The organism is Limimaricola sp. (assembly GCF_016125575.1).
GTDB lineage: Bacteria > Pseudomonadota > Alphaproteobacteria > Rhodobacterales > Rhodobacteraceae > WGLM01.
In genome coordinates this window covers 111,807-961,474 of record NZ_WGLM01000004.1, presented here as the reverse complement: position 1 = coordinate 961,474, position 849,668 = coordinate 111,807, and the positions used below count along the sequence as shown (strand labels likewise).

821 protein-coding genes, 8 tRNA genes, 1 other RNA gene, 1 pseudogene and 1 riboswitch (1 of these 832 only partly in view) are annotated in these 849,668 nt (G+C 65.3%); of the genes and pseudogenes, 447 read left to right on the top strand and 384 right to left on the bottom strand.

Going from position 1 to position 849,668, the window contains the following annotated elements; translation table 11 throughout:
• From GC146_RS11620 to GC146_RS11585, 8 genes are all read right to left on the bottom strand, one after another.
• The coding region (locus GC146_RS11620) for a GTP-binding protein (RefSeq protein WP_291838545.1) at positions 1–140 on the bottom strand (140 nt) is incomplete at its 3' end.
• A gap of 81 nt (positions 141–221) precedes the next feature.
• Positions 222–2,345, bottom strand: a complete 2,124-nt coding sequence (fusA, locus tag GC146_RS11615) for an elongation factor G (protein WP_291838444.1) — start codon at positions 2,343–2,345, stop codon at positions 222–224.
• Positions 2,346–2,369: 24 nt separating this feature from the next.
• The gene (gene rpsG, locus GC146_RS11610; protein ID WP_291838441.1) at positions 2,370–2,840 is read right to left on the bottom strand and encodes a 30S ribosomal protein S7; all 471 of its coding nucleotides are present in this window, start codon (positions 2,838–2,840) and stop codon (positions 2,370–2,372) included.
• A gap of 12 nt (positions 2,841–2,852) precedes the next feature.
• Entirely contained in the window at positions 2,853–3,224 is a 372-nt protein-coding gene (gene rpsL / locus GC146_RS11605; RefSeq protein WP_291838439.1) for a 30S ribosomal protein S12, read from the bottom strand.
• A gap of 285 nt (positions 3,225–3,509) precedes the next feature.
• Complete coding sequence (locus GC146_RS11600) at positions 3,510–4,406, bottom strand: DMT family transporter (RefSeq protein ID WP_291838436.1); 897 nt, start codon at positions 4,404–4,406, stop codon at positions 3,510–3,512.
• A 68-nt stretch (positions 4,407–4,474) separates the two neighbouring features.
• A tRNA-Arg gene (locus GC146_RS11595) sits at positions 4,475–4,551 on the bottom strand.
• Positions 4,552–4,604: 53 nt separating this feature from the next.
• On the bottom strand, positions 4,605–4,916 hold the full coding sequence (locus tag GC146_RS11590) for an ETC complex I subunit (protein ID WP_291838433.1): 312 nt from the start codon (positions 4,914–4,916) through the stop codon (positions 4,605–4,607).
• A gap of 84 nt (positions 4,917–5,000) precedes the next feature.
• The gene (locus GC146_RS11585; protein ID WP_291838430.1) at positions 5,001–5,585 is read right to left on the bottom strand and encodes an undecaprenyl-diphosphatase; all 585 of its coding nucleotides are present in this window, start codon (positions 5,583–5,585) and stop codon (positions 5,001–5,003) included.
• A gap of 147 nt (positions 5,586–5,732) precedes the next feature.
• Between GC146_RS11585 and uvrB the strand changes: the two genes are divergently transcribed.
• On the top strand, positions 5,733–7,940 hold the full coding sequence (gene uvrB, locus GC146_RS11580) for an excinuclease ABC subunit UvrB (RefSeq protein ID WP_291838427.1): 2,208 nt from the start codon (positions 5,733–5,735) through the stop codon (positions 7,938–7,940).
• Between the two features lie 286 nt (positions 7,941–8,226).
• Positions 8,227–8,691 carry a hypothetical protein gene (locus GC146_RS11575; protein ID WP_291838424.1) on the top strand — a complete coding sequence of 155 codons (465 nt, stop codon included), beginning with the start codon at positions 8,227–8,229 and terminating at the stop codon, positions 8,689–8,691.
• Between the two features lie 84 nt (positions 8,692–8,775).
• On the opposite strand, the gene GC146_RS11570 is transcribed toward GC146_RS11575, so the two are convergent.
• From GC146_RS11570 to GC146_RS11560, 3 genes are all read right to left on the bottom strand, one after another.
• Positions 8,776–9,270: a hypothetical protein gene (locus tag GC146_RS11570; protein ID WP_291838422.1), complete on the bottom strand. Its 495-nt coding sequence runs from the start codon at positions 9,268–9,270 to the stop codon at positions 8,776–8,778.
• 97 nt (positions 9,271–9,367) lie between these two features.
• On the bottom strand, positions 9,368–9,760 hold the full coding sequence (locus GC146_RS11565; RefSeq protein ID WP_291838420.1) for a rhodanese-like domain-containing protein: 393 nt from the start codon (positions 9,758–9,760) through the stop codon (positions 9,368–9,370).
• A gap of 168 nt (positions 9,761–9,928) precedes the next feature.
• Positions 9,929–10,183 (bottom strand): GlsB/YeaQ/YmgE family stress response membrane protein, encoded by a 255-nt coding sequence (locus GC146_RS11560; RefSeq protein ID WP_291838418.1) that lies wholly within the window; start codon positions 10,181–10,183, stop codon positions 9,929–9,931.
• A 145-nt stretch (positions 10,184–10,328) separates the two neighbouring features.
• Between GC146_RS11560 and GC146_RS11555 the strand changes: the two genes are divergently transcribed.
• Complete coding sequence (locus GC146_RS11555) at positions 10,329–11,447, top strand: beta-ketoacyl-ACP synthase III (RefSeq protein WP_291838417.1); 1,119 nt, start codon at positions 10,329–10,331, stop codon at positions 11,445–11,447.
• Positions 11,448–11,582: 135 nt separating this feature from the next.
• On the top strand, positions 11,583–12,170 hold the full coding sequence (locus tag GC146_RS11550) for a thymidine kinase (protein WP_291838415.1): 588 nt from the start codon (positions 11,583–11,585) through the stop codon (positions 12,168–12,170).
• Positions 12,171–12,215: 45 nt separating this feature from the next.
• On the opposite strand, the gene GC146_RS11545 is transcribed toward GC146_RS11550, so the two are convergent.
• The 4 genes from GC146_RS11545 to GC146_RS11530 are packed head-to-tail and all read right to left on the bottom strand — an operon-like array spanning position 12,216 to position 14,876.
• Entirely contained in the window at positions 12,216–13,175 is a 960-nt protein-coding gene (locus GC146_RS11545; protein ID WP_291838413.1) for a D-glycerate dehydrogenase, read from the bottom strand.
• Positions 13,172–13,510, bottom strand: coding sequence for a tRNA-binding protein (locus GC146_RS11540; RefSeq protein WP_291838411.1), 339 nt, complete (start codon positions 13,508–13,510; stop codon positions 13,172–13,174). Before GC146_RS11540 ends, GC146_RS11545 begins: the two co-directional genes overlap by 4 nt.
• Positions 13,503–14,318, bottom strand: coding sequence for a pyrroline-5-carboxylate reductase (gene proC / locus GC146_RS11535; RefSeq protein WP_291838409.1), 816 nt, complete (start codon positions 14,316–14,318; stop codon positions 13,503–13,505). The genes GC146_RS11540 and proC overlap by 8 nt, the downstream gene beginning before the upstream one ends.
• 54 nt (positions 14,319–14,372) lie before the next feature.
• A complete protein-coding gene (locus GC146_RS11530; protein WP_291838406.1) occupies positions 14,373–14,876 on the bottom strand; it encodes a YbjN domain-containing protein in 504 nt (167 codons plus the stop codon).
• A gap of 242 nt (positions 14,877–15,118) precedes the next feature.
• On the opposite strand from GC146_RS11530, the gene GC146_RS11525 reads away from it, so the two are divergent.
• Together GC146_RS11525 and GC146_RS11520 are read left to right on the top strand one after the other, a co-directional pair.
• Positions 15,119–16,150, top strand: a complete 1,032-nt coding sequence (locus tag GC146_RS11525) for a M20/M25/M40 family metallo-hydrolase (RefSeq protein WP_291838403.1) — start codon at positions 15,119–15,121, stop codon at positions 16,148–16,150.
• A gap of 2 nt (positions 16,151–16,152) precedes the next feature.
• Positions 16,153–16,359 (top strand): DUF4287 domain-containing protein, encoded by a 207-nt coding sequence (locus GC146_RS11520; RefSeq protein WP_291838401.1) that lies wholly within the window; start codon positions 16,153–16,155, stop codon positions 16,357–16,359.
• A gap of 8 nt (positions 16,360–16,367) precedes the next feature.
• On the opposite strand, the gene GC146_RS11515 is transcribed toward GC146_RS11520, so the two are convergent.
• Positions 16,368–16,613, bottom strand: a complete 246-nt coding sequence (locus GC146_RS11515) for an accessory factor UbiK family protein (protein WP_291838398.1) — start codon at positions 16,611–16,613, stop codon at positions 16,368–16,370.
• 105 nt (positions 16,614–16,718) lie between these two features.
• Between GC146_RS11515 and lgt the strand changes: the two genes are divergently transcribed.
• The 5 genes from lgt to GC146_RS11490 all read left to right on the top strand — a co-directional run bounded on the left by lgt (position 16,719) and on the right by GC146_RS11490 (position 20,677).
• Complete coding sequence (gene lgt / locus GC146_RS11510) at positions 16,719–17,603, top strand: prolipoprotein diacylglyceryl transferase (RefSeq protein WP_291838396.1); 885 nt, start codon at positions 16,719–16,721, stop codon at positions 17,601–17,603.
• Positions 17,600–18,664 carry an SAM-dependent methyltransferase gene (locus GC146_RS11505; protein WP_291838393.1) on the top strand — a complete coding sequence of 355 codons (1,065 nt, stop codon included), beginning with the start codon at positions 17,600–17,602 and terminating at the stop codon, positions 18,662–18,664. Before lgt ends, GC146_RS11505 begins: the two co-directional genes overlap by 4 nt.
• Complete coding sequence (gene pgeF / locus GC146_RS11500; protein WP_291838390.1) at positions 18,661–19,416, top strand: peptidoglycan editing factor PgeF; 756 nt, start codon at positions 18,661–18,663, stop codon at positions 19,414–19,416. Before GC146_RS11505 ends, pgeF begins: the two co-directional genes overlap by 4 nt.
• A gap of 61 nt (positions 19,417–19,477) precedes the next feature.
• Entirely contained in the window at positions 19,478–19,879 is a 402-nt protein-coding gene (locus GC146_RS11495; RefSeq protein ID WP_291838387.1) for a hypothetical protein, read from the top strand.
• 120 nt (positions 19,880–19,999) lie between these two features.
• The gene (locus GC146_RS11490; protein WP_291838384.1) at positions 20,000–20,677 is read left to right on the top strand and encodes a Hint domain-containing protein; all 678 of its coding nucleotides are present in this window, start codon (positions 20,000–20,002) and stop codon (positions 20,675–20,677) included.
• Between the two features lie 7 nt (positions 20,678–20,684).
• Here GC146_RS11490 and GC146_RS11485 read toward each other — a convergent pair whose 3' ends face one another.
• A complete protein-coding gene (locus GC146_RS11485; protein WP_291838380.1) occupies positions 20,685–21,185 on the bottom strand; it encodes an Lrp/AsnC family transcriptional regulator in 501 nt (166 codons plus the stop codon).
• Between the two features lie 182 nt (positions 21,186–21,367).
• Between GC146_RS11485 and trxB the strand changes: the two genes are divergently transcribed.
• Together trxB and GC146_RS11475 are read left to right on the top strand one after the other, a co-directional pair.
• Entirely contained in the window at positions 21,368–22,336 is a 969-nt protein-coding gene (trxB, locus tag GC146_RS11480) for a thioredoxin-disulfide reductase (RefSeq protein WP_291838377.1), read from the top strand.
• Positions 22,337–22,526: 190 nt separating this feature from the next.
• A complete protein-coding gene (locus tag GC146_RS11475) occupies positions 22,527–24,596 on the top strand; it encodes a bifunctional sulfate adenylyltransferase/adenylylsulfate kinase (protein ID WP_291838375.1) in 2,070 nt (689 codons plus the stop codon).
• A gap of 87 nt (positions 24,597–24,683) precedes the next feature.
• On the opposite strand, the gene GC146_RS11470 is transcribed toward GC146_RS11475, so the two are convergent.
• From GC146_RS11470 to GC146_RS11455, 4 genes are all read right to left on the bottom strand, one after another.
• Positions 24,684–25,172: a cytochrome b/b6 domain-containing protein gene (locus GC146_RS11470; RefSeq protein WP_291838374.1), complete on the bottom strand. Its 489-nt coding sequence runs from the start codon at positions 25,170–25,172 to the stop codon at positions 24,684–24,686.
• Between the two features lie 178 nt (positions 25,173–25,350).
• Positions 25,351–25,833 carry a cytochrome b/b6 domain-containing protein gene (locus tag GC146_RS11465; protein ID WP_291838372.1) on the bottom strand — a complete coding sequence of 161 codons (483 nt, stop codon included), beginning with the start codon at positions 25,831–25,833 and terminating at the stop codon, positions 25,351–25,353.
• An 80-nt stretch (positions 25,834–25,913) separates the two neighbouring features.
• A complete protein-coding gene (locus GC146_RS11460; RefSeq protein ID WP_291838369.1) occupies positions 25,914–26,138 on the bottom strand; it encodes a DUF1150 family protein in 225 nt (74 codons plus the stop codon).
• Positions 26,135–26,557 carry an Hsp20 family protein gene (locus GC146_RS11455; protein ID WP_291838367.1) on the bottom strand — a complete coding sequence of 141 codons (423 nt, stop codon included), beginning with the start codon at positions 26,555–26,557 and terminating at the stop codon, positions 26,135–26,137. Before GC146_RS11455 ends, GC146_RS11460 begins: the two co-directional genes overlap by 4 nt.
• Positions 26,558–26,738: 181 nt before the next feature.
• Here GC146_RS11455 and GC146_RS11450 point away from each other — a divergent pair, with 181 nt between their 5' ends.
• From GC146_RS11450 to GC146_RS11440, 3 genes are all read left to right on the top strand, one after another.
• Positions 26,739–26,939: a DUF465 domain-containing protein gene (locus GC146_RS11450; RefSeq protein ID WP_291838364.1), complete on the top strand. Its 201-nt coding sequence runs from the start codon at positions 26,739–26,741 to the stop codon at positions 26,937–26,939.
• 74 nt (positions 26,940–27,013) lie between these two features.
• The gene (purE, locus tag GC146_RS11445; protein WP_291838362.1) at positions 27,014–27,496 is read left to right on the top strand and encodes a 5-(carboxyamino)imidazole ribonucleotide mutase; all 483 of its coding nucleotides are present in this window, start codon (positions 27,014–27,016) and stop codon (positions 27,494–27,496) included.
• A complete protein-coding gene (locus tag GC146_RS11440; protein ID WP_291838359.1) occupies positions 27,489–28,553 on the top strand; it encodes a 5-(carboxyamino)imidazole ribonucleotide synthase in 1,065 nt (354 codons plus the stop codon). The genes purE and GC146_RS11440 overlap by 8 nt, the downstream gene beginning before the upstream one ends.
• A gap of 83 nt (positions 28,554–28,636) precedes the next feature.
• Here the strand turns inward: GC146_RS11440 and GC146_RS11435 are convergent, their stop codons facing one another.
• Complete coding sequence (locus GC146_RS11435; RefSeq protein WP_291838356.1) at positions 28,637–29,374, bottom strand: alpha/beta hydrolase; 738 nt, start codon at positions 29,372–29,374, stop codon at positions 28,637–28,639.
• A gap of 88 nt (positions 29,375–29,462) precedes the next feature.
• On the opposite strand from GC146_RS11435, the gene GC146_RS11430 reads away from it, so the two are divergent.
• Positions 29,463–29,924: an NUDIX hydrolase gene (locus GC146_RS11430; protein ID WP_291838354.1), complete on the top strand. Its 462-nt coding sequence runs from the start codon at positions 29,463–29,465 to the stop codon at positions 29,922–29,924.
• Here the strand turns inward: GC146_RS11430 and GC146_RS11425 are convergent.
• From GC146_RS11425 to GC146_RS11415, 3 genes are all read right to left on the bottom strand, one after another.
• Positions 29,894–30,760, bottom strand: coding sequence for a DMT family transporter (locus GC146_RS11425; protein ID WP_291838351.1), 867 nt, complete (start codon positions 30,758–30,760; stop codon positions 29,894–29,896). The genes GC146_RS11430 and GC146_RS11425 overlap by 31 nt on opposite strands.
• A 139-nt stretch (positions 30,761–30,899) precedes the next feature.
• Entirely contained in the window at positions 30,900–32,546 is a 1,647-nt protein-coding gene (groL, locus tag GC146_RS11420) for a chaperonin GroEL (protein ID WP_291838349.1), read from the bottom strand.
• A gap of 54 nt (positions 32,547–32,600) precedes the next feature.
• Positions 32,601–32,915, bottom strand: a complete 315-nt coding sequence (locus GC146_RS11415) for a co-chaperone GroES (RefSeq protein WP_291838346.1) — start codon at positions 32,913–32,915, stop codon at positions 32,601–32,603.
• Between the two features lie 348 nt (positions 32,916–33,263).
• Between GC146_RS11415 and GC146_RS11410 the strand changes: the two genes are divergently transcribed.
• Positions 33,264–33,593 (top strand): hypothetical protein, encoded by a 330-nt coding sequence (locus GC146_RS11410; RefSeq protein WP_291838343.1) that lies wholly within the window; start codon positions 33,264–33,266, stop codon positions 33,591–33,593.
• A 120-nt stretch (positions 33,594–33,713) separates the two neighbouring features.
• Complete coding sequence (locus tag GC146_RS11405) at positions 33,714–34,631, top strand: manganese-dependent inorganic pyrophosphatase (protein ID WP_291838340.1); 918 nt, start codon at positions 33,714–33,716, stop codon at positions 34,629–34,631.
• 117 nt (positions 34,632–34,748) lie between these two features.
• On the opposite strand, the gene pstB is transcribed toward GC146_RS11405, so the two are convergent.
• The 6 genes from pstB to GC146_RS11375 form a co-directional block, all read right to left on the bottom strand.
• Entirely contained in the window at positions 34,749–35,588 is an 840-nt protein-coding gene (pstB, locus tag GC146_RS11400) for a phosphate ABC transporter ATP-binding protein PstB (protein WP_291838337.1), read from the bottom strand.
• 15 nt (positions 35,589–35,603) lie between these two features.
• Positions 35,604–36,449: a phosphate ABC transporter permease PstA gene (gene pstA / locus GC146_RS11395; RefSeq protein WP_291838334.1), complete on the bottom strand. Its 846-nt coding sequence runs from the start codon at positions 36,447–36,449 to the stop codon at positions 35,604–35,606.
• A gap of 10 nt (positions 36,450–36,459) precedes the next feature.
• Entirely contained in the window at positions 36,460–37,434 is a 975-nt protein-coding gene (gene pstC / locus GC146_RS11390; protein WP_291838330.1) for a phosphate ABC transporter permease subunit PstC, read from the bottom strand.
• A gap of 91 nt (positions 37,435–37,525) precedes the next feature.
• The gene (gene pstS, locus GC146_RS11385; RefSeq protein ID WP_291838543.1) at positions 37,526–38,566 is read right to left on the bottom strand and encodes a phosphate ABC transporter substrate-binding protein PstS; all 1,041 of its coding nucleotides are present in this window, start codon (positions 38,564–38,566) and stop codon (positions 37,526–37,528) included.
• Between the two features lie 395 nt (positions 38,567–38,961).
• A complete protein-coding gene (locus GC146_RS11380; RefSeq protein WP_291838326.1) occupies positions 38,962–39,168 on the bottom strand; it encodes a hypothetical protein in 207 nt (68 codons plus the stop codon).
• On the bottom strand, positions 39,165–39,911 hold the full coding sequence (locus tag GC146_RS11375) for a TMEM165/GDT1 family protein (protein WP_291838323.1): 747 nt from the start codon (positions 39,909–39,911) through the stop codon (positions 39,165–39,167). The genes GC146_RS11380 and GC146_RS11375 overlap by 4 nt, the downstream gene beginning before the upstream one ends.
• A gap of 136 nt (positions 39,912–40,047) precedes the next feature.
• Between GC146_RS11375 and GC146_RS11370 the strand changes: the two genes are divergently transcribed.
• From GC146_RS11370 to GC146_RS11350, 5 genes are all read left to right on the top strand, one after another.
• Positions 40,048–40,920 carry a TIGR01459 family HAD-type hydrolase gene (locus GC146_RS11370; protein WP_291838320.1) on the top strand — a complete coding sequence of 291 codons (873 nt, stop codon included), beginning with the start codon at positions 40,048–40,050 and terminating at the stop codon, positions 40,918–40,920.
• A gap of 83 nt (positions 40,921–41,003) precedes the next feature.
• Positions 41,004–41,447 (top strand): MaoC family dehydratase, encoded by a 444-nt coding sequence (locus GC146_RS11365; RefSeq protein WP_291838317.1) that lies wholly within the window; start codon positions 41,004–41,006, stop codon positions 41,445–41,447.
• Positions 41,448–41,507: 60 nt separating this feature from the next.
• Positions 41,508–42,449, top strand: coding sequence for a bifunctional riboflavin kinase/FAD synthetase (locus tag GC146_RS11360; RefSeq protein WP_291838315.1), 942 nt, complete (start codon positions 41,508–41,510; stop codon positions 42,447–42,449).
• Entirely contained in the window at positions 42,439–42,912 is a 474-nt protein-coding gene (locus GC146_RS11355) for a YcgN family cysteine cluster protein (protein ID WP_291838313.1), read from the top strand. The genes GC146_RS11360 and GC146_RS11355 overlap by 11 nt, the downstream gene beginning before the upstream one ends.
• A 39-nt stretch (positions 42,913–42,951) precedes the next feature.
• Positions 42,952–44,001, top strand: a complete 1,050-nt coding sequence (locus GC146_RS11350) for a beta-eliminating lyase-related protein (protein ID WP_291838310.1) — start codon at positions 42,952–42,954, stop codon at positions 43,999–44,001.
• On the opposite strand, the gene GC146_RS11345 is transcribed toward GC146_RS11350, so the two are convergent.
• Both GC146_RS11345 and GC146_RS11340 read right to left on the bottom strand, forming a co-directional pair.
• Positions 43,998–44,741 (bottom strand): alpha/beta hydrolase, encoded by a 744-nt coding sequence (locus GC146_RS11345; protein WP_291838308.1) that lies wholly within the window; start codon positions 44,739–44,741, stop codon positions 43,998–44,000. The two genes, GC146_RS11350 and GC146_RS11345, sit on opposite strands and share 4 nt — an antisense overlap.
• Before the next feature lie 3 nt (positions 44,742–44,744).
• The gene (locus tag GC146_RS11340; protein WP_291838306.1) at positions 44,745–45,338 is read right to left on the bottom strand and encodes a 2-hydroxychromene-2-carboxylate isomerase; all 594 of its coding nucleotides are present in this window, start codon (positions 45,336–45,338) and stop codon (positions 44,745–44,747) included.
• Between the two features lie 105 nt (positions 45,339–45,443).
• Here GC146_RS11340 and GC146_RS11335 point away from each other — a divergent pair, with 105 nt between their 5' ends.
• Complete coding sequence (locus GC146_RS11335; protein WP_291838302.1) at positions 45,444–46,469, top strand: ribose-phosphate pyrophosphokinase; 1,026 nt, start codon at positions 45,444–45,446, stop codon at positions 46,467–46,469.
• Here the strand turns inward: GC146_RS11335 and GC146_RS11330 are convergent.
• From GC146_RS11330 to GC146_RS11300, 7 genes are all read right to left on the bottom strand, one after another.
• Positions 46,466–46,816 carry an H-type lectin domain-containing protein gene (locus tag GC146_RS11330; RefSeq protein WP_291838299.1) on the bottom strand — a complete coding sequence of 117 codons (351 nt, stop codon included), beginning with the start codon at positions 46,814–46,816 and terminating at the stop codon, positions 46,466–46,468. The genes GC146_RS11335 and GC146_RS11330 overlap by 4 nt on opposite strands.
• 122 nt (positions 46,817–46,938) lie before the next feature.
• A complete protein-coding gene (locus tag GC146_RS11325; RefSeq protein ID WP_291838296.1) occupies positions 46,939–47,364 on the bottom strand; it encodes a F0F1 ATP synthase subunit epsilon in 426 nt (141 codons plus the stop codon).
• Positions 47,365–47,373: 9 nt separating this feature from the next.
• Complete coding sequence (gene atpD, locus GC146_RS11320) at positions 47,374–48,804, bottom strand: F0F1 ATP synthase subunit beta (protein ID WP_291838294.1); 1,431 nt, start codon at positions 48,802–48,804, stop codon at positions 47,374–47,376.
• Between the two features lie 18 nt (positions 48,805–48,822).
• Positions 48,823–49,692 carry a F0F1 ATP synthase subunit gamma gene (locus tag GC146_RS11315; protein WP_291838292.1) on the bottom strand — a complete coding sequence of 290 codons (870 nt, stop codon included), beginning with the start codon at positions 49,690–49,692 and terminating at the stop codon, positions 48,823–48,825.
• Between the two features lie 30 nt (positions 49,693–49,722).
• Positions 49,723–51,261, bottom strand: a complete 1,539-nt coding sequence (gene atpA, locus GC146_RS11310; protein WP_291838290.1) for a F0F1 ATP synthase subunit alpha — start codon at positions 51,259–51,261, stop codon at positions 49,723–49,725.
• Positions 51,261–51,821: a F0F1 ATP synthase subunit delta gene (locus GC146_RS11305; RefSeq protein ID WP_291838287.1), complete on the bottom strand. Its 561-nt coding sequence runs from the start codon at positions 51,819–51,821 to the stop codon at positions 51,261–51,263. Before GC146_RS11305 ends, atpA begins: the two co-directional genes overlap by 1 nt.
• A gap of 193 nt (positions 51,822–52,014) precedes the next feature.
• On the bottom strand, positions 52,015–52,785 hold the full coding sequence (locus GC146_RS11300; RefSeq protein WP_291838284.1) for a methyltransferase domain-containing protein: 771 nt from the start codon (positions 52,783–52,785) through the stop codon (positions 52,015–52,017).
• Positions 52,786–52,847: 62 nt separating this feature from the next.
• On the opposite strand from GC146_RS11300, the gene gloB reads away from it, so the two are divergent.
• Both gloB and clpA read left to right on the top strand, forming a co-directional pair.
• Positions 52,848–53,615 (top strand): hydroxyacylglutathione hydrolase, encoded by a 768-nt coding sequence (gene gloB, locus GC146_RS11295; RefSeq protein WP_291838281.1) that lies wholly within the window; start codon positions 52,848–52,850, stop codon positions 53,613–53,615.
• A gap of 192 nt (positions 53,616–53,807) precedes the next feature.
• On the top strand, positions 53,808–56,126 hold the full coding sequence (gene clpA, locus GC146_RS11290; RefSeq protein WP_291838278.1) for an ATP-dependent Clp protease ATP-binding subunit ClpA: 2,319 nt from the start codon (positions 53,808–53,810) through the stop codon (positions 56,124–56,126).
• 68 nt (positions 56,127–56,194) lie between these two features.
• On the opposite strand, the gene GC146_RS11285 is transcribed toward clpA, so the two are convergent.
• The 3 genes from GC146_RS11285 to GC146_RS11275 all read right to left on the bottom strand — a co-directional run bounded on the left by GC146_RS11285 (position 56,195) and on the right by GC146_RS11275 (position 60,065).
• The gene (locus tag GC146_RS11285; RefSeq protein WP_291838276.1) at positions 56,195–58,225 is read right to left on the bottom strand and encodes a peptidoglycan -binding protein; all 2,031 of its coding nucleotides are present in this window, start codon (positions 58,223–58,225) and stop codon (positions 56,195–56,197) included.
• A 3-nt stretch (positions 58,226–58,228) separates the two neighbouring features.
• Positions 58,229–59,350: a biopolymer transporter ExbB gene (locus tag GC146_RS11280; protein WP_291838540.1), complete on the bottom strand. Its 1,122-nt coding sequence runs from the start codon at positions 59,348–59,350 to the stop codon at positions 58,229–58,231.
• Between the two features lie 133 nt (positions 59,351–59,483).
• Positions 59,484–60,065 (bottom strand): gamma-glutamylcyclotransferase, encoded by a 582-nt coding sequence (locus tag GC146_RS11275; protein ID WP_291838274.1) that lies wholly within the window; start codon positions 60,063–60,065, stop codon positions 59,484–59,486.
• A gap of 46 nt (positions 60,066–60,111) precedes the next feature.
• On the opposite strand from GC146_RS11275, the gene GC146_RS11270 reads away from it, so the two are divergent.
• Positions 60,112–61,086 (top strand): DUF2125 domain-containing protein, encoded by a 975-nt coding sequence (locus GC146_RS11270; RefSeq protein ID WP_291838271.1) that lies wholly within the window; start codon positions 60,112–60,114, stop codon positions 61,084–61,086.
• Here the strand turns inward: GC146_RS11270 and GC146_RS11265 are convergent.
• The 3 genes from GC146_RS11265 to GC146_RS11255 form a co-directional block, all read right to left on the bottom strand.
• The gene (locus tag GC146_RS11265) at positions 61,083–62,003 is read right to left on the bottom strand and encodes a prephenate/arogenate dehydrogenase family protein (protein WP_291838268.1); all 921 of its coding nucleotides are present in this window, start codon (positions 62,001–62,003) and stop codon (positions 61,083–61,085) included. The two genes, GC146_RS11270 and GC146_RS11265, sit on opposite strands and share 4 nt — an antisense overlap.
• On the bottom strand, positions 62,000–63,103 hold the full coding sequence (gene hisC / locus GC146_RS11260) for a histidinol-phosphate transaminase (protein ID WP_291838265.1): 1,104 nt from the start codon (positions 63,101–63,103) through the stop codon (positions 62,000–62,002). Before hisC ends, GC146_RS11265 begins: the two co-directional genes overlap by 4 nt.
• 81 nt (positions 63,104–63,184) lie before the next feature.
• Entirely contained in the window at positions 63,185–64,609 is a 1,425-nt protein-coding gene (locus tag GC146_RS11255; RefSeq protein WP_291838261.1) for a saccharopine dehydrogenase NADP-binding domain-containing protein, read from the bottom strand.
• A 147-nt stretch (positions 64,610–64,756) separates the two neighbouring features.
• Here GC146_RS11255 and GC146_RS11250 point away from each other — a divergent pair, with 147 nt between their 5' ends.
• Positions 64,757–66,757, top strand: a complete 2,001-nt coding sequence (locus GC146_RS11250; RefSeq protein ID WP_291838258.1) for a hypothetical protein — start codon at positions 64,757–64,759, stop codon at positions 66,755–66,757.
• 57 nt (positions 66,758–66,814) lie between these two features.
• Here GC146_RS11250 and rpsD read toward each other — a convergent pair whose 3' ends face one another.
• From rpsD to GC146_RS11230, 4 genes are all read right to left on the bottom strand, one after another.
• The gene (gene rpsD, locus GC146_RS11245; RefSeq protein WP_291838255.1) at positions 66,815–67,435 is read right to left on the bottom strand and encodes a 30S ribosomal protein S4; all 621 of its coding nucleotides are present in this window, start codon (positions 67,433–67,435) and stop codon (positions 66,815–66,817) included.
• A gap of 160 nt (positions 67,436–67,595) precedes the next feature.
• On the bottom strand, positions 67,596–69,266 hold the full coding sequence (locus GC146_RS11240; RefSeq protein ID WP_291838253.1) for a hypothetical protein: 1,671 nt from the start codon (positions 69,264–69,266) through the stop codon (positions 67,596–67,598).
• Positions 69,267–69,383: 117 nt separating this feature from the next.
• Positions 69,384–70,451 carry a Hint domain-containing protein gene (locus tag GC146_RS11235; RefSeq protein ID WP_291838537.1) on the bottom strand — a complete coding sequence of 356 codons (1,068 nt, stop codon included), beginning with the start codon at positions 70,449–70,451 and terminating at the stop codon, positions 69,384–69,386.
• A gap of 116 nt (positions 70,452–70,567) precedes the next feature.
• The gene (locus GC146_RS11230; RefSeq protein ID WP_291838250.1) at positions 70,568–71,491 is read right to left on the bottom strand and encodes a lipid A-modifier LpxR family protein; all 924 of its coding nucleotides are present in this window, start codon (positions 71,489–71,491) and stop codon (positions 70,568–70,570) included.
• Positions 71,492–71,704: 213 nt separating this feature from the next.
• On the opposite strand from GC146_RS11230, the gene GC146_RS11225 reads away from it, so the two are divergent.
• Together GC146_RS11225 and GC146_RS11220 are read left to right on the top strand one after the other, a co-directional pair.
• Entirely contained in the window at positions 71,705–73,117 is a 1,413-nt protein-coding gene (locus tag GC146_RS11225; RefSeq protein WP_291838247.1) for an MFS transporter, read from the top strand.
• Positions 73,118–73,191: 74 nt separating this feature from the next.
• Positions 73,192–73,635, top strand: a complete 444-nt coding sequence (locus GC146_RS11220; protein ID WP_291838244.1) for a MarR family transcriptional regulator — start codon at positions 73,192–73,194, stop codon at positions 73,633–73,635.
• On the opposite strand, the gene GC146_RS11215 is transcribed toward GC146_RS11220, so the two are convergent.
• Positions 73,617–75,902 carry an adenosylcobalamin-dependent ribonucleoside-diphosphate reductase gene (locus GC146_RS11215; protein ID WP_291838241.1) on the bottom strand — a complete coding sequence of 762 codons (2,286 nt, stop codon included), beginning with the start codon at positions 75,900–75,902 and terminating at the stop codon, positions 73,617–73,619. The genes GC146_RS11220 and GC146_RS11215 overlap by 19 nt on opposite strands.
• Before the next feature lie 136 nt (positions 75,903–76,038).
• Between GC146_RS11215 and GC146_RS11210 the strand changes: the two genes are divergently transcribed.
• Entirely contained in the window at positions 76,039–76,470 is a 432-nt protein-coding gene (locus GC146_RS11210; protein WP_291838238.1) for a DUF1489 domain-containing protein, read from the top strand.
• A 59-nt stretch (positions 76,471–76,529) separates the two neighbouring features.
• Positions 76,530–78,089 carry an AMP-binding protein gene (locus GC146_RS11205; protein ID WP_291838235.1) on the top strand — a complete coding sequence of 520 codons (1,560 nt, stop codon included), beginning with the start codon at positions 76,530–76,532 and terminating at the stop codon, positions 78,087–78,089.
• A gap of 40 nt (positions 78,090–78,129) precedes the next feature.
• On the opposite strand, the gene GC146_RS11200 is transcribed toward GC146_RS11205, so the two are convergent.
• The 6 genes from GC146_RS11200 to dnaE all read right to left on the bottom strand — a co-directional run bounded on the left by GC146_RS11200 (position 78,130) and on the right by dnaE (position 85,743).
• Positions 78,130–78,303: a hypothetical protein gene (locus GC146_RS11200; RefSeq protein WP_291838232.1), complete on the bottom strand. Its 174-nt coding sequence runs from the start codon at positions 78,301–78,303 to the stop codon at positions 78,130–78,132.
• Positions 78,304–78,458: 155 nt separating this feature from the next.
• The gene (hisG, locus tag GC146_RS11195) at positions 78,459–79,163 is read right to left on the bottom strand and encodes an ATP phosphoribosyltransferase (RefSeq protein WP_291838230.1); all 705 of its coding nucleotides are present in this window, start codon (positions 79,161–79,163) and stop codon (positions 78,459–78,461) included.
• Positions 79,160–80,248 carry an ATP phosphoribosyltransferase regulatory subunit gene (locus GC146_RS11190; protein ID WP_291838227.1) on the bottom strand — a complete coding sequence of 363 codons (1,089 nt, stop codon included), beginning with the start codon at positions 80,246–80,248 and terminating at the stop codon, positions 79,160–79,162. Before GC146_RS11190 ends, hisG begins: the two co-directional genes overlap by 4 nt.
• Positions 80,245–81,900, bottom strand: a complete 1,656-nt coding sequence (gene hisS / locus GC146_RS11185; RefSeq protein WP_291838224.1) for a histidine--tRNA ligase — start codon at positions 81,898–81,900, stop codon at positions 80,245–80,247. The genes GC146_RS11190 and hisS overlap by 4 nt, the downstream gene beginning before the upstream one ends.
• 140 nt (positions 81,901–82,040) lie before the next feature.
• Complete coding sequence (locus GC146_RS11180) at positions 82,041–82,250, bottom strand: SlyX family protein (protein WP_291838222.1); 210 nt, start codon at positions 82,248–82,250, stop codon at positions 82,041–82,043.
• Entirely contained in the window at positions 82,243–85,743 is a 3,501-nt protein-coding gene (dnaE, locus tag GC146_RS11175) for a DNA polymerase III subunit alpha (protein WP_291838219.1), read from the bottom strand. Before dnaE ends, GC146_RS11180 begins: the two co-directional genes overlap by 8 nt.
• Before the next feature lie 242 nt (positions 85,744–85,985).
• Here dnaE and GC146_RS11170 point away from each other — a divergent pair, with 242 nt between their 5' ends.
• From GC146_RS11170 to GC146_RS11140, 7 genes are all read left to right on the top strand, one after another.
• Positions 85,986–87,350, top strand: a complete 1,365-nt coding sequence (locus GC146_RS11170; RefSeq protein WP_291838216.1) for a xanthine dehydrogenase small subunit — start codon at positions 85,986–85,988, stop codon at positions 87,348–87,350.
• Positions 87,347–89,770 carry a xanthine dehydrogenase molybdopterin binding subunit gene (gene xdhB, locus GC146_RS11165; protein ID WP_291838213.1) on the top strand — a complete coding sequence of 808 codons (2,424 nt, stop codon included), beginning with the start codon at positions 87,347–87,349 and terminating at the stop codon, positions 89,768–89,770. Before GC146_RS11170 ends, xdhB begins: the two co-directional genes overlap by 4 nt.
• A complete protein-coding gene (gene xdhC, locus GC146_RS11160) occupies positions 89,767–90,714 on the top strand; it encodes a xanthine dehydrogenase accessory protein XdhC (RefSeq protein WP_291838210.1) in 948 nt (315 codons plus the stop codon). Before xdhB ends, xdhC begins: the two co-directional genes overlap by 4 nt.
• A 94-nt stretch (positions 90,715–90,808) precedes the next feature.
• Positions 90,809–92,095 carry an FAD-dependent oxidoreductase gene (locus GC146_RS11155; protein ID WP_291838208.1) on the top strand — a complete coding sequence of 429 codons (1,287 nt, stop codon included), beginning with the start codon at positions 90,809–90,811 and terminating at the stop codon, positions 92,093–92,095.
• 60 nt (positions 92,096–92,155) lie between these two features.
• Complete coding sequence (locus GC146_RS11150) at positions 92,156–93,088, top strand: aldo/keto reductase (RefSeq protein ID WP_291838204.1); 933 nt, start codon at positions 92,156–92,158, stop codon at positions 93,086–93,088.
• Positions 93,085–94,164 carry an FAD-dependent oxidoreductase gene (locus tag GC146_RS11145; protein WP_291838201.1) on the top strand — a complete coding sequence of 360 codons (1,080 nt, stop codon included), beginning with the start codon at positions 93,085–93,087 and terminating at the stop codon, positions 94,162–94,164. Before GC146_RS11150 ends, GC146_RS11145 begins: the two co-directional genes overlap by 4 nt.
• 39 nt (positions 94,165–94,203) lie before the next feature.
• The gene (locus GC146_RS11140; RefSeq protein WP_291838198.1) at positions 94,204–94,539 is read left to right on the top strand and encodes a tryptophan synthase subunit beta; all 336 of its coding nucleotides are present in this window, start codon (positions 94,204–94,206) and stop codon (positions 94,537–94,539) included.
• A 3-nt stretch (positions 94,540–94,542) separates the two neighbouring features.
• On the opposite strand, the gene GC146_RS11135 is transcribed toward GC146_RS11140, so the two are convergent.
• Positions 94,543–97,035, bottom strand: a complete 2,493-nt coding sequence (locus GC146_RS11135; protein ID WP_291838194.1) for an FAD-dependent oxidoreductase — start codon at positions 97,033–97,035, stop codon at positions 94,543–94,545.
• A gap of 250 nt (positions 97,036–97,285) precedes the next feature.
• On the opposite strand from GC146_RS11135, the gene panC reads away from it, so the two are divergent.
• The 5 genes from panC (at position 97,286) to GC146_RS11110 (ending at position 102,549) form a co-directional block, all read left to right on the top strand.
• Positions 97,286–98,143, top strand: a complete 858-nt coding sequence (gene panC, locus GC146_RS11130; RefSeq protein ID WP_291838192.1) for a pantoate--beta-alanine ligase — start codon at positions 97,286–97,288, stop codon at positions 98,141–98,143.
• Positions 98,140–98,952 carry a 3-methyl-2-oxobutanoate hydroxymethyltransferase gene (gene panB / locus GC146_RS11125; RefSeq protein ID WP_291838189.1) on the top strand — a complete coding sequence of 271 codons (813 nt, stop codon included), beginning with the start codon at positions 98,140–98,142 and terminating at the stop codon, positions 98,950–98,952. The genes panC and panB overlap by 4 nt, the downstream gene beginning before the upstream one ends.
• A 67-nt stretch (positions 98,953–99,019) precedes the next feature.
• Positions 99,020–100,003: a quinone oxidoreductase gene (locus tag GC146_RS11120; RefSeq protein WP_291838186.1), complete on the top strand. Its 984-nt coding sequence runs from the start codon at positions 99,020–99,022 to the stop codon at positions 100,001–100,003.
• Positions 100,004–100,013: 10 nt separating this feature from the next.
• Complete coding sequence (locus tag GC146_RS11115; RefSeq protein WP_291838182.1) at positions 100,014–100,544, top strand: isochorismatase family protein; 531 nt, start codon at positions 100,014–100,016, stop codon at positions 100,542–100,544.
• A gap of 79 nt (positions 100,545–100,623) precedes the next feature.
• Complete coding sequence (locus GC146_RS11110; protein ID WP_291838180.1) at positions 100,624–102,549, top strand: potassium transporter Kup; 1,926 nt, start codon at positions 100,624–100,626, stop codon at positions 102,547–102,549.
• Positions 102,550–102,734: 185 nt separating this feature from the next.
• Here the strand turns inward: GC146_RS11110 and GC146_RS11105 are convergent, their stop codons facing one another.
• A complete protein-coding gene (locus GC146_RS11105; protein WP_291838177.1) occupies positions 102,735–103,721 on the bottom strand; it encodes a D-glycerate dehydrogenase in 987 nt (328 codons plus the stop codon).
• A gap of 118 nt (positions 103,722–103,839) precedes the next feature.
• Here GC146_RS11105 and GC146_RS11100 point away from each other — a divergent pair, with 118 nt between their 5' ends.
• Together GC146_RS11100 and GC146_RS11095 are read left to right on the top strand one after the other, a co-directional pair.
• Positions 103,840–104,484, top strand: a complete 645-nt coding sequence (locus GC146_RS11100) for an SH3 domain-containing protein (protein WP_291838533.1) — start codon at positions 103,840–103,842, stop codon at positions 104,482–104,484.
• 37 nt (positions 104,485–104,521) lie between these two features.
• Entirely contained in the window at positions 104,522–105,430 is a 909-nt protein-coding gene (locus tag GC146_RS11095; RefSeq protein ID WP_291838175.1) for a cation diffusion facilitator family transporter, read from the top strand.
• On the opposite strand, the gene GC146_RS11090 is transcribed toward GC146_RS11095, so the two are convergent.
• The 3 genes from GC146_RS11090 to GC146_RS11080 form a co-directional block, all read right to left on the bottom strand.
• On the bottom strand, positions 105,427–107,454 hold the full coding sequence (locus GC146_RS11090) for a M3 family metallopeptidase (protein ID WP_291838172.1): 2,028 nt from the start codon (positions 107,452–107,454) through the stop codon (positions 105,427–105,429). The genes GC146_RS11095 and GC146_RS11090 overlap by 4 nt on opposite strands.
• Before the next feature lie 65 nt (positions 107,455–107,519).
• A complete protein-coding gene (locus GC146_RS11085; protein ID WP_291838169.1) occupies positions 107,520–108,314 on the bottom strand; it encodes an amino acid ABC transporter permease in 795 nt (264 codons plus the stop codon).
• 43 nt (positions 108,315–108,357) lie between these two features.
• Positions 108,358–109,146, bottom strand: coding sequence for a transporter substrate-binding domain-containing protein (locus GC146_RS11080; protein WP_291838166.1), 789 nt, complete (start codon positions 109,144–109,146; stop codon positions 108,358–108,360).
• 261 nt (positions 109,147–109,407) lie between these two features.
• Here GC146_RS11080 and GC146_RS11075 point away from each other — a divergent pair, with 261 nt between their 5' ends.
• Positions 109,408–110,202 carry a class III extradiol ring-cleavage dioxygenase gene (locus GC146_RS11075; protein WP_291838163.1) on the top strand — a complete coding sequence of 265 codons (795 nt, stop codon included), beginning with the start codon at positions 109,408–109,410 and terminating at the stop codon, positions 110,200–110,202.
• Here GC146_RS11075 and moeB read toward each other — a convergent pair.
• From moeB to GC146_RS11050, 5 genes are all read right to left on the bottom strand, one after another.
• Positions 110,199–111,236, bottom strand: coding sequence for a molybdopterin-synthase adenylyltransferase MoeB (gene moeB / locus GC146_RS11070; RefSeq protein WP_291838161.1), 1,038 nt, complete (start codon positions 111,234–111,236; stop codon positions 110,199–110,201). The genes GC146_RS11075 and moeB overlap by 4 nt on opposite strands.
• On the bottom strand, positions 111,233–111,700 hold the full coding sequence (gene dut / locus GC146_RS11065; RefSeq protein WP_291838159.1) for a dUTP diphosphatase: 468 nt from the start codon (positions 111,698–111,700) through the stop codon (positions 111,233–111,235). The genes moeB and dut overlap by 4 nt, the downstream gene beginning before the upstream one ends.
• 64 nt (positions 111,701–111,764) lie before the next feature.
• Positions 111,765–112,958, bottom strand: a complete 1,194-nt coding sequence (coaBC, locus tag GC146_RS11060) for a bifunctional phosphopantothenoylcysteine decarboxylase/phosphopantothenate--cysteine ligase CoaBC (RefSeq protein WP_291838157.1) — start codon at positions 112,956–112,958, stop codon at positions 111,765–111,767.
• Between the two features lie 78 nt (positions 112,959–113,036).
• A complete protein-coding gene (locus GC146_RS11055) occupies positions 113,037–113,840 on the bottom strand; it encodes a ChaN family lipoprotein (protein WP_291838155.1) in 804 nt (267 codons plus the stop codon).
• On the bottom strand, positions 113,837–114,715 hold the full coding sequence (locus tag GC146_RS11050) for an RNA polymerase factor sigma-32 (RefSeq protein ID WP_291838153.1): 879 nt from the start codon (positions 114,713–114,715) through the stop codon (positions 113,837–113,839). Before GC146_RS11050 ends, GC146_RS11055 begins: the two co-directional genes overlap by 4 nt.
• 110 nt (positions 114,716–114,825) lie before the next feature.
• On the opposite strand from GC146_RS11050, the gene cobU reads away from it, so the two are divergent.
• The 4 genes from cobU to GC146_RS11030 are packed head-to-tail and all read left to right on the top strand — an operon-like array spanning position 114,826 to position 118,237.
• Positions 114,826–115,350 carry a bifunctional adenosylcobinamide kinase/adenosylcobinamide-phosphate guanylyltransferase gene (gene cobU, locus GC146_RS11045; RefSeq protein WP_291838150.1) on the top strand — a complete coding sequence of 175 codons (525 nt, stop codon included), beginning with the start codon at positions 114,826–114,828 and terminating at the stop codon, positions 115,348–115,350.
• Complete coding sequence (locus tag GC146_RS11040) at positions 115,347–115,913, top strand: histidine phosphatase family protein (protein WP_291838148.1); 567 nt, start codon at positions 115,347–115,349, stop codon at positions 115,911–115,913. The genes cobU and GC146_RS11040 overlap by 4 nt, the downstream gene beginning before the upstream one ends.
• Before the next feature lie 55 nt (positions 115,914–115,968).
• Positions 115,969–116,667: a glutathione S-transferase gene (locus GC146_RS11035; RefSeq protein ID WP_291838146.1), complete on the top strand. Its 699-nt coding sequence runs from the start codon at positions 115,969–115,971 to the stop codon at positions 116,665–116,667.
• 55 nt (positions 116,668–116,722) lie between these two features.
• Positions 116,723–118,237, top strand: coding sequence for a YifB family Mg chelatase-like AAA ATPase (locus GC146_RS11030; protein ID WP_291838143.1), 1,515 nt, complete (start codon positions 116,723–116,725; stop codon positions 118,235–118,237).
• On the opposite strand, the gene GC146_RS11025 is transcribed toward GC146_RS11030, so the two are convergent.
• The 4 genes from GC146_RS11025 to rsmI form a co-directional block, all read right to left on the bottom strand.
• Positions 118,207–119,076 (bottom strand): alpha/beta hydrolase, encoded by an 870-nt coding sequence (locus GC146_RS11025; RefSeq protein ID WP_291838140.1) that lies wholly within the window; start codon positions 119,074–119,076, stop codon positions 118,207–118,209. The genes GC146_RS11030 and GC146_RS11025 overlap by 31 nt on opposite strands.
• A 37-nt stretch (positions 119,077–119,113) precedes the next feature.
• Complete coding sequence (gene gshB, locus GC146_RS11020) at positions 119,114–120,058, bottom strand: glutathione synthase (RefSeq protein ID WP_291838137.1); 945 nt, start codon at positions 120,056–120,058, stop codon at positions 119,114–119,116.
• 67 nt (positions 120,059–120,125) lie between these two features.
• On the bottom strand, positions 120,126–120,482 hold the full coding sequence (locus GC146_RS11015) for a YraN family protein (RefSeq protein WP_291838135.1): 357 nt from the start codon (positions 120,480–120,482) through the stop codon (positions 120,126–120,128).
• Positions 120,479–121,339: a 16S rRNA (cytidine(1402)-2'-O)-methyltransferase gene (gene rsmI / locus GC146_RS11010; protein WP_291838132.1), complete on the bottom strand. Its 861-nt coding sequence runs from the start codon at positions 121,337–121,339 to the stop codon at positions 120,479–120,481. Before rsmI ends, GC146_RS11015 begins: the two co-directional genes overlap by 4 nt.
• A gap of 112 nt (positions 121,340–121,451) precedes the next feature.
• On the opposite strand from rsmI, the gene GC146_RS11005 reads away from it, so the two are divergent.
• The 4 genes from GC146_RS11005 (at position 121,452) to murJ (ending at position 127,720) form a co-directional block, all read left to right on the top strand.
• A complete protein-coding gene (locus GC146_RS11005; RefSeq protein ID WP_291838129.1) occupies positions 121,452–122,714 on the top strand; it encodes a penicillin-binding protein activator in 1,263 nt (420 codons plus the stop codon).
• On the top strand, positions 122,695–125,493 hold the full coding sequence (locus tag GC146_RS11000) for a [protein-PII] uridylyltransferase (protein WP_291838530.1): 2,799 nt from the start codon (positions 122,695–122,697) through the stop codon (positions 125,491–125,493). The genes GC146_RS11005 and GC146_RS11000 overlap by 20 nt, the downstream gene beginning before the upstream one ends.
• A 104-nt stretch (positions 125,494–125,597) precedes the next feature.
• Positions 125,598–126,062, top strand: a complete 465-nt coding sequence (locus GC146_RS10995) for a PACE efflux transporter (RefSeq protein ID WP_291838126.1) — start codon at positions 125,598–125,600, stop codon at positions 126,060–126,062.
• Between the two features lie 71 nt (positions 126,063–126,133).
• A complete protein-coding gene (murJ, locus tag GC146_RS10990) occupies positions 126,134–127,720 on the top strand; it encodes a murein biosynthesis integral membrane protein MurJ (RefSeq protein ID WP_291838123.1) in 1,587 nt (528 codons plus the stop codon).
• On the opposite strand, the gene GC146_RS10985 is transcribed toward murJ, so the two are convergent.
• On the bottom strand, positions 127,717–128,445 hold the full coding sequence (locus GC146_RS10985; RefSeq protein WP_291838120.1) for a rhomboid family intramembrane serine protease: 729 nt from the start codon (positions 128,443–128,445) through the stop codon (positions 127,717–127,719). The genes murJ and GC146_RS10985 overlap by 4 nt on opposite strands.
• Before the next feature lie 105 nt (positions 128,446–128,550).
• Between GC146_RS10985 and trpS the strand changes: the two genes are divergently transcribed.
• Complete coding sequence (gene trpS, locus GC146_RS10980; RefSeq protein WP_291838117.1) at positions 128,551–129,570, top strand: tryptophan--tRNA ligase; 1,020 nt, start codon at positions 128,551–128,553, stop codon at positions 129,568–129,570.
• Between the two features lie 47 nt (positions 129,571–129,617).
• Positions 129,618–129,959: a hypothetical protein gene (locus GC146_RS10975; RefSeq protein WP_291838114.1), complete on the top strand. Its 342-nt coding sequence runs from the start codon at positions 129,618–129,620 to the stop codon at positions 129,957–129,959.
• Between the two features lie 37 nt (positions 129,960–129,996).
• Here GC146_RS10975 and efp read toward each other — a convergent pair whose 3' ends face one another.
• A complete protein-coding gene (gene efp, locus GC146_RS10970) occupies positions 129,997–130,563 on the bottom strand; it encodes an elongation factor P (RefSeq protein ID WP_291838112.1) in 567 nt (188 codons plus the stop codon).
• A gap of 105 nt (positions 130,564–130,668) precedes the next feature.
• Between efp and epmA the strand changes: the two genes are divergently transcribed.
• The 3 genes from epmA to GC146_RS10955 all read left to right on the top strand — a co-directional run bounded on the left by epmA (position 130,669) and on the right by GC146_RS10955 (position 133,903).
• On the top strand, positions 130,669–131,709 hold the full coding sequence (epmA, locus tag GC146_RS10965) for an EF-P lysine aminoacylase EpmA (RefSeq protein WP_291838111.1): 1,041 nt from the start codon (positions 130,669–130,671) through the stop codon (positions 131,707–131,709).
• Between the two features lie 260 nt (positions 131,710–131,969).
• On the top strand, positions 131,970–132,833 hold the full coding sequence (locus tag GC146_RS10960; RefSeq protein ID WP_291838108.1) for a branched-chain amino acid aminotransferase: 864 nt from the start codon (positions 131,970–131,972) through the stop codon (positions 132,831–132,833).
• Positions 132,834–132,847: 14 nt separating this feature from the next.
• Complete coding sequence (locus GC146_RS10955) at positions 132,848–133,903, top strand: hypothetical protein (RefSeq protein ID WP_291838105.1); 1,056 nt, start codon at positions 132,848–132,850, stop codon at positions 133,901–133,903.
• On the opposite strand, the gene GC146_RS10950 is transcribed toward GC146_RS10955, so the two are convergent.
• Positions 133,900–134,367, bottom strand: a complete 468-nt coding sequence (locus GC146_RS10950; RefSeq protein WP_291838103.1) for an OsmC family protein — start codon at positions 134,365–134,367, stop codon at positions 133,900–133,902. The two genes, GC146_RS10955 and GC146_RS10950, sit on opposite strands and share 4 nt — an antisense overlap.
• Positions 134,368–134,466: 99 nt before the next feature.
• Here GC146_RS10950 and GC146_RS10945 point away from each other — a divergent pair, with 99 nt between their 5' ends.
• The 12 genes from GC146_RS10945 to GC146_RS10890 all read left to right on the top strand — a co-directional run bounded on the left by GC146_RS10945 (position 134,467) and on the right by GC146_RS10890 (position 144,807).
• On the top strand, positions 134,467–134,922 hold the full coding sequence (locus GC146_RS10945; protein WP_291838100.1) for a universal stress protein: 456 nt from the start codon (positions 134,467–134,469) through the stop codon (positions 134,920–134,922).
• A 321-nt stretch (positions 134,923–135,243) separates the two neighbouring features.
• Entirely contained in the window at positions 135,244–135,618 is a 375-nt protein-coding gene (locus GC146_RS10940) for a hypothetical protein (RefSeq protein WP_291838098.1), read from the top strand.
• Between the two features lie 124 nt (positions 135,619–135,742).
• Positions 135,743–136,306 carry a NifU family protein gene (locus tag GC146_RS10935; RefSeq protein WP_291838095.1) on the top strand — a complete coding sequence of 188 codons (564 nt, stop codon included), beginning with the start codon at positions 135,743–135,745 and terminating at the stop codon, positions 136,304–136,306.
• A 10-nt stretch (positions 136,307–136,316) separates the two neighbouring features.
• The gene (gene tsaB, locus GC146_RS10930; RefSeq protein WP_291838092.1) at positions 136,317–136,913 is read left to right on the top strand and encodes a tRNA (adenosine(37)-N6)-threonylcarbamoyltransferase complex dimerization subunit type 1 TsaB; all 597 of its coding nucleotides are present in this window, start codon (positions 136,317–136,319) and stop codon (positions 136,911–136,913) included.
• Positions 136,910–137,341 (top strand): ribosomal protein S18-alanine N-acetyltransferase, encoded by a 432-nt coding sequence (rimI, locus tag GC146_RS10925; protein ID WP_291838089.1) that lies wholly within the window; start codon positions 136,910–136,912, stop codon positions 137,339–137,341. The genes tsaB and rimI overlap by 4 nt, the downstream gene beginning before the upstream one ends.
• Before the next feature lie 159 nt (positions 137,342–137,500).
• On the top strand, positions 137,501–138,496 hold the full coding sequence (locus tag GC146_RS10920; RefSeq protein ID WP_291838086.1) for a BMP family ABC transporter substrate-binding protein: 996 nt from the start codon (positions 137,501–137,503) through the stop codon (positions 138,494–138,496).
• 87 nt (positions 138,497–138,583) lie between these two features.
• Complete coding sequence (locus tag GC146_RS10915) at positions 138,584–140,122, top strand: ABC transporter ATP-binding protein (protein WP_291838084.1); 1,539 nt, start codon at positions 138,584–138,586, stop codon at positions 140,120–140,122.
• Position 140,123: 1 nt separating this feature from the next.
• Positions 140,124–141,245: an ABC transporter permease gene (locus tag GC146_RS10910; RefSeq protein WP_291838082.1), complete on the top strand. Its 1,122-nt coding sequence runs from the start codon at positions 140,124–140,126 to the stop codon at positions 141,243–141,245.
• A gap of 4 nt (positions 141,246–141,249) precedes the next feature.
• A complete protein-coding gene (locus GC146_RS10905) occupies positions 141,250–142,218 on the top strand; it encodes an ABC transporter permease (RefSeq protein WP_291838080.1) in 969 nt (322 codons plus the stop codon).
• A complete protein-coding gene (locus GC146_RS10900; RefSeq protein WP_291838078.1) occupies positions 142,202–143,005 on the top strand; it encodes a purine-nucleoside phosphorylase in 804 nt (267 codons plus the stop codon). The genes GC146_RS10905 and GC146_RS10900 overlap by 17 nt, the downstream gene beginning before the upstream one ends.
• A 132-nt stretch (positions 143,006–143,137) precedes the next feature.
• Complete coding sequence (locus GC146_RS10895; protein ID WP_291838528.1) at positions 143,138–144,052, top strand: sulfite exporter TauE/SafE family protein; 915 nt, start codon at positions 143,138–143,140, stop codon at positions 144,050–144,052.
• Entirely contained in the window at positions 144,049–144,807 is a 759-nt protein-coding gene (locus GC146_RS10890) for a TIGR02186 family protein (RefSeq protein WP_291838076.1), read from the top strand. The genes GC146_RS10895 and GC146_RS10890 overlap by 4 nt, the downstream gene beginning before the upstream one ends.
• Here GC146_RS10890 and GC146_RS10885 read toward each other — a convergent pair.
• The 6 genes from GC146_RS10885 to GC146_RS10860 form a co-directional block, all read right to left on the bottom strand.
• Entirely contained in the window at positions 144,804–146,348 is a 1,545-nt protein-coding gene (locus GC146_RS10885; RefSeq protein ID WP_291838073.1) for an AAA family ATPase, read from the bottom strand. The genes GC146_RS10890 and GC146_RS10885 overlap by 4 nt on opposite strands.
• Before the next feature lie 63 nt (positions 146,349–146,411).
• Positions 146,412–146,627 (bottom strand): hypothetical protein, encoded by a 216-nt coding sequence (locus GC146_RS10880; protein WP_291838071.1) that lies wholly within the window; start codon positions 146,625–146,627, stop codon positions 146,412–146,414.
• 96 nt (positions 146,628–146,723) lie between these two features.
• Positions 146,724–148,013 (bottom strand): crotonyl-CoA carboxylase/reductase, encoded by a 1,290-nt coding sequence (gene ccrA, locus GC146_RS10875; RefSeq protein ID WP_291838068.1) that lies wholly within the window; start codon positions 148,011–148,013, stop codon positions 146,724–146,726.
• A 147-nt stretch (positions 148,014–148,160) separates the two neighbouring features.
• Positions 148,161–148,508: a hypothetical protein gene (locus GC146_RS10870; protein ID WP_291838067.1), complete on the bottom strand. Its 348-nt coding sequence runs from the start codon at positions 148,506–148,508 to the stop codon at positions 148,161–148,163.
• Positions 148,509–148,599: 91 nt separating this feature from the next.
• Positions 148,600–149,952 (bottom strand): 1-acyl-sn-glycerol-3-phosphate acyltransferase, encoded by a 1,353-nt coding sequence (locus GC146_RS10865; RefSeq protein ID WP_291838065.1) that lies wholly within the window; start codon positions 149,950–149,952, stop codon positions 148,600–148,602.
• 50 nt (positions 149,953–150,002) lie between these two features.
• Positions 150,003–150,425, bottom strand: a complete 423-nt coding sequence (locus GC146_RS10860; protein ID WP_291838063.1) for a hypothetical protein — start codon at positions 150,423–150,425, stop codon at positions 150,003–150,005.
• A gap of 153 nt (positions 150,426–150,578) precedes the next feature.
• On the opposite strand from GC146_RS10860, the gene GC146_RS10855 reads away from it, so the two are divergent.
• Complete coding sequence (locus GC146_RS10855; protein ID WP_291838061.1) at positions 150,579–152,546, top strand: protein meaA; 1,968 nt, start codon at positions 150,579–150,581, stop codon at positions 152,544–152,546.
• Positions 152,547–152,685: 139 nt separating this feature from the next.
• Positions 152,686–153,018 carry an H-NS histone family protein gene (locus tag GC146_RS10850; RefSeq protein ID WP_291838059.1) on the top strand — a complete coding sequence of 111 codons (333 nt, stop codon included), beginning with the start codon at positions 152,686–152,688 and terminating at the stop codon, positions 153,016–153,018.
• 4 nt (positions 153,019–153,022) lie between these two features.
• On the opposite strand, the gene GC146_RS10845 is transcribed toward GC146_RS10850, so the two are convergent.
• Positions 153,023–153,547 (bottom strand): DUF4329 domain-containing protein, encoded by a 525-nt coding sequence (locus GC146_RS10845; protein WP_291838057.1) that lies wholly within the window; start codon positions 153,545–153,547, stop codon positions 153,023–153,025.
• A 61-nt stretch (positions 153,548–153,608) separates the two neighbouring features.
• Here GC146_RS10845 and deoD point away from each other — a divergent pair, with 61 nt between their 5' ends.
• The 3 genes from deoD to GC146_RS10830 are packed head-to-tail and all read left to right on the top strand — an operon-like array spanning position 153,609 to position 156,272.
• The gene (deoD, locus tag GC146_RS10840; RefSeq protein ID WP_291838056.1) at positions 153,609–154,313 is read left to right on the top strand and encodes a purine-nucleoside phosphorylase; all 705 of its coding nucleotides are present in this window, start codon (positions 153,609–153,611) and stop codon (positions 154,311–154,313) included.
• Between the two features lie 12 nt (positions 154,314–154,325).
• The gene (locus GC146_RS10835; RefSeq protein WP_291838054.1) at positions 154,326–155,309 is read left to right on the top strand and encodes an aldo/keto reductase; all 984 of its coding nucleotides are present in this window, start codon (positions 154,326–154,328) and stop codon (positions 155,307–155,309) included.
• 60 nt (positions 155,310–155,369) lie between these two features.
• On the top strand, positions 155,370–156,272 hold the full coding sequence (locus GC146_RS10830) for a YiiX/YebB-like N1pC/P60 family cysteine hydrolase (protein WP_291838051.1): 903 nt from the start codon (positions 155,370–155,372) through the stop codon (positions 156,270–156,272).
• Between the two features lie 6 nt (positions 156,273–156,278).
• Here the strand turns inward: GC146_RS10830 and GC146_RS10825 are convergent, their stop codons facing one another.
• The 13 genes from GC146_RS10825 to GC146_RS10765 form a co-directional block, all read right to left on the bottom strand.
• Entirely contained in the window at positions 156,279–157,463 is a 1,185-nt protein-coding gene (locus tag GC146_RS10825; protein ID WP_291838050.1) for a hypothetical protein, read from the bottom strand.
• Between the two features lie 10 nt (positions 157,464–157,473).
• Positions 157,474–158,253: a succinate dehydrogenase iron-sulfur subunit gene (locus tag GC146_RS10820; protein ID WP_291838048.1), complete on the bottom strand. Its 780-nt coding sequence runs from the start codon at positions 158,251–158,253 to the stop codon at positions 157,474–157,476.
• A 50-nt stretch (positions 158,254–158,303) separates the two neighbouring features.
• Positions 158,304–158,645: a hypothetical protein gene (locus GC146_RS10815; protein WP_291838046.1), complete on the bottom strand. Its 342-nt coding sequence runs from the start codon at positions 158,643–158,645 to the stop codon at positions 158,304–158,306.
• 11 nt (positions 158,646–158,656) lie between these two features.
• A complete protein-coding gene (locus GC146_RS10810; protein ID WP_291838044.1) occupies positions 158,657–158,956 on the bottom strand; it encodes a hypothetical protein in 300 nt (99 codons plus the stop codon).
• A complete protein-coding gene (sdhA, locus tag GC146_RS10805; RefSeq protein ID WP_291838042.1) occupies positions 158,956–160,761 on the bottom strand; it encodes a succinate dehydrogenase flavoprotein subunit in 1,806 nt (601 codons plus the stop codon). The genes GC146_RS10810 and sdhA overlap by 1 nt, the downstream gene beginning before the upstream one ends.
• 14 nt (positions 160,762–160,775) lie before the next feature.
• Entirely contained in the window at positions 160,776–161,147 is a 372-nt protein-coding gene (gene sdhD, locus GC146_RS10800; RefSeq protein ID WP_291838040.1) for a succinate dehydrogenase, hydrophobic membrane anchor protein, read from the bottom strand.
• Positions 161,148–161,158: 11 nt separating this feature from the next.
• Positions 161,159–161,542, bottom strand: coding sequence for a succinate dehydrogenase, cytochrome b556 subunit (gene sdhC / locus GC146_RS10795; RefSeq protein WP_291838525.1), 384 nt, complete (start codon positions 161,540–161,542; stop codon positions 161,159–161,161).
• A 188-nt stretch (positions 161,543–161,730) separates the two neighbouring features.
• Positions 161,731–162,177 carry a hypothetical protein gene (locus GC146_RS10790; RefSeq protein ID WP_291838038.1) on the bottom strand — a complete coding sequence of 149 codons (447 nt, stop codon included), beginning with the start codon at positions 162,175–162,177 and terminating at the stop codon, positions 161,731–161,733.
• Complete coding sequence (locus tag GC146_RS10785) at positions 162,174–163,202, bottom strand: MaoC family dehydratase (protein ID WP_291838037.1); 1,029 nt, start codon at positions 163,200–163,202, stop codon at positions 162,174–162,176. Before GC146_RS10785 ends, GC146_RS10790 begins: the two co-directional genes overlap by 4 nt.
• Before the next feature lie 4 nt (positions 163,203–163,206).
• On the bottom strand, positions 163,207–163,410 hold the full coding sequence (locus GC146_RS10780) for a DUF1737 domain-containing protein (protein WP_291838035.1): 204 nt from the start codon (positions 163,408–163,410) through the stop codon (positions 163,207–163,209).
• A gap of 1 nt (position 163,411) precedes the next feature.
• Positions 163,412–163,963 carry an NnrU family protein gene (locus tag GC146_RS10775; RefSeq protein WP_291838033.1) on the bottom strand — a complete coding sequence of 184 codons (552 nt, stop codon included), beginning with the start codon at positions 163,961–163,963 and terminating at the stop codon, positions 163,412–163,414.
• The gene (locus GC146_RS10770) at positions 163,960–164,811 is read right to left on the bottom strand and encodes a CoA ester lyase (RefSeq protein WP_291838031.1); all 852 of its coding nucleotides are present in this window, start codon (positions 164,809–164,811) and stop codon (positions 163,960–163,962) included. The genes GC146_RS10775 and GC146_RS10770 overlap by 4 nt, the downstream gene beginning before the upstream one ends.
• 100 nt (positions 164,812–164,911) lie before the next feature.
• Positions 164,912–165,643: a sulfite exporter TauE/SafE family protein gene (locus GC146_RS10765; RefSeq protein ID WP_291838029.1), complete on the bottom strand. Its 732-nt coding sequence runs from the start codon at positions 165,641–165,643 to the stop codon at positions 164,912–164,914.
• Positions 165,644–165,859: 216 nt separating this feature from the next.
• Between GC146_RS10765 and mdh the strand changes: the two genes are divergently transcribed.
• The gene (mdh, locus tag GC146_RS10760; RefSeq protein ID WP_291838027.1) at positions 165,860–166,822 is read left to right on the top strand and encodes a malate dehydrogenase; all 963 of its coding nucleotides are present in this window, start codon (positions 165,860–165,862) and stop codon (positions 166,820–166,822) included.
• A 49-nt stretch (positions 166,823–166,871) separates the two neighbouring features.
• Here the strand turns inward: mdh and GC146_RS10755 are convergent, their stop codons facing one another.
• Positions 166,872–167,465 carry a TetR/AcrR family transcriptional regulator gene (locus tag GC146_RS10755; protein WP_291838025.1) on the bottom strand — a complete coding sequence of 198 codons (594 nt, stop codon included), beginning with the start codon at positions 167,463–167,465 and terminating at the stop codon, positions 166,872–166,874.
• A 75-nt stretch (positions 167,466–167,540) separates the two neighbouring features.
• On the opposite strand from GC146_RS10755, the gene GC146_RS10750 reads away from it, so the two are divergent.
• The 12 genes from GC146_RS10750 (at position 167,541) to lpdA (ending at position 179,436) form a co-directional block, all read left to right on the top strand.
• Positions 167,541–167,840 carry a DUF1330 domain-containing protein gene (locus GC146_RS10750; protein ID WP_291838023.1) on the top strand — a complete coding sequence of 100 codons (300 nt, stop codon included), beginning with the start codon at positions 167,541–167,543 and terminating at the stop codon, positions 167,838–167,840.
• Positions 167,841–167,904: 64 nt separating this feature from the next.
• Positions 167,905–168,234, top strand: a complete 330-nt coding sequence (locus tag GC146_RS10745; protein WP_291838020.1) for a TfoX/Sxy family protein — start codon at positions 167,905–167,907, stop codon at positions 168,232–168,234.
• Positions 168,235–168,394: 160 nt separating this feature from the next.
• Positions 168,395–169,630 (top strand): peptidase T, encoded by a 1,236-nt coding sequence (pepT, locus tag GC146_RS10740; protein ID WP_291838017.1) that lies wholly within the window; start codon positions 168,395–168,397, stop codon positions 169,628–169,630.
• Positions 169,631–169,805: 175 nt separating this feature from the next.
• A complete protein-coding gene (gene sucC / locus GC146_RS10735; RefSeq protein WP_291838014.1) occupies positions 169,806–170,999 on the top strand; it encodes an ADP-forming succinate--CoA ligase subunit beta in 1,194 nt (397 codons plus the stop codon).
• Positions 170,996–171,505 (top strand): hypothetical protein, encoded by a 510-nt coding sequence (locus tag GC146_RS10730; protein ID WP_291838011.1) that lies wholly within the window; start codon positions 170,996–170,998, stop codon positions 171,503–171,505. Before sucC ends, GC146_RS10730 begins: the two co-directional genes overlap by 4 nt.
• A gap of 43 nt (positions 171,506–171,548) precedes the next feature.
• The gene (gene sucD / locus GC146_RS10725) at positions 171,549–172,433 is read left to right on the top strand and encodes a succinate--CoA ligase subunit alpha (RefSeq protein WP_291838008.1); all 885 of its coding nucleotides are present in this window, start codon (positions 171,549–171,551) and stop codon (positions 172,431–172,433) included.
• A gap of 19 nt (positions 172,434–172,452) precedes the next feature.
• Entirely contained in the window at positions 172,453–173,067 is a 615-nt protein-coding gene (locus tag GC146_RS10720) for a hypothetical protein (protein WP_291838005.1), read from the top strand.
• A 68-nt stretch (positions 173,068–173,135) separates the two neighbouring features.
• Complete coding sequence (locus tag GC146_RS10715) at positions 173,136–176,099, top strand: 2-oxoglutarate dehydrogenase E1 component (RefSeq protein WP_291838002.1); 2,964 nt, start codon at positions 173,136–173,138, stop codon at positions 176,097–176,099.
• Positions 176,096–177,304 (top strand): 2-oxoglutarate dehydrogenase complex dihydrolipoyllysine-residue succinyltransferase, encoded by a 1,209-nt coding sequence (gene odhB / locus GC146_RS10710; protein WP_291837999.1) that lies wholly within the window; start codon positions 176,096–176,098, stop codon positions 177,302–177,304. Before GC146_RS10715 ends, odhB begins: the two co-directional genes overlap by 4 nt.
• A 7-nt stretch (positions 177,305–177,311) precedes the next feature.
• A complete protein-coding gene (locus GC146_RS10705) occupies positions 177,312–177,557 on the top strand; it encodes a hypothetical protein (protein ID WP_291837996.1) in 246 nt (81 codons plus the stop codon).
• An 11-nt stretch (positions 177,558–177,568) separates the two neighbouring features.
• Positions 177,569–177,961: an MAPEG family protein gene (locus GC146_RS10700; RefSeq protein WP_291837993.1), complete on the top strand. Its 393-nt coding sequence runs from the start codon at positions 177,569–177,571 to the stop codon at positions 177,959–177,961.
• An 86-nt stretch (positions 177,962–178,047) separates the two neighbouring features.
• Complete coding sequence (lpdA, locus tag GC146_RS10695) at positions 178,048–179,436, top strand: dihydrolipoyl dehydrogenase (protein ID WP_291837990.1); 1,389 nt, start codon at positions 178,048–178,050, stop codon at positions 179,434–179,436.
• A 170-nt stretch (positions 179,437–179,606) separates the two neighbouring features.
• Here lpdA and GC146_RS10690 read toward each other — a convergent pair whose 3' ends face one another.
• On the bottom strand, positions 179,607–180,260 hold the full coding sequence (locus GC146_RS10690) for a GntR family transcriptional regulator (protein WP_291837987.1): 654 nt from the start codon (positions 180,258–180,260) through the stop codon (positions 179,607–179,609).
• A 31-nt stretch (positions 180,261–180,291) separates the two neighbouring features.
• On the bottom strand, positions 180,292–180,978 hold the full coding sequence (locus tag GC146_RS10685) for a SprT family zinc-dependent metalloprotease (protein ID WP_291837984.1): 687 nt from the start codon (positions 180,976–180,978) through the stop codon (positions 180,292–180,294).
• Between the two features lie 110 nt (positions 180,979–181,088).
• Between GC146_RS10685 and GC146_RS10680 the strand changes: the two genes are divergently transcribed.
• Complete coding sequence (locus GC146_RS10680; protein WP_291837981.1) at positions 181,089–181,412, top strand: TIGR02300 family protein; 324 nt, start codon at positions 181,089–181,091, stop codon at positions 181,410–181,412.
• 93 nt (positions 181,413–181,505) lie between these two features.
• Positions 181,506–181,581: transfer RNA gene (locus GC146_RS10675), tRNA-Ala, on the top strand.
• A gap of 107 nt (positions 181,582–181,688) precedes the next feature.
• On the opposite strand, the gene GC146_RS10670 is transcribed toward GC146_RS10675, so the two are convergent.
• Positions 181,689–182,819, bottom strand: coding sequence for a BamA/TamA family outer membrane protein (locus GC146_RS10670; RefSeq protein ID WP_291837978.1), 1,131 nt, complete (start codon positions 182,817–182,819; stop codon positions 181,689–181,691).
• 211 nt (positions 182,820–183,030) lie between these two features.
• Here GC146_RS10670 and GC146_RS10665 point away from each other — a divergent pair, with 211 nt between their 5' ends.
• Positions 183,031–183,801, top strand: a complete 771-nt coding sequence (locus GC146_RS10665) for a hypothetical protein (RefSeq protein ID WP_291837975.1) — start codon at positions 183,031–183,033, stop codon at positions 183,799–183,801.
• A 6-nt stretch (positions 183,802–183,807) separates the two neighbouring features.
• Here GC146_RS10665 and GC146_RS10660 read toward each other — a convergent pair whose 3' ends face one another.
• The 8 genes from GC146_RS10660 to GC146_RS10625 form a co-directional block, all read right to left on the bottom strand.
• Positions 183,808–184,542 (bottom strand): efflux RND transporter periplasmic adaptor subunit, encoded by a 735-nt coding sequence (locus tag GC146_RS10660; protein WP_291837974.1) that lies wholly within the window; start codon positions 184,540–184,542, stop codon positions 183,808–183,810.
• A 10-nt stretch (positions 184,543–184,552) separates the two neighbouring features.
• A complete protein-coding gene (locus GC146_RS10655; RefSeq protein WP_291837971.1) occupies positions 184,553–186,412 on the bottom strand; it encodes a DEAD/DEAH box helicase in 1,860 nt (619 codons plus the stop codon).
• Between the two features lie 71 nt (positions 186,413–186,483).
• Positions 186,484–188,607, bottom strand: a complete 2,124-nt coding sequence (locus tag GC146_RS10650) for an HlyD family efflux transporter periplasmic adaptor subunit (RefSeq protein ID WP_291837968.1) — start codon at positions 188,605–188,607, stop codon at positions 186,484–186,486.
• 15 nt (positions 188,608–188,622) lie between these two features.
• Positions 188,623–190,401, bottom strand: coding sequence for an efflux RND transporter periplasmic adaptor subunit (locus GC146_RS10645; RefSeq protein WP_291837965.1), 1,779 nt, complete (start codon positions 190,399–190,401; stop codon positions 188,623–188,625).
• A 21-nt stretch (positions 190,402–190,422) separates the two neighbouring features.
• Entirely contained in the window at positions 190,423–217,176 is a 26,754-nt protein-coding gene (locus tag GC146_RS10640; protein ID WP_291837962.1) for an LEPR-XLL domain-containing protein, read from the bottom strand.
• Positions 217,177–217,258: 82 nt separating this feature from the next.
• Entirely contained in the window at positions 217,259–218,071 is an 813-nt protein-coding gene (locus GC146_RS10635; RefSeq protein ID WP_291837959.1) for a SapC family protein, read from the bottom strand.
• A 22-nt stretch (positions 218,072–218,093) separates the two neighbouring features.
• A complete protein-coding gene (locus GC146_RS10630) occupies positions 218,094–219,446 on the bottom strand; it encodes a TolC family protein (protein WP_291837957.1) in 1,353 nt (450 codons plus the stop codon).
• Between the two features lie 277 nt (positions 219,447–219,723).
• Entirely contained in the window at positions 219,724–220,755 is a 1,032-nt protein-coding gene (locus GC146_RS10625) for a substrate-binding domain-containing protein (protein ID WP_291837955.1), read from the bottom strand.
• A gap of 176 nt (positions 220,756–220,931) precedes the next feature.
• Between GC146_RS10625 and GC146_RS10620 the strand changes: the two genes are divergently transcribed.
• The 5 genes from GC146_RS10620 to GC146_RS10600 are packed head-to-tail and all read left to right on the top strand — an operon-like array spanning position 220,932 to position 228,327.
• Positions 220,932–222,548, top strand: a complete 1,617-nt coding sequence (locus GC146_RS10620; RefSeq protein WP_291837952.1) for an alpha-amylase family glycosyl hydrolase — start codon at positions 220,932–220,934, stop codon at positions 222,546–222,548.
• A gap of 45 nt (positions 222,549–222,593) precedes the next feature.
• Positions 222,594–224,645 carry a hydantoinase/oxoprolinase family protein gene (locus GC146_RS10615; protein ID WP_291837949.1) on the top strand — a complete coding sequence of 684 codons (2,052 nt, stop codon included), beginning with the start codon at positions 222,594–222,596 and terminating at the stop codon, positions 224,643–224,645.
• Complete coding sequence (locus GC146_RS10610) at positions 224,642–226,297, top strand: hydantoinase B/oxoprolinase family protein (protein ID WP_291837946.1); 1,656 nt, start codon at positions 224,642–224,644, stop codon at positions 226,295–226,297. The genes GC146_RS10615 and GC146_RS10610 overlap by 4 nt, the downstream gene beginning before the upstream one ends.
• Entirely contained in the window at positions 226,294–227,475 is a 1,182-nt protein-coding gene (locus GC146_RS10605) for an FAD-binding oxidoreductase (RefSeq protein WP_291837943.1), read from the top strand. The genes GC146_RS10610 and GC146_RS10605 overlap by 4 nt, the downstream gene beginning before the upstream one ends.
• A 12-nt stretch (positions 227,476–227,487) precedes the next feature.
• The gene (locus GC146_RS10600; protein WP_291837940.1) at positions 227,488–228,327 is read left to right on the top strand and encodes an NAD(P)-dependent oxidoreductase; all 840 of its coding nucleotides are present in this window, start codon (positions 227,488–227,490) and stop codon (positions 228,325–228,327) included.
• A 3-nt stretch (positions 228,328–228,330) separates the two neighbouring features.
• Here GC146_RS10600 and GC146_RS10595 read toward each other — a convergent pair whose 3' ends face one another.
• The gene (locus GC146_RS10595; RefSeq protein WP_291837937.1) at positions 228,331–229,236 is read right to left on the bottom strand and encodes a hypothetical protein; all 906 of its coding nucleotides are present in this window, start codon (positions 229,234–229,236) and stop codon (positions 228,331–228,333) included.
• Between the two features lie 156 nt (positions 229,237–229,392).
• On the opposite strand from GC146_RS10595, the gene GC146_RS10590 reads away from it, so the two are divergent.
• Positions 229,393–230,235 carry a helix-turn-helix transcriptional regulator gene (locus tag GC146_RS10590; protein WP_291837933.1) on the top strand — a complete coding sequence of 281 codons (843 nt, stop codon included), beginning with the start codon at positions 229,393–229,395 and terminating at the stop codon, positions 230,233–230,235.
• Here GC146_RS10590 and GC146_RS10585 read toward each other — a convergent pair.
• On the bottom strand, positions 230,232–230,801 hold the full coding sequence (locus GC146_RS10585; protein ID WP_291837931.1) for a cytochrome b/b6 domain-containing protein: 570 nt from the start codon (positions 230,799–230,801) through the stop codon (positions 230,232–230,234). The two genes, GC146_RS10590 and GC146_RS10585, sit on opposite strands and share 4 nt — an antisense overlap.
• A 3-nt stretch (positions 230,802–230,804) precedes the next feature.
• Positions 230,805–231,086 (bottom strand): PepSY domain-containing protein, encoded by a 282-nt coding sequence (locus GC146_RS10580; protein ID WP_291837929.1) that lies wholly within the window; start codon positions 231,084–231,086, stop codon positions 230,805–230,807.
• Positions 231,087–231,409: 323 nt separating this feature from the next.
• Between GC146_RS10580 and deoC the strand changes: the two genes are divergently transcribed.
• Together deoC and GC146_RS10570 are read left to right on the top strand one after the other, a co-directional pair.
• Positions 231,410–232,333 (top strand): deoxyribose-phosphate aldolase, encoded by a 924-nt coding sequence (gene deoC / locus GC146_RS10575; protein WP_363241489.1) that lies wholly within the window; start codon positions 231,410–231,412, stop codon positions 232,331–232,333.
• Between the two features lie 4 nt (positions 232,334–232,337).
• Positions 232,338–234,677, top strand: coding sequence for an aldehyde dehydrogenase family protein (locus GC146_RS10570; RefSeq protein ID WP_291837924.1), 2,340 nt, complete (start codon positions 232,338–232,340; stop codon positions 234,675–234,677).
• Between the two features lie 75 nt (positions 234,678–234,752).
• Here the strand turns inward: GC146_RS10570 and GC146_RS10565 are convergent, their stop codons facing one another.
• Genes GC146_RS10565 through GC146_RS10555 form a run of 3 tightly spaced genes read right to left on the bottom strand, consistent with a single transcriptional unit; the run spans position 234,753 to position 236,069 of the window.
• Positions 234,753–235,421, bottom strand: coding sequence for a DUF1523 family protein (locus tag GC146_RS10565; protein WP_291837921.1), 669 nt, complete (start codon positions 235,419–235,421; stop codon positions 234,753–234,755).
• Positions 235,422–235,430: 9 nt separating this feature from the next.
• Positions 235,431–235,706 carry a hypothetical protein gene (locus GC146_RS10560; RefSeq protein WP_291837918.1) on the bottom strand — a complete coding sequence of 92 codons (276 nt, stop codon included), beginning with the start codon at positions 235,704–235,706 and terminating at the stop codon, positions 235,431–235,433.
• Positions 235,707–235,715: 9 nt separating this feature from the next.
• The gene (locus tag GC146_RS10555) at positions 235,716–236,069 is read right to left on the bottom strand and encodes a hypothetical protein (protein ID WP_291837914.1); all 354 of its coding nucleotides are present in this window, start codon (positions 236,067–236,069) and stop codon (positions 235,716–235,718) included.
• Between the two features lie 124 nt (positions 236,070–236,193).
• Here GC146_RS10555 and GC146_RS10550 point away from each other — a divergent pair, with 124 nt between their 5' ends.
• A complete protein-coding gene (locus GC146_RS10550; RefSeq protein ID WP_291837911.1) occupies positions 236,194–236,538 on the top strand; it encodes a cupin domain-containing protein in 345 nt (114 codons plus the stop codon).
• Here the strand turns inward: GC146_RS10550 and GC146_RS10545 are convergent.
• The gene (locus tag GC146_RS10545) at positions 236,535–237,374 is read right to left on the bottom strand and encodes a L,D-transpeptidase (protein WP_291837908.1); all 840 of its coding nucleotides are present in this window, start codon (positions 237,372–237,374) and stop codon (positions 236,535–236,537) included. The genes GC146_RS10550 and GC146_RS10545 overlap by 4 nt on opposite strands.
• Positions 237,375–237,568: 194 nt before the next feature.
• Entirely contained in the window at positions 237,569–238,342 is a 774-nt protein-coding gene (locus GC146_RS10540; RefSeq protein ID WP_291837906.1) for an alpha/beta hydrolase, read from the bottom strand.
• Positions 238,343–238,439: 97 nt separating this feature from the next.
• Here GC146_RS10540 and GC146_RS10535 point away from each other — a divergent pair, with 97 nt between their 5' ends.
• Both GC146_RS10535 and GC146_RS10530 read left to right on the top strand, forming a co-directional pair.
• Positions 238,440–239,918: an NAD-dependent succinate-semialdehyde dehydrogenase gene (locus GC146_RS10535; RefSeq protein ID WP_291837903.1), complete on the top strand. Its 1,479-nt coding sequence runs from the start codon at positions 238,440–238,442 to the stop codon at positions 239,916–239,918.
• A gap of 26 nt (positions 239,919–239,944) precedes the next feature.
• Entirely contained in the window at positions 239,945–241,159 is a 1,215-nt protein-coding gene (locus GC146_RS10530; RefSeq protein ID WP_291837900.1) for an MFS transporter, read from the top strand.
• Between the two features lie 22 nt (positions 241,160–241,181).
• On the opposite strand, the gene GC146_RS10525 is transcribed toward GC146_RS10530, so the two are convergent.
• From GC146_RS10525 to GC146_RS10510, 4 genes are all read right to left on the bottom strand, one after another.
• Positions 241,182–241,661 carry a VOC family protein gene (locus tag GC146_RS10525; RefSeq protein WP_291837897.1) on the bottom strand — a complete coding sequence of 160 codons (480 nt, stop codon included), beginning with the start codon at positions 241,659–241,661 and terminating at the stop codon, positions 241,182–241,184.
• An 88-nt stretch (positions 241,662–241,749) separates the two neighbouring features.
• Positions 241,750–242,370 (bottom strand): methyltransferase domain-containing protein, encoded by a 621-nt coding sequence (locus tag GC146_RS10520; RefSeq protein ID WP_291837895.1) that lies wholly within the window; start codon positions 242,368–242,370, stop codon positions 241,750–241,752.
• On the bottom strand, positions 242,367–243,137 hold the full coding sequence (locus tag GC146_RS10515; RefSeq protein ID WP_291837892.1) for a TIM barrel protein: 771 nt from the start codon (positions 243,135–243,137) through the stop codon (positions 242,367–242,369). The genes GC146_RS10520 and GC146_RS10515 overlap by 4 nt, the downstream gene beginning before the upstream one ends.
• Before the next feature lie 2 nt (positions 243,138–243,139).
• The gene (locus tag GC146_RS10510) at positions 243,140–243,829 is read right to left on the bottom strand and encodes an SDR family NAD(P)-dependent oxidoreductase (RefSeq protein ID WP_291837889.1); all 690 of its coding nucleotides are present in this window, start codon (positions 243,827–243,829) and stop codon (positions 243,140–243,142) included.
• A 184-nt stretch (positions 243,830–244,013) separates the two neighbouring features.
• Between GC146_RS10510 and GC146_RS10505 the strand changes: the two genes are divergently transcribed.
• Positions 244,014–244,757 (top strand): EamA family transporter, encoded by a 744-nt coding sequence (locus tag GC146_RS10505; protein WP_291837886.1) that lies wholly within the window; start codon positions 244,014–244,016, stop codon positions 244,755–244,757.
• A 24-nt stretch (positions 244,758–244,781) separates the two neighbouring features.
• Positions 244,782–244,922 (top strand): hypothetical protein, encoded by a 141-nt coding sequence (locus tag GC146_RS10500; RefSeq protein WP_291837882.1) that lies wholly within the window; start codon positions 244,782–244,784, stop codon positions 244,920–244,922.
• On the opposite strand, the gene GC146_RS10495 is transcribed toward GC146_RS10500, so the two are convergent.
• Positions 244,919–245,497 carry a DUF1285 domain-containing protein gene (locus GC146_RS10495; RefSeq protein WP_291837879.1) on the bottom strand — a complete coding sequence of 193 codons (579 nt, stop codon included), beginning with the start codon at positions 245,495–245,497 and terminating at the stop codon, positions 244,919–244,921. The genes GC146_RS10500 and GC146_RS10495 overlap by 4 nt on opposite strands.
• A 124-nt stretch (positions 245,498–245,621) precedes the next feature.
• Here GC146_RS10495 and GC146_RS10490 point away from each other — a divergent pair, with 124 nt between their 5' ends.
• The 10 genes from GC146_RS10490 to GC146_RS10445 all read left to right on the top strand — a co-directional run bounded on the left by GC146_RS10490 (position 245,622) and on the right by GC146_RS10445 (position 258,786).
• Positions 245,622–246,371 carry a gamma-glutamylcyclotransferase gene (locus GC146_RS10490; protein WP_291837876.1) on the top strand — a complete coding sequence of 250 codons (750 nt, stop codon included), beginning with the start codon at positions 245,622–245,624 and terminating at the stop codon, positions 246,369–246,371.
• A 132-nt stretch (positions 246,372–246,503) separates the two neighbouring features.
• Entirely contained in the window at positions 246,504–247,505 is a 1,002-nt protein-coding gene (locus tag GC146_RS10485) for a MoxR family ATPase (RefSeq protein ID WP_291837873.1), read from the top strand.
• Positions 247,502–248,374, top strand: coding sequence for a DUF58 domain-containing protein (locus GC146_RS10480; RefSeq protein WP_291837871.1), 873 nt, complete (start codon positions 247,502–247,504; stop codon positions 248,372–248,374). Before GC146_RS10485 ends, GC146_RS10480 begins: the two co-directional genes overlap by 4 nt.
• A 91-nt stretch (positions 248,375–248,465) precedes the next feature.
• Entirely contained in the window at positions 248,466–251,252 is a 2,787-nt protein-coding gene (locus GC146_RS10475; protein ID WP_291837868.1) for a DUF4159 domain-containing protein, read from the top strand.
• Positions 251,249–253,321, top strand: coding sequence for a hypothetical protein (locus tag GC146_RS10470; protein WP_291837865.1), 2,073 nt, complete (start codon positions 251,249–251,251; stop codon positions 253,319–253,321). Before GC146_RS10475 ends, GC146_RS10470 begins: the two co-directional genes overlap by 4 nt.
• A gap of 65 nt (positions 253,322–253,386) precedes the next feature.
• Positions 253,387–254,826: an FAD-linked oxidase C-terminal domain-containing protein gene (locus GC146_RS10465; protein ID WP_291837862.1), complete on the top strand. Its 1,440-nt coding sequence runs from the start codon at positions 253,387–253,389 to the stop codon at positions 254,824–254,826.
• 81 nt (positions 254,827–254,907) lie between these two features.
• Positions 254,908–256,023, top strand: coding sequence for an FAD-binding protein (locus GC146_RS10460; protein ID WP_291837859.1), 1,116 nt, complete (start codon positions 254,908–254,910; stop codon positions 256,021–256,023).
• Positions 256,023–257,315, top strand: coding sequence for a glycolate oxidase subunit GlcF (glcF, locus tag GC146_RS10455; RefSeq protein ID WP_291837856.1), 1,293 nt, complete (start codon positions 256,023–256,025; stop codon positions 257,313–257,315). The genes GC146_RS10460 and glcF overlap by 1 nt, the downstream gene beginning before the upstream one ends.
• 59 nt (positions 257,316–257,374) lie before the next feature.
• Positions 257,375–258,199 (top strand): trypsin-like peptidase domain-containing protein, encoded by an 825-nt coding sequence (locus tag GC146_RS10450; RefSeq protein ID WP_291837853.1) that lies wholly within the window; start codon positions 257,375–257,377, stop codon positions 258,197–258,199.
• A gap of 119 nt (positions 258,200–258,318) precedes the next feature.
• Positions 258,319–258,786, top strand: coding sequence for an Hsp20 family protein (locus GC146_RS10445; protein WP_291837850.1), 468 nt, complete (start codon positions 258,319–258,321; stop codon positions 258,784–258,786).
• An 84-nt stretch (positions 258,787–258,870) separates the two neighbouring features.
• On the opposite strand, the gene polA is transcribed toward GC146_RS10445, so the two are convergent.
• Positions 258,871–261,663, bottom strand: a complete 2,793-nt coding sequence (gene polA / locus GC146_RS10440) for a DNA polymerase I (RefSeq protein WP_291837847.1) — start codon at positions 261,661–261,663, stop codon at positions 258,871–258,873.
• Positions 261,664–261,712: 49 nt separating this feature from the next.
• Complete coding sequence (locus tag GC146_RS10435; protein ID WP_291837845.1) at positions 261,713–261,895, bottom strand: zinc-finger domain-containing protein; 183 nt, start codon at positions 261,893–261,895, stop codon at positions 261,713–261,715.
• Between the two features lie 122 nt (positions 261,896–262,017).
• Here GC146_RS10435 and GC146_RS10430 point away from each other — a divergent pair, with 122 nt between their 5' ends.
• Together GC146_RS10430 and GC146_RS10425 are read left to right on the top strand one after the other, a co-directional pair.
• On the top strand, positions 262,018–262,971 hold the full coding sequence (locus GC146_RS10430; protein WP_291837844.1) for an ABC transporter ATP-binding protein: 954 nt from the start codon (positions 262,018–262,020) through the stop codon (positions 262,969–262,971).
• Between the two features lie 51 nt (positions 262,972–263,022).
• Entirely contained in the window at positions 263,023–263,421 is a 399-nt protein-coding gene (locus tag GC146_RS10425) for a GFA family protein (protein WP_291837839.1), read from the top strand.
• Positions 263,422–263,424: 3 nt separating this feature from the next.
• On the opposite strand, the gene GC146_RS10420 is transcribed toward GC146_RS10425, so the two are convergent.
• Together GC146_RS10420 and GC146_RS10415 are read right to left on the bottom strand one after the other, a co-directional pair.
• Positions 263,425–263,793 carry an HIT domain-containing protein gene (locus tag GC146_RS10420; protein ID WP_291837837.1) on the bottom strand — a complete coding sequence of 123 codons (369 nt, stop codon included), beginning with the start codon at positions 263,791–263,793 and terminating at the stop codon, positions 263,425–263,427.
• A gap of 8 nt (positions 263,794–263,801) precedes the next feature.
• Positions 263,802–265,379: a DUF5928 domain-containing protein gene (locus GC146_RS10415; RefSeq protein ID WP_291837835.1), complete on the bottom strand. Its 1,578-nt coding sequence runs from the start codon at positions 265,377–265,379 to the stop codon at positions 263,802–263,804.
• 176 nt (positions 265,380–265,555) lie between these two features.
• Here GC146_RS10415 and GC146_RS10410 point away from each other — a divergent pair, with 176 nt between their 5' ends.
• From GC146_RS10410 to GC146_RS10385, 6 genes are all read left to right on the top strand, one after another.
• Complete coding sequence (locus tag GC146_RS10410) at positions 265,556–266,374, top strand: sulfotransferase family protein (RefSeq protein ID WP_291837833.1); 819 nt, start codon at positions 265,556–265,558, stop codon at positions 266,372–266,374.
• A gap of 7 nt (positions 266,375–266,381) precedes the next feature.
• A complete protein-coding gene (locus tag GC146_RS10405; protein ID WP_291837830.1) occupies positions 266,382–267,059 on the top strand; it encodes a phosphatase PAP2 family protein in 678 nt (225 codons plus the stop codon).
• A gap of 53 nt (positions 267,060–267,112) precedes the next feature.
• Entirely contained in the window at positions 267,113–267,958 is an 846-nt protein-coding gene (locus tag GC146_RS10400) for a CHAD domain-containing protein (RefSeq protein ID WP_291837828.1), read from the top strand.
• A 72-nt stretch (positions 267,959–268,030) separates the two neighbouring features.
• Positions 268,031–268,753 carry a hypothetical protein gene (locus tag GC146_RS10395; RefSeq protein ID WP_291837825.1) on the top strand — a complete coding sequence of 241 codons (723 nt, stop codon included), beginning with the start codon at positions 268,031–268,033 and terminating at the stop codon, positions 268,751–268,753.
• Between the two features lie 151 nt (positions 268,754–268,904).
• Positions 268,905–269,291, top strand: a complete 387-nt coding sequence (locus GC146_RS10390) for a hypothetical protein (protein ID WP_291837822.1) — start codon at positions 268,905–268,907, stop codon at positions 269,289–269,291.
• Positions 269,292–269,344: 53 nt separating this feature from the next.
• Positions 269,345–269,977: a TetR/AcrR family transcriptional regulator gene (locus tag GC146_RS10385; protein WP_291837819.1), complete on the top strand. Its 633-nt coding sequence runs from the start codon at positions 269,345–269,347 to the stop codon at positions 269,975–269,977.
• A gap of 55 nt (positions 269,978–270,032) precedes the next feature.
• Here GC146_RS10385 and GC146_RS10380 read toward each other — a convergent pair whose 3' ends face one another.
• Both GC146_RS10380 and nth read right to left on the bottom strand, forming a co-directional pair.
• Positions 270,033–271,016: an adenosine kinase gene (locus tag GC146_RS10380; protein ID WP_291837816.1), complete on the bottom strand. Its 984-nt coding sequence runs from the start codon at positions 271,014–271,016 to the stop codon at positions 270,033–270,035.
• Entirely contained in the window at positions 271,013–271,657 is a 645-nt protein-coding gene (gene nth, locus GC146_RS10375; RefSeq protein WP_291837813.1) for an endonuclease III, read from the bottom strand. The genes GC146_RS10380 and nth overlap by 4 nt, the downstream gene beginning before the upstream one ends.
• Positions 271,658–271,751: 94 nt before the next feature.
• Between nth and GC146_RS10370 the strand changes: the two genes are divergently transcribed.
• From GC146_RS10370 to GC146_RS10355, 4 genes are all read left to right on the top strand, one after another.
• Positions 271,752–272,585 carry a bifunctional helix-turn-helix domain-containing protein/methylated-DNA--[protein]-cysteine S-methyltransferase gene (locus GC146_RS10370; RefSeq protein WP_291837810.1) on the top strand — a complete coding sequence of 278 codons (834 nt, stop codon included), beginning with the start codon at positions 271,752–271,754 and terminating at the stop codon, positions 272,583–272,585.
• Positions 272,586–272,709: 124 nt separating this feature from the next.
• Complete coding sequence (locus GC146_RS10365) at positions 272,710–273,402, top strand: OmpA family protein (RefSeq protein WP_291838522.1); 693 nt, start codon at positions 272,710–272,712, stop codon at positions 273,400–273,402.
• A gap of 105 nt (positions 273,403–273,507) precedes the next feature.
• Entirely contained in the window at positions 273,508–274,275 is a 768-nt protein-coding gene (locus GC146_RS10360; protein WP_291837807.1) for a FadR/GntR family transcriptional regulator, read from the top strand.
• Positions 274,272–274,595 carry a DUF1992 domain-containing protein gene (locus GC146_RS10355; RefSeq protein ID WP_291837804.1) on the top strand — a complete coding sequence of 108 codons (324 nt, stop codon included), beginning with the start codon at positions 274,272–274,274 and terminating at the stop codon, positions 274,593–274,595. Before GC146_RS10360 ends, GC146_RS10355 begins: the two co-directional genes overlap by 4 nt.
• Positions 274,596–274,601: 6 nt before the next feature.
• On the opposite strand, the gene GC146_RS10350 is transcribed toward GC146_RS10355, so the two are convergent.
• From GC146_RS10350 to GC146_RS10320, 7 genes are all read right to left on the bottom strand, one after another.
• On the bottom strand, positions 274,602–275,084 hold the full coding sequence (locus tag GC146_RS10350) for a hypothetical protein (protein WP_291837802.1): 483 nt from the start codon (positions 275,082–275,084) through the stop codon (positions 274,602–274,604).
• A gap of 159 nt (positions 275,085–275,243) precedes the next feature.
• A complete protein-coding gene (locus tag GC146_RS10345) occupies positions 275,244–275,801 on the bottom strand; it encodes a F0F1 ATP synthase subunit B (RefSeq protein ID WP_291837800.1) in 558 nt (185 codons plus the stop codon).
• 5 nt (positions 275,802–275,806) lie between these two features.
• Complete coding sequence (locus tag GC146_RS10340) at positions 275,807–276,328, bottom strand: F0F1 ATP synthase subunit B' (protein WP_291837797.1); 522 nt, start codon at positions 276,326–276,328, stop codon at positions 275,807–275,809.
• Between the two features lie 72 nt (positions 276,329–276,400).
• The gene (locus tag GC146_RS10335; RefSeq protein WP_291837793.1) at positions 276,401–276,640 is read right to left on the bottom strand and encodes a F0F1 ATP synthase subunit C; all 240 of its coding nucleotides are present in this window, start codon (positions 276,638–276,640) and stop codon (positions 276,401–276,403) included.
• Between the two features lie 50 nt (positions 276,641–276,690).
• Complete coding sequence (locus GC146_RS10330; RefSeq protein WP_291837790.1) at positions 276,691–277,446, bottom strand: F0F1 ATP synthase subunit A; 756 nt, start codon at positions 277,444–277,446, stop codon at positions 276,691–276,693.
• Entirely contained in the window at positions 277,436–277,783 is a 348-nt protein-coding gene (locus GC146_RS10325; protein ID WP_291837787.1) for an AtpZ/AtpI family protein, read from the bottom strand. The genes GC146_RS10330 and GC146_RS10325 overlap by 11 nt, the downstream gene beginning before the upstream one ends.
• Entirely contained in the window at positions 277,741–278,004 is a 264-nt protein-coding gene (locus GC146_RS10320; protein ID WP_291837784.1) for a hypothetical protein, read from the bottom strand. The genes GC146_RS10325 and GC146_RS10320 overlap by 43 nt, the downstream gene beginning before the upstream one ends.
• Between GC146_RS10320 and GC146_RS10315 the strand changes: the two genes are divergently transcribed.
• Positions 278,003–278,347, top strand: a complete 345-nt coding sequence (locus GC146_RS10315; protein ID WP_291837781.1) for a metalloregulator ArsR/SmtB family transcription factor — start codon at positions 278,003–278,005, stop codon at positions 278,345–278,347. The two genes, GC146_RS10320 and GC146_RS10315, sit on opposite strands and share 2 nt — an antisense overlap.
• On the opposite strand, the gene GC146_RS10310 is transcribed toward GC146_RS10315, so the two are convergent.
• Positions 278,324–279,199 (bottom strand): DMT family transporter, encoded by an 876-nt coding sequence (locus GC146_RS10310; protein WP_291837779.1) that lies wholly within the window; start codon positions 279,197–279,199, stop codon positions 278,324–278,326. The two genes, GC146_RS10315 and GC146_RS10310, sit on opposite strands and share 24 nt — an antisense overlap.
• Positions 279,199–280,077 carry a LysR family transcriptional regulator gene (locus GC146_RS10305; protein WP_291837777.1) on the bottom strand — a complete coding sequence of 293 codons (879 nt, stop codon included), beginning with the start codon at positions 280,075–280,077 and terminating at the stop codon, positions 279,199–279,201. The genes GC146_RS10310 and GC146_RS10305 overlap by 1 nt, the downstream gene beginning before the upstream one ends.
• A gap of 213 nt (positions 280,078–280,290) precedes the next feature.
• On the opposite strand from GC146_RS10305, the gene GC146_RS10300 reads away from it, so the two are divergent.
• The 15 genes from GC146_RS10300 to GC146_RS10230 all read left to right on the top strand — a co-directional run bounded on the left by GC146_RS10300 (position 280,291) and on the right by GC146_RS10230 (position 290,288).
• Entirely contained in the window at positions 280,291–280,809 is a 519-nt protein-coding gene (locus GC146_RS10300) for a hypothetical protein (RefSeq protein WP_291837774.1), read from the top strand.
• A 193-nt stretch (positions 280,810–281,002) separates the two neighbouring features.
• Entirely contained in the window at positions 281,003–282,499 is a 1,497-nt protein-coding gene (gene ffh, locus GC146_RS10295; protein WP_291837771.1) for a signal recognition particle protein, read from the top strand.
• Positions 282,500–282,501: 2 nt separating this feature from the next.
• On the top strand, positions 282,502–283,146 hold the full coding sequence (locus GC146_RS10290; protein WP_291837769.1) for a GNAT family N-acetyltransferase: 645 nt from the start codon (positions 282,502–282,504) through the stop codon (positions 283,144–283,146).
• Entirely contained in the window at positions 283,143–283,667 is a 525-nt protein-coding gene (locus GC146_RS10285) for a GNAT family N-acetyltransferase (protein ID WP_291837767.1), read from the top strand. Before GC146_RS10290 ends, GC146_RS10285 begins: the two co-directional genes overlap by 4 nt.
• A complete protein-coding gene (locus GC146_RS10280) occupies positions 283,664–284,242 on the top strand; it encodes a GNAT family N-acetyltransferase (protein ID WP_291837764.1) in 579 nt (192 codons plus the stop codon). The genes GC146_RS10285 and GC146_RS10280 overlap by 4 nt, the downstream gene beginning before the upstream one ends.
• The gene (locus GC146_RS10275) at positions 284,242–284,541 is read left to right on the top strand and encodes a chorismate mutase (RefSeq protein WP_291837762.1); all 300 of its coding nucleotides are present in this window, start codon (positions 284,242–284,244) and stop codon (positions 284,539–284,541) included. Before GC146_RS10280 ends, GC146_RS10275 begins: the two co-directional genes overlap by 1 nt.
• 44 nt (positions 284,542–284,585) lie before the next feature.
• Positions 284,586–284,951: a 30S ribosomal protein S16 gene (gene rpsP / locus GC146_RS10270; protein WP_291837758.1), complete on the top strand. Its 366-nt coding sequence runs from the start codon at positions 284,586–284,588 to the stop codon at positions 284,949–284,951.
• 52 nt (positions 284,952–285,003) lie between these two features.
• Positions 285,004–285,516: a ribosome maturation factor RimM gene (gene rimM / locus GC146_RS10265; RefSeq protein ID WP_291837755.1), complete on the top strand. Its 513-nt coding sequence runs from the start codon at positions 285,004–285,006 to the stop codon at positions 285,514–285,516.
• Positions 285,509–286,357: a hypothetical protein gene (locus GC146_RS10260; protein WP_291837752.1), complete on the top strand. Its 849-nt coding sequence runs from the start codon at positions 285,509–285,511 to the stop codon at positions 286,355–286,357. The genes rimM and GC146_RS10260 overlap by 8 nt, the downstream gene beginning before the upstream one ends.
• A complete protein-coding gene (gene trmD / locus GC146_RS10255) occupies positions 286,354–287,178 on the top strand; it encodes a tRNA (guanosine(37)-N1)-methyltransferase TrmD (protein ID WP_291837747.1) in 825 nt (274 codons plus the stop codon). Before GC146_RS10260 ends, trmD begins: the two co-directional genes overlap by 4 nt.
• 262 nt (positions 287,179–287,440) lie before the next feature.
• Complete coding sequence (gene rplS / locus GC146_RS10250) at positions 287,441–287,824, top strand: 50S ribosomal protein L19 (protein WP_291837745.1); 384 nt, start codon at positions 287,441–287,443, stop codon at positions 287,822–287,824.
• An 11-nt stretch (positions 287,825–287,835) separates the two neighbouring features.
• A complete protein-coding gene (gene rpmE, locus GC146_RS10245) occupies positions 287,836–288,057 on the top strand; it encodes a 50S ribosomal protein L31 (RefSeq protein WP_291837742.1) in 222 nt (73 codons plus the stop codon).
• Between the two features lie 153 nt (positions 288,058–288,210).
• A complete protein-coding gene (rpiB, locus tag GC146_RS10240; RefSeq protein WP_291837739.1) occupies positions 288,211–288,660 on the top strand; it encodes a ribose 5-phosphate isomerase B in 450 nt (149 codons plus the stop codon).
• 72 nt (positions 288,661–288,732) lie between these two features.
• Positions 288,733–289,068 (top strand): cupin domain-containing protein, encoded by a 336-nt coding sequence (locus GC146_RS10235; RefSeq protein ID WP_291837736.1) that lies wholly within the window; start codon positions 288,733–288,735, stop codon positions 289,066–289,068.
• A gap of 5 nt (positions 289,069–289,073) precedes the next feature.
• Positions 289,074–290,288 (top strand): MFS transporter, encoded by a 1,215-nt coding sequence (locus tag GC146_RS10230; RefSeq protein ID WP_291837733.1) that lies wholly within the window; start codon positions 289,074–289,076, stop codon positions 290,286–290,288.
• 18 nt (positions 290,289–290,306) lie between these two features.
• Here the strand turns inward: GC146_RS10230 and GC146_RS10225 are convergent, their stop codons facing one another.
• On the bottom strand, positions 290,307–291,602 hold the full coding sequence (locus GC146_RS10225) for a DEAD/DEAH box helicase (protein ID WP_291837730.1): 1,296 nt from the start codon (positions 291,600–291,602) through the stop codon (positions 290,307–290,309).
• 410 nt (positions 291,603–292,012) lie between these two features.
• Between GC146_RS10225 and GC146_RS10220 the strand changes: the two genes are divergently transcribed.
• A complete protein-coding gene (locus GC146_RS10220) occupies positions 292,013–292,822 on the top strand; it encodes a division plane positioning ATPase MipZ (RefSeq protein WP_291837727.1) in 810 nt (269 codons plus the stop codon).
• A gap of 59 nt (positions 292,823–292,881) precedes the next feature.
• On the opposite strand, the gene GC146_RS10215 is transcribed toward GC146_RS10220, so the two are convergent.
• Complete coding sequence (locus tag GC146_RS10215; RefSeq protein WP_291837724.1) at positions 292,882–293,610, bottom strand: GntR family transcriptional regulator; 729 nt, start codon at positions 293,608–293,610, stop codon at positions 292,882–292,884.
• Positions 293,611–293,775: 165 nt separating this feature from the next.
• On the opposite strand from GC146_RS10215, the gene GC146_RS10210 reads away from it, so the two are divergent.
• A complete protein-coding gene (locus tag GC146_RS10210; protein ID WP_291837721.1) occupies positions 293,776–296,385 on the top strand; it encodes a Hint domain-containing protein in 2,610 nt (869 codons plus the stop codon).
• 4 nt (positions 296,386–296,389) lie between these two features.
• On the opposite strand, the gene GC146_RS10205 is transcribed toward GC146_RS10210, so the two are convergent.
• The 6 genes from GC146_RS10205 to GC146_RS10180 form a co-directional block, all read right to left on the bottom strand.
• Positions 296,390–296,605, bottom strand: coding sequence for a formate dehydrogenase subunit delta (locus GC146_RS10205; RefSeq protein ID WP_291837718.1), 216 nt, complete (start codon positions 296,603–296,605; stop codon positions 296,390–296,392).
• 10 nt (positions 296,606–296,615) lie between these two features.
• The gene (gene fdhD, locus GC146_RS10200) at positions 296,616–297,350 is read right to left on the bottom strand and encodes a formate dehydrogenase accessory sulfurtransferase FdhD (RefSeq protein ID WP_291838520.1); all 735 of its coding nucleotides are present in this window, start codon (positions 297,348–297,350) and stop codon (positions 296,616–296,618) included.
• A 59-nt stretch (positions 297,351–297,409) separates the two neighbouring features.
• A complete protein-coding gene (gene fdhF / locus GC146_RS10195; RefSeq protein WP_291837715.1) occupies positions 297,410–300,295 on the bottom strand; it encodes a formate dehydrogenase subunit alpha in 2,886 nt (961 codons plus the stop codon).
• Positions 300,292–301,812 carry an NADH-quinone oxidoreductase subunit NuoF gene (locus GC146_RS10190; protein WP_291837713.1) on the bottom strand — a complete coding sequence of 507 codons (1,521 nt, stop codon included), beginning with the start codon at positions 301,810–301,812 and terminating at the stop codon, positions 300,292–300,294. Before GC146_RS10190 ends, fdhF begins: the two co-directional genes overlap by 4 nt.
• On the bottom strand, positions 301,809–302,285 hold the full coding sequence (locus GC146_RS10185; RefSeq protein ID WP_291838518.1) for a formate dehydrogenase subunit gamma: 477 nt from the start codon (positions 302,283–302,285) through the stop codon (positions 301,809–301,811). The genes GC146_RS10190 and GC146_RS10185 overlap by 4 nt, the downstream gene beginning before the upstream one ends.
• A 115-nt stretch (positions 302,286–302,400) precedes the next feature.
• Complete coding sequence (locus tag GC146_RS10180) at positions 302,401–303,285, bottom strand: LysR family transcriptional regulator (RefSeq protein WP_291837711.1); 885 nt, start codon at positions 303,283–303,285, stop codon at positions 302,401–302,403.
• 172 nt (positions 303,286–303,457) lie between these two features.
• Here GC146_RS10180 and GC146_RS10175 point away from each other — a divergent pair, with 172 nt between their 5' ends.
• Genes GC146_RS10175 through GC146_RS10165 form a run of 3 tightly spaced genes read left to right on the top strand, consistent with a single transcriptional unit; the run spans position 303,458 to position 305,417 of the window.
• Positions 303,458–303,769 (top strand): MocE family 2Fe-2S type ferredoxin, encoded by a 312-nt coding sequence (locus tag GC146_RS10175; protein ID WP_291837708.1) that lies wholly within the window; start codon positions 303,458–303,460, stop codon positions 303,767–303,769.
• 2 nt (positions 303,770–303,771) lie between these two features.
• Positions 303,772–304,569 (top strand): 3-methyl-2-oxobutanoate hydroxymethyltransferase, encoded by a 798-nt coding sequence (locus GC146_RS10170; protein WP_291837705.1) that lies wholly within the window; start codon positions 303,772–303,774, stop codon positions 304,567–304,569.
• Positions 304,566–305,417, top strand: coding sequence for an MBL fold metallo-hydrolase (locus GC146_RS10165; RefSeq protein WP_291837702.1), 852 nt, complete (start codon positions 304,566–304,568; stop codon positions 305,415–305,417). Before GC146_RS10170 ends, GC146_RS10165 begins: the two co-directional genes overlap by 4 nt.
• Before the next feature lie 58 nt (positions 305,418–305,475).
• Here GC146_RS10165 and hisD read toward each other — a convergent pair whose 3' ends face one another.
• The 3 genes from hisD to GC146_RS10150 form a co-directional block, all read right to left on the bottom strand.
• Complete coding sequence (gene hisD / locus GC146_RS10160) at positions 305,476–306,774, bottom strand: histidinol dehydrogenase (protein ID WP_291837699.1); 1,299 nt, start codon at positions 306,772–306,774, stop codon at positions 305,476–305,478.
• Positions 306,767–307,426 (bottom strand): amino acid racemase, encoded by a 660-nt coding sequence (locus GC146_RS10155; protein ID WP_291837696.1) that lies wholly within the window; start codon positions 307,424–307,426, stop codon positions 306,767–306,769. The genes hisD and GC146_RS10155 overlap by 8 nt, the downstream gene beginning before the upstream one ends.
• Positions 307,427–307,561: 135 nt before the next feature.
• On the bottom strand, positions 307,562–308,488 hold the full coding sequence (locus tag GC146_RS10150; RefSeq protein ID WP_291837694.1) for a 2-dehydropantoate 2-reductase: 927 nt from the start codon (positions 308,486–308,488) through the stop codon (positions 307,562–307,564).
• Between the two features lie 249 nt (positions 308,489–308,737).
• Here GC146_RS10150 and GC146_RS10145 point away from each other — a divergent pair, with 249 nt between their 5' ends.
• From GC146_RS10145 to argC, 6 genes are all read left to right on the top strand, one after another.
• Positions 308,738–310,114 (top strand): aminotransferase class III-fold pyridoxal phosphate-dependent enzyme, encoded by a 1,377-nt coding sequence (locus GC146_RS10145; RefSeq protein WP_291837691.1) that lies wholly within the window; start codon positions 308,738–308,740, stop codon positions 310,112–310,114.
• 56 nt (positions 310,115–310,170) lie between these two features.
• Positions 310,171–310,872 carry a GNAT family protein gene (locus tag GC146_RS10140; protein ID WP_291837688.1) on the top strand — a complete coding sequence of 234 codons (702 nt, stop codon included), beginning with the start codon at positions 310,171–310,173 and terminating at the stop codon, positions 310,870–310,872.
• A gap of 166 nt (positions 310,873–311,038) precedes the next feature.
• Complete coding sequence (locus GC146_RS10135) at positions 311,039–311,959, top strand: DnaJ C-terminal domain-containing protein (RefSeq protein ID WP_291837686.1); 921 nt, start codon at positions 311,039–311,041, stop codon at positions 311,957–311,959.
• A complete protein-coding gene (locus tag GC146_RS10130) occupies positions 311,956–312,303 on the top strand; it encodes a hypothetical protein (RefSeq protein ID WP_291837685.1) in 348 nt (115 codons plus the stop codon). Before GC146_RS10135 ends, GC146_RS10130 begins: the two co-directional genes overlap by 4 nt.
• An 86-nt stretch (positions 312,304–312,389) precedes the next feature.
• Positions 312,390–313,871, top strand: coding sequence for a PLP-dependent aminotransferase family protein (locus GC146_RS10125; RefSeq protein WP_291837682.1), 1,482 nt, complete (start codon positions 312,390–312,392; stop codon positions 313,869–313,871).
• Positions 313,872–313,902: 31 nt separating this feature from the next.
• Positions 313,903–314,817, top strand: coding sequence for an N-acetyl-gamma-glutamyl-phosphate reductase (gene argC, locus GC146_RS10120; RefSeq protein ID WP_291837679.1), 915 nt, complete (start codon positions 313,903–313,905; stop codon positions 314,815–314,817).
• A 76-nt stretch (positions 314,818–314,893) separates the two neighbouring features.
• On the opposite strand, the gene GC146_RS10115 is transcribed toward argC, so the two are convergent.
• Positions 314,894–316,201: a D-amino acid dehydrogenase gene (locus GC146_RS10115; RefSeq protein WP_363241390.1), complete on the bottom strand. Its 1,308-nt coding sequence runs from the start codon at positions 316,199–316,201 to the stop codon at positions 314,894–314,896.
• Positions 316,202–316,380: 179 nt separating this feature from the next.
• Here GC146_RS10115 and xsc point away from each other — a divergent pair, with 179 nt between their 5' ends.
• The 7 genes from xsc (at position 316,381) to GC146_RS10080 (ending at position 325,538) form a co-directional block, all read left to right on the top strand.
• Positions 316,381–318,153 carry a sulfoacetaldehyde acetyltransferase gene (gene xsc, locus GC146_RS10110; protein WP_291837676.1) on the top strand — a complete coding sequence of 591 codons (1,773 nt, stop codon included), beginning with the start codon at positions 316,381–316,383 and terminating at the stop codon, positions 318,151–318,153.
• A gap of 27 nt (positions 318,154–318,180) precedes the next feature.
• On the top strand, positions 318,181–318,921 hold the full coding sequence (locus GC146_RS10105) for a sulfite exporter TauE/SafE family protein (protein WP_291837673.1): 741 nt from the start codon (positions 318,181–318,183) through the stop codon (positions 318,919–318,921).
• A complete protein-coding gene (locus GC146_RS10100; protein ID WP_291837670.1) occupies positions 318,921–319,859 on the top strand; it encodes a phosphate acyltransferase in 939 nt (312 codons plus the stop codon). Before GC146_RS10105 ends, GC146_RS10100 begins: the two co-directional genes overlap by 1 nt.
• 85 nt (positions 319,860–319,944) lie before the next feature.
• Complete coding sequence (locus GC146_RS10095) at positions 319,945–320,991, top strand: acetate kinase (protein WP_291837668.1); 1,047 nt, start codon at positions 319,945–319,947, stop codon at positions 320,989–320,991.
• Between the two features lie 84 nt (positions 320,992–321,075).
• Positions 321,076–323,907: a molybdopterin oxidoreductase family protein gene (locus tag GC146_RS10090; protein WP_291837665.1), complete on the top strand. Its 2,832-nt coding sequence runs from the start codon at positions 321,076–321,078 to the stop codon at positions 323,905–323,907.
• Positions 323,904–324,665 carry a 4Fe-4S dicluster domain-containing protein gene (locus GC146_RS10085; RefSeq protein WP_291837662.1) on the top strand — a complete coding sequence of 254 codons (762 nt, stop codon included), beginning with the start codon at positions 323,904–323,906 and terminating at the stop codon, positions 324,663–324,665. Before GC146_RS10090 ends, GC146_RS10085 begins: the two co-directional genes overlap by 4 nt.
• Complete coding sequence (locus GC146_RS10080) at positions 324,666–325,538, top strand: DmsC/YnfH family molybdoenzyme membrane anchor subunit (protein ID WP_291837660.1); 873 nt, start codon at positions 324,666–324,668, stop codon at positions 325,536–325,538.
• 15 nt (positions 325,539–325,553) lie between these two features.
• Here GC146_RS10080 and ugpC read toward each other — a convergent pair whose 3' ends face one another.
• Both ugpC and GC146_RS10070 read right to left on the bottom strand, forming a co-directional pair.
• On the bottom strand, positions 325,554–326,609 hold the full coding sequence (gene ugpC, locus GC146_RS10075) for a sn-glycerol-3-phosphate ABC transporter ATP-binding protein UgpC (protein WP_291837658.1): 1,056 nt from the start codon (positions 326,607–326,609) through the stop codon (positions 325,554–325,556).
• A gap of 3 nt (positions 326,610–326,612) precedes the next feature.
• Positions 326,613–327,440 carry an IclR family transcriptional regulator gene (locus tag GC146_RS10070; RefSeq protein ID WP_291837656.1) on the bottom strand — a complete coding sequence of 276 codons (828 nt, stop codon included), beginning with the start codon at positions 327,438–327,440 and terminating at the stop codon, positions 326,613–326,615.
• Positions 327,441–327,570: 130 nt separating this feature from the next.
• On the opposite strand from GC146_RS10070, the gene GC146_RS10065 reads away from it, so the two are divergent.
• The 10 genes from GC146_RS10065 (at position 327,571) to GC146_RS10020 (ending at position 338,846) form a co-directional block, all read left to right on the top strand.
• On the top strand, positions 327,571–328,809 hold the full coding sequence (locus GC146_RS10065; RefSeq protein ID WP_291837653.1) for an extracellular solute-binding protein: 1,239 nt from the start codon (positions 327,571–327,573) through the stop codon (positions 328,807–328,809).
• Positions 328,810–328,926: 117 nt separating this feature from the next.
• On the top strand, positions 328,927–329,850 hold the full coding sequence (locus GC146_RS10060; protein WP_291837650.1) for a sugar ABC transporter permease: 924 nt from the start codon (positions 328,927–328,929) through the stop codon (positions 329,848–329,850).
• The gene (locus tag GC146_RS10055; protein WP_291837647.1) at positions 329,850–330,695 is read left to right on the top strand and encodes a carbohydrate ABC transporter permease; all 846 of its coding nucleotides are present in this window, start codon (positions 329,850–329,852) and stop codon (positions 330,693–330,695) included. The genes GC146_RS10060 and GC146_RS10055 overlap by 1 nt, the downstream gene beginning before the upstream one ends.
• The gene (locus tag GC146_RS10050; protein ID WP_291837645.1) at positions 330,692–332,767 is read left to right on the top strand and encodes an alpha-galactosidase; all 2,076 of its coding nucleotides are present in this window, start codon (positions 330,692–330,694) and stop codon (positions 332,765–332,767) included. The genes GC146_RS10055 and GC146_RS10050 overlap by 4 nt, the downstream gene beginning before the upstream one ends.
• Before the next feature lie 61 nt (positions 332,768–332,828).
• Positions 332,829–333,590 carry an SDR family oxidoreductase gene (locus GC146_RS10045; protein ID WP_291837642.1) on the top strand — a complete coding sequence of 254 codons (762 nt, stop codon included), beginning with the start codon at positions 332,829–332,831 and terminating at the stop codon, positions 333,588–333,590.
• A complete protein-coding gene (locus GC146_RS10040; RefSeq protein WP_291837639.1) occupies positions 333,590–334,492 on the top strand; it encodes a 2-dehydro-3-deoxygalactonokinase in 903 nt (300 codons plus the stop codon). Before GC146_RS10045 ends, GC146_RS10040 begins: the two co-directional genes overlap by 1 nt.
• Positions 334,493–334,495: 3 nt before the next feature.
• Positions 334,496–335,101, top strand: a complete 606-nt coding sequence (locus tag GC146_RS10035) for a 2-dehydro-3-deoxy-6-phosphogalactonate aldolase (protein ID WP_291837637.1) — start codon at positions 334,496–334,498, stop codon at positions 335,099–335,101.
• Positions 335,098–335,928 (top strand): SMP-30/gluconolactonase/LRE family protein, encoded by an 831-nt coding sequence (locus GC146_RS10030; protein WP_291837634.1) that lies wholly within the window; start codon positions 335,098–335,100, stop codon positions 335,926–335,928. The genes GC146_RS10035 and GC146_RS10030 overlap by 4 nt, the downstream gene beginning before the upstream one ends.
• A 51-nt stretch (positions 335,929–335,979) precedes the next feature.
• Complete coding sequence (locus GC146_RS10025; protein ID WP_291837631.1) at positions 335,980–337,884, top strand: beta-galactosidase; 1,905 nt, start codon at positions 335,980–335,982, stop codon at positions 337,882–337,884.
• The gene (locus tag GC146_RS10020) at positions 337,881–338,846 is read left to right on the top strand and encodes an aldose epimerase family protein (protein WP_291837628.1); all 966 of its coding nucleotides are present in this window, start codon (positions 337,881–337,883) and stop codon (positions 338,844–338,846) included. Before GC146_RS10025 ends, GC146_RS10020 begins: the two co-directional genes overlap by 4 nt.
• Positions 338,847–338,924: 78 nt before the next feature.
• Here GC146_RS10020 and GC146_RS10015 read toward each other — a convergent pair whose 3' ends face one another.
• Positions 338,925–340,157: a urate hydroxylase PuuD gene (locus GC146_RS10015; RefSeq protein ID WP_291837625.1), complete on the bottom strand. Its 1,233-nt coding sequence runs from the start codon at positions 340,155–340,157 to the stop codon at positions 338,925–338,927.
• A gap of 96 nt (positions 340,158–340,253) precedes the next feature.
• On the opposite strand from GC146_RS10015, the gene GC146_RS10010 reads away from it, so the two are divergent.
• Positions 340,254–341,186 (top strand): LysR family transcriptional regulator, encoded by a 933-nt coding sequence (locus GC146_RS10010; protein ID WP_291837622.1) that lies wholly within the window; start codon positions 340,254–340,256, stop codon positions 341,184–341,186.
• Here GC146_RS10010 and uraH read toward each other — a convergent pair.
• Entirely contained in the window at positions 341,171–341,530 is a 360-nt protein-coding gene (gene uraH / locus GC146_RS10005; RefSeq protein ID WP_291837619.1) for a hydroxyisourate hydrolase, read from the bottom strand. The two genes, GC146_RS10010 and uraH, sit on opposite strands and share 16 nt — an antisense overlap.
• 144 nt (positions 341,531–341,674) lie before the next feature.
• On the opposite strand from uraH, the gene puuE reads away from it, so the two are divergent.
• From puuE to GC146_RS09990, 3 genes are all read left to right on the top strand, one after another.
• Positions 341,675–343,087 carry an allantoinase PuuE gene (gene puuE / locus GC146_RS10000; RefSeq protein ID WP_291837615.1) on the top strand — a complete coding sequence of 471 codons (1,413 nt, stop codon included), beginning with the start codon at positions 341,675–341,677 and terminating at the stop codon, positions 343,085–343,087.
• Positions 343,084–343,902, top strand: coding sequence for a bifunctional allantoicase/(S)-ureidoglycine aminohydrolase (locus tag GC146_RS09995; protein WP_291837612.1), 819 nt, complete (start codon positions 343,084–343,086; stop codon positions 343,900–343,902). Before puuE ends, GC146_RS09995 begins: the two co-directional genes overlap by 4 nt.
• Positions 343,903–343,992: 90 nt before the next feature.
• Positions 343,993–344,478: an ureidoglycolate lyase gene (locus GC146_RS09990; protein WP_291837610.1), complete on the top strand. Its 486-nt coding sequence runs from the start codon at positions 343,993–343,995 to the stop codon at positions 344,476–344,478.
• 12 nt (positions 344,479–344,490) lie between these two features.
• On the opposite strand, the gene rpe is transcribed toward GC146_RS09990, so the two are convergent.
• Both rpe and GC146_RS09980 read right to left on the bottom strand, forming a co-directional pair.
• Positions 344,491–345,189, bottom strand: a complete 699-nt coding sequence (gene rpe / locus GC146_RS09985; protein WP_291837607.1) for a ribulose-phosphate 3-epimerase — start codon at positions 345,187–345,189, stop codon at positions 344,491–344,493.
• Between the two features lie 97 nt (positions 345,190–345,286).
• On the bottom strand, positions 345,287–345,718 hold the full coding sequence (locus tag GC146_RS09980; protein WP_291837604.1) for an Rrf2 family transcriptional regulator: 432 nt from the start codon (positions 345,716–345,718) through the stop codon (positions 345,287–345,289).
• Positions 345,719–345,878: 160 nt separating this feature from the next.
• Between GC146_RS09980 and cydD the strand changes: the two genes are divergently transcribed.
• The 5 genes from cydD (at position 345,879) to cydX (ending at position 352,244) form a co-directional block, all read left to right on the top strand.
• Positions 345,879–347,543 carry a thiol reductant ABC exporter subunit CydD gene (gene cydD, locus GC146_RS09975; protein WP_291837601.1) on the top strand — a complete coding sequence of 555 codons (1,665 nt, stop codon included), beginning with the start codon at positions 345,879–345,881 and terminating at the stop codon, positions 347,541–347,543.
• A complete protein-coding gene (gene cydC / locus GC146_RS09970) occupies positions 347,543–349,192 on the top strand; it encodes a thiol reductant ABC exporter subunit CydC (protein ID WP_291837598.1) in 1,650 nt (549 codons plus the stop codon). The genes cydD and cydC overlap by 1 nt, the downstream gene beginning before the upstream one ends.
• 122 nt (positions 349,193–349,314) lie before the next feature.
• Positions 349,315–350,931 (top strand): cytochrome ubiquinol oxidase subunit I, encoded by a 1,617-nt coding sequence (locus GC146_RS09965; protein ID WP_291837595.1) that lies wholly within the window; start codon positions 349,315–349,317, stop codon positions 350,929–350,931.
• 5 nt (positions 350,932–350,936) lie between these two features.
• Entirely contained in the window at positions 350,937–352,100 is a 1,164-nt protein-coding gene (gene cydB, locus GC146_RS09960; RefSeq protein WP_291837592.1) for a cytochrome d ubiquinol oxidase subunit II, read from the top strand.
• 15 nt (positions 352,101–352,115) lie between these two features.
• Positions 352,116–352,244, top strand: coding sequence for a cytochrome bd-I oxidase subunit CydX (gene cydX, locus GC146_RS09955; protein WP_291837589.1), 129 nt, complete (start codon positions 352,116–352,118; stop codon positions 352,242–352,244).
• Positions 352,245–352,284: 40 nt separating this feature from the next.
• Here cydX and GC146_RS09950 read toward each other — a convergent pair whose 3' ends face one another.
• The 5 genes from GC146_RS09950 to GC146_RS09930 all read right to left on the bottom strand — a co-directional run bounded on the left by GC146_RS09950 (position 352,285) and on the right by GC146_RS09930 (position 357,591).
• The gene (locus GC146_RS09950) at positions 352,285–353,157 is read right to left on the bottom strand and encodes a dipeptide ABC transporter ATP-binding protein (RefSeq protein WP_291837586.1); all 873 of its coding nucleotides are present in this window, start codon (positions 353,155–353,157) and stop codon (positions 352,285–352,287) included.
• On the bottom strand, positions 353,157–354,005 hold the full coding sequence (locus tag GC146_RS09945; RefSeq protein WP_291837583.1) for an ABC transporter ATP-binding protein: 849 nt from the start codon (positions 354,003–354,005) through the stop codon (positions 353,157–353,159). Before GC146_RS09945 ends, GC146_RS09950 begins: the two co-directional genes overlap by 1 nt.
• Before the next feature lies 1 nt (position 354,006).
• On the bottom strand, positions 354,007–354,912 hold the full coding sequence (locus GC146_RS09940) for an ABC transporter permease subunit (protein ID WP_291837580.1): 906 nt from the start codon (positions 354,910–354,912) through the stop codon (positions 354,007–354,009).
• 10 nt (positions 354,913–354,922) lie between these two features.
• A complete protein-coding gene (locus GC146_RS09935) occupies positions 354,923–355,930 on the bottom strand; it encodes an ABC transporter permease subunit (protein ID WP_291837577.1) in 1,008 nt (335 codons plus the stop codon).
• A 65-nt stretch (positions 355,931–355,995) separates the two neighbouring features.
• A complete protein-coding gene (locus tag GC146_RS09930) occupies positions 355,996–357,591 on the bottom strand; it encodes an ABC transporter substrate-binding protein (RefSeq protein ID WP_291837574.1) in 1,596 nt (531 codons plus the stop codon).
• Between the two features lie 206 nt (positions 357,592–357,797).
• Between GC146_RS09930 and GC146_RS09925 the strand changes: the two genes are divergently transcribed.
• Both GC146_RS09925 and GC146_RS09920 read left to right on the top strand, forming a co-directional pair.
• Positions 357,798–358,892, top strand: coding sequence for a Xaa-Pro peptidase family protein (locus tag GC146_RS09925; RefSeq protein ID WP_291837571.1), 1,095 nt, complete (start codon positions 357,798–357,800; stop codon positions 358,890–358,892).
• A 52-nt stretch (positions 358,893–358,944) separates the two neighbouring features.
• Positions 358,945–359,034, top strand: a tRNA-Ser gene (locus tag GC146_RS09920).
• Between the two features lie 439 nt (positions 359,035–359,473).
• Here the strand turns inward: GC146_RS09920 and GC146_RS09915 are convergent.
• Entirely contained in the window at positions 359,474–360,133 is a 660-nt protein-coding gene (locus tag GC146_RS09915) for a DUF4386 family protein (RefSeq protein ID WP_291837569.1), read from the bottom strand.
• Between the two features lie 151 nt (positions 360,134–360,284).
• On the opposite strand from GC146_RS09915, the gene GC146_RS09910 reads away from it, so the two are divergent.
• Together GC146_RS09910 and GC146_RS09905 are read left to right on the top strand one after the other, a co-directional pair.
• A complete protein-coding gene (locus tag GC146_RS09910; RefSeq protein ID WP_291837565.1) occupies positions 360,285–361,310 on the top strand; it encodes an AraC family transcriptional regulator in 1,026 nt (341 codons plus the stop codon).
• A 366-nt stretch (positions 361,311–361,676) separates the two neighbouring features.
• Positions 361,677–361,847: pseudogene (locus GC146_RS09905) on the top strand (DDE-type integrase/transposase/recombinase); the annotation flags it as partial.
• 13 nt (positions 361,848–361,860) lie between these two features.
• On the opposite strand, the gene GC146_RS09900 reads toward GC146_RS09905, so the two are convergent.
• Both GC146_RS09900 and GC146_RS09895 read right to left on the bottom strand, forming a co-directional pair.
• Positions 361,861–363,099 (bottom strand): M20 family metallo-hydrolase, encoded by a 1,239-nt coding sequence (locus GC146_RS09900; RefSeq protein WP_291837562.1) that lies wholly within the window; start codon positions 363,097–363,099, stop codon positions 361,861–361,863.
• On the bottom strand, positions 363,092–363,754 hold the full coding sequence (locus GC146_RS09895; RefSeq protein ID WP_291837559.1) for a DUF1028 domain-containing protein: 663 nt from the start codon (positions 363,752–363,754) through the stop codon (positions 363,092–363,094). The genes GC146_RS09900 and GC146_RS09895 overlap by 8 nt, the downstream gene beginning before the upstream one ends.
• A 109-nt stretch (positions 363,755–363,863) precedes the next feature.
• On the opposite strand from GC146_RS09895, the gene GC146_RS09890 reads away from it, so the two are divergent.
• The 5 genes from GC146_RS09890 to GC146_RS09870 are packed head-to-tail and all read left to right on the top strand — an operon-like array spanning position 363,864 to position 370,022.
• Positions 363,864–365,444 carry an ABC transporter substrate-binding protein gene (locus GC146_RS09890; RefSeq protein WP_291837556.1) on the top strand — a complete coding sequence of 527 codons (1,581 nt, stop codon included), beginning with the start codon at positions 363,864–363,866 and terminating at the stop codon, positions 365,442–365,444.
• Positions 365,445–365,499: 55 nt separating this feature from the next.
• Entirely contained in the window at positions 365,500–366,447 is a 948-nt protein-coding gene (locus tag GC146_RS09885; RefSeq protein ID WP_291837553.1) for an ABC transporter permease, read from the top strand.
• The gene (locus tag GC146_RS09880) at positions 366,444–368,312 is read left to right on the top strand and encodes a dipeptide/oligopeptide/nickel ABC transporter permease/ATP-binding protein (protein ID WP_291837549.1); all 1,869 of its coding nucleotides are present in this window, start codon (positions 366,444–366,446) and stop codon (positions 368,310–368,312) included. Before GC146_RS09885 ends, GC146_RS09880 begins: the two co-directional genes overlap by 4 nt.
• On the top strand, positions 368,309–369,262 hold the full coding sequence (locus GC146_RS09875; protein WP_291837546.1) for an oligopeptide/dipeptide ABC transporter ATP-binding protein: 954 nt from the start codon (positions 368,309–368,311) through the stop codon (positions 369,260–369,262). Before GC146_RS09880 ends, GC146_RS09875 begins: the two co-directional genes overlap by 4 nt.
• Entirely contained in the window at positions 369,219–370,022 is an 804-nt protein-coding gene (locus GC146_RS09870) for an FCD domain-containing protein (protein WP_291837543.1), read from the top strand. Before GC146_RS09875 ends, GC146_RS09870 begins: the two co-directional genes overlap by 44 nt.
• Positions 370,023–370,123: 101 nt before the next feature.
• On the opposite strand, the gene GC146_RS09865 is transcribed toward GC146_RS09870, so the two are convergent.
• Together GC146_RS09865 and GC146_RS09860 are read right to left on the bottom strand one after the other, a co-directional pair.
• Positions 370,124–371,155 carry a glutathione S-transferase C-terminal domain-containing protein gene (locus tag GC146_RS09865; protein WP_291837539.1) on the bottom strand — a complete coding sequence of 344 codons (1,032 nt, stop codon included), beginning with the start codon at positions 371,153–371,155 and terminating at the stop codon, positions 370,124–370,126.
• Between the two features lie 10 nt (positions 371,156–371,165).
• Positions 371,166–371,744: a hemerythrin domain-containing protein gene (locus GC146_RS09860; RefSeq protein ID WP_291837536.1), complete on the bottom strand. Its 579-nt coding sequence runs from the start codon at positions 371,742–371,744 to the stop codon at positions 371,166–371,168.
• Between the two features lie 282 nt (positions 371,745–372,026).
• Between GC146_RS09860 and GC146_RS09855 the strand changes: the two genes are divergently transcribed.
• The 3 genes from GC146_RS09855 to GC146_RS09845 are packed head-to-tail and all read left to right on the top strand — an operon-like array spanning position 372,027 to position 374,728.
• A complete protein-coding gene (locus GC146_RS09855; RefSeq protein WP_291837533.1) occupies positions 372,027–372,464 on the top strand; it encodes an FMN-binding protein in 438 nt (145 codons plus the stop codon).
• A gap of 30 nt (positions 372,465–372,494) precedes the next feature.
• The gene (locus GC146_RS09850; protein WP_291837530.1) at positions 372,495–373,217 is read left to right on the top strand and encodes an FAD:protein FMN transferase; all 723 of its coding nucleotides are present in this window, start codon (positions 372,495–372,497) and stop codon (positions 373,215–373,217) included.
• Complete coding sequence (locus tag GC146_RS09845) at positions 373,214–374,728, top strand: FAD-binding oxidoreductase (RefSeq protein WP_291837528.1); 1,515 nt, start codon at positions 373,214–373,216, stop codon at positions 374,726–374,728. Before GC146_RS09850 ends, GC146_RS09845 begins: the two co-directional genes overlap by 4 nt.
• 148 nt (positions 374,729–374,876) lie before the next feature.
• Here GC146_RS09845 and GC146_RS09840 read toward each other — a convergent pair whose 3' ends face one another.
• The 4 genes from GC146_RS09840 to GC146_RS09825 all read right to left on the bottom strand — a co-directional run bounded on the left by GC146_RS09840 (position 374,877) and on the right by GC146_RS09825 (position 378,141).
• Positions 374,877–375,209: a YciI family protein gene (locus GC146_RS09840; RefSeq protein WP_291837525.1), complete on the bottom strand. Its 333-nt coding sequence runs from the start codon at positions 375,207–375,209 to the stop codon at positions 374,877–374,879.
• 41 nt (positions 375,210–375,250) lie between these two features.
• Positions 375,251–375,844 carry a cysteine hydrolase family protein gene (locus tag GC146_RS09835; protein ID WP_291837523.1) on the bottom strand — a complete coding sequence of 198 codons (594 nt, stop codon included), beginning with the start codon at positions 375,842–375,844 and terminating at the stop codon, positions 375,251–375,253.
• Between the two features lie 107 nt (positions 375,845–375,951).
• Positions 375,952–377,106 carry an alpha/beta fold hydrolase gene (locus tag GC146_RS09830; RefSeq protein WP_291837520.1) on the bottom strand — a complete coding sequence of 385 codons (1,155 nt, stop codon included), beginning with the start codon at positions 377,104–377,106 and terminating at the stop codon, positions 375,952–375,954.
• A 159-nt stretch (positions 377,107–377,265) separates the two neighbouring features.
• Positions 377,266–378,141 (bottom strand): LysR family transcriptional regulator, encoded by an 876-nt coding sequence (locus GC146_RS09825; protein ID WP_291837517.1) that lies wholly within the window; start codon positions 378,139–378,141, stop codon positions 377,266–377,268.
• Positions 378,142–378,239: 98 nt separating this feature from the next.
• Between GC146_RS09825 and GC146_RS09820 the strand changes: the two genes are divergently transcribed.
• From GC146_RS09820 to GC146_RS09795, 6 genes are all read left to right on the top strand, one after another.
• Positions 378,240–379,316, top strand: coding sequence for a DMT family transporter (locus GC146_RS09820; RefSeq protein WP_291837516.1), 1,077 nt, complete (start codon positions 378,240–378,242; stop codon positions 379,314–379,316).
• Between the two features lie 47 nt (positions 379,317–379,363).
• The gene (locus tag GC146_RS09815; RefSeq protein WP_291837514.1) at positions 379,364–379,786 is read left to right on the top strand and encodes a DUF2306 domain-containing protein; all 423 of its coding nucleotides are present in this window, start codon (positions 379,364–379,366) and stop codon (positions 379,784–379,786) included.
• Between the two features lie 123 nt (positions 379,787–379,909).
• Positions 379,910–380,467 (top strand): DUF4865 family protein, encoded by a 558-nt coding sequence (locus GC146_RS09810; protein ID WP_291837512.1) that lies wholly within the window; start codon positions 379,910–379,912, stop codon positions 380,465–380,467.
• A gap of 75 nt (positions 380,468–380,542) precedes the next feature.
• Positions 380,543–380,866 (top strand): YrdB family protein, encoded by a 324-nt coding sequence (locus GC146_RS09805; RefSeq protein ID WP_291837510.1) that lies wholly within the window; start codon positions 380,543–380,545, stop codon positions 380,864–380,866.
• Positions 380,867–381,047: 181 nt separating this feature from the next.
• The gene (locus tag GC146_RS09800) at positions 381,048–381,197 is read left to right on the top strand and encodes a hypothetical protein (protein ID WP_291837508.1); all 150 of its coding nucleotides are present in this window, start codon (positions 381,048–381,050) and stop codon (positions 381,195–381,197) included.
• Positions 381,198–381,595: 398 nt separating this feature from the next.
• On the top strand, positions 381,596–382,411 hold the full coding sequence (locus tag GC146_RS09795) for a formate/nitrite transporter family protein (protein WP_291837505.1): 816 nt from the start codon (positions 381,596–381,598) through the stop codon (positions 382,409–382,411).
• A gap of 221 nt (positions 382,412–382,632) precedes the next feature.
• Here the strand turns inward: GC146_RS09795 and GC146_RS09790 are convergent, their stop codons facing one another.
• The 4 genes from GC146_RS09790 to GC146_RS09775 form a co-directional block, all read right to left on the bottom strand.
• Positions 382,633–382,920 carry a hypothetical protein gene (locus tag GC146_RS09790; protein WP_291837502.1) on the bottom strand — a complete coding sequence of 96 codons (288 nt, stop codon included), beginning with the start codon at positions 382,918–382,920 and terminating at the stop codon, positions 382,633–382,635.
• A gap of 134 nt (positions 382,921–383,054) precedes the next feature.
• On the bottom strand, positions 383,055–383,795 hold the full coding sequence (locus GC146_RS09785; RefSeq protein WP_291837499.1) for a hypothetical protein: 741 nt from the start codon (positions 383,793–383,795) through the stop codon (positions 383,055–383,057).
• Complete coding sequence (locus GC146_RS09780; RefSeq protein WP_291837496.1) at positions 383,792–385,870, bottom strand: PQQ-binding-like beta-propeller repeat protein; 2,079 nt, start codon at positions 385,868–385,870, stop codon at positions 383,792–383,794. Before GC146_RS09780 ends, GC146_RS09785 begins: the two co-directional genes overlap by 4 nt.
• A 322-nt stretch (positions 385,871–386,192) precedes the next feature.
• Positions 386,193–387,443 (bottom strand): sodium:proton antiporter, encoded by a 1,251-nt coding sequence (locus tag GC146_RS09775; protein WP_291838513.1) that lies wholly within the window; start codon positions 387,441–387,443, stop codon positions 386,193–386,195.
• A gap of 463 nt (positions 387,444–387,906) precedes the next feature.
• Here GC146_RS09775 and GC146_RS09770 point away from each other — a divergent pair, with 463 nt between their 5' ends.
• Positions 387,907–390,630 carry a hypothetical protein gene (locus tag GC146_RS09770; RefSeq protein WP_291837494.1) on the top strand — a complete coding sequence of 908 codons (2,724 nt, stop codon included), beginning with the start codon at positions 387,907–387,909 and terminating at the stop codon, positions 390,628–390,630.
• Positions 390,631–390,808: 178 nt separating this feature from the next.
• Entirely contained in the window at positions 390,809–392,629 is a 1,821-nt protein-coding gene (locus GC146_RS09765; protein ID WP_291837492.1) for an alkaline phosphatase PhoX, read from the top strand.
• Positions 392,630–392,731: 102 nt separating this feature from the next.
• Here the strand turns inward: GC146_RS09765 and GC146_RS09760 are convergent.
• Positions 392,732–392,808: transfer RNA gene (locus tag GC146_RS09760), tRNA-Met, on the bottom strand.
• A gap of 142 nt (positions 392,809–392,950) precedes the next feature.
• On the opposite strand from GC146_RS09760, the gene GC146_RS09755 reads away from it, so the two are divergent.
• Together GC146_RS09755 and GC146_RS09750 are read left to right on the top strand one after the other, a co-directional pair.
• Positions 392,951–394,360, top strand: a complete 1,410-nt coding sequence (locus GC146_RS09755; RefSeq protein ID WP_291837490.1) for an FAD-binding oxidoreductase — start codon at positions 392,951–392,953, stop codon at positions 394,358–394,360.
• Positions 394,360–395,568, top strand: coding sequence for an MFS transporter (locus GC146_RS09750; protein ID WP_291837488.1), 1,209 nt, complete (start codon positions 394,360–394,362; stop codon positions 395,566–395,568). The genes GC146_RS09755 and GC146_RS09750 overlap by 1 nt, the downstream gene beginning before the upstream one ends.
• Here the strand turns inward: GC146_RS09750 and hemC are convergent.
• Positions 395,565–396,500, bottom strand: coding sequence for a hydroxymethylbilane synthase (gene hemC, locus GC146_RS09745; RefSeq protein WP_291837485.1), 936 nt, complete (start codon positions 396,498–396,500; stop codon positions 395,565–395,567). The two genes, GC146_RS09750 and hemC, sit on opposite strands and share 4 nt — an antisense overlap.
• 92 nt (positions 396,501–396,592) lie before the next feature.
• On the opposite strand from hemC, the gene hemE reads away from it, so the two are divergent.
• Together hemE and GC146_RS09735 are read left to right on the top strand one after the other, a co-directional pair.
• A complete protein-coding gene (hemE, locus tag GC146_RS09740; protein WP_291837482.1) occupies positions 396,593–397,627 on the top strand; it encodes a uroporphyrinogen decarboxylase in 1,035 nt (344 codons plus the stop codon).
• 15 nt (positions 397,628–397,642) lie between these two features.
• Entirely contained in the window at positions 397,643–398,005 is a 363-nt protein-coding gene (locus GC146_RS09735; protein WP_291837478.1) for a hypothetical protein, read from the top strand.
• A 15-nt stretch (positions 398,006–398,020) separates the two neighbouring features.
• On the opposite strand, the gene GC146_RS09730 is transcribed toward GC146_RS09735, so the two are convergent.
• Both GC146_RS09730 and hemF read right to left on the bottom strand, forming a co-directional pair.
• Positions 398,021–399,010: a TIGR00341 family protein gene (locus GC146_RS09730; protein ID WP_291837475.1), complete on the bottom strand. Its 990-nt coding sequence runs from the start codon at positions 399,008–399,010 to the stop codon at positions 398,021–398,023.
• 10 nt (positions 399,011–399,020) lie between these two features.
• Entirely contained in the window at positions 399,021–399,950 is a 930-nt protein-coding gene (gene hemF, locus GC146_RS09725; RefSeq protein ID WP_291838511.1) for an oxygen-dependent coproporphyrinogen oxidase, read from the bottom strand.
• A gap of 67 nt (positions 399,951–400,017) precedes the next feature.
• On the opposite strand from hemF, the gene GC146_RS09720 reads away from it, so the two are divergent.
• Complete coding sequence (locus tag GC146_RS09720; protein WP_291837472.1) at positions 400,018–400,410, top strand: hypothetical protein; 393 nt, start codon at positions 400,018–400,020, stop codon at positions 400,408–400,410.
• On the opposite strand, the gene GC146_RS09715 is transcribed toward GC146_RS09720, so the two are convergent.
• The 3 genes from GC146_RS09715 to clpS are packed head-to-tail and all read right to left on the bottom strand — an operon-like array spanning position 400,411 to position 402,608.
• Positions 400,411–401,214: an SDR family oxidoreductase gene (locus GC146_RS09715; RefSeq protein WP_291837470.1), complete on the bottom strand. Its 804-nt coding sequence runs from the start codon at positions 401,212–401,214 to the stop codon at positions 400,411–400,413.
• Between the two features lie 14 nt (positions 401,215–401,228).
• Positions 401,229–402,248, bottom strand: a complete 1,020-nt coding sequence (locus tag GC146_RS09710; RefSeq protein WP_291837468.1) for a methyltransferase — start codon at positions 402,246–402,248, stop codon at positions 401,229–401,231.
• An 18-nt stretch (positions 402,249–402,266) separates the two neighbouring features.
• Positions 402,267–402,608: an ATP-dependent Clp protease adapter ClpS gene (gene clpS, locus GC146_RS09705; RefSeq protein WP_291837466.1), complete on the bottom strand. Its 342-nt coding sequence runs from the start codon at positions 402,606–402,608 to the stop codon at positions 402,267–402,269.
• A gap of 95 nt (positions 402,609–402,703) precedes the next feature.
• Between clpS and GC146_RS09700 the strand changes: the two genes are divergently transcribed.
• Together GC146_RS09700 and GC146_RS09695 are read left to right on the top strand one after the other, a co-directional pair.
• Positions 402,704–403,396: an HAD family hydrolase gene (locus GC146_RS09700; RefSeq protein WP_291837464.1), complete on the top strand. Its 693-nt coding sequence runs from the start codon at positions 402,704–402,706 to the stop codon at positions 403,394–403,396.
• A gap of 290 nt (positions 403,397–403,686) precedes the next feature.
• The gene (locus GC146_RS09695; protein WP_291838508.1) at positions 403,687–405,387 is read left to right on the top strand and encodes a serine hydrolase; all 1,701 of its coding nucleotides are present in this window, start codon (positions 403,687–403,689) and stop codon (positions 405,385–405,387) included.
• An 82-nt stretch (positions 405,388–405,469) separates the two neighbouring features.
• Here GC146_RS09695 and GC146_RS09690 read toward each other — a convergent pair whose 3' ends face one another.
• From GC146_RS09690 to GC146_RS09670, 5 genes are all read right to left on the bottom strand, one after another.
• A complete protein-coding gene (locus tag GC146_RS09690) occupies positions 405,470–407,065 on the bottom strand; it encodes an ABC transporter ATP-binding protein (protein ID WP_291837462.1) in 1,596 nt (531 codons plus the stop codon).
• Positions 407,062–408,168, bottom strand: a complete 1,107-nt coding sequence (locus GC146_RS09685; protein ID WP_291837461.1) for an ABC transporter permease — start codon at positions 408,166–408,168, stop codon at positions 407,062–407,064. The genes GC146_RS09690 and GC146_RS09685 overlap by 4 nt, the downstream gene beginning before the upstream one ends.
• The gene (locus GC146_RS09680) at positions 408,165–409,256 is read right to left on the bottom strand and encodes a microcin C ABC transporter permease YejB (RefSeq protein WP_291837459.1); all 1,092 of its coding nucleotides are present in this window, start codon (positions 409,254–409,256) and stop codon (positions 408,165–408,167) included. Before GC146_RS09680 ends, GC146_RS09685 begins: the two co-directional genes overlap by 4 nt.
• Before the next feature lie 27 nt (positions 409,257–409,283).
• Positions 409,284–411,188 (bottom strand): extracellular solute-binding protein, encoded by a 1,905-nt coding sequence (locus GC146_RS09675; protein ID WP_291837457.1) that lies wholly within the window; start codon positions 411,186–411,188, stop codon positions 409,284–409,286.
• A 141-nt stretch (positions 411,189–411,329) separates the two neighbouring features.
• Positions 411,330–411,860, bottom strand: a complete 531-nt coding sequence (locus GC146_RS09670) for a cytochrome c family protein (RefSeq protein WP_291837455.1) — start codon at positions 411,858–411,860, stop codon at positions 411,330–411,332.
• 113 nt (positions 411,861–411,973) lie between these two features.
• On the opposite strand from GC146_RS09670, the gene GC146_RS09665 reads away from it, so the two are divergent.
• Positions 411,974–412,822: a prephenate dehydratase gene (locus GC146_RS09665; protein ID WP_291837454.1), complete on the top strand. Its 849-nt coding sequence runs from the start codon at positions 411,974–411,976 to the stop codon at positions 412,820–412,822.
• Here GC146_RS09665 and GC146_RS09660 read toward each other — a convergent pair.
• Positions 412,819–413,286, bottom strand: coding sequence for an SRPBCC family protein (locus GC146_RS09660; RefSeq protein ID WP_291837452.1), 468 nt, complete (start codon positions 413,284–413,286; stop codon positions 412,819–412,821). The two genes, GC146_RS09665 and GC146_RS09660, sit on opposite strands and share 4 nt — an antisense overlap.
• Before the next feature lie 42 nt (positions 413,287–413,328).
• Positions 413,329–414,285: an NAD(+) diphosphatase gene (nudC, locus tag GC146_RS09655; protein ID WP_291837450.1), complete on the bottom strand. Its 957-nt coding sequence runs from the start codon at positions 414,283–414,285 to the stop codon at positions 413,329–413,331.
• Between the two features lie 101 nt (positions 414,286–414,386).
• Between nudC and GC146_RS09650 the strand changes: the two genes are divergently transcribed.
• Positions 414,387–416,258 (top strand): bifunctional 2',3'-cyclic-nucleotide 2'-phosphodiesterase/3'-nucleotidase, encoded by a 1,872-nt coding sequence (locus tag GC146_RS09650; RefSeq protein ID WP_291837448.1) that lies wholly within the window; start codon positions 414,387–414,389, stop codon positions 416,256–416,258.
• Here the strand turns inward: GC146_RS09650 and GC146_RS09645 are convergent.
• On the bottom strand, positions 416,255–417,628 hold the full coding sequence (locus GC146_RS09645; protein ID WP_291837446.1) for a M24 family metallopeptidase: 1,374 nt from the start codon (positions 417,626–417,628) through the stop codon (positions 416,255–416,257). The genes GC146_RS09650 and GC146_RS09645 overlap by 4 nt on opposite strands.
• 83 nt (positions 417,629–417,711) lie before the next feature.
• Between GC146_RS09645 and ffs the strand changes: the two genes are divergently transcribed.
• Positions 417,712–417,810: signal recognition particle sRNA small type (gene ffs, locus GC146_RS09640), an RNA gene on the top strand.
• Positions 417,811–417,827: 17 nt separating this feature from the next.
• Here the strand turns inward: ffs and GC146_RS09635 are convergent.
• From GC146_RS09635 to GC146_RS09620, 4 genes are all read right to left on the bottom strand, one after another.
• Complete coding sequence (locus GC146_RS09635; RefSeq protein ID WP_291837444.1) at positions 417,828–418,214, bottom strand: response regulator; 387 nt, start codon at positions 418,212–418,214, stop codon at positions 417,828–417,830.
• On the bottom strand, positions 418,207–421,407 hold the full coding sequence (locus GC146_RS09630; RefSeq protein ID WP_291837442.1) for a PAS domain S-box protein: 3,201 nt from the start codon (positions 421,405–421,407) through the stop codon (positions 418,207–418,209). Before GC146_RS09630 ends, GC146_RS09635 begins: the two co-directional genes overlap by 8 nt.
• A 316-nt stretch (positions 421,408–421,723) precedes the next feature.
• Complete coding sequence (locus GC146_RS09625; RefSeq protein WP_291837440.1) at positions 421,724–422,083, bottom strand: Hpt domain-containing protein; 360 nt, start codon at positions 422,081–422,083, stop codon at positions 421,724–421,726.
• Positions 422,084–422,085: 2 nt separating this feature from the next.
• Entirely contained in the window at positions 422,086–423,036 is a 951-nt protein-coding gene (locus GC146_RS09620; protein WP_291837438.1) for a response regulator, read from the bottom strand.
• 661 nt (positions 423,037–423,697) lie between these two features.
• Here GC146_RS09620 and GC146_RS09615 point away from each other — a divergent pair.
• From GC146_RS09615 to GC146_RS09600, 4 genes are all read left to right on the top strand, one after another.
• The gene (locus GC146_RS09615; protein ID WP_291837436.1) at positions 423,698–425,440 is read left to right on the top strand and encodes a DNA polymerase III subunit gamma/tau; all 1,743 of its coding nucleotides are present in this window, start codon (positions 423,698–423,700) and stop codon (positions 425,438–425,440) included.
• A gap of 59 nt (positions 425,441–425,499) precedes the next feature.
• Positions 425,500–425,844 carry a YbaB/EbfC family nucleoid-associated protein gene (locus tag GC146_RS09610; RefSeq protein ID WP_291837434.1) on the top strand — a complete coding sequence of 115 codons (345 nt, stop codon included), beginning with the start codon at positions 425,500–425,502 and terminating at the stop codon, positions 425,842–425,844.
• Positions 425,845–425,921: 77 nt separating this feature from the next.
• Entirely contained in the window at positions 425,922–426,515 is a 594-nt protein-coding gene (gene recR, locus GC146_RS09605; RefSeq protein WP_291837432.1) for a recombination mediator RecR, read from the top strand.
• A gap of 103 nt (positions 426,516–426,618) precedes the next feature.
• On the top strand, positions 426,619–428,067 hold the full coding sequence (locus tag GC146_RS09600; RefSeq protein ID WP_291837430.1) for a serine protease: 1,449 nt from the start codon (positions 426,619–426,621) through the stop codon (positions 428,065–428,067).
• 46 nt (positions 428,068–428,113) lie between these two features.
• Here GC146_RS09600 and GC146_RS09595 read toward each other — a convergent pair whose 3' ends face one another.
• A complete protein-coding gene (locus tag GC146_RS09595) occupies positions 428,114–428,908 on the bottom strand; it encodes a cell cycle transcriptional regulator TrcR (protein WP_291837428.1) in 795 nt (264 codons plus the stop codon).
• Positions 428,909–429,033: 125 nt separating this feature from the next.
• Here GC146_RS09595 and GC146_RS09590 point away from each other — a divergent pair, with 125 nt between their 5' ends.
• The gene (locus GC146_RS09590; RefSeq protein ID WP_291837426.1) at positions 429,034–429,666 is read left to right on the top strand and encodes a ribonuclease T2; all 633 of its coding nucleotides are present in this window, start codon (positions 429,034–429,036) and stop codon (positions 429,664–429,666) included.
• Positions 429,667–429,675: 9 nt separating this feature from the next.
• Here GC146_RS09590 and GC146_RS09585 read toward each other — a convergent pair whose 3' ends face one another.
• From GC146_RS09585 to GC146_RS09570, 4 genes are all read right to left on the bottom strand, one after another.
• Entirely contained in the window at positions 429,676–430,116 is a 441-nt protein-coding gene (locus GC146_RS09585; protein ID WP_291837424.1) for a VOC family protein, read from the bottom strand.
• Positions 430,117–430,196: 80 nt separating this feature from the next.
• Positions 430,197–430,655, bottom strand: coding sequence for an STAS/SEC14 domain-containing protein (locus tag GC146_RS09580; RefSeq protein WP_291837422.1), 459 nt, complete (start codon positions 430,653–430,655; stop codon positions 430,197–430,199).
• Between the two features lie 68 nt (positions 430,656–430,723).
• Positions 430,724–431,707, bottom strand: coding sequence for an NAD(P)H-quinone oxidoreductase (locus tag GC146_RS09575; protein WP_291837420.1), 984 nt, complete (start codon positions 431,705–431,707; stop codon positions 430,724–430,726).
• A 160-nt stretch (positions 431,708–431,867) separates the two neighbouring features.
• On the bottom strand, positions 431,868–432,572 hold the full coding sequence (locus GC146_RS09570; RefSeq protein WP_291837418.1) for a COQ9 family protein: 705 nt from the start codon (positions 432,570–432,572) through the stop codon (positions 431,868–431,870).
• Between the two features lie 107 nt (positions 432,573–432,679).
• On the opposite strand from GC146_RS09570, the gene rpsU reads away from it, so the two are divergent.
• The 3 genes from rpsU (at position 432,680) to GC146_RS09555 (ending at position 435,775) form a co-directional block, all read left to right on the top strand.
• On the top strand, positions 432,680–432,886 hold the full coding sequence (rpsU, locus tag GC146_RS09565; protein ID WP_291837416.1) for a 30S ribosomal protein S21: 207 nt from the start codon (positions 432,680–432,682) through the stop codon (positions 432,884–432,886).
• A gap of 234 nt (positions 432,887–433,120) precedes the next feature.
• A complete protein-coding gene (locus GC146_RS09560) occupies positions 433,121–434,434 on the top strand; it encodes a chloride channel protein (RefSeq protein WP_291837413.1) in 1,314 nt (437 codons plus the stop codon).
• A gap of 78 nt (positions 434,435–434,512) precedes the next feature.
• On the top strand, positions 434,513–435,775 hold the full coding sequence (locus GC146_RS09555; RefSeq protein ID WP_291837411.1) for a SulP family inorganic anion transporter: 1,263 nt from the start codon (positions 434,513–434,515) through the stop codon (positions 435,773–435,775).
• Here GC146_RS09555 and GC146_RS09550 read toward each other — a convergent pair.
• Positions 435,772–436,230 carry an Lrp/AsnC family transcriptional regulator gene (locus GC146_RS09550; protein ID WP_291837409.1) on the bottom strand — a complete coding sequence of 153 codons (459 nt, stop codon included), beginning with the start codon at positions 436,228–436,230 and terminating at the stop codon, positions 435,772–435,774. The genes GC146_RS09555 and GC146_RS09550 overlap by 4 nt on opposite strands.
• A gap of 134 nt (positions 436,231–436,364) precedes the next feature.
• Between GC146_RS09550 and ald the strand changes: the two genes are divergently transcribed.
• On the top strand, positions 436,365–437,477 hold the full coding sequence (ald, locus tag GC146_RS09545) for an alanine dehydrogenase (protein WP_291837406.1): 1,113 nt from the start codon (positions 436,365–436,367) through the stop codon (positions 437,475–437,477).
• A 133-nt stretch (positions 437,478–437,610) separates the two neighbouring features.
• Here the strand turns inward: ald and mscL are convergent, their stop codons facing one another.
• The 4 genes from mscL to GC146_RS09525 all read right to left on the bottom strand — a co-directional run bounded on the left by mscL (position 437,611) and on the right by GC146_RS09525 (position 442,537).
• Positions 437,611–438,039 carry a large conductance mechanosensitive channel protein MscL gene (gene mscL / locus GC146_RS09540; RefSeq protein ID WP_291837404.1) on the bottom strand — a complete coding sequence of 143 codons (429 nt, stop codon included), beginning with the start codon at positions 438,037–438,039 and terminating at the stop codon, positions 437,611–437,613.
• A 102-nt stretch (positions 438,040–438,141) separates the two neighbouring features.
• Positions 438,142–439,746, bottom strand: coding sequence for an FAD-dependent oxidoreductase (locus GC146_RS09535; RefSeq protein ID WP_291837402.1), 1,605 nt, complete (start codon positions 439,744–439,746; stop codon positions 438,142–438,144).
• Between the two features lie 102 nt (positions 439,747–439,848).
• A complete protein-coding gene (gene pheT, locus GC146_RS09530; protein WP_291837400.1) occupies positions 439,849–442,245 on the bottom strand; it encodes a phenylalanine--tRNA ligase subunit beta in 2,397 nt (798 codons plus the stop codon).
• Positions 442,246–442,255: 10 nt separating this feature from the next.
• On the bottom strand, positions 442,256–442,537 hold the full coding sequence (locus tag GC146_RS09525; RefSeq protein WP_291837398.1) for a YrhK family protein: 282 nt from the start codon (positions 442,535–442,537) through the stop codon (positions 442,256–442,258).
• A 141-nt stretch (positions 442,538–442,678) separates the two neighbouring features.
• On the opposite strand from GC146_RS09525, the gene GC146_RS09520 reads away from it, so the two are divergent.
• Complete coding sequence (locus GC146_RS09520; protein ID WP_291837396.1) at positions 442,679–443,059, top strand: hypothetical protein; 381 nt, start codon at positions 442,679–442,681, stop codon at positions 443,057–443,059.
• Here GC146_RS09520 and GC146_RS09515 read toward each other — a convergent pair.
• The 4 genes from GC146_RS09515 to denD form a co-directional block, all read right to left on the bottom strand.
• On the bottom strand, positions 443,056–443,823 hold the full coding sequence (locus GC146_RS09515) for a type 1 glutamine amidotransferase (protein WP_291837394.1): 768 nt from the start codon (positions 443,821–443,823) through the stop codon (positions 443,056–443,058). The two genes, GC146_RS09520 and GC146_RS09515, sit on opposite strands and share 4 nt — an antisense overlap.
• Before the next feature lie 81 nt (positions 443,824–443,904).
• Positions 443,905–444,336: an ASCH domain-containing protein gene (locus GC146_RS09510; RefSeq protein WP_291837393.1), complete on the bottom strand. Its 432-nt coding sequence runs from the start codon at positions 444,334–444,336 to the stop codon at positions 443,905–443,907.
• A 115-nt stretch (positions 444,337–444,451) separates the two neighbouring features.
• On the bottom strand, positions 444,452–445,525 hold the full coding sequence (gene pheS, locus GC146_RS09505) for a phenylalanine--tRNA ligase subunit alpha (RefSeq protein WP_291838505.1): 1,074 nt from the start codon (positions 445,523–445,525) through the stop codon (positions 444,452–444,454).
• A gap of 67 nt (positions 445,526–445,592) precedes the next feature.
• Positions 445,593–446,564 carry a D-erythronate dehydrogenase gene (denD, locus tag GC146_RS09500; RefSeq protein ID WP_291837391.1) on the bottom strand — a complete coding sequence of 324 codons (972 nt, stop codon included), beginning with the start codon at positions 446,562–446,564 and terminating at the stop codon, positions 445,593–445,595.
• 117 nt (positions 446,565–446,681) lie between these two features.
• Between denD and GC146_RS09495 the strand changes: the two genes are divergently transcribed.
• Entirely contained in the window at positions 446,682–447,206 is a 525-nt protein-coding gene (locus GC146_RS09495; RefSeq protein WP_291837389.1) for a flavodoxin domain-containing protein, read from the top strand.
• Between the two features lie 33 nt (positions 447,207–447,239).
• Here GC146_RS09495 and GC146_RS09490 read toward each other — a convergent pair whose 3' ends face one another.
• The 5 genes from GC146_RS09490 to pyk all read right to left on the bottom strand — a co-directional run bounded on the left by GC146_RS09490 (position 447,240) and on the right by pyk (position 450,362).
• The gene (locus tag GC146_RS09490) at positions 447,240–447,854 is read right to left on the bottom strand and encodes a sulfotransferase family protein (RefSeq protein ID WP_291837387.1); all 615 of its coding nucleotides are present in this window, start codon (positions 447,852–447,854) and stop codon (positions 447,240–447,242) included.
• Between the two features lie 107 nt (positions 447,855–447,961).
• Positions 447,962–448,327, bottom strand: a complete 366-nt coding sequence (rplT, locus tag GC146_RS09485; RefSeq protein ID WP_291837385.1) for a 50S ribosomal protein L20 — start codon at positions 448,325–448,327, stop codon at positions 447,962–447,964.
• A gap of 12 nt (positions 448,328–448,339) precedes the next feature.
• The gene (gene rpmI, locus GC146_RS09480; RefSeq protein WP_291837383.1) at positions 448,340–448,540 is read right to left on the bottom strand and encodes a 50S ribosomal protein L35; all 201 of its coding nucleotides are present in this window, start codon (positions 448,538–448,540) and stop codon (positions 448,340–448,342) included.
• Between the two features lie 115 nt (positions 448,541–448,655).
• Positions 448,656–448,880 (bottom strand): hypothetical protein, encoded by a 225-nt coding sequence (locus GC146_RS09475; protein ID WP_291837381.1) that lies wholly within the window; start codon positions 448,878–448,880, stop codon positions 448,656–448,658.
• 36 nt (positions 448,881–448,916) lie between these two features.
• On the bottom strand, positions 448,917–450,362 hold the full coding sequence (gene pyk / locus GC146_RS09470; RefSeq protein WP_291837379.1) for a pyruvate kinase: 1,446 nt from the start codon (positions 450,360–450,362) through the stop codon (positions 448,917–448,919).
• Positions 450,363–450,508: 146 nt separating this feature from the next.
• On the opposite strand from pyk, the gene GC146_RS09465 reads away from it, so the two are divergent.
• The 4 genes from GC146_RS09465 to GC146_RS09450 are packed head-to-tail and all read left to right on the top strand — an operon-like array spanning position 450,509 to position 452,765.
• Positions 450,509–451,252 (top strand): N-formylglutamate amidohydrolase, encoded by a 744-nt coding sequence (locus GC146_RS09465; protein WP_291837377.1) that lies wholly within the window; start codon positions 450,509–450,511, stop codon positions 451,250–451,252.
• The gene (locus GC146_RS09460; protein ID WP_291837376.1) at positions 451,249–451,908 is read left to right on the top strand and encodes an HAD family phosphatase; all 660 of its coding nucleotides are present in this window, start codon (positions 451,249–451,251) and stop codon (positions 451,906–451,908) included. The genes GC146_RS09465 and GC146_RS09460 overlap by 4 nt, the downstream gene beginning before the upstream one ends.
• Positions 451,909–451,920: 12 nt before the next feature.
• Positions 451,921–452,235, top strand: coding sequence for a DUF1244 domain-containing protein (locus GC146_RS09455; protein WP_291837374.1), 315 nt, complete (start codon positions 451,921–451,923; stop codon positions 452,233–452,235).
• Positions 452,232–452,765, top strand: coding sequence for a putative glycolipid-binding domain-containing protein (locus GC146_RS09450; RefSeq protein WP_291837372.1), 534 nt, complete (start codon positions 452,232–452,234; stop codon positions 452,763–452,765). Before GC146_RS09455 ends, GC146_RS09450 begins: the two co-directional genes overlap by 4 nt.
• 13 nt (positions 452,766–452,778) lie before the next feature.
• On the opposite strand, the gene GC146_RS09445 is transcribed toward GC146_RS09450, so the two are convergent.
• Positions 452,779–453,639 carry a D-amino-acid transaminase gene (locus GC146_RS09445; RefSeq protein WP_291837370.1) on the bottom strand — a complete coding sequence of 287 codons (861 nt, stop codon included), beginning with the start codon at positions 453,637–453,639 and terminating at the stop codon, positions 452,779–452,781.
• A gap of 135 nt (positions 453,640–453,774) precedes the next feature.
• On the opposite strand from GC146_RS09445, the gene GC146_RS09440 reads away from it, so the two are divergent.
• Together GC146_RS09440 and GC146_RS09435 are read left to right on the top strand one after the other, a co-directional pair.
• Positions 453,775–454,737: an acetyl-CoA carboxylase carboxyltransferase subunit alpha gene (locus GC146_RS09440; RefSeq protein ID WP_291837368.1), complete on the top strand. Its 963-nt coding sequence runs from the start codon at positions 453,775–453,777 to the stop codon at positions 454,735–454,737.
• Positions 454,734–455,234, top strand: coding sequence for a hypothetical protein (locus tag GC146_RS09435; protein WP_291837366.1), 501 nt, complete (start codon positions 454,734–454,736; stop codon positions 455,232–455,234). Before GC146_RS09440 ends, GC146_RS09435 begins: the two co-directional genes overlap by 4 nt.
• A 1-nt stretch (position 455,235) precedes the next feature.
• Here the strand turns inward: GC146_RS09435 and GC146_RS09430 are convergent, their stop codons facing one another.
• Genes GC146_RS09430 through GC146_RS09415 form a run of 4 tightly spaced genes read right to left on the bottom strand, consistent with a single transcriptional unit; the run spans position 455,236 to position 458,183 of the window.
• Positions 455,236–455,838: a pyridoxamine 5'-phosphate oxidase family protein gene (locus tag GC146_RS09430; protein ID WP_291837364.1), complete on the bottom strand. Its 603-nt coding sequence runs from the start codon at positions 455,836–455,838 to the stop codon at positions 455,236–455,238.
• A gap of 28 nt (positions 455,839–455,866) precedes the next feature.
• Positions 455,867–456,610 carry a lysophospholipid acyltransferase family protein gene (locus tag GC146_RS09425; RefSeq protein WP_291837362.1) on the bottom strand — a complete coding sequence of 248 codons (744 nt, stop codon included), beginning with the start codon at positions 456,608–456,610 and terminating at the stop codon, positions 455,867–455,869.
• A complete protein-coding gene (locus GC146_RS09420) occupies positions 456,607–457,479 on the bottom strand; it encodes an FtsX-like permease family protein (protein ID WP_291838503.1) in 873 nt (290 codons plus the stop codon). Before GC146_RS09420 ends, GC146_RS09425 begins: the two co-directional genes overlap by 4 nt.
• 29 nt (positions 457,480–457,508) lie before the next feature.
• Positions 457,509–458,183 (bottom strand): ATP-binding cassette domain-containing protein, encoded by a 675-nt coding sequence (locus GC146_RS09415; RefSeq protein WP_291837361.1) that lies wholly within the window; start codon positions 458,181–458,183, stop codon positions 457,509–457,511.
• A 193-nt stretch (positions 458,184–458,376) separates the two neighbouring features.
• Here GC146_RS09415 and GC146_RS09410 point away from each other — a divergent pair, with 193 nt between their 5' ends.
• Positions 458,377–459,384, top strand: coding sequence for a zinc-ribbon domain-containing protein (locus GC146_RS09410; protein ID WP_291837359.1), 1,008 nt, complete (start codon positions 458,377–458,379; stop codon positions 459,382–459,384).
• On the opposite strand, the gene GC146_RS09405 is transcribed toward GC146_RS09410, so the two are convergent.
• The 4 genes from GC146_RS09405 to argH all read right to left on the bottom strand — a co-directional run bounded on the left by GC146_RS09405 (position 459,381) and on the right by argH (position 465,185).
• Positions 459,381–461,981 carry a TIGR02302 family protein gene (locus GC146_RS09405; RefSeq protein WP_291838502.1) on the bottom strand — a complete coding sequence of 867 codons (2,601 nt, stop codon included), beginning with the start codon at positions 461,979–461,981 and terminating at the stop codon, positions 459,381–459,383. The two genes, GC146_RS09410 and GC146_RS09405, sit on opposite strands and share 4 nt — an antisense overlap.
• A 57-nt stretch (positions 461,982–462,038) precedes the next feature.
• Entirely contained in the window at positions 462,039–463,304 is a 1,266-nt protein-coding gene (gene lysA, locus GC146_RS09400) for a diaminopimelate decarboxylase (protein ID WP_291837357.1), read from the bottom strand.
• A gap of 59 nt (positions 463,305–463,363) precedes the next feature.
• Positions 463,364–463,681 (bottom strand): DUF2834 domain-containing protein, encoded by a 318-nt coding sequence (locus GC146_RS09395; RefSeq protein ID WP_291837355.1) that lies wholly within the window; start codon positions 463,679–463,681, stop codon positions 463,364–463,366.
• 115 nt (positions 463,682–463,796) lie between these two features.
• Positions 463,797–465,185 carry an argininosuccinate lyase gene (gene argH, locus GC146_RS09390; protein WP_291837353.1) on the bottom strand — a complete coding sequence of 463 codons (1,389 nt, stop codon included), beginning with the start codon at positions 465,183–465,185 and terminating at the stop codon, positions 463,797–463,799.
• Here argH and GC146_RS09385 point away from each other — a divergent pair, their 5' ends adjacent.
• A complete protein-coding gene (locus GC146_RS09385) occupies positions 465,186–465,803 on the top strand; it encodes a TlpA disulfide reductase family protein (RefSeq protein WP_291837351.1) in 618 nt (205 codons plus the stop codon).
• Between the two features lie 269 nt (positions 465,804–466,072).
• Positions 466,073–466,333: a hypothetical protein gene (locus tag GC146_RS09380; RefSeq protein ID WP_291837349.1), complete on the top strand. Its 261-nt coding sequence runs from the start codon at positions 466,073–466,075 to the stop codon at positions 466,331–466,333.
• 92 nt (positions 466,334–466,425) lie between these two features.
• Here the strand turns inward: GC146_RS09380 and GC146_RS09375 are convergent, their stop codons facing one another.
• Positions 466,426–466,995, bottom strand: coding sequence for a YqgE/AlgH family protein (locus GC146_RS09375; RefSeq protein WP_291837347.1), 570 nt, complete (start codon positions 466,993–466,995; stop codon positions 466,426–466,428).
• 98 nt (positions 466,996–467,093) lie between these two features.
• Here GC146_RS09375 and GC146_RS09370 point away from each other — a divergent pair, with 98 nt between their 5' ends.
• Complete coding sequence (locus tag GC146_RS09370; protein ID WP_291837345.1) at positions 467,094–467,906, top strand: protein-disulfide reductase DsbD domain-containing protein; 813 nt, start codon at positions 467,094–467,096, stop codon at positions 467,904–467,906.
• A gap of 6 nt (positions 467,907–467,912) precedes the next feature.
• On the opposite strand, the gene moaB is transcribed toward GC146_RS09370, so the two are convergent.
• The 3 genes from moaB to GC146_RS09355 are packed head-to-tail and all read right to left on the bottom strand — an operon-like array spanning position 467,913 to position 469,857.
• Positions 467,913–468,449, bottom strand: coding sequence for a molybdenum cofactor biosynthesis protein B (gene moaB / locus GC146_RS09365; protein WP_291837344.1), 537 nt, complete (start codon positions 468,447–468,449; stop codon positions 467,913–467,915).
• Positions 468,446–469,072, bottom strand: a complete 627-nt coding sequence (locus tag GC146_RS09360; protein ID WP_291837342.1) for a LysE family translocator — start codon at positions 469,070–469,072, stop codon at positions 468,446–468,448. The genes moaB and GC146_RS09360 overlap by 4 nt, the downstream gene beginning before the upstream one ends.
• Positions 469,069–469,857: a uracil-DNA glycosylase gene (locus GC146_RS09355; protein WP_291837340.1), complete on the bottom strand. Its 789-nt coding sequence runs from the start codon at positions 469,855–469,857 to the stop codon at positions 469,069–469,071. The genes GC146_RS09360 and GC146_RS09355 overlap by 4 nt, the downstream gene beginning before the upstream one ends.
• A 122-nt stretch (positions 469,858–469,979) precedes the next feature.
• On the opposite strand from GC146_RS09355, the gene GC146_RS09350 reads away from it, so the two are divergent.
• The 4 genes from GC146_RS09350 to plsY are packed head-to-tail and all read left to right on the top strand — an operon-like array spanning position 469,980 to position 473,378.
• Entirely contained in the window at positions 469,980–470,936 is a 957-nt protein-coding gene (locus tag GC146_RS09350) for an aspartate carbamoyltransferase catalytic subunit (RefSeq protein WP_291837337.1), read from the top strand.
• Positions 470,933–471,460, top strand: coding sequence for a hypothetical protein (locus GC146_RS09345; protein WP_291837336.1), 528 nt, complete (start codon positions 470,933–470,935; stop codon positions 471,458–471,460). Before GC146_RS09350 ends, GC146_RS09345 begins: the two co-directional genes overlap by 4 nt.
• Positions 471,461–471,471: 11 nt before the next feature.
• The gene (pyrC, locus tag GC146_RS09340) at positions 471,472–472,767 is read left to right on the top strand and encodes a dihydroorotase (RefSeq protein ID WP_291837334.1); all 1,296 of its coding nucleotides are present in this window, start codon (positions 471,472–471,474) and stop codon (positions 472,765–472,767) included.
• Complete coding sequence (plsY, locus tag GC146_RS09335; protein ID WP_291837332.1) at positions 472,767–473,378, top strand: glycerol-3-phosphate 1-O-acyltransferase PlsY; 612 nt, start codon at positions 472,767–472,769, stop codon at positions 473,376–473,378. Before pyrC ends, plsY begins: the two co-directional genes overlap by 1 nt.
• Positions 473,379–473,393: 15 nt before the next feature.
• Here plsY and GC146_RS09330 read toward each other — a convergent pair whose 3' ends face one another.
• Entirely contained in the window at positions 473,394–473,696 is a 303-nt protein-coding gene (locus GC146_RS09330) for a hypothetical protein (RefSeq protein ID WP_291837330.1), read from the bottom strand.
• A 148-nt stretch (positions 473,697–473,844) separates the two neighbouring features.
• On the opposite strand from GC146_RS09330, the gene GC146_RS09325 reads away from it, so the two are divergent.
• Positions 473,845–474,255 (top strand): DUF805 domain-containing protein, encoded by a 411-nt coding sequence (locus tag GC146_RS09325; RefSeq protein WP_291837328.1) that lies wholly within the window; start codon positions 473,845–473,847, stop codon positions 474,253–474,255.
• Positions 474,256–474,262: 7 nt separating this feature from the next.
• Here GC146_RS09325 and GC146_RS09320 read toward each other — a convergent pair whose 3' ends face one another.
• The 3 genes from GC146_RS09320 to GC146_RS09310 form a co-directional block, all read right to left on the bottom strand.
• A complete protein-coding gene (locus GC146_RS09320; RefSeq protein ID WP_291837326.1) occupies positions 474,263–475,636 on the bottom strand; it encodes a glutamate--cysteine ligase in 1,374 nt (457 codons plus the stop codon).
• Between the two features lie 61 nt (positions 475,637–475,697).
• Entirely contained in the window at positions 475,698–476,225 is a 528-nt protein-coding gene (locus tag GC146_RS09315) for a hypothetical protein (RefSeq protein ID WP_291837324.1), read from the bottom strand.
• A gap of 26 nt (positions 476,226–476,251) precedes the next feature.
• On the bottom strand, positions 476,252–477,004 hold the full coding sequence (locus GC146_RS09310) for a 16S rRNA (uracil(1498)-N(3))-methyltransferase (protein ID WP_291837322.1): 753 nt from the start codon (positions 477,002–477,004) through the stop codon (positions 476,252–476,254).
• A gap of 12 nt (positions 477,005–477,016) precedes the next feature.
• On the opposite strand from GC146_RS09310, the gene ubiA reads away from it, so the two are divergent.
• The 3 genes from ubiA to GC146_RS09295 all read left to right on the top strand — a co-directional run bounded on the left by ubiA (position 477,017) and on the right by GC146_RS09295 (position 480,453).
• Complete coding sequence (gene ubiA / locus GC146_RS09305; protein ID WP_291837320.1) at positions 477,017–477,976, top strand: 4-hydroxybenzoate octaprenyltransferase; 960 nt, start codon at positions 477,017–477,019, stop codon at positions 477,974–477,976.
• Between the two features lie 62 nt (positions 477,977–478,038).
• Positions 478,039–480,075, top strand: a complete 2,037-nt coding sequence (locus GC146_RS09300) for an OmpA family protein (protein ID WP_291837318.1) — start codon at positions 478,039–478,041, stop codon at positions 480,073–480,075.
• A gap of 48 nt (positions 480,076–480,123) precedes the next feature.
• Complete coding sequence (locus tag GC146_RS09295; RefSeq protein WP_291837317.1) at positions 480,124–480,453, top strand: hypothetical protein; 330 nt, start codon at positions 480,124–480,126, stop codon at positions 480,451–480,453.
• Between the two features lie 111 nt (positions 480,454–480,564).
• Here the strand turns inward: GC146_RS09295 and GC146_RS09290 are convergent, their stop codons facing one another.
• Positions 480,565–481,515 carry an L-threonylcarbamoyladenylate synthase gene (locus GC146_RS09290; protein ID WP_291838500.1) on the bottom strand — a complete coding sequence of 317 codons (951 nt, stop codon included), beginning with the start codon at positions 481,513–481,515 and terminating at the stop codon, positions 480,565–480,567.
• Between the two features lie 143 nt (positions 481,516–481,658).
• Between GC146_RS09290 and GC146_RS09285 the strand changes: the two genes are divergently transcribed.
• Together GC146_RS09285 and GC146_RS09280 are read left to right on the top strand one after the other, a co-directional pair.
• Positions 481,659–483,356 carry an acyl-CoA dehydrogenase gene (locus GC146_RS09285; RefSeq protein ID WP_291837315.1) on the top strand — a complete coding sequence of 566 codons (1,698 nt, stop codon included), beginning with the start codon at positions 481,659–481,661 and terminating at the stop codon, positions 483,354–483,356.
• Complete coding sequence (locus GC146_RS09280) at positions 483,356–484,393, top strand: MBL fold metallo-hydrolase (RefSeq protein WP_291837313.1); 1,038 nt, start codon at positions 483,356–483,358, stop codon at positions 484,391–484,393. Before GC146_RS09285 ends, GC146_RS09280 begins: the two co-directional genes overlap by 1 nt.
• Before the next feature lie 50 nt (positions 484,394–484,443).
• On the opposite strand, the gene GC146_RS09275 is transcribed toward GC146_RS09280, so the two are convergent.
• Positions 484,444–484,692 (bottom strand): DUF6356 family protein, encoded by a 249-nt coding sequence (locus tag GC146_RS09275; protein WP_291837311.1) that lies wholly within the window; start codon positions 484,690–484,692, stop codon positions 484,444–484,446.
• A 108-nt stretch (positions 484,693–484,800) separates the two neighbouring features.
• On the opposite strand from GC146_RS09275, the gene GC146_RS09270 reads away from it, so the two are divergent.
• From GC146_RS09270 to GC146_RS09255, 4 genes are all read left to right on the top strand, one after another.
• Positions 484,801–485,262, top strand: coding sequence for an Lrp/AsnC family transcriptional regulator (locus tag GC146_RS09270; protein WP_291837309.1), 462 nt, complete (start codon positions 484,801–484,803; stop codon positions 485,260–485,262).
• 83 nt (positions 485,263–485,345) lie between these two features.
• Positions 485,346–485,480: an aa3-type cytochrome c oxidase subunit IV gene (locus GC146_RS09265; protein WP_291837307.1), complete on the top strand. Its 135-nt coding sequence runs from the start codon at positions 485,346–485,348 to the stop codon at positions 485,478–485,480.
• Positions 485,481–485,502: 22 nt separating this feature from the next.
• Complete coding sequence (locus GC146_RS09260; RefSeq protein WP_291837305.1) at positions 485,503–486,165, top strand: hypothetical protein; 663 nt, start codon at positions 485,503–485,505, stop codon at positions 486,163–486,165.
• 58 nt (positions 486,166–486,223) lie between these two features.
• The gene (locus GC146_RS09255; protein ID WP_291837303.1) at positions 486,224–486,868 is read left to right on the top strand and encodes a hypothetical protein; all 645 of its coding nucleotides are present in this window, start codon (positions 486,224–486,226) and stop codon (positions 486,866–486,868) included.
• Here the strand turns inward: GC146_RS09255 and GC146_RS09250 are convergent.
• Both GC146_RS09250 and GC146_RS09245 read right to left on the bottom strand, forming a co-directional pair.
• Entirely contained in the window at positions 486,835–487,164 is a 330-nt protein-coding gene (locus tag GC146_RS09250) for an AzlD domain-containing protein (protein WP_291837301.1), read from the bottom strand. The two genes, GC146_RS09255 and GC146_RS09250, sit on opposite strands and share 34 nt — an antisense overlap.
• A gap of 2 nt (positions 487,165–487,166) precedes the next feature.
• Positions 487,167–487,877, bottom strand: a complete 711-nt coding sequence (locus GC146_RS09245; protein ID WP_291837299.1) for an AzlC family ABC transporter permease — start codon at positions 487,875–487,877, stop codon at positions 487,167–487,169.
• A 123-nt stretch (positions 487,878–488,000) separates the two neighbouring features.
• Here GC146_RS09245 and mobA point away from each other — a divergent pair, with 123 nt between their 5' ends.
• Positions 488,001–488,612: a molybdenum cofactor guanylyltransferase MobA gene (gene mobA, locus GC146_RS09240; RefSeq protein WP_291838498.1), complete on the top strand. Its 612-nt coding sequence runs from the start codon at positions 488,001–488,003 to the stop codon at positions 488,610–488,612.
• Entirely contained in the window at positions 488,609–489,193 is a 585-nt protein-coding gene (locus tag GC146_RS09235; RefSeq protein ID WP_291837297.1) for a GNAT family N-acetyltransferase, read from the top strand. The genes mobA and GC146_RS09235 overlap by 4 nt, the downstream gene beginning before the upstream one ends.
• A gap of 2 nt (positions 489,194–489,195) precedes the next feature.
• Here the strand turns inward: GC146_RS09235 and GC146_RS09230 are convergent, their stop codons facing one another.
• Together GC146_RS09230 and greA are read right to left on the bottom strand one after the other, a co-directional pair.
• Positions 489,196–490,203, bottom strand: coding sequence for a hypothetical protein (locus GC146_RS09230; protein ID WP_291838495.1), 1,008 nt, complete (start codon positions 490,201–490,203; stop codon positions 489,196–489,198).
• Positions 490,204–490,289: 86 nt separating this feature from the next.
• Entirely contained in the window at positions 490,290–490,760 is a 471-nt protein-coding gene (greA, locus tag GC146_RS09225) for a transcription elongation factor GreA (RefSeq protein WP_291837295.1), read from the bottom strand.
• A gap of 318 nt (positions 490,761–491,078) precedes the next feature.
• On the opposite strand from greA, the gene GC146_RS09220 reads away from it, so the two are divergent.
• The 3 genes from GC146_RS09220 to GC146_RS09210 all read left to right on the top strand — a co-directional run bounded on the left by GC146_RS09220 (position 491,079) and on the right by GC146_RS09210 (position 495,422).
• Entirely contained in the window at positions 491,079–492,731 is a 1,653-nt protein-coding gene (locus GC146_RS09220) for an electron transfer flavoprotein-ubiquinone oxidoreductase (protein ID WP_291837293.1), read from the top strand.
• A gap of 128 nt (positions 492,732–492,859) precedes the next feature.
• On the top strand, positions 492,860–494,563 hold the full coding sequence (locus tag GC146_RS09215) for a tetratricopeptide repeat protein (RefSeq protein ID WP_291837291.1): 1,704 nt from the start codon (positions 492,860–492,862) through the stop codon (positions 494,561–494,563).
• On the top strand, positions 494,553–495,422 hold the full coding sequence (locus GC146_RS09210) for a 4-(cytidine 5'-diphospho)-2-C-methyl-D-erythritol kinase (protein WP_291837289.1): 870 nt from the start codon (positions 494,553–494,555) through the stop codon (positions 495,420–495,422). The genes GC146_RS09215 and GC146_RS09210 overlap by 11 nt, the downstream gene beginning before the upstream one ends.
• A 3-nt stretch (positions 495,423–495,425) precedes the next feature.
• On the opposite strand, the gene GC146_RS09205 is transcribed toward GC146_RS09210, so the two are convergent.
• Positions 495,426–496,427 carry a polyprenyl synthetase family protein gene (locus GC146_RS09205; RefSeq protein ID WP_291837287.1) on the bottom strand — a complete coding sequence of 334 codons (1,002 nt, stop codon included), beginning with the start codon at positions 496,425–496,427 and terminating at the stop codon, positions 495,426–495,428.
• Positions 496,428–496,486: 59 nt separating this feature from the next.
• On the opposite strand from GC146_RS09205, the gene GC146_RS09200 reads away from it, so the two are divergent.
• From GC146_RS09200 to GC146_RS09190, 3 genes are all read left to right on the top strand, one after another.
• Positions 496,487–496,702: a DUF2007 domain-containing protein gene (locus GC146_RS09200; protein WP_291837285.1), complete on the top strand. Its 216-nt coding sequence runs from the start codon at positions 496,487–496,489 to the stop codon at positions 496,700–496,702.
• The gene (locus GC146_RS09195; RefSeq protein ID WP_291837283.1) at positions 496,680–497,456 is read left to right on the top strand and encodes a methyltransferase; all 777 of its coding nucleotides are present in this window, start codon (positions 496,680–496,682) and stop codon (positions 497,454–497,456) included. Before GC146_RS09200 ends, GC146_RS09195 begins: the two co-directional genes overlap by 23 nt.
• A gap of 121 nt (positions 497,457–497,577) precedes the next feature.
• A complete protein-coding gene (locus GC146_RS09190) occupies positions 497,578–497,745 on the top strand; it encodes a DUF465 domain-containing protein (protein ID WP_291837281.1) in 168 nt (55 codons plus the stop codon).
• Here the strand turns inward: GC146_RS09190 and GC146_RS09185 are convergent.
• From GC146_RS09185 to GC146_RS09170, 4 genes are all read right to left on the bottom strand, one after another.
• Positions 497,742–498,617 carry an EamA family transporter gene (locus GC146_RS09185; protein WP_291837279.1) on the bottom strand — a complete coding sequence of 292 codons (876 nt, stop codon included), beginning with the start codon at positions 498,615–498,617 and terminating at the stop codon, positions 497,742–497,744. The two genes, GC146_RS09190 and GC146_RS09185, sit on opposite strands and share 4 nt — an antisense overlap.
• A gap of 67 nt (positions 498,618–498,684) precedes the next feature.
• A complete protein-coding gene (gene phbB, locus GC146_RS09180; RefSeq protein ID WP_291837277.1) occupies positions 498,685–499,410 on the bottom strand; it encodes an acetoacetyl-CoA reductase in 726 nt (241 codons plus the stop codon).
• 68 nt (positions 499,411–499,478) lie between these two features.
• A complete protein-coding gene (locus GC146_RS09175; protein ID WP_291837275.1) occupies positions 499,479–500,654 on the bottom strand; it encodes an acetyl-CoA C-acetyltransferase in 1,176 nt (391 codons plus the stop codon).
• A gap of 159 nt (positions 500,655–500,813) precedes the next feature.
• Positions 500,814–501,617, bottom strand: a complete 804-nt coding sequence (locus GC146_RS09170) for an EAL domain-containing protein (RefSeq protein WP_291837272.1) — start codon at positions 501,615–501,617, stop codon at positions 500,814–500,816.
• Positions 501,618–501,699: 82 nt separating this feature from the next.
• On the opposite strand from GC146_RS09170, the gene GC146_RS09165 reads away from it, so the two are divergent.
• Positions 501,700–502,290, top strand: coding sequence for a DNA-3-methyladenine glycosylase I (locus GC146_RS09165; RefSeq protein ID WP_291837270.1), 591 nt, complete (start codon positions 501,700–501,702; stop codon positions 502,288–502,290).
• On the opposite strand, the gene GC146_RS09160 is transcribed toward GC146_RS09165, so the two are convergent.
• From GC146_RS09160 to pgsA, 3 genes are read right to left on the bottom strand one after another with little or no spacing between them, the layout of a single operon-like run.
• Positions 502,276–502,695: a molybdenum cofactor biosynthesis protein MoaE gene (locus GC146_RS09160; RefSeq protein WP_291838492.1), complete on the bottom strand. Its 420-nt coding sequence runs from the start codon at positions 502,693–502,695 to the stop codon at positions 502,276–502,278. The two genes, GC146_RS09165 and GC146_RS09160, sit on opposite strands and share 15 nt — an antisense overlap.
• A gap of 25 nt (positions 502,696–502,720) precedes the next feature.
• Entirely contained in the window at positions 502,721–502,969 is a 249-nt protein-coding gene (gene moaD / locus GC146_RS09155; RefSeq protein ID WP_291837268.1) for a molybdopterin converting factor subunit 1, read from the bottom strand.
• The gene (pgsA, locus tag GC146_RS09150; RefSeq protein WP_291837266.1) at positions 502,966–503,586 is read right to left on the bottom strand and encodes a CDP-diacylglycerol--glycerol-3-phosphate 3-phosphatidyltransferase; all 621 of its coding nucleotides are present in this window, start codon (positions 503,584–503,586) and stop codon (positions 502,966–502,968) included. Before pgsA ends, moaD begins: the two co-directional genes overlap by 4 nt.
• Before the next feature lie 176 nt (positions 503,587–503,762).
• Between pgsA and sbmA the strand changes: the two genes are divergently transcribed.
• Positions 503,763–505,019 carry a peptide antibiotic transporter SbmA gene (gene sbmA / locus GC146_RS09145; protein ID WP_291837264.1) on the top strand — a complete coding sequence of 419 codons (1,257 nt, stop codon included), beginning with the start codon at positions 503,763–503,765 and terminating at the stop codon, positions 505,017–505,019.
• A 32-nt stretch (positions 505,020–505,051) separates the two neighbouring features.
• Here sbmA and GC146_RS09140 read toward each other — a convergent pair whose 3' ends face one another.
• From GC146_RS09140 to GC146_RS09110, 7 genes are all read right to left on the bottom strand, one after another.
• Positions 505,052–505,615 (bottom strand): hypothetical protein, encoded by a 564-nt coding sequence (locus tag GC146_RS09140; RefSeq protein WP_291837262.1) that lies wholly within the window; start codon positions 505,613–505,615, stop codon positions 505,052–505,054.
• Positions 505,616–505,754: 139 nt separating this feature from the next.
• Entirely contained in the window at positions 505,755–507,635 is a 1,881-nt protein-coding gene (gene uvrC / locus GC146_RS09135; RefSeq protein ID WP_291837260.1) for an excinuclease ABC subunit UvrC, read from the bottom strand.
• Between the two features lie 286 nt (positions 507,636–507,921).
• Complete coding sequence (locus GC146_RS09130; protein ID WP_291837258.1) at positions 507,922–508,701, bottom strand: SDR family oxidoreductase; 780 nt, start codon at positions 508,699–508,701, stop codon at positions 507,922–507,924.
• 10 nt (positions 508,702–508,711) lie between these two features.
• Positions 508,712–509,665: a calcium/sodium antiporter gene (locus GC146_RS09125; RefSeq protein ID WP_291837256.1), complete on the bottom strand. Its 954-nt coding sequence runs from the start codon at positions 509,663–509,665 to the stop codon at positions 508,712–508,714.
• Between the two features lie 136 nt (positions 509,666–509,801).
• On the bottom strand, positions 509,802–510,599 hold the full coding sequence (locus GC146_RS09120; protein WP_291837254.1) for a S49 family peptidase: 798 nt from the start codon (positions 510,597–510,599) through the stop codon (positions 509,802–509,804).
• Between the two features lie 41 nt (positions 510,600–510,640).
• Positions 510,641–511,402, bottom strand: a complete 762-nt coding sequence (locus GC146_RS09115) for an ABC transporter permease (protein ID WP_291837252.1) — start codon at positions 511,400–511,402, stop codon at positions 510,641–510,643.
• Positions 511,399–512,325 carry an ABC transporter ATP-binding protein gene (locus tag GC146_RS09110; RefSeq protein WP_291837250.1) on the bottom strand — a complete coding sequence of 309 codons (927 nt, stop codon included), beginning with the start codon at positions 512,323–512,325 and terminating at the stop codon, positions 511,399–511,401. Before GC146_RS09110 ends, GC146_RS09115 begins: the two co-directional genes overlap by 4 nt.
• A gap of 108 nt (positions 512,326–512,433) precedes the next feature.
• Between GC146_RS09110 and GC146_RS09105 the strand changes: the two genes are divergently transcribed.
• Together GC146_RS09105 and GC146_RS09100 are read left to right on the top strand one after the other, a co-directional pair.
• Positions 512,434–513,876, top strand: coding sequence for an amidase (locus tag GC146_RS09105; RefSeq protein ID WP_291837248.1), 1,443 nt, complete (start codon positions 512,434–512,436; stop codon positions 513,874–513,876).
• A gap of 115 nt (positions 513,877–513,991) precedes the next feature.
• The gene (locus GC146_RS09100) at positions 513,992–515,602 is read left to right on the top strand and encodes an FMN-binding glutamate synthase family protein (RefSeq protein ID WP_291837246.1); all 1,611 of its coding nucleotides are present in this window, start codon (positions 513,992–513,994) and stop codon (positions 515,600–515,602) included.
• Positions 515,603–515,622: 20 nt separating this feature from the next.
• Here GC146_RS09100 and fliP read toward each other — a convergent pair whose 3' ends face one another.
• Genes fliP through fliF form a run of 4 tightly spaced genes read right to left on the bottom strand, consistent with a single transcriptional unit; the run spans position 515,623 to position 518,799 of the window.
• Positions 515,623–516,348 carry a flagellar type III secretion system pore protein FliP gene (fliP, locus tag GC146_RS09095; RefSeq protein WP_291837245.1) on the bottom strand — a complete coding sequence of 242 codons (726 nt, stop codon included), beginning with the start codon at positions 516,346–516,348 and terminating at the stop codon, positions 515,623–515,625.
• A gap of 3 nt (positions 516,349–516,351) precedes the next feature.
• Positions 516,352–516,645, bottom strand: a complete 294-nt coding sequence (locus GC146_RS09090; protein WP_291837244.1) for a FliM/FliN family flagellar motor switch protein — start codon at positions 516,643–516,645, stop codon at positions 516,352–516,354.
• Positions 516,605–517,216 carry a hypothetical protein gene (locus GC146_RS09085; protein WP_291837243.1) on the bottom strand — a complete coding sequence of 204 codons (612 nt, stop codon included), beginning with the start codon at positions 517,214–517,216 and terminating at the stop codon, positions 516,605–516,607. The genes GC146_RS09090 and GC146_RS09085 overlap by 41 nt, the downstream gene beginning before the upstream one ends.
• Positions 517,216–518,799, bottom strand: a complete 1,584-nt coding sequence (fliF, locus tag GC146_RS09080; RefSeq protein WP_291837242.1) for a flagellar basal-body MS-ring/collar protein FliF — start codon at positions 518,797–518,799, stop codon at positions 517,216–517,218. Before fliF ends, GC146_RS09085 begins: the two co-directional genes overlap by 1 nt.
• Before the next feature lie 121 nt (positions 518,800–518,920).
• Here fliF and GC146_RS09075 point away from each other — a divergent pair, with 121 nt between their 5' ends.
• The 10 genes from GC146_RS09075 (at position 518,921) to GC146_RS09030 (ending at position 528,536) form a co-directional block, all read left to right on the top strand.
• Positions 518,921–519,415 (top strand): flagellar basal body-associated FliL family protein, encoded by a 495-nt coding sequence (locus tag GC146_RS09075; protein WP_291837241.1) that lies wholly within the window; start codon positions 518,921–518,923, stop codon positions 519,413–519,415.
• An 18-nt stretch (positions 519,416–519,433) separates the two neighbouring features.
• A complete protein-coding gene (locus tag GC146_RS09070; RefSeq protein ID WP_291837240.1) occupies positions 519,434–519,784 on the top strand; it encodes a hypothetical protein in 351 nt (116 codons plus the stop codon).
• Positions 519,781–520,347: a hypothetical protein gene (locus GC146_RS09065; protein ID WP_291837239.1), complete on the top strand. Its 567-nt coding sequence runs from the start codon at positions 519,781–519,783 to the stop codon at positions 520,345–520,347. Before GC146_RS09070 ends, GC146_RS09065 begins: the two co-directional genes overlap by 4 nt.
• Positions 520,348–520,413: 66 nt before the next feature.
• A complete protein-coding gene (gene motA / locus GC146_RS09060) occupies positions 520,414–521,283 on the top strand; it encodes a flagellar motor stator protein MotA (RefSeq protein WP_291837238.1) in 870 nt (289 codons plus the stop codon).
• Positions 521,280–523,418, top strand: a complete 2,139-nt coding sequence (locus tag GC146_RS09055; RefSeq protein WP_291837237.1) for a hypothetical protein — start codon at positions 521,280–521,282, stop codon at positions 523,416–523,418. The genes motA and GC146_RS09055 overlap by 4 nt, the downstream gene beginning before the upstream one ends.
• A gap of 174 nt (positions 523,419–523,592) precedes the next feature.
• Positions 523,593–524,228, top strand: coding sequence for a transglycosylase SLT domain-containing protein (locus tag GC146_RS09050; RefSeq protein ID WP_291837236.1), 636 nt, complete (start codon positions 523,593–523,595; stop codon positions 524,226–524,228).
• A 3-nt stretch (positions 524,229–524,231) separates the two neighbouring features.
• Entirely contained in the window at positions 524,232–526,319 is a 2,088-nt protein-coding gene (flhA, locus tag GC146_RS09045) for a flagellar biosynthesis protein FlhA (RefSeq protein WP_291837235.1), read from the top strand.
• On the top strand, positions 526,316–527,095 hold the full coding sequence (locus GC146_RS09040) for a flagellar biosynthetic protein FliR (protein WP_291837234.1): 780 nt from the start codon (positions 526,316–526,318) through the stop codon (positions 527,093–527,095). The genes flhA and GC146_RS09040 overlap by 4 nt, the downstream gene beginning before the upstream one ends.
• Positions 527,092–528,144, top strand: coding sequence for a flagellar type III secretion system protein FlhB (locus GC146_RS09035; protein WP_291837233.1), 1,053 nt, complete (start codon positions 527,092–527,094; stop codon positions 528,142–528,144). The genes GC146_RS09040 and GC146_RS09035 overlap by 4 nt, the downstream gene beginning before the upstream one ends.
• The gene (locus GC146_RS09030; protein WP_291837232.1) at positions 528,141–528,536 is read left to right on the top strand and encodes a hypothetical protein; all 396 of its coding nucleotides are present in this window, start codon (positions 528,141–528,143) and stop codon (positions 528,534–528,536) included. The genes GC146_RS09035 and GC146_RS09030 overlap by 4 nt, the downstream gene beginning before the upstream one ends.
• Here the strand turns inward: GC146_RS09030 and GC146_RS09025 are convergent.
• The 9 genes from GC146_RS09025 to GC146_RS08985 are packed head-to-tail and all read right to left on the bottom strand — an operon-like array spanning position 528,533 to position 533,078.
• Positions 528,533–529,042: a flagellar basal body-associated FliL family protein gene (locus tag GC146_RS09025; protein ID WP_291837231.1), complete on the bottom strand. Its 510-nt coding sequence runs from the start codon at positions 529,040–529,042 to the stop codon at positions 528,533–528,535. The genes GC146_RS09030 and GC146_RS09025 overlap by 4 nt on opposite strands.
• Before the next feature lie 21 nt (positions 529,043–529,063).
• Positions 529,064–529,789, bottom strand: coding sequence for a flagellar basal body L-ring protein FlgH (gene flgH / locus GC146_RS09020; protein WP_291837230.1), 726 nt, complete (start codon positions 529,787–529,789; stop codon positions 529,064–529,066).
• A gap of 10 nt (positions 529,790–529,799) precedes the next feature.
• Entirely contained in the window at positions 529,800–530,216 is a 417-nt protein-coding gene (gene flgA / locus GC146_RS09015) for a flagellar basal body P-ring formation chaperone FlgA (RefSeq protein ID WP_291837229.1), read from the bottom strand.
• Positions 530,213–530,998: a flagellar basal-body rod protein FlgG gene (gene flgG, locus GC146_RS09010; RefSeq protein WP_291837228.1), complete on the bottom strand. Its 786-nt coding sequence runs from the start codon at positions 530,996–530,998 to the stop codon at positions 530,213–530,215. The genes flgA and flgG overlap by 4 nt, the downstream gene beginning before the upstream one ends.
• Before the next feature lie 12 nt (positions 530,999–531,010).
• The gene (locus tag GC146_RS09005; RefSeq protein WP_291837227.1) at positions 531,011–531,727 is read right to left on the bottom strand and encodes a flagellar hook-basal body complex protein; all 717 of its coding nucleotides are present in this window, start codon (positions 531,725–531,727) and stop codon (positions 531,011–531,013) included.
• Positions 531,728–531,730: 3 nt separating this feature from the next.
• Complete coding sequence (locus tag GC146_RS09000) at positions 531,731–532,000, bottom strand: flagellar biosynthetic protein FliQ (protein ID WP_291837226.1); 270 nt, start codon at positions 531,998–532,000, stop codon at positions 531,731–531,733.
• Positions 531,997–532,284: a flagellar hook-basal body complex protein FliE gene (fliE, locus tag GC146_RS08995; protein ID WP_291837225.1), complete on the bottom strand. Its 288-nt coding sequence runs from the start codon at positions 532,282–532,284 to the stop codon at positions 531,997–531,999. Before fliE ends, GC146_RS09000 begins: the two co-directional genes overlap by 4 nt.
• A gap of 11 nt (positions 532,285–532,295) precedes the next feature.
• Complete coding sequence (gene flgC / locus GC146_RS08990) at positions 532,296–532,688, bottom strand: flagellar basal body rod protein FlgC (RefSeq protein ID WP_291837224.1); 393 nt, start codon at positions 532,686–532,688, stop codon at positions 532,296–532,298.
• 9 nt (positions 532,689–532,697) lie between these two features.
• Positions 532,698–533,078: a FlgB family protein gene (locus tag GC146_RS08985; RefSeq protein ID WP_291837223.1), complete on the bottom strand. Its 381-nt coding sequence runs from the start codon at positions 533,076–533,078 to the stop codon at positions 532,698–532,700.
• Positions 533,079–533,163: 85 nt separating this feature from the next.
• On the opposite strand from GC146_RS08985, the gene GC146_RS08980 reads away from it, so the two are divergent.
• Complete coding sequence (locus GC146_RS08980; protein ID WP_291837222.1) at positions 533,164–534,555, top strand: FliI/YscN family ATPase; 1,392 nt, start codon at positions 533,164–533,166, stop codon at positions 534,553–534,555.
• Between the two features lie 23 nt (positions 534,556–534,578).
• Here the strand turns inward: GC146_RS08980 and GC146_RS08975 are convergent, their stop codons facing one another.
• The 6 genes from GC146_RS08975 to GC146_RS08950 all read right to left on the bottom strand — a co-directional run bounded on the left by GC146_RS08975 (position 534,579) and on the right by GC146_RS08950 (position 538,622).
• Positions 534,579–535,304: a DUF1217 domain-containing protein gene (locus tag GC146_RS08975; RefSeq protein ID WP_363241328.1), complete on the bottom strand. Its 726-nt coding sequence runs from the start codon at positions 535,302–535,304 to the stop codon at positions 534,579–534,581.
• A gap of 59 nt (positions 535,305–535,363) precedes the next feature.
• Positions 535,364–535,774 carry a flagellar biosynthesis repressor FlbT gene (gene flbT, locus GC146_RS08970; RefSeq protein WP_291837220.1) on the bottom strand — a complete coding sequence of 137 codons (411 nt, stop codon included), beginning with the start codon at positions 535,772–535,774 and terminating at the stop codon, positions 535,364–535,366.
• On the bottom strand, positions 535,771–536,145 hold the full coding sequence (gene flaF / locus GC146_RS08965; RefSeq protein ID WP_291837219.1) for a flagellar biosynthesis regulator FlaF: 375 nt from the start codon (positions 536,143–536,145) through the stop codon (positions 535,771–535,773). Before flaF ends, flbT begins: the two co-directional genes overlap by 4 nt.
• A gap of 103 nt (positions 536,146–536,248) precedes the next feature.
• Positions 536,249–537,784: a flagellin gene (locus GC146_RS08960; protein WP_291837218.1), complete on the bottom strand. Its 1,536-nt coding sequence runs from the start codon at positions 537,782–537,784 to the stop codon at positions 536,249–536,251.
• 227 nt (positions 537,785–538,011) lie between these two features.
• Positions 538,012–538,350 carry a flagellar protein FlgN gene (locus GC146_RS08955; protein ID WP_291837217.1) on the bottom strand — a complete coding sequence of 113 codons (339 nt, stop codon included), beginning with the start codon at positions 538,348–538,350 and terminating at the stop codon, positions 538,012–538,014.
• On the bottom strand, positions 538,347–538,622 hold the full coding sequence (locus tag GC146_RS08950; RefSeq protein WP_291838489.1) for a rod-binding protein: 276 nt from the start codon (positions 538,620–538,622) through the stop codon (positions 538,347–538,349). The genes GC146_RS08955 and GC146_RS08950 overlap by 4 nt, the downstream gene beginning before the upstream one ends.
• A gap of 1,166 nt (positions 538,623–539,788) precedes the next feature.
• Here GC146_RS08950 and GC146_RS08945 point away from each other — a divergent pair.
• Both GC146_RS08945 and GC146_RS08940 read left to right on the top strand, forming a co-directional pair.
• A complete protein-coding gene (locus tag GC146_RS08945; RefSeq protein WP_291837216.1) occupies positions 539,789–540,379 on the top strand; it encodes a flagellar hook-length control protein FliK in 591 nt (196 codons plus the stop codon).
• A 12-nt stretch (positions 540,380–540,391) separates the two neighbouring features.
• Positions 540,392–541,063 carry a flagellar hook capping FlgD N-terminal domain-containing protein gene (locus GC146_RS08940; protein WP_291837215.1) on the top strand — a complete coding sequence of 224 codons (672 nt, stop codon included), beginning with the start codon at positions 540,392–540,394 and terminating at the stop codon, positions 541,061–541,063.
• A gap of 7 nt (positions 541,064–541,070) precedes the next feature.
• Here the strand turns inward: GC146_RS08940 and ubiB are convergent, their stop codons facing one another.
• Together ubiB and ubiE are read right to left on the bottom strand one after the other, a co-directional pair.
• Positions 541,071–542,600, bottom strand: coding sequence for a 2-polyprenylphenol 6-hydroxylase (gene ubiB, locus GC146_RS08935; RefSeq protein WP_291837213.1), 1,530 nt, complete (start codon positions 542,598–542,600; stop codon positions 541,071–541,073).
• A gap of 1 nt (position 542,601) precedes the next feature.
• Entirely contained in the window at positions 542,602–543,354 is a 753-nt protein-coding gene (gene ubiE, locus GC146_RS08930) for a bifunctional demethylmenaquinone methyltransferase/2-methoxy-6-polyprenyl-1,4-benzoquinol methylase UbiE (protein ID WP_291837211.1), read from the bottom strand.
• 85 nt (positions 543,355–543,439) lie between these two features.
• Here ubiE and mutM point away from each other — a divergent pair, with 85 nt between their 5' ends.
• The 11 genes from mutM (at position 543,440) to gyrB (ending at position 554,413) form a co-directional block, all read left to right on the top strand.
• On the top strand, positions 543,440–544,291 hold the full coding sequence (mutM, locus tag GC146_RS08925; RefSeq protein ID WP_291837209.1) for a bifunctional DNA-formamidopyrimidine glycosylase/DNA-(apurinic or apyrimidinic site) lyase: 852 nt from the start codon (positions 543,440–543,442) through the stop codon (positions 544,289–544,291).
• A 63-nt stretch (positions 544,292–544,354) separates the two neighbouring features.
• On the top strand, positions 544,355–545,131 hold the full coding sequence (locus GC146_RS08920; protein WP_291837208.1) for an enoyl-CoA hydratase-related protein: 777 nt from the start codon (positions 544,355–544,357) through the stop codon (positions 545,129–545,131).
• Between the two features lie 114 nt (positions 545,132–545,245).
• Positions 545,246–545,509: a 30S ribosomal protein S20 gene (gene rpsT / locus GC146_RS08915; protein ID WP_291837206.1), complete on the top strand. Its 264-nt coding sequence runs from the start codon at positions 545,246–545,248 to the stop codon at positions 545,507–545,509.
• A 606-nt stretch (positions 545,510–546,115) separates the two neighbouring features.
• Positions 546,116–547,456, top strand: coding sequence for a chromosomal replication initiator protein DnaA (dnaA, locus tag GC146_RS08910; RefSeq protein ID WP_291837204.1), 1,341 nt, complete (start codon positions 546,116–546,118; stop codon positions 547,454–547,456).
• Between the two features lie 112 nt (positions 547,457–547,568).
• Positions 547,569–548,687 (top strand): DNA polymerase III subunit beta, encoded by a 1,119-nt coding sequence (dnaN, locus tag GC146_RS08905; RefSeq protein ID WP_291837202.1) that lies wholly within the window; start codon positions 547,569–547,571, stop codon positions 548,685–548,687.
• Between the two features lie 54 nt (positions 548,688–548,741).
• Positions 548,742–549,854 (top strand): DNA replication/repair protein RecF, encoded by a 1,113-nt coding sequence (gene recF / locus GC146_RS08900; protein ID WP_291837200.1) that lies wholly within the window; start codon positions 548,742–548,744, stop codon positions 549,852–549,854.
• Entirely contained in the window at positions 549,851–550,279 is a 429-nt protein-coding gene (locus GC146_RS08895) for a VOC family protein (protein WP_291837198.1), read from the top strand. The genes recF and GC146_RS08895 overlap by 4 nt, the downstream gene beginning before the upstream one ends.
• Positions 550,280–550,332: 53 nt before the next feature.
• A complete protein-coding gene (locus GC146_RS08890; protein ID WP_291837196.1) occupies positions 550,333–550,638 on the top strand; it encodes a hypothetical protein in 306 nt (101 codons plus the stop codon).
• Positions 550,639–550,735: 97 nt separating this feature from the next.
• Positions 550,736–551,287 carry a GNAT family N-acetyltransferase gene (locus GC146_RS08885; RefSeq protein ID WP_291837194.1) on the top strand — a complete coding sequence of 184 codons (552 nt, stop codon included), beginning with the start codon at positions 550,736–550,738 and terminating at the stop codon, positions 551,285–551,287.
• Between the two features lie 9 nt (positions 551,288–551,296).
• A complete protein-coding gene (locus GC146_RS08880) occupies positions 551,297–551,917 on the top strand; it encodes a LysE family translocator (protein ID WP_291837192.1) in 621 nt (206 codons plus the stop codon).
• A 78-nt stretch (positions 551,918–551,995) separates the two neighbouring features.
• Positions 551,996–554,413, top strand: coding sequence for a DNA topoisomerase (ATP-hydrolyzing) subunit B (gene gyrB, locus GC146_RS08875; RefSeq protein WP_291837190.1), 2,418 nt, complete (start codon positions 551,996–551,998; stop codon positions 554,411–554,413).
• A 43-nt stretch (positions 554,414–554,456) separates the two neighbouring features.
• On the opposite strand, the gene GC146_RS08870 is transcribed toward gyrB, so the two are convergent.
• The 6 genes from GC146_RS08870 to GC146_RS08845 form a co-directional block, all read right to left on the bottom strand.
• Positions 554,457–555,485, bottom strand: coding sequence for a 2OG-Fe(II) oxygenase family protein (locus GC146_RS08870; RefSeq protein ID WP_291837188.1), 1,029 nt, complete (start codon positions 555,483–555,485; stop codon positions 554,457–554,459).
• An 88-nt stretch (positions 555,486–555,573) separates the two neighbouring features.
• The gene (locus tag GC146_RS08865) at positions 555,574–556,131 is read right to left on the bottom strand and encodes a PqiC family protein (RefSeq protein WP_291837186.1); all 558 of its coding nucleotides are present in this window, start codon (positions 556,129–556,131) and stop codon (positions 555,574–555,576) included.
• A gap of 4 nt (positions 556,132–556,135) precedes the next feature.
• Positions 556,136–558,220 (bottom strand): MlaD family protein, encoded by a 2,085-nt coding sequence (locus GC146_RS08860; protein WP_291837184.1) that lies wholly within the window; start codon positions 558,218–558,220, stop codon positions 556,136–556,138.
• Positions 558,217–558,852, bottom strand: a complete 636-nt coding sequence (locus GC146_RS08855) for a paraquat-inducible protein A (RefSeq protein WP_291837182.1) — start codon at positions 558,850–558,852, stop codon at positions 558,217–558,219. The genes GC146_RS08860 and GC146_RS08855 overlap by 4 nt, the downstream gene beginning before the upstream one ends.
• Complete coding sequence (locus tag GC146_RS08850; RefSeq protein ID WP_291837180.1) at positions 558,819–559,481, bottom strand: paraquat-inducible protein A; 663 nt, start codon at positions 559,479–559,481, stop codon at positions 558,819–558,821. The genes GC146_RS08855 and GC146_RS08850 overlap by 34 nt, the downstream gene beginning before the upstream one ends.
• 51 nt (positions 559,482–559,532) lie before the next feature.
• Positions 559,533–560,234, bottom strand: coding sequence for a tyrosine-protein phosphatase (locus GC146_RS08845; protein ID WP_291837178.1), 702 nt, complete (start codon positions 560,232–560,234; stop codon positions 559,533–559,535).
• Positions 560,235–560,372: 138 nt separating this feature from the next.
• Between GC146_RS08845 and GC146_RS08840 the strand changes: the two genes are divergently transcribed.
• Positions 560,373–561,401: an N-acetylneuraminate synthase family protein gene (locus GC146_RS08840; RefSeq protein ID WP_291837176.1), complete on the top strand. Its 1,029-nt coding sequence runs from the start codon at positions 560,373–560,375 to the stop codon at positions 561,399–561,401.
• Between the two features lie 9 nt (positions 561,402–561,410).
• Here the strand turns inward: GC146_RS08840 and GC146_RS08835 are convergent, their stop codons facing one another.
• Both GC146_RS08835 and GC146_RS08830 read right to left on the bottom strand, forming a co-directional pair.
• Positions 561,411–562,052 carry a glycosyltransferase family 29 protein gene (locus tag GC146_RS08835; RefSeq protein ID WP_291837174.1) on the bottom strand — a complete coding sequence of 214 codons (642 nt, stop codon included), beginning with the start codon at positions 562,050–562,052 and terminating at the stop codon, positions 561,411–561,413.
• Positions 562,052–562,828, bottom strand: coding sequence for a glycosyl transferase (locus tag GC146_RS08830; protein ID WP_291837172.1), 777 nt, complete (start codon positions 562,826–562,828; stop codon positions 562,052–562,054). The genes GC146_RS08835 and GC146_RS08830 overlap by 1 nt, the downstream gene beginning before the upstream one ends.
• Before the next feature lie 130 nt (positions 562,829–562,958).
• On the opposite strand from GC146_RS08830, the gene neuC reads away from it, so the two are divergent.
• From neuC to GC146_RS08815, 3 genes are read left to right on the top strand one after another with little or no spacing between them, the layout of a single operon-like run.
• A complete protein-coding gene (gene neuC / locus GC146_RS08825; protein ID WP_291837170.1) occupies positions 562,959–564,080 on the top strand; it encodes a UDP-N-acetylglucosamine 2-epimerase in 1,122 nt (373 codons plus the stop codon).
• A gap of 52 nt (positions 564,081–564,132) precedes the next feature.
• Positions 564,133–565,341 (top strand): glycosyltransferase N-terminal domain-containing protein, encoded by a 1,209-nt coding sequence (locus tag GC146_RS08820; RefSeq protein ID WP_291837168.1) that lies wholly within the window; start codon positions 564,133–564,135, stop codon positions 565,339–565,341.
• Positions 565,334–566,617, top strand: a complete 1,284-nt coding sequence (locus GC146_RS08815; protein WP_291837166.1) for a glycosyltransferase N-terminal domain-containing protein — start codon at positions 565,334–565,336, stop codon at positions 566,615–566,617. Before GC146_RS08820 ends, GC146_RS08815 begins: the two co-directional genes overlap by 8 nt.
• Here the strand turns inward: GC146_RS08815 and GC146_RS08810 are convergent.
• From GC146_RS08810 to GC146_RS08800, 3 genes are read right to left on the bottom strand one after another with little or no spacing between them, the layout of a single operon-like run.
• The gene (locus GC146_RS08810) at positions 566,604–567,395 is read right to left on the bottom strand and encodes an SDR family oxidoreductase (RefSeq protein ID WP_291837164.1); all 792 of its coding nucleotides are present in this window, start codon (positions 567,393–567,395) and stop codon (positions 566,604–566,606) included. The two genes, GC146_RS08815 and GC146_RS08810, sit on opposite strands and share 14 nt — an antisense overlap.
• Positions 567,388–568,095: an acylneuraminate cytidylyltransferase family protein gene (locus GC146_RS08805; RefSeq protein WP_291837162.1), complete on the bottom strand. Its 708-nt coding sequence runs from the start codon at positions 568,093–568,095 to the stop codon at positions 567,388–567,390. Before GC146_RS08805 ends, GC146_RS08810 begins: the two co-directional genes overlap by 8 nt.
• Positions 568,092–569,015, bottom strand: coding sequence for a hypothetical protein (locus tag GC146_RS08800; RefSeq protein WP_291837160.1), 924 nt, complete (start codon positions 569,013–569,015; stop codon positions 568,092–568,094). The genes GC146_RS08805 and GC146_RS08800 overlap by 4 nt, the downstream gene beginning before the upstream one ends.
• Before the next feature lie 173 nt (positions 569,016–569,188).
• On the opposite strand from GC146_RS08800, the gene GC146_RS08795 reads away from it, so the two are divergent.
• From GC146_RS08795 to GC146_RS08755, 9 genes are all read left to right on the top strand, one after another.
• A complete protein-coding gene (locus GC146_RS08795) occupies positions 569,189–569,815 on the top strand; it encodes a CDP-alcohol phosphatidyltransferase family protein (RefSeq protein WP_291837158.1) in 627 nt (208 codons plus the stop codon).
• Positions 569,812–571,011 (top strand): ABC transporter substrate-binding protein, encoded by a 1,200-nt coding sequence (locus GC146_RS08790; protein WP_291837156.1) that lies wholly within the window; start codon positions 569,812–569,814, stop codon positions 571,009–571,011. The genes GC146_RS08795 and GC146_RS08790 overlap by 4 nt, the downstream gene beginning before the upstream one ends.
• A 6-nt stretch (positions 571,012–571,017) precedes the next feature.
• A complete protein-coding gene (locus GC146_RS08785; RefSeq protein ID WP_291837154.1) occupies positions 571,018–572,715 on the top strand; it encodes an ABC transporter permease subunit in 1,698 nt (565 codons plus the stop codon).
• A complete protein-coding gene (locus GC146_RS08780; protein WP_291837153.1) occupies positions 572,708–573,352 on the top strand; it encodes an ATP-binding cassette domain-containing protein in 645 nt (214 codons plus the stop codon). Before GC146_RS08785 ends, GC146_RS08780 begins: the two co-directional genes overlap by 8 nt.
• Positions 573,353–573,427: 75 nt before the next feature.
• Positions 573,428–575,170 carry an L-arabinonate dehydratase gene (araD, locus tag GC146_RS08775; protein ID WP_291837151.1) on the top strand — a complete coding sequence of 581 codons (1,743 nt, stop codon included), beginning with the start codon at positions 573,428–573,430 and terminating at the stop codon, positions 575,168–575,170.
• Positions 575,170–576,087, top strand: coding sequence for a Gfo/Idh/MocA family oxidoreductase (locus GC146_RS08770; RefSeq protein ID WP_291837150.1), 918 nt, complete (start codon positions 575,170–575,172; stop codon positions 576,085–576,087). Before araD ends, GC146_RS08770 begins: the two co-directional genes overlap by 1 nt.
• A 90-nt stretch (positions 576,088–576,177) precedes the next feature.
• On the top strand, positions 576,178–577,512 hold the full coding sequence (locus GC146_RS08765; protein WP_291837148.1) for an NAD(P)-dependent oxidoreductase: 1,335 nt from the start codon (positions 576,178–576,180) through the stop codon (positions 577,510–577,512).
• 1 nt (position 577,513) lies between these two features.
• Positions 577,514–578,818, top strand: coding sequence for an NAD-dependent dihydropyrimidine dehydrogenase subunit PreA (gene preA, locus GC146_RS08760; protein ID WP_291837147.1), 1,305 nt, complete (start codon positions 577,514–577,516; stop codon positions 578,816–578,818).
• 91 nt (positions 578,819–578,909) lie between these two features.
• Positions 578,910–579,914: a nitronate monooxygenase gene (locus GC146_RS08755; protein ID WP_291837145.1), complete on the top strand. Its 1,005-nt coding sequence runs from the start codon at positions 578,910–578,912 to the stop codon at positions 579,912–579,914.
• A gap of 11 nt (positions 579,915–579,925) precedes the next feature.
• On the opposite strand, the gene GC146_RS08750 is transcribed toward GC146_RS08755, so the two are convergent.
• The gene (locus GC146_RS08750; RefSeq protein ID WP_291837143.1) at positions 579,926–580,534 is read right to left on the bottom strand and encodes a TetR family transcriptional regulator C-terminal domain-containing protein; all 609 of its coding nucleotides are present in this window, start codon (positions 580,532–580,534) and stop codon (positions 579,926–579,928) included.
• A gap of 210 nt (positions 580,535–580,744) precedes the next feature.
• Between GC146_RS08750 and GC146_RS08745 the strand changes: the two genes are divergently transcribed.
• On the top strand, positions 580,745–581,995 hold the full coding sequence (locus tag GC146_RS08745; RefSeq protein ID WP_291837141.1) for a Zn-dependent hydrolase: 1,251 nt from the start codon (positions 580,745–580,747) through the stop codon (positions 581,993–581,995).
• Positions 581,996–582,064: 69 nt separating this feature from the next.
• A complete protein-coding gene (hydA, locus tag GC146_RS08740; RefSeq protein ID WP_291837139.1) occupies positions 582,065–583,519 on the top strand; it encodes a dihydropyrimidinase in 1,455 nt (484 codons plus the stop codon).
• Here the strand turns inward: hydA and GC146_RS08735 are convergent.
• Complete coding sequence (locus GC146_RS08735; protein WP_291837138.1) at positions 583,516–583,911, bottom strand: cupin domain-containing protein; 396 nt, start codon at positions 583,909–583,911, stop codon at positions 583,516–583,518. The two genes, hydA and GC146_RS08735, sit on opposite strands and share 4 nt — an antisense overlap.
• Before the next feature lie 36 nt (positions 583,912–583,947).
• On the opposite strand from GC146_RS08735, the gene GC146_RS08730 reads away from it, so the two are divergent.
• The 5 genes from GC146_RS08730 to GC146_RS08710 all read left to right on the top strand — a co-directional run bounded on the left by GC146_RS08730 (position 583,948) and on the right by GC146_RS08710 (position 589,662).
• Entirely contained in the window at positions 583,948–584,745 is a 798-nt protein-coding gene (locus tag GC146_RS08730; protein ID WP_291837136.1) for an ABC transporter ATP-binding protein, read from the top strand.
• Positions 584,732–585,604, top strand: coding sequence for an ABC transporter permease subunit (locus tag GC146_RS08725; protein ID WP_291837134.1), 873 nt, complete (start codon positions 584,732–584,734; stop codon positions 585,602–585,604). Before GC146_RS08730 ends, GC146_RS08725 begins: the two co-directional genes overlap by 14 nt.
• Positions 585,601–586,446 (top strand): ABC transporter permease, encoded by an 846-nt coding sequence (locus tag GC146_RS08720; protein ID WP_291837132.1) that lies wholly within the window; start codon positions 585,601–585,603, stop codon positions 586,444–586,446. The genes GC146_RS08725 and GC146_RS08720 overlap by 4 nt, the downstream gene beginning before the upstream one ends.
• A gap of 57 nt (positions 586,447–586,503) precedes the next feature.
• Entirely contained in the window at positions 586,504–587,496 is a 993-nt protein-coding gene (locus GC146_RS08715) for an ABC transporter substrate-binding protein (RefSeq protein WP_291837130.1), read from the top strand.
• Positions 587,497–587,652: 156 nt separating this feature from the next.
• Positions 587,653–589,662, top strand: a complete 2,010-nt coding sequence (locus tag GC146_RS08710; protein ID WP_291837128.1) for a hydantoinase/oxoprolinase family protein — start codon at positions 587,653–587,655, stop codon at positions 589,660–589,662.
• On the opposite strand, the gene GC146_RS08705 is transcribed toward GC146_RS08710, so the two are convergent.
• Positions 589,659–590,228, bottom strand: a complete 570-nt coding sequence (locus GC146_RS08705) for a YdeI/OmpD-associated family protein (protein ID WP_291837126.1) — start codon at positions 590,226–590,228, stop codon at positions 589,659–589,661. The genes GC146_RS08710 and GC146_RS08705 overlap by 4 nt on opposite strands.
• Before the next feature lie 86 nt (positions 590,229–590,314).
• Here GC146_RS08705 and GC146_RS08700 point away from each other — a divergent pair, with 86 nt between their 5' ends.
• The 10 genes from GC146_RS08700 (at position 590,315) to flgK (ending at position 600,995) form a co-directional block, all read left to right on the top strand.
• Entirely contained in the window at positions 590,315–591,100 is a 786-nt protein-coding gene (locus tag GC146_RS08700; protein WP_291837124.1) for a ThuA domain-containing protein, read from the top strand.
• Positions 591,097–592,155, top strand: a complete 1,059-nt coding sequence (locus GC146_RS08695) for a Gfo/Idh/MocA family oxidoreductase (RefSeq protein ID WP_291837123.1) — start codon at positions 591,097–591,099, stop codon at positions 592,153–592,155. The genes GC146_RS08700 and GC146_RS08695 overlap by 4 nt, the downstream gene beginning before the upstream one ends.
• A 21-nt stretch (positions 592,156–592,176) precedes the next feature.
• Positions 592,177–593,835 carry a glycosyltransferase family 4 protein gene (locus GC146_RS08690; RefSeq protein WP_291837121.1) on the top strand — a complete coding sequence of 553 codons (1,659 nt, stop codon included), beginning with the start codon at positions 592,177–592,179 and terminating at the stop codon, positions 593,833–593,835.
• Between the two features lie 62 nt (positions 593,836–593,897).
• Complete coding sequence (locus GC146_RS08685) at positions 593,898–594,686, top strand: hypothetical protein (protein WP_291837119.1); 789 nt, start codon at positions 593,898–593,900, stop codon at positions 594,684–594,686.
• 4 nt (positions 594,687–594,690) lie between these two features.
• Positions 594,691–596,052: a tetratricopeptide repeat protein gene (locus GC146_RS08680; RefSeq protein WP_291837117.1), complete on the top strand. Its 1,362-nt coding sequence runs from the start codon at positions 594,691–594,693 to the stop codon at positions 596,050–596,052.
• On the top strand, positions 596,049–596,462 hold the full coding sequence (locus GC146_RS08675) for a DUF6165 family protein (protein ID WP_291837115.1): 414 nt from the start codon (positions 596,049–596,051) through the stop codon (positions 596,460–596,462). Before GC146_RS08680 ends, GC146_RS08675 begins: the two co-directional genes overlap by 4 nt.
• A complete protein-coding gene (locus tag GC146_RS08670; RefSeq protein WP_291837112.1) occupies positions 596,459–597,223 on the top strand; it encodes an FkbM family methyltransferase in 765 nt (254 codons plus the stop codon). The genes GC146_RS08675 and GC146_RS08670 overlap by 4 nt, the downstream gene beginning before the upstream one ends.
• A gap of 75 nt (positions 597,224–597,298) precedes the next feature.
• Complete coding sequence (locus GC146_RS08665; protein ID WP_291837110.1) at positions 597,299–598,132, top strand: flagellar motor protein MotB; 834 nt, start codon at positions 597,299–597,301, stop codon at positions 598,130–598,132.
• 88 nt (positions 598,133–598,220) lie between these two features.
• Positions 598,221–599,522: a flagellar hook-basal body complex protein gene (locus GC146_RS08660; protein ID WP_291837108.1), complete on the top strand. Its 1,302-nt coding sequence runs from the start codon at positions 598,221–598,223 to the stop codon at positions 599,520–599,522.
• A gap of 24 nt (positions 599,523–599,546) precedes the next feature.
• Positions 599,547–600,995 (top strand): flagellar hook-associated protein FlgK, encoded by a 1,449-nt coding sequence (flgK, locus tag GC146_RS08655; protein ID WP_291837106.1) that lies wholly within the window; start codon positions 599,547–599,549, stop codon positions 600,993–600,995.
• Between the two features lie 101 nt (positions 600,996–601,096).
• Here the strand turns inward: flgK and GC146_RS08650 are convergent, their stop codons facing one another.
• Positions 601,097–601,426: a hypothetical protein gene (locus GC146_RS08650; RefSeq protein ID WP_291837105.1), complete on the bottom strand. Its 330-nt coding sequence runs from the start codon at positions 601,424–601,426 to the stop codon at positions 601,097–601,099.
• A 28-nt stretch (positions 601,427–601,454) separates the two neighbouring features.
• Between GC146_RS08650 and GC146_RS08645 the strand changes: the two genes are divergently transcribed.
• Positions 601,455–602,009 (top strand): flagellin, encoded by a 555-nt coding sequence (locus GC146_RS08645; RefSeq protein ID WP_291837103.1) that lies wholly within the window; start codon positions 601,455–601,457, stop codon positions 602,007–602,009.
• Positions 602,009–603,115 carry a flagellar basal body P-ring protein FlgI gene (locus GC146_RS08640; protein ID WP_291837101.1) on the top strand — a complete coding sequence of 369 codons (1,107 nt, stop codon included), beginning with the start codon at positions 602,009–602,011 and terminating at the stop codon, positions 603,113–603,115. Before GC146_RS08645 ends, GC146_RS08640 begins: the two co-directional genes overlap by 1 nt.
• A gap of 86 nt (positions 603,116–603,201) precedes the next feature.
• Here the strand turns inward: GC146_RS08640 and GC146_RS08635 are convergent, their stop codons facing one another.
• The 6 genes from GC146_RS08635 to GC146_RS08610 all read right to left on the bottom strand — a co-directional run bounded on the left by GC146_RS08635 (position 603,202) and on the right by GC146_RS08610 (position 612,593).
• Entirely contained in the window at positions 603,202–604,029 is an 828-nt protein-coding gene (locus GC146_RS08635) for a hypothetical protein (protein ID WP_291837099.1), read from the bottom strand.
• 110 nt (positions 604,030–604,139) lie between these two features.
• Positions 604,140–606,698, bottom strand: a complete 2,559-nt coding sequence (locus tag GC146_RS08630) for a glycosyltransferase (RefSeq protein WP_291837097.1) — start codon at positions 606,696–606,698, stop codon at positions 604,140–604,142.
• A complete protein-coding gene (gene gmd, locus GC146_RS08625; protein ID WP_291837095.1) occupies positions 606,685–607,698 on the bottom strand; it encodes a GDP-mannose 4,6-dehydratase in 1,014 nt (337 codons plus the stop codon). The genes GC146_RS08630 and gmd overlap by 14 nt, the downstream gene beginning before the upstream one ends.
• 136 nt (positions 607,699–607,834) lie before the next feature.
• Positions 607,835–610,528: a DUF4214 domain-containing protein gene (locus GC146_RS08620; RefSeq protein WP_291837094.1), complete on the bottom strand. Its 2,694-nt coding sequence runs from the start codon at positions 610,526–610,528 to the stop codon at positions 607,835–607,837.
• Between the two features lie 137 nt (positions 610,529–610,665).
• Entirely contained in the window at positions 610,666–611,322 is a 657-nt protein-coding gene (locus GC146_RS08615) for an ABC transporter ATP-binding protein (RefSeq protein WP_291837092.1), read from the bottom strand.
• 8 nt (positions 611,323–611,330) lie between these two features.
• A complete protein-coding gene (locus GC146_RS08610) occupies positions 611,331–612,593 on the bottom strand; it encodes a hypothetical protein (RefSeq protein WP_291837090.1) in 1,263 nt (420 codons plus the stop codon).
• 131 nt (positions 612,594–612,724) lie between these two features.
• Here GC146_RS08610 and GC146_RS08605 point away from each other — a divergent pair, with 131 nt between their 5' ends.
• The gene (locus tag GC146_RS08605; protein ID WP_291837088.1) at positions 612,725–613,537 is read left to right on the top strand and encodes an ABC transporter permease; all 813 of its coding nucleotides are present in this window, start codon (positions 612,725–612,727) and stop codon (positions 613,535–613,537) included.
• On the opposite strand, the gene GC146_RS08600 is transcribed toward GC146_RS08605, so the two are convergent.
• Positions 613,534–615,906 carry a glycosyltransferase gene (locus GC146_RS08600; protein ID WP_291837086.1) on the bottom strand — a complete coding sequence of 791 codons (2,373 nt, stop codon included), beginning with the start codon at positions 615,904–615,906 and terminating at the stop codon, positions 613,534–613,536. The two genes, GC146_RS08605 and GC146_RS08600, sit on opposite strands and share 4 nt — an antisense overlap.
• 290 nt (positions 615,907–616,196) lie before the next feature.
• On the opposite strand from GC146_RS08600, the gene GC146_RS08595 reads away from it, so the two are divergent.
• From GC146_RS08595 to GC146_RS08580, 4 genes are all read left to right on the top strand, one after another.
• Positions 616,197–616,871 (top strand): TetR/AcrR family transcriptional regulator, encoded by a 675-nt coding sequence (locus GC146_RS08595; protein WP_291837084.1) that lies wholly within the window; start codon positions 616,197–616,199, stop codon positions 616,869–616,871.
• Positions 616,861–618,096 carry an efflux RND transporter periplasmic adaptor subunit gene (locus tag GC146_RS08590; protein ID WP_291837082.1) on the top strand — a complete coding sequence of 412 codons (1,236 nt, stop codon included), beginning with the start codon at positions 616,861–616,863 and terminating at the stop codon, positions 618,094–618,096. The genes GC146_RS08595 and GC146_RS08590 overlap by 11 nt, the downstream gene beginning before the upstream one ends.
• Positions 618,097–618,105: 9 nt before the next feature.
• Positions 618,106–621,384 (top strand): efflux RND transporter permease subunit, encoded by a 3,279-nt coding sequence (locus tag GC146_RS08585; protein WP_291837080.1) that lies wholly within the window; start codon positions 618,106–618,108, stop codon positions 621,382–621,384.
• A 169-nt stretch (positions 621,385–621,553) separates the two neighbouring features.
• The gene (locus GC146_RS08580; protein ID WP_291837078.1) at positions 621,554–621,895 is read left to right on the top strand and encodes a DUF2853 family protein; all 342 of its coding nucleotides are present in this window, start codon (positions 621,554–621,556) and stop codon (positions 621,893–621,895) included.
• Positions 621,896–622,122: 227 nt separating this feature from the next.
• Here GC146_RS08580 and GC146_RS08575 read toward each other — a convergent pair whose 3' ends face one another.
• Genes GC146_RS08575 through tsaD form a run of 4 tightly spaced genes read right to left on the bottom strand, consistent with a single transcriptional unit; the run spans position 622,123 to position 624,868 of the window.
• Entirely contained in the window at positions 622,123–622,548 is a 426-nt protein-coding gene (locus GC146_RS08575; RefSeq protein WP_291837077.1) for an EVE domain-containing protein, read from the bottom strand.
• The gene (locus GC146_RS08570; protein ID WP_291837074.1) at positions 622,548–622,820 is read right to left on the bottom strand and encodes a YciI family protein; all 273 of its coding nucleotides are present in this window, start codon (positions 622,818–622,820) and stop codon (positions 622,548–622,550) included. The genes GC146_RS08575 and GC146_RS08570 overlap by 1 nt, the downstream gene beginning before the upstream one ends.
• A gap of 3 nt (positions 622,821–622,823) precedes the next feature.
• Positions 622,824–623,777, bottom strand: a complete 954-nt coding sequence (locus GC146_RS08565; protein WP_291837073.1) for an NAD(P)H-dependent glycerol-3-phosphate dehydrogenase — start codon at positions 623,775–623,777, stop codon at positions 622,824–622,826.
• On the bottom strand, positions 623,774–624,868 hold the full coding sequence (gene tsaD, locus GC146_RS08560) for a tRNA (adenosine(37)-N6)-threonylcarbamoyltransferase complex transferase subunit TsaD (RefSeq protein WP_291837071.1): 1,095 nt from the start codon (positions 624,866–624,868) through the stop codon (positions 623,774–623,776). The genes GC146_RS08565 and tsaD overlap by 4 nt, the downstream gene beginning before the upstream one ends.
• A 93-nt stretch (positions 624,869–624,961) precedes the next feature.
• Here tsaD and GC146_RS08555 point away from each other — a divergent pair, with 93 nt between their 5' ends.
• From GC146_RS08555 to GC146_RS08540, 4 genes are all read left to right on the top strand, one after another.
• Positions 624,962–625,681, top strand: a complete 720-nt coding sequence (locus tag GC146_RS08555; RefSeq protein WP_291837069.1) for a uroporphyrinogen-III synthase — start codon at positions 624,962–624,964, stop codon at positions 625,679–625,681.
• 504 nt (positions 625,682–626,185) lie between these two features.
• Positions 626,186–627,187, top strand: coding sequence for a hypothetical protein (locus GC146_RS08550; RefSeq protein ID WP_291837067.1), 1,002 nt, complete (start codon positions 626,186–626,188; stop codon positions 627,185–627,187).
• 10 nt (positions 627,188–627,197) lie between these two features.
• Entirely contained in the window at positions 627,198–628,673 is a 1,476-nt protein-coding gene (locus tag GC146_RS08545; RefSeq protein ID WP_291837065.1) for a heme biosynthesis HemY N-terminal domain-containing protein, read from the top strand.
• A gap of 69 nt (positions 628,674–628,742) precedes the next feature.
• A tRNA-Thr gene (locus GC146_RS08540) sits at positions 628,743–628,818 on the top strand.
• Between the two features lie 170 nt (positions 628,819–628,988).
• Here GC146_RS08540 and ahcY read toward each other — a convergent pair.
• Positions 628,989–630,389: an adenosylhomocysteinase gene (ahcY, locus tag GC146_RS08535; protein ID WP_291837063.1), complete on the bottom strand. Its 1,401-nt coding sequence runs from the start codon at positions 630,387–630,389 to the stop codon at positions 628,989–628,991.
• A gap of 108 nt (positions 630,390–630,497) precedes the next feature.
• On the opposite strand from ahcY, the gene GC146_RS08530 reads away from it, so the two are divergent.
• Positions 630,498–631,091, top strand: coding sequence for an HD family hydrolase (locus GC146_RS08530; RefSeq protein ID WP_291837062.1), 594 nt, complete (start codon positions 630,498–630,500; stop codon positions 631,089–631,091).
• Here GC146_RS08530 and GC146_RS08525 read toward each other — a convergent pair.
• Positions 631,088–631,639 (bottom strand): ActR/PrrA/RegA family redox response regulator transcription factor, encoded by a 552-nt coding sequence (locus tag GC146_RS08525; protein ID WP_291838486.1) that lies wholly within the window; start codon positions 631,637–631,639, stop codon positions 631,088–631,090. The genes GC146_RS08530 and GC146_RS08525 overlap by 4 nt on opposite strands.
• A gap of 59 nt (positions 631,640–631,698) precedes the next feature.
• Positions 631,699–632,322: an SCO family protein gene (locus GC146_RS08520; protein WP_291837060.1), complete on the bottom strand. Its 624-nt coding sequence runs from the start codon at positions 632,320–632,322 to the stop codon at positions 631,699–631,701.
• A gap of 89 nt (positions 632,323–632,411) precedes the next feature.
• Here GC146_RS08520 and regB point away from each other — a divergent pair, with 89 nt between their 5' ends.
• From regB to hslU, 10 genes are all read left to right on the top strand, one after another.
• Positions 632,412–633,782, top strand: coding sequence for a sensor histidine kinase RegB (gene regB, locus GC146_RS08515; protein ID WP_291837058.1), 1,371 nt, complete (start codon positions 632,412–632,414; stop codon positions 633,780–633,782).
• A 74-nt stretch (positions 633,783–633,856) separates the two neighbouring features.
• Entirely contained in the window at positions 633,857–635,458 is a 1,602-nt protein-coding gene (locus tag GC146_RS08510; protein WP_291837056.1) for a PAS-domain containing protein, read from the top strand.
• Between the two features lie 48 nt (positions 635,459–635,506).
• The gene (gene tsaE, locus GC146_RS08505) at positions 635,507–635,977 is read left to right on the top strand and encodes a tRNA (adenosine(37)-N6)-threonylcarbamoyltransferase complex ATPase subunit type 1 TsaE (RefSeq protein ID WP_291837054.1); all 471 of its coding nucleotides are present in this window, start codon (positions 635,507–635,509) and stop codon (positions 635,975–635,977) included.
• The gene (locus GC146_RS08500) at positions 635,967–636,950 is read left to right on the top strand and encodes a phosphotransferase (RefSeq protein ID WP_291837052.1); all 984 of its coding nucleotides are present in this window, start codon (positions 635,967–635,969) and stop codon (positions 636,948–636,950) included. The genes tsaE and GC146_RS08500 overlap by 11 nt, the downstream gene beginning before the upstream one ends.
• The gene (locus tag GC146_RS08495; RefSeq protein ID WP_291838483.1) at positions 636,950–637,633 is read left to right on the top strand and encodes a nucleotidyltransferase family protein; all 684 of its coding nucleotides are present in this window, start codon (positions 636,950–636,952) and stop codon (positions 637,631–637,633) included. The genes GC146_RS08500 and GC146_RS08495 overlap by 1 nt, the downstream gene beginning before the upstream one ends.
• Positions 637,626–640,568 carry a double-strand break repair protein AddB gene (addB, locus tag GC146_RS08490; RefSeq protein WP_291837050.1) on the top strand — a complete coding sequence of 981 codons (2,943 nt, stop codon included), beginning with the start codon at positions 637,626–637,628 and terminating at the stop codon, positions 640,566–640,568. The genes GC146_RS08495 and addB overlap by 8 nt, the downstream gene beginning before the upstream one ends.
• Positions 640,565–643,948: a double-strand break repair helicase AddA gene (gene addA / locus GC146_RS08485; RefSeq protein WP_291837048.1), complete on the top strand. Its 3,384-nt coding sequence runs from the start codon at positions 640,565–640,567 to the stop codon at positions 643,946–643,948. Before addB ends, addA begins: the two co-directional genes overlap by 4 nt.
• Positions 643,949–644,007: 59 nt before the next feature.
• Complete coding sequence (gene trxA / locus GC146_RS08480; protein ID WP_291837046.1) at positions 644,008–644,328, top strand: thioredoxin; 321 nt, start codon at positions 644,008–644,010, stop codon at positions 644,326–644,328.
• A 115-nt stretch (positions 644,329–644,443) separates the two neighbouring features.
• Positions 644,444–645,001, top strand: a complete 558-nt coding sequence (gene hslV, locus GC146_RS08475) for an ATP-dependent protease subunit HslV (protein ID WP_291837044.1) — start codon at positions 644,444–644,446, stop codon at positions 644,999–645,001.
• On the top strand, positions 644,998–646,305 hold the full coding sequence (gene hslU, locus GC146_RS08470) for an ATP-dependent protease ATPase subunit HslU (protein WP_291837042.1): 1,308 nt from the start codon (positions 644,998–645,000) through the stop codon (positions 646,303–646,305). The genes hslV and hslU overlap by 4 nt, the downstream gene beginning before the upstream one ends.
• Here the strand turns inward: hslU and GC146_RS08465 are convergent.
• From GC146_RS08465 to GC146_RS08455, 3 genes are read right to left on the bottom strand one after another with little or no spacing between them, the layout of a single operon-like run.
• On the bottom strand, positions 646,293–646,871 hold the full coding sequence (locus GC146_RS08465) for a Smr/MutS family protein (RefSeq protein ID WP_291837040.1): 579 nt from the start codon (positions 646,869–646,871) through the stop codon (positions 646,293–646,295). The two genes, hslU and GC146_RS08465, sit on opposite strands and share 13 nt — an antisense overlap.
• The gene (locus GC146_RS08460) at positions 646,871–647,803 is read right to left on the bottom strand and encodes an MltA domain-containing protein (RefSeq protein WP_291837038.1); all 933 of its coding nucleotides are present in this window, start codon (positions 647,801–647,803) and stop codon (positions 646,871–646,873) included. The genes GC146_RS08465 and GC146_RS08460 overlap by 1 nt, the downstream gene beginning before the upstream one ends.
• Before the next feature lie 33 nt (positions 647,804–647,836).
• Positions 647,837–648,499 carry a Tim44/TimA family putative adaptor protein gene (locus tag GC146_RS08455; protein ID WP_291837037.1) on the bottom strand — a complete coding sequence of 221 codons (663 nt, stop codon included), beginning with the start codon at positions 648,497–648,499 and terminating at the stop codon, positions 647,837–647,839.
• Positions 648,500–648,621: 122 nt separating this feature from the next.
• On the opposite strand from GC146_RS08455, the gene GC146_RS08450 reads away from it, so the two are divergent.
• The gene (locus GC146_RS08450) at positions 648,622–649,116 is read left to right on the top strand and encodes an FxsA family protein (RefSeq protein WP_291837035.1); all 495 of its coding nucleotides are present in this window, start codon (positions 648,622–648,624) and stop codon (positions 649,114–649,116) included.
• A 58-nt stretch (positions 649,117–649,174) separates the two neighbouring features.
• Complete coding sequence (gene secB / locus GC146_RS08445; protein ID WP_291837033.1) at positions 649,175–649,660, top strand: protein-export chaperone SecB; 486 nt, start codon at positions 649,175–649,177, stop codon at positions 649,658–649,660.
• On the opposite strand, the gene dnaQ is transcribed toward secB, so the two are convergent.
• Genes dnaQ through GC146_RS08425 form a run of 4 tightly spaced genes read right to left on the bottom strand, consistent with a single transcriptional unit; the run spans position 649,657 to position 652,361 of the window.
• Positions 649,657–650,349, bottom strand: coding sequence for a DNA polymerase III subunit epsilon (dnaQ, locus tag GC146_RS08440; RefSeq protein WP_291837031.1), 693 nt, complete (start codon positions 650,347–650,349; stop codon positions 649,657–649,659). The two genes, secB and dnaQ, sit on opposite strands and share 4 nt — an antisense overlap.
• The gene (gene coaE, locus GC146_RS08435) at positions 650,342–650,935 is read right to left on the bottom strand and encodes a dephospho-CoA kinase (RefSeq protein WP_291837029.1); all 594 of its coding nucleotides are present in this window, start codon (positions 650,933–650,935) and stop codon (positions 650,342–650,344) included. The genes dnaQ and coaE overlap by 8 nt, the downstream gene beginning before the upstream one ends.
• On the bottom strand, positions 650,932–651,765 hold the full coding sequence (locus tag GC146_RS08430) for a shikimate dehydrogenase (RefSeq protein ID WP_291837027.1): 834 nt from the start codon (positions 651,763–651,765) through the stop codon (positions 650,932–650,934). The genes coaE and GC146_RS08430 overlap by 4 nt, the downstream gene beginning before the upstream one ends.
• Positions 651,762–652,361, bottom strand: a complete 600-nt coding sequence (locus tag GC146_RS08425; protein WP_291837025.1) for a nucleoside triphosphate pyrophosphatase — start codon at positions 652,359–652,361, stop codon at positions 651,762–651,764. Before GC146_RS08425 ends, GC146_RS08430 begins: the two co-directional genes overlap by 4 nt.
• 402 nt (positions 652,362–652,763) lie before the next feature.
• On the opposite strand from GC146_RS08425, the gene hemJ reads away from it, so the two are divergent.
• The 7 genes from hemJ (at position 652,764) to GC146_RS08390 (ending at position 660,125) form a co-directional block, all read left to right on the top strand.
• Positions 652,764–653,225 carry a protoporphyrinogen oxidase HemJ gene (gene hemJ / locus GC146_RS08420; RefSeq protein WP_291837023.1) on the top strand — a complete coding sequence of 154 codons (462 nt, stop codon included), beginning with the start codon at positions 652,764–652,766 and terminating at the stop codon, positions 653,223–653,225.
• A 112-nt stretch (positions 653,226–653,337) separates the two neighbouring features.
• On the top strand, positions 653,338–654,612 hold the full coding sequence (rho, locus tag GC146_RS08415; RefSeq protein WP_291837021.1) for a transcription termination factor Rho: 1,275 nt from the start codon (positions 653,338–653,340) through the stop codon (positions 654,610–654,612).
• A gap of 28 nt (positions 654,613–654,640) precedes the next feature.
• Entirely contained in the window at positions 654,641–655,918 is a 1,278-nt protein-coding gene (mnmE, locus tag GC146_RS08410) for a tRNA uridine-5-carboxymethylaminomethyl(34) synthesis GTPase MnmE (protein WP_291837020.1), read from the top strand.
• Between the two features lie 12 nt (positions 655,919–655,930).
• Positions 655,931–657,799 carry a tRNA uridine-5-carboxymethylaminomethyl(34) synthesis enzyme MnmG gene (gene mnmG, locus GC146_RS08405; RefSeq protein WP_291837019.1) on the top strand — a complete coding sequence of 623 codons (1,869 nt, stop codon included), beginning with the start codon at positions 655,931–655,933 and terminating at the stop codon, positions 657,797–657,799.
• On the top strand, positions 657,796–658,416 hold the full coding sequence (gene rsmG / locus GC146_RS08400; protein ID WP_291837018.1) for a 16S rRNA (guanine(527)-N(7))-methyltransferase RsmG: 621 nt from the start codon (positions 657,796–657,798) through the stop codon (positions 658,414–658,416). The genes mnmG and rsmG overlap by 4 nt, the downstream gene beginning before the upstream one ends.
• On the top strand, positions 658,409–659,236 hold the full coding sequence (locus tag GC146_RS08395) for an AAA family ATPase (protein WP_291837017.1): 828 nt from the start codon (positions 658,409–658,411) through the stop codon (positions 659,234–659,236). Before rsmG ends, GC146_RS08395 begins: the two co-directional genes overlap by 8 nt.
• Positions 659,229–660,125 (top strand): ParB/RepB/Spo0J family partition protein, encoded by an 897-nt coding sequence (locus GC146_RS08390; RefSeq protein ID WP_291837016.1) that lies wholly within the window; start codon positions 659,229–659,231, stop codon positions 660,123–660,125. The genes GC146_RS08395 and GC146_RS08390 overlap by 8 nt, the downstream gene beginning before the upstream one ends.
• Here the strand turns inward: GC146_RS08390 and hemW are convergent.
• Genes hemW through rph form a run of 3 tightly spaced genes read right to left on the bottom strand, consistent with a single transcriptional unit; the run spans position 660,122 to position 662,587 of the window.
• On the bottom strand, positions 660,122–661,315 hold the full coding sequence (gene hemW, locus GC146_RS08385; RefSeq protein WP_291837015.1) for a radical SAM family heme chaperone HemW: 1,194 nt from the start codon (positions 661,313–661,315) through the stop codon (positions 660,122–660,124). The two genes, GC146_RS08390 and hemW, sit on opposite strands and share 4 nt — an antisense overlap.
• The gene (rdgB, locus tag GC146_RS08380) at positions 661,272–661,883 is read right to left on the bottom strand and encodes an RdgB/HAM1 family non-canonical purine NTP pyrophosphatase (RefSeq protein WP_291837014.1); all 612 of its coding nucleotides are present in this window, start codon (positions 661,881–661,883) and stop codon (positions 661,272–661,274) included. Before rdgB ends, hemW begins: the two co-directional genes overlap by 44 nt.
• Positions 661,880–662,587 carry a ribonuclease PH gene (gene rph, locus GC146_RS08375; protein ID WP_291838480.1) on the bottom strand — a complete coding sequence of 236 codons (708 nt, stop codon included), beginning with the start codon at positions 662,585–662,587 and terminating at the stop codon, positions 661,880–661,882. Before rph ends, rdgB begins: the two co-directional genes overlap by 4 nt.
• A gap of 143 nt (positions 662,588–662,730) precedes the next feature.
• On the opposite strand from rph, the gene hrcA reads away from it, so the two are divergent.
• Both hrcA and GC146_RS08365 read left to right on the top strand, forming a co-directional pair.
• Positions 662,731–663,774 (top strand): heat-inducible transcriptional repressor HrcA, encoded by a 1,044-nt coding sequence (hrcA, locus tag GC146_RS08370; protein WP_291837013.1) that lies wholly within the window; start codon positions 662,731–662,733, stop codon positions 663,772–663,774.
• A gap of 12 nt (positions 663,775–663,786) precedes the next feature.
• A complete protein-coding gene (locus GC146_RS08365) occupies positions 663,787–664,344 on the top strand; it encodes a nucleotide exchange factor GrpE (RefSeq protein WP_291837012.1) in 558 nt (185 codons plus the stop codon).
• Here GC146_RS08365 and mutS read toward each other — a convergent pair.
• The gene (mutS, locus tag GC146_RS08360) at positions 664,341–666,983 is read right to left on the bottom strand and encodes a DNA mismatch repair protein MutS (RefSeq protein WP_291837010.1); all 2,643 of its coding nucleotides are present in this window, start codon (positions 666,981–666,983) and stop codon (positions 664,341–664,343) included. The two genes, GC146_RS08365 and mutS, sit on opposite strands and share 4 nt — an antisense overlap.
• A 126-nt stretch (positions 666,984–667,109) precedes the next feature.
• On the opposite strand from mutS, the gene GC146_RS08355 reads away from it, so the two are divergent.
• The 3 genes from GC146_RS08355 to GC146_RS08345 all read left to right on the top strand — a co-directional run bounded on the left by GC146_RS08355 (position 667,110) and on the right by GC146_RS08345 (position 671,310).
• Positions 667,110–669,377, top strand: a complete 2,268-nt coding sequence (locus GC146_RS08355) for an NADP-dependent malic enzyme (RefSeq protein WP_291837008.1) — start codon at positions 667,110–667,112, stop codon at positions 669,375–669,377.
• A 320-nt stretch (positions 669,378–669,697) separates the two neighbouring features.
• Entirely contained in the window at positions 669,698–670,606 is a 909-nt protein-coding gene (locus GC146_RS08350; RefSeq protein WP_291837006.1) for a D-amino acid aminotransferase, read from the top strand.
• Positions 670,606–671,310: an HAD family hydrolase gene (locus tag GC146_RS08345; RefSeq protein ID WP_291837004.1), complete on the top strand. Its 705-nt coding sequence runs from the start codon at positions 670,606–670,608 to the stop codon at positions 671,308–671,310. Before GC146_RS08350 ends, GC146_RS08345 begins: the two co-directional genes overlap by 1 nt.
• Before the next feature lie 58 nt (positions 671,311–671,368).
• On the opposite strand, the gene GC146_RS08340 is transcribed toward GC146_RS08345, so the two are convergent.
• Together GC146_RS08340 and GC146_RS08335 are read right to left on the bottom strand one after the other, a co-directional pair.
• Entirely contained in the window at positions 671,369–672,595 is a 1,227-nt protein-coding gene (locus GC146_RS08340; protein WP_291837002.1) for an argininosuccinate synthase, read from the bottom strand.
• Between the two features lie 74 nt (positions 672,596–672,669).
• A complete protein-coding gene (locus GC146_RS08335) occupies positions 672,670–673,125 on the bottom strand; it encodes an NUDIX hydrolase (protein ID WP_291837000.1) in 456 nt (151 codons plus the stop codon).
• Between the two features lie 76 nt (positions 673,126–673,201).
• Here GC146_RS08335 and GC146_RS08330 point away from each other — a divergent pair, with 76 nt between their 5' ends.
• The 7 genes from GC146_RS08330 to GC146_RS08300 all read left to right on the top strand — a co-directional run bounded on the left by GC146_RS08330 (position 673,202) and on the right by GC146_RS08300 (position 681,568).
• Complete coding sequence (locus tag GC146_RS08330; RefSeq protein ID WP_291836998.1) at positions 673,202–674,200, top strand: Hsp33 family molecular chaperone HslO; 999 nt, start codon at positions 673,202–673,204, stop codon at positions 674,198–674,200.
• 7 nt (positions 674,201–674,207) lie between these two features.
• Positions 674,208–674,780: a CoA pyrophosphatase gene (locus GC146_RS08325; RefSeq protein ID WP_291838479.1), complete on the top strand. Its 573-nt coding sequence runs from the start codon at positions 674,208–674,210 to the stop codon at positions 674,778–674,780.
• A complete protein-coding gene (locus tag GC146_RS08320; protein WP_291836996.1) occupies positions 674,777–675,946 on the top strand; it encodes a CCA tRNA nucleotidyltransferase in 1,170 nt (389 codons plus the stop codon). The genes GC146_RS08325 and GC146_RS08320 overlap by 4 nt, the downstream gene beginning before the upstream one ends.
• 163 nt (positions 675,947–676,109) lie before the next feature.
• Entirely contained in the window at positions 676,110–677,963 is a 1,854-nt protein-coding gene (locus tag GC146_RS08315) for an ABC transporter ATP-binding protein (RefSeq protein WP_291836993.1), read from the top strand.
• Complete coding sequence (locus GC146_RS08310; RefSeq protein WP_291836991.1) at positions 677,960–679,789, top strand: ABC transporter ATP-binding protein; 1,830 nt, start codon at positions 677,960–677,962, stop codon at positions 679,787–679,789. Before GC146_RS08315 ends, GC146_RS08310 begins: the two co-directional genes overlap by 4 nt.
• A 3-nt stretch (positions 679,790–679,792) precedes the next feature.
• On the top strand, positions 679,793–680,989 hold the full coding sequence (locus GC146_RS08305) for a class I SAM-dependent RNA methyltransferase (protein ID WP_291836989.1): 1,197 nt from the start codon (positions 679,793–679,795) through the stop codon (positions 680,987–680,989).
• Between the two features lie 90 nt (positions 680,990–681,079).
• Positions 681,080–681,568: a L,D-transpeptidase family protein gene (locus GC146_RS08300; protein WP_291836987.1), complete on the top strand. Its 489-nt coding sequence runs from the start codon at positions 681,080–681,082 to the stop codon at positions 681,566–681,568.
• 4 nt (positions 681,569–681,572) lie between these two features.
• Here the strand turns inward: GC146_RS08300 and GC146_RS08295 are convergent, their stop codons facing one another.
• Positions 681,573–682,094, bottom strand: a complete 522-nt coding sequence (locus GC146_RS08295; RefSeq protein ID WP_291836985.1) for a CAP domain-containing protein — start codon at positions 682,092–682,094, stop codon at positions 681,573–681,575.
• A 184-nt stretch (positions 682,095–682,278) separates the two neighbouring features.
• Between GC146_RS08295 and GC146_RS08290 the strand changes: the two genes are divergently transcribed.
• The gene (locus tag GC146_RS08290; RefSeq protein WP_291836983.1) at positions 682,279–682,887 is read left to right on the top strand and encodes a L,D-transpeptidase; all 609 of its coding nucleotides are present in this window, start codon (positions 682,279–682,281) and stop codon (positions 682,885–682,887) included.
• A 147-nt stretch (positions 682,888–683,034) separates the two neighbouring features.
• Complete coding sequence (locus GC146_RS08285) at positions 683,035–683,241, top strand: hypothetical protein (RefSeq protein WP_291836980.1); 207 nt, start codon at positions 683,035–683,037, stop codon at positions 683,239–683,241.
• 74 nt (positions 683,242–683,315) lie between these two features.
• Here GC146_RS08285 and hemH read toward each other — a convergent pair whose 3' ends face one another.
• The gene (hemH, locus tag GC146_RS08280) at positions 683,316–684,398 is read right to left on the bottom strand and encodes a ferrochelatase (RefSeq protein WP_291836978.1); all 1,083 of its coding nucleotides are present in this window, start codon (positions 684,396–684,398) and stop codon (positions 683,316–683,318) included.
• Positions 684,399–684,462: 64 nt separating this feature from the next.
• Entirely contained in the window at positions 684,463–685,293 is an 831-nt protein-coding gene (locus GC146_RS08275; protein WP_291836976.1) for an SAM-dependent methyltransferase, read from the bottom strand.
• Positions 685,294–685,315: 22 nt separating this feature from the next.
• Here GC146_RS08275 and GC146_RS08270 point away from each other — a divergent pair, with 22 nt between their 5' ends.
• From GC146_RS08270 to GC146_RS08255, 4 genes are read left to right on the top strand one after another with little or no spacing between them, the layout of a single operon-like run.
• A complete protein-coding gene (locus GC146_RS08270) occupies positions 685,316–686,038 on the top strand; it encodes a ComF family protein (RefSeq protein WP_291836974.1) in 723 nt (240 codons plus the stop codon).
• Between the two features lie 30 nt (positions 686,039–686,068).
• Complete coding sequence (grxC, locus tag GC146_RS08265) at positions 686,069–686,326, top strand: glutaredoxin 3 (RefSeq protein ID WP_291836972.1); 258 nt, start codon at positions 686,069–686,071, stop codon at positions 686,324–686,326.
• The gene (locus GC146_RS08260; protein WP_291836969.1) at positions 686,323–687,156 is read left to right on the top strand and encodes a carbon-nitrogen hydrolase family protein; all 834 of its coding nucleotides are present in this window, start codon (positions 686,323–686,325) and stop codon (positions 687,154–687,156) included. Before grxC ends, GC146_RS08260 begins: the two co-directional genes overlap by 4 nt.
• Positions 687,153–687,593: a MarR family transcriptional regulator gene (locus tag GC146_RS08255; RefSeq protein WP_291836967.1), complete on the top strand. Its 441-nt coding sequence runs from the start codon at positions 687,153–687,155 to the stop codon at positions 687,591–687,593. The genes GC146_RS08260 and GC146_RS08255 overlap by 4 nt, the downstream gene beginning before the upstream one ends.
• Before the next feature lie 3 nt (positions 687,594–687,596).
• Here the strand turns inward: GC146_RS08255 and ubiG are convergent, their stop codons facing one another.
• Positions 687,597–688,340, bottom strand: a complete 744-nt coding sequence (ubiG, locus tag GC146_RS08250; RefSeq protein WP_291836965.1) for a bifunctional 2-polyprenyl-6-hydroxyphenol methylase/3-demethylubiquinol 3-O-methyltransferase UbiG — start codon at positions 688,338–688,340, stop codon at positions 687,597–687,599.
• A 60-nt stretch (positions 688,341–688,400) separates the two neighbouring features.
• On the opposite strand from ubiG, the gene pip reads away from it, so the two are divergent.
• The 9 genes from pip to infB all read left to right on the top strand — a co-directional run bounded on the left by pip (position 688,401) and on the right by infB (position 700,701).
• Positions 688,401–689,390: a prolyl aminopeptidase gene (gene pip, locus GC146_RS08245; protein ID WP_291836963.1), complete on the top strand. Its 990-nt coding sequence runs from the start codon at positions 688,401–688,403 to the stop codon at positions 689,388–689,390.
• 64 nt (positions 689,391–689,454) lie between these two features.
• Positions 689,455–690,447 carry an ABC transporter permease gene (locus GC146_RS08240; RefSeq protein ID WP_291836961.1) on the top strand — a complete coding sequence of 331 codons (993 nt, stop codon included), beginning with the start codon at positions 689,455–689,457 and terminating at the stop codon, positions 690,445–690,447.
• Complete coding sequence (locus tag GC146_RS08235; protein WP_291836959.1) at positions 690,444–691,613, top strand: ABC transporter permease; 1,170 nt, start codon at positions 690,444–690,446, stop codon at positions 691,611–691,613. The genes GC146_RS08240 and GC146_RS08235 overlap by 4 nt, the downstream gene beginning before the upstream one ends.
• A 97-nt stretch (positions 691,614–691,710) precedes the next feature.
• Positions 691,711–693,357, top strand: coding sequence for an ABC transporter ATP-binding protein (locus GC146_RS08230; RefSeq protein ID WP_291836957.1), 1,647 nt, complete (start codon positions 691,711–691,713; stop codon positions 693,355–693,357).
• 74 nt (positions 693,358–693,431) lie between these two features.
• Positions 693,432–694,973, top strand: coding sequence for an ABC transporter substrate-binding protein (locus GC146_RS08225; protein ID WP_291836955.1), 1,542 nt, complete (start codon positions 693,432–693,434; stop codon positions 694,971–694,973).
• A 217-nt stretch (positions 694,974–695,190) separates the two neighbouring features.
• Positions 695,191–695,802, top strand: coding sequence for a ribosome maturation factor RimP (rimP, locus tag GC146_RS08220; RefSeq protein ID WP_291836953.1), 612 nt, complete (start codon positions 695,191–695,193; stop codon positions 695,800–695,802).
• A complete protein-coding gene (gene nusA / locus GC146_RS08215) occupies positions 695,802–697,562 on the top strand; it encodes a transcription termination factor NusA (protein WP_291836951.1) in 1,761 nt (586 codons plus the stop codon). The genes rimP and nusA overlap by 1 nt, the downstream gene beginning before the upstream one ends.
• A gap of 23 nt (positions 697,563–697,585) precedes the next feature.
• Positions 697,586–698,221 carry an RNA-binding protein gene (locus tag GC146_RS08210; protein WP_291836949.1) on the top strand — a complete coding sequence of 212 codons (636 nt, stop codon included), beginning with the start codon at positions 697,586–697,588 and terminating at the stop codon, positions 698,219–698,221.
• Positions 698,218–700,701 carry a translation initiation factor IF-2 gene (gene infB / locus GC146_RS08205; RefSeq protein WP_291836947.1) on the top strand — a complete coding sequence of 828 codons (2,484 nt, stop codon included), beginning with the start codon at positions 698,218–698,220 and terminating at the stop codon, positions 700,699–700,701. Before GC146_RS08210 ends, infB begins: the two co-directional genes overlap by 4 nt.
• Before the next feature lie 77 nt (positions 700,702–700,778).
• Here infB and mutT read toward each other — a convergent pair whose 3' ends face one another.
• Genes mutT through GC146_RS08190 form a run of 3 tightly spaced genes read right to left on the bottom strand, consistent with a single transcriptional unit; the run spans position 700,779 to position 703,244 of the window.
• Positions 700,779–701,177: an 8-oxo-dGTP diphosphatase MutT gene (gene mutT / locus GC146_RS08200; protein ID WP_291836945.1), complete on the bottom strand. Its 399-nt coding sequence runs from the start codon at positions 701,175–701,177 to the stop codon at positions 700,779–700,781.
• Positions 701,178–702,392: a bifunctional glutamate N-acetyltransferase/amino-acid acetyltransferase ArgJ gene (argJ, locus tag GC146_RS08195; protein WP_291836943.1), complete on the bottom strand. Its 1,215-nt coding sequence runs from the start codon at positions 702,390–702,392 to the stop codon at positions 701,178–701,180.
• Positions 702,393–702,398: 6 nt separating this feature from the next.
• Positions 702,399–703,244: a peptidylprolyl isomerase gene (locus tag GC146_RS08190; RefSeq protein WP_291836940.1), complete on the bottom strand. Its 846-nt coding sequence runs from the start codon at positions 703,242–703,244 to the stop codon at positions 702,399–702,401.
• A 200-nt stretch (positions 703,245–703,444) separates the two neighbouring features.
• Between GC146_RS08190 and secA the strand changes: the two genes are divergently transcribed.
• The 4 genes from secA (at position 703,445) to GC146_RS08170 (ending at position 709,320) form a co-directional block, all read left to right on the top strand.
• The gene (secA, locus tag GC146_RS08185) at positions 703,445–706,177 is read left to right on the top strand and encodes a preprotein translocase subunit SecA (protein WP_291836938.1); all 2,733 of its coding nucleotides are present in this window, start codon (positions 703,445–703,447) and stop codon (positions 706,175–706,177) included.
• Between the two features lie 128 nt (positions 706,178–706,305).
• Positions 706,306–707,385, top strand: a complete 1,080-nt coding sequence (locus GC146_RS08180; protein WP_291836936.1) for a hypothetical protein — start codon at positions 706,306–706,308, stop codon at positions 707,383–707,385.
• A gap of 92 nt (positions 707,386–707,477) precedes the next feature.
• Complete coding sequence (locus GC146_RS08175) at positions 707,478–708,767, top strand: amidohydrolase family protein (protein ID WP_291836933.1); 1,290 nt, start codon at positions 707,478–707,480, stop codon at positions 708,765–708,767.
• Positions 708,768–708,903: 136 nt separating this feature from the next.
• A complete protein-coding gene (locus GC146_RS08170) occupies positions 708,904–709,320 on the top strand; it encodes a VOC family protein (protein ID WP_291836931.1) in 417 nt (138 codons plus the stop codon).
• 82 nt (positions 709,321–709,402) lie between these two features.
• Here the strand turns inward: GC146_RS08170 and GC146_RS08165 are convergent, their stop codons facing one another.
• Positions 709,403–709,885, bottom strand: coding sequence for a nucleoside deaminase (locus GC146_RS08165; RefSeq protein ID WP_291836929.1), 483 nt, complete (start codon positions 709,883–709,885; stop codon positions 709,403–709,405).
• Between the two features lie 288 nt (positions 709,886–710,173).
• Between GC146_RS08165 and GC146_RS08160 the strand changes: the two genes are divergently transcribed.
• Genes GC146_RS08160 through GC146_RS08145 form a run of 4 tightly spaced genes read left to right on the top strand, consistent with a single transcriptional unit; the run spans position 710,174 to position 714,853 of the window.
• Positions 710,174–711,739, top strand: a complete 1,566-nt coding sequence (locus GC146_RS08160) for an ABC transporter ATP-binding protein (RefSeq protein WP_291836927.1) — start codon at positions 710,174–710,176, stop codon at positions 711,737–711,739.
• Complete coding sequence (locus GC146_RS08155) at positions 711,729–712,820, top strand: ABC transporter permease (RefSeq protein ID WP_291836924.1); 1,092 nt, start codon at positions 711,729–711,731, stop codon at positions 712,818–712,820. Before GC146_RS08160 ends, GC146_RS08155 begins: the two co-directional genes overlap by 11 nt.
• A 1-nt stretch (position 712,821) precedes the next feature.
• Positions 712,822–713,745 (top strand): ABC transporter permease, encoded by a 924-nt coding sequence (locus tag GC146_RS08150; protein ID WP_291836922.1) that lies wholly within the window; start codon positions 712,822–712,824, stop codon positions 713,743–713,745.
• Positions 713,746–713,770: 25 nt separating this feature from the next.
• The gene (locus GC146_RS08145; RefSeq protein WP_291836920.1) at positions 713,771–714,853 is read left to right on the top strand and encodes a BMP family ABC transporter substrate-binding protein; all 1,083 of its coding nucleotides are present in this window, start codon (positions 713,771–713,773) and stop codon (positions 714,851–714,853) included.
• Positions 714,854–714,910: 57 nt separating this feature from the next.
• Here the strand turns inward: GC146_RS08145 and radC are convergent, their stop codons facing one another.
• Positions 714,911–715,675, bottom strand: a complete 765-nt coding sequence (radC, locus tag GC146_RS08140) for a DNA repair protein RadC (RefSeq protein WP_291836918.1) — start codon at positions 715,673–715,675, stop codon at positions 714,911–714,913.
• 210 nt (positions 715,676–715,885) lie between these two features.
• Between radC and GC146_RS08135 the strand changes: the two genes are divergently transcribed.
• Positions 715,886–717,325 (top strand): sialate O-acetylesterase, encoded by a 1,440-nt coding sequence (locus GC146_RS08135; RefSeq protein WP_291836915.1) that lies wholly within the window; start codon positions 715,886–715,888, stop codon positions 717,323–717,325.
• A 23-nt stretch (positions 717,326–717,348) separates the two neighbouring features.
• Here the strand turns inward: GC146_RS08135 and dnaJ are convergent, their stop codons facing one another.
• Both dnaJ and dnaK read right to left on the bottom strand, forming a co-directional pair.
• Positions 717,349–718,494, bottom strand: coding sequence for a molecular chaperone DnaJ (gene dnaJ / locus GC146_RS08130; RefSeq protein ID WP_291836913.1), 1,146 nt, complete (start codon positions 718,492–718,494; stop codon positions 717,349–717,351).
• Between the two features lie 75 nt (positions 718,495–718,569).
• Positions 718,570–720,486, bottom strand: coding sequence for a molecular chaperone DnaK (gene dnaK / locus GC146_RS08125; RefSeq protein ID WP_291836911.1), 1,917 nt, complete (start codon positions 720,484–720,486; stop codon positions 718,570–718,572).
• A 159-nt stretch (positions 720,487–720,645) separates the two neighbouring features.
• Here dnaK and GC146_RS08120 point away from each other — a divergent pair, with 159 nt between their 5' ends.
• A complete protein-coding gene (locus GC146_RS08120) occupies positions 720,646–721,299 on the top strand; it encodes an alpha-ketoglutarate-dependent dioxygenase AlkB (RefSeq protein WP_291836909.1) in 654 nt (217 codons plus the stop codon).
• Between the two features lie 3 nt (positions 721,300–721,302).
• Here GC146_RS08120 and GC146_RS08115 read toward each other — a convergent pair whose 3' ends face one another.
• Positions 721,303–722,124, bottom strand: a complete 822-nt coding sequence (locus GC146_RS08115; protein WP_291836907.1) for an ABC transporter permease — start codon at positions 722,122–722,124, stop codon at positions 721,303–721,305.
• Positions 722,125–722,273: 149 nt separating this feature from the next.
• Here GC146_RS08115 and cysQ point away from each other — a divergent pair, with 149 nt between their 5' ends.
• The 9 genes from cysQ to GC146_RS08070 all read left to right on the top strand — a co-directional run bounded on the left by cysQ (position 722,274) and on the right by GC146_RS08070 (position 732,472).
• The gene (gene cysQ / locus GC146_RS08110) at positions 722,274–723,071 is read left to right on the top strand and encodes a 3'(2'),5'-bisphosphate nucleotidase CysQ (protein WP_291836905.1); all 798 of its coding nucleotides are present in this window, start codon (positions 722,274–722,276) and stop codon (positions 723,069–723,071) included.
• A complete protein-coding gene (locus tag GC146_RS08105) occupies positions 723,071–723,871 on the top strand; it encodes a manno-octulosonate cytidylyltransferase (protein WP_291836903.1) in 801 nt (266 codons plus the stop codon). Before cysQ ends, GC146_RS08105 begins: the two co-directional genes overlap by 1 nt.
• On the top strand, positions 723,868–725,106 hold the full coding sequence (locus GC146_RS08100) for a glycosyltransferase (protein ID WP_291836901.1): 1,239 nt from the start codon (positions 723,868–723,870) through the stop codon (positions 725,104–725,106). Before GC146_RS08105 ends, GC146_RS08100 begins: the two co-directional genes overlap by 4 nt.
• Before the next feature lie 119 nt (positions 725,107–725,225).
• Positions 725,226–726,119 (top strand): UTP--glucose-1-phosphate uridylyltransferase GalU, encoded by an 894-nt coding sequence (gene galU, locus GC146_RS08095; protein ID WP_291836899.1) that lies wholly within the window; start codon positions 725,226–725,228, stop codon positions 726,117–726,119.
• On the top strand, positions 726,116–727,099 hold the full coding sequence (galE, locus tag GC146_RS08090; RefSeq protein ID WP_291836896.1) for a UDP-glucose 4-epimerase GalE: 984 nt from the start codon (positions 726,116–726,118) through the stop codon (positions 727,097–727,099). The genes galU and galE overlap by 4 nt, the downstream gene beginning before the upstream one ends.
• Positions 727,080–728,324 (top strand): glycosyltransferase family 1 protein, encoded by a 1,245-nt coding sequence (locus GC146_RS08085; RefSeq protein ID WP_291836894.1) that lies wholly within the window; start codon positions 727,080–727,082, stop codon positions 728,322–728,324. The genes galE and GC146_RS08085 overlap by 20 nt, the downstream gene beginning before the upstream one ends.
• A 3-nt stretch (positions 728,325–728,327) precedes the next feature.
• Positions 728,328–729,338: a glycosyltransferase family 2 protein gene (locus GC146_RS08080; protein WP_291836892.1), complete on the top strand. Its 1,011-nt coding sequence runs from the start codon at positions 728,328–728,330 to the stop codon at positions 729,336–729,338.
• A gap of 17 nt (positions 729,339–729,355) precedes the next feature.
• A complete protein-coding gene (locus GC146_RS08075) occupies positions 729,356–731,035 on the top strand; it encodes a beta-1,6-N-acetylglucosaminyltransferase (protein WP_291838476.1) in 1,680 nt (559 codons plus the stop codon).
• A 3-nt stretch (positions 731,036–731,038) separates the two neighbouring features.
• The gene (locus GC146_RS08070) at positions 731,039–732,472 is read left to right on the top strand and encodes a nodulation protein NodH (RefSeq protein ID WP_291836890.1); all 1,434 of its coding nucleotides are present in this window, start codon (positions 731,039–731,041) and stop codon (positions 732,470–732,472) included.
• 8 nt (positions 732,473–732,480) lie between these two features.
• Here GC146_RS08070 and ppsR read toward each other — a convergent pair whose 3' ends face one another.
• Together ppsR and GC146_RS08060 are read right to left on the bottom strand one after the other, a co-directional pair.
• A complete protein-coding gene (ppsR, locus tag GC146_RS08065) occupies positions 732,481–733,935 on the bottom strand; it encodes a transcriptional regulator PpsR (RefSeq protein ID WP_291836888.1) in 1,455 nt (484 codons plus the stop codon).
• A 35-nt stretch (positions 733,936–733,970) separates the two neighbouring features.
• Entirely contained in the window at positions 733,971–734,723 is a 753-nt protein-coding gene (locus GC146_RS08060; RefSeq protein WP_291836886.1) for a cobalamin-dependent protein, read from the bottom strand.
• Positions 734,724–735,032: 309 nt separating this feature from the next.
• Between GC146_RS08060 and bchF the strand changes: the two genes are divergently transcribed.
• From bchF to GC146_RS07985, 15 genes are all read left to right on the top strand, one after another.
• Positions 735,033–735,533, top strand: a complete 501-nt coding sequence (bchF, locus tag GC146_RS08055) for a 2-vinyl bacteriochlorophyllide hydratase (protein ID WP_291836884.1) — start codon at positions 735,033–735,035, stop codon at positions 735,531–735,533.
• Positions 735,530–736,813 carry a ferredoxin:protochlorophyllide reductase (ATP-dependent) subunit N gene (locus GC146_RS08050; protein WP_291836881.1) on the top strand — a complete coding sequence of 428 codons (1,284 nt, stop codon included), beginning with the start codon at positions 735,530–735,532 and terminating at the stop codon, positions 736,811–736,813. The genes bchF and GC146_RS08050 overlap by 4 nt, the downstream gene beginning before the upstream one ends.
• Positions 736,810–738,336, top strand: coding sequence for a ferredoxin:protochlorophyllide reductase (ATP-dependent) subunit B (gene bchB / locus GC146_RS08045; protein ID WP_291836879.1), 1,527 nt, complete (start codon positions 736,810–736,812; stop codon positions 738,334–738,336). The genes GC146_RS08050 and bchB overlap by 4 nt, the downstream gene beginning before the upstream one ends.
• On the top strand, positions 738,326–741,874 hold the full coding sequence (locus GC146_RS08040; protein ID WP_291836877.1) for a magnesium chelatase subunit H: 3,549 nt from the start codon (positions 738,326–738,328) through the stop codon (positions 741,872–741,874). Before bchB ends, GC146_RS08040 begins: the two co-directional genes overlap by 11 nt.
• A gap of 133 nt (positions 741,875–742,007) precedes the next feature.
• A complete protein-coding gene (bchL, locus tag GC146_RS08035) occupies positions 742,008–742,904 on the top strand; it encodes a ferredoxin:protochlorophyllide reductase (ATP-dependent) iron-sulfur ATP-binding protein (RefSeq protein WP_291836874.1) in 897 nt (298 codons plus the stop codon).
• A gap of 1 nt (position 742,905) precedes the next feature.
• A complete protein-coding gene (gene bchM, locus GC146_RS08030; RefSeq protein ID WP_291836872.1) occupies positions 742,906–743,598 on the top strand; it encodes a magnesium protoporphyrin IX methyltransferase in 693 nt (230 codons plus the stop codon).
• A complete protein-coding gene (locus GC146_RS08025) occupies positions 743,595–745,025 on the top strand; it encodes a PucC family protein (RefSeq protein ID WP_291836870.1) in 1,431 nt (476 codons plus the stop codon). Before bchM ends, GC146_RS08025 begins: the two co-directional genes overlap by 4 nt.
• Positions 745,026–745,048: 23 nt before the next feature.
• Complete coding sequence (puhA, locus tag GC146_RS08020; RefSeq protein WP_291836869.1) at positions 745,049–745,822, top strand: photosynthetic reaction center subunit H; 774 nt, start codon at positions 745,049–745,051, stop codon at positions 745,820–745,822.
• A gap of 59 nt (positions 745,823–745,881) precedes the next feature.
• Positions 745,882–746,520 carry a photosynthetic complex putative assembly protein PuhB gene (gene puhB / locus GC146_RS08015; RefSeq protein ID WP_291836867.1) on the top strand — a complete coding sequence of 213 codons (639 nt, stop codon included), beginning with the start codon at positions 745,882–745,884 and terminating at the stop codon, positions 746,518–746,520.
• 5 nt (positions 746,521–746,525) lie between these two features.
• The gene (gene puhC / locus GC146_RS08010; RefSeq protein ID WP_291836865.1) at positions 746,526–746,987 is read left to right on the top strand and encodes a photosynthetic complex assembly protein PuhC; all 462 of its coding nucleotides are present in this window, start codon (positions 746,526–746,528) and stop codon (positions 746,985–746,987) included.
• Between the two features lie 54 nt (positions 746,988–747,041).
• A complete protein-coding gene (locus tag GC146_RS08005; protein ID WP_291836863.1) occupies positions 747,042–747,338 on the top strand; it encodes a hypothetical protein in 297 nt (98 codons plus the stop codon).
• The gene (acsF, locus tag GC146_RS08000) at positions 747,335–748,453 is read left to right on the top strand and encodes a magnesium-protoporphyrin IX monomethyl ester (oxidative) cyclase (RefSeq protein ID WP_291836861.1); all 1,119 of its coding nucleotides are present in this window, start codon (positions 747,335–747,337) and stop codon (positions 748,451–748,453) included. Before GC146_RS08005 ends, acsF begins: the two co-directional genes overlap by 4 nt.
• Before the next feature lie 15 nt (positions 748,454–748,468).
• On the top strand, positions 748,469–749,275 hold the full coding sequence (puhE, locus tag GC146_RS07995) for a putative photosynthetic complex assembly protein PuhE (protein ID WP_291836859.1): 807 nt from the start codon (positions 748,469–748,471) through the stop codon (positions 749,273–749,275).
• Positions 749,265–750,479: a 5-aminolevulinate synthase gene (hemA, locus tag GC146_RS07990; RefSeq protein ID WP_291836856.1), complete on the top strand. Its 1,215-nt coding sequence runs from the start codon at positions 749,265–749,267 to the stop codon at positions 750,477–750,479. The genes puhE and hemA overlap by 11 nt, the downstream gene beginning before the upstream one ends.
• A 101-nt stretch (positions 750,480–750,580) precedes the next feature.
• The gene (locus tag GC146_RS07985; RefSeq protein ID WP_363241270.1) at positions 750,581–751,051 is read left to right on the top strand and encodes a c-type cytochrome; all 471 of its coding nucleotides are present in this window, start codon (positions 750,581–750,583) and stop codon (positions 751,049–751,051) included.
• A 59-nt stretch (positions 751,052–751,110) separates the two neighbouring features.
• Here the strand turns inward: GC146_RS07985 and bchO are convergent, their stop codons facing one another.
• The 4 genes from bchO to crtA are packed head-to-tail and all read right to left on the bottom strand — an operon-like array spanning position 751,111 to position 755,313.
• Positions 751,111–751,935, bottom strand: a complete 825-nt coding sequence (gene bchO, locus GC146_RS07980) for an alpha/beta fold hydrolase BchO (RefSeq protein WP_363241481.1) — start codon at positions 751,933–751,935, stop codon at positions 751,111–751,113.
• A 33-nt stretch (positions 751,936–751,968) separates the two neighbouring features.
• Positions 751,969–753,615, bottom strand: coding sequence for a magnesium chelatase subunit D (locus GC146_RS07975; RefSeq protein ID WP_291836852.1), 1,647 nt, complete (start codon positions 753,613–753,615; stop codon positions 751,969–751,971).
• Positions 753,608–754,612: a magnesium chelatase ATPase subunit I gene (bchI, locus tag GC146_RS07970; RefSeq protein WP_291836851.1), complete on the bottom strand. Its 1,005-nt coding sequence runs from the start codon at positions 754,610–754,612 to the stop codon at positions 753,608–753,610. The genes GC146_RS07975 and bchI overlap by 8 nt, the downstream gene beginning before the upstream one ends.
• Positions 754,609–755,313 carry a spheroidene monooxygenase gene (gene crtA / locus GC146_RS07965; protein WP_291836849.1) on the bottom strand — a complete coding sequence of 235 codons (705 nt, stop codon included), beginning with the start codon at positions 755,311–755,313 and terminating at the stop codon, positions 754,609–754,611. Before crtA ends, bchI begins: the two co-directional genes overlap by 4 nt.
• A gap of 155 nt (positions 755,314–755,468) precedes the next feature.
• Between crtA and GC146_RS07960 the strand changes: the two genes are divergently transcribed.
• Genes GC146_RS07960 through GC146_RS07950 form a run of 3 tightly spaced genes read left to right on the top strand, consistent with a single transcriptional unit; the run spans position 755,469 to position 758,543 of the window.
• Positions 755,469–757,010: a phytoene desaturase gene (locus tag GC146_RS07960; protein ID WP_291836847.1), complete on the top strand. Its 1,542-nt coding sequence runs from the start codon at positions 755,469–755,471 to the stop codon at positions 757,008–757,010.
• Positions 757,007–758,029, top strand: coding sequence for a 15-cis-phytoene synthase (crtB, locus tag GC146_RS07955; protein ID WP_291836845.1), 1,023 nt, complete (start codon positions 757,007–757,009; stop codon positions 758,027–758,029). Before GC146_RS07960 ends, crtB begins: the two co-directional genes overlap by 4 nt.
• A 34-nt stretch (positions 758,030–758,063) precedes the next feature.
• The gene (locus tag GC146_RS07950; protein WP_291836843.1) at positions 758,064–758,543 is read left to right on the top strand and encodes a TspO/MBR family protein; all 480 of its coding nucleotides are present in this window, start codon (positions 758,064–758,066) and stop codon (positions 758,541–758,543) included.
• Here the strand turns inward: GC146_RS07950 and crtC are convergent.
• Both crtC and crtD read right to left on the bottom strand, forming a co-directional pair.
• Entirely contained in the window at positions 758,540–759,412 is an 873-nt protein-coding gene (gene crtC, locus GC146_RS07945) for a carotenoid 1,2-hydratase (RefSeq protein ID WP_291838470.1), read from the bottom strand. The two genes, GC146_RS07950 and crtC, sit on opposite strands and share 4 nt — an antisense overlap.
• Positions 759,367–760,929 carry a 1-hydroxycarotenoid 3,4-desaturase CrtD gene (gene crtD / locus GC146_RS07940; protein ID WP_291836841.1) on the bottom strand — a complete coding sequence of 521 codons (1,563 nt, stop codon included), beginning with the start codon at positions 760,927–760,929 and terminating at the stop codon, positions 759,367–759,369. Before crtD ends, crtC begins: the two co-directional genes overlap by 46 nt.
• Before the next feature lie 118 nt (positions 760,930–761,047).
• On the opposite strand from crtD, the gene GC146_RS07935 reads away from it, so the two are divergent.
• The 13 genes from GC146_RS07935 to dxs (GC146_RS07875) all read left to right on the top strand — a co-directional run bounded on the left by GC146_RS07935 (position 761,048) and on the right by dxs (GC146_RS07875) (position 773,160).
• Entirely contained in the window at positions 761,048–761,929 is an 882-nt protein-coding gene (locus tag GC146_RS07935; RefSeq protein WP_291836839.1) for a polyprenyl synthetase family protein, read from the top strand.
• A gap of 51 nt (positions 761,930–761,980) precedes the next feature.
• Positions 761,981–763,117, top strand: a complete 1,137-nt coding sequence (locus tag GC146_RS07930) for a methyltransferase (RefSeq protein ID WP_291836837.1) — start codon at positions 761,981–761,983, stop codon at positions 763,115–763,117.
• Positions 763,118–763,235: 118 nt separating this feature from the next.
• Entirely contained in the window at positions 763,236–764,177 is a 942-nt protein-coding gene (gene bchC / locus GC146_RS07925; RefSeq protein WP_291836835.1) for a chlorophyll synthesis pathway protein BchC, read from the top strand.
• The gene (locus GC146_RS07920) at positions 764,174–765,178 is read left to right on the top strand and encodes a chlorophyllide a reductase iron protein subunit X (protein ID WP_291836833.1); all 1,005 of its coding nucleotides are present in this window, start codon (positions 764,174–764,176) and stop codon (positions 765,176–765,178) included. Before bchC ends, GC146_RS07920 begins: the two co-directional genes overlap by 4 nt.
• Positions 765,165–766,748 (top strand): chlorophyllide a reductase subunit Y, encoded by a 1,584-nt coding sequence (gene bchY, locus GC146_RS07915; protein WP_291836831.1) that lies wholly within the window; start codon positions 765,165–765,167, stop codon positions 766,746–766,748. Before GC146_RS07920 ends, bchY begins: the two co-directional genes overlap by 14 nt.
• Positions 766,748–768,208: a chlorophyllide a reductase subunit Z gene (bchZ, locus tag GC146_RS07910; protein ID WP_291836829.1), complete on the top strand. Its 1,461-nt coding sequence runs from the start codon at positions 766,748–766,750 to the stop codon at positions 768,206–768,208. The genes bchY and bchZ overlap by 1 nt, the downstream gene beginning before the upstream one ends.
• Positions 768,205–768,429: a cytochrome PufQ gene (pufQ, locus tag GC146_RS07905; RefSeq protein WP_291836827.1), complete on the top strand. Its 225-nt coding sequence runs from the start codon at positions 768,205–768,207 to the stop codon at positions 768,427–768,429. The genes bchZ and pufQ overlap by 4 nt, the downstream gene beginning before the upstream one ends.
• 144 nt (positions 768,430–768,573) lie before the next feature.
• Positions 768,574–768,729: a light-harvesting antenna LH1, beta subunit gene (pufB, locus tag GC146_RS07900; RefSeq protein WP_291836825.1), complete on the top strand. Its 156-nt coding sequence runs from the start codon at positions 768,574–768,576 to the stop codon at positions 768,727–768,729.
• A 15-nt stretch (positions 768,730–768,744) separates the two neighbouring features.
• A complete protein-coding gene (pufA, locus tag GC146_RS07895; RefSeq protein WP_291836823.1) occupies positions 768,745–768,918 on the top strand; it encodes a light-harvesting antenna LH1, alpha subunit in 174 nt (57 codons plus the stop codon).
• Positions 768,919–769,048: 130 nt separating this feature from the next.
• Positions 769,049–769,882, top strand: a complete 834-nt coding sequence (gene pufL, locus GC146_RS07890) for a photosynthetic reaction center subunit L (protein ID WP_291836821.1) — start codon at positions 769,049–769,051, stop codon at positions 769,880–769,882.
• A gap of 11 nt (positions 769,883–769,893) precedes the next feature.
• Positions 769,894–770,811, top strand: a complete 918-nt coding sequence (gene pufM / locus GC146_RS07885) for a photosynthetic reaction center subunit M (RefSeq protein WP_291836819.1) — start codon at positions 769,894–769,896, stop codon at positions 770,809–770,811.
• 15 nt (positions 770,812–770,826) lie between these two features.
• Positions 770,827–771,060, top strand: coding sequence for an RC-LH1 core complex protein PufX (pufX, locus tag GC146_RS07880; RefSeq protein ID WP_291836817.1), 234 nt, complete (start codon positions 770,827–770,829; stop codon positions 771,058–771,060).
• Positions 771,061–771,240: 180 nt separating this feature from the next.
• Complete coding sequence (dxs, locus tag GC146_RS07875) at positions 771,241–773,160, top strand: 1-deoxy-D-xylulose-5-phosphate synthase (protein WP_291836815.1); 1,920 nt, start codon at positions 771,241–771,243, stop codon at positions 773,158–773,160.
• Here dxs (GC146_RS07875) and idi read toward each other — a convergent pair whose 3' ends face one another.
• The 13 genes from idi to GC146_RS07810 all read right to left on the bottom strand — a co-directional run bounded on the left by idi (position 773,161) and on the right by GC146_RS07810 (position 783,053).
• Positions 773,161–773,691, bottom strand: a complete 531-nt coding sequence (idi, locus tag GC146_RS07870; protein WP_291836813.1) for an isopentenyl-diphosphate Delta-isomerase — start codon at positions 773,689–773,691, stop codon at positions 773,161–773,163.
• A complete protein-coding gene (locus GC146_RS07865) occupies positions 773,688–774,869 on the bottom strand; it encodes a geranylgeranyl diphosphate reductase (RefSeq protein WP_291836811.1) in 1,182 nt (393 codons plus the stop codon). Before GC146_RS07865 ends, idi begins: the two co-directional genes overlap by 4 nt.
• A 2-nt stretch (positions 774,870–774,871) precedes the next feature.
• Positions 774,872–776,152 (bottom strand): BCD family MFS transporter, encoded by a 1,281-nt coding sequence (locus tag GC146_RS07860; protein ID WP_291836809.1) that lies wholly within the window; start codon positions 776,150–776,152, stop codon positions 774,872–774,874.
• A gap of 1 nt (position 776,153) precedes the next feature.
• The gene (gene chlG / locus GC146_RS07855; RefSeq protein ID WP_291836807.1) at positions 776,154–777,065 is read right to left on the bottom strand and encodes a chlorophyll synthase ChlG; all 912 of its coding nucleotides are present in this window, start codon (positions 777,063–777,065) and stop codon (positions 776,154–776,156) included.
• A gap of 66 nt (positions 777,066–777,131) precedes the next feature.
• Complete coding sequence (locus GC146_RS07850) at positions 777,132–778,073, bottom strand: cation diffusion facilitator family transporter (protein WP_291836806.1); 942 nt, start codon at positions 778,071–778,073, stop codon at positions 777,132–777,134.
• A gap of 22 nt (positions 778,074–778,095) precedes the next feature.
• On the bottom strand, positions 778,096–778,560 hold the full coding sequence (locus GC146_RS07845) for a PTS sugar transporter subunit IIA (RefSeq protein ID WP_291836804.1): 465 nt from the start codon (positions 778,558–778,560) through the stop codon (positions 778,096–778,098).
• A 30-nt stretch (positions 778,561–778,590) separates the two neighbouring features.
• Positions 778,591–779,166, bottom strand: coding sequence for a ribosome-associated translation inhibitor RaiA (raiA, locus tag GC146_RS07840; RefSeq protein ID WP_291836803.1), 576 nt, complete (start codon positions 779,164–779,166; stop codon positions 778,591–778,593).
• Between the two features lie 227 nt (positions 779,167–779,393).
• Positions 779,394–780,155, bottom strand: coding sequence for an LPS export ABC transporter ATP-binding protein (lptB, locus tag GC146_RS07835; protein ID WP_291836801.1), 762 nt, complete (start codon positions 780,153–780,155; stop codon positions 779,394–779,396).
• Between the two features lies 1 nt (position 780,156).
• Positions 780,157–780,612 (bottom strand): LptA/OstA family protein, encoded by a 456-nt coding sequence (locus GC146_RS07830; protein WP_291836799.1) that lies wholly within the window; start codon positions 780,610–780,612, stop codon positions 780,157–780,159.
• A gap of 47 nt (positions 780,613–780,659) precedes the next feature.
• Positions 780,660–781,280, bottom strand: a complete 621-nt coding sequence (gene lptC, locus GC146_RS07825; protein WP_291836797.1) for an LPS export ABC transporter periplasmic protein LptC — start codon at positions 781,278–781,280, stop codon at positions 780,660–780,662.
• Between the two features lie 6 nt (positions 781,281–781,286).
• Positions 781,287–782,255 (bottom strand): KpsF/GutQ family sugar-phosphate isomerase, encoded by a 969-nt coding sequence (locus GC146_RS07820; RefSeq protein WP_291836796.1) that lies wholly within the window; start codon positions 782,253–782,255, stop codon positions 781,287–781,289.
• 1 nt (position 782,256) lies between these two features.
• Complete coding sequence (locus GC146_RS07815; RefSeq protein ID WP_291836794.1) at positions 782,257–782,868, bottom strand: ribonuclease D; 612 nt, start codon at positions 782,866–782,868, stop codon at positions 782,257–782,259.
• A 109-nt stretch (positions 782,869–782,977) separates the two neighbouring features.
• A tRNA-Lys gene (locus GC146_RS07810) sits at positions 782,978–783,053 on the bottom strand.
• 96 nt (positions 783,054–783,149) lie between these two features.
• Here GC146_RS07810 and dapF point away from each other — a divergent pair.
• The 3 genes from dapF to GC146_RS07795 all read left to right on the top strand — a co-directional run bounded on the left by dapF (position 783,150) and on the right by GC146_RS07795 (position 785,954).
• Entirely contained in the window at positions 783,150–783,965 is an 816-nt protein-coding gene (gene dapF / locus GC146_RS07805) for a diaminopimelate epimerase (protein ID WP_291836792.1), read from the top strand.
• The gene (mtaB, locus tag GC146_RS07800) at positions 783,953–785,218 is read left to right on the top strand and encodes a tRNA (N(6)-L-threonylcarbamoyladenosine(37)-C(2))-methylthiotransferase MtaB (RefSeq protein ID WP_291836789.1); all 1,266 of its coding nucleotides are present in this window, start codon (positions 783,953–783,955) and stop codon (positions 785,216–785,218) included. The genes dapF and mtaB overlap by 13 nt, the downstream gene beginning before the upstream one ends.
• A gap of 136 nt (positions 785,219–785,354) precedes the next feature.
• Complete coding sequence (locus GC146_RS07795) at positions 785,355–785,954, top strand: glutathione S-transferase (RefSeq protein ID WP_291836787.1); 600 nt, start codon at positions 785,355–785,357, stop codon at positions 785,952–785,954.
• Here the strand turns inward: GC146_RS07795 and GC146_RS07790 are convergent.
• The gene (locus GC146_RS07790) at positions 785,951–786,607 is read right to left on the bottom strand and encodes an outer membrane beta-barrel protein (RefSeq protein WP_291836785.1); all 657 of its coding nucleotides are present in this window, start codon (positions 786,605–786,607) and stop codon (positions 785,951–785,953) included. The two genes, GC146_RS07795 and GC146_RS07790, sit on opposite strands and share 4 nt — an antisense overlap.
• Positions 786,608–786,930: 323 nt before the next feature.
• Between GC146_RS07790 and petA the strand changes: the two genes are divergently transcribed.
• Genes petA through GC146_RS07775 form a run of 3 tightly spaced genes read left to right on the top strand, consistent with a single transcriptional unit; the run spans position 786,931 to position 789,710 of the window.
• Positions 786,931–787,491, top strand: coding sequence for a ubiquinol-cytochrome c reductase iron-sulfur subunit (gene petA, locus GC146_RS07785; protein ID WP_291836783.1), 561 nt, complete (start codon positions 786,931–786,933; stop codon positions 787,489–787,491).
• A gap of 12 nt (positions 787,492–787,503) precedes the next feature.
• A complete protein-coding gene (locus GC146_RS07780; RefSeq protein ID WP_291836781.1) occupies positions 787,504–788,829 on the top strand; it encodes a cytochrome b N-terminal domain-containing protein in 1,326 nt (441 codons plus the stop codon).
• 11 nt (positions 788,830–788,840) lie between these two features.
• On the top strand, positions 788,841–789,710 hold the full coding sequence (locus GC146_RS07775) for a cytochrome c1 (RefSeq protein ID WP_291836779.1): 870 nt from the start codon (positions 788,841–788,843) through the stop codon (positions 789,708–789,710).
• 59 nt (positions 789,711–789,769) lie between these two features.
• Here GC146_RS07775 and GC146_RS07770 read toward each other — a convergent pair whose 3' ends face one another.
• The 3 genes from GC146_RS07770 to thiB are packed head-to-tail and all read right to left on the bottom strand — an operon-like array spanning position 789,770 to position 792,961.
• Complete coding sequence (locus GC146_RS07770; protein WP_291836777.1) at positions 789,770–790,468, bottom strand: ATP-binding cassette domain-containing protein; 699 nt, start codon at positions 790,466–790,468, stop codon at positions 789,770–789,772.
• Positions 790,455–791,996 carry a thiamine/thiamine pyrophosphate ABC transporter permease ThiP gene (locus GC146_RS07765; RefSeq protein ID WP_291836774.1) on the bottom strand — a complete coding sequence of 514 codons (1,542 nt, stop codon included), beginning with the start codon at positions 791,994–791,996 and terminating at the stop codon, positions 790,455–790,457. The genes GC146_RS07770 and GC146_RS07765 overlap by 14 nt, the downstream gene beginning before the upstream one ends.
• Positions 791,972–792,961, bottom strand: a complete 990-nt coding sequence (gene thiB / locus GC146_RS07760) for a thiamine ABC transporter substrate binding subunit (protein WP_291836772.1) — start codon at positions 792,959–792,961, stop codon at positions 791,972–791,974. The genes GC146_RS07765 and thiB overlap by 25 nt, the downstream gene beginning before the upstream one ends.
• Positions 792,962–792,999: 38 nt before the next feature.
• Positions 793,000–793,099, bottom strand: a riboswitch (TPP riboswitch).
• A 113-nt stretch (positions 793,100–793,212) separates the two neighbouring features.
• Here thiB and aroC point away from each other — a divergent pair.
• Positions 793,213–794,322 carry a chorismate synthase gene (gene aroC, locus GC146_RS07755; RefSeq protein WP_291836771.1) on the top strand — a complete coding sequence of 370 codons (1,110 nt, stop codon included), beginning with the start codon at positions 793,213–793,215 and terminating at the stop codon, positions 794,320–794,322.
• On the opposite strand, the gene GC146_RS07750 is transcribed toward aroC, so the two are convergent.
• From GC146_RS07750 to GC146_RS07730, 5 genes are all read right to left on the bottom strand, one after another.
• Positions 794,319–794,732 carry a thioredoxin family protein gene (locus GC146_RS07750; RefSeq protein ID WP_291836768.1) on the bottom strand — a complete coding sequence of 138 codons (414 nt, stop codon included), beginning with the start codon at positions 794,730–794,732 and terminating at the stop codon, positions 794,319–794,321. The genes aroC and GC146_RS07750 overlap by 4 nt on opposite strands.
• A gap of 12 nt (positions 794,733–794,744) precedes the next feature.
• Complete coding sequence (locus GC146_RS07745) at positions 794,745–795,458, bottom strand: cytochrome c biogenesis CcdA family protein (protein ID WP_291836766.1); 714 nt, start codon at positions 795,456–795,458, stop codon at positions 794,745–794,747.
• Positions 795,459–795,514: 56 nt separating this feature from the next.
• Positions 795,515–796,396 (bottom strand): DMT family transporter, encoded by an 882-nt coding sequence (locus tag GC146_RS07740; protein ID WP_291836764.1) that lies wholly within the window; start codon positions 796,394–796,396, stop codon positions 795,515–795,517.
• An 87-nt stretch (positions 796,397–796,483) separates the two neighbouring features.
• On the bottom strand, positions 796,484–796,759 hold the full coding sequence (locus GC146_RS07735; RefSeq protein WP_291836762.1) for an HU family DNA-binding protein: 276 nt from the start codon (positions 796,757–796,759) through the stop codon (positions 796,484–796,486).
• Positions 796,760–796,916: 157 nt separating this feature from the next.
• Positions 796,917–798,401 (bottom strand): AMP nucleosidase, encoded by a 1,485-nt coding sequence (locus GC146_RS07730; RefSeq protein ID WP_291836760.1) that lies wholly within the window; start codon positions 798,399–798,401, stop codon positions 796,917–796,919.
• 207 nt (positions 798,402–798,608) lie between these two features.
• On the opposite strand from GC146_RS07730, the gene GC146_RS07725 reads away from it, so the two are divergent.
• From GC146_RS07725 to GC146_RS07705, 5 genes are all read left to right on the top strand, one after another.
• Positions 798,609–799,364: a class II aldolase and adducin N-terminal domain-containing protein gene (locus GC146_RS07725; RefSeq protein WP_291836758.1), complete on the top strand. Its 756-nt coding sequence runs from the start codon at positions 798,609–798,611 to the stop codon at positions 799,362–799,364.
• An 8-nt stretch (positions 799,365–799,372) separates the two neighbouring features.
• Positions 799,373–800,533, top strand: coding sequence for an acyl-CoA dehydrogenase family protein (locus tag GC146_RS07720; protein ID WP_291836756.1), 1,161 nt, complete (start codon positions 799,373–799,375; stop codon positions 800,531–800,533).
• Between the two features lie 273 nt (positions 800,534–800,806).
• Positions 800,807–802,828, top strand: a complete 2,022-nt coding sequence (locus GC146_RS07715) for an acetate--CoA ligase family protein (protein WP_291836754.1) — start codon at positions 800,807–800,809, stop codon at positions 802,826–802,828.
• A complete protein-coding gene (locus tag GC146_RS07710) occupies positions 802,825–803,604 on the top strand; it encodes a carnitinyl-CoA dehydratase (protein ID WP_291836752.1) in 780 nt (259 codons plus the stop codon). Before GC146_RS07715 ends, GC146_RS07710 begins: the two co-directional genes overlap by 4 nt.
• Positions 803,605–804,024, top strand: coding sequence for a DUF1810 domain-containing protein (locus tag GC146_RS07705; RefSeq protein WP_291836750.1), 420 nt, complete (start codon positions 803,605–803,607; stop codon positions 804,022–804,024).
• On the opposite strand, the gene GC146_RS07700 is transcribed toward GC146_RS07705, so the two are convergent.
• Complete coding sequence (locus GC146_RS07700) at positions 804,021–804,644, bottom strand: class I SAM-dependent methyltransferase (protein ID WP_291836748.1); 624 nt, start codon at positions 804,642–804,644, stop codon at positions 804,021–804,023. The two genes, GC146_RS07705 and GC146_RS07700, sit on opposite strands and share 4 nt — an antisense overlap.
• Before the next feature lie 76 nt (positions 804,645–804,720).
• On the opposite strand from GC146_RS07700, the gene GC146_RS07695 reads away from it, so the two are divergent.
• On the top strand, positions 804,721–805,575 hold the full coding sequence (locus GC146_RS07695; protein ID WP_291836746.1) for an SDR family oxidoreductase: 855 nt from the start codon (positions 804,721–804,723) through the stop codon (positions 805,573–805,575).
• Here the strand turns inward: GC146_RS07695 and GC146_RS07690 are convergent.
• The 6 genes from GC146_RS07690 to GC146_RS07665 form a co-directional block, all read right to left on the bottom strand.
• Positions 805,544–806,191, bottom strand: a complete 648-nt coding sequence (locus GC146_RS07690; protein ID WP_291836719.1) for a hypothetical protein — start codon at positions 806,189–806,191, stop codon at positions 805,544–805,546. The genes GC146_RS07695 and GC146_RS07690 overlap by 32 nt on opposite strands.
• Positions 806,192–806,281: 90 nt before the next feature.
• A complete protein-coding gene (locus GC146_RS07685) occupies positions 806,282–807,205 on the bottom strand; it encodes a restriction endonuclease (protein ID WP_291836717.1) in 924 nt (307 codons plus the stop codon).
• Positions 807,206–807,209: 4 nt separating this feature from the next.
• Positions 807,210–809,135 carry a 1-deoxy-D-xylulose-5-phosphate synthase gene (dxs, locus tag GC146_RS07680; protein WP_291836715.1) on the bottom strand — a complete coding sequence of 642 codons (1,926 nt, stop codon included), beginning with the start codon at positions 809,133–809,135 and terminating at the stop codon, positions 807,210–807,212.
• A gap of 11 nt (positions 809,136–809,146) precedes the next feature.
• Positions 809,147–809,980 carry a polyprenyl synthetase family protein gene (locus GC146_RS07675; RefSeq protein WP_291838467.1) on the bottom strand — a complete coding sequence of 278 codons (834 nt, stop codon included), beginning with the start codon at positions 809,978–809,980 and terminating at the stop codon, positions 809,147–809,149.
• 34 nt (positions 809,981–810,014) lie between these two features.
• The gene (locus GC146_RS07670; protein ID WP_291836713.1) at positions 810,015–810,254 is read right to left on the bottom strand and encodes an exodeoxyribonuclease VII small subunit; all 240 of its coding nucleotides are present in this window, start codon (positions 810,252–810,254) and stop codon (positions 810,015–810,017) included.
• Entirely contained in the window at positions 810,251–811,177 is a 927-nt protein-coding gene (locus GC146_RS07665) for a histone deacetylase family protein (RefSeq protein ID WP_291836711.1), read from the bottom strand. The genes GC146_RS07670 and GC146_RS07665 overlap by 4 nt, the downstream gene beginning before the upstream one ends.
• A gap of 46 nt (positions 811,178–811,223) precedes the next feature.
• On the opposite strand from GC146_RS07665, the gene GC146_RS07660 reads away from it, so the two are divergent.
• Positions 811,224–811,763, top strand: a complete 540-nt coding sequence (locus GC146_RS07660) for a hypothetical protein (protein ID WP_291836709.1) — start codon at positions 811,224–811,226, stop codon at positions 811,761–811,763.
• Between the two features lie 3 nt (positions 811,764–811,766).
• On the opposite strand, the gene GC146_RS07655 is transcribed toward GC146_RS07660, so the two are convergent.
• Both GC146_RS07655 and GC146_RS07650 read right to left on the bottom strand, forming a co-directional pair.
• Positions 811,767–812,468 carry a response regulator gene (locus GC146_RS07655; RefSeq protein ID WP_291836707.1) on the bottom strand — a complete coding sequence of 234 codons (702 nt, stop codon included), beginning with the start codon at positions 812,466–812,468 and terminating at the stop codon, positions 811,767–811,769.
• Positions 812,465–812,971 carry a MarR family transcriptional regulator gene (locus GC146_RS07650; RefSeq protein WP_291836705.1) on the bottom strand — a complete coding sequence of 169 codons (507 nt, stop codon included), beginning with the start codon at positions 812,969–812,971 and terminating at the stop codon, positions 812,465–812,467. The genes GC146_RS07655 and GC146_RS07650 overlap by 4 nt, the downstream gene beginning before the upstream one ends.
• Positions 812,972–813,115: 144 nt before the next feature.
• Here GC146_RS07650 and GC146_RS07645 point away from each other — a divergent pair, with 144 nt between their 5' ends.
• Positions 813,116–813,985: a branched-chain amino acid aminotransferase gene (locus GC146_RS07645; RefSeq protein WP_291836703.1), complete on the top strand. Its 870-nt coding sequence runs from the start codon at positions 813,116–813,118 to the stop codon at positions 813,983–813,985.
• Positions 813,986–813,994: 9 nt separating this feature from the next.
• On the opposite strand, the gene GC146_RS07640 is transcribed toward GC146_RS07645, so the two are convergent.
• The 10 genes from GC146_RS07640 to GC146_RS07595 all read right to left on the bottom strand — a co-directional run bounded on the left by GC146_RS07640 (position 813,995) and on the right by GC146_RS07595 (position 826,589).
• Positions 813,995–814,915 carry a DMT family transporter gene (locus tag GC146_RS07640; protein ID WP_291836701.1) on the bottom strand — a complete coding sequence of 307 codons (921 nt, stop codon included), beginning with the start codon at positions 814,913–814,915 and terminating at the stop codon, positions 813,995–813,997.
• A gap of 63 nt (positions 814,916–814,978) precedes the next feature.
• Complete coding sequence (locus GC146_RS07635) at positions 814,979–815,167, bottom strand: hypothetical protein (RefSeq protein WP_291836699.1); 189 nt, start codon at positions 815,165–815,167, stop codon at positions 814,979–814,981.
• 54 nt (positions 815,168–815,221) lie between these two features.
• On the bottom strand, positions 815,222–816,259 hold the full coding sequence (gene queG, locus GC146_RS07630; RefSeq protein ID WP_291836697.1) for a tRNA epoxyqueuosine(34) reductase QueG: 1,038 nt from the start codon (positions 816,257–816,259) through the stop codon (positions 815,222–815,224).
• A gap of 75 nt (positions 816,260–816,334) precedes the next feature.
• A complete protein-coding gene (locus GC146_RS07625; protein ID WP_291836695.1) occupies positions 816,335–817,000 on the bottom strand; it encodes a glutathione S-transferase family protein in 666 nt (221 codons plus the stop codon).
• An 82-nt stretch (positions 817,001–817,082) separates the two neighbouring features.
• On the bottom strand, positions 817,083–817,817 hold the full coding sequence (mtgA, locus tag GC146_RS07620; protein ID WP_291836693.1) for a monofunctional biosynthetic peptidoglycan transglycosylase: 735 nt from the start codon (positions 817,815–817,817) through the stop codon (positions 817,083–817,085).
• A gap of 41 nt (positions 817,818–817,858) precedes the next feature.
• On the bottom strand, positions 817,859–822,397 hold the full coding sequence (gene gltB, locus GC146_RS07615; RefSeq protein ID WP_291836690.1) for a glutamate synthase large subunit: 4,539 nt from the start codon (positions 822,395–822,397) through the stop codon (positions 817,859–817,861).
• The gene (locus GC146_RS07610) at positions 822,394–823,113 is read right to left on the bottom strand and encodes a hypothetical protein (protein ID WP_291836687.1); all 720 of its coding nucleotides are present in this window, start codon (positions 823,111–823,113) and stop codon (positions 822,394–822,396) included. Before GC146_RS07610 ends, gltB begins: the two co-directional genes overlap by 4 nt.
• A gap of 5 nt (positions 823,114–823,118) precedes the next feature.
• A complete protein-coding gene (locus GC146_RS07605; RefSeq protein WP_291836684.1) occupies positions 823,119–824,552 on the bottom strand; it encodes an NAD(P)-dependent oxidoreductase in 1,434 nt (477 codons plus the stop codon).
• A gap of 223 nt (positions 824,553–824,775) precedes the next feature.
• Positions 824,776–825,570 carry an undecaprenyl-diphosphate phosphatase gene (locus tag GC146_RS07600; RefSeq protein ID WP_291836681.1) on the bottom strand — a complete coding sequence of 265 codons (795 nt, stop codon included), beginning with the start codon at positions 825,568–825,570 and terminating at the stop codon, positions 824,776–824,778.
• 35 nt (positions 825,571–825,605) lie between these two features.
• Positions 825,606–826,589 (bottom strand): complex I NDUFA9 subunit family protein, encoded by a 984-nt coding sequence (locus GC146_RS07595; RefSeq protein ID WP_291836678.1) that lies wholly within the window; start codon positions 826,587–826,589, stop codon positions 825,606–825,608.
• Positions 826,590–826,749: 160 nt separating this feature from the next.
• Here GC146_RS07595 and GC146_RS07590 point away from each other — a divergent pair.
• From GC146_RS07590 to GC146_RS07580, 3 genes are all read left to right on the top strand, one after another.
• Positions 826,750–826,836 (top strand) — tRNA-Leu (locus GC146_RS07590).
• A 260-nt stretch (positions 826,837–827,096) separates the two neighbouring features.
• Entirely contained in the window at positions 827,097–827,357 is a 261-nt protein-coding gene (locus GC146_RS07585) for a hypothetical protein (RefSeq protein WP_291836676.1), read from the top strand.
• Positions 827,358–827,367: 10 nt separating this feature from the next.
• Positions 827,368–827,934: a hypothetical protein gene (locus GC146_RS07580; protein ID WP_291836671.1), complete on the top strand. Its 567-nt coding sequence runs from the start codon at positions 827,368–827,370 to the stop codon at positions 827,932–827,934.
• Between the two features lie 13 nt (positions 827,935–827,947).
• On the opposite strand, the gene GC146_RS07575 is transcribed toward GC146_RS07580, so the two are convergent.
• The 12 genes from GC146_RS07575 to GC146_RS07520 form a co-directional block, all read right to left on the bottom strand.
• Positions 827,948–828,940, bottom strand: a complete 993-nt coding sequence (locus GC146_RS07575; protein ID WP_291836668.1) for a glycosyltransferase family 2 protein — start codon at positions 828,938–828,940, stop codon at positions 827,948–827,950.
• The gene (locus GC146_RS07570) at positions 828,871–829,593 is read right to left on the bottom strand and encodes a WecB/TagA/CpsF family glycosyltransferase (RefSeq protein ID WP_291836664.1); all 723 of its coding nucleotides are present in this window, start codon (positions 829,591–829,593) and stop codon (positions 828,871–828,873) included. Before GC146_RS07570 ends, GC146_RS07575 begins: the two co-directional genes overlap by 70 nt.
• A 115-nt stretch (positions 829,594–829,708) precedes the next feature.
• The gene (locus GC146_RS07565) at positions 829,709–830,959 is read right to left on the bottom strand and encodes an O-antigen polymerase (RefSeq protein ID WP_291836661.1); all 1,251 of its coding nucleotides are present in this window, start codon (positions 830,957–830,959) and stop codon (positions 829,709–829,711) included.
• 103 nt (positions 830,960–831,062) lie between these two features.
• Positions 831,063–831,971 carry a hypothetical protein gene (locus GC146_RS07560; protein ID WP_291836658.1) on the bottom strand — a complete coding sequence of 303 codons (909 nt, stop codon included), beginning with the start codon at positions 831,969–831,971 and terminating at the stop codon, positions 831,063–831,065.
• Positions 831,972–832,054: 83 nt separating this feature from the next.
• Positions 832,055–833,269 carry an oligosaccharide flippase family protein gene (locus GC146_RS07555; protein ID WP_291836655.1) on the bottom strand — a complete coding sequence of 405 codons (1,215 nt, stop codon included), beginning with the start codon at positions 833,267–833,269 and terminating at the stop codon, positions 832,055–832,057.
• A 407-nt stretch (positions 833,270–833,676) separates the two neighbouring features.
• Complete coding sequence (rraA, locus tag GC146_RS07550; protein WP_291836652.1) at positions 833,677–834,156, bottom strand: ribonuclease E activity regulator RraA; 480 nt, start codon at positions 834,154–834,156, stop codon at positions 833,677–833,679.
• A complete protein-coding gene (locus GC146_RS07545; RefSeq protein ID WP_291836650.1) occupies positions 834,153–835,664 on the bottom strand; it encodes a carboxypeptidase M32 in 1,512 nt (503 codons plus the stop codon). The genes rraA and GC146_RS07545 overlap by 4 nt, the downstream gene beginning before the upstream one ends.
• Complete coding sequence (locus GC146_RS07540) at positions 835,661–836,671, bottom strand: oligopeptide/dipeptide ABC transporter ATP-binding protein (protein ID WP_291836647.1); 1,011 nt, start codon at positions 836,669–836,671, stop codon at positions 835,661–835,663. The genes GC146_RS07545 and GC146_RS07540 overlap by 4 nt, the downstream gene beginning before the upstream one ends.
• On the bottom strand, positions 836,668–837,660 hold the full coding sequence (locus GC146_RS07535; protein WP_291836645.1) for an ABC transporter ATP-binding protein: 993 nt from the start codon (positions 837,658–837,660) through the stop codon (positions 836,668–836,670). Before GC146_RS07535 ends, GC146_RS07540 begins: the two co-directional genes overlap by 4 nt.
• A complete protein-coding gene (locus GC146_RS07530) occupies positions 837,657–838,490 on the bottom strand; it encodes an ABC transporter permease (protein WP_291836642.1) in 834 nt (277 codons plus the stop codon). The genes GC146_RS07535 and GC146_RS07530 overlap by 4 nt, the downstream gene beginning before the upstream one ends.
• Positions 838,487–839,425, bottom strand: coding sequence for an ABC transporter permease (locus tag GC146_RS07525; protein ID WP_291836639.1), 939 nt, complete (start codon positions 839,423–839,425; stop codon positions 838,487–838,489). Before GC146_RS07525 ends, GC146_RS07530 begins: the two co-directional genes overlap by 4 nt.
• Positions 839,426–839,497: 72 nt before the next feature.
• Positions 839,498–841,075, bottom strand: coding sequence for an ABC transporter substrate-binding protein (locus GC146_RS07520; RefSeq protein ID WP_291836637.1), 1,578 nt, complete (start codon positions 841,073–841,075; stop codon positions 839,498–839,500).
• Between the two features lie 173 nt (positions 841,076–841,248).
• Here GC146_RS07520 and GC146_RS07515 point away from each other — a divergent pair, with 173 nt between their 5' ends.
• From GC146_RS07515 to GC146_RS07485, 7 genes are read left to right on the top strand one after another with little or no spacing between them, the layout of a single operon-like run.
• Positions 841,249–842,238, top strand: a complete 990-nt coding sequence (locus GC146_RS07515; protein WP_291836634.1) for a GntR family transcriptional regulator — start codon at positions 841,249–841,251, stop codon at positions 842,236–842,238.
• Positions 842,235–842,936 carry a creatininase family protein gene (locus GC146_RS07510; RefSeq protein ID WP_291836631.1) on the top strand — a complete coding sequence of 234 codons (702 nt, stop codon included), beginning with the start codon at positions 842,235–842,237 and terminating at the stop codon, positions 842,934–842,936. Before GC146_RS07515 ends, GC146_RS07510 begins: the two co-directional genes overlap by 4 nt.
• Positions 842,933–843,970, top strand: a complete 1,038-nt coding sequence (locus GC146_RS07505; RefSeq protein WP_291836628.1) for a 2-dehydropantoate 2-reductase — start codon at positions 842,933–842,935, stop codon at positions 843,968–843,970. The genes GC146_RS07510 and GC146_RS07505 overlap by 4 nt, the downstream gene beginning before the upstream one ends.
• On the top strand, positions 843,967–844,713 hold the full coding sequence (locus GC146_RS07500; protein WP_291836626.1) for an SDR family NAD(P)-dependent oxidoreductase: 747 nt from the start codon (positions 843,967–843,969) through the stop codon (positions 844,711–844,713). Before GC146_RS07505 ends, GC146_RS07500 begins: the two co-directional genes overlap by 4 nt.
• Entirely contained in the window at positions 844,710–846,086 is a 1,377-nt protein-coding gene (locus GC146_RS07495; RefSeq protein ID WP_291836623.1) for a dipeptidase, read from the top strand. The genes GC146_RS07500 and GC146_RS07495 overlap by 4 nt, the downstream gene beginning before the upstream one ends.
• A complete protein-coding gene (locus tag GC146_RS07490; RefSeq protein WP_291836621.1) occupies positions 846,073–847,386 on the top strand; it encodes an amidase in 1,314 nt (437 codons plus the stop codon). Before GC146_RS07495 ends, GC146_RS07490 begins: the two co-directional genes overlap by 14 nt.
• A 31-nt stretch (positions 847,387–847,417) precedes the next feature.
• Positions 847,418–847,894 carry a DUF427 domain-containing protein gene (locus GC146_RS07485; RefSeq protein ID WP_291836618.1) on the top strand — a complete coding sequence of 159 codons (477 nt, stop codon included), beginning with the start codon at positions 847,418–847,420 and terminating at the stop codon, positions 847,892–847,894.
• A gap of 5 nt (positions 847,895–847,899) precedes the next feature.
• Here the strand turns inward: GC146_RS07485 and GC146_RS07480 are convergent, their stop codons facing one another.
• Positions 847,900–848,925: a LacI family DNA-binding transcriptional regulator gene (locus GC146_RS07480; RefSeq protein WP_291836615.1), complete on the bottom strand. Its 1,026-nt coding sequence runs from the start codon at positions 848,923–848,925 to the stop codon at positions 847,900–847,902.
• A 123-nt stretch (positions 848,926–849,048) separates the two neighbouring features.
• On the opposite strand from GC146_RS07480, the gene GC146_RS07475 reads away from it, so the two are divergent.
• A tRNA-Arg gene (locus GC146_RS07475) sits at positions 849,049–849,124 on the top strand.
• 20 nt (positions 849,125–849,144) lie between these two features.
• Here GC146_RS07475 and GC146_RS07470 read toward each other — a convergent pair.
• Positions 849,145–849,668, bottom strand: the 3' portion of a protein-coding gene (locus tag GC146_RS07470) for a hypothetical protein (RefSeq protein WP_291836612.1). The gene runs 181 nt beyond the window's last position; only the last 524 of its 705 coding nucleotides appear in the window; its start codon lies beyond the right edge, outside the window; its stop codon occupies positions 849,145–849,147.

The following is an 849,668-nucleotide window of genomic DNA, read 5'->3' as shown; positions in this document are numbered from 1 at the left end:
GCGTCAATCTGGTCGTAGGCCTGGAAATCACCAAAATACTTCGTGATCGCCGCCGTCAGCGTCGTCTTGCCGTGGTCAACGTGACCAATCGTCCCGATGTTCACGTGCGGTTTGTTGCGTTCAAACTTTGCCTTGCCCATGATGGGTCTCCTTCAATTTCTGGTCGGCGGGCATCGCCCGGTCCGGGGTGATGGCAGGGGGGGCCTGACGGCCCGCCGCCCTTAAGCGTATTTCTTCTGGATCTCGTCCGAGATGTTCTGCGGAACCGGTTCGTAATGGTCGAACTGCATCGTGAACTGGGCGCGACCCGAGGTCATCGAGCGCAACGTGTTGATGTAGCCGAACATGTTGGCCAGCGGCACGAAGGCATCGATGACGTTCGCGTTGCCGCGGCTGTCCTGCCCCTGCACCATGCCCCGACGCGAGGTCAGGTCGCCGATGACGCCGCCGGTATATTCCTCCGGCGTCACGACTTCGACTTTCATGATCGGCTCCAGCAGCTTGGCGCCGGCCCGCTTGAGGCCTTCACGCATGCACATGCGCGAGGCGATCTCGAAGGCCAGAACGCTCGAGTCAACGTCGTGGAACTTGCCGTCAAGCAGCGCGACCTTGAAGTCGATCACGGGGAACCCGGCGAGCGGGCCCGAATCCATCACCGACTTGATGCCCTTCTCGACGCCCGGGATGTATTCCTTCGGCACTGCACCACCGACGATGCGGCTTTCGAAGGAATAGCCCTCGCCAGGCTCGGTCGGGCTGATCTCCAGCTTGACCTCGGCGAACTGACCCGAACCACCCGACTGCTTCTTGTGGGTGTAGGTGTGCTCGATCTTGTGGCCGATGGTTTCACGATAGGCCACCTGCGGCGCACCGATGTTCGCCTCGACCTTGAACTCGCGCTTCATGCGGTCGACCAGGATGTCGAGGTGAAGTTCGCCCATGCCCTTCATGATCGTCTGGCCCGATTCCAGGTCAGTCTCGACACGGAAAGAGGGGTCTTCGGCCGCCAGACGCGCCAGCGCCGCCGACATCTTTTCCTGGTCGGCCTTGGTCTTGGGCTCGACCGCGATCTCGATGACCGGCTGCGGGAAGGTCATGGTTTCCAGAACCACCTGCTTGGCCGTGTCGCTGAGGGTGTCACCGGTCGTGGTGTCCTTCAGACCGGCCAGCGCGATGATGTCGCCCGCGAAGGCCTCTTCGATTTCCTCGCGGTTGATGGCGTGCATCATCATCATCCGGCCAATGCGCTCGCGCTTGCCCTTGGTGGTGTTGAGAACCTGATCGCCCTTCCGGAGCAGGCCCGAATAGATCCGGGTGAAGGTCAGCGAACCCACGAAGGGGTCGTTCATGATCTTGAAGGCGAGGCCCGAGAAGGGCTCGCTATCGTCGGCATGACGGGCGATGTTGCGGGTCTCGGTCTCGTCATCGGGCGAAAATCCCATGTAGGCCGGGACGTCCAGCGGCGACGGCAGGAAGTCGATCACCGCGTTCAACAGCGGCTGCACGCCCTTGTTCTTGAACGCGGAACCGGCCGTGACCGGCACGAAGGCCAGCGTCAGGCAGCCCTTGCGGATCAGACCGCGCAGGGTCTCCTCGTCGGGCTCGTTGCCTTCGAGGTAGGCCTCCATCGCGGCATCGTCCATGTCGACGGCGATCTCGATCATGTTGGCGCGCCACTCGTCGGCCATGTCCTTGAGGCTGTCGCGGATCGGCTTGCGGACCCAGGACGCGCCCAGGTCTTCACCTTCCCAGACCCACTCTTCCATCTTGATCAGGTCGATGATGCCTTCCAGCTTGTCCTCGGCGCCGATCGGCAGGGCGATCGGGCACGGGGTCGCGCCGGTGCGGTCCTTGATCATCTTCACGCAGTTGAAGAAGTCGGCACCGATCTTGTCCATCTTGTTGACGAAGACGATGCGCGGCACCTTGTAGCGGTCGGCCTGACGCCACACCGTTTCGGTCTGCGGCTCGACACCGGCGTTGGCGTCAAGAAGGCAGATCGCGCCGTCAAGCACGGCGAGCGAACGCTCGACTTCGATGGTGAAGTCGACGTGGCCGGGGGTGTCGATGATGTTGAAGCGGTACTTCGTGTCCGAAGTGCCTTCTTTCGTGGGGTCTTCCTGACGCTGCCAGAAGGTGGTCGTGGCCGCGGAGGTGATGGTGATCCCGCGCTCCTGCTCCTGCTCCATCCAGTCCATCGTCGCGGCGCCGTCATGCACCTCGCCAATTTTGTGGCTCTTGCCGGTGTAGAACAGGATCCGCTCGGTCGTGGTGGTCTTGCCGGCGTCGATATGCGCCATGATCCCGAAGTTGCGGTATCGCTTGAGGGGGTATTCGCGTGCCATTGGGCAGGTCCTTAGGCTTAGATGTTACCAGCGGTAGTGGCTGAAGGCCTTGTTCGCATCGGCCATCTTGTGGGTGTCTTCACGCTTCTTGACGGCCGTGCCGCGGCCGTTCACCGCGTCGATCAGCTCGCCCGCAAGGCGCTCTTCCATGGTGTGTTCGTTGCGCTTCTTGGCCGCGGCGATCAGCCAGCGGATCGCCAGCGCCTCGCGGCGCTCGGGGCGCACTTCAACCGGAACCTGGTAGGTCGCACCACCGACACGGCGCGAGCGGACCTCGACCGACGGTTTGATGTTGTCCAGGCTCTCGTGGAACACTTCCACGGGCGATTTCTTCAACTTGGTCTCAACCCGCTCGAAAGCGGAATAGACGATCCGTTCGGCGACGGATTTCTTGCCGTCGACCATCAGGTTGTTCATGAACTTGGTCAGCACGGTATCGCCATACTTGGCATCCGGCAGGACCTGGCGTTTCTCGGCGGCATGACGACGCGACATGGCGGTCTCTCCTTACTTCGGACGCTTCGCGCCGTACTTCGACCGGCGCTGTTTGCGGTTCTTCACGCCCTGGGTGTCGAGGACACCGCGCAGGATGTGATAACGGACGCCGGGAAGGTCCTTGACCCGACCGCCGCGAATCAGGACCACCGAGTGTTCCTGCAGGTTGTGGCTTTCGCCGGGGATGTAGCTGATCACCTCGAAACCGTTGGTCAGACGCACCTTGGCGACCTTCCGCATGGCCGAGTTCGGCTTCTTCGGCGTCGTGGTGTAGACCCGGGTGCACACGCCACGCTTCTGCGGGCAGGATTCGAGGTGCTGCGACTTCGACCGGGTGACTTTGGGCTGCCGCGGTTTGCGGATCAGCTGTTGGATCGTTGGCATTGGGCTGTGTTCCCCGTTACTTCCACATGTGTCGCGGCCCCGAAGGTCCGCCGATTTCCGGCAACGTGCAGGGCGCGATCACCAAGCACAAAAAACCCGCAGTCGTTCCCTTACCGGAGGAACGGTGCGGTGGGCATCCAGAGGATCGGGGCGACAGGTGCCCGGATCATGACCACGTCAGCTCTGATATCGGACAGGAGGCAATACCCCCGATCCGGATGAGCGGCGTATAGGGGCTTGGACCGGGGCTGTCAACGCCCCGCGGCGGTCCGTTTCCGGCCAAAATCAGCGTATCCGCAGACCCACCGGAACACGCCGGGCGGCGCGTCTTTCACGATAGAGCGTGAACAGCCCCGTCGCCACGACCAGCGCCGCGCCTGCCAGCGTCAGGCCATCTGGCCAGTCGCCAAACAGGACCAGCCCCAGCACCAGCGCGACAAGCAGACTGGCATAGCGGAACGGCGCGACAAAGCCGATCTCGCCCACCCGCATCGCACCGACCGACGTGATATAGCCGCCGATCACAAAGGCCGATGCACCCGCCAGTTGCCATCCTGCGCGCGGCGTCACGGGCGCCCAGTCAATAAAGGCCGAACCGACGGCCGCAAAGAGCGTCACGCCCGCCGCCGCCACCAGCGCCACGAGGATCGAGGGCACGCTGCGTGTCATCCGCCGCGCGGCAAGGTCGCGCACGGTGACGCAGGCCACCGACAGCAGCGCAAAGACGGAGTAATGCGTGAACCCGTCGGTTCCCGGCCGCACGATCAGCAGAACGCCGATGAAACCGACGGCGATCGCCGTCATCCGCTTCCAGCCCACCTGTTCGCCAAAGGCGAGCGCGGCAGCGAGAGTGACCGCAAGCGGCAGCGATTGCAGGATCGCCGAGACGTTGGCGATCGGCATCTGGAAGAGAGCGGTGATAAAGAACCATGCCGCAGCCGCCTCTGCCACCGTGCGCAGGGCAATCAAGCCCCAGTCCCGCCGGGCGATATCAAAGCGCAACTGCCCCATCACCAGCGCCAGCACCACCAGCGCCGCGGTGGTCGCGATGCCGCGCAACAGCAGGGCCTGGAACAGGGGCAGTTCGGTCCCCAGCGCTTTCATGCAGGCGTCGTTGCAGGTAAAGGCGGTCATCGCCCCCACCATCAGAAGCGCGCCGCGCATGTTGTCGCTGAGTGCCATTGTCCGTCCCCGGTCCCCGAAGGCGCCTTAGCAGGGCCGACAGGACCGCACCAGTGGCCTCGTCGGACTGGCGATCCCAGGAGGACTCGAACCCCCAACCTGCTGATTAGAAGTCAGCTGCTCTATCCAGTTGAGCTATGGGACCGCTGCCGGTGTCCTACCCGCTTGGCCGCAATCGGGCCAGCGTTTTTGCCGATCTCAGTGGGTCCAGGCGCCGCGGCGTTTGGAGGAGAAGTTGTCGCCGTAGCCGCCGGGGCGCAGGTTGAACTTGCGCTCCTTGGGTTCCTGAACTTCGGCGTCGATGCCATGATGCGCGGCATAGGCCAGCGCCTCTTCCTTCGTCTCGAACCGCAGGTGCACCTGGCTTTCCATGTCGGAAGAACTGGTCCAGCCCATCAGCGGATCAACCTCGCGGGCCGAGGCCGGCGCAAACTCCAGCGCCCATTCATGGGTCTTGGCCGTGCCCGACTGCATCGCGGTACGGGCTGGTTTGTAGATGCGTGCGCGCATGATCGTCCCCTGAAACTAGCCTTGGCGTTATCGGCAAAACCGCGCGCGCCTGCAAGCCCGCAGTGGGCCCGTCGACCGACGACCTCAGCGCGAGACCGGCAGCACGCGCCGATAGAGCGTCTCGATCGCGTCAAGCGGCCCCGGCCCGACACGGCGAAGGATCGCGCGGGCTGCAAGCGCAGCGATCAGTGCGATCAGTGCCGATCCCGCCATATCCAGCGGAAAGTGGACGCCAAGATAGACCCGCGCCCAGGCCACCGCGCCACCTGCCAGCGTGATCGCCCATCCGAGCGCACGCATCGGCGTGGCCAGAAGCAGGCCCAGCCCAAGCGACCAGAACAGCGTCGCATGGTCGCTGGGAAAGGACGAGTCGGCAGCATGGGCAACCAGCGTATGGCCGATCCCGGCCATGAACGGGCGCGGTGCCGCGTTCATCGACGCCACGCCCAGCGCCAACGTCATCCCGATCACCAGCGCAAGACCCGCGGCCATCAACGCCCGCCGCATCGCCGCCGGACCCGCGACCCACAGCGCGATCAGCCCTGCCAGCAAGACCCAGATCAGTCCGTTGGCCAGAAACACCGCCAGCCCGACGGCCCATCCCGGCGCTTGAGCGCTCGCGTTGAGAAGCGCAAAAAGTGCAAGGTTGCCCGGAAATGCCTGTTCCATGATGCCTCCGCCAGCCCGCTATGCGGGTCGGCCTTAGCCCTCGCCTTGCGCCCGGACAAGGCCGCGACGCGGGCTCGGCGGGTCTGCGCCCTTGAACCGGAACAAAAAGGGATCAATTCTAGGCAGGTTGCCCAAGGAGTCGCCCCCATGGCCTATGCCCATTCCGACAGTCTGCCAGAACGCCCGCCCGTGCTGTCCAATCCCGCCCCCGACGTGAAGACGCGTGAGAAGCTGGAAGGCGGCAAGCGGTTCGTGCTGAAGACCGAGTTCGAGGCAGCCGGCGACCAGCCCACGGCGATCGCCGAACTGGCCGGCGGGATCAACACGGGCGAGCGTAACCAGGTCCTGTTGGGTGCCACAGGCACGGGCAAGACCTTCACCATGGCCAAGATCATCGAGGAAACCCAGCGCCCGGCGATCATCCTTGCACCGAACAAGACTCTGGCGGCCCAGCTTTACGGCGAATTCAAGGGCTTCTTCCCGGAAAACGCAGTCGAATACTTCGTCAGCTACTACGACTACTACCAGCCCGAAGCCTACGTTCCGCGCAGCGATACCTATATCGAGAAGGAATCGCAGATCAACGAACAGATCGACCGGATGCGCCACTCGGCCACCCGCGCGCTGCTGGAACGTGACGACGTGATCATCGTGGCCTCGGTCAGCTGCATCTACGGCATCGGCTCCGTCGAGACCTACGGCGCGATGACGCAGGACCTGGTCACCGGCAAGACCTATGACCAGCGCGCGGTGATGGCCGATCTGGTCGCCCAGCAATACCGCCGCAACGACCAGGCGTTCCAGCGCGGCAGCTTCCGCGTGCGCGGCGATTCGCTGGAGATCTTCCCCGCCCACCTTGAGGACCGGGCATGGCGGCTCTCGTTTTTCGGGGAAGAGCTGGAAAGCATCACAGAGTTCGACCCGCTGACGGGCGAAAAGACCGACAGCTTCGACAAGATCCGCGTCTATGCCAATTCTCACTACGTCACGCCGAAACCGACGATGCAGCAGGCCATTCAGGGCATCAAGAAAGAGCTGCGCATCCGCCTCGACCAGCTGGTGGCCGAGGGCAAGCTGCTGGAGGCCCAGCGGCTGGAACAGCGCACCAACTTCGATCTTGAGATGCTCGAGGCGACCGGCGTGTGCAACGGGATCGAGAACTATTCGCGCTATCTGACGGGTCGTGCGCCGGGTGAACCGCCGCCGACCCTGTTTGAATTCATCCCCGACCACGCCATCGTCTTTGCCGATGAATCCCACGTCTCGGTTCCGCAGATCGGCGGGATGTACAAGGGCGACTATCGGCGCAAATTCACGCTGGCCGAGCATGGTTTCCGCCTGCCCTCCTGCATGGACAACCGCCCGCTGAAGTTCGAGGAATGGGACGCGATGCGTCCGCAATCCGTCTTCGTCAGCGCCACCCCCGCCGCGTGGGAGCTGGAGCAGGCCGGCGGTGTCTTTACCGAACAAATCATCCGCCCCACCGGCCTGATCGACCCCAAGGTCGAGATACGCCCCGTGGACATGCAGGTCGACGACCTGCTGGACGAGGTGCGCAAGGTCGCCGCTGATGGCTATCGCACGCTTGTCACCACGCTGACCAAACGGATGGCCGAAGACCTGACCGAATACATGCACGAACAGGGCATCCGGGTGCGCTACATGCATTCCGACATCGACACGATCGAGCGGATCGAGATCCTGCGAGACCTGCGCCTTGGTGCCTTCGACGTGCTGATCGGCATCAACCTGCTGCGCGAAGGCCTCGACATCCCCGAATGCGGGCTGGTGGCCATTCTGGATGCGGACAAGGAGGGGTTTCTGCGTTCGGAAACCTCGCTGGTGCAGACCATCGGCCGCGCTGCCCGCAACGTCGACGGCCGCGTCATCATGTATGCCGACCGCATTACCGGCAGCATGGAACGCGCCATGCGCGAGACAGACCGCAGGCGCGCCAAGCAGATCGCCTATAATGTCGAGCACAACATCACGCCCACCACGGTCAAGAAGAACGTCGAGGACATCCTCGCCGGCCTCTACAAGGGCGACGTGGACATGGCCCGCGTCACCGCGAGGGTCGACAAGCCGTTGCACGGCGCCAACCTCGAGGCCGTGCTGGACGGCTTGCGCACCGACATGCGCAAGGCTGCCGAGAACCTCGAATTCGAAGAGGCCGCGCGCCTGCGCGACGAGATCAAGCGGCTGGAAACCGTCGACCTTGTCATCTCCGACGACCCGTTGGCGCGGCAACAGGCCGTTGACAGGGCGGTGGATGAGGCAAGCAAAATGAGCGGAAGGTCAACGGCCGGGCGGCCGGGGCAGCGGGGCGGGAAGAGCAGGCCGGGGCGGAGGTAGCGCGCTGCCCTCGGGCCGAAGCACTTCGCCGAGTTCGCCCTCGCGCCAACAGGTCCGCTTGGACGCCCCTGCCAACAGGAACGATTTGGGCTATGGTCGGAAAGGTAGGCCATATTATCGAAAGTAGGTCATTTACATAATAAGAGATAAGCCCTGGCATTTCCGAAAAGCAATCGCATATCTATATATATTTGAGATGTAATTATCCAATTCGCATTTTCACCGGGATTGACTCCGGACTGGCTGCATGCGCCAATAGATAACGCTGCCAACGTCAGGAACTTACATGCAATTCAACCGCTTCCTTCATGCCGCCGCCTTAATCGGCGCGACTGCAATTTCGGGCTGTGCCGAGCAGGCAAGCAACGTGCCTGCAACGTACATTCCCAGCATTATTTACCGTGGTGCCACCTGCCAGGAACTTGCACAGGAAAGGCAGAATCTTGCGCATTACGTGGTTTACGTGACTGCCCAGCAGCGCAATTCGGCGCAATGGGATACAGCGCTTGTCACAACGTCACTGGTCATCTTCTGGCCCGCCGTCTTTGCACTGCCATTGACGGTAGATCAGTCGGCACAGCTCGCCTCGGCCCGCGGGCATTACGATGCGCTGGTCAAGGCTCAGGCAGAACAGGGATGCGGCGGAGCCGCGCCGTCAACCTATAGCATGCAACAGACGCCATATTATGCCGGAACGGTCGGTGGAACCGGAAACTGGCGCCGCTACCCTGGTCAATTCCCTCCAATGTAGGGGGCCGAAACGACCCGGCCAGGGCTCTGGGGCAACGCCGGCCATAAGTGTGGCATGCGCAGCCAAGGCTCATCCAACGCCCCCCTACACCTCCAACCGCACCTTTCCCTTCTTGACGGCGCCCCGGATCAGGTGGCCCGGCCGGCGCACCTCGGGGAAGTCCTTGGCCCAGTCCCGGTACTTGTCATTGGTGACAATCCGCGCACCAAGGTCGCGCGCGGCACCAAGCAGGTAGGTATCGGCGATCGTCCCCTTGGGAACAACCAGCACCTGTTCGGCGGGCAGGTCCAGCAGGGCGGCAAGTTCGGCGTCGTCCTGGTATCGCCCGACGATCTTGTAGCCCGCGCTGGCATCGAAAATCACACCCGGCTTGTAGCCTTGGTCACGCAGCACCCAGACGACCCGTGACACCGTCTCGATCTTCGGCGTCTCGTCGTCCCAGAACATCACGTTGGACCCGTCGACAAGGATGCGCGGAAGCTCGGGTTCTGCTACCCGGCCGGGTCGCAACAGGAGGCCGACCAACAGGACGGCCATCAGCGCCACGCCGATCACGATGATCGTCACGCCCATGGTCATCGCACGCCAACCACGCCCGGCGTCATTCCATTCGCCAAAGCTCGCAAATCATCGGCCCCAAGGATCAGGCCCGCCGCCCAAATCGGGCAAGCCACGCTTACATTCCCGGATCGATCGGGTGCTCCACCGCGCCGCCGGCCTCGGCCCAGTCCTTGAACCCGCCAAGGTTATAAACCTTTTCATAGCCCATTTCCTTCAGCCGTGCGCCGGCCAGCGCCGAGCGTCCGCCCGAGGCGCAATAGACGATCGTCGGCCGGTCGCGGCGAAAGGCGGGGTCGTGATAGGGCGTGCCCTCGTCGGCACGGAACTCCAGCATCCCGCGCGATACGTGGTGCGCCCCGGCCACCTTGCCGGACTTGGCAACCTCCGGTTCGTCCCGCACATCGACCACCAGAGCGCCCGAGGCGATCATCTCTTCGGCCTCTGCCTTGGTCACGCGCGGCACCACCGCGTTGGCCTCGGCGATGTAGTCTTTCACGGTCTTCGACATGCGCAAATCCTCCTGTTCGGGATGCCCGTATCATAGCCCCAAACACGCCGTTGAAAAGTGGACGCGCCAGGTGCGGCCAACATGGCTCACGCCATACCAACAAAGAATATCTATATAATTCAGAAACTTGCAAGTCGTCCCCATGGGGACGCCCGCAAAATCGCCCTGTCAGACCCGTTTCACGATCTTGATCAGCCACAGCAGGATCACCGCGCCCAGCGTCGCATGGATGATCGAAACGATAACCCCGCCGCCGAAGCCCAGCCCGATCCGCGGCAGGATCAGCCCGGCCACCACCGCGCCCACGATCCCCACCACGATGTTGCCGACCAGCCCGAAGCCGTAGCCGCTGACGATCTGCCCTGCCAGCCAGCCCGCGATCGCGCCGACGATCAAGAGGATGATGATGCTTGTGATACCCATGTCTTGTCCTTCGCTGCTCCGGGCCAGTCACCCGGTTCTGGTCCGTAACCTATGCCTGCGCGGACCGAAACCGAAGGACAATCTCGCGCCTCTCGACAGCCCCCCGCGCGCCCCTTACCCTTCGCACCAGCCGAGGAGGGCCCGCATGCACGCCGCGATCACCGGAACCGGGGTCTTCACCCCGTCCGAGACCATCACCAACGCCGAGCTTGTCGCCTCCTTCAACGCCTATGCCGACCGCTGGAACGCCGAGAATGCCGCGGCCATCGCCGCCGGCACGGCAGAGGCCAAGGCGCATTCCTCGGCCGAGTTTATCGTCGCGGCCTCCGGCATCGAACAGCGGCACGTCATCGACAAGGCGGGCGTGCTGGACCCGGCGCGCATGTTCCCGAGCTTCGCCCCGCGCAGCGACGACGAACCCTCGCTTATGGCCGAGATCGGGGTGAAGGCGGCGCAGCAGGCGCTGGAGATGGCCGGTGTCTCGGCGTCCGAGGTCGATGCCGTCCTTTGCGCCGCCTCGAACATGGAACGCGCCTATCCCGCCATCGCGGTCGAAATCCAGGCGCTGCTGGGCACCGGCGGCTTCGCCTTCGACATGAACGTCGCCTGCTCCTCGGCCACTTTCGGCATCCAGACTGCAACTGACATGATCCGCGCCGGTTCGATCCGCCGCGCGCTGGTGATCAACCCGGAAATCTGCTCTGGCCACCTCGAATGGCGCGACCGCGATTGTCACTTCATCTTCGGCGACGTCGCCACCGCCACCCTACTGGAACGCGAGGACCTGGCCAAAGGCGCGCATTTCCGCGTCCGCTCTACCCGGCTCGCCACCCAGTTTTCCAACAACATCCGCAACAACAACGGTTTCCTGCGCCGCAGCCACGACCAGATGGAAGACCGGCGCGACATGCAGTTCATGCAGAACGGCCGCAAGGTGTTCAAGGAGGTGCTGCCGCTGGTCAGCGCGCATATCGCCGCCCACATGGCCGATGAGGGGCTGCGCGCGGATGACCTGTCGCGCCTTTGGCTGCACCAGGCCAACAAGGCGATGAACGATTATATCGGGCGCAAGGTGCTGGGGCGCGAACCCGGCCCCGGCGAACAGCCCAACATCCTGCAGGACTATGCCAACACCTCTTCGGCGGGCTCGATGATCGCCTTCGCGCAGCACTCGTCCGATCTTGGACAGGGCGACATCGGGCTGATCTGTTCCTTCGGCGCAGGCTATTCGGTGGGGTCCGTCATCGTCGAAAGGAGGGTATGAGCATCTTTCTCCTTCTCGCGGTCCTTCTGACCGGTCCGTTGGCCCCGGTCCTGACGCTGCTGACCATCCTCTAGCGTCCCAGCACCCGCGCGCACCGCTTGCCAATCCGGCAAACCCCGCGCTAAGGGCTGCGCCATGGCCAAGCTCTATTTCAATTACTCGACGATGAACGCGGGCAAGTCGACCGTGCTGCTGCAGGCGTCACACAACTACATCGAACGGGGCATGCAGACCTACCTGATGACCGCCCAGCTGGACAACCGCGCCGGTTTCGGCCGGATCGCCAGCCGCATTGGCATCGGCGAGCCTGCCGATACATTCGCGCCCGGCGAAGATCTTTTCGCCAAGATCGAAGCGCGGCTCAATACCGGCCCTTGCGCCTGCGTCTTCGTTGACGAGGCGCAGTTCCTGTCGCCCGACCAAGTCTGGCAACTGGCCCGCGCGGTCGACGACCTGAACGTGCCGATCATGTGCTTCGGCCTGCGGGTGGATTTCCTCGGCCACCTCTTTCCCGGCTCGGCCACGCTTCTGGCCATTGCCGATGAGATGCGCGAGGTGCGCACGATCTGCCATTGCGGCAAGAAGGCCACGATGGTGGTGCGCAAGGATGCCGACGGCAACGTGCTGACCACGGGCGACCAGGTCTCGATCGGCGGCAATGACCGCTACGTTTCGCTGTGCCGCCGCCACTGGCGCGAGGCGGTTGGCGATCGCCCCGCCTGACCGTTTCACCTTGGCGCAAATACTCAGCCGGCAAGCACCCGCGGTTCAGTTTACACGCTGCGGCGGATCGCGCCCTTCGGACCACGCGATGATGTTGTCCAGCGCCATCTGCGCCATCGCCTGCCGTGTCTCGACCGTGGCAGACCCCAGATGCGGAAGCAGCGTGCAGTTTGACAGCGCCCGGAGCCGTTCCGGAACGCGCGGCTCCTTCTCGTAGACATCAAGGCCCGCCCCGGCGATCGTGCCCGCCTCCAGCGCCTCGATCAGCGCGGTCTCGTCCACCACCTCGCCCCGGCTGATGTTGACCAGCACGCCGGTGGGCCTCATCGCGGCAATCGCCGCGGCGTCGATCAGCTTCGTCGTCTCAGCACCGCCGGGCGTGGTCACGACCACGATATCGGCCTCGCCCATCAGTTCGTGAAGGGTTTCAACCTGCCGCGCCGGCATCGGTGCCTCCTTGCGCGAGCGGTTGTAGTAGATCACCGGCATGCCAAAGCCGTAATGGCCGCGATGCGCCACCGCCTGCCCGATCCGGCCCATGCCGACGATGCCCAGCACCTTGCCGGTCACCTGCAGCCCCAACAGCGATTTCGGGCCGAAGCCGCCCCATTCGCCCGCGCGCAACATCCGCTCGCCCTCGCTGGCGCGGCGGCAGGTAGCCAGCACCAGCAACATGCCGATATCGGCCGTCGCATCGGTCAGCACGTCGGGTGTGTTCGAGACGGAAACGCCTGCATCCCGCGCGGCGGAGGCGTCGATATGGTTATACCCCACGCCGAAATTGCCCAGCATCCCGCAGCGCAGGTCGGCCCCGGCCCGAGCAAATGCGGCCGCAGTAAAGGCATCGCCCAGCGTCGGCAAAATCGCATCATAACGCGTCAGCGCCTCGGCGGCCTCTTCCTCGGTCAGGCCGCCCGGCGCGGTGCGCACGGTGGTGTCAAAAAGGGCGCGCGCCTGCTCCAGAACCGGCTCGGCGATGACCCGCGTCACAAGAAGTTTCTTCAATGCATCCTCCCGCCCGCAGGCACCTCGCTGTCGGGGCCGATCAGCACGATCGCCCCATCCTTGTCCGGCAGGCCCAGCACCAGCACCTCGGACATGAACTTGCCGATTTGGCGCGGCGGAAAGTTCACCACGGCCAGCACCTGCCGCCCGACCAGATCATCGGGCCGGTAATGGACGGTGATCTGGGCCGAGGTCTTTTTCTCGCCAATCTCGTCGCCGAAATCGATCCAGAGCTTGATCGCGGGCTTGCGCGCCTCCGGAAAGGGCTCAGCCCGCGTGACCCGGCCCACCCGCACGTCGACCTTCAGGAAATCGTCGATGGAAATCTCAGCCACGGGCCAGCTCCTTCGAGCGGTCCGTCGCGGCTTTGACGGCGCGCTTGAGCAGCGCTGGAAAACCCGTCTCGGTGTCCATCAGAACCTCCAGCGCGGCCTGCGTGGTGCCGTTGGGCGACGTGACGTTTACGCGCAATTGGGATGGGCTGTCCTCGGACGCCTCGGCCAGCGCGCCAGCGCCCGCGACAGTGGCCTTGGCAAGTTGCATGGCAAGATCGGCGGGCAGGCCCTGCGCCGCGCCGGCGGCCGCCAGCGTTTCAATCAGGTGAAAAACGTAGGCCGGGCCCGAACCGGACACGCCGGTCACGGCATCCATCTGGCCCTCGTCGTCCAGCCGCACGGTCTGGCCCACGGCCTGCATCAGCGCCTCGGCCAGCGCCATCTGGCCCTCGTCCACCTGCGCGTTGCCGATCAGCGCGGTAATGCCGCGGCCAACGGCGGCCGGCGTGTTGGGCATGGCCCGGATGACGGGCGTCCGCGCGCCCAGTACCGCCTCGTATGTGGCAATCGGGGTGCCCGCAGCCACTGACAGAAACAGCGTGCCGCCATTTCCCAGCGCCTGCATCGAGGGCAGCGCCGTGCCCATCATCTGCGGTTTGACCGCGATCAGGGCGATGGCGGGATCGGCCGGCAAATCGGCGTTGATGTGAACGCCCTGCCGCTTCAGCCAGTCGCCGGGGTTCGGGTCGATCACCCAGACCGAACCAGCGGGCAATCCGCCCTTCAACCAGCCCGCCAGCATGGCCGAGCCCATCTTGCCGCAGCCCAGAAGCACCAGCCCCCGGCGCGCGACGTCATCCATGTTCATTGGCATGCCTCCACCGTCTGCGGGGGCCAGTGTTACGGCCCGCGCGCGCGGGGTTCAAGCGCGCCCGTACGCCTCGGCGATGGCGACCTTGACCGCATCCTCGGCGGAGCGCCCGGCCCATGCGACCAACTGGAACGCCGGATAGAAGCGTTCAGCGCTCATCACTGCGGCACCGATCATGGTGTCGATCTGCTCGGGGCTGGCAATCTGGTCGCCCGCCAGGACAAGGCCGTAGCGATAGACCATCAGGTTCTGTTCACCCCACCAGGTGAACGAGCCCGCCCAGCACATGTCGTTGACCCGGTTGAGCGTTTCATAAAGCGCGGGCAGCCTCTCGGCAGGTGGCTCCATCTCGAAGGTGCAGATCAGGCGCAGGGTTTCGTCCGCTCCTGACCACGCCAGCGTTAACGAATAGGTCCGCCACTGGCCCTCGACGGCCATCGCGATCTGGTCGTCAGCGATCCGGTCGAATTCCCAGTCATGATGTGTGGCGATGTGCTCAACCACGTCGATGGGATGGATATCACCCTCATCGACATACTGCTCGGACAGTGCCATCTGCTCGGCCTCATTTGTTGTAGCGTTGGTTCGCCAAGGCGCCCCCAAACGCTTGGTGCCTGCTCAAGAGGCGGTGGGGTTCCCGATCCGCCCCTACAACATATCGTGCGGGTTGAATGGGTGTCCTGTAAAGCAGTTTCTTGGGGATAACCGGCTCTGCCGCGCATTTTCCGCCTGCCCGCGTCCCCATTGCCACCGCCTTCGGCACGGGCCAGATTGGGCGCCGAAACACGGAGGCAAGAATGAACACCGACCTGCTGAAAAAGCTTTGCGAAACCCCCGGCGTCCCCGGCCACGAGGAACGCGTGCGCGCGCTTATTACCGCCGAGACCGAAGGGCTGTTCGATGAGGTGACGGTTGACCCGATGGGATCGCTGCTGTGCCGGCGCGACGCCAAGAAGAAGGGCGCGCCCAAGGTCATGCTGCTGTGCCACATGGACGAGATCGGGTTCATGGTCAGCCATGTCAGCGACAAGGGTTTTGTCTACCTGCAGCCCGTCGGCGGCTTTGATCCGCGCAACCTCTTCTCGCGCCGGGTGCTGGTCTGCACCGATCAGGGCGACCTCAAGGGCGTGATGAACCCCGGCGGCAAACCGATCCACATTTCCAGCCCCGAGGACCGCAAGAAGGTGCCCGAGGTGACCGAGTTCTTCGTCGATCTGGGGATGGGCGCGAAGGCGAAGGATGTCGTCAAGGTGGGCGATTACGTGGTGATGGACGAACCCTTCCTCGAGATGGGCGACAAGTTCGTCAGCAAGGCGCTGGACAACCGCATCGCCTGCTGGCTGGGGATCGAGGCGATCCGTGCACTGGGCAAAAAGGGCCGCGGCGCCGAGATTCACGTGGCCTTCACCTGTCAGGAAGAGGTGGGCCTGCGCGGGGCGCGCACGGCCTCCTACGCGATCAAGCCCGATATCGGCCTTGGCATCGACACGACGCTGGCCTGCGACACCCCCGGCATCCCCGAAGAGATGGCGACAACGCGCCAGGGCCAGGGCTTTGGCCTGCATGTGCGCGATTCGTCCTTCATCGCCGACAAGGCGCTGGTGGCCGAGATCGAGGCGCTGGCCATCAAGAAGAAGATCCCCTACCAGCGCACGATGCTGGCCGCGGGCGGACAGGATGGCGCTGCGGCACAACAGGCCGCGGCCGGTGCGCGTGCGGTGGGGATCGTGGTCGGCACCCGCTATATCCACACGGTGACCGAGATGGTCGAGAAATCCGACCTGCAGGCGGCGCTGGATATCCTCGTGGCCTACCTCGGGGAGTTCTGAGAATGGCAGATGGCGCCGTCAAAGGCCCCGCCGCCTACTTCCCGTCGATCGAGAAGAAATACGGTCAACCGATGGAGCACTGGTTCGCCATCGTGCGGGCGCAGGCCGGCAGAAAGCACATGGAGATCGTGGGCCACCTGAAAGCTGAACACGGAATGGGCCACGGGCATGCCAATGCCGTCGTGGCCCATGTTCTGGCGAAGGGCTGACGGGCAGACTACTTTTTCGCGGCGTCCATGGCGTCAAGCCGGGCCTTGAGCGCCGCGTTTTCCTCGCGCGCCTTCTGGGCCATGGCGCGGACCGCCTCGAACTCTTCGCGCGTCACGAAATCACGGTCGGCCAGCCAGCGGTCCATCAGCGATTTCATCGCGTTCTGCGCCTCGTCCCTTGCGCCCTGCGCCACGCCCATGGCGTTGGTCATCAGCTGGCCGAGATCGTCGAGAATCTTGTTGCGGGTCTGCATCGCGGGCTCCTTTGACGGCTGACCCGCTATATGGGCCGCGCGGAGGCGCGCTGCAAGGCGCGCGCAGGCGTTGACTTTGCCGCAGGCCGGGGACACCAAGGCGCCATGTTTGCCGCCATCCCGTTTCCCAACGTGTCGCCCGAGGTGTTCACCATCTCGCTTTTCGGGATGCACTTTCCCCTGCGCTGGTACGCGCTGGCCTACATCACCGGCATCGTCATTGGCTGGCGCATCGCGCTGATGGCGCTGAACCGGCCCCGGCTCTGGCCGGGCGAGGCCGCGCCGATGACGCCGCTGCAGCTGGAAAACCTGATGACGTGGATCATCGTGGGGATCATCGCAGGCGGGCGGCTGGGCTATGTGATCCTCTACAAGCCCGCCTATTACCTCTCCCATCCCGTCGAGATCCCGATCCTGTGGGAAGGCGGCATGTCGTTTCACGGGGGCTTTCTGGGCGTCGCGGTGGCGATCCTCATTTATACCCGCGTGCAGAAGTTGCGGCTTGGCAGCGTCGCCGACCTGATCGCGCTGGCAACCCCGCCGGGGCTGATGCTGGGGCGCATTGCCAATTTCATCAATGGCGAGTTGTGGGGGCGGCAGACCGACCTGCCCTGGGGCGTGATCTTTCCCGGCGAGGCGGCGCAAAGCTGCGCCACACTGGCAGGCCCCTGCGCGCGCCACCCCTCGCAGCTTTACGAGGCGGCGCTGGAGGGGCTGCTCTTGGGCACGCTGCTGCTGGTGATGGCGTTCCGGCGCGGCGCGCTGAAGAAGCCCTGGCTGATCGCTGGCACCTTCTTTGCCGCCTACGGGGCGATCCGTTTCGCGCTGGAATTCGTGCGCCAACCCGATGCCCAGTTTCAGGGGCCGGGCAACCCGCTGGGCCTTGCCTTCCAGTGGCATGGCTACGGCCTGACGATGGGGCAGGCGCTGAGCCTGCCGATGGTGCTGGTGGGTCTGGCCGTGGTCATGGCCGCCCGCCGCGCACGATGAGCGACGCGCCACTTGCACCGCTGATCGCGTCGCGCATCGCCGCAGATGGGCCCATGACCATCGCCGAGTACATGGCGATGTGCCTGTGGCATCCCGCGCATGGCTATTACGCTACCCGCGACCCGCTGGGCCGGGCCGGCGATTTCATCACGGCGCCCGAGATCAGCCAGATGTTCGGCGAATTGCTGGGACTTGCGCTGGGTCAGGCATGGCTGGATCAAGGCGCCCCGGATGCTGTGGTGCTGGCCGAGCTTGGCCCGGGGCGCGGCACGCTGATGGCCGATGCGCTGCGGGCGCTACGCGCCGTGCCGGGGTTCCTGCAGGCAGCCGAGGTGCATCTTGTCGAAGCGTCGCCCGTGTTGCGCGCGGCGCAGGCCCGGCTGGTGGGCGAGGCGACATGGCATGAGGGCGTGGCCGACCTGCCCGATGCGCCGCTTTTCCTGATTGCCAACGAGTTCTTCGACGCCCTTCCGATCCGCCAGTTTCAGCGGGACGGCACGGGCTGGCGCGAGCGCGTGGTGGGGCTTGACGGGAAAGCGCTGCGGATCGGCCTTTCGGACCCGCTGCCGGTGCCCGCGCTGGACGAACGCCTGGCCGGGACCGCCGAGGGCCAGGTGGTGGAACTGGCCCCCGCCCTGCCCGCGATTGCCGCGGAGATCGGCACCCGCATCGCGGCCCGTGGCGGGGCGGCGCTGATCATAGATTACGGCGACTGGATGTCGCTGGGCGATACCTTGCAGGCGGTGGCGGGCCATGCCCCCGCCGATCCGCTGGCCCGGCCGGGCGAGGCCGACCTGACCGCGCATGTCGATTTCGCCGCGCTGGCCCGTGCTGGCCGTCCCGCCCGGGCCAGCCGGCTGACGGCGCAAGGCCGATTCCTCGAACGCCTCGGGATCGGCGCCCGCGCCGCGGCGCTTGCCCAAGGCATGAGCGATCCCACGCGCGCCAGTCACCTTGCGGGATATCGCCGCTTGACCGCCGCCGAGGAAATGGGCGACCTGTTCAAGGTGATGGGACTCTTTCCCGAAGGCGCGCCCCCGCCGCCAGGACTTGACGTATGACGCTCGACATCATCACCGCTGACGCTCTGGCGCCGCTGACCCACGGGTTCTTCGGCCGGGCGGGCGGGGCCTCGTCGGGGGTGTTTGCCGGTCTCAACTGTGGCCACGGCAGCAGCGACCAGCACGAGGCGGTCAGCATCAATCGCGCGCGAGTCGCCACAGCGCTGAACGTGCCGGCCGACCACCTGCTGGGGGTCCACCAGGTCCATTCAGACCGCGTTGTCACGGTGACCGACCCCGATACGTCGCGAGGACAGGCCGATGCGATGGTGACAGACCGGCCGGGCCTAGCCCTGTCGATCTTGACCGCCGATTGCCAGCCGGTCCTGCTGGCCGATGCCAAGGCGGGGGTGATTGGCGCGGCACATGCGGGCTGGAAGGGCGCACTTGACGGTATCCTCGAGGCGACAATCGAGGCGATGGAGGGGCTGGGGGCCGATCGCGCGCAGATCGTCGCCGTCATCGGGCCCACGATCAGCCAGCGCGCCTACGAGGTCGGCCCGGAGTTCGTTGACCGCTTCCTTGATGCCGACCCGGCCTATGGCCGATTCTTCGCCGGTGGACAGGGCGACCGGGCGCATTTCGACCTGCCCGGTTTCGGCCTTTACCGCCTGCGGCAGGCTGGCATCGGCGAAGCGGAATGGACGCGGCATTGCACCTATTCAGACCCGGCCCGATTCTACAGCTATCGCCGCAGCGTTCATGCGCGCGAGGCCGATTACGGCCGTCTGATCGCCGCGATCCGGCTGTAGCCGCAGACTCGCCAACACTTGCCGCGATTTCGCCACGATCGGCCTTGGCGCGGATCAGGCAGTGACCAAGGTCAAGACGCCACCGCCCTGTTTCCATTTGGTTTTTGACGCCACGGTCGCGATCTTCCCCATCGCCATCGGGCCGCCCGGCAATGGCACCAAAAGCGCCGGGGCATCGCCCCATTCCTGCCCGGTTGCCCCGCCACCCTGCAAGGCAAGTGATGTGCCCGTGACGGGCCAATTGCAGCAGAAGGGCGAGACCATGAAGACCGACAAGCGCTGGATGACGGCGACGATCGCCGCAGCCGAGATCTGCGAGGTGCAGATGCCGTGGAGCCGTGGCGCACGTCGCGCCGCCCTGATCGCTGCTCGCCGCGCCACCGAGGCCTCACGCAAACCCGCCGGGCCCGGTCAACGCACCCTTTCGCCAATGACGGCACCTGCCGCCTTTGCAGCGCAATAAGCGAGCACGCTGCGCTGAGGTAACGCGATGACAGAGCAAAGACCGGTTCCGGGGACTTCTCGTCAAGCAGTGGCGCAACCGCGCAACGCGCAGTCTGACGCAGCCTCATCCAGAACCCGGTTGTCGCGCCGCTACGGCCTGAGCTTTCTTGGCGAAGACGGAACGCTGCAGGAAACCACGCTTGTCGCGCCGGCCCTGCCAGCCTTTGAAGCGGCCGTATCGGCTTTTGCCCGCGGCACGATCTTTCGCACCGTTCAAGGTGAGACTGCGATCGAAGACCTGTGGCCCGGCGACGAGATTATCACCGAAGACGGTCCGCGCCAGCTGTTGTGGCGTGGGACGACGCGAATGACAGCAGATGCCCCCGGACAGCGCCCGCAGATGGGCCGGCTGGTACGCGTCTTGCCCGACGATCCGGACGCGGCGCAGCATCACACCGTACTTGGCCCCGCCGCCCGCATCTTCGTGCGGCGCGCCGCGGCCCACCGGTCAGACACCGCACAGGGCGTTCTGGTGCCGGTGACCGACCTGCTGGATGGCGTGAATATCGTCGAGGTCGCACCGCCCGGCCCTGTCGAAGTGTTCCACCTCGCATTTGCCGATCACGTGCTGCTTCGCGCCAGCGGTGTGGTCAGCGAAAGTTATCACCCCGGCCCGCTGTCGAAACTTGATCTCGGGCACGACCTGCGCCGTCAATGGCTATCAATGTTCCCGCATCTGTCCGATCCTGCGGGCTTTGGGCCGTTGCGGCTGCCACGCCTCGCACTGGCAGAACTGAACTTCGGCAGCGTCGCCTGAGACGGGCTCAGGCCTCGCGGCGCACCCTTTCTTCCAGCACGTCGAAAGGCACGCCCGGATCGTCCTTGGCGCAGCGGATGACGAGGCTCGTCTTGACGCTGGCCACGTTGGGCGCGGCCGTCAACTGCTCGGTCAGGAAGGTCTGAAAGCTTCGCAGGTCGGGCGCTACGCATTTGAGGATGAAATCCACCTCGCCGTTGAGCATGTGGCACTCGCGGACAAGCGGCCAGCCACGGCAACGCTCTTCGAAGGCTGACAGGTCTACCTCCGCTTGGCTGACCAAGCCGACCATGGCGAAGACCTGCACTTCGAATCCCAGTTCACGTGGATCAACTTCGGCGTGGTAGCCAAGGATGAACCCCTGCTCTTCCAGCGTCCGCACACGGCGCAGACAGGGCGGCGCGGAAATGCCGACGCGGCGCGCAAGCTCGACATTGGTCATCCGGCCGTCTGCCTGCAATTCCGCAAGGATCATCCGGTCGATCTCGTCCAGCTTGGTTCCGGGCATGGCTCCCCCTCAATGATTTTTTCGAACCTTATGCTGAACGGTGCCGGGACGCAATTATATTTCGTAATTGCGCAATATCCTTTCGGCATTTTGACTGCGCGCAACCGAGCGCCCGGGCGGCCTTCCCACCGGCCCGGCGCGGGCCTATATCCTCGCGGTAACGTCAACGAAAGGCCCCAGCCATGTCCGTTTCCGCCCCCCGCCACGTGCGCGTCCTTATCATCGGCTCGGGTCCGGCCGGCTACACGGCCGGCGTCTATGCCAGCCGCGCAATGCTGAACCCCGTCTTGGTGCAGGGGATCGAGCCGGGCGGCCAGCTGACGACCACCACCGAGGTCGAGAACTGGCCCGGCGACACCGAGGTACAGGGCCCCGACCTGATGGTGCGGATGGAGGCCCATGCCCGTGCGATGGGCTGCGAGATTGTCAGTGATATCATCACATCTCTTGATCTGTCATCGCGCCCCTTCACCGCCACCGCCGACAGCGGAGCTGTTTACAAGGCCGACGCGGTGATCTTGGCGACCGGTGCGCGAGCGAAATGGCTGGGACTGCCATCGGAACAGAAATTCCGCGGCTTCGGCGTTTCGGCCTGTGCCACCTGCGATGGTTTCTTCTACCGCGGGCAGGAGATTGTCGTCGTAGGAGGCGGCAACACGGCCGTGGAAGAGGCGCTGTTCCTGACCAATTTCGCCTCGAAGGTCACGTTGGTGCATCGCCGTGAAGAATTGCGCGCCGAGAAGATCCTGCAGGAGCGGCTGCTCAAGCACCCCAAGATTACACCGCTGTGGTTCCACGAGATCGACGAGGTCATCGGTGCTGCCGATCCGCTGGGTGTCGAGGGCGTCCGCGTGCGCGACGTGCGCACCGGCGCGATCACCGAGATCCCGGCCAAGGGCGTGTTCGTCGCCATCGGACATGCCCCTGCGTCGGAACTCGTGAAGGACCAGCTGGAGCTGCACAACGGTGGCTATGTGAAGGTCAAGGCCGGCTCGACCGAAACGTCGATTCCCGGTGTCTTTGCCGCGGGCGACCTGACCGATCACAAGTATCGTCAGGCGGTGACAAGCGCCGGAATGGGCTGCATGGCGGCGCTGGATGCCGAACACTGGCTGGCCGCGCAAGAGGCGCTGGCACCGGCGATGGCGTAACAGCGCAGGCCTGCGCCGGATCCATCGGCTAGAAACCATCAGGGGCCTGTCCGCAGACAGGCCCTTTTCGTTTGTCCGCCTGTTGCTATTGGGCCACGGCCGCCCGTTTTCCCTCAATTTCGCAGGTTTCGCTTCCCAGCGCGGAGCGTGCCGCCTATGTGTTCATCACTGAACACACTTGAGTCGCCCGATGTCCGCCCCCGAAACCCAGACCGCACGGCCAGAGGAAGAGCAGCTTTTTCGCTTGCTGCGCCAACTGGACCGGGCACCCGATGCCTCGCAGCGGGCCACTGCCGAGGCGCTGGGCATCAGCCTTGGCCGGCTCAACGCGCACCTGCGCGCGATCACCGAAGCCGGGCTGATCCGCGTCACCGGTCGCGAAGGCCCCGACCGCCGACAGCGCTTTGCCTATGCGCTGACAGCGCGCGGCGCCTCGGAAAAGGCCCGCCTGACCGATCGCTTTCTCGCGCTCAAGCTTGCCGAATACCACGCGCTGCACGCCGAACTGACCGGTTCGGCCCCCATCTACATTTCACCGAAGGACAGGAACGACGTCATGCAGAACAACCTCGCCCCGATTCCGGAGCTCTATGTCTCATACGAAAGCGCGCAGAAGCTGAAAGTCGCCGCAGGCAGCCTGCCCTCGCACGACCTCACGCCGCGCCAGATTTGCGACATGGAACTGCTGATGAACGGGGGGTTCTACCCGCTCAAGGGCTTCATGTCCGAGGCCGATTACAACGGCGTGGTCAACGAGATGCGGATGGCCGACGGCACGCTCTGGCCGATGCCCATCACCCTCGATGTCTCCGAGAAATTCGCCGACAGCGTCGAAATGGGTCAGGACATCGCCCTGCGTGACCAGGAAGGCGTGATCCTTGCCACCATGACGGTGACCGACAAGTGGATCCCCAACAAGGCGCACGAAGCGGAAAAGGTTTATGGCGCAGACGACCTGGCGCACCCTGCCGTCAATTACCTGCATAATACCGCCGGCAAGGTCTATCTTGGCGGTCCGGTCACCGGCATCCAGCAGCCGATGCACTACGATTTCCGCGCGCGTCGCGATACGCCCAACGAATTGCGCGCCTATTTCCGCAAGATGGGCTGGCGCCGCGTGGTGGCCTTCCAGACCCGCAACCCGCTTCACCGGGCACATCAGGAACTGACCTTCCGTGCCGCGCGCGAGGCGCAGGCGAACCTGCTGATCCACCCCGTCGTCGGCATGACCAAGCCCGGCGATATCGACCATTTCACGCGCGTGCGCTGCTACGAGGCCGTGCTGGACCAGTACCCCTCCTCGACCACCACGATGAGCCTTCTGAATCTGGCCATGCGCATGGCCGGCCCGCGCGAGGCGGTCTGGCACGGCATCATCCGGCGCAACCACGGCTGCACCCATATGATCGTGGGCCGCGACCATGCCGGCCCCGGCAAGAACAGCCAGGGCAAGGATTTCTACGGCCCCTATGACGCGCAACAGCTTTTCGCGAAGCATCAGGAAGAAATCGGCATCGAGATGGTCGATTTCAAACAGATGGTCTACGTCCAGGAGCGCGCCCAGTACGAGCCGCGCGACGAGGTCGAGGACGGCGTCACCATCCTAGACATCTCGGGCACCGAGCTGCGACGCCGCCTGTCAGAGGGGCTGGAGATCCCGGACTGGTTCAGCTTTCCCGCGGTGGTGGCCGAACTGCGCCGCACCCGGCCGCCGCGGTCCAAGCAGGGCTTTACGGTGTTCTTCACCGGCTTCTCCGGTTCGGGCAAGTCGACCATCGCCAACGCGCTGATGGTCAAGTTGATGGAGATGGGCGGACGTCCCGTCACGCTGCTCGATGGCGACATCGTGCGCAAGAATCTCAGCTCGGAACTGGGCTTCTCGAAGGAACACCGCGACCTGAACATCCGCCGCATCGGCTACGTCGCGTCGGAAATCACCAAAAACGGGGGGATCGCCATCTGCGCCCCGATCGCACCCTATGCGGCCACCCGTCGGGCGGTGCGCGAGGATGTCGAACAGTACGGCGCCTTTCTGGAGGTCCACGTCGCTACCTCGATCGAGGAATGCGAACGCCGCGACCGCAAGGGCCTCTACAAGCTGGCGCGTGAAGGCAAGATCAAGGAGTTCACCGGCATCTCCGACCCCTACGACGTGCCCGAGAATCCGGAACTGCGCATCGAAACGGAGACCGCCGATGTCGATAACTGCGCGCACCAGGTGATCCTGAAGCTTGAGGCGATGGGCCTGATCAAGGCCTGAGGCCCCGCTGAAGAAGTCGAGGGTGCGCGGCTTCGTCCGCGCACCCTTCTTCATGACAAGTAGCCTGACGATCAGACTGACCAAAACTCAGGATGGTCGCATCATCCGCATGAGCAGACCATCACGCAGCACGTAATGATGGAACAGCGCCGCCCCGGCATGCAGCGTGATCAACGTCATCAGCACATTCATCGCCACGACGTGAACATCGCCCATCTCGGTCCAACCGGCGAACCACGCAAGCATCCCGAGGGCCGGCACGGCCATCAGCAGCCCGTATAGAGCGGCATGAGTCAGATGCGCGGCCACCGCCATCACGTCATGCGTCTGTGGGGCCAGCGGCGGCACACCGCGCCGCCAGCGCAGACCAAGGCGCAGCGCCACCGCGGCAAGAATAGCCGTGCCGAACCAGACATGCAGGCCTGCCTGCCAGCTCATGGCATCGACGCCGTCTTCATAGAACCCGTCAAAGGCGGCGATCATCGCCTCGCCCGTCAGGTAATTTGCGATGATAAGGAAAAGAATGGTCCAGTGAAGGACGATCTGGATGCGGGAATACCCTGTCGGCTGCGCCATGTGTCGAAATCCTTTGGCCGGGGCCGGCCCATCCGGCCCCCTTGCCCGGCCGACCCGCTTGGGTTCGTCCGGCAGGGCCCGTGATGGGCGGGCAGGCACAAGGATGACAACTCAACCGGGGTTGATCACAGCCCCGGTTTAGGCCGCTCGGCCGAATGTTTAGCGCGGTTTATGCAGCCTAGAACCGCACCATGCGCAACAGCAGCCCGTCACGCAGGATGTAATGATGGAAAAGTGCTGCCGCAGCGTGCAGGCCAGCCACCAACAGGATCAGGTTCGCCGCCAGCGAATGGAGCTGGCCGACCGCGGTGATGCCCATGTACCACGCCACTGCGCCCAGCACCGGCACACCCAGCATCAGGACGTAAAGCGCCAGATGGGTCCATTCGCCCACGCGCCGCATCAACTCTGATTCGGTGGCAGGTGCCGGCGGCACGCCGCGCACCCACCGCAGCACCAGCCGAAGCGCGACCAGCGCGATCACCGCCAAACCCACATAGACATGCACCGTCGCGCCGATGTCCGATACCGCCTGCCCGCTGCGCAGGAACGACCGATAGGCATGGCTCACGCCGTCGGAGAAAAGGTAATTGAAGGCAATCGCCAGCGCGATCAGCCAGTGCAGGATTATCTGGCTGCGCGAGTAGGTCGAAACGGTCATGAAGGTCTCCGAAAGGTCGGCCGTGAAATGTCGCGGCCCTGATGCCGTTGCAACGGCCCAGAGGTCAAGTTCCGTCGCGACTAATGCACGGTCATCGGAACCATGTCGTGCTGGCGGGCAAGGATGAAGGCAAGCTGGCGATCGGCGACAAGGGCGATCTGCTCGCCATCGGCACGGTGGACCGCGAACAACTGTTCAAGGTCACCGACCCGGTCGCGCATCTCCGACGGCAGTGATGCCACCGGCACCGCCTTGACGTAAACCACGTTGTCGCCCAAGGCCGACAAGTCGAATTTGGTATTCATTTTCCGGACCCCTTCCTGATTTTGATCGTTTGAACGACGCTGTCAGGGACCGACCTTGTTAGGTCCACATGCAGCAGGCCGTTTTCCATCACGGCTTCGCCAACGTCGACACCGTCGGCAAGGATGAAGCTGCGCTGGAATTGCCGCGCGGCAATCCCCCGATGCAGGAAAATACGCCCTTCGCTGTCGTCGCTCTGCCGTCCCCGAATGACGAGGCTGTTATCCTCGACGGTGATCGACAGGTCGCTCTCGGCGAAACCGGCCACGGCAAGCGTGATCCGGTACGAGCGTTCAGACGTCTGCTCGATATTGTAGGGGGGGTAGCCATCGTTGCCGGTCTTGGCGGTGCGTTCCACCAAACGTTCCAGCTGTTCAAAACCCAGAAGAAAGGGATGGGTCCCCAGGGTCAATTTCGTCATGCGACACGTCCTTTACAAAGCGACAGTCAGGTGTGGCCCCGCATCCTGCAGCAGCCAGCCTTGGAAATATGGGGCGTGCGCCGCCCCCCTGCAAGAGGAAGCACTAGGCGAATGGGCCCGCAGGACCTATGTTGCAGGCAAAGTTCGCATGGGGACGGATGCGTTGAACAGCTTTTCCAGAATGGACGAGGTCGAGGTTTTGCGCGTCAAGCTGGCGATGCTGAAATCGCAGCACCGCGACCTTGATGAGGCCATTCATGCCCTGCAGGAACGCGGCTCAGCCGACATGCTGACGCTGCGGCGCCTCAAGAAGCAGAAGCTGATGCTGAAGGACCAGATCACCCAGCTGGAAGACCGCATCCTGCCCGACATCATCGCCTGATCCGCCGCTGCCGGGCGATTGCGCGTGGCGATTGCCCTGCTATGGTGCCGCTTCCTTGACGAGGGGGAGCGGCGATGAGCATAGCCCAGGTCGGCATCATCATGGGAAGCCAGTCTGACTGGCCGACCTTGCGCGCCGCGGCCGAGATCCTCGACGAACTGGCGGTGCCCTACGAGACGCGCATCGTCTCGGCCCACCGCACCCCCGACCGGCTGTGGGATTATGGCCATGCGGCGGTGGATCGCGGGCTTAAGGTGATCATCGCCGGGGCCGGCGGGGCGGCGCACCTGCCGGGCATGATGGCATCCAAGACCCGGCTTCCGGTGATCGGTGTGCCGGTACAGACCAAGGCGCTTTCCGGCGTCGATTCGCTCTATTCCATCGTTCAGATGCCCAAGGGCTATCCGGTCGCCACCATGGCGATCGGCGGTGCGGCCAATGCTGGCCTGATGGCCGCGGCAATCCTTGCGCTGAACGATCCGGCGCTTGCCACCCGCCTGGATGCATGGCGCGCGGCACTGTCCGCCTCGATCCCCGAGGTTCCGACAGATGACTGAGACGCTGGCCCAAGGCGCGACCATCGGCATCCTCGGCGGCGGTCAGCTGGGCCGGATGCTGTCTGTCGCGGCGGCCCGACTGGGCTATCGCACCCACATATTCGAGCCCGGTGCGGCACCCGCGGCCGATGTGGCCCATGCCCTGACGACCGCCCCCTATGACGATGCCAAGGCGCTGGCCGCCTTCGCCGCCAGTGTCGACGTCATCACCTACGAGTTCGAGAACGTGCCTACCGCCGCGCTCGACCTGCTCGAGGCCACCCGTCCGATCCGGCCCGGCCGCCGGGCCTTGGCCACCTCTCAGGACCGTCTGACCGAAAAGACCTTTCTTCAGGACCTTGGCCTTGCCACCGCGCCTTTTGCCGCGGTCGAAGATGCCGCCAGCCTTGCCATCGCGCTGGACGAAATCGGTACGCCCGCCATCCTCAAGACCCGCCGGCTGGGGTATGACGGAAAGGGACAGGCGCGGATCATGGCGCCGGATGACGCGCCAAACGCCCTCGCTTCGCTGAAAGGCGCGCCTGCGATCCTCGAAGGCTTCGTGCCATTCCGGGCCGAGATCTCGGTGATCGGCGCCCGCGGGCTTGACGGGGCTGTCGCCTGTTTCGACCCCGGCGAAAACTTGCACCGCGACGGCATCCTGCGCACCACGACGGTGCCCGCCCGTATCTCGGCCGCGCTACGCTCGGATGCCGTCCTTATCGCGGCACGGATGCTGAACGCGCTCGATTACGTCGGGGTCATGGGGGTAGAGCTTTTCGTGACGCCCGACGGCCTCGTGGTCAACGAATTCGCGCCGCGGGTTCACAATTCCGGCCACTGGACGCAGAACGGCTGCCTGATCGACCAGTTCGAACAGCATATCCGCGCGATCGCGGGCTGGCCGCTGGGCGACGGCACGCGCCTCGCCGACGTGCAGATGGAAAACCTGATCGGCGACGACATCGCCCGCCTTCCGGAACTCGCCGCCGAGGGCGCCGCGATCCACCTCTATGGCAAGGCAGAGGCGCGGCCGGGCCGCAAGATGGGCCATGTCAACCGCATCGTCAGGCCCTGACGAACCCCACCTGCCCGCCTTTGCCTTGCAAATATCCCGGGGGGTGAAGGCCGCATGGCCGAGGGGGGCAGCGCCCCCCTGCCTCAGCCCGGCGGGAAGATGACGTTGCGCAGGGTGAGCGCCCGGTCGAACCGGCCCGTGGCAAGGAATGCCCGCACCTGCGCGATGACCAGCGGGTTCATCATTATCCATGTGTGGTTGACCGGCAGGACAAGGTGATCGGTCATGCCGCTGAGCCGTGTCGAGGCGACCGAGACCTTGCCGTCGTTCGGTTCGCCGATCACGGCCGAAAAGACCGGGTTCAGGCTCATGTCTCCGGCGATGATGCCGACAGCATAGTCAGGATCGGGCAATTGCCGCGGCAACCCTTCCTTGCCGGTGCGCAATTGCAATCCCGCGGGGCCAAGGATCCAGCCGAACAGCGTCAGACCCGCCACCGCGTCCACCAGTTCCGAGCCGCCATTTGGCGGCGCCAGCATCACCACGCGGCCCATTCGCGCCGGGCGGTGCCGTGCTAGCCAAGCGCGCAGGACGATAGCTCCCATCGAGTGGGTGACGAAGTTCACGCGCCGGTCGCCGCAGGCGGCCACGTCGCGCGGCAGGGTACTGTCGGCCAGCGTCTCGACATGCGCCTCGCGCGAGCGATAGCCGGAATTGACGACGCAATAGCCCGCGTCCTCCAGCGCCTGTTGCATCAGCGTGAACGACGCTTGTGTGCGGCCCAGCCCATGCAACAGCACCACCGCGTCGCGCTCGGGCGCGGCGGCATGCTTTTCGGGAACGGGCAACAGGCGCGCGCTGACCTGGGCGACGGGTTTCATGAACAGCGATCTAACACGCAGACCGGGCCGGTTGACAGCGGGCATTCACGGCTTGCACCCCACGGGCCCGCGCGGCAGGTTGGGCGCTATGCCTGCCGCGTCGCGACAACCGCCCGTTCGTCTTGCCACCCGTGCGATCATCTTGCGCGAAGGTCGGCTGTTACTGGTCAATGCCTGGAAAGGGCGCAGCCACTTGTGGTGTGCGCCCGGCGGCGGGGTCGAACCGCATGCCTCGCTGCCCGACAACCTGCGGCGCGAGGTTCATGAGGAAACCGGCCTTGACGTGGCGGTCGGCGCGCCCTGCCTCGTCAATGAATTCCATGATCCGACCGGCCCGTTTCACCAGGTCGACATCTACTTTCGCTGCCGCCTGTTGAAGGGCGATCCTGATGGCGACTGGACAGATCCCGAGGGCGTGGTCAGCATGCGTCGCTGGGTCACGCGGGCGCAGATGGCGGCACTGCGGGTCAAGCCTGACAGCCTTGCCGCCGTGGCCTGGCGCGACCCGGGCGCGCCGGCCTACGACCCGCTCGAGCCGATCCTGCGCTGAGCACCGCCGCGGCGGATCGAAAAACCGATGCCGCCCAGAACCATCGCCCCGGCAAGGACCAGCCTCAGCGTGACCGGCTCTCCGATCAGGGCAAGGCCGCCCAGCGTGGCAATGACCGGAACGGACAGTTGCGCAATCCCGGCCAGCGTCGCGTCGATCCGCGCAACGATGCTGTAGAACAGCACGTAACCCAGACCCGACGTCACCGCGCCCGAGGTTACGGCCAGCCCCAGTGCCGGAAATGACAGGCCATGACCCGCCAGCGCCCAAAGCGGCAGGACCAGTGGCAGGGCCAACACGAAATTGGCGGCGGTCGCCGGCACCGGATCGGCCCCGCCACGGCCCAGCAAGGTGTAGATGCCCCAAGCCCCGCCAGCGACAAGCATTGCCAAAGCATCACGTAGCGCAACATGCCCCGTTGTGCCGCCGGGCCAGAGCAGCACCAAGAGGCCCGCAAACGCGATGCCTGCGCCGATCCAGCGCCGCGGCGGCACCGCTTCGCCGCGCGCGACGACAACCGCAAAAACCGTCATTTGCACCGCACCGAACAGCAGCAGCGCACCCAGCCCCGCATCGAGCGTCCGGTAGGCCAGCGAGAATCCCGCGACGTAAAGCGCCAGCATTCCCGCCCCGGCCAACCTGCGGCCCGTCGCCATCGGCGGCCAGCGCCGTCCGCTGCCCCACATCAGCAGCGCCAGCGCCATTGCCCCTGCCGCCACCCGGACCACGCCGAAGGCAGCAGGATCGGCCCCGTATTCGACAACGGCGAGGCGGATAAGGACCGAGTTGGCCGCTAGCGCGATCAGCGCGGCAAGGATCATCAGGGCAAGGCGCATGCATGCTTCTCGCGCCTTGCATGGCTCCGCACAAGATCAGTTGCGCGACGCCTCGATTGGTCGTGACCAATTACGACCCGCCAAAAAAGAAAGGGGGCCCAAGGGCCCCCTTTCCGCAGTCCGTCAGCGACGGGACAGCTTACATCATGCCGTCCATGCCGCCCATGCCGCCCATGCCGCCGCCGCCCATGGCGGGCTCGTCCTTCTTCGGACGATCGGCCACCATCGCTTCGGTGGTGATCAGCAGGCCAGCAATCGAGGCCGCATCCTCAAGCGCGGTACGCACGACCTTCGCGGGGTCGATGACGCCGAACTTGAACATGTCGCCATATTCCTCGGTCTGGGCGTTGAAGCCGAACTTCAGGTCATCGCTTTCGCGAACCTTGCCGGCAACCACGGCACCATCGACGCCCGCGTTCTGGGCGATCTGGCGCAGCGGCGCTTCCAGCGCACGACGGACGATGGCGATGCCCGCGTCCTGGTCGGAGTTGGCACCCTTGAGGTCGATGAGGTGCTTGGCAGCCTGCACGAGGGCCACGCCGCCACCGACGACGATGCCTTCCTGAACGGCCGCGCGGGTCGCGTTCAGTGCGTCATCAACGCGGTCCTTGCGTTCCTTGACCTCGGTCTCGGTCATCCCACCGACGCGGATCACGGCAACACCACCGGCGAGTTTCGCCACGCGCTCTTGAAGTTTTTCCTTGTCGTAGTCGCTGGTGGTCTCTTCGATCTGGCCACGGATCTGGGCGACGCGCGCCTCGATCTCGGCCTTTTCGCCATAACCGTCAACGATGGTGGTGTTGTCCTTGGTGATCGAAACGCGCTTGGCACGGCCAAGCATGTCGATGGTCACCGATTCCAGCTTCATGCCGAGATCGTCCGAGATCACCTGGCCGCCGGTCAGGATCGCGATGTCCTGCAGCATGGCCTTGCGACGGTCGCCAAAGCCCGGCGCCTTGACGGCGGCGATCTTCAGGCCGCCACGCAGCTTGTTGACCACGAGGGTCGCCAGCGCTTCGCCTTCGACATCTTCCGAGATGATCAGCAGCGGCTTGCCCGACTGGATCACGGCTTCCAGAAGCGGGACCATCGGCTGCAGCGACGAGAGTTTCTTCTCGTGCAGCAGGATCATCACGTCTTCGAGTTCGGCCGTCATCTTGTCGGCGTTGGTCACGAAGTAGGGCGACAGATAGCCACGGTCGAACTGCATGCCTTCGACCACGTCGGTCTCGGTCTCAAGGCCCTTGTTCTCTTCGACGGTGATGACACCCTCGTTGCCGACCTTCTGCATCGCATCAGCGATCTGACGGCCAATTTCCTTCTCGCCGTTGGCCGAGATGGTGCCAACCTGGGCAACTTCGTCGCTGTCGCTGACCGGGCGGGAAGCGGCCTTGATGGCCTCGACGACGCGAGCGGTTGCAATGTCGATACCGCGCTTGAGGTCCATCGGGTTCATGCCGGCGGCAACCGACTTCATGCCCTCGATGACGATCGCCTGCGCCAGCACGGTGGCGGTGGTGGTGCCGTCGCCGGCCTCATCATTGGTGCGGCTGGCGACTTCTTTCACCATCTGCGCGCCCATGTTCTCGAACTTGTCTTCCAGTTCGATTTCCTTGGCGACGGTTACGCCGTCCTTGGTGATGCGGGGCGAACCGAAGCTTTTGTCGATGACCACGTTGCGGCCTTTCGGGCCGAGCGTGACCTTCACCGCGTTGGCAAGGGTGTTAACGCCCTTGAGCATGCGGTTGCGGGCATCAGATTCGAACTTGACGTCCTTGGCAGCCATATTGGTAGCTCCTTGACTTGTCTTGATTGTTGGGGGGGGGACGAAAGGGACGGATCAGGCGGCTTTGGCCGACGCGCCCTTCGACGAGATGATCCCGAGGATATCGCTTTCCTTCATGATCAGCATTTCCTCGCCGTCGACGGTGACCTCGGTGCCCGACCATTTGCCGAACAGGATGCGGTCGCCGACATTCACGGCCATCGGGATCAATTCGCCCGAATCCTTGCGGGCGCCGTCGCCGCAGGCAACAACTTCACCCTCGGCGGGCTTTTCCTTGGCGGTGTCGGGAATGATCAGACCACCCTTGGTCTTTTCTTCACCTTCGACCCGGCGAACCAGCACGCGATCGTGCAGCGGTTTGAAAGCCATTCTTGCAGCTCCTTGCGTTAGCGTTTCTGCGCCCCGCGATGCGGGGTGTTGGCACTCTCTGTGGTCGAGTGCTAACAGCAGGCAGATAGGCGTCGCCAGAAGAGCTGTCAAGCGAGGCCTTGGCAAAAAAGTCACGCCCGCGTGAATATACTGGGACGGGCCGAAAACAGGCTTTGCAAGACCGACCCCGTGCACGTATTTGCTCTTCACCCGCTGCGCAAGTCGCGCTGACGAAGGAGGCTGCAATGAACCAAGGAACCATCATTCTCTGCTGAAGCAGAGCCGCAGCATGCCCGCGCCGGGCCATGTCCCCGCGCATCCTTCTCTCCATCGTCAGGAACACTTCCGATGTTACCCTTCGTTTTCGTTGCCGGTCATCCGACCGGTCGCGGCGCCGTCGGCCCTCATCCCGCCGGTGATCGCTTGCCCGCCAGACGGCACCAGCCCGCGCAATTGCGGCTGATGCCCGATCCGCATCGCCTGCCCGAGGCGGTCGATCAGCCGGCCATGCCACAGGCCCCGGCGGACCGGCCACGTGCCACGCTGGTTCAACTTGCCGCCGATCCGCGCTTCGCGCGGGGGCGCGACACGCCGCCGCCTCCGGGGCTGCGGCTCTGGCTGGGCCAGCAACTGATGCAGCTGGGCTTTTTCATGGTGCATCCCCGACGGCCGGGCTAAAACCCGGCCGTCGGCCATGCCCGGTGCACCATGCTGCCATGCGGCATTGACCGCGTGACAATCGGGGCGCCGCTTTCTATAAGGCCCGCGATTTCCAGTTCCGCTTGCAAGGATTCCGCCATGACCACACTCGTCTTCGGCCATAAGTCCCCCGATACCGACGCCACCTGCAGCCCGCTTATCTGGGCATGGTACCTGTCGCACATGGGCCAGCCGGCCGAGGCGCGGCTGCTGGGCACGCCCAATACCGAGGCGCAGTTCGTCGCCAAACACTGGGGATTCGAGCTGCCGCCGGTCATCTCGGATGTCGAGGACGGGCAGCCCGTGGTGGTCGTGGATACCAATAACCCCGCCGAATTGCCCGCAAATATCGGCAAGGCCGATATCCGCGCAATCATCGACCACCACAAGCTGGTCGGCGGGCTCGAAACAAGCGGGCCGATCGAGATTACCATTCGTCCGGTCGCCTGCACTGCCACGCTGATGTACCAGATGATGGGCGGGCATGCCGGCCATGCCCCGACCGGCATCCGCGGCCTGATGCTGTCGTGCATCTTGTCGGATACGCTGGAATTCCGCTCGCCCACGACCACGCCGGCCGATCGGGAAATTGCCGAGCAATTGGCGGCCGACCTCGGCGTCGACATCCCCGCCTTCGCCGCGCAGATGTTCGCGGCAAAGTCGGACGTGTCGCGCTTTTCGGACGCAGAATTGCTGCGGATGGACAGCAAGGAATACACCGTCAGCGGCAAGGAACTACGCGTCTCGGTGCTGGAGACCACCGCACCGCAGGTCCTGCTCGACCGCAAGGCCAGCCTGATGGCGGCGATGGACGGCGTGGCGCAAGAGGACGGGGCCGATCAGGTCCTGCTTTTCATCGTCGACATCCTCAACGAAGAGGCAACGCTGCTGGTGCCCAATACGCTGGTCAAGGATATCGCCGAGAAAAGCTTTGGCGTGACCGTCAACGGCGACACCGTGGTGCTGCCCGGCGTGATGAGCCGCAAGAAGCAGATCATCCCGGCGCTCAAGATCTGATCGGGCGCAGGGGGGCGCTGCCCCCCGCCCGGCTGCGCCGGCCTCCCCCCGGGAGTATTTGAAGCCAGAAGAAGGGCTCCGCGGGGCGGATGCCTTCTGACCTGACAGATGCGCGACCTAGCCGAAGCGGCCGGTCACGTAGTCATTGGTTCGGCTGTTCTTTGGAGCGGTAAAGATCGTCTCGGTCCGGTCGAACTCGATCAACTGGCCCAGGTACATGAAGGCGGTGTAGTCGGAGGTCCGCGCCGCCTGCTGCATGTTGTGGGTGACGATAGCAATGCAATACTCATCGGCCAGCTTGTCGATCAGGTCTTCGATCTTGGCGGTCGAGATCGGGTCGAGCGCCGAGGCCGGCTCGTCCAGAAGCAGGACCTCGGGCTTGACCGCCACGGCGCGCGCGATGCACAGCCGCTGCTGCTGACCGCCCGACAGGCCGAGACCGGACTGGTGCAGCTTGTCCTTCACCTCGTCCCACAGCGCCGCCTCGCGCAGCGCGGCCTCCACCCGGTCGGCCATCTCGGCCTTCGACAGCCTTTCGTAAAGCCGGATGCCGAAGGCGATATTCTCGTAGATCGACATCGGGAAGGGTGTGGGTTTCTGAAACACCATGCCCACCTTGGCGCGCAGTAGGTTCAGATCCTCGCGCGGCGACAGGATGTTGCGCCCGTCCAGCAGCACTTCGCCCGTGGCTTTCTGGCCGGGATAAAGATCGAACATGCGGTTGAGCACGCGCAGCAGCGTGGACTTGCCACAGCCCGACGGCCCGATGAAGGCCGTCACGGTCTTGTCGCGCAGGGTCAGGTTGACGTCGTGCAGCGCCTGATGGCCGTTGGCATAGTGAAACTGCAACCCGCGCACCTCAACCTTGACCGGATGATCCTCGCGCGAGCGGCGGTTCTTGAGGCCGGCGAAGGCGTCTGTCACGGGGGTCGGTTCGGTCATGATGCGGGTGTCCATGGCTTGGCGGTTCCGTTAGCGGCGTCGCCCGGCAAGGGTGCGGGCCACGATGTTGAGTGTCAGGATCGCGATGGTGATGACAAGCGCACCGGCCCAGGCCAGGCGCTGCCAGTCATCGTAGGGGCTCATTGCGAACTGGTAGATGACAACGGGCAGGTTCGCCATTGGCGCGTCCATGTTTGTCGACCAGAACTGGTTGTTGAGCGCGGTGAAAAGCAGCGGCGCCGTCTCGCCCGAGATCCGCGCGACGGCCAGCAGGATACCGGTCAGAATGCCCGATCGCGCCGCGCGCCAGATCACGAAGACCATCACCTTCCAGCGTGGCGCGCCCAGCGCGGCCGCGGCCTCGCGCAGGGAATTGGGCACAAGCGCCAACATGTCCTGCGTGGTGCGATTGATGACGGGCAACGCGATGACCGCCAGCGCCACTGCGCCAGACCACGCCGAGAAATGGCCGAAGGGCACAACCAGCACCGCGTAAATGAACAGGCCCACGATGATCGAGGGGGCCGACAACAGCACGTCGTTGATGAACTTTGCCGCCTCGCCGATCCGCGATCCGCCGGCATATTCCGACAGGTAGGTGCCCGCCATCACCCCGACCGGCGCGGCGATGAGGATGCCCACCAGCGTCATCGCGACCGACCCGAAGATCGCGTTGGCCAGTCCGCCGTCCGAACCGGGCGGCGGTGTCATCTCTGTAAAGAGCGACAGCCGCAGGCCCTGCAATCCGTTCCAGAGCAGCGTCCACAAGATCAACGCCAGGATGGTCAGGCCCACGGCCGCGGAGAGCACCGAGAGGGCCTGCGCCACGCGGTTGCGGCGATAGCGGCGAGCAGTCACAGGGGATGAAGTGGTCATCGCGCGGGCCTCAGAAGGTTTCAACGCGGCCGAGCAGCCACTTTGCCATCGCCAGCACCGAGAAGCTGATGACGAAAAGGATCAGGCCAAGGGCGATCAGGCTGGATGTGTAGAGGCCCGATGTCGCCTCGCTGAACTCGTTTGCGATCGAGGCCGAGATTGTGGTGGCGGGCGCCAGCAGCGACGTAGCGATACGGTGCGAGTTGCCGATCACGAAGGTGACCGCCATCGTCTCGCCCAGCGCGCGGCCGAGGCCCAACATGATGCCGCCGACAAGGCCAAGGCGCGTATAGGGGATCATGATGTAGCGCACGACCTCCCATGTGGTCATTCCCATTCCGTAGGCGCTTTCGCGCAGCATGACCGGTACCGTTTCGAACACGTCGCGGGTGACGGAGGTGACGAATGGCAGGATCATGATCGCCAGCACCAGCGAGGCGGTCAGCATACCGATCCCGTAGGGTGCGCCGGAAAACAGCAGGCCGATTCCCGGCACCTGCCCGAATGTCTCGATGAGGAAAGGCTGAACGGTGTGCTGCATCACCGGTGCCAGCACGAAAAACCCCCACAAGCCATAGATGATCGACGGAATGCCGGCCAGAAGTTCGATCGCGATACCGATCGGGCGCCGCAGCGGCATCGGGCAGATTTCCGTAAGAAAGACCGCAATGCCGAAGCTGAGCGGGACGCCGATGATCATCGCGATGATCGACGTGACAAGCGTGCCAAAGATCGGGGCAGCGGCGCCGAATATTTCCTTGGCCGGGCTCCAGCGTTCGGTCCACAGGAACGATGGACCGAAAGTGCTCAGCGCAGGAATCGAATCCCAGAGCAACGACAGCATGACGCCGGCAAGAACCAGCACCACTGTCGTGGCCGATAGCCAGGTCAGGCTGACGAACGCCCTGTCCTGCATCAGCAATCTGTTGGTTCGGGAGGTCTGGTCGGGCTCCATGGGTTTTCCGATGTCCGATGTCAGCGCCAAGGCCAATCCCCTGATATGTCGTTCTTGTCGAAAATGGAAGGACGGGCGAGGCTGTTGCCCCGCCCGTCCGAAGCTGTGCCGCGGTCTGGGCTTAGTTCATGCTCAGGACGGGCTTGCCATCATGCTGGATCGCGTCCCAGGACTTCTCGATCAGCGCGACGACGTTGTCGGGGATCGCGACGTACTGAAGGTCCTTGGCTTCCTGCTGGCCGTTCTCGTAGGCCCACTTGAAGAAGGTCAGGGCAGCAGAGGCGGCCGCCGGATCATCGGGGTTCGAGTGGATCATGACCCAAGTCGAAGCAGCGATGGGCCAGCTGTTGTCGCCGGGCTGGTTGGTGATGATGACGTGGAAGTTCTTCACGCCGGTCCAGTCCGCGTTGGCGGCGGCCGAGGCGAAGGTATCGAGCGAGGGCTCCACCACTTTGCCAGCGGCATTGACCATCTTGGCATAGCCGAGGTTGTTCTGGATCACGTAGGCATACTCGTTATAGCCGATCGCGCCAGCGGTCTGCTTGACGGTGTTGGCAACGCCTTCGGAACCCTTGGCGCCAAGGCCGACGGGCCACTCGACGGCGGTGTCGGAACCGATCTGGTCTTTCCACTCGGCCGAGATTTTCGAGAGGTAGTCGGTGAAGTTGAAGGTCGTGCCCGACCCGTCCGAACGGTGCACCACGACGATCGGCTGCGCGGGCAGCGTCAGATCGGGGTTCAGCGCGGCGATGGCGGGGTCGTTCCACATGGTGATCTTGCCGAGGTAGATGTCGGCAACGGTCGTGCCGTCGAGGACCAGTTGGCCCGGCTCGATGCCGTCGATGTTGTACATCGGCACGATACCGCCCGAGATCATCGGGAACTGCACGAGGCCTTGGGCGGCCAGTTCGTCATCCGACAACGGCTTGTCCGAGGCGCCGAAGGTCACGGTCTTAGCTTCAACCTGCTTGATGCCGCCGCCCGAACCGATCGACTGGTAGTTCAGGCCGATGCCGGTGGCGGTCTTGTAGGCTTCGCCCCACTTGGCAAAGACCGGGTAGATGAAGCTCGAACCTGCGCCCGAGATGTCGTCGGCTTGGGCGGCGACGGCCATCCCCAGGCTGAGCGCAGCAGCAGCTGCCCCGGCCACGATGTTCTTCATGAAGCTCACGGTAATTCTCCTGTCTTTTCACGTCGAAGAGCCCTGGGCAGCAGTACCCGGGCCGTTACGTGGGGCCGGCCTAGAAGCCGGACGTGACAGTTCCATGACAAAACCCAAGAAATTGCGTTCACGATATCCTGTAATATTTGGAGGGGCGTTGCTTGCCCGAAAGTTCAGGCCGGCAAGGTCCTGATTCCACCGCCGAACCTGACCCATGGCTTGGCCCGCGCGCGCTGTGACTACCTGTTGCGGGGTCCGTGAAATCTTTGGCCCTGATCTCGCTGGCGCCCCTAGTGCCTGCGCGTATGACGCGGACAAATGGCCACCTCCACGGTGCCCTGTCCGAATTCGCCGTGCCTCATCCCTCAGGACGGCCCGTGGACCCGCAATGTTCCTCAGCGGCGCAAGGCGCGCCGCAGGCTGACGGCGAGAATCGCCAGACATCCCAGCAACAGCAGCATGCCCGCGGCAAGCGGGGCCAGCCCCGCCAGCCGCACAAGTGCAGTCACCGCCGCGATCAGCACCAGCACCTGCAAGGCAAGGTTGCCGTCATCGACGAACAGGCTGAAAAGTTCCTTCAGCACAGACAGGGCAAAGCTCATTGCGCGGCTCCAATCCGCAGGTGGGCCGCCCGCAGCATCCGCACGGCGACGTAGGAAAAGGCCGCCAGCACCGCCAGCAGGCCGAGGATGGACAGGTCTGCGCCGGGCCAGTCGGCGCCCAGCCCCTCGCCCGTCCAGAACAGGCCAAAGGCGGTCAGCATCAGGCCAACCGCGAACTTCAGGGCATTCTCCGGCACCTGGCTGAGCGGGCGATGCACCACGGCCCCCACCGCCAGCACCACCACGACAGCCCCCAGCGCGCCGGCCCCGGCAATTGCCGTCATGCCATGCGCGGTGCCCACGGCGATCACGATGAAGACCACCTCGACCCCTTCCAGCAGCACCGCCTTGAAGGCCGCCATGCCCGCCAGCCAGTCGGCCCGCTTGTCGGCGGCCTGCCGTTTCAGCTCGTCGGTTTCCTTGGCAAAGGCCGCCTCCTCGTCATGGAGCGCGATAAAGCCGGTGGCGCGCAGGATCGCCTTGCGCAGCCAGCGCATGCCGAACAGGATCAGCAATGTCCCGATCACGTACTGCATCACCTGCAGCGGGATCAGCGCGAAAAGCGGCCCGAAGACCAGCACCAGCGCGACCAGCAGCGCCAGCGCGGCAAACGTGCCCAGCAGCGCCGGACGCCAGCTGCGCGTCAGCGCGACGGCCAGAACGATGGTAAATGCCTCGACCACCTCGACGAACGAGGCGAGAAACGAAGCGGTGACAGTCGATGTGATCGCAGTCCATGTCATGTCGAGGATAGTAGTGCGCGGATTTCGCGGGTTGCAAGCCGCGCGCAGGGCACAGGCCGGGCAGGCGCAGAAGGCAGGTTCAAGAGGCGCTGCAAACCGGTTAGAAGCGCCCTTGAACCCGCATGAAAGGCTCGCCATGACCCGCATCATCCAGACCTTCGCCGAGATCAGCGGTGACTATGACGCCGCCTTCGTCGATTTGTGGGGGTGCATGCATAACGGGCTGCACGCCTTTCCCGCCGCCGTGGCCGCGATGCAGGCGTTTCGGCAAAGGGGCGGCACCGTGGTCCTCGTGACGAATGCCCCTCGCCCGCGCGGGCCGGTCGAGGCGCAGATCGCCAAGCTGGGCATTCCCACTGACGCGTGGGACGCGATTGCCACCTCGGGCGATTCGGCGCGTGCGGCGATGTTTGAAGGAATGGTGGGCCACAAGGTCTGGTTCATCGGCGAGGACCACGACCAAAGCTTTTTCAGCCCGCTTCACCTGCTGGAAAACCCCGTCGAGATCACCCAGGTCCCGCTGGACGAGGCAGAGGGCATCGTGTGCTGCGGCCCGTTCGACCCGTTTGCCGATCCCGGCCTTTATCGCGCCGATTTCGAAAAGGCACAGGCGCGTGGCCTTAAGCTGCTGTGCGCCAATCCCGACATCGTGGTCGACCGGGGCGAGGCGCGGGAATGGTGTGCCGGCGCGCTGGCGCAGCTTTATTCCGAGATAGGCGGCGAAAGCCTTTATTTCGGCAAGCCGCACCCGCCGATCTACGACCTGGCCCGGCGGCGGCTGGCGCGGACAGGCCGGGTGGGTGAAACGCCCCGGATCATCTGCATCGGCGATGGCATCCGCACTGACATCCTTGGTGCCGCCACCGAGGGGCTGGACAGCATCTTCATCACCGGTGGCCTCGCGGTGGAGGAAACCCGCACCACCGATCAGCCCGACGCGGATGCGCTGGCAGCCTACCTGGCCGTTGAGCGTCAGGAACCGACCTACGCGATCGGTTACTTGCGCTGAGCGGCTCCGACTCGATGATTGCAAGGTAATATTGTTTCGTATATAAGCCTAGGTAAGACGCAATATTACCTGGTGACGAGGCTATGCTGGACAACGCACCCCGCGGAACGATCTGCATCGAGGATCTCGAGATCGGGATGGTCCGGTCGCTGCGCAAGCAGGTAACCGACCGCGACATCGAACTCTTTGCCGAGGTCTCGACCGACCGGAACCCCGTGCACCTCGACGACGAGTATGCCCAGGACACCATTTTCGAGGGGCGCATCGCGCATGGCATGCTGACGGCGGGCCTCGTCTCGGCCGTGATCGGCGAGCAGTTGCCGGGTCATGGCACGGTCTACCTTGGCCAGTCGCTGCGATTCCTGGCGCCTGTGCGTCCGGGCGACACTGTTCTGGCTGAAGTCGAGGTGACCGGCATCGACCATGCCAAGCGGCGTGTCACCCTCGATACCCGCTGCCTAGTCGAAGGCAAGCGCGTACTGGTCGGAGAAGCCACGGTACTGGCCCCGTCGCGCAAGTTCGACTAGGCCGCGCCCGCGAAATCGGGTGCCTTGCGCGGGCGCGTCGGGCCGGATACCTCAAGGGCCATGCGCATCATCCGCGATACATTCTACGTTGATCCCGCCGATAAGGGGGCTGCCGTCGCCATCGGCAATTTCGATGGTGTTCACCTTGGCCACCGCGCGGTCATCGATGTCGCGGCCGAGGCGGCACGGCGGCTCGAAGTGCCCCTTGGCGTCATGACTTTCGAACCGCATCCGCGCGAATTCTTCGCACCCGATGCCCCGCCCTTTCGCCTGATGAACGCGGCCGCGCGCGCACACCGACTGGAGAAGCTTGGGGTCAGGAAACTTTACGAAGTGCCGTTCAACGCAGCGCTTGCCGCGCTCAGCCCGCGCGACTTCGCGGCAAACGTCATTGTCGAGCGGCTGGCCTTGGCCCATGTGGTGGTGGGCGAAGATTTCTGTTTCGGCAAGGGCCGGCGTGGGACGGCCGATGATCTGGCCCGCTTCGGCGCCGAGATGGGGTTTGGCGTCAGCGTGGCGCCGATGGTCGATCTTGGTCAGGGCGATATCTCGTCCACTGCGATCCGTACCGCGCTAAGCGAAGGGCGCCCCCGCGACGCCGCGGCGATGCTGGGCCACTGGTACCGGATCGAGGGCGCAGTGATCCGGGGCGATCAACGCGGCCGCGACCTTGGCTTTCCCACAGCCAACATGTCTATCGCCGGCCTTCATCCGCCTCAATTCGGGGTCTATGCCGTGAAGGTCGACGTGCTCGACGGGCCCCATGCTGGCAGTTACGACGGCGCGGCTTCGATCGGCGTGCGGCCAACTTTTGGCGAGAATGTCCCGAACTGCGAAACCTACCTGTTCGACTTCAAGGGCGATCTTTACGGTGCCACCTTATCGGTCGCGCTGGTCGAATATCTGCGGCCGGAGTTGAAATTCGACGGCCTCGCGCCGCTCATCGCCCAGATGACGGCCGACTGTGATCGCGCGCGGGAGATCCTTGCCGATGTCGGATGACCCGATCGACCGCACCGGGCTTGCCCCCCGGTTCTGGGAAAACAAACCGCTGGAAAAGATGAACCGGCGCGAGTGGGAGGCGCTGTGCGACGGCTGCGGCAAGTGTTGCCTGAACAAGATCGAAGACGAAGATACCGGCGAAGTGGCGCTGACCCGCATCGCTTGCCGCTTGTTGGACGACGAGACCTGCCTTTGCAGCCGCTACGCCACCCGGCACGACTATGTGCCAGAGTGCATCGTGCTGACGCCCAAGACCTTGCTCAAGAACCTCTACTGGTTACCGCAGACCTGTGCCTATCGCCTCTTGCACGAAGGCCGTCCGCTTTACCCTTGGCACCCCCTGCTGAGCGGGACGCGGCAGAGCGTTCACGACGCCGGTGTCAGCGTGCAACGGCTTACCGTTTCCGAAGTCGAGTTGGACGAAGACGACTGGGAAAACCATATCATCGATGAACCCCTCTGATTCGATGAATATCCGAAAATCTGACTAAGGGTCTGCCTGATGTTCTTTGCTTCCGACAATACGGGTCCGGCACATCCCGCCATCCTGCAGGCGTTAGTCGCTGCTAATCAGGGCTACATGGCAAGTTACGGCGCCGACCCTATCATGGACCGCGTTACAAGGAAGCTGCGCGAGGTGTTCGAAGCGCCCGAGGCGGCAGTCTACCTCGTCGCTACGGGGACGGCGGCCAACTCGCTGTTGCTGGCCAGCATGACGCGGCCGTGGGACACGATCTTTTGCACGTCGATGGCCCATATCAACGAGGACGAGTGCAACGCGCCGGAGTTCTTCACCGGCGGCGCAAAGCTGACGCTGGTTCCCGATACTGACGGGCGGATGCAGGCCGACGCTCTGAAGGCGTCGATCCTGAAGGAAAATAACCGTGGCGTTCACGGGCCGCAGCGCGGTCCGGTTTCGCTGACGCAGGTAACCGAAAAGGGCACCGTCTACAGCCTTGAAGAACTGCAAATGCTGACCGGCATCGCGCACGGATTCGGGCTGAAGGTGCACATGGATGGCGCGCGTTTCGCCAATGCGTTGGCCGTGCTGGGCTGCACCCCGGCCGAGATGACGTGGAAGGCGGGCATCGACGCGGTCAGCTTCGGCGGCACCAAGAACGGGTTGCTGGGGGTCGAGGGCTGCATCATCTTCGACCCGGCCATCGCCTGGGAGTTCGAGTTGCGGCGCAAGCGCGCTGGACATCTTTTTTCCAAGCACCGCTATCTTTCGGCCCAGATGGAAGCCTACCTGCAGGACGATCTCTGGCTGGAGATGGCGCGCAGTGCGAACGCCGCCTGTGCCCGGCTGGTCGCCGGGATCAAGGCCAGTGGTGTGGGCGAACTGGCCTATCCACCGCAGGCCAATATGGCTTTCGCCCGCTTTCCCAGACATGTCCACCAGCGCCTGTTCGCGGCGGGCGCGGTTTATTCGATGTATGACGATGCGGTCGAGGACGGGCCGCCGGACGAGTTGCTGCTGGCGCGACTGGTATGTGACTGGTCGATGAGTCCGGGCAATATCGACCGGTTCCTGCAACTGCTCGCTGGCTAAGGCTCCCACGCGGCAATTGCCTTGGCGACGGCATCGGCATGGCTGACGGGGGCCATGTGGCCGGCCCCGGGAATGATCACGCGGCGGGCATGCGGCATCCGCGCTTCCAGTGCCTGCTGGACGAGACTGATGACCGAAGGCGAAGCCGCTCCCTCGATCAGCAGGACCGGTATCTCCAGCCCTTCCAACCGGCCGGGCGCCAGCAGGCCGGGGCTGTCGTGGCCCACGACGGCATCGGTTGCCAAGGCCACTTCCATCTGTGCGGCCATCGCGGCACGGGCGGCCGCCGGAATGTCATCCCAAGGCGCGCCGCCCCATCGGCTGACAAACATGCGTGCCGCGTCCGTGGGCCGCCCTGCTTCGAAAAGGGCGCGGATCTGCCCGAAATGATCGCCCTCCTGTGCCCGAACGGCCGGCGCGGTGTCGCGCAGGGCGGTGAACAAGACCGGTTCGATCAGCACCAACCCAGCCACGGGCGACGGGTTTTCCAGCGCCAGGCGCAAGCCGACCGTCGCGCCGTAGGAATGTCCGATCACGGTTACTGGCTGCTCTGGCAGGGCAGCTGTGGCAAGGGCGGTGGCCTGATCGTGCAAGGGACGGACGGGGTCCATCGCCGGGGCGCGACCATGCCCCGGCAGTTCGACGCTGATCGCCTCGCGCGGGCCGGGCAGCGCACCCAACATCGCGCGCCACATGCCGCCATGGCCCAGCGTGCAATGGATTAGCAGCAGCGGTCGCAAGGCTCAGGCCGACAGGTGCGCGGCCAGATCGGCGATGCGGTCCTGTCCCCAGAATCGCGCGCCGTCATCGGTGATGAAGAACGGCGCGCCGAAGACACCACGCCCGACAGCCTCTTCAAGGTTGGCGGCATAGGTTTCGGCCCCGGTCATCAGGCCGCTGTCGGCCAGCGCCGGGTCGAACCCGGCCTTGGCAAGACAATCGCGCACAACGTCATCTTCGGCGATATTGCGCTCTTCGGCCCAGACCGCGCGCGTGATGCCGGCCACCAGCGCAGCCAGATCGCCGCCGCCCGCGTTCTGCGCCGCGATGATCGCGTAGGCGGCAGGCGCGCCGTTGACCGGCCAGAAGGCGGGTTGCAGGTTCAGCGGCATCGACAGCTTGTCAGCCTGGCGGCGCATTTCCATCAGGCGGTATTCCTGCCGTGCCGGATGCCGGTCCTTCACCGCCTGCCCGCCGGTGCGCGCGAACAGCCCGCCGATATCCAGCGGCTTGTAGGTGATCGTCGCGCCGGCTGCCGCCGCCACCTCGGCGGGCCGTGTCCCGGCGAGGTAGGTGAAGGGCGAGATCGTGGACAGGAAGTAGTCGACATGCGCCATGAATGGGGCCTTTCCAATCTTTGCGCGACCGTAGCCCTGTGCTAGGCGGTGTCAACGTCACGAATCCGTTGCAATGCACGGCCCCTGCCGGAAGGACCCCCAGACATGGCTGCGATGATTGAACCGAAACTGATCTCGGGCAACGCCAACATTCCGCTTGCCAAGGCGGTAGCACGGCGGATGTCGATGCACCGCGGAATGAGTGTGAAACTGGTCGATGCCCGTGTCGAACGGTTCAACGACGGCGAGATCTTCGTTGAGGTGTTCGAGAACGTCCGTGGCGAGGACATGTTCATCATCCAGCCCACCTCGAACCCGGCCAACGACAACCTGATGGAGTTGCTGATCATCTCAGACGCGATGCGGCGCTCCTCGGCGTCGCGCATCACGGCCGTCATCCCCTATTTCGGGTATGCCCGGCAGGACCGACGCACCAAGGCGCGTACGCCGATCAGCGCGAAACTGGTCGCCAATCTGATCGTGCAGTCGGGCATCGAACGGGTTCTGACGATGGACCTGCACGCGGCCCAGATTCAGGGCTTTTTTGATATCCCGGTCGATAACCTCTACGCCTCGCCCATCTTCGCACTGGATATCCGGCACAACTTCAAGGACCGGTTGAAGGACATCATGGTCGTCTCGCCCGACGTTGGCGGCGTGGCCCGTGCGCGCGAACTGGCACAACGGATCGGCGCGCCTCTGGCCATAGTCGACAAGCGGCGCGAAAAAGCCGGCGAAGTGGCCGAGATGACGGTGATCGGTGATGTCACCGGCAAGATCTGCCTGATCGTCGATGACATGTGCGACACGGCCGGCACATTGTGCAAGGCGGCCGACGTGCTGCTGGAAGGCGGCGCCGCCGAGGTGCATGCCTACACAACCCACGGTGTGATGAGCGGACCGGCGGTCAGCCGCATCACCGCCTCGCAGCTGCAATCGGTGGTTATCACCGATTCTATCGAACCCACCAAACCGGTGAGCGACTGCGCCAAGATCCGGATCGTGCCGACCGCGCCGATGTTTGCGCAGGCGATCCTGAACATCTGGAACGGCACCAGCGTTTCGTCGCTTTTCGATCACGAAACGCTTCTGCCAATCTACGAGGGAATGTATTCCGACCTCGCCTCCTAATCGACGCTCCAGTCGTCATCATGGGCCACCTCGCCGATGGCGAGCCATGCCACCCGCACCCGCGCAACGCGGGTATCGGCCCATGTGCGGAACTGGATGACAAAGCCTTCGCCATCCACCTCCTCGGCCTGAAGGTCGACACGGGCGTTCGTGGTGTTGGACATGTCCCACATCGATAACGAGAGATGGACGGCAGGTGCGTTTCGAAAAGGCTGGCTGAATGTGACACGGCTGCGCGATTGCCGCGGACCATTGCCCGTCCACATCAGGCCGTCATGCTCGAAATCGGAGAACAGGATAAGATCGCCCTGATCCACCCCGATCAAATGGTTTCGCAGCTGTTTCATGCCCGCCATGTCAAATGCCGTTATCGTGAGCCTGCCAGTTGACCTTGGGGAAATCCACTCCAAAACGAAAAGCCGCGGCGCATTGAGTTTGCGCCGCGGCCCGGTTTCGATATTTCGCCAGATCAGTCGTTGGACAGGCCGATGTGGTCGCCCATCGCCACCATGTCCGAGATCAGCTTGGCCGCATCGTCGATCAGGCCGTTGGCATCGAGCCCCTTTTCACGCACTTCGGCATGATAGGCACGGACCTCGGCCAGCATCTTGTCATAGATCTCCTGGGTCACCTCGGTGCGGTGCATCGACTGTTCGGCCAGCACGGTCACACCTTCGGCGGTGATCTCGGCAAAGCCGCCGGAGACGATGTATTCGTCGTTGCCCGACCCATGCACGACCTTCAGCACGCCGGGCCGCAGCGTGGTGATGACGGGCGCGTGGCCCGGCATCGCCGTCAGATCACCATCTGCACCGGGGATCTGCACCTCGGACGCCTGAACGGAGGCAAGCCTGCGTTCGGGCGAGACAAGGTCAAATTGCATCATGTCTGCCATGTCGGCTCCTTAAGCGGCGGCGGCGGCCATCCGGGCCGCCTTGGCCTTCACATCTTCGATGTCACCGACCATGTAGAAGGCGCCCTCGGGCAGGTGATCGTATTCACCGGCCACAACCGCCTTGAAAGAGGCGATGGTCTTTTCCAGCGGAACCTGAATGCCGTCCGAACCGGTGAACACCTTGGCCACGTCGAAGGGCTGCGACAGGAAGCGCTGGATCTTGCGGGCGCGCGACACCGTCAGCTTGTCCTCTTCGCTCAGTTCGTCCATCCCGAGGATGGCGATGATGTCCTGCAGCGACTTGTAACGCTGAAGGATCCCCTGAACGTCGCGGGCGACCTGGTAGTGCTCTTCGCCCACGACCGAGGGGTCCATGAGGCGCGACGTGGAGTCGAGCGGGTCCACGGCTGGGTAGATGCCCAGCTCGGAAATCGCGCGGCTCAGCACGGTCGTCGCATCGAGGTGCGCGAACGAGGTCGCCGGCGCAGGGTCGGTGAGGTCGTCGGCGGGCACGTAAATGGCTTGCACCGAGGTGATCGAGCCGGCCTTGGTCGAGGTGATGCGTTCTTGCAGCGCGCCCATGTCGGTGGCCAGCGTCGGCTGGTAGCCCACGGCCGAGGGGATACGGCCCAGAAGCGCCGACACCTCGGACCCCGCCTGGGTAAAGCGGAAGATGTTGTCGACGAAGAACAGCACGTCGGTACCCGACTGGTCGCGGAACTGCTCGGCCAGCGTGAGGCCGGACAGCGCCACGCGCATCCGCGCGCCCGGCGGCTCGTTCATCTGGCCATAGACCAGCGCCACTTTGGATTTCTCCAGATCGTCGGGCACGATAACGCCCGACTCGATCATCTCGTGATAGAGGTCGTTGCCCTCGCGGGTACGTTCACCCACCCCGGCGAACACCGAGAAGCCCGAGTGCACCTTGGCGATGTTGTTGATCAGTTCCATGATCAGAACCGTCTTGCCCACACCGGCGCCGCCGAACAGGCCGATTTTGCCGCCCTTGGCGTAGGGCGCCAGCAGGTCCACAACCTTGATGCCGGTCACGAGGATTTCCGACGCGGTCGACTGCGCCTCGAAGCTGGGGGCCTCGGCGTGGATCGGGCGATGCTCGGAGGCATTGACCGGTCCCTTTTCGTCCACCGGCTCGCCGATGACGTTCAGGATGCGGCCCAGCGTCGCGTTGCCGACCGGCACCGAGATCGGCGCGCCGGTATCGGTCACCGGGGCGCCGCGCACGAGGCCCTCTGTCGCGTCCATCGCGATGGCGCGGACCGTGTTCTCGCCAAGGTGCTGGGCCACTTCCAGCACCAGCACCTTGCCGTTGTTTTCCGTGGTCAGGGCGTTGAGGATCTCGGGCAGCTTGTCCTCGAAATGCACGTCGACGACGGCGCCGATCACCTGGGTGATCTTGCCGGTAGCCTTTGCTTTTGCCATGTCGTTTCTCCGGTTCTCTTAGAGCGCTTCGGCGCCCGAAATGATTTCGATCAGCTCATTGGTGATGACGGCCTGACGCGAGCGGTTGTACTCGATCGTCAGTTTTTCGATCATCTCTCCGGCGTTGCGGGTCGCGTTGTCCATCGCGCTCATCTGCGCGCCGTTGAACGAGGCGTTGTTCTCCAGCAGGGCCGCGAAGATCTGCGTCGCAACGCCGCGCGGTAGCAGGTCGTTCAGGATCGCTTCTTCGCTGGGTTCATAGTCATAGAGCGTGGTTTCGCCCTCGACCTCATCGAACGCAGCGGGGATGACCTGCAACGCGGTCGGAACCTGGCTGATGACGTTTTCGAAACGCGCGAAAAAGATCGTCGCGACATCGAATTCGCCGGCATCGAAGCGGCCCAATACGTCCCGCGCGATGTTCTGCGCGGTGCCATAGCTGATCTGCTTGACGCTGCTGAGGTCGACATGACCGACGAACAGCTGGCCATAATCGCGGCGCATGCTGTCACGGCCCTTCTTGCCGACGGTCAGGATCTTTACCGTCTTGCCTTCACCAATCAGTTGCGCGGCGCGCTGCTTGGCCAGCTTGGCAATGTTGCCGTTAAAGCCACCGCACAGCCCCCGCTCGGCCGTCATGACGACGAGCAGGTGCACTTTGTCGCTGCCGGTGCCGGCCAGAAGCCGCGGCGCCGAGGGCGACCCGGCGACCGAGGCCGCAAGCCCTGCCATCACCGCGTTGAAACGTTCGGTGTAGGGACGCGCCGATTCGGCTGCTTCCTGCGCCCGCCGCAGTTTCGCGGCGGCCACCATCTGCATGGCCTTGGTGATCTTGCGGGTCGACTTGACCGACGCGATCCGGTTCTTGAGGTCCTTAAGACTGGGCAAACCCGTCTCTCCTTATCCCGAAGCCAGTGGTCAGGCGAAATCGCGGGCGAATTCGTCCAGCGCTTCCTTGATCTTGGCCTCGGCCTCGCCCTTGATCTTGGGGTCTTCCTTCGTGATCATGTCCAGCACGTCGCGGCGGTTGGTCCGCAGATGCTTGAGCAGACCAGCCTCGAACCGGCCGACATCCTTGACGGCGACCTTGTCGAGATAGCCCTTGGTGCCCGCGAAGATCACGCAGACGATCTCGGCGTTGGTCAGGGGCGCGTATTGCGGCTGTTTCATCAGCTCGGTCAGGCGCGCACCACGATTCAGCAGCGCCTGCGTCGACGCGTCAAGGTCGGAGCCGAACTGCGCGAACGAAGCCATTTCGCGATATTGGGCCAGCTCCAGCTTCACCGGACCGGCGACCGATTTCATCGCGTTGGTCTGGGCAGAAGAGCCCACGCGGCTAACCGACAGACCGGTGTTCACGGCCGGACGAACGCCCTGATAGAACAATTCGGTCTCGAGGAAGATCTGACCGTCGGTGATCGAGATCACGTTGGTCGGAATAAACGCCGACACGTCGCCGCCCTGGGTTTCGATGACGGGAAGCGCGGTAAGCGAGCCCGAGCCGAAATCCTTGTTAAGCTTGGCCGAACGCTCCAGCAGACGCGAGTGCAGGTAAAACACGTCGCCCGGATAGGCTTCACGTCCCGGCGGACGACGCAGCAGCAGCGACATCTGGCGATAGGCCACAGCCTGCTTGGACAGGTCATCATAGATGATCAGCGCATGGCGGCCATTGTCGCGGAAATGCTCGGCCATCGCGGTCGCCGAATAGGGGGCAAGGAACTGCATCGGCGCAGGGTCCGAGGCGGTCGCGGCGACAACGATGGAATATTCCAGCGCGCCCGATTCCTCGAGCTTCTTGACCAGCTGCGCCACGGTCGACCGCTTCTGGCCCACGGCCACGTAGACGCAGTAGAGCTTCTTGCTCTCATCGTCGCCGGCGGCCTCGTTATAGGACTTCTGGTTGAGGATCGTGTCGAGCGCGATGGCGGTCTTGCCGGTCTGGCGGTCGCCGATGATCAGCTCGCGCTGGCCGCGGCCGATCGGGATCATCGCGTCGACCGATTTCAGACCGGTTGCCATCGGTTCGTGCACCGACTGGCGGGGAATGATGCCGGGGGCCTTCACGTCGGCCACGCCGCGCTTGGCGGTCTTGATCGGACCTTTGCCGTCGAGCGGGTTGCCAAGGCCGTCAACGACGCGGCCCAGCAGTTCGTCACCCACCGGCACGTCCACGATGGACTTGGTGCGTTTGACGGTGTCGCCTTCCTTGATGTCGCGGTCGGCGCCGAAAATCACGCAGCCCACGTTGTCGGATTCAAGGTTCAGCGCCATGCCGCGGATGCCGCCGGGGAATTCCACCATCTCGCCGGCCTGCACGTTGTCCAGACCGTAGACGCGGGCGATGCCGTCTCCCACGGACAGCACGCGGCCCACTTCGGCGACTTCCGCCTCCTGGCCGAAATTCTTGATCTGATTTTTCAGGATCGCGGAAATTTCCGCCGCTTGGATCGCCATTATCCGACCTCTTTCATGGTGTTCTGGAGTGCGCCGAGCTTCGAACTGATCGAGGTGTCGATCATCTTCGAGCCCACTTTTACAATAAGACCGCCAATGAGGCTTTCATCGACGGACGTGGTGAGTTTCACGGTCTTGCCGACCTGTGCGGTCAGCGTCTTGGCCAGCTTTTCGGACTGCACCTTGTTCAGCGGACGGGCCGAGATCACCTCGGCGGTGACTTCACCCTTGGCCTCGGCCAGCATGCCGCGCAGTTCCGCAAGTAGCTGCGGCAAAACGTACAGGCGCCGCTTTTCGGCCAGCAGGCCCAGCAGGTTGCCGGTGGTGGCGGCGAGGCCCATCTTTTCAGAGATCGCGGCCATGGCGCTGGCCTGCTCCTCGCGGCTGTAAAGCGGCGAAGAGATCAGCGCACGCAGGTCGGCACTGCTACCCAGTGCGGCGTCAAGCGCGTCAACGTCCTTTTCCAGCCCGTCGAGCGCCTTGTCGTCGCTGGCAAGGTCAAACACCGCACTGGCATAGCGCGCGGCAATTCCGGTCGAGATCGAAGCTGGTTCGGACACGTCCACCCTTCCGATGTCTTGCGCCCGGTCCCGGGCCGGGCAGATCCGGCAGGAGGGCAGCGTTAATGGCCCCCGCGATCACGGAAGCGTCAGATGGGGGGCATGTAGCAGAGGCTTTGGGGTGGGGCAACCGCCTTGGAGGGCCTTCACCGAGGCTTTATGGCCGCATGAGCGCCGCGACGCGGCACGCCGCCTAAAGGCTTGTCGGCTGGGGCCGCCGCGCAGGCTCGGGCGCCGGCGCGCCCAGCCCTTCAAGCACACGAAGCGGACGGCGCACCGCCTCTGTCAGACGCATCCGGCTGGGCGTTGTCACCTGTTTGCTGGCCTCGACGATTAACACGCCGCCAGCGGCGAAAACCGGCATGTGCCGGCCGGCCGTTTCAAGAAAACGCGCGGCCTTGCGCCAAACCCGACGCGGCGACGGCGGCTGGTACAGCGTCGATAACGTGCGCTCCGGCACAAAGTTGTGGCTCCGCAGTTGCACCTCAAGCTGGCTCATCGAATAGGGGCGGCCGTAGCCAAAAGGCGTGCGATCGGTGCGCGACCATATGCCCGCGCGGTTTGGCACGATGAACACAACGCGCCCGCCGGGCCCCAGAACGCGCCAGGCTTCCTCCAAAACAGCCGACGGGTGTTCCGAGGTTTCCAGCCCATGCATCAGCACCAGCTTGTCGACCATGCCGGTGGGCACCGGCCACATCGCCTCTTCACAAAGCACGCTCACATTCGGCTGCCCCGCGGGCCACGCCATCACGCCTTGCGGCCCCGGCATAAGCCCGATCACCCGGCGCGCCTTCGCAAGGTAGGGACGCAGCAGCGGCACGGCAAAGCCGTAGCCCACCACCGTCTGCCCCTGCGCCTCGGGCCACAGCCCCACAAGCTGATCGCGGATGACTTTCTGCGCCGCCCTTCCCAGCGGGCTGCGATAATAGAAGTTGCGCAGGTCGAGCACGTCCAGATGCATTGCGGGCCGGGCCTGTTTGGGCAAGGGTTGTGCAAAGCATATCAACCGGAGGCGCTTTTGCCATGCCCCTTGAACTTGTCACCATTCCCTGCCGCGCCGACAACTACGCCTTCTTGCTGCATGACAGCGAGACCGGGCAGACCGCCCTGATCGACGCCCCAGAAACGGCCCCGATCGCGGCGGAGCTGGCCGCCCGACACTGGCGGCTGGACGATATCCTGATCACGCACCACCACGCCGACCACACAACCGGCGTGGACGACCTGCGCGCGGCGCATGGCGCGCGGGTGATTGGTGCCACGGCCGATTCGCACCGGCTGCCGGCGCTTGATCTGGCCGTGGCGGGGGGTGAGACGTTCAGTAGCTGCGGCGCCGAGGTGCGGGTGATCGACGTGCCGGGCCACACGGTCGGCCATATCGCGTTCTATGTCCCCGCCGCGGCCGCCGTCTTTACCGGCGATAGCCTGATGGCGCTGGGCTGCGGTCGGCTGTTCGAAGGGACGCCCGCCCAGATGTGGGACAGCCTGCAGCGCCTTCGCGCCCTGCCGCCCGAGACCCGCGTCTGTTCCGGTCACGAATACACCGCCGCCAACGCCCGTTTCGCGCTAAGCATTGACCCCGGCAATGCCGACCTTATCTCAAGAGCAGCCGAGATCGACGCCGCCCGCGCCGAAGGGCGCCCGACAGTGCCGTCGTCACTTCAGACGGAATGCCGGACCAACCCTTTCCTGCGGGCAGACGATCCCGGCCTGAAGACCGCGATCGGCATGGGCGCAGCGCCCGATGTCGAGGTATTCGCGGAAGTGCGTCACAGAAAAGACCGGTTTTGACCACAAAACCGCCATGACCGGTCCAAGCCCAGCCAAAGCGCATGCTTTCCAGTCACGGAAGTGCTTTGTGTAGGGCAAGTGACGAAAAAATACTTGAAGCTTGGGCTGGAACACCAAACTTTAAGGACAAGAGGCCACGGTTGTGCGGGGGCACCCTCCTCCGTCCGACCTCCGATCAAAGGAGCACGCAACGTGCCGTCATTCTCCAATACGCTCGAGCAGTCCATCCATGCGGCGCTGGCGCTGGCCAACGCCCACCACCATGAGTTGGCGACGCTCGAACACCTGCTTCTTGCGCTTCTGGATGAACCCGATGCAAGCCGCGTCCTGCGCGCCTGCGCGGTTGATCTCGACCAGCTGCGCAAGGTGCTGGAGGACTTCATCGAGGACGACCTGTCGACCCTGATCACCGACGTGGACGGCTCCGAGGCCGTGCCCACCGCCGCTTTCCAGCGGGTGATCCAGCGTGCAGCGATCCACGTGCAGTCTTCTGGCCGGACCGAGGTGACGGGCGCAAACGTGCTGGTCGCCATCTTTGCCGAGCGTGAGTCGAACGCTGCCTTCTTCCTGCTGGAACAACAAATGACGCGTTACGACGCGGTCAACTTCATTGCGCATGGTGTCGCCAAAGATCCCGCCTTCGGCGAATCCCGCCCCATCACCGGGGCATCGTCGTCGGAGGAGGAACCCGTGGCGGCCGAGGCGGAAGAGAAGGAAAGTGCGCTGCGCAAGTACTGTGTCGACCTCAACCAGAAGTCCAAGAAGGGCGACGTGGACCCGCTGATCGGGCGCGACCACGAGGTTGAGCGTTGCATCCAGGTGCTGTGCCGTCGCCGCAAGAACAACCCGCTGCTCGTGGGCGACCCCGGGGTTGGCAAGACCGCGATCGCCGAAGGGCTGGCCTACAAGATCGTCAAAGGCGCGGTACCCGAAGTTCTGGCCGGCGCCACGATCTATTCGCTCGACATGGGCGCGTTGCTGGCCGGCACCCGGTATCGCGGCGATTTCGAAGAACGTCTGAAGGCCGTGATGAACGAGCTTGAGGCGCATCCCGACGCGGTACTCTTCATCGACGAGATCCATACCGTGATCGGTGCTGGCGCGACCTCGGGCGGGGCGATGGACGCCTCCAACCTGCTGAAGCCCGCGCTGCAGGGCGGCAAGCTGCGCTGCATGGGCTCGACCACCTACAAGGAGTTCCGCCAGCACTTCGAGAAGGACCGCGCGCTGAGCCGTCGGTTCCAGAAGATCGACGTGAACGAACCTTCGGTCGAGGATTCGATCAAGATTCTCAAGGGCATCAAGCCGTATTTCGAGAATCATCACCAGATCAAGTACACCTCCGACGCGATCAAGGCGGCGGTGGAACTGTCGGCGCGTTATATCAATGACCGCAAGTTGCCCGACAAGGCCATCGACGTCATCGACGAGGCGGGCGCGGCCCAGCACCTTCTGACCGAAAGCAAGCGTCGCAAGACCATCGGCCTGAAGGAGATCGAGGCCGTGGTGGCCAAGATTGCCCGGATCCCGCCCAAGAACGTCAGCAAGGACGATGCCGAGGTGCTCAAGGACCTTGAAACCTCGCTCAAACGCGTCGTTTTCGGCCAGAACGAAGCGATCGAGGCACTGTCCTCGGCGATCAAGCTGGCCCGCGCGGGCCTGCGTGAGCCTGAAAAGCCAATCGGGAACTACCTTTTCGCCGGCCCGACCGGTGTCGGCAAAACCGAGGTCGCCAAGCAACTCGCCGATACGCTGGGCGTGGAGCTGCTGCGCTTTGACATGTCGGAATACATGGAGAAGCATGCCGTCAGCCGGCTGATCGGCGCACCGCCGGGTTACGTTGGCTTTGACCAAGGCGGGATGCTGACCGATGGCGTGGACCAGCATCCACATTGCGTCCTGTTGCTTGACGAGATGGAAAAGGCGCACCCGGATGTCTACAACATCCTGCTGCAGGTGATGGATCACGGCAAACTGACCGACCACAACGGCCGGACAGTGGATTTCCGCAACGTGATCCTGATCATGACGTCGAACGCGGGCGCTTCGGAACAGGCGCGCGAGGCCATCGGTTTTGGTCGCGACCGCCGCGAGGGCGAGGATACGGCCGCGATCGAACGGATGTTCACGCCCGAGTTCCGCAACCGTCTGGATGCGATCATCTCGTTCAGTGCGCTGCCCAAGGAGGTGATCCTGCAGGTCGTCGAAAAGTTCGTGCTGCAACTCGAAGCACAGCTGATCGACCGCAACGTGCATATCGAGCTGACCAAGCCTGCCGCCGAATGGCTGGCCGACAAGGGCTATGACGACAAGATGGGCGCGCGTCCATTGGGTCGCGTGATCCAGGAGCACATCAAGAAGCCGCTGGCCGAGGAACTGCTCTTTGGCAAGCTGACCAAGGGCGGTTTGGTGAAAGTGGCGGTCAAGGACGGCAAGCTCGACCTGCAGATCGAGTCGCCCGAACAGCCGCGGCTGACAGGAAACAAGCCGCCTCTTCTGACCGCCGACTAAGGCGTCGGCCACTCACGAAAAGGCAAACGCCCTCGCCTGACAGGCGGGGGCGTTTCGCATTCAGGCCCCTACTTTTCCGTCAGTTTCAGCTCGATCCGACGGTTCTGCGCGCGGGCTTCCGGGGTGTCACCCTGCGCGATGGGCTGATACTCGCCAAACCCGTTTGCCGACAAGCGGTGCGGGTCGAGCCCCTCGTCGTTGATCAGGAACAGCACAACCGACAACGCGCGGGCCTGGCTGAGTTCCCAGTTGTTCTTGAACTCACCCGTCCCACTTAGCGGCACATCGTCAGTGTGGCCGTCCACCTGCAGGATCCAGTCGATGCTGTCGGGGATTTGCGCCGAGATCTTCTTGAGGATACCCGCGACCTTGGCGATCTCGGCCTTGCCGTCGGCCGACAGCGTCGCCTGCCCCGGATCAAACAGCACTTCCGACGAGAATACGAACCGGTCCCCCACGATGCGGATGCCCTGTTGTCCGGCCATCAGGTCGCGCAACTGCCCAAAGAACTCGGAACGGTATTTCTCAAGGTTCTGGTTCTGCGCCTGCAACCGCGCCGCCTCGGCCGCAAGCCGCTGGCGCTCGGCCTCTTCCAGTTGCCGCTGCCGCGTCTCAGCGGCCAAAGCGCGGGCCATCGCGGTGTTAAGCTGATTGCCCAGCGTCTGGATTTGCACCTTCGATTGCGCGTCGTTCTGGTCGGCAAGGTTCAGTTGTGACTGCAGGTTGCCCAGCCGGGTACGCAGCGCCGCGATCTGCTGATTGAGCAGTGCAACCTGCCGCTGCGCCTCGGTTGACTGCGCCTGTTGGTCCGAGAGTGCGGCATTGGCCGAGGCCAGCAGCGCCGCTTGGCGTTGCGCCTCGGTCATCTGGCCGGCGGCCTGCGCCTTGGCATCCGAAAGAGCGGCCAGCGCGGCCTCCAGCCGGGTCTGTAGGTCAGACGCGTCTTGCTGGGCGGTATTGGCCTGATCGGTGAGCTTCTGGTTGGCCAACAGCGCTTCGGCCAACCGGTCCTGCAACGTGGCGCTGTCGGCCGCGGCGGACGTGGCGGCGGATTCGGCGTTCTGCCGCGCCAGCACCGCCTCGGCCAGCTTGCGCTGCAGGTCCTCCTGCGACATCTGCGCGTCCTTCAACGCTTGGTCCAGCGCCTCCTTGACGCTGGCCAGATCGCTGTTGGCGGCATCGCGCGCGGCAATCGCGGCGGCCAGTTGGGTGGACAGGTCCTGCCCCTGCGCCCGCGCATCGCCCAGCGCCGTTTCCGCCTGCTGCTGGGCCAACAGCGCCGCCGTCAGGTTCGCCTGCAACTGGTCGCGCGCGTCCTGCGTCGCGGCCAGCAGCGTCAGTGTTTCCTCGGCCTTCTTGCGCTGTTCCTCCAGCGCCAGCGTCATCGAGGTCAGCTCGGCTTGCGAATTCTGCAGCTTGTCGCGCAGCGCCTGCGCGGCGGCGGCATCGGCCATCTGCTGCGCTTCAAGGTCGGAAATGCGGGTGGCGTCGGCACCGGCCTTGGCCTGCAGCTCGGTCAGCAGGGCCTGCATCGCATCACGCCGGGCGGCGGCCAGTCGCGCCGCTTCGGTATTGGCGTCAATCTCGGAACGTGCCTGCGCCAGAGCAAGGTTCAGCGCCTCGGCCTCCGACACCTTCTGCGCCACGTCGCCTTGCAGGCTGGTCACCTTGTTCTGCAGGTCGGTGCGGTCGGCCAGAAGCCCGGCAACCTGCGCCTCGAACCCGGTGATCTTGTCATTGGCCGCCGACAGCGCCGCCGCCTGCTGATCGGACTGGGCGCGCAGGCTGGCGATGAGGGCCTCCTGCTGGCTGGCCTTGTCGTTGGCGGCGGCAAGCGAAGTGGTCAGCGTGCTGACCTGATCGCCCAGCGCGGCCGACTTGTCCTGCGCCAGCCCCAGTGCCTCGGTCAGTTGGTTGACCTCGGCAGTCAGCGCGTTGAGCTTGGTTTCCTGCCCGGTGATCGTCTGGCGCAGCACGAACTGGATGACCATGAAGATGGTCAGCACGAACATCAGCACCAGCAGCAGGCCCGTCATCGCATCGACGAAGCCCGGCCAGATCGAAGCGTGGAAGCGCGATGAGCGACGGCTCAGGCCCATCGTCTAGCTCCGCTCGGTCTCGGTGGCGGGTTGCGGACGGCCCCGGCCCTGTCGCAAAGCGCGCGTCAGACCGGCAATGTCGCTGCGCAGATCGGCAATCGATTCCTGCCGTCCTGCCGACATCTCTTCCAATATGCGCAGAAGCTGCACATCAATAGAGCGCAGGCGCATCCGGCTTTCGGCATCAATCCCGTCGACGCCACTGTCGCGCAGCTTTTCGATCAGGCGCTCTTGCCCGTCGGCCACGCGCAGCAACACCTGATTGGTCTCGTCGTTGCCCAGCTTTGCCGCCAGTTGGCCGACCGAAGTGGCCAGTTCGCCCAGACGTTCATCGACATGGGCACGCGCCACGTCTGACTGCGTGAACATGAGTTGCAGAGCTTCCATCTGCTCGGCCATCTGGTCGATGACGCTGGCGATAAAGGCCCCCTCGCCGCTGCCGCCCTCGTCGCCCGAAGAGAACCCGACACGCGTGATCGAGGACAGCCACTCCTCCAGCTCGCGGTAAAAGCGGTTCTGGCCATGGCCCGCGAACAGCTCCAGCAGGCCCACGATGAGAGAACCGGCAAGGCCCATCAGCGACGAGGAAAACGCCGTTCCCATCCCGCCCAGCTGCGATTCAAGGCCGATCTGCAGGCGGTTGAAGATATCCGCGCCGCTTTCACCCTCGGCGGGCGAAAGCGACTTGATGGTTTCCACCAGCGCCGGCACCGTCGTGGCCAGGCCATAGAAGGTGCCCAGCAGGCCCAGGAAGATCAGCGTGTTGCCAAGGTAGCGTGTGATCTCGCGGTCCTCGTCGATGCGCTGCGCGACGGAATCGAGGATCGACCGGCTGGAAGAGGCCGACAATTGCATCCGCGCCCCGCGCGAACGCAGCAGCGTGGCCAGCGGCGCCAGCAGGCCCGGCGCGGGCGGCAACGTGGCGCCCACGCGCTGGCTGGCGAATTCCTCGATCCAGCGCACCGACCGCCACAACTGGCCCACCTGCGCAAAGCACGACAGCACGCCCAGCGCGAAAACGGTCAGGATGACAGTGTTGAGATAGGGGTTCGATTCGAACACCGCGGTCAGCGTCCGATACCCGAAATAGGCCCCCGTCCCCACCAAGACGAGCGCCACCAGCATCGAGATGATCTGGCGGAAGGGCTGGGTGAACTGGGGCTCTGTTTCGGGTTCCCGCTTGTCCGTCACGGACAGGTTCCTTGCATCTGCTTCTTTTGCCGCACCATAGGTCGTGACCCGTCGAAACCCAAATGATTTATGCCTTTTCGTGGCCTTGTGCCGCGCTCCGCAGGGCCGCAACGCGCCCCTCCAGCCAGTCCAGATCAGGGTCGGCAATGCCGATCTGGTGCAGGCGGCGTGCGGTATTGTCGAGGTATTCCCAGTTCGGCCCGCGACCCCCCGTTGCATGGGCAATCATCTGTGCCTGCTGTTCCAGCGGAAAGCGGCAATATTGCCGGTGCGCCGGATCGACGATGTAGGCCAGCGCCTGCACGACGCGGCCGTCAGCCAGCCCAATCGGCAGCACCCGTTCGAGATAGGCCGACGAGATCAGCTCGCGCTCGCGCAGGTCGGCCAGAACCGCATCGCGGTCGGCTGCGGCGACGCGAAAGGCCATGCCGGTGCAGGTGGCCCCATCCAGCGCATCGAGCGCCAGCACAAGGCCCGGATCCTCCTCTGTGCCGCGATGGTGGATCGACAGCATGCAAAAGCTGCGGTGATAGCCGTCCAGCCGCGCGACCACGGCCTCGGCCGGGGCGAAACCGGGGTTCCACAGAAGCGATCCATAGCCGAAGACCCAAAGCGGGTCGGCCGTCTCTATCGGGCTGGTCCTTGTCATCGCGGCTCTGTAAACACCCTTCGGTGTCCGAAAGGAAGGGGCGGGGATGCGCCGTTTGCTGATCGTTGTCCTTGTGCTGGCCGGGCTTTACGGCGGCTACTGGTTCGTGGGCGCCTTCGCGGTGGAACGGCAGGGCCGCGCCCTGCTGGGCGAACTGGCCGCAGATGGCTGGCAGGTGGGCTTCAGCGACCTCAAGACGGTGGGCTTTCCCTCGCGCTTTGACACGACGCTCAGCGATCCGGCGCTGGCCGATCCCAAGACGGGCATCGGCTGGAAGGCGGCCTTCTTCCAGCTTCTGGCGCTCAGCTACCAGCCCAATCACCTGATCGCCATCTGGCCCGACAGTCAGACGCTGACCCTGCCGGGGCAGCGCGTTGCGGTGCAGGCGCAGGGCATGAAGGCCAGCGTTTCGGTCGCGCCCACGCCCGCGCTGCGGTTGGACCGGCTGACGGCCGAGGTGGGGGTGGCGACCGCGACCTCCGACAAGGGATGGCAGGCCGAGATCGACCATGCGCTTTTCGCGCTGCGGCCCTCGGGCGCGCCGCAAGGCTACGATCTTTACGCCGACGTGGTGAACCTGCGCCTGCCGGCCGAGGTTCTCGATGTCATCGACCCCGGCAAGGCGCTGCCCGAACCCATTGCCGACATGCATGTCGACAGCACCGTCACTTTCGACCGGCCGCTTGACCGCCACGCGGTCGCGGGCACGCCACCGCGCCCGACGGGGATCGCCGTGAAATCGGTGCAGGCGCATTGGGGCGACCTCGCGCTGAACGGAGCGGGGAACCTGACAATCGATACCAGCGGCCAGCTTTCAGGCAGCCTTGACCTGACGCTGTCGGGATGGCCGCAAATTGTGAAAATGCTGGTAGGCGCGGGCCTGATCGCGCCGCAGGCGGCCCCGCTATGGACCGCATTGGGTGCGCGCGCGGATGGCGCGGTCAAGCTGACGCTGCGCCTTGCCGATGGCCGGATGATGCTGGGGCCGCTGCCGCTGGGCCCCGCGCCGCGGCTTTTCTAGCCCGCCTTGGAGGGTGTGCGGCCAAAGTCGGGCGCGGCGGTATCCTGCCCGGCCTCGATGATGCCGCGCCGGATGGCGCGCGTGCGCGTGAAATAGTCGAACAGGTGCTGCCCGTCGCCGGTACGGATCGCGCGTTGCAGCGCAAAGAGTTCCTCGGTGAAACGGCCGAGGATTTCCAGCGTCGCATCCTTGTTGGTCAGGAACACGTCGCGCCACATCGTGGGATCAGAGGCCGCGATGCGGGTGAAGTCGCGGAAACCCGCGGCGGAATATTTGATGACCTCGCTGTCGGTGACACGGCCCAGATCGTCGGCCACGCCGACCATCGTGTAGGCGATGAGGTGCGGCGCGTGGCTGGTGACGGCAAGGACGAGGTCGTGGTGATCGGCCTCCATCTCGTCGACATTGCTGCCGATGCCTTCCCACAGCGCGCGCAACCGCGCCACCGCCGCGCGGTCGGCATCGCCGGGCACAAGAATGCACCAGCGATTGTCGAACAACTCGGCAAAGCCCGCGCGCGGGCCGGAATGCTCGGTGCCCGCCAGCGGGTGGGCGGGGATGAAATGCACACCCTCAGGCAGCTGCGGCGCGACGGCGGCGATGACCGCGCCCTTGACAGAACCAACATCGCTGACGGTGGCGCCCTGTTTCAGCACCGGGCCGATCTCGGCCGCAACCGCGCTCATCGCGCCGACGGGCACGCACAGCACCACCAGATCGGCCCCGTCGGCCGCCTCGGCAGCGGTATCGACCACGCGATCGCACAGGCCGATCTCGCGCGCCACGGCGCGAGTCTCGGCGCTGCGGGCGGTGCCCACGATCTCGCCCGCGAGGCCCGCGCGCTTCATCGCCAGCGCCATCGACCCCGCGATCAGACCCAACCCGATCAACGCGACCCGGTCGTAGATCACGCTCATTCCACCGCCTCTTTCACCCGCGCGCCCTTGAACTGGGCGATGGCGTGAACCACGCGGCGGCAGGCACTTTCATCACCCACGGTGATGCGCAGGCAGTGCGGCAGCCCGTAATTGGCAACATGACGCACGATGATACGCTGCGATTTCAAGTGTGCGTCGCAGGCCAGCGCCTCGTCCTCGTTCTCGAAACGAGCCAGCACGAAGTTGGTGAAGGACGGATCGCAATCGACACCGATCTCGTTCAGTCGGCCCGCCATCCAGGCCCGCCACTTGGCATTTTCATGCACACACCGCTCGGCAAAGTCGCGGTCGCGCAGCGCAGCCTCGGCGGTGACAAGCTGGGTATCGGACAGGTTGAACGGCTGCCGGATGCGGTTCAGCACGTCGATGATCGTCTGCGGGCCATAGCCCCAGCCGATGCGCAGCCCGCCCAGCCCGTAAAGCTTGGAAAAGGTGCGGGTCATCACGACATTCTCGCGCGCCTCGACCAGGGCGATGCCACCGTCGCGCCCCTCGGCGAACTCGACATAGGCGGAATCGATGACAAGGATCGCACGGGGCGGCAGGCCCTCGGCCAGCCGGGCCACCTCTTCCTCGGGCAGCATTGTTCCGGTGGGGTTGCCGGGGTTGGTCAGGAACACGATGCGTGTCTTTGCGGTGCAGGCGCGCAGGATCGCATCGACATCGACGGTTCGATCAACTTCAGGCACCGCAACCGGCGTGGCCCCTACCGCACGGGCAAGGATCGGGTACATCGCAAAGCCGTGCTGGGTGTGGATCACCTCGGTCCCCGGCCCGGCATAGGCCTGTGCCACGAACTGCAGCACCTCGTCCGAGCCGACGCCGCAGATCACGCGGTCGGGATCAATCCCGTGAATTTCGCCGATTGCAGTACGCAGCGCGCCATGGTCGGTTCCGGGGTAACGGTTCAGCGTTCGGGCGGATTTCTGGAACGCCTCGCGTGCCTTGTCGGAAAAGCCATAATGGTTCTCGTTCGACGAGAGCTTGAGCACGTCGCCCTGCCCCGGCAGCGCGGATTGACCGCCCTGATAAAGGGCGATGTCCATGATTCCAGGCTGGGGTTCGATCTTGGGCGCCATCTCAATCTCGCGCTTGGCAGCTGTCGCGTCCTTCTAGCCCCCCGCCCCGACGGAGGCCAGAGACAAGGTGCCGCCACGCCATCAAGAGGCCAGGACGTTGCGAAACTGCCAAGGGTCGGCCTCGTCGATGTCCTCTGGAAACTGCTGCCAGCGGTGGGCCAGCGGCGTCCAATCGGTGTAGTGCGCCTCGACCGGGCCGAGGTAGGGACGTTGCACCTGCAGACAGCGGACATGGTCCATCTCGTCGGTCTCGACGATGCCCGCGCGGGGGTTCTCCAGCGCCCAGACCATCCCGGCCAACACGGCAGATGTCACCTGCAGACCGGTCGCGTTCTGATAGGGGGCCAGCCGCCGGGCCTCGGCATTGCTCAGGCGCGAGCCGTACCACAAGGCATTACGCGCATGCCCATAAAGCAGCACACCCAACTCGTCACCGCCCTCGACGATCTCGTCGGCATCGAGGATTTCCTGTGTCTCCTGCGGCCGCCCGGCGCCAAACATCTCGTGCAGACTGAGCACCGCATCGTCGCAAGGATGATAGGCGTAATGGCATGTCGGGCGGTAATCTGGCGCGGCCGGATCGCCAACCGTGTAATAGTCGGCGATCGAGATCGCCTCGTTATGGGTCACCAGAAAGCCGAATTGCGGGCCGGGCGTAGGGCACCAGCTATGCACGCGGGTGATCGCGCCGGGCCGGTCCAGCCAGATCGCGGCGCCACAGCCGGACACATGCCGGTGGCCATTTTCGGGAAACCATGTCTCGTGCGTCCCCCAGCCCAGTTCGGCCGGTTGCAGCCCTTCAGAGATGAAACCGTCGACAGACCATGTATTGACGAAGGTGCCGCGCGGACGTGGCTGGCGGCGTGCTTGCGTGTCACGCTCGGCCACATGGATGCCCTTTACACCCAGCCCTTGCATCAGCGCCGCCCAGCCTTCGCGCGTCGACGGGGGCGTCGCGCCCGCGTGGCCGGTATCCTCGGCCAGCCGCAACAGCGCCTCTTTGACGAACCACGACACCATGCCGGGATTTGCCCCACAGCAACTGACAGCCGTCGTCCCTCCGGGATTGGCAGCAGCGATATCGCGCACCGCCTGCCGTAGCCGGTAATTGGTGCGCGCAGCGTTGTCGCCGGTGCTGTCGTAAAATCCGGGCCACGGTTCAACCACTGTATCTATGTAGAGAACGCCGCGCTCTCTGCAGAAATTCATCACGTCAAGAGAACCGACATCGACCGACAGATTCACACAGAACCCGCCATCCTCGCCAAAGACCTCGCCCAGAACCTCACGGTAATTCTCGGGCGTCAGCGCAACCTGAAGGTGCCGATGATGATGTTGCGACAGGAAAAGGTGCGTGGCCGGATCGGGATCGATCACAACCAGCCGCGCGGCGTCATAGTCGAAATGCCGTTCGATCAACGGCAGCGTGCCGCGCCCGATCGAGCCGAAGCCGATGATGACCACCGCGCCTTCGATCCGTCCGTAAAGCGGGTGTGATTGCAGCATGTCTTCCGTGTCCTGACCGATCGGTCACAGATACGCGGCACCCTGCCGGATTGCAAACTTCCACCCTCGGGCAGTTTTCAATTGCCAGAGCCGGCCCGATGGAAATGATCAAGGGATAGTTCGGTCCAGTATTCAGGAAATCTGCTTATGAAACATGTGCTCGCCAGCCTTTTCGCCCTGTTGCCTAGCCTTGCCCACGCCGACTGGCCGGCGCTCGATTGGCGGATGACGATTCAAGGCGACAAGCCGAACTGCATTGCCTGCGGACCGGCCGAGCAAGCACAATTCGACGCCGACAAGCCGAAATATGCGGCTGTCAGGGAATGGACGACGCGCGAAATACGCGAGATCAGCGATTGGATGGGATCGTTCGGTTTCCCCGCGCCCGTGCTGTCGGCGGACGGTCCGCGTCTTTATGTCCAGAACCCTTCAACCTACCTCAGCGCCGACAAGACCTTCTGGCCGAAGACGGCGGGATTCTATTCGAAAGGTCCGATTTTTCTCAACTACGAGTACTTTTTCAACGCCGCGACGACCGCCGCGGTGCCCTTTGCCAGCGACGTCCTTATCGAGAATACCGACACGTTGGCGCATGAACTGTTTCACGGGGTCCAGCAGGCCACCGGATTTTACGCCTCGCCCGAGGACTGGTATCGGGAAGGGATGCCCGCAGCCGTAGGAATTGGCTGGACCGGCCACAAATACACGCCCTATGTGTTTTGGGCCGGCAATTACACCGAACCCCTGCACACGCCATCCGACCCGTATAGTCGCGGCGAGTTCTTCTACTTCCTTGGCAAGGACCTGGGTGCGCGCGACGGAATCGACTACCTTGTTCCCCTGCTTGCCGCCAATCCCGCGGACGGGGCGCACGGGCTGATCTGGTTCGACAACGGCCTTGCGGCGCGGGGCACGCGCCTTTCAGAGGCCTATCCGCAGTTCATCGCCAACCATGCGACCGGTCCGCAGAACTTTGGCCTGCCGGCCGGTGTTGGCGAAATTGCCCCTCGGCCCCGCGTCATGGCCGGCGACCTCAGCGCCGCGGACCGGCGCGAACGGAACGTCGCGGAGGTGGCCGCCGATTACAGCGATGTATCACCCGAGTTCGTGGGCGACTGGGCGATGGTCGAGGACAAGGACCGCTTCTATGCCACCGTCATCTCGATACCCGAGGCCGACCGGATCGAGGACCTGCGGCTGATCGTGGGGACGCGGGTGCTGCCGGGCAAGGCGCGGTTCCTCGCGCCGATGCGGGCCGAGCCGGGGCGGATGCGGCAGCCGTTCAACGTCCGCGTCTCGAACGTGGCCGACGCTCCGGCCACCACCGCCCCGCAAACCTATGTCCTGCGGGCGGAAACGGCAAAGATCGCACTGGTCCTGCCGGCCTGCGTGGAGCCGGGCAAGACCCTGCCGATCGAGGTGGAAAGCCCGCTGGACAAGGCCGATATCGACGAAATCCTGACATTCGCGGACCTGCGGGCCAGCGCCGGCAGCATCGGGCCGGGGCCATCGTTCACCGCGCCGTCCGCGGCCCAGACGGTCAAGGTGCGGGTGACGGCGCCGGGGCTCGATGGCGTCGGCCGCACCCTGGAGATGGGCGAGATCGAGGTCAGCGCCAATTGCATGGTGCAGATGAAGATGCGCGATGTCGTGGCGACCTACACGGCGCGCGACGACTTCACCGAGTTCAGCATCCCCTCCGAAGGGGTGAAGATGTATCTCAAGCCCAACGACGTGGCGGTGCGAGAGGGTGGCCGGTGGGTGCCGTTCCCACCCGGTGCCAAGGCGATGTTCCTGCCAAAGATGAGCGCGATGGCCACCGGCGCGATGGGCGGCACGCTGCTGGATCCTGTGGCGGGGACCGGGCTGGAAGAATTCAGCATGGCCCGGATGCCGCCGATCTATGCCGAGCGGTTTTCCTGGGGCAACCTGCGCCACGGCCTTTTCGACGACGGCCCGCCCACGCGCACGCGGTCGCCCTGCGCCGATGGCACGCCGGGTTGCGCGGCCACCGCCTTTGTCGCGCAGGGGGTCCCGGTGAATGTGCTGTTCGACAAGGCGCTGCGGCCGACTGTGCTGACGTTTCCCGAGGTGACGGTGACCTTTGCCTATGGCGCCTTCCCGATCGGCCGGCCGCCGGGCTGGTAGGGAAACGCAAAAGGGCCGCACCAGCGGTGCGGCCCCCGGAACGACCTGAACGGCCGATCAGTTCTTGGCGTAGAATTCGACGACGAGGTTCGGTTCCATCTGCACCGGGTAGGGCACATCGGCCAGGCTGGGCTGGCGGACGAACGTGGCCTTCATCTTGGAATGGTCAACCTCGAGATAGTCGGGGACATCACGCTCGGGCAACTGGCTGGCGACAAGCACCAGTTCAAGCTGTTTGGACTTCTGGCGGACCTCGATCACGTCGCCTTCCTTCACGCGGTAGGACGGAATGTTGACCGATTGACCGTTGACGGTGACGTGGGCGTGGTTGACGAACTGGCGCGCAGCGAACACCGTCGGCACGAACTTGGCGCGGTAGACCACCGCATCGAGACGGCGCTCCAGCAAGCCGATCAGGTTTTCACCGGTATCGCCCTTGACCCGCTCGGCCTCGGCATAGATGCGGCGGAACTGCTTTTCGGTCAGGTCGCCGTAATAGCCCTTCAGCTTCTGCTTGGCGCGCAGCTGCAGACCAAAGTCGGAAATCTTGGCCTTGCGGCGCTGGCCGTGCTGGCCGGGACCATATTCACGCTTGTTCACCGGGGATTTCGGGCGGCCCCAGATGTTTTCGCCCATCCGGCGGTCGATCTTGTACTTGGCAGAGGTGCGTTTGGTCACCGTCTGATCTCCTTTTGACGTTACAAAAGGGCGTTGTCCTTTGGGCCGAAGCCCCGACAGGCATCCCCTTGCGAGGGCCACCAACACCATGAATGGGCGGCTTATAGAGGCGCGCGCGGCGGAGTCAACATGCTAAAGTTCTGTCTGGTTTGGCTCTTCGTCAGCTTGCCGGGTCTGTCCAGATCAGGCCAGATAACTCCTCGTTTCGCAGCGGTCGGCCGTTGTGGCGCGTGCGTATCATTTGCAGCACCGCAGCAAGATCATCGGCGATCGAGGCAGAATAGACAGCATTGCGGTCAATGTGGTTGGCCAGATCGACGAGCGTCCATGACGGCAGAGACGGCGTAAGTTCCCGCGACCGTTGCAATAGAAGGACCGGCTTGCGCGCTTCGAGTGCCTCGAAGATCACCGCGGTCACGCCTTCGGTCACAACAAGATCGGCCTCTGCGATCAGCGTCGCATGCGAGCCATAGGTCGCGTCGTAGATCCCCTTCTCCGGCGCGATGAGATGAGCGACATCCTCTGGCTTGATGGCAATCAGTTCAGGGACCCTTTTCGCGTTCGCAACGTCAAGAGGCGTTGTCCTTATCCGCAGGTCCATCCGAAAATCATCGAGGCCGGCGATCACGCCCGCCAATGCCTCGATGCAATGATATGTGTCGAAGTCGCTGATCGCCATACCATGAAAACATTCATGCCACGGCAGGTAGTTGGGGGCGAAGAGTACCCGGAAAGGCAAACTTGCGGGAGCTTCAGCGGCTGGAGGGACCAGCCGGACGACCGAGTCTACGACTTGCCACGGAAGCTTGCCCGCGGCCTGAAGCGGCGAGCGGGGGGCGATGACTTTGATCGAGGGGTGGGAATTATAGATCGCGGATGACAGGCGCTCAGCCACGCGGCGCCGGACATCGGGCCCATGCGGCACCATGCAACCGTGGCTCAACATGGTGGTTTCCACCCCCAGATCGCTCAGCGCGCTTGCAAACCCTGCCATCCCCTCGTGCTTGATGAAATTGAAACGGGCCCTTTCGGGCCGTCCGAAATCCGCAACGAAGCGCGCCATCGCGTCCCGATGCGACAGGAAATCGCGCGTGGCCTCTTCGGTCGTCGTTCTGACAAACTCTGCGAGGTCGGGGTCAAGGGCCGTCTCGGGCGCTGTGGCGAAAACGGTGAAAGGAATACGTTGATTCCGATGCACGCAGATCGTGTAGTCCGGCCCAGCAACGCCACCGCGGCGCAGACGTGCATTCTCTAGCAGATCGCTAGGCGTTCTTACGCTGGCCAGGCGCAAGCGAACCTTCCGAGATGGGCCACAGTCATTGCCAAGTTTCGCCCCCGAGGGCGTCCTGAAATCAAGCTCGTAAGGGGCCACGGCACCCGCACGGCGAGGCCCAAATCTGACCGGCAAAGCGGGCAAACGCGCATACCTCAGTTGCCGGCGAAGCGCAGAGCGCGCCGAAACCAAGCCGCGGCGCCAGTCGAACCGGAGAATCTCTGCACCAAGTTCACCGCTGGCGGCGAGCAGTCCGAAGTATTCGAACAAACCCTTGCAAAGAACGCCCAGCAAGGTTGCGCGCAAGTCGTCGGGCAACTCGGGGGACAGCAGCGCCTCGACCCTATCGACGGTCTCCGCCACAAGCTCGAGAACCTGACCGGCCGCTTCGTCTGGGATCAGGTCCGCGCCCGCAATCGCCGGAAGGTCACGCTGCGAAAGCTGGCGATGGATGTGGAAGCTTCCAGCGATCAGGCCGTAGCCACGCGCCACGCAACGACGCGCGGCGCCCAAAGCCGTCCGGTTGTGGATCAGGACGAATGTCCGGCTGAGTTTCATACCCGGTTTTGGAAGGTCCCAAGAATTGGCCCAAATCGAACGGTTGGGACAACAGTATTTCGGTCATCTATCGTTGACCACAGTCCTTGGGAAAGCAAATTGGCGGAATCTGGCCCGCTACCACCCCGCATCGTGGCGCAGGATCGCGGCCTCGCTGATGCTTAGCGGGCGGCGGGCGAAGGCGCCGTAGGCGGACGGGTCGCGCGCGATCTCCGGCAGGCGCGACAACAGGCGGTCACGGTCGTCTGCGCCCATGCCGCCCATCTCGGCGCTGGCCGGGTGAAAGCTTTCGGTTTCGACCCCGTTGGCAAACACCACCTCGTGTTGCGGCAACAACAGGTGGACATAGGTAACTTCACGGCACGACCGGTCGATCTGCACCGCCTGATCGTCGATCAGGTCGCGCGCCGTGACCAGCACCTCATCGGTGTTGAACAGCGCCCTTGCCCGCGGCCCGCGCAGCACCATCCGGTGATCGGGGCTGACAAGCAGGCCGGCATCGGGCACACCGGCATCCAGCGCTCCGGCCCGCAGGCGCACGGGGTAGAGATGCGGCATCACCATCAGCCGCGCGCCACTGACATGGCGCCGACCCAGCCAAAGTATCTCGACACAGCCGTTGTCCTTGGTCTGCACATGGTCGCCCTCGCACAGGCTTGCCACGTCGCGCGGGCCGTCGGCGGTCAACAGCATGGTGCCCGGGGTAAAACAGATCACGCCGCCGGCACGGGGAATGCATTGCGCGCGCAACTCGGAGGCGATGCGCGCCCGAATGACCCAAAGCTCGGTCTCGCGCGGCGGAATGAGGCCGGTGAACATCAAAAGCGGTCTGCGCCCGGCACCCAGCGGCACGAGGGTGATCGTGTAAAGACCCTCTCCGTCGGTCACGTCAAAACTTTGGTCGAACAGGTCGGCGACGGCAAGGTCGGGGGCGGCGGGCGGCGGCGCGACGTCGACGTCGCCCCGCAACCGCCGGACCGATAGCGCTGCGCGCGCCCGGATGTCCGCCATTCCCATCGCATCGCCCAGCGGCAAGACCCCGCTGGGCCCGTCCACGCGCACCGCCTCGCCGGTCCAGCCCCACGATGCGCCCGTGCGCAGGCAATCCAGCGGCGCGGCGCGCAGGCCGTCCAGTTCCGTTTGCGACCAGGAAATGACGAACGTGCCACGAAAGGCCGTTCCCATACCTGTTATCTGCCTCAACTCATGTCCCGCCTCTGACGTGCGGGTTCGATGCGGCATGGTAACAGAGGAGGCGTGTTGCGATCAATACACTTTAAGGTCGACCGCCAACTACCTTGTCAGAAATTGAAATTCAGCTTCAGGGATCCGACGACCTGACCCTCGGGCTGGCCCACGAACTCAGGCGAAAGATAGGTCGCGCCATAGAAGAACGAGACTTTTTCGGCGATCTGCCAGTGTAGGCCGGCCCGCACGCGATAACGTGTGGATTCGGGCGTGATGCCACGGTCAGCGGGATAATAGATGCTGCGGCCAACGCTGGCGAAATCTGCGCCCAGGACATAGCCGAAGCCATTGGGTTGCCCCTCGACGGCGCGGTAGAACTGCCCGGTGGGGACATCGCGCACCAGCATGTCGGTTTGCCCGACCGCGCCGATGATCACGTCAGTGCCCAGTCGAAACAGGTTCTCGACCCCGGCCTGCGCCTCGAAGAACGGGCGCACGGTCAGCCTGTCGTTCAGGCGAAAGTTGTGCCCGACTTCCAAGGTTGCACCAAGTTGCACCTGATTGCCCAGCTGCGTGTCCAGCACGCGCGGCGTCGGCATCGACAGCGCCTTGTGCAGCGCGGTCTGGAAATCACCAAGGCCGGTTTGAGGGCCGATCGCGACAACATCGGCGCCCAGCGCCACTTCCTGCCCCGCAGCCTGGAAATGGGTATGCACACCGAAGCTCAGCGCCCCGACATAGGGCCGGTCGTCCGAGCCGGGACCGTTGAGGTAGCGTGGGGCAATGATCTCGGCGCGAAAGCGGTATTCCAGCAGTTCGCCCGGGGTCGTGGGCAGCGCGCCGTCCCAGCTTTTGCCGCGTATGACGCTGACCGCGTAGGCGCCGCTGCGCCAGCGGTCCATCCCGTCGCCAAGCTGGTCGTTGTCGAAAAGCCGGCCATAACCCAACGTGGTCCGTCCACCGAACCAGCCGTCGGCACGCGCCACGGGTGTGTACAGGAATGCCAACGCCAGCAAAGCGGCGAAAGGAAAGCGCATGGTCGTCTCCGTCTCTGCGCCCCCCGGCACTGATGTCTATAGAAAACCCCGGCCCGGCAGACCAGCGCGAACCGTCCCGCGCGCCAGTCCGTGGACCGGCTATGGCTACAGAGTCACAGGTTGCCGGGCTGGTTCCGGGCGCGGCCTCTGGCATTGGCACGGCCAATCTGCCAGAAGGGGCGCAGTCCCATCGTCCTGATCCGGGTCGCGCCCTTGTCCGCATTCACAATCGCCCGAAGCGCCGTCAGGCTGCGCACCGTGCCGCTGATCGTGGCAACGGCGCTGTTCATGGAAAACCTCGACGCCAGCGTGCTGTCCACCTCGCTGCCGGTGATCGCGGGTGATCTGCATACGGACCCGATCCTGCTGAAACTGGCGCTGACGTCGTACCTGCTGGCGCTGGCGATCTTCATCCCGGCCTCGGGTTGGGCCGCCGACAGGTTCGGCGCGCGCCGGGTGTTTCGCATGGCCATTTCCGTTTTCGCGCTGGGCTCGATCGCCTGCGGGCTGTCCGACACGCTGACGCAATTGGTACTGGCGCGGGTCATGCAGGGCATCGGCGGGTCGATGATGGTGCCGGTGGGCCGGCTGATCGTGCTGCGCGCGACGGAGAAGTCCGGCCTTGTTGCGGCGCTGGCCTGGCTGACGGTGCCGGCGCTGATGGGGCCGGTGATGGGCCCGCCGCTGGGCGGCTTCATCACCACCTATTTCCACTGGCGCTGGATCTTTTGGATCAACATCCCGATCGCGGTCCTTGGCATCGTGCTGGTTAGCGTCTTCATCCCGCGCCTGCCGCCCGGCCCCAGGGTCACCTTCGACGCGGTCGGGTTCCTGATGATCGGGCCGGGGCTTGCCGCGTTTCTGACCGGGCTGACGATGGCCGGCCTGTCGATCGCCACGCCCGCGATGGTGGCCGCGCTGACGCTGGGGGGCCTTGCGCTGATCGTCGCCTACGTGCGCCACAGCTTTCGCGTGGCCGTGCCGCTGGTCGATCTGCGGCTGCTGGCGCTGCCCAGTTTCCGCATCGCCGCGGCTGGCGGCGCGATGTTCCGGTCGGGCGGCGGCGCAATGCCCTTCCTGCTGCCGCTGATGTTCCAGCTGGGGTTCGGGTTGTCGGCCTTCCAGTCGGGGATGATGACCTTCGCGACCGGGGCGGGCGCGATGCTGATGAAATTCACCGCGCAACCGATCCTGCAGCGCTGGGGCTTTCGCCGGGTGCTGACGGTCAACGCGCTGATCGCGGGCCTTTTCCTGCTTTCGCCCGCCTTCTTCACCGCGCAAACGCCCTATGCGCTGATGGTCGTGGTGCTGTTCGTGGGTGGGGTCAGCCGCTCGTTGCAGTTCACCGCAAGCAACGCGATGGCCTATGCCGAGGTGGACGCCGCGCGACTGTCGAGCGCGACCAGCTTCAACGCGGTGCTGCAACAGTTGTCGAGCACCGTCGGCATCACGCTGGCGGCCTTCGGGCTGGAGACGGCACAAAGGATCTTCGGCGGCGCGTCCCTTTCGGCGGTGCATTTCCCGCTGGTCTTCGCGATGGTGGGGCTTGTCGCGTCGGGGTCCGCGCTGTGGTTCGCGCGGCTCGGTCCCGAGGCCGATGGCGCGCTTCTGGCCCAGCGGGGCTGAGGGCCGGGGCGCGGATTCCCGACAGGACGATTTGCTGATATGTCCATCCCGTGAACAATCGGGAGGAGACCGCCATGTCCAAGCTCGAGACCGCGTATGCGGGCTGGCGCCGCGCGGCCGAGGCCCTTGATGCGGCAACATGCGCGGCTCAGGGGCTCAGCCCAGTGGAGCGGCGGGCGCTGGTGCAGGTGCTGGACGCGCCCTGCGCCTCGGGCGAGTTGGCACGACGTGTCGGCCTGACCCGCGCCGGCGTCACCGCCCTGATCGACCGGCTGGAGACAAGAGGGCTGGTTTTGCGGCAGCCCGATCCGGCCGACCGTCGCAAGATCTACATCGCGCCGACCGAGGGGGCCCGCAGCCTGATCGACACCGCCGAGGAGCCGCTACGCACCGCTTTGGCCCGGCTGGCCAGCGAGATGACCAAGGACGAACGCAAGGCCGTGACCCGTTTCCTGACCGCAATGGCAGAGGCGACCGAGATAGCCAATCAACTGGCCGTTCAGCCGCACTTGGAATAGCCGCAATTGCCGCATGTGGCGCAGCCTTCGACCATGTGCAGGTCATAGCTGCCGCAGCTGGCGCAGGCCTTGCCGCGCTTGCCGGGCAGCGTCACAACCTCGGCCTTCGGGTCTGATTTCAGGGCCATCCCCTCGCCCGCGATAAAGCCGATCTGGATCATGTGCTTCTCGATCACGCCACCGATCGCGGCGAGGATCGAGGGAATGTAGCGCCCTTCCATCCACGCGCCGCCGCGCGGATCGAACACTGCCTTGAGCTCTTCCACGACAAAGGACACGTCGCCACCGCGCCGGAAGACCGCGCTGATCATCCGCGTCAGGGCGACCGTCCAGGCGAAATGCTCCATGTTCTTGGAGTTGATGAACACCTCGAAGGGCCGGCGCTGGCCGTTCACGATCAGGTCGTTGATGGTGATGTAGATGGCGTGTTCGCTGTCGGGCCACTTCAGCTTGTAGGTGGTCCCCTCAAGCTCCTGCGGCCGGTCGAGCGGTTCGGTCATGTAGATGACGCTGTCGTCGTGCGCCACGGGCGTCTTGACCGGCTGTGCGGCAGGGGCCGCTTCCGCCGGTTTCTCGCTGACGCTCAACACGCTCCCCGTCACGTCATTCGGCCGGTAGGTGGTGCAGCCTTTGCAGCCCTGGTCCCACGCGGCCATGTACACGTCCTTGAAATCTTCGAAGGAGATGTCTTCGGGACAGTTGATGGTCTTGGAGATGGACGAATCCACCCATTTCTGCGCCGCCGCCTGCATGCGAACATGCTCCAGCGGGCTCAGCGTCTGGGCGTTGACGAAATGGTCGGGCAGCGGTTCGTCACCCTTGATCTGGCGCCACATCTGCACCGCGTAATCGACGACCTCTTCCTCGGTCTTCGTCCCGTCCTTCTGCAGCACCTTGCGCGTGTAGGCATGCGCAAAAACCGGCTCGATCCCGGAACTGACGTTGCCGGCGTATAGGCTGATCGTGCCGGTGGGGGCGATCGAGGTCAGCAGCGCGTTGCGGATGCCGTGTTCGGCGATGGCCGCGCGTACGTCGGCATCCATGTGCTGCATCGCGCCGGAGGCCAGGAACTTTTCGGCATCGAAAAGCGGAAAAGGCCCCTTCTCGCGCGCGATTTCAACCGATGCCATGTAGGCCGCCCGCGCGATGCGGTGCATCCACGCCTCGGTCTGCGTCGCCGCGGCCTCGGTCCCGTAGCGCAAGCCCAGCATGATCAGGGCATCGGCAAGCCCGGTCACACCCAGCCCGATGCGGCGCTTGGCCTTCGCCTCGGCCTGCTGCTGCGGCAGGGGAAAGCCGCTGGCATCGACGACGTTGTCCATCATGCGCACAGCGGTCGCGACAAGGTCGTCCAGCGCATCCTCGTCCAGCCGCGCCCCGGGGCCGAACGGGGCATCCACCAGCCGCGCCATGTTGACCGATCCCAGCAGGCAGGCGCCGTAGGGCGGCAGGGGCTGTTCGCCGCAGGGGTTGGTGGCCGCGATCGTCTCGCAATAGTTCAGGTTGTTCATCGCGTTGATGCGGTCGATGAAGATCACCCCCGGCTCGGCCACCTCATAGGTGGACCGCATGATCCGGTCCCACAACTCGCGCGCCTGCACCGTGCGATAGACCTTGCCGTCAAACCGCAACTCCCACGGCCCGTCGGCCTTGACCGCGGCCATGAAAGGGTCTGTCACCAGCACGCTCATGTTGAACATGCGCAGGCGGGCCGGGTCGGATTTGGCGGTGATGAACGCCTCGATATCGGGGTGATCGCAGCGCATGGTGGCCATCATCGCGCCGCGCCGGCTGCCCGCCGACATGATGGTGCGGCACATCGCGTCCCAGACATCCATGAAGCTGAGCGGCCCGCTGGCATCGGCGGCTACGCCGTGCACCGCGGCGCCCTTGGGCCGGATCGTGCTGAAATCATAGCCGATCCCGCCGCCCTGCTGCATGGTCAGCGCGGCTTCTTTCAGCGCCTCGAAGATGCCGCCCATGCTGTCGGGGACGGTGCCCATGACGAAGCAGTTGAACAGCGTCACCGTGCGCGCTGTGCCCGCGCCGGCGGTGATGCGGCCCGCAGGCAGAAACCGGAAATCCTCCAGCGCGGCAAAGAACCGCTCTTCCCAAGCGGCTGGATCGGTTTCGACCGCCGCCATGGACCGGGCGATGCGGCGCCATGTATCCTCGATGGTCGTATCGATGGGCGTGCCGTCGGCAGCGCGAAACCGATACTTCATGTCCCAGATCTGTTCGGCGATCGGCGCGGCAAAACGGGTCATGCGGGTGTCCTGTGGCTGGGGCAGGCAGCCAGACTAGGCTGCGCGCACTGTCCGGTCAAACCGAAAAGGCAGTACGGAAGGGCTGGCAGAATCGTTAACGCGCGCTACTTTACCATACAAGATATGGGGTGAACAATTGAAGAACACCGTGCATCTGGTGAAGCTTTCGGTCGGGACCGAGGATGTAGCCGATCTTGCCGACTGGCAGAAACAGCCGCGCGCGCAGACGGCCGACGGCCTGCCGCGCCACGTCACGCGGATGTGGCCCGCGCGCGAGGCCGAGGTGCTGAACGGCGGCTCGATCTACTGGGTGATCAAGGGCTCGATCCTGTGCCGCCAAGGTATCGTGCGGCTGGACGAGGTGACGGGCGGCGACGGCATCCGCCGCTGCGCCATCGTGCTGGACCCGACGATTGTGCGCGTCACGCCGGTCTTGCGCCGCCCGTTTCAGGGCTGGCGCTATCTGCCCGTGGACGAAGCCCCGCGCGACTTGACGCGCGCCAAGGCCAACGAAGACGCCCTGCCCCCAGCCCTGTCAGCCGCGCTGGCCGAGATCGGGGTGCTGTAGATTTTGCGGCAGACAGGTGGTGCGCGCTATGGAATGTTCGACCTCGGGAGGAAACCATCATGCACATCTACCGCAGCCCGCTGCCAGATATTCCGCTGACAGATCAAACCATCACCCAGAGGGTCTTTGCCGGGCTGGAAAACCGCCCCGATGAGGTCGTGCTGATCGACGGCCCGACCGGACGCAGCCTGACAGCGGCAGACGTGATGGACCATGTGCGGCGGCTGGCGGGCGGGCTGGGCGCGCGGGGCATGGGCGCGGGGCACACGATTGCGCTGATGGCGCCCAACATCCCCGAATATTGCACCGTTTTCCATGCCATCGCATGGGCCGGCGGTACGGTGACGACGATCAACCCAACCTATACCGCGCATGAGGTGCGCCACCAGCTGACCGATGCCGGGGCCGAGATGCTGGTGACGATCCCGGCTTTCCTCGACACCGCGCGCGAGGCGATCGAGGGCACTGGCGTGACCGAGATCGTGGTGATCGGCGAGGCCGAGGGGGCCACGCCCCTTGCCGCGCTGATGGGCGATCCGCAAATGGAGCAGGCCCCGGTCGATATCGACCGCCATATCGTCGTGCTGCCCTATTCCTCGGGCACCACAGGCCTGCCCAAGGGCGTGAAGCTGACCCATCGCAACATGGTGGTGAACGTCGACCAGACCATCGCCGCGATCGACTATCGCCCCGGCGAGGTGACGGCGGCCTTCCTGCCCTTCTTCCACATCTACGGGATGACGGTGCTGATGAATATCGGGCTGGGCGGGGGCGGCGTGGGCGTGACGATGCCGCGTTTCGACCTCGAGCTTTTCCTGCGCATCAACCAGGACCACAAGAGCCGCCGAATGATCCTTGTGCCGCCGGTGGCGCTGGCACTGGCCAAGCATCCGCTGGTCGACCAGTTCGACCTGTCGGCGGTCGAGATCGTGTTTTCCGGCGCGGCGCCGCTGGGTGCGGAACTGAGCAACGCAGTGGCGGCGCGGCTGAACTGCCTGTCGATGCAGGGCTACGGCATGACCGAGCTTAGCCCCGTCTCGCATGCCAGCCACCCCGGCGCGCACAAGCCCGGCAGCGCGGGCAAACTGGTGCCGAACGCGCTGGCACGCATCGTCGATCCCGAAACCGGGCAGGACCAGGGCCCGGGTGCAGAGGGCGAGCTGTGGGTGAAAGGCCCGATGGTGATGACGGGCTACCTCAACAACCCCGCCGCCACCGCCGAGACGATCGACGCCGATGGCTGGCTGCATACCGGCGACATCGGCTACGTCGATGACGAGGGCTACCTCTTCATCGTCGACCGGCTGAAGGAACTGATCAAGTACAAGGGCTTTCAGGTGCCCCCGGCCGAGGTCGAGGCCGCGCTGGTGGCGATGCCCGGCATCACCGATGCCGCCGTCGTGGGCCTGCCCGACCCGGAGGCGGGCGAATTGCCGATGGCCTTCGTGGTGCGGGCCGAGGGCGGGCCGGACCCCGAGGCGATCAACGCCCATCTCGGCCGGGAACTGGCCCATTACAAGCAGTTGCACCGGATCGACTTCGTCGACGCGATCCCCAAATCCGCCTCGGGCAAGATCCTGAGGCGGCTGCTGCGTGATCAGCTAAGGGCCGAAGGCTGAAAGCGGCAGGGCCGGGCCACCCCGGCCCTGCCGCCGATGTCTACTTGGCCTTCTTGGACCCGAGTTGCACGGTGTCCTTGCCGGCCATCGTGTTGGCGGTCGCCAGAACCTTCGGCTTTTCCTGCTTTGGTTTCTTGGCTTCCTTGTTGCCGTGTTGCTTGTCGCCTTTTCCCATGATCTCGCTCTCCAGACGGGCCCGCGGGCCCGGTGACATGACGTGACAAACCGCGCCCGGACATCGGACGCGGATAACCTGTTCAGGGAAAATCAGGGTTGCCTGACGGAAACGCCTCAGGGCGATGATCTCGACTGGACAGAGGCGGCGACCTGCCGCCTCATATCTCAACCTATGCCCGGCCTCTCGGCCTTTCAAGCATCCGCCGCAAGTCCCAGCCGCGCCCGCAGCCCGTTCAGGACCGCACGGTCGGCCTCGCTCCAGACCGCGTCGCGCGCGGCGAAAAGCGTGGCCTGGCTGGCGTGGATCAGGCCATCGGCCAGCACCTTCAGGCCGTTGGCGCGCAGCGTCTCGCCGGTCGAGGTGATGTCGGCGATCGCCTCGGCGGTCTCGTTCTTCACCGTGCCCTCGGTCGCGCCCTGGCTGTCGATCAGCTGGTAATCGGCCACGCCATGTTCGCGCAGGAACTCGCGCACGAGGCGGTGATACTTCGTGGCAATCCGCAGGCGAAAGCCGTGGCGCGCGCGGAACGCGGCCGCCGCCGCATCGAGATCGTCCAGAGTATCGACATCGACCCAGGCCTGCGGCACCGCGACGACAAGGTCGGCATGGCCAAAGCCCATCGGCGCCAGTTCCGTGCAATGAAACGTCCAGTTGCCGATCTTCTCGCGCACCAGGTCCGAGCCCGTCACGCCAAGGTGAATGCGCCCCGCCGCCAGTTCGCGCGGAATCTCGCCCGCGCTGAGCAGCACCAGTTCCACACCCTCGATGCCGTCCACGGCGCCGGCATATTCCCGGTCCGACCCGGTCCGGCTAAGGCGCACGCCCCGGCTCCCGAACCAGTCGAAGCACTGTTCCATCAGCCGCCCCTTGGACGGCACGCCCAGCTTCACGCTCATGCCGCGTCCCCCCGCAGCCGCACCACCAGTTCCGGCCGGATCACCCCGCCCACCGCCGGCACGGCCCGGCCGCGCCCCAGCACAGCCGTCAGCGCGTCATAGCGACCGCCCGAGGCGACGGGGGGCAGGTCGGGGCGCACCTCGGCCATGAAGCCGAAAACGAACCCGTCGTAATATTCCAGCGCGGTCCGGCCAAAACTGCCCTCGAAGCCCAACTGGTCCACCGCCACGCCCCGCGCCTCCAGCGCGGCCAGCCGTTCGGCAAAGCGCGCGACAGCCGGGCCGATGGCGGGCATCCGCACCGCGATCTCTTCCAGCGCCGTCAATGCCAGCGGCAGCGGCGCCTTGAGCGAGAGCAGCGCATCAAGCCGCGCCCGTTCATCCTGCGACAACGGCGGCGCGGCGGCATCTTCGCGCAGCGCCTCCACCCGCGCGGCAATCTCGTCGCGCCCGCGCAGGCCAATCTCGGGGCCCGCCCCGGCAAAGGGGTCGGCCGCGGCCAGCAGCGCGGCCCGGCTGGGCGGCACCGGCGTCAGCCCGCAGAACCGGTCGAGAAGCGCGCGGAACCGCTTCGGCCGCCAGATGTGACGCGCCAGCGCCGCCTTGCGCGCCGCCGTCGTCTCCAGCCCGCCGACAGCCGCCGCAAGGATGCCGATATCGCCCGTCGCCGCGCGCAACGGCAGCCCGGCCAGCGCACCGGCGATCTCGGCAAAAACCTCGGCATCGGCGCGGGCCGGCGCCTGCCCGTCGAACACCTCGTAGCCCGCCTGCAGGTATTCCACCGGGCGGCTTTCGTCGGTCTCCTGCTTGCGGAACACCTCGCCCGCGTAGGTATAGCGGGCGGGTTCGGCCTGCGCCTCCATGTGCATCTGCACCACCGGCACGGTGAAGTCGGGCCGCAGCATCAACTCGCCGCGCAGCGGGTCGGCGGTGACGTAGGCGCGGGCGCGAATGTCCTCGCCGTAAAGGTCCAGCAGCGTGTCGGCGGGCTGCAGGATGTCGGCCTCGACCGGCACCGCGCCCGCGGCACGAAATAGCGCTGTCAGCCGCGCCGCCTCGTCCCGTGCAGCCGCGGAAATGGTCATCCGCGCGGCCCGTCGCTGCCCTGCCCGTCCAGGATGGCGCGCACCCGCGCCACCAGATCGGCGCGCGGCACCTCGTATTGGCTCGGGCGGTCCTTCCATTCCTCCAGGCTGGCGTTCCGGGCAATCTCGGCGCCAAGGATCAGGTCCTTGATCTGCACTACGCCGCGCGCCGCCTCGTCTGCCCCCGCGATCACCGCCACCGGGCTGCCGCGCTTGTCGGCATATTTCAACTGGTTGCCGAAGTTCTTGGGATTGCCGAGGTAAAGCTCGGCGCGGATGCCCGCGCTGCGCAACTCCGCCACCATGCCCATGTACTCGGCCATCCGCTCGCGATCCATCACCGTCACCACCACCGGCCCCGTCGCCGCCTGCCCGCCGATCCGCCCCTTGGCGCGCAGCGCGGCCAGCAACCTGTCCACCCCGATGGAAATGCCCGTCGCCGGCACTTCCTGCCCGGTGAACCGCTTCACCAGGTCGTCATAACGCCCGCCCCCCGCGACCGAGCCGAACTGCCGCGGCCGCCCGTCCTCGTCGGTGATCTCGAAGGTCAGCTCCGCCTCGAAGACCGGGCCGGTGTAGTAACCGAGGCCGCGCACGACCGAGGGGTCGATGACGATACGATCGGAGCTGTAGCCTTGCGCCTCCAACAATTCCGCGATCTGTTTGAGTTCGTTTACACCATTACCGCCGACCTCACTGCCGCGAACCAGCCCGGCAAGGTGCTCAAGGACGGATACATTCCAGACAGAGCCAAAATCTTCCCGCTGCGTTACCTCGCTACTCTTGGGACGATTGCCCTGGGCCGCTGCACCACGTCGCAGGTAATCGGCTTCTCTCGGACTAGTGCCAATCGAATTGAAGAGCGATTTCCGAACGAAATCGTTAGCACTTACAAAGCCCATGACAACCTCGGCCTGTTCGTCCGACAGCCCTGCGCCCTTGGTGAAATCGCCGCTTTCGTCCTTGCGGCCCTCGCCCAGAAGGGCGCGCACGCCCTGCGCCCCCAACCGGTCCAGCTTGTCGATGGCGCGCAGCACGATGCCGCGCTCACGCGCGAACTTTTCCGGGTCGGCGGGATCGAGCACGCCCGCCACCTCCATCACCCCGTTCAGCACCTTGCGGTTGTTGACCTTGACGACGTAATCGCCGGCCAGACCCAGATCCTCGAACACATCCGCCAGCATGGCGCAGATCTCGGCATCGGCGGCCACGCTGGCCGCCCCCACCGTATCGGCATCGCATTGATAGAACTGGCGGAACCGCCCCGGCCCCGGCTTCTCGTTGCGCCAGACCGGGCCCATCGCATAGCGGCGATAGGGCGTGGGCAGGTCGTTGCGGTGCTGGGCATAGACGCGGGCCAGCGGTGCGGTCAGGTCATAGCGCAGCGCCAGCCAGTCGCCCCGGTCCTTCTCGTCAAATTCCTGCCAGGCAAAGACGCCCTCGTTCGGGCGGTCCACGTCGGGCAGGAACTTGCCCAGCGCCTCGACCGTTTCCACCGCGCTCGTCTCCAGCGCGTCGAAGCCGTAGCGATGATAGACCGCCGCGATCTTCGCCAGCATCTCGGCACGCTCGGTCACTTCCGCGCCGAAATAATCGCGGAACCCTTTCGGCGTTTCCGCCTTCGGGCGCGGTGTCTTCTTGTCCTTGGCCATCTGCGGTCCCCGGCGCTGCAATCGCGCCTGCCTTTAACGCGCCCCGCGCCCAAGGGCAACGAGGGCCCTGCGGCTTCATCTTGCCGGAAATACTCCGGGGGGCGCGCAGCGCGCGCGGGGGCAGCGCCCCCTCCCCGGCCTCACCAATGCGGCGGCCGCTGGTCTGCCAGAGGAACCGTGCCGCCCGCATCGGCCTCACGGCCCGCTTCGCGCTCCATCAACAGGCCAAGCCGACGCGATAACACGGCCAGTTCGCGTTCCTGCCGGGCCACGATGTCGGACAGGTCCTCGACCATTGCGGTCAGGTGCGCGATGCGCTCTTCCAGCGCCACGCGGTCAGCGTCAGACATCCTCCACCTCCATCACCCCGGGCAGCGAGCGCAACGCGCCCCTGATCTCGCGCGTCACCGGGTATTCGCGGCCAAGGTCAATCTCGGTCTCGCCGGGCAGGGCCGGATCGATCAGGTTGAACAGGATTGGCCCGCGTCCGGCCCGTGGCGCGTCCTGCTGCGCGCGGTCAAGCAGCGCGGCGACCGGGCCCACCGCCTCGGCGCCCGAGATGAAGATGCGCAGGCCCGTCGCGCCCGCCTCGGCCACCACGGCGTCAGCCGCCGTTACACCCTGCGCCAGCAGCTTCAGCTGGTCGCCCTCCATCGTCGCGGTGACATTCAGCACGACCCTTGCACCGGGCTCCAGCAAATCGCGCGAGGCTTCCAGTACCTCGGAGAACACCGTCACTTCGTATTGCCCGGTCGGGTCCGACAGGGTGACGAAGGCATAGCGCGACCCGCGCGCCGACTTGCGCTCGTCCCGCCGGGCGACGCTGCCCGCGATCTTGCCGGCATAGCCGCCGCCCTGCGCACGGGCGGCGATCTCGTCGAGCGTCAGCACGCCCTTGCGCCGCAGCGCCGCCATGTCGTCATCCAGCGGATGGCCCGACAAGTAGAAGCCCACCGCGGCATGTTCGGCGGCCAGCCGCTCGGACGGCAGCCAGTCGGGTACGTTGGCCAGCCGCGGCTCGGGCAGATCCTCGCCCGCCTCGCCGAACAGGCTGACCTGCGCCGAGGCGCGCTGATCGTGCACCGCCGCCGAATAGGCCACCAGCGCATCGAGACTGTCGAAGACGCGCCGGCGGTTGCGGTCGAGCACGTCGAAGGCCCCGGCCCGCGCCAGCATCTCCAGCGGGCGCTTGCCCACCTTCTTCAGATCCACCCGCCGCGCGACGTCGAAAAGCGTGGTGAAGGGTTTGTCGCCGCGCCCGGCGACGATCAGCCTCATCGCCTCGACGCCCACGTTCTTCAGCGCGCCCAAGCCATAGACCAGCCGCCCCTCGACCACGTCGAAAGTCGCCTCGCTGCGGTTGACGCAGGGCGGCACCGTTTCCAGCTCCAGCCCCTTGCGCACTTCCTGGAAATAGCCGCCCAGCTTGTCGGTCAGGTGGATATCGCAGTTCATCACGCCTGCCATGAACTCGACCGGGTGATTGGCCTTGAGCCAGGCCGTCTGGTAACTGACCACGGCATAGGCGGCGGCGTGCGACTTGTTGAAGCCGTAGTTGGCGAATTTCTCCAGCAGGTCGAACACCTCGCTGGCCTTCTTCTTGTCCACCCCGTTGGCCATCGCGCCCGCCTCGAACTTGGGGCGTTCCTTGGCCATCTCCTCGGCAATCTTCTTGCCCATCGCGCGGCGCAGCAGGTCGGCGCCGCCAAGGCTGTAGCCCGCCATGACCTGCGCGATCTGCATCACCTGTTCCTGGTAGACGATGATGCCCTGCGTCTCGGCCAGGATATGGTCGATCGAGGGGTGGATGGATTGCAGTTCCTTCTGCCCGTTCTTGACCTCGCAATAGGTCGGGATGTTCTCCATCGGGCCGGGACGGTAGAGCGCCACCAGCGCCACGATGTCCTCGATGCAGGTGGGCTTCATCCGCTTGAGCGCGTCCATCATGCCCGAGCTTTCCACCTGGAACACCGCCGCCGTGCGCGCGCGAGAATAAAGCTCGTAAGTTTTGGCATCGTCCAGCGGGATCGCCCCGATGTCGTTCTCGGCCCCCTTGGGCGGGTCGTAAAGTTTCGTGCCGTCGGCCGCGACATGCAGAGGCCGGCCCGATTTCAGGATCAGCGCCACCGCGTTCTGGATCACCGTCAGCGTCTTGAGGCCCAGAAAGTCGAACTTCACCAGCCCCGCCGGTTCCACCCATTTCATGTTGAACTGCGTGGCCGGCATGTCCGACCGCGGGTCCTGGTAAAGCGGCACCAGCTCGTCCAGCGGCCGGTCGCCGATCACCACGCCCGCGGCATGGGTCGAGGCGTTGCGCAGCAGCCCCTCGATCTGCTGGGCGTAATCCAGCAGGCGGCCCACCACCTCTTCTTCCTTCGCAGCTTCGCGCAGCCGCGGCTCGTCGGCCAGCGCCTTTTCGATGCTGACCGGCTTGACCCCTTCATTCGGGATCATCTTCGAGATGCGGTCGACCTGGCCGTAGGGCATCTGCAGCACCCGACCCACGTCGCGCACCGCGGCCTTGGACAGCAGCGCGCCGAAGGTGATGATCTGGCCCACCCGGTCGCGCCCGTATTTCTCCTGCACGTAGCGGATCACCTCTTCGCGGCGGTCCATGCAGAAGTCGATGTCGAAGTCGGGCATCGACACCCGCTCGGGGTTGAGGAAGCGTTCGAACAGAAGGTTGTAGCGCAGCGGATCAAGGTCGGTGATGGTCAGCGCATAGGCCACAAGGCTGCCCGCACCCGAACCGCGGCCCGGCCCCACTGGGATGCCGTGGTCCTTGGCCCACTTGATGAAATCGGCCACGATCAGGAAGTAGCCGGGAAAGCCCATCTGCTCGATGATGCCCAGTTCGAAATCCAGCCGCTTTTCGTAATCCTCGACCGCGGCTGCATGGGGGATGACAGCCAGCCGCGCGGCCAGCCCCTCTCGCGCCTGCCGGCGCAACTCGCTGACCTCGTCATCGGCGAAACGCGGCAGGATCGGCGGGTGCTTGGACACCTTGAAGGCGCAGCGCCGCGCGATCTCGACGGTGTTTTCCAGCGCCTCGGGCAGATCGGCGAACAGCGTCGCCATTTCCGCCTGCGACTTGAAGTAGTGCTGGGGTGTCAGGCGGCGGCGCGGTTCCTGCTGGTCGACATAGGCGCCCTCGGCGATGCACATCAGCGCGTCGTGCGCCTCGAAGAGGTCGGCCTTGGGGAAATGCACGTCGTTGGTGGCGACCAGCGGCAGGTCCATCGCGTAGGCCATCTCGACATGGCCGCGTTCGGACAGACGCTCGGCCTCGGGCAGGCCGCCATCGCCGGGATGGCGCTGCAACTCGATATAAAGGCGGTCGGGGTAGATCGCCGCAAGGCGGCTGACCAGCGCCTGTGCCTGCGCCGCGTGGCCGGTCCGCAGCAGACGGCCCACCGGCCCGTCCGGCCCGCCGGTCAGGCAGATCAGCCCCGCGGCATGGGAGGCCAACTCGTCCAGCGTGACTTGCGGCAACTCCCCATGCGCGTCGAGATAGGCGCAGGAGTTCAGCTTCATCAGGTTGCGCCAGCCCGCCTCGGACTGCGCCAGCAGCACCACGGGCGCGGGCGCTTCGGGCCGTTTGCCGGGTTCCGCCGGCAGGTAGGCCAGGTCCAGCTGGCAGCCGATGATCGGCTGCACCCCCGCCTTCGAGGCGTATTCGGAAAACTCCAGCGCGCAGAACATCGCGTTCGTATCGGTGACTGCGACGGCGGGCATGCCCATGTCGGCGGCAAGACCGGCCAGTTTCTTGACCGGGACGGCACCCTGCAGCAGCGAATACTCGGTATGCACGCGCAGGTGGATGAATCGGGGCTGGGATGTCATGGCTCAGACCATAGCGGAGCCGCGCGCCCTGGCGCCAGTGGGCAGAGCCGGTCAACGTCGCATCTTTGCCTTTCTTCTGCGCAGGCGGAAACTGCTTCGCGCTTTCCATCAAAGCCGGGACTTGCCAGCGCGCGCAAAGGCCGCTTTTCTTGGGTCTGGCAATGACCCCCGGCATTCCGCCGCATCGGGCCGGGGCGAGGTGGGGCAAAGCCCCGCGCAACAGACAGCGGCCGGCACGTTGCATGACCGATATCGCGTTCATTCTTAATGGCGAGGAGATCCGCGTGGATGCCCCTCCCACGCGGACCCTGCTCGACTGGCTACGCGAGACGCGCGGGCTGACCGGCACGAAGGAGGGCTGCAACGAGGGCGATTGCGGCGCCTGCACCGTGCTTGTCACCGACGACAATGGCGTGCGCGCGCTCAACGCCTGCATCCTGCTGATGCCGCAACTGCACGGCAAGGCAGTGCGCACCGTCGAGGGGATTTCCGGCCCCGACGGCGCGCTGCACCCCGTGCAGGCAGCGATGTTGGAACATCACGGCAGCCAGTGCGGCTTTTGCACGCCGGGTTTCGTGGCCTCGCTGGCCGCCGGGCATTTGCAAGGGCGCACCGATCATGACGTGGTGCTGGCGGGCAACCTTTGCCGCTGCACCGGCTATGCCCCGATCATCCGCGCCGCGCAGGCCGCCGAGGCCGCCGAAGCGCCCGACTGGATGGACGAACCGCTCGACGGGTTCGATCCGGGGCCGGCCCCCTTCGCCCCCGAGACGGCAGATGACCTTGCGGCATGGTACCTGGCCAACCCCGACGCGACGCTGATCGCCGGGGCGACCGATGTGGGTCTCTGGATCACCAAGCAGCTGCGCGATCTGCCCAAGGTCGCCTTCCTCAACCGCTGCGCGGATCTCAAGGGCATCGAGATCGGCACCGACACGCTGCGCGTCGGCGCCGCCGTGACGATGACCGAGATGCTGGCCGTGCTGGAGGTCTATCACCCCAGCTATGCCACGATGGTGCGCCGCTACGGGTCGGAACAGGTGCGCAATGCCGCGACCGTGGGCGGCAACATCGCCAACGGCTCGCCCATCGGCGACAACCCGCCCGCGCTGATCGCGCTGGGCGCCACGCTGCACCTGCGCAAGGGCGATGCGCGGCGCGAGATGCCGCTGGAGGCGTTCTTTCTCGACTATGGCAAGCAGGACCGCGAAAGGGGCGAGTTCGTCGAGGCGGTCACGCTGCCGCTGCGCGCGCCTTCGCTGCGCTGCTACAAGCTGTCGAAGCGGTTCGATCAGGACATTTCCGCCGTCTGCGGCTGTTTCAACCTGACCATCGAGGACGGCAAGGTGACGGCCGCCCGCATCGCCTTCGGCGGCATGGCGGGCATCCCCAAACGCGCCGCGTCGGTGGAAGCCGCCCTTCTGGGACAGGCCTGGTCCGAGGCGACCGTCGCAGCCGCGCTGCCCGCCTTTGAGCAGGATTTCACGCCGCTGTCGGACATGCGCGCCAGTGCCGCCTACCGGCTGGAGGCCGCGAAAGGCATGCTGCGGCGCTACTACGCCGAGATGTCGGGACAACCGGCCGACCTGATGGAGGTGCGGGCATGAGCGTGGCCAAACCCCTGCCGCATGACAGCGGCGCGCTGCACGTCACGGGCCGGGCCCGCTACATCGACGATATCCCGACGCCGGCAGGCACGCTGCACCTGGCCTTCGGGCTCTCGACCATCGCGCGCGGCCGGATCACCGCGATGGACCTGTCGGCGGTGAAGGCCGCGCCGGGTGTCATGGCCGTGCTGACGGCCGAGGACCTGCCCTTTGCCAACGACGTATCGCCCTCGGCCCATGACGAACCGCTGCTGTCGGATGGCGCGGTGCACTACGTGGGCCAGCAGATCTTCATCGTCGTGGCGACCAGCCATTTGGCCGCCCGCAAGGCCGCGCGGCTGGGCCAGATCAGCTACGCCGAGGAAACGCCGATCCTGACAATCGACGAGGCGCTGGCCGCGAACAGCCGGTTCGAGGAAGGGCCGCGGATCTGGTCCAAGGGCGATGTCGACGCGGCGCTGGCTGCCGCCCCGCACCGCCTGCAAGGCGTGATCGAGATGGGCGGGCAGGAGCATTTCTACCTCGAAGGTCAGGCGGCGGTGGCGCTGCCGCAGGAGGGGGGCGACATGGTCGTCCATTCCTCGACCCAGCACCCGACCGAGATCCAGCACAAGGTGGCCGAGGCGCTGGGCCTGCCGATGCATGCCGTGCGCTGCGAGGTGCGGCGGATGGGCGGCGGGTTCGGCGGCAAGGAAAGCCAGGGCAATGCGCTGGCGGTGGCCTGTGCCGTGGCCGCGCGACTGACGGGCCGCCCCTGCAAGATGCGCTATGACCGCGACGACGACATGGTCATCACCGGCAAGCGGCACGATTTCCGCATCGCCTACGATGTGGGCTATGACGACGACGGGCGACTGCGGGGCGTGGCGTTCACCCAGTGGACGCGCTGCGGCTGGGCGCTGGACCTGTCGCTGCCGGTGGCGGACCGGGCGATGCTGCATGCCGACAATGCCTACCTGCTGCCTGCCACGCGCATCACCTCGCACCGGCTGAAGACCAACACGCAATCGGCCACCGCCTATCGCGGCTTCGGCGGGCCGCAGGGCGTGCTGGGGATCGAGCGGGTGATGGACCATGTGGCCCACGCCCTGGGCCGCGATCCGGTGGAGATCCGGCGGATCAACTATTATCGGGCGGCGGAAGGGGGGCTGTCTGCCCCCCGTCCCTCCGGGACTCCCCCCGAGGATATTTCCAAGGCAAAGGCAGGCAGCGCGACGAAGCTGTCGAGCGGGACGGGGCATGGCCAACGCTATGGAGGGCCGCATTCGCCCGAGGGGTTCCGGCCGCTGGCCAATACCACGCCCTACGGGATGGAGGTGACCGATTTCATCCTGCACGAGATGACGGAACGTTTGCTGGAGACCAGCGAATATGCCGCGCGCAAGGCGGCGATTGCCGCGTGGAACGCGCAAAGCCCGATCCTGAAGCGCGGCATCGGCTTTTCGCCGGTGAAGTTCGGGATCTCCTTCACGCTGACCCACCTCAACCAGGCGGGCGCGCTGGTGCATGTGTACCAGGACGGCTCGATCCACCTTAATCACGGTGGCACCGAGATGGGACAGGGCCTGTTCCAGAAGGTGGCGCAGGTGGCGGCGGCGCGGTTCGGGGTGGAAGTGGCGGCGGTCAAGATCACCGCGACCGATACCGGCAAGGTGCCCAATACCAGCGCCACCGCGGCCTCGTCCGGGTCGGACCTGAACGGGATGGCGGTGCAGGCGGCCTGCGACACGATCCGCGACCGGATGGCGGCGTTCCTGGCCGAACGCGCCCAGACCGACGCCGCATCGGTGCATTTTGCCGATCGCATGGTCCATGTCGGCGGCGAGAGCATGACCTTCGCCGAGGCGGCCGCGTTGGTCTACCAGAACCGCGTCAGCCTGTCGTCGACCGGGTTCTACCGCACGCCCGACATCACCTGGGACCGCATCAAGGGGCAGGGGCGGCCGTTCTACTACTTCGCCCACGGCGCCGCGGTGACCGAGGTGGTGATCGACACGCTGACCGGCGAGAACCGCATCCTGCGCACCGACATCCTGCATGATGCCGGCGCCAGCCTGAACCCCGCGCTGGACATCGGCCAGATCGAGGGCGGCTACGTGCAGGGCGCAGGCTGGCTGACGACCGAGGAACTGGTCTGGGACGACAAGGGGCGGCTGCGCACGCATGCGCCGTCGACCTACAAGATCCCGGCGGTGTCGGACCGGCCGCCGGTCTTCAACGTGGCGCTGTGGGATGCCGCCAACCCGGCCGAGACGGTCTACCGGTCCAAGGCGGTGGGCGAGCCGCCCTTCATGCTGGGCATCTCGGCTTTCCTCGCGCTGTCGGACGCGGTGGCGGCCTGCGGCGCGGCCTATCCGGCACTGGACGCGCCCGCGACGGCGGAACGGGTGCTGGCCGCCCTGGGCCGGGTGCGGGGATGACCTTCGACCTCTCCCGGCTGCGGGCGGCGGTGGCGGCGCGGGGCGCGGTGGCCCGCGTGCTGGTGCTGCGCACGGCCGGATCGGTACCGCGCGAGGCCGGGACCGAGATGCTGGTCTGGGGGGCGGACGAGGCTGGCGGGCACGACGGCACGATCGGCGGCGGACGGCTGGAGTTCGAGGCGGTGGCGGCGGCGCGTGGGGCGCTGGCGGGCGGGCCGGACCGCCAGGTCCGCACCATGCCGCTGGGGCCGGCGCTGGGCCAGTGCTGCGGCGGGTCGGTCACGCTGCTGATCGAACGGTTTGACATCGGCAGCCTGCCCGCCCTGCCCTTCGCCCGACCGCTGGAGGGGGCCGGCCCCATGCCTGCGGCGGTGGCGCGCCGGCTGGAAACCGCAGGCCCCGGCCCGGTCGAGGTGGCGGGTTGGGTCATCGAAGGGGCGACGCCGGCCGCGCGGCAGGTCTGGATCTGGGGCGCGGGCCATGTCGGCCGGGCGCTGGTGGGCGTGCTGGCGCCGCTGCCCGATGTCGCGCTGACATGGATCGACACCGGAACGGACCGCTTTCCCGACACCGTGCCGGAGGGGGTCGAGACCGTCACGGCGGCCGATCCCGCGCTGCTTGCGCGCCACGCGCCGCGCGATGCCGAACACCTGATCGTCACCTACAGCCACGAGATGGACCTTGCGCTTTGCCACGCGCTCTTGGGCCGGGGCTTTGCCGGCTGCGGGCTGATCGGGTCGGCCACGAAATGGGCGCGGTTCCGGTCGCGCCTGGCCGCGCTGGGCCATCGGCCCGAACAGATTGCCCGCATCGCCTGCCCGATCGGCGATCCGCGCCTGGGCAAGCACCCGCAGGCCATCGCGCTGGGCGTGGCGGTGGCGCTGATGCAGGGCTGGTCGGCCCGCGCGCCCGACCTCGCCGCCGGAGGGCCGCCCGGACCTTGATCCAGATCAAGGACGGATCATCAAAACATTTAGGTATACTGATGCATTCCGATGGGGGCGGCAGGCCCCCGATTGCAGCCGGGAGGGCAATGCATTGGCACATATCGTCATACTGGGGGCCGGGCTTGGCGGTTCCATCATGGCCTACGAACTGGCCGACCAGATCCGCAAGGAAGACAGGATTACCGTCGTCACCAAGGATCCCGTCTATCACTTCGTGCCGTCGAACCCCTGGGTTGCCGTCGGCTGGCGCGAGAAGTCGGACATCCAGATCGACCTTGCCAAGGTGATGAAGCGCAAGGGCATCGCCTTCAGGCCCGTCGCGGCCGAGAAAGTGAAGCCGGAGGAGAACCGCATCGACCTGGTCGACGGCACCTCGGTCGATTACGATTACCTCGTCATCGCGACGGGCCCGGAGCTGGCATTCGACGAGATCGAGGGGCTGGGACCGCATGGCGGCTTTACCCAGTCGGTCTGCCACGTCGATCACGCCGAAAGCGCGCATGACCGCTTCGAGGCGTTCTGCAAGGATCCCGGCCCCATCGTGGTGGGCGCGGTTCAGGGCGCGTCCTGCTTTGGCCCGGCCTACGAATTCCTGTTCATCCTGGAAACCGAACTGCGCCGCCGCAAGATCCGCGACAAGGTGCCGATGACCTTCGTCACCGCCGAACCCTATGTCGGGCACCTGGGCCTTGACGGCGTGGGCGATACCAAGGGCCTTCTGGAATCGGAACTGCGCGACAAGCACATTAAGTGGATGACCTCGTCCAAGGTGAAAAAGGTCGAGGACGGCAAGATGACGGTCGAGCAGATCGCCGACGACGGGTCGAGCCTTGGCGAGAAGGAATTGCCCTTCAAGTTCTCGATGATGCTGCCGGCCTTCCGGGGCATCAAGCCACTGATGGGCATCGACGGGCTATCGAACCCGCGCGGCTTCACCATCGTCGACAAGCACCAGCGCAACCCGAAATATCCCAACATCTTCGGGATCGGCGTCTGCATCGCGATTCCACCGACCGGCCCCACGCCGGTGCCCTGCGGTGTGCCCAAGACCGGTTTCATGATCGAATCGATGGTGACGGCGACAGCGCACAACATCGGCAACCTGCTGCGCGGCAAGGAGCCCGATCAGGTTGGCTCCTGGAACGCGGTCTGCCTTGCCGATTTCGGCGACAGCGGCATTGCCTTCGTCGCCCAGCCGCAGATCCCGCCGCGCAACGTCAACTGGTCGTCCTCGGGCAAGTGGGTGCACTTGGCCAAGATCGGCTTCGAGAAATACTTCATGCGCAAGATCCGCAAGGGCGAGTCCGAGCCCTATTACGAGAAGGCCGCGCTGAAGATGATGGGCATCGACAAGCTGAAAGAAGTGCAGAAGGGCTGAGTGGACGACCACGGCGCGCGGCGGCTTGCCTCTGCCGCCGCCCCGTCGCAGATTGCCGCCATGACAGACCTGCACACACCTGACGGCGCCCCCGTCTCACGCCTTGCCTTCGGCACGATGCAATTCGGCGGGCGGGCTGACGCGGTGGAAAGCCGCGCCATGTACGATGCCGCCCGCGCGGCCGGGATCAACCATTTCGACACCGCCGTGGGCTATACCGAGGGCGCGTCGGAACGCCTGCTGGGCGGGTTCGTGGCGACCGAGCGCGCCCATATCTACCTTGCCACCAAGGTGGGCTACATGGGCGGCTGCGGACGCGCCAACATCCGCGCGCAGTTCGACACCTGCCGGTCCCAGCTGGGCATGGACGCGGTCGACTTGCTGTACCTGCACCGCTGGGACGGCGACGCACCGCTGGAGGAAACGTTCGAGACGCTGGCCAAGATGCAGCAGGCCGGGCTGATCCGCCATATCGGCGTGTCGAACTGGGCCGCCTGGCAGGTGATGAAGGGGCAGGCCGTTTGCGCCCGGCTGGGCACGCGGATCGACGCGATCCAGCCGATGTACAACCTCGTCAAGCGGCAGGCAGAGGTAGAGCTTCTGCCGATGGCGATGGACCAGCAGATGGCGGTCATGCCCTATTCGCCGCTGGGCGGGGGCCTTTTGACCGGGAAATATGCCCGTGGCGAAACCGGCCGGCTCAGCGAGGACGACCGTTACGCCGCCCGCTACGCGCCTGCATGGATGCACGAGGCCGCCGCGGCGCTGGCGCAACTGGCCGAGGAGCTGGGCACCAGCCCCGCCACGCTGGCCGTGGCATGGGTGATGGGCCATTCCGCCCGGCCCAGCCCGCTGATCTCGGCCCGTTCAGTGGCGCAGTTGCGCCCCTCGCTCGCCGCCGCCGAAATCGAGATGACAGAGGCGCTTTACGCGCGCATCGCCGCCCTTTCGCCCGCGCCACCACCCGCGACCGACCGGCTGGAGGAAGCGTGAGCGACATCATCGTGATCGGTGGCGGCATTGCCGGCATCTCGGCCGGGGCGCGCCTGTCGCACCTGGGCCGGGTCACCGTGCTGGAGCGGGAATCCTCGCTGGCCTATCACGCCTCGGGCCGGTCGGCGGCGCTGTTCGAAGCGACCTATGGCAGCGACACCGTTGTCGCGCTGAACCGGGCCAGCGCTGACTATCACCAGCATGCCAATGGCGGCGTCACCAGCCCGCGCGGCACCATGCTGGTAGGCTCCGCCGCGCTGCAGGACAGCTTCGAGGCCGAGGTGCGCAAGACCGGGCTGCGGCGGCTGGACCCGGACGAGGCGCGCGCCCTTTTCCCCATCCTCAACGACGCCCACGCGCCCTTTGCCGCGCATGATCCCAAGGCATGGGACCTCGACACCGACCGGCTGATCCAGAACTTCGCGCGCGAGTTGCGGGACAATGGCGGGCAGATCGTGACCGGGGCCGAGGTGACGGCAATCCGCCGCACCGCCACCGGCTGGGACGTGACCACGCCCAAGGGCGATTTCGCAGGCGCGCTGCTGGTCAACGCGGCAGGCGCTTGGGTGGACAAAGTGGCCGGGCTGGCGGGCATTGCACCCATCGGGTTCACGCCGCTGCGCCGGTCGATGGCGCGCATCCCCGCGCCGGGCGGGCTGGATACCTCGCGCTGGCCGATGGTCTTCGGCGCGAATGACCTGTGGTATTGCAAGCCCGACGCCGGCGCGCTGATCGTCTCGCCCAGCGAAGAGGACCCTGCCGAGCCGCATGATGCCTGGCCCGACGACATGGTCCTGGCCGAAGGTCTGGCCCGCTACGAAGAGGCCGTAACAGAACCCGTCACCCGGCTTCTGGCCAGTTGGGCCGGGCTGCGCACCTTCGCGCCCGATCGGACGCTGGTGATCGGCCCCTCGCCCGAAGATGCAGGCTTTCTGTGGTTCGCGGGGCAAGGCGGGTATGGTTTCCAGACTGCGCCCGCCGCCAGCGCACTGCTGGCCGACATCGTGGCCGCCCGCCCGCCCGAGATCGGGGCCGAACTTGCCGGGGCGCTGTCGCCCACCCGTTTCGGCGCCTGAGCGATTGAAAGGCGGGCGCGCGACCCCCATGTCCGCCGCATGACTGATCCGGACACCCCTGACCAGACGCCCAATGCCCGCCCGGCCGAACGGCTGGACCGGCAGTTCGACGCGCTGGAGCGGGACATCCCCCGGCTGAGGCGGTTCATCCGCTACCTGCGCAGCAACCGCGCGCGGCCCGTGCGGGTGCCGCTGGGGCTACTGCTGATCTTCGGCGGCGTGTTCTCTTTCCTACCGGTCCTTGGCATCTGGATGCTGCCGTTGGGCCTGATGGTACTGGCGCTGGACCTGCCCTTCCTGCAGGGGCCGGTCGCCGCGCTGATGCTGCGCACGCGGCGCTTGGCCACGCGCTGGTCTCGCAAGTCGGGCCGCTAGGGCTCAGCCGTCGACACGGATCGAGGCGTTGGCCGGGTCGTAGGGGCTGTCCTCGACGATGGTCGCATCCCAAAGCTCGCGGAACATGCGCACCTTCAGCCTGGTTCCCACCTCGGCCAGGTCGGGGCGGACATAGCCCATCCCGATCGACTTGCCGAAGGCCACCGAATAGCCGCCCGAGGTCAGCCGCCCCACCCGTGTGCCGTCCTGTGCGAACAGCACTTCGCGCCCCCAGGGGTCGGCATCGGCCGGCCCGTCGATCAGCAGCGTCACGCATTTGCTGCGCAGGCCCTTGTCCAGCATCGCCTGCTTGCCGTGAAACTCTTTCGAGAGGTCCACGAAACGCGGCAGGTCGGCCTCGAGCGGGGTCGCGTCGCGGCCTAGCTCGGTGCCGAAGGCGCGGTAGGATTTCTCCTGCCGCAGCCAGTTCTGCGCGCGGGCGCCGACCAGTTTCATCCCCTGCGCCGCGCCTGCCTTTTCCAGCAGGTCGAAGAGGTAATTCTGCATCTCGATGGGGTGGTGCAGTTCCCAGCCCAGCTCGCCCGTATAGGCCACGCGGATCGCGTTGACCGGGCACATGCCCAGCTCGATCGGACGGGCCGACAGCCACGGGAAGCGTTTGTTCGACAGCGCCGTGTCGGGATCGGCATCGTTGATGACCGATTTCAGCACGTCGCGCGACTTCGGCCCGGCGATGGCAAAGACGCCCCATTGCGTGGTGACGTTCTGCACCTCGATCCGGCCGAATTCGGCCTCCTTGTCGGCCACGGCCTTGCGCAGGAAATCGGCATCGTAATCGGTCCAGGCCCCGGCGGAGACGAGGTAATACTCGTCCTCCTTCAGCCGGACGATGGTGTATTCGGTCCGCGTCGTGCCCGCCGCGGTCAGCGCATAGGTCAGGTTGATGCGGCCGACCTTGGGCAGCTTGTTGGTGGTGAACCAGTCGAGGAAGGCGGTTGCGCCGGGGCCTTTGACGATATGCTTGGTGAAGGCGGTCGCGTCGATCAGGCCGACGCCCTCGCGGGTCGCCTTGGCCTCCTCGACGGCGTACTGCCACCAGCCACCGCGGCGAAAGCTGCGGGCTGCGTGGTCGTCGAAGCCTTCGGGCGCGTAGTAGTTGGGCCGTTCCCAGCCATTGACCTGCCCGAATTGCGCGCCGCGCGCCTTCTGCCGGTCATAGGCGGGCGAGGTGCGCAGCGGGCGGGCCGCTCCGCGTTCCTCGTCGGGGTGGTGCAGGATGAAGACGTGGGAATAGCATTCCTCGTTCTTGCGCGAGGCGTATTCGGTCGTCATCCAGCTGCCGTAGCGCTTGGGGTCGAGGCTGGCCATGTCGATCTCGGCCTCGCCCTCGACCATCATCTGGGCGAGGTAATAGCCGGTGCCGCCCGCAGCGGTGATGCCGAAGGAAAAGCCCTCGGCCAGCCACATGTTGCGCAGGCCCGGCGCGGGGCCGACCAGCGGGTTGCCGTCGGGGGTATAGCAAATCGGACCGTTGAAATCGTCCTTCAGGCCAACAGGCTCGGACGACGGGATACGCTGGATGAAGGACATGTACTCCTCTTCGATCCGGTCCAGATCGAGCGGGAAGAGGTCGGCGCGGAAGCTGTCGGGCACGCCATGGGCAAAACGTGCCGGCGCGCCTTCCTCGTAGGGGCCAAGGATCCAGCCGCCGCGCTCCTCGCGCACGTACCATTTCGCATCGGCGTCGCGCAGAACGGGGTGCTGCGGGTGGTCCTTGCGCCACTCGACCAGGGCCGGGTCGGGCTCGGTCACGATGAACTGGTGCTCGACCGGGATCGCGGGCGACTTGATGCCCAAGAGCCGCGCGGTGCGCTGCGCGTGGTTGCCGGTGGCGGTCACGACATGCTCGGCATGAATGACGATCTGTTCGTCCGAGGGAACGAGGTTGCCGCCCTTCTCGACCATCTTCGAACAGGTCACTTCCCAGTGGTCGCCCTTCCACACATAGGCATCGGCCTGCCACTTGCGCTCGATCATCACGCCGCGCTGGCGCGCGCCCTTGGCCATCGCCATCGTCACGTCGGCGGGGTTGATGTAGCCGTCGGTGGGGTGAAAGATCGCGCCCAGCAGGTCATCGGTCCTGACCAGCGGCCAGCGGTCCTTGATGTCCTTGGCGGTCAGCCATTCGAAGGGCACGTCGCAGGTTTCGGCGGTCGTGGCATAGACCATGTATTCGTCCATGCGCGCCTGTGTCTGTGCCATGCGCAGGTTGCCGACCACGGCGAAACCGGCGTTCAGCCCCGTCTCGGCCTCCAGCGTCTTGTAAAAGTCGACCGAGTACTTGTGGATGTGGGTCGTGGCGTAGCTCATGTTGAAGAGCGGCAAGAGACCTGCCGCGTGCCATGTCGAGCCTGAGGTCAGCTCGTCGCGCTCCAGCAGCATCACGTCTGACCAGCCGGCGCGGGCGAGGTGATAGGCAATCGAGGTGCCGACGGCACCACCACCGACGACAAGGGCTTTGACATGGGTTTGCATCACTGACTCCGTTCCGCGCGACTCTCGCCGCAATCTGTCGCAAAGCCGGACGCAGAGCGAGAGCCAGCCGACCTGTGACGCGCCGAATGCGACGTTTCCACGCGCCGCGGACCGGTGCGGGAGGGGGGCTGTCTGCCCCCCTCTTGGCCTGACGGCCAATTCACCCCCCGAGGATATTTGCAAGGCAAAGGCAGCCCGGCTTGCCCCCCTTGGAACAGGCCATTACATCCTTGGGGCAAGGGGGGCGCCAATGCTGGTCTGTCGTGACATCGCCGGGATCCGGGCCGCGGTGGCGGCCTATCGCGCCGCGGGCGAGGATGTGGGGCTGGTCACCACGATGGGCGCGCTTCACGCCGGGCACATGGCGCTGGTGGCGGCCGCGAAGGCGGCGCGGGACAGGGTGGTTGCGACAATCTTCGTCAACCCCACGCAGTTCGGCAATGCTGTGGACCTTGAGAAATATCCACGCACAGAGGCCGCCGACCTGACCATGCTGGAGGCCGCAGGCGTGGACGCGGTGTTTATCCCGTCAGTCGAAGAGATGTACCCGCCCGGTGATGAAACCATCGTCGAGACGATCAAACTTGCCAACATGCTGCACGGGGTCGTGCGGCCCGGCCATTTCCGCGGCGTGGCCACCGTGGTGACGAAACTCTTCAACATCGTGCAGGCCGACGCGGCGTGGTTCGGTGAGAAGGATTATCAGCAGTTGCAGGTGATCCGCCGTATGGTGCGCGACCTGCACATGCCTATCACGATCCACGCCGTGCCCACGCTGCGTGAGGCCGACGGGCTGGCGATGTCGTCGCGTAACGTGCGATTATCGGCCGAAGACCGGCAGGCGGCGACGGTACTTCACCGCGCGCTGGAGCGGGCCGCGACGCTGGCCGCGGGCGGGGCCACGGTAGAGGACATGCGCGCCGGGATCGCGGCCGAGATCGGCGCCGAGCCGCGCGCGCGGCTCAAGGCGGTGGACATCGTCGCCGCCGATACGCTGGCCCCTGTCGCCGGTCCTCCGGACGGGCCACTTGCCATCATGCTGTCGGTCGCCTTCGGGCCGCCGGCGGCCGAAGTTCTGTTGATCGACCAGAGGGAGATCGGAAAATGAGTACCCAGACCCAGACCGTGCGCCGCACCACTGTGCCCCAGATCGCGCGGCGCAAGGGGGGCGAGCCGATTGTCTCGCTGACCTCCTATCACGCGCATACCGCGGCCATCGTCGACCGCTACGCCGATTTCATCCTGGTGGGCGACAGCCTGGGCATGGTGATGCACGGCATGGAATCGACCATCGGCGTGCCGCTTGACCTGATGATCATGCATGGCCGTGCGGTGGTGCGGGGCACCAAGAAGGCCCTGATCGTGGTCGACATGCCCTTCGGCAGTTACGAGGAAAGCCCCAACGTGGCCTTCCGCAACGCGGCGATCGTGATGAAGGAAACCGGCTGCGGCGCGATCAAGCTGGAAGGCGGCGCGCGCATGGCCGAAACCATCCGCTTCCTCGTCGAGCGCGGCATCCCGGTGATGGCGCATATCGGGCTGACGCCGCAATCGGTCAACGTGATGGGCGGCTTCAAGACGCAAGGCCGGCAGGAGGCCGAGTGGGAGCATCACCTTGCCGATGCCCGCGCCGTGGCCGAGGCAGGCGCCTTTGCCGTGGTGCTGGAGGGCATGGTCGAGCCGCTGGCCGCGAAGATCACCAAGATGATCGACATCCCCACCATCGGCATCGGCGCCAGCGCAGAGTGCGACGGGCAGATCCTGGTGCTGGAGGACATGCTGGGGCTGAACCCCTGGACACCGAAATTCGTCAAGGTCTACGGCGAGTTGGGGCCGATGATCGAGGATTCGGTCCGCCGCTATGCCGAGGAGGTGAAAGCGCGCACCTTCCCGACGGAAGAGCAGGTCTATCGCTGAGACCGCGCTTGACCGGGCGGGTGCCGCGCTATTGTCTGCCGCAAACTCTGCATCACAGGAGACAGCCATGACCACTACCGCCCGCACCGTCGTCATCCATGAAAACGGCGGCCCCGAGGTGTTGAGGCTGGAAGACCGGCCGGTGGGCGAACCGGGACCGGGCGAGGTGCGCATCCGCCACATTGCGATTGGCCTGAACTTCATCGACGTCTACCAGCGCACCGGGCTTTACCCGCAGCAGAAGCCGGCCGCGCTTGGCATGGAGGCTGCCGGGGTGATCGAGGCGGTGGGCGACGGCGTGACGCACCTGAAGGCCGGCGACCGCGCCGCCTATGCCGCCAACCCGCCCGGCGCCTATACCGAGGCGCGGGTGATGCCAGCGACCCACGTCTGCCCCCTGCCCGACGGCATTTCCTTCGAGGAAGGCGCCGCGATGATGCTGAAGGGGATGACCGTGGAATACCTCTTCAATCGCACCACACCGCTGAAGCGGGGTGACACGGTGCTGTTTCACGCCGCCGCCGGGGGCGTTGGCCTGATTGCCTGCCAATGGGCCCGCGACGAGGGCATCACGCTGATCGGGACCGCCGGTTCGGATGAGAAATGCGCGATGGCGCTGGACCACGGCGCAGCCCACGCGATCAATTACCGGACGGAGGATTTCGTGGCCCGCGTGCGCGAGATCACGGGCGGCCGCGGGGTGGCCGCGGTGATGGATTCGGTCGGCAAGGATACGTTCGACGGCTCGCTCGACTGCCTTGCGCCGCTGGGTTTCATGATCCTTTTTGGCAGTTCCTCGGGGCCGGTGCCGCCGTTCGACCTTGGCCGTCTGGCCGCCAAGGGCTCGCTCAAGATCACGCGGCCGACGCTATTCTCGCATATTGCGCAGCATGAAACCTGCCAGGACATGGCGAAATCACTGTTCGCCAAGGTATTGTCGGGCGCGGTGAAAATCCGGATCGACCAGCGCTTTGCCCTCGACGACGTGGCTGAGGCGCACCGCACGCTTGAGGCGCGCAAGACGACCGGCTCTACCATCCTGACTGTCTGAGGTGTGCAACATGGCCACGGCACTCCTTGTCATCGACGCGCAATGCGCATTCTTCGACGGCTTCGGCGACATTCCGCCGATCCCGAACGGGGCCGAGGTGCTGAGCAATATCAACCGGCTGATCGGCCTGGCGCGGGGCGCGGACAGACAGGTGATATTCCTGCGCCATTGCGAAGATGGGTCGGAGTTCGATCCCGCTGCGGCATCGTTTCCGCTTCATCCTGACCTCGACCGGCAGGCCGACGACCTGGTCATCGACAAGACGCGGCCAAATGGCTTTTTTGGCACCGATCTGGCCGAAAACCTGACCAAGGCGGGCATAACGGCGCTGGTCGTCGCCGGAAATCAGTCGGATTTCTGCGTCAGCAAAACCACCCGCGCGGCGCTGGAGCGTGGCATCGCCGTCACGCTGGCCGCCGATGCGCACGGGACATGGGACAACGACGGACAAGGCGCCGGAGATATCGTGGCCGCATGCAACGCCGCGCTGGCCGAGGCAGGGGCCGATGTAAGGGCAAGCGAAGCCATCCACTTCGGCTGACAGAACGTCGCTGCGATTGCGCTGGAAGCTGCAGCGCAGCGAGAATATGGTCCGCGCAAACGAACAAACGAGGTCCGGCATGTCGGACAAGGGTCAATCGACCGGCGCCGCCCACGGCGACACAGCCCCCGAAACCACCGAATCCGCAAAACCGCTGCTGGCGCTGTCCGTAGCGGCCTTGGGCGTGGTCTATGGCGATATCGGCACAAGCCCGCTTTACGCACTCAAACAGTGCTTCAACGGGCCCACACATGTCGGGCCAAGCATCGACAACATCCTTGGGGTGCTTTCTCTGATCCTGTGGTCGCTGATCCTTGTCGTTTCGATCAAGTACCTGCTGTTCGTGCTGCGCGCCGACAACCGGGGCGAAGGCGGGATCATCGCGCTGGTGGCGCTGCTGAACCCGTGGAACGCCAAGCCGGGCAGCCGCAAGCATGTCCTGATGATCATGGGGCTGTTCGGCGCGGCGCTGTTGTTCGGGGACGGCACGATCACGCCCGCGATCTCGGTCCTGTCGGCCATCGAGGGGCTGACGGTAGAATCGGCGGCCTTCGACAATTTCGTACTTCCCATTACCGTGGCGATCCTTCTGGCGCTGTTTTCGTTCCAGCGGCGGGGCACCAGCCAGATCGGCGCGTTATTCGGTCCGGTGATGCTGGCATGGTTCCTTGTCCTTGGCCTGCTGGGGCTGGGCGGCATCCTGCAGCATCCCGGGGTTGTGGCCGCCTTGAACCCGATGCACGCGGCCTGGTTTCTGGCCCATAACGGGCTGACCGGCTTCATCGTGCTGGGCACGGTGTTTCTGGCCGTCACGGGGGGCGAGGCGCTTTATGCCGACATGGGCCATTTCGGACGCGAACCGATCCGGATGGCATGGTTCTTCGTCGCGTTGCCGGCGCTGCTGCTGAATTATTTCGGACAGGGCGCGGGCGTGCTGGCCAACCCCGACGCGATCGAACACCCGTTCTATGCGCTGGCCCCGGACTGGGCCCACTACCCATTGGTGGGCTTGGCCACCATGGCCACGATCATTGCCAGCCAGGCAGTGATTTCGGGCGTGTTCTCGCTGACGCGGCAGGCAGTGCAGCTGGGCCAGTTACCCCGGGTGCAGATCCTGCAGACTGACCGCGAACATATCGGCCAGATCTACATTCCCTTCGTGAACTGGTCGCTGATGATCGCCACGATCAGCCTTGTCCTTGGCTTTCGCTCGTCGGGCAACCTTGCTGCGGCCTACGGCCTTGCGGTGGCGGCCGACATGGTCATCACCACGTGCCTTGCCTATTTCGTTGCGCGCCGCTTCGGCTGGAACCCATGGGTTGCGGGCGGGCTGGCCGGTGGCTTTCTGGTGGTCGACGTGGCCTTTCTTGGCGCGAATATCTTCAAGTTCTTCGAGGGCGGCTGGTACCCCGTTCTTGTGGCCGCGATGATCTTCACCACGATGGCGGTCTGGCGGGCCGGACTGGCCAAGGTCCGTGCCGTCACCAAGGCCCAGCGCGAGCCGCTGGACACCTTCTTTGCCCGGATCAAGGAAAACCCGCCGCTGCGCGTGCCCGGCACGGCGATCTACATGACCTCGTCGCGCGACGCGACGCCCTCGGTCGTGATCCGCGAGATGGCGACGGCGCCGGTCCTGCACGAGCGGGTAATCTTCGTCACCATCGTGATCGAGGACGTGCCGCGCGTGCCCTCGGCGGAACGGGTGGAGGTGGAAAGCCTTGCCCCCGGCTTCAGCCGCGTGGTGGCGCATTACGGTTTCATGCAGTCGCCCAACGTGCCGGTGATGCTGCGCTTCTGCTCGGTCGTGGGCCTCGACATCGACCCTGACACGGCCACGTTCTACCTCGGCCACGAATCGATTCTGCCCGAGGCGGATGGCGGACCGCTGAAGACGATGCGCCAGCATTACTTCGCCTTCCTCTGGCGCAACTCGACCCGCTTCTCGGACAGCTACAACCTGCCCCCCGACCGGATTGTCGCCATCGGCCAGCAGATCCCGCTTTAGACGCCCCGAGGGCAAGGCTCACTGAGGAGCCTTGCCAAGATCTGCTTTTGCGAAGTTTGTCCGTGTTGCTGCGGTTTTGGCCGGGTCGCTGTGCAACATCAGTGACAATGGCGGACCGCCCTCCCGGTGCGGCCGCCGCCCTTTGCTCACATCAATCAACGTTGAGGTGCGGGCGCGACTCGTCCCTACATGACCCCCGGCACGACGAGGTCCGGCGGGCGGTGGCCGTCGGCGAAGGTCTTGATGTTGATGATCACCTTCTCGCCCATCTCGGCGCGGCCCTCGACGGTGGCCGAGCCCATGTGCGGCAGCAGCACCACGTTGGGCAGTTCGCGCAGGCGCGGGTTGATCTCGGCGCCGCGCTCGAACACGTCAAGGCCCGCGCCCGCGATCTCGCCCGCGCGCAGCATCCGGGTCAGCGCGTTCTCGTCGATCACCTCGCCGCGGCTGGTGTTGACGATCACCGCGTCGGGTTTCATCAGCTTCAGCCGCCGCGCGTTCATCAGGTGGAAGGTCGCCGGCGTGTGGGGACAGTTGATCGACAGGATGTCGATGCGGCTGACCATCTGGTCAAGGCTTTCCCACCACGTTGCCTCCAGCGCCTCCTCGACCTCGGCGCGCAGACGGCGGCGGTTGTTGTAGTGCACCTGCATGCCAAAGGCGCGCGCGCGCCGCGCCACCGCCTGCCCGATCCTACCCATGCCGAGGATGCCCAGCCGCCGCCCGGCGATCCGCCCGCCCAGCATGGCGGTGGGGGCCCACCCCTTCCAGTCGCCCGACTGCATCAGCGCCAGCCCTTCGGGGATGCGCCGGGTCACGGCGAGAATCAGGGCCAGTGTCATGTCGGCGGTATCGTCCGTGACGACGCCGGGCGTGTTGGACACAAGGATGCCGCGCTGGCGGGCCGTGGATACGTCAATGTGGTCCACCCCCGCGCCGTAATTGGCGATCAGCTTGAGCTTGTCGCCCGCCGCGGCGAGCAGCCGCGCGTCGATCTGATCGGTCACGGTGGGGACCAGCACGTCGGCGCCCTGCATCGCCGCGGTCAGCGCCTCGCGCGTCATCGGCTTGTCGTCGGGGCTGAGGGTGACGTCGAAAAGCTCGCTCATCCGCGTCTCTACTGCCGCGGGCAACCGTCGCGTGACGACAACACTCAGACGTTTCCCGGGCATGTGATCGCCTCCTTGGCTTTGCATTCGCGCTGCTTGATGGCAGATTGCCTGTACGGGAGACGCGGCACAAGACCGCGCACCCGCGGGCAGACGCAGTGACAGGCAGGGCATCATGCAGATGCGGACATGGATAGGCGCGGCGGCTCTCGCCGTCCTCGTGACGGGCATTGGCGCCGCGGGCAACGCAGAGCGGCTGGTTCCGGCCCTTGCGCTGGCAAGCAAGTCTGCCCCGGCCATCTCGACAGACACGGGCGCCACGGCCCCGGACGCAACCGCGCCTGATTCGGGACTTGAAGCGGATGCGGACATGTCGCAACCCGCTGCCGAAGGCACCGCGCTGGGTCCTGTCACAAACCTGCCGTTGCCGCGCTACGTCTCGCTCAAGACGAACGAGGCCAACGTGCGGCGGGGGCCTTCGCTCAGCCACCGGATCGATTGGGTGTTCACCCGCCGCGACATGCCGTTGCAGGTGGTGGCTGAATACGGCCACTGGCGCCGCGTCATTGACCGTGACGGGATGGGCGGCTGGGTGCACTACTCGATGCTGTCGGGCGTGCGCACGGTGATCGTCGACAAGGATATGGAACCGCTTTACGCCCTGCCGGATACCAAGGCCGCCGAAACCGCGATCCTGCAGGCCGGCGTCATCGGGCGGCTGGGCACCTGCGACAAGACGTGGTGCCGGATCACCGCCGGGGGCTATAGCGGATGGACGCCCAAGTCGGTGCTCTGGGGCGTCGACGCCGACGAGATCCGGAACTAGGCTTTCGTCCGGCGCGTTCCTACATTAGTCGCAGCCCATGACACGCGCCCATGAAACCAACCTGAACCTGTCGGCCGGACTGATGTCGGTGGCCGTGGCGCTTTTGCTGGTGCTGGCCAAGCTTTGGGCGCTGGCCGCGACAGGCTCGCTTTCCGTTGCCGCAACGCTGGCTGATAGCGGGCTGGACCTGATGATGTCGCTGGGCGGGCTGGCCGCGATCGCCTATGCCGCCAAGCCCGCCGATGAGGATCACCCCTTTGGCCACACCTCGGCAGAGGATCTGGCAGCCCTCGGTCAGGCGCTGTTCATCCTTGCCGCGGCCGGTGTCATTGCCGTGGCCGCGGTGCGCCGGCTGATATCGCCCGATGTATCGCTGCCCCGCGACGAAGGCGCGGGCATTGCGGTAATGGTGTTTTCCATCCTGCTGACATTGGCCCTAGTCTGGTGGCAGCGGCGGGTCGCGCGCAAGACCGGCAACCGCGTGGTGATGGCCGATTCGCTGCATTACGTCGGCGACATGATCCCGTCGATCGGGGCCATCGTCGCGCTGTGGGCGGCGGCACGGTACAATCTGGGGCAAATCGACAGCGTCTTTGCGCTGGGGGCGGCGGCCTTTCTGGCGTCAGGCGCGGTGCGCATCGGCAAGCAGGCCTGGGACGCGCTGATGGACCGGCAGGCCGACCCCGCGATGATCGAGGACATCGCGCGGATCACCGGCAACTTTCCCGGGATCCACGGCTTTCACGACCTCAAGACGCGGGTCTCTGGCAGCCGCGTTTTCGTCAACATGCATGTCGAGCTGGACGGCTCGAAGACGCTGAACGAAACGCACGCGATCGGGGCGGCGTTGCGCCGGGCCATTACCGCCGCCCATCCGCGCGCCGACGTGCTGATCCATCAGGATCCGGTCGGGGTGACCAAGCACCCCGAGGACACGCGCGGCTAGGCCGCGTCGGCCAGCCCCCTGCCCTTCAGCAACGCCTCTACCCCTGGCATCCGGCCACGGAACGCGGTGTAAAGCTCGGCCGCCTCGGCGCTGCCACCGGCCGACAGGATGTTGCGCTCCAGTTTCTCTGCCAGCGCAGGATCGAAGGGGTCGCCCGCTTCGTCAAAGGCGGCAAAGGCGTCGGCATCCATCACCTCGGACCACATGTAGCTGTAATAGCCCGCGGAATAGCCGTCGCCGGAGAAGACATGCGCGAAATGCGGGGTGGCGTGGCGCATGCCGATGGCGTGCGGCATCCCCAGCCCTTCAAGAATTTCGGCCTGCTTCTGCATCGGGTCGGCCGGCGGCTCGCCCTCGTGGAATTCCAGATCGACAAGCGCGGAAGCGACGTATTCGACCGTCTGGAACCCCATGTCATAGGTCGAGGCGGCCAGCAGGCGTTTCAGCATCTCGGCCGGCATCGCCTCGCCCGTTTCGGCATGGGTGGCGAATTCTTCCAGCACGGCGGGCACTTCCAGCCAGTGTTCGTAAAGCTGGCTCGGCAGTTCGACGAAATCGCGCGCCACCGAGGTGCCGGAAATGCTCTCATAGGTCACGTTCGACAGCATCTGATGCAGGGCGTGGCCGAATTCGTGGAACAGCGTGCGCGCATCGTCATAGGACAACAGCGCCGGCTGGCCCGCCTCGGGTTTGGCGAAGTTGCAGACGTTGATGACGATCGGCCGCACCTCGCCCGCCAGCCGCTGCTGGGACCGCATCGCCGTGCACCACGCGCCCGAGCGTTTTGAGGCCCGCGCAAAGTAGTCGCCCACGAAAACGGCGACGTGCTCGCCCTTGCGTGTGACCTCCCACAGCCGCACGTCCGGGTGATAAAGCGGCCCGTCGACCGGCTGGAATTCCAGTCCGAACAGGCGGTTGGCACAGGCAAAAACCGCTTCGATCATCCGGTCGAGTTGCAGGTAGGGCTTGATGGCACCTTCATCGAGATCATGCTCGGCGCGGCGGCGCTTTTCAGAATAATAGCGCCAGTCCCAAGGCTCCAGCGGGCCGGTCTGGCCATCGTTGTGCAGCATCGCCTGAAGCCGTTCTGCGTCGGCATCGGCCGCCGTGACTGCGGGCTCCCAGACCTGCATCAGCAGGTCGCGCACGGCCTGTGGGGTCCCTGCCATCTCGGTTTCCAGCTTGTAGTCCGCAAAGCTGTCATAGCCCAAAAGCATGGCCCGCTCGGCCCGCAGTTCGAGGATTTCGGCGGCAATTCCACGGTTGTCGGTTTCGCCACCATTGGCGCCACGGGCAACCCACGCCTCGTAGGCCTGCCGCCGCAGATCGCGGTTGGGCGAAAACTGCAGGAAGGGCACGATCAGGCTGCGCGACAGCGTCACGATCGGGCCTTTTGCCCCGCGTTCGGCCCCGGCAGCACGCGCGGCGGCCTGCACGAAGTCGGGCAGCGCGGCAAGGTCGGCCACGGACAACGGCATCTCCCACTCGCGTTCGTCTGCGAGCAGGTTTTGCGAAAATTGCGTGCCCAGCACCGAAAGGCGCGATTTCACCTCTTTCAGACGATCAGCGGCGAAGCCTTCCAGCTGCGCCCCCGCGCGCACGAAGCCGCGCCGCGTCAGCAGCAGCACGCGCGCCTGTTCGTCGGTCAGGTCCAGCGTCTCGCGCTGGGTCCACAGCGCCTCGACCCGGTCGAACAGCGCGCGGTTCTGGGTGATCTCCGAGCCATAGGCGCTAAGCATCGGCGCAAACTCACGCTGCAACGCCTCGCGCGCGGGGTTGCTGTCGGCGCCCGCCACCGTGAAGAACGCGCCCAGAACAGCATTCAAACGGCCTTCGGCAAGTTCGAGCGCCTCGATCGTGTTGGCAAATGTCGGCGCGTCGGGATTGTCGGTAATGGCGGCGATGTTGGCGCGCGCCTCGTTCAGCGCCGCCTGCACGGCGGGGCCGAAATCATCGTCGGTGATCGCGTCGAAGGGCGGCAGACCGAAGGGCGTGGTCCAGTCTGTCAGCAGCGGATTGGTCATGGCAGGTCTCCTTTGGCCCCTACCTAGTCCGTCCCGCCGCCCGCGGCCATCCCCCCGGCGGCGATCTAGCCCTGCCGCTGGCGCAGCCGCCGTTCCAGCCGCCGCAGCAGAAGCGACAGCCCGATCGTCATGATCAGGTAGATCAGCGCCACGACGTTGTAGGTTTCAAGGTAACGAAAGTTGCCCGCCGCCGTAACCTTGCCCAATTGCGTGATGTCACTGACGCCAAGGACCGAAACAAGGCTGGAATCCTTCACCATCGCGACAAAATCGTTGCCCAGCGGCGGCAGGATGGTGCGGAACGCCTGCGGAAAGACGATGAACCGAAAGCGCTGCCAGCGGTTGAGGCCCAGCGCCTCGGCCGCCTCGATTTGCCCCTTGTCGACCGATTGCAGCCCGGCGCGAAAGATCTCGGCCAGGAACGAGGCATAGGCCAGCGTCAGTGCGATGACGGCGCGCCACAGCAGCGGCACGTTGCGGGTGCTGATCTCGGGCAGACCGATCGGGATGGCCAGCGCATTCCACCCCGCCACCGCCGCCGGGGCCAGCACGAAGGCCACGTACAACAGCAGCACGATGATCGGGATGCCGCGCATGATCTCGACATAAAACCGGGCCACCTGTCGCACCGCCAGCCAGCGCGACTGCGCAGCAAGGGCCAGCCCCAGCCCCAGCAGACAGGCGAGGAAATAGGCGACCAGCGTAACGAAAATGGTAATGGTGACGCCCTGCACCAGCGTCGCCAAGACCTTGGCATAGATCGCGTCGGCGATGACCTGATACAGCAGCCATGCGCCGGTGATCCCGGCGATCACAAGCCACCAGGGGAAATCGCGGTCCTGTGGCGGGGTCGGAATCATGAGAAAATGCCGGGGCCGGCCAGAACCGGCCCCGCCTTCGGGCTCACTCGCCCATCTTGTAGTCGAGGAACCACTTCTTGTTCAGCGCGTCCAACGTGCCGTCGGCCTTGAGCGCAGCGATGGCCGCATTGATCGGCGCGACAAGGTCCGAGCCCTTCGGGAAGATAAAGCCGAAATCCTCGGCGCCCAGCGGCTGGCCGATGATCTTCAGCCCACCATCAGAGGCGGCGACATAGCCGTTGGCGGCTGTCGAATCCGACAGGACAAGGTCCACGTCGCCGGCTTTGAGCGCCTGAAGGCCCGCGCCGAAGGTCTCGAACAGCTTGATCCGCGGGTTCTGCTCGTTTCCGTCCAGCACGTCGTAGACGCCCACGTAGAAGGGCGTGGTGCCCGGCTGCGCGGCCATCAGCAGGTCGGGGTTGGCGGCAAAGCTGGCCGCGTCGGTGAAGCGGGTTTCATCGCCGCGCACCATCATCAGCATTTCCGAGCGCATGTAGGGGTCGGAGAAGTCGACCTTTTCCTTGCGGTCGTCCCGGATGGTGATGCCGGTCATGCCCATGTCGAACTGACCTTCGCTGACCGCCGGGATCATCGCGTCCCAGCTGATATTGGCGTATTTCACCTGCAAGTTCAGCCGCTTGGCGATTTCGGCCACGGCATCGTATTCCCAGCCGACCGCGTTGCCGTCCTTGTCGATGAACTGCAGCGGCGGATAGGCATTCTCGGTCACGACGGTAATTTCGCGGCCCTGCAGATCGGGCAGCGCGGTATCGGCGACAGCCGCTCCGGCGACGAAAGCCGCGGCGGCGGCGAGGATGGCGAGGAATTTCATGGATATCTCTCCGTGATGTGATTGCGCGCGAGTATGCCGCCAGTCGCGGCCAAGGCAAGGGGCGCGGATCGCAATCCGGTCACTCGGCGCATGTTTCCCGGTTCTCCTGCCGTCTTGTGCCGCCCCGGCAGGCAGGTGACGACGACGCGGCATCAACGTGCGCCAGTGCACGATGGCAGGTCCGAAATTCACATCCGGTTGCGCTTGTCTCACGAGGACGGCAGGCGCACCTTTGCATCAGCAGATGAAGGAACCACGCCGATGACCCGCATGCCCACCTATTTCATCAGCCATGGCGGCGGCCCCTGGCCCTGGATGCCCGACTGGCGGGCGATGTTCTCTAATCTTGAGGAGAGTTTCCGCCAAATGGTGGCCGACCTGCCGGAGCGGCCCAAGGCGATCCTGATGATCTCGGGCCACTGGGAGGATGACAGCTTTGCCGTCATGACCAGCCCTGCGCCGCCGATGGTCTACGACTATCGCGGCTTCCCGCCGCATACCTTCCAGATCACCTACCCCGCCCCCGGCGCGCCCGACATCGCCCGTCGCGCGGCCGACCTGATCGCCGCTGCCGGACTGCCAGTGCGACTGGACGACAGGCAGGGCTTTGACCACGGCACCTTCGTGCCGGCTTACGTGATGTATCCGCAAGCCGATGTGCCGCTGTTCCAGATTTCCCTGCGCCACGGCTATTCGCCCGAGGAACACGTTGCCCTTGGCCGGGCCCTTGCGCCGCTTCGGGACGAGGGCGTGCTGATCATCGGTTCGGGCCTGTCGTACCATAACCTTGCGCTTTTCGGGCCCGGGGCCAAGGAGCCGTCGGAAGGGTTCGACCGCTGGCTTTCCGCCACGCTGGCCCAAGCGCCCGCCGCGCGGACCAAGGCGCTGGAGCATTGGGAAGAGGCGCCCTATGCCCGCGTTGCCCACAAGGACGAAGATCATCTTGTCCCGCTTTTCGTCGCACTTGGCGCGGCAGAGGACGAGGCCGCGCGCATGGTCTATCACGATACCGGCCTGTTCGGCGGCGTCACCGCGTCGAGCTATCGCTTCGGCTAGGCGGCGGCTCCGCAGATCGGGCAATCGGGGCGCCGTTTCAGCCGCATGACGCGCGTATCGGCATCCAGCGCGTCGTAGATCAGCAGCCGACCGGCCAGCGTCTCGCCCGCGCCGGTGATCACCTTGATCGCTTCCAGCGCCATCATCGCGCCCAGCACGCCCGGCAACGGGCCGATCACGCCAGCCTCGGCGCAAGTGGGGACAAGGCCCGCCGCCGGCGCCTCGGGAAAGACACATTGATAGCAGGGCGTGCCATGGGCCGGGTCATAAACGCTGATCTGGCCCTCCCACTGGGTGATCGCCGCGGCAACCAGCGGCTTGCCCGCCTTGGCGCAGGCGGCATTCAGCAGGTATCGAGTGGCGAAATTGTCAGACCCGTCAAGGACGAGGTCATAGTCGTCGATCAGGTCGGCCGCGATCTCGTCCGTCAGGCGGCGGTTGTAGGGGCGCAGCGTGACATGCCGGTTCAGCGCGGCGAGCGCCTGAACCGCCGACTGCACCTTGGGCAGACCAAGACGGTCTTCGCCGTGGATCACCTGCCGCTGCAGGTTCGAGGCATCGACCGTATCATCGTCGATCACGCCAATCGTGCCCACCCCGGCCCCGGCAAGGTAAAGCAGTGCGGGCGAGCCGAGGCCCCCTGCACCCACCACCAGCACGCGCGCGCCCTTCAGTCGCGCCTGACCCGGTCCGCCAACCTCGCGCAGCATGATGTGGCGGGCGTAACGTTCCAGCTCCGGCTCGGAAAAGCCACCCTGCTCGGGCACTGCGTCGGGCACACGGGCCCGGTTGCGCAGGGTGCCAAGCCCGGCCCGATACGCCCAGACAACAGCGGCAAAACCGACCAGCAGCAGCCAGAACCGCACGTCGTGCCCCGTCGCCTCTCGTAACGGGTGGCCCGCCGGCAGCAGCACCTGTTCCAGCATCACCGCGCCCAGCAGCACGGCCAGCATGGTCCAGCGCGCGCGGGTGGGCGCGCCGGTCAACATGCCCAGGCCCCAAATCGCCGCCGCCATGACGCCGACAAGGATCATCCCGCCCCTCCTGTCGAACCGAAACCGCCCGCGCCGCGCTCTGTCTCGTCCAGCGCGCCGACCTCGGCCCATGCCGCCTGCACCACGGGCGCCACCACGGCCTGCGCGATGCGGTCGCCGTGGCGGATGGTGACGGGCGCATCGCCCGCGTTCATCACGATCACGCCCACTTCCCCGCGATAGTCGCTGTCGATGGTGCCGGGGCTGTTGGGCAGCGTCAGGCCGTGTTTCAGCGCCAGGCCCGAGCGCGGGCGCACCTGCACCTCGAAGCCGTCAGGAATTGCCATGCGCAGCCCCGTGGGCACCAGTGCGCGCGCGCCGGGAGCGAGCGTCAACCCGTCCCGCGCGCCTTCGGGAAAGTTCGCGACAAGGTCCGCCCCCGCCGCGCCCGCGGTCTGGTAGGCGGGCAGGGGCAGTGCCGTATCGGCCCCCGGCACGCGGGCAACCTTCACCACAGGGCGCATGCCTCGCCCCTTCTTCTGGCCAAAAATACTCCCGCCGGAGGCCCGGCCTTGGTCACATGGCCGGTCATGCCAATGCCTCGGCGATCCGCTGGGCAAGCTTTCGGCCCACCGCATCCTTGCCCATGCGCGGCCAGTCTTCGGCCCCGGCCTCGGTTACCAGTGTCACCACGTTCTCGGTCCCGCCCATGATGCCCGTGGCGGGCGAGACATCGTTGGCGACGATCCAGTCGCAACCCTTCTTCGCCCGCTTGGCGCTGGCATGGGCCAGCACGTTCTCTGTCTCGGCAGCAAAACCCACGACAAGCCGCGGACGGCCTGCGCCCATCTGCGCGACGGTGGCAAGGATGTCGGGGTTTTCGGCCAGTTCCAGCGCGGGCAGCCGGCCCGCCTGTTTCTTCATCTTCTGCGCGCTTGCGCCCGCCACCCGCCAGTCGGCCACCGCGGCGGCGAAAACGGCGGCGTCGGCGGGCAGCGCGGCCTGCACTGCGGCCAGCATCTGCGCCGCGGTCTCGACCTGCACCACCGCGACCCCCGCGGGCGGCGGGACGGCGGCGGGGCCGGTCACGAAGGTGACGCGCGCGCCCAGATCGGCTAGCGCGCGTGCCACGGCGGCCCCCTGCGCGCCGGACGAGCGGTTGGCGATGTAGCGCACCGGGTCGATCGGCTCATGCGTCGGGCCGGAGGTGACCAGCACGTGGCGCCCCTTCAGGGGCCCCTCGCCCAGTGCTGCGGCGGTGGCGGCGACGATCTCGGCCGGTTCGGCCATGCGGCCCGGGCCAAATTCGCCGCAGGCCATGTCGCCCTCGTTCGGTCCGACGGTCAGGATGCCGTCGGCCCGAAGCGTGGCCAGATTGCGCTGCGTCGCCGGGTGCAGCCACATCCGGACGTTCATCGCGGGCGCGATCAGCACGCGCTTGTCTGTCGCCAGAAGCAGGGTCGAGGCGAGATCGTTGGCCAGACCGCCTGCCATTTTCGCTATCAAGTCGGCGGTGGCCGGCGCGACAACGACAAGGTCGGCTGCGCGGCTCAGCTCGATATGGCCCATCTCGGCCTCGGCGGTCAGATCGAAGAGGTGGCGATGCACCGCGACCCCCGCCAGCGCCGAAACACTGAGCGGCGTGACGAATTCCTCGGCCGCCTGCGTCAGTACCGGCACCACGGCGGCGCCCTGTTCTTTCAGGCGGCGGATGGTTTCCAGCGCCTTGTAGGCCGCGATGCCGCCGCCGATGATCAGAAGAATGCGCTTGCCCGCAAGCATCGGTGGCCCTCCGGCTGACTTGCGCCCGAACTTATGCAGATCGGCGGGCGGCGGCAATCGCCGCGACGGACAGGACGCTCAGCGAAAAACTTCGCAGGGGTTTCCGCGACCCGTGGGGGCTGGCGAAGTCAGGACTTGGTCGAAGGGCGGCGTATCTAGATTGGGGTCGGTGGTGGCCCCATCCTCGAGCTGGCCCAGCGAGAAGACCGTTACGTCGGGCCGGGCGGCATGGATCATCGCGGGAATGCCCCAGTCCTTGCGGGCATGCCCATCGCCTGTGATGACAACGACCGGCCCGCCGGTGTCGTCCAGCGCCTGCAGGGCCACCTGCGCGAAATGCGCGTCACGCAGACGCTGCGCCTCGACCATGCCGGGCAGCATCGAGGAGGGCAGCATCCCGCAATGGGCCGTGTTCTGCTCGCCCACCCGCTGCGCGAGTTCCAGCCCATCGATCGGACCAAGGCCGAATTTCGCGGCATCGGGGCCAAAGACAGCGGAGGCCCCCTTGGCGATCGCGGCACGCACGGTGTCCTTGGGCAGGGCTGCGCCGTAAAGTCGTGCATCGGGCGCGGCGGCAAAGATCGGTGCATACATCTCGAAATCGGGCCAGCCCGAGGCGTTCCAATCGAAGGCGGCCTGCAATGCCTCGCCATCATGCCGGTCGATGCCCTGCGCGGCCTTCACCTGTTCAGGGCTGAGCATTTCAAAGACGAGAGCGGCGGGTTCTATCCGCGCGACCCACTCTTCCTGCACGAGGTGATGGGCGGGATTGTCGTGGACCTCGCCCAGCACGGTGATCTGCGCCACCGGCGCACTATCCTGGGCATGCGCCCCGGCACTCATCGTTCCCAGCGCCAGCAGCGCCGCAATCAGGTATTTCATACGAGGAAGTTGAGCACCTCGCGCGACTGGCTTTCAAGCGATTTCCGCATCTTGGAAAACGCCGCCGCTTCAAGCTGACGCACACGTTCCTTTGACAGGCCAAGCTCGTCTCCAAGGCTTTCAAGCGTCCTGGGCTCGTCGCGCAACTTGCGTTCGCGGACAATGAAGCGTTCGCGGGCGTTCAGGCCCGACAGTGCCGTGACCAGCCATTCGCGCAAGGTCGCGGTATCGTGATTGTTCTGAACCGTCTCGGCGGCCTGCGTGCCCTCGTCTTCCAGTACGTCGATCCACTCGCGCCCCTCGTCCTCGGAGGACTGAGTCGCGTTGAGCGAGAAATCAGAACCCGACAGCCGGCCCTCCATCATCTCGACATCGGCCAGCGGAACGCCGACCTCGGTCGCGATCATCTGGCGCAGCTCGTGGCCCTGCAGTTCAACCCCCGCGGCGGCGGCTTCGCGTTCCAGCCGGGCCTGCACGCGGCGCATGTTGAAGAAAAGCGATTTCTGGCTGGAGGTCGACCCGGTGCGCACCATCGACCAGTTGCGCATCACGTAATCCTGGATGCTGGCCTTGATCCACCACACGGCATAGGTCGAGAAACGCACGCCGCGGTCCGGATCGAACTTGTCGGCGGCCTTCATCAGGCCAAGGCTGGCCTCCTGGATCAGGTCGTTCATCGGCGCGCCGTAACGGCGAAACTTGGACGCCATCGAGATCGCGAGCCGCATGTAAGCGGTGATCAGGCGGTGGAGCGCATCCTCGTCGCGCTGGTCACGCCACGCGTAGGCCAGCCGCAATTCGGTTTCCGCGTCGAGAAGTTCCGCCCGCATCGCCTTGCGCGACAGGGCCGCATCACCATATCCGTCGAACGCCATGATACATCCCTTCAGATTGATTGTTGCGCAGCACCGTTCGCGCTGTTCATTTTAGTGACGCGTCGGTAACCCGGCCGGATCAGTCCCGGGACCGCCCCAGGAGCGCACAGATGGACCTGCAAAAACTCACAGTCGTCACGGGGGGCGCGGCATCGGGCAAGTCTGCCCATGCCGAGGGGCTGGCCCTCGCTTCTGTCCGCACACCCCGTATTTACATCGCTACCGCGCAGGCCTGGGATGACGAGATGAAGGCCAAGGTCGCCACCCATCGGGACCGCCGCGGCAGCGACTGGGTGACCATCGAGGCGCCTTATGACCTGCCCGGCGCGCTGGAGGGCCTGGCCGCCGAGGCCGTGGTTCTGATCGACTGCGCGACGCTGTGGCTGACCAATCACCTGCTGGCCGAGGCTGATCTGGACGCCGAGGCCGAGCGTCTGCTTGCCGCGCTGGCCGCCTGCCCTGCGCCGGTGATCGTCGTCACCAACGAGGTGGGACAGGGCATCGTGCCCGACAATGCGTTGGCGCGGCGGTTCCGCAATGCCCAAGGTCGGTTGAACCAGCGCCTTGCGGCCGCCGCGGACACGGTGGTCGCGGTGATCTCGGGCCTGCCGCTGGTGCTGAAGGGGGCCGCGTGACACGTCTTTGGCTGGTGCGGCACGGGCCGACACATGCCCGCGCGATGGTTGGCTGGACGGACCTTCCGGCCGACCTGTCCGATACCGCGGCGCTGGCCCGATTGCGGGCGGCGCTGCCCGAGGCGCCGGCGGTCTCTTCCGACCTTGGCCGCGCCATCGCCACCGCCGACGCGCTGGACCGCCCCCGCCTGCCGCATGACCCCGCGCTGCGCGAGATCAGCTTTGGCGCGTGGGAAATGCGCGGCTTTGCCGAGGTCGAGGCCGAGGACCCCGACACCTTGCGCGCCTACTGGGACAGACCCGGCGACATCGCGCCGCCCGGCGGCGAAAGCTGGAACGCGCTGTCGGGCCGGGTGGATGCGGCCATCGACCGGTTGCTGGCGCTCGGCCTGCCCGACCTGATCGTGGTCGCGCATTTCGGCCCGATCCTGCGCGTGGTGCAGCGCGCCCGCGGCCAGAGCGCCCGCGCAGCCTTTGCCCAGAAGATCGACAATCTCAGCCTGACCGAGGTGCGGCGGGGCGCGGAGGGCTGGCAGGTCGGACGAGTCAATCACCGCGCGTGACCCCTTCCGCCCGCCCGCCCCCGCTGCCACAGTGGCGCGACCGAGCGGAGGACCAATGACCTACGACCTGCTTATCGGCGATTATGCCTATTCCAGCTGGAGCCTGCGCGGCTGGCTGGTGTTCGATGCCTTCGCGATCCCGGCGCGGGTGACGGTGGCCCAGCTTTACTGCGACGATTTCGCGGCGAAGCTGGCCGGGTTCCCGCCGGCGCGCACCGTGCCGGTGATGCGCACCCCCGAAGGCACCGTGGTGCCCGAGACGCTGGCCATCGCCGAGGAACTGGCCAGCCGTCACCCGCAGGCGGACATCTGGCCCGCCGCCCCCGCCGCGCGCGCCGTGGCCCGCGCGCTGGCCGCCGAGATGCACGCGGGCTTTGGCGCGTTGCGCGAACATTGCCCGATGAACCTGCGCCAGGCCTTTGCCGATTGCGCGCCGCCCGCCGCGGTGCTGGCCGATCTGGACCGCCTGCAGACGATCTGGGGCTGGGCGCGGGCCCAGACCGGGGCGACCGGCCCGTGGCTTTGCGGGGCCTATTCGGCAGCGGACGCGTTCTTTGCCCCGGTCGCGGCGCGGATCGCGGGCTATTCGCTGCTGGTGGATGCCGCGGCACAGGACTATGTCGCGGCGCATCTTGCGCATCCGTCCTTCCGCCGGTGGTTCGCCCTGGCGCAAACTCACGGCCCCGACCAGCCGTTTTACGACCGCGACTGGCCGCGCAAGCCCTGGCCCGAGCCGGCCCTGTCAACGCGTTAACCATTCCTCAACCATCGCGACGCTACCCGTTAACCATGGTGAACGGGGGAGGCCGATGACCGCGCGAACCTACACGGTGGCCTTCGAAGGGATCGAGGCGCGGATGGTCGAGGTCCAGTGCGCCGTGGCGCCCGGCCTGCCCGCCTTTACCGTCGTTGGCCTGCCCGACAAGGCGGTCAGCGAATCGCGCGAGCGGGTGCGCGCGGCGCTGACGGCGCTGGCCATCGCGCTCCCCTCCAAGCGGATCACGGTGAACCTTTCGCCCGCCGACCTGCCCAAAGAGGGCAGCCATTTTGATCTGCCGATCGCGCTGGCGCTGCTGGCCGCGATCGACATCCTGCCCAAGGACGAGGTGGAACAGGCGGTGGCGATGGGCGAGCTGTCGCTGGACGGCACGCTGGTCCCGGTGATCGGCGCGCTGCCCGCCGCGATGGCCGCCGCGGGCGAGGGGCGGATGCTAGTCTGCCCGCAGGCCTGCGGGGCCGAGGCGGCGTGGGTGGGCGCGGCCAAGGTCATTGCCCCCGGCACCCTTTCGGAGACGATCCGCCATTTCACCGGCAAGGGCCTTTTGAGCCCGGCCGAGCCGGGCGAGGTTCGCCGGGACGTAGGCGTGCGCGACCTTGCAGACGTGAAGGGACAGGAGCGGGCCAAGCGCGCGCTCGAAATCGCCGCCGCCGGGCGGCATCACCTCTTCATGGTGGGCACGCCGGGGTCGGGCAAATCGATGCTGGCCGCGCGCCTGCCCGGCCTGTTGCCGCCGCTGGAACCCGCCGAGGCGCTGGAAACCTCGATGGTGCATTCTCTGGCGGGGCTGCTGGACGAGGGCGGGATCAGCCGCACCCGCCCCTTCCGCGAGCCGCATCACACCGCCTCGATGCCGTCGATCGTGGGCGGCGGGCGCGGGGCGAAACCGGGCGAGGTCAGCCTGGCGCATAACGGTGTTCTGTTCATGGACGAGTTCCCCGAGTTTCCGCGCGCCGTGCTGGAAACCCTGCGCCAGCCGATCGAGACGGGCGAGATCATGGTCAGCCGCGCCAATGCCCATGTCCGCTATCCCTGCCGCTTTTTGCTGGTCGCCGCGGCCAACCCCTGCAAATGCGGCTACCTGTCCGATCCGGCCCGCGCCTGCGCCCGCGTGCCCGCCTGCGGCGAGGATTACCTTGGCCGCATCTCGGGCCCGTTGATGGACCGCTTCGACCTGCGGGTCGAGGTGCCTCCCGTGGCCTTTGCCGACCTGGACCTGCCGCAATCGGGCGAAAGCTCGGCCAGCGTGGCGGCGCGCGTGGCCACGGCGCGCGCGACACAGGCCGCACGCTTTGCCGGGGTCGAGGGCGTGCGCGTCAACGCCGATGCCGAGGGCGCGCTGCTGGAAGAGGTGGCCACGCCCGACGCCGAGGGGCGCGCATTACTGACGCGGGTGGCCGAACGTTTCGGCCTGTCGGCGCGGGGCTATCACCGGATCCTGCGGGTCGCGCGCACGATCGCGGACCTTGAGGGCGCCGCGGGCGTCGCCCTGCCGCACGTGGCCGAGGCGGTAGGCTACCGGCTGACGCTGTCCAAGGAGGTCTGAACGAAATCGGCCAGTCGGATCAGCGCCTGTCGCGCCTCGGGCAACCAGCCGTCAAGGATCTGCCAGACATGCGGCACGTCCGGCCAGACTTCCAGCGTTACCTCGCCTCCGGCCGCGCGCAAGTGGGTGGCCATGCGAGTGGCGTCATCGCGCAGCGCTTCTTCGCTGCCAACCTGGATCAGCACCGGGGGTGGCGCGGCGAAATTCGCGAAAAGCGGCGAAGCACGGGGATCGGCCGGCTCGGCACCGTGAAGGTAGTATTGCACCACCTCGGCCATCCGCTCGACCGGCAGGATCGCCTCGGGCGCGGCGCGCAGGCTGTCGCCCGAAAGTGTCAGGTCCACCCAGGGCGACAGGGCAAAGGCGCCGGCGGGCGGCGTGCCGCGCCGCGTCAGTTCGGCCAGCAGCGCCAGCATCAGGCCGCCGCCCGCGCTATCGCCGCCCAGCACGATGTTTTCGGGGCGATAGCCGCGCGTCATCAATGCGTCCCACGCCGCGCAGGCATCGTCGAAGGCGGCAGGAAAGGGCGCCGTCTGCAGCAATCGGTAGTCCGGCGCGCAAACCTCGGCCCCGGTCAGCCGGGCCAGCCGCGCGTGCAGGCCCAGATGGGTGCGCGGGCTCCCCGACAAGTAGGCGCCGCCATGCAGGAACAGGATCACGCGCCCCCGCGCGACGGGCCCGCTGCTGATCCAGTGCAACGGCACCGCACCTTGGTCATCGACAAGGTGCAGCGTGTAAGGCGGCACCCGGAACCAGTGGCGCGCGGCGCGGTCGAAATTGCGCGCAGCATCTTCGGGGGTGCGGGTCCGGCGCAGCTGCGGCTTGCCAACCCGCCGCATCAGAAAGGTCAGGACTGACAGTTGCCAGGACAACCGCCTAAAGACCCCGGCGCCGTTCGATCGCCTGCCAGATCTTTTCGGCCACGTTGGTGCCGTCGAACCGTTCCAGCTCCTGGATGCCGGTGGGCGAGGTCACGTTGATTTCGGTCAGCCAGTCGCCGATCACGTCGATGCCGACGAAGACCTGCCCCTTTTCGCGCAGCAGGGGGCCGATCCGTTCGCAGATCTCAATGTCGCGGTCGGTCAGCGCAACCTTCTCGGCCCGGCCGCCCACGTGCATGTTCGAGCGTGTCTCGCCCTTGGCGGGCACCCGGTTGATGGCGCCGACGGGTTCTCCATCGACAAGGATCACCCGCTTGTCGCCTTTTGCGACGGCAGGCAGAAATTTCTGCACGATCAGCGGCTCGCGGCTGATGCCGGCGAACATCTCCCACAGCGAGGCCAGGTTGCCGTCGTCCGAGGTCAGCTTGAAGACGCCCGCGCCGCCATTGCCGTAAAGCGGCTTGAGAATGATGTCGCCATGACGGTCGCGAAAGGCGCGCAGCGTGGCAAGATCGCGCGCGATGGCGGTGGGTGGGGTCAGGTCGGGGAATTGCAGGACCAGCAGCTTCTCGGGGTAATTGCGCACCCAGAACGGGTCGTTCACCACTAGCGTCTTGGGATGGATGCGATCCAGCAAGTGCGTGGTGGTGATGTAGCCCATGTCGAAGGGCGGATCCTGGCGCAGCCAGACCACGTCGAAATCGGCAAGGTTCACCACCTCCTCAGTGCCCAGCGTGAAATGGTCACCCTTCACCCGGCGCACGCTCAGCGGCCAGCCGCGCGCGGTGATCCGCCCCTCTTCGTAGGCCAGCTTGTCGGGCGTGTAGTAGAACAGCGTGTGTCCCCGCGCCTGCGCCTCTTCGGCGATGCGGAACGTGCTGTCTGCGTCGATGTTGATGGGACCGATCGGGTCCATCTGGATGGCGACCTTGAGCGGCATCGGGGCACCCTTTCTTCAAGCCATGGCCGCTACATGGCGCAGCACGGGGCGCAAGGCAATGGGGGCCTCAACCACCCTCGAAGGCATTGCGAACCAGACGGACGGCACCGCGCCGGTCAACCAGCGCAACGTCGAAGCGCACGTCGGTAAGTTGCCCGCGCGGCTCGCCTTCAAGAAAAGCGGCAGCCGAGGCCATGATCCGGGCCTGCTGGCGCGGCCCGATACGCTGGGCGGCAGTATCGAAGCTGCGCGCGGCCTTCACTTCGACAAAGATCAGCCCGTCACCGTCGCGCGCGATCAGGTCAATCTCGCCTCCCGGGCCGCGCCAGCGGCGCCGCAAAACCGGGCATCCGGCCCGAGCATAGGCGGCAGCCACCACCTCTTCAGCGGCAAGGCCGGACTGGTAACGGGCCGCTGGGGTCATTGATCCTCCGACAGCTTCAGGGCGATCTGGTAAACCTCGCGCCGGGGCAGGCCGAGCGCACCGGCCACCAGCGTGGCAGCATCCTTGACCCGCAGGCTGGTCATCGCCTCGCGCAGCGCCGCCTCGACATCGGCCTCGGCGACGGCCCGCGCCCCGGCCCGGCCCACCACCACAACGTATTCACCGCGCGCCGGGCCTTCGGCCATGGCATCAGCTACCTCGCCCAGCGGGCCGCGGCGCACCTCTTCGAACCGCTTGGTCAGTTCGCGACAGACAGCCGCCTGCCTGTCCGCCCCCAGAACGTCGCGCAGCGAGGTTAACATTTCCTGAACCCGCTTCGGAGATTCGTAGAATACCAGCGTGGCGGGGACGTCGCGCAATTCGGCGATGGCCGCTTCGCGCTGCGCCTTGCCCGCTGGAAGAAAGCCCGCGAAAAGGAACCGGTCGGTCGGTAGCGCCGCCACGCTCAGCGCCGCCAGCACGGCCGACGCGCCGGGCACGGCAAGAACCTGCCCGCCCTTTTCAGCAACTTCGCGTGCCAGTTCGAAGCCCGGATCGGCGACCAGCGGTGTGCCGGCCTCCGAGACATAGGCCACCGCCTTGCCTGCCGCGATCTCGGCCGCCAGACGTGACACGGCATTGGCGCCGGAATGGTCATGGAACGCCACCAGCGGCCGGCCGGCCAGCGGCACGCCGTGGATCTCCATCAGCTTGCGGGCGGTGCGCGTGTCCTCGGCCGCAAGGATATCGGCGCTTGCCAATACGTCGAGCGCGCGCAGCGTGATGTCACGCGCTGTTCCAATTGGCGTTGCGACAAGGTAGAGGCCCGGCGCCAGCGGTGAAATCTTGAAATTCAAGCCTAGACCCCCTTGTCGCCGTCCCTATGATGGCGGCATGCGGTACGGACTGCGGGGCGCATGACCCCGCCGTGCCGTGCCCGATCCGCGCAAGACAGGGGATGAGCGTTTGATGTTTGAACTTTTGGCAAAGATCCGCAAGCCCGCCATCTGGCTCATTGGCCTCTTCACAATGCTGACGCTTGCCGCATGTGATCCTGTCGCTCTGATGCCGGCGGGGCCTTCCGTCAGTGGTGGAACCGTTCAGGTGGCACTGCTTTTGCCCGGCGCGAACACCCCGACGGCTGCCGCGGACCTGCCCGCTATGGCCAGCGCGCCATCGCCGGTGGCCCAGCCGGGCGCCGCCGCCGATACCGCCGCTCAGGGCCTCTCGGCCGATTCCTATCTTGCTCAGAACCTCGAGAACGCGGCGCGGTTGGCGATCGCCGATCTCAACGGCGTTCAGGTTAACCTCAAGGTTTATTACACGGGCAGCGATCCGGCGCAGGCCGCCGCGGTTGCGACTCAAGCGGTCAACGAGGGTGCGCAGATCATCCTTGGGCCACTTTATGCCGAGGCCGCGAATGCCGCCGGCCGCGCCGTTGCCGGGCGCGGGGTCAACGTGCTGGCCTTCTCCAACAATGCCGCGATCGCCGGTGGCAATGTTTTCATCCTCGGCTCGACGTTCGACAACACTGCCAACCGGCTGGTGAAATACGCCATGGCCAACGGCACTACGAGCTTCATGGTGGTGCATGGCAATGACATTCAAGGCAATACCGGCAGCAGCGCGATTGCCGGCGCGATCTCGGCCAATGGTGGCACAATGCTGGGCGATCAGGGCTATGCGCTGACACAGGCTGCCATTCTTGACGCGGCCGGCGGCATCGCCAACGCGGTCAAATCGAGCGGCGCACAGGCGGTATTCCTGACCGGCAGCATCAATTCTGATCTGCCGATCATTGCCACAGCCCTGCCCGAACGCGGGGTGGATCCGGCGACGACCCGGTATATCGGGCTGACCCGTTGGGATGCGGCGCCGCAGGCACTGGCGCTGCCGGGCTTGCAGGGCGGGATCTTTGCCGAGCCCGATCCGCAGATGACGAGCCTTTTCACCAGCCGCTACACCGCCGCCTATGGCAGCGCGCCACACCCGTTGGCCAGCCTTGCCTATGACGGCATCGCGGCAATCGGGGCGCTTGTCGCCTCGGGCATGTCCGACCCGCTGGGACGTGCGGCACTGGCGCAACCGCAGGGCTTTCAGGGGACGGCCGGGATTTTCCGCTTCCTGCCCGACGGCACGAACGAACGCGGACTTGCGGTTGCGCAGGTCCAGAACAACCAGGTTGTGATTGTTGACCCAGCTCCCAGATCTTTTGTCGGCCTCATCAACTGAGCGGGCCGCGCCCCTTGAAATCGAAGACGCGCCGGACAGCCTGATCTGTCCGGCGCATGACGTTTTTGATGCCGACGCCGTTGCCGCGGCGCTGGATCAGGCACTGTCGAGCTGCGCCGATGACCTGGCCGTGCGCAAGGCGGTTGTGGGGGTCCTGACTGCCGCGCGTGAGCGTGGAAATGCCGCCATTGCTGCGGCCTTCACCGCCCGTCCCTTCGACTCTCGTGCAACAATCCGCGCCTATGCCTGGCTGACAGACCAGATTGTCACGACGGTGCTGGATGTCGCGTTGACGCGGCTGCATCCGCTGGCCACCCCGACCGAGGGCGAAAAGCTGTCTTTGATCGCGGTGGGCGGCTATGGCCGGGGCGAAATGGCGCCCTTCTCGGACGTCGACCTGCTGTTCCTGACCCCCTACAAGATCACGCCTTGGGCCGAAAGCGTCATTGAATCGATGCTTTACATGCTGTGGGACCTGAAGCTGAAGGTGGGTCATGCCAGCCGCACGGTGAAGGACTGCATCCGCCTTGCGCGCGAGGATTACACGATCCGCACCGCGCTGGTGGAGTTGCGGTTCCTTGCGGGGGATCAGGCGCTGGCGGCCTCGCTGCGCAGCCGGCTCTGGTCGGAATTGTTCAAGAACACGGCGACGGATTTCATCGAGGCCAAGCTGGCCGAGCGGACAGAGCGGCACCGCAAGCAGGGTGGTCAGCGCTACGTCGTCGAACCCAACGTGAAGGAGGGCAAGGGCGGGCTGCGCGACCTGCAATCGCTTTACTGGATCGGCAAGTACGTCAACGACGTGCAGAAAGCTGCCGAACTCGTGCGGCTGAAGGTCTTTACGCCCGAGGAATACGCCACCTTCCGCAACGCCGAAGATTTCCTTTGGGCCGTGCGCTGCCACATGCACCTGATCACCGGACGCGCGACCGACACGCTGACGTTCGACCTGCAGGTCGAGGTCGCGGCGCGGATGGGATACCGCGACGGAAACGGGCGGCGCGCGGTCGAGTTCTTCATGCAGGATTATTTCCGCCACGCCACGCGCGTGGGCGAGTTGACCCGGATCTTCCTGACCGCGCTGGAAGCAGCCCACACCAAGGCCGAGCCGATGCTGATCCGGCTGATGTCCCGGCGCAAGCGCGTGAAAGCGCCCTATGTGATCAAGCAGAACCGTATCACGGTCGCCGATACACACGCCTTCCTTGGCGAGAAGCTGAACATGCTGGGCATCTTCGAAGAAGCGATGCGCACCGGCCACCTGCTTCACCCCGACGCGATGCGCCTGCTGGCCGCGAACCTTGCGCTGATCGACGACGACATGCGGGAAAATCCGCAGGCCAGCCGGCTGTTTCTTGATCTGCTCCTGAAGCACGGCAACCCGGAACGCGCGCTGCGACGGATGAACGAATTGGGCGTGCTGGATGCCTTCCTGCCCGAGTTCAAGCCGATCGTGGCGATGATGCAGTTCAACATGTACCACTCGTACACGGTGGACGAACACATCATCCAGTGCATCAGCTGCCTGTCCAAGATCGAGCGCGGTGAACTGGTCGAGGAACTGCCCGTCGCCAGCGGCATCCTCAAGCGTGGGGTCAACCGCAAGGTTCTTTACGTCGCGCTGCTCCTGCACGACATCGGCAAGGGCCGGCCCGAGGATCATTCGGTGCTGGGTGCGCAGATCGCCCGCAAGGTCTGTCCGCGACTGGGGCTAAGCCGCAAGGACTGCGAAACGGTCGAATGGCTGGTGCGCTATCATTTGCTGATGTCGGACATGGCGCAGAAGCGCGACATCGCCGACCCGCGCACGGTGCGCGACTTTGCCAAGGCGGTAAAATCGACCGAGCGGCTGGACCTGCTGACAGTGCTGACCGTTTGTGACATCCGCGGTGTTGGCCCGACGATCTGGAACAACTGGAAGGCAATGCTGTTCCGCGGCCTTTACAAGGCCACCAAGCACGCGCTGGAAAACGGGCTGGAGGACCTCAACCGCGCGGCACAGGGGGCCGAGGCGCGGCGCGCGTTGCGCGAGGCACTGGCCGACTGGGATACGCGCGACCTGCGGATCGAGACCAACCGCCACTACCCGCCCTACTGGGAAGGTCTGCCAGCGGCCGCGCACGTGGTCTTTGCCGGGATGCTGCGCAATCTGGGTGCCGACGACATCCGGATCGACCTCAAGCCAGATCCGGACCGCGACGCCACACGGGCCTGTTTCACGATGTCGGATCATCCGGGCCTGTTTTCGCGCATGACCGGCGCGCTGGCGCTGGTGGGAGCCAACATCGTGGATGCCCGCACCTACACGTCCAAAGACGGTTTCGCGACGGCGATCTTCTGGGTGCAGGACGCCGAGGGCCACCCCTACGAACAAGGCGGCCTGCCGCGCCTGCGCAACATGATCATTCGCACGCTGAAGGGAGAGGTGGTCGCGCGCGATGCGCTGAAAGACCGCGACAAGATGAAGAAGCGCGAGCAGGCGTTCCGCGTGCCCACATCGATCACCTTCGACAATGACGGGTCGGACATCTACACGATCATCGAGGTCGATACTCGCGACCGGCCCGGCCTGCTTTACGACCTGACGCGCACGCTGGCGGCCAACAACGTCTACATCGCCAGCGCCGTGATCGCGACCTTCGGCGAACAGGTCGTCGACAGCTTCTATGTCAAGGACATGTTCGGCCTGAAATACCAGTCCGAAAGCAAACGCGCCTCGCTGGAGCGCAAGCTGCGCGAAGCGATCGAGAAAGGGGCGGAAAGGGCGCGGGGTGGGTAAACAGATCAGATGCCCAGAGAAAACCGCCTGTTTTGACATGTCCGGCAGCGATGCCGTGGGCATGTGGGCGGGCAAACCAGGCTGGTCTTCGGGGCGGGTTGGGCATGGCCGGCTCGCCTGATCCCGCAGTGGCACAGGGGCTCCGCCGAACGGGCGACCGGATCAGGCATGCCATCAGCTTCGAGGCGATTGCGCTGCTGATCGTCACGCCGCTGGGCGCATGGGCCTTTGGCCAGCCGTGGCAGGCGATGAGCGTGGTGACCGTGATCAGCGCCAGCATCGCGACGGCATGGAATTACGGCTTCAACCTGGTTTTCGACAGGGCGCTGCTGCGGATGCGCGGCGGGACGGCCAAGACACCCGCGCTGCGGGTACTGCATGCGCTGGCTTTCGAGGCGGGGCTGCTGCTGGTGCTGGTGCCGTTCATCGCGCTGTACCTGCAGATCGGCCCTTGGCCGGCGCTCGCGATGGACCTGTCATTCTCGGGCTTCTACCTCGTCTACACATTTGCCTTCAACTGGGCCTATGACACGGTGTTTCCCGCCCCGGCCCTGACCGAGCAGCGATGAGCCCCCTATCCCCGCGCACGGCAAAGCCGTAGAAGGCGGCGCAACAGGCACTTCGCGCAGGACCGTCCGCCGTGAAACCCATTCGGCTCGTCTCAGGCTTTGTTACCGTCGGGTTCTGGACGTTGGTCAGCCGCGTTCTGGGCTTCGTGCGCGACATCATGATCGCGGCCTATCTGGGCACCGGGCCGGTGGCCGAGGCGTTCCTCGTCGCCTTCTCACTACCAAACATGTTCCGCCGGTTCTTCGCCGAGGGCGCGTTCAACATGGCCTTTGTGCCAATGTTCGCGAAAAAGCTGGAGGGCGATGACGCGCCTGAACGTTTCGCGCAGGACGCCTTCATCGGCATGGCCTTCATCCTGACGTTGTTCACCATCGCGGGCATTCTCCTGATGCCGGTGCTGGTGACGTTGATGGCCAGCGGTTTCATTGGGGATGAGCGGTTTACGCTGGCCGTGGCCTACGGGCGGATGACGTTTCCTTACATCATCTTCATCTCGCTGGCCGCCCTTTTGTCGGGCGTGCTGAACGCGACGGGGCGGTTCATGGCGGCCGCGGCGGCACCAGTGCTGCTGAACGTCATTTTCATCATTGCCATCCTGCTGGCCGCAGCCATGGGGCGGCCCGTATCGGACGCGCTGGGGATGGGGATTGACCATGCGCTTGGCCTGCAGGTGGGCGACAGCCTTGCAATTTCGGTGCCGCTGGGAGGCATCGCCCAGATGGCGCTGGTCTGGTGGGCGGCGCGGCGCGCGGGCTTTCCGCTGCGGCTGGGCCGGCCAAGGCTGACACCGGAGCTCAAGCGGCTGGCCGTTATTGCCGCCCCGGCCGTGCTGGCCGGCGGGATCGTGCAGATCAACCTGCTGGTCGGCCGGCAGGTGGCCAGCTTCTTCGAAGGCGCCGTTGCCTGGCTGAACTATGCAGACCGGCTTTACCAATTGCCGTTGGGCGTGGTTGGCGTGGCGGTCGGCGTTGTGTTGTTGCCGGATCTCTCGCGCCGGCTGCGCGCGGGCGACGCGGTGGGCGGGCGCGACACCTTCAACCGCGCCTGCGAGTTTTCGCTGGCCCTGACCATCCCCGCCGCGGTGGCGCTGATCGTGATCCCGGTGCCGCTGATCTCGGTTCTGTTCCAGCGCGGCGCGTTCACCACCGCCGATACGCAGGCCACGGCACTGGCACTGGCTGTCTACGGGCTGGGCCTGCCGTCCTTCGTGCTGCAAAAAGCATTGCAGCCGCTTTTCTACGCGCGCGAGGACACGCGCAGCCCGTTCAACTACGCCATTGTCAGCCTGATCGTGAACATCCTCTTCGCCGTCGGGCTTTCACCGTTCATCGGTTGGATCGCGGCGGCGCTCGGCACGACATTCGCCGGCTGGGCGACGGTGGCGCTTCTCTGGCGCGGCTCCCGCGGGATGGGCGAGGCAGCGCAGTGGGATGCGCGTTTCCGCCGCCGCATCGTCCGGATCTGCCTCGCCTCGATCCTGATGGGCGGGCTTTTGTGGCTGGCGGCGCAGGTGTTGGCGCCGCTGCTGCACGTGCCCACGCTGCGATACGGCGCCCTTGCGCTGTTGGTCGCCGTGGGGATCGTGGGATATTTCGGCTTTGGGCAGGTGCTTGGCGCGTTTCGTCTGGCCGAGTTCCGACGGGCCTTTCGCCGCTAGGTGCGCTGACGCAGGCGACGCAAGAAGGCAGACCAGCCGCCGGGGGCCACCAATACTGAAAGCGCAAGGCCCGCGACAAAGCCCGAGACATCGGCCAAGCCGTAGAACACCTCGGGGCTGACGCCCGCGGCGCCGCCCAGCAGGCCCGCGCCTGCCACGGCGTTATAGGCGAAGGTGAAAATCAGCCGCACCGCCAGCAGGAAACCGATCAGCGTGAAGGCGCGATACTGGTTGCCCCCGGTCTGGCCCAGCCGCAGCCACAGCAGGTAGGTGAACGCCCCGATCAGCCCGTAGACCGGCGGGTAGCCCCCGACCAGCGGATAGCGCCCCTGCGCCACCAGCCCGTAGACCAGCGCGCCGAAGATCGCGGCGCCGACATAGACCACCAGCACCGCCAGCCCGCTGAACACGTCGCCCACGAACTTGCCGATCGCCAGCAGCAGCACCGCGACGAAAAGCGCATGGGTAAAGTTGACGTGGACAAAGCTGTAGCTGAGGAACCGCTTGAGCATCTCCAGCGAGAAGTCGTGATAGGTCACCACCCGGTCCAGCACGGCGGGCGAGAACGCCCAGTCCTGAATCGCGTTCGACCGCCAGCCGACGCCAAGCTGCCCGCCGATGATGCCGTAGCCGGCAAGGCTGAGGATGGCCTCGATCACGAGGATCGCGGCGGCCAGCCCCAGCACGACGGGCGGAATCCGGTTGACGGGGTATTCGATGCTCATGCCTGCCTCCGCACTGGCGTCCCGTTTCGGTTGACGGGAACTGGCCGCATGGGTAAGCCCTGCGGGCCGTATAATCCAGCCCTCCAGCACCACGCGGACGCCATCATGACAAAGCCCAGCTTCACCCCCCGCGTCTTTTCCGGGATCAAGCCCTCGGGCGGCTTGCACCTTGGCAACTACCTTGGCGCGATCAAGCGTTTTGTTCAGATGCAGGGCGGCGAGTTCGAGACGATCTATTGCGTCGTCGATCTGCACGCGATCACCGTCTGGCAGAACCCGGCCGAATTGCGCGACGGCACGCGCGAGGTGGCGGCCGGTTTCATCGCGTCGGGCATCGATCCCGAGACATCGATTCTGTTCAACCAGAGCCAAGTCCCCGAACATGCCGAGCTGGCCTGGATCTTCAACTGCGTCGCGCGCGTGGGCTGGATGAACCGGATGACCCAGTTCAAAGACAAGGCCGGCGCCAATGCCGAGGCGGTCAGCCTTGGCCTTTATGCCTACCCCGCGCTGATGGCAGCGGACATCCTGATCTACCACGCCACCCATGTGCCGGTGGGCGAGGACCAGAAGCAGCATGTCGAGCTGACGCGCGACATCGCGGCGAAGTTCAACCACGACTTCAAGGTGGATTTCTTTCCGCTGAGCGAGCCGGTCATCGGCGGCCCGGCCACGCGGGTGATGAACCTGCGCGACGGGACCAAGAAGATGTCGAAGTCCGGCGAATCGGACATGGAACGCATCAACATGACCGACGACGCCGACAGCATCGCCAAGAAGTTCCGCAAGGCCAAGACCGACCCGGCCCCCCTGCCCGACACGTTCGAGGCGCTGGAGGGCCGGCCCGAGGCGCGCAACCTCGTCGATATCTACGCCGCCCTCGCCGACATCACCCCCGAAGAGGTGATCGCGCAATATGCAGGCGCGGGCTGGGGCGTGTTCAAACCGGCGCTGGCCGACCTGGCGGTGGACAAACTGGCCCCGATCAGCACCGAGATGGCCCGCCTGATGGCCGACAAGGCCGAGATCGACCGTATACTTGCCCGCGGCGCCGAACGCGCCCGCGACATCGCCGCGCCGATCCTGCGGCAGACCTACGACATCGTGGGGTTGCTGGGAAAGTGACAGCGGGGGCATCTCCGGGCGGGCTCACTATCCTGAACCTTTATGGGTTGCGGGGGTCCGCGGAGGATTTTGTCGCCGCCACGCAGGCGCTGGCCGACCGGGTGCGCCGCGAGGGGCATCCGGGGGTTCTGTCCTACCGGTTCTGGGTGGATGCTGCGTCCGCACAGGGCCGCGCGGTGATCGACTATGCCGATGCCGCCGCATGGACCGGCCACCATGACATAGCCATGGATTGGCCAGAGATGGCGGCGCTGCACGAGGCAGCCGCGCTGTCCGAGGTCACCTTCCTTGGGAAGGTCACGCCCGAAATATTGGCATGGATGGCAGACGGGCCGCTTCACGCCCGGCTGATCGAAGGCTACGTGCCGTCGGCGGGTTTCGCCCGCTAGGCGCGGCGGTTGCGCTGCGCGCCGCCGTCGACCTCGATCAGTCCTTGGCGCGTTCGACGTAAGAGTTGTCGTCGGTGTTGATCACGATGCGCGTGCCCACGCCGATATGCGGCGGCACCATCACCCGCAGGCCATTATCGACGATCGCGGGCTTGTAGCTGGAGGACGCAGTCTGGCCCTTCACCACCGGTTCGGTCTCGGTGATTTCGAATGTCATCTTCTGCGGCAGGGTGATCGAGATCGCGACCTCCTGATAGGTTTGCAGATAAACCCGGATCCCGTCCTGCAGGTAGACCTTGGCATCGCCGATGACGTCGGGCGTCACGGTGACCTGTTCGTAGGTCTGCGGCTCCATGAAGTGGAAACCCTCGGCATCCTCGTAGAGGAAATCGTATTCCTTCTCGTCCACGTGCGCGCGCTCGACCTGTTCGGTGGTCTTCCACCGCTCGCTGACCTTCACGCCGTCGGAAATGCGGCGCATGTCGATCTGGGTGGTCGGTGTCCCCTTGCCAGGATGGAAGTTGGTGGCGGTCAGCACCACGTAAAGCTTGCCGTCCATCTCCAGGACGTTTCCCTTGCGGACGGAAGAAGCGATGACTTTCACGGGCGGTTCCTTGTCGATTGCGGAGGCGCGCGGTATCTCGGCACCGCGCTTCGGATCGCCCCCTAGCGCATCTGAACCGAAATCGCCAGATCAAAGGCAAGCCGCATGAGTGCCGATACCCCCTGGTGGGACCCTGCCCGCCATGCCGACCGCCGGCCGCTGCTTCTGGCGCGTAACCGGGTGCAGGCGGCGCTGCGCGGCTGGCTGATCGAGGAAGGGTTTATCGAAGTAGACCCTGCGGCTCTGCAAACTTCGCCCGGCAACGAGACGCATTTGCACGCCTTCGCCACGCAGGCCATCGGCAATGACGGGCAGGCGCGGCAGATGTATCTGCACACCTCGCCCGAGTTCGCCATGAAGAAACTTCTGGCTGCGGGCGAGACGCGGATTGCCGCCTTCGCCCATGTCTGGCGCAATCGCGAACGCGGGCGGCTGCACAGCCCCGAGTTTACGATGCTGGAGTGGTATCGCGCGGGCGAGGACTACACCGCCCTGATGGCAGATTGCGTGGCAATGCTGCGGCTGGCGGCCAAGGCGACGGGCGCCACCCAGCTGCGCTTCGGCGATGCCACCTGCGACCCATTCGCGCCGCCCGAACGGCTGGGGGTGGTCGAGGCGTTCCGGCGCCATGCCGGGATCGACCTGATGGCAACGCTGGGCACCGATGGCACGCCCGACGCGGCCGCTCTGGCGGCGCAGGTTGCGGACGGCGGGCTGCGGGTGGTGGCGGACGACACATGGTCGGACCTGCTATCGCGCGTTCTGGTGGCCAAGGTCGAGCCGCACCTGGGCCACGGGCGCGCCACCATCCTCGACCGTTACCCGCTGGCCGAGGCGGCACTGGCCCGCCCCTGTCCCGACGATCCGCGGCTTGCCGAACGGTTCGAGCTTTATGCCTGCGGGGTGGAACTGGCCAACGGTTTCGGAGAGTTGACCGACGCGGACGAACAGCGCCGCCGCTTTACCTCCGACATGAAGGAAAAGGCCCGCATTTATGGCGAGCGCTACCCGATCGACGAGGCGTTTCTTGCCGCGCTGAAGATCATGCCGCAGGCCTCGGGCATCGCGCTGGGCTTTGATCGGTTGGTCATGCTGGCCACAGGGGCGCCGCGGATCGACGACGTGCTTTGGGCGCCGGCGGGATAACAAGTTGCGCAACCGGACAGGCTTCAGCCTGTCATGAAACAGATTCCGACTCGGGCTAACCTCGCGCGTGTGTCGAGGCCCGACTGTCCGCCGCGACACGCGTTTCCAGTGCCCGGCGCCCCCCGGGATTGGTCGCCGGGGCGTCCCACCCGGCAATGACGGACGCGTCCGGGTTTCCCCACCCGGGCGCGTTTTTCGTTGTATCTGGACCTTTGCGCGACCCCACCCTACGGTCCCGCCGTCAATGGCAGGAGGCAGGCATGGCGACGGGCAGCAATATCCGCACATGGTTCAACGGCAGCTGGCACGAAGGCGACGTGGCGATCATGCGCGCGGCCGATCACGGCTCGTGGCTGGGGACCACGGTGTTCGACGGCGCGCGCTACGTGAACGGCCTTGCACCTGACCTCGCCGCGCATTGCGCCCGCGTCAACCGTTCGGCCAAGGCGCTGATGATCACGCCCACCAAGACCGATGACGAGATCGAGGCGCTGGTGCGCGAGGGGCTGGCGCTCTACCCCAAGGACGCGCCGGTCTATATCCGGCCGATGTACTGGGCGCTTGATGGCGACACCTCCGGCATCGTGCCAAAACCGGGCGCCACCGGCTTTGCCATCAGCCTCGAGGAAATTCCCTTTGCCGCGCCCGATGCCTCGACCACGCTGACCACCACGCGGTTCCGCCGCCCGGTACTGGAGGATGCGGTGGTCAACGCCAAGGCGGGCTGCCTTTATCCCAACAACGCCCGGATGCTGGCCGAGGCGCGCGCCAAGGGTTTTGGCAACGCGCTGGTCGCCGATGCGCTGGGCAACGTCGCCGAAAGCGCAAGTGCGAACGTATTCATCGTCAAGGACGGCGAGGTTTTCACCCCGATCGCCAACGGCACGTTCCTCGCCGGGATCACGCGGGCGCGGCACATCTCCAACCTCGCCACCGATGGCGTGAAGGTGCACGAGACGGTGCTGAGCTTCGACGACGTGCGGCGGGCCGACGAGGTCTTCCTGTCGGGCAACATGAGCAAGGTGACCCCCGTCACCGCCTTCGATGACCGCCAGTACCAGGTCGGCCCGATGACCCGCCGGGTGCGCGAGATGTACTGGGACTGGGCCGCGACGGCGGGGTGAGGCGCGGCGGAAAGTTGCGGCGGGCGCTGCGCCTGCTGCTTTGGGTCGCGCCCTTCGGCACGACGGTGCTTTTCGCGCTCTGGACGCTGACGCAGAACCCCTTCGCCCAACCGCTGGTCGCCCGCAGCGCGGTCGAGGTGCAGCGCGCGCTGGACCGGGCGCTGGCGGGCACCGTGACGCCGGACTGGCTGCGCGGGGAACTGGCCGCCGCGCTGGATTCGGGCGATTACGACCGGGTGGTGACGTTGCAGCAGATCGCCGCCGACCAGGGCCTTGCCCCCGACGCCGAAATGCAGGCCCGGATCGACACGCTGACGGCCGAGCGCACGGGGACATGGGCCACGATCCAGGGCTGCGCGCAGTGCATGGCCGATATCGCGACCTGCCCTTCGCTGACGCTGATGGCAACCTGCGCGCTGCCGCTTGAACTGTCGCCGCTGGGCGATCTCAACACCTTGCGGCGCGAGGCGATGAACTGGGCGGCGGGGGACGATGTCGACCGCATTGACGTTACGCTGGCCTTCGTCGGGTTGGCGGCGACGGGGGCGATCGTGCTGTCGGGCGGCACGACGACTTCGGTCAAGATCGGCACCACCGCACTGCGGCTGGCGCGACGGCTGGGCACGCTTACGCCGCGCTTTGCCCGCGAACTGGCGCGGCTGGCCGATATCGGGCTGCGGCCCGCCATGATCGGGGCCTGGGCCATCGGGCGGGCCCCGCTGGACGAGGTCGTGGATACCGTGCGGCTTGGCCGCCTCGCTGATGTGGGCGGCGACATCGCCAAGGTCGCCGGGCACACCTCGCTGACCGACACGATCGTGCTGATGCGCAACGTCGATACCGCCGAGGATGCGGCGAAACTGGCCAAGACCGCCACGGCGATGGGCCCCAAGACGCGGCGCGTCATCGCGGTACTGGGCAAGAACCGCGTGTTCCGCGCGCTGGTGCGGCTGTCGCACCTGACGATCGCGGCATTGGCCGCGCTTTATCTGTCGGCGTTGCAGGCGCTGGCCTTTCTCGCCCACCTTGTCGGGCGCCGCGCGTTCCGGCAGGCGCGGCGGATGGTCTAGCCGGTGACGTAGCGCGCAGCGACACTGACCGGAAAGTTCAACGACCGCGCGATGAAGCAGACCTCGTGGACCTTGCCATGCAGGCTGTCGGCCAACGCCAGGTCGCTGCCGGGCGCGACGGTGATGACCGGGCGTAGCGTGGCCGACACGAAGCGGCCCGCGCCCGAGGGCAGCACCTCGCCCACGCCTTCGGGGGCATCCTCGTAGCCCGTCACCACGATGCCCGCGTCATGGGCAAGGTGCAAAAACCACAGCATGTGGCAGGCCGAAAGCGCGGCAATCAGCATGTCCTCGGGGTTGTACTTGCCCGGATCGCCGCCCAGCGCGGGATCGTTGGAACAGGCAACGGGCGGTTTGCCGGGGGTTTGCAGCGTCCATGTCCGGTCATACCCGCGATAGCGACGGTTGCCGTCGCCCCTGTTGCCGGTCCAGACGATATGGGCGGGGTAAAGATGTGCGGGCATCCAGCGGCTCCTTCCTGCCGGGCCGGGCGCGGCATGCGCCGCCCCGTTGCCAGTGCAATCGGCATCGGCCAATATGCGCTCCGGATCAAGGAGAACCCGATGCGCAAGTTCCTCGTCGTCCTCGACGACACACGCGAGTGCCTGAACGCCATGCGTTTCGCCGCGATGCGGGCCGCCCGGACCGGTGGAGGCGTGACGATCCTGTCAATCATCCGCCCGGACGAGTTCCGCAACTGGATGGGCGTGGCCGAGATCATGCGCGCCGAGGCGACAGAGCGCATTCAGGCCCATTTCGATGTTTTTGCCAAATGGATGCGCGACCGCCAGCACGTGAACCCCGAACTGGTGATCCGCGAAGGCGAGCCGGTGAACGAGATCATCGCCCAGATCGCGGCCGATCCCGAGATCGGCGTGCTGGTGCTAGGCGCGGGAAACGAAAACAAGGGGCCCGGCCCTTTGGTGACCCAACTCAGCCGTCAATCGGGCAGCCTGCCGGTGCCGATCACCATCGTTCCGGGCGAAATGTCGAAGGAACGGCTGGAAGAAATCACCTGATCGGGCGGGCATTCGCGGCTCCCGCCCCTCTCACATCTTGTTGACACTCTGTCACGCGTGACCGGCGTCCAGGCCGTCAGTAGGGGCACAAGGCCCTCTGGCGTGCGCTGATCGCACATCCGGTGGCGCAGCGCCGCACAGCGGGTGCCGACAGGATGAATCCGCGTTCTGTCAAGGGTTTGACCCGGTCACATCCCGGTCGATTTTTCGTGTAGTTCCATCGCCTTCCACAGTGCGTTTCGGCGCCTAGGTGCTGTCGTGTCGATCGGGGCGGGGCGTTTTGCCTGCCTGCCGCGATCCCGAAAATGGAAAGGACAGAACATGAAAGTCACTACTCTTGCTGTTGCTCTTGCGACCACGCTTGGTTCCGCCGGTATGACACTGGCCGCGCCGTCCAGCTACTTCACGCTGCCCCACACGCTGCCCTACAAGGACGTGCTGAACCTCGGCACGATCACGGCCGCCAATGATGGCGTGGTCAAGGTGTTCGCCAATGATGGCGGCAAGCCGGGCGCGTTGCTGGGCATGGTGGACGTGCACCAAGGCGCCAATACCGACGTGAAGGTCAACGTGGGCACTGCGCCTGCAACCGACATCATCGCGGTTCTGACGATCAATGGGCGCGACGCCGCCATGCAGGATTACAACGTGATGGCGCCCAGCCATGGGATGATGTCGCACAACTCGATGATGTAAGGCCCTCCCCCAAGGCCTGCGGGGCTGCCCTCCTACCGGGCGGCCCCGCTCTTTTCGGGGGCCGACCTTGACTTGGCCTCGCGCCACGGGCATATCTGAAGCCTGACAGAAAAGGTTGGTAAAGATGTTCATCCAGACCGAATCCACCCCGAACCCCGCGACGCTGAAGTTCCTGCCCGGTCAGGACGTGCTGGAGGTTGGCACAGCCGATTTTCCCACAGCGGACAGTGCCGGGCCGTCGCCCCTTGCGACGCGTCTTTTCGCGGTCGAGGGTGTTACCGGCGTGTTTCTGGGCGTGGATTTCGTGACCGTGACCAAGGCCGATGACATTGCTTGGGATCACCTGAAACCGGCGGTTCTGGGCGCGATCATGGAGCATTTCCAGTCGGGTCAGCCGGCGATGACCAACGGCCGGGCCACCGGCGACGGGCACGCCGCGCATGACGGCGAAGATGCCGACATCGTCAACCAGATCAAGGAGTTGCTCGACACTCGCGTGCGCCCAGCCGTGGCGCAGGACGGTGGCGACATCACCTTCCACGGCTTTGACCGCGGCATCGTCTACCTGCATATGCAAGGCTCTTGCGCGGGCTGCCCCTCATCCACTCTGACGCTGAAGATGGGGATCGAGAACCTGCTGCGCCATTTCATTCCCGAGGTCGTTGAAGTTCGCCCCGTGGCTGCCTGATCGGCACACGATGCCCGGTCCAACCGTTCTGGCATTCGATACAGCGGCGGCGCATTGCGCCGCCGCCATTCTGTCTGGTGGCCAGACGCGAGCATGGGTGGAACCCATGGCGAAAGGGCAGGCCGAGCGGCTGATGCCATTTCTGGAAGCTTGTTTGGCCGAGGCCGGTCTGCGTTGGGCCGATCTTGACGCGCTCGGCGTGGGCACCGGGCCAGGCAACTTCACCGGCATCCGCATTGCCGTGGCTGCAGCGCGCGGTCTTGCACTGGGCCTTGGCAAACCCGCCTATGGAATCGACCGATTCACCGTCCTCGCCGATGGGCAGCAGCGGCCGATTGCCGCGCTCGTTCCCGCGCCGCGAGGACAGGTTTACCTGCGGCTTTTCAGCGCGGACGGGGCCGAGGCGCCGCAGCTTGTGCCCGAGGGCACGCCGCCCGGCGCGCCCCTTGCCCCCGATCTTGACGCGGCCACCTCGCTTTCCCGGATCGCCGCCATCACCGCGCAGCGGCTGGCCGATGGCCTGCCGGCGGAGCGCCCGGCACCGCTTTACGTCAGGGGCGCCGAGGCCGCGCCGCCGCGTGATCCCGCGCCTGTCCTGCTGCCATGACAGCGGCTGATCCCGGCGCGCTGGCGCGCCTGCATGCCGACAGCTTCGTCACGCCCCGGCCCTGGAGCGCGGCCGAGATTGCCGAAGTGCTGGCAGGCCCCGGCAGCTTTCTGCACCAAAGCGCACATGGCTTTGTGATTGGCCGGGTCATCGCCGACGAGGCCGAGTTGCTGACCATCGCCGTCGCCCCAGCCGCACGCCGCCGCGGAGAGGGCCGCGCGCTGGTCGCGGCCTTTCTTGCCGAAGCCGCCAAGCGCGGCGCGGCGCATGCATTTCTGGAAGTCGCAGCCGATAATGCGGCGGCCCGTGCGCTTTACCTCGCGGCAGGTTTTGCCGAATCGGGGCGGCGCAAGGCGTATTATCATCCGCCCGCCGGGCCGGCCGTCGATGCCCTTGTGATGACATGCCCGCTTGGGGCCGGCCATTGATTTGATCGTTTGGTCAAGGATGCACGCAGAAGTGCGAAATATCGGTTGACCGCCCCCTATCTCTGCTCCCTAAATTGACTTTGACACGCCAGATGTCAGTAACTTCGGGGGGCCAAAGGCGCCCCGTCCGGGTTGCCTAACACGTCAAGGGAGACACCAATGACCCTCTTTCAGAAATTCCTCGGGGCGACCGCCGCGCTTGCCCTGACGGCCGGTGCCGTGGCAGCCGAGCCAGCGATCATCTTCGACCTCGGCGGCAAGTTCGACAAGTCGTTCAACGAATCCGCCTTCAACGGCGCGCAGCGTTGGGCGCAGGAAACCGGCGGCACCTTCGCCGAGACCGAGCTGCAATCGGACGCCCAGCGCGAACAGGCCCTTCGCCGCTTCGCCGAGGCCGGCGACAACCCGATCGTGATGGCCGGCTTCTCGTTCGCGACGCCGCTGGGCGACATCGCCGGCGACTATCCAGACACCAAGTTCGTCATCATCGACGCCGTGGTTGACGCGCCCAACGTGCGCTCCGTGGTGTTCTCGGAGCATGAAGGTTCCTACCTCGTGGGCATGCTGGCCGCGATGGCCTCCAAGACCGGCACCGTGGGCTTCGTCGGCGGCATGGACATTCCGCTGATCCGCAAGTTCGGCTGCGGCTATGCCCAGGGCGTTCTGGCCGTGAACCCCGATGCCAAGATCATCGCCAACATGACCGGCACCACCCCGGCCGCGTGGAACGACCCAGTGAAGGGTTCCGAGCTGACGCTGGCGCAGATCAGCCAGGGCGCCGACGTGGTCTATGCCGCGGCGGGCGGCACCGGCGTGGGCGTGCTGCAAACCGCTGCCGACAAGGGCATCCTGTCGATCGGCGTGGACAGCAACCAGAACTACCTGCACCCCGGCCAGGTCCTGACCTCGATGGTCAAGCATGTCGACAACGCCGTTTATGACGCGTTCAAGGCCGGCACCGACCTGACGACCGGCGTCAACGTGATGGGCGTGGCCAATGGCGGCGTGGGCTATGCCCTCGACGACAACAACGCCAGCCTGATCACCGACGAGATGAAGGCCAAGGTGGACGAGGCCGCGGCCAAGATCGCCGACGGCACGATCAAGGTGCATGACTACACCACCGACGAGACCTGCCCCGGCCTGACCTTCTAAGGCTGGCGGCAAGGCCGTGACTGACAGGGGCCGCGCATCAAGACGTGCGCGGCCCTCTTTTCTATATCCGACGCAGGCGCCCCCGACATGACCGACGCGACACCCGCCATCGAGCTTCGCGGCATCTCCAAGGCCTTCGGCCCCGTCCAGGCGAACAAGGACATCTCGATCCGGGTGATGCCCGGTACGATCCACGGCATCATCGGCGAAAACGGCGCGGGCAAATCGACGCTGATGTCGATCCTCTACGGGTTTTACAAGGCCGACTCGGGCGAGATCTTCATCAATGGCAAGAAGACAGCCATCCCCGATAGCCAGGCCGCCATCGAGGCGGGCATCGGGATGGTTTTCCAGCATTTCAAACTGGTCGAGAATTTCACAGTTCTGGAAAACGTCATCCTTGGCGCCGAAGATGGCATGTTGTTGCGGCCCAGCCTTGCCAAGGCGCGTCAGCAACTCAAGCAATTGGCCGAAGAATACGAGCTTTCCGTCGATCCCGACGCGCTGATCGAGGATATCGGCGTCGGCGCGCAACAGCGGGTCGAGATACTCAAGGCGCTTTATCGCAAGGCCGACATCCTGATTCTGGACGAGCCCACGGGCGTGCTGACGCCTGCCGAGGCCGATCACCTGTTCCGCATCCTCGAGAACCTCAAACGCGAGGGCAAGACGATCATCCTGATCACGCACAAGCTGCGCGAGATCATGGAGATCACCGACGAGGTCAGCGTGATGCGGCGCGGCCAGATGGTGGGGCATGTCAGCACCGCAAACACGTCGCCGCCGGAGCTGGCCGAACTGATGGTGGGCCGCAAGGTGCTGCTGCGGGTCGACAAGAAACCCGCCACACCCGGCGCGCCCGTGCTGCAGGTGCGTGACCTGAAGGTGACGGACGACAAGGGCGTGCATCGCCTGCGCGGCATCTCCTTCGAGGTGCGCGCGGGCGAGATCCTCGGCATTGCCGGGGTGGCGGGCAACGGGCAGTCGGAACTGCTGGAAGTGCTGGGCGGATACGAGCGCGGCACCGGCGAGATCCTTCTCAACGGTCAGCCCATCGACGCCACGCTGCGCCATTCGAACGGGCGCACAAGGCGCGAAAGCGGCATTTCCCACGTCCCCGAGGACCGGCAGCGCGAAGGGCTGATCATGGACTTCTCGGCCTGGGAGAACATCGCCTTCGGTTATCACAACGCGCCGGAATACCAGCAGTCGCGCCTGTTCATGAAGAACGCCGCGATCCGCGCCGCGACCGAAGAGAAAATGCAGAAATTCGACGTCCGCCCGCCCAACCCGTTGCTGGCGGCCAAGAATTTCTCCGGCGGGAACCAGCAGAAACTGGTTCTGGCGCGCGAGATCGACCGCAATCCCGACCTGCTGCTGGTGGGTCAGCCGACGCGGGGTGTGGACATCGGCGCGATCGAGTTCATCCACCAGCAGATCGTGGCGCTGCGCGACGCGGGAAAGGCGATCTTGCTGGTCTCGGTCGAACTGGACGAGATCATGAGCCTTGCCGACCGGATCGCGGTGATGTTCGACGGGCGCATCATGGGCGAGCGCTTGCCAGACAAGACCAACGCCAAGGAACTGGGCCTGCTGATGGCCGGCATGAGCGGGGAGGCCGCCTGAGATGGAAAAGATGCCGAAATGGGCCGATGTGATCCTGATCCCGGTCATCTCGCTTCTGCTGGCCGGGATCATCTCGGCGCTGGTGATCATGGCGATCGGCGAAGACCCGGTAAAGGCGCTGTGGATCATGGTCGATGGCGCCACCGGTTCGGCCTATAACTGGGGCTATACCCTTTATTACACGACGAATTTCATCTTTACCGGCCTCGCCGTGGCGGTCGCTTTCCATGCGCGGATGTTCAACATCGGCGGCGATGGGCAGGCGTCGATCGGCGGTCTGGGCGTGGCGCTGGTCTGCATCTACCTGCCCTGGCCGCACTGGTCTTTGGCGCTGCTGGCGGCGGCGGTGGGCTCGGCCCTGTTCGGCGCGGCCTTCGCGCTGATCCCGGCATGGCTGCAGGCCAAGCGCGGCAGCCACATCGTGATCACCACGATCATGTTCAACTTCATCGGCGCGGCGCTGTTGAATTACCTCCTTGTCGGCCCTCTGAAACCAATGGGGTCGATGGAACCTGCGACCGGCAAGTTTCCCAAAGTCACCAGTATCCCCAACTTCCATGACATTCTGGGTATGTTCGGCATCCCGTTCTCGCGCGGGGCGCCGGCCAATATCAGCTTCTTCATCGCCATTGCCGCCTGTTTCGCGGTCTGGGCGCTGATCTGGCGGACGCGGCTGGGCTACGAAATCCGCGCCTTTGGCCATTCCGAACCGGCGGCGAAATATGCCGGCATCAATCCCACGCGCATCATCGTCGTCTCGATGCTGATCTCGGGCGCGCTGGCGGGCATGATGTCGCTCAATAACGTGATGGGCGAGGCCGAACGGCTGGTGCTCAACTCGACTGAAGGGGCGGGCTTTATCGGCATCGCGGTGGCGCTGATGGGCCGCTCGCACCCGTTCGGGGTGTTTCTTGCGGCCCTGCTTTTCGGCGCGCTTTACCAGGGCGGCGCCATTCTCAGCCAGGATACCAACATCCCGGTGCAGCTTGTGCTGGTGATCCAGGCGCTGGTGATCCTGTTCACCGGCGCGCTCGACAACATGGTGCGGATGCCGCTGGAAAAGCTGTTTCTTGCGCTGCGGCGCAAACCGGCGCCCGCCCCCAAACCCACGCCGGCGGAGTAAGGCCATGGACCTGATCACCATCCTGCAAGTGCTGGACGCCACGGTGCGGCTGTCGGTGCCGCTGTTGCTGGCTTGTCTTGCCGGCCTCTTCTCGGAACGCGCGGGCATCTTCGACATCGGGCTGGAAGGCAAGATGCTGGTCTCGGCCTTCATGTCGGCTGCGGTGGCCGCGGTCACCGGATCGGTCTGGGTCGGGCTTCTGGCGGGCATCGGTGCGTCGCTGGTACTGGCGGGCATCCACGGGCTCGCCTCGATCACCTTCCGCGGCAACCAGCTGATCTCGGGCGTCGCGATCAACTTTCTGGCCTCGGGCATGACCGTTCTGATGGCGCAAAGCTGGTTCCAGCAGGGCGGCCGCACCCCGTCGCTGCGGGGCGCCGCGCGGTTCAACGACATCAATCTGCCTTATGTCGACCAACTCAAGGACGTGCCGGTCATCGGGCCGATCTATGCGGACCTGATTTCTGGCCATACGATCCTTGTTTACGTCGCGCTGGCCTGCGTGCCGCTGACATGGTGGGCGCTTTACCGTACCCGGTTTGGCCTGCGCCTGCGCGCAGTGGGCGAGAATCCTGCCGCCGTGGATACCGCGGGGGTCAGCGTGATCGGCATGCGCTTTGCCGCGGTGGCGATCTGCGGCGTGTTGTCCGGCATCGCGGGGGCCTACCTGTCCACCGGTCTGCAAGCGGGTTTCATCAAGGACATGACGGCCGGGCGCGGCTATATCGCGCTGGCTGCGCTTATCTTTTCCAAGTGGCGCCCGTGGTACGCGCTGATGGCCACGTTCCTGTTCGGCTTTCTGCAGGCGTTGGCACTGCGTCCCGACCTGCTGGAGAAGGTGCTGTTCGTGAAGGTACAGGTACAGCTGCTGGATGCGCTGCCCTACATCCTGACCGTGGTGATCCTCGCCGGTTTTGTCGGCAAGGCGATTCCGCCGCGCGCCGGGGGCGAGCCCTATGTCAAGGAACGCTGAGGCGCTTGCCGACGAGATCCGCGCCATTGCCGGTCCGGCACCTGTCGCGCTGGGGCTGATCCTCGGGTCGGGTCTGGGCCATATCGCGGACGCGGTTGACGGGCCGGCCATCCCCTATGACGCGCTGCCGGGCTTCCCGCATGCAGGCGTATCGGGGCACGCCCCACGGCTGGTGGTCGGGATGCTGGAGGGCGTGCGCGTGGCCGTCTTCGGTGGGCGCGCGCACTATTACGAGGCTGGTAACCCGGCGGCGATGCGCCTGCCGCTGGAGGTGCTGCGCGCGCTGGGGGCGGACAAGCTGATCGTGACAAATGCGGCCGGATCGCTGCGCGCGGAGATGCCGACCGGGTCGATCATGTGCATCACCGATCATATCAATTTTTCCGGACTGAATCCGCTGATCGGCGAGCAGACAGATGCCCGCTTCGTTCCAATGACGGCGGCCTATGACCCGGATATGCGGTCCGCGCTCGTCAGCGCGGCGCGGGACGGCGGGGTGGACTTGGCCGAGGGTGTTTACGCCTGGTATTCCGGGCCGTCGTTCGAAACCCCGGCCGAGATCCGGGCGATTCGCACATTGGGTGCCGATGCGGTGGGCATGTCTACGGTGCCGGAAGTGATTCTGGCGCGTTTTCTGGGCCTGCGGGTCGCAGCGATTTCGACCATCACGAATATGGCTGCTGGCCTTGGGACAGAGGCGATCAGCCACGCGCATACCAAGGCAATGGCCCCAATCGGTGCGACAAAGCTGGAAAAGGTGCTGCGCCGGGCGCTGGCGCAGCTCTGAGCAGGTGTCTGCATCCGGCGCGCGCCCGCCACATATTCTAAAAATCACATCCTTTTGCGGCCGAGGGGTTTGACAGCCGGGGCGCAAATGCGTCAGGTGGGGTCGATCCCGCCGGTGCCGGACTCGCGACACATGTATCTCTACCTTCCCATCGCCGAAATCTCGGTGAACGCCTTTCTGATCCTCGGGATCGGTGGCGGGGTGGGCATCCTGTCGGGCATGTTCGGGGTTGGCGGCGGGTTCCTGATCACGCCGCTGCTGTTCTTCATCGGCATCCCGCCTGCCGTCGCGGTGGCGACTTCGACCAATCAGATCGTCGCCTCGTCCGTTTCGGCGCTGATGGCCCATATCCGGCGCCGCACGGTAGATTTCTTCATGGGCAGCGTCTTGCTGGTCGGTGGCCTTCTGGGCTCTGCAGTGGGGATCGTGATCTTCAACTTCCTCAAGTCGCGCGGACAGGTCGACCTGCTGGTCAACATCTCCTACGTGGTGCTGCTGGGCGCAGTCGGGTCGTTGATGTTCGTCGAAAGCCTTGGTGCGCTGATCCGCGCGCGCCGGCCGGGCGGTGCGCCACCGGTGCGCAAGCGGCACGGCTGGGTGCATACCCTGCCCTTCAAGGTGAAGTTCCGGGTGTCGGGCCTCTACATCTCGGTGATTCCACCGATCATCGTGGGATTCCTCGTCGGCATGATCTCGGCGATCATGGGCGTGGGCGGCGGATTCATCATGGTCCCGGCGATGATCTATCTGCTGGGCATCCCCACGAAGGTCGTCATCGGCACTCAGCTTTTCCAGATTATCTTCGTGACCGGTTTCACCACGATGCTGCAGGCAGTCACCAACCATGCCGTCGATATGGTGCTGGCGCTGCTCCTTCTGCTCGGGGGCGCGGTGGGCGCACAGATCGGCGCGCGCATCGGCACCCGGATGAAGGCCGAACAGCTGCGCATCCTGTTGGCGCTGGTCGTGCTGGGCGTCTGCGTCAAGCTGGGACTTGGCCTTGTCCTGAAGCCCAACGAGCTTTTCTCGCTGGCTTCCGCGGTATGAAACTGCGCCTCGCCCTTCTTCTGCTGCTTGCGCTGGCCGGTCCCGCAGGTGCGGATGAAAAGATCGTGCTGGGCCTCAGCCAGAATTCGGTGACGATCTCGACCAATTTCGACGGCGAGAACATCCTGATTTTCGGCGCCGTAAACCGCGATTCGCCTCCGCCACGCGACAGCCTGATGGGGGTGATCATTACTGTCGCCGGCCCCGAAAGCCCGCTGACCGTGCGGCAGAAGGAACACCGGTTCGGTATCTGGATCAACACGAACTCGGTCCATGTCGATTCCGCGCCGTCCTATTACGCGGTGGCCACCACCGCGCCGCTCAGCCTGATCCTGAAAGAGATCGAGGACGTCCGCTACAAGATCTCGATCCCGCGCGCGATCCGGCAGGTCGGCGCGCTGGTCACCAACAGTCAGGATTATACCGAGGCGCTGATCCGGATCCGGCAGAAATCGGGCCTTTATCAGGTGCTGCAAGGATCCGTGACGCTGGACCAGAACACCCTGTTCGGGACCCGCATTCCGATGCCGTCAAACCTTGTCGAGGGCGACTACAAGACCCGCATCTTCCTGACCCGCAATGGTCAGGTCATCGACGAATACGACACCACGATTCCGGTCTACAAGGTCGGACTGGAGCGGTGGCTTTACAACCTGGCCCACCAGCACGCCTACCTTTACGGGGCGCTGTCGCTGGTGATCGCAGTGCTGGCCGGCTATGGTGCCTCTGCCATTTTCGAACGGTTGCGGCGTTAAACTTCGCCCGGCTCAAGCGCCAAGGGTGCGGGCCCGGCACGCAGATCGTCGATCCCCAGCGGCGCGGTCGGGCGACCGAGCCTGTTACGGACCACCCAGCGCAGCCGCGTTTGAGCCCTTGTGATGGCGACATAAGCAAGCCGTTTCCACAAAGGCTGCCCCGCCTCCACCCGGCCCATCCGCGCGGCGACGAAGATGTCGGGCGCAAAGACCTGCACCGTATCCCATTGCGAGCCTTGTGCCTTGTGGATGGTCACGGCCGCCCCGTGCAGAAATGCCGCCCCCATCTTGGCGGCATAGGGAATGAAAGGCTCGGTATCGCCCTCCTGCTCGATCTTGACGATGCTGGCGGCACTGACCTGCGGCTCTTCGGCACCGATGACATGCAGGCGGCTGAAGCCGGGATTACGGCCGGGGCCAAGGTAGATGACCTGTGCGCCCTTGATCAGGCCGCGCGCCTCAAGGTCCAGCCGGCGTTTGCGATGCTTGAGCGGCAGTTCGATCCCGTCGCAGATCAGCGGCTCGCCCGGAAGGAGGTTGTCGACCGGGGCGTCGAAGGCGGCGCGAAAGGCATGGATTAGCTTGATCCGCGTGGCGTTGCGCCAGACCAGCACGGGCGAGCGCGCCATCAGATCGGCCTCGACCCGTTCGGCCATGACCACCCTGTCGTCGCGGCGGGCGGCCTCGGCCACCATATCCTCGAACCCTTGGAAATCCAGCGCCGGATCGGCCAGCGCATGGGCGAGATCGAGGATGGGGTTGTCGGCATCCTGCCTGTGGACGCGGTGCAGCACCCGTTTGCGCGGGTCCGGTAACGTGTCGAACACCATCTGGCCATTGCCCTGCACTGGCGGCAGTTGCGCCGGATCCCCGAAGAGCAGCAGGGTCGGGAATATCTCTTTCAGGTCATCGAACTGCCGCTCGTCCAGCATCGAGGATTCATCGACAAAGCCGATGTCGAGCGGGTCTTCGCGCCGCTTCCAGCCGGTAATGAAATCGCTGCCACGCAACCCGGCCGCGGCCAACGCGGCCGGGACCGAGGTATTGATCTGGTAACCGGCCCAGGCGCGGTCCAGCGCGACCTCGCTCAGCCCTTCGATGACAGGCCGGTCACCCTGCCCGGCCAGCCACTCGGCGACCTTTTCGTATTCCGGGTCATAGACGGGGGTGTAGATGATCCGGTGGATGGTGGTGGCCGGCACGCCCTGATTGCGCAGCACGCTGGCGGCCTTGTTGGTGGGCGCCAGCACGGCAAGCGTACGGCGGTCCTTGCGCCGGCGCCCCTCCCAGTCGCCCGAGATAACATCAACGCCCGCATCGCGCAGCGCCCGGACCATCGCGGCCAGCAGCATCGTCTTGCCCGATCCTGCCTTGCCGATCACGGCCATCACGCCCGCCTCCTTGCCCTCGGGCGGGGTAAGGATACCGTTTTCAATGTCGATGCCCGCCCCTTGCAGAAGCTCCGCAACGGCATCCCAAGCCTCGGCCTGGTCTGATGAAAGGGTGAACGGCGAGGGCTGGGCAGCGACAGGTGCGGTCATGCGCGCACCCTAGCCGCGCCGCAGCGTCAGGACCAGAGCGCCCGGCGCCGACGCAGTCGCCTTTCAGGGGCCGGGACGGGCGCGCGCATTGGCGGCAAACGTGGCGGCATCGTCGCGCGCGGGATGAGTGGCACCCTGGCCCGCACGCCGGCGCGCGGCGATGTCGTCGATGGCCGCTGCGCGGGCCGCTTCAAGTTGGCCAGCAAATGACGGCAGATCGTTCAGCCTTGCAAAGACCTGCAAGTCGTCGAGTACGTCGATGATCCAGTTGTTTCCCATCCGCGGCCTTTCCAGCAAGGGGTGACGATATCCTTGCAGGCCACGCTATCACGTCAGAAGTAAACAAGATGTTGGTGGATGTGGTGGCCGCGCCCTCTAGCGGATCGAATCGGCCACCGCGTCCTCGAAGGTGCGCAAACCCGTGCGGGGCGATTGCACCAGCACCGCCATATTGCCCGGCTTATGCTCGTTCCGGCGCATCTTGGTATGGGCGGACGGAGTATCGGCCCAGCTGAACACCTCGGACATGCACGGGTCCAGCCGACGCTCGATCATCAATTGGTTGGCGGCGCTGGCCTGCTTGAGGTTGGCAAAGTGGCTGCCCTGTACCCGCTTCTGGTGCATCCAGAGATAGCGCGCATCCATCGTCAGGTTGTAGCCGGTCGTGCCGGCACAGATCACCACCATGCCGCCGCGTTTGGTCACGAAGACGCTGACCGGAAACGTGCTTTCGCCCGGATGTTCGAACACCATGTCGACATTCACACCCTTGCCGGTGATCTCCCAGATCGCCTTGCCAAACCTGCGCACCTCGGCGAACCACGTCTTGTATTCGGGCGTGTTGACGGTGGGCATCTGGCCCCAGCAGGCGAAATCCTTGCGGTTGATCACGCCTTTTGCGCCAAGGCTCATGACAAAGTCGCGCTTGTCCTCGTCGCTGATCACCCCGATCGCGTTGCCGCCAGCGGTGTTAATCAGCTGGATCGCGTAAGAGCCCAGACCGCCCGATGCGCCCCAGACCAGCACGTTATGCCCCGGCTTCAATTCGTGCGGCTTGTGGCCAAACAGCATGCGATAGGCGGTGGCCAGCGTCAGCGTGTAGCAGGCGCTTTCCTCCCATGTCAGGTGGCGCGGGCGCGCCATCAGCTGCTGGGACTGGACACAAGTGAACTGGGCAAAGCTGCCATCGGGCGTCTCATAGCCCCAGATCCGCTGGCTGGGCGAGAACATCGGGTCGCCGCCGTTGCATTCCTCGTCGTCGCCGTCGTCCTGATTGCAGTGGATGACGACCTCGTCACCGACTTTCCAGCGCTTCACCTTGTCCCCCACGGCCCAGACGATGCCCGCGGCGTCAGATCCGGCAATGTGATACTCGGCGCCATGGACGTCAAAGGGGCTGATCGGCACACCGAGCCCGGCCCAGACGCCGTTGTAGTTCACGCCCGCCGCCATCACCATGACCAGCACCTCGTGGCTGTCGGGCTGCGGCGTGTCGACCACCTCGACCTGAAACGCCGTCTCGGGCTCGCCATGACGCTCGCGCCGGATGGTCCATGCGTACATCCGCGCCGGGACATAGCCCAAGGGAGGCATCTCGCCCACCTCATAAAGCTCTTTCTTCGGCGCGTCGTAGGTGGCCACGGGCGGGGTCTGATCGAGGGCCATGCGGGTTCTCCTCCCTGGGCATCACGGCTGTTGCCGCGCCGCAGAATCGACGCGTTGGCCCAGAGATAGAACTTGATGCGCAATATTGCAATGCAGGCGGACATAAATTTGTAATTTTATGTCCGCCGCACTGCAGCGTTTTTGATGTCAGCTCAACGTGTAGGTGCCCACGCGGCAGACATTGATGTTGCTCTCGACGGCACTGCTGCCGTCAGCAAAGACGATCTTGAAGTCGAAGTTGCAGTAGCGCGACCCATCATTGAAGTTGATGTTCACCGACTGGCCGGGCAGCAGGACGTCCTGACCAAGAATGTCCTCTTCCCATGAATTGGTGCCTACGTTCGAGCCGTAGAAGCGATAGATCGTGCGATTGGTATGATTCACGATGCGCACGTGGCGATCGACGGCAGCGTAGGTGGTGGTCGTTGTCGTCGTATCGCAGCCCGCAAGGGTCATGCCAACCAGCGCGGCGGCGAGCGTAGTCCTCAAGTACATGTGAAAATCTCCTGTTGCCTTCGGCGAAATTCCGCCCAGACAGAGCCTAGGAAACCAAAGTGGACCTGACAAGAAATTACCTGTGACGGGTCTAGAAGTGGTGCGCGATGGAGTCGGCGTAAAAGCCCAGCACATCGGCGGCATCGGGGGCGGCGCGCAGGCCATTTGCGTCTTCCAGCACCAGCTTGCGCTTGATCAGGATATCAAGCGCATCACTGGTGATCTTGGCGGCGTCGCGACGCGGCAGCGCCACACCCCGGCTTGCCAGCACATCAAGGGCGCCCTGCACCGCGATGCGCAGTTCGGCTCGGTCAGTCACGGCCCCGGCAAGCATCAGCCGGGCCACCAGCGGCACTGGCAAGACCGGGATCACAGCGGCGATCCGTTTCATCATCTCGGCACCCAATGCGGTGCCGAGATCCGCCTTCACGGTGTCAATGAATGGACCTAGATCCAGCGGTTCGCCGAAGCTGACAGAGGCGGTGCCGAACGGTTTGAACCGCCGGGTGATGCGCTGCCACAAATGTTCTGCGAGCGCGGCCGTAACGGTGGACAGCGGTGGTCGGAACCGGCGTTCGCCTGCCTTGCCCGCAGCAATCAGGATGCGGTCCTCGATCACCCGGTCATAGTTCACCGCCACCGGCACGAAGATGACAGCGCGCCCGTCAGGTTGGTAGGCCGAGATGATGTAGCGCAACAACCCCAGCTTGGGCGGAGCCAGTCGGCCATTCAGGCTGAGCCCGCCTTCGGGAAACACCGCCTGCGCCACACCGCCCTGCGTGGCCATCTGAACGTAGCGCGCAAGAATCCGGCGATAGAGGCCTCCGCGCGATTTGCGCCGGATGAAGAAGGCCCCCATCATCCGGATCACCGTCGACAGCGGCCAGACACGGGCCCATTCGCCCACCGCGTAGGACAGCGCACCGGCCCGTGCGGCAAGATAGGTGACAAGGAAGTAGTCCATGTTGCTGCGGTGGTTGATGACAAAAACCACGGCCGCCTGCGGGTCTATCGCCTCAAGCCGGTCACGGTCGAAGGCACCCAGCCGGATCCGGTAAAGCGAGCGCGACATCCAGCTGGCCAGCCGCGTGCCGAACGTGAAATAGGCCGTGGCCGAGAACGACGGCACGATCTCGCGCGCATAGCGGCGGGCCTGTTCGAAGGCGACGTTCTCGGGCACGCCTTCGGCCTTGGCGTGCTCGACAATGGCGCGGGTTACGTCGGGGTCGTAAAGCAGCCGCTGGATCATGTCGTGCCGGCGGGCCAGCTTGAACGGCTCGATCGGGCGGGTCAGGCGCTGATTGAGGCGAGCCACCAGGCGCTCGGCGCGCTTTCGAAAGAACCAGCGCACCGAGGGAAACAGGAAATGCGACGCGAAGGTCACCGCCGCGAAGAGCAGGATCAGCACCAGCAGCCAGAGCGGGATCGCGACCGTCGTGAACATGGCCGGACGGTCGCAGGAAACGCGACGCTGGTAAAGCGGCGCGCGTGGCCTCAGCCGAAGGCGAGCGCAGCCAACAGGATGACCAGCAACAGCAGCGCGGTCGAGAGGCGGGCGAGTTTCGGCGCGCGAGCCTGCGCCGCCGCATCGCCCTTTGCGGCATTCGCCGCATTTTCGCGTGCGTAAAACACCACGCAGGCCAGCACGAAAACCGCCGTCAGCTTGGCCCCGAACCACAGGCCCAGCGGCTTGTTCACACCGATCAGCAGAAGCACTGTGCCGGTTGTTACCAGCGTGCCCAGCGCCATCAGCCCGGCATTGGCGATGCGCCCGCGCAGGGCGCCAAGGGCTGCGCGACCTTCGGGCGGGGCGTTGGCAAGCGCACGGGCCACCATCGGCATGCCGAACGACGCCAGACCAGCCAGCGCCAAGGCAGCAAGGTGGACCGCCAATACAACGTCAAAGAACAGGGTCATTGGGCCGATCTCTTGTGCGTGGCTGAGGTTGCACCATCGCACCGCGCCGGACGGGCGGCAAGCGGCGCAATGCCGCGCTGCGGCGAATTGACATTGGCACAAAATGTCCGGTAGGTGTTTTCAAACGTAATTTTATTACCTGAAGGACTGCCGATGCCACAGACCCAGAAGGACCGCCCGTGGCTCTTTCGGACCTATGCCGGACATTCAACGGCCGCGGCGTCGAACGCGCTTTATCGCGGTAACCTTGCCAAGGGCCAGACTGGCCTGTCTGTGGCTTTCGACCTTCCCACGCAGACGGGATATGACAGCGACCATCCGCTGGCACGGGGCGAGGTTGGCAAGGTTGGCGTTCCGATTTGCCATCTCGGGGACATGCGGATGTTGTTCGATGGTCTGCCGCTGTACCAGATGAATACCTCGATGACGATCAACGCCACGGCGCCGTGGCTTTTGTCGCTCTACATTGCGGTGGCCGAGGAACAGGGCGCCGATATTTCTGCGCTGCAGGGCACTGTTCAGAACGATATCGTCAAGGAATATCTCAGCCGCGGCACCTATATCTGCCCACCCGCGCCGTCGCTGCGGATGATTACGGATGTCGCGGCCTACACCCGCGAGCACCTGCCGAAATGGAACCCGATGAACGTGTGTTCCTACCATCTGCAGGAGGCTGGCGCGACACCGGAACAGGAACTTGCCTTTGCACTGGCCACAGCAATTGCCGTCCTCGACGATCTGCGGGCAAAGGTACCTGAAACGGCATTTCCGGAGATGGTTGGCAGGATCTCGTTCTTCGTCAATGCGGGGATCCGTTTCGTGACCGAGTTGTGCAAGATGCGCGCCTTCACCGAGCTGTGGGACGAGATCTGCCGCGAGCGTTACGGTGTGACCAAGGAGAAGTACCGCCGCTTTCGCTACGGGGTGCAGGTCAACTCGCTGGGCTTGACCGAACAGCAGCCCGAGAACAACGTCTACCGTATCCTGTTGGAAATGCTCGCCGTTACGCTTTCAAAGAATGCCCGCGCGCGGGCTGTTCAATTGCCGGCATGGAACGAGGCCCTGGGCCTTCCGCGGCCTTGGGACCAGCAATGGTCCCTGCGGATGCAGCAAATTCTAGCTTACGAATCGGATTTGCTGGAATACGAGGACCTTTTCGACGGCAATCCGGCGATAGCGCGAAAAGTTGAAGAGCTCAAAGAATCAGCAAAATTGGAAATGGCTCAGATCGCAGGAATGGGTGGCGCCATCAAAGCGATCGACTACATGAAGTCGCGCCTGGTGGACAGCAACGCCGCCCGCATCGCGGCCATCGAGGCGGGCGAGACGGTGGTGGTGGGCGTGAACCGCTGGCAGAACGCAGAGCCTTCGCCCCTGACGGCGGGCACCGACACGATCATGGTCGTGGATCCTGCCGCCGAAGCCGACCAGCTGGAACGGCTGGCCGCATGGAAGACGGCGCGCGACGCCAGCGCAGTCGCCACCGCGCTGGCAGGGCTGCGCCGTGCCGCCTCGGGCGGACAAAACATCATGCCAGCCTCGATTGCCTGCGCGCGTGCCGGCGTCACCACCGGGGAATGGGCCGAGGTCGTCCGTGACATCTTTGGATTTTATCGCGGGCCCACGGGCGTTTCACCGCATCCCTCGAACAGAACCGAAGGTTTGGATGACTTGCGGGCGCAGGTTGATGCCGTCAGCGCCAGGCTGGGCCATCGGCTTCGGTTCCTGATGGGCAAGCCGGGGCTTGATGGCCATTCGAACGGGGCCGAACAAATTGCCGCTCGGGCGCGCGATTGCGGCATGGCCATCACCTATGACGGCATTCGCATGACACCCGAAGAGATCGTCGTTACGGCCCTGCGAGAAAAGGCGGACGTTATCGGCCTGTCGATCCTGTCGGGCTCTCACTTGCCGCTGGTGAAAGAGGTGATGTCCGGGCTTGTCACCGCCGGGCTTGGCCATGTCCCGGTGATCGTGGGCGGCATCATTCCGGACGCCGATTTGGCAAGCCTGCACGAGATGGGCGTGGCGAGAGTTTACACGCCGAAGGATTTCGAATTGAATCGGATCATTGCAGACATCGTCGCTTTGGTCGATACTGACGACATCGCTGCAGAATAAATCGAAATTGAATTAGCCCATATTGACCTATACTTTAGTGTAGTATACGTCGGTATCCATTGCCATTCCCGCCGGTTTAGATACCGCATGAACCGCGGAGTTGTCCGAGAGAAACCGGGCAACCATTTTGGAGAGTTGGATGAACATTGATCTAGACACGATGTCCCGCCGGGAGCTGGAAACGCTCCGCGTCGACATCGATAAAGCGCTGGTAAGGGTTGCACAGCGCGAACGCGAAATGGCACGGAAGGCTGCTGAAGAAGCTGCCGCCGCGCACGGCTTTTCCTTGGCCGAATTGACGGGTGCTTCGGGTCGCGGACGGGCGAAATCGGCCTCGAGCGGGGCGAAGAATCCGGCGCGTTATCGCAATCCGGCGAATCCGGCGGAAACCTGGTCAGGCCGCGGGCGCAAACCCGGCTGGATCAAGGACGCCGAGGCGAAAGGCATCGACATTTCCACGATGGAAATCTGAAGCCCTATTCCTGCATTCGTTTGACGAGTTCGGCGTAGGTATAGCTTTGCGCCACCGGCCCGTCCGCCGCCTTGTAAAAGTGCGGCGCGACGGGCAGGCACCCCGGTCCGCAAATCTGGCGGACCTCCATCTTCACCGTATCGACGAACCAGAACCGGCCGCCCGGCGTGGCGACGTAGCCGTTGATGTTCTGGTCGCGGTCGCTTTCGATATCGGTATCGCTGGGAATCTCGCCGATATAGTCGGTGTCGAAGGCCCCGTGCGTATGGTATGACGCCGTCAGGCGCCACCCGGGCGGGCGGTGAATGTCGCACCCCGCCTTGGTGCCGGGTTCGGCGACGGTGGCGCGCAGCTGCCCGTCGCGGTCGAAACCGATATAGCCGCAATATTCCCGATGCTTGGCAAAGGACGTGGCCTGCAGGGCGCGCAGCGTTTCCTTGGCCAGCGCCGCCTCGCGCATGTCCTGGGCACGGCCGGCGGCAGGCACGACCGCAAGAACCAGACATGCAATCGCGGGGCCGATGCGCATTGGTTTCTCCGTCGTGACCTTGTAACCGTGATCCTAGCGAAGCGAGATGGAGACGCCAAGAATGACGGTTCATATCGGGGCCAAACCCGGCGAGATTGCCGAAACGGTACTGCTGCCGGGCGACCCCTATCGCGCCCGGTGGGCGGCGCAGACGTTCCTACAGGACGCGGTCTGCGTGAACGAGGTGCGCGGGATGCTGGGCTTTACCGGCACGTGGAACGGCCACCGCGTGACGATCCAGGGCTCTGGCATGGGGATGCCCTCGCTGTCGATCTACGCCAACGAGTTGATTCGCGATTACGGCGCGCAGACGCTGATCCGCATCGGCTCTTGCGGCGGGATGCAGGACCATGTCGGCATCCGCGACGTGATCCTCGCGATGACCGCCTCGACCATGTCGACTCCATCGCGCGGGATCTTCCGCGAGCTGTCGTTTGCCCCCTGCGCCGATTATGGCCTGTTGTCGGCCGCCGCCGCAGCGGCAAAGGCGCGCGGGGTCACGACACATGTCGGCGGCATCTATTCCTCGGATGTCTTTTACGACGAACGTCCCGATCTGACCACCGAGATGGAACGGCACGGCATTCTTGGCGTCGAGATGGAGGCGGCCGAGCTTTACATCCTCGCCGCCCGCTACAAGCGACGCGCGCTGGCGGTGCTGACGGTCAGCGACCACCTGAAAACACACGAGGCCCTGCCTAGCGACCAGCGCGAACGCAGCTTTGGCGACATGGTGGAAATCGCCTTGACCGCCGCCTTTGCCTGACCGGAGAAAACGATGAAAACCCGCCGTCTTGGGGCCGAAGGGCCTACCGTTTCCGCTATCGGCTTTGGTTGTCTGTCCTTCGGGGGTCTTTTCGGCGCCACGACAGAGGCTGACAGCCTTGCCGCGCTAGATGCCGCATGGGACCTTGGCATCACCTTCTTCGACATCGCCAACATCTACGGTGCGGGCCTGTCGGAAACCGTTGTCGGGCGTTGGCTGTCGTTGCGCGGCCACAGCCCGGTGATTGCCACAAAGGCCGGGATCGTGCCGGGCAAGGTACGCCGGATCGACAATTCCGAAGCCTACCTGCGGGCCGAACTGGAAGGTTCGCTCCGGCGGCTGGGCGTTAGCCATGTCGACCTGTTCTACATCCACCGGCACGAGCAATCCCGCCCGATCGAGGAGGTCGCCCAGACGATGGGTCGACTGATCGCCGAGGGAAAGATCGGCGGCTGGGGCCTGTCGGAAATCGCGCCCTATACCTTGCGCCGCGCCCATGCCGAACACCCCGTCACGGCGGTGCAGAACGAATATTCGCTGTGGTCGCGCGGCCCGGAACTGGGCCTGATTCAGGATTGCGCGCGCCTTGGCGTGGCCTTCGTACCCTTCTCGCCGCTGGCGCGTGGCATCTTCGGGCGCGAGGTGTTCCGCCCCGAGACGCTGCAGCAGACCGATTTCCGCCGCGCCATCCCGCGCTTCTCGGCCGAGAACTGGGCGCTGAACCTGCCGCACCTGATGGCGTTCCGTGCCTATGCCGCCGATCACGGCCTGACCCCGCCCGCGCTGGCGCTGGCCTGGCTTCTGGCGCAGGGCGATCACCTGCTGCCGATCCCCGGCAGCCGCAGCGCCGCGCATGTGGGCGACTGGGCCGGGGCCGACGAGATTGACCTGACTGCGCAGATGATGGCCGAGATCGCGCAGATCCTGCCGGTCGGCTGGGCCTACGGCGACCGCTACAACGACGATCAGGCCGCCTCGGTCGAGCGGTATTCCTGACCATCGCGCCCTTGCCCCGTGCCGCCGCTTGCGCTGCAATGGTGCGAGGGGGACATGGGGATGATCGGGCGTTTCGTTGCGCTTGTCGTGGTGCTGCTGGCGGGGCTGGCGGCCTGCACCCCGGTGCAGGATGCGGGCAGCGTCGCGCCCGCACTGGCAGGCACGCCGCTGGAGCATTGCTGTGACAGCCCGGCCGTCTACCCGCCCGTCGTCGTCGCGTTGACCGATCCGCTTGCAGAACCCATTGGCCGGCTGATCCATGACAGCCCGGTGCGCACCGGATATCTGGCTGTCCCCGACGCCCAGGCAGCAATTCTGGATGCGCTCCGCCCGCTCGACATTCTGGACATGTCGAACCGCGGCCGACTGTCGAGCCGGTTCTTGCCCGGCCGCTTTACACATGTCGCCGTCTATCTTGGCACCGAGGCGCAGTTGCGCGCGCTTGGCGTCTGGTCCAGTCCGCGAATTGTGCCACAGCATCAGGCGATCCGCGACGGACAGGTTTTCATCGAGGCCGATGCCGAAGGGGTGCACCTGTCGCCGGCAGAGGTCGTGCTGAACACCGACGCCGTAGTGGTCATGCGGCCCCAACTGGGTTGGTCGGCCCGGCGCGCGGCGGCGGAGGGTTTTGCGCAAAGGCTGGGCGGCGCGTTCGATTTCCATTTCGACAATGCCACGCCCAATGCGGTCTATTGCGCCGAGTTGGTAGGACAGGTCTTGCCCGATCTCGCCTTGCCCACGCGGCACCTCTACGGCCGTGAAACGATCCTGCCCGAAGATATCGTGCTGGAAACCGCAGTTGGAAAGTCGCAGCTGACTCTTGTTGCCTATTTCACCGGCACGCCCGACGGCTGGCGCCGGGCGACGCGGGCCGAACTGGTGGCTGATTTGCGGGACTGGTGGCGCGGACCGGTGGCGACGCCGCAACTGGCCACGGCCTGCCCATGCCCCGCACCGGCCTAAGACCGGCTATTCCACCGGCCGGCCAAGGGCCGCAATCGCGATTCCCAACAGGCAAAGAACCGCGAACGCCCACATCCTGCGGTCACCTTCGCGCCGGGCCGCCAGGGCGGCAATCGCCGCCTCGACCGCGTAGTAGAGCGCGAAGGCCCGCGACGCATAGGAGATGATCGCAAAGACATCCGCTGTCCATGTCAGCGCCAACCCCGCCGCGACCAGCACCGCGTAGGACATCCGGTTGCCCACAAGACCGCCGGAGCGTTCCGAAACCAGCCCGCCCGCCCCGGTCGTATCGGCAACGGAGGCGCTGAACTGTGCGGCCAATGCGGCCGCCGTCAGCACGATAGGCAGAACCGGCGAGACGTTGCTTGTCATGCCGATGATGGCCGTTTCGGTCAGCTTGGCCGCGCCCGGGGCAAAGCACAGTACCAGCAACGTCACATAGACGAGATAGATGGCCGCAGAAGCGATCTGCGCGGCGCGCATCGAGCGCACACGCAGGCCCGCCTCGTATTCATCGCCCAGATAGCGCGAGGTCTCGAACCCCTGCACGGTGATCAGGATGCCGAAAAACAGCGTCAGCGCCGCCCAGGGCCCGACGCTGGGGGACGAAATCACCGGACCCGAGGCGGTAACCTTGTCACCGAAGAACAGCGCCAGCCCGATCAGCAGGCCAAGGATCGCGGCAAGGTTCAGGCTGACCGCGTATTTCTCCATCGCCTCGAGTGCTGCAAAACCTTTGGTCCAGCCGACGCCGAGGATGACGATGTAGACCGCGCTGGTCACGATCCGCGCGGCCAGCGGGCTGTCGAAGGGCGTTAGCCGCACCGCGAAAGCGCCCAGAAGGTTCAGGTAATAGGCGACCGAGATGACGTAGCAGGCCGCCAGCGTCCATCCTGCCACCGTCTCGAACACCCGACCCGCCCGACCGGACCCGTCCGCGCCGCCGCCGATATTGTAGCGGATCGCCGCGCCAAAGGCATAGGCCAGCGCCGCCAACAGCGCCATCGCCAGCGGCGCCCAGATGCCGAGGCTGTCATTCAGGATTGGCCCCAACACCAGAAAGCCGGAGCCGATGATCGAGGCAAGCGGCGTGACCATGGCCCGCCAGAATTGCCAGCGCCGCATTGGCGGCGACAGGAACACCAGCAGTCCCGCCGCCGCGACCCCGAGGATCAGGAGGTCACGCAGCACCGTCCCGGCCTCAGACGTGCCGATCGACCATCATGTGCTTGATATGCGCAATCGCCTTGGCAGGGTTCAGGCCCTTTGGGCAGGTCTTGGCGCAGTTCATGATGGTATGGCAGCGATAGAGTTTGAACGGATCCTCCAGATCGTCCAACCGCTCGCCCGTCGCCTCATCGCGGCTGTCGATGATCCAGCGATAGGCGTGCAGCAGTGCCGCGGGGCCAAGGTAACGGTCCGAGTTCCACCAGTAGCTGGGGCAGGACGTGCTGCACGAGGCGCACATCACGCATTCATAAAGGCCGTCCAGCTTGGCGCGGTCCTCGATCGACTGGCGCCATTCCTTCTGCGGGCGGTTCGTCTTGGTTTCCAGCCACGGCATGATGCTGGCATGCTGGGCGTAGAAATGGGTCAGGTCGGGGATCAGGTCCTTCACCACCGGCATGTGCGGCAGGGGGTAAATCTTGATGTCGCCCTTGATCTCGTCCATCCCGTAGATGCAGGCCAGCGTGTTGATCCCGTCGATGTTCATCGCGCAAGAGCCGCAGATCCCTTCGCGGCAGGACCGGCGGAAGGTCAGCGTTGGATCGATCTCGTTCTTGATCTTGATCAGCGCGTCCAGAACCATCGGGCCACAGTTGTCCATGTCGATGAAATAGGTGTCGAGCCGCGGGTTCTTCCCGTCGTCGGGGTTCCAGCGGTAGATCTGCACCTTGCGCACACTCTTGGCACCTTCGGGACGCGGCCACGTTTTGCCGATGGTGATCTTGCTGTTCTTGGGAAGGGTCAGTTGAACCATGATCCGGCTCCTTGTTCAGCGGTGGGCGGCCGTCGGGCCGCGCATGGGTGTCATTTGGTCAGCGCGACGGTCGCGCAGGAAATCGTTTCGGGCCGGGCCAGTACGCCCGAGATCAGGTTGGCCGTGGCGGGGTCCACGCTGGGGGCGCTGGCGGCCGCGGCGATGCTGGTCAGTTCCGAGGGCGTGACATTGTCGAGGATGCAGTTGGTCAGCGCGTCGGCCTCGGTCTCGGGCACCTGGGCCGCAACCAGCGGCGCCACGACCGAGCGCGCCGCGGCCTTGGTCGCCTCTTCGGCCACCACGGCCGGCGGGGCCGCGCCCCGCCCGGCCGCCTGCATGCAACCTGCCAGAAGCGGCACGATCAGGCCGATCAGTAGAACCGGTGCCTTCATTCCCCTTCCCCTCAACGCAGGACCGGAGGGCGGTAGGGCGCCTGCCCGGTCAGGTTCATTACGCAGGCGTTGTAGACCGCCAGCGGATCACGCCCCATCAGGTAGTCGCTGGTGATGCCCACGGCCCCGCCGACGTAGCTGTTGCCGCGGTTGTTGACCCCGATCGAGACGCGCCCGGTGGGCCCTTGTGCCGCTCGCGCACGCGCCTCGCATTCCTGCGCCGCCTGCTCGGGCGAGGGCGGCGGCGGCGGGGCGCAGCCCGCCAGCAGGCCCAACGCGCCCAGCGTCACGAAGGGGCCCGCGCGCCGCATCAGTAGACGCGCGCCTTGGGGGCGATCTTCTTCAGCGCGATGCCGCCATCTTCTTCCTTGGTCAGCGGATCAAGGTGAACGGGGCGATAGTCCAGCCGCACCTTGGCGCCGTCGACCCATGCGAGGCTGTGCTTGCGCCAGTTCTTGTCGTCGCGATCGGGGTAGTCCTCCTGCGCGTGGGCGCCGCGGCTTTCCTTGCGCGCCTCGGCGCTGACCATGGTGGCCAGCGCGTTGGGCATCAGGTTGGCCAGTTCCAGCGTTTCCATCAGGTCGCTGTTCCAGATCAGGCTGCGGTCGGTGACCTTCAGATCGCCCATCTTCCCGGCAACCTGCTCCATCTTCTCGACACCTTCGGCCAGAGTCTTGTCGGTGCGGAAAACCGCCGCGTCCGCCTGCATGGTACGCTGCATTTCCAGCCGCAACTCGGCCGTGGGGGTGCCGCCGTCGGCATGGCGCATCGCGTCGAACCGGTCGAGCGCCTTTTGCAGAGAGGCCATGTTCAGTTCGGGGTTGGGCGCCTCGTGGTCCACCACTTTGCCCGCCCGCAGCGCCGCGGCGCGGCCCAGCACGACAAGGTCGATCAGGCTGTTCGAGCCCAGGCGGTTGGCCCCATGCACGCTGGCGCAACCCGCCTCGCCGACGGCCATCAGGCCGGGCACGACAGCATCGGGGTTGTCGGCGGTCGGGTTGATGACCTCGCCCCAGAAGTTCGTGGGGATGCCGCCCATGTTGTAATGGACCGTCGGCAATACGGGGATGGGTTCCTTCGTCAGATCCACCCCGGCGAAGATGCGCGCGCTTTCCGAGATGCCGGGCAGGCGCAGGTCCAGCGTTTCCTTGGGCAGGTGGTTGAGGTGCAGGTGGATGTGGTCCTTGTTTGGCCCCACGCCGCGCCCTTCGCGAATTTCCAGCGTCATGCAGCGGCTGACCACGTCACGGCTGGCAAGATCCTTGTAGGTGGGGGCGTAGCGTTCCATGAACCGCTCGCCCTCGGAATTGGTGAGGTATCCGCCCTCGCCCCGCGCGCCTTCGGTAATCAGGCAGCCCGCGCCGTAGATGCCGGTGGGGTGGAACTGGACGAATTCCATGTCCTGCAGCGGCAGGCCCGCGCGCGCCACCATACCGCCACCGTCGCCGGTGCAGGTATGCGCACTGGTCGCGCTGAAGAACGCGCGGCCGTAACCACCGGTCGCCAGAACCGTCATCTTGGCGTTGAAGACGTGCAGCGTGCCGTCATCGAGTTTCCACGCCAGCACGCCCTGGCACTGCCCATCGTCAGACATGATCAGGTCGATGGCGAAATACTCGATGTAGAACTCGGCCTGCTGTTTGAGGCTCTGGCCGTAAAGCGTGTGCAGGATGGCGTGGCCGGTCCGGTCGGCGGCGGCGCAGGTGCGCTGCACCGGCGGGCCTTCGCCAAACTCGGTGGTATGGCCGCCGAAGGGGCGCTGATAGATCTTGCCCTCTTCGGTGCGGCTGAAGGGCACGCCGTAATGTTCCAGCTCGTAGACCGCCTTGGGTGCCTCGCGCACGAGGTATTCCATGGCGTCCATGTCGCCCAGCCAGTCCGACCCCTTGACGGTATCATACATGTGCCACTGCCAGTGGTCGGGCCCCATGTTCGACAGGCTGGCCGCGATGCCACCTTGGGCGGCCACGGTGTGGCTTCGGGTCGGAAAGACCTTGGTGATGCAGGCGGTGCGCAGGCCCTGTTCTGCCAGCCCCAGCGTGGCCCTCAGGCCCGAGCCGCCGGCGCCCACGACGATGGCGTCGTAGACATGGGTTTCATAGTCATAAGCTGCCATGGTGGCTCCGTTCCTTAGACCGCGATCTTCACGAGGGCATAGGCGCCCATCGCGATGACCGTATAGGCGACCGAAATCGCCAGCATGATCAGGCCCTTGCGGGTTGATCCGTGGGTGTAGTCCTCGATCATCATGCGCGCGCCACGATGGAAATGCTGCATCGAGACGAACAGCACCATGCCGGTCAGGATCGCCACCCATGGGTTCGCGAAGGTGGCGATGACCTGATCGCGGGTGCCACCCAGCGCGCGGCCAAAGACGATGAGGAATGTCGGCACGAGGAAGGCAAGCGCGACGGCGCTGACCTGCATGTACCACTGGTGTTCCGTACCGGTGCCCGAGGCGCCCTTGCGCTCGGCCCGCTTGCGGTCTGTCAGATAACGCATGGCCGCCCTCCTCAGACGATGATCAGGGTGATGACGGTCAGCACGACCGAGCCGATGACGCAGGCCCAACCCAGCTTTTCCGCCGTGGCGACGTCGAGGCCGTGACCGGCATCAAAGTAAAGGTGCCGCAGCCCGGCAAGGTAATGATACCAGACCGCCCAGGCACTCAGCGTGAAGACAAGATCGCCGAACCAAGAGGTGGCGATCGCGTTGACGAAGTTGAAATAGCCCGGCCCGATCGCAGCCGCCATCAGCCACCAGACGCCCAGCACAACGCCCACGATCAGGGCGTTACCTGTAATCCGGGTCAGGATCGACGACACCATCGTCATCTGCCAGCGATAGATCTGCAGGTGCGGCGAGAGGGGGCGGGTCGGCCCCTGTGCTTCGGCCATGGCATTTCCCTTCTTGGTCGTCATGTCCGCACTCGGGTGGCGGAGTTGCACTGGTATAGACGCATATTTCGGCGCAAGTCACGCCCGGGCAAGGCCCGATTTACGCGGTTGATGCTGCGCACGCAGCAATTTTTCGTGCTTGTGATCACACATTTGGCCCGTGTGATCACGCCCGATGCGCATCGTGGTCAGAACAACTTGTCGACGGCCTCGCGAAAGTCGAACCCGACTCGGAACGCCATGATCTCGTCCTTCTCGCCGTTGGACATGGCCGCAAGGTAAAGAAAGAGAGGAAAGCGCTCTCCGGGTGCATGGAAAACGACGATCTCTTGCATTGCGCCACCGACGTCGTGCCGCTGGACAGTCACACGGCAAAAGTCGAAGCCTTGAGGCGCCAGATTGCGAAGGCTTTGGATCGCCGTGCGGACATCATTGCTGTTGGAATCGACCAGGCCATTGTCCTGCATCACGCTGAAGAAACCCGCGAAGTCGCCCCGCATCAGCGATGCCTCGGCGGCGTGAAACAGGGGCACCTCTATCGCCTTGTCCAGCGCGCAGACCGTTCCTGCTGTTGCCGCCCCGGCGGTCAGCGCGAGGGAGAGGGCAAGGGCAGGTCCGGCGGCACGAAAGGTCATAGCGGCATTAAAGCCCAGTAATCGAGGTCAAGCAACACGTCGGGCAGGTAGCGCCCCTCGGCATCGCGCAGGCGGCCGGCCTCGCCTGTGGTGGCCACCAGCCGCAGGCGCAGCGCACCGACACCGGGCGCGGTCGTTTCGGCCTTGTCCAGCACTTCGGACCAGGCACCAATCGTGTCCCCGGCAAAGCAGGGGTTGGCATGGCTGCCGGCGTTGATCGCCACCATCATCTGCGCGTTGGCCAGCCCATTGAACGACAGCGCACGCGCCATGCTGATGACATGCCCGCCATAGACCAGCCGCCGCCCGTCGGGCCGCGCGCCCCGGTCAAAATGCACCTTGGCGGTGTTCTGCCACAGGCGCGTGGCCATCATGTGCTCGGCCTCTTCGACAGTCACGCCATCGACATGGTCAATGACCTCGCCCACCGCGTAGTCGCCCCAGCGGTGCGGCTCGCCCGCCAGCGCGACATCGTAGCGGCTGAAATCGAGGCCCGGCGGGATGACGAGGTCCGGCGCGGCGACGGCGGGGGCCAGCTGCGGCACGACGGTGTCGGGCGCGGGGCCTGTGTCGCGCCGGCGCACCAACACCCAGCGCACGAAGCTCAGCACCGTCTCGCCATGCTGGTTGGTACCGGTCGTGCGCACCCAGACGACGCCCGAGGTGCCGCTGGAGGTCTGCTTGACCCCGATCACCTCGGACCGCGCCGCCAGCGTATCGCCCGGCCAGACCGGGCGCAGCCAACGCACCTCGGCATAGCCGAGATTGGCGATGGCATTGAGCGAGACATCCGGCACCGACTTGCCGAAAACCGTGTGGAACACGATCAGGTCGTCCAGGGGTGCTGCCCGAAGGCCGCAGCCCTGCGCGAAGGCATCCGACGAGGTCAGCGCATGTCGGGCGGGATAAAGCGCGTGGTAAAGCGCCCGTTCGCCACCCGACAGCGTGCGCGGCACGGCATGGACGATCTGTTGCCCAACCGCGTAATCCTCGAAAAAGCGGCCGGGGTTGGTCTTGTCGGCCATCGGCCTAAAGCTTCCCCAGCTTCATTTCCGGCGAATACTCACCCGGCACTTCCTTGGTTACCGCCTGCCCGCAGCGCATCACGCCATTGGCCGCATCGAACGCATAGGTCGGGTCGCCGTAAAGCGTCCAACCCTTCGATAGCGCCTCGGTCACCTTATGGCAGAACGAGGACGTATCGTCGTCGGTGAGCAGGCGATAGGCGATCATGTCAGCCTCCGAACGGGCGATAGCCCAGAAGAATATGAACGTACCCGATCGCCGCCACGACAACGAGCGTGCCGATCACGGCACCAATTTCCTTGCCCATGTTCACGGGTCCGGTCGGCTTGGTCCACTGCATTTGCGCATTAGACAGGATGATGCCCACGACGGCCCAGACCAGCAGCACACCGAAGAGCAGGATCGAGGCGATGTCGCCATGCACCAGTAGGTGTGCAATGGCCCAGAGGATGACGGCTGTGTATTGCGGATGGCGCACGACGCGGGTGATCGCCGTCTTCATCCCGGAGGCCGCGAAAAGATAGACCGAGATCAGCATCAGCAGGTTGTTGACATGTACGCCCCAGGAGGGTGCGACATAGCCGCCGGTAACGGGCGCGGCGCGGTAGCCCACCACCATCAACACCAGCGAAACCAGCGTCAGCAATGCTACCGCACCTTTGCGCGGGCCCTCGGGAATAGACTTTGCCATGCCGGGCGCGATCAGTTTGAACGAATGCGGAATGACCCACAGGATCAGTCCCAAAATCAGAAGTGTCATGATGCCTCCATCAGGCGAATTGCCTCGGCCTTGGCCAAGGTCGCTCGCGCCGTGGCGATATGCAAGGTCTCGACGATGCGACCATCAACCACGGCAATGCCCTGTCCGGCGCGTTGCGCCTCGGTGAAGGCGGCGATCTGACGTCGTGCGGTCGCGATTTCGGCATCGCTGGGGGCAAAAGCGCTGTTGGCGGCCTCGATCTGCGCGGGATGGATCAGCGATTTGCCATCAAACCCCATGTCGCGGCCCTGCGCACATTCTGCGGCCAGCCCGTCAGCATCGCGCAGGGCATTGTAAACACCATCAATCGCGATGCGGTTATGGGCACGCGCAGCCAACAGCCCGGTCTGCAACGCGGTCAGCAGCGGCGCCCGACCCGCGACGTGGCGTGCGCCCAGCTCAAAGGCCAGATCGTTGGTGCCCATCACCACGCCTTGCAGGCGCGGATGGGCGCAGATCGCGGCAGCGTTCAGGATACCTCCCGGCGTTTCGAGCATTGCCCAGACAGGAAGGCTTGGCAGCAGGCCCGCCAACGCCTCCAGATCGCCGGGCGTTTCGACCTTGGGCAGCAAAACAGCGTCGCAGGCGGCACCCGCAAGCACCGCGGCATCGTCGTGCCCCCAAGGCGTGCCCAGCGCGTTGATCCGCACCAGCCGCAGCTTGTCGCCAAAGCCGCCGCGCGCCAGTTCGGCGATCAGCGTGTCTCGCGCGCGGGCTTTTTCGGAGGGGGCGACGGCATCTTCCAGATCGAAGATAAGTGCATCGGCCGGCAGGTCGCGGGCCTTGTCCAGAACACGCGGCCGGTCCGCGGGGACATAGAGCACGGAACGACAGGACCGGGTGAGCATGATTCGCCTCGCAACAATATTGCGCGCAAAACAGACAGATCACCCGGTTCGTTTCAAGCGCTTTTCGCCGCGATGCAGCAATGCGGCTGCGGCAGGCGCCTCAGACCAGCCCGTCCCAGATCAGCTTCAGCGACACGGCCAGCAGCGCCCAGATCACCACCTTGAAGAACAGCGCCTCGGGCAGCACCTTGACCAGTCGCACCCCGGCAAAGACGGCCAGCCCCGCGGGCACCGCCAGCACTGCCGCGATATGCAGGTTGTCGAGGCTGAGCTGGCCCAGCGCGTAATAGGGGATCAGCTTGAGCGTGTTGACATAGGCGAAGGCAATGGTCGTTGTGCCGACGAAGACCGTCTTGGACAGCTTCAGCGGCAGCACGTACATCTGGAACGGCGGGCCACCCGAATGGCTGACGAAACTGGTGAACCCCGAGATCGTTCCCCAGAACAGGCCCGGCGCCACGCGCATCTGGCGGGCCTCGGCCGACTGGCCCCGACGCAGGATGAAATTCAGCGCGAAGGCTGTGCCGATCACCCCCACCAGCACCGTCACCCAGCTTTCGGGCACGAGGTGCGCCGTGGCCCAACCGATGCCGACGCCGATGGTCATCGCCACCATCATCAGTACCAGCACCCGGCCGTTGAAATCGCGCCGGTAGGCGACAAGGCCGAACATGTCCGACACGACGTAGACCGGCAGCAGCAGGCCCGCGGCCGTCAACGGCGGAATCACCAGGCTCATCACCGGCACGCTGAGCATGCCGATCACCGGCAGGCCGCCCTTGCTCATGCCGACGAAAACCGCCGCAAGGCAGGCCGCCACCCAGAACGTCATGTCATGCATCTTGCGTGCCCCTGAAGGCCGGGCAATTGTCCCTCAACCGCCCGGCCGAAAAGGCTTTAGCGCAAACATGAAGAGGGCAACAGTCCCCTCGCGCCGCAGCCGCCCCGGTGCGACCGCGTGATGCCGCAGCGCGGCAGGCTTGCGCAGCGCCCGGCAAGGGACTAGGCAATGCCGCGAATTCATACCACAGCATGGGGACATCCTGACATGGCCAGACCGAAGATCGCGCTGATTGGCGCCGGACAGATCGGCGGCACCCTCGCCCACCTCGCCGCCATCAAGGAACTGGGCGATGTCGTGATGTTCGACATCGCCGAGGGCATTCCGCAGGGCAAGTCGCTCGACATCGCCGAAAGCGGCCCGGCGGCCAAGTTCGACGTCGCCCTGAAGGGCACCAACGATTACGCCGACATCGAGGGTGCGGCGGTCTGCATCGTGACCGCCGGCGTCCCGCGCAAGCCGGGGATGAGCCGCGACGACCTGCTGGGCATCAACCTGAAGGTCATGAAATCGGTGGGCGAAGGCATCAAGACCCACGCGCCCGACGCTTTCGTCATCTGCATCACCAACCCGCTCGACGCGATGGTCTGGGCGCTGCAGCAATTTTCGGGCCTTCCCGCGCACAAGGTCTGCGGCATGGCGGGCGTGCTGGACAGCGCGCGCTTCCGCCACTTCCTTGCCGACGAGTTCAAGGTGTCGATGCGCGATGTTACGGCCTTCGTGCTGGGTGGCCATGGCGACACGATGGTGCCGTTGGTGCGCTATTCCACGGTTGCCGGCATCCCGCTGCCCGATCTGGTGGCCATGGGCTGGACCACGCAGGAGAAGCTGGACGCGATCGTGCAGCGCACCCGCGACGGCGGCGCCGAGATCGTGGGCCTTCTGAAAACCGGCAGCGCGTTCTACGCGCCCGCGACCAGCGCCATCGAGATGGCCGAAGCCTACCTCAAGGATCACAAGCGCGTGCTGCCCTGCGCCGCGCATGTCGATGGCGCCTATGGGCTCAACGGGTTCTACGTGGGCGTGCCCACCGTGATCGGCGCCGGCGGGATTGAGCGCGTGGTCGAGATCAAGATGGACAAGGCCGAACAGGCGATGTTCGACAAGTCGGTCGATGCGGTCAAAGGTCTGGTCGCCGCCTGCAAGGAAATCGACCCGTCGCTGGCCTGATCTGCCCGTCTGATCTGATGACATGCGCGCCCGATGGGGCGCGCATTCTTCATTCTGCCAGACCGGCAACATGCGAGATTGCCAGCCCTGCGGCGTTTTCGATCATCGCGGTCGGTGCCTTTGCGCGGATCATCACGAAAAGGCCCAGCACGAGCGCGGTGAGGAAATCCGCTTCAGCGCTCGTATCTAGCGCGCTGCGGACCTGTCCCCGCCTTTGCGCATTCCCAAGCGCGTTTGCAAACGCACTCGACAGCCGTCTGAAATAAAGATGGATCAGTCCCGCATCGGTCGGATCTTCGGCACCGAACTCGACGGCTGTGTTGCACAGCAGGCAACCCTTCCCCGCCGCATGGCCATTCCAGGCCGATCCGTAACTGGCCAACAACGCGCTGATCTCGTCCAGTCCTGCATCGGCCTGTTCAAGCGGGCCGAAGCTGTGGCTGATGACCTGCGCATCATAGCGTTCAAGCGCGGCGGCGAAGAGCCCCTGTTTGCTGCCGAAGTCCGCATAAAGGCTATAGCGGCTGACACCGGTCTGATCGACCAGCATGTCAGCCGACGTGCCACCGTAGCCGTGCGCGCGAAACGCCTGCATGGCCTTGTTCAGCACCTCATCCCGGCTCTGGTTCTTCTTGCGCCCCATCACGGCCCCCGATTGACAGTCATCGACGGGCGATATATCAGAACGATTGTTCTGTTAAGCCCTTTGGAGAAAGACATGAGCGACAAGACAACTCTGGTAGTCACCGGCACCCCGATTCCGAGCGAAATGGCGGCGGTGCAGGAATACCTGCAGGGTGTGATGCCCCTGCTCTTGGGGGCTGGCGGGACTTTGGTGAAACGCCTCAAGGTCACCGAGGTCATCAATGGCAACCACAGCGGGATGGTCATGGTGATGGACTTCGACTCGCCAGAGACGATCGCCCGGATTTTTATGTCGGACGCCTATGCCGCGTTGATGCCGGTCCGCGACAAGGGTTTCGCCGAGATGAATATTCTCATGACCAGCGGAATGTGATGACCTGCTTGGCGGTTGTCTGGAAATACCCGGCTCGCCGATGAAACCGAAGGGAGCGCCGTAAATGACGGTTGATGTCGAGTTCAGGTCGTTCGTGCTGGATCAGCTCGGCAGCCTCGGTGCGTTCGAGACCAGGAACATGTTTGGGGGCACCGCACTTCTGAGGAATGGTGTTGCCTTCGCAAAGGTGAAGCACGGGGCCCTTTGGCTGAAGGTCGACGACAGCAATATCGGCGATTTTGTTGCGCGCGACATGCCGCAATACAGCTATGGCAAGGACAACAGCCGCAAGCTGAACTTCTTCCGAACACCGGTCGAGGTGCTGGAAGATCCCGAAGTCTTGATCCGCTGGGCGACCAAGGCCTGCGACGCGGCTGAAAGAGCGCAGAAATAGCGCGGCGCGCAGCTGGCAAGGCTGATCCGGCCATCACCTGTCGCAACATGGCCGCGCTGGAGCGTGGCACCGGCCTTTCTGGGCCCGGAAACCGACGGCGCCCGCCCTTGACTTCCCGCGCCCCGGCGCCTCCAACTCCGCGTAACCGCAGGAGGCCCCCATGAGTTTTGATACCGAACTGACCGACCGTCTGACCCGCTATGCCGCCATCGACAGCCAGTCCGATGCTGACAGCGCCAGTTCACCCTCGACCGGGATCCAGCACAAGATCCTGGATCTTTTGGTGCAGGAACTGACCGAGATCGGCGCGGCCGAGATCACGAAGACGGAGTATGGCGCCGTCATCGCCACCATTCCCGGCACCGCGCCGGGGCCGACGATCGGGTTTCTGGCCCATGTCGATACCGCGCCGCAGTTCAACGCGACAGGCGTGAAACCACGGGTCATCAAGGGCTACAATGGTGGCGACATCACCTACCCCGACGCGCCGGACCTTGTTCTGTCGCCGGCCGCCTATCCCTACCTCGCCGAGAAGATCGGGTGCGATATCATCACGGCCTCTGGCCTGACGCTGCTGGGGGCTGACGACAAGGCAGGCGTTGCCATCATCATGACGGCCGCACGGCATCTGCTGACGCACCCCGAAATCGCCCACCCGCCGCTGCGCATCGCCTTCACCCCGGACGAGGAAATCGGTCGCGGCGTGGACAGGCGCCTGCCCGCCGACCTGAAGGCCGACTTTGCCTATACCTTCGATGGCGGAAAGCTGGGCGAAATCGAATATGAAAGCTTTTCCGCCGATGGGGCGGTGATCGCCATCAAGGGCGTCTCGATCCACCCCGGCCTTGCCAAGGGCAAACTGGTGAACGCCGCGCATCTGGCCGCCAAGATCGTCGACATGCTGCCGCAGGCCACGATGACCCCCGAAACCACAGACGAGCGCGAGGGCTTCATTCACGTCACCGACCTCAGCGGCGGGTCGTCGGAAATGGAAGTGCGTGTGATCCTGCGCGATTTCGAACTGGACGGGCTGGAGGCCAAGGGCGCGATGGTTCGCAAGGTTTGCGAGGCCGTGGCCGCAACCGAACCGCGCGCGCAGATCACCTGCGCGATCACCCCGCAATACCGCAACATGCGCTACTGGCTGGAAAAGGACATGACGCCGGTCGAACTGGCCCGCGATGCGGCGCGCGAACTGGGGATCGAGCCGGTCTCGGTGCCGATCCGCGGCGGCACCGACGGCTCGCGCCTGACAGAAATGGGCGTACCCTGCCCCAACCTCTTTACGGGCATGCAGAACATCCATGGGCCGCTGGAATGGGTCGCGGTGCAGGACATGGCGCGGGCGACGGATCTGCTGCTGGCAATTGGCAAGGGCGCGGCCGCGAAAGGCTGACCGAAGACGGACGACCGCGCGAATCAATCCAACACGGGCGCGTGATATGTGATCACACATTTTCAGCGTGTGATCACATATGTCGGTTTTTCCCCCGACCAGCGAAAATCACTGTTTTTTCGCGCGGTCGGGTGTGTTTTGGCTAGGCCGAAGAGGCCACCGGAAGGACCGACACATGAATATCCACGAATACCAGGCCAAGGCGCTGCTGCGCAGCTATGGCGCGCCGGTCTCGGACGGCCGGGCGGTGATGAAGGCCGAAGACGCCAAGACCGCTGCGGGAGAGTTGGACGGCCCGCTTTGGGTGGTCAAGGCCCAGATCCACGCTGGCGGCCGCGGCAAGGGCCATTTCAAGGAACCCGACGCGGGTGAAAAGGGCGGCGTGCGCCTGACCAAATCGGTGGAAGAAGCCGCCCAAGAGGCCCGCAAGATGCTGGGTCGCACGCTGATCACCAAGCAGACAGGCCCCGCCGGCAAACAGGTGAACCGGATTTACATCGAGGATGGTTCGGGCATCACGACAGAAATGTATCTGGCCCTTCTGGTGGACCGGCAGACCAGCCGCATCAGCTTCGTCGCCTCGACCGAGGGCGGCATGGATATCGAGGAAGTGGCCGCGAATACGCCCGACAAGATCCTGTCGTTCAGCGTCGATCCCGCCACGGGCTACCAACCCTATCACGGTCGGCGCATCGCGTTTTCGCTGGGCCTCGAAGGCCCGCAGATCAAACAATGCGTGGCGCTGATGGGAACGCTCTATCGTCTCTTCGTCGAGAAGGACATGGAGATGCTGGAGATCAACCCGCTGATCGTCACCGACAAGGGCGATCTGAAATGCCTTGACGCCAAGATGGGGTTCGATGGCAACGCGATCTATCGCCACGCCGACATCGCCGCGCTGCGCGACGAGACGGAAGAAGACCCGAAAGAGCTGGCAGCCAGCAAGTTCGACCTCAACTACATCGCCTTGGACGGCGAGATCGGCTGCATGGTCAACGGCGCGGGCCTGGCGATGGCCACGATGGACATCATCAAGCTTTATGGAGCCGAGCCCGCCAACTTCCTCGACGTGGGCGGCGGGGCCACCAAGGAGAAGGTGACGGAAGCCTTCAAGATCATCACGTCGGACCCGCAGGTGAAGGGCATCCTCGTCAACATCTTCGGTGGCATCATGCGCTGTGATGTCATCGCCGAGGGCGTGATTGCGGCGGTCAAGGAAGTGGGCCTGAAGGTGCCGCTGGTTGTGCGCCTCGAAGGTACGAACGTGGAAAAAGGCAAGGAGATCATCCAGAAATCCGGCCTCAACGTCATCGCGGCGGACGACCTCAAGGACGGGGCGCAGAAAATTGTGAAGGCAGTCAAAGGGTGATCCGGTCAGGCGCATTCACGGCGGTCCCGGCAGCGCTTTTCGCGCTGGCCATACCCGCCTGCGCCTTGGCTGGAGAAGAGCCTGTCAGCGTTCAGGACGCTTATCAGACCTTCATCGACGTCTGTCTGAAACCGGAATACAGCGGCGTCGCGCGTGACGCGGCCTTTCTTGCGGGTTTCGGCCTGACCGACCGCATCGAAAGCGGCACTGTCTTTGATCCGGTGCGCAACATGTCGGTACGGCTTTACCCGCCGGAAGATGAACAGATCTGTTCGCTGGTGTTCAAGACCACGGACGACCATCACACCTCGGTACAGGCCTTTGTGCAGATCGCCTCACAGCTGAACCCCGAGGGCAAGGACGAGGCGGCCTGGGTCGGCCGGTTTGGCAGCGGCGATGCCGCCGCCATCCAGATCGGCGGCAAGCCCTACCGCTTTGTCTCGATCGTGCCACGTGAACAGGGCTGGTACGGGCTCAAACTGGTAAAACCCGCGGCGCAGGACTGAGATGTTCCCCGCCGCCCAAGATCGAATAACGTAAGGGACCGATATGGCCATTCTCGTCAACGAAAACACCCGCGTCATCTGCCAGGGCATCACCGGCAGCCAAGGCACGTTCCATTCGGAACAGGCCATCGCCTACGGTACGAAGATGGTCGGGGGCGTGACGCCCGGCAAGGGCGGGACGGATCACCTCGGCCTGCCCGTCTTCAACTCGGTCCACGAGGCCAAGGCGCGCACGCAGGCCAATGCCAGCGTCATCTACGTGCCGCCGCCCTTTGCCGCCGACAGCATCCTCGAGGCGATCGACGCCGAGATGGAGCTGATCGTCTGCATCACCGAAGGCATCCCGGTGCTGGACATGATGAAGGTGAAACGCGCGCTGGACGGGTCCAAAAGCCGGCTGATCGGGCCGAACTGCCCCGGCGTCATCACGCCCGACGCATGCAAGATCGGCATCATGCCCGGCCACATTCACAAACGCGGCAGCGTGGGTGTTGTCAGCCGGTCGGGTACCCTAACCTACGAAGCGGTGAAACAGACATCCGACAGTGGCCTAGGCCAATCAACTGCCGTGGGCATCGGCGGCGACCCGATCAAGGGCACCGAACATATCGACGTGCTGGAGATGTTCCTGGCCGACCCCGAGACGCAGTCGATCATCATGATCGGCGAGATCGGCGGCTCGGCCGAGGAAGAAGCGGCGCAGTTTCTGGCCGACGAGAAAAAGCGCGGGCGGTGGAAACCGGTCGCGGGCTTTATCGCCGGGCGCACCGCGCCGCCGGGCCGCCGCATGGGCCATGCGGGCGCCATCGTCTCTGGCGGCAAGGGCGACGCCGAAAGCAAGATCGAGGCGATGAAAGCGGCCGGAATCGTGGTGGCCGACAGCCCAGCGGGCCTGGGCGAGGCAGTGCTGAAAGCGATCAACACCTGAGGTTCTGGAGGTTACGCCGATGAAAAAGGCGCTTGCGAGTATCGTGTTTTGTGCCATCGCGGGGGCCGCGCAGGCCGGTCCGATGACGGATGTCGTCAACCTGTGCACCGACCCGATGACCACGGGCCCGGAAAAGGTTGCCCGTCTGCCGGACATGGGCTGGGCACCGATCGAGGCCGACCCCACCGGCCCGCTGGCCGATCTCTCGACCGCGCTGATCATCGGATTCACCAATGGCATGCCAGATCTCGAGTCGCGCTTTGCGGCGGCCCCGCGACTGGCCGGCAACTTTGCCACGATGACGACGCAGGGGCAGGCCTCGGTCTGGTCTCAAGGCGATGCGGTGCTGGCCATCACCATCGCGCAGACCGATGCAGGCGGTGAACACCTGGGCTGCTATTTCGCCAATCTTCCGTCGGACGAGTTGATGGACTGGATGTCCAAGTATGGCGGCCCCGAAACCCTGCCGGCGCTGGAGCTGATCGCCCTGCGTTATGATGAAACCGCGATGCGTTTTTCGCCCGACATCACCTACAAGATGTACAGCACATGGACCCGGCTGACATCCGACCCCGCTCGCACCCGGCTGACGGATGGATTCCGCATGGAGCGGGTCCAGATGGAGCCCTCCTGACAAAGGCCCGGCTTGCCATGTTGACGGCCGCACCCAAACGCATCCTTCCTTAGCCAAGGATTGACCCGATGACCGAACAATCGCCCAACGACATCTTCCACGCTTCGTCCTTTTTGCAAGGGCAGAACGCGGTCTATATCGAGCAGCTTTATGCCCGCTATGCCGACAATCCAAACGCGGTCGATGAAAGCTGGCAGGCCTTCTTCAAGTCACTCGGCGACGCCACGGGCGATGCCAAGGCCGAGGCGGCCGGCCCGTCCTGGGGACGCGCCGATTGGCCGCCCATGCCTACCGACGAGTTGACCGCCGCGCTGGACGGCCAGTGGCCGAGCGAACCCAAGGCCGCCGCCGACAAGATCAAATCCAAGGCCGCCGAGAAGGGTGTGGAACTGTCTCCCGCGCAGGTGCGCCTTGCGGTGCTGGATTCGATCCGCGCGCTGATGATCATCCGTGCCTACCGGATCCGGGGCCACCTGATGGCCAACCTTGACCCGCTGCACCACCGCGACGACAAATCCCACCCCGAGCTTGATCCCGCCTCATACGGTTTCGGACCGGCCGACATGGAACGGCCGATCTTCATCGACAATGTGCTGGGCCTTGAAATCGCGACGATGAACGAAATCATTGCGCTGGTCCGGCGCACCTACTGCGGCACCTTTGCGCTGCAATACATGCACATCTCGAACCCCGAAGAGGCCGGCTGGCTGAAAGAGCGGATCGAGGGCTACGGCAAGGAGATCAGTTTTACCCAGAATGGCCGCAAGGCGATTTTGAACAAGTTGGTCGAGGCCGAGGGTTTCGAGAAGTTCTGCCATGTGAAGTTCATGGGAACCAAGCGTTTCGGCCTCGACGGTGCCGAAAGCCTGATCCCGGCAATGGAACAGATCATCAAGCGCGGCGGCGCGCTGGGGGTCGAGGAGATCGTCATCGGGATGCCGCACCGGGGCCGCCTCAGCGTGCTGGCCAACGTGATGAGCAAGCCCTATCGCGCGATCTTCAACGAATTTCAGGGCGGCAGCTTCAAGCCAGAGGATGTCGACGGCTCGGGTGACGTGAAATACCACCTCGGCGCGTCCTCCGACCGCGAGTTTGACGGCAACGAGGTGCATCTGTCCCTGACGGCCAACCCCAGCCACCTCGAGGCGGTCAACCCCGTCGTTCTGGGCAAGGTGCGCGCCAAGCAGGCGCAGAAGGGCGACAAGGACCGGATCAGGGTTCTGCCAGTCCTGTTGCACGGCGATGCGGCCTTTGCCGGGCAGGGCGTGGTGGCAGAGTGTTTCGGCCTGTCGGGCCTGACCGGCCACCGCACCGGGGGCACCATCCATATCATCGTCAACAACCAGATCGGCTTTACCACGGCGCCGCATTTCAGCCGGTCCAGCCCCTACCCGACCGACATCGCGCTGATGGTCGAGGCGCCGATCTTCCACGTCAACGGGGACGATCCCGAGGCCGTCGTGCACGCCGCCAAGGTCGCCACCGAGTTCCGGCAGAAGTTCCACAAGGACGTGGTCATCGACATGTTCTGCTACCGTCGCTTCGGGCATAACGAAGGCGACGAGCCGATGTTCACCAATCCCTTGATGTACAAGGCCATCAAGAAACAGAAGACCACGCTGACGCTTTACACCGAACGTCTGGTCAAGGACGGCCTGATCCCCGAGGGCGAGATCGAGGACATGAAGGCGCAGTTTCAGGCCACCCTGAATGAAGAGTTCGAGGCCGGAAAGACGTTCAAGCCCAACAAGGCCGACTGGCTGGACGGCCGGTGGAGCCACATGGACCGCCAGAAACAGGGCAAGTACCAGCGCGGCAAAACCGCGATCAGCGAGAAGATGATGGCCGAGATCGGTCGCGCGATCACCCGCGCGCCCGAGGGGTTTGCCTTGCACAAGACGGTCGAGAGGCTGCTCGAAACCAAGGCGAAGATGTTCGAGACCGGCGAGGGCTTTGACTGGGCCACCGCCGAGGCGATGGCCTTTGGCAGCCTGATGCTGGAAGGCTACCCGGTGCGTCTGGCCGGGCAGGACAGCACGCGCGGCACCTTCAGCCAGCGCCATTCGGCCCTGGTCAGTCAAGAGACCGAAGAGCGCTACTACCCGCTGGCGAATATCCGCGCCGGTCAGGCCCCGTTCGAAGTCATCGATTCGATGCTTTCGGAATATGCGGTGCTGGGCTTCGAATACGGCTATTCGCTGGCCGAACCCAATTCGTTGGTGATGTGGGAGGCCCAGTTCGGCGACTTCGCCAACGGCGCCCAGATCATGTTCGACCAGTTCATTTCCTCGGGCGAATCGAAATGGTTGCGGATGTCGGGCCTTGTCTGCCTGCTGCCGCATGGCTTCGAGGGGCAAGGCCCCGAACATTCCAGCGCACGGCTGGAACGGTTCCTGACGATGTGTGGCCAAGATAACTGGATCGTCGCCAACTGCACGACGCCCGCCAACTACTTCCACATTCTGCGCCGGCAGATGCACCGCAACTTCCGCAAACCGCTGATCCTGATGACCCCCAAATCGCTGCTGCGGCACAAGCTGGCGATCTCGGACGCCTCTGACATGCTGACCGGATCAAGCTTTCACCGGGTGCTGTGGGACGACGCGCAGAAGGGCCATTCGGACCTGAAGCTGCGGCCCGACGACAAGATCAGCCGCGTGGTGATGTGCTCGGGCAAGGTCTATTACGACCTGCTGGAAGAGCGCGACGCGCGGGGTCTGGACGATGTCTACCTGCTTAGGGTCGAACAATTCTATCCCTTCCCGGCCCTCAGCCTTGTGAAGGAACTGGAACGGTTCAAGGGCGCCGAAATGGTCTGGTGCCAGGAAGAGCCGAAGAACCAGGGCGGGTGGAACTTTATCGAACCCAATATCGAATGGGTGCTGGGCCGGATCGAGGCGCGCGTTGGCCGCCCCGTCTATGCCGGGCGTCCCGCCTCGGCCTCGCCCGCCACGGGCTTGGCCAGCCAGCACAAGGCACAGCAGTCGGCGCTCGTCCTCGAAGCGCTGGGAATTGAAGGAAACAAGGAATGAGCACCGAAATCCGCGTCCCCACCCTGGGTGAAAGCGTTACCGAAGCCACCGTGGCCACATGGTTCAAGAAACCGGGCGACACCGTGGCCGTCGACGAGATGCTGTGCGAGTTGGAGACCGACAAGGTCACGGTCGAGGTGCCGTCGCCCGTTGCCGGCACATTGGCCGAAATCGTCGCCCCCGAAGGCGAGACGGTGGGCGTCAATGCGCTGTTGGCGCAGGTGACCGAAGGCGATGCCGCCCCCGCGGCCAAGCCCGCCGCCAAACCCGCCGCCAAGGCCGAACCCGCGCCTAAGGCAGAGGAAACGGCGCCGGCACGCGATGTCGAAGATGCCCCTTCCGCCAAGAAGCTGATGGCCGAGAACAACCTGTCGCGCACCGACGTCTCCGGCACCGGCAAGGATGGCCGCGTCATGAAGGAAGACGTGCTGAACGCGCTGGCCACACCCAAGGCCGAAGCCCCCGCACCCGCTGCCCCCCGCGCGCCCACCGCCGCCGATGACGTGGCTCGCGAGGAGCGGGTGAAGATGACGCGCCTGCGCCAGACCATCGCGCGCCGCCTGAAGGAGGCCCAGAACACTGCCGCGATGCTGACCACCTATAACGAGGTCGACATGTCCGGCGTCATGGGGCTGCGCAGCGAATACAAGGACCTCTTCGAGAAGAAGCACGGCGTAAAGCTGGGGTTCATGTCCTTTTTCACCAAGGCCTGCGTGCATGCCTTGCGCGAAGTGCCGGATGTGAATGCCGAGATCGACGGCACCGACGTGATCTACAAGAACTACGTCCACATGGGCATTGCCGTGGGCACGCCCACCGGACTTGTCGTGCCGGTGATCCGCGATGCCGACCAGATGAGTTTTGCCGGGATCGAAAAGGCGATCGCCGAGATGGGCGTGAAGGCGCGTGATGGCAAGCTGAGCATGGCCGACATGCAGGGCGGAACCTTCACCATCTCCAACGGCGGCGTCTATGGCAGCCTGATGTCCTCGCCCATCCTCAACCCGCCGCAATCGGGCATCCTTGGTATGCACAAGATCCAGGACCGGCCCGTCGTGGTCGGTGGCCAGATCGTGATCCGGCCGATGATGTACCTCGCGCTCAGCTACGATCACCGCATCGTTGACGGCAAGGGCGCGGTGACGTTCCTTGTCCGCGTCAAGGAGGCGCTGGAAGATCCCCGTCGCCTTCTGATGGACCTCTGAGGCCCGGATGACCCACCTCCTGTGCGAAATCGAGACGACCGACTTTGCCGGGTGGAAATCCGCCTTCGCGGACGAGGCCGAGGCACGGCGGCTGGCCGGGTTGACGCTGCTGCAGATGTGGCGTGGGGCCGATGAACCGGCCCGCGTCGTTTGCCTGTTCGAGGTGGCCGACCGCCCCCGTGCGCAAAGCTGGCTCGACCGAGAGGCGGGCTTTGGCGGCACCTTCACCGCGCATTTCCTCAAGACCGTTTAAGGCAGGCCGCGATGACCCCGGAACTTACAGTTCTCGCACTGGCCGGCCTGCTGCAGGCCGGGCAATACGCGGTATATTCCGTGCTGGGCAACCTGCAGGTGGGCCCAAGGGTGGCGATGGGGCCGCGCGACGCACCCGTCGCGCTGACCGGCCTTGCAGGCAGAATGCAGCGCGCGATGAACAACCATTTCGAGGGGCTGATCCTATTCACGCTGGCCGTGGTCGTCTGCGTTCTGGGCGACAAGACCACCGGATTTTCCGGCACGATGGCATGGACCTACCTCGTCGCGCGCCTGCTTTACGTTCCCGCCTACGGGTTCGGCCTTGCCCCCTGGCGGTCGATCATCTGGTTCGTGGGTTTCCTTGCCACTCTGGCCATGATTGTCTCTGCCCTCGTATTCTAGGCCTCGATTGGCCATAAATATCCCCGGGGGAAGGCCACAGGCCGGCGGGCATCGCGCCCTCCCCCGCTACCGAAAGGACCAATGCCATGTCCACATATGACGTCATCATCATCGGCGCCGGCCCCGGCGGCTATGTCTGTGCCATCCGCTGCGCCCAGCTGGGCCTCAAGACCGCCGTGGTCGAAGGACGCGAGACCTTGGGCGGAACCTGCCTGAATGTTGGCTGCATCCCGTCCAAGGCGCTGCTGCATGCCAGCCACATGCTGCACGAGGCGGAAACCAACTTCGCCACGATGGGCCTGAAGGGCAAATCGCCCTCCGTCGACTGGTCGCAGATGCTGGCCTACAAGGACGACGTCATCGGCCAGAACACCAAGGGCATCGAGTTCCTGTTCAAGAAGAACAAGATCGACTGGATCAAGGGCTGGGCGAGCATCCCTGCCGCCGGCAAGGTCAAGGTGGGCGACGAGGTTCACGAGGCCAAGCATATCGTGATCGCCACAGGCTCGGATTCGGCAGCGCTGCCGGGGGTCGAGGTCGACGAAAAGGTGATCGTCACGTCCACCGGCGCATTGGCGCTGTCCAGCGTGCCGAAATCGCTGGTCGTCATCGGCGCGGGCGTGATCGGGCTGGAGCTTGGCTCTGTCTATCGCCGCCTCGGTTCGGAGGTGACGGTGATCGAGTATCTCGACGCGATCACCCCCGGCATGGACGGCGAGGTCCAGAAAACCTTCAAGCGCCTGCTGGAAAAGCAGGGGCTGACATTCGTGATGGGCGCCGCGGTGCAATCGGCCACGGTGAAGGCCAAGAAGGCCAGCGTCACCTACAAGTTGCGCAAGGACGACAGCGAAACGACGCTTCAGGCCGACGCGGTGCTGGTCGCCACCGGGCGCAAACCGCATACCGAGGGGCTGGGCCTCGATGCCCTTGGCGTGACGCTCAGCAAGCGCGGCCAGATCGAGACCGACGCCCACTACGCCACCAGCGTAGCCGGCATCTACGCCATCGGCGACGCGATCGCCGGCCCGATGCTCGCCCACAAGGCCGAGGACGAGGGCATGGCAATGGCCGAGATACTGGCGGGCAAGGCGGGCCACGTGAATTACGGCGTGATCCCCGGCGTGATCTACACCCACCCCGAGGTCGCCAACGTGGGACAGACCGAGGAACAGCTGAAAGAGGCCGGGCGCGCCTACAAGGTGGGCAAGTTCAGCTTCATGGGCAATGGCCGCGCCAAGGCCAACTTCGCCGGCGACGGCTTCGTCAAGATCCTTGCCGACAATGCGACCGACCGCATCCTTGGCGCCCATATCATCGGCCCCGCGGCGGGCGACCTGATCCACGAAATTTGCGTGGCGATGGAATTCGGCGCCGCGGCCGAAGATCTGGCCCGCACCTGCCACGCACATCCGACCTATTCCGAGGCGGTGCGCGAGGCGGCGCTCGCCTGCGGCGACGGGCCGATCCATTCCTGAGGCCGCGCAGGGGGCGCTGCCCCCTCGGGCCTTCGGCCCTCACCCCCGGAGTTTTCCGGACCAAAGAAGCGGCAAGTCGGGCGCGTTAACCTTAACGAGCCCTTAACGCCTTCTTTGGTCAAAAAAACTCCGGGGGGAGGCCGGCGCAGCCGGACGGGGGGCAGCGCCCCCTACCCCTTCAACATCCGCAGGCCCTGCGTCACGTCGGTGCGCACGGCCAGACGCAGCCCCGGATCGTCACCCGCCTTCAGCGCGGCGAGGATCAGCTTGTGGTGATAGGGCGGATCAGTCCGCTTCAGCCGTCCGTAGAGCGCGCGCATCGTCGGGCCGAGTTGCAACCAGACCGTCTCGGTCATCGCCAGCATTGCCGGGGCCTGTGCGCGCAGGTAGAGTGTGCGGTGGAATTCGAGGTTCATCCGGATATAGCCAGTCGCATCATGCCGGGCGACCATCTGGCTGACGCCGGCGTTGATCGCCTCCAGCCGGTCGATCAGGGCGAAATGGGCACGCGGCAGGGCACGGCTGGCCAATTCGGGTTCCAGCAGGGCGCGCAGCGTCGCCAATTCCTCGATCCGCTCGTTCGACAGTTCCGGCGTCGCGACGCGGCCTGAGGAGGAGAGCGACAGCGCGCCTTCGGCCACCAGCCGCCGCACGGCCTCGCGCGCGGGGGTCATCGAAACGTCGAACATCTTGCCGATGCCGCGCAGCGTCAGCGCCATGCCGGGCGCCAGTTCGCCATGCATGATCCGGCTGCGCAGCGCGCGATAGACCCGGTCATGGGCGAGCGCGCCGGCGGAATCGGTGGGGCGGGTCTGAAGCAGCATGGCACTAATGTGATCACGCTGGCGCGCGCGGTCAATCGCCGAAGCGGATGCGATGCAGGGCCGCGCCCTCCGCCTTCAGCCAGGCGCGGGCCTGCGCATGGTCCGGGAATAGCCGCGCCACCAGCGCCCAGAAGGCGGGCCCGTGGTTCATCTCGGCCAGATGCGCCACTTCGTGCGCCGCGACATAGTCCAGCACTTCGGGTGGCGCCATCACGAGGCGCCAGTTGAACATCAGGTCGCCCGCTATGGTGCAGGAGCCCCAGCGCGAGCGTGTGTCGCGCAGGGTAAGCCGCCGGTAGGGCCGACCCAGCGCGGCGGCATGGCGATCGGCGGCAGCGGCCAGCCTGTCGCGCGCGCGCAGCTTGACGAAGGCCGCGATCCGCGGCGCCGCGGGCCCGGGCGGTAGCCAAAGGACGCCCTCGCGCAACATCGTCCGGTGCCCTTCGCCACGCCGCACGGGCACCTCTTGCCCCTCCAGCGGCAGGACCCCGCCGGGACGCACAAGGTGCTCCGGGGCCAGTTCGCCGACGCGCGCGCGCAGCCAGCCCTCGCGACTGACGAGAAAGGCCAGCGCCTCGCGCTCGGGCAGGCGGTGCGGCAGCGTCAGGGTGACGCGGCCATCCGCCTGCCCCACCCGCAGCGTCAGCCGGCGCGCCCGCGCCGAGCGGCGCAAGGTGACCGCGATCGGGGGGTTGCCTTTCAGCATGTGCAGGCTCATATGCGCCCCAGACTCACCATTCCCTGCCAAAGCCTTTGACAGCCTTTCCGAGCTATGGCAGGGGAACCCGATTGCCCGCAAGGGTCCATCCAACGCCAAGGGGATATCCCATGCCCAATCCCGAATGGGGAACCAAGCGCCTTTGTCCGACCACGGGCAAGCGGTTCTATGACCTCAACGCCACACCCGTCGTCAGCCCCTACACCGGCGAGGTCGTCAATATCGACACCTCCAAGACCCGCACGATGGTGGCCGATGCCGAAGACGCCCAGTCCAAGAAGCTGAAGGCCGTCTCCGAAGTCGATGATCTTGTGCTTGACGATGATGATGACGAGGATGATGTCGATCTCGGCGACGAGGTTCTCGAAGATGACGAGGACGACGACGAGGTTTCCTTCGAAGACCTCACCGACGTGCCGGCCAACGACGACTGACGCATTTGCCAGGCGGGGCAGGATTTTCCTCTTGATCTCGCCCGGGCCGCTCACTAGACAGCGTCACGCGCCCGGCGACGGGCGCCCCGGAATGGGGCCTTAGCTCAGTTGGGAGAGCGCTTGCATGGCATGCAAGAGGTCAGGGGTTCGACCCCCCTAGGCTCCACCATTCCCCTTGAAGATCTGGCGAAATTGCCGATGTTTGCGGCCCAATAAACCTGTCACGCACAGGGGCGTTGCCGCTGTGCGTGACGTGCGCTTGACCGCTGCTTACCTTCAGAACCGGGCGTCGAATGTGACCTGCACGTTCTGGGTCTGATCGTAGCTCTGCGGGTTGATCGGATTGGCGACGAAGACGCGAAGCGCGCCGGGGCCAACGTGGAACTGCATCGACAGGCCGACCGAGGACCGCCAGATCTGGCTGTCATCGACCGGATTTGCACCGGCCGGGCCGCCATTGACGTTGTCGAGGCCCCAGAGACTACCCACGTCTAGGAAGACGCCGGGAATAAACCAGTCGACCTGCGAGAAAAGCTTTGGAAAGTAGGCGTCGATTCGCGCTGCGACATAGTTGTTGCCGCCCAGCGCCGCATTGCCCGCATTCAGGTCGCGTGGACCAAAACCGCCAAAAGCAAAGCCACGCACCGCGTCAGCCCCAAGGAAGAACCGGTCACCCACGTTCGAGTTGCCCTGCGACATCGCAATGGTGCCGGCCTTGACGCCGGAATCGATCACAACGGCACCGCCATCCGGCTGCCAGCGGTAAGAGAGGCTCGCCAGTGATTTGACGAAGCGGGAATCGTCCGAGGCCGAATCATACTCCGTCGAAAAGGCAAAGCTGCCGCCCTCGAATTGCTGCCGGAACCGAAGGCCCAACGCGCCACGGGTCCGGTCGCCCAGATCCGCGGCCAGAATCGCCGAACCGCCAGCGACGAGGTTTTCAACCGTGTCGCGCGACCAGCCAGCAAAGACTGTCAGCGACCGGTCAGCCGACAGCTGCCACGTCGCCCGCGGTTCGATTCCATAGCTGACGGTATCGAAAGTGAAGATGTCGTTGGCCTGCGTGGCGTTGCGGTAAATGCCAAGGCTGAAGGCCGGATTGGTGCCGAACATGTCGGGGTTGTCGTAGGCAAAGGCATAGCGGCTGCTGTCCTTGCTGACCTCGCCCGAGAACGAGAACTTCTGGTTCTGACCGAGGAACCGGTTCGAGGTGAAGCCTAGACCGAGGATCGGGCCCCATTCCGAATTATAGGCCAGCCGGGCGCTGAATTGTCCCAACAATCCCTCGTTCGGATCGGTCGGGGCGGCGGCAACCGTTGGGTCTTGCTGGGCGGCCGCAACGACGGGCGCAACAACGACGGCAAGGGCAAAAAGGCTGGCGCGAATCGCTCCGGCGGAATCAGTCATCAACTTGGACTCGTTTCGAAATTTAGGTTTGCGGCGGCAGCACGCAGACGGTGGCGAGTTGGAGGCAAGCTAGCCCGGGGTTTGCCGGACGCGCTATCCGAAAGTCGCATCAAGCAAACCTTTTTTACCCCTTGTGTCACTTCGGGCATAGAAGCCGCAGCACAGCCGGGCCAGACTGCCGCTTGGCGCAGCCGAACAAAGGGACGGGCAAGTGCAGGACAGGACAATCGATGGGCAGGCGGCCATCGCCGCACTGATGCCGCTGGCCGACAGCTTTGATCGTTCATGGTCGATTCTTGGCTCGGGCGAGGCCGAGGAACGGTTCCTTCTTTTCTTCGACCAACCGGATCAACGGGTCGAGGCAGTGGCCGATGCCGCCGCCATGCTGGGACTGCCCGAAGACGCCATTGCGCGCTGGCGTGCGGGGCTGAGCGGTGCCGATGCCATCGGGATCGCGGTCAATCGCGGGCTGACATCGATAAGGCTTTACCTGCAATACTGGGACCTGTTGGTGAACCGGGTAGAGGCCGGGAACCTCGATGATTTCGTGCTTTACCGTGGCATCAAGGGCCTGCCCGGGGGTGGCCTGCGCGATGATCAATATGTCTGCACGCCGATCGCACCTCACAGCACGTTCTGGCCGCCACTGGAGCATTCCATGACCGGCGTCGGCCTGCCCGCGCCGGCACTTGCCGCCGCGCTGGCCGATCTTGATGCCGAAACCTGCATCTTCACGCGCACGCGGAACGCGGCGCGTTCGTCGTGGCTTGCAACGGTGCGCCGGGCAGAGCTGGATCGGGGGGCATGGCTGGAGGCATTGGCCGGCCTGCCGGATCGCGACTGGGCCACCGATTTGCGCCGTCATGCGGAAACGGCCGACCTTCTGCACCTTGCCGGTGGCAGGGACAGCGCGAAGGGCGCCTTCGCGACGATCTATTTCACCGCAACGGCTGACGACCTGCTGACGGGCCTCGCCCTTTAACGGTGCCTACTGCGCGATCCGGCAGCTGGCACCGGCCGGCAGCGCCTGATCCGCATTGTCGATCTCGGCAGTGATCGTGAACGTGTTCGAAGAGGCATCAAGGAACGGGTCCACCACGGTCACCTTGGCGTCGACAACCTTGTTCACCAGATCAACGCCGATTGGCAGCGTATCGCCGATGGCGATCTTTCCATAGGCCTCGGAGGTAAACACCAGTTCCGCCTTCAAGGTCCGGATGTCGATCAGTTGCACCAGTGGCTGGGTGCCGATCAATTCGCCATTCTGGACGTAGACCTTCGAGATATAGCCGGGATAGGGCGCCAGAACCTGTGCGCGAGAGACCTGAAGCGCGGCCCGGTCCGCCTGCGCCTTGGCAATGGCGAAATCGGTGCGCATCTGTTCAATCTCGTCGCGCGAGATGATCTTGCTGTCGACCAGCGCGGTGCTGCGATCAAGCTTTGCGCCCAGCGCGTCGCGATTGATCTGGGCCAGTTCCAAATCGGCCTTGGCAAGGCTGTCGTCCAGTTGGACCAGAACCTGCCCCTCCTGCACGTAGTCCGCGCGTTTGACCGGAACATCGGCCACGATACCGCCCCGGTCGCTGCCGATGTCACTGGAATGGGCGGGAATCAACAGGCAGGTCAGCGGGTCGGGGACTGTCTGCGCGTGAACGGCGCTGGCACCGGCGATGGCCAGCACGAGGGCGGCGAAATGGCGGCGGGGGGCGAAGGGGATGATCATGTTAGAAAGCCTAACGATAGCCAAGCTGCCGCGCCAGATCCTGTTCGCGCAGAAGGGTCTGTTTGCGCATCGACCTTGCGCGCCGGTCACGCTCGGCCTGGATCTGTGCCAGTGCCAAGGTCGGCATCAGCCCGATATGCAAGGCGGCTGTCATCACCCGCCGCCACGGCGTCTGCGCCCCGTCGCGCAGCCCCCGATCCTCAAGGCTGATGGCCCGCTCATAACTACCGGGGTCGCCCTGACGGCCCGCGCGGCCGTAAAGCTGGCGCTCCAGCCGGCCCGAGGCCATGACGCTGCCAATGATGACGTGGAGGCCGCCAGCGGCGCGCAGGCCGCCCTGCAGCGTGATGTCGGTGCCGCGGCCGGCAAGGTGGGTGGCAATGGTGATGCGGCCCACCACGCCGGCGTCAGCCACCAATTCGGCCTCTTGCGCCTCGGTCAGCGCGTCGAGGATGGCCACCTCGCGGCCCGAGGCGGCGAAATGGGCGGCCAGCGTCTCGGCCTCGATCACGTCGTTGACGCCAACCAATACCGCGCGTGTTTCGGCCACGGCGCAGGCGCGGTCATGGATGTGGCGCCACTTGGCATCTGCGGTGGGCCAGACCGTCAGACCGAGATCATCCAGCTGTGACGGCGCATGGGGTGCGACCGGTTCGACCGGCAATCGGTAGATCGCCCACAGCTCGCTGCGGCATTCCTTTGCCGTCCCGGTCAGCCCCGAAAGGATGCGATACTGGCGAAAGAAGGTCTGTTGCGTGATCTGGCCCACCGTGCGCGTCTCGGTCGTCGGCTCCAGCCCCTCCTTGATCTCGACCAGCTGGTGCATCCCGTAGCCCCAGCGCCGGTCGGGCATCAGCCGGCCGGTCGCCTGGTCGATCAGCACGATGGCCTCGTCCTGCACGATGTAGCTTTCGCCGTTGCGGAAGTTGTAACGCGCCGCCAGCGCCTGTTCGGCCAGCTGGACCAGATCGTCACTGCGGGCCAGCGGATGGGACCAGTCGCGCGCGGCCTCTTCCAGCGCGACAAGCCCCGCGATGGTCAGCCGCCAGCCCCCATTGCCGTCCAATTCACGCTCGGCGCCCGGCTGGGCCGCGCGGGCAAAGGCATCAAGCTGATGAAAGAGCCGCACATCGGGCGCGGGCAGGTCATCGCTTTGCTCGGACAGGATCATCGGCACGGTCGCGTCGTCGATCAGCACCGAATCCGCCTCGTCGACGATCGCCAGCGCCTGCCCCATCTGGCGCGGCACGGCATTGGTTTGCACGCGCTTCTCGCGCCGGTCGCGCAGGTGATCGAAGACAAAGGTCTTGTTGGTGCCGTAGAGAATATCCACGTCATAGGCGGCGCGCTTGTCCGGGTCGGGCAAGTCCTGCGTCAGCACGGCAATGCGCAGGCCGAACCGCGCGGCCACCGGCGCCAAAAGGTCATGGTCGCGCCGCGCGAGATAGTCGTTAACGGTGATGACATGGGTCGAGACGCCTGCCCGCGCCGCGACCAGTGCTGCCAGCCCGGCGGCCAGCGTCTTGCCCTCGCCCGTGCGCATCTCGACGCAGTCTCCGCGCAACAGCGCCAGCGCGCAGGCGATCTGGTTGTCGCGCAGCGCGAAGCCGACGTGCCGCCGCAGTGCTTCAAGCGCGAGGGCAAAGGCGGGCGCGCCGCGCTCGGCGCGCAGCAGGTCCTCGGCACGAACGCGGCTGGCGCGGATGCGCGCATCAAGCGTGTGGTCGTCCAGCCCGTAAAGCTCTTCCCACGCCGCCTCGATCGCGTCACCCATGCCAGCCAGAGGATCGCCACGGCGGGCCAAACGCCAACCGACCCACTCGTCGGCATAAAGCCGGGGCCGCGACAACGGATCGATTGTGCGGCGCACCGGCTTGCGCCGCGATCGCGCGAAAGCGCGAAGCGGAGTAGAGGGGCGCAGGGCGGATACCGACCACATGGTCAGACCCTGTTGACCCGCAGGAACAGGCGGCGGAGGTAGAAAAGCGCCTGTTCGGCCAGCGTTGCATGCGGCAGTTCGATCCGCGCCGCGACACGGGCATCAGCAAAAGCCGACAGATCAGTATCCGGGTTGACCCAGATGACCAGCGCGGCATCAAGCGCCTTGCCCGGCGCGGTGGGCATCTCGGGCACCCGGCCGCCTGCGGATTTCAGGATCGGCGCCGGCGCCTGCTGACCCGCGTCGATCACACGTGCCCGGCTGATCGATTGTTCAAGAACCTTGCCCGTAGGCAGGCGCAATTGCACCCGTCCGCCACTGTCGGGCAAGTAGCCCGCATAGGGCGCCGCGAAAGAGGCGATTATTTCCAGCCCGCCGGGCGCCACGATCTGGCCCAGCTTGTCGCCGCGAAAGACAAAACTGCCCTGCAGCGGCGGCCGCCCCTGATCCCACGCCACCCTGCCATCCATCGGCGCGCGCAGAACCCGTGCTTCTTCGCGGGCCTCGACATCGGCTAGCGACGTCCGCGCCAGTTCCAGCTCGCGCTCGTCGGCCTGACGCGTCGCCACGTCCAGCCCGCCCCGCGCCAATGTCTCTTCGAGGTCGGCGATGTTCAGCCGCAACGTGGCCGCGCGCGCAGTCTGGGTCGGGTTATCCACGCTCAAAAGCGGCGTGCCGGCGGAAACGACGGTGGCGTCGGCCACGACATCACCCGCGATCTGGCCGGAACTGCCGATCCGAAGCTCGGCCCGCGGCAAACTGACGATCTGGCCCTCGCCAGTCGCGCTGAACGGCAACGGCACGAAGCCGGCGAACCCCACCACAGCAACGGTCGCACTGCAAAGCCGCCACCGCGCCCGGCGCGAGCGGTTCTGCGCCTTGGCCATCTTGTATCCCTTCTTTGCCATCTTCACGATCGGCCAGACAAAGCCCATGATCAACGCCCAGAGTGCCAGAACGATGCCCACCACGAAGAAGAGCTGCGAGACAATCAGGGTGATCGTCACCGTCAACAGCAGCCGGTAGCCCAGCGACAGCAGGCCGTAGATGACCAACACCTTGCCCTCGCCCGGTGCCGGAAAGACCTCGCGCCGCAGGCCCAGCAGACGGCCAAGAAACAGGTCGGTCAGGTAGGCGCCGCTGCGGTTGGCAAGGTTGGGCATTTCCAGCCAGTCCGACAGCACGAAGTAGCTGTCGAACTTCAACAGCGGGTTGCCATTGAACAGAAGCGTCGAAAGCGAGCCGATGACCATGACGTTGAACAGGATCGCGCGTTCGATCCCCGGCTCGATCTGCAACCATGCGAAAAGCGCAAGCGCCGCCATCACCAGCTCTGCCACCACCCCGGCGCCACCCACGACCATGCGGGCATACTTGTCGGGAAAGGCGCTGGCCTCGGACGCCTCGACGTAAGGCACCGGGAAGAAGACAAGGAACATCACGCCAAATTCGCGCACCTCGCCGCCGAAACGATGCACGGCAAAGCCATGGGACAATTCGTGCATCACCTTCATGGCCGGATAGGCAAGGGCCAGCGCGATCAGCCCCGACTGCGACAGAAGCGTCCTGTCGACCCCACTGCGCAGCGCCTCACCGTTCATGAAGGCCAGCACCAGCGCGACCGCCAGCAACAGAATAATGGCAAGGCCGCCCATGCCTGAGAACAGCCAACCAAAGGCCGGGTAAAGCGCGCGAATCAGGCGGCTGGGATCGAACAAGGCCACCTTGATTGCAAGCGGACCCGACAGCCGGGCCTCGATCATCTGGTTGCGGCGACGCAGGCTGCGATCGGACAGGTGCTTGGGGTCCAGATCATGGTCGGACAGGATCAGCCCGGCCGAGACCAGCGTCATGATCCATTCCACCAATTCGCCCTGGGTCGGGATCGGGCCGGTCATCCGCATCAGCGCGTCCCAGATCTGCTGCGCGGTACGGCGCCCGTCCAGCATCTTCCAGATCGTCTCGGCGCGTTGGGTCAGCCGCAGGTTCTGCCCCGTGACCCGGTCCGAAATGACAAGGAAATGCTCGCCGCGAAACACCTGATGGGTGGAGGTCACGGCGGCGCGGCGGCGAAACTTCTGCTCCGAGATCAGGTACCAGTCCTGGTGACGCAGACTACCGGACATCTCGCGGGCCCTGCCTCAGCTCCATTTCCACACCGTCTGGCGCAGCCAGCGGACCACCCCGCGCGAATATTCGGCAAGTAGCGTTGTTGGCCCGGTATCAATCCGCACGATCCCGCGCATGCCTTCCAGAAGCTCAGCAGGCGGCGCAGCATCAAGCTTTAGCCATGCCGAGAACGTGTTCACGCCGCCACGGGTCTGCGCATCCGTCGTCACCGTGTTCAGCGTCAGCGGCAGCGGGGTCTGCGGGTATGCGGCCAATAGCAGGCTGGCATGAGCGCCGGGCGGAATCTCGGCTACCCAGCTTTCGTCGATGAAAGCCATCACGGCAAAGCTTTGTGGATCGGCGATTTCCAAGAGCGGTTCGCCCAGCCGGACACGGCCGCCAACACGGCGCCACGCGTCGCCGCCCACCACGACGCCAGCGTTTTGCGCGGTCAGCTTGGCCTGTTTGAGTTGCTGATCAAGCAGGTCGATCTGCACCTGCGTTTGCTGCGCCTGCGCGTCGAGCGAGCGGACTTTTGCGGAATCGCGAGCAGAGCGCGCGGCCTGAATCTCGGTCTCCAGCCGCCGCGCCTCGGCTTGCGCGCGGGCATATTGCAGGCGGAAATCGGTGTCTTCCATCGCCACGACAAGGGCGCCTTTCGGCACCGCGTCGCCCAGCTGGAACGGCGCCTGCGAAAGAAAGCCGTCGAACGGGGCCGAGACGATGAAACGATCGCGCGCCTCGATCCGCGCCTCGAATGCGGGGCGCGATTGGGTTGGCGTGATCGACATCACCACCAGTGCCAGCGCAACCAGCGCCGCGCCAATCTTGATCTTGCCCGCGCGCTTGCCGAAGATCAGCCGCACGGTGCCACCAGCCCAGTTGCGCAGGCGGCGCCAGATGGACGGGCGGGCGCGTTCCTGAATGGCAAGCGATTCGCCCAGAACCTGCGCGATCAGGTCGACCGAGGCCGGTTGCGGCAGAACGGCCTCGGGCGAGGTCCATAGCGCCACGACCACCGCACGGCAGGGATCGCCCACGTAAAGCGGCATGGCCAATGCCTTGGCCGCCTCCAGCGCCGACAGCGCGTCCGACACGGTATCATCGAGCGGGGTCTGCGTCTCGTCTTCGCCGGTGCCTGACGGGTCATAGCTTTGGTTGCTGCGGGCCTCGATGGCTTCGGCGGCAAGGTCTTCAAGCGCGCGACGCGCACGGCTTTGCCGTTCGATCAGCCCGCCGCCCGACAGCGCCGCCAGCTTTGGTGCGTCGTTGCTGACCCAGGCGACGCCGACAAGATCGGGTGCCAAGGCACGTTCCAGCCGGGCGATCCACTGATCGGCCAGATCACCGCGGGTCCGGGCCTGCGCCGCGTCCAGCAGCACAGCCGCGCCCATCTCGATGCTCAGCGTGACATCAGCGCGGGTCTCGTCGGCGTCACGCAGGGCCGAAACCAGCAGCCAGCCTGTCTTGTCCTCGATTGCGTAAAGGCGGCTCTGCAAATCCGATGGCGTAATGCCCGACAGGTAGAACAACAGGCACATGTCCAGACCGGGCCCGGCGCAGGCATAGGTGGCTAGCCACGCCGCCCCACCGGGGCCCTGAATGGCCGTCACGCTGCCACGCGCCTCGGGGTCGAAGGCCTGCAGGACTGGTGCAATGTTGTTCGGGTCGCCCTGTCCGACACTGGCAGCCTCGGCCCAGTCGCCGCCCTCGGGACGCACGAAAGCTTGACACGCCAGCAGCCCGTCAATGGCGGCCAAGTGCTGCATCAGGGCGGCACGCAGTGTCCTGTAGGCGGTCTGGCCAGTCATCGCGGGCTAGTCTTATCCTTCTCAGCCCGCGATACGCCAGCCCTTCATCGCCCACCCCTTGGTGATCGGGGCACCAACGGCGGTCCCGCCATCGGCAAGGTGTGTGCCTGCCTGCGTCGGGTCCACTGGCATCGTGCCCGTTTGCCCCGGATCGGCCGCTGCCTGCCCCTGCTGGTTCAGGATCTGCTCCAGCTCCTCCTGTGACAGGCTGCTCAGCGGGCTTTCGGTGCCCAGTAGCGGGATCGATTGCAGGGTGAACCCGAACAGGCCCGGTACGGGACTGTTGAGGTTGGCGCCCTGCAGCGCCGCTGCGGCGGCAAAGCCGGGCGGCAACAAGATCACATCACCACGGTCTCCGGCACCGATCGTCAGCCCGGACATCAAATCGCCACTGAAGTCGAGCGGCAGGAACCGCTCTTCGTGGTTCAGGCCGATGAAGATCTGCGCGATGTGGTCGACGTCGTTTGGCGCCAACGTCAGGAACGAGGTAATCAGTTCGCTGCCATCGGTCGAGACCTGGACCCGGAAGCGGGCAAACTCGCCCACCGCCATGTCGTCCCGGAAAGAGACGCCAAACTTGTCGCCACCCACGCCGCCGATCATGATGTCGCGCCCGTCGCCACCGATGATGGTGTCGGCCGCCCCGTCGAACAGCGCCTGGGCATTGCTTTCGAAGGTCAGCAACTCGCCACCGCTGCCATCGACGACGCGGGTCATGATGCCGTTGTCGCCCTGCAGGAAGTCGTTGCCCGCGCCGCCGTCGATGAAGTCGCTGCCGGCACCGCCCATGATGATGTCGCGGTCGCTGCCGCCGGTGATGGTGTCATCGCCGCCGGTACTGGTCTGGGTGTTCTCGATCCGGGTGAAGACGCCATTGGCATCGCCTTCGATCCGCCCGGCGTCGCCCAGCGCGATCGACAGCCCGCTGTCGTTGGTGATGACATCGTTGCCGCTGCCGCCGATGACCCAGTCATCGCCCGCGCCGGACCCGATCGTGTCGCCCCCGCCATAATCGGGGTCTTCGATCCAGCCCTGCATCACCGAACGAACCCCCGCCACGAAGTCGAGCTGGCCAACATCGCCAAGGATCACGTCATTGCCGCTGTTGGAGGTGACGGTATCAGACCCGAAGCCGCCGAAGATATAGCCGGCCCCTGCCCCCTTGAGGATGGTGTCGTCGCCACCCTCGTTGGTGTCGAGGCTGAGCATCTGCAGCAGGCGCTGCTGGCTGTCGGTAGTGATGATGCCGTTGTCGCCGAAGATGGCGCTTTCGCCACTGCCGGTGCTGATGTAGTCGCCCGCACCGCCGCCGATCACCCAGTCGTTGCCGTCGCCACCGATGAAGGTATCGACCCCGTCGAACGCAGGATCGTCGACCACGCTGGTCAGTTGCGACCGGACACCCGCCACGAAGTCGAGCTGCCCGGCATCGCCCAGCACCACCGCATCGCCGTTGCCGGTGCCGATGGTATCGGAGCCGAAGCCGCCGAAGATGTAGGAGACGCCATTGCCGGCGGTGATGCTGTCGCCCGCGCCGTGGCCGGTTTCAGAGCTGACGATCTGCGACAGGCGCTGCTGGTCGTCGGCGGTGATCATGCCGTTGTCGCCCAGCACCACGTTCGGCCCGTCGCCCGCGTCAACGTGATCGGCGCCAAGGCTGGCGATGATCCAGTCGTTGCCGGACCCGCTGGTGATCGAGTCGGCGCCCTCGGCGCCGGTCACGGTCAGGGCCGACTGCGCGACCAGCGGATACTGACCGTTCAGAACGGTCAGCTTGCCCATGTCGCCGAAGACGATGTTGGCCCCGTTGCCCGCGTTGATGGTATCACCCTCGGCCCCGCCCAGGATCCAGTCGCGTCCGGCGCCGGTGCTGATCGAATCCGCCCCGCCCTCGCTGTCACGAACCGAACGGACGAAGGTGATGGCGCCGGTCTCGAACGCGCGGTTGGTGCCGGCGATCTGGTCGATCACGCCGAAGTCGCCGATGACGATGTTGTCGCCGCCGGTGGCGGTGATCGTGTCGTTGCCGGCCGCCGCCAGCGCGTCGCCGGTGCCGGTATCGAAATCGGCCGCGGTGGTATCCTGCGACGTGATGATCGAGATCAGCTGCGGCTGCAGGCTGTTACGGACCGACAGGTCGACCCGTAGGCCGTTGTCGCCGTAAAGGTGATCGTTGCCGGCCAGCCCCTCGATCGTGTCGTCGCCCGATCCGCCCAGAAGCTGGTCGTTATAGGCGCTGCCGGTGATCGAGTCGTTGCCGACCCCGCCATAGGCGATCACGCCGCCCGAGGCATCGCTGGCATCGATCGTGTCGTTGCCGGGGTTGGTGAAGGCCCGCGACTGGCCATTGGCCACGCCGCCGCGCATTGAGTAGCGCATCCCGTCCTGCGAGGTGTCGCCGTAGAGGACCAGCGTGCGGTCCTGGCCGCCCGCCTGCGCCTCTTGCCCCGGCACCGCCGAGACGACGCGCAGGATGTCGTCGCCGCCGCCGCCGTGGACGACGGTGATCGCGCCCTGCGCGGTGCTGTTGATGTCCAGCGTGTCATTGCCGCTGCCCAGCATCACCTCGACGATTTCCATGTCGGAATAGGTGATCCCGGCCTGGTAGGTGTTGGTCGTCGGGTTGTCGACGGTCCCGCCTTTCAACACAAGATCGTTGGCGCCCATGTCGAAGCCGGTCAGCCGGTTCTCGGTCAGCACGCCGCTTTGGTTGGCGACGCTTCCGCCGTTGTAGATGAACAGCCGGTCGGTGTTGAGCGTCTCGTCAGTGGGTGTGCTGACATTGGGCAGGTCCACATCCGCCTCGGTCGGCAGGGTGACGCCACGGACCACGGCACGGTCAGCGCCCGGGCCAACGCCGCCATAGACGTAAAGCGGGCCCTGGATCGTGTTGATTACTTGCGGCTGGATGCCGGGCTTCACGGTGGGCTGCGGTTCCGTCACGACGGTGCCCAGCGACAGCGTGATCTCGGCCGGGGTCATCCAGTTGTCCGGGGTAAAGACGATGGCCTTCTGCGTGGCGTCCCAGCGCGTGTCAGTGCTGCTGGCAATGGTCTGGCCATCGGTCAGAACCGAGACGGTGACGTCCGAGGTCGGCGCCTTGTTCAGCACCATGGTGTAGTTGTCGGATTCGTTGGCCGTCACCAGCGTGCTGCCACCGCTTTGGGTGATGATCACCGCGCCCTTGTCGATGTCAGTGATGCGCACGTCGACTTCCGCCGATTCAGCACGATTGAAATCGCTGCCGACGTTGCTGCTGGAGACATCAAGGTACATCGCCTGCAACTCGGTATTCTCGAGGATGCCATCGGCGATGGCCGAGATGTTAAGATCCTGCGGCGTGTCCCAGTTGTCGTGGGTGAAGGTCAGCGGGCCGTTGACGGTATAATCGGCGCTGCCATTGGTCTGCGGCGCGACGGTCACTGTCTCGCCGACGTCGGGCTGCCGCGACAGGCGCACCTGCAGCGTGGCAGCAGCGCCGCCCTCGATCACGTTGACCTTGTTGATATTGCCTTCGACCAGCACGTCGGCCTGATCGTTGTCAAAGACCGTGACCTCTTCGTTCTGGATCTGCACGCCCTGCACCGCTGGATCGGCGCTGATCAGGCTGCTGCTGATGACCACGGTCCGTGTGCCCTCAAGTGCGTTATCGTCGGGCGCCTGCACATAAACCTTCTGCCACTGGTCCCAGTTGCTGGCGTTGAAGGTCAGGACCTGCGCCGAGGCGAAATTGCTGTTGTCGGACGAGACCAGCGCACTTTGCGCCTTGACCGGGCCGTTCATCGTCGCTTCTTCATCTTGCGTGGACGAACGTGCCGCCGAGACGGTCAGGTAGGCTGCCTGCGTGATCGGCGCGACCATGCGGACCATGTAGTAGCCGCCCGCGCCGCCCTCTGTCAGGACACCCAGCATGCTGTCGTCGATCTGGACGAGGCCACGATTGGCCGCTGCGACGTTCAGTTTCACGCCGTCAACGAAGATGCCGTTGAAGGCCGGATCGTTGGACAGGGCGGAATGGTTGACGATGGCCGATGTCCCCTCGACCTCGAGCGAAACGATGGGTGTGGTCACGTCGCCGCCGACATTGACGGTATCCTCGCCCAAGCCACCGATGATGGTGGTCGCGATCTTGTTGGATGTCGAGGTGACGTAGAAGGTGTCGTTGCCTTCCAGACCATCGACCTCGGCCAGCTCGACACCTTCGAAGCTGATGTTCAGACCGGCGCCGTAGATGCCCTGGTCGGTGATCAGGAAGCTGTCATTGCCCTCGGTGCCCAGCACGACGACCTTGTCGATGCCCGCACCGCCATCGATCTTCAGCGGCGCGTTCATGTTGTAGAGGATCAGGTCGGCCCCGGCGCCGCCGAAAAGTTCGGTATCGCCACCACCGGCAACCGTGTTGGGATCGGCCTTCAGGATGAAGGCGCGGACGGTGAAGGTATCGTCGCCGTCCTCGCCAAAGAGCTTGGTCAGCGCCTTGTTCGAATAGACGGTGAAGTTGTCCTCGCCCGTGCCGCCATAGACCACCATCGGCAGCGAGTTGCCGACAGAGAGGAAGCCCTGCGTGGTTTCGTTGGTGGCAATCTCGTCGCCCGGTGCGACGTTGGGCGTCACCCGGTCGGCGCCGAACATCTGACCGATCTGGAACGTGTCGTTATCGGCGCCGCCGTCCAGCGTCATCATCGCCGAGGTGTCGTCGCTGTAGAACCGGTCCTCGCCGCCGAGGCCATTGATGATGACCCGGCCGTTGATCGACTCGTCGTAGTTGATGCGTTCGAAATCGTTCAGCAGGCTGCCGCCGGTATCCTCGTTCAGCAGCGCGATGAAGTTCTTGCGGACAAGGATCACGTCCGAGGCCGCGGCGATGTCGGCCGGTGCGCTTGAGGCGGAATCGCGGCCGTTGATGGTCAGGAAGTCGGCCCCGTCATCGGGAGCGCCGGTGTCGTGGAAGGTCAGGTTGTAACTGACCGGTGTCGCGGCGCGGTTGACGATGAACTCGTCCGCCCCGGCCTGCCCGTCAACGGTAAAGCCTTCGTCGGCGGTGCGCGCATTGAGGTTGGTGACGATCACAAGGTCACTGCTGCCGCCGGCATAGACATTGACATTGCCCCGGATCTCTTCCGGCTGGATGTTGATCGTATCGGGGTCAGCGTTGCCGAAGACATTGGTGTTCACCGCAACCCAGCGGCCGAACATGTCCAACCGACCACCCGCGACATCAGTGCTGCCATAGTCGATCCGCACCGTCAGGTCGCCATCCGTCTTGACGGTGGTTCCCGCGCCGAATGTCGCGTTGTCGCCGATATTGAGAGTGATGTTGCCATCGGCCATCAGGCCCTTGGCGCCCGCATCGGCCGACAGGACAAAGTTGTCGTCCACGGCACTGGTCTCTTCCACGTAGATCGTCACATTGCCGCCCGCACGGCCAGACCAGTATTCCGACCCGTCACCGTTCACGTCGACATATTTCTCGGACATTTCCACGCCGCCGATGGTGCGGATGAAGACATCGTTCTTCGCATCGAAGGCGAGTTTTTGGCTCTTGGTGTCGATGTAGTTGGTCGCGGCACCGATGGCAGCGGCAGTCAGCCGCAGCAGCGTGGTGTCGAAATTGGGCAGGGTATCGTTGTTGAAGTCGGTCAGCGCGCCGGCAATCGCCATCGTGATGATATTTCCGGCGGTGGCCTTGTTCATCGCCACGGCACCTGCGGAGGTAATCCAGATTTCGTTCGCGGCACTGGCCGTCAACGACCCATCCACGCCGGTGATCAGGATGTCGAGTTGCTGATCATTGGTTTCGGTCGGACGGTTGCCGATGTTGCCCGAGGTGCTGAACAGCGTCAGCGTACCGGCATTCAGCGTCGCACCGAAGTCGTCGCGGATCGAGCTGAAGGCCACGATGTCGGCCGCACCGGTGATTGTCAGGTCATTGGTGCCCAGCGCAAAGATGCCGGTATCCTGCACGTAGAAGGTGCCCGTGACGGTCCCCGACGTGGCCTCGGCCACATCGATTTCCAGACGGTTCGCGGCGGTGCCGAAATTGCCCGTCACATCAAGCACGAGATTCTGCGCGATGATGTCTAGCACCGGATCAAGCCCGTCATCAGTGCGGTCGGTCACAGAACCACCGGCATGGATTGTGACGGTGCCCAGCGACTCGATCTTGCCGATCTGCAGGGTCGAGGGCGTGGTGAGGGTGAAGTTACCACCGGTCAGCGCGCGCTCGACGATCAGGTCGCCACCGATCTGCTGGATGTTGGACTGTCCGCCGCTTTGCAGCAGCAGGACCGAGCCCGCCTCGACGTTGACGCGGAAGGCTTTGGAACTTGTGCCGATCTCGCCGTCGGCGATCAGGCTGATGTAATCCTTGGCATGGGCCGCGCTGGATCCGGTCGAGACGTCGTACATATTTCCGGTCGTGACCAGCCGCAGGAAGCCGCCAGCATCGGCCGAGGCGACATCAAGCTCGGTGCCGTCATGGCCGATCCCCGCCATGCCGGCGCTGACGAGGTTCAGCGTCGTCGGGAGTGTGTCGTTGACTGCGCGAAGGTTCACGTCCTGGAACGGACGGGCCGAGACGCGCAACACTTTCCAGACGTCCGCAACAAGCTGACCATGCGTCAGTTGCAGCGGCTGCGCATTGGTCGCGTAGGCCTTGGGATTAGCCACCTCGACCCAACCGGTCAACGTCGTCGCGGTCCAGTCCACGTCTTGCGGCCGCACCGGAGTGGTGGCGCCTGTCCGCTTGAAAAGCTTGTAGGTATAAATCGGTTCGCTCGAACCGGAATCCGGCCAGTTGCCCCAGATCGCGTAGTAGTCGCCCTGGTTGACTGTCTGTGCATCGCCGCCGGTCAGATTGGCAAAGGAAACTTTGACGGCGGTGTAGTCGCCGCTGGCCGCCATCTGGCCCTGGCCTGGCTGGGTGGTCAGGCTCGTGTCGGCGCCGTTGTAGACATAAAGCTGATAAACGACATCGACGATATCCTGCGTTTGCAGCCCGCGCCGGATCGCTTGCTGGTCCAGCCGCTGCTGGCTCTCGTCCGAGGTCAGGCCGGGCACGTCGGTCGACAGATCGGCCGTGAAGTCGAGGTTTACCGGTTCGGTCAGCGTGCCAATGCGGCCATCGTCGGTGGAGCCGTTGCCATTGGCAATCAACGTAACGTCGGTGGACACGATGTTGGCGTTCTCGGCCGCGGCGGTAGCGCCGCCGGCGATCGAGTTGACCAAGAGCAACGGATAAAGCGTCTTGGCGACCGAGGCCGAAAGTGCCGCCTCGATATCGGCGGTCTGGGCCAGACGGGCATCAATCTCGGATTCCCGCTGAGCGCCGGTCAGGAACTGGCTCTCGACGTAGCTCGGCTGCTCGATGCGATCATAGTTGGCCGCGTGCAGGTCGCCGTAGCGATAGACCAGCGCATCGGTGATTTCGGTCTGACGGGTTGCGCCATCGAAGCCGGACACCAGCCCATCGTAGTCGCCCGCGGCAAGATGCGTGTCAAAGCCCGCCTTGGCCTTCATCAGCGCGGCCACCTCGATGGGGTTGGACGAGCCATCCAGCGCCGAGGTCTGCGTTTCGGCGCGGATCACCGTCACGTATTGCTCCAGCGTGGTCTGGTCGTAGACCCACAGATCCTGGTGCAGCGCGCCGAAGCGGGCGATGCCGTCGTCAACCAGTTCGGCCCGCGTCTTGGTGTTGCCGGGGGCGGTCAGCTGGTCGTCGATATAGGTGTTGAAGCTGGCCAAGTCGGTCAGGGCGACGCGGCTGTCGCCGGTCTGGTCGGGATGGATGATGTTGATGTAGTCGGCCACGTCGCTGCTGGCGCTGACGTCCAGCGCCGCCAACCTGTCGTTGAGCGCACTGAAGGCGGCGTTGACCTTCGGCAGGAAGTCGGCGGCGAGTTGCCGGGCAACCTCGGCCTTGAAGGTGGCCAGTTGGGTCAGGTCGGCGTTGACCTCGTTCTGAGGCTGAATGACGGCGTAATACTGCTTGTAGATCACGTCATCGACATAGGCCTTGTTGTAGTTGGCCTGATGGATCGGGTTGTAGAGGTTAAAGAGCTGGTCATGCGCCTGGGCCTGGGCCTGGGCCAGCGTCAGGGTGTTGTCCGGCCGGTCCATCAGTTGGTTCGCCGTGTTGGTGACCAGCGTCTGGAAGCTAGAGAGGCTTTCAAGGTCGGACGAGACCGGGCCCTTGTCGACGGCCACCGCAAGCGCTGGGTCGGTCGAGGTGACGTTCAGCGGGAAGCGAATCAGATCCCAGTAATTGAGGTAGTTCTGGTAGGCGGTCCGCGTCTCGCTATCGATTTGCGCGCCAATGATCAGGCGGTTGCCACCGGTTAGGCCCAGCTTGTCCTTATAAGCCGCAAGGCGCTGATCGGTCAGGGTGGCGTCATCTTCGATGTTCATGTCGAAGATCGAACCGGTCTCGGCCGTCAGAACCACGATGCCGCGATAAACGGTGTTGCCGTCGATCAGGTCGAGCGAACCGACCGAGATCGGTCCGGTATCGTCGGGCCGCAGGAAACCGGTCTTGATCTGGTCAGGCGCGACAAGGTTCAGGTCGCCCGTCACTTCGGTCACGTAAAGGCCGCCCTTGGATGCGCCCGAGAAACCGCCAGTCGGCGTGGTGCTGTCAGTATCGATCCGGATCGGGGCAAGCGCGGTGCCGATTGGCCCATGGCTGGCCTGAAGCTCGATCCGGTTGCCGCGGATGATGGAATCCGGGCCCGCCGCATAGATGCCGTCGGGTGCGAAGATGTAGACGTTGCCGACGCCGGCATCGATCGTGCCAACCGCCATATAGCCGGCGGTGTTGGTGTCGGACCCACGCAGAATACGGATATCATAACCGTGCGAATTGATGTTGATGACCTCGGTGCCGACCGGCATCACGGTGGTTCCCTCGACAAGCGAGGGGGCAGAGAAGGCCGAGAAGAACGACGTCGCCGCCAAAGTCGTCGGCGCAGGCGGCACGAACTTGACCGAGGTCAGATCGACCGCGCCCGAGGTGTCGATTGTCTGCAAGACGCCCGAAACAGAGACCGACCGCGTCGCGGTGATCGACCCACCCGACGGGCCAAGCGTGCCGCCCGGCACGGTGAACTGCGGATTGAGGAAGATCTGCGCATTGGGTGCGGTCTTGATATCGCCGGCAATCTCCAGCGCGCCGACGCTTTCGACACGGACCGATGGCGTGGCCGAGCCTTGCAGGAACTGAATGGAAATCGGCAGGTCGGCGCGGATGCCGATATCCCAGTATTTCTTCAGGCCCTCGACCGTCGTGGTCTCGTTCCAGACGGTCTTCTTCTTCAGGTAGCCGCCACCGGTCGTCCACTTCCGCGTCGTGACCGAGTAGTTCTTGTAGTCGGAATAATACTGGCCCGCATCGGCGTTGGTCTCGGTAAACGAGCCAGTCGTCTTGACGAACTTGTCAAGATAGTCGGCCTTCGGCTGCCGCTCGGTATGGGTGCCGGTCACCTTCGTGGGGTCGCTGGAATCGTTGTATTCGTTGACGGTGACCGTCTCGAAGATCGTGCTCAATTCGATGTTGAGGTCCTGGCCGCTGGTGCCGCCGGTATATTGCCAGTATTCGCCCGGCGTCGTCAGAACGATCCAGGGGAACAAGGGGTTCGGTGTGACCACCGACATGTCGCGCACGACATTACCCGGCTTCAGATCGACCTGGACGTTCGAGATGTTCTTGAACCGGCCGATGATCTGGGTGCCATCGGGGGCCGTGTAGGTGTTCCAGCCGCCCAGCGCCATGATTTCGCTGATGTTGGAAATCCCCTGGCTTTCCAAAAGGTTGGCATCCGAGAGATACTCGGTCGACTTGCTGAAGAGATTGCCCGACCCGGCGGGCCAGTTGATGATGAAGTCGAACGTCTTGACGTAGCGTGTCTCGATCGTTTCGGTGACCAGCGCACGGCCTTCGGTCCAGATGTAATAGGTGCCGGCCGCGGGCGAATAGTTGGTGGTCAGGCCGTTCACATGCCCGCCGTCGACTTCGACGAACTTGACCCCCTGATAGGCATTGGTCGTCGCATCGCGCTGGACGATGCCCATCTGCGTGGACACGTCGATTCCGCCGGCGTTCTGCGTATAAACGGTCCGCTTCGCGGCAACGCTGTAGGTTCTTGAGACGGAGTCCGACTGCAAGACATCGCCGGACACAAAATTGGCGGGGCTGTTGACAGTGATCGAGTCGGGCTTGTTCAGCGTGTCGGTGATCTGGATCACGCCTTGCCGATCGATGCTGGTGTCGATGCCGTTCAGGATCAGCCTGTAGGACGAGTTGTTGCGGATCGCGACATCGGCATAGCCGGAGGCCACCACAAGCTGGCCCGCGCCGGTGCTGAAGACATTGCCGGTAATGTCGATCCGGCCGCCGGCAAAGGCCATGTCGTTGAGGATGATCGCCTGCGCGGTTTCATCCCAGCGGCCGCGCAGGGGCACCTGCACGCCATTGACCGTGCCGAAAGTAATCCCGGCAATGCCAGAGGTGGCCGAAGCGATGATGGATGTCGTCTGGCTGGGCGGTACGAAATCAGCCGCGACGGTGACCGAGGCCTGCGTCATGCCGGACTGGATCAGGCCGTTGACGTTGACGTTCGTCGCCACGATCGAGATCAGGCCATTGGCCACCACCGCCGACTTGGTCGTGTCGGCACGGTTGACAAGGTAGGCCTGCAGGGCCGCGTCCAGCGTCGGATTCGTCGATGAGCTTCCCAGCGCGACGTTGTTGACGTCGCCCTTCTGGCTGAGACCCGAACCGCGCGACTCGATGCCGGAGACGAAAGCGGAAATGCCGTTGTAAAGGCGCGGGTCGCCGCCGGCATGATACCAGTCCGTCGAGACGGTGAAGTCGCCCCCCGAATAGATATGCACCGTCTTGCCCAGAAGCTGTCCGCTGACGCGGATGCCACCGCTGGCATTGGTCAGGGCGATATCACCCAGCTGGTTGACCAGCGAGCCGAGGACGTAAAGGTCCGGCGGCAGGTTCGGCACGGTGCGCGGCACGTCGTTGGGATAGAGAGCGTTCTGCGCGTCGATGTAATCCTTGATGGTATTGATATAGCCGTAGTCGCTGCGATTGCCGACGTTGATCAGGATGTCGATCTGTGCCGAACCATCACTGCTGTTCGTGCCCGAGGCGCGCGCGTCGTTGACGTAGATGTTGCCCGGGTAGAACTCGGTATAGTCGCCCGTCGCGTCGCTGATCCGCGCCACTTTCGAAGAATCGATCACCACGTCGCCCAGCCGGGTCATGACGTAAAGGTCGGAGGTGATGGTGACGTGGACATCCTTGTGCGCCAGCAGCGTCGGACCGGCTTTGCCCACACGGGTGTTGCTGGTCAGCGGTGCGATCGAGGATGCGGCCGTATCCTTGGCGTTGACATAGATCGAACCGGGCGCCGCGCTGATATCGGGCAGTTCCATGAACAGCGACTCGATCGATTGATCGACCGTTTGCACGCCGTCGGTGCCCGCGGTGGGCGGCGCAATTCCCAACTGCTGCATCTGCGCAACGATCTGGTCCAATTGCGCCTGGTAGCGCACAAGCGCCTCGGCGTTGCTGTTGTGATCGGCCATCCATTTCTGGATCTGCTGGTATTGCGCGGCCAGCAGAAGGTTAAGCTGGCCGATGCTGATGACCGGCATCAGGAACGCGGTCGGCTTGATCACGAGGACCTGATCGACCATCGCATCGCGGATGAAGCTGCTTTGATCCGAGGAATAGACCTTGGGCTGGTCCGTATCGGGGATCGAGGTGCCAAGATCGCGCCACAGAGCGGTGTTGGTGTAATCGGTGTTCTGCAGCGCAATCGCCGTCGGGCCGCCATCGACACCGCCGATGAAGCGGTAGAAATGGCCGACCGTACCCTTCGTAGTCGCCGCGTTGGCGGCGTCGAGCAGGACGATGTCATCGCGGAACATGTCGATCGCCAGCGCGCTCGAGTCGTAATAGCTGATCGTGTAGTCCTGCGAGGCGTCAAGGCCGAGGGCCCCCTTCTCGGCGTCTGTCAACTGCCGTTCGGCGGCGCCGTCAGGCATGCTGTACTGTGTCTGCGCCGCGTCAGTGGCGTAGATCACCTTGTAGACGGTATTGTAGTTGACGCCCGCGCGCAGCGTCGCCGAGGCATCGATGCTGACCGTCGAGGTCCCGGTGTTCTCGATGTTCTTGCCGACAGGGTACCCATAGGGCGGAATTGCCAGCACCAGAACAAGGCCATCGCTGTCCTGCTGGAACAGCGTGCCATTGTCCTCGGCACTCAGCATCAGGTTGCCGGCACTCAGCAGTTCGGACGAACCGGTGATGTTGACGGCGTTGTTGAGATTGGTGTGGTTGGTCATCACCGCGACGCCCAGCGAAATGCCAAGCGAGACGAGGCTACCGTTGGCCGCGGTAAAGGAACTGGTCTTGTTGACACGACCGTCGGACTTGCCGGCGCTGATCTCGATGCGCGAGCCTTCGATATGCGAATTGGCCACATCGATGGTGGTGTCGCTATTGGTAACCGCCTTCGCATCAATGCCCATATTGGCGCTGAGCAGGCCAGCCTGGAACACGACGGTATCGGCCGAGTTGAACATCGTTGCGCGGGTCGCGATCGTCACCTCGCCATTCATGTTCTGGATCAACGCGCCGTCCATCGTCACGTTCGTATCGGCGTTGATGTCGACATGCGAAAGCGAGACTGCGAGGCCCGCGATGCCGCTGACCGCGTCGATCTTGGCACTGTCGGCGGCCTTTACATCTGACAGGGCGCGCAAGATCACACTGCTTGGGTTGGAATAGCTGCCCACCCCGATGATCTGCGCGCCGCCAAGGTCAACCTTCGATTCCGCTTTATCGCTGTCAGTGCCGATATGGGTGTACGAGCCCACAACGCCGACGCCCACGCCATTGGCCGAGCCGCTGCTGACGTTATGGCTGAGCACCGCCGCAGCACCGTTGTAGCCAACAACGTATTCCTTGGAGTTCTGGTTCAGCGTGTCGATCTGGATGTTGATACCGGTGACCACCGTACGCCCGGTCGTCGCGCCGGTCAGCGCACCGGTATTGCCGGTGAACTTGACCAGGGCATCACCCGTTGAATCAAGATAGAGCGCGGCGCCAGAACCAGCGGCCAGCGCGAAGGAGGCCGTCCCGGCATGGCCGTCTGTGCTGCGCAGGGTGCGGGCCGAAACGTTCACCGCCGTGCCGGTCAGGACAGTGCCGTCCATCACCGCGACCAGCGCGCTGGCCTTGTCGGTGACGCTGCTGACCGCGCCCATCACGGCCAGACCGCCGCCGCCGCCAGCCTCGGTATCGGAATAAAGGTCGGTGTTCAGGTCGGCGACGATGTTGACCAGACCCGCGACGATATTCGCGCCATTCTTCAGGAAGATGCCGGAGTCCTGGCCGCCTCCGCTGCCCGCGACGGTGAAGGCATTCATCGAACCGATGGCACCAAGGCCCGCAGAGACGCCCAGCGTCGAGGCGCGCAGAGTGATGTCGTAGACCGAGCGGATATCGGCGAGCGTTGAGCCGACGATGTTGGCATTGTCGATCACGGTCTGCACGCTGCCGGTCGCTTCGGCACGCGACACGTTGACCACGACGGCGACCATGCCGACGGATACGCCCGTCGAGCCGACCTTCGAAATATCAACCGTCGAGGAGGAATTCACCCGGACAGTGCCGCCCGAGACACTGGCATTTGCAACCTTGGCCAGCACGGTCGAGCGGTGCTTGCTGGTCATCACTGCCGCGCCCACGGCAAGGCCGATCGGTGCGGCGGCCACCGAGATATTGGCGACGTCCGAGCTCATCCGCACATCTTCATGCGCGTTGACAAGAACTGCACCGCTGCTGACCACGGTATTCGTCCGCGCGCCCATGTCGATCAGCGCGCTGACAAGGTTGGCCACATCCAGCGAGATCGCCAGACCGCCACCGCTGACGGCAAAACCCGTTGCCGCGGCAAAGGCAACGCCGACACCGTTGAGATCGTCCAGATGGGTGACTTGGCCCGCATCGACCGTGACCCCACCGATGGCGTCCACCGTATTGCCCGCGCCCGTGGCCGAGATCTCGGCCAGCGAGACGTTGCCCACCGACACATCAAGGATGCTGACGTTGATCGCAACGGCCGCGCCCGAGACCGCCGCCGCGACGCCCACCATGGTCGAGCCGTTGCCCGATGGCACGGCGTCGTTCACGGTGGTGGTCGAGCTGGTCAGAACCGAAAGCGAGCCATCCGCCGCAACGGTCGAGTTAACAACCCGCGCCTCGACGGTGGAATGGTTGGTCACATCCACGCCGATACCTGCACCCGCAACCGCGGCGCCGATGCCAATGGCCAATGCAACCGAAGCCGCCGCAACCTGCACATGGTGGGTCTCTTCGGCGGTCGCATTCAGATAAACGTCACCCGCCGTCATCACCCGGCTGCCCTCGATCAGCGCGCGCGTCAGGTGGTTGCGGCTGGACGTGTCGCTGCCGCCGATGGTGCTGCTGGTCAGGCTAATCCCGATCGAGCCCGCGCCGGCCACAAGGCCCGCCGAAACCGCCACGGCCGCTGCCGTGACCTTCGAGGTCGAGGTGGTGGTGCTGGTCGCGGTCACGTCCACGTCGCCCGCGTCCGCAGCGGCAGAGGGCACGTTACCTTGGGTCTGCAAATAGGCATTCGTCACATGTGCGTCGGTGACGTTTGTGACGGTATTGATCGCATTGGCACCCGCGCCCGACAGGGCCAAGCCACCGAAGATGCCCGCGCCCACCGCGACGGAGGCCGCAACGGCCTCGGCGCTGACGGTGGTCGTGTTGGTGGCATTGACCTTGATGAAGCCCGCGGTGCTGCCATGGGCGTTGACCATCGGCGTTGCCGACAGCGACGAATCCTTCAGTTGCGCGATGGCATCCGAGGCGATTTCGTTCTTGGCAATCGAAATACCGATCGAGATCGCGACGCCGCCGTAAAGGCCCACGGCCGCAGCCAGCGCAGCACCGACCGAGGTCGTGGTGATGGTGCTGGTATTTGTCGCGTCGATGTTCAGGCTGCCCACGTCCAGCAGGGTCAGGCTGTGATCCTTGGCTGCGGTGCGTTCGACGATGGCGTTGGTCGACGAGTAAATCTCGTTGAACACGAAGGATCCCGCGCCCGCGAGCGAACCCGCGACTTGGCCCGAAACCGAAACCGCACCCGCCGCCGCGACCGAAACCGCGCTGATGGTCGAGGTGTTGGTTGCCGTCACATCGACGGCACCGGTCACGGTCATCGAGGCGTCCTTCATGCCCGCGAAGGTGGTGAAGCGGTTGTTCTTGCCGCTCCCGATCTCGTTGGTGACTACGGCAGCGCCGATGGACGCGGCGCCGGCCCCGGCCCCGCCGACACCCACCGCGACCGAAGCCGCGACGACTGCCGCGGTGATCTCGTTGTTGGTCAGGGCGGTCACGCTGACGCTGTCGGCCTTGCCCTGTTCGACATTGTTCAACTCGGCCGTGGTACCGCCGGTGATCTGGTTGAAGGCCAACGCGCCCGCGCCGGCAATGGCAAAGCCCATGCCCGTCGCCGCCGCCACGGCCACCGAGGCGGCGACCGAGATCGCCTGGATCTTGAGGTGGCTGGAGCCATCGTCGGTCCTGGCCGATACAGTGATTGCGCCGCCGGTCGCGTCCAGCTTGCCAACGCCGGTAAACCCGGTGATTCGCGCCGTGGTCGAAGCGTCCATCTTGTTATTGGCAACCGCCACGGCGACCGAGACGGCAATGCCGGTGCCCCCGGCCGCCGAAACCGCAACCGCGGCGCTACCGACGCCGGCATAGATGTCGACAAGGTTCAGCGCCGAGACGTCGATGCTGCCGGCCTTGGCCCGGTTGGAGGTCGAACTGCCGACCATGTCGGCCAGCACGCGGGCGTTGCCGAAGTTGCCGGCCCCTGCGCCGGCGCCAGCCACCGAAAGGCCGAATCCGCCCGTCGCGGCGACGGCGACCGATGCCGCAACCACGTCGGCCCTGATCGTCTGGGTCGACTTGGCCCGAACGTTCAGAGCGCCGCCCACGGTGATATCGCTGTTCACGACTCGCGCGGCGACAAGGTATCCGCCATCGGATGGCAGTCCGGCCGGAACTGTATCCAGCCCGTCGGTCTTGTTGATCGACACCGCGATGCCCAGCGAGAAGGCCGCACCAGACTGGCCTGCCGCGACGGCGACCGCAAAGCCCAGAACGACCGAGTGGATCGAGCCGGTGCTTTCGGCATGCACGTCGAGCGAACTTGCGCCGTCGATGGTCGCGCCACTGACCACTGCATAGGTCGCGCCGTTAAGGTAGTTGCCACTGCCCGCCCCGCCGCCGGCAAAGCCAACCTGGCCCGTCGTTGCCGCGACGGCCGCCGCGATGGCGACCGAGATGATGCCGCTGGTATTGCTGACATCGACGAAGATCGCGTTGGTCTTGCCGCTGTTGACCGCATCGCCATGGACCGTTCCGCCCATCCGCGCGCCGGTTTCCGAGGTGATCGAGTTGACCGCGACCGAGAAGCCGACCGCGCCCGCACCCGTGGTACCGCCCACCGCCGCAGCGGCGCCGATGGCGACCGCAGTGATGTGGGTTCTGTTGCGGGCCAGAACAGCAAGGTCGGCCTCGTTGTTGAGGTTGATGGTCGCGCCGTTCTTGACCTCGGCGACCACGCTGCTGTGGATCTTGGACACAGCCACGCTGCCGCCGATGGCGACGGCCACGGCCGAACCCGCGCCGATCGCGGCCGCGGCGCCGATGCTGACAACCACGATGCCGCTGGCGTCATCGGCTGCCACTTCAAGTCCTGCCGTCTGGCCGGTCAGGCCACCGGCAAGCGCCGTGGTGGTGTCGTTGTTCAGCGTCACCGTGACGCCGGAGTCGACAGTTGCCGAAATCGTCCGGTTGACCGTGGTCAAGGCAAGGTCAAACCCGATGCCGACCAGTTTCGATCCACCCACCGCGAAGGCGATGTTGACCATCTGCGAATTCAGGTCCGAGGTCTTGTTCAGGCCGGTATCGCTGTTGAAGGCATCGTCGGGCAGGCCGGCGAAGGTCTGGTTGCGCAGCGTGTCGTTGACCCCGCCATCGGGAATGTGCGAGCCGGCGCTGACCTGCACATGGCCGCTGGCCGTCACGGCAAGGTTCCCGCCAAGCAGTGCCGTCACGCTGCGGGTGTTCGAGATCACGCTGACCGCGACGCCAAAGCCGCCATTGCCGATGCTGATGCCCGCCGCGCCCGCGATGTTGGTGATCGTGCTGGATTCCTGCGCCGCCATTGTCAGCGCCGCAACGTTCCAGATCCGCGCCGCAGTCGGGTTCGCGGTGGCGCTGACGTCGCCGTCGAGCACCGTCACGGCGACGGAACCACCGATGGCAAAGCCGCCCGAACCGGCCCCGCCCACCGCGATGGTCACCAGCGATTGCTGTGCCGACGCGATGATCGAGGCATCGCCCGTCACGGTCAGGTTGCTGGAGATGTTGACGGTCGTCGGCGCGGTCACGAGGTTGATCGCGATGCCGGCGCCAACCGCCGCGCTGGAACTGTTGGTGCTGATGGCAAGGCCACCGCCCAGCGCGACATAGGTGGATGTCTGGATCGCCAGCGCGCTGAACTTGCCGCCCGATGTCAGGGCCGAGGCGTCATCCACGCTGATGCGGGTGCCCACGCTGTCCTTGTTGACGGCAGCACTGCCTGCAACGGCAGCCGTCTTGGCGCCTGCGGCCGAAACGGCGACGGAAACCATGTCAAGATCACTGGTGGCCAGAAGGCTCATGTCGCCGGTTGTGGTGCCGATGGTGCTGCCGGTCAGCACCACCTCGACGCCACGGGTGACGTGATCGTCATTCTCTGCTTCCGAGACGGCGTTGACCGCTACGGCGATGCCGATGGCGACCTTGCCCGCGCTTAGCGCCAGACCGCCGGCGCCAACGCCCATGTAGCCATTATCCAGCGCGGCGATGGTGACGGTGCCCGTAGAGGTTACCGCCGCATCGTCGAGGACGGTTGCCGTGCTGGTCTGCAAGACGTTGATCGCGACCATGCCGGCCCCGGCCCCGCCGGAACTGCCCGTCGAAATCGCCAGACCCGCCGCGACGGTATTGATCGACATCGTGCTGGTTGCCGTGATGGCGACCGTGCCGACATTCTCGTTCTGGATGATGTGCGAAACGTCTGCCTCGACGACCGACTTGATCGCCGCCACGGCCACCGCGACGCCCACACCGGCCCTGCCGCCATAGGCAACGGCGCCCGCGATCTGCAGCCAGTTGGCATCATTGCGCGCGCCCACTTCCAACGACGGACCGTTGTAAAGCGTGATACGGTTGGAGGCATCCATGCCGCTCAGGACGGCCTTAACCGTGGTGTCGTTCACGACCACGATGACCGAACCCGAAACCGCAATACCCTTCTGGCCCTTGGCTGCAGCAAGGCCCGCCGAGAAGGAGTAATACCCCGAATCGTCGTCAGACTTGATCGTCAGGGCCCCGGCGGTGCGCAGCGCCATCGCGCCCAAAGTCGCCTCGACGGCGGCGATGATATCCTTGGTGCTGTCGATCACCACGAAAGAGCCGGCAATGCCGACGCCTTCGGACCCTTCGGCCACCGCGGCGGCTCCGGAGATCAGAACGCGGGTACCGGTATCGCTGGCCGTAGTAGTGACGCTGCCGGCGGTCAGATCCGACAGGTTACGGATCTTGGCCGTGATCGTCAGGTTTTCCTTCAGGGCACTTGCAGAGCCGGAAATGCCCACACCGCCCTTGGACGAGCTGGAAGAACCCGAGACGGCATCGGCGCCCGCGCCGCCACCGGGCACGGGAACGGCAGAGTTGGCATCGCCGATCGGGGCACCGCCCGCCGCACCCGAACTGCTGGTGCCCGAACCGGGCGTTCCGCTGTCGACCGGTGTCGATTTGCCGGCCTTGGTCGCCGCGATCGACCCCATCACGATCACGCCGTTGGAATTGGCGGTGACGTTGACCGCGCCGGCGACGTTGAAGACATGGCTGGCATCATAGACATCGGCCGAAATCAATGCCTCGGCGTTCCGGGTGCTCAGCACAGTGACGCCAGAAACGCCCACGGCCGTCTTGTCCGAAACGGACACGGCGCCGCTGGCGGCGATGATGTGGGCCGTTTCCTGGGCTGTGACGTCAAGCTTGCCCAGCAAGGTCACGTCGCTGCGCGCGTCGAAGGTGCTGATGGCCTTGTTGGTCAGCGTGGTGTGGTTCCACGACCCGTTGATCGACACGTCGCCGCCCTTGCCACCCGCAACCGAAAGGCTGATGGCCAGCGTGTTGGCATCGGTCGTTACGGCCATGTCGTGGGCACGGACCCTGACGTTGCCGACGGTCGCGTTTGCCTCGGTATCGGCCAGAAGGACCGAGACGGAGGCGCCAATCGCGGTCATCGACGTCTCGCCTGCGCCGCGGGGGTCCTGAATAGCCTTCTTGGGCTTGAGGTTCTTTAGGCTAGAGCTCAGCCATGTCTTCATGGCATTGGCGTAACCCTGCTTGGGGTCCGGGCTTTCGCCCTTGCTGGCAAAACCGAAGGGCGCGACGTTGCCATCGAGGATCAGCATGTCGCTCTTGCTTTCGGCGGCGACGGTCAGGTCATCGCCCGAGGCACTTGTGCCCACGGTAATGTTGGCACCATCGGCAACCGTCGCGGTTGACTGATAGGTCAGGTCCATGACGCTGAGCGAGATCGCCACGCCCACCTTTTCGCCGCGCGCAAAACTTTGCGTCCAGACGTCCGTCAGGGTCGAGTTCAGGCCGAAATTGTCATCGATGTAGTTGGTCAGGTTACCGATGTAATGCAGGATCGTTCCCGACAGCGTGACCGGCGTCCACATCGAATCGTCAAGGAAATTACCGGTCAGCAGGTTGTAATTGTTCGCAACAACCTTGGCAGTGTAGCGCACGTCGCCGCTGGAAACGGTATCGCCGGCCGAAATGTCCACGCTTGTCGGATCCGCCACGACGGCCCCGTCGGAATCCTTCACGACCGAAGTTATGGTCAATTTCGGCGCGCTGGTGCCGTGATCCACCGACCAGCGTGATACATCGCCGAAGTTTTCGGTCAGCAGGTCCACCTTGACGCCGTCGAACTTGGCCTTGTAGCGGAGCCCGTCCAGCACAACGATATCGTTCGTGGCGATGTCTGCGGTGCCATTGCCAATGGCGTTGCCACCGGCATCCGTCACCGCGCGGGTGATCGTGTAGGTCGGATCGCTGAAGGCGCTGATGAATGGCGTGACAAGGTTCACGCCCCAAAGGCCGAGCGGGTCGATCTTGTTGCTGGAATTGGAATGCACGGTCACCGCGTCACCGGAAACCAGCGTCACCCCACCCTCGATCTTGGCGGTCGCGTATTCCTCGAAGAACGACAGGTTCAGCGCCAGCGCGCCGCCCAACTTGGCGTTCTTGCTTTCGCCCTCTTTCTTCTTGACGTCCGATCCTTCGTTGGCCGAAAGCGCCACCGCGGTGCTTTTCGGGCGGGCCGAAATGGACCCGTCAATCGTGGTTTCCTTGCCCACCGTAATGCTGCTGGGCGTCGTGCCATCGGCATAACCCAGGTAGGCGCCGGTATGGTCATGGTCGATCACCAGGCCGATACCGCCCGACACCTGGAACGGCGGCGTTTCGGGCGCTTTGTCCAGCGCATCCTTGATGAAGCTGATGTTGTTGTAGAGGAATGTCGTCAGCAACGGCGCGATCGGCAGCACCTGCGAGATCGAGGCGGTCGCCTCGACAAAGTTGCCCGCGTCCACGCCGGTCGAGGCCGCGACGGCCATCCCGTTGGTCGACACCGGCACCGCGATGATGCGCAGCTTGTCCAGCGCCGCCTTCTGGCTGGACGCCTCGATGGTCAGGTTTCCATCGACGGCCCAGCCGGTGCCCGCAACGCGCGCATCGGTATTGTCGATATTCAGTTCCAGGCCAAAGCCGATCGACAAGAGCGAATCCGCCGGACCGCTGGCGCCCACTTCGGTATAGACCCGCTTGATCGTATGCGCCGCCGCCCGCATGTCGCCGCCGATATGCGACGAGGTCAGCGGGCTGACGAGGACGTGGTTCTCGATCAGGTTGATGTTGATGCCGAAGGACAGTGCGACGCCACCAAGACCCTCGTTGGCAATGATGACCGAGTTCAATTCGTCGACGTAAGAGCCGACGTTCAGGTTGCCGTCGATCTGCAGTTCACCTTTCAGGGTGATGCTCTGGTTCAGATCGACGATGCCCACGGCCACGCCAAGCAACAGCGGGATGGGCGAAGCCTTGTTCACGACGATCGTCGAGATGGTGATGTCCACATCGCCCGACGCGGTGATCAGACTGTTCTCGTTGGCGGTGATCGAAACATGCGAGGCGGCACGCGAGGTGGCCGAAACGATGGCCAGCGATTCAAGGATGGCCAGAACCGTTGTGCCCAGGAATTCGCCGAAATTGGTGTCGCGGCTGCCCGAATCCTCGGTGACGTCGGTCACCGGCAGGACGCCGACCCGCACGTCGATGGTGACATTGCGGGCTTTCAGTTCCGCGATGCTGCCGGTCGTCGTCTCGTCACCCAGCGTGATGTTTCCGTTCAGCGACTGGATCTGGTAAAAGCCCGAAGTCCAGCGGCGGTCGGTGATTTCCGAGGCGATGATGATGTCGCCCGCAGTCTCTATCTTTGCGCCGGGGTCCAGCGTGAAATTGTTGGTCTTGAAGATCAGGCGGCTGTTGGCGCTGCCCGACATGATCAGGTTACCGCTGATATGGATGTCGTCAGACGAGATGGTAACCTTCTCGGCCGAGAGGTTGATCAATGCCCCGGCCACGATGTTGATGGATACCAGTTGGCTGGTGTCGACGCGCGACACGGCAGTCGATTCCATCTTTGCCGGCACCGCGCCGATCACAAGGTTGGCACCCAGATCGTTCTGCAAATGGCTGGTGGTGGCGGCGCTGAGGGTGCCATCAAGCGCGATGTAGATGTTGTCATTGGCCCCGGCGGTGCCGGACACCGTCACCTTGTCCGTGCCGGTCAGCGCCGCTCCGTCGATGACGATCTGGTCATCACCCGACCCTGTGGTGATCGAATCGGTGCCGCCGCCGGTGCGGTAAAGGAAATCGCCAGTGTAGTTGGTGGTGGTGACCGAGTTTGCGCTGCTATCGCCGCGCAGTTCGATCAACTCGACGTCGAACGCGGTGGCCGCGGTCCCACCGCCGGCCGTCACGATGTCCCGGTTGGCGTTGGCGCCAGTGCCCGAAGCAATACTCATCGTCCCGGCATAGCCGGCCGTTCCGACGATCAGGTGGTCATAGCCGCCGCCGCCATAGACGGTGGCCCCATCCGCGCCAATGATCAGGTCATCGCCGGCAGAGCCCTTCAGGGTGCCGCCGCCGCCCTGCGCGTCGATGATCACGCCCAGCCCGGACGAGATATGCGCGGTCACGGACGATCCGCTGAAGGTCATTCCATCCAGCCCCAGCGCCTGCAGCATGGCGGTGTCGGTCTGAAGTTGCTGGGATCCGGTGCCGCTGACGCCGGTTCCGGTCACCGCCTGGGTCACGCCCTCGAAACGCAGCGCGCCGGAGCCTGTGACCGTGGTCGAGATCACCAGTTCGCCGGCCGCATTGATCGTGGCGCTGAGGCCCGTGATGACGTTGAACGCGTCCAGCACGTCCTGCATCGTCGTCGCGGTGACCGCGACGTTCAGGAACGCCACCGAATTATCGGGGAAGGTGATCTTGAGGTCGGCGCCTTCGTTGATCGGCAGGCCGGCGCCACCGGCCAGAGTCGCCAGCTTCGTCGCCGCGGTCAACGCGGCCGAGGCAAAGCCCGACGCGTCGATGTTGTCGGTTCCCGAAGTGCCGATCAGGCGGAAGTTTTCGAACCCCGACTGGTGAACACTAACGCCACCAACGGTGACGAGAGAATCGGTCAACACGATGCTGTTCGATCCATTGACGGTCAGGCGGTCATAGCCGTCGCCGCCGGTCACGGTTGCCGCAACCGAAGCCGAGCCGATCGACCCGAGAATGAACACCTGGTCGTCGCCGGCGCCCAGGTCCACCTGGTCGCCGCTGCCGATGGTCACGATATCGCCCACGTCCGAGCCGGTGATATGAGCCGACCCGCTGAAGCCCGATGTATCGGCCCAGCCGGCCAGCGACGTGTTGAACGACAGCCGCGCCACTTCGATGCTGTTCAGGAAATCGGGCGTGGTCGTGCCGCGCGTGCCAACGGTGACGTGGCCTGGATTGCTAAATGCCGTGCCCGACACGCTGCTTGCGGTCAGGTTATAGCCCAGCGACCGGCCCGACAGCGAATACTGGAAATCGATCTGGATACTGGTGATGTTATTGCTGCCGTCCCGGTTGACGGTAATGGCATAGGTGCCTTCCTCGAACTGGTGCAGGCCCTTGATCCGGCTTTGAATCTCGGCGTCATCAGCGGTGAAGTTGATAGCTGCGGTGCTGACCGACAGGGCATCGGGCCCGGTCAGGGTCAGGCGGAACGTGTCGCCCGCGGCATAGGTCGTGGGAACATCCACGACGATACGGTCACCGGTAAAGGCCATGCTGCCGTCCGTGTTGACGTCATCATGGATCAGCGAGCTATCGGTCAGCGTATATTGAAAGAATCCATCCTCGACGAGCGTATCTGTACCGCCACCGCCATAGATGGAATCCGAGCCCAGGCCGCCGGAGAGGGTGTCGTTCTGCGAGCCGCCCTTGAGCGTATCGTTCCCGCCGGCGCCCCGCAGGGTAACCGCCGCATGGGTCAGCGCGCTGGCATCGAAGGTGTTGGCACTATCGTCACCGATCAGCGTGATGTTGACGATGCCGGTCAGCGTATCGGTGCCGTCTGCCCCGCCATTGACAGTGACGACGCCCGTGGCGCCATCAGTCAGGGTCCGGTTGCCGGCGATACCTTGCGCGACGTAGACGTCGCCGGTGCTTGACGGCGTCGCCGTACCGTCCGCCTTGATCGTATCGCTGCCCAGCGAGGCGAAGAACAGGTCGTCATCCCCGGCGGTGCCGATCAGCGTATCCGACCCGCCACCGCCGCGCAGCGTGACGCCGCCCAGCGTAAAGCCGGATGCATCAATGGTGACGGAGCCGGACTGCATCGGCTGGGCCATGATGACCGCGCCTTCAATTCCGCTCAGTGTCGCCGTAGCGGCCCCTTCGGTCAGGGACCCGTTCAGCAACACGGCGTTGCCGGTCACGTCCTGATAGATAACCCGGTCCGCACCAGCGCCGCCGGTGACGGTCACGCCCGACAATGCCCTGATGCCCAACTCGTCGGCGCCGTCGCCGCCAGAGATCAGCTTTGTCGTGGTATCGCCGCGGATGACGTCGGCCCATTGGGTGCCGATGATCGAATAAACCGCACCGGTGAAAGATTTCATGCCCGCCACAACGCCAAGCGTCAGGTCTGTGACGATGCTGGTCGCGTATTCGGCGATGTGCTGCGCCACGTCACCGCCATAGTTCAGCGTGACCCGCGGCGATGCCGCCGCCGTGCCGGCCCGCGCGATGCCGGTGTAGCTCAGGACGGCGGACCCATAGACCACCGCACCCTGGTAGACATCCGCGATGTCCCATTTCAGTTCGTTGGTCGACGACCCGATGTCGAAGAATAGCCCGTCGGCGTCGTCACCACTGCCCTGCCCCTCAAACGCCTGGAACCCGGCAAAGCTGATGGTGCCGCCGGTGGCGGTTGGCGCGGGAAGGACATCCTTGATGTCGAAATTGCCGGTGGCGGAGTTGTAGACATAGTTGTCGGAATAGGTGAACGCGGCGGTCCCGTCCGCGCCGCTGGCCGAAAGGGCGCTGACGGTAAAGGTCGTCGCGATCGGCTTGTCGAGTTCGTTCGGCCCGGTGGCCGCGACAGATGCATTGGTGTCGCCGATAAGGGTGTTGTGGCCGCTTCCGCCTGACACGGTCATCACCACGGCCGCATCCGGCACGTCAACGGTGATGGTGTCGTCGCCGCCATTGGCGGTGATCGAGCGGGTCTGGCCGTTCGCGACGATATTGTCGTCACCTTCGCCGGTAATGAGCACGCCGAAGCCCGAAACAAGGCTAAGCCCGGTTGCAGTCCCCAGCCCCATGTCAATGGACACGTCCACACTGCCATCGCCGAACGTGCGGTAATCCAGTACGTTGGTGTCGCTGTTCGTGGTCGCCTGGATTTCTTCGACGCTTTCGGTCTTCAGCAAGGCGCCGCTGCTGATCCAGAGCGACAGGTCGCTTTCGGTGCCATGCACCGTAATGTTCGACGTGCGCGCATAGCTCAGCACGATCCGGTCGATATTGTCGCCGCCGACGATGGAATCCGCGCCCCAGATCGAGGAGTCGGTGTTCTGATCAACCCACGCCTCACGCTCTGCATCCGACATCAGCGCCAGTTCGGCATCGGTTTTGCCCTCTGTGGCGGGCCGGCTGTAGCTGAGCGTGATCTGCGCCTCGGCGTTGCCCGTGGTCGCCATCGCGTTGACATCCCAGATCAGCAGATCGTCGTTGCCATGGGCCAGATCGGTGCCGCCCAGCAGGTTGACGTCAACACCACGCGCCATGCGCACGGTGTCGTCGCCGCCGGTGGCCGTATATCCGGTGATGCCGCGCAGATCGACCGTCAACGGATCGTTGTGGGCGATGTCGCTGGCCTCGTACAGGCGCATTTCGCCCGCTTCGGCGTTGATCATGGCGCCGGCCTGCCCGGCCGTGCGCGCCTCGTAGGACAGGTTCATCACCCCGCCATTGACCGAACGGAACCCTTCGACTCCGCTGATCGACAGGCCGGTGCTGCGCCCCAACGCAGTCGAGCCGCCACTGCCCACGGTCGTCGCGGTGTCGAACCGGTCCAAAGTGACGTCGCCGGCGTTCCAGGTCACCTTCCATTCGCTACCGGCGGCCGAGGTATTATCGACGATCACGTCGCGGGTCGCCTGCGCATCGATTGCATCGACCCCGGTGAAGGTCAGGAAATGGTCAAGCTTGCCGGTGGTTCCGTAAGAGACGTCGCGCGTGACCTTGTGGTCTATCGCAGTATCATTGCTGTCGGGATTGTCGGTGCTGCCGGTGGGCAGCAGGAGCGAGATCTGGCCGCCCGCATTGCTGCCCGACAGGCTGTTGACCGACCAGACGAGGCCGGTCGACACTTCCGGACCCATCAGCGTGTCGCCGCCACCGGACCCCATGTTGATGGTGAATTCCACGCCATTGGCGAGGCTGAGGATCGACTGGTCCAGCAGGATCGATTTGCCGCTGCCGGATTCGTTGATGTTGACGGCGTCATAGACGGTGGTGGCGTTGTAATTCGCATCGACATCAACGACACGGCTGGTCCCACCGACGACGCGCACATGCAGCGCGCTCAACACGTTGTCGCCAGCGGGGTCGAGACCCTGCACCAATTGCAGCTGCAGATCCTTGATCTGTTCGCCGGTGGAGCTGCCGGGCTTGTCGACGGCCACCTCGGCGACACGCAAGGTGGCGTTGGTCACGCCAGCGGCGACGGTCAATGTCGCGGTGACCGGGTCGCCACTCAGCAGCAGACGCGGCTCCAGCGTGTCGATACCGGGACGGCGGCGGGGAAGTTGCCGGCCTTCGCCTTGCACGGCGCGCTCCAGCCAGCGCCACAGGCGGGCGGGCATCGGGCGGGGTTGCAACGCCTTGGACAATGGCAGGACCGGCTGCACTGCGGGGGAAACATCAGGGGTGCGCACCGGCGATGCCGCGCGCCGGTCCTTTTTCGAGAAATTCTTGCTCATGGTCTTCCCCCGGGAGATCGGAACGCCCCCAATGGCGGTCCGTCGGCATGGGCGGCGACATCGGCCGCCGCCCCTTCTCGTCTCAGTTCGTCATCGTCTCGGAGGGCGTTGCGTCCTCGGCGGACGGCGACTTGCCCTTCTTCTTGGCAGACTTGTCTTCTTCGACAGCGGCAGCAGGCTGCACCAGCTTGGCCACCAACGGCTCAACCTGCTGCATCGACATCAGGTGCAGCTGGATCAGGTCCAGATCACCGTTGCGGAACATCTCGACGACCTTCTCGTCGGGCAGCGCGCGCAGCTTTTCGACCGACACCCGCATGAAGCCGGTCACGCCGCCGGTGGTGCCGTCGTTCAGCCGGTAATCGATCCGCGCCTCTTCCAGCAGGCCGCTTTCAAGCAGCCGGTCACAGAAGGCCTGGCTGCGGTTGAACGTCGACTGGTATTCCTCGACGAAGCGCAGGACGTTCTTGGTGTAGGCGGTCTCGACCCCTTCGGAATCGAACATCCGTTCGCCTTTGCCGTCCTTGTTCAGACCCTTGTAGCTTTCGTCGATGCACAGCGTCAGGCGATCCCCGTCTTCCTGCAGCGCGAAGACAAACGGGTAGCGACGGAAGAACGCCGGCACGTAGCGCCCGGTCCAGTTGCCGTCTTCGGCGACGAAGGCATTGCGGTCCTGCTGGGTGCCCAAAAGCGCCAGCGCCGCGACACCGGTCGCGGTCTTGGCGAACAGGATTGGCATTTCCACCGCGACCTTGATGAATTCGACGTCGACGATCGGCACCGTGTTGGTTTCGCGCGCGAAATCGAAAGACGTCGTTTGCCGCACCGAAACGTCGCGATGCGCATTTCGGTTCACCGGAACGACGTTTTCATAGATCATCAGTTGTTTGGTCATCGTATTCTTCTTTCCTTGGATGTCAGCCGCCCGTGCGGCCCGACAGTGAGTTGGTATCCAGCGCCCCGAACAGGGCATAGACCTCGGCCTGCAACTGCATCGTGCGCAGCCGTGCGGACTGAATATCGACCCGAAGGATGTCGCGGCGCAACTGCTGCTCCATCGTCACCTCCACGCCCACCTTGCCGGCCTGTTCCTGCGCCTTGGCATCGCTCAGGGCCTGCTCGGCCAGCCGCAACTGGTTGGAAACAGCCGCGCTGTGCTGGTTGCTGACGTTGATCGCGGCGATCAGCGAGGCATAGGTCCGCTTCGCCAGATCCTCGGCCTGCGTCACGCGCAATTGAGCCATCTCGACCCGGGCATCGGCCTCGCGCATCTGGGAGCGACGCACGCCGCCCTCGTAGATCGACCAGTTCACGCCGACCCCGACATCGGTCGTCTGGATGTTGCTGCCGCCCCCGAAGAGCGAGCCCTGCGTGTCCTGCTGGGTGAAGTTCAACGTCAGTTCGGCGGTGGGGCGATAGTTGGCGCGGGTCTGCTCACGCTGCTTTTCGGCAAGGGCCAGCTGTGCGCGGGCCACCTGTACCTCGGGCGACATGTCCAGCAATCGCGCCTCGGTGAACGTCTGCGAAAAGCTGGCAGGCGCGATCGCGGCAAGGCCACCGGCCGCGCTGACAGACGTGTAGCCCGGTCCGGTGTAGCGGTAGAGCGCGAAGAGCGCGTCGCTTTGCTTCAGTTCGGCATCGGCGAGGTCGGAACGGGCCGAGAAGGTATCGCCCTGTGCGCGGGTTAGCGCCATCTGGTCGCCGCGACCGGCGCTGATCTGCAGCTCCAGCGCGCGTTCAAGCTGGGTGCGTGCCTGCACCAGCGTGCGGGACCGCGTCACCTCGAACTGGGCCGATGCCACGTCGAGGTAGGTGCGCGTCAGGTCGCGTGCCAGCTGGTTGCGGGCCACCTCGGCCTGCGCGGTGGTCAGCGCCTGCTGCGCCTGCGCCACCGACATCGCGCGCCAGCGCACCGGATCATAAATCGGCTGGTGCACCGATAGCGTGATTGTTGCCGTCGGATACTTGCTGTCGGCATTGGCGAAGGTGGTATTGTCGGAACTCAGGATGTTCTGCTGCGTCTGGGTGTAGCTCAGCGACAACGAGACGCGCGGATAGCGCTGGCCCTTGGCCTGCCGCACCATCTCGGTCGCGATCTTGTCTTGGACACCGAGGATCTGAAGCTCGACCTCGGACCCCATCATCCGGTTATAGGCCTCGGCCAGCGTGATTGATTGCGCGGCTGCCGGCAGCGTTCCCGCCAGCGTCAGAACGAATCCGGCGATGGCCCCGCCGACCGCGCCCCGCGTGAGTGACTTGATTCCCGCCATCGTTCCTCCGTTCCGCGTCCGGCCGTGCCAGATCACGCGATTCCAAAAACTGAAGAAGGGGACGGACGCACTCCGACCCCACGAAATAAGGCAAAATCAGAATATCGCCGACCTGGCACCTATCCCCCAAACATGCCGCGGCCTTGGCCTGAGGCCCGGCCCCTTCGCTCACACTTTAGTGTTTGATGGGCTCAAAGTCGAACCGAAAGTATTGGTTTGGAAAGTTTTTTTGCGGCGTTGCAATGGGTTGCGGAACAGTCACAGTCAACAGCGGATATCAAAGGAGTGGCGCCGGACCTGTCGAGTCACCCACGACAACCGAGGCGCGAACCAGCGTTTGCAACTTCTCGACCGGCACTCCGCCGACGCGATCGACAAGCGCGTTTGCCAGCGGCACGCAGGCCTCGCGCAGCGGCGCGCGGGTGACGCTGAGGGTTTGGCCCGGCGTCGAACCGGCGTTCCTGGGCAATCCGTCGTCATGCGCCATCACCGACAGATCCGCCGGGACGGCCAGCCGCAGATCGCGCGCCGCGCGCAGGACCCCGGCCGCGATCAGCGTCGTCGCGCAGAGGATTGCGGTGGGGCGCGGGCCGTGTCGGCCTGTCAGCAGCGCCAGTGCCTCGGTATAGCCAAAGCTCTCTGGCGGCGCCTCGGTTCCGTCGATCACCGCCACGGGCGCCAACCCTTCGGATGCCAGCGCCGCGCGAAACCCGCGCGCACGCTCGGCCGCATAGGCCAACCTCGCCTCGCCGTTCAACAACGCCAGCCGGCGATGGCCCAGCGCCGTCAGAAGCGAGACCTGATCGCCGCTGACCGTCGCATTGTCGATGTCGTAGAACGGATAGTCGGCCGGGCCCGTGGTCTGGCCGTGCAGCACGAAGGGGATGCCGCGCGTCCGCAGGAAGGCCACACGGGGATCATCCGGCACGGGTGCATTCAGCACGAAACCGTCCAGCATCCCTTTTTCCAGCATGCGCGCGTAGGGCGCGACCGGATCGTCGTCGCGGTCCACGGCCAGAACAAGGTCCACGTCGCGCGCGGCAAGTGCAGCCGTCAGGCCCGTCAAGGTCTCGAAAAACGACGGATCGGCACTCATGTCAGGCTGGATGCGCACGATCATGCCCACCATGCCCGACCGCCCCGTCACCAGCCGCTGCGCAATGCGGTTTGGCTGGTATCCCAGCCGCAGCGCCGCGTCACGCACCCGGGCGCGGGTCTTGGCACTGACCTCGGGAAAACCGTTGAGCGCCCGGCTGACCGTGGCCACCGACAGGCCCAGTTCGGCCCCGATATCTTTCAGCGTCGACATGGCATGTCCACAAGCGTTTCCGGCCTTGAGGTTAAGGGCTGAACAGATCCAGCACAACAGTTCAGTAAAATCCAAAAACCAACGTGCTCAAAACGTTTTGAAGACAGTCGCCACGCTTGTTATGTTGCCCCGAATCGTGAGGCGTCTATCAGGGCGCCCGACAAAGGGGGTTTGACATGCGGGAATGGTGGCGGGACGCGGTGATCTACCAGATCTACCCCCGGTCGTTTCAGGATGACAACGGCGACGGCATCGGCGACCTGCCCGGCATCACAAGGCGGCTGGACCATGTCGCCAGCCTCGGCGTCGACGCGATCTGGCTCTCGCCCTTCTTCACCTCGCCCGACCGCGACATGGGCTATGACGTGTCGGACTATACCGGGGTCAACCCGCTTTTCGGCACGCTGGAGGATTTCGACGCGCTGGTCGCCCGCGCGCATGAGCTTGGCCTGAAAGTGATCATCGACCAGGTGATCTCGCATTCCTCCGACCAGCATCCGTGGTTCGTCGAAAGCCGGTCGAGCCGCGACAACCCCAAGGCCGACTGGTACGCCTGGGCTGATGGCAAGCGTGACGGCACGCCGCCCAACAACTGGCTGTCGATCTTCGGCGGCTCGGCATGGCAATGGGACACGCGGCGCAAACAGTATTACCTGCACAACTTCCTGACCTCACAGCCCGACCTGAACTTTCATTGCGCCGCGGCGGTGGATGCGCTGATCGAGACGATGCGCTTCTGGCTGGAACGGGGGGTCGACGGCTTCCGCCTCGATACCGTGAACTTTTACGTCCATGACAAGCTGTTGCGTGACAACCCGCCGGCCGCGCGCGACGACATTCCCAACAACCCCTACGAGGCGCAGGAACATGTCCATTCCAAGACGCAGCCCGAAAACCTCGACATCCTGCGGCGCCTGCGCAAGCTGACCGATGCCTATGGCGACCGGATGATGGTGGGCGAGGTGGGCGAGATGGGCCAGCGGCAGGTCGAGATCATGGGGGACTACACCTCGGGCACCGACAAGCTGCACATGGCCTATTCCTTTGCCATGCTCAGCCACGACCATACCGCAGCGCATTTCCGCGATTGCATCGCGACCTTCCAGCGCGTGGCGCCCGATGGCTGGCCCTGCTGGTCCTTCTCCAACCACGACGTGGAACGCCATGTCAGCCGCTGGACCCCGCCGGGCGGCGATACCGATGCGGTGGCCCGGCAGTCTGTCGCGCTGCTGTGCAGCTTTCCCGGCACGCTGAACCTCTACCAGGGCGAGGAGCTGGGCCAGACCCAGACCGATATCCTGTTCGAAGAGGTGCAGGACACCGCCAACCTGGCCTTCTGGCCCGAATACAAGGGGCGCGACGGCTGCCGCACCCCGATGGTCTGGGACCATGCCGCGCCCAATGCCGGGTTTTCCACCGGCACGCCATGGCTGCCGGTGAAGGCGCCGCAGGCCGCCCATGCGCGCGACCTGCAGGAGGCCGCCAACGACAGCGTCCTGCATGCCTACCGCGAGACGCTGGCCTTCCGCCGCGCGCGCGACGAGTTGCGGCTGGGGGACACGGCCTTTCTCGACCTGCCGGAACCGCTTCTCGGCCTGCGCCGCAGCCATGCGGGCCGGCACCTTGTGGCGCTGTTCAACCTGTCCGACCAGCCCCGGCACGTTCACGTCGCGGGCCATGTCACGCTGGCGGGGCCCCACGCGGCCAGCCTGAAGGGGCACGAACTTTCGCTGCCGGCGCATGGCTTTGCCTACCTGGTCGAGACCGGCCACCCGACCTATCGCGCGCACTGATCGCAGGCTCTTCCCTTCGCCCGGTGGCGGCGCTAGCGTCCCGGCATGACACAGGATGCGAACCTCGGCGTCGACATCGGCGGCACCTTCACCGACGTGGTGCTGGAGCTGGATGGGCGGCAGTTTTCCACCAAGGTGCTGACCACCTATGCCGCGCCCGAGGATGCCATCCTCGACGGCATGGCACAGGTCTGCGCCAAGGCCGGCATCGCGCCGGACCGGCTGACCCGGATCATCCACGGCACGACGCTGGCCACCAACGCGCTGATCGAGCGGCGCGGCGCAAGGACCGCCTTCATCACCACCGAGGGTTTCCGCGACGTGATCGAGATGCGGACCGAAAGCCGGTTCGAGCAATATGACCTGAACCTTGTCCTTCCGCCCCCGCTGATCGCCCGCAATCACCGCTACACGGTGACCGAGCGCGTCGATGCTTCGGGCGAGGTGCTGATCGCGCTCGACCGGGCCGAGGTCGAGGCACTGGCGGCGCGGCTGACAGGGTACCAGAGCATCGCGGTGGGGCTGCTGCACAGCTACCTCAACCCCGACCATGAACGGATGATCGGCGCGGTGCTGGCCGAGGCGCTGCCGGGCGTGTCCGTCTCGCTTTCGTCCGATGTCTCGCCGCAGATGCGGGAATACGAACGGTTCAACACCACCTGCGCCAATGCCTACGTCAAGCCGATGATGGAAAGCTATCTTGGCCGGCTGGCGGCGCGGCTGGCGGCGGCGGGGGCGGAATGCCCGATCTACCTGATGCATTCGGGCGGCGGCATCATGAGCCTGCAAAGCGCCGCCGAATATCCCGTGAGGCTGGTCGAAAGCGGCCCGGCGGGCGGCGCGATCTACGCCGCCGAGGTGGCCCGGCGGCATGGGCTGACCCGGGTCCTGTCCTTCGACATGGGCGGGACCACCGCCAAGATCTGCCTGATCCGCGACGGCGCGCCGAAAACCGCGCGCGTGTTCGAGGTGGCGCGCACATGGAGGTTCAAGAAGGGGTCGGGCATGCCGATCTCGATCCCCGTGATCGACATGGTCGAGATTGGCGCGGGCGGCGGCAGCCTGGCCCATGTCGATGCGCTGGGCCAAATCCGCGTCGGCCCCGAAAGCGCCGGGTCCGAACCGGGGCCGGCCTGTTACGGGCGCGGCGGCGACAAGCCCGCTGTCACCGATGCCGACCTGACGCTGGGCCGACTGGACCCCGCCAATTTCGCGGGCGGCAGCATCCCGCTGCACCCCGACCGCTCTGCCGCCGCGCTGACGACGCTGGGCAGCGATGCCGAAACCGCCGCGCATGGCCTGTCGGAAGTGGTGGACGAGAACATGGCCAACGCCGCCCGCGTCCATGCCGTGGAAAATGGCGAGGACCTGGCCGATTACACGATGATCGCCTTCGGCGGCGCGGCCCCGCTGCATGCCGGGCGGCTGTGCCAGAAGCTGGGCATCGACCGGCTGCTGGTGCCTCCGGGCGCGGGCGTGGGCAGCGCCATCGGCTTTCTGCGCGCGCCCTATTCCTTCGAGGCGACACGCTCGGTCTACATGCGGCTTGATGCGTTCGATCCGGCCGCGGCGCGCGACCTGATCGAGGCGCTGACGGAAGAGGCGACGGGCTTTGTCCGCTCCTGCGACGCCGACGCGCAGGTGCTGTCGGCGGCCAAGCTCTACATGCGCTATGCCGGCCAGGGCTGGGAGATTGCCGTCGACCTGCCGCCGGAGGTCGCCACGGCACCCAACCGCGCCGCGCTGCAAGCCCTGTTCGATGACAATTACACGGCGCTCTTCGGGCGCACGGTGGCGGGCCTGCCGGTGGAAATCACCGTTTGGGCGGTGAACGCCGCCACGCCCGTCCCCGCCCCCACGCCGACACCGCCCGCGCCCGACGGCGGGCGGGCCGAGGGGCCCACCCGGCCATTGTTCGACCCCGCACCGGGCACCTTCGCCCCGGCCAGCGTGATCGACCGCGCGGCGCTGCGCGATGGCGTCAGCGCCCCCGGCCCGGCGATCATCACCGAGGCCGAGACGACCATCATCGTGCCGGCAGGCTTTACCGCCACCGGCCGCGCGGACGGCTGCATCGACATTCGGAGGGCCTCATGAGCGTTGCCATGCAGATCATGTGGAACCGCCTGATCTCGATCGTCGAGGAACAGGCGCAGGCGCTGGTGCGCACCGCCTTTTCCACCTCCGTGCGCGAGGCGGGCGACCTGTCGGCCGGTGTCTATGATGCGCAGGGCCGGATGCTGGCGCAGGCCGTCACCGGCACCCCCGGCCACGTCAATGCCATGTCCGACGCGGTGCCGCATTTCATCCGCGAGATCGGCGCCGAGACGATGGCCGAGGGCGATGTCTACATCACCAACGACCCGTGGATGGGCACCGGCCACCTGCATGACATCACGGTCGTCACCCCCGCCTTCCATGAGGGCCGGCACGTGGGCTTTTTCGGCTGCACCGCGCATGTCGTCGATATCGGCGGGCGCGGCTTCGGCGCCGACGGCAACTCGATCTACGAGGAAGGGTTGCAGATCCCGATCATGCGGCTGGCCGACAAGGGCAAGGTGGACGACACGTTGATCCGCCTGATCCGCATCAACACGCGCGAGCCTGACCAGCTGATCGGCGACATCTACGCGCTGGCTGCCTGCAACGAGATTGGCCAGCGGCGGCTGTCGGACATGCTGGCCGAATACGACACGCCCGACCTCGACGCGATCAGCGCCTTCATCCGCGAAGCCTCGCTGACCGCCACGCTGGCCCGTATCGCGGCGCTGCCCCGGATGTCCGCTTCGGGCCACATGCGGATTGACGGCTACGCCGCGCCGGTCGACCTGCGCTGCACCGTCGCCGTGGCCGAGGACCATATTGCCTGCGATTTCGCGGGCACCTCCGGCACCGATCCCAAGGGCATCAACGTGCCGCTGGTCTATACCAAGGCCTATGCCTGCTACGCGCTGAAATGCGCCATCGCGGGCGACATCCCCAACAACGCGGCCAGCCTCGAACCCTTCCGCATCACCGCGCCCGAGGGCAGCATCGTCAACGCCGTGCGGCCTGCGCCGGTGGCGCTGCGCCATGTCATCGGCCACCTGATCCCCGACACTGTCTTTGCGGCGCTGGACCAGATCCTGCCCGAAACGGTTCCGGCCGAAGGCGCGGGCGCGCTGTGCAATTTCCAGCTGTCGCTTCGGCCCACCCGGCCCGGCGGGCGGCGGTCCGAGGTGCTGACCTTCAACTCGGGCGGGTCGGGCGCGCGGCCCACGCTGGACGGGCTAAACGCCACCGCCTTCCCCTCGGGCGTGATGACGATGCCGGTCGAGGCCACCGAACATGCCGGCCCCGTCGTCATCTGGCGCAAGGAGTTGCGGCCCGACTCGGGCGGGGCCGGGCAGCATCGCGGCGGTCTTGGGCAGGTCATGGAAGTGGGCGCGCGCGCCGGTCATGCCTTTGACTTTTCCGCGATGTTCGACCGGGTGAACCACCCCGCGCGAGGCCGCGCCGGTGGCGAGGGCGGCGCGCCCACGGTCGTCACGCTGTCGGACGGCACGCTGCTGCCCGGCAAGGGCAAGTCGACCATCCCGGAGGGCCAGCGCGTCTGCCTCGCCTTCCCCGGCGGCGGCGGCTATGGCCCGCCCGCCGCGCGCGATCGCGCAGCCATCCTGCGCGACCTTGCACTAGGCTACATCACCGACACCGTGGCACGCGAGACCTATGGCCTGAGCGACGCCGAAATCGCAGAGGCGCTGGCATGAGCGAAAGCTACGACGTCGTCATCATCGGCAGCGCCATGATGGGGTCCTCTGCCGCGTGGTGGCTGGCCAGCAACCCCGATTTCACCGGCCGCGTGCTGGTGATCGAGCGCGACCCGACCTACCAGTTCGCCTCGACCTCGCACACCAATTCCTGCATCCGCCAGCAGTTCGGCTCGGAGATCAACATCCGCATCAGCCGTTTCGGGGCCGAGTTCATCCACAACTTCGCCCGTTTCATGGATGATCCGACCGCGCCGAAGATCCTGCTGCATTCCTTCGGCTATCTCTACCTGGCCGATACGCCCGCCTTCGCCGAGGTGCTGCGCGCCAACGCGGCGCTGCAGAACAGCCTTGGCGCCGCGACGCGCATTCTGTCGCCCGACGAGATCGCCGCCGAATGGCCGTTCTACAACCTCGATGGCATCGTTTGCGGCAGTCACAACCCGGTCGATGAGGGGTATTTCGACGGCGGCACCATCTTTGACTGGTTCCGCCGCAAGGCCCGCGCGAAGGGGGTCGAGTTCCGCACCGGCGAGGTGACGGGGATTGCCCGTTCGGGCGGGCGCGTCACCGGCGTGACGCTGGCCGACGGCACGACCATTTCCTGCGGCACGCTAGTTAACGCCGCCGGGCCGCGCGGGGCGGCTGTGGCGCGGATGGCGGGGCTTGATATCCCGGTCGAGCCGCGGCGGCGCTTTACCTTCATCCTTCAGGCGGCCGAACCGCTGCCCAAGGACCTGCCGCTGACCATCGACCCTTCGGGCGTGCACATGCGCACCGATGGCAAGTACTACATGACAGGCTGCCCGCCCGACGATGACCCGGCCGCCGCCTTCGACGATTTCGCGATGGATCACGAGATCTGGGAGGCCAAGGTCTGGCCCGCCATCGCCGCGCGTGTGCCGGCCTTCGAACGGGTGAAGGTCATAAATTCGTGGGTCGGCCACTATGCCTACAACACGCTTGACCAGAACGCCATCGTCGGGCCGCACCCGGAGGTTGGCAACTTCCTGTTCTGCAATGGCTTTTCCGGCCACGGCCTGCAGCAATCCCCGGCGATGGGGCGCGGCATCTCGGAACTGGTCTTGCATGGCGGCTACCGCAGCCTTGACCTTTCGCCGCTGGGATATGAGCGTATCGCGGCGCAGCGGCCGCTTCTGGAACGCGCCGTCATCTGAAGGAGAAGACCCATGCTGAAGAAAATCGTCCTGACCGGTGCTGCCGGAAATCTGGGGCATGAACTGCGCGGGCCCCTCTCGAAGATGTGCAAGACGCTGGTGTCGACCGACATCCGCGAGGCGCCCGAGAAGCTGAAGAAGAACGAGACCTGGGTGCAGGCCGACGTCGCGCAGATGGACCAGATCGGCCCGCTGCTGGAAGGGGCCGAGATGGTGGTGCATTTCGGCGCCATCGTCGACGAAAAGCCTTTCGAGGAGCTGTGGGGGCCGAACTACGTTGGCGCCTACAACGTCTGGCAAGCCGCATGGCAGCACGGCGTGCGGCGGGTCATCTATGCCTCGTCGATCCATGCTGTCGGCATGGTGCCGACCAATGCCGGCGCCGACACCGACGCCAGTCATCGCCCCGACACCTTCTACGGCCTTGCCAAATGCTTTGCCGAGGATCTGGGCCGCATGTACTGGGAAAAGCGCGGGATCGAGGCGGTCTGCCTGCGCATCCTGTCCTGCACGCCAGAGCCGCAGAACGTGCGCGCGCTGGGCACATGGCTCAGCTACCGCGACATGGTGCAACTGGTGCAGCGCGCCATCGACACGCCGGTCGTGGGCTTCACCGTGGCCTATGGCGTGTCGGCCAATACGCGCGCGCCGGTCAGCAACGCCAAGGCCAGCTTTCTCGGCTACCGGCCGCAGGATAATGCCGAAGACTGGGCGGAAAAGCTGTTTGCAAAGGCCGCCACCCCCGACCCGCAGGACTTGGCGCTGTCGCGGCTGGGCGGACCTTTTGCCGCGGTGAAGCTGGGCGAAAGCGGCATTGCCGCCATCGCCGCCATGACCAAAGGCAAGAGCTGAACTTCAGCTCTCGGGCGCGAAAGTAATCTCGACCCGCGGCGGATCGGACCGGTACGCGAGGGTCGCACCATGCGCAGCAAGGATGCGTTGAACCGGCGCGTCGGGCGGCGGCAACGGGGCGTCTGGGATGTCATCGCGCAACCGCAGGCCGGTTTCATCGGCGGCCAGCCAGACATGGCCGGCGCCACGCCGCGCGGCCTCGGTCAGCAAAGGCTCCAGCACAAGGCGCAGGGCGTCGGCGGGCATCGGCAGATCGCCATCTTGTTCAAGGTCGAAAACCAGATCCGGGCACACCCTTTCGAGCGCGGGCAGGACGGCGGCAAGCCGAGATGTGCCGTCCGCGCGCACCTGCGCCCGGTTCAGCAGGCGCTGCGCATCAACCAGCGCAAGGACATGATCGGCGGTCTCGTCGATCCGGGCCAGAAGCGCGCGCCGCTCGGCGGCCTTCAGGCCGGGCCGGTCCAGACGTTCGGCGGTGGCGCGCAACACGGCCAGCGGTTCGTGCAATTCACGCGCCATGTGATCGGCGAAGCCCTGCATCACCGCGTCACGCGCCTGCATCGCCCGGCCCAACCCGGCCATGACACGGGCCAGATCCGCGATTTCGGCAGGCTCGTCCTGACCGTCAGTGTCCTCGTCAGAAAGCGGCGCACCCCGGCGCAGCGCGTCGGCCTGCGCGGTAATGCGGCCCAGCGGCGCCACGACGCGGCGCGCGATCATCCGCTGCACCGCCCATAGACCGCCCAGCACGGCCACCGCGGCAGCAAGCGCAGCCAACCCCGGCCCGAGCACGGGTGCAACCCTTTCGCCCAACATCGCCGCGATCAGCGGCAAGGCCGCGGCAATGACCAGCCCGGCCGCAATCGTACCGCCCAGCGACCAGCGCCAGAACTCTACCAGCCGGTGCATCTTTGTCCCCTTGCGCCAGCGTCCCCGGCAGGCTTCTAGCCTGTCTGGCGACAAGGGTCACGTCCGACGCGCAAGAATCGGGCAGATGCGGCACTTGGGAGCGTTTGCGACCAAAGAATCGGCGCATTGGCGGAAATGGCATGCTAATTTGACGCCATGACACTCATCCATCAGCATATCGCGGCATTCCTCGGCCCCGGCGAGGCCGTCCATCTTGCGCGTGCGCAACTTCGCCAAAGCCGCCCCGCCGCGCTGCATGATCATGACTTCTTCGAGATGTTCTGGGTGCAGAACGGCCGGGTCCGACACCATCTGATGGACCGGCACGAAGACCTTCACGAAGGTGATCTGGTGATGCTTGCGCCCGGAACAGCGCATGGGCTGCAGGGCCGGGGCGACACGACGCTGGTTGTCAGCCTGGCTTTTCATCCCGAGATGATCGCGGCCCTGGCCACGACCCATCCAGCACTGCAAGGGCGACTTTTCTGGAGCGGTGGCGACACGCCGGTGCGCTTGTTCCGCGACAGCCGACAGCTTGCCGCGCTGAACCAGGCTGCGCTTGCGCTGGAGGTGGGGCGGCGCGACAGACTGGGTGCCGAGGCGTTTCTGCTGCCTCTGTGCGCCGGCCTCCTCGACGATGAAACGGTGCTGCCCGCCGGCGCGCCGCGCTGGCTTGCCACGGCCTGTGCCGCCACGCGCGACCCAAAGGTATTTCGCGACGGGGCGGCGGGTTTCGTCCGGGCAGCGGGCCGGGCCCATCCTCATGTCAGCCGGACCGCGCGGCGTTTTCTGGGCCAGACGCCCTCGGACTATGTCAACGCCGTGCGCATGGACCATGCCGCAAGGCGCCTGACCGGCACGACCGACACGCTGGCCGAGATCGCCGCCGAGGTCGGGCTGCCGAACCTTTCACATTTTCACAAACTGTTCCGCGCCCATCACGGAATGACACCGGTGCGGTTCCGCCAGCAGGGCCAGCGGGCCTTGGTGCAGCCCTAGGCGATATCGCCGGGATCGGGCGCGCGCTTGTGCCCGTGGATCATCGCACGGACAAGGTTTTCGCGGTGGCGCAGGCTGGCCAGTCCAACACCGCCCAGATGCAAAAGCACCAGCAAGAGCAGGCCATGTGCCGCAAGCGAATGCAGCTCTTGCACCCAGTCCACGCCAAACCAGCGGTTGGTGGTCTCCATCCAGCCGGTCACAGCCGTCAGCGTCATCATCACCATCAGGGTCACGATCATCGCGGCCCCGGCCGGATTGTGGCCAAGGTGACGCTGCTCGCGCCCGGCGGCAATGTCGCGCAGGTATTCCATAGTGGTGCGCGGACCGCGCAGGAATTGCGCGAAGCGGGCATAGCGGCTGCCGACCAGTCCCCAGATCAGCCGCAGCAGGACAAGGCCCGCGGCGGCGTAGCCTGCCCAATGGTGCAGCGCCGCCAGCCGCTCGTGCGTCAGCCATGCAATCGCGAAGCTGACAACGAGCGACCAGTGAAACAGGCGCACGACCGGATCCCAGACCCGGACCAGGCGGTCAGCCTCCTGCGGTGTCGGAATCCGGTCAGCCATGGCTCAGTTCTCGCCGGCTTCGGGGGTGGAGGCCATGGCGAGCGTTTCGGCGTTGTAGGCCTGGTTCACCTGCTGGCCGTTCTTGTCGATGGCATAAACCTCGTAGCAGCCGCTTTCGGTCTTGATCTGCTTCACTGTCATGCCCTCGTTGGTCAGCATGGCCTGCAGGTTCGCCACTGGCTGGAACTTCGAAGCAGGCGCGGTGCTGCACTGAGCGAGGTCGCCCGCGAAGGCGGGACCAGCAAGGGCGGCAGCGACGAAGGCGAGGGAAAGTGCGGATTTCATGTAGTCTCTCCGGTATTGAGTCTGAGACAGTCCGCCATGTGGCGGGCTGCCACCGGCATGATGTCGGTGACGAGACACCAGCTAGGACCGCTGCCTGACAGCAAGCTGAAGGGATGGACGAAACCGCTTCATGTTGCGGTCATGTGCAGCGCGAGCGTTTTTGACCATCTGGTCAATCTTGCCAAACTCCCCGCCCCGTGCGACGGTTTCCCAGCGCCGCCAGAACAAGGATTCCGCCCGTGCAGACAGCGCCCGACAGCACTGCCAGCCCCACCGCCGCAGCCGCGCATCTGCCGCAGGTCCACCTGCCCCGGAACGAGGGGATGCCGCTCGACCTCGACTGGGTCGCGGGCGTGCAGGCCAATACCTCGGCGATCGAACGGCGCGCGGCCACCCTGCCGGGGCGGCGCAGCGTCAAGAAGGACTATCAGGCGGCCTGGCTGCTGAAGGCAATCTCGTGCATCGACCTGACGACGCTGTCGGGCGATGACACGCCGGGCCGGGTGCGGCGGCTTTGCGCCAAGGCGCGCCAGCCGGTCGCACCGGACCTGCTGGACCGGCTCGGGATGCCCGGCCTGACCGTGGGCGCGGTCTGCGTCTATCACGAGATGGTGCCGACGGCCGTTCAGGCGCTGGAAGGCTCCGGCATTCCGGTCGCCGCGGTCAGCACCGGGTTTCCCGCGGGACTGTCGCCCTGGCCGCTGCGGCTGGCCGAGATCGGCGAAAGCGTCGCCGCCGGGGCGCGCGAGATCGACATCGTGATCTCGCGCCGCCATGTCCTGACCCGCAACTGGCAGGCCCTTTACGACGAGATGCGCCAGATGCGCGCCGCGGTGGGCGATGCCCATATCAAGGCGATCCTCGCCACGGGCGAGTTGGGCTCACTGCGCGACGTGGCCCGCGCCAGCCTTGTCTGCATGATGGCCGGGGCCGATTTCATCAAGACCTCCACCGGGAAAGAGGCCGTCAACGCCACCCTGCCGGTGACGCTCACGATGATCCGCGCGATCCGCGATTATCACGAGCGCACCGGCATCCGCGTGGGCTACAAACCCGCGGGCGGCATTTCCAAGGCCAAGGACGCGCTGGTCTACCTCGCCATGATCAAGGACGAACTGGGCGACCGCTGGCTGCAGCCCGACCTTTTCCGCTTCGGCGCCTCGTCGCTTCTGGGCGATATCGAACGGCAACTCGAACACCACGTCACCGGCGCCTATTCGGCGTCGTGGCGGCACGCGATGGGATAGCGCCATGACCGTCAAGGAAATCTTCACCAGCATGGACTATGGCCCAGCCCCCGAAAGCGCGGCCGAGGCGCTGGCCTGGCTTGTCGACATGGGCGACCGGTTCGGTCATTTCATCGACGGCGCCTTCACCCCGCCGGGCGAGACCTTCGACAGCCGCAATCCGGCGACGGGCGAGGTGTTGGCGCAGGTGACGCAAGCCACGCAGGCCGATGTCGACGCCGCCGTCGCCGCCGCCCGCCGCGCCCAGCCGAAATGGCAGGCGCTGGGCGGCCATGGCCGGGCCCGCATCCTCTACGCCATCGCGCGGCTGATGCAGAAGCAGTCGCGCCTTTTCGCGGTCCTCGAAAGCCTCGACAACGGCAAGCCGATCCGTGAAAGCCGCGACATCGACGTGCCGCTGGCCCAGCGGCATTTCTACTATCACGCTGGCATGGCCCAGTTGATGGAGGTAGAACTGCCCGACCGGCAGGCACTGGGCGTCTGCGGCCAGATCGTGCCGTGGAACTTTCCGCTGCTGATGCTCGCGTGGAAGATCGCCCCGGCGCTGGCGATGGGCAACACCGTGGTGCTGAAGCCTGCCGAATACACCTCGCTGACGGCGCTGCTGTTTGCCGATATCTGCCGCCAGTCCGGCGTGCCCAAGGGCGTGGTCAATATCGTCACCGGCGATGGCCGCGTGGGCGAGATGATCGTCAACGCGCCGGTCGACAAGATCGCCTTCACCGGCTCCACCGCCGTGGGCCGCCGCATCCGCGAGGCGACGGCGGGCAGCGGCAAGGCGCTGACGCTGGAGCTGGGGGGCAAGTCGCCCTACATCGTCTTCGACGACGCCGACATCGATTCAGCCGTCGAAGGGCTGGTGGATGCGATCTGGTTCAACCAGGGGCAGGTCTGCTGCGCCGGCTCGCGCCTGCTGGTGCAGGAAGGCATCGCCGAGCGTTTCCACGCCAAGCTGCGCGCCCGGATGGACGGGTTGCGCATCGGCGACCCGCTGGACAAGTGCATCGACGTGGGTGCCATCGTCGATCCGAAACAACTCGCCCGGATCACCGCGCTGGTCGATGGCAATAAAGAGGGCGAGGTTTACCGCGCCGCCACGCCGGTGCCGCAGGGCTGCTTCTACCCGCCCACGCTGATCACCGGCCTCTCCACCGCCTCGCCCCTCATGCAGGAGGAAATCTTCGGCCCGGTGCTGGTCTCCACCACCTTCCGTACCCCCGCCGAGGCGGTCGAGATCGCCAACAACACGCGCTATGGCCTCGCCGCCTCGGTCTGGAGCGAGAACATCAACCTCGCCCTCGACATCGCGCCGAAGCTTGCCGCGGGCGTGGTCTGGGTGAACGGGACCAACATGTTCGACGCCGCGGCCGGGTTCGGCGGCGTGCGCGAAAGCGGCTTTGGCCGCGAGGGCGGCTGGGAAGGGCTGACCGCCTATACCCGGCCCCGCGGCGCGGCGAAGGCACTGAAACCCGTCGCGCCCTTCGAGGGCAACGGCGCGCCCGCCGACCCGCTCGACCGCACGGCCAAGCTTTACATCGGCGGCAAGCAGGCCCGCCCTGACGGCGGCTATTCCCGCCCCGTCCACGGCCCCCGCGGCGCGCTGCTGGGCCATGTCAGCCTGGCCAACCGCAAGGACGTGCGCAACGCGGTCGAGGCCGCCAACGCCGCCCGCGGCTGGGGCCGGACCACCGGCCACCTGCGCGGCCAGATCCTCTATTACATGGCCGAAAACCTGTCGGCCCGTGCGCCCGAATTCGCCGCGCGCCTTGACGCGATGACCGGCAACCGCAAGGGCAAGGCCGAGGTCGAGGCCAGCATCCGGCGCCTCTTCACCTATGCCGCCTGGGCCGACAAGTATGACGGCGCGGTCCACAACGTGCCGATCCGGGGCGTGGCACTGGCCATGCACGAGCCCGTCGGCACCGTCGCAGCCCTCTGCCCCGACGAGGCACCGCTTCTGGGGTTCGTCAGCGTCATGGCGCCGCTGATGGCGATGGGCAACCGCGCCGTGCTGGTCGCCTCCGAACCCTTCCCGCTGGCCGCCACCGATCTCATCCAGGTGCTGGAAACCTCCGACGTGCCCGCCGGCGTGGTCAACATCCTGACCGGCAGCCATGCCGAACTGGCGCCCACGCTCGCCCGCCACCTCGACATCGACGCGGTCTGGTCGTTTTCCTCGACCGATCTCTCGGGCACCATCGAGAAGGCCGCGGCCGGCAACCTCAAGCGTGCCTGGGTCAACCACGCCCGCGCGCGCGACTGGTCCGGCCCCGCGGGCGAAGGGCGCCCCTTCCTCGAGGCCGCGACCGAGGTCAAAAACATCTGGATCCCCTACGGCGAATAGGCAATCGCGGCTTCTTCTGGCCGCAAATACTCTGGGGGTGAATTGGCCGTCAGGCCAAGAGGGGGCAGCGCGCCCTCACTTGCCCCCGAACCAGCGCCGCAGGCGCCCGCGCCGTTCAGCCACGCCGGCGCTCACCTCGTCCATCCGGTTGCCGATCTCCTCAACCGCGGGTTCGATCATCCGTTCGCGAAACTGGAACCAGGCCCGCCGCAGGAACAGCACGGCGATCAGCAGGAAGGTCAGGAAGAAGATGTTGAACCACGGGATGATCGTGATGTTCGGATCGTCGATCGGCCGGATCGCGATTGCGTTGGGGTAGATCGAGAAGAACCGGTTGCGCCAGCCGTAATGGGTGATCACCACCCATTTCGGCGGATCGCTCTGGCTGACATTCGCATCCGCCTGCGCCTGCAGGTCGGAACTGTCAAACTTGAAATAGGGCGGCCAGATCCAGCCGGTATCCTCGTTGCGGTAGACCATCACGCTGGTCTTGTCGCGCGGGATGAAGCCCAGCAGGAACGTGTCCTTCTTCTCGGTATTGATCAAGCGCAGGCTGCGCGTGGCGCTGTTGGGGTTCCCAGCATCGACCTGCGAATAGAACATGCCGTTGAAGCGGCCCACCGTCGTGGGAATGATCGAGGTGCCGGTGATCCGCGCGATGTCGTGCTGCGGCAGGACGTAGTCCAGCACGAGGAAGGTCGCCAGAAACAGCAGGCTGCGGAAGACCATTCTGAAATAACGCATGACTGCCCCTCAATTGGCGTTGGTCAGGTAGATGATGACCGCGACCGCGATCACGGGGATGACATAGACCAGCACGATCAGCTTGCGCCGGAATCCGCGATGATAGGCCGCCATGCCCGCCTCGATATAGGCGCGACGATCGGCGGCGTCAGCCCCCTCGGGCGGATGCGCGTCCCAATGCTTTTCCAGCTTCTCTCGCCTGACCGAGCGGGAATAGGTGGCAATCAGCAGGTAAATCGCGCTCAACCCCAAGAAGCCGAAGACGATGAGGTAGACCAGCCCCATCGCCCGCCCCTACCACGTTACCTTGGTCCAAGTCTTGGGCAGGCCCGCGACCGACAGCAGCATGATCGGCCCCCAGAACAGGACCGAGAGCAGCCCAAGGTGCAGAAAATGCCGGGTACCGGGCCAAAGGCCGTCAGCGAAAAGCGCCGCCAGCGGGACCCCGCGCATCAGGTAGAGCAAAAGGAACGCCCCGGACGAGAGCATCATCAGGATCAGCGCCGCCAGAAGGCCCAGCGCGATCAGCGGCCGCACCCCCTCGGGCATCACCAGTGCCAGCAGGCGCGGCACAATCCAGCCCAATGCGACGATGCAGATCACCGGCAGGATCAGGCCACTGGCAAAGGCATGGGCAAATCCGGACATCCGTCCCCTCTTTCGCCGCTTCGTCACCCGATCCTAGCGCAGGCCGGCCCGCGGCCCAACCGCTTTGCGCCCCTGTGCGCGCTGGCCTAGGATACGTTCATCTGCACGTCCCCAAGGAGCCCCCATGTCCGCGCGTTTCCTGCCTCTTCTGCCCGAGGGCATCACCCCCGAAATCGCCCGCCCCGCACCCGAGAAGCTGATCGAGGGCGATCCCGTTTTCACCACCTGGAATGTCGAGGAACATGACGGGGTATTCGCGGGCATATGGCAGGCGACCCCCGGAACCTGGGCGATCGCCTACGACGAATGGGAATATTGCCGCATCCTGTCGGGCGTCTCGGTCATCACCGAGGAGGGCGAGCCGGCGCGCCGGGTCGGTCCCGGCGACGCCTTTGTGATCCGCCCCGGCTTTCGTGGAACGTGGCAGGTGGTCGAAACCACCACCAAGGATTACGTCATCCGGCTCTAGCCGTTGGCGCCGGCGCTGCTGCCGGTTCCGTCCGCGGGCGTGGTGCCGTCCTCATAGATCTTGTGGTCGGCCGCGACGGCCTCGGGGCCCAGCAGTTCCTCGGGCGGGATGATCGTCGGCGGCAGTTCGACACCGCGCGGCGAATAGTCGGGCCCTTCAAGCCGTAGCGAATCCTCTTCCGAGCGAATCACCACCTTGGTGCCGATCTTCACCCTGTCGTAGAGGTCGATGACATCCTGGTTGAACAGCCGGATGCAGCCGGCCGAGCCGGAATTGCCGATCGACTGCAGGTCATTGGTGCCGTGGATGCGGTAATAAGTGTCGCGTCCACCGCGGTAGAGGTAAAGCGCACGCGCCCCCAACGGGCTGCGAAGACCGCCGGGAATACCGCCACGGTAAGCACCGTAAACCTCGGGCTCGGTGCGCAGCATGTTCGCGGTGGGCTGCCAGCCGGGCCATTCTTCCTTGCGCCCGATCGTGGCCGTGCCACGCAGGGATTTGCCCTCGCGGCCAACGGCAATGGGATAGCGCATCGCCGTGCCGTCATCGTTCACGTAGTAAAGGAACTTGGCATAGGGATCGATTTCGATCGTGTTGGCCGGCACATCACCGGTATAGCGCACCAGAAGGCGGCGGTTTGGCTCGACGAGGTAGCGCGCCGGGATCGCGGGCAGTTCGTAACCGTTGTCGATCATCGGCCCGTAGCCCGGCACGATGACCGGCGCCGGCGGCGTTGGCGGTGCCGGCGGTGGCGCGGGCGCACAAGCAGCAGCGGCCGCAAGCAGAAGGGCAGATACGAAGGCCCGCATCATGCGCGGCAGGATCAGGTCGGACATTGGCAGCTTTCTTCGTTCAACAATCCGACATTCCATAGCATCCTGTGAGAAATGCGCAAATTCACAGATCGGCGCGCGGCTGGCCAGTGCTGATCCGTGGCACGGACGGCACAGAAGCCCAGGGATGATGGTTTGGGCTCCGGCAGACCCGTGTGACGTCCACGCGGACCGGAACAAACAAATCCCCGCGGCCCCTAATCCAGCAGCGCGCCGGTCAGTGGCGACGTACCGCTTTCCATCCCGTCGATGACGTCGAAATGATGGCGCCCCGGATCAATCACGGCCTTGCAGCCCCATGCCGCGGCAAGGCTTCGCGTCTGGTCCAGAAAAACCGGCCGCTCCTCCGCACCGACCCAAAGCGTGACAGGCACTTTGGCATGCGGCAACAACGCCGGGCTTTCGGCCGCGGCCTCGGCAGCGTCGATGTGCAGATCGGCATTCATCGCGGTCTGCATCAACGGGCGCAAGTCGCCCAAGGCAGAGATCGGCACCACCTGCGCGACCCGCGCGCGCCAGTCGGGCGCGATATCGGCACAGGCCATCCGCGCCACAAGGTGCCCACCCGCGGAATGCCCCGCCAGCCGGATCGGGCCCTCGACCATGCCGGCCGCCGCGCCGATGGCGGACGCGACCTGCCGTGTTATCTCGGAAATGCGCACGGCGGGGCAATGGTCATAGGACGGCACCGCCACCGACCAGCCGCGTTCAAGCGGCCCGGCGGCAAGGTGCGACCAGAGCGACTTGTCCCCTTCCAGCCAATAGCCGCCATGCACGAAAACGACGAGACCGGCGGCACGGCCTGCGGGCCGGAACAGGTCGAACCGGTGCCGCGGGCCGGGGCCGTAGGGCAGGTCCAGCGCCCCCCCGGCCCTTGCCCGGAACGCCTTGGCGGAAGCCTGCCAGCGCGCGGGATAGCTGTCGCCGCCGGGAATGTAGGCGCCATTGGCATAGGCGTCGGTCAGGTCCATCATCGGTTCCATCGTCTTGCGGCGCCTGCGGGACAAGGGGTCTGGACGCGGCGCGGTCCGCATGATTTCACTGCCGCCAACCCCAAGGGAGGATACCATGCTCGACCATGTCACCAACATCAAGTCGCTCCTGAAGAACCCCGACCTGGTCTGCGACAAGGCCTTCGTCGGCGGCGAATGGAAGGCCGCGGCCAGCGGCAAGACCTTTGCCGTCACCAACCCCGCCCGCGGCGACGTGATCGCCGAGGTGGCCGACCTGTCGCGCGAGGAAATCGCCGAAGCGATCGACGCCGCCCATGCCGCGCAGAAACCCTGGGCCGCGCTGACCGGCAAGGCCCGCGCGCAGATCTTGCGCAAGTGGTTCGACCTGATCATGGCCAACCAGGAAGACCTGGCCATCATCATGACCGCCGAACAGGGCAAGCCGCTGACCGAATCGCGGGGCGAGGTCGCCTATGGCGCCTCCTTCGTCGAATGGTTCGGCGAAGAGGCCAAGCGCATCTATGGCGAGACCATCCCCGGCCACATGCCCGACAAGCGCATCACCGTCATCAAGCAGCCCATCGGCGTGGCGGCGGGCATCACGCCGTGGAACTTCCCCAATGCGATGATCACCCGCAAGGCCGCGCCGGCGCTGGCGGCGGGCTGTTCCTTCGTGCTGCGTCCCGCCTCGCTCACGCCGCTCTCGGCGCTGGCGCTGGCGAAACTGGCCGAGGAGGCGGGCCTGCCCAAGGGCGTGCTGTCGATCGTCACCTCCACGAAATCCTCCGACGTGGGCCGCGAGTTCTGCGAGAACCCCAAGGTCCGCAAGCTGACCTTCACCGGTTCCACCGAGGTGGGCCGCATCCTGCTGAAACAGGCCGCCGACCAGGTGATGAAATGCTCGATGGAGCTGGGCGGCAACGCGCCCTTCATCGTCTTCGACGACGCCGATCTGGACGAGGCAGTGATCGGCGCCATCGCCTGCAAGTTCCGCAACAACGGCCAGACCTGCGTCTGCGCCAACCGCATCTACGTGCAGCGCGGCGTCTATGATGCCTTCGCGACCAAGCTGAAGGCCGCGGTCGAGGCGTTGCGCGTGGGCGACGGCCTGGAGCAGGGCACGGCGCTAGGCCCGCTGATCGACGCCGCCGCGGTCGAGAAGGTGCGCGAGCATCTGGCCGACGCGCTGGCCAAGGGCGCCAACGTGCTGACCGGCGGCGCAGAGCACGCGTTGGGCGGCCAGTTCTTCCAGCCCACCATCGTCACCAACGCCACCCCCGACATGATGGTCGCCAAGGACGAAACCTTCGGCCCCTTCGCGCCCTTGTTCATGTTCGAGGACGAGGATGACGTGATCGCGCAGGCCAACGACACGATCTTCGGCCTCGCGTCCTATTTCTACGCCAAGGACATCAGCCGCGTGACCAAGGTGGCCGAGGCGCTGGAATACGGCATCGTCGGCGTCAACACCGGCATCATCTCGACCGAGGTCGCCCCCTTCGGCGGCGTCAAGCAATCCGGCCTCGGCCGCGAAGGCAGCCACCACGGCATCGAGGATTACCTCGAGATGAAATACATCTGCACCAGCGTCTGACAGGACATACCGATGCGGCGGCGACGATGAGTGTTCCGGCCTCGACGCCGCAGCCAGTCACCCGGCTGACGCCGGAGCGGCGCACCACGCTGTTTTACGCGACGCTTTTCACCACCGCGGGCGCGGCCAATTCCTATGGTGGGATATGGTTCGCCCATATGGGGCTCAGTGCCGCGCAGATCAGTGTTGTCAACGCCTTGCCGGTGTTCTGCCTGCTGGTGCTCAATCTTGCCGTCGGCCGTCTGGCCGACCGCGCCACGGACTGGCGGCAGGTCATTGCGCTGGCAATGGGGGTGGCCGGCCTCTTGCCGTTGGGCTTGTTCTTTGTGAACGGGTTCTGGGGCATCGCCCTGTTCTGGACGCTGGCCGCCGTGACGCTGTCCACGGCGATTCCGGTGGTTGATGCGGCGGCGATGCGGATGTGCGCGCGGCACGGCAGCGACTTTGGCGCGATGCGGGCCTGGGGCACGATCGGCTATCTGGTGGTGATCGTCGGGAGTGGCTACCTGCTGGCCGCCCTCGGCCCCGGGGCTTACCTGCCGCTCTTCTGCGGCCTTGCCCTGTTGCGCGCGGGAATCGCGCAGGCCCTGCCCCGCTTCCGCGCGCCCGCCGGAACCGAGGTCGTCGTACCGGGTGCCACGCAGCTGCGACAGCTGATGCGGCCCTGGTTCGTGCTGCCGCTGGCGGGCTTTGCCATCGTCAACGGCTCGCACACCATCCTGAACGCCTTTCAGGGGCTGCTATGGGCGCAGCAGGGCATTCCTGTTCCGGTGATCGGCCTGCTGATCGCGCTGGGCGGCGCGTCAGAGGCGCTGATGTTCTTCCTCTTCCGCCGTTTGTTGGTCCGATGGACGCCGCGGGTTCTGCTGACGGTCTCTGGGGTCATCACGGTCTTGCGTTGGGCAGCAATGGGGCTGGCGCCCGGCGTGCCAGTGCTGATCGGACTGCAGGCGCTGCATGGCGTCACCTATGGCCTTGGCTTTATGGCCAGCGTGCACTTCATCAATGCCCGCACCTCGGAAGATATCTCGGCGCAGGGTCAAAGCTTTTCGGTGATGCTGCAACTGGCGATGTCGGTGCTGGCGCTGCTGGGCTTCGGCGGCGTGGTCGACCGTCTGGGGGCGCAGGCCTATTTCGTGTCGGCGGGGTTCGCGATGCTGGCAGTCGTGCTTTTCCTGTTCGCCCTCAGAACCGATCCGCCCAAGGCATCTGCGGTGATAACGCCTGCGCCGCCGCCCTAGGCGCGATCATCGGCCAGATCCGTCAACCCCGCCGCGCGGCCTCGATCGTGGCAATGTCGATCTTTCGCATTTCCATCATCGCGGCGAAGGCACGCGCGGCCTCGTCACCGCCGGCGGCCAAGGCATCGGTCAGAGCGCGTGGGGTGATCTGCCATGACAGGCCCCAGCGGTCCTTGCACCAGCCACAGGCGCTTTCCTGCCCGCCATTGCCGACGATCGCGTCCCAATACCGGTCGGTTTCCTCCTGTGTGTCGGTCGCGACCTGAAAGGAAAACGCCTCGGTCTGGGCAAAGGCCGGCCCACCGTTCAATCCCATGCAGGGGATACCGATCACCGTGAAATGCACGGTCAGCACATCGCCCTTTTGCCCGTCGGGATAGTCGCCCGGTGCATGGCGAACGGCATCAACGGAACTGTCGGGAAAGGTTGCGGCGTAAAACCGGGCGGCGGCCTCGGCATCCTTGTCGAACCACAGGCAAATCGTGTTCTTGGGGGTCGTCATTGCTTGTCCTTTCGGGTGGGCCGGTCGCCAGAGCTTAGCACAAGCTTTGCGGCCCCCGAACCGGCAACATGCAGGTCAGTGCCGGTCATCAGGCCGGCTTGCGCCAGACCATGCCGATCAGAAAGGCCATCCCCTCGTGGCCCGCGCCCTCGCGCAGCGTGCGCTCCTCGATGGCCATGCGCAGCACCTCGTAATCTGCAAAGGCACCGCGCAGCATCTCCTCGGTATAGAGGTTCTCCAACTTGCGCGGCCCACCGCTGGACCGTTCCAGTTGCCGGGTCGTGTAGCCTTGAATCACCAGAACGCCGCCGGGCTTCAGCGCGCGGCGCATCCCGGCCCATTTCAGCGCCCGCTCGTCGGGGCTGCTGAACTGGGTAAAGATCTCGACCACGACGTCGAAGGCGGCGGTGGGATAGTCCCATTCATGGGCATCGCCTTGCACGAGGGTCAGCCTGACCCCGCGCTTTTCAGCCAGTGCTCGCGCCCGCTCCTGAGCAACTGGCGAGAAATCGACCGAGACGACATCGAGGCCATGCTCGGCAAGGAAAACGCCGTTGCGTCCCTCGCCATCGGCCACGGCAAGGGCCCGGCCGGAGGTGGGCAGAAGGTTGACCACCGAAGCGAGAAAATGATTGGGCGCCTCGCCGAAAAGATAGCCCTCGGAGGCCGCGTAACGCGCACTCCAATAGTCGTGATCGCTTGCACTCATCCTGCCTGATCCTGCTTTTGTCGCAGCCAGTGCAGACCGTCCTCGGTCCGCCCGGCGGGGGTGTATTCGCCGCTGACCCAACCGCGATATCCGGCTGCGCGCAAGGCAGCAAAGAAGGCGGGATGGTCAATTTCGCCGCCAACAGGCTCGTTCCTGCCGGGAAAGCCACCGATCTGCACATGCGCCACACGCGGTGCCACGCGGGCCCATGTTGCCAGCACATCGCCGGTGATCCTGTGGGCGTGGTAAGTGTCGAACTGCAGGTGCAGGTTGGGTGCCGCCACGGCATCGAGCACGTCACAGGCCAAGTCGTAGTCGGACAGGAAATACCCCGGCATGTCGACGCGGTTGATCGGCTCGATCGTGAGCGACTGGTGCGGTGCATGGGATGCCGCCCAGCGCAAATTGGCGATGAAGGTGTCACGGGCCGCCACGCTCTCGGCCGCGCCCGCCATGACATGCAGGTGCCGCGCGCCCAGCGCCTTGGCATAGCGTGCGGCGCGGCGGAAATCGTGGCGGAACCGCTCTTCGCCGCCCGGAACGGCGGCAAAGCCGCGCGCGCCGCCGGTATAATTGGGCGGCGGGCAGTTGATGAGCGCCAGCGTCAGCTCGTTCTGCGCCAGACGGTCAAGGATGTCGGAGGCCACGTCATCGTAGGGAAAGAGGATTTCGACGGTATCAAACCCCGCCGCACGGGCCGCCGCGAAGCGTTCCAGCAGCGGCCGCTCGGTGAAGAGCATGGTCAGGTTGGCACAGAACCGCGGCATCGTCAGAACTTTTCCACCCAGGGGCGCAGTTCAAGCTCGGACGACCAGGCCGAGCGATCCTGCCGGACAAGACCAAGATAGGCCCGCGCGATCGCGTCGGGATCCAGCATCGAATCCGGGCTGGCCTCGGTCCTGCCGGGATTGCGGATGGCGCCATCGATATTGACCCACGCCGCGTGGACGCCCTGCGGATGCAGCTCGCGCGCCATGGATTGCGCCAATCCGCGCTGCGCGAACTTGCCCATCGCGAAACTGGCCGATTGCGGGAAACCTTTCACCCCGGCCGAAGCGCCGGTGAAGAGGATCGTGCCGCGGCAGCCCGCCTCGGGGTCTTGCGCCAGCATCCGCCGCGCCGCGGCCTGCCCGGTCACGAAGGCGCCGAAGGCCGTGACATCGACCGCGCGCCTGACATCGGCGGGGTCAAGATCGGGTAGCGGGCCACGCACGCGGGCCGAGGCGTTGTAGACGGCGATGCGCAGCGGGCCGGGCAGCGCATCGACGATCCTGCCAATGGCGCTTGCATCAGTGGCATCAGCGGCCTGCAGTGTCGCACCGGTTTCGTCGCGCAGGGCACCCAGCTTGGCCGTGTCGCGCGCCACCAGCGTCACATCATAGCCCTCGGCAGAAAGCAGCCGCGCAAGCGAAGCAGACAGGCCCGGCCCCGTGCCCACGATCAATGCAGCCCCTGCCATGGATCACCCCTGTCCTGCCGTCTTAACGCTAACTTGGGCGCGCGGGCGACAGTGGTCAACCATGCTCGCCCGCCGACATGGCCAAGGTCGGAAACGGGCAAGACCGCGGCGGGCTCGCCCCTAATCTCGCGATGCGTCCGGTTCCGCGGATGCCGCCGCCGTACAAAGGCACAGACCCCGCCACATGGCCCAAAGCCCCGATCCCGCACCGCCGCTACCCGGCGCGCCGCCGGTGATGACCGGAAACCTGATGGCCGTCGGCTCGATGGTCGTCTGGGCGGCAGGCTTTCCCGCCGCCGAGCGGCTCTTGGCAACGTGGAACCCGCTTGCGCTGGTCAGCGCGCGCTTCCTCGTGGCGATCCTGATCCTTGTGCCAGCATGGCTGGCGCTGGACGGGGTGCAAGCGTTGCGCACCGCACGATGGGGCCATGGCACGCTGGTCGGCAGCCTCGCCTTTGGCGCGGGGGCCTACCTGCTGATCCTTGCACAATGGCTGACCGACCCGGTGACGGTGGCGATCATCGCCGCGGCCAGCCCCATCGCCGCAACGCTTGTCGAGATGGTCTATGAGCGTCGCCGGCTTCGCCCGGCCTTCATCGTTGGCCTTCTGGCTTCGCTGGTGGGGGGTGTGGTGGCCACGGGCGGCGGCGGCAGCCCGCATTTCGGCGCAGGCGCTGCGCTGGCGGTGGTGTCGTCCGTGCTCTTTGCATGGGGCAGCTACCTGACCGTGCGCGACTTTCCAGACCTTTCGGTCATCGGGCGCACGACCATCACGCTGTCAGGCGGGCTGCTAGCCACGGGCACGACCTACCTTGCCGCCTATGCGCTGGGCATCGTGCCCGCGCCCGCGCACCCGTTCGATCCGACGGGTCTGGGCCTGCTGGTGATCTACGGCGTCGGTGGCATGGCGCTGTCGCAGTTTCTGTGAATCGCCGCGGTGGGTCGGCTGGGCGTGGCTGTCGCCGCGTTTCACATCAACATCGCGCCCTTCTACGTGATGATGATCCTGCTGGCGCTGGGCGGCGTCTGGAACTGGCCGCAAGCCATCGGCGCGGCCATCGTGGCGCTGGGTGTGGTGCTGGCGCAGCGTTAGTCCGGCAGATCGGCCGCCGGGATGATCGGGAAGAACACGGCCTGCGAGCGGACGCCGAACCAGTCCGCCCCGTCATGCGGCGCAACCTCGCCGAGATCGACCAGCCGGTAGAACGACTTGCGGTCGATCAGCGCTTCAAGGTTGCGACGGATCAGGATATAGGGGCTGGGCTCGCCCGTGGCGGGGTCACGGACGACGCGGATCGGGTGATCGGGCCCGGCGATGACGCGGTCCTCCACATTCGTCACGAATTCAAGGCCCTCACCCACGGGGTTGAAATCCACCGCGACGAAGGGCGCGTCATCGACGGTGATCCCCACCTTCTCGACCGGGGTGACAAGGAAATAGGCATCATCGTCCTTGCGGATGATGCCCGAGAACAGCTTGACCAGTTCCTTCCGCCCGATCGGCGTGCCGAGGTAGAACCACGTGCCATCCCGCGCGATGCGCATGTCGATGTCGCCACAGAAGGGCGGGTTCCACAGGTGCACCGGCGGCGGCCCCTTGCGGGCGGCGCTGCGCGCGGCGCGGGCCAACCCCTCGGCATCGGGCGGGCTGTCGGGTCTGTCGGTCATGCGCGTTTCCCTGCTTGCCGTAGCGTGCCGGGCGATCATAGCACGGGGCGGGCGGCAGGCCAGATCGGGCTGGCCACGCGGACCGGGCACGGCTAGCCTGGTCCACCTGACCCGGAGGCGCCTGTTGGACAATCCCTTTGCCCACCACCCCGAACTAGCCGGGCTGATCGCCGATCCGCTGACTTCGTCTTTTCGCACCCTGACCACCGAAAGGGTGAAGGAGCAGATCGCCCGCCTTGGCGGCAGCACGGACTGGTTCCATTCCGACGCCCACCGCGAGGGGCTGCGGCGCGCCACGCTGGCCACCCTGCCGCCGGGCGACCTGTGGGTCTTTGCCTATGGCAGCCTGATGTGGGATCCGGGTATCCGTTTCGCCGAGGTGCGGCGCGCGCGCCTGTCCCGTCATGCCCGCCGGTTCATTCTTTATGATGCCAATGGCGGGCGCGGCACCGCCGAGGCGCCCGGCGTGATGGCCGCACTTGATACCTGCCCGCCCGACGATCCGGGCTGCGAGGGGCTCGCCTTCCGCCTGCCTGCCGCGTGGATCGAGGCGGAAACCCGCATCCTGTGGCAGCGCGAGATCATCGGCCCGGCCTACCTTGCGCGGATGGTTCCGGCGCAAATCGGCGGTACAATGACCAGCGTGCTGGCCTTCGTGGCAGACCATGACGCGCCGATGATCCGGCCCGACCTGCCGCACGGGGAACAGGTGCGGTGCCTCGCCACCGGCGCGGGCTTTCTCGGCAGCAGTTACGACTACCTCGCGCGGCTGGCCGAACAATTCGACGCGCTCGGCATCGAAGACCCGCATATCCGCGCCCTGCTGAAGGAGGTCCAGGACCTTCGTGCGGCCATGGGGGCAGAGACCGCATAGGGCTGAACGGCGCCAGATCGGGCAGGGGCGGGCCGGCACGTTCACATTCCCTTGCGAGAGTTTGTTTTTGCCATTGGGTGCAAGCGGGATATCTGGTCCTATGGCATGAGTTTCAGCGTGGAGTGAATGGACATGACGGCAGCAAACCTGGTGGGCGAAATCGAGGCGCTGGCGGAAAAGCTGGGCGCAGCCCGCACCAGCATTGCCCGCCGTTTCATCGGTCAGGACCGGGTGGTGGACCTGACGCTGGCGGCGCTGATTTCCGGCGGGCATGCCCTGCTGATCGGTTTGCCCGGGCTGGGCAAGACGCGGCTGGTCGACACGCTGTCGACCGTGATGGGTCTGAAGGGCAATCGAATCCAGTTCACGCCCGACCTGATGCCGGCCGACATCCTTGGCTCGGAGGTGCTGGAAACGGCCGCCGACGGCACCCGGTCGTTCCGCTTTATCGAAGGTCCTGTCTTCTGCCAGCTCCTGATGGCCGACGAGATCAACCGCGCCAGCCCCCGTACCCAGTCGGCCCTTCTGCAGGCGATGCAGGAGAGGGAAGTGACCATCGCCGGCCAGCATCGTCCCCTGGGCACCCCGTTCCATGTCCTTGCCACCCAGAACCCGATCGAGCAGGAGGGCACGTATCCCCTGCCCGAGGCCCAGCTTGACCGCTTTCTGGTGCAGGTCGACGTGCCCTATCCCGACCGCGGGACAGAGCGGGACATCCTGCTGGCCACGACCGGCGTCGAGGATGCACGGGCGGCGGCCGTCTTTACCGCCGACGAGTTGCTGGCCGCGCAGACGCTGCTGCGGCGAATGCCGGTGGGCGACAGCATCGTCGAGATGATCCTAGATCTCGTGCGCGCCTGCCGCCCGGACGCGGACGCGCCGCAGATCGTGCGCGACAACGTCAGCTGGGGCCCCGGCCCGCGCGCCGCGCAGGCGCTGATGCTGACGGCGCGGGCCGAGGCGCTGCTGGACGGACGCCTTGCCCCCTCGCCCGAGGACGTTCGGCGGATGGCCGCTCCGGTCTTGACGCACCGGATGGCGCTTTCGTTTGCGGCGCGGGCACGCGGCCAGTCACTGACCGATTTGATCGAGACCGTCGCCGCATCCGTCACCCACGTCGAGGCCGCCGCGTGAGCGATGCCACTCTTCTGCGCAGCGCGGCCGAGGCGCTTGCCGCGCCCTTGCCGCCGTTGCTGGCCGAGGCCGAACACCTCGCCACGACGGTGATTCTTGGCGAACATGGCCGCCGCCGGGCAGGCTTGGGCGAAACGTTCTGGCAATATCGCCCCGCGATGAGCCATGACGAGGCGCGCAGCATCGACTGGCGCCGGTCAGCCCGGTCCGACGCGACCTTCGTGCAGGACAAGGAATGGCAGATCGCGCAATCGGTCATGCTGTGGGTCGACCGCGCCGCGGCAATGGGCTTTGCCTCGTCGCGCGACCTTCCCAGCAAGGCCGCGCGGGCCCGAACGCTGGCCCTGGCCTGCGCGATCCTGCTGGCGCGCGGGGGCGAGCGGGTGGGGCTGATGGGGGCCGAATTGCCGCCCCGGCGCGGCGGTGCGCAGCTTGCCCGCATGGCCGAACTTCTGGCCGAGGATGACAGTGGCGATTACGGCGCGCCCAGCGCGATGGGCCTGCTGCCGCATGCCCGTGCCGTTTTTGTCTCGGACTTCCTTGGTGACATCGACGCCGTCGAATCGGCGCTGCTGCAGGCGGCAGACAGGGGCGTGCGCGGCGCGCTGCTGCAGGTCCTCGATCCGCAGGAAGAGGCGTTTCCCTTCGATGGACGAACCATCTTCGAATCGATGAGCGGCAGTCTGCGCCACGAAACGCTCAAGGCCGCCGATCTGCGCACCCGATATCTCGACCGGTTGGCGCAACGCAAAGACCGGCTTGCCCATCTCGCGCGGACGACGGGCTGGCAGTTCAGCACGCACCATACCGACACGCCGCCCGCCGCGGCCCTGCTGTGGCTTTTCACCGCGCTGGAGCGGCACGCATGAGCCCTGACGCGCGGATGGCGGTGCCTTTGCCTGGCAAATATCCTGGGGTCCGGGGCAAGGCCCCGGGGCCGATGCGGCGGGCCGCCGCCCGATGAACCTGCTCGGCCCCCTCGGATTCGCCGCACCCGGCCTGCTTCTGGGCCTTGTCGCGCTGCCCATCCTGTGGCTGATCCTGCGCGCCGTGCCGCCCGCGCCGATCCGCCGGCGCTTTCCCGGCGTGGCGCTGCTGTTGGGGCTGAGCGACGAGGCGCAGCAGGCCGACCGCACGCCGTGGTGGTTGATGCTGCTGCGGATGCTTGCCGTTGCTGCGCTGATCGTTGGTTTTGCCGGCCCGGTGCTGAACCCGCAAACCCCGCGCACCGGAACCGGTCCGCTGCTGATCCTTGCAGACGGGACTTGGGCCGATGCGCCCGACTGGACCGCGCGCGCTGACCGGATCGCCGCGCTGCTGGCCGAGGCGGGACGCGCCGGGCGGCCCGTCGCCCTGGCCGTCAGCACCGATCTTGCGCCGGTTCCACTTGATTTCACCGATGCCGCGGCAGCCGCCCAGACGGTGGCCAACCTGCAGCCGCATCCCTGGCTGCCTGACGCTGCCAGTATCGCAGATTGGGCGGCAGCCCAGAAAGGCGATTTTGACACGTTCTGGCTGTCCGACGGGTTGGCCCGGGACAGCCGCGACAGCCTGCTGGCCGCGCTGGAGGCGCATGGCAAGGTCAGCGTATTCCAGACACCGCGCCCGGTTCTCGCGCTTCGGCCCGCGCGATTTGCGGATGGCAAGGTTACGGTTGCCGCCACACGCACGCCAACCGGCCTGCCGCTGGAGACGCCCGTCGCGGCGATCGGCCCGGACCCGGCCGGGGTCGAGCGGCAACTGGCCACTGCGACCCTGTCCTTCGCCGCGGGCAGTGCCACGGCCGATGTGGCGCTGGACCTGCCAACCGAGTTGCGCAACCGCGTCACCCGGTTTGAACTGCCCGGCCTGCGTTCGGCCGCCGCGATCAGCCTGACCGACGACACGCTCAAGCGGCGTCGCGTGGCGCTGATCGGGGCCAGCGGCGAAAGCGAGGCGCTGCAGCTGCTGTCGCCGCTTTTCTACCTGCGGCAGGCGCTGGCCCCCTCGGCCGACCTGATCGACGGCACCGTCTCGGACGTGCTGCAGGCGAAACCCGATGTCATCATCCTGGCCGACGTGCCCACGCTGGCCAAGGGCGAGGATGCCGCGATGCTGGACTGGGTGAACAAGGGTGGGCTGCTTGTGCGCTTTGCCGGGCCCCGCACCGCCGCGGCCGACCTTGGTCAACTGACCGAAGACCCGCTGTTGCCGGTGCGGCTGCGCGCTGGCGGGCGCAGCATCGGCGGCGCGATGAGCTGGGGCGAGCCAAAGAAGCTGGCCCCGTTCCCCGCCGCCTCGCCCTTCTTCGGCCTGAAAGTGCCCGATGACGTGACCGTCTCGACCCAGGTGATGGCGCAGCCCGATCCCACGCTGGCGCAGCGCGTCATCGCGCAACTGGCCGACGGCACGCCGCTGGTTACGCGCAAGGATCAGGGCAACGGGCAGGTGGTGCTGTTCCACGTCACCGCCAACGCGCAATGGTCCACCCTGCCGCTGTCAGGCCTTTTCGTGCAGATGCTGGAACGGCTGGCGATCTCGACCCGCACGACCCCGCCCAAGGCCGAGGATCTGGCGGGCACCACATGGCAACCGGACAAGGTGCTTGACGCCTACGGCACGCTGCACGACGCCGCCGACCTGCCCGGCGTGAAGGGCGAGGTGCTGGCCGCCGCCGTGCCCGGCCCCGCCCTGCCGCCCGGCCTTTATGCGGGCGACAAGCGGCGTCTGGCGGTCAACACCATTGCCGAAGACACCACGCTCGCCCCCGCGGAATGGCCCGCGCGCATTCCCGTCGAAGGGCTGCAGCAGGCGCGCGAAGTAGTCCTGAAAGGGTGGGTTCTGGGTGCCGCGCTGCTTTTGCTGCTGATCGATATCATTGCCTCGCTTGCCATCGGCGGGCGGTTGCGCGGGCCTCGCGCGCACGTGGCCGTCGTGTTGCTGGCCGGTCTTCTGGCGCTACCGCATCCCGCCCAAGCGCAGCAGAACGGCGCGGTGCCGACAGAGGCCAGCGATGCTTTCGCCATCCGCGCGACCACGTCGGTCGTGCTGGCGCATGTGCTGACGGGCGATGCCACCGTGGACGACACCGCGCAGGCCGGGCTTTACGGGCTGTCGGTGACGCTGGCCAACCGCAGCTCGGTCGAGCCGGGCCTGCCGATCGGCATCAACATCGAGACGGACGAACTGGCCTTCTTCCCGCTGCTTTACTGGCCGATCACGGCGGGCGAGGCGATGCCCTCGCGCGCGGCCTATGCCAAGCTCAACCGCTACCTGCACAGCGGCGGGATGATCCTGTTCGACACGCGCGATGGCGACATCGCCGGTTTCGGCGGCGCCACGCCCGAGGGGCGGCGGTTGCAGGCCATCGCGGCGGGCCTCGACATTCCGCCGCTGGCGCCGATCCCGCCCGACCACGTGCTGACCCGCACCTTCTACCTGCTGCAGGATTTTCCAGGCCGCTATGACAACCCCGATGTCTGGGCCGAAGCCGCGCCGCCCGATGCGGCGCAAGCGCAAGGCATGCCGTTTCGCGAACTCAACGACGGTGTGACGCCGGTGGTGATCGGCGGCAACGACTGGGCCGCGGCCTGGGCGATGGGGCAGAACGGCCAGTTCCTTTACCCCGTCGGGCGCGGCCAGGCGGGTGACCGGCAGCGCGAGATCGCGCTGCGCTTCGGCGTGAACCTTGTGATGAACGCGCTGACCGGCAATTACAAATCCGACCAGGTCCATGTGCCGGCGCTGCTGGAAAGGTTGGGGCAATGACGGCCGGTCTGGTTCTTGATCCGCTGCTGCCCCTGCCACTGCTCTGGGTGCTGGCCGCGCTGGCGGTTGTCATGCTGGTTTTCGCGGCGTGGCGGCGGCTGCCGGGCTGGGCGCTGCGGGGGCTGGCCGCGCTGGCGGTTCTGGCCGCCGCTGCCAACCCCTCGCTTCAGACCGAACAGCGCGACCCGCTCAGCGACATCGTGATCGCCGTGGTGGACCAGAGCGCCAGTCAGAAACTGTCCGATCGCGCGTCCCAGACCGACGCGGCGCTGGCGCAACTGAAGGCCGAGGTCGCCGCGCGGCCCAATACCGAGCTGAAGGTCGTGACCGTGGGCGATGCGCCGGGCGATGGCGGCACGCTGGCGATGACGGCCCTGTCCGAGGCGCTGGCGCAGGAACCGGTCGGCCGCATCGCCGGCATGGTCCTGATCACCGACGGGCGCATCCACGACCTGTCACGCACGCCCGCCCTGCCCGCGCCGCTGCACGCGCTGCTGACCGGCCATCCCGACGACTGGGACCGCCGTCTGGTGGTATCGAACGCGCCGGCCTTCGCCATCATGGGCCAGCCCGTGACACTGACGCTGAAGATCGAGGACCAAGGCAAGGCGCCTGCCGTGACCGGCCCGGTGCCGCTGACCATCGCCATCGACGGCAAGCCGCCGATGCAGTTCAGCGTGCCACTGGGCCAGCCCATCGATCTGCCAGTGACGCTGCCGCATGGCGGCATGAACGTGCTGCAATTCGCCACCCCCGCGATGCCGGGGGAACTGACCGACCGCAACAATGCCGCCGTGGTGCAGATCAACGGCGTGCGCGACCGGTTGCGCGTGCTGCTGGTTTCGGGCGAGCCGACGCAGGGCGAGCGGACGTGGCGCAACCTGCTGAAATCCGACCCGGCGGTCGATCTGGTTCACTTCACCATCCTGCGGCCCCCGGAAAAGCAGGACGGCGTGCCGGTGAACGAGCTGTCGCTGATCGCCTTTCCGACGCGCGAGTTGTTCCTTGAAAAGATCAAGGACTTCGACCTGATCATCTTCGACACCTACCGCCGGCGCGGCATCCTGCCCGATGCCTACCTGCAGAACATCCGCGACTACGTGGAAGGCGGCGGCGCGCTGCTGATTGCCTCTGGCCCGGAATATGGCGGGGCCGACAGCATCTACCGCTCGCCCCTTGGCGCGATCCTGCCCGGCGCGCCGACCGCGCGCGTCATCACCCAGGGCTTCACGCCCGAACTGACCGACCTTGGCCAGCGGCATCCGGTGACCGAAGGCTTGCAGGCGTTGGCCCCCAAACCCGAAAGCGGCGATGGCCCCGGCTGGGGCCGCTGGTTCCGCATGGTCGACACCGTGCCGCCGCCCGAGGCGACCGCACTGATGAGCGGCCCCGAAGGCAAGCCGCTGCTGGTGCTGAACCACGTGGGCGACGGGCGCGTGGCGCTTCTGAACTCCGATCAGGCCTGGCTGTGGGATCGCGGGTTCGAAGGCGGCGGGCCGCAGCAAGAATTGCTGCGGCGGCTGGCGCACTGGCTGATGAAGGAACCCGACCTCGAGGAAGAGGCGCTGTGGGTCGAACCCTCGGGCCAGACGATGCGGATCATCCGCCGCACGCTGGGCGACAAGGTGCCAGACGTGACGGTGACCGCGCCCGACGGCACGCAGACGGTGCTGACGCTGAAGCAGGTCTCGCCCGGCCGGTACGAGACGCTGTGGACCGCGCCCGAAATGGGGCTGTACCGCCTGACCGACGGGGTGAAGGACACCGTGATCGCGCTTGGCCCCGCCGCGCCGAAGGAGTTCGAGCAGACCATCGCCAGCGGCGACACGCTCGCCCCGGTGATCGCGCCGACCAATGGCGGCATCGTGGCCCTGTCGGACGGGATGCCCGGCCTGCGCGACGTGCGTCCGGGGCGGCCCGCCTCGGGGCGCGGCTGGATCGGGCTGACGCCGCGTGGCGCCTATCGCACGGCGGCCATCTCGATCACACCGGTCCTTCCGGCATGGGCGTTCCTGCTGCTGGCAGCAGCACTGATCCTTGGGGCATGGCTGCGGGAAGGGCGACGCTGAGCGAAACCAGTTGCCCTTTGGCGCTATTGGTTATATTTCTTTACCAATCGCTAGGGAGAACACCCATGGACATGCCGGTTCCGAACCAAGACGTCCTTGCCCGCAAGGCTGCGCTGGTCGCCCGCCTGCGCGAGGTGCTTCCCGCAAATGCCGTGATCGACGACCCGGCCGAGACACGTGCTTACGAATGCGACGGCTTGTCTGCCTATCGTTGTGCCCCGCTCTGCGCGATCCTGCCCGCTTCGACGGCCGAGGTTTCGGCCGCGCTGAAGATCTGCCACGAGATGGGCGTGCCGGTTGTGCCGCGCGGATCAGGCACGTCGCTGGCGGGAGGGGCCTTGCCTACGGCTGACAGCGTGATCCTTGGCATCGCCCGGATGAACGCCGTCATCGAAACCGACTACCCAAATCGCGTGATCCGGGTGCAGACCGGGCGCACGAACCTCTCTGTCACCGGTGCGGTGGAGGCCGACGGGTTCTTCTACGCGCCCGACCCGTCCAGCCAGCTGGCCTGCGCCATTGCCGGCAACATCGCGATGAATTCCGGCGGCGCGCATTGCCTGAAATACGGCGTGACCACGAACAACCTGCTGGGTGTCACGCTGGTGCAGATGGACGGCACCGTGGTCGAGATCGGCGGCGCGCACCTTGATGCGGGCGGGCTGGACCTGCTGGGCGTGATCTGCGGCTCGGAAGGGCAACTGGGCGTGGTGACGGAAGCCACGCTGCGCATCCTGCCCAAGCCCGAGGGCGCGCGCCCGGTGCTGATCGGCTTTGACAGCAACGAGGTGGCCGGCGCCTGCGTCAGCGACATCATCAAGGCGGGCGTCCTGCCGGTGGCGATCGAGTTCATGGACCGCCCCTGCATCGAGGCGACCGAGGCCTTCGCCCATGCCGGATACCCGATGTGCGAGGCGCTGCTGATCGTCGAGGTCGAGGGCGCGCCCGCCGAGATCGACGAGCAGCTGGCCCTGATCAAGAAGATCGCGCGCACCCACAACCCTGTGGAACTGCGCGAGAGCCAGTCCGAGGACGAGGCCAAGAAAATCTGGCTGGGGCGCAAGTCGGCCTTCGGCGCGATGGGCCAGATCAACGACTACATCTGCCTCGACGGCACGATCCCGGTGTCGGAACTGCCCTATGTCCTGCGCCGGATCGGCGAGATGACGGCCGGTTACGGGCTGGGTGTGGCCAATGTCTTTCACGCCGGCGACGGCAACATGCACCCGCTGATCCTCTACAACGCCAACACGCCGGGCGATCTGGAAAAGGCCGAGGCGCTAGGCGCCGACATCCTGACGCTCTGCGTCGAGGTAGGCGGCTGCCTGACCGGCGAGCATGGCGTGGGCATCGAGAAACGCGACCTGATGACAGTGCAGTTCACGCCCGCGGACCTCGAGGCGCAGATGGCGGTGAAGGACGTTTTCGATCCGAAATGGTTGCTCAACCCCGCCAAGGTCTTTCCATTGGCGTCAAGCGCGGAGCGGCGGCAGGTGGCGGCATAGGCGGCGGTGGGGGGGCTGTCTGCCCCCCGGCCCCTTGCGGGGCCTCCCCCCGAGGATATTTGCAAGGCAAAGGCAGGGCCGATGAGACCCCGGACGGAACAGGAACTGGCAGAGGTGGTCCGCGATGCGCGCGGGCCGCTGCGCATCGCCGGCGGCGGCACACGGCCCATCGGCAGGCCGGTGACCGGCGAGGTGCTGGAGACCGCCGGGCTGAGCGGCATCACCCTTTACGAACCGGGGGCCCTGACCCTGGTGGCGCAGGCGGGCACATTGCTGGAGGATGTCGAGGCGGCGCTGGCCTTCGAGGGCCAGCGGCTGCCCTTCGAGCCGATGGACCACCGGGCGCTTCTGGGCACCAAGGGCAGGCCGACCATCGGCGCTGTGGCGGCGATGAACAATTCCGGGCCGCGGCGCATTGCCGTGGGGGCGGCGCGCGATTTCATGCTGGGCGTGCGGTTCGTCGACGGCGCGGGCAACATCATCAAGAACGGCGGGCGGGTGATGAAGAACGTCACCGGCTATGACCTTGTCCGGCTGATGGCGGGCGCGCATGGCAGCCTTGGCGTGCTGACCGAAGTCGCCTTCAAGGTGCTGCCGGCGGTCGAACAGACGGCAACCGTGATCCTGCGAGATTTGGAGATTGATCGTGCGGTTGCGGCCATGGCTGCCGCGATGGGGTCCCCCTTTGAAGTGACGGGCGCGGCGCATGACCCTGAAACGGGCGAAACGGCGCTGCGGCTGGAGGGGTTCGCCACATCCGTCGCTTACCGCGCCGGGCGACTGGCCGAGGCACTCGCGGCGTTCGGCGCTTCAGAGATCGAGGTGGACAAGACACGGGTGGCGGCGCGCTGGACGGCGATCCGTGATGTCACGGCCTTCGCCAAGCGGCAAGGCGACGTCTGGAGGCTTTCGGTGACGCCAAGCGACGCGCCCGCCATCGCCGCGCGGTTGCAGGCCAGCGCCCTGCGCTTTGACTGGGCCGGGGGCCTGATCTGGGCGCTGGTGCCGGAAGGGACCGACCTGCGCGGCCGCCTCGGCGCCTTCCCCGGCCATGCCACGCTGATCCGCGCCAGTACCGAGACACGCAGTGCGCTGGCGTCGTTTCAACCCGAAGCGCCTGCCGTCGCAGCCCTTTCTGCAGGCCTGCGCGCGCGGTTCGATCCGCGCGGCATTCTCAACCCCGGGATCATGCTCTGATGCAGACGACCTTCACCCCCGAACAGTTGCAGGACCCCGGCACGGCGCGTGCCAACCAGATCCTGCGCGCCTGTGTGCATTGCGGTTTCTGCACCGCGACCTGCCCGACCTACCAGGTGCTGGGCGACGAGTTGGACAGCCCGCGGGGCCGCATTTACCTGATCAAGGACATGCTCGAGAACGGCAGGGTGCCCGATGCCACCACGGTCAAGCACATCGACCGATGCCTGTCCTGCCTTGCCTGCATGACAACCTGCCCGTCCGGCGTGCATTACATGCACCTTGTCGACCATGCCCGCGCCTATATCGAGAAACGCTATGACCGGCCGTGGCAGGACCGGGCGCTGCGCTGGGTTCTGGCGCGGATCCTGCCCTATCCGGGGCGGTTCCGGCTAGCCCTGCTGGCCGCCAAGATCGGCCGCCCCTTTGCCCGGCTGATGCCGGACCCGCGCCTGCGCGCCATGCTGGAGATGGCCCCCAAGGTGATCCCGCCGGTCAGCCGCAACGATGATCCGCAGACCTTTCCCGCCAAGGGCCCCCGCAAGATGCGCGTCGCGCTGATGACCGGCTGCGCGCAACGCGCGCTGAACACCGATATCAACGATGCCACGATCAGGCTGCTGACGCGGGCCGGCTGCGAGGTTGTGGTCGCGCGAGGCGCGGGTTGCTGCGGCGCGCTGACCCATCACATGGGAAAAGAGTCCGAGGCCCACGCCACGGCCGCCAAGAACATCCGCGCCTGGGTCGCCGAAATGGACGGTGCCGGGCTGGATGCCATCGTGATCAACACCTCGGGCTGCGGCACGACGGTGAAGGATTACGGCCACATGTTCCGCAACGACCCGCTTGCGTACGACGCAGCGCGGGTCTCGGCCATCGCGCGGGATGTCTCCGAAGTGCTGGCCAAGCTGGACCTGCCCGAAGGCGGGCCCAAGGACCTGCGCGTGGCCTATCACGCCGCCTGCTCGCTCCAGCATGGCCAGCAGATCAAGACACTGCCGAAAGACCTGCTGAAACGCGCCGGCTTTACCGTGCTGGAGCCGGCAGATCCGCATCTTTGCTGCGGCTCGGCCGGGACGTATAACCTGATGCAGCCGGAAATCTCGGGGCAGTTGAAGGCGCGCAAGGTCAGTACGCTGGAGGCGGTCAAGCCCGACATCATCGCTGCCGGAAACATCGGATGCATGATGCAGATCGGCGGCGGTACCGAGGTGCCAGTGGTGCACACGGTGGAACTGCTGGACTGGGCGACCGGCGGACCGCGGCCCCCGGCACTGCAGAAGCCGGCCTGACGCCCCATTTTTGCCGCAGCCCCTTGCGATGATCGCGAAAAGCCGCAGCAGGAGGCAGGATGCGGGGTGCAATCTGGGGACTGGTGATGGCCCTTGCGGGGGCTGGCGGCGCAACAGCGCAGGATTCGGCGCTGCGAAGCTTTCGCACCGGCGATGACAGCCGTGGCTGGGAGGCGGTGGGCCGGCTGGATATCGCCGGCACGGCCTTTTGCACGGCGACCCTGATCGCCCCGGACGAGGTGCTGACAGCGGCGCATTGCCTGTTCGACAGAATAACGGGCAAACCGGTGGACCCGACATCAATCGTCTTTCGTGCGGGCCTGCGTGACGGCAGGGCCCTTGCCGAACGGATGGTGCGGCAGGCCGTGCCGGATCCGTCTTATCGTCAGGCCGCGCGGGTGACGGCCGAGAATGCGCGCCATGACCTTGCGATCCTCAAGCTTGAACATCCGATCCGACTGCCCTCGCTGCTTCCTTTCCCCGTCGGCAGCACGGAAACCTCGGGGCCGTCAGTTGGTGTCGTGTCCTACGCGCTCAACCGGGCCGAAGCGCCTTCGATGCAGCAGACCTGCGCGATCCTTGGCGAAGACCACGGCGTGCTGGTGCTGAGTTGCGATGTCGATTTCGGATCGTCCGGTGCACCGATCTTCAGCATGGAAGGCGGCGTACGGCAGATCGTTTCGGTGGTCTCGGCCAAGGCCGAGATGGACGGCAAGCCTGTGGCGCTGGGCACCGAACTAGACGCACCAATGGCCGCGATCCGCGCCCAGATGGCGGCGGAAACAACGCTGTTCGGTGGCGGCGCACCACCGCAAGTGCGGGTTCTGGCGCCGGGCCAGCGTGGCCAGACCGGCGCAAGGTTCGTGCGTCCGGACGGGTCTTGAAACCGCGCGACGACTTTCCCAGATAATTTGCATCGGAACGCCGCAAGCCGGGTTCCGTTCACTGCCTGTCCCGCAACGGGAGGGCGCCTATCGTTATCGCTTCTGAAAGGATGACACTGATGCGTACCTTTGACCTGACACCGCTTTACCGCGCCACCGTCGGCTTCGACCAGATCGCCGACCTGATGGACCGGGCGCTTAACAGCGACACCGCCGCGCAAAGCTACCCGCCCTACAATATCGAAAAGACTGCCGACGATGCCTGGCGCATCTCGATCGCCGTCGCCGGCTTTTCGGAGACCGAGCTGAACGTCGAAGTGCGGGAAAATGCGCTGATCGTCTCGGCCCGCAAGGCCGAAGAAGATGAAGGCCGCAAGTTCCTGCATCGCGGCATCGCCACCCGCGCCTTCGAACGCCGGTTCCAGCTGGCCGACCACGTCCGCGTGACGGGCGCCAGCCATATCGACGGCATGCTGCATATCGACCTCGTGCGTGAAGTGCCCGAGGCGCTGAAACCGCGCCGGATCGAAATTGCCAAGGCGCCGGTCAGCGACACCAACCTTGTCGAGGGCAAGGCCGTTAACTGAACCGGCTGAAACTGCGAGTGATCGGGGCGCGGGGGCCATGCCTTCGCGCCCCGTTTCGTTGCGGGAACTTGCCGCGTGTCGCCCTCAATGCGCCTCGGCCCAGTTGCGGCCTTGCCCGGCATCGACGCTGAGCGTGACATCAAGGTGGACGGCGGGGTCGGCCGCCCCTTCCATCACGTCGCGGGCGGCCTTGATCAGCTTGTCGACGGCATCCTCGGCAACCTCGAAGACAAGCTCGTCATGGACCTGCAGCAGCATCTTCGCCGGTAGCCCGTCGATAGCAGCCGGCATGCGGACCATCGCACGGCGGATCACGTCTGCCGCGGTGCCCTGGATCGGCGCGTTGATCGCGGCACGGCGGGCAAAGCCGGCACCGGGGCCCTTGGCGTTGATCTCGGGCGTGTGGATCTTGCGGCCGAAGAGCGTTTGGACATAGCCCTTGTCCTTGGCGAACTTCACCGTGTCGTCCATGTAGGTCCGGATACCCGGGAACCGTTCGAAATAGCGGTCGATGAATCCCTGCGCCTGCTCGCGCGGGATCCGCAGGTTGCGCGCAAGGCCAAAGCCGGAAATGCCGTAGATCACGCCGAAGTTGATCGCCTTGGCCTGTCGCCGGATATCCGGCGTCATCTGATCCAGTGGCACGTCGAACATCTCTGACGCGGTCATCGCGTGGATGTCCAGCCCGTCGCGGAACGCCTGTTTCAACGCCGCGATGTCGGCGACATGGGCAAGGATGCGCAATTCGATCTGGCTATAGTCGAGGCTGACCAGCATCTTGCCCGCATCGGCCACGAAAGCCTCGCGGATCCGGCGGCCCTCTTCGCTGCGCACGGGGATGTTCTGCAGGTTCGGATCGGTGGAGGCCAGCCGCCCGGTATTGGCCCCTGCGATGGAATAAGACGTATGCACCCGCCCGGTTTCGGGGTTGATGTGGGTCTGCAGCGCATCGGTATAGGTGGATTTCAGCTTGGCCAGTTGCCGCCAGTCAAGGATCAGTCCGGGCAGTTTGTGTTCGGTTGCAAGGTCCTCCAGCACATCCGCGCCAGTGCCCCATGCGCCGGTCTTGCCCTTGGAGCCGCCGGGCAGTTTCAACTCGTCGAACAGGATCTCGCCCAGCTGCTTGGGCGAACCGACGTTGAACTTGCGCCCCGCCACTTCCTGAATCTCGTCCTCGAGTTGGGCCATCTTCTGCGCAAAGGCATTGGACATCCGGCTGAGCGTGTCGCGGTCAACCTTGATCCCGGCCATCTCCATCTCGGCCAGCACCGGCACCAGCGGGCGTTCCAGCGTCTCGTAAACGGTTGTGACCTGTTTGCGGTGCAACTGAGGCTTGAACGCCTGCCAAAGCCGCAGCGTGATGTCGGCATCCTCGGCGGCATAGCGCACGGCCTTGTCCACCGGCACACGATCGAAGGTGATCTGCGCCTTGCCGCTGCCCAGCAGCTCCTTGATCGGGATCGGCACGTGACCAAGGTACTGCTCGCTCAGCAGATCCATTCCGTGGTTATGCAGCCCGCCGAACATCGCGTAGGACATCAGCATCGTGTCGTCGATCGGTGCCACCTTGACCCCGTGGCGGGCAAAGATCTTGGCGTCGTATTTCATGTTCTGGCCGATCTTGAGGATGCTTTCGTCCTCCAGAACCGGCCTCAAGAGGTTCAGCGCCTCGTCAAGGCTCAACTGCCCCTCGGCCAGCTTGTCCGAGCCAAACAGGCCCTCGCCCTCTTCGGCACGGTGCCCAAGCGGAACGTAGCAAGCCTGCCCCGCCTCGACGCAAAGCGAGATACCCACCAGATCGGCCTGCATCTCGTCAAGCGAGGTGGTTTCCGTATCGACGGCGACATGACCACGCGCGCGGATGCGGTCGATCCAGACCTGCAGCGCAGCGGCATCGCGCACGGCCTCGTAGGCGTCATGATCGAAAGGCACGGCGGTGGCCTGCTCGGCTTCGGCCTCGGGCGCCTCCGTCACGACCGGGGGTTCGACGCCCAGCTTTTCGGCGACACGCTTGGATATCGTGCGAAACTCCATCCGGGCGAGAAAACCCAACAAGGTGTCGGGGTCGGGATCGCGGATCTCCAGATCGTCGAGGGTGAAATCCAGTGGCATGTGGCAGTCAAGCTGGACCAGTTGCCGCGACAGGCGGATCTTCTCGGCATTCTCGATCAGCGCGGCGCGTCGCTTTGGCTGCGGGACCTCCCCGGCGCGGTCCAGCAGCGTGTCGAGATCCCCGAACTCGTTGATCAGAAGAGCTGCTGTCTTCAATCCGATGCCCGGCGCGCCCGGCACGTTGTCTACCGCGTCGCCAGCGAGTGCCTGTACGTCGACCACCCGTTCGGGGCCAACGCCGAATTTCTCGATCACGCCATCGCGGTCGATCCGGCGATTCTTCATCGGGTCCAGCATCTCGACCCCGTCACCGACCAATTGCATCAGGTCCTTGTCGGAACTGACGATGGTCACACGGCCGCCCGCCTCACGCGCCTGGCAGGCCAGCGTGGCGATGATGTCGTCGGCCTCGTAACCCTCGACCTCTTTGCAGGCGATGTTGAAGGCGCGCGTGGCTTCGCGCGTCAGCGGGAATTGCGGGACCAGATCCTCCGGCGCCGGCGGGCGATGCGCCTTGTACTGGTCGTAAATCTCATTGCGGAAGGATTTGCCGGAATAGTCGAAGACAACGGCAAGATGGGTGGACTGGTCGGCGCCGGAATTGCCGTCGACGTATTTCTGCAGCAGGTTCACGAACCCGGCGACAGCCCCCACCGGCAGCCCGTCGGACTTGCGCGTAAGCGGCGGCAGCGCGTGGTAGGCGCGAAAGATGAACGCCGATCCGTCGATCAGGTGCAGGTGGCACCCCTTGCCGAAATGGCTCATCCCCGCCCCTTCATCTTGCCGAAAATACTCCCGCCGGAGGCGGCGGCCCTCAGGCCGCCTTGTCGGCGGCGTCCTTGTGCACGTAGCGGCAATCGCAATAGGGGCATTCGACCCACCCGCGCTCGTGCGGGATCGACAGCCAGACGCGGGGATGGCCCAGCGCGCCGTCGCCACCGTCGCAGGCCACGCGCCATTGATCGACCATCTTGGTTTCCGGGGCAGGAATCGTCATCGCTCTCGCCTTTGCCTTTGCCGCCACGTGGCGGTTATCTGGTTGCCGCGGGCCGCTGCCCGCCTTAGATCGGGCCGATACTAGCCGAGCCCCGCACCGGGGAAAAGCCGCGAAAGCCTGCCATGCCCCTTGCCAGCCCCGAAACCGACACCAGCAACGCGATCGAAATCGCGGGCCTGCACAAGACGTATGCCGCGACCGGGCGCTCTGCCGCCAAGGTGGCGCTGCAGGGGATTGACCTGAATATCCGGCGCGGCTCCATTTTCGGCCTGCTCGGCCCCAACGGCGCGGGCAAGTCGACAATCATCAATATCCTCGCCGGGCTGGTGATCAAGACGTCGGGCAAGGTGCGCATCTGGGGCTTCGATCAAGACACCAACCCGCGCCAAAGCCGCGCTGCGATCGGCGTGATGCCGCAAGAGCCCAATCTTGACCCGTTCTTTACCCCGCGGGGCAGCCTTGATGTGCAGGCGGGGCTGTACGGCGTGCCGCGCGCGCAGCGCCGCACCGAGGAAATCCTTGAACTGATTGGCCTGACCGACAAGGCCGAGGCCTATGCCCGCTCGCTCTCTGGCGGGATGCGGCGGCGGCTCTTGCTGGGCAAGGCGCTGGTGCATAGCCCGCAGATCCTTGTGCTGGACGAACCGACGGCAGGCGTCGACATCGAGTTGCGCAACCAGCTCTGGACCAACGTGCGGCGACTGAACGACGAGGGGATGACGATTATCCTGACGACGCATTACCTCGAAGAAGCGCAGGAAATGTGCGATGAGATCGCGATCATCGACAAGGGCCGCCTCATTGCCCGCGACACCACGTCCAACCTGCTGGGCCGGATGGATTCCAAGACGATGCTGATCGTGCCCGAGGGAGAGGCCGCGCTGCCGCCGCTGCCCGAGGGGGCCACCGGCACGCTGCGTCCCGATGGCAGCCTCGAACTGACCTATCCACCCAGCCGGATCCCGGCCGAGGCGCTGCTGGCCGCGGTGCACGACGCGGGCATCGCGATCCGCGATATCCGTACGATGGAATCCGACCTTGAGGATGTTTTCCTGTCGCTGACTTCGGCGCACTAGCCGCGCAAGGGCCGTCCCGCTAACCTGACCGCGAGAGGCAGGGAGGCGGAAATGCTCGAAGGCAAATGCCATTGCGGCAAGGTTCACTGGACATTCGACGCGACGCCGACATCGGTCACGGCGTGCAACTGCACGGTTTGCCGGCGCTACGGCGTGTTATGGATCTACGGGCACGAGGGCGAGGATGTTGCTATGACGGGTGAAACGTCCGTCTATGCACGCGCCGACAACGGCCCGCCCGAGATCGGCTTTCATTTCTGCCCCGACTGCGGCTGCGTTGTCGCATGGCGGGCGCTGGAGCCGCACAAGGGGCGCCGCCGGATGGCCGTCAACCTGCGCCTGACCGAGCCGGGGCCGGTTGCGCATCTGCCGATCGACCATTTCGAGGGGCTGGTTACCTTCGACGACCTGCCGCGCGACGGGCGCTGCGTGGCCGACATGTGGTTCTGAGGCTCAGCCTTGCGGCACCAGCATCGGGCCCATCTTGCGCCCGGCCAGAATGTGCAGGTGGTAATGCGGCACCTCTTGGTGGGCATCGCCGCGTGTGTTCGAGATGGCGCGGAACCCGCCCTCGACCTCCAGCATCTCGCAGACCCGCGCGACCGCCCGCATGAAGCCCAGATGCTCTTCCGCGCTGCCGTCGCGCGCGAAGTGGTCAAGGCTGACATAGGCACCCTTGGGGATCACCAGCACATGCACCGGCGCCTGCGGGTTGATGTCGTGAAAGGCCAGCGCGTGCTCGCTTTCATAGACGGTGTTGTTGGGGATTTCGCCACGCAGGATGCGGGCAAAGATATTCTGCGGATCGTAGTGAAAGTCCATCTTGTACCTCAGTCGGAAAACAGGTGGGGGGTTTGCGCAAGGCCAAGCGCCACCTCGGGCCCAAGGCCGATGAACCGGTCAATGGCAGCGACCTGATCGTCAAGCGGGGCAGATTCTCGCAGACGCGAATGATGCGGGAAACCGGTGTCGCGGATACGGTCGCTTTCAAAGGTCACGTCGTAGCGGATTGTGGGCAACAGGGCGGCCAGCGACTCCGGCGTCGTCTCGTCGCCCGCCAGCCCCACCCGCTTGGCATGGCCAATCAGGTATTCATCGGTAAAGTTGCACTGGATTTCCAGAAGCCGCGTCGTCGAGCGGTCCGAATAGAAATCCTGCAACAGGTCCATGCTGGCGGTGTCGAGGCAGATCACCAGCCGGTCGGTCTCGAAATAATCGAACAGCATCCGCATCAGCGCGCGGCGGTGACGCGTGCGCTTGCCCAGCGTCGACTGGATACCGCCCAGATCGGGCAAGGGTGTGCTTTCCTCGTTGAACAGGTAGTCGATCGCCGGAATGTTGGTGTGGTGCTTGATTGACCCGGCCAGCCGCTTTGCCACGTGCCATTTCTTGCATGCCACGATCAGCAGTTCGCGGTCGCGGCCAAGGCTGGCATCGTTTTCCCAGAACCGGGTGGCAAAGCGCCGCCCGACGCGGCCGCGACCGGTGAGGAACTCGAACAGGCCCCGCCCCTCGTTCGAAATGCGGAAATCGTCACGATCCGAAGCAAAGAGGCGGCCCAACCGCAGTTTCAGCTCTTTCGCGTCGGGGCTGATCTTGCGCGCGAAAAGCGCATCCTGCCCCAGCAGCAGATCGTAATGGTCGTTGTAGAAGACCACTGGCATCCCGTAGTCGGTGAACATCAGGAAGGTCAGCGTGCGATTGCGGATTTCATTGGACGCCACAAGGTGGCGCACCAGCGTCTGAAAGAACGTCTCGTCGGGAATCCACGTGGTGCGGAAGAAGCGCATCACGTCGGGCCGCTCTTTCACGAAGCCAAGGATCTTTTCGATCGTATGACGGCGCAGGCACCACCATTGGCTGCCGATCATGATTTGAAGATCCGCCGGGATCGCGCGCGTCAGCCGCAACCGCCGCTGCAGACGCACCGACCAGTAGAACAGCGACTTGTGCCTGCGCTCGTTGAACCAGTGCCGGTAGATCAGGCGGTCTTCCTTCATCCCGGTCTTGATCCAGTCGCTTTCGAAAAAGTCGAAGCTTTCGATGTAGTCGACATCTTCGGCGTCAAGGAAACGATGCGCGTAAACGGCTGACTTGATGGCCAGACAATCGCCCGAGACCATGTAGAAATGCGTGGCACGCGGGAATGCCTGCTCGGCCGCCTCGATCGCATGAAGGGTGGCCTGCACAAGGCTCCATTCACCCCAGCCACATTTGATCCGCCGGGTGGCGAAGACGACGTTGGGATTGTTCTTGAGCCCCTCGCGGATGCGCTGGAAATCGGCGAGCGGCGAGCGGGCATCGAAATGGATCGCGATGTAATCATCCGCCGCGGTCAGCTGCGTCGCCTGCTGGATGACGGCATCCGGGTCCTTGTGGCAGAGAAGGACAAATGCGATCTTTGACATAACAGGGACAGTCGCCAGTCTTTTCGCGGGGTTGTTTCGTCTTGATAGCGTGAAGAGGCGTTGAATAAACAGGGCTAGTTTGTTCTTTTGACGCCAAAACGAAGTACAGGCAATCTGGCCAGACGCCCGCGGCGCCGTCGCCACGGCAATCGGCCGATGAAAGGAACCACCCCACGATGACATTCCCCGGCACGTGGATGACGCTGAGCGAAAGCACGGTTTACCGGGTGGTGCCCAAATGCGCCTGCTCGACGATCGGGCAGATCCTTTACTACGTGGACAAGGGCAGTTTCTTTGATGGCGACATCCACGACGCGACCGAGGGCCTTCACAAATGGGCCAGCGAGGAAAGCAAGGAACTGATCTCGCGCAACGTGCGCGCGCACAAGGGATTCACCTTCAGTTGCGTGCGCAACCCCTACACGCGCATCCTGTCGTCGTTCTTCGACAAGATCGCGGGCATCCAGCGCAACGGCAAACGCTATCGTGGCAACCTCGTGCCGATGCTGACGCAGAAATATGGGGTCGAGGTGGGTAGCCCCGAGACGGGGTTCGAGTTTGATCAGGTCAAGTCGTTCCGGCGGTTCCTGCTGTTCGCGCGCGACACCATCCGCTGGCGCCGCCCGATGGACCCCGACATCCACTGGTCAGCCATGTCGGGCCATATCTCGACGCTGATCGTCAATGGCGGGCGGTTCGACCACATCTTCTTCACCGAGAAGTTCAACGAGGGGATGCAGGTGGTGCTGGACAATATAAACCCGGCCCATCCCGTCGACCTGGCCACGATCCCGCGCTTCAACGAGAGCGAGGGGCACGGGCCCAAGCGGCTGCACCCCGTCGAGGATTATTTCGACGACCTCTCGATGCACCTGATGTACGAGATCTACAAACGCGATTTCAGGCTGTTCAATTACGATTTCGAGAACCCGGCCAACAAGATGCCGCTGGGCGAGGTCGATCTGGACGAGGTTCACGCCAAGCTGGGCAAGTAGGGCCGCAATGGACCGCCTGCGCCGTTTCTGGCAAGATCTGACCCCCGGCGCACTGATCCTGCTGGCCCTTGTGGCGGCGGGGTTATGGGCCTTCGGTGGGCTGGCCGACATGGTCGAGGACAAGGGGCAGCCCGGTTTCGATGCCCGCCTGCTGCTGGCCTTTCGCCACCCGGCCGACCTTGCCCGCCCGCTTGGCCCACCCGCGCTGGCCGAGGCGATGCGTGACCTTTCCGCGTTGGGCTCCACGCTGACGCTGACGCTGGTTGCGCTGGCGGTCGCCGGCTGGCAGTGGTTGGCCGGGCGGGGGCGCGCGGCGGTGCTGATGCTGGTTGCGGCGGGCGGCGGTGCGCTGGTCAGCACGCTGGCCAAGATCGTTATCGCCCGGCCCCGGCCCGAGGTCGTTCCGCACCTGACCTTTGTGGACACCGCCAGTTTTCCCTCGGGGCACTCGATGATGTCGGCGGTGGTCTACCTGACGCTGGCGGTTGTTCTGGCCCATGCCGAGACGGGCAAGGGCCAACGGATGTTTGCGCTCGGCCTTGCGATCCTGCTGACGCTGGGGGTGGGTGTCAGCCGGGTCTACCTTGGCGTTCATTGGCCCACCGACGTGCTGGCAGGTTGGGCACTGGGCGCGGCATGGGCGCTGGCGGTCTGGCTGATCGTGGGACTAATCGACCGGCGCTGACGTTTCAGCACCCGCATGCTAGGCTTGGTCCGAGTTTTGAGTGGGCGATGGTGATGCCGAAAACAGACGCAGCAAGCGGCGCACGCGACGCGTTGCGCAACTGTGCCGCGCAAATTGCTTCGGCAAAGACCGCAGTGCTGACAACCGACGATCCCGAAGGGCCTCACCAGCTGCGCGTCGGTCTGCGCAGATTGCGCGCGGCGCTCTGGCTATACGCCACCACAATTCATGGCGACGCGGCGCGGAGCATGGCGGCCGAGGCACGCTGGCTGGCCCGCGAGGTGGGCCATACGCGCGATCTTGAAATGGTGGCGGGCCTGCTGGCACCACGGATGAAAGGGCCTGCCGGCCGTGGTCCGCTCGCCGGGCTTACCGCCGCCGCCAGCGTGGAACGCGCGCGCCTCCGCGCCGTCTTGCAAGAGGCCCGAGCGGAAGCCCTGCTTGTCGCGCTGACCGACGTAACCGAAGGGAAATTCAGTGCTGACGCAGTGCCGCTGACACCGCTGGCCGCCGATCGGCTGAACTGCCAATGGCGCAAGCTACGTCGCGCGGCGCGGCAGCTGACCCGACAAGGCGCGAATGAACGGCACAAGATGCGCAAACGGGCCAAGATGCTGCGCTATGTCCTCGACTTGACCGACCCGCTTTGGCCCCATGACCGCACAGCCAAGTTTCACAAGCGGCTGGCGCGGCTGCAAGACGGGCTGGGCCGATTGAACGATGCCTCGGTGGCGCGGCGGGTGCTGGAACAACTTGTTGCTGCAGGCGCGCTGGCAGCGGATGCGCAGGACGTGCTCGCAACCGCAGTGGACAGGCTCGATCACGATGCCGGGAAGGATTTGGCCGATCTGCCGGGCCTCTGGCGCAAGCTGGAGCGGACGCCCCGACCTTGGCGCTGACGAGTTTTACTGGACTGACATCGTCGCTGCCCTAACTTTCTCGCCACATAGACGCCGCAGGGAGCGCAGCCCATGTCGATTGTCCTGATGCTTGGGAGCGGTCCCGATGTGCTGCGCTGCCGCGACTGGCCACGCGCGCCCTTCGACACGGTCGTCGCGATCAACAACGCCTGGCAGGTGCGGCCCGACTGGGACGCGTTGGTCTATCCCGAGGATTTCCCGCCCGAACGCCGCCCGCAGGCCCTGGCCCCCGGCCAGCGCGCCATCACGGCGGCCGATTTCGTGCCGGCCCAGAACGCCTATGGCGGTTTCGTCTATGCCGGCGGGACGATGGCGTTCACCGCCTCCTACTGGGCGCTGCACGCGCTCAGGCCGCGGGTGATTGCCTATATCGGCTGCGACATGGTCTATCCCAAGGGGCCGCAGACGCATTTCTACGGCAAGGGCACCGCCGATCCGCTGCGCCGCGACAAGACCTTGCGCAGCCTCGAGGCGAAGTCGGCCCGGCTGATGGCAATGGCGGCGCAGCAGGGTTGCGCGCTGGTCAACCTCGGCACCGGGGCCAGCCGCCTTGTCTTTCCGCACGCCACCCCCGCCGACTTGGCCGCCCTGCCCGGACCTGCCCGACCCGACCGCGCGGCCTTTGCCGCCGCGATCCGCGCCGAGGCACGCGCCGGCTACATGGTGCCCTCGGGGCGCTACTGGGAGGAAGAGGACCGCTTCGACACCGCTGTCATCGACCGGATCGACGCCGCATGGCTTTCGGTCGCCGGCCAGAAGGCGACGGCGGCCTGAGACGAAATATCCATTTTCTACAAAGCCTTGAACTACTTCGTGCGACCGATTGCCGGCCATTGGAGGCATCGCGCTTGACCTGGCTCCGTATCCGGACGTACGCTGAATAGACCGGTCGGTCTATTCAGCGCCGGTCAACAGGGAGAGAAAAATGCGCATTTCAAAAGAACGGGTCGACATCAGGATGCAGATTCCCGGCGCCACCATCAGGCAACACAAGGACTTTGGCGACGCGACCGGGTTGGGCAAGATCAGTGGCGAATACTTCACCCTGTCGGCGGGCGTGGACACCACGCCGTTGTTCGCGGGGCTGGAGGGGGACATGTGCCAAAGCCCGCATTGGGGCTTTGTCCTGAAAGGCAGGCTGACGACGACCGACGCCGCAGGCACGACGGAAACCGTCAATGCCGATGACCTGTTCTACTGGCCCCCCGGCCACAACGTGAAGGTTGACGCCGATGCAGAGATCATCATGTTCAGCCCACAGCATGAGCACAGCCATGTAATCGACCACATGATCGAGATGACCAAGGGGTGAGCCCACCTGCCACCCCTGCGCGGGATTCACCACCTTGAACGGCGGGACTGGCAATGACCACAAGCACGAGGCCCGGAGCCGACGCAGCAACGGCAACGCATGCGACCAAGCAACGCCTGCTCGACGCGGGCCTCCCCATGCTGTTGAAACACGGCTACAACGACCTCGGGATTCAGGCGCTGTTGGCGGCCACCGGCACGCCGAAGGGCTCTTTCTACCATCATTTCAAGGACAAGGAAGATTTCGCCCTGCAGGTCGTCGATGGCTACATGGCGCAGGTTCACGAGGGTCTTGATGCCTGTCTCGAAGACAGGACGCGGCCGCCGCTGGTCCGGGTCCGGACCTTCTTCGAGATGACGCAACAATCCTATCGGCAAGAGGGCTACATGGGGTGCCTCTTGGGCGGCCTTGGCCAGGAATTGTCAGGCGTCAGCGACGTGTTCCGGACCCGGATCGAAGGCTGCTTCGCGACCATCGCCGGGCGGGTGGCGGGTTGCCTGGACGAAGCGCGCCAGCTTGGCCAGATCGCGGCAGATACCGATGTGGAGCGGATGGCCGACCTGCTGATCGATTGCTGGGAAGGGGCCGCCCTGCGCAGCCGTCTGCGCCGCAATCCGACATCTCTTGACGAGATGCTGGACTTCTACTTCGGCGCAGTCGTAGCCAGTCAGCCCCGCGACCAATAAGGCCGCCCCGACGTAGGGAGCACGGCCGGCAAATGGTCCGGCCCGCGCTGCGAACCTAGATCAGCTTGGCCTTGCGGAACAGCGCCTTGAGGTCGGTCTCGGGGCGTGCACCAAAATGGCTGATGACCTCGGCCGCCGCGACGCAGCCCATGCGGCCCGCCGTGAACAGGCTTTGCCCCGTCGCCAGCCCGTAGAGGAACCCCGCGGCAAACTGGTCGCCCGCGCCGGTGGCATCCACCGGCACCACGCGGGTGACCGGCACGATCGCCTCTTCCTCGCCCCGCACGATCACAACGTCATGGCCCGACCGGGTGCACACGACGATGCCCGCATCCTGCGCGGCCTGTTCCAGCGCGGTGGAGAGGTCTGTCTGATAGAGCGCCTCCCACTCATGCTCGTTGCCGATGACGTAGTCGAGTTCGCAGACCAACCGGCGGAAGTCGTCGCGGTGGCGGTTCACGCAGAACGGGTCCGACAGCGCGATGCCCGCCTTGCCACCCGCCTCTCGGCACAGGCGTGCGGCGCGTTCGAACGCTTCCTTGCCCTTCGGCTTGTCGTAAAGATAGCCCTCGAGAAACAGGATCTCGGCACGCCCGGCAACCTCGTCGGCCACGTCATCGGGGCCCAATTCGGAAGAGATGCCAAGGTAGGTGTTCATCGACCGTTCGCCATCGGGCGAGACGAAGATCATCGAGCGCGAGGTCGGCAATTCGCCCCCGGGCACCGGCGGATTGACGAAATCGGTGCCGTTCTCGGCCATGCTGCGGGCGTAGAAGTTGCCCAGCACATCGTCATGCACGCGCCCGATGAAGGCGGTCGTCAGGCCAAGGTTGCCAAGCCCCGCCAGCGTGTTGGCAACCGACCCGCCCGGCGCCTGCACCCGGTCCTTCATCGCGCCGTATAACATCTCGCCGCGCTCGCGCTCGACCAGTTGCATGATGCCCTTCTCGATTCCCATCATCTCGAGAAAGCTGTCGTCGGATTGGGAAAACACGTCGACGATGGCGTTGCCGATGCCGACGACCTGATAGGTTTTCATGGGGTCTTGTCCTCGTAGGGGCACAGGTCGCGGATCAGGCAATCGGCGCAGCGGGGCTTGCGCGCGGTGCAGATGTAGCGGCCGTGCAGGATCAGCCAGTGATGGGCATGTTGCTGGAACTCGGCGGGGATGTTGTCTTCGATGGCGCGTTCGACGGCGTCCACGTCCTTTCCCGGCGCGATGCCGGTGCGGTTGCCGACGCGGAAGATATGGGTGTCGACCGCCTGCGCGGGGACATGCCACCACATGTTCAGCACCACATTGGCCGTCTTGCGCCCCACGCCCGGCAGCGACTGCAGCGATGCACGGGATGAGGGCACCTCGCCGCCATACTCCTCCAGCAGGATACGGCTGAGCTTGATGACGTTCTTGGCCTTGTTGCGGAAAAGGCCGATCGTCTTGATATGTTCGATCAGCCCCTCTTCACCCAGCGCAAGCATCTTTTCGGGCGTGTCGGCGATGGCGAAAAGGCCGCGCGTGGCCTTGTTGACCCCGGCATCGGTGGCCTGCGCCGAAAGCGCCACGGCCACCAACAGCGTGTAGGCATTGACGTGGTAAAGCTCGCCCATCGGCGCGGGCTCGGCGGCCTGGAACCGCGTGAAGATCTGCCTGATCGTGTGATAGTCGAGTTGCCGCGCCATGCCGCCGGTATGCCCGTGGCCAAGGGCCCTGACAAGCGGCGGGATGCGCAAAATCCGGGTCGCGGGCAGCCACGGCGCCCCCTAGATTGGGCGCATGGAAAACGATGACCGCTATCATTACCACGTGATCCGCCGCGCTCTCGACCAGATCGAGGCGGCGGGCGAGGCGCCGCTGGCGCTGGACGACCTCGCGCGCCGGATCGGGATGAGCCCCGCGCATTTCCAGCGCGTCTTTTCTGCCTGGGTCGGCGTTTCGCCCAAGCGCTACCAGCAATACCTGATGCTGGGGCAGGCCCGGGCGCTGTTGCGCGACCGCTTCACGACGCTCGAGGTGGCCGATGCGGTGGGCCTGTCGGGCGGCGGACGGCTGCACGACCTCTTTCTGCGCTGGGAAGCGATGAGCCCCGGCGACTTTGCAAAGGGCGGCGCGGGCCTGACCATCCGCTGGGGCGTTTTCGACAGCCCGTTCGGCCCGGCCGTGGCGATGGGCACATCCCGCGGGCTTTGCGGCATGGGCTTTGCGTCGGAAACCGGAACGCAGCCCACTTTGGCAGACCTGCAGGCGCGCTGGCCAAGCGCGGACTATGTAGAGGATGCCACCGCCATTCGGCCCTGGGTCGAAGCGGCCTTTGCCCAGAAGGGCGACACCCAGCTTCACCTGATCGGCGCGCCGTTCCAGTTGAAGGTGTGGGAGGCGCTGCTGCAGATCCCCACAGGCCACGTTACCACCTATTCCGAAATTGCCGGGGCTATCGGCCATCCGCGGGCGGTGCGCGCGGTCGGCACCGCGGTGGGGCGCAACCCGGTCAGCTGGCTGATCCCGTGCCACCGCGCGTTGCGCAAATCCGGCGGGCTGGGCGGCTATCACTGGGGACTGCCGGTGAAGCGCGCGATGCTTGCGTGGGAATCTGCCCGCGCCGAGGCGTAACGCATGCGGCTGGCGAGAATTCGCCGGCCCGAACCGTGATATTGGATAACAGCGCGACATCCGGGATAAGATTGGACCAGAGCGCATCAGCGCACCCATCAGAACGGACAAAATGCAAATGACCATGATCAGCCTTGCGCCCCGGGCTCCTTCCCGCTTGGCGCCCCGTTTCGCCCTCGTCCTTGCCGCCGTGTCGCTTGTGGCCGTTTCGGCCTGCGACAACATGCAGGACCCCAACAACCCCAACCGTCAGACCCAAACCGGCGCCCTGATTGGCGGCGTGGCCGGTGCGCTTCTTGGCGCCTCGACCGGTGGCAGCAATACGGCCGCGCGGCGGCGTGGTGCGTTGCTGGGTGCCGCGATCGGCGCCGGTGGCGGCGCCCTGATCGGCCAGCAGCTTGATCAGCAGGCCGCTGAGTTGCGTCAGTCGATGGGCTCTCAGGTGGGCATCGTCAACACCGGCAGCCAGCTGATCGTGACGCTGCCCGAGGATATCCTCTTTGCCACCAACTCGACGGCGCTGACCGGCACGCTGCGGGGCGATCTCGCGCAGCTGGCCGGCAGCCTCAACCGCTATCCGAACACCACCGTCAACGTGATCGGTCACACCGACAACGTCGGCAGCGCGGCCTACAACCTCGACCTTAGCCAGCGGCGCGCACAGGCTGTGGCCTCGGTCCTTGTGTCGAACGGCGTCGCCTCCAACCGGGTGCGGTCGATCGGGCGGGGCGAAGATCAGCCGGTTGCCACGAACCAGACGGCAGCCGGGCGGGCGCAGAACCGCCGGGTGGAGATCGTCATCACACCGAACCAGTAGCCACGGCATCAGCCTAGGGAGAAAGGGCGGCGCACCTGCGCCGCCCTTTGTCGTTGAGGTGTGCCCGGACCGGCCATATGATCTGCGCGGCGGGGGAGGGTCACGATGCCATTCGAGAAGGTTCAGCAGGAAAAACTGTCGCATGGCGTGGTGCGCCAGATCGAGGCCCTGATCCTGCGCGGCATCCTGCGCCCGGGCGAGCGATTGCCCTCCGAGCGTGACCTTGCCGAACGAATGGGTGTTTCGCGGCCGTCATTGCGCGAGGCCCTTGCCGAGTTGCAGTCCGCGGGGCTGTTGGTCAGCAAGGCCGGCGCGGGCGTCTTTGTGGCCGATGTGCTGGGTTCGGCCTTCTCTGCCTCGTTGGTGCGGCTGTTCTCGACGCATGAACAGGCGGTTTACGACTACATCTCGTTCCGCCGCGATATGGAAGGGCTGGCGGCCGAACGCGCCGCCCGGTTGGCCTCGGACAGCGACCTGAAGGTGATCGATACGATTTTTGCCCGCATGGAGGCTGCGCACCAGAAGCGCAACCCGGCCGACGAGGCGCAACTGGATGCCGATTTCCACCTTGCCATCATCGAGTCGAGCCACAACGTGATCATGTTGCATATGATGCGTTCGATGTATCAGTTGCTGCGCGAAGGCGTGTTCTACAACCGCCAAACCATGTTCCGCGCCCGCACCACCCGTACCCAGCTTCTCGACCAGCATCGCGCGATCAACGTGGCCCTGCAGGCACGCGACCCGGCCGCAGCACGCACAGCCGTCGAGGCGCACCTGGGGTTCGTCCAGCGCACGGTGGCCGACCAGCAGCAGGCCGACCGCAACGAGGCGCTGGCGCGCAAGCGGCTGGAGCAGGAGTTGCACCGGTGAAACCCGCCCGCATGGTCGAACACCAGATCCGCAAGGCGCAGGCCGAGGGCCAGTTCGACAACCTGAGCGGCGCGGGCAAGCCGCTGCCGCCCGCGCCCCCCGGCGACGCGGCCGAGGCCGCGGGATTTCGGATCATGGCCGAAGCGGGCACCGTTCCGCGGGAGGTGCAGTTGCGCAAGGATGTGGCCGCGCAACGCCTTGTCGTTCAGGCCGCCACCACGCCCGAGGCGCAGAAGGTCGCGATGGCGAAACTGGCCGATCTGGAATTGCGGGTGGCGATCGAGCAGGAGGCCCGGCGCAAATTCTACGCAACGCGCTAGGCGGCCTCAGTTCTCGATATCGCACAGTGTCTGGAAGACATCCGTCGGCTTATCCGACAAGCCGATGCCCTCCTTGCCCAGATATTTCGCGAATTGTCCGGCAAAGCTTCCCGATCCGAAGGTGATGCGCTGGGTCTTGGGATCATAGCTCCATGTGCCGCTGGCGCCTTCAATGTCGGTATAGGTGCCGTCGGCGGCGATGGTAATGCTCAGGTTGAGATAGATCGATCCCGCCCAGCAGAAGTAGTGACCGGGCGCGACGTTGGCCACCTCTGCCGGGTCGGTCGCTGGCGTGCCGACAAGGTGCAACATCCACGACAGGTAATAGGGGGCGGTACCATCGGCCAGCTTCACATGGCAGCCGACGCCGTCAGTATCCTGAACCGTGCCAACCTGGCCTTGCTCGTCGGCAACCTGCGCCCCGACGGGGCAGGCGCCCGACAGTGCCTGCGCACTGGCCGCCATGGGCAGGGCGGCAGGCAGGAGCATGGCAAACAGGACGGTGGCGAACCGTGACATGGCAGTCTCGCGTGTCTGGATTTGGGTCGAGGCACCATGCCCCGCCGGGTCCGATTCGGGCAAGGGTAGCGGCAAATGAAAAGGGCCCGGCGTCACCGCCGGGCCCCTGTTCCTGACTGTTGGCCGGCCTCAGTGAAGCTTGGCCTCGACGGTGGCCAAAGCCTCGTCGAACAGCTTGTTCGCGGCGGTCGCGGTCATCTGGGCGGCAATCACCTCGCGCGCGGCCGACATCGCGACCGAAATCGCGCGATCGCGCACTTCCTTGACAGCGGCATCCTCGGCACTCTTGATCTGGTCTTCGGCAGCGGCAAGGCGACGGGCAACAGATGCCGCAATCTCGGCCTTGGCGGCTTCGGCGGCACTGGCGGCCTCTTCGCGGGCTCCCGCGATGATCCGTTCGGCCTGATCCTTCACCTCACGCTGTTTGCGTTCGTAGGAGGCCAGCAGGGCCTGCGCCTCTTCCCGGAGCGCGCGCGCTTCGGACAGATCCTTGCTGATCGTCTCGGCCCGCTTGTCCAGCAACCCGGCGATGATGCGGGGCACCTTGAAGTAGAACAGCACGCCGAGGAACACCAGAAAGGCGATCGTCACCACGAACTCGGTGTTGTGGAGCGAGAGGAAGGGGCCCTCGGCGGCGAAAGCCGGGGTTGCCAGAAGCAGCAGGGCGGGTGTCAGCAGACGCTTCATCGCACTCACTCCTTCATCCGGGCGTCGATGGCCTGATCGATGGTCGCTGCATCGGCCTTGGCACCGAAAGCGGCGACGATCTCGGCCGCGGTGTCCTTGGCGACGGCCGTCACGTTCTCGACCGCGGTGGCGCGGATCGCCGCAATCGCCGCCTCGCTTTCGGCCGCCTTCTCGGCGATCCGGGCATCGGCGCGCTTAAGCTCGCTGGCCAGCTCTTCCTGGATCTCGGCCTTGGTGGCCGCGATGATCCGGTTCGCCTCGGCGCGCGCGTCGCGCAGGGCCTTTTCATAGGCAGCCTCGGCAGCGACCGCCTGCTGCTTGAGCTCTTCGGCCGCGGCGATATCGTTGGAAATCGTGCCGGACCGTTCTGCGAGGACCGAAGCGATCCGGGGCAGCGCGATACGCGACAGCACGAAATAGATCACGACCATCGTGACCGCCAACCAGAAGATCTGGTTGGGGAAGGTCGAGATGTCGAGTTGCGGCATGCCAGATTCGGCAGCGCCGGCTGCGGCTTCAGCGGCCATCTTGTCCTCCGGAAATCCGTCGTGGAACATCCGGCCGGGTCACGCCCGGCCGGCCATCGGGAAGAACGGTGATCAGATCGCGAACATCAGCAGCAGCGCGACGAGGAACGAGAAGATCCCCAGCGCTTCGGCGAAGGCGATGCCGATGAACAGCGTCGCGGTTTGCGAGGCAGCGGCCGAAGGGTTGCGCAGCGCACCGGCGAGGAAGTTCCCCGCGACGTGGCCCACACCGATGGCCGAGGCGCCCGAACCGATACCGGCCAGACCGGCGCCGATGGTTTTGCCCAGGGCGAGTGCAGCGACAGCTTCCATGATGTTTCTCCTTGATGGAATGCTAAGTAGATTGACGGCCGGATGCGGCCTTAGTGATGCGGGTGAAGTGCGTCCTTGAGATAGACGCAGGTCAGAATGGTAAAGACGTAGGCCTGGATACCGGCGACCATCAGTTCGAGGCCATAGATTGCGGTAATTGCGGCGACCGAGACGGGGCTGATCAGCGCGATAGCCGCGAAACCGGCGAAGACCTTGATCACCGCGTGGCCCGCCATGACGTTGCCGCCAAGCCGGATCGAGTGGCTGACAGGGCGCACGAAGTACGAGATCAACTCGATCACGGCAAGGATCGGGCGCAGCGGCAGCGGCGCGGCGGTGACCCAGAACAGGCCAAGAAAATCGGTCCCGTTCTTGACGAAGCCGACGATCGTGACTGTGAAAAAGACCGCCAGCGCCAGCACCGCTGTCACGGCAATGTGGCTGGTGGTGGCAAATGCCATCGGGATCAGGCCAAGGTAATTGGCCGTGATGATGAACATGAACAGCGTCATGATGTAGGGGAAGAATTTCACCCCGTCATGACCGGCGACATCCTCGACCATCTTGTAGATAAAGCCGTAGATCAGTTCGCCCACCGATTGGACGCGACCGGGAATGATGGCGCGGCTGCGGCCGCCCACCACCATCAGCAGCACGATCACCAGCACTGCGACCGCCATCCACAACGTCACGTTGGTCGGGGTGTACCAGTGGATCGGCCCGTCGCCGAAAAGCGGATGAACCTTGAACTGCTCCAGCGGGTGGAACACCAGTCCGCCTTCTGCTGCCTTGTCCTCAGCTGCCACGTCCGTCTTCCTCTTTCCCGTCAGCGCCCGGCTGACCCTTCGCTAACTCCTGGGCAGAGCGCAGCATGGTTTTTACCCCCGCCGCGAAGCCCAGCAATATGAACAGCACCATGAGGATGGGCTTGGTGCCGAAAAGGCTGTCCAGGCCCAGGCCGATGCCGAAACCGATCCCAAGACCGGCCACAAGTTCCGTCACCATTCGCCATGCCACGTTGGCCTGCGAGTAGTGCTCCTCCGTGTGGGGCTTGGGTTTGTCCTGCCCTTTGGCGGCGGCGATCCTGGCCTCCAGCGCCTTCAGCCGGGCGGCAGGATCGGTCGCGTCATGCGGGTCGGACAAGCCTTCGGTCCCCTTCGAAGCGTTGGGCTGTGACTAGACGCAGCCCGCGCGTGAGTCAAGCTTGCGGCGCTGAACGTCAACATATTGTTTTTCAACATACTTTCTGCGCGACGATACTCCATTTCGTGGCTGCCACGGCCAATCCGCAACCATTTCGCTGCCAGAGCATATTCAACCGCGCGGTTGACGTTTTCGCGGACCTGACGCTTGATCTTCATCATGAACAACCATCTCGACACCGTGTTTTCCGCATTGGCCGACCCCACCCGCCGGGCGATCCTTGCCATGTTGCTGGAGGATGACATGGCCGTCACCGATGTGGCCGCGCCTTTCGCGATGTCTTTGGCCGCGATTTCCAAGCATCTGACCGTGCTGGCTGATGCGGGCCTGATCAGCCAGGAAAAGCGCGGCCGTTTGAAATGGTGCAAGCTGGAACCCGACGCGCTGCGCGAGGCGAGCGTCTGGATGCATGGTTTCGGCCAGATGGAGGCGATGGATCTTGACGGGTTCGAACGGTTTCTGGCCGCCGAACTGGACGGATCATTCCCGCAGGAGGAGCAGTAGCGCGACCATCGTCAGCACCACGCCGGCCACCACCGCGGCAGGCGGCGTCGCGCCACCCAGCGCCAGCTGCCAAAGGATGACCCACGTTGGCGTCAGGTAGGTATAGGCCATCACCTTGGAAGCCGGCAGGCGAAGAGCAGCGAACTGGATCAACACGAAGGTAAGGGCGCTGGCGAAAATGGCCGCATAGATGATCGTGATCCAGACGATGCCCGGCAGCGCCGCCCAGTCCGTTGTGCTTAGCGCGGGCCAACCCCAGACAGTCAGCACGATGGCTGTGGTCAGCAGCGTGCCCGCGCTGAAGACAACAGCACTTTCGCCGCGGTTCAGCTTGCGCACCATCGGCGTATAAAGCGCGTGCGCTGCGCAGCCCCAGAAATAGATCGCCTCGCCCCGGCCGATGTGAAAGCGCAGGATCGCGCCCCAATCGGCGCGGAAGATCACCCAGACCGCGCCCGAGGCCCCGATGGCAAGAGCCAGCGCGATGCGCCCGTTCATCCGCTGGCGCAACAACAGCCAGCCAAAGCCCGCCGCCATGATCGGCGTCAGCGTGAAAACGGCCGAGGCGCTGACCGGCGGCGCGGTCTTCAGCCCTTCGAACATCAGGACGAAATAGGTGGCCATCAGGACACCCAGAACGACGTAGCGCCACGGCGCGGCAAGGGCGCTGCGCGGCACGCCACCCCGCGCCACGGCCAGCGCCCCGATGATGCCCGCGGCGATCCAGAAGCGCACCGCGTTCAGCGCCGCCGGCGCGAGATCGTTCGCGGCGAGCGAGCCCAAGGCGAACGACCCTGCGATCAGGGCCGAGAAGGTAAGCATTGCGAGGTGGCCCGCGACGTGGGGCCGCATCAGCAGGTCCAGTCCTTCGCGCGCTCTTTCAGAAGGGTCAGAAAGGCCTGCACCTTGGTGGTGCGGTGCAGATCGACATGGGTGACCAGCCACAGGGCCGAAGACCAGTCATCGCGCGGCGGCAGCACGTCATGCAGGTCGGCGCGACCGTTCCGTTCGGACATCGGAACAAACCCGATGCCCGCCCCTGCCGTTACCGCGTCGCGCAGACCCTGATCGTCAGAGGTGCGAAAAACGATGCGTTCGGACGGAACAAGTGCCGTCAGCCAGCGGTTGAACGGCGCACGACTATCCATGTCATCGACGCCGACGAAATCATGCTCGGGCAGTTCCGCCTCGGTCTGCGGCAGGCCGCGCCGGGCGATGTAATTGTCCGAGGCGACCAGCGCCATGCGCTGGCGCACGAAGGGTTGCACCACGTTGTCGGGCTGCTCGGGCGCGGCACCGGCACGGATGGCAACATGCGCCTCGCCGTATTCCAGCCGGAACAGCCTTTCGCCGGTCAGGAACCGAATGATCAGGCCCGGATTGTCACGCTGAAACTCGGCCAGAACGGGGGTAAGCAGCGCGGAAAAGCCGGACAGGGCCGTCACCACAAGTTCGCCCCGCACGCCCTCTCCCTGGCCACGGATACGGCTGCCAAGTTGGGTAAACTGGTCATCCGTGGCCTGCGCCACACGCAACAAGTCCCGGCCGGCTTCGGTGGGCGTGTAGCCGCGCGCATGCCGCTGGAACAGCTTCACCCCCAGCCGGCCTTCCAGCGCATCGACGTGGCGGATCACCGTGGCGTGGTGGACACCCAGCACTTCGGCCGCGCCGCTGACGGTGCCAAGCCGCGCGACCTGGTATGCGGTCTTGACCTCGTCCCAATTGTCCATCGTCTGGCGCCCTCCGGCCTGTCGCTGCACTTGTTCCAGAGCACGGAGCCTAGCAACCGCTGGTGGCATAGGGAAGATACCATGCACCGCCGGCGCTGTGGCCCTGCTGACACAGCATCCGGCGGCCTGTTTGCGGGCCCGCAAGAACAACGAATTTGCGACCGGCGCAACGTGTAGCCTTCCTCGCAGATTTGAGCTTTCGCGGATTGAAACATGAAGATTGTCGAGAATTCGGCTGCCGTTCTGGTGATGGAGCACCGGCCGCTATTCGGGCCGATCATCGTGGCCGCACTCTTCGTCGTGGTTCTTTGCGTCTCGCTCTTGCTGGTGGCCAGCGGCAACGGCAACCTGATGATGCTGGGCCTGTTCCTGATGGTGGTTGGCTGCGGCACGACGGGGCTCTTGTTCTTCGCGCTGTCAAAGCGGGTGCGCCTGCGGCTGGACCGGGGCGCCGGACTGGTGACGCTGACGATCACTGGCCGGCGCAAGACCACCGAACAATCGCTCCGGCTGTCGGACCTGGACCATACGGAGGTGGACACCATGCGCGCGATGAGCGCCCACAGCGATAACCTGGGCGGGACGACCAGCAGCGAAAGCCACGGCGTGGTGCTGATCTTCGGGCCGCAGGCCGCCACCCAGAGACTGGTTGTCACCCCGGTCTATACCAGCGGGGGCGGCGCAAAGCGGAACGTGGCCGCGATCAACGCATGGCTGGGCGTCAAGACCTGAGGCAGGCTTGACTCCGGGCCGCCCAAGGCGCTAATCCGCCGCATCTGCCGGAATGCATCATGCTTTCCGGTCCCCGCGCCTTTGCGGGGATCGCCGTCCACCAGCGCGTTGCGCCCGTGGGCGCCGTTTTGTTTTTCGCGGTCCCTGCCTATCTTGGGATCAGTCCGCAACCGGGTCGAAAGGGGCCGAGGCCATGTTCGAGAACCTCAGCGAACGCCTGTCGGGTGTCTTCGACCGGCTGACCAAGCAGGGCGCGCTGTCGGAGGCCGATGTCGCCACCGCGCTGCGCGAGGTGCGCGTCGCGCTGCTGGAGGCCGACGTCTCGCTGGCCGTCGCGCGTGATTTCGTCGCCGCCGTGCAGGCCAAGGCGACTGGGCAGGCTGTCACCAAGTCGATCACGCCGGGTCAGCAGGTCGTCAAGATCGTGCATGACGAACTGGTGCATGTGCTGGCCGGTGATACCGATCCGGGCGTCCTGAAAATCGACAATCCGCCCGCACCGATCCTGATGGTCGGCCTGCAAGGGTCGGGCAAGACCACGACCACCGCCAAGCTGGCCAAGCGCCTGAAAGAGCGCGATGGCAAGCGGGTGTTGATGGCGTCTCTCGACACCAATCGCCCCGCCGCGATGGAACAGCTGGCGATCCTCGGCAAACAGATCGGCGTCGATACGCTGCCGATCGTCAAGGGCGAAGACCCGATTGCCATCGCCAAACGCGCCAAGACGCAGGCCAACCTTGGCGGCTATGACATCTACATGCTCGACACCGCCGGGCGGCTGCATATCGACGAAGAGCTGATCGCGCAGGCCGCTGCCGTGCGCGACGTGGCCAACCCGCGCGAAACGCTTCTGGTCGTCGACGGCCTGACCGGGCAGGACGCCGTCAACGTCGCGACCGAGTTCGACGACAAGATCGGCGTGACCGGCGTGGTGCTGACGCGGATGGATGGCGACGGGCGCGGCGGCGCAGCCCTGTCGATGCGCGCGATCACCGGCAAGCCCATTCGCTTCGTCGGCCTCGGCGAGAAGATGGACGCCATCGAGACCTTCGAGCCCGAGCGTGTCGCTGGCCGCATCCTTGGCATGGGCGATATCGTGGCGCTGGTCGAAAAGGCGCAGGCGACCATCGAGGCCGAGCAGGCCGAGCGCATGATGAAGCGCTTCGCCAAGGGCCAGTTCAACATGAACGACCTCAAGATGCAGCTCGAGCAGATGCTCAAGATGGGCGGCATGGAGGGGCTGATGGGCATGATGCCCGGCATGGGCAAGATGAAGAACCAGATGGCCGAGGCGGGTCTGGACGACCGCATGCTCAAGCGTCAGATCGCGCTGATCCAGTCGATGACCAAGCGCGAGCGCGCCAATCCCGACCTGCTGCAGGCCAGCCGGAAAAAGCGTATCGCCGCCGGGGCGGGCCTTGAGGTGTCGGAGCTGAACAAGCTGCTCAAACAGCACCGCCAGATGTCCGACATGATGAAGAAGATGGGCCGGATGGGCAAAGGCGGGATGCTGAAACAGGCCATGAAGGGCATGTTCGGCAAGGGCCCCTCGCCCGAGGAGATGGCCGCGGCGCAACAGCAGCTGGCCAATACGCCCCTGCCCAAGGGGATGCCCGGCCTGCCCGGCCTTGGTGGGCGGGGCGGCATGCAACTGCCACCGGGCCTGTCCGGTTTCGGCAAGAAGAAATAACCATGGCCAAGCCCGTGTCTCCCAAGGTTCTGCCCTACCCCGTGCGCCCCACGGCCAGCCCGGCCATCGTCCAGCGTGGCGTGAAGCGGCGGCGCGCGGCGGCCCGGACGAACCCGCGCGCGCAGGGCCTGACGATGCCGCCGGTGATCGAGACGGCGCACCTTGTCATGGGCCCCTGCACCCCGGCCGATGCCGAGGCGTTCATGGATTTCTGCGCGACCGACCGTTCGCGCTTCCTCGGCGGGCCATCGGGCCGTGCCGATGCCTGGCGCAGCGTGGCGATCCATGTCGGCCAGTGGCAATTGCGCGGCTACGGCAATTGGTGGCTGACCGACCGCGCCACCGGCAAGCCCGCGGGCCGTGTCGGCCTGTGGCACCCCGAAGGACTAGTCGAGCCCGAGCTGAGCTGGGTCATCTACGAAGGGTTCGAGGGCAAGGGCTATGCCGCGGAAGCGGCGCGCGCCGCGCGCGACTGGGCCTATGCCAACCTTGGCCTGACCACGCTGATCAGCCTGATCGACGCCGAGAACACCCGCTCGATCCGGCTGGCGCAACGGCTGGGCGCACGGCCCGACGGCGTGCATACCTACGATCACGGCGGCACCGTGACCATCTGGCGTCACCCCGGACCGGGGGCCAGCGAATGACAGTGACGCTGCAAACACCGCGCCTCGTCCTGCGCCGGCCCGCGCCGCGCGACTGGCCGGCGTGGAACGGCTTTTTCCAGTCCGAACGGTCGGCCGGCGTCGGCGGCCCGCGGTCGCTGGGCGCGTCCTGGCGCGGCTTTGCCGGTGAACTGGGCCATTGGGAGATCTTCGGCTACGGCATGTGGGCCGTGACCCTGCGTGGTGATGCCACCGATACGGCCGTGGGCCTTGTCGGCCCCTGGACCCCCGCCGACTGGCCCGAGACCGAGATCGGCTGGATGATCTGGGACGACAAGATCGAAGGCACCGGCATTGCCACCGAGGCGGCGCGCGCGGCCCTGACCCATGCCTGGGACGTGCTGGGCTGGACCACGATCGTCAGCTACATCGCACCGGACAACGCCCGCTCGATCCGGCTGGCCGAGAAACTGGGCGCCACGCTGGACCCGGCCGCGCCGCAGCCAAAACCGGACGCGCCGGTGCTGGTTTACCGCCACCCCAGACCGAGGGCCGCCGCATGAGCATTCTTCCCTGGGAAGCCCGCCCCAAGGGTCAGGCCGCCGTCGCGGTTGAACGCATCGGCCAGTCGCTGCCGCGCATCGCAACGCAGCGCACCGTCATGCGCGGCCCCTACATCGAGGATTTCGACATCTACGCCGATATCGTGACCTCGGACCGTGGACGTTTCGTCAGTGCCCAGCGCACCCGCGAAGGCGCGTGGGACGATTTCCTGCAACTGACGGCCAGCTGGATATTGCGCGGCGCGGGCCTCTGGACGGTCGAGGACCAGCACGACAAGCAGGTGCTGGGCTTTGTCCTGCTGGGCCACGAGACCGGTGATCCGGAACCCGAACTCAGCTTCTTCTTCACTGCCGAGGCCGAGGGCCGGGGCCTGGCCTTCGAGGCCGCGACATCGGCCCGCAACAATGCCTACAACGCGCTCAGCTGGGATAGCCTTGTCAGCTATATCGAGCCCGGCAATGACCGCGCGATCCGCCTTGCCGAACGGCTGGGCGCCTTCCATGACCCCAAGGGCGATCACGACGGCACCCTGTGCTATCGTTACCCCCGCCCCGAGATACCGGATTTCGGCTGATGAACGACGACGCCACATCTCGCGCCGCGGGGCTTCTGCGCGGCCACCGCGAAAGCATCGACCGGCTGGACGCGATCCTTGTCTTCACGCTGGCCGAGCGATTTAAGCATACCCAGGAAGTGGGCCGGCTGAAGGCCGAGCACGCCCTGCCGCCCTCCGATCCGGTCCGCGAAGAGGCCCAGATCGCAAGGCTTACCGATCTTGCGAAACAGGCCGATCTCGACCCTGCCTTCGCCAAGAAATTCCTGAACTTCATCATTCAGGAAGTCATCAAGCACCACGAGAAACACCAATCCTGAGGCGCATTGCCTCAGCACAAAGCCATTCATAAGGAGAACACCAAATGGCCATGAAGATCCGGCTCGCCCGCGGCGGTTCCAAGAAGCGCCCGCACTACGCCATTGTCGCCACCGATAGCCGCATGCCGCGTGACGGCCGCTTTATCGAGAAGCTGGGCACCTATTCGCCCATGCTGCCCAAGGACAGCGAAGACCGCGTGAAGATGAACATCGAGCGCGTTCAGCACTGGCTGAACCTTGGCGCGCAGCCCACCGACCGGGTGAGCCGCATGCTCGAAGCCGCTGGCGCGATGCCCAAGAAGACCCGCGCCAACCTCAAGAAGGGCGAACCCGGCAAGGCCGCGCAGGAACGCGCTGCCGCGAAGGCCGCCAAGGCCGCGGCGCCCGCCGAAGAGGCCGCGTCCGAGTGACGGGGCCAAGGGGCCGGGGTGCGCGCACCTGCGGCCCCGCGAGGGCTGAGAGATGAGCGACAGGATTGTCGTGGGAAGCCTCGCCGGCGCCTTCGGGGTGCTTGGCGAGGTGCGCCTGAAATCCTTCTGCGCCGACCCGGAGGCGATTGCCGACTACGTGCCGCTTAGCACCGAGGACGGCCGCATCTTTCGGCAGATCGTGCTGACCGGGCAAACTGCGGGCAGCCTTGTCGCGCGGATCGACGGCATCCTGACCAAGGAAGACGCCGACGCGCTGAAAGGTCTGGCGCTTTATGCCGATCGCGCCCGCCTGCCCGCGCTTCCCGATGACGAGTATTACCATGCCGACCTCATCGGGCTGGAGGTGGTCGATACCGGCGGCGCCAGTCTGGGCCGGGTCAAGGCCGTGCTGAACCACGGCGCGGGCGACATTCTGGAAGTCTTGCCGCCCGGCGCCTCCGACACGGTACTGTTGCCCTTCACTGACGCCGCCGTGCCCACCGTGGACCTTGCCGCGGGCCGCATCGTGGCCGACCCGCCGCTGGGCCTGTTCGGCGATGACTGAGCGGCGGCAGATTCTGCTCCACGCCGGGTTCCACAAGACCGGCACCAGCTCGATGCAGCATTTTCTCTGGGCCAACCGCGAGCGGTTGGCACCCGAGGCAGATGTACTGCTGTTGCGTCACCTGCAACCGGTCGCCAAGCTGTGCATGGGCTATGCGCGCCAGCGCAATCCGCTCCTGCTGGCCGATCTTGCCCCGGCACTCGACACCGTGTTGGCCGAACATCCCCCCGGCGCGGGGCGGCATCTTGTGCTAAGCTGCGAAGGGCTGTCGGGCCACCTGCCCGGCTGGCCCGGCGTGGCCGATTACTCGGCCGCCCCTGAAACCATAGGCTTCATCGCGGGCTGGCTGGCCGCACGTTTTCCGCATGCGGAATTGTCGGTGGTGCTGACGACGCGTGATGCAGAGGGTTGGCTTTACAGCGCCTATCGGCATCACCTCCTTGGCCAACGGCTGACGCTGGACTGGTCCGATTTCGCCACGCGGATGCAGGGGGCCGCCGATCTGATCGCCGCTGCCGTGGCCATCGCGGAAGCCGTTGCCGAAACGGCTCCTGCCGCGCAAGTGCTGACCCTGCCGCTTGAAGACGCCATCAGGCATCCGCTTGGGCCGGGCGGCGCGCTGATCGAAGGGCTGGCGTTGTCGGCACCACTACGCGCCAGCCTGCGCGCAGTCGGTCATGGCAACCGCGGCCCCGACAAGGCGCTCTGGTCACAATTCCTGGCCCTGAACCGTCGCGCCATGCCCGACAGCGCGCTGGCGAAAGCCAAACGCGATCTGGCCGAGGCCGCGGGCCTTGGCGGCTGGCGCCCTGTCAAGCCGCACAGGAAAGGTACCCCATGACCGACGATACCCAAGGGAGCGACACAGCGCAGGGGCCGGGCCGGGCGCTGGGGCGCAAGACAATCCGCGCCAGCGTGAAGCCGCGCGAATTGATGACCCAGACGCCCGACCTTGCCGGTGCCTGGCTGGCGCAGGTCATCACCCTCTTTCCGACTGCGTTTCCCGGCGTTCTGGGCGAAAGCCTGACGGGCAAGGCGCTGGCCGAGGGCCTGTGGCAATTGCAAACCTTCGATCTGCGCGAGTTCGGCGAAGGGCGGCACCGCAACGTCGACGACACGCCGGCCGGGGGCGGCGCAGGGATGGTGCTTCGTGCCGACGTGGTGGCGCGCGCCATTGCAAGCGCCCGCGCGCAAGCCGACGGCATCATGCCCCTTGTTTACCTTTCGCCCCGTGGCCGCCGCTTTGATCAGGAGATGGCGCGCAACTGGGCGCGCGCTGATGGCGTGACACTGCTTTGCGGAAGGTTCGAGGGCGTCGATCAACGCGTGCTGGACCATTTCGGGATCGAGGAGGTCAGCCTTGGCGATTTCGTCATGACGGGGGGCGAGATCGCCGCGCAGGCAATGATCGACGCGGCCGTGCGGCTGCGCCCCGGTGTGCTGGGCAACGAGCAAAGCGCGGTTGACGAAAGCCATTCGGCGGGCCTGCTGGAACATCCGCACTTTACCCGCCCGGCCATCTGGGAGGGCCGCGAGATCCCCGAGGTGCTGCAATCCGGCCATCACGCCAGAATTGCGCAATGGCGACATGAACAGGCCAAAGCGCTGACGCGCGCAAGGCGCCCGGACCTCTGGGAAAGGTGGCTGGCGCGTCAGGATTAGACGCCGCGCAAGCCACCGTTTTCCCGCTTGATCGCGGACAACTCTCCCCCTATACCCCGCCCGTCCGGGGATCATTCGATTCCACCGGACCCTTTTCGTTTTGCCCTGCCTTCTTCGGCGGACATTCGGCACGGACGGACAGGTAGCAACAGACAAGCCGACCTTATCTCTGGCGGGCGCCACGGCGGACCCGGATGAAGACCGAGAGCTCTGAGGCGCATCACGCGGCGGAACAACCGCCAGCAACATGAAGGAGCGTCAGATGGACCTGATCGCACAACTCGAGGCCGAGCAAATCGCCTCGCTCGGGAAAGAGATTCCCGATTTCAAGGCCGGCGACACCATCCGCGTCGGCTACAAGGTGACCGAGGGCACCCGGACCCGCGTCCAGAACTACGAAGGCGTCTGCATCAGCCGCAAGCACGGCGCTGGCATCGCTGCCTCGTTCACGGTGCGCAAGGTGTCGTTCGGCGAAGGGGTCGAGCGTGTGTTCCCCCTCTATTCGACCAATATCGACAGCATCACCGTGGTGCGTCGCGGCAAGGTGCGCCGTGCGAAACTCTACTACCTCCGGTCGCGTCGCGGCAAATCCGCCCGCATCGCCGAGGTCACCAACTACAAGCCGCTTGGCGGCGCGAGCGCGTAAGGAGACCGGCGATGAAAAAGGACATTCACCCCGACTACCACATCATCGACGTCAAGTTGGTCGATGGCACCGTGGTGCAGATGAAATCGACCTGGGGCAAGGAAGGCGACCAAATGTCGCTGGACATCGACCCGTCGGTGCACCCGGCCTGGACCGGCGGCGGCACCCGCCTGATGGATACCGGCGGTCGCGTGTCGAAGTTCAAGAACAAGTACGCGGGCCTCGGCTTCTGAGCCACGCCATCCGCGTCGAATGCAAAACGCCGCCCTTCGGGGCGGCGTTTTTTGTTCTGGCTGCGCGATGCCCGCTTGCGCTTGCCCCAGCGGGGCTGGCATGAGCACCGGCAAAGCCCGAGATGGGCACGCATCAGGAACAGGAGATTTTCCATGTCGGCCGACAAACGCATTGCCCTGTCCAGCGATCACGCGGCGATCCCGCTGCGCCGCGCCATTGCCGAGCACATGTCAGCGCAGGGCTGGGACGTGGTCGATATCGGCCCGACGACACCCGAAAGCACGCATTACCCCACCCATGGCGCGGCGGCCGCGCGGCTGGTCGCCTCGGGCGATTGCCGGCTGGGCATCGTGCTCTGCGGCACCGGGCAGGGGATCATGATGGCGGCCAACAAGGTGCGCGGCATCCGCTGCGGGGTTTGCTCCGACACCTTCTCGGCCCGGATGATCCGCCAGCACAACGACGCCAACATGCTGGCCCTGGGCGCGCGCGTGGTGGGCGAGGGGCTGGCGCTGGAGATCGTCGATGCCTTCCTCGATGCCAGCTTCGAGGGGGGCCGCCATGCAACCCGCGTCGACATGATCAGCGCGCTGGAACGCTGAACGCCCCCCGCGATTTGGCGCGACAGCGCGCGCGCCGGCTGGCATGGTCAGGGCAAAGACCGGAGCCGGACCATGCCCTTTCCCGCCTATTTCGATGCCTTCCCGTTGCTGGACCTGCCACTTGACGACGCCGTCGTGACGGCGCGCGCCATCCGGTCTGACAGCGGGCTGGCGGTGTTCTTCACCTTCCACCAGGACATCGACCTGCCCGAACACAGCCACAAGGGCCAATGGGGCACGGTGATTGCCGGCACCGTCACCATCACGATGGCGGGCCGGACCCGCACCTATCGGCCCGGCGAGGATTACGAGATCCCGTCGGGCATGCCCCATGCCGTCAGGCTGACCAAGGGCACGCAGGCGATCGACGTGTTCGAGGAACCCGACCGCTACCCGCTGCGGGGCTAGGCGCGATGGACGGCTCGACAGGCGGCTGGCGGGGCATCCCGCGCGGCATCTGGGCGCTGGGCATGGTCTCGCTCCTGATGGATGTCTCGTCAGAGATGATCCATGCCCTGCTGCCGGTCTACCTCGTGGTGGGGCTGGGCAGCACGGCGTTGACGGTCGGCCTGATCGAGGGCATCGCCGAGGCCACGGCCAACGTGACCAAGGTGTTCTCGGGCGCGCTGAGCGACTGGCTGGGCCGGCGCAAAGTGTTGGCCGCACTGGGCTATGGCCTTGCGGCGGTGACCAAGCCGGTCTTTCCGCTGGCGCCCACGGTGGGCTGGCTGGTGGCGGCGCGGTTCATCGACAGGGTGGGCAAGGGCCTGCGCGGCGCACCGCGCGACGCGATGATCGCGGACATGGCCCCGGAGGGCGCGCGCGGCGCCGCCTTCGGCCTGCGTCAATCGCTCGATACGACGGGGGCCTTTCTGGGCCCGATGCTGGCGATTGCGCTGATGTGGGCCACCGCCGACAACTTCCGCGCGGTGTTCTGGGTGGCGGTGCTGCCGGCGGTGCTGTCCTTCCTCGTGATCGCCCTCGTTGTGCGCGAACCGGCGCGCCCGGCTGGTCTGCGCCGGGTCCGCACGCCGCTGGCGCGCGCCGAATTGCGGCGGCTGGGGCGGGCGTATTGGGGCATTGTCGGGCTGGCCTGCCTTTTCACTCTCGCCCGGTTTTCCGAAGCATTCCTTGTTCTCAAGGCCCAGTCGCTGGGGGTGGAACTGATGCTGGTGCCGATGGTGCTGGTGGTGCTGAACATCGTCTATTCACTTGCGGCCTATCCGGCCGGCGTGCTGTCAGACCGGGTGGGCAAACGTGGATTGTTGTCAGCAGCTGTCATCGCGCTGGGGCTGGCCGACGTGGTGCTGGCCGCGGCCGACGGGATGATGGCGCTTTGGGCGGGCGTGGCACTCTGGGGGCTGCACCTCGGCCTCAGCCAGGGCCTTCTGGCCGCGTTGGTGGCCGAAACCGCCCCGGCCGAATTGCGCGGAACGGCCTTTGGGATGTTCAACCTCGCGACCGGGGTCGCGTTGCTGCTGGCAAGCGTGGGCGCTGGCGGGTTGTGGCAGGCCGCGGGCCCCGGCGCGACATTCCTCGCCGGGGCGGTTCTGGCCGGACTGACGCTGCTGGCGCTCACCCGGATGCCACGAGGCACGGCAAGGTCGCCGGGCGCCGGCAAGGACTGACGCCCGGAGCCGTTTCGATCAGGCCGCGCGGCCGTTGCTGCGGGCGCGATTGCCACCGCCAGAACGGCGCCGCTGACCTGCGGGCTTGGCCGACGCGGCAGGCTTTCCACCGCCCTGACCACCACCGAAACGCCGCCGGCCACCGCCGTTGCCGCCGTTGGGACGTTTCTTGTCAGTGCCCTCGCCTTCCCAAGGACGGCCCGAGGCGACGGGGATGTCGGCCTTCATCGCCTTCTGGATGTCGCGCAGGTCCTGCATCTCGTCCGGCGCGCAAAAGGCAATGGCCGCGCCATCGGCCCCGGCGCGCGCGGTGCGGCCGATGCGGTGAACGTAGTTCTCGGGCACGTTGGGCAGTTCGTAGTTGTAGACATGCCGCACGTCGGGAATATCGAGGCCACGCGCGGCCACGTCCGTGGCCACCAGAACCCGGACCCGGCCCGCCTTGAAATCGGCGATTGCCCGGTCTCGCTGACCCTGGCTCTTGTTGCCGTGGATGGCGACAACGGCAAATCCCTTGGCGGCAAGTTGCTTGGACAGCTTTTCCATCCCGTGCTTGGTGCGGCCAAAAACCAGCGCCAATTCATCTCGATGCGCATCCAGCAGGTCGACCAGCAGGTCGAATTTCGCAGCCTGCGCCACGAAATGAACCGACTGGCTGATCGCCTCCACCGGTTTGCCCGGAGCGTTGACCTGCACCCGGATGGCGTCGGTCAGATAGGCCTCGGCCAGTTCGGCCATCTGTTTGGGCATGGTGGCCGAGAACAGCATCGTCTGGCGGTTTGCCGGCAACAGCGGCGCAATCCGGCGGAGCGCATGGATAAAGCCCATGTCAAGCATCTGGTCGGCCTCGTCGAGGACAAGGAACCGCGTCTCGTTCAACCGCACGGCGCGGCGGTCCAGCAGATCGATCAAACGGCCCGGCGTGGCGACCAGCAGGTCGACACCCTTTTCCAGCCGCTTCATCTGCCCGACGATGCCCGCACCGCCCACCACCAGCGCCACCTTCAGGTGGCTGCCGCCGGTATAGGCCGTCAGGTTGTCGGCAATCTGTTTGGCCAGTTCGCGCGTCGGCGCAAGAACCAGCGCATTTGCGCATTTCGGGTTGGGCCGCACGCCCGCCTTCATCAACGCATCGACCATCGGCAGGCCGAAGGCCGCCGTTTTGCCCGAGCCGGTCTGGGCCAAGCCCATAACGTCGCGCCCGTTCATCGCGTGCGGAATCGCCTGCGTCTGAATCGGGGTGGGCGCGGTAATGCCCTGTTCGGCGAGTTTTGCCACAAGGCGGGGCTGAAGCCCTAGCATATCAAAATCCATTTGTCGTCCTGTCTGGCGGGCGGCGCGGAGCGCGGCCCGGATATGGGTTCTGCCCGGACCGGGATCGGCCAAGGCAAGTCGCCACGCGTGCGGAATGTCCCGCAACGGCGGCAGCAAAGGGTTGCGCCCTGCCCTGACCACCGGGCCCATGCCCCGTGTGCCGTCAGAACGCTGGACCCCTGCGTGATGTGGGAACCTGTGTCTCAGACCTGCGCCTCGCGGCGTCGATACGCCAGAACTGCTCACGCGGCAGGATACGCCGGTCTGACACGGCACATGGCCCTGCGTGGCGCATATGTCAAGCAGGACGTGGAAATGGGGGGCCACACGACGCTTGTGCTTTTCCTTGGCAGCGCCACAACATAAGGTGCCGACAAAGAAACAGACACGAAACAGGCCGGGGACACGTCGTGGCGCATATCATCGTGGTGGGGAACGAAAAGGGCGGCGCGGGCAAGTCGACCGTCTCGATGCACGTGGCCACCGCGTTGGCGCGCATCGGCAAGTCTGTGGGCGTTCTGGACCTTGATCTGAGACAGAAGACGCTGGCGCGTTACATGTCCAACCGCACGAATTTCATGGCGGCCGAGGGTCTGGATCTGCCCTCGCCAACATATCTGGACCTGCCCGAGATCGACAGTGCCGCCCTGCAGCCCGGCGAGAACGTCTATGATCATCGGCTTAGCGCCGCCGTCGCGGGGCTTGAAAGCGAGAGCGATTTCATCCTGATCGACTGCCCCGGATCGCATACCCGGCTGAGCCAGGTCGCTCATTCGCTAGCCGATACGCTGATCTCGCCGCTCAATGACAGTTTCATCGATTTCGACCTGCTGGCGCATATCGACACGGATGGCGAAAAGATTCTCGGGCCTTCCGTCTACGCCGAAATGGTCTGGAACGCGCGGCAGTTGCGGGCGCAGGCGGGTCTGCAGCCGATCGACTGGGTGGTCGTGCGCAACCGGCTGGGAGCGCAGAACATGGTCAACAAACAGAAGATGGAATCGGCGCTGAACCGGTTGTCGCGCCGGATCGGTTTCCGCGTCGCGCCCGGCTTCAACGAGAGGGTTATCTTCCGCGAACTGTTCCCGCGCGGGCTGACCCTGCTGGACCTGCGCGACATCGGGGTGGCGCAACTCAACATCTCCAACGTGGCGGCGAGGCAGGAATTGCGTGACTTGATCAAGGCGCTGAACCTGCCCGGTGTCACGGTGAACTTCTAAAGCTCCGCGCCGGCCCACAGGACGTGCTCCAGCGTGTCGGTGGCGACGTCCGGTTTGCGTCAGAACGCATTGCGCTTCGCCTTGAACGCCACCACGTCGACGGGCAGCGGATCGGGCCGGACGTAATCCTCCATCCGGTCGCGCGACAGGTCCCAGTGGCGCAGTGTCAGTTCGGTCATCAGTGACGGCTCGCACGACTCCAGCGCGGAAATCATCGCCTCGTGCTGATCAACCGCCATCGCCACGCGCAGCGAGTCGATAGGCGAACCGGGCCGATAGAAGGTCTGGCTGAGGCGGGTATGGTCGATCAACAGCCGTCCAAGGCTGGCCATCAGGTAGGGGTTGCGGGCCATTTCGCCGATCTGACGGTGAAACGAGTGGTTCAGCATCGCGGCCCGCTCCGCATCGCCCTCGCGCGCCGCGACGGCAAAGGCGGTCTGCACGTCCTTGAGCGCGTCAAGCTGCCGGGTCGTGCGGTTTTGCGCGGCAAGCTGGCCGATACTGGCATAGATCAACGGCGCGGTCTGGAAGAAGGTGCGCATGGTGTCGATATCCATCGAGGCCACCTTGGCGCCACGGTTCACTTCGAGGACAAGAAACCCCTCGCCCGCCAGACGCTGCAGTACCTCGCGCAGCGGCGTGCGCGACAAGCCGTAGTCTTTCGACAACGTCACCTCGTCAAGGTCCGAACCCGGCGCAATATCCAGCATCAGGATGCGCCGGCGCAGGTCATTCAGGCAGCGTTGCTTCTTGGTGTCCGGCATCATCACCCCCAACTGTGAATACACGATGTATACACCACGTATTCATCTCCGGCGTCAATCGGTTCTGCCCGCGCCTCAACCGTTCGGAAAATCGAAACAATCGCCTTATTGCGACCACATTTTCTGCCTAATTTCCGCCCTGAACGACGCTCCGGCGACAAGATCGGACGACGAGAAGGAGGCAGTTTTGTGGCGCGACGACCCGGAAAAGGTGCCGGTGGCGGTAAGGGCGCAGGTGGCGGCAAGGGCGCAGGTGGCGGCAAGGGCATGGCGGCAGGCGGCAAAGGCAATGGTGGCGGCAACGGCAACGGGACCGTCAGCAATTCAGTCTTCGGAACATCCGGAAACGACACGATCACCGCGTCGCAGGGCGACGAATTCATCTATGGTGGAGATGGCAACGACGTCCTGAGCGGCAAACCCGGCAACAGCGGCAACGTCGTCATCTATGGTGGCAACGGTGACGACACGATCACCGGCACGCGGTCGGCCGATTCCCTTTATGGTGGCGCCGGTAACGACACGCTGGATTACAGCGCGTCCAATCAGGGCGTCAACGTCGACCTTGGCACCAACAGCGCGTCGGGCGGTGATGCGCAGGGCGATACGATCGACGGCTTCGAGAATGTCATCGGGTCGCGCAGAAACGACGTGCTGACCGGCAGCGCCGGCGACAACACGCTTGATGGCGGTAGCGGAAACGACAGGCTTTACGGCGATGCCGGCAACGATGTCCTTCTGGGCGGAGCCGGCAACGATACGCTTTACGGCGGCACCGGCGACGACGTTCTGTCGGGCGGTGATGGCCTCGACAGTCTGTTTGGCGGCGACGGGAATGACAGCCTCGACGGTGGCGCGGGCAACGACATCATGTCGGGCGACGCTGGTAACGACACGCTTTCGGGCGGCGCAGGCAATGACGAGCTTTACGGCGGCACGGGCAACGACACGCTGGCAGGCGGCACGGGCGCCGACATCCTGTCGGGTGGCGCCGGGATAGACACGGCCGACTACAGCACTTCGGATAGTGGCGTGGCGGTCAGCCTGGCCAGTGGTTACGGCTGGGCCGGCGACGCCAGCGGCGATTCCCTCAGCGGCATCGAGAACCTGACCGGTTCGACCAACAGCGACATGCTGCAGGGCAATACCTCGAGCAACGTCCTGACAGGCGGCGACGGGAACGATTCGCTCTATGGCGGCGGCGGCAACGACCTGCTTGACGGCGGCAACGGCAATGACACGCTGGTCGCCTCCAGCGGCGACAACACGCTTCTGGGCGGGGCGGGAAACGACTCGCTCTACAGCGGAAACGGGACCGACACGCTTGACGGCGGGGCGGGGAACGACACGCTGGTCTCGGGCGCGGGCGATGACAGCCTGTCGGGCGGCGACGGGAATGATCTGCTTTATAGCGGCGATGGAAACGACACGATCGACGGGGGTGCCGGCAACGACATCCTGACCGGCGACGCTGGCAACGACGTAATGTCGGGCGGCGACGGGAACGATGCGCTCTATGGCGGCACTGGCGACGACACGCTGGCCGGTGGCGCAGGGGCCGACACGCTCTACGGCGGGTCCGGCATGGACTACGTCGACTACAGCACCTCAAGCGCCGGGGTCACGATCGACCTGAACACGTGGTCGGCTTCTGGCGGCGATGCGCAGGGCGATGTGCTGGGCAGTGTCGACGGTGTTATCGGTTCTGCCTTCAATGACACGCTCATCGGCTTCAACCAGCAGGGCACCTCGGGCCCCGACATCTACACCAACATCTTCTACGGTGGCGGCGGCGACGACACGATCCTGGGGTTGGGCGGGGACGACACGCTTTTCGGCGGCACCGGCAATGACAGTGTCGACGGAGGAGCAGGCAACGATTCGCTCGACGGTGGAACCGGCAACGACATCCTTGTCGGCGGCGACGGGAACGACACGATCTCGGGCGGCGACGGCAACGACATCCTTTACGGCGGCGCGGGCAGCGACACGCTGATCGGTGGCGCGGGCAACGACACGATCTATGCCGGGGCCGGCGACACGGTGATCGGCGGCGAGAACCCCGGCGACCACGACGTGCTGAACCTGGGCGGCGACGGGCCCTACCAGATCATCTACGCGACGCCCGACCATGAAAGCGGCACGGTGCAGTTCCTCGATGAGTCGGGCAACGTCACCGGCTCGCTGGATTTCCAGAACATCGAGGCCATCGTGCCCTGTTTTACCCCCGGCAGCCTGATCGTGACCGCGGCGGGCCCCTTGCCGGTGGAGCGTCTGCGGCCGGGCGACCGGGTTCTGACGCGCGACAACGGCTATCAGCCGGTGCGCTGGATCGGGTCAAGCGCGGTACAGGCGGCGGAATTGATCGTCGCGCCGGCGCTGCGGCCGGTCCTGATACGCAAGGATGCCCTTGGGTCCGGCTGGCCCGACCGCGACATGATGGTCTCTCGCCAGCACCGGATGCTGATGACCGGACCGCGGGCCGAGTTGTGCTTTGGCGAACCCGAAGTGCTGGTTCGCGCGCTGCATATGGTCGGGATGCCTGGCGTGACCGAGGTGATGCCTGCGGGCGTCATCTACATTCACATCATGTTCGACCAGCACGAGGTGGTGATGGCCGACGGCGCGTGGAGCGAAAGCTTTCAGCCCGGCGACCGCAGTCTTTCCGGCCTTGATACGCCGCAGCGCGACGAGCTGTTTCGGCTGTTTCCCAGCCTGACGAGCTCGGCAGGCGTGGCCGACTATGCCGCCGCACGCCCGACACTCAAGCGGCGCGAGGCACGGCTGCTGATGGTTTAGCGGATCAGGCTGGCTGGCGAAGTCTTGTCATCGCGTCGACCACCAACGGATCAATGCCTAACTGGCCCGCATCCATCAGCGCAAAGAACTGCTCGCGCATGCGCGGCTCCCAGAAATCCTTGATGTGGGCGGCGACGCGCGCGGCCTTGTCGGCGTCGGGCTGGCTCTTGAAGAAGGTGGCGATCTGGTTGGCCATGTAGACCAGTTTGTCAGGCGACATGGGCGGATCCTCAGACGATGCGTTCGGGATGGGTGAAAATGTCGAAGCCGCGGCCACGGGCGAGACCCACCAGCGTCAGGCCCGCCGCATTGGCGATGCGCACGGCATGGGCGGTGGGGGCAGAGGCCGCGATCAGAACGGGCGCGCCCGCGATCACGCATTTCTGCACCATATCCACCGAGATGCGGCTGGTGATGACAATGGCTCCGGTCGCGGCCCCCTCGCCCGCCGTGGCCAGCGCGCCGATCAGCTTGTCGAGCGCATTGTGCCGGCCCACGTCTTCGCGCGCGGCGATAATGCCAGTGCCGGGGCGGTAGAACCCCGCCGCATGCACGGCGCGGGTCTGGTCGTGCAAAGGCTGACGCGCGGCCAGTCCGTCCATCGCGGCGTCAATCTCGGCCGCCGTCATATGCAGGTCAGCGGCCACTTGCGGCAGCGGGCGCAGCGCCTCGTCAAGGCTGTCGATGCCGCAAAGGCCGCAGCCCACCGGGCCCATCATCTGCCGCCGTCGCGCCGCCATGGCCGTCGCGCGATCCTCGGCCAGCCACATTTGCACCTCGACCCCGGAGTCGTGCGTCAGCACGTCAAGGCTTTCCACCTCGGCCGCGTCGCGCACGATGCCCTCGGTAAGAGAAAACCCGATTCCGAAATCGGCCAGGTCGTCGGGCGTGGCCATCATCACGGCCTGGGTCGAGCCGTTGTAGACCAGCGCCACCGGCGTTTCTTCGGGCAGGGCGCGATGCATGTCATGCGCCGCGCCCTCGCGCACCGACCGGCCCGGCAGGCTGTGCGCGCGGGCCACCATCACTCGGCCGCCGGAAGGATGCGGCGGGCCATCTCGGCCTGCGCGGCATATTCCTCTTGCCATGCGGTCGGCCCGTTGGAGGGGCTGACCTGCACCGCCGTCACCTTGTATTCCGGGCAATTCGTGGCCCAGTCGCTGAAGTCGGTGGTGATGACGTTGGCCTGCGTCGAGGGATGGTGGAAGGTCGTATAGACCACGCCGGGCGACACCCGGTCGGTGATCTTGGCGCGCAGCGTCGTCTCGCCCGCGCGGCTGGCAAGGCGCACATAGTCGCCATCCTTCACGCCGCGCACCTCGGCGTCGTGCGGGTGGATTTCCAGCAGGTCCTCTTCATGCCAGACGGTATTGGCGGTGCGCCGGGTCTGCGCGCCGACGTTGTACTGTGACAGGATGCGCCCCGTCGTCAGCAACAGCGGGAAGCGCGGGCCGGTCTTTTCGTCGGTCGCCACGTATTCGGTGACGATGAACTTGCCCTTGCCGCGCACGAAGCCCTCGACATGCATCAGCGGCGTGCCTTCGGGGGCCTTGGTGTTGCAGGGCCACTGGACCGAGCCCTTTTCCTCGATCAGGTCATAGGTCACGCCGGCAAAGCTGGGCGTGGTCATGGCGATCTCGTCCATGATCTGGCTGGGATGGGTGTAGGTCCAGTTCGCGCCCATGGCGCGTGCCAGCATCTGGGTGATCTCCCAGTCGGCATAGCCGTTCTTGGGCGCCATCACCTTGCGGACCATGTTGATGCGCCGCTCGGCATTGGTGAAGGTTCCGTCTTTCTCGAGGAAGGTCGAGCCGGGCAGGAACACATGCGCGTAGTTGGCCGTCTCGTTGAGGAACAGGTCATGCACGATGACGCATTCCATCGCTGCCAGACCGGCGGCGACATGGTGCGTGTCGGGGTCCGATTGCAGGATGTCCTCGCCCTGGCAGTACAGGCCTTTGAAGGTGCCATCGACGGCGGCGTCCAGCATGTTGGGAATGCGCAGGCCCGGTTCGTTGTCCAGCTCCACCCCCCAGAGGCTTTCGAACACGGCGCGCACATCGTCGTTCTTGACGTGGCGATAGCCGGGGAATTCGTGCGGGAAGGACCCCATGTCGCACGACCCCTGCACGTTGTTCTGGCCGCGCAGCGGGTTCACGCCCACGCCGGGCCGGCCCATGTTGCCGGTCAACATGGCGAGGTTGGCAATACCGATCACGGTGGTCGAGCCCTGGCTGTGCTCGGTCACGCCGAGGCCGTAGTAGATCGCGCCGTTTCCGCCGGTGGCGAAGAGGCGCGCCGCGCGGCGCAGTTCCTCGGCCGGAACGCCGGTCAGCGCCTCGGTCGCCTCGGGGCTGTGGCGCGGATCGCTGACGAATTCGGCGTAATCCTGGAACTCGTCCCAGTCGCAGCGCTCGCGGATGAAGGCTTCGTTCATCAGGCCCTCGGTCACAATGACATGCGCCAGCGAGGTGACCACGGCGACGTTCGTGCCGGGCCGCAGCGCGAGGTGATGCGACGCGCGGATATGTGCCGACTTCACCAGGTCAATCCGGCGCGGGTCGATCACAATCAATTTCGCACCCTTGCGCAGCCGCTTTTTCAGCCGGGATGCAAAAACAGGATGCCCGTCGGTCGGGTTGGCGCCGATCACGATGACCACGTCGGTATGCTCGACCGAGTCGAAATCCTGCGTGCCGGCCGAGGTGCCGAAGGTCTGGCCAAGGCCATAGCCGGTGGGCGAATGGCAGACGCGGGCGCAGGTATCGGTGTTGTTGTTGCCAAAGACGCCGCGCGCCAGCTTCTGCACGAGGAAGGTTTCCTCGTTGGTGCAACGGCTGGAGGTGATCACGCCGATCGACTTCTTGCCGTAGGTTTCCTGCAGCCCGCGCATGCGGGTGGCGGCAAAGGACAGCGCCTCGTCCCAGGTCACTTCGCGCCAGGGATCGGTGATCTTGTCGCGGATCATCGGGTTGAGGATGCGGTCGTTGTGGCTGGCATAGCCCCAGGCGAAACGGCCCTTCACGCAGCTATGGCCGCGGTTGGCCTTGCCGTTCTTGTAGGGCGTCATCCGCACCAGTTGATCGCCGTTCAGCTCTGCCTTGAACGAGCAGCCGACGCCGCAATAGGCGCAGGTCGTGATGACCGAGCGGGTGGGCGTGCCCATCTCGATGACCGACTTTTCCTGCAGCGTGGCGGTGGGGCAGGCCTGCACGCAGGCGCCGCAAGACACGCAGTCGGACGACAGGAAGGTATCGCCCTTCATGCCCGCCGACACGCGGCTGTCGAACCCGCGCCCCTCGATCGTCAGCGCGAAGGTGCCCTGCACCTCTTCGCAGGCGCGCACGCAACGCGAGCAGACGATGCACTTGGCCGGGTCGTAGGTGAAATAGGGGTTGCTGTCGTCCTTGGGGATGTAATTGGCGTTGGGCATGTCGCCGCTACGCTTGGAGAAATGGTTGTCCTTGGCGTCGTAACGCACGTCGCGCAGGCCGACGACGCCGGCCATGTCCTGCAACTCGCAATCGCCATTGGCCGCGCAGGTCAGGCAGTCCAGCGGGTGGTCGGAGATGTAAAGCTCCATCACGCCCTTGCGGATCTTCTGCACCTTGGGCGACTGGGTATGCACCACCATACCCGGTGTTACCGGCGTGGTGCAGGAGGCGGGCGTGCCGCGCCGGCCCTCGATTTCCACCACGCACAGGCGGCAAGAGCCGAACGCCTCGACACTGTCGGTCGCGCAAAGCTTGGGCACCTGGATGCCGGCGATGGCGCTGGCGCGCATCACGCTTGTGCCTTCGGGCACCGTCACGTCGAACCCGTCGATGGTCAGCGTCACCATCACGTCGGAACGGGACGCGGGCGTGCCCATGTCGCGGTCGTCGGACCAGGGGATGATGAAGTCTTTCATTCGGCGGCCTCCTTGGCGCGGGCGAAGTCGTCAGGGAAATGGGTGAGGGCGGACATGACCGGGTAGGGCGTGAAGCCCCCCAGCGCGCAGAGCGAACCGTCCTTCATCGTTTCGCACAGGTCGGTCAGCAGCGGGATGGCCGCGGGATCGCCCAGCGCGATGCGGTCCACCGTTTCCACCCCGCGCACCGCGCCGATCCGGCACGGCGTGCATTTGCCACAAGACTCGATAGCGCAGAACTCCAGCGCGAAGCGGGCCATACCCAGCATGTCGACACTGTCATCGAAGACAACGACGCCAGCATGGCCGATCAGCCCGCCCTGCCCGTCGAATTCTTCATACCCGAAGGGCGTGTCGAACTTGGCGCGCGGGAAATAGGCCCCCAGCGGCCCGCCGACCTGAACCGCCTTCACCGGACGGCCACTGGCCGTGCCGCCCGCGATGTCATCGACCAGCGCGCCAAGGCTCATGCCGAAGGCGGCCTCGAACAGCCCGCCGAACTTCACGTTCCCTGCGATCTGCACCGGGATCGTCCCGCGCGACCGGCCAAGGCCGAAATCCTTGTAGAACTGGGCCCCGCGCTCGAAGATCACCGGCACGGTGGCAAGGCTGATGACGTTGTTGACGACCGTTGGCCGCCCGAGGAACCCCTCCAGCGCGGGCAGCGGCGGCTTGGCGCGGACCACGCCGCGCTTGCCTTCCAGGCTGTTGAGCAGGCTGGTTTCCTCGCCGCAGACATAGGCCCCGGCGCCCACGCGGATTTCCATGTCAAAGGCCGGGCCGGTGCCCAGCACGGCAGCACCCAGCACGCCCTTGGCCCGCGCAATCTCGACCGCGCGGGTCATCACCTCGATCGCGTCGGGATATTCCGAGCGGATGTAGACATAGCCCTTGGTGGCGCCCGTCCCGATCCCGGCAATCGCCATGCCCTCGATCAGGGTGAAGGGGTCGCCCTCCATCAGCATGCGGTCGGCAAAGGTGCCGCTGTCGCCCTCGTCGGCGTTGCAGACGATGTATTTCTGCGGGCCGGCGGCCTTGCGCACCGTTTCCCACTTGATGCCAGTCGGAAAGCCCGCACCGCCGCGTCCGCGCAGGCCGCTGTCGGTCACCTCGGCGACGATCGCGGCAGGCTCCATCCCCAGCGCGCGCTTCAGCCCGGCAAGGCCGCCATGCGCGGCGTAATCGTCCAGGTCCAGCGGGTCGATCAGGCCGACGCGGGCAAAGGTCAGACGGGTCTGGCGGGCGAAGAACGGGATGTCCTCGACCCGGCCCAGCGCCTTGTCGCTGGTGCCGTCCAGAATGGCCGGCACATCGGCCGCGGTCGCCGGGCCATAGGCCAGCCGGCCCGCATCGGTTTCCACCTCGACCAGCGGCTCCAGCCAGATCATGCCGCGGCTGCCATTGCGCACCAGCGTCACGTCAAGGCCGCGCGCCTGCGCCTCTGCCTGCACGGCGCGGGCCACGGCATCGGCACCAAGGCCACGCGCAGCGGCATCGCGGGGAACGTAGATCTTCATGCCGTCACCTTTGCCTTGAACCCGTCCACGATCGTGTCGAACCGGGCCTCGTCCACCCGGCCCACGACCTCGCCATCGACCAGCGCGGCGGGCCCGCAGGCACAAAGGCCCAGGCAGAACACCGGCTCCAGCGTGACACCGTCGGGCGTGGTTTCGTGCCAGTCGACGCCCAGCGCGGCGCGGGCATGGTCGGCCACCCGGTTCGCGCCCATCGCCTGGCACGCCTCGGCCCGGCACAGCTTGACCACATGCCGGCCCGCCGGTTCCTCGCGGAAATCGTGATAGAAGGACACCACGCCATGCACCTCGGCGCGGGTGATGTTCAGACGTTCGGCGATCAACGGCAGCGCATCCTTCGGGACATGGCCCAAATCGGCCTGCAAAGCATGCAGGATCGGCAGAAGCGGCCCTTCCAGCGCGCCCAGATCGGCAAAGATCCGGTCGAGATGCTGGTCCAGCGCGGCGGACGAGATGGTGGAAGACAAGACGGAACCCTCCGCTGGCGGAATACGGCCGCATACTTCGCGCGCGTTACAGCGCAAAGCAATATCGAATATTCGTCAATCGATAGGAAAAAACTATCAAACGTCAGATTTCGGCAATCGCGCGCGCCTGTGCCAGAAGCGCGTCCAGAACCGGCGTATGAGGCTCTCGAAACGGCGCGATCAAGCCCACGGCATGGGCGACGCGCGGCTCTTTCAGCGGCACGATTCGTACGTTCTTGCCCGCGGCAAGGAAAGCTGCATGCTTGTCGGGCAGGATCGTGGCCCAGTTGCCGGTCTCGACATGCGCCATCAGCACCACCGTCGAGTTCGATTCGACCGAGGCGCTGACCGTCGCGCCGGCCTCGAGAAAGTTCTGCGCGATAATCCGGCGGTTCTGCATGTCCGGCGTCAGCAGGCAAAGCGGGACGGACGACAGTTCCTCCCAGCCCACCTCGTCACGCCCGGCAAAGCGGGACGATCCGCCGCAGACCAGCGTGTAACGTTCCTTGTACATCGGCACGGCCGTAACGCGGCCCAACGGTTCGTTGTCCAGGTAGGTGACACCTGCGTCGATCTCGAGGTTTTCCAGCATCGCCAGGATCTCGACCGAGTTGCGCGACAGGATGGTGAAGTTCACACCGGGATGGCTGTCGGCGAAACCGGCAGTCAGCTGCGCGGCGCTGGTCAGTGCCGTGGGGATCACCGCCAGCCGCAAGTGCCCCGAAAGGCCGCGCCGGACCGCGCGCATTTCCTCGCGCATGGTGCGGGTATCACTGACGATCTGGCGCGCCCAGACCAGTACGCGCTGCCCCTCCGGCGTCAGGCCGCCAAAGCGCGACCCGCGCCAGACAAGTTGCACGCCAAGATGCGCCTCAAGCTGCTTGATCCCCGCCGACAGTGTCGGTTGCGCGATGCCAAGGCTTTCGGCCGCCTTGCCAAAATGGCCCTCGCGGGACAACGCAATGAACATTTCCAGCTTGTCGATCATGGCCGGATCATCGCCGCAACGCTTGACGGGCGAAAGGGGGCAGATTGAGGTGATTTCGTCAGAAACGCGGCGTTGAGTGATGCAACTTCGTCAGGCCCGCGCAGAAAGAGGTTGCCCTGCGCCTGTCCCTTGCCCCCATCCTGAAGGCGACCGCAAATTGAAGGAGCCCCCGATGCCCGTATGGACCAAAGCCTGCCCCACTGACGAGATCGACGAAGAAGACGTCATGCGCTGGGACCACGATGGCAAGACCTATGCCATCTACCATTCCCCCGATGGCGAGTTTTTCTGCACCGACGGTCTTTGCAGCCACGAACAGGTGCACCTCGCGGGCGGGCTGGTGATGGATTACGTCATCGAATGCCCCAAGCATAACGGCCAGTTCGACTATCGCACCGGCGAGGCCAAGCGCGCGCCGGTCTGCGTGAACCTGCAGACCTACCCGGTCAAGGTGGAAGACGGCACCGTCTTCGTGCAGGTCTGACCATGGCCGGCCGCCCGACCGTCGCCGATATCCGCGCGCTCAAAGGCGTGCGGCAACTGACGATGCTCTACGTCGAGACACCGGACGAGGCAGCAGCGGCCGCGGCGGCGGGCATCGACATGCTTTCGATCGTCGATCCGCTCTGGACACCCGAGATGCGCGCGGCGGCGGGCAATTGTTTCGTGCAGGTGGGGCTACTCTACCGCGAACTGGTGACCACCGAGGATTACCTGCGTGCCGCCCACCGCGCGATGAAGATTGGCGGCGATTGCGTCTATTGCGCATCCTCCTTCGCCACGATCGGCACGCTGGCGGCCGATGGCATTCCCGTGGTCAGCCATGTCGGACTGATCCCGTCCAAGGCCACGTGGACCGGCGGCTTCCGCGCCGTGGGCAAGACGGCTGCATCGGCGCTCGCGATCTGGGATCACGTCCGGCAGTTGGAAGAGCTGGGCTGCTTCGGCGCCGAGATCGAGGTGGTGCCGGACCGCGTCGCGGCCGAGATCACCCGCCGCACCAGCCTGGTCATGCTGGGCATGGGCGCGGGGCCCCATGCCGACGCGCAATACCTCTTCGCCGAGGACGTGCTGGGCCATACCCGGGGCCATCGCCCGCGCCATGCCAAGGTCTATGCCGATTTCGCGGCCGAACACGCACGGCTACAGGCGCTCCGACAATCGGCATTCGAGGCGTTCCGCCGCGACGTGGACGAGGGCAGCTATCCCGCGGCGCAGCACATTGTGGGCATCGAGGAGGACGAGTTCTCCGCCTTCCTCGCCGGCCTGGACGACGCCGGATGAGCGCGGTCAACCGCCTTGTCACGCTGGGCACCAAGGGCGGCCCGGCGGTGCGCAAGGGCGGCGCGATGCCCACCTCTACTCTGCTGGAACTGGACGGGCGGCGCATCGTCATCGACTGCGGCATCGGCGTGACCCGCGCGCTGGTCGAGGCCGGGATGGACCTGAAAACCCTCGACCTGATCTTCATCACCCACCTGCACTCCGACCACCTGCTGGAACTTGGGCCGCTGCTGCACACCGCCTGGACGAGCGGGTTGAAGACCCCGGTTACCATCTACGGCCCCGAGGGCATCGCCGGTTATTGGGCGGCCTTCCTGCAATCCATGTCCTACGACACCGCGATCCGCGTCTATGACGAGGGGCGCCCGCCGCTCGACGGGTTGGTCCGCGTCCAGACCTATATCGAAGGGCCGGTCCTCGATGGCCCGCTGCGGGTCGGCGCGCTCAGGGTGCCGCATCCGCCGCTCGATCCGTGTTACGCGCTGCGCTTCGATGGCAGCCGGTCGGTCACTTGCTCGGGCGACACCGCCTATCACCTGCCGCTGGCCGATTTCGCCCGCGGTTCGGACCTGCTGTTGCACGAGGCGATGTTGCCCGAGGCGGTCGACCTGATCGTGCAGAAGACCGGCATGGGCGAGAAGCTGCGCGCGCATATCTTCGCGGCCCACACCACCGCCGACGATGCCGCGCGCATCGCCGCCGCGGCGGGCGTCGGGCGGCTGGTCCTCAACCACCTTCTGCCCGCCGACGACCCGCGGTTCACCGAAGGTGACTGGCTGGCGAAGGTGGCGCAAGGCTGGGACGGCCCGACCATGATCGCCCGCGACGGCCTGGAAATCCTGCTTTAGGGCTTCTTCTGGCCCCAAATACTCCCGCCGGAGGCGTGCCGCCGCGCCCGCGGCGGCATCACGTGCCGAGGTCGAAGACCTCGCCGGGGAAATACTTGGCCAGCCGGATGTCGGCGGTGCGCGCGTGCCCCTCCATGCCTTCCAGCCGGCTGATCCGCGCGGTCGCCTCGGCCACCGGGCGGGCGGCATCGCGGGTGGCGCGCTGCCATGTCACGGTCTTCATGAACTTGCCCACCGACAGCCCGCCTGTATAGCGCGCGGCCCCGCCCGTGGGCAGGACGTGGTTTGGCCCCGCGGCCTTGTCGCCGAAGGCCACGGTGGTTTCCTCACCCAGAAACAGGCTGCCATAGGCGCTTAGCCGCGCCAGCCACCAGTCAAGGTCGGCGCATTGCACGTGCAGATGCTCGGGCGCGTAGCGGTCGCTGACCTGCGCCATCTCCTTGCGGTCGGCGCACAGCACGACCTCGGCATAGTCGCGCCAGGCCGCGCGCGCATTGTCGGCGTTGGTCTTGGGCAGCGCGTCGATCAGCGCGGGCACCCGCGCCATCACGTCCTCGGCCAGCGCGCGGTCGTCGGTGACCAGCCAGACGGGCGAGTTGTAGCCGTGTTCCGCCTGCCCCACGAGGTCGGCCGCGACAAAGGCCGCGTCCGCCGTGGCATCGGCCAGGACCAGGCTGTCGGTCGGCCCCGCCACCATGTCGATGCCGACCTGCCCGAAGAGAATGCGCTTGGCCTCGGCCACGTACTGGTTGCCGGGACCCACGAGGATGTCCGCCTTGGGCAGCCCGAACAGGCCCTGCGCCATCGCCGCCACCGCCTGCACGCCGCCCATGTTCAGGATCGCATCGGCCCCGCAAAGGTCCATCGCGTAAAGGATCGCGGGCGGAATCCCTTCACCGGGTCGCGGCGGCGAACAGGCCGCGACATGCCCGACGCCCGCGACCTTGGCCGTGGTGATCGTCATGATCGCACTTGCAATATGGGCATAGCGCCCGCCCGGCACGTAGCAGCCCGCGGCGCTGACCGGGATTTGCTTTTGTCCGGCAATCAAGCCCGGCAGGATTTCCACCTGCGTATCGGCGATGGTGGCGCGCTGCGCCTCGGCAAAGCGGCGGATATTGGCATGGGCGAAGGCGATATCGGCCTTGATGCGGTCCGGCACCTTGGCCTTGGCGGCCTCCAGCGCCTCGCGGCTGACAATGACCTCGCCCTCCCACCCGTCGAAGCGGCGCGCCATGTCCCGCGCGGCAGCCTCGCCCCCGGTCGCGATTTCGGCCAGCAGTGCGCGCACGGCGGCGGACACGTCGTCATGCCCGGTTTCTGCGGTGCGTTCCGCCTTTTTCAGATACTCAGCCATGCGTCTCCCCAGTGGAAAAGGCCACGATCTCGCGCACCAGCACGTCGAGCGTGTCGATGACCTGCGGTCCGGGTTCGGCCAGCAGGGAAAATTCGGTGCAGGCGACCAGCACCTGCGCGTCCCCCGTCGCCTGAACGAGGGCGGCAAAGGCGGCGCGGTTCTCGGGCGTCGCGCCATCGCGCTTGACCGCGCGGATCAGCGCAAGCGCGCGGTCGGCATCGGGATGGATCACCTCACGTCCGGCCAGCGCGCCTTCGAACACGCCCGCGCGCCGCACCGCGGGCGAGGCCATCAGCACCACCGGCCCCGCTGCCAGCGCCGCGGCACTGGCCTGCACCATGTCGAGAAACGGAATCGTCACCGCGGCACGGATCACGTCGGCATAGGCGTGCGCGGTGTTGCAGGGCATCGCCAGCGCGCAGGCCCCCGCCCCTTCCAGCCGCCGCGCCATCATCGCCAGCACCGGCGCCGGATCCTCGCCGCGGCCCTCGATCAACCGGGCGATGCGGCTGGGCACCTGCGGATTCTGATCGACAAGCAGCGGAATATGGTCGGCATCGTCGGCTGCATCGACGGCGGCGATCACCCGCGCCATCAGCGCGACCGTCGCCTCCGGCCCCATGCCGCCAAGAATGCCGACCGTCCGTTTCATCTGCCCATCGGAATATGCAATCACGGCCGCAGACTAGGGCGCGGGCAAAGCCGCGGGCAAAGCCATTCGGGCCATGTCGCGCGCTTCGTTCGATTTCCTGAAAGGCGGCTTCGGAAAACCCCGCGCCTGCGGACCTCAGCCCCCGGACCTGCCGTCACGATGCGGCAAAAGCAGCGCGTAAAGCGCGCCGTTGAGCGGTGCCAGAACACCGCTTACCTCCGCCAGCCGCCGCACCGCGCCCGAGACCCATTCGATTTCCAGCGGACGCCCATGTTCAAGGTCGATTGCTGTCGAGGCACGCATGTCGGCCGGCAGCCCCTCGATGCTACGCCAGATCTGGGCCTCCAGCCCATCGGGTAGCGCCACGCCGCGCGTGCGGCCCAGCGCCGCCGTTTCAGCGACCACGCCGCGGAAAAGCTCGGCCAGCGGCGCATGTGCGCGCACCTCGCCAATGGTGCAGCGCGCGGCGGCGGTGACGCCGGACATTCCCGAGAACAGCACGAACTTGATCCACAGGTCTCGAACCACGTCATCGGTCTCGGGCGACTCGGCACCGCCCGCGATGATCGCCGCGCGCAGCGCCGCGATCCGGTCCGACGGGTGGCTGTCACGTTCACCGCAGATGAAGCTGGCAAAGCTACCGACCTGCCCGATCACCCCCGGCGCGCGGATCGTGGTGGAAACGCGGGCCACGCCGTTGCCCACGTTCTTCTCCGGCAGGAATTCCAGCAGCCGGTCGGACGCTTCGACGCCGTTGAGGAAAGGCACAACGATGGTCTCGGGGCCCAGAAGTGGCATGCAGGCCCGCGCGGCAGCGGGCAGGCCATCGCCCTTGACGCCGAAGATCACGGCATCGACGGCGCCCACCTCGGCCGGGTCGTCCGTGGCGATCCAGGGCCGCACCGTTTCCACGCCGTCGGGGCCGTCCAGCGTCAGGCCCTTGTCGCGGATCGCGGCGAGGTGCGCGCCGCGCGCGATGGTCGCCACCTGGTGGCCCGCCTGCGTCAGCTTCACCGCGAGGTAGCCGCCGATCCCACCTGTCGCCATCGTCGCGATTTTCATACCGGTTCCTTTCGCTTTCAGCCTGCCGCGCCGGACGGCGGCCCGCTCAGGCTGGCCCCTCGGGCAGCGAAGGTCAATGCGGGCGGGCCGCCATTACGGCCATCCCGGCCCGAATCTGGCGCTATGCATGAGGGACATCTGGCCCTATTGACCTGCCTTGCAGCGGGCGCAGTGTGGAACAAAGGCGGGCGGCCCGTGTCATGACGAGTCGACGACCCCTTTTCCTGTTCTCATCCGATGGAGCCATTGATGGACAGCCTGACCCAATCCAACGACCCGGCCAAGGTGATCGAGGCCGACCGCGCCCATGTCTGGCACCACCTGGTGCAACACAAGCCCTTCGAAACCATCGACCCGCAGATCATTGTCGAGGGCAAAGGCCTGCGCGTTTGGGACATCACCGGCAAGGAACATATCGACGCCGTCTCCGGTGCCGTCTGGACCGTCAACGTGGGCTATGGCCGGGAAAGCATCGCCAATGCCGTGCGCGACCAGCTGACCAAGATGTGCTTCTTCGCGGGGGCCAAGGGCACCATCCCCGGCGCACAATTCGCCGAAAAGCTGATCACCAAGATGCCGGGCCTTTCCCGTGTCTACTTCGCCAACTCGGGCTCAGAGGCCAACGAGAAGGCGTTCAAGATGGTCCGCCAGATCAGCCACAAGCATTACGGCGGCAAGAAGAACAAGATCCTGTTCCGCGACCGCGACTATCACGGCACCACCATCACCGCGCTGTCGGCCGGCGGCCAGCAGGAGCGTAACGCGCAATACGGGCCCTACACGCCCGGCTTCGTGCAGGTGCCTCATTGCCTTGAATACCGCGCCCAGTGGCCGGGCGAGGATTACGGCGTCAAGGCCGCCGAGGCGATCGAGGAGGTGATCCTGCGCGAGGGCCCCGACACGATCGGCGCGCTCTGCCTCGAGCCGATCACCGCCGGCGGCGGCATCATCGTGCCGCCCAAGGGCTATTGGGACAAGGTGCAGGAGATCTGCCGCAAGTACGACATCCTGATCCATATCGACGAGGTGGTCTGCGGGCTGGGCCGCACCGGCACCTGGTTCGGCTACCAGCAGTTCGGCATCCAGCCCGACATCGTGACGATGGCCAAGGGCGTGGCCTCGGGCTATGCCGCGATTTCCTGCTGTGTGACCACCGACCGCGTCTTCGAGATGTTCAAGGACGCCGACGATCACATGTCCTATTTCCGCGACATCTCGACCTTCGGCGGCTGCACCGCTGGCCCCGCCGCGGCGCTTGAGAACATGCGCATCATCGAGGACGAGAACCTGCTGGAAAACTCGACCCGGATGGGCGAGCGGCTGCACGCCAACCTGCGCGCGCTGATGGACAAACACAAGGTGATCGGCGACGTGCGCGGCATGGGCCTGTTCCAAGGCGCCGAACTGGTCGTCGACCGCGAAAGCAAGGAACCGGTGAACGAAAAGCGCGTCGGCGCAGTCGTGGCAGACTGCCTTGCGCAGGGCGTGATCATCGGCGCGACCAACCGCAGCCTGCCGGGGTTCAACAACACGCTGCTCTTCGCGCCCGCGCTGATCGCCACCGCCGACGACATCGACGCAATCACCGGCGCCGTCGACAAGGCGCTGACCAAGGTCTTCGGCTGACCCATCCGCCGGGCGCGGCCCGTTCCGCGCCCGGCCCCCTTTCGAAAGGCCCCCCGGTGACACGCCTCAACGCTCTCGGACAGCCCATCGGCGACCCGCTTGACGTGGAATTGCCCCGCCCCCGCCCGCCGCGCACCGCGATGGAGGGGCGCACCGTGCGCCTTGTCGCCGCCGATCCGGTCGCCCATGCCGCCGACCTGCACGCCGCCTACGTTGCCGATGCCGAGGACCGCGTCTGGACCTACCTGCCCTATGGCCCCTTCGCCGCGCTCTCGGATTTCCGCGTCTGGATGGAAAAGACCTGCACCGGGGACGACCCGCTTTTTCATACCATCTGCACCGCCGACGGCGCGCCGGTGGGGCTGGCCAGCTACCTGCGGATCGACCCCGGCAACGGCGCGATCGAGGTGGGCCACATCAACTATGCCCCGGCGCTCCAGCGCAGCGTGATGGCGACCGAGGCGATGTTCCTGATGATGTCGCGGGTCTTCGACGAGCTGGGCTATCGCCGCTACGAATGGAAATGCGACGCGCTGAACGAACCCTCGCGTCGCGCCGCGCTGCGGCTGGGGTTCCGCTATGAGGGCACGTTCCGGCAAGCCACCCATTACAAGGGCCGCAACCGCGATACCGCATGGTTCGCGATGACCGACAAGGACTGGCCGCAGGTGCGCGCCGCCCTCACCCGCTGGCTGGACGCGGAAAATTTCGATGCTGAAGGCCGGCAGAAGGCGCCGCTTGCCGTACCGCGTGGCTGAGGCTCAGTCCTGCCAAGAGTACTCCGGGAAAGGCCCGAAACGGATCGGGCCCGGCGCCTATCCTGAAACTTTCGGCCTTTGACTTCTGTCAATTGCAGGCGGGCCTTGCTGTGCCTAACTTTGGACGGAAGGCTGGCCGCACTTTGCGCGGCCGGGAAGGACTGTCATGGCCACTGACCCCTATGCCGCGCTTGGCATCAAGAAAACCGCGACCGAGGCCGAGATCAAGAAGGCCTATCGCAAGATTGCCCGCACGTCCCACCCTGATCTTGCGCCCGGCGATGCCGAGGCCGAGGCGCGGTTCAAGGCCGCCTCGGCCGCCTATGACCTGCTCAAGGACCCCGAGACGAGGGCCCGCTTTGACCGGGGCGAGATTGACGAGACCGGCGCCGAACAGGCACCGCGCGGCTTTTACCGCGACCATGCCGGCGCGCGCGGCAATCCCTATCAGGGGCAAGGCGGTTTCCGCCCGGACGTGGACCCGGCCGACATCTTTGCCGAGTTCCTGCGCCAGCGCGGTGGCGGTGGGGCGCAAGGTGGCGGCTTTGGCTTTCGAGGGACCGACATGCGCTACGCCCTGACCGTGCCCTTCCTCGATGCCGTGCGCGGCGGCACCACCCGCATCACCTTGCCCGAGGGCGGAAGGTTGGACGTGCGTATTCCTGAGGGCACCGCTGACGGTCAAACGCTGCGCCTGCGCGGCAAGGGTGCCACGGTCGCGGGTGGCAAGCCGGGCGATGCGCTGATCACCATCTCTGTCGCACCGCACAAGCATTTCCGCCGCGAGGGCGACGACATCCTGTTGACCTTGCCGATCACGTTGGACGAAGCAATCCTTGGTGCCAAGGTTGCCGCGCCCACCATTGGTGGCATGGTCAATGTGACGATCCCGAAAGGCGCCAGCAGCGGCCAAACCCTGCGCCTGCGCGGCCGCGGGGTGCGCCCGGCCGGCGCCGCGAAGGCCGGCGACCAGCGGATCGAGTTGCGCATTGTCAGCCCGCCCAAGGTTGACACTGAACTGGAAGAATTCCTGCGCGGCTGGCGGACGCGCCATGCCTACGACCCACGCAAGGGGATGAAGCCATGAGCCGGTTCTACAGCACCACCGAGGTCGTCACCACCGTGGGCCGGTTGACCACCAGCCGTCTGAGTGCCTTTGTCTCGGCCGAAATCGTCACCCCACTGCAAAGCGGACAGGGCCCGGTCTATACCGAGGTCGACATAGCGCGGCTGGAGCTATGCTGCGAACTTGTCGACAGTTTTGAACTTGGGCCCGACGCGCTGGCCCTCGTGCTGGCCCTCGTCGACCGTTTGCATCGGCTGGATCGTGACACAGCAGCGATGGCCGCAGCCCTTGCCGCCGAACCCGCCGATATCCGCAGCCGCATCGCCGCCCGCATCATCTCGGACGAAAGCGGCGAGACGACCTGACCGGCGCCCTGCCCCTTGCGCGCCAATGGCCTCTTGCCCGGCCCTGCCGATAGGTCCAGTCTGGCAATGCAATCAGGCCAGATCCCATGCCCGCAGCACTCGACTCGCTCTTTCTTGATCCGGCCGATGACGGCACTTTGCAATCGCGGATCAGGCGGATGCTGTCGCAGGCGATCCTCTCGGGCCGGTTCCGTCCGGGCGAACGGCTGCCCTCGTCGCGCCAGCTTGCGCGGCACCTCGGCGTCAGCCGGATCACCGTGACGCTGGCCTATACCGAGCTTGTCTCGGACGATTACGTCACCGCCCGCGGCCGCTCGGGCTATTTCGTCTCCGACAACGCGCCCGAGGCGCCGCGCTTTGCCCCGCTAGCCCCGCGGCGCAATGGCGTGGGCACAGTGGACTGGACCCGCGCAATCGCCCGCGGCTTTGGCCCGCCCTTCGGGGTGGACAAGCCGGGCGACTGGGCCTCCTACCGCTACCCGTTCATCTACGGTCAAACCGATCCCACGCTCTTTGACGGAGCCAACTGGCGGCTTTGCGCCCTGCAAGCGCTGGGACGGCGCGATTTCGCGGCCCTCACCTCGGACCAGTACGACCGTGACGATCCCAAACTAGTCGAGTTCATCGCCCGCGTCTCGTTGCCCCGTCGCGGGATCCAGGCGGCGCCGGACGAAATCCTCGTGACGCTCGGGGCGCAGAACGCCCTCTGGCTCGCGGCACAGCTGCTGCTGACACCGGACCGACACGCGGCCATCGAGGACCCCGGCTATCCTGCGTTGCGGGCACTGCTGGCGCAGAACGGCGCCCGGATATCGCCCGTCGCCGTCGATGCCGAGGGGCTGCCGCCCGAGGCCGTACCGGGCGGCATCGACGTGCTTTTCACGACGCCCGGCCACCAGTGCCCGACCACCGCGACACTACCGCTGGACCGCCGCCGTGCCCTGCTGGCCCGCGCCGAGGCCGAGAACTTCCTGATCGTCGAGGACGATTACGATTTCGAGATGTCGTTCCTGAAACCGCCCTCGCCCTCGCTCAAATCGCTCGATCGGGACGGGCGGGTGATCTATGTCGGGTCGTTCTCGAAATCGCTGTTTCCCGGTCTGCGGCTGGGCTACCTCGTCGGCCCCGCACCGTTCATCGCAGAGGCGCGCAACCTGCGCGGCGCGGTGCTGCGCCACCCGCCGGGGCTGATCCAGCGCACGGTGGCCTATTTCCTGTCGCTGGGCCATTACGACGCCCTGATCCGCCGGGTGGGCCGCGCCTATCACGAGCGGCGGCGGGTGATCGACGCGGCGATCGCCACGGCCGGATTGCAGGTTGCCGGCGCGCCCGCATTCGGCGGTTCGGCCATCTGGATGCGCGCGCCGGAGGGGATCGAAACCGGCGCGTTGGCGGCACGACTGCAGACGCGCGGCGTATTGATCGAACCCGGCGCGCCATTCTTCGCCACGCCCGGCGCGGGCGGCGACACATACCGTCTCGCCTATTCCTCGATTCCCGCCAGCCGCATCCCCGACGGCGTCGCCCTGATCGCCGAAGCGCTGGCGGTTGGCCGCGAAAAGCCATAAGAAGGATGCCTGCAACGCGAAGGGTTCGGCCATGCCCCACAAGATCTTCATCGACGGCGAAGCCGGCACAACCGGCCTGCAAATCCGCGAGCGGCTGGCCGCGCGGCCCGATATCGAGCTTGTCCGCATCGACGCTGCCCACCGCAAGGACCCCGCCGCGCGACATGCCGCCTATGCCGCGGCCGATGTTGCCATCCTCTGCCTGCCCGACGCCGCCGTGACCGAGATCGTGCCGCAGGTCGCCGACCTGCCGGTACGGCTGATTGATGCCTCGACCGCGCATCGGGTCGCCGAAGGCTGGACCTTCGGCTTTCCTGAGATGACCGAGGGACAGCGTGCTGCCATCGCGGCGGCAAAGCGCGTTTCCAATCCCGGCTGCTGGTCGACCTGCGCCATCGCGCTGATCCGCCCGCTGGTTCAGGCGGGGCTGATCGCGTTCGACAGACCGCTGACGATCAATGGCATTTCCGGCTATTCCGGCGGCGGCAAGGCGATGATCGAGGAATATACGTCGGGCGCGGTGTCAGGCAGTTTCGTCTATGCGACCGGACAGGGGCACAAGCATCTGCCGGAAATCACCCGGCATGGGCTTCTGGCGCATCCGCCGGTTTTCGTGCCCTCGGTCGGCCACTTCGCGCAAGGCATGATCGTGCAGGTACCGCTGCATCTTGAACCCGGCAGCGCCGGTGCGGTCGAGGCGGCCCTGCAGGCACATTACGCGAACGAACGCTTTGTATCGGTGGTTCCGCCCGACCACTACGGCGCGCGGCTGAACCCGCAGCACCTCAACGACACAAACCGGCTGGAACTTTCGGTGCATGGCAACCGCGCCACCGGCGCCACGGTGCTGGTCGCGATCCTCGACAATCTGGGCAAGGGTGCGGCGGGCGCAGCGGTGCAGAACCTCAACCTGATGCTGGGCATGGACGAAGGCACCGGGCTCTAGGCCGCTTCATTTTGGCAAAAATACCTCCGGGGGTGAATTGGCCCTTGGGCCAAGAGGGGGCAGCGCCCCTTTGCCTTCACATGTGATAGCGCGCCGCCGTCAGCCCGTCGAAGCTGATCTCGGGCACCCGGCCCAGCACCGCGTCGGCCACCGCCCGGCCAGAGCCGGCGGCCATCGTCCAGCCCAGCGTGCCGTGCCCGGTGTTGAGAAAGAGGTTGCCGTAACGTGTCGGCCCCAGCACCGGCGTGCCGTCGGGCGTCATCGGGCGCAGGCCCGTCCAGCCCTCGGCGCGCGACAAATCACCGCCACCGGGGAAAAGGTCTGAAATCACGTGACGCACGGTGTCGGTCGCATGCGGGCCCAGTCGGCCGCTATATCCGGCAATCTCGGCTGTGCCGGCCACGCGGATGCGGTCGCCCAGGCGGGTAACGGCCACCTTGTGCGTCTCGTCCATGATCGTCGATTGCGGTGCGCGGGCATCGTCCACCACCGGCAGCGTGACCGAGTAGCCCTTGACCGGGTAGACCGGCAGGTTCAGCCCGACCGGGCGCAGCACGTTGGGCGCATAACTGCCCAGCGCGCAGACATAGGCATCGCCCGTCACCTCGCCGAAGGCGGTGACGACGCGCGCGACGCGATCGTTCTCGATGTCGATCCGCCGGATCGACTGGCCATAGCGAAACTCCACCCCCAGCTCCGCCGCCTTCTCGGCCAGCGCGATGGTGAACATCCGGCAATCGCCGGTGCGGTCGGCGGTCAGCCGGAGACCACCGACGAATTTCTGCCGCACCGCGGCCAAGGCAGGTTCCACCGCGATACAGCCCTCGGCATCCAGAACCTCGAAGGGGCTGTCATATTCGGCCAGTATCTCCTGATCCGCCTTGCTGGCCTTCAACTGCTTGTCGGTGCGGAAAAGCTGCAGCGTGCCCTGCGCGCGCCCGTCGAACGCGATCCCCGTCTCGGCGATCAGGTCCGGCATCACGTCGCGCGAGTAGTTCGAGATGCGCACCATCCGCCCCTTGTTCACACCATAGGCGGCCTCGTTGCAGTTCATCAGCATCTGCGCGCCCCATTTCCACATGCGCGGGCTGATCAGCGGCCAGATGAACAGCGGCCGGCGCTTCATGAACAGCCATTTCAGCGCCTTCATCGGCACGCCGGGCGCGGCCCAGGGCGAGGTCATGCCGTAGCTAAGCTCGCCCGCATTGGCATAGGATGTCTCCAGCCCCGGACCCGGCTGGCGGTCCAGCACCACCACCTCGGCACCGGCCTTTGCCAGATACCACGCGGTCGTGACCCCGATCACGCCAGCGCCCATCACCACGACCTTCATCGGCTGCTCCGCATTGCCCACGGCCCATCCAAGCCCGGGCCACAGCCTCACGGCAAGCCTTCCCGGCCGCAATCCCTTCTTCTGGCGAAAAATACTCCCGCCGGAGGCGTCCGGTTGGGCAAAGCCCGGCCGGACATCCACGTCTGGACCTAAGCGCGTGACCTATCTGGCCCTAACCCGAAACACCCGCCGCACCTAGTGTCGCGCAGCCCAGCCAGGAGGATTCCGCCATGAAGATGACCACCGAAGAAGCCTTCGTCAAAACCCTGCAAATGCACGGGATCGAACATGCCTTCGGCATCATCGGCTCGGCCTTCATGCCGATCTCGGATCTCTTCCCCAAGGCCGGGATCACCTTCTGGGACTGCGCCCACGAAGGCTCGGGCGGGATGATGGCCGATGGCTATACCCGCGCCTCGGGCAAGATGAGCATGATGATCGCCCAGAACGGCCCCGGCATCACCAACTTCGTCACCGCCGTGAAGACCGCCTACTGGAACCACACGCCGCTATTGCTGGTGACGCCGCAGGCCGCCAACAAGACCATCGGCATGGGTGGGTTCCAGGAAGTCGAGCAGATGAAGCTGTTCGAGGACATGGTCGCCTACCAAGAAGAGGTGCGCGACCCCTCGCGCATCGCCGAGGTGCTGAACCGCGTGATCCTGAACGCCCGCCGCGCCAGCGCGCCTGCCCAGATCAACGTGCCGCGCGATTATTGGACGCAGGTCATCGACATCACCCTGCCCGCGATCGTCGCGTTCGAGCGTCCCTCGGGCGGCGACGAAGCGCTTCAGCATGCCGCCGACCTTCTTTCCGAGGCGAAATTCCCGGTGATCCTGAACGGTGCGGGCGTGGTCCTTGCCGGCGCGATTCCCGCCTCGATGGATCTGGCTGAACGGCTGGATGCGCCGGTTTGTGTTGGCTACCAGCACAATGATGCCTTCCCCGGCTCGCACCCGCTGTTTGCCGGGCCGTTGGGATACAACGGGTCCAAGGCAGGGATGGAACTGATCCGGCAGGCCGATGTCGTGCTCTGCCTCGGGACCCGCCTGAACCCGTTCAGTACCTTGCCGGGCTACGGGCTCGACTATTGGCCGAAGGACGCGAAAATCATCCAGGTCGACATCAACCCTGACCGGATCGGCCTGACCAAGACGGTCAGCGTCGGTATTGTCGGCGATGCGCGCAAGGTGGCCGAAGGCATCCTCAAGCGCCTCTCCGCCGACGCCGGCGATACGGACCGTGCCGCCCGCAAGGCCACCATCGCCCAGACCAAAAGCGCGTGGGCGCAACAGCTGTCCAGCATGGATCACGAGGATGACGACCCCGGCACCACGTGGAACGATCGCGCCCGCAAGGCCAAGCCCGACTGGATGAGCCCGCGCATGGCCTGGCGTGCGATCCAGTCCGCCCTGCCGCGCGAGGCGATCATCAGCTCCGACATCGGCAACAACTGCGCCATCGGCAACGCCTACCCGACCTTCGAGGCGGGGCGCAAATACCTCGCCCCCGGCCTGTTCGGCCCCTGCGGCTATGGTCTGCCCTCGATCATCGGCGCCAAGATCGCCTGCCCCGACACGCCCGTTGTAGGTTTTGCCGGCGACGGCGCCTTTGGCATAGCGGTGACAGAGCTGACCGCCATCGGCCGCCCCGAATGGCCGGCAATCACCATGGTGGTGTTCCGCAACTACCAGTGGGGGGCGGAAAAGCGCAACTCGACCCTGTGGTATGACGACAACTTCGTCGGCACCGAACTGGACGAGGGCGTAAGCTACGCCGGCATCGCGCGCGCCTGCGGGTTGCAGGGCGTGCAGGCCCGCACGATGGACGAGCTGTCCGCCGCGCTGACCCAGGCCCTGACCGACCAGAAGGCCGGCAAGACCACGCTGATCGAGGCGCTGATCAACCAGGAACTGGGCGAGCCGTTCCGCCGCGACGCGATGAAGAAACCGGTCGCCGTGGCAGGCATCGACGCCGCCGACATGCGGCCGCAAAGTGTCTAGGCGGCGCCCGCCGCGGGGCGCGCGCTGATGCCGTTCGGCCTCGGTCCGGGGGCCAGCCTGTGGCTGGCGCTGGCGCTGTTCGTGGCGGCCTTCGTGCGGGGCTATTCGGGTTTCGGATTCGCGGCGCTTGCGGTATCCAGTGCGGGCCTTGTCACCAACCCGCTGAACCTGGTCCCGGTCGTGATCCTTGCCGATTTCACCCTGACGGCGTTCCAGTTCCGCTCGATCCGCAGCGGCATCGACCGGCGCAGGGTGCTGTTCCTGATCGCGGGCGCGCTGCCGGGCGTGCCGTTGGGCGTATGGGCCGTGGGCGCCGTCGGCAGCGATCACGCGCGCGCCGCGATCTCGGTCTACGTGCTGGCGATGTGCGCGGTTCTGTGGTCGGGCTGGACGCTGCGCCGCGCCGCGGGCGGGCCGGCCCATGCGGGCATCGGCGTGATCTCGGGCATCGCCAACGGCGCCGCGGTGGGCGGGCTGCCGGTGGCGGCCTTCTTCGCCGCGCAACCCATCCCGGCGGCCACCTTCCGCGCCACGCTGATTGCCTACTTCACCCTGCTGGATATGTGGACGCTGCCGGTGCTGGGCCATGCCGGGCTGATCACCCGCGAGACGCTGACAGCCACCGCGATGGGCTTGCCTCTGATGATGGTCGGCGTCTGGCTGGGCAGCCGGCATTTCCTTGGCACCAGCCCGCAGAACTTCCGCCGCTTTGCGATCGTCCTTCTGGCGGGGCTTGCCTGCCTTGGCCTGCTGAAATCGGTGCTGTGATGCGTGAACATTTCCCCTTCCTGTCGCAGGTCGCGCCACATTGCCCCCAGGCGCTGCTGACACAGGCGCGCGGGCGGCCGGCGCCGCGCGTCGCGCTGGTCAATGCCGGATCGGTCACTGCGCTGACGGGGCTACGCGATGCGGTCGATGCCGGATTGGCCCAGCCGATCCTGATCGGCGACAGCGCGCGCATCCGCGACGCCGCCCAGCGCATCGGCTGGGACATCTCGGCCTTCCGGCTGGTCCACGCACCGCGCCACGAGGCCGCGCCCGAGGCGGTGCGCCTTGTCCACGCGGGCGAGGCGGATGCGATCATGAAAGGGCAGGTCCACACCTCGACGTTCCTGAAGGCGCTGCTGCCTGCGGCGGCGGGCCTGCGCGAACCGAAGATGATCTGTGCGCATGTCTTTCACATCACCACGCCCGCCTCGGACCGGCCGCTTCTGCTGACTGATGCGGCGCTGAACGTCACGCCGAACGTGGCTACGCGGCAGGCCAGCCTGGCGCATGCGGTGCGTCTGGCCGGAATCCTCGACATTCCTCATCCACGCGCCGGCATTCTCGCCCCCAGCGAAGACCCGACCCCCTCGGTCCCCAACACGATGGAGGCCGCGACCATTGCCGCCTGGGCCAAGTCCGCCCTGCCACAGGCCATCGTCGAGGGTCCGATGGCGCTTGACCTGATCTTCTCGGCCGAGGCCGCGATGACCAAGAACTATCGCTCGGACGTGGCGGGGGACGCCGATATCGTGCTGGTCCCCGAGATCACCACTGGCAACGCGCTGTTCAAGCTGATGGTGCTGGGGATGGGCTGTTGCGCGGGCGGCCTGTTGATGGGGTTAAAGGTGCCGGTCCTGCTAACTTCGCGCAGCCAGGGTTCGGCCGCGCGCATCGCCTCGGCCGCACTTGGCGCCATCGTTGCGGGCGCCGGCGCATGAGGCTTCATCTTGCCCCAAGTACTCCGGGGGAGGGCCGCAGGCCCGGGGGCAGCGCCCCCAGCAACGCCATCGCGGGGGTGCCCCGATGATCCTCGTCGTCAACGCAGGGTCTTCTTCGGTCAAGGCGGCACTCTTCGCCCCTGACCTGACCGAGGTCACGAGGCTGATGGTCAGCACCATCGGCGGCAACGCCGCGCTCAGCCACGACGGGCAGACGCGCCCGGTCGAGGCGCCTGACCATGCCACGGCCATCACGCTGATCCGGCAGGCGCTGGGCGAAAGGCCCGTCAACGCCGCCGCGCATCGCGTGGTCCATGGCGGCGAAACACTCACCGCGCCGACGCGGCTGACGCCCGATGCGCTGGCGCAGATCCGCGCCTGCGTGCCACTTGCGCCCCTGCACAACCCGCCCGCGCTGGCCGCGATCGACGCGCTGGCAGCCAGCGATCCCGCGCTGCCGCAATATGCCAGCTTCGACACGGCCTTTCACGCGGGCCAACCACCCGTCGCCACCACCTATGCCCTGCCCGAACGCATCCGCGCGCGCGGCATCCGGCGTTACGGCTTTCACGGGCTCAGCTACGCGGGCCTTGTCCGGCAGATCGCGCCGCTGCCCGACCGCCTGCTGGCGCTCCACCTTGGCGCGGGCGTCAGCCTTTGCGCCATCCACCAGGGCCGGTCCGTCGCCACCTCGATGGGCTATTCACCGCTCTCGGGGCCGACCATGGCGACCCGGCCCGGCGATATCGACGCGGGCGCGGTGCTGCGGCTGGCCGAGGAGGACGGGATCGCCGCCACCGCCAACATGCTCAACCGCGAAAGCGGGCTGCTCGGCCTGTCGGGGATCAGCGCTGACATGCGCGCGCTTCTGGCCGATCCGGCGCCGCCTGCCGCGTTCGCGGTCGCACATTTCTGCTACTGGGCGGCGCGGCAGGCGGGATCGCTCATCGCGGCGATGGGGGGAATTGATGCACTGGCCTTTACCGGCGGGATCGGAGAGAACAGTCCGGTGATACGCGACCGCATCACCGCGCTGCTTTTGTGGGCCGGCAAGGTTCCCGTCCACGTGATCCCGGCGCGCGAAGAAGAACAGATTGCGCGGGACGCGCTGGCCCTGATCCATGATGCCTGATGCATTCACATATTTCATTTTCACTATGCTTTGGGCGAATCCCGGTCTAGGGTCGCCGAAAACGAAACGCCGCAGGGACACCGCATGAGCCTCGACCAACCGCAGATCGATACCTCGCCCAAGGTTTCCGACGAGGTGCGCAAGACCACCTGTTACATGTGCGCCTGCCGCTGCGGCATCAACGTGCATATGAAGGATGGCAAGGTCGCCTATATCGAGGGCAACCGCGACCACCCGGTGAACCAGGGCGTGCTTTGCGCCAAGGGCAGCGCGGGCATCATGCAGCACAACGCGCCCTCGCGCCTGCGCGCGCCGATGAAGCGGGTGGGCCCCCGCGGTTCGGGCCAGTTCGAGGAAATCAGCTGGGACGAGGCACTGCAGATCGCCACCGACTGTCTGGCGCCGATCCGCGCGGCCGCGCCGGAAAAGCTCGCCTTTTTCACCGGGCGCGACCAGTCGCAAAGCTTCACCTCGATGTGGGCGCAGGGGTTCGGCACGCCGAATTATGCGGCCCATGGCGGCTTCTGCTCGGTCAATATGGCGGCGGCGGGCATCTACACGATGGGCGGCGCGTTCTGGGAATTCGGCCAGCCCGACTGGGACCATGCCAAGCTGTTCCTGATCTTCGGCGTGGCCGAGGACCATGACAGCAACCCCATCAAGATGGGCATCGGCAAGCTGAAGGCGCGCGGCGCCAAGGTGGTGGGGATCAACCCGATCCGCTCGGGCTACAATGCCGTGGCGGATGACTGGTACGGCATCACGCCCGGCACCGATGGGCTGTTGATCCTGTCGCTTGTGCACCTGCTGATGAAGGCCGGGAAGGTCGATCTGGATTACCTCGCACATTACACCAACGCCGCCTGCCTCGTGAACGAAGACCCGGCCTCGCCGCAGGCGGGGCTGCTGTTGCGCGACGCGCAGGGCCAGCCGCAGGTCATCGACCGGCGCACCGGTCAGCTGGCACCCTGGAACGGCGCCGGGGTAGAGCCGGACCTGTCAGCGACCCACAGCGCGGACGGCGTCACCCATCGCCCGGTCTTCCACCTGATGGCCGAGAAATACATCTGCGACGATTACGCGCCCGAGGCCGTGGCCGACCGCTGCGGCATTCCCGCCGCCCGGATCCGCCAGCTTGCGGCCGAGATCGCGCGCGCGGCCTTCGACGACCCCGTCATCCTCGACCGGCCCTGGACCGATTTCCGCGGGCGGAAACAGGACAAGATGGTGGGCCGCGCGGTGTCGATGCACGCGATGCGCGGCATCTCGGCCCATTCCAACGGGTTCCAGACGGCGCGCGCGCTGCACATGCTGCAAATCCTGATTGGTGCCGTAGAAACCCCCGGCGGCATGCGGTTCAAGCCGCCCTACCCCAAGCCCGCGCATGCCCACCCCAAGCCGCATTGCAAGGTCACGCCCGGCGCCGCGCTGAACGGCCCGCACCTGGGATATCCGCAAGGCCCCGAGGACCTGTGCCTGGACGACTCAGGCGCGCCCGCCCGCATCGACAAGGCGTTTTCCTGGGAGAACCCGCTAAGCGCACATGGATTGATGCACATGGTCATCTCCAATGCCCATGCCGGCGATCCCTACAAGATCGACACGCTGTTTCTCTACATGGCCAACATGTCGTGGAACTCGTCGATGAACACGCGCGGCGTCATGCAGATGCTGACCGACACCGACGCGAACGGCGATTACGTGATCCCGCGGATCATCTATTCCGACGCCTATTCGTCCGAGATGGTGGCCTATGCCGACCTGATCCTGCCCGACACGACCTACCTTGAACGGCACGATTGCATCAGCCTGCTCGACCGTCCGATCTGCGAGGCCGATGCCGCTGCCGATGCCATCCGCTGGCCGGTGGTTCAGCCCGACCGCAACGTGCGCGGCTTCCAGTCGGTCCTGTGCGAACTGGGCGCAAAGCTGGGCCTGCCCGGTTTCGTCAACGAGGATGGCAGCCAGAAATACGCCGATTACGCCGATTACATCACCAACCATGTCCGCCGCCCCGGCATCGGCCCGCTGGCGGGCTGGCGCAAGGCCGAAGATGGCAGCCTGCAGGGCGGGCGCGGTGCGCCCAACCCCGACCAGCTGGACACCTACATCGCCAATGGCGGCTTCTGGATGGCGCACGTGCCGGAGGAGGCGGCCTATTACAAACCCTTCAACACCGCCTATCAGGACTGGGCGGTGAAGATGGGCTTTTACGACAGCCCGCAGCCCTACATCTTCCAGCTTTACGCAGAACCCCTGCGCCGGTTCCAGATGGCGGCCGAGGGCGAGGGGCCGCGCCAGCCGCCAGAGCACCTGCGCGCGCGAATGACTGCCACGATGGACCCGCTGCCGATCTGGTATGCGCCTTTCGAGGATGGCGTGGTCGATACCGCCGCCTACCCGATCCACGCGCTGACCCAGCGTCCGATGGCGATGTATCACAGCTGGGGCACGCAGAACGCATGGCTGCGGCAATTGCACGGGCGCAACCCCCTCTATGTGCCCACGAAGATCTGGGAGGCCAACGGTTTCAAGGACGGGGACTGGGCGCGGGTCAGTTCCGTGAATGGCAGCATCGTGGTGCCGGTGGCGCACATGGCCGCGCTGAACGAAAATACCGTCTGGACATGGAACGCCATCGGCAAGCGCAAGGGGGCATGGGCGCTGGACAACGATGCACCCGAGGCCACCGAAGGCTTTCTTCTCAACCACATCATTCACGAGCTTCTGCCGCCCAAGGGCGACGGCCAGCGCTGGGCCAACTCCGACCCGGTCACCGGGCAGGCGGCGTGGTTTGACCTGAGGGTGAAAATCGAGCGGGTCGACGCACCAGCCGAGGCCCAGCCCGTCTTCCCGCCCATCGCCTCGCCGGTGCCCGCGGCGCCCCATGATCTTGCCTGGAAAGTCGGCAAATGACGCAACTACCCCCACCGTCCAAGGTCAAGCTTGGCCTTGTCATCGACCTTGACACCTGCGTCGGCTGCCATGCCTGCGTGATTTCCTGCAAGGGCTGGAACACCGAGAATTACGGCGCGCCGCTGTCGGACATGGATGCCTATGGCGCCGACCCGTCGGGCACCTTCCTCAACCGCGTCCATTCCTACGAGGTGACGCCGGATGAGGGCACCGCCAAGCTGATCCATTTCCCGAAGTCCTGCCTGCATTGCGAGGATGCGCCCTGCGTCACCGTCTGCCCCACCGGCGCCAGCTACAAGCGCGCCGAGGATGGCATCGTGCTGGTCAACGAGGATGCCTGCATCGGCTGTTCGCTGTGCGCCTGGGCTTGCCCCTATGGCGCGCGCGAACTGGATACGGCGGCGGGCGTGATGAAGAAATGCACCCTTTGCGTGGACCGGATCTACAACACCAATCTGCCCGAGGAAGACCGGGTGCCGGCCTGCGTGCGCACCTGCCCCGCCGGCGCGCGCCATTTCGGCGACTTGGGCGATGAAGACAGCGCGGTCAGCCGCCTTGTGGCCGAACGGGGCGGCATGGACCTGATGCCGGAACAGGGCACCAAACCCGTCAACAAGTATCTGCCGCCGCGCCCCAAGGACACCGCCGACGAGATCGACATCCTCGCCCCCTACCTTGCCCCCGTCGCGGGCGAGGCCAAGGGGTTCGTCGCATGGCTCGACAAGGCGCTGAGCGCACTGCCCGGAGGCGCGAAATAGATGCATCCCGCACCATCCGTCATCATCTTTACCACCTTCTCGGGCCTTGGCTTTGGCCTGCTGTTCTGGCTGGGGCTGGGTATGCCCTTTGTCACCGGCTGGGCGGCGTTCGCCTATTTCGCGCTGGCCTATGCCATGGCGGTGGGTGGGCTACTTGCCTCAACGTTTCACCTTGGCCGGCCGGAGCGGGCAATCCGCGCCTTCACGCAATGGCGTACCAGCTGGCTCAGCCGCGAGGCGTGGACCAGCGTGGCGACACTTCTGATCATGGCCGTCTTTGGCGCAGGGCTGGTGTTTGCGGGCCAGCGGTTCGCGGCCGTTGGCGTCCTTGGTGGACTGCTGGCAATCCTGACCGTCTTCACCACCTCGATGATCTACACACAGTTGAAAACTGTGCCGCGATGGCACCATTGGAGCACACCCGCGATGTTCCTGCTGTTGTCGCTGGGCGGTGGGGCCGTGCTGGCCGGGCAGACGCTGTTCGCGCTGCCATTGCTGGCGATCGGCGGCACGGTGCAGGTCGTGGCGTGGATGACAGGCGACGGCCGGCTGGCCGGCTCCGGCACGACGCTGGCCAGCGCGACGGGGCTGGGCAATCTCGGTCGCGTCCGCGCGTTCGAGCCGCCGCATACCGGCACCAATTTCCTGCTGCGCGAATTTGTCTACGTGGTCGGGCGCAGACACGCGGCCCAGCTACGCCTTATCGCGCTGATCGTCGGCTTCGGCGTGCCGATTGCGTTTCTGGTGCTGCCGTACAATCCGCTTTGGATCGCATGCGCGGCGATATCCCATATCGCGGGCATCCTTGCCCAACGCTGGCTTTTCTTTGCAGAGGCCGAACACGTGGTCGGCCTCTACTACGGCAAGCGGTAGGGCGCGGCGCAGGCGTTACCTGATGCGCTGTTCGGTCTGGGGATCGAACAGGAACATCAGCGCAGGATCAATCGTCAGGCCGATGCGCGAGCCTTCTTTGGCGGCCGAGGTGCCGCGCTGTTCGACAACCACCTTCTCGCCGGTATCGGTCATCAGGTGGGTAAACGCCACGCCGCCCAGATTCTCGGTCAGATCGACATGCAGCGCATCGCCCTCGCCGACTGCGACGTGCTCGGGCCGCAGACCCACAATGACGGGTCGGCCGTGCATGGCGGGGGCCAGCTGGCGCGGAATAACCGTTTTGAGGCCTGGCACCTCGACCCCCTCGGGCGTGATCGTGCCTGACAGGAAATTCATCGAAGGCGAGCCGATGAAGCCCGCGACGAAGCGGTTGTCGGGATCGTTGTAAAGGTCGAGCGGCGCGCCGACCTGCTCGATCACGCCCTTGCGCAGCACCACGATCTTGTCGGCCAGCGTCATCGCCTCGACCTGATCATGGGTGACGTAGATCATCGTCGCGCCGATTTCCTTGTGCAGCCGCGCGATTTCCACCCGCATCTCGACACGCAGTTCGGCATCAAGGTTCGACAGCGGTTCGTCGAACAGGAACACTTCCGGCCCACGCACGATGGCCCGGCCGATACTGACGCGCTGACGCTGACCGCCGGACAGGGCGGCAGGCTTGCGCGCCAGATATTCGTCAAGTTTCAGGATGCGGCTGGCCTCGGCGACCTTCGCGTCGATCTCGGCCTTGGGATAACCGTTCATCTTCAGCCCGAAACCCATGTTCTCGCGCACCGTCATGTGCGGGTAAAGCGCGTAGGTCTGGAACACCATCGCCACCCCGCGCTCTGCCGGATCGAGGCGCGTGACATCGCGCGACCCGATGCCGATCGAGCCGCCGGTGGTTTCCTCAAGCCCCGCGACCATCCTCAGCAGTGTGGACTTGCCACAACCCGATGGTCCGACGAAGACGCAGAATTCGCCATCGGCCACTTGCAGGTCGACACCGTGGATCACCTGCACGTCGCCGTATTTCTTGATAACCTTGTTCAGCTGGACGCCCGACATGGTTCAGATTCCCTTCGCTTGATTGGCATTTTCGGGAAAGCGCCAGTCCTGCGCGTCCCGGGCGATGGCCTGCGCGGTCTCGCGCAGGGTCGGCGCAAGCTTTTCCAGCTCGGCCAGAGTGATTCGGCGGGTGGTGCCCGTGACCGACAGCGCGCCCATCAGCCGCCGTGACGACGACAGGATCGGCATCGCGATGCAGATGATGCCCGGCTCATGCTCTTCGCGGTCGAAGGCATGGCCACGGGTACGGATCGCGTCAAGCTCGGCCCGAAGGGCGCTTTCGGTTGTCAGCGTGTTGGGTGTGAAGGCGTGAAAGGATTGCTGCTTGATCACGCGAGCCAGCGTGGCCTCGTCAAGATGGGCCAGCATCGCCTTGCCTACCCCGGTGCAATAGGCCGGGCCGACCTTGCCGGCCTGACTGAACATCTCGACGGGCATCGCGGCATTGCGCTTGTCCACGTAAAGGACTTGGGCGTTATCCATCTGGGCAAGATGAACTGTTTCACCCACAAGCGCGCTCAAACGATCAAGATGGGGCCGCGCCACCGGGGCAAGCGAGCTTTGCGCCCATGCGGCATGGGCCAGCCGCACCAACCGTACTCCGGGGGCATAAGTCTGCCTGTCCGGATCAAAGCTGAGCATGCCCTGGTTGGTCAGGGTCTGGACGAACCGGTAGAGCGTCGCCTTGGGAAAGGTCGACCCCTCCAGCACTTCGGAGAATCGCACGGGCCTGCCGAAGGCCGCGACGCGATCAAGCACCTCGAGCGCCTTGCCAACGGTTCCGTCGGCTGACTGCCGTTCACTGACTCCCACGTCCTTCCTCCCGGTCATGGCGGCGCATTTCCCTCCCGCGCTGCACGACTGTTGACAAGCATAGGCGAGTCGGCGTTATGATTTCAATATTCAAAACAAGGTTTCAAATAGTGGAACGATTGTTTTGACGCAACCGAGGGAGGACACCATGTTGCATCTGAAGAAGGGCGCAAGCCTTGCGCTCGCGCTTGGCCTGATCGCCGGCGCCGCGCATGCCGAAGTGCGCACCATCAAGTATTACTCGGACTATGACCCGATCCCGCTGGCCGCCATGCAGGCCCTGATCGCCGATTTCGAAGCCCAGCATCCTGACATCAAGGTCGAACTGCAGAACTTCGACCACGAGGGCTACAAGACCGCCATCCGCAACTTCCTGACGACCGATTCGCCGGATCTTGCGAACTGGTATGCGGGCAACCGCATGGCGCCCTTCGTCAAGTCGGGGCAGTTCATGGATGTCTCGGACGTCTGGAAAGACAACAACCTCGATCAGTCGCTGGCCTCGGCCATGCCCTCGATGACCATCGACGGCAAACAGTGGGGCGTGCCCTATACCTACTACCAGTGGGGGATTTACTACAACAAATCCGCCTACGCGGAAGCAGGCGCGAAGGTTCCGACCAACTGGGATGAATTCATCGCCAATTGCGAGCTGTTCAAGGCCAAGGGTATCGACTGTCTGACCACCGGCACCTCGGCGCTGTGGCCGGCTGCGGGGATTTTCGACTATCTCGATCTGCGCACCAACGGTTACGACTACCACATGAAGCTGACCTCGGGCGAAATCCCGTGGACAGATGATGGCGTGCGCAAGGTCTTCGCGGAATGGGCCAAGCTCGTGCCCTACACCACGGCCAACGCTGCCGCGCTTGACTGGCAGGATGCCGCCGCGCTCTTCGTGCAGGGCAAGGCTGCCAACTACGTCATGGGCAACTTCGCCGTGGGCGTGTTCAAGCAGGGCGGCATGACCAACGACACGCTGGGCTTCATGCCCTTCCCGACGATCAATCCTGACGTCGTGCGTGCCGAAGAAGCGCCGACCGACACCGTGCACATCCCGGCGGGTGCGAAAGACCCGGCAGATGCCAAGGTGTTCCTCGCCTACATCGCCTCGGCAGAAGCGCAGACCAAGTGGAACGCCGCCGTCGGCCAGCTGCCGATCAACTCGGCCGCGACGGTGGACGAGGCCGATCCCTTCCTGAAGGCCGGCTTCGACCTGCTGTCCTCGACCAAGGGCGGTATCGCGCAGTTCTTCGACCGTGACGCCCCGGCGGAAATGGCCAAGATCGGCATGGAAGGCTTCCAGGAATTCATGATCTACCCCGATCACCTGGACGCGATCCTGACCCGTCTCGAAGCCGCGCGTCAGCGCATCTACAAGCAGTAAACACGCGACACTGCGCGGCGGCCGGTCACCTGGCCGCCGCGCTTCCTCTTCGGGGCGCCTAAGGTCGTCCCGCAGCCTCCTCCGGCCCGCCGGAGGCCGATCAGGGAGAGCGCGACGATGACCCTTGCGATGAGCGAACCCGAACCCCCGCAGAAGTCCTGGTGGCGGTCGAACCAGCAACGTGCCACGCCATGGCTGTTTCTTGCGCCCGGCATGTTCATGTTCGGCCTTTACGTGATCTACCCGATCATTGCGAGTTTCCGCCTGTCCTTCTTCAAGTATGACGGCCTGGGCACCAAGGTCTGGCTGGGCCTTGCCAACTACCAAGAACTGTTCAGCGATCCGGCGTTCAAGACCTCGCTTTACAACAACGTTCTGTGGCTGATCCTCTACCTGCTGGCGGTTCCGCTGGGTCTTGGCATCGCGATCTTTCTGAACCAGACGGTGCGCGGGATCCGCATCTACAAGTCGCTGTTCTTCTTCCCCTTCGTGATCAGTCAGGTCGTCGTGGGGCTGATTTTCAGCTGGTTCTACGCCCCCAATTTTGGCCTGCTCTATTCGGTGATCGAGTTCTTCACCGGCAAGGGGGTCGCCATTCTGGCCGACCCGGTGCTGGCCACCTACGGCATCATCGCCGCCGGCCTTTGGCCGCAAATCGCGTATTGCATGATCCTCTACCTCACCGGCCTGAACAACGTTGCCCCCGACCAGATCGAGGCGGCCCGTCTGGACGGCGCGAAAGGACTGAAGATGCTGTGGTATGTCATCTTGCCACAGCTACGCCCCGCTACCTTCATCGCCGTCGTGGTGACGGTGATCGGCGCGCTACGCAGCTTCGACCTCGTTTCGATCATGACCAAGGGCGGCCCCTTCGGCTCCACCCGCGTGCTGTCCTACTACATGTATGAACAGGCCCTGAGCGAATACGGCTATCGCATGGGCTATGGCGCGGCCATCGCGGTGGTGCTGTTCGCCATCATGATGGTCTTCATCTCGGGCTTCATCTGGAAGATGGTCCGCGACGAGAGAGGTAACCGCTGATGTTCCCCCGTCCGATCCAGCAAAGCACGCCCGCAACGCGCGTAATCTACCAGATCGCGTTGCCGGTGGCGCTGTTCCTTTGGCTCTTCCCGCTTCTGGGCGTGGCGATGACCTCTGTCCGCCCGGCCTCGGACCTTGCGCAGGGCAACTATTTTGGCATGCCCTCCTACTTCGCTTGGCACAACTACGTCGAGATCTTCCAGAACTCGCCAATTGGCCGCTACATCTTCAACTCGTTCAAGGTGACGATCCCGACGGTGATCGGCACCGTCGCGTTGTCCTGCATGACGGGATTTGCGCTGGGCATCTACCGCTTCCGCGGCAACCTGCTGATCTTCTTTCTGTTCGTCGCGGGCAACTTCGTGCCGTTCCAGATTCTGATGGTCCCGGTGCGCGACCTGACATTTGGCATGGGGCTTTACAACACGACGGCGGGCCTTGCGCTGTTCCATATTGCTTTCCAGACCGGTTTCTGCACCCTTTTCATGCGCAATTTTATCGCAGCACTGCCGCGGGAACTGATTGAAGCGGCCCGGGTCGAGGGCGTCGCGGAATGGCGCATCTTCTGGTACATCGTCGTACCGCTGATGCGGCCCGCCATCGCCGCGCTTTCGGTGCTTGTCTTCACCTTCATCTGGAATGATTTCTTCTGGGCCACGGTGCTGACGACGTCGGCCAGCACGCAGCCGGTGACGGCAGGCCTGTCGTCGCTGAACGGTCAGTGGATCGCCGCGTGGCAACTGGTTTCGGCCGGGTCGATCATCGCGGCGCTTCCGCCGGTGGCGATGTTCTTCTTGATGCAGCGGCACTTCATTGCCGGCCTGACGCTGGGCGCCGTGAAATGATCCAGACGTGGCGTGTCGATGCCGGAGGCCAGACACTGGCCCTCGCCGCCGTGGATGGTGCATTGCCGGTCTGCATCCACTGGGGTGCGCGCCTGCCCGCGGACGAGAATCTGGCGGAGCTTGCGCGCGCCTCGCAGTCCGACATCACGGGTGGAATGCTTGATGCGCTGCCGCCGCTGTCGCTTTGCCCCGAAGCGGGGCAAGGCTGGGCGGGGCAGCCCGGTCTGATTGCGCGGCGCGGCGGTCTGCCGCTGCAAACCCGCTTTGCCGAGTCTCACGAGGTGCCCCTGCCCGGCGGTCTGCAACTGGTGGCGCGCGAGGCCACGCATGACCTGACGCTGACCTTCACCTTCACGCCCACGCCCGACGGCATCATCGCCGCGACGACCACACTGACCGCGGCGGACCCGGTTGAAGTCGACTGGCTGGCCGCGCCGGTCCTGCCCGGGCCACAGGCCGCCGACACGATCCTCGATGTTTCGGGGCGCTGGATTGGCGAGTTCCAGATCAACGCCGTGCCATGGGCCCCCGGCATCCGCCTGCGCGAGGCGCGCACCGGGCGCTCGGGACACGAACACCCGCCCTACGCGATCCTGCTTGAAACCGGGACGACCAACACGCACGGCGCGGCGCACGGCATGCACTACGCCTGGTCCGGCGGCCACCGCATGGTGGCCGAGGAACTGCCCGACGGGCGGCGGCAGCTGCAATGGGGCCATGCCAGTGGCACCCTGCAGGAGGACACCAGCTTTGCCACGGCGCCGCTGCTGCTGTCGTGGTCCGAAGGCGGGCTGAACGGCCTTGGCGTCGCAATGCAGCGCCACATCCGCGACCATGTGGTGACGTGGCCGCATCCCGATCGGCCCCGCCCGGTGCATTACAACTGCTGGGAAGCAGTCTATTTCGACCACGAGATCGGCGCCCTGAAGGCGATCGCCGACCGCGCCGCCGCACTGGGCGCCGAACGCTTTGTCCTCGACGATGGCTGGTTCGGGCGGCGTGACAACGACCTGTCCAGCCTGGGCGACTGGGACATCGACCGGCGCAAGTGGCCCGAGGGGCTGACCCCGCTGATCGACCACGTCAACGGCCTCGGCATGACCTTCGGCCTCTGGTTCGAGCCCGAGATGGTCAACCCCGACAGCGCACTCTACCGCGCGCATCCCGACTGGGCACTTGGCCCGGCCGACCAGGTTCTTGGCCGTCACCAGATGGTGCTGGACATGGCCCGGCCCGAGGTGCGCGATTACCTTCACGGCAAGATCGCACATATACTTGCTACAAATGACATAGATTATGTCAAATGGGACCATAACCGCCTGTTGCCCATCGCGGATGCCGCGCAGACCTGGGGCACCTATGCGCTGCTGGCCCGCCTGCGGGCCGAGTTTCCGCAGGTCGAGATCGAAAGTTGCGCCTCGGGCGGTGGCCGGATCGACGCAGGCATCCTCGGGCATACCCAGCGGGTCTGGCTGTCCGACAGCAACGACGCACTGGAGCGCCTGCGCATCCAGCACGACGCGGCGCTGTTCCTGCCCGCCGCCGTCACCGGCAGCCATGTCGGACCGCGCAAGTCGCACACGTCGGGCAGGGTCCTGCCGATGGCCTTCCGAGCCTGGGTCGCTGCGCAGCGGCACATGGGCTTCGAGATGGACCTGCGCGAACTGGACGAGGCTGAAGCCAAGACGCTTGCCAGCGTCACGGCGTGGTGGAAGGCCAATCGCGGCTGGATGCGGCAGGCCGACATTTTGCGGCTCGATTCTGCAGATCCCACGGTGACCGCGGAAATGCAGCTGGCCGCAGATGGCGCGCGCTTTGTTGTTTTTGCGGGACAGGCCACCGCCTCGGCGCAAATCCTGCCGCGCCCCTTGCGCCTGGCCGGGCTTGACCCTGCCGCGCGCTACCGCATAACGCTGCGCAATCCCGAGGATGCCCCGCGGCACAGCCGCGGACCCGTTGCGCTGAAATCAGGCCCACTGATGCTTAGCGGTCGGGCGCTGATGTCGGGCGGGCTGACCCTGCCGGTCGCATGGCCCGCAACCATGTGGGTGCTGGAAGGAGAGCGCCTGTAATGCCGTCCGTCCCAAGCCTCTCGCTGCACTGCTTTGGCGGACATAGACCCAAGGTGCTGTCATGACCTCCGCCATTTTCCCTGACCTGAACGGCGCCTGCGTTTTCCTCACTGGCGGCGCCAGCGGCATCGGCGCGGCGCTGACCGAGGGCTTCGTCAGGCAGGGCGCCCGGCTGACGGTGATCGACCTGCTGGACGGCACCGCGCTGGCCGACCGGCTGGAGGCCGCGCATGGCAACCGCCCCCTCTTCATCCGGGGCGACATCACCGATACCGCCGTGCTGACCGCCGCGATGGACCGCGCCGTGGCCGAACACGGCCCGCTGAAGGTGCTGGTCAACGACGCCGCCAACGACCAGCGATTCCCGGTGGCCGAAGTGACCGAGGCCGACTGGGACGCGATGCAGGCGATCAACCTGAAATCCTACTTCTTCGCCTGCCAGAAAGCCGCAGCGCTGATGGAAACCGGCGGGGTGATCGTGAACTTTTCTTCGACCAGCTACATGATCGGGTCCGAACTTCTGTCGCCCTATGTCGCCGCCAATGCCGGCATCATGGGCCTGACCCGCAGCCTTGCGCGGGAACTGGGGCCGCGCGGCATCCGCGTCAACGCGCTCGCCCCCGGCTGGGTGATGACCGAGAAGCAGAAACGGCTTTGGGTGACGGAGGAAGGCGTGCGCGCCTTCATGGAACGCCAGTGCCTGAAGGAAATGATGCAGCCCGAGGACGTGGTGGGCGGCGCGCTGTTCCTCGCCTCCGATGCCAGCCGGATGATAACCGGACAGACGCTGGTCATCGACGCGGGCGTGGTGGTGACGGGCTGATGCAAACACCCGTTCCCGGTATTGAATGGATCGCCGTCGACTGGGGTACGACGCATCTGCGCGCCTGGGCGGTGCAGGGCGGCACCGTGCTGGCGCGCGCGCAATCGGACGATGGCATGGGGCGGCTAGGCCGTGACGGCTTCGAGCCTGCCCTGTCGCGGCTGGTCGGCGGCTGGGCCGCGGGGCCCGTGACCGTGGTGGCCTGCGGTATGGTCGGCTCGCGGCAGGGCTGGACCGAGGCACCTTACGTGGCCGTGCCCTGCCCGCCGCTGCCGCAGGGGCTGACCCGCGCGCCGACGACGTTGCCGGACCTGAACGTTCACATCATTCCCGGCCTGAAACAGACCGCGCCTGCCGACGTCATGCGCGGCGAGGAAACGCAGATTGCAGGGTTCCTCGCGCTCAACCCCGGATGGGACGGCGTGCTGTGCCATCCCGGCACGCATTGCAAATGGGCCCATGTCAGCGCGGGCGAGGTTGTCAGTTTCCAGACCTTCATGACGGGCGAGCTGTTCGCCACCCTCGCCGGTCAGACGGTGCTGCGCCATTCGGTGGCGGCCAGCGGCTGGGACGAAGACGGCTTTGCCCAGGGCCTCGACGAAGGATTTTCGCGCCCGGAACGGCTGGCGGCGCGGTTCTTTGCGCTGCGGGCCGAGGCGCTGTTGAACGATCTGTCCCCGCAGGTGGCGCGCGCGCGCCTGTCGGGCCTGCTGATCGGGGCGGAACTGGCCGCCGCGAAACCCTACTGGCTGGGCCAGAACGTGGCCGTCATCGGCGAGGGCGCCGTTGCGGGCCTTTACGTCCGCGCGCTGGCCGCGCATTCCGTCCATGCCACGCAGGCCGTGGGCGAGGCGGTAACGCTGGCCGGCCTGACCGCGGCCTGGCGCCGCCTGAAAGGATAACCCATGTCCCGACCCCTAATCGCCATCCTGCGCGGGATCACCCCGGTCGAGGCCGTGCCGGTCTGCGCCGCGCTGATCGCGGCCGGGATCACCCGGATCGAGGTGCCCCTGAACTCGCCCGATCCGTTCGACAGTATCCGCGCCATGGCCGCGGCGCATGGGCAGGACGCGCTGATCGGTGCGGGCACGGTGCTGTCGCCCGAGGATGTGGGCCGGGTCGCGCAGTTGGGCGGCAAGCTGATCGTGTCGCCCAACTGCGACCAGCGCGTCATCGTGGCGACCAAGGCCGCGGGCATGCAAAGCTGGCCCGGCGTGATGACGCCGACCGAATGTTTCGCCGCGCTGAAGGCCGGGGCGGACGGGCTGAAGATTTTTCCGGCCAGCCTGCTCGGCCCCGACGGGCTGCGCGCGATCCGCGCGGTGCTGCCGCCCGGCACGCAGGTCTATGCCGTGGGCGGCGCGGGGCCCGAGAACTTTGGCCAGTGGATGGCCGCCAGCGCGGATGGCTTCGGCATCGGCTCGGCCCTTTACAAGCCGGGGATGTCGGTGGCCGATGTCGCAGCGCGCGCGCGCGACATGGTCGCGGCCTTTGACGCGGCCAAGCCATGATTGCCGATGCGCGCGTCTGCGAACTGGGCGAAGGGCCGCTCTGGCACCCGGAGCGGGGCGAGCTGTTCTGGTTCGACATCATGGGGCGCCGCCTGCTGGCCAAGGGGCGGGAATGGGCCTTTCCCGGCTATGTCTCGGCCGCGGGCTGGGTCGACCGCGACCACCTGCTGATCGCCGCGCAGGACGGGCTGCACCTTTTCGACATCGCCACGGGCGGGTCAGAGCCGGTGGCAGCGATCGAGGCCGACAACCCGCTGACGCGGTCGAATGACGGCCGGGCCGACCCGCAGGGCGGGTTCTGGATCGGCACGATGCAGATCGCGCCGCCGCGCCAAGCGATCGGTGCGATCTATCGCTACTACCGGGGCGAGGTGCGCCGGATGTTTGACCGGCTGACCATTCCCAACGCCATCTGCTTTGCCCCCGATGGCCGCCGCGCCTATTTCACCGACACCGCCAAGGCGCAGATCATGACGGTGCCGCTGGATGACGACGGCTGGCCCAAGGGCGACCCCGTCGTGCTGATCGACCTTGCGCCGGACGGGCTGCACCCCGATGGCGCCATTACCGATGCCGCGGGCAATATCTGGAACGCGCAATGGGGCGCGGGCCGCGTGGCGGGCTACACGCCCGATGGCCGTTTTCTGCGCGCCATTGCCTTCGGCGCGGCGCAAACCTCCTGCCCGGCGCTGGGCGGTCCCGACCTCACGACGCTTTTTTGCACCACGGCCGCCGAGGGGCTGGACCCGCCCGCGCCCGACGCCGGCAAGCTTTTCGCCGCCGAGACCGACATCGTCGGCCGCCCGGAGCCGCGCGTCATCTTGTGACGCGGCGCGCGCTGCTTCATCCTGACCCAAATTCCTGAAAAGGCCCGCCCCATGAAACGCACGCTTGGCGTCTGCTACTACCCCGAACACTGGCCGGACGAGACCTGGGCCGAAGATGCCGCCCGCATGGCCGAGACCGGCATCACCTGGGTGCGGATCGGCGAATTTGCGTGGTCGCGGCTGGAACCCAGCCCGGGTGACCTGCGCTTCGACTGGCTGGACCGCGCGATCGAGACGCTGGGTGCGGCCGGCCTGAGGGTGGTGCTGGGCACACCCACCGCAACGCCGCCGCGCTGGATGATCGACAAGCATCCCGACATGCTGCCGGTCGATGGGCAGGGCCGGGTGCGCGGCTTCGGCTCGCGCCGGCATTACGATTTCAGCCATGCCGGCTACCGCGAGGAAAGCCGGCGCATCACCCGGCTGCTGGCCGAACGCTATGGCAAGAACCCCCATGTCGCCGCGTGGCAGACCGACAATGAATACGATTGCCATGACACGACGCTGAGCTTTTCCGAGGCGGCCAGGCGCGGGTTTCAGGACTGGTTGGCGCAGACCTACCAGTCCCCTGACGCGCTGAACCGCGCTTGGGGCAACGTGTTCTGGTCGATGGAGTATGACGATTTCAGCCAGATCGGCCTGCCAAACCTGACCGTAACCGAGGCCAACCCGGCGCATTGGCTGGCCTTCCGCCGCTATTCCTCGGACATGGTCGTTCTCTTCAACAAGGTGCAGGTGGACGAGATCCGCAAGCACTCCACCGCGCCGATCCTGCACAACTACATGGGCCGGGTGACCAGCTTCGATCACTGGAAGGTGGGCGCCGACCTCGATATCGCGGCTTGGGACAGCTACCCGATCGGGTTCCTGTCGGACCGGATCGAGAATGACGCGGGCCGCAAACTGGATTTCCTGCGCCAGGGCGACCCCGACAATCAGGCGTTTCACCACGACCTTTACCGTGCCGTCGGGCGTGGCCGCTGGTGGGTGATGGAACAGCAGCCCGGCCCGGTGAACTGGGCACCGTGGAACCCCGCGCCGCTGCCCGGCATGGCCCGCCTCTGGGCGTGGGAAGCTTTCGCGCATGGCGCGGAATGCGTCAGCTACTTCCGCTGGCGGCAGGCGCCCTTTGCGCAGGAGCAGATGCACGCAGGGCTGCTGCGCCCCGACAGCGCCCCCGCCCCTGCCTTGGCCGAGGCCACGCAGGTCGCCCGTGAACTGGCGGCGATGCCGGAGGTGGAACCGGGCAGGGCCCAAGTTGCGCTGGTCTTCGATTATGAAAGCGCCTGGGCCTGGGAAGTGCAGCCGCAAGGCGCCGATTTCGATGCCTGGCGGTTGGCCTTCGCCGCCTATCGCGCCTGCCGCCGCGCCGGTCTGAACGTCGACATCCTGCCGCCCGACTGCGCCGATCTGTCGGCCTACAAGCTGGTCCTTGCCCCCGGGCTGATGCGCCTGTCGGACCCGCTGCGCGCGGCGCTGGCGGCCTTCAAGGGGATCGCCCTGATCGGGCCGCGCACCGGCACCAAGACGGCCGAGCTTTCCATCCCCGTGCCGCTTGGCCCCGGCCTGCCCGATTGCGACGTGACGGTCGCGCTGGCCGAAAGCCTGCCGCCCGGCGCGAAGGTCAAGCTCAGCGATGGCGGCCGCTTCCTGCACTGGTTCGAACACCTTGAGGGCAGCGCCACTGTGCACATGTCCACCAAGGACGGCCGCCCGGCGATCATGGGCAATGACAGCCTGCGCTATATCGCCGGATGGCCCGACGACGACACGTTCGACCACATCATCGGCTATCACTGCGACGTGCTGGACATTCCCACCTGCGTGCTGCCCGACGGGCTGCGCGTGCGCGACACGGCCACCCACCGCTTCGTCTTCAACTACGCGGCCAAGGCGCAGATGTGGAACGGCACGCGGATCCCGCCCGCGGGCGTGCATTGGGAACCGTTGGCATGACGCCCTTTGGCACCACCGCGGACGGACGGGCAGTGCAGCGCATCGAGCTGGCGGCGGGCGAGCTGACGGTGGCGCTTCTGAGCCTGGGCGCGATCATCCAGTCAGTGCGGCTTGACGGCGTCGCGCATGACCTGACCCAGGGCTCTGACGACGTCGCCGATTACGAGGGGCGGATGCGCTACCACGGGGCGCTGATCGGCCCGGTGGTGAACCGCATCACCGGCGGCGAGGCGGTGATTGCCGGGCAGCGCCACGGCTTCGAAAAGAACCAGGACGGCCAGCACACCCTGCATTGCGGGGCGGCGGGCACGATGCTGAAGGTCTGGGACGTGGTCGAGACGGGCCCGGCCCATGCCGTTCTGGCCCTCGACCTGCCCGATGGCGAGGGCGGGTTTCCCGGCAACCGCCGCGTGACGGCGCGGTTCACGCTGACGCCGCCCGCCACGCTGACGCTGCAAGTCACCTGCACCACCGATGCGCCGACGATCCTGAACTTCGCCAATCACAGCTACTGGAACCTTGACGGCACCGACCGCTGGGACGGACACTGGCTGCGCGTGGCGGCGGACCGCTACCTGCCCACGACCGGGGATTTCATTCCCACGGGCCAGATCGTGGATGTGACCGGCACCGACATGGACCTGCGGCAAGGCAAGGCGGTGTCGGTCCACCACCCCGATTTCGACAACAATTACTGCCTGTCCGACACGCGCCAGCCGCTGCGCGACGTGATGTGGCTGCGCGGGACATCGGGCGTCAGCCTGACGATGGCCACGACCAGCCCCGGCCTGCAGGTCTATGACGGGCGGCACGCGATCCGGCCCGGCAGGGCCCCGTTCGAGGGGCTGGCCTTCGAGGCGCAGTATTGGCCCGATGCCACCAGCAACCCCGCCTTCCCGTCGGTCGAGGTGCCCGCGGGCGGGGTCTATGACGAAACCACGCAGTGGCGGTTCAGCCGGTAGCGCCCTGCATGACGACCAGAGGGGGGCGCTGCCCCCCGCTTGCGCTCCCCCCGGAGTATTTCCGGCCAAAAGAAGGGGTCAGCCCTTCTCGCCCCGCATCGCGGCCTGGTACCACGCGACGATGGCCGCGCGTTCGGCCGGTTCGATGTAGCTGACATTGGCGGGCGGCATTGCGTGGCTGAGGCCGGCCTGAATGTAGATCTGGCGGGCATGGTCGGCGATGGCCGCGGGCGTATCCAGCATCACGCCCTTGGGCGCCCAGAGAATGCCGTCCCAGCCCGGTTCGGCGGCGTGGCACATCGAGCAGCGGCCCGTAACGATGTCGGTGACCTGCTGGAATCCGGGGGCGGCGGCGAACCGTTCGGCCTCGGGCGTCATCGCGTCGATCTGTGCGCTTTGCGCGCCCGGCGCGGTCGAAAGCCAAGCGATGATGATGAAGATCACCGCCGTCACGGCCCAGGTCCAGGTCGGGTTGCCCTTCCGCATGTGGCGGGTGTTGAAATAGTGCCGGATCGTCACGCCCATCAGGAAGACGAGGCTGGCGATGATCCAGTTGTATTTCGTGGCGAAAGCCAGCGGGTAGTGGTTGCTGAGCATAAGGAAGATGACCGGCAGCGTCAGGTAGTTGTTATGCGTGCTGCGCTGCTTGGCGATCTTGCCGTATTTCGGGTCGGGCTTGCGCCCGGCGATCAGGTCGGCCACCACCACGCGCTGGTTCGGCATGATGATGAAGAAAACGTTGCCGGTCATGATGGTGGCGGTGAAGGCGCCGAGGTGCAGCAGCGCCGCGCGGCCCGAAAAGACGTGGACGTAGAAATAGGACATGCCCACGAGGATGACGTAGAGGCCGATCATCAGGCGGGTGTTGTCATCGCCAAACCGGCTTTTGCAGATCTGGTCGTAGACGATCCATCCGAAGGCGAGCGAGGCGAGCGAGATGGCAACCGCCTGCCAGACGGGGATGTCCAGCACCGACGGGTCGACCAGAAACAGCGAACCGCCGAGGTAATAGACCAGGAACAGCATGGCAAAGCCGCTGAGCCAGGTGAAATAGCTTTCCCATTTGAACCAGATCAGGTCGTCGGGCATCGACGCGGGCGCGACGAGGTATTTCTGCACATGGTAAAACCCGCCGCCATGCACCTGCCATTCCTCGCCATCCGCGCCGGTGGCAAGGTTGCGGTCGCGGTGCAGGCCGAGGTCCAGCGCGATGAAGTAGAAGGACGACCCGATCCACGCGACGGCCGTGATGACATGCGTCCAGCGCACGGCAAAGGTCAGCCATTCCATCAGCACGGTCATGTCGAACATCTTGCAGTCCCCTGTCAGTCCGCGGGCAGGCTATACCGGCCGCCATTTATTTGTTAATCCGACAAATCGGGGAACACTTTCAAGGCGCGCCGGGCAATGGCCTATGTGAACAACATCCGCATGTTCGTGCGTGTCTATGAATTGGGCAGCATGAGCGCCGCGGCGCGCGACCAGCGCACCTCGCCTGCCGTCGCCTCGTCGCGAATCGCGGAACTGGAAAAGCACCTCGGCCTGCGGCTGTTCAACCGCACCACGCGCAGCCTGCAGCCCACCGAGAACGGGCGCATCTTCTACGAGGGCGCGCGCAAGATCCTCGATGCCATCGACGAGGCCGAGGCCTCGGTCGCGCAGACGGGGCAGAACCCGCGCGGCACGGTGTTTCTCGCGGCGCCCCTTGGCATCGGACGGCGGTTCATCGCGCCGCATGTGCCGGCTTTCAAGGCCGCCTATCCGCAGATCGACGTGCGCCTGCGCCTGTCAGACCGCAAAATCGACGTTGTGACCGAGGGGCTGGACCTGGCCTTTCACCTGGGCATCCTTGAGGATTCAACGCTGAAGGTGCGGCAAGTGGCGGAATGCCCGCGCATCCTGTGCGCAGCATCTGCCTATATCGCCCGGCGCGGCGCGCCCGCCGATGGCGCGGCACTGGTGCGCGACCGACATGACTGCCTGCTCTTGCGGTTTCCGGGCGCGACCGAGTTTCGCTGGCTGCTGCAGACGCCCGAGGGGCCGCAACGCTTTGACATCACGGGGCCCTACGAATCCGACGATGGCGACGTGTTGACCGCCTGGGCGCTGGAGGGGCACGGGATTGTCATGAAGCCGGTTTTCGAGGTGGCCGAACACCTGCGCGAGGGCCGCCTAGTGCCGGTCGCCACCGCGACGCCGCCGGTGCCCACGCAGCTTTCGTGCCTGACCCAGCACCGCCGCCTGCGCGACCCCAAGATCCGGCTGTTCACCGATTTCATCATTGCGCGGATGCGCGCCGATATGGATCAGGCCACCAGCGGCCTTCAGCTGCCGCGATAGGTGGAATAGCCGTAGGGCGAAAGCAGCAGGGGCACATGGTAATGCGCCTCGGCCTCGGCCATGCCGAAGCGGATCGGCACTTCATCCAGAAACAGCGGTTCTGCCCCCGCCTGGCCGGTGGCGCGCAGGTAATCGCCCGCGCAAAAGACCAGCTCATACGTGCCAGTGGCGAACTTGCCTTCCGGCAGGATCGGCGCATCGGTGCGGCCGTCGGCATTGGTCACCGCCTCGGCGATCTTGCGGTGGCTCATGCCGCTGAGGTGGTAGAGCAAGATCTTCAGGCCCGCCGCCGGTTTGCCCAGCGCGGTATCCAGAACATGCGTCGTGAGGTAACCTTGCGCCATCTTCTGCCCTCCGTTTGCGCAACTATGGCGCGTTGTGCGGGACTTGGCGACACCGCAGAGGCGCGACAGGTCTTTCCCGGTTTTCTTGAAAGTCAGCCCCGCCAGCCCGCGCTATCACGGAGGCATCGGCCCGAAAGGAACGCCATGAACCGTTATCCCCGCAACATGATCGGCTATGGCCCGCGCATCCCCGATGCGGCCTGGCCGAACGGCGCCAAGATCGCCATCAGCCTTGTCCTGAATTACGAGGAAGGCGGCGAGAACAACATCCTGCACGGCGATGCCGCCTCCGAGGCGTTCCTGTCCGACATCGCCGGCGCCCAGCCCTGGCCGGGGCAACGGCACTGGAACATGGAATCGATCTACGATTACGGCGCGCGCGCGGGATTTTGGCGGCTGCACCGGCTGTTCACCGGCATGGGGATTCCGGTGACGATCTACGGCGTGGCCACCGCACTCGCCCGCTCGCCCGAACAGGTCGCGGCGATGAAGGCGGCGGGGTGGGAGATTGCCAGCCACGGCCTGAAATGGGTCGAGCACAAGGATATGCCCGAGGCCGAGGAGCGCGCCCAGATCGCCGAGGCGATCCGCCTGCATTCCGAGGTCGTGGGCAGCCGCCCGACCGGCTGGTATACCGGCCGCTGCAGCGCCAACACCGTGCGGCTGACCGCCGAGGCCGGGTTCGACTGGATTTCCGACACCTATGACGATGACCTGCCCTACTGGCTGCATGTCGGCGCGCGGGACCAGCTGGTCATCCCCTACACGCTGGAAGCCAACGACATGCGCTTTGCCACCGCGCCTGGCTATATCGAGGGCGAGCAGTTCTTCACCTACCTGCGCGACGCCTTCGACACGCTTTATGCCGAGGGCATGGCGGGCAGCCCCAAGATGATGAGCATCGGGTTGCACAACCGGCTGATCGGGCGGCCGGGCAAGATTGCCGGGCTGAAACGGTTCCTCGACTATGCGCGCGGGCATGACGGGGCGTGGTTCGCCCGCCGCATCGACATCGCCCGGCACTGGGCGGCCAACCATCCGCCAGTGCGCCAGACCCGGCCCAGCACGATGGACCGCGATGCCTTCGTCTCGGCCTTCGGCAGCATCTTCGAACATTCGCCCTGGATCGCCGAACGCGCGTGGGAGCTGGAGCTTGGTCCGGCCCATGACACCGCCGCCGGCCTGCACAACGCGCTGGCCCGCATGTTCCGCAGCGCCAGCCATGACGAACGGCTGGGCGTGTTGAGGGCCCACCCGGACCTTGCCGGCAAACTCGCCGCCGCGCGTCGTCTGACGGCCGAGTCGACCGCCGAACAGGCTGCCGCGGGCCTTGATGCACTGACAGATGCCGAACGCGCGCAGTTCACAGCGCTCAACACCGCCTATGTTGAAAAGCACGGCTTTCCCTTCATCATCGCGGTGCGCGACCATGACAAGGCCGGTATCCTCGCCGCCTTCGAAGCACGGCTGGCGCAGGATACCGAAACCGAATTCGCCACCGCCTGCGCGCAGGTCGAACGCATCGCTCTACTGCGGCTGAAGGCGCTGCTGCCATGACGACTTATGCCTTCCCCCCTGGCGGCCTGCCCGACCTTGCCGAAGACCCGGTCGCGAACGGCGCGATCTTCACCACCGCCTATGCGCTGATCCCGGCCGGCACGATGCGCGACATCACGGCAAGCCTGCTGCCCGGCTGGACCGGCACGCGGGCCTGGATCATCGCGCGCCCCTTGTCGGGCTTTGCCGAAACCTTCGCGCAATATGCCGTTGAGGTTGCCCCCGGCGGTGGCAGCACCACCCCCGAACCCGATCCGGGTGCCCAGGCGGGCCTGTTCGTGGCCGAGGGCCAGATGACGCTGACCGCTGCCGGCAGCACGCAGGTGCGCGGCCCCGGCAGCTATACCTACCTGCCGCCTGGCCAGCCGTGGAGCCTGCGCAACGCCGGCCCCGCGCCGCTGCGCTTTCACTGGGTGCGCAAACGCTACGTTGCCGCGCCCGGCCTGCCTCCGCCGGACCCGATCTTTGCCGAAGAGGCCGACACGCCTATGAACTACATGCCCGGCACGCGGGACTGGGCCACGCAGCGCTTTGCCGATCCGGCCGACCTTCGCCATGACATGCATGTCAACATCGTCACCTTCCAGCCCGGCGGCCGCATCCCCTTTGCCGAAACCCACGTGATGGAACATGGCCTCTACGTGCTGACCGGCACCGCCGAATACCTGCTGAACGACCGCTGGCACAGCGTCGGCCCCGGCGATTTCATGTGGCTGCGCGCCTTCTGCCCGCAGGCCTGCATCGCCACCGGTGACGGCCCGTTCCGCTACCTCCTTTACAAGGACGTCAACCGCCACGCGTCCCTGACATTCTGAATCCCTCTGGTCCCTTCTTCTGGCCGGAAATACTCTCGGGGGGTTCAAGGGGGGCAGACAGCCCCCCTTGCCCTGCAACCGGACCTGCCCATGATCATCACGACCGAACCCCTGACCGCCGCCGCCTTCGCCCCTTTCGGCGACGTGCTCGATGCCTCGGGCACCCCTGACAAGATCATCAACGCGGGCCTTTGCGGGCGCTATCACGACCGCGCCCGGCTGGATTTCGGGCCCGAGGGGCGGGCGGGAATTTCCATCTTCAAGGCCGAGGCGCGCAGCTTTCCCTACCGCCTCGACCTCGTGGAGCGCCATCCGCTGGGCAGCCAGGCCTTCATCCCGATGACTGCCGATCCCTTCCTTGTCATCGTGGCCAAGGATGACGCGGGCACGCCGGTGCGCCTGCGTGCGTTCCTGACCGCGCCGGGACAGGGCATCAACCTGTTGCGCAATACCTGGCACGGGGTGCTGACGCCGCTGGCCGCGCCCGGGCTTTTCGCGGTGATTGACAGGATCGGGCCGGGCGACAACCTGCAGGAATACCCGCTGGCACCGCAGCCGCAGGTGATCCGCGGCTGACCCGGCGCCGCCTCAGGCGGCGACCTGTGCGCGGTGGGCCGCCGTTCGGATCGCGCGGATGTTGGCCCCGTAGGGTGCGGGATCGGCGACCGATCCCCCCTTGAACACCGCCGACCCCGCGACCAGCACGTCGGCCCCCGCCGCCGCGACCATCGGCGCGGTCTCAGGCGTCACGCCGCCGTCGATCTCGATGTGGACGGGCCTGTCGCCGATCATCTTGCGCAGGGCCGCCACCTTGGCGACCTGCGAATGGATGAACTTCTGCCCGCCAAAGCCCGGGTTGACCGTCATCACGCAGACCAGATCGACAAGGTCCAGCATGTACTCGACATCGGCCAGCCCGGTGCCGGGATTGATCGCCAGCCCCGGCCGCGCGCCGGCGGCACGGATCGCCTGCAACGTGCGGTGGGTATGCGGCCCCGCCTCGGGATGAACCGAGATGATGTCGGCGCCCGCCTTGGCGAAGGCCTCGATATAGGCGTCGACCGGGCTGATCATCAGGTGCACGTCCATCACGCCCTTGATATGGGGCCGGATCGCCGCGCACATCGCCGGGCCGAAGGTGATGTTGGGCACGAAATGGCCATCCATCACGTCGACATGGACCCAGTCGGCGCCCTGCGCCTCGATCGCTTCGCACTCGGCCCCGAAGGCCGCGAAATCGGCCGACAGGATCGACGGCGCGATCTTGATGGAACGGTCAAATGTCATCGCCAGCCCTCCAACGCGGTCTGCGGCCGTGCTGCCGCCCTTGCCCCGTCATCGCGCCCGCGACGGGGCTTGTAAAGGTCTTCTGCCGTATCGGGCCTCAGGCTGCGAAGAGCCTCGCCAGCCCGGTATTGCCGTCGACGAGGTCCTGCAACGTGACACGGTCAAGCTCGGCATAGAAGGCGTCCAGCGCCCGGCACAGCACACCCTGCAGGCGGCAGACGGCGATCAGCGGACAGGTATTGTGCGCGGGATCAAGGCATTCGGCAAAGGGCACCTCGGCCTCGAAGATGCGAAACACCTGCCCGACAGAGATCTCCGCCGCGGGACGGGCCAGCGCGATGCCACCCTTGCGCCCCCGCGCAGTGTTGAGAAACCCCGCCGCCTCCAACCCGTGAACGACCGCGGCAAGATGGTGGAAAGAGGCGTTGCAGGCGCGGGCCACGTCGGCAGTGCGCAGCATTTCCGGCGCCTGCACGGCGCAGTGCATCAGCGCGCGCATCGCCAGGTTGGTCCTCATCGTCAGCCGCATTCGCTTCGTCCCCTTCTTTGCCCGCTCCTCCCATTCGTGTGCAGCAGGTTCACCAGCGATAGACCCTCGCGCCGTTTCAGGGTTTGATCCGTATCAAGTCGCCGGCAGCGCCGCGCGCCCTATCTGCCGCATCAAGTCTGGTTCAAGGCCTCGGTTTCGCGTGTCACCTCCTGCCCCTCCCCCGCCGATCGCCCGGCCCCTCGCCCGCCTGACCGCGGGTAGCGACCGCGCCTTGCGAACTGCCGGCTGGCTGACTGCGCTGGCCGCGCTTTTGTGGCTGCCGCAGGCCGCGGTGCTGGCGCAGGCCCTGGCAGCCGCGCTGCACGGTCATCCACCTGCCGCGTTGCCAACTGTCGCGGCTTTCGTCGGCTTCGGGGCGCTGCGCGCGATCTTGAGTTATCTGGCAGAGGGGCGGCTTTACCTCGTGGCCGATACCGTGGCGGCCACAGCGCGGGCGCATCTGGTGGCCCGCGAAGCGCGGCGCGGCGGCACGGCTCCGGCCGGCCCCGGCGCCATCGCGGCTCTCGTGGCCGAAAAGATCGACCTGCTGACGCCCTATCTGACCCGCTACGCGCCGGCCCGGGCACGGGTGATGGTGGTGACGCCGGTGATCTTGCTGATCAGTTTCGCGCAATCATGGGCGGTGGGGCTGGTGCTGCTGGTCAGTGGGCCGCTGATCCCGGTCTTTCAAGCCCTTGTGGGCATGGCCGCGAAGGAGGCAAGCCAGCGCCAGATGACCGAGATTGCCAGCCTCAACGACATGTTGGTCGACAGGCTTTCGGCACTCCCTGACATGCGTCTGATGGCGGCGACCGGCAGGCTGGTCGCGGGGCTACGAGACCGGTCGGACAGCCTGCGCGTCCGCACGATGGAGGTCTTGCGCATTGCCTTTCTCTCTTCCGCGGTGCTGGAGTTCTTTGCCGCCATCGGCGTGGCGATGGTGGCCGTCTGGTGCGGTTTCGCCCTGCTGGGCGCGCTGGGATGGGGAAGTTGGGGTCACTCAATCTCGGCTTTCGGGGCGCTTTGGGTGTTGCTTCTTGCACCCGATTTCTACCTGCCGCTGCGCGATCTGTCCGCGGCGTGGCATGACAAGGCCGCAGCCGAGGCCGTGGCCGAGGAGCTGGCCGAACTTGAGCAGGGGCCAAACCGGCCGATCCTGGGCCAGGGTCAGGCCACCGCGCCCTTGCCCGGCCCCGCCACCCTGCGCTTGCAGGGGGTCGTGGTTCAGACGGGCATGCGGCGCATCACCTATCCCGATGTTACCGTGGCTCCGGGCGAAAGCCTTGCCGTGACCGGGCCCAGCGGCGCGGGAAAGACAACGCTGCTGCGGCTGATCGCCGGGCTGGCGGCACCCGAAAGCGGCCGGATCGAGGTGGCAGGCCGCGCACTTGGCGATGCAACCGCCGATGCCTGGCGGGCGCGGATCGGATGGATGCCGCAAGGCCCGTGGTTTCTCGATGCCAGCCTGCGTGCAAACCTGACATTGGGCCGCGACGGCGATATCGATGCGGCGCTGGAGGCCGCGGCAGGCACGGCCGTGGTGGCGGCTATGCCGCGCGGTCTGGCCACAAGACTGGGCGAGGCGGGTGCGGGACTTTCGGGGGGCGAGGCGCGGCGTATGGCACTGGCCCGGGCCCTGCATGCCGGGCCTGACCTGATCCTTGCCGATGAACCCACCGCCGACCTTGATGACGTCACGGCCGCCGCGGTGATTGACGGCCTTATGGCGCAAGCGGCGCGCGGCGCGACGCTGATCGTGGCGACGCATGACCCTCGCCTGATCGCCCGCATGGACAAGACGCTTGCCGTCGGGGAAGCGGCGTGATGCGGGCGCTCCTTTCCGTTTTCCTCCACGTTGCGCGCGGTGAGCGAACGGGCCTGACACGCGGCGCGGTGCTGAGCGTGGTGACACTGCTGGCGGGGGTCGGGCTCTTGGGACTGTCAGGCTGGTTCATCCTTGCGGCGGCGGCAGCCGGGCTGGCGGGCACAGGCGCGACCTTTGACGTATTTCGCCCCGGCGCAATGGTGCGGCTCCTGGCCTTCGGCCGTACCACTGCCCGCTATGGCGAGCGTGTATTTACCCACGATGCCACGCTGCGGGTGCTGGCAGGGCTGCGGGTGCGGCTGCTGCAACACCTTGCCGCCGCGCCGTTCTCGCGGCTGGAGCGGTTGCGCGGTGCGCTGGCGCTGAACCGGCTGACGGCAGATGTCGACGCGCTGGATGGCATCACGCTGCGTCTGGTGCTTCCGCTGGGGGCTGCCGTTCTGACACAGGCAGTGGCAGCGCTGCTCCTGGCGTGGCTGGCCACGCCGGCCGTTGCGCTGTGGCTACTGGCGGTCCACCTCATGGGCGGGGTGGCGGTACTGGCCCTTGGCATCCGTGCAGCCGCAACACCTGCCCGGCTGGCCGAGCGGGCAGGCCAGGCGCTGCGCGCCCGCACTGTGGACCTTATCCGTGCGCGTGATGATCTGGCCGTGGCCGGACGGCTGAGCACGCAAGAGGCCCACGCGATGGCGGCAGACCAGCGGCGGCGCGCCCTCCGGCTCCGCATCGACCGGATCGAGCGCGGCGCGGGGCTGGCCCTGTCGCTAACCAGTCTTGCCGCGGTCGGCGGTGCGCTGGCGCTGGGACTGGATGCGCTGCGCGCGGGCCAGATCAGTGCAGCGACGGCTGCCATTGGTCCTTTCGCGGCCCTCGGGCTGGCCGAAACGCTGATGCCGTTGCGCCGTGCGGTGGCCGAGGTCGGCCGCATGGCCGATGCCGCGCGCCGCGTCGCGCCCGATCTGCGCCCGGTCCCGACTGCGCCCGCCATGGCCCGCCCTGCCGCCGACGCCGCGCAGGGGCTGGAAATCCAGGGTTTGGCCTATTGCCGCGCCGGCGCGACGCGCGCGGTGGTAGAGGGGTTCAGCCTGACTTTGCACCCCGGCGAAACCGTTGCACTCACGGGGCCCAGCGGCGCGGGCAAGAGCACGATACTCGCGCTTGCGGCGGGCCTGATCACGCCCGATGCTGGCACGATCACACTGGCAGGCGCACCGCTCGACAACTGGCCAGAGTCTGCCTTGCGCACCCATCTGGGCCTTTTGCCGCAGCGCGCCGCCCTTGTTGGCGGCAGCCTGCGCGAGAACCTCGCCCTTGCCGCGCCTGATGCCGACGATGCGACGATGCAAGCGGCGCTGGAGCAGGTGATGCTATGGCCAGCTGTTGCAGGTCGCGGCGGGCTGGACTTGCGCCTTGCCGATCGTGGTGCCGGCCTTTCGGGTGGCGAGGCGCGACGGCTGGCCATCGCCCGCGTTCTGCTTCGCCGCCCCGAGGTCCTGTTGCTGGACGAACCGACCGAGGGGATCGACGCCGAAACCGCCAGCCGGCTGCTGGCCAATCTGCGCGCGGAGCTGCCACGCACGGCAATCGCGGTAGCTGCCCATCGCCCGCTGGAGCGTGACTGGGCCGATCGGTGCGTCACGTTGTCTTGAAAGCTGTATTTACCGCACGGAATTGTTGATCCAGATCAACGCGTGCCTATCCTGAGAACCATAACGAAGGCGGCATATTTCGCCGTCTGGTTCGTTCCGGTTGGCGTTGACAGGAGTACCTGATGTTTGAACTCGGAATCGTCGAGCTGTCGCGGCTGCAATTCGCCATGACAGCCATGTATCACTTCCTCTTCGTGCCGCTGACGCTGGGTCTGTCGATCCTCGTCGCGATCATGGAGACGGTCTATGTCATGACCAACCGCCCAGTCTGGCGGCAAATGACCAAGTTCTGGGGCACGCTGTTCGGCATCAACTTCGTGCTCGGCGTCGCCACCGGCCTGACCATGGAGTTCCAGTTCGGCATGAACTGGAGCTATTACAGCCACTACGTTGGCGATATCTTCGGTGCACCGCTGGCCATCGAAGGGCTGATGGCCTTCTTCCTCGAGGCCACGTTCGTGGGCCTTTTCTTCTTCGGCTGGGACAAGCTGAGCAAGGTGCAGCACCTTGTGGTGGCGTGGCTGGTCGCCATCGGGTCGAACTTCTCGGCGCTGTGGATCCTGATCGCCAACGGCTGGATGCAGAACCCGGTCGGCGCGGCCTTCAACCCGATGACGATGCGGATGGAGATGACCAGCTTCTTCGACGTGCTGTTCAACCCCGTCGCGCAGGCAAAATTCGTGCACACCGTTTCGGCCGGCTACGTCACGGCGGCGGTTTTCGTGCTGGGCGTGTCTGCGTGGTACCTTCTGAAGGGACGGCATATCGAATTGGCCCGGCGGTCGATCACCGTCGCGGCGGCCTTTGGCCTGGCCTCGGCTCTGTCGGTCGTGCTGCTGGGGGACGAATCGGGCTACACGGCCTCGGAAAACCAGAAGATGAAGATCGCCGCGATCGAGGCGATGTGGGAGACCGAGCAGGCGCCCGCGCCCTTCACCCTCTTCGGCATTCCCGACCAGCAGGCGCGAGAGACGCATTACGCCATCAAGATCCCCGGCGTGATGGGGCTGATCGGCACCCGATCGCTGACGGGGGTGATCCCCGGCATCAATCAACTGACACAGGAAAATCAGGGGCGCATCCGGTCGGGCATCATCGCCTATGACGCCTTGATGAAGATCCGCGAGGCCAAGGGGCAGGTGGACCCGTCGGTGACGAATACGTTCAACGAACATTCCAGCGACCTCGGCTTTGCGTTCCTGCTGAAGAAATACGTCGATGACCCACGGCAGGCGACCGATGCGCAGATCGTGCAGGCCGCCAACGATACCGTGCCCACGGTCTGGCCGCTGTTCTGGGCCTTCCGCCTGATGGTGGCACTCGGCTTTGGCTTCATCGCCACGATGGCCTACTTCTTCTACATGGCAAGCTTTCGCGGCATGCGGTTCCCACGTCCGGCGCTGCACCTTGCCGTCTGGATGATCCCCGCGCCGTGGATTGCCGCGGAACTGGGCTGGTTCGTTGCAGAGTTCGGTCGCCAACCGTGGACAGTGGACGGCATCTTGCCGACTGCGCTGTCGGTCAGCGCACTGTCGATCACCGATGTCGCGCTGACGCTGGTGGGTTTTGTGCTGCTCTATACCGTTCTCTTCATAGTCGAGATGGGCCTGATGCTGAAATACATCCGTAAAGGCCCCTACATGGACGTCGACGAAACGGACCGCTGGGACGACATCCACCGCAACCGCCTGACCGGTGGGCGCGGCCGCGCCAGTGCCATCGCCACACCCGCGGAGTAACAACAATGATCCTGCATGAGCTTATCTCTTACGACGTGCTGCGCGTCATCTGGTGGGTGCTTCTGGGCGTCCTGTTGATCGGCTTTGCGCTGACCGACGGGTTCGACCTTGGCGTCGGCGCCCTGCTGCCCTTCGTCGCCCGCACCGATACTGAACGCCGCATCGCGATCAACACCGTCGGACCAGTCTGGGAAGGTAACCAGGTCTGGTTGATCCTCGGCGGCGGGGCGATCTTTGCCGCGTGGCCGACACTTTATGCGGTCAGTTTCTCGGGCTTTTACCTGGCCATGTTCGCGGTGCTCGCCGCGCTGATCCTGCGGCCCGTGGGGTTCAAGTACCGCTCCAAGCGCGACAGCGAGACATGGCGCAGCAGCTGGGACTGGGCGCTATTTGTCGGTGGCTTCGTGCCAGCGCTGATCTTTGGCGTGGCGGTGGGCAACGTCCTGCAGGGCGTGCCGTTTCACCTGACCGATGACCTGCTGTCGGTTTACGAGGGCGGCACGGCGGCCAAGTTCTTCGGCCTGCTGAACCCCTTCGCACTGCTGACCGGCGTCGCCTCGGTTTCATTGCTGGTGATGCATGGCGGCGCATGGCTGTCGCTGAAGGCAACCGGCCCGGTGGCCGAGCGCGGGCGCGTCTTTGGCAGCATCGCGGCCCTGCTGGCGCTGGCGGCCTACCTGCTGGCGGGGCTGTGGTTGGCCTACGGGATCGATGGGTATCACTTCGTGGGCACGGTGCCGACCGACGGCCCCTCTAACCCGCTACTGCACGAAGTGGCCAAAGGCGGCAGCTGGCTGACCGCCTATACCGACCGGCCATGGATCGTGATCGCGCCGGTGATGGGCGTCATGGGCACGATCCTTGCCTTCCTCGGGCTGCGGGCCGGGCGCGAAGTGTCGACGCTGCTTTATTCGAAGATGGCGATCTTCGGCATGATCGCGAGTGTCGGGCTGACGATGTTCCCCTTCATCCTGCCCTCCTCGACCAACCCCACCTCGTCGCTCTCGGTCTGGACCTCGTCCTCGTCACATCTGACGCTGTTCATCATGCTGGTCGTGACGGTGGTCTTCATGCCGATCATCCTGGCCTACACGGCTTGGGTCTACAGGGTGCTCTGGGGCAAGGTCACGCCCAAGGACATCGCCGACAGCAGCAATTCGCTTTACTAGGAAAGGACCGAACCGATGTGGTATTTCGCTTGGCTTCTCGGCCTACCGCTGGCAGCGGTCTTCGCTGTGATGAACGCGATGTGGCTGGAACTTAAGGAAGACGAACGGATCAGCAAGGAAGCTGACGGCAGTCAGCGCCGCTAGGCTTCCCTGCGGGAATGAACCAAAGCCGGCCCCGTCGCCCTCAGGTGGCGGGGCCGGATTGCGTTTGAAGAAGTTGTGCGCGGCGTGCAACGCGGGCGCGGATCGCCTCGACATCTGTCACCGGCGTCGCCGCGAACAGCTTGCGCGTATACTCGTGCTGCGGATCGCCGAACACCACGTCACGGCTGCCGCGCTCCACCACTTCGCCCTTGAGCATGACCATGACGTCATCGGCGAGGTAACGCACCACCGACAAGTCATGGCTGATGAAGACGTAGGTTAGGTCGAATTCTTCCTGCAGGTCGCTGAGCAGGTTCAGCACCTGCGCCTGTACCGACAGGTCCAACGCCGAAACGGGTTCGTCCAGCACCAGCAGGCGCGGGTTCAGCATCAGCGCGCGGGCAATCGCGATGCGCTGGCGCTGCCCGCCCGAGAACATGTGCGGGTAGCGATTGAAATGCTCGGGCATCAGCCCGACCTTCTGCAACATCGCCATCGCGCGCTCGCGCCGTTCCGAGGCGGGCGTGTCGGTGTTAAGCTGCAGCGGTTCCATAAGCACGTCGCCCACCTTCTGGCGTGGATTGAGCGAGCCATAGGGGTTCTGGAACACGATCTGCACTGTGGCGCGCAGGGCCTTGGTCATCGGCTGGCGCGCAATGTCGACGGGCTGCCCTTCGATCAGCAGGGTGCCATTGGTCGCCGGGTCGATCAGGGTGATGATCCGTGCCAGCGTCGACTTGCCACATCCCGACTCGCCCACGATCGCCAGCGTCTTGCCCCGTTCGACGGCAAAGTCGACGCCGTTGACCGCGTGAACAACGCGCGGTGTGCCGAACAGCCCCGCGCGCATGACGTAATCGCGCGTAATCGCGCGGCCCTCGATGACGATTTCGGGTGAGGTGTCTGCGGCCATCACGCGTCCTCACCCTGATGGGCCGCCATGAAATCAGTCACGGTCGACAGTCGCCCGCCGGTGGCATGTTCCGGCAACGCCGATAGCAACGCGCGGGTGTATGGGTTCTTCGGCGTCTCGAAGAGCGTCAGCACATCGGCCTCTTCCATCTTCTTGCCTTGGTATTGCACCACCACGCGGTCGGCCGTTTCGGCCACCACACCCATGTCGTGGGTGATGATGATGAGCGCCATCCCGTGCTTTTCCTGAAGGTCCATCAACAGGTCGAGGATCTGTTTCTGGATCGTCACGTCGAGGGCAGTGGTGGGCTCGTCCGCGATCAAGAGCTTGGGATTGCAGGCAATCGCAATGGCGATCATCACCCGCTGACATTGCCCGCCCGACATCTGGTGCGGAAAACTGCCCAGTCGTTCGGCCGGTTCGGGAATGCCCACAGCCTCGAAGAGTTCGACCGCGCGCTTGCGGGCATCGCGCGCCGACATGCCGAGGATTCCGCGCAGCACTTCCTCGATCTGGAACCCGACCGTGTAGCAGGGATTGAGGCTCGCCATCGGTTCCTGAAAGATCATCGTGATCTCGCGCCCAATGATCCGCCGGCGCTCGCGCTCGGACATCGGCAGCATGTCCTGCCCGTCAAAGCGCATCACGTCCGCAGTCACGACCGCTGTTGGCGGCAGCAGGCCCATGACGGCCAGCATCGCCACCGACTTGCCCGAGCCGCTTTCACCGACGATCGCCAGCACCTCGCGCGGCGAGACGGAAATATCGATGCCAGCGACGGCCTTGAACGGGCCGGCGGCCGTGTCGAAACTGACGGTCAGGTTGCGGATTTCCAGAATCGGGGCCATCTCAGCTCCTCTTCAGCTTGGGGTCGAGCGCGTCGCGCAGCCCGTCACCCATCAGGTTGATCGCCAGCACCGTCACCAGAATCGCCAGGCCCGGCAGCGTCACCACCCACCACGCCCGCAGGATGAACTCGCGCGCCTCGGCCAGCATCGTGCCCCATTCGGGCGTCGGCGGCTGCGCACCCATGCCGAGAAAGCCCAGCGCGGCGGCATCAAGGATGGCGCCAGAGAAGCTGAGCGTCGCCTGCACGATCAGCGGCGCAAGGCAGTTGGGCAGGATCGTGCGGAACATCAGCCGCATCTTGCCCGCCCCCGCCACCCGCGCGGCCATCACGTATTCACGATTCTTCTCGCCCAGCACGGCGGCGCGCGTCAGGCGGGCGAAATGTGGCTGACTGACGATGGCGATGGCGATCATCGCGTTGGTCAGCCCGGGCCCCAGCACAGCAACCAGCACCAGCGCCAGCAGCAGCGACGGGAAGGCCAGGATCACGTCCATCACCCGCATGATGACCATGTCTATCCAGCCGCCGAAGAACCCCGCGACCAGCCCGATCACGATCCCGCCGACCAGCGAAATGGTCACGACGACAATGCCGATGAAAAGGGAATAGCGCGCGCCGAAGATCAGCCGCGACAGGATGTCCCGGCCCACCGCGTCGGTGCCCAGAAGGTAATTCGTCGTCCCGCCATCCTCCCAGAAAGGCGGCACCAGCAACGCGCTGCGGTCCTGGATGATCGGGTCGTGCGGCGCCAGAAGCGGCGCGAGGATCGCCATGATCACCAGCGCTATGAAGAACCACATGCCATAGACGGCGCCGCGGTTCTCACGGAAATAGAACCAGAACTCGGCCAGCATCTGGCGGCGGGTGCCGGGGGCGGGTGTATTGGTCGCGGTTGCGTCTGCCATCGGACCCTCCTCAGCTGTGCCGGATGCGCGGGTTGATCAGGCCATAAAGCAGATCGACCACGAGGTTCACGATCATCACGATGCCGGCGATCAGCAGAAGGCCGCTTTGCACCACCGGGTAGTCGCGGCGCGAGATCGAGTCGACCATCCATTTGCCGATGCCCGGCCATGAAAAAATGGTCTCGGTCAGGATCGCACCGGCCATCAGCACACCCACCTGAAGGCCGATCGTGGTGATCACCGGGATCATCGCGTTGCGCAGGGCATGCACGCCCACCACGCGGCGCGGACTCAGGCCCTTGGCGCGCGCCGTGCGCACGTAATCCTCGCCCAGAACTTCGAGCATGGCCGAGCGTGTCTGCCGCGCGATGACGGCCAGCGGGATCGTCGCCAGCACGATCGACGGCAGCACAAGGTGCGAGGCGGCCGAAGCAAAGGCCCCCTTCTGCCCCGACAACAAACTGTCGATCAGCATGAAACCGGTCGGCGTGGGAAAGTAGTAAAGCAGCGATATGCGCCCCGAGACGGGCGTCCAACCAAGGATGCCCGAGAAGAAGATGATGAGAAGCAGACCCCACCAGAAAATCGGCATCGAGTAGCCAACCAGCGCGGCCGTCATGGTCGTCTGATCGAACCACGAACCACGTTTCAGCGCGGCCAGCACGCCCACCGGAACGCCGATCACCACGGCGATGATGATGGCGCAGAAGGCCAGTTCAAGCGTGGCGGGAAACAGGGTGAGGAAATCGCTCAGCACCGGCTGCTTGGTGACGATGGAATCGCCAAAATTGCCGTGCAGAAGCTTCCATAGGTATTCAAGGTATTGCTGCCAGATCGGCCGGTCAAAGCCCAGCCGCTGCATCATGTCGGCGTAATGCTCGGGCGTCATGCCACGTTCGCCCGCCATCAGCAGAACCGGGTCACCCGGCAGGATGCGGACAAAGCCGAAGGCCACGATGGTGATTCCGATAAAGGTCGGAATCAGGTAGGACAGCCGGCCGAGGATAAACTTGATCATGCGCTTGCATCCACGGGCGCGCGGGTTCTTCCCCGCGCGCCCGCCTTGTCAGAGGAGGTCAGCGATCACTCGGTGATGTCGACGTTCGAGAAGTCATGGCTGCCCAGCGGGCTCATGACGTAACCGGTAACCTTGTTCGACATCGGCATGAAGACGGTCGAATGGTCGATCGTCAGCCACGGCGCCTGCTCTTTGAAGATGACCTGCGCCTGCTCGTAGAGCTTGGTGCGCTCGGCAACGTCAGAGGTCGCGGCAGCCTTGTCCAGCAGTGCCTGGAAGTCCTTGTCGCACCACTGCGCCCGGTTCGAACCGCCAATGCCGTTGCAGCTCAGCAGCACGTTCATGAAGTTGTCCGGGTCACCGTTGTCGCCGGTCCAGCCAAGGATGACGGCACCGTCACGGTTCACGTCGGTCGACTTCTTGAGGTACTCGCCCCACTCGTACGAGACGATGTCAGCGGTCACGCCGATCTTGGCGAGGTCGGCCTGCATCAACTCGGCCGTGCGGCGCGCGTTGGGCATGTACGGACGCTGCACCGGCATCGCCCAGATTTTCATGTGCAGGTCGGTCACACCGGCATCAGCCAGCATCTGCTTGGCAGCTTCCGGATCGTAGGGATCATCCTTGATCGCGTCGTTGTACGACCACATGGTCGGCGGGATCGGGTTTTTCGCCACGATGCCAGTGCCCTGGAACACAGCGTCGATGATCGCCTGCTTGTTGATCGCCATGTTCAGCGCCTTGCGCACGCGCACGTCGTCGAACGGTGCAACTTGCGTGTTGTAGGCGAGGTAGGCGACGTTCAGGCCCGGCTGTTCCATCATCGTCAGGTTCGGATCGGCCTTCAGCCCGTCGATATCGGCCGGGGCCGGATAGGGCATGATCTGGCACTCGTTCGCGCGAAGCTTCTGCGCACGCACGGCCGCATCGGTGGTGATGGCGAAGACGAGGTCATCGATATGCGGCTTGGTCCCGAAGTAATCGGGGTTTGCCTTGTAGCGGATGACAGCATCTTTCTGGTAGGCCACGAACTGGAACGGACCGGTGCCGATCGGCTGGTTGTTGAAGTCGGCGGCCTTGCCTTCGGCCATCAGCTTGTCGGCATATTCCTTCGATACGATCGAGGCGAAATCCATGCCGAGGTCAGCAAGGAACGGCGCGTTCGGCGCGTTCAGCGTGAACTTCACCGTCAGGTCGTCGACCTTCTCGATCGACTTGATCATCGAATCGAGGCCCATGCCGGTGTAGTACTCATAAGACACGCCCGGAACGTACTGGTTGAACGGGTTGTCCTTGTTGCCCTGACGGTCGAACGAGAAGATCACGTCGTCGGCGTTCAGGTCACGCGTGGGTGTGAAGTAATCGGTCGTCTGGAACTTGACGCCCGGACGCAGCTTGAAGGTGTATTCCAGCCCGTCGTCCGAGATCGTCCAGCTTTCGGCAAGACCGGGTACGAGGTTTGTCGTGCCGGGGGCGAATTCCACCAGACGGCTGTAGATCGTGCGCGAGCTGGCATCAAAGGTGGTCCCGGCGGTGTAGGGCGCCGGGTCGAATCCCTCGGGCGAGCCTTCCGAGCAATAGACCAGCGTCTTGGCCTGCACGCCGCCTGCCAGCATCGCCATGACGGCCGACGCGGCAAGTAGGGTGTTTCTGAGTTTCATTGAGTTGTCCTCTCTGTTGAACTTCGTCGGGCGCGTTGAGGTCGCACCACAATGACGCCGCAGCTTAGGCCTCAAATCCCGTTAGGCAAGCCCGATCTGTCAGCCGTGCCGCGCCCCTTACCCTGGGTCAGCACGGGCGACCTTGCGCTTTGCCGCGTCCCGGATCACCTTGCGCCCAATCACGCGCACGTCTGGAGGACCCACCGATGACCGACCGTTATTCCGAGCACCGCCAGATTGCCCGCGACCTTGGCGTCGATGCCGTCGCATTGGTGCCGGGACCAAATTTCACCCGGCTGTTCCATCAGGCCTTTCACGTCAACGAACGCCCGCTTGTCGTGCTGATCCCGGCCGAGGGAATGCCGGCGGCGCTGGTACCCAACCTCGAATTGCGCTCGTTCGACCTGCTGAATTTCGAGGGCGAGGTTTTCGACTGGCGCGACCAGACCGGTTATGCTGATGCCTTCGCCGCACTGGCCCGCCACATGCCGCTGAGCTCTGTCGCGGTCGAGGGACAGGTGATGCGCGTCTTCATTCACCACGCGATGACCACCGCCTGGCCCGGCCTGCGCGTCGTCGATGGCGAGCGGCAGATCGCGGGCCTGCGCCTTCTCAAGACCCCGGACGAGGTTGCAGCGATGGAAGAGGCGATCCGGCTGTCCGAACGCGCGCTGGCCCGCACCCTTGACCAGGTGCGCATCGGCCAGACCGAGAAGGAGATCGAGCAGATCCTGACGCTGTCGCTCTTCACCGAAGGGGCTGAAGAACACGCCTTCTCCCCCATCGTCGCGGCCGCCGACAACTCGGCCCGCCCCCATGCCCATGCCCGCGCCGACTATGCCGTGCGGGCAGGCGACGCGTTGTTGCTGGATTTTGGCGGGCGCAAGGGCGGCTTTTGCGCCGACATCACCCGCACGGTCTTCCTCGACCATGCCAGTGACGAGGCGCAGGCCGTCTACGACACGGTGCTGCGCGCCAACCTCGCCGGTTTCGCCGCCACAAGGCCCGGTGTCACCGCGCATGACATCGACGACGCGGTGATCTCGGTGCTCGAGGCGTCGCCCTATGCCGACCGGATCCGCACCAAGACCGGCCATGGCCTGGGCCGCGACGTGCACGAGGCGCCGTACATCATGCGCGGCAATGCCCAGGTGATGCAGGCAGGCATGGTCTGGACCAACGAACCCGGCCTCTACCAGATCGGCGCCTTCGGCGTGCGCATCGAGGATGACGTGCTGGTGACAGAGGATGGCTGCCGGTCGCTGACCAGCTTTCCCAAGGACCTGACGATCCTGCGCTGAACCCGCCAATCCTGCCTTGCAGCTTTCCCGCCCTGCCGCTAAACGGATCGACGGAGACGTGGCCGAGTGGTCGAAGGCACACCCCTGCTAAGGGTGCATACCGGAAACGGTATCGAGGGTTCGAATCCCTTCGTCTCCGCCACCACATAACACATTGATATTAAACGATTTTACGCCTTGTGGATTGTGGCGCGATTTCCGCGACATGCGAGGCGTTCTGCCCCCTAGAGACTTGAAGTTGCAGACGAAATAGCTGCCAGAAATGGCGCGAGTCTCTGTTTGGCATTTGGCGCGATAGGGTTTTCGGGTGGCGCTTCCGGCGCTGCACCTGATTTCCAGCTATTTCGAAGCTGACGCGGACCTTGTCGTGCCGCTTCATCCGAGAACATGGCGAATACGTTGTCGAAGGAATTCAGCGAGTTCCGCGGCATCGGGATCATTAGCTGCATCGAGGAGGACCGCATATTCCTCATAGTCGACAAACGCGATCAGTTCCTGAAACTCAGGCAGGAGGCTTTGTCTTTCAACCCCTCTGATGGGCCCGGTGCAAGGACAGCACCGGGCCCGGGTAGAATGGCAGATCAGTCGACTGGGCGCAGGAGGGCCACGCCGGCCCAGGCGAACCAGGCGATGTAGCCGAGCCCGAACACCGCCCCGGTCACCGGTGCGAGCGCCGGCAGGACCGTCGACAACCCGGCCGCGCCGATCGCGAGGCTGACCCAGCCGAATGCGCGCGACATCAGCCCGGTCTTGAGCACCGCCACCCCGATCAGCATCGCCCAGATGCCGCCGGCGATCTCGTTGCCGCCACCAAGGCCGTTCTCGACCATCTCGACCACGCGCCAGAGCCGGGCGGCCTCGACCGGGTCAGCGGCATGGATGTCGACCACCGCGGCAAGGCCGACATTGGCGACCATGCCGGCGCCCACGACCAGCGTGGCCCATAGCGCGCCGATGGTCAGCGCCACCTGGGCGAGCCCCGGCAGGTAGGGGCGGAACCGGTCCCACATCGCCACCGCGAGCACGGCGAGCGCGAGGCCGTTGACGACGTAAATCGCCAAGTACCAAGAGCTGACCAGCCCGTGGTGGGCGGCGAAGAAGGTGACGGTCGTCGCCGGGTCGGCATGCTCGGCACCGATCCCGGAGGGGGCCAGCACGGTCAGCATCAGGGCAAAGCCGTAGACATAGGTCAGCGCGCAAAGCAGGGCAGCCGCGGCGCCGAAGCGTTTCAGATCTCTCATCGTTCATCTCCTGTTGAGCGCCGGGGCGCCTTGGCGTTTCGATGCCCAAGGGATAGGCCGGATGCCCCACCCGCCCCATGACCGCGCGTTCCAAAGCGTTGGCCGATCGTACCAACGGGTGCTAGGCTGGCGTCAAACGCGCGAGGATCCGATGAAGACACCCACCGTGGCGGCAGGCCTTGTCCGCTCGGTCGTCGACTACGTCGCCCATAGGGGCGCCGATGCGACGGCGCTCACGCGCAGCGTCGGGCTCACCGCCGCCGATCTCGAGGACCAGGACGCGCGCATCCCGCTCGCGCTCTACAAGGCGCTGATCGCGACGGCCAAGCGGCTGACCGACGACCCGGCCCTGATGCTCCACCACGCGATCGACACGCGGATCGAGGATATGTCGGTGGTGGGTCTGATCGTCCACACCTGCCCGAACATGGCCGAGAGCCTCGTCCAGCTCAATCGGTATGCCCGCCTGATGGTCGAGGTCGACGTGATGGACGGCGAACGTTTCACGGTCGAGCCGGGGCCGGAAGGGGTCTGGATTGTCGACAACCGACCCGACCCGAACAGCTTTCCTGAGCTGACCGAGTCGAGCTTCGCCCGGTTCGAGAGCGAGTTTCGTCACGAGTTTCCCGAGCGGCCCTTCGCGCTGAAGATCGAGGTCACCCACCCGGCGCCCGGCCATGCCGCCACCTATGGCGAGGTCCTGCGTTGCCCGGTCACTTTCGCAGCCGGGCGCAACGCGCTTCTGATCGCGCCGGACTGGCTCACCCAGGAGTTCGACGCGCACAGCGGCTATGTCTTCGGCCTTTTCGCGGAGCGGGCCGACGCGCTGATGGCAGAACTCGTCCTGGCCGATAGCCTGCGCGGGCGGATCGAGGCCTATCTCTTGCCGATCCTGCACAAGGGCGAGGTGACGGTCGAAGCGGTGGCAGCGGCGATGGGGATGAGCCGGCAGACGCTCTATCGCCGGCTGAAGGCGGAGGGCGTGACCTTTGCCGAGGTGTTCGACGAACTGCGCTGCCGGATGGCCGCAGACTACCTCGCCGCACGCAAGGTGTCGGTGAACGAGACCGCCTATCTTGTCGGCTTCTCCGAGGCTTCCTCCTTCGTACGCGCCTTCCGCCGCTGGACCGGGCGCACCCCGGCCGCGTTCCGTGCAGCGGGCGGGGCGTTGGCGTAACTCCATGACCTGAGCCCCATTCCTCCGCCAGTTTGAGTTAGAGTCCGCCCCGACCTTGCTCTGCTCCCCAAGCTTGGACAGCCGGATCTTGGAGTTTTCCGGCTTTGATCATGATGACGGGCTGGCTGCGTCATCGGGAAAGTGCATGGCGATCGGGACGTTCAGTCCGATCGCGCCGCCTGGCGGTTCCTCGTTGTAGTATCTGCCCCGAGCCTCCAACTTTTCGGTGGCATACTGGCAGCGGAAGGCTTGTGTTTTGGCGGGGATTGATGCCCGTGTGGATCGGCACCCACCAACGCGATCGGAGGATGCTGACCTGCGGGCGCGCCTGAGGGAACCGTCGTCGGAACGGCGGCGGTTCGGCCAACTGATTTGGCGTTACAGGCGCTGCTGGCTGCTGTCTGGCGACGCAAACCAAAGCGCCGGGGGATGACACGTTCCGATCAGGGATCGCAGTTCACCAGCCGTGAGTGGCAAACGTGTCCACGCCAGCACAATCTGAATGCCAGCATGAGCCGGCGTGGGAATTGCCACGACCTGACAAGCAACTTTACGAGCTCAGGTCGGCAGCAGTCTGGCGCAGGAACTCTTTCAACACCAACACCGCTTGCCCCATCGCGCTGGCACTGGCGTGTTCACGGGGGTTGTGGCTGACGCCATCGCGGCAGGCGACGAAAAGCATCGCGACCGGACAGAGATCGGCCATCGCCGAGGCGTCATGTGTCGCGCCCGAGGCCAGCCGCACGGTCTGTCCGACGGCACGGCGGGCTGCCTTTTCCAGTCGATCACTCAGGTCGGGATCGCAGCGCGTTGCCGGCTGGGCGTAGGTGCGTTCAGACACCACGGCCAGCTGACGGCGGGTCGCGATATCCCGCGCCATGGCTGTGATCTCGCGCCCCGCCGCTTCTCTTGTCCCGTCGTCCGGCGCGCGCACTTCGATCGTCAAAGATGTCCGCCCCGGTACGGCGTTCACCACGTTCGGTTCGATCGATAGTTGGCCAACCGTGGCCAGCAGACCCGGCACGCCAGCGGCGTGGCTTTCCACCGCGAGCACCAGTTCGGCGGCCCCCGCCAGCGCATCGCGGCGCAACGACATCGGCGTGGTTCCTGCATGTGCCGCCTGGCCGGTCAAGGTCACGATGTGGCGCTCGATCCCGCAAATCGCGGTGACGATGCCCACGGGCAGGCCCTCGTGCTGCAGAACGGGGCCCTGTTCGATATGTGTCTCGACATACCCCAACAGCGTGCGCGGGTCGCGTCGCAGGCCGGGCAGGTCCGTGGGATCAAGGCCATATTCACGCATCGCTTGTCCCAGCGAGGTGCCGTTGGCATCGCGCAGGTCAAGCGCCGACATATCAAAGGTGCCCGCCAGCGTTCGCGGCCCCATCAAGGCGGTTGGAAAGCGCACGCCTTCTTCATCGGCAAAGGCCAGAACCTCGACGGCGAAGGGCAACGAAACGCCCATATCCCGCAAACTCTCAAGCGCCAGAAGAGGCAAGATGACGCCCATGATCCCGTCGAACGCACCGCCATTGCGCACACTGTCCTGATGCGACCCCATCAGCAGCGTTGCAGCGCCGTCCGGTCCTTCCTGTCGCCCGATCAGCGTTCCTGCGGCGTCCATGCGCACCGCAAGCCCGGCATCCTGCATCCAGGTTGAAATAAGCTCGACCGCGGCGCGATGTTGCGCGGTGAAGGGTAACCTTGTGACGCCAGCGCCGGCCTCGGAGGCCTGGGCGATGCGGTCAAGCCGCCGTGCTGCTTCGCGGCCCGGGTCAATATCAGCCATGACCGCGCTCGCGGTCTGCACGCGTCGGCACCGTCGGCAGCCATGTGGCGTATGACGGGTCGCGGGTACGCTGATACAGCGCTTGCAGGCTCTGGACGGGCGCTTCGGCCCAATCGACCCGCAGCGTCAGGGGCGGCGCGTCGTCCGATACCACCAGCAGGGCCGCCGATTGCAGCCCTCGGCTGTCGCCGCCGACGGTTTCTCCTGCCGCCAGCGCGGCGATGAGCCGTTCGGCGAACCCGCCGGTGGCAGAGCGGTATCCTTCAAGGACAGCCTCCAGAACCTCTGGACCGACAAGCAGGTTTCCGGCCACGACAAGGTCTCGGTCAATGACGGAACCGCGCCAACGCGTGTTGCTGTCACCGGTGAAGGCGGCCGTCCGCCCCTGCCGATCCAGTGCAGAGAGCTGTCGCCAGTCGCGGCCACGGTCGGCGCCGGTGATCCGCGCGACAGCCGCGGCCGGTTCCTCGCCCTCGCGCATGGCCGCCAGAACGTCCTCGCCCCAAAACGTCGATGGTGCGGCACCTTGCGAGGCTGACAGCCCGCAAACCGAATCCCCGCGCAAAACCCAACCGCCGACACAAAGGCTGCCGGTCGCCGCCGCACCACCAAGGGCGCCTGTTTCCGCATCGCGCGCAAGAATCGAGTAGGTCATAGGCAGTCTCCGTTCCCTTGCTTCCAATTTATCATAAATATTTTGACCAGGAAAAATTATCATGATCAATTAGACTCATCATGCAACGCCATTCGGGGAGTCTGTGCTCATGTCTTCACCCATCCTAACCCGCCGTGCCTTTGGCCGCCTGTCGGCGAGCCTGCTGGCCACCACCGCCCTGAGCCCGGCGATCGCTTGGGCCGAAACTCCACCCGGTGTTCTGGTCGTGGGCCAGGTGGCAGAGCCGCAATCGCTTGACCCGGCCGCCGACACGGCCGTGAACGATTTCCGGATTCTGGTGAACCTTTACGAGGGGCTGGTGCGCTACAAGCACGGCACGCTGGAAGTCGAACCCGCCTTGGCGGAAAGCTGGACGATCAGCGAGGACGGCACCGAATACACCTTCAAGCTGCGGTCGGGCGTCAAGTTCCACGACGGCACGCCGTTTGACGCGGACGCCGTCAAGTTCAACTTCGACCGGATGCTGGTCGATACGCACCCCTACCATGACACCGGCCCGTTCCCGTTGTCGTTCTTCTTCTCGGCCGTGACCGAGACGACCGTGGTCGATCCGCAGACCGTCCACTTCAAGCTCAACGCGCCTTATGCGCCGTTCCTGTCCAACCTCGCCTATCCGACCGGCCTGCTGGTCTCGCCCACTGCGGTGGCCAAGGATGGCAAGGACTTTGGCCGTAACCCGGTCGGCACCGGGCCGTTCAAGTTCAAGTCCTGGAAGTCGAACGAAAGCGTCATCATCGAACGCAACGACGCATATTGGGGCGACAAAGCCGCGACGCAGGCTGTCATCTTCCGCCCAATCACCGACGCCAACACGCGCGTGGCCGAAATGCTGGCCGGTGGCATCGACCTGATGGTCGAGGTGCCGCCAACCTCGCTGGCACAGTTCACGCCGCCGCAGTTCGACGTGGTCGAACAGGCGGGTCCGCACCTGTGGTTCCTGATCCTCGACTGCAAGGAGGGCCCATTTGCCGACAAGCGCGTGCGCCAGGCTGCCAACTTTGCCATCAACAAGGAGGCGATTTGCAACGATGTGCTTGAAGGCACCGCCGTGGTCGCCGCAGGGCCGACGCCGCCCGCCTTTGCGTGGGCCTATGACAAGTCACTGCAGCCCTATCCCTACGATCCCGACAAGGCGCGCGCGCTGCTGAAGGAAGCGGGGCAGGAAGCGCCCGAGATCACCTTCTACGTCACGCAAGGCGGCTCGGGCATGCTCGATCCGGTGGCGATGGGTACCGCGATCCAGGCAGACCTTGCGGCGGTGGGCTTCAAGGTGAAGATCGAGACCTTCGAGTGGAACACCTTCCTTGGCAAGGTGAACCCGGGGCTGGAGGGCAAGGCCGACATGGCCGAAATGGCCTGGATGACCAACGACCCAGATACCTTGCCCTACCTTGCCCTGCGTACCGCCGCCTGGCCCGACAAGGGCGGCTTCAACTCGGGCTACTATTCGAACCCCGAGGTCGACAAACTGCTCGACGCTGCGCGGACCTCGACCGATCAGGCCGAGCGCGCCACGCTTTACAAGCAGATGCAGCAGATCGTGCATGACGACGCGCCGTGGGTCTTCGTCGCCAACTGGAAGCAGAACGCGGTGACCAACGACAAGGTCAGCAACTTCTCGCTGGAGCCGTCGTTCTTCTTGCAATTGCAAGGCGTCGTGAAAAGCTGACGGGCAGCAGGGCGCGCGCCGACCGGTCGCGCGCCCAACCTGAAAGGGCGGTGCAATGGGGCGTTATATCCTGCGCCGACTGATCTCGGCCGTGCCGGTGCTGCTGGGGATTACCGTGATCGTGTTCCTGATCATGGCGATGATCCCCGGCGATCCGGCCGCGGCCATCCTTGGCTCATATGCCACGCCCGACAACGTGGCGCGTCTGAACCGCGAACTGGGGCTGGAGGGGCCGCTGTGGCAGCGTTACCTGCTGTGGCTGTGGCACCTGCTGCACGGGGATCTGGGCCGGTCCTACGCGCTTAACCGTCCGGTGCTGGACGAGGTGCTGGAGCGTTTCAGCGCCACGCTCGTTCTGGCGGGAGCTTCTTTCATCCTGTGTGCGGTCTTCGGCATTCTCGCGGGCGTCGTCTCGGCCGCGCGGCAATACGGGTTTGCCGACAAGGCGATCACCTTTGTGGTGCTGATCGGCATCTCGGTGCCGGCGTTCTTTCTTGGCATGATGATGATCCTTCTGTTCGCGGTGGATCTGCGCTGGCTGCCGGTTTCGGGCATGTATGCGATCTATGGCGGTGGCGACCTGATGGACCTGTTACGCCACCTGATCATGCCCGCCACGGCCCTCGCCGCCGTTGCCACCGGGGTGATCGCGCGGCTGACCCGCGGTGCGATGCTGGAGGTGCTGCGGCAGGACTACATCCGCACCGCGCGCGCCAAGGGCGTGCATGAACGCCGGGTGATCTGGGGCCATGCCCTGCGCGCCGCGATGGTCTCGGTCATTCCGGTGCTGGGCATCCAGGCCGGTTTCGTGCTGTCGGGCGCGGTCTATATCGAAACGGTGTTCCAGTGGCCCGGCATCGGGCGAATGCTGGTCGACGCGATCCTGAAGCGCGATATCGTGCTGGTGCAGGGGGGCGTGGTCTTTGTCGCCGCCTGCTACGTGCTGTTCAACATCGCAGTCGACGTCGCGCAAAGCCTGCTTGACCCGCGGATCAAGACATGAGGGTGTTTTTTGCCCTGCTGTTCCGCAACCGACTGGCCGGCATCGGCGGTGTCGTGCTGGCGATCATCGTGGCGCTGGTGCTATTGACGCCGGTTCTGCCGCTGCAAAACCCCGATGTCACGGCGATGGGCGACAGGTTCTTGCGGCCGCTGTCGCCCGGCCACCTTCTGGGCACCGATGCGTTGGGCCGCGACCTGCTGTCGCGGCTCTTGTGGGGCACGCGGCTGAGCCTGGCGGTGGGCTTTGCCGCCGCGGTCGCGGCCGGGCTGATCGGCTCGGCAGTCGGCATTATCGCCGGCTATGCCGGCGGGCGGATCGACAATGCGATCATGCGCTTTGTCGACATGCTGATGGCGTTTCCCTACATCCTGCTGGCGCTGGCGATTGTTGCCGCTCTCGGCCCGGGCTTGATGAACGCGCTGATCGCGGTGGCGGCCGTCAACGTACCCTTTTTCGCGCGCAACATCCGCGGCATCACGGTGGGCCTTGCCAGCCGCGATTTCATCGACGCGGCGCGGCTCTCCGGCAAGGGGCATGTGCGGATTGTCCTGACCGAGCTTCTGCCCAACGTCCTGCCGGTGATCGTCATAGCGATGTCTACCACCATCGGCTGGATGATCCTTGAAACCGCGGGCCTCAGCTTCCTCGGTCTTGGTTCGCAACCGCCGCAGGCCGACCTCGGCTCGATGCTGGGAGAGGCGCGCGCGGCGATGATTTCCGCGCCCCACACATCGGTCGTGCCGGGCGTGATGATCTTTCTGATCGTGATGAGCATCAACCTGCTGGGTGACGGGGTGCGTGACGCGCTTGATCCCCGGCTGAAATCCGGCGCGCTGACCCGGCCGATGGCCGCCACCCGCGTCGCCCGGCGCAACGTGCCCGAAGCACAGGGCAGTGGCCTGCTGCAGATCGACGATCTGGAGGCGCAATTCCACGTCGGCCGCCGCGTCTATCGCGCCGTCAATGGCGTCAGCCTGTCGATCGCCCCCGGCGAATGCGTCGGCCTGATCGGCGAAAGCGGCTCTGGCAAGTCGGTGACGGCGCTCAGCGTGATGGGCCTTGTCGCCTCGCCCCCTGGCGTGATCACCGGCGGCGCCGTGCGGCTGGCGGACGAGGACCTGATCGGCGCGCCCTATGCCCGGCTGCGCGCGCTGCGTGGCAACAAGGTGGCCTATGTGTTCCAGGATCCGCTATCGACGTTGCACCCGCTTTACCGCGTGGGCGACCAGCTGACCGAGGCGATCACCTCGCATCATCGCATCTCGGCGCATGAGGCGCGCGAACGGGCGCTGAAGCTGCTGGCCGATGTGCGTATTCCCAACCCCGCCGCGCGGCTGTCGGCCTACCCGCACGAGCTGTCGGGGGGCATGCGTCAGCGCATCGGCATCGCGATGGCGCTGGCCAACGAGCCCGAGGTGATCATCGCGGACGAGCCCACGACGGCGCTGGATGTCACCGTACAGGCGCAGGTGCTCGCCCTGCTTGACGACCTGCGGCGGCGCAAGAACGTGGCAATCGTGTTCATCACCCATGACTTCGGCATCGTCGGCCAGCTTTGTGACCGGGTGGCGGTGATGTATGCCGGCCGGATCGTAGAGGAGGGGCCGACAGAGCGGGTTCTGTCCGATCCGGCCCATCCCTATACCCGCCGGCTGATCGCCTGCGTGCCCGAACTGGGCGGCGGACGCCGGCAACTGCCCGCCATCCCCGGCCTGCCCCCCGCGGTCGACCAGCTGCCCGAAGGCTGCGCCTTTGCCCCGCGCTGCGACCGGGCCACGCCGGACTGTGCGCAGGGCGAGATCGGGCTGAGAGGCAGCCTGCGCAAGGTGCGCTGCATTCACCCCGAAGCGGAGGTGGGCGCATGAGCGTGATGTTGCAGACGCGCGATCTGTCCAAGTCTTTCCCGGTCGGGCGGCGCCTGCTGGGGGCCCCGCGCGGGTTCGTCCACGCGCTGCGGCCGACCTCGATTACGGTGGAACAGGGCGAAACGCTGGGCATCGTCGGCGAAAGCGGGTGTGGCAAATCCACGTTGGCGCGGATGCTGGTCGGGCTGATGCCGCCCAGTGGCGGCAGCATCGAGATTGACGGCACCGCGCTGGACCGGGCCGATCCGGCGGTCTTCGGCCGGATGATCCAATATGTGTTCCAGGATCCCTCGGGCTGCCTGAACCCGCGCCAGACGATCCGCCAGATCCTCGACGCGCCGTTGCGGCTGCTCTACCGGATGGACGCGCCCGCGCGAGCGGCCCGCATCGCCGAACTGCTGGATGCGGTCAACCTGCGGGCCGAATTCCTTGATCGTTACCCGCACGAGTTTTCCGGCGGGCAGGCCCAACGCATCGGCATCGCCCGCGCGTTGGCGGCCGCCCCCCGCATCCTGGTGCTGGACGAGCCCGTTTCGGCGCTGGATGTTTCGGTGCAGGCGCAGGTGCTGAACCTGCTGGCCGATCTCAAGGCGCAACTTGATCTGACCTACCTGTTCATCAGCCACGATCTGGCGGTGGTCGAGGCGGTCAGCGACCGCATCGTGGTGCTTTATTTCGGCACCGTGGTGGAAAGCGGTCCGGCGGAACGGGTCTTTGCATCGCCCCGCCACCCCTATACCAAGCTGTTGGCCGACAGTGCGCCTGCCGTTGGCCGACCATTGCTGAAAGGGGCCGAGGGCGAATTGCCCGATCCGCTGAACCCGCCGCCGGGTTGCGCCTTTGCCAGTCGCTGCCCGGCTGCAACCGAGATTTGCAGGCGCGATACGCCACCTCTGCGCATCATTGATGGAGACCAGTTTGCCGCCTGCCACCACCCCCTTGCGCCCTGAAACGCTGCCTGCGCCCCGGTTGTCGCGGCCTCAACGGGTGGCCGAGGCGATCAAGGACTGGGTGATGACCGAAGGGTGGCAGCCGGGCGAGCGGCTGCCGTCCGAAGCGAGCCTGATCGCCCGTTTCGGCATGGCCAAGGGCACGATCCGCGAGGCGATCCGCATCCTCGAAGCGCAGGGTCTTGTTCGGTCGCGCACCGGTCCGGGCGGCGGGGTTTTCGTCAACGAGGTCGTCGAAGAGCGCGCAGCGGCGCTGCTGGGCAATTACTTCTATTTCCAGAAGCTGACCATCGACGACATCTACCAGGTCCGTGAAGCGCTTGAACCAGAGCTTGCCGCAAACCTTGCAGGTCAGCTGAGCGATGCGCAGCTTCAGGCGCTGGAGGCGGTGATCAGCAGTTATGAAGCACCCGCGGCCAATGCCGAGGAAGAACGGGATCAGCATGTCGCCTCGCTGCGGTTTCACGCCGTGCTGGCCGAGATGTCGGGCAATCCGCTTTTGCGCTTCCTGATCCGGTTCACCGCCAACATTCTGAGCGAGATCACGGTCACGCGCAGGCTTTACGACCCGCCAAATCACGAACTCTGGGCCAGCGGCGTCGCGTACCAGTCGCAGTTACTGGCCGCGCTGCGTGATGGCGATGCGACGGTGGCGCGCGACGTGATGCGCCAGCATATGCGCAGCGCCAAACAGCTGATGCTGCGGCAGGAAGCGGTTGTGACACAACGATTCCTGACCGAAAAAGGAAAGCTGTGGTAGCGGAGACCAGATGACACTTTGCCGCCTCACAGGCGGTCAATGTTCGGGATCAAACACCAGCCGAAGCGGCGACCTTTCGTCCGGAACCTGCGGCAACTGATCTAGTCGACAAGTTCGGGATGTCCGTAGGCTTGGGGATAGCGCATGGGCTTGAGCGGTCCCAACGGGACGACGCCGTTCCACGATCTGCCAAAATATCCTTGCCTGCAGTGAATCAGAGACCCGCTTTCGGCGACGCCGGGCAGCGCGTGAACCCGGCACAGCCAGCGCCAGAGATGCGGGTAATCCAGAATGCGCGCACCGTTCAGCTTCATCCGGACATAGTAGACCGGATCGTGCCGGTAGAGCGTCGGGAATAGACGCAGGTCGGCTTCGGTGAAAGTCTGGCCGGTCAGGAACGGGCGGCCATCGCTGAGCCGGTGTTCCAGATGCGCCAGTGCCTCGAAATAGGCGTTGAAGGCGGTGGCATAAACGGACTGGTCCGCCGAGAAACCCGCCTTGTAGGCGCCGTTGTTGATGGCGGTATAGATCAGTTCGTTCAGCCCGTCGATCTCGGCGCGCAGGTCGGCGATATCGGGATAAAGATCGGGCCGATCACCGCCTGTCAAACTGCTGCCAAGCGCCTCTGCGTTCGCATCCAACATGCGCAGGATGTCGGCGCTTTCGTTGTTGACGATGTGGCCGGACTGCTTGTCATAGAGGATCGGAACCGATTGTTCCTCGGATCCCTCGGCGCGGTAGATTTGCTTGGCAAGCCGGTATCGCTGGCCGGTTCCAGTCTCGGCTGTGCATTCAGGCAGCGGCGCGCCGGTAAGGGTCGCCACCCGATCGGGGCGGAATTCCCACAGGTTCGGGCCCGCCGGGTCATCCTCGCCGGTGCGGTTGGGAAAGGCCACGTCCATCGTGATGCTGTCGCGCAGGCCAAGGATGCCACGGGCCAGCGTCACGCGGTGACACCACGGGCAGTTCAGCGCGACGAACAGATGATAGCGCCCGGGCTCTGCCGGGAAATCGCGATCGCCGATGGCATGGCGAAAGCCGCTGACGCCGCGCACGAATTCGCCCCGTGCGCGGCGGTTGGCGGCGTCGCTCTGGTCTTCTTGGACCGAGGCATCGTCACCTGCCTTGATCATCGCTGCCTCCTCATCCGCGCAAACGGTGGTGCAGGATGATCGGCACGGCAAGCTCTTCCTCGTCGGTCAGGTGCCGCGCGAGAAACGCCTTGATGGTTTCGGCCGTACCGTGCAGCCGGCCAATCTCGTCGCGGGCCTGGGTTTCATCCAGTTGGATCAGCTTGATCGCGCGGTTGGCCGTCCTGGTGAACACGTCCAGCACCTGGTCAAGATCGGCATGGTCCTGTTCCAGCACCTCGAGACCTGCGTCAAAGCGCGGATCGGCAGCCGACAGTTCGGGAAAGTAGCTGTGATCCTCCCAGCCGTGGTGGCCATGCAGGTTGCCAACCAGCGCGCCACCGACACGGGACAGGCGCACGGCGTAATCCTCGGGCGCAACCGTCGCGTCCAGATAGCCCTCGGCATCACGGCCGATGCGATCGGCCATCTGACGAAACATCCGGTGCGCACCCAGCCATTGGCGGGTCTTCTCGCGGAAACCGGGATGGGCGCCCCAACTGTCGCGCGGGTAGGCGTCAAGCAACAGGCGCATCTCGTCGGGCAGCCCTTCGGAGCGGACGGTCACGGGGTTGGTCATGGTATCAAGCATGGCATTCTCCTTAGCGCATCTATCTGGCAATCCAAATTACGCAGCGTCAGGCCCGACGGTGCATGTCTGCCATGCGCCGGGCGCCTCGCCTGTGTCCGACCGGGTCGAGGGTCGGCGGCCCCGGTCTCGCACACCTCACGGGAATGCTACTTGGCCCGTAAGCTGCCCGTCAGAATCACCAGTTAGAAAGAAGCCGACTTGGCGATAACGCCATGCCCGCGCACGACTTTGCCGCGCAATCGTTCATGGCTCTTCCACGCACGGAAGAGCCGAGGAGGCAAGATGAAGATCAATAGCAGAACCTTGAAGCTGGCCGTCTCAGCAACAGCGTTGGCGACCATCGCAAGCGCCGCTTCCGCAGGTTTCCTGTGGGATTGGAATCCGGCACCGGCCCAGATTCCCGCGCCCCAGCCAGCGCAGGCCATCACCAGCGGATCTCTTCGTGACGGCAGCTATACCGGCCCGTCGATCTACCAGTACTACGGTTACGTTCAGGTAAAACTGAACATCAGGAACGGCAGTATCTCGTCGGTCGACATCCTGCGCTACCCCAACGACTACAGTACCAGCGTGTACATCAACACCCACGCCCTCCCGATTCTCGAGTCAGAGCTGATCCAGGCCCAAAGCCTGCGGATCTCGGGCGTGTCGGGCGCAACGCTGACCAGCGAGGCCTTCGCGATGTCCGCCCAAGGGGCGCTCAAGAAGGCGACCAGCTGACCGACGATGGCCCGGGACACACGACTGATCATGGGTATGCCGATCACGGTCGACATTCCCGGGGCCGATCGCGCCGGGATGATCGAGGCCGTCTTTGCCGGCTTCATGCAGGTGGATGCGCGCTTCAGCCCCTACCGCGATGACAGCGAGGTCAGCGCGATCAACGCCGGCAGGCGCCGGCCAGAAGAGGCCAGCCCCGAGATGGCCGAGGTGCTGGCCCTCGCTGAGCGCATGCGCAAGGCCACGGACGGCTATTTTGACATCCGTCGGCCGGACGGCCAGTTCGACCCTTCCGGCGTCGTCAAGGGCTGGGCGATCCAGCGCGAGGCCGACAGGGTCGCCGCCGCCGGAATCGACGATTTCTACGTCGATGCGGGTGGCGACATTCAGACTGGTGGCGTCGATGGCGACGGTCAGCCTTGGGTGATCGGCATCCGCAATCCGTTCAACATGGACGAGATCATCAAGGCGGTGGCGCCCAAGGGGCGCGGCATCGCGACGTCCGGCAGCTACATCCGTGGCGACCATATCTATGATCCGCACACGCCCGGACAGAGGATCTCGGCAATCGTCAGCCTGACCGTCATCGGGCCGGACGTGCTCGCTGCCGATCTTTATGCCACGGCCGCCTTCGCGATGGGGCCGCGCGGCATTCACTTCATCGAATCGACACCGCAGTTCGAGGGCTATGTCGTCCACCCCGACGGCACAGCGCTGCAGACCACGGGTTTCAAGGAGTTTGTCATCACATGAACTCGCTTTCCGCACGCCTATTGAACGGCATCACCATGTACCGGCTGATGCTTTACTATCTGGGCGCCATGCTTGTCGTCGGCCTTGCCCTTGGGTTCACCGGCCGGATATTCCTCGCGCCCTTCGCGTTGATCTTCTCGCTCGTGGTGCTCACCGTTGCGTGCTGGGGAACCAACCGGATCTTTGCCGCGCTCCTCCACATCCCGGTGAACCGCGAGTCGGCCCTGATCACGGCCCTTATCCTTGCCCTCGTCATGCCACCCGCCGCCCCGACCGACCTGATGGGCATCGCGGCGCTGGTCCTTGCCGCACTGGTCGCCATCGGCTCGAAGTTTCTGCTGACCGTCGGCCACAAGCACATTTTCAACCCGGTCGCGATCGGCGCTGTCGCGGCCGGGGTCGCGCTTGGCCGGCCGGCGGTCTGGTGGGTCAGCAGCAGCCCGATCATGCTGGTCGTCGTCGTGCTCGGCGGGCTTCTCGTGACCCAGAAGGTCCGTCGCTTCGACATGATCGCGGCCTATGTGCTCAGCAATCTCGCCGTGACGGTTCTTGCCACGCCGCCCGGGATGATGCCGATCGCCCTGCAGCAAAGCCTTCTTTATTCGCCGCTGTTCTTTGCCGGTTTCGTCATGCTGACCGAGCCGATGACGGCCGCGCATGGCAGGTATTCCCGCCTGGTCTACGGCGTGATCGTCGGGCTCCTCTCGGCGCATGGCATTCATATCGGCCATTTCTTCTTTTCGCCCGAGGCGGCATTCCTCGTCGGCAACCTCTTTGCGTGGTCGGTCAGCCCAAAGGGACGGTTCCGTATGACCCTGCTGAAGATCGAGCAGATCGCGGCAGAGTGCCAGGAATTCGTCTTCCGCTCCGACCGGTCGCTGAATTTCGTCGCGGGGCAATACCTGGACTGGACCTTGCAGGTTCCGGCACAAGACAACCGCGGCAACCGCCGGTCCTTCACCATCGCTTCGGCCCCGGGGGAAGATCACGTCCGCCTTGGCGTCAAGTTTTACCCCGAGCCGAGCGCTTTCAAACGCCAGCTTTCGTCGATGCAACCCGGTGACGTCATCTTCGGCTCTCAGATTGCCGGTAATTTCACACTGCCACGCGACCCGGAGCGCAAGCTTTTGTTCATTGCAGGCGGGATCGGGATTACGCCGTTTCGCAGCATGATCCAGCACCTGCTGAACCGGCACCAAACCCGCGACGCAATCCTGCTATACGGCAACCGCCACGCGGCCGACATCGCCTATGGGGATTTGCTTGAGCGGGCCGGGCGCGAGATCGGGCTGTGCACCAAGCACGTCATTTCTGATGATCCGCCGGAGCTTCACAACCACCTGTCCGGCTTTATCGATTCCGAATTGCTGCAGCGTGAGGTTCCCGACCTGGGCGAGCGGACGATCTACGTTTCCGGCCCGCAGCTGATGGTGACCAACCTGCGGCGTGAGTTGTCCGCCTGCGGCATTCCGCGTCGCCAGATCAAGACAGATTTCTTCCCGGGCTTCTGACGCCGATCCGGCGGATTGGGCCCGGCCAATACACGCGTTTGGTGCCGGCGCCTGAGATTGCCCGCCCCCGCGTGGCCTCGCCCTAGGTAGGGCAGGCCGGCATAATCCTGCGCCAGCGGCATCAAGATCTGCCACGAGACGGTCCGGTTCATCTGGTCTTCGGGACCTCCGCGCCCACCTTCAGGAGAAGGCGATCCCGCACGAGTGCGGGCAGGGCTGGGTGATGGCGGGTGATGTCGAATTCCTCGACGGCATACTGTGCAAGGTCTTGTCGCTTGAACGGGTCTTCATCCAGGATCCGTTCGAGAGTGGCGCGATCGGCCACTGTGGCAAGGATGACCCCTCCGGTGCGCGGCTGCTTGGGGCCGGAGGCCAGAAAGGCGCCCGTGGCGAAGTGCCTGTCGAGAAACGCGCGATGGGCGACAAGGTTGGCGTCGATGTCCGCAAGGGGCGCCGTGTAGGTCAATGAAACGATGAACATGAAGGTTACTCCTGACCGAATTGGCGGGGTGTCTGGAACGTTTAGGAGTGCATATCGCCCGTGATCCGGCCTAGCACAGCATCGGTTGCCGTAACGTTTGCGAATTCCCCGTGCAGTTGGGCCAATGCCGCGCGATGGATCTCTTCGGGCGCAAAGGCCGGTCCATTGTCGAAGCTGGTATCGGCGTTCCGCGCAAAGGCCGCGCAAGCATCGTGCACAAGTGTCACGGGCCAACCCAGATTGGCTGCCATCCGGGTGGTGGTGGACACGCAATGCGGTGTGGTCAGCCCGCAGATGGTCAGGTGTCCGATCTCCCGCTTGCGCAACTGCGCCTCGAGATCGGTTCCGATGAAGGCGGAGTTGACGGTCTTTTCAATCAGGACCTCACCCGGCACCGGCCCAAAGCCGTCCTTGAACCTGGCCCCCTGTCCGGCCAGAGGAGAGCCCGCTTCGGTGCTCAGGTGCCGGACATGAAAGACCGCAAGCCCCTGCTGCCGGAAGGCCGCCAACAGCCGCAACGCGTTGTCCTCGGCTTCAGGGTTGTTGCGCGGTCCCCACCAAGGATCGTCAAAGCCGCGCTGAAAATCGATCAGCACAAGCGCCTCGTTGCGGGGTGACGGATCGGGGGCGTTCATGTCTGTCTCCTTGCTCGATGCGGCACAACTTCGGCGCCTTGTTGGGGTAAACGACGTAAGTGCGGGAAGACCAGCAGCAACCGGGCAAAAGCCTTGGTCCAGCCTGGTCAGGCAGCAAGACCGCGCAGCACGGCCTTCGCAAGCGGTGCGGGATGGGTCAACGACACCATGTGCGGCGCGCCTGCGATTTCGGAATAGGTCGCGCCCGGAATCTCGAGCATCCGCTTCATCAGCTGCGGGGGCGTCGAGGCATCCCGTTCGCCCGCGATCACGTGGGTTGGGACCCGGATCTGGCCTAGCCGGTCACCGGTCGTGATCGTGGCCAGGGCATGCCATCCGGCAACCCAGTCCGCGACGAAGGCGCGCTCGACCGCATCCCGCGCGAAGCGGACGGCCCATCCGCCCTGAGCAAGGTCCTCGGGACGGAACCAGCGCGTCAGGCTGGGGATGACTTGTGCGGCCATGCCGTCACGCTCCGCGGCGCGGGCCCGCTCGGTGAAGGCGTCAAAGGACCAGGCCGTGGAGGCGACGACGGTCAGGGTCCGCAGGCGTTCGGGCCGGCCCAGGGCGAGCTCCTGGGCGATCGAGCCGCCGAGTGACAACCCGACCACATGCGCACTGTCGATCTCGAGGCGATCGAGCAGGGCCACGAGGTCGCCCGCATAGTTGACCAGTCCCTGTGCCACCGGGGCGCCGGCCGCCGCACCATGCCCGCGCAGGTCGTAGGCGATGACGCGGAACCGCTCGGTCAGGACGGGGATGACATCGCGCCACATCCGGTGATCCAGCCCGAGGGCATGAACCAGGACTAGGGCGGGCTTGGCGCCGGCACTGTCGAAAACCCGGGTCTGGTGGTCATCGAGCATCACGTGGCGCGTTGCCAGCGTCGCCGGCGCACCGGCGGCACCCAGGGCCTCGCGCACCTCGCGCAGCAGGTTCAGGGCGCGCGGATATCCGGCGTAGACCGACATGTGCTCGGCAAGCGCGACAAGTTCGTCGGGATGCGCGCCGACCCGCAGCGCCGCGTCGAGGTGAATGCGCAACTGCGGCTCGGCGCCGCCGATCGCGCCAAGGATCCCCAGCGTCACCAGTTCGCGCTCGCGGCGGGACAGGGAGGTCTGGGCAAAGACGCTGCCGAAGGCGTGATCGACGAGGGTCTCGGCGAGAACCGCCGAGGTTTGGCGGACGGTCGCCACGGTCTGTTCGCCCCGCAACCCGTTGATCGCGACGAGTTCCTTCCACCCGATCTTTTCCTGTTTCATGGTCTGGTTTCCCATCGTTGTATTGGCATGGGGTCCCAGATGCCTTTTCAGTTTCCATGTTTCTACGGAGGATTTGTCAAATCGAACTTCCAATTTCGGAAAATCCGGATCGAGACCGTGCGCGGGCCGCCCGGGCGGTTACGCGGGTGACTCCGGAACTCAGGCTGTTGCACCTGTCTCCAACTGCCGTCGGAAACCGATGACCTGCTCCGCGATAGCGTCGGCAACGGCCCGGACGCGCCGCGAGGCCGCAAGCTCGGCATGGGTCGCCAGCAGGACAGGACGCTCCATCTTGCCGCCTTGGGGAAGTTCGTCGGCGATCAGCCGCAGCCCCGCCTGGCGCGCCAGGAAATGCGGCAGCACCCCGATCCCGATGCCGCGTTGCACCGCCTCCAGAAGCGCCTCGAGCGAATTCACCGAGAACCGGGAGCCGTTTTCGGCGCCGAACGCCTTTGACCATGCCAGCAGCGTGTCCACGCCCGCGAGGTCCGGCCAAGTGACGTGCCGGTCAGGGCGCGTACCGTCGGCCGGGCCGTAAAGACCGAAGCCCATCGTCGCCAGACGCCGCACCAGAAGGTTGCCGCCGTCGGGCACGACCATGCGCAGCGCCAGATCGGCATCATGCCGGTGCAGATTGACCGCCACCGGGGAATACATGACCTCGACCTCAAGCCCCGGGTTGGCCTGCAGTAACGGGGCCAGCGCCGGGATGACGATGGGTGTGATCAGGCTTTCGATGCTGGCGACCCGCACCTTGCCGCGAATGTCGACCTGAAGGGCAGCCTCCAGCCGCATCTCGTGCGCGGCAAGTTCCATGCGTTCGGCCCGCGGCAGCAGCGCCGCACCCTGATCGGTCAGCGCATAGCCCTGCTGGCTGCGCAGGAACAGTGGCAGGCCGATGGCATGCTCGATCCGGTCGATGCGCCGAGAGATCGTGGCAACACCGACGCCAAGCGACCGGGCCGCGCCCGACAGCGTGCCGTCCCGCGCCAGGGCCAGGAAAAGCCGGATGTCATCCCAGTTCAGCCGCTCCATGGCCTTCCGATTTCGAAAAATGAACGCTGGATATTGTCGATATACCAACAGAATCGGTAATGCAATTGAAGCGCATCTTCGACCGAAGGATTGCGCCCATGACCGCCACCGACCTTTCCCACATTCCCGCCCCCGCCGTACCACGCGAGCGCGTCGCCTTCACGCTCAGCGCCATGGCGGCCGTCCTCTGGGGCTCCAATTTCGAGGCGACGCGGATCGCGCTGCAAGGCCTGCCGCCTTGGACGGCGGCGTCGGCGCGTTTTGTCATCGCCGCGGCGGCGATCCTGGTCTGGATGCTGATTGTCGAGCGGACGGGATGGCGGGCGCTGCGGCGCAACGCCCCGGCCTTCGCGGTACTTGGCATTCTGGGCGTCGCGGGCTTCAACGCGTCGCTTTTCCTCGGCATGCGCACCTCGAGCCCGGTGACGGCGGCCCTGATCCTGGGCACGGTCCCGCTGACGACCAATCTTCTCGACGCGCTGTTCAGCCTGCGCTGGCCCAACCGGATCGCCCTCCTGGGGATGGCGATCAGCCTGGCCGGCATCGCCCTGACCGTCGGCGCCTTCTCCGGCGCGCGTGTCGCGCCGGGTGATCCCGTGATATTCGCCGGCAGCATCGCCTGGGCGATCTACACCATCGGCTGCCGCCGCTGGGTGCGTGAGGCCAGCCCCCTGGCCACCTCGACATGGACGATGGTGTTCGGCGCGCTCGCGCTGGTCGGCGCGGCCTTCGCGTTCGAGGCGCCTGTCGCGGCGGTCGCGGCCAGCTCGGCCCCGGCATGGGGGGCGGTGGTGTGGATGGCGCTGGCGGGTTCCGTGTTGACCTACCTGTTCTGGCAGGAAGGGATCGCCGTCCGTGGCCCGGCGGCAACCTCGGTGCTACTTAACCTCGTGCCGGTCGCGGCGCTGGTCTTCGCGATGATGTTGGGGCGGCGGCCGGATGCAACGCAGGTCGCCGGCATGGCGATAGCGATCTTCGGCGTCCTGCTGGCAAGCGGGCGGCTGCGGCGGCCCCGGGTTTGTCGGCGCCACGACGCAGCCGCCCCGGCGGCCGATGACACGGCGTCGCACGTTCCCATGGTCCTGAAGCCTGCGTGGCGGACCAACCAGCCGTTCAGCGCCAGCCCGGTGTCCGGGTGGGTAACCCCGGGTCCGGTCAACAAGCGCGGTCACTGAAAGGCCGCACCGTCCGTCCCCTGATCTCTCAACATGAAAGGCCTGCCATGACACTCGCTCCGCTCTTGTCCGCGCCACCCCAGGTGATCGTCCACGCGCTGACCGCAATCGCCGCATTCCTGCTTGGCACCGCGCAGGTTGCGCTGCCCAAGGGAACGCTGCCCCACCGCGCAATGGGGTGGACCTGGGTCATCCTCATGGCCGTGGTCGCGATGTCCTCCTTCTGGATCCACACGCTGTGCCAGATCGGGCCCTTCAGCGTGATCCACGGCCTGTCGCTGCTGACACTGGTGCTGTTGCCCGTCGGTGTCTTGCATGCGCGCCGCCACGCGGTCGGCCGGCACCGCAGGGTAATGCTGTGGCTTTTTGCCGGCGCGCTGCTGGTGGCAGGCGTGTTCACGCTGTGGCCCGGGCGGATCATGCATGACGTCGTTTTTGGAACGACGACGCATCACGGCGCCTGCATGTAAGGCAAGACGCCAGTGCGACCAAGTTGGCCTGGGACCCACGTCGCCCCGGGCTGGCCATGACGAAATTGACACCAAATCACGCAGCGCGCGGCGCGGCGTGAAACCCGGAAGAGGAATGAAACGATGATCGCAATGCAATACAGTGTCACCTTGCCCGCCGACTACGACATGGAGATCGTCGCGCGGCGCATCCGTGACAGGGGGCCGTTGATGAACGGCTTTCCCGGGCTTGGCTTCAAGGCATTCTTGATGGCGCGCAAAAGCGGCGGCGCCTGCCCGAGCGGGGCGAACCTCTACGCGCCGTTCTACGTCTGGCAGCGTGCCGAGGGCATGGCCGATTTCCTGTCCGGGCCGGGCTTTGCCGCCCTCTCGGGGGACTTCGGACGACCGTCGGTGACCACCTGGACGCCGTGGCACGTCAAATTGAGCGAGGAGATTGCCAGGGCTCGTTTTGCGCAGCGCGTTGTCAGGCCGATCGGACCAGAGGCGGATCTGGGTGCCCTGCAGCAGGACGAGGGCCGGTGGGCGGAGGATGCGATGGCAGACGGCGCCGTCGCCGCGGTGTCGGCGTTCGATCCATCCGTATGGGCTTTGGTCAGGTTCGATCTCTGGCCGCGCCCGATCGAGACCCCCGCCAGCGGCGCCCAGCTTTACGAGGTCGGCCATGTTGCCCAAGGATGACTCCAACCTTGGCTTGGCTGGCCTGACCTATTTCCTTGCCTGACGGACGCGACCGGGAGAACGCCGATGATTGCATTGAGCCAGGTTCTGGCCTTTCTGGTCGAACTCGCAACCCTTGCGGCCTATGCCCGATGGGGCTGGAGCTGGTTTGAGACGCCCTTTGCCTCCGTGGTCGCGGCGCTGATCTGCGGCGGCCTGTTCGCGTTGCTCTGGGGGTGGTTTGCGGCGCCGAAGTCGGACCATCGGCTTGCGGTCCCGCTGCTTCTGGTATTCAAGTTGCTTGCCTTTGGCGGGGCCACCAAGGCGCTGGTGCAGGTGGGCCAAACGAACGCGGCAGCCCTCCTCGCCGCAGCGGCCGGCCTGCATTTGATCTTGGCGTTGTGGCTTGGTGATCTCTGATAACAGGCAGACTTGGTCATGAAGCCCGTTGGCTTTGTAGAGCAACACCGGCTTGAGGCGGGCAGAGCGGATTTGTCGCGTCCGGCCACGACGAACCGATCGCCATACCGCCACTTCAAGACATGCCCCGAGATCATCCACCTCGCGGTGATGATGGATTTCCCATCAAGGCCGCCGCAACATGAACCGAAATCTTCTCTACACCATCATCGGAGCCCTCGCCGTGGTCGTCGCCGGACTGGCCTACCAGTCCTACCGCGCCAGTCAGAACAAGAACGGCGTGCAGATCAATGTCGGCAAGGACGGGGTGTCGATCACAGGCACGAACTAGGGTCGGGACCCAATCCTGTTTCAATGTCGGAGTTTCGCGTGCCCGAGATCGAGAGCGCCGAGCAAGAGGCTCAGGCTGTCGACATGATCGTCGCACTGACCTTTTGAGAAAGCCGCGACCTTGGCCAGAAAGGCCTCTTTCCATGGCGCATTTAGCGGCAAACGGATCGCCGTTCAGCAATGGCAGCATAACCTCTTCGGCCACAAGAAGCAGACAGACGGCTCCTGGTTTCATTCCGAACATTCGTTCAGCCGCAGCGAATGACCGTTTCCCTCCCCTCCATGACCTTCGAGATTTCTCGTGCGATGGTCTAGAGTCTGCCAAGAGCGGCTGCGGAGGAACTGACGATCGCCTTTCGGGCCCTTGGCGACACGTCTGATCAGGAAGGGAAACTCACGATGGCGAAGCGAGCACGGCTTGATCGAGACGAAAACAAGAAGGTGCGCGAATTCGAGAATGTGCCCGCCTCGGTCATCTTCGAGGCGATCCGCAGGGAGGGAGAATACGAACTGTCCCGGCCGCTGAGCGCGCTTTGGTGGTCCGGCGTTGCGGCGGGTCTGGCGATCAGCATGTCAGTCTTCTGCAGCGGCTTTCTTGCCTCGATCCTGCCAGACGCGCGCTGGACGGCGGCCGTCACCAGCTTTGGCTACACGATCGGGTTTCTGATCGTCATCCTTGGACGCATGCAGCTCTTTACCGAAAGCACGATCACCCCGATCCTGCCGCTGTTCATCGAGCCGACAGGGCAAAAATTCTACCAGATCGCAAGGCTTTGGAGCATCGTCTTCGTGGCGAACATGGTGGGGTGCGCCGCAGCTGCCGTGGTGCTTGACTACGGCCATATTCTGCCCACGTCGCAGGTCGACGGAATCCTCGCCGTCTCACGCCACTACGCCGAGGCGACGGCCCTGCAGCACTTTGGCCGCGGCATCCCCGCCGGTTTCACCATTGCCGCGCTGGTGTGGACCCTGCCACGACTGGAAGGTGCCGGTGAAGTTCTGGTGATCATGGGCCTGACCTACATGATCGGGCTTGGCGGCATGTCACACGTCGTCGCGGGGGCGACGGAACTGTTCATTCTTGCAGCGCGCGGCGATCTGGCGATTTCCACGGTGGTCCTTGGTGGCATCCTGCCGGCCCTTGCCGGGAACGTACTAGGTGGCACGGGAATTTTCGCGGCCCTGACCTTCGCCCAGGTGCGCGAGGAAATCTGATCATGGCTGCGCATAGACTTGGCGCGGCTCAACGGGGCTGACCCACAATTTGCACGTCGGCGGCCAACGCTGTCAGGTTTGGGGAATGAAAACATCCGCCGTTCTGCCCCTTCTTCTGGAAAGCCAGAAGGGTGAGGCAGTACGGCGGATGCAGAGATTTTCTTTTGGGCGCAACTCAGAAACTTGCCGCCCGATATCGGGCGGTGGGCCGCCCCTATCCCTTATCTGAACCGGGACATTGCGCTGTTGAAGGCATCGGCGATGCCGCCCCATGCGGTATCAAAGCCCGACTTCATGTCCTTCCAAGCCTCGTCGCTGGCTGCGCGCATGTCCCGAAGCTTTGCCTCGGCCTCGTCGCGCTGCGTGCGCAGCTCTTCAAGGTTCCGTTGATAGTCGATCTTCGCGTCGGCCTGTGCAGCTTCCATTCTGGCCTGCATCTTGTCGATCTCGGCGTTCCATTCGTCGATCTTGGCCTTGGTCTTTTCGATATACTGTTCTCTCTCGGTCATCTTGTGACTCTCCTTTCACGGTTTTTCAGCGCAGTAATTTGCGCGTCTTGGTGAATTGTTGCCCGACAAAGTGCGGCGGCCTGCTGCACGACTGGCGGGCCTACGGGTGTCTGGTGGTGCCTGCCGGCTTCGCTTCAGCGGTATTGGCCGAGGTCAACATCGTGCGTGTAGGTGCGCCCGCCGCTGTCGGTGAATGTGAGCGTGCCTTTCAGCGCGGCGAGGCTTTGCGCGTTCTGGGCCACCGGTCCCAGATCGAAGACGTATGAGAATGCCCCAAGCCAGCGGAAGACGTGATTGCCATTGGCAAGGATAAAGAAATCCTCGGCAGGATTGCTCAGGTCCGCGGGCCTTGCCTGCAGCGCCTGACCATTCGTCAGTGTCAGCGTGGCCTGCCCGAAATCCTGCAGGAAATGGCGCTGATCCGGTGCCAGCGACGGGGCATGGGCAAAAACACGAAACGCAATCTTCCCCGCAAGGTTGTCGGCCATTTTCCGTGCGTCGCCGGTGCTCAACGTCTTGTCCTGAAAATAGGTCAGGTAGGCGTTGGACAGCAGGCGTTGCCGGGGCGTGTCAACCACAACGGCATCCACCAGACGGCTTTCATCGGTGATGTGAAGCGGATTTGGCCGGTCGAACAGCACGTAATCCTTCACGATCAGCCCGTGCGCATGGTCCGCGACCATCGTTTTGGCCTGGTCCAATGTACTGGCGACCTCGCTGTCGCTAAGCGAAGGCTCGAACGCATGCGCGGGCATCGCGCCGATCAGGCCGATAACGGCGATCTGGCCAGCGCGCGACAGAAGCCGGATGGCCGGGCGCACGACGTTGCGGCGGGGCCCGCAGGGCCCCACCATTTTCATATCATGGTCCGTCATTGGTTCGCCTGGCCTTGGCCCAAACCGAACAGGATCAGCGTCGCCGAGGGCGACACATCAGGCGACCATGTCCGCGACATGTTACCAGAGGCCACCGCGACATATTGCTGACCGTTCATCTCGTAGGTCGAGATACCGCCGCCGATCGGACCGCCGGTGTTGAAGCTGTAAAGCTTGTCGCCGGTCTTGGCGTTCAGCACGGTGAAGTCGCCGTTCAGCTCGCCGGCAAAGACAACGCCACCGGCTGTCGGCGTGACCCCGGCCACGACCGGCAGGTCGGACTTGTAGCTCCAGTTCGTCTTGCCATCCGCGGCCGAGATGCTGTGAATCCAGCCTTGCGCCTGGTCAACAGGGTCAAAGCTGTAGCTGCCAGCGAAGAAGAACTGCCCGGGCGTGTAGCGCACTTCGCCCAGCGTGAAGGTCGTGCACCAGTCGACGCTGGGCACCACGAGCGCCTTGTCTGCCTTGTCGAAGGCCGGGCCGTACCATTCCACGCCCCCGTTGATGCCCGGGCAGACATGCGTGCCGTCCGTCGTCGGTGGCGAACCGGCGTTCTTCAGTGTCGTGACCGCCGATTTGAAGACCTGCTGCTTGTTGGCTTCGTTGTAGACGTAGACATAGCCGTTCTTGCTGGACTGAGCGGCATAGACCGTTTTGTTGCCACCGCTGTCGGTCAGACTGAAGATCACCGGCGCCGCGGCGCTGTCACGGTCGAGCGCATCGTTCGGGATCTGCTGGTAATAGTGGTCCAGCTTGCCGGTCTTGGCATCCAGCACCAGCGTCGAGTCGCTGTAGAGGTTGTCACCGGGGCGATACCGTGCCGCAAAGTCGGGGGCCGGGTTGCCGACGGGCACGTAAAGCAACCCGTTCTTGGTATCGAGGGAGTAGGACGTCCAGTTGGAGCCGCCACCGGTCGATGCCGGATCGGCACCACCGAAGGAGGCCTGAACCACCTCGTCAAAGGACCACAGCTGATGTCCATCCTTCACGTCGAAGGCGAACATGTGCGCAGGCGCGCCCCAGTCAGCGCCAGCGGTGCCCATGAACAGCATGTCATGCCACACGATGGGTGCGGAACTAAGGAAATAGCCCTTGCCGGAATCCACCGGGCGGATGTTCCACAGAACGTCGCCGGTCTTGGCGTCCATCGCGATGACGTGGCCGTCCGAGGTGCCACGGAACACGCGCCCGCCGGCAATGGCGATGCCGCGATTTGTGTTGAAAGGCTCGTTGCCCTTGGGCGTGTAGGTCTGGTGCCAGACCTGCCGGCAGTTCTCTGCATTGACCGCATATGTCGTGTAGGGCGTGGTCACGTAAACGAGGCCGTCATAGACCACCGGGCTGGACTGGAACGAAGTCTGCTCGCCCAGCTGGGCGATGCAGACGGGCCGCAACTGATCGGCATTGCCGGCATTGATCTGGTCAAGGCTCGACCAGCGCTGGCCGCTATAGCCCTTGTTGTACATCAGCCAGCTGTCGGTCGCGCTGTCCGCGTTGTCGAGCGCGGCCTGATCGGGGCCGCTTGTCGTGGGTTGCTTGACGTTCTGGGCCGGAGCACCCACAGCCATTTGCTGCGGTTTCTGGTCATTGCCATTCTGGCCGCCACTGCCGGAGTTGCCGCTAGCCTGGGCCTGCCCGTTGGACGGGTTCTCGCTTTGGCTGGCCTGCTGGTTGTCGCCAGAGCTGTTCGACTTGCGCATGTCGGCAACCTTCTGCGCCGTGATCGGGCCGAAGGAATTGTCGAAGTTCTGCCGAATGTAGGAGGCCACGGCAGCGATCTGAGCGTCGCTCAGCTGTGAACTGAAGGCCGGCATCTTGCTGCCGCCATGCAGGATCTGGGCAATAACCTTGCTGTCATCCGCAAGGATCTGATTGCCGCGAAACTTGATGCCGATGCCGCCATTACCGTTCTGGCCATGACAGCCCTGACAACCCGCCGTGCTGTAAACCTGTTGTCCGTCCACCGATTGCTGGGCCTCGACGGGCTGTTGCAACCCGCCAGAGATGGTCAAAGCTGCTGCGACGGCAAATCCACTTGCCAGCTGCCCGGCCCCGGACCCTCCTGGTGTGTCCAATGAATTTGTCAATGATTGTAAGGCCATGGGCGCCCTCCTTTCGTTTTGACATGGTTTCTAGGTATTCACCGGAGGCAGTGACACAACCCCTCGGCCGCGAGAGCTGCACAACTTTTCGGCATCTTTGGCACGCATTTTCCGTGGATTCGGCATGACGCCGCGGGTCGTTCTTGGGCCTGCGGCGCTACGCGTCAGCGGCCAGTTTTCGGCACCTCGAGCGCTTTGAATTGCACCGCGTGATCACCCGGTGCGGCAACTTGGCCGGGCGCGTGTTCGGCGTGATTGTCGGAAGTCCGGCATCGAAACAAGCGGTTCCTCGGGACTAGCTCGACTGCTGTCGACGCCTCAGAAACCGCGCCAGTCGCCCGATTGTCAGCCCCTGCACGATGATCGAAAACAGGACGATCAGGAAAGTGGCCGCAAGAATCTGCGGCTTCCACGCGCTGTCAGGCAGACTGAGGGCAAGCGCAACAGAAATGCCGCCCTTGAGGCCGCCCCATGTCATGATTGGTATCACCCCGCGCGACTGGTCAAGGAACGGTCGGAGCACAAGAACAGGCACGACAACCGCAATCAGACGGCCGACCAGCGACAGGCAGATCGCGGCGATCCCGAATGCGATCGTGTCGAAGTTCAGGGTGACGACAAAAACCTCGACGCCGATCAACAGAAAGAGAATGGCGTTGAGAACTTCGTCGATGACCGTCCAGAACCCGTTTAGGTACTTCTGCGTCTGCTCCGACATGCCGTGTCGAACGCCGATATTGCCGATGAACAGGCCGGCGACGACAGCCATGATCGGGCCCGAAACGCCCAAAGCCGACGCAAGCTGATAGCCCCCAAGTGCCAGCCCGAGCGAGAGCAGTATCTCGAGCGGGTAATCATCGATCGGACGAAGCATCTGGACAACCAGCCAGCCCAGCACGCCACCCAGAAGAGCGCCACCCGCTACTTCCCTGAAAAAGAACAGGATGATCCCGCCGAACCCGGTCACGGCCGGAGATCCATCTGGTGGAAAGGCCAGTCCGGCCAAGATCAGAAACACCACGTAGCCCATGCCGTCGTTGAACAGGGACTCCCCGATAATCTTGGATTGCAGCGAGTCCGTCAGCCCGGCCCGTGACATGACGCCTAGCACAGCCACCGGGTCGGTCGGCGAGATCAGCGCGCCAAAAACCATGGCCACAAGAAGCGGCATCCCCGTCACCCAATGGTATCCAAGCCCGACGACCGCGACAGAAAGGACCACGCCAAGCGTCGCCATGACTGCAATGGTCCCCGCCTGATCACGCAGGTCCGCGACGCGAACATGCAGGCTGCCGGCAAACAGAAGCAGACCCAGCATTCCTTCGAGCAGCGTGTGCGAAAACCTTGCGTCAGCAACGAAGGTTCGCATTTGCGCCGCAATGCCCAGACCCGGATCAAGCGCGTCGAGGCCAAGAACACAAAGCGAGGCCGCAAGCGCAACGATGAGGATACCGATCGCCGACGGCAACCGGAACAGGATGTGGTTTACGGCGCCGAAAACACCGGCGAGGACAATCAACAATGTGCCGATCTGAAGGGCGTTCATGGAATCCTCGGATCTTGGTTCGCAAGCCAGTTGATCGTTTGCGATCCATTCCTGTTGTCGCGCTAACGGGTTCCAGCCAAAACGGCCCCGCCAGAGGGAAAACAACCTATTGTGCTGCCCATTGGGGCACAACCGTTCGTTTGCGGCAAAGCAAGACTTGCGCGCCTTGAGGCAACGCCGTCCCGTTTTCGGGAAGGGCCGAATCATGCATTTGCGCGCACTACATTCCGAACCGCCGGACCGGACCCCACCAAAAAGAGTTGATCGAATAGGGTGAGGGGGTCAGGATCGGGCGCAGATGCCAAGGTGGCGGTCAGGGCGCGGATGCCCTCTGCCCATTCAGGTTTACCTGCATTCGGCCCTTGCCCGGCATGCGAACGGGGGACGCATGAACGGATCGAGATCAGCCTGCGCAAGATCCGCGCCGCGCCGCGCGACCCTCGCCCTTGCCGGATTTCTTGCCGTGGTGGCCCCGCCCGCGGCCCTGCACGCCGGACCGGGGCACCAGTACACGCCGCCGCCGCTGATCACGGACCCTGATACGGGGCTGCCGCTCAATCCACTCGCCAGCTTTGATACGCAATACGAGGCGGACGAGGCAGCCGCCGATCTGGAACGCCGCCTGACGATCATCGGCGAGCGGCAGATCGTGCGTGTCATCCCGGTGCGCAACGCAACTGGTAATGGTTCGTCAAGCTACGTTCTGGCAACGTCGATCGGGGTCCGCGACATCCTCGACTATTACACGCCCAACGGGGCCGACCCGTCGGTCACGCTGCCGCAACTGCCCGGCTCACTGGCCAATGGCGAGGTCGCGGGCCTGGCGATCAGCGCCGATGCCAAGACCGTGGTCGGCTACGCCAATTACGGCGGCACCAGCCCGGCAGCCTTCAGCGACAACCACGCCTTCCGCTGGACCGCCGAGACCGGCACCGTCGATATCGACGGGCGCGATGCGACCACCTATTTCTCCGCCGCGACGGCCGTCAGCGACGATGGCGCGACGGTTGCGGGATACATGGGCATTGACCCGGACGGCAGCACCCGGCACGCCTTTCGCTGGACCGATGCGACCGGCATGTTCGACCTAGGCACCCTGTCAGGCAGCGGCGCTTCGGCGGCCAACGCCATCAGCGGGGATGGCGGCACGATCGTCGGCTGGTCCGACGCAACGCTGGGCAGCGGCATCGACACCGTGGTGGCGAAGCGCGCGTTCAGCTGGACCGCCGCCGCCGGCATGACCGATCTTGGCGCGCTGCCCTCGGACTATACCGGCCGCCGGTCTGAGGCGACGGGCGTCAGCGCGGATGGCACGACCATCATCGGCTGGTCCGACTACGACGATCCTGGCCTGGGCTATCCGGTCGCACGCTCGGTGCGCTGGAGCGCGGGCACGATCAGCAACCTCGGCACCCTGCCGGGCGCGGTCAGTTCCGCGGCGACGGCGGTCAGCGCGGACGGGTCGGTGATCGTCGGGACGACCACGCAACTGTCGCAGCCCTACACCCCCGGCGACCCGCTGGCCGGGGACGAGGCCGCGTTCCGCTGGACGGCGGCCACCGGCATCGCGGACCTGAAGACGCTGCTGTCTGATGCCGGGCTCGACATGACCGACATTCGCCTGCTGACCGCCGATGGCCTGTCGCCCGACGGCGTGGCGATCGTCGGGCAGGCGATGATGCCCGGCGCGCAGGCGCCGACCGGTTATCTGGTCACCTACCTCGACGCCACCAACATCGCCGTGGCGCAGGCAGAGGGCCTGGTCGCTGCCATAAACGGAAGCGGCACGGGCGCAACCGGCGGTACAGGCGGTACCGGCGGGGCTGGCGGCAACGGTGGAAGCGGCGGGATATTGGGAACCGGTGGCACCGGCGGTACCGGTGGCACCGGCGGCACAGGCGGCGACGGTGGGAACGGTGGAGCTGGAGGCGCGGGCGGTACCGGTGGCACCGGTGGCACAGGCGGAAACGGCGGGAACGGAGGAACTGGAGGCACTGGCGGTACAGGTGCAACCGGCGGCACAGGCGGCGACGGTGGGAACGGTGGAGCTGGAGGCGCGGGCGGTACCGGTGGCACCGGTGGCACAGGCGGAAACGGCGGGAACGGAGGAACTGGAGGCACCGGCGGTACAGGTGCAACCGGCGGCACAGGCGGCGACGGTGGGAACGGTGGAACCGGCGGCACTGGCGGAAGCGGTGGCACAGGTGGCGACGGTGGGACCGGCGGAACCGGTGGCACAGGCGGAAGCGGTGGGAACGGCGGAACTGGAGGCACGGGCGGCACTGGCATGACCACGACCGACTCTGTCCAGGGGTCGGTCGATGCGCTGGGGGCAGCGGGGTGGATGGTTATTCCGCAGGAGGCGGCCTTCGGTAGCCTGCTGAACGGTCGTTTCGATGCACCCTTGGCTGCGGGCGACATGGTGGCCCCGTTGGCCGCCTGGGGCAGCCACACCTACGGCCTGCGCGTGCGGCGCGATCTTGGCGACGGGCTGCTGCTCAAGGGCGCGATCGGGTCGGCCCAGCACGACGATGGGGATATCGCGCTCGATTCGCCGCTCATCGGCGCCGTTGCGCTGCGCTGGATGCCGGAACGGGCCGGGGTGCTGCATCCCTATGCCGAGCTCGGTGCCATGTTTGCACCGCAGCAGACCGCCACCTTCACCCGGCACTACGCCAACGGCGCCTCGGGGCAGGCGACCGGGATCGGCACCGCGGCGGGCCGACTGGCCTTCGGCTATGTCGAGGGCGGACTGGCCTACGCGCCATCGGCAGACGCACAATACGCCCTGTCGCTGACGCTTGGCCGCGGCAGTTTCCACCACGACGCCTATACCGAAGCGGCCGGACCGGAAAACCCGTTCCCGGCCAGCTTTGCCGCAGGGACCGACCGAGCCACCACGTTGCGCTTGGGCGCACGCGCCTCGCTGGCGCTGTCGCCCAGCATGTCGCTAGGCGTCAACATCGGGCTGGGGCATGTCTGGGGGCAGTCCGGCACAGCGGCCACGGTGGCGGGCACCGTCTATTCCACGACTGCGGGCGCGGCGAGCTGGGCCGATTACGGGCTGGACCTTTCGATCCATACCGGCGCCCGCACGGATGTCGATCTCTTCATCATTGGCCTGTCGGGCGACCACGGCATTGGTCACCATGCAGAGGTCGGACTTAGCCTGACGATCCGGCTTTAGTCGCGCGTCAGGCGGGCCGGGTCACGGGGTAACGTCAGCCTTCGGTTGTCAAGAAACCGATACAGAACGGTCAAGAGTCCGTTTCACGAAAACGTCATCACTTGTTTCAGGCGGTCGTCTGCCGGGCCCTCTCCGGGTTCGGCGCGGCCCCGTTTTCGGTTTTCCATTGGAGACGATCATGACTCATTCAGCCAAGAAGATCATCCTTGTCACGACGGCGCTCGTTGCGCTGGGCACCTTTGCCCATGCCGATGCCGTGTCCGATTCCCGCGCCGCCGCGCTGGCACAGACCTCTGTCTATCGCGTCGGCTTCCCGGTCGAGGTGTCGGTGGTCCCGGGTAAGGGCCTGGGCGCTGATGCCTTTGCCGCCAACACCGTCGCGTCTAAGCACTATTCCGTTGGCCGCCTGTCGTTCGAGCTGGCCTATGTCATGCCGGACCAAAAGACCGTCTACATCGGCAACGACCAGACCAACGGCGCGATGTTCCGCTACGTGGCCGATACCGCGGGCGATCTTTCGTCGGGCGAGCTGTTTGCCGCCAAGCTGACCCAGACCGCCGAGAAGGGCGCCGCGACCTCTGATTTCAGCATCGCCTGGATGTCGCTGGGCCATGCGACCGACGCCGAGATCGACGCGATCATCGGCAAGGGCATCAAGTTCTCGGACATGTTCGACACGGCCGATGTCGCCGACAATGCCTGCCCCGCGGGCTTTACCCCGATCGAGTCGACCTATGGCGCGGAATGCCTGACGCTGAAGACCGAGAACCGCCTTGGCATGTCGGCCGACGAGATCGCGCTCGCCGCCTCGCGCCTTGAAACCGCACGCTATGCCGCGACGATGGGCGCCACCTCGGAATTCCGCAAGATGGAAGGCATCACCTTCGATGCCAAACGCTCGAAGCTCTACATGGCCATCTCGGACCTCGAGAAGGGCATGGCCAAGGGGCCGAAACTGGCCGGTGTCGCCGATGACATCAACCTGCAGGCCAACAAGTGCGGCGCGGTCATGCAGCTGTCTGTCGGAGCCGACATGGCGACCACCGACATGAGCATCCTTGTTGCCGGTGGCCCGTTCAATGCCGGTGCGGTGGTCAACCAGTGCGACATCAACAACATCTCGTGGCCCGACAACCTGACGATGGGTTTCACCGATGACACGTTGCTGATCGCCGAGGATACCGACTATCACCAGAACGACGTGCTTTGGGCGATGAACCTCAACGACGGGTCGCTGACCCGTGTCTTCACCACACCCTACGGGTCGGAAGTGACCTCGCCCTTCTACTACAAGAACGTCGATGACAAGTTCGACTACCTCGTCACCGTAGTGCAGCACCCCTATGGCGAAAGCGACCAGGACATGGCGACCTCGCCCGACGATACCCGCGCCTACGTGGGTTATGTCGCGATCCCGGCCAAGGTGCAGGGCGGCGATACCGTCGGCTTCACGCCCATGCCCTTCGCCGCGACCGATGCGGAAAAGCGGATGGCGGCCTTCACCCCATCGATGACGCTCAACGGCACCGAGATGGCGCTGAACGGCTACCAGACGCTGCTGCGTTCGGGCGACAAGGTGGGTAACGCGGTCTTCGGTCAAGCCGTGGCCCGCGACGGTACGCCGCTGGTCGATTACCCCGACGGCGACCTGCCGGGCGGCGTCTCGACCTCGCAGGACCACACCACGCTGCACCGCACCGCCGATGGCGAGCTTTTCGCGATCACCCAGTTCGAGGAAGAAGTCGGCACGATGTACATCGCCAGCCTCGACCGCGACGCGGTGTCGGGCACGCTGGTGGTGACCGGGCTGAAGCCGGTGGACCTTTCGGCGGCCTTTGGCGGGTTCGACTTCTGCGCCGGCGTCGCCACGCCCTGGGGTTCGCACCTTGGCGGCGAAGAGTGGGACTTCAACGCCCGCGAATTCGAAGCCGCGGGCGAACAGGACGCCGATTTCGACAAGTACCTGATGTACTTCGGCTTCAAGCCCGGCGCGGCCTGATCGCGCTGGCGACCAGCCCCGGTGCGGCGACGCGCCGGGGCCTTCACACACAACGACGGCCGCGCGAAGGCGTGGCCGTTTGCATTTCCGAAAGGGGGGTGTTGGTGGCGGCGCAGGGACTTGAACCCCGGACACGCGGATTATGATTCCGCTGCTCTAACCAACTGAGCTACGCCGCCAGACCGAGGGCGAGTTAAGCGAGGGGCCGCGCCCCGTCAAGGGGAAATGCGGGAGGAGATGCGGGCCCGTCGGGATGGGCCTTCCCTCTGCCACGCGGCGGCGCTAGCACTGGTGGCAGGATTTGCCGAAGGCCCCTGCCCCATGTCACTACTCGACCGCCTTGCCGCCATCGTCGGCCCCGCCAACCTTGCGACAGGGCCGGACGCCGCGCGCTGGTCGCAGGACTGGACGGGCAAGTTCCATTTCACGCCACTGGCCGTGGTGCGCCCCGCCTCCACCGCCGAGGTTTCGGCCGTCATGGCGCTGGCGCATGAAACCGGCACGCCGGTGGTGCCAGTTTCGGGCAATACCGGCCTTGTCGGCGGCACGGTGGCCGAGGGCGCGCTGATGCTGTCGGTCGACCGGATGAACCGCATCCGCGAGGTGCGGCCCGCCGGGCGGCTCGCCATCGTCGAGGCGGGCGTGATTCTCTCGTCCCTGCACGAGGCGGCGGCCGCGCATGACCTGATCTTTCCGCTGACCTTCGGCGCACGCGGCTCGGCCATGGTGGGCGGGTTCCTGTCGACCAACGCCGGCGGGTCGAACGTGCTGCGCTACGGCAATACGCGCGACCTCTGCCTCGGGCTGGAGGTGGTGCTGGCCGATGGCCGGGTGATGAACCTGATGAGCGAGCTGCACAAGGACAACGCGGGCCTCAACCTGCGCCACCTGATGATCGGGGCCGAGGGCACGCTGGGCATCATCACCGCCGCGGTGCTGAAGCTGCGCCCACGCCCGCGCGCCTATGCCACCGCAATGCTCGCCGTGCCCAGCCTTGCCCAGGCGCTGGCGCTGCTGAACCGGATGCAGGACATCACCGGCGGCGCGGTCGAGGCCTTCGAATACATGCCGCGCAACTACATCGACGGGCACCTGGAGGTGATCGCGGGGGCAAAGCCGCCCTTCGCCCAGATGCACGACCACAATATCCTGATCGAGGTCGGCGCGACCGCCCCGCGCGATGCCACGCCCGGACCGGATGGCGCGGTGCCGATCGTCACCCTTCTGGAAGAGACGCTGGCCGAGATGCTGGAGGCAGGCGACCTGCTGGATGCCGTCATCGCCCGGAACGAGGCGCAGCGGCGCGAGATGTGGGCCCGGCGCGAGGCCGCGGCCGAGATCGCCCATGGCTGGCATCCTTACGTCGATACCGACGTGGCGCTGCCGCTGGAAAAGGTCGCGCAATTCCTCGACATGGTGCAGCCGCGCATCCGCGCGCTGGTGCCGGGTGCGCGCGACCTGACAGTGGCGCATCTGGGCGATGGCAACGTGCATTACAGCGTCTATCCCGGCAGCGACGACGCCGCCCTGCACGACCGGATCATGGAACTGGTCGAGGACGCGGTGCAGGTGCTGGGCGGCAGCTTTTCCGCCGAGCATGGCATCGGCCTGTCCAAGCTTTCGTCTATGCGCCGGCGCAAGGACCCGGTCGCGCTGGAGGTGATGCGCGGCCTGAAGGCGGCGCTGGACCCCAAGGGCATCCTCAACCCCGGCAAGGTGTTTCCCGCCTGATGCGTGCACAATTCGCCCTGATCGTCCGGGACCCGGTGTTGCGGATGCTGTGCCTTGCCGTGCTGCTGACGGGCACCTACGGCTCGTCCATCGGGATATACCAGTCGCTGATCGGGATCACGGTGTTCCACCTGTCCGATACCGCCTATTCGGTCGTGCTGGCGGGCATTCTGGCGATGTCGGTCAGTGCCTCGGTCGGCATCGGCATCGTGACCGACCAGCGCCCCTCGCGCCGGCGCATGGCGATGTTGGCGACGGCGATGATGATCTGCGGCGCCTCCACCGTCTGGCTGGGCCATGCGCCGGTCTTCTTCGTGCTGGCCCATGTCGGCATGATCCCGTTCAACGCCGCGCTATTCGGGCAGGTCTTCGCGGTGACGCGGCTGCAGACGGCGCACCTGTCGCGCCGCGACCGCGACGGGATCATGGCGATCGTGCGCGCACTCTTCGCGGTGCCCTTCGTGATCGTGCTGCCGCTCTGGGGCCGCTCCTTTGCCGCCGGGCTGCCGCTGACCACGGTCTATCCCGTGGCGGCGGGCGTGGCGGCAACGCTGCTGGCGCTGATCCTTTTTGCGTGGCCGCGCGATGCCGTGGCGCCCTGGACCGAACAGAAATCCGGCCTGGGGTTCCGCGCGTCGTTGCGCGAAATGGCGCATCCGCCGCTGCTGCTGCGGGTGATGCTGGTGGGCGCGATCCATTCCGGCAGCGCCATTGCCGGCGTGATCCTCAGCCTTGTCTTCGAGCAGGCGGCGCATCGCACCACTGCCGACGTGGGCCTTTTCTTCGGCATCTTCGTGGCGATCGAGGTCGCGGTGACCCTTTCGGTCGGACAGGTGCTGAAACTGCTGCCAAGGCTCAAGATCATCGCGTTGGGAGCGGTGACCTATGCCATCTTCCTGTTGTTGCTGCCATGGGTGGCGCCGACGCCATACGTCTGGCTGTTAACCATCCCTGCCGGCGCTGGTGGCGCGCTGATCTATGCACTCGCCATCGGCTATCTGCAGGACCTTCTGGGCGCGCGTGCGGGGGCGGGCTCGTCTTTGCTGGCGGTCATGCGCATCGCGGCGGACGGGCTTTGTGCCGCGATCTTCGCGGTGGGAACGTGGCTGGGTGGCTACAGCCTTGTCGCCATCATGGGGGCAACGACAATGGTGCTGGCGATCAGCCTGATCCTCTGGCTCGACCGCGGACGGCACGCCTCGATCTAGAAAAAGCCCGGGCTTGCCTGTTCCAGCAGTTTGCGCGCCATCTCGCGGCCCAACGACGGGCCGTCCTCGATGGGCGCGGTCGCGTCGTCGGTCAGCACCTGGCTGCCATCGGTGCGTAAAATCTCGCCCCGCAGGCGCAGCGTGCCGCCATCGAGTTCGGCCAGCCCGCCGATGGGCGTCTCGCAGGACCCGTCCAGCGCGGCAAGGAAGGCGCGCTCGGCGGCAAGGCGCTGGCCGGTCGGGCCGTGATGGATCGCGGCCAGCATCTCGGCGGTGCGGCTGTCATCCGTCCGCCGTTCGATCCCGATGGCCCCCTGGGCCACGGCGGGCAACATCTCGTCGGTCGAGACGGGCGTGCGCGGCACGTCGGTCATGTTCAGGCGGTTCAGGCCCGCCATGGCGAGGAACGTGGCCTGCGCCACGCCTTCGGTCAGCTTGCGCAGGCGGGTCTGCACGTTGCCGCGAAACTCCACGATCGTCAGGTCGGGCCGGCGGTTGAGCAGTTGCGCACGGCGCCGCAGGCTGGACGTGCCCACGGTGGCACCCTGGGCAAGCTCGGCAAGGCCGCCCTGGCCGAACGAGATGAAGGCATCGCGCACGTCCTCACGCGGCAGATAGGTGTCGAGGATCAGGCCCGCGGGCTGTTCCACCGGCATGTCCTTCATCGAATGGACGGCGATGTCGATCTCGCCCGCGAGCAGCGCCTCTTCGATCTCGCGAGTGAACAGGCCCTTGCCGCCGATCTCTTTCAGCGGGCGGTCCTGCACCGCGTCGCCCGTCACCTTGATGACGCGGATCGCAAAGGCGTCTTCGGGCAGGTCGAAGGCCGCCATCAGCCGCGCGCGGGTTTCGTGGGCCTGCGCCAGCGCCAGCGGCGAACCGCGGGTTCCGATCTGCAGGGGCTGGGCGGGCATGGGAAGAGAAAGCGTCATGAGGCGGTTCTAGACGTGTCAACAAAGCCTGACAACTGCCTTGACACGGCCCCGCGCGCGGGGGACGAACAGGAGCAGCGAGAGGAGCCGCGATGACCCCGAAAAAGACCATCCTGCGTGCCCTTGCGGGCGAGGTTCTGCCCACCCCGCCGGTCTGGATGATGCGGCAGGCGGGCCGTTACCTGCCCGAGTATCGCGCCACGCGCGCACAGGCGGGCGATTTCCTGTCGCTTTGCTACAACCCGGAACTGGCCGCCGAGGTGACGTTCCAGCCGATCCGCCGCTACGGCTTCGACGCGGCGATCCTCTTTGCCGACATCCTGCTCTTGCCGCAGGCGCTGGGGGCGGATCTGTGGTTTGAAACCGGCGAGGGGCCGCGGCTGTCGACCATCTCGACCGCCGCCGACATGGCAAGGCTGAAACCGGCCGACGCGATTCACGACCACCTTGCGCCGGTCTATGAAACCGTCCGCATTCTGGCCAAGGGCCTGCCCGCCGAAACCACGCTGATCGGCTTTGCCGGTGCGCCGTGGACGGTTGCGACCTACATGATCGCCGGGCGCGGCACCCCCGACCAGGGCCCGGCCCATGCGATGATCCAGGGCAACCGCGCGCTGTTCCAGCAGGTGATCGACCTGCTGACGGCCAGCACCATCGAATACCTCTCCGCCCAGATCGACGCCGGTGCCGAGGTGGTGAAGCTGTTCGACAGTTGGGCAGGCTCGCTGAAAGGGCAGGATTTCCACGATTTCGCGGTGGAGCCCGCGCGCGCGATTACAGCGGCGCTGAAGGCGCGCCACCCCGGCATTCCGGTTATCGCCTTCCCGCGCGGGGCCGGAACTGCCTACGAGGGGCTGCATGCTGCGATCGGGGCCGACTGCATCGCGCTTGATGATGGTGTCACGGCGGAATGGGCGGCGGCGCATGTCCAGACGGGCGGCTGTGTGCAGGGCAACCTTGCAAGCTCCCACATGGTCAGCGGCGGGCAGGACCTGATTGACGAGACGCGCCGTGTGGTGCGCGCGTTTTCCAAGGGGCCGCACATCTTCAACCTCGGGCATGGCATCACGCCCGATGCCGACCCTGAAAATGTCGCATTGATGGTGGAGACCATCCGCAACGGCTGAGTTGCGGAGGGCCCGATGCGCCTTGTCCTGTTTTCGGTCTGGAAAGGCGCCTCGGCCTTCCTGACGATCTGCATGATGTGGCTGGCGCTGGCGCCCGCCACTTCTGCCGAGCGTCTGCGCCTTGGCGCACAGCCTGACCGGATGGACCTCGTGCAGATGCGCATGGCCCGCGCGATGATGCAGGTCGCCCCCAATTTCACTGTTGCCCGCTACGCCGAGGCGACGGGAATGCCGCCCGAGACGATCCGCGCCTACCTGACGGCGCGCGCATCTGGCGTCACCGCGCCGGCGATGGCGCTGCAGGCCGAAGGGCCAGCAGCCACCGCGCCCGCCGTGCAGACACGGGCGGGCGGGGCCAAGTTCGTGCGGGTGAACTGACGAGTCAGGGCTTGGCTAAAAGCCCGGTTGGCGTGTCCAAAGGATGGCGACCAGCGCCGCAAGCAGCACCGCCCATCCGGCAAGGTTGATCCGCACAGCCCGGCGCGCCGCCTGTTGCCGGTACCACGTTCGCGGCGTGATCTTGCGCAGCACGAACACGGCCTGCGCTGCAAGGGTGACCGATACCACGTTGACCGCCAGCAACAGCGATGCGCCAACTGCCGCGTTCCACTGTCCCGCGCCCAGTGTCAGGCCCATTGCCGCGGCGGGCGGCAACAGGGCCACGGCCACCATAACGCCCACCAACACGCCCGAGCTGCCCGCCAACAGGGACAACGCCGCCGCAGCGCCCGAAGCCAGCGCAAGCGCCACCCCGTCCAGCCCCACGGCAGTGCGGGCCATCACCTCATGGCTTGTCGGCAAGGTGCCAAGGCCGAGGCCGATGAGAACGCAGAGGATCAGCGTCAGGCCGACTCCGGCTCCGTTGACGAGAAACGCGCGACGCATTAGCCCAAGATCGCCCAGCGCAACAGCCAGTGCGAAGGCAAGGATCGGACCCAGCAGCGGCGCAATGACCATCGCGCCGATCACCACGGCAATGTTGTCCGACAACAGGCCAATCGCCGCGACGATTGTCGAGAGCACGACCATCGCAAGATAGTTCTGGTCAAGCCGCGCCGCGCGGGTCACCTCGGCCAGCAGCTCCTCGCGGGTCTGGCCCGTCTCGGCGATCAGGTCACGCGCCGATGATGCCTCTTCACGGGCCGGCAATACCACTTCGCTTTGCAGGATGGTCAGCGACCAGTCCTTCTTCTTGCCAAGGCCCACCTGAAGCGCATCGACCACCTCTTGTCGGTTCGCCTTGTCGACAACGATCTGCAGCGACCGGATACCGCGGCCGCCGGTCATGGTCTGCATCGACAGAACCTTGTCCGGGTCAATCCGGTCCCGGGCAGTTTCGACAATCTCGCGCGGGCCGTTGAAGAGGATCAGCCGTTCGTCCAAGGCGCGGGCCTCAGACCCACTTTGCCATGGGAGGAAGGCTCATCAGCACCGCATCGGCGTCATGGCCGGTGGTCAGCCCGAACTTCGTTCCGCGGTCATAGACAAGGTTGTATTCGGCATAAAGGCCGCGATGAATCAGTTGAGTATCCTTGTCGGCATCGGTCCAGCCCGTGTCACGGCGGCGTTCCACCAGCGGCAGATAGGCGGGCAGGAAGGCACGTCCGATATCCTGCGTCAGCGCGAAATCCGCCGCCCAGTCGCCGGTGCAGTAGTCATCCATGAAGATGCCACCGACGCCACGCGCGCGCTTGCGGTGCGGGATGTAGAAATACTCGTCCGCCCAAGCCTTCAGCCGCGGGTAATGGTCGGCCCCGTGCGGGTCCAGATGGGCCTTTTGCGTGGCGTGGAAATGCTTGGTGTCCTCGGCATACTCGATACAGGGGTTGAGGTCGGAGCCGCCGCCAAACCACCATGCGTGGGGCGTCCAGAACATCCGGGTGTTCATGTGGACAGCGGGCGTGTGCGGGTTCTGCATGTGCGCGACAAGGCTGATTCCCGACGCCCAGAAGCGCGGGTCGTCTTCCATGCCGGGCACGCCGCGCGCGGCCATCGCCTTTTGCGCCTGCGGTCCAAGGCTGCCATGCACGGTCGAGATGTTGACGCCGACCTTTTCAAATACCCGGCCGCCACGCATCACGCTCATCAGCCCGCCACCAGCGTCGCTGCCATCGTCCGACTGGCGCCTTGTCTGGCTCACGTCGAAGCGGCCCGCAGGCTGGCCAGAGAAGGGGCCGGTCGTCTGGGTGTCTTCCAATGCTTCGAAGGCTGCCACGATCTTGTCACGCAAGCTGCGGAACCACGCCGCCGCCGTTGCCTTCTCGGTGTCCATCGTATTGCTGTCGCTGCCGTCCATTGCCGTGTCAGACCCCTGATATTGCATAGCCATGCTCTAACACCCTTTATGCGGGCAGACTACCGCACTATCTGCGTCCCAGAGGTACCTGCCCATGACTCGCGCCCTTTTCGCCCTGCCCCTTCTTCTTGCGCTTGGCGCCTGCGCCACGCCGCGCGAATCCTGCATCGCCAGCGTCACGCACGACCAGAGAGTCATTGACCGACTGATCGCACAGACGCAGGCCAACATCGCGCGCGGCTACGCGCTGGAAACCCGGCAAGAGGTTGTGCGACTGCCAGATTTCTGCCGGGTCACGGCAGATGACGGATCGGTCCGGCTGGTGTCCTGCGACAGGGTCCAGGTGCAGGATCACCAGGTGCCGGTCGCCATCGACCTCAATGCAGAGCAGGCCAAGCTGACATCGCTGCTGCAGCGTCAGCGGCAAATGCGCGATCAGACCGCGGCCGCCGTCGCCCAGTGCAAGGCAACTTACCCCGAAGAGTGATCAGTGCGCCGCGACGCCCACGGCGTCGAGCAGGGTGCGTCCGCCATCCACCGTGATGACCTGCCCGGTGACGAATCCCGCGGCATCGGAGGCAAGGTATTGCACTGCGTCGGCCACCTCGCCGGGACTGGCGATGCGGTGAAGCGGCGTGTGGTCGATGATCTCGCTGCGAAACTCGTCATGTTCGCGCAGTGTGGTCTTGAGACTGGCACTCATGACGCTGCCGAAGGCAACGGCGTTGACCCGGATGCGTTTGGGCGCCAGCGCCACGGCCATCGAGCGCGTCATCTGGTCCAGTGCAGCGGTGCTGATGGAATAGGCGAGCAAGTCAGTGTGACTGCGCCGCGCGGCGATCGACGATAGGTTGACGATCGCACCCACCTGCCCCTCTTCCTGCCCCTCGGCCTGCTTGATCATCCGACGCGCAGTGGCCTGCGTCAGGCGCAGCGCCGCGACAAGGTTCTGTTCCAGCATCTGTGACACCGAGTCGTCATCGGGATCGAGCGGGTCGGTCAACACCACCTGCCGCGCCGCGTTGACAAGAATATCGACCCGCTCGAAGGCATCGACAGTGGCAGAAAGCAGGTTGGCGATGCTCAGCCGCTGGCGCAGGTCACACGCCATGATTCGGGCGGCCTTGCCCTCGCCTGCGACATCCCCCACTTCACGCTCCAGCGCGGCCTCGTCCATGTCGGCGAAGATGACGTTTGCACCTTCGGACAGAAAGTGTCGCCCGATCGCGAGGCCAACACCGTTGGCCGACCCGGTAACGATGGCGGTCTTGCCGGCAATCGAGAAGGACATCAGCGGTCTCCTGTTCAGCGGCGTGCGCCGGTGGCGCGGCTGCGGGTGCGAGGTTTCGACGTACTGACCGGCCGCGCGGCGTGAAACAGCTTGAAACCGCCATCGCCGCCGATCTCGGTCACCTCGCGGAAATGCTCGTGCAGGGCGGCCTCGTAAGGGAGGTGACGATTGGCGACCATCCACATCTGTCCGCCCGCCGTCAGCATCCGCGCTGCCGCGGCGATAAAGGCACGCCCAAGCGCCGGATCAGCCGCGCGCCCGACGTGAAAGGGCGGGTTCATGACGATACCGTCATAGGCAGCCGCCGGTTTCAGCCGCGTTGCATCGGCCCAGTGAAAGGCCGCGCGCGGGTCGGTGACATTCAGCCGCGCGCAATCCAGCGCCAGCGCTTCTGCTTCGATCAGGTCAAGGTGGGTGACACCTTCGCGCGCCAGCACGGCCTGCGCCAGATAGCCCCATCCGGCGCCCAGATCGGCCATCCGGTGCGGCAGCTTGGACGGCAGCGCGGCCGCCAGCAGGACCGACCCAGGGTCGGGGGCATCATCCGAGAAAACACCCGGCGCGGTGAAGTAACCATGTGCGCCCTTGACCGGGCCGGGCACGGCCCAGTCGGCAAAAGCATCGGTCGGCCCGGCGAACCAGAACAGCCGGCCATGCGCCTTGGTCACACTGGGCAGATCGCCCAGACGCTTGCGGCACTCGGTGAAGATCGCATCAGTACCGTCGGACTTTTGCCCGTCAACGATCACCAGCGTTGCATGGCGCGCCGCCTCGGCGATCAGGGCATGGGCCAGCGCCTTGGTGCGCGGCACGACGACCAGCATCGTCGGCGCGGGCCGAACCTGCGACACGGCGTCGTATCCTGCTGCCGCGAAGGCATCCAGATCGGGGCGAAAGCCGCAGGTCAGGCGCAACTGGTCGCGCGGCAGGGCGGACAGGTCATAGGCGGGCGGTGGCCGCAAGACTGTTACCTCGCCCGCAGGCAAGGTCAGTTGCCCCGCTTCAAGGGCAGTTGTCAGGCGATCCCGGGCCATGGGGGCGCGGCGCGGCCGCTATTCCTTTTCCATGGTGCATTGCAGCGGATGCTGGTGGCGCTGCGCGAAATCCATCACGAGGGCGACCTTGGTCTCGGCAATTTCGTGCGTGTAGACCCCGACGACGGCCAGCCCCTTCTTGTGCACGGTCAGCATCAATTCGAATGCCTGCGCATGGCTCATCCCGAAGAAACGCTCCAGAACGTGAACGACAAACTCCATCGGGGTATAGTCGTCATTCAGGATCAGCACCTTGTAAAGCGGCGGGCGTTTGGTCTTGGTGCGGGTTTCCAGCACGACACCGACATCGTCGTCGCCGCCGGTCTTCTTGTCTGCCATCATCCGGTCGTCAACACGCATCACGAAAGTCCGCTCTTCCACATCTTCCCTGCCAAGGCGACACATATATAACGCCTGACGCGGAAGAAAAGAATGCTCAATCGGGAGAAGTTGCCATGAAGCGGCGCTGGACAGTGGGTTTCGATGCTGACGACACCCTTTGGCAGAACGAGAAATTCTTTCGCATGACGCAGGATCGCTTCGCCGAACTGCTGGGCGAGCATGCCGCGCCCGAGGATCTGCACCAGCGCCTTGTCGCGGCCGAGCGGCGTAACCTCGCCCTCTATGGTTTCGGCATCAAGGGATTTGTCCTGTCGATGATCGAGACGGCCATCGAGGTGACGGATGCGCGCGTGCCCGCCCGGACGATCGCGCAGCTGATCGACGCCGGACAGGACATGCTGGCCCACCCGATCGACCTGTTGCCGAACGCGCGCGAGGCGGTCGAGGCGTTGTCGGGCAAGGCCGATGTCATCCTGATCACCAAGGGCGACCTGCTGGACCAAGAGCGCAAGCTGGCCCAGTCGGGGCTGGGCGAGTTGTTCGACGCGGTCGAGATCGTCAGCGACAAGACGCCGGCGGTCTATTCCCGCATCTTCGCCCGCCATGATACCGCCCGCGCGATGATGGTCGGAAACTCGCTGAAATCCGACGTGCTGCCTGCGCTCGAGGTGGGGGCATGGGGCACTCATGTGCCGCATGACCTGACATGGGACTACGAGCATGCCGAACCGCCCGTGGACAACCCCAAGTTCCACCGCATCGCCGATCTTGGCGCGCTGCCCGGCCTGATCGAACAGATCGGCTGAAGGCCGGGTGTGGCGCCCTAATCCTGCCACATTCGCTCATCTTGATATGCCGCGCTCGGTTGGCCCCAGATGTCGTTCAACCGCATGAAGGTCACCCCGAAATCCCTTGTAAATAAGGTGTTTTCGCGGAAGGCCCTACATGCTAGAGTGGAGCAAATCACTAAGGCTGGGAAAAAATCCGGCCGTCGAGGCAGTTGAGCGAGGCACACGACGTGGCAAGTCGTTCGGGACATCGGGCCCGCCCCATCTTCTTTGCGTGGATTTTCGCGCTGTCATGGGCATTTTCGGCGCTGGCATTGGCCGCGGCGCCCTTCGCGGCCTACGTCATGGACGCACGGACCGGCGAAGAGATTTATTCACGCAACGCCGACACGCCTCTGAATCCCGCGTCGTTGACCAAGATGATGACGCTCTACCTCGCCTTTCAGGACATCGAGCGGGGCAAGATCAGCCTTGATACGCTGGTGACCGTCACGCGCGAGGCTGCCAGCCAGCCGCCCTCCAAGCTGGGCCTGCGGACCGGGCAACGGATTGCGCTGCGCTACCTGATCCGCGCGGCGGCCGTGAAGTCGGCCAACGATTGCGCGGCGGCGATCGGGATCGCACTGGAAGGCTCGACCGAGGCTTTCGCGGCGCGGATGACGGCGACGGCGCGGGCCATGGGGATGACCCATACCACCTTCCGCAATGCGAACGGGCTGACACTGGCAGGCCACCTGTCATCAGCGCATGACATGTCCATTCTGGGGCGGCACGTCATCTACGACTTCCCTCAATATTATAACCTGTTCTCGCGTCGCACAGCGGATGCAGGCATTGCCACCGTGCGCAGCACCAACAGGCATTTCCTTGATGCCTACGAAGGCGCCGACGGGATCAAGACAGGCTATACTTCTGCGGCTGGCTTCAACCTTGTCGCTTCGGCCCAACGTGGCAACGAAAGGATCATCGCGACGGTCTTTGGCGGTACTTCGACGGCTGATCGAAACGCGAAGGTGGCGCAACTGCTTGACATGGGCTTTGCGCATGCGCGGTCGAATGAACGGTTGCGCCCCCCCACGCCGGCGCCGGTGATCGAGGGACAGGGCGCGATTGTCGTGGCCGGCGATGCCGGTGGCGCGGCCAAGACGGTGCGCGTGAATGGTTTGGTCTCGGTCAGCCTGCGACCGCTCGCGCGTTCGACCGCGCTGGCGCAGGTCGACTCGGCCGTCAACACCGACGTCATCGCATCAGCCGTGGCCGCCGCGTTGGAGCCTACCCCACCTGCTGCCCCGGACGGGCCTATTGGTGACGTTGCAGCAGTTGTGCCAGAGCCGCGACCCGCCGATCTGGCCGTGGCCGACGCATCGCCCGATACCGCAACCGATCCGACTGCTGATCCGGCTACCGATCCAAACGCCGACCCGACTGTGGTGGCGGACGGCCTGATCGACGGCAGCGACGAAGATCCTCCGGTTGCCGGCGATGGCAGCACGGTGGTTGCGGCGACCGATCCGTTGCCGCCTTCCGACGCGACACCCGCCGCACCTGACCTGACGCTGGCGGCCGACAGCCCGACACCATCCGTTTCGGGTGTGCAGCAATTGGCCGCGACGATCGACACCGCTGTGCCGACCGGCGCCATCGCCCCCGAAGCGCGGCCCGATCCGGCCCCGGCGGCTGCGGCAACCGGACCGCTGATGCTGGCCGCATCCGACACGACGGCTGCATCGGCCGGACCTGAGGTGATCAGCCGCGTCTCCACCTCGGGCGGGCGGATCTGGGGCATCAACGTGGGCCGCTACAATTCGCGCTTCGAGGCAGAGAAGGCGCTGCTCAGAATCGCCCTGAACGAGTCGGGGATCCTTGACGGGTCGTTGCGCAAGGTCATGCAGAAGCCTGGCGGATATGATGCCGATTTCATGGGGCTGGACCGCGACACGGCCGACCTTGCCTGCCGTCGCCTGCAGGCCCGCGGCACCACCTGTTTCATGCTGGGAACCGAGGGCTGACGCCGGCGCCCCCACGGGGACGCATGCCAAACCTTTGAAATAAAAAGAAAGTTTCGTTAACTGTCTGTAAACCGCGCCGCGGTCAGATCGCCCGCCCCTCGAAGGCCGCGGCCATCAGCGCGCGCGTATAGGGGTTCTGCGGTGCGTCGAATATTGCCTGTGCCGGCCCCTCTTCCACCACGTCGCCCTGTTTCATCACCATCACCTTGTGGGCCAGCGCGCGCACCACTTTCAGGTCATGACTGATGAAGAGATAGGCCAGCCCGTGCCGCTGCTGCAATTCACGCAGAAGCTGCACGATCTGCACCTGCACCGTCATGTCGAGTGCCGATGTCGGCTCGTCCAGCACCACCAGCCTTGGCCGCAGGATCATCGCGCGGGCGATCGCGATGCGCTGGCGCTGGCCGCCGGAAAACTCGTGCGGGTAGCGGCCGCGCAGCGCGGGGTCGAGGCCCACCTCGGCCATGATCTCCTGCACCATGTCGGTCGCACGGCGGCCGGCGGGCAGGCCGTGCACCCCCAGCCCCTCGGCAATGATCTGTTCCACCGTCATGCGCGGGCTGAGCGAGCCGTAGGGATCCTGAAAGACGATCTGCATTCCCTTACGCAGCGGCCGCATCTGCCGCTGCGACAGGCCCGAAATCTCCTGCCCGTCAAAACTGATGCTGCCCTGCGAGGCGATCAGCCGCATCACCGCAAGGGCCAGCGTGGTCTTGCCAGAGCCGCTTTCCCCGACGATGCCCACCGTCTCGCCCGCCCGCACGTTGAGCGTCGCCGCGTTCACGGCCTTGACGTAGCCTGCCGTGCGTTTCAGCAGGCCGCGATGGATGGGAAACCAGATGCGCAGGTCGCGGGTTTCGGCCACCACGGGCGCGGCCTCGGGCACCGGGGCGGGCAAGCCCGTCTGTTCAGCGGCAAGCAGCATCTGGGTGTAGGGATGCTGCGGATTGGCAAAGATCTCGGCCGTTGGGCCCTGTTCGACGATCTCGCCATCCTTCATCACGCAAACCCGGTCGGCGATCTTGCGCACGATCGTGAGGTCATGCGTGATGAACAGCATCGCGAGGCCGACATCGGCCTTCAGTTCGGCCAGCAGGTCAAGGATCTGAGCCTGGATCGTCACGTCCAGCGCTGTCGTCGGTTCGTCCGCGATCAGCAGGTCGGGATTGTTGGCCAGCGCCATGGCGATCATCACGCGCTGGCGCTGCCCGCCCGACAACTGGTGCGGATAGGCGCCAAGGCGGCTTTCGGGGTCGCGGATACCGACCTTGTTGAGCAGCTCGACGATCTTGGGGCGGGCTTTCACGCCACTGATGCCCTGATGCAATTCCAGCGATTCTGCCAACTGCCGTTCCAGCGTGTGCAGCGGGTTGAGCGATGTCATCGGCTCCTGAAAGATGAAGCTGATGGCGTTGCCCCGCACCTTGCGCAGCGCGGCCTCGGAGGCACCGATCATCTCGGTCCCCTTCCACGTGATGGACCCTTCGACCTGCGCGGCATCGCCCAGAAGGTCCACCGCGGAGAGCGCGGTAACGGATTTGCCAGAGCCGCTTTCGCCAACGAGTGCCACCGTCTCGCCCTTGTCGACGGTAAAGCTGACACCGCGCACGGCATGGGTGACGGCGCCATCCTGCCGAAAGCGGATGTCGAGGTCGCGCACATCCAGAATGGCGGTCATTGGAACGTCTTTCGCGGATCGAACGCATCGCGGATGCCCTCGAAAATGAAGACCAGCAACGACAGCATGATCGCGAAGGTAAAGAAGGCGGTGAAACCCAGCCACGGCGCCTGCAGGTTCTGCTTGGCCTGCAAGGTCAACTCGCCCAGCGAAGGGGCCGAGGAGGGCAGGCCGAAGCCGAGAAAGTCGAGGCTGGCCAGCGTGCCGATCGCGCCCGTGACGAGGAAGGGCAGCATGGTGACGGTGGCCACCATCGCGTTGGGCAGCATGTGACGGAACATGATGGTGCGGTCGCGCACACCCAGCGCCTTGGCCGCGCGGACGTATTCAAGGTTGCGCGCGCGCAGGAACTCGGCCCGGACAAGATGCACCAGCGAGGGCCAGCCGAAGAGGACGGTGAGGAACACCAGCAGCCAGAAACTTCGGCCGACAATCGCGAAGACGATGATGATGACGTAAAGCGAGGGCATGCCTGTCCAGATCTCGATGAAGCGCTGGAACAGCAGGTCCGTCAGGCCGCCGAAATAGCCCTGCACCGCACCTGCGGCGATGCCGATGAGCGAGCCTGCGGCGGTGACGATGAGGGCAAAGAGGATCGACAGGCGGAAACCGTAGATCACCCGCGCGACCACGTCGCGTTTGGTGTCGTCGGTGCCCAGCCAGTTGGTGTTCGAGGGCGGCGCGGGGGCGACGCCGGGCACGTCGACGATGGTCTGGTAGGAATAGGGAATGGGCGGCCAGATCATCCAGCCCTTCTGGAACTTCGGGTCGGTGATGGTGCCGGCATCGGCCGCGGCGATCAGCTTGTCAGGCGTGTCAAAGCAGCCGTCCAGCCCGCCGGTGGTGATCAGGCATTTCACCTCAGGATCGGAATAGATCGCCTCGGTGGGGAAATCGCCGCCAAAGTCCCGCTCGGAATAGAAGTGGAAGATCGGCATCCGGATCTCGCCCCGGTAGCTGAGGATGATCGGGCGGTCATTGGCAAGGAATTCGGCAAAAAGGCTGAGGCCGAAGAGGACCGCAAAGATCATCAGCGACCAGTAGGCGCGCCGGTTCCGGCGGAAATTGCGCCAGCGGCGGCGATTGAGGGGCGACAGGATCATCCGCGGCTCTCGAAGTCGATGCGCGGGTCGACCAGCACGTAGGTCAGGTCCGTCACAATGCCGATGATCAGGCCCATCAACGAAAACGCAAAGAGCGTGCCAAAGACGACCGGGTAGTCGCGGGCAACAGCCGCCTCGTAGCCCAGCCTCCCTAGGCCATCGAGGCTGAACAGGGTTTCAATGATAACCGAGCCGCCGAAAAACACCGAGATGAAAAGCGCCGGAAAGCCGGAGATGACGATCAGCATCGCGTTGCGGAAGACATGGCGATACATCACCGTGCTTTCCTTCAGGCCCTTGGCCCGTGCAGTCATCACGTATTGTTTCTTAACCTCGTCGAGAAAGCTGTTCTTGGTCAGCAGCGTCAGCGTGGCAAAACTGGAGATGGTCGATGCCACAACCGGCAGCGTGATGTGCCAGAAATAGTCCACCACCTTGCCGACAAGGCTGAGCTGATCCCAGTTGTCCGAGGTCAGGCCGCGGAGCGGGAAGAAGCGCCAATAGGATCCGCCTGCAAACAGCACGATCAGCAGGATCGCGAAGAGAAAACCCGGAATCGCGTAGCCCACGATGATGGCGCCGCTGGTCCATGTGTCAAAGCGAGAGCCGTCGCGCACTGCCTTTCTGATGCCCAGCGGGATCGATACCATGTAGGCGATCAGCGTGGACCACAGGCCGATGGTGATGGAGACAGGCATCTTTTCCAGCACCAGATCGACGACCGAGATCGAGCGGAACCAGCTTTTGCCGAAATCGAACCGCACGTAATTCCACATCATCAACATGAAGCGTTCCAGCGGCGGCTTGTCGAAGCCGAATTCATGTTCAAGCTGCTTGATGAACTCGGGCGGCAGACCGCGGGCGCCAACGTATTTCGAGCTGGAACTGTCGGCCGAATCCATCTGCTGCTGAACGTCGCCGTTGCCCCCGGCGATGTTCTGAAAGACGTTCCCCTGCCCTTCCATGTTGGCGATGATCTGTTCGATCGGGCCGCCCGGCACGAACTGGGTCAGGGTGAAGTTGATCACCATGATGCCCAGTAGCGTGGGGATGACCAGCAAAAGCCGGCGGAGGATGTATGCGCCCATCGCGTCGTGCCTTTCGGCCCTTGCCGGTTACTTGTAGGCGCCTTCGGCCTTCAGGCTGGCCGCCTTGTCGGCGTTCACCCACCAGAAGTCCATCTGCCCCAGCGAATAGGGCGGCAGGTTGTCGGGGTGTTCATAGAAGTCGTAATAGGCCACCCAGTAGCTGGCCAGATACCATGCCGGAATCTCGAACAGGTCGGCGCGCATGATCCGGTCGATGGCGCGCACGGCGGCGGCCATGTCCTCGTAGCTTTTGGCGGCGACGACATCCTGGATCAGCTTGTCGACGGCGGGCGAGGAATAGCCCGAGGGGTTGAACACATCGTTCACGCCCTGGCTGCCGTAACGCTGTTGCAGGCCCAGCCCTTCTTCAAGGCTGTTGCTGTAGCCGTCATAGATCATGTCGTACTGGAAGGCGCGGGTGCGGTTTGTGTATTGCGCCGGGTCCACGATGGTGAACTGCGCATCAACCCCCAGCTTTTTCAGGTTGTCGATATAGGGCGTCAGGACCCGCTGGAAGGCGGGGTTGTCGGACAGGAATTCCAGCGTGAAGGGCTGGCCATCCTTGGACAGCACACCCTTGTCGTTCACAGTCCAGCCCGCCTCTTCCATCAACGCCAAAGCCTTGCGCAGGTTCGACCGGTCAAGCGGGTTGTCGGCCTTCGATGTGTGCGGCTCGGTCACCGGGTCGGTCAGGATGGCGGGGTCGATCATGTCCTTGACCGACTGGAGGTATTCCAGCTCCTTACCCTCGGGCACACCCTTGGCTTGCAGATCGCTGTTCTGCCAGAAGCTTTCGCGCTGGTCGAAGAGGCCGTATTGCAGCGTGTCGTTGGTCCAGCTGAAGTTGTACATCAGCGCCAGCGCCTTGCGCACCCGGATGTCCTGAAACTTGGGCTCGCGCAGGTTGAAGACCATGCCGTAGGCGCCGGGCAGGTTGCCGTTAGGCAGCGTCGCCTTGACCACCCAGCCCTTGCTCAGCGCCGGGAAGTCGTATCCCGTTGCCCAGCTGAGAGAGCTGTTTTCCTGACGGAAGGTAAATTCGCCCGCCTTGAACGCCTCGAAGGCGGCCGTGGTATCGGCGAAATACTCGACGCGGATCGTGTCGTAGTTGTCGCGCCCGATATTGATGGGCAGGTCCTTGCCCCAGTAATCGGGGTTGCGCTTGTAGATGATGCGCTTGTTCACGTCGTAGCTGTCGAGCATGTAGGGCCCCGAGCCCGGCGGGATGTCAAACCGGCTTTCGTCCAGCCGCGCCCCTGTCTTGTCGAACCATGCCTTTTCGAAAATCGGCGTGCCACCGGCCACGTCGAAGGCATCGTCGGGCGAGGCGCCGGCCTTGACCCAAAACTTGACGGTGTGGTCGTCGATCACCTCGACCTTGTCGATCAGCGATTTCACGATGTCGGCGTAGGAGGGCAGGCCCTGATCGGCGAGGATATCGAACGAGAACTTCACGTCATTGGCGGTCAGCGGTGTGCCATCCGAAAACTTCACCTCGGGCCGCATGTGGAAGAGAATCCACGACTTGTCGGCGGGGTATTCGATGGTCGAGCAGATCAGGCAGTAGGTGGCGCTGACCTCGTCGGCGGTGCCTGTCATCAGGCTTTCATAGCCGATGGTGGCCAGCGCGCCCGCACGGCCCTCGCGGGAATAGGGATTCATCGAATCGAAGGTGCCCTGCGCCCATGTCGAATATTCGCCACCCTTGGGCGCGTCGGGATTGACGTAGTCGAGATGTTTGAAGTCGGCGGGGTATTTCAGCTCGCCATATTTGGAATAGCCGTAGCTGGTGACGATGCCCGCATCGTCGGCACGGACCTGACCGGCGGCCAGAGCGGCCCCCGCAAGCATCAGCGCGCCGATCAGCCATCCTGTCCAGCGCGTCCGGGTCTGCACGAGGGCTGCGGCGCGGGTCGGACGGGGGGGCTGCATCGGCGTCTCCTTGTCGGGTTTGACCTTTCCCGTCACGCTAAGGCCCGCGTCCGATTATTCAAGTTGAGAATGCGTGAGCACATGGACAAAGGGCCGCGCCTTGCGGCACGGCCCTTGCGATCATGAAAAATGATGCGCGGATCAGCCCGGGTTGGTCGCGAGATAGGCGATCACGTTGGCGCGGTCCTGGATGTTGGACAGGCCGGCAAAGCCCATCTTGGTGCCCGGAGCAACCTCTTTGGGGTTGGTAATGAATTTTTCGATGTTCTCGGGGGTCCAGACATCGAACACCTTTTCCAGCGCGCCCGAGTAGTTGAAGCCCGGCTCGCTGTCGACCTTGCGGCCAACGACACCGTAGAGCGACGGGCCGGTGGCGTTCACGCCGTCCTGCAGCTTGTGGCAGGCAAGGCATTTCTTGACCACGTTGGCGCCTGCGGCCGGATCGGCACTGGCATAGACGGTGGCCCAGTCCGGTCCGCTGGCGGCCGCGGGCTGCGTATCGGTGGACGAACTGCCGGAATCGGCAACCTGGATCGTGTAGGCCTGCGCCTGTTCGCCGCCGCCCTCACCAGGGCCATAGATCATGCCGGCGAAGAAGTTGCCCAGCAAAAACACCAGGAAGGCGCCGCAGAATCCGCCGACGATCTTGGTCAGGGTCATAGTGTCGAACATGTCGCGTCCCATTCAGTCGAGTTTGCAGGGGTTCTAGCCGCTTCCCCGCCGGACTTGCAAGCGATAGCAGCGCGACTTATTGCCCTTCAGGCAACTACGGGGATGGCCGCGAGATGAGCAACCGCATCGCTTTTCAGGGCGAACTGGGCGCCTACGGGCATCAGGCCTGCGTCGAGGCGCGCTCGGGGATGGACCCGTTGCCCTGTGCCACCTTCGAGGATGCCATCGAGGCGGTACGCAGCGGCGCGGCCGAACTGGGCATGATCGCGGTCGAGAATTCGACCTATGGCCGGGTCGCGGACGTGCATCACCTGTTGCCCGAAAGCGGGCTGCATATCGTCGACGAAGCCTTCGTGCGGGTCCACATCAACCTTCTGGGCGTGCCGGGCGCGCGGCTGGACAAGGTGACCCATGCGCATGGCCATGTCGTGATCCTGCCGCAATGCGCGGGTTTCCTGCGAGAGCACGGCATCCGGCCCGTCACCAGCAGCGACAATGCCCGTGCCGCGCGCGAAGTGGCCGAGGGGGGCGACCCGACGCAGGGCGCGCTGGCCTCGGAACTGGCGGCAGAGATCTACGGCCTCGACGTGCTGGCCCGCCATATCGAGGATCATGACCGCAACACCACGCGGTTCCTCGTCATGTCGCGCACGCCCGACCTGTCGCGCCGGGGCAATTACGGAATGATGACCAGCTTCGTCTTCCGGGTGCGCAACATTCCCGCCGCGCTTTACAAGGCGATGGGCGGGTTTGCGACCAACGGCGTCAACATGACAAAGCTGGAAAGCTACATGGTGGGCGGCGATTTCACCGCGACACAGTTCTATGCCGAGATCGAGGGCCACCCCGACGACCGCAACGTCCAGCTGGCGCTGGAAGAGCTCGATTACTTCACCGACCACCTCAAACTGATGGGTGTCTATCCCGCCGCCGCGCGACGCCGGGAAAAGCGGAAGGGCTAAAGGCCCTTGCGATAGCGCTCTTCCACACCCTCGGCATAGGCGCCCAGCCGGGCATGGTAGCGGTTGGCAAGGCTGCCATGCGCCAGTTTGAGCGATTGCAACAAGAGCCGCGCGGTGATCGTTGTGGCACTGAGTTCCGATGTCACCGTCATCCGGGTGCGGCCCGCCGAAAGCGCCAGCAGGCTGGCACGGATCACCCCGTGCATCCCGCCCGAGATTGCCAGCAATTCCAGCGATGAAGGGGGATCGACCCGCGCGACATCAAGCTGAGCCTCGCGCATCTTGCCGCGAAATTTGAACTTGACCTGCCAGGCCGACCCGGCCTGCCCGGGTGCCGCAGCACGGGTGCGGGTCACGGTCGCTCCCCGCCGCAGCAGGCCTTTTTCGAAACTGGGAAAATCCGTCAGACGGGCAAAGACGTAGTCGATCGGCGCCTCGATATCCTCGGTAGACTTGAACTGCACGTATCTTCCTTTTCGAGCGCCGCCCCTTGGCCGAGTTTCGGGTCAATCCAGCCGATCTGCAAGCCAGTTCCGCAGCAGGAAATGAGCGATTGCGCCGCTGCGGGCGGGCTTGATGCGCGGATGGGCCCCGGCAAAGACCTGCACCATTTCTTCACGCCCGACCCAAAGCGCGTCTTCCAGTTCGACCGGGTCGAGGGTGATTTCGCGGGTTTCGGCCCGGCCTTGGCAGCCGAACATCAGCGATGCCGGAAACGGCCAGGGCTGGCTGGCGAGGTAGCCCACAGGGCCGACGCGCACGCCGGCCTCTTCCCAGACCTCGCGCCGCACCGCGGCCTCGATCGTCTCGCCCGGTTCGATGAAGCCTGCCAGCAGCGAATACATACCCTCAGGCCAGCCCGGCGAGCGGCCCAGCAGCACGTCGTTGCCATGGGTGATCAGCATGATGACCACCGGATCGGTGCGGGGAAAATGATGGGTGCCGCAGGCAGGGCAATCGCGTTGCCAGCCTGACTGCACCGGCTGGCTGGCCGCGCCACAGCGCGCGCAGTAGCGGTGGCTGTCATGCCAGCCGACGATCGCGCGCGCGGTCGCGGCGCATTCGGCGTCGAGCGGGGACAGCCGCGTCATCACCCCGCGCAGCTCGACAAAGACGTGATCTGCGGGCAGGTCCGGATGGTGCTGCTCGGACGGATCGAAGAAGCCGCCCAGCGTGTCGGGGTCCGCCACGGCGGGCTGCCAAGCCGAAAGATCCACGGCAAAAAGATCCTCGCCCGCGGCGCGGCCGAGGTAGAGGGGTGCCTCGTGCCGCTGCGCCAGCGCCGGGTGGCCCAGCGGCAGACGTGCCAGCCTGTCCCGCGCCTCGCCGATCACCAGCGGCTTGCCACGCCAGAGCACGATCGTTTGCGCCAAGGGCCCAGCCTCGGCCGACGCCTTGCCCCGTTGTTCCGCGGCTCGGTCAAGCCCGCCGCCGCCGAAGGTTACTGTTTCCGCGATCTTCATGGCGCCAGCCTTGGCACAGGGTCGCGCAAAGGGCAAAAGCGAAGTGGCGTTTCGCCTTTCTCTTGGCCCTTTTCGCCCTATGGTCGAGGCAATTGCACGAGATGCGCCGCAAGGACGAACGCTTGGCCCAGCTTGCCCCATTCGAGATCGACCCGGCACGCGGACAACTGCACTTGCGGATCATGGCGACGACAGACCTGCACGTGCATATCCTGCCCTACGACTATTTCGCCGATGCGCCCGCGCCGGGACTGGGGCTGGCCAGCGTGGCCACCATGGTACGGACCTTGCGCGCCGAGGCACCGGGGAGCCTGCTGCTGGACAACGGGGATTTCCTGCAGGGCACGCCGATGACCGACATGCTGCGCGAGGCCCCGATGCCGGACGGCACGCCGCATCCGATGATCGCGGCGATGAACACACTGGGCTACGACGCGGCGACGCTGGGAAATCACGAGTTCAACTACGGGCTGGATTTCCTGCAGGCGGTGATTGGTGACGCGGCATTCCCCGTGGTCTCGGCCAATATCGCGCGCGATCTGGGTGCGACGCCGGGCGAGGACCACCTTTTTCGGCCGCCTTGGGCGTTAGTTACGCGGACTCTGCCCGCGCCGGATGGCAGCACTGCGGTGATCAAGGTGGGTGTCATCGGCTTTGCGCCCCCGCAGATCACGCGGTGGGACAAGCAGCAGCTCGCCGGCAGAATTGCGATGCGCGACATCGTCGAGGCGGCGCAGGCGCATGTGCCGGCGCTGCGCGCGGCGGGGGCCGACGTGGTGGTGGCGCTGGCCCATAGCGGCATCGGCCCCGAAACGGCCACGCCGGGGATGGAGAACGCGGTGATCCCCCTGGCCCGGATGGCCGGGATCGATGCCATCGTCGCCGGCCACAGCCATGCGCTGTTTCCCGCACCGGGAGCCGAGGGCCGGATTGGCGAGATGCCGGTGGTGCTGCCCGGATCGCTCGGCTCGCACCTTGGGGTGATCGACCTTGCGCTGGAGCGCGAGGGCCCGCGTTGGAGAGTCGCGCGCTCAAGGGCCGTCGCGCTGCCGCAGGACGGGACCGAACCCGACGCGGAGATCGTCGCGGGCGCGGCGGCGGCCCATGCCCGGACGCTGGCCCATATCCGCGCCCCGCTGGCCGAGGTGACGGGGCCGCTGCACAGCTATTTTGCCTGCGTCGCCAATGATGCGGGGCTGGGCCTTGTCACCGCGGCACAGCGCGAGGCGGTGGCGCGCGCGCTGACGGGCAGCGCATGGGCGGACCTGCCGCTGCTGTCGGCGGCCTCGCCCTATCGTGCGGGCGGCCGGGGCGGGCCGGAGGCCTATGTCGACATCCCGCCGGGACCGCTGGGGATGCGCCATGCCTCGGCGCTTTACCCCTTTCCCAACCCGCTGACGGCAATCCTTGTCGACGGGGCGCTGCTGCGCGACTGGCTGGAACACGCGGCGGCCATCTTCCTGACGCTTGTTCCCGGCGCGGCGGACCAGCCGCTGATCGACCGCGCGGCGCCGGTCTACAATTTCGACGTGATCGCGGGGGTCAGCTACGCGATCGACCTGTCGCAGCCTGCGCTTTACGGACCCGACGGTCAGCCGCTGGGTGACGGGCCGGGGCGCATCCGCGACCTGCGCTGGAACGGCGCGCCGGTGACGACCGGCCAGCGGTTCGTCGTCGCCACGAACGGCTATCGCGCGGCCGGGGGCGGCGGGTTTGCCGGGCTGGCTGCGGCCGAGGTGGTGCTAGACAGCCCGCAAGGCGCGCGCGACGCCATCGTCGACTACCTGCGGCAGGCGGGCCGGATCGCGCCGCGGATCGAGACCGACTGGCGCTTTGCGCCGCTGCCCGGCACCAGCGCGGTGTTCGAGACCGGGCCGGGCGCGATGGCGCACCTGACCGCGGTGCACGACCGGCAGCTTCAGCCGCTAGGGCCCGGCGCGGACGGGTTCGCGCGGTTCCGCCTGTCGCTTTAGAGTGTGATCACCGCGTGCGGGTCGAATAGCCAGGGCGCGACAAGGCCGCAGGTATCGGCCAGCGGCAGCAGCGCCTCGGGCACGGCAAGGCCCAACCTGTCGCGCATGAAGGCCGCGCGCGCCGCGCAGCGGGCGGCGACGTCGGGATGGGCCGCGGCAAGCGCCGCGCGCAGCGCCTCGTCGGAGATGACAAAGCCGTCCTCCATCCGCGTCGAGCCATAGACGGGATGGCCGGGGATCACGTCCGACTGCATCGCCATGCCGGACCGCAACGGCAGGTCCGATCCCGCAAAGATGGGCGAAGAGATCCATTCGTCATCGCCGATCAGGTGGCCGGGATTGAGCGTGACACCGAAGGTTCCATGCGGCAGCAACGCCATCATCCGGTCCCAGACATCGCCGCCGGGCGTGCCGGGCACCATCATTTCCATCCAAGCCGACATCGCCGCCACATAGGGCCCGGCAAAGGCGGAAAGGTAATCGCGCGCATCGGGCGGCAGGTCGTCCGGGCCGGAGACCAGCCAGCCCGCGCGGCAGATGTTGGCGCCCCAGTGGCAGATGTTGAAGGATACCGGCTGGCCGCGGCGCAACACCTGGCCCGTGGGGCCGGACATGCCCTGCGCGGCGCGGGCCCCCGTGGCGAAGGTGACGTGACAGCCCAGCGGCAACCCGCCAAGGCCCGCCGCCGGCACCGCCGCGAAATCGCTCATCCCCTCGCGCAGGGCAAAGACCATGCGGCGCAGCGCGCTGGCCGCCATGTGGTTTGCAAATTCCAGCCGGGCGATGTCGTCCGGCCCCACCGTGCAGCGCAACCCGTAACCGGGATGCATGAAGAGATCGGTCGCGTTGTGCACGCGGGCGGCACGGGCGCGCAGGGGATCGGCCAGGAAGGCGGGCAGGTCCAGCGCGGTTTCGGGGGCGTCGACCTCGCCCGCAGCGAAATACTTCCATCCCGCGGCGCCCAGCGTTCCGCCGGGCGGCAGCGCCTGCGCGATGGCATCGGCAAGCCGGATGCCCTGCCGGGGCTGCGAGATCAGCGACAGGCTGGGGCAGTGCAGTACGGCAATGTCGCCCGCGACCACAAGCGGCGAGATGCGCGTGTAGGGCAGGCATTCGTTGCCGGCCAGCAGGTGTGCGGCATCGGGCGTCAGGATCAGCAACGCCTCTTCGAAACGCGGATCGAACCCGGTCAGCCAGCACTGGTTGGCGGCATGTTCGCGGTCGCCGTAGATTGCCAGCGCATCCAGTCCGCGTGCGGCCATCGCGGCGCGCGCCGCCGCCAGACGCCCGCGCAGCGCGGCAAGGTCCGGTGCGGGCGGCAGGGCGGGCGTGCCGTGGTCGGGCCAGTCGATATGGATCAGGCGCGCCATCGGTTCCTCCCGCACGATTTCGCCCGCAGCCTAGCCGCGCCTCGCCGCTTGCGAAAGCCGCCGCGCGGGCCTATATGCAGGGTCGAGAGGTTGGCGCGGGCAGGCACCTCGCCAACCCGGTCAGGTCCGGAAGGAAGCAGCCGTAACGAGCCCCGCTTGGGTCGTTGTCCAGCCTCTCACCTTTCCCCTTTCGTGATGATCAGGCGTCAACGCGCGTCCAGATCTTGCGCAATTCGTCGGCAAGGGTCATCGGGTCGAAAGGCTTGGTCAGGACAGCTGCGGCACCCATCGCGTAGAGCCGATCGACGTCGCTGGGGTTTATCTTGGCTGTCATGAAAACCATCGGGGTGTCGGCAAAGCCGGGCTGACTGGACAGCTCTTTCATCGTGGTGGGACCGTCCATATCCGGCATCATGACGTCCAGCAGGACAAGCTGCGGCTTGCTGGCGGCAGCATGCGCCACGGCCTCTGCGCCGGACTGAAACCCCTTCACGGTGAATCCACCCAGCCGCGACAGGGCCAGTTCGATCAGCAGAAAGATGTCGGGGTCGTCCTCGACGAAGACGACGGATTCAAGATCAGACATGATCGGCACCTTCCCGTGGTGCTAAGGTTGCGACGCCCGGTGTCTCGGGTGTTTCCGATTCCGCGACCAGCGGGAACTCGACCCAGAATTCGGCGCCCTTGCCGTTTTCCGAGACAAGGCCCACCTGCCCGTCCATCCTGTCGGCCAATTCGCGCGAGATCGCCAGACCAAGGCCCGACCCGCGATGCTTGCGCTGATCGCTCGTGTCCAGCTGGGCAAATTTCTTGAACAATAGCGATTGCTTGTCTTCCGGCACGCCGGGGCCCTCGTCGAACACGCTGACGCGGGCATGGGTGTCGCTTGTCGAAATGCGAACTGTGACGCAGGTTCCGTGCCCCGAGAACTTGACGCCGTTCGAGATGAAGTTGGTCAGGATCTGGATCGCGCGGGCCGGATCGACGTTGACCCAGACGGAAGGCGGCACCTCGTCTTCGACGACAAGGGTCACGCCATACTTGTCCGCATAAGATTGGTTCAGCATCACTGCCTCGTTGACGATCTGTGCCAGCGGTTGCGGGGTCATCCGCACTTCCATCTTGCCTTGGGTCAGCTTTTCCAGGTCAAGAACCTCGTCAACCATCGCGCCAAGGCGCTCGGCATTGGTCAGCGCCGCACCGACCATGATCTGCGCCTTTTCCTCCAGCGGTCCAAAGACATTGGCGTTGAGCAATGACAGCGTGCCCCGGATCGAGGTCAGCGGCGTGCGCAACTCGTGGCTGACCGTCGCGAGGAATTCGGATTGCATCCGCTCGACCTTCCGCCGTTCGGTAATGTCGCGGATGATGCCGATAAAGAAGCGGTCGCCGCCATCGACGATCTCGGACACGGCAAGTTCGATCGGGAAACGCTCGCCGTTGCGGCGCACCGCCTCCAATTCAGTCACGCGTCCAACCATCTTGGCAGGACCGCCCTGCAGGTAGTTGCGGATGAAATTTCCGTGCCGCGCGGCGTGGTCATTGGTCATCAGTATGCCGACGGATTGGCCGATGACCTGCTCGGCCCGGTGGCCGAAGATCTCTTCCGCGGCGCGGTTGTAGGAATTGATGCGGCCCCGGCTGTCGATCGCGATGATCGCATCGAGGATATTGTCGATGATCGCCTCGGTATGCTGGGCGGCGCGCCGCAACCGCTCGCGGGCCTGTCGTTCGTCGGTCACGTCCCGGGTGATGCCAGTGACACGCAGCGTGTCGTCGCCCTCGCGCACCGCGCGCGCGACCGATGCCAGAATGCGCTCGCCCCGCTCGGGGTGGGAAAGACGATATTCGAAGGTCTGGTCGTTGGGGCGAACCTCGCGCAGGCTTTTGAAGAAGGCGCCGATCTTGCCCACATCATCCTGATGGACCCGCCTGATCCAGTCTTGTGAGATGTCGTCGGTCGGCGACATCCCGTGCAGGCGGAAATTCTGGTCGTTCCACTCGATCCGGCCGGTAGCGGTGTTGACGGTCCAGATGCCCAGTTCAGCCACTTCCGCGGCAAGGCTCAGCCGTTCCAGCGAATCGCGCAGCGCGATGTTGGTGCGTCGCCGCTCGGTAATGTCGTTCTCGATGGCGATGTAACCGGTGTGGTTACCTTCGGCATCGAACATCGGGTTGCAATGCACCTCGATCCAATAGGGCGTACCCAACTTGGTGTGGTTGAGAAGCTCGACGTAGAAGCTGGTGCGCCGTTCGAGGCTGGTACGCATATGCTCGCGGATCTCGTCGGGCGGGGGCACCTTTTGCAGGATCTTGCCGGGGATCTGGCCGCGCATTTCGTCCAGACTATAGCCGGTGATCCGCGTGAAGGCGGCGTTCACCCATGTCACCCGGCCGTCGCGGTCGGCAATGATCACGCCATTGGTCGTCTGCTTGGCCAGTTCCGACATCGTCTGCAATTCGGCCGTGCGACGGCGCACGCGTTCTTCGAGCGAGCGCGCGAGTTCCTCGCGTTCGCGGAAGGCGCGGGCAAGATTGCCCGACATCCGCCACATCGCGAAAAGCATCCGGTCATATTCGACGATGTTGCTTTGCTGCAGTGCGGGGGCTGGTCGACCGGCAACGAGTGCGTCGGTCATTTCCTCGCTGACGCGCACCACACGGTCCAGCGGCGCGACCATCCAGCGGATCAGCCCGGTCGACAGCATCAGAACCGTGGCCACCGCGACAGCCAACAGCATTAGGTAACCCCGCCCTGCGGCTTCAAGATCATCAATCAGGGGGGCCGCGTTGAACTCGACCCACAGAGATTGCACACCCGGAACGCCCTCTGTCTGCATCGACATCAGGTAGACACCTTCACGGTCGCGCGTCAGCGAGGGCATGTCGCCGTTGGGCAGCCAAAGAAGGTTGCCTGCGACATCGTTTCCCAGCGTGCCCGTTAACGAAAACCCCTTCGTCGTGCCGAAGATGTCCTGATGCGCGCCACTGGGCGCGATCGTGGCGACGGAAAAATCGCTGATCGCACCGTAGCCATCGCTGACCGTCGCGACGAGGTCGCTCAGTTGCTTTTCATAGATCGCGCCAAGCTGGTCGGGCGGAATGCCCTGCCGCAGGGCGACCTGCGTCACAAGGCCCACCGTCGACATCAACGATGTCATCCCGTCGGCCTTGCGGTTGTAATCGGTGCGGCTTTCAACGGTGATCAGCGACGCGCAGGAGGCGATGGCCACGAAGGCCATCATGTAAAGGACCAGCGAGCGGACCTCGATCTTGGGCAAGCGGTGGCGCAGCGCCGGCACGGCGATGGTCAGCATCGCCAGCAGCAACCCGGCCAGAACGGCGTTGAGAACACCGTTCACGCCCTGTTTGAGCGCGATGAAGGCCGCGGAACCGGAACTCATCCCCAACTGGCCGGTATAGGTCAAGAGAACCAGCGGCATGCCGACGAACAACCAGTAGGCAACGTCTGCCAACGCCAGGTTTTCCACCCGTCGGGACAAGAGCCACACAAAGATGACCTCGACTCCGAAACTCAACATCGCGAAGGGATGACCCCAGGCGAAATAGGTGTAGGTCGATCCGACCAGAACCACGAAAAGTGCGGGAAGGACGCCGAAAATGCGCAGTGCGATCAGCGCCGCGATCGAACCGAAAACAAACGAGACCGAATTGAAGAGCGGAAGGTTGAGGTAGAATCCCGCGAAGCTGAGCGCGGCAAGACCGAGGGTTGCGGCAAGGCTGGACCAGAAACCGGTACCCGCGAGCACGGACAGCATGCGGCGCGACAAGCCCGAGGCACGACCTGACAGTCCGTCGGCAAGGCGACGGCCAGTCAGGTCTTGTGAGGTCGTCGAGTCATCCACGCGTCGGATTCATTTTCGTTGTAGAGACGTCCCCGTCTACAACCATAAGGTACGCCAGCAATCCGAAACGGTCCAGCGTTGCCATCGCGATTTGGGCGCACAAGCGAAAGACTGCTGTAACTAGTAACAATTTTTCCGCCTTTCGGATGATAAATGCGCCTTTCGTCACCGTTTGCGCCAGTTTTACCTACCCGGGAAGGCACGCGAACGGACGACCCGGCGAAGCGGCCTAGTCGTCGATCTTCTGTTCCATCAGGTCGAGCAAACGTTCGAGCGCGTCCATCGCCGCCGCGGACGGTGGATCGCTCGACGCGGCGATCTTTGGACTATGAAACGCCGCATCGACCGAGGCGGCAGTCCGGCCAAGGTCGGCATAACCCACCGATCCGGCGATCCCACTGATGCTGTGGGCGATATCGGCGATGCGCGCGACGGCCGCGCCGCGGCGCTCTGGCAATTCGAGTTGCCGTTTGCAGTCCTCGATGTCGAGAACGTAGCCGACTAGCCGATCCTGGAAGCGGACACGGATATCCGCCACCATCGCCGAAAGCGCCGCGTCATGATCGGTGCTGCCAGTTCCATGCGGCATGGTCAGGCCGTGATTGCTTGCCGGATCGCGGATTCACGCCGCTGCAATTCCTCGCTGCGGGCTTCGCGCGCGGCATCGACGGCACGAAGGATCAGCTCGGCCGGGTTGCCGCCGAACATGCGCGAATTGATCTGCGGACCTGACCAGACGTTGACCGGCCGCCACTTGCCCACGTGATCGACGATCTTCAGACCGTCCAGCTCCATCTCCACCACGTCGTTGAGCGAGTCCTGATCGAACGAATTGACCCGCGGCACGATCGCCACAAAGCTTCCGCTGCCAAGATAAGAGATCATCACGCCGACGGTGCGGGTTGCGCCAAAGATGGATTCTGCAACGCATTCAAGCATGTACTTGAAATCGTCCGCGCGCGAGCGGTGATAATGCGCCTCGACCCCTTCGATCTGGAACCCGATGGCGGCATGCATGAAGGCGTTGATGCGTGACATCTGCACCAGGTAATTGAGCAACGCGATTTCACTGATGAACCCGGGCACATCGTTGAGCGTGATCGCATCCTCGAGCGCGAAGGCGGGCTCTGTCCCGGCAAGGGCGCCGGCTGACAGACGACGGACCTCGCGGCGCTGCATCTGGGCCACGCGAAGGCGGGCATCCAGTTCTTCGCTGCGGATCGGCTTGTTCATGTAATCGGTCGCGCCCGCCCCAAAGGACCGATCGACATATTCCCTGTCGACCATCGACGTCAGCATGATGATCGGTGTCTCGACGTAATCGGTCAGGCCGCGGATGTGGCCACACAGCTCTACCCCGTCCATGCCGGGCATCCGGATATCGGACAGCACGCAATCATAGGGGGTCTTGCTGCGCTGGATCAGCGACAGCGCTTCTTCACCGCTGCTGGCGAAATCAGCCTGATCATAGCCCAGCTTCGGCAGGACTACCTTGAGCAAGCTGATAACAAGTTCTTCGTCGTCGACTGCGAGGATCCGCATTCCCAAAAACCCCCTGATACGCCACCGCGCCGGGTCCCTTGATTGGACAGAACCCACGGAGGCAAAGATGTGTTAAATACACGTAAAAATGGAATGTGGCATAAATTGGGCCCGGTCGATTTTACTGCGTCGGTCGGCCGGGTCCTGCCAAGATATCTGCCGAATTAAATTACACATCACGATAACTTAATGATTAGCCACGCATCTTGAGCCGCGAAATCTATATAGTATATTGATTTCATTTGCGTTTAGTCAGTTTTGAACAAGTGGGAGCGCTCGCCGCCCGTTAGTCTTCGCCCGGCCAAAGCGATGTACCGCGATACTTTTGACGGAGGACTCCGGAATTGGGAAACGTCCAGGCAATGTGACGCAGCCAGCCCAAACGGCGGCTTCATGAAGCAATATAATTGCTCTCAATCACACAGAATTCGTCTGACCGCGGCCCACTTCGCCGCCAACACGTTTCCACCATAGGTTGCGGCCGCGACATGGCAGCCGGCCTGCGCCGTGCAAGTAATTGGTCCGCAACAATTTCTGGCGCTGCGACAGCAATAATCGCGATCCGGCATTCAAGGATCGCCGCATTGTCGGCGCGCGAGGTGATGGACCTTGGCGGCGCGCGGCCCTACCCTGCCGCTGACAGCCCGAATCCAAAGTGCACATGACCGACGCCCCCGCCTACCAGATCCTTGCCCGCAAATACCGGCCCGAGACGTTTACCGATCTCGTCGGGCAGGACGCGATGGTGCGCACCCTGCGCAATGCCTTCGCCGCCGACAGGATCGCGCAGGCCTTCATCATGACCGGCATCCGCGGCACCGGGAAGACAACCACGGCCCGCATCATCGCCAAGGGCATGAACTGCATCGGCCCCGATGGCACCGGCGGCCCCACGACCGAACCCTGCGGCGTCTGCGAACATTGCGTGGCCATCATGGAAGGCCGGCACGTTGACGTGATGGAAATGGACGCGGCCAGCCGCACCGGCGTGGGCGATATCCGCGAGATCATCGACAGCGTGCATTACCGGGCGGCCAGCGCGCGCTTCAAGATCTACATCATCGACGAAGTTCACATGCTGTCGACCAACGCCTTCAACGCGCTGCTGAAAACGCTGGAAGAGCCCCCCGCGCACGTGAAGTTCATCTTTGCCACGACCGAGATCCGCAAGGTGCCCGTCACGGTCCTGTCGCGCTGCCAGCGCTTCGACCTGCGCCGGATTGAACCGGAGGTGATGATTGCGCTTCTGCGTCGAATCGCCGATGCCGAGAAGGCAGAAATTGCCGATGACGCGCTGGCGCTGATCACCCGCGCGGCCGAGGGCTCGGCCCGCGATGCCACCTCGCTGCTGGATCAGGCGATCAGCCACGGCGCGGGCGAGACGACGGCCGATCAGGTCCGCGCGATGCTGGGTCTGGCCGACCGGGGCCGCGTGCTTGACCTGTTCGATCTGATCCTGAAGGGCGACGCGGCAGGCGCGCTGGCCGAGCTTGGCGCGCAATATGCCGATGGCGCAGACCCGATGGCGGTGCTGCGCGACCTTGCCGATGTGACCCACTGGGTCAGCGTCATCAAGATCACGCCCGACGCCGCCGAGGACCCCACGATCGGCCCTGACGAACGCGCGCGCGGGCAGGCGATGGCCGCCGCCCTGCCGATGCGGGTGCTCAGCCGGATGTGGCAGATGCTGCTCAAGGCGCTGGAAGAGGTCTCGGTCGCGCCCAACGCGATGATGGCGGCAGAGATGGCGGTGATCCGCCTGACCCATGTGGCCGACATGCCCTCGCCCGAGGAATTGTTGCGCAAGCTGCGCGATGACCCAAAACCACCCAACGGGCCCGGGCCGGGCCAGGGCCGCACCTCCGCGCCGCAGGGCGTGACGGCTGCCCCGCCGCCCCCCGCACCGCGCAATGGCGGGTCGTCGGGGCCACAGGCACAGTTGGCCCCCGCCGCAGCCCCCGGCCCGATGGCACAATTGGCCCGGTTCGAGGACGTCGTCGCGTTGATCGCGCGCCATCGCGACGCGCAACTGCAGGTCGATGTCGAAACGGGCCTGCGACTGGTCAGCTACCAGCCCGGCCGCATCGAGTTTACCCCGACCGAAAGCTGCCCGTCCGACCTTGCCCAACGGCTCGGCAGCCGGTTGCAGACATGGACCGGCGCGCGCTGGGCCGTGAGTGTCAGCGCGGGCGATAGCGGCGCACCTTCGCTTGCCGAACAGCGTGATGCCGCGGCGCGCGACCTGACGCGGGCGGCAGAGCAACATCCGCTGGTGCAGGCCGTGTTGGCCGCTTTTCCGCAGGCACGCGTCACTGCCGTGCGCCAGGCCCGCAGTGAGGAATCCGTCATGGCCGAGGCACTGCCCGAGGTCGAGGATGAATGGGACCCGTTCGAAGAGGACTGAGCCCTTGCCGGGCGGGTTCGCCCTGCGTATCTCTGGCCACAAGCAACAAGGAGACGACGATGTTCAAGGGATTGGGCGGGCTTGGCGACATGGCCAAGATGATGAAGACCGCGCAGGAGATGCAGGTCAAGATCGCCGAGTTGCAGGACCAGATGCACACGATGCTGGTCGAGGGGCAAAGCGGCGCGGGCCTTGTCAAGGCCGTGGCCACCGCCAAGGGCGAGCTGAAATCGCTCGACATCGATCCGTCGATCTTCAACGGCAGCGACAAGGAAGTGGTCGAGGACCTGATCCTTGCCGCGATCAAGGACGCCCAGTCCAAGGCCGCGCAGCGCGCCGAGGACGAGATGTCGAAACTCACCTCGGAAATGGGCTTGCCCGCCGACATGAAACTGCCCTTCTGAGGGACTGCCGCCCTGCTTCATCTGGCCCCAAATACTCCCCCGCCGGAGGCGTCCCCATGCCGGGGCGAGGTGCAGGCATGAGCGAGGATACCCGTGATATCGAGGCGTTGATCGACCTGATGGCGCGACTGCCGGGGCTGGGCCCGCGCTCGGCCCGCCGCGCGGTATTGCACCTGATCAAGAAGCGCCGGCAACAACTGATCCCGCTGGCCGAAACGCTGGCGCGGGTGGGGGCCACGGCGCGCGAATGTGTCACCTGCGGCAATATCGGCACCGCCGACCAATGCGACATCTGCCGCAGCGAAAAGCGGGCCAATGGCCAGATCTGCGTGGTCGAGGATGTGGCCGACCTTTGGGCGATGGAACGGGGGCAGGCGTTTCGCGGCCGCTACCACGTGCTGGGCGGCACGCTGTCGGCTCTGGACGCGGTCGGCCCCGAAGACCTGCGTATCCCGCAGCTTGTCGCCCGTATCGCCGATGAAGGCGTGGGCGAAATCATCCTCGCCCTGCCCGCCACCGTCGACGGCCAGACCACCGCCCATTACATCGCCGACCAGTTGCCCGGCGTCACCGTCACCTCGCTGGCACAAGGCGTGCCGATGGGCGGCGAGCTTGATTACCTCGACGACGGCACCATCACCGCCGCCTTCAAGGCCCGGCGGGCGTTCTGAGCCAAGACCCATTTCGCAGGAAAAACATCGCGCGTCCGGACAAACCCGTTGACCGACAGGGGGCGAAGGGCAAACCTTTCCCACGGTGATGGGAGTTTCTGACATGTGGCGTTTTCTGGCGCTTCTATTGACCTGTGCGGTCGCATCATGGACCGCACCGCCTGCTCGCGCCAATGACTACAGCCTGCTCTGGCAGCCTTTCAACGCGAGTGCCTTCGCGCCGGATGACCGGCGAATGCTGCAAACGGCACTGGCCTACGAGGGGTTTTATACCGGCCTTCTTGACGGGGCGTGGGGCTCGTTCAGCCAGCGCGCCCTGCAGGCCTATGTCGATCAAAATTTCCCAAACACGCCGGTGGAAAATGCCCATGCGGCCGATGTCATCCTGACATTCCTCAAACCGCTGGCCGACGAAGGCTGGCAGATACGGTATTTTCCTGCCTACGCGCTGTCACTGCTCGTGCCGGAAAAGACCATCCGAACTGATCCCGGCTCGGATGGTTTCGCCAACTTCAGCACGGCGGGCGGTGCGCTGCGCATCTCGATGACGAGCGGCAGCCTGGCGCAGGCCCTGCGCCTGCACGATTTCACCCTGCGGTTCGGCACCGGGGCACATGAGCCCTATGTCGTGCGGAACGATCACCTGCTGATCACGTCAGTCTTCGCGGCTGATGGTCGGCCAATGTACACGCGCTCGGACAATCACGGCGGTTGGTGGTCAACAGTCATCCTGTCCTCCGACACAGCGGACAGAAACGTTGTCGGCATGGTCTCCTCCTCGATCGCAATGGGTGCCGGCAGGCCGATTCAGTTCGTCACCGGCGGGTTGCTTGACCAGTCGATTCGCACCTTGGCGGCACTGCTGGACGACCCAACGCTGAACGGTAACGACACGGCTGTGGCCAACAACGCCGGGCCGGGCCAGAGCGCGCCACCTGCTTCGCCGTCGTCGGGGTCGGGGTTCTATGTCGACGCGGGCGGTGAGGTGCTGACAAACGCCCATGTGGTGGAGGGATGCGGCCACATCTTTGTCGACCATGCTCCGGCAACGCTGGTCCAGACCTCAACCGAGTTCGACCTTGCCCTGTTGCGGACGCCGGCACCGACCAAGCAGGGCGTCGCGAGGTTCGCTCCGCAAACGGCGCGGCTAAACTCGGACGTGACCGTGGCAGGCTTTCCGCTTAGCGGCATCCTTGGCGGCCTCAACGTGACGCGCGGCGCCGTCTCCAGCCTGACCGGCATGGGTGGGAACGCGATTGAGATGCAGATTACAGCCCCGGTTCAGCCGGGCAATTCCGGTGGTCCGGTTCTGGCCGCGGACGGGTCTGTCGTCGGCGTCGTCGTGGCCAAGCTCAACGCTCAGCGCGTTGCCGACGCGATCGGCGACATTCCCCAGAATGTAAATTTCGCGATCCGGGGAGAGATCGCGAAACTGTTCTTGACTGTAAACGGCGTTCAGCCGGCAATGACCGTTGACGACAGCAGGCTTTCGCCCGAGGCGCTTGCCGACCTTGCGACCTCGTTCACCGTCTTCATCGAGTGCAACCCTTAGGAAGCCGCCCGCCTTCAAGGCCCGGCGGGCGTTCTGAGCGGGCAGGTCAGCGGCGCGATTTGGCGTCGTCTTCCTCGTCGTCGTCCTCGTCGCCTTCGGGCAGGTTGAAGAAGCTTTCGGCGTCCGAGAAGTCAGCCTTGCTGTCGCGCGGGTCCTCGGCCTCTTCCTTGCTGTCGCTTTCGCTATCAGAGAGCGTGAAGGTTTCGAGGCCGGCGATGGCGGTGGGCATCCGCGGTTCGGGTGCCATGCCAAGGCTCTGCTCGGTCGAGACCAGCTTGCGCCGTTCGTCGTCCGACATCACGCCGCCCTCGCGGGCCTTCTTGGCGTTGGCCTTCTGCACGGCGGCGTCCAGCTCGGACTGCTTGCACAGGCCCAGCGCGACCGGGTCGATCGGGTCGATCGAGCCGATGTTCCAGTGGGTCCGGTCGCGGATCGCCTGGATGGTCGGCTTGGTGGTGCCGACCAGTTTCGAGACCTGACCGTCGGACAGTTCAGGGTGGAACTTGACCAGCCACAGAATGGCGGCCGGCCGGTCCTGCCGCTTGGACAGCGGCGTGTAGCGCGGACCGCGGCGCTTTTCCTCGCCCACGGCGGCGGCGTTGAACTTCAGCTTCAGCTTGTGCAGCGGGTTTTTCTCGCCGGTGGCGATTTCCTCGGCGGTCAGCTGGTTGTTGGCGATCGGGTCGAAACCCTTGACGCCCGCAGCCACGTCCCCGTCGGCGATGCCCTGCACCTCGAGTTCATGCATGCCGCAGAAGTCGGCGATCTGCCGGAAGCTGAGGGTGGTGTTGTCCACCAGCCAGACGGCGGTGGCGCGGGCCATGATCGGTTTGTCGGACATAAGACGTCTCCTTGTGAACAAGACTTCCCCGCGCCCTTGAGGGGGCAGACCGTTTCCGGCCGGGTTCACGTTGTCGGGGAACTTGGGGGCTATATAGTCGGGCGGAGTTACGGAGAAAAGAACAAATGTTGCGCCTGATTGCCGCCCTGCTGATCGCCGCCGCCAGTACTGCCCGCGCCGAGGATGTGCCGGGGCGTTTCGATTACTACGTCATGTCGTTGTCGTGGTCGCCTGACTGGTGCGCGCTGCAGGGCGATGCGCGCGGCTCGCCGCAATGCGAGGCGGGGCGCGGCAATGGCTGGCTGCTGCACGGGCTTTGGCCGCAATATGCCCACGGCTATCCGCAGGATTGTCGCAGCCGCTTTGCTGCGCCCGGCCGCGCTGAGACGGCCGCGATGGCCGACATCATGGGCACCCCGGGGCTGGCCTGGCACGAGTGGCAGGCGCATGGCAGCTGCAGCGGTTTGACACCGCACGACTATTACGCGCTGGCGCGGCAGGCCTATGCCACGGTCGTGCGGCCACCGGTGTTTCGCAAACTGACAGGCGAGGTGGTGCTGCCTGCCCATGTCGTCGAAGAGGCGTTCTTGCGCGACAATCCGGGGATGACGGGGAACATGATCACCATCACCTGCCAGTCGGGCTATATTCAGGAGGCGCGCATCTGCCTGACCCGCGACCTGCAATTGCGCGCCTGCGGCGCGGACGTGGCACGCGACTGCACGCTGGACGGTGCCCGGTTCGCGCCGGTGCGGTAGGCGGCCGTGTCAGGTGCGGCCGTCGGGGTATTCGGCGGGGCCCTTGATTTCGAGTTTGTTGCCGAAGGGGTCGCGGATGTAGAACGAATGGCCCATGCCGCGCGCACCGCCATGCATCGCCTCGCGCTCGATTGCGACGTTGTGCCGGGCGAGGTGGGCGCGCAATGCGTCATGTTCAAACGGACCGGTGGCGATGCAGACATGATCGACGTTGCGCCCGCCAGCGACAGGCGGCACGGCCCCTGCCGCGCCGGGATGGGTCGTGTCCCACAGCACGATCAGCGAAGATCCGGCCCAGACCTGCTCCATCCCCAGCCCGGGGTAGGAATAGCCGGGCGGGCAGCCCAGAACCTCGCGGTAAAAGGTCACGGCCCGGTCCAGATCATCGACCAGAAACACGACATGGTCGATGCCGGTCAGTGAAAAGGGGATGTCGCGGTGGGTGGTCATGCGGGCCTCTTGTCCAAGCGGCACGACCCTAGCCGCGCCGTCCTGCTGCGGCAATCGGGCAGGCGATGGGCATCCCGCAATTACGGCTCTTCGGACTGGAAGTCTTCCATCGTCTGCAGCTTGTGGGTGACATCGACGCCGGGTTCGTGCGGCGGTTCGTTGCCGGGCGCCTTGACCCATTCCTCGGCCTGGTGGCGTTCGGACAGCGCAAACACATGGACCGGCGCCGGGATCAGTGGCGCGAACATGCGCGCGCCGTTGCGGATCCAGCCCACATCGGTCACCAGCGCCACGCGGGCAAAGTCGCGCAGGTGCGACAGGCCAAGGCGCGTGTCGTCCCACATCGCGCTGACCGTGTAGCCGGCGAAATCGCGTGCGATCAGGTAGAAGAGCTTTATCTTGCCCTCGGCCTTGATGCGCGCCTCGATCAACGGGATCAGCGTCTGTTCATAATCGGCGCGGGTGATTTCGCCATGCGCCTCGATCGCCACCACGTCGGCGGGAAAGCCGTCGAGGATCGTGAAGTTCGACTTGGTCATCTTTTTCCTCCGCTTGGCTGGGCAAAGCCTAACCTAGCGGAACGGGCGCCGCCCGGCCTTGACCGATATCAACCGACCTTCAGCACGATCTTGCCGATATGCGCGCCGTCCTCGAGGCGAGCATGGGCGGCGGCGGCCTCGCCCAGCGGGAAATCGCTATCCATCACCGGCGCGATGCGGCCGGCATCGAGCAGCGGCCAGACCTCGGTGCGCAGCGCCGCGGCTATGCGCGCCTTGGCGAGCTCCGATTGCGGTCTGAGGGTAGAGCCGGTCAGCGTCAGTCGCCGCATCATCAGCGGTGCGAGGTTCACCGTGACCTTCGGGCCCTGCAGAAAGGCGATCTGCACCAGCCGCCCATCGTCGGCGAGCGCGGCAAGGTTGCGCGCCACGTAATCGCCGCCGACCATGTCGAGGATGACATCGGCCCCGCCGCGGGCCTTCATCTCTTCCACGAAATCGGCCTCTCGATAGTTGATGGCCGCCTCGGCGCCAAGCGACACACAGACCGCGCATTTCTCGTCCGATCCGGCGGTCGCGAACACGCGCGCGCCCTTGGCGCGGGCCAGCTGAATTGCCGTGGTGCCGATGCCACTCGATCCGCCATGGACAAGAAACCTTTCGCCTGCCTGCAGGCCCGCGCGCATGAAGACGTTGGACCAGACGGTGAAGAAGGTTTCGGGCAGGCAGGCCGCGGCGCGCATGTCCATGCCCTGCGGCACGGGCAGGCAGTGGGCGGCCGGGGTCACCACGAACTGCGCATAGCCGCCACCGGGCAGCAGCGCGCAGACCTTGTCGCCCACCGCGGGCCATGTCACGCCGGGGCCTGTCGCCACGACCTCGCCCGCCGCCTCCAGCCCCGGCAGGTCCGAGGCGCCGGGCGGCGGGGCATAGGCCCCTGCGCGCTGCAGCGCGTCGGGGCGGTTGACGCCTGCATAGTCCACCCGGATCAGCACTTGTCCGTGGCCGGGTTCGGGCACCGGACGGTCCACCATGGTCAACACCTCGGGGCCGCCGGGACGGGAGATTTCAACCGCGCGCATCGTCTTTGTCATCGTCACTGATCCTTTCGCGTGGGTCGCACCGTCATTCGGCGCATCATGGCATGGCCCATCCGCACGAACGCGCCCCGCTGCCCGCCACTTGATCGCGCAAAGCCGCGCCCTGAACAAGGTTTCGGGTTGCGCACCGCCGGATCGGCAGCTTGTCGCGGGCTCAGGGCTGGCCGCGCGGCGCCCAGATGCCGGGCAGGTCCACCGGCGGCATCCGCGGCGGCGCCTTGATCCGCGACATCAGCCCCTCGGCCTGCTTGACCAGCGGGCCAAGGAAGCGGTTTCCGCGCGCCTGCGCCTTGGCTTTTTCCACCTGCATCACGTTCTCGATCCGGCGGGCGATGAAGGCGTCGGTCGCGGTGGCTCCCTCGCTCTGGTCGCCCAGCCAGTAAAGCACGCAGGAGGCATAGACAGCCGACAGGATGGCCCGCTTGGAATACCAGTTCACATCGTCCGACGTGTCGCCCAGCGCGTCCCAGATCAGGTCTGCCGTGCCCCAGACCAGCCGCGCGCCATCGGCCGCGAGATGCGGCAGCGCGAAAAGCGCGGTGCCGCGGCGCACCACCTCCTTGTCGTCGATGGCATCAAGCCGCAGACGGATCGCGCGGGACACCTTTTCCGAGTAGCGCAACGCCGACATGTCGGCCTTGTGCAGCGCGGCCAGCATGGCGGCGTCGCCGCGCTGGTGATAGGCGATGGCAAGGTCCACCGCGCCGCGCGGGCACAAAGTGCGGGCATGGGCCGCATCCATCCCCACCTGTGCCACCGCTGCATCAAAGGCGCGCGGGGCCCAGCCGTCAAAGACCACATGCGGCAGAATCGCGTCCAGAAGCGCGTCCTTGGCGGGGTCGATGCGGGGCTCTGACATGGGTTTGCTCCTTCTGGGACGAACCCTAGACAAGATAGGGGGCCTTTGCTATACGGCCACCTCCTGCAATTTTTGCAAATCCAACTTAGAGAGGTGGTGAAAACCACATGCAGGTAAGTGTTCGTGACAACAACGTCGATCAGGCCCTGCGGGCCCTGAAGAAGAAGTTGCAGCGCGAAGGCGTGTTCCGCGAAATGAAGCTCAAGCAGCATTTCGAGAAACCCTCCGTCAAGAAAGCGCGCGAGAAGGCCGAGGCGATCCGCCGCCAGCGCAAACTCGCCCGCAAGAAACTGCAGCGCGAGGGGCTGCTTTAAGGCATCCCTTACGACGTGATGTGACTGAAACGACCCCCGTTGGCCCAAGCCTGCGGGGGTTTGTCGTTCTGGCGTTGCATCTGTCGCGCACAGGTCGGTGATTGGCAGGAATTGTCGGCCTTCGGCCTTGCACCTGCCGCACAGTCGGTGCATCCGACGCGCGAAGGAAGGGAACGTGCGATGAAGGGCCCACGCGGTTACCAGTTTGCAGCCTTCCGGCGATCACGCCGGCTGATGACCTCACCGCGCCTCTGGCGCACACGGCTGGTCTTCTGGGCGGGCGCACTGGCGATCGGCGCGATCAGCGCGGCGTTTGCCCATGTCGCCGACCTTGCGCAGGGCTTCTTCCACGGCATGTCCGGCCAGCATGGCAGCGAATGGCAATACCTGCCGTTGCTGGTCACGCCGCTTGGCTTCATCTTCTGCGCGTGGATGGGCGAGGTATATTTTCCCGGTTCACAAGGCAGTGGCATTCCGCAGGCGATCGCCGCGCGCGCGCTGCGCGAGGACCCCGACAAGGGCGGATACCTGTCGCTGCGGATGGTCTTTGGCAAGATCGCCCTGACGGTGGTAGGCCTTGGCACCGGCGCCTCGATCGGGCGCGAGGGGCCGACGGTGCAGGTCGGTGCGGCACTGATGCAGCAATCTGCCCGGATCGGCGGCATGTCACATTCCCGCGGCCTGATCCTTGCCGGTTCGGCAGCAGGCATCGCCGCGGCCTTCAACACGCCGCTGGCCGGTGTTGTCTTTGCCATCGAGGAAATGAGCCGCAGCTACCAGGCGCGCACCAACGGCACGGTGCTGTCGGCGGTGATCATCGCCGGTGTTGCCTCGCTGGCGCTGGTCGGCAGCTACAGCTATTTCGGGTACGCCCATCACACCGCGGCCTTTCCGGGCGATTGGCCGCTGGTCATCACCTGCGGGGTCATCGGCGGGGCGCTGGGTGGCCTTTTCAGCCGCGGCACGGTCTGGCTTGTGCAACGGATCCGGCGCTGGCGCGCGGGCAAGTCGCGCTGGATGCTGGTCGCGGTGGCAGGCGTTGCGGGCCTCGTCGTGGCGGTGCTGGGCGTGGCGACCGGCGGGCTGACCTTCGGCACCGGCTACGAACAGGCGCGACTTGCCGTCGAGGGCACGCACCTGCCCGCGGTGTTCTTTCTAGCCAAGTTCTTCGCGACGCTGGCCTCGACCGTGTCGGGCATTCCCGGTGGCCTCTTCGCGCCGTCGCTGGCCGTTGGTGCTGGCCTTGGCAGCACGCTGGGAGTGATTTTCGGCTCGTCCATTACTCTGGCCGCGGTGCTGGGGATGGCGGGCTATTTCGCGGGCGTCGTGCAGGCGCCGATGACCGCCTTCGTCATCATCGTCGAGATGACCGGCAACCACGATAACGTTGTGCCGGTGATGGCAGCCTCGATGCTGGGCTACGGGGTTAGCCGGGTGCTGGCGCCGCATCCGCTGTATCACGCCTTGTCACGGCTATTCGTGGCCGACGCGATCCGCCGCCGCCGTGCGATCGTGCATGCCGCAACACCCGCACAAGCCGCAGAATAGTCCCCGGGCGAGGCGTCTGGAAACTTCGTCCGGTCAGGCGTAAGCAGACGACACACCCCTAAGCATTGGTATGTTTTCATGCGTCCCGAGATTCTGCACACCGTCCGTTCCTATGATCGGGCGACACTTCCCCATGACGTTCTGGCCGGCATCACCGTCGCGATGGTTGCGCTGCCGCTTAGCCTTGCGATCGCCATCGCCTCGGGCGCGGATCCCGGCAAGGGCCTGATCACCGCGATCATCGGCGGATTCCTGATTTCTGCGCTGGGTGGCAGCAAGGTGCAGATCGGCGGACCAACCGGCGCGTTCATCGTCGTCGTCTACGGGGTGATCGCCGCACATGGCTATGGGGGACTGGTCGCGGCGACGCTGATGGCCGGGGCGATCCTTGTCGTGGCGGGCTACCTGCGCGTTGGCAACCTGATTGCCTACATCCCCGAGGCGGTGGTCAACGGCTTTACCATCGGCATCGCCATCATCATCGCGACCAGCCAGGTGCAGGATCTGCTGGGCCTGTCGGCAACACATGTCCCGGCCGATTTCTTTCCCAAGGTCGCGGCGCTTTGGGCGGCGCGCGGTTCGCTACGCCCGGAAACGCTGGCTGTCGGGCTGATCACGATGGTGCTGATCGTGGCCTTCCGCCGCGCGGCCCCCCGCCTTCCGGGCCTGATCGTCGCCGTTGCGTTGACCTCGGGCGTGGTCTGGGCGCTGGGACTGCCAGTCGACAGCATCGTGTCACGGTTTGGCGAGCTGCCGCGCACCCTTCCCGCGCCCGCCCTGCCCGACCTGTCGCTCGAAAAGCTGCGCGAACTTATTCCCTCCGCCCTGATCATCGCATTTCTTGCGGCCGTCGAATCGCTGCTTTCGGCGATGGTCGCCGACCGGATGATCGACGCGCGTCACCGGCCCAATGCCGAGGTCGCCGCGCAGGGTTTTGCCAACATGGGCTCCGCCCTGTTCGGCGGGATGCCGGTAACTGGTGCGATCGCGCGCACCGCCACCAATGTGCGGGCGGGCGGGCGCACCCCGGTCGCCGGAATGGTACATGCGGCGACGGTACTGGTGGTGATGTGGGTTGCCGCGCCGCTGGCGGGTCACCTTGCCATGCCGGCGCTGGCGGGCCTTCTTATCCTGACCGCGTGGAACATGTCAGAGCCGCACAAATGGCGCAGCTACATGCAGGCGCGCGTGTCGGACCGGGTGCTTTTGCTGCTGACATTGACACTGACGGTAGTGGCAAACCTGACGCTGGCCATCGGCGTCGGCGTGGCACTGGGCCTTGCGCTGCGGCTGCGGCGCAACGACGTGAAACCGGCGGAGTGGCACACCCCAGAGCATTAGACCGGCAGCGCGGTGGTCTGCGTCACCGTGCGCAAGGCAAAGCTGGACTGCATCTGCGCCACGCCCGGCAAGGTGGCCAGGTAGCGGCGATGGATGCGCGCGAAATCGTCTGTGTCCCGCGCGGTGACCTTCAGAAGGTAGTCAGCCGAGCCTGCCATCAGGTGGCATTCCAGCACCTCCGGCACGCGGGCCACCGCGCGCTCGAAGGCGTCCAGCACCTCGTCGGCCTGCCCGCTCAGCGTGATCTCGACGAAAACCGTGGTCGGGCGGCCCAGCGCGCGCGGGTCCAGCAGCGCGACATAGCCGGTGATCAGTCCGGCCTTTTCCATCCGTTGCACCCGCCGGAAACAGGCCGAGGGAGACAGGTTCACCAGCTCCGACAGCTCGGCATTCGACAGGCGCCCGTCCTTTTGCAACGCGACCAGCAGTCGACGATCTGTTGCGTCAATTTCCATATTGGACAATGGCTTTCTTTTGCGGGCCCGATCAACGCACATTCTTTGCGAATCAGGGCCAAAAGCCAAGCCTGATTCCCAAGCATTTGCGCGCCCGTTTGCCCATCCTGTCGACAATCAACAGGAGGATCCCCATGCACATCGGCTGCCCCAAGGAAATCAAACCGCAGGAATTTCGCGTGGGCCTGACGCCCAATGCCGCGCGCGAGGCCGTGGCCCATGGCCATACCGTGACGGTACAGACCGAAGCGGGCCTTGGCGCCGGGTTTCCCGATGCCGACTACGTCGCCGCCGGGGCGCAGATTGCGGCCAGTGCTGCCGATGTCTTCGCCGCAGCCGACATGATCGTGAAGGTGAAAGAGCCGCAGGCGGTCGAGCGCAAGATGCTGCGCGAAGGGCAGATCCTGTTCACTTACCTCCACCTCGCCCCCGATCCCGAGCAGACTCACGACCTGCTGAAATCCGGCGCCACATGCATCGCCTACGAGACGGTGACGGACGACCGCGGCGGCCTGCCCCTGCTGGCGCCGATGTCCGAGGTTGCCGGGCGGCTTGCGCCGCAGGTGGGCGCCTGGACGTTGCAGAAGGCCAATGGCGGGCGCGGCATCCTGCTGGGCGGTGTGCCCGGCGTGGGCCCGGCCAGGGTGCTGGTGATCGGCGGCGGCGTGGTGGGCACCCATGCGGCCAAGATTGCCGCCGGGATGGGTGCAGATGTGACCGTGCTCGACCGGTCCATTCCGCGGCTGCGCGACCTTGACGATGTCTATGGCGGCACCTTCAAGAACAGCTATGCCAGCGCGGGCAACACGCTCGACTATGCGCGCGAGGCCGACCTGATCATCGGTGCGGTCCTGATCCCCGGCGCGGCTGCGCCGAAGCTGATCAGCCGCGCCATGCTGGCAGAGCTGAAGCCCGGCGCGGCGCTGGTGGACGTCGCCATCGACCAGGGCGGTTGTTTCGAGACCAGCCATGCGACCACGCACGAAAACCCGGTCTACGAGGTGGACGGCGTGATGCATTACTGCGTGGCCAACATGCCCGGCGCGGTGCCGCGCACATCAACGCTCGCGCTGGGCAACGCAACGATGCCCTTCATGCTGGCGCTGGCCGACAAGGGCTGGCAACAGGCCTGCCGCGACGACCGCCATCTGCTGGCGGGCATCAACGTGCATGCGGGCCAGTTGACTTATGCCGCCGTCGGGGCCGCCCTTGGCCTGCCCAGCGTGGACGCGGCCAGCCTGCTCTGACGCCCTGCCGCCTTTGCCTCGCAAATATCCCGGGGTGAATTGGCCCGGCAGGGCCAAGAGGGGCAGCGCCCCTCGATCCTGAAAATGGTGCAAAGGCCCGCCGGCGGCGGGCCTTTTCCGCTGGATCAGACGGTTACTTCTGTAGCGCGTCGCGGATCTGCAGCAGAACGTCGATCTCGCTCGGGCCCTTCGGCGCGGCGGGCTTGGGGGGCTCTTTCTTTTCGGCGGCGTTCTTGATCGCGTTCACGCCCTTGACCAGCATGAACACCACGAACGCGATGATGAGGAAGTTGATCACCGCGGTGATGAACGACCCATAGGCAAAGACGGCCGCACCTGCATCGCGTGCCGCGGAAAGCGACGATCCGGCGGGAACCGTGCCCTTCAGCACGACGTACATGTTGGTGAAATCCACCCCGCCAAGGATCAGCCCGATGATCGGGTTGATCAGGTCCGAGACGAGGCTGGAGACGATGGCGGTGAACGCGGCGCCGATGATGATGCCCACGGCAAGGTCCATCACGTTGCCCTTCGCGATGAAATCGCGGAATTCCTTTAGCATTTTCGTTCCCTTGTGGCTGTCCATGCGCGTCTTGTGCGCGCGTGGCCCATCTATCCGACGGGGCCCGCGATCTGCCAAGGAAAATCTGCGGCGCGGCGGCGCTTAGCCCCCGGCGCGGAGGCCCGCGGCAATCTTCTCGGCCATCATCACGGTGGGCGCGGTGGTGTTGCCGCCGATCAGCCGCGGCATGAGCGAGGCATCGACGACGCGCAGCCCGCCCAACCCGTGTACGCGCCCGGCGGTATCGGTCACGGCCATGTCATCGGTGCCCATCCGGCAGGTGCCGACGGGATGATAGATCGTGTCGGCGCGGGCGCGGATATCGGCTTCAAGCGCGGCGTCGCTGCCGTCATGAGGGTAAAGCCTGCGGCCCCGCCACGGCGCAAGCGGCGGCGCCTTCAGCAGATCGTCCATCAGCCGCGCCCCGGCCATGAGAGTGCCAAGATCGGCGGGGGCCGAGAGGAACGCGGGGTCGATCCGAGGCGGGGCGGCCGGATTGGACGAGGTCAGGCCGACCGTTCCACGGCTTTCAGGGCGCAGCACGCAGACGTGGGACGAGAAGCCGTGGGCAAGGTGGATCTTGCGCAGGTGATTGTCGACGATGCCGACGACGAAGTGGATCTGAAGGTCCGGCCGATCGAGGCCGGGACGGCTGCGGACAAAGGCCCCACCTTCGGAAAAGGGCGTGGCGAAAAGGCCGCTTCCATCCTTGCGCCAGCGCAGCCCGGCGCGGGCCAGATCCCACAGGCCCCGCGGGTTCAGCCCGACGACATCGCGGCGCGGCGAGGTGTAGCTGATGACGTAATCGAGGTGGTCCTGCAGGTTCGCCCCGACGCCCGGCAACACGTGGAGGGGCGCGATCCCATGCGCGCGCAACTCGTCCTCGGGGCCGATCCCCGACAGCAGCAGCAGTTGCGGCGTGCCGAAGGCGCCTGCCGACAGGATCACCTCGCGCCGGGCGCGCAGCGGCCGGTCCTCGCCGCCGAAGCGGGCCAGAACGCCGGTGGCGCGGCCATCGGCAACGGTGATCTTCTGCACCAGCGCGCGGGTGATGACGGTCAGGTTGCGCCGCCCCGCCGCCGGGAACAGGTAGGCCGCCGCGGCAGAACAACGTTCGCCCCGCTGCGGGCCGTCGAAATACTGCATCACCTGGTAAAGCCCCGCGCCCTCCTGCACCGGCCCGTTGAAATCGGGGTTGCGGCGGATTTGCAGGGTTTCCGCCGCCTGCACGAAGGCGTCGGCGATGGCGCGGGGGTCGTTCTGGTCGGCGACCTGCAGCGGGCCGGCATCGCCGTGTAGCGCGTCGGCGCCGCGCTGATTGCGTTCGGACATGCGGAAGTAGGGTGCGACGCTGGCCCAGTCCCAGCCCTCCGCGCCCAGATCAGCCCATTCGTCGTAGTCGCGCGGGTGGCCGCGGACGTAGAGCATGGCGTTGATCGCGGTAGAGCCGCCCAGCCCCTTGCCGCGTGGCTGGAACCCGCGGCGGCCGTTCAGCCCCGGCTGCGGTACGGTGTGCAGCGCCCAGTTATTCAACTTCGGACGGCCCGAGATCATGGCCGCGGTCAGCGCCGGGGCACGCACCAATATGCCACGCCCGTCGCCGCCCGCCTCGACAAGGCAGACCGACACGGTCGGGTCTTCGGACAGTCGCGCGGCCAGCGTCGCCCCGGCCGCCCCACCACCAACGATCACATAATCGTGTTCCATGGCGTGGATTGGCGCAGGACCCCTGCAATTTGGCAAGGCCCCTGCGCGACGACGTTGCGGCGCGACGGTATCAGCGGCGCAGGACGCCGCCCGTGGACTTTATCAGCGGCGCAGAACGCCGCCGGTGGCCTTGCCGACCTTCTCGACGATGCGGGCCGAGACGGCCTCGATCTCGGCTTCCTTCAGCGTGGCCTCGGTCGGCTGCAGCCGCACCGTGAGCGCGACCGATTTCTTGCCCTCGCCAAGGCTGCCGCCGATGAATTGGTCGAAGACGCGCACCTCGGCGATCAGCGCCTTGTCGGCCCCCTGCGCCGCATTAACCAGCGTCAGCGCCTCGACCTGCGCATCGACGACGAAGGCGAAATCGCGTTCGACCGGTTGCAGGTCGGGGGCCACCAACGCGGGCCGCGTGGCGCTGCGCGATTTCGGCAGCGGCACCTGTTCGGGCCAAAGGGTGAAAGCCACGACAGGGCCCTTCACATCCATCGCGCGCAGCACACGGGGGTGCAGCTCACCAAAGACGCCCAACACCTTCTTGGGGCCAAGGCAGATCATGCCGTGCCGGCCGGGGTGCCACCAGTTGGCCGCGCCGCGCAGGATCTGCACCTTGGCGGGTGCGCCCATCGCGGCCAGAATCGCTTCGGCGTCGGCCTTGGCGTCGTAAATGTCGACCGGGCGCGCGGTGCCGTGCACGTCCTTGGGCCCGGTGCGGCCGACAAGGATGCCGGTCACCAGCAGGTGCTGTTCCTCCGGCTCGCCGCCGTGGAAAGCATGGCCCGCCTCGAACAGCGCCATGTCGGCAAAGCCGCGCGCCTGGTTGCGGGCCGCGGCGCGCAGCAGGCCGGGCAGCAGCGCCGGGCGCATGTGGCTGAGATCAGCCGAGATCGGGTTTTCCAGCATCGTCGCATCGTCGCCGCCGCCGAAAAGGGCGGCCGCCTCGCGGTCGATGAAGCTGTAGGTGATGCATTCATTGTAGCCCAGCGCGGCCGCCATCCGCCGTGCCGCAGAGGTGCGCCGTTGCAGCGGCGTCAGGACGGGCTGCGGCACGCCCGGGGTCGGGCGGCGCATCGGCTTGCCTTGCAGCTTGGTCAGCGAGGCAATGCGCGCCACCTCTTCCACCAGATCGGCATCACCCTGGATATCGGGGCGCCAGCTGGGGACATGCGCCATCGCACCTTCCAGGCGAAAGCCCAGAGCGGTCAGCGTGCGGCGCTGCTCGGCCTCCGGGATCTCCATCCCGACAAGGCTTTGCACCCGTTTCGCGTCCAGCCGATAGGCGCGGTCAAGATGCGGCACGGCGCCTGCAGCAATGGCTTGGCTGGCCTCGCCACCGGCATGATCCACGATCATCCGCACGGCGCGTTCCAGCCCCTCGGGGGTGAAGGCGGGATCGACCCCACGCTCGAACCGGTAGCGCGCGTCGGAGTTGATCTTCAGCGCGCGGCCGGTCAGCGCGATCTGCACCGGATCCCAGTAGGCGCTTTCGACGAAAACCTCGGTCGTGTCCTCGGACACACCCGTCGCCGCGCCGCCCATGATGCCGGCGATGCTTTCCGGGCCGGTCTCGTCGGAGATCACCATCATGCCGGGCCGCAGCGTGTAGTCCTTGTCGTCGAGCGCGGTTAGCACCTCGCCGCCCTGCGCCCGATGGACCCGCAGCACGCCCTTGACCTTCGCCATGTCGAAGACGTGCAGCGGGCGGTTGAGGTCGTAGGTGAAGAAGTTGGTCACATCGACAAGGAACGAGATCGGGCGCAGCCCGATCGCACGCAGCCGGTCTTGCAGCCATTTCGGCGACGGGCCGTTGGACACGCCACGGATCACCCTTCCGCAAAAGACCGGACAGCCATCGGCGGTGTCGGCGTCGATCGTCACGGTCATGTCGCTGTCGAACTGCTCGGGCACCGCAGCGAAGGGGTTGGGTTTCAACGTGCCCAGACCCCGCGCGGCAAGATCGCGCGCGATGCCGCGCACGCCCAGCGCATCGGGGCGGTTGGGAGTGATGGCAATCTCGATCACCGGATCGACGCGGGCCGGGTCGTTGGCGGCCAGCCAGTCGGAAAACCGCTGCCCCACCTCGCCCGAAGGCAGCTCGATAATGCCGTCATGTTCGTCCGACAGCTCCAGCTCGCGCTCGGACGCCATCATGCCGAAGCTTTCGATCCCGCGGATCTTGCCCACGCCGATGGTCGTGTCGATGCCCGGCACGTAGACGCCCGGCTTGGCGACCACCACCGTGATGCCCTCGCGCGCGTTTGGCGCGCCGCAGATGATCTGCACCTCGCCCTCGTCAGTGGCCACGCGACAGACGCGCAGCTTGTCGGCATCGGGGTGTTTCTCGGCGTGCAGCACCTTGCCGATGACGAAATCCTTCAGCGCAGCGCCCCGGTCCTCGACACCTTCGACTTCGAGCCCCAGATCGGTCAGCGCCTCGGCGATCTCGGACACGGTGGCCGAGGTCTCCAGATGCTCCTTGAGCCAGCTGAGCGTGAATTTCATGTGTCTGTCCTCAGTTCCGGGTCCGGTCGGCAAGGTCGGCGTAATCGCCGATCCGCAGAAGCTTGATCTCGCGCCAGAAGCGCAGGGTGGGTTTGGCGGCGAACAGGAAAGAGCCGACAAGGAAGAACCACGTCGCCGCCACCTGCAATGACGCGTAGAAGAACATCGCCGAGCCGATGATGAAGCAGAGCGCTGCGCCGAAGTCCACCAACGTATGGGCCAGTTCGAACAGGGCCCATGTCCGGCGCGTGCGAGGGTTACGCGTGCTGTTGCTGCTATCGAAAAGTCTCATGGACCTGCCTCCTGACTGCGCTGGGTCCGGGTTTCCCGGCGGTCCTAGCCGAAAGGCCGGGCGGACGAAAGAGGGGCGCGAAGCGACCACAATTCCGACACCCTGCGTGGCTATGATGTCTGCTGAGAGAACGAGCAGAAGATGAAAACACAACGGACACCCTTGCGCGGCCCAATCCTGATCGTGATCGGGATCGCGCTGTTGCTGTCGCCGCTGGCGATCGAGCATGCACGCGAGCAGGCCAACGCCGATGCCGTCCCCGGCGAGGTGACGACTGCTGGCGGGGCTGCTGCGGCCTGCAACGCCAAGGGTGTCAATTCGATCGTCGGGCGACTGGGCTGTGACGTCAGCACTCAGACCCGACTGGACGGCGCACTGACTGCGCAAGCGCCCGCCGCGGCCTCGACCGCGACAAAGGCGGCCGGCGCTGCCCCCTCGCCACTGCCTCAGGCACCGCAGCCGACCGGACCCGTACGCCGGATCGTGGCGGGCGGTGCGGCCTTCATCCACGTCGGAAATTAGGCCGCCGCGCGCGCCCGCGTCGCGACATGGGCCAGCCAATTGCGCAACTCGGTGACCCGGGCCGCCGGGGCAAGGTCGGCCCCGTCGATGCCCAGCCGCGCCGCCGCAGCGGGCCGTTCCGATGCATCATGCAGCGCGTCGCAAAGCGCCGGATCAGCGCCGCGCCCGCGCAGGATGTCGGCCAGCCATACCGGCGCGAATTCCGGGTGGTACTGGCACCCCATGAAATCGACGCCATCACCGATCTGGGCAAAGACCTGCACCGGCGAATGGTCATTGCCGGCCAGCAGCGTCGCGCCCGGCGGCAGACGGCTGACGCTGTCGCGGTGGATACAGGGCACCGCAAAGCTGTCGGGCCGCCCGGCAAGCAGCGGATGCGCCCGCCCTTGGGGTGTTTTCGTGACGGCGACGGCCACGCCATCTTCGCGTCCGCGGGGTGAGGCTTCGCAAGCGCCGCCCAGAACCACGGCGGCCAGTTGCATTCCGTTGCATGACCCAAAGACCGGCAGGCCCGCCGCGAAGGCCGCGCGCATGGCAACGGCCAGCGGTTCGGCCCGCACATCGCCAGCGCCCCAGTCCACCGAGGAACCAGTGAAGACCACGCCGTCAGTGCCATCCAACTGGGCCGGGACGAAGGGGGCGTCATAGGGCGCGATGACGCGAAACGCGGTGTCGGGCGCCAGCGCGGCGAATTCGCGCAGGAAATGGGTGGCCTGCGGCGGCATCGGGCGGGGGTTTGATTCAACGATCGTGATGGTCAGCATGGGTGGTATCCGTTAGGTCGGCCCAGCGTTGCGCCGCGGCCCGCTAGAGGCGCGCCCGAAAACGGCGCGCGGTGTCGCGGATCAGCCCCCGGGGGGTTGGGCCAGATCCTCGACCAGATCGAAGATTTCGAAAAGCAGCAGCATCTCGGGGTCAAAGCCGCCATTGCGGGCGAAAAATCCTTGATGCCCCTCCTGCCAGCCAGACAGCGCCGCGTCCTCGCCCTCTTGCCGGGCGAGATCCCATGTGACGTCGCAGAACCGGATGCGGATCAGCTTTCGCGTGCGGATGACCAGCGCAGGCGTGCCGTCCCACGTGGTGGCGATGTCGCAGCGGCCCTCGGCGGGCATCGCGGCGGGATCATCGAGGAAATCCTGCAATCGCCCGCACGTCGCCCGCTTGGCCCCCGACCGCACCAGCGCCAGCAGCCGGTTGCACAAGTCAGGCCCATCGCCGAAGCGAAAGGTGACCGCGCCGGGATAGCGGGTTTGCAGGGTGGCGAGGGTGGCGGGCATGGCGGAAGCCTTTCAACGAAACCACAGAGGGCGGCCCCCGGCCCTGGGTGGGGGCAAAGCCCCCTCCCGGGGGGAGGGTCGGGGGCTGCCCGGCGATGCCGGGCGGGGCGCTATTTCACCGGCTCAACCCGCCATGCAGCGTCGGCACGTCCAGCGCGGCAAAGCCGTAGTGGCGCAGCCAGCGCAGGTCTGAATCGAAAAACGCGCGCAGGTCGGGGATGCCGTATTTCAGCATCGCGATCCGGTCGATCCCCAGACCGAAGGCAAAGCCCTGCCATTTCGCCGGGTCCACGTTCGCGGCCTGCAGCACCTTGGGATGCACCATGCCGCTGCCCAGAATCTCCAGCCAGTCGTCGCCCTGCCCCACCTTCAGTGTGCCACCCTCCCACGAACAGCGGATGTCGACCTCGGCCGAGGGTTCGGTGAAGGGGAAGTGCGAGGCGCGGAACCGCAGGTCGACATGGTCGACCTCGAAATAGGCCTTCACGAATTCCTCAAGGCACCATTTGAGGTTGGCCATGGAGATGTCAGTGTCGATCGCCAGCCCCTCGACCTGATGGAACATCGGCGTGTGGGTCTGGTCGTAATCGGCGCGATAGACGCGGCCCGGGGCGATGACGCGCAGCGGCGCGCCGATCCGCTCCATCGTGCGGATCTGCACCGGGCTGGTATGGGTGCGCAGCACGTGCGGCGGGCGGTTATCGCCCGGCGCGCGGTGCATGTAGAACGTGTCCATCTCGGCCCGCGCAGGGTGGTGGCCGGGGATGTTCAGCGCGTCGAAATTATACCAGTCGCTGTCGATCTGCGGGCCTTCGGCCACGGCAAAGCCCATGTCGGCGAAGATCGCAGTGACTTCCTCGGTGACCTGGCTGATCGGGTGCAGCGTGCCGGCGGGCCGGGGCCGGCCGGGCAGCGTGACGTCCAGCCATTCCTCGCGCAGGCGGGCATCGAGCGCGGCATCGGCCAGCGCGGCCTTCTTGGCCGCGAGCGCGCTGTTGATCTCGTCCTTGAGCGCGTTCAGAGCGGGGCCCGCGACCTGCCGCTCCTCGGGGCTCATCCCGCCCAGTTCGCGCATCTTCAGGCTGATCTCGCCTTTCTTGCCCAGCGCGGCGATGCGCACGTCTTCGATCGCGGCCTCGTCGGCGGCGTCGGCGATCAGCCCCAGATACTTGTTGCGCAGCGCGTCCATCGGTGCGGCCCTCATCGTCGTTCCGGCGCGGTGCTACCTTGCGCGGGGGTTTCGCGCAAGGGCGGGGTCAGGGCAGGCGGCCGCCCATCTCGTCCTCGATATGGGCGGCGATGATCTCGTCAAAGCTGGCCTCGGCGGTAAAGCCAAGCGCGCGGGCGCGGGCCGCCTCGAAATCCTGCGGCCATGTCTCGACGATGGCGGCGATGGCGGGGTCGGGCGCATGATGGATCAGGTCCACCGCCTTTTGCCCCGCAACCCGGCGCAACGCCTCGATCGCCTCTGCGACGGTGGCCGAGAGGCCCGGCAGCGTCAGCGCGCGGTCATGGCCCAGCGCCGCGCCTTCGATCACCGCGCCCTCCATCAGGAAACGGACGGCGGCGCGGGGGCTGGCGAACCAGTGGCGCAGGCTGTCGCGCACGGGCAGCACGGCGGGTTTACCCATCAGCGGCTCGCGCAGGATGTTGGAGAAAAAGCCGGACGCCGCCCGGTTGGGCGCGTCGGGGCGGATGCAGATCGTGGGCAGGCGCAGCGAGATGGCATCAACATGGCCACGCCGCGTCAGATCGTCGAGCAGCAGTTCGACCATCGCCTTCTGGGTGCCGTAGCTGGATTTCGGGCGCGTCGGGAATGCATCGGGGATGCGCGCCGGAAAGGGCGTGCCGAAGACTGCGATGGACGAGGTGAAAACAAGGCGCGGGCAATAGTCGGGCTGCGCGCGGATCGCATCCATAAGCGCGCGCGTGGCGTCGAGATTGACAGCATAGCCGGTTTCAAACTCGGCCTCGGCCTGGGCCGAGACGACGGCAGCGAGGTGAAAGATCACGTCGGGGCGCGTGGCCACCAGTGCCGCCGCAACGCCGGCGCGGCGCAGGTCCACAGCCTCGGCCGTGGCGGTGATGCCGCCGGGCAGCGGTGGCGGCACCACGTCGGCCAGCGTCAGGCGCGTCACCCGCTGGCCACCCAGCCGCACCGCGCCGGCCAGCGCATGGGCAAGCTTGCGCCCCAGCATTCCGGCCGCCCCGATAATAAGAACGTGCATGTTCACCCCCACCTGCCCTGCGCCGCAAGATTGCGCCGCTTCTTGACATGGGACAAGGCGGCGCAGTGCCGAGGCGTTCACTCTGGGCCGGTGGAAAAGCCCTGCACGGAGGCCGAGATGAAGATCCTGATCCTTTACGCCAGCATCGAGGGACAGACCGAGAAGATCGCCCGCCATGTCGCGCGCGAGGTCCGCGGGACCGGGCACGAAGATGTGCTGGTCGATATCGGCGGCAGCGGGCCGCGCCCTGAATTCGACGGCGTGGACAAGGTGATCCTTGCCGCCCCGGTGCATGAACGCCGCCATCCCGAGGGTTTCGAGGTATGCGTGGCCGCCTGCCGCAAAGAGCTTGCCGCGCGACCTACGTTGATGCTGTCGGTCAGCATGAACGCCGCGTTTGCGGAAGGCGCGGAAGAGGCGCAGGACTACGTTGTCGAAATGGAGATGCGCACGGGGTTTCGCCCGACCGAAGTGGCGCTGGTCGCCGGTGCGATCCGGACCCATCACTACGACTATTTCGCAGCGCAGGTGGTGCGGCACGTGGTAATGCGCGGCCGCGACTATGATCCCGACGCGGGCGAACACGAATTCACCGACTGGGGCGCGCTGGACACAACCGTGAAGGCGTTTCTGAACCGGTAGGTCCGCCATGCCCCGGCCGGCGGTTATCGCACCCTAGTCGCCGGTTTGTGCCGCCCTTTCGGCAATCCGGGCCTGAAACGTCGCGGTGTCATTGCCGCGAGGGTACGGCTCTTTCGGCACCGGCACGCCGAGAAAGGCGCAGAGCGGTTCCCACCCGTCGCCAAGGTTGTGCACCAGCAGCCGGTCGGACGGCACGGTGTCGCGCACCTTGGCGATGTTGGCGTTGTAGACCGAAATGACGTGGTCGCGGTCCATTGCACGGCCGCCGAACACCCTGTCGCGGATAATGGTCTGGCCGACGCTGCCATCGTCGGGCCCCTTCATGATGTGCGGGCCGATGGTGCGGGCGTAGCTTTCGAACCAGCTGTCGGGGTCGCGGTAGGTGAGAATCGCCTTGGCATCGGGCCAATGGGCAAGAATCTCGGGCCAATAGGCGGCGGAGGGCCAGTCGACGCAAGCGCCGAACCCTTCGAGAAGTAGGTCCCAGTCCGGCGCGGCCCCGGCGCCCAGTTGCCGCCACCGCGCCTTCTGAGTCTCGCTGGCGTTGACTTCGAACATGTGGTGGGTCGGACCGAAGCCCAGCATGTTCAGCGCGTTGCGCATCGAATCGGTTCCGGTGCGCCCGAAACCTGTGCCGATGACCTTCATGGCGGCGCCTTTCTGTTTTCGCGACGCTACACCGGCGGCCCACCTGCCCAAAGCAAAAAGCCGCCCCGGGGACCGGGACGGCTTTCAGACAATCCGATGTGGCGCGATCAGGCGGCCAGTGCGGCGCGGGCCTTATCGGCGATGGCGTTGAACGCCTCGGGCTCGTTCACGGCGAGATCGGCCAGAACCTTGCGGTCCACCTCGATGCCGGCCTTGGTCAGGCCGTTGATCAGGCGCGAATAGGTCAGTTCCGGGTCGAAGGCGCGAACGCCGGCGTTGATCCGCTGGATCCACAGCGCGCGGAAGTTGCGCTTGCGCGCCTTGCGGTCGCGGGTCGCATACTGGTTGGCCTTGTCGACCGCCTGCTTGGCGACCTTGAAGGTCCGCTTGCGGTGATCGTAATAGCCTTTGGCCGCGTCAAGAATCTTCTTGTGACGGCGATGGGTGACGGTTCCACCTTTGGTACGGGACATGGGCGGGCCTCCTTAGCGGTCGTAGGGCATGTAGGACTTGACGATCTTCGCGTCGGGCGCGGCAAGGGTCGTGGTCCCCCGCGCGTCGCGAATGAACTTCGTCGTCCGTTTGATCATGCCGTGGCGTTTGCCCGCCTGGGCGGCAACGACCTTGCCGGTCGCCGTCATCTTGAAGCGCTTCTTGGCGCTCGACTTGGTCTTCATCTTGGGCATTTCCATCTCCTCTTTCGAGTGGTTAAGCGCACGACTCGGCATGCCACATCGGCCGGCCGCGCGGTTGGAAGCGTCCCTCTAAGCGGTTTCGTGGCTGCTGGCAAGTAGGCGCGGCTCAGTTCAAATACTGGCCGACCACGCGCACGAAGACATCCGGAACGGTCGAGATGCTGTAGAAGCCGGGGCGCTGGTAAACAGCGACGCCAACAAGGCCGCCGCCGATCAGCACCAGCAAGGCCACCGTCGTGGGGGTACGCCCTTCGAAAATTGCACCGACGACAGCGGGCACCGCGAGGGCAAGAACCACCAGGCCGATGACGAACATCAGATCCGCCTGCATGGGCCGTACCCTTTCACATATCCCCTGCGGGAAATGTTACTCCGGTTCTGAGGCGAAAATCAAACGTTCCTCGCAAGGCGCCACGCGCAGGATATTGGTGGACCCCGGTGTGTTGAACGGAACGCCCGCGATGACCACGATCAGGTCCTGCGGTTCGGCAAAGTCACCCGCGTTGGCGGCGCGGATCGAGGCCAGCACCGCACCCTTGAAGCGATTGACCGGCGCGATGATGAAGCAGTTGGTGCCCCATGTCAGGCAAAGCCTGCGCGCGGTGGCCTGCACCATGGTCAGCGCGATGATCGGAACGCGCGGGCGTTCGCGCGCGACCAGCAGCGCGGTGGTGCCGGACTGCGTGACGCAGGCAATGGCCTTGATGTCGGTCGTCTCGGCGATCTCGCGCGCGGCGGCCACGATACCGTCGGCGGTCGAGGTGCGCTTGGCCTTGCGCGAAGCTTCGATGACATCGCGATAGGTCGGGTCGCGCTCGACCTCGGCAGCGACGTTGCTCATCGTCGTGACCGCTTCGACCGGATATTTGCCGGCGGCACTTTCGGCCGACAGCATGATCGCATCGGCACCTTCATAGATGGCGGTTGCGACATCGCTGACCTCGGCACGGGTCGGCATCGGGCTTTCGATCATCGATTCGAGCATCTGGGTGGCGACGATCACCGGCTTGGCGGCTGCGCGACACTTGCGCACCAGCTGCTTCTGGATTGGCGGCACGGCCTGCACCGGCATTTCCACGCCCAGATCGCCACGCGCCACCATGATGCCGTCGGAAACGGCAAGGATCTCGTCAAAGGATTTGACCGCGGCGGGCTTCTCGATCTTCGACAGGATCGCAGCACGGCCCTTGGCCAGTTCGCGTGCCTCGATCACGTCGGCGGGCCGCTGCACGAAGGACAGCGCCAGCCAGTCCACCCCGAGGTTGCAGACGAATTCGAGATCCTTGCGGTCCTTTTCCGACAGCGCGGCCAGCGGCAGAACCACGTCGGGCACGTTGACGCCTTTACGGTTTGAAATCACGCCCCCGACCGTAACGATGCAATTGGCGAAGTTCGCGCCACATTCCTTGACCTTGAGCCGAATCTTGCCGTCATTGACCAGCAGCGATGACCCGGGTTCGAGCGCATCGAAGATTTCCTTGTGCGGCAGGCGCACGCGGGTCGCGTCGCCCGGCGCATCGTCCAGATCAAGGCGGAATTCCTGCCCTTCGACCAGTTCTTCCTCGCCATTGGCAAAGGTGCCGACGCGCAACTTCGGCCCCTGCAGGTCGGCGAGAATGCCGATCGGGCTGCCGAGGTCGGCTTCGACCTGCCGGATCAGCGCGTGGCGTGCGCCGATCTCGGCATGATCGCCGTGGCTCATATTCAGGCGAAAGACATCTGCGCCCGCCTCGGACAGGGCGCGGATCATCTCGTAGGTGCTGGACGCCGGGCCCAGGGTGGCCACGATCTTGACGTTGCGATGGCGTTTCATGCGAAGGATCCTTCGTGCAGGGGCCGGGTCGGGTTGGCGGCCGTTACCGCTAACGCCCGCGTCGGCGACCTTATTGCGCAATTCCAATCCGCTCACAACTGGCCTAAAGGGACCGGGCTGCATTCTCAAGGACAGACAACGCCTGCATGACCCCCGACGCCTATGAAATCGACGGAAATGACCGACCGGGGCGCTGGCTTGTTGCCTGTGACCATGCTGCCAACACGGTCCCGGACTGGGTGAGTGGCGGAAACCTTGGCTTGCCGCCGGCCGAAATGGCGCGCCATATCGCCTATGATCCGGGCGCGGCAGGCGTCACGCGGGCACTGGCGCGGCACCTCGACAGCCCGGCGATCCTGACGCGGTTTTCCCGGCTGGTGATCGACCCCAACCGGGGCGAGGACGACCCGACGCTGCTGATGCGGCTCTACGACGGCACGATCATCCCGGCCAACCGCCACGCCGGGCGGGCAGAACTGGAAGAGCGGCTGGAGCGGCTTTATCGCCCTTATCACGCAGCCTACGATGTGCTGGCCGCCCGCCGGCCCGACACGGTTGTCTGCGCCGTCCACAGCTTTACCCCGCAGCTGCGCGGGCGCCCGCCCCGTCCGTGGCAGATCGGCATTCTCTATTCGCATCTTGATGACGAGTTATCGCGGCGGTTGGTCGAGCGGCTGCGCACCGAGGCCGACCTGTGCGTCGGCGACAATCAACCCTATTCCGGCCACCTGCCCGGTGATTCGGTGGATCGTCACGCGCTGAACGCCGGCCGGCCCAACGTCTTGATCGAGTTGCGCAACGACCTGATCGCCACGACCGAACAGCAGGAGGGCTGGGCTGCGCGGCTAGCGCCTGTTCTTGTCGCGGCGCTGGAGGCCACGGGACGATGAATGACGTGCAGTTCTCCGCCGTGATCTTCGACCTCGACGGCACGCTTCTGGATACCGAACGGCTGGTCGTGCAGGCCGGACTGGATACTTTCGCGGATTTTGGCTTGCCGCCACGGCCCGGACTGCTGGCGCAGATGGTCGGCACCACCGGTGAAGACGGGGTTGCAGAGGTCCGGAGGGAAATGGGCGACATGGTGGATGTCGATGCCTTCATGGCGGCCTGGGACGCGGCCGTGCATACGGCGCTGACCGGCCCGATCCCGCTGCGCCCCGGCGTGACCGAATTGCTGGACGCGCTGGACCGGGGTGGGCTGCCGCGCGCGATCGCGACCAATTCGCGCACCCATGCCGCGCATCGCTCGCTGGGGCTGGCGGGGCTGGCGCACCGGTTCGACCCGGCCCATGTGCACGGGCGCGACCGGGTCGCCCGGCCGAAACCCGCGCCGGACCTCTTCCTGCACGCCGCACAGGGACTGGGTGCCGATCCGACGCGCTGCCTCGTCTTCGAGGATTCCGATCCCGGCACCGCTGCCGCCCTTGCCGCGGGCATGACCGTGGTGCAAGTTCCCGACCAGCGCCCTGCCGGCACGCGCGACGCGCATGTCATCGCCGGCAGCCTTCTGGAAGGCGCCCGCGCGCTGGGCCTCTTGGACTGAGGAGGGTTCGACATGGACGACACCACCCGCACCGAACTGGAAGCCGCAGCGTTCCGAGCGCTGCGCGATCACCTGATGAATACCCGCCCCGACGTGCAGAACATCGACCTGATGAACATGGCCGGGTTCTGCCGCAACTGCCTGAGCCGCTGGTATCAGGAAGCCGCCAACGCGCGCGGCATTGAAATGAGCAAGGATGAGGCGCGCGAGATTTTTTACGGCATGCCCTATGGCGATTGGGTCGCGCAGCACCAGACGCCCGCCGACGAGGCCAAGAAGGCCGCCTTCACCAAGGCCTTTGCCGAGAACGTGGGGACGAAGGAATGATCGCCGGCGCGGTCGCGGTGATGTGGCTACGTCAGGACCGGCCCGGCAATGACGCCTGCCGCTTTGCCCTGATCGATGACGAGTTGCTGATCGAGGGAAGCACCTCGGAAACCGCGGGCCAATTCCTGCATTACAGGGTGCGCGCCGCGGCCGATGGCGTGACCCGCCGGGCCCGGATCGGGGACGTACCAATGCTTACCTTCGAACATGAGGGTGACGGGCGCTGGATGATGAACGGCATCGAGGTGCCCGAGGTGCGCGGCGCGCTGGATTTCGACCTTGGCGTCACCCCTGCGACCAACACGCTGGCGATCAGGCGGATGAATCTGGCGGTAGGCGACAGCGCCGAGGCGGTGGCGGCATGGCTCGACCCGTCTGACTGGATGCTCAAGCCGCTGAAGCAGCGCTATACGCGGGTGTCAGAGACGGAATACGACTATGCCTCTGATACCGGGTTTTCTGCCCGGCTGACGGTGGATGAACACGGAATCGTCCGCGACTATCCCGGCTGGTGGAAGGCGCAGGACTAGCCGCGCCGACCGCTCAGACCGCAGCCTTGCGGCTTTCCTCGATGTAGATCTCGCGCAGGCGGGTGGCGACGGGGCCGACCTTTCCACCGCCGACGGGCGCGCCGTCGATCTCGACCACTGGCATCACGAAGGTAGTGGCGGAGGTGATGAACGCTTCGTCTGCCTGCTGCGCCTCTTCGATGGTAAACGGCCGTTCTTCGACCACCATCTGCGCCTCGCGCGCGAAACGCAGAACGGCGGCGCGGGTGATGCCGTGCAGGATTTCCGTGCCGAGGTGGCGGGTGATGATCGCGCCGCCCTTCACGATATATGCGTTGTTCGACGTGCCCTCGGTCACATGGCCGTCCTCGATCATCCAGGCATCGTCGGCGCCGGCCGCCTTGGCCATCATCTTGCCCATCGAGGGGTAAAGAAGCTGTACCGTCTTGATGTCGCGCCGGCCCCAGCGCTGATCCTCGATGCCGATGACCTTTATCCCCTGTTTCGCACCCGGATTGGCGGCAAGTCCGGGCTTCGACTGGGTGAACAGCACCACGGTGGCCGGGGTTTCCTCGGGGTCGGGAAAGACAAAGTCACGGTCGCCCGGCGCGCCACGGGTGATCTGCAGGTAAACCATCCCCTCGTCGATGCCGTTCAGGCGCACCAGTTCGCGGTGGACCTCCAGAAGCGCCGGGTCGTCCATCGGCGCGGCCATGTCGAGTTCTGACAGCGAGCGCTTCAGCCGCTCGGCATGCCCCGCGAAATCCACCAGTTTGCCGCCCAGAACGCTGGTCACCTCATAAACGCCATCGGCCATCAGAAAGCCGCGGTCGAAGATCGAAACCTTGGCTTCATCTTCGGGCAGGTAGGCGCCATTGACATAGACGGTGCGCATGGGCGGTCTCCTTGGCTGGGGCTGGCAGCGGTTTCGGCCATGTGACCATGCCCGTCAAGCCCCGCCGCGCGCTGGCGCGAGTTGCATGTTGGCCCCGCTGGGCCTTATATCGGGCCAACCCATCGGAGCGCATGCATGACCAATTACCTGGACTTCGAGAAACCTCTCGCCGAGATCGAGGGCAAGGCCGAGGAGTTGCGGGCGATGGCCCGCGCCAACGAAGGCATGGACATCGAGAAGGAGGCCGCCGCGCTGGACAAGAAGGCGTCGGATCTGCTGGTCTCGCTTTATTCCAACCTTGATCCGTGGCGCAAATGCATGGTGGCGCGCCATCCCGACCGGCCGCATTGCAAGGACTACATTGCGGGGCTTTTCACCGAATACACGCCGCTGGCCGGCGACCGGAACTTTGCCGACGACCACGCAGTGATGGGCGGGCTGGCGCGGTTCAACGGGCGGCCCGTGGTGGTGATCGGCCATGAGAAGGGCAACGACACCAAAAGCCGGATCGAACACAATTTCGGCATGGCCCGGCCCGAGGGCTACCGCAAGGCGATCCGCCTGATGGATCTGGCCGACCGGTTCAACCTGCCGGTGATCACCCTGGTGGACACCCCCGGCGCCTATCCCGGCAAGGGCGCCGAGGAGCGCGGCCAGTCCGAGGCGATCGCCCGCGCAACCGAGAAATGTCTGCAGATCGGCGTGCCGATGATCAGCGTCATCATCGGCGAGGGCGGATCGGGCGGCGCGGTGGCCTTCGCCACGGCCGACAAGGTGGCGATGCTGGAACATTCGATCTACTCGGTGATCTCGCCCGAGGGCTGCGCCTCGATCCTGTGGAAAGATGCCGACAAGATGAAGGAGGCCGCCGAGGCGCTTCGTTTGACCGCGCAGAACCTGCGCGAACTGGGTGTCTGCGACCAGATCATCAAGGAGCCGGTGGGCGGCGCGCATCGCGACAGCATTGCCGCGATCGGCAGTGTCGGCCGCGCCCTTGATGGCATGCTCGACCAGCTCAAGAACAAGTCGCGCAAGCAGATCCGCGACGAGCGGCGCAAGAAGTACCTCGGGCTGGGCACCAAGGGCCTGGCCGCATGATCCGCGCCGCCGCGGCGCTGGCCATCGCGCTGGCGGCCGGGCCGGCGGCGGCGGACGGGCTGATGGGCCGGGCGGTGACCTTTGGCGCGATGGTCTGGCAGGATCGTGCCGCGCCGCTTTTCTCCGGGGAACGCCACCCGGCGACGGTGGGGCCGGGCGTGGAATACGGGCTTGGCCCCGAGGGGGTGCAGAACGGCTGGGATCTTGTGCCGTCGGTCGTGGATATCTCGGAAAACCGCATCGCCATCACCTATCCTGATGGCGAACCCGGGCATTTCCCGGAGGCCACGTTCAATGGCTACATACTTGATTTTCTGGTGGATTGCGTTCTGTTCACCGGGGCCGCGCCAAATCCGACCCTGTCGACGGTCGCGCTGAAACCGGACGACGTGTTCACCGAAGGCTCGAAGCTGTTCATCAACGTCGGCGGGCAGGATTACGGCCCCGGCACCTATATCGTGGTCGACGTAAAGGTCTCCGACTGCCTGATGGGCTGAACTACCACATCGAGCGCGCCGCGCGGTCGGGCCATTCCTCGTCATAGGCCTGCCCGTCGAAGCCCTGTTCCATCGCGGCAAGGATTTCGCCCATTGTCGGCAAGCCAGCGCTTTGGTCGCCACCGGTCCAGAGACGGGCGCGCATGATGGCCCGGGCGCATTGGCTGTAGATCTCGGCGATGGTGACGACGATGACGGTACGCGGTGTCGCCCCCTCGCGGGTGAAGCGGGCACGCAACGCAGTATCCTCGGTCAGCACCGCTTGGCCGTTCACACGGATCACGTTGGTCGAGCCGGGGACCATGAACATCAGGCTGACCCGCCCGTCGCGGACGATGTTGCGCAGCGAATCGAGGCGGTTGTTGCCGCGCCAGTCGGGCAGAAGCAGCGTTTGCGCGTCCAGTTCCTGAACGACAGGGCCATCGTCGCCGCGCGGACTGGCATCAGTCCCCTCGGGCCCGACCGTAGACAGGATGCAGAACCGCGAGGCCATGATCCAGCGGCGGTATTCCGGCGTCATCCGCCTTGCGACCTTGATCAGCGCCGCCTTGCTGGGCGCGCCATAGAGCGCTTCGAGTGCGGCAATGTCGGTTATCGGCGTCATTGCTTTCCTTTCGCCCGGGCTCGACCGTTCACGCGGCGGCCTCGTCGGGATGGAACCCGGCCTCAGCCATCAGCGCGTTGGACCGGCCCTCGACCGCGTCCTCCAGCCGCTTCATGAAGGCGGCGGTGGGCAGGCCGGGGGGGATCGGCGGTAGAAACTCGACCGTGGCAAGCCCCGGCTTGCGATAGATGCCGCGCTTGGGCCACAGCAGGCCCACGTTGCAGGCGACCGGCACACAGTCTTGTGCCAGTTCCTGATAAAGAATGCCGGTGCCGATCTTGTAGGGTGCCTTGACGCCCGGCGGGATCCGCGTGCCCTGCGGGTAGATGATGAGTTGCCCCGGCAGGGCGCGACCGGCGGCGACATCGGCCACCATCTTCTTGATCGCCGCGCCGCGCTTGCCCCGGTCGACCGGAACGCAGCCCAACCGCAGCGCGTATTGGCCAAGGATCGGCGCCCAAATCAGCTCGCGCTTCATGATGAACTTGCCGCGTGGCACGGCCGAGTAGATCAGGATAATGTCGAGAAAGGACTGGTGCTTGGCCGCGATCATCACCTCGCCCGTGGGCGGTGTGCCGCGCACCTCGGTGCGAATGCCCACCAGCCAGCGCGCGGCGAATTTCACAAAGCCGCACCAGCCATGCGCGGCGGCAGTGGCCCCGCGCGGGCTGACAATGGCCCATGGCAGATAGGCCAGCGCATAAGGCAGCATCGCGCCATAGATCAGCACGATGAACAGCAGCGAGCGCAGCCATTGCAAGGCATATCTCATGTCTGTTTCCTCAGCGTCCGCAGCGCCGCGGCGCGCGTGGCCGCGAAAGCCACGATAGCGGCCAGAGGCGGAATGACCAACGGCCAGAGCCAGCCCGCGCCCTGAAAGCCAAGGCCTGTCAGGAATCCGCCGGCAGGTGCGGCCGGCGGCAACAGCCAGATCGCCACCATGCCGGCCACGGTGCCTGCTGCCGCGCCTGCCAGCGCGCGCAGCGTGAAGCGGCGCACGAAAGCGCGGGCGATGTAGACATCGCGCGCGCCCACCAGCCGCAACACCCGGATGACCTGCGCATTGGCGGCCAGCGCGGCACGCGCGGCCAGCGTGATCATCGCCGCGGTCGAGGCCGCGATCAGCGCGATGGCGGCAAAGCCCAGCGTGCGCAGGCGGCTCGCGGCGGCGACCAGTGGCTCGCGCCAGCGGGTGTGATCGTCCAGCACCGCGCCCGGCACCTCGGCCTGCAGCCGCGCGCGCAGGCCGGTCGCGTCATAGCCCTGCGCGGTCTCGGTGATCTCGATCAGTTGCGGCAGCGGCAGCGTATCCAGCGGCAGGTCGGGGCCGAACCACGGCTCCAGCAGGGCCTTCTGCTCGGCCTCTGTCATGGCGCGGGCGGTGGCGATGCCGGGGGTTTCCTGTAGCACCTTCAGCGCCGCGCGCGTCTGGGCCGCCACCTGATCGGGCGGCGCCGAGATGCGCAGCGTCGCCGTGCGCGCCAGTTCGGAGGACCAGCGATCGGCCAGCCGGCCGGTGGCCAGCGACAGCGCCAGCGCGAAAACCGTGAGGAACGCCATCGCCCCCGCGGTGAACAGCGTCAGCCATGCGGTGAAGCCGGTCGGTGGCACGGCGCGATCCGCCTCCGGGTCGCCCACCATCAGCGACAGGACACGCCCGATCTCGACCCTCACAACTCGGCCCCCGCAGCAACAAGACGCGCGCCCCGCAGGCGCAGCACGCGGGCAGAGACCTGCGCCTTGGCGGCACGGATGAGATTGAGGTCATGGGTGGCGATCATCACGGCCTTGCCCATGCGGTTCAATTCGACCAGCAGCGTCAGCAGGCGCTGTGACATCTCCCAGTCGATGTTGCCCGTGGGCTCATCTGCGATGATCAGGTCGGGCGACATGATGACAGCGCGCGCCAGCGCGGCACGCTGCCGTTCGCCCCCCGACAGCTGCGGCGGCAACTGGCGCGCCTGTGCGGCAAGGCCGACCCAGGCCAGCAGATCGTTCAGGTTTCCGTCCGCCTCGGCGGTGCGTCCCGAGACGCTGAGCGGCAGGGCCACGTTTTCGGCCAGCGGCAGGTGGTCGAGAAACTGACAGTCCTGATGGACAACACCTATACGGCGACGGGCGAGTGCCACGTCGTCACGGGTCATGTCGCGCCGGTCCTTGCCGAACAGGCCAACGCGCCCGGCTGTCGCAGTCAGATCACCGTAGCAAAGTTTCAGGAAAGTCGTCTTGCCTGCGCCGGACGGGCCGGTGAGGAAATGGAACGAGCCGGGCGTGATGGCCAGCGATACCTCGGCGAAAAGCTCGGCGCCGCCATAGCTGTAGGCCACATTCTCAAGCTCGATCACGCGCGCGCTCCGGGTTCTTCCCGGCACTTGTGCCCAATTCGCCCCCCGGTTTCAATCGCCCTGCCGGCGCGTCGGGCCAGCGCATGGGCGGCGTGCCGCCGGCGCTAATGCTTTGCGCCGGGCCGAATGGTTGCTAGAACATGTCAACGGATGCGCAAAGCTCCGGCAGGCATAGGCAGGAAGGTAACGCGCAATGAGGTTGATCTGCCCCAATTGCGGCGCACAATACGAAGTGGCGGATGACGTGATCCCGGCGTCGGGCCGCGACGTGCAATGTTCAAGTTGCGGTCATACATGGTTCGCCCAGAGCGGTCAGGCAGCGACCGAGGTTGAGGCCGCGCCGCCCGCAGTTCCGCCCGAGGATGATATTTTCGACGAAGACCTGTCGGAAGAGGAATTGGCCCCGCCGCCAGCCCCCGACGCGCCCGACGCGCCCGACGCGCCCGCCGAACCGGCTGCGCCGCCGCCAGCCGCGGCGCAAGAGGACAGCACCGACAGCGAAGATGACGTGGTCGCGGCGATTGGCCGGGCGATGGGTGGGCAGAGCGAGGAGTCACCTCCGCCCAAGATGCCGCCCGACGCCGCGCCGCCAGCGCAACAGCAGCCACCGCAACAGCGCAAGGCGATCGACCCCGATGTCGCGCAGGTGCTGCGCGAGGAGGCCGCGCGCGAGGCGGCCCAGCGGCAGGCAGAGGCCGCAACCGGCCTGCAGACGCAAGACGAGTTGGGCCTGCCCACGGCGGACCTCAACAGCCGCCGCGCCGACGAGGCGCGCCGCCGCATGGCCCGTTTGCGCGGAGAAGAGGCGGCCGGCGCCAGTTCCACCACCACGACGGAGGAGCCGCCGGCGCCCGAACCGGGTGGCGAAAGTGCACGGCGCAACCGTCTGCCGGACATCGAACAGATCAACTCCACCCTGCGCCCGACCGGCGAGAAAAACAGCACCGATACCGCCGCGACCCCGAGCGGCAATGGCGGACGCGGTTTTCGCCTTGGCTTCTCGACCGTGTTGATGGCCGCGGCGCTGTTGACGCTGGCCTACAGCACGTCTGACAGGATCGTCGCGGCAGTGCCGGCGGCGGCCCCTGTGATGCGCGTCTATGTCAGCACGGTCGACCAGGGACGTGCCTGGCTGGACCAGCAGATGATGGCCCTGACGCAGCGCCTTGGCCCCTCGCAACCGGACGGGCCCGGAAGCTAGAACTGCTGTAGCAACCGCTTGAGGTAATTCAGCTCGGCATCCGGGCGGTTCTGTTCGGCCGCACGGCGGCGAATCTCATCAAGCAGATTTTGCGCCTGCCGATAGATGTCGGGACCCTGCAACATGTTCTCGGACGTGCCGTACTGGCCGCTGTCGCCCAGTTGGCGCCCCAGCGGGTCACGGCGCGACGGCTCGATCTTGCCGGTGGCCTGACCGGGCTGAGCGCCCTGCCCCTGAGGCTGATCTCCACCGTTCTGCGCCAGCGCCTGACCAAGGTTGCGCAACCCTTCGCGCAGCGCGTTCATCGCCTGTGCCTGTTTGTCGATGGCGTCGGCAAGATTGCCGTCGCGCAAGGCCTGTTCGGCCCCGTCCATCGCGCGGCCGGCCTGATCGAGCGCGCGGCGCGCGGCGTCGGCCTGATCGCCGGTCATGCCCGGCAGGGCCTGCTGCTGGCGCTGCAATTCCTGCCGGAGCGCCTGCTGGCGGTCGGCAAGGCTTTGACCAAGCGATTCGCCGCCCGCGCCGTTGCCCTGCTGCTGTCCATCCTGTGGATTGGCGCCGATGCCGGGTGCCTGCCCCTGCTGGCCACCCTGCCCCGGTTGCTGACCCTGTTGCTGACCCTGTTGCTGGCCGGGCCGCTGGCCCGGCTGGCCGGGCTGCTGCTGGCCCTGTTGGCCGCCGTTGAACTGGTCCTGCAAGTCACGGAAGGCCCGGTCGGACAGGCCCTGCTGATCGCGCAGGGTTTGCTGGAGGTTCTGCATCGACTGCTGGCCGGGCGTCGGCGGGCCGTTGCCCTGCCCGTTGCCCAGCGTCACCTGCAGGTTCTCCATCAACTGGTTGAGCTGGTCCATCAATTGCTGGGCCTCGGCCATCTTGCCTTCCTGCATCAGCTCCTGAATGCGGTCCATCATCGCCTGCAGCTGATCGCGGGTGATCTGCGTTGCATCGTTCTGGGCCGATTGTGGCTGATCGGTCTGGTCCTGACCGGGCTGCGCGTTCTGCGCCAGCATGTTGGTATAGGCGTCAATCGCGTCGCGCAGTTCTTGCATCAGGGCTGCGATTTCTGCATCGCTGGCGCCGTTTTTCATCGCCTCGGCCAACCGGTCCTGCGCGCGTTGCAGACGGGCACGGGCGTCTGCCAGCGTGCCGTCTTCCAGCTGCACGGCAAGATCCCAAAGCGACTTGGCAATCTCGGTCTGGTTGGCGTCAGTCAGCCCGGCGGCGGTGTATTTCTCAAGGTCCGCGATGGTGACCTTCAGGCGCAGGTAAGTGGTTTCGTTCGGGAAGAACCCATCGGGCCGGTTCATTACGGCGCGCAGAAGCTCGGCCACCTGCGGCGCGTTGGCCTTGGCCCACAACAGATCGCGCCGCTGTTCGATGACCGCGCGGGCGATCGGCTGGAAGAAGCGACGGCCGGGCAAGACCATCTTTTGCGGTGCAGCACTCCCGGTCTGGCCGGCGGCATCGGTGACCTGCAAGGTGACGGTGACGGGCAGGTTTGCCAACGGATCCTCGCTGAGGTTCTCGATCAGTGCCTCGTCAAAGGCGGCGCGGTCACCGGAAATCGGCATCGGCAGGTCCAGCACCAGCGCGGGACGCGGATCAGGTTCGGTGGCCAGGCCATAGCGGCGGTCGACAGCGGACAGATCCAGCGCGATGGTCGCACTTCCCGCGCGCACGCCGTAATCGTCCTTGGCGCTGAAAGGCAGCGTCATCTGACCCTTGGCATCGGCCGAAACCGGGCCGGTGACGGTAACGCTTGGCGGCTGGTCGGGCACGGTCACCACGTTCCATTTCGCGCCCTCGGCCCCGTCGATGGAAAGGGTGCCAGCCTGCGTCACGTTGAAGGTCTGTTGCGGGTCGCTGGCGCTGCCCACCTCCCCCGTGCGCCCAGACACGGTTTCGGCCACGGTCAGCGCGCCCACGTCGCCGTAAAGCCGCAAGGTAATGGTGCTGCCCACTGGCACCGCGAGACGGCCCGGTGGCTGATCGGCAAGGTAAAGCGAGGGTTTGCCGGTATAGGCGGGCGGCTGAATCCAGCCCTCCCAAGCGGGGCCGGCTGCGGCGACCTGCACGCCGCCGGGCGCAACCGGCGGCTCTCCCAGACGCCAGAACGACCCGAAGAGAAGCGCCGTGATGAAAAACAGCAGCGCCAGATACCGCAGGCCGTATGGATCACGCGCCGAGACGCGCAGATCCGGTTCGACCGCGCGAACCCCCAGCGTGCGCGCCGCCATCCGCGCCTTGTGCGCCATCCAGACCGCGGCCGAGGCCGGATCGCGCAGGCCGATGGCCTGGGTGTCGGCCATCGCCGCCAGCGGACGGCCCGGCAGGCTGGCATCGAGCCGCGCCAGCGCCTCGTCCGTGGTGGGCCAGCGGAAGCGGCGCAGGCCGATCGCAGCCGTCACGACCAACGCCGCGGCGGCCACCACGACACCGGCCCATGCCAATTCCAGCGGCAACAGATCCTGCCAGCCGAACATCAGCGGAGCAAGGATGACAAAAAGCGTCGTCCAGAACGGCCAGAACGCCCGAACGGCCCGTTCGGCGGCGAGGCCGGCCCGCGTCAGCAGGACAGGCCTGCGCAGATGCGCGATGGGGTCTGTAGGGTCGCTCAGTGACTTTCTCCCGTTCTTGCCAGGAAGCCTAGCATATCAGAGCCATTCTGGAATGGTATCGCGGGCCAGCATTTCGTCAAATGTCGGGCGTCGGCGGATCACCGCGAAACGGTCGCCCTGCACCAGCACCTCGGGCACCAGCGGGCGAGAGTTGTATTCGCTGGCCATGACCGCGCCATAGGCTCCGGCAGAACGGAAGGCGACCAGATCACCCGGCGCCAGCGGCGGCAGCATGCGGCCCCGCGCGAAGGTATCGCCAGTTTCGCAGACCGGGCCGACCACGTCATAAGCTCGCGGGTCAAGGTCCGGGTCAGGCTCGATCACCGGGACGATGTCGTGGTGGGCGTCGTACATGGCGGGGCGGATCAGGTCGTTCATCGCGGCATCGACGATGAGGAAATCGCGCCCCTCGCCAGCCTTGTCATAGATCACCCGCGTCAGCAGGATCCCCGCATTTCCGGCGATCAGCCGCCCTGGCTCGATCTCGATCTCGCAGCCAAGATCTCCCACGGTGCGGCGGATCAGCGCGCCGTAGTCCGAGGGCAGCGGGGGCGCGACATTGGAGCGAGCGTAGGGAATGCCCAGCCCCCCGCCAAGGTCGAGGCGCGAAATTTCGTGCCCGTCGGCACGCAGCGCCAGCGCCAGCGCGGCGACCTTCTGATAGGCCGATTCGAAAGGTTCAAGCTCGGTCAGCTGGCTGCCGATATGCACGTCGATGCCGACCACTTTCAGCCCCGGCAAACCGGCAGCATGGGCATAGACTGCGCGGGCCCGGGAAATCGGGATGCCGAACTTGTTCTCCGACTTGCCGGTGGCGATTTTCGCATGGGTGCGCGCGTCTACATCCGGGTTCACCCGCACGGTGATGGGCGCGACGGTGCCAAGCGACAGCGCGACGGCATTAAGCGCGTCCATCTCGGGCTCGCTCTCGACGTTGAACTGACGAATACCACCTTCGAGGGCCACGCGCATTTCGGCGCGCGTCTTGCCGACACCGGAGAACACGATCCGGTCGCCCGGGATGCCGGCGGCGCGGGCGCGGCGGTATTCGCCTTCGGACACCACGTCGGCCCCGGCGCCGGCATCGCCCAAAAGCTTGACGACGGCGAGGTTCGACAGGGCCTTCATCGCGAAACAAACGTGGTGGGGCATGCCTGCCAGCGCCTCGTCGTACAGGCGATAATGGCGCAACAAGGTGGCCGCGGAATAGACGTAGACCGGCGTGCCGACGCTGGCCGCGATCTCGGCCAGTGGCACGTCCTCGGCATGAAGCTGCCCGTTGCGGTAAAGGAAATGGTCCAAGGGTCACCTTTGCGCGGCCTGTCCGCGCGTCATAGCAGAAGCGGCGGCGTGCCCAAGGGTTACTTGGCCGGGGCCGAGCGCAGGAACAGGTAAAGCGGCAGGCCGCAGCTGACGCCGATGCCGAAGGTCGCCGGGATCGCGATCAGCGCCAACCAGTTGCGGCGTTGGCTGACCTCGGCCAGCACCCAGACCGTCACGGCGATGGCCGCAATCGTGAGATCCCACGTCAGGCCTGTGGTCGAGGCGTTGACATACCACGCGTCGATCAGCCCGCCGAGGCCGGTGCCGGTGTCGCGCATGTAGGACAGGAACCACGCCATCGGGTGGATCGCGCCCCAAAGCGCCAGCGCGGCATAGACAAGGCGCATCGGGGCCATCAGAGGTTGACCCCCATGGTGATTGAGCCGCTGACGGCCGGTTTCGGCGGCGTCGGCGCGCCGTCCGCGCCGCAGGCGGCCAGCACGGCCAGCGTGACAAGGGCGAGCATCGTTCTCATTTCAGCACCTCCTCCCAGCGCGCGATCTGTGCGCGCACGTTTGCGGGCGCGGTGCCGCCGTAGCTGGTGCGCGAGGCGACCGAGTTCTCGACCCCCAGCACGGTAAAGACATCCGCGGTGATAAGGTGGTGCACTGCCTGCATCGCGTCCAGTGGCAAGTCGGACAGGTCGCCCCCGCGCGCCTCGGCCTCGGCCACCAGCGCACCGGTGACGTGATGCGCCTCGCGGAAGGGCAGGCCCAGCGTACGCACCAACCAGTCGGCAAGGTCCGTCGCGGTGGAAAACCCGGTGGCGGCGGCGCCGCGCAGCACGTCCTTCTGCGCGGTCATGTCGGCGACCATGCCGGTCATCGCGGCCAGCGCCAGCATCAGGTTGTCGGCGGCGTCGAAGACCTGTTCCTTGTCCTCCTGCATGTCCTTGCCATAGGCCAGCGGCAGGCCCTTCATCACCGTCATCAGCGCCACATTGGCCCCGAAGATGCGGCCGATCTTGGCGCGGATCAGTTCGGCGGCATCGGGGTTGCGCTTTTGCGGCATGATCGAGCTGCCGGTGGACCAGCGGTCGGACATCTTCACGAAGCGGAACTGCGCCGAGGACCAGATCACCAGCTCTTCGGCCAGGCGGCTGAGATGCATCGCGCAGATGCTGGCGGCGGCAAGGAATTCCAGCGCGAAGTCGCGGTCCGACACGGCATCGAGGCTGTTGGCCATCGGCCGGTCAAAGCCCAGCGCGGCGGCGGTCATGTGCCGGTCGATCGGGAAGGAGGTGCCGGCGAGTGCGGCGGCGCCCAGCGGGCTTTCGTTCATCCGGGCACGGGCATCGGCAAAGCGGCCGCGGTCGCGCGCGAACATCTCGACATAGGCCAGCATGTGGTGGCCCCATGTCACAGGCTGCGCGACCTGCAGGTGGGTGAAGCCCGGCATCACCCAGTCCGCCCCCTGCGCGGCCTGCCCCACCAGCGCGCGCATCAGCGCGGCCAGCGCGGTATCGACGGCATCGCATTGTTCGCGCACCCAAAGCCGCAGGTCCACCGCGACCTGGTCGTTGCGCGAGCGCGCGGTGTGCAACCGGCCGGCGGGCGCGCCGATCAGCTCGCGCAGCCGCGCCTCGACGTTCATGTGGATGTCTTCCAGCGCGGTCGAAAAAGCAAACTCGCCCGCCTCGATCTCTGACAAGATCGTGAGAAGCCCTTCCCGGATGGCGTCGGCGTCGCTATCGGATACGATGCCCGTGGCGGCAAGCATGGCGGCATGGGCGCGCGAGCCCGCGATGTCCTGCGCGGCAAGGCGCCGGTCGAACCCGATCGAGGCATTGATCGCCTCCATGATCGCGTCCGGCCCGGCGGCGAACCGGCCGCCCCACATCGCATTGGAGGTCTTGGTCATTTGAAGCGCCCCGTTCTGATCCTTGCCACAGTCGTGGCGATTGCCGCGGTGGCCGTTGCCGCGGTTCTTTATACGTCCCGCACGCCGCCTGCAAACGCGCCCGCGCAGGCCGCCTCTGCCGACACCTCGGCGCTGGCGGCACTTCGCTCCGGTGACATGCAAAAGCTGGCCCTCTCGGACAAACCCGTACCGCTGCCCACGGACAGCTTCACCGATGAGGCAGGCAAGTCGGTGAGCTTCGAAAACCTCAAGGGTAAGGTCCTGCTGGTCAATTTCTGGGCCACGTGGTGCGCACCCTGCCGTAAGGAAATGCCGACACTGGCGGCGCTGCAAACGGCCCTGGGCAGCGATCAGTTTCAGGTCGTCACCATTGCCACGGGCCGCAACAGCCCTGACGCGGTGGCACGGTTTTTCGACGAGATCGGGGTGAAGAACCTGCCGCGATACATGGACCCACAGCAACAGATCGCGCGCAAGGCTGGCATTCTCGGCCTGCCGGTGACCCTGATTGTTGACAGGCAAGGACAGGAGGTCGGCCGCCTTCAGGGCGACGCCGACTGGTCCAGCGACAGTGCCAAGGCAATCCTGTCGGCAGTGATCGGTCAGCCCGGCGGCTGACGCTCCGGGATCAATCCCGACAGAGTGACCGATCGTTCCATGGCGCAAAGCGGATGTAGCCTGCGGTTTCCGTGACGGCAGGCGACCCGTTTGAAACTTCACTCAGATGCGCAACATGGCTTTGCCAACTTCCTTCAAGTGGCCGGATATCGTACCCTCAATTTCTTTATGTTCATTTTCCGTGCCGCCCTTCTTGGGATTTTGGAGGACCTGTTTTGAACTCTGTCTTAGTTTTTGCGATTATTTCCGCTGTCTTTTATTGCGTTTCGATGGTGGCGATGAAGTATTGGTGGAGCGTGCCAACCCCAGGCCTCACCGCGCTGATTGTCGTCACTCTGCTTTCAGCCGGCGCCTTCGAGTTGGTCGCCCTTCAGAATGAGAGACTTGGCCTAATCTATGTCGGCATTCTCAGCGCCGAGGTCGTGATCATCGGGGCCGCATCATTACTGCATTTCAACGAGGCCTATTCCGCGCGAGAAACTGCCGGCATCGGCCTTGTTCTGCTCGGTACTGCGATCGCCTGGACCTGATCCTCGCGACCTCTCAGGCCCTCACATCCATCGATGCTACATTCTCAGGAATGTGCGCGGGGCCCGGATCAGTTGGAAGGCGTCAGCAAGGGTCAGGCTCGCCCGGACTGCGCCGACAGCGTCAGCGGGTCGATGCCCAGCTGTTTCAGCGCGGCCGACCATTTATGATCGTTCGCGCGGCCGAACAGGATGTCGCGCCGGGAATCGGCGGTAAGCCAGCCGTTACGGCCGATCTCGCCTTCCAGCTGGCCCGGCCCCCAGCCGGCATAGCCCAGCGCCAGCATGGATTTCTCGGGGCCTCGGCCATGCGCGATATCCTCAAGCACATCCAGCGTGGCGGTCATTGATGTGGTGTCGTCCACCGTCACCGTGCCTTTGCCCGAGCGGTAGTCGGCCGAGTGCAGCACGAAGCCGTGCGCGTTCTCGACCGGACCGCCGAAATGCACGCGGATGTCGCGCAAGCACGGCTCTGGCGTGATTTGCAACTGTTCCAGCAGGTCGGTAAAGCGGATCTCGGGCGTGGGCTTGTTCACGATCAGGCCCATCGCGCCATCCTCGGAATGGGCGCAGATGAAGATGACCGCGTGATGAAACCGCGGATCCTCCATGCCGGGCATGGCGATCAGCAGTTTTCCAACGAAATTGGCGCTTTCGTTCCGCATGTCCCCAAGATGTGATGCCTGCGAACCACAGGCAAGGGGCGCCGCTGCGAAGGATCGCCGCAACGTGACTTCACATTGCAGGATCGGGCCCTCATGTGATGACCATGCGCCGCCTCGCCATCCTTCTTGCCGGTCTTGCCGGCTTTGCCGCACCCGTCGCCGTGCAGGCCGAAGGGCTGCCGTCGCAGGTGGCCGCCGTTACGGTGCTGCCGGGCTGGCGTATGCCGGACGGGCACCAGATGGCCGCCTTGCGGCTGGTTCTGGCGCCGGGCTGGCACACCTACTGGCGCAGTCCGGGCGATGCGGGGATTCCGCCGCAGGTGACGTGGGCCGGATCGCGCAACGTTGCTGGCGCGACGTTTCTCTGGCCGGTGCCCGAGGTTTTCGATTCGGGCGGTATGCGCACCATCGGCTATACAAACCAAGTGGTGATCCCGGTGAAGGTCACGTTGCCTCAGGCCGGGCCAGCGCGACTGCAAGGCACGCTGGACATCGGCGTTTGTCAGGATGTGTGCATGCCTGTCAGCCTCGATTTTGCAGCAGACCTGCCCGACCAGCCCAAACGTGACGCCGTGATCCTTGGCGCAATGCTGGACCAGCCGCTGAGTGCTGACGACGCAAAGGTGCGCGGCGTCACCTGCCGGACAACGCCCGCCGGGGATCGGCTGCGCCTGACCGCGCAGATTTCCATGCCGTCTGCCGGCGCGCCCGAAAACGTGGTGATCGAGGCGGGCGATCCGCGTGTCTGGGTGTCCGAGCCGGTGACACATCGCGACGGTGGTGTGCTGACCGCGACCGCCGAGATGGCGCCGCCTGCGGGTGAGCCGCTGATGCTCGACCGGTCGTCGCTGCGCATCACGGTGCTGGGCCGCGACGAGGCGGTGGATATTACCGGCTGCACTGGCGGCTGACGCCGTCTATTTCCGCCGCAGGTGCTCGTCCAGCCGCGGCATGATCTCGACGAAGTTGCAGGGCTTGTGCCGGTAGTCGAGTTGCGGGGCCAGGATCTCGTCCCAGGCATCGCGGCAGGCGCCGGGGCTGCCGGGCAGCGCGAACAGGTAGGTGCCCATCGCCACGCCGCCGGTTGCACGGCTTTGCACCGCGCTGGTCCCGATCTTCTGCATGCTGACGATGGTAAAGACGGTGCCGAAGGCCTCGATCTCTTTCTCGTAGACATCGCGATGCGCCTCGACGGTCACGTCGCGCCCGGTCAGGCCGGTGCCGCCGGTGGATAGCACCACGTCGATGCCCGGATCGGCGCACCATTGCCGCAACCGCGCGGCGATCTGCGCGCGGTCGTCGGGCAGGATGTCGCGCGCGGCAAGGAGATGGCCCGCGGCGGTGATCCGTTCGGCCAGCGTATCGCCCGACCGGTCGGTCTGGGGCGTGCGGGTATCGCTGACGGTCAGGACGGCGATGCGGACGGGCAGGAAGGCTCTTTCGGGGGCGGTCATGACGGGTGGCTTTCGGGGGCAAGTTTGACGGCCAGCAGGCCGAAGACGGAGGCTGAAACGCGGCGCAGCACCCGCTCGATCCGCACGTCGCGGGCCAGGGCGCGGCCGATCGAGCCCGCAAACGCCCCGACCGTGCCATTGACGAGGAAACCGCCGATGGCCGGAATCGCGCCGAGGACAAGGAACTGCGGCAGAATCGGGCCGCGCGCGGGGTCCACGAATTGCGGGATGAAGGCGAGGATGAAAAAGATCACCTTCGGGTTCGACAGGTTCACCAGCATCCCGTCGCGCAGCGCGCGGGAGGGGCGCACCGGCGGCGCGTCGGCCCGTGCCAATCCGCTATGCCACGTCTTCCAGCCCAGCCAGAGCAGGTAGGCCACGCCGGCCCAGCGGATGGCCGCGAACAGGCGTGGCTCTGCTGCGATCAGCGCGCCAAGGCCCAGCCCCGCAAGTGCCACATTGACCATCGACGCCAGCGACACACCGGCTGCCGCGGCCAGCGCCGGACGGGCGCCGCCGCGCATGCCTTGGGCCAGGCAGAACAACATGTCCGCCCCCGGTGTCAGGTTCAGCGCCAGCGCAAGCGGCACGAAGGTGGCCAGCGTCAGGGGATCGACGATCATCCCTTGCCCTCAAGCCGTGCCTTCAGTGTCAGCAGGTCGGCCCATGCCTCGCGCTTGGCCGAAGGCGTGCGCAGCAGGTAGGCGGGGTGGAAGGTGGGCAGCGCCGGGCGGCCCAGCACCTCGGCCCAGCGGCCGCGCAGCCGGGTGATGCCGGTCTGACCCAGCAGCGCCTGACATGGCGTGTTGCCCATCAGCACGACGATATCGGGATTGGCCAGTGCGACATGCCGCTCGACGAACGGCAGCATCATCGCGATCTCGGCCGCATCCGGCGTGCGGTTCGACGGCGGGCGCCAAGGCAGGATATTGGCGATGTAGACAGCACGGTCGTGGTCGGGCGCGGTGCGCGACATCCCTATGGCTGTCAGCATCTTGTCAAGCAACTGCCCCGCGCGGCCGACGAAGGGGCGTCCTTCAATGTCTTCTTCGCGCCCCGGCGCCTCGCCGATGATCATCACCCGCGCGGCGGGGTCGCCATCGGCAAAGACGAAGTTGCGCGCGCCACGTTTGAGTTCGCAATGCTCAAAGGCCGCCTGCGCGTCCGCAAGCGCGGCAAGATCGGGCGCGGCGGCCGCAGCGCTGCGCGCCTCGGTTACCGGATCGGCCTTGGCCTCGGGCAGCGCCGGGGGAGGGCTGGCGGGTCGGGCAGCGGCCGACACGGGCGCGGGCGCGGGGTCGAGACTGTACCGATCGACGGGCGCGTCGAGAATCGCCTCGTCCGCGCCGAGTTCCATTTGCCATTCCAGCAGCGCCCGCGCCGCGCGATGATCAATGCCCGTTTCCATGCCGCGACAATAGGCCGGTTTCCTGCCGATGTGCAGGGGCGAAAGGGGCCGCGACGCATGGGCAGCCTTGCCCGGCCCGGCCCGGCTTCCTATAACCGCGCGACAGCCAGACCGGGACGGCCATGACATTGCGCACACAGCACCTTCTGGGGATCGAACAGCTTCACCCCGACGAAATCCGCAGCCTGCTGGACCTGGCCGACCAGTATGCCGAGCATAATCGGCGGGGCGAGTGGCACCGCGACGTGCTGGCGGGCCTGACGCAGATCAACATGTTCTTCGAATCCTCGACCCGCACGCAGGCGAGTTTCGAGTTGGCCGGCAAACGGCTAGGTGCGGACGTGATGAGCATGGCGATGTCGCAGTCCAGCCTGAACAAGGGCGAGACGCTGATCGACACCGCCCTGACGCTGAACGCGATGCGGCCCGACCTGCTGGTCGTGCGCCACGGCCAGTCAGGCGCGGTGGACCTCTTGGCGCAGAAGGTGAACTGCGCCGTGCTGAACGCCGGCGACGGGCGGCACGAACATCCCACGCAGGCCTTGCTGGACGCACTGACGATCCGGCGCGCCAAGGGGCGGTTGCACCGGCTGAACGTGGCGATCTGCGGCGACATCGCCCATTCCCGCGTGGCGCGGTCCAACATCCTGCTTCTGGGCAAGATGGAAAACCGCGTGCGGCTGATCGGCCCGCCCACGCTGATGCCGACCGGCATCGCCGATTTCGGCGTCGAGGTGTACGACGACATGGCCAAGGGGCTGAAGGACGTCGACGTGGTGATGATGCTGCGCCTGCAGAAGGAGCGGATGGATGGCGGCTTCATCCCGTCAGAGCGCGAGTATTTCCACCGCTACGGGCTTGACGCTGCCAAGCTGGCCCATGCAAAACCCGACGCCATCGTGATGCATCCCGGCCCGATGAACCGGGGCGTCGAGATTGACGGGACGCTGGCCGACGACATCAACCGCAGCGTGATCCAGACGCAGGTGGAAATGGGCGTGGCGGTGCGGATGGCGGCGATGGACCTGCTGGCGCGCAACCTGCGCGCGGCGCGGGCCCCCAAGGGCGTGACGGTTTGAGCGTTCTGGTCAGCATTCCGGCGGGCGAGCGCGACAAGATCCGCGTCTTTGCCATGGAGCCGCCCGCGCCGGGCAGCCGCGTGCTGACGCTGGTCGAAGCGGCGGCGCTGCTGGAATGTCCCGACCTCGACATCGGGCGGCTGGACTGGATCGCGCTGGACGATCTCGCGCCGCTGGGACTGGCGCTGTACCTCGTCGAGGGGCAAGGCGCGCAGGCAAAACAGGTCGAGCCTGAAACGGCGCGACTGGATGCGCTGAAAGGCCATGTCCTCGTGGTGCCCTCGGCGGCGTTCCGGGGGCAGGCTGCGCTGCTGCGGCCCGATGCACGGCTGGCGCTGGTGGGCACGTTCGACGTGGCCCGCCCCGCGGTGCAGTTCGAGCCGTTGCCGGCAGAGGGCGCTAAAGGCGTGATGGCCTCGCCCGCCAACGGCGGGACAGACCGGCGCGCGATGGGCATGGTGGCGCTGATCGCGCTGGTGGCGATGCTGGGGTTCATGGGCCTGATGGTCTGGATCGCAAGGTAGGGAAACGGGCGATGTCTGAGACGCTTTTTGCCAATGCACGGCTGATCGACCCGGTTGCGCTGCGCGACGGGCCCGGCGCACTGCTGGTGCGCGACGGCGTGATCGTCGAGGTCTGCACCGAGGCGCCCGAAACCATGCAGGCCCGTCACAAGGGCGCGCGGGTGATCGACTGTGGCGGCCTGTGCCTTGCGCCGGGGATCGTCGATATCGGCGTTAAGATCGGCGAGCCGGGCGAGCGGCACAAGGAATCGTTCCGCACCGCGGGCCGTGCGGCGGCGGCGGGCGGCGTGACCACCATCGTCACCCGCCCCGATACCTCGCCCGCCATCGACACGCCGGAGATCCTGGAGTTCGTCTCGCGCCGCGCGGCCGAAGCCTCGCCCGTGCGGGTCCTGCCGATGGCGGCGCTGACCAAGGGCCGGCAGGGCCGCGAGATGACCGAGATCGGGCTGATGCAGGATGCGGGCGCGGTCGCCTTTACCGATGCGTTCCGCGTGGTGACAGACACCAAGGTACTGTCGCGCGCACTGTCCTATGCCCGCGCGCTGGATGCGCTGGTGATCGGCCATGTGCAGGAACCGGGGCTGTCTGCGGGCGCGGCGATGACCAGCGGCAAGTTCGCCAGCCTGCGCGGCCTGCCCGCCGTCAGCCCGATGGCCGAGCGGATGGGGCTGGACCGCGATATCTCGCTGCTGGAAATGACCGGGGCGAAATACCATGCCGACCAGATCACTACGGCCCGCGCCCTGCCCGCACTGGAACGCGCCAAGCGCAACGGCCTGAACATCACCGCCGGCGTCAGCATCCATCACCTGACGTTGAACGACATGGACGTGGCCGATTACCGGACCTTCTTCAAGCTGACCCCGCCGCTGCGGTCCGAGGATGACCGACTGGCCGTGGTGCAGGCGCTGTCCGAAGGGCTGATCGACATCATCTGCTCGATGCACACGCCGCAGGACGAGGAAAGCAAGCGCCTGCCCTTCGAAGAGGCCGCGGCGGGCGCGGTGGGGCTGGAAACGCTGCTGCCTGCGGCGCTGCGGCTGTACCACGCGGGCCAGATCGACCTGCCGCGCCTGTTCGCGGCGCTGTCACTCAATCCGTCGCGGCGGTTGGGCCTGCCGACCGGACGATTGCTTGACGGCGCACCGGCGGACCTTGTCCTGTTTGACCCCGACGCACCCTTCGTGCTGGACCGGGCGAACCTTCTGTCAAAATCGAAGAATACCCCCTTTGACGGCGCCCGGTTGCAGGGCAAGGTGCGGGGCACCTGGGTTGCCGGGGTGGACGTTTCGGGGAGGGCGTGATGCCGGAACTGACAAGCGCGGGGTCGGTCCTGATCCTCTGGGTGGTGCTTGGCTACCTGCTGGGCTCGGTCCCGTTCGGACTGCTGATCGCGCGGGCGATGAACCTTGGCGACATCCGCAAAATCGGCTCGGGCAATATCGGGGCCACCAACGTGCTGCGCACCGGCAACAAGGGCGCTGCCGCGCTGACGCTGCTGCTCGATGGCGGCAAGGGCGCGGTGGCGGTGCTGTTGGCGCGCTGGCTGGCCGCGCCCGACGCGGTGCAACTGGCGGCGCTGGGCGCCTTCCTTGGCCATTGCTTCCCGGTCTGGCTGGGCTTTCGCGGCGGCAAGGGCGTGGCAACCTTCCTTGGCATCCTGCTGGCCTGGGCCTGGCCGGTGGGCCTTGCGGCCTGTGGCACATGGCTGCTGATCGCCGTGGTGTTCCGTTACTCGTCGCTGGCCGCGCTGACGGCGGCGGGCCTGTCGCCCGTCTGGGCCGTGCTGCTGGGTCACGGCACCGGTGCGCTGTTGTGCCTGCTCCTGGCCGTGCTGATCTACGGCCGGCACTGGGCCAATATCCAGCGCCTGCGCGCGGGCACTGAAAGCCGGATTGGCGGCAAATCGGGATAGATTGGCCCTGTGACGTTAACGCTGTCCGGCCATCCGTTCGATCGCGTCGGCGGTGCGGCGCGTGTTGTGGTAGATCCCGAGACCAAGATACATCAGGCCACCGATGAAGATCAGGTAAAGCCCGCCACCGATCAGGATCAGCAAGCCCGCCAGAGGGCCCTGTGCCATCGGGCCCATTCCGCCCATTGGCCCCATGCCCTGCATCCCACCCGGCTGGCCGAAGGCGACGAACCCGGCGAATAGCAGGATGCCCAGCGCGATCAGCGCCAAAATCACGCTGATCAGCATCTCAAACGACCGAATGAAGAAATCACGCATGTAAAAATCCTCCCTCTTCTTGCGGCTTTCGCCTGCCAAAGCCTAACGCGCCGAAGTGGCGCGCCGCAATGCCGTCACCCCGGCGGATACCAGACTTGCGCGATGGGCAGGGCGCAGGCACTGTGATCACGGGACCGTGGAGGACCAAATGACATTCACCGAGTCGATTCAGACCTGTTTTGGGAAATATGCCACCTTCTCGGGCCGCGCAGCGCGCTCGGAATACTGGTGGTTCGTGTTGTTCGTGATGGTTGTGACCTTCCTGCTGGAGATCATCGACATCCGGCTGTTCGGGGTCACCGTTGTCGGACCGGGCAGCATCAGCGGCAGCACCGGTTTTGCGCCATTCTCGACACTGTTCATGTTGGTAACCTTGCTGCCCGGATTGGGAGTGGCGGCCCGGCGGCTGCACGACAACGACCGCAGCGCATGGTGGCTGCTGATCGCCTTGGTGCCTGTCGTGGGCTTTATCGTGCTGTTGGTCTGGCTGGTCGGGCGCGGCACACCGGGGCCGAACCGTTTCGGACCCGACCCGGTGGCCAGCACCGCAACGCTTTAGCCCGGTCTCAGTAGCTGTAGTCGGCGTAGATCCGGGTCAGGTCGCCGTTCCAGTCGCCATTGTAGTGGGCCAGCAACTCGTCTGCGGGGGTGATCCCGGTTTCGGCGGTTTCCTTCAGCGCGTCGAGGAAATGCGTCTCGTCGGGAATCAGCCCACCGGCACCGGGGCGCGCCCGCGCCCGAAGCCCCGATTCCGAGATTGCCAGCACTTCGCGCGCCAATTCCTGCATGTCGATGCCGTTCACCTTGGCCGCCAGCGCCTGCTCTGACGCGGCCACGCGCAGCCCCTCACGGGTCTCGGCGTCCCAGCCCTTGACCAGATCCCAAGCCGCGTCCAGTGCGGACTGATCATACATCAACCCGACCCAGAACGCCGGCAGCGCGCAAAGGCGACGCCACGGCCCGCCATCGGCGCCGCGCATCTCGATGAACTTCTTCAGCCGCGCCTCGGGGAAGGCGGTGGTCAGGTGATCGGCCCAGTCCGACAGCGTGGGCTTTTCGCCCGGCAGCGCGGGCAGTTCGCCCTTCAGGAAATCGCGGAAGGACTGGCCCAGCGCGTCGATGTACTTGCCGTCGCGGTAGACGAAGTACATCGGCACATCGAGCATGTACTCGACATAGCGCTCAAAGCCGAAACCGTCCTCGAACACGAATGGCAACATGCCGGTGCGGCTGTCATCAAGGCCCCGCCAGATGCGCGAGCGCCAGCTTTTCATGCCGTTCGGCTTGCCCTCGAAAAATGGCGAATTGGCGAAAAGCGCGGTCGCCACCGGCTGTAGCGCCAGAGCAACGCGCATCTTCTGCACCATGTCCGGCTCGGACGAGAAATCGAGGTTCACCTGCACCGTACAGGTGCGGCGCATCATCTGCGTGCCGTGGGTTCCGACCCGGCCCATATAGGCATTCATCAGCTTGTATCGGCCCTTGGGCATCAGCGGCATCTGGTCGTGTGTCCAGATCGGTGCCGCGCCAAGCCCGATAAAGCGCGCGCCGATCTTGTCGGCGATCTCGTGCACCTCGCGCAGGTGTTCGTTCACCTCGTCGCAGGTCTGGTGAATGGTTTCCAGCATCGCGCCCGACAGTTCGAACTGCCCGCCCGGTTCAAGGCTGATATTGGCGCCGTCGGGATAGGTCAGGCCGATGATCCGGCCCTGTTCGGTCACGGGCGACCAGCCAAACTTTTCGATCAGCCCTTCGAACATCGCCACGATCGAGCGGGGGCCGTCATAGGGCAGCGGCATCAGCGTATCTTCGAGATAGCCGAATTTCTCGTGCTCGGTGCCGATGCGCCAGCTCTCTTTCGGCTTGCAGCCCGAGGCGAGATACTCGGCCAGTTGTTCGTGGCGTTCGATCGGCCCGCCGCCGGACTGGGGAATGGACATGGGGCTGGCTCCGCTGGGATGGATGGTCAGGCGGCAGAGGTGAAGCGATCCGGAGCCGAAGTCAATGCAGCCTGCGCTGAAGCCGATGGGCAGGTGCGCGCCAGACAGTGACGCGCGCGCTTGGCGTGTGTTCGAGGGCGGCCAGCATCGCGCCGGTGCGGATGCCGGGCAAGGCGGCGAAGACATCGAACAGCGCCTCTGCCCCGGCGGCGTTGACGGGGATCGCCACCATCTGGCCCCCCGGCCCGGTCAGGATCCAGTGCGGGGCGGGACGGGCCTTGGGTTCAAGCTCGACCGCGACAAGGTCATCCAGATCAAGGATGCCGCCGGTCAGCGGGCCAAGATATTCCAGCCGCCGTTCATCGACCCGAACGATGCCGGGACCCAGCCCCGACTGCGCAAACCGCAGGCGCTGAAACGCGGTGAAGGCCAGAGCAATGCCAAGTACCGCAACAACGGCCCCGAACAGGCGCGCGACGCCGAAGGCGATGATCGTCCAGTAAAGCCCCAGAAGGACCACGGCAGAAGCCGCAAACACCTCGCGCCAGCGCCAGAGCGCGGCTTTCGCCTCTGGACGCATGAATTCCATCGCGCGCGCCTCCTCGACCCTCGCTTCTAGATAGGGGCGGTGGCAGGTCCGGAAAACCCCCGCCAGTCGCCCAGCGCCATCTGCCAGAGGGTCAGTGCAGCTACGGCAGCGGTGTCGGCGCGCAGGATCCGAGGGCCAAGGCTGACCGCATGGGCAAATGGCAGTGCATGCAGCCGGGCGCGTTCATCAGGCGAAAAACCGCCCTCGGGACCGATCAGAATCGCCCATGGACCGCGCGGCGCGTCAAGCAGGGCCGCTCCCGAGCCCACAAGCGCCTCGTCACAGAACATCAACCGGCGGCCCTCGGGCCAATGGTCCAGCACGGCGCCCATTTTCTGCGCCTCGTCGACCTGCGGCACCACGGTGCCGCCGCATTGCTCGGCCGCCTCGATGGCATGGGCGCGCAGACGGTCGGCGCGCACCCTTTCGGCATTGGTGAAGGCGGTGATCACCGGCATGATCCGCGCCGCGCCCATCTCGGCCGCCTTCTCGACGATGAAGTCGGTCCGGGCCTTTTTGATCGGCGCGAACATCAGCCACAGATCGGGCGGTAGCTGCAAGGCCTTGGTCTGCGCGACGCAGCCCAGCGTGCCGCCACGCTTGGTGCCGCCTTCCACGGCCGCGGCCCATTCACCATCATGGCCATTGAAGACAAGCACCTCGGCACCGGGACCCAGACGCATCACGTTGAAGAGATAATGCGCCTGCGGCGGGGTCAGGGGAACCGATTGCCCTGCCCCGAGCGGGTGCTCTACATAAAGCCTGACCTTCGCTGTCATGGGACCGACCATATGACCGAGAATTCGCATGCGCCAGTGGGGCAGGTGGCCGATGCCGTGCGCGGCAACTGGGTGGACCGTCTGGCACCTGCTTGGTCGCGCCCCTACCTGCGGCTGAGCCGAGCGGACCGGCCCATCGGGACATGGCTGCTGCTGCTGCCGTGCTGGTGGGGGCTGGCGCTGGCGATACTGCAGGACGGGCGCGCGGGGCTGGGTGATGTATGGATCGCGTTGGGCTGTGCATTTGGCGCGTTCCTGATGCGCGGCGCCGGCTGCACCTGGAACGACATCACGGACCGCGACTTTGACGCGCAGGTGGCACGCACCCGGTCGCGCCCGATCCCCGCCGGGCAGGTCAGCGCGCGGGGTGCCGCGGCATGGATGGTGGCACAGGCGCTGGTGGCCTTCGCCATTCTGCTGACATTCAATGGCGCGGCGATCGCGCTGGGCATCGTGGCGCTTGTGCCCGTGGCGGTCTATCCCTTCGCCAAGCGGTTTACGTGGTGGCCGCAGGTGTTTCTGGGCATCGCGTTCAACTGGGGTGCGCTGCTGGCATGGACCGCCCATACCGGCGCGCTGGGCCTGCCAGCCATCGTGCTGTATGCGGCGGGCCTCTGCTGGACGCTGTTCTACGACACGATCTATGCCCACCAGGACACCGAGGACGACGCACTGATCGGGGTGAAATCGACCGCGCGGTTGTTCGGCGCGGCAACGCCGCGCTGGCTGCGCGCCTTTCTCGCCGGAACGGTTCTGCTGATGGGCTTGGCGATCTTGCTGGCGGTGGGTCAACGTTCGGTCCTGTCGCTTGTGGTGGCGCTGGGCGGCGCCTGGGCGCTGGGCTGGCATCTGGCATGGCAACTGACCCGGTTTGACGCCGGTGACGGCGCGGTCCTGCTGCGCCTGTTCCGGTCCAACCGCGATGCCGGGCTGATCCCCTTGCTGTTTTTCGCCGTCGCGGCCCTGCTCTGATTGAACTTGCCCGCACCACGCCATAGAAGGGCCGGGCTGTCCCAGCGAAGGCCCTCGCCTGAATGCGTCTTTCCTCGCTTTTCCTGACCGTCGCGGTCTTCCTCGTCGCCGCCCTGATGTCATTTGCCGCGGCGCGCGTGGCGGTGAATGTGGTGGAGGAACGATCGGTCATCGCGGTCCAGGAGGCGCTGATCGATGCGGGCGACAAGTGGACGAGCGTGCTGGGCGACGGCCTGCAGGTCATCATCGAGGGCACGGCACCTTCCGAAGCACGCCGCTTCAAGGCGATTTCGATCGCGGGCAGCGTGGTGGATGCCAGCCGGGTGATCGACAACATGACGGTGGTCGATCCTCAGGGCATCGCGCCGCCCGAATTCAAGATCGAGATCCTGCGCAACGATAGCGGCGTGTCGCTGATCGGTCTGATCCCGACCGATTACGATCGTACCGCGCTGTCCGACCGCATCCGCAAGATCGCCGGCGACAAGCCCGTGACGGACCTGCTGGAAGAGGCAAGATATGCCATCCCAGATGCGTGGTACCCGTCGATGGCCTACGCGCTGCGCGCGCTCGACCAGCTGCCGCGCAGCAAGATCTCCGTCAGTGCCGGGAGGGTCAGCATCGAGGCGATTGCCGATAGCGCTGACCAGAAGCGACGACTGGAATCCGATCTGGCGCGGCTGGCGCCGACCAACGTGGCCGTTTCGGTCACCGTGTCCGCGCCGCGCCCGGTGATCAGTCCGTTCACCACCCGCTTCGTCTTGGAAAACGGCCGCGCGCGGTTCGATGCCTGCGCGGCCGACACCGAGGCCGCCGAGGCCAAGATCGTGGCCGCCGCCGTTGATGCAGGGCTGCAAGGCAAGGCCAGCTGCCTGTTGGCTCTGGGCGTGCCCTCGGGCACATGGGGCGATGCGGTGGCCCTGTCGATCAAGGCCGTCAAGGAATTGGGCGGCGGCGCGGTCACGCTGACCGATGCCGACGTCTCGCTGGTCGCCCAGCAAGGCACCGACCAGGCGCTTTTTGACAAGGTCGTCGGCGAGCTGGACAACGCGCTGCCCGACCTTTTCGTGCTGAAGGCCACGCTACCGCAGCCCCAGACGGTGCAAACCGATTCCGGGCCGCAGGAATTCGGCGCGGTCCTGACGTCGGACGGTAAGGTGACGGTCAGCGGCAAGCTGCCTGACGACCGGACCAACGCATTGGTCAACGTCTACGCTGATGCCCGTTTCGGGCATGACAACGTGACGATGCAGACACGCGTCGTGCCCGGCCTGCCCGAAACATGGACGATTCGCGCTCTGGCCTCGCTTGATGCGCTGGCAAAGTTGACCGAAGGCACGGTCAAGGCCACGCCCAACCTCGTTGCCGTCAGCGGCAAGACCGACAGTTCGTCGGCCGGGGCCGAGATCTCGCAGCTGCTGGTCGACAAGGTGGGCCAGTCGCAGCAGTTCCGCATCAACGTCGATTACGTGCCCCCGCCCGACCCGATGGCGAACATGCCCAGCCCACAGGATTGCATCGACCAGATCCACGGGGTGACTGCAGATACCAAGATCCTGTTCGATCCCGGCTCGGCCCGGATCACCGCCGACAGCCTCAAGGTGGTCGATGCGATCGCGGCGATCCTGCAGAAGTGCCCGCCGATGCACCTTGAAATCGCAGGCTATACCGACAGCCAGGGCCGCGCCGAGATGAACCTTGCCTTGAGCAAGGACCGGGCCAATGCCGTTCTGACCGCATTGCGGACCCGTCGGGTGGATATTTCGGGTATTGTCGCGCAGGGCTATGGTGAGGCCGACCCGATTGCCGACAACAGCACCGAGGCCGGGCGCGAAGCGAACCGCCGCATCGCCATCTCGCTTTTGCCCGATCCGGCCGCGGAGGGCGCGGCAAAGGATGGCGCATCAGGCGATGGCGCGGCAAAGGACGCGGCAGGCGGCGATTCCGCGCCAGCAGCGGCTGCGCAGAACGATCCTGCCCCGGCGGATGCAACGGCAGCGCCAGCGGCCGATGCCGCGACGGGTGACAGCGTTTTCGTGCCGGGCGCGGTGCCGCCGTCAGCGCCCGACAGCGCGACGCCCCAGGGATCGGGCGATTGATGCGGGAAAGATCAGCAAGAGGCAGCAAAGGCTGCCGGGGGACGTGACGTGAACAGAAGCGAATTCATCATCGCCACGGCGATCATCCTCTTCGTGGCTTTCTGCCTTGGCTGGTTCGCCAGTTGGCTGGTCAACCGTTTCACCCGCGTCACCAAGGCCGATATCGGCGAGCTGGACCGGATGGCGCAGGCCCTGCACGAGGCCGAGGAAACGCGCGATCAGGCGATCACCTACCTGCAGCAGCGCGAGGCGGAACTGACCAACCAGCTGAGCCAGACCGAGGCGGAATTGCGCGCGGCAATGGATGCGCTGCGCGAGGTGCGGCACGAGGCCGAGGAGATGCGCAGCTATATCGAGCGGCAGCACGGCGGCAGCTGAGCGCGAGGGGGCTCCGCCCCCGGGGCCGAATGGCCCGAGTCATAGCCAGGGGGCTCCGCCCCCGGGGGCCGAACGGCCCCTCCCCCGGAGTATTTCAGGCAAGATGAAGCGTCAGGGGCGCGGCGCGGCGGCGCGGCGCAGCCGGTCGTTGATCGCACGGCCCAGGCCGGTTTCGGGAACGGGCGCGACGGCGATGCGGGTGGCGCCTCTCCCGTCGAGGTCATGCAGACGGGCAAAGAGATTTGCCGCGGCCTCGATCAGGTCGCCGCTGGCCGAGAGCGTGAGATCGCCCGCAACGGGACCGAAGCCCAGCATGATCTCGCCGGGACCTGCGGCGGTGGCGTTCAGCCGGACGGCGCCCTGCGGCGCGTAGTGCGAGGCAAGCTGGCCTGGTGCAGTGACCGGACCGCCGGTGGCGGGTACGGCGGGCGGATGGCCAAGGCAGGCCTCGACAGCCTCGGACGGCAGACCGCCGGCGCGCAGCAGCGTGACGCCACCGTTAAAGCCTAGGATCGTCGATTCGACGCCCACGGGACAGGCGCCGCCATCGACGACCGCGGCAATGCGGCCGCCAAGGCCCGCCAGCACATGCGCGGCCGTGGTCGGGCTGATCCGCCCCGAGGGGTTGGCCGAGGGCGCGGCGACCGGGCCGCCGAAGGCGCGCAGCAAGCCTCGTGCGACCGGGTGGTCCGGCACGCGCACGGCAAGCGTGCCCTGCCCCGCGGTGACAAGGGCCGAGATGCCGGCGCCGGGCCGCAAGGGCAGGACCAGCGTCAGCGCGCCGGGCCAGAAGGCCTGGGCCAGACGTGTCGCCTCGGGCGTGAAGAGGCAGAGCGCCTCGGCCGCGGCAAGGTCCGGCAGATGGACGATCAACGGGTTGAAACTGGGCCGGTCCTTGGCCGCGAAGATGCCGGCGACCGCGCGGTCATCGCGCGCATCGGCGCCAAGGCCGTAGACGGTTTCGGTCGGGAAGGCGACGAGGCGGCCCTGCGCCAGCAGCGCCGCGGCCTGCGCAAGGCCCGGTCCGTCGGAGGCGAGAAGAAGCGTCTCGGGCGCGGTCATGACGTGGCGTTCCGGTTTCAGGGCGGCGCGCGCAGGGCTAACCTGCCGGGCGATCGCCCCGACATAGACCCGCACCCCGGCCTTGCCAAGGCGGCGGGCCTGCGGCAAGCCCGGGGCAGCGCCATTCGCAGGACACCAGAGCCATGCCCTTCCGTTCGCCAATCGCCGAGTTCCGCCTTCTGCTGGACATCGCGGGCTATCCCGCCGTCGCCGCCACCGACCGGTTTGCCGAGGCCGGCGCCGAGACCGTGGAGGCGATCTTGACCGAGGCGGGGCGGGTCTGCGACGAGGTGCTGGCGCCGCTGCAACGGGCGGGCGACACCCACCCGGCGCGGCTGGAAAACGGTGTCGTGCGCACCTCGCCCGGCTTTGCCGATGGCTACCGCGCGATCGCGACGGGCGGCTGGCTGGGCATGTCAGCCGATCCCGCGCATGGCGGCATGGGCCTACCGATGGCACTGACCACCGCCGTCAACGACATGATGGCCGGCGCCTGCCTTGCCCTGCAGTTGAACCCACTGATGAGCCAGGGCCAGATCGAGGCGCTGGAACATCATGCCAGCGACGCGCTGAAGGAAACCTACCTGCCAAAGCTGATCTCGGGCGAATGGTGCGGCACGATGAACCTGACCGAACCGCAGGCCGGCAGCGACGTAGGCGCGTTGCGCACCAAGGCCGAGCCCAACGGCGACGGCACCTACGCCATCACTGGCCAGAAGATCTACATCAGCTGGGCCGACAACGATTTCACCGAGAACGTCTGCCACCTCGTGCTGGCGCGACTGCCGGACGGGGTGCCGGGGACCAAGGGGATCAGCCTGTTCATGGTGCCCAAGATCATCCCGAATGCCGATGGTAGCCTTGGCGCGCGCAACGCGCTGCGCGTCGTCAGCCTGGAGCACAAGATGGGCCTGCACGGCTCGCCCACGGCGGTGATGGCCTACGAGGGGGCAACCGGCTGGCTGGTGGGCGAGGCGCATGGCGGCATGGCGGCGATGTTCACGATGATGAACAACGCCCGGCTGGGCGTGGGCGTGCAGGGCGTGGGCGCGGCCGAGGGCGCCTATCAGCACGCGCTGGCCTATGCGATGGGCCGGGTGCAGGGCAAGGCGGGCGGAACCGGCACGATCGTGGAACACGCCGACGTGCGGCGGATGCTGGCGCACATGAAGGCGCAGGTTTTTGCCGCCCGCGCGATCGCGCTGAAATGCGCGGTGGCGATCGACATGAGCCATGCCACGGGCGAGGCGGGCTGGGCCGCGCGGGCGGCGCTGCTGACGCCGATCGCCAAGGCCTTTGGCACCGATACCGGCATCGAGGTGGCCAGCCTTGGCGTGCAGGTGCATGGCGGAATGGGCTTCATCGAGGAGACGGGCGCGGCGCAATACCTGCGCGACGTGCGGGTGACGGCGATCTACGAGGGCACCAACGGCATCCAGGCGATGGACCTTGTCGGCCGCAAGATGATGGACCGGGGCGAGGCCGCGTTCAGGCTTCTGGACGAGGTGCAAACCGGGGCCGAGGCGGCGCGGGCCGAACTGCCGGATATGGCCGGCGCGGTGTGGGACGCGGCCGAATCGCTGCGCGAAACCACCGAGTGGCTGGTGACGCAGGACATGACCGACCGATTCGCGGGCGCGGTGCCATACTTGCGGGCGTTTGCGCTGGTGCTGGGGGCCGAGGCGCACCTTGCCGCCGCCCGGCGAGGCGATGCGGGCCGCGCGCGGATGGCCGCCTTCTTCATTACCCGGATGCTGCCGGAACATGCCGGGCTGATCGCACATGTTCGCGCCGGCGCAGACGGGCTGATGGAGATCACGCCAGACGATCTGGCCGCGTGATGGACACCGCCCAGCCCCTGCGATTTCCCCATGCCGAGGCGCCTGCGCCTGGCGCGGCGACAGAGATCGCGCCGGGGGTACTGTGGCTGCGGCTGCCGCTGCCGATGGCGCTGGACCACGTCAACGTCTTCGCGCTGGACGATGGTGACAGCTGGACGGTGATCGATACCGGGCTGGGCAATGCCAGAACCCGCGATATCTGGGAAAGCGTCATGGCGCACGGACCGCTGGCGGGCCGGCCGGTGACGCGGCTGATCGTCACCCATCACCACCCCGACCATGTGGGCCTTGCGGGCTGGTTCGTGGCGCGCGGTGCCGAATTGTGGATGCCGCGCACCCCGTGGCTGATGACGCGGATGCTGGTGCTGGACGAGCAAGCCGTGCTGCCGCCCGAAAGCCGCGCCTTCTATGCCCGCACCGGGATGGACCCGACCCTGCGCGCCCGGCGCGAGGCGGAGCGGCCGTTCAACTTTGCCGATTGCGTCGATCCGCTGCCGCTGGGCTATGTCCGGCTGGTCGAGGGGCAGGTCATCCGCATGGGCGGGCGCGACTGGGACGTGCGGATGGGCGACGGCCACGCGCCCGAACACGCGACCTTCTGGAGCCGCGACGACGGGCTGGTCATCGGCGGCGACCAGATATTGCCGGGCATCAGCCCCAATATCGGCGTCTACCCGACCGAACCCGAAGCCGACCCTGTCAGCGACTGGCTGGCCGCCTGCGCGCGGCTGGCCCCGCATGCGCGCGAGGATCAGCTGGTGCTGGGTGGACACAAGCTGCCCTTCCTCGGGCTGCCGGTGCGGATGCAGCAGTTGATCGACAACCATCACGGCGCGCTGGCGCGGCTGACAGCGCACCTGGCCACGCCGCGCAAGGCGGTGGATTGCTTCGCACCGCTCTTCAAGCGCGAGATCGGGGAGAACGTCTTTGGTCTGGCTCTGGCCGAGACGGTGGCACACCTGAACCACCTGCACCAGGCCGGGCGCGCGCGGCGCTGGCTGGCCGAAGATGATGCGTGGCGCTGGCAGGCGCTTTAGCTCTCAGCAGCGTGCAGGTCCGCGTCCATGGGCCGGATTTGATAGCTGGCCTATTGCGCCGCGTGGCGATTCTCGATCCGGGCGTAAAGGCGGCGGATGATGCGGCTGGCCGTCGTTTCGCAGACCGCAGGGACGATCGCGTGCAACAGCGCCGCGCCCGCCGCCGTGGCCAGCCAGAACGAGAACCAGCCGGCGAATCGCATATGCTGGAAATAGGTCTCGTCCACCGAGGCGGGATGATCGAGGAACAACCGGGCAAAGGTGCCGGCGCGGGCGGAGCTGGGCGTGGTGTCGGACATCGGCGGCCTCCTGCAGTGTTTGCTTGCGTGGAATCCTAACCGAGTGTGCCGGTAAAGATGTCTCAAATATCCCTATATATGCGCGTCAGGTTGGGATAATATCCCGTCATGGAGCATGATCTTGATATCATAGACCGGCGAATCCTGGCCATCCTGCAACGCGATGCCAGCCTGCCCATCGACGAGATCGGCGCGCGGGTGGCACTGTCGCGCAATGCCTGCTGGCGGCGGATCAAGGCGATGGAGACGGCGGGGGTGATCCGCGGTCGCGTCGCGCTGGTCGCGCCCGAGAAGGTGGGCTGCCCGCTGAGCGTGATGGTCCTGATCCGCACCAATGCGCATGAGCCGGGCTGGATGGAGCGGTTCCAGTCGGCCTTGCGCGCCCTGCCCGAGGTGGTGGGCGCCTACCGGATGACCGGCGATCTGGACTACGTGCTGCGGGTGCGGGTGGCCGACGTGCCGGCCTATGACGCCTTTTACAAGCGGCTGATCGACAAGGTGCCGCTTTCGGACATCTCGGCCAGTTTCGTGATGGAGGAAATCAAGGACACGACGGCCCTGCCATTGTGACGCGGGCGGCACACGCAGGCGTGACAGCGGCGTTTCAATCGTCTATCCCCACGGCAAAACCCGATTTGCGACAGGAGAGAGCGATGGCGGAGTACAAGCACGGCGAGATGGACATCCGTACCCACGAGAAAACCTTCGACGGTTTCGTCTGGTTCGTGTCACGCGGGGTCATCGTGATCCTGTGCGTTCTGATCTTCCTTGCCCTCGTCAACGGCTGACCCTGCTGCGAAAGGCGTTCCGATGCATCGACGTACATTTCTCATCGGGATGCCGCTTGCCCTTGCCGGATGCGGTGCCCAGCATGTCTGGGCGCCTGACGAAGCGGTTGCACGGGCCTTTTACCATTTCGACGGCCCACCCTCGCTGACGTTGTTCACGATGAAAAACGTGGGATCGGGCAACGGCGCGCATTCGTCGCTGATGATCAACGCCAGCCAGCGCGTGATCTTCGATCCGGCGGGATCTTTCAGCGTGCCCGAGATCCCGGAACGAGATGACGTGCTTTTCGGCATCACACCGCGGATCGAGCAGTATTACATCTCGTATCATTCGCGGATCACCTACTACACCGTGAGCCAGGAAATTGACGTCAGCCCCGAGGTGGCCGAGATGGCACTGCAACTGGCGCTGGCCAATGGCCCGGTGGCCAAAGCGCATTGCACGCTGGCGACCTCCGGCATCCTCAAACGGCTGCCGGGCTTCGAATCGATCCATTCGACGTGGTTTCCCGACAATCTCGAAAAGCAGCTGGCGCGCTTTCCCGGCGTCGTCACGCACGAGTATCGCGAGACCGACAGCGATGACAAATCCATCGCCCTGCGCCAGATCGAACGGGCGCTGCAGACCGGCAATGGTAATGGGCCGGGCGGGCCGCAAGGTGCGGCGGCAGGTCAGCCCGGGTGACATCGTGACCGGCCGCGGCTAGGCTTGTATCCATTGCAGGCTGCGGCGGACGGGTCCGATGCAGGAAAGCGACCATCAACGGGACGCGCAGGGCGCGTTGAGCCGCCGGACCATCCGCGGGGCAGTTGCGTTGACGACAGGGCTTGCGGTGGCCGGATGCGCGACTGTGCCGTCGGTCAACGCCCCGGAAAGCGAGATTGCCGCAGCCGTTTACCGTGACAGGGGCCCGCCCGCGCTGACCCTCTACACGCGAACCGATGCAGCTTCTGTCGTGGGCCAGCACACCGCGCTGATGATCGATGCCAGTCAGCGGGTCGTCTTCGATCCTTCTGGCTCTTTCAAGGCAAGCGGCATTCCCGAGCGCAACGATGTGCTGTTTGGCATCACACCACAGGCCCGCGACGTCTTCGAAAACTTCTATGCCCAAGGCGGCGACGGTCTGGAGGTGCAGCGCGTCGAGGTGCCCGCCGCGGTGGCCGAGCGCGCGCTGCAACTGGCGGTGGCGCATGGTGCGGTCGGCTCTGGCTTTTGTACGGATGCGACCGTCGGCATCCTGCGTGCGCTGCCGGGGTTCGAGGGGCTGACCCCCACCTTTTTTCCGGGGCGGCTGGCAGACGAGTTCGGCGCCCTGCCCGGTGTGACCACCACGCTGCGCCCGCACCGCTCTGATCAGGACGTAGGCAACAGCCAGAGCCCCGCGTAAAGCGTCAGCGCGCCGGCCGCGATCGCCAGAAGCGTGTTGCGCCGCCACAGGCCCGCGGCCAGCGTCGCTGCCGCCGCGGCAAGGCGTGCGATGTCGGGATGCCCGCCGGTGGCGGCGGGCCACAGGACCAGCGGCGCAACCATCCCCGGCAGCACCGCAACCGGCGTAAAGCGCAGCAGGCGCAACACCGCGGCCGGCATTGGCCGGCTGCCAATGAGGCCCAGAAACGAAAAGCGGATCAGGTAGGTACCCACCGCAAGAAGGCCGATGACCAGCCAGATGTCCGCATCGCTCATCGTCACGGCCGTCGTCCCTCCATCCACGTCTCGACACCGGCGCCCGCGACCATGGCACAGGCAGCCGCAACCAGCAGCCCCAACCCCGCCGGCAGGCCCGCCAGCAACAGCGCGACAATGACCGAGGTCGCCGCCGCCGCGACATGGGCCAGCGATCTCAGCATCGGCGCGAGCAACCCAAGAAAGGTGATGGGCAGCGCGAAATCGAGGGCGAGCCAATCCGGCACGGCGGCCCCCGCCATAGCGCCCAGCGCCGTCATCGCCACCCAAGCTGGGGTGATCGGCGTGGCGACACCAAGAAAGAACGCCACCTTCTCGGCCACGCTTAACCGCGGATTCGCCTCGTAATGCGCGAGAGAGACGGCATAGGTCTGGTCGAAATTGACATAGGCCACCAGCGCCCTTTGCCACAGCGGCGCCGATCCCAGATGGGGAACAAGTGCGGCAGAATACATCGCCATCCGCAGGTTCACGGCCAGCGCGGCAAGCAGGATCAGCGGGATCGAGGCATGCTGAACCATCATCTGCAATGCAGCAAACTGGGCCGCTCCGGCGATGACAAGCACCGAAAAGCCCATTATCTGAGCAAGATCGAGGCCGGCCTGCCCTGCCACCATTCCGAAAAGCGACGAGAACGGGATCAGGACCAGCAGAAATGGCGCGCCGTCGCGCAAGCCTTGCATATAGGCGGAACGTGGAAGACGGGCGGTCATGGGCGGAGCGGCCTGTTGTGCAATGCGGCCCGGCCCGGTTATCCAAGCACAGACAGAATGACAATCGCCAGAGAGGATCGCCGCCATGTGCTGCCCCACCCTGCCCCGCAGCAGAGCCCTGCGATGACCGGCCCCGTTGGCGTGATCCTTGCCGGGGGAACTGCGGCGCGGATGGGCGGGGGCGACAAGGTGCTTCTGCCGCTTGGCAAGGACACCGTCCTTGGGCAGGTTCGTGACCGCTTCTCGCCGCAGGTTGCGGCGCTGGCGCTGAACGCAAACGGCGATCCGGGGCGCTTTGCCGCCTACGGCCTGCCGGTTCTGCCGGATGCGCCGGGCGAACTTGCGGGGCCTTTGGCCGGGGTTCTGGCAGGGCTGGACTGGGCCGCGGCACAGGGTGCCTCGCATCTGGTGACCGTGCCGGGCGATACGCCTTTCCTGCCTTGCGACCTTGTTCCGCGCCTGCTGCTGGCCGCCGAAACCGAAGGGCGACGAATCGCCGTTGCAGCTTCGGGCGGTCGTCGGCACCCGGTCGCGGCACTCTGGCACGTCGACCTTCGCCCGGCACTGGCCGAGGCGCTAAGCGAGGGGCGCCGGCGCGTGGGCGTCTTTGCCGATGCCATTGGCGCGGCCAGCGCGGCTTTTGAAGGCGTCCCATCGGGGCCCGATCCGTTCTTCAACATCAACACGCCCGCGGATCATGCCGTGGCCCGCACGCTGGCACTGGCGCTGGCATGATCGTGACGCCGGGCATTCCCGAACGGGACCGTGCCCGGGCCGCCGCCCTTTACTGGCACGCTTTCGGGTCAAAGCTGGGGCTGGCAATGGGACCGGAGCCACTGGCCATGGCCTTCATCGCCCGTGTGCTGCGCCCCGATCATGCCTTCAGCGCACATGATCGCGATGGCAGCCTGCTGGGCGTTGTCGGGTTCAAGACCGCCGAGGGCGCGCTGGTGGGCGGCGATCTGGGCGACATGCGGGCGATCTATGGCCTTTTCGGCGCGGGCTGGCGCAGCCTGCTGCTGACAATGCTGGAGCGCGATGCCGATGATGCGCGCTTTCTGCTCGACGGTATTTTCGTGGCGCCAGAGGCACGCGGGCGCGGCGTAGGCACCTTGCTGTTGGAGGCGGCCGCGCGCGAGGCGGCGCGGCGCGGCTACGCCGAGGTGCGACTGGACGTGATCGACAGCAATCCGCGCGCGCGGGCCCTATACGAGCGGCGCGGCTTTCACGCCGTGGACGATTACAACATCGGCATGCTGCACCATGTGTTCGGCTTCCGCTCAGCAACGACAATGGTCCGTAGGGTCATGCCCTAGGCTTAGTCGAAGGCACCCGTGACCCGACCCAGCAGCATGAAGGCCCTTGCGGTGCGGGTTTCGGAGAGGTCAACAAGATCCTCGTCGCTCGCCTCAGGCTCGAACGCGACGAGCATCTGGTCGAAGCGGCGCAGGAAATGGTGCGCGGCGTCGCGAAAGATCGCATCCTCGCGCATCCGCCCGATGGCGAGGGCAAGACTGGTGCGGTCGCGCACGCCGCCAAGCGCCGCGACTGCTCGGCCCCGCTCGCCGGCGGCAAAGCGGCGCCAGATTTCCGGTCGGGCGCGATCGGGGCGCAGGTCGTCCATGTAGATGCCATCCTGCGACAGCAACGTCAGCACGTCCTGGCTTGCCTGGATCAATTGCCGTGCGGGCCGGTCCTTCAGGGCGCGCCGCAACGCTGCAAATCCCACCTCGTCTGTATCGGTATCGGGAAAGTTCAGCGCACGGATCAGGTCGGACCGCGCCAACGGCGGCTGCATCTCTTCGGACGAGGTGCCCAACGCCAGGCGCGGTTCTTCCTCGGCCGGTTCGGGGGTGCCGGGGCGGATTACCGCACGGCTGGCAGCCGGTCGGCTGGACGCGAAAACTGCGAGCGTCGATTCGGTCTGCCGCGCGGCCTGTGCGATCTCGTCAAGCTTGCGCTCGACCGTCGTGGGCGGGGCCACCGCGCCACGCGCCTGCCGATCAGCGATGTAGGCCTTGCGAATGGCGTCGATGGCCACCTGCAGCCGGCGCGATTCCTCACGCATGATCCGCCCCGAACGTGCAGCGGCTGCGGCGACCCAGATCATCGCGACCGGCAGAAAGACCGCCAGCAAGACCATGACGAAGCGCAACGGGTCCGCCCCATCGACCGCCGTCGTGGAAGAGGTGCCGGGCATCACGATGAAGATCACCGATGCAGCGACGAGCCACGCAATGCCCAGCGCAACCGCGGCGACCTCTGTCAGACCCGGGCCCGAACCTGCGCCGCCGTCGGGCGCGGACGAGGGCGAGACAGGCGGCATCACGGGGGCTCCGGCATCCCGGTTCCGCTCGGTTCGGTTGGCCTCGGCCTGGTTCATGTCCCGTCCCCCGGCGCGGCCTGCGCCGGTCAGTTGAAGCTGATCGAGACGATTTCGTAGGTGCGTTCGCCGCCCGGCGTGCGCACCTCGACCACGTCACCCTCGTCCTTGCCGATCAGCGCCCGCGCGATCGGCGATTTCATATTGATCCGGCCGCTTTCGATGTCGGCTTCGTATTCGCCGACGATCTGGAACGTCTTTTCAGAATCTGTCTGTTCCTCGTAAAGCACGACCGTGGCGCCGAACTTGACCGCGCCCGACAGCTTGGACGGGTCGATCACCTCGGCCAGCGACATCACGCCTTCCAGCTCCTTGATGCGGCCTTCGATGAAAGACTGCTTTTCCTTGGCGGAATGATACTCGGCATTCTCCGACAGGTCGCCATGCTCGCGCGCTTCGGCGATGGCGCGGATGATGGCCGGGCGTTCGACCGACTTGAGCTGCTTGAGCTCGGCATCGAGCTTGTCAAAGCCTGAGCGGGTCAGCGGGATCTTCTGCATCGTCGGTGTCCTTCGAGTATCGGGCAGGTGTCTGGCAAGGCGAAGTCTGGCCCCTCATACCAAATCGGCGGGCGCGAAAGTCAATAGGTCCAGACTGCACCGGGTGCTGCGCGGAAGCAAAGGGCAAAAACCCGCGCGCGGAGTGGCGCAGGCCGCATGAAACCGGCGAATTTGTGGGCCTTGTCAGAAAACGGCGCGCGAGCGCGCACCGGCGACCCGTTTTACGCTGTGTCGTGATTGCCCGGCCCGGCACGTTGGGCTAACCCGTTGCGCGACGGAACTGCGGGCCGATCCCGCCACGTTGGGGAGACCACCGAGATGACCGATATCGTCCGCGAGTCGATGGAATACGACGTCGTGATCGTTGGCGCGGGCCCGGCGGGCCTGTCCGCTGCGATCCGGCTGAAGCAACTCGATGCCGATCTGAACGTGGTGGTACTCGAGAAGGGCTCCGAAGTGGGGGCGCATATCCTGTCGGGTGCCGTGCTTGACCCGTCGGGCCTTGATCGGCTGATCCCCGACTGGAAAGACAAGGGCGCGCCGCTGAACGTGCCTGTGAAGGAAGACAACTTCTTCATGCTGGGCGATGCCGGGCATGTGCGCGTCCCCAACTGGATGATGCCGCCGCTGATGTCGAACCACGGCAACTACATCGTTTCGATGGGCAATGTCTGCCGCTGGATGGCCGAGCAGGCCGAGGCGCTGGGGGTGGAGATTTTCCCCGGCATGTCCTGTTCCGAGCTGGTCTATGCCGAAGACGGCGCGGTCAAGGGCGTGGTCGCGGGTGAGTTTGGCCTGAACGCCGACGGCACGCCCGGCGACGCCTACGAACCGGGGATGGAGCTGCACGGCAAGTACGTGTTCCTCTCCGAGGGTGTGCGCGGCTCTCTGTCCAAGCAAGTGATCGCGAAATTCGATCTGGCGCGCGGGTCAGACGTGCAGAAATACGGCCTTGGGATGAAGGAGATCTGGGAGATCGATCCAGCCAAGCATCGCCCCGGCACCGTGACGCACACGATGGGCTGGCCGCTGGGCGGCAATGCCGGGGGCGGATCGTTCATCTATCACCTTGACAACAATCAGGTTTACGTAGGCTTCGTGGTTCACCTCAACTACCGCAACCCCTACCTTTACCCCTACATGGAGTTTCAGCGGTTCAAACATCACCCGGTGGTGGCGGATCTGCTGAAGGGCGGCAAGCGCGTGGCCTACGGCGCGCGCGCGATCAGCGAGGGCGGCTGGCAGTCGATCCCGCAGACGGCGTTTCCGGGCGGCGCGCTGCTGGGCTGTTCCGCGGGGCTGGTCAACGTGCCCCGGATCAAGGGCAACCACAACGCGATGCACTCGGGCATCGCAGCGGCCGAGGCAGCGCATGAGGCGATCAAAGCGGGCCGGGCCGGCGATACGCTAAGTGCCTACGACACCGCGCTGAAGTCCGGGCCAGTGGGCAAGGATCTCAAACGGGTGCGCAACGTCAAGCCGCTGTGGTCCAAGTACGGGCTGCTGGCCTCGCTGGGGCTGGGCGGCTTCGACATGTGGACGAACAACCTGTTCGGCCTGTCGCTGCTTGGTACGCTCAAGCACGGGAAGAGCGATGCCGCGGCGACCGAACCCGCATCAAGGCACAAGGCCATCGACTATCCCAAGCCAGACGGCAAGATCAGCTTCGACCGGCTGACCAACGTCAGCTTCGCCATGACCAACCACGCCGAAGGCCAGCCCTGCCACCTGCGCCTGACGGATGCGGGCGTGCCGATCGGGGTGAACCTGCCGAAGTTCGCCGAACCTGCGCAGCGCTATTGCCCGGCCGGCGTTTACGAGGTGGTCAGCGAAGAGGGCAAAGAGCCACGCTTCGTCATCAACTTCCAGAACTGCGTGCACTGCAAGACCTGCGACATCAAGGATCCCAGCCAGAACATCACATGGACAGTGCCGCAGGGCGGCGACGGGCCGAATTACCCGAACATGTGATTTGCATCCCGCCGCCGCGCATGGGCGCAGTGTCCGGAACGCGGGTTTCTGCCGCAGCCGGGCCGGGGCGATTGCAGCTGCCCCGAGGCTTGGCTAGGGTCGCCCGGACGCCACGAGAGGGAAGCCCTGTGACCAGACCGACGCGCCTTGTCATCACCCTTGCCGCCGCTGCGCTGGCCGCCCTGCCCGGGCTTGCCGGGGCCGCGCCGAACCCGGGTGCCTATCTTGCGGCGCGCCAGGCCGATGCAACGCATGATTTTGAAACGGCGGCAAAATATTACGCCGACGCGATGAAGGCCGATCCCGGCAACACCGATCTGATGGCCGGCGACCTGTCGGCCCTTGTGGGCCTCGGCGATTTCGCAAAGGCCGCCGATGTTGCGCGACAGGTCGTCGATTCCGGGCAGGCCAACCCCACTGCCAACATCGTGCTTTCGGTCGATGCCGCGACATCGGGCAACTGGGCCGACATCTTCAGCGCGCTGGAGGCCGGGCATACCACGGTGCCACTGGTCGACGGGCTATCGCAGGCATGGGCCTTTGTCGGCGAGGGGAAGATGACCAAGGCGCTGGCCGCCTTCGACGACGTGGCCAACTCGCCGGGCCTCAAGGCCTTCGGCCTTTATCACAAGGCGCTGGCCTTTGCCGTGGCGGGCGATTTCGAGAATGCCGAAAAGATCCTGTCGATGACGCCCGACCAGGGCCTGCCACGCACCCGCCGCGCCGCCATCGCGCGGGCGCAGGTTCTTAGCCAGCTTGGCCGGGATCCGGATGCGGTCAAGATGCTGACCGATACATTCGGTCCAAAGCCCGATCCGGAACTGACCGCCCTGAAGGACCGGCTGACCAAGGGCGAGACCATTCCCTTCACGCTGGTCCGTGATGCCCGCAGCGGGCTGGCCGAGATGTATTTCACCGTGGCGCAGGCCCTGAACGGACAGGCCGACGATGCGGTAGTCCTGGTTTATGCCCGCGCCGCGCAGGTGCTGGACCCCGGCAATACCGACGCAATCCTGCAGGTTGCCGATCTGCTGGATCGGCTGGGCCGCTACGATCTGGCCGAGGCGACCTATGGGCAGGTTCCAAGCGACGACCCGTCGTCCCACGCTGCCGAACTGGGGCGGGCGGAGGCGCTGCGCCAGTCCGGCCGGCTTGATGCGGCGATCGAGGTGCTCAAGCAACTGGCGCGCAGCCATGGCGATCTGCCGATCGTGCAGGGCACCTTGGGCGACCTCTTGCGCCAGTCTGGCGACATGGCCGGTGCGAATGCCGCCTATACCAAGGCGCTGGACCTTTACGCGCCCGACGACAAGACGGCTTGGGTCACTCACTACACCCGCGGCATCACCTACGAGAGGATGGGCGACTGGCCCAAGGCCGAGGCCGATTTCCGCAAGGCGCTGGACCTGAACCCCGACCAGCCGCAGGTGCTGAATTACCTCGGTTATTCGCTGGTCGAGCGGAAGGAGAAGCTCGACGAGGCGCTGGCCATGATCCAGAAGGCCGTGGCGGCGCAGCCCAACGACGGCGCCATCGTCGACAGCCTTGGCTGGGCGCTCTACCGGTTGGGCCAATACGACAAGGCGATCGTGCAGATGGAACGCGCGGCCTCGCTCGAGCCTGTCGACCCGGTCGTGAACGATCATCTGGGCGATGTGCTGTGGGCCGTGGGCCGCAAGTCCGAGGCGCGGTTCCAGTGGCAGCGCACGTTGTCGTTCGGGCCGGACGAAAAGGAAGCCGCGCGGATCCGTCGCAAGTTGGCCGTGGGGCTGGACGCCGTGCTGGCCGAGGAAGGCGCGCCGCCGCTTGGCGCGGCCAGCGGTGCCCAGTAGGGCCGGCCATCCAGCACTGGCCCCGGCCAAGGTCAACCTGACGCTGCATGTGACCGGGCGCCGGGCCGACGGCTATCATCAGCTTGATTCGCTGGTGGTTTTTGCCGGAATTGCCGACCGTCTGGCTGCGCGGCTTGCCCCGGACCTGAACCTGAGCGTCAATGGCCCCTTCGCCGAGGGCGTGCCAAGCGACGGCAGCAACCTGGTCCTGCGCGCAGCCGCCCTTCTGCGCGAGGCGCGGGGCGTCAGCACCGGTGCGGCGATCAGTCTTGAAAAGCACCTTCCCCACCCTGCGGGTCTGGGCGGCGGATCGTCAGATGCCGCTGCGGCGCTGGCGCTGTTGGCCGAACTCTGGCGGGTTGCACCGCTGGACGCGACTGATCCACGGGTTCTGGCACTGGGGGCCGACGTGCCGGTGTGCATGTCCTCGCCCCGCCCCGTTCGTATGACGGGCATTGGCGAGACACTGTCACCCGTGCCGGCACTGCCTGCGGCGGGGCTGGTGTTGGTTAACCCGCGTGTGAACGTGCCGACGCGCGATGTCTTCGCGGCACTGGCCGGCACCGAAAACGCGGCGATGGAAGCGCTGCCGGCAAGGCTGAACCTTGACAGGCTGACGGCGTGGCTGGGGCGTCAGCGCAACGACCTGACGGCAGCCGCCGTCACGCTGGCGCCCGAGATCGGTCAGGTGCTGGATGTTCTGACAGCGCAGCCCAAGGTGCGTTGGGCGGGCATGTCAGGCTCTGGTGCGACATGTGTCGGGCTGGTGTCGGATGTCGATGCGGCACGCCGCACCGCGCAGGCGATCCAGCTGCGCGAGCCGACATGGTGGGTGGTGGCCGCGCCGCTGTTGGGCTGAACGCTAGTTCAGCCGGGCGACAACATAATCGGCAAGATCGGCCAACATCGGACGAATCTCGTGCGCAGGCACAAGATCGAGTTGCGCCCGCGCATGGGCGGCCCAGCGCAGCGCCTCTTGCCGGACCTGTTCCAGCGCGCCGTGGCGGGTCAGCAGGGCCATGGCCTGGGCCAGATCACCCTCTTCCTGCCGGCCCTTGCCGATCGTCCGCTCCCAAAAGGCGCGTTCCTCGGCATCGGCGGCGGCAATGGCCTTGATGATGGGCAGGGTCAGCTTGCGCTCGCGGAAATCGTCACCGGTATTCTTGCCGATCACCGCGGCAGTGCCGCCGAAATCCAGCAGGTCATCGACCATCTGGAAGGCCACGCCCAGCGCGTCACCATAATCGTAAAGCGCACGCACAACCGGCTCGGGCGCACCTGCAATCACGCCGCCCACCTCTGTCGCAGCCGAAAACAGCGCCGCGGTCTTGCCGCGCACGATCTTCAGATAGGTCTCTTCGGTGGTCGCAAGGTTGCCCGCGGCGGTCAGTTGCAACACCTCGCCCTCGGCGATGGTAGCGGCAGCATTTGCGAGGATATCCAGCACGCGGATCGACCCGGTCTCGACCATCAGCTGGAACGAGCGGGCAAACAGGTAATCGCCCACTAGCACCGAACTCTGGTTGTCCCAAAGCAGGTTGGCGGTGGGGCGGCCGCGCCGCTGGTGGCTTTCGTCGACCACATCATCATGCAGCAGCGTGGCGGTGTGGATGAATTCGACCGTCGCGGCGAGGTGGACATGATAGGGCCCGCGATTACCGCAAAGCCGCGCGGCGGCCAGCGTCAGCATCGGGCGCAGGCGCTTGCCCCCGGCCTCGATCAGGTGGGCAGTCACCTGCGGGATGCGCGGGGCGTGTTCTGACGCCATACGCGCACGGATCATCGCGTTGACCGCATCGAGATCGGCGGTCAGCGCCGCGGACAGCCGGTCAAGCGGCGTGCTGGCGGCGACATCGAGGTTCATCGCGACAACTCCCGTAACAGAAATGGACAAAGATGCGGGGGCACCTTACCTCATGGGCCATGAAAGAGCTTTTGCGCACCAACGACCCGACGGTCATCGCCTTTGCCACCGCCCTTCTGAACGGCGAGGGTATAGACTGGTTCGAATTGGACGTAAACATGAGCATCCTCGACGGCAGCCTTGGCATTTTGCCGCGCCGGATCATGGTGCGGGATGCCGACCTGTTCATGGCGCGGGCGGTGATGCGGGACAATGACATCGACACCGGCAGCTGAGCGCGGCGCGACAACCGAAGACGGATTCCTTGGCGGGCGGCTGCGCATCCGGCAGCCTGTGCGCGGATTTCGCGCCGGAGTGGACGCGGTGTTGCTGGCCGCGGCGACCTCTGCACAGCCGGGCCAGACGGTGCTGGAGCTTGGCTGCGGCGTGGGCACTGCGGCGCTATGCCTGATGGCCCGCGTGCCGGACCTGACGGTGACGGGGGTGGAGGTGCAGCCGGACTATGCCGCGCTGGCCGAGGCGAATGCGGCGGCCAACGGCATGGCGCTGGAGGTGATCACCGCCGACCTTGCCGCCCTGCCGGCAGACCTGCGCCAGCGCGGCTTCGACCATGTCATCGCCAATCCGCCCTATTACGACAGAGCCGCCAGCACCGCCGCCACCGATCCGGGCCGCGACGTGGCACTGGCCGGCGACACGCCCTTGGCCGACTGGATCGCCGTGGCGGCGCGGCGTTTGCGCCCGGGCGGGCAACTGACACTGATCCAGCGAATCGCGCGCCTGCCGGAGGTCCTGACGGCACTGGAGGGGCGAGTGGGCTCCGTCGTGCTGCGCCCGCTGGCGCCGCGTGGGGGCCGGGCTGCCACGTTGTTCGTTCTGGGGGCAAGGAAGGGCGGGCGGGCGGCCTTTCACCTGTCGGCCCCGCTGGTGCTGCATGACGGCCCGGTGCATGGGCACGATGGCGAGGATTACAGCCCCTTGGCGCGCGCAATTCTGCGTGACGGCGCCGCGCTGCCGCTGCGGGATTAACCTTTCGGCAAGCCTTGGCCGGCATCGTTGGGTCGCGGGCCGGGCGCCGCCTTGGCAGGTGACAGATTTGCAAAAGTGTGGTGCACTGAATCCGACGAAACCCTGACAGAGGAGGACGACCATGACATTGAGTTCGCATTTGCAGGAGTTGCGTAAGAAGCACCAAAGCCTCTCCGAGGCGGTGGAAGCGGCCCAGCGCAGCCTCGGCGCCGATGATCTGGAAATCGCGAAGCTCAAGAAGCAGAAACTGCAACTCAAGGAAGAGATCAGCCGCCTGTCGACGAACTAGGCCCGCGTGCGGCCGGTGGCGCGCGCCGCCACCGCCGCACCGCCGGTGATCAGCGCCGCTGCGACCAGTAGGCGCGGCGTCGCAGGCGCGATGCCTGCGCCGATAAGCACAAGGGTGGACAGCAGCGGTGCCGCGTAAGACGCGACGCCAAGCAACTGAATGTCGCCCTTCTTGACGCCGATGTCCCAGACGTAGAAGGCCAGCCCGACCGGGCCGAGGCCAAGTGCGATGACGGCAAACCATCCGGCGGATGTCGTGGGCCACACCGTTGGCTCGACGGCAACATGCAGCAGCGCAGAAAGCGCGGCCGTGCCAAGGCAGAACACCGCGACAGCAGCAGTTGGCACGCGGCCCAAACGGCGCGAGATGACCGAGTAGCTGGACCATGTCAGCGCACAGAGAAAGGCCAGCCCGTAGCCTGGCAGCGCCGCGCCGCCAAAGCCCGTGCGAAGGACCGGACCCAGCACAATCAGCGCCGCCCCGGCGAACCCCGTCAGCGCGCCAAGGATATGACCTGCGCGCAGCCGCTCGCCCGGCAAGAGCCCCGAGAACAGGACGATCAGCAGCGGCCAGAGATAGGCGATCAGCCCGGCCTGCGCGGGCGGCGCCATCCTGAGCGCCGCGAAATAGAGCGCGTGATAGCCGAACAGCCCCGCGATGCCGAAGGCATAGACTGGCAAGGGCACGCGCGCCAGTTGCGCCAGCCCGCCGGTAAGCAGCACCCAGATCACCCCCACACCACCGCCAATGGCAAAGCAGATGGCGTTCAACTGCAGCGGCGGCACCGGTGCGCTGGCGACGGTCAGCACGGCCAGCAGCGCCCAGAGAAGGACGGCGGCAAATCCGGTGGCAGTGGCGGCAGAACGGGTCATCGGGGCAGGTCACACGAAAAGGGCCGGCCCCGATGGACCGGCCCGCAACGCGGTATGGACCGCGGCCTTAGATCATGTATTGCCCGCCATTGGCCGACAGGGTCGATCCGGTGATGAACCCGGCCTCATCGGAGGCGAGGAACACCACGCAACGCGCGATCTCGTCGGCTTCGCCCAGCCGGCCCACGGGGATCTGCGGCAGGATGACCTCGTTCATCACCTTTTCGGGGATCGTGCTCATCATCTCGGTGTTGATGTATCCGGGCGCCACGACGTTGACGGTGATGCCGGCGCGCGCGCCTTCCTGCGCCAGCGCCTTGGTAAAGCCGATGTCGCCCGCCTTGGCGGCGGCGTAGTTGGCCTGCGCGAACTGGCCTTTCTGCCCGTTGATCGAGCTGATCGAGATGACGCGGCCGAACTTGCGCTCGCGCATGCCGGGCCAGACGTTGTGGGTCATGTTGAACAGACCGTTAAGGTTGGTGCCGATCACCTCGGACCATTGTGCGGGCGACATCTTGTGGAAAGGCGCGTCACGCGTGATGCCGGCGTTGTTTACCAGCACTTCGATCGGGCCGAGATCGGCCACGACCTGTGCGATGCCGGCCTTGCAGGCCTCGTAATCGGCCACGTCCCACTTGTAGGTCTTGATGCCGGTCTCGGCGGTGAAGGCCGCGGCTTTCTCGTCATTGCCGGCATAGGTGGCGGCCACGCTATAGCCTGCGGCCTTCAGCGCCTTGGAAATGGCGGCGCCAATGCCGCGCGATCCACCGGTGACAAGGGCAACTCGGGACATGGGGTTCTCCTCCGAATGTCTTTGTGAATAGGGTCCGCGCCCCTCCTCCGGGGCGCGGGATCAGGTCGTCAGGGGCGTTCGACGCACATTGCCACGCCCATGCCGCCGCCAATGCACAGCGTGGCAAGGCCCTTCTTGGCACCGCGGCGCTTCATTTCGAACAGCAGGGTGTTGAGGATGCGCGCGCCCGAGGCGCCGATCGGGTGGCCGATGGCAATGGCACCGCCGTTCACGTTCACGATGGACGGATCCCAGCCCATGTCCTTGTTGACCGCGCAGGCCTGTGCCGCGAAGGCCTCGTTCGCCTCGACCAGATCAAGGTCCGAGACCTTCCAGCCGGCCTTTTCCAGCGCCTTGCGGCTGGCCGCGATCGGGCCGACGCCCATGATCGACGGATCGACGCCCGCGGTCGCGTAGGACACGATCCGCGCCAGCGGCTCGATCCCGCGCTTCTCGGCGTCCTTGTCGGACATCAGCAGGGTCGCCGCCGCGCCGTCGTTCAGGCCCGACGCGTTCCCGGCAGTGACGGTGCCATCCTTGGTGAAGGCGGGCCGCAATTTCGTCATCGATTCGATCGTGGACCCGGCACGGATGTATTCGTCTGTGTCGACCACGATGTCGCCCTTGCGGGTCTTGATGGTGAAGGCCACGATCTCGTCCTGGAACTTGCCAGCGGCGCGCGCCGCTTCGGCCTTGTTCTGGCTGGCCACGGCGAATTCATCCTGCATCTGGCGGCTGATCTGCCATTGCGAGGCCACGTTCTCGGCCGTCTGGCCCATGTGGTAGCCGTTGAAGGCGTCCCACAGCCCGTCGCGGATCATCGTGTCGATGAAGGCCATGTCACCCATTTTCTGTCCGGCGCGCAGCGGCGCGGCATGGGGGCTAAGGGTCATGCTTTCCTGTCCACCGGCCAGCACGATGGCTGCATCGCCCAGCTGGATGTGCTGGGCGCCCAGCGCGACCGCGCGCAGGCCCGAACCGCAGACCTGGTTGATGCCCCAGGCAGCAGCCTCGATCGGCAGGCCGGCGTTGACGTGGGCTTGGCGGGCCGGGTTCTGGCCTTGTGCGGCAGTCAGCACCTGACCGAGGATCGTTTCGCTGACCTCGGCCTTGTCGATCCCGGCGCGGGCGACAACCTCTTGCAGGACGGCGGCGCCAAGATCATGCGCGGGCGTGGTGGCGAAGGAACCGCCGAAGCTGCCCACGGCGGTACGGGCGGCGGATGCGATTACGACATTGGTCATGGGGAAGTCCTTCTCTGGCGATCGTGCCGGGCCAGGCGCGTCTTCCGCGAGCGGAGGGCCGCTCTGGTCGCGGCGGTTGTGGCCTGTTTAGGGGCTCCGGGCGAGCAGGGCAATGCCGAAGGACCCGGCGGGCAGCGTGGTGGCAAGGGGCAGCCGCGATCAGAGCGTGAACTTCGGCACGCCAAAGTGATAGCCCTGCAGGCAATCGACGCCGAGCGATTGCAGCATCTCGACTTCGGCGATTGTTTCAACGCCCGCGGCCACCGCGAACATCTCGAACTGGTGGGCGACAGTGATCAGCGCTTCGGCAAGAACCTGGTTGTCGGGAGAGGCCTCGATCCCGCTGGTATAGCCGGCGTCGATCTTGACCATATCGAAGTAGAAATCCTTCAGCAGCCGAAACGAGATCAGCCCGCCGCCGAAATCGTCCAGCGCGAACGACACGCCAATGGGCTGCAGTTCGGCCATGAATCGGATCACCACCTCGTGCAGTTGCATCGCCGACCCCTCGCTGATTTCAAGGATCAGGCGTTCGCCGATCCGGCGGTCGCCGTGCAGGCGCTCATTCAGGATCTGACGCCATTTGCCATAGCCCATCGAGCGGGCGGACATGTTCAGCGACAGCCGCAGGCGCGGGTTGTCCTGCAGCATGTCGAGGCCCAGACGCAACGCGGCGCAATCGATCTCGCGCCCAAGGTCGGTTTCCTCGACCCATGGCATGAACTGATGCGCGGGGATGATCCGGCCGCCAGCGTCGCGCAGCCGCACCAGCCCCTCGTGGAATACCGGCTGGTGGCTGTGCGCGGCGACGACCGGCTGGAAGGCCAGTTGCGCGTTGCCTTCGGCCAGCGCCTGCCGCACCATGCCCATCACATCGCCGTCGCGGCTGGCCATCGCGGCCTCGAACGGGTCGCGGGGCGTGGTCGCGTCAAAGGCGCGCGGCTGCAGGTCGGGCAGGATCATTTCTTGCATCCCCAGGTGCTGGTGCAGGCTGGGCGGCGCAGGGCTAAGAACAGGTTAAGACAGGCGGCGGAACCGGGGCGAAATGTCTGCAATTGAAGGCAATGCGGGGCGCTGCCCCTGGGCGGGGACCGATCCGCTTTACGTGGCCTACCACGACACCGAATGGGGCGTGCCCGAGCGCGACAGTCGCGCGCTGTGGGAAAAGCTGATCCTCGACGGGTTTCAGGCCGGGCTGAGCTGGATCACCATCCTGCGCAAGCGCGACAATTTCCGCCGCGCCTTTGCCGGATTCGATCCGCACGTCATCGCCGCTTGGGGCGAGGCCGATGTCGTTCGCCTGCTGGGCGATCCCGGCATCGTGCGCCACCGCGGCAAGATCGAGGCGACGATCGGCAATGCGCGGGCCTGGCAGCGGATCGAGGCGCGGCAGGGGTTCGACCGCTTCCTCTGGGATCGCATCGGGGGCGAGCCGGTGCAGAACCGCTGGGTCAGCCCGGCCGAGGTGCCGACGGAAACCGCCCTGTCGCGGCAGATTTCGCGCGATCTGAAGGCCGAGGGGTTCCGGTTCTGCGGGCCGACGATCGTATATGCCTTCATGCAGGCGGTTGGCATGGTCAACGATCACCTCGTGGGCTGCCCCTGCCACGACGGACCGCTGTCACCAACGGCCTAGCGCGGCCTCGTCCTCGTCGGTGGCGGCGACCCACTTGGCCCCTTCCCGCGTCAGTTCCTTCTTCCAGAAGGGGGCGCGGGATTTCAGGTAATCCATCAGGAATTCGGCCGACTCGAACGCCGCAGCGCGGTGCTGCGCGGCTGTTGCGACCATCATGATCGGCGTCCCGGCATCGAGAATGCCATATCGATGGATGACAAGCACACCTGACAGACCCCACCGGTCGCGCGCGGTCTCGGCCATCGCGGTAACGGCACGTTCGGTCATGCCGGGATAATGTTCGATCTCCATCGCGGTCAGGCCGGCCGCAACATCGCGCACGATGCCGGTAAAGCTGACAACGGCCCCGGCGCCGGCGGTGGCCGCCGTGAAACGATCAAGCTCCGGTCCGGCGTGGAACGGCATGGGTTCGATGCGGATGTCCAGCATCTCAGCCTCCGGTCATCGGCGGAAAGAACGCCACCTCGCGCACACCGTCGAGCGACGCATCGAATTCCGACAGATCCTGGTCGATCGCCACGCGCAGGGCGCGCAGGTCGGCAAAGGCGCGGGCGTGATCGTCGTCGCGTGCCTTCAACTCGTCGACAAGGTCGGCCACGGTGCGCGCCTGCGTTTCGACCCGTTCGTGCGACAGGCCGATGCGTTCGCGCACCCATGCGAAATAGCGCACCTCGATCATGTCTGATCCCGCAAGTGCGGCAGCGATTTGCGGAAGTAGTCCCAGCCGGTGATCAGAGTCAGCACGGCCGCGACCCAGAGAAGGATAATGCCAACAAGTGTCGCCCAGCCGGCAGGACCATCCGACAGCCGCGCCAGTCCACCAACCGTGGGCCCGCGCCCCCGCTCGAGATAATCGAGCCCAGTCCCGAGAAACAGGATAGCGATGGCAACCATCTGCGCCGTGGTTTTCCACTTGGCCAGTTTCGTGACCGCCAACAGCTTGGCGGTGGCGCCGAGGTACTCGCGCAGGCCCGAAACAAAGACCTCACGGAAGAAGATCAGCGTCGCAGGCAACAGGATCCACGGGTTCATGCCGGAAAAGCCGGTGATGACAAGAAGCGCGATGATGACCATCGCCTTGTCGGCGATCGGGTCAAGCATGGTGCCGAATTTCGATTCCTGCTTCCACGCGCGGGCGAGGTAGCCATCGAAGTAATCGGTGATCGCGGCAAGGACAAAGAGGATCAGCGCCGCCCAGTCTGCGCCGGGGCGGTGGAAATAGAGGAACATCACCGCGACGCCGGGCGCGGCGGCCAGGCGCAGGACGGTCAGGGTATTGGGCAGCGTCCACCTCATGACGCGAGGCTTACACAATGCCGCGCTGTTGCGAAAGAGACAGCCGACCGCATCACGATTTCGCGGTTGCAGCGGCGGAAGATTGCGCTTTGTCCAGCAAACGCCCTAGCTTGCCCGCCTGAGACGGTCGCGGGTTGCCGCGGCTGCGTTTCCCTTTGGGCGAGGAGCCATCGCGCATGTTCGTATCCTTCTTCCCGCGGCCGAAGGCCTTCTTCCTTTCGGTCCTTGTCTGGGCGGCCATCACCGTTGGTTTCTGGTACTGGGGCGGCGAGAACATGGGCACCCTCGTCGGGTTCCCCGTGACAGACCCGAACGCCGCGCCCGTGATCGGGCTTGGCTACTTCATCACTCCGCAATTCCTATGGTTCTACATCTATTGCATCCTGTGCGTCGGCATTTTCGCGACGGCATGGTTCATCCTCAGCCCGCATCGCTGGCAATGGTGGGCGATCATCGGTTCGTCGCTGATCATCTTTTCGGATTACTACAGCGTGCAGGTCTCGGTGGCGCTGAACAACTGGCGGCGGCCCTTCTTCGACGCGGTTCAAGGCGCCCTGCAAACACCCGGAAGTGTGCAGGCATCCGAGTTCTACCGACTGATCGCGATCTTCGCTTCGATCGCCTTCGTCTGGATGCTGGTCTACGTCGCGACGAAGTTCTTCGTCAGCCACTACGTCTTTCGTTGGCGCACCGCGATGAACGACTACTACATGTCGCGCTGGCCGAAGGTGCGCCAGATCGAGGGGGCATCGCAGCGGATCCAGGAAGACACGATGCGCTTTGCCAGCATTGTCGAGGATCTGGGTGTCGCCCTGATCGATTCGATCATGACGCTCTTTGCCTTCCTGCCGATCCTCTACGTTCTGTCGGACAGCGTCGCCGAGTTACCCATCATCGGCCCGCTGGCGCATGCGCTTCTCTGGGCCTCGATCGGCTGGTCGGTCTTCGGCACATTGCTGCTGGCGGTCGCGGGGATCAAGCTGCCGGGGCTGAACTTCCGCAACCAGCGGGTCGAGGCGGCCTACCGCAAGGAGCTGGTCTTTGGCGAAGATGACGAGAACCGCGCGCAACCTGCGACGGTGGCCGAGATGTTTGCAGCGGTGCGCAAGAACTACTTCCGCCTCTATTTTCACTACGCCTACTTCAACATCTTCCGGGGCATGTACATTCAGGCGGACAACGTCTTCGCCTATTTCATCCTGATCCCCACCATCGCCGCCGGGAAGATTACATACGGCGTGCTGCAACAGATCCTGACGGCCTTCGGGCAGGTTTCGGGCTCTTTCCAGTACCTCGTCAGTTCGTGGACCACGATCGTCGAGTTGCAGTCGATCTACAAACGCCTGCGCGCGTTCGAGAGGGCCTTTGAAGGGCTGCCGCAGAACCCCATCGAGTCGACCCAGTTCAAGGGCGAAGAAGTGCCCATGAACTGAGGCGTGATAGCTCCGGTTCCCTCAACCGCGGGCTATGGCACGTCCCAGCTTGACGGGTCGGGGACGGGGCGTTTCGCCCCCGGCGCGCGCCCTGCCGGAACGACCCTGAGACCGGCGATGTCGCCGAGCGCGCGGCGAACCTTGTCGACCTCGGGCGCGGCAGGGTGCATCGCAAGGATTTGCACCGGCCTGCCATCGGCATCCCGGACGAAAAGGTGGACGAACCTGTTCGCCTCGATCGGTCCCACCCTGTTGCCACCATTTACGGGCGTGGCCAACAGTTCGGCGACAAGCTCGCCCGGCCGGACGGTGATCCGTCGCTCTCCGAAGAAGCTGGGCACGCAGATCTGGCCCGGCCGGATTGTCAGCGCGGGCGTGCGCCATGCGTTGATCATGCCAAGGCCCAGCGCGACCGCCCCGACCAGCCCCAGCAGAAGCCAGGCGATGGTGGCCGGATCGGACCATGAGCCGGCGACGAGGGCCAGCAGCACGCCCACGATGGCCGCGATGATGATGGCCACGCCGACAATACCGTTCGCCACCTTGCCCGGCAGGATGAATTCCGGGCTGCGCGTCGGGCCGGGGTCTTGGGTCATCGGTGCAAAATCCGCAGGTCAGGGCATGAAAGGGCCGTCATCAATCGCCATGTCGGGCGTCAGCCGGGGCGGCCAATGAAAAAGGCGCGTCCCGTCCGCCTGCGCGGCGGATCGACTAGACCCGCGGCGCCCGCTTGCGTCAACCGCGAGCGTGGAAGAAGTCGTAGATCGTCTGCGCCAGCGTTTCCGAGATGCCATCGACCGCCTTGAGGTCGGCGAGGTTGGCGCGCGACACGGCCTTGGCGCTGCCGAAGTGCGCTAGCAAGGCGCGTTTGCGCGTGGCGCCCACGCCGGGCACCTCGTCCAGCGGGGTGGCGCCGATGGCCTTGGACCGCTTCGCGCGATGGGTGCCGATGACGAACCGGTGCGCCTCGTCCCGCATCCGCTGTATGAAGTAGAGAACCGGGTCATTGCGCTGCAGGGCAAAGGGGCGGCTGTCGCCGGGGCGGTAAAACTCTTCCTTGCCGGCGTCGCGGTCGATGCCCTTGGCGACACCGATCATCGGCACGTCCTCGACCCCCAGTTCGGCCATGATCTCGGCCACGGCGCTGACCTGCCCGGCGCCACCGTCGATCAGCAAGAGATCGGGCCACTGGCCAGAGCTACGATCGGCGTCTTCCTTCAACAGACGTTCGAAGCGCCGCGTCAGAACCTCTTTCATCATGCCGAAGTCGTCGGAATTGGCACCCGCCTCGGACTTGATGTTGAACTTGCGATACTGGCCCTTCTCGAACCCCTCGGGCCCGGCGACGATCATCGCACCAACCGCGTTGGTGCCCTGAATGTGGCTGTTGTCGTAAACCTCGATCCGTTTCGGCGGCGCATCGAGATCGAACGCCTCGGCCAGTCCACGCATCAGCTTGGCTTGCGTCGCGGTTTCCGACATGCGGCGTGCAAGGCTTTCGCGCGCGTTGCGCTGTGCGCCTGAGACAAGCTCGGCCTTTTCGCCGCGCTGGGGCACGGCGATTTCGACCTTGCGCCCGGCCTTGTCGGCCAGCGCCTCGGCCATCAGATCCTCGTTGTCGAGGCCGTGGGACAGCAGCAGCATCCGCGGCGGTTCGCGGTCGGAATAGAATTGGCCGACGAAAGCTTCCATCACCTCCGAAGGGTCCTCCTCGCCGCTGATGCGGGGGTAGAAATCGTGGTTGCCCCAGTTCTGGTTGGCGCGGATGAAAAAGACCTGAACGCAGGCCTGCCCGCCGTCGATATGGAGCGCGATGACATCAGCCTCGGCCACGCCACGGGGGTTGATCCCCTGCGCCGTCTGCACCTGCGTCAGCGCGCGGATGCGGTCGCGCAGGGCCGCGGCGCGTTCGTATTCCATCGCCTCGGCGGCGGTAGCCATCTGGGTGGCCAGCGTTTCCTGGATTGCCGTGGTCTTGCCCGACAGGAACTGCGCCGCATCGCGGACCGAAGCGGCGTAATCGGTCTCGGAAATCAGGCCGACACAGGGCGCCGAACAGCGCTTGATCTGGTAGAGCAGGCACGGCCGGGTGCGGCTGGCGAACATCGAATCGGTGCAGTTGCGCAGCAGAAAGACCTTCTGCAGCTGATTGAGCGTGCGGTTGACTGCGCCGGCGCTGGCGAACGGACCGTAATAGTCGCCTTTTTCCGACTTCGCGCCGCGATGCTTGCGGACCTGCGGAAAGGGATGGTCGCGCGGGATCAGGATATTGGGGAACGACTTGTCGTCGCGCAGCAGCACGTTGTAGCGCGGCTTGAGCTGCTTGATGAGGTTCTGTTCCAGCAGCAGCGCCTCAGTCTCGGTGCGCGTGGTCAGGAACATCATCGCCGCAGTTTCGTGGATCATCCGCTCGATCCGGGGCGAATGACCGCCGGGACGGGCATAGTTGCTGACCCGCGCCTTGAGGTTGCGCGCCTTGCCGACGTAAAGCACGCGGCTTTCCGCATCGAGCATCCGGTAGACGCCCGGCGAGGTGTCGAGCGTCCGCAGGTAGGCCTGGATGCAGGCATAGCCCGTCAGGGCGGGCGCGGCGGGGCTGGAGATGTCGTCAGCCATGGGCGGACTTTCGTGATTCTGCTCTGGCAAGGAGGATAATCGGCGCAAGTTCAAGAGCAAAGCTATCCCCGTTTTTTGTGGATAACCTTGGGGGTGAAGCGTGGAGACGGGGGAATCTGCCTTGTTTTCCTGTCGCCTGATCTACTTGCCTATTTTTTGGGCGACTTTGCAGGTCATTGAAAACAATACGAATTATTTCTGATGCGTCGCAAATCACTGAAAAACATAAGGAATCATGAACGATTTGTAACGAACCCGTGACGCGGTGCACAACTCTGCCCTTGGGTCACTCGGGCCCAAGCACGTCGGGCGTCTTCCAGGCAAGATGCTGACCGCCATCAACACAAAGAATCTGGCCCGTCACGGCAGGCGCATCGAGGAAATATCCCAAGGCCGCGGTGATGTCGGCGGGGTTCGCGCCGCGGCCAAGGATCGTCGCCGCGCGTTGTTTGCGGAAATGTTCGGCGGTCTGGCGCGCGCCACGCAACGTCGGGCCGGGGCCGATCGCATTGATCCTGACGCGCGGCGCCAGCGCCTGTGCAGCGGTGCGGGTAAAGGCCCAAAGGCCCATCTTGGCGATGGTGTAGGTCATGAATTCGGGCGTGGGTTTCAGCACCCGCTGGTCGATCATGTTGACGACTAGGCCCGTGGCGATCGGTTCACCATTGTCTTCATTAGCATCGGGGACATGGGCGGCCATCGCCTGCGTCAGCACGAACGGCGCACGCAAGTTGGACTCGATGTGCCGATCCCAGCCGGTGCGCGTAGCACTTGCAAGCGTGTCGTATTCGAAGATGGACGCGTTGTTTACAAGGCAGCCCAGCGGGCCGCCCAATGCCTCCATCGCGCGCGGGACCAGTCCTTGGGTGGCGTCTTCGTCCAGCAGGTCGGCCTGAAGGGTAACCGCGCGGCGGCCCGCGGCGCGAATGGCGGCAGCGGTCTCCTCGGCGCCGTCTTTGGACCCGGCGTAGTGGACGGCCACGTCAAAGCCGCGCTGGCCAAGGTAAATGGCCATCGCCTGTCCCAGACGGGCGCCTGCGCCTGTCACCAATGCCCGTTTGTCCACTGCCGTCTCCTCAGCCAAGCACGGCCATCAGATAGACCAGATAGAGTGCCGACAAGCCCACGCCCCATGCCTTGGTAAGATCGCGCCCGAAAAACACGGCCGGAACCAGCAGCAGCGACGCGGCGAGCATGATCCAGAGATCGCGCGTCAGGAACATCGGATCAACCTGAACGGGCCCGACAAGGCTGGCGATGCCCATGATGCCAAGAAGGTTGAACATGTTCGACCCGATGACGTTGCCCAGCGCCACGTCGGCCTGCTGACGCCGAGCGGCCATCACGGTGGTCGCCAGTTCCGGCAGCGACGTGCCGATGGCGACAAGGGTCAGCCCGATCACGGTTTCGCTGACGCCATAGGCGCGGGCGATGCTGACTGCGCCCTCGACCAGAAGGTGCGCGCCAAGCGGCAGACCAACAAGGCCCCCGACAAGAAAGGCCATGATCCACGGCCAAGGCATGTCCGGATCGGCCCCTTCGACATCGCTCTCGCGTTGGCGCGCGGCGGACCGCCCGGCATGGGCCAGCATCAACGCCAGCCCGACCAGCAGGACCAGTCCGCTGATCCATGTCAGCGTGCCGAATGCGCAGAGCGCGATGAACAGAAGACTTGCGCCGATCATCTGCACGAAGCTGTTGCGCGTCTCGGACCGGCTGGCATGGATAGTGGTGATCAGCGCCGGGATACCCAGCACCAGCAGGATATTGGCCGTGTTCGACCCCACCACGTTACCCAGCGCGATGCCCGAGGCATTGTCCATCACTGCCTGGATCGAGACCAGAAGCTCCGGTGCCGAGGTACCAAAGGCCACGATGGTCAGCGATACGATCAACGCGGGCACGCCCAGCCGTAGCGACAGGTTGACGGCACCCTTCACCAGCGCGTCGCCCGCAAAAAGCAGAATCACGAGGCCCACCAGGACCATCAGCCAAGCCATCAGCCGCGTCCCTTCCCACCGCAGGGGCATGGCCCCTTACCGATGCGAAAACGCCCGCAATGTGGGCACTTCGCCGAAGCCAGCCGGTCTTGCCCCGGAAAGCGGAACTTGCCGAAAATGCCGAGGATCATGATCCCGACAAGAAACAGGGTGACGACCTTGACGATCACCCGATGCCGAACCGCGCGTAGGCCGCGCGCTCCTCAACCCCGTCGATCACGTCGCCGACGATTTGCGCGCCGAAGCGCTGGAACAGCGAACGGCGCGGCGCATAGCGGCGAAAGCGCACCTTGTCGCCAAACCGGGCCTTCATCGTGGGCACAAGGTGGCCGATCGCGTCGGCAAGGCCCACTTCGACGGCCTTGTCGCCGATCCAGACCTCGCCCGAGAAAAGCGCAGGATCGTCCTTGAGGCGCGGCCCACGGCGGGATTTCACATGGTCGATGAAATAGGCGTGCAGGTCGGTCAGCCACCCTTCCAGCCGGGCCACATCCTCGGGCTTTTCGGGGCGGAACGGGTCCAGCATGGATTTCGAGGTGCCGGCGGTATGGACCCGGCGTTCGACGCCGTAGCGCGCGATGGCCTCGTGCAGGCCGAAGCCGGCCGAGATAACGCCGATGGAGCCGAGGATAGAGCCGCGGTCGGCAAAGATCTCGTCCGCGGCGCAGGCGAGCCAGTAGCCGCCCGATGCCGCGACATCCTCGACGAAGGCGAAGACTGGCACCTTCTTTTCGTCCGCCAGCCGCCGGATCCGCGCCGCGATCAGCGAGGATTGTACCGGCGAGCCTCCGGGCGAGTTGATCTGCAGCGCAACGGCGGTTGGTTTGCCCTTGGCAAAGGCCCGTTCGATCACCGGCCCGAGGCCCGGATCGTCAAGCCCCCGCGCGGCATTGGCGATAGCACCCTGCAAGCGGATCACCGCGACAAGCGGGGGACGGTTGATGAAGGGGAGGTTCAACTGCATGGGCTTTCACTTAGGCAGGGGCGCAACGCGGGACAAGCCGGTTACTGCCGAATGCGCCAGCCGGTGCGGAAGATCCACCAGATCGCCGAGAGGCAAAGCGCCATGAATGTCGCGATGGCCAGCAGGCTGATCCCGATCGGCACGTCAGCCTGTTCGATGAAAGACCACCGAAAGCCGGAAATCAGATAATGCACCGGATTGAGCAATGTCACCACCTGCCAGAACGGCGGAAGCATGGTGGTGGAATAAAAACTGCCGCCCAGAAAAACCAGCGGCGTGATGATCAAGAGCGGGATCAGCTGCAACTGTTCAAAATTGCCCGCCCAGATGCCGATGATGAAACCGAAGAGGGCAAAGCTGATGCAGGTCATCAGAAGGAAGGCCAGCATCGCCAGGGGGTGGGCGATGTGGACATCGACGAAAAGAAAAGAGGTGGCCAGGATCACCGACCCGATGATCAGCGATTTCGTTGCCGCCGCGCCCACATAGCCGATCGTGATTTCGATGAAGGTGACAGGGGCCGACAGGATTTCGTAGATCGTGCCGATGAACTTGGGAAAGTAGATGCCGAAGCTGGCGTTCGACGTGGCCTGCGTCATCACCGACAGCATGATCAGCCCCGGCACGATGAAGGCGCCGTAGCTGACCCCCTCGACCTGGGTGATGCGGCTGCCAATGGCGGCGCCGAAGACCACGAAGTAAAGCGAGGTCGAGATCACCGGCGAAACCAGCGATTGCAGGATGGACCGGAAGAACCGTGTCATCTCGAAGCGGTAAATCGCGAAGATGGCGCGCAGGTTCATGCGTTTTCCTTCACAAGCCCGACAAAGATTTCCTCGAGGCTGCTTTCAGCGGTCCGCAAGTCGCGCATCTTGATGCCCGCCGCCTGCAGATCGGCCAGCAGGCGGGTGATTCCAGTGCGCTCGCCTGTGGTGTCGTAGTCGTAGGTCAGGTGTTGACCGTCCTCGCTGCGCTGCAGCCCGTATTGCTCCAGCCCGGAGGGCAGCGTGGTCACCGGATCGACAAGTTCGATGACAAGGTGTTTGCGCCCCATCCGCTTCATCAGCGCGGCCTTGTCCTCGACCAGCAGGATACGGCCCTTGTTGATCACGCCGATGCGGTCGGCGATCGCCTCGGCCTCTTCGATGTAATGGGTCGTCAGGATGATCGTGACGCCGGATTTCTTCAGCTCGGCCACGACCTCCCACATGTCCTTACGCAGCTCTACGTCGACGCCGGCGGTGGGCTCGTCCAGAAACAGCACGCGCGGTTCATGCGCCAGCGCCTTGGCGATCAGCACGCGCCGGCGCATGCCGCCCGAAAGCTGCCGCGCGGTGCTGTCTTTCTTGTCCAGCAGCGAAAGCTGGGCCAACACTTTTTCGATAAATGCATCGTCGCGGCGCTTGCCGAAAAGGCCGCGGGTGAAGCTGACGGTGTTGAACACCTTCTCGAAGGGTTCAAGGTTGATCTCCTGCGGCACCAGCCCGATCAGGCTGCGCGCGGCGCGGAAATCGCGCACCACGTCATGCCCGCCCACGCTGACGCTGCCAGAGGTCGGCACGGTGATGCCGCAGATGGTGGAGATCAGCGTCGTCTTGCCCGCACCGTTGGGGCCGAGAAGCGCGATGATCTCGCCCTCCTCGATGTCGAGGTTGACCTTGTCGAGCGCGGTAAAGCCCGATGCGTAACGCTTGGTCAGGTCACGGACCTGGACGATGGCTGGCATGGTCCCTCTCTTTCGAGGGAGAACCTAGTGCGACGGGGGGCGCAGGGGAAGGGACGGCTTGCGCATCGGGACGGGGCGGAGTCAACTGTCGCCAAGGAGGGGCCGGCGATGGATTACGAAGCCCATGATGCAACCGGTCTGGCCGCATTGGTCGCCCGCGCCGAGGTTAGCCCGGACGAGTTGCTGGACGCGGCGCTGGAGAGGGTCGCAGCATTGAACCCGAGGCTGAACGCCGTGGTGCTGGTGCAGGAACGCACGGCGCGGCGCCACATCCGCGAGGGGCTGCCGCAGGGGCCGTTCCGGGGTGTGCCGTTCCTTCTGAAGGATCTGGGCTGCGAGGCGGTGGAGTTTCCGTCGCACAATGGCTCGGCCCTGCTGCGCAACACGACCTATCGGCGCAACAGCACAATCTTCGAGCGGATCGCGGCAACGGGCGTGGTCACCTTCGGGCGCACCACGTCACCCGAGGGCGGGATCGGCGCGGCGACCGAGGCTGCCGTCTATGGCGGGCCGACGCGCAATCCGTGGGATCTGACCCGCACCTCGGGCGGCTCCTCGGGCGGCGCGGGGGCGGCGGTGGCGGCAGGGATCGTGCCCATCGCGCATGGCTCGGACGGGGGTGGGTCGGTGCGGATCCCGGCGTCGAGTTGCGGGTTGTTCGGGTTCAAGGCAACCCGTGGGCGGTTTCCTGACGGACCGGATGCTGGCGAAGGCTGGGCCGGAATGTCGATCGACGGCTTTCTGACCCGTTCGGTGCGCGACAATGCGACACTGATGGACGCTTGCGCCGGGCCGGACAGCGGCGCGCCCTACTGGGCCCCGCCGATGGAAAAGGGATACCGCGCCGCCATCGCCGCGCCGCCCCGGCGGCTGCGCGTGGCACTTTGCCCCACGACCTTCAGCGGCGCGGCCGTTCACCCCGACTGCACCCGCGCAGTGACCGAGACCGGCGCCCTGCTGGCCGATCTGGGCCATGATGTGGACCTCGCCCGCCCACAGGCCGACCACGAGAGCATGATGCGGGCATGGACGCAGATCGTTGCCTGCGGCACGGCCCTTGGTGTGCGCGGGGCGCTGGCCGCACGCGGGCGTGATCTGTTGCCGGGCGATCTTGAAGGCGTTTCGCGCGGGGCTCTGGCCTATGCCGAGGGCATCAGCGGCGCCGATTACCTCGCGGCCGTCGAACGTATCCACGCCTATGGCCGCGAGATGGCGAACTTTTTTGCCGATTGGGATATTCTGGTCAGCCCCACGCTGGCCGAGCCGCCGGCCGAGGTGGGCCGCTTTGCGCATGACACCGAGGATTACGAGGGCTTCCGCATCGGGCCCGGTGGCGTCTTTGCCTATTCGCCATTCTGCGCGGCCTTCAACGCCAGCGGCCAGCCCGCCGCCAGCATGCCGCTGCACTGGACCGAGGACGGGCTGCCGGTGGGGGTTCACGTCGCCGCGCCCTTCGGCGCCGACGAAGAGCTTATCGCGCTTTGCGCCGAACTGGAGGCCGCGCGCCCGTGGTGTCACCGCCGCCCGCCGGTGCGACTGGCGCCAGACTAGACCGGCGATGCGCAGTTCGCGCCGCGGGCTCACCGCTGATTGTAAGGGGTCGCCCCTCGTGCGCCATTGCTGCTAGCGTGATCCGGAAAGGCGCAACCGGAAGGACGAAGAGAACATGCACACCTTGCGCTCGATGGAACGCTACACCGCGCTCGCGGCCGTTGCGGCACTGACACTCGGCTCGCTGGTTCTGTTGGTCTGGTCGGACTGGGCGTGGATCGCTGTCGCGATCTTCGGATTTCTGACGGTACTGGGCCTGCGAGACCTCGTGCAACCGGCGCATTCGATCCTGCGCAACTATCCCGTGATCGGCCACATGCGGTTCCTGTTCGAGGGGATCCGCCCGGAAATCCGGCAATACCTGATCGAAAGCGACAACGACGAAGAGCCTTTTAGCCGTGACGCGCGGTCGCTGGTCTACCAGCGCGCAAAGGGGGTGGAGGACAAGCGCCCGTTCGGCACCCGGCTGCGGGTGTATGAATCGGGCTATTCCTGGCTGACCCATTCGATCAAACCCGTGCATGTCGACAACACGGACTTTCGGGTGACCATCGGCGGGCCGGACTGCACGCAGCCCTACAATGCCTCGCTCTACAACATCTCGGCGATGAGCTTTGGCGCGCTTTCGGCCAACGCGATCCTTGCGCTGAATACCGGCGCGCGGATTGGCGGGTTTGCACATGACACCGGTGAGGGCAGCATCAGCCGTTATCACCGCAAGCCGGGGGGTGACCTGATCTGGGAGATCGGGTCGGGCTATTTCGGGTGCCGCACCGATGAAGGCAAGTTCGCGCCAGACACCTTCAAGACGCAGGCCGCCGACCCGCAAGTCAAGATGATCGAGCTGAAGCTGAGCCAAGGGGCCAAGCCCGGTCATGGCGGGGTCCTGCCCGGCGCAAAGGTTACGCCCGAGATCGCCGAGGCGCGCGGTGTGCCGATGGGCAAGGATTGCATATCGCCTTCGGCGCACAGCGCCTTCAGTACACCGCTGGAGCTGATGGAGTTCATGCGCCAGCTGCGCGAGTTGTCGGCTGGCAAGCCCGTGGGGTTCAAGCTGTGCATCGGGCACCGGCGCGAATTCATGTGTATCGTCAAGGCGATGCTGGAAACCGGCATTACCCCCGATTTCATCGTCGTCGATGGCAAGGAGGGCGGCACCGGTGCCGCGCCGCTGGAATTCGCCAACCATGTCGGCATGCCGATGGTCGAGGGGCTGACCTTCGTGCACAACACGCTGCGCGGTGCCGGGCTGCGCGACCGGATCAAGATTGGCGCGGCGGGCAAGCTGATTTCGGCCTTCGACATCGCCCGCGCACTGGCGCTGGGGGCCGATTGGTGCAACTCGGCCCGAGGTTTCATGTTCGCGGTGGGCTGCATCCAGGCGCAGTCCTGTCACACCAACCGCTGCCCGGTCGGCGTGGCCACGCAGGATCCGTTGCGCCAGCGCGCGCTTGACGTGGGTGACAAGAGCACGCGGGTCGCGCGGTTTCATGCCAACACGCTGAAAGCGCTGGGCGAAATGGCCGGTGCCGCCGGGCTGGAAGACCCGCGCCATTTCCTGCCGCGCCACTTCATGACCCGGCAGAATGACGGGAACATGGTGACCGGCGACGAGGCCTTCCCATACCTGCCCGAAGGTTTCCTGCTAGAAAAGGGACAGGACGCGCTTGGCTACAAGACCCGCTGGGACCGGGCCCGGGCTGACAATTTCGCCCCGATCGACTGACGCCGGGGCGCAGAAGTGGCCTAGAAATAGCTGCGCACAAGGCTGGTTGCCAGCAGCGTCCATCCGTCTGCGACCACGAAGAAGGCCAGCTTGAACGGTAGCGAGACGATGGCGGGCGGCACCATCATCATGCCCATCGACATCAGCACCGCCGAAACGACGAGGTCGATCACGAGAAACGGCAGGAAGATCAGGAATCCCACCTGGAAAGCACGGGCAATCTCGCTGAGCATGAACGAAGGGATCAACACCGACAGTGGCGCATCGCCCACCGGCGTGGCGGTGGCAAGGTCGGGGCGCAGGGCGGCCAGCGCGTGGAAGGTGTCGGGAGCGATCCGGCCCGCCATGAAGGTGCGGAATGGCGCGATACCCGCGGCAAAGGCCTGCTCCATCGTCAGCTTGCCGGCCAGCAACGGGTCGACGCCCGCGGTCCATGCGGCGGTAAAGACCGGTTCCATCACGAAATAGGTCAGGAACAGAGCGAGGCTGACGATCAGCATGTTGGGCGGCGACTGCTGCAGGCCCAGCGCCTGACGCAGGATCGCCAGCACGGTGACGATGAAAGGAAAGCAGGTGATCATGATCGCCAGCCCCGGCACGACGCTGAGTACCGTGATCAGCACGAAAAGCTGGACAGTGCGGGCGCTGAGCGACGCATCATTTCCCAACGACAGCGTCAGATCCTGCGCCGCGGCCGGATGGGCGACAAATGCCAGCGCAAGTGAAAGAAGGATCAGCGCGCGCATGGTTCAGGACGGGTCGGGGGCAAGCGACGTGACCTCTGTCAGGCGGACAGCCAATTGCCCGGGTTCGCCGCCCTCCATCTCCTGCAGTTCGCCGCGCGCGATCAGGCGGTCGCCGACCCACAGTTCGACGGGGTCATCGATGCGGCGGTCGAGCGGCAGAACCGCGTTTTCACCCATCGTCAGAAGGTCGCGCACAAGCGGGCGGGTTCGGCCGACGGTCACGGCGATCTCGATGGGCACGTTGCGCAATGGGTGTTCAAGGCTGTCCTTGAGCGGATGCTTGGGCTGGTCGTTCATCGGCGGTCTCTCCTTCAGACGGGGGATGGATGGCGGCAAGCACGGTGCGGATCTCGTTGACCAGCGCGTCAAGGTCGAGCTCGGTTTCCCCGTCGCCCGTGGCCCAGCGGGCCTGCAATGGATCGAGACCCGGATCGGGGCGCAGGACAAGGCGCAGGCCCTCGACCTCGTCAAGGAGCGGGGCCAGCCGGCTGGCAGTATCAGGATGCAGGTGCAGCACCAGTGGCACCTCGGACGCCGCGGCGGCAGCGCGGCCAAGGCCCTCGGCAAGGTGCGCGCCCAGGACGACATGTGCCATTTCGGGCAAAAGGCGCGACGCGATCGCGGCGAAAAGCGGCCGCAGGGCCGCCATGACGTGGCCGCGCGCCTCGGCATGGGTGAATGCAAGATCGTTGAGAAGGCGCAATGCGGCCTCGGTCAGTCCGGCCTGTTGAGCGGCCTGCGCGGCCGCTGCATCGGCGAGGCCGGCAGCATGACCGGCGAGGTATTCGGGCGAGGGCGGCGGCGGGCCGTCATCCGCCGGCGTGGCGCGCGGCAGATCAAAATCTTCGAGGCGCAGCAAGGCGGGCATCAGGCCTGTTCCGCCTCTTCGGGCTCTTCGATCCAGCTACGCAGGATCTGCAACGTCTCGTTCTGGCGGCTGTCGATCAGGGCGCGCAACCGCTCGACCGGGTCGGCCTCGGGTTCGGGAGGGGTGGCTTCAACCTTGACAGAGCCGCCGGGCAGGGCCAGCGCATCGCCGGTTGCCGCAGCGGTGGCGCTTGCGGTTGTGCCCGGCAGCATTGCCGGCATCGGCGGCGGCAAGGCGGCCGTGCGCCCCGACAGCAGCACTGGACGGACAACGAACAGCCCAAGGATCAGACTGACCAGCGCCAGTACGCCAACCTGGATCAGGGTCATCGTATCAAGCGGTTGGGTCGCCGCGACTGCGGCCTCTGTCCCCGGGGGGGACAGCGCCTCGAAGGCCATTGCGCGGATGGTGATCACGTCGCCTCGAGTCTCGTCGAGGCCCACTGCCGAGGCGACCAGCGCCTTGAGCGCATCAAGTTCGTCGGGACTGCGCGGCGTCACGGTGGCCTTGCCTGCGGAATCGGTCACGACAGTGTCGTTGACCAGCACTGCCACCGTCAGCCGCTTGACCGCGCCGGCCGCACGTACGACCTCGCGCCGGGTTTCGGACACGTCGTAATTAGTCAGCTGCCGGGTCTCGCTGCCACTGCTGGAGGAGCCGCCGGTGCTGCCCCCGCCCGCCCCGGCACCGGCCGGCAGGTTCGAGGCGACGGTGACAGCATTGCCCTGTGCATCCTGTGATGCATCGGTTTTTTCCTGAACATCGGTGCTGATCGCGACGCGGCTGTCGGGGGCGATGGTGCGCTCGGTCACCTTCTCGGTCTGGGTGACGGGTTCGAGACTAACCTCGACCACGGCATTGCCCGGCCCCACCCGCGCCTCCAGCAGCCGGGTGGCCCTGTCACGCAACTCTGCCGCACGGGCGCTGGCGCCCGGCAGCCCCGCTGCATCGTCGGCCGGGATCAGCCCGCGATCGGCGTCGATCACCGCGACATCCTCGGGCGCCATGCCCGCCACCGCACCGGAGATGAGATAGCGCACGGCCTGTGCATGCGCGCCCGACAGTGCGCCGCCGCTGGTCGTGACGGTCACCGCCGCTGTCGGGTGCTGGTCGCGGGCAAAGGGGCTGGCCGCCGGGGTAGAGATATGAACCCGCGCCGCACGAACATAGGGGCTTGCAAGGATGGTGCGCGCCAGTTCGCCTTCCTTCGCGCGCCAGTAGGCCGCATCGAACATCTGCGCCGTAGTGCCAAAACCCGACAGCCCGTCGAGGATTTCATACCCCTGAGCCGACGACGCCGGCAGGCCCTGCCCGGCCAGCGTCATCCGCAAAACGTCACGCCGGCTGGCATCGACATAGATCGCGCTGCCGCGCACGTCATACTTGACGGCTTGCTGATCGAGCGCGGTCAGCACCTCGCCCGCGGCGGTCGGGTCTAGCCCGGAATAAAGCAGTGCCATGTCGCCTTGACCGGTGCGCGCTGCCAGCAAAAGCACCGCTGCAAAGACGGCCAGCGTGGCACCGATGACGGCCATACGGCGGCGCAGGTCCAGCCCTCTCCAAAGCGACAACACAGCGTCCAAGGCTTGCCTCCTCGCACCACGGGCCTTCTGCCCGCTCAACCCCTCAATGCGCGATCAGACTTAACAATCGGTTAGTCCCTGCCGGGCTATGAGAGGCCACCCGCAACCACGAGGACAGCCGATGACCACCGCCGCCGATCCCGTCCCGCCTGCCCCGAAGCGCTCGCGCATGCCGCTGCTGGTGGGGCTTGTTCTGGCAATCGTCGGAGGTGGCGGGGGATTCGTCCTGATGCAGGGGACACTGCCCTTCGGCGGTACGCATGGAACGACCGAGGCGGCCGCCAGTTCCACCGACGCCCCGTCAGCGCCCGTGGTGAAGACTGCGTTTGTTGCGCTTGATCCGCTGGTCGTGTCGCTATCCGGCGCGGGCCAGCAGCGATTTCTTCGATTCTCGGCGCAGCTTGAAGTCGCGCCGGACAAGGTGGACGCCGTCACGGCGGTCAAACCGCGAATCGTCGACGTCCTCAACACCTACCTGCGTGCGGTCGAGATGGCCGACCTTGAGGATCCGACGGGCCTTGTACGGCTGCGCGGGCAAATGCTGCGCCGGATCCAGATCGTCACTGGCGAGGGGCAGGTGAAAGACCTGCTGATCATGGAATTCGTCCTGAACTAAGCGCGAAAGGAAACGCCGATGGACATGATTGCGAACATCCTGCTGGCCGCCGGGGCGCTGGGGGCCGGATTCTACTGCCACGTGCTGGCCCGACGGCTGCGCCGCTTCACCGACATGCGCGAAGGCGTCAGCGGCGCCGTGGCCGTGATGTCGGCGCAGGTCGATGACCTGACCCGCACGCTGGAGCGCGCCCGCGCCGCCAGCAGCGAGCAGGCCGCACATATGGCCGAGGCGACCGCGCGGGCCGAGGCGGCAGCGCGCCGGTTGGAACTGCTGATGGCCTCGCTCCACGATCTGCCCGACGAGGCGCCGCAGGCGCCGCCCGAATCGCCCCGGTTCCTGCGTAGTCTCGAAGGAATCGGAGCATGACCCGGCGCCGTGTTCAGGGCATCCTGCCGCTTCTCGTGGCGCTGCTGGTTCTTTCGGCCATGATGCGGCTGGGCGGCGTGGCGGAACAGGCGATGGCGACAGGCTCGGCCCCACAGGGCACCGCCGTGGTGCCCGGAGCGGCCTGTCCCGACGACGCGCAGCTTTCGGCAATGCTGGCCGCGTTCCGCCAGCGCGATGCCGATCTTTCGGCGCGCGAGGCGCAAATCGCCGACCGGATACAGGCACTGAAGGTCGCACAGGCGCAGGTTGATGACCGGATTGCCGCGCTTGACGCCGCGAAGGCCGCTTTAGAAGCGACGCTGGCCGTTGCCCAGACCGCCGCCGAAAAGGACCTGGGCCAGCTGACGACAGTCTACGAAAACATGAAGCCCAAGGATGCCGCTGCCGTGTTCGAACAGATGGACCCGGCCTTTGCCGCCGGTTTTCTGGGCCGGATGCGTCCGGACGCCGCGGCGGCCGTGATGGCCGGGCTGCAACCCGACACCGCCTATGCCGTCAGCGTGATCCTTGCCGGTCGCAATGCGGCAGCGCCAACGCACTAGGCGCGCCGAGAGGTTTCATTAACGGGGCCGTGCGAGGCTGCGCAGGGCAAGGACAGGAGCGGCGCGTTGATCGGCATCATCGGCATAGCGATCATTTTCGTGATGGTGTTCGGGGGCTACATGGTCCACGGCGGCAAGATCGAGATCATCATCGAGGCGTTGCCTTTCGAGATGATCATGATCGGCGGCGCCGGGGTCGGGGCCTTCGTTCTGTCCAACGACCTTGGCGCGATCAAGCACACGGTGCGAGACATTGGCCGGGTGTTCAAGGGACCGCGCTGGAAGCCGGCCGACTATCGCGACCTGCTTTGCCTGCTTTACGAGCTGATCCGACTGGCCCGCAGCAGCCCCGTCGCCATTGAAGAGCATATCGAACGGCCCGACGACTCGGCCATCTTCCAGAAATACCCCGTGATCCTTGCCGATGACGAGGCGGTGTCGCTGATCTGCGATACGCTGCGCTCGGCGGCGATGAACTACGACGATCCGCATCAGGTGGAAGAGGTGCTGGAAAAGCGGATCGAGGCGACGCATCACCGCGCGATGCATTCACCGCATGCGCTGCAGGCCGTGGCCGATGGCCTGCCCGCGCTGGGAATCGTCGCCGCCGTGCTGGGTGTGATCAAGACGATGGGCTCGATCGATCAGCCGCCCGAGATCCTTGGCGCGATGATCGGCAGCGCGCTGGTGGGCACGTTTCTGGGCGTGTTTCTGGCCTATGGGCTTGTCAGCCCCTTTGCACAGCGTCTGACGACGGTTCTTGGCGAGGACGGGCACTTCTACCAGATGATCCGCGAAGTGCTGGTGGCGAACCTGCACCGTCACCCGCCGGCGATCTGCATCGAGGTGGGGCGGCAGAACGCGCCGGGCGCGAACAGGCCCAGTTACGGCGATCTTGAAGAGGCGCTCAAGGCGCTGCGGCAGGCCGCGGCATGACGCGGCTCGCGCTTCTTGCCGCGCTTGTCTGGTTGGCGTCATGGCCCGGCCCGTCGGCTGCCGTGGCAGAGCCGGTGCGCTTTCGCAGCGGCGAGCATCCGGGGTTTTCCCGCCTCGTCCTGACGCTTCCCCCCGGCGTTGACTGGCAGTTGGGCCGGGGTGCGGAAGGATATCTTCTTCGGATCGATCCTGCGCCCGACGGATTCGATCCTGCCGGCATATTTGATCGGATCCCGCGCGCGCGCCTGCGCGATGTCATGCCGACAGCGGCGGGCGAACTGCAACTTGCGCTGGCTTGCGATTGCCATGCGCGCGCATTCCTGTGGCGGCCGGAAAGGCTGGTGATCGATATCGTCGACGGCCCGCCGACCGATCGGCGGTTCGAACAGCGATTTGATTCCGTCTCGGCCACACCACTCTTGCCGCCAGTGTTGTCGGCGGCCGCCACCCCCATGCCGCCGGGCCTGCCCTTCGATGCTGGCCCCTCTCCCATGCAGGCCGAGCGTTTGGCCCGGGTCCAGCAGGACATTGTCGATGGGATCGCCCGGGCCGCCACGCAGGGCCTGTTGACGCCGGTGACAAAGGCCGCGCCGCCAGCCATCGCGGAACCTGCAGCTGACCCGACACCGATAGTGGCAACCGCCGAGACGATGCCGTCGGCAGCCCCCCCCGCACCGGCGCTGGTGACCGATCCAAAAGTGCCGGGCCTCCACCTTGAAACCAGCATTGATCGTGACGCGCCCGCGATACCAAACCCGCGACAGCTGACCGAGGATGGCGGTGCCTGCCTGAGCGATGCCGAATTAGATATCGCCAGTTGGGTCGACGATACGGGGTTTGTTGCACAGCTCGGCGCACGGCGCCGCGCGCTGGTGGCCGATCTCGACCGCGTCGATCCGGCCGCGCTGACTGCCCTTGCGCGCACCTATGTCGCTTTCGGCTTCGGTGCCGAGGCGGACGCGGCGCTGCGGCAAGGCGCCACCCGCTCGCGCCGCCACGACATCCTTGCCGCCCTTGCGGCCGTTGTCGACGGGCGCCCGCCACCAACCGCTATCCTCGCCGACCAGACAGGATGCCCGGGTGATATCGCGTTCTGGTCGCTTATCGCAGCCGGTGGCAGGATCGGCGGCCGAACCATCGACGCCGCCCTCGTCCAGCGGGTCCACCGCGCGCTGCCGGCGCTGTTGCAGGCGCAACTGGCACCGCGCCTGGCCGATGCGCTGCGTGTGGCGGGGCTGCCCGGCCCCGCGGCCGACGTGCTTGGCCGCAGCAGCCCCGCTGCCGGCCCCGCGATGGTCAGCGCCGAGGCCGCGCTGGCCGCCGATACAGGCACACCCGACTCCGCAATCCGCCGCCTGACCGAGATGGCCCGGACTGACAGCACGCTGCCCCCTGCGGACCTTTCCCGGCTTTTTGACCTGTTGTTGCAAACCGGTGAACCAATAGATCCGGGCCTTGTCGGTTTGGCCGACACGTTGCGATTCCAGAACCGCGGCACTGCCGAGGCCGCGCGCCTTGCCGCTGCCGAGGCGCCGCTGCTGGCGCGCCTTGGCCGCTATGCCGATGCGCTCGCCCTGCTGAACGACGCGGCCACACCGTTGCCCGATAGCTTCGCCCGGCGCACCCGGTCCACCGTGGTGATCGAGATGACGCGCGCCGCCGACGATGCCACCTTCCTGCGCCAAAGTCTGCCGGGTTTGCCCGGTCCGGTCGACTCGGCAACGCAGAACCTTGTCGCCGCGCGCTTGATCGACCTTGGGTTTGGCGCGGCCGCGCGCCCGTTGCTGCAGGACGAGGCCGATCGCTCGGCCATGGTCGAGCGCCGCCGTCTGCGCGCGTTGATCGACGGGCAGGCGACGGGCAAGGGCGCCACCGTACCGGGCGCGGACCCGGTTGCCATCGGCGGTGCGGCGTGGCTGGCGGGTGACTGGGCCCGTTTGGCCAAGAGTGATGATCCCCTGCTGTCGCAAGCCGGCCGGGCGATGCTGGACCGCGCGACGCCCACCACTCCGACGCCACCCAGCCTTGCGCTGGGGCAGGACGCGCTGGCGCAAGCCGACCAGACCCGCGCGTTGGTCACCAGCCTCTTGTCGCGCTTCGCCCCGCCGGCAAGCGGAACCGCCCCGGGCCTCTGACCGCGGGTTACCGAATCTCAAGATTCGGGCCCTAGGCTGCCGGCAAGGAAGCAGCAGAAAGCGCTTTGCCACATGCGTTTGCCCGCCCGCGCGCCCCAGCGCCACGTGACATCAGGGCGGCATCACCGCCGCCCATCCTTCCAGCTGGTCCTTTGCCTGTACCTGCTGCCGTCAATGACGCTGGCGTCGGCCGATGGACCCTGTCTCGCCGCCGCGCGACGGGCCGCCGCGGCAACGGACGTGCCCTATAGCGTGCTTGTGTCCATCGCGCAGGTTGAAACCGGACGGCAGATCGATGGCACGGTCCAGCCCTGGCCCTGGGCCGTCAATGCCGGTGGAACAGGTCACTGGTTCGCAGCTGCGCAGGATGCGCTGGACTTCGCACAACAAACCCTCGCCGCCGGCGAGCGCAGTTTCGACATCGGTTGTTTCCAGCTGAATTATCGGTGGCACGGCACGCAGTTCACCTCGCTCGACCAGATGATGGCGCCCGATGCCAACGCCCTTTACGCCGCGCGGTTTCTGTCGCGGCTGCATGCCGAACTGGGCGACTGGTCCGCTGCCGCCGGGGCCTATCATTCCCGCGATTCAAGCCGGGCCAGCCAGTATCGCGACCGTTTCGACCACTTTCGCGCCGCAGCCGAAGGCGCTTCGGCGGGCCCGAACCCCGCAGCGGGCCCGCCGCGGTTGGCCCTTGCCGCCCCCTCGCCCGCCTCCCCAGTGCCCCGTTCGGATACCTTCCCGCTCTTTCGGGCCGGCTCGGCCCGGCGCAGCGCGGGCTCGCTCTTCCCGCTCGACGCGGGGAGTTGAGATATGTGGCACCCCAGCCTGCGCAACCTCTTCCAGCCGACCGTGATGATGGCCCTCGCCCTGATGGCCGTCATCGTCATGATGGTGCTGCCTGTGCCATCATGGATCCTCGACATCGGGCTGGCGGCTTCTTTTGCGCTGGCGATCCTGATGTTCACGGTCACGCTTTTCATCGAGCGCCCGCTGGATTTCTCGGCCTTCCCCACGGTGCTTCTGGCCTCGCTGATGCTGCGGCTTTCGCTGAACGTTTCGTCCACGAAGCTGATCATCGGCCGCGGCCATACCGGCACCGCCGCGGCCGGTCATGTGATAGAAGGGTTCGCCGATTTCGTGATGGGCGGGTCGGTGCTCTTGGGCCTCGTCGTCTTCGGGGTGCTGTTGATCGTCAACTTCGTGGTCATCAACAAGGGCGCCACGCGGATGGCCGAGGTCGGCGCGCGCTTTGCCCTCGACGCGATGCCGGGAAAGCAGCTTGCCATCGACGCGGACATGAGCGCGGGCGCAATCGACCATGCCGAGGCGAAGCGCCGGCGCGAGAACGAACAGGCCGAGACGACCTTCTTCGGTTCACTCGACGGCGCGTCGAAATTCGTCAAGGGCGACGCGGTGGCGGGATTGTTGATCACCGGGCTGAACCTTGTGATGGGGCTGGTGATGGGCGTGGGGTTTCACGGAATGCCGCTCGCCCGCGCGTTCGAGACCTATTCGATCCTCACGGTCGGTGACGGGCTGGTCAGCCAGATCCCTGCCGTGATCATCTCGATCGCTTCGGCGCTGCTGCTGGCACGGGGCGGCGCCACCGGTGCCACCGACCTTGCCGTTGTCGCGCAACTTGGCCGCCACCCGGCGGCACTTGGAACGGTGGCCGTGCTGATGGCGCTTTTCGCGCTGGTGCCGGGGCTTCCGTTCTGGCCCTTCGTGACGGGCGCCGCGGTGCTGGGCGGATGCGCATGGGCGGTCGCACGCCGCCAGAAGGCCACTGCCGCCGGCGCGACCAAGGCCGGGCCGGACAAGGCGGATCCACCCCGTACTTCCTTGGGTGACATGCTGGATCTGGATGATCTGCATGTTGAATTCGCGCCTGACCTTGTCGACATGGTTCTTGATCCGGGCACCGGTCTGGATGCGCGCATTGCCAACATGCGAAATCATGTCGCGCGCAGCTTTGGCCTGCTTCTGCCGGAGATCCGGCTGACCGACAACGCCGTACTGGGGCCGGGCGAATACCTGGTGAAGGTGCAGGGCGTTGAACAGGCACGCGGAACGCTGCGCCCCGAGCGAGTGCTTGCACTTCTTGCCGGGCCACCCGCGGCCGCCTTGCCCGGCGAGGACGTAGACGAGCCGGTTTACGGTGCGCCCGCTCGCTGGATCGCGCCCGCCCAGCGCGAGGCGGCCGCCCTCGAAGGACTGACCACGGTGCAACCCGCCGAGGTGCTGGCAACGCACCTTCTGGAAATCATCAAGCGCAACTTCCCCCGGCTGATGACCTTGAAGGCGCTGCGCCGGCTGCTGGACGAAATGGTCAACCTCAGCGACGCGGACCGCGCCAACGCCAACCGCAAGCTTCTGGACGAGCTGATCCCCGACAAGGTGCCGGTGGATCTGCTGCTATCGGTACTGCGGCGCCTGTTGGAAGAGCGTGTTTCGATCCGCAACCTGCCGCTGATCCTCGAGGCCATCGCCGAAGGCCGACAGGTGGCAACTTCTGCCGAGGGTATTGCAGAACACGTTCGACAGCGGATGGGATTCCAGCTGGTCGCCGAGTTGCGCCGCCCCGACGGCACCCTGCCGCTGATCCAGCTGGCCCCGGAATGGGAAGACCTCTTTGCCACCTACGAGGTGGGGGGCGAACGCGGCATCGCCGAGGTGGCACTGCCACCCGAGGATTTCAACCGCCTCGCTGCGGCCATTGCCGACAGGCTAGCGAAGGCGGCCGAGGCCGGAACGCAGGCTGCGCTGGTCACATCGACACGGCGACGGCGCTTTGTGCGCACGGTTTTGGCGGCCAAAGACATGACTACCCCGGTCCTTTCATTCGAAGAGATCGGCGTGGATGCACGCCCCGCCCTGGTCGGCATGGTCGCGGCATGACGCTGGACCTCGCGCAATGGGCGCAGCAGAGTCAGGGCCTTCTATGGCAGGGGCTGATAGTGCTGCTGCGGATCGGCGCGATGATGGCCCTGCTTCCGGCATTTGGCGAGAAGTCCGTCCCGCTCCGGGTAAAGCTGGGCCTGACTTTGGCCTTCGGGGCAATCGTGGTGCCGGCAGTCTCGGCCACCATAGCGCCCCCTCAAGGCGGCACTGCGGCGATAGCGGCCTGTGGTGCCGAAGTTGTCGCGGGCCTGTTCTTTGGCGCGGCGGTGCGCATGCTGGTGCTTGCGCTGGAAATGGCAGGCACAATCGCGGCGCAATCAACATCGCTCTCGCAACTTTTCGGCGGCACCGCCGGGGCAGATCCGCAGCCCGCGCTCGGGCAGATCCTGCTGGTGGGCGGGCTGGCACTGGCAGCGCTGTTGGGCCTGCATGTCCGCCTCGCCGCCTATATGATTGAAAGTTATCGGCTGGTTCCGGCGGGAACGATGATAGCCGGCCGCGTGGTCAGCGAGGTTGGACTGGCCGAGGTTGGACGCGCGTTCGGTCTGGCCTTCACCCTGTCGGCGCCCTTCGCGCTGGCCGCGCTGATCTACAACGTGACGCTGGGCGTCATAAACCGCGCGATGCCGCAGTTGATGGTGGCCTTCATCGGCGCGCCCGCGATCACGCTGGGTGCGATGGGGTTGATGTTGTTGGCCGCACCATTGGCCCTGTCGGTCTGGAGCGATGCGCTTTACCACTTTCTCGCGGCGCCCTTCGGCCAAGGCCCATGAGCAGCGAGGACGACGACAAGCCGTTCGAGGCGACGCAGAAACGCCTGGACGACGCGCGAGCCAAGGGCGAGGTGCCGCGCTCGGCCGATGTCACCACTGCGGCGGGTTACGGCGGCTTTCTGCTGGCCGCAACGGTGATGGGTCCGGCCTCAATCGGCACACTTGGCACAATCCTCGAACGGCTTCTGTCTGCCGCGGGCAGTCCGGGCGCGACAAAAGACGGCTGGCCACTCGGCGCCATCGCGGCGGCGGTTGCACCGTGGTTCGTCCTGCCGGCGGCGCTGGCACTTCTGTCACTTCTGGCCCAGCGCGGGCTGGTCTTTGCGCCATCGAAACTGGCCTTCAAAGGGTCTCGTATCTCGCCGCTGAAGACGGCGGGGCAAAAGTTCGGCCGCACAGGGCTGTTCGAATTCGGCAAGAGCCTTGCCAAGCTTGTGCTCTACGCGGTGACGCTGGGGCTCTACCTGTCACAGCGGATGCCGCGGATCCTGCTGGCGCTGGAACTGGCGCCCGGACAGGTCGCGGCAGAAATAGGCGCGCTGTGCCTTGGCCTTGTATCGATGGTCTTGGTCATCGCGGTCGCATTGGGTCTGGCCGATCTTGTCTGGCAGCATGCCGAACACGCGCGCCGTCACCGGATGAGCCGGCAGGAGATGATCGACGAAACCAAGCAGAGCGAGGGTGATCCTGCCTTGCGCCAGCAGCGCCGGCAAAAGGGCATCTCTATCGCGATGAACCGGATGCTGGCGGATGTGCCCAAGGCGGATGTCATCGTCGTCAACCCGACACATTACGCCGTCGCGCTGCGCTGGGATCGCAAATCCGGGCGCGCGCCGGTCTGCGTCGCCAAGGGGGTGGACGAGGTGGCGGCGCGGATCCGGTCAGTGGCGCAGGAACACGGGATCCCGATCCACGCCGATCCGCCCACGGCGCGGGCCCTGCATGCCAGCCTCGAAATCGGCGACGAGGTGCAAAGCCAGCACTACCGCGCTGTCGCGGCCGCGATCCGATTTGCCGAGGCGATGCGCGCCCGGGCCCACAGCAGATGAGCCGGCAAGCACGGCAGACGGCGGATCTGGCGCTGCTGACAGCTACCGTTCTGGCGGCGCGGCAGGCCGAAATGGCCGCGCTGAAAGCCGAGGACGCCGCGTTGGTCGCGCTGCTCTCGACCCTCGACAGCGCATTGTCGTCACGTCTTTCCGCGACAACGGCGCTGCGGGAGGCCGACCCAGCGCAGCTGGCCGGTGCCGACCCGCGCTGGCAGGGGTGGATCGCGGCGCGCAAACAGACGATCAACATGGAACGTGCGCGGCTGCGGGCCGCGCAGGACATCGCGCACAACAGGCTGACACAGGCTTTCGGGCGCAACCGCATCGCAGAAACGCTGCACAAAAGCGCACGAGAGGCGGACATGGCCGCGCGGGCGCGGCGCGCGGATTAGACGTTCTGACGCGCGATGTCGATGATCAGCACGTCCGACGCCATCGGGCCAAGCACGCCTTGTGCCCCCTTCAGAAGCGACGCGCGCAAGACCCGCATGTTCGATCCGCTGGTGAAGTCGCCGCCAAAGCCCCCGAGGTTGGCGTGATCGAACAGGACTTGCAGCAGCGCGTCGCGCAGCTTTGGCTCGACATCGAATACGTCGTGCTGGCGGCCCGTTGGCACCTCGATGCTGAGCGACAAGGCCACCAGCGCGGTGACCTGTCCGCCCTCGACAACCGGGACCACGAACTGGCTGTTCAGCCGGGCATAGTCATGCGTGGCCGCCGCATCAGGAACGGCAGCCGCGGTGGTGGTGCCCGGATCGCATTGCGTGGCAGCCGGGGCCGGGCCTTCGGCGGTGGCATGATCGGTGGACGACGCGGCCCCGCCCAGAATCCAGCCCGCACCCGCGCCGGCGGCGGTGCCGACAAGGGCGAGAAGCAGGGGTAGCAGGAACCGTTTCATGCGAGCACCGTGAAGTCAGGGTCAGAAGGGCAGCACCTGCTCGGCAATCTGCTGGCCGTAGCGGGGTTGTTGCATGTCACTGATCTGGCCGCGTCCGCCGTAAGAGATGCGGGCCGAGGCAATCTTGTCGTAGCCAACTTCGTTCTGGCGGCTGATGTCGTCGGGCCGAACAAACCCCGACACCAGCAACTCGCGCAGCTCGAAGTTGACGCGCACCTCCTGGCTGCCTTGGATCTGCAACACGCCGTTAGGCAGCACGTCGACCACGGTGGCGGCGATGCGCAACGTCAGCTTTTCGTTGCGGCGGACCGAGCCGTTGCCACTGGCATTGGACGATGAACTGACCTGCACCGCGGGGTCGGTCGAGGCGCCGGCCGGCAATACCTCGTTCAGGCGTTGGGGCAGGCCGAAAAGCTGCGGCAGGCCCATCTGATGCGAGGCGCTGCGCGCCCGGTCGGTTGTGTTCGACATCTCGGCCTTGTCGTCGATCTGGATGACAACGGTCAGGATATCGCCCTTGTGGACCGCCCGCCGGTCGCCCAGCAAGGAGCCGCGGTCACCCGCCCAGAGCGAGGCCGCATCGCGCGCGACCTGCGGCTGATCGAGTGTGCCGGGCAGACCGCCCATGATCATCGCGGTATGTTCGGCGCTGGCCAGTGGCGGTGTCAGGTCGGGCGCGCGGCCGACATGGGCAAGGCCGGAACAGCCCGCAAGGACGGCGCAGGACATCAGCATGGTCAGGCGCATCCGAAACCTCTCAATTCGAGACATAAGCGGCGCCATCGGCGCCGATCCGCGCCATCACCGTGGCACGCGAGGCGGTGTTCATGACGCGGATAACGTCCCCCGGCCCGGCCCGATCAAGCGCGCGGCCCTCAGCGGTTATCAAGATGCCGCCACCGCGATAGAGCAAAGGCACGGTCTGGTTCCGCTCGACGATGGCGGGCAGGCCGATATCGGCGGACAGGATCGGCCGGCCGGCATAGATGGCCACGCGCGCCTCCAGCCCTATCACCTGCGCCGGATCCGACAGGCCGCCGGGCGCATCGATGTCACGGCGCACGATGTCATCGGGACCGATTGTGGCGCGGGGCCGGATCGTATGCGCCGCCACGAGGATTTCGGCGCGCAGCGGGCCAGCGCACAAAAGCAGGATGCAGGCGAGGCGGATCATCGGACCTGCACCATCGCGCCCAGCATCTGGTCGGCGGCGGTGATGACCTTGGAATTGAGTTCATACCCCCTTTGGGCCTGGATCAGGTCGGTCACCTCCTTGACGGCATCGACCGAGCTGTCCTCGAGGTAGCCTTGCCGAAGCTGTCCCAGCCCGTCCTCCCCCGGGATCGAAACCAGCGCGGGCCCCGAGGCGGGCGTTTCGCGGAAGAGGTTCGAACCCATCGCCTCGAGCCCTTTGGCATTGGTGAAATCGGACAGCGTGAACTGGCCCAGCAGCGTCGGCTGAACCTGATTGGCGAAGTAGGCATAGACCTCGCCCTGCGCGTTGATCGAGATCGAGCGCGCGTCGGAGGGGATAGTGATGCCCGGTGCCACCGGGTAGCCGTCCGACGTCACGATCTGCCCGTCGGGCGACCGTTTCAGCGCACCGTCGCGGGTATAGGCCGACGTGCCGTTGGGCAGCGTCACCTCGAGGTATCCTTTGCCCTCGATCGCCACGTCCAGATCGCCACCAGTGGCCGACAGCGACCCCTGCGACAGCATCACCGAAACCGCCGTCGGCCGCACGCCAAGGCCAAGCTGCACGCCAGTAGGCAGCACGGTGCCGTCGGCGGCAGCGATGGTGCCGGGCCGCGTCACCTGCTGGTAATGCAGGTCGGCGAATTCGGCGCGGCGGGCGTTGTAGCCCGTCGTGCTGATGTTGGCGAGGTTGTTCGAAATCACCTCGACCCGCATTTGCTGGGCGCTCATCCCGGCGGCGGCGATATCCAATGCGCGCATGGCTCTGTCTCCTTATCGGGCAAGGGTCTGGATGACGGCGCGGATGCGCGCGTCTTCCTTGTCCATGAAACTCTGGCCGAGCTCGTAGGCGCGCTGGACCTCGATCATCCGGCTGATCTGCTGGATGGGATTGACGTTCGATTCCTCGACATAACCCTGCAGGATCCGCCCATCCTCGGCCGGATCGACCGCGCCGCCCGGATCGAACAGCGTGCCGGCCTCGCGGGTGACCGCAAGCGGATTGGCCGGCATGACAAGGCCCACCTGCCCCACTGCCTGCCCGTCAGCCGAAAGCGTGCCGTCCGGCGCAATGGCGATGGTCTGCACCCCTTGCGGCACGAATATGGGCGCGCCGCCGCTGTCGAGCACCTGATAGCCATCGGCCGTCACCAGGTCGCCGACCTCGTTCGGGATGAAGGCCCCGGCGCGCGTCAGGCGGAGGCCCTGCGGCGTCTGCACCTGGAAGAAACCGTCGCCCTCGATGGCGAGGTCGAAGGTGCCGCCGGTCTGCGCCAGTGCGCCTTGCGCCCCCAGCGTATCGCGCACCAGCCCTGTCGCCATCGACAGCGAGTCCGACCGGGACCCGAGCGCGGCAATATGTTCGGCAAACACCATCCCCTCCGTCCGAAAGCCTGTGGTATTGGCGTTGGCAATGTTGTTGGCGACCACGCGCATTTCCTGCATCAGGCCGGACTGCCGGGTCAGCGTGGCGTAAAGGGCGTTGTCCATCGTTCAGCGCCCCGCGATCAGGGGGATCAGCCCGGTCTGGAAGAAGCTGACCAGCGCGCGCGACATGAACCCCATCGTCAGCCAGAAAACCGCAACGATGCAGATCATCTTGGGCACGAAGGTAAGGGTCATTTCCTGAACCGAGGTCAGGGCCTGAAACAGGCCCACGGCCAGCCCGCTGACCAGTGCCACCGTCAGGATCGGGATGGAGATGATGACGGCCACCCACAGGCCCTGCCGCAGCACGTCATAGAACATCGCTTCGGTCATCATACCGGCATCCTCAGGATTTCCTGGTAGGCCTCGACCACCTTGTTGCGGACGGTCACGGCGGTTTCGACGGCAAGTTCCGTCTGCGCCAGGGCCTGCACCAGCGCATGCGGATCGGCGCCCGAGGTCATGTTGGCCATCGCCTGCTGTTCACCGTTCTTCAGCGTCGTTGCGAAATCCTGGGCCACCTGCCCGAACAGGCTGCCGCCTGTCGCGTCGGGGCGGGGGGCGGTGGCCGGGCGGTTGGCGCTGTAGGCCTGGGCCACGAGGGAGGATTGAAGCTTCATCTTGGCCCCTTTCAGCGCTTGAGCAGGTCGAGCAGGGACTGCGCCATCTGGCGCGTCTGGTCGAACATCTTGAGGTTGGCTTCGTAGCTGCGCTGTGCCTCGCGCGCGTCGGCAATCTCGACCAGCAGGTCGACGTTGGAGCCGTCGTAATACCCGGTCGGGTCGGCCAGCGGGCTGGACGGGTCGTAGATGCGCTGTGGTGCTGTCTGGTCCAGCCTGACGGGGCCAAGGGAAACCTCGCCATCGGGCTGGCCGCCCAGCATTTCGGCCCGGAAACTGGTCAGCTTGCGGTGATAGCCGGGCGTGTCGGCATTGGCGATGTTTTCCGAGACATGGCGTAGCCGCCCGGCCTGCGCTTTCATCCCGCTGGCGGCGACCGCAAGGGCCGAGGTGAAATCGGTCATCGCGCGCCCCTACCGTCCAAGGCTGAGCCGCAGGACGGTCAGCGCGTGTTTGTAGATGGCCATCGCACGGGCGTGATCCTGCGCGGTCTGGCTGGCGGCAACCATCTCGTCCTCGATGGCGACGGTATTGCCGTTGGGCGCGGCCTCTGTCGGGCGGTCCTGCGGGGCGGCGGCGGTCATCGCCTCTGGCGCGGCAAGGTGCCCGGGGCGGGTCGCGCGCATCTGCGGGGCCGTTGGACCGTCGACCATCGCGGCAAACGGCGCCAAGGTCTGCGCGCGGTAACCGGGCGTATCCGCATTGGCAATGTTGCGCGCAATGAGCGCCTCTTGCCGGCCGGCATAATTGGCCAGTGCGCCGGCGGTCCGGAATATCGTCAGGCTTTCGAACATCGGGGCTTCTCCCACGATTGGCTTCAACCTTGCCTTAAGGGTGATTCCTTAAGATCGGGTTGTCGAAACCAGAAGGGAGCGCACGATGCCGGCCGAAACACTTGCCCGCGCCGCCATGGCGATTTCGCGGCTTGGCCCCGTGGCGCGCTTGGGCCGCGTCGTGGGCGCGGGCGCAGGCGCCGTGACCGTTGCCGGTTTTCCGGCCTCGGTCAGGCTGGGTGATCGGGCGCTTATCCTGCAACCGGGCACGCCCCTTGCTGCCGAGGTCATCGGCCTTGAGCCTGATCGTGTCGCGCTCATGCCCGAGGGATCGGCCGAAGGCGTGGCGCTGGGCACGCCCGTCCGGCTGGAGACGGCCCCGGTCTTTGCCCCGCATGACGACTGGATTGGTCGCGTGATCGACCCTGATGGGCGGCCGCTGGACGGGCGGCCGATCCTGCCCGGCCACCATGCGCGCGCCCTGCGGGCCGCCCCGCCACCGGCCTATGCGCGCCGCGCCCTGGGACAGAGACTTGCGACCGGGTTCGCCGTGTTCGACACCTTGCTGCCGCTGGCGCGGGGGCAACGCATCGGGCTTTTCGCCGGGTCGGGCGTGGGCAAATCGACTTTGCTGGCTGATCTCGCGCGCGGGGTCGAGGCCGATGTCATCGTCATCGCGCTGGTCGGCGAACGCGGGCGCGAGGTGCGTCATTTCGTGCAGGACGTGCTGGGACCAGAGGGGATGGCGCGGTCCGTCGTCGTCGCGGCCACGTCCGACCGGGCACCACAGGTGCGGCGGCGCTGCGCCTGGGCGGCGACGGCGGTGGCCGAACATTTTCGCGATTGCGGGCGGCAGGTGCTGTTGCTGGTTGATTCGGTGACGCGGTTCGCCGAGGCGCATCGCGAACTGGCCGCGGCTGCGGGCGAGCCCGCTGCGCTGCGCGGCTATCCGGCGACGACAGGCCCGGCCATTGCCGCGCTGTGCGAGCGGGCCGGGCCGGGCGCCAAAGACATGGGCGATATCACCGCCGTCTATTCCGTTCTGGTCGCCGGATCGGACATGGACGAGCCGGTGGCCGACATGCTGCGGGGGGTCCTTGACGGGCATGTCGTGCTCGACCGGCAAATAGCCGAGCGGGGACGGTTTCCGGCGGTGGACCTGCTCCGCTCGGTCTCGCGGTCGCTGCCCGGCGTAGCCAGCGTGCCCGAGAATGCGATGATCGCCGAGGCCCGTGGGCAGCTGGGCACCTATGATCGTAGCGCACTCATGATCCAGGCGGGGCTTTACACACCGGGTGCCGATGCCAGAACCGATGCCGCCATCGCGGTGCAACCGGGGCTGGAACGGTTCCTTGCCCTGCGCGAGCCGCGCGGCGTTCTGGCAAGTTTCGCCGCACTGCGGCAGGCGTTGACGGCAACCGCCGGGCCGGCCAAGGGAGCGACAACAGGATCATCTGATGCTGGCGCGCAACCTGGTCAGGATTTCACAACGAGGTAATGCCGTCGCTGTTTGTCCCGTCCTCAGCCTCCCAACAGCGAAAGGGCGATGGATGCACCCGTGGCGATCGTTGTCGCATTCGCCTCGCTGCGAACAAGAAACAGGCGGATCATCTTGTCCTGCTGCGCCGGATCGGCAAGGTCGGCCACAGTCGACGTGCCGAAGGTGGCCTGCGCGCGCGCCTTGAACTGCGTAATTTGCCTGTCGATGTCGAGCTTGCCGAAGCTGGCCGGCAGGCCCAGCGCCCCTTCGAAAACCTGCCGCAGCGGCGGGTTGCCCATCACCGCAAACCATTGGGCGTCGGCGCCCTTGTTCTGGGCTATCACATCGCCAAGGGCCGGGCCGAGATTAAGCGCCAGTCGCAGTGTATCGTCCTGCTGACCGACCTCGGCCTGAAAGCCGGCATCGCGATATTTTGTCAAGATTTCGTCCGGGAAGGTACTCAGCACCGTGCGAGGCACCGGCAGATCGCCAAAGCCAAAGCTGCGGGCCAACGCGAGATACCGCTTGTCGGCCAGCTTGTTGGCAAGGGCGCCCCGATCGGTCGTTCCGCCTTCCAGGACCTGCCTTATGAAGGCCTTGCTGCCAATATCGGCATCAAGACCAAAGGCGCCCAGCGCGACGCCCAGCAGGCGCCTGTCCGCAACCAGATCCGCCGCCGATGTGACCTTGCCGATGTTGGCACGGAAATAGGCCGTGTCACTGGCGATGACGGGCGTGCGTTCAAACGCCGCGATCTGCGAGTCCATCGTTCGCTGAAGAAAGCGCCAGCCGGCATAACCAGACATCGGCAGGACCGGTTGAAAGCTCATGTCGGGTGCGACACTGCCGCCAGCAGCCGCTCTTCGCGAGGCAGGACCGCGCGCAGTCGTTTGAGCGCACGGTAAAAGTCGCCTTGGGTCACTGCGGCAGTCGCATCGGCGAACTGGGCACGGCTGTCACCGTCACGCAGTGCCTGGCTGAGTTGCTCGATTCCGCTGAGCAGTTGCGGCCGGGCCTCTGCAGGGCTGACATCGCCCGACAGGACCAGTTGGGCGATATAGCAGACCCGGCGGACCGGGGTATTGGCCTCACCGGGGCGAACGGCGTCGCGCAGGCGCAGGATGTTGGCATTTGGCGTCAGGATGGCCAGTCGCGCACGGCGATCGCCGTTCTCGATCACCGCACCATTCACCAGTACCCGCTCCTTCGGGCCAAGTTTAAGGACAAGACCACTCATTTCGCACCACCCTCTCCGGACAGGCCGGCCATGATGGCGCAATTGATTTCAATCAGCGGGGTCGGCGTGGCACCCTCTGTCAGGATTCGGGCGGTGTGATGGGCGGTAAATTCGGCCAGATAGAAGATCTGCGCGCGCAACGTGGCTGGCAGCGCATTGTCATCATCGGCGACATCGGCGGCCAGAACCGTCCACAGCCGTCGGTTGTCGTGCAGCGCGGCGGCAAGTTTCGGAAAATTGCCGCTGGCCGCGGCATCGCGCAAGCGCGACGTGATCTGGGAAAACAGTTGGTGTTCGATCGAACGGCCGGTGCGTACGGCGGTCGCGGCAGCGGGAGAATAGGCCCTGAGGGCTTGCGAGGTGGCGTTCACGGGATGTCCTTTCGGGACGAAGGAGAACGGGACGCGGCTTTGCCAGCGCGGAAATCGGGGGGTGGTGCGGAGGGGCGCGAACGCCCCTCCGGCTTATCATCCGTCAGCGAAACAGCGACAGGATCGACTGCGGGGCCTTGTTGGCGATCGACAGCGATTGCACGCCCAGCTGCTGTTGTACCTGAAGCGCCTGCAAGCGGGCCGAGGCCTCTTCCATGTTGGCGTCCACCAACGAGCCGATGCCGGATTTCAGCGAATCGGTCAGCTTGCCGATGAAGTCGGACTGGGTACTGATCCGGCTTTGCGACGAGCCGAACGAGGCAGCCGCGTCGATGGCGTTGTTGATCAGCGTCTCGACGTTGCCCAAGGCCGCCTTGGCACCCTGATCGGTGGCGACGTTTATGTTGTCGAGGCCGAAAAGCCCGCCTGAGGCCGTCCCGTCTGCCGCACCGTTGACCGCGAGGGTCATGGTGCTGCCGGCGGTCGTATCAGTCCCGTCGTAGTCGACCTTGACGGACCAGGCACCGGTCGTTTCGTCCTGGCTGACCTGAGTCGAGACACCTGTTTCGGCACCGGCATCAACCGCGGCCTTCAGGCCGGCGGCCACATCCTTCATCGTCTCGCCTTTGCCGGCGATATAGTTGTAGTCGTTGCCGTTGACAGAGATGCGGTAGCTGTCTCCGTCGTTCACCTTGGCCGAGGTCGACAGCGTGACGCCTTCGGCGCGTTCGACGAGCGTGGTGGTTCCAGCAGCCGTCGAGGCCGCGGCTGTGCCGCCTGTCCCGACGTTGTTCAACGCGACCGTATTGGTTCCGCCTGCATCCCATGACACGTCGAAGGACTGGAACGCGTTGGTGTTGGCAATCTCCAGCTTGCCCGAGCCACCGTCGGTGGCGGTGATCCCTGTCAGGCCCAGCGCGTTGATCGCACCAGCGGCATCGCCGATGGTGGTGGCCGCGTCGGTGTTCCATGCCACCGACACCGTGCTGCCGTTGATGTTAAGCGACAGCGCGTCACCCGAACTGCCCGCGAGCGTAAGTTCCACCTGATTCTGCGCGCCGGAACTGTCCACGGTCGCCTCGGAAGCGCTGATATTGGCCGCAAGGCTGGTGCCGGCGCCGTAGACGCCCGCATCGGTCGACAAGTCGTGGCGATTGACGGTGATGTCCGACGCGGTCACCGCCCCGTTGCTGGCGCGGTCAAGCGAGGACAGAACCGTGACGTCATCGGTGCCCTTGATCAGGTTCAGCCCGTTGAATTGCGCCGCGTTGGTCACCGACTTGATCTGGTCGGTCAGCGCCTTGATGTCGGTCTGGATCTTGTTGCGATCGACGTTCTGCTCCTGCGATGCAACGACCTTGGCCTTGATCTGGGTCAGAAGGTCCGTGACCGATTCCGAGGCCTGACGCGCGACGGCCACTGTGGACTGCCCCAGCGACAGGCTGTCGGAGATACCCTTGAACCCCTGAACGTCGGATTCCATCACCTTCGAGATGGCCCAGACCGAGGCATTGTCCTTGGCCGAGCCCACCTTCTTGCCGGTGGAGATCATCGCCTGCGTGTCCGTCAGGTTGCTGTTGATAGAGCTCAGGGTTTGCAGCGCGACCATCGCGCCGTTGTTGGTGAGAATGCTGGACATATGTCCTGCTCCTTTGTTGGGGCGCTTTTGCGCCGATACTTCCCGGGTCGCCCAAGACAGGCGACCGACAAAGGCGTTCTGACCCTGCAGCAGCCGGGATACCGGGCCGATGCGCCACCCGAACGGGTGCCGGGCCACCCTGCGTTGCGGCCCCTAACAGAGTGCTAATCGCCCGGTGCCGATTGTCGAAAATTCGATGCGAATGCTCCGATGCCGGTCACGCGCACTCAGGCCTTGCGTTCCAGACGCGCGCGGCCGGGGGCAAGATCGGCCTTCTGCCCGGCCGAGTCATAAGTTCGCAGACTGTCGCGCGCATCGCGCACTGCGGCGATCCGATCAAGCGCTGCACGACCACCACGAATGGACGCAGCCAACATGCGCTGGTTGCGCGCAATCTCGGCAGCGATGCGCAGAAGTGGCGCGGTGGTCGAGGCGACGTCCAGACCTTCGATCAGGGCAAGCTTGCGTTCGCCCAGCGGGCCAAGGGCGGCAAGATCACCCGCGAGAAGGGCCGCGCGCTCACGCTCAAGACAGTCCAGCAGCGGGTGATCGGACGAGGCAGTCATGCACCGCGTGCCCTGAGCGCATGGAAGATTGATTCGGCGAGCCCGATGCCACCTGCGCGCGCCATTTCTGTTGCCTGTGCTTCGCGCAGGTAGGACTGGAACAGGTCCTCTCCAATGCCGCCCCCAAATGCGCCGGCCGCACTGTCCAGACCCGCAGATTTCAGCATTTCCGACAAGAAACTCGCCTCAAGCTTTTGCGCGACGGCGTGAAGCCGGTCATCGGACGTCGGCAGAGGCGGACGCGGGGCCGTGATTGGCAAGGCAATTGTCATGCACTGTCCTTTCAGTACGAACCCGAGCGATGTTTCCATGCCAACGGTAAACATCCGGTAAGCATTCGCGCCGAGGCTGCGGACAACCGCGAATCGGAGAACCGATGCCCATAGTCGCCCCCGCCAACCCGCGCATCGCCTGCCCGCTGCCAGGTGCCGCCCTGCCCGGCGGTCGTCGTGCCGTTGTGCAGAGCGACGAAGGCGCCGCCGCCTTTGCAGGGGTGTTGGCGGCACAGGCCTTGGCGATTGCACCTGAAGGGCCTGCGGCAGTTGCCCCCGGTGATGCTGCAACCGGGGTTCGGGGTGATTGCGACCCTGTCGAAGCATCGGGAAACAGGACGACAACGATCCCGGGGATACGGCCAAAGGATGTGCCGCCCGAACCCGAGCAGACCCCATACGACACGGGCCATTCCGTTCCGCTGCGCCTTGGCGCGGTCGATGGGACGTGGACGCGCGCGGGGGCACAGGAGGCGCAGGACGAAACCGATGCCAGGGCGTTCTTGGCAATGCGGCAGAAGGAAGATGATGTCCGGGACAGGACCGACGGAACCAGCCCGCCGCCTTTATACGGGCCGGGGGCCATTGCCGCGCCACCCCATCTGCCCTCCGCCGCTCCCGCACAAGTGCAGGGCAAGACAGCCGAAAAGGGCGCTACAGGGTCTCCCGCGGCGGAGGCAGCATCGACTGTGCCTGCCCCGGCAAGACCGGCCTCGCGACAGGCGCATGCGCCAGCCGAAGGGTCAGCGACGGGGCCCCGCGCCTCGGCGGCCGCCCTGGCTGCGACAGGTACGCTAGATGCGCGGATAGAGCCTGATCTTCCTCCCCCGTCCTCCGCCGCTTCGTCACAGGCAATCGACCGGACACATGGCGTGACGGCAGGCTCCGCCTGCGAGAAACCCAAATCCCTGCCCCAAAGGCCGGCGAGCATCGTCGCGGACCTCAACGGCAGCACGGCGGATGGAGCGGGGCAAAAGCAAACAACCCAAGCCAAGGCGCCACCCACCGCGGCATTGCCGGACACGCCACGACATGGCGCGTCAAGGCAAGCCGGGGACCTCGCCCTGCCGCAAACGGCCACACCACGGCCCAACGGAGCGCCCGTTCCGGCAATAGTGTCGGGAACCACGGCGGCGGACACACGGCAAGCTGACCCTCCGGCGATGATGCTGCACCACCCCAAAGAGCCGACCGGCGGCGAGGCGATTGGCCATGCGCCGGCGTTGCCGCGACCGGAGTCGGGCGCCGACCACGTCAAAGGCGATGATCCGGCCTCACCGGCGGCCGACGCGGTCGTGGGCACCGGCATGCCTGCACCCCCCGCCCATCAGCGCGCGCCGACGACAGCACCGCCCACCGGGCCCGATCTGCCGCGACATGCTGCGGGGCAAATCGCGCAGGCAATCCTGCATCACGGGCCGGGCCAGACCGAGATCAGGCTCGACCCGGCCGAGCTTGGCCATGTTCGCCTCAGCCTCGACAGCGGCGATAACAGCATGACGGTGACGATCCATGCCGCGCGGGACGATACCGCCGCCCTGCTCCGCCGCCACGCCGACCTGCTGACACAAGAGTTTCGCGCGATCGGCTATCGCGAGGTGACGTTTTCGTTCGGCAGCGGACAGCAAGGGCAGGACCAACGTCCCCCACCTGCGCCCGCAAACGTTCCCGCGACAACACTGCCGTCTGCCCCGGCCGCCCCACCGACAGGCGGAAACCGGCCGGGCACGACGGGCGGCCTCGACCTTCGGATTTGAAAGGAAGCAAGGATGACAGTCACCCCCACGACCATGGCCACCTCCGCGGCGGCCCCCGCCGCGCCAGCCGCCGCAGCGGGCAGCAAGCTCAGTTCGGACTTCGATACATTCCTGAAGATGCTGACCGTGCAAATGAAAAACCAGGACCCGCTCAATCCGGTCAATTCGGCCGACTACGCCGTGCAGCTTGCCACGTTTTCCGGCGTGGAGCAGCAGGTGAAGACGAACGACCTTTTGACGTCGCTGACCGGCCAGTTGGGCACGTCCGGACTGGGCCAGGCGGCGGGCTGGGTCGGCCGCGAGGTGCGTGCGCCCGGGGCAGCCCTATTCACCGGCGCGCCCGTCACCGTCTGGCCGGTGCCGCCTGATGGCGCTGACTCCGCGCAGCTGGTGGTGACCGATTCGACCGGTGCCGAGGTGGATCGCCTGGCCGTGCCGGCCACCGCCGATCCGGTGCAATGGTCCGGCATCGGTGCGGACGGCATGCCGGTCGCGCCGGGGCCCTACACCTTTACCTTGCGGTCCACCGCAGCGGGAAATCCGCTGCCCGACAGCGTGGCCGAGGTCTATGCAAAGGTGCAGGAGGTGCAGTTGCAACAGGGCCAGCCGATCTTGGTGTTGCAAGGCGGTTCACGCGTCTCACCGAACGAGATCAGCGCGCTGCGCGATGCCGGGCCGGGCTGACCCCCCGTCAGAACAGACCCGCGACCCAGACGGCCGCCAGCGCGACGACGGCACCCAGCGCCGCCCAGCCAAGGCGTGGCGCAATGCGGGCGGGTGCGGGTGCCGGGGCCGGATTGGTCTGGCGGATCAGCGCCTCTTCGACAAGCGCGGGCAGACGTGGGCCAAAGCGGGCAAGGACCCTGCCGGTGCTGACGAGGTCGCGCAGCAAGGCACGCGGCCCGATGCTCTTGCGGATATAGTCCTCGACGATGGGCCGGGCGACCTGCCAGATGTTGATATGCGGGTCGAGCGAGCGGGCCACGCCCTCGACCACCACCATTGTGCGCTGCAACAGAATCAGCTCGGTCCGCGTCTGCATGCCAAAACGTTCGGTCACCTCGAAGAGGTAGGTCAGCAGCCGCGCCATGGAAATCTGGCTCGCGTCCATGCCGAAGATCGGCTCGCCCACCGCGCGCAGGGCGCGGGCGAATTCATCGACATCGCGATCGGCGGGCACATATCCGGCCTCGAAATGCACCTCGGCGATGCGGTGGTAATCGCGCCGGATGAACCCGAACAGGATCTCGGCATAGACGCGGCGGGTATATTCGTCGATCCGCCCCATGATGCCGAAGTCATAGGCGATGATGTCGCCATTGGCCGCAACCTTCAGGTTGCCCTGATGCATGTCGCCGTGAAAATAGCCGTCGCGCAGCGCGTGGCTGAGGAAAAGCTCCAGCACCCGCGCGGCAAGCGCCCGCCGGTCATGCCCGGCGGCGTCCAGCGCGGCATTGTCACCGATGCCAACCCCTTCGGCCCAGTCCAGCGTCATCACCCGCCGCGCCGAAAGGTGCCAGCGGATCGCCGGCACGGCAAAGCCCTCGTCGCGTGCGGCGTTGGCCGCGAATTCTGACGCGGCCGAGCTTTCCAGCCGCAGGTCCAGTTCGCCCCGCACGACACCTTCGAAGTGGGTGATCACGTCCATCGGTCGCAACCGCCGCGAGGCCGGCGACAAGGCCTCGATCATCCGCGCGGCGAAATAGAAGGCGTCGATGTCACGGCGAAAAGCCCGCTCGATGCCGGGGCGCAGTACCTTAATGGCCACCGCTTCGCCGGTTCGGGCAAGCCGCGCCTTGTGCACCTGCGCGATCGAGGCGGCGGCGACGGGCTCGGAGATTTCGGAAAAAGCCTCGTCCACCGGCAGACCAAGTTCGTGCTCGATCGCGGCGCGCGCTTTTGCCAACGGGAACGGCGGCAGCTTGTCCTGCAGAACGCGCAACTGCCAGGCCATGTCCTGACCGACAACGTCGGGCCGGGTCGACAAGATCTGGCCGAACTTGATGTAGGCCGGTCCCAGCGCGGTCAGCGCACGGGTGGCGGGCGGCATGGTGACATCACCCCGATACCCCAGCCAACGAAACGGCCACACCAAAGTGCGGAAGGTGATCCGCAGCAGCGGCCCGGCGTCGAAGGCATCCAACACCAGTTTCATTGCACCGGTCCGCTCAAGCGTGGCGCCGGTACGGATCAGCCGGATGATGTTGTGCGGGCCCCGCACGTCAGAGCTTCCAGCCCGAATGAAGGCAGGCCACGCCCATCGTCAGGTTGCGGTATTTCGCGTTTCCAAACCCGGCCGCGCGCACCATGCCAAGAAACGTTTCCTGATCAGGAAAACGGCGGATCGATTCGACGAGGTACTGGTAGCTGTCGCGATCGCCGGCGATGGCCTGCCCCATGCGCGGGATGATGTTGAAGGAATAAAGATCGTAGACCTTCTGCAGCATCGCGTTGGGGATCTGGCTGAATTCCAGCACCATCAGCCGGCCGCCGGGCCGCAACACGCGATAGGCCTCTGCCAGCGCATCCTGCGGGCGGGTGACGTTCCGGATCCCGAAGCTGATCGTGTAGACGTCGAAACTGTTATCGGCAAAGGGCAGCGCCATCGCGTCGCCCACAACCCAGTCCAGTTGGCCGGCCATCTTCTCGGCCTCGGCCCGCTTGCGGCCCTCAACCAGCATGTTCTCGGTCAGGTCCAGCACTGTGGCATGGCCGGATCCGGCGCGTTTAAGAAAGCGGAAGGCGATATCGCCCGTGCCGCCCGCAACGTCGAGCAACTTCTGGCCTTGCCGAGGCGCGAGCCAGTCCATCATCGCGTCCTTCCAGAGACGGTGAACGCCGCCCGACATCACGTCGTTCATGATGTCATAGCGGCTGGCGACGCTGGTGAACACGCCCTGCACGCGGCCGGCCTTCTCGTCCTCGCGAACGGTCTGGAACCCGAAATGCGTTGTCCTGTCGGTCTGGTCGGTCATCGGGGCTTGCCGTCCTTTGCGGGTCGCCCTCTTAATAGGGCGCTTGCCGGGGCTTACAACGCGGCCCCTGCCGAAGGAAGTGCACATGCCCGAATTGCCCGAGGTCGAGACGGTTCGTCGCGGACTGGCCCCCGTGATGGAGGGGCAGATAATTGCCCATGCGGCCGTCAACCGGCCCGACCTGCGCTGGCCCTTGCCCGAGCGGATGGCCGACCGGCTGACCGGGCGGCGGGTGCTGGGGCTGCGGCGGCGGTCGAAATACATCCTCGCCGACCTCGACAGCGGCGAGACGCTGCTGATCCATCTTGGCATGTCGGGGCGGATGCTGGTCTCGGGCGTGCAGCAAGGCGTCTTTCACCATGCCCACCCCGCCCCCGCGAAACATGACCATGTCGTGCTGGACATGGCCGGCGGCGCGCGCGTGACCTTCAACGATGCACGCCGCTTCGGCGCGATGGACCTGATGCCGACCGACCGGGCCGAGGACCATTGGCTGCTGCGCGACCTTGGGCCAGAGCCGCTGGGCAATGCCTTTGACGAGGCCTACCTTGTCGACCGGCTGAAGGGACGCGCCACGCCGATCAAGGCCGCGCTGCTGGACCAACGGCTGGTGGCGGGCTTGGGCAACATCTATGTCTGCGAGGTGCTCTACCGTGCCGGGATCAGCCCGAAACGGCAGGCGGGGCGGATCGCCGCAGCCCGCGCGGCGGGCCTTGTCCCGATCATCCGCGAGGTGCTGACCGAGGCGATCGCTGCCGGCGGATCATCCTTGCGCGATTACCGGCAGGCCGATGGCGAACTGGGGTATTTCCAGCATGGGTTCCGGGTTTACGGGCGCGAGGGCGAGCCGTGCCTGACCCCGGGATGTGCCGGGACGATCGTGCGGATTGTGCAGTCGGGGCGGTCGTCCTTCGCTTGTCCACGCTGTCAAAGATGACTTGAACCGGACGCCACCTTTGCTAAGGACTGGGGCTTGGACAAGCGGCAGCAAGGACAGGCCATGGCATTCCAGACCCTCATCGTGGACATTCAGGACGGCGTTCAGTTGATCACCCTGAACCGGCCCGAGAAGCTGAACGCGCTGAATGCCGAACTGCTGGCAGAGCTGTGCGAGGCGCTGGAAGAAGCCGACGCCAACGACAAGGTGCGCTGCATCGTCATCTCCGGGTCGGACAAGGCGTTTGCCGCCGGCGCCGACATTTCCGAGATGGCCGGCAAGAGCATGGTCGAGATGATGACGGCCAATCTCTTTGCCCGCGTCACCGCCCGAATCACGGCCATCCGCAAGCCAATCATCGCCGCCGTCTGCGGCTATGCGCTGGGCGGCGGGTGCGAGCTGGCGATGATGTGCGATTTCATCATTGCCTCGGAGACCGCCAAGTTCGGCCAGCCCGAGATCAACCTTGGCGTCATTGCCGGGATGGGTGGCACCCAGCGGCTGGCCCGATTCGTCGGCAAGGCCAAGGCGATGGACATGAATCTGACTGGCCGTTTCATGGATGCCAAGGAGGCCGAGCATTGCGGCCTTGTCAGCCGGATCGTGCCTGCCAAGAAGGTGCGCGAAGAGGCGCTGGCCGCTGCCGGCAAGATCGCCGAGAAAGGGCGTCTGGCGGCACAGGCCGCGAAACAGGCGGTCAACAGTGCCTTCGAGACACCGTTGGCCGAAGGGCTGGCGATCGAACGGCACCTCTTTCACGCCCTGTTCGCGACCGACGACCAGAAAGAGGGTATGGCGGCCTTCATCGAAAGCCGCGAACCGCAGTTCCGCGACCGTTGAACCGGCATCCGTAAAAGGGCCGAAATTATCGCGTGCGAGGCTGTTGACTTGGGTCACGCCCCGCCTTAGAGACGCGGCTTCAGAACAGACGCACCCGAACCGGGAAGACACCATATGGCCAACACTGCCCAATCCGCAAAGCGCGCCCGCCAGAACGAGGCCCGCTTTGCCGTCAACAAGATGCGCCGCTCGCGCATCCGCACGTTCCTGCGCAAGGTCGAAGAGGCGCTGGCCTCTGGCGACAAGGACGCCGCCGCCACTGCGCTGCGCGCCGCCCAGCCGGAACTGATGCGTGGCGTGACCAAGGGTGTCGTCCACAAGAACACCGCCGCGCGCAAGATGTCGCGCCTGGCCTCGCGGGTGAAGGCGCTGGCCTGATTCCCGGCCCGCCGGCCTAGGCCGCGGATCACGTCAAGAGACCACGTCAAAGCGCACCCTTCGCGGTGCGCTTTTTGTCGTTCTGGCAACAGCCACGCCAACAATTTCCCCAAATTCAAGGGCCCGCGGATTCGTTCTCGGCAAAGTCCGAGTCAAGCGCGTTGTTCGATTGAAGCGGCTTGCGCGGACTTGGTAACGTGCCTGCACAGATTCACTTCGTTCCTGGGGGAACAGGCGATCTGGCCCGCTCCGGCCCCTTTCGCGCCACCGTTTATGGCGACAGGGGGCGTGCCGGAAAAGGCTTGAACGCCACCACGCAAATGCTGTGCAAACGGCGGTATGTCGTGCCGCTGCGAGATGCTGTTTGGCTACGGTATCCGGTTTGTGCCGGCCCGCTGCGTGTCCCCCAAGAGTGAAGGACCAGCGTCCGCGGGGTGTGCAAGCGCACGCCGCAAGGTGCTGGTGCACGGGTCCGACAGGCCGGCATGACCGGGGCCACAGAGCCCGGCATACCAGACGGCCTGCGGCATATGTGCGAATCGCACAAGAGGGGCAGCCAACGTGCGGGAACACGTCGGCGAATGACGAAAACGGGACAGGAAAAGAATGACAAACGAGATTTGGCGGGCGCTGCAGGTGGATCTGCGCCAGACAGTTGGAGACAGCAACTATTCCAACTGGATCGCGCCGCTGGAGCTGGCCTCGGTGGACAGGGGCGTGGCGCAGTTCAAGGTTCGCACCCGATTCCTCGGCGATTACGTTTCCCAGCATTTCGGAGATCACCTGCTTTATTGCATCGGCAAGGCCGACCCCTCGATCAAGCGATTGAGCTTTGTCGTGGCGGCCGAGCAGATGCGGGCCCAGCCCACGCCGGCCGCCGCGCCGGAAGAGCCCGAGACGGACGAGGTGGTGGGTTCGCCACTTGATGCGCGGTTCACTTTCGAACGTTTCGTGGTGGGCAAACCCAATGAACTGGCCCATGCCGCGGCACGCCGCGTGGCCGAGGGCGGCCCGGTCACCTTCAACCCGCTTTTCCTTTACGGCGGCGTGGGCCTTGGCAAGACGCACCTGATGCATGCCATCGCGCACGAGTTGCGCCGCCGCCAGCCCGGCCTGAATGTCATCTACCTGTCGGCCGAGCAGTTCATGTATCGCTTCATCACCGCGCTGCGGGACCGCAAGATGATCGACTTCAAGGAGCTGTTCCGCTCGGTCGACGTGCTGATGGTCGACGACGTGCAATTCATCGCCGGCAAGGATTCGACACAGGACGAATTCTTTCACACCTTCAATGCGCTGGTGGACGGGCAGAAGCAGATCATTATTTCCGCAGACCGCGCGCCGGGCGAGATCAAGGACCTTGAAGAGCGGATCAAGAGCCGCCTGCAATGCGGCCTTGTCGTCGATCTGCACCCGACCGATTACGAACTGCGCCTTGGCATCCTGCAAACCAAGGCGGAATACTATTTGGCCCAGTATCCCGGCCTTGTTCTGGCCGATGGCGTGCTGGAATTCCTCGCCCACCGCATCTCGACCAACGTGCGGGTGCTGGAAGGGGCGCTGACCCGTCTCTTTGCCTTTGCCAGCCTCGTCGGCCGCGAGATCACGCTGGATCTGACGCAGGATTGCCTGTCGGACATCCTGCGCGCCTCGGATCGCAAGATCACCGTGGAAGAGATTCAGCGCAAGGTGGCCGAGCATTACAACATCCGCCTTTCGGACATGATCGGGCCGAAACGCCCGCGCAACTTTGCCCGGCCTCGGCAGGTGGCGATGTATCTGGCCAAGCAACTGACCAGCCGTTCACTGCCTGACATTGGACGTCGCTTTGGCGGGCGCGATCACACCACGATCCTGCACGGCGTGAAGAAGATCGAGGAACTGCGCGCGATCGACAGCCAGATCGCCGACGACCTCGAACTGTTGCGCCGCGCACTCGAGGCCTGATGCGCACACCGCATTTGGCGGAATATTGCGAAAATGGCTTGAGCCGGGGTGGGAAACGGGTAGTTTTTCGGTCCCGGCCCTTGACGGCCCCCGATGGTGCGGAGCGAGGCACATGAAATTCAGTATCGAACGCGCGGCCCTGCTGAAGGCTGTAGCGCAGGCCCAGTCGGTGGTCGAACGGCGCAACACGATTCCGATCCTCGCCAACGTGCTGATCGAAGCCGAGGGCGATACGGTGCATTTCCGCGCCACCGACCTTGATATCGAGGTTGTGGACCGCGCCCCTGCACATGTCGAACGCGCCGGCGCAACAACGGTCTCGGCCGTCACGCTGAACGAGATCGTGCGCAAGCTGCCTGACGGCGCGCTTGTCACGCTCTCCGAAAGTGGGGCAAGCGGCCGCTTGGTGATCGAGGCGGGGCGGTCGAACTTCGCGCTGGCGACCCTGCCGAAGGAAGATTTCCCGGTCATGGCCTCGTCGGATTACGCAAGCAATTTCTCGGCCCCTGCGCCGGTGCTGCGCCGTCTGTTCGACAAATCGAAATTCGCGATTTCGACCGAAGAGACGCGATATTACCTCAACGGTGTCTACATGCATGTGGCCGAAGGCGACGGCGCGGCGCTGCTGCGCTGCGTGGCCACGGATGGCCACCGCCTTGCCCGGATCGACGCCGACCTGCCCAGCGGGGCCGAAGGGATGCCCGGCGTGATCGTGCCGCGCAAGACGGTAGGCGAATTGCGCAAACTGCTTGACGATGACGACATGCAGATCGCCGTTTCCGTCTCGGAGACGAAGGTGCGGTTCGCCACGCCCGACATCACGCTGACGTCGAAGGTGATCGACGGCACCTTCCCCGATTATTCCAAGGTCATCCCGATCGCCAACAAGCGGCGCATGGAAGTTGACGCGGCCGAATTCGCCCGTGCGGTGGACAGGGTGGCAACGGTGTCCTCCGAACGTTCGCGCGCGGTGAAGCTTAGCCTGGATCAGGACAGGCTGGTCCTGTCGGTCAACGCGCCTGATTCCGGCGCGGCGGAAGAGGAGCTGGCCGTCTCCTACAACGACGAGCGGCTGGAGATCGGGTTCAACGCGAAATACCTGCTGGAGATTGCCAGCCAGGTAGACCGCGAGAACGCGGTGTTCCTGTTCAACGCCTCGGGCGACCCCACGCTGATGCGCGAGGGCAACGACCCCACGGCGGTCTATGTCGTGATGCCGATGCGTGTCTGATCGGTCGGAGCGCCCAACCGGCGCCAAGCGGGCCATGACAAGGGAGGGCCGCGCATGAGCGGCCTTTTTCTTGAGCGTCTGACGCTGTCGCACTTCCGGTCGCACCGGCGGGCCGATGTGCTAGTCGATTCGCGGCCGGTCGCCATTTTCGGGCCGAACGGCGCAGGGAAAACGAACATCCTCGAGGCAATTTCAATGCTGTCGCCGGGCCGGGGGCTGCGGCGTGCCGGCCCCGACGACCTTTCCCGCCGGCCCGAAGGACTGGGCTGGAAGGTCGCTGCCGTGTTGCAGGCCGAGGCGCAGTTGCGCGAAATTGCCACATGGGCCAATCCCGGTGAAGGCCGGCAGGTGCAGATCGACGGCAAGGCCGCGACGCAGACCGCCCTTGGCACGGTGCTGCGGGTGCTGTGGCTGGTGCCTTCGATGGACCGGCTCTGGATCGAGGCGGCCGAGGGGCGCCGGCGTTTCCTCGACCGGTTGACGCTTAGCTTCGAACCCGGCCATGCCGAGGTGGTACTGGCCTACGAAAAGGCGATGCGCGAGCGTAACCGCCTGCTCAAGGACATGGTGCGCGATGCGCATTGGTATGGCGCGCTGGAACGGCAGATGGCCGAGGCGGGTGCCACGATCGGGGCCAACCGACGGATGGCGCTGGCCCGGCTGGCCGCAGCGCAGGACAGCGCCGACAGCGTCTTTCCGGCCGCCGACCTTGCAGTGGAAGAGGCCGAGGGGCCAGACATCCGTGATGCAGAGGCACTGCGCGAGGCGCTGGTCGCCGGCCGGCCGCGCGACATGGCTGCAGGCCGCACGCTGGTCGGGCCGCACCGCAGCGATCTGGCCGCAACATACCGCGCCAAAGGGATGGCCGCGCGCGACTGTTCGACGGGAGAGCAAAAGGCGCTGCTGATTTCGCTTATCCTCGCCAATGCCCGCGCCCTGACGCAGGACACGGGCGCACCGCCCCTCCTGCTGCTGGACGAGGTGGCGGCGCATCTTGATGCCGCACGCCGCGCCGCGCTTTATGACGAGATCGTCGCGCTGGGCGCACAGGCATGGATGACAGGCACGGGGCCAGAACTTTTTGCCGAACTGGGCGCACGCGCGCAAAGGCTGGAGGTGCGCGACGAGGGCGGCACCAGTGTGATCGTGGACGGAGGCGAGACATGACACCGCAACGCGTGACCCTGATAACGCTTGGCGTGGCGGACCTTGCCCGCGCGCAGACCTTCTACAAGGCGCTGGGCTGGCATCCGTCGCGCCCGCAGGAGGGTGTGGTCTTTTTCCAGATGCACGGCTTCGTCTTGGGCCTGTTCGGGCTGGCGGACCTTGCAGAAGACCAGAAACGCCCCGTGGCTGACCTGGGAACCGGGGCGATGACGCTGGCACAGAACCACGCCTCCGAGGCCGAGGTGGACGCGGCCTTTGCCCGCGCCATCGCGGCCGGGGCAACCACGCTGAAACCGCCCGAGAAGGTATTCTGGGGCGGCTATTCCAGCTACTACGCTGACCCCGACGGCCATGTCTGGGAGGTTGCCTTCAACCCGTTCTGGCCGCTGGCCGATGACGGCACGCTGACACTGCCGGCAGACTGAGGCGACGGAAACCGCGCCGTCGTTCGTGCCACCTCCACCAGAGGAGGACCGACATGCACGTTTTCACCCGCGCGCTTGCGCTGATCGTTGTCGCCACGCCCGCGCTGGCCGACCATGACCCGAACCGTCCAACCGCGGCCATCGCCGCCGACCTTGGCGTGCCCGAAGCGGTTTTCGTCGCCTGCTTCGCCCCTGTCAGCCCGGCCGCCGACAAGGCGCCCGGCGGGGCCCTTCAGCGCAGCAACAAGGCGCTGCTGCTGCCGTGCCTGCAGGCCGCAAACCCGTCGATTTCAAACGACATGCTGGATGCCGTGATGGACCGCTACCGCCCCGAAGGACCGAACGGCGGGCGCGGCTGACAAGGCACACCAGGCAGGGCAGGCGGGGCGCGGCAGGCGGGATTGCCGCCCGCGGCCTGTCATGACAGGGTGCGCCGACCCGAAACGGAGGCCCCCATTGCAGTTCAGCCCACGTCCCGCCCTGCCGATCGAACGTATCGCCGAAACCGACCTGACCCCCAATGACGAAACCGCCATCGCCGCACTTCTGGCGCGGGCTTTCAGCGCCGATTTCGGCGGGCGCAGCTTCTTTCAGCAGCGCCATCACCTGCGCTTCGTGGTGCGCGAGGCTGGTACCGTCCTTGGACATGCCGCACTGACGCTGCGGGCGGTACGGCTGGGTGACACGCTGGTTGACATCGCCGGGCTGGCCGAAGTGGCAACCTTGCCCGAAGCGCGCGGGCGCGGCATCGCCACGGCGCTGGTCGGTGCGGCTATTGCCGCCGCGCGGGGCGGGCCTGCGCGCTTTGTCCTGCTGTTCGGCGACCGGCCGCTTTACGCGGGCCTGGGCTTTGTCGCGCAGCCAAATCCGGTGCGCTTCGTCGAGATGACGGGTGCGCGGACCGACAGCGTCGTGACATCGCGCGACAAGGGATTGATGGTGCTGCCCTTGGCCGACGAAACGTGGAACGGTGCGACGGAACTGGACCTGATGGGACAAGCGTTCTAGTGGCCACACATGACCGTCACGCCTTATGACCTTGCGCTTTACGCAGGCGCGCTGCTGATCCTGTTCCTGACGCCCGGCCCGGTCTGGGTGGCGCTGGCGGCGCGCGCCCTGTCGGGCGGGTTTGCGGCGGCCTGGCCGCTGGCGCTGGGCGTGGTGGTGGGCGACATCCTGTGGCCGTTCCTGGCCATCCTCGGCGTGACATGGATCGTCTCGGTCTTTTCGGGCTTCATGACGGTGCTGCGCTGGGTGGCCAGCCTGACATTCCTGACAATGGGCGTGTTGATCATCCGCCATGCCGGCCGGACCATCGCCACCGACAGTCGCCTGACGCGCCCCGGCCGCTGGGCCGGTTTCATGGCAGGGATGGCAGTGATCCTTGGCAACCCCAAGGCGATCCTGTTCTACATGGGCATGTTGCCGGGCTTCTTCGACCTGCCGCACCTGCGCTGGGCCGACATCGGCGCAATCTGCTTTTTGTCCTTCCTCGTGCCGCTACTGGGCAACCTCGTACTGGCCGCCTCGATCCACCGTGCGCGGGCGTTGCTGACCTCGCCGGTGGCAATCCGGCGCACCAATCTGACGGCAGGCACGATGCTGATCTGCGTGGGGCTGATGATCCCCTTTCTCTGACACAAAATATGGGGTTAAGCCGTGACATTGCCCCCCACAAAACGTATATTTGGGCGTCACAGAACGGGATAACACCGCATGTCCGAAACCACCCCGCAACAGCCAGAGTACAACTCGGATTCCATCAAGGTTCTCAAGGGCCTGGATGCCGTGCGCAAGCGGCCGGGGATGTATATCGGCGACACCGACGACGGCTCTGGCCTGCACCACATGGTTTACGAGGCCGTGGATAACGGCATTGACGAGGCGCTGGCGGGTCATGCGGACTTCGTTCAGGTGAAAATCCACGCCGACAACTCGGTTTCCGTGCGCGACAATGGCCGCGGAATCCCGGTGGACATGCACAAGGAAGAGGGCGTTTCGGCGGCCGAGGTCATCATGACCCAGTTGCATGCAGGCGGGAAGTTTGACCAGAACAGCTACAAGGTGTCGGGCGGCCTGCACGGGGTCGGGATTTCGGTTGTGAACGCTCTGTCGGACTGGCTGGAACTGCGGATCTGGCGCAACGGCAAGGAGCATTACGTCCGCTTCGAGGATTCCAAGACGGTGGAGCCGCTGGTCGTCGTCGGCGATGCCAAAGGGCAAAAAGGGACCGAGGTGCGGTTCCTTGCCTCGACCAAGACCTTCTCGAACCTCGACTACGACTATCACACGCTGGAAAAGCGGCTGCGCGAACTGGCGTTCCTGAATTCAGGCGTGAAGATCATCCTTGAAGACGACCGACCGGCAGAGCCGCTCAAGACCGAGCTGTTCTACGAAGGCGGCGTCAAGGAATTCGTGAAGTATATCGACAGGTCCAAACAATCGATCCTGCCCGAACCCATCTACATCGCCGGCACCCGCGACGATATTGGCGTCGAGGTCGCGATGTGGTGGAACGACAGCTACAACGAGATGGTGCTGCCCTTCACCAACAACATTCCGCAGCGCGACGGCGGCACCCACATGGCGGGTTTCCGCGCCGCGCTGACGCGAACCATCAACAGCTATGCCCAGACCAGCGGCATCGCCAAGAAAGAGAAAGTCAGCTTTACCGGCGATGACGCGCGCGAAGGGCTGACCTGCGTGTTGTCGGTCAAGGTGCCGGACCCCAAGTTCTCCAGCCAGACCAAGGACAAGCTTGTCAGCTCCGAGGTGCGCCCGGCGGTCGAGAACCTGATGAACGAAAAACTCGCCGAATGGTTCGAAGAGAACCCCGCCATCGCCAAGGTGATCGTCGGGAAGATCGTCGAGGCGGCACTGGCGCGCGAGGCGGCCCGCAAGGCGCGCGAACTGACCCGGCGCAAGACGGCGATGGATGTGAACTTCCTCGCCGGCAAGCTGAAGGACTGCTCTGAGAAAGATCCCAGCAAGACCGAGATCTTTCTTGTCGAGGGTGACAGCGCCGGCGGCAGCGCGCAAACCGGGCGCGACCGGGGTACGCAAGCCATCCTGCCGCTGAAGGGCAAGATCCTGAACGTGGAACGCGCACGGTTCGACCGGATGCTGGGCAGCCAGGAAATTGGCAACCTTGTGATGGCGCTGGGCACTGGCATCGGCCGGGACGAGTTCAACATTTCCAAGCTGCGTTATCACAAGGTCATCATCATGACCGACGCCGACGTGGACGGTGCACACATTCGCACGTTGTTGCTGACCTTCTTCTTCCGGCAGATGCCGGAGTTGATCGAGGGTGGATACCTCTATATCGCGCAACCCCCGCTTTACAAGGTTTCGCGCGGGAAATCAGAGGTTTACCTCAAGGATCAGGCGGCGATGGACGAATACCTGATTCAGCAGGGCGTCGAAGGCGCGATCCTGCGGCAGGGCAACGGCGAAGAGATTACCGGCGCCGACCTGCTGCGCGTCGTCGAGGATGCGCGCAGCCTGCGCCGCGTCCTTGATGCCTTCCCGACGCACTATCCGCGCCATATCCTCGAACAGGCGGCGATTGCCGGCGCCTTCGTGCCCGGCGTGGTCGATGCCGATCTGCAGGGCACCGCTGACCTTGTCGCAAAGCGGCTGGACCTGATCGCGCTGGAATGGGAGCGCGGCTGGCACGGGCGGATTACTCAGGATCACGGCATTCGCCTCGCCCGGATCCTGCGCGGCGTGGAAGAGGTACGCACGCTGGACGGCCCGATGCTGCGCTCGGGCGAAGCACGCAAGACCGGCAGCTTTACCAAGGCCTTGCAGGATGTCTACGGCCTGCCCGCGACGCTGGTGCGCAGAGATCGCGTCCAGACGATCTTTGGCCCGCTGGACTTGCTGAAAGCGATTCTGACGGAAGGCGAGAAGGGCCTGTCGCTGCAGCGCTACAAGGGGCTGGGCGAAATGAACCCCAGCCAGCTGTGGGAAACCACGCTGGACCCTGACGCGCGCACGCTCCTGCAAGTTAGGGTCAATGATGTGGCCGAGGCGGATGACCTGTTCACCAAGCTTATGGGCGACGTGGTGGAACCGCGTCGCGAGTTCATCCAGTCCAACGCGCTGAACGTCGAGAACCTCGACTTCTGAGGTCTTTCGCGCGCCCTTGCACCGCGCAGATCATGCGGCCGCGTCAGCTTGCCCGGGTCACGCCGCGCGGCGTGCGCAGGTGCGCGATGCCCGCCTGTTCGACGAACTTCGTCGTCGCGTCCCACAGGTGATCGCCGTAAGAGACCGGCGCGAAGTCGGCCGCGCCGCCAAGCGGCAGGGGTGCGATCACCGCATCCACCGCGGGTTCGTAGAAGAACGGAATAGAGAAACGTTCGGCACTGCCGCCGATCACGCGGTGGCGCGTCGCCTTGACCCGGCCACCCGTCCAACGTTCCAGCAGCTTGCCAAAGTTGACGGCCAGCGTGCTCTCGCGCGGCGGCACATCGACCCAGACCTCATCCGATGCCTGCGCCTGCAATCCGGCAACTCCGTCCTGCGCCAAGAGCGTCACAAAGCCCGAATCCACATGGGCGCGCGCGAGCATGAACAGCTCTCGCCCGTCGTGCGTAACTCGCGCCTCGTCACCCGCGCCGGCAAGGCTTTCCGGCGTGCGCGGCGGGTAGCGCAGCAGGCGCAGGGTGGAGATGCCCTGTTCGAAACTCGCATCGAACACCTGCTCCGGCAGGCCCAGACTGCGGGCCAGCGCACGCATCAGGGCCTGTCCCACCCCTTCCATCGCCCGGTAATAGTCCTGCACCGCCTGATGCCATCCCGGCAGGTCGGCGGGATCGGGAAGCGGTGTCGGCTCGACCAGCGGGTCGTCGGGGCGGGTCCGCGACGGCCCGTAGGCCACGTCGGGCCCCATGTCGATGCCCTCTTTCCACGTGGCATTGCCCGGGGTCAGCGGAAACCAGCCGCGATAGACGTTGGCTCGGGTCGGGTCGAAATTCCAGCGGTATAGCTTGCGCTTGGCGTCCTCCGGCAGGCCGAAAATCGACAGCAGCCTGCGCCGCAGATCGGGCGAAAGCGTATCGCCCGGAAGGCCTGTGACCGTCATGAACCCGATCGAGGTTGCCGCCTCGCCGATCAGCCGGTCGGCCGTGTCGCGGGCCGAAGAGGGGCCTGAAAAAAGGGCCGCAATGTCGATGTAGGGAATGAGGTGGTCTGGCATCGCATCCTCGCTGGCGATGAGGAGTCATACGGCCCGGCCATTTTTCGGGCAACAAGAAGGTTGGCCCTGCTCGTCGATCGGCGCAACCCTACCGGCGCAACCGCTGCACGATCTGCCCGGCAAGGTCCGACAGGGCCGTACCGGCGGCCTTGGCCACGCTGCCCGGTGCGCGGTCGGGCAGCGGCGCGGTGATGTCAAAGCGTTGTAGGCGGTCGCGAATTACGCCATCGGGCGATGTCAGGGCGAACTGCCCGGTCATCTCGAAGCGGCCATCGGCCCGCGCGATCATGTCGTCGATACGCACCTCAAGCCGGGCCTGCGCCGGGTCTTGCAGCGGCCAAGGCTCGGCGGCGACCGCCGCCGTCGTCGCCTCGTCAAGTAGCCGCGCGAGCGCACCGGTCACGCCATGCACTGGATCGTCGGCCCAGACCGCGTTCTTCACCCGGTGCAGCGCCCCGTCGTCCTCTTCCACCACGATCTCGGACGCGGCTGCATAGGCAGGCAGGGTCACGTCGCGCACTTCCAGCGTGGCAATGGCAACGCGTGCTTTGGCGGCCGGAGCGGGCGTGGCCAGCACATAGCGGGCGTCATCGGTTCCGCAGGCGGCCAGCAGCAGCACAATGATGAGGGGCAGCGATCGGATCATCAGTTCATTTCCCTATCAGCAGCGAGTTGGGGTTGCGCTCGATCTGGCGGGCCAGTTGCGAGACGGCCCGTGCGGCAGACTGCACTTCACGCAGTGCCGCCAGCGTTTCGGCGTTGAAATCCGACCGGGCGCCATAGCTGGAAATCAGTGCATCGGCACGGCCCGCCAGCGCATCTAGCCGCGCCGAAAGATCGGGCAGCGTGGCAGAGGCCTGCGCCACTGCATCGGCCGCGTTCCGCGCCGAGGCCAGCGCGGCATTGGTGTTTTCGATCGCACCACCGGCCCGCAAGTCGGCCAGCGCGGCGCGGACCTGGTCCAGCGCATCGGTAAGCGACGCGGGCAGTGCGCGCGCCTGATCAGTGCCGATAATGGCATCGGCGCTGTCCAGCACCTTTGTCGCCGAGGCGACCAGTTGATCGGTTGGCAAAGCGTTCAGCTTGTCGGCCACCGCCTGAAGACTGTCGACGAGGTCGGGAAATTTCTGCGAGGCATCGGCGATGCCCTTGGCCGCGGTATTGGCGTTGGCAATGGCGTCGGCCAGTTGTGCCGCCGCACCTTGCGCCTTCAACTCGTCGACAACTGCGCGCAGATCCTTGACCGCCCCCTCCAGCTCGCCCGGCAGGGCCTGCGTGGCGTCCTGATTGATCAACGCGCGCGCATCGGTCAGCAGCCCTGCCAAGGCCGCCGGCGTAGCGCGGGTGCCATCGGCGCGAGCGATATCCTCGATCGCTGACATCAGGCTGGTGGCCTGGTTCAGCACCTCTTCGATCGGCAGCTTGTTGACCCGGTCCAGCAACCCCTGCGCGGTTGCGGTGAAATCGGGGATCTGGGACTTTGTCGTCGGCAAGACGGGAAGCCCGTTCGCGGGGGTCTCCAGCGCGGCGGGGGGCGCATCGGGTGTATCAACGAGTTCGACGATCAGCGCAGCGCTGAACAGGCCCGCCGTGCTGAGCCGCGCGCGCAGGCCCTTGGCGACCGCGCTCTGCAGAAAATGCAACGCGGCATCCTTGCCGCCATTAGCGGGCAGGCCCAAAGCCTGCGGATCAATCGCGATGGTCGCCCGGAGCCGCACCACCTGACCCGAGGGCGTATCCTCGACAAAGGCGCCGAGGCTGGTCACCTCGCCCACGCGCAGGCCGCGATATTGCACCGCCGCGCCGGTGGTCAGGCCACTGACAGAGCCGTCAAACTCGATCGCGAGGTCCAGCGCATCGGCGCCGACACCTGTAAAGATGCTGTCACGCGCCGCGGCTTCGTCGTCGAACAGATCGAAGATCGTGCTGTCAGTCACCGGAGAGCCACCCGAGAACACGGTGTCAAACGCGATCCCGCCCGAGATCAGCGCCGAAAGGCTGCCCACGTCCAGCTTTAGCCCCCCTGTCCCCAGCGAAACGGAAAAGCCAGACAGGTCCCAGAACCGTGTGGCGGTGGTGATGCGCTTGTCGTTTGGGGCCTCAATGAACGCGTCAACCAACACCGCATCGCCCGCAGGCGTCAGGTGCGGCGTTTCCAGCTGGCCAACCTCGATGCCCTTGTAGAAGACCGGCGCGCCAGCCGAGAGAAGGTTGCCGTCGCGCGCCCGGATCGTCACCCGAGTGCCCTTGCGGCCCGGCTGCACGGTCGGCGGGTCTTCCAGCCCGGTGAAATCTACCGTCGTACTCCCCTTCGTCGGGCTCCATGCCCCCTCGATGTAGACGCCCGACAGGACGGTCGACAGGCCCGTGATGCCGCGTGCCGTCACGTTGGGCCGGACGACCCAGAACTGCGCATCGGGGGTAAAGGTGCTGGCCACCTGGTTGTGCACTCGCGCCGAGACGATGACATGGCTGAGGTCGGGCGAGAAATTGACGCTTTCGACCGTGCCGATCACCACGTCGCGAAAGCGCAGCGTGGTTTCGTTCGGTGTAACGCCGGCCGCGTTCTCGAAGGTGATATGGATCAGCGTGCCACGGTCAGAATAGCCTTTCCAAGCCACGCCCAGCGCGATCACAAGCGCCAGTACCGGCACAAGCCAGACAATGGACAGGTTGCGCCAGAACGACGGGCGCGCCTGCGATATTTCCAGCTCTGCTGGGGTCGGATCGGTCATGCGGCAGGGGCCTCATCAGCATCCCAGATCATCCGGGTATCAAAGCTCTGGGCGGAAAGCATGGTGGCCGCAACGGAAAAGGCAAAACTGACGGCGGCGATGCCCGGATTGATGGTGGCCACAAACTTCAACTGTACCAGCGATGAAAGGATCGCCACGACGAAAACGTCGATCATCGACCAGCGCCCGATGAACTCCACCACTTCGTAAAGGTGCTGGCGCCCATGACCACGGACCACGACACCCGCCCGGATCGACAAGGCGAGGTAGCCGATGGCCAGAAACTTGCCGATCGGGATCAGGACGCTGGCCACGAAGATGATTGCGGCAATGGCGTATTCGTGCAGGTCGATCAGCTGAAAGACACCGCCGATGATGGTGCTGGCGCTGGTCTTGCCCAGCGAAGAGGTCAGCAGCATCGGGTAGATGTTGGCGGGGATGTAAGCAATCAGCCCCGCGGCCAGCCACGCCCAGACCCGTTGCAGGCTGGCCGTATCACGGCTGATCAACCGGGCGTGGCATCGGCTGCAGCGTTCAGTCCCCGCGCGATGAACGCGGCCGCAATTGGTGCAGCCCACCAAACCCGCCGCGCGGGCGGTCAGGATGCCGCGCGCTGTTCCAGCGTTTTCCATACCGACATCCTGCACATCACGACGTCCTTGAGGACCGTCACCAAAACCAGCGCGATCAGCGCCCAGAACGCGGGGCCCAGCGACAACTGCGCCAGTCCCGCGATTTTCACCAACGCAATGGCCACGCCAACGACAAAGATCTCGGCCATCGCCCAGGGTCGCATTGCATTTGCCAGTCGGAAGGCAGGCACCGCGCCCACAATTGGCCGCCTGCCCAACGCCATTGGCGCTAGCGCGTAAATCAGCGCCACCAGCCGCACCAGCGGTATCACCACGATCATCGCCGCGACGGCCAGCGAAAGTGGTGCCATCAGGCCATTGGAAAAGGCCAGCGCCGCATCGAGGACTGAGCTGGTTCGGCGCAGCCCCTGCGCGTCGAGTTCAAGAAACGGAAACCATATGGCTGCGGCCATAAGGACAAGCGCCGTCACCGCCAGCATGACAAGCCGCGTCAACGCTTGTCGCCGTGGCGCAAGCAAGACCGTTTGACAGCGCACGCAGCGGGCCGTGGCGCCGACCGGCACATCGGCCAGATGATGCAGCGCGTCGCAAGTGGGGCAGGCGATAAGACCAGCCAGTGCGGCATCGTCCATCGTGCCGGCTGCGGCTGGGAGGGCGGGCTGAACCATGCCTCTTATCTATCGCAAGGGCGCTGTTGCCGAAAGGCCGTTACCCGGGCCTCAGGCGGGCCAGCGATAGCCCGCATCGCGGTAGGCCTGAAAACTGCGCGTCAGCGTGTCCTGATCGTATTCGTCGCGCAGCCAGTCGGCGATGCCAATCGGCCCTTTGGCCAGCCGCCGTTCATAAAGATCCAGCAGGTGATCCATGATCCCGGTCTTGGAGCGGCGGAAATGGACGAAGCGTACCGATAGCTGCTTGCGCGCCTCGGCGAGCGGCCGGTTCTCGACCGCCAGCAGGTAGATCGCGGCGGCAAGGCCGGTGCGGTCGGCGCCGGACTTGCAATGCATCAGGAACGGCCGCTCCATCGTCTCGAAGGCATCGAGCAGTTCCAGCATCGATTCACGTCGTGGCGCGCTGCGCGCCGACATCGCCACATCGACCAGCGTCAGCCCGTGCTTTTCGCAGGCTTCGATCTCAAACAGGTAGGGGGACAGGCGCACGCGCCCCCGCAGGTTCAGGATGGTGCGAATGCCCATGTCGGCATAGGCAGCAAAGCGTTTCGGGTTGGGCTGGTTCGAGCGGTAAGCGCCCGGCGCGATCTCGGCGAAGTTGTGCCAACGGCGGCGCAGGATGCCGTGATCCAGCCAGTCGAGGTGCCATTCCGACCGCTTGCGTTCATGCGGGTCGGTGATGTCCTTGCCGAAGGAGTTGCGCCATTCCCGTTCCCATTGGTCGAGGCGGCGCCAGAGCTTGCCGATCATGCGCGAGGGGCGTCTTTCCGCTGGTTTCTGGCCGGGGCACACTTGGGTCAGTTGCCTTGCGATTGCAAGCCAAAGCCGGTTTTGCATTTGCCCCTGCGCCACGCTAGAGCAAGAGACAACGCCACGCAGGAGAGTGCCATGAAGATTGCCGGACGCGAGATCGGACCGAACCAGCCGCCGCTGGTCATAGCCGAGATCGGTATCAACCACGGCGGCGACCTGGCCGTGGCGAAGGATATGGTGCGCCTTGCGGCCGGGGCCGGGTGCGAGATGGTGAAACACCAGACCCACATCATCGAGGACGAGATGACGGAAGAGGCAAAGTCCATCTTTCCGCCCAACGCCGATGTCTCGATCTGGCACGTGATGGAACGCTGCGCGCTCAGCCGCGAGGACGAGGCGGAGCTGAAACGCTATACCGAAGAGCTCGGCATGATCTGGATCTCGACGCCGTTCTCACGCGCCGCGGCCGATTTCCTCGAAACGCTGGACGTGCCGGCCTACAAGATCGGCTCGGGCGAGGCGGACAACCTGCCGCTGATCCGCCACATCGCCCGCAAGGGCAAGCCGGTGATCATGTCGACGGGCATGCAGAACATCGAGACGATCCGCGCCAGCGTCGCCATCCTTGACGATGCCGGGATCGACTATGCCCTGCTGGAATGCACCAATCTTTACCCCAGCCCGCCCGAAATCGTCTCGCTGAAGGGCGTGACCGAGTTGAAGGCGGCCTTCCCCAACGCGGTCGTCGGGTTCTCGGACCATTCGATCGGGCCGGAAATGGCGCTGGCCAGTGTCGCGCTGGGCGCCAGCATCCTCGAGCGGCACTATACCGACACGCGCTACCGGATCGGGCCGGACATCATCAACTCGATGGACCCGGCCGAGTTGCGTTTCCTGATCGACCGCTCGCGCGAAATATGGATTGCCGCGAACAACCCCAAGCAGCGCACCGCGGCAGAAGAGCCTGTCTATCGCTTTGCCCGCGCCAGCGTCGTGGCCGACGCCGACCTGCCCGAGGGCCATGTCATCACCGAGGCCGACATCTGGGCCCGCCGTCCCGGCTCGGGAGAGATCGCGGGCTACGATTTCGACAAGGTGGTGGGCAAGCGCCTGACCCGCGCGGTCACGCGGAATACCCAGCTGAAGTGGGCTGACTTGGCCTGAAAACAGGCTCTAGACAGGCGGAATGATGGTTATCTTTCCAGCTTCCGCCCAGCCCCGGATAATCTCGCCCTCGCGAGCGAAATTATGCGGGGTCTTGTAGCCGTCGGGGTTGTAGTAGGTCTGTGTCTGCCCGAAGTCGAAGCCGTGCAGCGCGATTTCGCGCGCCACGCCCAGGCGAACCAGCCAGCTGACGATCATGAACCCCGATGATGGCCGCCGACCGATCAGGTTGCGGTCAGCCATCCAGCTGCGCCACGGATAGAACAGGGTTCGCGCCACGTTTTCGGCTCTGAACAGGCGAAAGTGCCGCATTTTCGGGATCAGCATCAGGAAGATCTGCGGCTCGAACGCCGCAACCGTCTCGTCCTCGCTAAGTTCTGGGGTCAGGCCCACCATGTCGGTCCGGGCGCCCTGGGCAGTCGGGTTGACGACGCGGCCCTTGTTCAGCCGGATCACGATGTCGAAGCCGTCAATCGTCTGGCCTTGCGCGGTATCCAGCAGCGCACGCGCATTGCCGACGACGACAACCCGCTTGCCCGCGATGGCCGCCCGCATCCGCGCGTCCGAATTGCGGGTCAGTTTCAACGACCAGCCGCGCGGGGCCTGCCACAGGTACTTGCGCGGCCAGGCCCGCAGGCGCGGCGGCAGCATCAGTCGCGCTCCGGGTCGCCACCGAAGCGGCGCCAGTAATCAACCATCCAGCCCACCCTGCCCCGCCCGACGTTGGGCGCGATGCCCCAGATGCCGGGCCGGATCAGGTCGATCGGGCGTGGCTCGCCGTGAAAGGCGATGACCTTCGTTGCCGGGGCCGGCGGGCGCGGCGGCAGGACAAGGCCCACGCCGACCGGGCGGCGCTGGTGATACTTGAAACTTGCGACCCAAGGCAGCGGCCAGAAGGCAAGATCAGGGAACTCGCCCTGCAGGTAGATCTGTTCGATCCGGTACTTCTGAACGAAATGCTGCGGACGGGCCGCGAAATTCTCGACGATCCATGGATGGGCGCCCAGCGTGAAGGCGAAGATGCCGGTGCCCGCCACTTGAGGCACCTGAATCCGGCCCGCGCGCCAGTTCGGCCCGGTGTCGATCACTGCAATCTCACCGGGATGGGTGAACATCTCGTCCAGCCCGCCGCAGATGACCGTATCAAGATCGATGAACAGGGCCCGTCCCGTCAGCCCGTAAAGATCGGCGGCAAAGACCGTCAGCTTCGGCCAGCCGCCCTTCTTCCAGTCGAAATCGGTCAATCCCAGATCGGGGATCGGAAACGCCTCGACCTCGGGCAGCAGGCCCGCGTCATTGTCAGTCAGGCAAACGAAACGGAACGGGCCGGTAATGGCGGCGCGGCAGGCGCGGTAAAGGACATTCACGTAAACCGCAGGGTAGAGCGTGCCCCATTTCATGCACAGGACAACACGGGGCTGGGTCACTTGCGGGGCGCCTTCGCTGCTGCGGATCGTCCGGACCCTATGAGGCGCATCCGCGATTGTCCACCGCCCGGGGGCGATTGCCCCGCCCCCCCGGCGCGCGTAGGATCGCCTGACAATTCCGGACTGATCCATGACACGCAGCATTCTTTTCGTCACCGGCACCCGCGCGGATTTCGGCAAGCTGGAACCGCTGGCCGCCGCGGCGCGCGATGCTGGCTTTGCAGTGTCGTTCTTTGTTACCGGCATGCACCTTCTGGACCGCTACGGCCTGACAAGGGTCGAGGTGCAGCGGATGCCCGGCGTCACCGTGCACGAGTTTCTCAACCAGCGTCCGGGGGATCCGCAGGACATGATCCTGGCGAAGACGGTGGTAGGGTTTTCCGATTTCGTGACCGAACACCGGCCCGACCTGATCGTCGTGCATGGCGACCGGGTCGAGGCGCTGGCCTGTGCGCTGGTGGCCGCGACGAACTATATCCGCTCGGCCCATGTCGAGGGCGGCGAGGTATCGGGGACGATCGACGAGATCTTTCGCCACTGCAACACGAAGCTCGCCAGTCACCACTTCGTCTCTTCTGAGGCCGCCGCGCGGCGGGTCATGGCGCTGGGCGAGCCTGAGGCGCGGGTTCATGTCATCGGCTCACCCGAGCTTGACTTCCATTCGCGGCCCTCTGGCGTCACGATCGACGAGGTGAAGCGACGCTACGCAATCCCTTTTTCAGACTATGGAATCTGCGTCTTTCACCCTGTCACGTCCGAAGCGTCCAGCATGGGTGCGCAGGCTGCGGCGCTATATGGCACGCTGTCGGCATCGGGGCGTAACTTTGTCTTGATCGCCCCAAACAACGACCCCGGATCAGAGGCGATCTTTTCGGTCATCGCCAGCCTGCCGCAGGACCGGTTCCGCGTCATCCCGTCGATGCGGTTCGCACATTTTTCCGAGCTGATGAAGAACGCGGCCTGCATGGTGGGCAACTCCAGCGCGGGGGTGCGCGAGGCGCCTTTCCTGGGCATCCCTTCGCTGGATGTCGGCACGCGGCAGACGAACCGGGCCAAGGCAGACTCTATTTTCGCGGTTGCGGCCACAGACGATGCTGCCATTCGTCGCTTCCTCGCCGAGGAGTGGGGAAAGAATTATCCGCGCCATACCGCGTTTGGCAGCGGCACGGCGGCAGGGCATTTCGTGACGGTGTTGCAGGACGATGGGTTCTGGGCGGGCGGTCTGCAGAAAGAGTTCAACGATATTGCCTAGGGGGGCGCCAACCGGGCTTGCCCTGCGGGCCTATGTCGCGGCGACGCATGCCTTGGCACTGGCCGCACCGGGCCTGCTGCGGCGGCGGCTGGCACGCGGCAAGGAAGATCCGGCGCGCTGGCGCGAGAAACTGGGCGAGGCGACGGCCGCGCGGCCGGAGGGCCCGCTGGCCTGGCTGCACGCTGTGGGCGTCGGCGAAGTGTTGGCGCTGCGCGGTTTGATCGCGGCGCTGCGCGCGCAGAACCCCGATTTGCAGGTGTTGGTCACATCAACCGCGCGCACCTCGGCCATGGCCTTTGACAGGAATCGGCCCGCGGGCGTCATTCACCAGTTCCTGCCAGTCGATACGCCCGGCGCACGGGCGCGGTTCCTCGACCATTGGCGGCCCGACCTGTCGGTCTGGGCCGAGCAGGACCTGTGGCCGGGCCTGATCGTCGAGACGGCGCGGCGTGGTATTCCCCTGGCGCTGGTCAACGGACGCATGGACGCGACCGGGTTACGACAAAGGCAGCGCGCCGGGCGGATTTACCCCGACCTGCTGGCGCGGTTCGGCCTGATCGCCGCGCAGGATGCGGCCAGTGCAGCCGCCATCGGACAACTGGCCGGCCGGGAAATTGCGGTCACAGGCTCGCTGAAGCCTGCCGCACCCCCGTTGCTGGCCGATCCCGACGCCCTGCGGCAGATGCAAGCAGCGCTGGCCGGGCGGCACCTCTGGCTTGCCGCTGCCACACATGCCGAGGACGAAGCTGTCGCATTGGCGGCCCATCGTACCTTGTTGGCCAGGGACCCGGCCACCTTGCTGATCCTTGCACCGCGCCTGCCCACGCGGGGGGCCGATGTGCTTGCCAACGCTGGGATGCCCGGCGTCCTGAGATCAACAGCCGAGGTGCCGAGGGCCGACACCGGCTTACTGGTTGCCGATACGATGGGCGAGATGGGACTATGGTATCGTCTTGCGCCGATGGCGCTGATAGGTGGCAGTTTCGGGCCTGTGCAGGGTCACAATCCATGGGAAGCGGTCCGCCTCGGTTCGGCCGTGCTGCACGGACCAAACACCGGACATTTCGCGCAGGACTATGCCGCGCTGGATGCGGCCGGCGGCGCGGCGCAAGTGGCGGATGCGCCCTCGCTGCTGGCGGCCTTGCTTCAGGGACCGGGGGAGATGCCCCGCCATGCCGCGGCAGAGGCCGACAAGGCGACCGGCGCTGTCACCGCCCTGGCCGCGGACCTTCTGGCGCTGATGGGGCTGCATGATGGCTGACTTCCCGTCGCCCCGTCTGCGCCTCTTCCTGCTGGCCTACCGGGCGGCGTGGGTGCTGCTGTTGCCGGTGGTGCTGGTCTACCTGCGCCTGCGCGCGCGGAAGGATCCCCTTTACGCCCACCACCTGCCCGAGCGTTTCGGGCATTCGCAGGGTCTGGATGGGGCAGTCTGGATCCACGTTGTCTCGGTCGGCGAGGTGCGGGCCGCCGCACCGCTGATCCGTGCCCTTCTCGAACGGGGCGAGCGCGTGGTGCTGACCCATTTCACGCCTGCCGGGCGGCGCGAGGCGCAGGCCCTTTTTTCGGCACCGATCGCCGCCGGAACCCTGCATTCCGTCTGGGTGCCGTTCGAGCTGTCAGGGGCCTTTCGCCGCTTCTTTCGCCTGTACAGACCCGCATATGGCCTGGTGATCGAGGTCGAGATTTGGCCGGTGATGATCATGGAGGCGCGGCGCGCGGGCGTGCCGCTGTTCATGGCCAACGCGATCTTTCCCGCGCGCAGCTTCGCCCGCGATCGCGACGGGCTGCGCGGCGAGATCATGCGCGGCTTTGCCGGGGCGATGGTCAAGTCCGAGGTGCAGCGGGACCGTTTTGCCGCCGTGGGCCTGAGCAACATCGCCGTCACGGGCGAGCTGCGGTTCGACCTGCCGCCGCCGGTCGGACAGGTGCAGGCGGGGCTGCGGGCCCGGGCGGCGCTGGCACCGGCGCATGGCGTTCTGGCCTTTGCCAGTATCGTGGAAGGCGAAGATGCCCTGATGATCGACACGATCAAGGCGTTGCCGCCCGACCGGCGGCCGCTGATCGTCTACGTCCCACGCGCGCCGGAACGGTTTGACGCGGTGGCGGGTCTGCTGGCGGGCGCGGGGCTGCGGGTGGCGTGGCGCAGCCTGGCCTTCGACACCGCCCTTGCGCCGCGTGACCTGCCGGATTGCGACGTGCTGCTGGGCGACAGCCTGGGCGAGATGTTTTTCTACCTCGCCATGGCCGACCGTGTTGTCGTTGGCGGCGGTTTCGTGCGCGGTTCCCACAACATCATCGAGCCGCTGTCGCTGGGCAAACCGGTGATCGTCGGGCCGGACATCACCACGATCGAATATCCGGCCGCAGAGGCGATAGAGGCTGGGGTCTGCCGCCAGGTTCAGACCGGTGCCGAGCTGATTTCCGCCTTGTCAGAGCCTGTTTCCAGCGCCGACACCACGGCATTCCTTGCCGCCCATGCCGGCGCGGTCGCACGCACGCTGGACGCGCTGCCGCGCCTGCTGGCTACCAGCCGCTGAACCCGCCATCGACGTTGACAAGCTGTCCGGTCATGTAGCCCGCCTGCGCGCTGCACAAAAACAGCATGGCATCGGCAATCTCGTCGGGCTGGGCCATGCGGCCGGCCATGATCAGCTCGCCCACGCGGCGCTGGAACTCGTCCGAATGGCCGTTGAAGACGGCCCCCGGCGCGATGGTGTTGACCCTCGCCTGCCGTTTCGCCCAGTAGCCCGCCAGCCACAGCGTCAGGCCATGAATCCCGGCCTTGGTCGTGGAATAGGCCGAGAAGCTTTTGAACGGCATCCCCTCGTAGATCTGGTGATGCGGGCCGTTGAGCGCATACATCGAGGCCACGTTGATCAGGGTGCTGGGCCATTTGCCGACGATGTCGCGGTCCATCTGCCGGGCAATCATGAAGGCGCCGGTGAGGTTGGTGCGCAGCGTGCGTTCCCAGTCGCTGACGGACGTGTCTGCGAAATCGGGGAATGGCTTGCCCGCGCCCATCAAGAGCTCGCCCGTGATGGCGGCGTTGTTCAGCACGACGTTGGGCTGCCAGCCATCGGCCAGGATGCGCTGGAAAATGCCCGTGACCTGCGCCTCGTCGCCTACGTCAAGGTCGTAGAAGCGGAAGGCGGGGTTTTCGCCATGGGCGGCCTTCAGCGCGTCGGCCCGGTGGCCGGGAAGGTCGGACGCGATGACGCGCGCCCCTTCGGCCAGCATCCGGCGCACGTAGGTCGAGCCCAGAACGCCACCCGATCCGGTGATGAACACGGTGCGGCCGGCAAGTTGGTCAGTCATGTTTCTGCTCCTCGAGGCGGGTCTTCAGAAGGAACTCCACCAAAGTGAAATCGAATGGCGAATCGATGTCGACGCAGCGCTCTGCCGGCATCAGGTAGGGGATTACCCGGCCTTCATAGAGACTGTTCGCGCGTTTCAGGTAGGCCGGATCGACGACATAGGTCGAGGCCGCGTGTTCATAGACCACCGGCGCCTGCTGACGCGCAACGACGCCGCCGGGCAAGGGTTTGGAGACATGCAGCGCCCCCGTCTCGTCGGGTTCGACAAGGTTGAAATAGGGGTTCTTGCGCGCCTCGCAGCAGGACATGACCATGTCGGGGTGCTGGTCGGCGAAAAGCGCCAGCGCGTTCTCGATATCCTCGGGCAGGCGCAGGGGTGAGGTGCAGTCGAGGTCCAGAAACGCCGTCGCCGGCCCAGTCAGCGCCTCGGCCGCGCCCTGCGCGTGCTGCCAGACGCCCCATTTGCCTGCCGTGTCGGTGGCCAGGTGGGCAGGCCGCAGGCCGATCTTCAGCGCGCCCCTGGCAATGGCGTGTTCGTAGATCGCCTCGTCATCGGTCGAAACCACGACGGCATCGACAGAGGGACTGGCGAACAGCTGGTCCAGCGACCAGTCGATCAGCGGCTTGCCGCAGATCGGGCGAAAGTTCTTGCCGGGCACGCCCTTGGAGCCTTTTCGGGCGCCGATATGGCCGATGATCATGGATAGTCCCCCTCTACCTCTCCGGCAAATTGCCTTACCTGCCAGGCTGCCGCGATCAGCCGGCACGCGGGCAGGGCCAGGTCGAAGCGCGGCAGATGTTCCACGTCAGAGGTTTGCCGCCCCTCGACCAGCGCAAGAAAATCGCGCATCGCGTCAAGGAACATGGTGTTGCGGTCGAACACGATGTCGCGGGTCTGCGGGGCCTTGCCAGTGTCTGAAACCATGCGCCCCGCGATCAGGTCGAGGTCATGGCACTGGCCCGTCCCGCGCAGCGCGATGCGGCGCAGGCTGACCGGCGAGAGATAGTCCATCGCCACGGTGCCACCCGCGCCAAGGTTGATCCGCGTGGCAAAATCGACGCCCGGAAACGACGCATGGCCAAGGCTGGTGACAGCGCCAAGGGCGGCCTCGGGAAACAGCGTGGCGGCCATGTCCAGCTCGTGACAGAGGTCCAGCAGGACACCGCCCCCTGCAGGTTTCGCGGCATAGCTGGCCGCGAACGACCAGTTGGCCCGCCATTGCCGCACGTCATGACCAATCTCGAAGCTGAAACGGTAGATGTCGGACAGGTCGCGCTGCGCAAGATCGCGAAAGGCCGGGTGATAGCGCATCATGAAACCCAGCATCGAGCGGTCGGCCACCGGGGCGGCGGCGGCCTCGATCGTGGCCAGTTCCCCGGCGTCGTAGGCCAGCGGCTTTTCGCAATAGAAGGGCAGGCCGCGCGCGGCGCAAAGCGCGATGGGCGATGTGCGCACCTGGGTGGCGGTGGCAATGACCACGGCGTCGGGCGTCACCTCGTCCAGCGTCTGCTCGCCCGCGAAGGCACGGAAAGGCACCAGCACGGCCTCGGCCCCCAGCGTGCCGAGGTTGGCGTGATGGCGGCGCCCGATCGAACCGGCGCCGATAACGAGGATCCGCATGTGCCCTTGCCCCTGCTGATGCCCGCCCATCTTTCACGGCTGCGGCGCGGACGCAACCGAACGGGCCGGGCCGATTGTGTCAGGATTCGCCCCCGCTCTCACAATGGTGTTTGTGCAATTGCGTGACTGGCAGCGATGGGCGAGAAAACGCCGATACGCCACGGGAGACTAAAATGTTCGACGCCGCGCTGCGCAAGATGATCGACCCGCCGTTGAACCGGCTGGGCCGACTGCTGGCCGCGCGGGGGGCCGGCGCGGACGAGATCACCGTTCTGGGGTTGGGTTTCGGGGTGCTGACGGCGCTTTGCATCGCCGTGGGCTGGCCGCATCTGGCGCTGTTGCCGCTGGCCGGCAGTCGGCTGATGGACGGGCTGGACGGCGCGGTGGCCCGCGCGACGCGCAAGACAGATTTCGGCGGTTACCTCGATATCGCGTCCGATTTCCTGTTTTACGGTCTGGTGCCGATGGGCTTTGTCTGGGCCGACCCTGCAGGCAACGGCGCTGCGGGCGCGTTCCTTTTGGCCAGCTTCTATTTCAACGGCGCAAGTTTTCTGGGCTACGCGATCCTTGCCGAAAAGCGTGGGTTGGAAACCTCGGCACAAGGCGCCAAAACCCTCTATTACTCGGCCGGACTGTTGGAAGGGTCGGAAACGATCGCGTTCTTCGTCGCGATCTGCTTGTTTCCGGGTGCCTTTTCGGCCCTGTCATGGCTCTTCGGCCTGCTATGCGTCGCAACAGCGACGTTGCGCATCCTTGCCGCGCAGCAGCAATTCTCCGATTTTGAAAGGTCTTCCGCATGAAACGATTTGCCCTGATCCTCGCTCTTCTCGCGCCGGGCCTCGCGATGGCCGACACCGCGCCGTCGGACTGGCCGGCGGTCGAGGCAGCCGCACGGGGGCAGACCGTTTATTGGGATGCCTGGGGCGGTTCGACCGCGACGAACGATTTCATCGCCTGGGTCGGCCAGCGGGTGCAGGAAGATTATGGCGTCAACCTGATCCACGTGAAGCTGACCGATACCGCCGATGCCGTCACCCGCGTGCTGGCCGAAAAGCAGGCTGGCCAGACAAGCGGCGGCGCGGTGGACCTGATCTGGATCAACGGCGCCAACTTTGCCGCGATGAAGGAGGCAGGGCTGCTTTATGGCCCCTTCGCCGAGCAACTGCCGAACTGGAAGCTGGTCGATGTCGCGGGCAAGACCGTGCAGACCGATTTCACCGTGCCGGTCGAAGGCTACGAATCGCCCTGGGCGATGGCGCAGGTCGTCTTCATCCACGACACCGCGCGCGAGCCTGACCGGCTGGGCAGCATGGGGACCATCCTCGACTGGGCCAAGGCGCATCCGGGCCGCTTCACCTATCCCCAGCCGCCCGATTTCCTGGGCACGACCTTTCTGAAACAGGCGCTGATCGACCTGTTGCCCGATCCATCGGTCCTGCAACAGCCCGCCACGGACGCCAATTATGACGCCGTCACCGCGCCGCTTTGGGCCTGGCTGGACGAGTTGACACCCAACCTGTGGCGCCAGGGGCGCGCCTATCCGGCAACCGGGCCCGCCGCGCTGCAACTGATGAACGATGGCGAGATCGATCTGGCCATCTCGTTCAGCCCGGGCGAGGCGAGCACGGCCATTGCCAACGGCCAGTTGCCCGATACCGTGCGCACTTTCGTGCTGGACAAGGGCACGATCGGCAACGCGTCATTCGTGGCGATCCCGTTTGATTCCAGTGCCAAGGAAGGCGCGATGGTCGTGGCCAATTTCCTGATGTCGCCCGAGGCGCAGGCCCGCGCGCAGGACCCGGCCGTGCTGGGCTACGGCACGGTGCTGGACGTGGCCGCGCTGCCCGCCGCCAACAAGGTCCGGTTCGACGCGCTGGACCTCGGCATCGCCACGCTGACGCCCGATCAGCTGGGCAAGGTCCAGCCAGAACCGCATCCCAGCTGGATGACCCGCATCGCCGCCGACTGGGCCCGCCGCTACGGCGTCGCCAACTAGGCCCGGATGGTGCGCGGCAAGGGCCTGTTGCGGCTGGTGCCGGCACTGACGGTGCTGGCCATGCTGGGGCCGGTCGCGGCGGGCCTTCTGGGTGCGCTGGGTCCGGCGCTGGGCCACCTGCCGGCGGCCGGACTGAGCGCGCCACCGCTGACGCCCCTTACCGCCGTGCTGTCTACCCCCGGCATCGACAGGTCGATCCGGCTGTCGGTCACCACGGGCCTCGCCGCGACAGCGTTGGCATTGGGCACGGTCACCCTGTTGCTGGCGGGTTGGACCGGGTCGCGCGCCTTCGGGCTGTTGCAGCGGGCGCTGTCGCCGCTGTTGGCGGTGCCACATGCGGCGGCGGCGTTTGGTCTGGCGTTCCTGATCGCGCCCTCGGGCTGGCTGGCGCGAATCGTCTCGCCTTGGGCGACCGGGTGGCAGGTGCCGCCTGACATCCTGATCCTGCATGACCCGTGGGGGGCCTCGCTGGTAGCGGGGCTGGTAACCAAGGAGGTGCCCTTCCTGCTGCTGATGTCGCTGGCCGCATTGCGGCAGGTTGATGCGGCGCGCAGCCGGGCGGTGGCGCTGTCGCTGGGCTATGGGCCGGTGATGGGCTGGATCATCGGGGTCTTTCCGCGGCTGTACGCCCAGATCCGAATGCCGGTTTACGTGGTGCTGACCTACGCGATGTCCGTTGTCGACATGGCGCTGGTGCTGGGCCCTACCACGCCGCCGCCGCTGTCGGTTCAGATCGTGACATGGATGTCGGCCCCCGCGCTGGAAATGCGGATGCAGGCCGCCGCGGGCGCGCTTTTGCAGCTGGCGCTTGTGCTGGCGACGCTGGCGCTTTGGTGGCTGGGAGAACGGGTGGTTGCGCGGCTGGGGCGCCGCTGGGTGACAGCCGGGCGCCGCGCCCCGGCCGTCGAGCCGCTGCGCTGGCTTGGCCTTGCGGCGGCGAGCATCGTGGCGATGACGGTGCTTGCGGGGATTGCTGTAATGATGCTGTGGTCAGTCGCTTACGTCTGGCGCTTTCCCGCCGCTTTACCCGGCGCGCTGTCCGGAGCGGTCTGGATTCGGCAGGGGCCCGTGCTGAGCTCGACGCTGGCCGAGACGATGTGGATCGCCAGCGCGTCAACCGCCATGGCGCTGGTATTGGTGCTGGGCTGCCTTGAGGCAGAGCAGCGCTATCGCCTACGCCTGTCGGGACGGGGGTTGTGGCTGTTGTATCTTCCGCTTGTGATCCCGCAAACGGCATTTCTGCCGGGTCTGCAGGCGCTGCTGATCGACGCGGGGATTGGCGCCGGGCAGATTCCTGTGATCCTGGCGCACCTGGTTTTCGTGCTGCCTTACGTCTTCTTGTCGCTGGGCGATCCCTACCGTGCATGGGACGCACGGTTGGGCACGATCGCCGCCACGCTGGGGGCCGGGCCGAACCGCGTGCTATGGCGGGTGCGGCTGCCGATGCTGCTGGGCCCAGTGCTGACGGCGGCGGCGGTGGGGCTGGCCGTTTCGGTTGGGCAATACTTGCCGACGTTGCTGATCGGCGGTGGCCGCGTGATGACGCTGACGACCGAGGCGCTCGCGCTTTCCTCGGGCGGCGATCGGCGCGTGATCGCAGCATTCGGCCTTATGCAGACACTTGCCGCCCTTCTGCCTTTCGCACTGGCAATAGGCGTTCCGGCCGTCGTCTGGCGGCATCGAAAAGGGCTTGCGCATGGATAAGGGCCTCGAACTGCGCGACGTGCGGATCGAAAAGGACGGTTCGGCACTAATTGCGCTGGACGCACGGATCGGGTCGGGCGAGGTGCTGACGGTCATGGGGCCGTCCGGCGTAGGCAAATCCACGCTTTTGTCTTTCATCACAGGCACCCTTGCCCCCGGATTCTCGGCCAGCGGTCGCGTGATCCTTGACGGGTTGGACATAACCGACCTGCCGGCGCATCGACGCCGCGTTGGCATCCTGTTTCAGGACGATCTGCTGTTCCCGCATCTTTCGGTCGGTCAAAACCTGGCCTTTGGCCTGCGGGCGGGCGGAAATCGAGATGCGCGACAGGCGAAAATAGAGTCTGCACTTGCCGAAGTCGGCCTTGAAGGCTTTGCCGGGCGCGATCCTGCAACACTTTCGGGTGGGCAGAAGGCGCGGGTTTCATTAATGCGGATGCTGCTGTCAGAGCCTTGCGTGCTGCTGCTGGACGAGGCGTTCTCGCGGCTGGACGCGGTGTTGCGCGATCAGGTCCGCGAGATGGTCTTTGCCCGCGCCCGGGCCCGCGCGCTGCCGATCCTGATGGTGACGCATGACGCCGAGGATGCGCGCGCGGCAGGCGGGCAAGTGGTGACGCTGGGCCCGACTTCGGGCTGAATTGCCCATGGCATCCGCCCCGGTGGGAGTGCTAGCGTCCGGCCAACCCCCGCAAGATAGAGGACGAACAGAACGATGACCTTCAAACCTGCCAAATGGCCCCGCAAGCTGCGCAGCCAGGAGTGGTTCGGCGGCATGTCGAAGGACGCGATCTATCACCGCGGCTGGATGAAGAACCAGGGCTTTCCGGCCGACCTGTTCGACGGGCGCCCGGTGATCGGCATCCTCAACACATTTTCCGAACTGAACCCCTGCAACGCGCATCTGAACGATTTGGCGCAACGGGTGAAGCATGGCATCTACGAGGCCGGGGGGTTCCCGGTCGAGGTGCCGGTCTTCTCAGTCTCGGAAAGCGGGTTCCGCCCCACCGCGATGATGTTCCGCAACCTCGCTGCGATGGCCGTGGAAGAGACGATTCGCGGCCAGCAAATGGATGGCTGCGTGCTGCTGGTGGGCTGCGACAAGACCACGCCCAGCCTGCTGATGGGCGCGGCCTCGGTCGATCTGCCGTCGATCGTCGTAACGGGCGGGCCGATGCTGAACGGCTATTACAAGGGCGAGCGTGTGGGTTCCGGCACGCATCTGTGGAAATTCTCCGAGGCCGTGAAGGCCGGCGAGATGACGGCGGAGGAATTTGTCGAGGCCGAAGCCTCGATGAGCCGCAGCCCCGGCACCTGCAACACGATGGGCACCGCCAGCACCATGGCCAGCATGGCCGAGGCGCTGGGGATGGCCCTGTCGGGCAACGCGGCGATCCCGGCGGTGGACAGCCGCCGCCGGATGATGGCGCAGCTGACCGGGCGGCGGATTGTCCAGATGGTCAAGGACGACCTGAAACCATCCGACGTGCTGACTCGCGAGGCCTTCGAGAACGCGATCCGCACCAATGGCGCGATCGGCGGGTCTACCAACGCCGTCATCCACCTGCTCGCGCTGGCGGGTCGGGTCGGCCTTGACCTGACGCTGGACGACTGGGACAGGCTGGGCCGCGATGTGCCGACCATCGTCAACCTGATGCCCTCTGGCAAATACCTGATGGAAGAGTTCTTTTATGCAGGCGGCCTGCCCGTGGTGCTTAAGCGTCTGGGCGAGGCGGGCCTGTTGCACAAGGATGCCCTGACCGTCAGCGGCGAGACGATGTGGGAGCAGGTCAAGGACGTGACCAATCACAACCCCGACGTGATCCTGCCCGCCGACAAGGCGCTGACCCAATCGGGCGGCGTGGTGGTGCTGCGCGGCAACCTTGCGCCCAACGGCGCGGTGCTGAAACCCTCGGCCGCAACGCCGGACCTGATGGTCCATCGCGGTCGCGCCGTGGTGTTCGAGGATATCGACGACTACAAGGCGCGGATCGACGATGACGCGCTGGACATCGACGAAACCTGCGTGATGGTGATGAAGAATTGCGGGCCCAAGGGCTATCCCGGCATGGCAGAGGTGGGCAACATGGGCCTGCCGCCGAAGATCCTGAAGAAGGGCATCACCGACATGGTCCGCATCTCGGACGCGCGGATGTCGGGTACCGCCTTTGGCACCGTGGTGCTGCACACCGCGCCCGAGGCGGCGGCGGGTGGGCCGCTGGCGGTGGTGCGGACCGGCGACATGATCGAGCTCGACGTGCCCAACCGGCGCCTGCATCTGGATATTTCGGACGAAGAACTGGCTGCGCGGATGGCGGCATGGACCCCGCCCGCGCCCAAGCCGCAGGGCGGTTACGCGCAGCTGTTCCATGACCATGTGATGGGGCCGGATACCGGGGCGGACTTCGACTTTCTCGTCGGCTGTCGGGGCAATGCCGTGGGCCGGGAATCGCACTGATGAAGGTGGCACTTGTCGGCATCGGCAAGATCGCGGTGGACCAGCATGTGCCCGCGATCAACGCCAGCGATGCATGGGATCTTGCCGCGACCGTCAGCCGTCATGGCAGTGTAGACGGTGTCGAGGCATCTACAGATATCGACACCATGCTGGCCGAACGGCCCGATATTCCGGTCGTCTCGCTTTGCCTGCCCCCCGTTCCGCGCTTTGCCTATGCCGAGAAGGCCCTGCGCGCCGGACGGCACGTGATGCTGGAAAAGCCGCCGGGTGCGACGCTGGCCGAAGTGCACGCGCTGCAGGCACTGGCGACAGAGGCGGGCGTGACGCTCTTTGCCACGTGGCACAGCCGGATGGCCAAGGGCGTGGCGCAGGCCAAGGCGTGGCTGGCCGGGCAAACTGTGACACGGGCCGAGATCGTCTGGAAAGAGGACGTGCGGCGCTGGCATCCCGGGCAGGACTGGGTGTTCGAACCGGGCGGGATGGGCGTTTTCGATCCCGGCATCAACGCGCTGTCGATCCTGACAGAGATCCTGCCGCAGCCGGTTCACCTGACCGGCGCGACCCTCTTCTTCCCCGAGGGACGGCAGACGCCCATCGCGGCCGATCTGGCCTTTTCGGGCCATGTTAGTGCCGCTTTCGACTGGCGCCACGAGGGGCCACAGACCTGGGATATCACGGTCGAGACACCGCAGGGGCGGCTGGTGCTGCACGAGGGCGGCAACCGCCTGCTGATCGACGGGGCAGAGGTGGCGGTGGCGCCCGGTCCCGCGCTGGCCGGCGAATATCCAGCCCTTTACGCGCGGATGGCCGACCTCGTCGGCAACGGGCAATCGAATGTTGACCTTGCCCCGATGATCCATGTCGCCGACGCGATGACGCTGGGCCGGCGCGAAACCGTGGCACCCTTCGCTTTCTGAGGCTTCACGAACCGCCTAAAATTTACCAATTGATAAAAAATGCGGATGTGGCAGGCTGTGGGTGAAATCGACACCCTTGAGGGAGCCGTCATGACCAGTCCGCTGACCCCCGGCATCGCGCCCGGCCGCCTGGCCGCCGAAGAGATCGCCCAGAATTTCGCCGACCTGCAACCGCCGCTGGACCCGCACGAGGCGGCCGTCGCCGCAGACCGCTGCTATTTCTGCCACGATGCGCCTTGCACCGTTGCTTGCCCCACCAGCATCGACATTCCGATGTTCATTCGCCAGATCGCCACCGGCCGGCCCGAGGCGGCAGCAAGGACCATTTTCGACCAGAACATCCTTGGCGGCATGTGCGCCCGCGTCTGCCCGACCGAGGACCTCTGCGAGCAGGCCTGCGTGCGCGAGGCGGCCGAGGGCAAGCCGGTAGAGATCGGCCGCTTGCAACGATACGCCACCGACACAGCGATGGCGCGGCAGGGACATCCCTTTGCCCGTGCCGCCGCCACCGGCAAGCAGGTGGCGGTGGTGGGCGCAGGCCCTGCCGGCCTGTCCTGCGCGCACAGACTGGCGATGCACGGGCACGAGGTGGTCATCTTCGAAGGCCGCGCCAAGCCCGGCGGGCTGAACGAATACGGAATCGCCGCCTACAAGGCGACCAACGACTTTGCCGCGCGCGAGGTCGACTGGCTGATGGGAATCAGCGGAATCAGGGTCGAAACAGGCCAAACGCTGGGCCGCGAAATCTCGGTCGACGGCCTGGCGAGAGAATATGACGCGGTGTTTCTTGCCGTGGGCCTTGGCGGGGTCAACGCGCTGAGGGCGGTGGGCGAGGATCATCAGGGCGTCGCCGATGCGGTGGATTTCATCGGCGTGCTGCGGCAGGCCGATGACCTGACGGAACTGCCCGTGGGCCGCAACGTGGTGGTGATTGGCGGTGGCATGACCGCAGTTGACGCCGCTGTGCAGTCGAAACTGCTGGGCGCCGACAGCGTCACCATCGCCTATCGCCGCGGCCCCGAAAAGATGTCGGCCAGCCGGTATGAACAGGTGCTGGCGGCGTCAAAGGGCGTGCGCATTCTGACCAACCTGCAGCCGGTGGAGATTCACGGTGACGACCGGGTGACCGAGATCGCGCTGGAATACACGCAGGAAACGCCGGACGGCCTGACAGGCACGGGCGAGGTCATCACCCTGCCCGCCGACCAGGTGTTCAAGGCCATTGGCCAGACGCTGACGGTCGATGCGCCGGTGCGGATCGAGGGTGGCAAGATCGTGGTCACCGGGCCGGGCCGCACCAGCATGGCGGGCGTTTGGGCCGGCGGCGACTGCGCCAGCGGCGGCGATGATCTGACCGTCACGGCAGTGGCCGAAGGACGCGACGCCGCCGAAGATATCCACGCTCACCTCATGGGAGGCAAGTGACATGGCCGATCTGACGACAAACTTCATCGGGATCAAGTCCCCCAACCCGTTCTGGCTGGCCTCGGCGCCGCCGACCGACAAGGAATACAACGTCCGCCGCGCCTTCGAGGCAGGCTGGGGTGGCGTGGTCTGGAAGACACTGGGCGAGGCCGGGCCGCCGGTGGTCAATGTCAACGGCCCGCGCTACGGCGCGATCTGGGGGGCGGACCGGCGGCTGCTGGGCCTCAACAACATCGAGCTGATCACCGACCGCCCGCTGGAGGTGAACCTGCGCGAGATCAAGGCCGTCAAGCGCGACTATCCCGACCGCGCGGTCGTCGTCAGCCTGATGGTGCCCTGCGTCGAGGAGGCGTGGAAGGCGATCCTGCCGCTGGTCGAGGAAACCGGCGCGGACGGGGTCGAGCTGAACTGCGGCTGCCCGCATGGCATGTCGGAACGCGGCATGGGGTCTGCCGTGGGACAGGCGCCCGACCTGATCGAGATGATCACCCGCTGGTGCAAGCAGACCACGCGGATGCCCGTCATCGTGAAACTGACGCCCAACATCACCGACATTCGCGGCCCCGCGCGGGCGGCCAAGGCGGGCGGGGCCGACGCGGTCAGCCTGATCAACACGATCAGTTCGATCACCTCGGTCGATCTTGATTCGATGTCGCCCGAGCCCTCGATCGACGGCAAGGGCAGCCATGGTGGCTATTGTGGCCCGGCGGTGAAGCCGATCGCGCTGAACATGGTGGCCGAGATCGCGCGCGATGCCGAAACCCGCGGCCTGCCGATTTCCGGCATCGGCGGTGTGACAACATGGCGGGACGCGGCCGAGTTCATGAGCCTTGGCGCCGGCACCGTGCAGGTCTGCACCGCGGCGATGACCTATGGCTTCCGCATTGTTGAAGAGATGAAATCCGGCCTGTCGCAGTGGATGGACGAAAAGGGCTATGCCAAGGTCGATGATGTCATCGGCCGGGCCGTCCCCAACGTGACCGACTGGCAGTTCCTGAACCTCAATTACGTGGCAAAGGCCAAGATAGACACTGAATCCTGCATAAAATGCGGCCGCTGCTTTGCCGCATGCGAGGATACCAGCCACCAGGCCATCGCCATGAAGGATGACCGGGTGTTCGAGGTTATCGACGCGGAATGCGTCGCCTGTAACCTTTGTGTCGATGTCTGCCCGGTCGAAGGGTGCATCAGCATGGTACCGATGGCTCCCGGCACGGTCGATCCGCGCACCGGCAAGGTGGTAACGGGCGATTACGCCAACTGGACGACGCATCCCAACAACCCCAACCGCGTCGCTGCGGAGTAGCAACAGAAGCGCCCGCGGTTGATCCGTGGGCCGTTCGATGGTTCAATAAATGCCCTGAACTCCGGGTTCGTGACCGCACGGAGGCAGGGGCATGCGTACCCGCCTGACAGAGCTTTTCGGCCTGCGCTATCCCATCGTATCGGCGCCGATGGTGTTTCAAAGCGGTGGCGATCTGGCCGGTGCGGTGTCCAAGGCCGGCGGTCTGGGCAGTTTCGGGGCCGTTGCACCGAAACCGGGCGCTATCACCCTGTCCTATATCGCTGACAACCTCGCACGCGTCCGTCAGACCACTGACAAGCCCTTTGGCATCGGATTTATCACCCCTTTCATCGGCGCAAATCGACCTAACTTCGATTATGTCCTGTCCGAGGATGTGCCCGTCATCATGCTTTCCTTCGGCGATCCTCGGCCATGGATTTCCTTGGCCAAGGCGCGCGGGCGGGCTGTGCTATGTCAGGTCCAGACGATGGAAGAGGCGCGTATTGCCGTGGGCGAAGGGGCCGACGGCATTACCGTGCAAGGCGAAGCGTCGGGCGGACATTGTGGCGAACGCAGCCTGTTGCCATTCCTTGCCGAAGCGGCCGACGCCTTCCCTCAGACGCCCGTGATGGCGGCGGGCGGGCTGGGTGACGGTCGCACATTGGCTGCGGTGCTGGCGGCCGGCGCATCCGGGGCATGGATCGGGACGGCCTTCAGGGCCGTGACCGAGTGCGCCGAGACCCCTGAAGAGGATCGGCAGGCGATCCTGCGCAGCGATGGGCGTGATACCGTCCGCAGTTCGGTCGTTGACATCGTCAACCACGGGGCTTGCGGTGGTCTTGTCTGGCCCGGTGGCATTGCGATGCGCACGCAGATCAATCCCCTTCTGGAGCGCTGGCACGGGGATGAGGACTCATTGGCCGCTGCAGTGACGGCCGCGCCGGAGGATTTTGCCGACCTGTGGGACAATCCCGCGGCGCCAAACTATCCCCGCCTGTTCGGCGAGGCCGCGCAATTCGTCTCGCAGATCGAAACGGCGGAAGACTTTATTCGCCGAATCACGGACGAGGCGGAGCATCTGTTGGCGCGCTGGAACGGCGCGGCGGACCGCGGCTGACGCCCGCCACTTCAGCCGGTCAGCAAGCGGCGGAACAGCTGCTCCAGGTAGGCCGTGGCGGCCGGGTACGGATCACCCGGTCCCAGAACGGCCTGAACCTGTACGTCGAAATCGGCGTAGTGCTGCGTCAAAGCCCAGATTGAAAAGATCAGGTGATGGGGATCGATAGTGGCGATCCGGCCTGCAGCTGACCAGCCGCGAATCACCGCGGCCTTGTCATTAACCAGATCGCGCAGCTCGCCCGTCAGCGCCGGCATGATCCGCGGCGCGCCTTGCAGGATCTCGTTGGCAAAAAGACGGCTTTCGCGGGGGTAATCGCGGCTCATCTCCAGCTTGCGCCGGACGTAACCAAGGATTTCACCTACCGCGTCGCCTTCGGGCCGCATCGCGCGCAGCGGGTCAAGCCATGTATGCAGCAACTCCTGCAGCAGGGTCTCATAGACCGATTCCTTGGACGGAAAGTAGTAAAGCAGGTTGGGCTTGGAGAGGCCTGCCGCCTCGGCAATCTGGTCAAGCGTGGCACCGCGAAATCCAAACTGTGAAAACACGTCCAGCCCGGCATCGAGGATCGCGGCGCGATTGCGCTCCTGAATGCGGGTGCGTGCCTCGGGTTTGTTCATGGCCATGCCTGCCTATTGCTTGTGCAACGCCGCCCAACAGGGCGCCGTCCCGATCAACCTTCGGGCATTTGCCGCGGAATTGCGCGCGGTCCTTGACTGGTCATGCCCCTCTGCTAGCGTTGCTTTGACCGAATGGTCAAATCAAGTTGTTTTCGTGGGGGCGGCCCTCCCCCGCCCTTCACGAAGACACCGGCGATCGGGGGGCGAATGATGGCGGCACCGGGCGAAAACCTGCGGATCAATGGCGAAAGGCTGTGGGACAGCCTGATGGAGATGGCCAAGATCGGGCCGGGCGTGGCCGGCGGCAACAACCGCCAGACGCTGACCGATGATGACGCGACGGGCCGTGCCCTGTTCCAGACATGGTGCGAGGATGCTGGCTGCACGATGGGCGTCGACGAGATGGGCACCATGTTCGCCCGGCGCGAAGGCACGGATCCTGACGCGCTGCCGGTCTACGTGGGCAGCCACCTTGATACGCAACCCACCGGCGGCAAGTATGACGGCGTTCTGGGTGTTCTCGGCGGGCTGGAGATTGTCCGCACGCTGAACGATCTGGGCATCAAGACGCGCCGGCCCATCGTGGTGACGAACTGGACCAACGAGGAGGGAACGCGCTTTGCCCCGGCGATGCTGGCCTCGGGCGTCTTTGCCGGCATGCACCAGCAGGACTGGGCCTATGCAAGGCAGGACGCCGCCGGCAAGACCTTTGGCGACGAGCTGGTGCGGATCGGCTGGAAGGGCGACGAAAAGGTCGGCGCGCGCAAGATGCACGCGATGTTCGAGTTGCACATCGAACAGGGCCCGATCCTAGAAGCCGAGGGCAAGGATATTGGCGTTGTCACGCATGGGCAGGGCCTGTGGTGGCTGGAGATTACCCTGACCGGCAAGGACGCGCATACCGGCTCGACACCGATGTCGATGAGGGTGAACGCGGGTCTTGGCATGGCGCGGATCATCGAGCGCGTGCACCAGATCGCGATGAGCCATCAGCCGAATGCGGTGGGCGCGATCGGACAGGCGAATGTCTATCCCAACTCGCGCAACGTGATCCCTGGCAAGGCGGTGTTCACCGTCGATATCCGCAGCCCCGAACAGGCCAAACTGGACATGATGCGCGCCGAGGTGGAACGCGCCGCCCATGCCGTGGCGGCTGAACTGGGCCTTGGCTGCAGCATCGAGGCGGTCGGGCATTTCGACCCGGTCACCTTCGACCCCGGCCTTGTAAAAGTGGTTCGCGGTGCGGCGGAACGGCTGGGCTACAGCCACATGGATATCGTCTCGGGCGCGGGCCACGATGCCTGCTGGATCAACCGGGTGGCGCCCACGGTGATGGTGATGTGCCCCTGCGTCGATGGCCTCAGCCATAACGAGGCCGAGGATATCACAAAGGATTGGGCGCGCGCGGGCACGGATGTGCTGTTCCACGCGGTGGTAGAGACGGCGGAGATCGTGGCCTGAGGCGGGGGCCAGCCCCCGCACCCCCGGAGTATTTGCGGCCAGAAGAAGGGCCGAATGAAGGAGAGTATCATGACCACAGTCATCAAGAACGGCACCATCGTGACCGCCGATCTGACCTACGCCGCCGATGTGCTGGTCGATGGTGGCAAGATCGTGGAGATCGGGCCGAACCTGAAGGGCGATACCGTGCTGGACGCCACCGGCTGCTACGTGATGCCCGGCGGGATCGACCCGCATACGCACCTCGAGATGCCGTTCATGGGCACCTATTCGACCGACGATTTCGAAAGCGGAACCCGCGCGGCGCTGGCGGGCGGGACGACGATGGTGGTCGATTTCGTGCTGCCGGGTCAGGGGCAGGGCCTCGTGGATGCGATGAAAGCCTGGCACAACAAGTCGACCCGCGCGAATTGCGACTACTCCTATCACATGGCGGTGACGTGGTGGGGCAAGGAGGTGTTCGACGAGATGCCGACCGTGGTCAACGACCACGGCATCAACACCTTCAAGCACTTCATGGCCTACAAGGGCGCGCTGATGGTCAACGATGACGAGATGTATGCCTCGTTCCAGCGACTGGCCGAACTGGGCGCGACGGCGCTGGTCCATGCCGAGAATGGCGACGTCGTCGCGGAACTGTCGGCCAAGCTCTTGCGCGAAGGCAATACCGGGCCCGAGGCGCACGCCTATTCCCGCCCGCCGCAGGTGGAGGGCGAGGCCACCAACCGCGCGATCATGATCGCCGACATGGCGGGCGTGCCGCTTTACGTCGTGCACACGTCTTGCGAGGAAAGCCACGAGGCGATCCGGCGTGCCCGCATGCAGGGCAAGCGCGTGTGGGGAGAGCCGCTGATCCAGCACCTGACGCTGGACGAGAGCGAGTATTTCAACCCCGACTGGGACCATGCCGCGCGCCGGGTGATGAGCCCGCCCTTCCGCAACAAGAAACATCAGGACAGCCTTTGGGCGGGGCTGCAAAGCGGCAGCCTGTCGGTGGTGGCAACCGACCATTGCGCCTTTACCACCGAACAGAAACGCTATGGCGTGGGCGATTTCACCAAGATCCCCAATGGCACCGGCGGCCTGGAGGACCGGATGCCGATGCTGTGGACCCACGGCGTGGAAACCGGGCGGCTGACGCCGAACGAATTCGTCGCCGTGACAAGCACCAACATCGCCAAGATCCTCAACTGCTATCCGCGCAAAGGGGCGGTGCTGGTGGGGGCCGATGCCGACCTCGTGGTCTGGGATCCGACGAAGGAAAAGGTAATTGCTGCTTCTACCCAACAGTCGGCGATAGATTACAACGTTTTCGAGGGCCAGAAGGTGAAGGGCCTGCCCCGCTACACCCTGACCCGTGGCAAGGTCGCGGTGAATGACGGCAAGGTGCAGACCGAGGAAGGCCATGGCCAATTCGTGAAACGGCCGCCAAACGGTGCGGTGAACAAGGCGCTGTCCAGCTGGAAGGACCTGACGGCGCCCCGGCCCGTCACGCGCACCGGCATTCCGGCGACCGGCGTCTAGGGGACCAGATGCTCAAGCTCTGGAAGAAGCACCACGCTTTCCTGCTCATGCGGGTCGGTGCGGGCGATCACGGCCGTCGCAGGGGCGTCGAACGGATTGAAGGGCAGGTGCGGCATGTCGGCCGGGATATACAGCATCTCGCCGGGGTCCAGTTGCATCCGGTTCTCCAGCCTCTCACCCCAGTACATCACCGTGCTGCCGGAAATGGCGTAAATCGCGGTTTCATGGGTCGCGTGCTTGTGGGCCTTGGCGCGGCCACCCGGCGGGATCGTCAGCATGTGCATGCAGATGCCGGTCGATCCCACCCGCTCGGCCGAGATCCCCTCGACATAGGTAAAGCCCTGCTTGCCGGCATAAGTGCCGGCGGGGTTCAGTTTCTGGCATGAGGTCATGATGGTCCAACTCCAGCGCAAACGGAAAGGTGCCGCATGACAAGCCTAGCTTCGGGCGCAGCGCCTGTCATCAAAGCCAGCGGACTGGACCTGACCTTTCAGACCAATGACGGCCCTGTGCAGGCGCTGCGAGATGTCTCGCTTGACGTGGCCAAAGGCGAGTTCGTCAGCTTCATCGGCCCCTCTGGCTGCGGCAAGACGACGTTCCTGCGGGTCGTGGCGGGTCTGGAGCAGGCGACAGGCGGCTCCGTGTCGGTCAACGGCATGACGCCCGATGCGGCACGGCGCGCGCGCGCCTATGGCTATGTTTTTCAGGCCGCGGGGCTGTATCCGTGGCGGACGATCGGCGGCAACGTGAAGCTGCCGCTGGAAATCATGGGCTTTTCAAAGGCAGATCAGGCCGAGCGCGTAAAACGCACGCTCGATCTGGTTGACCTTTCGGGGTTCGAGAAGAAGTTTCCGTGGCAGCTTTCAGGCGGGATGCAACAGCGTGCCAGCATCGCCCGCGCGTTGGCCTTCGACGCCGATATCCTGCTGATGGACGAACCCTTCGGCGCGCTGGACGAAATCGTGCGCGACCGGCTGAACGAAGAGCTGTTGAAGCTTTGGAACCGGACGCAGAAGACCTGCCTTTTCGTCACCCATTCGATCCCCGAGGCGGTGTACCTGTCCACCAAGATCGTGGTGATGAGCCCACGTCCCGGCCGGATCACCGATATCATCGATAGCCCGCTGCCGGCCGAACGTCCGCTGGATATCCGCGACACGCCCGAGTTCATCGCCATCGCCCACCGCGTCCGCGAAGGGCTGCGCGCGGGGCATGTCGATGACTAGATCGCTGGTGCCAGTCACCGCCGTCCTGCTGGCCATCGTTGCGGCATGGTACATTGCCTGCATCCCGATGAATTGGAGCTGGACGAGCGATCAGTTGGCACGGTCTGGCGGCACGATGACGCTGGGCGAACGGGTGGTCGACGCATGGTCGCAGACCCGCCCGCGCCTGCCCGCCCCACACCAGGTGATTGCCGAGTTGTGGCGCAGCACGATGGTGCTGGCCCCAACCTCGAAACGCAGCCTGATCTACCATGGCGCAGTAACGCTGGAAGCAACGCTGCTGGGTTTTGTTTTTGGCACAGCGCTGGGTATCCTGCTGGCCGTCGGCATCGTCCACAACAAGGCGATGGACATGAGCGTGATGCCATGGGCGATCATCAGCCAGACGATTCCGATCATCGCCATCGCGCCGATGATCATCGTGGTCCTTTACTCGGTCGGGGTGCAGGGGATCATCCCCAAGGCGATCATCAGCGGATATCTCAGTTTCTTTCCCGTTGTGGTGGGCATGGTGAAGGGTCTGCGCAGCCCGGATTCGATGCAGCTTGACCTGCTGCGCACCTATTCGGCGACACCGGCACAAGGGTTTTGGAAACTGCGACTGCCGTCGTCGATGCCCTACCTCTTTGCCTCGCTGAAAATCGGTGTCGCGGCCTCGGTCGTCGGTGCCATCGTGGGGGAATTGCCGACCGGCGCGGTGCGGGGGCTGGGCGCCCGACTTTTGGCCGGGTCCTATTACGGGCAAACGATCCAGATCTGGTCGGCGCTGTTCGCGGCCGCCATCCTTGCCGCCGGGCTGGTCGCCATCATCGGCGTCGTGGAACGGCTGACGCTGCGGCGGATGGGGGTCAGCGCATGACCCTTGTCGCGGTTGCCATCGTCGTTTGGCTGGCGGCATGGGCGTTGAACGTCGCGCTGTCACGCGGGCCATATGCCCAAAGTCGCATCGTGCATCTGGTGGTGCCGGGCATCTTCGGGCTGACGGTGCTGGTGGTCTGGGAACTGGTCGTGCGCGGGCTGAACGTGCCGATGGTGATCCTGCCCGCGCCCAGCCAGATTGCGGCCAGCTTTGCATCCAACCTGCCGACGATCTGGGAGGATTTCGTCCAGACCTTCGCCAAGGGCGCGTTGTCGGGCTATGCCATGGGCTGCGGCGCCGCGTTCCTGCTGGCGATCATCGTGGACCGCTACGATTTCCTGCGCCGCGGCCTGCTGCCGGTGGGCAACTTCATGGCGGCGCTGCCCATCGTCGGCACCGCACCGATCCTTGTGATGTGGTTCGGCTTCGACTGGCAGTCGAAGGCGGCGGTGGTCGTGGTGATGGTGTTCTTCCCGATGCTGGTCAACACCGTGGCCGGCCTGCGCGACACCACCGAGATGCAGCGCGACCTTATGCGCACATACGGGGCGAGCTACAGCCAGACCCTGCTGAAGCTGCGCCTGCCCGCGGCGATGCCATTCATTTTCAACGGGCTCAAAATTGCGACAACTTTGGCGCTGATCGGCGCGATCGTGGCCGAATTCTTTGGTTCACCGACGCAAGGCATGGGCTTTCGCATTTCCACCTCCGTGGGCAAGCTTTCGCTCGATATGGTCTGGGCCGAGATCGTCGCCGCAGCGCTGGCCGGAAGCGGTTTCTATGGGGCGGTGGCCCTGATCGAACGGGGGGTGACGTTCTGGCATCCCTCGCAACGCAGATAAGAAACGGTAGTTGAGACCGAGCACAAGAAGAGCAAACCTGACAAGGAGGTCAGACATATGAAACGGACAGTATTGGCGGCGATGGCCGTGGTCGGAATGGCCGGGATGGCGCACGCCGCCGACTCGGTCAAACTGCAGCTGAAATGGGTGACACAAGCCCAGTTCGCGGGATATTACGTCGCGCTCGACAAGGGCTATTACTCGGACGAGGGGCTGGATGTGACGATCCTGCCCGGCGGCCCCGACATCGCCCCCGAACAGGTGATCGCCGGCGGTGGCGCCGACGTGATCGTCGACTGGATGGCGGCAGCCCTTGCCGCGCGCGAACGCGGTCTGCCGCTGGTCAACATCGCGCAGCCGTTCAAGCATGGCGGTCTTGAACTGACCTGCCTGAAGGAAACCGGCATCACCTCGCCCGCCGATTTCCCCGGCCATACGCTGGGCGTCTGGTTCTATGGCAACGAATATCCGTTCTACGCTTGGATGGCCAAACTGGGCATCCCGACCGATGGCAGCGCCGATGGCGTGACGGTGCTGAAGCAGGCCTTCAACGTGGATCCGCTTCTACAGAAGCAGGCCGACTGCATCAGCGTGATGACCTATAACGAATACGGTCAGGTCCTCGACGCCGGGATCACCCCGGATCAGCTGGTAACGTTCAACTACCTCGATCAGGGCGTCGGCATGATGGAAGACGGGCTTTACGTCTTGCAATCCAGCCTCGACGACCCGGCCTTTGCCGACAAGATGGTGCGCTTTGTGCGGGCCTCGATGAAGGGCTGGCAATATGCGGCGGCGCATGTGGACGAAGCGGCGCAGATCGTCGTCGACAACGACGCGAGCGGCGCCCAAACGCTCGAACATCAGACGTACATGATGAGCGAGGTCGGCAAGCTGATCGCCGATTCGAACGGCGCCCTTGATCCGGCCGATTACCAGCAGACGGTCGCTACGCTGCTGTCGGCCGTGTCGCCCGACAACCCGGCGATCACGAAAGAACCCGACGCCGGTGCCTGGACGCACGCGATCACCGACAAGGCGCTGCAATAAGTCTCTGACAGAGGCGACAGGGGGCGCTCCGGCGGCAGGCCGGGGCGCCCTTTTCCGTGCCGCCTACTGGCCCGCTGTTGGCGCTTTCGGCCCTTGCCGGCGCCGGTGGACAGTCTAATCAAGGATCGCGCGGGCAAGCCGCGGGCGGAGTGACACATGGCCTATCTTCTGGGCGTCGATACCGGCGGCACCTATACCGATGCCGTCGTGCTGGACGAAGCAACCGACAGCGTCGTCGCCTCTGCCAAGGCGCTGACTTCGCGACCCGACCTTGCCATCGGCGTGGGACAGGCGATTGACGCCGCGATCGGGCAGGCCGGCGTCGCGCCGGGCGAGATTGCCATGGTTTCGCTTTCCACCACGCTGGCCACCAATGCGCTCGTCGAGGGGCAGGGCGGGCGCGTGGCGCTGGTTGCCATCGGCTTCGACTCCGCCGACCTGACCCGCGCAGGTCTGGCAGAGGCAATGAAGGGCGACCCCGTCATCCAACTGGCCGGCGGGCACAGCCATGGCGGGACCGAACGGCAACCGCTGGACGTTCCTGCGCTGGAGGCGGCGCTGCGCGCGCTGCCCGCCGGGATCACCGCCGTTGCCGTCGCGGCCAGTTTCGCCACCCGCAACCCCGCACACGAGGTCGCCGCGCGCGATCTGATCCGCGCAATGACGGGCCTGCCCGTGACATGCTCGCACGAGTTGTCGCAGGCGCTGGGTGGGCCAAAGCGGGCACTGACGGCGGTGCTGAACGCGCGGCTGATCGGGTTGATCGCCCGGCTGATCGACGCCTGCGAAGCACATCTGGCGCAGATCGGCGTACATGCCCGGCTGATGGTGGTGCGGGGCGACGGCGCGCTGGTCTCGGCCGCCATTGCCCGCGAAAAGCCGATCGAGACCATCCTCAGCGGCCCTGCCGCCTCGATCGCCGGGGCAAGCTGGCTGACGGGCGAGGCCGATGCACTGGTCAGCGACATCGGCGGCACGACGACCGACATCTGCCTGCTGCGCGGCGGAAAGCCCATGATAGACCCTGAGGGCGCCCGCGTCGGCCCCTATCGCACCATGGTCGAGGCGGTGGCGATGCGCACTTGGGGCCTCGGCGGCGACAGCGAAGTGACAGTGCTGGACGGGCTGGATGGCGGGCTGCGCCTTGGCCCGCGACGGCTGATGCCGGTCTCGCTAGCGGCACGGAATTATCCCGATCTCGTGCACAAGGCGCTGGATTTCGCGCTGGCCTCGGACATGCCGCCAGAAGAGGGAGGCCGCTTCGTCATTCCGCACTGGCGTGGCGCGCCGCCTGCCGGCCTTGACGCGCGCGAGGCAGTCGTCGCCGCCCGGCTGACCGACGGGCCGTTGCGACTGAACGATGCCGTTCGGACACGGGTTGAGGGTCCGGCGCTGGCGCGGCTGGTGTCGCGCGGGCACGCCATGATCGCGGGCATCACGCCCTCGGACGCCGCGCATGTGCTGGGTCGTCTCGATGCCTGGGATACCGAGGCCGCACGCAAGGCGCTGCTGCTCTTTACTCGCCGCCGGACCGGCCGCGGCGAAAAGGTGGCGGAAACGGCGGAGGCGTTGGCGCAGGCGATCATTGATCAGCTGACAACCCAGACCATTCAGGCCTTGTTGGAGTCTGCTTTTGCCGAGGACAACGGCGGTTGGACCGATCCCGCAGGTCTGGCGCGTCACTCGCTTACGGCGGCAGGGCTTGCTCAGCACCGCGACATTCTTGACGTCTCGCTATCGCTGGCAGTGCCTGTCGTCGGGTTGGGCGCATCGGCCCCATCTTATTACGGCGCGGTGGGCGAACGCCTGCGCGCCCGGATGATCCTGCCCGCCCATGCCGGCGTGGCCAATGCGATTGGGGCCGTGGTGGGCCAGGTGGCGATGACCGCGACCGGAACCGTCACCAGTCCCGGGCCGGGCATCTTCGCCCTGCACTTGGGCAGCGGCGCGCCGGAGCGCCATGCCAGCCGCGAGGCGGCGCTGGAGGCGCTGGAGGCCGCGCTGACCGCCGAGGCCAGCGCCCGCGCCCGCGCCGCGGGGGTTGAAGAAGTCCGTTTGAGCATCGACCGCGACATTCGCGAAGTCGACATCGAGGGCCAGCCGATGTTCATCGAGGCGCAGATCCGCGTGACGGCGCAGGGGCGGCCGCGTATCGCCACGGGCTAGTGGAACTTACCCCCGTCGTTAAGGGTTTTGATCAGTCGGGCAATGCGGGCGGCGCGGGTCTTGTCCGTCTTGGCCGAGGTGACGCGGTAGTAGATTGCATAAAGGTTCTGCCTGTTCAGGGTCTGATATTGCGCCTGCGCCTTGGGGTGTTTGGCCAGTTCGGCCAGAAAATCGGCAGGGATCTCCATTGTCTTCGAACCGGCATAGGCGGCGTCCCAGCGGCCATCTGCGCGCGCAGCCTCGACCTGCGCAAGGCCCGCCGCTGTCATCCGGCCTTCGGCTATCAGCGTCTCGGCCCAGTCGCGGTTTCGCTGCGACCAAACCGAGCGCGGTTTGCGCGGCGTCAGGCGCAGGATGTAGCTGTCCGCGCCTTCCGATTTACGGATGCCGTCGATCCAGCCGACGCGCAGCGCGGCACGAATACAATCCTCCCACGTGACCGAAGGGATGCCCGTCGCAACCTTGTAAAGCCGCACCCAAAGCTGCGTCGCGGAGGCGCCGTTCAGGTCGAACCAGTGGTCAAGGTCTTCGGCAGTGGCGAAAGTCAGCGGATCGGTCGGGGTCATGGCAAAAGATCGCACGATTCCCCGTGACCCGTCCATTGTCATGCGCTAACAGTTCCGCCCAATTCCCTTATTTACCGGAGGTCGTCATGCCCATTCGCACCGTTGTCTGGGGCGAGAACGTCCATGAACAGAAGAACCGCATCGTGGCCGAGATCTATCCCAAAGGCATGCATCACTGCATCGCCGACGCGCTGAATACCGATGCCGGGATCAGCGCCACCACCGCCACCCTGCAGGAGCCCGAACATGGCCTGCCGGCGGAACGGTTGGCGGAGACGGACGTGCTGCTGTGGTGGGGCCATGCCGCGCATGGGCAGGTCAGCGATGCCGTGGTCGAGCGCGTGGCCGAACAGGTTTGGGCCGGCATGGGCCTGATCCTGCTGCATTCGGCCCATTTCGCCAAGATCTTCAAGCGGATCATGGGCACGCCCTGCAACCTGACATGGCGCGAGGCGGGCGAGCGCGAGCGGCTTTGGGTCACCTCGCGCAGTCACCCGATTGCCCGCGGCCTGCCCGACCATTTCGAGTTGGAAAACGAGGAAATGTATGGCGAACCCTTCGGCGTGCCCGAACCGATGGAGACGGTTTTCGTCAGCTGGTTCCAGGGTGGCGAGGTGTTCCGCTCGGGCCTGACCTACCGTCGCGGGGCGGGCAACGTGTTCTATTTCCGGCCTGGGCATGAAACCTACCCGACCTATCACGACGCCAGCGTGCAGACCGTGCTGAAGAACGCCGTCCACTGGGCCCACAATCCCGCCGCGCGCATCGCCGATGTCAACGCCGCGCCGAACGTGCCGGTGCAAACCGCGCTGGAGCCGATCACCGAACGCGGCCCGCGCCTGCACCAGGACGGCGAGGAGGGCCTGCGGTGAGCGCGCCCGTCCGTATCCTGATCGTCGGGACCGGCGGCATGGCCAAGGCCCATGTCGAGGCCTACAAGGCGATCGACGGTGTCACCGTCGTGGCCGGGGTCGATACCGATGCCGCCCGCCTGGGCGTCTTCAACGCCGAACACGGCATTCCCCACGCATTCGCCTCGGTTGAAGAGGCGCTGGAATGGGGGCAATTCGATGCTGCCTCGAACGTCACGCCTGACCCGGTGCACTACCCCACCACGCTGCCCCTGCTGGCCGCGGGCAAGCACGTGCTGTGCGAGAAGCCGCTGGCGGTGAACCATGTCGATGCCGACGCAATGGTGCTGGCCGCGGCCAAGGCCGGCGTCGTGAACATGGTCAACCTCAGCTACCGCAATGTGCCCGCGCTGATGGAGGCCACGCGCATGGTGGCCGCCGGCGAGATTGGCGAGGTGCGCCATTTCGAGGCGGCCTACCTGCAAAGCTGGCTGACCCAGCCCGCCTGGGGCCACTGGGACAAGGAAAGCAAGTGGCTGTGGCGGCTGTCCAAGGCGCATGGCTCGATGGGTGTTTTGGGCGACGTGGGCGTGCATATCCTCGACTTCGCAACGCTGGTCGCGGGTGCAGGGGCCAGCCGCGTGTCCTGCCGGCTGACCACCTTCGACAAGGCACCTGACGGGCGTATTGGCGAATACGTGCTGGACGCCAACGACAGCATGGCGATGCACCTGCAACTGGCCAACGGCGCGGTGGGCGTGATCCATGCCACGCGGATGGCGACAGGGCATCTTAACGACCTCTCTCTACGGATCTTCGGCACGAAAGGCGGGCTGGAAGTGAGGTACGAGAACAATGTCAGCCGCCTGCTGGCCTGCCTTGGAGATGATGTGGAAAAGGCCGTCTGGCACGAGGTGGAGACGCCGAAAATCGACAGCAATCACGCACGCTTTGTCGCTGCGATCCGGACCGGCACCATGGTGGACCCGGATTTCGCCCGCGGTGCGGCGCTCCAGCGAGTGCTGGATACCGCGGTCAGGTCGGACGCCGAGGGTTCGGCCGATTTGGCGATCTGACGTGGCAAGGGGCCGGCAGCGATGACCGACGGCCCCTCGCCCGCCATCTTCTTTCACGCTGACGCGGTCGAAACCGCGGGCAAGGACCTTGTCGGGCGGCGGGCGGCCGGACAATCGTTTCTGCGGGCCTTCCTGCAGCATGTGCCGGGATCGGTCGTGAACGCGGTGACAGCCACGCCCGACGAAGGGCAGGCCTTTGTCAGTGCCGCGCGCGATTTGGGCGAAACCCGCGAAATCGCCATGGCCAGCCTGCGGCGCGGCGATTTCACCCGATTTGGAACTGTTTTCTTCCCTGTGCCCGGATTCGTCGACGCCCCGTGGCGACGGCTGCAAAGTGGAACCGCCTCCTGTTCGCTCGTCGGCGTGACGCATACGGTTTCGACCCGGCGGGTGATCGAGAACCTGCATCATCTGGTGTCTGAACCGGTCGAGCCTTGGGATGCGATCATCTGTACCTCGCACGCGGTGAAATCTGTCGTTTCCCGACAATTCGCCGCCGAAGAAGCGTTTTTTCGCGACAGGTTCGGGGCCAAACAGGTGCCGCTGCCGCAGCTGCCAGTGATCTCTTTAGGCCTGCATAGTGCCGATTTTGCCGCCGATCCCGCACATCGTGCCGAGGCCCGCGCGCGGTTCGGGGCACCAGACGATGCGATCGTGGTGTTGACCGTGGGCCGCTTCACGTCGGTCGAAAAGGCCAGCCCCGGGCCGCTGTTTCTCGCGCTGGAGAAAGTCGCGACCGAACTGGGCCGTCCGCTGCACCTTTGGATGACAGGCTGGGCCAGTCGCAAGCCCGAAGAGGTGCTGCACAAAGAGGGCGCCGCGGCCCTCGCCCCCAATGTCACTACAACGATGATTGACGGGCGGGACCCGTGGGTGCGCCGGTGGATCTGGTCGGGGGCTGATATCTTTACCCTGCCTGCCGACAACGTGCAGGAAACCTTTGGACTGGTCCCCGTCGAGGCAATGGGTGCGGGCCTGCCGGTTGTGATGCCGGACTGGGACGGGTTCAAGGACACGGTTTTGCATGGGCAAACCGGTTTTCTTGTGCCCACACGGATGCCGCCACCGGGCACCGGCCGGCTTTTGGCCAAGCGCTTTGCCGAAGGTTCGGACGATTACCTTCGCTATCTCAGCCTGATGCTGCAACAGACCCAAATTGATATTCCCGCCTATGCGGAGTCGATTCTGACCCTGGCCCGCGATCCGGAGTTGCGCCGTCGCATGGGAGCGGCCGGGGTGGCGCACATACGCAAGAATTTCGACTGGGCAGCCATTATCCCGCGTTACCTGGCGCTGGCTGCAGAGTTGGCCGAGATGCGCGCCAAAGCGCCAAGAACGTCCGGCCGCCTCTCCAGCCCGATCGAGATTGACCCTTACACGCTCTATGCCGATTACCCGACGGGCCCCCTTCTCCCCGAGGCGCTGATTACGCCTCGGCATGGGCTGACGACGGCTGGGCTGGCCCGCCTCGACCGGTTCAGCGGGCGGGCACTTTACGGGCGAAAGGTGGTGGCCGATGCATTACTGCTGCAGATCGCGGCATTGCTGGAACGATCCGGCCCACAGACGGTTGCCGCACTGACAGAGGCAGTGGGCGCAACAGCCCCGCAAGTTACTGCCGCGGTCCTTTTCCTGGCAAAGTTCGATATCGTCCAGATCACGGACGCCGACGGGCCGTAACAGGGATTTTGACTTCGTCATGCGATTGCGATTCTACTGGAATTGCAAAACGGGAGGCGGCGATGCGGTTGTCAGTCAACTTCGAGAACACGCGCGATGCGCCGCCGTCCGGAGGACCAGTAACGGTCGGCTGGTTTCTGACCGAAAAGAAGGCCGGCATCATCTATTTCCCGCCAGAGCGGGTCCGATCGGCAGACTTGAACCGGACTCACGCCAAAAGTGCCTCGCGCTGTCCGGCGGTCATCAACCTTGAAAGCAGGCACTTCCTGATCCGCTGCCCGTTCGACCTGCATCTTGGCTTTGTCCGCGACAAGGACGGTAAACCTGCCTTGCGCAATCTTGCCGGCGATCAAGGTGGCATTCGGTCCAACAAGCTGCGCGACAAGCTGCACATCACCGACGAACGCGAATGGCGCCATGCCGGCGTGCCCACGATCCAGCTGTCACTGCCTTACGTCTTTGTCGCGGACGAGCCTGTGTACATGTCACAGATCGCGCCCTTCATGCATTACACGCGCGAGCCGATGCCGGGGACGATCTTTGGCGGGCGCTTTCCGATCAATGTCTGGCCACGCCCGCTGATGTGGGCGTTCGAGTGGCACGATACCGAGAAGCCGCTGAAGATCTCGCGGGGCGATCCGCTGTTTTACGCCATGTTCGAGACGCTTCCGCAGGACCGTGGAGTCAGCGTGGTAGAAACCGAAGTGACGCAGGACCTGACCGATTACATGGACCTGATTTCGGGCGCCGTGAACTACGTCAACCAGACGTTCTCGCTTTTCGAGGCGGCCGAGGCCCGGCGACCGGCCCAGCTTGTCAGCCCGCTCAAGCGGCCGCGCGGCGAGGGGTAGGCCGGTGGCAGAGGCCGCGACGACGCAGGTGCGCGACTCGGGCATCGCCGCGCACCGGGCCGGCAGGCTGGACGAAGCGTTGCGGCACTATGCCGACCATCTCGAGCGCACGCCGGAGGATGCCGGAATCTGGTCGAACCTTGGTGTCGTACTGCGGCAGAAACAGTTGCACGACCAGGCGCTGCGCGCGCAGGAACGGGCCATTGCGCTGGACCCGAAGGCCGAGGGCATCCGCAGCAATTATGCCAACATCCTTTCCGATATCGGCCGCTACGACGAATCGATCGCAATGCGCCGTTCGGTGCTGGTAGACCGGCCAGACGATGCGATGCACAAGGCGATGATCGGCCGATGCCTGCGCGGCAAGGGGGCCTATGCCGAGGCCATTGCCTATCTTCAGACAGCGATGGCCGCGCATCCGGATGACGCGGAACTGCGCATCCAGCTGGCATTTGCCCAGCTTGGTGCCGGCGACCATGCGGCGGGCTTTGCCAATTACCGGGCCCGCTGGCAGGGGGGCGAACTGACGCCACGCAAGCTGCCATGGCCGGAATGGCAAGGTGGTGACGCGGCAGGCAAGACGCTTTTGGTCCTGCCCGAGCAGGGCTTCGGCGACGCCGTCCTTTTCGCCCGCTATCTGCCGCGCCTCAAGGCCTTGGGTGCCAGGGTTCTCTTTCACGTCGACAGGCCTTTGCAGAGACTGTTTTCTGCTCTGCCGGGGGTCGATCGGACCGGTAGCCTTTCCCGCCCGGACGAACCCGTCGATGGCTGGGTCAACCTGATGGACCTGCCCTTGGCAGACCTGCAGCCGGGCCCGGCCATTCCGCCGCCCGCCACGCTGCACGTCCCCGAGGAGGCGCGCCAGAGAGCCCGTCGTATCGTTGCGCCCTATCGCGAAAAGTTCCGCATTGGCGTGGTATGGACCGGGTCCGTCACCTACAAGGGAAACGTCTTTCGCTCTTTCAGTCATCGTGAGTTCCTGCCGCTGACAGACCTGCCGGGTGTGCAGCTTTTCTCAGTCTACAAGGGCCCGGAACTGGGGCCTTATCGGGTAGATGGCAGCAAAGCGTTCATCCTCGACACCGCCAGCACAGACCGTGATTTTGCGGATTGTGCCGCGACGATGCAGGAAATGGACCTGATCATCACCTCTGACACCGCAACCGCGCATATTGCCGGCACATTGGGCCTGCCCACATGGGTCGTGCTGCACTGGGATCCGTTCTGGGTCTATACCCATGCTGGCGAAACAACGCCCTGGTATCCAACGATGCGGTTGTTCCGGCAGCAAAGACCGCGCGACTGGTCCGCGCCATTCAATGCCATCCTGGCCGAGCTGCAGGCGCTGCTGGAGGCGCGCGGATGACGGAAATCCTTCTGCCCACCGCGCCCGGAGAGTTGATCGACAAGCTGACAATCCTGCGGCTGAAGGCCGAACGAATGACCGATGAGGCGAAGTTGCGCCATGTCAGACACGAAATGGCCGCGCTGCAAAACGTGGCTGACCGGGCCTTGCCGGCACTGCCCGCCCTCGCGCCGCTGTGGGAAGACCTGTACCGCATCAACGCCGCGCTTTGGCAGATCGAGGACGATATCCGCGCCTGCGAAGCCCGGCAGGATTTCGGGCCCGCCTTCGTCCGGCTTGCACGGGCGGTCTACCAGACCAATGACAGGCGTGCGGCCATCAAGCGCGAGATCAATCTGCTGCTTGGCTCGGCCCTGATCGAGGAGAAATCCTATCATCCGACGGGCCCGGCGACCGAGGGCAAGGCATGACCGAGGCACGGACACTGCAGGACATTCGCGCCGACCTGCGCGCATTGCAGACCCGACTCGTCGACGCGCTGGAGGGGGAACGCAGCCGCCGCCGCGGTCCGCTGATGGCCGAACTCCATGTCGTGCGGCGCATGCTGGAGCCTGCCTATCCGTTTCGCTCGCAGGCCGGGCAAGACGTGGTCATCGACCGGCTGCTGAACGGCAAGCGCGGCGGGACCTTCGTTGATGTCGGAGGCTATGACGGGACGACCGGTTCAAACACCCTTTTCTTCGAGATCTGGCGCGGCTGGACCGGTGTGCTGGTAGAGCCGATGCCGACACAGCTGGAGCGCGCGCGCCTTGCCCGGCGCTGTCCGTGTATCGGCGCCGCTGTCGCTGATCAGCCGGGCGAGGCAGACTTTATCGCTGTCAACGCGGGGTTCACGCAGATGAGCGGGTTAAGCGACTGCTACGATCCACAGCTTCTTGCCCGCGTCCGGGCCGATCCGCGTCATGACGAAACGATCCTGACGGTCAAGACGCGCACCCTGCCTGACATCCTCGAAGATGTGGGGCTGGAGCATCCCGATTTTGTTTCGCTTGATATCGAGGGAGGCGAACTGGCCGTGCTGGAAAGCTTTCCCTTCGGACGTCACCGTGTCGGCATCTGGGCGATCGAGAATAACGCCGGCGCGCCCCAGATCGGCCGGATCATGCGCGCTGCGGGCTATGACCTTGTCGAATTCTGCGGACAGGACGACATCTATCGGCGCCGGCAATAGGCTCAATTTGACCCGTTAATCACCGCTTCACCACTGCCTGTTAGCCCGGCTGACGGGTGAGAGATGGTGGTGGAAATGGGTGCGCATGCAAATGCTCCCGTCATCATTCGTCGCAAGAAGGTCATCGTCGGTGGAGGACACCACGGCGGGGCCTGGAAGGTGGCATATGCCGACTTCGTGACGGCGATGATGGCGTTCTTCATGCTGATGTGGCTGCTGAATGCCACGACAGAGAAACAGCGCAAGGGCTTGGCGGATTACTTCACGCCGACCATCGCGCTCAACCGCGTGTCGGGCGGCGGTGACCAGCTTTTCGCGGGGTCGAGCCTCTTTGCGCAAGAGGCGTTGGCGCACGATGGGACCGGCGGCAGCCAGCAGCAAATTGGTGCTGGCAGCAGCAGCGCAACCGGTCAGGCGGATCCGGCGCAGATCGCGGCACTGAACCGAGTCGAGGACATACTTCTGGGCCGCGGTGGCGAAAGCGCGCTGTCGGAAAAGGCGCTGCGCCATATCGTGACGCGCCTGACCGACGAGGGGCTGGTGATCGAGATCTTCGACACGCCTGACGCACCACTTTTCGACGGCGACACCGACACGCCGACGCCGCTGTTACGCGAAATCGCCACGGTGATGGCGCGCAGTTTTGCGCTGGTCGAGAATGGCGTGGCCGTTGCCGGTCACACTGCCGCGCGGCCGGTCGTGTTTCGTGAAAATCCGGTCTGGGGCCTGTCAACTTCGCGTGGGCTGGCGTTGCGGGCGCTGCTAGAAAATGACGGGCTCGAACCGGCGCGCTGCCGACGCGTGACGGGTCATGCTGACCGCAAGCTGGCTGTGCGCAACCCGATGGCGATCCGCAACAACCGGGTCGAGGTGACGTTGCTACGCTCCGACATCCCGCCGGGTGGATAAAATCGGCGCCTGTTAGGACGACGTTAAGCGGCACAGGCTTAGGGCGATTGTAACCGCTCGTTTCATCCTGATGCAGAAAGGCTCACCGATGACGATTTCTTCCTCGCTCAACGCCAGCGTTGCGGGCCTTGCGGCCAATGCCACGCGACTGGCCACCATCTCGGACAACATCGCCAATTCGTCGACCTACGGCTACAAGCGCGCGGTGACAGATTTCTACTCGATGGTCGTCGACAGCAATAAGGGCAGCTATTCCGCAGGCGGCGTGCGCACCAGCAACCAGCGCCTGATCGATCAGGGCGGCGCGCTGGTCTCGACCAGCAACGGTACCGATCTTGCCGTGCGCGGGCGCGGGATGATCCCGGTAACGTCGATGGCCAGCGTCAATGCCGCCAACGGCACCCCCGAGATGTTGTTGACCACGACGGGGTCTTTTCGCACCGACGATCAGGGGTATCTGACAACGCCCAGCGGGCAGGTTCTCATGGGATGGCCCGCGTTGCCGGACGGCACTTTGCCCACCTATCCGCGCGACACCGTCGATGGTCTTCAGCCGGTGCGGATCAACACCAACCAATATGCGGGCGAGGCGACGACGAACATCGATCTGGCCGTCAACCTGCCTGCCACGTCGACCGAGGCCGGATCGGTTGCGCCGGACGAGGAGCTGTCGGTTGAATATTTCGACAACCTCGGAAAATCGGCCAACCTTGCGGTGTCGTTCTCGCCCTCGGTGCCGGCGAGTGGTGCGTCGAACCTCTGGACGATGACGCTGCGCGACAGTGCCTCGGGCGGGGCCGTCGTGGGGCAATACCAACTGCAATTTGACGACAGCCGCGCCAGCGGCGGCACACTCGCCTCGGTCACCACGATCTCGGGCGGGGCTTACGATCCGGCGACAGGGCAGGTCGCCCTGACCGTGGCAGGCGGGCCCCTGTCGGTTAACATCGGCATGCCCGGCGACAGCAATGGCACCACCCAATTAAGCGACAGCTTTGCCCCGATCTCGATTTCCAAGAACGGCATGCCGGCAGGCAACCTCACTTCGGTCGAGGTGGATCCCGGCGGCTATGTCCACGCCACCTTCGACAGCGGAATTGACCGGGTGATCTACCAGGTGCCCCTCGTCGACGTGCCCAACGTCAATGGGCTGGAGGTGATGGACGACCAGACGTACCGGCCCAGTCCGCAAAGCGGCAACTTCTTTCTCTGGAACGCGGGCGACGGCCCGACTGGCGACATCGTCAGCTTCGCGCGCGAGGAATCGGCCACCGATGTGGCCGGAGAACTGACCCAGTTGATCCAGACCCAGCGCGCCTATTCGTCGAACGCGAAGGTGATCCAGACAGTGGATGAAATGCTGCAGGAAACCACCAACATCAAGCGGTAACGACACCAGCCGAGGTTCTGAAAGATGAGTATATCCAATACCTTGTCCAACGCGCTGAGCGGTCTGACCGCGGCCTCGCGCATGGCCGAGGTCGTCTCGTCGAACCTCGCCAACGCGATGACCGATGGCTACGGTCCGCGCAGGGTGGACCTGTCAGCGCGGATCCTCGGTGGTACCGGCGCCGGAGTCAGCATTGATGGCGTCACCCGGATGGTCGACCAGCGGCTGATCGGCGACCGACGGCTCGCCACAGCCAGCCAGACCGCTGCGGGCGACACGGCCAGCGCGCTGCAACACCTTGAGGCGATCTTTGGCGCCGCCGACTCGCCCGATTCGCTTTCGGCCCGCATCGCAGCGCTGGAAAAGTCGCTTGTCGCTGCAGGGGCCGATCCCGCCTCTGATATTGCGCTGTCTGACGTCGCCGGAAAATTCGGCGCGGTCGTCAGCACGCTGCACGATCAGGCCGCAGGAATTGCCGACATGCGCGAACAGGCCGATGCCGATATTGCGGCGCAGGTGGACAGCCTGAACGGAGCCCTTTCGCAAGTTGAGGGGTTGAATGCCGATATCGCCCGGATCCGTGCCGGCAATGGCGACACGTCGGCCTTGCTTGATGCCCGGCAAAAGGCAATCGATCAGGTCGCCGGCATCGTACCGCTGCGCGAAATCGACCGTGGAAACGGGCAAATCGCGCTTATGACCATCTCGGGCCAGACCCTGCTGGACGGCAAGGCGGTGACGGTGGGCTTCACACCCACCCATACCATCGTGCCGGAGATGACGCTGGCCTCCGGCGCCCTTTCGGGCCTGACGATCAACGGCCAGCCGGTTGCGGGCGGTGGTGCCGTCGGGCGGCTGGATGGCGGCGGGCTGGGCGCAGCCTTCGCGTTGCGCGACGACAGGCTGCAAGCCGCGCAGACCGCCTTGGATTACGTCGCCGCCGACCTCGCCCAGCGCCTGCAGGACCCGGCCGTCGACCCGACGCTGACACTCGGCAACCCCGGCCTGCTGACCGATGCCGGCCAGACCTACGATCCTGCGAACCTGACGGGGCTCTCCGGCCGCATCACATTGTCCGCGGCCATTGATCCACAGGCCGGCGGCTCGATCCAGCGGCTGCGCGACGGGCTTGGCAGCACGGGGCCGGGGCCGGCCGGTGATGCCTCGATACTTGACAGTATCCGTGCGGCGCTGGCCGATCCGCGCAGCCTTGTTCCGGGCGGCGAAGTGCGAAGTGCGGCGGGCCATGCCGCCAGCCTTGCGGCGCAAACGGCATTGCAGCGCACAAGTGCCGAGGACGAGGCCAGCTTTGCCGGCGCGCGGCTTGATACGCTGTGTCAGGCCGAACTGGCAGGTGGTGTCGATACCGACCAGGAAATGCAGAACTTGATCCGGATCGAACAGGCCTATTCGGCCAATGCCAAGGTGATGCAAACCGTCCAGTCGATGTTGCAAAGATTGATGGAGTTGTGACGATGACGATAGTTTCTCTTGGTGACGGCGCCAGACAGCTGGCCGCGTTGCGCCAGACGCAAGACCTCAAGACGCGGCTGGCAACGCTGAGCGCCGAACTTTCAAGCGGGCAAAGCAGCGATCTGGCCCGGCATGTCGGCACTGATCTTCAACGCCTTGCAGGATTTGACCGCGGGCTGACCTTGATCGACGGATTTGCCCAGGCGGCGCAACAGACCGGGCAGATGCTCGACATGATGCAAACCAGCCTGCAGGCCATCGACGCCCGACGTGCGGACCTGATGCAAAACCTGACAAGCATTACCGACGCCACATCCGAAGACCAGTTGCTGCTTGCGGCCGACGCGGGCAAGACGGCCTTCATCGATATCGCGGCCAAGCTTAATGCGCGGCTGAATGATCGCACGGCTTTTGCAGGCACGGCCTGCCACGGGCCCGGTACTGGCCAACCCGGAAGACATGTTAACGCAGATCCGCAGCGCCGCATCCGGTGCGCAAACCGCTGCCGAGGCTGAAGCGGCGGTGGCGGCATGGTTCGACGATCCTGCAGGCGGCTTTGCCACTGCCGGATACCTTGGCGATACCGGCGCGCCACCGCGCCGCCGGATCTACGAGACCACCGTGGTCGACATTACAGCAAGGGCGGATGCGCCGGCGCTGCGCGACGTGATGAAGGCCGCGGCCATGGCCTCGCTGGCCAGCGGCGGCACACCACCATTGGATCGTCTGGAACGCGCCCGTCTTTTGCAGGCTTCGGGCAGGCAAGCGGCCTCGGCTGCGCAACCCATGGCCACATTGCAGGCAGGTCTCGGTATGGCAGAGGCCAGCGTCGCCGACACCCGGGCAGCCCTCAGTGCGCGCAAGACCTATATCACCACCGCCCGCAACGACATGGTCTCGGCCGATCCTTTCGAAACGGCAACCAATCTGCAGGCCGTTCAAACCGCACTCGAGACGCATTTCACCGTTATCGCGCGGCTCTCGCACCTTAGGTTGTCGGAGTACTTGCGGTGATGATAAGACGCGCCGCGACACTGCTGGTGCTGGCTTGCGTCGCGGCTCTGCCAGTCGCCGCAGGGCCGGTCAGGATCAAGGATCTTGTCGAGTTCGAAGGTGTCCGGTCCAACGACCTGGTGGGATATGGCCTTGTCGTCGGGCTGAACGGAACCGGGGACGGCCTGCGCAACGCGCCATTCACCGAAGAAATCATGTCGAGCGTTCTGGAACGGCTTGGCGTCAATGTGACGGGCGAACAGTTCCGCCCCAAGAACGTGGCCGCGGTTCTGGTAACGGCCAGTTTGCCGCCTTTTGCCCGGGCGGGCAGCCCTATCGATGTGACGATTTCCGCCATAGGCGATTCGAAAAGTCTGCTGGGTGGCACGCTGGTGATGACGCCGCTGAAGGCCGCTGATGGCGACATCTACGCCGTCGCCCAGGGTACCATCATTGCCGGAGGCGTCAGCGCGCAGGGCGCATCAAGTTCGGTCACACAGGGCGTTCCGACCGCCGGCGTGGTTCCGTCTGGCGCGATAGTGGAGCGCGAGGTCGCATTCGATCTGTCCAGCCTCGGCACGGTCAGACTGGCCCTGCGCAATCCCGATTTCACCACAGCCGGGCGGATCGAAGCGGCGATCAACGCCGATTTCCGACGGCCCGTCGCGCGCATGCTCGATTCGGGCACGGTCGAGCTGACGCTGTCGGCCACCGGCATGACATCCCCCGCCCACGTCCTGGGCCGGATCGAGAACCTGATGATCGAACCCGAAACACGGGCCACAGTCGTGGTTGATCAGCGGTCGGGCACCATCGTGATGGGGGCCGACGTCCGGATTTCGCGCGTGGCCGTCAGCCAAGGTAATCTCACGCTGAAGGTCGATGATCATCCACTGGTGGTGCAGCCCAATCCGTTCAGCCAGGGGCAAACGGTGGTCGTGCCCCGCTCGCGCGCCAGCATCACCGAAAATCCAGGCACGGGAATGGCCGAGGTTGGCGACGGCGCCTCACTATCGGAAGTGGTGCAGGGGTTGAACGCGCTCGGTGTGTCGCCGCGCGACATGATCGATATCCTCAAAAGCATCAAGGCAGCCGGCGCGCTTCACGCTGACTTTGTCGTCCGCTGAAGGATCGGGCAGACTGGTAGGCCGGCTGGCCAAGGCGCAGACCGGCGCGGCGGCGTGCCTCACGACAGATGCTTTCGACCATGTGCTTAGGAAAGGCGTTTGCCTGGTGTTTGCGCGAACGCACTTGGCCGTGCGCGGGTCCGGAATTCCGGTGCGCGCATTATCTCTTCCTGAAGTCGATCGAGCGATTCGAGGCATTGGAAGCCCAGCATCGCCTCTTCCCGGGGCGGCCGACCCAAAAGGCGCTCGAAGGCCTCGATCACCTCGGCCCGACGCAGGCGGAGCCGGCCAAGTTGGTCCAGCAGGCCCGGCGTTGCATGGCGGAACGCGGCCACCTGTCGTGGCGGATGAACGCCGGCATTCTTCAGCCGCCGGACCTGCCGCGTCTCGATCTTTTCCCCGTCGATCATCCTGATCGCGTTGTCGATCCGCTCTGCATCGCGCGGGCGTTCGGGGGCGAGCCAGCCCACCACCTGGCTCATGACGCGCGGCGTGTCCGCGACAAGCGAGGCATAGTCGACGCATAGCTGACGTTTGGCGAAGTCCGATTCCAGCCACTTCGCCGCAAAATCGCGGTAGCGGTCGAATTGAAGGCTGGCAAAGCGCCGAAAGGAAAGCGGCGTGTCGGGGTTGCCGTTGAGGACGTGAAGTTCAAAGTTCGATATGACCGAGGGGACGAAATCGCGATACTGGACAAGGTATTTCTGCCCAGCGACCTGCGGCACGGACAAATCGAAATCATGGTTCTTGGTCAGGTTCACCTGACCGGCACAAACGCAAGGAACGCGGCGACAGCAATCGCCCTTGCCGTAAAAGTCGCAATACCCGAAATCTGGGCCGAAATAGGCCGTCAGGAGGCGCACCAGCATATGGTGACCACTGCGCGGCCAGCTGATTCCGACGACATAATCCATTTGTCCCTTACTCCCTTCCGACGGCCGCGCGATCGGCGTAGCCGCCCTGGGCGCCACGAGGCGCCAACGTATTGGGCCGGGCGTGGTCTCGCCGCTGGCCATCGAGGGTCTTACCGATCCGCAAGGATCGCAGAGAGCCGTGCGGCGTAGCGCGCGGCAATAATCTGCGGTCCGAAATGTGTGAAAACATGGTCACGCGCCTTGGCCGCGCGAGCGGCACGGCCAATGGCATCGGCGCGCAGCCGGCGAAGCTGCCTGGCGGCGCTGGCAATGTCCGGTTCGGCCCATTTCTGGCCGGGCCGGACGAAGATATAATCGTCGGGGCCAAGCGCAGTTTCGTGACAGTCGACCAGCCACGCGGTCTGGTCGTTGCAGAACTCCAGATTACCGGAATAGGCCGAACACAGCACTGGCACACCCAGGTTCATCGCTTCGATCATGCCGAATCCCCATCCTTCGGAACGATGCAGCGAGATGTAGCAATCGGCCGCGGCCTTGAGCTGAATCAGCGCGTCGTAAGGCATCGTCTCGTTGACGATAAGGATGCGCGGGTCGGAGGCGGCCATCGCCATGACCTCGGCCCAGATCCGCTGTTGGACCGGGTCGGTCACGCTGTCGCGGTTCTGGGTCTTGACGATCAGTCGGGCATCGGGGTCGTTCGGAAAGGCCGCGAGGAAGGCACGAAGAACGCCCAGCGGGTTCTTGCGCTGCACGAAGGAGAAGCTGTCGAAAGCGACAAGACAGAGAAATTCGTGCCCCTTCAGGTGAAAGCGCCTGTCGATGGCCCGGCGCGCGGCGGCCCGGTCTACGGGGCCGGGCTCTTCAAATGTCATGCCGACATTGGTGACGGGCCGGGCTGTGTGCGGGCGGTAGATGGAAACGCCATAGGCGCTCGAGACCCAGATCTCGTCCAGCAGGTTCATTCCAAGGAAGTGGCAGGCCGCCGGGGTATCAAGCTCCCAAAAGAAATAGCCGATATTGTAGGCGTCGGAAAACACGTCGGGGCCATAGGCAAAGGCCAGCGGAATCGACTCGGCGTTGAGGTGAATCAGGTTGACCTTGGCGCGATGGAATCCTGACAGGTCCCGCTCCCGCGAAAACCCTTCGGGCGCCGGATTATCAAGGCCGAAATCGACATGGTTGACGCTGAATTCCGTGCGGTCGAGGACGGCAGCAGAAAGCCGTGCGGCCTGCCCCAGCCCCGAGGCCTTGCGCAGCGGCCCGATGATCTGGACATCCACCTCCGGCCTGCCGGGCGGACGGGGCAACGCCGCCGCCTCGAGCCGATGGCCCTCTGACGTCACCGACAGAAAGCTGCCCGTCGCCAGATCAAAGCCGCGCTGGCGTAGCGCTGCGGCATAGCTCGGCGCGGTCAGCCGCGGCCCCCGTTTCTGCCCGGTCAGGGCCCGAACGAAGCCATCGAAGGCCGAGGGCTGGCCGCCATCCGGCGCAAGCAGGCTCTGTACCGGCTCTGGTGGAAGGTATCGCAGGATGTCGGGTCGCGCGGCGGCGGCGACCATCAACAGCAGGTAATAGGTCTTGCGGTCCTCGGCTTTGGTGCCATCAAGAAAATGCAGCTGCGGGTTGGCGGCGAAATGGTGATCCATGAAGATCGACAGCGCAAAAGGCTGACCGGCGCGCTCGGAGGGCACGGCGCGCAGCGCGGCCTGCTGCGCAGGGGTAACAAGGCAATCCTCGACATGCAGCACGTGCGCCTCATGCCATGCCCACCAGAAAAGCACTCGAGACTGCCAATGCGGATTGTCGAGGTCCATTTCAGCGCGCAACGCGGGGTTGCGCATGAGCCGCCCCCACAGGATACGGCTAAGCTTTGCCCGAAAGCCACCGATCACGATATCCGCGTTCAGCCAGGCGATCAGGTCGCGCGACAGCGGGACGCGCAGTCCATTGCGCATCACGCTGTAGCCGGCGAGATACCAATCGAGGAAGTGCGCCACCTCGTCGGGGTCGGCATCGCAGGGAAAACGCCCGTCCTGCCGGTAGCGGAAGCGGGTGTAGTCCAGATAGCCGGGCAGCGCCGTGGGATTGGCCATGTCCGGCTGGCCCGGTGGCGCGGGCGAGCGGTGAGAGAAAAGCGCGCCATGCCGTTCGAGCGGCGGGGGCGTTGACTGGCTTTGCTCGCTCCCGATGGAGTCGATCAGGGAGGACAGCATCAAGAGGCCGTCTGCCACCTTGCGACAGGCGGAAAGCCGGTCGGCCTTGACGGGGTCTCGCGGGCCGGCGTCCACGACGGGCCCGATGGCGGGGCAAACAGCGCAGTCACCCAGCCGGTAGCCCGCACCGTTCATCACACGGATGCTGACGCGGCCGCCCGCCCGCGCGATCATTTCCATCATCGGCGGGGTCAGTCGAAAGGCAAAGCCACAGCGCCCATCGCCGATCCCGGCGGCATCAACATCGGCGCGCATCAGGTTGGCCAGTGCAGTGTCAATCAGTCCGTCACGCAGGTAGAGGCCCACCTTCAGGCCGCCCTCTTGGTCGGAGACGTGCACCACCCAACCCTGGATCGTATCACCCCTAAGACCGTCCACATGGCCGCGATAGGGCCCGCGGTGCAACCCGGCCTTGCGCGCAATGGCCCCGGCGGCGGCACGCAGCTTGCGGTATTCCGAATGCAAGGGCGCCGCCATCATGTCAGGCAGCCGCATCGTAGTCGGCCCGCGCCATCATCGTGGCCAGTTCTCTGACACCGACGGTCGCCCGCCAGCCAAGGCTGCGTTGCGCCTTGGCCGGATCGCCAATCAGCAGGTCCACCTCGGCCGGACGAAAGAACCGTTCGCTAACCTCGACGATGCGCTTGCCGGTAATGCGATCATCGGCCTTTGCCTGCGTGCCCTGCCCCGTCCATTCCAGCCGCATTCCCAACGCCTCGGCCGCATGGCTGACGAAATCGCGGATCGGGGTCGTGACGCCGGTTGCCAATACGTAATCGTCGGGCTGGTCCTGTTGCAGCATCCGCCACATGCCCTCGACATAGTCGCCGGCAAAGCCCCAGTCGCGCTGTGCATCAAGATTGCCCAGAACCAGCGGATCTGTCCCGCCACGGGCCAGTCTTGAAAGACCAAGCGTAATCTTGCGGGTTACGAACTCGGCCCCGCGCAGGGGCGATTCGTGGTTGAACAGGATGCCGGAAGAGGCATGCATCCCGAACGATTCGCGATAATTGCCAGTGATGTAATGGCCGTAAACCTTTGCCACACCATAGGGCGAGCGTGGATAAAGCGCGGTGGTCTCACGCTGCGGGACTTCGCGCACGCAGCCGAACATCTCGGACGTCGAGGCCTGGTAATAACGCGTTTGGGGCGCGAAGGTGCGCAGCGCGTCGAGGATGCGCACCACACCCATCGCGTTGGCGTCCGAGGTGAAGACGGGCACGTCCCATGACGCGCCGACAAAACTTTGCGCCGCGAGGTTATAGAACTCGTCCACCTTCACGTCGCGCACCAGCCGCAGGATGCTGTTTTCGTCGCAAAGGTCGAAATCGTGCAGCTGGACCTTCCCTGCAATGCCCAGCGCCTGCAGCCGGGTCAACGCGGGCTGAGCGCTGCGGCGCAAGGCGCCGTGCACGATATAACCCTTCTTCAGCAGCAGCCGCGCCAGATAGGCGCCATCCTGTCCGGTGATGCCGGTAATCATCGCTGACTTCATCTGTCCTTTCGCCCCCCTCGGCTGTCCGTTTCCGGGCGGTGCCGCCCTTCGGTTTCATCGGGGCAAGAACACACGAGGGTGGTGAACATATGCTGAACGGGCATGTGCATTTCGCCATCGTCCATGCGTTGACCCTTCAGCCCAGCGCGATCATGTCGGTTTGGATGTCTTGCAGGGCAGTGTCGAGGAAGGTCACGCTGTGGCCGGCATCGGTAAACACGACATCCGGCCCGACTTGCGCCATGTGGGTCAGCGCCACCGTGGCATCGGCATAGCCAAAGCCGGTCAGCGCGACGGTATCCCACCGCTCCAGCCCGACGACTGTGTCGTTGCCCGTCTCGGCAGCGGCGAAGACAAAGGTATCGGCGCCGAACCCGCCAAACAGGATGTCGTTTCCGTTTCCACCCGCCAACACGTCATCATGGCAGATCGTGTGCATCAACGCAGTCAGCGGGGCCGTTGTGGCGTTGATAAATTCCTGGCTTTGGGCAAAGCCCTGCACCACCTGCTCGCGCGTCTGCCGTCCGGTGTCGAGTGCATCAACCCAGCCCGACAACCCCGCGCCGGGCGCGCGATGCAGCACGTTTTCGTAAAGGAGGGTCACGAATGCCGTGTTCGTGGTCGAACCGTATTTCTGGGTGAATTCGGCTGAGACGGTGAAATCGTGCACGATCGCGTCAAGGCTGCGCCCATTGGCCAGCGCCATGGTATTGGCCCGCAGCGCCGCCTCTTGCGGTTCGCGGCCAAGCGTGGCGAGGAAGACGCGGTAGACATCGTCGGTCCAGCTGGCCTGCGCGCCTGCACGGCTGAATTCCAGACTGCGCCAAGCCGTGGCGTTGATGAATTCCTGACTGTCGACGAAGGACAGCACCATCTGTTCGCGGCTTTGGGCGCCACTTTCCAATGCGTATGTGTAGGCGGCAAGGTTGGCACCGGGTTCGCGCCCCAGCACGTTGTTGAAGAGCAGCGTAACGAACCCGGTATTGTCGGTGTCACCGTATTTGTTCTGGAATTCAGGCGAGGCGGTAAACCCGCTGACGATGCTCAGCATATCGTGCCCGGCCATGATCTGGTTGGTCCAGTTGACATAACCGGCATAGTTCGGGGCGCGGTCCAGCACCGCTTCGAAAATCCGATAGGTCGTGGCGGCGGCGATGTCGAAGGCCGCCTCCATCCCTTCACCGCGCAACACGTCATTTCCATCCATGCCCGAGATCGCGTCATGTTCGGCGGCGCGGCCGAGCAGGTTTTCAGGGCCATTATCGCCGATCAAATGACGGCTAGCCGTGGCGCCGCCCAGCGTGGCGCCGGGGATCAGGGCCGCGGGGGTGGTCCGCGCGGTTTGGGACGGCACGGTCACGTGCCAGAGATCGGTCAGATCGGACAGTGTAAAACTGGCGGGCGCAATGGGTTTGCCATCGGCCGCGAGGAGATGGACGGTTTCACCTGCAAAGGTCAGGTCGGCACCGCTGGCCGTCTGGGAGATGCTGACGGCCCCGAGCGTGTAAAGCGGGCCCAGCGCGGACAGGTCCAGCCGGTCGATGCCCAGCTGATAGTCCATCACCCAGTCATCCGCCCCATCTGCCTGAAAGACAAAGACATCGGCGCCCGCCCCGCCCCACAGGCTGTCCTGCCCGGCGCCATCGATCAGCACGTCGGCGCCGCTGCCGCCCAGCAGCTGATCGGTGCCGGCGCCGCCCATCAGGATATCGGCGCCGTCGCCACCGTTCAGACTGGCACCGCTATCAGGCGCGGTCAGGACAAGGCCCGCCTGCCCCGGATCGACCGTCAGGCGGGTCAACCGGGCATCGACGGAAGACGTTGCAAAAACATCGATCAATCCGTCATGCACGGCCGTGCTGAGCGCGCTGATATGGCTCAGCGCCGTTGCTGTCGTGTCGGCGATGGATTCGAGATGCAGCAGACGGCCGTTGGGCAGCAGCGTCATCAGGCTTAGCCCGTCATCGGCGCCACCGGCAACGACATAGACACGCGCGCCAACGGTCGCGGTCGCCAGGGCCGTGACGCCCTGAAACCGGGTTGTCAGCGTGTCGTTCACCTGGTCGGTCGCGGTCAGGCTGCCATCGTCCCCCACCGCCAGAACAGTGACCGAACTGCTCGCGGCTGAAGCCACGATTGCATAGGCCTGGCCCGCCAGTGTCGTGCTTTCGATCCGCGTCGGCGTTGCGATGGGCAGGGCATCGACGGCGCCAAGCCGGGCTGTCTGCGTCAATGCCCCGTCGGCTGTTGCGGCAAAGCATGTGACGCTGTTGGAGGTGGTCGAGATGGCCAGCAGGTAGTCCGCGCCGCCTACTTGGGCGTCGGCCAGATCCAGCAGATCCATCCCCGCAGTGCCCAGCGGCGTCTGCCCGCGCAGGCTGAAGTTGCCGTTGCCGTCGGGCAACCATGCCTCGATCCCGGCGACATCGGCAGAAACGGTGTAGAAGGCAGCGCCGATCTGCTGCAGAGCCAACACCCGCCCCGACCCGATCGCCATCGTCTGGGCCGCCGAGAGGGTGCCATCTGCCGCTATCGTGGCGCAGAGGACACCGGCGGCAGCCTGCCCGTAGGTCAGAAGGACAGTCTGGCCGCCGATGTTAGCGGTCTCGATCCGGGTTGGTGCGGCCATGCCCGCGGGCGGGCCGAAATCGATCCGGTCGATCACGCGCAGCGCCCCGAGCGTTTGCCACGCCATCACGCCGCCGCCCTGCGCGCTGCCGGTAAAGACCGCCGGGCCAGTGGACGTCATGAAGGTGGCCACCCCGGTCATCGAGACAAGGCTGGCCGCTGGTCCGTCGGCATAGCTCCCGACCTTTGTGAAGTAGCTCACAAGACCCCCTTCGACGCCCACCACGGCAATCGCGGGTATCTTGCGCGCGGCTGGACGTCATGCGCAGGGCCAACAGGGTGACGGAAATGCGGCGATTATCGACAATTCGAAGTGCCGGCGGGCACGGCCCGAGTGACCTATCCCAGCAAGTTGCGCTCGTGCTGCGCGATGGCGGCCTCGACATCGTCGAACCATGTCAGCTTGCCGGCTTCCAGCACGATGGCGGCATCGCAGAGGCTGCGGACCTGCCCCATCGCGTGGGTTGCCAAGATGGCACCCGCTCGCGATAGCCGATCCTCGAACATCGTCTGGCTGCGGGCGCGAAACGCGGCGTCGCCGACCGCCGTAATCTCGTCGACAAGGTAGGTATCGAAAGCGATGCCCATCGAGACGCCGAAGGTCAGGCGCGATCGCATGCCGGCGGAATAGGTGCTGAAGGGCAGGCGGAAATGCACGCCCAATTCGGCAAAATCTTCGACGAAGGCGACGAGGGCATCGGAATCGACGCCATAGACTCGCGCGACGAAACGCGTGTTCTGAACGCCGGTAAGGTCGGCATGGAACGATCCCGCGAAACCCACTGGAAAAGAAATGCTGCCGGTCGAGGAAATGCGGCCCGCCGTCGGCGCCTCGGTTCCCGCGATCATCCGCATCAGTGTCGACTTGCCGGCACCGTTTCGGCCCAGAAGCGCCACCACACGGCCAGCCGGGATCGCCAAGGACACGTCCCGGCAGACCAGCTTGCGCCGTCCGTCACGGACATATTCCTTTGTCAGACCTTCGAACCGGATCATCGCGCGCCTCAGCGGCGATCGCGGAGCGAATGGATCATCAGGACGGCAAGCGACCATGACAAGAACAGAAACCCCGCAAGCCCGCCCAGCAGCACGCTGCGGCGTGGATACTCTGCCTTTTGCGCGAGCGTGGGGGCCACATAGGTGGCAAGGTAGCGACTCTTGCGCTGGGCATCGGCAACGGCACCATCATAGGCCGCCAGCGCCGAAACGTATGACCGCTCGGCGAAATCCCGGTCGACCGACAGGCGTTCATAGTCGCCCACAAGCGTGGCAAGGCCCCCGTCGCCGGTGGCGGTGGGACCTGCGCCAGTCCGCGCCTTTTCTGCCGTGATCCGATCCTCGATCGCGGTGACCTTTCGCCGGGCCTGCACCATCCGCAGATCACCCTCCCGAACGGTGCCTTGCAGCAAATCCAGTTCGATCATCGCCGAGGCAAGCTGATTTTGCAGGACGCCCAGCAGGCTAGCCTGACTCTGGATGTCGGCGGACGGATCGACCATCTGGTTGGCGTTGCGAAAGGCCGTGACGGCCTGACGGGCCTGTTTCAGGCGTTCGACCGCGGTGGAAAGTTCGGACCGGGCGTAGCGGATCGCATCCTCGCGCGCGCTGGAATTGAGATCGTTGATCATTGTCGTGCTCTTGTCGAAGATCGCACTAGCGATGCGGCGGGCATCGGCAGGATCGAAGGCCAGAACCCGCACCTCGATCAACCCGGTGCGCGATTCGTAGCGTATGGCTACCATGCGGCGCCAATAGGCCAGCAGATCTTCGACGGTGCCGGGCGCGTGATAGGCAAAGACGGGGTCGCCCGTCGGGCGTGACCAGATTTGGCGCAGGTCCACCTGCGCGTCGATATCGGTGACCAGTTGCTGGCTCCGCAGGAATTCGTAAAGCATGTCGGCGTCCGAAGCACTCGACCCCGAGACAGAGGCGAAGCCGCCCAACAGGTCGACCGCTGACGGCGCATCTTCCTTGCGAATCGAGAATCCGACAGTCGAGGCGTATTGCGGCGCCGCGACCCGCCACAGGTAAAGGCCGGCGGCAAGGCTGGGCAGAAGAACCAGCATCACGAATGTGGCCAGCACGACCCGATGCCGGGGACGCGGACGTGCGCGGCCGACGGGCGGCGCGATGACTTGCCGTGTCGGCGCAGGTGCTGTCAGCGGCTGCGCCGGAGATGCGGGGCGCGGGCCGGGAACAACCCGCGCCTCGGCAGGGCGAACAGCGATGGCCTGTTCTGGCGGCGCGGCGATAGGTTGGTGTTTCATCGGGTGGCCCGTTGCCTGTGTCGTCACAGGCCTCGTCTACATACCGAATCTTTAGAAAATGATTATAGCCGTCGTGGCATCGGCAGGCAGGCGCAACGCGGCCTGCAGCCACCGTCAGCACGGGGTTAGCGATGCGTTCTTCCTCCGACATGCCACAGGCCGCTCTGCCGCACGCGGCCCGGCGCAAGGCAAGTGCGCGAACGATCCTCGCGCTGATGCTGCGCGAGATGGCAACGACCTATGGCCGTTCGCCCGGCGGCTCTGTCTGGGTCATTCTCGAACCGGTGGGTGGCATCGCGATCATGTCGGTCGTGTTTTCGGCGCTGGTTCAGGCGCCGCCGCTGGGCGTCTGTTTTCCGGTCTTTTACGCCACCGGGATGCTGCCCTTTGCACTTTACGGAACGATCCAAAGCAAGGTGTCGAACGCGCTGATGTTCTCCAGGCCGCTCCTTGGCTTTCCGCGCGTCACCTTCCTTGACGCGATCCTTGCGCGCTTTGCGCTCAACATGATGACAGAGGCGATGGTGGCCTACATCGTCTTCGGCGGACTGCTGATGATCTACGACGATCATGTCGCGCCAGACCTGCCGGTGATCGCGTTGTCGCTGATGCTTGCGGGGCTGGTGGGGCTGGGTGTTGGCCTGCTCAACGCTTTTCTCTTCACCCGGTTCAACGTCTGGCAACGTGGCTGGTCAATTCTGACACGTCCACTTTTCCTGATGTCCTGCGTCTTTTTCCTGTTTGTAAACCTGCCTGACGGCTTCCAGTCGGTGCTGTGGTACAATCCCCTCGTGCATGTCGTGGGCCTGATGCGGCACGGCTTTTACCCCGGCTATGACAGCAGCTATGTGTCCGTCGGCTACGTCCTGTTTTTCAGCGGGGCGACAGGGCTGGTCGGGTTGATCCTGTTGCGACGCTATCACCGCGAATTGCTGTCATTCTAGGCCGCGAGGGCCCGCGTTCCGGCCGCCGCAAGGCATGCCAAAAGGGCATCGGCCAAGGCGTCGGGGCCTTCGGGCCCCTGGTGCCAAGGCAGAACAATTCCATGTCCGCCGTGCGCCAGGCTCGCCTTCAAGGCCTCGGCTTGCCCACCAAGATCAAAGCAGGCGACGGGCAGGCCAGTGGCAATCGCCTCATGCGTGGTGAAAGAGAATGTCTCGGGCCAGACCGACGGGATCAGCCAGAGGCCGATGCCGTGGCGGTGCACAAGACGGGGAATGTCCGCCATACCATAGGCGCCGGTCACCCGGACACCGCGCGGCAGGCGGATGGCCGGGTCCACCTCGCCGACCACGACCAGCCGGGCGCCGCGCCGGTTCAGCGCCGCGGCAAGCCCGGGCAACAGCCCGGCGCCCTTTTGCGGCCCGATGCGCCCGAGGACCCCGATCACCGGCGGTTGGCCGTGGCGTGGCGGCCCGACAAGGCGTAGCGGGCCAAGATCGGGGCGATGCGGTTGCACGACAATCCTGTCGGCCGCCTGCGGAAAAGCCGCGGCGACAAGGGCATGACTGGCCCGCGAAAAGACGACAAGACGTTCGGCCCGTTGCATCAGCCGGCCCCAGGCTATCCGCCATTCTGCTAGGTCCACTTGTCGCCCGCAGCGCCCGCGACTGCGATGGGCCCGGTCGGCCGAACCGCACTTGGGCAGACCGCGGAAGTGGCCATCAGACCCGATCAGCGTGTAGGACGGGCTGAGCGGAAGATAATCGTGGAACAGAACTTCGATTGTCTGGTTCGCGCCGATCTGCATCAGAAAATCGGGCAGGTCGATGGGATCAGGGTCTCCGACGCCGCAGGAGTAGATGACACGGCGCGCCGGCAACCGCCTCAGCAGCGTGAGAACCTGTGCCCGATCCTCGCAAGCGGCCGCAGTCACGCCAGCGGGCGTATGCACTTCGATCTGCCACCGATGAGGGCCCCCGACACGCAGTACCACGGCCACGCCGATCCGGGTCACGTCCGCGCCGATACGACGGGCCAGATCATCCTCGGCCCCGCCGCCCAGAGCATGGCCAAGATAGATCGGCACCGGCCCGTCGGCCCTCACCGCGGCCCAGGCCATCGCCGCAACCATGCGCGCGCCGATCAGCGGGTCGTCCCGCAGAAAGCCTTGCACACGGGCGTTGTAACCGGGGTAGCGGCGGTCGATCAGTGCGCCGTTCTTGGTGCAAAGACGTGCCTTTTGCGTCGCACCAAAAGAGGTGCCGCCACGATGCTCGACGAATAGTGCGGGCTGGACAAGGTGCCGCCCGGCGATATGGCGGGCGCGCTGGCACCAGTCCACCTCTTCGCCGTAGCCGGGCCCGAACGCGGGGTCGAACCGCGGCAAGCGGCGCAGGAAGGCCGGCGACAGCGCCATGCAAAATCCGACGCCTGTCGGCACCTCCCGCGGGGCAAGACCCGCCGCCGCGACCAGCGCATCAATGCGGTCGCCCTCGCCCGGACGCAGCGGCTGACCCCTGCAGATCACCGGCGCCGTCATCAGCTCGGCCTCGTTCGACAACGGCGTCACGCTGGCCACGGCCGGATCGGCCAGCGGCGCGACAAGGCGGCTGGCCCAGGCCGCCGGAACAAGCGTATCGGCGTTCAGCAGAATGACCGGATGCGGGTGGTGGCGCGCCGCTTCCAGCCCACGATTCACGGCACCGACAAAGCCAAGGTTCACCGGGTTCTCGATCAGGACAATCTCCAGCGCGGCGGTGGCATTCGCGGCGACCCATCGGCGCAGAAACGGACGGATCCGCGGATCGGGTGAGGCATCCTCAACAAGGATCAGCCGCCATGGAAGGTCAGTATGACGGAGGAGGCGATCAAGCGCCTCGGACAGAACGCCAAAGGCCTCGTAGACGGGCAGGATGATGGTGACGGCGATTCCGGCAGACGCGTCGGGCGCGGCCGGCCCGGATGGCAAGCCGCCATCCGTGTCCAGTAGCGGCACCGATTGGCGGCTTAACCCCATCACGCGCTTCATTTGCGCCCGTGCGCTGACGTCCTGCCAACGCGCCCAGCGCCACGCCGCGGGCAAGGCACGCAGGCAAGCCAGTGTGAAACCGGGAAAACAGCCGATTGCCGCCAGCCATCTGCGCCATGCCGGGAAGGGAACAAACGCAATTCGCCGCCGATTGCCCCCATCCTCTTCAAATTCGAGGCTGAGAAGCCCCGGCGAATCGTCAATGTCGAACTGGAAGCGGCGCGCACCGGGTACGTCGCCCGGCGGCAGATCAAGCCGGCGCAGCACCATTCCGGCAGCAGCGCTGACCCGTGTGGCCCCTGTCGCACCCTCAACCCACACCCGCCCGCCGCGGAGTGTCACGCGGCTGATCCTGTCAGGGCCGCGCACGCCGGGCCCGCGGCGTGACAGACGCATATGGACTGCCCGGTATCGACCGAACAACCGCCACACCCGTCCGGCCAGACCCCCGACCTGAGTCCCCATTTGCCGTCTCTTCCTGCATTACCGCCCACGCATTGGGCAAATTCGCAACGCTGCATCCTTTGCGTGTGCCCAGCGTGCAGGGAAATTCAGAAAGTTTCGGTTACCGTCTTGATATTCGCGTTGCCTGCCTAGATGAGAACAAACATTCATTCTCATCCCGCGAATCCATGACCTCAACGATCGAACACGAGACAGACTTGCCTGCGCAGCACCCAAGGGTGCGCGATATCCTTGACCGTTTGCGCGGCGTCTTCGCCGACAAGGGCTTTGACGGGGCAAGCATGCAGGACCTCGCCCGCGGCGCCGGGATGAGTGCGGGTAACTTCTACCGTTACTTCTCGTCCAAGAACGCGCTGGTCGAAGCCTTCGTCGAGCAGGACCTGCTGGACATCGAGAGCGATTTTCACGCCATCGTCACATCGTCCTCGCCGCGTAAGGCGCTGCGCGAGACACTGCGGCGCAGCCTTGAAAGCTTTCACGACACAAAGGCCGCGCCGCTTTGGGCCGAGATCGAGGCCGCCGCACAACGCCGGCCCGAGATCAAGGCGATCCACGACCGGATGGAAACCAAGATTGCCGATTACCTGATCCAGGCCTTCGCGGTCATCGCCGGCATCGGGCCAGAGGCCGCAAAAGAGCAGTTCTCGGCCCATGCGACGATGATCTTCCTGCTGGTGCGCGGCGCGGCAATGCAATCGTGCGATGCGGCCGCTCCGCCCATGCAGGCAGATCGCACCGCCGTGACCGGCCTTGCCTTGCGCCTTGTCGACCTAATTATTGCCGAAATCGCCGGTCAACAGGACCGCGCCCATGATGCCGAAAGCCAGACCCATGTTGCCTAGGACCCTTATTGCCGTCTCCTTCGCCCTTGCCAGCACGCTCGGGACCGCCGCGCTTGCCGAAGGCACGGCCACCACTTCCACATCGACCGATACGGCTGGCAATGCCAGCGCATCCGCGGCTGACACGCGGCCGGCAATCTCGGTCTCGACCGTGGGAACCGCGACGATCGAAGGCAACATCTTTGTCTCCGGCACCATCGGCCCGGTCGAAAAGGTGCTGGTCCAGCCGCAGATCGAAGGGCAGGCCATCGAGGAATTGCTGGCCGATGTCGGCGATCATGTCGAGGTGGGCCAGCTGCTTGCCCGGTTGTCGACCGCTGCGCTCAACCTCCAGAAAAGCCAGCTGAACGCAGCGCGCGCCGCGACCGAGGCGAATGTGGCACAGGCGCAGGCCGCGATGGTGGCAGCCCAAGCCGCCGCCGATCAGGCCGTCCGCGTCAGCGACCGCACCGCGACGCTGCAGCAGCAGGGTGTCACCTCTTCCGCTGCGGCCGATCAGGCCAAGGCCGCGGCCGATTCGGCGCTGGCCCAGCTGACCTCGGCCAAGGAAGGGCTGTCCGCCGCCAAGGCGCAGCTCGCCGTCAACGATGCTCAAATGGCCAATGTCGATCTGCAACTGCGCCGCACGCAAGTGATCGCCACCGTGGCCGGCGTAATCTCCGAGCGCAACGCGACCGTGGGCGCCATCGCCTCGGGCGCCGCGGCGCCGATGTTCGTCATCATCAAGGATGGCTTGCTGGAACTGCGCGCCGACGTGGCAGAGCAGGACGTTGTGAAACTGGCCAACGGCCAGGCCGCTGAAATCAGCCCGGTTGGTTCGGCACAGCCGCTGAGTGGCCATGTCCGGCTGGTTGAACCAAAGATCGACCCGACGACGCGCCTGGGCGTAGTCCGTATCGCCATCGACGATTCGTCGAGCGTGCGTGACGGCCTGTTCGCGCAGGCGCGGATCACCGTCGCCCGGCACGAGAATGCCGTGGTCGTGCCGGTGACATCGGTCACGACCGACCCGGATGGTACGTTCGTTCTGGCCGTGGATGACAACGGACAGGTTCACCGCACCCCCGTCATGACCGGGATTCGCGATCAGGGCATGCTGGAAATCACCGACGGGCTGAAGGCCGGCGCAACCATCGTTGCCCGCGCGGCTGCGTTCGTCCGGGACGGCGACATGATCAACCCGGTTCCCGATACCGCCGCCGCTGCGGCCCCGGTTTCGAACTAGGAGAGCGATATGAACTTCTCCGCATGGTCCATCCGCAATCCGATTGCGCCAATCCTGGCCTTCGTGATGTTCCTGTTCCTTGGCTGGCAGGCCTTCAACAACCTGCCGATCACCCGATTCCCGAACATCGATGTGCCGCTGGTCGCGGTGTCGGTCACGCAGGCCGGCGCCGCGCCAGCCGAGCTTGAGACACAAGTCACGAAGGAGATCGAGGATACGATCGCCGGGATCAGTGGCGTCAAGAACATCAATTCGACGATCACCGACGGCTCTTCGACGACCGTGGCCGAGTTCCGTATGGAAGTCCCGACCGACAAGGCGGTGCAAGACGTCAAGGATGCGATAGACCGGATCCGCGGTACCCTGCCCGGCGATGTCGATGCGCCGGTTGTGACACGGATTGACGTCGAAGGGCAGGCGATCATGACGTTCGCGGTCTCTTCGCCCAACATGTCGCTCGAACAACTGTCGTGGTTCGTGGACGATACCGTTACGCGCGCGCTACAGGGCCAGTCCGGAATTGGCCGGATCGACCGCTACGGCGGCGCCGACCGCGAGATCGCGGTGGCGCTTGACCCGGCAAAACTTGATAGCTTTGGCATCAGTGCCGCGGCTGTCAGCGCTCAACTTCGCGCGACCAACACGAACCTTGGGGCCGGGCGTAGCCAGATCGCCTCGGGCGAACAGGCCATCCGCATTCTCGGCGACGCTTCCACGGTGGCGAGCCTTGCCAGCACCACGATTGGCTTGCCCTCGGGCCGCTTCGTCAAGCTGTCGGACCTTGGCACCGTCACCGACAGTTACAAAGAACTGCGCTCGTTCTCGCGGTTCAATGGAAATCAGGTTGTTACCTTCGGCGTTTTCCGCGCCAAGGGAGCAAGCGAGGTATCCGTCGCCGAAAAGGTCAACGCCACGCTGACCACGATCCGCGCGCAGCATCCCGAGGTGAAAATCACCCCGGTCGACGACACGGTCTATTACACCTACGGCAACTACGAGGCCGCGCTGCATACCCTGATGGAAGGCGCTCTGCTGGCCGTCATCGTGGTGCTGCTGTTCCTGCGCAACTGGCGTGCGACGTTGATCGCTGCGGTGGCGCTGCCGCTTTCGGCGATCCCGACGTTCTGGATCATGGACCTGCTGGGATTCTCGCTGAACCTGGTCAGCTTCCTCGCGCTGACACTGGCAACCGGTATCCTCGTCGATGACGCGATCGTCGAGATCGAGAATATCTCGCGACACATACGCATGGGCAAGACACCCTATCGGGCCGCAATCGAGGCGGCAGACGAGATCGGCCTTGCGGTCATCGCGACGACCCTAACGATCGTTGCGGTTTTCGTGCCGGTGTCCTTCATGCCGGGCATTCCGGGACAGTATTTCAGCCAGTTCGGCCTGACCGTGGCCATCTCGGTGATCTTCTCGCTGCTGACCGCGCGCCTGATCACGCCGATGATGGCCGCCTACCTGATGCGCGCCAAAGATGCGCATGAGGAGCACGAAAAGGACGGCCTGATCCTGCGCAGCTACTCGCGGCTTGTGCGCGGAACCATGCGGTTCCGCTATCTCACGCTGCTGGCGGCAGTGGGCGTGCTGATCGTCTCGCTCTTCTTCCTCAGCAAGGTGCCGGGCAGCTTCATTCCGCCCGATGACGTCAGCCGGATCTCGGTCAGCGCTGAATTGCCGCCGGGCTCGACGCTGGCCGATACAGACCGTGCAACGCAGCAGATGCAGCAGCAAATCGCCAAGCTGCCCGGGGTCGAGAACATCTTTGTTCTTGGTGGTGCTTCGCCCACCGGCGATCTGGACATCCGCCGTGCCACGGTGACGGTGCTGCTGGAGAAGCTGGATCACCGTCTGATCTACAAGCTCTCGACGCTTGGCCGGCAGATTCCACTGATTGGCGCGCTGGTACCCAAGGTGGAATCCCAGGGCCGGACGATTCCGCAAAGCGTGATCGAAGGGCAGGTGTTCAAGATCGTCTCCGAGATCCCCGACGTGCGGGCGTCAAAGCTCAACGACCGTGGACAGCGTGACATCTCGTTCTCGATCCTGTCGAACAACGAGGCCGATCTGAATGCTGCGGCCGCCGCGCTGGAGGCCAAGCTGCGGGGGGATCCGTTGCTGGCCAACGTCGCGGCCGAGGGCGCGCTGCCCCGTCCCGAGGTGCAGATCGTGCCGCGCAAGGATGAGATGGCCCGCCTTGGCATCACGACTCAGGCGCTGGCCACGACGATCCGTGTCGCCACCATCGGCGATTTTGACGCCGCGCTGGCCAAGGTCTCGCTCGACAACCGGCTGATCCCGATCCGGGTGAAGCTGACCGACGGGATCAAGGATGACGTGGCGCGTCTGGGTGCGATCCGGATCAATACCGCCTCGGGTGGAACGGTGCCGCTGAACGCAGTGGCCGACATCAACATCACCCAAGGGCCGAGCACCATCGACCGCCTCAACCGCGAGCGACTGGCCACCATTGGCGCCAACCTGCCGCCCGGCGTGGCGCTGGGCACCGCAACCGCGCGCTTCAACGAGTTGACCAGCCAGGTCAAGCTGCCGCCAGACGTTCACATCGCCTCGTCCGGCGATGCCGAGGTGCAGCAGGAACTGGTCGCCAGCTTCGGCAACGCGATGATCATGGGCCTGCTTCTGGTGTTGACGGTGCTGATCCTGCTGTTCGGCTCGGTCATTCAGCCCTTCACGATCCTGTTCTCGTTGCCACTCGCCATCGGCGGCGTGGCGGCAGGCCTGATCCTGACCAACAACGCGCTGTCGATGCCGGTGCTGATCGGCATCCTGATGCTGATGGGCATTGTGACCAAGAACGCGATCCTTCTGGTCGATTTCGCGGTCGAGATGCGCAAACAGGGGATGGACCGCTTTGCCGCGATGGTCGAGGCCGGACGCAAACGCGCGCGGCCCATCGTGATGACCTCGATCGCGATGTCGGCGGGCATGTTCCCCTCGGCACTGGGGGTGGGCGAGGGCGGATCGTTCCGCGCGCCGATGGCGATTGCCGTGATTGGCGGCATCATCGTCTCGACCGTGCTCAGCCTGATTGTGGTGCCCTCGTTCTTCATCATCATGGATGACCTGTCCTGGCTTCTGGGCAAGATCTTTGGCCGCATCGTCGGCAAGAAGGAAGAAGAACCCAAGGCGCCCGAACCCGAAGCTTTGGCCGCGACGCTCGAAACGGCGAAGTCCGAGATCGACCAGCTGCGTGTCCGGCTCAACTTGCTCGAATCGGGCAAGGGTGGCGGCCTTCCGGCCCGGCACGCCGCCGAATAATCCCGCGCCTGCCCGCGTTTTCAATCGCGGGCAGGCGTTTCATGGGGCCGCGCCGGACGGATTTCCGTTTGCATTTATCCAAGGTCGGTCTAGCCTTCCGCCCATTGTCAGACCCGTTCCTGTCTTGAAAAAGACCGCGACGGGTAGCGCCATCACAATGGAGGACCCGATGGGCAAGAGAGACGACCTGATCGCGAAATATGCCGACGACCTGCGCACCAAGTGCAACATGACGCCCGACATGGACCTTCTGACGAAGGTGACCATCGGCTGTGGCCCGGCGATCTACAATGCCGATGCCTCGACCGTCGCCGGCAGCCAGCCCGAAGAACTCGAAACCGTCAAGAACAGCTTTCTTATCAAGAAGCTGGGCCTCAAGGACGGTCCGGAGCTGATGGACGCGATCCACGCCGTCATCAAGACCTACGGTCAATCCGAGCGGAACAAGTACCGCGCCGTGATCTATTACATGCTGACCAAGCATTTCGGCAAGGAATCGGTCTATAGCTGATCGGTCGTAAAACGCTCCAGTCCTAACGCCCGCGGTACCTCCGCGGGCGTTTTCGTTTCTGGCAATTCGATTTGCATTGTCTGGACAATTGCTTTGCCTCGGAACAGGCATTTGCCCTATTGCGAGATGACCGGCCAGGACGGCCAGGATCCGAATTTCATGTCGCGTGTGGGAGTGCGCGGGTGAGATGGGGGATCCGGCATCGTCCGGATCCCCCGTTTTCTTTTTCAGCCAGCTTTCTCCAGCCCGCCCAAGGCACAGACGATCTGCCATTGCGCATCGGTGACAGGTTGCACAGACAGGCGTGAGTTACGGACCAGAACCATGTCGGACAGGCGCGGGTCGGCCTTGATGGCGTCCAGCGTCACGGGGCGAGGCAAGGGCGCAACCGCCCGGATATCAACACAGTCCCAGCGTGGATCATCGGTGGTGCTATCGGGATGCGCGGCGGCGCAGACCTCGACGATCCCGACCACTTCCAGTCCTTGCCGTGAGTGGTAGAAGAACCCGCGATCGCCCACCACCATCACGCGCATGTTGTTGCGCGCCTGATAATTGCGCACGCCGTGCCACTCTTCCCCGGCCTCGCCTTTGGCCACCTGTTGGTCCCAGTTCCATGCGTCCGGTTCAGACTTGAACAGCCAGTAGGCCATCAGCCGATCACCTTCTTCCAGGTGCGCAAGGTGACTTCGGAGAACAGGCCCGCGCGAGCGTATGGATCATCCGCCGCCCAAGCCTGTGCCGCAGCCATGTCAGGCACGTCGAGCAGGATCATCGAGCCGGTCATCCGCCCCTCGGCGTCGATGAACGGCCCGGCCAGTTCGACAACCCCGGTCTCGGCCACGTAGGCAAGGTGTGCCTCGCGGTTGTCGAGCCGGACTTGCAGGGCATCGGGCTTGTCAGTGGCGATCAGGACCACGTGCATCTTTCATTCCTCCTTCAGGGGGCGGGCCAGCAAAAGTTGCATGGCCTGCGCCGCAGTAATTTGGCCCGCGACAAGCGGGGCGACAATGCCGTGTATGGGAAGGTCCAGCCCGCGTTGCTTTGCAAGCGTGGCGATTGCGGCCGCGGTGGCGGCCCCCTCGACCGTCTGGCCCGACGCAAAGGCCAGCCCCTCGCCCAGCGCAAGGCCGAAGCGATAGTTGCGCGACTGCGCCGAAGTGCAGGTTAGCGTCAGGTCACCGAAACCGGACAGCCCATGAAGCGTCTCGTTGCGCGCGCCCAGTGCCTGCGCGACGCGGGTCATCTCGGCAAACCCGCGCGTCATCAGCGCGGCCCGCGCGCTTTCGCCAAATCCCGCGCCGATGCAGGCCCCCGCCGCGATGGCGACAACATTTTTCAGCGCACCGCCCAGTTCAGCGCCCAGCGTATCGGTCGTGCGGTAAAGCCGCAGAGTGGGCGTGGACAGGGCCTCTTGCAGGGCCTTCCCCGCGGCCTCGTCTGCGCAGGCCAGCGTCAGCGCGGTGGGCAGGCCGCGCGCGATGTCACCGGCAAAGCTGGGCCCGGTCAGGATCGCCGCCGCCACGTCGGGTCGCGCTGCGGCAATGGTGGCAACCGGCCCGGCCAGCGTCTTGAGGTCGAGGCCCTTGCAACAGGCCACCATCGCGCGGGCCTGCAGCGCCGCGCCATGCTCTGTCAGAAATCCGCGCAAGGCCTGCGCAGGCATGGCAAGCAATACGGTCTGCGACCCTGCAACGTCGGAAATCCGGTTGGTGACAGTGACGCTGTGCGGAAGCTCCACACCGGGAAGGCGCGGCAGTTCCACGGCCCTGCCGGTCGGCAGCGGCCCCCGCCCCCAAAGCGTGACATTGCGCCCGGCCCGGCCCAGCACCACCGCCAGCGCCGTCCCGAAGGCGCCAGCACCAAGGATCGCAATGCTCATGCCTTGGCCCCCTTTCGTCCCGAACCCAGCATTGCGGGGCTGGCTTCGTCCAGTGGCCAGCGCGGGCGCGCGGCCAAGGTCATGTCGTCGGCAAGGCCCAGCGCGGCACGTTCCAGCCCGGCATAGGCGATCATCGCGCCGTTATCGGTGCAGAGGGCCAATGGTGGCGCGACAAACTCCGTCCCGCCTTGTGCGCAGAGTGCCTGCAACGCGGCCCGGATCGGGCCGTTTGCCGCCACGCCGCCAGCGACGGCAAAGGCAGGCCTGGCAGGGCCCAACGCGGCGTAATGATCCAGCGCGCGGCGCGATTTCTCGGTCAGGATATCCGTGACGGCGGCCTGGAACGCGGCGGCCAGATCGGCCTGATCGGCCGCATGCAGACCGCCCTGCGCAGCAACAACGCTGTCGCGCGCGCGCAGCAGTGCCGTCTTCAACCCCGAGAAGGACATGTCGCATCCGGGCCTGTCGAGCAGCGGGCGCGGCAGGGTGAAACGGCCGGGATCACCCGCGCGCGCCGTCGCCTCCACCGACGGGCCGCCGGGCTGCGGCAGGCCCAGCAGGCGCGCGGCCTTGTCGAACGCTTCGCCCGGCGCATCATCGATGGTGCCGCCGATCCGGCTGAACTCCGTCGGTCCATGCACGACGAGAAATTGGCAATGACCGCCCGAGACCAGCAGCAACAGGTAGGGAAATTCCAGCCCTGCCGTCAGCCGTGGTGTCAGCGCATGACCTGCAAGGTGGTTCACCCCGATCAACGGCAGACCCGTCGCCGCCGCCAGACCCTTGGCCAGCATCACACCCGACAGGACCCCCCCGATCAGTCCCGGTCCCGCCGTCACCGCGATAGCATCGAGCGCATTCAAGCCAACTTCCGCCTCGGTCAGTGCGCGTTCGACGGCGATGTCGAGCTTTTCGACATGGGCGCGCGCGGCGATCTCGGGAACAACGCCGCCAAAGGCCGCGTGCAACTCGGCTTGCCCCATCACGACACTGGACAGGACGTTGGCCGCACCGGGGCGGCCACGCACCACCGCCGCAGCGGTATCGTCGCAGCTGCTTTCGATGCCGAGGATGATGCGGTCGTCGGTCATGCGGTCCCGGTTGCGCCTGTAGTCCCGGCAGGTAACATCGCGGTGGGCCGCAAACAATGCTGCTTGCGATGCCACAGCGGACGAGGGCCGTTCATGCCGATCCTTCTGATCACTCGGCCAGAGCCAGCAGCACAGCGGTTTCTGGACGAAGTGACCGCGGAACTGGGGGCTGCACCAAGTGCCCTGATCTCACCTTTGACGGCCATCGCCCCCCTTGAGGCCAAATGGACCGGCCCGTCGCCTGCAGCACTGGTGCTCACATCGGAAAATGCGGCACGACGGGCGGGCGCGTTGGGTTTGACGGGCCTGCCGGCCTATTGCGTTGGCGCGCGTACCGCACAGGCGGCAAACGAGGCAGGCCTGGTCCCGCGCTCCGCCGATGGCGATGCGGCCAAACTTCTAGAGATGATCCTTCAAGAGGCGCCGAAAGGACGGCTGCTATACTTGCGGGGCGAGGATGTATCCGCGCCGCTGGCCGACAAACTGGGCGAAGCGGGTCTGACTTGTGACGAGGTCATCGTCTATCGGCAGGTCCAACAGCCACTCACCAGCGCGGCACGTGCGGCCATGGCCGGTGCGATGCCTGTTCTGGTGCCGCTTTTTTCAGCACGCGGCGCTGCGGCCTTGGCCGACGCAGCGCAAGGCGGTCAGGCGCCACTTCATCTTGTTGCAATCAGCCAAACAGTTGCCACGGCGGCCGCGGCAATACCCAACGTGGAAATCGCGATTGCCGCCCGTCCCGATGCGCCTGCGATGGCAGCAGCAACGGCGGCGCTTTGGCGCAAGTTGCTGGGGGATGCGCGCATCGCTTGAGGCCGGGCGACAAGCGGTCTAGGCTTTTCCGGACGATCGGGCGCCACGCGGGTCCTCGGCCCTTGCGGGCCAGTCGGGCTTTGCTGCGCAGGATGAACGAGGTGAGACGTGGTCAAGACACCTGCAACCAGCCGTACAAGGGCACGGGCCAAGGCTGCGAAACCTGCCGAAGAGGCAGCCACCTCGGCATCCGAACCGCTTGACGAAGTCGTCGAAGCGACGGCAACGGAGGTGGATGTTTCCGAGACGTCACCGGACACTCCGTCGGTGGCCGCCCCCGCCCAATCCGAACCTGTGATTGAGACCGCAGCAGAATCTGACGCGGCCACTCTGCCCAAAGACGATTCGGCCGACGGGACATCCGAGAGCCCGCCCGAAGATACGATCGCGGACGACGCGGCAGAGCCAGAACCGCTTTTGTCGGAGGAGCCACCGGCGCCACAGCCCGCCGCAGAGCCACCGCGGACCGAAAGCCGTGCCCCGCCGCCGCCCAGACGCGGCAGCGTGGTGCCTCTTTTGGTGGGCGGAGTTCTGGCCGGAGCCATCGGCTTTGGCGCGGCCTATCTGGGACAGCAACAAGGGCTGGCCGACCTGACCTCGCGCGTTGGGCAATTGGCCGACGAAGTGGCAACGCAGAAGGCAGATATCGCCGCGCTGAACGATCAGCTTGCCGCACTGCCGCCCCCCACGGATCTTGGCCCGCTGGAACAGAAGTTGCAGACTCTGGGCAGCGACACCTCCGGGCAGATCGATGCGCTGCAACAGGACATTTCGGGCAAGATTGACGCGCTTGATGCCCGCGTTGCGGCGCTGGAGAAGATCCCGGCGGGCGATGGCACCTTTGCCGATGCCGCCGTCGCCGCCTACCAAAAAGAGCTTCAGGCGCTGAAAGACGAAGTTGCCGCGCAAAAGACGAGCCTTGAACAGGTGGCAGCAAACGCGCAGGCGCAATTACAGCAGGCCCAGCAACAGGCAGCCGCCGTTCAGGCCGACGCCGCCGCCGCCGCTAAACAGGCGGCAGCCAAGGCGGCGCTGGCGCAGGTGCAGGCCGCGCTCGACAGCGGCACGCCCTTCGCTGCCATTCTGTCCGATCTTGGTCAGTCCATCGATCAGCCGATCCCCGAAGCGCTAAGCGCGGTCGCCGATAGCGGCGTGCCGACGCTGGCCAGCCTGCAAGATGCCTTTCCGCCGCTGGCGCGCGAGGCGCTTGCCGCTGCCCGGCGTGCGGGGGTTTCCGGCGAGGGCGGCGGCGCCTTCATGAGCTTCCTGCGCAGTCAGCTCAACATCCGCTCGGTAACGCCGCAGCCGGGCAATGACACCGATTCCATGCTGTCGCGCGTACAGGCCGACCTTGGCGCCGGCCACCTGACCGACGCGCTGGCCGAGATCGACACATTGCCCGACGTGGCCAAGGCGACATTGGCCGACTGGACCACCAAGGCAAAGGCACGCGCCGCCGCATTGGCCGCCGCGGGCGCCATTGCAACCTCCCTCAACGCGAACTGAAGGCACGCCGATGCTCTGGTCCCTGATCAAAATCCTTGCTTTCGTGGCGGCCGTAACGGCGATGACATACGGCGCCGTGCACCTTTCAGACCTGCAAGGGGGCGCAACGATCACCTTCGCGGGCATCGAGGTGAGTCTGTCGCCATTGGAAGTGGTGGCCGGGTTGCTGGCGCTGGTCGTTTTGGTCTGGGTCGGGCTGAAGTTGTTGGGCCTGCTGGTTGCGACTTTCAACTTCCTCAATGGCGATGAAACCGCGATTTCTCGCTATTTCAGCCGCAACCGCGAGCGAAAGGGTTACCAGGCCCTGTCGGAAGGCATGATGGCGCTTGCGCTTGGCGAAGGGCATCTGGCGCTGGCCAAGGCGACCAAAGCCGAACGTTACCTTGAAAAGCCTGAGCTGACGACACTGCTGGCTGCGCAGGCCGCCGAACTGGTCGGAGACAGGGCCAAGGCCGAGGAAACCTACAAGCGCCTGCTGGAAGATGACAGGACCCGTTTCGTCGGTATCCGTGGCCTGATGAAGCAGCGGCTTGACGCAGGCGAGAAAGACACTGCGCTGGCGCTTGCCCAGAAGGCGCTGGAACTGAAGCCGAAACACGAGGACACGCAGGATGTCCTGCTACAATTGCAGGCCGAGAAAGGCGACTGGCAAGGCGCCCGCGCCACGCTCGCTGCCAAGCTGAAGGCCGGATATTTGCCGCGGGACGTGCATCGGCGGCGTGACGCTGTGTTGGCATTGTCAGAGGCACAAGATGTGCTGGCCGATGGTGCCTCGATCGAGCAGCGCGAACAGGCGATCGAGGCCAACAAGCTTTCGCCAGACCTGATACCCGCCGCCACTATGGCCGCGCGCAGCTATATTGCCGATGGCAACACCCGCTTTGCGCAGCGTATCCTCGCAAAGGCCTGGACAGCACAGCCCCATCCCGACCTCGCCGCCGCGTTTGCCGAGATCGCGCCCGACGAGTCGCCCAAGGACCGGCTGAAGCGGTTCCGCGCGCTGACCAAGATTAATCCCGATCATCCTGAAACCCGGATGCTGCTGGCTGAATTGAACATCGCGGCCGAGGATTTCCCCGAGGCGCGCCGCGCCATCGCCGATCTGGTCGAAAAGGATCCGACTGCGCGCAGCCTGACCCTGATGGCGGCGGTCGAGCGTGGGCAGGGCGCCGATGATGCCGTGGTACGCGGCTGGCTGACAAAAGCGCTGACCGCGCCGCGCGGGCCGCAATGGATCTGCGGCAAGTGCCACAACATCCATCCCGCCTGGGTGCCGGTTTGCGCAAACTGCCACGGCTTTGACACGCTGTCATGGTCGGCGCCGCCGAAGTCCGATGTCAGCATGCCGGCGGGCGCAGAGATGCTGCCGCTGATCGTCGGCGGCCCGGCCCCCGGCGACGCGCCCGAAACACCAAACGACGCGGCCCCCAACACCACCGAGGTCCTTCCGCCAGACCCTGATGAGGCCAACGAAAAGCGGCCATGACGGCCTACCCGACAGGGCGGGCTTGACGAAGCATGGGCCGCGCCGTAGGAGGGCGCCTACCAGAACAGTGCCGCTGTAGCTCAGCTGGTAGAGCACGTCATTCGTAATGATGGGGTCGGGGGTTCGAGTCCCTTCAGCGGCACCACTTTTTCAAGCAAATACGACGTTTTCGCAGCCTTCGGGCTGGTCGGACAGTGCTGTCTTTCGTGGTTTTGTCCTTGACCTGCCGCCGAGTGTTGTCGGGAGGCCGGCGGATGCGCGGGCGCGACGGCCGTGCCGGAAGGGGCGAGGCTTTGCCCCGCCCCCAGCGACGGATTAGTACCGGTAATGCTCGGGCTTGAATGGCCCGTCGACCGTCACGCCGATGTAGTCGGCCTGCTCTTTTCGCAGTTCGGTCAGCTTTACACCGATCCGCTTTAGGTGCAGGCGCGCGACCTTTTCATCAAGGTGCTTGGGCAGGATGTAGACGCCGGGCTTATACTCATCGCCCTTGGTCCACAACTCCATCTGCGCCAGCACCTGGTTGGTAAAGCTGGCCGACATCACGAAGGACGGATGGCCGGTCGCGTTGCCAAGGTTCAGCAGGCGGCCTTCGGACAGCAGGATGATACGGTTGCCCGAGGGCATCTCGATCATGTCCACCTGGTCCTTGATATTGGTCCACTTGTGGTTCTTCAGCGCGGCAACCTGGATCTCGTTGTCGAAGTGGCCGATGTTTCCGACGATCGCCATGTCCTTCATCTCGCGGATATGCTCGATGCGGATGACATCCTTGTTGCCGGTGGTGGTGATAAAGATGTCGGCGGTCTTCACCTCGTCTTCCAGCAGCGTCACCTCGTAGCCATCCATGGCGGCCTGCAGCGCGCAGATCGGGTCGACCTCGGTCACCTTCACGCGGGCGCCGGCGCCGCGCAGGCTGGCCGCCGAGCCCTTGCCCACGTCGCCATAGCCACAGACGACGGCCACCTTGCCGGCCATCATCGTGTCGGTGGCGCGGCGGATACCGTCAACCAGCGATTCCTTGCAGCCATATTTGTTGTCGAACTTCGACTTGGTGACGCTGTCGTTCACGTTGATCGCCGGGAAGTGCAGCTGGCCCTTCTTGTGCAGGTCATAGAGCCTGTGCACGCCTGTCGTCGTCTCCTCGGACACGCCGCGGATCGCCGCACGCTGGCGCACGAACCAGCCGGGTGTGGCCGCAAGGCGCTTCTTGATCTGGTTGAAAAGGCAGACCTCTTCTTCGCTTGTCGGAACTTCGATCAGGTCTTTTTCACCCTCTTCGACGCGGGCGCCAAGCAGGACGTACATCGTGGCATCGCCGCCGTCGTCGAGGATCATGTTGCAGGTGCCGCCCTCGCCCCCGAACTGAAAGATCTTGTCGGTATAGGACCAATAGTCTTCCAGCGATTCACCTTTGATGGCGAAAACCGGCGTGCCGCCTGCAGCGATGGCGGCCGCGGCATGGTCCTGCGTCGAGAAGATGTTGCAAGAGGCCCAGCGCACGTCGGCGCCCAGCGCCTTGAGCGTTTCGATCAGCACGGCGGTCTGGATCGTCATGTGCAACGATCCCGCGATTTTTGCGCCTTTCAGGGGCTGCTTGGCGCCGTATTCCTCGCGCAGGGCCATCAGGCCCGGCATTTCAGTTTCGGCGATGTCCAGCTCCTTGCGCCCGAACGCGGCCAGCTCGATGTCCTTGACGATGTAATCCTTCGGCATGGCGCCGTTCTCCTTGAACTTTCAGTCGGTCGATCAGATAGCACCGGGGGGCATTCTCGACAATGGCGGGGCTGGTCCCCTAGGGTCGCGACGACGAAAGGAAGCGCCATGAAACAGCCTCGCGCCTGGCAACGCATGCTTTCGGGACGGCGGCTGGACCTGCTGGACCCGACGCCGATGGATATCGAGGTTGAGGATATCGCGCATGGCCTGGCCTTCGTGGCGCGCTGGAACGGCCAGACGCGGGGTGATTTTGCCTATTCGGTGGCCGAGCATTCGCTGCTGGTGGAAGAGATCTTTGGACTACGCCACCCCGCCGCGCCGGCAAAGTGGCGGCTGGCCGCGCTGCTGCATGACGCGCCCGAATACGTGATCGGCGACATGATCAGCCCGGTGAAGGCGGCGGTCGGCCCGTCTTACGGCGCGCTGGACGAACGGCTGGCGGCGGCGGTGCATATCCGCTTTGGCCTGCCCGCGCAGATCCCGGCAACGATCAAGCGGCAGATCAAGTCAGCCGACAAGATCAGCGCCTGGCTGGAGGCGACCCAGATCGCCGGGTTCACCCGTGCCGAGGCCGACCGCTTCTTTGGCAAACCAGACCCTGCATTGGCCGAAAAGCTGCAAATCCGCCTGCGCCCGCCGCGCGAGGTGCGCGACGATTACACCCGCCGCCACGCCGCGCTGATGGCAAAACTGGCCTAACGCGGGCTGCGTTTGGCTAGGATGCGCTGCAGTGTGCGCCGGTGCATCGACAGGCGCCGCGCGGTTTCGCTCACATTGCGGTCGCATTGTTCGTAGACGCGCTGGATATGTTCCCAGCGGACGCGGTCGGCGCTCATCGGGTTTTCCGGGGGCGGCGGCAGCGTATCGCCAGCGCCCAGCAGCGCATTGGTGATGTCATTGGCGTCGGCAGGCTTGGACAGGTAATCGGTCGCGCCGATCTTGACCGCGGCCACCGCCGTGGCGATCGCGCCATAGCCTGTCAGCACGACGATACGGCTTTCCGGGCGTTTTTCGCGCAGCGCCTCGACCACGTCGAGGCCGTTACCATCCTCCAGCCGCAGGTCAATCACTGCGTAGGCCGGCGGACGCGCCGTGGCAATCGCACGCCCGGCGGTGACAGACTCGGCCACTTCCACCTCGAAACCCCGCTTTTCCATCGCCTTGGCAAGCCGGCGCAGGAAGGCTTCGTCATCGTCAACAAGAAGCAGGCTCTTGTCGGCGCCGATCTCGGTCAGCTCGATCTCCATACGTTCGCCCTTCGTGTCAATCATGGGGCACAGCTAGGCGCGGCCCTGCAGAGGTCAATTCACGACACCGCGGCGATGTCGCACGCCACCCGTTCCTCGATCTGGGCGGCGGTATCGTCCCGGGTGAAGAAATCGGCAAATCCGTGACCGGGCAGCATTAGGTAAGTAAACGCGCTGTGATCCACAGCATAATAGTTCGGATCAGTCTCGTCATGCGCCTTGTAATAGACGTGATAGGCGCGCGCCGCATCGGCCACCTGCGCGGCCGACCCTGTCAGACCGATCATCTTCGGGCTGAAATTCTCGACATAGGCGGCCATCACCTCGGGCGTGTCACGTTTGGGATCGACCGAGATGAAAACGGGCGTGACGTCGATGCCTCTCTTGTCCAACGCCGCGACGACCTCGGCGTTGCGCGCATTGTCGAGCGGGCAGACATCAGGGCAGAAGGTATATCCGAAATATACCAGCGTCGGTTGCTTGATGATATCCGCATCCGTCACCGTCGCGCCGGTCTGGTCCACCAAGGTGAAATGCCCACCGATGGCAGACCCGGCAACCTGGCTGGCGCCACAGGAGGCAAAGGCATCACCCTTGCCATGAAAACTGACCCAGGCCGCGGTTCCGGCAAGAACCGCCGAAAGCGAAAGCGCGGCAACCGCAACGATCAGGCGAGGGTTCATGGCACGAGGTCCGGGCGAGGCACGATCATTGATCGGCGGGGTTGCGCGAAATAACAATGATCGGACACCAGATGCAAGGTCACCCCGCCATGGCACCCACCGACATCGACGACCTGCGCGACCTGCCGCGCGGCAACTGGGTGCGCTTGCGTACGCTTGTAGCGATCCGCTGGGTCGCAATCGCGGGCCAGATGGCCGCACTGGCGGCGGGTCATGTGCTGATCGGGCTGGATATGCCGGTGCTTCCGGCGATCGGCGTGATCGCGATGTCTGTCGTCGCCAATGTGTTTTCCCTCTTCGTTTATCCCGGCAACAAGCGCCTGTCAGAGCGTGAGGCGCTCTTGATGCTGATGTTCGACCTGTTGCAACTGGGACTGCTGCTGTTCCTGACCGGCGGCCTGAACAACCCCTTCTCGGTGCTGATCCTGACGCCGGTTACCATCGCCGCCACCGTGTTGCACCTGCGCAGCACGGTCCTTCTGGGGTCCGTTGCGATCATCCTGATCTCGGGCCTGTTGCAAAACCACCTGCCGCTGCTGATCGATGGCAAGGAGCTGGCCCTGCCGGTGCTGCTGCAGGTGGGGTTCTGGGTGGCGCTGATGATCGGGGCGGTGTTTCTCAGTGTCTATGCACGCATAATCACCAGCGAAATGCAGGACATGGACGAAGCGCTTCTGGCTACCCAGATGGCGCTGGCGCGCGAGCAGAAGTTGACAGATCTTGGCGGTGTCATCGCCGCCGCGGCGCACGAACTGGGCACGCCGCTGGCGACCATCAAGCTGGTCAGTGGCGAGTTGCTGGCCGACAGCACGGACAGCGCCGACCTGCACGACGACCTGATGTTGATCCGCGAACAGGCCGACCGCTGCCGCGACATTCTTTTGTCGATGGGCCGGGCCGGCAAGGACGACCTGCACCTGCGCCGCGCGCCGTTGCAGACCGTGATCCGCGAGGCGGCCGACCCGCACCTGTCACGCGGCAAGGACGTGCGCATGACGATCGCCCAAGGGGATGGACGCGAACCGGTCATCAACCGGCGGCCAGAAATCATTCATGGGTTGCGTAACCTGATCCAGAACGCGGTGGACTTCGCCGATGCCACCGTCGAGCTTGGCACCATCTGGACCGACCGAACGATCAGCCTGCGGATCGCTGATGACGGGCCGGGGTTTCCCCCCTCCGTCATCGGGCGAATCGGTGATCCGTTCGTGCGGCGGCGCCGCGATGGCGAGGACCGCGCCCGGCGGCCGGGATACGAGGGGATGGGGCTGGGCCTGTTCATTGCCAAGACGCTGCTGGAACGGTCGGGCGCCACGCTGACCTTTTCAAACGGCGGCGCGCAGCTGTTGTCGGGCAAGACGGGCGGTGCGGTCGTGCTCGTCTCATGGCCGCGCGCACGTATCGAGGTTCCGCCCGCCGAGGAGTCGGCAGCCCTAGGCCAGAACCGCCCCTTTGCCTGATCGGCTCCGCTTAACCATCAATTAACCAAAAGACGCGACCTTGGCCCGCGGCGGACGAAGGGAATTGCGCATTCATGCCGGAACAGAACATCTTCGAATTGCTGTTCGTAACGGCTGTCGCCACCATCGGCACCTCTTTTGTCCTTGCTCTGCTGGCACTCTGGCAAGGACGCGGGCGGCAGACTGCGCGCATGTTGATGCGCGAGGCCGAGGACTCGATCGTATTTCTGTTTGACGACACAGATCTTGTCGATGCCACGCCAGCGGCCCGGGCGCTGTTGCCGCGCAAGACGGGCCGGCAGACCGACTGGGACGTATTCCTATCGGTATTCTCCCACCATTTTCCGGACATCGCTGCGAAACTGTCTTCGCTTGCCGGCGCGGGACAGATGGTGTTGACCGCGCCGATCTTGGGGGGGCCGTCGCTTGATGCCGAGTTCTGGGACGGGTTTGCACGTTTGCGCCTGCGTGAGGGCGAGGCGACCGACATGGCGCCTGTCATCGATCGCATCACGCTGGCCGCGATGGAGGACGAGCTGGAAACCCTGCGGGGCCTCTCCACCGACTCCCCGCAGCTGATCTGGAAGCAGGATCCGGCAGGCATCGTCACATGGGCCAATCAGGCCTACCTCGACCTCGCGGACAGCTGTGATGTGCGATCGTCCGACAGCAGTCCGGCATGGCCGCCCAAGACCCTCTTCAAAGGTTTGCCCATTCCGGTGGAGGATCGGGGGCGGCAGGTAATGCGCGCCTCACTTCACCTGCCCGACGAACGCGAACCGCTAGTCTATGACATCACGTCGCTGCGACGGGGCATGCACAGTGTGCATTTCGGAATCGACGTCACCGCGATTGCCCGCGCCGAGATCACCCAGCGCGGCTACGTCCAGACAATGGCCCAGACCTTTGCCCAGCTTTCTGTCGGCTTGGCGATTTTTGACCGCGGGCAAAGGTTGATGACCTTCAACCCGGCATTGGTCGAGCTGACTGGATTGCCGGCAAGTTTTCTCAGCTCCCGTCCCTCGATCCAGATGGTCCTTGACCGGCTGCGCGAGGCACGGATGCTGCCCGAGCCCAAGGATTACGCAACATGGCGCGAGGCCGTCAGCGCGCTGGAAGCTGAAGCGCAACAGGGCAGCTATTGCGAAACCTGGAATCTGCCCAACGGTCAGACTTTCAGTGTGACAGGGCGCCCCCACCCCGATGGCGCGCTGGCCTTTCTGTTCGAGGACATCACGGCCGAGGTCTCTTTGACACGCCGGTTCCGGGCCGAAATCGAGATAGAGCGGTCCGCCCTCGATTTCATGACCGAGGCGGTGGCTGTCTTCTCGCCCTTGGGAACGCTGATCTTGCGCAACGCTGCCTACGGGCAATTGTGGTACCTGGACGAAGACGAGTCTCTGGATGAGACGGACCTTCAGGGACAGGCGCGACTTTGGCAGGATCGCTGCGCGCCCAGCCCGCTTTGGTCCGGCCTGCAAGACGTTCTCGGCGCAATGCGCCCTCAGGAGGGACACGACGGCACCCTTTGTCTGACCGATGGACGACAGGTGGAATACCGCTTTGCCGGCCTGACCGGAGGCGGCACCGTGGTGGCCTTCCGCCCGTTGCGTAGCGATACCGCTACCCTTGCCCCGCCGAAGGACCACGACCGCACGCTGCGCGTCGGCACATGACGGGCCGTTTGCCCTTGCAGGGGCATGGCTGGCGCCTAAACTCGCGCCATGCCGCAGGCCATCCTGACCGCCGAACCCGTTGACGAGGCCGCGATGGCCGCCCTGGCCCGGCAGATTGCGCCGCGGCTGAAGCCGGGCGATTGCCTGTTGCTTGACGGACCGATCGGGGCCGGCAAGACGGCTTTTGCCCGCGCGCTGATCCGTGCACGGCTTGGCAGGGACGAAGATGTGCCCTCACCCACATTCACGCTGGTGCAAACCTATGACGACGGCACGACGGAAATCTGGCATTGCGACCTGTACCGTCTGACCGATGTCACGGAGCTGGCCGAACTCGGGCTGGAGACGGCGCTGGACTCGGCCATCTGCCTGATAGAGTGGCCAGACCGGATGGGAACCATGGCCCCGCAAGATGCGCTTTCCTTGCAGTTTGACGCTTTGGCAGACCGCCACCGCGTTCGTTTGAGCGGGTCCAAGGCTTGGGCCGAACGGCTGAACGGGCTGCGCCATGCAGGATGATACACTCAACCAAGTGCTTGAGCGCAGCCCGTGGGCGGATTGGCGGCGCGCGCCCGTCGCGGGCGACGCGTCGGCCCGCCGCTACTTGCGTTTGACCGCGCCTGAAGGCAGCGAGACCGTCATCGCGATGGACGCGGGCCGCGACAGCGCTGGGGAAATCACCCGGTTCGTCGCCATGGCCAAACACTTGCGCAGTATCGGCCTGCAAGCCCCCGAGGTGCTGTTGCATGACAGCGGCAGGGGGATTGTGGTGATGGAGGATCTGGGACCCAATCAACTGGCCGCTTGGCTGCGCCAGCATCCCGAGGATGAAACCGAGGCCTATCTTGCCGCGGTGGACATGGTCGTGCGCGTGCAGTCCGCTCCGCCACCGCCCGGCCTGACCCGGATGGATCCGGCAACGGCGGCCGGGATGACCGATGTGCTGGCGGAATGGTACCTGACGGATCCGGCCCCGGGGCCCGCCATCGCGGCAGCGCTACGCGATGCATTGGAGGCGCGAACCGACCCGGCCTTGGTCCTTTCTTTACGTGATTTTCACGCAGAGAACCTGGTCTGGCGGGCCGAGCGAGGCGACCTTGCGCGGTTGGGTGTGCTGGATTTTCAGGATGCCGTTCTTGCTGACGCCAGCTATGACCTTGTGTCGTTGCTGCGCGACGCCCGCCGCGATGTTTCGCCCGCGACGGCAGCCGCCGCGACGGCGCGCTTCGTCGCCGAACGCGGGCTTGACCCGGACATGTTTGGCGCGCGCATGGCGGTGGTCGCCGTGCAGCGCAACCTGCGGATCCTCGGCATCTTTGCCCGGCTGATCCGTCGTGACGGCAAGCCGCGCTATGCCGCCTTTGTGCCGCGGGTCTGGCGGATGCTGGGCGAGGACCTTGGCCATCCAGACCTTGGCCTGTTGCGTCGCCGGATCGCACCCCTGCTGCCGTCGCCCGAAGAGTCGGGCCTTGCCGAGGCGCTGCGCACATGATGCCTGCCTCGATCATGATGTTCGCCGCTGGTCGCGGCACACGAATGGGCGCGTTGACGCTGACACGGCCCAAGGCGCTCATCCCGGTTGCGGGGGTTCCGCTTTTGGACCACGCGCTGCAGATTGCGCGGCAGGCGGGCGTGCCCCGCAAGGTGGTGAACCTGCATCATCACGGCGCCCAGATTGCGGCCCATCTTGCCGGGTCGGATGTGCTTCTTTCGGACGAATGCGGTGCCCTGCTGGAAACTGGCGGTGGGATGCGCAAGGCTCTCCCTCTCCTCGGCCCGGACCCTGTCTTTTCCTTGAACTGCGACGCGGTTTGGCGCGGCGATAATCCCTTGTTGTGCCTTTCCAGTCTCTGGAATCCGGTCGCGATGGATGCGCTTTTGCTGCTGGTTCCCACCTCTCGGGCCACTGGCCATCTAGGGGCGGGAGATTTTGCCCTCACCGAGAACGGCCAACTGCGGCGCGGGGGCGATATGGTTTATACCGGGGCGCAAATCCTGCGAACCGAAGGGCTGACCGACATCGCCGAGCCGGCGTTTTCCCTGAACCTGCTTTGGGATCGGATGGCCACCGCCGGGCGGCTTTTCGGCGTCGTCTATTCCGGGCGCTGGTGCGATGTCGGCCGGCCGGAAAACATCGCGCTGGCCGAAGCGATGCTGGAGGGCCGCGATGGCTGAGCCCGTGGCGACACCGCAGGTCTTTGCGCTACCGCCCGGCGTCGACTTTGCCGCGCGGGTGGTCGACGGGATCGTAACGCGGTTCGGCTCCGACGCGCCTGACGCGCTGGCACGGGTCGAGGTTCTGGTGAACACCCGCCGGATGCAGCGGCGCATGACCGCGCTTTTCGCCGCCGGGCCGGCGAGACTGCTGCCGCGTATCCGGGTCGTGGTGGACGTTGCGCTGGATCCGGTCGTCGCCGATGTTCCGCTGCCGGTTCCGCCGTTGCGGCGCCGGTTGGAGCTTGCGCAGCTGGTCGCCCGCCTGATCGACCATTTCCCGGACATTGCGCCTCGCGCCGCTACGTTCGATCTGGCCGACGGCTTGGCAAATCTGATGGCCGAGATGGGGGCTGAAGGGGTGGACCCCGCAACAATCGGACGCCTCGACGTCACGGACCTGTCGGGACATTGGGACAGGACGCGACAGTTCCTCGACCTTGTGGGCAGATATCAGGACATGGCCGAGGGGCCGGAAGAGGAGGCGCGCCTGCGGCTGGCGGTCGAACGACTGGCCGCGCGCTGGGCTGACCGGCCACCGCCGCATCCGGTGATTGTTGCAGGGTCGACCGGATCGCGCGGGCCAACCGCACTTCTGATGGCAGCGGTGGCCCGATTGCCGAAGGGCCTTCTTGTGCTGCCGGGGTTCGATTTCGACCTTCCTCCTGCCGTCTGGGAGAGGCTGGACGATCCGCTCACCGGCGAGGACCATCCGCAGTTCCGCTTTGCGCGGCTGATGACGGCGCTGGGGATCGGTCCCGATGCGGTGCGCCGTTGGGACGAAGCGCAGCCCGCCAGTCCGGCGCGCAATCGGCTGGTCTCGCTGGCCCTGCGGCCCGCGCCAGTGACCGACCAATGGCTGTCGGAAGGGCGCGACCTGACCGATGTGGCCGACGCCACGGCAAAACTCAGCCTTATCGAGGCACCGACCCAGCATGATGAGGCAGAAACCATCGCATTGCGGCTGCGGCAGGCCGTCGAAGACAGGCAGACCGCGGCCCTGATCACGCCGGATCGGATGCTGACGCGTCAGGTCGCCGCCGCACTGGACCGCTGGGGGATCGTGCCTGATGACAGCGCCGGCCAGCCGCTTGGCCTTACACCGCCCGGCCGTTTCCTGCGCCATCTGGCGCAATGGCTGGCGGCCCCGCCCGATGCCGAGGCGCTGCTGGTGGTGCTGAAACATCCGCTGGCACATTCCTCCGCGGCACGAGGCAATCACCTGCGCCACGCCCGCGACCTTGAACTGGCGCTGCGCGGCGAGCGGCCCCCGCCGCTGAACGCCGCAGGGCTGCACGACTGGGCCAAGACATCGGCACGCGACGACGCCGATCGGCAGGCCTGGGCAAACTGGGTTCTGGGCGCGCTGGAACTTGGGCGCATTGCGGGAAAACAGTCTCTGACAAGGCTCGTTGAGCTGCATCTGGAGCTGGCGCACTGGCTTGCCTCCGGGCCGGGACACAAGGATGGTGGGGCGCTGTGGGATGAGGCCACCGGGCGCAAAGCACGCGAAATCTGCGATGATCTGGCGCGTCACGCGGATGCGGGGGGCGAGATTGACCCGGGCGACTACCCGCCGCTTTTCGAAGGGATCCTCGCCGGGCAAGAAGTGCGCAACCCCACGGGCGGGCATCCGCGCGTGCTGATCTGGGGTACGCTGGAGGCAAGGGTGCAGGGCGCCGACCTTGTTATCCTCGGCGGCCTGAACGACGGCGTCTGGCCTGCGCTGCCCGAGGCAGACCCCTGGCTGAACCGAAAGATGCGGGCCGAGGCCGGATTGTTGCTGCCCGAGCGGCGGATCGGCCTGTCGGCACATGATTTCCAGCAGGCCATCGCCGCGCCGGAGGTCTGGCTGACCCGGTCCTTGCGCATGGACGAGGCGGCGGCGGTTCCGTCGCGCTGGCTGAACCGATTGACCAACCTCATGGAGGGTTTGCCGGAAAACGGCGGTCCTGCCGCACTGAACGCGATGCGAGACCGCGGTGCACGATGGGTTGCAATGGCGGCCAAGCTTGGCCAGCCCACCGCGCGGACGGCGCCGGCCCTTCGCCCCTCGCCCTGCCCGCCCGTCGCCGCACGGCCCCGACGGCTGTCGGTGACGCAGGTGGAAACCCTTATCCGCGATCCTTATGCGATCTATGCGCGCGAGGTCCTGCGGCTGCGGCAGTTGGGGCCCCTTGTCGCCCAACCGGATGCGCCATTTCGCGGGATTGTCTTGCACAAGATCCTTGAGGTTTTTTCTGGTGAGGGCCTGCCGGCAACTGCGCCGGGCACGCGCGAACGATTGATGGAGATTGCGCGGGAGGTGCTGGATGCCCTCTGCCCTTGGCCCGCGATGCGTCACCTGTGGTGGGCACGGCTTGACCGCGTGGCCGACTGGTTCCTTGAGGGCGAGGCAGCGCGGCAGACACGGGGCAACATCGCCGCGCGCGAGGTCATGGGCGAGTTACGCCTTGACAGTGTCGATTTCCTCTTGCGCGGGAAGGCCGACAGGATCGACCGCTGCGCCGATGGCCGTGTGATCCTTTACGACTACAAGACAGGCACCGTTCCCTCCGCCAAACAGCAGGCGAAGTTCAGCAAGCAGTTGCTTCTCGAGGCGGCAATGGTTGCAGAAGGGGCGTTCGACACGATCGGGCCTGCCGAGGCCGCGGCGGCCGAATTCATCGGATTGGGTGCCTCGCCCAGCATCGTCGCGGCCCCCCTCGAAAACGAACCCCCAGCCGAGGTATTGCAACGCTTCATCGGCCTGATCCGCAAATGGGACAATCCCGCGCGCGGCTATACGGCCCGCATGGCCCTGTTCCAGCGCGGCGAGGTCTCGCGCTACGACCACCTCTCGCGCTTTGGAGAATGGGACCAGACGGCCGATCCCGCACCCGAGGTGCTGCGATGACGGACGAGGCAACCCTTCGTCAGATCAGGGCGGCCGATCCTCGGAAGTCGACATGGGTTTCGGCCAATGCAGGCTCTGGAAAGACGCGGGTTCTGACCAGTCGGGTGGCGCGGCTGCTGCTGGACGGCGTCGATCCACAGAACGTGCTGTGCCTGACCTATACCAAGGCCGCCGCGCGCGAGATGCAGAACCGTCTGTTCCGGCAACTTGGCCAATGGGCGATGCGCGACGATGGCGCACTTCAGGCAGAGTTGCGGGCGCTGGGTGTCGAGCGGGCGCTGGGGCCCGGGGCACCGGCGCAGGCGCGGACGCTCTTTGCCCGTGCCGTGGAAACCCCGGGCGGATTGAAGATCCAGACGATTCACGCGTTTTGTGCCAGTATCCTGCGCCGCTTTCCGCTGGAGGCCGGGGTCAGCCCGCGTTTCACCGAAATGGAAGACCACGAAGCGGCACGCCTCCGGGCCGATGTGCTGGATCGTATGGCTCTTGGGCCCGAGGCGCGATGGCTGGATGGCATCGCCCGCTATCTGGGCGACACCCAGCTGGACGGGTTCACGCGACACATCGCCGGTCTGCGCGCGCATTTCCAGCCAGCCTCGGACCGCGCCAGCCTGGCCGCCGTGCTGGGGGTGGACCCAGCCATCGATCTTCAGGATCTGTTGACCCGCACGATCCTGCCGGACGATTTGGTGCGGCTGGATCGTTTGCGAGTGCTTTGCGGAACCGGGTCAACGAGGGATGGCGAGGCGGCCGAAAAGTTGGCGTCGGCGCTGTCGGCCCCGAAAGGTACAGAACGCTTTTTGGCTTTGCTGGAGTCTGTTTTTCTTACGGGCGGCGCAGCCAAAGAGCCTTTCACCGCCAAGATCGGCAGCTTTCCGACGAAACCGACGCGCGAACGGGATCCGGCCCTCATCGCCGAGATCGAGCCTTTGATGCGGCGCGTCGAAGAGGCGCGGCGGGCCCGCGTGGCGATTGCCGCCCTGGATCGGGCAGAAGCGCTGCACGGTTTCGCGCGGGCCTTTCTGCCACTCTATGAAATGGCAAAGCAGGCGCGCGGCCTTCTGGACTTTGACGACCTGATCGCGCGGACCCGCGCGCTGCTGGCCGATCCTGACGTGGCCGACTGGGTTCTGTTCAAGCTTGACGGCGGGATCGATCATATCCTTGTCGACGAGGCGCAGGATACCAGTCCCGCGCAATGGTCGGTGATCGCAAGCATTGCCAAGGCTTTTGCCGAGGGTGAAGGCGCGCGCAGCGAGCGGTTGCGCACCATTTTCGTGGTCGGCGACAAGAAACAGTCGATCTACTCTTTCCAGGGCGCCGATCCGGCGACATTCGACACTATGCAGGCCGATTTCGCAGCCCGCTGGGAGGCAGCGAATTTGCCGTTTCAGCCGCTGGCGCTGGAACATTCGTTCCGCTCCTCCGAAGCGATCATGCGCGCAGTCGATATGACTTTTACCCATGAGCGGCGCGCGGGATTGGGCGATCCGCAACCACACGTTGCCTTCAAGACCCATCTGTCCGGGCGGGTGGATCTCTGGCCCGTCGTCGAAAAATCGGCTTCCGCAAAAGATGATCGGGACTGGGACGATCCCGTCGATGCTACGGCAGACAGCGACGCCGAAGTTGTCCTTGCCCAAACCATTGCGGACGAGATCCAGCGGATGATCCGTGAAGACTGGATTGCCGATGAAATGGATGGTGCAGCGGTGCGTCGCAGGGTGCGGCCGGGCGACGTTCTGATCCTCGTGCAGCGGCGATCAGAGCTGTTTGCGGAGATCATTCGCGCCTGCAAGGCCGCCGGGCTGGACATTGCCGGTGCCGATCGGCTGCGGATCGGTGGGGAACTGGCGGTCAAGGATATTGCCGCACTCCTGCGCTTTCTCGCGCTGCCCGAAGATGATTTGTCACTTGCCGCTGCGCTGCGCTCGCCACTGTTCGGGTGGAGCGAGCAACAGCTTTTCACGCTGGCCCATCACCGTGGCAAGGGCGAGTTTCTTTGGGCCGCGCTGCGGCGACAGGCTGACGACCACGGCACCACGATGGCGGTCTTGGAGGATTTGCGCGAACGCGCCGACTTCCTGCGTCCTTACGACCTGATCGAGCGGCTTCTGACCCGTCATGACGGACGGCGGCGTCTGCTGGCACGACTAGGGCGCGAGGCCGAGGACGGTATCGACGCCTTGCTGGCACAGGCACTGGCCTTTGAACGCGCGGCGGTGCCCAGCCTGACTGGCTTTGTCAGTTGGATTGACACCGAGGATGTCGAGATCAAACGACAGATGGATGGCGATGCCGACGAGATACGGGTGATGACGGTGCACGGCGCCAAGGGGCTGGAATCGCCCATCGTCATCCTGCCCGACACGGCCAAGCCGCATGCAGGCCACCTGCCAGACCTTCTGCGCCACGGCGATCCGGTCTTGTGGCGACCAAGCGGTAGCGGCGCCCCGCCCGAGATAGAGCGCCGTAAGGAGGCCGAGGCGCAGGCACAGGCCGAAGAGCGGCGGCGTCTTCTTTATGTTGCGATGACGCGTGCGGAAAAGTGGCTGATCGTTTGCGGATATGGCGACACGGGAACGGGGACCGACAGCTGGCACGCCATGGTCGCGGCGGGGCTGCAAGAGGCCGGGGCCGAGGTGCAGGATTTTCCCACAGGTCCGGGCCTGCGCCTGTCGTATGGTGCGTGGAACGAACTCCCGGCCATGACGTTTGCCGGGCCGGGCGGGGCCGACGTACCGATGCCGGTATTCGGGCCCTTGGCGCCGGAAACTGCCGCGCCTTCGGCGCTTTCGCCCTCGGGGCTGGGTGGGGAAAAGGTGCTGCCCGGCGATACGGGCGAGGGCGATCAGGACATCGCATTGGCCCGTGGCCATGCAATGCATCTGCTGTTGGAACACATGGTTCTGTGGCCCGAGGTCGAACGCAAGGGCCGCGGCCTTGCTCTGCTGGGCGCAAGCGCCGAAGCCGCGCCGGTACTGGACGAGGCAGAAGGGCTGGTCAACGAAGCGGTTGCCTTGATCGGGGCCCCCGATCTGGCTGAGATATTCGTACCAGAGGCGCTGACCGAGGTCGGCATCACCGCAGATCTGGCAGAGCTTGGCGGTCAGCGGATCGAGGGTGTGATCGACCGTTTGATCGTGCGCCCCAATGGTGTGCTTGCCGTCGACTACAAGACAAACCGCGTCGTACCTTCGCGGCCCGAGGACACGCCCGAAGGGCTGCTGCGCCAAATGGGCGCCTACCGGGCGGCTTTGCTGCAAATATATGCAGACAGGCCGGTGGATGTGGCCATCCTGTGGACAAGCACCGGCCAGTTGATGCAGTTGCCCCACGCCCAGATCATGGCGGCATTGCAGCGTGCGTCATTTACTTGACCTGCCCGGGCGAGGTTCCTAGGTTCCGCCTTCTGTAAGAGCCGCCAAGGAGAGACCTGATGGCAACCGTAGCAGTCACCGATGCCACCTTCGACGCCGAGGTGCGGCAGTCCGACATTCCCGTCCTCGTCGATTTCTGGGCGGAGTGGTGCGGACCCTGCAAGATGATCGGACCGGCGCTGGAAGAGCTGTCGGACGAGCTGAAAGGCCGTATCAAGATCGTCAAGGTCAACGTTGACGAAAACCCGAATTCGCCGGCCCAGATGGGCGTGCGCGGCATTCCCGCGCTGTTCGTCTTCAAGAACGGCAAGGTCGTGTCGAACAAGGCCGGCGCAGCCCCCAAGGCCGCGCTGCAAAGCTGGATCGAAGGCGCGATCTGAGCTTTCGGAAAGACCAAGCGAAAGGGCGTCTTCGGGCGCCCTTTTTGCTGCGCGGGTTGCGGGCTGGCCAGCCCGCCGCCATATAGGCGGGACGCAACGACAAGGACATGCGCAGATGGCGAAAGACAACTTTCCCGGCTGGCACGGCACCACCATCATCGGCGTGCGAAAGGGCGGACGCGTGGTGATCGCGGGCGATGGACAGGTCAGTCTGGGCCAGACGGTGATCAAGGGGACGGCGCGCAAGGTGCGCCGCCTGTCGCCCGGCGGCATGGACGTGATCGCCGGCTTTGCAGGCTCCACCGCCGACGCCTTCACCCTGCTGGAGCGGCTGGAGAAAAAGCTCGAGGCGACGCCGGGACAGCTGGCGCGCGCCAGCGTCGAGCTGGCCAAGGATTGGCGCACCGACAAGTACCTGCAAAAGCTCGAAGCGATGCTGATCGTCTCGGACGGCAAGGATCTGCTGGTCATAACCGGCGCGGGCGACGTGCTGGAACCCGAACATGACGTGACCGCGATCGGATCGGGCGGGAATTACGCGCTGGCCGCCGCGCGGGCGCTGATGGAGAGCGACCTTGATGCCGAGGCAATCGCACGCCGCGCCATGGCGATCGCCGCCGATATCTGCGTCTACACCAATACCAACCTGACCGTGGAAAGCCTGCCGTCATGACCGACCTGACCCCGCGCGAGATCGTCTCGGAACTCGACCGCTACATCATCGGCCAGGCCGATGCGAAACGGGCCGTCGCGGTGGCCCTGCGCAACCGCTGGCGGCGCAAGCAACTGCCGAAGGAATTGCAGGACGAGGTTTACCCCAAGAACATCCTGATGATCGGGCCGACCGGCGTCGGCAAGACCGAGATCAGCCGTCGTCTGGCCCGGCTGGCGCGGGCGCCGTTCCTGAAGGTCGAGGCCACGAAATTCACCGAGGTCGGCTATGTCGGCCGCGACGTGGAGCAGATCGTGCGCGATCTGGTCGACGTGGCCATAGTCCAGACGCGCGAACACATGCGTGAAGACGTGCGCGCCAAGGCCCAGACCGCCGCGGAAGAGCGCGTGATCGACGCCGTGGCCGGTTCGGATTCACGCGCGCAAACGCGCGAAATGTTCCGCCGCAAGCTGAAAGCGGGCGAGCTGGACGACACGGTCATCGAGATCGAGGTCGCCGATACCGCGCCGCCAATGGGCGGGCTTGAAATTCCGGGCCAGCCGGGCGGCATGGCCGGAATGATGAATCTGGGCGAGATCTTCGGCAAGGCGTTCGGCCAACGCACGACGCGCAAGAAGATGACCGTGGCCGACAGCTACGACATTCTTGTGACCGAAGAAGCCGACAAGATGCTGGACGACGAAACCGTCAAGCGTGCCGCGATCGAGGCGGTCGAGCAGAACGGGATCGTCTTTCTGGACGAGATCGACAAGGTTTGCGCGCGCGCCGAAACACGTGGCGCCGATGTCAGCCGCGAGGGCGTGCAGCGCGACCTGCTGCCGCTGATCGAGGGCACGACGGTCAGCACCAAGCATGGCCCGGTCCGCACCGACCATGTGCTGTTCATCGCCTCCGGCGCGTTTCACATCGCCAAGCCGTCCGACCTGCTGCCGGAATTGCAGGGCCGTCTGCCGATCCGGGTGGAACTGCGCGCCCTGACCGAGGCCGATTTCGTGCGCATCCTGACGGAAACGGACAATGCGCTGACGCTGCAATACACCGCGCTGATGAACACGGAGGGCGTGACGGTGACCTTCGCCCCCGATGGCATTGCCGCACTCGCCCGGATCGCGGCGGAGGTGAACCAGGCGGTCGAGAACATCGGCGCGCGGCGGCTTTACACCGTGATGGAACGGGTTTTCGAGGAATTGTCTTTCGCCGCGCCCGACCGGGGCGGGCAAAGCGTGACGGTCGATGCGGCCTTCGTCGAGGACAACCTTGGCGAGCTGTCCCGGTCGACCGACCTCAGCCGCTACGTCTTGTGACGGCGCAGATAGACGTAATAGGCCCCGGCCCCGCCGTGTTTCAGATGCGCCTGCGAGACCTGCAGGATCACCGGCGACAGCGGCGGCATCGACAGCCAGTGCGGCACTTGGCGGCGCAAGACGCCGTGGCGTGACGGCATTGGCCCCTCGTCATCGCGCTGCTTGCCCTTGCCGGTGATGACCAGAACCAGCCGCCGCCCGGTCGCATGGGCCGTCAGGATAAAGCTGATCAGTTCCGGGTGCGCCTCGGCAAGGGTCATGCCGTGCAGGTCGATCCGCGCTTCGGGTGCCAAACGGCCCCTGCTGAGCTTGCCGAATGCCTTGGCATCCATCGCCAATCGGGGTGGTGACGGCTGTGACGGGCGCGTTTCTGACGCCTGTGCGCGCTCACCCAGCCGGAAGGAGCGGATTGGCTCGGGCGGGGGTGAGACGCTGGGCGGTGGGTCCGGCGAAAATGGCGGCTTGTCATCCGCTTTATCGGACCGCGGGCCGAGCGGTGTGGCCTGTCGCGCGACGTGTTCCCAGAGGGCGCGTTCTTCGGCGCTCAGGCGGCGGGAGCGGCGCATCAGGCCGGGCCCCCTGCCTGCGGCACAAGAACGATCATCCGGCCGGTCTGGCGAAGCCCGCCCGCAACCGCACCTGCCTTGGCGCCGGTGCCACAGAAGATGTCAGCCCGCTGCGCGCCCTTGATCGCGCCGCCGATATCCTGTGCAACCATCAGGCGACCGCGCGGCGCATAGCCCGGCACCTCGATCCAGACCGGCGCGCCCAAGGGCACATGGGCGGGATCAACGGCAACGGAGCGGTCCGGCGTCAGCGGCACGCCCAGCGCGCCGAGCGGCCCGTCCTCTTCACCCAAGCCGTCAAGTTGCCGGAAGAAGACGTAGCTGGCATTAGCCTCCATCGCGTCGCGCGCCGCGTCCGGATGGCGCCGCGCCCAGTCGGCGATCGTATCCGCCGTTACTTGCCCTGGGGCAAGAGCGCCACGCGCAACCAGTTCGGCACCGAGCGAACGGTAGGAGTGCCCGGTCTTGCCGGCAAAGCCCACCCGGAAAGTTGACCCATCCGGCAGCCGAAGCCGGCCCGAGCCCTGCACGTGCAGAAAGAAGGCGGCAACCGGATCGTCCAGCCAGCAAAGTTCCAACCCCTTTCCGGCAAGTGCGCCCAGCCGATCAATCTGCGCGCGCGTGGGGCCGGGCGGATTTTCGGCGATATCCGCCGGCAGTCGATAAAGCGGCCAGCGGAAACGATCGTCCGGGGTCAGGGCAGCATCAAGGATGGGTTCGAAATAGCCGGTGAATAGCGGCGTGCCGCCAACGTTGGACAGCATGGGGGTAAAGTGGCTTTCGAACCACGCGCGTGCATGTCCCTGCGGGCGTGGCAGGTCTTGCAGGGTGGCGCTGCTGCGCGAAAACACGGCAAGGGCCGCGGCGTGGTCCTCGTCAGGCCAGCCCGGCAGATCAGCAAAGCGAAGCGGGGTTGCAGCGCTGTCGGACAAGGGACGTTCCCCGCGAATGACACGTGTGGGGGGTCACTCCCCGGTAGCGACAAGTTTCCAGTTCGGATCGTTGGTGCCCATCGTGCGGGCAAAGGTCCAGACATCCTTTTGCCGACGGATGTCATTTGCGTTGCCCTCGACGACGCGGCCGTCGGCGTCCTTGACGACGTAGGTCATTTCGCCAGTGAACCGCACGCTGATCTCGCCCTCGTTGGTCGCGCGGTCAAACTCGGCCGACTGGACGCCGATATCGCTGATGCCTACGAACGTGGCGGTGATCGTCAGGCCCTTCTGGGCGCGGTCGGCGATGACCGCTTCAAACGCCTGATCCACATCATCGGAGATGAACGCGCGGACCGGCGAAAGATCACCCTTCTGAAAGGCCATCAGGATCATCTCGTAGGCGCCGCGCGCGCCTTGAAGAAACTCGCCCAGGCTGAAGGACGGGTCGATCCGCTTCATCGCGGTCAAGGCCTTGGCGGCGTCGCCATCGGCGGGGACATGATCTGTGATGTCACGATCGGGGCCGCCCTCGATCACCTCAAGACCGGGGCGACGGCGCGGCGCACTTTCGGCGGGCAGCGACACGGGCGGTTTTTCGAAACCTTCCCTTGTCCCAAGAACACTGCGCAGGCGCAGGATGAGAAACACCGCGATCCCGGCCAGAACCAGCAGCTGCAGGATGGGCGAATTCATCTTGTCCTCTCAGAGTTGGTTCAATTATGGCGATCCGGTGATGCCGCACTTATGTATGGGAACGGGTGGGTCAAGTCCACCGTGGCCGATCCGCGCCGAAAGCCGTCGAAAGGACATGCCCCATGTGGCTTTTCACCATTTTCCTTGCGATTCCGCTGATCGAAATCGCCCTTTTCATCGTTGTGGGTGGCGCGATCGGACTTTGGCCGACGCTGGCCATCGTACTGGGTACGGCGGTGCTGGGATCGTTTCTGGTGCGGCAACAGGGCGCACGTGCGCTCGCGGAATTGCAAGGCAGCCTGCGCAGTCTCAACGACCCGGCTGCGCCGCTGGCCGAGGGGGCGATGATCCTGCTGGCCGGGGCGCTACTGCTGACGCCGGGGTTTTTCACCGATACGCTGGGATTCTGCCTGCTGGTGCCGGGATTGCGGAAAGCGCTGTTCAGTTGGCTGCGTCAAAATGTGAAGGTCAGCACCTTCACGTCTCAGGGGTTCGAAGCCAGATCATCAAATGGGCCGGGCCGGGCCGCCGATGACAACGTCATCGAGGGTGATTACGAAGAGGTGACGGCCCCGCGGCGACCCGGCCAGCCACCGTCGGGGTGGACCAGGCATTGAGCAGTCGGGCGGCGCCTGCTAGGAACCGCGCCAGATCATACAGCCGGAGCCAGCGATCATGACCGAGACAACCCCCCCGACGCCCGAGCAGAAGCAGATCACGAACCGCGCGATGGCCCAGTACATCCGCGACCTCTCGTTTGAAAACATCCTCGCGCAGAAGGGCGTGACCGGCGAGGTTCAGCCGGAAGTGACCGTGCAGGTGGCCACCGATGCGCGCAAGCGCGGGGCCGACAACCAGTTCGAGGTGATCACCAAGCTGAACGTGACTTCGAAGAACAAGGGATCGGGTGATCCGCTGTTCATTCTCGAGCTGGACTATGCCGGGGTCTTCATCGTCGAGGGCGTGCCCGATGAACAGATGCTGCCCTTCCTTCTGATCGAATGCGCGCGCGTGTCGTTCCCGTTCATCCGGCGGATCGTCAGCGACGTGACGCGCGATGGCGGCTTCCCGCCGCTGAACCTTGAAACGATCGACTATGTCTCGATCTACCGCGCCAAGGTCTCGCAGGTGATGGAAGAGCAGAAAGCGAAAGCCAACTAGTCAGCCTTCGACCAGAGCGGGGCGTCGCCCAGTTTTGACAGGAAGGCGTCGTGCGCGGCGGCCTCTTCGGGGGTCAGCCGCGACCGCAGGGGACGTGGCCGGGGACGCGGACGCCATGCTTCGGAGGGCGTGTCGCCGGGCTGCGCGGCCTCGGACGGGGCAAGGCCAAAATCGGGCTGACGGCCGCCGATCAGTTCAAGATAGACCTCGGCCAGGATCTGGCTGTCGAGAAGCGCGCCGTGCAGCGTGCGCGACGAATTGTCGATGCCGAAGCGCCGGCAAAGCGCATCAAGCGAGCCCGGCGAGCCCGGAAATTTGCGCCGGGCAATGGCCAATGTGTCGATCGCCCGGGACGCAGGCAGCGGCGAATGACCGATCCAGCGCAGTTCGGCATTGATGAACTTCATGTCGAAGGCGGCATTGTGGATCACCAGTGGCGCATCGCCGATGAATTCCAGAAATTCGCCCGCAACGGCCGAAAAGAGCGGCTTGTCGCGCAGAAAATCGTCGCCCAGCCCGTGCACTTCGAAAGCGGCCTGCGGCATGGCGCGCTGCGGATTGATGTATTGGTGATAAGTCCGGCCGGTGGGCACGTGACCCACAAGCTCGACAGCGCCAATCTCGACGATGCGGTCGCCTTCGTCAGGCTCGAACCCGGTGGTTTCGGTATCGAGTACGATTTCACGCATGTTTCAAATCCGCCCTGATCCGGTCCAGAAGAGTCTGGACCGCCGCGGCGGCACTGTCGAGGGTGGTGGTTTCAATGATGTGATCGGCGCGGGCGCGCTTTTGCGCATCGGGCATCTGGCGAGCCAGCAGCATCTCGAATTGGTCCTCGGTCATACCGGGGCGGGCAAGGACGCGGGCGCGCTGCACCTCGGCGGGGGCAGTGACGACAAGAACGGAATCGAGCCATTTGTCGGCGCCGGTCTCAAACAGAAGCGGGATGTCGAAGACGACGATCTTGGCCGTGGTGGAAGCGAGGAATGCGGCGCGATCCTTGGAAACGAGGGGGTGAACGATGGCTTCGATCCGCGACAGGGCGGAAGGATCTGCGGCCACGATCCGTTTCAGCCGGTCACGCGAGACGGCACCCTGTTCGATGGCTTGGGGGAAGGTCGCGCCCAGCGGACCCACCGCGGCGCCGCCGGGCGCGTAAAGCCGGGCAACGGCGGCATCGGCATCCCAGACGGGCACGCCATGATCGCGCAACATCTGCGCGGTCGTCGTTTTGCCCATCCCGATCGAACCGGTCAAGCCGAGCTTGTAAGTCATGCAAGGGCCGCGGCGCGCAGTTCAGGCGTTACCTCGGGACGGATACCAAACCAGCGTTCAAATGCCGGTACGGCCTGATGTAGCAACATACCCAGACCATCAACGGTGACGCATCCCGCCGCCTCGGCCTCCGCCAGGAAGTGGGTGCGCAGGGGATTGTAGACGAGATCGGTCACAACGGTGCCGGGGCGCAGGCCATCGAGCGGCACGCGGAACTCGGCCCCGCCCACCATGCCGAGAGAGGTGGTGTTCACCACGGTCGTGGCTTCTTCGAGCATATTGCCGGCCTGCACCCAGTCGACCACCCGCAGGCGGGTGCCGAATTCGGCGCGCAGCGCGTCGGCCTTTGGGCGGGTGCGGTTGGCCAAAAGGATCTCGGGCACCCCGGATTCAAGAAGCGAGGCGATAACAGCCCGCGCGGCACCGCCAGCCCCCAGCACGGCCGCCGGGCCTGCCGCCGGATCCCAGTCGGGTGCCTCCTGCCGCAGGTTGGCGATGAAGCCGTAGCCATCGGTGTTGTCGGCGTGGATCTTGCCGTCTTTTCGGAAGATCAGGGTGTTGGCCGCGCCGATCAGCGTCGCCCGGTCGGTCACAAGATCGGCGAGATTGAGCACGGCAATCTTGTGAGGAATGGTGATGTTGACCCCGACAAACCCCATCTTTGGCAAGGCGTGAATCACCTGTGCCAGATCATCGGGCTCGACATGCAGGGGGATGTATTCGCCTGCGAGCCCATAGACCTTGAGCCAGTGCCGGTGCAGCTTCGGCGAGCGCGAATGCCCGATCGGCGAGCCGATGACACCGGCGATGGGAATGATGGTTTCGCTCATGCAGGCAATGAACCGCGCAGGCGCAGATATGACAAGAGGTCGACAAGCGGGAGACCGAGAATCGAGAAATAGTCTCCGTCGATGTGGGCAAAGAGCCGCACGCCAAGCGCTTCGACCTGATAACAGCCAACGCAAGGCGCAACCTCGGGCCAGGCGCGGTCAAGGTAAGCATCGATTTCCGCGGCTATAAGGGCGTGCATGGTCAAACGGGCGACGCCCACCTTCCGCCAAACCGGGCGACCATTCTCGACAAGAACCGCGGCCGACAAGAGTTGATGCGTGCGGCCCTGCAGGCGCATCAACTGCGCGTGGGCTTCGTCACGGTCGGCGGCCTTTCCAAAAACCTCGGTCCCTATTGCGAGGATCTGGTCGCATCCAAGGACGAGGGAACCGGGCGCGCGACCAGCAGCGCGAAGTGCCTTCATCTCGGCCAATGCATCGGCGATGTCGCGTGGCGTCGCGCGTTCCTGGGTAAGGGCGGCGCGCATCGCCTCTTCATCAACGGCGACGGGGCGGACATCGAACGCGACGCCGGCATCGCGCAGAAGCCGGGCCCGGATCGTGGAGCCGGAAGCGAGGATGAGCGGATCGGGCATGTGGACAAACCAGTGGTCAGGTGACGGGGCAGTTTAGGGAGAGAACGGTGAACAACAGTGACATCGCGAACCGGGGTGCAAGAAGGAGCCGGGACCGGTGCATCGCGGGGGCGGCTATCCCCAAGGGAAAAGGACAAATCAAGGGTGTGGATCGCGCGGGCACTCTGCGCCTGTCAAGTGGGCATAGTGCGTAGGGCCTCTGAAATTCTTTGCCTAGCTGTCTGATTTCATTCATAAAAATTGCCGGTTTGAATGTCACCGATTCGTTCCCGCTGGTCTCAGGCTGGGGAAAACCCTGTGGGGGACTCTCTGGGTTGAGGTTATCCACGACACAACAAAATCATCATTTCCTTTATCTTCTTAATTGTATTGAAAGGGGCAAGGAAGCAGGGAAGGGAACCCATGTCTCTGGTCAGCATTTATCTTTGGATCAAGGCGGCGCATGTGATCTCGGTCATCGCGTGGATGGCGGGATTGTTCTACCTGCCACGGCTTTATGTCTATCACGTGGAAGGTTTGCAGAAGGCGGGCGTGACGCGGGGAAGCGACATGGACCTGCTGTTCCAGCACCAGGAGCGGCTGCTGCTGAAAGCGATCATGAACCCTGCAATGATAGCGGCCTGGATTTTTGGCCTGATCCTAGTTCTGACACCGGGCGTGGTGGACTGGACATCGGCCTGGCCCTGGGCCAAGGCGGCGTCTGTCCTTGGCATGACGTGGTTCCACATGTGGCTTGGCGCGCGACGCAAGGAGTTTGTCGCCGGGACAAACACACGGACCGGCCGAAAGTACCGGATGATGAACGAGGTTCCGACGTTGCTGCTGATCGTGATCGTCGTTTCGGTGATCGTGAAGCCGTTCTAGGCTTCAGTTGACTTGGACACGTCTTGCCCTTAGGTGACGGTCGTCTTCCGTCCGGAACGACATTCTCCAGCTATGACAGGATTGCGCGCCCAGCGGGGCCGTTTGGAACATCATGACAGAACACCGTTTGAACCTTGCCGACCTGAAGGCCAAGAGCCCGAAGGACCTGCTTGCCATGGCCGAGGAGCTGGAGATCGAGAACGCCTCGACCATGCGGAAGGGCGACATGATGTTCGCCATCCTCAAGGAGCGGGCTGACGAGGAATGGGTCAGCGGCGGCGATGGTGTGCTGGAAGTGCTGCAGGATGGTTTTGGCTTCCTGCGTTCGCCCGAGGCCAACTACCTGCCCGGTCCGGATGATATTTATGTCAGCCCCGAGATGATCCGCCAATTCTCGTTGCGCACGGGCGATACGGTGGAAGGTGTCATTCAGGAGCCCAACGAGAACGAACGCTATTTCGCGCTGATGAGCGTGGAGCGGATCAATTTCGAGGATCCGGACCGCGCCCGGCACAAGGTGGCCTTCGACAACCTGACGCCGCTTTACCCCGATGAACGTCTGAAGATGGAGATCGAGGACGATCCGACGATCAAGGACCGGTCAGCCCGGATCATCGATCTGGTCGCGCCGATCGGCAAGGGCCAGCGCGGATTGATCGTGGCGCCGCCGCGCACCGGTAAAACGGTGCTGCTGCAGAACATCGCGCATTCGATCGCGACCAATCACCCTGAATGTTACCTGATCGTGCTGCTGATCGACGAGCGGCCGGAGGAGGTGACGGACATGCAACGCTCGGTCAAGGGCGAGGTTGTGTCCTCGACCTTTGACGAGCCGGCCTCGCGCCACGTGGCGGTGGCGGAGATGGTGATCGAGAAGGCGAAGCGGCTGGTCGAGCACAAGCGTGACGTGGTGATCCTGCTGGATTCGATCACGCGCCTGGGCCGTGCCTTCAACACCGTCGTTCCGTCCTCGGGCAAGGTGCTGACCGGCGGTGTGGATGCCAACGCGTTGCAGCGGCCGAAACGGTTCTTTGGTGCGGCGCGGAACATCGAGGAAGGCGGTAGCCTGACGATCATCGCCACGGCGCTGATCGATACCGGCAGCCGGATGGACGAGGTGATCTTCGAAGAATTCAAGGGCACTGGTAACAGCGAGATCGTGCTGGACCGCAAGGTTGCCGACAAGCGCGTGTTCCCGGCGATGGACATTCTGAAGTCCGGTACCCGGAAGGAAGACCTGCTGGTCGACAAGGTGGACCTGCAGAAAACCTTTGTGCTGCGGCGGATCCTGAACCCGATGGGGACGACGGACGCGATCGAGTTCCTGATTTCGAAGCTGAAGCAGACAAAGACGAATTCCGATTTCTTCGATTCAATGAACACCTGACGGCCTGCGTGGCCGTGGAGGCCGGGGCATGGATACGATCTTTGCAGTTGCGACGGCACCGGGCCGGGCCGGGCTTGCTGTAATCCGGATTTCCGGACCGCGTGCGTTGACCGGGCTGCAGGAAATGATGCGCGGCGTTCCGGCCGCGCGTGGGCTGCGGCGGCTACACGGCGCTTCGGGAGAGGTCCTGGACGAGGCGCTTGTTCTGCGGTTCGACAGGGGGCACAGTTTTACCGGCGAAGATGTGGTGGAGTTGCACCTGCACGGCAGCAGTGCCGTGGTTGCCGCAATCTTGAAGGAACTGGGGCGCATCGAGGGATTCCGCCAAGCAGAGGCGGGCGAGTTTACCCGTCGCGCCATGGAAAACGGGCGGCTGGACCTGGCGCAGGTAGAGGGGCTGGCGGCCCTGGTTGATGCAGAGACCGAAGCGCAGCGTCGGATGGCGTTGCGGGTTTTCTCCGGTGCCTTGGGTGCACGCGCCGAAGACTGGCGCAAGCGGTTGATCCGAGCCGCGGCGCTGATCGAGGCGACGATCGATTTTGCGGATGAAGATGTTCCGGTCGACGTGGCGCCGGAGGTGACGGAGCTGATTGTCGGACTGATGGACGAAATTCAGGCTGAAGCAACCGGTGTGGCGGTTGCAGAAAGGCTGCGCAGCGGGTTCGAGGTGGCGATCGTAGGGCCACCAAATGTTGGAAAATCGTCTCTTCTCAATAGGTTAGCAGGTAGGGATGCAGCAATTACCTCGGAATTCGCGGGCACGACGCGGGATGTCATCGAGGTGCGGCTAGACCTTGATGGCCTGCCGGTTACGATGCTGGACACGGCCGGAATGCGGGAAGCGGAGGATGTGGTCGAGGGGATCGGGATTGCCCGTGGCCGGGCGCGTGCCGAAGCGGCAGACCTGCGGATCTTCCTGACCCCTCCGGGCGACGGGCCGGCCTTTGCACCGCAGGAGGAGGACATTGTGCTGCGGGCCAAGGCCGATCTTCATCTGGGCGAGGGCCCCGGCGTGTCGGGTTTGACGGGTGAAGGTGTTGACGCGCTGGTCGCACAGGTGTCAGCCACGTTGCGCGGAAGGGTTGCCGTGATGGGTGTGGCGATGCGGGAGCGGCATCGCGACGCGCTGGAGCGGGCGATTGTTCGACTTCGCGCGGCGTTGGAGCTTGTCCGGCGGCCGGATGCTGCTGATCTGGCTGCTGAAGAGATTCGTGGCGCAATCAGGGCTGTTGACTCGTTGATTGGGCGCGTAGATGTGGAGCAGGTTCTGGATGAGATTTTTGCCAGCTTCTGCATCGGCAAGTGAGGAGTGTTTCACGTGAAACATGATGCCTTTGATGTGATCGTGATCGGTGGTGGCCATGCCGGCGCCGAGGCCGCGCATGCCGCGGCCCGGATGGGCGCGCGCACTGGGCTGGTCACATTGAAGCGGGCAGGAATTGGCGTGATGTCGTGCAATCCGGCGATTGGCGGCTTGGGGAAGGGACACCTTGTGCGTGAGATCGACGCGCTGGATGGTGTGATGGGGCGCGTGGCCGACTGTGCCGGCATTCAATTTCGCCTTCTTAACCGAAAGAAGGGGCCGGCGGTGCAGGGGCCGCGCGCGCAGGCGGACAGAGCGCTGTATAGTGCTGCGATGCAGGCGGAAATGGCGGCTATGCCCGGGCTGACGGTGATTGAGGGTGAGGCCGTTGATCTTGTCATGGACGGGCCGCGTGTCGTCGGCGTGATGATGGCCGAGGGCACGGTGCTGACATCAAGGGCCGTTGTTCTGACGACGGGAACATTTCTGCGCGGAGTCATTCATATCGGCGACAAGTCGCGGCCGGGGGGCAGGATGGGCGATCAGCCCTCTGTCAGGATGGCCGAGCGACTGGACAGTTTCGGGCTGCCATTGGGGCGCCTGAAAACCGGCACGCCACCGCGCCTGGCGCGCCAGAGCATTGACTGGGATGTCGTCGGTACGCAGCCGGGCGATGACGACCCGACGTTTTTCTCATTTCTGACAACCCGCTTGAGCTCGCCTCAGGTTGCTTGCGGGATCACCGAGACGAACGAGAAAACGCACGATATCATCCGGGCCAATCTGGGGCGCTCGGCGATGTACGGCGGTCATATCGAGGGCGTTGGCCCGAGATACTGCCCGTCCATCGAGGACAAAGTCGTCCGATTTGCCGAGAAAGCCTCGCACCAGATATTCCTTGAACCGGAAGGCATCGAATCGGGCGTCGTTTATCCGAACGGCATTTCGACATCCTTGCCCGAGGACGTACAGGTCGACTATGTCCATTCGATCCGCGGGCTGGAACGGGCCGAGATCCTGCAGCCGGGCTACGCCATTGAATACGACTATGTCGATCCACGAGCGCTTCGCCCCACGCTGGAGCTTGAGGCAGTGCCCGGCCTTTTCCTTGCGGGGCAGATCAATGGAACGACCGGTTATGAAGAAGCTGCGGCACAAGGCCTCGTCGCGGGTATTAATGCAGCCAGAATGGCCAAGCATGACGAGGATGTGCGGTTCAGTCGCACGACATCCTATATTGGGGTGATGATCGACGACCTGATTTCGCGAGGGGTGACAGAGCCTTACCGCATGTTCACATCACGGGCAGAGTTCCGGCTGTCGCTACGTGCGGACAACGCCGACCAGCGGTTGACAGAGTTTGGGCGCGCCGTTGGTTGTGTTTCAGAGATGCGTTGGCTGGCCTTCGAAAGCAAACGTGATGCCTTGGCGGATCTGTCCGCACGTCTTGGCGGCGTGACGCTTTCAGCGCGCGAGATTGCTGGCACCGGCGCCAATCTATCGCCCGATGGCGCCGCGCGGACGGCGCTCGAGGCGCTGGCCCTGGCCGATTTCGATTTCGATCAGCTTGGTCAGCTTACCCCGGAATTCGCGGCGGACCCCGCGGCCCTGAAGAAACAGGTCAAACGTGATGCGCTTTATGCCTATTACATCGCCCGTCAGGACAAGGATATCGCAGCGCTGCGCCGGGATGAACAAACCGTTCTGCCGGCCGAGCTGGATATCGACGCGATCGATGGGTTGTCGCATGAGCTGAAGCAGAAACTTGCGCGCCTGCGGCCGCGGACCGTGGCAGAGGCAAGTGCGATAGAAGGCATGACGCCTGCCGCACTGATGCTGATCGTCGCCAATATCCGCCGGCTGGACCGGGCACGGGCGGGATGACCCTGCCGTCCCAAGTCGGTGGCATTGATGTTTCACGTGAAACACTTGACCGGCTGTATGCCTATGAGGCGCTAATCCGCAAATGGACGCGCCAGATCAACTTGGTTTCGCCCGCCACCCTGCAGGACCTGTGGCAGCGGCATATCGTGGATTCCGCACAGCTTTTCGCCCTACGTCCGAATGAGGGCGCGCGCTGGGCTGATATTGGAAGCGGTGCGGGGCTGCCAGGCATCGTTCTGGCCATCCTTGCGAAAGAGCATGCGCAAGATGTCCATGTCACGCTGGTCGAAAGTGACCAGAGAAAATCGGTCTTCCTGCGTACCGCAATACGTGAGCTTGCACTTGACGCAACCGTGTTTGCCGAACGGATCGAGGCGGTGGCGCCTATGAACGCAGATCTGTTGACCGCCCGCGCCCTCAGCCCGCTGACCCAACTTCTTGTGCATGCGGAACGGCACCTTTCCCCCCGCGGTGTGGCGCTTTTCCCCAAGGGTCGGGCAGCCGCCCAGGAAATTGCGGCGGCCGAGGCAAACTGGCGGTTCCGGTTGGAAGAATACCCGAGTATGACAGAAGCAGATTCCCGCATTCTGCGCCTGACAGGGTTGACCCGTGGCTGACCTTCTTCGCACCAAGTCCCCAAGGATCATCGCCATCGCCAACCAGAAAGGCGGTGTCGGCAAGACAACCACGGCGATCAATCTTGGCGCCGCCTTGGCGGAGAGCGGCCGCCGCGTGCTGCTGGTGGATATTGACCCACAGGGCAATGCCTCGACCGGGCTTGGCATCGGCCGGAACGACCGCGCCCTGACCACCTATGACCTGATCCTCGGAGATTCTGCGCTGGACGAGGTGATTCGCGATACCTCCGTGACAAACCTGAAGATCGTGCCGGCCACGACCGATCTCAGTTCCGCCGATATCGAACTGATCGCCAACGAAAAACGCAGCTACCTGTTGCATGACGCTCTGCGCCAACCCGCGATGGAAGTTTTCGATTTCGACTATATCCTGATCGACTGCCCGCCATCCCTCAACATCCTCACAGTCAACGCCATGGTCGCGGCGCACTCCGTTCTGGTCCCGCTTCAAAGCGAGTTCTATGCGCTTGAAGGGCTTTCCCAGTTGATGCTGACGCTGCGCGAGGTGCGCCAGAACGCAAACCCCGATCTGCGGATCGAGGGGATCGCGCTAACGATGTATGACGGGCGCAACAACCTGTCCCAGCAGGTTGAGGATGATGCGCGAACCAATCTGGGCGACCTCGTGTTCAAGACGGTGATCCCGCGAAACGTTCGGCTTAGCGAGGCGCCATCCTTCTCTGTTTCTGTTCTGGACTATGACAGCGCATCAAAAGGCAGCGCTGCCTACCGTGATCTGGCCGCCGAACTGATCGCGCGCGAATCGACCAACCGGAAGGAAGGTGTTGCCCATGGCTGAAAAACCCGTTCGTAATCGTGGCCTTGGGCGCGGCCTGTCCGCCTTGATGGCAGACGTCAACCCTACGCAAAGGGATGGAGAAGGTGCGCGCACCGTACGCCCCGACATCCAGGTGCCCATAGACCGCATTCAGCCCAATCCGGATCAGCCTAGGCGCAGTTTTGATCCGACCGCGCTCGAAGATCTGTCGGCAAGCATTCGCGAAAAAGGCATCATCCAGCCGCTGATCGTCCGCCCCAATCCTGATCAGCCCGGCACATATCAGCTTGTCGCTGGGGAACGGCGGTGGCGCGCGGCGCAGAATGCCAAGCTGCACAGCGTTCCGGTTCTCGTTCGGGACCTGACAGATTCCGAAATGCTGGAAATTGCGATCATCGAGAACGTCCAGCGGGCTGATCTGAACGCCATTGATGAGGCTGCCGGATACAGACAGCTGATGGACCGCTTCGGCCACACGCAAGACGCACTGTCGCAGGCTCTTGGTAAAAGCCGCAGCCACATCGCGAACCTTCTCCGTCTTCTGACCCTCCCGCCAAGCGTTCAGGCCTATGTTACCGCTGGCAAACTTGATGCCGGCCATGCGCGAACGCTCGTGGGGCGCGAAGATGCCGAGACGCTGGCCCGCAAGATCATCGCCGGCGGCCTTTCGGTTCGCGCCGCCGAGGCGCTGACGCGCAAGACACCGTCCGATGGGTCAGTCAAGGCACGCAGCCGCCCGGGCCCGACGCGCGATGCTGATACGGTAGCGATCGAACAAGAGCTCTCGGCGCAATTGAAGATGCCGGTGCGCATCGATCATCCCAGCGGGCAGGAATCCGGAAAACTGATGATTTCTTACAGTAATCTCAGCCAGTTGGATGACTTGCTGCGGTTGCTTGCCGGCGGCTAATCCGTCAGAAGGCGCCTCAGGATCGCCTCCAGCACCGGCCGCCCCGTAACTGTCACTGCCAGCCGGCCCTCCGTCTGCGATAGCCAACCTTCCGCTTCCAATTCGGAAATTGGCCTGTTCAGTCGCGCGCCACCCAACCGCGTGAGGCGGTCCAGCGAAACGCCCTCTCGCAGCCGCAGCCCCATCAACAGGAATTCAGACAGTTGGTCGTCGCGTGACAGCGTCTCGCGGGGCACTTCGCCGCTGCCCTGGGTTTCGACCGCCTCCAACCACGCGCCGGGCGCGCGCAATGCCTCGGTCGCTGCACGTCCCGCGCTGCTTGTCAGCCGCCCGTGCGCCCCGGGCCCGATCCCGGCATAGTCGCCGCAGCGCCAATAAATCAGGTTATGCTGGCTTTCGGCCCCCTGCCGCGCGTGGTTCGAAACCTCGTAGCTTCTCAGGCCCGCAGCATCGCAGATTTCCTGCGTAACTTCCCACATATCAATCGCCGCATCTTCGTCTGGCAGGTTCGGCAGCTTGCCCGCGGCGTGGCGCCGCCCGAACACCGTCTCAGGCTCGATCGTAAGCTGGTAAAGCGAAAGGTGATCCACCGCCATTTCTAACGCCTGCTGCAACTCCCGTCGCCAATCTGCAGCGCTTTGGCCCTGACGCGCATAGATCAGGTCGAAACTCACACGATCAAATATTTCCCTTGCAATATCAAATGCTTGAACGGCCTCTTCGGCGCTATGCATACGGCCCAGCGCTCTCAGGTCCATGTCGTTCAACGCCTGCACGCCCATCGACAACCGATTCACGCCGGCCGCCTGAAATGCACGAAATTTGCCCGCCTCGACCGATGTCGGATTGGCCTCCAGCGTGATCTCGATGTCATTGGCCATCGGCCATCTCAGCCGAACCCTGTCCAGGATCGCCGCCACCGTTTCAGGGGCCATCAGGCTTGGCGTGCCGCCCCCGAAAAAGATCGATCGCAGCAATCGGGGCCCGGTTTCAGCGGCAATCCGGTCAATTTCCGCCTCATAGGCCCTTAGCCACCGCGCTTGATCAATGTTGGCGGCCACATGGGAGTTGAAATCGCAATAGGGGCACTTTGCCTGACAGAATGGCCAATGCAGGTAGAGGCCAAAGCCCCCCTCGGGCAGGTTCTCACCCAAAGCAGCCCTCGACCAGCTTGGAAAACGCCCGGGCACGATGGCTGATCCGGTTCTTATCCCACCTGTCCATCTCGCCGAATGTCACATCAAAGCCATCAGGCTGGAAAATCGGATCGTATCCATGCCCTTGCGTCCCTCGCATCGGCCAGACGATCCGCCCCGGTGCGATCCCTTCAAAGACCTCGTCATGCCCGTCGGGCCAGGCCAGCACCAAAGCGCAACAAAACCGCGCCAGACGCGGCTCTTTTGCCTTTTTAGTCTCTAGTTCTTCCCAGACCCGGCGCATCGCCATCTCGAAATCGCGCCCATTCGGCCCTTCGGCCCAATCGGCCGTATAAACGCCCGGCGCGTCGTTCAGGGCCGCTACTGCGATACCGCTGTCGTCGGCCAGCGCGGGCAGGCCGGTCGCACGCGCCGCCGCATGGGCCTTGATCCGCGCATTACCAACAAATGTCGTCTCGGTCTCGTCCGGCTCCGGCAGTCCATGATCGGCGTTCGAGGATACGCGCACGTCGAATGGCGCCAGCAGCGCCGCGATCTCTTCCAGCTTGCCATGGTTATGCGTCGCGACGACAAGATCGCCACCGGAAAACCGCCGCGTCATCCGATCGCCGCCAGTTGGGCCGCGCGCAGTTCGGCAACGCCCTTTTCGGCGAGGCTCAGAAGCGTGTCCATCTCGTCCCGGCTGAAGGTGGCCCCTTCTGCCGACATCTGCACCTCGACCAGTCGTGCCCCTGCCATCACGAAATTGCCGTCGACATCCGCCTCGGAATCTTCCGGATAATCCAGATCCAGTACTGGTTGGCCAGCGTAAAGCCCGCAACTGACCGCGCCCACCGGTGCGGTCAGCGGATCACTGGTGATCAGGCCGGCCTTCTGCAACTTCAAGACTGCCAGTTTCAGCGCCACCCAACCACCCGTGATCGATGCGCAACGCGTGCCGCCATCGGCCTGGATCACGTCACAGTCGACAACGATCTGCCGTTCGCCCAGCGCCACACGGTCCACGCCCGCGCGCAGCGATCTCCCGATCAGACGCTGAATCTCCTGCGTTCGGCCGGATTGGCCTTCTTTTGCCTCACGACGCATCCGGGTATTTGTTGCGCGAGGCAGCATCCCGTATTCCGCCGTCACCCAGCCCTGGCCCGAGTTCTTCAGGAACGGCGGCACTCGTTCGTCCACCGTCGCGGTGCACAGCACATGGGTGTGGCCGCAGCGAATCAGGCAAGATCCCTCGGCATGACGCGACACGCCCGTCTCGATTGAAATCTCGCGCATCTGATCCAAATTCCGTCCCGAAGGCCGCATGTCTTCACTCCTGTGGCTGATGCGGGCCACATACGCCGCCCCCGGCCATAATCCAACCCTGATTGACGCGGCCGGCGTCCGGGTCTTAAGTCGGGGGCCCATGAGGAATGGTCAAGGCAATGCCAAAACCGTCGTCGACACTGATGGAAGAAATGAACGCGCGGTCGCGCGAGGTGTTTCGCCGCGTCGTTGAAGGCTACCTCGAAACCGGTGCGCCGGTCGGTTCGCGCACCTTGACGCGGTCGATGTCCGAACAGCTTAGCGCCGCGACGATCCGCAATGTCATGCAAGATCTGGAATACATGGGCCTGCTCGGTAGTCCGCATGTCAGTGCCGGGCGCATTCCCACACAGACCGGCCTGCGGCTTTTCGTCGATGGCCTGCTCGAAGTCAGTGATCTTTCGGGTGAAGACCGCGACAAGATCGACCGCACCATGGGCGAACCCGCTGGCGATGTGGCAAGCCTGCTCGACAAGGTCGGCTCGGCGCTATCCGGCGTCACGCATGGTGCGTCGCTTGTGCTGACACCCAAACACGAGGCGCCCGTCAAGCATATCGAGTTCGTCTCGCTCGCGCCTGACCGGGCGCTGGTGGTTCTCGTTTTCGCCGATGGCCACGTCGAAAACCGGGTTTTCACGCCGCCGCCGGGGCAAACGCCTTCGTCCATGCGCGAGGCCGCCAATTTCGTCAACTCGCTGGCCGAAGGACGCAGCCTGTCCGATCTGGCATCCGTTATGGCGCGCGAAGTGCAAGCGCGCCGGCAGGAAATTGACGGCCTCGCGCGCGAGATGGTCGAAAGCGGTATTGCCATCTGGGCCGACAAAGGCCAGCCGACCGAACGGCTGATCGTACGCGGCCGCGGCAATCTTCTGACCGATCAGGACGGGGCTGCCGATCTTGACCGCATTCGCACCCTTTTCGACGACCTCGAGCGCAAGCGTGACATCGCCCAGTTCCTGGAACTGGCTGAAGCGGGCGAGGGTGTGCGCATTTTTATCGGCTCCGAGAACAAGCTTTTTTCGCTTTCGGGTTCCAGTCTCGTCGTTTCTCCTTATATGAACGCCGACCGCAAGATCATTGGCGCGGTGGGCGTCATCGGACCGACACGGCTGAATTATGGCCGCATTGTTCCGATCGTCGACTATACCGCGCAACTGGTCGGCAAACTGATCTCCGACAGGAGCTGAAGGAAGACACGAATGGCGCAAAACAACAACGAACCGCAGACCCTTGACGAAATGGCCGCCGAGGCGCCGCCGAACGACGAAGAACTTGCCGCGGCAAATGAGGCAGAGGTCGCCGCCCTGCGCGCCGAGCGCGATGATTTTCGTGACAGGTTCATGCGTGCACTGGCCGACGCAGAGAACACCCGCAAACGCGCCGAGCGTGATCGGCGCGAGGCCGAGAACTACGGCGGATCCAAGCTCGCGCGCGATCTGCTGCCGGTTTACGACGCCCTCTCTCGCGCGCTGCAAAGCGTGACCGAAGATCAGAAGGCGGTAGCCGGCCCGCTGCTGGAAGGCGTGGAACTGACCATGCGAGAGCTTCTGAACGTGTTCCGCAAGCACGGAATCGAACAGATCGCGCCGCAGGTCGGTGACCGGTTCGACCCGCAAGCGCACCAGGCCATGTTCGAAGCGCCGGTGCCCGGCACCCGCGCCGGCGATATCATCCAGGTGATGACCGAAGGCTTCCTGCTGCACGATCGCCTGCTGCGGCCCGCACAGGTCGGCGTGTCCTCGACACCTGCAAGCTAGTCCTTCACCAGCGCTCTCAGCTCGTAAACAAGGTCCAGTGCCTCGCGCGGACTTAGCGTATCAGGCAACACCTGACGCAGCCGCGCCTCCACCTCGGATGGCGCGGTTGCCGCCTCGGGCACGGCCGTTGCCGCCGCGCGCGAGAACAGCGGCAAATCGTCAATCAGCTTCTGCTTGGCGCTGCCCCCCTCGCGCTCGCCCCGTTCTAGCATGTCCAGAACGGTTCGCGCCCGCGCCACTACCGGGGCAGGCAACCCGGCCAGGCGGGCCACATGGACACCGTAACTGCGGTCGGCCGTTCCCTGTTTGACGGCGTGCAGGAACACCACGTCGCCCTGCCATTCGCGCACTGCCATCGTGGCGTTCTCTACCCCGTCCAGCCGGGCCGAAAGCGCGGTCAGTTCATGATAATGCGTGGCAAATATCGCGCGACAGCGGTTCACGTCATGCAGGTATTCCAGCGTGGCCCATGCAATCGACAGCCCGTCATAGGTCGAGGTGCCGCGCCCGATCTCGTCCAGGATCACCAGCGCCCGGTCGTCGGCCTGGTTCAGGATCGCCGCCGTCTCGACCATCTCTACCATGAAGGTCGAACGCCCCCGGCTCAGGTCGTCAGAGGCGCCGACGCGGCTGAACACCTGACTGACCACGCCTACATGGGCGCTTTCTGCCGGGACGAAGCTGCCGATCTGGGCCAAAATCGCGATCAGCGCGTTCTGCCGCAGAAACGTGGATTTGCCCGCCATGTTCGGGCCGGTCAGCAGCCAGATCGGCGCGTCACTCAGGCTGCAATCATTGGCGACGAAACTGCCGCCAGACCGGCGCAGCGCCTCGGCGACAACCGGATGGCGTCCGCCAGTGACGGCAAAGGCGCGGCTGTCATCGATCATGGGCCGGCCCCAGCCGTCGGCCCGTGCAAGGTCGGCCAGTCCTTGCGCCACGTCGATGGCAGCAATGGCGCGGGCCAGCGTGAACAGTTCCGTCGTGCGCTCCAGCACGGTGCGCCGCAGATCGGCGAAGATCTCCGTCTCGATGGCAATCGCGCGTCCACCTGCATTCAGGATACGGCTTTCGGTTTCGTTCAGCGCGGGCGTGGTGAACCGCACCTGGTTCGCGGTGGTCTGCCGATGCTTGAACATCTCGTTCAGCGGGGCCGACAGCATCTTTTCGGCATGCACCGCCGTCGTCTCGATGTGATAGCCCAACACGTTGTTATGCTTGATCTTCAATGACGCGATGCCAGTCATCTCGGCGTATTCCGCCTGCATCGCCGCGATGACGGAACGTCCGTCGTCGCGCAGTTTTCGCGCCTCGTCGAGGTCGGTATTAACGCCGCCGGCAACGGAGCCGCCATCGCGCGCCATCAGCGGCGGATCTGCCACCAGCATCCGGTCCAGCGTCTCGCCAAGATCGTCCAGACCGGACAGGTCTCTTGCCGCCGCTGCCAGCAGGGCGGGCACATCGGCGGCGCCCAGCGCCTCGCGGACTGGAATGATCGCGGCCAGCGTGTCGCGCAGCGCGGCCAGGTCTCGTGGGCCGCCCCGGTCAAGCGAAAGGCGCGCGATCGCCCGGTCGATGTCATGCACGCCGCGCAGCGCGTCGCGCAGCCGCATGCCCAGCGTCCCATCCTCCACCAGAAAGGCGGTTGCCGCCTGCCGATCCAGGATGGCGGCGGGGCTGGTCAGTGGCGCGGCGACATGCCGTTCCAGCAGGCGCGCGCCTGCTGCCGTTACCGTGCGGTCGATCGTTGCCAGCAGCGACCCGGCACGCCCGCCGCCCGTTCCCTGCGTCAGTTCCAGCGACTTGCGCGTCGCGGCGTCGATCTGCATGACACTGGCGGCCAGTTCACGGACCGGCGGCTGCAACGCGGGCAGCTTGCCGCGCTGCGTCAACTCCAGGTAATCGACAAGCGCAGCCAGCGCCCCCACCTCGGCCCGGTCGAAACGCCCGAACCCGTCCAGTGTCGCTACGCCATACGCCTCCAGAACTCGCCGCTCGCCCCCGGTGCTGTCGAACGCATGCACGGGCCGCGCCGTGAGGGCCGCGCCCGTGTCATCCACGATCGGCCGCAATTGCGCCTCGTCCGGCTCTGCCACCAGAACTTCGCGTGGGGCCAGCCGGGCCAGCTCTGGCCCAAGGCGGACAAGTGGACAGGGCGTTACCCCCATCGCGCCGGTCGAGATGTCGACCCAGGCCAGCGCGCTGTCCTCGCGCACCGTTGCATAGGCCGCCAGAAAATTGTGCCGCCGGGCCTCCAGCAGCCCTTCCTCGGTCAAGGTGCCCGGCGTGACCAGCCGGACGATGTCGCGCCTGACCACCGCCTTCGCGCCGCGCTTGCGTGCCTCTGCGGGGTCTTCCATCTGCTCGCAGACGGCCACGCGGAACCCGGCTTTGATCAGTGTCTGCAAATAGCTTTCGGCGGCGTGAACCGGGACGCCGCACATGGGGATATCCTGCCCAAGATGCTGGCCGCGCTTGGTCAGCGCGATATCCAGCGCCGCGCTGGCCGCGACCGCGTCGTCAAAGAACATCTCGTAGAAATCGCCCATCCGGTAGAACAGCAGCGCATCGTGACAGCTGTCCTTCAACTCCAGATAATGCGCCATCATCGGCGTCACTGTGCCCGCGTTCCCGCTCATCCCTCTCCCCGGATTGGTATGGCGGACCCTAGCCGCGCCGCCCGGCGGGGCAAAGCGCAAAACGTCCACGTTGCGGCGGCGCATCGCAAAAGGCTATGTCGAGAGGGAAGTCTGGGAGGACATCCAATGGCCAAGGCCCCGATCACCCGCGCCGACGCGCTGACATTCCACATGCACCCCGCGCCGGGCAAGTGGGAGGTGGCGGCGACAGTGCCGATGACCACCCAGCGCGACCTCAGCCTTGCCTATTCCCCCGGCGTCGCCATTCCCTGCGAGGAAATCGCGCAAAGCCCTGAAACCGCTTACGATTACACCAACAAGGGCAACCTTGTCGCTGTCATCTCGAACGGCACGGCGGTTCTCGGACTGGGAAACCTCGGCGCGCTTGCTTCCAAGCCGGTGATGGAGGGCAAGGCCGTGCTCTTCAAACGCTTCGCAGATGTCAATTCGATCGACCTCGAACTTGATACCGAAGACCCTGACGCGTTCTGTGCAGCGGTGCGCCTGCTGGGTCCCAGCTTTGGAGGCATCAACCTCGAAGATATCAAGGCGCCGGAATGCTTCATCATCGAACAGCGCCTCAAGGAAGAGATGGACATCCCCGTCTTCCATGACGACCAGCACGGCACTGCGGTGATCTGCGCTGCCGGCCTGATCAACGCGCTGCACCTGACCGGCAAGAAGATCGAGGATGTGCGCATTGTGCTGAACGGCGCTGGTGCCGCCGGCATTGCATGTCTGGAATTGCTCAAGCGGATGGGCGCGCGTCACGACAACTGCATCATGTGTGACACCAAGGGCGTCATATACCAGGGCCGCACCGAGGGCATGAACCAGTGGAAATCGGCCCATGCGGCCAACACCACGTTGCGCACGCTGTCCGACGCGATGGCGGGGGCCGATGTTTTTCTTGGCGTCAGTGCCAAAGGCGCCGTCACACCCGAAATGGTCACCAGCATGGCGCCCGATCCGGTCATCTTCGCCATGGCCAACCCCGATCCCGAGATTACCCCCGAAGAGGCCCGCGCGGTGCGGTCCGATGCCATCGTGGCCACGGGGCGCAGCGACTATCCCAACCAGGTCAACAACGTGCTGGGCTTTCCCTACCTCTTTCGCGGTGCGCTCGATATCCACGCACGGGCGATCAATGACGAGATGAAGATCGCCTGCGCCCAGGCTCTGGCAGCGCTGGCGCGCGAGGAGGTGCCGGACGAAGTGGCGATGGCCTACGGCACCAAGTTGAGCTTTGGCAGAGACTATATCATTCCAACGCCCTTCGATCCGCGCCTGATATTCCGGGTGCCGCCCGCGGTCGCGCAGGCGGGCATGGAGACAGGTGTCGCCCGGCGCCCGATCGTCGACATGGAGGCCTATGAACTGTCACTGAAATCGCGGATGGACCCGACGGCGGCGGTGCTGCGCGGCCTGCATGCCCGCGCGCGCAAGGCGCAGGCGCGCATCGTCTTTGCCGAAGGCAACGATCCGCGCGTGCTGCGCGCCGCGGTGCTTTACCAACGGTCGGGCCTTGGCAAGGCGCTGGTCGTGGGCCGCCCCGTCGACGTGGCCGAACGTCTGACCGCCGAGGGTCTGGCCGACGCGGTTTCCGAGGTCGAGGTCGTCAATGCGGCCAACACCCCCGACCTCGATCTGCTGAAGGATTTCCTTTACGCGCGCCTGCAGCGCAAGGGTTTTGACAAGGCTGACATCCACCGCCTAGCGGCGCGCGACCGTCACGTCTTCGCCGCTCTGCTGCTGCAGCATGGCCATTGCGACGGGATGGTCACCGGCGTCACCCGCAAGGCCGCCAACGTGCTGGAACAGATCAACTACGTGTTTGATGCGCAGGCCCAAAATGGCGCCGTGGGCGTGACGGCGGTGCTGAACAAGGGCCGGATCGTGCTGATTGGCGATACGCTGGTGCACGAATGGCCCGAGGAAGAGGATCTGGCCGATATCGCCGAACGGGGGGCCGAGGTTGCGCGTCACCTTGGGCTGACGCCGCGGGTGGCGTTCCTGTCCTTCTCCACCTTCGGCTACCCGGTCTCGGAACGGGCCACCAAGATGCACCAGGCGCCACGGGTGCTGGACGCACGCGGGGTGGATTTCGAATACGAGGGCGAGATGACCGCCGATGTCGCGCTGAACCTCAAGGCGATGGAGCTTTACCCGTTCTCGCGCCTGACCGGCCCGGCCAACGTGCTGGTCGTGCCGGCGCGCCATTCCGCCTCGATCTCGGTCAAGCTGCTACAAGAGATGGCCGGCGCAACGGTGATCGGGCCGATCCTGACTGGTGTGGAAAAGCCCATCCAGATCTGTTCGCGCGGCGCGTCGGTGAACGACATCCTGAACATGGCAATCATGGCGGCCAGCCAGGTTCAGGGCGTCGGGCGCTAGACCTAGATCAGGTCCGGCAAGGCCGAAAACCGATGGTGTTGAACTGCGGCCGCCCCGGCGCCGGCCCTCTGCGCGAATGCTGCGGGTCCACCCGTGCGGGCCGCCTCGTGATGCGGACCGAAGACAGCGCTGGCCAAAATGGCCAAGGCGACGATGGCGAGTTTCAGAGCATGAAACTGGATACGCATGGCAACCTCCGTGAAGGCATCCTCGGCCGTTGATTTGTCCCGCGCAACGCGCAATCGCGTCAGGTCACGCGCTCTTTATCTCTTGGAACATTTCCGGTGCCGCCCTAGCGTGCCCGGCAAGGAGACCCCAAAATGACCGATCACGTCACCACACACCAGGCCGAAGAGGACGCCCGGAACGAGCAGATCCTGATCTATGTCGATGGGCGCATCGTGCCCAAGGCAGAGGCGCGCGTCAGCGTCTATGACAGCGGGTTCATGCTGGGCGACGGGGTGTGGGAGGGGTTGCGCCTTTACAACGGCCGCTGGGCCTTTCTCGACGAGCACATGGACCGTTTGTTCGAGGCGGCCAAGGCCATTGACCTTGATATCGGGATGGATCGGCAGGGCGTCATTTCCGCCTTGATAGACACGCAAAACGCCAATGGCATGACGACAGACGCCCATGCCCGGCTGATGGTCACCCGCGGCGTCAAGGTACACCCGTTCCAGCACCCCTCGCTCAGCCGTTCCGGACCGACGATCGTCATCATCATCGAACACTCGCAGCCCGCAATTCCCCGGCCCGTGCGCCTGGCCACCGTGCCGCACCTGCGCGGCCTGCCGATGACGCAGGACCCGAAACTTAACAGCCATTCCAAGCTGAACTGCATCCTCGCCTGCATCGCCGCTGAAAAGGCCGGCGCGGACGAGGCGCTGATGCTTGATGTGCATGGTTTCGTGAACACCACCAATGCGTGCAACTTCTTCATCGTGCGCAAGGGCCAGGTTTGGACCAGTACCGGCGATTACTGCATGAACGGCATCACCCGGCAGAAGGTGATTGACCTCTGCCGGGCCAATGACATCCCGGTTTTCGAGCGGAACTTCAGCCTGGTCGATACCTACGGTGCGGACGAGGCGTTCTTGACCGGCACCTTCGGCGCGCAAACGCCGGTTGGCAGCATTGACGGCCGACAGATCGGCACCGGGCAACTGGGCCCGATCACGACGCGCTTGCGCGCGCTCTACAAGGACCTGATCGCACGGGAGTGTGCCTGATGCGCATTGCGATGTGGTCGGGGCCGCGAAACCTGTCGACCACGATGATGTACGCCTTTGGCGCCCGCCCAGATTTCGCGGTCATGGACGAGCCATTCTACGCTGCCTTTCTTGCCGCATCCGGGGCCGACCACCCGATGCGAGAGGCCATCCTCGCCACCCAGGAAAACGACCCTGACAAGGTCGCACAGGCCTGTCTTGGCCCGATCCCGGGAGGCAAGCCGCACCTCTACATGAAACACATGGCGCACCATATGGTCGCCGGTTTGCCGCTCGACTGGGCGAAGGACTGCGTGAATATCCATCTCATTCGTCACCCCGCCCGCGTGATCACCAGCTACGGCGCGAAGCGTGATGCAATGACGCTGGAGGATATAGGGTTTGCCCAGCAGGCGCGCATTTTCGATATGCTTGGCGGGCTTGTCATCGACAGCGCCGATATCCGGGCTGATCCGGAAACCATGTTGCGCCGCCTGTGCGTTGAAATCGACCTGCCGTGGGATTCGGCGATGCTGCACTGGCCCGCCGGTGGCCGCCCCGAGGATGGTGTCTGGGCGTCGCACTGGTATGGCGCCGTCCACCGCAGCACCGGGTTCGCCGGCCCGGAGGGGCCGCTACCCGAACTTGCGGGTGACGAAGCGGCCCTCGCCGATGCGGCGATACCGTTCTACAGCGCGCTGCACCAGCGCCGCCTGACGCCCTGATCTTCTTCTGGCTTGAAATACTCCGGGGGAGCGCCGCAGGCGCGGGGGCAGCGCCCCCTTAGCCCTTTAGCCGCCGGGCGCGCGTCGCGATCAGTTTCAGCCGCAGCGCGTTGAGCTTGATGAAGCCCTGCGCGTCCTTCTGGTCGTAGGCGCCGGCATCTTCCTCGAAGGTCACATGCGCCTCGGAATAAAGCGACCGGTCCGACCAGCGGGCCACCGTCCGGGCCGACCCCTTGTAAAGCTTTACCCGCACGGTGCCCGTCACATGTTCTTGCGTCTTGTCGATCAGCGCCTGCAACGCTTCGCGCTCGGGGCTGAACCAGAAGCCATTGTAGATCAGCTCGGCATAGCGCGGCATGATCGAATCCTTCAGGTGCCCCGACCCGCTGTCGAGCGTGATCTGCTCGATCCCGCGATGCGCCTCCAGCAGGATCGTGCCGCCGGGGGTTTCATAGATCCCGCGCGATTTCATGCCGACGAACCGGTTTTCCACCAGGTCCAGCCGGCCCACCCCATGCTTGCCGCCCAGCTCGTTCAGGCGCGTCAGGATCGCGGCGGGCGACAGCGTTTCGCCGTTGATAGAGACTGCATCGCCCCGCTCGAACCCGATCTCGACCATTTCGGGCGTATCGGGCGCTTTCTCGGGGTCGACGGTGCGCTGGTAAACGTATTCCGGCGCTTCCTGCCCCGGATCTTCCAGAACCTTGCCCTCGGACGAGGTGTGCAGCAGGTTCGCATCCACGCTGAACGGCGCTTCGCCACGCTTGTCCTTGGCGATGGGAATCTGGTTCGCCTCGGCAAAGGCCAGAAGGCGCGTGCGGCTGGTCAGGTCCCACAGCCGCCACGGCGCGATCACCTTGATGTCGGGGTTCAGCGCATAGGCCGACAGCTCGAAACGGACCTGGTCATTGCCCTTGCCGGTGGCACCATGCGCCACGGCATCGGCGCCGCATTCGGCGGCAATCTCGACCAAGCGTTTGGAAATCAGCGGCCGCGCGATGGAGGTCCCGAGCAGGTACAGACCCTCGTACAGCGCGTTGGCGCGGAACATCGGGAAGACGAAGTCGCGCACGAATTCCTCGCGTACGTCCTCGATGTGGATGTTCTCGGGCTTGATCCCCAGAAGGATCGCCTTTTGCCGCGCGGGCTCCAACTCTTCGCCCTGGCCCAGGTCGGCGGTAAAGGTCACCACCTCGCACCCGTATTCGGTCTGCAGCCATTTCAGGATGATCGAGGTGTCGAGACCACCAGAATAGGCAAGGACAACTTTCTTGGGCGCGGACATGGCGGCCTCCGTCAGGACAGTCGGTCGCAGCCGATAGCGGTTTTCCGGGGGCGGGGCAAGTTGGCGCAGGGGTGTCAGGCGCCAGAGCCGCCTCGCCGCAGCCAGTTGTCCAGAAACGCCACCTCGCCACTGTTGGCCAATTCTTCCAGCGCCATCGCGGTGGGCATCCACAGCGCGAGATGGCCGGGTTCGGTCGGCGCGCCCAGTGAGCGCACGGGAAGGGCGACGTAGATGTGGCAGATCTTCTCGGCCCAGAGATCGTATTCCGGCATGTAGGTGTAGCGGCGATAGGCCCCCAGCCGCTGTGCCCTACCGATGCGCCAGCCGGTTTCCTCGTACACCTCGCGGTGCAATGCCTGCAGCGGCGATTCGCCCGGATCGATGCCGCCGCCGGGCAATTGCACCTCGGGCCGCGGCTCTGCCTGGAAGGTTAGCAGAAGCTGCCCCTGACGCGGCAGGATCGCATAAACGCCCGGCCTGCGGATATAGCGCCGGTCGGTCTGGACCGGTTCGCCGAAACGTCTGGTCATGTCGTGCCTCTTGGTCCGCGCCTTGCCCCGCCTATATGGACCGGATATGCCAAATCCCACATCGCAAGGAAAGCTCATGACCCTTGGCGCCCGTATAGCCTGGGACGACACCGTCCTGCCGTTCCAGCTTGACCGTTCGGACATTCGCGGCCGCGTCGCCCGCCTTGACGGCGTGCTGGACCGCGTGCTGACCCAGCACGCCTATCCCGCGCCGATCGAGTCGCTCGTGGCGGAAATGGCGCTGCTGACCGCGCTGATCGGCCAGACGATCAAGCTGCGCTGGAAGCTTTCGTTGCAGGTCCGGGGCGACGGCCCCGCGCGGCTGATCGCGACCGATTACTACGGGCCAACGGAAGAGGGCACACCGGCGCGCATCCGGGCCTGGGCCAGTTTCGACGCAGAGCGGCTTGATCCGGCCGCCGATCCGTTCGGCCAGATCGGCAAGGGCTATTTCGCGATCCTGATCGACCAGGGCGAGGGCACGGTGCCTTACCAGGGCATCACGCCCATCGCCGGTGGTTCGCTTTCGGCCTGTGCAGAGACGTATTTCTCGCAATCCGAACAGCTACCGACGCGATTCCAGCTGACCTCTGGCCGCTCGCGCGTGCCGGGGCAGGGAGAGCATTGGCGCGCCGGCGGCGTGATGTTGCAGCACATGCCGAAGGCGTCACCCTTTGCCACCGGCGGCGGCTCGGGTGAAGGCGGTCTTCTGGCCGCGGCCGATATCCTTGATGGCGAGGACGGAGACAACTGGAACCGCGCGAACATCCTGCTTGATACCGTCGAGGCGCTGGAATTGATCGGCCCGTCTGTGCAGCCGACAGACCTGCTGGTCCGGCTGTTTCACGAGGAAGGTCCGCGCGTCTTCGATCCGCAGCCGGTGGTCTTCGGCTGTTCCTGTTCCGAGGAAAAAGTGCGGCAGACGCTGTCGATCTACTCGGCCAAGGACATCGGTCACATGACCACGCCCGAAGGGATCGTGACGGCAGATTGCCAGTTCTGCGGCGCGCATTACGAATTTGCGCCCGAGACGCTGGGTTTCGAGGCCACTACGGACGGTGACAGTGACGCGTGACTTGCGCATGGCATTGTCTGTCGCGCTCGGGCGGCCGGGCGACGCCTCGTCGGATTTCGACCTGAATCCCGATATCGCCCTGCCCGAAGGCCGAGTTCTGCGGCCCGCCGCGGTTCTGGTGCCAGTGACCGTCACGGGAAAAGTGATCCTGACCAAACGATCGGCCCGGCTGAAGCATCATCCGGGCCAGATCGCCTTTCCGGGCGGTCAGCAGGATCCGACCGATGCCGACGCTACCGCTGCTGCCTTGCGCGAGGCGGAGGAAGAGATCGGCCTACCTCCCGCGCTGGTGGAGGTCATGGGAAACCTTCCGGGGCATGAAACGGTCACCGGCTTTGCCGTGACGCCCGTTGTCGGACTGGTGCGTGAGGACTTTGTCGTACGGGCCGAGGCGGGCGAGGTCGACGAGGTGTTCGAGGTGCCGCTGACCCATCTGACTGATCCTGCGCGGTTCAGCGTGCAGGCGCGGACATGGCAGGGCCGGCGCCGCTATTACTTCACCGTGCCTTGGGGCCCGTATTACATCTGGGGTGCGACGGCGCGCATGCTGCGCGCGTTGGCCGAAAGGATGCAGGGATGACCCGGATCGACGCCCCCTGGCTGACCAGCGACGGCGCTCGCGCGGTGATGGCAGCGCTTTCGGGCGGTGGGCAACAGGCATGGTTTGTCGGCGGATGTGTGCGTAACGCACTGCTGGGCGTGCCCGTTTCGGATATCGATATTGCGACCGATGCGCGGCCCGACCGCGTCAGCGCGTTGGCCGAGGCGGCAGGCCTGCGCGTGGTGCCCACGGGCATCGACCACGGCACTGTCACGGTGATCGCGGGGCATCAGCCGTATGAAGTCACGACCTTTCGGCGCGACATAGAGACAGATGGCCGGCGGGCGGTTGTAGCCTTTGCAGACTCTATTTCCGAAGATGCGCACCGGCGCGATTTCACGATGAACGCGCTATATGCCGCGCCGGACGGCACGCTGTCTGACCCGATCGGCGGCCTGCCTGACCTGCGCGCGGGGCATGTCCGTTTCATCGACCATCCCGAGGACCGCATCCGCGAAGACTACCTTCGCATCCTGCGCTTCTTCCGCTTTCACGCGTGGTACGGCGACCCCGCGGGCGGGCTTGATCCCGACGGTCTGGCGGCCTGTGCGGCCCTTCATGACGGGTTGGCCAAGGTCTCGGCCGAACGCTGCGGGCAGGAAATGATGAAGTTGCTCGCGGCACCCGACCCGGCGCCGGCCGTGGCGGCAATGACGGCGGCGGGCGTCTTGACCGCGCTGGTTCCGGGGGCAGGCGCGGGCCTGCTGACGGTTCTGATCCATGTCGAAGGCGTGGCGGGTCTATCGCCCGACCCGATTCGTCGCCTCGCCGCACTGGGCGGGCAAGAGCCGGAGCGCGCCCTGCGCCTCAGCCGGGCCGAGGCGGCGCGCCTGCAACAATTGCGCACCTCGATGCAGGATGAGACGGGGCCGGGGGAACTGGGCTATCGCTTGGGCGCCACCATGGCGCAAGACGTTCTAGTCTTGCGCGCAGCGCTTGGCGGGCGTGAGGCGGATCGGGACGACTTGCAAATGGCCGTTGACGGGGCGTTGCAGGTCTTTCCGTTGCGCGCCGCCGACCTGATGCCGGGCCTGTCCGGCCCCGAACTGGGCGTGGCGCTGCGCGAGGCCGAGGCGCGGTGGATCGCCTCGGGCTTTGCCCTCGGCCGGGACGAGCTTGTTTCACTGGCGGCAAATCGCGGATGACAACTGGCCGGGATTGGGCTAAATCCGGTCTGCCTGTCATGGAGGTCTGCAATATGAAGCTCGGGATGACTGCGCCGCGATACTAGGCGAACCGGTCCCGTTGCGGGCGGTTTCCCTGGAAACCGCCAATCCATATTGCCAATTGCCCCTTTCGGAGCACCCCATGTTCAAGTTTTTCGAAACGCTCGTTGATCCCTACGGCCCCTATGTCGAGAACGACGCGCCACCGCGGCGGCTGCTGCCGTTCCTGCGCGAATTCGCGCAGCCGTTTCACAAGGTGTTCTGGGTCACCGGGATCATGTCGGTCATCGTGGCGGCGGTGGAGATCTGGCTGATCTCCTACATGGGCCGCGTCGTCGACATCCTCAGCCACCAGACGCCTGCACAGGTGCAGGGCGGTTACCTGTGGGAACTGGTCGGCGTGGCGATCTTCATCCTTGTCCTGCGGCCGGTCCTGCAAGCGGTGCAGGTTGCGCTTTTGAACAATACCATCGTGCCCAACTTCGGCACCATCCTGCGGTGGCGGGCTCACCGGCACGTCTTGCGCCAGTCCGTCGGCTGGTTCGAGAACGACTTTGCCGGGCGCATCGCCAACCGCATCATGCAGGCACCACCCGCCGCGGGTGAGGTGGTGTTCCAGCTGTTCGACGCGATCACCTTCGCGCTGGCCTACATCGTCGGTGCCGCAGTGTTGCTGGCCGATGCCGATCTACGCCTTCTGGTGCCGATGGCCCTCTGGATCGTGCCCTACGCGTTTCTGATGCGCTGGACCGTGTTGAGGATCGGCCCAGCGTCCGAGGCGGCATCGAATGCGCGCAGCGCCGTGACGGGTCGTGTCGTCGATAGTTACACCAACATTCACGCGGTCAAGATGTTCGCCCATCATGACCGCGAGGTCGCCTATGGCAAGGAAGTGATCGAGAATGCCCGCGTCACCTTCTTCAAGGAGATGCGACTGTTCACGCTGATGGATACGGCACTGGTCTTTCTCAACGGCGTGCTGATCGTCGGTGTCGTCGGCTGGGCGATCTGGCTGTGGTTCGATGATCTGGCCACTGTCGGCGTTGTTGCGACGGCCACCGCGCTGACGCTGCGGCTGAACGCCATGTCAGGCTGGATCATGTGGGCGGTGTCGAACTTCTTCCGCAACCTCGGCGTTGTGGCCGAGGGGATGCAGACCATCGCGCAGCCCATCACCCTGCTGGACGCGCCGGGTGCGCCTGACCTGCAGCGGGGCCCCGGCGCCATCGAGATGCGGGGGCTGACACATCATTACGGCAAGTCCGGCGGCGGGCTACAGGCGATCGACCTGACCATTGCGCCTGGCGAAAAGGTGGGACTTGTGGGCCGTTCTGGCGCCGGAAAATCGACACTGGTAAAGCTTATTCTGCGGTTTTACGATGCCGAGGGTGGTCAGATCCTGATCGACGGTCAGGACATTGCCACGGTGACGCAGGACAGCCTGCGCCGGTCGATCGGCATGGTCCAGCAGGACAGCGCGCTGCTGCATCGTTCGGTTCGCGACAACATCCTTTATGGCCGCCCCGAGGCGACCGAGGACGAGATGATCGCCGCCGCCAGGAAGGCCGAAGCGCATGATTTCATCCTCGGGCTCGAGGACAATCACGGCAACCGCGGCTATGATGCGCAGGTGGGCGAGCGTGGCGTGAAGCTGTCCGGCGGACAGCGGCAACGGATTTCACTGGCGCGGGTCATCCTCAAGGACGCGCCGATCCTGCTCCTCGACGAGGCGACAAGCGCGCTGGACAGCGAGGTCGAGGCGGCGATCCAGACAACGCTTTACGGCATGATGGAGGGCAAGACAGTGATCGCTATCGCCCACCGCCTGTCGACCATCGCCCGGATGGACCGGATCGTGGTGATGGATCAGGGCCGCATCGTCGAAGACGGGCCGCATGACGTGCTTCTGGCGAAAGGCGGCCTATATGCCCGGTTCTGGGAGCGGCAATCCGGCGGCTTCCTGCACGAAGACGATGCCGTGGAGGCTGCGGAATGAAGATCGACAACCTGATCGACCCGCTATCGCCAGCCGAAGGCGCACCGCCGCGCAGCTTCTTTCCGTTCCTGCGCTGGTCGCTACGCGGCAGCTTTGGGGTGACGCTGGCAGGTGGGCTGGTCTCGACGCTGGCCGGCGTGTCGGAGGTGTTGGCCGCGTTGATTCTCGGCCGGGTGATCGACGCCGCGCTGGGCGCCCCGCCGGATCAGTTCTTTTCCGCCAACATGGCGCTGTTGCTGGCGGTGGTCGGATTCTTCATCCTCTTTCGTCCGGCCATTCTGGGCCTGTCGGGACTGATGCAATCGGTCATCATCGCGCCAAGCGTGTTCAACCTCGTGCTGTCGCGGCTGCACCGCTACACGCTGGGTCAGGCGGTGACGTTCTTCGACAACGACTTTGCCGGGCGTATCGCGCAGAAGCAGATGCAGGCTGCGCGCGCGATCACTGATCTGTCGGTCGATATGATCCAGACGGTGTTCTTCGCGCTTGCCTCGCTTGTCGCCTCGGTAGGGCTGTTGGCCACGATCGACGGCTGGTCGGCATTGGTTCTGGCGTTCTGGGTTCTGGCCTACATGACCCTTATCAGGGTCTACATGCCGACGATCCGCGCAACCTCGAAAGACCGTGCGGCGAGCCGCGCGGTGGTGACTGGCCAGGTCGTGGACACGATCACCAACATCAAGACGGTCAAGCTGTTTGCCCATGCCGAGCATGAGGACAAGGCAGCGATCCGTGCGATGTCCCGCTTCCGCGACGATTCACTTTCGTTTGGCTGGGCCTCGGCCGGGTTCCGGTTCTGGCTGATGGCGTTGGCGGGCATCCTGCCGGTCCTGCTGGTGGGCGCGACGTTGTGGTTCTGGTCCCGCGGGCAGGCGACCGCCGGCGACATCGCCGCCAGCGGCCAGATCTCGTTGCGGCTGGCGCAAATGACCGGCTGGGTCAGCTTCACGCTGATGACGATGTATTCCAACGTGGGCGAGGTCGAGGATGCCATCCACACCCTCACCCCGCCCTACCAGCTGGCCGACCGTCCCGGCGCAGTGGATATCCGCCCCGCGCGCGAGATCCGCTACGATCACGTCACCTTCACCTATGGCCGTGAAAGCGGCGGTATCCGCGACGTCGACCTGACCATTCACGCGGGCGAGAAGGTTGGCCTTGTCGGCGCATCGGGTGCGGGGAAATCCACGCTCGTGGCGCTGCTTCTCAGGCTCTATGATGCCGAAGAAGGCGCGGTTCTGGTTGGTGGGCAGGACGTGCGCGAAGTGACGCAGGAAAGCCTGCGACGCCAGATCGGCATGGTCACGCAGGAAACGGCCATGTTCAATCGTTCGGCCATGGACAATATCCGCTACGGCCGACCTGATGCGACAGACGAAGAGGTGTTCGAGGCCGCACGCAAGGCCGAGGCACATGAATTCATCCTTGAACTGCGCGATCACAAGGGGCGCAATGGCTATGCCGCGCATCTTGGCGAGCGTGGCGTGAAGCTGTCGGGTGGCCAGCGCCAACGCATCGCGCTGGCTCGTGCCATGCTGAAGGACGCGCCGATCCTGATCCTCGACGAAGCGACCAGCGCGCTGGACAGCGAGGTTGAGGCATCGATCCAGGCTGCGCTGGAAGTGGCGATGGAAGGCAAGACGGTGCTGGCCATCGCGCACCGGCTGTCGACGATTTCCAGCATGGACCGGATCATCGTGCTTGATCAGGGCCGCATCGTTGAACAGGGCAACCATTCCGACCTGCTTTCGCGCGGCGGGCTGTATGCGCGTTATTGGGGTCTGCAGTCGGGCGGGTTCATGAACATCCCGGCGGTTGCCGAGTAACCGATGCGGATCACGGGACTGACACATCTGGGCCTTGGCCGGGCGGAGGATGGCCAACTGGTCCCACGCGTCCTGCCGGGCGAAGAGGTGGAGATTGGGCCAGATGGCGCCGCGCGCATCCTGCAGCCGTCGCCAACCCGGGTCGCGCCGCCTTGCCGCCATTACAAATCTTGCGGTGGCTGCGCGATGCAACATGCCACCGATGCCTTCGTGGCCGACTGGAAGGTGGGGATCGTGACGCGCGCGTTGCATGCCCATGGGCTGGATGCGCCGATCGAAGCGATCGATACTTCGCCGCCGCGGTCCCGTCGACGGGCAAAACTGGCGGGCCGGCGCACGAAAAAGGGTGTGATCGTAGGGTTTCACGGCCGGGCGTCGGACCAGGTGGTGGCGGTGCCCGATTGCCTGCTGCTGACCCCCGCTCTGATGTCCGGGCTGCCCGCGCTGGAGGAGATCACCGCGCTGGTCGCCTCGCGCAAGGGCGAGGTGGCGCTGACCGTCACCGAAAGCTTGGGCGGGCTGGACGTGATGATCGGCATTGACCGCGAGCTTACACCGCAATTGCGGCAGGCCCTTCCCGCTCTTGCCGAAAAGCACCGCCTTGCCCGGCTTATCTGGAATGACGAGCCGCTGGCGATGCGCGCACCGCCCGCGCATCGCCTTGGCGTGGCGCAGGTCGTTCCGCCGCCGGGCGCCTTCCTGCAGGCCACGGCCGAGGGCGAGGCGGCGCTGCGCGACGCGGTGCTGCGGATCACCGATGGCGCGGCGCGGGTGGCCGACCTTTTTGCCGGGTGCGGCACCTTCGCCCTGCCGCTGGCTGGCCGGTCAGAGGTGCACGCGGTCGAATCGCAGGCCGATATGCTGGCTGCGCTCGACAGGGGGTGGCGCGAAACGCCGGGATTGAAGCGGGTGACGACCGAGACGCGCGACCTGTTCCGACGCCCGTTGGAACCCGACGAGTTGGACAGGTTCGATTCCGTGGTCCTTGATCCGCCCCGCGCCGGGGCCGAGGCGCAGGTGGACCGGATTGCTGCAAGCCGGGTCGCCCGTGTTGCGATGGTTTCCTGCAACCCGGTCACGTTCGGACGCGACGCCGCGCGGCTGGTCGCGGCAGGGTTCCGTCTTGACTGGATCCGGGTGGTCGACCAGTTCCGATGGTCAGCACATGTCGAAGTGGTGGCGGATTTCATCCGCCCGTGACAGCGGGAAGCGACATCTTCTGGCGCGATAGGGCCCGATCGGCTAAAGTGCGTCAAAAGCGGCGACAGGCCGGAGCGGGCAGGACGGAACGTGACACGGGTTTTACTGGCAATCGTGCTGGCGCTTGGGCTGGCAGGCTGTTCAAGACAGCCTACGGGCCCCTATACCGGGCCTGCTGTCACCAGCATCGTGGTGCACAAAGCTGCGCGAAAGCTGTACCTGCTGAATGGCAACGACGTTCTGCGCAGCTATCCCATCGCGCTGGGTTTCGCGCCTGAAGGCCCCAAACGGGTGGAACTAGACGGACGCACGCCCGAGGGCGCCTACCGGATCTGGACGCATAACCCCAACAGTGCCTATCACCTGTCGCTGGGAATCTCTTATCCGAATTCCGCCGACGTGGCCCGCGCCCGCGCGCTGGGCAAACCACCGGGCGGCGACATCTTTATCCACGGCACCCCGGACGGCAAACTGGGCACGGGCGACTGGACCTATGGTTGCATCGCCGTCACCAACAGCCAGATTGAGGAAATCTACAGCATGGTGCGTGACGGAACGCCGATCTTTATCGATCCCTAGGCGCTCAGGCGCCGCCCGTCCCCGTCACCAGCGTCCACCAGATCTTGCCGCTGGCCTCCTGGAACCAGGCAAAGCCAAGCTGCGTCGCGCGCGGGTCAAGGATGACATCACGGGTGTCGGCCTGCTCCATCCACGCGGCAAGCGTTTCGGTTTCGGTCTCATAGGTCTCGGATATATCCTCGCCCAGGAACTTGCCCGTATAGCCCACGCGCTTGGCCCGATCGAGCGGCGACGATCCGTCCGACCCAAAGTGCCACGGTCGGTTCTGTACCGACATGTCGCGCGAGTGGGTCGCAGCAGCAGCGTTCAGCTCGGCGCTGAAGCTCATCGGTTGCAAACCGCGGGCCTGCCGCAAGGCGTTGATGCCATCCAGCACGCGGTAGGAGATCGCGCCATCTTGCGCGGGATCGATGCGGTAGAGCTTTGGCAGTGGCTTGCCGTCGGTGCCCATCGGCGGCGCAGGGGGCGCGCCGCAGGCCGCCAGCGGCAAGAGGGCCAGCCCCGCAATAACCACTCGTCTGTCCATGAAATCACCTGCCTCAGCTTTTGGTCGTTTCTAGCCGGTCGTTCCTGCCAATTCAAACCTGTCGCGCGGCCCGTCTGGGCGGCACATCGCCGAGAAGGACAAGGTTTGATTTGCAGGCCTGCGATGATCTTCGTAAACCAGACCAAAAGAACGGGCATTCACGGGCAGAACGGAGATTGATCCAATGACAAAAAGCCATGCCGGCGGGGTCAGCCGCCGCCTTTTCGTCGCCGGTGCCGCTGCTGTTGCGGGTCAGGCCGCCTTTGCGCAGACCGGCAGCTCGACCGGAAACTCGACCGAGATCGAGAGCGACATTTCGCAGACGATCCGCCACAATATCTCGAGTTTCCGGGCGCTTGACTGGCAGCCCTACTTCAGCAGCCTGCGCAAGGGGGCGATCCTGTGTGACATCCAGTCCCGCGCGCTGCATTTCTGGAACGAGGATGCCTCGATCTACAAGCTTTACCCGACCAGCGTGCCGCTGACCGATGACCTGACGCGCAAGGGCCGGACAGAGGTCGTGGAAAAGGTTGTCGCCCCGCCCTGGCGTCCGACCCCGTCGATGCGAGAGCGCAATCCCGAATGGCCCGCCTTCATCCCCGGCGGCGATCCGACAAACCCGCTGGGCCCGCTCGCGCTGTACCTCGGATGGCAATATTACCGCATTCACGGCACACAGGACACGCGCAAGATCGGACGCCGGTCTTCGAACGGCTGCATCGGCCTCTACAATGAGCATATCACCGAACTTTTCGGGCTTGCCTCGGTTGGTACGCAGGTGTTGCTAATTTGACGACATCGTCGCGGCAACATTGCAAGGAGGCCCATCAAACCTTTGCATGATTTCGGATTTTGAGGTTAGAGGGGCATCCATGAGGTGTCATCAGCAGCCTGCGGCCATCCTCACCAAAAAGGCGGCAGGTAAAACGGAGAACTGAACATGAAGAAAATCGCTCTCGCCACCGCTTTCGCCGGTGCTGCGTCGTCCGCTTTCGCCGGTGGCATGGCTGCCCCCGTGATGGAAATGGCCCCGACCCCGATCGTGCAGGAGACCAAGGCTTCGTCCTCGTCGGCCGCCATCATCATCCCGCTGATCCTGATCGCGCTGCTCGTGCTTGCGTCGAACAAGTCGTCGACCGCGAACTGATCGTTCGACAAGAATAAACGACGGACAGTGACGGGGCGGAGGGAAACCTCCGCCCCTTTCCTTTTCCGGGCGCGTCAGATCCAGCCGGCGAGGTTGGTATCGATCACGCCGCAAAGCGCGTCGATATGCGCGGCGTCATCGTTGAGGCAGGGGATATAGGTAAAGGTCTTGCCCCCCGCGTGCTCAAAGCTTTCGCGGATTTCCTCGTTGATCTCTTCCAGCGTCTCGATGCAGTCGGCAGAAAATGCGGGCGCGCAGACGGCGATGTTGGTGATCCCCTTCTCGGCTAGCCGCGCGACTTCTTCCACGGTGTAGGGTTTCAGCCATTCCTCGGGGCCGAAACGCGACTGGAACGTCGTGGTGATCTGCGTCTTGTCCCAGCCCAGCCGCTCGCGCAGAAGACGCGTCGTCTTCTGGCACTGGCAGTGGTAGGGGTCGCCCTCGCGCAGGTAGCGTTCCGGCACGCCGTGATAGGAACAGACCAGCATCTGCGGCTTTTCCTCGGCCGCGGCGTAGGTCCGTTCGATCGACTGCGCCAGCGCGTCGATATAGGATGGATCCTCGAAATAGGGCGGCACGACGCGTGCGACGGGCTGCCACTTTTCTTCCATCAGCGCGCGAAAGAACTGGTCGTTCGCGGTGGCCGACGTGGCGCCGGCGTAGTGCGGATAAAGCGGGAAGAACAGGATGCGGGTGCACCCCGCCTCGACCATCTCGCGCACCTTCGCCTTGGTCGAAGGGTTGCCGTAACGCATGCAGAAATCGACCATCACCTTGTCGCCGTACTGCGCCTCCATCTGCACCTTGATGGCAGCGGTCTGGTCCTTGGTGATCGTCATCAGCGGGCTTTCATCCTTCTCGGTATTCCAGATGGACCGATAGTTTGCGCCGGATGAGAACGGCCGTTTCGACAGGATGACAAGTTGCAGCAGCGGCTGCCAAAGCCAGGGCGAGTAATCGACGACACGCCGGTCCGACAGGAATTCGCCCAGGTAGCGGCGCATCGACCAGTAATCGGTCGCGTCCGGTGTGCCGAGGTTGGCCAGAAGAATGCCGATTTTCGCAGGCTTCACCGCCGGGTGATCAGCCGGAGCATGATCGGGGCGCGAGGCGGTGCGTGGCATGGCCGGATCGGTCTTGGCGTCGAACATGGTCATCTGCCTATTCCTTTGGGCGTCGACGGGTCAGATAAACGGAAATGTGCCCGGGTCAATTGCGGGGTCATTCGCCGTTGCGAGGCAAGGGATGTTCGACCGCGCCCAAGGCATCGGCCAGCCGCTGCGCGGCTGATCCGGGGCGTAGCGGCTGCGGTTGGTCGGGTGCGGGTGCCCAGCCGGTCAGGGTGATAACGTCGAAGGTCGCGATGATCCGCCCGTCGGCTTCGGCGAAACGGTCGGCGTAAAGTTCTGCCGCCGCCAGCAGCACGGCGCGGCGCGTGGGGTGGCGCAAGCGCCCGTCCAGCGCGTTGCCCTCGCCCATCGCACGCAGGTCGTGCATCAGGGCCAAGGCATCAGGATAGCTGAGGCGATAGCGGGTTGAATCGGCCACCGGCAGGGCGAAACCGGCCCGTTGCAGCAGCGCGCCGGCATCGCGTACCTCGGCCATCGGGGCGACGCGGGGCGACAGGCCGCCGGTTACCCGCGCCTCTGCCTCGGCAAGGCAGGCCCGCAACTCGGCCAGCGTCTGGCCACCGAAAAGCGTGGCGATCATCAGGCCGTCGGGCCGCAGCGCGTGACGCGCCTGCACCAGCTGTCCCACCGGATCGGCCGCCCAATGCAGCGCCAGCATGTGCAGCACCAGGTCATGCGCCCCCGGTTGCAGATCAAGAACCTCGGTGTCTTGAACGCAGCGCGCGCCCGCAAGGCGCCCGGCCCACAGATCGGGCCATGGGGTCACGACCGCAGGTGCCGTAAAGGATCTGTTAACCTCGTGCAGTCTTTCCTGAACTTCATCGGCCACGGCCTCTTGCAGCACCAGCGCGGGCGCGCGGGCGGCGCGGGCACGGTTGCGGGCAAGGGCCGACGGATCGGCAAGGCGCGGTGGCTGGGTCATGGCCCGCTTCTAGGGGGAAAAGATGCGAATGCAAACGGTGGTCCGCGCGCTCTATCCGCCGCAATGCGTCGGGTGTGCTGCGCTGACGACAGAGGATTTCGGCCTTTGCGGTGCCTGTTGGCGCGAAACGCCCTTTATCAGCGGGCTGGTTTGCGACTGCTGTGGCGCGCCCTTGCCGGGCCACGACGACGGCCTGGCGGTGCATTGCGACGATTGCCTTGCCACGCCCCGGCCATGGGCGCACGGCCGGGCGGCCCTACGCTACGAGGGCACGGCACGGCGGCTGGTTCTTGCGCTCAAGCATGGCGACCGGACCGACCTTGCGCAGGCCGCAGGCCGATGGATGGCGCAGGCGTCCGGGCCGCTTCTGCGCGATGACATGTTGGTGGTGCCGGTGCCCCTGCATTGGACAAGGCTGTTGCGCCGCCGATTCAATCAGGCCGCCCTTCTGGCGCGGGTTGTGGGCGGGGTAACCCGGATGGAGGTGATGCCCGATCTGCTGGTCAGAAGCCGACGCACCCATCTGCTGGAGGGGCTGGGGCGCGATGCACGTTTTGCCATGCTCGATGCCGCGATCTACCCACATCCCAAGCGGGGCGTACAGGCAGCGGGCCGCCCGGTGTTGCTGATCGATGACGTGATGACATCGGGCGCGACGCTTGCCGCCGCGGCTGAAGCGGCACAGGCGGCAGGTGCAACGGAGGTATGCGTTCTGACACTGGCCCGCGTGTGCAAAGATACCTAGATTGGGTTTTGTTACCCAAGGAGAGCCGCGATGGCCCGGATCGAGATCTATACCACCCCTACTTGCGGCTATTGTCACGCCGCCAAGCGCCTGCTGAACGCCAAAGGTGCCAGCTTTGACGAGGTCAACGTTGCTGCCAACCCCGACCGCCGTCCTGAAATGGTGCAGCGCGCGGGTGGCCGCCGCACCGTGCCGCAGATCTTCATCAACGGCACGCATGTCGGCGGTTGCGACGACATCTATGCGCTGGAGGATGCGGGCCGGCTGGACGCGCTTTTGTCGGCGTGAGGGCCGCCCTGCTTCAGATCACGTCGGGCGAGGAGCCGGCAGCGAACCTTGCCATGGTGCGCGAGATGCTGGCCGAAGCGAAGGCGGCCGGCGCCGGTTTTGTCCTGACGCCCGAAGTGACGAATTTCGTTTCGTTGGACCGTGCGCTTCAGGCTGATGTCCTGCTGACCGAGGAGGACGATTCGACGCTGGCGAGTCTGCGCGCGAGCGCGCGCGAGCTGGGCCTGTGGCTGTCGATCGGTTCGCTCGCGCTCAAGTCCGGCGATCCGGATGGGCGGTTCGCCAACCGGTCTTTCCTGATCGGGCCCGATGGCGGCATCGTCGCGCGCTACGACAAGATCCACATGTTCGACGTGCAGGTCAGCGCCACCGAGACGTTCCGCGAATCGGCGGCCTTCCGGCCCGGTGCGCGGGCCGTCGTGGCCGATACGCCCTTTGCCCGGATCGGCCTCAGCGTCTGTTACGACCTGCGCTTTGCCTATCTCTACCGCGCGCTGGCCCATGCCGGGGCCGAGGTGCTGCTGATCCCGTCTGCCTTTACGCCGGTGACCGGTGCCGCGCATTGGGAACCGCTGCTGCGCGCCCGCGCGATCGAGACGGGGTGCTACGTTCTTGCCGCGGCGCAAACAGGCACCCACCCCAGCGCACATGGCCGCCAGCGCACGACGTATGGGCACGCCATGGCCGTGGCGCCCTGGGGCGAAGTTCTGGCCGATGCGGGAACAGCACCCGGCATCGTTTACGTTGATCTGGACCGTGCCAAGGTGGCAGAAGCAAGGGCGCGCATTCCCGCCCTTCAGCATGACCGCCCCTTCGAAGGACCCAGATGAACGATCCTGGCAACAGCCTTGCAGTGACACTTTTCAGCGAGATCCTCATGGTCGAGCAGCTGGCGCGCAGCAACGTGGCGCGAGTGCTGCCCAAAGGCATGGAGTTGTCGCATTTCGCGGTGCTGAACCTGCTGGCGCATGTCGGCGGCGAACGTTCGCCCGCGCAGCTGGCCAAGGCGTTTCACCTGACACGCGGCGCCATGACCAACACCTTGGGCAAGCTGGAATGGGCGGGATGGATCCACGTTCGCCCCGACTGGGAAGACGCCCGGCGCAAGATGGTGTCGATCAGCCCTGCAGGGCTGGCCGCGCGCGATGCCGGGCTGGCCGCCATCACCCCGCTGATCGCCGACGTCGTGGCCAAGGTCGGGGCCGAGAAGGTGCGCAGCACTCTGCCGTTGTTGCGCGAGCTGCGCCAACGGCTGAGCGAGGATTAGGGCCTAGTCGCGCCGGATACTGGCGGTGACGTAGTTCACCGACAGATCGCGCGAAGAGAGGCGCCAGTTCCAGCCCAGCGGATTGAACTGCATCCCCTTACGGTCGACCGGGTCCAGCCCCGCGCGGCGCAGCAGATCATAAAGCTCGTCCGGCGTGATGAACTTGGCCCAGTCATGGGTGCCCTTTGGCAGCCAGCGCATCACCACCTCGGCGCCGAAGATGGCCATGACATAGCTTTTCGGGTTGCGGTTGATGGTCGAGCAGATGTGCAGCCCGCCGGTGTTCAGCAGGTCATGACAGGCGGTCAGGTAGGCCAGCGGGTCGGACACGTGCTCGACCACTTCCATGTTCAGGACCACGTCGAATTTCTCGCCCTTGGCGGCCATGTCCTCGGCCGTCGTCACGCGATAGTCGATCTCAAGCCCCGATTGTTCGGCGTGAAGCTGGGCTACCGGAATGTTGCGCGGTGCGGCGTCGGCGCCCACCACCGTTGCCCCCAGCCGGGCCATGGGTTCGCACAGCAGGCCGCCGCCACAGCCGATATCCAGCAGGCGCAGCCCGTCGAACGGCTTCTCGGCGGACAAGTCCCGCCCGAACTCGCCCGCGATCTGGCCGGTGATGTAGTCCAGCCGGCAGGGATTGAGCATGTGGAGCGGCTTGAACTTGCCCTCAAGGTCCCACCATTCGGCCGCCATCGCCTCGAACTTGGCGATCTCGGCAGGGTCGATCGTGGTGTTGGCGGTCATGCGGTCCCCCTTTTGCGGCAGATCATGGTCTCGGTCGATGCGACGTTATATAGGTCCGTCATGGACAAGGTCTCTGTGCAAAAGCGCGCATCGGCGCACCTCTACCCTCCGATCGACCCGTTTGACCAGCGCATGCTGGACGTGGGTGACGGGCATCGCATCTATGTCGAACAATGCGGAAGGCCAGACGGCTTGCCGGTTGTGGTGTTGCACGGCGGGCCCGGCGGCGGCTGCAGCCCGGCGATGCGCCGCTACTTCGATCCGGCGATCTACCGCATCATCCTGTTCGATCAGCGTGGCTGCGGGCGCTCACGTCCCCATGCCAGCATCGAGGCCAACACGACATGGCATCTGGTGCAGGATATCGAAGCCATTCGCGTGCGGATGGGCATTGACCGCTGGATCGTCTTCGGTGGCAGTTGGGGTGCGACGCTGGCACTGATCTATGCGCAGGCTCATCCTCCGGCGGTGCTGGCGTTGGTGCTGCGCGGCGTGTTCCTGATGACGCAGGGCGAACTGGACTGGTTTTACGGCGGCGGTGCCGCACGGTTCTGGCCCGACCTTTGGCGCCGCTTCGCCGATATCATCCCCGAGGACGAACGCCACGATCTGATTGGTGCCTATCATCGGCGCCTGTTCTCGGGCGACCTGATTCAGGAAACGCGATTCGCCCGGGCCTGGACGTCATGGGAAAACGCGCTGGCCTCCATCGAGAATGACGGCGTAACCGGCGAAAGCCCTGCGGATTACGCCCGTGCCTTTGCCCGGCTTGAAAATCACTATTTCCAGAACATGGGCTTTCTCAGCCCGGACCAGCAAATCCTGCGCAACATGGCGCGCATCGCGCATATCCCCGGCACTATCGTGCAGGGCCGCTATGACATGATTTGCCCGCCCGCCTCGGCCGATGCCTTGGCGTCAGCCTGGCCGCGCGCGCGGCTCAACCTGATCGGCCGTGCTGGCCATGCCTTGTCCGAGCCCGGCATCACCGCCGAACTGGTGCGCACGATGGACCTAATCGGCGCCCATCCGGAAGGATTGGGAAAATAGGGTTTACAGGTTCTTCCCGTTCGTTAACTTGCGAGTCAATAAAACGGGGAGAGGTGCGGCCAAGGTGAATTCGGTCCTGCGCATCATCTTGCAGCGGCTGGCCCTTGGCCTTCTGACGCTGTTCATCGTCTCGATCGTCATCTTCACGGCGGTAAACCTGCTACCCGGCGATTTCGCGCAAGCGATTCTGGGTCAGGGTGCCACGCCTGAAGCGGTGGCGGCGATCCGTACAGGTCTGGGCCTCGATCAGCCGCCGGTTGTCCGTTACCTCGCGTGGCTGGGCGGCGCGATCCATGGTGATCTGGGTACGTCCTTTGCACAGGCGAACTTTGCCAGCTTCACCGGCACCACCTCGGGCGCCAAGACGGTGGCCGAACAGATTGCCCCGCGTTTCGCCAACACGATGTTCCTTGCCGGCGTGACGGCGGCCATCGCGGTGCCGATCTCGGTCACACTGGGGCTGCTGGCGGCACTTTACCGCAATTCGGTTTTCGACCGGGCCGCCAACATCCTGACGCTGACCTCGATCTCGTCGCCCGAATTCTTTCTTGCCTATATCCTGATCCTGTTCTTGGCCGTGCTGAACCCGATCCTGCCGTCGCTGTCGAACATCTACGACGGGATGAGCTTTACCGACCGGCTGGACAAGACGTTGCTGCCCGCGCTGACGCTGACGCTGGTGGTCACCGCCCACATGATGCGGATGACGCGCGCAGCAATCATCAACCTTCTGGCCAGCCCCTATATCGAGATGGCGCGGCTTAAGGGCGTCTCACCGCTGCGGGTAATCGTGCGCCACGCCCTGCCCAATGCGCTGGCCCCGATCATCAACGTGATCGCGCTGAACCTCGCCTACCTGATCACAGGTGTCGTCGTGGTCGAGGTGGTGTTTGTCTATCCCGGCATTGGCCAGCTTTTCGTCGATAGCGTGAAAATCCGCGACATTCCCGTCGTGCAGGCCTGCTGCCTGATCTTTGCGGGGGCCTATATCCTGCTGAACCTTCTGGCCGACATCCTGTCGATCCTGTCCAACCCGCGCCTGAGGCACCCGAAATGATCGCAGCCGTATGGATCATCGGGACGTTCGTCGCCATCGGCGTTATCGGCTGGCTGTTCCGGGCGGCCGGACGGGCAGCCGGGAACCGCCCCTTCTTCCGCGACATGCCCTTCGGCGTTGCCTACGGCTATGTCTTCGGGGTTTTCGCGCTGGCGGCGGGTGTCTGGCTGTGGACGTTGCCGAAGGCGGTGTTCTTCCGTTGGGCGGTGATGGGTTTTGTCGGCTTCGCGGTGGCGGCGTGGCTGTTCCGACTGGCGGGCCGCCATATTGGCACCGCGCGCACCAGAAAGCTGTTCCGCGCCATGCCGCTGACGGCGGCCTTCGGCATCATGATCATCCTGATCTACGCCATCACGGCGATCTTCGCGGCATGGATCGCTCCCCACGCCCAGCAGGAAATCTTTACCCAGGCCAATATCGTGCCGGGGGGTGATCCGGCGCTGGGCGGCAACCCGCTGTTCCCGCTGGGGACCGACCAGATCGGGCGCGATATCCTGTCGCGGCTGATCTACGGCGCGCAGAACACTGTCGGCATCGCCTTTGCCACCACGCTGATCGCCTTCACCGTCGGCGGCTCGCTGGGCTTTCTTGCCGCGACGCTGGGCGGTTGGCTGGACCAGTTGCTGGGCCGGCTGGTGGATGTGCTGATGGCCATCCCCTCGCTGATCTTCGCACTGCTTTTGATGACCATCGCATCGGTCTGGGCGGGGGGCGAAAAGTGGCTGCTGACCGTCTACATGGTCTTGATCATCGCGCTGATCGACAGCACGCGGGTGTTCCGTCTGGCCCGCGCGGTGGGCCAGAACATCGTCGTGATGGATTATATCGAGGCCGCCAAGTTGCGGGGCGAGGGGTTGGGCTATCTGATCTTCCGCGAGATCCTGCCCAACGCTACCGCGCCGCTGTTGGCGGAATTCGGGCTGCGCTTCTGCTTTGTGTTCCTGACCATTGCGTCGCTGTCCTTCCTTGGTGTCGGCATTCAGCCGCCATTGGCCGACTGGGGCACAATGGTGCATGATCTGGCCCAGTTCATCAATTTCGCGGCCGTCGCTCCGCAGGTGGCCAGCGCACCGCTTCTGGCGGCAAGTGCCATCGCGCTGTTAACGGTGGCCGTCAACTTCGTGGTGGACTGGATGCTGCACCGCTCGTCGGGGCTGAAGGAATGAGCGCGGGTCGCACATATTTTCTTACCAAGGACGTTCGCCGGCGGTCTTGGGCCGTCCCGCCCCTTGGCGCGCGGCTGGCAAGACTGATGGGGGTCTGATGGGCGAGCGTCTTCTCACGATCAAAGATCTTTATATCGAGGGCCGCAGCGACGAGACCTGGACCCCGATCATCAAGGGCGTGGACCTGACGCTCGACAAGGGCGAGGTGCTGGGCCTGATCGGGGAAAGCGGCGCGGGCAAATCCACGCTGGGCCTTGCCGCGATGGGATTTTGCCGCGACGGCGTGCGCATCTCGGGCGGATCGGTCGATTTCGACGGGATCGACCTGCTGAACGCCTCGGCGGCGACCAAGCGCGGCCTGCTGGGCAAGCGCATTGCCTATGTCGCGCAATCCGCGGCAGCCAGTTTCAATCCCGCCCACAAGATCATCGAGCAGCATGTCGAGGCGCCGGTGCAGCACCATGTCATGGGCCGCGCCGAAAGCATCCAGGACGGGATCGAGCTTTACCGCCGCCTGCGACTGCCCAACCCCGAGCAGATCGGCTTTCGTTACCCGCACCAGGTGTCCGGCGGACAGTTGCAGCGGGCAATGACCGCGATGGCAATGTCCTGTCGGCCTGATCTGATCATCTTCGACGAACCGACGACGGCGCTGGACGTGACCACACAGATCGAGGTGCTGGCCGCGATTCGCGATATCGTCGCCCAGTTCGACACCGCCGCGATCTACATCACGCATGACCTCGCCGTGGTGGCGCAGATGGCCGACCGCATCAAGGTGCTCCTCAAGGGCGACGAGGTGGAAGAGGCCGACACGCGCACGATGCTGAGCAGTCCCCAGCAGGACTATACCCGGTCGCTCTGGGCGGTGCGCAGTTTCGAACGCCCGATGAAACCGGCCGTCGCGACGGGGGCGCAACCCGTCGTGTCAGTGCGCGGGGTCACGGCATCTTATGGCAAGGTCGCCGTGTTGCATGACGTCAGCTTTGACATTCACGCCGGGCGCACTGTGGCGGTTGTCGGCGAAAGCGGCTCTGGCAAGTCGACGACGGCGCGCTGCATTACCGGCCTTCTTCCCCCGATCGAAGGCGAGATCCTTTTTGATGGCGTGCCGCTGCCTGCCAATTATCGCAAGCGTAGCAAGGACCAGTTGCGACAGGCGCAAATGATCTACCAGATGGCCGATACCGCACTGAATCCGCGTGTCACCATCGGCCAGATCATCGCGCGGCCATTGCAGTTCTATGGCGGCCTCTCGGGGTCTGCGCTGCGAAAACGGCTGGACGAATTGCTTGACCAGATCGAGCTTGACCCGAAGATCTATCGCGACCGTCTTCCGTCAGAGCTTTCGGGCGGACAGAAACAGCGGATCGGCATCGCCCGCGCGCTGGCCGCCGAGCCGAAGTTCATCATCTGTGACGAGGTGACTTCGGCCCTCGACCAGCTTGTCGCCGAAGGCATCCTTCGGTTGCTCGCGCGGTTGCAGGACGACCTTGGCCTGTCCTACATGTTCATCACTCACGATCTGGCCACGGTGAAGGCCATCGCCGACGAGGTTGTGGTGATGAAGGATGGCCGCGTGGTGGAGCAGGGCGAGAAGAACGAAATGTTCGCGCCGCCGCACCACGCCTATACCGACCTCCTGCTGTCCTCGGTCCCGCAGATGGACCCGGACTGGCTGGATCAATTGCTTGCACAACGCGGTGTCGATAACATCGGTGACGCAGCGGTGGACAAGATGTGATGCAAACCTTCCGGGGAACCGGGTGTAACAAAGGGGCCGCAAAGGGCCCGTTAACAATCAGGGAGACTCAAGACATGGCACAGATCAGCAGACGTGGACTGCTCAAGACCGGCGTTGCCGCCGGTGTGCTGGGGCTGACCGGCCTGCCGCTTCGGGCGCAGACGCGCGGTGGCAAGCTGACCGCCGGCATGAACGGCGCCAACACCTCGGACAGCTGGGACGGCCGGACCCATTCCGACCTGTTTATGATCGCTTGCGCGATGGGCGCGGTGTTCGACTGCCTTACCGAAGTGTCCGCCGACGGCACGCTGAAGGGCGAACTGGCCGAAAGCTGGGAAGCCACCCCCGACGCCAAGACATGGACCTTCAACCTGCGGCAGGGCGTGACCTTCCACAACGGCAAGCCCTTCGGCGCCGATGACGTTCTGGAATCGCTGCAGATGCATGTCGCGGAAGGCGCCAAATCGGCCGCGCAGCCGATCATCGCCGCCGTCACCGAGATGAAGAAATTGTCGGACAGCCAGGTCCAGCTGACGCTGAAGGCCGGCAATGCCGACTTCCCCTACCTGCTGTCGGATTACCACATCCTGATGTACCCGGCCGGCCAGATCGACGAGGCCATCGCCAAGGGCATCGGTACCGGCCTTTATCAGGTTGCGTCATTCGACCCCGGCGTGCGGTTCGTCGGCAAGCGGGTCGAGAACCACTACAAGGGCGACAGCGCGGGCTATTTCGACGAGATCGAGTATATCGCGATCAACGACACCACGGCGCGGATGAACGCGCTGATGACCGGTCAGGTCGACGCGATCAACCGCATCGACTTCAAGACCGAGGCGTTGCTGAAGGCCAACCCGATGCTGGAGATTCAGGACATCCCCGGCAACACCCACTACTACTTCCCGATGCTGACCAAGGTGGCGCCCTTCGACGACGTCAACGTGCGTCAGGCCCTGAAATGGGGCATCGACCGGAAGGAAATGGTGGCCAAGATCCTGCAAGGCCACGGCACCGTCGCCTACGACACGCCCATCGGCCCGGCGAACCAGTATTTCGACGCCGATCTCGATCCGCTGGAATTCGATCCGGACAAGGCGAAATACCACCTCAAACAGGCCGGGATGGACAGCCTCAACATCGACCTGTCGGCCTCGGACGCGGCCTTTACCGGTGGTGTCGACGCGGCGCTGCTTTACCAGTCTTCGGCGGCCAAGGCCGGCATCAACATCAACGTGGTGCAGGAACCGGCCGATGGCTACTGGTCCAACGTCTGGCTGAAGAAGCCGTTCTGCGAAAGCTACTTCTCTGGCCGCGCGACCGAGGACTGGATGTTCTCGACGGCCTACGAGGCCGGCGTGCCGTGGAACGACAGCCAGTGGGACGATGCCCGCTTCCAGGAACTGCTGGTCAAGGCGCGCGCCGAACTCGACAGCGATACGCGCCGCGCGCAGTACTACGAGATGCAGCAGATCCTGCGCGACCGCGGCGGCGTCATCATTCCGATGTTCGCCAACACGGTGCAGGCCATCAACAAGAAGATCGCGACACCGGCCAAGGTTGGCGGCCTCTGGCAGATGGACAACGCCCGCATGGCCGAACGTTGGTGGATGGCGTAAGCCACAACCGCCTATGGAAAAGATGTGCAACGCCCCGCAGATTTGCGGGGCGTTCGCCTTTTCGAGGGGCTGGCAGACAAGCCTTGCACTCCTCCGGCAATCCCCCTATATCCCCTTCAACAGCGGCGCCTTGGCCTCCACCCCCAAGGCTCCACCGGGAAATATCAACGGGCCGCGCGCCCGTTTTTTTGTGCTTGAAGAAGACCGCAAACCTCCGATGAACGATCTTGTCGCCAAAGCGGCCATCGACCGCCGCATCGCCGAAATCATCACCCCCGTGGTCGAGGACCTTGGGTTCGAGGTGGTGCGCGTCCGGCTGATGAGCGGGCGTGATACCACGTTGCAGATCATGGCGCAGAGACCCGACGGCAGTATCGAGGTGGACGACTGCGCTATGATCTCTACCGCGATCTCGGCGGTTCTGGATGTCGAGGATCCCATCCTTGATGCCTACACGCTCGAGGTCTCCAGCCCGGGCATCGACCGGCCATTGACCCGGCTGAAGGATTTCGACCGCTGGGAAGGATATGTCGCCCGGATCGAGACGCTGGACCTGATCGACGGTCAGCGCCGGTTCAAGGGCGTCCTTGCCGGCACCGATGACGACGAAGTGCTGATCGAGATCGACCAGGGCACGATCGGGCTGAAATTCGACTGGCTCAGCGATGCCAAGCTGGTACTGACCGATGATCTGATCCGCGATGTCCTGCGGGGCCGCAAGGATGCCGGCCAGATCGACGAAACCCAGTTTGATGAAGTGCAGACCGTCCTTGACGGTGATGAAGACGATGACGACAACAGCGCCCCGCGCGATGAGGAGAAACACTGATGGCCATTACGTCCGCCAACCAGCTCGAGCTGCTGCAGACCGCCGAGGCGGTTGCCCGCGAGAAGATGATCGATCCGGGCCTTGTCGTCGAGGCGATGGAGGAAAGCCTCGCCCGTGCCGCCAAGAGCCGCTACGGGGCCGAAATGGACATCCGGGTCAAGATCGACCGCAAGACCGGCAAGGCCACCTTTACCCGTGTGCGCAGTGTCGTCGATGAGGACGTTCTGGAGAATTACCACGCTGAAATGACCGCCGCGCAGGCGGCCGAGATGGTGGGGCATGCGCGCCCCCGGGTGACCGTGGTTGCCGCCACTTCGCCCGTGCGCGATGAAGAGGGCAAGGTCACCGGAACGCGCCAGTTGCGCCACTTCCTGCTGCGCGCCCCGACCGAGGCCGATGCCAAAGGCATGACCGGTATCGACCAGGCCGCCGAACCGGAACTTGGTGACGAGATCGTAGACGAGGTTCCGCCAGTTGAACTGGGCCGTATTGCTGCGCAATCGGCCAAGCAGGTGATCCTGCAGAAGGTTCGCGAGGCCGAGCGTGACCGCCAGTACGAGGAATTCAAGGACCGCGCCGGCACCATCATCAATGCCACCGTCAAGCGCGAGGAATACGGCAACGTCATCGTTGACGTGGGCGCCGGCGAGGCGATCCTGCGCCGCAACGAGAAGATCGGGCGCGAGGCCTACCGGCCCAACGACCGCATCCGTTGCTACATCAAGGAAGTGCGGCGCGAACCGCGCGGCCCGCAGATCTTCCTCAGCCGGACCGCGCCCGAGTTCATGGCCGCCCTGTTCAAGATGGAAGTGCCCGAAATCTACGACGGCATCATCGAGATCAAGGCCGTCGCCCGCGATCCGGGCAGCCGCGCCAAGATCGCCGTGGTCAGCTACGACAACTCGATCGACCCGGTCGGTGCCTGTGTCGGCATGCGCGGTAGCCGTGTGCAGGCCGTGGTGAACGAATTGCAGGGCGAGAAGATCGACATCATCCCGTGGAATCAGGACGTGCCGACGTTCCTCGTCAACGCGCTGCAGCCCGCCGAAGTCAGCAAGGTCGTCTTCGACGAAGAGGCAGAGCGCGTGGAGGTTGTGGTGCCGGAAGAGCAGCTGAGCCTCGCCATCGGCCGTCGCGGCCAGAACGTGCGCCTTGCCAGCCAGTTGACCGGTCTGAATATCGACATCCTGACCGAGGAAGAGGAAAGCAAGCGTCGTCAGGCGGAGTTCGAGAGTCGCTCGAAACTCTTCATGGATACACTTGATCTTGACGAGTTCTTTGCCCAGCTTCTGGTTGCCGAGGGCTTTACCAGCCTCGAGGAAGTGGCCTATGTGGAGCTTGACGAGCTTCTGGTGATCGACGGTGTCGACGAAGGCACCGCTGCAGAGCTTCAGGCGCGGGCACGCGACTATCTCGAGGCGCAGAACAAGAAGGCCCTCGACCATGCCCGCGAACTGGGCGTCGAGGACAGTCTGGTCAATTTCGAGGGCCTGACGCCCCAGATGATCGAGGCGCTCGCACTGGACGGCGTCAAGACGCTGGAAGATTTCGCCACCTGCGCCGACTGGGAACTGGCCGGCGGCTGGACCACCGTCAATGGCGAACGCGTCAAGGACGATGGCGTGCTGGAGAAATTCGATGTCAGCCTTGAAGAGGCGCAGAACATGGTCATGACCGCCCGGGTGATGCTTGGCTGGGTCGATCCGGCCGAGTTGATGGGCGAGACCGAGACGGAAGAAGACGAGGAGGCGGAGGTCTGATCGCGGACCTTCGGGATAACGGCATGACGCGCGGCGGGCATCACGGCGAGAGCGCGGACGGCGCGGAACGGCGGTGCATCGTCACCGGCGAGGTTCAGCCCAAGGCCGGGCTGATCCGCTTCGTCGTGGGGCCTGACGATGCAATCGTGCCTGACATTCTGGGCAAATTGCCCGGCCGTGGCATTTGGGTGACCGCCGATCGGGCGGTCCTTGAACAGGCGCGCAAGGGGCAGTTTGCCCGCGCGGCGAAAAGGCCCGTCACCGTGCCCGATGGGCTGGTCGACGAGGTCGAGCGTCAGTTGGCACGGCGGGTCGTTGACCTTGTCGCGCTTGCCCGCAAGGCCGGTGATGCGGTCTGCGGGTTCGAGAAGGTAAAGGGCTGGCTGGCCGGCAGCGCGCGTGTCCGCGTCCTGCTTCAGGCCAGCGACGGGTCCGAACGGGGCAAGACGAAGCTATGGACGCCCGAGGGGGCCCGGTACTTCGGCTGCCTGACCAGCGCCGAGCTTGGCTTGGCGTTCGGACGCCAAACTGTGATCCACGGCGCGGTGGCGTCTGGCGGTTTGGGCGACCGTGTTGTAGAGGATGCCGCAAAGCTGCGCGGCTTGCGCGAAACGGACGGCAACAAGACAGCCGCCGGGAAGGATGAAGTAGCCAGATGAGTGATAACGACGGCAAGAAGCCCCTGGGTCTTGGCGGAGCCCGCCCGGGGAGCGTCAAGCAAAGCTTCAGCCATGGCCGCACCAAGAACGTGCTTGTGGAAACCAAGCGCAAGCGCGTGGTGGTGCCCAAGCCGGGCGTTTCCAAGCCGACCGTGTCCGGAGCCCCTGTCGCAGGCGACCCCTCCAAGCGTCCAGCCGGGATTTCCGATTCCGAGCTTGAACGCCGGATGAAGGCGCTGGCGCTGGCCAAGGCCCGCGAGGCCGAAGAGGCCGCCAAGCGCGAGGCCGAAGAGCGCGAGCGCGCCGAAGACCGTGAACGCCGCCGGGCCGAGATCGAGGCCAAGGAGCGCGAGGAGCGTGAGCGCGAGGAAGCTCTGCGCGCCAAGGCCGAGGAAGAAGAGCGCAAGCGGATGAAGGCCGAGGAGGCCGCGCGCCGCGCTGCCACCGCGCCGACGCCGGTCGGTGCCGAGGATGACCGCGGCGGTCCGCGCCCTGCCTCTGCCCCGCGCAAGCCCGACCGCGAGCGCGACATGCGCGGCGAAAAGGTGACAAAGGCCAAGCCCGGCCGCGAGGACGAAGGTCGCCGCGCTGGCAAGCTGACCCTGAACGACGCGCTCGCCGGTGGCGAGGGCGGCCGGCAGCGTTCGCTCGCCGCGATGAAGCGCAAGCAGGATCGTGCCCGCCAGAAGGCCATGGGCGGTAGCGCCGAGCGTGAAAAGGTCGTGCGCGATGTGCAAGTGCCCGAGGCGATCACCGTTGGCGAACTGGCCAACCGGATGGCCGAGCGGGTGGCGGATGTCGTCAAGGCGCTGATGAAAGACGGCATCATGGCCACGCAGAACCAGACGATCGATGCCGATACGGCGGAACTGATCGTCGAGGAGTTCGGCCACAAGGTGGTGCGGGTTTCCGATGCCGACGTCGAGGATGTCATCGACACCGTCGACGACAAGCCCGAGGACCTGAAATCGCGGCCGCCGATCGTGACCATCATGGGTCACGTCGACCACGGCAAAACCTCGCTTCTCGATGCGATCCGCCATGCCAACGTTGTTTCGGGCGAGGCCGGCGGCATCACCCAGCATATCGGCGCCTACCAGGTGACCACCGATACCGGGGCCGTCCTGACCTTCCTCGATACGCCCGGCCACGCTGCCTTTACCAGCATGCGGGCCCGCGGGGCGCAGGTGACCGACATCGTCGTGCTGGTCGTTGCCGCGGATGACGCGGTCATGCCGCAGACGATCGAGGCCATCAACCATGCCAAGGCGGCCGGTGTGCCGATGATCGTGGCAATCAACAAGATCGACAAGCCCACCGCGAACCCCGACAAGGTGCGCACCAGCCTGCTGAACCAGTCGGTCGTGGTCGAGAAGATGTCGGGCGACGTGCAGGACGTCGAGGTGTCGGCGCTGACTGGCAAGGGGCTCGACAACCTGCTCGAATCGATCGCGCTGCAGGCCGAGATCCTCGAACTGAAGGCCAACCCCAAGCGCGCGGCGCAGGGTGCCGTGATCGAGGCCAAGCTGGACGTGGGTCGCGGCCCCGTCGCGACGGTTCTGGTACAGAACGGTACGCTGCGGCAGGGCGACATCTTTGTCGTGGGCGAACAGTGGGGCAAGGTCCGTGCGCTGATCGACGACAAGGGCGAGCGCGTGACCGAAGCCGGCCCTTCGGTGCCTGTTGAGGTATTGGGTCTGAACGGCACGCCCGAAGCGGGTGACGTGCTCAACGTCGTCGAGACCGAAGCACAGGCGCGCGAAATCGCGACCTATCGCGAGAACGTCGCAAAGGACAAACGCGCCGCGCTGGGCGCCGCCACGACGTTGGAACAGTTGATGGCGCGGGCCAAGGAAGACAAGAACGTCGCCGAATTGCCGATCGTGGTGAAGGCCGACGTGCAAGGTTCCGCCGAGGCGATCGTGCAGGCGATGGAGAAGATCGGCAACGAGGAGGTGCGCGTGCGCGTCCTGCACTCGGGCGTCGGCGCCATCACCGAAACCGATATCGGCCTGGCAGAGGCGTCGGGTGCGCCGGTCTTCGGCTTCAACGTCCGGGCCAATGCCAGCGCGCGCAATACCGCGAACCAGAAGGGCGTCGAGATTCGCTACTACTCGGTGATCTACGATCTTGTCGATGACGTGAAGAAGGCCGCGAGCGGCCTGCTGTCCAATGCGATCAAGGAAAAGTTCATCGGCTATGCCACCATCAAGGAGGTCTTCAAAGTCTCCAACGTGGGCAAGGTTGCGGGTTGCCTTGTGACCGAGGGCGTCGCCCGCCGGTCGGCCGGTGTGCGTCTGCTGCGCGACGACGTCGTCGTGCACGAAGGCACGCTCAAGACGCTCAAGCGCTTCAAGGATGAAGTGCCCGAAGTCCAGTCTGGTCAGGAATGCGGCATGGCGTTCGAGAACTACGAAGACATTCGCCCCGGCGATGTGATCGAGATTTTCGAGCGTGAAGAGGTCGTCCGCTCGCTTTGATCGACACGATCCTCGCAGCTAAGAACAAGAAAGGGCAGCCATTGGCTGCCCTTTTTCTTGTCTGAAAGACACGCCAGTTACAGCCAGTCGCGCAGAATCGGGATCAGCGGCAGGTCGGCAGGGGGCATGGGATAATCGCGCAGCGCCTGGGGCCGAACCCATTTCAACGTCTGCCCCTCATGCCCGTGTGGCGTGCCCTCCCAGCGCCGGCAGACGAACAGCGGCATCAGCAAGTGGAAATCGGGGTAGCCGTGGCTGGCAAAGGCCAGGGGCGCGAGGCAGGACGACCATGTGCCGATGCCCAGCTCCTCGTGCAGTTCGCGGATCAGCGCGGCCTCGGGCGTTTCGCCCTCTTCCACCTTGCCCCCCGGAAACTCCCACAGGCCGGCCATTGACTTGCCTTCGGGGCGTTGGGCCAGCAGGACGCGATTGTCGACGTCGATCAGCGCGACGGCGGAAACGAGGACGATCTTCATTCAGGAACGATAGTCGGCATTGATGTCGATGTAGCCGTGCGTCAGATCGCAGGTCCAGACTGTGCTGGTCCCGGTTCCGATGCCAAGGTCGATCCCGATCTCCAACTCTTGTTGTTTCATGTAGGCCGAGGCGGCCTCTTCGGAATAGTCCGGCGCACGCCAGCCCTCCCGGGCCACCGTGATGTTGCCGAAGCGGATCGACAGGCGGTCGCGGTCGGCTTCGGCGCCCGATTTGCCGACTGCCATCACCACCCGGCCCCAGTTGGCGTCTTCGCCCGCGATGGCGGTCTTGACGAGCGGCGAATTAGCGGTGGCCATTGCCACCTTGCGCGCGTCGGCGTCGTTGGCAGCACCAGTGACGTGGATGGTGACGAACTTCGTCGCGCCCTCCCCATCGCGGACCACCTGCAGCGCGAGGTCCAGCATGACCTTCTCCAGCGCGGCGGCGAAATCGGCGTTGTCGCTCACGTCCACGCCCGAGGCGCCCGTCGCCGCCATCAGCAGCGTGTCCGAGGTTGAGGTGTCGCTGTCGACGGTGATGCAGTTGAACGTGCGGTCGGTCAGCCTGCTCAGCAACGATTGCAGCGGCGTATGCCCGATCTGCGCATCGGTGAAGATATAGACCAGCATTGTCGCCATATCCGGCGCGATCATGCCGGATCCCTTGGCGATCCCGGCGATTTTCACCGTCTTGCCATTCACCGTGATTTCGGCGGCAGCGCCCTTGGGAAAGGTATCGGTGGTCATGATCGCGCGCGCAGCGGCTTCGATCCCGTCGTCAGACAGCGTGTCACGCAGGCTTTCAAGCGCCGTGACGATACGCTCATGCGGCAACGGCTCGCCGATGACACCGGTAGAAGACGTAAAGACACGCGCAGGCGCGATGCCCAGAACCCGGGCCACGCCATCGGTAATGGCCGCGACGGAGGTCATGCCGGCCTTGCCGGTGAAGGCGTTGGAATTGCCTGAATTGACAAGGAAGGCGGCGCGCCCGTCCGACGCGCCGCCGTTCTTTTCCTGACAGTCCAGAACCGGGGCCGAACGTGTGGCCGAACGGGTGAAAACACCCGCCACGGTGCTACCGGCGGCAACCTCTGCCAGCATCACGTCGGTCCGGTTCTTGTAGCGCACCCCTGCCGCCACCGCGGCGAAACGCACACCGTCGATGACGGGTAACGCTGGAAACGCGGCGGGGGCAAGGGGTGATACGGCCATGACGAATCAGTCCTTCAGCAGATCGAGGTTCTTGAGGATCGCCGGATCGAAGGCACCGTCGGCCGGACGGGTGATCGTGGCGGCTTGGGTCAGTTCGCCAACTTTGTCGGTCACGGCTTTCTTCTGCAGATCGGACGCGATCTGGTCATGCATGTCGGCCAGTGTCGGAACGGCCTTTTGCCGGGTCTCGATCAGCTTGATGATGTGCCAGCCGAATTGAGTCTGCACCGGGTCCGACACCTGTCCGACCTGCATAGCCATTACGGCATTTTCGAAATCGGGCACCATCATGCCCTTGCTGAACCAGCCAAGGTCGCCGCCGTTGGGGCCGCTGGGGCCGGTGGACTTGGCCTTCGCTTCGTCGGCGAAATCGGTGCCGCTTTCGAGATCGGCCTTCACCTGCTTGGCCTCTTCCTCGGTTTTCACGAGGATATGGGCGGCGTGATATTCGGTTTCGGGCTGCATCGCCGCAACGCGGGCATCATACTCGGCCTTGATCTGCTCCTCGGTCGGAACTCCGGCGGTCAGTTGGGTAATGACCTCGCCCGCCATCAGCGACCGTTTCTGCGCTTCCAGCGTGATCGCGACCCGCTTGGGCTCGGCCGGCAGCTGCTCGGCCAGCAGTTCCTGCTGGATCAACTGCTCCAGCACACCCTTGAACAGTACGTCATCGGGCAGCGACTGGTACTGCTGCGGAAGCTGTGCGCGGGTGACGATCATCTCGCCTAGAGTGATGTCCTTGCCATTGACCGTAGCGACCACGGTGTCAGAGGTCGGGTCGTCTGCGCGTGCGACGGTGCCCAACGACAGCGCCAAGGTGGCCGCGGCGGCCCATGTTGCAAGTTTCAGCATTCGTTCTTCCCTTGATTTGACCGCGCAGGCAGGCGGCGTTGACACTCGGTAATGCGCCCCTTACATCCCGTTCAGGCTCCGAGGGGGCCAGACTTGGGGGCGATCGCGGCCTCTGTTTAGGCCCACGGCCGGCAGCCTACAAGCAACCTCCTCACACATAGATGTCAGACAGGCGCCTTCTGAGCGCGCGCGGAGAGAACATGCTTGGTATCGGAACGCTCGCCAAGAAGGTCTTTGGCACCCCCACTGACCGCAAGGTGAAGGCTACCCGCCCGCTGATCGAGAAGATCAACGCGCTTGAGGACAGTTTCAAACCGCTCACCGATGATGAGCTGAAGGCCAAGACGGCCGAGTTCAAGGAGCGTATCGCCAATGGCGAAACCCTTGATGCGCTGCTGCCAGAGGCTTTTGCCAATTGCCGCGAGGCGGCGCGCCGCGCGCTGGGCCTGCGGGCCTTCGACGTGCAGCTTATGGGCGGCATCTTCCTGCACCAGGGCAATATCGCCGAGATGAAGACGGGTGAGGGCAAGACGCTGGTCGCCACCTTCCCGGCCTACCTCAATGCATTGTCCGGCAAGGGCGTACATGTCGTCACGGTGAATGACTATCTTGCGCGGCGTGACGCGGACTGGATGGGAAAGGTCTATGGCGCACTCGGCCTGACCACCGGTGTCGTCTATCCCCAGCAGCCCGAGAGCGAGAAGAAAGCGGCCTATGCCGCCGACATCACCTACGCCACCAATAACGAACTGGGCTTTGACTACCTGCGCGACAACATGAAGGCCGAACTGGACCAGATGTTCCAGCGCGGACACAATTTCGCGATCGTGGACGAGGTGGACTCGATCCTTGTCGACGAGGCGCGCACGCCGCTGATCATTTCGGGCCCCTCGCAGGACCGGTCCGAGCTTTATCGCACCGTCGACAAGATGATCCCGGAACTGACAGCCGAGCATTACGAGCTCGACGAGAAGACCCGCAACGTCACCTATACCGAGGAAGGCAACGAATTCCTTGAAAAGCGGCTGAGCGAGGCCGGGATCCTGCCTGAAGGGCAGACGATGTACGATCCCGAAAGCACCACGATCGTCCACCACATCAACCAGGCCCTGCGCGCGCACAAGCTGTTCACCAAGGACAAGGACTATATCGTCCGCGACCAAGAGGTCGTGCTGATCGACGAATTCACCGGCCGGATGATGCATGGCCGGCGCCTGTCCGATGGCCTGCACCAGGCCATCGAGGCCAAGGAAGGCGCGACGATCCAACCCGAGAACGTCACGCTCGCCTCGGTGACCTTCCAGAACTACTTCCGCCTTTACGAAAAGCTGGCCGGGATGACCGGCACCGCGCTGACCGAGGCCGAGGAATTCATGGAGATCTATGGCCTTGGCGTGGTCGAAGTGCCCACCAACAAGCCGATTGCCCGGATCGACGAGAATGATGCCGTCTACCGCACCGCGCGGGAGAAATACGATGGCATCGTCAAGGAAATCGAAACCGCTCATGCCAAGGGCCAGCCGATTCTTGTCGGCACCACGTCGATCGAGAAGTCCGAGTTTCTGTCGAATCTGCTGACCAAGGAAGGTATTCCGCACAACGTGCTCAATGCCCGCCAGCACGAGAAAGAGGCGCAGATCGTGGCCGATGCGGGCAAGCTGGGCGCGGTCACCATCGCGACCAACATGGCCGGCCGTGGCACTGACATTCAGCTTGGTGGTAACGTCGAGCTGAAAGTGCTGGACGCGATCAAGGCCGATCCAACCGTTCACCCCGACGAGGTGCGCGCCCGGATCGAAGCCGAACACGCCGACGAGAAGGAAAAGGTGAAGGCCGCGGGCGGCCTCTTCGTGCTGGCGACCGAACGGCACGAAAGCCGCCGGATCGACAACCAGCTGCGCGGCCGGTCGGGCCGTCAGGGTGACCCGGGCCGTTCGGCCTTCTTCCTGTCGCTGGAAGATGACCTGATGCGCATCTTCGGCTCGGAACGGCTGGACAAGGTGCTGTCGTCGCTGGGCATGAAGGATGGCGAAGCGATCGTTCACCCCTGGGTCAACAAGTCGCTGGAGCGCGCGCAGGCCAAGGTCGAAGGACGCAACTTCGACATCCGCAAGCAGCTGCTGAAATTCGACGACGTGATGAATGACCAGCGCAAGGTCATCTTCAGCCAGCGCCGCGAGATCATGGAGGCGCAGGACCTGTCCGAGATCGTCGCCGACATGCGCCATCAGGTCGTGGATGATCTGGTCGACGATTTCATGCCGCCGCGCAGCTATGCCGACCAATGGGATACCGAAGGTCTGCAGGCAGCGGCACAGGCCAAGCTGGGCATCGACGTGCCGGTGGTCGATTGGGCTGCCGAAGAAGGCGTGGATCACGACGAGATCCGTGAACGGTTGAACGAGGCTGCCGACAAGATGATGGCCGAAAAGGCCGCAGCCTTTGGTGACGAGACGATGCGCAGCATCGAAAAACAGGTGTTGCTGCAATCCATCGATGCCAAATGGCGCGAACATCTGCTGACGCTTGAACACCTGCGTTCGGTCATCGGGTTCCGTGGCTATGCCCAGCGCGACCCGCTTAACGAATACAAGACCGAGAGCTTCCAGCTTTTTGAAAGCCTGCTCGACTCGCTGCGCGAGGAAGTGACGCAGAAACTGTCGCAGATCCGTCCTATGACCGAGGAAGAGCAGCGTGCGATGCTGCAACAGATCATGGACCAGCAGCGCCTGATGCAGCAGCAACAACAGGCCGCTGCTGCCCAACAGCCCGAACCCGTCACGGTGGGCGCAGCCGCAGGGCCCGTGGCCGGTGCCGCGCGCGAGGGATTCGTGGAATCCGACCCCTCGACATGGGGCGATCCGGGCCGGAACGATCCCTGCCCCTGCGGTTCGGGATCGAAATTCAAGCATTGCCACGGGCGTCTGGCCTGAGGCACACACGCGGCGGTTGCCAGACAACCGCCGCAATTCAGCCCCGAAACTACCCTTGTGCGGTCCCTCTCCGGACACCCTCAGGGGACAGTCTGTTTCCTGATCTCGACTAGAGAAGGAATCAGGTGATGCAGGTGAACGTCAGAAAGATCGCCGCGGCCGTTGGCACATTCGCTGTCGCGTTGGGCATCGGTTTCGCCATGCAAAACGGCGATGCGCTGGCCTCGCGGTTTCTCAACAACCCCCCGGTACAGGCACCTGCTCCACAGGTGGCAACTGCAACGCCGGCACCAGTGGTGCCGCAACAGGCTGCGCAACCTTCGCTGCCCGTGATGGCCAGCGTCAGCATGCCGCCGTTGCCGGCCCCGTTGCCCGCACCGACACAGGCCGCTTTCGTACCGGCCAGCCCCGCCACGGCCGCGCCGGTTCCTGCCGCCGAAGCGCCGGCTGCACCGGTTCTGATGGCACTGGCCAATGATACGCCGCCGGTCCCCGGCGGAACGCAAAGCCCGGTGGTTGCGACAGCAGATTGCAGCCCGACGTTGAACGCAACGGTGGGTGAGGCGGCGCTGGTATCCTTGAGCCTTGCTGCGCCCTGCGATCCCGACGCCCAGGTGACGTTCCATCACCAAGGCATGATCTTTTCGCTGCTGACCGACGCCGATGGCAAGGCTACCGTGACGGTGCCTGCGCTGGCCACGACAGCGGTCTTCATGGCGGCCTTCGAGAACGGCGATTCCGCCACGGCAACGGTCGAGGTTCCCGAGTTGACCAAGTTCGACCGTGCCGTACTGCAATGGTCCGGCCCGGCGGCACTGACGCTGAATGCGTACGAATTCGGCGCGGGCTTCAAGGACGAAGGCCATGTCTGGGTGCAGGCACCGCGTGACTCGGGTGTCGCCGTTGCGGGCGAAGGTGGCTTTCTTGTCCATCTCGGCGCGCCCGGTGGGCCTAACCCGTTGATGGCCGAGGTCTATACCTTCCCCGCCGCGGGAACCGGAACCGCCGGCAACATCCGCCTTGCCGCCGAGGCCGAGGTCAACGCGCAAAGCTGTGGCACACAGATTGATGCCCAGAGCATGCAACTGGTCCCCGGCGAGCCGATGCAGGCGCATGATCTTACGCTGTCGCTGCCCGATTGTGATGGCACGGTCAGCTTCCTCGAAATCCCGCAGATGTTCTCGGACATCGCGGTTGCCGCGAAGTGACGCCTGCCGCCGCTTGACCGCGCGCGGAAGAGCATGAAGGTTGGGGCCGGCGCCGCGATGCGCCGGCCCCTTTCCTTGCCCGCGGGACAGCCATGTTCGACCTGATCGTGAAGAGTGCCAACCTGCCCGACGGACGCCGCGGCATCGACATTGCCGTCAGCGGTGACCACATCGCCGCGGTCGAGGCCGGAATCTCCGCCGAGGCGGGCGATGTGATCGACGCCACAGGGCGGCTGGTGACGCCCCCGTTCGTCGATCCGCATTTCCACATGGATGCCACCCTCTCGCTGGGCCTGCCGCGGATGAACGTGTCGGGCACCCTCTTGGAAGGCATCGCGCTCTGGGGCGAGTTGCGCCCGGCCCTGACGCGCGAGGCGCTGGTCGAGCGGGCGCTGCGCTATTGCGACCTTGCCGTGTCGCAGGGCCTGCTGGCGGTGCGCAGCCATGTCGACACGACCGATGCGCGCCTTGTCACCGCCGAGGCGCTGCTGGAAGTGCGCGAGCGGGTCGCGCCCTACCTCGACCTGCAACTCGTCGCCTTCCCGCAGGACGGCTATTACCGGTCGCCGGGTGCGGTGGAAAACCTGAACCGCGCGCTGGACATGGGCGTGGACATCGTCGGCGGCATCCCGCACTTCGAACGCACGATGGAGGATGGTGCGGCGTCGGTCGCGGCGCTCTGCCGGATCGCGGCGGATCGCGGCCTACCCGTGGACATGCATTGCGATGAAACCGACGACCCGATGAGCCGTCATGTGGAAACGCTGGCGGCGCAGGCGGTGCGTTTCGGGCTTCAGGGCCGGGTGGCCGGGTCTCACCTGACCTCGATGCATTCGATGGACAACTACTACGTCTCCAAGCTGATCCCGCTGATGGCCGATGCGCAGATGCATGTCATCCCCAACCCGCTGATCAACATTATGCTGCAGGGCCGGCACGACACCTACCCCAAGCGGCGCGGCATGACCCGCGTGCGCGAGTTGATGGCGGCGGGGCTGAACGTGGCATTCGGCCATGATTGCGTGATGGACCCGTGGTATTCGATGGGCTCGGGCGACATGCTGGAGGTCGGGCACATGGCCATTCACGTGGCGCAAATGGCCGGGATCGAGGACAAGAAGCGCATCTTCGACGCGCTGACAGTCAATTCCGCCCGCGCGATGGGCTTGCAGGGCTATGGGCTGGAGAAAGGCTGCAACGCCGACATGGTGGTTCTGCAAGCCGCCGACCCGGTCGAGGCGCTGCGGCTGAAGCCCACGCGGCTGGCCGTTATCCGGCGCGGCAAGGTCATTGCCCGCACTGCACCCCGCATCGGGATGCTCGATCTTCCTGGCCGTCCGGCCGCCATTGACCCGGGTGCAGACTACCTGCCGCCGGGATGAACCAAGGGCGCGCGGGGCAAGGAGTTGCCGACGGCGACCATAACAGTCTCGGTCCGGTCCGCTGACTGCATTGCGCCATGATGGAAACGCTTCGTAGGGTCTGCGGGGATTTGGGCGGTTCAGGAGAAAGAATACCGTGATCAGTTACGTCACAGTCGGTGCAGATGATCTTCCGCGTGCCGAGCGGTTCTATTCGGCGTTCTTGCCGAGCCTCGGCTACGTGCTGGACATCTCCGCCGAGGGGCTGAGCTACGCCATCCCTGTCACCGCCGACCTCCCGCACGAGCAGGTCGACCTCTACGTCAAGCCGCCCTTCGATGGGCGGGCCGCATCGGCCGGTAACGGCACGATGGTTGCTTTCAAGGTGCCGTCACAGGTTCAGGTGCGTGCGCTTCATGCCGCAGCCCTTGCCTCCGGCGGGCAGAACGAAGGCGCGCCGGGGTTTCGCGCGGCCTACGGCCCGCACTTCTACGTGGGCTATCTGCGTGATCCGCAGGGCAACAAGATTGCCCTCTTCAGCAACAACAGGGACGAACCGGGGCGACCCGACTGAAAAGATAGCCGGCGCAGCGGGCCGCAAAGCCTTTGCGCAACCATGAAAGGGTGCGGCCTAGGGCCAGCCCTGCCTCGACGGCCTATTCCCACGCGCCCTCGTGCACCTCAGTGGCCTCTGCCTCCAGCATCGGGCCGATCACCTCGACCGCGCGCTGGCCGGCGTCGAACACCACGCGGCAGGGGAGGTCCAGCGTGGGGTTTTCGGGGTGATCGCCGGTGATCTTCTTGAGGTCCTTTTCCGACAGGCCGTAGACCACCCGCTTCAGCCCGGTCCAGTAGATCGCGCCGGAACACATCGCGCAGGGTTCGGCACTGGTATAGATCGTGCATTCCTTCAACAGGGCCATTGGCAGCGTTGTCGAGGCGCGGGTCATCAGCACACGCTCGGCATGGCCGGTCATGTCATGATCGGGCATGTAGGCGTTGTGCTGGGTCATCAGCACCTTTCCATCGGGACCGACGAGGATGCAGGCGAAAGGGTGGTTGCCCTCGGCCTTGGCCTTGGCGCTTTCGGCGATGGCAAGGCGCAGCAGCGCCACGTGATCAAGGCTGTCGTCGGTCATGGTCAATTGTCCCCTGCATGTGTTGTTTCGTGGATGCTTGCCGTCGCACCCATTCCGTGGCAAGTCGATAGGCAGGGCATTTGGCCCAACCAGACGGCGCTTCTCCTCTCGACGCGTCCAATAAAACCCATTCCGCCCAACCGATTGGCCGGTTTTGGGGTATCTGCTGCAAAGCTATGCATCGGCAAATCCTGAAAGTCCTTCAACCGCAACCAGCATTTGCATATGCCCGATGGCTGTGCATCACTCTGGCGATGGCCGCCTGACGCGGTGCACCGAGGACTGCCGATGGACACCCGTTCTACGCCCCGTCTTGAACTGAAGGGCATCACCAAGCGTTTTCCGGGCGTACTGGCCAACGACAATATCAGCTTCTCCGTCCTGCCCGGCGAGATCCATGCGCTGCTGGGAGAAAACGGCGCGGGCAAGTCGACGCTGGTCAAGATGATCTACGGCATCATGCAGCCCAATGCGGGCGAGATCCTGTGGAACGGCAAGCCCACGGTCGTCCCGCATCCCAAGGCCGCACGGAAGATGGGCATCGGCATGGTGTTTCAGCACTTCTCGCTGTTCGAGGCGATGACGGTGCTGGAGAACATCGCACTGGGCATGGATTCGTCGATCCCCGGACGCGAGCTTGAGGCGCGCATTCACGAGGTGATGGCGCAATACGGGCTGAAGCTGGAACCGCAGCGCATCGTCTCGACCTTGTCGGTGGGCGAGCGCCAGCGGATCGAGATCGTGCGCGCGCTGCTCTTGAACCCCGATCTGCTGATCATGGACGAGCCGACCTCGGTGCTGACGCCGCAGGAGGTGGAACAGCTATTCGTGGTGCTGCGGCAACTGGCCAGCGAAGGCTGCTCGATCCTCTACATCTCGCACAAGCTGCACGAGATAAAGGCGCTCTGCGATACGGCGACGATCCTGCGTGGTGGCAAGCTGGTCGATACCTGCGATCCCAAGGTCGAAACTTCGCGTTCGATGGCGGAAAAGATGATCGGCGGCAGCCTCAAGGACATCCAACGGCCAGAGGGCCGGACATTTGGCGAGCCGCGGCTTGTCGTGCGCGAGCTGTCGATCCCGTCGCACGAACCCTTCGGAATTCCGGTGCGCGACGTGAGCTTCACCGTCCGCGCGGGCGAGATCTTTGGCATCGCGGGTGTGGCCGGGAACGGCCAGAACGCGCTGCTGCTTGCGCTGTCGGGCGAGGTGCCCGCGCATGATCATGACGCGGTCAGGGTTGACGGGCAGCCCGTCGGCCACCATTCGGCCAAGGTGCGGCGACTGTCTGGCATGGCCAGCGTCCCGGAAGAGCGCAACGGACATGCCGCGGTGCCCGAGTTCACGCTGGCCGACAACACCATCCTGACCGCGCGCGACAGACTGGGCATGGTCAATGGCGGCTTCATCAACCCGCGCGTCGCCCGCACCTATGCCGGTGAGGTCATTGCTGCCTTCGACGTCAAGGCGCTGGGCCCGCAATCAACGGCCGGGTCGCTGTCAGGCGGGAACCTGCAGAAATACATCATGGGCCGCGAGATCATGCAAAACCCTTCGGTGCTGATCGTCAGCCAGCCGACATGGGGCGTCGATGCCGGGGCCGCGGCCGCGATCCATCAGGCGCTGGTGGACCTGACTGCCAAGGGGTCGGCTATCGTCGTGATCAGTCAGGACCTCGACGAGCTTTTGTCGATTTGTGACACGCTGGCCGTGATCAACGAGGGCCGCCTGTCGCCGCCAATGAAGGTCAGCGAGGCGGATATTGAAAAGATCGGCCTGCTGATGGGAGGCATCCATGGCGAGGACGCCCCGCCCGATCACCCCCTGCCCAAGGACATCGTGAATGCCTATTAGACTGGAAAAGCGGCCCGACCCCAGCCGCGCGATGCTGGTGATCACGCCCATCGCCTCGGTCGCGCTGACCATGCTGATCGGGATGGTGGTATTCGATGCCATCGGCATTAATGGATTTCGCGCCGTGGTCGACATCTTCCTGACGCCACTACTGGCCAGCTACAAATGGCAGGATGTGGCGGTGAAGGCCGCGCCGCTGGTCATCATCGCGCTGGGCCTGTCAGTGGGCAACCGCGCGCAGGTCTGGAACATCGGTGCCGAGGGGCAATACATCATCGGCGCGCTCTGCGCCGCGGGGGTCGGGATTGCGGCAGGCACGGCGGGCGGGTTCTTCGTCATCACGCTGATGGTGCTGGCAGGTATCCTCGGCGGCGCAGTCTGGGCCTTCTTTCCGGCGATCCTGCGCACAAGGCTGAACGTGAACGAGATCCTGTCCAGCCTGATGCTGACATATGTCGCGTTGCAGGTGCTCAGCTACCTCGTCGGCGGCCCGTGGAAAGACCCCAATGGCCGCAACTTTCCCGCCACCGCGCCGCTGGCCGACAACCAGACACTGCCGGTGCTGTTTCCGGGCACGACCATCCACCTTGGCGTCGCGATCGCGCTGATCCTGCCCTTCGTGTTCTGGGTGGTCATGTCGCGCTCGGTCTTCGGCTACCAGATCCGCGTCGTGGGCAGCGCGCCCGATGCCGCGCGCCATGGCGGGTTCGACAGCCGCCGCACCGTTTGGCTGGCGCTGCTTGCGGGTGGCGCAATGGCAGGTCTGGCCGGCGCGCTGGAATTCACCGGGATGCTGCACAAGATCGACCTTGGCTTTCCCTCGGGCTATGGCTTTACCGCGATCATTGTCAGCTTTCTCGGCCGGTTGAACCCGATCGGATGCCTGATTGCCGGGATCGTGCTGGCCGTGACCTATGTGGGCGGGCAGGTGGCGCAGACCACCGTGCATATTCCCAACGCCACCGCGGGCATCTTCCAGGCGATGATGCTGTTCCTGATCCTCGCCAGCGACGTGCTGGTCCGCTATCGCCTGCGCTACGTGCCCCCGGTCAAGCGCGCACCCCTTCCGGCAGGAGAATGACATGAGCGTGGATTTCATCATTGCCGCGATCATCACCGTTGTCGGGCTGACAACGCCGATCCTGCTGGCAGCACTGGGCGAACTCGTTGTCGAGAAGTCGGGCGTTCTGAACCTTGGCGTCGAGGGGATGATGCTGATCGGTGCCATCTCGGGCTTTGGCGTGACGGTGATGACTGGAAACCCATGGGTTGGCGTGCTGGGCGCCGCGGCTGGTGGTGCCACCTCGGCCTTGCTGTTCGGGGTGCTGGTTCTTGGGCTGAACTCGAACCAGGTCGCGACGGGCCTTGCGCTAACGATCTTCGGAACCGGGCTTTCCTCGCTGCTGGGCCTGTCCTTCGTGGGGCGGATCATCATTCCATTCCAGTCGATTTTTCCGGCCAGCCTTGCCCGCGATCCGGTCTGGCAAATTCTGTTCGGGTATTCACCGATCGTCTATTTCGCGTTGATCATGGTGCCCGTGGTCATGTGGTTTCTGAAGTCCACCCGTGCGGGACTGATCCTGCGCGCGGTGGGTGAGAATGACCTTTCGGCCCATTCCATCGGCTATTCGGTGGTTGGTGTGCGGTATGCCGCCATCGCCTTCGGCGGCGCCATGGCCGGCATCGGTGGGGCCTATTTCAGCATGGTGATTACGCCGATGTGGGCAGAGAAGATGACGGCCGGGCGCGGTTGGATCGCGCTGGCATTGGTCGTTTTTGCGGGCTGGCGTGCCGGGCGTCTCTTGGCAGGCGCCTATTTTTTCGGCATCCTGATGGCGCTTGAGCTTTATGCCAAGGCCTCGGGCTTCTCGTTCTTGCCGTCCCAATTCTGGGCTGCCATGCCCTATCTCATGACCGTCATTGCCCTTGCCGTGATTTCCAGCCGCAAGAATGCCGGTGGCAACGCCCCGGCCTGTCTGGGCAAGCCATTTCTTCCATCTACCTGACGCGCCACTCAACACGGAGTCTCACATGGCCAAACTATCTCGTCGTAACTTCATTCAGGCCGCGGGCGCCTCGGCGACGCTGCCGCTGCTGTCCAGCCCGGCCTTCGCCGCCGACAAGGTCAAGATCGGTTTCATCTTCCTCGGCCCGATCGGCGACTACGGCTGGACCTGGGCACATAACAAGGGCCGTCTTGCCGTCGAGGACGCGCTGGGTGACCAGGTCGAGACCGTCTACGTCGAGAACGTGAACGAGGACGCCAGCGCGATCCCCGTCATTCGTGACCTCGCACAGCAGGGCTGCAAGCTGATCTTCACCACGTCCTACGGCTACATGGACCAGACGATTCAGGTTGCCAGCGAGTTTCCGGATGTGAAGTTCGAGCATTGCACCGGCTTCAAGCGCGCCGACAACGTCGCGACCTACAATTCGAAATTCCACGAAGGCCGCGCCGTTCTCGGCACGATCTCGGGGATGATGTCGAAGACCGGCACGCTGGGCTATCTCGGCTCCTACAAGGTGCCCGAAGTGGTGCTGGGCGTGAACTCGTTCTGCCTTGCCGCGCAGAAGCAGAACCCCGATGCCAAGGTGAAACTGGTGCTGATCGACAGCTGGTTCGATCCGCCGAAAGAGGCCGCCGCGACCGAGACGCTGATCAACCTTGGCTGTGACATCGTCACCACCCACACCGACAGCCCCGGCCCGCTGCAAATCCTCGAGCAAAAGGGTCTTTACGGCTTTGGCCAAGGTGCCGACATGTCGCAATTCGCGCCCCATGCCCACCTGACTGCGATCGAGGACATCTGGGGCCCCTATTACATCGAGCGGGCCAAGGCCGTGCTCGACGGGACCTGGACTTCGACCGATACATGGGACGGGTTCAAGGAAGGCACCGTGGTGATCTCGCCCTACAACCCGGTCATCCCGGATAACGTCAAGGCTGCCGCCGACGGCATTCAGGCCGGCTACAAGGATGGCAGCTATAACGTGTTCACCGGCCCGATCTACGACCAGGATGGCACGCTGCGCGTCAAGGACGGCGAAGTGATGTCGGATGCCGATCTGGCGGTAATCGACTGGTTCGTGAAGGGCGTCGAAAGCGCCGCCTGATCGCGCCATTTGGAAGACGAAGCAGGGGGCGGGCCATTTGGCTCGCCCTTTCGCGTTTCAGATCAGCCCCTCGGCGCGGAAACTCAGCTCGCGCGATTTGCCGACGATCAGGTGGTCGTGCAGCGTCAGGCCGAGCGCCTGCGCGGCCGCTTCGACTTGCGCTGTCATGGCGATGTCGGCCTGCGACGGCGTCGGGTCGCCCGAGGGATGGTTGTGGACAAGGATCAGCGCCGAGGCGTTCAGCTCCAGCGCGCGCTTCACCACTTCGCGCGGATAGACCGGCACATGGTCGACCGTGCCGCGCGCCTGCTCCTCGTCCGCGATCAGGATGTTCTTTCGGTCAAGGTAGAGGACGCGGAACTGCTCCGTCTCGCGATGGGCCATTACGGTATGGCAATAGTCCAGCACCGCGTCCCAGCTGGAAATGACGTGGCGCTGAATGACGCGGGCCCGGGCCATGCGCTGCGCCGCGGCCTCGACCACCTTCAATTCAGTCACCACTGCCTCTCCCACACCCTGCACCTGCAAAAGCCGGGCGGCGGGCGCGGCCAGCACGCGGTTGAAATCGCCGAAATGATCAATCAGTCGCCGGGCCAGCGGTTTGACGTCCTGCCGCGGAATGGCGCGGAAAAGAACAAGTTCCAGCAGTTCGTAGTCGGGCATCGCCGCGGCGCCGCCACTCATGAACCTTTCGCGCAGCCGCGCGCGATGATCCCGGATGTAGGAGGGCAGCCGGGCGCCAGCCATTGCCTGCACTTCGTCCGCGACAAATGGTTCGGAGAAAGGCAGCGACGCTTCGGAAAAGGCGCGTGTGCGGGACATGCCACCACAATGGCGCATCGCCTGTGAATGAATGGTTAACGGCGTCCGAAAGATGGTGATTCGGCATAATGCCCGAAACAGGAAACAGACCGTATTGTGGCAAAGAGGTGAATTCTTTTGACATAATTCAACCTCTCATTAACCTCCGGGGATATGAGAATCGTTTGATATTCAGATTCTTCGTCTTGCCCATTGAAAGGGGAGTTTGCCATGTCCGGGGTCCCAATTGTCATCATCGCCGGCCAGAGCAACGCCAAGAACGACGCGCTTGTGCTTGGGGCTTCTGCCACGATTCAGCAGAATGGCGGCCTTGCCCTTAATTACGCCATCAGTGGCAGTCCACTGTCATCGACGCTCGACAACGGCAACGGTGACTGGTCGGAAGAGCATCTTGCCACGCTGATCGACCGGATCAACTGGATCCTTACTCCTGGCTCTCCCGGTTACATTGAGGGTGCCTATGTCTCGGGCATGATCTGGGTGCAGGGCGAGGCCGACAGTGCCACGGCCGATGCCGCGGCGGCCTATGCTGACAATCTGATGGCAATGCGCGATCAACTCACCAGCCATTTCGGGCCGTTCGACATCTCGCTTGCCGCGCTGAGTGCGGATGTCTGGACGTTGAAGGATGTCGGCCTCAACCGCGAGGACAACTGGCTGGCCGTGCGGGATGCGCAACTGGGATTTGCCGGTCAGGACGGCATGCACGTGGTGGATGTCGACGCACTTGCGGCCACCGAAGGGCTGACCACTTCGCAAGTCTTCCACGATGACCTCGTGCACTACGTGGATCCATTCGCTCATGATCTTGGCGTCGCGTTGGTCGACCAGCTTTCGATTTCAGGCGATGTGCACGGGCAGACCGGTACCAGTGGCAACGATTCCTTTATTGTGACTGGTGGGGGCGTACAGCAGGTTGTTGGCGGCGCGGGCACCGACCTTGTGGACCTTAGCGGTCTGGATCATGGAGTGCGAATTTCGACCGATGGCAACGGCAATACCGGGATCGAAAATTACAAGGGCGGCACCCATTACGAGATTTCGACAACCGGTGTCGAAAAGTTCCTTGGTACCGATTATAATGATCTGGTCTATCTGGATAAATATGTCCGCGACGTGCGCATGGGCGATGGCCACGATCAGGTCGAAGGCAGCAACTACAACGATTCGATCCGCCTTGACGGTGGAGACGACCTAGCCCGCGGCGGTCTGGGCAATGACTTCATCGACGGCGGGGCGGGTAACGACCGCGTTTTCGGCCAAGACGGGAACGACCGGCTTTACGGCGGCTCTGGCGATGACTTGATCGTAGGCGGCAAGGGCGATGACATGATCTATGGCGGCAGCGGCAACGACGACCTCCGTCCGCAGGCCGGGCATGACACGATCATATTCAACCCCGGCCATAACGGCATCGACAGCGTCTCCGGCTTTTCGGTACGCGATGACATCGTCGATTTCCGGCCCATGAACGTGACCGCCGACAACATCCATTATACCGAGGTCGGTAAGGATCTGGTCATTACGGTGGATGACGGCCGTTCGGACGCGTCGGTGACGCTGGTCAATCAGGGGCGCTATCTTGACGCGGCACACCATGATGCCGCGGGCATGCCTGATGGCGTTGCTTTCGACTGGGTTCTGTTCTGAGGCGGTGACGGGCAGGGCGCCCGTCAGCCTTTCATGCTGTCCCAGAAGTTCTTGACGGCTGAGAAGAACCCCTCGCTTTGCGGGTTGTTCTCGGCGCTTAGCTTGTCGAACTCGCGCAGCAGTTCCTTCTGACGCGCGGTCAGCTTCACCGGCGTCTCGACCGACAGCTCGATGAACATGTCGCCCGGCCCGCCGCCGCGCAGGGCGGGCATGCCCTTGCCGCGCAGGCGCATCTGGCGGCCGGTTTGGCTGCCCTCGGGGATCTTCACGCGGCTGCGGCCACCGTCGATGGTCGGCACCTCGATATCGCCGCCCAGCGCCGCCTCGACGATCGAGACCGGCACGCGGCACGCCAGATTGCTGCCGTCACGTTGAAAGAGCGGATGCTCGGTCACCTCTATGAAGATATAGAGATCGCCCGTCGGGCCTCCGCGCATCCCGGCCTCGCCTTCACCGGCAAGGCGGATCCGCGTGCCGGTTTCAACGCCTGCGGGAATATTGACCGCCAGTGCGCGCTCTTTCTCGACGCGGCCCTGCCCGTGGCAGGTCTTGCAGGGGTTCTTGATGGTCTGGCCCATGCCGTTGCAGGTGGGGCAGGTCCGCTCGACCGTGAAGAAGCCCTGCTGTGCCCGCACCTTGCCCATGCCGGAACAGGTCGGGCAGGTCTGCGGCTCGGACCCGCCTTCGGCGCCGGTTCCCTTGCAAGATGAACAGGCCACCGCGGTGGGAACGTTGATGGTCTTCTGCAGGCCGGAATAGGCTTCTTCGAGACTGATGCGCATGTTGTAGCGCAGGTCGTTACCCCGGACCGCGCGGCTGCGCCCGCCACCCTGCCGGCCACCCATGAAGTCGCCAAAAAGGTCGTCGAAGACGTCGGAAAAGGCACTGGCAAAATCGGAATGTCCGGCCCCCGGGCGCGGCCCTCCGCCGCCACCCATGCCACCCTCGAAAGCGGCGTGACCGAAACGGTCATAGGCGGCCTTCTTGTTGGGGTCCTTCAACACCTCGTAGGCCTCGTTGGCCTCCTTGAACTGGGCCTCGGCCGTCGGGTTGTCGGAATTGCGGTCGGGGTGCAGCTCTTTCGCCTTCTGGCGATAGGCCTTCTTGATCTCGTCGGCACTGGCGCCGCGCGCGATCCCCAGCGTCTCGTAATAGTCGCGTTTCGCCATGAACGAATGTCCCTCAGGAAACGGAAAGACCGGCCCGCACGTGACGGGCCGGCCAACCTTCAGGCGGACGGGGCCTTAACGGCCACGCTTGTCGTCGCCCAGATCTTCGAAATCGGCATCGACGATGTCGTCCTCGTCACCGCTCGCGCGGCCCTCGGGCGCATCGCCACCCTCGCCCTCTTCGTCCTGGCTGGCCTTGTAGATGGCCTCGCCAAGGCGCATCGAGGCCTCGGTGACGTTCTGGATGCCGGACTTGATCTTGCCAACGTTGTCACCCTCAAGCTCGTCCTTGAGCGCGGCAATCGCCAGCTCGATCGCCTCGATCGTCGACGGATCAACCTTGTCGCCGTGTTCCTTGATCGACTTCTCGGTCGAGTGGACAAGGCTTTCGGCCTGGTTCTTGGCCTCGACCAGTTCGCGGCGGGCCTTGTCGGCGTCGGCGTTGGCCTCGGCGTCCTTGACCATCTTCTCGATCTCGTCGTCCGACAGACCACCGGAGGCTTGGATCGTGATCTTCTGCTCCTTGCCGGTGCCCTTGTCCTTGGCCGAGACCGACACGATGCCGTTGGCGTCGATGTCGAAGGTCACCTCGATCTGGGGCATACCGCGCGGGGCGGGCGGGATGTTTTCCAGGTTGAACTGGCCAAGCATCTTGTTGTCGGCCGCCATTTCGCGTTCGCCCTGGAAGACCCGGATCGTCACAGCGTTCTGGTTGTCCTCAGCCGTCGAGAAGACCTGAGACTTCTTCGTGGGGATCGTGGTGTTACGGTCGATCAACCGAGTGAACACGCCACCCAGCGTCTCGATACCAAGGCTGAGCGGGGTCACGTCCAGCAGGACCACGTCCTTGACGTCACCCTGAAGCACGCCGGCCTGAATGGCCGCACCCAGTGCCACCACCTCGTCGGGGTTGACGCCCTTGTGCGGCTCCTTGCCGAAGAGCTTCGTCACTTCCTCGATCACGCGCGGCATACGGGTCATGCCGCCGACCAGCACCACCTCGTCAATGTCGCCGATCGACAGACCCGCATCCTTCAGCGCGTCCTTGCACGGCTTGACCGTTTTCTTGATCAGGTCGTCGACAAGGCTTTCCAGCTTGGCGCGGGTCAGCTTCATCACAAGGTGCAGCGGCGCGCCGTTCGACCCCATCGAGATGAACGGCTGGTTGATCTCGGTCGTGGTCGAGGACGACAGCTCGATCTTGGCCTTTTCGGCGGCTTCCTTCAGCCGCTGAAGCGCCATCTTGTCCTTGGTCAGGTCGACGCCATGCTCTTTCTTGAACTCCTCGGCGAGGTAGTGGACGATCCGCATGTCGAAGTCTTCACCACCAAGGAACGTGTCGCCGTTGGTGGACTTCACCTCGAACAGGCCGTCGTCAATTTCCAGCACGGTCACGTCGAAGGTGCCGCCGCCAAGGTCATAGACGACGATGGTCTTGGTCTCTTTCTTGTCGAGACCATAGGCCAGCGCCGCGGCCGTCGGCTCGTTGATGATGCGCAGCACCTCAAGGCCGGCAATCTTGCCGGCGTCCTTGGTGGCCTGACGCTGGGCGTCGTTGAAATAGGCGGGCACGGTGATGACGGCCTGCGTCACATCCTCGCCCAGATAGCTTTCGGCGGTTTCCTTCATCTTTTGCAGGATGAACGCGCTGATCTGGCTGGGCGAATACTTGTCGCCGCGGGCCTTGACCCAGGCGTCGCCGTTGCCGCCGTCAACGATGCTGAACGGCACCAGTTTCTTGTCCTTGGCAACCTCGGCGTCATCCGTGCGGCGGCCGATCAGGCGCTTGACCGCGAAGATGGTGTTTTCCGAATTGGTCACCGCTTGCCGCTTGGCAGGCTGACCGACAAGGCGTTCGTCTTCCGTGAAGGCGACGATCGAAGGGGTGGTGCGCGCCCCTTCCGCGTTTTCGATGACCCTCGGTTTCGAGCCATCCATGATGGCGACGCAGGAGTTCGTCGTTCCGAGGTCAATCCCGATGACTTTGGCCATGTTTCAAATCCCTCTACATAGGCGGTTTGAGCGGCGACGGCCCGTTGCGGCACCATCGCCAACTGGGGGTTGTCGCGGAGGCGGAATGTTCCGGTCACCGCGGTTCTGGCGGTATATAGGGGTGGCTTTTGGGGGCTGCAACAGCAAGGGCATGCGGAGATGGGCGGAAAGTACGCGGAATATCCGGCAAATGGGCAGAATGCAGTGCCGCGGCCGACATTGGAGGTCAACGGCGTGCCGGTCTGGAAGGGTCTGCTGGACCGGGACGCACAAGTGGCCCTTCTGGCCGAGATCGACGCGGTGATGCGTGCGGCCCCGCCCGTGCGCCATGTCACGCCGTCTGGCCGGCCAATGCGGGTGGCCATGACGGCGGCTGGCAAGGTGGGTTGGGTCAGCGATAAAGATGGCTATCGCTATGCCAGCCGTCACGCCAGCGGCGCACCATGGCCGCCGATCCCACCGCGATTGCTGGGTCTCTGGGCGTGGCTCCTCCCCGACGCGAGGCTGCCTGAAAGTTGCCTTGTAAATCATTACGACGCTTCAGCGCGGATGGGTCTGCATCAGGACCGAGACGAAGCTGACCTGACCCAGCCGGTCCTCTCGATCTCTTTGGGGGATGCAGCGCAGTTCCGAGTCGGCGGCACAACGCGGGGCGGGCCGACCACCTCTGTCTGGCTGGAATCGGGAGATGTGCTCGCGCTTTTGGGGCCCTCGCGGCTCGCCTACCACGGCATCGACAAACTGCGCCCCGGCAGTTCCACGCTGTTGCCGGAAGGTGGGCGGATCAACCTCACGCTGCGGGTCGTGACCTGAACGTCAGCGCCCGGCGTCCCAGCTGACCGAAGCGTTCTTGCGCGTGAAAAACTCGGCCATCATCCCGATCACCAACAGCGCCATGCTGACGTAAAACGGGTACATGAAAGAGCTGTTATGCGGGTTGTAATTGATGAAGACGAAACCGCGCGCCTGATCGATCGTATGGAACAGCGGGTTCCAGCTGAAGATCGCCAGCATCTTCGGTGACAGCGTATTGGCGACAAACATCTTGCCCGAGCCAACCATGTTGGCCCGCGAATAGACTGTCGAGGCGATGCCGGCGAAGGTGGGCCACCACGGCTTGATCGACAGAAAGATCACGCCCACCGCCACGCCCGAAAACCATGCCAGAAGCAGACATCCGAATGCCCCGATCGGATCGTCGATCTGAACGGTGTGGAAAATAAGGTTGTAAAGGAACAGCACCGTCACCAGCGAGACGATCTGCAGGTACAGCGTGCTGAGAGCCGAGGCAGAGATGGTGACCAGCGTGTTCAACGGCCCGTGCTTCATCATTGACGACGTCGGGCCATCGGCGCGCACCACCGCGCCAATCGCCTTGGCGTGGGCCATGAACAGGAAGACACCTGTAAACAGGTAAACCATGAAGTCGCCACGGATCTGCACCCGGCGGATGCCGAAGATCTGGTACATCATGTAAAAGGCCGCGACGAAGATGATCGTCTGCAGGATGTTCAGAAGCAGGCCGATCAGCGCGTTCTTGTGGCTCTTGCGGACATTGTGGACGATCGAGTGATAGATCAGATCCCCGATCGACAGGATCTGGGACAACTGGGACCGTCGGGCCGGTGTCTGGAACATCTTCGCCGTCCTGCCATCGGCCTCTGACGTGGGCCACTCGTGCCTTGTGGAACGAATTTCTTGCCGTTCTCTTGAGGCGTCAGCATAAGGGGAACGGCCTGCGTTTTCAACTGTCGCGCCGCAGGTCATCGGAATGTGAGGAGCCGGACATGGATTTCGAAAAGCTGAGCCGCGTCATGCGCCGGCTGGCCCTCGAGGCAGGCGACAAGATCATGGAAATCTACGCGTCACCCGATTTCGACGTCCGTTCCAAGGCCGATTCCAGCCCGGTGACCGAGGCTGACGAAGCTGCTGACGCGCTGATCTCGGCCGGCCTGCGCGCGGCCTTCCCCGATATCGCGCTGGTGACCGAGGAGCAGGCGCAAAGCCATGCCCTCAGCGTGACGGAGTTCCTGATCGTCGATCCGCTGGACGGCACCAAGGAATTCGTCCAGCGCCGGGGCGATTTCACCGTGAATATCGCCTATGTCGATGACGGTGCGCCGATCCGTGGCGTGGTCTACGCGCCCGCCAAGGGGCGGCTGTTTTACACCGACAAGGGCGGTAACGCTGTCGAGGAAGACGAGCCCTTCGACAAGGACAATCCCGGCCCGGTGAAACCCCTGCGGGTCTCGCGCCCCGATAATGCCGCGCTGATGGTCGTCGCGTCGAAATCGCACCGCGATCAGGCCACGGACGACTACATCGCGAAATACGCCGTGCGCGATATGACTAGCGCAGGTTCGTCGCTGAAATTCTGCCTTGTCGCCACCGGCGAGGCCGACCTTTACCCCCGCGTCGGCCGCACCATGGAATGGGACACTGCCGCAGGCCATGCGGTGCTGGTGGGCGCGGGAGGCGACGTCGTGCGTTTCGACAATCACCAGCCGCTGCGCTACGGCAAGCCGGGCTTTGCCAACCCGTTCTTCATCGCCTACGCGCCGGGCGTCGATCTGAAGGAAGCCTGATGTCCGTCCTTGTCGCCATTCCGGCGCGCTATGCCTCGACACGTTATCCCGGCAAGCCGCTGGTGCCGCTGACCGGCGCCACCGGCGAGGCGCGCACGCTGATCCGCCGTAGCTGGGATGCCGCGATGCAGGTGAGGGGCGTCGACCGCGTGGTTGTCGCGACTGATGACGACAGGATCGCTGCCGAGGCGCGCGGCTTTGGCGCCGAGGTGGTGATGACCTCGTCCGCCTGCCGCAACGGAACCGAACGCTGCGCCGAGGTGGTCAGCGCGCTGGGCGGCAGTTATGACATCGTGGTCAACCTGCAGGGCGATGCGCCGCTGACCCCGCCGTGGTTCGTCGAAGACCTGATCGCGGGCCTGTCGGCGCGACCCGACATGGGTGTCGCCACGCCGGTGCTGCCCACCGATGGCGCGGCCCTGCGCGGTTTTCTCGAGGATCGGCGCGCAGGGCGCGTAGGTGGAACCACCGCTGTCTTCGGAGCAGACCGTCGCGCGCTCTACTTCTCGAAAGAGGTGATTCCCTATACCGGCAAGGACTGGCCCGACGCGGCGATCACGCCTGTCTTCCACCATGTCGGCGTCTATGCTTATCGCCCCGCGGCGCTGGCCGCTTATGCCGGCTGGGAACCCGGGCCGCTTGAGGGTCTGGAAGGGCTGGAACAGCTGCGTTTCCTCGAACGCGGCGTTCCGGTCCTGTGCGTCGAGGTCGACGCGCGCGGGCGCCAGTTCTGGGAGTTGAACAACCCCGCCGACGTGCCCCGGATCGAGGCGATGATGCGGCAGATGGGGTTGGCGTGACCGCGGCGCCGGTCAGCGTGATCGTCGTCAGCCGGGACCGGCCCAAGGCCCTGACACTCTGCCTCAAGGCGCTGGAGGGCCAGCTTTACGATCCGTTCGAAGTGGTCGTGGTGGCCGATGCCGCTGGCCGCCGGGCGCTGGCCGCTCAAGGGTGGGATGACCGGGTGCGGCTGATCCCCTGCGACGAGGCAAATATCAGCGTCGCGCGTAACCTTGGCCTTGCCGCCGCGGGGGGCGAGATCGTGGCCTTCATCGACGATGATGCCGTGGCAGAGCCGACATGGCTGGCGCACCTCGTTTCGGCCTTTTCAGAGCCTGATATCGCCGCTGCCGGAGGGTTCGTGCGCGGACGCAAAGGTATCGGGTTTCAATGGACGGCGCGCGCCGTTGACGCGGAAGGAAACCACGACCCGCTGGTGGTTGACCCGGCCCGCGTCTCCTGCCCCGATCCCGGCCCGGGCCGGGCAGTTCGGACCGAGGGGACGAATATGGCGTTCCGGCGCGATGTCTTGGCCACGATTGGCGGTTTCGACCCTGCCTTCCGCTTCTACCTGGACGAAACGGACGTGAACTTGCGACTGGCCGCAGCAGGACACCGGACGGCGATCGTGCCTTTGGCACAGGTGGTTCATGGATTTGCTGCCGGTCCGTTTCGCAGGGCCGACAGGGTGCCGCGTGACCTTTTCCAGATTGGCGCGAGCCTTGCCGTGTTCTTGCGCAAGCACGCCCCGGCCGCTGACCACGCCGCCCGCCTGCTGGATGAAGCAGTGGCCCAGCGCAAACGCCTTGTCAGCCATTTCCTTGCCGGGCGGATCAACCGGCGCGAGGTGAACCGGCTGATGGAAACGTTTCAGACCGGCTGGGATGAAGGGCAGACGCGCGAGTTTGGTCAGACGCCGCCGCTTGGCCCCGGCGCGGAGTTCCAGCCGTTCAAACGGTTGCCGCGGAGCGGGCGGGCGCTGGTGTTTTCAGGCCGGCCGTGGCAACGCCGCGCACGCTTGGCCGATGCCGCCCGAGCCGCGCAAGAGGGCGACACGGTCAGCGTGATCATTCTGTCGCCTACGGCACGGCCACATTGGGTGCGGTTCCACCCGGATGGGTTCTGGCTGCAAACAGGCGGCCTGTTCGGTCGCTCCGAACGCAACGGCCCACGATTTCGCTTCTGGCGCTTCGGCGCGCGCGTTGCCGCCGAGGTGCAGCGAATGAGCCGCATCCGCGATTTTGCCCGAGAATAGGCCAAGTCGGGTCTTGAAAGGTTGGCAATTTTCCGGATTGGGGTCATAGAGTGTTGCCGTTGTCCGGGCTAAATTGCCCATGAGAACGATGCTGCTGTAACCCCGGTGGGAAGAAAGCCATGAAATCGCGCATTACCAAGGCAATCTTCCCCGTTGCAGGTCTTGGTACCCGGTTCTTGCCGGCAACCAAGGCGATTCCCAAAGAAATCATGACCCTGGTTGACAGGCCGCTGATTCAGTACGCCATCGACGAGGCGCGCGCGGCCGGTATCAAGGAGTTCATCTTCGTCACCTCGCGTGGCAAGTCGGCGCTGGAAGATTACTTCGACATCGCGCCCGAGCTGGAAACTAGCCTGCGCCAGTCTGGCAAGCACGAACTGCTGGAGACCTTGAAATCCACCAACATGGAAAGCGGCGCCATCGCGTATATCCGCCAGCACAAGGCACTTGGCCTTGGCCATGCCGTGTGGTGCGCCCGCCGCCTTGTTGGCAATGAACCCTTCGCCGTGATGCTGCCCGACGATGTCATCGCAGGCGACAAGCCTTGCTTGCAGCAGATGGTCGAAGCGCATGCCGAAACAGGCGGTTGCATGGTTGCGGCGATGGAAGTGCCTGCAAGCCGCACCAGTGCCTACGGCATTCTTGACTCCCAAGACATCGGCGGTCGCGTCGTGAAGGTGCAGGGTATGGTGGAAAAACCTGCCCCCGGAACCGCGCCCTCGAACCTTGCGGTGATCGGGCGTTACATCTTGACGCCGAAAATCCTGCGCAACCTCGGCCAGATCGACAGCGGCGCCGGGGGCGAGTTGCAGCTGACCGACGCCATTGCACGTGAACTGACCGAAGGGCGAGATGTCTTCGGCTATCGCTTTGAGGGGCAGAGGTTCGACTGCGGCTCCAAGGCAGGTTTCCTGCAGGCGACCGTGGCTTTCGGTCTGGCCCGGCCCGACCTTGGCGCCGAACTGTCGCAGTATCTAAGCGACGTGATGTCCGCGCGCAGGGCCGCGGAGTGACGACGATTCTTGTGACCGGGGGCGCGGGCTATATCGGCTCGCACGCCTGCAAGGCGCTGCGGGCCGCGGGCTATACCCCCGTGACCTATGACAGCCTTGTCACAGGCTGGCAGGACGCGGTGAAGTTCGGCCCGTTCGAGCAGGGCGATCTGCGCGATGCGGCGCGGCTGGATGAGGTTTTTGCCAAGCATCGCCCGGTCGCGGTGATGCATTTCGCCGCACTCAGCCTTGTCGGCGACAGCATGAAGGACCCGGGGCCCTACTGGGACAATAACGTCATCGGATCGCTGCGGCTGATCGAGGCGGCGATCCGCGCCGGCTGTCTGAACTTCGTCTTTTCCTCGACCTGCGCGACCTATGGCGACCAGGACGGTGTCGTGCTGGACGAGGATACGGCGCAAGCGCCCATCAACGCCTACGGCGCCTCGAAACGCGCGATCGAGGACATGTTGAACAACTTCACGGCCAGCCACGGTCTGCGCGCGGTGATCTTCCGCTACTTCAACGTTGCCGGGGCCGACGCGGACGGCGAGGTGGGTGAACACCACCGCCCAGAGACGCACCTGATCCCGCTGATGCTGGACGCGATCGATGGCAAGCGCCCGGCACTGACCGTCTTCGGTACCGACTATCCCACGCCTGACGGCACCTGCATTCGCGATTACGTTCATGTCATGGATCTGGTTGCGGCGCATGTCCTCGGCCTGAAATGGCTGGAAGCGGGCAAGCCGGGGCGCGTCTTCAACCTTGGTACCGGGACCGGCTTTTCCGTGCGCGAGGTCGTCGCCAATTCCGCCAAGGTCACCAACCGCCCGGTGCCGGTCAACGAAGGGCCGCGCCGTCCGGGCGATGCCGTGGCGTTGGTTTCCGGCAGCAGCCGCGCGCAGGCCGAACTTGGCTGGGCCCCTATTCGTTCCGATATGGAAACAATGATCGCCGATGCCTGGCGCTGGCACCAGAGTGGCCACTACGACAGATAGCGCCCCGGCGCGGGTGCTGGACGTGACCCGCCTGATAAGCAGGGCGGGCCGCGGCGTAACTGGTGTCGACCGGGTAGAGCGTGCCTACCTCGCCCATTTCCTGCGGGACGAGACCCCGTTCTTTGCCTTGGCACGAACGGCGCTGGGCTTTGTCTTGCTTGACCGGACCGGGGCTGGCCGGCTGTTGACGGTGTCCGAAAGCGATGATTGGGGCAGGCCGGACCTGCTGTCGCGTCTATCGCGGCGACTGGACCCGGCCCGTCAGGCGGCACAGGCCACGTTGCGCCGTTTGGCCTTGGCGCGGGCGCCACGCGGCGGATTGGGCCGCATGTTGGCCCGGCATATGCCGGCAGGAACGGTTTATTTCAACATCGGACACAGCAACCTGTCGACGCGCGTGATGGAGGCGGTCCGGACGGTGCGCAACGCACGCATCGCCGTGCTGATCCACGACACCATCCCGTTGGATTTCCCCGATTACCAGCGCCCCGGCACGGTCGAGACGTTTCGTGGGCGACTGGCCGTGGCCGGTCAGTACGCCGACTGGATCATCACCGCCTCCGAGGTCGTTCGCGCCAGCCTGCTCCATCACCTGTCTGCCTGTCCGCCGGTGGTGGTCGCACCCCTTGGCGTTACCCCCCCGCGGCCCGACCCGACGGCAATTCCACCCGGTATTCGCCTTGACAGACCCTATTTTGTCACCCTCGGCACGATCGAGCCGCGCAAGAACCACGCGTTGCTTCTGGATGTCTGGGAGCGGTTGGGAGACGATCCGCCAGGTCTTGTGATCTGCGGTGCCCGAGGCTGGCAGAACGAGGCTGTCTTTGCCCGCCTCGACCGCGGCATTCCTGGCGTGACCGAGCATTCGGGCGTGTCTGACGGCGCTGTTGCGGCGCTTTTGCAGGGCTCGCGCGGTCTGCTCTTCCCGTCGCTGGCCGAGGGTTATGGCCTGCCTCCCATCGAGGCGGCGGCACTTGGCGTTTCCGTGATCTGTGGCGATCTTGCCATCTACCGTGAAACACTTGGCGATCTGCCAGTTTACCTAAGCGTGCGGGACAGTTATCTGTGGGAAAACACGATAAGACGGATGGCAACGGCGCCGGCCCCCGAGAGGCCACGCCCGATCTCGCCGCCCGGATGGCAGGCACATTTCAACAGGGCGTTAAGCCCGATCGGCCAGCTTCGGGGAACGGCGCAGATGCGTGGACCATCGCATGAGGGGTAACGGGTGAGTGTCTGGCAATCCTACCGGCTGAGATTGCAGCGCAAACGCTGGCGTATCCGTGCTTTTCGAAAGCGCCGCGACCTGACTTTGGTGAAGGATCGCACGGCCGGCCTGCGTGACGAAGACATCCTGCTGTTCTCGACCGTCCGCAACGAAGAGGTGCGGCTGCCCTACTTCCTCGACTATTACCGCAAGCTGGGCGTCAATCATTTCTTCTTCGTGGACAATGACAGCACCGATGGTGGCCGTGAATACCTTGCGCAGCAACCTGACGTCTCGCTCTGGACAACGCCTGCCAGCTACAAGCGTGCGCGTTTCGGGGTCGACTGGCTGAACTGGCTGCAGATGAAATACGCGCACGGCCACTGGGTGCTGGTCGTCGATCCGGATGAATTCCTGATTTACCCATTCTGTGACACGCGTCCGCTGCGCGCGCTGACCGACTGGCTTGACGCGTCGTCGATCCGGTCATTCGGGGCGATGCTGCTGGATATGTATCCGCGCGGCAAAATCGACGAGGTGCCCTACCGGCGGATGCAAAACCCGCTGGAAATCGCCTCTTGGTTCGACTCGGGCAATTACTCGATCTACCGCAACCAGCGTTTTGGCAATCTTTGGATTCAAGGAGGGCCGCGCGCGCGGCTGTTCTTCCGTGACGATCCGGCGCGCGCGCCCGCGCTCAACAAGATTCCCCTGGTCAAATGGGACAGGGAATATGCCTATGTCAGCTCCACCCACATGTTGCTGCCACGCGGGCTGAACCTTGTTTACGACGAATGGGGTGGAGAGAAGGCCTCTGGCGTTCTGCTGCACACCAAGTTCCTCGATACCTTCGCGCTGAAGGCGCAGGAAGAACTGGACCGCAAGCAACACTACGCAAACAGTGCTGAATACAAGGCTTATGCCGCCAGCCTCGCCTCGCATCCCGAGATGTGGTGTAAGTGGAGCGAGAAATACATCAACTGGCGGCAGCTGGAAATTCTTGGCCTGATGTCGAAAGGGAACTGGGCGTGAGCACCGTCGGCATCATCATGCTGGTGCATACCGCGCTTGACCGGGCCGAACAGGTGATCCGCCACTGGGTTGCCAATGACTGCCCGGTGGTGGTGCATGTTGATGCCAAGGTGGCGCGCAAGAAGAACGACGCCTTCCGCGCTGCGCTGTCGGACCTGCCCACGGTGCTTTTCAGCCGCCGCCACCGTTGCGAATGGGGGACGTGGGGCATTGTGGCCGCGTCGCAATCGGCAGCCGAACTGATGCTCGACAAGTTTCCCAAGGTGCGGCACGTCTACCTCGCCTCGGGCTCTTGCCTGCCGCTGCGCCCGGTGAAGGAGTTGCGCAGCTATCTTGATGCGCGCCCCCGCACGGATTTCATCGAAAGTGCCACGATCGCCGATGTGTCATGGACCGTCGGTGGTCTGGACGAAGAACGGTTTACCTTGCGCTTTCCCTTTGCGTGGAAGCGGCACCGCATCCTGTTTGATGGATATGTCAGACTGCAACGGCGGCTGAAGGTGCGGCGCAAGATCCCTGATGGCATCGTACCCCATATCGGGTCGCAATGGTGGTGCCTGACGCGGCAGACGCTGTCCACGATCCTGCAGGATCCCGGCAGGGCAAATTACGATCGCTACTTCCGCCGGGTCTGGATTCCGGACGAAAGCTATTTCCAGAGCCTTGTCAGGCTCTATTCCGCGAATATCGAAAGCCGCTCGCTGACGCTGTCTAAGTTCGATTTCCAGGGCAAGCCGCACATTTTCTACGATGATCACCTGCAGCTTTTGCGCCGGTCGGATTGTTTCGTCGCGCGCAAGATCTGGCCGCATGCCGACCGTCTGTACGAGACGTTCCTGAACGACGCCGCCAGCGCGATGAAAGGGGCCGAGCCCAACCCGGGCAAGATTGACCGGATATTTTCCAAGGCGGTCGAGCGACGCACGCGCGGCCGCCCCGGCCTGCATATGCAAAGCCGCCTGCCGCATGAAGGCTGGGAAAACGGCTTTACCGCCGCGCCATATTCGGTGTTCGAGGGGTTTTCCGAGCTGTTCGAGGATTTCGAGGAATGGCTGGCGCGGATGGTCGGCGGCAACGTTCACGGCCACCTCTTCGCGCCTGAACGGGTCGAATTCGAAGGGCGTCAGGCCACCTTTGCCGGCGCCTTGTCCGACAGTCCGCAACTGCGTGACTACAACGGGCGCATGTTCTTGACCGGGCTGATCTGGAACACGCGTGGCGAACGGCAAAGCTTCCAGTTTGGCCCGCGCGATTCACAATACATCACTTGGGACATGGCCAAGGATCCCAACGCGCAGATCTCGGTGATCAGCGGGGCCTGGGCGGTGCCGCTTTACCAGTCCAATCGCAACTTCGCGGAAATTCGTGCCGAGGCCGCGCGCCTGCAAAAGATCGAGAGCGATCACCTGGCACTTCTGCGGTCCAAGCAGGCCAAGGCGAAAGTGCGGATCTGGACGATGGCCGATTTCATCGAATCCCCGATGGAAAACCTGCAGGCCATCATCGACGAGATTACCGCCAAGGCGCCGCAGCGGCTGATCGAGGCGCCGCGCATGGTCAACCTCGACGGGTTCCCGCAATTCCTGCAGAACCTGAAGAACCAGGGTATGCACCCCTACCTGATGGGCGATTTTCCCAATGGAAGCGAGGATCGCAACAAGCCGCAGTCGCGACGCAAGCCCTACGTGGTGCGCTGATCCATGCCCGATTTCGACAGTTTCGTAATTCTGGCCGAGATGCGGACCGGCTCGAACTTCCTCGAGGCCAATATCAACGCCTTTCCGGGGCTCCACAGCTTTGGCGAGGCGTTCAACCCGCACTTCATTGGCTATCCCAACAGCACCGATATTCTGGGCATCACGCAAGCCGCGCGCGATGCCAATCCGCAGGTGCTGCTTGACCGGATCCGTGATTGGCCCGAGGGATTGGGCGGGTTTCGGCTGTTTTCTGATCATGACCCGCGCGTGATCGAGGCCTGCCTTGCCAATCCGCGCTGTGCCAAGATCGTGCTGACGCGCAACCCGCTGGAAAGCTTTGTCAGCCGCAAGATTGCCGCGGCAACCGGCCAGTGGAAACTGACCAACGTCCGTCACGCCCGTCAACAGGCGGCGCATTTTGACGCGGCAGAGTTCACGGCGCATCTGACAGCAGTGCAGGCTGCGCAGGTGCATATTCTCAATACGCTCCAGCGAAGTGCGCAGACGGCCTTCTACCTTGATTACGAGGATCTGCAGGACTTGGGAGTGATGAATGGCCTTGCCCGGTGGCTGGGCTGCACCGCGCAAGCCGAGGGATTGGACACCAAGCTCAAGAAACAGAACCCCGAGCCGATGGCAGAGAAGGTGGCAAACTACCCCGCCATGGAGGCGGCGCTGGCCCGGCTCGATCGGTTTAACCTGACGCGCACACCCAATTTCGAGCCGCGCCGCGGCCCCATGGTTCCGGGCCATGTCGCCGCCGCGGTCAGCCCGCTGATCTACCTGCCGGTGCGCTGCGGCCCCGAAGCGGCGGTGCGCCGCTGGCTTGCCGCGCTTGACGACCGGCCCGAGGCGGACCTGCAAACCGGCCTGACCCAGAAAACCTTGCGCCTTTGGCTACGCGACCGGCCGGGCCATCGCAGTTTTACCGTGCTGCGCCATCCGCTGGCGCGCGCCCATGCGGCGTTCTGCGAATTGATCCTGCCGACCGGCCCCGGCACGTTCGGTGCGATCCGCCAGACGCTGCGCACCACTTTCAAGGTGCCGCTGCCCAAAGACGGCCCGACCGAAGGCTATGACGCCGCCGCCCACCGCGCCGCTTTCATGGGTTTTCTGGCATTCGTCCGGGCCAATCTGTCGGCGCAGACCGCGCTGAGGACCGATCCGTCATGGGCCACGCAGTTTGCCGTGATCCATGGCATGGCCGAAGTGATCATGCCCGACATGATCCTGCGCGAGGAACGATTGCAGGACGATCTGGCGCAGCTTGCCGCCCAGATCGGCGATTCGCCAGCACCTGTGCCTGAAGAGACAGACCCGCATGCGCCATGGCTGGCCGCGATCTACGATGCCGAGGTCGAGGCCGCGGGGCGGGACGCCTATTTGCGGGACTACGTGGCGTTCGGTTTCGGGGACTGGCGCCCGCCGGCGACGTAGGGCGCTGGCTAGTTCTCGTCGTCGCTCTCGACGTCGTCTTCAACGTTGCCGGGGCTCTTGCTCAGCAGGTCGTACTTGCGCAGCTTGACGTAAAGCGATTGCCGCGACAGGCCCAGCATTTCTGCCGCAGCGACGCGATTGTTCATCGTCAGCTCCACCGCCGTCTCGATGCACATCCGCTCGACCACGCTGGTCGATTCTGCGACGATTTCCTTGAGCGTCGCAGTGCCGACCAGTTCCATGACCGAACGCGCATTGTCGTCGTTGTTAGCTGCGGTGCTGACAGGTCGGCTGGGGTCCAACCGGCTGACGTCCCGCATGACCATGGCAAAGATGTTGGCGTCGCCGGCCTCGATACAGGTCACTGCAATCTCGACCTGGCGCGCGTTGCCGTACTCGCCGGCCAGCTTGGTGGGATACATCCGCATCCGTCCTGACCGCGCGGCATTATCCGTCATCACCCGCAAATCGACCGACCCGCGCGCGAGGTATTCGGCAAGGCTTCGCCCCCGCACGTTGAGGTCATGCGCTGCGTCGATCAGATCAAGAAAGCCTTCGTTGGCCGACATGATCGTGCCCGCGGAATCGGTGAAGACGATGGCGTCGGGCCCGCGATGGAACAGGCTTTGCAGATTACGGCCCAGATCATCGGCGTGCGTCTTGTCGACGCCGCCATCGATCTTGCACATCAAGACGCGTTCGCCGCCGGCCCGGAACAGCATGGGCGAGACCTGCACCACCTGACCGGCCCGCCGCAGGTGCAGACGCATCGGCTGCGATCGGTCTGAAATTGCATGGGCCGACAAGCGATCGACCAGATCGCCGCGCGTTCGGCCGTCGAATTCGCCGATCAGCGGCGCGCCGATCAACTCGTCGCGGCTGCGGCCGAACAGATCCGTGGCGGCATTGTTGACATCGGTAATCAGCCCGGTGCGCGCGGTCAGGAACACGATTGCGTCGCGCGTGCCGTCCATCAGCACACGGAACCGGGTATCGTTCTCGCGCTGCGATTCGTGGTCTTGTTCAAGCGCCAGCTGCGCTCGGACCAGTTGCTGCTGCATTTCGGCAATCGGGCGCAAGTCACGGCCCAGCATCAGGATCGCGCCGTCCGGCCCGATCCGGTGGAACGAGTAGCGAATCGGGAATTCCCACCGACCGATGCTGTCTGCATGGTTTATCTCGACGGGCCGCAGCCCCTCGCGGCCGGCGAGAAAGTCGCGCAGGCGCGATTCGAACTTGGGCACGCTTTCGACAGTGAGGGCCGACCGGATGTCTTTCCCCTCCCAGTGCTCAAGCCTGCGGAAGGCGTCGTGCATCGGGTTCACGAGAACCGACAGGACCGTGCCCTCTTCCGAGATAACAATAGCAAGATCGGCCACCTCGGCGATGATGTTGCCAAGGATCTCTGGCGCGATCAGGGGAATCGCGCCGCTGTTCCAGTATTTCGTCCCGCGGGATGTCACCCCGTTAGCGCCTTTCATGGCGTAGTTGTTCCTGTTCAAGCCCGGGCAGCCGCCCGCGGCCTGTCTTTTGCCGGTATGGCTATGCCGCAAGCCTTAAGTGCTGCGGCCATGTCGCTTGTGGCGATGTCGGCCCCGGTCAACTCGGTGATGTCGGGGTTGTCTTCCAAAACGCCGCCACCAATCACCACGCAAGGGCCATTCGGTCCGACGGTCCGGGCCGCCTGCACCAGCCTGCGAATCTTTTCAAGCGGTGCGCCCTGTCCCGCCGACACGAAGACCGCATCAAGGGGGTCGCGCCTCAGTTCGTGCACCACGATATCCGGCGTGGCCTGCAGCACGCGCCGGACGTAGATGCCGTGCCTGCGCAACTGTTCGGCAAGCACCTCTGCACCCAGTGTGTGATCGGTGCCTTCAGGCGCCACCAGCAGGACCGCCGATGCGCAAATGTCGAACGGGCTGTCATCACCCGGTGACAACCGGTGCAGCAGGCCTTGCAGCCGTGCGACCGCAACGGTCACGTCGACGAAGCTAAGCCCGTCTTCGCACCATTGCACGCCCGCGGTGCGGGCCGCGGCCGGAATGAAATGATCAACGATCCGGTTGTTGTCGATGCCCTGCGCCGCACAAGCGGCAAGGAAGGCCGAGAAATCAGCCGCGCCGCGCGCGAGGATGGTTTTTTCCAGCAGGTCGAGCAGGTCGGGCGGCATCGCGTCGTCGTGACCGGGCGCCGCAACGACCGCATCCTCGACAGGTTGGGTTCCGAACCCGCGATTGGAGCCGTTCGTCATCGCCGACATCTCCTGGTACCGGGCCGGCCATACAGGCGAAACCCGCAGCCATCAAGCCACCGGGGCGTCTTCCGGTGCCATGGGCTGCATTTCATTGTCGGGGTTGACCAAACTAATGTCAAAGCAAATTGACAGTTGTGATGGATCACCACTCTTAGATGTGCAAAATAGCGGCTTTTATGAGGGTTTATTGCTGATTTTGGCCCTAAGCCCGCTGATCTTGAATGGCACGACAGAGTGTAAGTTAAAGTTGACACTTGGGTCTGAAGGCTCCTAATCTCGGGTATGTCCTGTCAGGGAATCTCTTCGATGTCCGAAAGTGGCGCATGGCGCGAGGCCTCCCGGCAAAGGCCGAAATCGCTCTACACAGTGGCCGAACGGGCCCGCCGCGACACCACCCGCTGGACGCTGGTGCAGGGCATTCTCGCGCCGCTTCAGTTCCTGGTATTCCTCGTATCGCTGGCACTTGTGCTGCGGTTTCTCGCCACCGGGTCGGGCTATGGCAGCGCGGCCGCCTCGGTCGTGGTCAAGACGGGCGTGCTTTACCTGATCATGGTGACCGGCGCGATCTGGGAGAAGGTGGTCTTTGGCCAGTACCTCTTCGCGCCCGCCTTCTTCTGGGAGGACGTGTTCAGCTTCGCGGTGATCGCGCTGCACACCGCCTATGTCTGGGCGCTGTGGTCACACGCGCTGGCGCCGCTGCCGCTGATGCTGCTCGCGCTCGCCGCCTATGCGGCCTACGTCATCAACGCCACCCAGTTCCTGCTGAAGCTGCGCGCGGCGCGGCTAGATGCGGCGGTGACGCCATGAACGCGCCTGTGCTTCCCGCCGGCGGGGGCTGCCGCACGGCCCCGGTTCTGAAAGAGCGCGGCCAGCGCGAGGTGTTCTGCGGCCTGACCGGCATCATCTGGCTGCACCGCAAGATGCAGGACGCCTTCTTTCTTGTCGTCGGCAGCCGCACCTGCGCGCACCTGCTGCAATCGGCCGCCGGCGTGATGATCTTTGCCGAGCCGCGCTTTGGCACCGCCATTCTCGAAGAGACGGATCTGGCCGGCATGGCCGACGCCCATACAGAGCTTGACCGCGAGGTTGATCGCCTGCTGGCCCGCCGGCCCGACATCCGGCAGCTGTTCCTCGTCGGGTCCTGCCCGTCAGAGGTGATCAAGCTGGACTTGCACCGCGCGGCCGAGCGGCTGTCGGTCCGCCACGCCCCGCATGTGCGGGTGCTGAACTACTCCGGCTCGGGCATCGAGACGACCTTTACCCAAGGCGAGGATGCCTGCCTTGCCGCGATGGTGCCGGTTCTGGCAGAGACGCAAGCGCGCGAGCTTCTTGTCGTGGGGGCCCTGCCCGACGTGGTCGAAGACCAGATGCTGTCGCTTTTGGCGGCACTTGGGGTCGGTCCGGTTCGCCTCCTCCCGGCGCGCCGGATCGACGCGACCACGGGCGTTGGCCCGAACACCGTCTTTGCCCTGACCCAGCCCTTCCTTGGTGATACGCATGCCGCGCTGGAACGGCGCGGCGCGCGCCACATTCCCGCACCATTTCCCTTTGGTGAAGAAGGCACGACAGCGTGGCTTTCCGCCATCGCCGCCGAGTTTGGCGTGGATGCCGCCACGTTCGCCGCCGTTACCGACGCCCCGCGTGCCCGCGCGCGCAAGGCCGTGGAACAGGCCTCGACCGCGCTATCGGGCAAATCGGTGTTCTTCTTTCCCGACAGCCAGCTGGAAATCCCGCTGGCCCGCTTCCTGACCCGTGAATGCGGCATGACCGCGATCGAAGTGGGCAGCCCCTATATTCACGACGCGCTGCACGGTCCCGATCTGGACCTGCTGCCGGCCGGCCCGCAGATCAGCGAAGGGCAGGATGTCGAGCGTCAGCTTGACCGCGCCCGTGCCGCCCGGCCCGACCTGACGGTCTGCGGCCTTGGCCTTGCCAACCCGCTCGAGGCGGAGGGGCTCAGCACCAAGTGGGCCATCGAGCTGGTTTTTACCCCGGTCCATTTCTACGAACAGGCCGGCGACCTGGCCGGTCTTTTCTCGCGCCCGCTGCGGCGCAAGTCCCTCCTGCATCTGGAGGCGGCGGAATGAAGCTGACCGTCTGGACATATGAAGGCCCGCCGCATGTCGGCGCCATGCGCGTTGCCACCGCGATGCGCGGGTTGCATTACGTGCTGCACGCGCCGCAGGGCGACACCTATGCCGACCTGCTGTTCACGATGATCGAGCGGCGCAACCATCGCCCGCCGGTCACCTACACCACCTTTCAGGCGCGCGACCTTGGTTCGGATACCGCCACGCTGTTCAAGGATGCCTGCGCCAGCGCGGTCGCCCGGTTCCAGCCGCAGGCGATCATCGTCGGTGCCTCCTGCACCGCCGAACTGATCCAGGACGATCCGGGCGGGTTGTCCGAGGCGCTGGGCCTCGACATTCCGGTGATCCCGCTGGAACTGCCCAGCTACCAGCGCAAGGAAAACTTCGGCGCGGACGAGACGTTCTACCAGATCGTCAAGGCGCTGGCGAAAGAGACGCCGCGCACCGCCCGCCCGACCTGCAACATCCTTGGGCCCACCGCGCTGGGCTTTCGCCACCGCGACGATGTGGAGGAACTGACCGGGCTGCTGTCGGACCTTGGCATCGGCGTGAACGTCGTGGCCCCGCTGGGTGCCAGCCCCGCCGACATTGTCCGGCTGCCTGCCGCCCATTTCAACGTGCTGCTCTCGCCCGAAACAGGCGAAACGGCGGCGCGCTGGCTGGAAAAGACCTACGGCCAGCCCTTTACGAAGGTTGTGCCGATCGGCGTCGGTGCCACGCGCGATTTCATCGCCGAAGTGGGCGACATCACCGGCCTGCCGATGAAGATCGACGAAAGCCGCCTGCGCCTGCCGTGGTGGTCGCGCTCGGTCGATTCCACGTATCTCACCGGCAAGCGCGTATTCATCTTCGGCGACGGCACCCATGTCGCCGCCCATGCCCGCATCGCCCGCGACGAGATGGGGTTCGAGGTGGTGGGGATGGGCTGCTACAACCGCGAGATGGCGCGGCCCGTGCGCGCGCTGGCCAAGCAATACGGCCTCGAGGCGCTGATCACCGACGATTACCTCGCCGTCGAGGCCGAGATCGAGCGGCTTGCGCCCGAGATGATCCTTGGCACCCAGATGGAACGCCATATCGGCAAGCGGCTGGGTATCCCTTGCGCCGTCATCTCGGCCCCGGTCCACGTGCAGGACTACCCCGCGCGCTATTCGCCGCAGGTGGGCTACGAGGGTGCCAACGTCATCTTCGACACGCTGGTGCATCCGCTGGTGATGGGCTTGGAAGAGCATCTGCTGACGATGTTCCGCGAGGATTTCGAGTTTCACGACGCAGCTGGTGCTTCGCATCATGGCGCTGCCGCAGTGCGCCCTGCGCCCCAGCCCGAGGAACAGGCGCCCACGTCGTCGGGTGGCAGCGTGGTGATCTGGCTTGCCGATGCCGAGAAAGAGCTGCGCAAGATCCCGTTCTTCGTGCGCGGCAAGGCCCGCCGCAACACCGAGGTCTTTGCCCAGGGCAAAGGCCTGCAAGAGATCAGCATCGACACGCTTTACGAGGCGAAGGCCCATTATGCGCGATGAGGTGATGCATAAGCCCTACCGGGTCGTGATCGTCACGCTCGACAGCCACGCGGCAGGCCCCGCTGCGCGTGTGGGTCAGCGCCTTGCGCCCGATTTTCCGGGGTTGGAAGTGCAGGTGCACGCCGCCGCCGAATGGGGCGAACAACCCGAGGCGCTGGCTGACGCGATCCACGCCGTGGGCGAGGCTGACATCGTCATCGCGAACCTGCTGTTCCTCGAAGAGCATCTGAACGCGATCCTGCCCGCGATGAAGGCCCGGCGCGAAGGCTGCGACGCGATGCTGGGCATGATCGCCGATGGCGAGGTTATTCGCCTGACGAAAATGGGCGATCTGGACATGGCCAAGCCCGCAAGCGGCGCGATGGCCCTGCTGAAAAAGCTGCGCGGCAGCGGCAAGCCCGGTGCAGGGTCGGGCGAGAAGCAGATGAAGACGCTGCGCCGCCTGCCCAAGATCCTGAAACTGATCCCCGGCAAGGCGCAGGACCTGCGCGCATGGTTCCTGTCGATGCAATACTGGTTGGGCGGGTCTGACGACAACGTCGAGCAGATGATCCGCTACCTTGTCGGCCGCTATGCCACCCGGCCCGACTGGCAGGGCGCGCGGTCGAAGGCGCCGATCGAATATCCCGACGTGGGCCTTTACCACCCCGACTTGCCCGATACCGGCATCGTCACCGATGCCGGGCTCCTGCCCCGGCCGGAAGGCGCGGTGGCGACGGTCGGCCTGCTGATGCTGCGCTCTTACATCCTTGCCGCCGATCGCGCGCACTACGATGCCGTCATCCGCGCCTTCGAGGCGAAGGGCATGGCGGTGATCCCGGCCTTTGCCGGGGGTCTGGACGGACGCCCCGCGATCGACACCTATTTCCAGGGCAAGATCGACGCGATGGTTTCGCTCACCGGTTTCTCGCTGATCGGCGGGCCAGCCTATAACGACAGCGACGCCGCGGTAGAGATGCTGCGCGCGCTCGACGTGCCCTATATTGCCGCGCAACCGCTGGAGTTCCAGACGCTGGGCCAGTGGGCCGCCAGCGCGCAGGGCCTTGGCCCGATCGAGACGACGATGCTTGTCGCCCTGCCCGAAATCGACGGCGCGACCAATCCCACCGTCTTTGCCGGGCGGCATGGTGCCGGCGGCTGCCACGGCTGCCCGCAAGGCTGCACCGCCGGGGTCGAGGCGCGGGTGATGGCACCCTGCCCGGAACGCATCGCGCGGCTTGCCGAAAAGACACTGCGTCTGGCGCGCCTGCACCGGATGCGCAACGCCGACAAGAAGGTGGGCGTGGTTCTCTTCGGCTTTCCGCCTAACGCGGGCGCGGTGGGCACGGCCGCCTATCTGGGCGTTTTCGAAAGCCTGTTCAACACGCTGAAGCGGATGCACGACGAGGGCTACACGGTGGAAGTGCCGCCCTCGGTCGACGCGCTGCGCGCCGCCATCCTGCAGGGCAATGCCAAGACCTATGGCCAGCAGGCCAATGTCGCCGCCCATGTCGGTGCCGAAACGATGGTGCGTGACACACCGTGGCTGAACGGGATCGAAGCGGTCTGGGGTCCGGCGCCGGGCCGGGTGCAATCGGACGGGCGCGGGGTGTTCATCCTTGGCCATCAGTTCGGCAATGTCTTCGTCGGCGTGCAGCCTGCCTTCGGCTACGAGGGCGACCCGATGCGCCTGCTGTTCGAGCATGGTTTCGCGCCGACCCATGCCTTTGCGCAGTTCTACCTCTGGCTGCGCAACACCTTCGGCGCCGATGTTCTGCTGCATTTCGGGATGCATGGCGCGCTGGAATTCATGCCGGGCAAACAGGCCGGCCCCGGTGCATCCGACTGGCCCGACCGGCTGATCGGCGAGATGCCAAACGTCTATCTTTATGCCGCCAACAATCCCTCCGAGGCGACGCTGGCTAAGCGGCGCAGCAATGCGGTGATCGTCACCCACCTGACGCCGCCGCTGGCGCAGGCGGGGCTTTACAAGGGGCTGGCCGATCTCAAGGACAGCATGAAGCGCTGGCGCGAAATGGCCCCGAACGATCCGGCCCGCGCCGAGTTGGAGCAGCTGATCCGCGATCAGGCCAATGCCGTGGACCTGAACGCGCGGGATATCTCGCGTCTCTGGGCGGTGCTGCTGGAAACCGAGGGCGCGCTGATCACCGAAGGTCTGCACGTCGTCGGCCAGCCGATGAGTGCCGCGCAACGCGCCGACATGGTGGCGCTGATGCTGGGAGATGCCGACGAGAAGGCGCGTGCGGCAAAGCTGCTGGCCGAGGAGCATGAATTGCCGGGACTGATGCGGGCGCTGTCCGCACGCTACGTGCCGCCGGTGCCGGGTGGTGATCTGGTCCGGTCGCCGGCGATCCTGCCCACCGGGCGCAATATTCATGCCTTCGACCCGTTCCGGATGCCCACGGCCTTTGCGCTGGCCGATGGTGTGCGGCAGGCGGATCTGCTGTTGAAGACCCACGCCTCGCTGCCGCGGACGGTGGCGCTGGTGCTTTGGGGATCGGATAACATCAAGTCCGACGGTGTGCCGATCGGGCAGGCACTGGCGCTGATGGGCGCGGTGCCGCGGTTCGACAGCTATGGCCGCCTTTCGGGCGCCGACCTGATCCCGCTGGAGACGCTGGGCCGTCCGCGCATCGACGTGGTGATGACCTTGTCGGGCATCTTCCGCGATCTGCTGCCGCTGCAGACACGGATGCTGGCCGAAGCGGCGCTGAAATGCGCGCTGGCCGACGAACCGGCAGACCGCAACTTCATACGCGCCCATGCCACCGCATACGCCGCCGAGATGGATTGTGACATCGAGACCGCCGCGCTGCGCGTCTTCTCCAATGCCGAGGGTGCCTATGGCTCGAACGTCAACCAGCTGGTCGACAGTTCTGCCTTCGGCGACGAAGACGAACTCGCCGATGCCTACCAGACGCGCAAGAGCTTTGCCTACGGCGTCAACGGCAAGGCGGCGCAGAATCCCGCGCTGCTGCAAAAGGCGCTGAAGGACGTGGACCTTGCCTACCAGAACCTCGAATCGGTCGAGCTGGGGGTTACCACGGTCGATCATTACTTTGATACGCTGGGTGGCATCGCGCGGGCGGTGAAGCGCGCTAAGGGCGGCACTGAAACACCGGTTTATATCGGCGACCAGACCCGCGGAACCGCCAAGGTGCGCACCCTTCAGGCGCAGGTTGCTCTGGAGACCCGGTCGCGCAGCCTGAACCCGAAATTCTACGAAGGCCTGCTGAAGCACGGCCACGAGGGCGTGCGCCAGATCGAGGCGCATATCACCAACACGATGGGATGGTCGGCCACCACCGGGCAGGTCGAACCTTGGGTCTATCAGCGCCTGAGCGAAACGTTCGTTCTGGACGACGCGATGCGCGAGCGGCTGGCGGCGCTGAACCCGCAAGCTTCGATGCGGATGGCCAACCGGCTGCTAGAGGCCTCGGACCGCGCCTACTGGGCGCCCGACGCTGCAACGCTGGCGGCATTGCAGGCGGCGGCCGATGCGCTTGAAGATCGGATGGAAGGAGTGGCGGCGGAATGACCCAAGGCCACGCATATCGCGCCCTTCGGGCGGGGACGGAGGGGGGCCAGCCCCCCGCGCTGGCGCGCTCCCCCCGGAGTATTTTTGGCAAGATGAAGCCTGGGGTGAACACCCCGGCAGGAAGGAGGCTCGTATGAGCCCGAGAGATGAGATTCCCAACCTGCGTGGTCTGGACGGCGAAGGCTCGGTTCAGGTCCAGCAGGATCCCGAAGCACGGATCGAGGGCGCGAAGGTGTTCTCGGTTTATGGCAAGGGGGGAATTGGCAAATCGACGACCAGTTCCAACCTGTCGGCGGCCTTTTCGATCATGGGCAAGCGGGTGCTGCAGATCGGCTGCGACCCCAAGCATGACAGCACCTTCACCCTGACCGGGCGTCTGGTGCCCACGGTGATCGACATTCTCAAGGAGGTGGATTTCCACGCCGAGGAGTTGCGGGCCGAAGATTTCGTGTTTGACGGCTACAACGGCGTGAAATGCGTGGAGGCTGGCGGCCCGCCCGCCGGCACCGGCTGTGGCGGCTACGTGGTGGGGCAGACGGTGAAGCTGTTGAAACAGCATCATCTTCTGGAAGACACCGACGTGGTGATCTTCGACGTGCTGGGCGACGTGGTCTGCGGCGGCTTTGCCGCGCCACTGCAGCATGCCGACCGCGCGCTGATCGTCACCGCCAACGATTTCGACAGCATTTACGCGATGAACCGGATCATCGCGGCGGTGCAGGCGAAGTCGGCCAACTACAAGGTGCGGCTGGCGGGGTGCGTCGCCAACCGCTCGCGCGAGACCGACGAGGTGGACCGTTACTGCCGCACCGTGGGCTTCAACCGGCTGGCGCATATGCCCGACCTCGACGCGATCCGGCGCAGCCGCCTGAAGAAGAAGACGATCTTCGAGATGGATGATGCCGAGGACGTGGTTCAGGTGCGCAAGGAATACGTGCGCCTCGCCGAGACGCTGTGGAACGGCACCGAGGGCACATCGCCCGCGCCACTGCCCGACCGCGAGATCTTCGAATTGCTGGGGTTCGACTGAGATGGCCACCTACGCCGCCACGCGTGACCGGGTCGAACACTACTTCGACCGTTCCGCCACCAAGGTGTGGGAGCGGCTGACCTCGGACGCGCCGGTGTCTGGCATCCGCGCCACCGTGCGCGCGGGTCGCGACCGGATGCGCGCGCTGATGCTCGACCAGTTGCCGGGCGATCTGCGCGGGGCGCGGGTGCTGGACGCGGGCTGTGGCACGGGCGCGATGGCGGTGGAACTGGCCGCGCGCGGCGCGGACGTGGTGGCGGTGGACATCTCGCCAGCGCTGATCACGATTGCCGAGCAGCGGATGCCAGAACGGCTGACGGGCCGGATAACCTGGCGCGCCGGTGACATGCTGGACCCGGCCCACGGCGCCTTCGACCACATCGTGGCGATGGATTCGATGATCTATTACGGGGCCGACGATATCGCAGCACTTCTGGCCGAAGCCGCGCCGCGCCTGTCGGGCCGTTTCGTCTTCACCCTTCCGCCGCGCACGCCCGCCTTGATGGCGATGTGGCGGCTGGGGCGGCTGTTCCCCCGGTCGGACCGCAGCCCGACGATGATCCCTCATGCCCCCGCTGGCATCGCCGAGGCGATGCGCCGGGTGGACGTGCCCGGACGCCTGCGCGAGGTCGAGCGCGTGTCCTCCGGTTTCTACATCTCGACTGCACTGGTGTTCGAAGGACATACGCCATGATCTTCAAGGCCGACCAACTGAAGTCTCTGACAACGCGGGTTCTGCCCTTCGCGGACGCGGTCAGTGATCAGCTGCCAATGAACCAGTTGTTGCGGATGTCATTGTTCCAGGTGTCGGTCGGCATGGCCTCGGTGATGCTGCTGGGCACGCTGAACCGGGTAATGATTGTCGAGCTGCACGTGCCCGCGATGATCGTGGCGCTGATGATCGCCATTCCGGTGCTCTCGGCGCCGTTCCGCGCGCTGTTGGGGTTCCGGTCGGACAACCACCGTTCGGCGCTGGGCTGGAAACGGGTGCCGTTCCTCTGGTTCGGCTCGCTCTACCAGTTCGGTGGGCTGGCGATCATGCCGATGGGCCTGCTTGTCCTGTCAGGCGATCATGCCATTGGGCCGGACTGGGCGGGTTACGTTGGCGCCGGGCTGGCCTTCCTGCTGACCGGGATCGGGATGCACATGACGCAGACGGCGGGCCTTGCGCTGGCCGCTGACCGCGCGACAGAGGAAACACGGCCGCGTGTCGTGGCGCTGCTTTACGTGATGTACCTGATCGGCATGGCGCTGTCGTCGATCGTGATCGGCACGCTGCTGCGCGATTTCAGCCCGCTGCGGCTGGTGCAGGTGGTGCAGGGCTCGGCCGTGGTGACGATCGTGCTGAACCTCGTTGCGCTGTGGAAGCAGGAAAAGCTGCAGCCGATGACCAAGGCCGAACGCGAGGCGCCGCGCCCCAGCTTCAGCGACGCATGGCGCGACCTGGCTGCGGGCGGTGCCGCGGGGCGACTGCTGGCCGTGGTCTTTTTCGGCGCGCTCGCCTTCAACATGCAGGACGTGCTGCTGGAACCCTATGGCGGCGAAGTGCTGGGCCTGTCGGTTTCGGCCACCACGCTGCTGACGGCGATGTTCTCGGCCGGTGGCCTGATCGGCTTTGGCCTCGCCGCGCGCTGGCTTGCCCGCGGGATCGACCCCTACCGCATGGGGGCCCGCGGCATCCTGATCGGGCTGGCGGCCTTTGCCTGTGTGATCATGTCGGCGCCCTTGGGCTCCGATGCCGTCTTTTTCGCCGGGGCCGGATTGATCGGCCTTGGTGGGGGACTTTTCAGCGTCTCGACCCTGACCGCCGCAATGACCATGCCGACACAAGGCACGGCAGGGCGCGGTCTGGCTCTGGGTGCATGGGGGGCCGCGCAGGCCACCGGCGCCGGATTCTCGATCTTCATCGGAGGGACCGTCAGGGACCTCGTCAATCATGCCGCCATGAATGGCGCACTGGGACAGGCACTCGCCATGCCATCCACCGGCTACTCGGTCGTCTATCACATCGAGATCGGCCTTCTTTTCATCACCCTCATCGCTCTTGGACCGCTGGTTCGGACTCGGGCGCTGACAGAGGGGGGGGCGGCGAGGCTTGGCTTGGCCGACTTCCCCACCTGAGCTGACCAACGGAGGATTACATCATGGTCGGGACCACCTTCTTCGGAAACGTCGACCTCGCGCTTGTCGCGATCTGGCTGTTCTGGCTCTTCTTCGCCGGGCTGATCTACTACCTGCAGACCGAGAACATGCGCGAGGGTTACCCCCTGCGCGATGACGACGGCAACATCGCCGCAAACCAGGGCCCGTTTCCGGTGCCCAAGGACAAGACGTTCAAGCTGCCGCATGGCCGCGGCGAGGTGACGGTGCCTTCGGGCCAGCGCGCCGACCGGACCGATCTGGCGTTGGCGCGGACCTCGGCCGCGGGCGGCAATCCGTACGAGCCGACAGGCGACCCGATGGTCGATGGTGTCGGCCCGGCCGCATGGGCCAATCGGCGCGATGTGCCCGAGCTTGACGGCCATGGTCATCCCAAGATCCGGCCGATGTCGTCGCTGCCCGAGTTCCACGTCTCGGCCGGACGCGACCCGCGTGGCCTGCCTGTCGTTGGCGGTGACGGCGAGGTTGTGGGCCGGATCAGCGATATCTGGGTCGACGTGCCCGAAGCGATGATCCGCTACCTGACGGTCGACCTGAACCCTGAAGGCAGCGGCAAGACCCGGCTGATCCCGATGACGATGGCGAAGGTCAAGTCCGACCGCGTCACCGTGCGCTCGCTTTACGCGCACAACTGGGATGGCGTGCCGCAAACCGCAAAGGCCGACGAGGTCACCGTGCTGGAAGAGGACAAGATCTGCGCCTGGTATGCGGGTGGCACGCTGTACGCCACGCCGTCACGCATGGGCCCGGTCCTGTAACCAACGGGCCGCCCCGGCCAGCCACCGGGGCGGCACCACTGACATAGGGGAACCAAGAGATGAGCCACGACGATTTCAAGTTCGAGCCGGTCCGCGGCCTGCCCGAGACACTGCCCGAAGGTGAACACATCCTGTGGCAGGGCAGCCCCCTGCCGGGACGGCTGGCGCGAGAGGCGCTGGGACTGCGCTGGGTTGCGGGCTACTTCGCCCTGCTGACGCTTTGGCGCGTGGTGATGTCCGCATTGGATTTCCCTCTTTCCGAGGCGTTGGTCCACGCGGTTCCGTTTGTTGTGCTGGGCGTGCTGACCTGCGCGATCATCTACATCATCGCCTGGGTTCAGGCGAAGGCGACGGTCTACACGCTGACGAACAAGCGGGTCGCGATGCGCATCGGCGCCGCGCTGACGATGACGCTGAACCTGCCCTACACCTGGATCGGCAATGCGCAACTTGACCTGCGGCAAGGCGGGTCGGGCACGATCGCGTTCGAGCTGATTGGCCAGACGCGCCTGTCCTACCTGATGACGTGGCCGCATGTGCGGCCGTGGCGGATGGCCCGGACCCAGCCTGCGCTGCGCTGTATTCCCGACGCCGAGAAGGTGGCGCGGATCTTCGCCGAGGCCGCCGAAACCCGGATTTCCCAGCCGCAGGTTACCCGTGCGGCCAATACCGACGGCACCGCCGTCGCAGCGGAGTAACGATCATGTCCCATATGCAGACACCCATGCGCCACCACGACAAGGAGATGGTGCCCAAGATCCTCGTGCAGGCGATGTTCGCCCTGATGATCGTCTCGGTCGCGCTGGTGGCATTCGCCCAATGGGCCCGCCTGCCTGATGTTGGCCAGATCACCGATACCAGCGTCGCCGCCAAACTGGATTTCGTGATGACCGGGGATACCCGCTCGGGCCAGTACCAGGTGCTGGATACGTCGGGCCGGGTGCTTGGCTCGACCAGTGACGACAAGGCCGGGTTCATCGGCGTGATCGGCCGCGTCGTCGATCGCGAGCGGATGCAGCGCGGCGTCGTGGGTAATCCGCCGCTGCACCTGATCCGGCATGACAACGGCACCTATGCCATCACCGATGACGCGACCGGCATGGTCGTGGAACTGGTGGCGTATGGCGCTGACAATCAGGCGGCGTTCGGCCGGCTGCTTCGGTAATTTCATCCGGGCCGGGTTAGCCACCCGCGCCCTCTCATCGAAAGGGAACTCGATATGGGACTGATCTTTCGCGAAAAGGAAATCGCGCCCTGCACCGTCAGGGTCAGCCACTGCTTTGACGAACTGTCGGCGCATGTGAAATTCGACAACGGCGCAGTTGTCCATCCGGGCGATACCGTTCTGGTTCAGGGGCCCGAGATCATGGCGCCTTATGGTGAGGTCGTCGAAGAACGGCGCACCGCGATCATCACCCGCGCCTCGCGGCTGGAACAGCTGTGGACCCGCGCCACGGGCGATTTCGAATTCATGGAACTGTGCGAATTCTCGTTCTCGGAAGAGGTGATGTCATGAACACTCACGCGATGCCCCATTCCGCCGACGCCACCACCGCCGAAGAGGCGCTGGCCCGGCAGGAAGTGATCGATTCCTCGATGGCCACCGAAGTGGCGATGCAGAACACGCTGCTGACGCCCCGCTTCTACACCACCGATTTCGACGAGATGGACGCGATCGACGTCTCGGGCGTTCGCAAGGACTGGGACGAGTTGATCGGTCGGATGAAATCTGACCCCAACAAGGGCCATTTCAAGAAGAACGCCGATTGGGACGAGATTGACTGGGACGGGATGGAGCCCAAGCTGAAGGCCGAGTTCATCGACTTCCTGATCTCGTCCTGCACGGCCGAATTCTCGGGCTGCGTCCTTTACAAGGAGATGAAGCGCCGGGGTAAGAATGCCGACATCACCACGCTGTTCCAGCTGATGGCGCGGGACGAAGCGCGGCACGCGGGCTTCATCAACGACGCGCTGCGCGAGGCCGGCATTGCAGTGAACCTGGGCTTCCTGACGCAGGCCAAGAAGTACACCTACTTCCGGCCCAAGTTCATTTACTACGCCACCTACCTGTCCGAGAAGATCGGGTATGCCCGGTACATCACCATCTTCCGCCACCTGGAGGCGCATCCCGAACAGCGGTTCCACCCCATCTTCAAGTGGTTCCGCGAGTGGTGCAACGACGAGTTCAGCCATGGCGAGGCTTTTGCCCTGCTGCTGAAAACCGATCCGAAACTGACCTCGGGGATCAACAAGTACTGGATCAAGTTCTTCCTCACGGCGGTCTACTCCACCATGTCCGTGCGCGACCATCAGCGCCCGGCCTTCCATGCCGCGCTGGGTGTCGATCCCACGTGGTACGGGCAGGAAGTGTTCCGCAAGACCTCCGAGATCTCGCGGCAGGTCTTCCCGCTGACGCTGGACATCAACCACCCGCGCTGGCAGCCGAACCTTGACCGGATGCAGGCCGCCAATGCCGAGATCTCGGCGGCGCGCAAGGCGGGCGGCGTGGGCGGCTGGCTGCGGCGGCAGGTGGCCTCGGCCAAGGCCGCGGCTGCGTTCGTGTCGCTGATGACGATCCCGTCGATCCCTAACGCCGTGCCGGAAACCACCCGGCTGGTCCCCGCTTACTAGGAGCACGCGCGCATCATGACATCGCCCTGGCTGGCCATTCTCTACGCGCTCTTCGTCTGGTGGTTCTCCACCGGCACGATCATGCTCGTGGTGCGGTGGGCCGACCGGGGCGATGGCGCGGCCCATCGCCGGGCGGTCCTGCTGGCGCTGCCGATGCTGGCGCTGGGCGTCCTGGCGACGGGTGTGTCGCTGTGGATGCCGACGTTTCTTGGCGCCTATCTGGGGTTCACCGGGGCGTTGGCGATCTGGGGCTGGATCGAGATGGCCTTTCTCGCTGGCATCGTGACTGGCCCGCTGCGCGACGACTGTCCGCCGGGGCTGAACGGACTGGCGCGGTTCCAGCGCGGCTGGAGCACCGTCGCGCATCATGAACTGCTGCTGACGGTGGGCTTGCTTGGCCTGGTCCTGGCCAGCACCGGGGCCGAGAACAAGGTGGCGCTGATGGCCTACCTGATCCTCTATTTCGCGCGCATCTTCGCCAAGCTGAACCTGTTCTTCGGCGTGCCGCGCATCAATACCGAATTCGTGCCGGCCAGGTTGCAGCACCTGAAATCCTACTTCCGCCGCGGCCCGGTGACCTTTGCCTTCCCGATGGCGATTACCGCGCTGACCACCGCCTTCGCCGCACTGATCGCGCGCGTGATCGAGGCCCAGACCGACGAGGCGACCGTTGCATATGCCTTGCTGATCGCGCTGGCGGGGCTCGCACTTGTCGAACACTGGCTGATGGTGGTGCCGCTGCCGGATGCGAAACTCTGGCGCTGGATGCTGCCCGCGCCCAAAACAATGACCCAAGCAGAGAGACAGACCCATGGACTTTGACGCGCTTTTCACGGCCCAGCTCGACGCCCTCAAGAAAGAGGGCAATTACCGTTATTTCGCCGAGTTGGAGCGGAAGGCCGGCAAGTTTCCAAGGGCCGCACGCCATGGCGACGAGGGGGTGCGTGACATCACCGTCTGGTGCTCGAACGACTATCTCGGCATGGGGCAGAACCCCGAGGTGATCGCCGCGATGTGCGAGGCGGTGCAGCGCACCGGCACTGGTGCGGGTGGCACGCGCAACATCTCGGGCACCAACCACGATCATTTGCTGCTGGAACGTGAACTGGCCGACCTGCACGGCAAGGAATCGGCGCTGCTCTTCACCTCTGGTTATGTCTCTAACTGGGCCGCGCTCAGCACGCTGGGCTCGCGGCTGGAGAATTGCGTGATCTTGTCGGATGCCGGCAACCACGCCAGCATGATCGAGGGTATCCGCCATTCCCGCGCGACCAAGGTGATCTGGAATCACAACGACGTGCAGGACCTCGAAAAGAAACTGCGCAGCATTCCCGGGAACGTGCCGAAGATCGTCGCCTTTGAATCGGTCTATTCGATGGATGGCGATATCGCGCCGATCAAGGAGATCGTCGAGGTGGCAGAGCGGTATGGCGCGATGACCTATCTCGACGAGGTGCATGCGGTGGGCATGTATGGCCCCCGCGGCGGCGGCGTGTCCGAGCGTGAGGGCGTGGCCGATCGCATCACCCTGATCGAAGGCACGCTGGGCAAGGCATTCGGCGTTGTTGGCGGTTACATTACCGGCTCGGCCGCGCTGTGCGATTTCATCCGCAGCTTTGCCAGCGGCTTCATCTTCACCACCGCTCTTCCGCCCGCCGTCGCCGCTGCCGCGCGGACCTCGATCGCGCACCTGAAAGTCAGCAATGTCGAGCGGCTGGGTCAGCGCCGGCAGGTCGCGCGCCTGCGCGCTGCGCTGGACCGCGCTGGCATCCCCTACATGAAGAATGAAAGCCATATCGTCCCGGTCCTCATCAAGGATCCGGTCAAGACGCGGATGCTGGCCGACTACCTGATGCGCGAGTGGGACATCTACGTTCAGCCGATCAACTATCCGACCGTTCCGAAGGGCACCGAAAGGCTGCGCTTCACCCCGTCGCCGCTTCATACCGATGAGGATGTCGACCACCTGGTCAACGCGCTGTCAGTCCTGTGGAAGCAATGCGCTATCCATCATGCTGTCGCGTGATCGTGATTGCCTGAAACACCTTTGCGGGGGTGGACGCGTTCAAGTTGCAGTCTAGTATAGACCAAAGACGCGCTCGCAGGGCCGTCTCAAGGAAAAGGGAGATGTCTATGTCGAAATTCACGCTGGCCGCGATTGTTGCGCTTATTGCCGCACCGGCCTTCGCTGACGACACGCCGACGGGCGATGCCGCCAAGGGAGAACAGATCTTCAATCGCCAGTGCGCGACCTGCCACGTCATTCAGGACGACAGCGGCAAGGTGCTTGCCGGGCGCGCGGCCCATATCGGGCCCGACCTGTGGCACGCGATGGGCCGTCAGCCGGGCACATACCCGAACTTCAATTACGGTGACTCGATGGTCGCCTACGGCAAGACCGGCGTGGTCTGGGGGCATGACAACTTCGTCGAATACGTGCAGGGGCCCACACCCTTCCTGCGCAAGGCGCTTGGCGACAACAGCGCTCGCGGCAAAATGGCGTTCCAGTTGCGTAACGCCACCGACGCCGAAGACGTTTACGCCTTCCTCTATCAGTACCGGACCCCGGCGGCTGACGCCGCTGCCTCGTCCAACTGATCTGAACCAGCTAAAGGCGAAGGGCCGCGGTATTCCGCGGCCCTTTTGCTTTGGACCTGTCAGGTTGCGACAAGCGCGTCGCGGATCTGCGCCGCGATCAGGCCGGGGTCTTCCTCGTGGGCGAGGTGGCCCAGCCCGGTCAGGTTGATCAGCCGCGCCTGCGGCAGGCGCGCGGCGGCCTCGGCGCTGGTCTCGGGCGGGACCGCCGTGTCGCCAGACGCAGCCAGCAGCGTAACGGGCAGATCGATTCGGTTCAGCCGTCCCAGCAGACCGGACAGATCCCATTGCGCCATCATCGCCAGAGTCGCGTCGACATGCGCGCGGTCGCGGGCCAGCCGCAGGTAGAGCGCCGCGCCTTCCGCTCCGATCTTCGATCCGGTGCCATCCAGTAACCGCTTTACCGAGGCCGGCGTGACAGTGGCGGCGAAGATGTTGGCGGTGAACGGGTTCATCGCCAGAAGCTTGGCCAGCGTTGGAAACAGCCAGCCGGCCACGCCCTTGAACGTGCCCAGCGCGGCGTTGATGCCAATGACCTGCCCGCGCGGTACGGCGCCCAGTTCCACCATCCGCAAAGCAATCGCCGCGCCAGCGGAATGGCCGACAAGCGCCGCAGGTTTCCAACCTTGGCTGCGCGCAAGGCTCAGCAAATCCTCGGCCATTGCGTCAAGTCCGCACCGTTGCCGCGCGCCGAGTTGTGTAAAGCCCTGGCCCGGAAGGTCTACCGCGACGACGTGATGGGTTTCCGCGAGCAATGGGAAAAGACCACGGAAACTCTGCGTTGCCCCCCCGGCGCCATGGATCAACAGCAGAGTCTCGCCACTGCCGGCCTCTTGCACGTGCCAACGGTGGGGACGGTGAAGCACGAACCGTGAGTATTCGGCCATGGGCCAGCCCGCTGCATCCTCGGGCCAGCGCATTCAGCCCTCCATCATGTCCGAAACGGCCGCCGACAACCGTTCGGCATCGGCACGCGGCAGCGCGAGGTAGGGGCCGCCAAGGCGCGCAGCAAGCTCCCGCAGGCCCGGTTCGGGCCGGTTGCCGGTGTCGATAACGATGCTGTCCACCCCGGCGGCGCGCAGGGCGACCGCCATACGTTGCGCATCGCTGGCGGCAAGGGTGCGGTCGGCGCTGCCATCAAGGGCAATGTTCGCCCGCCCGTCCGTCAGAAGTGCGATCGTTGGCGTCAGCCCGTGGCGTTGCGCCTGCCCGGCCTGCAGCAAGGCGGCCTGCAATCCCGCGGCCAGCGGCGTGCCGCCCCCACCGGGCAGGCCCGCCAGCCGCCGCTTGGTCTGCACCAGCGAGCGGGTGGGCGGCAGCAGCACCTCGGCTGTCGTGCCGCGAAAAGCGATCAGGCAAACATGGTCGCGCCGGGCATAGGCTTGCGCCAGCAGAAGTTCGACCGCGCCCTTCGCCTCGGCCAGCCGCGCCAGCGCGGCCGAGCCCGAGGCATCGACCGTGAAGATCAACAGCCGGTCCGAGCGTTCCTCGAACCGCCGCAGGTGGATGTCCTCGGCCCGGATATGCAGCCGCTGGCCGGCCGGCGCGTGGCGCGCGCGGATCGTCTGCCATGGTGCGGCGGCGCGGAGAGTCGCGACAAGGTCGATCCGCGCGCCATCGCGCGGCCGCCCGACGCGAGAAGGCAGCGGGCGCCCCCGCCGGTTGCCCTTGCGCGCGGCCCCGGTCCCGGCGCCCTTTGCGTTGCGGGCCTGTGCCACGCGCAGCCGATCCAGCAGGTCGGGCGGTAGCAGCGCACGCACCGCCTCCAGCAATAGCTCTTCGGGAAGAAGCGGGCTTTCGGCCTGTTCAGTCTCTGTTTCCTGCGGCGGCGGCTCGGGTGGTTCAGGCGGCTCCTCCTCGACCGGGACTTGGGTGGCCCGGTGTGCCAGCACCAGTTGGCAGGCCAGTTCAAGGTCGGCTTGGGTGACTGCATCGTGCCGTTTCAGCGCTGCCTGGGCGCGGGCGGCGCGCAGCGTGAACAATGCCGCACGCAGCGAATCGATTCCCAGCCGCAGGGTGATGTCAGCGACCTGCGCCGCCATATTGCCGGGCACTGTCACGGCGGACAGCCGGGCCCGGGCCGCTTCAATATCGGGCCGCCGCGTTTGGGCGGCTTCGCCCAGCGCCACCTCCGTCAGGTCGGCATGAAATGCGCAGCGTTCGGCCAGCGTGGGGGGCGCGCCCTCGTCCGCGTCACCGCCCTCGTCCAGTGCCACAAGGCAATGTTGGCCTGCATCCAGCGCCCCGGCCAGCCGCGCGGCCAGCGACGGTGTGCAGCGTTCGGCCATCGCCAGCACCAGCGCGGCGGGCCGGGCCAGTACGCCGGCGCTTTGCACAAGGTGGCCGCTTGCCAGCGTGCCCGACAGGTCCAGCCCGCCGAAAAGCGCGTCATCCCCCACGGCCGGATGCAGCCGTCGCAGCGGCAACGGCAGCCGCGGCAGCAGTGTTGTGAAACGATCGCGCACTGGCCCGGCGCGCGCGCGCAGCACCAGCCCGCCCAGCCCGGTCGGGTCGACTGCCAGCAGCGTCAGTGCCGCCGTGGCGCGGGACCATGCGGTTTCAGCCAAGAACCTCCTCCACCACGCGGCCGACGCGGGCGCCGCTGCCGGCCTCGTCCAGCGGATCGCGGCGCAGGCGGTGGCGCAGCGCCATCGGTGCCACGGCGCGCACATGATCGCGGCCCAGCGCAGTATCGTCGCGCCAAGCGGCAAATGCCCGTGCGGCCTTCAGCAGTGTCAACTCGCCGCGCAGCCCGTCCGCGCCCAGCGCAAGGCACAGCTCGGCCACGTCGCGCAGCGTTTGGTCGGGGGTCTTGATGGATTTCAGCGCCTTGCGGCCGGCAAGAATGCGTTCGCGGATCGCGGCATCCTCGGCCTGCCAGCGCAGCATGAAGGCCGAATTGTCGTTCTCGTAGGCGTCGCGCCGGCGGATCACCTCGATTCGCGTCTCGATGTCCTTGGGCGAGGTCACCTCGACCGACAGGCCGAACCGGTCGAGCAGTTGCGGCCGCAACTCGCCCTCTTCGGGGTTGCCGCTGCCCACCAGCACGAAGCGCGCCGGATGGCGGACCGACAGCCCTTCGCGCTCGACCACGTTCTCGCCCGAGGCGGCCACGTCAAGCAGCAGGTCAACGATGTGGTCTTCAAGCAGGTTTACTTCATCGATGTAGAGGTAACCCCGGTTGGCCCGTGCCAGCAGGCCGGCCTGAAACGCTTTTTCGCCACGTGTCAGGGCCTTCTCGATATCCAGCGCGCCGGTCACCCGGTCCTCGGTCACGCCAAGCGGAAGATCGACGACCGGGGTCGGCACCTCGTGCATCTTCTTAGTCTCTATTCCGGCCCAGGCTGGCACCTTTGCAGGCGATTCGCTGTTGACCGGACAACCCACGACCACGCGGATCGGCGGCAAAAGGGCGGCCAACGCCCGCACGGCTGTGGATTTGCCGGTGCCGCGGTCGCCGAAAACGAGAACCCCGCCGATGCCCGGATCGACCGCTGTCAGGATCATCGCGGTCTTCATCTCGTCCTGACCGACGATGGCGGAGAAGGGGAAGGGTTGGGTCATGCGACCTCCAGTCTGGCAAGGGGCGAGGCACCGTTCCACGTGCCAGCGTCCGAATGTATGGCAAAGCGGGCGTACAGTTCCTCACGGAACCAGCCCTCGGCGCGCACGGCGGCAATCGCCTCGGCGTGGGGCCCGGTGCGGGCGAAGGCGGCCATCGTCTCGGCATCAGGCCAGATCGAGAAGGTGACCTGGTGCAACCACGGCACCTCGCCGATGCCGATCTTGAAGGCCACGTTGGAATCAGAGCCTATGCGGGCGGAAATCGGCGCCACGCGGCCCCAGAACCGGGTCAGGATGCGGGGCTTTATGGTGGCGCGTGTCAGTGCGGCCAGCGCGCCCTGTGGCGGCGGAGCAGAAACCTGAAACGGGGCCGTGCCCGACCAGTGACCGCGCGCCGATGTCGGCGTCAGAAGCACCGTCCAGCATTCGCTGGCGCGGGCGCGGTAGCGGCGGAATAGGGGCGCGCCTTCGGTCCGTGCGCGGGCCGTGGCGGCATCGGGCCATGTGGCAAGGATGGCATAGACGGCAGTGTTCGGCACGGGGGTGAACCCTTCGCCCGTGCCCGATCCGCAGAGTTTCCAGAAGCCGATGTCGGGCGTTCGCGCCAGCGCGCGCCGACCCAGTCCCATCATCGCCAGCGCCCACAGCCGGTTGCCAAGACCGGCAAAGCGGTAAAGCGACAGGCTGACGATCTGGGTCACGGCGGAGACGCTCCGAATGTGTCAACTTATCTTGACACGTCTGCGGCAGGATGGAAAGCGCCCATCCGTCCGCCTCGGCCGTCATTTGCCAACAAACCGCCGCGATCATGCGAGAATTCGTTGTCACCCGGCCGGCTCGCAGCTAGTGTCAGGTTATGTTTACACATCATGCCGCAGATTCGTCGTCAGAGGCCATCGTCATCGGCGCGGGTCTTGGCGGGCTGGCGGCGGCGATGCGGCTGGGCGCCAAGGGCTACCGCGTCACCGTGCTGGACCGGCTGGATCGGGTCGGCGGGCGCGGATCGTCGATTTCTCAGAACGGCCACCGCTTCGACCTTGGGCCGACCATCGTGACGGTGCCGCAGGTCTTTGAAAGCCTCTGGGCCGCCTGCGGGCGCGATTTTTACAAGGACGTGGACCTGCGCCCGCTTGATCCGTTCTATGAAATCCGCTGGCCCGACGGGTCGCACTTCACCGCCCGCGGCGATACTGCCGCGATGGTGGAAGAGGTCCGCCGCCTTAGCCCCGGCGACGTGAAGGGCTACCTGCGGTTCCTCAAGGACAGCCGGCGCCGCTATGTCGTGGGGTTCGAGGGGATGGTGGCCAAGCCGATGCACCGGCTGTGGGAAACCATTCGCGTCCTGCCCGAATTTGCGGTGCTGCGGGCCGACAAGTCCATCTTCGGGCTGGCCCGGTCGCGCGTGCGCGATCCGCGGCTGCGCATGGCGTTGTCGTTTCATCCGCTTTTCATCGGGGGCGATCCGCTGCACGTCACCTCGATGTATGCGCTTGTCAGTCACCTCGAGAAGGAATTCGGCGTGCATTACGCCATCGGCGGGGTGCAGGCGATTGCCGACGCGATGGCGGCGGTCATCCGCGCGCAGGGCGGCCGGATCGTGCAGAACGTCGAGGCGGACGAGATCGTGTTCAAGGGCGATGCGGCGGCGGGCGTGCGCCTGACCGGGGGCGAGGAACTGGCTGCGCCGCTGGTCGTCAGCAATGCCGATGCCGGGCACACCTACACGCGGCTGCTGCGCAACCGTCCGCGCAAACGCTGGACCGATGCCAAGGTGGACAGCCGCCGTTGGTCGATGGGCCTGTTCGTCTGGTATTTCGGCACGAAGGGCACCGCCGGCATGTGGCCAGATGTAGGTCATCACACCATCCTCAGCGGCCCGCGCTACGAAGGCCTGCTGCGCGACATCTTCATCAAGGGCAAACTCGCCGATGACATGAGCCTTTATGTCCACCGCCCGTCGGTCACCGATCCGGGCGTGGCACCGAAGGGGGATGACACCTTCTATGCCCTCTCACCGGTTCCGCACCTTGGCTTCGACAATCCGGTCGACTGGGCCACGGAAGCAGAGACTTACAAGGCCAAAGTCACCAAGGTTCTTCAGCAGCTGATCCCCGGGTTTCAGGACCGGATCTCTGCCAGCCTTGTCTATACGCCCGACGATTTCCGCGACCGATACCTGTCGCCGCACGGGGCCGGGTTTTCGCTGGAACCGCGCATCCTGCAATCGGCGTGGTTCCGGCCGCATAATGTCAGTGAAGAGGCGCAGGGGCTTTACCTTGTCGGTGCCGGAACGCATCCCGGCGCGGGCCTGCCCGGCGTTGTCAGCAGTGCCGAAGTGCTGGCGAAACTTGTTCCCGACGCGCCAGCGCGCCCCGCAATCAGGATGGCCGCCGAATGATCCGCCCCGACGATCTTGAACACTGCAAAGCGGCGATCCGGACCGGATCGCTCTCGTTTCATGCGGCTTCGCGGCTGCTGCCCTCGTCGGTTCGTGATCCTGCGCTGGCACTTTATGCTTTCTGCCGGTTGGCCGATGACGAGGTTGATGAAGGTGACGAAAAGGCCGGTGCGGTGCTGACGCTGCGCGACCGGCTGGACCTCGCCTATGCCGGGCGTCCTCGCAACGCGCCCGAAGACCGCGCCTTTGCCGCGCTGGTGGAAGATTTCGATATGCCGCGCGCCTTGCCCGAGGCGCTGCTGGAAGGATTGGCGTGGGACGCCGTCGGGCGCCGTTATGACACGCTTTCGGGTGTGCGAGACTATTCAGCGCGAGTCGCGGCCGCGGTGGGCGCGATGATGTGCGTCCTTATGCGGGTGCGCGACCCAGACGCGCTGGCCCGGGCCTGTGATCTGGGCGTGGCGATGCAACTGACCAACATTGCCCGAGACGTGGGCGAGGATGCGCGCGCTGGCCGCATCTACCTGCCGCTCGACTGGTTCGCCGAAGCGGGGATCGAGCCAGAGGCGTTTCTGGCAGAGCCGCTGCCGGTCGATGCCGTGCGTGGCATGGTCGCGCGTCTGCTGGCGGAGGCTGACAGGCTTTACTGGCGCGCCGAAGCCGGCATTGCCGCGCTGCCACCAAACGCGCGTACGGGCATCTGGGCGGCACGGCTGATCTATTGCGGCATCGGCAACGCGGTGCGTCGGCAAGGTTGCGACAGCGTGACCCTGCGCGCCCATACAGGCCGCGCGCGGAAGCTTGTCTGGATGGCACAGGCGATGGTTCGCGCCAACCTGACCCGCGTGATGCCGCATTCGGCCGTCATCTTCGCCCCACCGCTGCCCGAAGTGGCCTATCTCGTCGATGCCGCAGGCCGTCACGTGCGCCAGACGGGCCGGTCACGCGCCCTGCTGGAAATCCTTGCCGACCTCAAATCGCGCGATCAGACCATTGGAAGCGGGACCCAAGGCGCTTAGGTAGTCATGAAGTAACCTCCAAAAGGGGCTTCCAATGACTATCTGGCTTTTCCTGATCTTTCTTGCGGCCTGTCTTGGCGCTGGTGCGACTGGCGCAATGTTTCCAACAGGCGACTGGTACAAGCAGCTGAAAAAGCCGGACTGGGTGCCGCCGAACTGGGTGTTCCCGGTGGTCTGGACCTCGATCTACGTGCTGATCTCCTTCGCCGGGGCGCGCGTGGCCCAGGCCCCCGATAATGCCCTGGCCATGGCCTTCTGGGCCGCGCAGATCGCCTTCAACACGCTCTGGACGCCGATCTTCTTCGGCCTGCGGCGGCTGAAGGGCGCGCTGCCTGTGATGGCCTGTCTCTGGGTTTCGGTTCTGGGCGCGACGGTCACCAGCTTTCAGATCGACATCTGGGCGGGCCTTGCCTTTACCCCGTACCTTGTCTGGGTGACGATTGCTGCGGCGCTGAACCTGTCTGTCGCACGGCTGAACCCCGACCAGAAACCGCTGGTGCCTTCCTCGCTCTAGTCGAACCGCCAGCGGGCCCGGCGCGGCACGCGCAGTGCCAGCATCGGCTTGATCAGGGGCGAGGCATAGCGGTCGAGGTCCAGCGCCTCGTGCACGCCCGTGACCGTTTCGCCATCCAGCACCGTCGTCACGGCCGAGCGGCTGTAGAACGGCGCGTCTAGCATGTTCAGGGTCTGCTTGGGCACCGTGCCCGGATCTGCCCGCGTCTCGCGCCGCACCTGCCAGAACGAGCGGCGAAAGGGCGTGCGCGGGGGGGCGTCAATCATCTGCGCGGATCCGTCCGGTGCAAAGGCCACGGCCGCCGAAAGGTTCGACCCGTCGCGACGCACGGCATCGTAGAAACATCTAGCCCCGGCAGCGGTCGGGTACCGGCCCCATGTCCAGAAGCGGAAATCAGTCTCTAGAGGGCGCATGCCGAAATTGGCGTCGAAGTAGCCGTGCCCCTCCCAGGTCCAGCCCGGCGCCGCGAGATCGACCTTGATGTCCGCGATGGGCGCGAAGGGCCGCCAGACATGGGCGCCGTCGGGCGTCAGCGGCAGTTCCACCGTCGTGACGGCGCTGGGCGTCAGGGTTATCCGCCCGCGCACCCGCGAGATGACAGGCGGGCTGGAGACCTCGTCGATCTCGATGACCAGCTGGTGGCCGTCCCAATGCATCGACGATGGGCCAACCGTCAGCCGTTCGGGCGTTGTACGCAAGGCGTCGCGGCCCCGGTCGGTCATGGTGAAGCGGCCGCCGGGGCCGTAGGTGGCCACGTTGATGCAGCAATGATTGGCCGGATCACCGCGCCCGCTCCACGCATACCACGGCGAAAAAACAGAGCCTATGAAGCCGATGACCGAGACGGCGCGGCTCCCGTCGGTGCTGATCCCGTCGACGTACCACCAGTTGTAGCCGCCGGGCGGTGGGGCAAGGTGGAAGCAAGGTCCGTCAGAATCGCCGCGGCCGCGTGCCGGGCGGAGAGCGTCGCCATCGGCACCCCCGCCCCCGGATGCGCCCCGCCGCCGCACAGGTAAAGCCCTGGCACCGTCGTGCGCGCCGTCGGTCGTTTCATTCCCGCCGTCAGCCCGTGTGGGCTGCGCCCGTAGAGGGATCCGAGGCTGGCCGGGAACAACGCGCCGAAGTGCGCGGGCGTCGTCAGCATCTCCGGCCCCGGCAGCGGATCGAAGTGCAGGCCAAACTGGCGCAGACGGGAAAATACCAGTGTCTGACATGCCGCAATCTCCTTTTCGGTTCCGCCCGGCCCCGGGGCGCCGTTCATGATGATTTCGAACCGTTCGGTGCCGTTCGGACGGCCCGCGGCCCGGTCTTGTGCGCAGATATAAAGCGTCGGGTCGGCTGGCATGGCGCCCCGGGCAAGATCAGTGAATTCCGCCTGCGGTTCGTGCCCGAAGAAGACCGTGTGATAGGCAAGCTCCGGCCCAGAAGGCGTTGCCGCGAAGGCGTGGACCCAGGCCGACAGGCTGCGCGGTGTAATGGCCGAAGGCATGACCGCGCCGCGCACCCCTTCGCCAAGCAATCCTTCGGCCAAGGCGCGGGGATCGCCGTTGAAGAGGACCACATCGGCAGCAAAGCGGCCCCGGTCCGTCGCCACCGCGGCCACCTTGCCGGATTGCCGTTCGATATGCCGTGCGGGGGTGGCGTAATGAAAGACGGCTCCACGTTCGGCCGCAAGGTCCGCAAGTACCGCGGCCAGACGATGCATCCCGCCCTGAACGGCCCAGACGCCTGCCGCCTCAGCCTGCCAGATCAGCGAAAGGAGAGCAGGGCTTTGCCCCGGCGCGCCGCCTACATATGTGGCGTAGCGGCCAAATAGCTGCCGCAAGTGCGGATCGCGGAAATTGCTGCGCAACAAACCGGCGAGGCTGGCCCAGGGCGCCATGTCGCGCAACAGGGCCGGGCTGCGCGCGACAAGGCGGGCCAGCGCCGCCTGGCTGGGTTCGGCGGCCTGCATCATCGGCGCATCGAAGGCCGCGAACAGCCGCGCGGCGCGGGCCGAAAAGGCCGTGAACTCGGCCGCGGCACGGTTGCCAAAGGCAGCGGCGACGTTGGCGGCACTTTGTTCTGCATCGGCGCAGAGGTCCAATTGCGCACCATCATCCCAGAAGTGGCGCGCCAGCACGCTCAGGGGCAGCAGCGTCAGATGATCCTCCAGCCGAATCCCGACATCGGCGAAAAGCGCCTCGAAGACCGGGCGCAGCGTCAGGACAGTTGGGCCGGCATCGACGGGCCCCGCGGCGCTCTGCACCGTCCGCATCTTGCCGCCGGGCGCCGCCTGCGCCTCCAGCACGGTGACCGCGCAACCGGCATGAGACAGCCGCAGGGCGGCCGCCAGCCCACCGATGCCGGCGCCGATCACGACGATGCGGGGCGGGGCAGGTTTCATGTGCACTCCATGCGGTCATTGTTGACTTGCGTCGTGAAACTGTCCAGTCTGATTGACACATAGACTGTCAATCAAATCGGACACTCTGGTTCCTGATGGTCATGCAAGGGAGACCGACATGGGACTTTCGGATCGGATCGAGGCCGCGGTCGGTGCCGCGATTCGCCAAGGGCAGGGGGCCCATGCTCCGGCCCGTCTGGCCGCCGCGCTGGATTACGCCGTCACACCCGGCGGCGCGCGGATACGCCCCACCATCCTGACATCGGTCGCGCTGGCCTGCGGCGATGATCGCCCGCGCCTGACCGATGCCGCCGCCGGCGCGCTGGAACTGATCCATTGCGCCAGCCTTGTGCATGATGATCTCCCCTGTTTTGACGATGCGGATTTGCGGCGTGGCAAGCCCACGGTGCACCGCGCGTTTTCCGAACCGTTGGCCGTTCTGACGGGCGACAGCCTGATCGTGCTGGCCTTTCAGGTGCTGGCACGTGCTGCCGGGGCAGAGGCCGAGCGTGCTGTTGGGCTGATCTCGGTCCTTTCCGCGCGCACGGGGATGCCTGGCGGTATCTGCGCCGGGCAAGGTTGGGAAAGCGAACCGCAGATCAATCTGTCAGCCTATCATCGCGCCAAGACAGGCGCGCTTTTCATTGCCGCAACACAGATGGGCGCGATTGCCGCCGGGCAGGAAGCCGATCCGTGGGAAGAGCTGGGCGCCCGTATCGGCGAGGCGTTTCAGGTGGCCGATGACTTGCGTGATGCGCTGTGCGATGCCGCGACGTTGGGCAAGCCCGCCGGGCAGGACGATCTGCATGGCCGGCCCAACGCGGTGGCACAGCTGGGTGTTCAGGGCGCGGTCCAGCGGCTGGATGATATCCTCGCCGGTGCCATCAGCTCGATCCCGGCCTGCCCGGGCGAGGCCGCGCTGGCGCAAATGGTGCGTGCCTATGCCGACCGGCTGGTGCCTGCCGCTGCGCGCCAAAGGATCACCGTTCCGGGAGAGTGATGCTGTGCAAGCCACCCCGGGCGAAATCCGCAACCTGAAGTCGCCGTCGCGATGAGCGATCTGGCCACGCCCTCTGCCCCCCTGCCCAAGGGTCGCCGCGCGGGCCGCCTCCTTCGGCTTATGTCGCGCCCGGGCTTTCAGGCATGGGCGGCACTATTTCCGTTGACGCGCGGCACTGTCCGTCGCGAAGGCGCGGCAATGTTCGATCTCGTCGCGGGGTTTTGCCATAGCCAGATCCTGCAGGCACTGGTTGAGCTTGAGATACTCGCAACCCTGCTGGAGCGTGAATTGACCGAGGCGGCACTGGCCCACCGGGCGGCGGTGCCGCCCGAGCGGATGCGCGTCTTGCTGCGGGGCGGCATGGCGCTGGGCCTCTTGCGCCAGCGGCGATCTGGCCGCTACGCGCTGACCCGGCGCGGCGCGGCGCTGGCCGGGGTGCCGGGCCTGCAAGGCATGATCCGGCACCATGCCGTGCTTTACCGCGACCTGGCCGATCCGGTGGCCTTCTTTCGCGGTGAGACCAGCACGGAACTGGCCGAGTTCTGGCCCTACGTTTTTGGCGCAGGTGCTGCGGCCGACCCTGAAACGGCACAGACATACTCGCGCCTGATGACCGATAGCCAATCACTTGTGGCTGCCGATACGCTGGCGGTTACGGACCTGTCCGGCGTCAAGCGATTGATGGATGTGGGCGGTGGCACCGGGGCGTTTCTGCAAGCTGTCGCCGCGCGCTATCCTTCGCCCGAATTGGTGTTGTTCGATCTGCCCGCCGTCGCGCCCGCCGCGCGGGCGGCGTTCGATGCCGCGGGAATCGGTGCCCGACTGCGTATCATCAGCGGATCGTTTCGCGACGATGACCTGCCCGAAGGCGCCGACACCGTAACGCTGGTCCGCGTGCTTTACGACCATTCCGACGAAACCGTGCGCGCGCTTCTTTCCAGAATCCATGCCGCACTGCCCGCCGGTGGGCGGCTGATCGTGTCCGAGCCGATGACCGGCGGCGCACGGCCCGAGCGGGCCGGTGACGCCTATTTCGCGCTTTATTGCATGGCGATGCGGACGGGCCGCGCCCGGTCGGCCGATGAGATCGCTGCGCTGATGCGCGAGGCGGGTTTCGACACCCCGCGCGGGCCCCGCACGCGGCGGCCTTTCGTCACCTCGGTCCTCGAAGGTGTCAAGCAAAGTTGACACTCTTCTTGTCTATTTAGGTTGACACACAAACCTGTAAGGCTAGAGTGACAGTAGGACAGATTGTCGCAGCCGAGTCCCGGATGGCCGGAGCTGGCAGCGGCGCGAGGATCCAGAGTTGCAGACCAAAGCCGTCATACTGACCGCACCCGGCAACTTGGGGCTTGATACCCTCGGGCTGATCGCCCCCGCTGCGGATGAGATTGTTGTCGAGATCACGACCTCGGCGATCTCGACCGGCACGGAAAAGCTGTTCTGGTCCGGCCAGATGCCCCCCTTCCCCGGTATGGGTTACCCGCTGGTTCCCGGCTACGAAGCCGCCGGTGAAGTGGTCGAGGCGGGGCCAGAAACCGGGTTCCGCGTGGGCGAACATGTCTTTGTGCCCGGCGCAAATTGTTACGAAGGCGCGCACGGCCTTTTCGGGGGATCGGCGCGGCGGCTGGTCGCCAAGGCCGCCCGCGTCACGCGAATCGACCGTGGCCTGGGCGAGGTGGGCGCACTTCTGGCGCTGGCTGCCACGGCCCGCCACGCGATGGCCGGCCCCGGCAAGGTGGTGCCCGATCTGATCGTGGGCCATGGCGTGTTGGGTCGCCTTCTGGCGCGGCTGACCGTGGCCGCAGGCGCCCCGGCCCCGACCGTCTGGGAAATTGACCCGACCCGCGCCGATGGCGCCAAGGGATACGAGGTGATCGCGCCCGAGGACGATCCGCGCCGTGACTACCGGGCCATTTACGACGCATCGGGGCGGTCGGACCTGCTTAACGACATGGTGGGCCGCATCGCCAAGGGCGGCGAGATCGTGCTTGCGGGGTTCTATACCCAGCCGCTCAGCTTCGCCTTCCCGCCCGCCTTCATGAAAGAGGCGCGGTTCCGCATCAGTGCCGAATGGGCGCCCGCCGACATGGTGGCGACCCGCGCGCTGGTTGAAAGCGGTGCGCTGGGCCTTGACGGGCTGGTGACGCATCGCCGCCAGGCAACGGAGGCGGCCGAGGCCTATCAGACGGCCTTCACCGATCCGGCCTGCCTGAAAATGATACTGAATTGGGAGAGCGTGGCATGAAGGACGAAATTCCGAACCTGAAGGATTTCGACAAGCGCCTGCGCGACGAGGCGGCCGAGGAGCCGACGCTTGAAGTGCCGCAAGGCGAGCCGACCAAGAAGACGCAGATCATCGCGATCTACGGCAAGGGCGGCATCGGAAAGTCGTTCACCCTCGCCAATCTCAGCCACATGATGGCCGAACTTGGCCAACGCGTGCTGCTGATCGGTTGCGACCCGAAATCGGACACCACCAGCCTGCTGTTCGGCGGCAAAGCCTGCCCCACGATCATCGAAACCTCGGCCAAGAAGAAGCTGGCCGGAGAAGAGGTGCAGATCGGCGATGTCTGTTTCAAGCGGGGCGGCGTCTTCGCGATGGAGCTGGGCGGGCCGGAAGTGGGCCGTGGCTGCGGCGGACGCGGCATCATCCACGGTTTTGAGCTGCTGGAAAAGCTGGGCTTCCACGACTGGGACTTTGACTATGTCCTGCTGGATTTCCTTGGCGATGTCGTCTGCGGCGGGTTCGGCCTGCCGATCGCGCGGGACATGGCGCAGAAGGTGATCCTTGTCGGGTCGAACGACCTGCAATCGCTTTACGTCGCCAATAACGTCTGCTCGGCCGTGGAATACTTCCGCAAGCTGGGCGGCAATGTCGGCGTCGCGGGCCTTGTCATCAACAAGGATGACGGCTCGGGCGAGGCGCAGGCCTTTGCCAAGGCAGTGAAGATCCCGGTTCTGGCGGCGATCCCGCAGGACGACGATCTGCGCAAGAAATCTGCCAATTACCAGATCGTCGGCACCATGGCCGGGCCGTGGGGTCCGCTGTTCTCGGGCCTTGCCGAAGCCGTGGGGCTGGCCCCGCCGGTGCGCCCCGCCCCGCTCGACCAGGATGGATTGCTGGGCCTGTTCGATGCCAAGGATACCGGTGGCGACTACCAGCTGGTTCCGGCGACAGACACCGACATGCGCGGCAAGAACGCCAAGCCGATGGAAAGCCTCGAGGTCATCTATGACGACGCGTGAGGGATTCGAAGTCGGCTATGACGACGCGGGCAGCGTCAGCGTGATCCACGCAGAGGCGCCCGTGCAGGCGTCCAGCGATGTCGAGACCACGGCGCTGGCCGGTGGTTGCACCGCGGGTGCCGCCGAGATGGAGGCCGCCGCACGCGCCGCGGGCCAGTCCGAAATCCTCGATCGTTACGCCGCCGACTATCCCAAGGGCCCGCACGACCAGCCACAAAGCATGTGCCCCGCCTTCGGCTCCTTGCGCGTGGGCCTGCGGATGAAGCGTGTGGCCACGGTCCTCTCCGGCTCTGCCTGTTGCGTCTATGGCTTGACCTTCGTGTCGCACTTCTACGGCGCGCGCCGCTCGGTGGGCTACGTGCCGTTCAATTCGGAAACGCTCGTGACCGGCAAGCTCTTCGAGGATATCCGCGAGGCGGTCCACGACCTGGCCGATCCTGACCGATACGACGCCGTCGTCGTGACCAACCTTTGCGTGCCCACCGCCTCGGGCGTGCCGCTGCGGCTTCTGCCCAAGGAAATCAACGGTGTGCGGATCGTCGGCATCGACGTGCCGGGCTTTGGCATCCCGACCCATGCCGAGGCCAAGGACGTGCTGGCCGGTGCGATGCTGGCCTATGCCCGCGCCGAGGCGCAGGCGGGCCCGGTGCAGCGCCCCGCCGGCGGCAAATCCGACCGGCCCACCGTCAGCCTTCTGGGCGAGATGTTCCCGGCCGACCCGATGATGATCGGCGCGATGCTGGCCCCGCTGGGCCTGGCCGCCGGCCCCGTGGTGCCAACCCGCGAATGGCGCGAGCTTTACGCAGCACTCGATTGTGGCGCAGTCGCCGCGATCCACCCGTTTTACACCGCGGCAATCCGCGAGTTTCAGGCCGCCGGCCGCCCCATCGTCGGCTCTGCCCCGGTGGGCCATGACGGCACCGCCGCTTGGCTTGCCGCCATCGGTGACGCCTTCAACGTGGCACCCGCACAGGTCGCCGCGGCGCAAAACGCCTTCCTTCCCGCGATCAAGGGCGCGCTTTCGGGGGCACGGATCAACGGCACGGTTACGCTGTCGGGCTATGAAGGGTCCGAACTGCTGGTCGCGCGCCTGCTGATCGAAAGCGGCGCGAACGTGCCTTACGTCGGCACCGCCTGCCCGAAAACGCCGTGGTCTGCGGCCGATGCCGAATGGCTGGCCACCAAGGGTGTGACGGTGAAATACCGCGCCAGCCTTGAGGACGATATGGCCGCGATGGAGGCGATCCGCCCTGATCTGGCCATCGGCACAACGCCTGTCGTGCAGGCCGCGAAAGAGCTGGGCATCCCCGCACTTTATTTCACCAACCTCATCTCCGCGCGGCCGCTAATGGGCCCCGCCGGGGCCGGCAGCCTGGCCCAGGTCGTGAACGCGGCCATCGGCGGCAAGGACCGGATGGACAAGATGCGCGGCTTCTTCGAAGGCGTGGGCACCGGTGACACCGCTGGCGTCTGGGAAGGCGCGCCCAACCTGCGGCCCGATTTCCGCGCGCAGCACCAGAAGAAACTGGACAAGGCCGCGCGCGCCGCCAAGGCCGAGGAGATGATCTGATGCTGGTGCAAGATCATGATCGCGCGGGCGGATACTGGGGGGCGGTCTATGCCTTCTGCGCCGTCAAGGGCCTGCAAGTCGTCATCGACGGCCCCGTGGGCTGCGAGAACCTGCCCGTCACCTCCGTCCTGCACTACACCGACGCGCTGCCGCCGCATGAGCTGCCGATCGTCGTGACCGGTCTGGGCGAGGGCGAGATGGGCTCGGGCACCGAGGATGCGATGAAGCGTGCTTGGGGCGTGCTGGACCCGGCGCTGCCTGCCGTCGTCGTCACCGGCTCGATTGCCGAGATGATCGGTGGCGGCGTCACGCCGCAGGGCACCAACATCCAGCGTTTCCTGCCGCGCACCATCGACGAGGACCAGTGGCAGGCCGCGGACCGCGCGATGACCTGGATCTTCACCGAATTCGGCATGACCAAGGGCCGGATGCCGCCCGAAAAGCCGCGGGACGAGGGCGCCGCGCCGCGCGTCAACATTCTGGGCCCGATGTACGGCACCTTCAACATGCCCTCGGACCTGCACGAGATCCGCCGGCTGGTCGAAGGCATCGGCGCCGAGGTCAACATGGTGATGCCGCTGGGCGCGCATGTGGCCGAGATGCGCAACCTTGTGAATGCCGACGTCAACATCTGCATGTATCGCGAATTTGGCCGGGGCCTGGCCGAGGTGCTGGGCAAGCCCTACCTGCAGGCGCCCTTCGGGATCGATTCCACCGTGAAGTTCCTGCGCAAGCTGGGCGAGCTTCTGGGACTGGACCCCGAGCCCTTCATCGAGCGCGAGAAGCATTCGACGATCAAGCCGGTCTGGGATCTATGGCGCTCGGTCACGCAGGATTTCTTCGCCACGGCCGAATTCGCCGTTGTCGCGAACGAAACCTATGCCCGTGGCCTGCGTCACTACCTTGAAGGCGACCTTGGCTTTCCCTGCGCCTTCGCCGTGGCCCGCACCCGCGGCGCCAAGACCAACAACGACGAGGTGCGCGCCCTGCTGGCGCAGAAGCGCCCGCTGATCGTCTTCGGCTCGATCAACGAAAAGATCTACATGGCCGAGATGAAGGGCGGGCACGGACCAAGCCCCGCTTTCATTCCCGCCAGTTTCCCCGGCGCCGCGATCCGCCGTGCGACGGGCACGCCCTTCATGGGCTTCGCCGGCGCCACCTATGTGCTGCAGGAGGTCTGCAACGGCCTGTTCGATGCGCTCTTCCACATCCTGCCGCTGGGCAGCGACATGGACAGTGCGCCGTCGACGCTGACGCCGCTGCGCCGCGATTTCCCGTGGGACGCCGATGCCCAGGCCCGGCTGGACGAGATCGTCGCCAGCCACCCGATCCTGACCCGCATTTCCGCTGCCAAGTCGCTGCGCGACGCCGCCGAGCGTGCCGCGCTCGACGCCGGGGCCGAACGCGTGGTGCTGGAAACCGTCGAGACACTGCAATCCGCCAATGGAGGACGCAAATGACCGATTTTACCACGGATGCCCCGCTGATCCGGCATCGGCACGCCCCGCCGCGGCGCGAGTACTACGCCTATTTCGCGATCATCTTCCTCGCCACCTTGCCGCTGGCCTGCCTGACATGGGCGCTGACGGCTGCACGGCGGATGGAATTGCCCGCCAAGGGGCCGATCGCCCGTGCCTGGAGCCAGGCCCGGATCATCACGCCGCAGATCTTCGCGGCCTGAGCGCAGAATACCCCCGGGCTTCGGGCCGGGGGGACGACCTCGCCACGCCCGTTCCGGGCTGGCGGACCAGGGCAGGGGGTGAGCCCCTGTCGTAGCCCGGCCGCGGGGAAGACGCGGCGTCAGTTCATTTTTCCGGAGGAAAGCATGGCTGATAAATCCGACCTGTCCTTCACAGGTCTCACTGACGAGCAGGCGCAGGAACTGCACTCGGTGTATATGAGCGGGCTCTGGATCTTCGTGTCCATCGCCGTCGTCGCTCATATCCTGACGTACATCAAACTGCCCTGGTTCAGCTGGTAGAGAAGGGACACCATCATGGCACAGTTCTACAAGATCTGGCTCATTTTCGATCCTCGCCGCGTGTTCGTGGCGCAGGGGGTGTTCCTGTTCCTGTTGGCAGTGATGATTCACCTCGTCCTGCTCAGCAACCCGCACACCAACTGGCTGTCACGGGCGTTCGACGCGCCCGCGGCCGCGGCGACCAACTGAGCCGCCGTCAGGCGTGAAGCAAAGCTGCGGGCGGGGCGACTCAGCGCCGCCCGCGGCAAACCGCAAACGATGAGAATGGCAGGTCGCGCCCGCGCGGGGCTGATCGCCTGCCGCTGAATGGAGTAGGAAGATGGCACAGCTCAGCTTCGAAAAGAAATACCGCGTCCGTGGCGGGACGCTGGTCGGCGGTGATCTGTTCGACTTCTGGGTGGGGCCTTTCTATGTGGGCTTCTTCGGAGTCACGACGTTCTTTTTCGCCGCCCTCGGCACAATCCTGATTTTCTACGGGGCCAGCCAGGGCCCGACATGGGATCCCTTCCTGATCTCGATCAACCCGCCCGACCTGTCGGTCGGCCTCGGCTTTGCGCCGTTGCTGCAAGGCGGGCTGTGGCAGATCATCACCATCTGCGCGATCGGCGCTTTCGTCAGCTGGGCGCTGCGCGAAGTCGAGATCTGCCGCAAGCTGGGCATCGGCTATCACGTGCCCATCGCCTTCGGCTTTGCGATCCTTGCCTACGTGACGCTGACGGTGATCCGACCGGTGCTGATGGGTGCATGGGGTTACGGCTTTCCCTACGGCATCTTCAGCCACCTCGATTGGGTCAGCAACACCGGCTACAGCTACGGTAACTTCCACTACAACCCGGCCCACATGGTCGCGGTCAGTTTCTTCTTCACCACCTGCTTTGCTCTGGCGCTGCACGGTGGCCTGGTTCTTTCGGCGGCCAACCCGCCCAAGGGAGAAGAGATGCGCACCCCCGACTACGAGGATACCTACTTCCGCGACCTGATCGGTTATTCCATCGGGCCGCTCGGCATCCACCGCCTGGGCCTGTTCCTCGCGCTGAACGCAGCTTTCTGGAGCGCGGTCTGCATCGGTATCTCCGGCACCGTCTGGTTCGATCAATGGATCAACTGGTGGGACTGGTATGCCAACCTGCCCTGGTGGGCCAACCTTAACTGAGGACCTGAAAAATGGCTGAATATCTCAATTTCTTCACCCAGGTTCAGGTGCAGGGGCCGGTCGAAACCGGGATTGACCACTCGCTTGACGCGGCTCGGTTCGGCAAGGGGCGCTTCTCCTCGCTGCTGGGCCTTCTGGGAAACGCACAGCTGGGGCCGATCTACCTTGGCCCCTACGGGCTGGTCTCGCTGGCCTCGGGCTTCATCTGGTTCTTCATCGTCGGCATGTCGTTCTGGGCGCAGGTCCATTACAGCCCGGCGCTGTTTCTCAAGAACCTGTTCTGGCTGGCGCTGGAACCGCCGGGGCCCGAATACGGGCTGGGCTTTGCCCCGCTGGATCAGGGTGGATGGTGGCTGATCGCCTCGTTCTTCCTGCTCGTCTCGGTGCTGAGCTGGTGGGTGCGCACCTATGAACGCGCCAACGCGCTGGGGATGGGCAAGCATGTCTGCTGGGCCTTTGCCAGTGCGATCTGGCTGTTCCTTGTACTGGGTCTGATCCGGCCCGTGCTGATGGGCGCCTGGTCGGAGGCGGTGCCATATGGCGTCTTCCCGCACCTCGACTGGACGAACCTGTTCTCGATCACCTGGGGCAACCTGTTCTACAATCCGTTCCACGCCCTCTCGATCGCCTTCCTCTATGGTTCGGCCCTGCTCTTCGCGATGCATGGCGCGACGATACTTGCCGTCAGCCGCTTCGGCGGCGAGCGCGAGCTGGAACAGATCGCCGACCGTGGCACCGCCGCGGAACGCGCCGCCCTGTTCTGGCGCTGGACCATGGGCTTCAACGCCACGATGGAAGGCATTCACCGCTGGGCCTGGTGGTTCGCCGTGCTGACGCCGCTTTGCGGAGGCATCGGCATCCTGCTGACCGGTACGGTTGTCGACAACTGGTACGTCTGGGCCCAGACCCACGGCTACGCGCCGCTTTGACCGGAGGAAATGGACATGAGTGAACCTGACATGATGGGCCTTTCGGACCGGACCCGACTGCGGGCCGACATGACCTGGCTGATGCTGAAGGGGGCTGGTTATGCCGCGCTCCTCGTCTTCGGGGTCTGGCTGGTGATCGCGGTGCTGGAACTGGTGGGCAGCGTGCTGCCGCCCGACAGCAAGACCGCACCTGACCCGACACCGACCTCGATGCTCGAGGCGCCGGCTGCGCTGACGCAAGTCGGCTGAGGATCGGGGCGGGACCAAGGGCGCGACGCCCGGTTCCGCCCCCCTGCCGTCGGAGCGGCCTTCGGACCGGTCCGGCTTTGGGATCTCACGATCCCAGTTCCCTTCCTGTTGGCTACAGGACACTGGCGTCGCATCGGGCAACCCCCTTTGCGACGCTTTTTTCATGCCCCGGAGGCTGCCATGACCGACCTGCCCCAGACCCCGCTCCTTGATGGCGTGACCGGCCCCGCAGATCTGCGGCGGATGTCGGATGCCGCGCTCAAGCAGCTGGCCGCCGAGGTGCGGGCCGAGGTTATCTCGGCCGTCTCCGAAACCGGTGGTCACCTGGGCTCGTCCTTGGGTGTTGTCGAACTTGCCGTGGCGATCCACGCCGTCTTTGACACGCCGCATGACAAGCTGGTCTGGGACGTGGGTCACCAGTGTTATCCGCACAAGGTGCTGACCGGTCGCCGCGACCGCATCCGCACGCTGCGGCAAGAGGGGGGCCTGTCCGGCTTTACCAAGCGCAGCGAAAGCGCGCACGACCCGTTCGGCGCCGCCCACAGCTCCACCTCCATCAGCGCCGCGCTGGGGTTCACCGTCGGCCGCGACATGGGGATGGAGACGGGCGACGCGATCGCAGTGATCGGCGACGGGTCGATCAGCGCCGGCATGGCCTACGAGGCGCTCAACAACGCCGGGGCCGAGGGGCGGCGGATGTTCGTCATCCTCAACGACAACGAGATGTCCATCGCCCCGCCGGTTGGCGCGATGTCGAAATACCTCTCTGGCCTTTATGCCTCGCCGTTCGGGCAGATGCAGAAGATGGCCGAAGGATTCGAGGCGGCGCTGCCCGGCCCGCTGCGCGACCATGCCCGCCGCGCGCGCCAACTGGTCACCGGGTTGCCGGGCGGGCAGGGCACCCTTTTCGAAGAGCTTGGCTTTCAATACGTCGGCCCGATCGACGGGCATGACCTCGACCAGCTTCTGCCGGTCCTGCGCGCTGCCCGCGTGCGGGCCTCGGGGCCGGTCCTGATCCATGTCTGCACCGTCAAGGGCAAGGGCTATGCCCCGGCCGAGACCAGCGCCGACAAGTATCACGGCGTTGGAAAGTTCAATGTAGGCACTGGTGAGCAGGCCAAGTCGCGCCCGAACGCGCCCAGCTATACCAAGGTTTTCGGCGAGGCGCTGACCCGCGCCGCGGCCGAAGATCCCCGCATCGTTGGCGTGACTGCGGCCATGCCCAGCGGCACCGGCCTCGACATCATGCAGAAGCGGTTCCCGGGCCGGGTCTTTGACGTGGGCATCGCCGAACAGCATGGCGTGACTTTCGCGGCCGGCATGGCGGCCAGCGGGCTGCGGCCATTCTGCGCGATCTATTCCACCTTCCTGCAGCGCGGCTATGATCAGGTGGTACATGACGTCGCGCTGCAGAACCTGCCGGTGCGCTTCGCCATCGACCGCGCCGGTCTGGTGGGCGCCGACGGGCCGACCCATGCGGGCGCCTTCGACGTTGGCTATCTTTCCGCGCTGCCCAACATGGTGGTGATGGCCGCGGGCGACGAGGTGGAGCTGATCCACATGGTCGCCACAGCTGCCGCGCATGATGCCGGGCCGATCTCGTTCCGATATCCGCGGGGCGAGGGTGAGGGGCTGGCCCTGCCGGAGCGGGGCGAAGTTCTGGAAATCGGCAAGGGCCGGATCGTCAAAGAAGGCTCTGACATCGCGATTCTCTCCTTCGGCGCGCATTTGGGCGAATGCCGAAAGGCCGCCGGGATTATCGAAGCGCAGGGGGCCAGCGTGACCCTTGCCGACGCCCGCTTTGCCAAGCCGCTGGACCGCGCGCTGATCCGTCAGCTTCTGCGCCACCACAAGGCGCTGATCACCGTGGAGCAGGGCGCGCAGGGTGGCTTTGGCGCGATAGTGCTGCACGATCTGGCCAATGACGGGCTGCTCGACGGCCGCTGCCAGTTGCGCACCATGACGCTGCCCGACCGCTTCATCGACCATGCCGCGCCCGACGCGATGTATGCCGATGCCGGGCTGAGCGCGGTCGACATCGCCGCGACCGCGCTTCAGGCGGCAGGGATCAAGCTGGAAAAGACGGAAAGCAGGGTCTGATCAGGCCCGGACGGCACCGGCAAAGATCGCCTCGGCATGTTCGGCAAGGTAAATGCGCAGCCAGGGCGTGAATGCGTCCGGGTGGCGCACGACCTGCGCGGCCAGATCGTGAAGATCAACCCATTTCACCGACATCACCTCGGCCGGGTTGGGCGTGATTCGCAGGCCCTCGGGCGCCGCGGCGACGTAGATATCGACAACCTCGTGCTCGGTCAGGCCACCGCCCACGTCGGCGCGGTATTCCACGCGGTCGCGATGCGCCACGCGCAGCCCGGTGATGCCCAGTTCTTCGTCCAGCCGCCGCAGCGCGCAGGCGGCCGGGTCTTCTTCCCATGCGGGATGGGTGCAACAGGTATTCGCCCAGAGGCCCGGCGTGTGATACTTGCTCATCGCCCTTTGCTGGATCAGAACACGCCCCCCCGACAGCACGAAGACGCTGACCGCCTTGTGGCGCAGCCCCTTCTGGTGGACCTCAAGCTTTTCGACCGGGGTCAGGGTGCCGTTGACCCAGGCCGGGATCATGTCGGTCATGTGTAAAGCGGCGAAACGATCCGCGTCAGGTGTGCAAGGTTCTTCAGCCCGATCTTCAGATGCGCCAGCGGGCGCGATTTGACCAGCTTCTTGTTCATGTAGGCTTCGAAGGTCAGCTTCTGCACGTCCAGATCGTGGCAGAGCGAAACGAAACGCTCGCGCCGTTCGTCGCTGCGGTAATAGGCGTTCTGCATGGCGCCCAGCACCCGGAAGACCTGCCCGTGTTCGCGCAGGAACAGCTTGCGCGCAAGCTGAAGGTCCTTGACCCGGCCCGAGGCAAGCCGCGCCGCGGCGGCGGTCGCGGCCACCCGGCCACCGACCATCGCGTAGTAGATGCCCTCGCCCGAGGACGGGGCGACAACGCCCGCGGCATCTCCGGCCAGCACCACGTCGCGTCCGTTATCCCAGCGATCAAGCGGTTTCAGTGGAATCGGCGCGCCTTCCTTTCGCAGGGTTTTGCAGCCTTCCAGCCCCGCGGCGAGGCGCAGATCGGCCGTGGCCTGCTTGAGGTCCACACCGTCTATCCCTGTGCCCATCCCGACGCTGGCCGATTTGCCATGCGGAAAGACCCAGCCATAGAAATCGGGGCTGATCGCGCCGTCATAGACCACGTCGCAGCGCGTCGGGTCGTAGATGGCAGAGGCGGCAGGGGCCTCGATGATCTCGTGATAGGCGATGACGTAGGGAATCTTGTCGCCGCCGGGCACCTCGGCGCGCGCCACGTCCGAGCGGGCCCCGTCGGCCCCGATGACCACACGGGCATTCAGGCTGCGCTGTTCGCCGGTCGCCTTGTCGCGATAGATCACCTCGGGGCCTTCGCCATCGCGCACGATCCGCACGAAGGTGCCGGTAAAGCGGATGGCGCCCGCGGCCTCGGCCCGGGCGCGCAGGAACGGATCGAAATCCTTGCGGTCGACCATGCCGACGAACCCGCCCTCGATCCCGATATCGACGTGACGGCCGCTGGGCGAGATCATGCGCGCTGTGTTGATCTTGGCGACAAGCTGATCGTCGGGGATGTTGAAATCGGCGATCAGCCGGGGCGGAATGGCGCCGCCGCAGGGCTTGATCCGCCCCTCGCGGTCCAGCAGCGCCACGCTGTGGCCCGAGCGGACAAGATCCTCGGCGGCGGTTGCGCCAGCCGGCCCGCCTCCCACGACTACGACATCGTAACGCATGGTCATTCTCCCGGAACCAGGGTGGCGACCGGACGGGTCCGGTCCATGATGCGCGCGGCCATCACGGCGGCGACGAGGAAAAGCGCGGCCTCGGCCAGAAAGACCGTTCCGAAGGCCTGCGTGTCGGGGACAAGGCGGCGCAGGATATCGACGGCGGCAGCACCGGTCAGTCCGCCAAAGCCGGCAGCGACGGCCTGCGCCGCGCCCCACAGGCCCATGCGGGTGCCTTCGCGCTGGCCACGGCCTTCGCCGGCCAATGCCATCATCGACCCGATCGCGGCCACCGCGAACATGCCGTTGAAGAAGCCAAGGCTCATCACCGCGGGCATCAGCGGCGCGCCGGGGCCCAGCGGGCCGAGCAGCGTGATTGCCGCCAGCGACGCGGCCGAGCCAAGACAACCCGCCACCACCCAGGACCGCAGCACGCCGCGGCGAAACCCGGTGGCGACGATCCCGACGGTCAGCATGCCAAGAAAGACGCCGCCATTCTGCGCGCCTGACAGGCCGGTGGACTGGCCCGGCGTCAGACCGAAGACCAGCCCGGCATAGGGTTCGAGGATCAGTTCCTGCATGAAGTAGGCGACCATCGAGAGGAAGATGAAAATGGTGAAGCGGCGCGCGCGCGGCTCTGCCCAGACCTCGGCCAGACCCTGCCGAAAGGGGGTGGCGTCCGGTTCACGCTCGGCCTCGACCCGTTCTTCGATGCCCCAGACGGCCAGCACGGTCATCACCACGGCGCCGGTCACCACCAATGCGACAATGCGGATGAGCAGGGCGGGCGAATAGGGGTCCAACATGGCGCCCACGACGCCCGCCGTCACGGCGATGCCGAAGATCATCATCAGCCATGTGATGGTGGCGGCCGCGGCCCGGCGGCGCGGCGCGGTGGCGGTGGCCAGCAATGCCAGCAGCGAGGTGCCCGAGGCGCCCACACCCAGCCCGATCAGCACGTAAGAGGCGACAGACAGCGCCAGCCCCGGCCAGAAGGACATCTGCATCGCGATCAGGCCCAGCGTTGCGCCCATCCCGCCGAAGGCCAGCACCACCATGCCGCCGATGATGAACCTTGTCCGCGCGCCCCCCGCGTCCGAGGCAAAGCCCCATTTCGGGCGGCTGAGCTGGATCGAGTAGTGCAGCGCCACCAGCGCCCCCGGAAGCACGGCGGGCAGCGCCAATTCCACCACCATCAGCCGGTTCAGGGTCGAAGTCGTCAGCACCACGATGGACCCCAGCGCCATCTGCACAAGGCCTAGGCGGAAGATCTGGACCCAGTTCAATGTCATCTCAGGCCCCCAAATGGCGTAGCGCAAACGCCGTGATCATCATGCCGCTGATATAAAGGACGATGCCGGTGCCGTTGTACCAAGGCGCCTTGGCGCGCGGGTCGCGCAGCAGGACGCGCATGGCCGCGAATTGCAGCAGCAGCACGCCCGCGACACCGGCGGCATGCAGCGGCTTGCCCCAATTCAGCAGCAAGCCGATGACCGCCACCTGCGGCACTGCCATGATCCAGCAGGCCAGCCGCGCCGCGCGCTCGGGACCCAGCGTGACGGGCAGCGTGTTGACGCCCATCTGCCGGTCGCCTTCCAGCGCCTTGAAATCGTTCAGCGTCATGATGCCGTGTGCGCCTAGGCCATAGAGCAGGGCAACCAGCACGACCTGCCACGCAGGTGCCCCCGCGGCCAGCACAGCAGCGCCCGTAAACCACGGCAGGGTTTCGTAAGACAGGCCCACCAGGCCCGGCCCCCACCAGCCAGAGCGTTTCAGCCGCACAGGCTCGGCCGAATAGGCCCATGCGGCCAGCACGCCGGCAACCGTCGCGGCAAAGCCCCAGGGGCCCAGTTGCCAGCCGACCAGCAGCGACAGCGCGCTCATCGCCAGCGCTATCCACAGGCCCCAGCGGCCGGGGATGCGGCCCGAGGGAATCGGTCGGTCGGGTTCGTTGATGGCATCGACGTGCCGGTCGCACCAGTCGTTGGCGGCCTGGCTCATCCCGCAGACGACGGGGCCTGCCAGCAGCACGCCTAGCACGACCTGCCCCCAATGCCCGCCGGGCGAGGCGCCGGAGGAGACCGCACCGCAGAGGTAAGCCCACATCGGTGGAAACCACGTGACCGGCTTGATCAGCCGCAGCATCGCGCGCGGTTCTGGCCAGCGGCGCGGCAGGTCGGGCGCGAGGGTGTCAGCGGTGCTCATGCTGTCAGTTTAGCGAGACAGCTTGTCACCCGGCAAGTGTAAACTCAGGTTGACAGACTTGGGCGGTCATTTGTCGCAGAATCGGGGCGGGTCGATGCAGCCCTGTCCGGCCTGTTCGATCTCCAGCGTGGCATGGCGGATCTGCAGATGCCGCGCCAGCGCTGTACGAACCCGGTCTTTGATGGCATCGGCGCCGTTCCATTGGTCTTCGGTAATGACAAGATGCGCATCAAGGGCGGCATCGTTCTCGCCCAGTTGCCACAAGTGCAGGTGGTGCAGACCGTCGACACCCGGCACCGCCATGATCTGCGCGCTGACTTCTTCAGGGTCGAGCCGGGGCGGCGTGCCCATCATCAGGATGCGAATTGCCTCGCTCCCGCCGTCCATCGCCATCCACAGCACGTAGGCCGAGATGCCGAGCGTGACGATCGGGTCGACCAGCGTCCAGCCGCCGATCATCACCGCGATACCTGCCACGATCACCGCGACAGAGCCCATCGCATCGGCGACGTTGTGTTCGAAAGCCGCCCGCATGTTCAGGCTGTTGCGCGACATCCGCCATGTCAGCAGCGCAGTGGCCAGATCAACCAGCAGGGCAAGGCCCGCGACGGCGATCATCAGCAGACCGTCGACAGGTTGCGGATCGGCAAACCGCATCAGCGCCTCGACGCCAAGGTAAAGGCCCACGACCACAAGGATGGTGTAGTTGATCAGTGCCGCGATTACCTCGGCGCGGGCATAGCCAAACGTCATCGCCGCATCAGCCGGGCGCCGGGCAATGCGCCGTGCCGCCCAAGCGATCACAAGCGATGCGGCATCCGAGAAATTATGCAGGGCATCGGCGATCAGCGCGAGCGACCCCGACACGATACCGCCTGCGATTTGCGCCAGTGTCAGCCCAAGGTTTACCGCAACGGCCCAGGCAAGTTGCCTATCGTCCTTGGGAGCGTGGTGGTGGTGCCCATGACCATGTCCATGCCGGTCATGGTTGCCGTGGTCGTGTGGCATGTGCCTCCTTCCCGGCGGGTGCTCAGGCGGCTTGGCTGGTCGTCGCCTCGGTCAGAATTGTGTAAAGCGTCGCAGGATTCGCGTTCGACCGCAATTTTGTGCAGGTATTGGCGTCGCGCATCGTGCGAGAGACCAGCGCCAGCGCCTTCAGATGGTCCACGCCGGCAGATTGCGGCGCCAACAGCGCAAAGACCAGGTCGACCGGCTGACGGTCGATCGAATCAAACTCCATCGGCTTTTCGAGCCGGACGAAAAGCCCGGCAACGGCGTCGAGTTTGGGCAGCCGCGCATGGGGCAGGGCGATGCCCTGTCCCACGCCGGTCGGGCCCAGCGCCTCGCGCTCCATCAGCGCCTCGACAATGGCGCCGGGGGGCAGGCCGTAGACCTGCTCGGCAAGATCGCCGATCTCGTGGAAAAGGCGTTTCTTGCTCGAGCAAGAACCCAACACCTTCACGCTGTCGGGCTTGAGTATCCGAGCCAGTTCCATCGTCCTGCCCTTGTCTTGCCAACAGCCGGATCAGCGGTTTCCCCGCGGGTCGATCCAGCCGATATTTCCATCTTCGCGCCGATAGACGACGTTGATCCCGCTGTTCTTCTCGTTGCGGAACACCAGCACCGGGGCATGCGCCAGCTCCATCTGCATCACCGCGTCACCAACAGATAGCGAAGGGATCTTCGTTTCTGTTTCGGCCACGATCACCGGCGCTGCGGCCGGTTGCCCGTCGTCCTCGCCCTCTTCCATCGGGGCGAGGATATACGAGCCGGCGTCGATAAGTTCAACCGGCTGCGAACGATCTTTGTGATGGTCTTTCAACCTGCGCTTGTAGCGGCGCAATTGCTTGTCCATCTTCTCGCAGCAGGCGTCGAATGCAGCATAGATCTCGGCCTCATGCGCCTTGGCCTGGGCGGTCAGGCCAGTCGACAAGTGCACCACGATCTCGCAGACAAACTCGAATCCGGACTTGGAAAAGACCACGTTGGCCTCGGTCGGGCGCCCGGCATACTTGTCCACCGACGCGCCAAGTTCCGTCTTCACATGGGTCTGCAGGGCTTCGCCGATATCGATCTGCTTGCCGCTGATCTGGTAACGCATCTTGTTGTCCTTTTCATGCTCGGCCGCAGGGTTGCGCGGGCGCCGCGCAGTGCGGCGGGCCGTGGCTATGTCCTGCGGAAGGGTGACGACAAGCCGGTTCTCGTGCCTTGCCAAACCGACTGTTTGGCGGTCCTGCCAGCACCGAAACTGCGAGGGTTACCGGGTTTGTCATCCCTTCCATTTGGGGACAGGACCCCGCCGCTGTCAATCGCCCGCCGCCAACAGCGCTAATTGATCCGAAAGCCTTGGCCGAGATAGACCCGGCGCACGTTCTCGTCGCGCACCACCTCGTCGACGGTCCCATTCATCAGGACCTGACCGTCGTGCAGGATATACGCGCGGTCCACGATTTCGAGGGTTTCGCGGACGTTGTGATCGGTGATCAGCACCCCGATTCCACGGTTCTTGAGGTCGGCGACAAGGTGCCGAATCTCGCCCACTGCGATCGGGTCCACGCCGGCAAAGGGCTCGTCCAGCAGCACGTAACGCGGATCGGCGGCAAGACAGCGGGCAATCTCGCATCGCCGCCGTTCGCCGCCCGACAAGGCCAGCGCGGGGGCGGCGCGCAGGTGTTCGATTGAAAATTCGCTCAGCAGGTCTTCGAGGCGTTCGCGCCGCGCGGTGCGGTCAGGTACGGCAATTTCGAGGATCGACATGATGTTGTCCTCAACCGAAAGCCCGCGAAAGATCGACATCTCCTGCGGTAGATAGCCGATGCCCAGCCGCGCCCGGCGGTACATCGGAAGCGCCGTGGCGTCGCGCCCGTCGATGATCACCTGCCCGCTTTCGGGCGGAATCAGCCCGGCGATGACGTAGAAACACGTGGTCTTGCCCGACCCGTTCGGGCCCAGCAGCGCAACCACCTCACCTCGTTGCAAATCAAGGCTGACATCGCGGATGACAGGCCGTTTGCGATAGCTTTTTCGCAAGTTGCGCACATGCAGGCCAACGCTGCCTTCGGTCACGCTCAGATGGGGGGCTGCGGCCATCTCAATTGGCCTTGCTGTTGAAGACCGTCTTGACGTTGCCGTCCATCTGCGCGTTGCCGTCACTGACGTTGACAATCATCCTGTCCGCCGTGATCGCGCTGGCACCCTGTGTCAGCAGGACGCTGCCGGTCATCACCAGCCGCCCCGTCGTCAGGTCGTAATCTGCATTTGCTGCCTCGGCGGCCTCCGTCGGCGTGGCGAAGGTCACCCCGCCGGATGCCACGAGATGGGCAATCTGGCCGGTCTCTTCGGCATAAGTCGCCTGCACCCGGCCCGCCGAGATATGCAGGTCGCCCTGATCGATCCGCACATTCTTGTCAAAGACGGCAGTGCGGCTGGACTGGTCCACGCTAAGCGTATCGGCCGTGATCTGAACCGGCGCGGTCGGGTCCGCGTTGAGTGTGCCCAGTTTGATGGTGGAGGTCTGTGCGACGGCCGGCGCGGCAATGCCGAGCATGACGAGGCAGGCAATGGCGCGTGCTGAAATCAAGACCAGAAACTCCGCTATTTGGGTTGGTATATCAGCCGGACACCACGATTGAAAACCATCTGCTGACTTGGGCCCGTTGCATTGCCCGCCGCGTCCTGTGTCCCGGTCGTCAGCGTCATCCCACCGGCGCTGAGTGTGCCGAAAGGCGCCGTCACCTCGACGGCTCCTGTCGAGGTCAGGACGCCGGCATCCATCTCTACCCGCAAGCCGGGTGTCTGCACCGTGTAGCCCGACGACGCCGACAGCGTTGCGCCACCCGACAGCGTGACGATACGGGCGGCTGAATCGATCTCGCCCGCGCCGCCGGTCAGTTCCACGTCGCTACCATCGGGGCTGTCGATGCGCAGGCTGATCTTGTCGATCATCGTCACGCCGGGCCGATCGGCCACCGGGCGCGCCGTTTCGGCCTTCAGTTGCAGCAAATCGCCGCGCGACGAGACGCCGGAATAGGCCGGCTGAGTGACCCGCGGGTCGCGCGCCAGTTGCTGGATCTCGGCATAGGGCAGGCTGTCGTCTGTCGTGCTGCGCTTGGCGAACAGAAACAGTGTTGAAAGCAGCGCCAGCGCCGCGAGCGGCAGCAGTATCTTCAGCCATGTGACGAAACGCGAATACCGGTTTTCGGGTGACAGGGCCATCGGCCGTCACACCACGCCGGCCCGCAGGCAATCGTGAATGTGCAAGATGCCGATGGCCCGCCGGCTGCCGGCAGGGTCGACCACGAAAAGGCAGGTGATCTTGCGGTCGTTCATCACCGCCACCGCTTCTTCGGCCAGTGCGTCGGGGCCGATGGTGCGCGGCGCGCGCGTCATGACCTGCACCGCAGTCAGACCCAGAAGGCCCTCCATGTGGCGGCGCAGGTCGCCATCGGTCACGATGCCGTCCAGCCCGCCATCGGCGCCGGTCACGCCCACCACGCCAAAGCCAAGCTGCGTCATCGTCAGCAGGGTCTCGGACATCGGCGTGTCGGCCGGCACCAGCGGCAGCATGTCGCCGACATGCATCAGGTCGCGCACCTTCGACAGCCGCGCGCCCAGCTTGCCGCCGGGGTGAAAGTCGCGGAAATTGGCGGGGGTGAAGGCACGGCTGTCCATCAGCGCGACGGCCAGCGCGTCGCCCAGTGCCAGCGTCATCGTGGTCGAGGTTGTTGGCACCACGCCGGTGCCGCAGGCCTCGCCCAGCGCTGGCAGGACCAGCGCCACGTCCGATTGCTGCAACAGGGTGCTGTCGGGGCGGCTGGCGACACCGATCAGCGGAATGCCGAAGCGGCTGCAATAAGCAACGATATCGGCCAGTTCGGGCGTTTCGCCGGAATTGGACAGGACCATCACCACGTCGCCATTGGTCAGCATCCCCAGATCGCCATGGCTGGCCTCGGCGGGGTGGACGAAATGCGCGGGCGTGCCGGTGCTGGCGAAGGTCGCGGCGATCTTGCGCGCGATATGGCCCGACTTGCCCATGCCCGAGACGATGACACGGCCCCGCGCGCCAAGGATCAGCTCGACCGCCGCGTCAAACGACGGCCCCAACCCCTCGGCCAGCACACCCAGCGCGGTGGCCTCTTCGCGGATCACGCGGCGGGCAATGTCGAGGTGAGAGGTTGGTTGGGCCATGTCAGTGCGCAAAGATGTCGATCTCGGGCCAGCCTTCAAGGTCCAGCAGGGCGCGCGACGGTAGAAAATCGAAACAGGCCTGCGCGATTGCGGTCCGCCCCTCGCGCGCCAGCATGGCGTCAAGCTCGGCCTTCAGCCGATGCAGGTAAAGGACATCCGAGGCGGCATAGTCCAACTGAGCCGGGGTCAGGCTTTCCGCGCCCCAGTCGCTTTGCTGCTGCATCTTGGAAATGTCGACGCCGATCAGGTCCTGCAGCAGGTATTTCAGCCCATGCCGGTCAGTGAAGGTGCGTACCAGCTTGGACGCGATCTTGGTGCAGTAAACAGGCGCGGCCAGCGCGCCGAAGGTATTATGCATCGCGGCAATGTCGAAGCGGCCGAAGTGAAAGAGTTTCAGCACGGCCGGGTTGGTCAGCATCGCGCAAAGGTTCGGTGCCGACGTCTGGCCGCGTGCGACCTGCACAAGATGCACGTTGCCGTCGCCGCCCGACATCTGGATCAGACACAGACGGTCGCGATGCGGGTTGAGGCCCATCGTCTCGCAGTCGATGGCCACGACCGGGCCAAGATCCAGCCCGTCGGGCAAGTCGCCCTGATAAAGGTAATTGGCCATGCGCGCGTCTCCTCTGCCGCCTTGCCAGCGGCCATAGAGAATAGCGCCGCGCCGCGCAACTGCGACGCGGGACTGGCCGCGTTCATCGTCTGGCTGCAAAAAGGACAAGTGGTGAGCCGGTCGGGGTTCGAACCCGAGACCTACTGATTAAAAGTCAGTTGCTCTACCAGCTGAGCTACCGGCCCCACAGGCGCGCTTCTTAGGAAGGGCCGATCACGCGGTCAACCCCACAAATGCGGTGGCTCTGGATTTGCGCCGCGGCCTTGTCTATAGGACGCGCGATGCGCACCGGCCCCTCCTCTGGCCTGCCGTTCATGAAGATGCACGGGCTTGGCAACGACTTTGTCGTGATCGACGAACGCGGGCATGCGCCGCGTGTCGATGCGGCCCTTGTCGCGGCTATTGCCGATCGGCATCGCGGCGTCGGGTTCGATCAGCTGGCGACCATCACCGAAGGGCGCAATGCCGACCTGCACCTGACATTCTGGAACGCCGATGGCAGCCAGTCGGCCGCCTGCGGCAACGCCACCCGCTGCATCGCGCGGCAAGAGATGGACCGCACCGGCAAGGACCGCCTGACCATCACCACCGATCGCGGCACGCTGCAGGCGGTCGATGCAGGCGGCGGGCTGACCTCGGTCAACATGGGGCCGCCGCAGCTGCGCTGGGACGAGATTCCGCTGGCGCGCAAGATGGATACGCTGGAACTGCCGATCGACGGTGCGCCGACGGCCACCGGCATGGGCAACCCGCATTGCACCTTCTTCGTGCCCGATGCGATGGCGGTGGATCTTGCCGCCCGCGGCGCCGCGATGGAGCATCACCCGCTGTTCCCGCAGCGCACCAACGTACAATTCGCCAGCGTCACCGGGCCTGACCAACTGCGCATGCGGGTGTGGGAGCGCGGGGTGGGTATCACGCTTGCCTCCGGCTCGTCCTCCTGTGCCGTGGCGGTGGCTGCGGCCCGGCGCGGGCTGACCGGGAGGCGCGTGACCATCGAGCTTGACGGCGGCACGCTGAGCGTTGACTGGCGCGACGATGGCGTCTGGATGACCGGCCCCACCGCGCACCCCTTTGACGGCATATGGCACGGCTGATGGGCGCGCCCGTCTTCTCCACGCTGGGCTGCCGCCTGAACGCCTATGAAACCGAGGCGATGAAGGACCTGGCCGCGTGCGCCGGTGTCAGCGACGCGGTGATCGTGAATACCTGCGCCGTCACGTCCGAGGCCGTGCGCAAGGCCCGGCAGGAAATCCGCAAGCTCCGCCGCGACCATCCGGGCGCGAAGATCATCGTCACCGGCTGCGCCGCCCAGACCGAACCGCAGACCTTCGCCGCGATGGCCGAGGTCGACATGGTGATCGGCAATACCGAGAAGATGAACCCCGCCATCTGGTCCCGCCTGACGCCCGACCTGATCGGCACGACCGAACCCGTGCTGGTCGATGACATCATGGCGGTGACCGAAACCGCGGGCCACCTGATCGACGGGTTCGGCACCCGCAGCCGCGCCTATGTGCAGGTCCAGAACGGGTGCGATCACCGCTGCACCTTCTGCATCATTCCCTATGGTCGCGGCAATTCCCGCTCGGTCCCGGCGGGCGTGGTGGTCGACCAGATCAAGCGGCTGGTCGACAAGGGATATAATGAGGTCGTGCTGACCGGCGTCGACCTGACCAGCTGGGGCGCCGACCTGCCCGCCGCGCCGCGGCTGGGCGACCTGGTCCTGCGGATCCTGAAACTGGTGCCCGACCTGCCGCGCTTGCGGATCAGTTCGATCGATTCGATCGAGGTGGACGAGGCGCTGATGCAGGCCATCGCGACCGAGCCGCGGCTGATGCCGCACCTGCACCTGTCCCTGCAACATGGCGACGACCTGATCCTGAAGCGGATGAAGCGCCGCCACCTGCGCGACGACGCCATCCGCTTTGCCGAGGAGGCGCGCCGCCTGCGCCCCGGCATCACCTTCGGCGCCGACATCATCGCCGGCTTCCCGACCGAGACAGAGGCGCATTTCGACAATTCGCTGAAGCTGGTCGAGGAATGTGCGCTGACCTGGCTGCACGTCTTTCCCTATTCGCCCCGTCCCGGCACCCCCGCCGCGCGGATGCCCGCCGTGCCCGGCAAGGCCATCCGTGACCGCGCCGCCCGCCTGCGCGCCGCGGGCGAGGCTGCCGCCGCGCGCCACCTTGCCGCGCAGGTGGGCCAGACCCGCACGGTCCTGATGGAAAGCCCCCTCATGGGCCGCACCGAACACTTCGCCGAGGTGCATTTCACCGCCGACCAACCCGTGGGCCAGATCGTGACCGCCCGCATCACCGGCCATACCGGGCAGCACCTGCATGCCTGACTTCTTTTGGCCCCAAATACTCCCGCCGGAGGCTTCGGCGGAGCCGAAAACGGCGCTGTCGCCATGCCGACGCGCGCCCGTTTGATCAACGACCCACCCCGCGCCTAGGGTCGCGCAGCAATCGAAAGGACCGTCCATGCAGCTTCTGATGTCTCCCGCTTCGCCCTTCGTGCGCAAGGTCCGTGTCCTGATCCGCGAGGCCGGGATCGACGGCATCGAAGAGATCAACGTCAGTACCACGCCGCTGGCGACCGATCCGGCGGTGATGGCCGCCAATCCCGCCGGCAAGATCCCGGCGCTGGTGCGCGATGACGGCCCCGCGCTTTACGACAGCCGCGTCATTACACGTTATCTTGATGCGCAGGCTGGCGCGGGCCTCTATCCCGCTGCGCGCCTGTGGGAAGTGCTGACGGTCGAGGCCACGGCAGACGCCATGCTCGATGCCGCCGTGCTGATGGTTTACGAGGCGCGGTTTCGCGCGCCCGAGATGCAATCGGCCGACTGGGTCGAAGGACAATGGGGCAAGGTCAGCCGCGCCGTCACCGCCCTCAACGAGAAATGGATGAGCCATCTTTCCGGCCCGCTTGATATGGGGCAGATCGCGGTGGCCTGCGCGCTCTCTTACCTCGATTTCCGGCATCCCGGTCGCGATTGGCGCGGGGCCAATCCCGCGCTCGCGGACTGGTACGCGGAGTTCGCAACGCGTGACAGCATGGTGGGCACCGCCCCCGCCTAGAAGCGGTAGCTGACCCCGATGTTCAGCCCGTTGGTGATGATGTTGGTCTTGAGCGTGCCGCCGCTGCCAAGATTGACATCGTTCATCGAATAGGTGCCCTGATATTCGCCGAACATCGACCACCTGTCGTCGATCCGGTAGGACAGGCCCGCCATCCAGCGCACGGCAAGGCCGCCATACTGGTATTCGAACACCGAACCACCCGCGGATGTCACCTCGACATGTGGTACCGAGATGCCGATGCCGCCGCCAATGTAGGGGGTGAGTGCGCCCCACTGGTTCTGCCAGCGATACATCGCGTTCACGGTCGCGATGTTCAGCCCGTCGGTGAATTCCAGAGTCGAGAACCCGTTGTCGGCCTTGGTCGCATCGTCGGCATAGACCTTGTCATGCGTGATCTCGATGCCGATGCCGAACCGGTCGGTTCGCCACCATGTTGCGCGAAGGCCGGCATAGGGCGGCATTTCAAGCGACTTGCCGTCCCAACCTGCGGTGAAATCCAGCACCTCGTTCACTGCATTACCCGGATCCGTACCGGTCACCTTCGAATGCGGGCTTTCCTCGAAGCCGCTGAAAAAGCTGAACTCCACCTCCGCCTGCGACATGGTGGGAAGGGCAGTCGCCAGCAGGGCGGCAAGGACAATTTTGGGCATCACGGATAGCTTCCTTGGCGATCGGTCACTTCGATGGTCAGGTTTACAGCCTTGTAAGGTACTTCCACAACCTTTGACAAACTGTACCCAGGGGCGGGCCCGCGCGCCTGCGCACATCCTGTCGCGTGCGGTGCACAGCCGCCTGTCGGGCCCGCAGCGGACAAACATGGCGTTTTCAGGAAACTGCCACCCCCCTGCGCCCGATTGTCCGCTGGACGCTCCCCGTATGAATGGCTAAACATCGCCCGACCGCGCTGAGGCCTTGTCGGCGCATCGTCTTTTCAACTCGGGCCAGGTGCCCGAAAAATACGGAGAAGCACCCCGTGTCACATGCTGAAGAACACCAGGGCACTCGCCGCGACTTCATCTATTATGTCACTGCGGGCGCTGGCGCCGTGGCCGCCGGAGCGGCGGTCTGGCCCTTGATCAACCAGATGAACCCCTCTGCAGACGTTCTCGCGCTTTCGTCGATCCGCGTGGATATCAGCGGCGTCCAGAATGGCACCCAGCTGGTCGTGCTGTGGCAGGGCAAGCCGGTTTTCATCCGCTCGCGCACGCAGAAGGAAATCGACGAGGCCCGCGCCGTCAAGCTCAGCGATCTGGTCGACCGCACCGCCGAGAACGACAACCTTCCCCCCAGCGCCGAAGCCACCGACGAGAACCGCGCGTTGTCCAAGGACGGCACGTGGCTGGTGACGATGGGCGTCTGCACGCACCTTGGTTGCGTGCCCAACTTCGGCGAGGGTGAGTACGGGGGCTGGTTCTGCCCCTGTCACGGCTCGGTCTACGATACCGCCGGCCGTATCCGCAAAGGCCCCGCGCCCAAGAACCTGCACATTCCCAAGGTCGCCTTCGTCGACGACACCACGATCAAGCTCGGTTAAGGAGAGCCCCAGATGGCCGGTATCCCCCACGACCATTACGAACCGAAGTCGAACAGCGAGAAGTGGCTGCACAGCCGGCTTCCGATCGTCGGTCTTCTCTACGACACCCTGATGATCCCGACGCCGAAGAACCTCAACTGGATGTGGATCTGGGGCATCGTGCTGGCCTTCGCGCTGGTGCTGCAGATCGCCACCGGAATCGTTCTGGCGATGCACTACACGCCGCAGGTCTCGATGGCCTTCAATTCGGTCGAGCATATCATGCGCGACGTCAACGGCGGCTACATGATCCGCTACATGCACATGAACGGCGCCTCGCTGTTCTTCGTGGCGGTCTACATGCACATCTTCCGCGGCCTCTACTATGGCAGCTACAAGGCGCCCCGCGAAGTGACCTGGATCATCGGCATGCTGATGTATCTGGTCATGATGGGCACCGCTTTCATGGGCTACGTTCTGCCCTGGGGCCAGATGTCGTTCCACGGCACCGCGGTGATCACCGGCCTGTTCGGCGCGATCCCGTTCATCGGCAACTCGATCCAAACGTGGCTGCTTGGCGCAGGCGCGGTGGGGCAACCGGCGCTGAACCGCTTCTTCTCGCTGCACTACCTGCTGCCCTTCATCCTCGCAGGCCTGACGATCGTGCACATTTGGGCCTTCCACACGACGGGCAACAACAACCCGACCGGGGTCGAGGTGCGGCGCACGTCGAAACAGGATGCCGAGAAGGACACGCTGCCCTTCTGGCCCTACTTCGTGATCAAGGACCTGTTCGCGCTGGCAGTGATTCTGGCCGTCTTCATGGCCATCGTCGGCTTCATGCCCAACTATCTGGGTGAACCGGTCAACTACGTGCCTGCCAACCCGTTGCAGACACCGACACACATCGTGCCCGAATGGTACTTCTTGCCGTTCTACGCGATCCTGCGCTCGTTCACGCAGGACGTCTGGGTGGTGATCTTCGCCAACTGGATCAGCTTCGGCATCATCGACGCCAAGTTCTTTGGCGTGCTGGCGATGTTCGGCGCGATCGTGGTGATGGCGCTGGCGCCGTGGCTTGACACTTCGAGCGTTCGGTCAGGCCGCTATCGGCCAATGTTCAAGTGGTGGTTTGCCCTGCTGGTGATCGACTTCATCGTTCTGATGTGGGTCGGATCGCAGCCGCCCGAAGGGATCTTCCCCTATATCGGGCTGATCGGCGCCACCTACTGGTTCGCCTACTTCCTCGTCATCCTGCCGCTTCTGGGCGTCATCGAAAAGCCGTTGACCCCGCCCGCGACCATCGAGGAAGACTTCAACGCGCACTACGGCTCGCCTTCGGGCACCCCGGCCGAGTGAGAAAGGACACCATGATCATGTTCCGCAAACTCACACTGCCCGCGGTCCTGCTGGCCGCCCTTGCGGCGCCGGTCATTGCCACGGCCGCAACCGTCGAGACCGAGATCACCGATTTCTCGTTCCCGTTCGAGGGCCCGTTCGGCAAGTATGACCAGCACCAGCTGCAACGCGGCCTGCAGGTCTTCACCGAGGTCTGCTCGGCCTGCCACGGTCTGACCCATGTCGCCTACCGCACGCTGGGCGATGCGACCGGTCCTGGTCTCCCCGAGGATCAGGTTCGCGCCTATGCCGCGCAGTATCAGGTCTATGACAAGACGCTGAACGGCGGTCAGGGCGGTGACCGTCCGGCGACGCCGGCCGATTATTTCGGTGGTTCGCAGTTTCAGGGTGCGCCGGACCTCAGTCTGATGGCCAAGGCCCGCGCGGGCTTTGAGGGCCCCTACGGGACCGGCATGGCGCAGCTTTTCAAGGGGATGGGCGGGCCGGAATACATCGCCTCGCTGGTCTCGCACTTCGAAGATCCGCCGGCCTGCGCGCCGCCCGATTTCCCGGGTTACTACAACAAGACCTTCGCGGTTGGCGGCTATCCCGAAGAGTGCAAGAACCCCGACGGCACGCACAAGTACCCCGGCAGCTGGGTAGCCATGCCCCAGCCGCTTTACGGCAATGACGTCACCTATCAGGACGGCACCGATTCGAACCTGCAGCAAGAGGCGCAGGATGTCGCCGCCTTCCTGATGTGGGCGGCCGAACCGAAGCTGGACCAGCGCAAACAGGCCGGTATGACCGGCGTGCTGTTCCTGACCGTTCTGTCGGTCCTGCTTTACCTGACGAACAAGCGTCTTTGGGCGCCCTACAAACGCCGCAAGCACGAGGCCTGATCCAACCTCGGCAAGAACTGCGCCAAGGCCCGCCCCTGACTTGGGGCGGGCCTTTTGCGTCAGGGTTGGCCCAGATATGCGCGCAGCGCCGGTGGCGGATCGGCCAGCAGGGCTGAGGTTGGCGCCGGCGGGCTGACCTTTCCTTCGGCCACCACGATGGCATGATCGGCGATCCGTGCGGCATCGGCCGGGTCATGCGTCACCATCAACACGCTGCACCCGGCCGCCAACAGTTGCGCACGGGTAAGGTCCAGCAATTCCGCGCGAAGCGCGGGGCCAAGTGCCGCAAAGGGCTCGTCCAGCAGCACCACGGGCCGCCCGGCAACCAGCACGCGGGCCAGCGCCGCGCGGCTTTGTTGACCGCCCGACAGTGCGCCGGGCCGTCGCCCCTCCATGCCCTGCAGGCCCAGTTGCGCGAGCGCCGCATGGACGCGGTCAGTCACGTCCGGTCCCGGCCTTGCGGCGGGGGTGATCGCCAGCGCAACGTTTCGGGCGATATCGAGATGCGGGAACAGGTTGTTGTCCTGGAAAAGAATGCTGACGGGCCGCGCGCCGGGGGGCAGCGGTGTCAGGTCGCGCCCCTCCCAAAGGATGCGGCCGGCGGCCGGCGCGACGAATCCGGCGATCGCCCCCAGCAGGGTCGACTTGCCCGCACCGGAGGGCCCCAGCACGGCCGTTACCGCTGCAGGGGGCAGCGTGAAATCGGCGGTCAGTGCAAAGTCATCTTGCACGATGCGCACCGCCTCAAGCCGCAGCATGGCCGCGCCCTCCCCGGTCGAAGGCCCAGAACACCGCAAGGGCCATTGCCAGAAGCATCAGCGCCACGCCGGCAGCGGCCTGTAACCGGTAGCTGCCCATCAGCCGATACATCACCAGCGGCAGCGTGGCGGAATCCGGCCCGGCAAACAACGTGATAACTCCGAGGTCACCAACAGATAGCGCCGCCGACAGCCCGGCGGCAAAGCCCAGTTCGCCGCGCAGCCGCGGCAGGTAGAGCCAGCGCAGGCGTGGCCACCCTGTCAGGCCAAGCGTGTCGGCGAGTGGTCCGTGCGCCGCCTCAATCCGGCCCACGGCGGGGGCGAGCGCGCGGAAGGCGAAGGGCAGGCTTGCCGCCGCATTGACCAGCGCAGTGGCTGGCAGCGCGATGTGTCCCGGGTCCAGCCAGCCGTGGCTGAGCACGAAAAGGCCCGTTCCCATGACCAGCGCGGAACTGGCCAGCGGCAGCACACCTGCCACCTGCACCAGCGCGCCGCCGCGCAGTGCCATCGCCAGCGCCAATCCGACTGCCAGCACTGACGCCGACAGGGCCACGGCCAGACTGCGCAGTGCGGCGGGCCAGACCTGCAACGGCAGCTGACCAAGGCCCACGAACCCTTGCGCCACCACCATCGCCAGCGGTGCCAGCAAGAAAGCCGCGGCCAGCGCGATTGCTGCGCCATCGGCCAGCCGTGCGCCACGTCCGCGCCCGTCCCAGCGCGCTGGCACCCGGTCCAGCCCCGGACCAAAGGCAGCGGGCACCGTCACAAGCCCCGCCAACCCGGCCGCCACGGTACAAAGCGCCACCTGCACCAGCGCCAGCAGCGCCGCCTTGGCCGGGTCGAAATCGAACCGCAGCGCTTGAAAGATTGCGACCTCGACGGTCGTGGCGCGCGGCCCGCCGCCAAGGATCAGTGCGACAGCGAAGCTGGCAAGGCAGATCAGGAAGATCGCCAGCGCTGCACCGGGCAGCACGTCCCGCAGCATCGGCCGCTCCAGCAGCCGTCCCACCGGCGCGTTCAGCGTCGCGGCCAGACGGAAGCGTTCGGCCGGGATCGCGGACCAGCCTTGCAGGATCAACCGCGTCGCAAGCGGCAGGTTGAAAAAGACATTGGCCAGCACCACGCCGCCGAAGCCGTAGACCGAGACCGGGCCGAGGCCCAGTGCGCCCAAGCCCGCGTTCAGCAGCCCGCCCCGCCCGAAGATCGCCAGCAGGCCGAACACCGCGACGATCACCGGCAGGATAAACGGCGCGCCCATCAGTGCGACCAGTGCGCGCCGCCCCGCAAACCGCCGCCGCGCCAGCGCGCGGGCCACCGGCACCGCCAGCGCCACGCTCAGCACGGCCGAAACGGCGGCCTGTTGCAGGGTGAAAAGGACCGCCGCCACGTCGGCCGAGGCCAGTGCCGCGCCGCTGCCCGCCCGGCTGGCGACCGCCGCCAGCGTGCCCAGCACCAACGCCACGACCAGCACCGCCGCGGCGGTGCCGGTCCAGCGCAGCGGGCCTAGCGCGACAGCGCGGTGCGCCATTCTTCCAGCGCCCCGTCACGCGCCGCCGCGGCCTCGTCGGGCGACATAAGCAGCGCCTTGTCGGGCGCGACCGGCATTTCGAACCCCTTGGGAAGCCCCTCTTTCGGCATCACGACCGGATACATCCAGTTCGTCGTCGGGATCACCGCCTGCGCCTTGTCCGACACCAGGTAGGCCAGGAATTTCTGCGCCAGATCGGGCTGCTTGCTGGCCGCCATGCGCGCGGCGACCTCGATCTGCATGTATTGCCCCTCGTCAAAGGTCCAGGCGACCTTCGAGGGGTCGTTCTCGGCGATCAGGTGATAGGCGGGCGAGGTTGAGTAGGAGAGCACTGCATCCGCCTCGCCATTGAGGAACAGGCCATAGGCCTGGTCCCAGCCCGGCGTGACGGTTACGATGTTGTCGGCCAGATCGGCCCAGATCTTTGCCGCGCCGTCACCATAGGCCTTCTTGACCCACAACAGCAGCCCCAGCCCCGGCGTGGACGATCGCGGGTCTTCGATAACGATCTTGATGTTGCTGGCGGCCAGTTCCTTGAAAGAATGCACCTCCGGCGCGCCCTTGTTGGCCACGAAGGCGAAATAGCCCCAGTCGAAGGGCACGAAGACCGGGTCGTCCCACGCGACCGGCATGTCATAGCTTTCGCCGACGCCCGACGTCGCGAACAGCCCCGTTTCGCGGGCCCGCGCGATAAGGCTGGTGTCCAGCCCCACCGCCACGTCGGCCCTGCCTGCGGCGCCTTCCAGCTCCAGTCGCGACAGCAGCGCGGCCCCGTCGCCGGCCGTCACGAACTTTACCGTGCAGCCGCAGGTTTCTTCGAAGCCGGACTTGATCTGCGGGCCGGGGCCCCAGTCGGCGGCGAAGCTGTCATAGGTATAGACCGTGAGAACGGGGGTATCTGCCACAGCCGCTTGGGCGATCAGGCAAAGCCCCGCGACACTGGCCAAGGTGAGGATTTTCTTCATCTCATCTTCTCCACATGCGCCGGACGGACGAGGAGAATAGAGAGGATCCCTACCTTCCCTCCGCCGGTGTTAACCGGTTCAGGTTCAACGGGTCCGCGTTACGCATCTCAGCCCTGTGGGGCACCCCGAGGTGGATCCGAAGCTAGACCAACGGCGGCGCGGCAACAAGGGGGGTGGTTGAGCTGCGCCCGTTAGGGCTTGAGGCGCAAGGACGGCAACGTTATTGCCCCTTGCAAAGGGAGCCCCCCGCGATGTCGTTCAACACCTTCGGTCACCTGTTCCGCTTCACCACATGGGGCGAAAGCCACGGACCCGCGCTGGGCGCCACGGTGGATGGCTGTCCGCCGGGGGTGCCGCTGGACGAGGTGATGATCCAGCAATGGCTGGACAAGCGCCGCCCCGGGCAGAACAAGAACACCACCCAGCGGCGCGAGCCCGACGCAGTGGAAATCCTGTCGGGCGTCTACGAGGGGCGTACCACCGGCACGCCGATCCAGCTGATGATCCGCAACGTCGACCAGCGGTCGAAGGATTATGGCGACATCGCGCAGACGTTCCGACCCGGCCATGCCGACATCACCTATCACCAGAAATACGGCCTGCGCGATCCGCGCGGCGGCGGGCGTTCTTCCGCCCGCGAAACCGCGGCGCGGGTGGCGGCGGGTGGCGTTGCGCGCGCGGTGCTGGGCCAGATCGCGCCACAGGTGCAGGTCAAGGGCTACATGGTGCAGATGGGCGCCAAGACGATCGACCGCAGCCGGTTCGACTGGGACGCGATCGACCAAAACGATTTCTGGTGCCCCGATCCGGCCGTGGCCGCCGAATGGGAAGACTACCTCGATTTCCTGCGCCGCAAGGACCACAACTCGGTCGGTGCTATCATCGAAGTCGTGGCCCGCGGCGTACCTGCGGGCATCGGCGCGCCGATCTATGCCAAGCTCGACAGCGATCTTGCCGCGGCGATGATGACGATCAACGCGGTCAAGGGTGTCGAGATTGGCGAGGGGATGGCGGCGGCCGCCCTGACCGGGCGCGACAATGCCGACGAGATCTTCATGGGCGCGAACGGGCCGGAATATTCATCCAACCACGCCGGCGGCATCCTGGGTGGGATCAGCACCGGGCAGGACGTGGTGGTGCGCTTCGCTGTGAAGCCGACAAGTTCCATCCTGTCTCCCCGCGCCTCGATCCGTATTGACGGCACGCCGACCGAGGTGGTGACGCAGGGCCGGCACGATCCTTGTGTCGGCATCCGTGCCGTGCCCGTGGGCGAGGCGATGATGGCCTGCGTGATCCTTGACCACATCCTGCTGGACCGCGGCCAGACCGGCGGCCAGCGCGGGCGGATCGGCCCGGCCTAGGCGCCCGTCGCGGCCGCCAGCGCGGTATCGAACAGCGCCTTGATCTGCGCCTCGTCCGTGCCGGCGACGATCCGGCCCAGTTCCATGCTGCCCTTCAGCACCACCAGCGTGGAGCGGCGCGGTATCTGCAGGTCATGCCTCAGCTTGTCATCCTTGTAAGTGTCCCAGTCGACCTGCACGAAGGTGATCTGCTGTTCATAGGCCGGGTTCTCGGCCTTCAGCCGGTCCATCACCCGGTGCTGCGCGCGGCAGGTGGTGCACCACGTCGCGTAGAAATCGACGAACACGGTCTTGCCCGCGGCAAGTTCCTTGTAAACCAGCCCGGGCGTGTAGGGGATCGGATCAGCGTGCAGCACGGCGGGGGCAAGAGCCGCGCCAGCGGCGAGCGTCAGGAAGGTGCGTCTTTGCATGGTGGTCTCCGTTCAGTAGCGGACCGACAGGTCCTGCATCCAGATGGGGGTATGATCCAGCAGCCAGCCCTCGGCGATGGGCAACCAGTTAAACCAGATCGCTGCCCCGACAAGGAGAAAGGCCGCGCCCATCGCGGGCCTTGCCCGGCCTGCCAGTCGCCGCAGCGCGTCGCGCCGGCTGCGCAGCGCGGATTGTGCGCCGTAGGCCAAGGCGAGCATCACCGTTGCCACACCCAGCGCAAAGGCCGCCATGATGGCGCCGGCCCAAGCAAGGTTCCGTCCTGTCGCGGCCAGCGCGATGGCCCCGCCCAGCGTTGGCCCAACGCAGGGCACCCAGACCAGCCCCAGAAGTGCGCCGCCCAGCGCTTGGCTGGTCAGCCCAGCGCGCTCTTTCCTGCCGATCCGGGCATCGGCCCCGGCCGACAGTCCCGCCGTTGCGGTCGCAAAGCCCGCCTGCAGCCGTGGCACCAGCAGGACAAGGCCGAAGGCCGCCATCACCAGCCCGCCCGCCCGCGCCACCGTGTCGGACTCGAGGCCCAGCGCGGGGCCGAAGGCGGCCACGATCATGCCGGAGGCGACGAAGGACAGCGCCAGCCCCGCCGTCAGGGCCAGCGGGCCAAGGCGGTTGGACTGCAGGCTTGATGCCAGCACGATGGGCAGCACCGGCAGGACGCAGGGATTGATCAGCGTCAGCAGGCCCGCGATATAGGCAAGGATCAGTTCCATGTACCAATGGTAGCGGCACCCGTCCCGTCGTCAGCCGGGATTCGCGTTACAGGGCTTCACTTTGCTGTAGGCGCGGCGGGTTGGCGCGACAGTTGCACCGCAAGGATGCCGCCTGCGACCACGATCACCCCAACCACGTCAAGCGGGCCAAGCGCCTCGCGCAGGATGACGGCGGCGATGGCGACGCCGAAGAACGGGTTGAGGAAGTGGAAGGTCGCCGCGCGCAGCGCCCCGATGCGCCCCACCAGCAGGAACCACAGAAAGGTGGCGCCCAGACCCGGCACCAGCGTGGTATAGGCAAAGGCCACCACCAGCTGCCAGTTCCAGGTGATATTCGGCGTCTCGAACCCCAGTGCCAGAGGCCACAGCACGGCCGAGCCAATCAGCATCTGCAATCCGACGATCATCAGAAGGTTGCCGCCGGACGTTGCGCCGCGCACCGTCAATGTCGCCACAGTCAGGCTGAGCACACCGATACCGCAGAGCAAGACGCCGTTCAGGTCCACCCCGCCCTCGATCCGGGCCCCCATGATAAGAGCGACGCCAACCATGCCCGCAAGGATGCCAGCCACGCCCAGCGGCCGTAACTGCTGGCCCAGGACAAGCCGGCCGGCAATGGCCACCAAAAGCGGCATGGTCGAGGCGATGATCGCCGCCAGCGAGGCCTGCACCGTCTGCATCGCGACAAAGTTCAGTCCAAGGTAAAGCGCGTTCTGGCTGATCCCGAAGATCACGGTGGCCAGCCATTGCGCCCGCGTCAGCCGCGGACGCTGGCCCAGCGCAAGGGCAATGCCGACGCCAAGCAGCCCCGAAATCAGGAACCGCAGTGCCAGCGCCGTCATGGGCGGCGCATAGGACACGATCACATGGGCCGAGGTGAAGGCCGAGGACCACATGAGCGCAAAGGCCAGGCCCATGGCGATGGCAATGAAATCCATGTCCCCTCACGCAACAGGGCCGCCCGGCATGGACGGCCCCAATCTCGATCCGGCGGCGCGCAGGCCGCGCGCCGTCTGCCGTAACGCTTAGCTGTTGACGCTTTCCTTCAGCGCCTTGGCGATCGTGAACTTGACCACGCGGTCGGCGTCCTTGCGGACCTGGTCGCCGGTCGCCGGGTTACGCACCATGCGCTCGGGGCGGTCACGGCAGTAAATCTTGCCAACGCCGGGCAGCGTCACCGCGCCACCGGCCGAAACCTCTTGCGTGATGACCGCCAGCATCGCGTCCAGAACAGCAGACGCGGTTTTCTTGTCGCTGCCAGCGTGCTCGGCGATTGCCGTCACCATCTGCGATTTGGTCATCGGTTTTTTCGAAGCTGTCGCCATGTCAGGCCTCCCCATTTGTTAACCCGATCTTCAGGGCCTTTTACCCGTCATCCCTCGGAAAGTGGTTTAGAAGCACAACCAAATGACGCCCGATGCAAGCGAAAACCTCATGAAATGAGGGAATTCGCGCAATTCAGAGGAAAGCTGTCTCTTCGAAGCTGCGCAACTTGCGGCTGTGGATGCGTTCAAGGGGCATGTCGCGCAGCAATTCCATCGCCCGCACGCCGATCAGCAGGTGCCGTGCCACCTGCGTCTTGTAGAAATCCGAGGCCATGCCGGGCAGCTTCAACTCGCCATGCAGCGGCTTGTCCGACACGCATAGAAGAGTGCCATAGGGCACCCGGAAGCGGAACCCGTTCGCCGCGATCGTTGCACTTTCCATGTCCAGCGCGATGGCCCGGCTCTGGCTGAGGCGCTGGACCGGGCCGGACTGGTCGCGCAGTTCCCAGTTGCGGTTGTCGATGGTGGCGACGGTGCCCGTGCGCATGATCCGCTTCAACTCGAACCCTTCGAGCTTGGTGATGTCGGCCACCGCATCTTCCAGCGCCACCTGAATCTCGGCCAGCGCCGGGATCGGCACCCAGATCGGCAGGTCGGCGTCCAGTACGTGGTCCTCGCGCAGGTAGGCGTGTGCCAGCACGAAATCGCCCAGCCGCTGCGAATTGCGCAGGCCCGCGCAATGCCCGACCATCAGCCAGGCATGCGGCCGCAGCACCGCGATATGGTCTGTCGCGGTCTTGGCGTTTGACGGGCCGATACCGATGTTGACCAGCGTGATGCCCTGCCCGCCCTTCCGCTTGAGGTGGTAGGTCGGCATTTGCGGCAGCTTGGCCGGCCCTTCCAGCACCTCGTCCGGGCCGGTGATCTGCGTATTGCCCGGGCCCACGAAGGCGGTATAGCCGCTGTCGGGATCGGCCAGCACGTTGCGCGCATAGGCCTCGAACTCGTCCACGTAGAACTGGTAGTTGGTGAACAGGACGTGATTCTGGAAATGGTCGGCGGCGGTCGCTGTATAGTGGCTGAGGCGCGCCAGTGAATAATCCACCCGCTGCGCGGTAAAGGGTGCCAGTGGATGCGCGCCGTCGGGATACTGGAACCCCATGCCGTTGACGATGTCATCGTGCGTGGTCGAAAGATCCGGCACGTCGAAGACATCGCGCAGGATGAAGTCCAGCGCGCCCTCCTGCGGCACGGTCAACGCTTCGTCGCCGGCAACGGCGAAATGGACCGGCATCGGCGTGGCCGATGGCCCGATCACCACCGGCACACCGTGGTTCTGAATCAAGAGCCCGATCTGCTGTTCAAGGTAGGCCGCGAAAAGATCGGGCCGGGTGATGGTGGTGGCATAGGTGCCGGGCACGGCGACATGGCCGAAAGACAGCCGGCTGTCGGTTGCGGCGAAGCTGGTCGTCGTCAGTCGGACCTCGGGGTAGAAGGCGCGGAAACGCGCTGTGGGCCGCCCCTGCCTGATGGTTTCGGAGAAGCGCGCGCGCAGAAAGGTCGTCGCGCCATCATAAAGCGCCATCAGCCGGGCAACGGCGGCGGCCGGGTCTGTAAAGGCCTCGGGCGCCGGAACATCGGGCGTGATAAGGGCAAGCTTGGGGTCGGCGGCGTTCATATCGTGTCCTTGGCGCAGGCGCGCGGCCCGTCATCCGTGCGGCGCACGGCGGGGCGGAAAAGCGGGGAAGGGAATGCGGATGGCTCCATGGACCAATTGTTATCATCTCGCGGGCGAGTTCAAGCCCCGCACCCCGGCGGCCGTGTCGTTTTCGCGCTAGGCACGGGTCCCTGCGTCATGCCCTAATACGCGCAACAGGAGGATGACATGAGTGTTTCGCAACTACGCCCGAACATGGATTTCTGGGCTGAACGGGTGGATCTTGCCGCCGCCTTTCGCTGGACCGCCCGGCTGAACATGCACGAGGCCGTGGCCAACCACTTTTCATTGGCCGTCAATCCGGCGGGCACGCGGTTCCTGATGAACCCGAACCAGCGGCACTTCGCGCGCATCCGCGCCTCGGACCTGTTGCTGCTTGATGCCGATGATCCCGATACGCTGAAAGGACCAGACGCACCTGATCCGACGGCCTGGGGCCTGCACGGCGCGATCCACCGCCACGTGCCCCATGCACGCTGCGCGATGCACGTCCATTCGATCTTTGCCACCGTGCTGGCCAGCCTTGCCGACAGCCGCCTGCCGCCGATCGACCAGAACTGCGCCACCTTCTACAACCGCATCGTGATCGACGATCATTACGGAGGGCTCGCCTTCGAGGATGAGGGTGAACGCTGTGCGGCGCAGTTCAGCGACCCGAAAAAGAAGGTGATGGTGATGGGCAATCACGGCGTGCTGGTCATCGGCGCGACCGTCGCCGAGACCTTCAACCGCCTCTACTACTTCGAGCGCGCGGCCGAGACCTATATCCGCGCCTTGCAGACAGGCCGGCCACTGCGCATCCTGCCCGACGACGTGGCCGAAAAGACCGCGTCAGAGCTTGAGGCCTATCCCGAGCAGGACATCCGCCACCTTGCCGAGATCAAGGCCATCCTCGACGACGAAGGCAGCAATTACGCGAGTTGACGACCGACATGGACTACGGACTGACAGACGAACATCGGATGATCGCGGACACGGTCCGCAGCTTCGTGGAAAACGAAATCTATCCGCACGAGCAACTGGTCGAACGCACGGGCGAGGTGCCGCACGAGATCGCGCAGGAGATCAAGCGCAAGACGAAGGAGTTGGGCTTTTACGCCTGCAACTTCCCCGAGCGGGTTGGCGGTGCCGGCCTCAACCACCTTGAATTTGCGCTGGTCGAGCGCGAGCTTGGCCGCGGCTCGATGGCACTGACGCATTTCTTCGGACGGCCGCAGAACATCCTGATGGCCTGCGAAGGCGAGCAGGTGGACCGCTACCTTGTCCCGGCGGTGCAGGGCGACCGGATGGACGCGCTGGCAATGACCGAGCCCGGCGCAGGCTCGGACATCCGCGGCATGAAGTGTTCGGCCCGGCGCGATGGGGGTGACTGGGTGCTCAATGGCACCAAGCATTTCATCTCGGGGGCTGATCACGCCGATTTCGTTATCGTCTTCGTGGCCACCGGCGAGGATCAGACCGAGCGGGGCCCGAAAAAGCGGATCACCGCGTTTCTGGTCGATCGAGGCACGCCGGGTTTCACCATCCGCGACGGCTACAAGTCCGTCAGCCATCGCGGCTACAAGAACATGATCCTCGAATTCGACGATTGCCGCCTGCCCGACGCGCAGGTGCTGGGCAAGGTCGATGGCGGGTTCGAGGTGATGAATACCTGGCTCTACGCCACCCGCATCACGGTGGCCACCATGGCGGTAGGCCGTGCGCGGCGGGTCTTCGACCTGGCGCTGGGCCATGCCGCCGAACGCGAGCAGTTCGGCCAGAAGATCGGCAAGTTCCAGGGCGTCAGTTTCCAGCTGGCCGACATGGTGACCGAGATCGACGCGGCCGACCTGCTGACGCTGGCCGCCGCCGACCGGCTGGACAAGGGTTTGCCTGCCAACCGCGAGATCGCGAGTGCCAAGCTTTATGCTTCCGAAATGCTGGCCCGTGTCACCGACCGGGCGATCCAGATCCACGGCGGCATGGGCCTGATGGACGACCTGCCGCTGGAGCGGTTCTGGCGCGATGCGCGGGTCGAGCGGATCTGGGACGGCACTTCCGAGATCCAGCGCCACATCATCAGCCGTGACCTGTTGCGACCGCTGGGGGCCTGACATGCGCCATCTTGCGCCCGGTGCGGGCGGGGATGGGGGCCAGCCCCCCGTCGCGCGCCGCGCGACTCCCCCCGGAGTATTTGAGGCCAGAAGAAGCGGGGCGGTCCACCCCCCGCGCCGGACAGGCGACGGGGGGCTTCTCCTGGCACGGTCATCGGCTCTCCAGCCTGTACCGTGCATTCATCCTGGGGGATTAACCTTAACAAACCGTTGCTTCTTCTGGCGTGAAATACTCCCGCCGGAGGCCTCCGGCCCGCGGCACGCGGGGCGGACATGACGCGCGACCTGTCTCGGCTGTTGCGCCCGGCCTCGGTCGCTGTGATCGGCGGCGGCGCCTGGGGGCGCGCGGTGATCGGGCAGCTGGACAAGATCGGCTTTGCCGGGCCGGTCTGGCCCGTGAACCCCAAGGGGGGCGAGATTGCCGGGCGCGCCGTCGTGGAGCGGGTCGAGGACCTGCCGGCGCCGCCCGATGCCGTCTTCATCGGCATCAACCGCGATGCGACGATCCCGGCGGTGGCGGCGCTGTCGGCATTTGGCGCGGGCGGGGCGGTGTGCTTTGCCGCGGGTTTTGCCGAGGTCGAGGATGGCGCGGCGCGCAACGCCGACCTTCTTCGCGCGGCGGGCGAGATGCCGATCCTTGGGCCCAACTGCTATGGCCTGATCAACGCGCTTGACGGTGCCGTTCTCTGGCCCGACCAGCACGGGCTGGCGCGGGTGGACCGCGGCGTGGCGATCCTGACGCAATCCTCCAACATCGCGATCAACCTGACGATGCAGCAGCGCGGCCTGCCAATCGGCTATGTCGTCACCTGCGGCAATCAGGCCCAGACCAGCCAGGCGCGCATCGCCGCCGACCTGCTGGACGATCCGCGCGTGACCGCGATCGGCCTGCATGTCGAAGGCTTCGGTGACCTTGCCGACTGGCAGGCGCTGGCGCGCAAGGCCCGTGCGCGGGGCGTGCCGCTGGTGGCCTTGAAGGTGGGACGGTCGGCGGCGGCGCGGGCGGCGACGATCTCGCACACCGCCTCGCTGGCCGGGGGCGATGCCGGGGCGCAGGCGCTGCTGGACCGGCTGGGGATCGCGCGGGTGCACGATTTGCCGACCTTTCTCGAGGCGCTGAAGCTCTTGCATGTCTGCGGGCCGCTGCCCTCGGCCGAGATCGCCACGATCAGCTGTTCGGGCGGCGAGGCGAGCCTGTCGGGCGATGCAGCCGAGGGGCGCGGCATTGCCTTTCCGCCGCTGACCGAGGCGCAGCGCGCGGGGCTTTTTGCGGCGCTCGGCCCCCGCGTGGCGCTGGCCAACCCGCTCGACTACAACACCTATATATGGCGCGATGTCCCGGCGATGACCGATGCCTTTGCCGCCATGGTCGCGCCGCATCTGGCCATGACCCTGCTGATCGTCGATTTCCCCCGGGCCGACCGCTGTGACGATGCCGACTGGGACTGCACCATCGCCGCCGCCATCGGCGCGGGCCAGCGCACGGGCGGCCGTATCGGGATGGTGGCGACGCTGCCGGAACTCATGCCCGAGGCAGTGGCCGCGCGGCTGCTGGCGGCGGGGATCGTGCCGCTGAACGGGTTGAACGAGGCGTTCGGCGCGATTGCCGCCGCCGTACAGCGGGAGGTGCCCGATCTGGGCCTTGACCTGCCGCGTCTTGGCCCTGCCGGTGACACGGTGACGCTGACCGAGGCCGCGGCCAAGGCGGCGTTGGCCGCCCATGGCCTGCGAGTGCCGGCCCGCCTGCCCGCCGCCACGCCAGAGGACGCGGTCCAAGCGGCCGGGCAGATCGGCTTTCCCGTGGTGCTGAAGGGCGAAGGTTTCGCGCACAAGACCGAGGCGGGCGCGGTAGTGCTGAACCTGGCCACGCCCGAGGCGGTAGAGGACGCGGCGCGGCGGATGGGTGCGACGGGCTACATTGTCGAGGAAATGGTGAGCGGCACTGTGGCGGAGCTGCTTGTCGGTGTGGTGCGCGACCCCGCGCATGGATTCGTGCTGACGCTGGGGGCGGGGGGCACGCTGACCGAGGTCTGGCAGGATGCGGCCAGCTGCCTGTTGCCCGCCAGCGATGAAACCTTGCATGTCACGCTGGACCGCCTGAAGGTGGCGCGGCTGCTGGCCGGGTTCCGCGGCGCCCCGCCCGCCAACCGTGCCGCGATCATCGCGGCGATCCGCGCGGTCGAATCCCATGTGCTGGCCAATGCCGACGCGGTGGCCGAGGTCGAGGTCAACCCGCTGATCTGCACAGCGACAGATGCCATCGCCGCCGACGCCTTGATCAGGAGAACACCATGAGCCCGATTCGCACCCGCACCGAAGGCACCATCCTCGAGGTCACGCTCGACCGGCCGAAGGCCAACGCGATCGATCTGATCACCAGCCGGATCATGGGCGAGACGTTTCGTGCCTTCCGCGACGACGATGCCCTGCGCGTCTGCATCCTGCGCGCCGAGGGCGACAAGTTCTTTTGTCCCGGCTGGGACCTGAAGGCGGCCGCCGCGGGCGACGCGGTGGATGGCGATTATGGCGTGGGTGGTTTCGGGGGGCTGCAGGAACTGCCGAACCTCAACAAGCCAGTGATCTGCGCGGTCAACGGCATCTGCTGTGGCGGGGGTCTTGAACTGGCGCTGTCGTGTGACCTGATCCTGGCCTCCGACAATGCCACGTTTGCCCTGCCGGAGATTCGCTCCGGCACGGTGGCCGACGCGGCCAGCATCAAGTTGCCCAAGCGCATTCCCTACCATGTCGCGATGGACCTGCTGCTGACCGGGCGCTGGTTTGACGCCGAAGAGGCCCTGCGCTGGGGCCTTCTGCGCGAGATCACCACGCCAGAGGAGTTGCTGCCGAAGGCGTGGGACCTTGCGCGTTTGCTCGCCTCTGGACCGCCGCTGGTTTACGCCGCGATCAAGGAAGTGGTGCGCGAGGCCGAGGACATGCGGTTTCAGGATGCCCTGAACCGCATTACCAAGCGGCAGTTGCCCACGGTCGACAGGCTTTATTCCAGCGAGGACCAGAAAGAAGGCGCGCGCGCTTTTGCAGAAGGGCGCGATCCGGTCTGGAAGGGGCGGTGAATGGCCGGTCTGGAGCGCTTCGTTGAAGCCCAGCTGGGCGTCTATCAGCGGGCGCGGGACGAGATCCGTGCCGGGCGCAAGACCAGCCACTGGATGTGGTTCATCTTTCCGCAACTGGCGATTCTCGGCCGCTCGGACATGGCCAAGCGGTTCGGTCTTGCCGATCTGGACGAGGCGTCGGCATACCTTGGCCATCCGGTGCTGGGCCCGCGCCTGACCGAGATGATGAAGCTAATGCTGACCCATGCGGGTACGCCGCCCGAGGCGATCCTTGGCACGGTCGACGCGATGAAGCTGCGCAGTTGTGCCACGCTTTTTGCCGCGGTGCCGGGTGCCGATCCGGTCTTTGCGGCGGTGCTTGACGCCTTTCATGACGGACAGCGTTGTCCTGTGACGCTGGATGCCCTGACCCGCGGTTAACGTTTGCGAAACGTGGCAACGTACGCCCGGTCGGCGGCATGCGGGCCGGTGGCGCCGGGGCCGTAGATCGGCACCTCTGGCAGGCTCAGCCTGTCGATCCGCGATGACAGCGCGGCAAGGGCCGGGGCGAAACCGGCCCGCACGTAATGTTGCGTGTTGATGGACAGCACGAAAAGCGCGCCGGGCGCGGCGATCCGCAGAAGTTCGGTCAGGGCGTTGGGCCCGACATGGCCCAGCGTGAAGGTGCCCGCGCTGACGATGCCTGAATAGGAACTGTCCTCGACGTCGAGCCGGGCCAGGACGTCGCCTTCGAAAAGCCGGCGATAGGCTCCGCTTCGCCCTGCGACCTCCAGCATCTCGGGCGAGATATCAGTGCCATCCACTGGCGCTGTCCCGTTCGCCCGCAGCAGCATGCCGACCGCCCCGGTCCCCGCCCCGACATCAAGGACCGGGCCAGCGCCGACAGCGGCAAAAGCCTCGGCCACGGCGACCGGCAGGCGGTAATCCATCGCGGCGACGAAATCGGTGTCATAGGTCGCGGCCCAGTCGCGGTACAGGCGACGGTTGTCGTCGGGCGTCTTCAGGCCATAGGCGCCCTCAAGGCTGGGTTTGTCTGTCATGCCGCCGATGCTGCGCCCCTAGCGGCACAAGTCAACCTGCCTTGCGCTTTGGCGCGCGCGGCGGCATCACCGTTGCATGACACGCACGCTTCTTTCCTTCGGTCACGGCTATTCGGCGCGCGCGCTGGCGCGCCTGCTGCCAGCGCGCGACTGGCGCATCATCGGCACCACCCGCAACGAGGACAAGCTGGCCGCCCTGATGGCCGAAGGGACAGAGCCCCGGCTGTGGCCCGGCGCCAACATGCTGCCCGCACTCGATGCGGCGACGCACCTGCTGATTTCCGCCGCGCCCGATGCCGAGGGTGACCCGGTGCTACGCGCCCTGCGCGACGAGATCGCCGCGCGGGCCGGGCAGTTCCAGTGGGTGGGTTATCTCTCGACCACAGGCGTCTATGGCGACAATGGCGGCGACTGGGTGGACGAGGACAGCCCGCTGAACCCCGCCACCGCGCGCGGGCAGGCGCGTGTGCAGGCAGAAGGTGACTGGGCCGCGCTGGGCCTGCCGCTGCACATCTTCCGCCTTGCCGGCATCTATGGGCCCGGTCGCGGCCCGTTCGCCAAGGTGCGCGAGGGGACGGCGCGGCGGATCGTCAAGCCTGGACAGGTCTTCAGCCGTATCCATGTCGAGGATATCGCGCAGGTTCTTGCCGCCTCCATCGCCCGGCCCAACCCCGGCGCCGTCTACAACGTCTGCGACGATGACCCGGCCCCGCCCGAGGATGTCATCGAACATGCCGCGCATCTGCTGGGCCTGCCGGTGCCGCCCGCCGAGGATTTCGAGACGGCCGAGATGACGCCGATGGCGCGCAGCTTCTATGCCGAATCGAAGAAGGTGCGGAACGACCGCATCAAGGACGAGCTGGGCGTGGTGCTGCAATACCCCGATTATCGTGCGGGCCTCAGCGCGCTGCTTGTCGCCGAAGACGCCTGACGGCCCAAGCCAGCGTGGCAAAGACGGCCAGCATCACCCCGGCCACGATCAGGTTGGTGATGTAGAAATTCGCCCGTCCGGCAAAGGTAAGGTTGTTGAGGAACGGGTAGGGCATTCCGCTGGTCACGCTGCCCGCCGGGCTGTCATTCAGCGGCGCGACCAGCAGTTCGATCCAGACGACATAGCCCACGATCACCCCCAACAGCCACAATGCCGAAGCGCGCAGCCGGGTAAACGACTGGTGAATGAACACCGCATCGATCCATTGCAGCGCCGGTCCCGCTCCGTGCAGGTAGCCGTTCAGCCACCACGCGCCCTGCTTGCCATGATCGGTCACCGACCCCGGATCGGCGAGGTAAAGCCGCCAATACAGCATCACCACCATCGCCGTGATGACCGAGGTCATGCCGACAAATCCGTCCCAGCGTTTCGTGCTGCGCCCCTGTTCCAGCGCGATCATCCGGCTGGCCGAGAAGAAGGCGATCAAGAGCGCCCAGATCGTGAGGTACCGGAATGGCCCGCCAAAGCCATCATAGCCTCCGAACAGGATCATCCGCAGGCTGTAAAAGGCGGCCAGCAGGAACACGATCCAGCGATAGACGAGGGCAGGGCGCATTGTGGGGTTCTCCGAACGGTGCTGCACATTCCTGCAGCCCAGGCCGCCCGTCCAGACCGCGCGGAACGTTCCCTTGCGTCACTGGGGTGTCTAACCTTCTGAGAAATAGTCCTCGTCGACGGATCTTAGCACATAGGTTTTGCGAGACCGGACACCGACGTCGTGCTGGATCATCAGGCGCGCCAAGCGGTCGCCATTGATCAGCACGATCCTTTGCTGAACTTTCTCGACATAGTCGCGAGCCTCTTTCGAGAAATCGGAGGTCGTGACAAAAACGCCTTTGGTCGCGCCTTCACCTGTCAAGGAACCAACAAACGCTTGCAAAGCAGGGCGGCCCACCTTGTTGTCGGGGGCGTAGCGCTTGGCCTGTATGTAGACAGCATCCAGGCCCAATGCATCTTCGTTAATGATGCCGTCGATACCACCATCACCGGACTTGCCTATGCGTTGACCCATTTCGCGGTCGCCCCCGCCGTAGCCCATGGCCAGAAGCAGATCGACGATTAATTGTTCGAACCTTGTCGGTGAAACGCCGGAAATGGCGTTGAGAAGTTCCGAGATGAGCGCCGCGTCAATCTCGGAAAAGGCCTGTCCAATAACGTCCTCTGGTGTCTGCGATGCAAAGGTGACGTTGGTTGGCGCAGAGCTGCTTGCCCCGTCACTGTCGGTCTTTGTTGTGCGTTTCTTGAACGCAAGGAATTCTGGATATGCGGACAGAGTCGTGTTGTTGATTTCCGCTGGACCTGCCGCCAGAACGTCCCTGCCTCTTTGGGTGATCTTGTAGTGGCCGCGCTTGATTGGTTCGATCAACCCTGCCTGCGACAGGTATTGACGTGCCCAATGGGCGCGGTTTGCGAGCGTCGTTTGCTTCCCGCTGGGCAGAAGTTGCTCTTGATCTTCCTTGCTGAGACTAAATTCGGCGGCGATCTTCGGCAGACATGGCGCCATTTCCGTATGCCCGGCTGCAATCAGTCTCAGCATCGGCAGCATCAGCATCTCGTAAGTCGGAATCATCGCGCTACGCCCTCTTCCCGATAACCTTCACATCGAGCACCTCCAGCACCTTCGCCTCGATGTCGGCGGCGTTCAGGCCGGCGGTGGCGTACATGTCGGCGGGGCTGGACTGGTCGATGAAGGTGTCGGGCAGGGTCATCATCCGGAACTTCAGCCCGGTATCGAACACGCCCTCGTCGGCCAGCAGTTGCGCGACGTGGCTGCCAAAACCGCCCACCGCGCCCTCTTCGATGGTGATCAGCGCCTCGTGCGTGTGGGCAAGGCGCAGGATCAGGTCGCGGTCCAGCGGCTTGGCAAAGCGGGCATCGGCGATACTGGGCGTGATGCCACGCGCGGCCAGCCCCTCGGCGGCCTTCGTGACTTCCTGCAGCCGGGTGCCGAAGGACAGGATGGCCACGCGCGATCCCTCCTGCACCATCCGGCCCTTGCCAATCTCCAGCGGTTCAGCGTCCTCGGGAATGGTCACGCCCACCCCTTCGCCGCGCGGAAAGCGGAAGGCGATGGGCCCCGTGTCGTGCCGGGCAGCGGTGGCGACCATGCGGACCAGTTCTGCCTCGTCGGCCGCGGCCATCACCACGAAGCCGGGCAGGTTGGCAAGGAACGCCACGTCGAAGGCGCCGGCATGGGTCGCGCCATCGGCCCCCACCAGCCCCGCGCGGTCGATGGCGAAGCGCACCGGCAGGCGCTGGATGGCCACGTCATGCACGACCTGGTCGTAGCCGCGCTGAAGGAAGGTGGAGTAAAGCGCGCAAAAGGGCCGCAGCCCGCCCGCGGCCAACCCGGCGCTGAAGGTTACCGCATGCTGTTCGGCGATGCCCACGTCGAAACAGCGGCTGGCATAGCGTTCCATGAACCGGCTGAGACCCGTGCCGTCAGGCATCGCCGCTGTCACCGCGCAGATCATCGGGTCGCGCGCGGCCTCTTTCAGAAGCTGTTCGGCAAAGACCGAGGTATAGCTGGGGGCGTTCGATGGCGCCTTGGCCTGTTCGCCGGTCAGCACGTCGAACTTGCCCGTCGCGTGGCCGCGGTCCAGCGCCTCTTCGGCGGGGGCATATCCCTTGCCCTTCTTGGTGATCACATGGATCAGCACCGGGCCGGTGGCGCGGTGATGCACCATCCGCAGCACCGACAAAAGCTGTTCCATGTCGTGCCCGTCGACCGGGCCGATATAGGAGAACCCCAGTTCCTCGAAGAGCGTGCCGCCCACGGTCATGTGTTTGAGCATGTCCTTGGCCCGGCGCGCGCCCTCGCGGAAGGGTTCGGGCAGCAGGCTGACCGCGCCCTTGGCGGCGGCCTTGAGTTCTTGAAACGGCTCGCCTGCGTAAAGCCGCCCAAGGTAGTTCGACAATGCACCGACGGGTGGCGCGATGGACATGTCGTTGTCGTTCAGGATCACGAACATGCGTTTGCCGAGATGGCCCGCGTTGTTCATCGCCTCGAAGGCCATGCCGGCGCTCATCGCACCGTCGCCGATCACCGCGATCGCGTCGCCGATGCCGAACTCGGGCGCGCCGCCCAGATCGCGCGCCACGACGAATCCCAGTGCCGCGCTGATCGAGGTGGAGCTATGTGCCGCGCCGAACGGGTCATACGGGCTTTCGGACCGCTTGGTGAAGCCCGACAGCCCGTCCTTCTGCCGCAAGGTGCGGATGCGGTCGCGCCGCCCGGTCAGGATCTTGTGCGGATAGCTTTGGTGGCTGACGTCCCAGATGATCTTGTCGCGCGGCGCATCGAAAACGGCATGCAGCGCGACGGTCAATTCCACCACGCCAAGGCCCGCGCCCAGATGTCCGCCGGTAACCGACACGGCGCTGATCGTTTCGGCGCGAAGCTCGTCGGCCAGCCGCCGCAACTCGGAATCCGACAGGCCCTTGAGGTCTGCCGGGGTCTGCACCTTGTCCAGCAGAGGCGTCGGCGGACGTTGTGTCATCTTGGGCCCTTTCAGTTCCGGCGGGCGATAACGAAACGGGCCGCATCCTTCAAGGTCTCGGCCCGCGCGCCGTAGCTTTCAAGCGCGGCACAAGCCTCGTCCACCAGCTGGGCCGCGCGTGCCTTGGCGCCATCGAGGCCCAGCAGCGACACGAAGGTTGCCTTGCCTGCCGCCGCATCCTTGCGCAGGGCCTTGCCGGCGACGGCAGCATCGCCCGTGACGTCCAGTATGTCGTCGGCAATCTGGAAGGCCAGCCCAAGCGCCCCGGCATAATGCCGCATCGGACCGGGATTGATGCCGCCCAGCACCGCCCCCGCCTCGGCCGACCAGCCGATCAGCGCGCCGGTCTTGGCAGCCTGCAGCGCGGTGATCTGCTCCAGCGTCAGCGGCGCGTCGGCGGTTTCGGCGGCGATGTCGAGGGCTTGGCCCCGCACCATGCCCTGTGCCCCTGCGGCCCGCGCCATATTGGCGACAAGCTGTACACGCACGCCCGAGGGCCCGACCTCGGGCCGCGCCAGCAGGTCGAAGGCAAGGGTCTGCAACGCATCGCCCGCCAGCACGGCGGCGGCCTCGTCCCATTTGACATGTACGGTGGGCTGGCCGCGCCGCAGCGCGTCGTCGTCCATGCAGGGCAGGTCGTCATGAACCAGCGAATAGGCGTGCATCGCCTCGATCGAAGCAGCGGGCCAAACGGCTTGTTCCACACCCACCCCGTGAAGCCGCGCCGATTCCATGACCAGAAAGCCGCGCAGCCCCTTGCCGCCGCGCACTGCATAGCGCATCGCCTCGACAAGTGGACCGTCGCCCATCGGGCGCAGCGCCTGTTCCAGAGCGCCTTGCGTCACCAATGCGGCCGCATTCAGTGCGCCTTGGAAGCGGTCATTCGTCAAGGGGCACCGTGCCGGTGGGCTGGCCATCCGCGTTCAGCGTGATCTTGGCGACCTTTTCTTCGGCCTCGTTCAGCTTTTCCTCGCAACGCTTTTTCAGTGCCGCGCCGCGTTCGTAGAGCGCGATGGATTCTTCCAACGCCACGTCACCACGCTCCAACTGGCCGACCACGGATTCGAGCTCCTTGATCGCCTGTTCGAAGCTCATCTTGTCGACCGGGGTATCTGTCATCTGCCTCTTTCCTCCAGAACCTGCACGTGCGCGCGCGCGCTTTGTGCCAACGCATCCAGATCATAGCCGCCTTCGAGTGACGAGACCACGCGGCCCGCGCAATGGGCATCGGCAAGGTCACAAAGCCGTCCGGTGACCCAAGCAAAATCGGCGGCCTCCAGCGCCAGCCCTGCCAGCGGGTCCGCCATGTGCGCGTCAAAACCGGCCGAAACAAGGATCAGCTCGGGTTCGAAGGCATCGACGCGCGGAAAAACCTGACCCTCGTAGATCCGGCGAAAGGCCGCGCCATCGGTCCCCGGCGACAGCGGCACGTTAAGCACGGTGTCATGCGGGCCGGTCTCGTCCGCTGCGCCGGTGCCGGGCCAAAGCGGCATCTGGTGGGACGAGATGAACAGGATGCGCGGATCATCCTCGACCAGCGCCTGCGTGCCGTTGCCGTGATGCACGTCGAAATCGACGATGGCAACGCGCGACAACCCGTGATGGTCCAGCGCGTGCTTGGCACCCAGCGCGACATTGCCGAACAGGCAGAACCCCATCGGCAACGCCTGTTCGGCATGGTGGCCCGGCGGACGCACGGCGGCAAAGGCATTTGCCACCTCGCCGGCCAGCACCATGTCGACCCCGCGCAAGACTGCGCCCACCGCGCGATAGGCCGCGGCCAGCGAGCCGGGCGAAAGATAGGTATCGGCGTCAAGCTGGGCCCAGCCTTCAGCCGGGGATTCGTTGCGCAGCATGGCCAAGTAGGACGCGGGGTGCAGACGAAAGAGATCGTCCTCGGCGGCCAGCGGTGCCTTGACGCGGGTCAGCGCAAGGTTGTCCAGTGCCGCCAGCACCACCTCCAGCCGCGCGACCTGTTCGGGATGGCCGGGCGGCGTGACATGGCCGAGACAGTCGGGGTGTGTGATCAAAGCAGTTGCCATGTGCCCAAGGAACAGAAAACCTGCACAAAGGACAAGTGAGGACAACATGCGCCAGCTGACGTTTGCCGCCTGCGTGCTGGCCACAGCGGCGGCCGCCGACGAGGCCCCGCTGACCCTGACCAGCGATCTTAACCGCGACAGCGCTTACGAGACGTTCCTGCTGACCCCCGGCGAGGACGGCACATACGATCTGCGGATCGACACGGCCCGGGGGCAGGAAATTGTTGCGCCCGGGTTTGTCTGGGCTGGCGCGATGGCGGGGCAGATGCCCGGGCTGGCGTTGGCGGCCAATGGTTCGGTACAGGTCATCTCGATGAATGACAGCGTGGGACGTGATCGCTGGCGACAGGTTCTGACCATCGTATACCGCAAGGGCGCCTATCAGGTCGCGGGCTTTACCTATGGCTGGCATGACACGCTGGATGCCGCCAATTACGGTGACTGCGATGTTAACCTGCTGACCGGGCGGGGTGAGGCGACGCACGCGGGTGTAATCCGGACGTTCCGCACCCGTGCGCATGCAGTGCCGGTCACCCGGTGGGCTGACGATCCGCAGGTGCCGCCCGAATGCGGCATTGCGCCCTAGCCGTCAGTCCGGCGCCAGCATGTAACCTGCGCCACGCACCGTCTGCAGATAGCGCGGCTGGCGCGGATCGGTTTCGAGCTTGCGCCGCAGGCGGGTTATCTGCACGTCCACCGCGCGTTCCTGCGTCTGCCCGCCGGCTCGGCTCAGCTCTTCGACCAGCCGCGCGCGGGTGATCGCGCTGCCCGCATTGGCAGAGAAGATGCGCATCAGCTGGCTTTCCGTCGCCGTCAGCCGCACTTGCACATCACCGTGGCGCAATTCGCCCCTGTCGATGTCATAGCTGATCGGCCCCAGTTGCAGCACCTTGGGCCGGACTGGCGCCGGCTCGGCCTCGGGCACGCGGCGCAGGATCGCATTGATCCGAAGCAGCAGCTCCTTTGGCTCGAACGGCTTGGCAAGGTAATCGTCCGCGCCAGCCTCCAGCCCGGCGATGCGGTCGCCGGTTTCGGCCCGCGCCGTCAACAGCAGGATCGGCGTCGGCAGCTTGGCCCTGAGTTCACGGCACAGGCTGATGCCGTCCTCGCCCGGCATCATCACGTCCAGCACGATCAGGTCAAATTCCAGCCCGCTCAGGATACGCCGCGCATGGGCGGCGTCGCGCGCCATGCTGACAAGAAATCCGTGGCGGATAAGAAATTTCTGCAACAGCCCCCGGATGCGTTCGTCGTCATCGACGATAAGCAGATGTGCGTCGTCCCGTTTCATGCGCTTTTATCCCTCAGCGCTTCGTATTGGCGCCTGATTTCCTCGTCCATCATCGCCTCCAGCACCTGCCGGAAGCCCGCCACGGCCACCGGCCCCGCGGCGCGGTAGGCCATCCGCATCCGTTCGCGCTGGGCGTCGGACAATTCGCGTTCCAGCGCCGCCCCCTCCGGCGTCAGGAACAGGTGGCGCTCGCGCTTGTCGTTGCGGCCCACCCTGCTTTCCACGAGACCGTCCTCGACCAACGTCCGCAAGACACGATTGAGGGACTGTTTTGTAACACCAAGAATGGCGAGCAGGTTGTTGACCGTGGTTCCGGGGCTGCGGTGGATGAAATGGATCGCGCGGTGGTGCGCCCGGCCATAGGCCTTGTCAGCCAGGATGCGGTCGGGATCAGCGGTGAAGCCGCGATAGGCAAAGAACATCGCCTCGATGCCCTTGCGCAGCTGTTCGTCGGTCAGGAACAGCAGCGCCTGTCCGCCTTGCGGCACGGAAGTCTCGGCCATGGTCTCCTCCTTTCCCTTGCGGACAAGATACGTCAGCCTTGTTGACATTCCAAGACTCAACTGCTAGCGAAACCGCGAGTTCGCGCAATATTATGTCCGTTTCGGACCTATATGGCGAAACAAATGCAAATCAGGAGGCCTGACATGGCAGGATCATATGAAGACCGCGACGGATGGATCTGGATGGATGGCAAGTTGGTGGAATGGCGCAGCGCGCAGGTTCACATCCTTACACATGCGCTGCACTACGCCTCGTCCGTCTTCGAGGGCGAGCGCTGCTACAACGGCAAGATCTTTCGCGGCCACGACCATTCGCTGCGCCTGCTGAAGTCGGGTGAACTGCTGGACATGCCGATCCCCTACACCGCTGACGAGATCGACGCGGCAAAGGACGCCATGCTCAAGGCCAACGGCTGGACCGATGCCTATGTGCGCGCCGTCGCCTGGCGCGGCTCGGGCGAGGACATGGGCGTTTCGGCGCGGCGCAACCCCGTGCGGCTGGCCATCGCCGGCTGGGAATGGGGCAACTATTACGGCGACGCCAAGATGAAGGGCGCCAAGCTCGACATCGCGAAGTGGAAACGCCCCTCGCCCGAAACGATCCCGACCGCCGCCAAGGCCGCCGGCCTTTACATGATCTGCACCATGTCCAAGCACGCCGCCGAGGCCAAGGGATGCTCGGACGCGCTGTTCATGGACTATCGCGGCTACGTGGCCGAGGCGACCGGCGCCAACATCTTCTTCGTGAAGGACGGCGAGGTGCACACCCCGCTGGCCGATGCCTTCCTCAACGGCCTGACCCGCCAGACCGTCATCGGGATGCTGAAGGACAAGCAGATCAAGGTGCATGAACGCCACATCATGCCCGAGGAACTGGAAGGGTTCGAGCAGTGCTGGCTGACCGGCACCGCCGCCGAGGTCACCCCCGTCGGCCAGATCGGCGACTACACCTTCGAGGTCGGCGCCCTGACCCGCGACATCGCCGAAAGCTACGAGAAACTGGTGCGGGCCTGAGGGCCCCACTCACCCCGCCGGCGTCATCGCCTTGCGCTGGCGGGTCCGCTCCAGGCCCAGCTGCCGTTCACGCCAGATAATCAGCACGCCGGCGGCGATGATGATCGCGGCGCCGGACAGCATCGAGGGGGTCGGCACCTCGTTGAAGACGAAAAAGCCCGATCCGATCGCGAGCAGCATCGAGGTATATTCGAACGGGGCAATGACCGAGGCGTCGGCCAGCCGGTAGCTGGACGTCAAAAGCGCCTGTCCCAACCCGCCGCAAAGTCCTGCCAGGACCAGCATCGTGGCCTCTGCCGGCGTCGGCCAGACCCATCCCCAGAACAGCGTCAGCAGCGATAGCAGCGCCGCATTGACCGAGAACCAGAACACGATCGCGGCCGTGCTTTCGGTGACCACCAGTTTGCGCACGAAGACCTGCGCCAGCGCGCCGAAGAGTGCCGAGGTCAGCACCACGATGGCGCCGAGCTTTTCCTCCACCCCGATTGGGCCCGCGGTGATCGAAAAGCGCGGCGTGAGCACGATCATCACGCCGACAAGGCCCATCGCAACCGCTGACAGGCGGAACGCCCGGACCTTTTCGTTCAGAAACATCGCCGCAAGGATCACCACCAGCAGCGGCGAGGCATAGCCGATCGCCGTAACCTCGGGCAGCGGCAGCAGGCCAAGGCCAGCAAAGCCCAGCCCCATGGAGGTGGTGCCAACCAACGCGCGCCAGACATGGCCCAATGGATTCGACGTGCGCCAGCCGCGCCGTATCTCGCCCCGCAGCAGCAGCCATGTCACGATCACCGGGATCGCAAAGGCCGAGCGGAAGAACACGGCTTCACCCGGCGGGACATGGCCGGATGACGCCTTGATCAGGCTTTGCATCGTGACGAAAATGAAGACCGACACGATCTTCAGCGTGATCCCGCGCAGCGGCTGCATGACGAGCCCCTTTCTGGGGCAAGCCTAAGCCGAGGTGAAGCCAAGGGAAAGTGGCTGTTCGTCTCAGGCGCGCTGGCCGCGCGCGATCCTGAACCATGTTTTCAGCCCGGCGCGGCTGGTCTCGTTGCGCGTCGCGCGCAGCTTGGCATCGGCGCGCGGATTGCGCAGGTCCCGGCGTTCCAGCGTCAGGAACCGGCGCAGGCGCAACTCGTCGTCACGCCGGCGCGGATGATCGGCAAGATGGGGTCGCATGGTATTGTCCTCCCTTTGCTTGGAAGACGAGGATACCACGAAAGCCGGGCTGTTTCACTGCCGGAGGCGGGCAACCGCCCATCGCGCGGCATCGGCCACGGCTGGGTCGGAAGCGTCAAGATGTGCTGCGGCTGCCCCTCGAAGTGCCGCCTGCCCGGAATTGCCAATGGCGTAAAGCACGTTGCGCAGGAACCTGTCGCGCCCGATCCGCTTGATCGGGCTGCCGGAGAACCGCGCGCGAAAGGCGGCATCGTCCAGCCCGGCCAGATCGGCCAATGGCGGCGCGCGCAGGTCGTCACGCGCCGTCAGCCGCGCATCGCGGGCAACCACGGCGAACTTGTTCCACGGGCAAACGGCAAGGCAATCGTCGCAGCCATAGATGCGGTTGCCCAAGGCCGGGCGCAGCGCCTCGTCCACCGGGCCGGCATGTTCGATCGTCAGGTAGGAAATGCAGCGCCGCGCATCCAGCTGGTAGGGTGCCGGAAAGGCCGCCGTCGGGCAAATGTCGAGGCAGGCCGTGCAACTTCCGCAATGGCTGACCTCGGCCTTGTCGGGGGGCAACTCTACCGTGGTGAAGATCGCGCCAAGAAACACCCAGTTGCCAATATCCCGCCCCAACAGGTTCGTATGCTTGCCCTGCCAGCCCAGCCCGGCGGCCTGCGCTAGCGGCTTTTCCATCACCGGCGCGGTGTCCACGAAAACCTTGATCTCGTCCCCCGGGGCCTGTGCCAACAGCCATCGGCCAACCGCCTTCAGCCGCTTCTTGACCACGTCATGGTAATCGCGTCCCTGCGCATAAACGCTGATTGCCCCCCGGTCGGGCCGGTCCAGCACCGCCATCGGATCGTGATCGGGGGTATAGCTTTCGGCCAGCATGATCACCGATCGCGCCGCCGGCCACAGCGCGGAGGGATCGCCGCGCCATCCCATCCGCTCGGCCATCCAGCCCATTTGCCCGTGCCGACCGTGGGTCACGAACTGCGCCAGCCGCCCCGCCGCTTGGGGAATGGCATCGGGCCGGCACACGCCCATTGCCGCAAAACCCGCCGTCAGCGCCTGCGCCGCCAGCGCCTCTTTCAGCGCCGCGCTCATGGTTCTTCTGGCCTGAAATACTCTCGGGGGGAGTCCCGCAGGGACGGGGGGCAGACAGCCCCCCTGCGCCGCAAATCAGAAGTCGAGGTCGGCATAATGCGCGGGCGGCAGAAAGCCCGGCACCTGGTCGGCCAGCAATGAGCGGAAGGCGGGCCGCGACTTTATCTTGGCGTACCAGTCCTTGACCACTTCCGAGCGATGCCAATCCACGTCCGAAATGTAATCGAGGCAAGACAACTGGGCGGCGGCAGCGAAATCGGCCAGCGTCATCTCGTTGCCCGCCAGCCAGCGCCGTGCCTCCAGCAGACCTGCCATGTAGTCGAGGTGATACTTGATCGCGCGCGAGCCCGCCTTGACGTTCGCGCTGTCGGGATAGCCGGTGCCCATTACCTTGCGATAGACCCGTTCACCGACCAGCTTGGACGTGACCTCGTGGTAGAACTTGTCATCGAACCACGCGGTCAGGCGGCGCACCTCGTAGCGCGCCTCGGCCTCGCGCGGCATCAGGGGCGGCTGCGGCACGGTTTCTTCAAGGTACTCGCAAATCGCCTGGCTGTCGGCGAGCGTCCGGTTGCCCAACCGCAGGACCGGCACCTTGCCGGCCGGGTTGCGGCGCAGGAACTCGGCCGAGGGCTCCCAGTAGCGTTCCTCGACCAGTTCCACCTCGATACGCTTTTCCGCAAGGCACAGGCGCACCTTGCGCGAAAACGGGGAAAGCGGGAAATGGTAAAGCCGGTTCATGCGTCTTGCCGTCCTGTCCGGGGGTTACTCTTCAATGCCGCATGCGCCGCCGGGGTTCAATCGCGGATTGCCGCGGGCCGGGTCATTGAAAGCACGACGCGCGCCCATCCGCCGCAATCGTCGCGGCCCCGTCCATGATCTGGCTCGCGCGGGTCTGGACGAAACTGCCGGGCCGGGCGGCCGAACGGCCCTTGGGGTCTGGCAGGACGGCCGCCAGCAGCGCCGCCTGCCGGTCGCTTAACTTGTCGGCGTCGACCTTGAAGTAATGTTGCGCCGCTGCCTGCACGCCAAAGACACCGTCATCGAACTCGGCCACGTTGAGATAGACCTCAAGGATCCGTCGCTTGCCCCAGAACAGCTCGACCACCGGGGTCAGCATTGCCTCGATCGCCTTGCGCAGCCAGCTGCGCCCCTGCCAGAGATAGACGTTCTTGACCACTTGCTGGCTGATCGTGGAGGCGCCGCGCGCCCCGCCCGCAGCCATTGCTGCGCGTATGGCGGAGATGTCGAGGCCCCAGTGAAGGCAGAAATTGGCGTCCTCGCCGGCAACGGCCGACCGGGCCATCGCGGGCGCAATCCGCTCGATCGGCACCCAGGTTTGCGAGATGTCGCCCAGCCGCCAGCGTTCGGAGGCCATGTAGGGCGTGATCGGTGGGTTGATCCATGAAAACAGCAGGATCATCGCCAGCATGAATCCCGCCAGTCCCAACACCGTGCGTCCCGCCCAGCGCCGCAAGCGGCGGCGCCAGGACGGGCGGGGTGGTTCCGGCGGCGGGCCGGGTTTCTTGCGAGACTTGCGGGCGGTTGCGCGGGCCATGCCTGTCTATAGGCAGGCCCGTGCAGCAAGGAAAGCCGCCTCTACTCCGCCGGGATCGCCCGCTCTTCGAGGCTTAGCGGATGCGGCAAGTGCACCAGCATCTCCTTGGGGCAGACCTGCAGGAACGCCGCCTTTTCCGCCTGCCAGTTCTGCAGGATGCGCGTGGCGCGGGCGCTGCCGGTCTCGCGCGCGTGGCGGGCGATCAGCTCTTTCAACTGGCTTTCCCAATGGTCCACCGTAACCGGGCAGGTCACCAGCGTCTCGGCGTTGATCAGCGGTGCGCAGGTACCCTCGGGATCGTAGAGATAGGCCATGCCGCCGGTCATCCCGGCGCCGAAGTTGGCGCCGATCTGGCCGAGGATCACGGCAACCCCGCCGGTCATGTATTCGCAGCCATTGCTGCCGCAGCCCTCGACCACCACGGTCGCGCCGGAGTTGCGCACGGCAAAGCGTTCGCCGGCGCGGCCAGCGGCAAAAAGGTAACCCCCGGTTGCCCCGTAAAGCACGGTGTTGCCGATGATCGTGTTCTCGGCAGCGACCAGCGGGCTCGCCATCGGCGGGCGCACCACGATGGTGCCGCCCGACAGGCCCTTGCCGACATAGTCGTTGGCATCGCCCGCGACCTCGATCTTCAGCCCCTTCACGGCGAATGCGCCAAGCGACTGCCCGGCCGAACCGCGCAGCTTCACCGTCAGGTGGTCGGGCTGAAGATTGTTGCGCATCCCGAAGCGCCGCACGATATGGCTGGATGTGCGGGTTCCGATGGTGCGCAGCGTGTTCTGCACCGCGTATTCCAGCTGCATCTTCTCGCCATCATTGAGGAAGCGCGCGGCGTCCTTGACGATTTCGGCGTCCAGCGTGTCGGGCACTTCGTTGCGCGGCTTGTTACGGTCGTAGCGGATCTTGTCGGCGCCATCGACGGTGATCAGCATCGGGTTGAGGTCGAGGTCGTCCAGATGCGCGGCACCACGGCTGACCTGCGTCAGCAGGTCGGCGCGGCCGATCACGTCATCAAGGCTGCGCGCGCCGATGCTGGCGAGGATCTCGCGCACTTCAGTGGCATAGAAGGTGATGAGATTGACCACCTTCTCGGCATTGCCGGTGAACTTGGCGCGCAGGCTTTCGTCTTGCGTGCAGACGCCGACGGGGCAGGTGTTGGACTGGCACTGGCGCACCATGATGCAGCCCATCGCGATCAACGCGGCGGTGCCGATGCCATATTCCTCGGCCCCCAGCATCGCCGCCATCACGATGTCGCGCCCGGTGCGCAGGCCGCCATCGGTGCGCAGCGTCACGCGGCTGCGCAGGTTGTTCATGCTCAGCACCTGGTGCGCCTCGGTCAGGCCCATTTCCCATGGCAGACCTGCGTATTTCACGCTGGTCGCGGGGCTGGCGCCGGTGCCACCGTTATGGCCCGAGATCAGGATGATGTCGGCCTTGGCCTTGGCCACGCCCGCGGCGATGGTGCCGACACCGGAGGAGGCCACCAGTTTCACCGTGACCTTGCAGCGCGGGTTGATCTGCTTGAGGTCATAGATCAGCTGCGCGAGGTCCTCGATCGAGTAGATATCGTGGTGGGGCGGCGGCGAAATCAGCGTCACGCCCTTGGTCGAATGGCGTAGCCGCGCGATCAACTCAGTCACCTTCATGCCGGGCAGCTGGCCGCCCTCGCCGGGCTTGGCGCCTTGCGCGACCTTGATCTCCAGTTCTTCGCACTGGTTGAGGTATTCCGCCGTCACGCCGAAACGGCCCGAGGCCACCTGCTTGATCTTGGCGGACGGGTTGTCGCCGTTGGGTTCGGGCGTGAAATGCGCCGGATCCTCGCCGCCCTCGCCGCTGTCGGACTTCGCCCCGATGCGGTTCATCGCGATGTTCAGCGTCTTGTGCGCCTCGGGCGACAGCGCGCCAAGGCTCATACCCGGCGTGACGAAACGCTTGCGGATCGCGGTGATGCTTTCGACTTCCTCGATCGGCACGGGGTTACCCAGCGGCTTGATCGCCAGAAGGTCGCGCAGGTGGATCGGCGGGTTGGCCTGCAGCACTTTGCTGTATTGCTTCCACAGCTCGTATGAGGCTGCGTTGCAGGCTGCCTGCAGCATATGCATCGTCTGCGCTTCCCAAGCGTGTTTCTCGCCGGAACGTCGGGCTTTGTAAAAACCGCCGATCGGCAGGATGTCCTGGTTGGCCGTCCAGCCGCGCGCGTGGACCTCTTCGATCTTCTGCTGGATGCCGGTGATGCCGATGCCCGAGATACGGCTATGCATGCCCGGGAAATATTCGGCCACAAGGGCGCGGCTAAGGCCTACGGCCTCGAAGTTCAGACCGCCGCGATAGGACGAGACGACCGAAATGCCCATCTTCGACATGATCTTGAGAAGGCCCGCGTCGACTGCCGCACGGTAGCGGCGCATTGCGTCCTCGAGGCTGCCCTCGATCAGGCCGCGCGCCACCCGGTCGGCAATGCTGTCCTGTGCGAGGTAGGCGTTGACCGTCGTCGCGCCGCTGCCGATCAGCACCGCGAAGTAATGCGGGTCGATGCATTCGGCCGACCGCACGTTGACGCTGCAGAAGGTCCGCAGGCCCTTGCGCGTCAGCCACGAATGCACCGCGCTGGTGGCCAGGATCATCGGCATCTGCACCTTGTCGGGGCCTTGATGTTCGTCCGTCAGCACGATGTGCCCGGCGCCCGAGCGCACGGCATCCTCGGCCTCGGCGCGCACCCGCTCCAGCGCGGCGTGCAGCGCGTCGGGCTTGTGGCCGGCGGGGAAGGTGCAGTCGATGAAGGCCACCGACTGGCCGAACTGCCGCACCATCACGTCGAATTCGGTATTGGCGATGAACGGGCTTTCCAGCACGAGGATCTCGGTCTGGGCGCTGGATTCATCCAGCACGTTCTTGAGGTTGCCAAACCGGGTCTTCAGGCTCATCACGCGGCTTTCGCGAAGCGAGTCGATCGGTGGGTTGGTGACCTGACTGAAGTTTTGCCGGAAATAATGGCTCAGCGGGCGGTATTGCTGGCTTAGCACTGCCGGCGGCGTATCATCGCCCATCGAGGCGATCATTTCCTTGCCGTCCTCGGCCATGGGCGCAAGAACCTGCTCCAACTCTTCGATGGAATAACCCGCCGAAATTTGCCGCTTGCGCAGTTCGGCCCCGCTGAAGAGTGCATTTTCGGGCACGTCACGCATGATGACCGACAGGTCGACGACCTTTTCGATCCAGTCAGCATAGGGTTGCGCCGAAGCCAGCCGGTTCTTGATCTCGGTATCGTGGTAAAGTTTGCCCTCGGCCATGTTGACGGCAATCATCTGCCCCGGCCCGAGCGCGCCTTTTTCCTTCACACTGGATTCGTCAATCGGCACCATCCCGGCCTCGGAGCCGGCGATCAGCAGCCCCTCGCCGGTGACGACATAGCGCAAGGGGCGTAATCCGTTGCGGTCCAACCCGCCACAGACCCAGCGGCCGTCGGTCATTGCCAGCGCGGCGGGGCCGTCCCACGGCTCCATCACGGCGTTGCAGTAGGAATACATGTCCTGCCAGGCTTGCGGCATTTCCACCGCCTGCTTGGACCACGCTTCGGGCACCATCATCGTCTTGGCCATCGGCGCCGAGCGGCCGGCGCGCACAAGCACCTCGAACACCGAATCCAGCGCGCCGGAATCGGATGTTCCGAAGGGAATGATCGGCTTGATGTCCTCGGCCATCTCGCCGAACGTGTTGGACGCCATGCGGATTTCATGGCTGCGCATCCAGTTGACGTTGCCTTTCAGCGTGTTGATCTCGCCGTTATGGGCCAGCATGCGGAACGGCTGGGCCAGCGCCCATTGCGGGAAGGTGTTGGTTGAATAGCGCTGGTGATAGATCGCGAATGCGCTTTCAAACCGGGCATCCAGAAGGTCGGGATAGAACACCGCCACCTGTTCGGCCAGCATCATGCCCTTGTAGATGATCGACCGGCAGGACAGCGAACAGAAGTAAAGTTGCGGGATCTGGGCCGCGGCGGCGGCCTTTTCGATCCGGCGGCGGATGATGTAAAGCTCGCGTTCAAACTGGTCGGCGTCGATGTCCTTTTCGCAGCGGATCAGGATCTGTTCGATCTCGGGCCGGGTCGAATTGGCCTTTTCGCCGAGGACATCGGTATTCACCGGCACATGCCGCCAGCCGTAGATGTAGTGCCCCATCCGCAGCACTTCGGATTCCACGATGGTCCGGCAGCGCTCCTGTGCGCCGAAATCGGTGCGCGGCAGGAAAACCTGTCCGACGGCAACCAGCTTGTTCATGTCGGGCTCATGCCCGGTGCGGCGGATCTGGTCGTAAAAGAAATGCACCGGGATCTGCACGTGGATGCCCGCGCCATCGCCGGTCTTGCCATCGGCATCGACTGCGCCGCGGTGCCACACTGCCTTCAACGCGGCAATGCCCTTTTCCACGACCCCGCGCGACGGCTTGCCGTCGATCGCGACAACAAGGCCCACGCCGCAGGACGAATGTTCGTCTTCGGACTTGTAGAGGCCATTCTCATCCAGCCATGCGCGGCGCGCTTCCTCGGCCGCGGCCCAGCTTTCGTCATACTGCGTCATGGGTTGGCTCCTTGGGGCAAAAGCGGGGCTGCGGGGGCGGTGTAGGACGACATGATCGCGCCACAGCCGAACTTTGGTTGCGAGGACAGGAACCCGGGCTGGCCGGGAAAGATGAACTGCATCGGGGTGTCGTCGGTGGTGTAGCTGTCGGTGGGTGTGGTCACCTTGCTGACACCGGCGAGGAATGTACGCCACTCGGCGTTGACGAACTCGTTGCCTTCGGACCGCCACAGCTCGGCTCCATCAGGGCCGGTTGCGGTAATATGATATTGGGTCCGGTCCAATGTTACGCCGTCGATCACCACTTTGCCGATCAGCCGATCCTCGCCCACGTAATGGATGGTGCCGACTTGCGGCGAGGTGGTAGTGAAGTCGTAGGTGTCGACATTGGTCGCCAGCAATGTCGTCAGCGAGGCCGGGTCGGCCGCGCCCGGATCAAGCGAATCCTCCACGCCGTCGCGGGCGTGAAATCCGCTGATCCATTGCGTTTCGGCGTCGATGGTGCCGGCATAGACAAGGCCGTTCTGGTCGAGGTCCACGCGACGTTGATAGCCCGCGGGATCACCGGTGCAGGTAAAGAGGTGCGAGACGGTGCAACTGAGCATCTGAACCGTGACGTAGGCCGTGCAGCCTTCGGGCAGTGTGAAGGTCTGCGTGTCCTGCGCGGCCACCGGGCCGGCGAGGCAGATCAGGGCGAGGGCGGCGGGGCGCAGCATCGGCCCTACTCCGCCGCCACGGCGGCAGGTTGCGCGAGGTAAGACAGGATTGCCTGCGCCGCGTCGCGCCCGTCGCGGATGGCCCAGACCACGAGGCTGGCCCCGCGCACGATGTCGCCTGCCGCGAATACGCCGTCGAGGCTGGTCTGCCCAGTGCCATATTCGGCCTTGATCGTGCCCCAGCGGGTTACTTCCAGCCCGTCGACACCCCAGAGACGTGGCAAATCCTCGGGCTCGAACCCCAACGCCTTGATGACAAGGTCGGTCGGTTCGGCATAGTCCGCACCCGGCATCACTTCGGGTGCCTGCCGGCCTGTCACATCAGGCGCACCAAGGCGCATCTGCTGGACCGTCACCGTCTCGACGGTGTCGCCGTCAAAGCCGATCGGTGCGGAGAGCCAGACGAATTCCACGCCCTCTTCCTCGGCATTTGTGACCTCGCGCTGGCTACCGGGCATGTTGGCGCGGTCGCGGCGATAGAGGCATTTCACGCTGTGTGCGCCCTGTCGGACGGCCGTGCGCACGCAATCCATGGCGGTGTCGCCGCCGCCGATGACCACCACGCGTTTGCCGGCGGCGTTCAACTCTCCGCTGTCGAACTCCGGCACATCGTCGCCAAAGCTTTTGCGGTTGGAGGCGGTGAGGAAATCAATCGCGCGGACGATGCCCACGGCATTGGATCCCGGCGCTTCGAGATCGCGCGACTTGTAGACGCCTGTGGCGATCAGCACCGCATCATGCTTGCCGCGGATTGCGTCAAAGGACAGGTCTTCTCCGACGTTGCAGTTCATCACGAACTCGACCCCGCCGTCGCGCAATTGCTCCATCCGCGCCATCACCACGTCCTTCTCAAGCTTGAAGCCGGGTATGCCGTAGGTCAGCAGCCCGCCGGCACGGTCGTAGCGGTCGTAGACGGTGACCTGCAGTCCGGCCCGGCGCAACATGTCGGCGGCGGCAAGGCCCCCGGGGCCGGCGCCAATGATGCCGACGCTTTCGGGCCGGTCGGCGGCGGGCCGAATCGGACGCACCCAGCCTTCCTCCATGGCAAGATCGGTCAGGTATTTCTCGACCGAGCCGATGGTGACGGTGCCGTGGCCCGCCTGTTCAATCACGCAGTTGCCCTCGCACAGACGGTCTTGCGGGCAGATGCGGCCACAAATCTCGGGGAAGGTATTGGTGGCCTGACTAAGCTCATAGGCCTCTTGCAGGCGGCCCTCGGCGGTCAGGCGCAGCCAATCGGGGATGTTGTTGTGCAGTGGACAATGGGTCTGACAGTAGGGCACGCCGCATTGGCTGCAGCGTCCGGCCTGCTCGGCCGCTTTCTCGCGCGCGAACTCGGCATAGATTTCGTGAAAATCACGGGTGCGCTCGCCCGCGGTCCGCTTCTCGGGCATGGCCCGATTGACCGTCACGAACTTCAGCATTTTCTGGCCAGCCATGCCGCACCCTCCCAGTCAGTCCCGGCGTCTTTCGGATGCACTGGATAGGACGGGGCCGCGGAAATGAAAAGTCAGTAATGCTGACCTAGTTTCCAGATTTTTATTCTGGCGCGGCCAAATCTTGCCGTCACGGCATATTTTTAGGTCAGCATGTATGACATATTAGCCAAAGACAGACTTTTCCGCCTTGGAAAACAGCTATCAGATGCCTGATTCGTGAAGGTCAGCCGACCAGCCCGGCCGTCGACAGCGCCAGCAGCAGGGCCCCGAAGGCGATGCGGTAGATCGCGAAGGAGGTGAAGCGGTGGGTCTGGATGAACCCCAGCAGCCATTTGACCACGACGAAGGCCACGACAGTCGAAACGACAAAGGCAATGCCCACAGCCGTCCAGTCCTCCGACACGCCACCGCCCTTCACCTGCTTGAGCAATTCATAGGCGCTGGCCGCATACATCGTGGGAATCCCCACCAGAAAGGCGAACTCGGTCGCCGCGGCACGGTTCGAGGTGCCCAGAAGCATGGCGGCAAAGATCGTCGCTGCCGAGCGTGATGTGCCCGGAAAGACCCCGGCCACGATCTGTGCCAGCCCCACTGCCACGGCCACCCGGAGGGTGATGCGGGCGCTGTCAGGCAGTCGCGCGGCCAGCGCTTCGGCCGCAATCATCCAGATACCGCCGATGATGAGTGCCCAGATCACTGGCTGGATCGTGGTCGGCAGCTCGACTCCCAGTTTCTTGACGATCAGCCCCAGCACTGCGGTGATCAGGAATGCCAAGGTCAGCTTCAGCAAGTAATCGCGATTGTCCGGATCGCTCCAGTTGGTCAGCAACTCGACGATTCGCCGCCAGTAGATCAGCGTCACCGCCAGTATGGCGCCGGCCTGAATGACGATGTTGTAGGTGTCGGATCGTGCACCCAGCCAGTGTTCGGCCAGCAGGAGGTGCCCGGTTGAGGAGATCGGCAGAAATTCGGTGATCCCCTCGATCACGCCGAGAAGGACATCGTCGAAATAGGTCACGCGCAGTTCCTTGCCTGGGGCGAAGGGGCAGGGCCTCAGGCCTTGCGCAGACCCTTTGCCGAATCCTTGATCGCATCATATTGGCCGGACGGGCGGAACCGCCACAGGTATTCCGGTAGGACAGCCCCCAGCGCGGTGGGCTGGATGCCCAGATCGGCCAAACCCCGCGCATCGGCGGCTACCACGTTGTCGCGCGCAAGGTTGCGCACCTGGTCCGTTGTCAACGGCGGCTTGACCAGCCCGGCGGTGACGGATTTCACCAGGCCAAAGCAGCCGGCCATCACCCGTGCGAGGCCAAACGGGATGTTCATCACCAGACGACGGCGGTGGATGACTTTCAGCATCACCTGCATGAGCTCGCGGAAGCTCAGTACATCGGGGCCGCCCAGTTCGTAGATGCCGGGCCGGGCCTGACCCAGGACCGCCTTTTCGGCCGCCTGTGCCACGTCGTCCACCCAGACCGGTTGAAACCGTGTGGCGGCACCGACGACAGGCAGGATCGGGCCCAGCCGAGATAGGCTGGCGAAACGGTTGAAGAACTGATCCTCGGCCCCGAAGATGATCGAGGGGCGCAGGATCACCGCACCGGGCATCGCGTCCAGCACTGCGGCTTCGCCCGCGGCCTTGGTCCGGGCATAGGCGCTGGGCGCCGTGGCATCGGCGCCGATCGCCGAGATCAGCACCATGCGCCCGATTCCCTCGGCTGCGGCGGCCCGTGCCACGCGGCCCGGCGCCTCGGCCTGTACGGCGGCAAAGGTGTTCTTGCCCGCTTCGTCCAGCACGCCCACGCAGTAAACGACGGCATCGGCCCCGCGCAGGGCAGCGGCGACCGAGGCATCATCGCGCACGTTGCAAAGCACCGGCTCGACCTGCCCCACAACGCCGTAAGGACGCACGAACATCGCCTCGTTGGGGTTGCGCACGGCGACTCGAACGCGCCAGCCCGCCTTGGCCATGCGCCGCGCGATATAGCGCCCGACAAACCCCGATCCGCCGTAAATGGTGACAAGCTGTGACATCGTCCGCCTCGCCTTTGGTCCGGGTCGGGTTTACCCGCGCAACCCCGGCCGGACAAGGCGCAATTCCGCGCCCGCAAACCGCAACACAGGGCCGCGATTGCCCCCAACAATCGCGTTGACACGCCCCGCGCCGGGGCTTAAACGACCGCCCACACAGCCTGCCCAGGTGGTGGAATTGGTAGACGCGCTGGCTTCAGGTGCCAGTGTCCGCAAGGACGTGGAGGTTCGAGTCCTCTTCTGGGCACCACTTTTCCAAAAGCATCAAGATGCCTTCCGCCGATGGTCCGTGACCGCGGTGGTCGATCGACCCGTGCACACCCTTTTTGCCTCTGGCGCTACTCACGATCTTGATGGTGTCATGACGCGTCAGGGCCCCTTGGTTGGTCGCCAAAGGCAGACTTGTAGAGGGCTGCGAGGCGGATTTCTGACACCAGCGTACGCTGGGTTCAGGAAAGGCTAGGCAGTTTTCGCCAAGGTCGCGCCGATTGCAACCCAAGCGAGGCAGCCATGTCCAATCCCTTCGATCGCGTTCTTCAGGTTGGTGCCCCCGGCCGCAGCTATCGGCCCGTCACGCCTAACGATGATACCGATCTCGACAAGATCGCCACATCGCTTTTCGTCGAGACCGCTGGAACGATCGTGTTCATCTCCGTCAGCGGCGATACATGCACCGTGAACGTGCCTGATTACGGCTGGGTGTTTTGTGGTGTCACCCGTGTTCTGGCCACCGGCACCACGGCCGTTGGCATCCATTCGATCACGCATTGAGGAGGGCGCGATGAGTGACCCCCTTCTTACCCCGGCGCTGATCGGTGGCCTTGGGTCAGCGCAACAGGCAGTGCGTAACCTGCTGATGGATTCGGAAGATGTCAGGTCTTGGGGAAAGGTCGCGGCGAGCGTTTCCAGCCCGCTGCACCTGAACGCCATGGGCCGGTTTTCGGGCTATGCGCTGGCGACGACAGGTGCGGCCTGGGGCCGGGCAAACATGCTGAGCCGCGGCGTTTCACTTGGCGAAAGCTACGTCATCAGCACCTATGTGCGGCCCGGCAGCACGGGTCAGTTTCGTCATGTCATCTGGTATCCAGCCGCGAACCTGGGCGATTCGATTGCGGGCCCGATCAGCGCCCCCGCGACAGGTGGAAATGGGTTCACACTGCTGGGGTCGATTCCGCAGTCGGATGGGCAAAGCGTTCTCATTCAATACCGCTATGTCGCGACGCATACCGGCATGGCCGAATTCGGGTTGAGCCCGAACGGCACAACGTCCGGCGATGATCTGATCGTGCTGGCCGTCCAGATTGAGGCGGGGACCGTGCCCACACCCTACCAGAGAAAGCCGCTATAAACTCTGGCAGTCGTCAGGCCCCCCATGACCTGCGCTTGACCCACAGCATCAAATGCATTGCCATCCAACGCGGTGAGCCGCGTTGGAAATGCTTGTCGATGAAGGTTGCAAGGCTTTCGGCCTTTAACCGCGCCACGCGCCGAGAGGTACGTTTTCTTGTGCCCCAGCCGAAATCGTGGACGACGGGAAAGGTATCGATCTGGGCTATGCGCCAGCCTTTGTCGGCAGCGCCCCGGCATAGGTCTTCGTCTTCGCCATAGAGAAAGATCGACTCGTCGAAACCGCCGGTTTCCATGAATGTCTCGTGCCGCAAGACAAGTGACGCGCCGCACACCCAGTCGACAGGCGTCAATCCGTTTGTGGGCGGGCCCTGCCTTTGCCCGGCCTCCGTCCTGAAAAAGGTCTTGCCCATCCGCGTCCGGGCAAGCGGGGCAAGCAGGTGCCGCCCGACGCGCCAGCGCAAAGCGATCTTCAGCGCCGAAGAAACGCCCAACCCCTGCAAGGCCCATTTTGCCGGTGTCGAGTAGGCGTAGGCGGCGGTCTGAGGGCTTTGATCGGGATAGATCAGTGGCAGGCCAACGATGCCCACGTCGGTGGCGCGATCGAGGGCATGAATGACATCGTCAAGAACCGGTTGCTGCAGATAGGCATCCGTATTGTGCAGGTAATAGTAGCGGGCCGGGTAGGCGCCCATGGCCAGGTTGTTGCCTCCGCCGAACCCCAGATTGGTGGGGCCGCGCAATAGCGTGACATCAGGAAACTCGCGCTCGACCAGATTGGCCGAGCCATCGGGAGAGTTGTTGTCGACAACCACCAGACGATAGCGCAGGTGCTGTGGGGCGAAATCCTTTAGGCTCTGCAAAGACTTGGCCAGTGTCCTGTCGGAATTATAGGCGACAAGAACGATGGTCAGGTCGTATGCCTGCTCGGCCCCGTTCAATGGAACATCTCCTTGATCGCAAACAGGACGAAAATCCTTGGGCCCTGGATGAGGTAGCGTCGCCACAATCGGCGCGGCTGGCTAAGTAGCCGAAAGAGCCATTCCAGCCCGAGTTTTCGAAAGCCGCGGGGTGCCCGCCTCTGGCGTCCAGTCAGAAAATCAAGGCTTGCCCCGACACAAAGGCCAATGCCCCCCGCAAGTTGCCCGCGCTCCTTCAGGGCCTGCGCGAAGAATTCCTGCTTTGGAAAGGAGATGCACAGAAGCAGGATGTCGAACGTCAAAGCTTCGGTACGCGCCAACGTGCCGTCCCAGCTTGGTGATCCGGCCTGCATCATGGGCGCGTCGATATGGACGAGATCCAGAGTGGGAAACCGCGATCTGAGCAGCGCCATGGCGGCGACGTCTGGCCCAAGCACGGCGATGCGCCGGCCCGCTGCCCGCGGATCATGCAGCAGGTCGAAAACAAGGTCCGAGCCCGGATAGGCCGCTAGTTCCAACCGCTTGAGCCGCGCCAGGCGCTGCAGAACCCGGCTGTCACAAATCTTCCAGTCCGCGGCCTCATAGGCTGCTCGCACAGCCGCATCGCGCGAAGCCCTGACAACGTGATCGACATTCGGGGTTGCCAGATAGGCAAATCCGCCGGTGTGATCAGACAATACCCGGTCAAGCCACACAGACGGGGAGGCGACGTCGAAATCGTGGCCAAGGAACTGCGTCATCCGGGGCGCTGAAGGGCGCGCTATTGAACCTTCCGGTTCATGGCCGTGACGTGGTGTGGCGCTGTGGCCGATGCGGACATCGCCCTGAAACCGCATTCCGGCAGAACGGCTCACCTCAGGCTGCCTGTCTGGCAAGACGCGGGTGGGGTGCATGCGTATTGCGCCCTAGCCGCCAGCGATAGAGGAGGTGGGCAAAGACAGCGAAAACGCCCAGCGGGATCAGGCGGGAGGCAAGCAACTCTCCCAGACCGACCTCGATCGATTGGACAATCGTGACCGGGACGATGGCGGCCAAAGCCAGGCCAAGTCCACGGATTCGCAGCATGAACCCGGGCGCAGACACCATCATGATGACCATCAACCAACCGTAGACGAAGGCGCCAAGGTAGCCAAAGTTCACATAGGCCTCGCCGATGATCGACGGCGTCAATGAGGCCAGACCGACGATTGCCGACTGCGGATTGACGAAGAGAAGCATGTAGTCGCCAAAGCTGATCCCCGGACCGGGCAGGGCGCTTTGCAGATCCATCAATATGCTCTGACCGTGCCAGAACCCTTCGCTGCGGGCGATCTCCATGGCGTACCCCGCCGTGCGCAGCAGCTCGAAACTCACCCTGTGCTGAAATACCGATAACAACACGCCAGCATCGGATGTTTCGAAACGCAATGCGGAAAGAATGAAGAAAATCGCGATCGCAATCAGCCCGACCAAGCCGATCGTCATCAGGCTCAGCTGCCGGCGCAGGATGAACCGCATGCTGATGAAGTAAAGCACGGCGTAGATCAGATGAATGCGAAAGCCTTGCAGAAACGTCGCCACGAACAGCAGCAAAAAATACCCTGATGAGCGCCGCGTCAGAAGCCGCCCATGCCGCTGCCATTCCACGGAGGCGATCATCAGCGTGGCCAAGGGAAGCGCCCTTGTCAGAAAGATCTTGATGTAGCCCGACCCGCCCAATTCGTGCCGCGCGAGATTTGCATTGGTCTGCAGAACTGGAACGCCGGCGATTGCCATGTGACCAAGGACCATCGTCAGGGCGATCCAGAAGGTGACTTTGCCTGCGAACAACGTCGCGTCCAAAACTTGTTCGTCGCGCTCCCGGACGTCGGGAGTCGTCCGACGAGACAGCAGGATGACCTCACCAAGGGAAAGATTGGCGGCGAACAGGAACAGCGTCGAAACCGCAAGGGCATCATAAAGATCGGGCCGCATCTGGCCCGGAAATATCAGCGGGGCGGATGCGAAGTAGATGAAGTACAAGCAGGCAAAGAAAAGAACGGCAAACTGCAATGATCCCCGCTTGGCAAGCACCGCAGCCTGAACCACGAAAAGCGTGGCAAGCAACGTGTGCAGAAATACCGCCATGCTTTCATGTTCCCTTTTCGATACGCAAACTGAAGCGTTGATCCTCCCCTGACGGTCCGGATCAATTCAAAAGGAACGATGCAAAAACAGTGTTACCGAAGGGTTAATTGCTTGCTTTTCCGGTGAGCCCGGTAGCGGACCGGATCCGTCCCCAACGTTCGGCCGTGAAGGAGCTGACATAGTCGATCTCCGCGTCGGTCAGCGTTCGGCGCCAGTAATCCGTGATCGATGCGGCCGAGCGGTTGCGCACATGCGCTTTCGTTGGCAGATCCGGCGCGTCGCCATCTTGGGGGCTTGTGATGGCGGGCACCGCTGGCTTCACATCAAGCCCGGTCGCCTGCGCAATGAACGCGCCCAGTTTTTCGGGGGCCTCGATATTATCTTCGATCCGAACGAAGGTGATCTTGGTATCTGTCTTCATCCAATATTCGACGTTCACGTGAATAAGCGCCCAAAGCTGTGCGGCGGACACTACCGCGGCCCGCAGCTCCGGTGCCGCCTCGGGCCAGGACGTGGTCGGGTAACCAGCGGTCTGCATCCTTTCGCGAAGTCGGGATACATCAAGCGCCCAATCCATCCGGGCAAAGCTTGCCGCGGTTTCAAGTGGGCCACGCAGCGTAAAGATCACCGGGATGTCGCTACGCCGCGCAACGCTGTCGGCAAGAAATGCAGCGAAGGGATCTTTCCAGATCACTGTTGTCGACGCCCGCGAAAATTTCAGGCCCCAGATGGTTCTGCGTGTGCGATTGAACAGCACGCTGCGGGCCGAGCCGGGCCGCGGCATGGGTGTTGGCAGACGGACCTTTGCGATATTTTCCAGCAAGGCGCTCAGCTGGTCCCTATCAAGAGCACCCTCACCGCAAAGCGGAAACGTCTCGCGTGCCAGGCGAATGCCCACTTCAGGGTTCAGGGGTTCATAGAGTTCTTTAATTGCTGGCGGGATGGTCAGCCGTTCTCCGATGACAGTCGTTCCCGATCTTGGCATGCCCGTGACGAGCGCAATCTTCCTCATGAGGCGTTCGACCAACCATCAGCGCCGATCATCAAAAGATCGGCTGTTTCACGATAGGTCAAACGCATCTGCTCTGGCCATCATCAAGGAGAAATGGGGGCGGGTCGGGGATGCCTATCAAGCCGCCAGAAAAAAAAGAAATAGAGGACCGTGCTTGAGAGCGCGATCGCAACTGCCATGCCGAACGCCCCCCATTGGTGAACGGCAAGCGGTGCAACCAGCAGCATTGCCGCGACCGAAACGAGATTGCCAATCAGCCGGGCCTGTTGCCGGCCGCGCGCCAAAAGCGACAGGCCCAAACCAGCGGCCGCAAACCTGATGACGACGGCGACGGAAAAGATGGCAACAACGCCAGCGGCCGCGCCATAGTCCCTGCCGAACAGCCGCAGGACGGGGGCATATGCGAATGGCAGAATGACGAGTGCACCAAGGATGCCGCCAGTGATGGCCAGCCGCATCGTTGCCCGGAAAGCGGCCTGAAAGGCAGCCGGCCCGTCCTGCTCGGCTGCCGACATCCGTGGCACACGCGTGTTCATCAGGGGCATCAGCATCGACAAAGAGGTTTGTGCCAGCTTCTGGGCGACGGAGTAGAGGGCCACCTGTTCCGCAGGCGCGAGAGCGGCGATCAGCAGGATATCAAGCGTTCCGAACGCCCGCTGCATGATCAGGTCGATCAGGTAGGCCGCATCGGACCACAATGTTCGGATCAGCGCGGGCAGGTCGAATTGCCATCCGGGGATGCCATATTTGTGCTTCAGCAAAAGCGCTGACAGGATCAGTTCGACCCATGCCGCGATCGTAAAGACAATGGCGAAGTTCACCGTTGTCGCGCTGCCTGAGAATGCGAGCAGGATAATCCCGAGGCCCAGCGTCGCACGACCCGCGCCACGCATCAGCGCATCGAGATGATGCAGGTGATTGGCCCGAAAAACGGTTTGCAACGTGTTCGCAATCGCCAACGGTCCGGCACCGGCCCAGAACAGGGCGAAAAGCCGGATATCATACCCAAGCAACTGGGCCAGTCCGACTCCACCGACCGAGACCACGGCCAGCAGAACAACCTGATGGCTCATGACGCTGGCCGGAAGGCCCTTGTCGTCAGATTTTGGCAGTATTTGCAGCAGCTTTTGCGGGTATCCGTACGAGACGAACAAGCCCAGAAAAGTGGCGAGCGCATAGGTTTTTGACAAATGCCCAAAGTCCGTCACCGGCAGGACGCGCGCCCCGATGAAGAAGAACGCAGCGGTGCCGAATATGAAACTCAGCGTCGCGACGGCGCTAAAAAACTGGTCTTTCATTGGTTCACGCGGGACAGTGCCACAGGCGCTGTGATGTGGAATGGGGCATTGTCAAAACCGCTCTGACCTTGGCCACGGCCCGCCTTGTTCTGCGGCCTTTTTGTTGCAGGCGCAAATATCATCTGACCTTCCATAACCTGCGGCGCCCATAGGAAAGGCCATGTCCAAGGCATTTGCACCATCTGGTGTGTTTATCGGGTTTTGAAATCTGTATTCCGCCTTGACCTTGCTTGCGAATGTAACAGCCAGATGGTCTGTCAATTCAAGGGTGGCGGCATTGATTTATCCTGCCGTTCAGGTTTCGAACCCGAATTCAAGGCTTGCATTGGCCCGCCGCAACGGCAGGTGGCCGTTGTTTGCTGCAATCTTGGGCGTCGTCTTGGACCTTCAGGTGTTCCGGCCGCCCCTCAGGTCAATTCTGTCGGTGCGACCAATACCGCGTCGGCATCGGCGTAAATCCAGTTGCCGGGCCGGATCAGGGCGCCTCCGAAGGCAAGCGGCAGATCGCTGGCCGTGTGTGCCTTGGTCCAGCCGCGCCTTGCGGTCGTGCCAAGGGCGCGCACGCCCAGATCCAGCGGAGCGATGCCCGCGCTGTCACGGATCGCGCCGTTGATCACCACGCCGGTCCAGCCGTTGGCCACCCCGCGCGCGGCAAGGTTGTCGCCCATCACGCCCACGCGGAGCGAGCCCTGCGCGTCGACCACCAGCACCCGTCCCTCTCCCGGCGTCGAGAGCATCGCCAAGACCGGGGTGTGATCCTCGAAGGTGGCGACGGTGGCGGCGCGGCCGCGAAACGTGGCCTTTGCGCCGAACGCGCGGAACTGCAGGTCGATCACCTGCACCTTGTCGTGATGCGCGTCGTAAAGGTCCGCGGTGCAGATCGTCATGCGCCCAGCGCCTCGACCTTGGCCGTCAGGTCGGCGATGTAGGCGGCCGGATCCAGCGGCCCACCGGTGACCCGTTCAAGCGTTTCGTCGCGCGACGAGGCGCGGCCGTGCCGCCACACGTTTTCGCCCAGCCAGCCATGCAGCGGCGCATAATCGCCCGTGTCCAACCCAGCCGCGACACCCGCATCGGCCTGCGCCACCGCGAAGAGCTGGGACGAGACGATGTTGCCGATCGTGTAGGTCGGGAAAGAGCCGAGATAGCCGTGCGACCAGTGCACGTCCTGCAGGACGCCGCGGGTGTCGTCGGGCACCGCGACGCCGAGATAGGCGCGCATCTTCTCGGCCCAGAGGCCCGGCAGGTCGGCCACGTCGATGTCGCCCGCGACCAGCCCCGCCTCGATCTCGGAGCGCAGGATGATGTGCATGTCATAGGTCAGCTCGTCCGCCTCGACGCGGATCAGGCTGGGATTGACGGCGTTCACGGCGGCCCAGAACTCGTCCTCGGTCACGTCGGAAAGCTGGTCGGGGAAGGTATCGCGCAGCGCCCCGAAATGCAGTGCCCAGAACCGGCGCGAGCGTCCTACCCGGTTCTCCCACAGGCGCGACTGGCTTTCGTGCATGCCGAAACTGGCGCCGCCCACGGCATAGAGGTTCACGAGGTCGGTGGCGAAGACGCCGCGCGTATGCTCCGGCGCGATGCCCTGTTCGTACATGCCGTGCCCCGCCTCGTGCCACAGCGCGAAAAGGCCGCCGGGCAGCCAATCTTCGCGAAAGCGCGAGGTGATCCGCACGTCGCCGCGGGTAAAGCTGATCTCGAAGGGGTGAACGGTATCGTCCAGCCGCCCCCGCTCCATGTCGTAGCCCATTCGCCGCGCCATCCCCAGGCCGAAATCCTTCTGCGCGGGGATCGGGTAGCGGCGGGTCAGGATGTCGGCGCGCGGGCGCGGGCCGTCCTTGGCGCGGGCGATCAGCGGCACCAGCGCGTCCTTCAACTGGCCGTAGATCGATTGAAGGCGGTCCCAGGTCATGCCCGGTTCATACATGCCGACCATCGCGTCATAGGGGTGGCCGCCATCGCCGATCGCTGCCGCGATTTCCCGCTGAAGGCCCATCATCCGCTCCAGCACCGGGGCGTAGGTGGCAAAGTCGTTCGCGGCCCGCGCGGCGACCCAGGCGGCATTGGCGCGTGTCTTCAACTCGGCCATCTCAGAAATCACGCGCGAGGGGATGCGCGAGAGGGTCGCGATCTCGGCCCGCGCCTGCGCCACGGCGCGGCGTTCCAGCGTGGCATCCGCGGGCAGGTCGGCCTCGGCCCGGTCCATCAGCTCGGCAAGCTGCGGATCCGTCGCCATGTCGCGGGCGATGCCGGTCAGCGTGGCGATCTGGTGCGCGCGCCCGTCGATGCCGCCCGCGGGCATCATGGTGCGCTGGTCCCAGCCCAGAAGGTTGATCGTGCACAGCACGTCGTTGATGCGGGCGATTTCGGTCTGGAACGCGGCGTAGCTCATTTGGTGTCTTTCGTGACGGTGGGGTCGAAGGTGTCGAGGTGACAGGCGGCGACGTGATTTTTGCCAAAGGCCCGCAGCACCGGCACCTCGGTTCGGCAGCGGTCCATCGCGTGCGGGCAGCGCGTGTGGAACAGGCAGCCACTGGGCAGGTTGATCGGGCTGGGCAATTCGCCCCGTGCGGCCACCGTGCGGGTCCGGCGGGTTGGGTTCACCTCGGGCGCGGCGCGCAGCAGGGCGTTGGTATACGGGTGGTTCGGATGGGCGAAGATCTCGGCGGTGGGGCCGTTTTCCACGACGGTGCCCAGGTACATGACCGCGACGCGGTGCGAGATATGGCGCACCAGCCGCAAATCGTGGGCCACGAAGACCACCGTCAGGTGCAGCCGGTCCTGCAATTCCAGCAGCAGGTTCACCACCTGCGCCTGCACCGACACGTCCAGCGCCGAAACAAGCTCGTCCGCGACCAGAACCTCCGGCTCCACGCTCAGCGCGCGGGCGATGCCGATGCGCTGGCGCTGGCCGCCGGAAAATTCGTGCGGGTAGCGGTTGGCAGCATCGGGAGACAGGCGCACCAGGTCCAGCAGTTCGGCGATGCGTGCGTCGATCTGGGCGGCGGGGCGCATCCGGTGCACGCGCAGCGCCTCGGACAGGATCTGGCGCACCGTCATGCGCGGGTTCAGCGAGGAGTAGGGATCCTGAAAGATCATCTGCACGCGGCGATTGAAAGTGCGCCGCGCCGGACCCTGCAGGTGCGACACGTCCGCGCCCTCGAACATGATCCGGCCGCCATCGGTTTCGTGCAGCCGCACGAGGCAGCGCGCCAGCGTAGACTTGCCGCAGCCGCTTTCGCCGACGATGCCCAGCGTCTCGCCCTTGGCGATGTCAAGGCTGACACCGTTGAGGGCATGAACGGCGCGCGGCGGTTCTCCCCGGATGCGCGCCAGGATCGAATGCGGGAACAGAAATTCCTTCGAGACGTTCTGCGCGGACAGGATGATATCGGTCATGCGACAGGAGATCCGGCTTGGACGACGGCGTCGTTATGGTGGCAGGCAACGCTGCGGTCGGGGCCGAGCGACGTCAATTCTGGCCGCGTGGTGCGGCAGGTGTCCCCCGCGAATGTACAGCGCGGGTTGAAGGCACAGCCCGGCGGAATGGCGGCAAGTCCGGGCGGCGTGCCCTCGATCGAGAGCAGCATCGAACGTTCGGCCCCCGCTTGCGGGACCGAGCCCAGCAGGCCCCGCGTATAGGCATGGTTCGGCCGGGCGAAGACATCGGCCACGGTCCCGGTCTCGACGATCCGGCCGGCATACATCACCGCCATCCGGTCGCAGGTGGCAGCGACGACGCCAAGGTCATGGGTGACGAAAACCACGCTCATCCCGAATTCGTCGCGCAGGTCGAGGATCAGGTTCAGGATCTGGTCCTGGATCGTCACATCCAGCGCGGTCGTCGGTTCGTCCGCCAGCAACAGCCGGGGGTTCGATGCCAGCGCGATCGCGATCATCGCGCGCTGCCGCATCCCACCCGAGAACTGGTGCGGAAACTCGTCCAGTCGCCGCGCCGCATCCGGGATACCGACGATGTCGAGCAATTCGCGTGCGCGGGCCGCGCGACCATTGGCATCAAGATCGGTATGTGCGCGCAGGTTCTCGGTGATCTGAATGCGGATCGGCAGCACCGGATTGAGCGCCGTCATCGGCTCCTGAAAGATCATCGAGATCTGGCCGCCCCGCACCGCGCGGATGCCTGCATCACTAAGCTTGAGCAGGTCCTGACCTGCCCACGTGACCGTGCCGCCGATCTGCGCGCCGCGTGGCAGCAGCCGCATGATTGACCGCAACGTCACGCTCTTGCCCGAGCCGCTTTCACCAACAAGGCCCATCACCTCGCCTTGCCGCACGTCGAAACTGACATCGTTGACGGCGGTCAACGGGCCTGCGGCCGACCTGAATGACGTGGTCAGGTTGCGAACCGACAACACAGTATCGGTCATTTGCGAGTCCTCAACACTTCGGCCAGCCCGTCGCCCAGCAACGAAAAGCCCAGCCCGGTCGTCACGATCGCGAAACCGGGAAAGACCGAGCTCCACCACGCCGTGGTCATGAAGTTCTTGCCATCGGCGATCTGCACGCCCCATTCGGCGGCGGGCGGTTGCGCGCCAAGGCCCAGATAGCCCAGCGACGAACCCAGGAGGATCGCTAGCGCCATGTCTGTCATCCAGTAGACAACGGCCGGGGTGATGGCATTGGGCAGCAAATGGCGAAAGATGATGCGGAAATGGGTATAGCCCATCGCGCGGCCGGCATCCGCATAGTCCAAACGCTTCTGCACCTTGATCTCGGCCGCGGTAATGCGGGCGTAGAACACCCAGCCCACCACGCTGACCGCGATGTACATGTTCACCAGCCCCGGCCCGAGGACCGAGACGATGGCGATGACGAGCACGAGGAAGGGAAAGGTGATGATCGCATCCACGACCCGGCCGAACAACGCCTCGATCCGGCCACCGGCATAGCCCACCAGCGCCCCCAGCAGCGTGCCAAAGGTAAAGGCAAAGACCGTGGCGAAGATCGCGATTTGCATGTCTATGCGGTAGGCGAAAATGATCCGGCTAAGGACATCGCGACCGAAATTGTCGGTACCGAAGGGATGCGCCCAGCTTGGCGCCTGGTTCAGCGCGACATAGTCCATCTTGAGCGGGTCGTAGGGCGCGAAGAGCTGCGGAAAGATCGCAAGGATCAGGCAGGCGCCGATAATCGCACCGCCAGCAATCAGCGGGCGCGGCAGGCGGGTGGCGGGGCGCAGGCGTACCAGCACGCTCACCGCGCCACCCTCGGGTCAAGCCAGGCCTGCAGGATATCGGTCAGCAGGAAGGTGACAGAGACCAGCACCGCCAGCGCCAGCGTCATTCCCTGCACAACGGGGTAGTCGCGGCCATAGATGCTGTCGACCATCAACCGCCCGGCGCCGGGAATGGCAAAGACGGTTTCGGTGATCACCGCGCCGCTCAGAAGCGTGCCGATCGACAGGCCAAAGATCGTGACGGTCGAAATCAGCGCGTTGCGCAGGACGTGCCGCGTCAGGATCAGGCGGGGGGCAAGGCCCTTGGCATGGGCGAAGCTGACGTATTCCGCATCCAGCACACCGATGATGGCCGCGCGCAGGTTGCGCATCAGGATCGCCGAAAGGCTAAGCGCCAATGTCAGCGATGGAAGGAACAGATGGTAAAGATGGTCGAGAAACCCGTCGCCATATCCGCCCACCGGAAACCATTGCAGCCGCGCGCCGAACACTGTCAGCAGGATCAGGCCAAGATAGAAAACCGGCATCGAAAGGCCCACCTGGAATGCGCCGCGGATCGAGGCATCGGCCAGTTTCTCGCGCTGCAGGGCCGCGACGAAGGCCAGCGGCACCGCCATGATCAGCGCGATCAACGCCGCCATCACCGTCAGCAGGATGGTCGTCGGCAGGCGCTGGGCGATCAGGGTGGTCACCGGCAGCTTCAGCACGATGGAATTGCCAAGGTCGCCCGAAAAGACGGATTTCACGAACAACCAGAATTGGACGATGATCGGCTGGTCGAGGCCAAGCTGGCGGTTGATCCGCTCGACATCGGCATCCAGCGCACGATCGCCAAGGATCGCGCTGGTCGGATCGCCGGGAAGCAGCCGGACCAGAACGAACACCACGATCAGGATGAAGATCAGGGTCGGGATCAGCTGCAGAAGGCGACGCGCGAGAAACTCTGAAAGGGGCAAGGGCGGGGCCTCGAGTTTCGTGAGGGCAAGAAAGGGGCGGAAGCCGCAAGGCCTCCGCCCCCGATGATACGCTTACTTCTGCAGCCAGGCCGAGCGGAAGATGTTGTTGCCCAGCGGGATCTGCACGAAGCCCTGCACGTTCTTGCGCAGCGCAACCGGATAGGGGGTCTCGAACAGCGGAAGGGTTGGCCCTTCGGAGTTGTAGATCTCCTGGATCCGGGCGTATTCCTGCGCTCGCTTGGCGGGATCGGTCTCGCTCTGGCTTTGCTCGAAGAGGCTGTTGACCTCGTCGTTCGACCAGCCCGAATGCATCGCCTCGATCACCGGCGAATACGCAAAGTAGGACGTGATTTCGCTGGGATCGGCGATGTCGTCGGTCCAGCCGCCAGTCCGCATGTCGAAGTTGCCGTTACGGTAAAGATCGGTGCGGGTGGCGTTATCCACCTGCTTGATCTCAAGGTCGATACCCACGGCCGCGAACATCTGTTGCATCGCGGTGGTGATCCCGGCGTCATCCTGATTGCCCGCAAGCGCAAGGATTGAGGTCTTGAAGCCATTGGGATAGCCCGCCTCGGCCAACAGTTGCTTGGCCTTCGCCGGATCGTAGGGGAAGAGCGGCGTATCGCCCGAATGCAGCGGCGTGGCAGTGGACATGAACGATGTCATCGGTGTGCCGACACCCTGCGTCACGATCTGGATGATCGCGTCCTTGTTGAGGGCATAGTTCATCGCCTGCCGGACCTTGACGTTGGCCAGCGGGTTTTCCTTGCCGTCCACCGTGGGCCGCACGTTGAGCGTGATGTAGTTCACCTTGGTCGACGGGAAGAGCTGCATGTTGATCGAGGGATCAGCCTTCAGCTCGGACACACGCGCGAAGGGAATGAACTCGGCGCCGTCGATCTCGCCCGATTGCAGGCGCAGAATGCGGGTGGCGTCGTCGGGGATCACCTCGAAGGTCACACCGTCAAGGTAGGGCAGCGGTTTGCCGTCCTCGCCCATGTCCCAATAGTACGGATTGCGCACCAATTTCATGGTTGATCCACGATCCCAGCTTTGCAGCACGAACGGGCCGGAACCGACCGGGTGCGTCTGGAAGTCTTCGGCCTTTTCCTTGTCGGTGGTGCCGGCGGACGCCATGAACTGCGCCTTGGGCATGATCGCGGTGTTGAACACCGTCAGCGCCGGGATGATCGCCGGGTCGGGATGCTTGAGGTGCAACACGACCGTCTTGGCGTCGGGGCTGTCGACCGAGTCGATCGAACTGACGAGGAAGTTCCAGATGCCGTTGTCGGGATTGATTGCGCGGTCAAGCGAGAACACAACGTCCTCGGGCGTAATGGCGCTGCCATCGGAAAACTTGATGCCGTCGCGCAGGGTCAGCGTCACGGTCAGGCCGTCGTCGGACACCTTGTAGTCGCTGGCCAGGCCCGGCTTGACGCCCTTGCCGTCATCGGTGGGCAGCAGCAGCGTGTCGTACATGTTCGACAGGATCCAGATGTCGACGTTGGCGTCGTTCAGGACCGGATCAAGGAAAAGACTGTCGGCGTAGCGGCCATAGGTCATGACGCCGCCCCGCTCGACGGCGAGCGCGGAAACCGTGCTCCCCAGCAGGACAGCGGCCGACAGCGCCGCGGCTTTGAAGAATTTCATCTGGGACCCTCCGATGTTGAAAAGTGTTATAGATCACATCAGGCTTCCACGCTCAGTGATACAAGTCAACAGAACAGTTTTTCGTGTTTTTGGCTGGAAATCGTAGATAATCGGTGAGATACTAGGCAAAAGTCCTAAAAGCATATCATTATTGTAGAACGCAGAGGCTCTGAATGAAAGTGACTGTCGACCGCTCGCGGCCGGTTTCGATCCATCAGCAGCTTCGAGGCGCCATCGAGAACGAAATTTCCTTCGGCGGGATGGGGCCCGGGACGGCCCTGCCTTCGGTCCGCGATCTGGCCGAGCAGGTCGGCGTGGCACCGATGACGGTCAGCAAGGTCTATGCCGAGCTGAAGGCCGCCGGGCTGGTCGAGGGGCGGTCAGGCTCTGGCACCTACGTGGCCGATTCGCCGTTGGCCCGGCTTGCCGGGCGGGCCGAGACGGCCGAGTTGCGCCGTGACATCGACGCGGTCATCGACAAGGCGCTGACGCTGGGCTTTGACCTGCCTGACATCACCGCGCTACTGACCGCCCGCGCAGGCCAGCGCAGCATGGGTGCCGGCGCACGCGACATTGTCCTTGTGGGTCTTTTCCCCGAGGCGACCCGCAGCTACGCCGCCTGCGTTCAGGATCAGGTCGGGGCGTTGGCGGCGGTCACGCCCGTCACTTTTGACGCTTTGGCAGCCGATCCCGCGCTGCTGGAGCGGGTGCGCGGCGCCGATCTCGTGCTGACATTCTCGACACTGCATGACCGGCTGACCAGCCTTGTTGCTGCCGAGCGCACGCTGTCGCTGCGCTTCATCCCGTCCGAACCGACGCGGCTTGCGTTGGCCTCGCTTGATCCGATGGCGCGGGTCGCAGTGATTTCGCGGTTTGCCGATTTCCTGCCGGTGCTTGGGTTGGGCGTGCGGCGCTTCGCGGCGCATGTGCGGCGGGTCGAACTGCTGGATTTCGAGAACGACGATCTTGGTCATGCGCTGCGCAACTGCGACGTCGTGGTGATGTCCACCGGCGCCGACGCGGTGATCGACCTTGCACCCACAGGCACGCCGGTCATCGAGTACCGGCATATTCCCGACCCCGGCGACATTGACCGTTTGGTCCTGCCTGCCCTGATCGACATGCCGCGGTCCACGCCCGGCGCCAGAAAGGAAGCTTCATGAAGATTTCGGAGATGAACTGGGAACGGGTCGACGCCTTTCTCAAGACGGATGACCTTGCCGTGCTGCCGCTGGGCAGCACAGAGCAGCACGCCGGCCTGTCGCTATCGGTCGATTCGATCCTTGCCGAGAAGATGGCGCTCGACGCGGCCGAACCGCTGGGCCTGCCGGTCTTTCCGGTCGTGGCCTACGGGGTCACGCCCTATTTCCTCGCCTATCCCGGATCGGTCAGCCTGCGGGTGGAAACCTACGTGGCGCTGGTGCGCGACATCCTCGATTCGCTGCGGATGCAGGGTTTTCGCCGGATCTTCATCGTCAACGGCCACGGCGGCAACAGCCCGGCCGGGTCGCTGGCGATCGAGTGGATGGCCGATCATCCCGGCACGTCCGTCAAGTTCCACAACTGGTGGAACGCGCCCAAGACATTCGCCAAGGTGCAGGAGATCGATCCCGTCGCCAGCCATGCCAGCTGGATGGAGAATTTTCCCTGGACCCGGCTGCCCGGCGTGACCCTGCCCGAGCAGCGCAAGCCGATGATCGAGTTCGAGCGGATGCGCGCGATGGGCCCGAAAGGCGTTCGCGACTACCTGGGCGACGGCAACTTCGGCGGCTACTACCAGCGCCCCGATGACGAAATGCAGGCGATCTGGGATGTCGGCGTCGCCGAAACCCGCGCGATGATGGAAGGCCCCTGGGCGTGAGCATCGTAGACGGTCCGATCCTGGTCTGGGGGGCGGGCGCCATCGGCGGCACGCTGGGCGCGGCCTTTCTTCGCGCAGGTCACAAGGTGGTCTTTGTCGACAATGCCGCCGACCATGTCGCGGCGATCAATGCCGGCGGTTTGCGGATCGCCGGCCCCATCTTCGAGGATACCGTTCGGGCCCCGGCGTTTCTGCCCGCCGAGATAGAGGGGCAGTTCCGCTGCATCTTTCTTTGCGTGAAGGCGTTGCACACCGCCGCTGCCGTGGCCGAACTGGCCCCGCACCTGGCGCCGGGCGGCGTCGTGGTGTCGGCCCAGAACGGGTTGAACGAGATCGAGATCGCGCGCGTCGTGGGGGCTGCGCAGACCATCGGCTGCTTTGTCAATTTCGGTGCCGACTACCTTGAACCCGGCGTGGTGCATTATTCTGGTCATGGGGCCGTGGTCATCGGCGAGTTGGATGGCGCCAGCACCGAGCGTATCGCGCAGCTTTTCGCGCTGATGCAGCAGTTCGAGCCGAAGGCGGTCCTGACCGCCAATATCTGGGGCTATCTCTGGGGCAAGCTGATCTACGGCGCGCTGCTGTTCGCAACCGCCCTGACCAACGACAGCATCGCCGATTGCCTCGACAGCGCGGCGGCCCGCGACGTGCTGGTGCGGCTGGGGCAGGAGACCGGGCGCGTCGCCGCGGCCCAGGGCGTGGCGACCGAAGCCTTTGACGGGTTCGATCCTGCGGCCTTCATGCCGGGCGCCCCGCGTGCCGCGCTCGACAAGTCTTTCGACGATATGGTCGCCCATAACCGCCGCTCGGCCAAGTCGCACTCGGGCATCTGGCGTGACCTTGCCATCCGCAAGCGCAAGACCGAAGCCGAGGCACAGCTTGGCCCCATCGTTGCCGCAGCCGAAAAGGCGGGCATCGCGGTGCCGCTGACGCGCCGCCTGATCGAGATGATCCACGAGATCGAGACGGGCGTGCGCCCGCTCGATTTCGCCAACCTGGCCGAACTTGCATCCGCCGAAGGGGCAACCGCATGAACATCGACTTCGCCGGCAAGCAGGTGATTGTCACCGGGGCGGCGCATGGCTTTGGCCGCGCCATCGCGCAGGGCTTTGCCGCGCGCGGGGCCCGCGTGGCCGCCTTCGACGTCAACACCGCGGGGCTGGAGGAAACGCGCGCCCTGTGCGGAGAAGGCTGCACCGTTCACATGGTCGACGTGGGCAATCGCGATGCGGTGCAGGCCGCGGTCGCCGCGCTGCCGCCGGTCGATATCCTCGTCAACAACGCGGGCGGCGTGCGCGGGCAGGTCGGCCGGCCGATCGAAGAGGTCTCGGCCGCCGACTGGCAGGCCATTTTCGACGTGAATTTGTCAGGCGCCTTCTTCATGGCGCAGGCCGTGGCGCCCGCGATGAAACACAAGGGCGCAGGCCGGATCGTCAACATCTCCAGCGGGGCCGGGCGCGGCATCAGCCTGACGGGCATCCAGGCCTATACCAGCGCCAAGGCGGGCCAGATCGGCCTGACCCGGCAACTGGCGCATGAGCTTGGGCCCTTCGGCATCACCGTCAATTGCGTCGCGCCGGGCTTTGTCCGGTCCAACCCCACGACCGAAAGGCAGTGGGAGGAGATGGGCGAGGACGGGCAGGCGCGCCTGCTTGGCCAGATCGCCATGCGCCGGCTGGGCACGCCGGACGACATCGCCCACATGGTGATGTTCTTTGCCAGCGACCTGGCCGGATGGATCACCGGCGAATGCATCGGCGTGGACGGCGGCAAATGACGGTCGAGACCTACCTGGCCGAACACGAGGCCGAGGCCGTGGCGACGCTGCTCGACTTCTGCCGCATCCCCTCCGTCAGCACCGACCCCGCCTTTGCCGGCGATGTCGCGCGCGCGGCGGCCTTCGTGGCGGACCGCCTGCGCGCGGCGGGTTTTGACCATGTCGAAGAGGTGCCGACCGGCGGGCATCCTTGCGTCTTTGCCGAATGGATCGTCGATCCGGCCAAGCCCACGGTGCTGATCTACGGCCATTACGACGTGCAACCGCCCGACCCGGTCGAGAAATGGCGCACGCCGCCCTTCGACCCTGTCGTGTCGCGAGACCGCGTCTGGGCGCGCGGGGCGAGCGATGATAAGGGGCCGATGCTGATCCCCATCCTCGTCGCCGCGGCCTTCGGCAAGGTCGAGGGCGCGCCGCCCCTCAACCTCAAGGTGCTGATCGAGGGCGAGGAGGAATCCGGCTCTCCGCATTTCGAGCCGACAGTGGCAAGAATGAAGGACCGGCTGGCCTGCGATGTCGTGGTCTCGGCCGATGGCGCGATGTGGCGCGCCGACCTGCCCTCGATGACGGTGGCCACGCGCGGCATGTCCGCGCTGGAGGTCACCGTGACCGGCGCGGAAAAGGACCTGCATTCCGGCCGTCACGGCGGCACCGCGCCCAACCCGATCCGCGCGCTGGCGCGGATGCTGGCCACGCTGCACGACGATGACGGCGCCGTCATCGTGCCGGGCTTCGAGGACGGCGCGCGCCGGCCCGATCCGGCCATTTCGCGCGCGATCGCCGAGGTGGGCTTTGATGCCGCGGGATATTTTCGCGGCATCGGCGCCGATCTGCTCGATCCGTTGCCGGGTGGCGCGGCGCTGCTGACGCGGCAATGGCTGCGCCCGACGCTGGAATTCAATGGCATCTCCGGCGGCTACCAGGGCGCGGGGACTAAGACGGTCATCCCGTCCTCGGCCTCGGTCAAGATCACCTGCCGCCTGATTGCCGGACAACAGCCAGCGCGCGTGGCCGACGCCATCGAGGCGCATCTGCGCGCGGTGCTGCCGCCGGGCTACCGGCTGGTGGTCCATCGCCACGGGCCGGGGACGGAGGCGTTCGCGATCGATCCCGACCTGCCCGCGCTGGCCACGGCCGAGGCCGTGCTGGGCGAGGCGCTGGGCGCGGCGCCGCTGCGTGTGGCTATGGGTGCGACCGTGCCCATTGGCGACGTTTTCACCCGGCAGCTGGGCGTGGGGGCCATCTTCTTTTCCTTCGCCACCTCGGACGAGGATTACCACGCGCCCAACGAGTTCTTCCGCCTGTCGAGCTTTCGCACCGGGCAGCAGGCATGGGCCGCGCTGTTGCGGCGTCTGGCCGATGGCGGCCTCTGAGGGCATCGCCGCGCTGTCCCGCGCCTACCGTGCGGGGCAGACAACGCCGGTCGACGTTGTCCAGGCGGCGCTGGCGCGTATCGCCGCGCGCGACCCTGTCCTCAACGCCTTTGCCGACCCGATGGCGGCGCAGGCCATGGCGCAGGCCGAGGCGATGACGGCCGCGCAGGCCGCCGGGCAGGCCGCGGGCCCGCTTTTCGGCATCCCCGTCGCCGTCAAGGATCTGATCGAGGTGGCGGGTGCGCCCACCGGCTATGGAACCATGGCCGTGCCCCCTCGCGTCGCCGCACGGGACGCGGCCCTTGTGGCGCGGCTGCGGGCGGCGGGCGCGATCATCATGGGCAAGACCAACCTGCTGGAATACGCCTACGGCGTGGCGCATCCGGCGATCGGGCAGACCAACAACCCGCATGATCCCACGCGCACCGCGGGCGGGTCCAGCGGTGGGTCGGCCGCGGCGGTGGCCGACGGCATTGTCCCGCTGGCCGTCGGCACCGATACCGGCGGCTCCATCCGCATCCCGGCGGCCTATTGCGGCATCGTCGGCATGAAGCCCACCTTTGGCCTTGTGCCGCTCGACGGGGTGTTTCCGCTGTCGTGGAGCCTTGATCACGCCGGGCCGCTTGCCCGGTCGGTCGAGGATGCGGCGGCGTTGCTGGCGGTGCTGGCTGACCGGCCCATCGTGCTGGCGGATGCCGGGCTGGACGGCCTGCGCATCGGCATCGTGCGGCGCCACGTCTCCTCCACGCCGCTTGGCCGCGACGTGACGCGCCTGTTCGAAGCGGCGATGGCCCGGCTCGAGGCCGCCGGCGCGCGCCTTGTCGAGGTGGATCATCCGATGCTGGCCGAGGCCAATGCGCGGCTGATCTCGATCCTGATGCCCGAGGCGTCGGTCATCCATGCCGAGCTGTTCGCGCAGAACCCCGATGGCTACGCCCCCGGCACCCGCCAGCAGATCGTGGCCGGCTTCGACATTCCGGCGACCGAGCATGTCCGCGCCCTGCGGTTCCAGCGCGCGTTCCGCGACGCGGTCGAGGGGATGTTCGCGACGTGCGACGTGCTGGCCGCGCCCGCGGTGCCCTTCGTCGCGCCCATCGAAGACCCCGAGATCGCCGAGGGCGAGGACAGCGAGATGCTGGCCAGCGGCTTTGCCAATGTCAGCGGCCACCCCGCGCTCAGCCTGCCCTGCGGCATGGCGGGCCAACTGCCCGCGGGCCTGCAACTGGTCGGCCCGTTCGGCGACGATGCCGGGCTGCTGTCGGTGGCCCGCACGATCGAAAGCGCCCTGCAGGCCTCTTGACGCGGCCACGCGGCGGCACAGGTCTGCCCGCATGGAAGCCTTGCCCGTCGAAACCGTTCAGGACTATCCCCGTCCGCCGCGTCTGGACCGGGTGCCGCAGGAGCTGCGGGTCGAGGCCGCGGAGCGGGTTCTGGCGCGCACGCGCGCGGGCTGGCGCGTCTGCGAGACGCATCATGCGCCCACCTACTACTTTCCGCCCGGTGACGTGTTGCCGGGCGTCCTGATGCCGTCGCGCCGCAGGTCGTTTTGCGAATGGAAGGGGCGGGCGGTTTATTTCGATCTCGACCGGGGCGACCGCGTGGTGCGCGACGCCGCCTGGGCCTACCCAGAGCCCACTGCAGGTTTCCTACCCATCGCCGGGCACGTCGCGATCTATGCCTGGGCGGTCGATGCCGCATGGGTCGGCGAAACCCGCGTCGATCCGCAGCCGGGCAATTTCTACGGCGGCTGGGTCACCCCCAACCTGCGCGGCCGGATCAAGGGCGCCCCCGGCACCGAGTTCTGGTAGCGCGCCTATCCCCGGATCAGCGTGTCGCCCAGCGTGAGCGTCGGGGTAAGTTCCACGATCTCGGCCTCGGGCATGACGGCGTTGGCGTAGCGGGCGGCGATGATGCGGGCGGCGGTCTGGCCGATCTCGCGCCGGCAGGCATCCATCGTGGCCAGTTGGCGCGGCAGGCCGTCCAGCAATTCCACCCCGTTGAACCCCGCCAGCCCGATCCGGCCGGGAATGTCATAGCCCTTCTCAAGCAGCCACAACAGCCCGCCGGCGCCGATCATGTCGTTGGAGTAATAGAGAAAATCGAGGTCTGGCGTGCGCGCGAGGATGGCGGCCGTCATCTCGCGCCCCTTGGCCAGGGCCGAGCCGCCCGAGTAAAACTCCTGATCGGCAATCTCGATCCCGGCCTTGGCCATCGTCTGGGTGAACCCCTCGAACCGCTTTCGCGCGCGGTGGTCCAGCGGCATCTTGGTGCCCAGGAACCCGATCCGGCGATAGCCCGCGCCGATGATCGCCTGCGCCATCTTGCGCCCGGCGCGGCGGTGGGAAATGCCCACGCAAGCGTCGATCGGGTCGCCGTCGACATCCATGATCTCGACCACCGGAATGCCCGCCTGCGCCAGCATCGCGCGCGAGGCGTCGGAATGTTCCAGCCCGGCGATGATCACGCCCGAGGGCCGCCACGACAGCATCTCGTACAGCACCTCTTCTTCCTTCTCGGGAAGATAGTCGGTGACGCCCACCACCGGTTGCAGGCCGGTGCCCTCCAGCGCCTCGCTGATGCCGGCCAACACCTCGGGGAACACCATGTTGCCCAGCGACGGGATGATCACCGCGACAAGGTTCACCCGGCTGGAAGCCAGCGCGCCGGCGATCTTGTTGGGCACATATCCCAGCCGCTTGGCCGCACTCTGAACGCGCAGGCGGGTCGCCTCGCTGACCTCGCCCTTGTTGCGCAGGACGCGGCTGACCGTCATCTCGCTGACACCCGAGGCTTCGGACACGTCGCGCAGCGTCAGTGGGCGGGGGGGCTGCTTGGTCAACGGCGGGGTCCTGACTGTCACACTCTTGTCACTAGTTAAGCCGCGCGAGGGGCGGGCCACAAGCGGCTTGGACCATACGCTGCGTTGACCTGTGCCGGATTTGCAGGCATTCACGCTCCGGCTGGCCTCGTAGCTCAGGGGATAGAGCGGCCGCCTCCTAAGCGGCAGGTCGATGGTTCGAATCCATCCGGGGTCACCAGCCGGCCACACGGGGCCACTTCAGACCATCTGGATCACGTCCTTGTCGATAGCGAGCATGTAGCCGTGCCGCGCGATATTCTTGACCAGCAGTTCGCTGACCAACTGGTTGCCCAACGTGTCGCGCAAACGCTTGATTCGGGTCGCGCCGGCGGCCTCGTCGCAATCGGCCGGGTCGCGGCCCGAGATCACGCCCTCGATCTGCGCGCCTGTCAGCACCTCGTCATCCATTCGCGCCTCGGCAAGTACGCTTAATGTCTCGATAGCGGCATCGGTCAGCCTGAACTCGAAATTGTTCAGGTAAACCGATTTCTGGTCACGGCTGATGATCAGCGAGTTCACCTCGATCCCCTTGCGCTCGATCTGGCCCATCCGCCGGTTCAGCGCCACCAGCATCACAAGGAAGGCCACCGCCGCGATCAACAATGCTGTGGCAAAGACCAGCAGCACGAAGATCACGAAACGGTAGGAATCGAGCGTCTGTGAGAAGGCGGTGGTCGAGTTGCCGAGGATTTCAAGCAGCTTCACCTCGGCCTGCGATGTCA

Bases quoted from the DNA above. Each gene is read 5' to 3' on its own strand.
- fusA (WP_291838444.1), bottom strand. From the start codon at position 2,345: ATGGCACGCGAATACCCCCTCAAGCGATACCGCAACTTCGGGATCATG.
- rpsG (WP_291838441.1), bottom strand. From the start codon at position 2,840: ATGTCGCGTCGTCATGCCGCCGAGAAACGCCAGGTCCTGCCGGATGCC.
- rpsL (WP_291838439.1), bottom strand. From the start codon at position 3,224: ATGCCAACGATCCAACAGCTGATCCGCAAACCGCGGCAGCCCAAAGTC.
- GC146_RS11600 (WP_291838436.1), bottom strand. From the start codon at position 4,406: ATGGCACTCAGCGACAACATGCGCGGCGCGCTTCTGATGGTGGGGGCG.
- GC146_RS11590 (WP_291838433.1), bottom strand. From the start codon at position 4,916: ATGCGCGCACGCATCTACAAACCAGCCCGTACCGCGATGCAGTCGGGC.
- GC146_RS11585 (WP_291838430.1), bottom strand. From the start codon at position 5,585: ATGGAACAGGCATTTCCGGGCAACCTTGCACTTTTTGCGCTTCTCAAC.
- uvrB (WP_291838427.1), top strand. From the start codon at position 5,733: ATGGCCTATGCCCATTCCGACAGTCTGCCAGAACGCCCGCCCGTGCTG.
- GC146_RS11575 (WP_291838424.1), top strand. From the start codon at position 8,227: ATGCAATTCAACCGCTTCCTTCATGCCGCCGCCTTAATCGGCGCGACT.
- GC146_RS11570 (WP_291838422.1), bottom strand. From the start codon at position 9,270: ATGACCATGGGCGTGACGATCATCGTGATCGGCGTGGCGCTGATGGCC.
- GC146_RS11565 (WP_291838420.1), bottom strand. From the start codon at position 9,760: ATGTCGAAGACCGTGAAAGACTACATCGCCGAGGCCAACGCGGTGGTG.
- GC146_RS11560 (WP_291838418.1), bottom strand. From the start codon at position 10,183: ATGGGTATCACAAGCATCATCATCCTCTTGATCGTCGGCGCGATCGCG.
- GC146_RS11555 (WP_291838417.1), top strand. From the start codon at position 10,329: ATGCACGCCGCGATCACCGGAACCGGGGTCTTCACCCCGTCCGAGACC.
- GC146_RS11550 (WP_291838415.1), top strand. From the start codon at position 11,583: ATGGCCAAGCTCTATTTCAATTACTCGACGATGAACGCGGGCAAGTCG.
- proC (WP_291838409.1), bottom strand. From the start codon at position 14,318: ATGAACATGGATGACGTCGCGCGCCGGGGGCTGGTGCTTCTGGGCTGC.
- GC146_RS11530 (WP_291838406.1), bottom strand. From the start codon at position 14,876: ATGGCACTGTCCGAGCAGTATGTCGATGAGGGTGATATCCATCCCATC.
- GC146_RS11525 (WP_291838403.1), top strand. From the start codon at position 15,119: ATGAACACCGACCTGCTGAAAAAGCTTTGCGAAACCCCCGGCGTCCCC.
- GC146_RS11520 (WP_291838401.1), top strand. From the start codon at position 16,153: ATGGCAGATGGCGCCGTCAAAGGCCCCGCCGCCTACTTCCCGTCGATC.
- GC146_RS11515 (WP_291838398.1), bottom strand. From the start codon at position 16,613: ATGCAGACCCGCAACAAGATTCTCGACGATCTCGGCCAGCTGATGACC.
- lgt (WP_291838396.1), top strand. From the start codon at position 16,719: ATGTTTGCCGCCATCCCGTTTCCCAACGTGTCGCCCGAGGTGTTCACC.
- GC146_RS11505 (WP_291838393.1), top strand. From the start codon at position 17,600: ATGAGCGACGCGCCACTTGCACCGCTGATCGCGTCGCGCATCGCCGCA.
- pgeF (WP_291838390.1), top strand. From the start codon at position 18,661: ATGACGCTCGACATCATCACCGCTGACGCTCTGGCGCCGCTGACCCAC.
- GC146_RS11485 (WP_291838380.1), bottom strand. From the start codon at position 21,185: ATGCCCGGAACCAAGCTGGACGAGATCGACCGGATGATCCTTGCGGAA.
- trxB (WP_291838377.1), top strand. From the start codon at position 21,368: ATGTCCGTTTCCGCCCCCCGCCACGTGCGCGTCCTTATCATCGGCTCG.
- GC146_RS11475 (WP_291838375.1), top strand. From the start codon at position 22,527: ATGTCCGCCCCCGAAACCCAGACCGCACGGCCAGAGGAAGAGCAGCTT.
- GC146_RS11470 (WP_291838374.1), bottom strand. From the start codon at position 25,172: ATGGCGCAGCCGACAGGGTATTCCCGCATCCAGATCGTCCTTCACTGG.
- GC146_RS11465 (WP_291838372.1), bottom strand. From the start codon at position 25,833: ATGACCGTTTCGACCTACTCGCGCAGCCAGATAATCCTGCACTGGCTG.
- GC146_RS11460 (WP_291838369.1), bottom strand. From the start codon at position 26,138: ATGAATACCAAATTCGACTTGTCGGCCTTGGGCGACAACGTGGTTTAC.
- GC146_RS11455 (WP_291838367.1), bottom strand. From the start codon at position 26,557: ATGACGAAATTGACCCTGGGGACCCATCCCTTTCTTCTGGGTTTTGAA.
- GC146_RS11450 (WP_291838364.1), top strand. From the start codon at position 26,739: ATGGACGAGGTCGAGGTTTTGCGCGTCAAGCTGGCGATGCTGAAATCG.
- purE (WP_291838362.1), top strand. From the start codon at position 27,014: ATGAGCATAGCCCAGGTCGGCATCATCATGGGAAGCCAGTCTGACTGG.
- GC146_RS11440 (WP_291838359.1), top strand. From the start codon at position 27,489: ATGACTGAGACGCTGGCCCAAGGCGCGACCATCGGCATCCTCGGCGGC.
- GC146_RS11435 (WP_291838356.1), bottom strand. From the start codon at position 29,374: ATGAAACCCGTCGCCCAGGTCAGCGCGCGCCTGTTGCCCGTTCCCGAA.
- GC146_RS11430 (WP_291838354.1), top strand. From the start codon at position 29,463: ATGCCTGCCGCGTCGCGACAACCGCCCGTTCGTCTTGCCACCCGTGCG.
- GC146_RS11425 (WP_291838351.1), bottom strand. From the start codon at position 30,760: ATGCGCCTTGCCCTGATGATCCTTGCCGCGCTGATCGCGCTAGCGGCC.
- groL (WP_291838349.1), bottom strand. From the start codon at position 32,546: ATGGCTGCCAAGGACGTCAAGTTCGAATCTGATGCCCGCAACCGCATG.
- GC146_RS11415 (WP_291838346.1), bottom strand. From the start codon at position 32,915: ATGGCTTTCAAACCGCTGCACGATCGCGTGCTGGTTCGCCGGGTCGAA.
- GC146_RS11410 (WP_291838343.1), top strand. From the start codon at position 33,264: ATGTTACCCTTCGTTTTCGTTGCCGGTCATCCGACCGGTCGCGGCGCC.
- GC146_RS11405 (WP_291838340.1), top strand. From the start codon at position 33,714: ATGACCACACTCGTCTTCGGCCATAAGTCCCCCGATACCGACGCCACC.
- pstB (WP_291838337.1), bottom strand. From the start codon at position 35,588: ATGGACACCCGCATCATGACCGAACCGACCCCCGTGACAGACGCCTTC.
- pstA (WP_291838334.1), bottom strand. From the start codon at position 36,449: ATGACCACTTCATCCCCTGTGACTGCTCGCCGCTATCGCCGCAACCGC.
- pstS (WP_291838543.1), bottom strand. From the start codon at position 38,566: ATGAAGAACATCGTGGCCGGGGCAGCTGCTGCTGCGCTCAGCCTGGGG.
- GC146_RS11380 (WP_291838326.1), bottom strand. From the start codon at position 39,168: ATGAGCTTTGCCCTGTCTGTGCTGAAGGAACTTTTCAGCCTGTTCGTC.
- GC146_RS11375 (WP_291838323.1), bottom strand. From the start codon at position 39,911: ATGACATGGACTGCGATCACATCGACTGTCACCGCTTCGTTTCTCGCC.
- GC146_RS11370 (WP_291838320.1), top strand. From the start codon at position 40,048: ATGACCCGCATCATCCAGACCTTCGCCGAGATCAGCGGTGACTATGAC.
- GC146_RS11365 (WP_291838317.1), top strand. From the start codon at position 41,004: ATGCTGGACAACGCACCCCGCGGAACGATCTGCATCGAGGATCTCGAG.
- GC146_RS11360 (WP_291838315.1), top strand. From the start codon at position 41,508: ATGCGCATCATCCGCGATACATTCTACGTTGATCCCGCCGATAAGGGG.
- GC146_RS11355 (WP_291838313.1), top strand. From the start codon at position 42,439: ATGTCGGATGACCCGATCGACCGCACCGGGCTTGCCCCCCGGTTCTGG.
- GC146_RS11350 (WP_291838310.1), top strand. From the start codon at position 42,952: ATGTTCTTTGCTTCCGACAATACGGGTCCGGCACATCCCGCCATCCTG.
- GC146_RS11340 (WP_291838306.1), bottom strand. From the start codon at position 45,338: ATGGCGCATGTCGACTACTTCCTGTCCACGATCTCGCCCTTCACCTAC.
- GC146_RS11335 (WP_291838302.1), top strand. From the start codon at position 45,444: ATGGCTGCGATGATTGAACCGAAACTGATCTCGGGCAACGCCAACATT.
- GC146_RS11330 (WP_291838299.1), bottom strand. From the start codon at position 46,816: ATGAAACAGCTGCGAAACCATTTGATCGGGGTGGATCAGGGCGATCTT.
- GC146_RS11325 (WP_291838296.1), bottom strand. From the start codon at position 47,364: ATGGCAGACATGATGCAATTTGACCTTGTCTCGCCCGAACGCAGGCTT.
- atpD (WP_291838294.1), bottom strand. From the start codon at position 48,804: ATGGCAAAAGCAAAGGCTACCGGCAAGATCACCCAGGTGATCGGCGCC.
- atpA (WP_291838290.1), bottom strand. From the start codon at position 51,261: ATGGCGATCCAAGCGGCGGAAATTTCCGCGATCCTGAAAAATCAGATC.
- GC146_RS11300 (WP_291838284.1), bottom strand. From the start codon at position 52,785: ATGCATCTGGACGTGCTCGACCTGCGCAACTTCTATTATCGCAGCCCG.
- gloB (WP_291838281.1), top strand. From the start codon at position 52,848: ATGCCCCTTGAACTTGTCACCATTCCCTGCCGCGCCGACAACTACGCC.
- GC146_RS11285 (WP_291838276.1), bottom strand. From the start codon at position 58,225: ATGGGCCTGAGCCGTCGCTCATCGCGCTTCCACGCTTCGATCTGGCCG.
- GC146_RS11280 (WP_291838540.1), bottom strand. From the start codon at position 59,350: ATGCTGGTGGCGCTCGTCTTGGTGGGGACGGGGGCCTATTTCGGGTAT.
- GC146_RS11275 (WP_291838274.1), bottom strand. From the start codon at position 60,065: ATGACAAGGACCAGCCCGATAGAGACGGCCGACCCGCTTTGGGTCTTC.
- GC146_RS11270 (WP_291838271.1), top strand. From the start codon at position 60,112: ATGCGCCGTTTGCTGATCGTTGTCCTTGTGCTGGCCGGGCTTTACGGC.
- GC146_RS11265 (WP_291838268.1), bottom strand. From the start codon at position 62,003: ATGAGCGTGATCTACGACCGGGTCGCGTTGATCGGGTTGGGTCTGATC.
- hisC (WP_291838265.1), bottom strand. From the start codon at position 63,103: ATGGCGCCCAAGATCGAACCCCAGCCTGGAATCATGGACATCGCCCTT.
- GC146_RS11255 (WP_291838261.1), bottom strand. From the start codon at position 64,609: ATGCTGCAATCACACCCGCTTTACGGACGGATCGAAGGCGCGGTGGTC.
- GC146_RS11250 (WP_291838258.1), top strand. From the start codon at position 64,757: ATGAAACATGTGCTCGCCAGCCTTTTCGCCCTGTTGCCTAGCCTTGCC.
- GC146_RS11240 (WP_291838253.1), bottom strand. From the start codon at position 69,266: ATGAAACTCAGCCGGACATTCGTCCTGATCCACAACCGGACGGCTTTG.
- GC146_RS11235 (WP_291838537.1), bottom strand. From the start codon at position 70,451: ATGGGAACGGCCTTTCGTGGCACGTTCGTCATTTCCTGGTCGCAAACG.
- GC146_RS11230 (WP_291838250.1), bottom strand. From the start codon at position 71,491: ATGCGCTTTCCTTTCGCCGCTTTGCTGGCGTTGGCATTCCTGTACACA.
- GC146_RS11220 (WP_291838244.1), top strand. From the start codon at position 73,192: ATGTCCAAGCTCGAGACCGCGTATGCGGGCTGGCGCCGCGCGGCCGAG.
- GC146_RS11215 (WP_291838241.1), bottom strand. From the start codon at position 75,902: ATGACCCGTTTTGCCGCGCCGATCGCCGAACAGATCTGGGACATGAAG.
- GC146_RS11205 (WP_291838235.1), top strand. From the start codon at position 76,530: ATGCACATCTACCGCAGCCCGCTGCCAGATATTCCGCTGACAGATCAA.
- GC146_RS11200 (WP_291838232.1), bottom strand. From the start codon at position 78,303: ATGTCACCGGGCCCGCGGGCCCGTCTGGAGAGCGAGATCATGGGAAAA.
- hisG (WP_291838230.1), bottom strand. From the start codon at position 79,163: ATGAGCGTGAAGCTGGGCGTGCCGTCCAAGGGGCGGCTGATGGAACAG.
- GC146_RS11190 (WP_291838227.1), bottom strand. From the start codon at position 80,248: ATGACCATTTCCGCGGCTGCACGGGACGAGGCGGCGCGGCTGACAGCG.
- hisS (WP_291838224.1), bottom strand. From the start codon at position 81,900: ATGGCCAAGGACAAGAAGACACCGCGCCCGAAGGCGGAAACGCCGAAA.
- GC146_RS11180 (WP_291838222.1), bottom strand. From the start codon at position 82,250: ATGTCTGACGCTGACCGCGTGGCGCTGGAAGAGCGCATCGCGCACCTG.
- dnaE (WP_291838219.1), bottom strand. From the start codon at position 85,743: ATGACATCCCAGCCCCGATTCATCCACCTGCGCGTGCATACCGAGTAT.
- GC146_RS11170 (WP_291838216.1), top strand. From the start codon at position 85,986: ATGACCGATATCGCGTTCATTCTTAATGGCGAGGAGATCCGCGTGGAT.
- xdhB (WP_291838213.1), top strand. From the start codon at position 87,347: ATGAGCGTGGCCAAACCCCTGCCGCATGACAGCGGCGCGCTGCACGTC.
- xdhC (WP_291838210.1), top strand. From the start codon at position 89,767: ATGACCTTCGACCTCTCCCGGCTGCGGGCGGCGGTGGCGGCGCGGGGC.
- GC146_RS11150 (WP_291838204.1), top strand. From the start codon at position 92,156: ATGACAGACCTGCACACACCTGACGGCGCCCCCGTCTCACGCCTTGCC.
- GC146_RS11140 (WP_291838198.1), top strand. From the start codon at position 94,204: ATGACTGATCCGGACACCCCTGACCAGACGCCCAATGCCCGCCCGGCC.
- GC146_RS11135 (WP_291838194.1), bottom strand. From the start codon at position 97,035: ATGCAAACCCATGTCAAAGCCCTTGTCGTCGGTGGTGGTGCCGTCGGC.
- panC (WP_291838192.1), top strand. From the start codon at position 97,286: ATGCTGGTCTGTCGTGACATCGCCGGGATCCGGGCCGCGGTGGCGGCC.
- panB (WP_291838189.1), top strand. From the start codon at position 98,140: ATGAGTACCCAGACCCAGACCGTGCGCCGCACCACTGTGCCCCAGATC.
- GC146_RS11120 (WP_291838186.1), top strand. From the start codon at position 99,020: ATGACCACTACCGCCCGCACCGTCGTCATCCATGAAAACGGCGGCCCC.
- GC146_RS11115 (WP_291838182.1), top strand. From the start codon at position 100,014: ATGGCCACGGCACTCCTTGTCATCGACGCGCAATGCGCATTCTTCGAC.
- GC146_RS11110 (WP_291838180.1), top strand. From the start codon at position 100,624: ATGTCGGACAAGGGTCAATCGACCGGCGCCGCCCACGGCGACACAGCC.
- GC146_RS11105 (WP_291838177.1), bottom strand. From the start codon at position 103,721: ATGCCCGGGAAACGTCTGAGTGTTGTCGTCACGCGACGGTTGCCCGCG.
- GC146_RS11100 (WP_291838533.1), top strand. From the start codon at position 103,840: ATGCGGACATGGATAGGCGCGGCGGCTCTCGCCGTCCTCGTGACGGGC.
- GC146_RS11095 (WP_291838175.1), top strand. From the start codon at position 104,522: ATGACACGCGCCCATGAAACCAACCTGAACCTGTCGGCCGGACTGATG.
- GC146_RS11090 (WP_291838172.1), bottom strand. From the start codon at position 107,454: ATGACCAATCCGCTGCTGACAGACTGGACCACGCCCTTCGGTCTGCCG.
- GC146_RS11085 (WP_291838169.1), bottom strand. From the start codon at position 108,314: ATGATTCCGACCCCGCCACAGGACCGCGATTTCCCCTGGTGGCTTGTG.
- GC146_RS11080 (WP_291838166.1), bottom strand. From the start codon at position 109,146: ATGAAATTCCTCGCCATCCTCGCCGCCGCCGCGGCTTTCGTCGCCGGA.
- GC146_RS11075 (WP_291838163.1), top strand. From the start codon at position 109,408: ATGACCCGCATGCCCACCTATTTCATCAGCCATGGCGGCGGCCCCTGG.
- moeB (WP_291838161.1), bottom strand. From the start codon at position 111,236: ATGATCCTTGTCGGCGTCATGGCGGCGGCGATTTGGGGCCTGGGCATG.
- dut (WP_291838159.1), bottom strand. From the start codon at position 111,700: ATGCGCCCTGTGGTGAAGGTTGCCCGCGTGCCGGGGGCCGATACGGCA.
- coaBC (WP_291838157.1), bottom strand. From the start codon at position 112,958: ATGCTTGCGGGCAAGCGCATTCTTCTGATCATCGGCGGCGGCATCGCG.
- GC146_RS11055 (WP_291838155.1), bottom strand. From the start codon at position 113,840: ATGAAATACCTGATTGCGGCGCTGCTGGCGCTGGGAACGATGAGTGCC.
- GC146_RS11050 (WP_291838153.1), bottom strand. From the start codon at position 114,715: ATGGCGTTCGACGGATATGGTGATGCGGCCCTGTCGCGCAAGGCGATG.
- cobU (WP_291838150.1), top strand. From the start codon at position 114,826: ATGGACCTGCAAAAACTCACAGTCGTCACGGGGGGCGCGGCATCGGGC.
- GC146_RS11035 (WP_291838146.1), top strand. From the start codon at position 115,969: ATGACCTACGACCTGCTTATCGGCGATTATGCCTATTCCAGCTGGAGC.
- GC146_RS11030 (WP_291838143.1), top strand. From the start codon at position 116,723: ATGACCGCGCGAACCTACACGGTGGCCTTCGAAGGGATCGAGGCGCGG.
- GC146_RS11025 (WP_291838140.1), bottom strand. From the start codon at position 119,076: ATGCGGCGGGTTGGCAAGCCGCAGCTGCGCCGGACCCGCACCCCCGAA.
- gshB (WP_291838137.1), bottom strand. From the start codon at position 120,058: ATGCCGCTCAAGGTCGCCATCCAGATGGACCCGATCGGTCCCATCAAC.
- GC146_RS11015 (WP_291838135.1), bottom strand. From the start codon at position 120,482: ATGACCCCAGCGGCCCGTTACCAGTCCGGCCTTGCCGCTGAAGAGGTG.
- GC146_RS11005 (WP_291838129.1), top strand. From the start codon at position 121,452: ATGTTTGAACTTTTGGCAAAGATCCGCAAGCCCGCCATCTGGCTCATT.
- GC146_RS10995 (WP_291838126.1), top strand. From the start codon at position 125,598: ATGGCCGGCTCGCCTGATCCCGCAGTGGCACAGGGGCTCCGCCGAACG.
- GC146_RS10985 (WP_291838120.1), bottom strand. From the start codon at position 128,445: ATGAGCATCGAATACCCCGTCAACCGGATTCCGCCCGTCGTGCTGGGG.
- trpS (WP_291838117.1), top strand. From the start codon at position 128,551: ATGACAAAGCCCAGCTTCACCCCCCGCGTCTTTTCCGGGATCAAGCCC.
- epmA (WP_291838111.1), top strand. From the start codon at position 130,669: ATGAGTGCCGATACCCCCTGGTGGGACCCTGCCCGCCATGCCGACCGC.
- GC146_RS10960 (WP_291838108.1), top strand. From the start codon at position 131,970: ATGGCGACGGGCAGCAATATCCGCACATGGTTCAACGGCAGCTGGCAC.
- GC146_RS10950 (WP_291838103.1), bottom strand. From the start codon at position 134,367: ATGCCCGCACATCTTTACCCCGCCCATATCGTCTGGACCGGCAACAGG.
- GC146_RS10945 (WP_291838100.1), top strand. From the start codon at position 134,467: ATGCGCAAGTTCCTCGTCGTCCTCGACGACACACGCGAGTGCCTGAAC.
- GC146_RS10940 (WP_291838098.1), top strand. From the start codon at position 135,244: ATGAAAGTCACTACTCTTGCTGTTGCTCTTGCGACCACGCTTGGTTCC.
- GC146_RS10935 (WP_291838095.1), top strand. From the start codon at position 135,743: ATGTTCATCCAGACCGAATCCACCCCGAACCCCGCGACGCTGAAGTTC.
- tsaB (WP_291838092.1), top strand. From the start codon at position 136,317: ATGCCCGGTCCAACCGTTCTGGCATTCGATACAGCGGCGGCGCATTGC.
- rimI (WP_291838089.1), top strand. From the start codon at position 136,910: ATGACAGCGGCTGATCCCGGCGCGCTGGCGCGCCTGCATGCCGACAGC.
- GC146_RS10920 (WP_291838086.1), top strand. From the start codon at position 137,501: ATGACCCTCTTTCAGAAATTCCTCGGGGCGACCGCCGCGCTTGCCCTG.
- GC146_RS10915 (WP_291838084.1), top strand. From the start codon at position 138,584: ATGACCGACGCGACACCCGCCATCGAGCTTCGCGGCATCTCCAAGGCC.
- GC146_RS10910 (WP_291838082.1), top strand. From the start codon at position 140,124: ATGGAAAAGATGCCGAAATGGGCCGATGTGATCCTGATCCCGGTCATC.
- GC146_RS10905 (WP_291838080.1), top strand. From the start codon at position 141,250: ATGGACCTGATCACCATCCTGCAAGTGCTGGACGCCACGGTGCGGCTG.
- GC146_RS10900 (WP_291838078.1), top strand. From the start codon at position 142,202: ATGTCAAGGAACGCTGAGGCGCTTGCCGACGAGATCCGCGCCATTGCC.
- GC146_RS10895 (WP_291838528.1), top strand. From the start codon at position 143,138: ATGTATCTCTACCTTCCCATCGCCGAAATCTCGGTGAACGCCTTTCTG.
- GC146_RS10890 (WP_291838076.1), top strand. From the start codon at position 144,049: ATGAAACTGCGCCTCGCCCTTCTTCTGCTGCTTGCGCTGGCCGGTCCC.
- GC146_RS10885 (WP_291838073.1), bottom strand. From the start codon at position 146,348: ATGACCGCACCTGTCGCTGCCCAGCCCTCGCCGTTCACCCTTTCATCA.
- GC146_RS10880 (WP_291838071.1), bottom strand. From the start codon at position 146,627: ATGGGAAACAACTGGATCATCGACGTACTCGACGACTTGCAGGTCTTT.
- ccrA (WP_291838068.1), bottom strand. From the start codon at position 148,013: ATGGCCCTCGATCAGACCCCGCCCGTGGCCACCTACGACGCGCCGAAG.
- GC146_RS10870 (WP_291838067.1), bottom strand. From the start codon at position 148,508: ATGTACTTGAGGACTACGCTCGCCGCCGCGCTGGTTGGCATGACCCTT.
- GC146_RS10865 (WP_291838065.1), bottom strand. From the start codon at position 149,952: ATGTTCACGACGGTCGCGATCCCGCTCTGGCTGCTGGTGCTGATCCTG.
- GC146_RS10860 (WP_291838063.1), bottom strand. From the start codon at position 150,425: ATGACCCTGTTCTTTGACGTTGTATTGGCGGTCCACCTTGCTGCCTTG.
- GC146_RS10855 (WP_291838061.1), top strand. From the start codon at position 150,579: ATGCCACAGACCCAGAAGGACCGCCCGTGGCTCTTTCGGACCTATGCC.
- GC146_RS10850 (WP_291838059.1), top strand. From the start codon at position 152,686: ATGAACATTGATCTAGACACGATGTCCCGCCGGGAGCTGGAAACGCTC.
- GC146_RS10845 (WP_291838057.1), bottom strand. From the start codon at position 153,547: ATGCGCATCGGCCCCGCGATTGCATGTCTGGTTCTTGCGGTCGTGCCT.
- deoD (WP_291838056.1), top strand. From the start codon at position 153,609: ATGACGGTTCATATCGGGGCCAAACCCGGCGAGATTGCCGAAACGGTA.
- GC146_RS10835 (WP_291838054.1), top strand. From the start codon at position 154,326: ATGAAAACCCGCCGTCTTGGGGCCGAAGGGCCTACCGTTTCCGCTATC.
- GC146_RS10830 (WP_291838051.1), top strand. From the start codon at position 155,370: ATGATCGGGCGTTTCGTTGCGCTTGTCGTGGTGCTGCTGGCGGGGCTG.
- GC146_RS10820 (WP_291838048.1), bottom strand. From the start codon at position 158,253: ATGGTTCAACTGACCCTTCCCAAGAACAGCAAGATCACCATCGGCAAA.
- GC146_RS10815 (WP_291838046.1), bottom strand. From the start codon at position 158,645: ATGAAGGCACCGGTTCTACTGATCGGCCTGATCGTGCCGCTTCTGGCA.
- GC146_RS10810 (WP_291838044.1), bottom strand. From the start codon at position 158,956: ATGCGGCGCGCGGGCCCCTTCGTGACGCTGGGCGCGTTGGGCCTGCTG.
- sdhA (WP_291838042.1), bottom strand. From the start codon at position 160,761: ATGGCAGCTTATGACTATGAAACCCATGTCTACGACGCCATCGTCGTG.
- sdhD (WP_291838040.1), bottom strand. From the start codon at position 161,147: ATGCGTTATCTGACAGACCGCAAGCGGGCCGAGCGCAAGGGCGCCTCG.
- sdhC (WP_291838525.1), bottom strand. From the start codon at position 161,542: ATGGCCGAAGCACAGGGGCCGACCCGCCCCCTCTCGCCGCACCTGCAG.
- GC146_RS10790 (WP_291838038.1), bottom strand. From the start codon at position 162,177: ATGACCTTTCGTGCCGCCGGACCTGCCCTTGCCCTCTCCCTCGCGCTG.
- GC146_RS10785 (WP_291838037.1), bottom strand. From the start codon at position 163,202: ATGGCCGACAAGACCAACCCCGGCCGCTTTTTCGAGGATTACGCGGTT.
- GC146_RS10780 (WP_291838035.1), bottom strand. From the start codon at position 163,410: ATGATCGCCTATCGCCTGCTCACCGACGACGATACGTCCTCGTTCTGC.
- GC146_RS10775 (WP_291838033.1), bottom strand. From the start codon at position 163,963: ATGACACTTCTGATTTTGGGACTGATCCTGTGGGTCATTCCGCATTCG.
- GC146_RS10770 (WP_291838031.1), bottom strand. From the start codon at position 164,811: ATGCTCACCCGGTCCTGTCGTTCCGTGCTCTATGTCCCCGCGGACCGG.
- GC146_RS10765 (WP_291838029.1), bottom strand. From the start codon at position 165,643: ATGACGTTCTGGGTGGCGGCCTGCCTTGCGGCGGTTTTCGTCGGCATG.
- mdh (WP_291838027.1), top strand. From the start codon at position 165,860: ATGGCCAGACCGAAGATCGCGCTGATTGGCGCCGGACAGATCGGCGGC.
- GC146_RS10755 (WP_291838025.1), bottom strand. From the start codon at position 167,465: ATGGGGCGCAAGAAGAACCAGAGCCGGGATGAGGTGCTGAACAAGGCC.
- GC146_RS10750 (WP_291838023.1), top strand. From the start codon at position 167,541: ATGAGCGACAAGACAACTCTGGTAGTCACCGGCACCCCGATTCCGAGC.
- GC146_RS10745 (WP_291838020.1), top strand. From the start codon at position 167,905: ATGACGGTTGATGTCGAGTTCAGGTCGTTCGTGCTGGATCAGCTCGGC.
- pepT (WP_291838017.1), top strand. From the start codon at position 168,395: ATGAGTTTTGATACCGAACTGACCGACCGTCTGACCCGCTATGCCGCC.
- sucC (WP_291838014.1), top strand. From the start codon at position 169,806: ATGAATATCCACGAATACCAGGCCAAGGCGCTGCTGCGCAGCTATGGC.
- sucD (WP_291838008.1), top strand. From the start codon at position 171,549: ATGGCCATTCTCGTCAACGAAAACACCCGCGTCATCTGCCAGGGCATC.
- GC146_RS10720 (WP_291838005.1), top strand. From the start codon at position 172,453: ATGAAAAAGGCGCTTGCGAGTATCGTGTTTTGTGCCATCGCGGGGGCC.
- GC146_RS10715 (WP_291838002.1), top strand. From the start codon at position 173,136: ATGACCGAACAATCGCCCAACGACATCTTCCACGCTTCGTCCTTTTTG.
- odhB (WP_291837999.1), top strand. From the start codon at position 176,096: ATGAGCACCGAAATCCGCGTCCCCACCCTGGGTGAAAGCGTTACCGAA.
- GC146_RS10705 (WP_291837996.1), top strand. From the start codon at position 177,312: ATGACCCACCTCCTGTGCGAAATCGAGACGACCGACTTTGCCGGGTGG.
- GC146_RS10700 (WP_291837993.1), top strand. From the start codon at position 177,569: ATGACCCCGGAACTTACAGTTCTCGCACTGGCCGGCCTGCTGCAGGCC.
- lpdA (WP_291837990.1), top strand. From the start codon at position 178,048: ATGTCCACATATGACGTCATCATCATCGGCGCCGGCCCCGGCGGCTAT.
- GC146_RS10690 (WP_291837987.1), bottom strand. From the start codon at position 180,260: ATGCTGCTTCAGACCCGCCCCACCGATTCCGCCGGCGCGCTCGCCCAT.
- GC146_RS10685 (WP_291837984.1), bottom strand. From the start codon at position 180,978: ATGAGCCTGCACATGCTGAAAGGCAACCCCCCGATCGCGGTCACCTTG.
- GC146_RS10680 (WP_291837981.1), top strand. From the start codon at position 181,089: ATGCCCAATCCCGAATGGGGAACCAAGCGCCTTTGTCCGACCACGGGC.
- GC146_RS10670 (WP_291837978.1), bottom strand. From the start codon at position 182,819: ATGACTGATTCCGCCGGAGCGATTCGCGCCAGCCTTTTTGCCCTTGCC.
- GC146_RS10660 (WP_291837974.1), bottom strand. From the start codon at position 184,542: ATGATCATCCCCTTCGCCCCCCGCCGCCATTTCGCCGCCCTCGTGCTG.
- GC146_RS10650 (WP_291837968.1), bottom strand. From the start codon at position 188,607: ATGTCCGGTAGTCTGCGTCACCAGGACTGGTACCTGATCTCGGAGCAG.
- GC146_RS10645 (WP_291837965.1), bottom strand. From the start codon at position 190,401: ATGACTGGCCAGACCGCCTACAGGACACTGCGTGCCGCCCTGATGCAG.
- GC146_RS10640 (WP_291837962.1), bottom strand. From the start codon at position 217,176: ATGAGCAAGAATTTCTCGAAAAAGGACCGGCGCGCGGCATCGCCGGTG.
- GC146_RS10635 (WP_291837959.1), bottom strand. From the start codon at position 218,071: ATGACCAAACAACTGATGATCTATGAAAACGTCGTTCCGGTGAACCGA.
- GC146_RS10630 (WP_291837957.1), bottom strand. From the start codon at position 219,446: ATGGCGGGAATCAAGTCACTCACGCGGGGCGCGGTCGGCGGGGCCATC.
- GC146_RS10625 (WP_291837955.1), bottom strand. From the start codon at position 220,755: ATGTCGACGCTGAAAGATATCGGGGCCGAACTGGGCCTGTCGGTGGCC.
- GC146_RS10620 (WP_291837952.1), top strand. From the start codon at position 220,932: ATGCGGGAATGGTGGCGGGACGCGGTGATCTACCAGATCTACCCCCGG.
- GC146_RS10615 (WP_291837949.1), top strand. From the start codon at position 222,594: ATGACACAGGATGCGAACCTCGGCGTCGACATCGGCGGCACCTTCACC.
- GC146_RS10610 (WP_291837946.1), top strand. From the start codon at position 224,642: ATGAGCGTTGCCATGCAGATCATGTGGAACCGCCTGATCTCGATCGTC.
- GC146_RS10605 (WP_291837943.1), top strand. From the start codon at position 226,294: ATGAGCGAAAGCTACGACGTCGTCATCATCGGCAGCGCCATGATGGGG.
- GC146_RS10600 (WP_291837940.1), top strand. From the start codon at position 227,488: ATGCTGAAGAAAATCGTCCTGACCGGTGCTGCCGGAAATCTGGGGCAT.
- GC146_RS10595 (WP_291837937.1), bottom strand. From the start codon at position 229,236: ATGCACCGGCTGGTAGAGTTCTGGCGCTGGTCGCTGGGCGGTACGATT.
- GC146_RS10590 (WP_291837933.1), top strand. From the start codon at position 229,393: ATGACACTCATCCATCAGCATATCGCGGCATTCCTCGGCCCCGGCGAG.
- GC146_RS10585 (WP_291837931.1), bottom strand. From the start codon at position 230,801: ATGGCTGACCGGATTCCGACACCGCAGGAGGCTGACCGCCTGGTCCGG.
- GC146_RS10580 (WP_291837929.1), bottom strand. From the start codon at position 231,086: ATGAAATCCGCACTTTCCCTCGCCTTCGTCGCTGCCGCCCTTGCTGGT.
- deoC (WP_363241489.1), top strand. From the start codon at position 231,410: ATGCCGCTCGACCTCGACTGGGTCGCGGGCGTGCAGGCCAATACCTCG.
- GC146_RS10570 (WP_291837924.1), top strand. From the start codon at position 232,338: ATGACCGTCAAGGAAATCTTCACCAGCATGGACTATGGCCCAGCCCCC.
- GC146_RS10565 (WP_291837921.1), bottom strand. From the start codon at position 235,421: ATGCGTTATTTCAGAATGGTCTTCCGCAGCCTGCTGTTTCTGGCGACC.
- GC146_RS10560 (WP_291837918.1), bottom strand. From the start codon at position 235,706: ATGGGGCTGGTCTACCTCATCGTCTTCGGCTTCTTGGGGTTGAGCGCG.
- GC146_RS10555 (WP_291837914.1), bottom strand. From the start codon at position 236,069: ATGTCCGGATTTGCCCATGCCTTTGCCAGTGGCCTGATCCTGCCGGTG.
- GC146_RS10550 (WP_291837911.1), top strand. From the start codon at position 236,194: ATGTCCGCGCGTTTCCTGCCTCTTCTGCCCGAGGGCATCACCCCCGAA.
- GC146_RS10545 (WP_291837908.1), bottom strand. From the start codon at position 237,374: ATGTCCGACCTGATCCTGCCGCGCATGATGCGGGCCTTCGTATCTGCC.
- GC146_RS10540 (WP_291837906.1), bottom strand. From the start codon at position 238,342: ATGGACCTGACCGACGCCTATGCCAATGGCGCCTACATTCCCGGCGGC.
- GC146_RS10535 (WP_291837903.1), top strand. From the start codon at position 238,440: ATGCTCGACCATGTCACCAACATCAAGTCGCTCCTGAAGAACCCCGAC.
- GC146_RS10530 (WP_291837900.1), top strand. From the start codon at position 239,945: ATGAGTGTTCCGGCCTCGACGCCGCAGCCAGTCACCCGGCTGACGCCG.
- GC146_RS10525 (WP_291837897.1), bottom strand. From the start codon at position 241,661: ATGACGACCCCCAAGAACACGATTTGCCTGTGGTTCGACAAGGATGCC.
- GC146_RS10520 (WP_291837895.1), bottom strand. From the start codon at position 242,370: ATGAGTGCAAGCGATCACGACTATTGGAGTGCGCGTTACGCGGCCTCC.
- GC146_RS10515 (WP_291837892.1), bottom strand. From the start codon at position 243,137: ATGCCGCGGTTCTGTGCCAACCTGACCATGCTCTTCACCGAGCGGCCG.
- GC146_RS10510 (WP_291837889.1), bottom strand. From the start codon at position 243,829: ATGGCAGGGGCTGCATTGATCGTGGGCACGGGGCCGGGCCTGTCTGCT.
- GC146_RS10505 (WP_291837886.1), top strand. From the start codon at position 244,014: ATGGCCCAAAGCCCCGATCCCGCACCGCCGCTACCCGGCGCGCCGCCG.
- GC146_RS10495 (WP_291837879.1), bottom strand. From the start codon at position 245,497: ATGACCGACAGACCCGACAGCCCGCCCGATGCCGAGGGGTTGGCCCGC.
- GC146_RS10485 (WP_291837873.1), top strand. From the start codon at position 246,504: ATGACGGCAGCAAACCTGGTGGGCGAAATCGAGGCGCTGGCGGAAAAG.
- GC146_RS10475 (WP_291837868.1), top strand. From the start codon at position 248,466: ATGAACCTGCTCGGCCCCCTCGGATTCGCCGCACCCGGCCTGCTTCTG.
- GC146_RS10470 (WP_291837865.1), top strand. From the start codon at position 251,249: ATGACGGCCGGTCTGGTTCTTGATCCGCTGCTGCCCCTGCCACTGCTC.
- GC146_RS10465 (WP_291837862.1), top strand. From the start codon at position 253,387: ATGGACATGCCGGTTCCGAACCAAGACGTCCTTGCCCGCAAGGCTGCG.
- GC146_RS10460 (WP_291837859.1), top strand. From the start codon at position 254,908: ATGAGACCCCGGACGGAACAGGAACTGGCAGAGGTGGTCCGCGATGCG.
- glcF (WP_291837856.1), top strand. From the start codon at position 256,023: ATGCAGACGACCTTCACCCCCGAACAGTTGCAGGACCCCGGCACGGCG.
- GC146_RS10450 (WP_291837853.1), top strand. From the start codon at position 257,375: ATGCGGGGTGCAATCTGGGGACTGGTGATGGCCCTTGCGGGGGCTGGC.
- GC146_RS10445 (WP_291837850.1), top strand. From the start codon at position 258,319: ATGCGTACCTTTGACCTGACACCGCTTTACCGCGCCACCGTCGGCTTC.
- polA (WP_291837847.1), bottom strand. From the start codon at position 261,663: ATGAGCCATTTCGGCAAGGGGTGCCACCTGCACCTGATCGACGGATCG.
- GC146_RS10435 (WP_291837845.1), bottom strand. From the start codon at position 261,895: ATGACGATTCCTGCCCCGGAAACCAAGATGGTCGATCAATGGCGCGTG.
- GC146_RS10430 (WP_291837844.1), top strand. From the start codon at position 262,018: ATGCCCCTTGCCAGCCCCGAAACCGACACCAGCAACGCGATCGAAATC.
- GC146_RS10425 (WP_291837839.1), top strand. From the start codon at position 263,023: ATGCTCGAAGGCAAATGCCATTGCGGCAAGGTTCACTGGACATTCGAC.
- GC146_RS10420 (WP_291837837.1), bottom strand. From the start codon at position 263,793: ATGGACTTTCACTACGATCCGCAGAATATCTTTGCCCGCATCCTGCGT.
- GC146_RS10415 (WP_291837835.1), bottom strand. From the start codon at position 265,379: ATGTCAAAGATCGCATTTGTCCTTCTCTGCCACAAGGACCCGGATGCC.
- GC146_RS10410 (WP_291837833.1), top strand. From the start codon at position 265,556: ATGACATTCCCCGGCACGTGGATGACGCTGAGCGAAAGCACGGTTTAC.
- GC146_RS10405 (WP_291837830.1), top strand. From the start codon at position 266,382: ATGGACCGCCTGCGCCGTTTCTGGCAAGATCTGACCCCCGGCGCACTG.
- GC146_RS10400 (WP_291837828.1), top strand. From the start codon at position 267,113: ATGCCGAAAACAGACGCAGCAAGCGGCGCACGCGACGCGTTGCGCAAC.
- GC146_RS10395 (WP_291837825.1), top strand. From the start codon at position 268,031: ATGTCGATTGTCCTGATGCTTGGGAGCGGTCCCGATGTGCTGCGCTGC.
- GC146_RS10390 (WP_291837822.1), top strand. From the start codon at position 268,905: ATGCGCATTTCAAAAGAACGGGTCGACATCAGGATGCAGATTCCCGGC.
- GC146_RS10385 (WP_291837819.1), top strand. From the start codon at position 269,345: ATGACCACAAGCACGAGGCCCGGAGCCGACGCAGCAACGGCAACGCAT.
- GC146_RS10380 (WP_291837816.1), bottom strand. From the start codon at position 271,016: ATGAAAACCTATCAGGTCGTCGGCATCGGCAACGCCATCGTCGACGTG.
- nth (WP_291837813.1), bottom strand. From the start codon at position 271,657: ATGGCGCGGCAACTCGACTATCACACGATCAGGCAGATCTTCACGCGG.
- GC146_RS10370 (WP_291837810.1), top strand. From the start codon at position 271,752: ATGGAAAACGATGACCGCTATCATTACCACGTGATCCGCCGCGCTCTC.
- GC146_RS10365 (WP_291838522.1), top strand. From the start codon at position 272,710: ATGATCAGCCTTGCGCCCCGGGCTCCTTCCCGCTTGGCGCCCCGTTTC.
- GC146_RS10360 (WP_291837807.1), top strand. From the start codon at position 273,508: ATGCCATTCGAGAAGGTTCAGCAGGAAAAACTGTCGCATGGCGTGGTG.
- GC146_RS10350 (WP_291837802.1), bottom strand. From the start codon at position 275,084: ATGCTCCTGCCTGCCGCCCTGCCCATGGCGGCCAGTGCGCAGGCACTG.
- GC146_RS10345 (WP_291837800.1), bottom strand. From the start codon at position 275,801: ATGAAGCGTCTGCTGACACCCGCCCTGCTGCTTCTGGCAACCCCGGCT.
- GC146_RS10340 (WP_291837797.1), bottom strand. From the start codon at position 276,328: ATGGCCGCTGAAGCCGCAGCCGGCGCTGCCGAATCTGGCATGCCGCAA.
- GC146_RS10335 (WP_291837793.1), bottom strand. From the start codon at position 276,640: ATGGAAGCTGTCGCTGCACTCGCCCTGGGCAAAACCATCGGCGCCGGT.
- GC146_RS10315 (WP_291837781.1), top strand. From the start codon at position 278,003: ATGAACAACCATCTCGACACCGTGTTTTCCGCATTGGCCGACCCCACC.
- GC146_RS10320 (WP_291837784.1), bottom strand. From the start codon at position 278,004: ATGATGAAGATCAAGCGTCAGGTCCGCGAAAACGTCAACCGCGCGGTT.
- GC146_RS10310 (WP_291837779.1), bottom strand. From the start codon at position 279,199: ATGCGGCCCCACGTCGCGGGCCACCTCGCAATGCTTACCTTCTCGGCC.
- GC146_RS10305 (WP_291837777.1), bottom strand. From the start codon at position 280,077: ATGGACAATTGGGACGAGGTCAAGACCGCATACCAGGTCGCGCGGCTT.
- GC146_RS10300 (WP_291837774.1), top strand. From the start codon at position 280,291: ATGAAGATTGTCGAGAATTCGGCTGCCGTTCTGGTGATGGAGCACCGG.
- ffh (WP_291837771.1), top strand. From the start codon at position 281,003: ATGTTCGAGAACCTCAGCGAACGCCTGTCGGGTGTCTTCGACCGGCTG.
- GC146_RS10290 (WP_291837769.1), top strand. From the start codon at position 282,502: ATGGCCAAGCCCGTGTCTCCCAAGGTTCTGCCCTACCCCGTGCGCCCC.
- GC146_RS10285 (WP_291837767.1), top strand. From the start codon at position 283,143: ATGACAGTGACGCTGCAAACACCGCGCCTCGTCCTGCGCCGGCCCGCG.
- GC146_RS10280 (WP_291837764.1), top strand. From the start codon at position 283,664: ATGAGCATTCTTCCCTGGGAAGCCCGCCCCAAGGGTCAGGCCGCCGTC.
- GC146_RS10275 (WP_291837762.1), top strand. From the start codon at position 284,242: ATGAACGACGACGCCACATCTCGCGCCGCGGGGCTTCTGCGCGGCCAC.
- rpsP (WP_291837758.1), top strand. From the start codon at position 284,586: ATGGCCATGAAGATCCGGCTCGCCCGCGGCGGTTCCAAGAAGCGCCCG.
- rimM (WP_291837755.1), top strand. From the start codon at position 285,004: ATGAGCGACAGGATTGTCGTGGGAAGCCTCGCCGGCGCCTTCGGGGTG.
- GC146_RS10260 (WP_291837752.1), top strand. From the start codon at position 285,509: ATGACTGAGCGGCGGCAGATTCTGCTCCACGCCGGGTTCCACAAGACC.
- trmD (WP_291837747.1), top strand. From the start codon at position 286,354: ATGACCGACGATACCCAAGGGAGCGACACAGCGCAGGGGCCGGGCCGG.
- rplS (WP_291837745.1), top strand. From the start codon at position 287,441: ATGGACCTGATCGCACAACTCGAGGCCGAGCAAATCGCCTCGCTCGGG.
- rpmE (WP_291837742.1), top strand. From the start codon at position 287,836: ATGAAAAAGGACATTCACCCCGACTACCACATCATCGACGTCAAGTTG.
- rpiB (WP_291837739.1), top strand. From the start codon at position 288,211: ATGTCGGCCGACAAACGCATTGCCCTGTCCAGCGATCACGCGGCGATC.
- GC146_RS10235 (WP_291837736.1), top strand. From the start codon at position 288,733: ATGCCCTTTCCCGCCTATTTCGATGCCTTCCCGTTGCTGGACCTGCCA.
- GC146_RS10230 (WP_291837733.1), top strand. From the start codon at position 289,074: ATGGACGGCTCGACAGGCGGCTGGCGGGGCATCCCGCGCGGCATCTGG.
- GC146_RS10225 (WP_291837730.1), bottom strand. From the start codon at position 291,602: ATGGATTTTGATATGCTAGGGCTTCAGCCCCGCCTTGTGGCAAAACTC.
- GC146_RS10205 (WP_291837718.1), bottom strand. From the start codon at position 296,605: ATGTCGCCTGACAAACTGGTCTACATGGCCAACCAGATCGCCACCTTC.
- fdhD (WP_291838520.1), bottom strand. From the start codon at position 297,350: ATGCATCGCGCCCTGCCCGAAGAAACGCCGGTGGCGCTGGTCTACAAC.
- fdhF (WP_291837715.1), bottom strand. From the start codon at position 300,295: ATGAAAGACTTCATCATCCCCTGGTCCGACGACCGCGACATGGGCACG.
- GC146_RS10190 (WP_291837713.1), bottom strand. From the start codon at position 301,812: ATGAAGATCTACGTTCCCCGCGATGCCGCTGCGCGTGGCCTTGGTGCC.
- GC146_RS10180 (WP_291837711.1), bottom strand. From the start codon at position 303,285: ATGATCGACAAGCTGGAAATGTTCATTGCGTTGTCCCGCGAGGGCCAT.
- GC146_RS10175 (WP_291837708.1), top strand. From the start codon at position 303,458: ATGCCCGTATGGACCAAAGCCTGCCCCACTGACGAGATCGACGAAGAA.
- GC146_RS10170 (WP_291837705.1), top strand. From the start codon at position 303,772: ATGGCCGGCCGCCCGACCGTCGCCGATATCCGCGCGCTCAAAGGCGTG.
- GC146_RS10165 (WP_291837702.1), top strand. From the start codon at position 304,566: ATGAGCGCGGTCAACCGCCTTGTCACGCTGGGCACCAAGGGCGGCCCG.
- hisD (WP_291837699.1), bottom strand. From the start codon at position 306,774: ATGGCTGAGTATCTGAAAAAGGCGGAACGCACCGCAGAAACCGGGCAT.
- GC146_RS10155 (WP_291837696.1), bottom strand. From the start codon at position 307,426: ATGAAACGGACGGTCGGCATTCTTGGCGGCATGGGGCCGGAGGCGACG.
- GC146_RS10150 (WP_291837694.1), bottom strand. From the start codon at position 308,488: ATGAAAATCGCGACGATGGCGACAGGTGGGATCGGCGGCTACCTCGCG.
- GC146_RS10145 (WP_291837691.1), top strand. From the start codon at position 308,738: ATGGACAGCCTGACCCAATCCAACGACCCGGCCAAGGTGATCGAGGCC.
- GC146_RS10135 (WP_291837686.1), top strand. From the start codon at position 311,039: ATGGCCACTGACCCCTATGCCGCGCTTGGCATCAAGAAAACCGCGACC.
- GC146_RS10130 (WP_291837685.1), top strand. From the start codon at position 311,956: ATGAGCCGGTTCTACAGCACCACCGAGGTCGTCACCACCGTGGGCCGG.
- GC146_RS10125 (WP_291837682.1), top strand. From the start codon at position 312,390: ATGCCCGCAGCACTCGACTCGCTCTTTCTTGATCCGGCCGATGACGGC.
- argC (WP_291837679.1), top strand. From the start codon at position 313,903: ATGCCCCACAAGATCTTCATCGACGGCGAAGCCGGCACAACCGGCCTG.
- xsc (WP_291837676.1), top strand. From the start codon at position 316,381: ATGAAGATGACCACCGAAGAAGCCTTCGTCAAAACCCTGCAAATGCAC.
- GC146_RS10105 (WP_291837673.1), top strand. From the start codon at position 318,181: ATGCCGTTCGGCCTCGGTCCGGGGGCCAGCCTGTGGCTGGCGCTGGCG.
- GC146_RS10100 (WP_291837670.1), top strand. From the start codon at position 318,921: ATGCGTGAACATTTCCCCTTCCTGTCGCAGGTCGCGCCACATTGCCCC.
- GC146_RS10095 (WP_291837668.1), top strand. From the start codon at position 319,945: ATGATCCTCGTCGTCAACGCAGGGTCTTCTTCGGTCAAGGCGGCACTC.
- GC146_RS10090 (WP_291837665.1), top strand. From the start codon at position 321,076: ATGAGCCTCGACCAACCGCAGATCGATACCTCGCCCAAGGTTTCCGAC.
- GC146_RS10085 (WP_291837662.1), top strand. From the start codon at position 323,904: ATGACGCAACTACCCCCACCGTCCAAGGTCAAGCTTGGCCTTGTCATC.
- GC146_RS10080 (WP_291837660.1), top strand. From the start codon at position 324,666: ATGCATCCCGCACCATCCGTCATCATCTTTACCACCTTCTCGGGCCTT.
- ugpC (WP_291837658.1), bottom strand. From the start codon at position 326,609: ATGTCGGGCGTCCAGCTGAACAAGGTTATCAAGAAATACGGCGACGTG.
- GC146_RS10070 (WP_291837656.1), bottom strand. From the start codon at position 327,440: ATGACCGGGAGGAAGGACGTGGGAGTCAGTGAACGGCAGTCAGCCGAC.
- GC146_RS10065 (WP_291837653.1), top strand. From the start codon at position 327,571: ATGTTGCATCTGAAGAAGGGCGCAAGCCTTGCGCTCGCGCTTGGCCTG.
- GC146_RS10060 (WP_291837650.1), top strand. From the start codon at position 328,927: ATGACCCTTGCGATGAGCGAACCCGAACCCCCGCAGAAGTCCTGGTGG.
- GC146_RS10055 (WP_291837647.1), top strand. From the start codon at position 329,850: ATGTTCCCCCGTCCGATCCAGCAAAGCACGCCCGCAACGCGCGTAATC.
- GC146_RS10050 (WP_291837645.1), top strand. From the start codon at position 330,692: ATGATCCAGACGTGGCGTGTCGATGCCGGAGGCCAGACACTGGCCCTC.
- GC146_RS10045 (WP_291837642.1), top strand. From the start codon at position 332,829: ATGACCTCCGCCATTTTCCCTGACCTGAACGGCGCCTGCGTTTTCCTC.
- GC146_RS10040 (WP_291837639.1), top strand. From the start codon at position 333,590: ATGCAAACACCCGTTCCCGGTATTGAATGGATCGCCGTCGACTGGGGT.
- GC146_RS10035 (WP_291837637.1), top strand. From the start codon at position 334,496: ATGTCCCGACCCCTAATCGCCATCCTGCGCGGGATCACCCCGGTCGAG.
- GC146_RS10030 (WP_291837634.1), top strand. From the start codon at position 335,098: ATGATTGCCGATGCGCGCGTCTGCGAACTGGGCGAAGGGCCGCTCTGG.
- GC146_RS10025 (WP_291837631.1), top strand. From the start codon at position 335,980: ATGAAACGCACGCTTGGCGTCTGCTACTACCCCGAACACTGGCCGGAC.
- GC146_RS10020 (WP_291837628.1), top strand. From the start codon at position 337,881: ATGACGCCCTTTGGCACCACCGCGGACGGACGGGCAGTGCAGCGCATC.
- GC146_RS10015 (WP_291837625.1), bottom strand. From the start codon at position 340,157: ATGTTCGACATGACCGTGCTGATGGAATGGCTGACCTTTGCCGTGCGC.
- GC146_RS10010 (WP_291837622.1), top strand. From the start codon at position 340,254: ATGGCCTATGTGAACAACATCCGCATGTTCGTGCGTGTCTATGAATTG.
- uraH (WP_291837619.1), bottom strand. From the start codon at position 341,530: ATGGCGCAAGGTTACCTCACGACGCATGTTCTGGATACCGCGCTGGGC.
- puuE (WP_291837615.1), top strand. From the start codon at position 341,675: ATGAACCGTTATCCCCGCAACATGATCGGCTATGGCCCGCGCATCCCC.
- GC146_RS09995 (WP_291837612.1), top strand. From the start codon at position 343,084: ATGACGACTTATGCCTTCCCCCCTGGCGGCCTGCCCGACCTTGCCGAA.
- GC146_RS09990 (WP_291837610.1), top strand. From the start codon at position 343,993: ATGATCATCACGACCGAACCCCTGACCGCCGCCGCCTTCGCCCCTTTC.
- rpe (WP_291837607.1), bottom strand. From the start codon at position 345,189: ATGACATTTGACCGTTCCATCAAGATCGCGCCGTCGATCCTGTCGGCC.
- GC146_RS09980 (WP_291837604.1), bottom strand. From the start codon at position 345,718: ATGCGGCTGACGATGAGGACCAACCTGGCGATGCGCGCGCTGATGCAC.
- cydC (WP_291837598.1), top strand. From the start codon at position 347,543: ATGCGGGCGCTCCTTTCCGTTTTCCTCCACGTTGCGCGCGGTGAGCGA.
- GC146_RS09965 (WP_291837595.1), top strand. From the start codon at position 349,315: ATGTTTGAACTCGGAATCGTCGAGCTGTCGCGGCTGCAATTCGCCATG.
- cydB (WP_291837592.1), top strand. From the start codon at position 350,937: ATGATCCTGCATGAGCTTATCTCTTACGACGTGCTGCGCGTCATCTGG.
- cydX (WP_291837589.1), top strand. From the start codon at position 352,116: ATGTGGTATTTCGCTTGGCTTCTCGGCCTACCGCTGGCAGCGGTCTTC.
- GC146_RS09950 (WP_291837586.1), bottom strand. From the start codon at position 353,157: ATGGCCGCAGACACCTCACCCGAAATCGTCATCGAGGGCCGCGCGATT.
- GC146_RS09945 (WP_291837583.1), bottom strand. From the start codon at position 354,005: ATGGCCCCGATTCTGGAAATCCGCAACCTGACCGTCAGTTTCGACACG.
- GC146_RS09940 (WP_291837580.1), bottom strand. From the start codon at position 354,912: ATGGCAGACGCAACCGCGACCAATACACCCGCCCCCGGCACCCGCCGC.
- GC146_RS09935 (WP_291837577.1), bottom strand. From the start codon at position 355,930: ATGATCAAGTTTATCCTCGGCCGGCTGTCCTACCTGATTCCGACCTTT.
- GC146_RS09930 (WP_291837574.1), bottom strand. From the start codon at position 357,591: ATGAAACTCAGAAACACCCTACTTGCCGCGTCGGCCGTCATGGCGATG.
- GC146_RS09925 (WP_291837571.1), top strand. From the start codon at position 357,798: ATGACCGACCGTTATTCCGAGCACCGCCAGATTGCCCGCGACCTTGGC.
- GC146_RS09915 (WP_291837569.1), bottom strand. From the start codon at position 360,133: ATGAGAGATCTGAAACGCTTCGGCGCCGCGGCTGCCCTGCTTTGCGCG.
- GC146_RS09910 (WP_291837565.1), top strand. From the start codon at position 360,285: ATGAAGACACCCACCGTGGCGGCAGGCCTTGTCCGCTCGGTCGTCGAC.
- GC146_RS09900 (WP_291837562.1), bottom strand. From the start codon at position 363,099: ATGGCTGATATTGACCCGGGCCGCGAAGCAGCACGGCGGCTTGACCGC.
- GC146_RS09895 (WP_291837559.1), bottom strand. From the start codon at position 363,754: ATGACCTACTCGATTCTTGCGCGCGATGCGGAAACAGGCGCCCTTGGT.
- GC146_RS09890 (WP_291837556.1), top strand. From the start codon at position 363,864: ATGTCTTCACCCATCCTAACCCGCCGTGCCTTTGGCCGCCTGTCGGCG.
- GC146_RS09885 (WP_291837553.1), top strand. From the start codon at position 365,500: ATGGGGCGTTATATCCTGCGCCGACTGATCTCGGCCGTGCCGGTGCTG.
- GC146_RS09880 (WP_291837549.1), top strand. From the start codon at position 366,444: ATGAGGGTGTTTTTTGCCCTGCTGTTCCGCAACCGACTGGCCGGCATC.
- GC146_RS09875 (WP_291837546.1), top strand. From the start codon at position 368,309: ATGAGCGTGATGTTGCAGACGCGCGATCTGTCCAAGTCTTTCCCGGTC.
- GC146_RS09870 (WP_291837543.1), top strand. From the start codon at position 369,219: ATGGAGACCAGTTTGCCGCCTGCCACCACCCCCTTGCGCCCTGAAACG.
- GC146_RS09865 (WP_291837539.1), bottom strand. From the start codon at position 371,155: ATGATCAAGGCAGGTGACGATGCCTCGGTCCAAGAAGACCAGAGCGAC.
- GC146_RS09860 (WP_291837536.1), bottom strand. From the start codon at position 371,744: ATGCTTGATACCATGACCAACCCCGTGACCGTCCGCTCCGAAGGGCTG.
- GC146_RS09855 (WP_291837533.1), top strand. From the start codon at position 372,027: ATGAAGATCAATAGCAGAACCTTGAAGCTGGCCGTCTCAGCAACAGCG.
- GC146_RS09850 (WP_291837530.1), top strand. From the start codon at position 372,495: ATGGGTATGCCGATCACGGTCGACATTCCCGGGGCCGATCGCGCCGGG.
- GC146_RS09845 (WP_291837528.1), top strand. From the start codon at position 373,214: ATGAACTCGCTTTCCGCACGCCTATTGAACGGCATCACCATGTACCGG.
- GC146_RS09840 (WP_291837525.1), bottom strand. From the start codon at position 375,209: ATGTTCATCGTTTCATTGACCTACACGGCGCCCCTTGCGGACATCGAC.
- GC146_RS09835 (WP_291837523.1), bottom strand. From the start codon at position 375,844: ATGAACGCCCCCGATCCGTCACCCCGCAACGAGGCGCTTGTGCTGATC.
- GC146_RS09830 (WP_291837520.1), bottom strand. From the start codon at position 377,106: ATGAAACAGGAAAAGATCGGGTGGAAGGAACTCGTCGCGATCAACGGG.
- GC146_RS09825 (WP_291837517.1), bottom strand. From the start codon at position 378,141: ATGGAGCGGCTGAACTGGGATGACATCCGGCTTTTCCTGGCCCTGGCG.
- GC146_RS09820 (WP_291837516.1), top strand. From the start codon at position 378,240: ATGACCGCCACCGACCTTTCCCACATTCCCGCCCCCGCCGTACCACGC.
- GC146_RS09815 (WP_291837514.1), top strand. From the start codon at position 379,364: ATGACACTCGCTCCGCTCTTGTCCGCGCCACCCCAGGTGATCGTCCAC.
- GC146_RS09810 (WP_291837512.1), top strand. From the start codon at position 379,910: ATGATCGCAATGCAATACAGTGTCACCTTGCCCGCCGACTACGACATG.
- GC146_RS09800 (WP_291837508.1), top strand. From the start codon at position 381,048: ATGAACCGAAATCTTCTCTACACCATCATCGGAGCCCTCGCCGTGGTC.
- GC146_RS09795 (WP_291837505.1), top strand. From the start codon at position 381,596: ATGGCGAAGCGAGCACGGCTTGATCGAGACGAAAACAAGAAGGTGCGC.
- GC146_RS09790 (WP_291837502.1), bottom strand. From the start codon at position 382,920: ATGACCGAGAGAGAACAGTATATCGAAAAGACCAAGGCCAAGATCGAC.
- GC146_RS09785 (WP_291837499.1), bottom strand. From the start codon at position 383,795: ATGACGGACCATGATATGAAAATGGTGGGGCCCTGCGGGCCCCGCCGC.
- GC146_RS09775 (WP_291838513.1), bottom strand. From the start codon at position 387,443: ATGAACGCCCTTCAGATCGGCACATTGTTGATTGTCCTCGCCGGTGTT.
- GC146_RS09765 (WP_291837492.1), top strand. From the start codon at position 390,809: ATGACTCATTCAGCCAAGAAGATCATCCTTGTCACGACGGCGCTCGTT.
- GC146_RS09755 (WP_291837490.1), top strand. From the start codon at position 392,951: ATGTCACTACTCGACCGCCTTGCCGCCATCGTCGGCCCCGCCAACCTT.
- GC146_RS09750 (WP_291837488.1), top strand. From the start codon at position 394,360: ATGCGTGCACAATTCGCCCTGATCGTCCGGGACCCGGTGTTGCGGATG.
- hemC (WP_291837485.1), bottom strand. From the start codon at position 396,500: ATGACGCTTTCTCTTCCCATGCCCGCCCAGCCCCTGCAGATCGGAACC.
- hemE (WP_291837482.1), top strand. From the start codon at position 396,593: ATGACCCCGAAAAAGACCATCCTGCGTGCCCTTGCGGGCGAGGTTCTG.
- GC146_RS09735 (WP_291837478.1), top strand. From the start codon at position 397,643: ATGCGCCTTGTCCTGTTTTCGGTCTGGAAAGGCGCCTCGGCCTTCCTG.
- hemF (WP_291838511.1), bottom strand. From the start codon at position 399,950: ATGCAATATCAGGGGTCTGACACGGCAATGGACGGCAGCGACAGCAAT.
- GC146_RS09720 (WP_291837472.1), top strand. From the start codon at position 400,018: ATGACTCGCGCCCTTTTCGCCCTGCCCCTTCTTCTTGCGCTTGGCGCC.
- GC146_RS09715 (WP_291837470.1), bottom strand. From the start codon at position 401,214: ATGTCCTTCTCGATTGCCGGCAAGACCGCCATCGTTACCGGGTCGGCC.
- GC146_RS09710 (WP_291837468.1), bottom strand. From the start codon at position 402,248: ATGGCCCGGGATCGCCTGACAACTGCCCTTGAAGCGGGGCAACTGACC.
- clpS (WP_291837466.1), bottom strand. From the start codon at position 402,608: ATGCGTGTTGACGACCGGATGATGGCAGACAAGAAGACCGGCGGCGAC.
- GC146_RS09700 (WP_291837464.1), top strand. From the start codon at position 402,704: ATGAAGCGGCGCTGGACAGTGGGTTTCGATGCTGACGACACCCTTTGG.
- GC146_RS09690 (WP_291837462.1), bottom strand. From the start codon at position 407,065: ATGACCGCCATTCTGGATGTGCGCGACCTCGACATCCGCTTTCGGCAG.
- GC146_RS09685 (WP_291837461.1), bottom strand. From the start codon at position 408,168: ATGATCCTGTCGCCCCTCAATCGCCGCCGCTGGCGCAATTTCCGCCGG.
- GC146_RS09680 (WP_291837459.1), bottom strand. From the start codon at position 409,256: ATGGGCGCATACATCCTCCGCCGGCTTTTGCTGGTCATCCCCACGCTA.
- GC146_RS09675 (WP_291837457.1), bottom strand. From the start codon at position 411,188: ATGCAGCCCCCCCGTCCGACCCGCGCCGCAGCCCTCGTGCAGACCCGG.
- GC146_RS09670 (WP_291837455.1), bottom strand. From the start codon at position 411,860: ATGTTCGACACTATGACCCTGACCAAGATCGTCGGCGGATTCTGCGGC.
- GC146_RS09665 (WP_291837454.1), top strand. From the start codon at position 411,974: ATGAGCAACCGCATCGCTTTTCAGGGCGAACTGGGCGCCTACGGGCAT.
- nudC (WP_291837450.1), bottom strand. From the start codon at position 414,285: ATGAAGATCGCGGAAACAGTAACCTTCGGCGGCGGCGGGCTTGACCGA.
- GC146_RS09650 (WP_291837448.1), top strand. From the start codon at position 414,387: ATGCGCCGCAAGGACGAACGCTTGGCCCAGCTTGCCCCATTCGAGATC.
- GC146_RS09645 (WP_291837446.1), bottom strand. From the start codon at position 417,628: ATGGCGCGCCTGATCCATATCGACTGGCCCGACCACGGCACGCCCGCC.
- GC146_RS09635 (WP_291837444.1), bottom strand. From the start codon at position 418,214: ATGTCTGATCTTGAATCCGTCGTCTTCGTCGAGGACGACCCCGACATC.
- GC146_RS09630 (WP_291837442.1), bottom strand. From the start codon at position 421,407: ATGCTGTCCGTGCTCGCGGGTACCGGTTTCTGGTCCAGCCTTGCCGCA.
- GC146_RS09625 (WP_291837440.1), bottom strand. From the start codon at position 422,083: ATGCCGCATGGAACTGGCAGCACCGATCATGACGCGGCGCTTTCGGCG.
- GC146_RS09620 (WP_291837438.1), bottom strand. From the start codon at position 423,036: ATGCGGATCCTCGCAGTCGACGACGAAGAACTTGTTATCAGCTTGCTC.
- GC146_RS09615 (WP_291837436.1), top strand. From the start codon at position 423,698: ATGACCGACGCCCCCGCCTACCAGATCCTTGCCCGCAAATACCGGCCC.
- GC146_RS09610 (WP_291837434.1), top strand. From the start codon at position 425,500: ATGTTCAAGGGATTGGGCGGGCTTGGCGACATGGCCAAGATGATGAAG.
- recR (WP_291837432.1), top strand. From the start codon at position 425,922: ATGAGCGAGGATACCCGTGATATCGAGGCGTTGATCGACCTGATGGCG.
- GC146_RS09600 (WP_291837430.1), top strand. From the start codon at position 426,619: ATGTGGCGTTTTCTGGCGCTTCTATTGACCTGTGCGGTCGCATCATGG.
- GC146_RS09595 (WP_291837428.1), bottom strand. From the start codon at position 428,908: ATGTCCGACAAACCGATCATGGCCCGCGCCACCGCCGTCTGGCTGGTG.
- GC146_RS09590 (WP_291837426.1), top strand. From the start codon at position 429,034: ATGTTGCGCCTGATTGCCGCCCTGCTGATCGCCGCCGCCAGTACTGCC.
- GC146_RS09585 (WP_291837424.1), bottom strand. From the start codon at position 430,116: ATGACCACCCACCGCGACATCCCCTTTTCACTGACCGGCATCGACCAT.
- GC146_RS09580 (WP_291837422.1), bottom strand. From the start codon at position 430,655: ATGACCAAGTCGAACTTCACGATCCTCGACGGCTTTCCCGCCGACGTG.
- GC146_RS09575 (WP_291837420.1), bottom strand. From the start codon at position 431,707: ATGACAAAGACGATGCGCGCGGTTGAAATCTCCCGTCCCGGCGGCCCC.
- GC146_RS09570 (WP_291837418.1), bottom strand. From the start codon at position 432,572: ATGTCAGAGCCCCGCATCGACCCCGCCAAGGACGCGCTTCTGGACGCG.
- rpsU (WP_291837416.1), top strand. From the start codon at position 432,680: ATGCAGGTAAGTGTTCGTGACAACAACGTCGATCAGGCCCTGCGGGCC.
- GC146_RS09560 (WP_291837413.1), top strand. From the start codon at position 433,121: ATGACCTCACCGCGCCTCTGGCGCACACGGCTGGTCTTCTGGGCGGGC.
- GC146_RS09555 (WP_291837411.1), top strand. From the start codon at position 434,513: ATGCGTCCCGAGATTCTGCACACCGTCCGTTCCTATGATCGGGCGACA.
- GC146_RS09550 (WP_291837409.1), bottom strand. From the start codon at position 436,230: ATGGAAATTGACGCAACAGATCGTCGACTGCTGGTCGCGTTGCAAAAG.
- ald (WP_291837406.1), top strand. From the start codon at position 436,365: ATGCACATCGGCTGCCCCAAGGAAATCAAACCGCAGGAATTTCGCGTG.
- mscL (WP_291837404.1), bottom strand. From the start codon at position 438,039: ATGCTAAAGGAATTCCGCGATTTCATCGCGAAGGGCAACGTGATGGAC.
- GC146_RS09535 (WP_291837402.1), bottom strand. From the start codon at position 439,746: ATGGAACACGATTATGTGATCGTTGGTGGTGGGGCGGCCGGGGCGACG.
- pheT (WP_291837400.1), bottom strand. From the start codon at position 442,245: ATGAAATTCACGCTCAGCTGGCTCAAGGAGCATCTGGAGACCTCGGCC.
- GC146_RS09525 (WP_291837398.1), bottom strand. From the start codon at position 442,537: ATGAGACTTTTCGATAGCAGCAACAGCACGCGTAACCCTCGCACGCGC.
- GC146_RS09520 (WP_291837396.1), top strand. From the start codon at position 442,679: ATGAAAACACAACGGACACCCTTGCGCGGCCCAATCCTGATCGTGATC.
- GC146_RS09515 (WP_291837394.1), bottom strand. From the start codon at position 443,823: ATGCTGACCATCACGATCGTTGAATCAAACCCCCGCCCGATGCCGCCG.
- GC146_RS09510 (WP_291837393.1), bottom strand. From the start codon at position 444,336: ATGCCCGCCACCCTCGCCACCCTGCAAACCCGCTATCCCGGCGCGGTC.
- pheS (WP_291838505.1), bottom strand. From the start codon at position 445,525: ATGGACGCGCTGCGCAACAAGTATCTGGGGCTGATCGCCGACGCCGCC.
- denD (WP_291837391.1), bottom strand. From the start codon at position 446,564: ATGCACGTTCTTATTATCGGGGCGGCCGGAATGCTGGGGCGCAAGCTT.
- GC146_RS09495 (WP_291837389.1), top strand. From the start codon at position 446,682: ATGAAGATCCTGATCCTTTACGCCAGCATCGAGGGACAGACCGAGAAG.
- GC146_RS09490 (WP_291837387.1), bottom strand. From the start codon at position 447,854: ATGAAGGTCATCGGCACAGGTTTCGGGCGCACCGGAACCGATTCGATG.
- rplT (WP_291837385.1), bottom strand. From the start codon at position 448,327: ATGTCCCGTACCAAAGGTGGAACCGTCACCCATCGCCGTCACAAGAAG.
- rpmI (WP_291837383.1), bottom strand. From the start codon at position 448,540: ATGCCCAAGATGAAGACCAAGTCGAGCGCCAAGAAGCGCTTCAAGATG.
- GC146_RS09475 (WP_291837381.1), bottom strand. From the start codon at position 448,880: ATGCAGGCGGATCTGATGTTCGTCATCGGCCTGGTGGTTCTTGCCCTC.
- pyk (WP_291837379.1), bottom strand. From the start codon at position 450,362: ATGAAACGCCATCGCAACGTCAAGATCGTGGCCACCCTGGGCCCGGCG.
- GC146_RS09465 (WP_291837377.1), top strand. From the start codon at position 450,509: ATGACCCCCGACGCCTATGAAATCGACGGAAATGACCGACCGGGGCGC.
- GC146_RS09460 (WP_291837376.1), top strand. From the start codon at position 451,249: ATGAATGACGTGCAGTTCTCCGCCGTGATCTTCGACCTCGACGGCACG.
- GC146_RS09455 (WP_291837374.1), top strand. From the start codon at position 451,921: ATGGACGACACCACCCGCACCGAACTGGAAGCCGCAGCGTTCCGAGCG.
- GC146_RS09450 (WP_291837372.1), top strand. From the start codon at position 452,232: ATGATCGCCGGCGCGGTCGCGGTGATGTGGCTACGTCAGGACCGGCCC.
- GC146_RS09445 (WP_291837370.1), bottom strand. From the start codon at position 453,639: ATGCGCACCGTCTATGTCAATGGCGCCTACCTGCCCGAAGATGAAGCC.
- GC146_RS09440 (WP_291837368.1), top strand. From the start codon at position 453,775: ATGACCAATTACCTGGACTTCGAGAAACCTCTCGCCGAGATCGAGGGC.
- GC146_RS09435 (WP_291837366.1), top strand. From the start codon at position 454,734: ATGATCCGCGCCGCCGCGGCGCTGGCCATCGCGCTGGCGGCCGGGCCG.
- GC146_RS09430 (WP_291837364.1), bottom strand. From the start codon at position 455,838: ATGACGCCGATAACCGACATTGCCGCACTCGAAGCGCTCTATGGCGCG.
- GC146_RS09425 (WP_291837362.1), bottom strand. From the start codon at position 456,610: ATGAGATATGCCTTGCAATGGCTGCGCTCGCTGCTGTTCATCGTGCTG.
- GC146_RS09420 (WP_291838503.1), bottom strand. From the start codon at position 457,479: ATGGTGGGCGACCCGGAGGCGGATCGCGCCGTGCCACCGACCGGCTTC.
- GC146_RS09410 (WP_291837359.1), top strand. From the start codon at position 458,377: ATGAGGTTGATCTGCCCCAATTGCGGCGCACAATACGAAGTGGCGGAT.
- GC146_RS09395 (WP_291837355.1), bottom strand. From the start codon at position 463,681: ATGGCCCCGATGCGCCTTGTCTATGCCGCGCTGGCGCTTTGGGGCGCG.
- argH (WP_291837353.1), bottom strand. From the start codon at position 465,185: ATGACCAAGACCTCCAATGCGATGTGGGGCGGCCGGTTCGCCGCCGGG.
- GC146_RS09380 (WP_291837349.1), top strand. From the start codon at position 466,073: ATGGTGGCGATGAAGTATTGGTGGAGCGTGCCAACCCCAGGCCTCACC.
- GC146_RS09375 (WP_291837347.1), bottom strand. From the start codon at position 466,995: ATGCGGAACGAAAGCGCCAATTTCGTTGGAAAACTGCTGATCGCCATG.
- GC146_RS09370 (WP_291837345.1), top strand. From the start codon at position 467,094: ATGACCATGCGCCGCCTCGCCATCCTTCTTGCCGGTCTTGCCGGCTTT.
- moaB (WP_291837344.1), bottom strand. From the start codon at position 468,449: ATGACCGCCCCCGAAAGAGCCTTCCTGCCCGTCCGCATCGCCGTCCTG.
- GC146_RS09360 (WP_291837342.1), bottom strand. From the start codon at position 469,072: ATGATCGTCGATCCCCTGACGCTGGCCACCTTCGTGCCGCTTGCGCTG.
- GC146_RS09355 (WP_291837340.1), bottom strand. From the start codon at position 469,857: ATGGAAACGGGCATTGATCATCGCGCGGCGCGGGCGCTGCTGGAATGG.
- GC146_RS09350 (WP_291837337.1), top strand. From the start codon at position 469,980: ATGACATTGCGCACACAGCACCTTCTGGGGATCGAACAGCTTCACCCC.
- pyrC (WP_291837334.1), top strand. From the start codon at position 471,472: ATGTCTGAGACGCTTTTTGCCAATGCACGGCTGATCGACCCGGTTGCG.
- plsY (WP_291837332.1), top strand. From the start codon at position 472,767: ATGCCGGAACTGACAAGCGCGGGGTCGGTCCTGATCCTCTGGGTGGTG.
- GC146_RS09330 (WP_291837330.1), bottom strand. From the start codon at position 473,696: ATGCGTGATTTCTTCATTCGGTCGTTTGAGATGCTGATCAGCGTGATT.
- GC146_RS09325 (WP_291837328.1), top strand. From the start codon at position 473,845: ATGACATTCACCGAGTCGATTCAGACCTGTTTTGGGAAATATGCCACC.
- GC146_RS09320 (WP_291837326.1), bottom strand. From the start codon at position 475,636: ATGTCCATTCCCCAGTCCGGCGGCGGGCCGATCGAACGCCACGAACAA.
- GC146_RS09315 (WP_291837324.1), bottom strand. From the start codon at position 476,225: ATGGAATTCATGCGTCCAGAGGCGAAAGCCGCGCTCTGGCGCTGGCGC.
- GC146_RS09310 (WP_291837322.1), bottom strand. From the start codon at position 477,004: ATGACAGCGAAGGTCAGGCTTTATGTAGAGCACCCGCTCGGGGCAGGG.
- ubiA (WP_291837320.1), top strand. From the start codon at position 477,017: ATGACCGAGAATTCGCATGCGCCAGTGGGGCAGGTGGCCGATGCCGTG.
- GC146_RS09300 (WP_291837318.1), top strand. From the start codon at position 478,039: ATGCGTCTTTCCTCGCTTTTCCTGACCGTCGCGGTCTTCCTCGTCGCC.
- GC146_RS09290 (WP_291838500.1), bottom strand. From the start codon at position 481,515: ATGACCGCGCCCGAGACGCTTCTTCTCGCCTCCGACGGACCGGGCCTT.
- GC146_RS09285 (WP_291837315.1), top strand. From the start codon at position 481,659: ATGCCCTTCCGTTCGCCAATCGCCGAGTTCCGCCTTCTGCTGGACATC.
- GC146_RS09280 (WP_291837313.1), top strand. From the start codon at position 483,356: ATGGACACCGCCCAGCCCCTGCGATTTCCCCATGCCGAGGCGCCTGCG.
- GC146_RS09275 (WP_291837311.1), bottom strand. From the start codon at position 484,692: ATGTCCGACACCACGCCCAGCTCCGCCCGCGCCGGCACCTTTGCCCGG.
- GC146_RS09270 (WP_291837309.1), top strand. From the start codon at position 484,801: ATGGAGCATGATCTTGATATCATAGACCGGCGAATCCTGGCCATCCTG.
- GC146_RS09265 (WP_291837307.1), top strand. From the start codon at position 485,346: ATGGCGGAGTACAAGCACGGCGAGATGGACATCCGTACCCACGAGAAA.
- GC146_RS09260 (WP_291837305.1), top strand. From the start codon at position 485,503: ATGCATCGACGTACATTTCTCATCGGGATGCCGCTTGCCCTTGCCGGA.
- GC146_RS09255 (WP_291837303.1), top strand. From the start codon at position 486,224: ATGCAGGAAAGCGACCATCAACGGGACGCGCAGGGCGCGTTGAGCCGC.
- GC146_RS09250 (WP_291837301.1), bottom strand. From the start codon at position 487,164: ATGAGCGATGCGGACATCTGGCTGGTCATCGGCCTTCTTGCGGTGGGT.
- GC146_RS09245 (WP_291837299.1), bottom strand. From the start codon at position 487,877: ATGACCGCCCGTCTTCCACGTTCCGCCTATATGCAAGGCTTGCGCGAC.
- mobA (WP_291838498.1), top strand. From the start codon at position 488,001: ATGACCGGCCCCGTTGGCGTGATCCTTGCCGGGGGAACTGCGGCGCGG.
- GC146_RS09235 (WP_291837297.1), top strand. From the start codon at position 488,609: ATGATCGTGACGCCGGGCATTCCCGAACGGGACCGTGCCCGGGCCGCC.
- GC146_RS09230 (WP_291838495.1), bottom strand. From the start codon at position 490,203: ATGCCGCCTGTCTCGCCCTCGTCCGCGCCCGACGGCGGCGCAGGTTCG.
- greA (WP_291837295.1), bottom strand. From the start codon at position 490,760: ATGCAGAAGATCCCGCTGACCCGCTCAGGCTTTGACAAGCTCGATGCC.
- GC146_RS09220 (WP_291837293.1), top strand. From the start codon at position 491,079: ATGACCGATATCGTCCGCGAGTCGATGGAATACGACGTCGTGATCGTT.
- GC146_RS09205 (WP_291837287.1), bottom strand. From the start codon at position 496,427: ATGAACCTCGATGTCGCCGCCAGCACGCCGCTTGACCGGCTGTCCGCG.
- GC146_RS09200 (WP_291837285.1), top strand. From the start codon at position 496,487: ATGAAAGAGCTTTTGCGCACCAACGACCCGACGGTCATCGCCTTTGCC.
- GC146_RS09195 (WP_291837283.1), top strand. From the start codon at position 496,680: ATGACATCGACACCGGCAGCTGAGCGCGGCGCGACAACCGAAGACGGA.
- GC146_RS09190 (WP_291837281.1), top strand. From the start codon at position 497,578: ATGACATTGAGTTCGCATTTGCAGGAGTTGCGTAAGAAGCACCAAAGC.
- GC146_RS09185 (WP_291837279.1), bottom strand. From the start codon at position 498,617: ATGACCCGTTCTGCCGCCACTGCCACCGGATTTGCCGCCGTCCTTCTC.
- phbB (WP_291837277.1), bottom strand. From the start codon at position 499,410: ATGTCCCGAGTTGCCCTTGTCACCGGTGGATCGCGCGGCATTGGCGCC.
- GC146_RS09175 (WP_291837275.1), bottom strand. From the start codon at position 500,654: ATGACCAATGTCGTAATCGCATCCGCCGCCCGTACCGCCGTGGGCAGC.
- GC146_RS09170 (WP_291837272.1), bottom strand. From the start codon at position 501,617: ATGATCCTGCCCGACCTGCAGCCGCGCGCCTTTGACGCGACCACGCCC.
- GC146_RS09165 (WP_291837270.1), top strand. From the start codon at position 501,700: ATGTCTGCAATTGAAGGCAATGCGGGGCGCTGCCCCTGGGCGGGGACC.
- GC146_RS09160 (WP_291838492.1), bottom strand. From the start codon at position 502,695: ATGCCGTTCCACGCCGGACCGGAGCTTGATCGTTTCACGGCGGCCACC.
- moaD (WP_291837268.1), bottom strand. From the start codon at position 502,969: ATGATCGAGGTGCGCTATTTCGCATGGGTGCGCGAACGCATCGGCCTG.
- pgsA (WP_291837266.1), bottom strand. From the start codon at position 503,586: ATGAGGTGGACGCTGCCCAATACCCTGACCGTCCTGCGCCTGGCCGCC.
- sbmA (WP_291837264.1), top strand. From the start codon at position 503,763: ATGTTCGTATCCTTCTTCCCGCGGCCGAAGGCCTTCTTCCTTTCGGTC.
- GC146_RS09140 (WP_291837262.1), bottom strand. From the start codon at position 505,615: ATGACCCAAGACCCCGGCCCGACGCGCAGCCCGGAATTCATCCTGCCG.
- uvrC (WP_291837260.1), bottom strand. From the start codon at position 507,635: ATGGCTGACGACATCTCCAGCCCCGCCGCGCCCGCCCTGACGGGCTAT.
- GC146_RS09125 (WP_291837256.1), bottom strand. From the start codon at position 509,665: ATGCCCCTGCGGTGGGAAGGGACGCGGCTGATGGCTTGGCTGATGGTC.
- GC146_RS09120 (WP_291837254.1), bottom strand. From the start codon at position 510,599: ATGCAGTTGAACCTCCCCTTCATCAACCGTCCCCCGCTTGTCGCGGTG.
- GC146_RS09115 (WP_291837252.1), bottom strand. From the start codon at position 511,402: ATGAACCTGCGCGCCATCTTCGCGATTTACCGCTTCGAGATGACACGG.
- GC146_RS09110 (WP_291837250.1), bottom strand. From the start codon at position 512,325: ATGCCAGCCATCGTCCAGGTCCGTGACCTGACCAAGCGTTACGCATCG.
- GC146_RS09105 (WP_291837248.1), top strand. From the start codon at position 512,434: ATGGATTACGAAGCCCATGATGCAACCGGTCTGGCCGCATTGGTCGCC.
- GC146_RS09100 (WP_291837246.1), top strand. From the start codon at position 513,992: ATGCACACCTTGCGCTCGATGGAACGCTACACCGCGCTCGCGGCCGTT.
- fliP (WP_291837245.1), bottom strand. From the start codon at position 516,348: ATGCGCGCGCTGATCCTTCTTTCACTTGCGCTGGCATTTGTCGCCCAT.
- GC146_RS09090 (WP_291837244.1), bottom strand. From the start codon at position 516,645: ATGAACGACCAGCCCAAGCATCCGCTCAAGGACAGCCTTGAACACCCA.
- GC146_RS09085 (WP_291837243.1), bottom strand. From the start codon at position 517,216: ATGCCCGCCTTGCTGCGCCTCGAAGATTTTGATCTGCCGCGCGCCACG.
- GC146_RS09075 (WP_291837241.1), top strand. From the start codon at position 518,921: ATGACCACCGCCGCCGATCCCGTCCCGCCTGCCCCGAAGCGCTCGCGC.
- GC146_RS09070 (WP_291837240.1), top strand. From the start codon at position 519,434: ATGGACATGATTGCGAACATCCTGCTGGCCGCCGGGGCGCTGGGGGCC.
- GC146_RS09065 (WP_291837239.1), top strand. From the start codon at position 519,781: ATGACCCGGCGCCGTGTTCAGGGCATCCTGCCGCTTCTCGTGGCGCTG.
- GC146_RS09055 (WP_291837237.1), top strand. From the start codon at position 521,280: ATGACGCGGCTCGCGCTTCTTGCCGCGCTTGTCTGGTTGGCGTCATGG.
- GC146_RS09050 (WP_291837236.1), top strand. From the start codon at position 523,593: ATGACGCTGGCGTCGGCCGATGGACCCTGTCTCGCCGCCGCGCGACGG.
- flhA (WP_291837235.1), top strand. From the start codon at position 524,232: ATGTGGCACCCCAGCCTGCGCAACCTCTTCCAGCCGACCGTGATGATG.
- GC146_RS09040 (WP_291837234.1), top strand. From the start codon at position 526,316: ATGACGCTGGACCTCGCGCAATGGGCGCAGCAGAGTCAGGGCCTTCTA.
- GC146_RS09035 (WP_291837233.1), top strand. From the start codon at position 527,092: ATGAGCAGCGAGGACGACGACAAGCCGTTCGAGGCGACGCAGAAACGC.
- GC146_RS09030 (WP_291837232.1), top strand. From the start codon at position 528,141: ATGAGCCGGCAAGCACGGCAGACGGCGGATCTGGCGCTGCTGACAGCT.
- GC146_RS09025 (WP_291837231.1), bottom strand. From the start codon at position 529,042: ATGAAACGGTTCCTGCTACCCCTGCTTCTCGCCCTTGTCGGCACCGCC.
- flgH (WP_291837230.1), bottom strand. From the start codon at position 529,789: ATGCGCCTGACCATGCTGATGTCCTGCGCCGTCCTTGCGGGCTGTTCC.
- flgA (WP_291837229.1), bottom strand. From the start codon at position 530,216: ATGATCCGCCTCGCCTGCATCCTGCTTTTGTGCGCTGGCCCGCTGCGC.
- flgG (WP_291837228.1), bottom strand. From the start codon at position 530,998: ATGCGCGCATTGGATATCGCCGCCGCCGGGATGAGCGCCCAGCAAATG.
- GC146_RS09005 (WP_291837227.1), bottom strand. From the start codon at position 531,727: ATGGACAACGCCCTTTACGCCACGCTGACCCGGCAGTCCGGCCTGATG.
- GC146_RS09000 (WP_291837226.1), bottom strand. From the start codon at position 532,000: ATGATGACCGAAGCGATGTTCTATGACGTGCTGCGGCAGGGCCTGTGG.
- fliE (WP_291837225.1), bottom strand. From the start codon at position 532,284: ATGAAGCTTCAATCCTCCCTCGTGGCCCAGGCCTACAGCGCCAACCGC.
- flgC (WP_291837224.1), bottom strand. From the start codon at position 532,688: ATGACCGATTTCACCTCGGCCCTTGCGGTCGCCGCCAGCGGGATGAAA.
- GC146_RS08985 (WP_291837223.1), bottom strand. From the start codon at position 533,078: ATGTTCGAAAGCCTGACGATATTCCGGACCGCCGGCGCACTGGCCAAT.
- GC146_RS08980 (WP_291837222.1), top strand. From the start codon at position 533,164: ATGCCGGCCGAAACACTTGCCCGCGCCGCCATGGCGATTTCGCGGCTT.
- GC146_RS08975 (WP_363241328.1), bottom strand. From the start codon at position 535,304: ATGGACTCGCAGATCGCGGCGTTTGAACGCACGCCCGTCATCGCCAGT.
- flbT (WP_291837220.1), bottom strand. From the start codon at position 535,774: ATGAGTGGTCTTGTCCTTAAACTTGGCCCGAAGGAGCGGGTACTGGTG.
- GC146_RS08960 (WP_291837218.1), bottom strand. From the start codon at position 537,784: ATGTCCAGCATTCTCACCAACAACGGCGCGATGGTCGCGCTGCAAACC.
- GC146_RS08955 (WP_291837217.1), bottom strand. From the start codon at position 538,350: ATGACTGCCTCGTCCGATCACCCGCTGCTGGACTGTCTTGAGCGTGAG.
- GC146_RS08950 (WP_291838489.1), bottom strand. From the start codon at position 538,622: ATGACAATTGCCTTGCCAATCACGGCCCCGCGTCCGCCTCTGCCGACG.
- GC146_RS08945 (WP_291837216.1), top strand. From the start codon at position 539,789: ATGCTGCACCACCCCAAAGAGCCGACCGGCGGCGAGGCGATTGGCCAT.
- GC146_RS08940 (WP_291837215.1), top strand. From the start codon at position 540,392: ATGACAGTCACCCCCACGACCATGGCCACCTCCGCGGCGGCCCCCGCC.
- ubiE (WP_291837211.1), bottom strand. From the start codon at position 543,354: ATGACCGACCAGACCGACAGGACAACGCATTTCGGGTTCCAGACCGTT.
- mutM (WP_291837209.1), top strand. From the start codon at position 543,440: ATGCCCGAATTGCCCGAGGTCGAGACGGTTCGTCGCGGACTGGCCCCC.
- GC146_RS08920 (WP_291837208.1), top strand. From the start codon at position 544,355: ATGGCATTCCAGACCCTCATCGTGGACATTCAGGACGGCGTTCAGTTG.
- rpsT (WP_291837206.1), top strand. From the start codon at position 545,246: ATGGCCAACACTGCCCAATCCGCAAAGCGCGCCCGCCAGAACGAGGCC.
- dnaA (WP_291837204.1), top strand. From the start codon at position 546,116: ATGACAAACGAGATTTGGCGGGCGCTGCAGGTGGATCTGCGCCAGACA.
- dnaN (WP_291837202.1), top strand. From the start codon at position 547,569: ATGAAATTCAGTATCGAACGCGCGGCCCTGCTGAAGGCTGTAGCGCAG.
- recF (WP_291837200.1), top strand. From the start codon at position 548,742: ATGAGCGGCCTTTTTCTTGAGCGTCTGACGCTGTCGCACTTCCGGTCG.
- GC146_RS08895 (WP_291837198.1), top strand. From the start codon at position 549,851: ATGACACCGCAACGCGTGACCCTGATAACGCTTGGCGTGGCGGACCTT.
- GC146_RS08890 (WP_291837196.1), top strand. From the start codon at position 550,333: ATGCACGTTTTCACCCGCGCGCTTGCGCTGATCGTTGTCGCCACGCCC.
- GC146_RS08880 (WP_291837192.1), top strand. From the start codon at position 551,297: ATGACCGTCACGCCTTATGACCTTGCGCTTTACGCAGGCGCGCTGCTG.
- gyrB (WP_291837190.1), top strand. From the start codon at position 551,996: ATGTCCGAAACCACCCCGCAACAGCCAGAGTACAACTCGGATTCCATC.
- GC146_RS08870 (WP_291837188.1), bottom strand. From the start codon at position 555,485: ATGCCAGACCACCTCATTCCCTACATCGACATTGCGGCCCTTTTTTCA.
- GC146_RS08865 (WP_291837186.1), bottom strand. From the start codon at position 556,131: ATGATCCGATCGCTGCCCCTCATCATTGTGCTGCTGCTGGCCGCCTGC.
- GC146_RS08860 (WP_291837184.1), bottom strand. From the start codon at position 558,220: ATGACCGATCCGACCCCAGCAGAGCTGGAAATATCGCAGGCGCGCCCG.
- GC146_RS08855 (WP_291837182.1), bottom strand. From the start codon at position 558,852: ATGGAAAACGCTGGAACAGCGCGCGGCATCCTGACCGCCCGCGCGGCG.
- GC146_RS08850 (WP_291837180.1), bottom strand. From the start codon at position 559,481: ATGGTTCAGCCCGCCCTCCCAGCCGCAGCCGGCACGATGGACGATGCC.
- GC146_RS08845 (WP_291837178.1), bottom strand. From the start codon at position 560,234: ATGATCGGCAAGCTCTGGCGCCGCCTCGACCAATGGGAACGGGAATGG.
- GC146_RS08840 (WP_291837176.1), top strand. From the start codon at position 560,373: ATGAAGATTGCCGGACGCGAGATCGGACCGAACCAGCCGCCGCTGGTC.
- GC146_RS08835 (WP_291837174.1), bottom strand. From the start codon at position 562,052: ATGCTGCCGCCGCGCCTGCGGGCCTGGCCGCGCAAGTACCTGTGGCAG.
- neuC (WP_291837170.1), top strand. From the start codon at position 562,959: ATGACACGCAGCATTCTTTTCGTCACCGGCACCCGCGCGGATTTCGGC.
- GC146_RS08815 (WP_291837166.1), top strand. From the start codon at position 565,334: ATGGCTGACTTCCCGTCGCCCCGTCTGCGCCTCTTCCTGCTGGCCTAC.
- GC146_RS08810 (WP_291837164.1), bottom strand. From the start codon at position 567,395: ATGACTGACCAACTTGCCGGCCGCACCGTGTTCATCACCGGATCGGGT.
- GC146_RS08805 (WP_291837162.1), bottom strand. From the start codon at position 568,095: ATGATCATCGGCCATATCGGCGCCCGAAAAGGCTCCAAGGGCGTGCCC.
- GC146_RS08800 (WP_291837160.1), bottom strand. From the start codon at position 569,015: ATGCGGATCCTCGTTATCGGCGCCGGTTCGATCGGGCGCCGCCATCAC.
- GC146_RS08795 (WP_291837158.1), top strand. From the start codon at position 569,189: ATGTTCGACGCCGCGCTGCGCAAGATGATCGACCCGCCGTTGAACCGG.
- GC146_RS08790 (WP_291837156.1), top strand. From the start codon at position 569,812: ATGAAACGATTTGCCCTGATCCTCGCTCTTCTCGCGCCGGGCCTCGCG.
- GC146_RS08785 (WP_291837154.1), top strand. From the start codon at position 571,018: ATGGTGCGCGGCAAGGGCCTGTTGCGGCTGGTGCCGGCACTGACGGTG.
- GC146_RS08780 (WP_291837153.1), top strand. From the start codon at position 572,708: ATGGATAAGGGCCTCGAACTGCGCGACGTGCGGATCGAAAAGGACGGT.
- araD (WP_291837151.1), top strand. From the start codon at position 573,428: ATGACCTTCAAACCTGCCAAATGGCCCCGCAAGCTGCGCAGCCAGGAG.
- GC146_RS08770 (WP_291837150.1), top strand. From the start codon at position 575,170: ATGAAGGTGGCACTTGTCGGCATCGGCAAGATCGCGGTGGACCAGCAT.
- GC146_RS08765 (WP_291837148.1), top strand. From the start codon at position 576,178: ATGACCAGTCCGCTGACCCCCGGCATCGCGCCCGGCCGCCTGGCCGCC.
- preA (WP_291837147.1), top strand. From the start codon at position 577,514: ATGGCCGATCTGACGACAAACTTCATCGGGATCAAGTCCCCCAACCCG.
- GC146_RS08755 (WP_291837145.1), top strand. From the start codon at position 578,910: ATGCGTACCCGCCTGACAGAGCTTTTCGGCCTGCGCTATCCCATCGTA.
- GC146_RS08750 (WP_291837143.1), bottom strand. From the start codon at position 580,534: ATGAACAAACCCGAGGCACGCACCCGCATTCAGGAGCGCAATCGCGCC.
- GC146_RS08745 (WP_291837141.1), top strand. From the start codon at position 580,745: ATGGCGGCACCGGGCGAAAACCTGCGGATCAATGGCGAAAGGCTGTGG.
- hydA (WP_291837139.1), top strand. From the start codon at position 582,065: ATGACCACAGTCATCAAGAACGGCACCATCGTGACCGCCGATCTGACC.
- GC146_RS08735 (WP_291837138.1), bottom strand. From the start codon at position 583,911: ATGACCTCATGCCAGAAACTGAACCCCGCCGGCACTTATGCCGGCAAG.
- GC146_RS08730 (WP_291837136.1), top strand. From the start codon at position 583,948: ATGACAAGCCTAGCTTCGGGCGCAGCGCCTGTCATCAAAGCCAGCGGA.
- GC146_RS08725 (WP_291837134.1), top strand. From the start codon at position 584,732: ATGTCGATGACTAGATCGCTGGTGCCAGTCACCGCCGTCCTGCTGGCC.
- GC146_RS08720 (WP_291837132.1), top strand. From the start codon at position 585,601: ATGACCCTTGTCGCGGTTGCCATCGTCGTTTGGCTGGCGGCATGGGCG.
- GC146_RS08715 (WP_291837130.1), top strand. From the start codon at position 586,504: ATGAAACGGACAGTATTGGCGGCGATGGCCGTGGTCGGAATGGCCGGG.
- GC146_RS08710 (WP_291837128.1), top strand. From the start codon at position 587,653: ATGGCCTATCTTCTGGGCGTCGATACCGGCGGCACCTATACCGATGCC.
- GC146_RS08705 (WP_291837126.1), bottom strand. From the start codon at position 590,228: ATGACCCCGACCGATCCGCTGACTTTCGCCACTGCCGAAGACCTTGAC.
- GC146_RS08700 (WP_291837124.1), top strand. From the start codon at position 590,315: ATGCCCATTCGCACCGTTGTCTGGGGCGAGAACGTCCATGAACAGAAG.
- GC146_RS08690 (WP_291837121.1), top strand. From the start codon at position 592,177: ATGACCGACGGCCCCTCGCCCGCCATCTTCTTTCACGCTGACGCGGTC.
- GC146_RS08685 (WP_291837119.1), top strand. From the start codon at position 593,898: ATGCGGTTGTCAGTCAACTTCGAGAACACGCGCGATGCGCCGCCGTCC.
- GC146_RS08675 (WP_291837115.1), top strand. From the start codon at position 596,049: ATGACGGAAATCCTTCTGCCCACCGCGCCCGGAGAGTTGATCGACAAG.
- GC146_RS08670 (WP_291837112.1), top strand. From the start codon at position 596,459: ATGACCGAGGCACGGACACTGCAGGACATTCGCGCCGACCTGCGCGCA.
- GC146_RS08665 (WP_291837110.1), top strand. From the start codon at position 597,299: ATGGGTGCGCATGCAAATGCTCCCGTCATCATTCGTCGCAAGAAGGTC.
- GC146_RS08660 (WP_291837108.1), top strand. From the start codon at position 598,221: ATGACGATTTCTTCCTCGCTCAACGCCAGCGTTGCGGGCCTTGCGGCC.
- flgK (WP_291837106.1), top strand. From the start codon at position 599,547: ATGAGTATATCCAATACCTTGTCCAACGCGCTGAGCGGTCTGACCGCG.
- GC146_RS08645 (WP_291837103.1), top strand. From the start codon at position 601,455: ATGTTAACGCAGATCCGCAGCGCCGCATCCGGTGCGCAAACCGCTGCC.
- GC146_RS08640 (WP_291837101.1), top strand. From the start codon at position 602,009: ATGATAAGACGCGCCGCGACACTGCTGGTGCTGGCTTGCGTCGCGGCT.
- GC146_RS08635 (WP_291837099.1), bottom strand. From the start codon at position 604,029: ATGGATTATGTCGTCGGAATCAGCTGGCCGCGCAGTGGTCACCATATG.
- GC146_RS08630 (WP_291837097.1), bottom strand. From the start codon at position 606,698: ATGCGGCTGCCTGACATGATGGCGGCGCCCTTGCATTCGGAATACCGC.
- gmd (WP_291837095.1), bottom strand. From the start codon at position 607,698: ATGAAGTCAGCGATGATTACCGGCATCACCGGACAGGATGGCGCCTAT.
- GC146_RS08615 (WP_291837092.1), bottom strand. From the start codon at position 611,322: ATGATCCGGTTCGAAGGTCTGACAAAGGAATATGTCCGTGACGGACGG.
- GC146_RS08610 (WP_291837090.1), bottom strand. From the start codon at position 612,593: ATGAAACACCAACCTATCGCCGCGCCGCCAGAACAGGCCATCGCTGTT.
- GC146_RS08605 (WP_291837088.1), top strand. From the start codon at position 612,725: ATGCGTTCTTCCTCCGACATGCCACAGGCCGCTCTGCCGCACGCGGCC.
- GC146_RS08595 (WP_291837084.1), top strand. From the start codon at position 616,197: ATGACCTCAACGATCGAACACGAGACAGACTTGCCTGCGCAGCACCCA.
- GC146_RS08590 (WP_291837082.1), top strand. From the start codon at position 616,861: ATGTTGCCTAGGACCCTTATTGCCGTCTCCTTCGCCCTTGCCAGCACG.
- GC146_RS08585 (WP_291837080.1), top strand. From the start codon at position 618,106: ATGAACTTCTCCGCATGGTCCATCCGCAATCCGATTGCGCCAATCCTG.
- GC146_RS08580 (WP_291837078.1), top strand. From the start codon at position 621,554: ATGGGCAAGAGAGACGACCTGATCGCGAAATATGCCGACGACCTGCGC.
- GC146_RS08575 (WP_291837077.1), bottom strand. From the start codon at position 622,548: ATGGCCTACTGGCTGTTCAAGTCTGAACCGGACGCATGGAACTGGGAC.
- GC146_RS08570 (WP_291837074.1), bottom strand. From the start codon at position 622,820: ATGCACGTGGTCCTGATCGCCACTGACAAGCCCGATGCCCTGCAAGTC.
- GC146_RS08565 (WP_291837073.1), bottom strand. From the start codon at position 623,777: ATGAGCATTGCGATCCTTGGTGCTGGCGCCTTCGGGACGGCGCTGGCG.
- tsaD (WP_291837071.1), bottom strand. From the start codon at position 624,868: ATGACCGACGACCGCATCATCCTCGGCATCGAAAGCAGCTGCGACGAT.
- GC146_RS08555 (WP_291837069.1), top strand. From the start codon at position 624,962: ATGCCGATCCTTCTGATCACTCGGCCAGAGCCAGCAGCACAGCGGTTT.
- GC146_RS08545 (WP_291837065.1), top strand. From the start codon at position 627,198: ATGCTCTGGTCCCTGATCAAAATCCTTGCTTTCGTGGCGGCCGTAACG.
- ahcY (WP_291837063.1), bottom strand. From the start codon at position 630,389: ATGCCGAAGGATTACATCGTCAAGGACATCGAGCTGGCCGCGTTCGGG.
- GC146_RS08530 (WP_291837062.1), top strand. From the start codon at position 630,498: ATGAAACAGCCTCGCGCCTGGCAACGCATGCTTTCGGGACGGCGGCTG.
- GC146_RS08525 (WP_291838486.1), bottom strand. From the start codon at position 631,639: ATGGAGATCGAGCTGACCGAGATCGGCGCCGACAAGAGCCTGCTTCTT.
- GC146_RS08520 (WP_291837060.1), bottom strand. From the start codon at position 632,322: ATGAACCCTCGCCTGATCGTTGCGGTTGCCGCGCTTTCGCTTTCGGCG.
- regB (WP_291837058.1), top strand. From the start codon at position 632,412: ATGGCACCCACCGACATCGACGACCTGCGCGACCTGCCGCGCGGCAAC.
- GC146_RS08510 (WP_291837056.1), top strand. From the start codon at position 633,857: ATGCCGGAACAGAACATCTTCGAATTGCTGTTCGTAACGGCTGTCGCC.
- tsaE (WP_291837054.1), top strand. From the start codon at position 635,507: ATGCCGCAGGCCATCCTGACCGCCGAACCCGTTGACGAGGCCGCGATG.
- GC146_RS08500 (WP_291837052.1), top strand. From the start codon at position 635,967: ATGCAGGATGATACACTCAACCAAGTGCTTGAGCGCAGCCCGTGGGCG.
- GC146_RS08495 (WP_291838483.1), top strand. From the start codon at position 636,950: ATGCCTGCCTCGATCATGATGTTCGCCGCTGGTCGCGGCACACGAATG.
- addB (WP_291837050.1), top strand. From the start codon at position 637,626: ATGGCTGAGCCCGTGGCGACACCGCAGGTCTTTGCGCTACCGCCCGGC.
- addA (WP_291837048.1), top strand. From the start codon at position 640,565: ATGACGGACGAGGCAACCCTTCGTCAGATCAGGGCGGCCGATCCTCGG.
- trxA (WP_291837046.1), top strand. From the start codon at position 644,008: ATGGCAACCGTAGCAGTCACCGATGCCACCTTCGACGCCGAGGTGCGG.
- hslV (WP_291837044.1), top strand. From the start codon at position 644,444: ATGGCGAAAGACAACTTTCCCGGCTGGCACGGCACCACCATCATCGGC.
- hslU (WP_291837042.1), top strand. From the start codon at position 644,998: ATGACCGACCTGACCCCGCGCGAGATCGTCTCGGAACTCGACCGCTAC.
- GC146_RS08465 (WP_291837040.1), bottom strand. From the start codon at position 646,871: ATGCGCCGCTCCCGCCGCCTGAGCGCCGAAGAACGCGCCCTCTGGGAA.
- GC146_RS08455 (WP_291837037.1), bottom strand. From the start codon at position 648,499: ATGAATTCGCCCATCCTGCAGCTGCTGGTTCTGGCCGGGATCGCGGTG.
- GC146_RS08450 (WP_291837035.1), top strand. From the start codon at position 648,622: ATGTGGCTTTTCACCATTTTCCTTGCGATTCCGCTGATCGAAATCGCC.
- secB (WP_291837033.1), top strand. From the start codon at position 649,175: ATGACCGAGACAACCCCCCCGACGCCCGAGCAGAAGCAGATCACGAAC.
- dnaQ (WP_291837031.1), bottom strand. From the start codon at position 650,349: ATGCGTGAAATCGTACTCGATACCGAAACCACCGGGTTCGAGCCTGAC.
- coaE (WP_291837029.1), bottom strand. From the start codon at position 650,935: ATGACTTACAAGCTCGGCTTGACCGGTTCGATCGGGATGGGCAAAACG.
- GC146_RS08430 (WP_291837027.1), bottom strand. From the start codon at position 651,765: ATGAGCGAAACCATCATTCCCATCGCCGGTGTCATCGGCTCGCCGATC.
- GC146_RS08425 (WP_291837025.1), bottom strand. From the start codon at position 652,361: ATGCCCGATCCGCTCATCCTCGCTTCCGGCTCCACGATCCGGGCCCGG.
- hemJ (WP_291837023.1), top strand. From the start codon at position 652,764: ATGTCTCTGGTCAGCATTTATCTTTGGATCAAGGCGGCGCATGTGATC.
- rho (WP_291837021.1), top strand. From the start codon at position 653,338: ATGACAGAACACCGTTTGAACCTTGCCGACCTGAAGGCCAAGAGCCCG.
- mnmE (WP_291837020.1), top strand. From the start codon at position 654,641: ATGGATACGATCTTTGCAGTTGCGACGGCACCGGGCCGGGCCGGGCTT.
- rsmG (WP_291837018.1), top strand. From the start codon at position 657,796: ATGACCCTGCCGTCCCAAGTCGGTGGCATTGATGTTTCACGTGAAACA.
- GC146_RS08390 (WP_291837016.1), top strand. From the start codon at position 659,229: ATGGCTGAAAAACCCGTTCGTAATCGTGGCCTTGGGCGCGGCCTGTCC.
- rdgB (WP_291837014.1), bottom strand. From the start codon at position 661,883: ATGACGCGGCGGTTTTCCGGTGGCGATCTTGTCGTCGCGACGCATAAC.
- rph (WP_291838480.1), bottom strand. From the start codon at position 662,587: ATGCGGCCTTCGGGACGGAATTTGGATCAGATGCGCGAGATTTCAATC.
- hrcA (WP_291837013.1), top strand. From the start codon at position 662,731: ATGGAAGAAATGAACGCGCGGTCGCGCGAGGTGTTTCGCCGCGTCGTT.
- GC146_RS08365 (WP_291837012.1), top strand. From the start codon at position 663,787: ATGGCGCAAAACAACAACGAACCGCAGACCCTTGACGAAATGGCCGCC.
- mutS (WP_291837010.1), bottom strand. From the start codon at position 666,983: ATGAGCGGGAACGCGGGCACAGTGACGCCGATGATGGCGCATTATCTG.
- GC146_RS08355 (WP_291837008.1), top strand. From the start codon at position 667,110: ATGGCCAAGGCCCCGATCACCCGCGCCGACGCGCTGACATTCCACATG.
- GC146_RS08350 (WP_291837006.1), top strand. From the start codon at position 669,698: ATGACCGATCACGTCACCACACACCAGGCCGAAGAGGACGCCCGGAAC.
- GC146_RS08345 (WP_291837004.1), top strand. From the start codon at position 670,606: ATGCGCATTGCGATGTGGTCGGGGCCGCGAAACCTGTCGACCACGATG.
- GC146_RS08340 (WP_291837002.1), bottom strand. From the start codon at position 672,595: ATGTCCGCGCCCAAGAAAGTTGTCCTTGCCTATTCTGGTGGTCTCGAC.
- GC146_RS08335 (WP_291837000.1), bottom strand. From the start codon at position 673,125: ATGACCAGACGTTTCGGCGAACCGGTCCAGACCGACCGGCGCTATATC.
- GC146_RS08330 (WP_291836998.1), top strand. From the start codon at position 673,202: ATGACCCTTGGCGCCCGTATAGCCTGGGACGACACCGTCCTGCCGTTC.
- GC146_RS08325 (WP_291838479.1), top strand. From the start codon at position 674,208: ATGGCATTGTCTGTCGCGCTCGGGCGGCCGGGCGACGCCTCGTCGGAT.
- GC146_RS08320 (WP_291836996.1), top strand. From the start codon at position 674,777: ATGACCCGGATCGACGCCCCCTGGCTGACCAGCGACGGCGCTCGCGCG.
- GC146_RS08315 (WP_291836993.1), top strand. From the start codon at position 676,110: ATGTTCAAGTTTTTCGAAACGCTCGTTGATCCCTACGGCCCCTATGTC.
- GC146_RS08310 (WP_291836991.1), top strand. From the start codon at position 677,960: ATGAAGATCGACAACCTGATCGACCCGCTATCGCCAGCCGAAGGCGCA.
- GC146_RS08305 (WP_291836989.1), top strand. From the start codon at position 679,793: ATGCGGATCACGGGACTGACACATCTGGGCCTTGGCCGGGCGGAGGAT.
- GC146_RS08295 (WP_291836985.1), bottom strand. From the start codon at position 682,094: ATGGACAGACGAGTGGTTATTGCGGGGCTGGCCCTCTTGCCGCTGGCG.
- GC146_RS08290 (WP_291836983.1), top strand. From the start codon at position 682,279: ATGACAAAAAGCCATGCCGGCGGGGTCAGCCGCCGCCTTTTCGTCGCC.
- GC146_RS08285 (WP_291836980.1), top strand. From the start codon at position 683,035: ATGAAGAAAATCGCTCTCGCCACCGCTTTCGCCGGTGCTGCGTCGTCC.
- hemH (WP_291836978.1), bottom strand. From the start codon at position 684,398: ATGACCATGTTCGACGCCAAGACCGATCCGGCCATGCCACGCACCGCC.
- GC146_RS08275 (WP_291836976.1), bottom strand. From the start codon at position 685,293: ATGACCCAGCCACCGCGCCTTGCCGATCCGTCGGCCCTTGCCCGCAAC.
- GC146_RS08270 (WP_291836974.1), top strand. From the start codon at position 685,316: ATGCGAATGCAAACGGTGGTCCGCGCGCTCTATCCGCCGCAATGCGTC.
- grxC (WP_291836972.1), top strand. From the start codon at position 686,069: ATGGCCCGGATCGAGATCTATACCACCCCTACTTGCGGCTATTGTCAC.
- GC146_RS08255 (WP_291836967.1), top strand. From the start codon at position 687,153: ATGAACGATCCTGGCAACAGCCTTGCAGTGACACTTTTCAGCGAGATC.
- ubiG (WP_291836965.1), bottom strand. From the start codon at position 688,340: ATGACCGCCAACACCACGATCGACCCTGCCGAGATCGCCAAGTTCGAG.
- pip (WP_291836963.1), top strand. From the start codon at position 688,401: ATGGACAAGGTCTCTGTGCAAAAGCGCGCATCGGCGCACCTCTACCCT.
- GC146_RS08235 (WP_291836959.1), top strand. From the start codon at position 690,444: ATGATCGCAGCCGTATGGATCATCGGGACGTTCGTCGCCATCGGCGTT.
- GC146_RS08230 (WP_291836957.1), top strand. From the start codon at position 691,711: ATGGGCGAGCGTCTTCTCACGATCAAAGATCTTTATATCGAGGGCCGC.
- GC146_RS08225 (WP_291836955.1), top strand. From the start codon at position 693,432: ATGGCACAGATCAGCAGACGTGGACTGCTCAAGACCGGCGTTGCCGCC.
- rimP (WP_291836953.1), top strand. From the start codon at position 695,191: ATGAACGATCTTGTCGCCAAAGCGGCCATCGACCGCCGCATCGCCGAA.
- nusA (WP_291836951.1), top strand. From the start codon at position 695,802: ATGGCCATTACGTCCGCCAACCAGCTCGAGCTGCTGCAGACCGCCGAG.
- GC146_RS08210 (WP_291836949.1), top strand. From the start codon at position 697,586: ATGACGCGCGGCGGGCATCACGGCGAGAGCGCGGACGGCGCGGAACGG.
- infB (WP_291836947.1), top strand. From the start codon at position 698,218: ATGAGTGATAACGACGGCAAGAAGCCCCTGGGTCTTGGCGGAGCCCGC.
- mutT (WP_291836945.1), bottom strand. From the start codon at position 701,177: ATGAAGATCGTCCTCGTTTCCGCCGTCGCGCTGATCGACGTCGACAAT.
- argJ (WP_291836943.1), bottom strand. From the start codon at position 702,392: ATGGCCGTATCACCCCTTGCCCCCGCCGCGTTTCCAGCGTTACCCGTC.
- GC146_RS08190 (WP_291836940.1), bottom strand. From the start codon at position 703,244: ATGCTGAAACTTGCAACATGGGCCGCCGCGGCCACCTTGGCGCTGTCG.
- secA (WP_291836938.1), top strand. From the start codon at position 703,445: ATGCTTGGTATCGGAACGCTCGCCAAGAAGGTCTTTGGCACCCCCACT.
- GC146_RS08180 (WP_291836936.1), top strand. From the start codon at position 706,306: ATGCAGGTGAACGTCAGAAAGATCGCCGCGGCCGTTGGCACATTCGCT.
- GC146_RS08175 (WP_291836933.1), top strand. From the start codon at position 707,478: ATGTTCGACCTGATCGTGAAGAGTGCCAACCTGCCCGACGGACGCCGC.
- GC146_RS08165 (WP_291836929.1), bottom strand. From the start codon at position 709,885: ATGACCGACGACAGCCTTGATCACGTGGCGCTGCTGCGCCTTGCCATC.
- GC146_RS08160 (WP_291836927.1), top strand. From the start codon at position 710,174: ATGGACACCCGTTCTACGCCCCGTCTTGAACTGAAGGGCATCACCAAG.
- GC146_RS08155 (WP_291836924.1), top strand. From the start codon at position 711,729: ATGCCTATTAGACTGGAAAAGCGGCCCGACCCCAGCCGCGCGATGCTG.
- GC146_RS08150 (WP_291836922.1), top strand. From the start codon at position 712,822: ATGAGCGTGGATTTCATCATTGCCGCGATCATCACCGTTGTCGGGCTG.
- GC146_RS08145 (WP_291836920.1), top strand. From the start codon at position 713,771: ATGGCCAAACTATCTCGTCGTAACTTCATTCAGGCCGCGGGCGCCTCG.
- radC (WP_291836918.1), bottom strand. From the start codon at position 715,675: ATGTCCCGCACACGCGCCTTTTCCGAAGCGTCGCTGCCTTTCTCCGAA.
- GC146_RS08135 (WP_291836915.1), top strand. From the start codon at position 715,886: ATGTCCGGGGTCCCAATTGTCATCATCGCCGGCCAGAGCAACGCCAAG.
- dnaJ (WP_291836913.1), bottom strand. From the start codon at position 718,494: ATGGCGAAACGCGACTATTACGAGACGCTGGGGATCGCGCGCGGCGCC.
- dnaK (WP_291836911.1), bottom strand. From the start codon at position 720,486: ATGGCCAAAGTCATCGGGATTGACCTCGGAACGACGAACTCCTGCGTC.
- GC146_RS08120 (WP_291836909.1), top strand. From the start codon at position 720,646: ATGGGCGGAAAGTACGCGGAATATCCGGCAAATGGGCAGAATGCAGTG.
- GC146_RS08115 (WP_291836907.1), bottom strand. From the start codon at position 722,124: ATGTTCCAGACACCGGCCCGACGGTCCCAGTTGTCCCAGATCCTGTCG.
- cysQ (WP_291836905.1), top strand. From the start codon at position 722,274: ATGGATTTCGAAAAGCTGAGCCGCGTCATGCGCCGGCTGGCCCTCGAG.
- GC146_RS08105 (WP_291836903.1), top strand. From the start codon at position 723,071: ATGTCCGTCCTTGTCGCCATTCCGGCGCGCTATGCCTCGACACGTTAT.
- galU (WP_291836899.1), top strand. From the start codon at position 725,226: ATGAAATCGCGCATTACCAAGGCAATCTTCCCCGTTGCAGGTCTTGGT.
- GC146_RS08075 (WP_291838476.1), top strand. From the start codon at position 729,356: ATGCTGGTGCATACCGCGCTTGACCGGGCCGAACAGGTGATCCGCCAC.
- GC146_RS08070 (WP_291836890.1), top strand. From the start codon at position 731,039: ATGCCCGATTTCGACAGTTTCGTAATTCTGGCCGAGATGCGGACCGGC.
- GC146_RS08060 (WP_291836886.1), bottom strand. From the start codon at position 734,723: ATGACGAACGGCTCCAATCGCGGGTTCGGAACCCAACCTGTCGAGGAT.
- bchF (WP_291836884.1), top strand. From the start codon at position 735,033: ATGTCCGAAAGTGGCGCATGGCGCGAGGCCTCCCGGCAAAGGCCGAAA.
- GC146_RS08050 (WP_291836881.1), top strand. From the start codon at position 735,530: ATGAACGCGCCTGTGCTTCCCGCCGGCGGGGGCTGCCGCACGGCCCCG.
- bchB (WP_291836879.1), top strand. From the start codon at position 736,810: ATGAAGCTGACCGTCTGGACATATGAAGGCCCGCCGCATGTCGGCGCC.
- GC146_RS08040 (WP_291836877.1), top strand. From the start codon at position 738,326: ATGCGCGATGAGGTGATGCATAAGCCCTACCGGGTCGTGATCGTCACG.
- bchL (WP_291836874.1), top strand. From the start codon at position 742,008: ATGAGCCCGAGAGATGAGATTCCCAACCTGCGTGGTCTGGACGGCGAA.
- bchM (WP_291836872.1), top strand. From the start codon at position 742,906: ATGGCCACCTACGCCGCCACGCGTGACCGGGTCGAACACTACTTCGAC.
- GC146_RS08025 (WP_291836870.1), top strand. From the start codon at position 743,595: ATGATCTTCAAGGCCGACCAACTGAAGTCTCTGACAACGCGGGTTCTG.
- puhA (WP_291836869.1), top strand. From the start codon at position 745,049: ATGGTCGGGACCACCTTCTTCGGAAACGTCGACCTCGCGCTTGTCGCG.
- puhB (WP_291836867.1), top strand. From the start codon at position 745,882: ATGAGCCACGACGATTTCAAGTTCGAGCCGGTCCGCGGCCTGCCCGAG.
- puhC (WP_291836865.1), top strand. From the start codon at position 746,526: ATGTCCCATATGCAGACACCCATGCGCCACCACGACAAGGAGATGGTG.
- GC146_RS08005 (WP_291836863.1), top strand. From the start codon at position 747,042: ATGGGACTGATCTTTCGCGAAAAGGAAATCGCGCCCTGCACCGTCAGG.
- acsF (WP_291836861.1), top strand. From the start codon at position 747,335: ATGAACACTCACGCGATGCCCCATTCCGCCGACGCCACCACCGCCGAA.
- puhE (WP_291836859.1), top strand. From the start codon at position 748,469: ATGACATCGCCCTGGCTGGCCATTCTCTACGCGCTCTTCGTCTGGTGG.
- hemA (WP_291836856.1), top strand. From the start codon at position 749,265: ATGGACTTTGACGCGCTTTTCACGGCCCAGCTCGACGCCCTCAAGAAA.
- GC146_RS07985 (WP_363241270.1), top strand. From the start codon at position 750,581: ATGTCTATGTCGAAATTCACGCTGGCCGCGATTGTTGCGCTTATTGCC.
- bchO (WP_363241481.1), bottom strand. From the start codon at position 751,935: ATGGCCGAATACTCACGGTTCGTGCTTCACCGTCCCCACCGTTGGCAC.
- bchI (WP_291836851.1), bottom strand. From the start codon at position 754,612: ATGACCCAACCCTTCCCCTTCTCCGCCATCGTCGGTCAGGACGAGATG.
- GC146_RS07960 (WP_291836847.1), top strand. From the start codon at position 755,469: ATGTTTACACATCATGCCGCAGATTCGTCGTCAGAGGCCATCGTCATC.
- crtB (WP_291836845.1), top strand. From the start codon at position 757,007: ATGATCCGCCCCGACGATCTTGAACACTGCAAAGCGGCGATCCGGACC.
- GC146_RS07950 (WP_291836843.1), top strand. From the start codon at position 758,064: ATGACTATCTGGCTTTTCCTGATCTTTCTTGCGGCCTGTCTTGGCGCT.
- crtD (WP_291836841.1), bottom strand. From the start codon at position 760,929: ATGAAACCTGCCCCGCCCCGCATCGTCGTGATCGGCGCCGGCATCGGT.
- GC146_RS07935 (WP_291836839.1), top strand. From the start codon at position 761,048: ATGGGACTTTCGGATCGGATCGAGGCCGCGGTCGGTGCCGCGATTCGC.
- GC146_RS07930 (WP_291836837.1), top strand. From the start codon at position 761,981: ATGAGCGATCTGGCCACGCCCTCTGCCCCCCTGCCCAAGGGTCGCCGC.
- GC146_RS07920 (WP_291836833.1), top strand. From the start codon at position 764,174: ATGAAGGACGAAATTCCGAACCTGAAGGATTTCGACAAGCGCCTGCGC.
- bchY (WP_291836831.1), top strand. From the start codon at position 765,165: ATGACGACGCGTGAGGGATTCGAAGTCGGCTATGACGACGCGGGCAGC.
- bchZ (WP_291836829.1), top strand. From the start codon at position 766,748: ATGCTGGTGCAAGATCATGATCGCGCGGGCGGATACTGGGGGGCGGTC.
- pufQ (WP_291836827.1), top strand. From the start codon at position 768,205: ATGACCGATTTTACCACGGATGCCCCGCTGATCCGGCATCGGCACGCC.
- pufB (WP_291836825.1), top strand. From the start codon at position 768,574: ATGGCTGATAAATCCGACCTGTCCTTCACAGGTCTCACTGACGAGCAG.
- pufA (WP_291836823.1), top strand. From the start codon at position 768,745: ATGGCACAGTTCTACAAGATCTGGCTCATTTTCGATCCTCGCCGCGTG.
- pufL (WP_291836821.1), top strand. From the start codon at position 769,049: ATGGCACAGCTCAGCTTCGAAAAGAAATACCGCGTCCGTGGCGGGACG.
- pufM (WP_291836819.1), top strand. From the start codon at position 769,894: ATGGCTGAATATCTCAATTTCTTCACCCAGGTTCAGGTGCAGGGGCCG.
- pufX (WP_291836817.1), top strand. From the start codon at position 770,827: ATGAGTGAACCTGACATGATGGGCCTTTCGGACCGGACCCGACTGCGG.
- dxs (WP_291836815.1), top strand. From the start codon at position 771,241: ATGACCGACCTGCCCCAGACCCCGCTCCTTGATGGCGTGACCGGCCCC.
- idi (WP_291836813.1), bottom strand. From the start codon at position 773,691: ATGACCGACATGATCCCGGCCTGGGTCAACGGCACCCTGACCCCGGTC.
- GC146_RS07865 (WP_291836811.1), bottom strand. From the start codon at position 774,869: ATGCGTTACGATGTCGTAGTCGTGGGAGGCGGGCCGGCTGGCGCAACC.
- GC146_RS07860 (WP_291836809.1), bottom strand. From the start codon at position 776,152: ATGACATTGAACTGGGTCCAGATCTTCCGCCTAGGCCTTGTGCAGATG.
- chlG (WP_291836807.1), bottom strand. From the start codon at position 777,065: ATGAGCACCGCTGACACCCTCGCGCCCGACCTGCCGCGCCGCTGGCCA.
- GC146_RS07850 (WP_291836806.1), bottom strand. From the start codon at position 778,073: ATGCCACACGACCACGGCAACCATGACCGGCATGGACATGGTCATGGG.
- GC146_RS07845 (WP_291836804.1), bottom strand. From the start codon at position 778,560: ATGGAACTGGCTCGGATACTCAAGCCCGACAGCGTGAAGGTGTTGGGT.
- raiA (WP_291836803.1), bottom strand. From the start codon at position 779,166: ATGCGTTACCAGATCAGCGGCAAGCAGATCGATATCGGCGAAGCCCTG.
- lptB (WP_291836801.1), bottom strand. From the start codon at position 780,155: ATGGCCGCAGCCCCCCATCTGAGCGTGACCGAAGGCAGCGTTGGCCTG.
- GC146_RS07830 (WP_291836799.1), bottom strand. From the start codon at position 780,612: ATGCTCGGCATTGCCGCGCCGGCCGTCGCACAGACCTCCACCATCAAA.
- lptC (WP_291836797.1), bottom strand. From the start codon at position 781,280: ATGGCCCTGTCACCCGAAAACCGGTATTCGCGTTTCGTCACATGGCTG.
- GC146_RS07820 (WP_291836796.1), bottom strand. From the start codon at position 782,255: ATGGCCCAACCAACCTCTCACCTCGACATTGCCCGCCGCGTGATCCGC.
- GC146_RS07815 (WP_291836794.1), bottom strand. From the start codon at position 782,868: ATGGCCAATTACCTTTATCAGGGCGACTTGCCCGACGGGCTGGATCTT.
- dapF (WP_291836792.1), top strand. From the start codon at position 783,150: ATGCGCACCGGCCCCTCCTCTGGCCTGCCGTTCATGAAGATGCACGGG.
- mtaB (WP_291836789.1), top strand. From the start codon at position 783,953: ATGGCACGGCTGATGGGCGCGCCCGTCTTCTCCACGCTGGGCTGCCGC.
- GC146_RS07795 (WP_291836787.1), top strand. From the start codon at position 785,355: ATGCAGCTTCTGATGTCTCCCGCTTCGCCCTTCGTGCGCAAGGTCCGT.
- GC146_RS07790 (WP_291836785.1), bottom strand. From the start codon at position 786,607: ATGCCCAAAATTGTCCTTGCCGCCCTGCTGGCGACTGCCCTTCCCACC.
- GC146_RS07780 (WP_291836781.1), top strand. From the start codon at position 787,504: ATGGCCGGTATCCCCCACGACCATTACGAACCGAAGTCGAACAGCGAG.
- GC146_RS07775 (WP_291836779.1), top strand. From the start codon at position 788,841: ATGATCATGTTCCGCAAACTCACACTGCCCGCGGTCCTGCTGGCCGCC.
- GC146_RS07770 (WP_291836777.1), bottom strand. From the start codon at position 790,468: ATGCTGCGGCTTGAGGCGGTGCGCATCGTGCAAGATGACTTTGCACTG.
- GC146_RS07765 (WP_291836774.1), bottom strand. From the start codon at position 791,996: ATGGCGCACCGCGCTGTCGCGCTAGGCCCGCTGCGCTGGACCGGCACC.
- thiB (WP_291836772.1), bottom strand. From the start codon at position 792,961: ATGAAGAAAATCCTCACCTTGGCCAGTGTCGCGGGGCTTTGCCTGATC.
- aroC (WP_291836771.1), top strand. From the start codon at position 793,213: ATGTCGTTCAACACCTTCGGTCACCTGTTCCGCTTCACCACATGGGGC.
- GC146_RS07750 (WP_291836768.1), bottom strand. From the start codon at position 794,732: ATGCAAAGACGCACCTTCCTGACGCTCGCCGCTGGCGCGGCTCTTGCC.
- GC146_RS07745 (WP_291836766.1), bottom strand. From the start codon at position 795,458: ATGGAACTGATCCTTGCCTATATCGCGGGCCTGCTGACGCTGATCAAT.
- GC146_RS07740 (WP_291836764.1), bottom strand. From the start codon at position 796,396: ATGGATTTCATTGCCATCGCCATGGGCCTGGCCTTTGCGCTCATGTGG.
- GC146_RS07735 (WP_291836762.1), bottom strand. From the start codon at position 796,759: ATGACCAAATCGCAGATGGTGACGGCAATCGCCGAGCACGCTGGCAGC.
- GC146_RS07730 (WP_291836760.1), bottom strand. From the start codon at position 798,401: ATGAACGCCGCCGACCCCAAGCTTGCCCTTATCACGCCCGATGTTCCG.
- GC146_RS07725 (WP_291836758.1), top strand. From the start codon at position 798,609: ATGAGTGTTTCGCAACTACGCCCGAACATGGATTTCTGGGCTGAACGG.
- GC146_RS07720 (WP_291836756.1), top strand. From the start codon at position 799,373: ATGGACTACGGACTGACAGACGAACATCGGATGATCGCGGACACGGTC.
- GC146_RS07715 (WP_291836754.1), top strand. From the start codon at position 800,807: ATGACGCGCGACCTGTCTCGGCTGTTGCGCCCGGCCTCGGTCGCTGTG.
- GC146_RS07710 (WP_291836752.1), top strand. From the start codon at position 802,825: ATGAGCCCGATTCGCACCCGCACCGAAGGCACCATCCTCGAGGTCACG.
- GC146_RS07705 (WP_291836750.1), top strand. From the start codon at position 803,605: ATGGCCGGTCTGGAGCGCTTCGTTGAAGCCCAGCTGGGCGTCTATCAG.
- GC146_RS07700 (WP_291836748.1), bottom strand. From the start codon at position 804,644: ATGACAGACAAACCCAGCCTTGAGGGCGCCTATGGCCTGAAGACGCCC.
- GC146_RS07695 (WP_291836746.1), top strand. From the start codon at position 804,721: ATGACACGCACGCTTCTTTCCTTCGGTCACGGCTATTCGGCGCGCGCG.
- GC146_RS07690 (WP_291836719.1), bottom strand. From the start codon at position 806,191: ATGCGCCCTGCCCTCGTCTATCGCTGGATCGTGTTCCTGCTGGCCGCC.
- GC146_RS07685 (WP_291836717.1), bottom strand. From the start codon at position 807,205: ATGATTCCGACTTACGAGATGCTGATGCTGCCGATGCTGAGACTGATT.
- dxs (WP_291836715.1), bottom strand. From the start codon at position 809,135: ATGACACAACGTCCGCCGACGCCTCTGCTGGACAAGGTGCAGACCCCG.
- GC146_RS07670 (WP_291836713.1), bottom strand. From the start codon at position 810,254: ATGACAGATACCCCGGTCGACAAGATGAGCTTCGAACAGGCGATCAAG.
- GC146_RS07665 (WP_291836711.1), bottom strand. From the start codon at position 811,177: ATGGCAACTGCTTTGATCACACACCCCGACTGTCTCGGCCATGTCACG.
- GC146_RS07660 (WP_291836709.1), top strand. From the start codon at position 811,224: ATGCGCCAGCTGACGTTTGCCGCCTGCGTGCTGGCCACAGCGGCGGCC.
- GC146_RS07655 (WP_291836707.1), bottom strand. From the start codon at position 812,468: ATGAAACGGGACGACGCACATCTGCTTATCGTCGATGACGACGAACGC.
- GC146_RS07650 (WP_291836705.1), bottom strand. From the start codon at position 812,971: ATGGCCGAGACTTCCGTGCCGCAAGGCGGACAGGCGCTGCTGTTCCTG.
- GC146_RS07645 (WP_291836703.1), top strand. From the start codon at position 813,116: ATGGCAGGATCATATGAAGACCGCGACGGATGGATCTGGATGGATGGC.
- GC146_RS07640 (WP_291836701.1), bottom strand. From the start codon at position 814,915: ATGCAGCCGCTGCGCGGGATCACGCTGAAGATCGTGTCGGTCTTCATT.
- GC146_RS07635 (WP_291836699.1), bottom strand. From the start codon at position 815,167: ATGCGACCCCATCTTGCCGATCATCCGCGCCGGCGTGACGACGAGTTG.
- queG (WP_291836697.1), bottom strand. From the start codon at position 816,259: ATGAGCGCGGCGCTGAAAGAGGCGCTGGCGGCGCAGGCGCTGACGGCG.
- GC146_RS07625 (WP_291836695.1), bottom strand. From the start codon at position 817,000: ATGAACCGGCTTTACCATTTCCCGCTTTCCCCGTTTTCGCGCAAGGTG.
- mtgA (WP_291836693.1), bottom strand. From the start codon at position 817,817: ATGGCCCGCGCAACCGCCCGCAAGTCTCGCAAGAAACCCGGCCCGCCG.
- gltB (WP_291836690.1), bottom strand. From the start codon at position 822,397: ATGACGCAGTATGACGAAAGCTGGGCCGCGGCCGAGGAAGCGCGCCGC.
- GC146_RS07610 (WP_291836687.1), bottom strand. From the start codon at position 823,113: ATGCTGCGCCCCGCCGCCCTCGCCCTGATCTGCCTCGCCGGCCCGGTG.
- GC146_RS07605 (WP_291836684.1), bottom strand. From the start codon at position 824,552: ATGGCTGGCCAGAAAATGCTGAAGTTCGTGACGGTCAATCGGGCCATG.
- GC146_RS07595 (WP_291836678.1), bottom strand. From the start codon at position 826,589: ATGTCACAGCTTGTCACCATTTACGGCGGATCGGGGTTTGTCGGGCGC.
- GC146_RS07585 (WP_291836676.1), top strand. From the start codon at position 827,097: ATGTCCAATCCCTTCGATCGCGTTCTTCAGGTTGGTGCCCCCGGCCGC.
- GC146_RS07580 (WP_291836671.1), top strand. From the start codon at position 827,368: ATGAGTGACCCCCTTCTTACCCCGGCGCTGATCGGTGGCCTTGGGTCA.
- GC146_RS07570 (WP_291836664.1), bottom strand. From the start codon at position 829,593: ATGACGCAGTTCCTTGGCCACGATTTCGACGTCGCCTCCCCGTCTGTG.
- GC146_RS07565 (WP_291836661.1), bottom strand. From the start codon at position 830,959: ATGGCGGTATTTCTGCACACGTTGCTTGCCACGCTTTTCGTGGTTCAG.
- GC146_RS07560 (WP_291836658.1), bottom strand. From the start codon at position 831,971: ATGAGGAAGATTGCGCTCGTCACGGGCATGCCAAGATCGGGAACGACT.
- GC146_RS07555 (WP_291836655.1), bottom strand. From the start codon at position 833,269: ATGAAAGACCAGTTTTTTAGCGCCGTCGCGACGCTGAGTTTCATATTC.
- rraA (WP_291836652.1), bottom strand. From the start codon at position 834,156: ATGACGATCTGCACCGCGGACCTTTACGACGCGCATCACGACAAGGTG.
- GC146_RS07545 (WP_291836650.1), bottom strand. From the start codon at position 835,664: ATGAGCTACGCCGCGTTCCAGACCGAAATCGCCCGCATCAACGACGTG.
- GC146_RS07540 (WP_291836647.1), bottom strand. From the start codon at position 836,671: ATGACCGATATCATCCTGTCCGCGCAGAACGTCTCGAAGGAATTTCTG.
- GC146_RS07535 (WP_291836645.1), bottom strand. From the start codon at position 837,660: ATGACCGATACTGTGTTGTCGGTTCGCAACCTGACCACGTCATTCAGG.
- GC146_RS07520 (WP_291836637.1), bottom strand. From the start codon at position 841,075: ATGAAATTCTTCAAAGCCGCGGCGCTGTCGGCCGCTGTCCTGCTGGGG.
- GC146_RS07515 (WP_291836634.1), top strand. From the start codon at position 841,249: ATGAAAGTGACTGTCGACCGCTCGCGGCCGGTTTCGATCCATCAGCAG.
- GC146_RS07510 (WP_291836631.1), top strand. From the start codon at position 842,235: ATGAAGATTTCGGAGATGAACTGGGAACGGGTCGACGCCTTTCTCAAG.
- GC146_RS07500 (WP_291836626.1), top strand. From the start codon at position 843,967: ATGAACATCGACTTCGCCGGCAAGCAGGTGATTGTCACCGGGGCGGCG.
- GC146_RS07495 (WP_291836623.1), top strand. From the start codon at position 844,710: ATGACGGTCGAGACCTACCTGGCCGAACACGAGGCCGAGGCCGTGGCG.
- GC146_RS07490 (WP_291836621.1), top strand. From the start codon at position 846,073: ATGGCGGCCTCTGAGGGCATCGCCGCGCTGTCCCGCGCCTACCGTGCG.
- GC146_RS07485 (WP_291836618.1), top strand. From the start codon at position 847,418: ATGGAAGCCTTGCCCGTCGAAACCGTTCAGGACTATCCCCGTCCGCCG.